The sequence below is a fragment of the Saprospiraceae bacterium genome (assembly GCA_016716185.1).
Taxonomy (GTDB): domain Bacteria; phylum Bacteroidota; class Bacteroidia; order Chitinophagales; family Saprospiraceae; genus Vicinibacter.
On record JADJWV010000002.1, the window covers coordinates 472,501 to 1,395,246 of the forward strand.

Here is a 922,746-nt window from a genome sequence, read left to right on the forward strand (position 1 = left end):
CGGGACGCCGTAAGAATCAGGTTTCCTTGATCTATGCTAATCAGATCAGGGTTAGTCGGGTCCTAAGGTATAGCCGAAAGGCGAAGCCGATGGCAAGCCGGTTAATATTCCGGCACCTGTGCTTATTGCGATGGGGTGACGAAGCAGCGTAAAACCCGCCAACTTACGGAATAGTTGGTTGAAGTGCGTAGGCGTTGATCCGGCAGGCAAATCCACCGGTGAGTCGAAACACGATAGTACACTGATCCTTTCGGGGTGATGTGATAGTGGTTCCAAGCATACTTCCAAGAAAAACCTCTAAGCTTCAGATAAGTACAGCCCGTACCGCAAACCGACACAGGTATTCGAGGAGAATATCCTCAGGCGCTCGAGTGAGTCATGGCTAAGGAACTAGGCAAATTAGTCTCGTAACTTCGGGAAAAGAGACCCCCTCCAGTAATGTAGGGGCGCAGAGAAATGGCCCAGGCGACTGTTTAACAAAAACACAGGACTCTGCAAAATCGAAAGATGACGTATAGGGTCTGACACCTGCCCGGTGCTGGAAGGTTAAGGAAGGAGCTCAGCGCAAGCAAAGGTTCTGACTGAAGCCCCAGTAAACGGCGGCCGTAACTATAACGGTCCTAAGGTAGCGAAATTCCTTGTCGGGTAAGTTCCGACCTGCACGAATGGTGTAACGATCTGGGCACTGTCTCAGCCATGAGCTCGGTGAAATTGAAGTATCGGTGAAGATGCCGGTTACCCGCCACGGGACGAAAAGACCCCGTGCACCTTTACTATAGCTTCACATTGTGCTTGAATATAAGATGTGTAGGATAGGTGGGAGACTTTGAAGCGGTCACGCTAGTGGTCGTGGAGTCGACGTTGAAATACCACCCTTTTTATATTTAGGTTCTAATCCGTCAACCGACGGAGACAGTGTGTGGTGGGTAGTTTGACTGGGGTGGTCGCCTCCTAAAGAGTAACGGAGGCTTGCAAAGGTGCCCTCAGCATGGTCGGTAATCATGCGTAGAGCGTATTAGTATAAGGGCGCTTGACTGAGAGATCGACGGATCGAACAGGAACGAAAGTTGGCTAAAGTGATCCGGTGGTTCCGCATGGAAGGGCCATCGCTCAAAGGATAAAAGGTACGCCGGGGATAACAGGCTGATCTCCCCCAAGAGCTCATATCGACGGGGAGGTTTGGCACCTCGATGTCGGTTCGTCACATCCTGGGGCTGGAGAAGGTCCCAAGGGTTCGGCTGTTCGCCGATTAAAGTGGCACGTGAACTGGGTTCAGAACGTCGCAAGACAGTTCGGTCTCTATCTGTGGTGGGCGTTATAACATTGAAGGGAGCTGACTCTAGTACGAGAGGACCGAGTCGGACGTACCGCTAGTGTATCTGTTGTGCCGCCAGGTGCAGCGCAGAGTAGCTATGTACGGACTAGATAAGCGCTGAAAGCATCTAAGCGCGAAGCTATCCTTAAGATGAGTGTTATATGGGGTCGTAGAAGACGACTACGTTGATAGGCTACAGGTGGAAGCGTAGTAATATGTTAAGCTGAGTAGTACTAATTACCCCGTAACTTCCTTTTTTTTATCTTCATCTCATTTCCTCTTCCAACCTTTTTTTTAAAGAACCTCTACATTAGAAATAATGCTAACGAGCGTTAATACCCAAAGAAATATTCCCGTTTACCGGGATCAAGATTTAGGTGGTTTTAGCGAGGGTGTTCCACCTCTTCCCATTCCGAACAGAGAAGTTAAGCCCCTCTGCGCCGATGGTACTGGACGCAAATCCGGGAGAGTAGGTCGCCGCCTTTTTTTTCATAAGCCCTGCACGTTGTGTCAGGGCTTTTTTATTTTACAGAAATCACAGGATTATCCGGATTATAAGATTGCCAGGATTGAACGGAGCAATGGTCTATTCGTTCTCTTAGGAAGATATCCTCCTGCATCTTCGTTATACAGGTAGGGCGTTTCGGTAAAAATCTAAGTACTTAGAAATTAACGGAATGTGAAAAAATAAAGGCCATAAAAAACCCTGAATTCAGCACTTTTTGCGTAAATTCAGGGTAAGTTTAAATAAAATAATGTGGCTAAATTAATAAGCATTCAGAATAATATTCTGAAAATTAATTTCGAGAGTGCCGATCAAAGGTTTGACACATATTATCAGTCCTTTTTAAGAAGTGAATTAGGACTGATCCATCAGGCAATTCCTTGGGATAATCTGTGCCAAATTTTTAGAAAGAATCTGCGCAGGAAGAACCAAAGGGGTAGAAAATCATTTTTTAGTATACAAGGCAAGATTGCGCTGATGTTTTTAAAGCAATACCTGGGGTATTCAGATTCCAAGATCATAGATCGCCTGAATACGGATTATGTTATACAGTTTTTCTGTGGAATTTATCTGAGACCTGAAGATCAAATCAAGGATAAAAAATAATCAGTCAAATCCGGTGTGAACTGGCACAGGCATTGTCGTTGGATGAAATTCAGATTGAACTTATGAAACACTGGAAACCCCATTTAAAGGATGTACATATAGGTTTGGTTGATGCAACATGTTATGAATCGCAACTTCGATATCCAACCGACGTAAAACTATTATGGGAGTGCTGCGAATGGACATATGGTCAAATGAAGAGAATTTGCAAGCAGTCTAAACAGCGAATACCACGGTCAAAATTCAAGGAACAGCAAGATAAGTACCTATCCTATCAGAAGAAACGAAAGAAGACGTATCAGCAAGCTCAAATTAGAAAGCGCGCATTACTTTATCTACTCAATAAGTTATTGAGTCAAATAGAACAAGTTTACCAAATAGCATCCACACGTGATCTTGTTTTACCTGCTGCCTATGCCAAGAGGATTCAAACGATTCAGACTATCCTGAGTCAGCAGCAGGAACGCTTTGAAACTGGATTGCCTATTAAGGACAGGATAGTAAGTATTGCTAAAAATTATCTTCGCCCAATTGTTCGGGGAAAGGAAACCAAGATCGTAGAATTTGGAGCTAAGGTGAACTGTGTTCAGATTGATGGTATCAATTTTATAGAATACCTAAGCTTCGATGCCTTTAATGAAGGCACTCGATTAGAACAAAGTATATTTTTAGTAAGAAAACTCACAGGGAAGTGCACTCACATAGCGGCGGATCAAATCTATGCCACCAATAAAAACAGATCTTATTGTACAAGCCAGAATATTAAAACAAATTTTACACCTAAAGGCAGACCAGGGCCACTAGAACCCCAGCGCAGTCAAATGCAATCCTTACTTTCTAAAGAAAGAGCAACCAGATTAGAAGGTTCATTCGGAACTGAGAAAGATCACTATGGGTTATCAAAAATAAAAGCCAGAACTGAAGCTAATGAAATTCTTTGCATTTTCTTCGGCATCCATACCGCTAATGCAGTAGACATAGGAAAAAGAATACTTAGATCAAGGCAAACAAAAAAGCCTGCGTAATTCATATTTAATCTAAAGTTATAAACATAACCCAGGCGGAGCTGTCTGAAAAATTCAGCTTTTCAACAACTTTGACCTACTTGTCAACATTTAATAAAAAATATTTCAGTATATTATTCTGTTTTCCAAAAATGGATTGATTAAGCTATGAATTTACCGAAATTCCCCAGGTATTCATTGTGCAAACGATAGGATCTTTAAGATCTGAAGCTCTAAAGTCTCTATCTGAAAAGGTTCCGCAACCAAAACTAACAATTGTTAGTATCGATGGTTAATCCCTTCATGGTAAGATCCGATAAATCCAGAATAAACACTTTCCCTTTTATTTAAAAGCTTAGAGCTTGAGAAAGCTTGTATAAATCGTTTCCTTTCCGCTTAAACATTGTATAAAGTAAATACCGGAAGGCAACATTTGAGTGTCAAGTAAAAATGAAGCTTCAGTCATTTTAACCTGCCGAACGGGCATACCTGTTGAATTTCTGATGACAAGGGTAAGAGGTTTGTTCTTGAACTCTTTAAATTCTACAAACAGCTGATGCTGCGCTGGATTGGGATAGATGCGGAGTGCAATTTTTTCGGACTCCTCTGTGCCGACTGTTTGCCTTTTATGTTTATTGAAAAATTTCCAGATCAATTCACTGGCGCTGAAGTCCTGACAGGTTGTACCAATCACAAAGGGCGTTCCCGGCCAGGTATGCCCACCGTTCAAAACTTTGTAATGCTCCACTTCGTGTTGCCCCGGATAGTAATAGTGCTCTGCCGTTGCTCCATCATTCGTGTTAAGGTCAGGTACATCCGTTTTGATCACCGAATTCGGATCCAGTCCGTTTTTTTGTATCCAAAAATTTAATACTTCGGGTATGGATAAGATGCCATTACTTCCATTGTAGTTCACCACAGCATCGGCTGTACCATGGATCTCCATAACGGGAATCGGTTTTGCATTTTTACACAATACCTGCGTAAGTGATGTCATTGAGCCCGTAACGGAAGCTATGGCAGCAAAGCGATCACTCAGACATGCAAGGTGATAACTCATAAAGCCGCCATTCGACATTCCGGTGCTGTAAATGCGATCCGCATCAATCGAATAAGCTGTAGCGAGTGTATCGATAATGGCATGAAGAAAGCCCACATCATCCACATTGCTGTTGCCTACCAATCCGACATTCCAGAATTGCAGTCCGGATTGCGGAAAGACCGTTCCGTTTGGATGCACAATAATAAATCCGGCAGTATCTGCTATTTTTCTGAAATCACCATAAAATTCCTGCTGGTCGGCATTCGAACTGTATCCATGTAAATTGAATACCAGTGCTGTGGACTTTCCCGGTGTATAGGATGCCGGAATGTAAAATGAAAAACTACGCATCAGTTGATTGTGAATCAGCGTGGTTTTAATCGTTTTTTGCGAAATGGCATGACCCATAACACCAAAGCTTAAAATGAGGGTCAAACAATATTGGACGGATACTTTCATGATCAGTGTATAAATTGTGTTCCCAAATCTAACGCGTATCCGTGGAAGTTTCTGGAATTCTTTTTGTAAAACTTGTACCTCATAACAGACTGTTTTAAATTGCTGACCAATTCAAATATGCGAATTCAGGACTTAAAATATTTATGGGTGTGGCTTATGCCGGTATTTGGACTCATCGGTTTGCATGTTCAATCTTATTGTTCTCCTGGTAGCTTTTATCTGGCATTTGTAATTTTACCCCTGCTGGAATTAAAGCTAAAGCCTAAACATCAAAATTTAGGGATTCCATCCAAAGCTAAACGGAAACATCTACTGTTTTTTGATGTCTTATTGTATCTCAATATTCCTGTACTCTATGGCTTATTGATTTATTTTTTTTATAGGCTTGCAGAAGGCGCATTTTCCCAATGGGAATTATGGGCTAACCTTATCAATATGGGAATTTTATTGGCCGTACATGGCATCAATGTAGCCCATGAATTGGGACACCGATCTTCAAACTTTTCAAAATTAGCTGCTCAGATATTATTGTTACCCAGCCTTTACATGCATTTTACAGATGAACACAATCATTGGCATCACAAATATGTAGCCACACATAAAGATCCTTCCTCTGCCCGAATAAACGAAGCACTCTATTCATTTTGGATGCGAAGTATCATAGGCGTTTATAAAAACGCATGGAAATTGGAGAACAGGAGATTGTCTGAAAAAGGATTGCCTCTCTTCCATAAATTCAATCGTGTGTTACTTCAATCCCTCATCCAATTATTTTACCTCATTGTCATTTATATCTTTGTTGGAGTCTGGGGTGTAATGGCAGCCTTCGTCATAGCTTTGATATCCATCTGTATGTTGGAGACGATCAATTACATCGAACATTATGGTTTGCAGCGCAAACCAATCGATGAGGAAAGAATCGAACCCGTTTCACACGTCCATTCCTGGAACTCTGATCATCCAATCGGAAGAATCTTTCTATATGAGCTTACGCGACATCCCTATCATCATCTCCATGCGCAGGAGAAATATCAGAATCTCGACAGCATCCAACAAGCCCCGCAACTTCCATTTGGATACCCGGCCTGCATGTTGATGGCCCTTGTTCCAAATTTGTGGTTTTCAGTGATGAATAAAAGATTGAGGATCTAACATTTATTCCGAAATATTATGCATTTAATACTTCCAGCAACTGCTCATCCCTGATATCCTTCGCACATTTAAAATGTCCTTCAGGACAAGCCTTTTTTCCGTGTAGCCCGCAGGGCCTGCATTTCAAATTCAGAGTGTTTTGTACGATGTGTGCATGATCAGATAAAGGTCCGAAGCCAAATTCCGGAATGGTACTGCAAAAAACAGCACAGACCGGAGCATTCACAGCAGAAGCCATATGCAGCGGTGCAGAATCGTTTACATAGTTCATCAGTGCATGTTTCATCAATGCCGCTGATTGTGGAATGCCCAGCAATCCGGATAAGTTTTGGACGCTTGTCGAAGGCTTTTTTTGCAGCACTTGTCTGCTGATGTCATTGCACAGGATTTTATCGTCCGGACCTCCCAACAGGAAAATCTGCAGATGATCCGGCAACTGGGAAAGAAAATGAATCCAGATCTCTGCGGGTAATTGTTTGGTAAACCACACGGATGCCGGCGAAACGGTGATGTAAGGCCCATTTATCGTAACCAAACTAACGAACGTTTGTAAATCTGGAACATACATCTTTGGCAATGCAGGCTTCAGTCCGGTTTCATGACTTATCAGTTGATGGTTGCGTTCGATTTCATGTACATTTTGACTTTTTCCGATTTCGTGTCGAACAACTTGAGAAAAAAAGACAGAAAACGGATTCTTATGAAAGCCAATGGTCTTTTTTGCACCAGATAAAACGGTAAGCAATCCCGTTGATACAAAACGCTGCAGGTTGATCACCCGGTCATACGAACGCTTCCTGATCTCAAAAATCAATGCAAACAAATTGCGCAGCTTATTTTTCTTTTTATCCCATATCAATACTTCACGGATTTTGGGATGGTTAGCAAACACGGACTCGTTTCCTTTGCGCACCAAGACATCGACGGAATCTTCGGGGTATTTCTGCTTCCAGCTTTCGACAAGGGATGTACTGAGAATGACATCTCCCAGAAAAGCAGTCTGTATGATAAGTATGGATGCCATTTTTTTAGTTTCAAACCGCAACAATAATAAGCCATTTTAAGCTAGCTTTTTCAAAGGCTTTTTACCGATCTAACTTGTTTCAAAATTTATTAACAAAAGTATTCAACCAAATTGGTTATCAAGCGTTTACCCAATACATTGTTTATTTATACCTTTGAGAAAAATTTAAAGAAATGGAGCAGGTAGCCACCCACTTAAAATATCGCGTTAAAGACATTCAACTGGCCGATTGGGGCCGGAAAGAAATAGAATTGGCAGAAGCCGAAATGCCAGGTTTGATGGCATTGCGTTCTGAGTACGGGGCAAGCAAGCCTCTCCAAGGAGCCCGAATTGCCGGATGCCTTCACATGACCATTCAAACCGCAGTTTTAATCGAAACTTTGATTGAATTGGGCGCTGAAGTCAGCTGGTCTTCGTGCAATATTTTCTCAACGCAGGATCATGCTGCGGCAGCCATTGCTGCGAAAGGAATTCCGGTGTTTGCCTGGAAGGGTATGAACAACGAAGAATTCGACTGGTGTATCGAACAAACTTTGTTTGCCTTTAAAGATGGCAAACCCCTCAATATGATTCTCGATGACGGGGGTGATCTGACTAATATGGTCTTGGATCACTACCCGGAATTGGTCGGCGAGATTCGTGGCATTTCCGAAGAAACAACTACGGGTGTTATGCGCCTTTATGACCGCATGAAAAACGGAACGCTGCCCTTACCTTGTATAAACGTCAACGATTCCGTCACCAAGTCAAAATTTGACAATAAATACGGCTGTAAAGAATCCTGTGTGGATGCCATTCGTCGCGCCACCGACATCATGATGGCTGGAAAAGTTGCTATTGTCGCTGGATATGGCGATGTGGGCAAAGGATCGGCCGCATCTTTACGTGGGGCAGGTTGCCGGGTGATCGTAACAGAAATCGATCCGATCTGCGCTTTACAGGCTGCGATGGACGGCTTCCAGGTTTTAAAAATGGAAACGGCCATCCCGCTGGCCAATATTGTAGTTACCGCTACGGGCAATTGTGATATCCTTACGGAGAAACATTTTCGCAAGATGAAAGACAAAACCATCGTCTGCAACATCGGGCATTTCGATAACGAGATCGACGTAGCCTGGCTGAATCAGAATTATGGAGATTCAAAAGTTGAAATCAAACCGCAGGTAGATAAATACAACGTAGATGGAAAAGACATTCTGTTGCTTGCAGAAGGTCGTCTGGTCAATCTGGGATGTGCCACCGGCCACCCATCGTTTGTGATGAGCAATTCTTTCACCAACCAGTGTCTTGCACAACTCGAATTGTGGAACCATTCCACCAAATACGAAAACAAAGTGTATACTCTTCCAAAAAGCCTGGACGAGCAGGTAGCCCGTTTGCACCTGGCTAAGATCGGCGTCGAACTGGAAGAGCTCAACGACAAGCAAGCCGGGTACATTGGCGTACACAAGGATGGTCCATATAAAACAGAGCACTACAGGTACTAATATTTGCCTGATTCTTAGATTTTCGGTGTTGTTCTGAACATCAGCCATGTTCCATTTGCTATCATTTGGAATCATAGAAATAAATATTTCGAATAATGAAATTGATCCCTTCTCCGCGTCATCCCGATAAATTCTTAACTGCTTCTCCACAGATGTGGAGAAGGGCTGGGCATGAGGTCCGCACTCCTGATCCCTCATTATGATGGAGAGGGGATTTGTAAAGGAAAGTTTTTCGCATATTGAAATAGCTCCCTTCTCCACAGATGTGGAGAAGGGCTGGGGATGAAGTCCGCACCCCTGATCCCAGGGGAGGGGGATGAAGTCCGCACCCCTGATCCCTCATTATGATGGAGAGGGGATTTGTAAAGGAAAGTTTTTCGCATATTGAAATAGCTCCCTTCTCCACTGGCGTGGAGAAGGGCTGGGGATGAGGCAAAGACAACGCAATGTTGGTGTACTCCTTAAAGATTTAACAACACTGATCATTTACTGCCCAAATAACCAAGCTGATCCAATGAATCGGTAGATGTTTTTTATGCAATTTGTCTAAATTTGGACTTAGAAACCAAATTTAGACAAATTAAGCAGGCATTAAAAAGTGCTAATAATTCTGATTCGATAAGCCATGACCTTGATCATTGGATTCCTTTAAAACACTTGTTGATTTGAAAAACAATGTATTCTTTTCAAATGCGCTTCAACTCAAATTCATAGTTTATCTGACTTTATTTCAAGTCAATAATGTTGATTGTCAGAATAAGTTTGATGACTTTTTAACACCTTCAGTCACATTCAATTCCAACCGGGCATTCCTGGCAGGAGGATTTGCTACGGCAACGTATGCAGCATTTTCCCTGAGTTTATACCATGCCTGGTACAGCAAAAACGGTTTAGGCAAATTCCACTATTTCAACGATCACCGGGAGTGGTTGCAGGTAGATAAAACCGCTCATGTGTTCAACGCCTATTTTCAGTCAGCTTATGTTTACCGGGCTGCGCGCTGGTGTGGTTACAATGAAAATCATGCGCTGATCTGGAGCACTTCAATGTCCCTGTTATTTCAATCCACCATAGAAGTCATGGATGGATTCAGCAAGGATTATGGATTCAGTTGGCCGGACATGGCAGCGAATTTTGCTGGAGCCGGTTTTTTTACAGCGCAGCAGTTGCTTTGGTCTGAGCAAAAGATAAAGATCAAAATTTCTTCCTGGCCGCAGAAGTATTCCGATGACCCAATAAAGTTGGAACCCGGTTATAGTTTCAAAGACCGTGCTTTAGAACTTTTTGGTAACGGATATTTCAACAGTGCTTTAAAGGATTACAATGCACAAACGTTTTGGTTGTCCTGGAGTCCGGAGAATCTGCTCAACAAGCAATGGACTGCATGGCCCGATTGGTTAAACATATCTTTGGGTTATGGTGCCAACGGACTTTATGGTGGATTTAAGAATTATTGGGTAAAAAACAACATCCATTACGATCTTGAACATATACCCAGAGAAAGGCAATATTATTTGTCGCTCGATATCGATTTCACAAAAATCAAAACCAACAATGCCTTTTTGAAAACGATTTTTCATCTGGTTAACATTATAAAAATTCCTGCACCTGCGTTGGAATACAACAGCAGTGGAAAATGGAAGGGGCATTGGGTGTTTTTTTAAAATACTTTAGTGAGAAATTTCGCAAGACTCAAAATGATATGATCATCACTTAATCAATTGGATCCAATTGGAATAAGTTTTACCCCTATCTATGAATTTCAAGATGTATAAACCGTTGTTTAAGTCGTTTAAATCGATCATCATTTCAGGAGTGGTTAACTTTTTTAGTCTTTTTAACTCACGTCCATTTATATCGTAAACACAAATTAAAATTTCATAGTTCTGAAAGTTATCTGAAAAGTTAGTATTAAAGATCCCTGAGCTGGGATTGGGATATATGAAATATAATTTCTCATCGATTTCTAAATTAGATAACAAGATATTTCCGTTACAATCAAGTACCGTATAAAATCCCTGATGCAACCCATTCTTGAAGTAGTCAAAAATACTTCCTGAGATCAATAATTTGCAAGAATCAAAATAGATGATATCCAATGCTCTGAAGTAATAGTCTCCACCATATCGCTTCCTCCAAATTTCATTTATACCGTTAAATTTGGAAACGTTAAAATAACTAGGAGAACTCACTTTAAAAGTACCTAATTCTTCCCCTTCATTTACAACGGTATAATAGTATCCATTTTCTCCAGGTGTAAGTGAAGGGTCCAATTTCATTATATTATCAGGATTTGAATTAATGGAAAAAGAATCCATATAAATGGAATCGGCTTTGTATTTGATACTATATGTTAATAGTTCAAAGAAATTAGGAATATTGTACGGTACTGCGTCTACAGCATAAATTGTTGTGGAATCGTGAACAAACAATTCAGGTCTGTTGGCAGTAACATTGCCATTAATTATGGGATCAAATAATTTCAACGAATTTCGGAATACAATATTCAAATTTGTGTCAACAATAGAAACTAATTGATTTGCACCAGTAATTATAAATCTGTTCTCAGAAATTGGAACAACCTGATGAATCCACCTGTGATGAAATAGCAATGGAGCGGGTTCTGTTAAAGGGCCACGATCAATCTCAATTGGATTAGCTATATTTCCAGAATCATCTATTTTTAACAATAAAATCTTAATTACTGGCAAACCTCCTTTGATGAAATTTATACACATGTAATTAGTTTTTTGATGTTTAAATGCCTTTGTATGGTAATAGCCATCCAATGGTCCTGAAATATTCAAACTATCAATGTAGGTGACTTGTTTAGTTATTCGACTTATGGAGATTGAAAAAATCTTGTAATTATTTTCAATTTCTTTAATTACGAGTGCGGTTGATTCATTTCCATTTGTTGATAGGATGCCTAGTGGATAAGTATTCTCAGTAAATAGCCAACTAAATCCGATCTCTTCCAAATTCCAATTTCCCATAGGTCTGATTGAACCAATAGAAAAAATGGAATTAAGAAAGACTTCTCCATTCAGAAAATAACTGCGATGAAAATAGTTATCGAAACTATCTCCAGAAACATTTAATCTCAGATCTTGGGCGAGAGTAAGCCAGGGAAATATAAAGGAATAAATTAAATTTATTGTCTTCATAGATTAATTGATTTTAAAACCAGTGCACGTCAGTTGTGTGCACTGGTAGTTAATTTTTGTTCATTCATTGTTATCGTAAACCGGAATTCCAACCTTATAGTAAAAATACCAATAATAGTTATAATATGGATAACTTGGAAAGAAATTATAGCTAGCAATATTAAAACCAATTCTCATGTAACCTTGTGGCAGATAAGAATCCTCAATTTCTTCGAGAACATCAAGATAGTCTTGTTGGTCTTGTGCTGTTAAACAAAGTGGTTTGCTATTTTCACAGTCTTGTTTATAATGCCAAAAGTCAACATCAGAAACTTCAATTAAGCCAAATGCCCAATCATCATAAACGTCGTTATAACAACTACCAATAACTCCAAATTCTTTAATATTTTTAAAGTAAAGGAGATTATTGGGTTGCGCTATGTTCATAAATGATCTAGCAACCCTGCCACAACCTCCACCTCCTAGGTCAGTTGAACCATTGCACCAATTTCCTGGAATGATGGCCCCGTTATTTTTTAAGCCACCATTTGGTCGCAATGAATCCTGAAATCCGAATGAAAGTTCGCTAGTGACATTAGACATTACTTCCACAAGGTTATTTCTTAAATTTAAATCAATCACTTTAGGATCTGCTCCTTCATCAATAATCTCCTGGACCATACTGTCTATTCGAGATTGTTCCGTGGTTGAAATAATACCATTTGTGTGGGTGAAACTGAATGTGTCTACCTGAGGTATTGAAACAACGGTTGTGAATGTCAAGTTTTTTTAGTTAAAAGTGAAGAAAATCAGGGTTTACCCTGAGGGTTATGGGAGGGTATTGTATTTTAAAAAATGAAAATGGGAAAAGGCCGAAGGCACTCTTCCGTATCTCTCTATGGCCAATTTGGAATTGCGTTTGTTACATATGAACTTATTTCAAAATGGTCATAAAATCCCTAACGAACGTTCGTATCTTATAACATTTTTTATGTATAATGTTACGCGAAATATTGATCTCAGACCAAAATTAAAGTTGGTTTGATTTGAAGCAAAAACATTTTGGCTTCCGGTGTTTAATTTTTCATTTATATCTTCAAAAAAATCAATTGTTGTGAACCAGGCGAGCTGTGGATAGACAGCATGTAGAGACCGGAGATCAGGTGACTGACATCAACATCCAAAATATTATGGTTTTCAGCAGGTAAAATATTTTTCATGACCAGACGACCATGAAGGTCTCTGATCTCCATGACTTGTTCAGTAGGAACAGCAAATTGGAATTGAATGAAAAGTTTATCTGAAACCGGATTGGGATGGACATGGACTCTTTGATTTTTATTTTCAATGGTCTTGCTTATTATGATAGGCAGACAATAAGAAGTATCTGTACAAGGAGGCGTGGTGATAATCACCGCATAGCTGCCATCTTTATTGGGAATAAATATTTTATCAGTTGCACCTGGTATGACTGCGAACTGATCATTGCAATCTACCCATTGATATGTAGCCACACTATCCAGAGCAATGAGCGAATTTGCCAGTTTAGTGATATTGGTATCCATTGCAATGATGTCCAGATCAAGTTCGATCAGACTGTCGCAAGCCTGGCGATTGCGCAATTTGATAAAATACTTACCGCCTTCTGTATAGACCTTATCATTAAATCCGAATGTTCTGCAAGCCGTAGTTTGAATGACTGTGTCACTGCTGTGGCGAATGCTTAGATTGAGGATTACCATACTGTCGCAACCATTTGCAGATTGAAAGTGGTTTATGAAAATTCCGTTTTCCCGGTACACCAAACCATTCCAGTTCAAACTATCGCAGACATTTAAGTTTTGCATGGTGAACACGGTATCCCTGACGTTCAAATCGAGAATGGAAATAATGCTGTCACATCCGTTGGCATTGTATGAAGTATGCACATATCTTCCCTGAAGGGTCAACAGGGTATCAAAAAACCGGTAAGCATTGCCATTGCAAACGGAAGCTGATATGAGTTCTGTTTTTGGAATGTCAGTAGTATGGAAATAATTATCCGTGTAATCGCATTCAACAGCCGAAAAGTCTTTAGGATCGAGCATGCCATTGGTATTGCGACTTGTATTTACTACCATGTGCAGATCATGGATTGATGATGCCTTGAATGTAAACTGTTCACCGACCAAACTATCTCCGGGATTTAATGGAATTTTTGTGTAATAGATTCCCAGCAAACTACCAGATAATGAAGGATCGCCATTGTAAAATGCAATGGGTAGATTGGAATTTACCCCTGAGGATGCATTCTTGTTGTTAAAAACATCAAATTCTACAGTATATTCTTCCAGCACTGGATCATAATGAATGCAATTGATTTTACCCCACACACTTGCAGCGGCGACTTTATACATACCGTTGCTGTCGAGCAGGGATTCCTGTTGTAGAAAATTATTATACTTCCCGTTTTTGTATGTTGCATGATTTTTAACAATCGTTGGTACCGTAAGATCATCGTTTATAAACAGTGGATTGTAGGCATACTGATTCCACACGCTTCGTGCTGGTGCCCAGCCCGGCAGGCTGTCGGGAGAGCCAAAAGCAGTGAGATAGCCTTGCGTTATATTCTGTGGCCAGGGTCCTATGCCTCCGCATACGGTACAAATTTGTGCATTACCTTTTTTGCCAATATCTGCAATTATAGGGTATTCTCCATATGTTCCTGCTATACATCTTATACTATCAATGATTTGTGGCGGATTCACACTTCCATCAATGATTAATAGATTAAAATGATCCCGATAAATAATTTCTTGGATACCATCTCCATTCAGATCAAAAGTTGTTATTCCTGTTGATGCTCCAGTATCCTGAACTACTAATGACCACTTTAACTTAAAGATGAATGTACCATCGTATTCAAAATTGTGTATTGACTTGTGTTTGCTCACTAAAATATTGGGAATACCATTTCCGTCAATATCAGAGATAGTAGGACAACTGTTAGGGTTATCAATTCCTGGAATGAAATTTTGTGCCAGCAAAATGGGAACATCATTATTAAGAGTGTATGAATAAATTTTTGATTTAGTATCTCGGTTTCCATAAGTGACGATCACATCTAATTTTCCGTCTCTATTTATATCTGCTACAGCTGTTTTGCCATCAAAAAAACTTCCATCTATTTTTATGTTAATGGGAATCATTTGATTACCAGCCATGCCATTTGGATTTGTGATTATAATTTTATATATACTATACCCTGCCGCTAGTTCCAAATCATTAGGATTATCATCAAGCTGAGCTGCAACACTTACTGAATTTGTAATGTAACCTTCATCATGCTCGCCCTCTCCATTTGAACCACCATGCAACAATAATTTTCCGGTTTGTCCATTAAATATCCGGTTGTTGCAATATATCTCAGTCTTGCCATCTTGATTAAAGTCCGCGACAGCCAATTGTGGTATCCAATCAATATCATAATCAGTATTATAAATGTATTTATCAGATATCCATTTCAACTTTCCTGTGTAATCATAACACAATAAACTATTCTTGTAAGGAAATTTACCATCAACTATTGAGGAAATTATAATATCATTGATTCCATCGTTATCAACATCTGCAATGACAGGAGTTAAATCAGATTGAAATGCCTCACAATAAAATTTGGCATTTAGGCTTCCGTCTCTCCCACTATAAAAATGTGTAACTGCTGTATCAGGTTTAAAAATATCTAATGATTTAATACCTCTCATAAGTATTTCTGGAATGCAATCTCCATCGATGTCCGCTAACAGTGGAACTTGACGTGTTGAGCCCAATTCTTTAGATTCCCATTTTTTTTCAATGCGAATGGGTGGTTTAATATATTTTTTTAGAATATAACATTTGCTTGTATCCGAAAGGTCATAGCTGCAAAGACTTTCTTGACCATGATTGGAGATTGGAATACATAAAATACTAAATGCAAACAATAAATATTTATTGGAAATCATAGTTGTCTATTAAATAAAGAAGGGCAAGTTCAAAATGTAACTTGCCCTACCATTGAATTAAGGTTTAATAAATTTTAAGACTGCAACTTCACCTAAAGCATTTTTATATCTTAAAAGATACAAGCCGGCAGGTATTGAACATTTTATGACATGTTCAGGACCTATGAAGTTTTCTGATAAAATGCGTTTTCCGGAAGCGTTGAAGATCTCGAATTCCGTTTTTTCCATAGAGGAACCAATGATCCATTCATCCGATGTGACGGGATTGGGATATACTTCTACTTCCTTTAAAAACTTAGACTGTGATTTCGAAGTGTTGCCTCCAAATTCTTCTCTTGTTAAGCAGTCTTCAGGTTTTCGAATTTTGAACACTTTGTAACAGCCTGTGTTTGGACATTCACAAGTATAAGGAATGACTTCACCACAGGAATATATCATGAAAATTCGCTCTGGTTCAAAAAAAGGACCCAAAGGATTACTAAATGGACCTTCTACGAGGTTCAAATTGCCAGGTAGAAAACTCTTATAACAAGGATAGGGGGCATCGCTTACATTAAATTCTACGGTATAAGAATAATTGCCATTGCCATTATCGATACAGTGAAGGCCATCAAAATATGCTTCAAGATCGCAATTTTTATAATTGCCGTTGTTGCAGGGCTTTGGAGGGCAAATATCAAATTGCCCACCACAAATGGGATTACCAGGACAATATGGCACATAGCCAATACTTAAGGATATGCAATCTTGATTACTTACTTGACCGCCTGAAATAGAATAAGTGTAGTTAAATTGGTATTCATCCTGCCCGATTAGCCAACAATCCCCAACAGGCGGAACAGGTCCCGGGACAAAGATATCATAAGACCAGGTTCCCGTAGCCGAATCACATTGAATATTGCTGATCTTGACTTTAGAAAGTGCCGAACAACCGGAGCAGTAATCAGGTGGTATGATCTGGAAAGTATCGGGGCAACCCCCATAAAATAAAGTCAACACCCAACTTCCTTCCTGAATTAAGAAAGGTCCAAGGTTGTAAGTTCCATTCCCATAACCATCGGTTTTTAAGAAATAACGTCCGGATTCATCCGGATAAGGATCATCCATAGCTCTTTCTAATCTCCAATGTCTGTTGTCTGCATTGGAAATGGTGAAGCTCACATAATAGTAATCATCAGAAAACACATTGTTGGTGGGATGATTTCGGTTACAATCGCCAATAATGATGTCCACTTCCGGAATGCCAAAATCATTCTCACAGATCTCCACTGCATTGGTAGGTACATCCGGAAGAAAGTTGCCGGAATTATTTTTAAATTTAAGATAGGCGATGACATCGCGACAAGTAGCGTTTGGACTTTGAAAATCAGATTTGACGATTCTAAAGGAAAATGTTTTGCTAATTGTGTCTATGTTCATCCCGTAAATATTAAATCCAGGAACCAAAATGGAATCCAATATGGTATACCCTTCTATCGTCGGTGTGGTATACCTTCCTTTAATGGTGATGGAATCGCCGTCACAGGACACAATAATATAAGGTTTTTTGTCGAGAGTACCGGAACCATAACTGCTGTTGTCGCATTCTTCGCAGATGCCGTCGATGTAGACGTAGCCAAAATGTTGGCCTGGGGCGCAATCAGCGGCAGTTATTTCTAATGTGGCTATTTCTCCCACCTTATCTTTTGGAATCAAAATTCTGTGGCATGCCCAATCTGTATATTTCAAAGTGTCTGATTCTCCATAACAAAGAGAATCAAAAGGATTACAACCTGAAATAAGGTCTCTTGGTTTTTCTTTAGCTTGGAAGCTAATTCCATCGAAGCACAAATCATCGCTCACTGCGAGATCGCATCGAATGCTAAAAAAAGGTTGTTGGTCGATATGTTCGTTGGGGTTTTCCAAAACCGCAGAATACCAAACGGTGAAATCTCGATTTTCCTCTGTCACCAGAAATCTTTTCTTAATTCTGTTTATTTCTCCAAAGTGGCTACAATCACCATTGTGGCTGCAGAAGCTGTTTAGCAATAGAGATTTGGAACCAAAAACTGTTCTACTAACATTTACAACCGGATCTACCCCTCCGTTTACTATCTCAAATCTATGTAAAGCCGGCATAGACCATATCGAAAAAGTTACCGGATTGCCATTTCTTAATGGTGTACAAGACGAACTACCAGTTCCATCATTATAAAAACTAGCCCGAAATCCAAAATAATATAAAAACCCATTCTCAAACCCACCATTATCACAGACCAAAGTGTCTTGACTTTTCGATATTCCAGGCAGGGCAATCATTAAAAGTAAAAGAAGTTGTTTAAGGTAAACTACGCATGATTTCGTAGATGGGGGGGGTAGAAGTAAACCTACCAAAGGACATAGTCTTTACCATGGTAGTGGTTTTAGTGGCTAAACAATATGCGAATATAATACATGCCAGGGAGCTTGTCAAGTTTTTTTAGTTAAATGTGTTGAAAATCAGGGTTTACCCTGAGGCTTATGGGGGGGTATTGCATTTTCTCAAAACGTATTTTACACTTCCGAGCTGCGCTGGTGAATATTGTCAATTCATTATTTATTATCTTATACCGGGATTCTAACTTTCCAATTTTTTTGTATTTTAGCATGGCCATAGCGGCATTTATGTACTAGGTATTTTTATTTATTTATAATACTGAGCTATGAAACACAACATTATTTTGTCTGCCCTTTTCATAAGCTTGTTATTCCAGTTTTCCTTTTCACAAACTCACTGGCAGCGTCTGGATAATGAATTAAGTTTTATTCCGGAGGAAATTCAAATCGCTGCAAATGGGGATAAATACATTTCTGTGCTTGGAAGGAAAACCATACTTCAAAAGAAGCAGGGACATGCCGATTGGGTGAATATAATGGGCAACAATCCTGAATTGAGTTATATGCCGATATACAATTTTAGGCAACTATACATTGATCATCAACAGTTGCCCTTGTTGTATTATTCCGGGAATCATTTTTCTGGAATTTTTCAATTTGCCGGAGGAAAGTTTGTACCGGATTCATTAAATCCAGGGAATGCACCATTAAATATTCGTGAAGAGTTGTTGTTTGATTCTCTTGGAAATTACTATTTTATCAACAATAAAAGGCTGGAAAAGTATAACACGCGATTTTACAGTTCCGCCATCGTTTTTAATAAGAACGAACACATCCTGAAAGCGGCGATGGTGGAACCAGAAATCAATTGGGTGCTTACCGCATATAAACCTGATTCTCTTCGATTTTATTTACTCAATACGCAGAATTTTATTGTTCAAAAGTTACTGCAAATAGAATTGGACAATCAGTATCATGATTTTACCATCGTCACTAAAAATGGAAATCTATTTGTAGTCGATGCTACCGGTTTGCATCGTTATTCGGATCAAGGAAGTGCATACCAAAAAATAATTATCGATCCAAAATTGTCATCATCGTTGAATATAGATGCTTTTTATTTGACTAAAAACGAACAACTAATCGTTGGAATGGATTCATTGTTTTATTATTCTGAAGATGAAGGCGAAAACTGGTTGCCGTTATTTGCTTTTGCAAATGGATTTCCTGATCAATCTACTATTAAAAACATTGAAATTGCAGACAGTGCATCAGCCCTGATGCATATAGATGATGGTTGTAATCATTATGTACTGGAGCTTGAACCAGGGAATTCTTACTGGCATAAGGTAGAAGCAAATTATTCGGCCATCCAAAAAGGCGGATTGCTTGCGCTTGCAACAGGGAAATTCTATGCCTCAAATCCGAGTTGTCCAACAGTAGAATCTGATGATTTTGCGAAGTCTTGGTCGGTTACAAAGATCCTGGACCTTTCTATACTTCAAGTTTTTGCGCATGACCGCAACACCCTTTTTGCTATTTCAAAGGATGGTAATAATTTAATGGAGAGCAAAGACGAGGGTAAGCAATGGATAATGAATTTGCAACTCCAGCAATTATTCCCTGGATTGAGTTTCATGTGGTTGAAATCAATAGCACCATCGGTTACATTATTGCAGGCAGCCATCATCGATAGCTCAACAGGTCAGGTTCAAAAGTATATCCCATTTTTGAATTTAAATGGAACAGAGTGGGTATCTCTCGATCAGGCGCAAACGGTATTTTTCAGATTTCAGGAAGTGAAATACGATAAGAAGAATCAAATCCTGTATGCAATTCGGTCTATGTTTGTTAATCCCGAACTTTATGTGAGTTATGATTTTGGAAAGACCTTCATTCTACATCCTAATTTCAATAATTTTTCCAGGATTTATTCCTTTTTGGTCAATGAGGATGGACATTTGCTTATAAATGGCATTGCAAATAATCAGTTGGATTTATACATCAGTAAGGACTTGCAGAATCTCGAAAGTGTGGAAAATGGGAAATTTAGAAATATGGGCATAAATGAATTATATGCTTTTGAGAACAACATTATTTTTGGGGTGTCTGTGGTGAGCAATGTTTTTAGTTCAACCGATGGAGGATTAACATGGAAGGATATAAGTGATGGGTTGGGACTGTTGGAATCAGATGTAAAAATAATTGGAAATGTATCTTATGATCACAACAAATATGTCTATGCTTCTATTACCTATGATGGCATTTATCAAACAACCCAGTCAGTGGTCATGACAAAGCAAGAATCTAAGATTGTAACTCCATATCAGATTATTCCCAATCCTGTCAAGCAGGATTTTACAATTAGAAACTCAGGTAAAAATGAAACAGAGATCTTAAAACTGGAAGGACTTACAAGTGACGGAAGGTCAATATTTCAACTCCATCCGAAATATGGCCAGACGCATTTTTCTGTTCCTGTTGATTTGAAACCTGGTCCTTACATACTGCAAATAACAGATAAAAATTCAGCAATGCACAAAATTCTACTTTTGAAACGATAAACGTTACCGATTAATTTGCGAAGACGTTTTATAAATAAGCAGGAGGTAAAACCATCCCCCTCACCTCCCCAAACCCAATGCGGTATTTTTCATTTTGCGCAAATGCTTTCATTACTATCGTGTCTCCATCCCTAACGAACGTTCGTTCGGAACCATCTTGCATCTTAAGAGCTTTAGTGCCTTTCCAGGCGAGTTCCAGCATAGAGCCGTATGAATCTGGTGCAGGACCGGAAATAGTACCCGATGCACAGACATCGCCCACTTCCATGTTGCAGCCATTGACAGTGTGGTGAGCCAATTGTTGAACCATGCTCCAATAAAGATATTTCATATTGGACGTGGAGATCAAATTTTCTCCTCCGTCGGGTGTGATCAACCACACTTCCAGTTGAATGTCGTAATTCTGTGGACCATCCTTTTGTAAATATTCCAACAGTGGTTTTTCCGGAGCAGGGCCGGCTACTTTGAACGTTTGCAATGCATCGAGATCTATAAGCCATGGAGATACACTCGATGCAAAATTTTTCCCCAGGAAGGGTCCCAGGGGCACGTATTCCCATTTTTGTAAGTCGCGCGCCGACCAGTCGTTGAAGATCACCAGACCATGAATATGCTCTTCGGCATCTTTTATAGGAATGGGATGACCCATTTCATTTCCTTTACCCACTACAAATCCCATTTCCAATTCAAAATCCAATTGGCGGCTCGGACCAAACACAGGCGCTTCTCCGTCTTTTAACACCATTTGTCCGCAGGGACGTACGATGGGAGTTCCGGAAACCACGATGGAGCTGGCTCTGCCGTGATACCCTATGGGCATGTGCAGCCAGTTGGGCAGTAATGCATTGGCTGGATCGCGAAACATCACCCCAACATTGTAGGCATGTTCGCGGCTGCTGTAAAAATCAGTATAGTTCCCGGCTTTAATCGGTAACAACATGAGCACCTGATCGGCAGGAAAGAAATGTTCACTTATTTTTTCTCTGAGATCCGGATGGATTGCCTCGTCGAGTAGTTGAGCCAAAGCCGATCTTAAATTTCGAAGAGACGCCTTTCCTTTTTCAAGTAAAGGGTTCAGATATTTTGACAAAAAACAATTCGGCTGGAATCCCTCCAGCTTCAACAATCCACTCGATGACAATCCGTACAGATCGACCACATAGTCTCCGATCCGGCTGCAAATTCTGGCGGTATGATCCTTGTAACGGAATACGCCCAATGGCAAATTCTGTATCGGAAATCCGGTTTCCGGAGCATATGAAACCCATGATTTTTTTTCTGCGGAAATGATCAATGCCTCGTTCATAGTTGTCTTTTGCAAAAACTAACAAATGTTAGTTCTGGTTTAAACTAATTTTTCAACAATTTTTCGCACAGTCTGGCTATCGCCCATGGTATAAAAGTGCAAACAGGGGACTCCAGATTTGATGAGCTCTTTACATTGAGCCACACACCATTCGATGCCGGCTTCTTTCGCAGCCTGATCGGTACTTGTTTTATTTACTGTTTTTACAAGTTCATCGGGAATATTGATATAAAAATGTCGGGGTACCGAATTTAATTGGTATTTTTTAGTCAAGGGTTTAATGCCCGGAATAATGGGTACCTGAATGCCTTCTGTCCTGCAGGTTTTGACGTAGTCAAAATATTTTTGATTGTCGAAAAACATTTGAGTGACAATATAAGAAGCTCCTGATTGGATCTTGTTTCGGGTGTGCTTGAGATCCGATTTCATATTGGGCGCTTCGAAATGTTTCTCCGGATATCCCGCGATGCCAATGCAAAAATCAGTTTTGGATCCGTTTTCAATACTGGGATCCAGGTAAATTCCCTGATTCATTTTTCCGATTTGTTGCACGAGATCCAAAGCAAATTCATTTCCACCGGGTTCCGGAATAAATTTTTCATCAAACTTTCTTGCATCTCCTCTCAATGCCAATACATTTTTAATATTGAGAAAATGCAACTCGATCAATGCATTTTCTGTATCCTCTCTGGTAAAACCCCCGCAGATCAGATGGGGTACGGCCTGAACGCCATAATGGTGCATGATCGCCGAGCAGATGCCAACAGTTCCTGGTCTTTTTCTTATGGCGATTTTTTGATAATAACCACTGGGCTGCACGTTGTAAATGAATTCCTCCCTGTGATAAGTCACATCTACAAAGGGAGGCTTAAACTCCATCAGCGGGTCCAAAGTCTGGAATATCGAATTGATGCTTCCGCCTTTCAAAGGTGGCAACACTTCAAAGGAGATCAGTGTGCGTCCGGTATTTTGTTTCAGGTATTCGGTGACTTTCATGTTCTAATATCTTTGCAAAAGTAATATCAAATGGGAATTACTGGGAGGACTATGAAAGTTGTGCACTAAAGGCTTAAGGCGAAAGGAATCTAAACCAGGTTCAGGCTAAATTTATATCCATACTTCAAAATATAATTACTAGCCTCTTTGTGTCATACTTAAAGTCCCCTTTCATTCAAGTTTCCCAACTTAAAGCTTAAGCCTCCCGCCTTAGGCCTTTTAAGCTTTAAACTTTTCACCTTCCATGCATCTACTTCGGAGGCTTTTTCTTCTTTTTGAATTCCCCTTTTTTCAAGGCATTGATAAAATCGATCCAGGCCAGGGGGTTGAAGATCTGTAAAGGCTGAAACTGACCGGCATATACCGCTTTATTAGCCTGCGTTCTGAAATAGGCACTTACACCTTCTCCCGGATCCGGGGCTACCCCGGGTTCAATCCAGGCCAATACATCTGAAGCCAGATTCTTTTGTGCTATTTCTTTCATTTCATCGCGAACATCCATCGCCAGGAATTCCTGTTTGAAATGCTCTTTGGAAGGGATCGGATAAACTGTAGCTTTAGATAATTGGAAGGTATCCCGTTCCAGGATAATTTCAGCATACAAGGAATTTCCCGGGAGTTCCAAAGGCAGGGTATACTTTTTATTCTTAAATCCTAAATATTGAAATAGCAGGGTATCACCTGCCTGAACGGCAATGGAATAGAAGCCGTATTCATTGGTATAAGTGGCCTGGCGGTTTCTGAGGATTCCAACATTGACATAGGGTAGAGGGGACAGAATATCCCGGTCTTTTTGATAGACTATCCCTGAAAACTGGACGATTGTAGCTTGCTGTGCGCTTAAACTGCCTTGCCAAAATTCAAGCAGAAACAGGAGGGGCAAACACCAGCGGAAATTATTCTTAAAAATCGGCATAACTACTCATTAACGCTGGGCGAAGGTAAACGAATACATCCATGAGAAAGATTTTATGAAATGTTAAAATGTGATTGTCCTGTGTCGCCGAGGAAAGGAGTTAACTTTGAGAAAAATTGCCAATGAAAACCAGACTTTTATTGATTTCTTTATATTGGGTTCTGAGCCTACCGCTGATTGCTCAATTAAAAAGCGGTCCGATGCTGGGTCAAATTGAATTGCGAACCGCAAATATTTGGTGTGAAGTCGAAAAAGATACTGATGTCGATCTGACTTACTGGAGAATGGATCAGCCGGCAATAAAGAAAAAATCAAAACCTGAAAAGATTAAGAGATTTGAATACCGGATTTATAAATTTTATCTAACCGGGTTGGATTTTGGAACCGTCTATGAATACGAACTTGAAATTGAAAACAATAAGCCGGTAACCGGAAAATTCACAACACAAGATCTCTGGCAATACAGAAAACCTGCCCCGGATTTTAGTTTTCTGGCAGGAAGTTGTGCCTATACAAATGAACCCGGATTTGACAGACCGGGAAGGCCATATGGAGGGGACTCCAGTATTTTTTCTACGATGGCCAAAGAACCTGCATCGTTCATGCTTTGGTTGGGCGATAATTGGTATTACCGCGAAGTGGATTATTTTAGTAATTGGGGCTTGTGGTATCGGGCTTCGCATGACCGGAGTCAAGCCGTATTGCAGGATTTTTTAAAATCAATGAGTCATTATGCTATTTGGGATGATCACGATTATGGCCCCAACAATTCGGGGACATCCTATGTATTTAAAGACGAAGCGCAATCGGTTTTCAATGCTTATTGGTGCAATCCTCCGAGTCCATCGCGCAAGGGAGGTATCTATACGAAATTTCATTACAATGATGTAGAATTTTTCCTCCTGGACGATCGCACATTCCGATGGTCTGATGATATACTCGATTCACTCAATGGTCAAATGCATCCGCATAAAAAAATGTGGGGAGATGACCAATTAAACTGGCTGAAAAACGAATTGGCCAACAGCAGGGCTTCGTTTAAAATAATTGCAAATGGTTCGAACATTCTGAATCTATTTAATAAATACGATTGTCTGGTTCATTTTTCGAAAGAATACATTGAATTGCTCAGTTTTTTAGAAACGGAGCGAATCAACGGGGTACTCTTTATGTCAGGTGACCGTCACCACAGTGATGTGGTCAGGCATCAGTTAAAAGGAGGATATACAATATACGACATTACAAATTCTGCATTAACATCTGGTGTCCATAAATTAAACGATTACGAAAAATCAAATCCGGACTTATTGCTGAGTATGCTGGTCGAGCAAAATAATTACACAAGAGCATCCATCACCGGTGAAGCCCATAATCGCAAACTTAAAATTGAATTTGTCGATCCAAAGGGAAAAACATTGGCTTCCATGGACATTCATCAAAAGGACCTTGTTTTTCCGAAGGAATGAAACTGGAATAAAAACTGAAGATTTAAAGGCTCAAGGAAAAACAACTCAGGTCGAAACGTCGAAATCCCTGGCTGGCGCAAGTCTTCAGACTTGTGACAACGAATATAATTTCAGAAAATGTTTGATTTGATAAAGATGATTCAAAGGCACAAGTCTGAAGACTTGCGCCAGCGAAGGAGGTTTTTAGAAGTCCCTTATACTAATAAACGTTTGTTAGTTTGCAACCAACAACCAACAACTATATTACAGCATTTCCGTTTTCGGCTTCCACTTCCACCAGCTGATCCAGATCTGTTCTCAGATTTTCGATGATAAAATCCTGTCGCTCGGAAGTATTTTTGCCCATGTAATATTCCAATACTTTTTCAATGTGGGAATCTTCGTTGAGAACGACAGGCTCCAGGCGGATATTTTCGCCTATGAATCCTGAAAATTCGTCGGGGCTGATCTCTCCCAGTCCTTTGAATCGGGTAATCTCGGGTTTGCCGCGGAGTTTTTGAATGGCTTCCCTTTTTTCTTTTTCTGAATAGCAGTAATATGTATGTTGTTTGTCGCGCACACGAAACAAGGGTGTTTCCAGAATGAACAAATGTCCGTTGCGAACCAGTTCGGGAAAGAATTGAAGAAAAAACGTCAGCAAGAGCAAGCGGATGTGCATTCCATCTACATCGGCATCTGTGGCAATAACCACTTTATTGAATCGTAAATTGGCAATATCTTCTTCGATATCGAGTGCATGTTGCAGAAGATTCAATTCCTCATTTTCATAAACAATCTTTTTAGTGAGCCCAAAACAATTCAGCGGTTTACCACGTAAACTGAAAACAGCCTGCAGCTCCGGATTTCTCGCTTTAGTTATGGAGCCACTCGCAGAATCCCCTTCGGTAATGAATAGAGTCGTTGCTTCAGAAATCTCGGGTTTAATTTTATTATCGGATAAATGATATCGGCAATCTCTTAATTTTTTATTGTGAAGGTTGGCTTTCTTGGCCCGCTGGTTGGCAAGTTTTTTGATTCCTGCAATTTCTTTGCGTTCCCGTTCGGATTGCAGGATACGGCTTTGCAGTTCTTTGGCGGTCTCCTGGTTTTGATGAAGAAAAAGATCCAATTCTTTGGAAACAAAATCAACGATGAAGGACCGAAGTGAAGATCCTTCCGGACTGATCGTGGTGGATCCCAATTTGGTTTTGGTTTGCGATTCAAAGACCGGTTCCTCAATTCTTACCGAAATGGCTCCGATCGCACCTGTGTGTATATCCCGCGAATCAAAATCTTTTTTATAAAAATCGCGAAGCGTTTTCACAACGGCTTCTCTGAAAAAATTCAAATGGGTTCCTCCTTGTGAAGTGTATTGGCCATTGACAAAACTGTAGTATTGTTCTCCATACTGACTACCATGTGTGAGTACGCACTCGATGTCTTCTCCTTTCAAGTGAATGATGGGATAATTCAGATGCTCGCCATCGGTTCGGCGCTCGAGCATATCCTTAAGCCCGTTTTTTGAAACGTATGTTCTTCCATTGTAATTGATCCGTAATCCGGCATTCAAATACGCATAATGCCATATCCGGCTTTCAATAAATTCCTGAACATACCTGAATTTCGGAAAAATCTTGTCGTCGGCACGGAATTCAATTTCAGTTCCATTGACCTCTTCGGTATTTTTTAAGTTGTATTCTTTGAGCAATTTTCCTCTTTCGAATTCTGCGGTCTTGCATTTTCCATCCCTGATGGATGTCACTTTAAAGTAATTCGACAAGGCATTCACGGCTTTGGTACCTACGCCGTTCAGACCAACCGATTTTTTAAATGCCTTGCTGTCGTATTTACCCCCCGTATTGATTTGCGACACGCATTCAATCACTTTACCGAGTGGAATTCCTCTGCCGTAATCGCGCACTTTGGCTATCCCGTCCTGAATTTCAATATCGATTTCGCGCCCATAGCCCATAACATATTCATCAATACAGTTGTCAATTACCTCTTTGAGCAATATGTAAATACCATCGTCTATATGGCTTCCATCTCCCAATTTGCCAATGTACATCCCCGGACGAAGGCGGATGTGCTCCTTCCAATCCAGCGACTTGATGTTTTCTTCCGTATAACTGTGAGCCTGAGCCATAATGCAATCTGAATTAGTGAGCCAAAGGTACTAACATATTAAATAAAATAATAATTTGATTGTCTTGGAAAGCTTTGGGACTTTAATCTGTGAACTCCGGAATTTTAAAAATGAAGATGTAAGCGAAATGCAGAATAGGTCTGTAATGCCCTTATTTCTTTGCAGTCTCAGCTTTCATATAATCCAATTCCGCTTTCATGTGGGTTTTAAACTGGTTAAGGTCCTCTGAAATAGCCATATAGACCGTAGACTTAGTATCGGGTCCAAAGGGCTCCACATTTTTAAATTTCATCAGAAGATTGGATTCTGCTTTCACCAGGGTAATGTACAGACTGAGGTAATCAGACTCCGCTTTCTGTTTCATTATTTGATCTTTGCTTAGCCTTTCAGGCTGGTCTTTGAGCTCCGGATTATATACTTTTGGCTTTTCTGAATCCCTGAGACTGTCTTTACCATGATGCCTTTGGCCGGGATGCATTTTTTTACTTCTTCCTGATATCCTGGTACTCAATTCGTTATGTTCTTTATACAAGCTTGTCATGAGCCGGCTGTACAATGTATTCAGATAATCGGGATTCGGTTTTTTTACGGCTTTTTTCCATTCCTTGATCTGCTTATCGAAAGATTTTAAGTCATTGGATTCCTTCTGCCATTCCTTTTTACTGTATTTGATGGAAGGTTTGTCCAAGCTATCCTTGTTGGCGACCATTCCGGCACAAACTGTACTCAGAAGCAGACTGATAAAAATTGAGATGATCTGACTTTTCATGCGTTGACGGTACAATAATTTGCAAAGGCTGCGGCAAGGTTTTCGGCTATCATTTGAGCCGAACGTCCTTCAATATGATGTCTTTCCAGCATATGGACCAATTGACCTTCTTTAAACAATGCAATTGCAGGAGAGGAGGGTGGATAAGGCAATAAATACTCCCTGGCTATTTGAACAGCTTCCCTGTCGACACCCGCAAAAACTGTAATCAGTTGATCCGGTTTCGGCCCCATTTGAAGAGCCACCCGGACTCCGGGTCTTGCATTTGCTGCCGCACAGCCACAAACGGAATTAATGACCAGCAGCGTTGTTCCGGAATTTTGGTCCAGTGCCTTTTTTACTTCGTCGGCATTCACCAGAGATTGGAATCCAAGCTGGGTAAGCTCTCGGGTCATTGGCAAAACGAGTTCCTGTGGATACATTTTATCTGATTTAGACCTACAAAACGCAAAAACTCCGGTTTTGTTGAATTTAAGCTTGAATTTTCAGGCTTTATGCCCGGATTTAGCCAGACGCTAAAGATGATAGATTGTAAAATCCGGTAGATTTACATGAATTCAATTCCAATAATCTTTGAGTGTTGCAGATAAGATGATTTTATAAAATTTTTAATCTGGAATTGCGTTGTTTGTGTTCATGCTTTGTTCTTCAAATTGGAAGCTGGTGATGGTTGTTCTGTTTGGTCTTATTGTAAGGCCGACATCCTCGTATGCGCAAATGGAATCATTTGATTTACCAGCCAGCGATACTGTTTACGACGATCGGATCAAAAGTATATTTTTTTTCAAGTCTTATCCAGAGAAGGAAAGCATTGCCTTTATGAATTTGAATAAAGCGGAAGCCTTGCAATTGAAGTTTGATTTTTTAATTCCTTCTGCTGAAGATTTATACTATAGTTTTTTTCATTTTGGTAAAAACTGGCAACAGGAAGATCTCCGACCTGAAGAATACCTGAAAGGATTTCAGGAAGAGCAAATATTCCGTTACGAAACATCCAGGAATACAAAAGTGCCTTTTGTCCATTACCAGATCCAGGTAGCAAGCCAGAATTTCTTATTAAGCGGAAACTATTTAATTTGTATTTACAACCGTCAAAAGCAAGTGTTGTTCACCCGAAGGTTTTACCTTACAGAACAGGTTTTCAATGCCACTGTTGAATTTATCAATCCCTTGCAAATAGAAAACCGCAGAAGCCATCATTCAATGGAATTGGAAATTCAAACTGGTGAAACTCCAGTGGCCAATAACGGTTTGGAAATGTTTGTTCAGGTTATGCAAAATGGGGACTACAACACCCTGATCGAAAGAAAAGATGCAAATTTTTATACCGGTAATGCTTTTCGATTCACCCGACCTGATGATTTTATATTTCCGGCAAAAAAAGAGTTCAGATTTAAGGACATTCGCACCTTGATATCCCGGACTCCCGATATCCAGTATTGGGATGAAAAAGAAGATGGATATCACGCCTGGCTCATTCCCGATGGGATCAGAGAAGGAAAATCTTATTACACGGAAACAGATATCAACGGAAAATTTCTGATCCTGAACAGAGATGTATTGAGACCCGATACGGAATCCGATTATGCCTGGATGCATTTTATTCTTAAAACCGGATACGAGTTTGATGAAGCTGTTTACCTCTATGGAGCAGTAAGCGATTGGCAGCTTCGGGAAGATTTCAGAATGGAATACGACGAAAGCCGGAAAGCATATATGGGACAGTTTTTGCTGAAACTGGGGTATTACAATTATGTATATGCTTTAAAAAATGATGAAGGACAGGCTGAAACTCAGGCTCTTGAAGGGGATTGGTACGAAACGGAAAACAATTATGTTGTACTCGTTTATTACAGGCCCTTTGGAAGCAGGTCTGATCGGCTGATGTTTGCAGGATTTTACAATTCAAATTACTGAGGACTGTTCTCATCCGTCCTGATATACGGGCTTTTTGTCTGAAATTTTAGTTAATAGCTCGAAAGCTCTGGAACCCATTTTAAACAATCTTTAATATTGTACTATGAACTACAAAATATTAAGCTGCATAGGTCTGCTTATCCTGGTGCAGATCGCACAGGCACAACCTAATTGGAATCTCGTGCAATGCATCGAGCATGCCATGAAAAACAACATTGGGCTGCAGCAAAGCCAGATCGCAGTTCAAATGGCCGAATTGGATTTTAAAACCAGTAAACACCAACAGTTTCCCGACCTTTCAGCCGGACTTAACGGAGGGATCAGTTTTGGGAGAAACGTCGATCCTACAACAAATTCATTTACTACGGAAGACATCTTGTATTCCAATTATAATTTGTCGAGTTCAGTGGTGTTATTTCAAAGTGGGCTGATCAGAAATTCAATTAAACAAAGTAAACTCAATCTGAACGCTTCAAAAGAAGATTACAATCAGGTGCTTAACGATCTCAGCCTAAGTATAGCCAGTTTTTACCTCAATGTATTGCTTGCAGATGAAAGACTCGAAGTCGCTGGCAGATCAGTGGAAGTTCAGCAACTACAACTGGATCAAATTGAAAAACTCATTAAAGCAGGTGTGAAACCAGAAGCTGATGCGCTTGAAATTAAAAGTCAGGTTGCGCGTGCAGAACAAACTGTAGTTCTCGCACAAAATGCTTTGGAGTTGGCCTGGTTACAGTTGAAGCAGGCCATGCGCATAGATCCGGAAACAAAGATGCAGTTGGCCAAATTATCGGATGAACAGTTGGATAAAATCCAATTGGAAATTTACAGTTTCAAAGAGATCATACCCAAAGCCGAAGAGCAGCAAGCTTCATTAAGAGCCGCTAAAAACAGACTGGAAGCTGCAAGGCTGGGTGAGAAAATGGCGAGGGCTTTGTTGTACCCTTCTGTTTATGCGAGTGCAAGTATTGGTTCGAGGTTTTCAGATGCTGCAATCCGACCGACCTCATATACAACTGAGAGATTGTTGATACCCGGAGTGCGCATCGATGATCAGTCAGTAAAATTTGAGCAGGATTATCCGGTAATTTCTGGAACCGAAGTGATTCCTTTTCAAACCCAGTTCGATCAGTTTTTAGGATATGGTGTTGGCGTTTCCGTTTCTATTCCGATTTATAAAAACTACAACAATCAATCCGGGTTAAAAAAAGCTAAGCTAACGACGAAGCTTACAGAATTGGATGTGCAGCAGAAAAGAATAAATCTCGATCAAAATTTAATTACGGCGATCGCAAACGTCAAAGCAGCTATTAAAGAACGCGAAGCCGCCATGAAATCATTTGAAGCAGGCAAATCAGCATTCGATAAAACCAGTAAAAAATTTCAGATTGGCGCAGCCAGTGCATTTGAACTCAATGTTTCACAGGCCAATCTTCAAACATCGGAAATTAATTTGTTGATCGCAAAATACGATCTCGTATTCAAACAGAAATTACTCGATTATTACGCAGGAAAAAGAATAGAACTCTAACAATATAAATCGAAAAAAATGTTCAACTTTAAAAATATGAAATGGTATACCTGGGTCATCCTGGTATTAATTCCGGTGTTGATTCTGGCTGCTTATTTCAAAGCCAAAAATAAACCGAAGGGAGAAGAAGTCACTTTTGAAAAAGTGGAAAAAAGGACGATAGTGGAAACCGTTTCTGCGAGCGGCAAAATATTTCCGGAAACGGAGATTAAAATTTCTTCCGATGTTTCTGGGGAAGTGATTGAACTTTATGTAAAGGAGGGCGACAGCGTGAAAGCAGGACAGATCCTTGCTCGTGTGAATGCTGACGCATACCAATCAGCAGTGGAGAGAAGTACCGCCGGCGTAAATGTTGCAAGGACACAAGCCGGAGCAAGCAGTATCAGTATCGAAAGTGCGCGCCAATTGTTGAATCAGGCCAAATTGCAAGTGGATAATGCCCGGAAAGTTCACGATCGCAACAAAGATCTTTACAAGGAAGGCATCATTTCGCAGGCAGATTTTGAATTATCGGAAACGAATTTGAAAAACCTCGAAATCGGATTTAAAAACGCGGAGACCGCATTAAAAAATGCTACGAAAACTTCTGAAGCTGCAGGTTTCCAGGTAAAAGATGCAGAAGCGGTTTTAAAGGAGCAACGTACCAATCTGGGAAGAACCATCATCAAAGCTCCTGCCGGCGGGATTATTTCGAAGTTGAATGTCGAAAAAGGCGAACGTGTAGTAGGGACTATGCAAATGAGCGGAACCGAATTGATGCGCATTGCCGATTTACATGCCATGGAAGTTCAGGTAGAAGTCAGCGAAAACGATATCGTCAGAGTAAAAACAGGTGACGATGCCGATATTGAGGTAGATGCGTACTCCAACCGGAAATTCAAAGGCAAGGTGACAGAAGTGTCCAACTCTGCTTCCAACATCACATCAATTGGCGGAAACAATTTATCAACCGATCAGGTGTCCAAATACATTGTCAAAGTGCGCATCGATAAATCGGGATATCAGGACCTCAGCGAAGGCGGAAGAACGCCATTTCGACCCGGAATGTCTGCAACTGTAGAAATTAAAACGGCCATAGTGGAACAGGTCATCAGCATTCCTATTCAATGTGTCGTTGCCTATGATCCTGATGAACAAAAAAACAAGGAAAAAGCCAAACGTGCTCAGGAAAAGTACGATCCCAAATTAAATCAGGAAGAAGAACAAAAATCCAGGCAGTTTCGCGAAGCTGTATTTGTCGTCAAAAACGATACAGTTGCCCGTGTGGATGTCACCACCGGCATTCAGGATGTTGAATACATCGAGATCAAAAGTGGATTGGAAGAATCAGATCTGGTTGTGACCGGACCCTATGTTGCCCTCTCCAAGAAATTAAAGAGCGGAAAAAAAGTACATCAGAAAAAGGAAGAGAAAAAGAAAAAAGAAGAAGAATAGGAAAATGGATAATGAATAATCCCAATTCATGCAATGTAATCCAGTTTTTTAGCTTAAAGCAATAAGCGAAAAGCTTTGTTTAGGGTTTTTGTAAATCACCTTTCTATTGCAATAGATTGGAAATTATATATTGATAATCAACAATATATAGTATATTTTCAATTCTAATGCAGAGATTGGGATAATGGTTAATGGACAATGAGAAGCTAACGTTCGTTAGTAAATATGAATCATTACCTTGTTATGAACTTTTAACTTAAAATTCCAATTGATTTGCAAACAATCGGTTTAGATCTGTTGTTCATTTCTAAAAGCCTAAAAGCCTAAAAGCCTAAAAGCCTAAAAGCCTAAAAGCCTAAAAGCCTAAAAGCCTAAAAGCCTAAAAGCCTAAAAGCCTAAAAGCCTAAAAGCCTAAAAGTCGAAAAGTCGAAAAGTCGAAAAGTCTAAACGTCGAAAAAACCTTCCCCCATCAACTTCCGGTTCTCATCATATCCAGCAACTCCTCCAGGAATGTGCGTTGATTGGAAAGCCGGGGAACTTTTTGTTGAGCGCCAATTTTATTTTTCTTTTTCATCCACTGAAAAAAAGTGCCCGGTGGTGCTGTATTTAATTTCAAAGATTCAAGAGCCAGGTCGTGAAATCTTTTAGCTTCGTAATCCGAGTTTACTTTTTTTAATTCCTGATCGAGCGTTTCAGCAAACAGGGGAATGTCTTTAGGGGCTGTTTCAAATTCGATGAGCCACTCGTGGCCTCCTTTTCCGGAGGCACTCAGAAAAACAGGTGCTACAGTATATTCTGCAACTTGAGCACCGTGAATTTTGCATGTAGCGGAGAGCGCTGCATCTGTATTGGAAACCATGACTTCTTCCCCAAAAACATTGATGAATTGTTTGGTGCGGCCGGTGATCTTGATCTTAAATGGAAATATGGAAGTAAATTTTACCGTATCTCCAATTTTGTATCTGAACAATCCTGAATTGGTTGTGATGACCATCGCGTAATTTTTTTCCAATTCAACTTCTTCGAGTAATAAAGTTTTGGGATTTTCATTTTCCCATTCATCCATGGGAATGAATTCATAAAATATACCGTTGTCGAGTAACAAAAGCATATCATCGCTGGATGTATCGGATTGTACCGCAAAATAACCTTCCGAGGCGTTGTATGTTTCGATGTAGGTGAATTCAGAAGAAGGAAAAAAATCTTTAAAGGGTTCGCGGTAGGGTACAAAACTCACAGCTCCATGCACAAACGCCTGCATGTGGGGCCAGATTTCCAGAATGTTGTTTTTTCCGGTGTAATCCAATAGTTTTTTAAACAAAACGATAGCCCAGGTAGGTGTTCCTGCAATGAGTCTGACATCTGTTGAATGACTGCTTTTAGCAATAATATCCAGTTTTTTTTCAAAATCCTCAAGCAAAGCAATTTCACTTGAAGGATACAGCCGGTTGAGCACAATAGGATGTAAGCGCTGATAAATAATGGCTGAAACATCGCCAACGACACTTCCTGGAAACTCGGGCAACCGGTTACTCGAACTGCCTGCCAACAAGATACTTTTTCCTTCGAAAATTCTGGGATCTTTAATGTTGTCGAACATACTCACCACCAGGCGCCATCCTCCTTTTGAATGGCAATTCCGGTGATTGACATCCGTCACTGGAATGTATTTGCTTTTATCGCTGGTTGTGCCGGATGATTTGGCATAATATTTTACGCGTCCGGGCCACAATACATTTTTTTCGCCCCGCATCATCCGGTGGATGTCATCCTTTACCGTGTCGTAATCCTGAACCGGGAGGATTGTCTTCCAGTCGGAAGGTTTTTTAAAGCGGTCAAATCCATATTTATTTCCCCATTCGGTTTTCGCGCTGGCTTTGATGATTTTTCTTAGTTCTTTCTGTTGCGCTTCGACAGGGCGCTCCATGAATGATTTCATTTGCGCTCGATGGAGTTTTAAATACTGACTCCACAACACATTAAAGAGTTTGCTCATTTGTCGTCAGCCCGATTTTCAGCAAAAGTAAGCAATCAACGCGTCTTTTAAGCCACTCCATCAGCCAGGAAACTAAAGGCCACTTGGCTTAGCATTACCCGGGTTTGTTTTAATTCAAGCCTAAACTCTGGATTGCAGTGCATACAAGCAATTATGGACCAATAAACCTGCTTATTTGGGAATTTTAAGCTGGTATTCTTTTTTGGTTGGATTCGGAAGTTCGGCTTTCATCAACCAGGGATTGTATAATTTAAGTTGACGGTAGGTAATGTTGTGTTCGTGCGCGAAATCTGCAAGACTGGGCAAACCTTCGCTGACACTGACAAGCTGGAAAGCATTTAAAGGAGGATACATTTCATTTTTATGGAGAAAAAATCCAAATTTTTCGGGATTCTTCATGATCTCCTTAATGGCGATGATGCGGAAAACATAGCGATTCGTTTCCTCACTTAAATTCAGATCGAAGTAGTTGCTTTCTTTTTGTTCGTCCATGGCCCGTTGCAAAGCGGTTGGACCCATATTGTATGCTGCGGTGGCAAGGATCCAGGAGCCAAACCGTTCTTTAAGCTTTTTGAGATACTGGCAAGCCGCCCTTGTGGCTTTTTCGGGATCGTTGCGTTCATCGACGTAGGCTGTTACTTCCAGATTGAGTTCTTTTGCGGCTTCTTCACGGAATTGCCAGATCCCTTTGGCTCCGGCAGAGGAGACTGCATTTCGCAGGGAGCTTTCTGCCACGGCCAAATATTTTAAATCCTGGGGAATTCCTTCTTCCTTCATAATTCTTTCAAACAGAGGAAAAAATCGCAGGGCCAATTTTATATGAAGCAATGTGGAACTGTGGTAATAGGTGTTGATCAACATTTCTCTTTCCAGCCTTTCTGTCACATCAAAATAATCCATAGGCAATGCTTCTCCGGCTAATTCATAACTGGAAGCCAGTTTAACAGCATGTATGGTTTGAGGAAGAGGGTCATACCGGTTATTGAAGGGGGTATCATGGGAGGATGCCAAAATCCAAACCATAAATCCTCCTGCCAAAAGCCCGAATGTAAAGAAGATTAATTTAGGTTTTAGAATTCTATGCATAGTAATGAAACGGATTACTAATTTATTCAAATATATTCAATTTGTAAAAATAATCAACACACCGTTGGATACGGGTTATTTTAATTATAAAAGCCCCAATGTCAGACATCAGGGCTTCGTTTCAATGAATTTCAGGGATAAAAGTTTATGCTTGTCTTACCAGAACGTTTACTTCATTTTGAAGAACTTCCACAAATCCTTTAGTGATCGCAAACTGGTGTTTTTCTCCTTTGCTATCAGTCACCTGCACTGTTCCAACCGTAAGCGAAGATACAACAGGTGCATGTTTTTCCAAAATTTCAAACTGGCCCTGGGTACCGGGTACTTTAACGGATTTTGCGTCGCCTTCAAACAGCTGACTGGTCGGAGTAAGAATGTAAACCTTCATTTTAATTATTAGCTTCTGCCAGCAATTTTTTACCTTTTTCGATCGCATCGTCTATGGTTCCAACAAGGTTGAATGCTGCTTCCGGATACTCATCGACTTCCCCATCCATGATCATATTGAAGCCGCGAATGGTTTCTTCGATTGGAACAAATACCCCTTTCAAACCGGTAAACTGCTCTGCCACGTGGAAGGGTTGAGACAAGAAACGCTGAACTCTCCTGGCGCGATGGACAACCAGTTTATCTTCTTCTGAAAGTTCCTCCATACCAAGGATGGCGATGATGTCCAGCAATTCATTATAACGTTGCAATATTCCTTTTACGCGCTGGGCAGTATTGTAATGCAATTCTCCGATAACCAGGGGATCCAAAATCCGTGAGGTAGAGTCCAGGGGATCTACTGCAGGGTAAATACCAAGGGCAGCGATTTTACGGCTCAATACAGTTGTGGCATCGAGATGCGCAAAAGTAGTAGCCGGTGCTGGGTCGGTAAGGTCATCTGCGGGGACGTAAACCGCCTGAACAGAAGTAATCGATCCTCTTTTTGTTGAGGTGATCCGTTCCTGCATCAAGCCCATTTCTGTCGCCAGTGTAGGTTGGTATCCTACCGCTGAAGGCATACGACCCAACAATGCCGATACCTCAGAACCTGCCTGAGTGAACCGGAATATATTATCGATAAAAAATAAGATGTCTTTTCCACCAGCCGGATCATTTAAATCACCGTCGCGGAAATATTCGGCTACAGTCAATCCCGATAAGGCTACACGTGCGCGGGCTCCGGGAGGTTCGTTCATCTGTCCGAAAATAAATGTTGCTTTGGAATCTCTCAAGCCTTCCATATCCACTTTGCTCAAATCCCAGCCTCCGGCTTCCATGCTGTGTTTGAATTCTTCGCCGTATTTGATAATTCCGGCTTCGATCATCTCCCTCAAAAGGTCATTTCCTTCGCGGGTTCTTTCTCCAACACCGGCAAATACCGACAAGCCGCCATATCCTTTGGCGATGTTGTTGATCAATTCCTGGATCAATACCGTTTTACCTACCCCAGCACCACCAAACAATCCGATCTTTCCTCCTTTCGCATAGGGTTCAATCAGGTCAATGACCTTGATCCCGGTAAAAAGGACCTCTGTTTCTGTAGAAAGATCTTCGTAGGTAGGTGGCTTTTTATGTATGGAATAAGCTTGTTTCTTTTCAACGGTTTTCAATCCGTCTATACTTTGGCCCACTACATTGAACAATCTTCCTTTGATATCTTCGCCAACGGGCATCGAAATGGTTTCGCCAAGATCCACGACCTCAGCGCCCCTGGTAAGGCCGTCAGTTGAATCCATGGCAATGGCCCTGACGCTGTCTTCGCCAAGGTGCTGTTGAACTTCGAGGATGAGATCTTCCTTTCCCTGCCTTTTAATGCAGAGTGCGCTGTAAATTTCGGGAAGATGAGACCCTTCTGCTGAAAAACTCACATCCACAACAGGACCAATGATTTGCGATACGCGACCTACGTTTGCCATAACGAATTTTTTCTATGATTTTTTAAAAGACGCGCAAATATATGTACATCTTTGCCTACTATCAAAAACATTGACAAAGCCTTGACAAGTCATTTATACCAGAACCCGGTCGACATATTTGGGGATCTGGGTTCCATGCTCAGGGATGGAACGGAGCCAGACGATTTGAGCCGTTTTTCAGAAAGACTTATGGAGGCAGGACTGCTTTACAAAGCAGCGGCTGTTAAAAAATTAGATCCACTGCAAATTCTGAAGCCCGACGACCAATGGGTTTTACCCGGCATTCAGAAGCTTATTGAGGAGTCTTTGGAAAATGGATTTCCGGAATTAGTCATCGAGTGGGCCATATTATTGAAAAAGAAAGGGAAGGTATTGCCGGCAAATGTCCTGACTATGGTTATGAGGCATTTTTCAAAAAACCCGGACCAGGCTGTACTTATCAGCAAGGTGTTGGGGCCCAGAGGAAATATATTAGCTGCAAATTTTGGTGAGTTTGCACTTTTCGACGAATTAAAATGGAAAGACCCACTTTCATACAAATTGAAGGTTCAAAGAAAAACTGCATTTGAAATGCTGAGGGATCTCCATCCGGATCAGGCACTTCAGTATCTGATCGACCGCTTTTCAAATTTGAATGAAGAGGATAAAAGAAAATTCCTGGAATGTATAATCACAAGTTACCGGGAATCAGACAATTTATTACTGGATCTGCTCTCCCGGTCCAAAAGCCAGACTTCGCAGGCCCTGTATCTAAACCTGCTTCTTTTATCTGATCGGGAATTTTATGTTTTTCATCTTCAGGAATTCACAAGCAAACTGAATACCGGACAACTCTCCTCTTTTAGGTTTGAACTCCCGGGAAAAACGCAGAACCAATTATCCCAGGAATGGATTTGGTCAAATATTTCACCGGATCTGATTCTAGAAGCAAAGGCAGAGAATCAGGTATTCGAATATCTGAAGCAACATCAATTGGAATCAGATTTTGTAAAGGTGTTCAGATTTTATCCCCAAACTGAACTCAGGAATCATTTCTTCAAATGGCTGGTTCGGAACCATCAACTCACTGAGAATTTCCCGGTAGAACAACTGAGCTTCGGTATGGACTTTCATTCCTTCAATTCCTGTTGTCAATATTGGCTCGATACATCAAAGGATAAAATTGATCTGGAAGCATTTTACAAGGCCAGCCGGCATCCACGTCACTTCTGGTCTGATCAAATCTGCCGGGCTCTGGTGGCTTTAGCGGAAATACCCTCGATTCAAAAAAAATACGACATGGATGTGTTCTGGCAAATGTCTGCCTTTAAAATTAATCCAAATTCAGAATTCATCGGACAATTGCCCGAGTCCTGCCGCTTTTATATCAATGAAGAGTTGAATTTTGAACAGGTCATCCGATTCCGGAAGTGGATCAGGGTTGGAAGTTAACAGTTAACAGCTAACAGTTAGCAGTTCTCAGTTCTCAGTTCTCAATTCTCAGTTAACAGTTCTCAGTTAACAGTTCTCAGTTCTCAGTTCACAGTTCTCAGTTAACAGTTCTCAGTTCTCAGTTCTCAGTCCCGATGTGAGGGGTATTTTTAGTGAGCAAAAACTTGAATATGCCGGGATCAGATGTTAGATGTTAGATGTTAGATGTAAACTAACAAACGTTCGTTAGTTCATATAATTTCTCTATTCTCTTTACTCTTTACTCTTTTGGCTTTTCGCTATTCCTCCGAATCCTTCGTGGTTGCTTTATATTCACTGATCAGTCTTTGCTGGATATCTGGTGTGACCGGTGCATATTCGTTGAAATGCAATGAAAACTTGGCACGGCCCTGTGTCATAGATCGCAGGCTCGATGAGTAGTTGTGCATTTCAGACAGTGGAACTTTCGCTTTGATTTTTTTATAGTGTCCTTCGGAATCCATTCCCAGAATGATGGCTCTTCTTGTTTGCAAATCGCCCATGATATCGCCCATGGCGTCATCCTGACAAAGGATTTCGAGTTCATAAACCGGCTCAAGAATCTGTGGAGCCGCGGTATGGAATGAATCTTTGAAGGCCATGGTACCTGCTATTTGGAAAGCCATATCGTTGCTGTCGACCGGGTGCATTTTGCCATCGAAAACGGAAACGCGGATGTCGGTGCAATATGATCCGGTGAGCGGACCTTCGATCATCTTATTCATGATTCCCTTTTTAATGGCCGTTGAGAATTTTGTATCGATAGAACCCCCAACGATGCACCAGTAAAAGGCGAGTTTTCCTCCCCAGGGCAGTTCTTCGCTTTCCCTGTTGCGTACAGTGAGCCCGGCAGGGTCTCCAATTCCCTCGTGCCAGGGTTCTACCCGCATGTGGACCTCCGCAAATTGTCCGGCACCACCCGATTGTTTTTTATGCCTGTAGCTGGTGTCTGATGCTTTGGTAATAGTTTCCAGATAAGGAATTCTCGGCTTGAGATATTCGATATGCAGATTGTGCAGTTTTTCGATCCGGTATTTTAACAGGTCGAGATGCAATTGGCCCTGTCCATGCAGGATGTTTTGTTTTAATCTTTGAGACTGTTCGAGGATCAGAGTTGGATCTTCTTCCTGAATATCGTGAACGGCCTTGATCAGTTTTTCAAGATCGTTTTTATTATCGGTTGAAATCGCAACGCGGATTCTGGGTTCTGGAAAAGGAATGGGTTCTACCTGTACGTCTTGTCCTTTCACACTCAGTGTGTTGTTGGTGTGGCTGTCTCTTAGTTTAACAACGACTCCAAGATCGCCAGCTACCAGCTCAGATACGGCCTCTCTTGTTTTACCGTTGGAAACAAAAATCTGATTGAGTCTCTCGGAGTTGCGGTTAGAATTATTTACCAGCTCGTCACCGGTTTTGATTTTTCCGCTGTAAACTTTGAAGTACGATACTTTACCGACTTTGGGTTCGCTCATCGTCTTATAAATGAAAACTACCGCAGGTCCATTTGCATTCACCGCCAGCTCACCATTGGTTAGTTTAGCAGGAGGCCTGTCTGCCGGAGAAGGACAAACGTCATTGATAAAACCCATGATGCGTCCGCTGCCCATATTTTTAACGGCACTGGCACAAAAGACCGGGAAAATACTACGGGCTGCAATACCTTTTCGAAGACCATCTGCCAATTCCGATTCTTCCAGCGTACCGGTAGCGAAGTAATGGTCCATCAAGGTATCGTCATTTTCTGCAGCGGCTTCAACAATAGCGTTGTGCAATTCTTTTGCTCTTGTCATGTGTTCGTCCGGGATATCTTTTTTCTGTGGTTTACCTCCGTCTGCAGAGAATTCGTACATAACCATCCTCAAAGCATCGACGATGCAATTGAAAGAGGTACCGGGATTGACAGGAAATTGAAAAGGAATTAATTTATTGCCAAATCGATCCCGAGCCTGCTCGAGCGAAGAGTCAAAATCGGCTTTTTCGTGATCGCATTGGTTCATCACAAAAAACATCGGGAGATGAAATTTATCGGCATACTCCCAGATCAGTTCTGTACCAACCTCGACTCCATGTGCAGCATTGATGACCATTAATCCCAGGTCAGCTACTTTCATGGAAGACATCGTTTCTCCCACAAAATCATCGGAACCGGGCGTATCGATGATATTGATTTTTGATTCTTTCCAGCTTACGTGCATCAACTTACTGAATAAACTGGATTTGCGCTCCTGTTCTATGTCTGAAAAATCAGAAACCGTATTTCCTGCTTCCACCGTTCCCCTGCGCGTAATGGCTTTGGCTTCGTATAACATGCTTTCAATCAGGCTGGTTTTGCCACTGTGAGAGTGGCCCAGCAAAACGACATTCCTGATGTGTTTGGGATCCTGGCTCATACCTTTTATTTTATGGTTTTCAAATTAGATTGCAACAAGTTATTTGATTTGCTCAAACTAAAAAAAATTATTCGCTAATTATTTTTAAATGATAATCAGTTTTATTGTATATCTCCCTGAATTACAGAAAGTCTGGTAAAAGCTTTCAAATAAAAAACAATTCAATTTTGAACCGATGCGATTAAAAATTATGGAATCTGATCTCCTCAATCGCAAAATGAGTAAGAAGAAGTCGAGACCTGATATTAGAGGTATTGGTTCCTGATTTGGTTTGTTTAAGCTATTTTAAACCAATTACAAATGAGTTCAATGCCAGGTTGTGTAAAAAATGTGTGAATTTTTTAAGGTTTTTGTGAAACAAGATTGGCATAAATGTAATTTATAATATTGATAATGAATAAATAATAGATATAAAATTTTTTTATATAAAGCCGGATTCCATCCCGGTACTTTATTTTTATTGTTCCGATTAACTGATTTTATATATTTTTGCAGTCCATTTTTAAAGACCTCAGGTATATGATAGCAATAGTGAACATCGCAGGGCAACAATTCAAATGCAGTTCCGGTCAAAAACTTTTTGTGCACAGACTGGATGCTGACCGTGGTGCCAAGATCAATTTAGACCAGGTTTTGATGCTGATCAATGGCGATCAAACAACGGTGGGCACACCGGTCGTTCAGGGTGCACAGATCTCCGCTAAAGTTCTGGATCATGTAAAAGGCGACAAACTGATCGTTTATAAAAAGAAAAGAAGAAAGGGTTACGAAAAAAAGAATGGCCACCGCCAGAGTTTTACCCAAATTGAAATCGAATCTATTCAAGCTTAATCCATAAATTTCTCAAGCCATGGCACATAAAAAAGGGGAAGGTAGTACGAGTAACGGTCGCGATAGTAACAGCAAACGCCTGGGTATCAAATTATTCGGGGGCCAGCAAGCCATCGCTGGCAATATCATTGTTCGTCAGAGAGGAACGAGATTCCATCCGGGGCAAAATGTGGGGATTGGTAAAGATTTTACCTTATTCGCATTAAAACCGGGCACGGTTACCTATAAAAAGACACGCCAGGACAGAACCGTTGTTGAGGTTCTTTAATTTTCACTGATCAGTTATCTTGATGGGCTGTCAAAGTGAAATCACTTTGAGTTTTCCTGCAGGCACCCATCCCAAATCGTATTCAGGGGTTTGAACTTTTATCCAATCGCCTATTTGCATGGATTTCACCAATTTGGTGCCGGGTTTCAGATCGTATAAATCCGGACTCATCCCATCCGGCGATTTTTTCAAACTGCATTTTTCCATCAAAAGAAATTCATTTGTGCTGTTCAATAAATATTCCCGGTGCATGGCCAATAACAATCCAATAAAACCAATCGCAAAAAAAACCAATTTTAATTTGCGCAATCGAAACAGGAAATCGGGTAATGGAGTGAAGTATTTCAAATAAATCCCTATACTAAAAATAACAGCCGCGGTAAAAATCCAACCAAGCGGATAAAACGAATAAAGTAAATTAAAATATACATCCGACATTTTGTTTCCCGGTAATTCAAAGGTCTCAATACCTAATGATTTTTGTGTTGCTTTTCGCATTTCAATGCAATCCACACATTTGGGATCATACTTCAAAGATTTTTCAAAATAATAGATAGCCTGAATGTGAGCTCCAAGATTGCGATGACACATCCCCATATTGAAATACAACTCTTTATTTTTATTGCCTTTTAATTCGAGACTTGAAAATTCGGAAAGTGCATCTTTATATTTTCCTTCGAGATACCATTGCATGGCAGAATTTCCCATACAGCTCAAACTGAATGATATAAACAGCAGCATATGAAAATATCTAAACAAGTTCAATTCCATTTTATAATAGCTTCCAATGATTCCGGTTTTTCCTGATATCTGGGTGAATAACCTTCCAGAAATTTTTTCTTTCCTTCACTTAAGGGTAAAATTTGGCCTTGAGGTTTTATAAAGAAATCGATGAAATCAACTTTTTTATCTTCATTAAATTGAAATTTCATTTGGCTGCACTGAATAATATTGGTTCCTAAAAAGGCATCCTCCCCATCTTTAATAAAATAAACTGATTCGGCATTGCCTTCAACATACATGTATTCAATTTTTTTATGTTCAAAATGACCTTGAATGGATCTCCCTTTGATTTGATTATCGATCACTTCAAACTCGCGGTTGATGATGAAGCCATTTGGCGACAGGTAAAAATCTTTCATGGACTTATTTTGAAGAACTAATCGAATGGTATCTCCGGTCATTTGTGAACTGTCTGACCACATGACAGGATGATCGTACAAATAGAAAGTGGAGTCTTGCCCGGAGAAGTATAACGAATCACATGTGCCGCGCAATTGTTCACTCCAGATCTTTACCTTCCCCCAGGCGCTGATGGTCTGGAAACTGTCTGAACCCATTTTTAGTTGTTCCGAAAATAAACTGTCGGCTGCCAGGTACAAAGAATCGTTGTCGAAAAGAATTACAAAATAGGGCCTTCTGTGGCGTCCGATAGCCGAAAACATTTTACGACTTTTACTGTAACTGAATGAATCGCAGACAATGCTGTAGCCTTCAGCGGTATCAGTTACCACAACGGCGCCATTGGCCGTGCCTAAATCCTTTTTGCCATCGTATTTTAAACTGGATGCCTGAATTTCTCTTCCGGATTCGAGAACGCGCGGATTCCCTCGAACTTTTAAAGATTTTGTATATCTGTTGTATTCGATGATCTGACCTTCCAAAATCCGCTCTCCCTCTTTATAAAAGGCATTTTCATAAAGCAAGACGTCGCCATTGGCTTCATTGAAAATGATACTGTCTGCTTTGGCTTCCTGTGTTTCGTCTTTGATGTTTGCCTGACCAACGAGCGTGACTACTTTATTTAAAGCATCGTGATAGATATGTCGTGCATCTGCACGTTGAGAACCTTTGATGTATCTGGGTGAATTTCCGAAATAAGATTTTTGTTGCTCGGTCAGGTAATATCCCTGATCGGTATAAATTTGAAGGGAATCCTGTTCGATAAGCGTAGGTCCTATAAATACAACTTTTTTTTCGCGAGTCTGATACAGCAAAGTATCAGAAAGCAATTTCATACGGTCTTGAAGTAAAACAACTACGCTGTCTTTGAAAAAAGCTTCTCCAGTTTTGGCGTGGTAATATCCTTTTTTACTTCTCAATTTTGCTTGTTCTGAATACAGAATTCCGCCGCTCTGATAATTTGAAATGCGGGAATTTAAATCGTACTCTATGGCTTCGGTAAATAGTTGCTGGTCCTTGTGTTTAAGTACAATATTTCCTTTGAAATTGGCAAGGCGTTTGTCTCCATCGTAATACAAACTGTCGCCAAAAAGCTGGAGGCTGTCTCCTTCGATGATGCGCACATGGCCCATGGCGGTCACTTTGTTGGAATCGATCATTGCTGAATCGCAAAGCAAATAACTACCCCTGTGTTTGACCAGTACATCTTTTGACAAATATTGCAATTCTCTTCCGCGGTACCTCTCAAACCGAAAAACATCTGCATGAATCACCTGTACTTTTCGGTCGGTAGTATCCAATTGCTGCGCTTGCAAACAATTGTTAGCCAAAATCAGAATGGTTGCCAAAAAAAATTTGAAGTAATGCATCCTTAGGTTAAGGCTTTGATTTGGTTTAATTGGTTCAACAACATATGCGAAGCTTCTTCTCCGGCGAGACTTGCCAGAGCCACACCCATGCCGCCCATTCTGACAGCTATCCCCGTATGCCTGGTAATCATGTTTATGATGGGTTTCTTTTCGGGACCCAATCCCATTATTCCTGTCCAATGTTGAACATAACGATAATCTGTACCATTCAGAATATGTGTTTCGGCAAATTCAAGTAATTTTTTTTCAATTTGCTTATTTATCAGAAACTCCGTTGTGAATTCATTATTTAGATCCCAATGCCGGCCTCCACCGATCAACAAGTGTTTGTCGATTTCCCGGAAGTAAATGAATCCTCTGTCAACATGAAAACATCCCCGGATTTTTAAATCCAGATCCGGTTTTATAATAAGCACAGCATTCCTTGCGGCCTGTACTTCAATTTCAGGAAACAACTGTTTTGTAAATCCGTTGGTGCAAAAGCATAATAACTTGCTTTCAAAACGGAGGTCATTTTGAAGCAATATTTCAACCGAATCCGGGTGTTCAGTCCACCTTGCAATTCCTGTCCCGTAAAGAATTTTACCGCCGAGTGTCCGAAAAAGTCCATTTAAACTTTCTAAAGTTTTGACCGGGTCAATGCATGCTTCCCAATCATTGCAAATGATGGCTTCAAATCCTTTAAGATTAAATTCTTTGAGCTGCTCATTTTTAAAATAGAAATAATTTTTCAAACCGGTCAGGGCTTCAATTCCTTGATTTAAATTTTCCAGTAAGGCTTGTGTTATGTTCGTTTGATCTGTATTTAAAACCAACTCAAAGCCGCCATCTGGCCGGTAGTCCATTCCGGAGGTTGGAATTCTCCGGATTAATTTTTGGATGCCCTGGTATCTTTTTGCAAATAAATCAAAAACATCCTCTGCTGGCCTGTCTTTTAGGTCATCCAACAATTCTCCCGCACTTCCAAAGCAGGCAAAACCTGCGTTTCTTGTACTGGCCCCGAGAGGGAAAATACCTCTGTCGAGAATCAGAATGTTGAGTTCAGGATTTTTTTCAAGCAATGAAATGCCGGTTGAAAGGCCCACCAAGCCGGCTCCAATAATTGCGATGTCGACATTTTCAAAAAAATGCTTCTTTTCCCAATAACTCAGCGATTCCATCCCGCAAAAATACGCGATTTCATTGCCGGAAACCGATAGGTCTCGATGGGAATAAGTATTTTCGACCCAAAATTAATTATGATTCAACGCATTCAAACACTATGGTTGTTCTTGGCCGGAGTTTGCTTTTTGGCGCAATGGAAACCAGGTATGGAGTTGGCAAGCACCCCAACGGAAGGATTGTCTGTTTTTGCAGATAAAATCTATTTCTGCAGTGAAAGTTATGTAGTATTGATTGGTTCAGGAGTTTCGGGCATTTTGGCACTAATTGCTATCTTTCTCTATAACGAGCGGGTCATGCAAATCTTATTGGTAGCAGTTTCCAGCCTTATTCAAATGATCATGGGTATCGGGATCCCTTTTTACATCATCAACAAAGCGGGAAAAATAAATCAGTTTGAACCAGGAATGGGTCTTTGGCTGTCTGGCCTCGGTTTGTTTCTCTGCTGGTTGGCCACAAGATCGATCCGAAAAGATGATACACTGATAAAATCAATGGACAGACTGCGTTAAAAAGATAGAAATTGGATGGAATTGTTTCTAAAACCGCTCTTGTAATCTTTGTCAAAAATCTTGTTCCCGGAAGGGTTAAGACAAGAATTGCATCCCAATCATCTGACGAAAATGCTTGCCATGTTTATGAAGCATTACAAAGAATTACAGCAACCGTATGCAATGTCTATGATGGACCCAAATATCTGTATTACAGTGATTTTATCGCTGATCAGGATTTGTGGAGTTCAAACATATATACCAAAAAAGCACAAAGCGGTGTTGATTTAGGATCCAGAATGCTGCATGCATTTGAAGAGATACTTGCGGTACATGATTCCGCAATGATTATTGGAAGCGATTGCCCCTATTTAAAATCGGAAGACCTGATTCGGGCTGGAAAGGATTTGGAGAATAGTGATCTTGTTTTAGGCCCGGCAGGCGATGGCGGATTTTATCTGATCGGCTCCAAAAATTCACATCCGGAGTTGTTGTTAAACCGGGAATGGAGCCAGCCAAATGTTTTTGGCTTAACAGCCCGGATCGCCACCAAGCTGGGATTAAAAACTTCCGTTTTGAGGATGTTGTGGGATATCGATACCCTGGCGGACTGGCAGTTTTACCTGCAGTACAACAGCCCTGGATCAAAACGTTAAAATAAATGAAGGGAACAAGCTTTTTATGGAATGAGCAGGGAGTTTCTGTATCTTTCGGCTTTAAAGATTTTTGCATGAAATTATCACTAAAGATTTTTGTATTCGTCCTTGGATTTTCTTGTCTCGGGAATTTGCATGCACAGGACCTGCACTTTACCCAATTTGAGTTCACACCTGCCTTAATCAATCCCGGCCAGACCGGAAATTTCAATGGCACTTACAGGATTAGTGGTATATACAGAGATCAATCTGTTTCGCCCAGTGGATTTACTGCCGACTTCAAGACCCCATACATTACCATTGACGTCAATTTTGGATTTGCATTCAGAAAAAAAGACTGGACCTCTTTGGGTATTAGTTTTTTCGATGATCGTTCGGGCGACATCAATATAGGTAAAGGAGGATTCCTGGCTTCCGGTGCTTACCATTTCGCTATGGCTGGAGGTGACCTGGCTTTGGGTGCACAGTTTGGGAGCATTAGCTTTGAAACTAAAAATCCGGAGAAAGCAATTTTTTACGATCAGCTTCAATCTGGAAGCAGCAGTTCACAGGATCTTCAGAAATTGCAACAGGGGAAGGGCAGCTTTAAGGACCTTTCTGCCGGCCTGGCTCTGAGTGTGCCTGTCAGTGTCAAGAAACACGGACTGAAGGTTGGATTTGCTTTGAACCATCTCAACAAACCCACGGTGAGCGTTTTGGGATCAGGTGGCGATAAATTGGGAATGTTGCTCAATGTGCACAGTTCACTCCAATACCACCTGAATGAAAAAATTGATGTCATTCCCACTGTCTATTTCAGGAGCCTTGAAAAAAATAAGGAAACGATCGGTCAGTGCATGCTGAGTTATTTATACGATGTCGAGAAAAAAGTACGTTTGAACGCCGGTTTGGGTTATCGTTTTGGCGATGCTTTGCAAATTATGGCCGGAATGGAATATGGAAAAATAAAGGCGCAAATTGGTTACGATCAGACTCTCGGCGATCTTAAAGATGCCAAGGATCCTGCAGGATTCGGAGCACTTGAAATCGGCATCAGCTATACAGGCGCGATTGTCAAAAAACCAAATCCGAAACCAAAAGTATTTTGTCCACGTTTTTAATAAAGGGCTTCATTTCAGTACGCGATCATGTTAAATTTTCATTCAGGTAAAATGTGTTTTATGAAGTGTAAATTATTTTTTTCAGCACTGTTGATTTTGTCTACTGTCTTTATTCTGCAGGCGCAACCTGCAACGGGAAATACACCTGACGCATTGGTAAGATCGGGTGATGAACAGATTGAAAAAGGGCAGTACTACAGGGCACTCGAACAGTACGAAAAAGCTTACAAGGAAATAAAGGAAAGGGATATTGCCGTAAAAATAGCCAAAGCTCATCTGTTGTTGAGAGATTACAATAAAGCTTCTGTGTGGTTTGGCCGAGTGTTATCCCGGGATCGAGCCAATAAGTATAATGAATACCGGTTTGATTATGGAATTTCTTTAAAGATGAACGAAGCTTATACAGAAGCAGCCGAAGAATTTAAAAAATATATAGAAAACGGTAGTGATGAATTATTGAAAAAACAGGCGCAGACAGAACTCGAAGGGATTGAACTCCGTGCTAATTTAAAAGAGAACGTAGGCATCGAAGTTAAGAATGCCGGAAAAAATATCAATACTCCTGAATCGCAAAGCGGACCTGCAATCGATAAGGAGGGACTCTTGTATTTTGGATCTCTCGATGCGAAAGACGAAAAGAAATCCAAAAAAGGCAACCAGAAAAAAGACGACAAAAGAAAAACGGATAAAGATGGAGAAGCACTCAAAGAAGATGAAACGAAATCAGAAGATGATCCGGCAGCTTATATGAAAATTTACCAGGCTTCTTTTGCTGAAGGCAAAGGATGGCAAAAAGCTGAAATCTTACCAGAACTGATCAACAGAAACGGATACCACAGTGCCAATGTCAGTTTTTCAAAAGACGGGCAAACCATGTTTTTCACAAGGGCAATTTCCGAAGGAGGTTTTATGGAAGAAAGTAAGATCTATGCTTCGACAAAAACAGCTACAGGCTGGAGTCCTGCTATAGAAGTTAAAGGCGTCAATGGAGATTATCTCGCCAGACATCCTGTTGAAGGAGAACTATATGGAAATCGGGTATTGTTGTTTTCAGCCAATATACCTGGCGGAAAAGGCGGTTTTGATCTTTATTATGCTACAAAAATCGGAGAAGCAGAATACAATGCGCCGGTGAATATTGCCGGACTCAATACAGGAGCTGACGAATGGAGTCCATACATGGTTGAAGGAATGATGTACTTCAGCTCCAATGGCTGGCCGGGTATTGGTGGTTTTGATGTTTTTCAAACCCGTTGGACCGGTTCAGACTGGACCAAACCGGAAAATATGGGCATACCGGTAAATTCGAGTGTTGATGATTTGTTTTATAAATTATCTCCTTCCGGAGAAAGAGCTGTTATTGTTTCCAACAGGGCACATCCGGATTCCAAATCTTTGAAAAGCAAAACCTGCTGTGATGATATCTATTTTATCGAAAAAAGAAAACTGGTCATCGATTTGACAACCATTGTATTGGATGAAAAGAAAAAAGGAATCAAAGGGGCCACCGCCCAGCTCATCGAAATGAAGACTGGAAAGGATGGAGAAATTCAAAGCAAATCCAATTCACAAGGCAATGAAATTTCTCATTTACTCGATAAGGACAAAAATTATAAGGTGGTAGTCAGTAAAGAGGGATATTTTCCTGCAGAATTTGAATTGAATACGGTAGGTATAGAAAAAGATCAAAGCATTAAAAAAGAAGTGGTATTGCGTGTATTGCCTCCGGAATCAGATGTTGAAATTGTGACCATTAATGAACCAATCCGGTTAAATAAAATTTATTACGATTTTGACGACGATAAAATATTACCCGATGCTGAAAAAGATCTAGGATATTTAAAGGAGTTGATGGACAAATATCCGGACATGGTCATTGAACTCAGTTCTCATACCGATTCAAGAGGTAATGACGACTACAATGAGAAACTTTCGCAGCGCAGAGCCAATTCTGCAAAAAAATGGCTGATGGGTAAAAAAGTCAGTGCACAACGCATCGTAGCCAAAGGTTATGGGGAAGATAAAATTCTTAATCATTGCAATAATGGAGAAGATTGTACCGAAGAAGAGCATCGGTTTAACAGACGTACAGAGTTTAAAATTCTTTCTGGCCCTACAACTATTGAAGTAAGGAAAGAAGTCATGAATAAGAAATCCAAAGGAAAATAAAGTACTTCTTTAGATTCATTTATTTTTACAGAGAGGATTTAAGAAAATTAAACCAATGACGATGTATTCAGGCTCTGTTGCTATGCCGGTATTCAAAATTTGGACCTTCCGTGTTGTTGGATTTTTATTGTTCGTATCCTGTACTGCCGGAAAACAAGCCATCAGCGATCAATCCAATGGAAATGAATCAGCTTTAATCGAGGGAGCTCCACAGGTTCAGGCACCCTTTGCTGCAAAAATCCAGTTTGATTCCAGCAGTTATCATTTTGGAACCATTAAAAAAGGAGGAATCGTTTACCGTGAATTGAATTTTACAAATCAGGGTGATTCGGACTTAGATATTCAGCTGATTTCTGCCTGCGAATGCACACAACTCGAATGGCCTCAATTGCCTTTGAAGCCGGGGAGTTCCGGAGTTATCAAAGTGAGATACGATAGCAAAGATAAACTCGGACCTCAGATTGTCGATGTTGAAATATTGGCCAATACAATCCCCGAAGTAACTTATACTAAATTCTATATTTATGTAGAACCCTAGGTTCTGATGATGCGAAATTTTATTTCCGGATTGCATGGAGGCGTGGGGGCCTGTAGGCCTGTAGGCCTGTAGGCATGTAGGCTTTTAGGCCTGTAGTCCCGATAAAATATAGAGAATTATTTCTTTACTAAAATATTATACAATTTTATCGGGATGTAGGCTTGTAGGCCTGGAGGCATGTAGGCTTTTAGGCCATTATCCATTTCCCATTACCCATTAACAATTAATCGTTTTAGCCCTTTTCTAAGCAACTGATTAAATATTTTGGATACCATAGGCTACCCATTCCAGTTTTTTGGTAGTTAGATTAGAAAAAATGATGTATATAAGCTACGATACATCATAAACAATTGAAAATTAAGACTTTATAATTTAATTATTCCAAATATCAGAAATTTTTTGCTTCGTAAACACTCAGGGTAAACCCTGATTTTTTAAAATATATCGTGTAAAATTTGGAAAACTGAATAAGCCCGGCTTAACTTAGTGGCGTATTCTTCCCTTTGTTACTTTAGATCGGTTCCGGTCTAATGCCTCAATCACTATATCTGGTTAGAACTTTTCGACTAAGCCAGCTATACGAGATCTTTTTGAAAACTATTTTAAAATTAACGATCATGAGGCAATTAGTACATTTCAAAGCATCCCAGGTAAACAGCTTGATGGCATTGGTAATTTTTTTACTCACTGCCTGTACTAAAGAGGAAAGAGCGACATTTAGCGATGATGTGAACAAATCCACAGTAGAAAATGGCAGCATTGCTATTGATTGGATGCGTCTTGCCGTAAGCATCACTCCGGAGATACCGGGGTATACCCCTCCGATTGCAGCAAGAGCTTTTGGTTATCTTGGTTTAGGATTGTATGAATCCGTTGCACAGGGCATTGATGGCTATCCCAGCTTTCAAGGCAAACTCAATGGACTATCTTCCCAAAGCCTTCCGGCCATTCATGAAGGTGGGGAAGTGAGTTGGCATTTGGTGGTCAATGAAAGTATGCATTATTTGTTTGGCAAGTTTTACAGAAATGTGAGTCCTGCTACCCGCGAACGGATTGAAGCTTTTTACAACGAACAAAAAAACGTCTATTCAACCGGAGTCCAGCAAGACATTATCGAAAAATCGCTGATGTATGGGGCCATGATGGGAAAAGCGATTTACAATTATTCTGTAACTGATGGCCAGGACCAGGCGTATTTGAACAACTACCCAATTGAATACAGTGTTCCGCAGGGACAAGGATTGTGGGCGCCAACTTCCAACCACATCAAAAGGCCATTGTTGCCTTATTGGGGCGATGTACGCTGCTTTATGCAACATGCCTCCGCTATGGAAATGCCAACACCACCAAATTTTAGCACAGACCCGGGTTCACAGTTTTATGCAAATGCATTGGACGTGCGGAATCGTGTGCGCAATCTGGATGTTAATTCTGAAACCATGGTCAAATTCTGGAACGATGACCAGAACCAATCATTGACTACTGCTGGACACATGATGTCTATACTCAGCGATATTCTAAGTCAGGAATCCAGAGATCTCGCTTTTACTGCAAAGGCTTTCGCTAAATTGGGGCTCTCTCTTCACGATGCTACTGTAGCTGCATGGAAAGTAAAATACAAATACAACATTCTGAGACCGGAAACCTACATCAAAGAAAACATCGACCGCGATTTTCTTCCTTTGGTGGACCCTCAGGCAACTCCGGAATACTCCTCAAGCTCTTCTGCATTAGGTATGGCCAGCGCTGAAGTTCTTAGTGAAATCTTTGGTTTCAATTATGCCTTTACCGATCGCACGCATGAAAACCGGAAAGATATTGATGGAACACCCCGCTCCTTCAAATCCTTCCAACAAATGGCAGATGAAATTGCTTCTTCCTGTCTTTATGGAGGTATTCATTACAGATTTAGTCTCGAAGCGGGCCAAGAACAAGGAGCAGTTATTGGAAAAAATATCAATAAGATAAAAATCTAAACGATTTGATTAAACAGGGTAATTTTCAGGGGTCTTTGTTTCAGAGACCCCTTTTTTTATTTTCCCTATAAATATTTAATTTTCAATAAGTTACAGTAAAATTTTACTTTACTGGCCCACGTAAGCTCTCATGATGGATTCTCCTTGAATAGAAAATCTTTAAGTGCGAATGAAGGGGCAAACCCATCCATCCATTCATCTGGAAAGAGACTGTTCATAAACCGGGAAGGTTATGAATGGTTTCGATGCTTAGCAGTAGAAGTGTGCTTTTTGCCTGGATATCATCAACATTTGTTTCTTTCCCAGACCTCTTTCAAATTTCTATATATTAAAAATATATTTAACATAAAAGAGTCTATAAATTAATATTTTACATAATAATTTCACAAATTCAGCATAAATTCGCAGGTAAAATCAAGCTACCATGCTCATCGATATCCTTTTGGCAATTTTTCTCGGACTCAGTTTTTACCTGGGCTATTCCAAGGGCATAGTCAAGTCTTTTTTTGGAATTATGAGTATCCTGATCGCAACACTTGTTACTTTGAAATTCTCATTTATCCTCATCGCTCTATTGGAAAACATTTCAAGCATAGACCCAAGGCTTGCTCTTGTTCTGGGTTTTCTGTTTACTTTTTTAATTGTAGTTTTTACGATACGGCTCATTGGAAGGGGCTTTGAGAAGTTTTTAGAAACCGCACAAATCAATTTTATAAACAAATTCATTGGAGGCGTAATGAGCGCTGTGATCGTGCTTACGCTTTACAGCTCCATGATCTGGTTCCTCAATCAAATAAGATTTATAGATTCTTCGACAAAAGAAGAGTCGCAAAGTTATTCCTTGTTGGAGTCTTTGCCGGAAAAGACAAAATGGGTCTGGTCTAAAACCAAACCGCTTTTTTCCGAATTTTGGGAAAAGACCAATCACGTTCTGGATAGTGTCGAACTCCCTGCAAGTAAAAGCGATGATACCCATGATAACCAGCTCTGATGGTGATCCTGGAACTGAAACTCCGTTTCTTTGAAACCATTGGGAAATTATCTTTTAAAGAAAGCCACATGATGCGTGATCTCATCAGGAATGAATGGATTCAAATGTAAGCCCTTGCTTTGAAAAACTCGGGGTATATAATATTCTTTATTTCCATTTTGACGTTTTGTACTTATCCCGTTTTCAAGAGCCAACTTGGATCGTGTTCTTTAATAAACTACGGAGTACCCGGTTTTAAAATTGCAAATTTTACTAACATTTGTTAGGGCGTTTCGGTAAAAATCTAAGTACTTAGAAATTAACGGAATGTGAAAAAATAAAGGCCATAAAAAACCCTGAATTCAGCACTTTTTGCGTAAATTCAGGGTAAGTTTAAATAAAATAATGTGGCTAAATTAATAAGCATTCAGAATAATATTCTGAAAATTAATTTCGAGAGTGCCGATCAAAGGTTTGACACATATTATCAGTCCTTTTTAAGAAGTGAATTAGGACTGATCCATCAGGCAATTCCTTGGGATAATCTGTGCCAAATTTTTAGAAAGAATCTGCGCAGGAAGAACCAAAGGGGTAGAAAATCATTTTTTAGTATACAAGGCAAGATTGCGCTGATGTTTTTAAAGCAATACCTGGGGTATTCAGATTCCAAGATCATAGATCGCCTGAATACGGATTATGTTATACAGTTTTTCTGTGGAATTTATCTGAGACCTGAAGATCAAATCAAGGATAAAAAAATAATCAGTCAAATCCGGTGTGAACTGGCACAGGCATTGTCGTTGGATGAAATTCAGATTGAACTTATGAAACACTGGAAACCCCATTTAAAGGATGTACATATAGGTTTGGTTGATGCAACATGTTATGAATCGCAACTTCGATATCCAACCGACGTAAAACTATTATGGGAGTGCTGCGAATGGACATATGGTCAAATGAAGAGAATTTGCAAGCAGTCTAAACAGCGAATACCACGGTCAAAATTCAAGGAACAGCAAGATAAGTACCTATCCTATCAGAAGAAACGAAAGAAGACGTATCAGCAAGCTCAAATTAGAAAGCGCGCATTACTTTATCTACTCAATAAGTTATTGAGTCAAATAGAACAAGTTTACCAAATAGCATCCACACGTGATCTTGTTTTACCTGCTGCCTATGCCAAGAGGATTCAAACGATTCAGACTATCCTGAGTCAGCAGCAGGAACGCTTTGAAACTGGATTGCCTATTAAGGACAGGATAGTAAGTATTGCTAAAAATTATCTTCGCCCAATTGTTCGGGGAAAGGAAACCAAGATCGTAGAATTTGGAGCTAAGGTGAACTGTGTTCAGATTGATGGTATCAATTTTATAGAATACCTAAGCTTCGATGCCTTTAATGAAGGCACTCGATTAGAACAAAGTATATTTTTAGTAAGAAAACTCACAGGGAAGTGCACTCACATAGCGGCGGATCAAATCTATGCCACCAATAAAAACAGATCTTATTGTACAAGCCAGAATATTAAAACAAATTTTACACCTAAAGGCAGACCAGGGCCACTAGAACCCCAGCGCAGTCAAATGCAATCCTTACTTTCTAAAGAAAGAGCAACCAGATTAGAAGGTTCATTCGGAACTGAGAAAGATCACTATGGGTTATCAAAAATAAAAGCCAGAACTGAAGCTAATGAAATTCTTTGCATTTTCTTCGGCATCCATACCGCTAATGCAGTAGACATAGGAAAAAGAATACTTAGATCAAGGCAAACAAAAAAGCCTGCGTAATCCATATTTAATCTAAAGTTATAAACATAACCCAGGCGGAGCTGTCTGAAAAATTCAGCTTTTCAACAACTTTGACCTACTTGTCAACATTTAATAAAAAATATTTCAGAATATTATTCTGTTTTCCAAAAATGGATTGATTAAGCTATGAATTTACCGAAATTCCCTTGTTAGTACGTCCTGCCATCCAATACCAGGTTTCACGAGAATTATTATGAGTAATTCAATTAGTCAGATCGACCGGATTCAATCAGTTGAATTCAACAATTGCCATAACTTGTCCTTGAGCTCTTCCAGGCCTTTATGCTGGACGGAACTGATGAATACAACCGGAAGATCACGTGGCAAATCTTTTTCAATGAGTTCCTTCCATTCAGATTCGACAATATCCATTTTGGTAATGGCCAGCATTCTCGGTTTATCGAGGAGTTCGGGGTTGTATTGTTCGAGTTCATGTTTGAGAACCTCGTAATCGCCTAAGATATTCTGACTGTCGCATGGGATTAAAAATAACAATACGCTGTTTCTTTCAATGTGGCGAATAAATCTCAATCCCAAACCTTTTCCCAGATGTGCATCTTCAATGATGCCGGGGATATCAGCCATAACAAATGATTTGTCATCGCGATAAGAAACAATTCCCAGGTTAGGTACGAGGGTCGTAAAAGCATAATCAGCAATCTTAGGCTTCGCCGCAGAAAGCACGGAAAGCAAAGTTGATTTACCTGCATTGGGAAATCCAACCAGACCAACATCTGCAAGAATTTTGAGTTCCAGGATGATCCAGGCCTCTTGTCCTTCTTCTCCTGGTTGGGCATAATCAGGAGCCTGATGGGTTGGAGATTTGAAAAAGGTATTACCCATTCCGCCACGGCCTCCGGGAAGTAAAATCTTCTCTTCACCATGTTCTGTGATTTCCAGAATTTTTTCTCTTGTTTCGGAGTGAATAGCAACCGTACCCAGTGGAACTTCAATAATTTCGTCTTGACCTTCTGCACCGGTTCTGTTGTTTTCACCCCCGTTTTCTCCGGGTTGCGCATAGATATGTTTCCTGTATTTCAAATGCAACAAGGTCCAAAGTTGAGCATTGCCTCGCAGAATAACGTGGCCTCCACGCGCCCCATTCCCTCCATCAGGCCCTCCTTTCGGGTTGTGTTTGCTTCTGAAAAAATGAACAAAGCCGGCACCTCCTTTACCGGAACGGAAAAGAATTTTCACATAATCTACGAAATTTTGATCGGCCATTGCGTTGGACTATGCGAATAAAGGACTGATTTGTGCACAGAGTCTTTCAGAAATTTCCTCAATACTGCCAACTCCGGGCACTGTTAGCGATTTTCCCGATTCCGCGTAATGTTGATATACGACAGCCGTTTCCGATAAATAAACCTGGAAACGTTTTCTGATAATTTCTTCATTGCTATCGTCGGATCGGCCAGAGGTTAATCCGCGATTCAATAAACGGGATACCACTTCGTTTTCCGGAACGTCCAATGCCAGCAATAAGCTGATTTCTTCGCCATTTTCACATAACATCTCATCCAAAGCCAAAGCTTGTGCTTTCGTTCTTGGAAACCCATCGTAAATAAAGCCCTTTACATCGGGCATCGACGCAACCTTCTTTTTCAACATGGCGATGGTGATTTCATCTGGGACGAGCTGACCTTTACCCATATATTCCAATGCTTTCAAGCCCAATTCTGTTTTTAGTGAAGTTTCATTTCTGAAAAGATCACCTGTTGAGATATGAGACAAGCCAAATGTACCGATGAGTTTTTCGGCCTGGGTGCCCTTCCCACTCCCCGGTGGACCAAATAAAATGATATGAATCATATTTACAATTTAAGCCGCAAAGATAATGGGATAGGGCTTATGTCCTTGTCAATGGCAGGGGATACCACCGATATTTGAAATACATTTACATTCTGTGGATTTATTTCAGTAAACTCACATTTCCTTTTTTATAAAAAGTGCGTCCCTGGCAGTCAAAACGAAGATAATAGGCATATACATCGGGATTCAACAATTTTCCAAGATAACTTCCATCCCAGGCCACATGCTGATCTGAACTTTCAAATACGATTTCTCCCCAACGGTTCGCAATGCGCAAATGAAAGTTTTCGAGATTCTCACTACGCACACTGAAGTAATCATTGATTTGATCGCCATTTGGAGAGAATGCATTTGGAATACCCAATACCGTTTGCTCACAATCGGTGATCAATACTCTTACCAATACGGATAGCTGATGTTTACATCCCATCGAATCGGTGATGATCAGGTAATATCGTGTACTCTGATTGGGTTTGGCTATAGGAGTAGGACAATCGCTGCACGACAGATCATCAGGTGGAAACCATTCGTATGTATATCCGGGATCTGTATACAGTTGAGCTGCATCTCCTTGTTTGATAGTGGTGTCCGCACTGATCCTGTACCGGCTTGAGTCGGAATCGATAATTAAATCAAAAGTATCTGTTCCCACGCAGCCCAAACTATCCTCAAAGTGCAACAGGTATAGACGGCTTTCCGATAGTTTAATACGTTGTATATAGGCTTTTGGATCGTCGATATCTTTTCCCTGCCAGGAATATATTTTATGTTTGCCGGCGTTCAATTCGATTTCTTCATTCGGGCAATATTCTTGTTGCTGCTTTTGGGATTGAACAGGATTAAAAATATCAATGTCAAATTTGAGTTTCTGAATGCAGGAATCTTCTGTCCTCAATTCAAGTAAAAAGGAATCTTTACCGCTGGTCTGGCCATTGTGGCGAAACCATTGATGGAAACATGTGGTACAAGTATCGGGGCTTCTAAGCCAAATGAAATTTCCGATAGAGTCGAGATTTCCAGTTAAAAATAGGGAATCGCCGAAACACAAGCTATCTCGTATTACAAATTCCATTTGTTCGGGTAGGCTTGAGAACAAAGTATCCGTTTGGCAAATACAAGAATTATTTAGCGGCAACATTATAAACCGGCAATACTTTCCTGGTGGAAATTTGAACTGATGTTGCCATAAGAAATCCAGGGAATCCTTTCCTGTTGGTATCTTTAATTTTAAAATGCCTATCAGGGTATCCGGAGGATCCGCTTTTTGAGGTATGCCCCGGTCTGCATAAATACCAAAACACAGGCTGTCCTCTCGAAAAAGCAAAAGATGGTCTGCCTGAATTTTTACTTCCGATTCCAATCCATTTTGCAAAGTCCAGCTTAAAGTCCATTGATCCAAACGAACATTTGTTAGTTGCCTGTCCAATGTATCTGAAGCAGAAGATGCAGCAGTCCGGATCGCACAATTTACTTGTGATTCTTTACAGTATGCTTCAGAGCGCGTGAAACTTTCAAGTGTTATAGGATATTTTCCACAGGGAAGTTCATTCCAGGAAGCCAGATCGAATGCAAAGATGACTGCTGAATCTTTGGGGACATTTTCAGGGATTTTCAGACGTATTTCGGAGGAGTTTCCTGCTTTTGTGAGCAATGGGATTTGGAATAGCATGTTGCTCAAAGGTTTAAAACTGTTGGCAACATACTGCAAGGGATCTGGAAATACGATCAGGCAACTGTCCTGGGATCCACTGATTTGCTGGGGCCAAATGGATACTCTAACAGTTGTAAGGCTGTCTTCGCAGGCGGCAGGAGGAAGAATATTTAATTTCAGGCGCGAGGCAGGTTTGTCGTGAATACCTGAAATTTCGATGTTCCGTCCAGCCTTACGTAAAGTATTGGTTGCATTTTCACATGGGCTTAATCCCGTAGCAGTGAAAATAAAGTATCGACCCGGAATGAAATTACAATCCACCCATGATTTGAATTTAATGAGGATCGAATTTTCCGGCTGATACTGAATTCCGGGCAGCCCGCTTTGTGCGATTTGAGGGAGCACAGCATCCAATTTCCAGAAGTATGTGTTTCCACCAAGGTGATCGGGCATGGACAAGGGAACAAAAGCAGAACCTGCGGGGTATGAGATCATCAAGGTATTTGGCAATAAACGGATACCATCCGGTATATCAACAAATAATTTTGTATCATATGCGGCACCTTTGCCAGCATTGAAAAATTCCAACACGATTTCAGGTACAGTGTCGCAAAGAAAAACTGGTTTTTGCTGGTCTACGATGTCCAATTCCAGTTCAGGATTCGCCGGGATCACGGGAATTTCAAGTCTGGTGCGCAGGCAAGTATCTATTAATCTTGCAAGACCGAGGGAATCGCATGACCAGCTGCTATGAATGATCAAAGTGTCTTTATCACATGATTTTTCGATTCCCGACAGGTTAAACAAATAGGTGGTATCGGATAAAAATGGTCCAATTAAGAAACATTGCGGATTTAATTTAACCACCGTTATGGGTGGAATGGCACTTAGGTTGAACTGATCGGCAGTTCCATTTGCAGATTCCAATTCTATTTTGAGGTATCCGGATTCATGCTCGACGGGATACAACAGATCCCAAAATAATTCCCTGGAGGATATGTACAATTCTTTTTGTATAAATTGTATTTTCTTACCAGGGTTATTGATCGTGTAATTGGTTCCACTTGAAATCTGATAAGTATGTACGAGGTTAGTCAAGTCCGGATAGATCCAAAACACATTGCTGTCTATTGCAGAAATATAATATTGAAAAATGATGGGAATATTTTCTGAGACCAGTTTAGTACAATTGTTCATTTTAAAGTGCGGAATACATTCCAGTATATGTGATTCATCCCACAAAAATTCTTTGAGCTGATCAACGCGGATGGAGTAAACGTTACCGGATTTCACAGGCACGAAATGATCCCTACGCACCCGGTAAGAACTGGATTCAAACTGGTAGGAAGTATAAATCCAAAGTGTATCGAGCTCAATTCCATCGGGAAGTAAATATTTGATGCTATCAATCCGGGTCAAAGGCCTGAATTCGAAATTAAAGAAATCGTCAAGTTTTCGGTTTCCCTGAATTACCAAGGGTTCCATTTGAAGACGATTATTGCAAAGCATCATTTCTCTGGGAGGGAGGAAAGCTTGTAAACCAAGCGTGGCCAATTTTATGGTATGTGTTTCTTTGTGGCAGGAGTACACTTTTGTGTATGCATTCTGACGACTAAATAGGAAAGCATAATTCGTACAATTTGTTGTGTAAATTCTGTCGTTTACATTTCCTGGGTTTACATAAAATGATTGAATGATAAATTGATCTCTTTCTCCGAAGCCAGGGATGTTGACTAAATTAAACTGAGACTTGATAAACTCAAAAGTTAATGGAAACACATAACCGGAACCGTATTTTTCGATAACCGCTCTCACATCTCCACACCCTGGTGAGGAATTAGAGCTGTTGTATTTTTTTATCAGGGTATCAGAAGTGAGTTCAAACCATTTATCGAGACTTGCATTGTAGTACCGAAGTATCGTGTTTAAAGGTTGTAATATTAATTCGGTTTGCAGTAAAAATGAAACAGAATCAAAAAGGAATCCTGTAAAATCAGAAATGATATCTGCATTATAAAAATTGACCAGTGTGTCATTGGTGATAAAATTTGTTTGGATGACATCCGACCGTTTAGCCTGACCCGTGCCATCGTAGATTCGATTTCCATTTTTATCCTCGAGATAAATATTGTGGCGATAGATACCTGAATTGAATGAAATATAACCCGGTATGGTGTCTGAGTTTTCTGAGGGTTTAACGCAATCTAAATCAAATCCAAAAAGTGCCAGCAAATTGGGACCACAGCTGCATCCGTCTTTGTCGTAGCAAACCAAGGAGAGATCGCTGCAAATCAAGCCACTTAGAACAGCAGTATCTGATTTGTTTTCAACACAAGTGGTATGATATCTGAAACTCTGTAAATCAAAGGAGCTCAGGCATGGAGCATCGCAGTCAACAGTGAGGGGGATCCGAAGAATATAGGACCTGGCTTCAAAAGGAGGAGCATAACTCAAGTCAATGATCATTCTGTTTGTCCGGCTGATCATGCTGGAAAACGGAGTTTTTCCGGCAAAAAAGAATGTGGAATCCCTGAGTGTAAATCCGCAGGGAATGAGAATTCTCAACTTTAAAGTTTCTGTATTCAACTTTTGGGGCAAAACAACACTGTCAATAAGATCAAATGAACCTGTCAGTAAATTATTGGGAAGCGTAGTTCTTATAGCATGGCTTGGTTTCTTCGAATGATCGAGATTAATCAGTTTTTCTATGGGAGTGCTGTTTGCAGTCACCCGGTTATTACAATTGCTTGTATAGCGATAATTGTAATAGACCGAAAATCGATTACCGTTGAAAATGGGATTGATAATTATCCTTCCAAGGAGGTTGATTTCCTGTCCGGGATGGAGGCCGCTAATCTGCAGTAATATTCTTTCTGCTTTTGGTAATAAATTACAACTTCCTCCATCGTATGGATCTAACACCTGTATGAACCGTATCGAAGCATTTCCTTCAATACGGAAACTGTCAATCAAGAAACCAAATAAATCATTGACCGAAGACGGGTTTTCAGTCATGAGTTCAATAGTCAAACTGTCTGCTTTCCGGTTTCCAATGTTGAGGATATTCATCTTGAAAACAACACCTTCAGGATCACATGAACATTCGGGTACCTGCTCATCAATGGAAAATACCATACGGGCATTCCCGGAAGGTTGGGTGAAATTTATTTCAGCATTTTCTATATCAGATTGGCAGATAGCTTGCTTACAACCCCAGTTTACTTCAAAATCTGAATTATGGGTTCTGGCCAGACAACTGCTGTCAGTGATGAGTTCTTCAATTTCAATAAACTCGTCTCTTTCAAATAAACTATCCCGGTCGCCAATTTTAGTAAAATCGGCTGCCGAAAACAGAAGTTGAAGATTTTGATCATTTTCCAGCAAAATGCTTCCTGAAGTGGACGTTAACTTGATGGGGTCATGAAGATCTGAAAAAATAAATTGCCGGATGGGTCCAAGTCTCGAGTTGATAATTCGAATTATCCTTTTTAATGAAGTACCGGCTTCTACTACAGTATCTCTTACATTTGTAATCAACAGAAAACCGGTTTCGATCCGGTAGGGGGGATCAGACCGAAATGAATCAATACCGGCAGAATGTTGGAGTACAATTTTATTTCGGAATAAAATTCCACTATTGACCTGATCGAATAAATCGCAACCCATTTCAAAATCCAGTAAGATTATCCTCTTTTCTGCTGACTGAAAATTATTCAATGAAAACACAGGTTCATGGGGAATATTCAGATTGAGTTCACTGGCATTGACTATCGAACCCGGCACATAGGAAGTCCCTCCTGGTAAAAAGATTTGAAATTGAAGGTTAGAAATGAATCCGGAGGAAACATTTTCCAATTCAATTTTTACACGACTCTTTCCGCAAACAAAAGCACTATCTTCCAAACTGTGTTTAAACAGGAAAGTTTGTCCATACAAAAAAAGATGAACGAAACATAAAAATAAGCTGACTGTATTTCGGATCACTTCATGAATTATGTTCCTTTCAAAGATAGGAAAATTTAAACTGCATGATGTTAAATCTGAAACCGCGAATGACTTTTTTGTAATTTTAGATTTAAATAGAATAGGCAAATGACGAATAAACCTTCCGGAGCTGCAAAATATACCAGTGTGGAAGAATACCATCAGGCCTTCCCTGAAGAAATCAGAACTATCTTGGATGAAATGAAAAACCTGATCCTGGAAGCTGCTACAGAAGCAGAATTCACCATCAGTTACAATATTCCAACCGCCAAATGGAAGGGAACTCTGGTACATTATGCAGCCTTGAATAAACACATCGGTTTATATCCGACTCCGGAAGCGATTGAATTTTTTAAAAAAGATCTGGAAGCATATAAAACATCCAAAGGGGCCATTCAATTTCTGATTGGACAAAAATTACCCAAAGCATTGATAAAAAGGATTGTTAAGCATAGGGTTCAATTAAATGGGAATTCCTGAATGACTTAAATTTGAATGTAAATTGGGAAGACTTGTATCATGAAAAAAATTTCCAGTAAACTATATTTTACTGCTGTTGCAGAATTTTAAAATTTTAAAAATGATGAATATTTTCGTTTTGAAGCGGGTGTATTGCGGACTCATCTGCCTGACAATTTTATCCACTATGCAAGCACAATCCGGAAAAGTCTGGGCTCTTGCATTGCATGGTGGCGCCGGAACCATAACGCGCAAACAAATGACAGCTGAAAAGGATTCTACATACCGTTTTCATTTAGATAAAGCATTAGGAATTGGGGAAAGAATTTTGGAAAGTGGTGGAAGTTCAATGGATGCAGTTGAACAGGTGATCATTTACATGGAAGATTGTCCGTACTTCAATGCCGGAAAAGGGGCTGTATTCAACCGGGAGGGTCGGGTCGAATTGGATGCCAGCCTCATGGATGGTTCGGGAAGGCAAGCTGGCGCTGCTGGCAGTGTAGAGGGAATAAAAAACCCTATACGATTAGCCCGGGCCATTATGGAAAATTCACCGCATGTATTTTTAGTAGGCGAGGGTGCCAAAACTTTTGGAGTAGAAGTTGGATTGGATACCGCCGACGAAAGCTGGTTTTATACAGAGGAGCGATGGAATCAACATCTAAGGGCTCAGAAAAAAGGCGGACACTCGTCTACAGATCCTTCACCGGTTGCTAACGAACGTTCGTTAGGGACCGTGGGTTGCGTGGCACTTGATCGGCAGGGAAATCTGGCCGCCGGAACCTCTACCGGAGGGATGACCAATAAACGTAAAGGCAGGCTGGGCGACAGTCCGGTAATAGGCGCCGGTACCTTTGCTGACAACAGGACCTGTGCGGTTTCATGCACCGGGCATGGAGAACATTTTATAAGAAATGTCGTGAGTTTTGACCTGCATGCGAGGATGCTTTATGGCAAACAAAAATTATCAGACGCAGCTGACCAGATCGTCTTCAAAGAGCTGAAAAGAGCAGGTGCAGAAGGTGGGTTCATCGCAATTGACCGGAAGGGAAATGTCGTCATGCCGTTTAATTCGTCAGGCATGTATAGAGCCAGTTCTGCCAAAGGACAACGGAAAATAGAAATTTATGGAAAATAAGCCTGGGGAATTATAGGCTTCATTTAAATGCCAGAAAGTTCTGGATCGTCGAATTATTTTTCTGCCAGAGACGAATCTGGTAAATAGGAAACAAAGCTATTGATGCGCATGATTCTCCGAAGCCAATAATCCGAATCGAATAAGTTTTCCTGTATGACTCCTTTTGATGACGTACTGTGTAAGATGTATACCGCTTTGTTCCGGGTACCCGTAATCATTGCGACATGATTGACCTGGTTATGAATACCAAAAAAAATGAGATCACCGGGTTGAGCTTCTTCGAGTTTTATTTCTTTTCCGGAATGCATTTGATCTTTCGAACTGGGCCCTATTGCGATGTTGCAACCAATAAACAAATACTGGATCAGACCACTGCAATCAAACCCGCCGGTATTTTTTCCGGCACGTTTATACGGAGTCCCAATCATTTCCATTCCTTTGGACAATACCATTTCTCTCAATTTCCATGCATCTGTTCCTGCCAATTTCCGGTCGGCCACTACGATTTTAGGTGCGGAGCACGAAAAAAGAAGTAAGCCCCATAAGAGAATGAGCCCATACAGCAATTGACTATTCCGGACTATTTTCATATAAGTCGCAAAATAATAAATTCTTACATATTATAATAATATTTAATATATATTTAACGACTTTATCTCTTCCCCTGGCTGGATTCTGAGAAATGCTGCAAAATTTTACGGGATTCTATATGAATTCAAATTCATCCCTGTCGTTCAAAAACGGATATGCTCTCCGAAAAACATTTAAACTGTGGAGGTCTAATTCGATAGTTGAAATCCCTTCATTTTGGCCCATGTGAAGAATCCGATGTCCTTCAAAATCATAAACCGCCGAATCCCCTTGATAGGAAATATCTTTCCCGTCTTTCCCAATGCGATTTATTCCAGCTACATAGCACTGGTTTTCAATGGCTCTGGCGCATAGCAATTGATTCCAGGCCCGCTCCCTTTTTTCGGGAAAATTGGCTACAAAGACCATAAGGTCAAGGTCATGAGTATTCCTGCACCAAACCGGAAATCGCAAGTCGTAACAAATAAAGAATCCTATTTTCCACGATTGAATTTCGAGTATGAGTTTGGAATTTCCTGCGCTGAAGTGTTTATGTTCTTCGGCCAGCGTGAATAAATGCTTTTTATCGTAATGTTTAATATGTTGATTATCATTATCTAACACGATCAATCGGTTATAATAATTCCCATATTCCTCAATGATCAAACTACCTGCAACCATGCAGCGATAATGGTCGGACAAATTCTTCATCCAAAGAATTGTGTTGCCATCCATCGTTTCCGCCAGCTTTTCCGATGCCATTGAAAACCCGGTTGTAAACATTTCGGGAAAAACCAATAAGTCCGTTTGCGTGTGAAAGTTTGCGCGAAGCAATTTATCAATAGCATCTCTGTTGGCCTGTGGGTCTTCCCATATCAACGGAATCTGGCAAAGACTTAAGCGTAAGTTGTGCATTGGATTTAAGTTTTCCACAAAATACAAAAGCCGGCTTGAGGCCGGCTTCGTTTTATGAAAATGGGATTACTATTTCTTTGCAGCTTCAACTTTAGCTTCTTCAGCGGCGCTACTCTTTAGGGCTCTTGGAATCTCAACTCCAACGACCGGAGTACTGGCAGGATTGACTATTTCAACGCCTTCGACGGATTGAATGTCCTTTACCCGCATGGTTTGGCCTAAATCGAGTTTGGTTACATCCAGATATACCTCGGGAACGATATTTTCTGAAGCCGCTTTGATATGAACGGTTCTGATCCTTTGAACCAATTTTCCACCTGATTTTACACCAACGGCAGTGCCTTGTAAAGTTACAGGAACTTCAACTTTTACCGGTGTTCCTTTGATCAGTTTGAGGAAATCCAAATGTGTAACCTGGTCGGTTAAAGGGTGTGTTTGAATTTCTTTCAAAATGCAACGGTGTGTTTGTCCGTTCAAATTTATTTCAGCGACTTTAAATTTTGGGGTATATAGCAAAGATTTCAACTCAGCGGGTTGTGCATTGAATTGCAAATTCCCTTCTTTTGAATAAAGTACGCAAGGCACGACGCCTTCTCTGCGGTAACGCTTTGATGCTTCTTTCCCGTTTTCAGTACGTGGGCTGGCATTGATAACTACAGTTTCCATAAACGTCTAAATTTTTCAGATCCCTTTTAGGGAGCGCAAAGATATAAAAAGAAAAGATTTTGTGGCTATTTATCTACAAAAAGTGCCTCAATGGATCGATGTTCGTGGGTATTCCGGATCGCTTTTGCAAATAATTTGGCTGACTTGATGACTTTGATCTTGGAACTAAGCCTTTTCAAAGGGATGGAATCGGTAACAATCATTTCAGATATCCTGCTGTTTTCGATGTTTTCGAAGGCCTTTCCCGACAGTACCGGGTGTGTGCAAATTGCCTTTACGTCCAATGCGCCTTTGTCGATCAGTGCTTCACTGGCTTTACAAAGCGTACCGGCGGTGTCAACAATGTCATCAACCAGAATGATTTCCCGGTCTTTGACATCTCCGATCACCGTTATACCTTCCACTTCGTTCGCTTTTTTACGGTATTTATCGCAAATGACCAGGTCCTTTCCAAAGTGTTTCGAATAGGTTCTGGCCCGTTTTACTCCACCTACATCTGCGCAGGCAAAAACCGTATTTTCCTTCATGTAATTGTCCAGGTAGGGCATAAAGATGGCCTCGCTTTTGAGGTGATCCAGCGGAATGTCAAAAAATCCCTGGATCTGATCGGCATGGAGGTCCATGGTCATGATCCGGTTGGCCCCTGCAGCCTGCAACAGGTTGGCGACCAATTTAGCCGAAATGGGTACCCTGGGTTTATCCTTGCGATCCTGTCTGGCATATCCAAAATAAGGAATCACCGCAGTAATATAACCCGCTGATGCTCTTTTAGCTGCATCTATCAAAAGCAACAATTCAAACAGATTTTCCGAAGGTGCGTAGGTCGATTGTATTAGAAAAACATAACTACCCCGTATGGATTCGTTGATTACGGGTTGCATTTCTCCATCGCTGAATCTGGATAGGTTTAATTTACCCAATGAATCGCCGTAATGATCTGCTATATCTTCAGCAAGCGCCCGGGAAGCAGTCCCGGAAAATAATTTTACATCCTGCATGAGCATCATAAACTGGCACAAAGCTAATAATTTTACGGTCAACAGAAAACAACATGCAGAGATTGGAAGGATTATATATTATGAAAATAGCTAAAAAGGGTAGGGCGGTTTTCTGCGCCACCGATATTCCAAAGGGTGCTCTCATCGAAATTTGTCCTATAATCGTAATCCCTGAAAATGAAGTCGATATGATTCATGAAACAGAGTTACATGATTACTATTTCGTTTGGGGCGATCGCGACGAACAGGCTGCTATTGCACTGGGTTATGGATCCTTGTACAATCACTCCTACCAACCGAATGCAGAATACATTTTCGATCCCGAAAACGAAAGCATAGATGTCCGGGCGATCAAAGATATCCCGGCCGGAAAAGAAATTACTTTCAATTACCACGGCGACCCAAAATGCAAGGATACACTGTGGTTTGATAAATCCGGTAAAAGAATTAAAAGAATGAAAGTGGGAGATTCGAGGTAGGGAAAGGTTGATGGAATAAGGAGCAAAGAGGAAGGAGCAAGGATTATAGAGTAAGGAGCAAAGAGTAAGGAGCAAGGATTATAGAGTAAGGAGCAAAGAGAATAGAGAGTAATGTTAAGGCTTAAAGTATGAAGCTTAAAGCTCAAAGCTTAAAGCTTAAAGATCAAAGATGAATGTTCAACTGAAATTTCAAAAAAAGTTTAATTTATAGGAACTTTTAGTTTTAGCACCTGCTTTTCCTAAAAGCCTAAAAGCCTAAAAGCCTAAAAGCCTAAAAGCCTAAAAGCCTAAAAGCCTAAAAGCCTAAAAGCCTAAAAGCCTAAAAGTCGAAAAGTCGCACTTTACATCCTCACCACCCTGATTGTTTCAATTCTGGTATCGCTGACCAGTTCAACGATGAATTTATAACCATCCATTTCAAAGGAAGCTCCTTGTTCTGGTATATTTTCAAGTGAAGTAACCAGGTATCCGGATAGTGTGTGGTAAGCACCTTTAGGCAGCCTGATTCCGTAATGCTCTTCGATATAAGAAAGCTCCAATCTGCCAGAAAATAAAAATTCATGGTCGCCAATGACCTCGTCAATAAATTCTTCCTGATCGTGTTCGTCTTCAATTTCCCCAAATATTTCTTCAAGTATATCTTCAAGCGTGATGATGCCGGCCGTTCCTCCAAACTCATCGACCACACAAGCAATGGAATGATGCTTTTTATTCATCTTCAACATCAAATCATAAACATTCATCGTTTCTGGAATAAAAGGAATATTCAGAATGATGGATTTAATTTGTGTAGGTTCTTTAAACATTTGTTGGTGGTGGATGTAGCCCAACACTTCATCAATATGTCCATCTACTACAATAACCCTCGATAAATTGGATTCGGAAAAAGTCCTGATGGCCTTTTCAACCGGATCAGCAACATCCACATAAATCATCTCATTTCTTGGGATCATACACTCTTTAACCCTTATTTGTTTAAGGTTTAAAGCATTTTTAAGAATATCGGTATCCACTTCTTCTTCTGAGATGGAAATGGGACCCTCCAGATAATTTTCCAAATCATCGTGGGAGTAAGATGGAGAGGTACTAACATTTGTTTGTTTAAAAAACCTACGAATGATCCATTTCGAAACAAAGGATAATATTTTTGAAGGAACGTATAATATTTTTGAAAAAATAAATATGGGATAAGCAAAACTTTGCAAAAATAAATTCGCGTAAGATTTAAAAATCAATTTCGGAAAGAACTCTCCAATAAACAAAATGAAGGGAGCAATAATTCCGATCATGATTGCATATCGATACACGATATTCAATTGAAGGGGTTCGATTACCAGCGTAATGACATTCTGGATCAGATAAATCAGAGCAACCATCGTCAGGATTTTTCCAACCAGCATGGAAGCCAGAAATTGATTGGGCCGTTCGTAAATCGCAGACAAAATTTTAGCGCTGCGATAACCTTTGTTCTTAAAAACATCCAGGGCAAATTTGTTTGCTGATATAAATGCAATTTCTGCACCTGAAAAAATCAAGAGTAAACAGCTTATAAGGAATATGGTTAATGCAAGCATTTAGGTAAAGGTAAGGGAAATTAATTAGGGGACTTCTAAAAAACCTCTCAGACGGGGCGTATGTATTTTTTAAACTCAGAGTTTACTGCGTATCCCGCAAGGCGGGAGAGGAGTTTAAAAAATTTGCACAACGAAGTATCATGGATTTTTAGATGTGCCTATTTTATAGTTAAGTGGGTTTGTTGAAAACAAGGCACACACTAAAAATGCCAATATTGTAAAATCTAATCTTCCTTGAATAGTTTTTCTGAAGGGATAATTGCATCAATAGACTTGATGGTACCTTCCCTGAAATTCTGGTCGGTTTCAAATCCGTACCCTTGAAGAATTTCATCTTTTCGGATGATCCGGACAAATTTATCGGTAAACAACCTGCCATTGGTTTCATTCCAGATCAGTTCGGCGGTTTTTAAAAGCTCACCTCCTGCACTGGTAAATACCACACTGTCTTTCATGTAGGTTTTACCTTCTGCTTGCACCCGAATAGCATATTTGGAAGATAATGTGTTGCTGATGATGTTTCCGTTTTGGTAAAAATAGGCAAAGAAACCTTTTGGAAATTCTTCCTTTAATTTTCCGGATTCAATATACCGGATCATTTCGGGAGCTTCAATCCGAATTTGGATTTCTGCTGAGTCACTGTACCGGATGTTTACGGATTCAAATGACTCCTTGTTGTTTAATTGTTCTGCTTCGAGATCCGATAATTCTTTTTTGGCTTCATGACAAGAGATCCATAAAAATGAAGCAAGAATTAAAACGTAAAAATTTGAAAAAATTTTCATCGAAGCAAGGTCAAATCTCCACTTACCGTTTTTACAAACCCATCTAAAAACTTTCCTTTGATTTGATATACATAAACCCCCGGAAGACAATTCTGATCACCTGACCTTCCATTCCAGCCGCTGTTTGGGTTGCGGGGAATCAAATTGGTACCACGAAAAACAAGATTACCCCATCGGTCGAATATGGACATTTCATCGATGTTAACCAATGATTTACTTCCGCCTGTAAAAAAGACATCATTGATGTTATCGCCATTCGGACTGAATACATTAGGCGGATAGATCTCGTAATTTTTTCTCACCCGCACCAGAAAACTATCTACACCAAAACATCCATTATCATTTGTTGCCTGTATGGCATAATATCCCGTATTGAAAGGAAGTGCCTGGCTATTCTGACAAGTGTTGCATTCGATGCTGTCTCCCCGATACCAAAAATAATTATAAAAACCACCGGGTATCACTGAGGCATTCAAGTCGAGATAATCACCTAATTCAATTTCGATTTCACTTCCTGCATTGGGCACAACTGGTGGAGGTTCTTTGATCTCAATTTCGATGGTATCGAGACAACCTTTGCGGTCTTGCACGATAATGGTGTGGATTCCGGCAGAAAGATTTGTAAATCGATTGGTGGAACTGAATTCCTGTCCATTCAAACTGTAATTGTAGAATGTTGTTGGAATTCCTCCGATGACCTCACTAAATGGTGAACCTTGTTCGCCACTGATCGCTATCATTCCGTTGTTCTCCCCAAAACAACGCACATCCCGCATGCTATCTATGCGAATATTTAAAGTAGGGAAGTCCTCGCAACAAGGTTCCGCAACCAATCTCCTGATGTCTGTAACTTTACATCCAGTGCTCGTTTCAATAGTGAGGGTAATGTATTTTTCTCCAACGGAGTTGTATCTTACAAAATGAGGACCTCTACCGTTTGCTGTCAGCGGAATGGCGTCCGTTCCAAAGTTCCAGGTCCATCTCAAAATGCTCCCCTGATTAATGCTGGAAGAATCAATCACCATGAAATCGGTTTCGCATTTCAAGCCTGTAGGAGGTTCAATCCCAAAATTGGCGACAGGGCCTAAAAACTCACCAGTTCCTCCCCAATCAATGGAAAATCCAATACCCGTATTGGTAAAGTTGTTGATAACCAAAGTGTAGGCCTTGCCTTGCTGCATATCGATAAATTTGCAATATCCATTTTCACCGCTATTGCAATTGAGGTCTTCTGTAATATCCTGATCAGTAAAATTTAATCCCGTCGGGCCGGCGCAAGGAGGAGCCGTTGCATTGCATCTTAAAACCTGCTTATCTGAACAATTATGAATCCCACTGGGTAGTTCATACAATGCAAAATCGATGTCATCTGAGGGATTTAAAGGATTTAAAGTAAATGTAAGCGTACCATCGTTGGCTGCCACCCAGGAATACCAGACAGAGGACGATTCGGAATTCGTTGCATTATTATCACCTAAACAACTATCGAAAGCTTCATCTGCGAAAAGACCACTTCCAGTAAGGTTTTGAACGACAAATGGTGATTTGTCGCACAGGACAGTTGATGCCGGACAATCCTGTTCAGCTTTTGCCGGAGGATTGAAATTATTGATACATAATTGGAATGTACCGGTTGCATTGCCAACTCCATCTACTCTGATAAAATAATCTGCTCCAACTACAAGGCCGCCCTGATAAATATTGACAATTCCGTTGCTTTGCCCATCAACTCCACATTCCAATTCAGAAATGGTGCCTCCGCATATGCCTTTGTACAGAGCTACCATGGGTCTGGTCAATGTGCCTGCAGGGCTACCTCCTTTATTTGTTCCAATAATCGTGATGCTTACATCGGTAAAAAAGGCTCTGAAACGGAACCATACATCAGATCCCGTGCCGGGCCAGCAGGTTGCTGAGCCATAACCAGAAGGGGTAGAAGCGACATTGGTATATTCTCCCGTTTTACTGCAAAATTTGGTAACATCGCCGATGATCACAGGATTATTGCAGTTGTCGTTGGAAGGCTGTGCCCAAAGACTGGTTAATGAAATATTTATAATAAAAAGGATTCGAAAAAACTTGTTCATAGAGTGATTTGATTTATAACGCATTTTCCATATAAAAAGACACTATAAACCTTAAAATTGTGATCAAATGTTATAAAATAAGGCCAAATTTATCAAAAAACACGAATAATTTGGGAAATAAAGGCAGGCTTGAGAGTTAAAAGGGTGCGGAGCTAATTTCTTGATACAAGGTGGGCAACAATGCCGTTTCCTGTTTTTAAGTTCAGAAAAATTTTGTAGATCCTAATTGCAGCATGAGAATTATTCGATGCACAAGCTATCCTTGCTAGTCCCAAATCCATTACTTTTGCGACTTATTCAGGGTAGATGTTCAGCATTCCCAATTTATTGACTTCCTGCAACCTGATGTTTGGTTGCTGCGCGCTCGTCAGCCTTCAAAAGGGGAATTTCGATTGGTGTATTTATTTTATGGTTCTTGCGGGTCTTGCTGATTTTTTGGATGGCTTTGTCGCCAAACGAATGAAGCAAAGCAGCGAGTTGGGTGTGCAACTGGATTCTTTATCTGATGTGGTTAGTTTTGGCTTGGTCCCAGGCTTGATCGCTTTTACTATACTTGAAAATTCTCAGCAACCTCTTCAATGGATTCCATTTTTTGGATTTCTACTCACTTTGATGGCTGCCTTTAGATTGGCACGATTTAATGTCAATGTAAAACAAGCTCAAACATTTTTTACGGGACTTCCTGTACCCGCTAGCGGCTTGTTTTTTGCCGGACTTTTGTCTTTGTACCAAAATACCGGAATAAATAATTCCTGGCTTTTTCAACCATTCATTTTTCTGAGTCTTATCATTGCTTTTTCTATACTCATGGTAAGCCGTCTAAAAATTCTAAAAATTTATGCCCAGAGAGATTGGATAAAAAAACATATGTTGTTGTTGTTCGCACAAGCAGTGTGTTTCCTTTTTATACCTTGGCTAGGAGCCGGTATTCTCAGCCTGATTATCCTGGTCCATATTATTTTTAGTTTAATCCTTCCTTTTCGAAATTTACAATCGCATTCTATATGAAATCATATAAAGCCTCCATCGACATCATGCCACATAAGGAATTGTTGGATCCTCAGGGAAAAGCTGTAGTCAACAACATCCATTACCTGGATATCCACGGAGTGAGAGATGCAAGAATCGGTAAACATATCGAATTGACGGTTGAAGCTGATTCGGAAAACGCTGCGAACGAAATTGTAGAAAACAGTTGTAAAAAATTGCTTTCAAATCCCATTACTGAAAACTACCGTTATACGATATCCGAGCTGGCTTCCGTTTAATATCCTATAATTTACATGGATAAACAACGAGATCCAAAGCCCTGTCTTTATCTGGTACCTACACCTATTGGGAACCTTTCTGATATGACACCACGTGCTTTGGGGATTTTATCTTCGGTCGATTTAATCCTTGCTGAAGATACCCGGGTGAGCAACAAACTGCTTCATCATTTTAACATCGAGAAATCGCTAAAAAGTTTTCACAGTCAGAACGAACACCGGTCCTATCAATTGATCGTAGAGAAACTCAAGACGGGTCTTAGCATGGCTTTGGTTACAGATGCGGGTACTCCCGGTATTTCGGATCCTGCTTATTTGCTCGTCCGTGCGTGTCGCTATGAGCAAATCCCGGTGATCGCGTTGCCTGGAGCGACTGCTTTTGTTCCAGCTTTGGTGGCTTCCGGACTGCCATGTGATAAGTTTTTTTTTAACGGGTTTCTACCACAGAAAAAGGGGCGCAACACGCAAATCCAATGGTTGGCAGAATTACCCTGTACCGTAGTATTATATGAATCGCCCCATAGAATCCTAAAATGTGTGGATGAATTGATTGCCGGATTCGGCGAAAATCGTCAGGCTTGTTTTACAAAGGAAATTTCGAAAATCTATGAAGAGTATATTACGGGGACCCTTGCCGAAATCAAAGATAAACTTACCAGGGTAAAAATCGTTGGAGAATGGGTCATCGTGATCGGTGGTAAAAATTCTTTGTAAATTTTATTCATGTTACATTATCCACACCCAGGTACTCGAGTGATGGAATTATAGCTTACATTTGTTCGGAGCTTATGGTATTCAGCAGTATCGTTTTCATACTTTATTTTCTTCCTGCTTTTCTGATCTGTTATTATTTGGTTGGAAAGCGTTACAGGAATATAGTAATACTCGTCTTCAGTACATTTTTCTACAGCTGGGGTGCTCCTAAATTCATTTTTGTAATTTTAGGAACCACCTTTCTTGATTTTCATTTGGTTCGATGGATGGATGGATCGGCCAATCAATTAAAAAGAAAACTGTTGTTAATTCTATCGCTTAGTGTAAATCTTGGGCTTTTATTTTACTTCAAGTATTCAAATTTCTTCATCGAAAACGTCAATGTTTTTCTCGAAGGCTTCGGAATGAATTCCATTCAATGGACGAAACTCATATTGCCTATCGGCATTTCCTTTTATACTTTTGAAACAATCACCTATGTAGTCGATGTATATCGGAGAGTACATAAGCCGCTGCAACATTTTTGGGATTATCAGACCTATATTATCCTATTTCCAAAACTTATTGCAGGACCCATCATCCGTTATCACGAATTGGCAGATCAAATTAGCGACAGATCTGAAAATGAAACTTATGAAAATAAACTCACCGGCTTTTACCGGTTTGCATTGGGTCTTGCAAAAAAGGTGATCCTGGCCAATCATATGGGTCAATATGCAGATGAAATCTTTGCTTCTGATTATACTTCCATTCACGGATCGGTTGCATGGGCTGGAATAATTGCCTACACTTTTCAAATATATTTTGATTTTAGTGGCTACTCCGACATGGCTATTGGTATTGCAAAAATGATTGGGTTCAGGTTTCCTGAAAATTTCGATAATCCCTATACTTCTGGAAGTATTACTGAGTTTTGGAGGAGGTGGCATATCACCCTGGGAAGTTGGATGAAAAACTATTTGTACATTCCGTTGGGGGGCAATCAGGTCAGGAATCCATCGAGATTGTATATGAACTTATGGTTGGTTTTTTTGGCTTCCGGTTTGTGGCATGGGGCTTCATGGAATTTTGTAATTTGGGGTGCTTATCACGGATGCTGGTTGATTCTCGAACGCATGTTTCTTCAAAAAATATACGATCAGATGCATTCGGGAGGGCTGAAGTTGATCAAAACACTTTGGTGTTTTTTCATTGTGATGATCGGTTGGGTGTTTTTCAGAGTAGAAGAAGTGGATCAGGCCTTTGCATATTTGGAAAGCATGTTTTTCTTTTCAGGCCAGGTTGGATTTCAAGCTGATTTTGAATACATTTTTTATGGAGCTTTGAGTATCGTATTTGCTTTTTTTACTTATGTTTCCTCAGGAAAAAAAATTCAGGAACAAATTTATTTTCAAACCTATACACTTCAAAGGCATTACCGGATGGCCTTGGTTTCTTTGTTACTTTTAAGTCTGTGTATAGCCATGATCAGCTCGAGCGGATTTAATCCATTTATTTATTTTAGATTTTAGGAAATGGAAAATTCTAAGAAGCCACTTAAGAAATTATTTTATGCCATATTGGTTTTAATATCCATTCCCTGGTTGCAGGGAAGTTTAAAATTATTTTCGGAAAAGAAGTTGTCTGGAGGAATTGAAAAAAAATTGCTGGTAAGTATGACCGGCACGAACTGGTTTGAAGGAAGGTATCAACATTACAAAGAAGCCTGGTTAAACGATGAATTCGGGTTCAGGAGTTTTTTTGTCCGTTTAAACAATCAATGGGATTACTTGCTGTTTGACAAAGTTCATGCAAATTCGGTCATCAGAGGAAAACAAAATTATCTTTTCGAATACAATTACATAAAAGCGTATTATGGGCTGGATTTTGTAGGGAGAGACAGCATTTACAACAGAATGCAAAGGGCTGCCAGAATCCGAGATCTTTTGAAATCAAAGGGGAAAGAACTCCTGCTTGTATTTGCAGCCAGCAAAGGCCAGTATTTTCCTGAATATTTTCCGGACAGCATTCAGTATTCAAGAAACGAAACCAATTACGAACATTACCTGCAGGCTTGTGATCATTTTCAACTCGATTATGTTGACTTTAATGCTTTTTTATTGGATGCTAAGGATACATCTAAGCATGCCTTGTATCCAAAATACGGAATTCACTGGTCGCATTATGCTGCCTGTTTGGTAGCTGATTCGCTCATTCATACCATTGAATTAAAACTTAAAAAGGATCTGCCCGATATCTGGTGGAGGAAGATACACAAAGCCCCACCTGAATTTGATGATAACGATATTGAAAAAGGACTCAATTTGCTATTTCCGCTTCGCGGACCGCTGTATGCATACCCCCAGTATCAATTTGAAAAACCAGAAGGGAAATACTTACCCAATGTCATGGTGATTGCTGACTCGTATTATTGGAGTCTGTTTAATCTGGGCATTCACAAAAGTTTCAATAGAAATCCTTTCTGGTATTATATGTTTGAAGTATACGAACCCGGTGGGGTTGAAATGAAAAGTGGAAACAGTTCCTTTTTGGCAAGAGATCTGGAAGCGTGTGAAATCGTGGTCGTTATTTCTACTGATGCAAATCTTTCGAGATTGGGTTGGAGTTTTTTTGAAACAGCTGAAGAAATACTTTCAGATAAAAGTTTTAAAAGCAAGGCTTTTTACGAAAAAGTCCAAAATCTTGTCAACTACATTCCTACAGATTCTACCTGGATGAAACACATCCGTGAAAAATCAATTAAATTACAAATTCCAGTCGATAGCGTAATCAGGATGGATGCGATCTGGATGGTCGAGGAGGAGATGAAGGGGAAGTAGAAGATAGTTAATTGCTAATGGTTAATAGTTATTCATCATTCGTTATTCGTCATTAATTATTAGTTATTAACGTCTTCAGCCATTCCTCATAACCACCTCCTTACCTGATCGAGGCTTTTGCGGGTGCGTTCAACTCCCGGGTTGCCTGACCAGCCCATGTAAAACAGGCCGATGCACTCCTCTTGTTCCTGAAGTTTCAGGAACGCGTTGAGATGTTTGATAATTCCGGGTGTACTCCAATAAGCTCCAATTCCAACGGCTGTGCAGCCCAACCATAAATTTTGAACAGCACAAGCGACAGCAGCTGTTTCTTCCCAGGATGGAATCAGGGCTTCCGGGCTTCTGTGGATGCAAATTGCAATTACAGCAGCCGACTGAAGTGGTTTTTCTGAAGCTTTGCGTTGCTTAAGTGGGTCAAATTGATCGGGAGCTGTGGTTTTTTGATAATGTCCGGCCATGAAATCAGACAATTCCTTTTTCTTCTCGCCCTGGATCACCACAAACCTCCAAGGTTCTGTTTTTTTATGATTGGGTGCCCATAAAGCATTGGAAATCAATTCATCTATTAATTGAGGATCAATGTTGCCCGATTTGTAGGTCGACGGAAATTCTGATTTTCTCGTCGTAATGAGCTCGGTTAATGTAGAAAATTTGCTATTCATAAAAATATATTTTGATTAAACTTATAAAATATTTAGATTTGCCTAAATTTTGATCATGTTGACCGTATCTGAAGAGAATTATTTGAAAGCAATTTACAAAATCATGCAGAACAAAGGCGACTCAACAGTAAGCACCAAAGAATTGGCCCTTGAAATGGGTACAGCTGCGGCTTCTGCAACGGATATGATTCAACGGCTGGCTGAGAAAAAATTTATCAGCTATCAGAAGTATTATGGCCTGAGTCTCACCAAAGAAGGCCAAAAAGCTGCCCTCGCTCTTTTGAGAAAACACCGGCTTTGGGAAGTTTTCCTGGTCGAAAAACTGAAATTCAGTTGGGATGAGGTTCACGACATCGCAGAACAACTCGAGCATGTACATTCCATCGAACTGGTGGAACGTTTGGATTCGTTTTTGGGATACCCAAAATTTGATCCGCATGGTGATCCGATTCCCAATGAAAACGGCAGTTTTACTTATCGTTCCCAATCAAGCCTGGCCCATGTCGGTGAACCCGGAAGTAAAGTTCTGGTTTTAGGTGTCAGACAGCACAAACCCGAATTTCTCAGGTATCTGGATAGTATGCATCTCAAACCCGGATCTTCCATAGAGATTCTCGATAAGACAACTTATGATCAATCCATTCAATTGAGGAATGATCGGCAATTTTCATTTTGGATCAGTCATCAAACCGCTTTGGATATCATCGTTAAAACTTTTTAAATGAAAAAGCTATTTATTTTATTCGCATATCTTTGTACTAACAGTTGTTTGTTTGGTCAGAAACCGACAATACTGGCCACAGCATCCATGTGGGCCGATATGGCAAAAGTTATCGGTGGAGACCTGGTTGAAGTCGATATGATTGTGCCCATTGGTTCGGACCCTCATTTGTATGAACCCACTCCAAGCGACATAAGAAAAGTAAATGATGCCCAATTAATTCTTATCAATGGTTTTACTTTTGAAGGTTGGCTCGAGAAACTGATTCGCTCTTCAGGCACCAAGGCCAAGCAAAAGATAATTACTGAAGGCATCACACCCATCACGAATCCTGAATTTAAAAATTCTACAGATCCACACGCCTGGATGGATGCTCTTCACGGAAAAATATATGCACAAAATATTGGCAAAGCCCTGATGGAACTGGACCCGTTTCACGAACGCGAATATCAATTCAATCTGGATATCTACTTAAATGAATTGGATTCACTTCATCTCTACATCAGCGCTCAAATAAACAAGATTGCCGCAGAACACAGGGTGTTAATTACATCGCATGATGCTTTCCATTATTTCGGAAATCGTTATGGATTAAAAGTCGAATCACTTCTGGGAACTTCTACAGATGCAGATGTGCAAACGGGCGATTTTTTGAGGATCAACAAATTGATACGCGATCAGAAAATCCCTGCGATATTCATTGAAAGTACCATCAACCCAAAATTAATGGAACAAATCAGCAGAGAAAACGAAGTCAAAATCGGAGGTAAGTTATTTGCAGATTCTCTTGGGGAAGAAGGCACAGAGGCCGGTACATATACGGGAATGCTGCGGTCGAATACCAATGTCATTGTCGAAGCCTTGAATCAAATACCTTCGGAATCTCTGCAAACTCCAAAAACATCTGAAGATAAATCCAGTTCTTTTAGCCTCTTTTTTTACATTCCGGTTTTTATATTACTTATATTAGTTGTTTATTTTCTGATCAGGAGCATGCGTAGATTATGAACGGCCAGGTTTATTCATTAATCATTTCCGGGCTTTCAGTAGCCTATGATGAAAAAAGAGTTTTGTCAAATATTTATCTGAAAATTGAGCCAGGTCATATTTATGGATTGATTGGTCCCAATGGAGCAGGAAAGTCTACCTTATTCAAAGCGATATTGATGCAACTACCCGTCAGTTCGGGAAGCATAAAGTTTTTTGGTAAAGATGTCGAGGAGTGTCTGACTTCCATCGCATATGTTCCTCAGAAGGATGATGTGGACTGGCAATTTCCGGCCACGGTTTACGATATCGTTGCCATGGGACGGTTCCCGCATAAAAAGTTGTTTGAGCGTTTGAACAAACAGGATCACGAATTCATTCGCAGTTCAATTCAACTTCTCGACATTGAGAAACTGGCTCAGCGCCAGATTGGTGAACTTTCAGGTGGTCAACAGCAGCGCGTATTTTTAGCCAGAGCTTTATGCCAGCAAGCTGATATGTTGCTGATGGACGAACCCTTTGTAGGTGTGGATGTGAAAACGGAACAAAGGATTATTGAAATTCTCAAGCAGTTGGCATCTGAAGGCAAAACCATATTGGTAGTACACCACGATCTCGAAAGCGTACAAGCCTACTTCGATCGCGTCATTCTGATCAATCATAAGTTGATGGCATATGGAGAAACGGACAAAGTTTTCACAAAGGAAAACATAGCTGCTACCTACGCCAGCCAATCGAGTTTATTGCATTACCCGGGTATAAAAACCTAAACAATCTGTAAATCTTTTCCCAGGCCAAACCTTAAAGTTATTTTACCTCCCCGACAACTCAGCTTAGGATATTTGGTAAAACATTATTAGGTGCTCAAAACACCCCACGTAATTGCTTTAAAATTTTTTAAATATTAATTAACGTTTTGAGGAGGGTATACGTTTTAGTAGTAAATCAATAACCATGAAAGCAAGTGGAATTCTCGTTTTTTTAACATTTATATGTCTTTATTCCAACGTGCAAAGTCAAGCCAGTTTAACTGTAGGCGATGTGCGGACAAGTTGGATTACTAAACAAGGCACTGTTGAAGAAGTATTATTATCGGTGCGTCCAAAAGGTCTGTTTATGGAATATGGATTGTATCTGTCTTTTTCTGCAAAAGGACAAAACTATAAAGTCAACGACTCCCTTGAAGTTGTCCTACAGTTTACCTTGCCGGAAAAAGCCATTGTTACCGATTCCTGGTTATGGATAGGTGAGGATATATGCCAGGCCGCTTTGCTCGATATATGGACCGCTTCAAATATATATGAAAATATTGTTAACCGGAGGAAAGATCCCTCTTTGTTGAGAAAGCATAGTGCAACAAGTTACAGCCTTCGCGTTTTTCCAATGGGGGGGTCAGAAAAACGCAGTGTAAAAATTACGTATTTGGTACCTGTAAATTGGAAAAGTTCTGAAATCAGTATAGCGATTCCACATGAAATTCCCAACGCGAGTAAATTTATTCCATTGGATTTTCCAGTCATCGTTTGGGATCATCCTGATTTCAATTTTGTTAAAGTTGATAATGTGAATAGTTCTCCGATTGAATCCAGCGCAGACCCGGTTCTTGGAACTTATAAGACTTTTACACTTGCTCCTGCAGGAACATTTAAGCCAACTAATTTGGTTTTCAATCAACTTAAGCCAGAACCAGCGTTCCTCGGGGTCTATAAAAGCGGAGAAGAACATTTTTATCAACTGGCAATACAACCTGGCTCTTATATCAACGAGGTGAAATCCAACAAAATTCTTTACCTGATCGACTATCAGGAAATAGCAAACCTGCCAAAGGAAACGGTTCTCAATTCTTTGAAAAACGAGATCAAGTTAAGTCTCAGGTCTAGCGATTCTTTCAATTTATTGGTAACCAATATCAATGCGTATCCAATATTCAATGTCTGGCATTCAGCTTCACCCGGTAATATCGATCTTGCATTTGATCTGGCCAAAACCAGGATGGCTAATTTTAGTAATTTGCCATCCATCATAGAAAAAGGAATTTTATTTTTGGATGCCAACGGAAAAAAAGGAAACATCGTTCTTCTCAATAATTCGGATCAGTTTAATGGATTTAATGCAGCCAATGATTTAATTAAATACATTACCGGGCTAAATTCAAATGCGTATAAAATTTCAGTGCTGGATTATGGCAACCGTACAAAATCAAGTTATTTTAATAACAAGTATTATTATGATAACGAGTACCTGCTGGTCAATCTGGCAACCTTGTATGGAGGAAATTATGTTGCAACAAGAAATGGCAAAGCATTGACAACAGCCCTCAATGAAGTAAACAGCGATGCCTTACCCATAATCAAATACCTGGAAATTTATTTTAAACCAAACAGAGGGATCAGTTATGGTAAATACAATATGCAAAATATTGGTTTAAATACATCATTGAATACAATTATCAGGCAGTTGGGCATATTTAAAGGAGAGTATCCTTTAACAATAGAATTGAATGGTGAAATCAACAATCAATTATTTTTTCATACATTGGTTATTGATGAAAATGAAGTCATTACATTGGATTCAAGTGCAAAGAAACAATGGCAGGCACAAGGTATACAAAGCTTGGAAGCTCAATCTAACGGCTCAACATATTCATTTGATATTTTGAGAAAAAGTCTGGATAGTCGCATTTTAAGTTTATATACTGCATTTCTTTGTGTTGAAGATACCAGTCTTTATTGCAAGACATGCATTGACGAAAAGAATGTCCCAACTGCAAATGAAGATGTCAACCTGGATAGTTTGTGGGATGTTAAAATATATCCGAATCCATTTGTTGATCATTTAAATGTGGAAGTGCATTTCAAAAATCAAATTCCTCTAAAGAATAATATTCAGGGAAAAATCCTGGATCTTTCAGGCCGTACACTGCATCGTTTTGAAGCGGCTCTTGAAAATGGTGACTATCTAAAGTATCAATGGAACGGTATCACTACGACGAATTCAATCGTGCCTTCAGGAGTTTACATCATGTTGCTGGACACCGGTCAGGGAACCATACAGAAGAAGGTGATGAGGTATTAAAAGGTAGTTTTAAAGCATGAAGCTGAAAGCAAAAGATAATTGAATAGATTGGGAATAAAGTTATATGAATAGAAAATGATTTATAAGAAAAATATAAATAACTTAATCTAAAGTCCAATAATTTTAAGTCACTGTTAAAGTGAGGTCTTTTATGACAAGATAAATTATATTTCGTTAAATATTGCTTTCAGCTTCAGGTTTTCAGCTCTTTTAGGTGTTCAGACTCTTATCTGTCCACACGTTGTCCTTTGACAACTTCGGATTGATGTTCGGTAAAATTCGCTTTTTGCAGATCCACCAGTAAACAACTTACAGCAGACTCGGTAGTTGTGTACCAATTTTGATTGTTATAAGTTATCGTTCCGGTATTCCTGTCCCATTCTTTTCCCAATAACATAAAACGACTGCTGTACTTAGGGTTGGGTCCAAACATCAGGTATTTGGGAGGATCTGAAGACTCAAAACTTATGGCAAAGCGATTGGATTTGGGAGAGAAGAGATAGACGCAAGGCGTACCACTTCTAAAGATGATCTCCTCCACTTTTTCACCGCGAACGGTTTTGATTTTTCCATCCTGGATTCTCGATTCCCCGTCTGTAAATTTTCTTCGAAGGATGATGTCTTCAGAAATGTAAAATTGAATTCTCCTTAAATCTTCTTCGTTCCATTTGTAATCGTCGTAAAGTTTTTGCGTGAACGGGGTCAAAGTAGGACTGCATGCTGTTATCAAAAACATTGCGCCTAATGTTAGAATTGCAGATGTGTATTTCATAGGTATTTTTTTCGAAGGTAGTGTAAACACATCTTAGACCATAAAACTTTAATATAATTTAACCAGAAAGGAATTTTTTTTTATTTTTCTTAACGAATTTTAAAATGGATAAAACGGCAAGGGCTTGTCGTTGTTATTTAAATCTTATTTTCTGAGCGATTTTAAGATTCGCTTTTTTTGAAAAAATTCTCTCAAAAGCAAGCCAGCTTCTTCTCTCCGAAGGCCAAATTCAATTTTTGTTGCTGGATGCAACATGGAATTCCCATAACGCATATAACCCATTTTTTCATCCTCTGCAGCATAAACCAAACGTCCCAATTGCGCCCATCGCAAAGCAGACGCGCACATTGGGCATGGTTCCAGGGTGATGTAAAGCGTGCATTGTTTCAGGTATTTGCTTTGGAGATGTTGGGAAGCCGAGGTGATACACAGGATTTCAGCATGGGCTGTAACGTCGTGGAGCATTTCAGTTTGATTATGTGCTTTGGCAAGGATTTGATTTCCGGCAACAAGCATAGCGCCTATAGGGATTTCACCTTGCTGTGCAGCTTTATTGGCCTGATCCAATGCCATTTTCATAAAGTAATCGTCATCAAATACCTGAATCATAGACTCATTTTGTCATTTCCGGGGTAAAGTTATATCTTTGCACATGGAACCACATTTCTTTTCTTCGCAATTTCCACAGCAGGAAGCCCTTACCTTTGATGACGTTTTATTGGTACCCTCTTATTCAGAGGTGCTCCCCCGGGAAACAGATATTTCCAGTCAGCTCACTACCGATATCCGAATTAACGTACCCATTGTTTCTGCAGCGATGGATACAGTTACTGAAAAAGACCTCGCGATTTCAATGGCAAGGGAAGGTGGACTGGGATTTATCCACAAGAATATGAGTATTGAGCAGCAGGCCGAACAAGTGCGAAGCGTAAAAAGATCGGAAAGCGGCATGATCATAGATCCGGTTACCTTAAGCGTGGGAGCGAAGGTTAAAGATGCTTTGGAGCTTATGGCCAGGCATCGCATCGGCGGGATTCCTGTGGTGGATCAGCATTACCGGTTGGTTGGTATTTTAACAAACAGGGATTTAAGATTTGAGGCTCATCCGCAAAAGCCCATTTCTGAAATCATGACTGCCGATCATTTGATTACGGCACCAGCCGGAACAACTTTAGAAAAAGCGAAAACCATTTTACAGAAATTTAAAATTGAAAAACTCCCCGTCGTAAAGAAGGATGGCACCCTGATCGGACTGATCACTTATAAAGACATCATGAAAATTCAGAACTATCCGAATTCTTGTAAAGATGCTCTGGGTCGATTGGTCGTAGGTGCAGCAGTTGGGATTGCCGCGGATACCCTGGAGCGAATCGAGGCATTGGTTCATGTGGATGTCGATGTGGTATGTATCGATACCGCACATGGACATTCCAAGGGAGTGCTCGATATGGTGAAAAAAGTCCGAAAAAAATTTAAATCATTACAGTTGATCGGAGGAAACATCGCTACCGGAGAAGCTGCTTTGGATTTGGTGCAGGCTGGTGTGAATGCAGTTAAAGTCGGAGTGGGTCCGGGGAGTATTTGTACAACAAGGGTCGTTGCAGGGGTAGGTGTTCCGCAGCTTACCGCCATCGCGCTGGCGGCAAAAGCGCTGAATAAAAAAGGTGTCCCTATAATAGGCGATGGTGGTATCAGATATACAGGCGATATTCCTAAGGCACTTGCGGCCGGTGCGAGCACCATTATGGCTGGTTCGCTTTTTGCCGGAACAGAAGAAGCTCCCGGCGAAACCATCATCTTTGAAGGAAGGAAATTTAAAGTTTATCGGGGCATGGGATCTTTGGGTTCGATGCAATTGGGAAGCAAAGACCGGTATTTCCAGGATGTGGAAGACGATATTAAAAAACTTGTTCCAGAAGGTATTGAAGGAAGGGTTCCTTATAAGGGACTGGTTTCTGAAGTCATGGTCCAATACATAGGCGGACTGAGAGCCAGTATGGGTTATGTGGGTGCGCGCAACATCAATGAAATGCATCGTGCAAAGCTGGTTAGAATTACCAACAGCGGAATCAACGAATCTCATCCGCATAATATCACTATTACCAAAGAATCTCCTAATTATACAAGGAGATAAGATTTTAGAACTTCCTTTTTCGCTTGTAAACTGCGAATGAAGATTTTCGATTTTTATTTGACTGCAACTCAAATATCATTCCTGATACAAAGCACAATAAGCGCCTGCCGGATCCTGTACGATGGCATATTTCGCTGAACCCATGTTTTTCGGGCCTGAAATAATTTTTCCGTTAGCGGCCACTAATTTCTCCAAACTCTCATCGAGGTTATTCACATAAAAATAAATCAGCCAAACGGGCGGTAGTCCGCTGTTGCTACCTCTGGCAAAACAAATTCCCGTTTTGGTTTGCCCGTCATCCGGTGAGTTCATGCAAAAGTCAGAATAGCCACCCATGTCCACTTCACTAAAACTGTAACCTATGACATTTGCATAGAAATCCCGGATCTGATCTGCATTTTCAACCGTGAGATCAGCCCATCCAAAAGAACCTGCCGGATTTTTCATATATTCATATTTAATTGGTATTATTCTCCTACTTTATCAGGAGGCCTCAATTCATTCTGCCTTCTCCTCTACAAAGTACATATCGATCTGCCCCTTGTGTTTAGCCTCAATCTTGCCCCGATAAAAACAATTAAATTGATCTTTAATCAATTCATACGTTGTGCCGCTGACATTTACTTTACCGATCTCACCCGATGATTCCATCCTGGAGGCAATGTTGACGGTGTCGCCCCAAATATCGTAAGCAAATTTCCGGATGCCCACTATTCCGGCTACAACAGGTCCCGTATGGATGCCAATGCGCAACTCAAAAAAACGGAGTCCTTTGGCCGACAATTCCCTTTTATTGGTCTCCATGAATTTCTGGAATTCCAATGCAGCCTGAACAATATCATGGGCATGTGATGCATTGGCGGTGGGCAATCCACCCACGCACATATAACTATCCCCAATTGTTTTAATTTTTTCGATGGGGTACTTTGAAATAATGTTGTCGAAAACGATATAATATCGATTGATTTCCTGCACGAGTTCCTCAGGGGCCAACTGCTCACTGGTTTTTGTAAAATTCTGAAAATCGGTAAACATCACCGTAACAGAATCGTATCGCTTTGCTTTTGCCGAACCACTTTGTTTTAGCTCATCCGCCGTTTCCTCAGGGAGAATATTGAGAAGTAACTCGTCCGTCTTCTTTTTTTCCAATGCCAATTCCTGCGTTCTTTCCTTTACTTTCGACTCCAGCATGATGTTTTGCGATTGAATGATAATCTCATTATCTTTTAATTGTTGAAGTGCATCCAACTGAGCATCTTCCTTTTCTTTATTAATGGTGTTTAATTTGTTGGCCAAAGCCAATAGTAGCAACAAGGCTTCGGTAGCCGATCCAAATTTTAACGAATGTCCTGTTATCGCATTATAAGGAATTAAGTTGAAGTCTTTCAGGATGAATACCACCAAACTGGATAACAAAGCAGTCCAGGCAAACAGGAAAAACTTAGCCGGTTTGTATCCCGATTGCAATACCCTGATCGCTCCAATAAAAAATATACAGATCAAAAGAAGTGCTGCTATTTCAACATATATAGTCCCCAGCATAAAATTTCCTGAAAGGACGATGGCCATATTAAAACTAAACAATACCAATAGTCCAACAAAGGCATAATGGATTACCGGTGCATTCTGTTTGGTGTGAAGAAAGTGAATGGCAAACAAAATACCAGAAATTCCTAGTAAGGAGGAGATCACATCTTCATATTGGCCCAGCCACGCATAATCGCCCCAAAGATATTCATGGGCATACCCACTCAGTGAAGCATTCATAAATGCCATAAAAAAGACATAAATGACATAGTATATGTACGACGTATCTTTTACCGAAAAATAAAGGATCAAATTATAAAGGATCATCAAAAACATAAATCCGATATAAATACCCATCATAAAATCTTCCTTATGGAATACTTCCGCAAATCCTTTAAGTGTGCCGACTTTGATGGGCACAATGGTTCCCCTGCTGTGCCGGACTTTTAAATAAAATTCCTTGGCAGTATCCGTTTTGTTACAAAGAAGTAAGAGGTAGTTGTTGTTATGGAGTTCCCGTTCATAGATGCTCAAGCCTACTCCTGATTCCTTAGTATTTAAAATGCTCTCGCCACTCACTTCATACAGAAATATGCTGTCAAGGCCATTATTAGATATTTCGAGGTAGCAGTCCTGATCGTGGGGGTTGATCAGTTTAAACCGCATCCACAATACGGACTTTGTAATGCCGATATTGGGAACATCCTGTTTACTTATCAGGAATGGGATATTTCGTTTATTAGAAAGGATCGAAGAGATGGTTTGTGTGGCTGAGCTATCCACATAACACTCGACGTACTTGCCAATGTTCAAAACGGTCCGATCTGTTGGGATTTCCACGATTGCTTGTGCATGGAGCAAATCCATCCCCAAATACAAGTAGCTGATTATGGAGAGTATGAAATATTTCATAATTCGGCCCAATCCAATTTCAAAGAAGGCTTGGTTATTGAAGAATAAACTAATGTTGATTCGAAGCCCAATGGCTATTGGTAAATGTAAGTCAGTTTTTTTAACTATTAAAACTTGATTACAGGATTTAACCCGGGCTGGTAAGCATGAGATTTAGAATCAGGGCAAAGATTGATGTAAAGGACCAGAATATGAAACCGGGGACGTATCCGGAAGCAGATTCCATTCTCATTTTAGTTTAGGTTTTGGCCTGGGCAGGTTTTGCAAACGCCAAACTTTCTTTCGTTATGTTAACATGCCGAATTCTGTCAGCCACACCCACACCCACACCCACACCCATGCTGAATTCGGGAGGGGTTTGTTGTGATGGAATAGACTTTACGTAAGCCTCAAAATCTAGTTCGACGGAGCTCACTTGCCCCATCAGTACTGATGGGGTCGGTTCGCTGTGTCGAAAGCCACTTCGTGTGGCTTTCTCCTTGCTCACACCCACACCCATGCCGGATTGTGCCGAAGGTGGGACTCGAACCCACATGTCCTCGCGAACACACGCCCCTGAAACGTGCGTGTCTACCAATTTCACCACTTCGGCTTAGCCTTGTTTTAGAAACAAGTGTGCAAAAATAAGGAGAAGATGCATTTCGCGATGCAGTTCAATAATATATAAAAAAAGCTTATATATCGGGCTACCTCTTATCTTTGCAGGAATTATCCGCGGGCATGATTCCATATAAAAGACACCTGGTTACTGCAGCTTTGCCTTATGCCAATGGGCCCCTGCACGTAGGACACTTGTGTGGTGCATATCTTCCTGCGGATGTTTATGTGCGATTTCAGAAACTGCTCGGTAAGGATATCGTTTTCATTTGTGGCTCGGACGAACACGGCGCTGCAATTACCATGCGGGCACTCAAAGAAAATAAGACGGCACAGGAAATCATCGATACCTATCACAAGCAATTTGTAGAGACCTTCAAGAGGATTGGTATTTCGTTCAATTATTATCACCGCACTTCTGCAAAATTACACCACGAAACTTCTCAGGAATTTTTCATGGAGCTCTATAAAAAAGGAGCGTTCGAAGAATTGGAATCCGAACAATATTACGACCCCCTTGCAAAACAATTTCTGGCCGACCGCTACATCACCGGTACATGTCCGAAATGCGGCAACGCAAATGCCTATGGCGATCAATGCGAACAATGTGGCAGCAGTTTGAATCCCATGGATCTTATTTCTCCCAAAAGCGTGCTGACCGGAGAAACACCTGAAATTAAAAAAACCAAACACTGGTATCTCCCCTTGCAACATCACGAATCGTGGTTGAAGAGCTTTATAGAAGAAGGGACTTTAGATGGTGCTTTCCACCATGATCCGGAGACCTGGAAAAATCACGTCATCGGACAATGTAAATCCTGGCTGGAAGGTGGACTGCAATCCAGAGCGATGACCCGAGATCTGGACTGGGGCGTGGATGTCCCTCCTGAAATTGAAGGATCTGAAGGAAAGAAATTATACGTATGGATGGATGCTCCCATTGGTTACATTTCCTCGACGAAACAATGGGCAACCGAAAACAATAAAGACTGGAAAGAATATTGGCAGGATCCCGAATCGGAGCTCATTCATTTTATTGGAAAGGACAATATAGTTTTTCATTGCATCATTTTTCCAGCGATATTAAAATCTCACGGTGGATATAATTTACCATCCAATGTTCCTGCCAATCAATTTATGAATCTCGAAGGAGATAAAATATCCACTTCAAGAAATTGGGCAGTTTGGGTGCACGAATTTTTGGACGATCTGCCGGGTTATGAAGATTCACTCCGGTATTACCTCGTGAAGAACATGCCGGAGCAAAAAGACAGCGAGTTCACCTGGAAAGGATTTCAGGATGCACACAACAACGAACTCGTTAATAATTTATCAAATTTTATTCACAGGGTCCTCAGTCTTACGCATAAATATTACAAGGGTCAGGTGCCAGATTTTGATCCGGATCAAAGTATCGAGGGCGTGGCAGGTGATGAGCTGGGTGGATTTCACGACGCTGAAATGATTTATTTGTTCGACAAGATCCAAGAACTCACACAGTACATAAGGGAATACGATTTCCGATCTGCATTAAAAGAATTGATGGAGATCAGCACCGCCGGGAATCAGTTATTGCAAAACAACGAGCCCTGGAAATTGCAAAAATCGGATCCGGATACCGTGCAGGTGGTAATGAATTTAAGCTTGCAATACGTCGTTGCACTGAGCGTCATCATGCATCCCTTTATGCCTTTTGCGGCATCGCGTTTGCGCAAAATGATGAATCTGCCAGAGCTGCAGGAAGAAAATGATTTGAACATCCTTTTGGATAATCTGGCCGAAGGTGGATTTCTCATTGAGAGCGGCCACCAAATCCATGAAGCAGAATACTTATTTGGTAAAATCGAAGACGAATCCATTCAAAAGCAAATCGATAAATTGCATCAATCAAAAGCAACCGGAGCCACACAAACTGCTGCTGAAACCAATACTTCTTATCAACCCTTGAAGCCGCATGTAAGCTATGATGATTTTGCGAAAATGGATCTCCGCACAGCCAAAATCATTCACGCCGAAAAAGTAGCCAAAGCCGATAAACTCCTCAAACTCGAATTGGATCTCGGCTTTGAAAAACGCACGGTAGTCAGCGGCATTGCCCTCCACTACAAACCGGAAGAGATCATTGGCCGTCAAGTCTTACTCTTGGCTAATCTGGCACCACGGCCTTTAAAAGGTATTGAATCCAACGGCATGATCCTTATGGCCGAAAACAGCGAAGGAAAACTAACATTTGTAAGTGTCGATGAATTTGCAGCTACGGGGTCGGTGGTGAAGTAGGCATGTAGGTATGTAGGCATGTAGGCTTTTAGGCTTTTAGGCTTTTAGGCTTTTAGGCATGTAGAAATGTAGGCATGTAGGCATGTAGGCATTTAGGCATGTAGGCTTTTAGGCATGTAGGCATGTAGGCATGTAGGCATTTAGGCATGTAGGCTTTTAGGCATGTAGGCTTTTAGGCTTTTAGGCATGTAGGCATGTAGGCATGTAGGCATGTAGGCATGTAGGAATAACAAATGCTAACATCCGTTAGTTCCATCAATTGCAATTATTTATAAATTATTTTTTTGGGCTTTATCCAATAAATGGATAGTAAGGGCTGAAGGGGATCAGGATAAAGGCATGTAGGCCTGGACTTAGTAGGTTTGGATGAATGTCTGGAAGTCTGTTAGTATGAGAGTCTTCTCGACAAAATTGGTCATGATTGTTTCGTAATTGTAGATCTTTTCAATTTTATCAGGATGGTTGTTTATTTTAAAACGAACGATTGTTAGTCGCAACAACCAGCAACCAGCAACTAACAACCAATCACTGCCAACTACTTCACCAGCGTCACCGATCCCTTGACATGTGAGGGGACGCCGCATTCTGCCCGTTCGTATTTTGCATAATAGGTATAAGTATCTACAGGTGCCGGATTGCCATCGAAAATGCCATCCCAGCCTTCATCTATTTTGGTAGTTTCGAATACTTTTTGTCCCCAACGGTTGAATACTGCCAGTTCGTATTTGCTCACAGTAGTGATGTCTTTGATAAATGGTTTGAAGGATTGGTTTTCCATAATTTGCGACTGGGGTACAAACACATTAGGGAATTGTAGAATTTTTTCTTCAACTGCTTGTACGTTAAAGTTTTGTATACAGCTACCTAAAATAGCGGAATAAATTCCAGGTTTTAATACATAAATCGTATCTGTTGTTTGTCCGGTACTCCACAATATTTCATTGACTCCTTTCGGTTTATTAATAATGAAAATAGGCAAAGGAAATTTATTACAAGAGTCTAATTTAACCTCGGCTAAATCATCCTTCAATTTAATGATAAAAGTATTTGTAAATGTAGATTGGCAATAAGAAATTGTCACTTTGTAGGTTCCTGGATTTGTAATGGGTCTAAAGAATTGAGTGGATCCATTATCCCAATTGTAAGTAGCACCAGGTGCATTAAAAGGGTATAATGTATCTGGATAATTACATATTTCATAAACTTCAACTTCATCATTGAATTCCGGAAGTCTGATGATAAATGTTTTTGTAAAAGTAGATTGGCAATAAAAAATAGTTACATTATAAGTGCCTGGTTTTGTGATTGCTCTATAACTTTGGGTGCTATCATTATCCCACAAAAATCTAGCCCCATTGCCATCGAAATTGGCATATATGGTGTCAGGATAAGAACAAATATCGAAATTTAAAGTATCGTTCTCGAATTTCGGCAAACTCACAATAAAAGTAATCTTAAAATCCACTTCACATTTTGTAACCGTAACATTATAGGTGCCGGGCCCACTCACATCAATGGCAGAAGTGGTATCTCCCGTTTGCCATTTGTAACGCGAATCGGGAAACTGATTTGCAAATAGTCTTCTCGGATAATTACATTCTGCTATATTGAAAACGATGTCCTGAAATGTCCTGTAACTCACGATGTAGGTAATCACTGCAGATTTTCCGCAATACTCAATTTTGACGCTGTACCTTCCTGCTTCTTTAACCCAGGTTCCCGATTGGTTGGTCCCATTGCTCCATTCGTACCGCGCATTGGGTATTTGTATACCGGCAAGAAATACGGAGTCTCCTTTACAGAGTACCTCAGGGATTTCACTATCCTGCAAATCGAATTTTTCGCATTGTCTTACAAAGGTTGCTGGAACTTCCAATGCCCTGAAAGGAACAGCTTGTCTCTGTGTTTGTGAGTCCCTTGCAGCTATGTTTGGAATTTCCTGCATATTGATAAAACCCCGTTGAAGAAAATTGAATTTCGCGCTGTCGCATACATCCAATCGGGTGGCGGCTTTTATATTCAGCATGCCTCGGCCTGTGCTGTCATTTCCTAATACTGCACAAATACCAACATTTCCATCGTTGATGAGACCGGCTTTGTAGTCTCTCACTGTATCTTCCGCTTTAAAATATACAGATTCGAACACCCTTCCGGTATTATTTATTTTATGAGCTATAATGGAAGCTTGTTGGGTACTGTTGACAGTATCTACTCCATGAAAGACAATTTGCCGGGTACCGTCTAGAAAAAGTCTGTTGTTGTATTCATTGAGTACACCTGGTTGTCTTAAATTTCTAATGCGATCTGATTCCCATACAAAATCACCGTTTTCGTGAATTGCAATCACTTGTTTGAATCTGGGTCTTTTAATTTGGCCCGTATCAGGAATGGGATCGACATAATCGGTACCGAATACGATATGACTATCTCTTTGAATGGCGGTGTTTTGCATAAGTGTCAATCCGGTAAATCCTCTCGACCAGATATTGGATCCGGAAGTATCGTATTTTCTTACCTGCAAACCATCACCTACTACAAACTCATTTTCCCGGGTCATTAATATCCATTTGAGATCGCTGCTATCCGATAATTCTTTAGTCCATTGAGGGTTCAACAAACTATCCAGCAATACGACCCTGCTGCTCAGATTTCGTTTTGCATTCCTGAATTGGTAAGCCAATAAAATCCGATCATTGTCATATACAGAAATCATGGGTGTATGATGTTCTGTAGAATTTGAAGCGCCTAAAAACTGTGCCGAGGATATGTTCGCATTGTTGGAGTAGAAAATGAGAATTCTGGATCCCCCAATGCCGGAATGTGCTACCGCGGTAATCAGATATTTGCGTTGACCTAAATGGACGACCTGCGCCTCGCTGACTTGAACGCCGAGAGGCAAATCGATGCGGTGGCTCTGTTCAACCTCGCCACAGTAATTAAACTGGATCATGGACAAGGTGGAATCCTGGCCGGTTACCAAAGCAAACCAGGCTCCAAAATCATCTCCGGCGACATCCACGGCCTTTGCATTTATCGAATCTGCTTTGTCGATAAACATCAAAGGTTGTGCGTTTCCGGTTAAATTCAATAACAATAAAGCAAAACAGGCAATAATCAAGCGCATCAGTTATGTATTAAGAGCGACAAAAATAGTTAATTAACAGGTGCAGGAATGTTAAAATTTGTCTTATTCAGACGGTCATTCCTAACTTTATGAACGATTTCTACGACATTTTCATACGTCACTCAGGAGTACAGCTCGCAAAACTTTTACAACTTTATTACTTTAAAGGAAAACACTCACAAAGCGCATGAAATTAATTTTAAAAATTTTACATATAAATTATATTATATATGTAATTTGTTTATTTACAATTGATATAAATGCCCAGCAGTCCTTTCACCTCCAAAAAATAGCGCAGGTTAAAATTCCGGAAAACGCATCCAGTATTTGGGGTTACACAGACTCACATAGGGTAGAGTATGCACTTTTAGGCACTTCAAAGGGATTGAGGATCTATTCTTTGGAAAATCCGGCCAATCCTCAAGAATTGATTTCAATTCTGGAATATCCTTCACTTTGGCGAGAAATAAAGACCAGCGGCCAATTTGCCTATATCGTCAACGAAAGTTATGGAGGTTTACTGATTGTCGATTTGAGATCGCCAAAGGATTCCATTCCCTACAGGTTTGTCAGCCAATTGGTGAACGCGGAAGGTGATAGTTTGGAATTGCAGACTTCACATACTTTGTTTGTCGATGAAAAAGGCCTGATATACCTGTCTGGTGCAAAAAATATCGGCAATGCATTTGCCATACTGGATCCAAGGGTTGATCCCTGGAATCCATTGGTATTGTACAACAACCAGGAATATTATTGTCATGAAGTTTTCGCCCGAAACGATACAGTTTATGCAGCTGAATTGCTAAACGGGGTGTTTAGTATTTTTGATTGTCGCGATAAAAAGAACGTACAACGAATTGCAGATCAGCCTACCGGAGGTCATTTTACACATTCTGTCTGGCTTGAAAAGGATCGCAAAATACTTTATACTGTTGATGAAACGGAAGGGGCAAGTGTAGAAGCCTGGGACCTGACGGACCTTGAATTCATTCGGAAATCAGATAGTTATAAAGTGAACAATAAGGAGTATCCCGCGGTCATTCCACATAATGTGTTTCATACTAACGATCGTTTGTATGTATCCTATTACACCGAAGGCGTGCGCATCCTGGATACGCGCGATCCTTATAATTTGGTGGAGGTGGCGTTGTACGATACACATGAAGAATACCTGGAAGGATTCCATGGATGTTGGTCGGTGTACCCATTTTTCAAGGATGGATTATGCATTGCTTCGGATATTGAAAACGGAATGTTTGTATTGCAGTATGACAACAACCCGGCTGCTTACCTGCATGCTAACATACGTTCGGCCCGGGATGGTTCCTCTGTCCAGAATGCTAAAATGGAATTGTCCAGCCGGGGTATCAGCACGGAAGCCTTTTCCGGCTTGAACGGTCTAATCAAAACGGGACTTGGCCTATCAGATACAGCCTACATTCTCGTTACCAAAAAAGGATTTTATCCGCATAGGGATACGATCCTCATCAAACAAGACAGTACAGTCTATCTGAATATTGATATGCTGGAACTTCCTGTCTATGATGTCACCCTTCACATAAACGACAGACAATCAGGACAAGCCATTCAAAACGCAGAAGTCGTTTTCTATAACAGTGATTTTGAATTTCGTTACCAAAGTGATTCCGACGGACGGGTTCTTGCTAAAGATATATACAGTCAGCCCTGGAATATCTCCGCCGGAAAATGGTCGTATCGCACAGAATTCTTCGCCGATCTTCCCATCAACGGAAACCAGGATTTGAAAATGGAATTAGGCAAGGCCTATCAGGATGATTTTTTACACGACCTGCAATGGACATCTTTTACTTCTCAGGACCCCCTTGTGCATTGGAGAAGAGGCACATTTGAAGAACTGGCTTTCAAATTCAGCAATTTTCCAACGAAGGACATTGATGCTGATTTTGGAAACTATGCCTATTATACCAGCAATTACGAAATCTCGGATACGGCCTATCATCTTAAAGGGCAATTGACACTCCAATCGCCACCCATGGATCTCAGTGGCTTTGATGAGATCGAACTCAGCTATCATGCCTGGTCCTACGGTGGTTACGAATCGACCAAACAAACCTGGCTTCAGCTCACGGATACGTCTTTGCTTTTGGAAAACATTCCTGAAAATTTGACCGGACAATTCAATCCTGTATCGAAAATCCATTTAAAGGTAAAAGGATATAAACGCGACTCCGCCCATTTCCAATTCAAACTATTCAATCATGTGGATAGTTTTTTTAAGGAAATCCGGCTGATCGCTGCCTTTGATGGATTCCAATGTATCGGCAAAATAAATGCAAGTACTGAAGAAACCTACCCATCCATCCAGCTTTACCCTAATCCCGCAAACCAAATAATCCATTTAAATCTTCCCGGCAACATCCCTTTACCTGCAAGTTTAACGATTTCAGATCTCTTCGGCAGAAACCTGTTGCAAAGGTCTTGTTTAAAACAGGGAGAAATCGAAATGGATATAGGCGAACTGCAAGCAGGCCTTTATTGGGTGCACATAAAGGGGACAGCTTTCAAATGCAGTTTTGTGAAAATTTAAAGTTATGCTCATTCTATAGGTATCCAGGAGGCATAGTTTTTAAACTAGAATGCAATGAATCGATTCGGCTTTCCGGGTTTTGTGAAGCCATCGTATAAAATTTATAACTAACAATTGTTAGTATCGGTTTGCCCGATCTCACCGCTACATTTAGTATAACGGGAACGGTACCTAAAATTCCATTCCAAAATCCTCCATATCGTTATACCTTTGCGCTGCCAAATACAACGTATGGACTACAGAAAAGAAAAAGATACCATGGGGATTGTGGAAGTCCCCGCCAATGTGTACTGGGGCGCCCAAACCCAGCGATCTATCGAAAATTTCAAGATTGCCCGAGAGACCAACCGGATGCCCATTGAGATCATTTATGCCTTCGCTTATCTCAAGAAAGCGGCGGCTCTGGCCAATCTCGATGCCGGCGTTCTGGATGCAGCCAAATGTGCCATCATATCCAAAGTCTGCGATGAAATACTTTCCGGACAATGGAACGATCAGTTTCCACTGGTGGTCTGGCAAACGGGATCCGGTACCCAATCCAATATGAATGTCAATGAGGTCATCGCATACAGGGCTCATGTTCTCGGAGGAGGCACACTGATGGATGAAAAAAAATCGGTGCATCCGAATGACGATGTCAACAAATCCCAATCCAGCAACGACACATTCCCTACAGCTATGCATATTGCTGCATACAAAATCCTGCAAGATGTCACCCTGCCGGGTTTGAAAAAGCTGAGGGACACTTTAAAAGAAAAATCTCTAAGTTTTCAAAATATTGTAAAAATCGGCCGGACCCATTTGATGGATGCCACCCCGCTCACTTTAGGCCAGGAGTTTTCAGGATATGTATCGCAACTCAACCACGGAATCCGCGCGATCGAGAATACCCTCGATCATTTGTCGGAACTGGCGCTTGGAGGAACTGCAGTCGGAACGGGCATCAACACACCTCCCGGATATTCGGAAAACGTGGCCCGGCATATTGCCACCCTGACGGGATTGCCCTTCAAAAGTGCCGAAAATAAATTTGAAGCTCTGGCTGCTCATGACGCTATCGTAGAATCACATGGTGCTTTAAAAACAGTAGCCTGCAGTCTTATGAAAATAGCCAATGACGTACGACTGTTAGCCTCAGGTCCGAGATGTGGATTTGGAGAATTGTTTATTCCAGACAATGAACCCGGATCTTCTATCATGCCCGGAAAGGTCAACCCCACTCAGTGCGAAGCAATGACCATGGTCGCTGCACAGGTTTTGGGAAACGACGTAGCCATCAATATCGGAGGTTCCAACGGACATTTTGAATTGAATGTGTTTAAACCCATGATGATTTACAATTTTCTGCATTCTGCAAGACTGATTGGTGAAGTCTGCGTTTCATTCAACGATAAATGTGCAACGGGAATAGAAGCCATTCCCGAAAACATCAAAAAGCATCTCGATAATTCGCTGATGCTGGTGACCGCTCTGAACACCAAAATAGGCTACTATAAAGCTGCAGAAATTGCACAGACGGCCCATAAAAATGGAAGCACTTTAAAAGAAACGGCCGTCCGTCTGGGTTATCTCAGTGTTGAAGAATTCGATCAATGGGTCATACCCGAAAATATGGTTGGTGAAACAAAATCATAATCCGTCTTCAAATATAAGTCCATCGCTCATTCCGCCCTTCGAGAAATACCATCTCGACAATGGATTGACGGTGATCATACAACCGGAGGAAAACACCTCATTGGTTGCCGTTTGTATGTTGTATAAAGTGGGATCCAGAGATGAACAAGCGGATAAAACCGGTTTGGCCCATCTATTTGAGCATCTCATGTTTTCAAATTGCGGACCCGGGGTGGATTTCGACGAGCTGTTGCAAAACGCCGGTGGAGACTGCAACGCATTTACAACGACCGACACTACCCAGTATTATGCGGTGGCACCCGCTGCTCAGTTGGAATTAATTTTGGCGCTGGAGGCAAACAGAATCAGTGGTTTTCATGTAAGTAAAAAAGATTTTAAAACACAACAGCGCGTTGTACTGGAAGAATTCAGTGAGATGTATATGAACAATCCTTATGGAATGTTCTCACATGAAATCATGCAAATGGCGTACAAGGTTCATCCCTATCGTTGGCCGGTTATCGGTTCGGATCCCAAACAATTGTCTGCATTGAGCATACACGATGCTGAGGCTTTTTACAATCAATATTACCATCCCGGAAATGCAGTTTTGGTGATTAGCGGAAAAATAAATGTCGCACAAACTAAAAAATACATCGACAAACATTTTGCAGCTTTTCAAAGCGGGCATCCTGTGCAAAGAAAATATCCTGCTGAGCCTGCTTTAAAGGAAGCCAGAACACACACCAACCGAAAACAATTGCCGGAAGAAGCATTTTATTATGCCTTCCCATATTGCGGAAGAATGGATCCCGATTTTTATGCAGTCGATTTTTTAACAGATGTGCTTGCCGAAGGCAAGAGTTCATTGCTTTATAAAATTCTCAAGAAGGAAAAAATGATCTGTTCGACCATCGATTGTTATATCACTTCGACCATCGACCCAGGCTTGATATTGGTAGAAGGTAAGTTAAATCCAGGCCATACCATTGAACAGGCTGAAACTGAATTTTGGGATATCATTTCCAAACTACAAAACGAAAATATTGATGCCCATACCTGGGAGAAGTTTATGAACAAAAACGAAAGCGCTTATCTTTTTAGTCAGGTCGGCATTATGAATCAGGCATTGAATCTCTCTTATGCGGAGTGGTTAGGAAATCCGGAATTGATATTTACGGAATTTGAAAATTATAAAAAACTGAATGCAGAAAACATTCGCGAGGCAGCTGTAAAATATTTTCCTTTTGATCAAAGAATCAGTTTGTATTACAAACAGGAACTTGCTTAAATCAGAGCATATTTTAATAATTTTAGCAACCAAAATTTTTCGGTGGTTTATACTTAAAATGATCTGATAAATGCAATTGAATATCAGCATTCAGAAGTGGGGCTCGCCCTTCGTTGGATATCAGAATTTCCACAGGCAAGCCGAGGCATTGCTCGATGTTTTGTGGCAGGGTCAGTTGAATATGTATCTGGCTCAATCCAATTTGAAACACCCCCCATGCTATCAAAATGGATAAAATCCGGTTCATCATTATTCACCAAATATACTGCATTTAACACCTTTGGATCAACAAAGCTGTATTGCTGTTTAATATTTTGAGTATTAATTATTTAAATAGATAATTTACATCCAAAGCGATTCCCTGAAAGAACTCTGGCTTCGAAGCGCCTCAAGTTTGCTTTTGCGCCAAAGGTTTGAGTACCTTAAGGTCGAAATAGATGGTTCCAAATGGGAGGAGTGAAGCGAGGAATGCATAGAACAGCAAAGAAGTCTTCCAATTCTGTTTGTCGTAAAAGTGGATGCTGTAAGCAATATAAGCCATGAATAAGATTCCGTGCGGCATACCCAGCAACTTAACGCCCAGATCATTGCCACCTATGTATTTGACCGGTACGGCAATACCCAATAGTAAAATGTAAGAAATACCCTCAAGAAATCCTACCAGGCGATATTGTTTTAAACGATCCATAAGCTATTAGGAACGCCCTTGAAGGTTTAAAGTTTAAGGTTTGCTGTAAAAAAACAAAAATGAACTTATGAACCCATAGTTCTTTGTCCAGATAACCATTCATTCTCTCTTTTACCATTCTATTCCTTCCGGTCTCAACCAAAACAATTCCTGTAAGTTTGATAAATGAATATGCCTGCTTACGGTTTCAGAAAATTTCGGATGATTGAAAAAGTTTTTTCAGGTTCTTCAACAAAAGTATTATGTCCACTTTTCTCAAAAAGATAAAACGCTGCTTGCGGACAATAGGTTTTATACTGCACCATCAACCAGGGTACAGCTACGCGGTCAAACCGGCCGGCCAAAATGAGTACGGGCATTTTTAAGTCTTTCAATTTTTTTCGAAAATCAAATCGGCCGATATCACTTCCAACTTTAAAATCTCCATCCTTTCCAACCATTTGATAGTACAGTTTCGCATTAAATCGGTTGGGATAAGGATTCTGACCTCTGCTTTTGAAATTTTCAGGATTGTAAGCATAGAGAAAACCATATGGAACCCTGCCATATACCTCCTGGTGAATGGGATCGCTCGATTTAAAACCCTGTTTGCGCAATACCTTCAGTGTATCCCACACTTCCGGATAATTTACCCTGATCTCGTGATTGCAATTATCATCATTCTCCTGCCACATGGCATGACTGTGAAAGGGAGCAGATAAAATCAAATGTTTGACCCGCTCAGGAAATTTCAAGGCATAAGCCTGCGCCACAACCGTGCCATAGGAATGTCCGAAAATATTGATGGCAGAGAAATTCATCGCTACGCGCAAGGCTTCGAGATCTGCGACATCCCTGTCGAGATTGTAATCGCGTACATCCAAAGCTGTATCCGAAAGTCCGCGCCCGAAACCATCAAAATAGACTAATTTGCACGACGTTGCCAGCGAATCCAGCCTTCGCATCCCTACATGTGCACTACCGGGTCCTCCAGGAATGACAAACAAGGGGTCTCCCTCCCCATGACTTACCGTCCAAATCTTCGCACCATTTATAGTGTAATACTTTCCATCAACCCGGCTATCGGGAAACTGCTGGCCAAACAAAATCATTGAACTCAAAAGTCCAAAAAGAATCAAATAGGTTTTTTTCATGTTTTTTTTAAATGATATTCATGTTTAGTTAAGATGGACTTTTCGTCCCGATAAAATAAAGCTAACTATTTCTTTTCTGAAGTATTATGCCATTTTATCGGGATTTCGAAGTTTCGAAGTTTCGACATTTCGACTTTTTGACTTTTTGACTTTTAGGTTGGTTTTTGTATCTCAAAATTAACGAACGTTTGTTAGTCACATCAACTGCCAACCCCCTACTAACAACTAACAACTAGCAACTAGCAACTAACAACCAACAACTAGATTCTTACAAATCGAATTCAAGTGTATCGCCTGCTTTGAAGCTTTTGGATTTGTCGGAAGAACTTTTGACAATGGGTTTGCTTTGATCGAGTACTTTCACCAATGGAACATCTTCAATTTTATTGCCGATGGCTTTCCAGCCTTTGACATCTACAAATTCGCGGATGGTCAAAATTTCATCAATACTTTCTTTTTTCCTTTTGTAGGTAAACAATACTTCAGGATCCGGATGTGTGCTAGCAAAATACAATTTCGAAGCCTTGCTTTCTCCAATAAATCCGAAGCGTTGATTTAAGCTCGTGGTTTCAATTTTAAAACGCTTTGCCATCGACCACGATTTTTCACCTTCGAAGTAAACAACAGACAAAATATCATCCGGATTGAATTTTCCAATACTCAAGACCTCATCATAGCTATACCGATTGTTGAGATCGTATTCGGTTATTTCATAGGATCCATTTTTAAATATGCAAAGCAGGCGGTCTCCACGGTTTAAGCCACCAAGAAACTGTCCTCTTTCTTCCGTATTGAGGCGACCGGTCGAAGGATCGTACCAAACTTGCTGAGCACCAAGAGTTGATTTACCTTTTTCTTTGAGTTGAATTTTTCTGACGGGATATTTTGTAACAATATTGCCCTGGCTGCTTCGTCCTTTGATTTCCAATTCTGAAAAATCAAAATCAAAGGTTTTGATTTTGGCTTTGCAACCTGCCGTCAGGAATACTGTAACAATTTCAGCTTCACCTTCCGCATTGCAGGAGAAATAGAGCATTTTTGATTTTGGATGCCCTTTTGTGAGATCGTATTCTTTATCTCGGGTGATCCCGGTCACATTAAATCTCTTTGCCATAGCACGACCTGATTCTCCATCCAGGTAAATGATGTTGTAAGTCGTGCGTTCGTCGGCTTTTTTCCATACATCAACATATTCAATATCTTTTCCAACAAATGTTTTTTCTGCAATCCTACTGACAATCATTTTTCCATCTTTGCGGAATACGATGATGTCGTCTATATCGCTGCATTCTTTGATATACTCATCTTTCTTTAAGCCAAATCCGATAAAACCATCTTCCCTGTTGACATACAATTTGCTGTTGTTGGCAACTACCTGAGTAGCCTGTATGGATTCAAACTGCAGCAATCGCGTTTTTCGTTCTCTGCCTTTGCCAAATTTTTCAAGAATATTTTCGTAATAACTAATGGCATAGTCGGTCAGATTGTCGAGATGATGCTGAACTTGTTTTAATTCAGCTTCCAGGGATTGAAGTGTCTCGTCGGTATGGAATTTGTTGTATTTAGAAATTCTTTTAATCCTGATTTCAGTTAAATGCAACAGATCATCTTTACTGATCTCCCGGTTCAATCGGTATTTTCCGGAAGGCGGGCGGGATCCCTGGGAAGGCGTATGGACGTATTTTTTTAAACCGTTCCCAATGACTTCCAGAACCTGCTCGAAACTTGTACATTCCTCGATATCGCGGTAAATCCTGTTTTCGATGAATATTTTTTCAAGTGAAACCAAATGCCATTTTTCGAGTAATTCTTCTTTTTTGATTTCGAGCTCGCGACCCAATAAAAACCGCGTATGCTGAGCAGAATGTTTTAAAATCTCATGTACAGAAAGGAATTTAGGTTTGTCACCCACAATCACACAAGCATTTGGTGAGATGCTTATTTCACAGCTGGTAAATGCGTACAGAGCATCTATGGTGACTTCCGGAGAAGTGCCCGGCTGCAATTCAATGCGGATCTCGACATCTTTTGCCGTGTTGTCAGAAATTTGTTTGATTTTTATTTTTCCCTTATCGGCTGCTTTCACAATACTCTCAATCAGACTTCCTGTAGTTACGCTGTAAGGCAACTCCCTGATGACCAGGAATTTTTTGTCCTCGAGTTCAATTTTTGCCCTGATTTTTACTTTTCCACCTTTCTGCCCCTCGTTGTATTCACTGACGTCGATGGATCCCCCGGTTTCGAAATCCGGAAAAAGTTCAAATTTTCTACCCTTCAAAGCCTGAATAGAAGCTTTGATGAGTTCGATAAAATTATGTGGTAAGATTTTAGTGGCAAGTCCGACAGCAATTCCTTCGACGCCCTGAGCGAGTAACAATGGAAATTTCATAGGCAGAGCCAGGGGTTCCTGGTTTCTACCGTCATAAGAAAGTTGCCATTCGGTGGTATCCGGATTGAAAGCGACAGCCAGGGCAAACTTCGACAATCTGGCTTCGATGTATCGGGACGCTGCTGCAGAATCCCCGGTCCTGAAGTCGCCCCAGTTTCCCTGCGTGTCGATGACCAGATCTTTTTGCCCGAGATTGACGAGTGCGTCTCCAATGGCTGCATCGCCATGGGGATGGTATTGCATGGTATGGCCGATGAGATTTGCGACCTTATGGTAACGCCCGTCCTCTTTTTCGTACATGCTGTGCAGGATCCTTCTTTGAACGGGTTTCAGACCATCGTCAATGGCAGGAACGGCTCTCTCAAGAATAACGTATGAGGCATAATCCAGAAAATAATTCTGGTACATTCCGTCGAGGGTGAGGATGTGGTCTATGGAATCCTTAGGGGGCACTTTCGCCATAATTTTAATTTGAAGCAAAGATAATCAATACCTTTACATATTACGAAATTAATATATATAATTCGCTAAAGAATTGATTCGGAAGCTTTTCAAAGTTCGCTTCATTAAAATTACGTTAAAGCGCCGTTTCCGATTAATCGAAGTTCGGGAGGATTTATCTCATGAGTAATTGTTCACCTTAAATATTTAAAAAATGAAAACAAAAATTGCGACCCTGATTGCCCTGATGGTTTTAATATTTCAAGCCGGAATAAGCCAGGGCTGGAAAGACAAACACCGGGATTGGAAAGACGATGATTTTTTCGATGACCGCATCGAAGAAGGTTGGAGACATGGAAAGTTGACCCGGGATGAAAGGCGATTGCTTGAACTGCAAGAAGAGAGAATTCTCGAAGTAAGAAGATGGATGCTGCGGGATGGTCACCTGGATCGTTGGGAAAGTAAGAAACTGCAAAAGATGTACAGAGATTTTAACAGGGAATTACGGAAACAGAAAGAAGATCGAGATCGCAGGCATCGTGGCCATAGATGATAAGTTCAGTTTTTATACCGTCTGACCCGGCAAAGGCCGGGTTTTTTATTTGGATTATTTATTAGTCGAAACCCAATGCCTGGGTGTACAAATTTTTGAAATCCGTAAAACAGACCATTAAACACCTGGTAAATAAAACTGCTTCCGGTGATTGGTTTAGGGTAATGCATTTATCGGCCATTTTTTCAAATTTATCTTAATTATTAGCCTATTCGGGTTAATTTTTAGCAGAACCCTCAAGATTGATTTAATTTTGTTTAAAATTTTAAAATACATGAAAAGAAATTTATTGAGTTTAATGGCTCTTGTTTTTTTAACCGCAGGTAGTTTTGCACAAACTACTGACGAGATTATTGAAAAATACATCAAGGCGCTTGGAGGAAAAGATAAATTGACTTCCATTAAGTCTGTAATTCTCGAAGGGTTGGTGAGTGCCCAGGGGATGGAGATTCCCGTGACCACCACAATTGTCCACAAGAAAGGAGTTCGCGTTGATTTCAGTGTAATGGGTATGGATGCATGGACGGTGATGAGGCCTGATTCCGGATGGAGCTTTATGCCATTCAGCGGACAGACCAAACCCGAGCCTATCCCAACTGAAATGCTCAACCAAAGTGCAAGTCAATGGGATCTGAGCGGACAACTTTACGAATATTCGACCAAAGGAAATAAGGTTGAATATTTAGGGATGGATGACGTGGACGGCACCGAATGTTTTAAATTGAAGTGCCAAAGCCCGGAAGGCCAGGTCACCTATTACCTGATCGACCCTCAAACTTACTTTATCGTAAAAACCGTGACCAAGGTTCAGGCCGGAGGGAAAGAAATGGAAGCAGAAACCAAATTCAGCAATTACAAAGAAGTTGAAGGGGGCTACATTTATCCGCACACCATAGAGTCCATGCAGGGTCCGCTGGAGATGACAAAAATATCTGTGAACGCCGATGTTCCCGATTCAAAGTTTTTGATTTCTCAGCCTTAAATTCAAAAAAAATCAGCATAAAACCACGACAAATGCCGTGGTTTTTTTATTTATATGAAGTTGAATTTAAACTCTGATACAGCTGAAATTTTTCTCAACGAACAGGAGGGATCATTAAGCTATAAAATTGTATGATGAAAGAGCACAGCATTTCATGAAAACACAGGAGTTCGTCTTTTCGGAAACAGAAATCAGAACAGTGGCAGAAAAGGTCCTGATGATCATTTCTAAAGACAGACCAATTCTTGTGAGCGGGGAGATGGGAGCCGGTAAAACTACTTTTATTAAAGGCATTTGTGCCCAACTTGGCTGCGCGTCGGAGGTTAGCAGTCCCAGTTTTTCCATCATCAACGAATACGCATGTGGTTTAAACAAATGGGGATTGAACCGGATCGTTCATATGGATCTTTACAGGATTGAAAAAATGGAAGATATCTACGACATTGGAGTTCCGGATTACCTCGAATCAGGGATCCCGGTGTTTATAGAATGGCCTGATCTCATTAAACCGTTGTTGAAGGGTCAGCCGGTCATAGAAATTCAATTTGAAGTTTTGGATAATCTGAATAGAAAGATTATCTTAACCTTTTAAATCATGCAGGAGTCACAGTATTACTCGTCGCCTCAAAGGGAGTTTCTCACTCAGCCTGAAATGTTGGCCTTATATCGAGCCAAATCTTCATTAAAGATCGGGATTCCCAAGGAAAGTATGTTGATGGAAAACCGGGTAGCCCTGGTTCCCGCTTCAGTTACCAATCTTGTAGCCAGGGGCCATAGGGTGATCATTGAGTCTGATGCAGGAAAAAAAGCCCATTACAGCGATAAAGATTATTCTGAAGCCGGAGCGCAGATTATCCACGATAAAAAGCAAGTATTTGATTGCGATATCTTATTAAAGGTAGCTCCTCCCTCAGTTGAAGAACTTGATCTGTTTCACCCGAGTCAGGTTTTAATTTCACCCCTTCATCTTCCGGTCATCTCCAACGAGTACATTCAGATTCTAAGACAAAAAAGGGTAACTGCCATAGCCATGGAATATCTGCAAGCCGATGATGGAACTTTCCCATTGGTTCGCGTTATGTCGGAAATTGCCGGAATCTCTGTGGTACAAACAGCAGCCGAATTGTTGTCGAATCCGATCCATGGAAAAGGCTTGTTGTTGGGTGGTATTTCCGGAGTGCCACCAGCAAAGGTGGTTATCCTTGGAGCAGGGGTCGTTGCAGAGTTCGCCACAAGGGCAGCCCTGGCTTTGGGCGCATCGGTCAGGATCTTTGACGACAATATTCACAAACTCATTCGTATCCAGAACAGGATCGGAAGACAAATGTATACCTCCTCTTTAAATCCGGTGACTTTGACCCAGCAACTGATGTCGGCCGACGTTGTGATTGGTGCCATTCACAGTAAAACCGGAAGAGCTCCGCTGCTGGTTTCAGAAGAAATGGTCATGCAAATGAAACCCGGTTCTGTCATAATAGATGTCAGTATCGACCAGGGTGGTTGTTTTGAAACGAGTCAGGTCACTACACACGACAATCCTACCCGAATTATCCATGGAGTGATTCATTATTGCGTTCCCAATATTCCATCCAAAGTAGCCAGAACGGCTTCCATTGGCGTCAGCAACATCATAACCACAGTCCTTCAGGAAGCGGGAGATACCGGAAGTATTGAACATCTGATCTATCAACACAAAGGACTGAGAAACGGGATTTATACTTACAAAGGATGTCTGACGAATGAATATTTGAGTCAAAGGTTTGGTATCAAATACACCAATCTTGAATTGCTGTTGACTTCGACCATATGATTTAGTTGTTGGGTGTTAGTTGTTGGATGATAGTAAGCAGTCCCGACATGAAAGAGCCAGAGGAAAACATAGATCAACCTGATGTCGGGAGCAGTTTGAAGTTTTTAGTGTATAGATTTTATTGAATGACGGATTTGAAATTAACGAACGATAGTTAGTTAAAATTATTTTTTTTGTTTGAAATTGGTTTTACGCTTTAAGTTTTTGACTTACAGCTCCTCAAATTACTTTTATTAAAACATTACAAATTACTTACTTCGCTCCGTGATGAAATAGCAAAGCTTTTTCAAAGCAATGCCCGCTTCGTTTTCCGGAAAAGATTCCAGAACTTGCAGAGCCTCGTCCCTGTATTCTTTCATTTTTTGTTCTGCTCCTTCTACTCCTTTATACTTATGTATGAAGGTAATCACCTGGTTGATGGCTTCTGTTTCCTCATTATGTTTGCGTATTAACCTGATGATTTGATCCTTTTCAGCCGGAGCGGCGGCTTTGAGTGCAAGTATCAAAGGGAGCGTCATCTTTTTTTCTTTGATGTCGGTTATTTTTGGTTTGCCCGTAACTTCCTTGGAAAGATCCATCAGATCGTCTTTTATCTGAAAAGCAATCCCAATCAGTTCACCAAAAATCTTGATCTTTTTAAGCTCATCCTCCTGATCGGTTGTGCTTTTGGCCCCACATACGCATGCCGACGCAATCAGAGAGGCTGTTTTTTTACGGATGATATCAAAATACACTTCTTCAGTGATGTCCAATCGCCTTGCTTTTTCCAATTGGAGCAATTCGCCTTCGCTCATATCGCTCACCGCGGTGGACAAAATTTCAAGCAAATCAAAATGTTTGCGATTGAGGGCGGTCAATAATCCTCTCGACAAAAGATAATCACCGACCAATACGGCAATTTTATTTTTCCATAAGGCTTTGATCGAAAAAAAACCCCTGCGTTGGAAAGAATCATCTACGACATCATCATGCACCAAAGTAGCTGTGTGCAACAATTCGACGAGGGTTGCAGCGCTGTATGATTTTTCATTGATGCTGCCAAATTGTTTGGCACAAAGTAAAGAAAGGAGGGGCCGCAATTGTTTCCCTCTGGTTTTTACGATGTAATAACTTATTTTATCGAGTAGGGGGACCCTGCTCTTCATGGCCTCCCTGAAGTGAAGATCAAATCTTTTCAAATCTTCACTTACGGGTGCTTTGATTTCATCCAAGTTGTAACGGGAACCCATTTCAGGCCAAAGATAAGTATCCGGATAACGAATCTATTTTTTTTTCAGAGCCTGAATGTATTCTGTTATTTGAACTACAGGTTTTGATTATTCTGATGATGAGCTCGCTGGCAAAACAAACAAGTCATGTTTCCAAATGGTCTGAAGTTTACATACAGAACAATCACTGAAAAACAAATTTAATTTCAGCTTGCTTCTAAAAACTTATAAGGGCTCAATCTTCAAACTATTTCAGTTTTAACACCTTACCAGGAGTGATCAGGGTCTTAAAAAGCGTACTCTAATTTTAGAGGGTTAATACCTAGCTTCGGCTTTAAGCAATATCGCCTTTTTGGTGAATAAATTAGCCAAAGGCATCCTGAAAGCCATATAGAGAAGTCATTTTCAGGCTGAATCGTCCCTTGATTAAGAATTAATTCCATCCCGTGCATATTTCAACAGATTCATTGCTTAAATTTGACCAATAAACCCGGATTTTGCTAGAGATCTTCAAGAAGAATACATTTATTAGTTTGGTACTGCTTATCCCATATGCCATGGTGCTTCACCTGAGTCCATGGTTTACCGGAAGAGCCATCGAGGTTAATGATAAAAACTGGATATTCAATAAATTTATAGTCAGCTGGATTTCTTCAGGAACAACACAACTTATACTTTCGACAATTCTCATCGTATTAACCAGCCTGATCCTGGCTCAAATAGTCAGTAAGTTTAAGCTGATGCCCGATGCCCAACTCTTTCCAAGTTTGTTTTATATCTTATATATTGGTTTGCATTACCGGAATTTAGAATTGAGTGCAATGCTTGTTGGTAATGTATTTTTCTCAATAAGCCTTTTAGAGTTGCTGAAAATTTATCAGAAGAAACAGGTTCCACTTACCCTTTTTAATTTTGGTTTTTTTGTCGGAATTGCCAGTTTATTTTATTTGCCATACTTCTATTATTTATTGGCTGGTGTTATTGGCCTCATCATCTTACGAGGCTTTAAGCCAAGGGAGTTGTTTCAGATATTAGGTGGATTCGCCAATGTATATATGCTGTTGATGTTTGCACTCTACTTGTACAATTTACACAGTGAATTCTATCAATTCCAGATTGCCGGTTATTTCAGACCCTTTATTTTTTCAATGCAAAATGTCAATGAAGGATGGGTTATGTTTGGAATTATTATGGCTAGCATAATCTATGCGCTCATCAATTATGCCAACATTCAAATCAAAAAAAGCATCGCAGTTCAAAAGATTTACGACATTCTGTTCTGGTGTCTTCTGATCAGTTTATTCAGTATATTTTTTCTAAGGATTGACAATCCGGCTCATTTGATCCTCGTTCTGACCCCTTTGTCGATTTTGTGTGGGTTGCTGTTTTCCCGTTTAAAAAATCCGTTAATAGCAGAGACCTTGCATCTGTTTATGATCGTGATTTCTTTATTTTTGCAGTTTCAAAATTGGTAATATGAAATTTGGTGTAGTCGTTTTTCCCGGTTCGAATTGCGATGACGATATGATGTACGTATTGGAGAAGGTTTTTCACAAAGCGGTACAAAAGATATGGCATAAGCAGACAAGTTTGGAAGGGTTTCAACAGGGAGATTGCCTGTTTTTACCCGGAGGTTTTTCATATGGCGATTACCTGAGATGCGGGGCCATTGCCAGGTTTTCTCCCATCATGAAGGAAGTTGTGCGGTTTGCCAATGAAGGCGGACTGGTTATAGGAATTTGCAACGGATTTCAAATACTTTGTGAAGCCCAATTGTTGCCGGGTCAGTTGCTCCCTAACCTGAATGAAAAGTTTATTTGTAAAAACGTGTTCCTCAAACCTTATACAACCGATACGCCCCTTACTTGTACGCTCGATACACACAAAGCTTATCAAATTCCCATAGCCCATGCCGATGGGCGGTATTTTGCCGATCCCGAAACCCTGGAACATTTGAAATCCAACAATCAGATCATGTTTCAATATTGCAATGAGTCTGGTGAAATAAGACCGGAGGACAATGTTAATGGTTCCTGTCTTCACATTGCCGGGATCTGCAATGCCGAGCGGAATGTATGTGGATTGATGCCTCATCCGGAAAGGGCCAGTGAACCCGCTCTTGGCAATGATGATGGAAAATACATGTTTGAGTCTTTGTTTAGCTGGATCCGCCAATATTCCATGAGTATTGCCTGATTGGCATCTGCTTTGGTTAAGCATAGGTTAAACACGAATTAAAGCTCTCTTAAACAAGACATTGGATTGGTGTCTTTATCCTATTTTTGTTTTCGTAAATCAGGACCATGTTGAGAAATTTTTTGCTAAGTATCAGTGCCTTAATTATTTATAATTATTCTGTGGCACAATTGCTGCAACCGGTACATTGGAGCCACAGCATTCAGAAGCGTTCCGGAAACGAATACGAGCTGACCATCACAGCAAAAATGGATAAGGGCTGGGCCATATATAGCCAAACGTCTGATCCGGACGGCGCTCAACCCACGGAATTCAATTTTGAAAAAAGTCCGGCATACGAATGCATGGGTGGTGTACAGGAAAAAGGTCATAAAAAAGAAGGGCCGGAACCTCTGTTTGACAATGTGGTGGTCGCTAAGTATTACGACGAAGTTCAGTTTATTCAAAAACTGAAAGTGAATGATCCATCCATACCTGTTAAGTTTTCAGTGTATTTCATGAGTTGTGATAGTGAAAAGTGCATTCCTCCGGCTTATGAAGATTTCAGTGTATATGCGGACGGAAGTACAGATCAGGGAAAAACCGGGATTGGGGGAGTTCAATTTCAAGGCCTTCCGATGGAAAATGCCGGAGAATCGGATCCTGCCGAAAGTAGTATATTGAATCCCGTAACACTGCGCTCAGAGCTTAAGCAAAATGGCAATGGTAGTTACAGCCTGATCGTTCACGCAACAATTCAAAAGGGTTGGTTTATTTATAGCCATTTTATTCCTGAAGACGGTCCGATTCCGAGCGGATATGAATTCCAAACCTCCCCATCCTTCGAGTTTTCCAATAAACTTGTTGAAATATCGGATCACCGTTTACAGCTTTTCGATGAAATTTTTGAAATGGACCTGATCAAATTCAAGGAAGCTGTCAGTTTTTCACAGGACATTCAGGTTAAGGATCCCAACACGATTATCAAAGGATTTTTTACTTATCAGACTTGTGATGATACGCGTTGCCTTCCTCCTGCCACAATTGCTTTTCAATTTGATCCTGCTAAAAACAATTTCAAACTGGAAACAGAAGAAGTACAACCAACGGGCCCCTCAGGAGACGGAAACAACATTGATCAGCTTATTCCCAGTCTGATTGAAAGTCAGAAAAATCCAATAGGAAATTGCGGCGAAGAGATTCTGGAAGGTAAGAATCACTGGTGGACCTTTGTATTTGGTTTTTTGGGAGGCTTGCTGGCTTTGCTGACACCCTGTGTATTTCCGATGATTCCACTTACGGTATCGTTTTTTACTAAAGACACCAAGCGCAAAGGATTTCAGAATGCACTCATCTACGGATTGTCAATCATTGTTATTTATGTAGCGATTGGCATTTTCATTACTGCAGTATTTGGTGCCACTGCACTCAATGAATTATCGACGAACTGGATCGCGAATACTTTGTTCTTTGTGATTTTTATCTTTTTTGCATTTTCATTTTTTGGATATTACGAAATCACTTTGCCCAGCAGTTGGGCCAATAGAAGCGATGCATTATCAGAATCCGGCGGATTGCTCGGAATATTTTTTATGGCATTTACACTGGCTATTGTGAGTTTCTCCTGTACAGGTCCGATCATCGGTTCAGCAATTGTTCAATCTGCAAGTTCTAAAATGGGACCCTTTATCGTCATGCTTGGTTTTTCAACGGCATTGGCAATTCCTTTTGGTTTGTTTGCTGCATTTCCGGCTTTTCTGAATTCTTTGCCTAAATCCGGATCCTGGATGAACAGCGTGAAGGTAGTTTTAGGATTTCTGGAACTTGCATTGGCTTTCAAATTTTTATCGGTAGCGGACATGACTCAGCATTGGGGAATATTGGGTTATGAGATTTTTATGGGAGCATGGGTGCTTGTATTTGGATTGATGGCCCTTTATTTATTTGGTGTTATCAAATTCCCTCACGACAGTCCGGTAAAAAAATTATCGCCAACGCGGTGGATTTTTGCATTGGGTTCATTGGCTGCAACCATCTACCTCATCACCGGATTCTTTTATAACGAAGAGCTTAAAACTTACAATTCCTTAAAACTCATGAGCGGGTTGGCACCTCCTTCCAACTACAATTATTTTCTCCCGGAACCGGAAGTCGATGCCGCATTAAAAACAAAATATCCAAGTTTTACCAAATGTGCCAACAACCTGGATTGTTTTAAGAACTATTACGAAGGATTGGCACATGCAAAAGAAGTGAACAAACCCATCTTGTTGGACTTTACCGGATATGGTTGTGTGAATTGCCGGAAAACAGAAGAACATATTTGGGTTAATGATAAAGTACGTAACCGGATCTCTCAGGATTACGTTTTGGTATCCTTATACGTAGACGACCGCCAGCCTCTCGAACAAGAATTGTTTTCAACGGTGCGCAACACCAAACTTCGGAATGTTGGAAACAAATGGGCTGATTTTCAAATCGTCAATTTTAATCAAAATAGTCAACCGCTCTACATATTGTTAAGTCCAGACGAACAAGTGTTAGCAAAACCTCGCGGATATCGCGAAGGGGTGGAGGGTTATGCCTCATTTCTGGATTGCGGTCTCGATGCCTTTCGCAAAGCCTCACAGGAGGGAGTGGGAGAAGTGGGAATGGGGGAGTAGTGGTAGGCCTGGAGGCGTGTAGTCCCGATAAAATAAAAAGAATTATTTCTTTACTAAAATATTATGCAATTTTATCGGGATGGAGGCGTGTAGGCGTGTAGGCATGTAGGCATGTAGTCCCGATAAAATAAAAAGAATTATTTCTTTACTAAAATATTATGCAATTTTATCGGGATGGAGGTGTGTAGGCCTGGAGGCGTGTAGGCATGGAGGTGTGTAGGCATGGAGGCGTATAGGCCAGGAGGCCTAAGGCTGAAGGGGAAAAGGGATTGAAGAAAATATGGCGAGAAGCGAAAAGCTTAAAGCTATCAATCGCGTTATTTTACGAACTTTTGTTAGTCAATTTTAATAACAACCATCAAATAAAAGGCGAAAGACAAAAGGCTTAAGGCTAAAGGAGCCAAGTTTATAGAGAAATTTTTAAAACTAAAAGTTCCATACTAACGTTTGTTAATACGTGACTACTTTTATAAATATAATTGCTGCGATGGACTTTTAGAAGATTAAATTTTTGTTGCCAGTCATTGAACCACCTTGCAAATTGATCCCGATTTCAAGATCATTTAATAGAAACTATAAGTTACATGATATCGGGACTGCAAAATTCATTAATCAGCTATCCTGCAAGCCTCCTTGCTTTCTGCTTCTCGCTTTAAGCCTTTTATCAATTCTCCTTCAAATGCAAACTGTGAATTGCTCCTGAAATGAAGATAATTTAAATTAACTGCCAGGCCTCTTGATGTCGGAACTGTGAACTGTCAACTGTATACTGAAAACTCTCACCCGTGGTGTTCTATGAATTTGTCTTTCATTTTCTGGAGGAAGGGTGAAGCGAAAATAAACGACTCAAGCGTTTGGTTTTCGCTGGTGAGGACTTCCTCTTTATTTCCGGACCAGGCCAGTTTGCCTTCGTGTAGCAGAAAAATATTATCTCCGATCTCCATGACGCTATTCATGTCGTGTGTGTTGATGATGGTAATGATGTTGTTTTCGCGAGTGATGGAATATATCAATTCATCGATGACCATGGAAGTTTTAGGGTCAAGACCTGAGTTGGGTTCGTCGCAGAAGAGATAACGCGGTTTGAGTACGATGGCTCTGGCAATACCCACTCTTTTCTGCATACCTCCAGAGAGTTCAGAAGGATATTTCTTATTATTTCCTGTAAGGTTTACCCGTTCAAGACAATAATTCACACGATCGTTTTTTTCTGCTCTTGTCATCGTAGAAAACATATCGAGAGGAAATCGAATGTTGTCTTCGACGGTCATGGAATCAAACAAAGCAGAACCCTGAAACAGCATTCCTATTTGCATGCGCAATTCCCGCAATTGTTGTTTGTTCAATGAGTTCAGTTCGATATTGTCATACCAAACCTTTCCTGAACTTGGATGCAGCAATCCTATCAATATTTTAAGAAGTACAGTTTTTCCTGCACCGGAACGTCCGATGATCAGGTTCGCTTTGCCGGGTTCAAAGTCGCAATAGATATTTTTCAATACCTCCTGTCCGCTAAAATCCTTACAAATGTTTTCCGCCCGAATCATGAAGTCATTATCATTGCAATGATGTAATCGGATAACAATATCAGTATATTTGAAAATACCACCGCTCGTGTGCTGGCATCGCCAAGTTCGATGCTGCCTCCTTTGACATGGTAGCCCTGGTAACAAGACACGGTGGTCAGGATAAAAGCAAATACAAAGGCTTTGACAAACATCATCCAAACGTTATAGGGGAGGAAAAAAGAACGAAGACCCTGTACATATTCTCCATGAGAAAAAACTCCTGTCGGAACCACAGCCATATATCCACCGATGATGCTGATAAAGGCGCCTATACAAACCAACATTGGAATCACAACCAGTGCTGCCACCAACTTAGGTTGTACGAGATAGGCTGCTGTGTTGACTCCCATAATTTCCATGGCATCGATATGCTCTTTTTGACGCATTCCTCCCAACTCTGTTGCCAGATTCGAGCCCACTTTCCCGGCCAGCAACATACAGGAAAAAGTAGGAGCAAGCTCGATGATGGTCATGTCTCTCACTACATAGCCCACATAATATCTTGGAATGATGGAACCCTCCATTTGGTAAGCAAACTGAACTGCGGTCACGGCACCGATAAATATGGAAATGACTCCGATAATGACCAGCGAACCAATCCCGATGCTGTTCATTTGACGCAAAGTTTCTTTCCAATACATGCTCATGCGCTCCGGTTTTTTGAATGCTTGTCCCAACCAAAGCACGTATCTGCCTAAATGAAAAAAAAGATTAACCATATCAACGAGCCGCGAAATTAATACATACATTTTTGGCTTCAGTAAAAAAGCGCATGGCCTCCCAGCCACCTTCCCTGCCTACACCTGATTGGTTCATACCTCCAAACGGAGTTCGCAGATCTCTGAGTAACCAACAGTTGACCCATACGATGCCCGTGTGTAAGGCTTCCGACATGCGATGCGCCCTGGACAGGGATTCAGTCCAAAGTGTTGATGCCAAACCATAGGGACTGGCATTGGCCAATTTCAAAGCCTCATCTTCTGAATGAAAGCTTTGCAATGTGATCACCGGGCCAAAAATTTCTTCCATATTACAACGACTACCTGGTCCAAGGCCTTCAATGACTGTCGGCAGGTAAAAGGCCCCGCTGGTATGCTCACCCTGCATCACTGCAGCTTCACCACCGTATAAGATTGTTCCACCTTCGGAGCGTGCGAGTTTTACATAAGAATCCACCTTTTCAAGATGCTCTTTTGAAATGAGGGAACCCATTTTTGTCTGGGGATCCAGCGGATCAGCCGGGATAAAGGATTTTATTTCCTCTATTAAATCAGATTTAAATCGTTCGTAAATGCTTTTTTCAATCAAAATCCGGCTTCCGCATAAACAGATTTGTCCGCTGTTTGAAAAAGCCAAACGGACAACATTTTTCAGGGTGCGTTCATAATCGCAATCGCTAAAGACGATACATGGATTTTTTCCTCCAAGTTCCAGGCTTAATTTTTTAAACTGAGGGGCTGCGATAGATGCAATGCGAGCACCCGTTTTAGTTCCACCCGTGAATGAGATCGCTTTGATTTCCGGATGTTGGACCATGGCCTCGCCAATCTCCGATCCATATCCCTGCAAGATATTCAATACCCCTGGAGGCAAGCCAGCGTCGTTACAAATTTGGCCCAACATAAAAGCTGTTGTCGGACTGAGTTCTGAAGGTTTTGCAATAACACAATTTCCGGTAGCTAAGGCAGGTGCAATTTTCCAGGTAAATAAATACAGAGGAAGGTTCCAGGGCGAAATGCAGGCTACGACGCCTATGGCTTGCCGAAGTGTGTAATTGATGGCTTTGCCGGCCATGTCGTGCGACTCGGAAGCGAATTGAGTGGCTGCCGCTGCAAAAAACCTAAAATTAGCTGCCGCTCTTGGAATATCAACGGACCGGGAAAATTGTATGGGTTTGCCGGTATCGGCTGTTTCCGCTTGTGCGAGTTCTTCGAGTTTCGATTCGATCCCTTCAGCTATGTTATATAAAATCCTCGCACGATCTTCCATTGATCTCTTTTTCCAATCCGGAAGAGCTGATTTAGCGGCCTGAACAGCAGCTTCCAGATCCTCCTTATTACTTCTTACAACATGGGAGACAGACTCCCCGGTCGCCGGATTGATATTTTCAAAATGAGCAACCGATGATGCGGCAACATACTTGCCATTGATGAAATTATGGATGCTTTTCATTGGATGCGAAGATACTCTGGATTTCATCTTGAAATATGTTTCAAAAAAAGAATTGAGCATTCATTAACCATCCGAAAATAAGATCATTATCTTTATAAACAAAAGAGGATCACATGAAAAATTTAGTTCTTTATGGATTTTTTTGCTGAGTACCAGCACTTGCATTTATGGTCAAAACAGATACATGCGAGATAACACACCGCATGGGACATGTTATGCAGGATGGACAAAAGAACAACGAGCGAAAAAATTTTCAGAAGAAGTTCGAATCCATCACCTCAAACATACAGCGACCTCATTACAAAATTTTAAAAAACGATTGGACAGTGTAATCACCGAAGAAAAGCTTTTACCAGATATAAAACGCAAGTCCGCTTATACGTATCAATCCACGCAACCAGGCGCACGGTTAACCCAACAAATAGATTACATTTGGGTTGCCACCAACCAAATCTGGATTCCGGAATCGAGGAGACAAATCACCTATGATCCCGATGGAAATATCGTCAACTACCTGGTTCAATTTAGAGAACAAAATAATTTAGTAAATTATTCTCAAAGCGATTTCGATTACTCTCCGGATGGTCTGGTCAATCGAATTCTTTATTATGAATGGAATGCGGGTCAAAATATGTGGGAGCTCCTATCAAAAGATACGATCCTATACGACAACAAATTCAATATTAAATCAGGTGAATACTTTTTATGGGATTCTGCAAAAAAGAAATGGAACAAAGAAATATTAACAGAACACGAATACAATGCCAAATCGCAAATAATATCGAAGACCTACTCCAGATGGAATCAACAGTGGAGCAATTATTTTTTTGAAGCCCGCGAAGAATTCAGCTATCATCCAAATGGAAAACAATTTGAGTTCATCACTTCAAGTTGGGATGAAGTATCAGCGGATTGGGTTTATACACACAAATTCAGTGATCTTTACGATGCCGCAGGCAAACTTATTCTGTATCAACAACACGTTCATGATGGTACAATCTGGATAGGGAATTCAAAAACGGAGATTACCTATGACCCCAATGATAATCCCATCCGTTTTGTAAACTCCGAATGGAATGAGACTTTGAACAAGTGGGAATTGTTTTTTAAGTGGGAAAATGAATACGATAATTCGATCAGCTTCCAGGAAATTTTACTTCCGGATCCGGAAGACGAAGAAAGCCAAATGGAATTTAATCATTTGTTGCTGAGAACAAATTATTTTGGCTACAACGCAGGAAATCCGGTGAATGATGCTTTTGAAATCTATTATTATTCCAACATTCAATCTGTAGGTACAAAAAATTCGAAACATTCCGAGGACTGGGTTTATCCGAATCCGGCCCGGGATGTATTGTTTTTAAAAACAAATCCTGAGCAATCCAGCATCCATTTCAAATTATCGAATATGGATGGAACAGAACTTATTGACAAGACTCTAATTCATACCAACCGGATCTCCCTGGCTCCAGTCCCTCAAGGCATTTATTTTTATACGATCAAAGACCAAAAGAAAATATATTCTGGAAAAATCTATATAGAATAAATCCAATTCATGCAATGGAATCCAGTTTCTTAGCTTAAAGAGCAATAAGCAATAAGCTTTGTTTAGGGTTTTTGTAAATCACCTTTCTATTGAAATATATTGGAAATTATAAAAAGATAATCAAAATATATAGTATATTTCAATTCTAATGCAGAGATTGGGATCAATCAGGATGTCATTCACTTGATCGGTGCGCAGTCTATTTTTGAAAGAAAACGCACTGCAGTTTTTAAGCCACAGTGCGTAATGATCAAACGAAAAAAGGATATCCTAATAGCGTTTATGCCATCTTTTTTGCTTTTTGTTTTTCCATTTGCTGCGCCAGTCGTCAAAGCGGTTGGTGATGTCGTCAAATTCTTCTTCGACTTTATCGGCGATGTTTTGGATGTTGATGGGTTTGCCTTTCATGGACAAACGATCGGAGGGACTGATGGCTTCGGGTAAAACGAACATCATGATCAGGTAGAGGATGATTCCGAATCCCCAGAAGCCGAAGAAAACAAAAGCTACGCGGACCCAGGTTGGATCTTCAATTCCGAAATAGTGGGCGATTCCAGAGCACACACCGGCAATTTTTTTATCGTAAGGATCTTTAAATAATCGTTTTCCGGTATAATAATTCCAGGATGCATCTCCAGGAGGAACTTCATTGTTATCTGTGGTGTCGGCCATATTTTCTGCGGTGCCCATGACGGCAATCATTTTATCGACGTGTTCGATGTTGAGAATTTTTTGGCCGGCTAAATATTCGTGAAACAATTCGGCAATACGGGATTCAATGTCCTGCATGATTTCCTTATGTCCCTCCGAACGACTAAAGTGCCTGTCGAGTCTTGACAAATAATTATCGAGCTTGTGAAAAGCATCCTCGTTGATTGAGAATGGATATCCTCCTACGTTGATGTATTGAATTTTATTCATTTTCTGATTTGTTTTGAATGGATAGATTTACACAATTTACAAAATGCAACCAACTTTCGAGCAAAGTTTGCAATGCTTGTTTTCCGGTTTCGGTGATGGTAAAATATTTTCTCGGCGGACCCGATTGCGATTCTCTCCAATGATATTCGAGGTAACCGTTGTTTTTCAGTCTGCTCAAAATAGGGTACAAAGTTCCTTCGACTACGATCAGTTCGGAGGTTCTGAGTTTCTGAATGATGTCTGAAGGGTAAACGGCTTCTTTATCGATTATGCTCAGAATGCACATTTCCAGGATTCCTTTTTTCATTTGGGCTATGGCATTGTCTGTTTTCATCATGGTGCAAATATAAAGCATAAACAAGTACTATGCAATACATAGTTCTAAATTATACACAATAATCGACGAACTTTTCGATTTTATCGCTGAACACGCTTCGAATCTGTTTAAATAACTAATTTAATTTCAATGAGTTAATTCAGAATTCCGGGAAGAAAAACGAAACTTGAGCATTTTCCTTTATTTTTGGAACTTCCATGGAAAACGGATCCCGCCACTTTATTTTTATCATCAACCCCAATTCGGGGAGTCGCCGGATGTTGGATTGGGAAAAGCTGATCTCTAAGGTTTTGGCTCCCGAAACTTACGAAATTCTCTATACCAGATACGCAGGACACAGTCACAGTATCCTAGCGCAATACTCAGCCCGGCCCGATCTCTGTGTCGTTGCTGTAGGTGGAGATGGAACGGTGAGTGAACTCATCCCGGTGCTGATGAAAATGCAGGTTGGACTTGGAATTGTGCCTACGGGTTCGGGAAATGGCCTGGCCAGACATTTAAGAATACCCATGAAGCCTATCGGTGCCATACAAAGACTGAGAAGGGGAAGTATCAATCCTATGGATGTTTTTAAAGTTAACGAGAAATATTGTTGCAATACATGTGGTATAGGTTTCAGTGCGATGGTCACTCAATATTTCGGCAGGGATGGCAATCGCGGATTTTGGAATTATTTCAAACTTGCCTTTACGCTGCATAAACAAAGCCGGACTTTTGAAGTGGAGATCAACGGAGAACTCTTCAAAGATGTTTGGGCCGTTGAAATCGCCAACTCTTCACAATTGGGAAACAACGCGGTGGTGAGTCCGCTGGCATCTGTCAATGATGGCATCATGGATGTATTGGTTTTAAAAAAACCTAAAATGTGGCAATCGCCCTACATGATCTTTATGGTGTTCAGTAAAAACATTTTAAGATCCGGTTTCAGTCAGTATCGCAGAGCGGAGTCTGTTGCAGTTCAATTGAAAGAAGAACAGCCTTATCATATCGATGGAGATTATCAGGGATCCTGTCAACAGCTGGAAGTACAATTGTTACCAGCTGCTTTGCAAATTATAACATAAACAGAAATGAGTCATTATTTGATCGGTATAGATCTGGGCGGCACTAAAATTGAAGCCGCACTGATTGATGTGGAAGCTTCACTGCGCATCGTCGAAAGACTTCGACTTCCTACGGAAGCCGATAAAGGATACGACCATATTCTTTCTCAAATTCAAAAATTGCTGAATTCACTTACCAGTAAATACGAATTGCATCCGGATCATATTGGGATCGGCACTCCGGGCATTATCGATAAAGAAACGCAGCTGATCAAGAACAGCAACACCCTGGGACTTATCGGAAGACCCATGCAAAAAGATCTCGAAAAAATATTGGGCTATGAAGTTCGCATGGCCAACGACGCCAATTGTTTTGCCATGGCGGAAGCCCTGCATGGTGCCGTACCTGAATTTTTATCCAATCCCGAAGTTGTTTTTGGAGTGATCATGGGCACGGGAGTTGGTTCCGGAATTGTAGTTCGAGGAAAAGTCATTCATGGAAAACATGGCATTGGCGGAGAATGGGGCCACAACATTCTCGATCCATCCGGCGACTCTTGTTATTGCGGAAAGAAAGGATGCGTGGAAACATTTATTTCTGGTCCGGCCTGTGAAAAGTATTATCAAAAAGTAAGTGGCGAGCATTTGCCGATGGCCGAAATTTATCATCGCTACCAGCAAGGAGAAAATTTTGCTGCAGAGACTATTGAAAGACTGATGCATTTTTTTGGCAAAGCCATGGCAACTGTGATCAACATCATCGATCCCGACATCGTTGTACTGGGTGGCGGACTCGGCAATCTCGATGTGCTCTACGACCGGGGCAGAGAAGAAATCAAACCCTATGTTTTTAATTACGAATTAAAAACCATGTTTGTCAAACCTAAACTTGGAGATAGTGCCGGTGTGGTGGGGGCGGCGTTGTTGTAAATGGGAAGATTGAAAATTATAATATTTATCTTTTTAGAATGGAATAAAATTTAAACAGTCAAACAGAAATGTTGGGCTTACTGCAATAGTTAACAGATTCAAATTTTAAGAGGCGGTGAAGTATATAGTATTGATCATTTGTTTAATTCTCAAAGGCGAATGCCGTATATATTCTCAAAATAATTTACAACCAGATGCAATTTGGAAAATTGGCGATAAGAATATCAGCCAGAATGGTAACGAATTATATGGTACTGAATTTTTCTATTTTGAAAGTAAGCAATTGTTAAGACAATTCAGCCCGGTATTTGAAGAATCCACATGGTCATATTCCTGTATCTCTGGAAATGCAGGTTTAATATTGTATTCAAATGGGATGAGCATTTTTAATAGAAATCTTGAAATAATGGAAAATGGGGACTCCATAAACCCTGGCGAAGTCCATGATATAAACAGCCCTGGTGGCTATCCAATAACTAATGGAATGTTTTCAGTTTTTAGGCCTGGAAAGGATACAAAAGAAATTGATATTATTCATATAGGGATTGAACTACCACGTGGGATTTATGAAAATTGTCCTGGTGCATTTTTGTACCAAACACGTATTGATAGAAATGCAAACGGTGGACTGGGCAGAGTAATTTTTAAAAATCGAATTATTGCGTGGGGTCCATTTAAAGATAGTGGATTGGCCGCATGCAGGCATGCGAATGGAAGGGATTGGTGGTTTGCCATAAATCCATGCAATGATTCTTTGAACGTTTTTTTATTAGGACCAGAGGGTCCTATATTTCATCACGTAGATTCCATTAGCATCCCATTTGGTTATCCAAATTGTCAGGCCGTTTTCAGTCCTGATGGAAATTTTTTCGCGTTACATACTTTTAGTAAAGAAAAGAGTGAAGTGCATCTGCTTGATTTCGATCGCTGCACCGGTCGTTTTAGCAATCATAGGGTTTGGTATTACTATGATCCTACTAAACTGGATCCCCCACATCAACCTACGGTTGGAGTTGCCATACCTGAAAATTCCCAATTTATGTATATCATATCCCGGGAGAAAGTTCATCAATATGATCTTTGGGCGGAAAATATACCGGCATCAGATCAGGTGGTTGCTGTCTATGATGGTTATATGGATAAATATGCCCCTACCGTGTTTTCGTATGCGCATTTAGCTCCGGATGGTAAAATTTATATAGTAGGCCGCTCGACCTTATTTAAAATACATGTTATTGATCAACCTGATTTAAAGGGATTAGCCTGTAATGTAAAACAACATTCAATTGATCTTACCTTCCCCAACTCATTTAATATCCCGTATTTCCCTTATTTTAGGTTGGGACGAGAAGAAGGTAGTATGTGTGATAGTTTAATTACTTCCACAAACCAATCTTTTCAATACAAGCATGTTAAAGTTTACCCAAATCCAGCTTCTAACGAAATTTATTTTTCAAATTTTGGGGGAGATTTTAAAACTATTAATTTAATGGATATTCATGGCAGGAAAATTTTAATCACGGTTAAAAGATATAATTCTATTGATATTTCCGGAGTTGAACCAGGAATATATTTTTTACAATTTGTAACCCAAGGGAAAATTCAACAAATTGAGAAAATCATCATCAACTAGGCTCAGCTGATTAGTAAAGAGAATTAGATTTTGTAATTTACGCATATAAATTTATAAATACATATCGGTATTAAGGTCTTGCCAAAAGGACAACCAATTTTCCAAACCGTTTATTTTAATCTGATCTCATACCACGCCTTTTTATTCCGGCTCAATGTTTTGTTATTTTTTATTAAATCTTTAATTTTTCAGAATTTTATAAGAGTATTGGCGTTTGTATATCAAAACCAAATCATGAATAAAATACTGATCCCAATGATGGTATTGAATGTAGCCAGCCTGGATGCCCAGGTCGTATCCAACCAAATAAAAGAAGTCACCGTTTTTCTTCAGGGAGCACAGATCTACCGATCCCTTGAATTGAAGCTGGCAGCAGGCGAACAGGAGTTGCGCATCAAGGGCCTGGCCACACAACTGGATCCCAACAGCATACAGCTGAGGGCAGCAGGTGATGTTGTTTTGTTGGGTGTCAGGCATGAACTCAACTATATTAACGAGCGCAAAAGCGCAGCAGAAGAATTGATCAAAAAGAAGGAGCAGTTGAAAGACGATCTCAGTAAACTCCAGCAAAACAGTTACATCCTTCAATTTGAGAAAAACCTTTTGTTGAAAAATCAGGCGCAGGTTGTTGGAGTTCCTAATTCCAATACCAAATTAGAAGACCTGAAGACTTTGATGGAATTCCACAAATTGAAATTGACAGAATTGCTGCCGAAAATCTCGGAAGCTGAAAAGAAAGAAAAAGCAGTAATTTCTGAAATTGAAAAAATAGAGAAGCAAATCGCTGAATTGCAATCAACGCAACAACCCAGCAGCGAGATCGTGTTGAATCTTTTAACCAAAACGGCCGGAACTCAAGCGTTTCAACTGAGTTATTATGTGTACGATGCACGTTGGGAAATGCGCTACGATATCCAGGTAAAAGATATTCAATCGCCATTGGATATTAGCTATAAAGCAAATGTTTATCAAAACAGCGGTGAAGACTGGAAGAATGTCAAATTGCAATTATCAACCGCTAATCCGCTGGAAAGAGGAGACCGTCCGGTATTGCATCCCTGGTATCTGAGAAATCAGCCTCCGGTTGTTTATCAGCATAAAAGATCGGCACCCGAAGTTGTTCAAAATCAGGCTGCAGACATGATGCAAGCTGCTGGTGGTGTAGAACAATATACACAGGTCGAAGAACAACTTACCACGCGTTCTTATCAAATCGATTTACCTTATACCGTTTTATCCAATAACAAACCCTTTCATGTTTCCGTGCGGAAGGCCAGTGTAGCAGCGAAGTACATTTATTTTGCAGTGCCTAAACTCGATCCCGATGCATTCCTCACTGCTGAAATTTCCGAATGGGAAGATCTCGATCTGATGAGCGGTGAGGCTCAATTATTTCTGGAAGGGACATACCAGGGTAATATGTTTATAGACACGCGGAGCATTCAGGACATGTTGAGGTTATCCTTAGGCAGAGATAAAAATGTGGTGATCACGCGTACCAAAATCAAGGATTTTTCGAAGAACAAGTTTTTATCCGATAAAAAAGAAATCACCAAAGCCTATGAGATCGGGATTAAAAATAATAAGTCCACAGGGATTGAAATTATAATAGAAGATCAGATCCCGGTTTCTACACAAAAGGAAATTGAAGTGAGTGCCGAGGAAATTTCCGGTGCCAGTTTAGATGCAGAGACGGGTAAACTGCGTTGGAATCTGAAATTATCTTCCAAGGAAGACAAAAAATTCCGATTGAAATATGCGGTGACTTGTCCGAAGGATTTTGTGATGAATGTGGAATGAAGGGGATGTTAGACCTTTCGACCTTTCGACCTTTCGACCTTTAGACCTTTCGACCTTTCGACCTTTCGACCTTTCGACCTTTCGACCTTTCGACCTTTCTAAGGAAACAGCTGATTCCAAACATTTGTTTTAATCAATAAAATTATTTTGAAATAGTTCAATGTAGGAATCTAATTTATATGAACGAACGAAAGTTTGATTACGAATTACAAATAATTTACAACCAACAACCAACAACCAAAAACCAAAAACTAACATCTAACATCTAACATCTAACACCCAACAACTAACAACTAAAACTCAAGGCAGCACCACCATCAGTGGTTTTGTTTTCTGTGCGGATCTTTGCTGGACTCTTACATAATAATTTCCTGGACGGTAATTTTCATTTTCGATATCGAATGAATGGATGCCGGCATTCAATTTTCCTTTGAAAATGGTTTTGATTACGGTTCCCATGGGTTCGATCAATTGAATCAGGGTTGGACCATCGGAGCAACTGACTTGAATTGAAGAACGCGAGCTCAGAGGATTTCCGGTTAGGGTGAGTTCGAGGAATTCCTGTTCTGCGTTAAAATCATCGACCGAAGTAATGCAATTTGATTTTTTGATCACCGGCAAAGCCTGATAATTGCGAATCATAATTTCAGAAAGAGCCGGATCCTTTACACAGAACCAATCCTGTAAAACAGAGGAATAAACGGATCTGAAATCGTATTGCATGGGGACGTTGTCGTTTTCATTGACCTTTGCTGGGATGAAAGGATTGTTTCCAAATACTCCGGGAATTACATTTTTTCCAAAAATAAATAATGGCGCAGCCGCACCATGGTCGGTACCTCCGGAACCATTGGTGCCACTTTGGTTGTCTTTGATCCTCCGACCAAACTCACTAAAGGTCATTCCTAACACCCGTTCGTCCAGTTTCATGGCTTCCAGATCGCGTTGAAATGCCAGTGAAGCATCGCTGAGGAGTTTTAAAAGGTTTGCATGGACACCATTGTTTCTGTTGGCGGCATCCACTTGTTCGGAATGAGTATCAAAACCATTGAGACTGACAAGGAATAATCTTGTTTTCATGCCCCCTTTAATCACTCTGGCAATTACTTTTAATGCATCTGCGAGGTAGTTTCCGGATGGATAAGTCGCCAGATTATTGCCTTTGAAATATGCTGACAGCAAATTCTCTGCATATTTTTCCGATTGCCTGCTGATCGTCCTTATGAAACTCAATTCCTTGCCATAGTTATTATTTGGGGCAGGATCATTGATACCCGTTGGCCACAATCCAAAAATATCGGGATTGGAAACGTTCATCGCCATTTGGGCATTGGGGCCCTGAAACATAAGAGGTAAATTTCCTCCTACCTGAACAGCTAAAGGATCCGGATTTTGGGCATTGGGATAACCCAATGGGAATCCCGGGAACTCCGTATTCAGGTAACGTCCTAACCAGCCTGTATCTAAGTATTCATCTGTATTGGATCCAGTCGCCCAGATATCCGTTGATCTGAAGTGAGAAAAATCCGGATTTGGATATCCAACCGATTGCACAATCGACATTTTTCCTTCGTTAAACAAGGTCTGAAATCCAGTCATAGATGGATGCAATCCAAGATTTGGATTACCATTAAGCTTTAAAACATTTTGCGAATTGAGATAAATGGTTGGTCTGGCTTTAACGTAATTATCGTATTGATCCAGCGGAATGGTGGTATTTAATCCATCGTTTCCGCCACCTAAGTAGATTAATACCAACACATGATCTGTATCCACTTGCGGATTCAACAGTTCGCTCATCCATTGTGAGTTGGTATAGGCATTGACCGGAATTCCATTGATCACGGTTGGTATGACGACTCCTGTTGCTGCGGATTGTATAAACTTGCGACGTTTCATTTTCAGAATTTGTAGATAAACAATTTAATTTGAAAAAACAAGTACCATAATTACGAGAGATGATATTCTGCCTGCGATAAAATTTCCCTGTACAATGCGCTCAATCTCGTTTCAACTGCATTGCGGGCCACCGGATCCGTTGGATTTGTAATAAACCGGTCCCATGCATCTGTCCAATAGGTTTCATTAGGAAAACCACTTACCAGATTATTTTTAAAGTAATTGTAAGATGCATCGGAGATCGGATAATTGTATAAAACTGTAACGGCATCGCGTACGAGTTGATCTGCAGAAAATGGATTTGGCAATTGCGCAGTTAATACGGTGGGATCAATTTTTAAGTTGATACCCAAAAATTCAATTCCATTTGGGCTGGTTATGTTTTCAGCGATTCTGTTTTTGTTTGCCATGGAATCTGCATTGATCCAGATCTCGTGGTATTGGGGTTGCTGGTACCAGGCCTGCCAACCCGCTACCAATGGTGGCTCTCCAATATTTAAACCTTGATAGGAGGACAGTGCAAATACCGCACCCCATGAAACATATTGTTGCTTCAGTGAGTCATCATCAATATGCTCCGGAAATTTTACCGAAAACTCGCGGCAGATCCCTACCGCGTAATCGAGAGGATTCTTGATGACGCAATTTAAATTGGCGACATCGAAAAAATGTTGTGAAGAAAAAAGTTTTTGTAAAGTCGGTTTGATATTGAAATTATTCAGGATGAGGACATCTGCCAAAGGTTGGATGACATTGGTTTCCACAAAATCATCGATTTCGTAGTACACAAAAAAGCGGTAGATTTTCCTGCAAATATGTCTGGCGGTTTCCCGGTTTGCAAACAACATATCGATGAGCTCGTTGAGTTCCTGTTCGCCCTGCGTCAGGAATTTGCCAGTGATTACCCTGTTGTTATAAAAAGCAGAAAATTGTTTATTGAAGGTATCGTGCTGAGTGAAATCGAAGTAATAGGTCATGGGCATGACCAAGGGATTGATCCGGTATCCTGTAAGGATTCTGGCCGCTGCTTTCACATCGTCTTCCGTGTATTTTGAATCGGGTCCTTTGCCCACAGTAAAAAGTTCCTGTAATTCGCGGGCATAATTCTCGTCAGGTGCGTTTTTAGAATTGAGGTACCCGTTTAAATAAAAGAGCATTGCAGGATTGAGTGTAATCACTTTAGCCAGATCTTTGAAATTACCAAGGCAGTTTTCGCGCAACAATTTATAATATTGATAATTGGCTTGAGCAAACTGGACTGTCTGAAATTCAATGGCAAAATGGTTGTGCCAGAACAAAGTCATTTTTTCGGTAATGTTGGTATTTTGGCGGATGAGATTACCCACCCACCAGGCTTTCAGGGTGTCGATTCTGGCCTGGTAGTATTGAGGGGGTAAATTGGCATTGATTGGAGCATTTATAAATGTTTTTCCAAAAGGCACATCCGGATCATCGTTTGCACTAACAGCATATACATTCAGAGGTGGAGAAGGAATGGCGTCAACCGTAAGAAGGTCGTCCAGCGATTTGCTAAGCCCTTTATTGACCGAAAGTTGGATATCCGGTAGTTTGACCCCAAAACAAAGCCTTCTGAGCAGGTGGGTCGCCTCTCTGGAGGTCCAGGGACCGGAATAAGGATCTAAAGCAGCTGATGGAGGGTAAGCTGTAAAAGTCCGGTTTGGCTTAAAAATCTTTAAAAAATCACTACGTTGCATACAGAGAAATTTAATCAAAAATAATTCGGATAATTGAACTCAAACTGTAAATTCATGTTAAATGATTCAAACTTTTCAAAATTTAATTTTTTAGCTTTATTCCTTATATTTTGGCGAAAGCCCTGAGCGACGAAGTCCAGGAACTCTTTTTGCCACAGAAACGTTTGTTAACTTTGTCCTGGATTTAATTCACACTGAATGATAAGAACAGGTATTGCAATTTTATTCTTCACAACGATGGCTTGTAAAAAGCCGGAGGTCAAACCCATAGAAATGGTAGGAAAGTATTCGGTACATTTGGAACTCGACCAAAAAAATTTTGATAAAAAAGCTGTCCACGACAGCATTAAAGAAGCCATGACCAAAGCCAAAGACGATCTGGCCAAAGCTAAAGAAGAACTCGATGCAAAAATGGACACTGCCTTTATTGACACATCCAGTTTTGAAGGCAAGATGGAGTATTTTGCAAAATCGTTTGCCAAGTCTATGGCCAGTTTCGGCAAGGATTTAGGTGAACTTGGTATTTTATTGGGTGAGGCTGCGGGAGATGTGGCAACCGGTGCCATGGATTTTACAGAAAGCCTGCTCCAGAAAATAAAGCTCGACATTGAATTATTGCCGAATGGCAAGCTTGAAACCAGTTCTGAAATTGCGAATAAAATCAAATTCATCGGATCCAGCTGGGAAGTCAAAAACGATTCGATCAGTTTTAAAGATGACAACGGATTGCATGTACAAACCTATTTAATTCAGGATAAGACCGATAAAGGGTTTGTGCTCGTACACGATAAATACCGATTGATATTCAACAAGAAGTAATCATCAGATTTTTTGGACCCTGGCCGAGTCTTTAATTTTCAATTGGTCCTGGTCCGAATAGACTTCATTGATCCAATTGACTCCGGGATTTTTATTTGGAGTAAAGCTGCCCAAATCATTCTGCATTCCAAGTGCGGTTGCCCCATTCATCGTTGCCCACTTTAGTACTGTTTCCAGATCAAGCCAAGCATTGTATTTTAATATGGTCTGCATTTCAGATAACACAGACAGTTTCCAATTCGAACTCAAGCTATCGGTTCCAATGGCCATATTTGAATTCGCATTTACAAAATGCCTGTACTCGGGTAATGTATTTTCTATAAATAAATTAGCGTTAGGGCAGGTCACAAAATAAATATTGGAATTCCATTCCTGAAGACGTTGAATATGGTGAATTCGGGATTGGGTGTTGTGTATGAGTAGTAATTTATTTTCTGCAGATAACTGATCCATGATATATTTCAAGGAATCCACTCCATTGGGTTCAAAATGTTCCATTGAAAATCCGAATCCGGACCAAAATTCGGGATACCCACCACTCTTGGATTGAAATAACAAATCGTCGTCGGGAGATTCCTGATTGTGAATACTCAGTATGTGGTTCGAATGATTATTCAGCCGGTTGATTTTATTAAACATTGCAGAAGAAACACTGTAAGCTGCATGAGGAACCATGGACTTCGGGAGATCTTCAAAAGCAGTATAAACTTCGCGGTAATTTTCAAACAATGAATCTGTAAGTTTTTCCTGCAAGAAATCAAAAGCTTCAATAAATGAATAATATTTTATCGGGCTACTTTTTTTGATTTCAATGGTATCCGTTTTGTTTGATATATCACCTACAGCGACAATTCCCTCTCGTTGCATTTCTTCATCTGCAGCTTTGATGGCACTTTGTATTTCCTCAAGATCTTCGCCTCTATGGGTCACAACGCTTTTTAAGAATGGTATCAGCTTGGTACCTGTTTGAAATTTCCCTTTCAGATGTGAAAGTTCGAGATGACAATGAGCATTGACAAAACCTGGTGTAAGGATTCCGGGGTAGTAGTTACAATCTTTTAATTCATTTTCAGATGCAGCACGGAATTCCAAAACAGTACCTTTCCCATGGAGAATGAGGATGTGATTTTTAAAGAATCCATTTTTTCCATCGTGAATAAAATCTGCAGTAAGTTTTCGGATTTGCATAGACTGGAAACAATTCAATATGAAAAAAAAAATCGATTAATTAAGTCATTTTTTCAATTCCAGATCCAGATCCTGCACAATGATCCCGTTTCTTATTCTGGGTTCAAACCAGGTACTTTTTGGAGGCAATACCATGTGTTCATCGGCGACTTTCACAAAATCTCTTTTGAGCACCGGATAAAAGACAAAACCCACGGCTTCTGGTTTTGTTATCAGGGATTTGCGAATGACTTTCACCGATTTGGTTCCTTCCGCATAGGAAATTCTGTCGCTCGACCGGACGTTTTCAATATTCAGAAAATCATGGAGGAATAATTCATTAAAAATGTCGATGTCAAATGCGATCCCATTTTTTTGTTTAAAATACTGGATCACATCTTTATTCCATCGGATGGAGTAGCATAATTCGGTGGTCATGCAAATGATCTCATGTTTTTGCTTGCTTTTACCTGGTTTCTTGAGAGGAGTGATCAAGGCATATTTGCTGAGAAATTTAATGATATCGTGAATATCAAAGAGATCAAGAGCTTTGATAATTCTGTTGTAGGGATAAATGCTCAATTCGGTAAAATCGAAAAGTGCACACATGATATGACTGAGGCTGTGTTTACCTAATTCCGGATTCTGAAGTAGAAATTTTCCAATCGATGCCATCCGGTGATGTCCATCAGCGATATAAGCTTTTTTTATTTTTGACTTAAATTCTTTTTGAAACTGGCTGATCTTATTTTTATCATCGACTTCAAAGAATTCATGAATTTGCTCATCCTTTTCAAATTTTACTTTGAATTTTGGCTTGACACCAAGGAAACATTTTGCAATCAGGTCTTTGATTTTTTTATTTTCGTTATATGCAATAAGGACTGGTTTAATAATGGCTTGCCTTTCAAGCATCAATTTACTGATATTTTCTTCCTGTTGAGTTAGTGTATTCTCATGTTTTTTTATTAGCCCTTTCAGGTAATCGTGAATATCTACAGCCGCTATAATGCCATGATATAAATTGGAGCGCGTCTTGATTCGGTATACAAAAATAGATTTTTCTTTTCCTTCCATGTAAATTCCTTCTTTGTACATATCGGGATACAAGCTACGCGTCTGGTCTATGAAATTTTCTACATCTGAAATAGAAGGGAAGTCCGGGTGCAGATAATGAAAAGGCTTAATATTCACGTAAGTCCACTTTATTGCGGCAAAGTTCGGCAATTCAAGGGAAATCAGAGCATTTTCATCAGAGTATTATAAAACCAATGAGAGTCGGTTCTGGTCAGCAATTCCAGGGCGTGGTCTGCCTTGTGTGTAAAGTCTTTGAGTTCCAAAAGCATTTTTCTGAATTCCTTGCTTTTCTCACATTTTTCAGTGCAGGAAACAATTTCATCCAGTTCATCGAGAATCGGGTCCAATTCTCTTTTTTTGCGGTTGATCAGGATTTGTTTGAAAATCTGGTGTAAATTTTTTTCAGCTATATAATGTTCGCATCGACAACCTTCTTTGCAATCTTTATAGATCAAACCCCAATCCAAAAGAGTTTTGAGATTCATATGAGCATTTCCTTTTGAAATCTGCAGTTCCGTATGCACCTGTTCAACACTCATGGGTTCAACTGCAATTAATAGGAGGGCATGAATCTGGGCCATGGTTTTGTTAATACCCCATTGCGGACCCAACCGGCCCCAGGTCTCGAGAAACTTTTGTTTGCATGATGCGTATTCCAACGGGGATCCTTTACCCTACTAAGCAATGAAAGCAAAAAAAGTTTAAAGAAAGCGATATTAAATTTAAACTGGTTTGTAAAAAGGAAGCGTTGTAACTTTAGCAGGAAGAGTTTTTTGACCCACAGCAATGAGTATTGTACACCCTTCCGTACTATATTCCAGCGGCACATAAGCTAATCCTATGGGTACATTTAAAGAAGGTGATGAAGTTCCTGACGTCACAACACCGATTTCCTGGCCTTGCTCATTTAATACCGGGTATCCATGTCTGGGAATTCTGCGATCTTCGACAATAAAACCAACAAGTTTCTTTTTCAGACCATTTTGTTTTTGGGCTTTTAACCAATCTGAGCCATTGAAATCTCCTTTGTTGAGTTTGGTAATCCATCCCAATCCGGCTTCCAGAGGAGAAGTATAATCGTCGATATCATTTCCATACAGACAGAATCCCATTTCAAGCCTCAGGGTGTCTCTTGCACCTAATCCGGCAGGTAATAAACCGAAATCTTTGCCTGCTTCCATGATGCCGTCCCAAAGATCGGAAATGTGATTATTCTCCGCGTAGAGTTCAAATCCTCCGGCTCCGGTGTAACCTGTAGCGGAAATGAGAACATTATCTTTTCCGGCGACTGTTCCTTTTGCAAAATGATAATAAGGGATGTCTCCCAAACGAACATTTGTTAGTTTTTGTAAAATATCGATAGCATTTGGGCCTTGAAGTGCAATCAAACCGGTTTCATCAGAGATGTTGATCAATCGCGTATCAAATGTATTTGCACTGGAAATCCAGTTCCAGTCTTTTTCGATATTGGATGCATTTACAACCAGCAGGTAGGCTTGTTCTCCGAGGTCACACATGTCTTCTGGCAATCTGTATACCAACAAATCATCGACGATACCTCCGTTCAGATTGGGCAAACATGAATATTGGGCCTGACCTATTTTTAGTTTGGAAACATCATTAGACGTTACTTTCTGTACAAGATCAAAGGCCTGCTTACCTTTTACAATAAATTCGCCCATATGACTCACATCGAAGATACCTGCCCGGTTTCGCACAGCATCGTGTTCTTCTTTGATTCCGGTATATGAAATGGGCATGTTGTAGCCTGCGAACTCAGCCATTTTTGCCGATAATGCCATATGTTTTCCAGTCAATGGTGTTTGTTTCATTTTATTGGATTCTTTTTTATTTGATTTCTACATTTTGAATGACATCGCCCTGATGTATACTGAGCAACACATCATGACCGCTTTTCAATTTTCCTAATATAGTATATTTCCCATCCAGATGGGGAGTTGGTGAATGGGTTATAAAAAATTGAGTTCCTTCGGTATCGGGACCTGCACTGGCCATACCCAACATTCCGGAATTCTGATAATGAAGCAGACTGATCTCTGTTCGAATAGAATAATCCAATGCTCCGTAACCATCGCCTCTGGGGCAACCTGCCTGAACTACAAAATTTGGAACAACGCGATGAAAGACCTTATCCTTATAAAAACCATCTTCAGCAAGTCTGATAAAATTTAAAACAGAGCCGGGAGCAAGAGTAGGGTAAAGTTCTAAGTGCAAGTCGCCTCTGGAAGTGATGATTTTTGCTTCCACAGTATCCCGGTAATTCATCAGTGCGTTCCACTCGATTGGGTGATTGAATGCGGGCACCAGTGGAATAAATTGACTTTGATTCCTTTTGGCGATGGTTTCGCTCAAAGCATTATACGTTTCAATATCTCTGGGTAGCTTAAGGTTTTGCCTTGCCAATACCAGCATGGAATCTGCATTGAAATATTTCCTGGGAATATTATTTGGCTTTTTGAAGATGGAAGCGATTACATAAAGCGTTCCGGCATCCGCTTTCATACATTGTTTATTAAAGTAATCGCCTAATGATGCATAAATTGGGTTGGAAGAGCCTTTAAAAATAAATGGAAAATCTGGTTTGTTTAATATGATTTCGATGATTTCAACCACGGTAACTTCCACAAATGGATGTTGTTTGGAATGGCTGTACTGTAGAATATTTGGTAATTCTTTGGTGATTCTGGACAAGGCTTTCAGGTAGGCTGCTTTTTCGTAGGGATTTTTTGATTGAGAAATCTGGCTTTTAATTTTATAGATCAGTTCATTTTTAGTGATGACCATAAAATGTGGAATGTGTTTCAGCGCGGCCTGAAAGACAATCGCCCTGACCTGCCAGGGCATTGTTTTTTGATCGGATATTTTTTTTAGCTCTTCAAAAATTTCAGTGCTTCCTTTTTCAACAAGATATTGGGCTGACACTGAAGCGACTGAAACGGAGGGATTTTGAACTGCTTTCAATGCAAAAAACTGAGCCTGAAGACTGGAATGATTGTGCAGTCCCTTCAATAAGTTTACCTGTATCCTGTTATCGAGTCCCCGTGAATATAATTCTTCAATCGAATTCAGAGCTGTATTGCCGGGAATTTTTGTCAAAGCAGAAACCAGACACATTCTGATTTCAGGATCTTTCTCTTCGTTGCAAGCCCTGCGGAGAACTTCCAGATGGTCGTCGATTTGATCAAATTGAAATCTCTGGAGGCAGTGAGCGGCTATTAAGCGGGACTTAGGATCAAAAGCATCATTGGTCGCAACTTTGATAAATTTTTCAAGAGATTCATTACATATTTTTCCACGAAGACCGAATCTGTAAAGAGCAAGCATTTGACCATAAACATGAAGCGTATCATCGGGTGAATAAGTAGAAATGTTACAGATAAAATTTAAAGTTGAGTCTGAACCGCATTTTCCCAGCGCTTCAAGGATCAGGGCATTAGTCAAATTAAACGGCCCGCTGGAATCGACCGGTATAAAAGCCTGTATAAGTGATTTTTCAGCAGATACATGGCCAATCTGACCCAATGAATATGCGGTGGCCTGTCTAACCGATTCTACCTGGTCATCCAGCAACCATGACAATTTCTCAACAGAAGTACTGTCTTTATAGGATGCAAAGGCAAGACTGGCCAGATAACGATAGGAAGCTTTCGGATGATTCAGGAAGATTTGAAGTGAATCGCTGTTTCTTCTATCGCGGAGGTCCAAGATTTGTCTGACGACGGGATCTTGTATGGTATAGTTAATTAGCGTCAGGTCTTCTTCAACAGGTGGAAAGCAAGAAGAGATCGAAGAAAACAATGCAAAACAAATTGTTAAAAATTTGAAGCCGGACCATTGAAATCTGAACTGTATCTGGTTTGAATTCATCAGGCCCTAATGTTTTTATAGACAAAATAACCGGTAATCAGGCATGAGCTTATTTCAATGCCGATTCGTGTCATACCCCAAATATCGGATTGTTCAATATTTCTCAAAAGAGGCCAGAAAAATGCGATAGCCAATAGAATTGCAAATATCATGGCTGGTTTTGTGAAGTAGTTCAAACCGTTTTTAAGCAATATGGATAGCAAAATAAAAGTGAATCCTGAAATTACTGGTGTCAATCCTGTATGCATTACATAATTATTGGCTATAAAACCAGCGATACCAACAACAAGAAGGACGATGCCATTCGCGAAAAAAATATGTTGGTTTGCAAGACGACTCATAGGAATAATTCAGAAGAAATTAATTTTTTAAATAAGTTACAAACTTAACTGAAAACATGCAGCTTGCCAAAGGCCAATTTTCAAAATAAGCATCATGAAGTAAAAATATTGACAGGACTTTGGACAACTTATTCATCTTCATAAATTTCATCTTTTCTTCCGGGGTTACTGCCTGGAATATTGGTATCTGAGCCGTGGTGGCTTTGCATGAATTTTTTAAATGCGTCGCAGTCTAGTTCGACACCCAGTTCCCCACCCGGATGTTTAAATTGAACATTCGTATTGAAACCAGAATCCGGATTGGCCTCCAGACTTGAAATGAAACTCACAAAATACGGTTTAGCCATTACAGAACCCTGACCCATGGTCAGACTCAGAAAACGGATCCAGGGATCTTCTCCCCCTACCCAGGTTCCAACCACCAAATCAGGAGTAATGCCCATATACCAACCATCCACATAATCATTGGTCGTACCGGTTTTTCCTCCATTGGGGGTTTTTAAACTGTAGGTTCCACCCGATTTGCGCAGCAGGTCAAGCATGACATAGTTGTAATTGGGAGGGATCGCTACATTATGAACGGGTGTATGTTTATATATGATTTTGCCATTTTTGTCTTCAATTTTTGAAACAAAAAAAGGTTTGGTATATATTCCATCATTAGCGAAAGTGGTATACGCGCCCGTCATTTCCATGACTGAAAGATCCGGAGAACCGAGTACAATTGAAGGAAATTTAGGAATGAGGTAACCTCCATCCTTTCTTTTAAGAGATGAATCGATACCCATATTATGTAAAAGTCCTCGGATGGGCTCAACGCTGCCTAACAACGTTACCAATTTAACTGTAATCGAATTTTTTGAAAGCGCTAACGCTCTGTAGAGGTTCATGCTTTCTCCGCTAAAATCTTCTGCTGCATTACCGGGTGACCAGGGTTCAGGCAGATTGAAATTGGGATCATTGGCAGGAATGGTGTATTGAATGTCCTGAAATTCATTGCAGGGGGATATGCCCTGAAGTGCAATGGCAGTTGTATACACAAATGGCTTAAACGTTGAACCTACCTGGCGTCTGGCATTGACGTGATCAAACTTAAAATACTTAAAATGAGTTCCACCGATCCAGGCTTTTATTTCACCGGTGTGCGGATCAGCGGCGATTGAACCTATTTGTAAATGTTTTCTATGATATTTGATGGAGTCCAGAGGACTCATAAGTGTATCTTTTTCACCCGTCGTTTCATAATTGTAAATTGTCATTTTAATTGGGGTGGTCATGGCTGCTTTGACTTCCTTTTCGAATGCTGGCCATCGTTTGCTGAATTCTGGCCATAGAGAGGAATTTTTTATTTTAATACTGTAATCGTATTGGGTCTGATTGATTACTTTTTTGCGCAATTCAGATTTTAAAAATCCTTTTTGTTTATCGTCGTTGTAAATTCTTTGAATGGTATTGTCGTTGATATCAATACTTCCAATTTCAGATTCCAGTTGAGAAACCAAACCTTCGTAGTATTTGTTCCAAATAATTTGAAATCGTTCCGTTTCCCGTATGGACTGATTCAAGGATTCCTTTCTGATTTTTAAAATTGGAGCATCGGCATCATAGGTCCAGGGATCTTGTTTTGTCCAGACATTAAAGTAGGCTTTTTGTATTTTTTTCATATGCTCTTTGGCAGCATTTTCAGCAGCTTGCTGAAAGACCGGATTGATGGTTGTATAAATTTTCAAACCGTCCTGAAAAGGATTGTACTGACTGCCATCGGGCTTGCGGAAACGTTCGTCTTCAAATAATGATTTTAACCATTTGGCCAGTTCGGCTCGAAAATAAAGTGCCATTCCTTCCAAATGGGAATCACGCTTAAACAGCGTAATATCAAAGGTTTTGGTGGATAAATTTTTGTAAGTCTTTTTGTCGATGTAAGATTCTTCGTACATTAATTCCAATACGGTATTTCTCCTGCCCATAGCAAGTTTTGGAAATCTTTTAGGGTTGTATCGGGTTGGATTTTTCAACATACCGATAAGCATGGCTGCTTCATCGATTTCAAGTGCCTTCTGATTTTTTCCGAAATAAGTTTGAGCTGCAGTTTGGACCCCATTGGCACCATACAGGAAATCAAATTTGTTGAGATACAGGGCAATGATTTCCTCTTTCGTATAACGTTTTTCCAATTTTAAGGCTACCAGCCATTCTTTAAATTTGGTGCGGATTAATAAAAATTTCCTGATAAAAGCATTCCGTCCTTCAAGTGATGGGCGCTCAAACAAAAGTTTGGCAAGTTGTTGGGTTATCGTGCTTCCTCCGCCTGCTTCCGATTGATTGAGGAGAATGGTTCTGACGGCTACGCGGGACAAGGCCCAAAAGTCAATTCCCGAATGGTTGTAGTACCTGCTGTCTTCAGTGGCCAGTAATGCATGTACCAAATGCTCATTTAAACTATCATAAGGTAAAAATTCTCTATTCTCTGTAAAAAATTTACCAAGGATGCTTTTATCACTTGCATAAATAATGGAAGCCTGATTGTAATTTGGATTCTCCAGATCTTCAAACGTCGGTAAATTGTCAAACGACACCAGGATAAGACACAAATAAAATAAGGCCAACAAGCCAAAAAACATTTTCCAGGTGAAATGGATAAATTTTCGAAACCAGGGTTTATCTGAATTCTCCTGGCCGGAAAAAATATCAGTGAAGGAAAATTCAGTTCTGAGTTTTTGGATAATTTTTATTATTTTATCTCTCCACCTCATATCAGGTTTTTACAGCAATATTTAATTCATGAAAAGTATTCAGTCCATGTTGTATTTCTTCGCTATTCAAATTTACATTCCAAACCGGTTTTCCAGGTTGTTCGAGCAAACTAAATAAGATATTTTTTCCTATTCTTTTTTTATCGAATTGTACGTCCTCGAGGATTTTTGGAATCAGGCATTCGTCCCAGCTTTGTTTATTGACAAAAGGGAGAAGGAGGTTGGTGATTCTTTCCAGATACGTTGGTTTCCAGTGATATTTTTGTGCTGATATGATGGACTCCACGATCATTCCTATAGCGATGGCTTCTCCGTGCAAGACGTCTCTTGCAGATTCAAGACTTGATTTTTCAATAGCGTGCCCAATGGTATGTCCAAAATTCAAGGCTTTGCGAATATTGTTTTCTAAAGGATCTTTTTCGACAATGTCCAGTTTGGTCCGGATAGACCTCTTTATCAGATGATTCATTTCTTCTTCTTCAACGGGCCAACTCCCATTTTCAATATCCTGCCAATAGGGCGGATCCTGAATTAAACTGTGTTTGATAATTTCTGCAAATCCATTTTTCATCTGGCGGTCATCCAGTGTTTTCAGGAAAATGGGATCCAGTAAAATGGCCTGAGGTAAATTAAACAAACCGATCATGTTTTTAGTCATGTGGAGGTTTACTGCAGTTTTGCCGCCAAAGGCAGCATCTACCATTGCCATTAATGATGTAGGAACGTAGACACAATCCAATCCCCTTTGGAAGGTGGCGGCACAAAAACCAACCAAATCGCAAAGCACGCCACCGCCGAGTGCAATGACCAGGCTATTTCGATCCAGCTTATCGTGCATCCATTGGCTCCATAATTTTTCGCAGGTGTTCAAATCTTTGTTGAGTTCGCCGGACGGGAGCAAAGCAACACCTTCCGGTTGCTGTGAAATCGATTCGAGAAAGACTGGAAGGCAAGACTGATTTGTATGATCATCGACTACAATATGCAAAGAACTATAATTGCCGAATGCAATAAATTCATTCAACTGATCCCAAGGCCGGGATTGAAAGATCCTGGTAGATTTATTTTCTTTCATGTTCCGGTTTAGAGAGAGATCCTGTTTGTGTGATTTTCAAATACTCGAGTAATCGCATGGCTGCCATTCTATAACATTGCATACCGCATCCACTGATGTGAAAGTAACATACATCCCTGATCAGTGATTTCTGACGAAAAGATTCTCTGCTTGAAAGTTCACTTAAATGCACTTCTGCAACCGGAAAATCCATTGCGGCAACAGCATCTCTTATGGCAATCGAGGTATGAGTATATCCGCCGGGATTCAGAATAATGGCATCAGCGCTTTTTCTGTATGCATGTAATAAATCAATGAGTTCTGCTTCGCAGTTGGTTTGATGATCGGGGAATGATGCCTGAGAAAATTCTTGTCTGAGTTGCGGGTAGAAGTTTTCGAAATTTTGAATTCCATAAATTTCTGTCTCCCTGACCCCTGTGAGGTTCAAGTTAGGTCCATTCAGGATTGGGATGGTCCACATCAGTTTACAAATTCCGACATGTACTTTAAACGGACCAGTCTTATTTCTTCAAAAGTGATGTCGTCTTCTTTCAAAGCTTTGTAGGCATCTTCAAGCGAATCGGAATCTGCATCTTTAAAATAGTCATAGATGTCGTCTTTAGAATATTCATCTACATTTTCGTTGATGTAATAATCGATATTGATCCGGGTCCCTGAGGCCACAATCATATTGAGTTCATCCATCAATTCTTCCATATTCATTTGAAGGTTGCGTGCAATGTCTTCAAGTGGTATTTTTTTATCGATAAACTTGATGATGTCGACTTTATTTTTGGATTTATCGGCAACCTGTCTGAAAATAAAATCATCCGGCCTTTCGATTTCGTTCTCCTCGACGTATTTGGTGATGAATTCAATAAACGCCTGTCCATAGCGCTCTGCTTTTCCTTTATTGACACCGGAAATTTTGCAAAGATCTTCAATGTTTACCGGGTAACGCGTTGCCATTTCTTCCAGGGAAGGATCAAAAAAGATCACCCATGGTTTGACCTTGTGTTTTTTAGCAACTTCCAGTCTGATCTCTTTTAATATATTAAAAAGATTCTGATCCAGGGCTGCGCCCTGTGAGGGCCCATTATCGTCTTCGACCACAGATGTGGTATCGCTGTAATCGTGATTGATATTGATTTGGACAGCATGTGGCTTTTTAAGGAATTCTTCTCCTTTTTCACTCACATGGAGAATGCCGTAAGTTTCAATGTCTTTGATGATAAAGTTTAGAAGGATCCCTTGTCTGAATAAGGAGAACCAATACAAATTTCCTTTTTCAATTCCTTTGCCGAACAATTCGTGTTTATCCAGATCGTAGTCAAGAATGTCTTTGGTTTTTACCCCGCATAAAAATTCTACGAGTGTTTTAATTCCAAAATTTTGATTCAAAGCTTTTATTGCGTTCAGGGCCAAAGAAAGTTCTTGCTGTGCTTCGATGAGTGGTTTTGGATTTCTGCAATTATCACACATGGATTTGCATTGTTCGGTATGAAACTCTTCCCCGAAATAATGCAATACAAATTTTCTCCTGCAAACAGCACTTTCCACATAGGCTTCCATTTCATCCAGCAATTGCGCACCCATATCTCTTTCGGAAGCAGGTTTATCCCTCAGAAATTTTTCCAGCCGGATCAGGTCGGCATTAGAGAAAAAAGCATAACAATCACCAACCATACCATCCCTTCCTGCTCGTCCGGTTTCCTGATAATAATTTTCCAGACTCTTGGGAATATCAAAATGGATAACAAATCTTACATCCGGTTTATCGATTCCCATACCGAAGGCAATGGTAGCACAAATGACGTCGATTTGTTCCATCAGAAAATCATCCTGAACCTGTGTTCTGGCCTTGGCATCCATTCCGGCATGGTAGGGCGCTGCTTTTATGCCATTGATCTGGAGGATTTGTGCCAGGTCTTCGGTTGTTTTTCTTGCCTGTACGTATATGATCCCGGATTCACCCGGATGTGTTTTTATAATTTGGACGATTTGCCGGATGGCTTGATCCTTGCTGATTTTCGGGCGCACCTCATAGTATAAATTGGGTCTGTTGAAAGATGAAATATAAATTTGAGGATCTGCCATCTCAAGACTCTTGACAATATCCGTTTGGACTTTCGGAGTGGCCGTAGCGGTCAATGCAATGATGGGGATGTGCCTTTTGAGAGAATTGATCATATCGCGTATACGCCTGTAATCAGGTCGGAAATCATGGCCCCATTCCGAAATACAATGGGCCTCATCAACGGCGATGAAAGAGAGGTCGACCGAATTTAAAAATTCAATCGTCTCTTCTTTTTGCAAGGTTTCCGGAGCGACATAAAGTAATTTCGTTTTACTTCTGGCAATGTCATCTTTGACTTGCTTGATCTCCGAACGATTCAGAGAAGAATTGAGAAAATGAGCAATTTCATCTGTTTGTCCATAACCCCTGATGGAATCCACCTGATTTTTCATCAAAGCAATAAGCGGCGAAATGATGATGGCTGTGCCCGGCATCATTAAAGCGGGAAGCTGGTAACAAAGTGATTTTCCGCCTCCCGTTGGCATGATTACAAAAGTATCTTTACCATCGAGCAAACTTTTAATGATGTGTTCCTGGTTATCCTTGAATGACTCAAAACCAAAATGGTATTTGAGTGCATCATGAACTGAATCTTTGGTCAACATAGTTTCTTCAAACGATCCTCTAATTTTGAGAGGGTTCCTTAGTTTTAATAATGAATCAGAAATATAAAAAATAAAATCCAGATCCGACCACTGTTTTCTTTATCCAGCATGAATATTGCCCCCTCCCCGAAAATGAATCCAGGCAAAAAGGTGTCGCGCATGTCTGGTTGAAAACTGGCGCCTTCAAAATTTAGATTCTAGCCTTAGTTTTGAATACTTTTTTAATATTTGAAGCCGCTGGTCGATTCTAAAGAAATCGTCTATTGCTAAACGATACGAAAATTACGATTTATTATGTATCCGGAAGGTAGCATTTTATTTTTTTACAATTCTTTTACAAAATTTTTGAAGCTAATTAAACACTTCCTATGGATTCAGCTACACCAATTGATCCGATTCTCGAAACCATTGCCGGCCTGGAGCCACTTGCCCGAAAGCTTGAACCTGGTGATGGCCAACTGGGTCTCTGGATGGAGGAAATCTCCAAAAACACCGAGGCTTTTATCCATTCTCTGGAAACTGGAAAAGCATACCATAAGTTTCAGGATATGAAGGGTTTACTTGAGGTGGAACCGGGTCTTAATACACAGCGGACCTTAGATGAAATACTCGAAGAACTTGAAAAAGACATGCTTTGCAACGGATTGAATCCTGCTTCCGGTGGGCATCTGGGTTACATTCCCGGCGGGGGTATTTTTGGCGGAGTTATGGGCGATTACCTCGCTGCCTTGTACAATCAGTATGCGGGTATATTCTATGGAGGTCCAGGCGCTGTGAAAATTGAGAATGAGCTCATCCGATGGTTGTGTCGCCTCATGGCTTATCCGGAAGGAAGTTTAGGAAATCTGACCAGCGGAGGATCTATGGCCAACCTGATTGCGATCGTTACAGCAAGGGAATCCCGTAATATTAAGCCCGAGCAGATCAGCAGTTTGTGTATTTATCTCACCGAACAAGTTCACCATTGTGTGCATAAAGCCATCCGGATATCTGGCCTGGGATATTCGCAAGTCAGGACCATCCCGATTACTGCATCTTTTAAAATGGATATACCATGTCTGCAAAAACAAATTCAGGAGGATAAAAAAAATGGTCTCATGCCTTTTATGGTAGTGGGTACAGTAGGTACAACAGATACCGGAGCCATTGACCCGATCGAGGACCTGGCAGATCTTTGTGAAGAACATCACATTTGGTTTCACGTCGATGCTGCTTACGGAGGGTTTTTTATTTTGAGCGAATTGAATTATCCCGATGGGTCCACCGTAAAAGCTGCTTTCAGAGGGATAGAAAGGTCAGACAGCATTGCCATAGATCCCCACAAAGGAATGTTCTTGTCTTATGGATTGGGGGCGGTTCTGATCAAAGATCTGGCCTCCTTATATAAAGCACATTATTATAAGGCAGCATACATGCAGGATACGCTCCAATCCCAAGATGAACTTAGCCCGGCTGATCTGTCTCCGGAGTTGACCAAACATTTCAGGGGGTTGAGGCTGTGGCTGCCTTTGCGTTTGTATGGCATCCAGCCCTTCCAGGCGTGCCTGGACGAAAAAATATTGTTGTGCAGGTATTTTTACCGGGAGATAGGGAAACTAGGCTTTAAAACCGGCCCATTTCCCGAAACTTCAGTTTGCATCTACAGGTACATTCCAGACCAGGGTGATGCCAATGCATTTAATCAAAAGATAATTGAGTATGTGCTGGAAGATGGGCGTGTATTTCTTTCATCAACGACGATACAAGGGATATTTTGGATCCGGTTGGCTGTTTTGAGCTTTAGAACCCACATAAAAACCATTAATATTTGCCTGGATGTCTTGAAATCGGCAGTTTTAAAGCTAAAATAGCGAAAAAATGACGGCATTTTTGGCTAAATGTGGAAAACTAGTTAGCTTTGCAGCCCTTAAAAAAAACACATTTAATTATTTATGCGTCATTTTGAAATAAGCTTCATCGTTGATCCAGTTCTGTCGGGCGATGAAGTCAAATCGACAGCTCAGACCTACAAAGAAATGTTAATGGCTGAAGGAGCCCAAATCATTTATGTAGATGAGATGGGATTGAGGCAACTTGCCTATCCCATAAACAAACGCAACACCGGAGTCTATTTCTGTATTGAATTTGCCTCCGAAGCAGCTGCCTATCTTACGAAAGTAGAATTGGCATTAAAACGCGACGAGCGCATTATGCGCTTTCTCACTGTAAAGCTTGATAAATATGGAGTCAAGTACAACGAAGACAAAAGAAATGGAAAAATTGGTAAAAAAGTAAGGAAAGAAAGGTTGAAAACCGTACCCGAAGGCGTAGACAGTCATCGGCTCACGGTGGTGCCGCCCAAAGCTCCTGAAGTAGTTGTTGAAGAAGAATAATTTTTAAAAGACTCCAGATTAATTGTAAATTATGGCAACGCAAGACGAAATAAAGTTCTTAAGTAACCCGAATATCGGCCAGAGAAAAACCAAGTATTGCCGTTTCAAAAAATTCGGATTGAAACACATCGATTACAAAGACGATGCCTTTTTAATCCAGTTTGTAAATGAGCAAGGTAAATTGCTGCCCAGAAGGCTGACCGGAAATTCTTTGAAATATCAAAGAAGGGTAGCAACGGCCGTCAAAAGAGCCAGACATCTGGCCATTTTGCCTTTTGTAACCGATTTGTTGAAATAATTCAAATTCGAAAATTATGCAGATCATTTTGTTAAAAGATATGGACAATCTGGGAGACAAACACGATGTTGTGAAAGTCAAGCCCGGTTATGGAAGAAATTTTCTGATTCCCAATGGAATTGCTATTCTTGCCAACGACACCAATTTGAGGAAATTGGCAGAGATGAAAAAGCAGGAGGAAGCCAAAGAAAATAAGAAAGTGAATGAATACAAACAGATGGCAGACCAGTTGGCCAACGTCAATATTAAAATTGGTGCTAAAGTTGGTACAACCGATAAAATATTCGGATCTGTAACCAGCCTTCAACTTGCTCATGCCATTAAGGACCAATGTAACCTCGAAGTGGAGCGCAAAAAAATCCATTTGGACGACGAGGTTAAAACAACCGGTAATTATACAGCCACTATCGATTTTCACAAAGACGTACATTGTAAAATCAATTTTGAAGTCGTGGCAGAGTAATTTTTTAAAAAACAAGTACTAGGTAAAAGATCCCGGAGGAAATAACTTCCGGGATCTTTTTTTTTAATACTTTGAACTTAATAAATCGTTTGCAGTAACGTATCAATCTTGATGGTAAGTGAGCTCCCCCTGTAATGGCTTTGATTTTTGCTATTTATAAGTAAAAGATCTGTTTAACTTCGCTGAACAAAACAGCGCATGTATAAAATACTGATTGTAACCATAGCGGGCCTTGCAGCCATACAACAAGCCAATTCTCAAAATTTGATTCCAAATCCGGGATTTGAACAATGCGACTTGTGCGATAGCCGGGGGTTTAAAGAACTCGGAATAGGATTTGGAGCGAATGTTCCTGCAGACTGGAATTCAGCAACCTTCGGATCGCCTGATATTTATTCTGTTCAACCTCGCAGCGGAAAACGACACGGGGGTTTTTTCACAGGATTTGGAAAATTTGAATACCTGGCCAATCATTTTACAGAACCGCTGAAGATGGGCGCAACTTATCGTTTTAGTTTCTGGATAGCTGGAAATTCTCAGAATCTCAATTACATCGTTGATGAAATTGGAATCCACATTCAAAAAGGAAAAGTGAGTTATCCGCAATCAGAACCACTGAAGCAGTTAACTCCATCTTTCAGTTCTCCTGATCTGGACTACATTGCGGCTAAAAATTACCGTCAATTCAGTTTTGAATACATGGCTTGTGGAGGGGAAGACCATTTTATCGTTGGACGATTCAGGGATTTAGGTAAAGATGATACAACCTTTGTCGGTAGTAAAAGACCATCCGATCCATTACTTGAAGCTATCTATTATTACGTCGATGATTTTGAAATGGTGGAGATTTCACCCGGCATAACCGCGGATCCTTTGCCTCCTGATCTTGAATTATGTAAGGATACGATTAAAACAATAAGAGTGCCCGATGCCTATGTCAATCAGAATATTGTCTGGAGCAACGGCAGCACAAGCCCTGAAATTTCATTTAAAAACGAAGATCTGATCTGGGTAGAGATACGCCTCAACGATGCCTGTAAAACAGTGATCAGGGATACCATGATCATTAAGTATTTTAAAGATGTAAATATGAAAATACTAAGTGCGGATAGCGTATGTACAGGTGACACCATTTTGCTCCAAGCACTTTGCAACGGTTCGGATTCGTGTTTTGATTTTATCTGGAACAATCAGCAAAAAGAACGCATTGCAAAAATTACAAAGCCGGGTATTTATTCGGTTCGTGCAAAAACAGTTTGTTACGAACTGGAACGCAGCAAAGAAATTTTACCTTCGAATCGCAATGTACAAACCTTTGTGATGTTTCCGAATGTTGTTACAAAAAGCGGTCATCCCGAAAATCAAAGCTTTAAGCCTTACCTCAAACCTCCGGAGGAATCGCGCATTCAACAAATTGAATGGAGCTTATACAATCGATGGGGTCAAAAAATATTCAGCGCTCATGATCTGAATGCAAGTTGGCAGCCCCTGGTTTCAAATCCTTTGGACACTTATTTATATATGTATAAAATCAGTTATCAGGATTGCAATGATATCAGTACTAAAATTTTCAAAGGCCATTTTAATTTGATAGACTAATGCTCTCAATAGATTTACAAGCTTTTCATGCTTTGGTTTGCGGTGCGAGCAAAGGTATAGGTAGAGCCTGCGCTGTTGCACTTGCGCAAGCGGGAGCTTCTGTCACTGCAATTGCACGAACCGAGTCTGAGTTGATCGAACTCATTGGAAAACTTCCAGCCAGTTCCCATCAAAGCCACAGTTATGTTACTATGGATTTGAACGATCATGCCGATCTAAATAAAAAACTGGATACCATACTCCTTGACCGTTCATTTCAAATTCTCGTCAACAATACCGGAGGACCTCCGGGTGGCCCTGCGCATACTGCAACAGTGGATGAATTTTACAAAGCTTTTCATCAACATTTGATCAGCAATCATATTTTAATGCAAAAGCTGATTCCAGGAATGAAAGCAACTTCCTATGGAAGAATCATCAACATCATCTCAACATCCGTCAAGCAACCCCTTGAAAATCTTGGTGTCTCCAATACCATTCGTGCAGCGGTTGCCAATTGGGCAAAAACACTTTCAAACGAACTTGCAGCCCATTACATTACTGTGAATAATGTTTTGCCGGGTGCTACGCAAACCGACAGGCTGCAATCCATTATTGATTCAGAATCGAAAAAACAAAAAATAAGTACCGAAGAAATAGCTAAAAAAATGATGTCTTCTATTCCTGCCGGACGGTTTGGACAAGCCTCTGAAGTTGCAAATGTAGTCGCCTTCCTGGCCAGTCCGCTGGCATCTTACATTACGGGGATTAATATTCCTGTCGATGGCGGAAGAACAAAATGTTTATGATGGAGGGCGGAAGGAATTTAAAGAGCAGGGATTCATATGAGTTGAATTAACGTAGCTTTTTAATTCCATCAAAATCAACCACAATTCTCAAGAATCTGATCAAATATTAAATCGAAAATAAATTCATTCCCCGGAACTTATATTCTTTACCTGGATTATCCCTAAAAGCCTAAATCCCGATAAAATTGGATAATATTTTAGTAAAGAAATAGTTCTATATATTTTATCGGGACTAAAAGCCTAAAAGCCTAAAAGCCTAAAAGCCTACATGCCTAAAAGCCTACATGCCTACATGCCTAAAAGCCTACATGCCTAAAAGCCTAAAACAGATCTCACGGCTTCCGTTCTTCGTAAAGTTTTTCAGCTTTGATAATTTTATCAAGTCCTGCCGTATTTTTTTTGATCATCATATCTTTGTTGCGACCAGCCTCTTCAACTTCAGATTTTAATTGTTGAGCACGGTCTGTAACTAGATTTGAGGGTCTCATGTCCTGAATTGCAGCAGCACTGTATGCATCCGAAATTCGTTCCCTTAATTTTTCTTCATCTGCGAATATCGATTTTTGTTTTGTAGCCAATAAATCGGATCTGAGCGTTTCAAGTTCACTATGATAGGTTTCAAGCCAGGTCCTGTGCTTTTGTTTTTTGCATTTTTTAATCAAAGAGTTGAGTTGCTCTTGTTTTGTTTGGATCTCTGCAACAATTCCGGCAAGTTGTTCGTGCATTTTGTAATACTGCATACAGAGTTCGTGTTGTGCAATGCGGTCTGCTAAGGTGTAATCCCGAAGATCTTTATGAATCAGTTCAAATGTATCGATCAGTTGCTCATGACCGATAGATAATCTGAGTTGATATTTTCCGGGTAATACTTTCGGTGCAACAAATGCTGAAAAATCTAATTTGGTGCCACCCTCAGCAACTTTTCCGGGCTTCATTCTTTGGTTCCAATAAATTTTATTGATGCCTTTTCGATTGGAAGGCGTAAGTGACTGAACCGTTTTACCTTCCATATCCAGTATTTCTGCTTTGAATTCGCCTTTCATGATTCGTTCTTTCAAATAGTACTTGAATGGAGGAATATCATCTGGATTTGGTGCATTCCAGAAATTTCCGAGATCCATGCCTCCACCATATTTTCCCGATGATAGTACCATGGTATCACAATCGATTAGTGCCATTTTTCGATTGGCAAATTCTGAGGTCATTTTTCGCATGGCAGTGATATCATCAATGATATATATTCCGCGACCATGGGTTCCAACGATTAGTGAAGAATTCCTTTCCTGTATTTGAATATCTCTGACCAATGCATACTCGGGTATTTTATTTTTCATACGAAACCAATTGGTTCCTTTATCCAGACTGGCAAACAGACCCATTTCTGTTCCCAGAAATAAAAGGTTTTCATTCACGGGATCTTCTTTAATGCGATGTGCGAATCCTGTAAATTCCGGGCTTTGGATTCGGCTCCAGGTTTTACCCATGTCTGTTGTTTGAAGTAAATACGTTTGATGATCGCCGTAGGTGTGATGATCTAAACAGATATAAGCGGTTCCGGTATGATGATTCGACAATTCAATCCAACTTACCCAGGCCTGATCAGGAACGCCTTGAATTTGAAAATTAGAATTTAATTTTTGCCAACTTAGTCCGCCATCTTTACTCAATTGCACATTTCCATCATCCGTTCCGACCCATAAAATTTTTTCGTCAAAAGGCGATTCTGCTATAGAATAAATCGTGCAGTGATTTTCAGCGCTTGTATTGTCTGCGCTCAGTCCACCGGAATTTTCCTGGTCTTGTTTCTTTTTATCATTGGTAGTCAGATCCGGCGAAATGGCCATCCAATTTCTGCCCTGGTCAGTAGATTTGAACAGGTATTGAGCGCCGATGTATAAATTCTTTTTATTGGAGACACCTGATGTAATAGGGGTGTTCCAATTCCATCTCAATTTATCCTGAGCTTTCGTTTGTTGTGGTTTGATGTTGTAAGACTTGAATGTGCTCAGATCAATTCTTGCGGCATTTCCACCCTGACTTTCTGCATAGGCTGTATTGGGGTCCAAGGGGTCAGGTATGGTCCAAAAACCATCGCCCCAATAGAGCATTTTCCAATCGCTGTTGCTGACTCCTCCAGGGGCTTCACTTGGTCCTATCCAGGAACCATTATCCTGCAGTCCGCCATAAATCCGGTAAGGTTCGTGATCATCTACTGCCACTCTGTAAAATTGACTAACCGGTAAATTTCCACAAAATATCCAGGTTACTCCTCGATCATTGGAGATGTAAACACCCCCATCAGTGCCGAGAAACATGTGATCCGTATTTTTTGGATTGATCCACAATGCATGGTGATCGGAATGTACCCAACCACCGTCATAACTGGCATCATTCCAGGAATAACCACCATCGTCAGAATAGGAAAATTGCAAGGCTGGTCTGTAAACTCTTTTTGCATCAAAAGGATCGACCACCAAAGTAGAAAAATAAAAAGGGCGCGACACGACATTCATGGTAGCACTTTGTGATTTCCAATGTTCACCTCCGTCGGTAGAAATATACAGTCCGGTATTATTCGATTCGACTATCGCTAAAAGTTTGTCCGGTTCGCTTGGCGCAAGTGTTAGAGCTACACGGCCAAAATCTCCATCAGGGAGTCCATTGGTCAATTTCCTCCAGGTTTGACCACCATTTTCGCTTTTATAGATACCGGAGCTTTTGCCTCCGGAAGCAAAACTGTAGGCTTTGCGCCTGAATTCCCAAAAGGTAGCATACACAATTGCAGGATTTTCGGGATGTATGGCTATATCTGCACATCCGGTACGTTCGTTTATATAAAAAATTTTTTGCCAGGATTTACCGCCATCTGTCGATTTGAAGAGTCCCCTGTGCTGACTATCTGACCAAAGCGGGCCTGGCGCTGCGACATAGATGTTGCTGCTATTTTTTGGATCGATGACAATTTTTGAAATATGTTCTGTACTATCCAATCCGATTTTTACCCAATTATCGCCTGCATCCGTCGATTTGTATAAGCCTGTTCCAATCGAAACTGAATTTCGCATGTTGCTTTCGCCGGTACCAACATACAGGGTATCCGGATTTTTCTGATCAATCGCAATGGCTCCAATGGACTGACAGTATTTATCAAAGACCGGTTTGTAGGAAGCTCCGGCGTTTGTGGATTTCCAAACTCCGCCACCTGCAGTTCCGATATATAGAATTTTGGGACTGCTGTCCACTCCTTTAATGTCTGTGATCCTTCCGCTCATTGTCGCCGGACCCATTGCCCTGGCTTCCAGTGAACCAAAAGTAGCGGCATTGATTTTAATTTGAGTATAGCTCTTATTTACCAACAAGCCCAATAGAACGATGAGTGCAAATTGCGGTTTCATGTAATCTTATTTAACGAGGCACAATTATAAAAAATTAACGGGTTCATTTTTAGTTAAGATTTTTGAATGTTATTTAGGGCACTTTTAAAAATCCCTGATACTTCGTTGTGCAAATTATTTAAACTCCTATCCCGCCTTGCGGGATAGGCAGTAAACTCTGAGCTTAAAAAATTCACACGCCTCGTCTGAGAGGTTTTTTAGAAGTCCCCTTTACTTTATACTTAGGCATTATTTTAAAAAAGCCAGAAATCAGTTTAAATCTAAGGAACTCTATATCGATTTCTTACTTTTGTGCATTAATTTGAAATGGATGAACGCTGTTTATAAGAATTTGGTAAAGTTTTTATTACCCTTCGCAGTATTGGCCTGTTCCGGCACTGAAAACAGGCAACACGGATTTACAGTCGAAAACAAGGGACTCACTTGCGATGCGGTAGTAGCCGACAAAGATCGGTTTTTGATTTGTGGTGAGTCTGCCATTTACAACTCCTCTGGTTCAGCTTCGGATAAAGACGGATTTTGTCATCTTCGTAATTTTTCTAACAACGATGCTGGCACCGGATTTTCTGTGGGCAATGCGGAAGAACACGACCGGATTGAAAAAATAAAAATGCCGGGCGGGTTTTACATAGTAAGTGGATTTACCGGAGCTGATAAAAATAAATTTGTAGCCAAACTCGATTCGAAATTTAATTTAAGCTGGGCACGGAGTTCAGACAGCATCCAAACTACAGATCAGGCAGAAATGGCGATAAATCCTGAAGGACATATTTTGCTGGCCGGTAAAAATCCTTCAGATGAATCCTATGAAATACAGTTGCATTTATTTGATCCGGATGGCAAAACTTTGTGGTCCAGAAAAATGCCCTCTGTGGAAATACTGCAAGATATTATAGTGACCAAAGACCAACAGTTTCTGGTGAGTTTCAAACAAAAGGGAGCATATATTGATGGACAAACCCGGAAGCGATATTTGATGAATGCATTTTACAAGATCAACAAAGAAGGTCAATCGGTTTGGTCTGCAAAGTTTCATTTCGACGATGACCAGGTGCATCATGTTTTTTTTACAAAGGTGCTCGAAGATGCTTCAGGAAATCTCTATTTTCTTGGACAAATTGCATTTCAAGCCAATGTTGAAAATGCATACATTGTAAAGACCAACAGCGACGGTAAAATTTTATGGAGTAAGTTTTATGTCGGATTTGAAGATTATGTTTTTAAAGCAGGAAGCATCGATGATAGGGGAAACCTTCTTGTGCTTGGTGATGGATACGGGAAAAAAGGCGGTCTCGTCTATGCATCTATTAATTCAGAGGGACAAGTTGTGTGGTCCAGAAAGTCTGATGCAGCCAATTACGAACAAGCCAACGCTGTACTATCAAATGGAAAATCTCACACACTGATCTGGGATAAATTATTTACCATGGCTGGATTTGAAATCGGGCAAAATGGCAAATCCTGTTTGAAGGGCAATGCAGAGTTGAAAGCAACAGCACAGGAATTTAGCTTGGAAATGGAACGATTCAATGGTCGCATGAAAGAAATTCCACAGCATGAATGGAAAGAAAAAACATTTGATGTAAAAATTTTCGATAAAGTTGAAGTAAAAAGTTTATGCAATTAAATGCATTTGTAATTTTTTAAGATTTTTAGTCAAGACCAAAACATTTAAGAACTCTTATGGATCCATCCATTCTCAGATTACATGCTGAAGAGACTTTTACCGCGGAACTTACCGCACTGTTGGAAGAGGATTCTGAGCAAAAACCATATGCCTGGAAACTTTCTCCCTGGGCTGTTTTGAAATACCTATGGGGTGGAAAAACAAAAAGTGGCCTGGAAATCAGTCCGAAATATATTGGTGACCGCAAAATTGTAGAAATAGCCATTGCAACACTTTTATCTGACCGTGCTTTATTGCTCCTGGGTGTACCAGGAACTGCAAAGAGCTGGTTGGCCGAACATTTGTCTGCTGCCATATGCGGGCATTCAAATTTGCTGGTACAGGGAACTTCGGGAACTCATGAAGATTCGCTGCGCTATGGATGGAATTATGCGCAACTCATTTCTAAAGGACCAAGTAAGGAAGCTTTGGTTGCCAGTCCGGTTATGCAAGCCATGGAGAGCGGACAAATCGTACGCATTGAAGAATTGACCCGCATTCCAACTGAAATTCAGGACGCGCTTATCAGCATCTTATCTGAAAAAATTCTGCCTGTACCTGAATTAGGAATCGAAGTCCAGGCAAGAAGAGGATTCAACATTCTTGCCAGTGCCAATGATCAGGATAAGGGTATTTATCCCATGTCATCTGCCCTTCAAAGGCGATTCAATATGCTCGTGATGCCATTGCCGGAAAATCTTTCTGATGAAATCAGAATTGTCCATCAGCGGGTTCAGCAAATGGAAAAATCTTTAAACATCCCTCTGGAAAAATTAAAAGAAAAGCATATCGAAAAATTATTGGTTATTTTTCGGGAACTCAGATCGGGAATATCAAACGACGGAAAACAGAAGATCAAAAAAACCAAATCTTTGTTTAGTCCAGCTGAAACCATATCCATGCTCCATCATGCCAGGATCCAGCACCATTATTTTTCAGATGCGGAGTTGGGTATACCGGATTTAGCCCATGCCATGATTCAAACCTTTATTAAAGACGATCCTGAAGAGATGAATACCCTGAGTGAGTACAATGAGTCTGTACTTAAGAAAAGGGCAGATTTTAAGGAATGGTACGAACTATTGAAGAAGAATATATAATAAAAACTAACGGACGTTAGTTTTATGAAATTGCAAACAGAATTTAAAATTTTCGGAATCAGACATCATGGCGCGGGTTCTGCAAGGAGGCTCAAACGCGCCTTGGAAGAATTTAAAGCCGATGTTTTGCTGATCGAGCTGCCATCGGATTCGGGTGATCTGGTGAAAGCGCTGCAGACCACCGACCACATTCCTCCGGTTGCGTTTTTGTATTACCATAAGAGCAATCCTTCTTCTTCAATTTATCTGCCTTTTGCGGTTTTTTCTCCCGAATACCAGGCCATTCGGGTTGCTGCCGAACAAAAGATCCCTGTAGTTTGCATCGATCTTCCTGCTTCTGCTTTTTTACATCCATCGCTTTATCATGCCAGAACAGCTGCAGGTCCAGAAACAAAATATCAGCACATAGTCAATGATCCTATCGCTTATCTCGCTTCATTAGACCATTTTAATGATGCTGAGCGATGGTGGGAAATGCATTTCGAACAATGGCATGAGCACAATCAGTTGTTTAGTATCCTTCTGGATTTGATGTCGGAACTTAGAACGCAAAGCGAAGGTTTGGATGACCGGGAAACCATGCTCCGGGAACAACACATGCGTTGGTGTATCCGGGAATGTTGTAAAAATGCTTATTCTAAAATAGCCATCGTTTGTGGTGCCTGGCATGCTCCGGTGCTTACCAAAGATTTTCTCGATATCACCAAACACGAAGAAGAACCAAAACTGGAAACAGCCGATGTTGGCAGTTGCCTGATACCCTGGTCTTATAAGCATCTCAGTCTTAACCAGCATTACACCGCAGGTATTCATTCGCCGCAATGGCATGAAAGCATGTTTGAAAATGCCAATGGTGCATCAGAAATATTTCTTTCGAAAGCAGCCCGCGTTTTAAGGAATTCAGGGCTTGAAATTTCTACAGCTGCCATCATTGATGCCAGCGTTTTTGCGCTGCAGCTTTCAAACCTTCGCAGATTGCCGAATCCCGGATTGGATGAACTCCTGGATGCTGCAAAACTTCATTTTGTCTGGGGCCTGCCTGAAAAGCTGGAAGTTTTCCATGAAATGATCTTGTGTGGAGACACGACCGGGCAGTTGCCATTGAACCAACAAACCCTGCCTTTTGTGAATCAATTTCACGAACGCATACAAAAACTTAAACTGAAACCCTATTGGAAAATACATCAGAAGGACAGCCTGCTGCTCGACCTCAGAAAAAACAAACACTTGTTAGTTTCCAGGTTTTTGCATTACTCCTTGCTTATCGATTTGCAATGGTGTAACAAATGGGCTCTCGACTGGAATGCCCTGGGTACATTTCACGAACAATGGCAGTTTCGTTGGCATCCGGATCTCGAAATGACATTGATCCAGCGAGGACTCCTGGGCAATACGCTGGAGGATGCATGTGTTCAATACCTGAACAAAATCGTTTCCAAGGGAATGCCTATTGACCAAATCGCCTACCGGCTTGAACATTCCTTAAAGGCCGATATGTATGCAGTTTGGCCACTCCTGTCAGATGCCTTGGATGAAGCACTGCTAGAACAACAAGACTATGTTCTTTTATCGGAATTGATTCAACCTTTGCTTCACATTTGCGACTACGGTTCACTCCACAACACAGATGTCAACTGGATATTGAAGGTCCTCGATAAATTAATTCCTAAATTAGTGATCCTGATTCCGGATCAGACCGTTCATTTAAAGGAAGACAGGGCACGTAAAATGTTGACGGCCTTATTGAATGTTCAGCATTATTTCAGCCGCTTTCCAGACCATGATTTTTCTGGTTCATGGTTTCAAAAATTGACATCCATATCGGTCAACCAGTTGGTTCATCCTTTGCTGAGGGGGAAATGTTGGAGCATTTTAGTTGAGAAAAAAGTTTGTTCCGAGTCTGAATTTTTAAAAGCAATACAATTTGAGTTTTCCAGCCATCGGGATATTCCTACCATGGCATTTTGGTTGGAAGGTTTTATTTCTGCTCAAGCCGGATTTTTTCTTTTGCAACCGGATGTGGTTCAGGTATTGGATAAATGGGTCGGTGGACTGGAAGTTGAACATTTTAAATCGCAGTTGCCTTTATTGCGAAGATGTTTTTCCAGTATGTCAACCGGAGAAAAGCAGCGAATTTTTCGAATACTTATGGATTCAGGCAACGCTGATATGAGCGAACAAACATGGTATCTCGATGAGCAGAGAAGCAAGTTTATGCTTCCTTTATTGAAAAGATTTCTGATAAAGGAGCCAAAAGTCTAATAATATGGAGTTGCTTTTGTTTCCAGATGCTCCATCCGAAAACTGTGGCGGGCAAGATTTTCAAAAAATTACTCTTCTTCTTCACCAAGTTCTTCCACCTTTTTTTCTTCGAGCCAGAATTGATTCAATTGTTCGCCTTTGATGAGATGCAGTTGCTGCAGATTGACCAATTCGAGGATTCCAAGAAAAATAACGATAGCGTGGATTCTGTTTTCAGCAACTTCAAATAAATTTTCAAAATGCACCCTTCCCTGAGAACGAATGCGATCAATCACGCGGCTTTGTTCATTTTCAATTTCATATTCGTAATTGAAAATGCGATGGACCACGGCTTTTGGAGCTTCATTCAGGCGATCCATGACCCGCTGGAATACCTTCATCAGATTAAAAAGATTCAAGGTTTCCCATTCGGCATCGACCAGGGCCTTTTGAGCCAGGGCTTCAAATTCTGATTTCATATTTCCCCGGGGAATCCTGAAATATTGGTCGTCTTCCATTTTGCTGAAGTCATCAATGGCTTCCTTGATGGATTTGTATTCCAAAAGTCTTTGTACAAGCTCCTTTCGGGGGTCGATCTCCTGATTGTTTTCATCGAGTTCCTTTCTGGGTAAAAGCATTTTTGCCTTGATCCGGATCAGAGTGGCAGCAACCAGAATAAATTCGCTGGCCAGATCGATATTCATTTGCTCCATGTGCCGGATGTAATCAAGAAAATCTTCTGTGATTTTGGCAATGGGTATATCGTAGATATCCAGTTCGTCTCGTTCAATAAAGAACAGCAAAAGGTCAAAAGGTCCTTCAAATTGCTGCAGTTTAATAGTATACGTATTCATACGGAAGTGAAAGGGCTGGCGAAGTTAGATGAAATGACCGGAAGAACCAACAATTGAGTTGAAACTAATTAACTTCGCCGCATGTCTCAAGCCAAGCTTCATTTAATTCCAGTGCCATTAAGCGGCGCCTCCCCCGAACAACTAAGCCAGGAAGCTATAAATGCAGCTAAATCGTTGAATACCTTTGTTGTAGAACGTGCAAAAACAGCCAGACATTTCCTCAAATCCATCCAACATCCTACTCCTTTGCAATCGATCGAAATTTTTGAAATACCAGAGCGGGATCAGCATCATTTTAACCAAAATATGATCGGGGAGTTGCTGCTGGGCAAAAGTATGGGTCTTTTATCCGAGGCCGGTATGCCATGTATTGCCGATCCGGGTTATGAAATAGTAAGATTGGCTCATGAAATGGGGATCCCGGTCTTTCCTTATTCTGGTCCGAACTCTATGCTGCTTGCTTTGATGGCTTCAGGTTTTTCCGGACAAAGTTTTCAGTTTCATGGATATCTCCCTGCCAAAAAGGAAGCCCTGAGAGATCAGGTGATAAAAATTGTAGCGATTGTAAAAAATACAGGTATACCACAAATTTTTATGGAAACGCCCTACCGGAATAAGCAATTGTTGGATATTCTTTTAAGCCATGTGCCCGGAGATGTAAGCCTTTGTGTTGCCAGTCAGTTGGGGAATGCACAACAAAAAATTCATACCCGAAGCATGAAGCAATGGACTACAGAACTATGTAAAGTACATTTGGATCTTCCATCCGTATTTATTTTAGGAAAATGAAACAGTTGTTTTTCTTTATTTTATGGAGTACCTCTCATTTAGCTGCACAAGACAGCTTGATTGTTGTCGAAAAAAGTGGTTTGGATATTTGTTCAAAAGGAACATGGAATCTCATTTGGTCTGATGAATTTGAAGGCCATGCCCTTGATCGCACAAAATGGTTCAGCTATTTCCCTTTTACAAAAGATGGTTCCGATTCATGTGCGGCTTGCAGAGGATTGGTAGGCGATGAGTTTTTATCGGATTCAAACCTGATCGTTCAAAACGGAGTTCTATCCATCGAAGCCCGCAAAGAAAAGGCAAGCTGGTTTGGTAAAGATTTCGATTATACTTCCGGCAATATTTTTTCAATGCAGGGATTTAAATACGGCCGATTTGAAATCAGATGCAAACTTCCGGAAGGAAAAGGGTTTTGGCCATCATTTTGGACAGCCGGTGATGGAGTCATTGAGGAAATCGATGTCTTTGAAGCCAAAGGCCATATTCAAACACAACTGCAAACCAATTACCACCATTGTTACAATCGATCTGGTTGTCAACAACCTAAATGGCATTGGACTTCAGATCAGGAAGATTGGAATACATATGCCATCGAATGGGATCCTTTTTTTATCAGGTGGTATGTAAACAAAAGATTGGTAAGGACTCTGCCTGGGTATAAAAATTTAAAAAATAACCGACCCGCCAATCACTGCATCTTGCGAAAAGGTAACTATGTACCTATAGATGCTTTTCCAAAAAATAAACACCGGATCATTTCCGGACTTGGAGTAGGGGGGCCTTTTGGCGGAAGGATCAGTTCAAAAACAAAATTTCCATCGCGAATGGAAATAGATTACATCAGGATCTATCAAAGAACCGATTCTGAATAAGTTGTTTTTTCGCTGTAAGATTTGTTTGATATTGAACTTTCTTCTAAGGCTTTAAAACGGTATCCAAGATTAGAAAAATGATCGAGAACCCTCGGCAATACAGATTTCAGTTTTGATTTAGATTTAATGGAATCGTGAAAAACTACGATGGACCCTGGTAATGAATTCCGGACGACGTTTTGGTAACATGCTTCGGCAGAGAGATCGGGATCAAAGTCGCCGCTCAGCACATCCCACATGATGATTTTGTAGTGATGTTTGAGTATTCTGGTTTGAGATGGTTTTATTTTTCCATAAGGCGGTCTGTATAATCTGGAACCACAGGCCCTTGCTCCTTTTCTAACATTTAAAATATAAGCAAGATTATCGGTTTGCCATCCGGAGAGGTGGTTATAACTGTGACTTCCAATGGTGTGGTTTTCTTCCCGGATCCGCTCCAGGAGCTCGGGGTATTTCTCAGCGTTTTCTCCTACACAAAAAAAACTCGCTTTTGCCTCGTATGCATATAATTGTTCCAAAATCCAGGGGGTCACTTCGGGAATGGGCCCATCGTCAAAACTCAGGTAAAGTTCTTTCGCAGGGGTCTCAATTCTCCATATCAGATCCGGAAAGATCGTCTGCAGAAATTTTGGAGTGTAACTCAGATAAACCATTCGGGGCTTTTGTTCAGGATAATGACGTATAAAGGTCTTGAAACATTGGTTTGAGTTATCAATTCTTTTTATGATTAACAATATCTTATGAAGAGTATGTGCATCTTTGCAAACAGTATTATTTTGTTTATGAGTCACAGGGAAGTACGTTTGCGTTTTGCTCCCAGCCCCACAGGAGCATTGCATATAGGAGGCATCCGAACCGCTTTGTACAATTATTTATTTGCAAAGAAAATGGGTGGGAAATTTATTCTGCGCATTGAAGATACAGACCAGGGCAGATATGTAAAAGGAGCTGAAGAATATATTCTTGGAAGCCTGAAGTGGCTGAATTTATTGCCCGATGAAGGACCAGAAAACGGTGGACCCAGTGCCCCTTACCGGCAATCTGAAAGAAAAGAAATTTATCAGGCACATGCAGAACTGCTTTTAAAAAGTGGTCAGGCTTATCTGGCATTTGATTCGGCGGAAGCGCTCGACGCACTCAGGAATTCAGGGGATGGCAATCAAAAGTACGACTTCAACACGAGGTCCCGCATGCGCAATTCACTGAACATGTCGGCCGACGATTTGGCCATGGCCATAAAAATGCAAGAACCTTATGTCATCAGACTGAAAGTTCCTGCGAATGAAGAAGTATTGATCCAGGATATCATCCGGGGTACCGTCAGATTTCATACCTCTGAATTGGATGATAAAGTATTGATCAAATCAGATGGCCTCCCAACGTACCACATGGCCAATGTTGTTGACGATAGACTCATGGGCATCTCCCATGTCATCAGGGGAGAAGAATGGCTGTCTTCCACAGCGCATCATTATCTATTGTATAAGGCATTTGGCTGGGAACATGAAATGCCCCAGTTTGCACATTTGCCTTTGATTTTAAAACCTTCCGGAAATGGCAAACTTTCCAAACGCGATGGTGCGCAATTTGGCTTTCCTGTATTTCCAATGGATTGGATCAATGATGACGGGAGCAAGTTGATGGGCTTTAAGGAATACGGATTTGAACCGGAATCGTTGCTGAATTTTTTAGCCTTATTAGGTTGGCATCCGGGAACCGATCAGGAGTTGTTATCGGTAGAAGAAATGATAAATCTTTTTTCCCTGGATAAAATAGTAAAATCGGGAGCGCGATTTGATTTTGAAAAAAGCAAGTGGTTCAATCAGCAGCATCTTTTGCATCTGGATCCGGAAATAGTTTATGCCCGGTTGAAGGAACTTTATCTTCAATACAGCATATCCTTGAGTATTGAAGAATGTCAGACTTTGTACACTTTATATAAAGACCGCGTACATTTTTTCATGGATTATTTTGAGTCAGGACGATTTTATTTTGAAGAACCCCATTCCTATGACGAAAATTATCTCAACCAGAAGTTTAAAAGAGAAATAATACCGGTATTGCACGAGTTGAAATCAGAGCTAAGTGGTGTTGAAATCTTTGAAGCTGCCATTTTGCATGAAGCCATGCAAAAATTTTTGAAGAAATGGAATTTAAAACCGGGCGAACTGTTTCCACTTTTACGCGTAGTTATGACGGGCCAAACCAATGGGCCCGATGTTTTTAAAATGATGGAATTTATGGGCTATCCAAAATTGAATAATCGTTTAAAATTATTTATTGAATTTGCAGAATTTAAATTTCCGATATGAAGATAAAATTTTGCGGCGCTGCTCGAGGCGTTACAGGTTCCTGTCATTTATTGATCCTCGATAATGGATACAAAATCCTTTTGGATTGTGGATTATTTCAGGGCGATGAAGAAGGTGATGAGGAACTCAATTCCAAATGGTTTTTTGATCCTGCCGAGATCGATATCATGGTGTTGTCTCATGCACACATCGACCATTGCGGGCGTATCCCAAAGTTGGTCAGAGATGGATTCAAAGGGCATATATTATCGACACATGCAACGAGAGACCTGGCTGAGATCATGTTGATGGATACGGCCCATATTCAGCAGCGGGATGCAGAGTATTTCAATAAAAAGGCAGCAGAGAAAAGAAAAAAACACGGTGGTGATAAACTAAAATTTAAAGAACCATTATATAAATCTATAGATGTAACGAATGCCATGAAACATTTCGTTACAGTTTCTTACGATCGTTGGGTTGAATTGGCAAAGGGGATCAAATTATTGTTTACAGATGCGGGACATATTCTGGGATCAGCTTCTGTCAACCTCGTCATCCAAAAAGGCGGAGATGATCTTCGCCTGGCCTTCAGCGGCGACATCGGAAGGCCAAACCGACCTATTCTGAGAAATCCGCAACCGATGTGGCCTGCAGATGTTGTGCTCACGGAATCAACATACGGCGACAAGCTGCATCTTCAAAAACCCGCAGAGAAGGAGCATTTCATGCAAGTGATTGCAGAAACCTGTGTGAACAGGAATGGGAAACTCATCATCCCTGCATTCAGTCTGGGCCGGACACAGGAATTGGTATATATTCTGGATCAGCTTTGCAACGAGGGAAAATTACCTAATATATCCGTCTATGTGGACAGTCCTCTTGCAGTCAGTGCGACGGATATATACAAGGCTCATTCCGAATGTTTTGATGAAGAATTGTATGAATACATTCTCAAAGATCCGGATCCTTTTGGATTCAGAAAGCTTCGATACATTACCGATGTGAACGATTCAAAAAATCTGAATGCACAAAAAGAGCCCTGTATCATCATCTCTGCTGCTGGTATGATCAATGCCGGAAGAATTCAGCACCATGTGTTCAATAACATAGAAGATCCAAAAAACACCATATTACTTGTCGGTTATAGTTCTCCGGGAACTCCCGGCGGAAAGTTGCGCGCAAATGTAAGCGAACTCAAGATGTTTGGCGAACTTAAGAAGGTCAATGCTAAAATTGAAATCATGGATTCTTTTTCTGCGCATGGCGATCAACAAGAGATGATCAAATTTCTTGAAAATCAAAAGGAGGTTTGCAAGAGGATGTTTCTCGTTCACGGAGATTATGATGTTCAGAACTATTATCAGCATGAATTAAAAAATCAGGGTTTTGTAAAACCGGAAATTCCCGAATTAAGACAGCTGGTTACTTTGTAATCATTGGTGGTATTGATTCCTGCTGACTTTTACAAATTATTGTTCTTAATTAATAAAATAGCTAAGCTTATGTCGAAAATTTATTTGTTTTTTATTTCTTTTTGGATGATCAGCCAGTTATCAGCACAGTTAAAGTTTGATTTACAAATAACTTTGGAAGGCAATGTTCGCGAATTTATTGTATCTGTTCCTTCAAAAGCTCCTCCTCCAAATGGTTGGCCCTTAGTTTTAATGTTACACGGTACGAGTGGAGATAAAAATGTGTACTACAATTCTTATGGTTGGAGTGAATTGGGACAAAAAGAGAATTTTATAACAGTATTTCCGTCTTCATTAAGATGGTGCTTTGTAGATTCAGCTGGAGTGAAGAACAATACCAAGTGGGTTTGCGGTGACTTGATCGAAAACATATGTCCGAAAGACACTCCCAAACTGATTGATGACGTGCTTTTCCTGAGAAGGATGGTAGCATTGATTGGAGACACCTTTCAGCTCAATAACCAGAAAATATTTCTTAGTGGTTTCTCTAATGGTAGTTGTATGACCTTCAGGGCTGCCATGCGCGCTGGTGACATATTCAAGTCATGTGGCAGCACAGCAGGAGGATATCATGAATTGGATTCTATTATACCAGCCATAAGAGTTCCATATTGGTATATGGTGGGTACACATGATGACGGATTAATCAGACCTCCATACACCATGCTTCCCTATGGTGGGGACAGCATTCTAGCGTACATGAATCCTACCATAAGACGTACACTTGTTAGTTTGGGTCTGTCTGAAAAATTCAAATTAACTGAAGATTCGGTCAGCAAGACTTATAAGTTTACTGAATGCCTGCCGGGCGAAAACTGTAAACCATATTACTTCACTTTAATTAAAGGATTAGAACACCAGTTTCCAAATGGAAGAAACCATGCCGTGGATGCTCCTGCTCTGTTCTGGGATTTCTTTTGCAATCCACCATCAACTACTACCAGTAACGAAACCGCTTCTGGAATCACTCAGAAACAATTGCTTGTTGTACCAAACCCATCCAAACATTTGGTTCACATCAACTTGAATTCGTTTTTTTCTAAAGAAGTTCATGGTGCTGTTTACAATGCAATTGGGCACAAAGTAATGGATCTGATTCCTGAAAACGGAGTTGTAGAAATTTTCAAAAATGATGTTGGCGCTGGTTTGTTTTTTGTTAGGATTTCAGATGTTGCGCATTATGGATTTGCGAAGATAATTTTTGAATGACATCAATATCAGGGTGGTTTATTTAAGCTGAACTGACATTTCGACTTTTAGGAAAGTCTTGTGTAAAATCAAAAGTTCCTTTGAATTAAACTATTTTTTTTTGAAATTTCAGCTGAACCCACTTTCATCTTTTAGCTTTCAGCTTCGGGCTTTAAGCCTTATCCTTATTCTATTTGAACTCTTCACTTTAAGCATTGCTCTATAATCTTTGCGTTCTTAACTATTACTAATAACCGATTCTGTCAATCTGCCGCCTTCCGGTCCATTTTCAAGTTTAAGTACTCCTCTTGGGCAAACTGCAGCACAAACGCCACAACCTACACAACTGGCACGTACAATGTTTTTTCCTTCCTGCGCATACGCACGGACATCGATGCCCATTTCGCAGTAGGTCGAACAATTGCCGCAGGAAATGCATTGACCGCCATTGGTTGTGATCCTGAAACGCGAAAACAATTTTTGCTGAATACCTAAAATCGCGGCCATCGGACAACCAAAGCGGCACCAGACCCTGCTGCCTAAAAGCGGATAAAATCCAACACCAATGACTCCGGAAAATGCAGACCCAATGAAAAAGCCATAATATTTTCGCAAAGCGCTTGTTGACATGCCCAATAATTCCGGTTGACCAGTTTTATACGTGTATAAAACGCCAATGGTCATGATGATCACCAGAAATAATATAGGATAAATCAGGAGCCGTTCAAGTTTCCAGGAATTTGCGGATTTGTCCGACAAATGGCGGAACGGATCGCCAGCTGTTTCTGCTAATGCGCCGCAACCACATACCCAGGAGCAGTACCAGCGTTTGCCAAAAAAATAAGTGAGCAATGGCGAGATCACAAAAATCATCAGCAATCCGAAGACAAGAAAAAACCAGCCGATTGAACCACTGTTTTTAAAACTTTCAATATTCCAGGCATCAAAAAAATAATAATTCAATGGCCACATATTCTTGAGATCGTTGTAGGGTAGATTCATTCTCAACATCCATTCGGGAATGAGAAATGCGAAGAACAGCTGGAAAAACATGACAGAAATGGTACGTATTCTTTGATATGCATTGTGTCTGTACTTCCAAATAAATTTTAATCCAAAGAAGAGGATAAACAAAGTGTAAAATACACCGTACACAAACCACTGGGATGCAGGCTGTTTTTTTAATAAATAGCTCAGCGGATCAAAAATGGCGATAAGGCCTGTGTTGCCCTGAGGACGAAGTCCAAGATATTCTGGCCACCAATATAAGAGAACATAAAAACATGTTAATGCAATTGCCGTTAACCAGGCAGACCAGGATCTGGAAGTCAATCCTGAAAACCAAGTACCATTATTTTTAATACCGGGATGTTCATTTCTGTATTGGTTCCACGCATATCCGGTAATGGAAAGGGATAACAGCAACAGAATATAGATCCATGAACCACTCCAGATGATGTTGTCAAACGAAATCCATAACATCAGGATCAACGCAAAAAATGCGCAGACAATAAAGGCCAGTTGGTTATTTTGGATTCGTTGAAGTTTTGTAAAAGCGGGCATGGACTTTATTATTTTAGGATTTTAGAAATTGGAGTATGGAATTCAATTTCCCGGAAGATCTGAGTTGAATATTATGACCGGTTTTTTGTTTAAATGATTCCAGTAATTCCGGTGCATAATCCGGAAAAAACTCGGGATCAAAAAAGGCCAACCGGATATCCGACAGAACATCCGAAATCTTTGATTTTCCGGAAATCCATTTATGGCAAACTTCCTGACGAAAACGCACACCGAGGAGATTAAAACCTGCAATTTCATTTGTTGTCGTATCGTAAACCAACCTGATGCTTTTTTCATCCTGAGGAGCTTTCCAAAAAATACTATCCAAAGGAAATTCGATTTTATTGGGGACCGTTCCATAAACCTGATATTCCAGATCGAAAAACTTTGCAGAATTGAACCAAATACCCGGATCGTATGGCGTTTTTATTCCGGCCAGATTGGCTGCGAGGGCATTACCCATTTTCCGGGCACTGTACCAGATGGCCTCCACAGCTTTTCTGTCAATACGAACACTTGTTAGTTGTGCACAATCGCCTATGGCATATACCTCCGGAATATTGGTTTCCAGAAATTCATTGACGAGGATCCCCCGATCGGTAGAAAGAGGAGTCCCTTTCAGCAAGTCGATATGAGGTCGAACTCCTGCAGTAATTCCAACAAAATCGCATTCGAGCTCTTCACCTGCGTCGAGAACTATGCTCTTTACTTTGCCATCTTCGCCTCGAATTGATTTTAGTTTTGTTTCAAGTCTCAAATCTATCTTTCTATTCCTTATATGTGCTGAAATCATTGCTGCTTCATCATTGGGCAGCACGGAACTCCAATATTCACTTTCACGCACGAGCATGGTCACGGGAATATTTCTCGAATGAAACATTTCAGCCAGTTCTATTCCGATGAGACCACCACCCACAATTACAGCCCTTTTTATCAGACTGCTTTTTTCTTCAATGCGTTCAAGATCTTGTTTGCTGTAAAATCCGGAAACGCCATCGAGTTCTTCTCCGGGCCAGCCAAACTTATTTGGAACTGAACCCAATGCCAGCACAAGTCGGTCGTACCCGTATTTGTTTCCATCTTCTGAGATCACCTGTCTGTTTTGAAAGTCAAACGAAACAATCTTTGCGCGAATGAGATCCAATTTATTCTTTTGCCAATATTTGCGTTCATAAGGTTCGAGATCCTGCCATCGCATGTGTCCCATATACACGTACATGAGTGCAGTTCTCGAGAAAAAAAAATCAGATTCATCAGAGATGATGGCAATGGGATCATCAGTGAACCTTCTTAAAGAACGGGCGCAACTGATGCCTGCAACTCCATTTCCAATAATCAGCGTTTTGACCATGCTCCTAATTTATGCCACGGATTAGTTCCTCAGCAAACATAAACGAAAAATAGGCTCTCTTCCTTTTAATGCAGACCAGGTTTTCCATAGAATCCTCCAGTGCCCCCGGAAATTTGGATTGTCAGCGGAATCCGGAAGTCACCACTGTATTCCAGGGTCAATATCTGTTCTGCAAATCGAGTCTAATTTTAACTATAATTTTTATCCATGAGCTATTGAAATATAGTACATTTACAGTTGGTTTAAACTTGTAATTGGCCTATGAAATATATTTACCTGACTATCAGCATTTTAATTTCTGGATATGCCATCGCTCAGGGTCCACGTTATACTGTGAACCCAAGCCCGAATACCATTTATTTTGTTCCGGATAACACCGACCATTATAAATCCGGTAAGGTCAGAAATCATACAAACGAAGTATTAAACATACTTTGGACGCGTGAAATCCTGATGATGCCAGCCGGATGGAGTACCTATGTTTGCGATGCTAATAACTGTTATGCGGATAAAGTAGGTAAATGTCCCGAAATTTATCCGAACGTAATTCAGCCAGGCGATTCAACTACACTCGATGTACACGTGTATGAAGATGGAACGATGGGTGAAGCGCATATTGTGATGTGGGTTTACGAGGCAGAGGATACTTCTAAAAAAGTCAAAGTTGATTACACTTTCAACAAAGTGGTTTCTAACAAGGACATCAGAAATATTGCAGTGAAAGTTTATCCAAATCCAGCTTCGAATTCATTTACAGTCGATTACAATACAGGATTGGTCCGTATAGATTTGGTTAATATTCTAGGCAGAAAAATCCGTTCGTTCCGTGCAGTTCCTAACAGCTCATACGACATCAGCGACCTGGAAGATGGTATGTATTTTATTCGACTCATCGGGCCAAACGACCAGAATTTCCGCACCTTGAGGTTGCAGAAAAGGGCAATTAAAGCTTAAGATTGTTTTAGTTAGCCGATCAGGCTGGATATTCGACAAAATTTCTTGGAGTTTCTGAAAGCCGGATCTGGATGTCCAGGTGCCCCGGAATTACCTTCCTTAATTTATTGTATATCTCAATGCAGATATTCTCGGCAGTTGGAATGATGTGCTCAAATTCAGCACAATCCAAATTCAGATTTTTATGGTCAAAATCGGCCTCAACGTGCATTTCGATAAGGTCTTTAAGAATTTTCAGATCGATGAGAATTCCCGTGGCAGGGTCCAGTTCTCCTGTTATTTTAACATCCATCTCATAGTTATGACCATGAAAGTTTGGGTTGGCACAAATTCCAAACACTTCTTTGTTTTTTTCGTCTGACCAATCAGGTCTGTACAGACGGTGCGCTGCATTAAAATGGCCTTTTCGTATGACTGAAATTCGCATTCTTTTTTGCACAAAAGTATGAAAATCAACCCTGGTGGCAACCGCAATATTTATACGGCCAGGGAATCCATCATAATCAGGCTAAATTTTACCCTTTTCACCGGTTCTGGCTTATATTTGCCGGGCCGTTTAGAAACTTCAGTATGCACGCTTACCACATTCCGCAGGACTATTTTCCAATATTTCTTCAATTCCTGGTTGCACTTGGTTTCGTTGTATTTGTTCTGATTGCCACACATTTGTTAGGACCCAAAAAGGGGGGAAAACGCAAAGAAGCAAGCTTTGAATGTGGTCTCGACAGTGTAGGTAATGCGAGAAATCCATTTTCTGTCCGGTATTTTATGACCGCTATTCTCTTTGTTTTATTTGATGTAGAAATTATTTTCATGTATCCGTGGGCAGTCAACTTTAAAAAACTGGGTTGGTTCGGATTTGTTGAAATGTTTATTTTTCTTGCCATGCTTATGGCTGGATTTTATTATGTTTTACTGAAAGGAATTTTAAAATGGGAAACCAGGGATGACGTATGATTCGGTTCCCGGTAATCTAAAAAACTAGCCACTTGTGAAAACCACAGACATGCCATCCAAAATTCACGTCGCCGAAGCACCGGAAGGAATTGCCGGACAGGGTTTCTTTGCCACCAGTCTGGATGCTGTTGTAGGGCTGGCCAGAAAAAACAGCATCTGGCCCTTGCCATTTGCCACTTCCTGTTGCGGCATTGAGTTTATGTCGACCATGTCCTCCCATTACGATCTGGCCAGATTCGGTTCGGAAAGGTTGAGTTTTACTCCCCGACAGGCTGACTTATTGATGGTAATGGGCACAATAGCCAAGAAAATGGCACCAGTATTGAGACAAGTCTACGAACAAATGGCCGAGCCCAAATGGGTGATCGCCGTGGGCGCCTGCGCCTCGAGCGGTGGAATATTCGATACATACAGTGTTTTGCAGGGAATTGATCGGGTGATTCCGGTGGATGTCTACGTGCCGGGTTGTCCACCGCGTCCGGAACAAATTATAGAGGGTGTCATGCGGATCCAGGACCTGATTGGAAAAGAATCCGTTCGAAGAAGGGACTCAGAAGAATACAAACAATTGATGGAGGCATATTTTATTAAGTGATGACTACAGTAGTATCGAAAGATCTTCAACTCAAATTAAACGAAGCAATCGGATTGTCTTGCGAAATTTCGGAAGATGCTTTTGGCGTTTTAAATATGGAATTGCCTGTCAATCAAATTTTTGGGGTGGTTTTGTTCTTGTACAGAGACGAAGAATTTGGCTTTAATTTTTTGACAGATATCTGTGGGGTTCATTATCCTCAATTGAAAGGAAGAGAATTATGTGTAGTTTACCACCTGCAAAGCATGCAGAGGCGATGCAGGTTGAGAATAAAAGTATATGTTCCGCTTGAGAAACCGGAAATACCCACCTTGTGTGGAATTTATGGTTCGGCAAATTGGATGGAGCGTGAAACTTATGATTTTTACGGAATCCAGTTTGTAGGCCACCCAAATCTGAGGCGCATTTTGAATATGGATGAAATGACAGAATTCCCTATGCGCAAAGAATTTCCTTTGGAAGACCCCAACCGGGAAGATAAAATGGATTACCAGTTTGGCAGATAAATTGAAATGAAGACAAACCAGGAATTTTTAGCAGGATTAGAAGAACGGCACAAACCGGAAATTCCATATACCACTTTAAACCTCGGCCCGACGCATCCCGCGACACACGGGATATTTCAGAATGTATTGCAAATGGATGGCGAGCGCATCGTTAGCGGCGAACAGACCATAGGTTACATTCATCGTGCATTTGAAAAAATTGCCGAGCGGAGGCCGTTTTATCAGATTACTCCGCTGACGGACCGACTGAATTATTGTTCAGCACCGATCAACAACATGGGTTGGCATCTGACTGTCGAGAAATTGTTGGGGGTTCAGGTCCCTAAGCGCGTAGATTACATGCGTGTAATGGTTATGGAGCTTGCCCGGGTAGCCGATCACATCATTTGCAACAGCATCCTGGGAGTTGATACCGGAGCATTGACAGGATTTACCTATGTATATCAATGGCGTGAATTTATTTATGAAATATACGAAGAGATTTGTGGCGCCCGGTTGACAACCAACATGGGGAGGATTGGTGGTTTTGAACGCGATTTTAACCAAATAGTTTTTGAAAAAACCAGGAAGTTCCTCAAAGAATTTCCGCCAGCCTGGAGGGAATTTGAAAATTTGTTGTCGAGGAACCGCATTTTTATGGACCGGACCATAGACACAGGAGCATTAAGTCTCGAAAGGGCTTTGAATTATGGATTTACCGGCCCCAATTTAAGAGCTTGTGGAGTGGATTACGATTTACGGGCCATTGAGCCGTATTGCTCTTATCAGGATTTTGATTTCGACATTCCGGTGGGTACGACCGGAGACACATATGACCGATTTGTGGTAAGAAATGAAGAGATCTGGCAAAGTCTGAGGATCATCGAACAGGCGATGTCCAGGATTGAAAGCATGGAACCGGTTTACCATGCGGATGCTGATCACTATTATCTTCCTCCCAAACAAGAGGTATATCGAAATATGGAAGCGCTGATCTACCATTTTAAGATCATCATGGGCGAAATAGAAGCCCCTGAAGGCGAGGTTTACACTGCAGTGGAGGGTGCAAATGGGGAATTGGGATTTTACCTGATCAGCGATGGGGGTAGAACCCCATACAGGCTGCATTTCAGGAGGCCGTGTTTTATATATTACCAGGCCTTTCCGGAAATGGTTAAAGACCAACTGCTGTCGGATGCGATTGTAGTGATGAGTAGTCTTAATGTCATCGCAGGAGAATTGGATGCATGAAGCTAATATGAGTTGATAATAAAAAATAAACCAAAAATAGTTAATATTTTAAAAATAAACTAAATTTGGTATATATTTTGAAATATATTCTATCTTTGATGTATACAAATACATAATCGATGGAAGGATTTGTCCTCTACGCCGACTTACTGGAATCCAGAAAACTGAAAGACTTTTTTCTGATCAGTAAGAAACAAGAGCAAATGTTTAGCAGCCTGAATGAGAAATTCCATAGTGAATTTCTGTTTCCGCCACGAACTGTAAAGGGTGTGGATGAATTCGAACTGGGTTTACGTTCGCTGAACTGTCTGCTCGATTTATTTATTGAAATGAATGCCATTTTGCATCCCTATATTTTCAGATATCACCTGAGTTTTGGAAACATTCAAATGTCTGAAGATTTTGAAAACAAGGTGCTTGGGGGAGAAGTGTTTCATAAGATCAATGACAACATTGAATTTATGCGCAAGCAAGACTTATTGTTTTTGACTTCGGGAATTCCTTCGCTTCAATCAGGCTTATTGAATAGTTTTTTCAATGCCTGGATGATGTTGACCAGCGATTGGACGGTGAGGCAAAACGAAGTCATGCAAATGAAGAGAAAAGCATACGCACATAAAGAAATAGCAGAGGACTTAAATATAAGTGTTGCAGGTGCGCAGAAAATTGCGGAACAGGCAAATTGGAAGCAGGTTCTTTTTATAGAAAAGGAATTTCGGAATTTTTTGAATGAATGGAAAGTATAGTCTATTACATCGTTGGACTTTTGATTACAATGATCCTGAGCCGGATTGTTCCCTGGATTCTTGGTTCTTATGGAATCAGTCCATGTAACATTTCAAAGGAAAAATGAAGTCAATCGAGATTGATAGGGTATTGCGAGATAATTTTGGTGTATGTTTTTATCATCAAAGGTGAAGCAACTGGGATGGGTTTGATTTTTGCTGCGAAAGCTCTGGCAAGAATTGAACAACAGAAAGACGATGCCATGCAGACGTATTTTTTGGCAGGTACGCTTGTCAAATTTACGTATGCGGTTTTATGGTCTTTGTTTTTTAAATACAACGAAGTTTTTGGAACAGAACTCGTAAAAAATATTTTTATTTCAACAGGTTTGATTGGTTAATTTAACAAACATGTCGACAGCTACAGAAAGCAATTATAAATTTCTAAAGGATCTTTTAAAAGAAGCCGGTGAAATCGTTCAACGCTACCCCGAAGGGAGGCAGAAATCTGCTTTGTTGCCCATACTTCATTTGGTGCAGGCCCGGGAAGGTTGGTTGAGTGCAGAAGCAATGGATGAAGTGGCACAGTTTTTAAATTTACAATCCATAGAAGTCTATGAAGTCGCCTCGTTTTATACCATGTTTCATTTAAAACCCGTAGGTAAATATGTTTTGGAATTTTGCAGAACAGGCCCTTGTTGCCTGGTCGGTGCTGAATCGCTCTTACAATACGTACAAGACAAACTGAATATTGGAATTGGCGAAACCACTTCAGACGGTTTATTTACCATCAAAACGGTAGAATGCCTGGCTTCGTGTGGAACAGGACCGGTGTTGCAGATTGGTCCAGAATACAAGTACTACGAAAATTTGAATAAAGAGAAATTGGATCAGATCATTGAAAGCTTAAGAAGCAAATCCTGATATGTCAAAAAAACTATTGCTCGAACACGTCGATAAAGAAGGAATACAGTACATAGATACCTACATCAAATTTGGAGGTTATGCTTCTGTGACCAAGGCACTCAAATCTCTGAGTCCGGATCAGGTTGTTGAAGAAGTTAAGACTTCTGGTCTCCGAGGACGAGGTGGGGCAGGCTTTCCGACAGGAATGAAATGGTCGTTCCTCGATAAAAAATCCGACAAACCCAAATATCTCGTTTGCAATGCAGACGAATCTGAACCCGGTACTTTCAAAGACCGGTATCTGATGGAAAAAATACCGCATTTGCTGATCGAAGGGATGATCGTTTCTTCATTTGCTTTAAATGCTAACACCTCATATATCTATGTACGGGGTGAAATGATGTACGTCATCAAAATCCTGGAGCGCGCTATTGCTGAAGCCTATTCCAAAGGGTATTTGGGAAAAAATATCATGGGTTCAGGTTACGATCTCAACTTGTATGTACAACCGGGTGGAGGGGCATACATCTGTGGAGAAGAAACAGCTTTGCTCGAATCCCTGGAAGGGAAAAGAGGGAATCCAAGAAACAAACCACCATTTCCTGCAGTCTGGGGATTGTATGGTTGCCCGACGGTCGTCAACAATGTGGAAACCATTGCCGCTGTACCCTGGATTGTAAATCAGGGTGGCGCAGCTTATGCTGCCATTGGAGTAGGAAAAAGTACAGGAACCAAACTGATTTCAGCTTGTGGTAACATCAACAATCCGGGAGTTTATGAAATCGAACTGGGTCTGCCTGTTGAAGAATTTATATACAGCGACAATTATTGTGGAGGTATAACTAACAGTCGTGAGTTAAAAGCCGTAGTACCGGGTGGTTCATCGGTTCCCATCTTGCCCAAAGATCTGATCCTGAAAACAGCTGCAGGCGATTCCCGTTTGATGAGTTACGAATCATTGGCAGAGGGTGGATTTGTGAGCGGTTCGATGCTGGGTTCAGGAGGATTTATTGTGTTTGATGACCAAGCCTGTATCGTTAGAAATCTCTGGAACTTTACACGCTTTTACCATCACGAGAGTTGCGGACAGTGCAGTCCTTGCAGGGAAGGTACAGGATGGATGGAAAAAGTATTGCACCGCATCGAGTATGGCCATGGAAAAATGACGGACATTGATTTGTTGGTAGACGTTGCAAAAAATATAGAGGGTAAAACGATATGTCCTTTGGGTGATGCCGCAGCCTGGCCTGTTGCCAGTGCAATCAGGCATTTTCGAAGTGAGTTTGAAGATCATGTCAGGAATCCGGATAGCTGTCTTGCAAAACATTTACACGGAGATTTTGCCTTGGCGCATTAAAATGATATTTGTATGAGTGAATTATTAAAAGTAACCATAGACGGACGAAGCATCGAGGTACCACCTGGCACTACCATTCTTCAGGCGGCAAGACAATTGGGAGGAAAATATCCTCCGGCCATGTGTTATTATTCTTCTTTGGAAAATACAGGTGGAAAATGCAGGGTTTGTCTGGTTAAAGTTGCACAGGCCAGCGAAGCCAATCCAAGGCCTATGCCCAAATTGGTGGCAAGTTGTATAACACGGGTCGAAAATGGAATGGTTGTTGAAAATGAAACCAACCAGGAAGTCATCAACGCGAGAAACGGGGTCGTGGAATTTCTGCTGATCAATCATCCTTTGGATTGTCCGGTATGCGATCAGGCCGGCGAATGTGATTTGCAAAATTTATCATTTGATCATGGCAAAGAAAACACGCGATACGAAGAAGGAAGAAGGGAGTTCGATAAAATAGATATAGGTCCTTACGTGCAGTTGCACATGACCCGTTGCATTTTATGTTACCGATGTGTTTATGCTGCAGAACAACTTACCAACCAACGCGTGCATGGTGTACTCAACAGAGGAGATGTTTCTGAAATCAGTACGTATATCAAGAATGCCATCGATAACGATTTTTCCGGAAATATCATCGATGTCTGCCCGGTTGGCGCACTTACGGATAAAACTTACCGATTTAAACAACGGGTATGGTTTTCAAAACCTTTCGATGCACATCGCGAATGTTCACATTGCTGTGGTAAAACCGTGTTGTGGTTGAAAGGCGATAACATCATCCGGGTTACCGCAAGGAAAAATGAATTTGGAGAAGTGGAAGAATTTATCTGCAATTCCTGCAGATTTGAAAAAAGAGATATAAGTGATTGGATTGTGGAAGGTCCTCGTAAGGTCGATCAGGAATCCGTGATCGCTTCGAATAAATACGAACTGCCTGTAATTTCGCCGGCAGTAAATGTAGATGCAAAATTTGTTTCGGAATGAGCGATTTAATATTTAAAATAATTTTCATTGCATCTGTATTTGGCATTTCTTTGTTTATTGCCATGTATACAACTTATGCCGAACGAAAACTGGCAGCTTTTCTGCAAGACCGTCTGGGTCCAAACAGAGCAGGACCTTTTGGTATCTTGCAACCTCTTGCAGATGGCATTAAGCTGTTTTTTAAAGAAGAATTTATTCCAAAGGTTTCGGATAAATTTTTATTTATTCTCGGACCTGCGCTTTTTATGTGCACGGCATTGATGACCAGTGCTGTGATCCCATTTGCACCGGATCTGAAAATCGGCGATCGCATTTTTGAAATGCAGGCGGCGGATCTCAATGTGGGCATTCTATACATCTTTGGAGTGGTATCGCTCGGAGTTTACGGAATATTGATTGGAGGTTGGGCCTCCAACAATAAATTTTCATTGCTGGGTGCAATTCGCGCCGCTTCACAAAACATCAGTTATGAACTGGCAATGGGCTTGTCGATTGTTTCGTTGATCATGGTCAGTTCGAGTTTGTCTTTGAGAGACATGGTGGAGCAGCAGGCCGGACTGAACTGGAATGTGATTTATCAACCTCTTGGATTTTTGATTTTTATCATTTGTGCATTCGCAGAAACCAACCGGGCACCTTTCGATTTACCGGAATGTGAAACGGAACTGGTAGGCGGGTTTCATACCGAATTTTCTTCGATGAAATTGGGGTTTTATCTTTTTGCAGAATACATACATGTGTTTATAAGCAGCGCAGTAATCTCTACTTTGTATTTCGGCGGATACCAATTTCCATTCGTAAGCAGTATGGAGCCGGGTATTTTGAAAACCGTTTTAGGAGCTGCGGTGATGTTTGGAAAAATTACTTTTTTCATCTTTTTATTTATTTGGATCAGATGGACTTTACCGAGATTCCGATACGATCAGTTGATGAACCTGGGATGGAAAGTACTGATCCCTCTTGCGGTTTTGAATATTTTGTTGACGGCTCTCTTTATCTTATTTTAAAAGCGTAACATGGCAGCCATAAAATTGACAGAACGATATAAACTGATGCCCCGCAAGCCAATGACATTTGCGGAGCGGATCTACCTGCCCGCAGTGTTCAAAGGAATGGGCATTACGATCAGTCATCTTTTTAAAAAGAAAGCAACCATCAGTTATCCGGAGCAGAAAAGGCCAATGAGTCAGGTGTTCAGAGGTTTACACGTCCTCAAACGCGATGAAAAAGGTGCTGAGCGATGCACAGCATGCGGACTTTGCGCATTGGCTTGCCCTGCTGAAGCGATCACGATGACTGCTGCCGAAAGAAAATCGGATGAGAAGCACTTGTACAGGGAAGAAAAGTATGCTGCAATTTATGAGATCAATATGTTGAGATGCATATTCTGTGGTCTCTGCGAAGAGGCTTGTCCAAAAGCAGCGATATTCCTGCAAAACGATAAAATGGCTCCGGCAAGTTACGACCGGGACGATTTCATTTTCGGAAAGGACCAGTTGGTTGAATCTTTCCGGCAAAATTGAGTGATCTATGGATAAAATATTTTACATCATATCTGCTTTGACTATTATGTGTGCTTTGATGGTTGTTGTATCGAAGCATCCCATTCGAAGTGTATTATTTCTTGTGGGTACATTTTTTCTGATATCAGCGCAATATATATTATTGAATGCACAGTTTCTTGCACTTGTCAACATTGTGGTGTATGCCGGAGCGATCATGGTTTTATTTTTATTTGTCATCATGTTCCTGAATTTAAACAGGGAAATCGAACATATTAAATCGTGGATTCCTGCCACGGCGGCTACGATTGCTTCAGGAAGTTTGCTATTGATCTTTTTGTCCGCTTTTAAATCTACACTCCTTGAGAAACCGGAAGTATCAGATTATCAGATAGGTTTAGTCGAAAATATTGGCGAGGTCCTTTACCGCGATTATTTATTTCCTATGGAGATTTGTTCCGTCCTGTTTCTTGTGGCGATGATCGGTGTAGTGTTGCTCAACAGAAAGGAAAATGAATCACCCCGTAAAATTGTGTTGCCATGAATCACATTCCCGAAATCATAAGAACCATATCATTGGAACAATACCTATTGCTCAGTGCGATCTTGTTCTTTATTGGATTACTTGGAGTACTGGTCAGAAAGAATATCATCATTGTATTTATGTGCATCGAGATCATGTTGAATGCCGTGAATTTAATGATGGTTGCCACTTCCGCTTACAGAGGTGACAGTGCCGGGCAGATCATGGTATTGTTTACAATGGCAGTTGCTGCAGCTGAAGTTTCGGTTGGTTTGGCTATCATCGTAATGATTTACAAAAATTTAAAGACAACAAACATCGACCTGTTCAGTCAAATGAAAGGTTGATTTATACAGAACATAAAGATGAATCCGGAAATAATTTTACACCTCATCCTTTGGCCTCCATTATTAGGATTTATACTCAATGGAATTATAGGTTCAAAGTTTCCTAAATGGTTGGTCACATTCATGGCCTGTCTGATGCCGCTAATCAGTTTCGTTGGAACAATGTTGGCCTACGTCAATTTAAAAGATAAAAAGACGGCCATAGAACTTTACACCTGGTTCGTTGGCGAAGGGGCTGCGAAGGTGAATTTTGGATTTTTTATTGATAACCTCACCTTAGTAATGTTGTTTGTGGTAACGGGTGTCGGAACCTTGATCCATGTTTACTCTTCAGGATACATGGCCGATGACAAAGGTTATCCCCGTTTTATGGCTTACATGAATTTATTCATGTTCAGTATGCTCATGCTGGTTCTTGGTTCCAATTTAGTAGTGCTGTTTGCCGGTTGGGAAGGTGTAGGACTCTGTTCATTTCTGCTGATTGGTTTTTGGTATGAAAATCTGGAATACAACAAAGCTGCTGCAAAAGCATTTGTGATGAACAGGATCGGCGACCTTGCTTTTTTGATTGCGATTTTCATGACCATTTATGCAACAGGTGCCATAGAATTTGAAGATGTGAAAGATACCATCATCAGCGGAGTAAATTTGAACGAACCCATAATGGTCGTTATTGCAATTTTATTTTTTATTGGCGCTTGCGGCAAATCTGCACAAATACCTTTATTCACGTGGTTGCCCGATGCCATGGCAGGACCAACACCTGTATCTGCATTGATTCATGCTGCTACCATGGTTACTGCGGGTATTTATTTAGTGACACGGATGAGTTTTCTGTACGATGTAACCCCAATTGCTCAAACGGTAGTTGCAATCACAGGTTGTCTCACCGCATTTGTCGCTGCATCGATAGCCCTTAAACAAAACGACATTAAAAAAATTCTGGCCTACAGCACAGTGAGTCAACTGGGTTATATGGCTGCGGCTCTGGGAGTTGGAGCATACATCACCGCTATTTTTCATTTGATGACGCATGCTTTTTTTAAGGCCTTATTGTTTTTGGGTGCAGGTAGCGTGATTCATGGTTTGCATGGTGAACAGGATATCAGAAATATGGGTGGACTGAAGTCTAAAATGAAATGGACTTATATGACGATGTTGATTGGTACCTTGGCGATAATAGGTTGCCCGCCGTTTGCAGGTTTCTTTTCAAAAGATGAAATTCTTGCCGTGGTTTATTCCAAGAATTTTGTGTTTTTTATAGTGTTGGCGATATCTTCTGTCTTTACAGCCTGGTATATGCTCAGAATGTTTTTTTCTACCTTTCATGGAACTTACAGAGGAAGTGAAGAAACACACGCTCACATCCATGAGTCACCGTGGAATATGCGATCTGTACTCGTAATTCTGGCCGGGTTATCGATTGTTGGTGGATTTGCAGGACTGCCTGAAATTACGGGTCAGGCTCATTTACTGGAGAAATTTTTAAAGCATGCCATCTTTCAAAAAGCTTTTCATGTCAGCCACTTATTTGAGTATGTATTGTGGGCTGTGACGGTTGTTACTTTGGTAATTCTGTTTGTACTGACCTACAAAAGATATGCAGGTGTTGACAGAAAATATACTGATGCAAACGAGAATTATCTGGCTAAACTGTTGGCAAATAAATACTATTTGGACGAAATCTATGATTTCTTGATTGTGAAACCTCTTAAAAGAACCGGATCCTGGTTGATGCACACATTTGAATTCGGTGTTGTTGATAAAATTGTGAGTATACCAACAGCCATTGTGCAGTCTGGTAGTTTTGCTTTGCGCAATTTACAAAATGGAAAATTGAGCTGGTACTTGCTGTATAGTATAATAGGTTTATTGATTATACTCCTTACGTTCATAATAATTTAAAGGATATGATGTTGGCAATAATTTTGATTTTTATTCCAATACTTTTTGCGGTATTCACTTTTTTATCCGGTAAGAAGTATGCACCCTATCTATCCTTATTTTCAAGCATCATCAGTTTATTTTATTTCTTGCTGCTGATGAGCACTTACGATATCGAGGGGAAGCAATTGTCATTTAATACACAAGTTGAATGGATCTCTTCGATCAGAGCTTATTTGCATTTTGGATTGGATGCAGCATCTGTCCTGCCTTTGTTTTTAACCCAATTGGTAATTTGCCTGAGTATCCTGGCTACTTTGGTAAAAGGAAATGACCGGAGTGCAGGTTACTACGGATTGATATTATTGGCACAGGCAGGATTCAACGGATTTTTTAGTGCGCAAAATCCTATCAGTTTTTATATTTTCTTTGAAGCTGCATTGATCCCGGTGTACTTTCTTGTGTTGAGGTTTGGAGGCCCTGAACGAAAAAAAGCGGTATTTAAATTTTTTTTATATACCGTTTTTGGTGGTTTGCTAATGCTTGCGGCTATACTTTTTATTCAGTTCCATATGCAAGGTTACCTCAGTCTCAGTTCCTGGGCAGATTTTTATAAAAATAAAATGGCGCTGGATTATCAATACTGGTTGCTTGCGGCATTTTTTATTGCATTCGGAATTAAATCGCCAATATTTCCATTCCATACCTGGCAGGCAGATCTGTACGCACAAGCCGACCGGCCTAGTCTAATGATCATTGCAGCCGTCATGTCAAAAATGGGGATTTTTGGATTGATTCGTTTCGATTTCTTTTTTGTCGAAGCCATTTATAAATGGCAGAATTATCTGATTGCATTATGTTTGATCGGAGTGGTCTATGGTGCACTCATTGCCTGGAGGCAAAAAGATATCATCAGGTTGCTTGCATATTCTTCATTATCACATATGGGACTCATCGCAGCAGGAGTTTTAACCATGGCTAATTTGGGTATTCAGGGCGGATTGTTTGGAATTCTGGCACATGGCCTGGCTGCTACAGGTTTGTTTTTTGCAGCGGACGTGGTCATACGCAGAACAAATGATCCAAGCATCGATTCTGTTTCAGGAATTGCAAGAGTTAATCCGCGATTTGCGGTTTACTTTTTCATTGTATTGTTATCCAGTATTGGATTGCCTTTGACTTGTGGTTTCATCGGAGAGTTTTACCTTCTATGGTCCATTACGGAGTTCAAACCATTCTACGGAGCATTTGCGGCTTTGTCAATCATTCTTGGAGCCGTATATATGTTTAGATTATACCAGAAGAGTATGTTCGGCCCCGTATCAAATACGGGCAGTGGTTTTGGTAAACTAAGTTTATCCGAAGATTATGTATTTATTGTTATAAGTATTCTGATTATTGTAATAGGTTTTTTTCCGGTGAGTTGGGTAGGGATCGGGCAGTATGCTTTTGGATTCATGAATAATTAAACCATCAAATTAGGATCATCATGATGTTAGCTCTTATCATATTGTCGTTGTTTGCTATCGGGGTTATGTTTCTGGGATTTGCAAAACTCCGGAACATTATAATGCCTGTTGCACTTGGCGGTGTAGCACTCGCTTTTTATGCATTAATTTCCGGACAAACTTTCTGGAATCATTATTTGATGAATATGCTGCAAACGGATGGCAATGCAGCGGTTCTTTCCGGATTGGTAATGCTTAACGGACTGGCGTTAATTCCATTTTACAACGTATATGAAAAACGGGGACAGGAAGAAATTGCAGATTTTTTAGGTTTAATTCTTTTTGCGCTTGTGGGTTCTATCCTTATGGTGTCCTGTTCCAATTATATGACGATGTTTTTAGGCGTGGAAATATTATCCATATCTATGTACATACTTGCCGGCGCGGATCGCAGGAAAGTTAAATCCAATGAAGCGTCCTTAAAATATTTCATAACCGGATCTTTTACCAGTGCCATTCTGTTGTTTGGGATTGCCTTACTTTATGCCGTTTCCGGAAGTTTAAATATCGATAATTCATTTTCTGCAGATGGTAATTTATTAGCCCAAATGGCTTATCTGTTTATTTTTACTGGATTTGCTTTAAAAATTGCAATCGTTCCTTTTCATTTTTGGGCACCTGATGTTTATGAAGGCACGCCAACATTATTTACAGCAGCGATGGCCAGCCTTGTAAAAATTGCATCGATGGGCGCTTTTTTCAGGATCATCCAAATGAATGCGGAGAATATGCCTGACTGGATTGATGCATATTTTATAATGCTGATTTTGGCGACACTGATCTTTGGAAATCTTTTCGCTTTAAAACAGCAGGGTGTCAAACGATTGTTAGCCTACTCCGGAATTGTTCAAGCCGGTTTTATATTAATGGGTTTCATCCAATTAAAACCTGGCGATGATTGGGCAATACTTTATTATTTTATAGCTTACGTATTGGCTTCAGTCGTGAGTTTTACGGTGGTGCATTTTGTGGAAGAGCAATCCGGTTCGGATGATTTAAACGCATTTGCGGGATTATACCGCAGTAATCCTACTTTGGCTGTTGTCATGACCATAGCTTTGATTTCATTGGCTGGCGGACCCTTTACATCAGGATTTGTCGCAAAAATATTTATGTTGAACCAGGCCATTACACATGGATATGCAGCCCTGGTTGTAGTTGCCGTAATATGTACGATCCTGTCGGTATATTATTATTATAAAATTATCAATGCCATGTTTTCCGGAAGTGCAGATCAGAAATTTTCCTTGTCTCCGTTGCATTCCGGAATGCTCATTTTGTTTTCATTGGTAACGCTCGCTGCCGGTATTATCCCGACCTATTTTGTGGGATTGTTGAAATAATCAAATTATTTTTTTAAAAAAGTAATAAGATTTTCTTCTGTTATTTTAAAATAAGATAAAAAAGTCTTAAATAGCAGAAAATTTGAAATTATGAGAAATAAAATCGGTTTTCTATCGGCAATAATTCTTTTTCTCATTTGTGCCAACATTTCACAAGCTCAAAGAAATGCAGGCTATCATATTGGCGTGGTGCAACCGGTACTGGCTATCAACAGGGGAGATGTACGTTATTTTTATCAAAATGATTTTTATGCGATTGGCTTTCCGATGGGGATCAACTTTAAATTGGCGGGAGAAGTCAAATTTGATTTTGAGTTTGTACCCTTGCTGAAGCCAAATGTAGATTTGGATAAACCGTATGAAGTACATTTATTATACCATCCCGGGTTTTTATTTCCGATTGGAAACGGACTTACCTTCGGATTCAGACTTGCTTTTGAAACGGGACAAGGTCAATTTGGATTCACTCCGTTGTTAAATAAAGCTTTTGAAATTGGAAATGATGCCGTTTTTTTTATTGAACTGGTTGCCCCTGGTAGATTCGGACCCAATAAAAATTCAGGATACACACAGGTATTCGGATTGCATGTTGGATTTGGATTTTGATCCAGTTAATTTATTTGTATAAGTGAATGTTATGGTAAGACGAAATCGCTCCCTTATCCACCAAGAGAGAGAATGGTAGGGGATGAGGCACTCACCCCTGGCCCTTCTCCTGAAAGAGAGGGGAATTGTAGAATGAAATATATCGAATAACGTATCGCTCCCTTCTCCACTACCGTGAAGAACCTGTCTGCCGACCAGGCAGGGGGTTGGGGATGAGCCAAAATGATCACAAAAAATATTAAATATCTTATTAATTTATAAGATACTTATAATCAATTATATATCTCTGCATATTTGTCTGTATTTTTGTCTTTGAAATGAAACAGGGAGACATTTTGGAGCAAACCGGAATTCAGAACAGTTTATGGTCTGAAATGGTCATTGGCCAGGAAGGCCTATGGGCGCATTTATTGGATTCCGTAAATAACAAGACGCTCCCGCATCTATCTCTACTGTCAGGAAAACCGGGTCAGGGCCAATTGATTTTAGCATTAGCCTTAAGTCAGGCATTATTGTGTGAAAACCAAATGAAACCTTGCGGGCAATGTAATGCATGCAAACAGTCACACAAACTGATCCATCCCGATCTTCATTTTTCATTTCCGCTGTCTAAAGCCAAAGAAACTTGTCAGCAGTATTATGGAACCTGGAGAACTGCCGTTCAGGAATCTCCATTCATGGGCATTTCAGAATGGTTCCTCCATTTTGAGGAAGAGAGTAAAAATGCAAACATTCCGGTTTCAGAAGTTGAGAACATCGTTTCTCTTTTGCATTTAAAACCATTTGTTGCCGATATAAAAGTTTTGATAATTTGGTTACCCGAATATCTTGGAAAAGAATCCAACAGGCTTCTAAAATTATTTGAAGAACCACCGGAAGGGAGTTACATCATATTGGTCAGCGAACACTCCGAGATGTTGCTTTCTACTGTTCAGTCCCGGGCACAATTATTCAGACTGGGATCCATACCTTATGATCGATCTGCCGATTATTTAGCGAAGCAATTGTCGGTCACAACAGGAGATGCATATTCGGCAATTGTTTCTTCGGAAGGAAATATCCAGGAAGCCATCCATTATCTGCAGGATAAAGCGATGGCTCGTGTCGAAACCCTGCAACACTTGTTGCAATCCGTTTATCAATATCAGGCACAGGAAATGGTTAATTGGGTTGAACAATTTACAAAGATCTCAAAAGAAGAACAAAAATATTTTCTGGTCTGGATGCAAAGAATATTGTCCTTTGTTTTGAGATGGAAATACTCAAAAAATGAAGATGAAAATCAAATTCAATCTTCCCTGACTCAATATGTCCGGAAGCTTTCTTCTGCTTTACGCAGCGATCAAATTGAAAAAATTAATATTTTACTGGATGATGCGTTAATTGCCATTCAGCGAAATGCAAATGTTAAAATACTGATGACAGATTTTTGTATTCAACTTGCGCATATTACCCGCTCGAAGTTGAATTGATAAAATAAACTTCTATTCATGGCTTGTACATCTTGTTCGAATCAGAAAAATGGAATGCCTACCGGTTGCGGCAGCAAAGGGCATTGCGAATCCGGAGGATGCAATCGGATGAATACGTATGATTGGATTACCGTATTGGAACTCGACGACCCGATGGCATCTAATCTTGCCGAAGTAAGTTTTAAAAATGGAGCGAGAAAAACTTTTTACCGCATCCATGATAATCTTCGGGTCGATACTGGCGATCTGGTTGTGGTCGATACAGGTTATGGAGGTTACGATGTGGGCAGGATCAGTTTGATGGGAGATCTGGTCAAACTCCAGATGAAGAAGAAGAACTTTGCAGAAGACCGGATCACATTTGAAATTTTGCGCAAAGCCAATCAAAGAGATATTGAACGGATGGAAGAAGCCAGAGCTGTTGAAAAGTCGGCCCTGGTCAAAGCAAGAGTTATATCAAGGAATTTGAAGCTCGATATGAAAATCGGCGATGTAGAATTCCAGGCAGATCTGCGCAAAGCAACTTTTTATTATACGGCTGATGGGCGGGTAGATTTTCGCGAACTGGTGAAATTGTATGCGCGTGATTTCAAAACCAAAATTGAAATGTGGCAGATTGGTGCACGCCAGGAATCTGCACGCATTGGGGGCATCGGGTCCTGCGGAAGAGAGTTGTGTTGTTCGACCTGGTTATCCGATTTTAAATCGGTGAATACCAATGCGGCGCGTTATCAGAACCTTGCCATCAACCAATCCAAGTTAACCGGGCAATGTGGTAGATTAAAATGTTGTCTCAATTACGAATTGGATTTGTATGTCGACGAACTGGATAAATATCCGTCCAACGTCGATGAACTGAAATCCAAAAAAGGAAAGGCGACGTTGATCAAAGTCGATATATTCAGAGGTGTTTTGTATTATGCGTATGAACCGGAATCCGGCAGATCGTTGGTAATGCCTTTGTTGCCGGATTATGTCCGCAAAATAAAATCCATGAACGACCGCGGTGAATTACCGGATGAGATTATTCCGTCTGAAGAACATATGGAACAGGCAAAACCTCAGGAAAGTGAATTTGTGGATGTGACTGGTGAAATCGAATTACCCGATCATAAGCGAAAAAGAAAGAAGAAGAAAAAATTCAGACCTAAAGGCGATCTCACCCAAAAGGACTCACAAAGTAGCAGAGATCAAAGATCAAATAACCCGGTGCAAAGAAATCAAAGGCCGCAGGATGGGAAAGGTCAGGGAAACAAAGGGCAAGTGCCTCCGAAGAAAAATATTTAATATATCAGGCCTACCTCTGAACAAAGCAAAGATCTGAGCATTCCCTTAATAAAACAGTTCCACATGAAAATTGGTGTGATCGGCAGCGGTCCAGGGGGTTATTTCGCAGCTATTCGTTGTGCTCAATTGGGTTTTGATGTAAGTTTGATTGAACGTTATCCCAGTTTGGGCGGCACCTGCCTGAATGTTGGATGTATTCCATCAAAAGCATTACTCGATAGTTCGGAACATTTCCATCAACTCCAAACCGGATTTGATATTCATGGAATTCTGGTGGACGAGGTGCGATTGGATTTCAACAAGATGATGCAGAGGAAGCAAGAGGTTGTGACTCAAAACACAAAAGGGATCCAGTACCTGATGAAGAAAAATAAAATCAAAGTGATACATGCTTTGGCTTCATTTGCCGGGAGCAGGGAATTGTTGTTGACGAAAGATGATGGAAGCTCAGAGAAACTATTATTCGACAAATGCATTCTTGCAACAGGCTCGAAGCCTCATTGTCCGGATTCATTTAATTACAACAAACAAAGGATCATCAGTTCTACTGAAGCCCTCTGCCTGAAGGAAATTCCAAAACGTATGATAGTTGTGGGTGCAGGCGTTATTGGATTGGAGTTGGGTTCTGTTTATGCGCGATTGGGGACAAAAGTGAAGGTGATCGAATATTTGGATCATATACTGCCGAATATGGATCGCGATTGCTCGAATGAGTTGATGAAATCCCTTAAGAGATTAAATATAGATTTTCAATTTGGGCGTTCTGTCGCAAAAATCCAACAGATTGGAAACAGCCACGTTGAACTTTTTCATGGAGCCAAAGAGGGTAGCGAATCATTGAAAGAGGAAGCCGAATATGTGTTGGTCGCGACCGGAAGAAAGCCTTATACAGAAGGCCTTTCTTTGAATAAAGCAGAAATCCAAACGGATGAAAAGGGATTTATCAAAACCAACCAAAATTTGCAAACAAGCAATCCCAATGTTTATGCTATTGGCGATGTCATTGGTGGAGCAATGCTTGCCCATAAAGCCGAAGAAGAAGGCGTTTATGTAGCAGAGTTATTAGCGGGTCAAAAACCTGAGCTTCATGCTCATCTCATTCCTCAAGTAGTTTATACATGGCCTGAATTGGCATCTGTTGGATACACCGAAGCGCAGCTTAACGAACGTGGTATTCAATATAAAACCGGAAAATTTCCATTTAAAGCCTTGGGGCGTGCCCGAGCCAGCAACGATCTGGATGGCCTGGTAAAAGTCATATCAAATGAACAGACTGATGAAATATTAGGCGTACATATTTGTGGAGCGCGGGCTGCTGACCTGATCATGGAAGCTGTTGCCCTGATGAATTTTAAAGCCAGTGCAGAAGATATGGCCATGCTATGCCACGCACATCCCACTTTTTCGGAAGCATTAAAGGAAGCAGCAATGGATGCCAGTGCAAAGCGGGCTATTCATACATAAGGGCACTTCCAAAAATCCCTGATACTTCGTTGTGTAAATTTTTTAAACTCCTCTCCCGCCTTGCGGGATACGCAGTAAACTCTGAGCTTAAAAAATTCACACGCCTCGTCTGAGAGGTTTTTTAGAAGTCCCCATAATTATAAATTTATTGGAGATAATTTCTCACGGCTTCCGAAATAGATTTCTTTACTTGCTCCCAACTTATATTTTTCATAAGGAGAGGTTCAGGAGTCGTCTCTGCATCTTCAAAGTAAGTAAGTGCCATGGGTAAACTGATTAAAAGTCGTTGGCCTGGGAATTTTTGTTTATGGAAATTAAATAACTCCGTTAGGGAATAGTGACCCATCAACTCATAAAGATCCCAGAAATCTTTTTTTGTTCCTCTGCCAAGAATGGCTTGAATTTTCATGGCTGCGATGTCCTCCAGACTATAAAATCGGATTGAATTAGTGATGTAAATTGGACGTATTAAAGGATGATTGTATTTTACGATATCAATTTTAACAGCGTCTATAAAAGCAAATATCCCAATGTGGGTTAAATCTTCTCTATAAACAAATCGATGTCCAAATTTATTTTGTAAGGAAACAAGGATAGTGTCCGCTTGATATTCTCCAAAAGAAAATAGATCTAAATCAATAGACTTGCGATGACCATAATGCAATGCAAGGGCAGTTCCACCAGTCAAAGCGAATGCATCCAGCTCATGCAATGACATGAGTTGATTTAGTAAGGAAAAAGTTCCGGGTTCGAGGACCTCAGTGTGTAACATCTGAAATCTGTTATGGGCTTATTAATAACGGCACTTGCAAGATACAATGATTTGAGAGGCAGGTATTTTAAATTTAATAAGACCTCTGATATTTTTTCATCTCCATAATAGCGTCTGCAATTTTTGATGTCCTCCACATCGCCATGCGAAAACACCCTTTCTATAATGAATGGAGCATACTTTTCAAAGTCAAGATGAACGTAATCGACATCCCAAAATATCCGGGGATGATGGAATGGTTTTTCAAATTGCCGGTCCAATCTGATCTTGTATTTTTTATAAAGGTATAAACTCTTTGGGTAATGAACAAATAAATAACAATATGGAATTTCTATGGAGAATTTTCATGATGATAATTGGTGGAAGCGGTTTATCGGAGATATTCTTGAATGTACAAAGGAAATAAATTCAGGCTATCCTTTTATGGATAATATATACAATCAGCTTTGTTTAATTATTCATTAAATGGGAGTATAAGATTTGTTTGAATGAATTTTTAAATTGGAATTTGAACAGCAAATAAATGTTTGGAAGAGAAGTCAAATATAAGTTTTATTCGTTTTACAATCCAGTTGTGGCATTCACACCAAAGACATGGCCATAATTTGCCACGCACATCCCACTTTTTCGGAAGCATTAAAGGAAGCAGCATTGGATGCCAGTGCAAAGCGGGCTATTCATATTGAATACTCCATGCGTTGATGGGGCATTCATTTGAAATTTTAAGCTATTAACTTAAGGTATGAGTAGGGTTTCATTTTGCGATTGATGAAATTTGGTGTGCTAATGATCACTACCCAAAAGGTGATTTATCATAATTCTATTTTTTGAATATATGATCAGTTCATATATAGCTCCGCTAAAGAATTGGAATTACAATTCTCAAGTTCCTGTCATAAGTAGATATTTATTTGGAGTATCTAAAGGCGTAGAATAAATTTTAAGATTTCAATTAAGTTTGCTGCTATTCCAGGTCTGGAAATTTTATTACAACCAATTCATCAAACTTCTTGGGATCTACACCATCTGAACTTTAGTTCGGATTCAGGATTACACTTGATTGTTGATGATTGGTATGGAATAAAGATGACTGTGATTTGGGAATCGAGGTCTACAATGAAAACTATACGCATTCCGAAAAGGATTCAGGGAGGTATGCTCACATACCTGATACGCTATGTGCAGTGTGTGTATTGCACGGTCAGTGGTCTTTACCAGCAATCGCATATACTTGAATGGCCAGATTACTCGAATTTGGACCGACACGTAGTAAACCTCCGGCTTTTATTCTTAAAATTTACAAAACATAATGATTTCGGGAGAACTAGAAATCGAGAAGGGTTTTCAGCAAATTGGATGGCTGTACGCTATCCTCATAGTAAAACCTGGGTTGTCTCCAAAATGTATGAAGATCATCCATTTACATATAAAATAATTATGATTTAAATATGATTAAATTATGTAATATAAAAATATATAAAATAAATAAATATATAAATTGCTTATAAATATTTATATATAAATGAATATAAAAAATTATATGTTTTATATTATAAAAAATAATAATATGTAATTATGTTTGCACGGGTTTGTGAAATTCGATGAAAAGTACCATGTGGAGATGATATGGTCGGTTGTTTTTGGTACAATATTTGATTTCATAATTCCGCGAATTGAATCCGTTGGGGAAAAGTACAAAGAGGAGATGAGTAACGGATTCCAATAGACTGAACTGAAAAGTCTCTTATATGAAAACTACAACAACGCATTTTTTGCGTCTGGGCATTGTATTGTTCCTCCTTTCCTTTGTGATTTCGGGGAGCCTTACCGCAAGCCTATCCGATTTTACCCATCCATTCAACAGTAAATTTTTTGATGCAGGATTGTTCACTGCTTTTTTTGCAGGTGTGCTCTTGCTTTTTAGTCTGCTGTATTTCCTTACAGGACTTTTCAATTTATTTAAATACATAGAAGCGTTTCTTGTTAAACGCTTTTTCAAAACATCAGATACACCTCTGTCCCATGTCGAGGTGCCGGCTGTTCCAATCCATTTTAATTCAAACATTAACTCCTATATTCAAATGAAAAAGTTTACTATTGTATTTATTGGTTTTGCTCTTTTTGGATTTATTGCGCAATCCTCATTGCAGGCGCAAGTATTGGCTGAGAATCCTATGGAGACTAAAGTGAAGGAAACGCTGAAGAAAAATGCTGAGGTTCTTCGTTTTGTCGAAAACAAAGGTCAATACGATAATCCGAATGCTTTGTTTTACCTGAATGGAAAACAAGGAACTGTGATCATTGAAAAAAATCGTTTGCGTTTTATTGCAAAAGAGAAAGCAGTGATCAAAGCCGGAGAAAAACTTGGAGATCAAATTGTTAAGGAGGATGAGAGTATAGACATCGGACAACATAGCTTTAGTATGTACTTTGACGAGGGGAGTTTATCACCCGGAGTTGAGTTGGGTAACCAGTTCAGTACAAAATATAACTATATCATAGGAAATGACGAGAAAAAGTGGGCTACGGGAGTTAGGGCTGCAAAAGACATTACATTAAAAGATGTCTATCCAGGAATTGACCTCCGATTGTATAGTGCAGAAGATGGAAGTCTCGAGTTTGACTGGATCATGGATCCCGGTGCATCTTTTGAAAATATTAAACTTCGATTTACAGGACAAAATGCATTGAATGTCGATGGAGATGGCAACCTGAATGTGGGTTTGAAATTTACGGATGTAAAATTTCACATCCCGGAATGCTATCAGGTCACTCCGGAAGGAAAGAAACTGGTAGATTTTTCTTTTAGAAAGCAATCCGGCAACGTGATTGGATTCCATACAAAATCTGAACTGAATCCCGCCTATCCAACTGTTATAGACCCCGTTTTATCCTGGGGTACTTTTATTGATGGCAACGATCCTGATTTTGATCAGTATTTATTTGCCATTCAGGTCGATCCTACAGATGGTATGGTTTATTGCGGAGGAGCTACCAACAGAAATATACCAACCAGTTCACCACCATATGATGCAGATGGGTATTTAAATTCAATAAGCGGATTTGGAACAGGTGCAACTCCCAGGGTAGCCGTGGTTTACCGGGTTAACAGTACGGGTTCTGATCTCGTGGATCTTACGATGTATGGTCCGAGTTCGGTGTCTGGATCAGAGACTGTTGTTGCTTATGGTTTAAGTTTGTCGAACAATAGAGTATTCATAGGAGGAAGAACAACTGTTAGTGGATTGCCTATGACCGTCAATGCTTTTGACAATACAGAAGACGCTAATGACGGATTTGTTGCCGTATTTACTAAAAACCTCAGTACGCTGGTTTATGCTACCTACTTAGGAGGAACGGGTAGTGAAGATTTAGGTGTGACCTCCATACGTGCTATTGATGACAATACATTTGTTTGCGGATTGACTGCAGAAGCTGCATTACCAGGTTCTTATATTTCGGGAGGAGCTGCTCAAACTACATTTGGAGGTGGCAGTGATATGTATATTGCAAAATTCTCAAGCTTAAATACTTTGAGTTTTGGTACTTATGTCGGGGGCTCAGGAACTGAAGTGATCAATGACATTGAATTGTTTGCTGATGGAAGGATAGCATTTGGGGGTAGAGGTACCGGCTCTTTGACTGAGGTCAATAGTGCGGCTTCGAGATCAACGGGTTCGGATTTCGATGGTATTATTGGGGTACTTACAAGTACAGGTTCGGCATTTAATTATTTGGATGAAGTAGGAGGTGCCGGAGATGATCAGATTAACGATTGTGAGTTGAATACCAGTACCATTTTCTGGACTGGATCTTCTGATGATGGATTTCCAACTTCAGCAGGTGCTTATGATGTTTCTCATAATGGCGGCTTGGATGTCATTGTTGGAGCAGTTAGCGATGTTGGCGGAAGCGGTAGCTGGAAAGCAACATTTTTTGGAGGTAGTGGCGATGATTTGGGAAGTGGTATCCAAAAGGTTACACAAACTAAGTGCGATGGAACTGAAGAATCCTTCTTATTGGTTTTCGGAACATGTGAGTCTGGAATTCCAACCGTTAATATCAATGGCGATCCGTTTTACGATGCCACAAACAATGGTGGTCTGGATATGTATTTTGCAACTTTTAGCTCAAACATGACCACATTGCAATTTGCAACCAATATTGGAGGTCAATACAATGACTATCTGGGAGATACCGGTGCTCCAAGAGGTGGTAACCATTTATGGGTAAAAGGTGCAAATATCTATGTAGGAACAACCACACACAGTGCAAGCCATACACCGGCTGTTGTTGGGGGCACAGGTTTTGATCAAGTCAAAACCAACCATTCCAATCCTAGTTCCGACGACACCCATTTGCTGTTTGGCGTTACGTTTACATCATTATTTGAAACGGATTATTCAGATGCTCCTTCTTCTTATGGTACACCTTCGCATATCCTGGATTGTGCACATATCAGCATTGGTACTTTGGATCAGGAAGCTGCAGCAACCCCCGGAGTCAATGCAAATGGCGATGACAATTCCGGAATTGATGATGAAGATGGAATTTCAGTTTTTCCGGTTTATCAATCAGGTGGGCCTCAGAACATCAGTGTTACAGTAGATAACATAAATAATACAACGGGGCTCCTTGCAACTTTATATGGTTGGATCGACTTCAACAACGATGGCAATTTTGACAACAATGAAATTGCAACTACATCAGTCGCCAACGGATTTACAGGTTCAAAAACTTTAACCTGGTCGGGAATTACTGTAAGTGGAAACCCTTCCAATCAATATCTAAGAATAAGATTAACGACTGATGCATTGTCGGATGACAACACGACAGGTGGTTTGGATGAAAGATCAACTGAAAGTGCTGAAAATGGCGAAGTTGAAGATTACTACATTTGTGTCAAACCTAAAGCTGGTGCAGATAAAGATGTCGATTGTGTAGCAAATTTTCCTGGGGGTTCTGCTACCATGGCAGCAAGCGGAACAGGCACATGGAGTGCTGCAGCCGGAAACCCGGGTACTGCCACAATAACGAACAGTAGTTCGGCCACTACAACAATAACTAATTTTAGTGCTGCTGGCACCTATGCGTTTGTTTGGACAAATGCCACAGCTTGTGCAAAAGATACTGCTTTGGTGACTGTGACTGCAAAACCAAATGCAGGTGGAAATCAAAGTGTAAATTGCGTTGCAGCATTCCCGGGTGGATCTGCAACCATGGGCGCTACAGGGGTTGGTACATGGAGTGCTGCTGCTGGAAATCCCGGTACGGCAACCATTACTTCACCAAATTCTCCAAGTACAACCATTACTGACTTTACCACTTCCGGTAGTTATTCATTTATTTGGACGAATAACAGCAACTGTGCCGACACAGCTACTATTGTCGTGACCGCTAAACCTCAAGCCGGAGGTGATAAGAATGTAAGCTGTGTGGTTTCATTCCCGGGTGGATCTACAAGTATGAGTGCGACCGGTTCAGGAACTTGGACCGCACATCCATCCAATCAAAGTTCGACTATAGTCACTGCTTCTTCCCCGACGACTACAATCAATAATTTTGCGGGAGAAGGTACGTATTTATATATATGGACCGTAGGCAGTTGTACCGATACAGCCGCAGTGGTCGTTTCCAAAGGCCCTGTAGGATCTGCATCTCCGCAATCAATTTGCAGCGGAACAACAACAAGTGTTAGTTTGAATTCAACTGTTCCCGGTACAACATTCACATGGACAGCGGCACAACAGTCAGGTGCCACCATCACAGGGTTCAGCAATTGTAATTCATCTTGTGGAACAACGATTTCCCAAACTCTAACCAATACTACAAATAACGCTTCAGGCGTAGTCAGATATACAGTAACTCCAACCGCACCGAACGGTTGTGTGGGCAACACCTTTACAGTGGATGTCACAGTACATCCAATACCTGTGGGTTCAGGCTCAAATCAATCAATTTGCAGCGGCGGAACAACAAGTGTTAGTTTAAGCTCGTCCGTGTCGGGTTCATTTACCTGGACTGCTGCTCAGTTTTCGGGTTCTACGATTACAGGATTCTCGAATTGTGCTGCAGCTTGTGGTTCTACCATTTCACAAATCCTCACAAATACCAGCAATTCTACTCCTGGTGTTGTCAGATATACCATTACACCAACTTCAACGAATGGTTGTGCAGGCACGCCATTTAATGTTGATGTTACAGTGAATCCAAAACCTGTGGGTTCTGCTTCTCCTCAAACCATTTGCAGCGGAGCAACAACATCTGTTAGTTTAAATTCTACAGCTGCCGGAACAACGTTCACATGGACAGCTGCGCAACAATCCGGTGCAACCATTACAGGATTCAGTAATTGTGCGGGCGCTTGCGGTACCAGCATTTCACAAACTTTAACAAACACCACAAATAATAATGCTGGTGTTGTAAGATATACAGTCATTCCAACTTCATCCAACGGATGTGTAGGTTTGGCATTTACAGTCGATGTCACTGTTAACCCAAAGCCAGGGGTTTCTGTAACGACTACTCCGGCATGTATTGGGTTTAGCAACGGAACGGCAACTGCCGTAGTTGTGGGAGGCTCGGGTCCTTTTTCATACGATTGGAGTAATGGTGGCAATTCTGCAACCATTACCAGTCTTTCAAGTGGCAGCTATACAGTTACTGTGGAAGATAACAACAATTGTTCAAATACGGCAAGTGGTACTGTCCAGGAACAAGGTATCAGTGCCATGACCGCAATTCCAGGAGCATGTAATCCTGCAACAAACACATACAGTGTTACAGGATCATTGACTTTACTCAATCCTCCAGGATCGGGTACTTTAACAGTGAGCATTGGAGCTAACCAACAGGTATTCAATGCACCTTTCTCATCACCTACGAATTACGTGATCAATGGCTTGACCGCCGATGGTGCCGTACATACCGTCAATGCTGTTTTCAGCGGCGGTTCACAATGTTCAAAAAGTACAAATTATACGGCTCCGGCAAATTGTCAGCCGATCATTACTCATTCAAAAAGTTTTGTATCTGCAACACAAACAGGTGCACATAGTTTTTCAGTAGTCTATACCATTTCTGTAAGCAATAGTGGTGGAAATGGACAGTACGACTTAAAAGATGTTCCGGCATTTGACGACGATATATCTATTACCAGTGCATCGTTCACGACCAACGCTCCTGGAAATCCCGGAGGAGCACTCGCAGGCAGCGGTCCATGGACACTGGCAAATGACCAGGCTATTTTAACAGGGGCAACACATACCTATACCTTAACAGTAAATGTAAGTATTGATCTCTCAGCAGCCAGCGGGGGTAACAACGTATATACCAAATGTGGAGTAGCAACACCGGGAAATCCGGCTCCTGGCGAAGGATTATACAACGAATCCAGATTGGATACCAATAATGACGGCAATCCTGAAGAGTCCAAAGAAGCTTGTGGTGATATTCCTTATCTGGATATGACTAAAGCGGTTGCTTCAATCAGTCCATTAGGCGGCCATATGTATAATGTAAATTATACAATTACCGTGAAGAATCTTGGTGGAGTAGATGGTCATTATGACCTCACAGATGCCCCAGGTTTTGATAGTGATATTTCCATAGGGAATGCGTCTTATACATCAACTGCACCCGGAAATGCGGGAGGTGCTTTGGCAGGTACAGGACCGTGGGTTCTGGCAGGTAATCAATTGATCACTTCCGGAGCCACACATACTTATACATTAACCGTAAAAGTTACAATAGACCTCATAGGAGGAGGTGGAAATAATGTTTATACAAAATGTGGAGCAAACACTCCCGGAGATCCGGCAAGTGGTGAAGGTTTGTACAATCAGTCTTTAATGGATACCAATGATGATGGTACTGCAGACGAAACAGATGAGGCCTGTGGTGATTTGCCTTACATCACAACTACGAAATCTGTATCTGGAATTGTTGCACTTGGAAATAATATGTACAATGTGATTTATTCGATCACAGCACAAAATATTGGTGGTGCATCCGGTCAATACGATTTAATTGATGTACCTGGATTTGATGATGACTTTACGATCGGAAGTGCAAGCTTTACGACCAATGCTCCCGGAAATCCCGGTGGCGCCTTAGCAGGAACGGGTCCCTGGACTTTAGCTAACGATCAAAATATAAGTGTAGGAGCTACACATACCTACACACTTACCGTAAAAGTAACTCTGGATTTGCGTGCGACCAGCGGTGGAGATAATGTTTATGTAAAATGTGGAACCGCAACTCCAGGTGATCCTCAATCCGGTGAAGGATTGTACAATCAGTCCAGAATGGATATGAATAACGATGGAACTCCGGAAGAAACAAAAGAAGCATGTACAGATGTTCCATATATCGTAAATACTAAATCAGTAGCCAGTATCACTGCTCTTGGTGGCAATATGTATAATGTGGTTTACCAAATTCAGGTTAGAAATCTTGGTGGCGTTGCAGGTATATACGATCTGGTAGATGCTCCCGGATTTGACGATGATTTTGCGATCAACAATGCAGCTTATACTTCCAATGCTCCTGGTAATCCGGGTCTGACATTGGTTGGAAATGGTCCATGGACATTGGCGAATGATCAAACCATTGTCAGCGGTGGAATCCATACATATTCCTTAACTGTTAAAGTAACTTTAGATCTTACTGTTGGCAGTGGAGGAAATAATATTTATACCAAGTGCGGAAATACCAATCCTGGCGATCCGCAAAGCGGTGAAGGACTTTACAACAAGTCTACTGTTGATTCAAACAACGATGGTATTCCGGAAGACACCAGTGAAGTATGTGATGATGTACCTTACATTACCCTGACCAAAACACTCACAAGTGTTAGTCCATTGGGTGGTAACATGTACAATGTTACGTACACATTGGTTGCACAAAATATTGGTGGTAAAAATGGGCAATACGACTTCACAGACACTCCAGGATTTGATGATGATATCACAATCAACAATGCATCATTTACATCCAATGCACCAGGAAATCCGGGTAACGCTTTAGCAGGTAACGGACCCTGGACGTTGGCAAATAATCAGGCCATCCTTACAGGTGCAATTCATACCTATACCTTAGTAGTCAAGGTAACACTTGATCTTTCTGCAGCTAGTGGCGGAAATAATGTGTACAAGAAATGCGGTGCGACTATACCAGGCGATCCGGTAAGCAGTGAAGGTTTATACAATCAGGCAAGCATCGACACCAATGACGATGGGGTTGCTGAAGAAACCAAAGAAGCTTGCGGTGATCTTCCTTACATCACAACCAACAAATCCCTTACTACGATTTCGAATTTAGGTGGAAACATGTACAATGTAACTTATACCATCACGGTTCAAAATCTGGGTGGGGCAAACGGACAATACGATTTGAACGATGCTCCAGCATTTGACGACGATATCGCGATCAATACTTCTTCTTATATTTCGAATGCTCCTGGAAATCCAGGAAGTGCTTTAGCCGGAAGCGGACCATGGGTACTTGCAAATGATCAGGCTATCCTTAGCGGCGCAACACATACCTATACGCTTGTAGTTAAAGTAACCTTGGATTTGAAAACGGGATCAGGAGGAAACAATGTTTACACCAAATGTGGAAATACCAACCCGGGAGATCCTCAGGCAGGAGAAGGATTGTATAACCAATCTACTATGGATTCCAACAACGATGGAACTCCGGAAGAAACAAAAAAAGCATGTGGTGATCTTCCTTACATCACTACGGTAAAAACAGTAAACAATGTTGCACCTCTTGGTGGAAATATGTTTAATGTAACATACAACATTACTGTTTTAAACTCAGGAGGAGCGAATGGGCAATACGATCTGGTGGATGCACCAGGATTTGATAACGATTTTGCAATCAACAGTGCATCCTATACATCCAATGCTCCTGGCAATCCAGGTACCGCTTTGGCGGGTACCGGTCCTTGGACATTAGCCAACGATCAGGCCATATTGGCAGGTGCTACACATACATACATGGTTGTTGTTAAAGTCACTTTGGATTTAACACCCGGAAGTGGTGGTGATAATATTTATACAAGTTGTGGCAGCGCTACACCCGGAGATCCAACATCAGGCGAAGGATTGTACAATCGCGCCAGAGTTGATATCAACAATGATGGAATTCCGGAAGATACAAGTGAAGTTTGTGCAGATGTACCATACATCACCAGTGCAAAGACGCTTACAACGATCGCACCACTGGGAGGCAACATGTATAATGTGACCTATACCATGACGGTACAGAATCTCGGAGCTACTGCTGGTCAATACGATTTGATCGATGTTCCGGCTTTTGATGATGATATTACCATAGGTTCGGCTTCATTTACAACGAATGCGCCTGGTAACCCGGGTGGAGCCCTTGCAGGTTCAGGACCATGGACCTTGGCCAATGATCAGAATATTCTTGCGGGTGCAACACACACTTTTACCCTGGTTGTTAAGGTTACTTTAGATCTCTCTGTCGGATCCGGTGGCAATAATATTTATACAAAATGTGGAAATACAACTCCTGGGAACCCAACAGCAGGAGAAGGATTATATAATGAATCCAGAATGGATTCAAATAATGATGGAACTCCTGAAGAAACGAAGAAAGCATGTGGAGATCTGCCTTATATCATTACAACCAAATCCTTTACATCAAAAACAGATTTGGGTGGAAATATGTATAATGTAAATTATACGATTACTGTACAAAATCTGGGAGGTGCCGTCGGACAATATGATCTTTCTGACGTTCCTGGATTTGACGATGATATTACCATTAATTCGGCATCATACACTTCCAATGCTCCGGGCAACGGAGGTAGTGCTTTGGCAGGTACAGGACCATGGACCTTGGCCAATGATCAAAATATAAATGTTGGCACAACGCATACTTATACTTTAACTGTTAAAGTAACTATAGATTTATCTGCAGGAAGTGGAGGCAACAATACTTATACAAAATGTGGTGCTTCCACACCAGGAGATCCCCAAAGTGGAGAAGGATTGTACAACCAGTCCAGAATGGATACCAACAATGACGGAATTCCTGAAGATATCAGAGAAGCATGTGGTGATTTGCCTTATGTGACTACCACGAAGACCATCTCAAGCATTACTGCATTGGGTGGAAATATGTTTGAAGTTAAATATCAAATCGTTGCTTCCAACTCAGGGGGTGCTGCTGGTCAATATGATCTTACCGATTTACCAGGATTTGATAATGATATTACTATCAATACAGCTTCTTATGCTTCTGATGCCCCTGGCAATTCAGGAGGTTCTCTTGCAGGCAGCGGACCATGGACCTTGGCCAATGATCAATCCATAGCTGCCGGAGTGAATCATACATATACCATCACTGTTAAGGTGACCATTGATTTAAATCCGGGATCGGGTGGAGATAATGTCTATACAAAATGCGGATCGGCAACTCCGGGTGATCCTCAAAGTGGAGAAGGTTTATATAACCAATCCAGAATGGATACAAACAACGATGGAGTTCCGGAAGATATTGATGAGGTGTGTGGAGATCTTCCTTACATCACTTCAACGAAGACCATTGGAGCAATTGTTCCGCTTGGTGGCAATACATATAATGTAACTTATAATCTGACTGTACAAAATCTGGGAGCTGTAAACGGACAATACGATTTAACAGATATTCCGGGATTTGACAATGACATCAGTATCAACAGTGCAAGTTATACCACAACGGCTCCGGGTAATCCGGGTGGTGCATTAGCGGGTTCTCCATGGATACTTGCTAACGATCAGGCCATTACTGCAGGTGCAGGTCATACCTATACCATTACAGTAAATATCACTTTAAATCTCGAACCTGGTTCAGGTGGTGATAATATATATACGAAATGCGGAAATACGACTCCGGGTGATCCGGCTAGTGGAGAGGGTTTGTATAACCAATCCAGACTGGATTCCAACAACGATGGAATTGCTGAAGAAACCAAAGAAGCCTGTGGAGATATTCCTTATGTCTCTGCAAGCAAAACAATTACTTCCATTGCACCATTGGGAGGAAATATGTACAATGTTACCTATTCAATTGTAGTTAGAAATCTTGGAGGTGTTGCTGGTCAATACGATTTAAATGATGTTCCTGGATTTGATAACGACATTACCATTGGTTCGGCTTCTTATACGTCTACAGCTCCTGGAAATCTTGGAGGGCCGTTGGCAGGAATTGGACCTTGGTTGTTGGCAAATGACCAGGCTATTTCAGTAGGTTCAATACATACCTATACGCTCGTAGTGAAGGTGACTCTGGATCTCAATCCTGGAAGTGGTGGCGATGACAGTTACACCAAATGTGGAGCTGTGAACCCAGGCGATCCTCAAAGTGGAGAAGGTTTATATAACCAATCCAAACTGGATTCAAACAACGATGGAATCCCTGAAGATACCGATGAGGTTTGTGGTGACCTTCCGTATGTAACTTCAACAAAAACTATTTCCAGCATCAATAATCTGGGTGGAAATATGTACAACGTTACTTATTCCATCGTAGTCAGAAACCTCGGTGGAGCAAACGGTACTTATGATTTAAGCGATGCTCCTGGATTTGATAATGATATTACCATTGTATCCGCTTCTTACGGATCAACAGCACCTGGTAATCCGGGTGGAGGCCTCGCAGGTACAGGACCATGGACACTTGCAAATGATCAGGTGATAGGTATTGGTTCAATTCATACCTACACTTTAACCGTGAAAGTCACTTTGGATTTGAGAACCGGTACTTCCGGGGATAATATTTACACAGCTTGTGGAAATGCTATTCCAGGCGATCCGTCTGCAGGTGAGGGATTGTACAATCAATCCAGAATGGATTCCAACAATGATGGAACTCCGGAAGAAATTAAAGAAGCATGTGGTGATCTTCCATACATCATCAATACGAAAACTGTAAACAGCCTTACTCCTCTTGGTGGTAATATGTTCAATGTTAAATACAACATCGTTGTCAGAAATATCGGAGGTGCAAATGGTCAATATGATTTGACTGATGTTCCTGGTTTTGATAATGATTTTGCAATTGGATCTGCTTCCTATGCTTCTGATGCACCTGGTAATGCCGGAAGTGCACTTGCCGGAAATGGACCATGGACTTTGGCCAATGATCAGGCCATTCCTTCAGGTGGAATTCACAATTATACAGTTACCGTAAAAGTTACACTGGATCTTACTCCGGGTAGCGGCGGCGATAATGTTTATACGAAATGTGGTTCGACCAATCCGGGCGATCCAAATAGTGGAGAAGGTTTGTATAATTTGTCAAGAGTGGATATCAATAACGATGGTATTCCGGAAGATACTTCCGAAATATGTACAGATATCCCTTACATAACAAGCTTGAAAACGATCAGCGCCATCAATTCACTGGGTGGTCACATGTACAACGTTATTTACAAAATTGATGTCAAAAATCTGGGTGGAGCTGCAGGTCAATACGATTTGATTGATGTACCCGGATTTGATAATGATATAACCATTGGTTCTGCATCTTATACATCAAATGCACCAGGCAATACCGGAAGTGCTTTGGCAGGAACAGGACCATGGACCCTGGCAAATGATCAGGGAATTTTAGAGGGTGCAACGCATACCTATTTCATCACAGTAAAAGTTACATTGGATCTGAACCCGGCCAGCGGTGGAGATAATATCTACACCAAGTGCGGTCAGGTGAATCCAAGTGATCCAAGAAGTGGTGAAGGTCTGTTTAATGAATCCAGGATGGATTCCAATAACGACGGAACTCCGGAGGAAATCAGTAAAACATGCGGTGACTTACCATATATCGTGAGTAGTAAAACAGTCACTTCAGTCACACCATTGGGTAATAACATGTTTAATGTTACTTATAAAATGGTGGTTCAGAATCTTGGAGGAATCAATGGTCCATATGATCTGACTGATGTGCCAACATTCGACGATGATATTACCATCAACTCTGCATCTTATCTTTCAGATGCAGCAGGTAATCCCGGAGGTCCTTTAGCCGGATCCGGTCCGTGGATCCTTGCAAACGATCAGAACATTAATAACGGTGCTGTGCACACTTATACATTAACTGTAAAAGTGACCATTAATCTGGATCCAGCCAGCCCGGGTGATAACAATTACACGAGATGTGGAAACGCAACACCAGGCGACCCAACAGCAGGTGAAGGTTTATACAATCAGGCCAGATTAGATATTAATAATGATGGCATACCGGAAGATGTGGATGAAGCTTGTGGCGATGTACCTTATGTGACATCTGATAAGTCGATTGCTTCTATTACACCACTTGGTGGAAATATGTACACAGTGAAGTATCAGATCAGAGTTCAGAATCTGGGTGGTACTCCGGGAATGTACGATCTGGTTGATCAACCTGGTCTGGATGACGATATCGCAATGAGTTCTGTTTCCTATGCATCTGATGCCCCTGGTAATCCTGGTGGTTCATTGATCGGAACAGGACCATGGACACTTGCAAACGATCAGGCTATTGGTGTAGGTAGTACGCATATTTATACCATCACTGCAAAAATGACTCTTGATTTGAGTCCAGCCAGTGGAGGAAATAATGTATACACCCGTTGTGGAAATACCACACCTGGAGATCCAACTTCAGGAGAAGGATTGTACAATCAATCCAGATTGGACAACAACAATGATAGTATTCCGGAAGAGACAGATGAGGTTTGTGGAGATTTACCATATGTGACAACAGCGAAGACACTAACAGGCATTAGTTCCTTAGGCGGTCATATGTATAATGTGACTTATGAAATTGTAGTTCAAAATCTCGGAGGTGCTTTAGGTCAATACGATTTGACCGATGTACCTGGATTTGATAATGACATCGCAATTGGATCTGCATCTTTTGTTTCAACGGCTCCAGGCAATCCGGGTTCAGCTCTTATCGGAAACGGACCATGGATTTTAGCAAATGATCAGGCCATTGGAGCATTCTCTGCTCAAGTTTATACCATAACTGTTAAAGTAACTTTGAATCTTGAAGCAGGAAGCGGAGGAGATGATGTTTATACCAAATGCAATACGCAAACACCAGGCGATCCAACAGCAGGAGAAGGTTTATACAACCAATCGAGAATGGATTCTAATAACGATGGTACTCCTGAAGAACTGAGAGAAGCATGTGGTGATATTCCTTATGTAGTGAATGCAAAGACTTTGTCTTCAATCACTCCATTGGGTGGAAATATGTACACTATTGTTTACCAGCTTACCGTCAGAAACCTTGGAGGTGCAACCGGCATCTACGACTTGGTGGATGCACCTGGTTTTGAAAATGACATTGTGATCAACAATGCATCATTTACAACTACAGGTCCGGGAGTTGGTGGAGTATTGGCCGGAACAGGGCCCTGGACTTTAGCTGATGATCTGAATATTACAGCAGGTGCCACACACACTTATACCATCACGATGAAAGTAACTATTCAAATGGAAGGTGGTGCAGGTGATGACAGATATGTAAAATGTGGTGAGGGCACACCAGGCGATCCAACAGCAGGAGAAGGCTTGTACAACCAGGCAAGACTGGATATTAATAATGACGGTACTCCTGAAGATGTCGATGAAGTTTGCGGAGATTTACCTTATGTGACTTCTGCAAAAACGATATCAGCGATAAATCCGTTAGGAGGCAACATGTACAATGTGGTTTACCAACTCACCATCAGAAATCTTGGTGGAGCAACAGGTCAATACGATTTGAAAGATACTCCTGGATTTGATGATGATATCACAATAGGTAGTGCATCTTATACAACGACAGCTCCTGGAAATCCGGGTGGTGCTTTAGCTGGAATTGGCCCATGGACACTTGCAAATGATCAGAACATCAATGCAGGCGCCACACATACATATACACTTACTGTAAAAGTGACTATAGATCTTAATTCTCCAAGTCCCGGTAATAATATTTACACAGCTTGTGGAGACAATACGCCTGGCGATCCTGAACCTGGAGAAGGATTATACAACCAATCCAGCATGGATTCCAACAATGATGGAACACCAGAAGAGTTGGATGAAGTTTGTGCAGATCTGCCATTTGTGACAACAACAAAAACACTGACTTCAATTTCAAACCTGGGTGGTCATATGTACAATCTGACTTATGTCATCGATGTGAGAAATCTTGGTGGTGCAAACGGACAATACGATTTATCGGATGCGCCTGGATTTGACAATGATATTACTATTGGAACAGCTTCTTACACTACAACAGCTCCGGGTAATCCGGGTGGAGTTTTAGCAGGAAATGGTCCATGGACACTTGCAAACGATCAGAACATCAACGCTTTCTCACAGCACATTTATACGATCACGGTTAAAGTGACCTTAAATCTTGAAACCGGAAGTGGTGGTGACGACATTTATACAAAATGTGAAAACGCTACACCCGGTGATCCACAAAGCGGAGAAGGATTGTACAACCAATCGAGAATGGATTCCAACAATGATGGAATTCCTGAAGAAGTCAAAGAAGCATGTGGAGATATTCCATATGTAGTGAATGCAAAGACATTAACTTCAATCACACCATTGGGTGGAAACATGTACACTATTGTTTACCAGCTTACCGTCAGAAACCTTGGAGGTGCAACCGGCATCTACGACTTGGTGGATGCACCTGGTTTTGAAAATGACATTGTGATCAACAATGCATCATTTACAACTACAGGTCCGGGAGTTGGTGGAGTATTGGCTGGAACAGGGCCCTGGACTTTAGCTGATGATCTGAATATTACAGCAGGTGCCACACACACTTATACCATCACGATGAAAGTAACGATTCAAATGGAAGGTGGTGCAGGTGATGACAGATATGTGAAATGTGGTGAAGGCACACCAGGAGATCCCACAGCTGGAGAAGGCTTGTACAACCAGGCAAGACTGGATATTAATAATGACGGTACTCCGGAAGATGTGGATGAGGCTTGTGGTGATTTACCATACGTAACTTCTGCTAAATCTGTTGCAAGCATAACCAATCTTGGTGGACACATGTACAATGTTGCTTACACAATTACCGTCAGAAATCTGGGTGGTGCAACCGGACAATACGACCTCAACGACATCCCTGGTTTCGACGACGATATTGCAATCAACAATGCAAATTATACTTCTACTGCTCCAGGTAATGCCGGTGGCGCACTTGCAGGTACAGGACCATGGTTGTTGGCAAACGATCAAAATATCAATGCCGGTGCAACTCATACCTATACTGTAACTGTAAAAGTTACGATAGACCTGAGAAGCAGCAGTGGTGGAAACAATACCTATGCTGCATGCGAATCATCAACTCCGGGAGACCCAACAAGCGGAGAAGGTTTATACAATCTTGCTACGATGGATTCTAATAATGATGGAATTCCTGAAGAATACGATGAAACCTGCGATGACTTGCCTTATGTAGTATCTCGTAAAGAAATTGTGAGTATTGTGCCACTGGGTGGTGGAATGCATACGATCAATTACCGATTGACTGTTCAGAATCTTGGCGGCGCTGTTGGTCAATACGACCTGACCGATGCTCCGGGATTCGACAATGACCTGACCATAAATACAGCTTCATATGCTTCAACTGCACCTGGAAACGCAGGTGGCCCATTAGCAGGAAGTGGTCCATGGATATTAGCCAACGATCAATCTATTGCAGTTGGCGCTACCCATGTATACGATCTTACGGTTAAAGCAACCATTGACTTTAAGCAAGGTTCCGGTGGAGATAATGTTTATACAGAGTGTGGACAAACTACGCCAGGAATTCCGCAATCGGGTGAAGGTGTATTCAATCAGGCCAGACTCGACATTAACAACGATGGTATTCCTGAAGAAATAGATACCGTATGTGGAGATATCGATATCATTGATATGGCAATTCGTAAAACAACAGTAACTCCGACTCCATATACGTATGGACAATTGGTTACATTTAATCTGGAAGTATTCAATCAGGGTAACATTCCAATTACAAATGTTGTACTGAACGATTACCTACCAAGTGGTTTTACATTCAGTCCGGTAGATAATATACCGGGATGGAGCCAGATCAATCCGGGACTTTTGGAATTCAATGCAGTTCCAAACATACCGCGATATTCTTCCGTGAATGTTCCGCTTCAATTGCGCGTTGCAATGAGCAGTGGATACAAAGCTTGGTTTAATTATGCGGAAGTGAAATCATATCAGGATAATTCTGGCAATGATCGGACTTTCGAGGAATTGGATAGTAAACCAAATTCCAACACTCCTGCAGAGTTGGCGATTGAACCTGGCGATCCGGGCGATGACGATATTACAACCATAGACATTGGAGGAAATGAGGATGATCACGACCCAGCAGGTTTTGATGTCTTTGACCTTGCATTGAGAAAAATTTGCAAAGGCAATCTTCCATTAACTTATGGTGAATCAGTACCATTCGAAATTACAGTTTTCAATCAGGGTAGCATTTCTGCAATGAATCCTGTGATTACAGACTATGTACCTGCCGGATTCCAGTTTATTGCTGCGAACAATCCCGGTTGGTCATATAATGCTGGTACAAGAGAAGCTTCTACAACAATTGCAGGTAAAATAAAACCTTCCGATAGTGTTAAAGTGACGATCAATTTAATATTGAATCCGATTCTCGACGATCCGGAATCATGGGACAATATTGCAGAAATTGAATCTGTAACGGATACACTAGGGAATACATTAACAGATTTTGATAGCAATCCGGGTGGAACCAAAGATGACGATGGTCCTTCTGTAGATGATGCAATCAACGATCCAAATGATGAAGATGACCACGATCCTTCAATCGGACCTGTGTTTGACCTTGCATTGAGAAAATATGTGAAAAACAAAAAACCGTATTACGTACCTGGTGAAAATGTGCCATATACCATAACCGTTTTCAATCAAGGTAACGTCACCGCAACCAATATTCAGGTGAACGATTACATCAGACCAGGATATGCATTTAGCGGAGTTGGAAACCCGGGTTGGAGCCTGGTTGGTCCTACTTTAGTCTACAATAGCATCGCTTCATTGAATCCTGGAGATAGTGTTCAGCTTACTTTGAATCTGACGGTACAGATTGCTGCATCTCCTACTTTGACAGACTGGGATAACAGCGCTGAAATACGGTCGGCATTTGATGATCAAGGTGTGAATAGAGATAACGATGATGCCGATAGTCAACCAAATACCAATAGTGCCTGGGAACAACAAGTCGGTGAAAATCATCCTTGGGATAATGTGATCGATGGCAACGGCCAAGGTGTTAATGAAGATGAGGATGACCACGATTTTGAAAATGTGAAAGTCACAGGAGCTATAGGTGATAGAGTTTGGGACGACTTGGATGGAGATGGCATTCAAGATCCGGGAGAACCAGGATTGCCAAACGTCATTGCAATTCTTTACGATTGCAATACAGCAACCATAGTGAAGAAAGACACCACAGATGCGAATGGTAAATACTTATTCGATTTCTTGTTGCCTTTCAACAAACACTTCGTCAGATTTGATTTCAGTTTAGTTCCTCCGGGTTATGGATTTACCTTCCAGGATCAGGGTGGTGATGACACTAAAGACAGCGACGTAAGTGCGGGTGGAGTAGGTCCATGTATTACTATTGAACCCGGTAAACGAGATACTACTTACGATGCAGGTCTTGTTAAACTCGGTTCGTTCTCAGACTTTGTTTGGGATGACAAAGATGGCGATGGTGTCCAGGAAGCCGGAGAACTTGGAATTCAGGGAGTCAAGGTAACTGCTTACAATGCTGCGACCAACCTCATCGTGAAAAGTACCGTTACAGATGCTTCAGGATATTGGATATTAGATGATTTAATGCCTGGAGACTATTACCTGAAGTTTGAAGCACCAGCAAATTACATTCCGACGTTGGCTAATACTGCAGCTGATTTTAGAGATAGTGATTTGGATGGAAGCAATGGTCCGGGAACAACAGCCACTACTCATTTGTCACCTGGTGAAGATGACACAACAGTAGATGCTGGATTTACGGTATGCATTATGCTCTCTGGTGACGTCTGGTTCGATAAGGATCTGGATGGTATATACGATCCAGAAGAAAAAGGTATCAATGGATTGAGGGTTTACATTGTCGATGCCATGAGTGGTGCAACAATAGCAACTTTAACAACCAGCGTTAAACCGGGCACAGCTTCTGATGATGGTTATTATAAAGTTCCATGCCTGAGACCGGGTATGTACTATGTACGATTCGAAAGACCTGGTCATTTGGGTGCATCCGATCCATATAAAGGAAACAATCCGAATAAGGATAGCGATATCTCCCACGAAAATGGTCTGAATACGACAAGGAAGTTTACAGTGAAGAGTGGAGATATGTTGCTCTACATAGGAGCTGGTTTCCAAACCAAATCAATAGTCGGAGATCATGTATGGCATGATTACAACTTCAATGGTTTGCAGGATGTCAACGAACCGCCTGTAAAAGATGTGCATGTTGCTGCTTACAAGATCGATGGAACGATGGTGAGTGAATCTGTTTCCGACAACGAAGGAAAATTCATGCTGGATGGAATGGTGCAGGGAGATTACTTTGTAAAATTCGCGCCACCACAAAATCTTGGATTTACGGTAGCACATGCCGGAGCAGATGAAATCGATAGCGATGTCGACAATACTTTCGGGTACGGTACTACCAAAATGTACAAGATCCTGGCAGGTGAGGTTAGACCTCATATTGATGCGGGTGTGGTTGCAGCAGCTTTGCCACTGCAGTGGTTGAGTTTCGATGGTCACTACAATGGTAGCTACACGGAATTGAACTGGTCGACCGGAGTTGAGATCAACAACGATTATTTCATCGTCGAACGCAGACATGAGTCTGAAAGAGATTTTGTAAACATAGAACAGTTAGCTGCACATTCAAATGGAAGCCTGGCCTTACATGAATATGCTCACGATGATTACGATGTGGTTAAAACAGGTCGCTATTATTACCGAATCAAACAAGTTGACAGAAACGGATTATTCACTTACAGCAAGATCATTACCATCCTTGTTGAAGGCGATGCATCCCTGAATGTTGAAATCTATCCGAACCCTGTCAATGATGAATTGCAATTGGATATCTGGATTCCTGAAGACACACAACTGGAAGCCAGAGTCTTTGACCAGAATGGAAAATCAGTATTGTTTGCACCTTTCAGCGAGTTCAAAAAGAAAGGAAGCTACCACGAATTGCTGAACACTTCCAGCCTGATCAATGGCAACTACATCCTCCAGATCAAAACTACTGGCGGATTGATCAACAAGAAGTTTACCGTTTCCAAATAACAAGGAAACAACAACAAATAAAAAAGGGCTTTCCAAATTGGAAGGCCCTTTTTTATTACATGCCTACAGGCTTCGCGGAGTCTGAAGACTACGCACTACGTAAGCTTAGCGTAGTCTTCAGACTACGCACAACGTAATGAGGTAGAAGCTTCATGCTCAACTCAAAGTCCAAACCTCAACACTTCATCCATCGTATCCACATACTGAAATTGAAGGCCTTTAATATGCTCCGGATTTATTTCTTCGACATGCACCCGGTTTTCCTTGCACAACATGATGGTTTTAATTCCTGCGCGTTTTGCTGCAAGGATCTTTTCTTTGATACCTCCTACAGGCAATACTTTTCCTCTGAGTGTGATCTCTCCGGTCATGGCAAGAAATGGTTTGACAGACTTATTTCGAATCGCAGAATAAATGGAAGTCAACATGGTGATTCCAGCAGAAGGTCCGTCTTTGGGAATGGCACCTTCGGGAACGTGGATATGAAAATCGTACTTGTCAAAATATTCCGGATCAATATTTAAATCTTCTGCGTGGGCTTTGATGAAACTCAATGCAGTACTTGCAGATTCTTTCATAACATCACCTAAATTCCCCGTCAAGACTAGTTTTCCTTTACCTGAGGAAATACTGGTTTCGATATAGAGGATATCGCCACCTACACGAGTCCATGCGAGTCCAATCGCTACGCCTTTTGGTAATTTTTCCTGATAACGTTCAGTGTTGAATCTGGCAACACCCAATGCAGCAACCAATCCATCTTCTTTAATTTGGTATACCGATTTGGGTTTTGTTGCTATAAGTGCAGCAGCTTTTCTTGCTACTCCTGCCAACTGCCTTCTTAAACTTCTTACCCCCGATTCGCGTGTATAATCCTGGATGATTTTTTCAAGTATGCGGTCGCTGATCTTAAACTGCTTTGGTTTGATTCCATGCTCTTCAAGTACCTGGGGAATTAAATGATCTTTTGCGATTTCAATTTTTTCCTCGGTGCTGTATCCTTGCAATTCGATGATCTCCATGCGATCGAGCAAAGCAGGCTGGATCGTGCTTAAAGAATTAGCCGTAGCAATAAATAATACTTTAGACAAATCAAATTCAAGATCGAGATAATTGTCATGAAAACTTGAATTCTGTTCAGGGTCCAAAACTTCCAGCAATGCTGACGAAGGATCACCCCTGAAATCTTTTCCAATTTTGTCTATTTCGTCAAGTATAAATACAGGATTGGCTGATCCTGCTTTTCGCAGGGATTGTAAAATGCGTCCCGGCATGGCTCCGATATAGGTTTTGCGATGCCCACGTATCTCTGATTCATCGTGTAAACCACCCAGCGACATCCTGATGAATTTTCTATCCAAGGCTTGTGCGATTGATTTTCCCAAGGATGTTTTTCCAACTCCCGGCGGACCCACAAGACAAAGAATCGGAGATTTCATATCGCCCTTGAGCTTGAGTACAGCCAAATGCTCGATGATGCGTTCCTTGACTTTCTCGAGTCCATTGTGATCTTTGTCCAACACTTCACGGCATTTTGCAAGATCATAGCGGTCTGTAGTGTACGATTCCCAGGGTAGGTCTACCATCAGATCGAGGTAATTCATTTGAACTGAATATTCAGCTACCTGCGGATTCATTCTCCGGAGCTTATTCAATTCCTTATCGAAATGTTCCTTGACTTCCTTCGTCCACAATTTTTTATCTGCACGTTCGATGAGGTCTTCTACATCTTGCTCGACGGGATCCTGCCCCAGTTCCTCTTGAATGGTTTTTAATTGCTGGTTCAGATAATAATCCCGCTGTTGTTTTTCGAGATCAGTACGTACTCTGGATTCTATCTGGTCTTTGACTTCTAGCAACTGAATTTCGTGATTCAGGTAAATGATCAACGTTTCTGCTTTTTTATGCAACTCATCCATTTCCAGCAGTTCCTGTTTTTTCTGAATGGAAATATTCAGATTGGAGGAAATGAAATGCAGTAAAAACCGGTCGTTTTGCATGTTCTTCAGCAACACCTGGGCTTCGTTAGGAATTTGAGGGGTGAGTTCAACGATACGCCTCGATTTTTCCTGAATGGAAGAGATCATGGCTTCGTATTCGAGTTTATTTGGACTGATCAGATGTTCCCTCTTGACAATTTTTGCCTTCAGATAGGGGTCTTCATTCAACCATTCGGATACTCTGCATCTTTTCCTTCCTTGTAAAATGACTGTCTGACTGCCATCCGGCATTTTTAATAGTTTTACGATGCGAGCGACCGTACCCGTTTGATACACATCTGCACTTCCAGGCTCTTCGGTTTGGGGATCGATCTGTGTAAGTACCAGAATATATTTGTCAGATTCATTGGCCATACTGACCGCTTTTATGGACTTTTCTCGGCCAACAGTTATAGGAATGATAACCCCGGGAAATAACACCGTGTTTTTCAAGGGCATTACCGGTAGAATTTCGCCAATGTTGTCTTCTCTTACAGGGAGTTCATCATCGGCAACGGCTACAAATGGCAATACTTCTCCGTCATCCTGCAGATGGGTCTCAAACTCATAGGGATTAAAATTCATGCAATCTGGTTTGTAATGTAAAATGTAAGGTAGATAACTTCGTCAATAGCCGTGCCATTGGGGTAAATTGCCTGGCGATATGACAAAAGGCCCGATTGAGGGGTCAATTTGTCAAGAATTCGCGAAATTATACAGCTATGGTGCCAACCTGGCTACGAGCCAGTTACTGCTACTCAAAGTATAGGCAAACCGGTCGTGTAACCTGTTTTCACGTCCCTGCCAGAATTCAAAATAATCGGGTTGCACGATAAATCCACCCCAATGAGCCGGTCTTTTTACGGGTACATGGTTTTCCAGCACATTTTGGAGCTCATTCTCGAGTTCGGACCGATCGTGGATCACTTTACTTTGAGGCGATACCATGGCGCCAATCTGACTCAGCAAAGGCCTGCTGTAAAAATATTCATCCGATTCGGATTCGGGAATTTTAACAGCTTTACCTTCAATGCGAACCTGCCTTTCCATGGATTCCCAAAAAAACAGCAAACTCACCGCCGGTTGTCTTTCCATTTCCACAGATTTGCGGCTGTTGTAATTGGTAAAAAAAACAAATCCGGAATCTTTGATTTCTTTGAGCAATACCACGCGCGAAGAGGGCTTGCCATCGGGCGATACCGTCGACAGGACCATACAGTTGGGTTCCTGAACACCGCCTTCCACACATTGTCTGAACCATTCCTGAAATTGTTCGACAGGATCGGCTAACAAGTGTTCGTTTTCCAGAATGGATTGGGTATATTCCCTGCGGAGATCTTTCATTGGATTAGATTTTAGAGTGTACCCATGCTCTTGTCGAGTTTAACTTTGGCCTGTATGAGTTGGAATTGTGCTTCGATGTGATGCGATTGGCTTTGGAAATAATCGCGCTCGGCCGATGTGACCTCGAGACTGGAGCCTACGCCTTCCTTAAATTTAATTTTTGCAGTATCGTAAATTTTTTCCGCGAGAGCCAATGATTTTTTCCTGTTCTCTAAGGTGACCATCGCATTCAAATATTCTGTCCTTGCATTCCGAAATTCGAGTTGTACTCCATTCTCGAATTGCTGGAGTTGTAATTTGGTCTTATCCAGGGTTACGGTGGCCCTTTGAATTTTTGATTTCCGGTCGAATCCGGTAAAGAGTGGCCAGGATAAATTTACACCCACATTGGAAGTCTGGAACCAACCATTGTCATTGCTGTCAAAAAGTTTGTTCCGTTGTAAACTTTGCTGATACGCCGCAAATCCATACAGGCTGGGGTAATAGCTGAATTTATATCTTTTGATATTCATTTCTGCAAGACGGATCCCTTGCAAAATAACGGGGTGCTCCGGCCGGTTTTGGATATTCAGTTGAAACTCCGGATTCATAACTTCCAGATAAGCCCGGTTCATCAGTTCGCCCAGATTGTCTTTTAAAGTGATGGTCTTATCCAAAGGATAATTCATCCGGAATTGGAGCAAGGTGGTACTAACATTTGTTAGTTTTTGCAGTTTTTCGAGTTCGGCTTCCAGGTTTTGTACCGACAAATCGATGCGGTCCACATCCAGTTTCTCTGCAAATCCGGCTTTGAATATTTCATGCACTTCATTTCTTACTTTTTGGAGATTGCTCAGGTTTTTTTGGACAATACTCACATTTTCCTGTAGGGTCAACACCGAAAGGTATGCCAGAGTGACTGCATACCGGAGCTCTGCTTCTGATTGGACAATCTGTTTGAGAATGAGTTCGCGGTACATTTTTTGTGCTTTGAGTCCGATAAAAAAACTACCGTCAAACAATAAGGTGTTGAGCTCTAATCCGGCATTTAAATTGTGCTTGGTCCCAAACTGCACGGGAACTCCTCCTGGTTCTTCCAGATCTCTGCGGGGCAATAAATTCTCATCAAAAAGCACATCGTAAATAGCCGGTTCAATAAAATTCGGAAAGATGCTGGTAGGTAATTTGATAAAATAATTGTATCCGACATTCGCCTGGAGTTTGGGCAGCCCAATGGCCGTGTATTCCTGAATTTGCCCGTCCACATCTCTGATGTCCAGATTCTTGATTTGTAAGTCCAGGCTATGGCTGCGGGCGTATTCAAGGGCTTCCGCCAGGGTGAAGGATTCCTGACCATAGGTAAATGAACTTAAACTGAAAATGCTGATGGCAATGCAAAAGGCTTTCATCCGGAGGTTTTTACAAAGATGCTGTTTATAGTGAGGAAACTTGTGCCGAATCATGTTAATATTTGAAAAGAGAAGTTAAATAAAATGCGAACACGTGTTTGGAGTTCCATGAGAAGACCAACGATCAATAAATTTCATAAAAATCGCGATCCACATGTACCTTTACCAACTCTTTTCAATGCTTAATGTTCAATAGGTGAAGCGATTTCAGCTCAGGATTTTGGGGTTGGCAAGTTCCTTGTTTTCGATTGGCCTGTTCTTTCTGACATGCAAGCAACAGACAGGCCCGGAAGATCTTCAAGCAAAAGTGGGGGCTCAGTATCGTAAATACTGCAGCAATTGTCACGGTGGCGATGGCAGCATTTCCATAAATGGGGCTGTCAAATTGAAATACTCGATGCTGAGCGCAGATGAACGCTATCTTGTCATTACACACGGACGCAACACCATGACCGGTTTTGAAAGTATTCTCGATTCTACAGAGCGCATGTTATTGGCCAATTACACGCTGAAGTTTAATAACCCTCCGGGACATGCACAGTAAAACCATTCTGATCACCGACGGAAATACTGAACTTGGTATCAACTTGATTGAAAAATTTATTGAAAAAAATGTTCGGGTCAAAGCGCTTTATTTGGGTCAGCATGAGGAATTGTCTGATGTCGAATGGATTCACGGAAGCCTTGACGATCCCATATCCTATGATCCTTATTTAGCCGGAGTTGATGTGATCCTTCACAATACTTCTCTTCTGGCGTTTAGAAAAGAAGATCACAAAAAATTGCAAAAGATCAACACCCTGGCTACCCGGGAATTGGTTAATAACGCCTTGTATTCGGGCGTAGCTGGTCTGGTATACCTGAGTTCTGCATATACTTTACTTCGTACAGGAATCCCCGATTTGATAAAAACGGGTGCGGAAGGAAATCCGGTTTTTCTCAACGAGTGGACAAAAACCTTGTATCAGGCGGAGCTGGAAATTTATCGTGCAGAAGCTGAAGGTATGAAAGTATGTATTCTCAACAGTCCGCTGGTATTCAATCCGGGAAAGTCCAATGAATCTAAGCCTGTCAACCAAAGTTGGTTGTATGAATTTTACAAATTTGTGATTCTGCAAAAAATACCATGGATATCGACGCAGGTAATGTCGAATGCAATCGTTGATATCTTTGAAAAGGATCAATGGGGAGATCAGATCCTGATTTCAGATGAATTTTGTTTTAATCGGGAAGATAAAATTGATAGCAGTCAATACGATTTAAATTCAAGAACCAGAACGCTATCTCTTTCAGAGAAATTAAACAGCATTAATTTAATTCAGGAATTCAGGCACTTCATCAATTGGGAACATCCCTGGTTAAATCCTGCTGCTTCGAAAATTTTTGAACCAACTTTCAAATGGGAAAGGCACTCAGATCATTAGAAATTTTCGCTTAGGTCATCCCGATTTCTATTTTAATGATACTCTATAACTAATTGTAATACAATTTATTAAATATTTTAATAAAAATAATATAAATACACTCTTCCTTATTAGTTAAAGCATTGTTAACTTTACTTTAATTAAAACCATGCTTATGAAGAAAGTTATACACCTTTTATGTTTTTATCTTTTAGTTTCAACACTTACAGCGCAATCTGTAGTGGTCAATTCTCCAGCCTCCATAGCCGGTTCGTATCAGTTTGGTACGGCCACAGCCTGGGGTGCAGATTTATTATCAAATATTTGGACAGCGGACGCAGCCATGATGATGGACGATGGTGCCAATACTGGAGATGGTTGCGATACCGTAACCAACAAATCTGAACTTGCCGGTAAAATTGTTCTGGTTAACAGAGGAACCTGCAATTTTAGTTTTAAAGCTTTGCAGGCACAGGATTGGGGTGGTATAGGATGCATTATTATTAATAATGTCCCCAATGGTGGAGTAGCAGGAATGGGTGCAGGAACCTACGGTGCCCAAATCAGAACAGATTTTCCTGTGGTCATGATCTCCTTTGAAGATGGGGAACGCATCAAGGCAGAAATGGCTAACGGACCCGTAAACATCAGTATTGGAAATATTCGATTTGATCACGATGTTGCTACAAATAACAGAGCTGGAATTTGCCACGCACCTTATGGCACATATCCTGGTGGCTGGATCCGTAATGCCGGAGATTTTTCTATCACACCGGGCTCTGATGTCACCAACAAGGGTAGAAATATTGAAACCGGGGGTAAGGTAAATGCTGTCATCCATTTCACACCTTCAGGAGGGAGCGCTTCAGAATTATATAATAACTCATCTGATGGATCTCTTGTTATTGAAATTGATTCAACGAGATCGGCATTTTTACCACCATTTGATTTAACGGGCAATGTACCTGGTAATTCAATTGGTAAAGGTACAGTTACTTACACCGTGAGTTCAGATCAAACAGACCAATCCCCATTCGATAACGTAGCAGTGTCTGAATTTTATTTAACATCCAATATTATATCAAAATCAAGATTACAATCCAATTTACGGGATCCATTTGCTACTTCTTCCTACAGGAGATCAGATGGTACAAATGCAGAATATCTGACGGGTGTGAGAATTCCTTACGGTGCCGGATGTAAAATTGACAGTATTTTATATTTCATGACGGTTAGTGCACCCGCAACATTAGCCGGATTGACCCCGGAAGCAATTCTTTATGGTTGGGATGATGCTGATGGCGATGGAAATGCCACAAATGCTGAAGTGAGTTTTCTTGCTTTAGGTACTTTCACATTCGATGCAGCTGAAACACGCTCAGGCGCTGTCGTTCGCATTCCATTAGAGGATTTTAATTCTGGCGACCCGGGGTATATGATTCCTGCAGATAACATGAGATTCTTTGTTGGTGTTCGATTTACAGGTTCGGAATTGCCTTTCTTTGGATTTGATGAAGGAATGGATTACAATTGTAACAATCTGTTGATGACAAATGCAGGAACCATGACCGATACTGAATTGCCTTATTTAGGAATTACAGGATACGATCCAAATACCGGTGTACCCGATTTTGAAAATGCTGCTTTCTTGTTTACTGGATTGAGGGCGGGCTTGTCTGCATCCTTAGTGATGTCTGGAAATTGCCTGGTAGCAAGCAAACAATTACCAGATCACGAAGCACAACTTAGTGTATTCCCAACACCCACTAAAGATTTTCTGAATGTCGATGTTAAACTTAATGAAACTTCTTCAAGATTGGTATATAACATTATCGATCAGTCAGGCAGAATTCTTTATTATGAACTCGACGAATCAGGTTCAGATGTTTATCAAACCCGATTGGATGTGCAGCATTTGAATGCAGGACAATACCATTTACAAATATTAACCGACAAAGGGTTAAAACAAAAAACATTCACAGTTATTAAATAATCACAACGGTATATTGATCTTAAGGCCACTCAAAAGGTGGCCTTAATTTTTATGTTTCCAATTTCTACATTTCATTACTCATATTCAAACAAAATAAAGCCTTATGAAAAAACAACTGTTCGCTACGGTAAGCTTCATGTTGCTCACCACTTTTGCATTTGCTCAAATGAATATTCAGGGCTTGGTTAAAGACAAAGACGGCAATGCCCTGGAAGGAGCTTCCGTGCAAGTGATTTCCACAACCCGCGGTACGCACACCAATTCCAAAGGTGAATTCAGTATTGCATTAAACAAAGGGGAAAAAATACGGGTGAGCCTGGTAGGTTTTCAGAGCCGGGATTGGGAGCCCGTGTCAGGTCTGGCCCACGAAATCATTTTAGAGAGTGCTTTAACGGAACTGGATCAGGTCGTTGTTGTTGGGACGCGTCGCAGCAATCGAGTCCGTACGGAAACTCCCGTTCCCGTTGATGTGGTGCCTATCAGTCAGACCCAATTTCCAACCGGAAAAATGGATGTTACTTCCTTGCTGAATTTTTCAGCTCCTTCATTCAATCATTCCAAACAATCGGGCTCAGACGGAGCAGATCATGTGGATCTTGGTACTTTGCGCGGACTTGGTCCGGATCAAACATTAGTCCTGGTCAATGGAAAAAGAAGACACCAATCAGCCTTTGTATCAGTTTTTGGTACTCGCGGTCGAGGCAATTCCGGAACTGACCTGAATGCCATACCACAAACATCAATTGATCGCATAGAAATACTCAGGGATGGTGCCTCCGCACAATACGGTTCTGATGCCATCGCAGGAGTAATGAACATCATCCTTAAAAAAGAAACCGGAAAACTCACCGGAAATGTGGGTTACGCAGCATATTACGACGACGAGTACAATACCATCCTGTCAAAAGATCAGGGTTACAACGAATACGACAGCAAACTCGATGGTAAAACTTTTTCAGCCGGAGCAAATTACGGACTCAATCTGGGTAGCCAGGGCGGATTTTTAAATCTCACTGCTGATTATGTAACAACAAGCAAAACCTACCGCCAGGATCCATCGCAAACTTTACCTTTCAATATCTATAGAAGAACACATGGAGATGGTTCTTACGATGGAATCGGAGCAGGACTCAATGCAGAATATCCACTCAATGATCATGGCAATTGTAGTCTGTATGCTTTTGCAAATTATACTTCGCGCGAGACAGATGCCTTTGCATTTACGCGCAGATTTGGCGACAATCCCGAAAGATTTCCAACAGATGCTTCCGGAAATCTCATTCAGGTTCCGGGCATCATCAAATCAGATGGTGCAGGTTCTTATTATTACAATCCGCACATCCAGACAGAGATCAGCGATCTTTCAGGAACACTCGGACTGAAAGGAAAACTTGGAGAAAATTGGAATTATGATCTTTCCGGAACGCACGGCAGCAACGATTTTCATTTTTTCGGCGACCAGACTTTTAATGCAGGTCTCGGAGCCGACAAAACTCATTTTGACGATGGAGGATTTAAATTTTCGCAATCCACGGCGAATCTGAATTTATCCAGAGAAATACCATCCATACTCAAAGGAATGCATCTTGCCCTGGGTGCAGAATATCGTTCTGAAAATTATGAATTGTATGCCGGTGAAGAAGCCTCCTATGCCAATTACAATCCCGACAAACCAAGCGGTGCACAGGGATTCCCGGGTTATCAGCCCGGTGACGAAGTGGATGCATCGCGGAATACATTTGGCGTCTATGCAGACGTAGAAACGGATGTGTGTCGTTCATTGTTGCTCGGCGCAGCCTTCCGTTATGAAAACTATTCCGACTTTGGTTCTACTTCCAATTACAAATTCACGGGTAGGTATAAAATTGATGCGACAACAGCTTTACGTGCATCTGTAAGTACGGGCTTCAGAGCACCTTCCTTGCAACAAATCAATTTCAGTTCAACTTTTACAACCGTGCAAGGTGGTCTGATCTCAGAAGTAAAAATTGCGCCCAATTCAAGTCCAATAACCCGTGCAGCCGGAATTCCCGAACTGAAACAAGAAGAATCGGTCAACGTGAGTTTAGGTATTACATTGCGTCCGGCAAATAATCTGATTTTTTCAGTAGACGCTTATAGAGTAGAAGTCGAAGACAGAGTAGTGCTTTCCGGACAATTCAGTGCAGATGATGCTTCACTCAGTCAAAACCTCAGAGATATTTTGAATAATCTAAAGGTTAGTTATGCGCAGTTTTTTGCCAACGCAGTCAACACTACCAACATGGGTATCGATGTGGTTCTCGAATACAGCCATTCTTGTGGAAGCGGCAACCTGAAATACCTGTTCACCGGAAATGCACAAAAAATGGAAATTGATCAGATCAATATTCCGGCTGAGCTCAATACATCCGAGTCCAATAGAGAATATTTCTTCAGCGAACGCGAGCAATATTTTCTGATCGCTTCTGCACCGAAAACAAAATTTGGGATGGCCTTGGATTATAGCTGGGATCGTTTTTCTGTGGGCACGAGATTGAATTATTTTGGACAAGTGAATTTATTGGGTTATGGCGATTTCAATACCCTCGAACCACAGGTGCCCACCGATGCTGATGAAAACATCCGCGTGCGGGATGAATACAATTATCGCCGCAGATGGGTACACGATGTTTTTGCTTCCGTTAAAATTATGGAAGGCGCAAAAATTTATCTCGGTGTTGATAATCTATGGAACGTCCATCCCGATTTGGGATTCGCACCCGGTGCTGCAGGCTGGGCATACAACAACGAAACTGGCGGTCCCTGGGATGCTGTTCAGATGGGCGGCAACGGACGGAGATTGTTTGCGAGATTGGCGTTTCAGTTTTGAGAGGAAGCTTGAAGCTTAAAGCGAAAAGCAAGAAGCGGAAGTTAGAGAACTTGGAAAATTCTATAAAGAGATGTATAAACGTTTAAACTTTTTGCATTTTTCATTCGGCTTTCAGCTTTCAGCTTTTCGCTCCGAGCTTTAAAGCTATTCCTAACTTATTTTCAATCAAACCATGTCCCAACTCCCACGCCGACTCACTTTCCTGACCATTGTTGCCGTGGTGATTGGCGATATCATCGGTTCGGGAATTTTTGTTAAACCTGCCACCATTGCGCAGCAATTTCCTTCAGTGGAAGGCATACTGGCTCTGTGGCTTTTTGCTGGACTCATGACTTTGATGGGCGCATTGACCAATGCTGAGGCGGCCAGTTTGTTTCCGGAAACCGGCGGACAATACATCTTATTTAAACACATGTACGGAAAACTGTTTGCCTTTCTGTACGGATGGTCCGGATTCATTGTTATCAATACTGCAGGAATTGCATCTATTGCATACGTGGCTGCCTATTATCTGGATTATCTCTGGCCACTTTACCGCTTTGACCAAATCACTGAATCTTCATATTCGATAAGTATTCCGGGACTTGGAAAATTTTTTATTCTGGAGCACTTCGGCAGAAAACTCATGACGATTCTGATCATGTTGCTTTTTACCTGTGTGAATGTTTTCAGTGTAAATGAATCTGCCAGACTCCAGCGATGGCTTACCTGGAGCAAACTTTTCATTCTGTTTGGGTTGATGGCATGCCTGTTTATATTTGGATCAGATGCCGCACCGCAGGATCCTCTTTTACAAGCTTCGAATCTATCGATCATCGGTTGCGTGGCTGCACTTGCCGGGATCTTTTGGTGCTTCGATGGTTGGAATAATGTGAGTTTCATTGCCGGCGAAATTGTAAATCCCGAAAAAGTAATCGCCAAAAGTTTATTGATCGGAATCAGTATTTGTTGTGGGGTTTATTTGTTGTTTAATCTTGCTATCTTCTATGTCCTGCCCTTGCCGGCGATTCAATCTTCCAATTTCGTGGCGGCTCTGGCCGCAGAAGTGGTTTTTCCTAAATGGGGAGGACTGATTCTGAGTAGCATCGTGTTGCTTTCAGTCTTGAGTGCTGTCAATGGAAATATTTTGTCCTGCTCCCGCGTCAGCTTTTCTTTTTTTCAGGATTATCCGGTTTCATCCAAACTAACAAACGTTCGTTTGGATTCCATGAGTCCTTCCGGAGCGCTGTGGGCAAACACCATTTGGGCATCGGTTCTGGTTTTGATAGGTTCATTTGACATGCTTACCGATCTCTTAATCTTTGTTAGCTGGTTCTTTTACGGCATGTCGGCAGCCGGTGTGATCTGGCTGCGAGTCAAAATGCCTGAAGCATCAAGGCCTTACCGGGTTCCCTGGTATCCCTGGTTACCACTTGGATTTATCGCTTTCACTTTCTTTTATTTGATCATGACCATCTATGCCGATGTATCGGCCTACACCCAGGGACAACAGGCCCAAATCAAATGCCTTCTGGGTTTTATTTTAGTGATAGCCGGATTGCCGGTTTATTTTTGGAAAAAAAGGGGAAGAGATAATAGTTAACAGTTGGCAGTTGGCAGTTGGCAGTTGGCAGTTGTTGGTTGTTAGTTGTTAGTTGGCAGTGAGCAGTGGGCAGTTGGCAGTGGGCAGTGGGCAGTGGGCAGTAGGCAGTGGGCAGTTGGCAGTGGGCAGTCAGCAGTTGGCAGTGCAGAATGTCGGGATCAGTTTTAGTTGTTTGTTGATAGATGTTAGGTGTTAGTTTTGGTATGGGTTGGAAAGAGGTTGTTTAAACTAACACTAGTTAGTTTGAATTTAGAATGCAAAATCTTCGCTTTAAGCTTTTCGCTTTAAGCTTTTTCGCTCAATTACACACCTCCAAGCCTCCAAGCCTCCATCCCGATAAAATTGCATAATATTTTAGTAAAGAAATAATTCTCTATATTTTATCGGGACTCCAAGCCTACAAGCCCTTTTCGCTTCAAGCTTTTCGCTTTCAGCTATTCCTCGTCAAAATCCTACTGTACAACTATCTTCCGGCTTTGTTTTCCACCCGGAGTCGTTAAAGAGATGATATAAATTCCGCTATTCCAATTTGAAGTTGGAATACTTAAGGTTGTTTTTCCTGCATTCAGTAAAGTCGATTGGTTCCAAACAGAAACACCGCTGATGTTTTTGCACTCGATAAGTGTTGAGCTGCTGTGTGCAGATGCGATTTCAACATTCAACAAATCGCTTACCGGATTTGGATAAACCATAAAATTCTGATCTGCAGCAGGCTGATCAACACCCGTTACGAGTTCGTACGTGCTGAAATATCTCGAAAACGTACCCGTGCCGATCACTCTTTGTTGGAAGATCTGATTATTCTGGTCGTCAAAGATTTTATACGTTCCATTCAGACTACTGGTTCCGTTGGTTACGCTGATTTTGTAACACTTGTCTTTCGCAAGAGTTAAGAAATATTTCTTAGCGAGATTATCTGTGAATGGACCGCCTTCTACGACAATCTGATTTTGGTCATCGTAGATTTTGAAACTGATCTGTGTGGGTTGAGCAGCAGGTTTCAATTCAAAAGTGGATGTCAAAGTCGTCGAAGGAGTAGGGTAGAATACTGCATCGGTTTTGTTGTTTAACGGTTCGATATCGTCCTGACCGTTTACTTTTAAAATATCAACAGTGAGTGTATTGCTTCCTTTAACTGGTGTAAAATCGATCGCAGGCAGGGTTATGTCTTTATCCTCTAAAAATTTGATACTGCCGGTCCACGAGTATGTTTTTACAGATCCACCGTTGATGCTGTAATTGATATCGAGATTGGTGATCGTTGCATTGCCCGTATTGATCACTTTTACGATAGGACTGGTTTGCGTACCACAAATGAGCGTATCGCCATATACCCCGGAAGCACTGCTTTCTTTGATGGAAACATCGTTGCCGGGATTTGGCGTCAGATCTAAATAGGCATTTTCTGCCTGATATATTTCTTTGGTAGCATCATTCTGAATGAAAACAACCGTCTCCAGATTTCTGAAATTGTAAACCTTGTCAAATTTATAAACAAAAGTGTAAGTCTTGCTTTTTCCGGGTGCATCGATTTCAGAAATGTTGGTTCCCGTGGTGTTCGGCATGAATTTTTTCATGACGTGATGAAATACTTTCTCGCCATTATTTCCCGGAGGGGCCAGCCACTCTATTACTTTTTCACAAACAGCTACGCGCATCATAGGCGACCCATTTACCGCAGCTGTTCTGGTGACGGTGACCGCAATTTCCATCGAATTGTAATCGGGCAGTATTTTATTTTGGATCTCAATCGTATATGGAGCCGGAATCAAAGTAGCAGATTGAATCGTTGCATCTGTAATGGTTGTGGTGGGAGCTCCCTGACTGGCTGCATTCAGATAGGCATCGGGAACACCCTGAACGCCATAGTAATTCACACGGGTTTGGACTTCAGATGGATTGTCTTTGTTCATCGGATCCACGCCTGGCCAGCTTACCTGATAGGCAATCTTGCAAGCCTTGGCTTGATTTCTTTCCAGGATGGGTGCGATCAGGGGATTGTAATACGCACAGGGTCCGCAGGAAGCCTGCGTGAAATGTTCAACCAGAGCTTTTCTGGGTGATTGTGCCACAGCTGTATTTAAGCTTAAGACAATCAGTAAAATAGAGTAAAAGTTAATTTTCATGTTGACTTGTTTAATAAATAAATTGAATCGTAGCTTTTGGGAAATTGGTGGTTAAAGATAAGGAGATTTGATTCTTAAAATGTTAAAATTTCGGAGCTGGTGGAACCAAGTCTCAGATTTATTGTTTAAAATTGTTAATAAGAAAAAAAAGAGCTCCCCGATAGTCTTTTTATTTGTCAAAGGACAAAGGTTGGTTATTGTTACTATCGGGGATTTTTTAAGTTAAAAGGTGAGAAGGGAAGAAGGTGAAAAAAGTGAAGAAGGCCTAAGGCCTAAGGATGATAGGAGCCCAAAGCAGAATTAGAAAAGATTAAAGAACTAAAGAGGTGATGCAAAAAGTCTATCAAGATAAAACTATAATGTCCCTCGAATATATTTTGATAGTTTTATCGATATATCGAAACTTCAAAAAGGTCAAAATCCCGATAAAATTGCAAATATTTTAGTAAACAAATAATTCCCTATATTTTATCGGGACAAAAGGTCAAAAGGTCGAAAGGTCAAATAGCCTAAATGCCTACCCCCCTCGCCCCCCCTTCTTCGGTACCGGATCCTCCCCATGGCCTCCCCAGGGATGACATCGAGTAATTCTTTTCAACCCGAGCAGAACCCCTCTTAATACTCCCCATTCCTCAATGGCCTGGATCATGTAATTCGAACAACTCGGCTCAAATCTGCAGTTTTTTCCAAGCAATGGTGAGAGGGCATATTGATAAACCCTGACGGGAAAAATGACCAGACTTTTAAATATGGATTTCATATTGAAAGTACAAGCGTCTTACAGATTTGAAGAATCGATATGCGATTTCAGTTGTCTCTTTATTTTTTCAGCAGCCGACAGCAGGAGTTCTTCGTTCGTTGGAAAAGGCAAAGCTTTTCCTTTCAGGCTTTTTTTGCATTCATCGCTCACGTAGTCGATATTGCCTTTGTTAATCCGCACATATTTATTTTCAAACAGGCCTTCCACTTCCAGGGGTTTGCTGATTTCAATGTCACCACTGCGCACATTTGAATACAACATTCTTCCTCCTAATTGAACAGCTTTTTGTTGGGTAATTTCCTCGACCACGGCAACGTATCTCGTCTTGATTTTTTCCTTTACGACTTTGCCGGTCGAATCTTTTACAACTTTTCCAAACTTGTCTTTTAAAGGTTCTTCAGTGATGATTTCATTGACATCTTCATAAACCCTTGATTTTTCTCTTTCCGGACTGAATTCCAGGTGGTTGAGCTCGAGTTGAATGTAGTAATCGTAACGTACTGACGGGTCGCTTTTGACATCGTATGATTTCCAGGTGGAATTTAATTTTTCAAGGCCAATGCTCAGCATTTCGCGTTCGACGGGTTCGGGTATAATCGACTGGGTATTGTTTTTGATTCTGACCAGGTAGTGATTCATGCCCAGCGATTTGGCCTGTTTTTTAAGTGCTTCTTTGTCTTTATAAGTTCCAAAAAGCGGATCGATTTGTTCCAATTGTTGGTAAGCTTCCCTGGCCGCAGATTTGTCGAAATTTCTTTGTGATTCGTCAATGAGCAATAAAGCGGACTGATATAGAAAATCGGCTGTATTTTTTTTGGATTCTTTTTTGAGTTCCTGAATATTGACAAAATGAAAACTGGCGCGGTAGCCATCCTCGGCTTCTAAGGGTACAAAAGGTTCAATTTTTCTTTGTCTGTTTTCGATGCGTTCATGAATGATATAAATCCGGCTCCACTTTTCGTCGTCATCCTGTGACTTGAGCGTACGTTCCATGGCCAGATCTTTTTCCTGCGCTTTTTTAAAGGCGTATTCAAGAGCCAGCACCATTTCCTTGTCGCGCTTTTTATTGCCCGATAGTTTATTAACGGCATAATCAATGGCCTGGTCGTAATCTCCCCGGTCGATCATTTTTTGAACATTTCCGCAAGAGGAGATGATAAACATCAAACAAAAGGCGTAGATCAATTTTTTCATAAGTCATTTTTTAATTTGACGACAGGATGGTACTAAAGACACAAAGACCATGGAAAATTATAATTTTTTTAACCTAATGTCTGTGCTTATTTAAAGAAAAAAGGAAACGGATACCCATTTCCTTTTTAGTGCCCGGGACAGAAGTCGAATCTGCACACCTTACGGCATACGCCCCTCAAACGTACGTGTCTACCAGTTTCACCACCCGGGCATGAGCGGCAAAGATAAGAAGGGGAGCCTTTTGTTAGGAATGAATTTCAGTATTTCCTCGCTGAATTTCGCCGAATAGGCCGCCATCCATTCAATTTTTTTGTTCGGAGAATCTGAAACATATTAAATATATTATATATATATATAAATTTAAAATATAATCCAATACACTTTAAATAAGCTTCAGCTATTTCATGAGTTCATAAATATGACTATTACATATAAACTTTTTTTTAATATTTTTCGTTATTTACTTGGATTTCTGCGTGTAGGCTTATAATTTTACACCAAATCCCGGCGACAGTAAGTCTTCTTGAAAGCATTGAATACCCTCTCGTCCAATTTTCTGATTTTCATTTGCGGTTTATAACCTTTTAAAATATTATGCTGATCCGTCAGTAAAGATCGTAGTTTTCTTATTTTGAGACCTTAGTCGAAAGAGCCTGAATTTGCGCCTTGCAAATTTGGGCTTTTTTTTTTGGAGTATGGATTATGGGTGATTCGTAATGGCGTCAAAAGGTCGAAAAGTCGAAATCCCGATAAAATGACATAATATTTTAGTAAAGAAATAATTCCTATATTTTATCGGGACGAAACTTCGAAACTTCGAAACTTCGAAAAGTCGAAACTTCGAAAAGTCAAAAAGTCAAAAAGACAAAACGTCGAAAAGTCAAAAAGTCAAAAAGTCATCCCGATAAAATGAAATAGCTCTTCAGAAAAGAAATAATCACGGACATTTTATCGGGAGGTCGAAAAGTCAAAAGGTCGAAACTTCGAAAAGTCGAAAGGTCGAAACTTCGAAAAGTCGAAAGGTCAAAAAGTTGAAACTTCGAAAGGTCGAAACTTCGAAAAGTCGAAAAGTCGAAAGGTCAAAAAGTCAAAAGGTCAAAATTTCTAAACACCTTTACCCTTTCCCCCCAGCTCTTCCCAAAACTCTGCCGCCCTCCTTGTGTGTGGAATGCAAATCGAGCCCCCTACCATATTGGCAATGGCAAAGACTTCGTATACTTGTTCGGTTGAAAGATTATTTTCATGACATTTTATAAGATGATACTTGATGCAATCATCGCATCTTAAAACCATCGAAGCAACCAGCCCCAGCATTTCCTTGGTAGCAACATCCAATGCGCCTTCCTGATACATTTGATGGTCCAATGAAAAAAATCGTTTCAAGGCCAAATTATCCTGTGATAAGATCAGCTCATTCATGCGGGAGCGGTAATCATTGAATTCCTGAACTAAAGACATAAACTGTAAATTGATAATGTTAAACTTCGTTTCTGTTGATTTGTTTCCAGATGCTCCAGAAAATTTTTGGGATCAAAACAAGCGTCGAGCAAAAAAAAGCAACGGCCCAAAAAACCATTTCAGATCTTATAAATCGCGAGAGCTTATCTTGTTCGTGTAAAGCCAAATTGCTTACGATTTCCTGAATTCCAATATCGTTGATCAAAACTTTGAAATGCTGAAACCTGTCAAAACCGAGCACAAAACCAATAGCAAGCAAACCCATCAAAGAAATTTTAACCGGAATGTTCCAGGCGTAGGGAGTGTATTTCCAAAGGAATATCCAACGGATGCAGGTGATGGCTCCGATTATAAAGCAAAGATTTGAAATCCAGAAAGGATAATTAATTTTAAAGATCAGGAGCGGAGTTAAAAACAAAAAGGCGGCTACGCAGCTTCCTGTCAACCAAAGGAACTCCACTTTTAAAATTTTATTTTTAGGATTCATCTTTTTTTCAGATTCACCGGGTCTGTTAGAGCCGGAGAAATGCAAACTTAATCGAAATCCACCAAAGGTCGATTATCGTATCTTTATGCCATGTGGCAGAAATATTACCGTTACATCATCGGCGCATTGTTGCTGATTGCTTTGGCCCTGGTATTCAGCTATTTTATCGAAGTCGTTAGCTTTATTTTGATATCCTGGATCATGAGTATGATCGGACAGCCCATTATGAATTTTTTATTGCTGCGACTGAAGCTCCTGAATCTGAAATTTGGAAAATCGCTGGCCGCTGCGTTAACGCTGGTGACCATGTTTATTTCGATTGGATTGCTGCTTTGGGCATTTATACCATTGGTTATTCAACAAGCGGTGGTACTTTCTAAAGTCGATTTCAACGCCATGTCGGTTGTGCTCCAGGAACCCATTGAAAACATCAATGTCTGGTTGAGATCCATGGGGCTCGAACCCGGGCCGAGCGCTGCAGACCAGATTCAGGCCTTGATAGGTGGTTATTTTAATCCTACTTTGATCAGTTCATTTTTTGGAACCCTGCTCAGTAAAGCGGGATATCTGGTCATCGCCTTGTTTTCAATCATGTTCATCAGTTTTTTCTTTTTGAAGGAACGGGGCCTGTTTACAGAAATCATTCTGGCTATCGTTCCCACGGGGTTGGAGAAAAAAGCAGCCCATGTGATCGATGATATTACCATTCTGTTGACCCGGTATTTTGGAGGGATTGTCATTCAGATGACCATACTCATGATTTTGTCGGTGAGTTTGCTAAGTTTTTTTGGAATCAAAAATGCTTTCCTTATTTCCTTCTTTTATGCCGTTATGAACATCATTCCATATCTGGGGCCGTTGATCGGTGCGGTATTTGCATGTTTACTCACCATTTCTTCAAATCTCGAACTCGATTTCTACCAGCAGATCGTTCCCCTGATTTTGAAAGTGCTTACTGTATTTTTTATCACGAAGTTGCTCGACGATTTTATCATTCAGCCCTATATTTTTTCAAAAAGGGTTCAGGCACATCCTCTGGAAATTTTTATCATCATCATGGTTGGTGCCCGGATTGGTGGAATTGCAGGAATGGTGCTGGCTATTCCCGCATACACGATTTTCAGGGTCATAGCGAAAACATTCCTCAGTGAATTTAAGGTTATCAGGAAGATCACAGAAGATCTGGATCCCACTCAAAATTGAATGAGTTGTCTTTCGCAAATGAATGAGAGTTTTGTTATTTACTCAAAGGTTCCTCGCGAAAAATTTCAGGATCCATTCGAAGTCAGCTACATTTGAGAGTTAATTCATCCCCATATGTGGTCTGAGATCCGAAATGCTTTTTCTTCATACCTGGATGCGCTGGCAGGGTCCATTCCCGCCATTGTCAATTCGCTGATCATTTTGATCGCCGGATGGTTACTGGCTCGGGTCACCAAATGGTTGGTATATAAGGCCTGCCATTTTGCCGGGATCGATAAAATCAGTCAGCAAACTGCGGTGCACCGTTTTTTAGAAAGGAGGGGATTTAAAAATGGTTTTTCCGGAGTGACTTCGTCTTTATTCTTTTGGCTGATTATGCTCATCGTCCTGGTTAAGTTTTTCAATTTACTGGGAATGGATGTCGTTTCCGACCTTTTGAACCAGGTGGTCGCTTTTATACCTAGTCTGTTGGTTGCTTGCGTAATCCTCATCGTTGGATTTTATCTGGCTGATTTTGTTTCCGGATTGGCAGTCGGAGCTTTGGAAGAATCCGCCTATGAACATCCGGAATTGCTGGGAAAGATGGTGTTTTATTGCATCGCTTTTTTCACGTTGGCTATAGCACTGACTCAAATTGGCATCGGTGAAGCATTGATCACGAATGTCGTCAGCATATTTTTTGGTTCGATCGGACTGGCTTTTGGCATTGCCTTCGGACTTGGAGGCAAGGAATGGGCTTCAGATATGATTGCCCGATATTTTGGACGAGACAACAAAGATCAATCGCCAAATCGTTAATCCGAGGTTTGTACCAGCTTATGCTCTAATAACTGCTCGAATTGGATATCTTTTAAAACATCCATATTGGTGGCCTCCAGATACACCAAAGGTGCTTTACCGGCATCGCAGGCCTGCGCCCAGCGCAAAGCACAAAGACACCATTTTTCACCAGGCTTGACACCCGGAAAAAGGTATTCGGGCCTGGGAGTACTGAGGTCGTTGCCAACACTCTTTGAATACTCCAGGAATTCCTCATCAGCCAAAATGCAAACGGTGTGTTGTCCAGTATCTTCAAATCCGGTCCTGCAACAGCCGTCGCGGTAAAATCCGGTCAGCGGGTTAGTGCTGCAAGGCTCCAAAGGCTTCCCAAAGACATTTAATGGATGTTTTTCCATAGTTTATATGCTTAACAAATTATTTGGTACATAAATTGCATAAAGCCTTAATTTTGAGGCTAATTTTATTAAATCTAACCGTAATCCACCATGAAAAATTTAAGTTATGCCATTTTAGCGGTGTCGATGTTATTTTCTTGTGTATCCAGTAAAAAATACAAAGATCTGGAAGCACAGATGAACGATGCTAAAATGAATCTGCAGAAGTGTCAGGAATCTCTGAGTGACTGTGAAAAGCAAAAAAATCAGCTGGCTGACGATTGTAAAATGAAAACAGGTAAACTGGAATCCGAAATGTCTGCCAAAGAAGGTAAAATCAAATCGCTTGAAGAACAATTGGACATGTTCAAAAAGACCAATAACAATTTATTGGACAGACTTTCCGATTTATCTATTGTCAGTAAATCCGGTGCAGAAAGCATTCGTAAATCTTTAGATGCATTAAACGAGAAAGACCGGCAGTTGAGTGCTTTAAATAAAGCTATGGCAAAAAAGGATTCGATCATGTTGAATCTCGTGATCAATTTGAAGAGATCTCTTCAGGGTGTGAATTCAGACGATGTAAATGTCGAAGTAAAACATGGAGTTGTTTTTATTTCCCTATCGGATAAAATGTTATTCAGATCAGCCAGCGCTGTCATCAATGAGAGTGCCGGAAAAGTATTGGATAAAATTGCCAAAGTGCTGAATGACCATAAAGATTTAAATATACTTATCGAAGGCCACACCGATAATGTGCCCATGTCAAATGAATGCGTGGCAGACAACTGGGACCTCAGCGCTAAACGTGCTACTGCTGTGGTGCGTACTTTGCAATCCAAATACAAAGTGGAACCTTCCCGGATGACCGCAGGAGGCAGATCAGAATATGTGCCTAAAGATGCCAACACAACTGCTCAGGGCCGCCAGAAAAACCGCAGAACAGAAATCATCATTTTGCCTAAACTCGACCAGTTTTTTGAAATGATCAATCCAAAGATGTAATTCACCCAAGCCTAAAAATTAAAAAGCCACTTCCTTTCGGGAGTGGCTTTTTTATATTTATCCGGATCATTTTCATCCCCAAAGAAAATTTGGAAGCCGATCATACGCTTCAACCGGAGCTTTAAGCGCTGCGAAATGAAATTGCTACATGAACGCAGTATTAAATTTTAAACTCCTTAACACATTATAAAAAAATTTAATTTATAAGTTACTTTTAATCAAAAATATATAACTTACAATTATTTACTATTTAATTTTCTTTACACTTCCGCCCGGATTAGGTACATTTTTTTGGCGAAATCGTTTTATAATTACGCCCGACTTAATGTTTGATTTTTTTAAATCGACAACATTATTTGGTTGGAATCAAAAATTTAGGTACTTATCAAAATAATATTTCACATATTTTAAAACTGCTAATTTAAATCTATTATGAGCAATCAAAACGCGAAGACTGACAAAAATGCCTCGAGCAGTAAGTTTAGTTCATTATTTGCTGCCATTGCAATCCCAACTGCATTTGTAATCGGGGTATCGGTTTACATTTTTATTTTGGGCGATCCTTCTCACTTTGAAAATGGGGATCCCAAAGGTCACCCTCATCCGGGTGATTATTTGGGAATGATGTATAAAGGAGGTCCCATGGTTCCAATACTCATGACAAATTTTATCATTGTTTTATCAGTGATTATTGAGAGGATGATTACTATTGGGGCGGCGTCAGGCAAAGGTTCTATACAGACCTTTGTAAGAAAGATTAAAAACTTTTTGGATCAGAACCAGATCGATCAGGCCATTACCTGCTGCGACCAGCAAAAAGGTTCTGTAGCCAATGTGATCCGCGAAGGTCTTGGCAAATACAAAGAAATGTCTGTTAACAACCAACTGGATAACGAACACAAAGTGCTGGCCATTCAGAAGGAAATTGAGGAATCGACCTCTTTGGAATTGCCTGTATTGGAGAAAAACCTGGTCATCCTTGCAACCATCTCTTCTGTGGCTACCCTTTTGGGACTTTTAGGAACAGTTTTCGGGATGATCCGCGCATTCTCAGCCATTGCTACAGCGGGTGCTCCGGATGCAGTTGCACTGTCTACCGGTATTTCCGAAGCCCTGATCAATACGGCTTTAGGTATTGGTACATCTGCTTTAGCCATCATTTCATACAACTATTTCACTACTAGAATTGATGGAATGACTTATGGAATTGACGAAGCAGGATTTACAATAGCCCAAACCTTTGCTTCCAAGCACTAATTCAATTAAAATTTATTGGCATGCCAAAAGTTAAGGTTCCACGGAAGAGCACAACAATAGACATGACGGCCATGTGCGACGTTGCATTTCTGTTGTTGACCTTCTTTATCCTTACTACCAAATTCAGGCCGCAGGAGGTTGTCGAAATTGACATTCCCTCCTCCACCGCGCAAATTCCAATTCCGGACAAGGATATTCTCATGTTTCAGATCGCTCCCGACGGAAGAGCTTTTTTCGGGTTGGACGATCAAATTACCCGTCTGAAATTGTTGAACCGATTGGAAGAAGGATATCAGATAAAATTTACAGAAGACCAAAAGGAAGCATTCAAACTCGTTGAGTTGTGGGGAATGAATATCAGGGAACTACCCGCGTATTTATCGCTCGATGCGAATTCAAGGGCACATTTCAAACATCCGGGACTGGTTATTGATACAACAAGCGGCGAGCACCAGCTGGAAGACCTGATCCTTTGGTCGAGACAGGAAAACAACAACCTGAGAATAGCGATTAAAGCTGATAAAACAACAGAATACAGAGCATTTGATAAAATTATCGAAGCCCTGCAAAATCGAAAAGTAAACCGTTTCAACCTGATCACCTCAGCCAGAAGTGCCCAGGAATAATCAATACAACATTTTAAAATCAAGATGTTATGGCTGAAATGAATGTACCCGAAAGTGGTGCGAAAAAAGGCAAGAAGAAATCGCGATCGAAAAAAATGTCCACCCGGGTAGATTTAACTGCCATGGTGGATCTGGGGTTTTTGCTGATCACATTTTTTATGTTGGCTACTACGTTCAACAAGCCAAAAACGATGGAGATCATCAAACCCGCTAAAGAGGATAAGATTAAAGATGAAGAGATCCCGGCAATCAAAATGTCGAAGACGGTTACCCTGTTACTCGGGTCTAATGACAAAGTGTTTTGGTACGTATCTCCTGATGAGGTCAATGCAGATACTGAATTAAGCATGGACAGTGTGGATTACAGCCCGAATGGACTCAGAAAGGTTATTCAAAGGAGGATTAAGGAAGTCCACGAGCAGTGGACAGACACTACAAACTTATTTGTGATGATCAAGCCACTTCCCACATCGAAGTACAAAAATATTGTCGACGTACTCGATGAAATGACCATCAACGATGTAAAGACTTATGCCATTTTAAAGCCGGACGATCCCGTCGATAGTGTGGTTTGTGTTAAAATTGGGCAGGTAAGGAAATAATTGAGAGTTTTAGTTGTTATACTTTTTAAGGATTAAAGTCAAAAACATGGAAAAAAAGGATTATTTAAAGCTCTCCTGGGACGACATGATCTTCGAAGGTCGCAATAAATCTTATGGAGCTTACATTCTCCGCAAGATATACGACAACAACATGTCGAAAGCCCTGATTTTAGGTATTTTGCTTTTCGTTTTTGGTGTGAGCAGTCCGATGATCATCAAAATGGTCAGAGGCTGGATTCCCGAAAAAGCAAACAAGGATATTATGAAGGAAGTGATCCTTGCCGAACCGCCTCCATTGGATCCAAATAAACCACCACCTCCTCCGCCTCCTAAAGTGGAACCACCCCCTATTAAAGATCAGATAAAGTTCGTTCCTCCTAAAGTTAAAAAAGACGAAGAAGTCGAAGAAGAAGAACCACCACCGCCAACAATTGAAGAAATGGAAGACAAAGAAGTTTCTGATGTGACGCGGGAAGGGGAAGAAGGAGGAGTTGATGCCTCGTTGGTTGAACCTCCACCAGTTGTTGAAGAAGCACCAAAGGAAGTGGAGCCCTTCAAATTCGTGGAACAAATGCCCACCTTTCCGGATGGAGAAGCAGCCATGATGAAGTACATACGTGAGCACGTACGTTATCCTTCAATAGCCAAAGAAAACGGGATTGAAGGAACGGTTGTGATACAATTTGTTGTGACCTCATCAGGTAATATCAACAAGGTGCAGGTGGCCCGGGGAATCGGTGGAGGTTGTGATGAAGAGGCTGTTCGCGTGGTTAAATCCATGCCTAACTGGAAACCCGGCAAGCACAATGGAAAAGCAGTACCTGTAAGTTTTACGCTGCCCATCAGATTCAAGCTGGAAGGCTAAGCCTAAACATGCTTACGCGGAAACTGATTTATTGGATTCTTGCGGCTAGTTATTTCGGATTAGGAATTTTTATCTGGTATACAGAGTTTGTACAGACCCCCTGGCATATTGTATTTGCTGTTGCATGCTTTATTGTGGGTATACTGAGATTCAGGAAAGCATTCCATGCGAATGACCTGGATTGATTTTATTTACTGAAAATTATTTTCAATTGGAAAAAAAGTGCGAATCTTGATATTTGCAGTACATCCATTCGAAGCCATATATTTAAAATGATATTCATCCGATAGTTTCAAATGCTTCTAAAAAAAGTAATACCTTCAGAATTTAAATATATGGACGCCGGAAGGATTAAATTGCTTTATGGAATCATTTGACTTTTTATCTTTTGCCATTGGAGTCTGTTTGGGCCTGATAGCCTTGTTGTTATTCTGGCTCCAGTCATACAAATCCAAAGAAGCCGGTGTAAACAGAGAGGCAGACATCTCCGCGAAGAATCAGATGTTGGAACAAATGAATGCCGAACTCCGTCAGGAGTTGGAAAAATGGCAACAAAGATTGGAATTGAATCAGGAAGAACTCAGGAAGCTGAATGCAGAATACAGCGCACGCAGTCAGTCCTTGTTGCATCAACAGGAATCACTGGAAAACACACTTAAAGAACTGGGTTCTGCGAAAATGGAATTCCAAAATCTGCAGAAAGAACATTTTGAGTTTAAACAAAAAGCAGCGGAATACCAGAGTCAGAATAAACATTTACTCGATAAACTTCAATCACAGAAACTTGAATTTGAAGAGCTCAGAAAACAGTCCTATTTTGAATTTCAGAATATTGCCAACAAAATTCTCGATGAAAAAACACAAAAATTTACGGCAAGCAACAAAGAAAATATAGACAATTTGTTGAAGCCTTTGGGAGAGAATCTGGAAACATTTAAAAAGAAGGTCGAAGAAACTTACGATAAGGAATCCAAACAGCGCTTTTCACTGGAGGAAAAAGTAAAAGAACTGGTGGAGATGAATCAGCGATTAAGTCAGGAAGCGAATAATCTGGCCTCTGCATTAAAAGGACAGTCGAAAAAACAAGGAAATTGGGGAGAAGTCATTTTGGAGAGCATCCTTGAAAAATCGGGCCTGGTTAAAGACCGGGAATATAAAATACAGGTCAGTGTCCAGAACGAAGACGGAAGAAGATTCCAACCCGACATTGTAGTTTATTTGCCCGAATCCCGGGCCATCGTCATCGATTCGAAAGTTTCGCTTGTAGCTTACGACCGGTATTCATCCAGTGAAATCAAGGAAGAACAGGACGCGGCATTGAAAGAACACATTGGATCTATATACAGACACATCGACGAGTTAAGCGACAAACGATACGACACTGTCGCCGGGACTTTGGATTTTACCATGATGTTTATCCCAATCGAGCCGGCATATTTATTGGCTATTCAACAGGATGCTGAACTATGGGCGTATGCCTATGCCAAACGGATCTTGCTGATCAGTCCGACCAATCTCATCGCAGCCCTCAAACTGGTGGCAGATCTCTGGAAGAGGGAGCAACAAAGTAAAAATGCCCTGGAAATAGCCCGACAGGGAGAAAAATTGTACGACAAGATCGTGGGATTTCTGGATACCATGGAAGACGTTGGCAAACACATCAACAAGACTCAGGACAGCTACCTCAAGGCCATCGGACAACTCAAAGACGGCCGGGGTAGTGTAGTGAAACAAGCACAGACCTTAAAAAAATTAGGCATCCTTTCGCAAAAAGAAATTCCGGATACCTTGATTCCGTTTGAGGATGAAACTGAATCCTGATGTCTTCAATCTGAAGAATTGTGGTACGTTAAAAGTTTATACCTAACAATTGTTAGTTTTAAAGGGACCAAGAAACCTCAAATAAATTTGTAAGCAATTTTGTTCGGAAAAGAGAAATCCAGGCCTGACCAGGACCTGAATGCATAGCGAACAGGAAATGGCCTATAAAATATTATTTATTTTTATAATATAATAGGTTCTAATTTTGAATATTAAATACATTATAAAATATAATAATATAAATATTATTAACCTTTCTATGTTAAATATCAGGCCCGGAACCAGATTCTATTAAGAATTCGTTAATTTTGGTGGTCTAATTACTTTATTCACATTTAAATAAATTCTATGAAGCAAATTTTACTATTTGTTTTTTGTTTAACTCTTGGTTATCAGGCCGTTGCTCAGGATACGTTTTTCGACGATTTTGAGTCTTATACCGCCGGTGCTTTCCTTGCAGCCAGCTCCAATCAATGGACCACCTGGAGTGGTGTGAAAGGAGGAGCCGATGATGTCCGTGTAAGCAATGAAAGAGCTTACAGCGGGGTGAATTCTTTAAAATTTTTATCCACATCAGCAAGTGGTGGTCCTGCGGACGTCATTTTGCCTTTTGGAGGAAGAAGAACGTCAGGAACATTCACACTTGAAATGTGGATGTACGTCGTTGCCAACAAAGGCGCCTATTTTAATTTTCAGGGGAATGCAACGGTTGGTCAGGTCTGGTCTCTCGATGCATTTTTTGATCCCAATGGCGATGTGCGATTTACTTTGGGTACCGGGGGAGCAGCTTCAGTTGCCAGCGGAACTCATCCAAAGGGCAGCTGGTTTAATTTGAAAGTCGTTGCCAACATGACCGACAATAACTGGGAAGCATTTGTAGATGGACAATCGCTGGGTTCCTGGTCAAATCCTAACAACGCGGTTGCATCCATGGATTTATATCCAGTGAGTTCCAACAACCAGTCGGAGTATTTTATCGATGACGTGAAATATACATTTGAACCCTTTGTCGCTCCGAATCTCGATGCATCGCTTACTTCCGCTGTTGTCCGTCCAAAAGCACTTACCGGTACTTCATGGCCTGCCACTGTAAAAATCAAAAATGTGGGAAGAACTCAAATCACATCAGCTGAATTGGAGTGGTCGATCAACGGTGGCACTCCTGTAAAGGAAACTTTTACTTTAAGCCTGGATTCTTTAGCAGAATCCAATCCAATAACACTGAGTCAGATGGTGCCTTTCGGAGCAGGCAATACCAAAATTGATTTTGTACTTACTTCTATTAATGGGGGGGCAGATGATAAAGCTGCCAACAATTCCAAATCTTTAAATCTCGAAGGTGTTACTCCAGCGCCTGGAAAGAAAATAGTCGTTGAGGAAGCGACAGGCACCTGGTGCCAATGGTGCCCAAGAGGTGCTGTTTATTTGGATTCTTTGACTAAACTATATCCGCACCATTTCATTGGCGTGGCTGTGCATAACAGGGATCCCATGGCGGTAACTGTATATGATCAGGGACTCACAACGTTCCCTGGTTTCACCGGATTCCCAAGTGTGGTGACCAATCGCCGCACGCTTGGCGATCCAAGCGGTATTGAGCCTGTTTTTTACGATCAGATCGTCGAATTAACTCCGGTAACGCTGGATGTTGGCGCTGCTTTCGATCCGAATACCGGAAATTTAAAGATCGAAGCGAAAGCGCTGTTTTCTGAAGAAGTGAATGGCGATTACCGTTTCAATCTGGTTGTTGTTGAAGATGGTGTAAAAGGAACCGCATCGGGTTATAATCAGGTTAACGCTTATGCAGGAGGTAATTCAGGCGTGATGGGTGGTTATGAGTTGTTGCCGAATCCGGTACCAGCTTCGCGCATGGTTTACAACCATGTAGGAAGAGCCATTCTCGATGGTTGGGCCGGGGTACCCGGTTATCTGCCTACAGACATACCTGCCAATACAACTTACATTAAAGCATATGAGTATGTTATTCCTGCAACTTATGTTTTAGGAAACATTAAATTAGTTGCCATGATGCTGGACCCTAATGGAGAGATCATCAATGCTAATGAAGTGAGCTTCGACGACGCACTTGCAAGAGGATTGTTTACTTCCAGTGAAAATCCGATAGCCGAAGGCTTCGATTGGTATATACATGCCGGACCTGGTTCAGATCTTGGGTATATCCATTTTGACCTCAGCGAAACTGCCGACGTAAGTGTAGCAATTATGGATTTGTTTGGAAAAAATCTGGCCACTAAAAATTATGGCCAAATGTCTGGAGTTGTCGATCTTCCAATTCAAATGTCAGGCCTTGTCAAAGGAACTTATCTGGTAAAATTGAATGTAGATGGAAAATCCGATGTAAAGAAATTTGTAACCACTAACTAATTGCAATAGGTACACAGGATAAAAATCCTGAAATGAAATCTAAAAAGCCATTCCATTATAACGGAATGGCTTTTTTTTTTTTCGTGCTGCTTAATTTAGGACACTGCTAAAAATCCCTGATACATCGTTGTGCAAATTTTTTAAACTCCTCTACCGCTGAGCGGGATACAGCAGTAAACTCTGAGTTAAAAAGATTCACACGCCTCGTCTGAGAGGTTTTTCTAAAGTTCCCTTTATAAGGAATAAAGCAGATCCATGGAATAGAACGAGAAGATAGTTAATGGTTAATGAGAAGCTAACGTTCGTTAGTATGTATGAATTATTACCATGTTATGAACTTTTAACTTAAAGTTCCAATTGATTTGCAAACAATCGGTTTAGTTCTGTTGTTCATTTCTAAAAGCCAAAAAGCCAAAAAGCCAAAAAGCCAAAAAGCCAAAAAGCCAAAAAGCCAAAAAGCCTAAAAGTCTAAAAGTCTTCTTTAATGATCCACCATAAACTTCAAAGGATCTGTGGGTTTACTACCTTCCCAAACTTCGAAATGCAACTCGTAAGCACCAGACTCATTGGGTGAAGATTTTCCGAGCGTTGTTCCTTTGTTTAATAGCTCTCCTTCTTTTAATAAGACGGATTGGAGATTGGAATACACCAGATAATAATTTCCTGTTTTTGTGATCAGAAGATAATCGGATGAAGGCAATCTCCTGATTTGAATGACTTTGGCATCAGCAGCTGATTTTACAAAGGGGCCGGTAGACTGAATATCTATACCATTGTTTCTCAAAACCAGATTCGGATTCCCGGATTCGATATTTTTTCCAAACCGGGATGTAATAATGGGAAAATTGACAGGAAAATTCAATTTGAGAATTTCATTATTTCTCGATGATTTTGTCGATTTATGGTCCAGATCTCTGATGTTGCCGGAAATGATTCGTGCAGCTTCTTCCTTTTTCGTCTTATATGATATCAAATCTTTGTACAAATGTCCTTCGAGATTTTCTAATTCCTTCTTCATACCCTGCAAGGCTACCATATCTTCAAGTAAACATTTGTTTTCATCCTGACTTACTTCGACAAGTGCTTTCTGCACTTTCGTTTTTGCATTTAATTCTTCCTGACGAAATACAAGCATTTGATAAGAAGAATCCAGGGTAGTCATGGTTTGTAATAAATTCTTTTCCAACCATTGCAGAAGGTACCACCTTTTTACCTGATGTTCCAGATTTTCCTGGTGTAATAAACTCAAAACCGGGTTGAATGTAATTTTATGCAGCAGTTTTTTCTTCAGGAAATCCACATATAATTTCTGTGTATTTTGAACATTTATACGGTTCTCCTCAATAATTCTGAGAGACTCTGAAAGATCTTTATTATTCTTTTCGAGATTCGATTTTAAGACATCCAACAATTCATTCCTGTAAGAGATTTGGCTGTTCAGTAATTCTATTTGTCTTAGGGTGTTGGACTTTTTTCCTTTTGCGGATTCCAATAATTTCTCCGTTTGCTTGACCTTGTTAGTAATTTTCTGAAGTTGTTCATGATCTGCGTGGATTTTTTGGGTAGCTTGTTGTGCAGAAATGAGAAGCAGTATCCCGGAACCGGTCGTGCAAAAAATCAATATGGATAACGCCAATATCTTCATTTGGCGATCCGGGTATAATGCTCTGGAATGTTGAAAGACATACTTTTAATAGGCCGGTCATCAAGTTTGTTCCAATACAGAATCAAATTCAAAGGGTCCACCGACGGCTCGGTAAAACGAAATGTAAGTTTGTATGGAATTGATTTTTCATGCAGTGGCCTGTATTCTTCAATTTGACTTTCGAGTAAACGATTTGATTCTTTCCAAATGAAACGTTGGGGTCTTAAATTTAACCGGTCACCATAGAGTAAAATTTGTTCTGACTCGGATTGCCCTTCCAGTAGGTAAGTCTTTCCCTTGAAAGAGAGCCTGTAATCCAAAGTTTCTGGCAAATGATAACCAAACAAAAGTATGTTTTGCAGCATGCATTGATTCAAATGCAATTTTGAATCCAGGAATTCCAGCTGTCGAAGAAGACCCGTGTTAAACGTTTTTTCGATTCGATTGAGCATTTTAAAACTATCCTGGTGGAGCAGTAGTCTTGCGATCTCAATTCCCAATTTACGGATACTGATGTGAATAGCGCTATCGCTCACCAGGGAACTGTGTATGGTAGATTCCAATACTTCATCGGCGTTTTTTATCTGCACCTGTCCTTTTCCTGCGATGTATTTGAATGCAATGTTATTTAACAGAAATTCTCTGAACTGTTCTGCCTGAATTGAATCATTCAGGATAAAATCACTTTTGCGATCATCGGGTATTCCTGAAGTTTTTCTGCTGCATGAGATCACACTCAGGATCACAGTCAGGAAAAAAATAAAATGGCCAAGCCCGAGATTGTTTACGCTGCTTTTCATTATTGTTTCTTGGGAGATTCTCCCAGTTCGTTGGCAAGCCGGATCTGAATTTTACTTTCCAGGTCAGCTCCCGTTTTTTCAAAAATGCGAGCCGCCAGACTGTGGATTTCTGAATTTATAAATTGTTTCTGATTCAACGAGAATTCCATATGTTTTCGGGCTTTTTGAAAATCTCCGGTACATTCATAAAATGCCGCCAGCAAACAATTGATCTTATAATGGTCTGAAGTGGCCATGCTGGAAAGTATTTTTGGATCGTGGCTATCCAATGCCTTTTTTAAAGTACAATCACTTAGATATTTTTCAAGAATAACAACCTGAGTGGGATCGTTTGCGAGAGCCTTTTCCCAATAATTTTTTGAATCTGAGTTCAAAGCATCGAGGACTTTTGCATACAACAAATACAATTGCACAGAGGGATTCTTTTTATGCCGCTGCATGATTTCCAAAGTGGCTAATTTCGATTTGGCCAATGAGTATTCACCGGTTTTAAAACAGGCCAGTGCAAACAGGTAATGGGGATAAGATTGATTGGGATAATAATCGAGACAAGCAATTGCATATTTTTTGGCATCATTCCAGTGAGCCATGTTTTCTAAGGTCTGCAGGAGATTTTCCCAGACTAAATAAGGAACATTGCCCAATTCAACTGCTTGAGTGTAATGTAATTTGGCAGTGGATAAATCGTCCAGAATATAAAAGAGATCTGCAGTAATGCAATGCGTTTTTACTTCAGACGGATAAGCTTTCAGCAAAGCATCGGTGTATTTCATTAACTCTTTCAGCTGAGCATTATTCTCGGAAGCCATTTTTTCCATGACACTGGCCAGACTTTTGATTTTTGTATCTAAATCTGAAGCGGGATTGTTGAAGACGGCATCCAGCAACTGATCGAACGAATTGCCTTGAAGATCGGGCACTTGTTTTTCTGGAGGATATTTGGAATAAACCTGTTCCTTTAGATTCTTGTCATTTGATTTTTCTGTAAGCGCATGAAGATGAGCGACCATTTCAGAATGGCCATTGTATTTAGTGAGACAATTTTCCAACAACTCAACAGCTTTTTTAAATTTTTTAGTTTCACCCAGAATGAATGATTTTTTGATCGCAATTTCAGGAGTGATTCCAAATACCGATTCAGCTTTGTCTAACACCCGCAGAGCATTTGCAAATGAGCCTGACTGCAGATGGTGGTATGCAGCATTGTCGTAGTGCTTGTATTCATTGGGTTCCAGGCGGAACAATTCCTCATGGCAAGCTGCGGCTGCTTCCGGCAAAGCGAGATTTTCCGCGATATTGCTTTTCAAAAGCAGATACCACTTGTTGTCGGGCTCATACCTAATGCTGAGTTCTATGGCATGGTAAGCCTCTTCCTTTTTTCCCTGAGCAAAATAAATACGCGAAAGTATATAATTCGAAACTGAAGTAAATTCGGGATCGTGTTTTAATTTTTCGAGAATATCTATGGCCTTTTGCTGGTTCCCAATAAGTTCCTCTTTGAGCGCATCAACCAACAATGATTCTTGATCTACCACACCCGAACCCGTTTGGGCGGTTAAACCAAATGAAGGATTAAATAGTAAAAAACAAAGGCCGAAAAGTAAAAAGACAGCCGTCGATTTGGATTGAATTTTCATACTGGAATGCAAATTTGCAATATCGATCTTGTTTATTTCTCTATTCTACTTCTGTAACTTTGAGCATGTTGGTTCTGAGTTTTTTCAATATGGGCATACTTCCAGTATTGACAACGAGATCTCCCGCTTTTAATTTTTGATCTTTTTTAAGGATCCCGATGACATCTTCGATGGTTTCATCAGTTGAACTCATTTTATCGTAATAATAACAGCGGACACCCCAAACCAGGTTTAAGGTACCCAACATATATCCGGCATTCGAGAAAATATAAATCGGACAATCTGGTCGGTATGAAGAGGTTTTAAAAGCTGTGTAACCTGAAACAGTCAATCCGATAATAGCCTTTGCTTTGATATCTTCAGCAGTTTTTGCTGCATTAAAGCAAACTACATCCGAAATGAAGGTAGAAGATTTATCGGAAGGCTTTGGTCGTTTTGAGCTGATGGGGTAATGTCTTTCTGCTTCAAAAATGATTTTCTTCATGGCCTGTACAACCTTCACCGGATGTTCACCAATGGATGTCTCAGCACTCAACATGACGGCATCTGTACCATCGAGCACAGCATTGGCCACATCGGTAACTTCAGCTCTGGTTGGACTGGGTTGTTTGATCATGCTATCCATGAGTTGGGTAGCAACGATCACAGGTCTTGCTCTCTGGATACATTTGTTGATGATGGCTTTTTGAAGTGTGGGTAATTTTTCGATGGGAACCTCAACGCCCAGATCACCGCGTGCGATCATGATGGCATTGGAGGATTTGATGATGGCATCTATATTTTTGAGGGCCTCCGGTTTTTCAATTTTCGCAATGACTTTTGCAGGATGTTTGGCTTTTTCAATCAACGCGATCAGATTTTCAATGTCCTCAGCTTTTCTCACAAAAGAAAGAGCAATCCAATTGACTGGTTGTGTCAGCATAAATTCCAGGTCATTCAGATCTTTGGCTGTTAGAGATGGCAGCGAAACTTCTGTATCCGGGAGATTTACCCCTTTGTTTGAACTGAGTTGTCCGCCGAACAAGCATTTGAGTCGGGTGGTGTCCTGTCCGTTGGAATTGAGGACCTGGAAAACCAGTTTGCCGTCATCCAATAATACCGTTTCTCCAGGCTTTACGTCTTTAGAGAAACTTTCATAACTCATGTAAATTTTAGTTTTGTTACCAGGACAAGGCTTGTTAACAAACTCAACCTCATCTCCGGGCTCAAATAGAACCGAGCCGTTTTCGATTTCTCCGATCCTCAGTTTTGGTCCCTGCAAGTCACAGAGGATGCCCAGATGTGCGTCGAACTGCTGGTTGATCTTTTGAATATGCTGAATAATAGTGGCGTAATATTCGTGATTGCCGTGGGAAAAATTAAGCCTGAAGACCGCAACGCCCTCTTTTGCCAGGGCGAGCAGTTGTTCATAAGAACTGCTGGAGGGTCCTACCGTGGCAATTATTTTTGTATTGTGATGAATCATTTAGAGTGAACAGTTGTTTAGAAAGGAATTCCGATAATCTAATAACAACGCAAAGGAACGCTGGTTCCGCTAAAAAAAGCGAAAATATTTTTGGTATTCCTTATGCTTATCCGTTATTTTGCGCATTGGTTTTAAAACAATTATAAAATCCATCTTAACTATGTCAACGATTGCAGAAAGAGTTAAAAAAATTATTGTAGATAAACTGGCTGTTGATGAATCAGAAGTCACCTTAGAAGCTAGTTTTGTAAACGATTTAGGTGCAGATTCCCTTGATACTGTTGAACTTATAATGGAGTTCGAAAAGGAATTTGACACTTCAATACCCGATGACCAGGCTGAAAAAATTCAGACTGTAGGTCAGGCAGTATCCTATTTGGAAGCAAATTGTAAATAAAAAGAATAATCGCGTTTGTTTTCCTGCCGGAGAACAGGCATGACCGGACTGTATGAGACGCGTTGTCGTAACCGGCTTAGGAGCTTTAACCCCCATTGGATTGGGTGTGGAGGCATACCTGGATGGCCTGAAAAACGGGGTCAGCGGGGCATGTCCTATTAGCTATTTTGAACCGGCTTTGTTCAAAACCCGGTTTGCATGTCAGCTTAAGAACTTTGTTGCTGAAAATTTTTTAGACAAGAAGGAAGCCCGGAAGATCGATCCCTTTGCGCAATATGCAATTGTGGCAGCGGATCTTGCGATGGCCGATTCCGGAATCCAGACGGATCAGTGCAATTTAGCCCGATTCGGTGTCATTTGGGGTTCGGGGATTGGAGGATTTAACACCCTTGAAAACGACTTGTCTGAAGCTGCCCTCCACCAGGGTACCCCGCGATACAGTCCTTTTCTGATTCCAAAGCTGATTTCGGATATCGCCCCGGGTCACATTTCCATTAAATATGGTTTGATGGGGATCAATTATGGTACGGTTTCAGCTTGTGCGTCCTCAGCCCATGCGATTACCAATGCATTTGACTACATAAGGCTCAACAAAGCTGATATTATGATTTCCGGTGGCTCTGAAGCAGCTATTACACGCGCAGGAGTTGGAGGTTTCTCCGCCATGAAAGCACTTTCCGAAAGAAACGACGATTACCTGACTGCTTCCAGGCCATATGACAAAGAAAGAGATGGTTTTGTTTTGGGAGAAGGGTCAGGAGCTGTGATTCTTGAAGAGTATGAAATGGCCAGGAAAAGAGGTGCAAAAATTTATGCGGAGATTGTAGGCACCGGAGCCACTGCCGATGCTTATCACATAACAGCTCCACATCCCGATGGATTGGGTGCAAGTACAGCCATGTCGCTGGCCCTTGCCGAATCCGGGTTGCGGACCTCGGAAATTGATTACATCAATACACACGGTACTTCAACCCCACTGGGTGATGTGGCAGAGGCTAAGGCCATTGTACATGTATTCGGGGAAGATGCTTACCGGCTGAATATCAGCTCCACCAAATCGATGACCGGTCACCTGTTGGGAGCTGCCGGTGTCGTCGAAATCATTGCAGGGATCCTTGCAATGCAACATGACTTTATACCCCCTACCATAAATCACTACACGGATGATCCGGAATTGGATCCAAAACTTAATTTTACATTTAATGAAGCCCAGCAAAGAAAAGTAAATGCTTTTTTAAGCAATACCTTTGGATTTGGGGGGCATAACAGCTCCGTGATATTTAAAAAATGTTAGGATTTCTATACAAGTATTACAAGAAAACCAATCACAAGTTTTTTTCGAAGGACAAGCATTTTGCAGAGCGGTTGCAATACCTGATTGGATTTACACCGTCCAATTTGTACATTTTTAAACTTTCATTCTACCATAAATCGACGCTTAATAACCTGACTTCAGAATCACCCGGATTGTATCAATCAAACGAGCGATTGGAATATCTGGGCGATGCATTGCTGAGTTTTGTCGTTGGTGAATATCTTTTTAAAAAATACCCGGGTGCCAATGAGGGATTTTTAACGAAGATGAGGTCAAAAATCGTAAAAAGGAAAATGTTGAACTACATTGCAGAACAAATGGGGCTGGATCATTTGATGATTGAATTCAACCAAACAGCCATTTCGCAATCGATGTTGGGCAATGCTTTGGAAGCACTGATTGGTGCTATTTACATCGAACAGGGTTTTGAATTTACCAAACAGTTCATTTTAAATAAGATCCTCAAAAAATTTATCAACATCGATCATCTCGAAGTTTTTGACGACAATTATAAAAGCCAATTGCTGGAGTGGTGTCAGAAAAATTCTAAAGAAATTGATTTTAAAGTCATCAATAAATTCAAATCGGATAAAAGAGACCGTTTTAAAATTGGGGTCATTATCGACGGAGTAGAAGTTTCCAGTGCTGAGGATTTCAATAAAAAAAGTGCAGAACAATTTGCGTCGCAGATGGCCCTCAAGCAACTGGGTATATTCGAAGAGAATTGATTCTCCGGATAAGTTCCTTCAATTAATTTTTCTGTGTCTATACATTTTTCAAGACTTCAAGAAAAAAAGGAAGAAAATTTCCTGGAAGGTTGTAATCTATTGCATAGTTGGTTGCAGGATACCCTTACTACCGGACTTTATTCCAATAAGCAACTTGATAAGTCGATGAGTGAGCTATCTTCCCGGTTGGTTGATTTTGGACTGCCTTCTGTTGCAAGAAAACTCCGGGTACTCCGGAATTCATTATCGGATGGAAAAGAAATTACAGAATTGGTTTTTCCTGTATTTAGTGAACTGAGTTTATTTTGTCGGATGATGGAGCAACTGGGATCACTGGATATGCTGGAAAAAGAGGATTTATTGACTTATGCAGGAATTCCATTTCTTAAAAAGCAGATACCGGAAGAACATGCAGTACAGGATTCATGGATGTATCTTGGCATGTCCCGGGATACTGAAGAGAAAATGCAGGTTTACCGCCATTGGTTTTATGGAATACACGGGCATAAAAACTGTCTGTATATTGAATTCAAATTTGGAAATTGGAACAACTCATCCCTGTTTTTTCCAGGCCAAATATATCGGGGAGCAGTTTCTTATTTTCCATCCAGAGTCCCGGTCCGGATTGCAGAACCACCTGCTAAAAAGGGGCAACTTATAAAATGCGAGATAGACCAGTTTCATACAGTAGAACAGGCCTTGGATCACTTTGCCTGGCTCATGAGTTACAATCCATTTATTCAATCCTACACCTACCTATTAAAAGATGTCAGATTTGCCTGCGAACAAAATAAATGGTATGTATTTGACAATAAAAGTGGAGGCATTCTTCTTGACCATGATCTCACAGAGATTCCCCGCCTAGTCAGTTTAAGCAATCATCCCCAATGCCAATTTGTAGCCGAATATAAACCTCATGCGTTCAGGTTTTTAAATGTCATCATCGATGGAAAGTTGGTTGGATGCTAGAAGATAGATGATAGATGTTAGTTGATAGTTATTAGTTATTAAGTTGTTTGTTTATTTGTTACTATACAAAAAGTCAAAATCCCGATAAAATTACATAATATTTTAGTAAAGAAATAATTCTCTAAATTTTATAGGGACAAAAAGTCAAAAGGTCGAAATCCCGATAAAATTGCATAATATTTTTGTAAAGAATTAATTCTCTATATTTTATCGGGACTACAACTACAAGCCTACAAGCCTAAAAGCCTCCATGCCTCCAAGCCTCCAAGCCTAAATATCTCAACTAACAACCGTACGTTAAATTCATTAAAAATTCACATTTCACTTTACACTTCCGCCTTTCGCCTTCTGGGCTTTTTGCTTTCAGCTTTTGGCTTCAATCTTCTTTCCTTCCTTTCATCAGCCCTTGTTCATTCATCAGATCAAAAAGTTCTGACATATGCTGAAATGGAATGGCATCGTGTTTATGGAATAATTCAGAATTGGTTTCAGCTGTATATCCCATACATTTCATTCCTGCACGTTTGGCAGCGAGTGCTCCGTGCTCGCTATCTTCAATAATCAAACATTCAGTCAGGTCATAACCGCTGTTCTTGGCAGCATGAATAAAAAGCTCCGGATCGGGTTTGAATTTTTGGATATCGTGGCCTGAAAAAATAGAAGATTCTTTAAAATACGTCTGCAATCCTGTAATTTCAAGGTTATGATTAATTTTTATCCTGGGACCGTTGGACGCCACACACATCGATCTGTTTAAAGATTTTAAAATATTCTCAACACCAGGAATTGTCTGCAATTCATTTCTGAATAACTCAAAACTTCTGGCCCTGTAGGCCTGTTCAATTTCAAAATGATCAGGTACATTTGAATTTTCCTTGACGTAATCAATAGCTTTATAAATAGATCCGCCTTTGAGAGATTGATAAACTTCATTCAAAGTCAATTGTCCTCCCCATTCCTGAATGATTTGATAAAAGGCTTTGGCAGCGAGATGTTCGCTATCGACGAGAACCCCGTCACAATCCCAAATGACTAATTGAATTTCCCGGATATCGGGTTTTTTTAATTCATCTGCAATTGTATTCATTATGGTCAGCCCTGTTTTGAAAATTACACAAAGATACAAGTGTGGTCTTTTTTCTGTCCCATTTGTTTTCGAATTCTCAATGTTGTAAAAATTTAATTTACTTTGAATTTATGGTATTGAAGAGATTCCTGTGAGTTTTAGGTTTTGATTGATTTAAAATTATATGAATTCAATATTAACTGTTTGTATGGGTAATTTTACTTAAAGTTTAAATATCAATTTTATGTTAAGATATAAATAGTTTAATATCTAATTATGATTAAATAATTAATTGCATATTGATTTGTAATAGGCCTGATTCTAATTTTATGCCCTAAAGCTCTCCATGAAAAGGAAAATATTACATATAGTTGGTTCATTAAATCAAACCAAACAGTTACACAAGATATCGCTGGAGATGCCAGAGTACGATCATTACTTCAGCCAGTTTTTTGGAGAAGGTATATTATTTAAGTGGATGGCGGAAAGTGGTTGGTTGGATTGGACCATCATGGGCACTCAAAGTGCTTTCCGTAGAGAGCAACACCAATATTTGCAGTCAGTTCAGGCCAATTACGATTATCGTGGTGACCAATTCAAAGATGAATATGAGATGGTATTTATGTGTAGTGATTTGATGGTTCCAAAAAAATTTCCGCATGCAAAGTTGGTTTTCGTTCAGGAAGGAATGACTGATCCGGTGACCCGTAAATCCATGTTTGTTAAAAATTTAGGATTACCTGCATGGTTTGCAGGAGACACGTCGTTGAATGGATGTTCAAATAAATGTGATCTGTATTGTGTGGCTTCTGAAGGGTATTCCAAATTTTTTAGTGAAATGGGTACAGATGCATCAAAAATCCGTGTAACCGGGATTCCAAATTTTGATCATGTAGCTTCATTTACAAGCAATAACTTTCCGGAAAAAGATTACGTTTTGGTATGTACATCTGATATCAGGGAAGTCGGAGGAAAAGAGAACCGTGTTGAATTCCTGAATTATTGTAAAAAGGTAGCACAGGATCGAAAGATTATTTTTAAGCTGCACCCCAATGAAAAACCGGAACGAGCGACTCATGAAATCAGAAAAGTATTCGGGGAATTGGCTGTTATCTATACTTCATTTGAAACAGAAACGCTCATAGCTAATTGTGGTGAGTTAATTACACAGTATTCTTCAGTGGTATATATCGGTATGGCTCTTGGAAAAAAGGTGCATTCATTTTTTCCACTATCGCAGCTTAAAGAAAGAGTTCCTATTCAAAACGGAGGCACTTCTGCGAAATTAATTGCAGAATTAGCAAAATCCCTGTTGTTGGAAGAGGAACTGGAGTTTATTCCAGCATTGAGATATTACCGGAGTGCATAACTAATGTTCAATGAGTAAAATTGTAACATTAATTCAAGCGAGGACGGGATCAAAAAGATTTCCTGCTAAAATACTTAAGCCAGTCCTGGATCAAACCATGTTATACAGAATGGTGGAAAGAGTGCGACATTCTGAAAGCTGTAGTGAGGTTGTTGTCATCACGACAGATCTTCCTGAGGATAGGATTATTGAAAAAATATGCGAAAAGCAAGGTTGGAGTTGTTACCGGGGTAGTGAACTCGATTTGTTGGATCGTCATTATAAGGCTGCCAAATATTTTGGAGCCGATATAGTCCTGAAAATTCCTTCGGATTGTCCTCTAATCGATCCTGCCATTATCGATAAAACTGTGCAATTTTATTTAAATCATTCATTTGACTATGTAAGTAATTTACATCCTCCAACTTATCCAGACGGAAATGATGTTGAAGTTTTTAGTATGGACACTCTTGAATACACTTGGGTAACAGCACAAAAGGATTTTGAAAGAGAACATACAACGCCTTTTATTTGGGAAAACAGAGACCTTTTTTACGTGGGAAATGTTTTTTGGGAATCGGGTTCAAATTTTTCTATGACGCACCGGTTTACTTTAGATTATCCGGAAGACTATCAGTTTATCAATGCTATTTACAATAAACTTTATCCGGTTCAGCCTCATTTTACATTGTGCGATATCCTGGAATTGCTCGAGAACGAACCACAGCTTAAAGAAATTAATTCAAAATATGCAGGTGTAAATTGGTATCGTCATCATTTGAAAGACCTCAAGACAATTTCTGAAGTTGAAACCAAAATTCAAACAGAATTATGCAAATAGCGCAGCAAGATAAGTTAAAAGAAATTGCTTTTCGTGTCAGAGCACACATCATCGATCTTTCAACAAATGGAGGTTGTTTTATCGGCGCATCTTTGTCCTGTGCTGATATACTTGTCTACCTGTATTTTGAATTTTTGAATTTAGATAAATCTTCATTAAGTGACCCCCGGAGAAATATTCTTTTACTTTCTAAAGGGCACGATGTTCCGGCATTGTATGGCTGTCTGGCAGAATTGGGAATTCTCGAAAAGGAAAGACTTAAAAATCATTTAAAAACAAATGACTCGATTTATTGGCATCCAAACAGAGCAGTGCCTGGTATAGAGTTTCATTCCGGGTCTCTCGGTCAGCTCCCATCGGTTGGATTGGGTATTGCATTGGATTGCAAAATGAGGAATATCGAAAATCATGTAATCGTCATAGTGGGAGATGGTGAATTAAATGAAGGATCTGTGTGGGAGTGTTTGTTAGTTGCTTCTGCATTTAAAACAAACCGACTCTGTTTCGTAGTCGACAGAAATTACTTTCAAGCGAATAAAGCAACAGAAGAACTAATTCCATTGGAACCCCTTGAAATCAAATTTGAAGCATTTGGAGCTGCAGTTACCAGAGTCGATGGTCATGACTTTGAGCAATTGGATCATGCGTTTAAAAAACTCCCACTTTCAAACGATAAACCTTCTGTCATTATCTGTGATACGGTAAGAGGTAAGGGCCTCCCCAGTATCGAAAACAGAGCAGATCGTTGGTTTGTTAATTTTGATGAGAAAGAGGTTAAAGCACTTCATGCTGAATTAAACGGACAATCACCAGCTCATATTTATTCTGAAACTTTAACTGTGAGATGATGAATTACCAGGAATTGCTAACAGAATTAGCCAACAAAGACGAACGATTGTTAGTTTTGACTGCTGAGAACAGGGCCCTGATCAGGGATTTACCCGGTACCTTAGGTGAGAGATTTATCGATGTTGGAATCGCAGAACAGACTATGATTGGTATGGCTGCAGGATTGGCACTGAGAGGCCGGATTCCCATTTGTCATGCACTTGCATCTTTTCTGATATTCAGAGCATATGAATTCATCAGAAATAATGTGGGCATTCCGGGGCTTCCGGTCAAATTAAGCGGATATATTCCTGGCTTTTTATCGGAAGCAAATGGCCCAACTCATCAGGCCCTGGAAGATATGAGTCTTATGCGGGGAATTCCCAACATGGAAGTTTATTGTCCGGCTGATCAGGGAGATATGATCAATATGTTGCATGACGTCTGGACATCTGATAAGCCAGCTTATATTAGAATCAATACGAGAACTTCAGAATTTGAGCATTCGCCTTTTAAACGGGGAGAAGCGGAAGTTATCTCTATCGGAAACGATGTAAATATCATATCTGCGGGATTTTTATTTGAGGAAGCCATGAAAGTAAAATCAATGCTTGAAATGCAAGGAATTTCAACAGGCCTGACCAACATCAGATCGTTGAAGCCCATGGATGAAGCCACATTGATTAAGATCGCACAAAAGAATTCCTGGATCATTACCATGGAAGATCACTTTAAAACAGGCGGATTGTATTCTGCAATTACTGAAGTCTATGTAAGAAATAGGATGAAGGCAAAAGTATTGCCCTTTGCTATGGATGATCAGTGGTTCAGACCATCCTTGCTTAATGAGGTATTAAAATTTGAAGGCTTTACTGCTGAAGCCATTTTTAATAAAATTTATAAACAGATCAACTGCCTGCAATATGTCCAATTCAATTAAATGGAATAGCAATTATCCTGATATTTCGAAATCCTTGGATTTGCTTTCAAAAGCCAGGAAAATAATGCATCCGGTGTCACAGACGCTTGCCAAGGCTCCGGGGCAATTTAGTGAGGGAGTTTGTCCGGTGTTTGTTGAAAAGGCAAAAGGAAACCGGATTTGGGATGTTGATGGTAATAAATACTTGGATTATTACGCTGCGATTGGTCCGATTTCATTGGGCTATTGTTATGAACGGGTCGACAACGCCATTCGGGAGCAACTTTCAAAGGGAATTACCTTTTCATTGATGCATCAGTTGGAATATGAAGTTTGCGAGTTGATGCACGAACTCATACCCAATGCTGAAAGTATAAGGATCAGTAAATCCGGAGCCGATGTATGCAGTGCAGCGATCCGGGTCGCCCGGGCTTTTACAAAAAGAGATCACATATTATGTTGTGGTTACCATGGTTGGCATGACTGGTATATCGGAACTACCACCCGAGATTATGGAATACCCGAAGAGGTAAAATCACTTACCCAAACATTTAAATACAACGACCTGGATGATGTAAAAGCAAAATTGGATCATTCTGTTGCTGCCGTCATACTCGAACCTGTGGTCTTTGAAGCGTGCGAACCTGGATTTCTCGAAGGATTAAAAAAACTTTGTGAAGAGAATGGAAGTCTATTAATTTTTGATGAAATGTGGACCGGATTCCGTCTGGCCATTGGTGGTGCTCAGGAATATTTTAATGTAAAACCGGATCTTGCTGTTTACTCAAAAGCTGTGGCGAATGGGATGCCGATCGCCTTTCTAACAGGCCGAAAGGATGTCATGCAGTTGTTTGAAAAGGATGTTTTCTTTTTCACAACGTTTGGTGGTGAATCTTTGTCATTAGCAGCAACAAAAGCAACTATTTCTGAACTTATTGAAAGGAATGTACCAGAATATTTACGAACAATTGGTAGTTTGTTGAAGGATGGACTTAATGATTGCATTAATCAGCATGAATTAGGCGATTATATGCAGTGCATTGGATATCCTTGCCGGACACTTTTAAATTTAAAAAGTGCAGTCGAATCGCCATTAAGTGTTTATGCATTTATTCAACAAGAATTGCTCAAATTCGGAATCTTATGGAGTAAATTTCATAACATGACTTATTCATTTTCAGACGAGGATATTTCGTATACGTTGCGAGCATATGATGAAGTTTTAAGGATGGTGAAGTTGGGATTGGAGAAGGGAAATATTTCAGAGCAACTTGTTGGTCGGCCAATGGATGTTGTATTCCGGCCTTTAAAATTCTAAAATGCAAAATATGTTTTCATTAGAAGGTAAAGTTGCTCTAGTAACAGGTGCTGCCGGATTGTTGGGTCGAAATCATTGTGCAGCTCTACTGGAGAATGGTGCAGTGGTTATAGCCTGCGATTTGAGTTTTAAGGAAGAACAAATTGTAAAAGGCACCATTCCGTATGAAATGGATGTAACCCATGTGGAATCCATCAAACATGTTTTTAAAGATGTACTTGACAAATACGAAACCATTGATGTATTGGTGAACAATGCAGCTGTAAATGAAATGTTTGAGGATCCCAAACAAGCTTTGGAACTTTCCAAATTTGAAAATTTTCCTATTGAATTGTGGCAAAAATCATTAGACGTAAATTTAACCGGAACATTTCTCTGCAGCCAGATTTTTGGAACACATATGGCAGGTAAAAGATCCGGAAGCATCATCAATATTGCCTCAACTTATGGAATAGTGGGACCTGATCAAAGTATTTACCTCGATCAGGCCGGTTTTCAGAATTTTTATAAATCAGCAGCATACCCGGCTACAAAATCAGGAGTGATTGGATTTACAAAGTTTTTGGCTTCCTATTGGGGTGCACAACAAGTTAGAGTCAACGCATTGAGCCCGGGTGGAGTTGAGAATCAGCAAGAATCGTGGTTTGTTAAAAATTATGCCTCAAAAACCTGCTTGAAAAGGATGGCAAATCCATCAGATTACAAAGGTGCGCTGGTATTTCTGGCCAGTGATGCATCTACCTATATGACAGGAGCCAATCTCGTGGTAGATGGAGGTTGGACTGCAATTTAAATTTAAAAAAAAAATCGGATATGAAAGAAATTATTTTATCAAATGGAAAAGCAATAGGACCAGATCATTCTTGTTTTATTATTGCTGAAATTGGAATCAATCACAATGGTGATTTGGATCTTGCAAAGAAATTAATTCTGGAGGCATCTCTGGCAGGTTGTGATGCTGTTAAATTCCAAAAGCGAACTCCTGAAATCTGTACTCCGCGAGAAGAATGGGATCGCATGCGCGATACACCCTGGGGTCGAATGAAATACATAGATTATCGACATAAAGTTGAGTTTGATTTTACCGATTACAAAGAAATAGACCGGTATTGTAAATCTTTAGGTATAGATTGGTTTGTTTCCTGCTGGGATGTGGAAGCTGTTGATTTTATCGAGCAATTTGATCCTGTGATTTATAAGGCTTCTTCAGCTTCTTTAACTGATTTGGACTTGTTGAAGAAAATGAAAAGCACTGGTAAACCATTAATTCTTTCGACTGGAATGTCTACGTTGGAACAAATCATGAATGCAACAGATGTTTTAGGTTTGGATCAAATACTCATTGCACATTCGACTTCTTCATATCCATGTCCTTTGGAGGAGTTGAATCTCAGGATGATACATGCGCTAATGGAATTGTATCCAAATAATGTAATCGGATATTCAGGTCATGAAACCGGATTGGCAACAACACTTGCAGCAGTTGCCATGGGTGCAGCATTTGTTGAAAGACATTATACTCTGGATCGTGCTATGTGGGGTTCAGACCAGGCTGCATCGGTTGAAGTGGAAGGCATGAGGAGGCTGGTCAGGGATATTCGAGATATCGAAAAAGCAAAAGGCGATGGTATTAAACGCGTATATGAAAGTGAATTGGGCCCGATGAAACGTCTTCGTAAAATTTATGCGGAACAACCATTGGTTTAATTCCTGGAATGGGTTTTATGGATGGATTCAGGCAACTCGATCCTTTTGAGATTGAAAAAGCCGGCACCTTTATACTGGTATTTTTTATTTCCCTGATCGTTGTTCTTGAGCGATTTTTTCCCTACCAAAAGGGAATTAAAATTTTCAGAAAAGGATTCTGGATGGACTTGCTATGGTATACTTTGATTCAAAGTTATATCTTAAAACTGATCATATTTGATTTGGTGATCCTGCCTTTGAAGGAATTTATGGGATTTAGTGAAAGTGGGATGATCAGCCATTGGCCGATTTGGCTGTTGATTATTTTCTTTCTCGTGAGCCATGACTTGTATATTTATTGGTTTCACAGATGGCAACACAGCAATAAATGGTTGTGGAAAACACATGAAGCGCATCACAGTGTTCGGGATGTTGATTGGCTTGCAGGATCCAGATCACACCCGGCTGAGATCCTGATTAATCAAACCATTGAGTTCGCACCAATATTTTTTTTATTGGATGCGAAAACTGCAGCAATTGTCGTCCCGATTAAAGCATTGATAGATGCAATTTGGGGAATCTGGATCCACTCCAACCTGAATTTCAGATTGGGGAAATTGATTTATTTAATCAACGGGCCCGAGATGCATCATTGGCATCATGCGAATCACAGAGAAGTATATTATGCCAATTTTGCAACCAAGTTTTCGGTTTTTGACTGGATATTTAAAACAGCTTTTCTGCCTGGTAAAAATCCATTAAAATGGAAAGTGAATAAACCCTTACTGGCCGGACTTCCATACAAGTTTCCTGAAACTTACCCGGGACAATTGTTTTATATTTTCGGCAAAAAAAATTTGGAGAATTTAAATTCATTGAAGTTTTTAAGTGTGTTTAGAAATATATTTCGTCAGATGCTCGATTCTGCTTTAATAAATAAAATGATTTCAAAATGGTCCGAACTTTTTTCGGATCAGAATAATCCAAAGTATCTTATAGAAAACGATCCAGCGAAATGCATCCGCTGTGGTAGTACGATGCGATTTTTCTATGAGCAAGATCAATTAAAAACTCAATGTTTAAAATGTGGTTCACTGGGTTGAATGCAAAATTCAATTGCAACAACCAGGAGCGCAGCAGGAGGATTTCGATTTTGGCTTTTGTGCAAATACGCTGATGCTGTAAATTCCAAACGCTCCTTGTTGGTATTTTTTAAGATCTTCTTCATCTAAATATTGAGACAAGATGTCTGCAGGGATTTCTATAGGTCTGAATTTTTGAATTTCAAGCGATTCAAATCCAGCTGCATTGATATGATTGAGGTAGTCTTGCTCTTGAATCGCGCCGGAAACACAACCGGCATACATTTCAGCCTGATCTTTTAATTTCTCAGGAAGCTCCCCTTTAAGAACTACATCCGATATAGAAAAATGACCACCTGGTTTCAAAACCCTGTAGATTTCATGGAAGACTTTTTCTTTATCAGGTACGAGGTTCAAAACACAATTGCTGACAACTACATCTGCGAAGTTGTCTTTTATAGGAAGATCCTCAATGTCTCCTTGCAAAAATTCGACATTTTCCAATCCGAGTTTTTGAGCATTAATTCTGGCTTTTTCGATCATTTCAGGGGTGAAGTCAATACCAAGGACCCGGCCTTCCGAGCCTGTCTGTGCTCTTGCAACAAAGCAATCATTTCCGGCCCCAGATCCCAGATCTACGACTACGTCTCCCTTCCGGATTTTGGCAAATTCGGTCGGTAAGCCACAGCCCAAGCCAAGATCTGCATCCTGATTGTAACCTTGAATACTGCTGTAGTCTTCAGTCATAATGTTGTAGACTTCCGTGCTGCAACCGCCTGATCCACAGCAAGATGATTGATTTGTTTCTTTGGATTGGAGAGCAATCTGGGCATATTTTTCGCGCACAATTTGTTTGAGTTCATTTGTATTTTTCATATAACATTTTTTATATTAAACGTAATATTACGATAAATGTTGACTAGGAGCAACAATTTTTTGATCCTTCGGGAGAAGTGCCCAGAAAAGCAGATAAAGTCTTCCCTATTTTAATCCAGACATTTTTGTTGATGCAATAACAAACTGCAGGTCCCTCAACTTCTCCTATTATTAAATCAGCAGCTTTCAATTCTTTGAGGTGCTGGCTGATGGTGCTTTGTGCTAAAGGGAGTTCTTCGACGATTTCTCCGCACACACATTGATTTCTTTTAAGTAATACTTTGAGTATCGCAATCCTCGCCGGATGTGCAAGTGCTTTAGCATATTTTGCCAGTTCATTTTCACCGGCAGTAAATAATTCTGATTTACTGGTGCCCATTTTAATCGCAAATATACGATAAAACGATTGGAAAGGTCTGAGAGGTCCGGGCTTTTATGACATCAAGTTGAATTAAATAGCAATCAACCTGTAATTCATTTTAGACCTGCATAATTTCGAATGGCAAATAATATTTTTAATGGCTTTACCGGTAATGTCGTGGGTACCTTCATTAAGAAAATTACAATAACTTAACATAGACAACATAATAAATACACATAAAATTTACAAAAAGATTAAGTTTATATAACTACAGGATTCTCTATGGTCGCATCAGATGCCTCTAATTTTGCACCATTAGTTGAAGTGTTGAAAATGAAATCCGGTTTTCTATTTAATAGAAGTTACAGGAATGCTGCGATAATCCCGAAATTAAATTCCAGAATTGCGCAAGCTTTCCAAAATAAAAATGCAACATTCGAATGGTGTATTGATGAAACAACTGATGATATTTTCAGTTTGACCGATATTATTTCAGTTCATAGGGGTCGTTCGAACACGCTTCAAAAAATTACTGCGTTTTGCAAAAAAGTGAAATTGAACAATTTCACTGGTAAGATAGAGATTTCATTTCAACACTTTTTTACAGCAGCTACCTGTTTTTCAGGTAGCTGTTTTTTTTCAAATAGAAGTGTTGAATCCATCAATTTCATAATTATTTCATAACAATAGCTTCATGTTCGAGGATGTACAGTATAATAATTTTGCAGGCGTAAAATCAGATTCGTTCATCTTAACAATTACAAGCAATTTTATGAAACAACTATTACTTACACTCTATTTTATTTTGCCCTTGATTTTGACTGCACAGGTAGTGAATATTACCGATGCAGATCTCGAAGGAAACAAGACGTACAACTGGACCAAAAACAATACTTATTTACTGGACGGTCTGGTGTTTTTAGAAGAAGGTGGCGTATTGAACATTGAAGCAGGAACTGTAGTAAAATTCACAGATCGTGCAGATGTTGGAAATCCATCTGCATTGGTTATTACCAGAGGTGCTAAAATTTACGCAGAAGGAACTGCAACTGCTCCTATCATATTTACAGCAAATGCAGATGATGTCAACAACCCGACAGATCTTGGTCCGACAGACAATGCATTGTGGGGAGGAATCGTGATCCTTGGAAAAGGAATTACACAAAAAAGTGGAAATGGAGAAGTAAACATTGAAGGGATCAGCGTAGCAGAAACCCGCGGACAATATGGAGGTACAGACAACAACGACGATTCCGGAGTGATGAGATATGTATCCATTCGTCATGGTGGTCGTCAGATCGTATCCGGAAGTGAGTTGAACGGATTGAGTTTGGGAGCTGTAGGAAGTAAGACTGTTTTAGAATACATCGAAATCTATGCAAATTCTGATGACGGAATCGAATTTTTTGGAGGAGCACCAAATTTAAAATATGCAGTCGTTGCATTTGCAGAAGACGATAGCTATGACTGGGATGAAGTATATGTAGGAAAGGGACAATTCTGGTTTTCAATCCAGAGACCGGATATCGCAGATGCAGGTGGAGAGTTGGATGGTACAACACCAGATGATTTAACCCCATATTCAAATCCAACGGTTTACAACTGGACGCATATCGGTGCGGGTCCGGGAGCAGCAGCATCCAATCCTGTTGGATGGTTGCTGAGAGCAGGAACCGCAGGTACAATAGCAAATTCAATTGTGACAGAAATGAAAAACAAAGCAATTGAAGTGCAGGACCGTGCTGCAGGTGTCAACGATGCCTACAGCAAACTGGGAACAGGCGAATTAAAAATACAGAATAACTTATTCTGGGCAAATGGTACCAACACGACATTGGATGGAAGTTCAACGGGAATCATCAGAATTACCAGTGGCGCAGAAGACGCGACCGCTAATGCATTGATCACACACCTTACGAATAATCAAAATAGTATTAATGACCCTGGAATTATCAAAGTAAGCAGAATTCAAGATGAAACTTTAGACCCACGGCCATTGAGAAGTGGCGCAGCATACAATACTGAATTGGCTGCATACCCTGCTGATCCTTTTTTTACAGAAGTCAATTATAAAGGAGCATTCAGTTCAAATGTTGAAAATCTTTGGATCCTGAATTGGACTGCTTTAGATCAAAATAATCATTTGAATGATTTTAGTAAAACGGGATCTGTAATCACTATTACCGATGCGGATCTCGAAGGAAACAAGACTTACAATTGGACTAAGGAAAACACCTATTTATTGGATGGCCTGGTATTTTTGGAAGATGGTGGTGTATTGAACATTGAAGCCGGAACCGTTGTAAAATTTACCGATCGTGCAGATGTTGGAAATCCATCAGCTTTAGTAATTACACGGGGCGCGAAAATTTATGCAGAAGGAACTGCAACTGCTCCTATCATATTTACAGCAAATGCAGATGATGTCAACAACCCGACAGATCTTGGTCCGACAGACAATGCATTGTGGGGAGGAATCGTGATCCTTGGAAAAGGGATTACACAAAAAAGTGGAAATGGAGAAGTAAACATTGAAGGGATCAGCGTAGCAGAAACCCGCGGCCAATATGGAGGTACAGACAACAACGACGATTCCGGAGTGATGAGATATGTTTCGATCCGCCACGGTGGACGTCAGATTGTATCCGGAAGTGAGTTGAACGGATTGAGTTTAGGAGCTGTTGGAAGTAAGACCGTATTGGAATACATCGAAATCTATGCAAATTCAGATGACGGAATTGAATTTTTTGGAGGAGCACCAAATTTAAAATACGCAGTCGTTGCTTTTGCAGAAGACGATAGCTATGACTGGGATGAAGTATATGTAGGAAAGGGACAATTCTGGTTCTCTATCCAGAGACCGGATATCGCAGATGCAGGTGGAGAGTTGGATGGTACAACACCAGATGATTTAACCCCATATTCAAATCCAACGGTTTACAACTGGACGCATATTGGATCAGGTCCCGGAGCAGCAGCATCAAATCCGGTAGGATGGTTGTTGAGAGCAGGAACCGCAGGTACAATAGCAAATTCGATTGTGACAGAAATGAAAAACAAAGCAATTGAAGTACAGGATCGTGCTGCAGGAGTCAACGATGCCTACAGCAAACTTGGAACCGGTGAATTAAAAATACAGAATAACTTATTCTGGGCAAATGGTACCAACACGACATTGGATGGAAGTTCAACAGGAATCATCAGAATTACCAGTGGCGCAGAAGATGCAACAGCGAATGCATTGATCACACATCTGACAAATAATCAAAACAGTATTAACGATCCCGGGATAAAAAGCATTAGTCGCGTACAAGATAATAATTTAGATCCACGTCCAAGCGGTAATGGCCCGGCATATAATTCTTCTTTAGCTGCTTTACCTGCTGGCGATGATTTTTTTACACAAGTTCATTTTAAAGGAGCTTTTGATGCAGCAACAAATAAATTATGGATCGAAAATTGGACCGCTTTAGATCGCAATAACCATTTAAAGGATATTTCAAATTCAGGAACTGTTGTTAACATTACTGATGCGGATCTCGAAGGTAATAAGACATACAACTGGACAAAAGACAACACCTATTTATTGGATGGTCTGGTATTTTTGGAAGAAGGTGGTGTATTGAACATTGAAGCAGGAACTGTAGTAAAATTCACAGATCGTGCAGATGTTGGAAATCCATCAGCTTTAGTAATTACACGGGGCGCTAAAATATATGCAGAAGGAACCGTTGATGAGCCGATCATATTTACAGCAAATGCAGATGATGTCAACAACCCGACAGATCTTGGTCCGACGGACAATGCATTGTGGGGAGGAATCGTGATCCTTGGAAAAGGGATTACACAAAAAAGTGGAAATGGAGAAGTAAACATTGAAGGGATCAGCGTAGCAGAAACCCGCGGACAATATGGAGGTACAGACAACAACGACGATTCCGGAGTGATGAGATATGTTTCGATCCGCCACGGAGGACGTCAGATCGTATCGGGAAGTGAGTTGAACGGATTGAGCTTAGGGGCTGTAGGTAGTAAGACTGTTTTGGATCACATAGAAATTTATGCGAATTCAGATGACGGAATTGAATTTTTTGGAGGAGCACCAAATTTAAAATATGCAGTCGTTGCTTTTGCAGAAGACGATAGCTATGACTGGGATGAAGTATATGTAGGAAAGGGACAATTCTGGTTCTCTATCCAGAGACCGGATATCGCAGATGCAGGTGGAGAGTTGGATGGTACAACACCAGATGATTTAACCCCATATTCAAATCCTGCTATTTACAACTGGACGCATATTGGATCGGGACCCGGAGCAGCAGCATCCAATCCTGTTGGATGGTTGTTGAGAGCAGGAACCGCAGGTACAATAGCAAATTCAATTGTGACAGACATGAAGAACAAAGCAATTGAAGTACAGGACCGTGCTGCAGGAGTTAACGATGCGTACAGCAAACTTGGGACCGGTGAATTAAAAATACAGAACAACCTGTTCTGGAGAAACGGAACCAATACAACACTTGATGGCACATCAACGGGTATCATCAGGATCACCAGTGGAGCGGAGGACGCTACTGCTGCTGCATTAATTGCACACCTTACTACTCATCAGAACAGCATTAGTGATCCTGAAATCAGAAGCATCAGTAGAATCCAGGATGGCAAATTAGATCCTCGCCCAACAGCGAATGGTGCAGCTTACTCAACACCATTGGCAGTTGCTCCAATGGATGGGTTTTATACCATGTGCAATTTTAAAGGTGCATTTCCAGCAGATGCCGGAAGAAACTGGATTAGAACGTGGACAACTTTAGATAGAAATGGTCACTTGAGTAAAGACATTTCTACATCTGTTGAAGAAGAATTCGACAACAAGTTACTTGCCCAATTTGATATATATCCAAATCCAATATCGAAGGGTAAAGATTTGACAATTGAGTCTGAATTGGAAGAAAGCATGGTTATTGAGATTTATTCGATCACCGGACAGATGGTTCAAATCATAAAAAATATTCATTCTTCTACCACTCAGCAATCTAAGGTGCAATTGGATAGAGGATTGTATTTGATCAAGTTTAAAACTGAAAGTGGAAAGTTTGCTACCAGAAAGCTGGTGGTTGAATAAAAATAATATCAGAAAAAATTTAAGGCAGAGGATTTGAATTTTCAGATCCTCTGCTTTTACGTTATAAAAATTACTAAAAAATGAAATCAGTGTTAATGAAATTCTTAATGTTTATTTTTCTTTTTTGCTCTGTACATCTGGAAGCCCAGAATGGGGTATTAAGTGGAACGATTACCGATAAATCCACAGGCGAAACAGTAATTGGCGCTACCGTGGTAATCAACAAAGCCGGGCAACAAGTCACCGGAACAACAACAGATTTTGATGGCAAGTATCATATAAACCTTGCACCTGGTGTTTACGAAGTTGTGGTGAGCTATCTTTCTTATGGTAAACAAACCATAACAGATTTGGAAATAATAAAAGGCAAAACAAATTTGTTGGATATTGCGCTTGAGGAAGAAACTGCCAAGTTAATGGAAGTTGTCGTTACTGCAGAAGTGGTAAAAAACACGGAAGCAGCATTGATCTCTTTACAAAGAAAAGCTTTTTCAATTCAGGATGGCGTGTCTTCCCAGCAAATAAACCGCACCGGAAGTTCCAATGCAGCTGATGCCATGAGACAATCAACAGGTGCTGTCATCGAAAGCGGTAAGTTCATTGTAATGCGTGGGCTCGGCGACCGATATTCATTATCGCAGTTAAATGGAATTACATTACCCAGCACAGACCCCTATCGCAACAGCACCAGTCTTGATTTGATCCCTGCTCAGATGATCGATAACATTGTAACGATTAAGACATTTACACCTGATTTACCAGGTAACTTTTCAGGAGGTTTGATCAATATCAATACTAAAACAATTCCAGAAAATTTCAATATGGCTTTTTCGGTGAGCACAGAATACAATACTCAATCATCATTTATTGATGATTTTATTGCTCATCCAACAACAGGGAAAACAGATTGGCTTGGATTTGAGGATGGAACCAGAGATCAACCGGAAATTCTGTTAGATCCCAATATTCGCAACCAATTGTCTTCAAGTACTTACCTTCAGGCCAGAGATCCTAACCCTGCAAAAGATGGTATTCGTTCTGTTTTTGATCAGACCTCAAAAGCATTGAGCAATGAATTTGTACCTGTTTCTGATAAAACGAAGCAAAACCTTGGATTTAATTTTTCTTTAGGTGACCGGTTAAAGTTTTTTGGCAAAGATCTGGGTTATACCCTTGCTTTGAATTATTCCTCCAATTATAGTCATTACGAAGGTGGTGAAGTGGCCACTTATGTCAATAACAGCACTGACAAGTTATTTCCATATCAGTCGTTGTTAGAAAATAAAAGTGTATATAATCCGGCAGTTGGAGGATTGTTTAACCTTGCTTTAAAGTTTTCTGAAAATCATGCGTTAAACGGAAATATTATTTTCAATAATGATGCTGAAATTATTGGACGCCAACAATCTGGTGAGTATCTGGGACAGGTATCCAATAGTTTTGCAGAATTCAATACCAATTCTCTGGAATTCATTCAACGCCAGGTAAAAACTTTTCAACTGGGAGGAAAGCATGTTTTTCCAAATTTAGGAAATGCAACTATGGATTGGACAGCAGGTACTTCAACTGCTTTTCAAAAGGAACCGGATCTTCGGTATTTTGCGTACACCGTTGTTGAAGAAAATGAAATTAAAGAATATTATATTAATAATGCCGAAATAGCTTATCCATATCATTTCTTCAGAAATCTCGAAGATGAACTTTCTCAAGCTAAAATTGACATTTCTATACCCTTTGCTACGGGCGGAAATCCCTCCAGTTCCAATAAAATTAAATTTGGAGGATTTTTCAGCTCTTCCAATCGCGATTTTGGAGAATACAGGTACCAGTTGAATAATTCAGGACTCCCTTCCGACAGAAGTTTTACTTCTTTTCAAGGTGATTTCTCTGGTTTTTTTGACAAAAAGAACTTTGGAATTGTCGATACAACATTCGACGGCAATGGAAATGTTCAACGTTATGTGACTGGTCTGCATTACATCAATCAGATCAACGCAAGAAATTTCTACCAGGGCGATCAAAAAATTGCAGCAGGATATTTGATGGCTGTCTATAATATTAATTCTGCTATCAAACTCATTGGAGGAGCAAGGGTCGAAACTACAGACCTGACTGTTAAAAGTGAAGAGCCAACAGTACCGGAAGGCAGAATTGACCAAACTGATATTTTATATTCATTGAATGCCATTTATTCAATTTCTGAAAGAGCAAACTTTAGAGCTGCTGTTTCACAGACGCTGGCAAGGCCAAATATGAGGGAACTTGCCCCATTTATTCAATTCGATACGAAGAATGGATTTTTTCATGTGGGGAATCCCGACCTTAAGCGGTCGTTGATTCGCAATTACGATTTGAGATATGAGTTTTACCCGAAACCAGGTGAATTACTGGCTGTCAGTGGGTTTTACAAAAAGTTTAATGATCCGATCATTCGTCAGTTTAATCCCCGTGCAACCATACCCGAATTGTCTTTTATTAATGTCGATGATGCGGAAGTGTATGGCATGGAAATCGAGTTAAGAAAAAGTTTAAATTTTATATCGCCATTTTTTAAGCAGTTTTACTTAAGTGCGAATTTAGCGCTGATCCATTCCGAGTATGATATTCCAACTGAGGAAGTCCAAGGATCAAAAAACATTGATCCTACTTATGATGCTGATACAAGGCCTTTTCAAGGGCAGGCTCCTTATGTAGTCAATGCGATTTTAAGCTATATCAATCCCGATAAAGGTTGGGAATCTTCTCTTGCATTTAATATCAGTGGAAAAAAATTATACAACATCTCTTTGTTTGCAACGCCGGATGTTTATGAACAACCATTTCCGTTGTTGAATTTTAAAATCTCAAAGAGAATTGCCGATCATTATCAAATTGGATTTACTGCAAGGAATATTCTGGATACACTGAGTAAAAAGACACAGGACTTCAAAGGCAAAGAATATATGGTAGAGTCGAATAAATTAGGGACGGGACTGAGCCTTAGTTTATCTTACTTAATCAAGTAATAATTTCTTACAATACTGAATTCACAGAACCGGAAAGTGATGTTTTTTCACTTTCCGGTTTTTCATTTTCAAAATACGATCTGAATTCATCAGTTATCTGATCCAATTCTACCAAAACCAAGGCATCCAGTACATTTTGAAATTTAGGATCCCTGTTGAATGCCAGGACTTTAGCATTTTGTTTGAGGTAATGGCGAAGCAAGACAGGAATTTTTAAAGAGTCTACCTGAATTTCTGAAATCAATTTGTCAAATTTATGCAGATCGTTTTCAAAATTCCGGATAATAATTTGTGTAGATACCGACTTCTTAAAGAATCTGTAAGGTTTTTTGGGTTTAAAATATTTGGTATAAATGGGATGTGCATAGTATTTGGTGAGGTAGTCCATGATCAATAAACGGCTGATTTTAGAATAATCCTTGCTAATACTGACCGGACCTATCAAATATTTACATTTCTGTTCAAGATGAATATACTTATAGATTGCTTTCCAGAGATACAATAGCAATAAATTTGACTTTTGTTCCTCTTTAATGATAAATGATCTTCCTAATTCAATGCATTGAAGAAGCATTTTATCCATTTCAGGCTTTATTTTAAACAGGCTTGAAATATATAAACCTTTTCTGCCGAGCAGGGGTATAATGTTGTATCCTTCGCCAATACGATATGCTCCAAGCAAGCGTTGTTTAACAGGATTCCACGCAAAGAGATGTTTATAAAATGGATCGAATTTATCAAGGTCGACTTCTTTGCCGGAGCCTTCATTGTGGAGTCTGTAAGTTATTTCTCTGAGCCTTCCAATTTCAGTCAATGCATTGGGGATTTCTTTAAAGCTAGCAATGTAAATTTCTATATCTTGATTGGCAAGAAGCAAGGCTTCTTTCGGTAAGTTACTTATTTCTTGCTGAACGATATTGGGATCAACAGGATCTACTATTTTCTCTTTATGTTCTTTGCTTTCAATCCAGTTTAACAACAATTTGGTCAATGTTTCCTTGTGATCGCTTTCGAGTATATTAAACCTGGATCTGATGTATTTCCTCATCACAGACATGGAGTGCATGTGGTTTAAGTCTTTTGGAAGAAAGCTATGGCTGGTTCGTATACCGATGGTGGGTTCAAAATTTTTATTTCGATTATTTCCTGATTTTATGGTTTGCTTTAAACTTGTCTCGATGATCCCATCAGGCGTCAACTTCACTAAGAAAAGAGGATAACCTGAACTTTTAATTTTTCTGAACAGACCGTTTTCAATTTGATTCATGACCCCGACTTTTCTCCAGTTTCTGGGATGGATCGGTATACCATATTCCAATACAAAGAGGTGAATGGTTTTTTTGGCATCATGGTTAAACACCGAAAGTTTCCATTCTATCCAATCTTCTTTTTTATTAGAAATGAGAACCGGATTCTGGCCATGGGATTCGTGATGTATGATTTGTCGATCTGGAAAATGGCTCACAAGGAATTGTTCAATAAATGGTTGGATGTATGAAGGATTTGGAGTCTGAACTAAGATGTTGATATGGGCAATAGACGTATTTAATCTCTTTTTATCCTGATCATTTATTTTAAATTCATGCCGGGCTTTCATATTCATAAATATATATAATAAAATTAATGATCATTTTCTTATTAATATTTACAATATTAAAAGTTCACATTTATTTAATCTGGAAATAAAGATTTCAGAATTTTAATTACACAAATTCTTCATATACACATTTAATAAAAACGTAATATGTAAATACTTATTTACATAGGATGGACTTCTAATTTTGTGAAGCCACTTGAGAAGAACTAACACTTGTTCTTATTAGGATTTATCCATAGTATAAGAATGCTTAAATCTTTTAATCATTAATCCATTTAAACTGAATTCCATGATTTTTAGAAAAATTATGATTGCATCAATCATTCTGGTAGTTGCAATATCATTATCTGCGGGCCATAGGAAAGTTTTATTAATTGGTATTGATGGAGTGCGTGCAGATGCTTTGGAAAGAGCAAAAACACCAACTATCGATTGGATCTATAGGAATGGTTTCGGGACCATGGATTCATGGCACCAGGACATAACCATATCCGGCCCTTCATGGAGTAGTATACTTTGTGGAGTTTATCACGACAAACATGGAGTGAAGGATAATAAATTTGAAAATAAACAATATCACAGATTTCCCATGCTTCCAATAATTGCAAAGTCCTACATGCCGGAACTAAAATTTGGTATGTATATGGAATGGAATAAATTAATCAAACATTCCACTTGCCAGAAATGGGATCAGGTAATCAAGGGTTCTATTGCCGGTACCAGCGAGACAGCTTCTCGTTCAGCGGAATGGTTAAAGAACAGTGATCTCGATTTTTATTTTGTTTATTTTGGTGCAGCTGATTATGTGGGACACATTTCCGGATTTACAAGACATAACCCTTTTTACAGATGGACACTTGAATCCATAGACGATGGAGTTAACGAGCTTATCAAAAGTCTGGCACATAGGCCAAATTACCATGAAGAAGATTGGCTTATCCTGCTTACTACTGATCATGGGGGGACATTGTTGACTCACGGTGGCTTAAGCGCAGCTGAAAGACAAGTATTTTGGTTGGCTTATTCAGACCGAATTCAAAAGCAATCGTTGTGTGGTATCGATTGTGGAAATAAAAATGATTGGGCGAATCCAATGAACAAGTCACTTAAACATCATGTGCCGGTTCAGCCTGACATAGCAGTAACGGCATTGCACCATCTGCTATATAACACCATTTGTCGGACAGACGAATTAAATTGCTGGAGTCTGGATGGCGTTTCCTGGTTGGATCAAATGGGCATGTGTAATGACAGGCAACGGCCTATTGAATTTGCATATCATTGTGACCATTTGGAAGAATGCTTTTAATTACTCATTTTAGATTGGCAGGAATATTATGGAGCGAGCATTAAAGTTGGCAATAATTTCAGATGTTCATCTTGGTACGTTTGGATGCCATGCCAAAGAATTACTAATTTATCTTAAATCTATAAAACCTGAAATTTTGATTCTGAATGGTGACTTTATTGATGGTTGGCAGTTTCGCAGAAGTTATTTTCCAACTGAGCATATTCAGGTTATTTATGAAATAATGCGTAAAGCTATGGATGGAACGCGGGTATATTATTTGGCAGGAAATCACGATGAATTTATACGGAAATTTGTTCCATTTTTTTCAGGTAATATTTATTTCAGGGATCAATTGGAATTAGAATTCAATGGCAACCGCTATTTATTTTTTCATGGTGATGTTTTTGATTTTTCTATTCAATTGTCTCCATTTATAGCCAAACTTGGTGGGATTGGATATGACCATTTAATCAGATTGAATACTTATATTAATAAAATACGAAGCCGGTTTGGATTTCAAAGAATATCATTCGCACACCTGGTTAAGTATAAATTGAAAAAAGCCATCAGGTATATCCAATCTTTTGAAGAAGAAGCAATCCAGTTTGCAAGGCAAAGGAAAGTTGATTTCGTCGTTTGCGGACATATACATATTCCATGTATCCGAGAAATCGTTTCTGAGCAGGCGACCATAACATATATGAATTCAGGAGATTGGATTGAAAATCTCACGGTATTGGAATATTGCAATTCAAAATGGTCGATCGTTCGATATGACGAGATGGAATTCCATAGTAATAAAGTTCAAAAAGTAAAAAAGGAAGCACTTTCGGAAGTTTACAGCGAAATAATGAAAAGCCCGATGCCCGATTTTGGTATATGAAAGTTAAGTAATCTATAAATTAGATTTTCCGGGTTTTATCAATTGTTTTCGATAAGTTCAACCTGTTCTTTATCTAAATTGACTTTGTAACCTACCCCTTTTATTGACTTTATAACAGTCTTATCAATTTTTTTTCTAAGTTGGACAATATGAACATCCACCGTCCTGTCCATAAGTTTGGGTTCTTCTCCCCAGATTTTACGAAACAACTGTTCTCTGGTAAAAACCCTGCCGGGTTCGAGACACATTTGCCAAAGGATCTGGAATTCTCTTCGTGTAAGATCTTTAATTTTAAATTCATCTTTCACGACAAGATGTCTGCTGCTGTCTACGATTAATTTCATAAAAGATGAAATATGAGTGTCTTCCTGGTATAATCCCGGACAAATTTATCAGAACATCTACAGCAATTTGTAAGATACAGGTTATGGAATTATTAAATAATTAGCCAGGAAATATGGATGAATCCAGTCGTTTTCTCAGGGTAAACCCTGATTTTTTGAAGATCTTTGCTCCCATTTTTTGTATATTCAGAAGTTTTTCGGAACATTGTAGTTCAAGATGACCGGGGTAGTTACAGATTACCTTGTGCCAATCCAAACAGGCCAGTCATTTATCAGTATTCAGATCAGTAGTTTTCAAAAAGTAAGCTTACTTCTTATTGCTGCATGTAAAAGCTATGTTCATTCATGATAAGTCTGAATATTAACATCACTGGAGTATAGATATCATTTGTACAAATTCGCTCCAAACGATTTTGGAAGTAATCTTAAGTTTTCTATTAGGTGTGTCCGCCTCCTGACAACAGGATTTGTTCAGGATTTGTCTGGGATCTATATGGTTTATTATGGAACGAGCGAGGATAAACTAGAGTTCGTTTATTTAATTCGATTCATAATAGTCTTGAAACCATCATGAAAACTGGCATTTGAACAGGGATTGATAATCTTGCCTTTTTGATGGAGGCGGCATTTTTATGAGAAGGATTGGATCGTTGCCATTTCTGCCTTCAACTTTTCGAAATTCGGAAGCGACATGGGTACGAGTGGCAATCGGAAAATATTTTGGCAAAGACCAAGTGCGGAAGCTGCCGCTTTAATGCCTACCGGATTTCCTTCTACATACAACCATTTATGAAGATCGAACAGATTGTTATTAATTTTAGCAGCAAGCTGAAAATTATTTTGCAGTGCTGAACGGATCAATTCTGAAAATTGCTTTGGATACGCATTTGCAATAACAGAGATGACACCGTCTCCTCCGATGCCAATTAATGCAAGGGCAAGCGGATCGTCACCGGAAAGAACCATAAAATTTTGTGGCCGGTCTTTAAGAATTTTTGTGGCCTGTGTCAGATCTCCGGATGCTTCTTTGACTGCGATAAATTTATCAGATGCATGAGCGAGCCTCAAACAAGTTTCCGGTAGGATATTGGAAGCTGTCCTTCCAGGTACGTTATAAATGATGATGGGCAATGGAGACACCCCGCTCAATTTCATGTAATGTTGAAATATGCCTTCCTGCGATGGTTTGTTGTAGGCAGGGCTGCTTGACAGGATTGCAACTATTCCAGAAGTATCGAGATTTTCAAGTTCTCTACAAACTTCTGCAGTGTTATTACCTCCAATTCCCGCAACTACTGGAACTTTTCCTTCAGCCTGCTTCGCCGTGAAGGCCATGACAGCATAACGTTCTACCTGACTCAGGGTTACAGCTTCACCTGTCGTTCCCATGGAAACTAAGTATTCCACACCCCCCGATATACAATGGTGGATAATTCTGGATAATGAATCGTAATCAATTTGGCCTGTGGGAAGGAAAGGGGTAATGAGTGCAACTCCTGTGCCTCGCAGAAAATTAAAATGATTCATGAGTCGTAATTTATTGGCTAACGGGAACTTCCACAAAGCGTCCCATCTTGCTGTATTTTTCAATGCGCATTTGAATGAGCTCTTCTTTAGGAATTTCGTTTAATTCAGTAAGTTGTGATTTGATATGTTTTTTGAGGTTTTTTGCCATGGCTTCATGGTCGGAATGTGCGCCACCAAGAGGCTCTTTGACAATGCCATCGATCAATCCAAATGACTCCATATGATCGGCAGTGAGTTTTAATGCTTCAGCAGCCTGTTCTTTAAAATTCCAGCTGCGCCATAAAATAGAAGAACAGGACTCAGGTGAAATGACAGAATACCAGGTATTTTCAAGCATGAAAACCCGATCGCCAACACCGATCCCCAGTGCGCCACCGGAAGCCCCTTCTCCAATAATATAGCAAAGTATAGGGACTTCAAGCTTTGCCATTTCAAATAAATTGCGTGCAATGGCTTCGGCCTGTCCTCTTTCTTCCGCTTCAATTCCCGGATAAGCACCCGGAGTATCGATGAATGCGATTACAGGCAGATTGAATTTTTCAGCAAGCTTCATCAGGCGTAAAGCTTTTCGGTAACCTTCCGGATTTGCCATACCAAAATTGCGGTATTGTCTGAGTTTGGTTGTATTTCCTTTCTGGTGTCCGATGATCACGACTTCGGTCTGATCAATTTTTGCCAAGCCACCTACAATGGCTTTATCATCTTTGACGCATCGGTCGCCATGCAATTCGATGAATTTTTTTGTAATAAGTTTTATGTAATCCAGCGTATAAGGCCGATTGGGATGCCTTGATAAAGATACCTTTTGCCATCCTGTCAGATTGCTGTATATCTGTTTTCTGGTTTCTTTTATTTTTTCTTCGAGTTCCGCTATTTTTTCCGACATGTCGATCTTGCTGTCTTCAGCAATTTTCTGCAATTTGGAAAGCTGATCGTATAGGTTTTCCAGCGGTTTTTCAAAATCCATGAAGATCATAGCCCGAATTTAAGTGGTAGGATAAATCAAAACAAATGAATCCGGGGGCAATTTAATGGAAAGCAGGTTATTTTAATTAAATTTCATACATGCAACAAAAAATAATGTATATATAATTAATATATAATAAATTAAACATTATATAAAATAATATGTGTAATAATAAAAAACTTTTTTGACGACCTTAAAATAAACACGACTTTATTGGGATAGAAGTTTTGAAATACAATTCAGTAATGGGTTCTCGTTTTGGAATTTTAAAAAAAGTATCATTTTACCAAATGGATCTGTTATCCTTTGAATAAATTTGTAATGAACTGATGAGCTTGGTAGTTCTGTTTATTAACGGATCAAATTCTTTTTTAAAACTTGTTATCGGAATATGGATAAGAACTTGGTAGCAAACGGAAAGTTGAAAATTAAAGAGTTATTGAATGCCGGACTTTTGACCGTCAGAGCGTACCATGTTTGCGAAAATAACGGTATGTTAACTCTGAAAGGCATAGCAGGATATTATTTAAAGTATAAAAATTTTCAAAAACTTTCAAAAGCAGGAAGGAAGACAGACCAGGAACTCACAGCATTGGTAATGCGTTATTTTCAAAACCAGAAGCAATCAGAAAATCAGGACAAGAAAATTATTTCCCGATATCCACGCCGACATCAATTATCAGAATACCAAATCGCTTATTTAGATTTACAATTACAAAAGTACTTTTCAAAATTATCTGTCCGGGCGCAAAATTGCTTAAAAGCATATTTTAATAGCGATATTAAATTTATTAAATTTTATGACAATTTTCTAAAAGATAAAATACAAGTTGAGATCAATCTTCATGGGTCAGGAGTCAAAACCAATAAAGAATTGAAGGCATTTATTGGAAAAATAAATAAAATTTATGAAGATGCCATTGAAATGAATGCCAACGAAGCCAGTTTTAATGAGTTTGGAACCTGGTTGGATTGTCATTTCAGGGTGAGTGCCTCCGATTTGCGAAGTTATAAAGTTCAAAGTGAATCAGGGTTTTTATTATTTTTCAGGTTGCTTTATAAATTATTGGCAAAAGGGAAATTAATTCCAATACGCAGAAGTAAAATTTTTGTAGCCCGATCTAAGTATTTAAAGCATTCTCATCCGGTTCCGATTGAAAATTTGGGAGATTCACTTGGGTTATCGGGGGAAAGAGTCAGACAATTGATCATCGAAACAGATGATAAAATGGATGGAATATTGTATGAATTTTCAAAGTTTACACAATACATATGTACCAAAACCGATTATCTTTGGAATTATCAGGCTGATATTATTCCAGTGGTGATCAAAGAAGTAGAAGAAATAAACGTGAAAGAAAGGGTGCGTTTCCAGCCGGAATTTATGGTCAAAATAGTAAAATTGTTAACCTTAGAAACTCACCGTACCATCTGGTTTTCCGGAAATGGAAATGTAGCTTTTATAATCAGAAAAGAATTGGTTAAGGGATTCGATTACCTGGGTTTTATTTCAGGATTTGAACAATTTATAAATGGATTAACTACACAAACCGAAAAATTAAATTTGAATGAGCTTATTCTCCCTTTTTTTGTGGATAAACAGAAATTTTTCAAATCAAGAGTTTTAAAATCATGTCGAATTTTAATTGTCCGGTTGTATTCCAATCGAATAGCGATGAGTTCATAGGGTATAATTCAGTTTAAAAAGAATAGTTGGGGATTGGAACTTTCCTGGATCAATAGTATACTCATGTTAGAAGCCAGGCCCTTGACAATTTTTGAAATTTTCAAACAGTTAAAAAAATTGTATCCAGAGTACGAAATCCGAAAAGCAAGTGTTGAAAAATATTTATTTCACAATAAAATTTTATTTTCCTGGTTCAATAATGACAAAAAAATTGGCTTAAAAAGTAAGGAATATACCAAGTTGCAAATGCCCAAGTTGCCAATTTACAAATACGTCGAAGAATATTTATCTAAATTCAATGAACCTAAGCATGTTTCAGAAATTGCAAATTATGTGATGAGATGCAGACTGGATACTACTGAAAATTCAATAATCAATTACCTGTACGGCTATTACCAAATGAATTCTGATAAGATAAATCTGATTTATCACGGCTCAAGATATTGGTCATTGAAGCGCAACGAAAAATCAAAACAGGCAACCCCTCATTAATCCTGGTGAATTGCACGTACTTACACTTGAACTGCATTTAAGTTTTGAGGACAATAAATTTGCTTTTTACAAAACTTTGGATCATGTTTTGCAGGAATTATTTGATCATTAATCTCTTTAGATAGAGGTCCTTTTAAAAATAATATTTTTTGAGCATGACTTTTTCAACTGCCATTTGAAATATCTCTTGCTCCGAGTATTGAAAAATATTGATACTTTAAATTACAAACATCATTAAATGAGGTGAATGAAACTCTTTATTAAAAAAGTTTAAGGAATCCGCAAGGAAGAAACACTAAGCGGATTGGACGCCCCATCAGAATTGAAGGGGAAACCCGCGACAAAAGATATTGAGCGGATCGGACACCCCATCAGAATTGATGGGGGAACCCGCGACAAAAGATATTGAGCGGATCGGACGCCCCATCAGAATTGAAGGGGGAACCCGCGACAAAAGATATTGAGCGGATCGGACGCCCCATCAGAATTGAAGGGGGAACCCGCGACAAAAGATATTGAGCGGATCGGACGCCCCATCAGAATTGATGGGGGAACCCGCTACAAAAGGGTGATTTATCAGCAGGTATTAAGATAAAAGTGAAATAAAATTGAATATTAAATAAAATCTACACGATCCTTTAAAAAAGATGAACAATGTTTTTTGGATGGTCAAGCAATGCTAGAGTGCGCTCCCTGGTAAAACGTTTTAAACTTATTTCACGTCTAATTGCTGATTTGTAATCTGGACAAGGTTCCACATAAACCAGTCTCCAGGGACGTTTGTAAAAGCTATACCTCTTAGGATTTAAATCGGAGTTATGAAAGATTAATCTGGCGGAAGGATCAGTAGTATAACCTTTATAAAAAGAATTGTCAATTAAACTTTGAATGACATAAACATAGTGGTTCATTTTATAAAAATAATAAGCATCTCAAAGGAAGTCTATTTATTTTAAAATTGTATTTAGAAATTTTGTGGAATGGCAAGGAACAACAAAAGAAACTCCATTTCAAAGGAAAAATCACCGTAAAAAATAAAACACTAAGCGGATCGGACGCCCCATCAGAATTGAAGGGGGAACCCGCGACATTAAATGAGGTGAATGAAACTCTTTATTAAAAAAGTTTAAGGAATCCGCAACAAAGAAAAACTAAGCGGATTGGACGCCCCATCAGAATTGATGGGGGAACCCGCGACAAAAGATAATGAGCGGATCGGACGGGACTCGAACCCGCGACCCCGTGCGTGACAGGCACGTATTCTAACCAACTGAACTACCGATCCAATTTTCCAACTTTTGGAAATTCAAGGCTGCAAAGATAAAAACATTCCAATTTAAAATGGAAAGAAGTTCTAAATTTTAATATTCTGTGTATATATGTGATAATTAATATTTTATGCATATTAAATAAAAATAATTTATTGAGTCTGGCTCCGGTACTTTTCAATGGCTTCGCGGATCTTTGCCATCCGGTTTTCCGGGTCCGGATGGGTACTCATACGCTCCGGAATCCGGTCAGGTCCTGCGCTGGCTTTTAAGATTTCCATGACTCCAATGAGCGCTTCCGGGTTGTATCCGGCCTGCAGCATGAGGTGGACCCCAATATCGTCGGATTGGAGCTCCTGTTCTCTTCCATAGGGCATGGCAAAAAATTGATTCAGGACCGCGGCCATACTTTGTCCTGCCTGGTGGTCTCCGGTGGCAATCGTAGTAGCGCCCGACAAACCTTGAAACAATTCGTTTTGGGTGATGCGCTCCCCTCCATGTCTGGCAATCACATGTCCGATCTCATGCCCCAATACTCCAGCCAGTTGGTCTTCGTTCTCCAGCTTTGTGAATAATGCCGTGGTTATGAAAACCTGTCCACCGGGAAGAGCAAATGCATTTATCGTTTCTCCGTCCGCCAACAGGTGAAAATTGTATTGATAAGGTGTTTTTGCTGCAATGGTATTTTGAACCAGCCTGTTGCCTACAGCTTTTACAAGATCCTGTGCCCTTTGATCGGGATGAAGTCCTCCGTATTGTTGGATCATCGATGGGGCAGAATTAAGTCCCAGGGCGATTTCCTGGTCGGCACTGATCCCTACATGCTGGTATTGTTGGGTGTATTCATTAAAGGTTTTTGTACTGCAATATTTAAAATAAGAGAATCCTGCAAGCACCAGGGCCAGGATTAATGTTGCACCGTTCCTTTTATTCATATTCTAAGATTTAGAGGCAAACAATTTTGTTACCAAAATAGCGTTAAATTTTTATTTCCGGTTCTTTAATGTACCGGATTTACTTTGTATCTTTCGAGTTCCTCTTTACACCCTTTTCAGTTATTCTATTTTTCACTCTAAAATTATTGTTATGAAAAAAGTAATTTCTTTTTCAGTACTCCTTTTATTTGTTCTGAGCTTAAGCGGATTTTTTGCCTGTTCTAAAGATGAAGATGATTCTGGTGGAATTGCTAAACTCATGTTCATCCACGGTTATACGGCAGGAAAAAATTCAACAGTTCTCGTTTCCGATTCGGCAATTGCAGCATTAACAGCAGGATTTGGAAATTTTACGCTTTATGAAACCCTGAATTCTGGAAACTCAACAATAAAAGTCAAGGATAATACGCTCGATTCCATCCTTGCTTCCGGTTCGTTTAACCTGAAAAAAAACGCAAATTATTCGCTTATTTATGCAAACAAAGATGCCGGTTCTGAATTGTTGCTGGTAAATGACGATTTGACCGTTGCAGATTCAACGCAAAGTTATTTGAGGCTCATCAACCTCGTGCCCAATGGCAACAACATGAGTCTGAATGTAACTTCCGGTGCAACCCTCGCCAGCGGAATCGCATTTAAAACCATATCGGCATTCAGCCCTGTTGCTCCGGGAAAAACAGATTTTACAATAGTTGCCGGATCGACCGTTGTTTCGACCATCAGCAACTTCAGTTTATTGCCGGGAAAAAAGTATTCGATACTGATGACCGGACTGGTGGGTCAAAATCCCAAAGCCAGTCATAATATCATTGTCAATAAATAGCGGGTACTTCTGAATATCCCTGATAATTCGTTGTGCAAATTTTTTAAACTCCTCTCCCGCTGCGCGGGATACAGCAGTGAATACCAGGGTATAAAAATTCACACGTCTCGTCTGAGAGGTTTTAAAAAGTTTCCTGGAGAAATGGATTAGCCGGAAGCGAAGTAAGAGTATAGCTGTGGGTCGGTCTGATGAGAATCTAAAGATTGCGATTTCGTTTTCAATGGGGTTACTGATAACTAAATAGTTTATTCATGAGTCCTTCTTCCGTAAGTTGGAAGTTCAGCGAGAAACTAATTTGTTTGAGATAATTTTTTCCGGATCTGTCTTGCAGCAAATCTTTCAGGTTGCCGGAATGGGTTACAGGAAAATAAATACTGAAAACATCAGCGATCACCTGGATTTGCAAACCTGCACTCCACAGCCAGTTTCCTTGTGTGGATGCGGGCTCAGAATGATAATACCCGATATCGAGATAAGGTTTAATAAATTTTCCAATTCCCGACACGGGCAAATCGCTTGAAATATTGAGTGAACCCACAAAAGTATTGCTGTTGCCTATGGTCTCCCTGTACGCTGAACCAAGGGGAATTTTAAATCCGCCTTGATGCAGGGAAATCTGTTGTGAAGCAATACCCGATGATTCAGTACGTCCAATAAAATAATACTCATTCAATTCATCCTGGTAATTTTGCAGACTCAGGCCCGTGGATCCACGAAAATAATACGGCGATGTTCTCGAACTGATGGTGGATGAATTTCTTTCAGAGTTTATCGGAAAGAAGGAAAAGTAGGTTCGAAATTTTACATAACGTTTATCAGAAATCCGGAAGGATTTATTCAAAACCAAATCCGTTCTTAAAAATTCTTGTCTCAAAGGAGAAATAATTTTTTGATTGAAATAAATCATCCGGAAGTCGAGTGACAGATCTCCTAAGATGGATGGTTTTTCCAATTTGTAATCAAGAACATGGGTAATGGTGTGAATTTTCTTCTTTTGGAATCCCTGTTGAGTCGTATCCGAATAATCCTGATAATCATTTCTGTCTGCAAAAAGGCTATACTTTATTTCCGATTTTTTGTGGTCCGGAGGAATATGATTGAATACGAAAGAAATGCTTGGTTTCCATTGAGAATAATTCAAAAAGGGGCCATCTGAGAATTTAGCGTAAGCATATTTTTTAAAATCAAGTTCTAATTTTAAATGGTGCACTTTTTTGTCTGGAAAAAAAAGATAATAGCTTAGTCCGGCAGTTCCTGTCAGGTCTTTTGTCCGGATACTATATAAGGGCATGAGCTGCAATTTGAATTTCCGAAATGGCAAAAAGGGTCCTGAAATAAAAAGACCCGGGGATATTCCATTGAATTCATTGTAATTGATCACAGGTGTTATGCCAATATCAGTAATTCTGGGATGGTCAAGGATTGGAAGTAATCGCAGTTTAACTTTTTCGATTTTTTTAAAAAGACCTCTTGTTCGGATCTGGTTGTTGTTTTCGTACAGATCAAAGGATTCCTGATCGATATCTATAGAAAAAAAATCACAGTCTATACACGAAGACTCAAAAGTACGGCTACCGGAAAAGCCATCGATCCATTGGCGTTCCGCCAATTCACCATTTCTGATACCCGACAGCGTAAATGGAGCAGGAATCTGACCACTGTTTTTAATTTCTATGCGGATTTCATCTTTACTTTTACGGATCGAGCCCATGCTGTAATCCATTTTTCTATGAGAAGAGAAAAAACCCTTGAACAACCAGCTAAAATCTTTGGAACTGTTTTCACGAAAGTGATTTTCAAGATCTTCCGGGTATGGGTGTTTAAACTTCCACTGCTGATAAAATGAACTGAACAGTTTGTCAAGTTGAGTTTTGCCAAGCCAGGATTCGGCATACCTGAAAAGTTTGGACGATTTATCATAGACATCCAAACCGTAATTGATTGCAGAAAAATTGTTGGCGTTTTGGTTAGGATTTTGGTCCCGGTAAGGCCGGGCAAAAAGCAAGTATTGAAATTTTTCGGCAGAAACATTTTTAAACAGCTTTTCGATCCATCCATCTCCGGGTGTCCATTCATTTTCTTTATAAAATTGTTCCATGTATCGTTGCTCAAAATAGCTGGTGATGCCCTCATCGAGAAAAGGATGGTCGCGTTCGTTAAATCCCAGAACCCCATAAAACCAATTGTGTGCAATTTCGTGTGCAATTACTTCGTCCAGTTGGGCACTGTTATACATCGTACCCAGGACGGTTATCATGGGGTACTCCATTCCACCACCGGCATTGAGTTCACTTTCCACAGCAGTGGCCTGAGGCCAGGGATATTCTCCGATCAGGTTTGAAAAGAATCCAAGGCTTCTGTCCACGAACTGAATCGCATCCTTCCATAGTTCTTTATTTTTAAAAAATACCCAGGTGTCAACTTTCTTTCCATTTTGTAGTTCGATGCCTGACTTTTGTACCAAAAACCCTTTATCTGCAAACCATGCAAAATCGTGAATGCTGTCGCCCCGGTAATGCAGCGTCTTTTTTCTCAAACTTGAGGTATGATGGATTTGAGGTAAATCCATTTTGGATTCGAGAACTTGATTGCTTATGTTGATTCTTTCGTTTAAAAAAGAAATTTCTTCGGGAGTCAACAGAGTTCCTGTGGCTGCAACTACGTAATCTTCCGGCAATGTAATTTCCACTTCGAAAGAACCGAATTCACTATAGAATTCGCCATAATCAAGATAGGGCATCAGGTGCCAGCCTTTGTGGTCATAAACTGCCGGTTTTGGATACCATTGCGTGATCTGGTAACTCTCATGACCGCGTCCAAGTCTGCTGAAATTTTCAGGGATTTGGAGTATGAAGGGCGTAGTTATGGTAATTTCCTTATGAGGTTCAAGAGCCTGATTGAGAAGCAGCCAGCAATAATCGCCCGCATTATCGGAATATTGGATGCGCACATGCTCGCCGTTTACTTTAAAATCCAGTTCTTCAATGGAGCCCAATTGATCCGCTGAGGCCTCGTGAAATCTCAAATCACCCATGCGCAGCTTTTGTTTGGCAAAAGCGGTTTGGCGGTGTTTGTAGGCATTGGGCCACAGGTGAATAGCTATTTTGTCGAGGATATGGGGACTGTTGTTTTTATACTTAATTTCAATAAAGCTTTGAAGGGTATGATTATTGTCATCGAGCTCAGTGACAATTTTGTATTTCAGTTCTTGCTGAAAATATGAATTTTGGGCATTGGGTTTTGTCAGAAGAATAAACAGGAACAGAACGGTATATCTTAACATGAATTGGAAATTAGGGTAAAAATACAAATCGGACCTTTCATATTATATAAAAATTTAATATGATAAACGCAATATTTAGTTTTAATGAATCCCTTATTCAATTTAATCGGGATTATCAAACCGGGTTCTAAGTAAATTCATCTTATAAATCAATCCTGTAAAATTGAAAATAACGAGTTCCCATTGAAAAATTCTTACTCTATGAAGCTCAATAGCTTGTTTTTTAATGTAAACCATGTTCAAATCCTTATTTTTGCAGCCCATGCAGCATAAAATATTTTCTTTGCGTGTTTCTTCAGTAAAACCTGAAACGACAGATGCCGTAACCATCGACTTTGAGGTTCCCGATCAGCTGAAAAACGAATTTAAATATCATTCAGGCCAGCACATTACATTGATTCATCCCACCTTGGGTGAATCGGTCAAAAGATCGTATTCGATGTGTTCAGCTCCCTATGAAAATAAATTGCAAATTGCCTCCAGAAGAGTTACTCATGGACTTTTCAGCAATTTTTTAAATGATGAGCTTAAAGTGGGAGATGAAATCCAGGTTGAAGTGCCCGATGGAAGATTCTTTATACCACTCGATCCATCTCATGAAAACATGTTTGTTTTTTTTGCTTCGGGTTCGGGTATTACGCCAATTCTTTCCCACATCAAAGAAATTCTACACACGGAGACCAAAAGCCGTATCCAGCTTTTTTATGGAAACAGACACACAGACAGCATCATGTTTCTGGAAGAATTGATGGCTTTAAAAAATATCTATCCGGAAAGGCTGAGTCTGCATTTCTTATTGAGCAGAGAGGAATTGGAAGAGGAATTGTTTCACGGAAGGATCAGTGCCGAAAAACTGGATCGTTTTGTGAAGCAGTTTTTCAATCCGGAAGAAGTGGATGCATTTTTCATGTGCGGCCCTGAATCCATGTTGTTGGAATTGCGGGAGAAACTTTTAAATCTGGGTGTTCCCGGTTCTAAAATACATTTGGAGTTGTTTGGTGTTCAAATTCCAAAGCCTGCTCCCAAAGTGGTTGTAGATGGGGATTCGTCAAGTCTGGTTCGCGTCACGCTGGATGGCCGTACTTTTGAATACAGCTTGCCATTCAATACAGAAAGTATTCTCGATTCTGCTTTACAACAGGGAGCAAAGCTTCCATTTGCCTGCAAGGGTGGGGTCTGTTGTACCTGTAAGGCAAAGCTTTTAAAAGGCGAAGTTGAGATGGTGACGAATTATGGACTCGAGCCCGAAGAAGTAAAGAATTCATATATATTAACCTGTCAATCCTATCCCAAAACGCCTAAAGTTGAGTTGAGTTTTGATCAATAATTGATTTGTTCTGTTTATAACTAATACTGCATTTTATTAAATTTTAAAAAACATGTTCAGAGAAGATCTCGAATCTGTATTCCAGCAGAAAATCGACCGGGAAGATAAAATCGAAGCCAAAGACTGGATGCCCGAAGAATACAGGAAAACCTTGATCCGCCAGATCAGTCAGCATGCTCATTCTGAAATTGTGGGCATGTTGCCGGAAGGAAACTGGATCACCCGGGCCCCATCCTTAAAGAGGAAAGCAATTTTGCTGGCTAAAATTCAGGACGAGGCGGGACATGGGCTTTATTTGTATTCTGCATGTGAGACTCTCGGGGTGGACCGCGAAGAATTATTGCACGAACTTCATACGGGAAAAGCCAAATATTCGAGTATTTTCAATTATCCTGCAATCAGCTGGGCAGATATGGGGGCGATAGGATGGTTGGTCGACGGTGCTGCCATTATGAATCAGATCCCTTTGTGCAGGACCAGCTACGGTCCGTATTCGAGAGCCATGATCAGAATTTGTAAAGAAGAAAGTTTTCATCAAAGGCAAGGTTACGAAATCATGGTAACCCTGGCCAGAGGCACCGATGTACAAAAGCAAATGGCTCAGGATGCTTTAAACCGCTGGTGGTGGCCAAGTCTGATGATGTTTGGACCGAATGATTCTGAATCCACACATTCCGCTCAAAGTCTGAAGTGGAAAATCAAAAGGTTTAGTAATGACGAACTCAGACAGCGGTTTATCGATATGACGGTTCCACAGGCTGAATTGATTGGATTGACCATACCGGATCCCGATTTAAAATGGAATGAAGAAAGAAATTCTTACGATTTTGGCAAAATCAACTGGGAAGAATTTTGGAATGTAGTCAAAGGAAACGGTCCGTGTAATAAGGAAAGACTTAGCGCACGGGTTATGGCATATGAGGAAGGAAGCTGGGTAAGAGATGCGGCAATGGCTTATGCAGAGAAGAGAAGAGACATTTGACCTTTTGACTTTTTGGCCTTTTGACCTTTTGACTTTTTGACCTTTTGACTTTTTGACTTTTTGACTTTTTGACCTTTTGACTTTTTGACCTTTTGACCTTTTGACTTTTTGACTTTTTGACCTTTTGACTTTTTGACCTTTTGACTTTTTGACTTTTTGACCTTTTGACTTTTTGACCTTTTGACTTTTTGACCTTTTGACTTTTTGACTTTTTGACCTTTTGACTTTTTGACCTTTTGACTTTTTGACCTTTTGACTTTTTGACCTTTTGACTTTTTGAATAGTAACAAATAAACAACTAATAACTAACATCTATCAACTATGAAAGATTGGCCATTATATGAAATTTTTATAAGATCCAAATCCGGTTTAAATCACAAACACGTTGGCAGCTTGCATGCAGCGGACGCCCAAATGGCCATTGAAAATGCCAGGGATGTATATACAAGAAGACAAGAGGGTATAAGCATCTGGGTCGTAGAATCTAAAAACATAGTGGCCTCAGATCCCGCAGACAGCGACCCATTTTTTGAACCGGCGATGGATAAAATATACAGGCATCCCACTTTTTATGATTTGCCTGATGAAGTAAAATACATGTAATCATGGATCGAAAGGAAGCTAAATATTTATACATCCTGCATCTTGCCGACAATGCTTTGATCTTGGGTCAGCGATTAGGAGAATGGTGCGGACACGGACCGGTGCTCGAACAGGATATGGCTATGACCAACATCGCTTTGGATTATATTGGAAGAGCAAGGCTGCTTTACCAATATGCTTCTGAAATAGGAGCCAACAAACAAAATGAAGACCAGATCGCATTTACAAGAAATGAATGGGAATACAGAAATATTTTACTTGTCGAACAGCCCAACGGTGATTTCGCCCATACCATAGCCAGACAATTTTACCTGGAAGCTTTCCATTATCCATATTTTACAGCACTCGCCAACAGTAAGGATACTGGCTTGGCTGCGATTGCACAAAAAACAGTGAAAGAAACTGCTTATCATTTAAAATGGAGCAGTGAATGGATTTTGCGCTTAGGTGATGGTACTGAACTTTCTCATCAGAAAATTCAGGCAGCCATTGAAGAACTCTGGAGTTATACCGGAGAATTGTTTTTGGAAAGTGAATTTGAAAAAGAAATGCAGCTGGAAGGAGTGAGTCCCGATCTGAAATCAGTTCGTGATTTATGGTTTGAAAAAGTGAATGCCACACTTGGAAAAGCTACATTAAAAATACCCGGGTCATCTTGGATGCAATCCGGAGGCAAACAAGGCAAACACAGCGAGAAATTGGGTTATATTTTATCTGAAATGCAATATATGCAAAGGGCTTATCCCGGCATGGAGTGGTAATTTTTATATCACCGGTTTATACCGGGGATATTCTTGATTTCAATTGAATCGTCAAATTCTAAACTTCTGACTACTGATATCGATATAAAAAAGATCACTGCAGAACTCGAAACTGTTCTCGATCCTGAAGTGCCCGTTTTAACGGTCATGGATCTGGGCATTATCCGAAACGTTGCCATTGAAAATGGAGTTGTCCGAGTCCTCATTACACCAACTTATACGGGATGTCCTGCAATGCAATGGATAGAAATGAATATCAGAGCGGCCATTGAAAATCTTGGATACCAAGTCGAGATCCAAACCATTTTGACTCCGCCGTGGACTACAGACTGGATGAGTGAATCGGGCAAAATGAAACTCAAAGAATATGGTATTGCCCCTCCGGTTGGAAAAGCCGGTTTAAATCCGGAAGCATTTGGAGAAAAGGCCCATGTTTTATGCCCCAGATGTTCATCACAAAATACAGAACGCATCAGCGAATTTGGTTCGACCGCATGCAAAGCACTATACAGGTGTTTGGATTGTAAAGAACCATTCGATTACTTTAAATGTCATTAGTACAACATGAGCAGTATTGAATTGAAAATTAAGGCTGGACTGGCAATAGTCACATTAACCAGGCCTGAAGTATTTAATTCGTTCAACCGGGAAATGGCATTGGCATTGCTTGATGTTTTGGATAAACTGGATCTGGATAATTCTGTGCGTTGCATTTTATTGACCGGATCGGGAAAAGCATTTTGCGCTGGCCAGGATCTTCAGGAGGTAATGGATCCGGAAGGTCCGGGACTTGAAAAAATTCTCAACGAACATTACAACCCAATCATTAAAAAATTGCGCACCGTGTCAAAACCGGTCGTTGCCGCTGTAAATGGCGTGGCAGCCGGTGCAGGAGCAAATATTGCTCTGGCATGTGATGTTGTCGTTGCCAGTGAAAATGCAGGATTTATTCAGGCCTTTTCCAAAATCGGATTGATTCCGGATAGTGGTGGAACTTTTTTTCTGCCGCGCCTGGTCGGTTGGCAACGCGCATCTGCTTTGATGTTGACGGGAGATCGAATTATGGCTCAGGAAGCCCAGCAAATGGGTATGATTTATAAAGTGTTTCCTGATGAAAATTTTTTGGAAGAAGCGGTTTCTTTGGCTGAAAAACTTTGTCAAATGCCCACAACAGCCTTGTACCAAACCAGAAGGCTTTTAAATTTCAGTTTCAGCAACAACCTCGACCAGCAATTGGAACAGGAGTTGGAGTTGCAAATCTTGTGTGGTGGAAGTTATGATTATCAGGAAGGAGTCAGCGCTTTTATTGAAAAAAGAAAACCAGATTTCAAGGGACATTAACTACAGAATACATGAGTAAGATGCATATAGGAATTATCGGCGCAGGAACTATGGGTTCCGGAATTGCACAACTGGCTGCCGGTGCCGGTCACGATGTGATCCTGGTGGATGTCAATGATGCAGTGGTCCGGAATGCAGGTGCAGGCATTCAGAAATCACTCAACAGGTTAGTTGAAAAATCTAAAATGACCAACCAGGAAGCCATTTCAATTTATGGCAGAATTCATTTTCATAACGAATTGAATATCCTCAAAGATTCACAGTTTGTCATCGAAGCCATTGTAGAAAACCTGAAAATAAAAAAGGAGCTCTTTGTGCAACTCGAAAACATAGTCAATCCATCTTGTATATTAGCCAGTAATACTTCTTCTTTATCGATCAATGCGTTGGCTTCAGCATTAAAGATTCCTTCCCGGTTTTTGGGATTGCATTTCTTTAATCCGGTGCCTGTGATGCCATTGGTGGAACTGATTCCAGGTTTGAGTTCGGATCGATATGCAATGGATACAGTTCTCGAATGCATGCAACAATGGGGAAAGATCAGCGTGATTGCCAAAGATACTCCCGGCTTTATTGTAAACAGAATTGCAAGGCCATACTATTCAGAAGCTCTGCGGATTTACGAAGAAGGCATTGCAGATTTTGCAACCATTGATTATGCCATGACCAGTATTCATGGGTTTAAAATGGGACCCTTTGCTCTTATGGACTTTATTGGCAACGATGTGAATTATGCGGTAACACAAAGTGTATGGGAAGCTTGTTACTTTGAGCCGAGATACAGACCATCGATCACCCAGAGAAATCTTGTTTCTGCCAATTGGTTAGGCAAAAAAACCGGTAAAGGATTTTACAATTACGAATTGGAGTTGCCGTTGCCTGATACACAGAATAAATTATTGTTATCGGGTATTGCCAACAGAATTTTATACATGCTGATCAATGAAGCCGTAGATGCCTGGTATTTCGGACTTGCCAGTTATGAAGATATTGAATTGGCGATGACAAAAGGCGTTAATTATCCCATGGGATTATTGCATTGGGCCAAAGAGCTTGGCATACAACATTGTCTTTCAGGGATGGAGACTCTGCATAATTCTTACAAAGAAGATCGGTATCGTCCAAGTCCCGGATTTCTCAAATTGATCAGCGATGTTCATGAATAAGAATACTGTTAGTTTAAAATAACAAAAAATATCATGGAGGCAAAACTTTCGGCTCAGGAAATCGTCGACAAAATGTATTGTAACGATCCATTCAGTCTGTGGCTGGGAATTGAACGAATCGATGAAAAACCGGGTTATTCAAAATTAAAAATGACGGTCCGAAAGGAGATGTTAAACGGATTTCATATTGCACACGGCGGAATTACATTTTCATTGGCCGACAGTGCGCTCGCATTTGCATCCAACAGTCACGGGCACCATGCTGTTTCCATAGAATGCAGCATCAATCATCTGTTGCCTGTGAAGGAAAACGATATACTGATTGCAGAAGCCAGCGAAACATCGCGTAAAAGAACCCATGGTGTCTATCTGATTGAGGTGAAGAATCAGAAGAATGAATTGGTTGCATTATTCAGAGGAATGGTCTATATAAAGGATAGTTTATGGAAATAGGTGAACAAGTGTTAGTTAAGACCTTAAACAAATAAACCGCTGGATTTTTCCAGCGGTTTATAGATAAATATAGGTAAGGTTTATTTAGATCGTCCTAGCCACCAACCAACTACTCCTGAAGAAATTCCCCAAATTAAAATATTCACAACGAGGTCCAGAAATACTCCATTCAAAGACATTACATGAGTAGTTCCATAAAAAATGAAATCATAGCCCATGGTAAACAGAAGGCCAATGGTGATCCCTCCGATTAATCCTCCCATAAAAGTTGAGATCCCTGCCCAGGTTCCGAAAATGTATGCAACCATATATCCGATAATTAAATTTCCAAGGATCAGTCCCCACCATATAATATCCTCATCCGCACGAATAGCACCCGTTGCCGGGCCACATAATGTGGCAAAAGTTTCTTTAAGCAGGTTTCCATAAAGTAAACCTGAAACTACGAAAGAACAAATTCCACCTAAAATGCCTGCTATGATAATTTTTGAATTCATCGTATTTAAATTTAAATGATTAGTAAAATGTTATAATCAAATCAGGCCTGAGAAGACCGTCCAAGCCACCATCCAATGACAGCTCCCGCAACCGCACTCATGGCTGTATAAACCACCACATCAAGGAATACTCCACCTAATGTCGAGAGATTGCTGGTACTATACCAAATCAGATCCATTCCTAAACTGAGCATAAAACCAACTAATGCGGCAGTAACCGCTCCTGATTGTACAGTGCGGATCTGAGCCCAATTGTTGAGAATGTATGCCATTCCTACTCCCATCGCCAGATTCCCGACTGCAAGAGCCCATAATACGATGTCATCACCCCTGCTGACGCCCTGGGCAGAACCAGCCATGCCTTCAAAAGTGGAGGCCAGCAACATTCCGTAGAGCAACCAGCCCAAAAAGAAATAAACGACCCCACCAAAAAGGCCGGCAATTAACGTTTTTGTGTTCATAAATAATGGTTTTGTTTGTTTGAAAATACGTTTGAACTACCAAATATAGTGAAAATGGCAGGCAATTGTTAATTTTTTTCAAAAAAAAAGCCCGGAACAACCGTTCCGGGCCCCAATAATCTCATGAATGTATTCCTACTTGGCCGTGACAAGGGTCACGTTTATGTCAAATTCGTCGTAAATTGTTTTATCTCCCAGATTGTCAAAGAATGAACCGGATCCATATTTTACATTAAAGTCGGCACGGTCTAATTTGATTTGTGCCGATAGCTGTTTGATCCCGTCCATATCTTTTACTTTGGAATTAAATCGAATGGGTTTAGTTACCCCTTTGATGGTCAGGTTTCCTTCAATTTTATACAAATCCTGTCCCTGATGGATTACTTTGGTGGTAACAAACTTTACGGTTGGATGTGCGGCCACGCCAAAAAAATCATCTGATTTCAGGTGATTGACCAGTTTGGTAGCATATTCTCCGGTCATGTCAAGACAACTGATGGTATTCATGTCTATTTCAAAGGATCCACCCTTAAGCATGTTTCCTTCGAAATTTAAACTTGCAGATTTCAGGTTGACCAAACCGTTGTGCTTGCCGGTAACTTTATAGCCTGTCCAGGCAATAGTTGATTCTCCCAGATTGACTTTGCCATTGAAATTTTGAGGATTATTTGCCGTTAATCCTAAAGCAACCGCAGAGAGCATTAAAGTTGAAAAGAATTTAATCTTCATTGTTTTTTTTGTTTAAGTGAACCTTATAAATGCTTAAACAAAAGGATTGTTTTTTTTAGAATCTCAAAATCCGTGGCTTTAACGCGGATTTAACTTTTTTATAAAAGTTATAGCTCATTTGCCTCTGATCCCCGATGATAAAATGTAGTTAACCGGATTTGGGAACAGCCACATCACTAAACAACAAGTGTAAACAGATTTATTATTTGCACTTTTAACCAGCAGTCGTGTTCGTGTTTTCGGGCGCAAGCCTACATCACTCCATCCAATACATGCATTGGAATTCCCAATTTACTTGATCTAATAACCGGGTCAATATCTTTCATAAAGGAGTTGGACCGTACGATTCCACCCATTTTATTGAATATTTCTTTTGCAATGATCAGCGATTGGTCTCCTTCCCGGTTATGATGCCCTTGAATTTTGTAAACTAAGATTCGGCCTTCAATAAAGTCTAATTCGATTGAAACCGGCATCGGAAACAATAGATTTTACAGTGGGATTGGCATTTGTCAATAATTATTTGGATCAGATCGTTGGGCTGAATTGCATCGGCATGCAGAAAATAAAAAATGGGTGATTTGGCAAGATTTCCAGGATAATTCATTTGAGCAGCACGACCCTTTTGATCGGAGATCAATAAAGCAACTTTTTCATCCTTAATACATGATACCAATCCCTGCATTAGTATCAAAATATATTATAAATAGTTGATTACCAATGTATAATTTCCAATGCATGGCAATAGAAAGGTGATTTACAAAAACAATGAACAAAGCTTATTGCTTATTGCGTCTTTGAACTAAGAAACTGGATTCCATGGTATGAATAGGGATAGTGCATAATGGTTAATTCATAATGATTACGCCTTACGCCTTCAACCTTAAGCCTTACGCCTTCAGCCTTACGCCTTCAACCTTACGCCTTACGCCTTACGCCTTCAGCCTTACGCCTTCAGAATCGTTTTTTTGATATTTATGTATACGACTCTAAAATCCCGAACTATTATCAATCGGACTTATATTTGGCCTTGTAATTATTTTCACAATGAGTCAACATTATTATTTTAATGAAGATCTGGCTAAGTTTGGAAATATCGGCGATTTCCAAAAACCTTTGGCAGATAAATTTTTTAGCTGGTATGGAGAAGTATTTAAAGATGGTGCACTTTCAGCTAAAGAAAAGTCTTTAATTGCTCTTGCGGTAGCACATGCGGTGCAATGCCCTTATTGTATAGATGCCTACAGTGCAGATGCTTTTGAAAAAGGTTTTGATGAAGCGCAGATGATGGAAGCCGTGCATGTAGCTGCGGCGATCCGGGGTGGAGCTTCACTAGTTCATGGTGTTCAAATGATGAACAAGGTGAATGAAATCAGCATGTAGTTTTATTTCTAAGTCTGTATCAGCAAAGTAAATACGATGAAAAGTCTTAAGGCATTGCAGCATGCTTTGTCCGATAGTCAATATCAGTTGGATGTATTGGAACACAGTGAAGGCCAAAAAGCCTTTTTTGATGCATTAAAGGAGATCGGTCTTTATCCATTGCAGCCTGCTGCGTTTGAAATATTTCAGGTCAATGTTGGTAAAATGTGTAATCAAACCTGTAAACATTGTCATGTAGATGCAGGACCTGATCGCAAAGAAATCATGTCGCGTGATACGATGTCTGAATGTCTGGGAATCCTGCGCGATCATCCTGAATTTGAAACTGTGGACCTTACCGGTGGCGCTCCTGAGATGAATCCTAACTTCCGCTGGTTTGTAGAAGAGATTAAAAAACTGGATCGAAAAATTATCGTGCGTTGCAATCTCACGATTATTGTTGCCAATAAAAAATATCACGACTTGCCGGATTTCTTTAAATCCAATCAAGTTGAAGTCGTTTCTTCATTGCCTTTTTACTCCAAAAGCCGCACTGATAGACAAAGAGGCGATGGAGTTTTTGAAGATTCCATTCAAGCTTTGCAAATGCTTAATGCGGTAGGATATGGGACAGAAAATTCAGGGTTACTACTCAATCTGGTTTACAACCCGTCTGGTGCATTTTTACCTGCAGACCAAAGTCAATTGGAACAAGATTTCAAATCTGCATTGTTCAAAGATTTTGGCGTAATGTTCAATCATTTGTTTACGATTACAAATATGCCGATAAGCAGGTACCTGGAATTTCTCCTCGTAAGTGGGAATTACGAGCATTACATGCAAAAATTGATTTCGGCATTTAATCCTGCTGCTGCTAAAAATGTAATGTGTCGAAATACACTGAGTATTGGCTGGGATGGTTTCATCTACGACTGCGACTTCAACCAGATGTTGGATCTAAAAGTCGAAAGTCCGGTTGTGCACATCCGCAATTTTAATAAAGAAGCATTGATCCACAGAAATATTGTAATCGGGCAGCATTGTTTTGGTTGCACTGCAGGATCGGGGAGCAGCTGCGGAGGAGCCACGGTATAGAGTATAGATTATAGAGTATAGTTAATGGAGAATAATCGAAAGATCCAAACTAACGATCGTTATTTTTGTATAAAGAAAGATGTACATCTTCAATCATCGCTGATATTTACTGTAAAAAGATGACTGCTCCCGATGATTATTTTGGTAATTCTATTATCCCCAGGATGTCGGGACTGGGAACTGCGGATTGAGAACATCTTTTGGCTCATTCATTCCAATTAAAGACCGTATTTTCCCATTCCTCTAAACCACCGAAAGAATTCCCGGGTAAGTCGCAACAAAAAGTGCTGACCCTTGCACATCCCATTCATGAATATGGTAGCTTTGCGAATTCAACCGAAAGGGGATAAATACTGTTTACATTCCATGGAAAATTGTTACATCGTAGATGGAGTTCGCACACCCATCGGGAAATTTGCCGGGAAACTATCTGGCATCCGATCAGATGATCTTGCTGCCATCCCGGTTTCAGAGTTAATCAGACGAAACCCGAATTTGAATCCGGCGGAGGTTGACGATCTGATTCTTGGTTGCGCCAATCAGGCGGGAGAAGACAATCGGAATATTGCCCGAATGGCCGGACTTTTATCCGGATTGCCATGGTCAGTACCCGGGGAAACTGTAAACAGGCTTTGTGCCTCCGGGCTTGCGGCAAGTATCAATGGATTCCATGCAATCCGAAGCCGGGAAGCTGATCTCATTATTGCTGGTGGAATTGAACATATGACCCGTGGGCCCTGGGTGATCTCGAAGGTCTCATCACCCTTTGGACGCGATGCAGAAATGCACGACAGCAGTTTTGGTTGGAGATTTATCAATCCTAAAATGAAAAAAATTTTTGGGGTGGACAGTATGGGACAAACTGCAGAGAATCTGGCATCCCTTTATAAAATTACCCGTGAAGCGCAAGATCAGTTTGCGTTACAAAGCCAGATGAAAGCCGGCAAGGCAATTCAATCGGGACGTTTTGCCCGCGAAATTATTCCGGTTGAAATTCAGGCAAAAAAGGGCCCGATAGAAATCTTTAATCAGGATGAATTTCCAAAACCCGATACCAACATAGAAGGACTTGCATCACTCAAGCCGGCATTTAAATCTATAGAAGAGGGGGGTACGGTTACTGCAGGAAATGCTTCGGGATTGAATGATGGCGCTGCAGCATTGTTGCTTGCTTCTGAAGCCGCGGTTCTGAAAAATAAATTCAAGCCGCTGGCCAGAATTATTTCTTCAGGCGTTGCGGGGGTTGAGCCCAGGTACATGGGTATTGGACCCGTGCCTGCATCAAAAATTGCATTGTCGAGAGCCGGGCTGAACATCGAACAAATGGATATCATTGAACTGAACGAAGCCTTTGCTGCTCAGGTATTGTCATGCCTTCGCGAATGGAATATAGATGCCGAAGATCCGAGGATTAATCCCAATGGTGGTGCTATCGCATTGGGGCATCCATTAGGTATGAGTGGTGCACGATTGCTGTTGTCAGCTGCACTTGAATTGCAGATTCAACAAAAAAAATATGCCTTGGTGACCATGTGTATAGGAGTAGGTCAGGGATATGCCTGTGTGATTGAACGCATATAAGTACAACTTTACATATCAAATTTGATTATGGTACAAAAAGAAAACTTTTTTAAAAATGAATACATTCCTATCCTCCAGAATCTGGATTCGCAAGCGATGGGCAATTGGGGCAAAATGAATGTTCATCAGATGATCGAACACATGAGTGATGCATTCCGCAATGGCAATGGAAAAGATGTGTATTCGGGAATTCTTTCTCAGGAAGAACGCTTGCCAAAAATGCAGGCATTTTTATTGTCCGATCAACCCTTTAAGGAAAACACTAAAAACATTCTGATGGGCGAGGACCCTTTGCCGGGGAGACATCCGCTTGTAAGTGATAGTCTTGCAGAGTTAAAAAGTGAAATTGACCATTTCTTTACTTATTGGGATCAGCATCGGGGAGAAATTCTGCGCAATCCTTTTTTTGGAGATCTGGATTATGAACACTGGGTAGCTTTACTTTATAAACATGCCAAACATCATTTACTCCAATTTGGAGTCGTCATTTAATGAACTAAATACTAACAACTGTTTGTTTTGAATAAATAGAATTCTGTTATGCAAAAATTGATGAATTATGCTTTAGGGGAGTGGACTGAGGGCAGCGGGGAAGGTCAGATACTCGAAAGTGCTATTGATGGGAAACCCATTGCCTTAGCTAGCAGTGAGGGCCTTGATTTCTCTTCTATGTTGGAATATGCACGCTCGACAGGTGGCAAAGCATTGAGAAAAATGACTTTTCAGGAGAGAGGCCGGATGCTCAAAGCTTTGGCATTGCATCTGACTGAAATCAAAGCAAAATACTATCCGATAAGTTTTCAAACGGGAGCAACTAAAACCGACAGCTGGATAGACATCGACGGAGGAATTGGGACTTTGTTTGCATATTCCAGTCTGCGAAGAAAATTACCCAACCAGTTTTTTATTCCGGATGGCGAAGTTGCGAATCTTTCAAAAAATGGAACGTTCATCGGTCACCATTTGCTTGCTCCGAAGCACGGTGTTGCGATTCACATCAATGCTTTTAATTTTCCGGTGTGGGGAATGCTCGAAAAAATTTCAGTGAATCTGTTGGCCGGGATGCCGGCTGTTGTAAAACCGGCTACGATCACTTCGTATCTGGCAGAAGCAGTGGTGCGTGACATCATTGCCTCCGGGATTTTACCGGAGGGTTCACTACAATTAGTTTGCGGAAGTGCCAGAAACATTTTGGAAGGAGTGATGTGTCAGGATGTCGTAACATTCACAGGATCTGCAGCGACTGGACGTTCGTTGAAATCCCAAGCGAAGATCATTGACGAATCCGTTCCTTTCAACCTTGAAGCAGATTCGCTAAACGCGAGTGTTATGGGCCTGGATGTAAAACCTGGCAGTGCCGATTTTGATATTTTTGTGAAAGAAGTTCATCGGGAGATGACTGCTAAATGCGGACAAAAGTGTACTGCAATTCGGAGAATCATTGTTCCGGATCAAGTCGTAGAAGACCTGCAAATCGCGCTTGCCCAAAGACTGCAAAAAACTGTAGTCGGTAATCCCTTCCACGAAGAAGTTCGAATGGGTGCTCTTGCCGGTAAAGCACAATTAAATGAAGTAAGGGAACGCATTGCTCAGATGTCAGAATTTACACCTATCGTTTATGGAGATCCATCCCATGTTCATGTCATCGGAGCAGACGCAACTTCCGGTTCCTATTTATCTCCCGTACTTATGTTGAATGAAAAACCGTTCGAGCATCTGATCACACACGAATTGGAGGCATTCGGACCGGTAGCTACAATTATTCCTTACAAGTCAACCGATGAAGCCGTTGAAATCTGCAATTTGGGAAAAGGTTCTCTTGTGACCTCTTGCATCACTTCAGATGTGGGCATTGCCAGGGATTTTGTGTTGGGATCTTCTGCCTACCATGGAAGGATCCTCATATTAAACGAACAATGCTCCAAAGAAAGCACCGGACACGGATCGCCTATGCCTTTATTGGTACATGGGGGCCCCGGACGAGCTGGAGGAGGAGAGGAAATGGGCGGACTTCGCGGAATCAAGCATTACCTGCAGAGAACAGCCATACAGGGAAGTCCGGATATGATCACTCAAATCACCAACGTTTACCAACCTGGCGCCGAGCGAAAGGAATCTCCGATCCATTTGTTCCGTAAATATTTTGAAGAACTCCGTATTGGAGATACCATAACCACTGCAGGCCATACAGTTTCTGAATCCGATATTACTTTGTTTGCCAACGTAAGCGGGGATCACTTTTATGCACATATGGATGCTACTGCTCTGGAAGATACCATCTTTACAGGCCGTGTGGCGCATGGCTATTTCATTTTATCCAAAGCAGCGGGGCTGTTTGTAGATGCAAAGAAAGGTCCTGTACTTTTAAATTACGGACTCGATGAATGCAGGTTTACCAAACCTGTTTACCCCGGAGACACCATCCATGTAAAACTTACCGTAAAAGAAAAGATCGATCAGGAAAATGTCCTCAGGATTCCGGCAGGAGAAGGAGATCCTGATAAATCAGCCCGTGAAATACCTTGTGGAATTGTCCGCTGGTTGGTTGATGTGCTCAATCAAAATCATGAATCAGTTGCAATTGCCACGATACTCACCATGGTGAGGAAGAAATGATGGATTACAGTTTTCAGTTTGCAGTAAATAGTTGAAAAGTAATTCATCATTGGTTGATTTAAAATAGATTGATCAGCGCTGGATTGTGAGGATGTGTTCTTGATAATAAAGTTACGAACATCTGTTAGTTATTATTTTAAAACAATGATATACACTGAAAACTGACAACTTTTTGATTCCTTCCTCTTTACGCACGCTCCGTTCTCCATTAACCCAATTCATGCAATGGAATCCAGTTTCTTAGCTTAAATGCGTAAGGCTGAAGGCATAATCATTATGCATTAACCATTAACCATTATCTACCCTCCTTCCCTCCTTAAAATATCCTTTCCGCTCAATATTGCTGGCGAAAAAATTGATTGAGATCACTACAAACCAAAGGAAGAGAATTTGCTGAATGGAGATCAGGATTTTAGCATAAAGCGTTTGTGGTACAAAATCTCCTAGCCCCAGGGCTGTTGCGTGGGATATACTCAAATAGATCCCATCAAACCAATGCGTAAAAGGATGATTGAAATGGGTGCCATGAGAATACAAGGCGCCGAAAACGAGGATAAGTTCCATGTAATTCAAAAAGAGCAACAACATCGCACGGCGGTAAGATCTGGGTTGCATGTGGGAATCCGAAGCAAAAATCAATGCCGGTATGTAAAAAACAGTTTCAGCTGCTATCCAAATCATCAACCAAAAGATGATGGGGTTGTATTGCCAGTTGTTTAAGATTACAAGTAAAGGAAAAAGAAGCTTCAGCAACACACAAAAATCAACTAATAGGTCTTTGTAATGAGGACCTATTTTGTCTGCAATTTGTTTAAGGTGACTTAAAGGAAAAAAGAATTGAATGCCAGCCAGGAATAAACGAATGATTTTTTCGAGTCCGAAATCTTCGTGATGTTCGTTGTTCCAAATGGCTTTAATATTTTGCTTCCTTCGATCGACATATTTATGGCCGGGTGGGTGCCTGTGTTCATTGTTGCCAAAAAAGAGTTTCCTGATAAAGTGATGCATGTTTTTGAATTGTCTTTTGTAAAGATACAACCTCCTTTAATTTTAAAATAAATCTATATATGATCTATCGTTAATTTTATTTTTAATTGAATTGAATGCTAACTTTGAATAATTTGAATAACCGAATAACATTCCGGATATTTTGTCAATCCTGTTGGAAGAATTGTTATTTGGACAAGAGGAGTTTTTTCGGCGTGATTCCAAATTGTTTTTTAAAAGCTTCGATAAAATGGCTGATATTGCTGTAACCCATTTCATGTGCAACTTGCTTCACTTGTAAATTTTGTTCAGTCAACAATCGTCTGGCCATTTCCATTTTGTATGCGATGAGATAGGAGTATGGCCCTTGTCCGTATATTTCTTTAAAGCCGGCTTTGAGTTGAAATTCATTGAGTTGAACCGATTTGGCTAATTCCGGAATGGTGGGAGGATCTCTGAAATTTTCCAGAAGGATATTTTTGGCATCTTTTATTTTTCTGACGGTAAGCTCATTTTTCAGAAATGGGCAATAATCGGACTTGGTATTTTTTTCTGCATACAACAAGCTGAGTATCTCTAAAGATTTAGCCTGAAAGAACAAGCGGTTTAATGGGTCTATCCTGATTTTTTGTTCGAGCTGTTTCAGAACAATATGCAATTCTCCACTGATTTCCAGTTCTTCGTAAAATTTATGTTGAGCATTTTTTGGATCAAATATCGCAGCAGATTTCAATCCCGGGTGCGGATTAAAAAGCTGATGCAATTTATCCAGCCGGATGCTTAAATGGATCAATATCGTCTCCTCTGAAGACCGAAGTTGAACCTTCAATTCTTCTTCAGGTTGATAGATCACAAAAGCATGATTTTGAGGTAGCGTTCTTTGGTAGTGGGGACTGAAAATAAAATTGGTCGGTTCATCGATGCTGAAAATGACCTGTACCTTGGAGGGATATAAAGTTAGAAAATGGCCATCTTGAGCAGGAATATCTCTAATCGCTGAAAGCTGAAAATCCCGATCTTCATAACAGGTTTGAACGACAATTTTCGGGATATTTTTATTTTGGCTCGCATCAGATTTTATAGAGTCGCCCATAAAATATTTATAACTATTTGTTAATTAGTACAATATAAAATTAATTACATTGCAAGATAAAACTTTTTAGGGTAGTTATTTTACCATTAGGGTTATTTTTTAGACTGTCGCTTCAACAACTTTGCGGTCTCAATGGGCATTGCGGCAATTATAATTTTAACACTATGCGGTTCTTTGGCTTTTGGTCAGGGGGATACACTCCATATTCCTGAGGTCATTATATCCGCAACGCGAACCGAAAAAAAACTGGCTGCTGTTCCCATGCCTGTATTACTCGTTCAGAACAGGGAAATCAAGCTGACAGGGGCTTCCCGCTTGCAGGACTTACTCGCTGAACAACCTGGACTTAGTGTGGTGCCTCAGGTGAATGGATTTGGTAACGGACTACAGGTCCAGGGATTGAATCCGGATTATACACTGGTTATGGTCGATGGAGAACCCATTATAGGAAGGCTTACCGGAAATCTGGAACTCAATCGTTTTGCTCTGGGTAATGTCAAACAAATTGAAATCGTAAAAGGTCCGAGCTCAAGTTTGTATGGCTCCGAGGCTTTAGGAGGCGTTGTCAATATTCTCACTCAATCGGCAGCGTACAATAAACTTCTTGCAGAAATAAAATACGGAACACATCAAACCTTTGATCTGGGACTGCAATCGCATTTTCGCCACCGCAATTTTTCAATGGCTGCATTTGTGAATCATTACCGTACAGATGGATTTGATTTATTTGAGAACAATTTTGGTCAAGTCATTTCACCTTACTCCAATACCACCGTGCACCTCAAACCCAAATTGGAGTTAAAAGCCGGTCATATACTTACTCTGGATTCGAGGTGGTTCAGAGAAGTTCAGGACAATCGTTACCAGGTTATTTCGGGTAATGATTCCATAAAAGTTTCCGGCAGCGCATATGTAGAAGATTATAGTTTAAATCCCCGATTAAAATACAAACTTGGATCCGATGCATTTTTAAATTTCCATTATTATTTAAGCAGATATCATACGAAAACCAATTTGTTTGAAATTGAAGATGATATCCTATATTATACCGATGAGTTTACCCAAATGTTCCAAAAACCAGAAGGAATCCTGAATTTTAAGTTGCACGAAAAACATACATTGACTGTTGGAACCGGGATGCATTTAGAATCGGTATCCACTTCGCGTTATGGAGATGCTGAGCGGAAAAAGCAGGAAAGCTTTTTTCTTTTTGCGCAAAATGAATGGACACCGGACGAACATTGGGAATTGGTGGGAGGTTTGCGTTTCGACCGGAATCGGGTATACGGCAACCAGTGGTCTCCCAAATTTGCCGTACAATATAAATGGAATGAAAAATTATCTTTAAAAGCTTCAACCGGGACTGGTTTCAAAGCGCCTGACTTCAGATACCTGTATCTGAATTTTAAAAACGCCGCTGCGGCCTATTCTGTATTTGGGACAGAACAAGTTGTTGCTCAGTTACGCGAACTCGAAGAGAAATCAGAGATCCAGATGTATTTTACTGATCCTGAAGATATTGGTGTGTTGGATGCCGAACGATCGTTAGCTTTTAATGTGGGATTAAATTACAGATGGAATAACAGATTTGAACTGGACATTAATGTTTTTCGCAATGAACTGGAAGGTCTGATTGAAAGCATTCCAGTAGCGGTCACCACTAACCAACGGAATATTTACTCCTACGATAATATTAAAAAGGCATTTACCCATGGACTTGAAATCACATGGAAAGGCAAATGGGAAAATGGATTCCAGATAATGGCTTCTTCACAATGGCTGGTAGCAAAAGACAAAGAATTGGTCAAAGCTATTGAAGACGGACAAGTCTTCGGGAGGGATCCTTTGACCAAAGAGTCGTACAGGATTCATCCGGGAGATTATTTTGGTCTGTATAACCGGTCGAGGCACACCGAAACCTTAAAACTTTTTTATACTCCTTCGAATGCCAAATGGGATGCCAGTTTTAGGATTACATACAAAAGCAAATTCGGTATCCAGAATTCAGCCGGAAGTGTACAAGGCATCAACAGGCCATCATCCGATATCAACGGGAACACCATTCTGGATCGTTACGATCAATTCGTAAATGGTTATTTTCTGATGAATGCCAGTATTGGAAGAATCATGGGTCCATATTTTTATATGCAGTGTGGTGTTGAAAACCTGGGAGATTACACAGACCCTTACAATCTCCCTCAGCTTCCAGGCAGGTTGTTGTTTGTTAAATTGAATTTTAAACTTTATAAAAATAATACAATATGAAATGGTATTTAAAATTGATGACACTCGGATTGTTGACTTTTATTATTTCCTGTGATGAAGATGATGATCCTGCGGTAAGTGGAGTATTATCTGTGCAAGTGAACAATTTACCTGCAGATCCTCCAACGGGGTATGATCCGAATACCGGAGCGCCTATTGGTACAACGAATAAGTATAGTTTCTTCCGGTTTTCAGACAGCACCATTGTCGCTGGAATCGATAGCGCAACAACCAAATGGGATATTGGATTCAGAGCTCAGGACATTATTGTGAATTCAGGATCCAGTGGGCCGGGCAGTGCAGCTGCTTTTACATTTACAGGTTTATTTAATGAACTGGATTCAGTTCCGGCAGACAGCATATTCAAACAAGATCAGCTTGGGTCTCTGGCTATTGGAAGAACCTGGTATAATTACGATCCCGTGGCTATGGTGTTGATTCCAAAACCCGGAAGAGTAATTGTTATCCGAACTGCTGACAATAAATACGTCAAGATGGAAATCCTGAGTTATTACAAAGACTCACCGGCAAGTCCGAAATTTACGGATCCGGCAAGGTATTATTCATTCAGATATGTGTATCAGAAGGATGGAACTACGAGTTTTAAATAAATGCAAGGATGTTTTTTTTTTGGTAAATAGTTAATACTATCGTTTCGACCCGGTTTTCAGTAATGATACCGGGTTTTTTGTTTCCTATTCGATTTCAGCTTCATTTGGCCGAAAGTATTTGTATAAATCTGATTTTGCCAAAGAGCCTTGAAGTCACTGCGTTTTCCAGTAGATGTTTTGTAAAAACCGAATCGCTCCGAATCCCTGGTCCGTATAATAGATATTAAATTGATGGGCATTGTCGTCGTTGTAGTAAACGGATTTTATTGAATTCTGGCCCAGCATCAGATCATCTTTGTACAGATACCTGATGGTATTGAATGGAATAAAACCGCGATCGAGTACCGGAAATTGCATCAATTGAATTTCACCGGAATTTTCAATGGATATAGAGAAGTTCAAAAGGTCTGCCAACAAAGGACCATCGTAAGTGCTGTGTCGTTCGTCAAGGACGACAGTTAATTGAATATTGATGGCGTTCACGGGATGAGCTTTGTTTAGATTGTTGTACTTGAATAAATAGGATTTTGTAGAGTATCCAACAGGTCGTTTTTGTAAACTGTCCTGGGGACACACGATGTAAAATTGGGAATGATCAATGTCAAGTACCTTCTTGTATTCAGTCAGTTGAAAAGATAAACTATCTTCTGTCCTGGATTTAAATCTGAGTATTTGATCAGGCAGCTCTTTTATCCAATCAAGACTTGAATTTGCCGGCCAAAAAGTCTCGAGCTTCAGAGGGATGACGCAAGGGTTGTACAAATCATCAGAAGAATTTGTACAAGATTGAAGTGCATGAAAACTTAATATAAATAGCCAGGCTTTAGCTTTTGACAGATAAATTTTTTGATTTAAAACCCGAACAATGAATTTCTCTGACATGAAAGAAAACGATTATCCAATATTAAACGTCCTACAAAATAATTTGTTAACATAAAACATTAATCAAACGGAACCCCGAATTCTTTTGAATTTTGTTTAAAATATCTTTATGAATATAAAATATTCCTTGATTATCAGTTCTTTAGCTTGTTTACTGCCTATGGCAGCATGTAAAAAGGACGCCCCCGTCCAATCCGGAAGTGAAACTTCCCAATTGCAAGATGTGAATGATACCAAGTTGCCTACCTATGCAGTCACCCTCAATGGTAACCCTTTAAAAGAAATGCCGGAGCCTGATTCCATTAAACAATCCTATATCAAATCTTTGGATGATGCCAGAGCTTTTTACCTGGGCAATCTTTCGAATGTCAAAGGTTATGTGGATTATGGAAGAAAAGCACTGAAGCTTGGTTTTGCAGAAAACGCGATCCAGGTTTTGAGCAAAGGAATCGACCAGTTTCCCAACACGGCAGACCTTTATTATTATCGGGGAATAGCACATGTTGTTGGAAGACAATTTCCGGAAGCCGCAAGCGATTTTTGGAAAGCAGGGAAAGCCATCGAAGGACAAAAAGATGCGCGGGGAATACTGGAAAAAACGGAAGAAGAGAAAAAAATCGATGCCACGCTTCAATACGAAATCTATAAATGGATGGGTTTGGCTTTTCAGTGTCAGGGTGATTTTTCAAATGCAGAAAAAATGTACGAAGTCTGTGGAGATTTTTCGACCAATTCCGATTTGTATTGCATGTCTTACTATTGGCAATATCAAGCATACATGCGTGCAGGTAGGGAAAAGGACGCGCAATCCATTTTGGAATCAGTTACTCCAAAGATGTACATTACCCCGCCTACTCAACCATATCTCGATGCATTATTGTATTATAAAGGGGAATTAAAGGAATCGGATCTCGTAAATCTGGATGAAGCACCCGGATCCTCATCAGAAGCATATGCCTGGACCATAAAAGCCTATGCAATTGCAGTGAAAGCAATATTGGATAAAAAGGATTCACGAAATCTGGAAGTCCTCAACAAGATCGTTGCAACTCCATTCTGGAATCAACCGGCATACATTGCTGCAGAAGCAGACCATCACAGACTCAAGGGCTATAATTACGAGCAAATGAAAGGTGCAGAATTGAAATCTGGTACAAAGAGAAATTGAAATGGGTGGGTGTGATGATTTACAACTTGTGATAAAATAGCGTATGTCACTTCTTGTAATGCGTGAATTATAATGTATTACTAACGAATGTTAGTAAAATAGTTGAAAAATAATATGGTTACCGGATTGTTTAAAGAAATCCGTTGTGTGATTAAATTCAGCTTGAATACAAGTTAACATCCTTGCCTTTTCCCTATAAGCCTTAAAATATTACACACTGCCCACTGCGAACATCATCCTGGCTTTTCGCTTAATTTCTTTACCTCATTCGTCTATAATTTTCCTGATTTCGTCGTAGATTTCGGATGATTTGGAATTTAGTAGCGCAATACTATGTTGCAATGATGTAAAACTGATCGAATAGATCAGAAATCCTATGGTAAAACAAATTAAACTGAAGTTATGAATTACGCTTTGAAAGAAAAACCTTTTCAGGCCATATCAGGCTGGTGGGTCCTGTTGGTAATACTTGTATTGCCTTATATTTTATGGATGAGCCATAATCTGGTTTTGTATATTATTGGAGGGATTGTATGGTTGCTGCTCCTTTTAGGGTTAATTGTGGTCAATCCCAACGGCTCCAGAGTTCTTATCTTATTTGGAAAGTATGTGGGTACCATCCGGGAGGATGGCTTCTTTTGGGCGAACCCTTTTTTTGTAAAGTGTAGTTTATCCTTGCGTGCAAGAAATTTCGAGAGTGATCGACTGAAGGTCAATGATAAGCGTGGCAATCCCGTTTGGATTGGTGTGGTTTTGGTATGGAGAGTGAAGGATACGTTCAGAGCGCAATTTGAGGTTGAAGATTATATCCATTTTGTTAAAGTTCAAACCGATGCTGCTGTCAGAAAACTTGCCGGAAGTTTTGCATACGATCACATAGACGATCATGAAGAAATAACTTTGAGGTCATCTGAGGAGGAGGTCAATCGTGTGCTTGAAAACGAATTGACGGAACGACTTAGTTTTGCAGGTATTGAGGTGCTTGAATCGAGAATTGGGTACTTGTCTTATTCTCCTGAAATTGCAGCCGCGATGCTTAAACGTCAGCAAGCTGAAGCCATCGTTAGTGCCCGCTACAAAATAGTGGAAGGAGCCATCGGTATGGTAGAAGGGGCCCTCAAGCAATTGGACCAAAAAGGAATTGTACAATTGGATGCTCATGAAAAGGCGAAACTGGTAAGTAATCTCATGGTGGTCCTTTGTTCCGAAAAAGAGACCACACCGGTTGTAGAAACATCAGCATAAATTGAGATATTCGATGATCTGATTTTTTACAGGGGTATTGACAAGACTGAATTGGCGGTTGTAGTTTAATTTTGCCTCATGACCCATGAGGAATTTCTAAAATTGTCGGATGGCATACCCAGAGAACCCGGGATCTATAAGTTTATAGGGCAACATGAGGAGATCTTATACGTAGGGAAAGCAAAGAGTCTCCGAAATCGCTTGGGCTCCTATTTTGGAGATAAAAAATACATCGCAGCCAAAACCAAAGCATTGGTTCGCAATGCATTGAAAATCGAATACACCCTTACTGAAAATGAGCAGGATGCATTCCTTCTGGAAAATTCTCTGATCAAAACCCATCAACCGAAGTACAATGTGATGCTGAAGGATGGCAAGACCTATGCTTATGTTTGCATCAAAAAGGAAGCTTTCCCAAGGGTCTTTTTCACAAGGAGAGTGATCAGAGACGGATCGACTTATTTTGGACCTTACGCATCGAAATACAAAGCCGAGATCATCATGGACCTGGTGAAAAAGCTGTTTCCCTTGCGCACCTGTTCACTGAACCTTGCCCCTGACCAAATAGCCAAAGGGAAATATAAAGTCTGTCTGGAATATCATATAAAAAATTGTTTGGGTCCCTGTCAGCAATTTGAATCTTCTGATCATTACGATAAAAAAATACAGCAGATTAAAAATATACTCAAAGGACATTTATCTGTAGTCCGAAAGTTTTTAGAAGATCAAATGGAATCATATGCCTCTGAAATGGAGTTTGAAAAAGCTCATGAGAGTAAAATGCAGCTTTCTGCCTTTGAAGATTATCAGGGCAAGTCTACAGTGGTGAGTACAAGTATTCAGGATGTGGATGTATTTTCGATAACTTCGACGGATCAGGAGGCTTATATTCATTTTATGAAAGTTATCGATGGAGCTGTCATCCATACGTATACCATGGAAGCTGCAAAAAATTGCGACGAAGACGAATCGCAAATTCTTTCTTTGGCCATTCCAAGGATCAGGGAAAAATTTGACAGCATTGCTCCGGAAATTATCGTTCCAATAATGGTGGCTCTGAACGATGAAACTGTACAAGTTGTGATCCCAAAGCAAGGAGATAAGAAAAAATTATTGGACTTGTCGAATAACAACATCGAATATTATAAACTGCAGAAACGAAAAGAGCAACTGAACAAGACCGGAAAACTCAGTCACTCGGAAAGAATTCTCCATACGCTCAAAGACGATTTGAACATGACTGAACTGCCTATGCATATCGAATGTTTTGACAATTCTAATATCCAGGGAACAAATCCTGTAGCGGCCTGTGTAGTGTTTAAAAATGCAAAACCAAGCGTAAAGGATTACAGGCATTACAACATCAAATCGGTAGTTGGCCCCGACGATTTTGCATCGATGGAAGAGGTGGTATATAGAAGATATAAGCGATTGCTGGAAGAACAGCAACCACTACCACAACTGGTCATCATCGATGGAGGAAAGGGACAACTTTCGTCGGCCATGATTTCTTTGGAGAAACTGGGATTGGATCGGAACTTAACAGTTATTGGAATTGCGAAACGCCTTGAAGAAATTTATTTTCCGAACGACTCCATTCCCTTGCATATCAATAAAAAATCTGAATCGCTGAAACTAATTCAACAATTGAGGAATGAAGCCCATCGGTTTGGTTTGAATTTTCACAGAAATCAGCGATCCAAAAAATTTATTCAGTCGGAGCTTGCCAAAATCAAGGGCATTGGTGATAAAACCATATCAAAATTGATTGGAAAATTTGGTTCCGTGGAACAGATTAAAAAAGCAAACCCTGAAGAAATTTCAGACCTGGTTGGAAAAGATATTTGTGCCAAAATCCGTTCTTATTTTGATTTAGAAACAGGGGAACAAAAAAGCGAAAAACCAAATGAGTAAGAAAATTGCGGTGACCGGAGGATGCGGATATATAGGAAGCCATACCCTGGTTGACTTATTGCAAAATGGATATGAAGTATTTAGCGTTGATTCACTCGTGAATTCAACCGAAGTATCTTTGGTCGGAATTGAAAAAATCACAGGCACAAAAATTAAAAATTACAAATTAGATCTTGCAGATCCTCTGGCCTGGCAGCAATTGCTGGAGTTTGAAAAAGATGTATCCGGGATTATTCATTTTGCAGCCTTAAAAGCAGTAGGCGAATCAGTCGAACAGCCATTAAGATACTATGATAATAATTTGAATGCACTGTTGAATGTTTTCAAATGGATGGATCTTGGATCAGTGCCCTATTTGATTTTTTCTTCGTCGTGCACCGTATATGGAGATCGTTGTGAATTGCCTGTAAGGGAGTCTCAGGCATTTGGCAAAACGAATTCCCCATACGGAAAAACCAAACAGATAGGGGAGTGGATGATGGAAGATGTCCTGGCAGCGCAACACAAACAAGGTATTAGTTTGCGTTATTTTAATCCGGCAGGTGCGCACGAATCCTCGTGGATAGGGGAGGCACCAAGCAATCCAGCCCTCAACCTGGTCCCGGTCATCACCGAGACCGCGATTGGAAAACGCGATACGATGACCGTTTTTGGAAACGATTACCCGACACGCGATGGTACTTGCATCAGGGATTATGTTCATGTGATGGATCTGGCCAGAGCTCACACACTTGCCTTGAATTATTTGATCGAAGGTAAATCGCCAGTTCATTTCGATGCATTTAACCTGGGCATTGGGCAAGGCCTGTCGGTTCTGGAAATGATCGAAGCATTTGAAAAATGTGCGGAACAGAAATTGAATTATAAAATGGGTTCTCGAAGGTTAGGAGATATGGCTGAAGTTTATGCTGATGCTGCGAAAGCTTCTGCATTGCTTGATTGGAAGCCCCTGTTTGGAGTTGAAGATATCATGCGTACTGCATGGGAATGGGAGAAAAGGAGGGGGATATAATAGTTCACAGTCCCGACTTCTTGGGGCTGATAGATTTGCCTAATTAATCTTCATGTCGGGAGCAGTTCACAGTTATTGAAAGTTTGATGAGAAAATGTTACTAACAATTGTTCGTTAGTGGTTTCATCAGAGTTTCAGATAAAATTAAACAGGTTTTTTCTTTTTCGGGGAACAAAATCATTTTATAAAGAAGACGTTTCGTCGTTTCGTCGTTTCGTCGTTTCGAAAAATCGTGTTTAAGAACTAAAAGTTCCTTTAAATTAAAATTAAATATATTTTTTGAAATTCTCTATTCATATGTCACCCCTACGGGGCTCGAATTTATGATATTTCCATTCTCTATTAATATGACACCCCTACGGGGCTGGATTTAGATTAATCTAATATGCCTAAATACTTTATGCATTCTCTATTTATATGTCACCCCTACGGGGCTCGAATTTATGATATTTCCATTCCCTATTAATATGCCACCCCTACGGGGCTGGATTTATGATATTTCCATTCCCTATTAATATGCCACCCCTACGGGGCTGGAATTTGGTTAAATTAATGTTCCTGTAATCTTTATATAATCGCAATTTTCTTCCCGACATAAAGGTGATGTATTTCTATTTCAGCAATTTCATGTCGGGACCCAATCTCTATTAATATGTCGCCCCTACGGGGCTGGATTTATTATATTTCCATTCTCTCCTCGCTTTCAGCTTTTCGCTTTCAGCTTCTTATCCATTCTCTATTGACATTCCACCCCTACGGGGCTGGAATTTATGATATTTCCATTCTCTATTCATATGCCACCCCTACGGGGCTGGATTTAGATTAATCTAATATGCCTAAATGCTTTATGCATTCTCTATTTATATGTCGCCCCTACGGGGCTGGAATTTATGATATTTCCATTCTCTATTAATATGCCACCCCTACGGGGCTGGATTTTGGTTAAATTAATGTTCCTGTAATCTTTATATAATCGCAATTTTCTTCCCGACATAAAGGTGATGTATTTCTATTTCAGCAATTTCATGTCGGGACCCAATCACTCCGCGCTTTCTGCTTATCGCTTTACGCTTTAAGCTTCCTATCCATTCCCTATTAATATGCCACCCCTACGGGGCTGGATTTAGATTAATCTAATATGCCTAAATGCTTTATGCATTCTCTATTTATATGTCGCCCCTACGGGGCTGGAATTTGGTTAAATTAATGTTCCTGTAATCTTTATATAATCGCAATTTTCTTCCCGACATAAAGGTGATGTATTTCTATTTCAGCAATTTCATGTCGGGACCCAATCTCTATTAATATGTCGCCCCTACGGGGCTGGATTTATTATATTTCCATTCTCTATTAATATGCCACCCCTACGGGGCTGGATTTTGGTTAAATTAATGTTCCTAATTACTTTTCTCCATCATCTATCATCCATTCTCTATACTCTATACTCCATACTCTTTTCGCATAGAGCTTTTGGCTTTAATCTTTACTCTTCTAAAGTACAGTCTTTCCAGTTATTGCAACTGAAATAATTCAGAGCTGATCCGGTCCGCTTGCGATTTTCCTTTTCTGGTTAAGATATAGCTGTTGGCGGATACGTGTATTTCTCCATTACCTAAATGCCTTTTTATTTCTTTGAGGAAACGCTCTGCAAATTGAGGAAATTTCATTTCAATTTGGTGGAAGTCTACGCCTTCTTTTTTTCGTAAATTCAATAAAATGTATTCATTGTATTTATCTGTATCACTTAACACTTCTGATTCGAAGTATGAATTTTCTTGCTGAATGTTTTGTATGTAGGCATTGTTGTTTGAAATATTCCATCTTCTGCATAACCCATCAAAGGAATGTGCTGACGGACCGAATCCAAAGTAAGGCAAACCTTGCCAATAGCTGCTGTTGTGCCGGGATCTGTATCCCGGCTTTGCGAAATTGGAAATTTCGTAGGCTTCGAATCCGCTAGCTTCACAAAAATCGAGGATCTGATACATTTGCTCAATGGTGTTGATGTCTTCAACAGGCTGCAAAATGTCCTTTTTATATAAATGAACCAATGCTGTACGTTCTTCCAGTGTCAGTGCATATGCGGAGAAATGAGGAGTTCCGGATTTTTGAATTTGTTCCAGATTGAATTTGAGCTTTTCTGAATTTGAACCAGGAAGACCGTACATGAGATCTAAAGTAAAATTAGAATAATTTGCTGCATTCACCTGATTCAAACTTTCCAGAGCCTGCTTAACGGTATGGGTTCTGTTCATCCAATTGAGATCTTCCTGATGAAAGGATTGTATTCCAATGCTTAATCTGTTGATGCCGCATGTTTTCCAGTCTCGGAGTAAATCTGTGTGGATGTCATCGGGGTTTGCTTCCAGTGTAATTTCACAGTCCTCGCTGAGATGGTAATATTTCAGTATGGTTTCGAATAATTTTTCGAAAATGTTTGGAGAGAGCAGCGAGGGGGTTCCGCCTCCCAGATACATACTTTGAATGCCGTACTCGAGAGCTTCGGGAGCGCGCGCACTTATTTCCTTGAGAAGGGCTTGCATCAATGCGTCCATGGTAGTCAAATTTGTACTGAAATGAAAATTACAGTAGCTACATTTGCGTTTACAGTACGGTATGTGGATGTAAATTCCAGCGAATTTTTTATTTGATATGTTCAGATCATTTTGCATGGGTGTTATGAGTTTGTGTATATCCTTGTTTTTCACGGGCTCACTATTCTCGCAAAAAACTGTTTCGTTACAGTACTTTTTGGATGGAAAGGCAGCACCCGAATTTTTTCCAAAAATAAAGGATACCCTTGAATTATCCGATCATTTGATTGATTGGATACAGTTGCAACAGGCTAAAGGGTTTTTACTTGCAGGATTGGACTCTGTGGTTACGCAGCTGGATACCATGAAGGTTTACATGAATAAAGGGGATGCCTACCATTGGCAATTCAGCGATACCCAAAATGATAGCCTTTTGTCTATTCTTTCAACCGAATTTTTTACAACCGATTTGTTAGATTCTACAGATTATTTTACAAAGTTGATGAAGCCTGTCGTAAAGGAGTACGCAGATCGCGGTTATCCATTTGCACAAATTGTACTTCAGGCGGCCAGGAAGAGCAAAGATACTTTTGTGATCCAGGTCAATTTAGACAAAGGCAAACAAATCCATTTTGCTCAGGCACAGCAGGCAGACAAACCGTTATTCCGGGAATATGTATTCAACAGGCAGATTGGAATACATCCGGGTTCATTATTCTCGCATACGTTGTTCTTAAACTCAGTGGACAGAATTATGAAATTGAACTATGTGAGCCTGGAATCCAAACCACTGATTGTATTTCCGGGAGATTATTGTGTAGCGCGGTATTATCTGAAAAATGAAAAGTCTTCAAAATTTGACTTTTTATTGGGCTTAAATCCAGTTAACGGCCCGAATGGGAAATCATACAGATTAACAGGGCTTGGATACTTCCAATTGTTTAACCTGATGAAAATGGCGGATGAGTTGGTGATCAAATATGAGAATCTCAGCAACAACGCACCTAAGTTTTTATTGCATTTTAAATTTCCTTATTTACCAGCCATTCCTTTGGGTCTGGAGTTTGATCTAGGATTATCCCGGTTTCAGGAAAATTATTTCGAAAACAGACAGCAATTAAGTTTGACATACCCGATAGATATATCTAGTGAAATTGGATTAAGTATTTATAACCGAAGTTCAGATCTTTTAAATGCGGATACGGCTTTTGTGATCTCAACTAAACGTCTGCCTGCAGTATTGGATTTCACTAATTTCATGATCGGGTTTCGGTTGAGACATCGCAATTTGGACCATACCACAATACCGACTAAAGGAATATACATATCTGCAGCCCTCCATTATGGGAAGAAAAAGTTCGAACCTAATCCACAATTATTAGCTTATGATTCTGAAGCCGTTAAGCTCCGGCAACAATACGACAGTTTAAACTTGAATAACAGGCAGGCCAAATTCGAACTTCATTTAGAGTCTTATTCAAAGTTTGCAAGACGAAATGTATTCAAGCTGGCTCTGAAATCAGAAGGCTATTTAGGCGGTAGCTTCATTCCCGAAAATGAAAAATATCGTCTGGGAGGTTCGCAGAATTTGAGAGGTTTTGATGAAGATTTTTATTTTACTTCGATATATGCACTTGGAAGTTTAGAATACCGCTTTCTTCTGGACAGGCAAAGCTTTCTCAGTTTATTTAATGATGTTGGAGTTTTACAAATGGGGACATCTGATTCAAAAAAATGGAATGTATTTCATGGGTTAGGAATGGGAATTCATTTTACAACTCCAATTGGATTATTCTCATTGCAATATGCCGTGGGCCAGGGCCCTGGATTGTCCTTTGATTTAGGCAAAGGCAAAATTCATTTTGGTTACTCGGTATTGTTTTAATTGCACCCTTGTTGATTAAGTCTTCAATCCAAACTTAATTTTTTTTAGTAAACGCAATAGTCTGCAAACCAGATTGTCATTCCAAATGTATTGATAATAATATTCTTTTTCTGCGCCAAAGCCTTTCATGAAGTAAGCTACTCCGGGAATCATGCTTCCTTCAAAATCTAAAATGTTATCTGTTGCTGCATTCAACCTGATAACTTCATTCAGTAAAGCATACATTGCAAATTGGGCTTTTCCTTCTTCATTTGCAAAAGAAAGGTGATAGATGAATCTGTTGTTATAATGTGAAATAAAACAAGCGGCTATCGTTTCACCAGCTTTATTGTTTGCCATTAAAATCTCTCCATGGCCTCTATCCATGCAAGCCCTGATCAGGGAGGAAAGATTCGCATGAGTCTTATATTTTCCGGGGATATCTTTATTGCTGTAGCGAATATACAATTCAACAAAGTGGCCAACATCCCTGGAAGAAAGAATCTGATGCTGATGTTTAAAAGCAGACTTCAAATTTAATTTATGTCCTTTATGAAATTGCTTGCTCAGCTCTTCATAGGTTTTGTTTAGCGGAAGCACATAATTGATTCTGCGGGTGGAATCGATTCTTTGATTGGCAGTATTGACTTCTAAAGGAAGGCAAATGTTGCCACATTTAAATTTTAATCTAAGCAGATTGATCAATTCTTTTCCATCTGGCAGAACATCTCCGGGAATTTCTATTTTCTGCATAAAAGGTGGAATGAAAACCCGCCAGACTCCAAATGACTTGAACACGGGTAGGTAACAATTGTAATTTCCTAAATCTAAGACCTGAATGAAATGAGTAATTCGCGATACAAACCAAGCTTGCTGAGTGATGTGTGGTATTTGCCGGAGTAATCCGTTTTTTTGAAGATCGTCTTGCGATTTAATTTCCCGAAGCACCATTAGATGTATCCGTTTTATTTTTTTCTGGAAAGACTTAATCCATCGCGTAGAGGAATCACAACAGTTTCCCAGGCATCAGAATTTCGCAGTCGTTCGTTGAACTTGTGTAAGGCCAATGTTTCTTCATCCTGTTGTGGGTTCAGTACTTTTCCATACCAAAGAACATTGTCTGCAATGAGCAAGGCTCCATTTTTCATTCTGGGTTCTAAGCAAGTTAAAAAGGAATCGTAAAGCAATTTCGCCGCATCCAGAAATACAAGATCCCATGGCAAATCGAGTTTTGGAATAATCTCCAAAGCATCGCCTTTATGCCATGTTATTTTGTGATTGATGGGATCTTTGCCAATGATTTGTACACGTAAATGGTCGTAATCGTTGGCAATCTCAATAGAATGCACCTGGCCCTGTTCAGACAAGCCTTCTGCGAGACACAAAGCGCTGTATCCTGTAAAACTTCCTATATCGAGTACATGAGTTGGTTTTATCAGTTTTGAAAGGGTACTTAAAAATCTTCCCTGCAATTTTCCAGAGATCATCTGCGGAGAAATGGTATTTAGAAAAGTACTCCTTTCAAGCTGGTTCAATACTTCACTTTCAGGATGACTCATTTGTTCGCAATAAGTCATAATCCTTTTGAGGTATTTTTGTTCCATCGTTATTCGATAAGGGTAAGATCTCCGGAAATAATAAGGGATTGTCCGTTTTCAGTATACTGAGCAACATACAAATAAACACCCGGTGATTGTTTTCGTCCGTTGCGATCCAAGCCATTCCAGCCTTGTTCAGGATTATTGGATACAAAGGATTCATTAAAATACAAACGGTTTCCCCACCGGTCGTATATACTCAAGGATTGCATGTTTGTTCCTGAACCAAAATCAATTGGATAGAAAAAATCATTGATATTGTCGCCATTGGGAGAGAAGACATTCGGAAACCAGATTCTACTTACTTTTTTTATCCGGACATCTATACTTGCTTCGGCAGTGCACCCATTGGTGTCGGTCACTGTTACGCGGATGGTTTCATCAAATTCAGCAGTTACGGATGGAGATAAACAATCATTGCAATCAAGTTGGTCCGATGGATTCCAAAATATACTTTTTATTTTGCCCGGATTCGTTAAAATAGTTAAAATGATTTGAGCTTTTTCATTTTCCAATAGTTCTATTATGGGCGGAAGAGAAATGCTCAGGCTGTCTTCTTTTTTAATTTCTGTTTGGACTTGAAAAGTACAACCGTTGTCGTCTTCGACCTGCAGCTGGTAACTACCTGGAGTTAAATTCCCGGAAACATTTCCTGTAAAATATGACATACCATTGTCTAAAGTAAATCGGTACGGGGCTTTTCCACCAATGATCTGCTGGATGAAAATTCGACCGCTGACATCCAGACAATTTGCATTTTGTGTATTAGCCAGTAGTGCGTGGATACGTTGTGTATCCTGTACAATTTGTACTGAGTCTGTAGTGCGGCAACCAGTTCTTGGATTTATAATCGTGCAGATGTACCAACCCGGATTAGGCGTGTTGAATTGCGGCAAAGTGTAGTTAAATCCATTGGGTCCTTTCCAGATCATGTTGAAACCCTGCAAGGAAGAGGAAGCTTTTACAGGAACTGTGCTTCGCAGACAATTGATGGTATCTGCTGATAAACTGAGATCGGGTTTCAAGGTATCGGCATGAATATTTACCGATTTGGTAAGCATGCACCCATTCGTATTTTTTACAGTTAATTGATACAAGCCTCCAAATTGTATCGGAGGATTCCTAAGAATACTCTTGAATGTTCCGGGTCCGGTCCAGTTAAATTCCAAATCCGGATCATTGCTGGTCATTTGTAAAAGGATGTTTGTTTTGATGCAATTCAGCGTATCAGGTAACAAACTAAAATCAGGAAGTTTTTTGAAGTCAAAAATGGTAATGCTGTCTTCAGATATGCAACCGAACTCATTCGTAAACTGGATTTTATATAAACCACCTGATTTAACAAAAAGGGAATCATCTGAAATCTGAGTTCCATCGGGAATTTGCCAGTATAATTTTCCTGTCGGTAATGGCGATGTATGGCGAAGCAGGGCAATACTGTCATTACAATCGATTGTATCCCGGATTGAAAAAATATGAACCGGAAATCTTTGATTAAACTGATAGATGTTAATCTGGCCGGAATTTTCGCAACCGAGACTATCGGTGATTGTCAGGAAATACAATCCGGAATCCTGTATTTCGGGCGATGCAAGTGTACTTGTAAAACCATTGGGTCCCTTCCAGTCATATCGGACATTCTGAGTCTGAGTCTTTCCAGACAGATTTAGTTTGATTTTTATACACGTTAAGGTGTCATCTTTTACCAACAGATCCGGTATTTTATCTTTTTGGATGACCAGGATGCTGTCTTCAAAAGTACAACCATTATCAGCTGTAAGCAGGAGTTTATAAATACCTCCGTTTGTGAGTAATGAGATTGAATCGCTACTCATGAAACCAAGCGGACCTGTCCAAACCAAATTCTTTGTATTTGCAGAAATATTTTCAGCACGGAGTTTTGCGGAAGATTTACAGGTGATGGTGTCAGCTTTTAAAGTTGCATAAGGCTTGATAAGATTTTCCTGTATTGCAATTGCATAACTGGTGGTGCAACCATTTTCTGATGTGACGGTGAGCGTGTAAATCCCACTTGCCTGAAGGTCGATATTTTTTTGATTCGAAGAAAATCCTGATGGTCCAATCCATTTGTAATTTATGGTTTTACCATCATCAGTTACGATGGGACTTACCGTGGTCATTAAACAATCAATCGTATCTGAACTAATTTGCAACAATGGTTTTGAAGTATCTGCTAAAATATCAATAGTAGCGGAATCCACACAACCATTTGCTCCGGTTGCTATTAAGGTATACATTCCTCCTGCACGGACAATAGGATTAGATTGAAAAGATGTAAAGCCCTGAGGCCCTTTCCATAGATAATTGATTACATTGGAAGTTTGTGAATTCAATACCAGGCTGTCTTTTAGACAGTTGATGGTATCGGGTATGAGTTGGAGCAAAGGTTTAGTCGTATCGATGTAGATCAGTACATCTTTTGATAGTTCGCAACCGTTGGGGCCCTTCACTGTAAATTTATATGTGCCTGGAATATTGGCCTGAATATCAAATACGTTTGGAAAATTTCCCTGAGGTGTCAACCATTCGTATGATGCTCCGGGAGTGGTTGTTTGACCACTGATGTTTATGAATTTATGAATACAAGTGATCGTGTCGTTGGAAGAAACAAAAATATCCGGAACGTTAGAATCTTTAAAAACATAAATGGAATCTTTGTAACTGCAACCATCTTTGGTAAGCAAATCAAGGTAATACCAACCTTCATCTGTTACGAAAGGTGAAATTGAATCTGAAATAAATTGGTTGGGTCCCTTCCACTGGATGTTTGCAGTAGTATCTGTGGACAAGCGAATTTGTACGGTGTTTTGAATGCAGGTAATGGTATCTGCTGAAATCTGCACGTCAATATTTTGATTACTCGATTTTACATAAAAGGAATCCAGCTCTTTACAACCCGAACTATCGATCGTGGTGAGGTAATACCATCCGGTATCCCGAACGAATACTTTAGTTGCACTGTCTTTTCTAAAACCGCCGGGACCTGTCCAGTTGTATTTTGGTTTTTTTGCAATTGAACTGGCTTCCAGTTGTACGCTGTCTTTAGAGCAACTCAAGCTGTCGCCTGAGATTTCTGCTTCGATGAAACTGCGATTGTCTTTGACTTCCAATTTTGCAGAATTTTCACAGCCGTAGGTGTCGGTTACTTTTACAATGTATTCTCCGGGCTCAGTAATGTTGAGATTAATGGCTTTCGTACTGAAATAACCATTGGGTCCTGTCCATTCAAAATCGACTCCGATTCCTTTGGATGAAGCCTCAATTCTTGCAGTGAGATTCTTACAATCGATGTCGGTGTTTCTAACGGTAACATCCGGTGGACTCACACTTCCTTTTACTTCAACCATGGCTTCAGATTCGCATCCAAATTCACCCATTATTTTGAGTGTGTATATGCCCGGCGAATCAATAACAGGATTTAAAGATTTATCCCCGCTTATTATTTTTCCATCTCGTGTTGTCCACATGTAAGTTATTCCAGGACCTTGTGAAGAGCCTGATGCATCAATAGTTATCGGTCTGTTCAGGCAATTGATTTCATCGGGAGGAGTGATGTCTGCAAGTAAATCATAAACTGTCACCGTCACTTCATCTTTTTCTTCACAGCATTCCTGTACGATGATATCGTCAATTGAGCACATGCTAGCCGGGCCTTGCCCACCATAATTTGCAAAACAAATATCGGCGGTAGTAGATGCACCGCTATTCCAGGTAAAATTGCCTTTAGCTTCAAGACAAAGTCCACTGATTGCGTCCACCGTGCCAATCAGATTACCATTTATTTTTAGTCCTATCGTGGGAGGCGATCCAAAAATGTAAAGAATGCCAAATACTTTGTATTCAATTTTGTATTCTGTGTTTGGATTGACATTAATGGTTTGGCACCAAATATTGGAACCTGATCCGGTTGGGGTGATTACCAGGGTAAACGCCCCAATACTTGGTGTACAACCAAATGCCTGGGCAATTTGAGGAACACTCATGATCATATAGCCACCTGTTGAAGTGATCAGATTATTCACATTGGTATAAGGTGTATATTGACTTGTTGAAGGTGCCAGATTACCGGTTTCAAATCCACCATTGGTAATAAGATTAGAAGATGTCGCTTTCGCAGTTAAAGTATAAGTGGTGGTTGTCGATGGATTTGCAGTGGGTTTGAGAGCATTGGAATTACTAAGTCCATCCGGAGGTTCCCAAATGTAATTCGTGCTGCCGGTGACGGAAGCATTTAATTGTTTTCCCTGACCGGCACATATCGTGATATCCGGGCCGGCATTTACGGTAATGCCGCAAGCGTTAGGCATGGAATAAAGTTTCTTCGGATCAGGATATGTAAATTGCGCATTTATTGGGAGCACTGACCAATTGACCAGAACCAGAATAAGAATTTTATGAATTCTCATTTGAGCAGTGTTACATCCCCTTTGAGAATAATTTTCGTTCCATTGGCTAATTCTGCCTCTGCCCAATAAACATAAACGCCGGGCAGGCATTTCTCGTTTTTTGATGTTCCGTTCCATCCTCTTATTGCATCATTTGGTTTGATGTCTGTTGTTGTAAAAATTTTATTTCCCCAGCGGTCAAATATTTCCATTATATTTATCGTGCTTACGTCCGGATCAGAGCTAATGAAATAAAACCAATCATTGATCTGATCGCCATTGGGGCTAAAAACATTAGGAGCCCAAATCTTAGGGGCTTCAACTTTGACAAGTATCCTTTTTGTTAACTTACAACCGTTCGTGTCTGTTACGGTTACTTCGTATTCTATTTGAAAGGGAGGGCTTGCAACAGGATCTTCACAATCTGTACAGCTCAGGAAGTCGGGTGGGCTCCAACTGATGCTTTTAACAAGTTTTTGATCGGATAGAATGTCTAAATCAAGAACCTGGGATTTTCCAAGTTTCAATGTGATTTCCGGGATGATGGACGTATTGATTACTGGTATATCTATTATTTCAAAAGATTTTTGAAAACGGCAACCAGCACTGTCTTTAACATACAGGGTGTAAGGACCTGAAGTCAGAGATGTAAATTGACTTTGGCGGGTAAAATTGTCTGGGTCATTTAATGAAAACAACAAACCATGATGACCTCCAATTACCTGTAAAATGTTCATGGATCCAAAAAGATTTCCACAAACAGGATGCTGCTGATCAAGCAATATATCGCTTATGATCAGACTGTCCTCGTATACATATTGATACAAGCGGGTTTCGCATCCGTTTTGTCGATTGGTGGCTATGAACTGAAAAAGTCCGCCTTTTCGTGTTTTATAAACCGGTTGATTGCTCAGAATGGTATTGCCTGCATCCGTCCATTGATAAGTTGCTAAGGGATTATTTATCTGTGCGACGAGAGTAGCTTCTTCACGGAGGCAATCGATACTGTCGGCCATTATGAAAACTACCGGAGCGCTTGTATCTATTCCTGCATAAATTGTTTTAGTCGATGTGCAGCCATTTGCTGCAGTGGCAACCGCCTGATAATTTCCCGGAATACTTACCAATATACTGTCGGAAGAGTTTGTAAAATTCAAAGGACCAGTCCATAAATAGTGAATCCCTGGTGTTATACTTTTTGCCAATAAATTTGCTCTGGAATTCAAACACGTAATGGTGTCGCCAATTAAAATCAGGTCGGGAGCAATGGTATCTACTGTCACCAAAGTTTGTGAAATGCTCATACAATAATTGGAAGCGGTTACAGCAAAACTATAGTTTCCACCAGTCCTGGTAAGTAAATTGTTTCCCTGCTGCACCTGACCGGATGGCAATGTCCACATGCCAACCAAACCCACGGGAAGAATTTGTGCTTGAATCAATGCTTCCGGATGTGTACAGCTGATTGAATCTCCAAAAATCCGGAGGATGGGTTTAATGGTATCCTGTACAAGATTGAATGAGATCTGGCTTGTACAATAATTGGCAGCAGTTACCATAACCGTATAATTGCCACCTGATGTAAGGGTAGGTTGAAGGAGTTTACTCGAATAACCCATAGGTCCATTCCAGATTAAATCTACCGGTATCAGACTGGACTGCAATGTTGGTTTCCATTCAGTGGTGGCACAATTCAGTGTATCGGTGTCGATATTCAGCACTGGTTTTATAGTATCCTCCAGAATGGTGATGCTGGCTTCAGATTTACACCCTTCCGGACTTTCAACCTGTAAGGTGTATGTTCCACCGGTTTGGATGGTGATGATGGAGTCTGAAGAGCTAAATCCATTAGGCCCTGTCCAATTAAAATTCAGGCTGTCTCTGTTTGTTTGACCATGTAAAATGGTACTGCGTTTTTGGCAATTCAACGTATCGGCTTGCAGGTAAATATCGGGCTTGCGGATATCCTGATAGATCGTTAATATTATGCTGTCGCTGCATCCATTTGTATTACTTACGAGCAGTTTGTAGTTTCCGGATTGAGAAGTAAATGGATTATTTTGAAAGGAACTGAAACCACCCGGTCCTGTCCAGTAATAAGTTGCGTTGGGCTGATCAGCGAAGGCGTTTAATCTGACACTATCCTTTTTGCAATTCAGTGTATCACTTGAATATTGAATCAGTGGTTTTAAGGTGTCGATATAGATTTCTATACTTGCGTTTGACTTACAACCGTTAGGCAATATCGATGTGACGTGGTAGGAACCTGGAAACTGGACTTCAGGTTGCCTGGCAGTGTCTGAAAAATTTCCGGGACCTGACCACAAATAGCCCGAATTAAAGTTGTCACTTAGTTGTAATTTCAATTTCTGCTTGATACAAGTTAAGGTATCGTCCAGAACCTGCAATAGTGAATGAATGGTATCTATTTCTATAAGAACGTCATGGTTCGTCTTACAACCATTTCGACCCACTGCAGTTACGCTGTATTTTCCGGCAGCAGCAATCTCCAAACTGTCTTTAAAAATTTCATTTCCTCCCGGATCTTTCCAGCTGATGCTTACATTAGGGTCCACATTGCCTGACAGCAAATTAATTTTTGTTTTGATGCAATTTAACGTGTCGTTGTTTGTCAATAAAGAAGGATGCATTGTATCTATGGGAACCAATATTTGAATAGTATCCGGACAACCATTGGGTCCGGAGGCATAGAATTCGTAGTTCCCGGGTTCAGAAGTTTGTATATTAAATGTATCAATGATTGAAAACCGGTGAATACTTGACCAGCCAAATTTGGTAATTGCCTTATTGGCGTTCACAGCAATGATGACAGAATCTGAAATGCAGGTAATGGTATCTGTTTGATATTGAAGTATGGGTTTATCCTGGTCTTTGTCGATGTGAACACTGTCTGTTTTTATGCAGCCCGATGGAGATGTTACTTTTAAAAAGAACCATCCACTGTCGACAGTTTGGAAATGATCTGCTTTTACATTGAAATTATTTGGACCTGTCCATTCAAAAATCGAACCAGGTACCGATGACATTCCTGTTACAGAAGAAGTGTCTGATATGCAGTTGATGGAGTTGGAGTTGATGCTGATTTTAGGATTGTCTGTGCGTTCGATCACCTCTACCGAATCAATGGTTTGGCAATTATATTCGTCAGTGATGGTAAGTGTGTATTTTCCGCCACTGGTGACAACGATGGAGGGATCCGCACTCGTGAATCCATTGGGTCCTTCCCATTCGTATTCCAGTGGAAAAATTTTGCTTCTACTGTTTATGGAGGCTGCCGGAGTATTGCATCCTATGGTATCTTTAACGATGAGCTGGAGATCGGGTGGTTTAATGTTTCCAAATACGGTGACGTATTCTGTTTTACAACAGTTTGGTAATGGCGAACAGATGGTGAGATAATATGTTCCCGGACCTTCAATGGTGGGAGTCAGGGTCGTTCCTCCGGATATTATTTTTCCATCAGAGGTGGTCCATTGATATTTCCACCCCGTTCCCGATGATGAACCCGTTGCATCGAGCTTCCATCGTGGTTGATCGCAAGTCATGATATCCGGATTTTCAATGGAGATGATAATTTCTTCGACTTCAATTTTCATGGTGTCTTTGATCTCGCAAATTTTGCGGAACGTGAGATCGTCAATTGCAAAATCATTTCCACCCGTTGCGGTATTCAGATTGACAATGCAGATTTCTGCGGTTGTATTGGATCCTGAATTCCAGCTTGCCTGAAATTGTTCCCAGGAACAGTTCACCCCATTGGAATTAAAAATATTTCCAATGTTGCTCCCATTGATTGAAAACTGGAGGATGGGAGGGGAGGCAGAAACAACTGAAGTGACCCAGGCTGAGAAGATATAATCCATGTCCGGCATCACGTTTATGGTCTGACACCATACATTTTGCAAACTTGCTGAACCGTTCAACACCATCATCATTCCCGAGCCGCTGGTGTGATCGCCGCAAGGTGCAAAACCCGTATGTCCGAGCTGCGGATTGTTGATGACTCCATAAGTACCTTCGCAATCCAGATAACCAAATCCGTAACAGGACGTCATCCCCAACATATAATCGGTTGTAAATCCTGTATTGCCAGCCTCAAAATTGCCATTGGTAATGAGATTGATGTTGCTTAGTCCCCGCGCTGTGAGGATATATTCAATCGGACCGCTGACCGTCGCTTTTGTTACAGGAGATCTTGGATTACTGAGGCCTGCCGGAGGCTCCCAAAAAATCTCCTGAACACTTCCGGTTACTTTTCCGTTGATCATCACCATTTCGCCGGGGTTGCAAACTTTCAGGTCAGGTCCCGCATCAACACTGAAACTGCATTGTGAATGTGAATTATACACATTGAATAAAATGCAGATACAAAGTATTTTGACAGTTAATTTCATCCACTCGTAAAAATCAAAAATACAAAAGCTAGGCCAAACTGAGGGCTTTTTCAAGATTGATTACACTGTCTTCCAGGAGAAATTGATCCATGGCTCGTTTGCGACCGGTTTGACCCATGTGAATCCGCAAATCCCTGTTTTCAATGAGCGACTGCAAATGATCTGCAAAAGCATGGTAATCATTAATATTTGCAAGAAATCCCGTTTCTCCATGTAAGACAATTTCAGGATTGCTCGATATATCGAATGCAACAACCGGTTTTTGATGCATCATCGCTTCAACCAATACAAATCCGAATCCTTCCCACTCAGAGCAAAGAACAAATATGTCGATGTCTTGCATGAATTTATTCATGTTTTCGACAAAACCGGAAAGTTCAACAAACTGGTCCAACTGCAGCTCCAGGATACGATTTTTTAAGTCAGTTTCGAGTTCTCCGGTACCAGCAATTTTTAGCTGAAAAGGGATGTTTCTTTTGTGCAGGATATTTGCGATTTCGAGCAGATGCATAAATCCTTTTTGTTTGGTCAATCTTCCCGCACTGCCAAGGACGACGGGATCTTGATTTTTTTTCGTAATATCGGATGCAGAGAAATTTAAATCATGGTTCTCAATTGGATCAATTCCATGGTACACAATTTTGATTTTGGCTTCAATGTTTTTGCTTTTAAGATATTGTATAATTTTTGATTTGGTTTCCAGAGAATTGGCAACGATATGCGTGATAATTTTTTCAAAATAGAATCTGTTGATAAAACTGTTTTTTACAGGTACAGCGAGGCCTCTTAAATAAACAATTCTTTCAACCCCCGCAAAATATGCCCCCAGTCCGGCTGCTTTCATATCCTGAGATGAAGAAAAGATCAACGTATCTGTTTTTGTTTTTTTAAAAAATTGACAGATTTTATAAATTTTATAAGGATTCAAAAAATCAAATTTTCGAATGCGGAAATCAAATACAGGTAATTGGGATGTCTGGGCTTTAAGTTTCAACGGAGAGTCTGGGTCTGTGGCTATCAGACACCGATGGTTGTTCCTCCGGAATCCTTCTGCATATTCCAAATGCAACTTTTCTCCTCCACCCCAGAATCGATGACTGTTCCAAAAACAAATGTTGTTCATAATTTCATTGACTAAGGGAGTAGATGGTTCATTGCTATTAATATTTTTCCATTACAAGAGAATAAACCAGAGGTATTTTTACAGAAATGTGATTAAACCTGAATTTTCCAGGCTCAAACTCCTGCATATTCGGCATGAAATTACAAGGAGAATAATCGTATTCGCGAAAATCAACGAGCTTCAAATTGGATTGCAGCAAGGCCGTCACAACTTCATCGAGACTGTGATTCCAGGTTATAGACTCCAGCTCCTGTTCGTTATTCCTATCTGCATAGGATCCTTTTTCTACTTCGTAAATGGGCTTTGAATTAAAATAGTCATAAATCATTTTCGATAACTGATCGTCGTATATCCAGACCATTGGATGAAATTCGGAAAAAATAAAACGACCACGGACTTTTAATGCATTTGAGACAGTCTGAGCCCATTTATTAAGATCGGGTAACCAGGTAATGGTCCCATAACTGGAAAAAACAATATCGTATTTTCCAAAATGTTCAGTCGGAAGGTCGTAAACATGGCAACAAATAAATTCAGTATGCTGACCCGTGGCAATAGCTGCTTGCCTGGCGGTTTCTATGGCTTTATCGGAAATATCCAAACCAGTAACTTTTGCTCCCATTCTGGAAAGGGAAATGGTATCCTGCCCAAAATGGCATTGCAGATGAATAATGGACTTTCCATGAATGTCGCCCAGTAATTTTTTCTCAATCCCAAACAAAGTATTTTGCCCGGCTAAAAACCCTTTTTGATCGTAAAAAGCTGATTCAAGATGGATTCCAACCCTCTTGTTCCATGCTAATTTATTGCGTTCAGCATAAGCTTCAAATTCAAATAGTTCTTTATCCATCAGCTGCAAAGATATTTTAACAGTCTTGTAATTGATGAATTTTTGAATAGCGCAACAATGGAATTTAAAAATTTGTCCTATCTTGTTTGGACGTAAATTCAACACATGAAAAGAAGATCCATTCTCAAAGGAGTGAGTGCACTGGCACCTGTTGCATTTTGGCAGCCTTCTGCATTAATTGGTCAAATGGAAACATCTTACCGTGCTTCCCTGGATCATTTTGACAAGCTCGATGCAGCATCCATGAATGAAGAAGATTTCTGGAGCCTCATCCGCGAAGCTTATAGTTGTTCGCCAAGTATCATCAATTTCAACAACGGAGGGGTTTCTCCACAACCCAGAGTAGTTCAGGAAGCCGTTGAGTTTTACAATCGCCTGGCGAATGAAGCCCCTTCTTATTATATGTGGAGGGTCATAGATCAGGGCAGGGAACCCCTTAGGGAAAAACTTGCAAGAATATCAGGATGTTCTGCTGAGGAAATTGCCATCAACAGAAACAGCTCTGAAGCCCTTGAAACCATCATATTTGGATTGCGCTTGAAGGCCGGTGATGAGGTTGTCCTTTCCAAGCAGGATTACCCGAACATGATTAATGCCTGGAAGCAAAGAGCACACAGGGATGGAATCGTTCTCAAATGGGTGAACCTGGAATTGCCCAGCGAAGACGATGGCTACCTCACAGAATCCTATATGAAACAATTTACCAACAAAACCAGGGTGGTCCATCTCACGCACATCATCAATTGGAATGGGCAGGCCTTACCAGTAGCTAAAATTGCTTCAGAAGCAAAGAAACGTGGTTACGAAGTCCTTGTTGATGCTGCTCACAGTTTTGCCCACTTGCCATTTAGATTTGACGAGCTTGGGGTAGATTATCTGGGGACTTCTCTTCATAAATGGTTGAGCGCACCATTTGGGTCGGGATTGTTGTACGTGAGGAAGGAAAAAATCAATAACCTTTATCCTTTATTGGCTGCGGCCGATCCCGATTCTGCCGATATCCGGAAATTCGAAAATCTGGGAACGCGTTCATTTGCAATTGAACAGGCAATTTCGAATGCCGTTGATTTTTACGAGCGCATCGGTGCTCAAAGAAAATATGAAAGACTTTATAGTATGCAAAAGTATTGGTCAGACAAAGTAAAGGATCATCCAAAAATTAAAATAAACCACCCTTTGAACAAGTCACATTCCGGAGCAATTGGCAATTTTTTAATTGAAGGTAAAACTGCCGAAGAAATTTCCATTAAGCTGTTCGACCAATATAAAATTCACACTGTGGCAATTCACTGGGAAAACATACATGGAGTGCGGGTGACGCCCAATGTATACAGTACCCATGCAGAATTGGATAAATTCATCAATGCAGTCATTAAGATTGCAGAATCTTAAGCGAACTATTATAAACTGCTGTTTAAGACGCGGGCATACTTTTCAAAAACGCTTATCAAATTCAATGGGTAGTGCCATGCATGGGCATTTATATGCCTCTTGCATTTCATTTTTGAAACTTACCAACTGCTTAAAGCTTATCTTGTACGGTATAAGGTTTGGATGACCGATTTATTTAAGAGGGTGCAAAGTTTGTGCCGAAAGTGGGACTCGAACCCACACGACTTTGAGGGTCACTGGATTTTGAGTCCAGCGCGTCTACCAGTTCCGCCATTTCGGCAAACTTTAAAATGGGACACAAAACTAAACAGCTTTAGCAATATTGAGAAGAAATCGCTCTTTTTTTACGAAGCAAATACATATTATATATTTACATAATATGTATTGATCAAAGACTTATCTTCAGATCTTCAATTTCAACATTTTTAGAACTAATCCATTTTCGACAGCCGAGTTGGCCACATTGGCAAGCAAAAGGTTCAAGATCCGGATGCATGAATAATGCATAATCCAGAGTCAATTCTTCATCTTTCGAAATTTCACGAAGGGCAACGACATTGAGTCCTTCAAATTTTGTGTTGGGAACACAGGAATGATTTTGTGGGGCCCATTCCGTAGGATCGTTATCCCATAATATATAAACACCATTGCCTACGGGATAGGCATATTTTCTAAACAGTTCTTTTTCGTGCGCAGTCCAGTTTTTTTGAACATAGGATTGCGTTACTATCCGTTGACTTTTTTCTTCGCCCTTAAACAAGATTTCTCCTTTTCTGATTTTTTGATTTGCATATATCCCATATCCGGAGCTGCCAGACTTTTTCAAATAATATTTTTTCTGCTTTTTTTGGTGCCTTTTCATCCCTTCTTCGATGATCATCTGTAAAAATCCCGATTGTCCGATGGGATCATTTTGCAAAATGAAATCAGCCGAGCCTTCATAGCCATCGGAATAAAATACCGAACAGGTGAAATTAGCTTCGAGAAAAAACAATTTTCCTTTTGGATTCATCCTGAAGTCGAGCCTTGCATATCCTTTTCCACCGAATTCTTTATAAAAGGTGGTTGCAGCTTTTTTTAATTTGCGCTCGAGGCTTTCGTCTCTTACCGGAATGTTGCGCTCGGGATGAAGGTCCGAAGTTTTTAAACTATATGTCTTAAAGCTCAGGTCGTTTGGAAAATTATACTCAACGGGTTTAAAGGCGATGCATTTTTTTTCGTCCTTCGGATCGGAAGCAACCAATACTGTGAATTCTCTGCCGGCTATATACTCTTCAACGATGACCTGGCCGAATTCTTCCAGGAGTTGTTTAACTTTTACCAGCAAGGATTTTTCATCTTCGACCAGGGAATGTTCGTCAATTCCGAGGCTATCCCCGGCTTTAGCTGGTTTTACAAAAAGTGGAAACGAAACACTTTGGGTCAGTTCATTCAGATCTTCGAGATTGTTTACAAGTTTGTAATTGGGTGAAGGAATGCCCGATATGGCAGCCACATATTTCATGAGCTCTTTCGAAGGGTCGTAAAGTTCCATAGTTGGGCCCGTGTAAGGAAGATTCAACAATTCCAATGACTGAATCACATCTATTGAAGGAACGTCCCATTCAAGATAGGCTTCACATAAGTTTACATAGATATCGTAATCCCGACCGGATAATTGTTTAAGTTGCTTATAAGTAGTCAGTTTATTCAACAATACATGATCTACCTGATGACCTGGCAGAAACTTCGATAAGTTTCTTGTCGGATCGTAATTCTTATAATCAACTATGGACGAACTATAATCAGGTTGTAAAACGCATACTTTCATATGGGGAAATAGGGTAGTTTATCGGATGATTAACGGGTTGACAAGGACTCCATTTCAAATCAATAAAAAAAATCATGTGAAATTAGATAAACTTTTTTGAATCGCCTGTTCAATTATATCTAAAATCAGATTTTCATATTTTAAATTATACAAACGCAAAATAGCACCAATCGAAGTATAATTCTCATCTTCAGATAATCCGCATTGCGCATTGACTTCGAGTACTTTAATGTCACCGGATTCCGAATCTTGTCTGAAATCGATTCGGGCGTATCCTTCTCCTCCAACAGCGCAATAGGCATCGATACTTAATTTGCGGATCGCTTCCTGAAGTTCAGGTGTTACCTGATGATAATTCCAAAGTACACGTTCTTGTTCCAAAGGACTTTCATCGTTATAAAATTCCCATAAACGGTCGAACGAAAGGATTTTCTCTGTCACGGGTAAGGAACTTTCAAATGCCCTTTCCACTGCCGGATACACTTTACACAATTCAGGATTTTTAAAACTGCCAACAATAAAACTGGTATATTCTGGTCCTGCAATAAATTCTTCTACAAATACTCCACCTTCGTACAAATCCCAATTTTTATAGTGGCGACTTCCTGATTGGAGATAGGATTCCAGTTCTGCCTGGTTATGGATTACGGATTTGATTCCAATGCCCAAACTGCCGGCTGAAATGGCAGGCTTTACAATCAATGGGGGTTTCAGTTGACCAAAAATTTCGGCAATGTTCAATTGGTTCAAATTCAATTCCATCCAGGGAGAAGTAGGGACTCTCTTTTCATCAAAACATTTTTTCATTGGAATTTTGGACGTAGTAATCCTGTAAAAACTTTCGCCGGCTCCTGTATAAATTATTTTACCCGCTTCCAATTCACGTACGACAGAGATTCCAGCAACCCCAATTTGTTCATCGCCATCGCATAAATTGAGGACAATGGGTATTTTGTTTTGAGTCTGTTCTATTTTTTTGATAACTGTCTGAATTTCACTCAGACGGACACCCTGCCAAATCCACTCCAACCCGAGCCTGGCGAAGACGGATTGATATTCATTGTAGCTTTGTTCAAAATCGTAATAATACTGGAGATCCGGATCGTCTGATTCCAGGACGGGATATAAAACCCAAATCAGCCATTGATCATTTAGCCCGGAAGCCTTGATATCAATCCTGGAAGACATGAATGCGTGTCTTCTGCAATTTTTGAGTTATAAAGTCTGTAAAGCGGTATTGAGCGAAATCATTATCGCTCAGATATTTCGCACCCTGGATTTGGCCAAGGCAAATGTCTGAACCGCAATGACAATCAAAGGGTTCGTCCATATCCCATTCGGTAGAGGGATAGAAAAATGAAAATTCTTCACCACTTTGAATATTCTTGACTGCTTTTAAAACGAATTCTTTCGTATCAAAAAAACAATTGGGATCGCAGCTGTGATTGATATACTCCAAAAACAAAGGTGCCAGAATGATATGCTTTTCATCCCCAACCTGCACCGTATATCTGGAAGGGTAGGGCAGCACTTCTGCAGCGGAAAAGTGGCAAATGATGCTGTCCTTTTTGAAATTCTTCAACGCAATCAATCCATTTTGTTGATGAGTGCCGTCAAATTTTATTTTCGCGAATTGGGAGTTTAGATATTGGTTATTGTTAGAAGTCATTAATAGGTTCAATTTAGTTCTGTGGTAATTGCGGATAAAGATAAGTTTGCTTTAATTTATTCATCAAATTTTTTTGTTTATTTTTTAACATTGGTTTATGTTGTTGAAATCCAGGCATCAGGGTATTCCAATGATCTTATGCATCTGGATACTCAAAGACCATTTTGGATGCAGCAGACAGTATTCTATAGCCTTGAGCGTGTTCTTATTTAGTTCCGGTCCATCCATGGGCTGAAGATAAAAGTGTCTGAATTCAAAATGTTCAAAGTCGGCAGGATTCAGGTCGGATTGTGGAAAAATGAACTTGAGTTCGTGACCTTGAGTAATGACGTAGTTTGTATTGGGTTTAGGACTCATACAGATCCAGTCAATTCCGGATGGGGCTGGCAAAGTACCATTCGTTTCAATAGCTATTTCAAATCCCTGCTCGTGGAGTGCATCGATGAGCGGCTTGTCGAGTTGGAGTAAAGGTTCACCACCCGTACACACTACATAAGGGATGGCATCTTTTGAATCAGAATGCCAAAGTTTTTTTACAGTGGAAGCGAGCTCTTCCGCTGTTGGATATTTCCCACCCAGAATGCCATCCGTTCCGATAAAATCTGTATCACAAAAATTGCAAATGGCTTTCAACCTGTCGGATTCTTTTCCATTCCACAGATTGCAACCGGAAAACCTCAGAAACACCGATGGTCTTCCGGATTGTTTTCCTTCTCCCTGAAGCGTATAAAATATTTCTTTGACTGAGTACATCTGTGCTTTATAAGCCCATTTACGAAAAGGACGGCGAAATTAAGAAAGATTCGCCAATTGATTAATTTTCAATAGGATTTGCAAAATATGTTTATACATTTTAATGCTCTGTATTAATATGAAGCCATACTTATTATGCGCTTAGTAAAAGCATCGAAGTTATTGACCTCCTCGACTTCATATGCCGACCAATCATCATATGTATTATACCCATGGCGCATGCCAAATGTTTTTGCTTGTATTTTATTTCCAAGTTCGAGATCAGAAATACTATCGCCCAGAAGGAATTGAACAGATGGGGTGGTGTCCGGAAAATCTTTATGAATGTTATCGATCATTCCTGTTCCGGGTTTACGACAATCACATAGCTCACTGGCCAGGTGAGGACAATGATATATGCCGTTGAGGCGTCCGCCATGACGCTCTATTTCATTCAACATGTATTGGTGGACTTCGAACAATTGATGTTCGGTCATTATTTTTTTTCCAATTCCTTGCTGATTGGTAACCACAAATAGATATTTACAACATTCAGATAATTTCCTCAGACCCTCCAATACACCATCCCGGAAAATAAATTCATTAGTGGATTGAATGTAAGCGCCCGGCTTTAATTCATTAAGGACGCCATCGCGATCCAAAAATATACAGATAGGTAATTGTTCTGTTTTAATCATGTCGAACAGTGATCATCAAGAAAGATTTTCTTCGACGAGTTCGCAGAGTATATGTCCAATCAATATATGAGATTCCTGTATCCTTGGAGTTGAATCAGATGGAACTCCAATCCAATATGTAGAAGCCGATTTTATAAGTCCGCCATTTTTGCCGGTAAGCCCTACACAGATCATCCCTTTGGAATTGGCAGCATTCATGGCAAGCACTACATTATTGGATTGGCCGGAAGTACTCAATCCAACAAGAATGTCTCCAGGTTTTCCAATCCCTGCAATGTATCTTTCGTATACCCGATCGTATCCATAATCATTGGCAACCGCAGTTAGATAAGAACTGTTGCAATGCAAGGCTTCTGCTGAATAAGCCGGCCTCTCTTTATAGAATCTTCCGGTAAGTTCGGCTGCAATGTGTTGTGCATCTGCTGCACTTCCTCCGTTCCCGCAAAAATAAATGCGGTGTCCTCGCTCCAGAGCCTGGCTCATTGAATTTGAGATCTGTAACAGAGTTGCCAACAGGGTTTCATCTTTCAGCATATTGGTTTTAACATCAGCAGATGCTTGTATGATTTCCTGAATCCTGTGAATCATGTTTGCTTTGACAATTTTGATAAACCAACTATTTCCTCTGCAAAATTAGCCCAGCTTAACTTCTTTTTTTCTTTATTTAGAAAGTCTCTAAATTTCCCGGCATCAGATGAAAAGAATTTTTGTATCGCTTCTGCAATTGAATCGGGGTTGGGTTCACAAACAAAGCCGGCCTTTCCATCCGGAACCAAATTGGCCAATGCACCTACTCTGGTTACTATCATGGGTTTTTCAAAATAATAGGCCAATGGGGTCACACCGCTTTGAGAAGCGGTCCGGTAAGGCTGAACGACGAGGTCACATGCACAAAAGAAATATTTGACTTGATCTTCCGGAATGAAATCTGAGAAAATTCTGACTTTTTCTTTCATCCCATATTTATTTATGAATTCATCATAACTTTCTCTGGCATCGTAGAATTCTCCGGCGATGACCAAACTGTAATTATCTAAACCCTTAAGGTGTTTGGCAAAGGACTCTAATAAAAGATCCAGTCCTTTATACTTCCGGATGAATCCAAAAAACAGCAATACTTTTTCATCTTTTTGAATTCCCAGATGTTCTCGCGCGATTTGCTTAGAAACCGGAGGACCAAAAACATCATATAAAGGATGATCAATGAGTACACTTTTAGCTCTAGGTTTGAAGGATTTTAACTCTTTATCGACCGTATCACTCATGCAAATAAACCAGTCCGAAACTTTTAAGAAATATTGAGTGAGCCAACGATCTCCAATTCTTTTTTCGTGTGGAATGATATTATCAGTGATGCAGATTATTTTTGAAAGATTGTTTTTCCTGATGATCCTCAGAATAGTTCCAAGACATGGTGCCATAAAAGGAATCCAATATCGGGTAAGTACAATTTCCGCATTTTCCTTTTTGATCCTATGGCCAATTCTGATCCAGTTTAAGGGATTCATGCTGTTTATTACCACATGAATTTTCAAATCTAAAGGTTTGGCTGTGTTTGCGTATTGGGTTTTTCCTGGAAATAAAAAATCAGGATACTGCAGTGAAAACGTGTAAATTTCAACAGACCAGCCCATGCTTTGAAATTCCCTGGCCAGGCGTTCATCAAAAGTCGCCAATCCTCCGCGAAGAGGGTGTGCCGGACCAATCAAAATGATTTTTGGCATTTCAGGAAATCTGATTGCTGATCAGGTAATGATTCCGTTCACTGGCATTGCGTGTAACCAGTTCGGCAAGGAAACCTGTAAAAAACATTTGTGAACCAATGATCATGGAAACCAGCGCAATAAAAAATGCAGGCCTTTGGGTCATTCCTACATGTCCGAAGGCGAGTTTGGTAAATGAGAGATAAAAAACAAAACAAAATCCAATAAAAAAACAGACCAATCCAAATGCACCAAAAAAATGCATGGGTCTTTTTCCGAATTTTCCAATAAAGAGGATGGTGGCCAAATCCAAAAATCCATTTACAAACCGGCTCATTCCAAATTTTGAATAACCGTATTTGCGAGCCCTGTGCTGTACAACCTTTTCTCCAATTTTTTTGAAGCCTGCTGATTTGGCGATGACCGGAATATACCGATGCATTTCTCCATAGATTTCGATAGATTTAATCACATCCTTGCGATATGCTTTAATTCCACAGTTCATATCGTGAAGTTTGACACCACTCATCCAGCCGGATACCGTGTTGTAAAATTTTGAAGGCAGATTTTTAGATAAAGCATGATCATGTCTGACTTTTTTCCAACCTGAAACGAGGTCAAATCCGTTTCTGGTGATCATGAAATACAATTCTTTTATTTCTTCCGGACTATCCTGAAGATCGGCATCCATAGTTATGACAACATTTCCTTCGCATTTTTGGAAACCTGTATGCAGTGCAGCAGATTTACCATAGTTTCTCTGGAACTGAATGGCTTTAAAATTTGGATAATTTACATTTATTTTTTTCATGACATCCCAACTTCTGTCAATACTTCCATCGTCAATGAACCAGACCTCATACTCGAGGTTCAATGGTTGCAAGGTTTTGAAAATCCAATCGGACAATTCCATGATGGATTCTTCTTCGTTGTATGCGGGTATGATGATCGATAAATCCATTTCTTTTTTTTAGGATGCTGCAGAAAATTAAAACGTTATTCGATCTGTCAGTATTTTGTAAATATTGTGGAGGGATCTTTCCTCTTTACGATCAATGCTATGAGGCAGGAGATGAAAAAATAGAAAACGATGGCCCCAAAAAACACCAACAAATATTGCCCCGGACTGGCGAAATCCTGGGTCTCTAATTTTTCAAGTTCCGCTTCTGCAGCTGCATCGCCAATCCAACCTCTCATTCTTTCAATCATTTTTACGGCCTCTTCTTTTTGCTTTTCCTGGAGTCCGGGATCAATAAATTTATACATGATCCAGGTAAATGGTATGCTTAGCAAACTGGATACAATTGAAGTCAACCAAATCGGAGTAAGCGATTGTTTCCAGCTGATGAATCCTCCAAGATCATTTCGTTTTGAAACGCCAGACTGATACATCATGTAAAGCCCGAAAAGAAAAAGTAAAATATTGCCGGCTACATTTTCGAGCATACCAACCAGATACAAAACCAAAATAGTTGCAATACTGATTGCCCCCCATATCAATCCATTTTTTATGGGTGTTTTATGATTTTCGTAATTGAACATATTCGATGATTTTATAGTTATGAAAATTAGGTCAGTTGATGATAAATATGATCCCAATTGCAATCATAAATTTATCATGATTGCGTCATTTCATTATAAAAATTTCCATTTGAATAGACGCCAAGTATTTTTCCCTTTAAATCTCTGTTTTTTAACGGACTGTTTTTGGAAATAGATCTCAGGTTTGAATCCATAAAACGAACCGTTTCCGCCGGATCAAACCAGGTGAGACTGCATTCGGAGCCTGTTTCAATGGGAGGATTGGGAAGATTTAAAATTGAACTTAAAGCATTGACTGTTTTGTCAATCCAGAGATCCAAACCAATTTCATCCATTAAATATGTACAATATGCACTAAAACAGGTTTGCAAACTGATCGCCCCAAAAGCTGAGGATTGGAATTCGAGGTCTTTGCTTTCGGGATCCCATGGACTGTGATCGCTTACAATGCAGTCTATGACACCCTCTTGTAAAGCCTTCACCAAAGCTTTTCGGTCGTCTTTGTTGCGCAAAGGTGGATTCAATTTCAAATTTACATTAAAATTTAAAAGATCTTCCGTATCAAAAATAAGATTGAATATAGAGACAGATGCAAACAAACCACTCCTTTGCTTTTTTGCATTTTTGATTATGCGGACCGCATCTGCGCTTGAAATTTTATGGATCATCAGCCTGGATTGGGCATATTCCAGCAAAGATATATCCCGGTGAATGCGCGACGATTCAGCCAGTGAAGGAATACCCATAAGTCCCAGATGGGTGCTTACATGGCCTTCGTGAATTTGGCCAAGACCTGCAATGGATTTATCCAGACTTTGGTTGATCAGCAAACTTTGGGGAATCAGTTTTAAATATTCCAATGCTCGAATCAGAAGTCCGCTGTTTTGTATGGATTGAGAACCATCCGAGAACGCAAGTGCCCCGGCTTCGTGCATTTGCAAAAGTTCGGCCATTTCTTCACCCTGGCATTGTTTGCTTACGGCACCAATGGGCAAAATAGTTACCGGGAGTTCTTTAGATTTATTCAGTATAAAATTAACTTCAGATTTGGATTGAATGCATGGAGATGTGTTTGGGAAAATAAATAGCTTTGAATATCCACCATAAATAGCAGCATCTGCCAGCGTGCTCAAAGTTTCGCGATGCTCAAATCCAGGTTCTCCTGATAAGCAACCCAAATCAATCCACGATTTGGAAATGCAACTTCCGGCTTTTGATAATTGAACTGCATTTCTTGGTTTGGAAATATTGCTGCTGATATCGCTTATCTTTCCATCCTTAATAAGTACATCTCTGGTTCTGGAATGATGCTTTCCACCCGGATCGATTATTTTGACATTTTTAAATAAATACTCCATAGATCATCTTGTCTTCCAAAAACGTAGTAAAAGGGATTCTATAAATATAAATATCAGGGAAGCTAAAACCAGCCACCACCAAAACATCACACCCGCTTGTTCTGCTTTAACCTGGTTGTAAATTTGTTCTCCGGATCCGGGCGAAAGAATGGTTGCAACGGAGTTATACTTTGCTTCGAGCTCTTCGGTACTCAGGCATTTTAAATCCGATTCCTTTCTTGGATCATTGAAAGCCAGACAACCTAAGATCTGATTTCCCTTTTTCAGATCGTATACTCCTGCTTTTTTAATCTGATCGTAAAATTCCAATACCATTTTATTTCCACGCATTCTGATTGTTGGAATCAACTCTTCCGGGCCACTCAAAACCAAAGTGAGGTCGCCTTTATCAGCACTTGGCTGAGCAGGCCATTCCACAAAAGGATTAAAAGACAGGTCATAAGCATAGTCTTTTCGGATGTTTTGGTTGAATGCTACTTTAAACAACAACGGAATGAATAACTCTGCGTTTTTACTTAAATCGTTGATTTCAGGATTGTAAGGACTTGCAGAATAAAAGATATGGGCATTTCCGATTTTGTACCTGTTGAGATAAGGCGATCCATCTCTGTATGACATGATCGCATCCGACGGAATTCCACCTTGAAATGAGTAATTGCCCTTACTTTGAGGCAGTTTAAGATTTCCTGAAACCCGGGTGAACACATCCTGATAAACATCGGCTTCCATATTAATTTTACCTACTTGCCGTGCTACCTCCTGATAAGAACTCAGCTTTGGTAATTGCAATATTTCTGAAAGAGCAGCATAAGACTCAGCAGATGTTTTTTCTGAAGGGAAAATAAACAATTGAGTTCCATCGTCAAGAGCTTTGCTTAACTCTCTAGCGAATCCCGTGCTTATAAGAGGTAAGTCTGCCAAAATAATCAGTTTGTGCTCATCAAAAAGTGAATAATTGATCTGATCAACATTTAAAAGTTTCAGTTCAAAATAAGGTATCGATGCAATTACATTTTGAATACCGGAAGGAATGCGGTCTTTATAGATCAGTAAAATTTTATAACTGGTATCCGTCTGACAGGACATAAAATATTGATCATCGAATTGGATCGGATAATCTTTAATTTTAATACTTAATTTTTGCCAACCGGGATTGAGGATGTTCACAGGAAAGGTATCGATTGCATTTTTACCGCCTTCAATTCTCAAACCAGGCCCCGGATATTCCTGGCCGTTCAAATTTAATGTGGTTCTCAATCCTTCGATGATCGTTTCTCCATGATTGGTTACCTGAAAAATAATTTTGTTTTGAATGCCCGGAAGTAAGACCGGAGAAAGAAAATAAGCGGTGTCGATGCTGAGGTTATTTTCGTAAATGCTTTGCAGACTTACAAATTTTAATTTAAAATTTTTATCGAGTATTCCGGTATCGAGTTGGCAATTGATTTTTTGAAAATCTGATATCAGATAAAGCTCTCCTTCGGTAAAGCCTGCATTTTTTAAACATTGCAACTGACGGCTGATGACTTTATTAAGTGTTTGAAATGATGGCCCGGTTTTTATCTCTTCCAGTAGTGTTAATGCTTCCGATTTAGAAACGATTCTCTGATGCCTTCCTTCAAAATCGCTGCTCAATATCTGAAATCGGTCATTTTCCGAATAAGCTTCAATGATGTCCTTCGCATTTAAAAGGGCTTGTTGGATGAGTTTTCCCTCTTTGGTTTCTGCATCCATCGACCAGCTGTTGTCGATGTATATACTCAGATTTTTTATCGATTGAGTGGAATTTGCACTTTTTGGAACAGGTTGCGCAAACGCAAAAATAATTGCAGCTAATGCCAGCAATCTGCTGAACAATATTAATAAATTTCGCAACTTGTTGCGGGTAGATGTTTCATCAACAAGTTCACGCAATAAATGTACATTGGTAAAGTAAACTTTCTTGTAACGTCTGAAATAAAAAAGATGTATAGCTATGGGTACAGTTAGTAAAAGTAGAGCCCATAAAAAGCCAGGAAATACAAACTGCATGTGATTCTGTAATAACTTGGAGCAAAAGTAGTTAAAAATGTCCAGATTGGAGCGATCTGTTCAATCACTTCTGTTTTCTTGGAAATATTTTAACTCTTTCATAATGAAGCTTTTCGCTGCCAAATGCAACAATCGTATAAACTCCGTTTGCGTATTTGTTGAAATCAAACTCATAAGAACTGGATTCAGCATCCATGGCCAACTCCTGGTGGATCATTTCTCCAAAAGAATCATAGATCCTGATAAAAAACGGAAGGTTGGCCTGATTCCATAAAGTATATATTTTTTGATCCTGCAGATACAAACTGGACCAGTAGGTTTTAATTTTATTCGTTTGAGGACCTGCCTTGATATTTTTCAGCGATGGGAGAGTGCGTTGCATATATTCCAGTGCTCCAAGATCAGTGTGTAAGTCAAATTTTCTTGGATTGCCTTCAAAGTCGATATCAGGAATGTGTTCATCAATTCCAGCATTGATCGCCGGACTGTTTCCTTTAAGACGAAAGTTGAATTCATTTTTTTCGTGATCAGTTATTTCAAATTCTGGATGAGCAACCAAATCGTTCGTTCCCGGCTCTTTTGATGAAAAATTATAATAAAGGTTGTTTAGAAAACGACTTTCAACAGAATTTATAATTCTCGAAGCTGGTTTTGCTGAACTTGTATACAAAATGTTATTCGCGACTTGTATTGCTGTGGAATAGGAAATGGTGATCTCTGGAAATGCACAGGAATCGTTTTCCGAATTTTTATAAAAGGTATTGTGCATAATCGTGAATCCTACAGCATGTTCGACGTTAATACCTCCACCCCCATTGGTATACATCAGGTTGTTGTAAATGAAAGCATGCTTTGATGAATTCAGCAGATTGGATTTGCTGTATTCGAAATTCATCAACGGATTACATACCGGTCTTGAGTCTGACTTTGCAATGCTGTTTTTTTCAAAGACATTAGCCTGAACGTAGAGATGATAATTTGCCATAGATTGTGTTTCTACAGGTTTTGAAAATGCCAGCACTGCAATTCCACCTGGATCCGTTGCATTGTTGTAAAATTTATTATACGATAAAGTGATCATGTCGTAATTTTCCAAGGAGATGGCAGGGCCTTTAAAATTTTTAAAAAAGCAATTATAAACTTTTAAATGACTGCTGGGTTCCTGGTATGTTCCCCGGATGGAAATTCCGGTTTGCAGGATGCTGTCGGTATCTGCGATCCAATCATTTTTGACATCCAGCGTGAGTCCTTCAATACTTATATAGCGGGAAGAGGTCAAGTTCAGAACGCCTCTGGATCCTGAGTATAAGACAGGCTTATGATTCAGGTAATTTTTATAAACAATCCATTTTCCTTCTTCGCCATTTCGTTTTACTTCAAAAAGATAAGCTCCGGTGGTATAATAATCTCCTCTCATGATGTGCACGGTATCCCCGGGTCGGGCGAGTTCCTGAGCTTTTTCCAGTGTTTTCAAAGGTACAAACCAGTGATTTCCTTTATTCTGGTCACTGCCTTTTGTCGAAACGTAATAACTTCTTGAAAATGAGCTTAAACTGAGTAAAACGAAAAGCAAACCGTAACAATAGCGCATGAATTTGTGGTTAAAGGGACAAAGCTATAATAGGATGCCTGGATTCTTTAAAATGCTGCTTGAAGATTCTTTAATGAGGGATTAAATAAGATCAGAAGCAAAAGCATAATTAAAAAAAAACTTATGTGGATGATGGTTGAATGGATATCAATAAAGTGGGATCCAGATGGGTAAATTCGTTCATGAGGCTGGAGTAATGCGGAGAAGCAGAAAGTGCTTCCGGATGACCCAGTAAAATAATTTGCTCACGGGCTCTGGTCAAGGCTACATTGAGCTTTCGGTCAGCTCCCGAAGCATTTAAAGAACTGATCTGGGGCATTTGTCCCGTTTCTGTGATGACGGTCGATAACAAAATCACATCTCTGGCGCCTCCCTGATACCGTTCTGCTGTATCAATCGTGATTTGATTTTCGAGAAATTGAAGTTTTTGAGGCCATTGTTGTTTGATCATAGCGATCTGTGCCCGGAACGGGGTAATGACTCCAAGACTCATCTCATTCCAATCCAAACCGTTGCTTTCGTAAATGTTGTAGATCAGCTCAACCAACTTGCATACGATCAGAGCCTCATTTAAATTCGTTTTGGATCCGGTCGTACGCTCGACAAAATTGGTCGGTACAAATAAGGTCCTATTTTGGCTTAGTAGCTTCTGGATTCCATCTGTAACTTTTGGGAACAATTTCTCATAGGCTCTGATCTGCCTGTCTTCGGAGTTTTGAGGCAGAATTTCCAGTTGGCCGCTATAAAAGGTCTTGGCGGGAAACTTCATAATGTCCATATGCATCCTTCCCTGATAATTCAACATGGTGCAGGCCTGACTCCATTCGTTTTCTTTACATTGGTTGAATAGTCTCTCAAAAAAGGACATATCGAGCTGCCGCATTCCGAACTTTTGTAGTTCTGGCGATTGAATTTTTGATTCAATTTCGGTTTGAGTACTTACCGCAGGAAGTTGCATGTGATCGCCTATTAGTATAAATCTCCTGAATCGGGTGAGCAGGCCCATCAATTGCGGTTCGAGGATCTGGCTGGCTTCATCTACAATCAGGGTATCGAATTTTTTGAGTTCGAATATTTCTTTTTTTCCCTGAATGCTCGCTACGGTTGCCACAAAAACAGGCGTTTCAAGGATCAACCGGATGGTATCTGCCCTTCCGTTCAGAGATTTTAATTTTTCGTCGAGCAATTGAGATTTGAATTTTTCCTGGATGCTGTAACGAGATCCAATTCGGATGTAATCTTTTCCGGTAACTCGTTTAACCCATTCCAGAACTTCGCAAATTTCATCTACTGCCCTGTTGGTATAGGCCAGAAGCATGATATTTTCACCACATGAACTGACCATTGCTTCTGTTAAATAGCGGATCACCATACTGGTTTTGCCTGAGCCCGGCGGACCCCAAACCAAATGATAATCGCGGGTATTTAAAATTTTTCGCAATACAGGAATCAAAGCTGCGGGGGTTTCTTGATGCAGCGGAATCTGATTCTCCGTGGCGTTTTGCGGTTCGCGGATACCAAGCAGTAAATCTCTTTTCTCAGGTTGAGCTTGTGCCCAGTCCAAAAGACTTTGGTACTGGTTGATGAAAGACCTGTCGAGGAAGTCGTGTTCCATATTCCAGGACTTCCCCGATGAGATTAGTTTTTCTGGAAACTGACGCGTTCTTAAACGGATGCGATATTTTCCGGACTGTATTTCGATGAGTGTGGCTTTGAATATCTGACCTTCCAATGCAGAAGGTTGTTGATACAAGACCAGGGTATCGCCTTTTCTGAAATTTGCTACCGGGGATGTCCCGGATCTGGTTTCTACAAGGAGTATCGGATATTCATTCGGGTCTGTGACGATTTCGGTAATTTGTAAATCGGACAAAAGCATAAATTGGTTTTGTTTTTCCGCATCACTTAACAACCATAGCGAAGCTAAACCTTCAATATACTGTGTTTGAGATCTTCCCATTTTTGAAATCAATTGCTCTCTAGCAATGAATCCGGTGAATTCCTTCAAATATTCTTTTTCTGCAGTGTTTAATTGATTATACACAGATATAAATGTAAGCGCATCATTTCTGGTATAGGGCTCAGCATGCTTAAAATGTTTTATATCCAATACATCTGTCAAAAAATTATCATTTTTTGAATGAAATGCAAGGTGGAGCTGCATGGCTACTATAGAATTTCTTATGTCAATCAGTTGACTCTTGATTGCCGCTTGCATTTCTGCTTTTCGCAAAGGATTGATTGCCTGAGATGAATACAGCACGTAAGCTTCGATATCCTGATGGGCTTGATAAACCGAATTGATCAATAAATGATACAGCAAGGTTTGTGCGTAATGGTCAGGACTGATTCCAAATTTATTGACTGCATAGGGTTTTCCGCTTTTGAGTTCAACAATTACGGTTTCATTCAGGTCCTGATAAAAAACATCCAACCTTCCCTGAATGCCAAATTGAACTGAATAAAAGCTTGGTTCGAGAATACACTCTTCCAGGTTTTTTAATTTCTGATCGAAATAGTTGGTGATGACTTTTCGGATGTTTTGATAATGCAAATTGGCAGTTTCTGAGAAATTTCTGATTTGTTCATCACTCAGCAAGCAAAATGCCAATGGATTTTGGTAAAAAACATGATGAATCATTCCTGGAAGATCTCTGTCTGCCCTGATGATCATTTCATCCAGAAAATAATTGACCGCATTGCCCATTAAAGCATATACTCCCGTGGTCCTGTAGATATAAAACTGCAGCAGCAACTTGAGTGGATTGGACTCCTTTTCATGAAAGCAGGAAGCGATTGATGTGACATCCACTAAAAAATCGGGAACGAGCACTAAATCATGGACCGTCCAATGCGTTTGATTCTTTCGGAGCTGGTGGGCCCAGGCATCTATAGGGAATTTAAGCAACTGGATACATTGGAGCAAATGCTTATGTGGTTTAGGTCTTAAACAGTTTAAATCCAGCAATTGAATTGTATCCGGTTTCTGGTCTATTATGAATCGCAAGGCCTTTTGATCTTCCGTAAAATCCAGAAAACTGATTCTCACCGATGGATGGTATATCTGGCCGTCTTCTGATTTTAGATGATCCATTGAGCTTTGTCTGTACGCAGCTAATTCGTCGGGAATAGCTTGGCCTGACTCCAATTCCAAAAGGGCAAGCCAAATGGCGATACCCTGCTTAAACATCTGGTCTGATGGATGGTCTCCTTGCTCTCTTTTTTCTTTATACAGTAGGATTTGCTGAAATAGCTGATTGGATATCAGACTTTTGGAGAGTAAATATTGCAGTCGGCTTCTGATGGAACTGAATAAATGATTTTCATCCCTTGCCATTAATCTGATTTCTTCATGGATCCTATCATCGAGTTCATTGAGCTGTTCTTTGAAGTCTCCGGATTTGGACTTTAAAAACAACCGGACTAGGAGGAATGGGTCTGAAATGGAATTCATCAAGGGATTTTTGCTAAATTCAAAGGTAATCAGGTCCTCTTCACCCGAATGGCAGATTTGTTAAAATTGAGCCAATTCCCGAATTATCTTATTGAATGAACCAGCAATTTGATTTGCCGAATCGTTTCTTAAAATGACATTGTGCTCATTTTGAGAGGACATAGATACACCCTGGTAATAAAATTATTTATTGAAAATATTATATTTTCTTAGTATTAATTTTAAAGTATTGTTAATAAATGCCATTTTGTGGAACATTATTCTGTAATTAGCGTTAAAATTGCAGTATGCAACTACATAGTTTAAGTAACTTACAATACAAGCGTATGTGGATTTTAAGGATGGCCGCAATTCAACTTTTGTTGGCTTTGTCAATACTCTTGATATTTTCCGGATGCCGGGGCGGGGGAGATCAATCTAACAAGGAGGCTTCATCCGAAACCCCATTGGAATCTGCAGTTCTAGATTCAAATAAACAAGTGTATTTGGTTGATACGGACTATGTACATATAGCGGGTCATCATGCACCGGAGGTTAAAAAGATTTTAAAAGAACTTGAGGCCAGGAATTTCGAAAAAGGAACGCTGGCGCATCAGCTTCTGGATTATCTGAAAAGTGGCGTACAGGATTTTGGCGAAGAATTCAAATTTATTGATCTGCAATTCAAAGACCGCACTGCAGAATTCAATCCAAAATTGACACACGAAATTTCTGAACTGGCTGAAATCATGAAAGCTTTTCCAAAACTTCGCATCAAAATGATGTCTTACACAGATAATGTAGGTGGTGAAAAAGCAAATGAAATCTTATCCGAAAACCGGTTAAAAAATATCGTGCAAGAATTGGTTGTCCAAGGTATTGATGAGACCAGAATAGAAACGAAGGCTTATGGTCAGCAATTTCCTGTTGGAAGTAACTCAATCCACGAAGGCCGGCTTATTAATAACAGAATCGAACTTATGGTTCTCAGCAAATAAAATATTTCTAATAGCACGTTAGAATTTTACCTACTACTTTAAAAAGACCGGAGATAAATGTATTCTTCGGTTTTTTTTTTATTAAAAAGATATGTGCTTGTGGCAAAATGATCCGAATTGGCTTAAAGCTGGAAGCTCAACGCTTAAAGCAATGCATACAATTGGCTAACGATTGTTAGTAAAATTGTTTTCAAAGGATAAATGTTTCATAAATTACATTTGAAAAGTGAAAAAAAATTTCCGACCCGAGAATTACTCTGATGCCATAACAGTTCGCTTAGTCACAAACAGGAATAATTATAGGATTAATTGATATCAGAGGGAAAATAAAGAAACATGATTTTGATATGAGTTGATTCCTTAAATGTCTCGAATTTGACCGCTCCATCTGGCGCAAGTCTTCAGACCTGTAATAACGTAGATCATTTCGGGAATTGTATTATTTGATCAAGGTGTTTCAAAGGCACAAGTCGGAAGACTTGCGCCAGCGAAGTCAACTAACAAACCAACAACCAACAACCAACAAACCAACAACCAACAACTAACAACCAACAAACCAACAACTAACAACCAACAACTAACAACCAACAACTAACAAACCAACAACCAACAACCAACAACCAACAACCAACAACCAACAACCAACAACCAACAACCAACAACCAACAAACCAACAAACCAACAAACCAACAACCAACAACTAACAACCAACAAACCAACAACCAACAACCAACAACTAACAACCAACAACTAACAACCAACAACTAACAACCAACAACAACCAACAACGATCATCCGCTCGCAAGTTTGCTTTTACGAATGCTGTAACTAAAATAAATAACGAGACCGATGACCAGCCAGGAAGTAAACCAGGCCCAGTTGGAAGCCGTCATTCCGGTCAGCAGATATGTGCAGCTGGATACCCCTAGAAGCGGAATTAGAGAGAGTTCCTTGGTGAAAGCAAGTGCCGACAAGATGACCATCAGCAACCAGAATATCATCGTTGAAATCTTGTAAGAATGTTCTGTTCCGTCCAAATTAATCAGATGAGGAAAGTATTCCGGAAATAAAAGTGAAACAGAAAAAAAGGAAATTACAACCAATAATGGGAAAATGAACTTTCCATTGATGTACCACAATCTGAAATGACCACTGTTCTCTTCGGTCCGCGGAATAAACAAAATTCCTGCACAAACGAGTACGAAGGCAAATAAGGTTGCTATGCTGGTAAAATCCAGAACAAAAGTTTTGTCGGTAAAAAAAATGGGAAGTCCAACCACCAAACCCGTTACGATCGTAGCGATTGACGGTGTTTTGAACTTGGGATGTATTTTCTGAAAAGCAGGTGGGAGTAAACCATCGCGGCTCATGCTCATCCAGATCCTTGGTTGCCCCATTTGGAACACCAGTAATACACTGGTCATGGCCACAACTGCAATGAAAGAGACAACGATCTGCATCCAATACATGCCTTTCATTTCAAAAATGTAAGCCAAAGGGTCGCCAATGCCGTCAAATTGCTTATAATTAAGAATACCGGTAAGAACCAAAGCGAGTAAAATATATACGATCGTACAAATAATCAATGAATAGATCATTCCTTTGGGAAGGTCTTTTTGTGGATTTTTACTTTCTTCGGCAAAAACACTGATGGCATCAAATCCTATGTATGCAAAGAATACACCACTCACCGCCGTCATGACTCCCGAAAATCCATTGGGCATGAAACTGGCCTGGCCTAATTCATTGACGGGAAACCAGTTCTCAGCCTGAATGAGAAAGATACCCACGACGATGACCAGCAGAATCACAGAAAGTTTTAAAGCCACCATGATGTTGCTCATGTTTCTGGATTCCCGGATGCCAATATAGATAAGGGCGGTGATCAATAAATTGATGATCACAGCAGGCAGGTCAAAGATCACGCGAAGATTTCCGATCACGGGTGCAGTATTCCAGGCATTGATCAACTCCTGGTTGATACTTGCATTTTCAACGGCTTTCCTGGCTTCCATATGCGAACAGGTAAGCCAGTCGGGTATGTGAATTTCAAACCTTTCCAGCAGCGATGTAAAATAATCGCTCCAGCTAAAAGCTACATAGATATTGCCTATGGAATATTCCATTAACAGAGCCCAGCCAATGATCCACGCTGCCAGCTCGCCAAATGAGACATAGGCATAGGTATAGGCTGAACCCGCAACGGGTATTCTGCTTGCAAATTCGGCATAACACAAAGCCGTAAATCCACATGCAATTCCGGTGATGATAAACAAGATTACCACACCAGGTCCGGCTTTAAAACAAGCTTCCCCAAGACTGCTGAAACTTCCCGCTCCAATAATAGCCGCTATACCCAAAGCCGTTAAATCCCTCGAACTAAGTACTTTGTGTAAATGACTCTGGGCTCCCGTGCTTTGAAGATGTTCCAGGGTTTTTCTCCGGCGTATTTCCTTAAACATAAATTGTCGCGTTTTAATATAAATCGTACAGCAAGGGTAAACTTAATCAAAATTTCATTCGTGTTGCCAGGTATTTGCGATTCGTACAAGCCGGGTTGTAAATTCTAAAGATGCCCGATCTGCAGAATTCATCGATCTTCTGCCGGCACATACTGGCCTGCCGGTGTTTAAAAATTCCTGCTCCCGGAATCCAGCTTTAAGCAGCCTGCAGGCTTTGGGATAATCTCTTCTAAATATCCATTTAGCAATATATTTGTGCCGCAAATCACAGAGGTAAAAAATGGTAAACAAGTATTTTGATATGATCGATCAAACCTATTATTTCCCGCAGGAAGGGTTTGATCTGGAAAAAGATAATCTGATTTTCAACGGAATCCCATTGATGGTCCTTATTGAAAAATACGGCACACCATTTAAACTGACCTTTTTACCAAAAATTGCGGATCAGATTAAGAAAGCAAAAAACCTGTTTAATAAATCCATCAGGTCTCTCGAGTACGATGGAAAATATTACTACAGTTATTGTACGAAGTGTTGTCATTTTTCCTATGTGTTGAAAGAAGTTTTACAGCACGATGTCCAACTGGAAACGTCGTCGGCATTTGATATCGATCTCATCCAGAATTTATATAAAAACGGTCTCATAACCAAAGATCATATAATTGTCAACAACGGATTTAAACCCAAACATTATTTGCAGAACATAGCAAGTATGGTCAATTCCGGATTTAAAAACATGATACCGGTTTGCGACAATATCTATGAATTGGATCAACTCGAACCCCTATTGCAAAAAAAATGCAAAGTTGGCATTCGGGTAGCCACAGAAGAAGAACCTAAATTTGAATTCTACACCAGTCGGCTTGGGATTAGGGCTTCCCAAGTTATAGAATTTGCAAAAAACAAATTGAAAAAAAGTAAAAAATTCGATTTGCACATGGTCCATTTTTTTGTGGACACCGGGATCAAGGACACGGTATATTATTGGGGTGAATTAAAAAAAGGAATCAATACGTATATCGAATTAAAAAAACTTTTTCCTTCACTTAAGGCAATCAACATCGGAGGTGGATTGCCCATAAGAAATTCATTGGGCTTTGAATTTGATTACAAATACATGATCCACCAGATCGTAAAAATGATCAAGGAAGCCTGTGATGAAGCCGGAATCAAACATCCCGATATTTTTACTGAATTCGGAAAATACACGGTTGGGGAAAGCGGTGCTACCATATTTTCTGTGCTCGAACAAAAGCAACAAAACGACTCCGAAGTTTGGTACATGATTGATAATTCGCTGATGAATACTTTGCCCGACAGTTGGGGAATTGCCGAACGATTTATTCTGTTGCCCGTTAATAAATGGTTTAACGATTATTGCAGAGTCAATATCGGCGGGCTCAGTTGTGACAATTCTGATTTTTACAATACGGAAGCACAAAATCAGCAGCTGTTCATGCCTAAATATTCAAGAACCGATAAAGAACCTCTTTATCTGGGTTTTTTCCATACAGGTGCTTATCAGGATGCGCTTTCTGGTTATGGTGGGATCAAACACTGTCTGTTGCCTTCACCTAAACACGTGCTTGTCGACCGGGATGAAAATGGAAATTTAGTAGATTGGATATACAACGATGAACAAAATTCAAGAGACATGCTCCGGATCCTGGGATATAATTGATGAATAATTATCAGATTGAAAAATAACATATGAAAAAACAAGCAAAGACCTACGCAGGAGTCGCTGAAAAATTCGGAAAGTTTGAAACTGCTCAGGTATTATTAACTTCCTTGCCCTATGACGGCACAAGCACCTGGGGTAAAGGTGCCGATAAAGGTTACAAGGCTTTTATGGATGCTTCGGAAAATATGGAGCTTTACGATATCGAAACCAACACGGAACCATATAAAAATGGTGTGTATGTCGAAAAGCCATTGAAGTTGAAGGATTGTACTCCGGAAGAGATGGTTGAAAAAATTTATAAAACCGTTGCTGCCCAATTAAAAACCGGGAAGTTGCTGACTTATTTTGGTGGTGAGCATAGCGTGAGTATCGGTATTCTGAGGGCATTTGCCAAAAAATACAAAAAGCTGACTGTATTGCAACTGGATGCACATACAGATCTCAGGCCTTCGTACATGGGTACACCATTTAACCATGCCTGTGCGGTGTTCGAAGCCCGGGAGAATGCCAACCTGATTCAGGTAGGAATACGAAGCATGGATGTTTCCGAGAAGAAATATCTTCAAAAAGACAAAGTGTATTTTGCCCACCAGATCATCGACAATGATTATTGGATGGAAGAAGCGTTGAAAAAAATGACCAATGATGTATACATCACGTTGGATCTCGATGTCTTTGATTCTTCTTTGATGCCTAGCACAGGAACCCCAGAGCCGGGTGGAATGCATTGGTATCAGATGATGCAATTTTTAAGGATGGTATTTCTCAGGAAAAATATTGTGGGCTTTGATATTGTCGAATTAGCTCCATCCAAGGGAAATAAAGCGCCGGAATTTTTAGCCGCTAAATTGTATTACAAAATGTTGGCTTATTATTTTGAAAGAAAAAACAGAAAAAATAAATAGCAGTTCATGCAATTCTTCAACTGCATCACCATGTAAAATTTACGGAGATGAATAAAGGACCTGTTTCACAATTTATCCAAACGCATTACCGGCATTTCAATGCAGCTGCTTTAGTCGATGCTGCAAAAGCCTATGAGTTGCATCTCGCTGAAGGAGGCAAAATGATGGTTACTTTGGCGGGAGCAATGAGTACCGCTGAATTGGGAGTTTCTCTTGCTGAAATGATCAGACAGGGGAAAGTCGATATCATTTCCTGTACCGGAGCTAATCTCGAAGAAGACCTGATGAATCTGGTGGCGCATAATCATTACAAACGCATTCCTAATTACCGGGACCTTACCCCTCAGGATGAATGGGCCTTATTGGAACAGGGACTCAACCGGGTTACAGATACCTGTATTCCGGAAGAAGAAGCATTCCGCCGGTTGCAGAAACATATCCATGCCTTGTGGACCGGTGCACAACAAAAAGGCGAAAGATATTTTCCCCATGAATATATGTATCAGATGCTTTTGAGTGGTGTGCTGGAGCAGTACTATGAAATTGATCCAAAAAATTCCTGGATGCTTGCGGCGGCTGAGCGCAATTTGCCCATCATTGTGCCCGGTTGGGAAGATTCAACCATGGGCAATATTTTTGCATCCTATGTAATCAAGCAGGAGTTGAATGCCAGCACCATGAAAAGTGGAATTGAATACATGGTCTATTTATCAGAATGGTATCGGAAAAATTCAAATGGTAAAGGTGTAGGGTTCTTCCAGATTGGAGGAGGCATTGCAGGAGATTTTCCGATCTGTGTTGTACCCATGATGTACCAGGATCTGGAGTGGCACGATGTCCCGTTCTGGTCATATTTTTGTCAGATCTCCGATAGCACTACCTCTTTTGGATCCTATTCGGGAGCCGTCCCCAATGAAAAAATTACCTGGGGAAAACTGGATATCCATACCCCTAAATTTGTCATTGAAAGCGACGCGACCATTGTAGCCCCTCTGATTTTTGCCTGGATACTGGGATGGTAGATGATGGGTAATAGATACTAGATGATAGTCTTCTACCTTACGCCTTAAGCCTTACGCCTTAAGCCTTACGCCTTAAGCCTTAGGCCTTAAGCCTTACGCCTTTAAGCTAAGAACCTGGATTCCATTGCATGAATAGGGATAATAGATGCTGGATTATTGAGGTGTGATGCTCAGAAACTTGACTTTGGTACTAAGAAATAAAAACTTTTCGCTTCGAGCTTTGCGCTTTAAGCTTCTTCCGCTTTTAGCCTTTCTCTCAGTCCAATGGCGGATTGTCATCCTCTTCCCCAAATAAGGGAGCTTCAGGCCTGGCATCGGGTGGTGGAGCGCCGGGTTTCTCATTTTCTTTGGCTTTAACGCTTTTTGTGGCGTGAGGTACCAATAACAGACGCTGTTTTTCGATGAGTTCGCCGGTAACAGTGCAGATCCCGTAAGATTTATTTTTAATTCGGACTAATGCCATCTCCAGATTCTGGATAAATTGCTTTTGGCGCTCAGCCATTTTGGTCAGGAACTCAATTTCCGTGTGAATGGAACTATCATCAAACCAATCGCCACCTTGTTCATCAGCCATGTTGTCGCGAAGTTCCATCATCTGTTGCTCAATACCCGACAACTCGCTTTTTGATAATTCAAGTTTTTCGTCGATGAGCTTTTTGAATTCCATCAACTCTTCATCTGAATATCTGGTCTTAGTCATTCTCAAAAATTTGGGCAAAAATAGATATATATTTTTTCTTCATTTGAATTTTTTTAAGTTTGAATATATTCAAGTTAATTTATTGTATATTATATAAATATGCATGTAAAATATATATATATATAAGATTTAAAAATGAGCCACCCGGCTCCCACCTGAATCTCGAAGGAGCGCTTTTCATGATTGCAGTTTGCTTTATTAAATTGTTGCACCAAGATGGTTTCATTCAGCTGGAAATTAGCAGTCTTTAAGGCATGTATGAACAAATGTTAAAGTTTTACTTATTATTTGGGAATCAACAGCTTTCGTAATAATTTTGTGGAGTAAAACGAACTTGCAAAAAATAGCCAACGCGAAATTTTATTGTAAGCGGAATACAATCTTCAAACAAACAATTTCTAACTTTTTAGGGTGATTTGCTGCCCATTCCTGCTTGTTGGAATTTCTTTTTTTCAATTCCACAAGTCATTGGTTGGTTCAGCTTATACAAAAGCATTTATCATATAATGTATATATTATTGATTAAAAGTGGGTATATACATTGTTTTTTATTATATTTGTAAGCGGAATCCAGAACATATCATCATCATACCATGAAAAATCCATTCAAAAAACGAGAGAAAAAGGAGAATCCAAAGGCGGAAATCCTTTTAAAACAGGAAGGGCATCTCATTGATTTGCAATCTGACGATATCCATCCTGAAGAACTTCAACCCCAGGGCCAGTTTCTGGAAACCGATGAGGATCTCGGGTATTGCTGATTTTTCATGACCCATACGTCAAGCCTGTTTATTTAAAGGTATTACTCCAAACCTTCAGATTTGCATTGCGCATTTACCAGCACCAGGAGTTTCACTTGGCAGCATGTGAAACTTAAAAATATTCCATTGACTGATTTTTATGAGTTTTGGATGGTTCCCGATGAATTTGCTCATGGGAAATTTCAGAACAGCCAGGTGTAATTCTTGTATGGAACATGCAAACGGAGGATCTTAAAAAATCAGTTGACGTTCGATCAATACCCCGACTTAGTTTCGCGAATAAAATTTTTCAGCAGATCTTCCCACCCTTTCCACTCTCCTTTAAAATCAAAACTACTGTTGTGCCAGATCAGGTGAAAATGTCCTTTATACTTTTGGGTAATTTGCCACAGTTCAGTTAAATCTTCCAGGGTTCTTTGCGGCGAATAATTCAGGTAACTCAGATAGGAACGATCCATTGCTGTGCCTGGAACAATTTTCAAGTTGGTTTCCGAATTTTTTTCCAAATCAAACCAATAAAATGACCTGCAACTGGAAGCCCGAAATCCCGGCATTTCTGGGTAAGCCATAGAATAATCTTCGCGAATATCGCAGTCTATAAGGAAGCGGTATGTTTCCGGTAAGGTAAACTTCAAATAGTGTTGTCTGCTTTTTACAACAGGCTGCCGACACTTATCCTGCAACCGTTTTATTTCGTTGTTTATGATCTCTCTTTGATTAAAACTTTTGTAGGATGGATGAATTCCAATCACACCAAATTCCTGTAGCTCTTCTAAAATTTTTCGAACCGGTTTGAGGTTCAATCGATGATTATTATCGTATGGGCTTTCTCCTCCCGCAAGGATAAAAAAATAAAGAATTTCTTTATCTAAATTCAGTTGTCGGATGTATTCATAACTATCAAATGGGTCTTTGCGAATTCCGAAGTAGATTTTAAGTCTTTCACTAACATTTGTTAGTTCTCCATGAGACAGTTCTCGAAGTGTACCGCCCAGTATCTTAATCCATGATTTGTATTTGTGCTTGTAAAACTGATCGATGTCAAAGCCTATTGAAAACGGTTCATCCGCCGGTTTCAGCTTAATATTTGTATGATAGCATTGTTCGAGTTTTTTTGCGAATTGGAAGACCCAATGATCGACGAGAGGTAATCTCAAAACATTATTTTTAAACAACAAACTTGCGGTGGCGGGAAAACGGCCATGCTTGTCTTTTTGGCGTGGCTCATACTCTTCTATTCTGCTCAAATGCCAGAAGATGCCACTCAGCCAATCCGTACTTGGATCCGGGAAAATGCAATAAGGGATTTTTGATATTAATTTTTCCTTATCTGCAATGATCTTGTCGAAAGTCCACAAAAAGCTGTTGTCGTTTGAAATTCTGATCTCGCGTGATTTGAGTTGCTCTGAACCATGTTGCACGGACATCCCTTCCCATTTTTGGTAGGTTTCTATGCTGGAGCAAATTTCAAAATGCAACTCTGAAAAGTAGGTCCCCATTTGCTTCAACACGTAAGTCAACCTGTTTTCAGGCCGTGGAGCGTATACAAGAACCTTGTTCATTTCGTTATTTTATACGGGCAATGTTTAAAAAATATTACTTTTAGGAGGTGAAAATAACACAGTTGTCGGTGTTGGAGGTGGGCACTCATTGGAATCGGGTTCTTGCGGTTATACAGAAGCATCTGATTAAGGGCTGTATGCTTCTTTGCTTATTCCTGAGCGATATAGAGTCTTTGAGCTGTCAGGTCTCCGGAACCGAAGCCATCCAGTCTGTGCGAAAAGGGATCATTTATAAATCCGAATGGGCCATTGATGCGGCTTTGCATACCGACGGCTTTTACCTGGGCTATCAAAAAGGCAAGATTAAATCATTTCACACCACCAACACATTTCACTTTGATCTCGGTATTTTATATCACCCTCTGGAAACCAAGACTTCAAGACCTTCCAACGTTACTTTCAGGACCTACGATTCATATAAATATGGCAAAAAGAACCATTTGATCAATTTGAGAATGGGGAAGGGTCTGATCAGAACCTTAAGCGAAAAAGCAAGAAAGAAGGGTGTGGCTATTGGTTTTCAGTTGCAGGGAGGTTTGGTTCTTGGGCTGTTAAAGCCCTATTATATTAAAGTCCGCGATGAAAAAGACGGGAGTTTTATCGTCAAAGACATTCGTTATGAAGATTCTCCTGAAGAATTTCTTAATTCCGAGCGGATTTTAGGAAGAAGCAGCTTTTATAAAGGATTTGGACAACTCAGTATTGTACCGGGATTATATGGTAGGGCTGCATTCAGGATTGACCCGGGAGCCTTTGAAAAACTGGTAAAATGTCTGGAGCTCGGGATTCAGTTGGATCTCTATTCCAAGAGGCCGGAGCTTATGGTTTTAGATAAGAATCCCTATCACTATCTGAACTTTTATATCAATCTCCAGTTAGGTTCGAGAAAAAGCCATTCTGGCGGCTCTCAATAGTATCCATTTTTTAAAAAACATGATTGAACTCGACGTAGTACCCAATGCAGAATCTAGACCCAGAAAACCGGATTGGCTTCGGGTGAAATTGCCCATTGGCGAAAATTACAGGCAGGTCAGACAACTGGTAGATCAATATAAACTTCATACAATTTGCCAAAGTGGTAACTGTCCAAATATGGGAGAGTGTTGGGGAGCCGGTACCGCCACTTTTATGATTTTGGGAAATGTGTGTACGCGTTCCTGCAGTTTTTGTGCGGTCAAAACCGGAAGACCACCGGAATACGATACAGATGAACCGCGTAGAGTCGCTGAGGCGATTTCCCTGATGAAAGTAAAACATGCAGTGATTACTTCAGTCAACAGAGATGAACTTGCCGACCGGGGTGCCGAAATCTGGTATCAAACGGTCAGAGCTGTAAAAGAACTATGCCCGGATACTACGATTGAAACCCTGATACCTGATGTAAAAGCCCATTGGCCAGCCCTGGAACGCATGATCAGCGCAGGTCAGGAGGTTGTTTCGCATAATATGGAAACGGTCGAACGGCTCTACCGTTATGTGAGACCTCAGGCCAGGTATTCCAGAAGCCTGGAACAAATAAAGAAAATCAGAGAATTTGGCAAACGGACCAAAACCGGCATCATGCTCGGTCTGGGTGAAACCGTTGAGGAAGTACACAGATCCATGGACGAATTGGTGGAGCATGGCTGTGAGATTCTAACCCTCGGCCAATACCTTCAGCCCACGAAAATGCATATACCCGTACACGAATTTGTTCATCCGGATCAGTTTGCATCTTACAAGGAAGCCGGAATCAAAAAAGGCTTTAAGTACGTGGAAAGTGGCCCCATGGTAAGATCGAGTTATCATGCAGAAAGGCATATTTTTTGATAAATAATCGAGAATTTCATAAGAATCAGTATTTACCCTGATGCTAATTTGGTAAAATTATACTCCCTTTGCAGTTGAAATCAAACATTATGGCGAAAATTATCAACCTAAGCTTCTGTTTATTAGCTTTTTGTACCGTTTTAAAAGCTCAGGTCTACACTGTAAACAACAATTCAGACACCGATGATGGTACTTGTGACGGGGTCCATTGCAGTTTCAGAGAAGCCCTGAATGCTGCTGAAGCCGATGGAATGCCAAGTACGATCGTATTCAATATTCCTGGCGCAGGCCCTCACATCATATCTCCTGTCAGTAATTTTCCGGTGATTGCCAATCCAAATCTGAGCATCCTTGGCGAATCTCAACCAGGCGGCCCGGGTTCTGTTGTCATCGATTTTAATTTTAGAAACTTTTTCGGAATCCCGTTTCTGGCCGTTCAGGCAGGGGCTGTTGCCATTAGTGGTTTGAGTTTTACGGATTTCCGTTTTGAAAATCCAGGAGATTGTATTCTCGATTACAATAATGCGCCCGACTGTACGCTGAGAGCATGTGCTTTTTTATCCGACAATAACCTGCTGCCCGTGCCTGAAAAGGTATTTATCAGGATCCGGAATGCCGATCAATTTAAAATGGTTTCATCCCATATAGGAACAGATCTGGCAAAATCATCTATTCCCCAAACCGAAGGCAAGTTGAAAATCGAAGCCACTCAGGGTATGCAAACGGTTACCTTGGATTCCAATATTTTTACAGCTAAAGTTCCATTAGTAGAAATATATGCAGGTGATGTTTTTATCAATTACAATTTGTTTGGAGCGCTTGATACCAACAAAGGATTAAATTTTCTCGATCCAACGATTGGAATTTTAGCACCTTCTGCGGAACGCTTACTTATCCACGACAATTTCTTTTTTGGATTTCTGAATGCGGCTATTGATATTAGTAATTTAAAACAAACCTCAGTCATCTCCAAGAACAGGTTTTACAACGACAATCAGGATATTACGATCAGCAATTCAAATCAGGGATTAGCATTCATTGTCGATAATTTCGCTAGGAATGGAAGTGATTTTGTCAATGCTGCTGATCTTTCTGAATTTTATGTGGAACGAAACAGCATCAATAATTACGATGTGTTTATCAATGCCAATACTCCTTCCGCATTTCAGATTTCAAGGTATATGGACAACAGATTTACCTGCATTTCAGGTCAGCCTGTTTTTATGCCTCCCAGGCCTGTGCCCAGTATTGTCGCTGTAAACCGGGACATGTTGACGGGCACTGCCATTCCAAACGACAGTGTGGTCATTTATGCAAGAAGCACCTTATTATGTCTAAATGACGATTGTCATGGCGGATTTGAATTGGGACGTACTCAGGCTGATGCAGTAGGTAACTGGACATTAAATGCTGCGTATCCCAATCGGCATCAGCTTTCTGCTTATGAATTTGATTCCAATCCGAATTCAAGACCTCGCATTCATTCAGAATTTGGTAATTGTTATGTCTGTGTGGCTCCAATCCGGATCGTCTTTGCACCATCCCTGTGTTCAGGGCAAACCGTTACGTATCGCGGAAAAGTTTATTCGGATACCAATCCGAATGATTCCATTTTTATCAGAGGAGACGGCGTCAGTATTTGCGATTCAACCATCATTGTCGATGTTCAAGTGGCCAATGCATACAGACAGGTTTTAAATTTGGCTGTTTGTTACGAAGACACACTCACTTTTGGAGCGATACAAATTCATAAAAACAATCTTGTCGATTCATTGAATACCAAGACTGCAAATGGTTGCGATAGTACTGTTGTTTATATAGGCAGAGAAGTTGGAGTGAGTAATTACAGCAGAACTATTTGCGATAATGCTTTTGTAGATATTGGAGGTACGCGCTTTGATAAAAACAACACCAGCGGAATTGCAATCATTGCAGGCGGAGCACAGGCAGGTTGTGACAGTGTAATATTTGTACAACTCAACATCAATAATTTTTCAGAATCATTTTTAAAGGAAAACAAATGTCCAGGAGATGTAGTTGTGATCCAGGGAACCGTATTTAATGAGTCCAATCCGAAAGGCGACGTGACCTTACCCAATGGGTCCAGCACTGGATGCGACAGCATTATTCATGTGGATTTGACGTATCCCAATAATCGGGGATTGTTTTCTACAACAATTTGTATGGGAGATAGCGTATTTGTGGTGAATCGATTTTTCTCCGACCGGAATCCAAGCGGGACCATAACACTGCCTGGCGGATCTTCCTTTGGTTGTGATTCGATTATCGATGTTGCTTTGAATATATTGCAAAATGCGCAGGGTTTTTTCACTGCTGATATTTGCAGAGGAGATACCCTTTTCATACACGGCGAAGCGTTTTTCTCAGGTAGACCGTCCGGTATAGTCAGATTAGTCAATTCGGCTGCCAACGGCTGCGATAGCCTGGTCAACGTAAACACCAATACCATCATGGATGCGATTGGAAATTTTGATACGATCATGTGCGACGGTGCTTCAGTTACTTATTATGGTCAAACCTTTTCAAATTCCCGTCCTCGTGGGAGTTTCAGAATACCCATGGGTTCGTTCAGGATGTGCGATAGTTTTGTAAACGTCAATGTTTTGTTCAATCCTAATGTTTTTTCAAATTATTCAACAACCATATGCCGGGGAGACAGCATTCGTGTAGGGAATTCATTTTTTTCAGTGAACAATCCAAGTGGATCTGTCATATTATCGGGAGGATCTGCTCAAGGTTGCGATAGCACTATCCTGGTAAATGTGCTTTTCAATCCTCCTTTGCAAATCAGTCTCAACCCTTTGGATTTAAAATGCAATCGTCCCAATAGTGGTGAACTTGTGATCAACAGCATTTCCGGTGGTTCGGGGAGTTATCAGGTTTCCGTTGATAACGGTGCACCCATTTCAGGTAATCCAGGAATGATCATAACTGGTTTGTCGGTTGGAAATCATAACATAAGAGTGATTGATCAGTTGGGATGTGATTCAATTTTTAATTTTTCAATTTCAGGTTCTCAGATATTGCAATTGAATTTACCTGGGGATACCACTATAAAAACCGGAGGTGTTGTAAATATCATTCCCACGCTAAATTTTAATTATTCCAATCTGGTTTGGGATCCGAAGGATTTTCTGAGTTGCGATACTTGCTTAGTAACACAATCAAGACCCAATCAGACGATCACATATACCCTCACTGTAAACGACCAGAATGGATGCAGTATATCCGATCAGTTTACAATCACCGTGATAATCGATGCTGCAGAAATTTATGTACCCAATGTATTTTCGCCTAACGGAGATAATATTAATGACACATTTAAACCCGTATTCAAGTTTGAATCCAAAACCAGCATCAGAGTATTCAGAATTTTTGACCGATGGGGTTCTTTGTTGTTTGAGCAATTGAACGGCGCTCCCGGGCAGATATTTGAATGGGATGGTACCTACCAGAAAGACAAAATGATTCCGGGAGTTTATATGTATACCATTTTGTTTGCCGGAGAAGACAATATTGAAAAATGGAAAGCCGGCGATATTACCCTAATGAGGTAGCGATTCGTTTATTTATTCCAAAGTAATTTCCGGATTTTATGATAGATTTCTGAATTCTCATAGATCCCCGAAAAGGATTCTGCGCCGGGCCCATAAGCAAATACAGGAATAATTTCTGCGGTATGGTTTGTCGAAGTGAAGCGCGTTGTCAGTTTCCCAAACAATTCACCTTCTGTGATTGAATATCCACCTGTTTCGTGATCGGCTGTGATCACTACCAGGGTCTGCTTATCTCTCTCAGCGAAATCGATAACTTCTTTTATTGCCCGATCAAAGTCTAACATTTCTGTAATGATGTATTTGGAATCATTGGCATGACCGCCCCAATCGATCTGAGAACCCTCAATGACTAAAAAGAATCCCTTTTCTCCTAATTTATTCAAAAACTCAATTCCATCTTTGGATGCTTTGGGCAAATAATTTCGCCCATTCATAACAGGCAATGGGTCTCCATCTGCGGTGAAGTAACATATTTTCTTCACATCGGGAAGGATCCATTGCTGATAATCCTGTTCAAAGTAATCAGAGACGAAGTAATTTTTTTTCTTGAACGCTTCGATCAGGTTTAAAGAATCTGTTTCCCTTCTTTCAAAATATTTCTTTCCTCCTCCAACAATGAAATCAAAATCAGTATCCATAAGATCCAGTGCAATATCCTCATACGCATTCCGATTGGTGTGGTGTGCATAAAATGCGGCGGGAGTAGCATGAACAATCGTAGAGGTCACGACAATTCCGGTAGACATTTGACGATGTTCGGCCTGTCTGAGTATACTCTCCATCTTTTGTTCGTTAGGGTCCAGTCCCAAATAACCTTTTTTGGTTTTTGCACCACAGGAAAAAGCATGAGCACCTGCTGCAGAATCTGTAATTAAATGGGAGACGTCGTGTGGTTTGTGTAAACCAATGATCGGGCACCTTTCAAGTTCCAACCGGTTTTGATTTTCATACAATCCAGCAGTGATCTGGGAGATCCCCATTCCATCACCAATCATGAAAATAATATTTTTGGGTTTGGAAATTTTAGCCGGTCTTGCAGGAATTTCATTTGATTTAATTTTAGCGATGGATGTCTGGTTAGTAGTACCACAACCGTAAAAAATAAAAATGAAAACGGCAAATAATATTCTGAATCGCATACGGGTATTTTACAGATTAAACCTCCAAAGTATATCTTTTTCCCGGATGTGCGCGCACCAATCCTTTGAATTCAAGGCTTAAGAGGGTACTGGCGAGGTTGCCCGGTTTCATATTTGACAATTGGTGCAGCTGATCAATGTGGATCGTATTAAATTTTTGTAAAATTTCGCAAAGCCCTTTTTCATCTTCATTCATTTCCTGAAATAGGGCCAGTTGAACATTTTTGGGCTGCGAAGCCTCTAAATCCCAGTTCATAGCTTTGATCAGATCTTCTGCCGAAGTAATCAGTTGTGCTTTATGCTCTTTCACCAGCTTGTGACATCCTTTTGAATATGGATCGTGAATGCGTCCCGGATAGGTAAATACATCTTTATTGTAAGAATTGGCGATCTCCGCTGTAATCATGCTGCCGCCACTTTCTCCGGTTTCAATGACCACCAGGGCATCGCACATACCAGCTATAATCCTGTTTCTCATTGGAAAATTTTCACGATCGGGTTTGGTGCCGGTGCAAAACTCTGTGACCAAGCCACCATTCATTTGCATTTTATCAGCCAGTTTTAAATTAGCAAATGGGTAGATTCTGTCGAGCCCGTGTCCAAGAACACCTATGGTTTGAATATTCATATCCACACACATCTGGTGAGCTGCAGTATCGACGCCATATGCAAGTCCGCTAACGACCTGGAAAGGTCCGTGTTGAAGAGCACCTATAAATTCTTCTATCAGCCGTTTTCCATATTCCGAAATATTTCGTGTGCCCACTACCGCTATGGCACGTTCGGGATTGGTTGTAAATGCTCCTTTGGCATATAAAAGTATGGGAGCGTCATTTTGTTGTTTTAGCCTCCACGGAAAATCCTCATTTTCAAAATATAAAATGCGGATACCATGTTTGATCGCAAATTGCAATTCCTTTTCTGCTCTATGCAAAACTGACGGATCGCTCAGATTTTGTAAAGCACTCGAACGAAGAAGGGGAATCTTTTTAAGTTTCCATTTCTTTTCTTTGAAAATTTCCTGCGGGCTTCCGCAAACGCGTATAAGATTTTTTGCAGTAGCGGAGCCAACATTTTCGATCTGTGTGAGTGCTATTTGATAAAGGGTATTTTCATTGTACATATTTAGGGTCTAAGGCAGCTGCCTGATTATAAAATTCTTTTGCTTTGCTCTCATATTCCAGTATTTTACCGGAACTTACTTTGCCAAATTTAGCAAAATCGGTGTAAACTTTTGAAATGAAATAACATAATTCTGCGTCATCATTTTTAAGCTTGTAGGCCATTCCCAAAAAATGCAATGCAAACTGGTAGTTTTGAACTTCTTTATACAGAATTTCATAGCCAACCCGTTTGAGGTATGGAAACATGATGCCCAGATTTTCCGGATCCTTGGTAAGGTAATCCATGTATTTGCTGACAAAATCAAGATCGGGTTTAATTTTAATTACGGATTCAAGTTTTTTGAGAAAGGTGTGAATATCATTATTCCTTTTCAACCATTCGGCAAGGATACCTGCTTTCATATTTAAAGCCTGGCCGTATTGCGGAAAAATCAATAAGGCACGATCAATGTAATTTTCAGCTACCTGAAGATATGTTGATTTTTTGGATGGATCCATTTCAGATTGTGATTTTTGAAAATACGATACACCGGTAAAAAGGTTGATCCGTGCACTGTTTTTCGAAACTTTTACTGCAGCAAGATTCAGGGTAAATCCATCTTTCCAGTCGGGCACCCTTTGAATAGTCTTTGCACTGTAAGCGGTGATCAGAATTCCAAATATGCTCATGGCTAATATTCTGAAAAGCTTTCTATCCGTGTAGTTGAATAAACTGTAAATGAAGTAAGCACTTAAAAAACTAAAAGCCACGGAGGGCATAAAGAGAAAACGCTCATTCATAAAAGTACCAACAGGGAATACGAGGTTGGATACAATCGAAAATGTGATGAAATAATACAACAAACAATAACTGATGATCTTTTTTGTTTTCCTGTAACGATAAGCCAAATACAAAAGACCGAGGGTAACCACTAAAGAAAGCAAGGGTATGAGATCTGTCCATTCCGATTTTGGAACGTGATAAGGATAATAATCGTGGGTGAGGGGATGGGGAAAAAACAATAATTTATAGTACCAGATAAAAGTATAAAAAAGCGTTGCCGATTTTTCTGCAAGAGTCATTCCGATAAAGGGATTGTTCATCAGATCAGTAATGACTTGTCCGCTGCTGAGTAAATAACCGATCACCAACCACCGGACTCCAACAAACAGGGTGGCACAAACGAACAAGGGCCATGAATCGAGGATTGCTTTTTTAAATTCCTGATTTCTGAAATAATAAACCGAGATCGGCATGATGGCCAGAAATGTGATAGCATTTTCTTTTGAAAATAAAGCTGCCAGAAAGCACAGGCAACTTATAATTCCAAACTTTTTCTTTCCGCTGTCAAACTGTTTGATCCATGAAATGGAAGCTGCCAGACAAAACAACAGACACATGATCTCATCGCGACCTTTAATATTGGCTACTGCTTCAGAATGGATGGGGTGAGTGAGAAATAAAACGGATGTGATGGAAGGAATTCCCCAGAGCAGAAAACGAGAAGGCTGGTCTTTTAATAGTATTTTTATAAGGCTGTAAAGTAATGTTGCAGTCAAAGCATACATCAGGATGTTGATCAGATGGCTGACTTTGGGTTTGTTGCCAAACATTTCAAAATCCAAAGCGAAGCTCACCAGGGAAAGCGGCCTGTAACGAGCTCCGGCCACCAAATCCTTTTGTTCTCCAAAATATCCTGTGAAACTCTCAGTACTCAAAATATCCCATATCCCTTTGATTCCTTTCTGGACGTAACTGTTTTCTGAAAAAACGATAATATCATCCAGGACGTAGCCAAAGCTCAATGAGGCGGCATAGAGGATCAAAGCAAGAACCGTGTGGATGCCAAACATCCAGATCCAGTCATATCGGGACAGCAGGTTGAGGATTGGTATTTTCTTCATATCAGCTACACAGTCAGGTTGCCACCATTTGAATGCAAGATAAAAAGTATCTTAAAAAATTTCATATTACAAAAATATTTAATATGTTTGCGGGCTTATGTATTTTTTGAATCGGAATTTGTATCGTATTTCATGGAAGTTATGGGTTTTACTTCTTCTGCCGGTATGTGTTGCCTCGCAAATCAACATCCAGGTTGGTTATGGTATTTCCATGGTCAATCCGAAAGAAAATGAACGGCTTATAAATGATTATCTTATTGAAAATCAATGGATTGCCAACAAGGGTTCCGGTTTAAAGATCTTGCATGGACTGGATCTGGGATTGAAACATAGCTGGTCGCCAATGGCCCTTGGACTCATTTGGAAGAACCGGGCTGGTAAGCTGGAGTTTGAAGGTTTGTCACCGGTTTCCGGAAATCTCTTTAAACAGCAACTTTATTACAGTTTGAACAGTTTTTCTATGTTTTTGGAGACAAATGGACGTTATCTCGGTCTTGGAGCCAGCCTGGACTGGAATGTTTTCAATATAAAACAACGATACACCGGATTGGATAGCAAGATTGGTGTTTCAAGTCAATCAGGTTTGGGGAATCGGTTTTACCTGAACTTAAATTTTCCTGCAACCCACGCCGCACAGATTACGCTACAGATTTCCTATCATTTGCCCATGGAGCAATTCGATGTTAACCCATTGGCTAACAGTATATTAGATTCAAATTCGACAAGTTATTCCAGGGAATTCTGGAAACATTTTGGCATCGGCTTATTGATTTCAAACGGGCCGCAAAACCATTAAAAATCAGGCATCTACAATTAATCAAAAAAAATTAGCATAAATAAAATTGTTGTATCTTTGTATCCATCTAATGATTTAACCGCTTTAATACCCACCTTTCACAAATTCAATCTTTAAATTTTTTATTCTTCATTTTTTAAATATTTTTCACAATGAATCTTTACGTAGGAAACCTTGACTATACAGTTAAGGAGCCACAATTGGAAGCTATGTTTGCCGAGTATGGTGAAGTATCTTCAGTTAAAATTATTACAGACAAAATGACCGGAAGAAGCAAAGGTTTCGGGTTTGTTGAAATGCCTAATGACGACGAAGCCCAGGAAGCCATTGCAAATCTCGATCAAAAAACCATCAAGGACCGTGCAATTTCTGTATCGGAAGCCAGACCACCAGAGCAAAGGGAGAGAAAACCTTTCAGACCTTCTTCAAACCGCGATTCAAACGATCGTTTTAAAAGAAGATATTGATTCAAGACATAAAGGAATTTATATGAAAGCAATAACACTTTCATATTCCTTAAGATAAGACTTCAAGAATACCTGCCCCCGAGGCGGGTATTCTTTTTATAATTATTAAGATCGTACATGCAGAACATTATAAGTTTTGAAGAGCTGGGCATTCAAAAAGATATCGTCGACAATTTGTTGGAATTAGAGATCAGTGAACCCACCGAAATTCAACAAAAGGCCATACCCGTTTTGGTTGAAGGAAAAAGAGATTTTATTGGTATGGCACAAACAGGTACCGGGAAAACAGCAGCTTTCGGTTTGCCGGCAATTCAATCTATTCGTATAAACCACTATCACCCTCAGGTTCTGATCATAGCACCTACACGCGAACTTTGCATGCAAATTGCAAATGATCTAAGAAAATATTCGAGAAGTATTAAAGGACTTCACGTGGTACCGGTGTATGGTGGATCAAGTATTGGCTTACAAATCAAGGCTTTAAAGCAAGGTGCCCACATTGTAGTAGCTACCCCGGGAAGGCTGGTAGATCTCATTGAGAGGAAAGCCATACAATTGGATATGATCAGGCAAGTCGTTCTCGATGAAGCGGATGAAATGCTCAATATGGGTTTCAGAGAGGATATGGAGTTCATTCTTGCGGCAACTCCTGCAGAAAAGTCGACCGCATTATTTTCGGCAACCATGTCGAAGGAAATCAGGGAAATAGCTTCCAACTATCTGAATGATCCGTTTGAAGTTACCGTTGGCAGAAAAAATCTTGGACATCCCAACATCACCCATCAGTATGCCGTGGTACACGCAAAAGATAAGCTGATCGCCTTAAAACGCATTATCGATTTTCATCCTGATTTTTACGGGATTGTATTTTGTAATACAAAAATAGAAACCCAGGAATTAAACGATGCTTTGCTTAAAGACGGTTTTAAAGTGGATTGCATTCATGGTGATCTCGAACAGGCACAAAGGGAAAAGGTCATGCATAAATTCAGGAACAAATATGTTTCCATTTTATTTGCTACCGATGTTGCAGCCAGAGGCATTGATGTTAAGAATCTAACCCATATTATCCATTATCATCTTCCGGATGATATTGAAAACTACACACACCGGAGTGGAAGAACAGCCCGTGCTGGCCAAAAAGGATTTTCCATAGCTTTATTGCATATTAAAGAAGCTTACAAACTCCACCGGATTGAAAAAATGGCCAATCTTAAATTTGGCAGGTATTTGATTCCAACAGCTTCTGAAGTGGCCGAAAAGAGAATATCGGGTTTTATAGAACACGTGGTTGCTTCTGTCGAATCTGAAGCCACGGGAAAATCGGCAAAAAATGAATGGATCTGGCCGTTGATGCAGCTCAGTAAAGATCAGCTGGTGGATTACATTCTGAAAGCTGAATTGAATAAATATTCAAACACTTTCCTCGCTGGTCCGGATGTCAATGTTGAAGAAAAAGTGAAAGAGGTAAAATACATGCACGACGATTCCCGGAGTAATAAATCCAAAGGACGTTCAAGGGATTCTGGTAGTGGAAAAGAAGTGCGGATGTATGTCAGTTTAGGTAAACTCGATCAACTCCGCTATGATGAATTACGCGAAGTCATTTTTAAACTAACGCACGTGAGTGGGCGGATGATCCGCGATATTGATCTGTTCAACAGTTATTCATTTTTCCTGACAGACACCCAGAGTGCAGACAAATTATGCAGCCTGAAAGGGTTGAAATGGAAAAAAAGAGACATCACTTTTAAAAGAGCCGAGGGGAAAAGACCATCCCGGAAATAAAGATCCTGTGTGTAAATTGCAACCGGATTCAGGTTCTTTTTGTTTTTTCGAATAGCTGGTTTGGATATGCCAACAAATTTTTAAGAATTCTGTTAAATCAAAGAAATCGTTTCAATGGAAATATTAATCAAAGTAAGTCAGTTATTGCTCTGTTTAACCATCCTTGTGGTGATCCACGAGTTCGGTCACTTTTTACCTGCAAGGTGGTTTAAGACCAGAGTCGAGAAATTTTACTTATTTTTTAATCCATGGTTCTCTTTGTTTAAAAAGAAAATTGGAGAAACCGAATGGGGATTAGGCTGGTTGCCATTGGGTGGTTACGTAAAAATATCGGGCATGGTAGATGAGAGTTTTGACATGAACCAACTTCAATCAGAACCTCAGCCCTGGGAGTTCAGGTCGAAACCAGCCTGGCAACGATTGATTATTATGGTGGGTGGGGTCACCGTGAATTTTGCTTTTGGATTTTTTATTTTTTCAATGCTCCTTTGGAAAAATGGTCAAACCTATTTGCTGAATAGTGAAATGAAAAACGGTATTGCCGTAGACAGTCTTGCTTATCAGATGGGTCTTCGAGATGGAGACTTGCTGGTCAAAGTTGGCGACCTGGAACTCAAAAAATTTGACAAAGCACAAATCGTAAAAACTTTGGTTCTCGGGAATAATAATTCCGTCACCCTCATAAGAAATGGAGAACAGATCCAGGTTGAAATCAACAAGGAGATCATTTCAAATCTGACCAAACCGGATATTAAAAAATTAGATTTTATTGCACCGCGGGTTCCCGCCATCGTTAAAGAGTTGATGCCCAACTCGGCAGCTTCAAAAGCAGGTATCCTTCAAAGCGATCAGTTTTTAGCCATCGACGAACAGCCTGCAAACTATCTTCATGAGATCCACCGGATCATCAATAAACAGGCAAATAAAGAATTTCATTTGAAGTTGTTGCGTGGTAGTGATACCGTAAGCGTTGATGTTACAACAGATCAAAGCGGAGTCGTAGGAGTGTTTTGGCAACCTATTGATTCATTTATGAAATTTGAAACGGAAACTTTTGGTTTTTTTGCTTCCATTCCAAAAGGCATAACGACAGGATGGGACTTATTAACCAGCCAACTCAAAGCATTCTCAAAAATGTTTAGTGGGGAAATTAAAGCGAAGGACTCATTGGGTGGTTTTGGTTCGATTACCAATATGTTTCCTGCCAGCTGGGATTGGGATGCATTCTGGAGAATGACAGCAGTTTTGAGTATCATTTTGGGATTTATGAATTTACTTCCAATACCTGCTCTGGATGGAGGTTATGTAGTCTTCTTATTGATCGAAGTGATCTCCGGCAAAAAAGTACCGGACAAGGTTGTAGAAAAGGCCACACTGATCGGATTTATATTATTGATGGCTTTGATGATTTATGCCAATGGTTTGGATGTATTGAGAGGATTGGGAAAATAAATGAACTATTTTGAACATTATCAGTTAGCTCCTGCTTTCTATATCGATCAGAATGAGTTAAGAAGAAAGTATTACCAAAAAAGCAGGTCGGTTCATCCGGATCAAAATCCTGAGAATAATTCCATTGCTCATCATGACGATTATTTATCTGCACTGAATAACCAGGCATACAAAACTTTATTACATCCCTTATCAAGATTAAAATATCTGCTTGATACAGAATTTGAAGCAGGCAAAGGGGAGCTTATTCAGGATTCACAAGAATTTCTATTGGAAATGCTTGAGTTACATGAATTCATTATGGAAGCCATCCAGGCCGGGGACCTCAATCTCATGGAACAAGCCAAAGAACAATTGAATTCACTTGAAAAGGACGCTGATGAAAAAGCTTCACCGGCCCTTCGGGATTTTGATCAGGGTTTGCGAAACGATCGCATTAGAAATGAAATGCAACATTATTACAATCAGTTGAAATACGTGAACCGGTTGAGAGAAAATCTGGAAAACAAAGAACCTTCTTTGTAAAGAACTATAGCCTTGGGTTGAAAACTATTTCACGAACCCGTTATATTTCATTGCAGTGTTTTGTTTATAATTGAGGTATATTATTGCTGCAAGAATCCAATAATGCCTGAAATTCATGATGTCCATGGAAATGGATTCTGCGAATGCGATAGCAAGTAACAACAGCAGCAAAAACGAGAACCAATCATTAGAAGGATTGGCAAGTAAAACACTTCGGAACATAGAAATTACAATCAGAAGAAAAACCAGGAATCCTGATATTCCGGTGATTGCCAAAGTCCCCGTCCAATTCGAATGAGGATCGTAGGGTGGTAAATTTTCAGGATATTCCTTATTCGATTTGAGTTGTTCAATTTTCAAATTGTATTGCCCCGGACCGATTCCAAACAAAAAATTTTCTTTAAAAATTTTCCAGGAACTTGCTTTAAAAATGTAATAGCCGGATCCATATACCTCTAATTGATTGTACTTCAAAATACTTTCGTTCGATGTATAAGGGCCATTTTTCCATTTTGCTTCTGAAGCTTGTCCTTCGGTTAAAAATAAAAAATGGGTCAGTAATACATGAGCCAGCAACAGGAAAACAGATATAAGTAAAGATATTTTTTTAAAGAACTGGTATTTGAATCCAAAAAGAATAAACCAGATCACTGCAATGAATAATAGAGATTTTGAAAGCGTTAGAAAAGACACAACTGTAAAAAACAGGGCAGCGACCAAATCCATTTTTTTACCGCTAACGAACAAATGACGATATAAACTAAAACCGATCGGTAAACTGATTACAGAAACATACATGGCAGGAGTCGTTGTAAATCCCTGTAATCGGAATCGATCCCCAAAGTAGGGGTAATTGTAATAGACCTGTGCCGTCGTATTTAAATCAACATAAACAGATAGTAAATAAGCTACCAAGGCCGCAATGCTCATCATCCAACCAAACAGAATAAAGGCAGATGTGATTTTTTGTTTGAGAATGGAAGAACAAGTACATTCAAATCCCCACTGCATGCAATAAAATAATATGATGAGGTATCCTATTCCCAGGCATTCGAGAAAGCCTTCTATACAAGGATGTATACCAAAGGAAATCAGATGGACTAAAAGCCAGGCTGTACAAATCAAAACTACCGGAGAATTGAATACCTGCCTTGTTGTTGTTAATCGAATGGACTGCTTGTTGAATACTGCGAATGAAACCATTCCAATGATGAAAATAATTTCGGGCAGTTGAAATTTATCAGCAAGAACAGGTAAATGGAAAAGATGCTGAAACCCGCACGCAACCAGATATACCAAAAAGAAACCATAAAAGAATTTATGGATCGGTTTATCTTCAGTATTCGTTACCCGCATCAATTCAGGATAATTATTTCGAAAGATAGGAATTGGATAGAAAAGCAAAGAGGTTTTTGAATGGAGTATAGAGAATGGAGTATAGAGTATTGAGTATAGAGAATGGATGAATAGCATTTAGGAACATTAATTTAACCAAATTCCAGCCCCGTAGGGGCGACATATTAATAGAGAATGGAAATATAATAAATCCAGCCCCGTAGGGGCGACATATTAATAGAGATTGGGTCCCGACATGAAATTGCTGAAATAGAAATACATCACCTTTATGTCGGGAAGAAAATTGCGATTATATAAAGATTACAGGAACATTAATTTAACCAAATTCCAGCCCCGTAGGGGCGACATATAAATAGAGAATGCATAAAGCATTTAGGCATATTAGATTAATCTAAATCCAGCCCCGTAGGGGTGGCATATTAATAGGGAATGGATAGGAAGCTTAAAGCGTAAAGCGATAAGCAGAAAGCGCGGAGTGATTGGGTCCCGACATGAAATTGCTGAAATAGAAATACATCACCTTTATGTCGGGAAGAAAATTGCGATTATATAAAGATTGCAGGATCATTAATTTAACCAAATTCCAGCCCCGTAGGGGTGGCTTATTAATAGGGAATGGATAAGAAGCTTAAAGCGCAAAGCGATAAGCAGAAAGCGCGGAGTGAGGGTATAGAAAATTGCGATTATATAAAGATTACAGGAACATTAATTTAACCAAATTCCAGCCCCGTAGGGGTGGCATATTAATAGGGAATGGAAATATCATTAAAATCCAGCCCAGTAGGGGTGACATATGAATAGAGAATTTCAAAAAATATATTTAATTTTAATTTAAAGGAACTTTTAGTTCTTAAATAAGATTTTCCTAAACGTCGAAACGTCGAAACGTCGAAACGTCGAAACGTCGAAACGTCGAAACGTCGAAACGTCGAAACGTCGAAACGTCGAAACGTCGAAACGTCGAACCGTCGAACCGTCGAACCGTCGAACCGTCGAATCGTCCAATACTTCTAATGCTTAAACTGCAAAGCTTTCGCCACAACCGCAGGTGCGGGAAGCGTTGGGATTGTTGAAATAAAATCCTTTGCCTTGAAGGCCGTCAGAAAACTCAAGGGTTGAATTGAATAAATAAAGAAATGATTTCAGGTCCGTAACTATTTTTTCGCCATTGTCTTCGAAAACCTGATCGTTGGTAAGAGTCTCATTGTCGAAATCCATTTTATAACTCAAGCCACTGCATCCACCGCTGGTAACGGATACGCGTATAAAATAACTTTCATCCAGTCCGGAAGTTTTCCGGATCTCTTCGATTTTTTGTTTTGCACTGGGTCCAACGAAGATCATGAATTTTTCTGCTTGTAATCTTTTATAGCACTCTTTATAGCGTCTTCGGCCAATACGCTGCAATGAATTTTAACCGGAGGTAATGCCAGCTCTTCAACGATATCCATGTTATCGATGCTCATGGCTTCATCGAGGCTTTTTCCTTTCAACCATTCTGTCGCTAAAGAAGAAGAAGCAATAGCAGAACCGCAACCAAATGTTTTAAATTTTGCTTCTTCGATAATCCCAGAATCGGGATTGACTTTGATTTGCAGACGCATGACATCACCGCACTCAGGTGCACCTACCAAACCAGTACCCACCGTGGGATCGTTTTTATCTAATGTGCCCACATTTTTGGGGTGTTTGAAGTGATCTAGAACTTTTTCTGAATAGGCCATATATATTGTGTTTAGACTGATAAAATTATAACTACCATACAAGGTCTGAAGTTCCCGTTAATGGGCCGACCATTCAATTTTGCTGAGATCAACCCCATCTTTGTACATTTCCCATATAGGAGACAATTCTCTCATGTGGTTGACACCTTTTGAAATGGCTTCGATAGCATAATCGACGTCTTCTTCCGTACTAAAACGACCCAGTGACAGTCTTAGCGATGAATGAGCCAGGTCATCTCCCAAACCCAAAGCAACCAGCACATAACTGGGTTCTAATGAAGCTGAAGTACAAGCAGAACCCGAAGATACTGCGATGTCCTGATTGAAAGTCATCATCAATCCCTCACCTTCCACATGTTTAAAGGACATATTGGTTACATGGGGCATGCGATGTTCGACATTGCCATTGATGTAAACTTCTTCCAGTTTTTTCAGTCCGGTTTCGAGCCGGTCTCTCAACTTACTCAGGCGTTGTGATTCAGTTGCCATTTCATTTTTCGCAATTTCGGCTGCCTTTCCAAAACCAACAATTCCGGGAACGTTCAGCGTACCAGAACGCATTCCTCTTTCGTGTCCACCTCCATCCATTTGGGCAGTTACTTTCACGCGAGGATTCTTGCGACTCACATACAGAGCCCCAACACCCTTGGGTCCATACATTTTATGTGCAGTAAATGCCATCAGATGAATTCCGTTTTCCCGAGGATAGGTTGGGATTTTTCCTACGGCTTGTGTGGCATCGCTCATGAGCAAAACACCTTTTCTTTCGCAGATAGCTCCTATTTCCTTCATCGGTTGGATGACTCCTGTCTCGTTGTTTGCCCACATGACAGAAACCAAGATCGTATCAGGCCTTATTGCCTCTTCCAATTTTTTTAGATCGAGAATTCCATCTTGTTCCACATCGAGAAAAGTAATTTCAGCACCTTTCTTTTCAAGTGCATGGCAGGTATCTAAAACAGCTTTGTGTTCTGTTTTGGTGGTCACGATGTGTTTGCCTTTGCGTCCATACATTTCGAAAACCCCCTTTATTGCCAGATTATCAGCTTCTGTTGCACCGCTGGTAAAAATGATCTCCTTTTCATCAGCTCCGATCAAATCAGCTATTCGTTGACGTCCGAGATCAACTGCGGCTTCTGCTTCCCAACCATAAGGATGGCTCCTGCTGGCGGCATTGCCGTGATGTTCAAAAAAATAAGGCAACATGGCTTCAACTACCCGGGGATCGCAGGGAGTGGTAGCGTTATTGTCCAAATAGACTTTGTGTAAAGGCATTAATAATTTGATTGATAGTGTGTTAAAAGAACACAAAAGTAACACGAATTGAACGGCTTTGTTGAACTAAGTAGTGAAGATTATTAAACAGTAATCGCGACATCTTGAATTTCAGATTTGGAAGGGACCGACAATACCTATGGAGAAACTAAGGGAAACTTTTTTTAAAGCTCGATTTAAGTATTTTAGAAATGGGAAAATTTGGTGTGAATTTCTATTTTTTATATATTTTTGTATTGAATTATAATTGATTATATATTAAATTTTATTGTATTGTTATCTACCAATCTTTTAAGTAGATGGATTCAGGAGATTCAGTCTGGCAACAGGCAAAGTCTGTCTAAAGCCATTACATTAATTGAAAGCCAAAAAGCCGAAGACCGCGTTGAAGCAGTACAGCTATTAAAGTTGCTTAAAGATGATGGAAATTCTCTCAGGGTTGGAATTACCGGTCCTCCCGGCGTTGGAAAAAGCAGTTTAATTGAAGCTTTGGGACAAATTATAGTTGCTCAAGGATACAAACTTGCCGTACTTAGCATCGATCCGAGTTCAAATTTGACAAAAGGAAGTCTTTTGGGAGATAAGACCAGAATGCAGGAATTGTCACAATCTTCAAATGCCTACATCCGCCCTAGCCCGACAGGGAGTCAGTGGGGGGGGATCTCGGGTCGGACCAGAGAATGCATACGGTTATGTGAAGCTGGAGGTTATGACTATATTTTTATCGAAACCACCGGTGTAGGGCAAACAGAATATCTGGTATCTACGATGGTCGATTTGACTTTATTGTTGCATTTACCGGGTTCGGGCGATGAACTGCAGGGAATTAAGAAAGGAATCATGGAATGGGCAGATATCCTTGTGGTTCACAAAGCGGATTTGCCTAAAGACCCTGGAGTGATCCATGCTATCAGAGATTTAACGGTCGCTATTCAACTATTGGAACCCAGACCAAGTGGATATCAAAGATTCGTAATCCCAGTAAGTTCGCAAGTCAAGATCGGACTGGATTTACTGTGGGACCAGATCCAATCTTTTCATAAACATATTAAAGAAAATGGTTATATGTTTAAGAATAGAAATGAGCAACTCACCACTTCTTTCAAGCAATTATTGCAACAGGAAACCTGGAATTCGATTGCAGCCCGTCAGGAAATCAGCAATTTTATGGCAGAGACGGAAAAAAAATTAAAATCCCTGATTTTAACACCGGAAGAAGCCGTAGAAGTCGCACGGGATTTTATTTTTGCAGTCCTTAAGAAGTAGCAGGTATGAAAAGAATCTTGTGGGTCATCCTCGGGGTCAGTTTTGCATTTACAATGGACGATCGGACCATCAGGGTTGTGCCCGGCTCAATTCAATTAGCGGCACCTGTTCGCAATGACGTATCAATATCCGGAAGTTTCGGGGAACTCAGACACAATCATTTTCATGCCGGAATTGACGTTCGTTCTTCCAGAGGTGTGGATGGTGACGATATTCTTGCTGTTGCAGATGGGTACATTTCGAAGATCATCATCGATGCAGAAGATTTAGGAAAAACATTATACATCAGTCACCCTCAGGGACTGGTTTCGGTGTATGCACATTTGAATAAATTCAGACCGGACCTCGAAAACATAATCAGGCAGGAGCAAATAAACCAGAAACAGTTTCAGGTGGAGATCACTTTTTCACCTGGTGAGTTTCCGGTTGAACAAGGTGAATTTGTTGCCTACATGGGCAACACAGGAGCCAGTCGGGGCAAACATTTGCATTTTGAATTGCGCGATGCAAGGGGTGAAGAGGTCTGGGATCCCTTGTTGTTTGGATTTCCGATTGAAGACAACAGACGTCCTCAAATCAGAAGGGTCAAAGTAACGGGATACGACCGCGAAGGGCATGAAGTTTATCAAAAGATTTTTCCCCGTTCCGTTTTGGAAAGAACTACGATTCCATTTCATGTGCCGGGTGAGTCGTTCAGCATTTCGGTAGATGCGATGGATTATACTGACCAGTCGCATTTTGTAACAGGAATCAAATCCCTGCAAATGGATGTGGATGGAGAAATGCATTACCAGTTTATTGCGGATAAATGGAAGAGGTCGGATACAAAATATATCAACGCACACATCGATCATGGAGGTGGAAAACACGGTAGAGGAAAATTTCACCGTTGTTATCTATTGCGTGGCAATTGTCTGGGCCTATACGATGCCAAAGCATGCCGAGGATTTATTCCTATGGTAGACAGTACTCCACACGATGTTAAACTTGAGGTTGCTGATGGCAGCGGAAATTCGAGTTTACTGGAATTTAAATTGCGAAAAGCAAACTATATACCCAAATTGCGCAAGTCAATTTACAAGGATACTATATTTTACGATCGCGAAAAAAATCTGTCAGGAGCCTATGCCTCTTTTAGTTTTCGCGAAGGATCCGTTTATGAAGATTTTCATTGCGAAGTAAAGGAAACCCCCCATTTGCATAAATACGCATTCAGTGGATTCGCAGGATTAGCTCCATATAACGGACTTTTGCATTTTCCCCTGGGAGTCCGTCTTAAACCGAATAAGAAGGTACCCGAAGAATTAAAATCCAAATGCGTCGTTGCATTAAAAATGGGCAAAGGATTTATGAATGTTGGTGGTGTGTGGGATGGGGAATTCCTCAAAGCTAACGCCCGTTCGTTAGGGCCGTTTACAATCATGTTAGACACCGTTGCACCCAAACTCAGTGTATTGGCACCTAAAAAGAAAAGCCACAAATGGACTGCACTGAAATTTCGCATTTCAGATAATTTCACAACGAGCAAGGAGATGCCCGATCTGGCTTATGAAGCTTACATTGATGACCAGTGGGTGATCATGGAATACGATAAAAAATCTGCGTTACTTATTCATCGTTTTGAACCCTGGCTGAGCAAAGGAAAACATCGCTACAAGGTGTTGGTCCGCGACCAGGTTGGCAATGAGAGAGTCTACAACGGTTCTTTTGTTTTGTAAGCATGTTGAAACAAAATAAAAAAGAAGAATACCCACCTCCAATCAGAGTTCAGGTTGGCGATTTGTTTCCAGTTTCAGAATTACTTATTCAGGATGGGACCTATTTGAAATTAAAAACACTGAAATCACACTGGATCGCCTTATTTTTTTATCCGGAGGACGATTCGCCTACATGCACCAAACAGGCCTGCAATCTCAGGGATTCTTATGAAATGCTGGCGAAAAAAAACATTTACACACTTGGAGTAAGTCCGGATGACGAAAAAAAACATAAGCGATTTATTGAAAAATATCAGCTTCCTTTTCCACTTGTCGTTGACCAGGATCATGCACTTGCAAAGAGATTGGGAATTTTCGGTTTGAAGAAATTTATGGGTCGTGTTTATGAAGGAATTCACCGAACGACCATTATTCTGAATAAAGATTTGAAAATTCATGCGATCATTTATCCGGTGGTATCTGGTAAACATGGGGAGCAGATTATGAATGTATTGCATCACGAGTAGGATAATTCACCTCACCCCTAACCCCTCTCCATTATGGAGAGGGGAATAAAAAAAAGTATTTCGGGAAACGGGGGATGAGGAGAACTTCACCCCTAACCCCTCTCCATTATGGAGAGGGAAATAAAAAAAAGTATTTCGGGAAACGGGGGATGAGGAGAACTTCACCCCTAACCCCTCTCCATTATGGAGAGGGGAATAAAAAAAAGTATTTCGGGAAACGGGAACGCTCCCTTCTCCACGGACGTGGAGAAGGGCAGGGGATGGCTTATTTAATAAGTAAAAGTTAGAGCCTAATAAAAACCAGTAGTGTATAAATAATTTACAAAAATTTTGAAGTATGACTGGAATACATTTACGTTGCTATGAGTATTACAGAGTTAAGCAGAAGATTGAGGCGAAATCAGACAACAGCTGAGAAAATCGTATGGGAAAAAGTCAGAGATAGGAGGTTTATGAATTTGAAATTTCGAAGACAGGTTGCCTTTCAAATCGATTTGTTATCGTCCCGTAAAACTAGATTTATTGTAGATTTTTATTGCTGTAGCTTAAAATTGGCAATAGAGATTGATGGAGGAATTCATGCCTTCCAAAAAGCATACGATTTATACAGAGATTCCGTATTTGAGAGTTTTGGTGTTCGTGTATTAAGATTCACAAACGAAGAAATAATTAAAGATGGAGGGAGTTTTGAGAGGAGGGTGTTTGAGGTTCTAAAGAAGAGTTTGCCTCACCCCTAACCCCTCTCCATTTTGGAGAGGGGAAATAAAAAAAAGTATTTCGGGAAACGGGATCGCTCCCTTCTCCACGGGCGTAAGGAAGGGCAGGGGATGAGGCGAATCATTGCCTCAAAATGCCTAACTTTACACCACAACTTTATGATCATGAAGCAAAAAATATCTATTTTATTCTTTTTGATGGCAATAGCAGCAGTTTCTGCTTTATTTATGCAATGCAAACCTAAAGCTGAAGAACCAGCGCCGGCTAAAATGGAAAAGGTGGACACCAGTGGTCCCGAATACACAAGTAAATACATTTGTCCGATGTTTTGCAAAGGGAGCGGATCAGACCAACCAGGGGTATGCCCGGTCTGTGGTATGGACTACGTTTTGAATGAAAATCTGGACGAGCCCGATGAGCAGGAGCACAATCACGATCATTCTGACAGCACGCACAGTCATTGAAATTTCACTTTATCAAGATGTTATATATATAAAATAAAAATATATTAAAATTTTATATATATAATTTGAATATATATAATAGTCCTATATATATTTGCATCATATATAAGTATTTCTTATATATATATCAACCACCTACCTGAAGAAGCTCCGGTCCCGGAGTGGGTTTAAGTATACCCTTTTAATAGTCCTTCCAGGAAACAACCGTCGTGCGGATTTCTGAAGCTTTCGCATTCCGGAAAATTTTAACTGTAATTGATTAGGCCCCATGGAATTTTTATTAAAAATTCCAGACAGGCTCACACTTAAACCTAAAAGCAATGCAACCGAAAACAGTAGCTGGTTTCGGAGTAAGAAAACTACGCCCCTCGGGGTACTCTTCCTCCATTCTTCCGGGAAAGGCCATCTGTCTTTTCCTGTTCCTAACATTTGTTAGTTTGGATTCTGCTCTGGCACAATGCCAACTGGCCTGCAGAGGAAAGGTAAATGTTTCTCTTGGAGACTCCTGCCGTGCCGAAATTTTTCCCGAAATGTTGCTTACCGGTAGTCCGAGTGATTGCCCAGGTGCAAAATTCAGAGTCGATGTACTGGATCATTACATGAAAAAATTGCCAAGCAGTCCTTATGCAACAGGAGACTATATGCAAAAGGAAATTATTGGAATGGTGTATGATTCTGTGAGTAAAAATGCTTGCTGGAGCAAACTTTATATTGAAGACAAGTTTGGTCCTGTTATCGTTTGCAGAGAAGATACGATTTATTGCAACGATACGATGGCATTGAGTACTCCGGTATTTTACGATAATTGCGATCCCAACCCAACAATAACTTTCTTAGGGGAGCATATCGATCATTACAATTGCGATTCACATTTTATAAAAAAGGTTTACAGATACTGGCAGGGCCGCGACAATCTGGGAAATCTGGGCAAAATATGTACAACCATGTTTTGGATGAAGAGGATTCCCATTGATTCTATTGAATATCCTAAGAATTTTGTGAAGGCCAACGATTGTCATCTGGAATGCAATTCCGGTTTTCTCACAGATGCCAATGGCAACCCGCATCCTTATGTAACCGGCGTGCCCCGTGTCGATAGTTTGTCGTTGTGGCCATCCTATTTGTTTTATTGCAACTTGTCTACGAATTACGAAGACATGGTGGTTGTAGATTTGCCCTGCAAAAAGAAAATTATCCGGTTGTGGAAAGTTGTCGAATGGTGGTGCAACACCGCCGTGATCAGGACGCATCCGCAGACGATTGAAATCTTAGATACCAAAGCCCCGCATTTGCATTGTCCCTATGATTTCACAGTGACAACTTCGGGTGGCTACCAGTGCGAAGCAAACGTATGGATGCCTGAGATCGAAGTACAGGATGATTGTCAGGATAGCATTTTTGTCGATATTGATTATCCCGGTGGAATTTTAAAGAATTCCAATGGTGGTTACATAAAATTAAAACCCGGACTAAACGATGTCGTTTATATAGCCCGGGACAATTGCTACAATGCAGATACCTGCCATGTTCATATTGAGGTCTTTGATAGAACGCCTCCGGTTGCGGTATGTCAGCAAAATACTGTGGTCACATTGACGAGGGATGACTTGGTGCAAATTCCAGCTCATGTTTTTGATGATGGATCTTATGACGATTGTCATATCGATAGTTTCCTGGTGAGGCGTATGGACGATGGAGAACCCTGCAATATAAGAGATACATTCTTCAGACCCTATGTAGAATTTTGCTGTGAAGATGCCGGAAAGGAAGTCATGGTGATTTTCAGAGTCGTCGACAAACACGGCAATGTAAACGATTGTATGGTCAACGTGGAAGTGCAGGATAAAACCCCACCTGTGATCAACTGTCCGCATGATTACCGCATCACTTGTTCGAAACACAACGACACGATCGATTTAAAACATCGTTTTGGTGTTGCTGATTATTATGATAATTGTGTTGTCCACATGCACGAATATGTGGATTCCTTTTTGAATCAATGCGGATTGGGTTATATCGAAAGAGTCTTTGTCGTGCGCGACAACATGAACCGTTATGATTCCTGTCGTCAACGCATTGATATTTATGACTACGATCCATTCGATTCGACCGACATTGTCTGGCCATTGGATTTTGAAATCAACTCCTGTGGTGCAGAAGTCGATCCTGCCAATCTGCCGGTAGAATACGGGTATCCGAGATTTGCAGATAACGAGTGTTCGTTGATCGGCGTTAGTTTTGAAGATCATCAGTTTAATTATGTACAGGATACGGCTCTGTGTTATAAGATTTTGCGGAAATGGAAAGTCATTGACTGGTGTCAATGTTATTACGATTCACAATCCGGGCAAACCGTTTGTCCGAGCTGGCATCACGAACAGGTGATCAAAGTTCACAACAGGCTTCCTCCTAAAATTCAGGACGACTGCGAACCAGTCCGTTTATGCATCAGTGACCAGGAATGTTTGAAAGAACTGGTAGATCTGACCCATGAAGCCGTGGATGATTGCACTCCAAATGATCTTTTACGCAGTTCATTTAAAATCGATTTGCACAATGATGGTTATTTCGATAGTGTCTATACACAATTGGGCAACAGGATTCGCTTTCATGGTGAATTGCCCATTGGACATCACAGATTTCTGTGGATCTGGGAAGACCAATGCGGTAATCCGATTGTTTGTACACAATTTGTAGATATCCTCAATTGCAAAGCCCCTACAGCTTATTGTTTAAGCGGCATCAGCGTCAACATCATGGCGGTGGATACAAATGGCGATGGCAGGCTTGAAAAGTTCATCGACATCTGGGCAGCTGACGTCGACAAAGGAAGTTATCAGTTTTGTGGCAATCCGGTGACGTTATCGTTTAGCAGAGATACATTCGACAGGTATATTCGTTACGGATGTGATAGTCTGGGCATGCATCGCGTGGCCTTGTGGGTAACCGATCAGTTGACAGGTTTGCAGGATCATTGTTTTACGACGATCACGATACAGGACAACAACAACATTTGTAATACTGGAAATTTTACAGCGGATGTTGGTGGCTTGCTGATTACTCCGTACGATCAGCCTGTCGGAAATGTACGCATGAAACTGCAGTCTCCTGCAGGAACCGTAATCAGGGATTTTAATCAGGGTAAATTTTTATTTGAGAATCTGCCTGTCGGCGACTGGTATAAAATTTCTCCTGTGATGGATCTCGAATATCTCGAAGGAGTTACAACTCTTGATATCGTAAAAATTCAAAGGCATATTCTCGGACTCGAATCTTTTGATTCGCCCTGGCATTATCTGGCTGCGGATGTTACGGGAGATAAAAGAGTTACGTCTGCAGATATAGCGGCCATTCGAAAATTGGTTTTGGGTATCGATGCGAGGTATAAGAATAATCTGAGCTGGAAATTTATCGAAGCCAATTACAAATTTCCGGTTTCGGATGATCCCTGGTACGAGCCATTTTCAGAGGAGTATACGGTCTCCGGACTGGCGGGAGACATGATGTATATGGATTTCCGCGGTGTAAAAGTGGGCGATGTCAGCCAGACGACCTGGAATGGATTTCACAGTATTGAAACCCGGTCGAAGCTTGTTTTGGAATGTACAAAGGAAAGGATATCCGGCGAAAACAGGGTTGCCATTGTTGCTGAATCCGATATGAACATCAGAGGTATGCAATTCAGTCTCCGTTTTCTGAAAAATGGTTCTTCCTTGAACGGACTTTCTGGAGGAGTGTTGCCCATTGGACAGGAGCAGCTGGGTTGGAAATACGAAAGTAATGGCTATTTATTGGTTTCCTGGAATGGCGAATCGGATGTACGGATCAACAAAGGAGATGTGTTGTTTTATCTCGAATACGAACAACCGTTAGCAGCTGGAGACATCGATGCGATTGATATCAATTCGGATATTATTTCGGCAGAATTGTACAACGAACATTCAGAGATTGTTTCCTGGAGAATCAGGGAGGGAAGAGATCAAACTACCAAAACTTTCGAATGCGGTGAGCCCATTCCCAATCCGTTTTCACAGGAGACCAGATTGCAATTTTTTCTGGGCAAACCCATGGAGATACAGTACAGCATTACAGACATGAATGGAAGTGTGATTTATAAAAATAAAGAAAACTACCGAGGAGGACAAAATGCATTGACGATACAGAGGTCGTTATTGTCCGGACCTGGAGTATATTTCTTAAAGTTGGAAGCTGGAGAATACACTAAAAGTATGAAACTCGTGATGATTGGAAATTAAGGCTTCAGGTTTAACTATCATATTACAGTAATCCTCCCCGTAAGCTACCGGGGGGGATTTTTTGTTTCTCACCCCCGACCCTTCTCCGGGCCGGAAAAATCTTATCGATCTGGAGAGTGTAGACCCTCATCCGTAGCTCCTTTCCGATGCTGAGAGGGGGTATTAAGCAGTTTCCTTTGAAATTAGTATGTTGATCTTTTTGCGGAGGTAAATGATGTATCCCAGCATAAGTAAAAAGACAATGGGTTCGATGATGCAGAAGATCCAGATGTTGATTTCTTCGTAAGTCATTCCCAGGGCAGCTGCCCAGTTTTCGAGGAGTTCGACGCACCAGTTGAATAGTTCATTGATCATTTTTTATTGCTTATGTATAAAAAAATGTATGGTTAAATTTATAATTCCAGATGAAAACATACTCCAAATTTAAAAATTGAAGTCAATAAGAAATCACCCACTTTCAATAATTTATCCCAGGTTTTCATAGTTTTTGTAATTACGAATGTATTTTATAGACTACTTTTGAAGTCAAATTTAAGACTATTATGAGCTACCAAATCAATGGTAAACTGGTTAAAAAAATGGAAATCGAAAGCAAAACGGCCAGCTTTCAAACACGGGAATTTGTCATCGTCACACAAGAACAATATCCTCAGTACGTAAAGTTTCAATTGGTGCAGGACCGCTGTGGAATCATCGATAAGATTAATGAAAATGACGAACTGACCGTTCATTTTGATTTGAGGGGACGCGAGTGGCAGGGTAAATATTTTACCAATCTGCAGGCATGGAAGGTAGAAGCAGGATCAGGCGGATCAGAACCTGCAGGACAAGATCTGGTAGCCGATAAAGAATCTCCCGATCCCTTTGCTTCGGGAGAAACCAATTACGACGACCTTCCGTTCTGATGCGGTGGATGCTCTTCATCGGACTCTTCATTTTAAATGACCTTCACAGTCAAAGCATACAATATTTCCAGACCGCTAATCCAGGTGATTTCCGTTCATGGGTCTTTCTGGACAGGGATGAATCTTTTCTGGGAAACTTAAATGCCCGTTGGCCATTTGAACGACGGCTCGACGAATGGGATCTGAGAATTGGGGAATGGTCGGGGAGTGTTAAGTTGAGGTGGAGCAACCGTCCCGACGAGTGGGAAATCCGGCTTCATAATGAGTTTCTTACAGCTCAGCCTACATGGAACAAACAGTTTGATTCCTGGAGGCTGCAGTACGGTGACAAGACCTACAGTTTTACCCTGGACCCCGATCCCGATGGACAACTCTGGCGACTCCAAATGGGTGACCATGAATTGCTGTTGATTTACAATACTTATTTGTACGACTATCTGGACTGGACACTGGATTATGCATCAGATGTGGATGAGCTGGTGCTGGTGACTACAGCCTGCTTCATCGCGGCGTATTATGGAAACTATCAATACCTTAAGCGCTAGACATTTCATCAAATCAAACAAGCGTATGCCACTGATTTATGTCCTGCACTTTTTGTTGTCCGGAAAAATTCCGTGGATCAGTTTGTGCTTGCTTCTTACTTTCATAAATATTAAATCTCAAACCATGTTATCGGGAACTTATGCATTGCGGGGCGTACACGATATGGCAGCTGCATTTCGCTTTCAGGAGGATGGAAGTTTTGAATTCCGTTATGCCTACGGTGCTTCGGATCGCTATGCCCAGGGGACATACGAAATATCCGGAGATACCATTCACCTGAAAAGCAACAAAAAGGCCGGAGAAGATTTTACGGTCACATCACAAACTAACGATTGTTCACATTACGAAATTAAAGTCAACCATCCCGATCATTTTTTTAGATCCTACGTAGAAGCCATTGGATTTATCGGACAAACGCCAATTGAAGCCAAAGCTGATTCGGAAGGCATCATCCGGTTTGAAGAAACAAAATTGGACAAGGTTTATGTACACCATGCCATTTATCCCGATGTGCCCACTTTGATCAAAGATGAACAAAATGGCAATCATCGTTTCGTGGTGGAACTTAAACCTTCGCTGGAGGCTGTTAGTTTCAAGGGCATTGATTTTTTTATCAAGGAAGATTACATCACTTGTCATCCGAATTATTTTTTGCCGATTAATGATATTCGATATTATAAGGAGGGGGAATAGGGGGGAGGCAAGGAGGCTTGTAGGCTTGTAGGGATGTAGGCTTGTAGGGATGTAGGGCTTGTAGGGATGTAGGCTTGTAGGGATGTAGGCTTGTAGGCTTTTAGGCTTGTAGGCTTGTAGGGCTTTTAGGGATGTAGGCTTTTAGGGATGTAGGCTTGTAGGCTTGTAGGGATGTAGGCTTGTAGGCTTGTAAGGCTTTTAGGGATGTAGGCTTTTAGGCTTTTAGGGATGAAGGGCTTGCAGGGATTTAGGCTTGTAGGGATGTAGGCTTGTAGGGCTTGTAGGCTTGTAGGCTTATAGGCTTGTAGGGATGTAGGGCTTGTAGGGCTTTTAGGCTTGTAGGGATGTAGGCTTTTAGGGATGTAGGCTTTTAGGCGTGGAGGCGTGTAGGCGTGTAGGCTTGTAGGGTTGTGGGCTTTTAGGCATGAAGGCGTGTAGGCTTGGAGGACTTGGAATTAATATTTCAAATCATTTTTTTGAAATTTGTAATAGGATGCCAGTACTTTTTCAGCTTCTGTCATTTTTTTGTCAATTAGATCATAAGTTTCTAAATCTAAATAACCCAATCGTAGAGATACATTTAGTTGATAATGTGATTCCTTAAGGGAGGCATAGGCTATTTCCAAAAATCTAATCAACTCTTTTTTGCTTTGTCGAAAGCATCCTTCTACTATATTGGAGGCGACTGAAATCATTGCCCTCCTGATTTGTTGTGCAAGTCCAAATTTTTCTTCGACAGGAAACTTTTTTGTGACCTGATATACAAAAACAACAAGCTCATCTACCAATAAAAATGCTTTGATTTTTGTGTAATCTCTCATAGTATAATATTGAATTTATTAATAAAACAATATTAAATGCTATAAAAATATTCTAATCATGAATTACCTAAATTAAATGACCGTATTTATTCTATGCCCGAATTCCTTGATTAAAGGACAATAAAACTTATAATCGAGAGCCTCCACGCCTCCTGGCCTCCATGCCTCCATGCCTCCACGCCTCCACGCCTCCATGGCTCCAAGCCTTCCTCCCTAATACGCTTTCGCAAACAAAACTCTTCTCTGCGATGGTTGACCAGAATAAATACATTTGCCTTCCTCTTCCTGCGCGTCCAATGGAATGCACCGAATGGTGGCTTTGGTCAGTTCTTTTATTTTTTCTTCTGTTTCGGAAGTTCCATCCCAATGTGCATAGATGAAACCCGGTTTTTCTTCAAGTGTTTTTACAAAATCATCCCAGGTATCTAACGAACAACTGTTAGAATGGCGAAAATCAAACGCTCTGGTGTATAGATTTTGCTGAATTTCTGCAAGCAATTGTTCGATGTAGTTCGCCGCACCTGAAACCGGAACAGAAGATTTTTCTTTTGTATCTCTTCTGGCAATTTCATAGACGCCTTGTTCGAGATCGCGTGCACCAATGCCTACGCGAACCGGAGTACCTTTCAATTCGTGTTCCGCAAATTTGAAGCCAGGACGGTTTTTTTCGTCTTTGTCGTAGTTGCAGCGAATTCCTCTTGCTTTGAGTTCAGACATGAGCTTATTGGCCGCCTGCTCTAATTCCGGTGAAGGTTTCGGTATAGGAACAATAACCACTTGCACGGGAGCAAGTCTGGGTGGAAGAATCAGTCCATCATCGTCTGAATGAGCCATAACCAGAGCTCCGATCAAGCGCGTACTGACTCCCCAGGAAGTGGCCCATACATATTCTTCTTTGTTTTGATCGGTGAGGTATTTGACTTCAAAGGCTTTTGCAAAATTTTGTCCAAGAAAATGCGAAGTACCTGCCTGTAAGGCCTTTCCATCCTGCATCATGGCCTCAATGGTATACGTCTCTTCTGCTCCGGCAAAACGTTCGTTCGCTGTTTTGTACCCTTTTACAACGGGTATAGCCATGTATTCTTCGGCAAATTTTGCATATACTTCATGCATTTGTTCTGCTTCAGCAATGGCTTCAGCTGCTGTGGCATGAGCCGTATGACCTTCCTGCCAAAGGAATTCGGTTGTTCGCAAAAACGGACGCGTACGCATTTCCCAGCGAACTACATTGGCCCATTGATTAATGAGGATGGGCAGGTCCCGGTAAGACTGAATCCAGTCCCTGTAAGTATTCCAGATCACGGCTTCAGAGGTAGGCCGCACCACCAGCTCTTCTTCCAGTTTAGCTTCCGGGTCGACCATGAGTTTCCCTTTTTGCTTCGGATCATTTTTTAGCCGGTAATGCGTTACGACCGCACATTCTTTGGCAAAACCTTCCGCATTTTTCTCTTCGGCTTCAAACAAACTTTTCGGAACAAACAATGGAAAATAGGCATTGACATGACCTGTTTCCTTAAACATACCGTCGAGAACGTTTCGCATGTTTTCCCAAAGCGCATAGCCCAGAGGTTTGATCACCATGCAGCCTCTGACTGCACTTTGATCGGCCAGTCCTGAGCGGTAAACGATGTCATTGTACCATTGGGAGTAATCTTCTGAACGCGATGTAATCACTTTTGCCATAAGATGATATTAAACTTTGTAGCTGATTTTCAATCAAATAATCGATGGAACGCTGGTTGTTAATGAAGTTTAACGTATTCCAGTTAAATATTAATTGGAATTTAACCAAGCTGAACCGCAAAAGTAATAAATTAGCTATTGATAAGTGTTTTTCATTCAAACACTTCAAATTCAGGACTATGAAAAATAACACAAATAATCTTTTTATTGCGATTTTCCTGGCTTTCATTTCCCAGGGAATCCAGGCACAATTTGACGACATTTATTACGATCCCGACAAGGACGATGAGCATGTTGAACAGCGGTATTACTCATCAGATCAAAACGGTACTGATGACAGATATCAATCGAAGGATGAACGTTATTATGATCCCAATGAATCTTATGACGACGAATATGGAGAGTGGGAAGATCAGGATTACTATTACACGTCGAGGATAAAAAGATTCCACAGACCTGTTTATGGATTTAATTATTACGATCCATTTTACACACATTCATATTTCTACGATCCTTTTGATTTTGACCCCTGGTATTACGACCGGGATATTTATTCAAGTTCCTGGCGATTTAGTTTTTACACGGGTCCCATTCTGTGGACAAATTACTACCGATACCGGCCATTCTGGTCGCACTGGGATGCGTGTTATGGCTGGAACAGTTTTGGTTGGAATTCCTATGGTGGTTATGGTGGTTGGAATAATTGGTATTGGGGAATTCCATATTATCACCACCGCGATCATTATTATTACGGAAATAACACCCATCACAACGATCACGGTTCTAAATATGGCTATCATTATGGCAGCAGACGATTTGGAACCACTAACACTTCCAAAAGAGGACCGGTTCGGTTGACCAACCCTTCTCCAAGAGTGATCACGGAATCTGCAGGGGTAAATGCCGATCCGGGAAGAACAACCGCTTCACCCAGAAGGATTATCAGAAGCGCAGATGGAGATTCACCTCGGGAGCAAGTTCAAAATGGAAGATTATACAACGACAGAACACCTGAACGCAGTCAAAATCCCGGCAGAACTTTGGAAAGTGAAAAACCCGGATTTGAAAAAACAGATCGTGCAAATGATCGCGTTTATGACAGAAATCCGAACAGGGAAATGGGAGGATCGGAAAAATACAGAGACGAACGAAATTCCGACAGATCTAAATTCAGGCCACATCGCACAGAGCGGCCACGAACTTCCGAGGGGTATAGAAATTACAGTCCATCGGATTCGGAAAGAAGATCATATAAAGAACGGTCGTCTCAACCAGATTTGAAAATGCCGAGGCAGAAAGAAAAACCGGATCATTCCAATTTTGGAGGCGCAATCATGGATGCCATTGGTAGTGGTGGGTCCAAAGGAAAATCCAATTCATCATCCGGAAATAGTTCAGGCAAATCAGGAAAATCTGAAGGATCGAGAAAAGGTCCAAGGTAACATTATAAGTTCATTCAGATTTCTATTCTAAACAACAAATGAATTCAATGAGATCAATATTGATTTTGTGTCTTCTTATTGGGGCATCAGCCAATTTGGTTTTTGCACAAACCGCATCAGAAGCACTTCGATATAGTATGTTCAGACCTTATAGCACCAGCCGTTCCATTGGTGTTGGAAACAGCATGTCGGCTCTTGGTGGTGATTTCTCTGCCATTGCCGTGAATCCTGCAGGGATCGGTTTGTATAGAAAAGCAGATGTGTATGTGAGTATGGGTACGATCTGGGAAGACAACGAAGCAACGCTGAAGTCAAATCAACATCAGAACTCTGTTTATAAAGAAAATACAGGTAAGTTTTCTTTGAATGGACTTGGATTTATCGGTATTTCAAATCCTGCTTCGGGCGATTGGAAAAATGTAAATCTGAGTATCAACCTGGTGCGCACAGATGATTTTAGGCGAGATCTGTATTTTAAGGGAAGAAGCAAAGGATCCATCACGGACCGATTTCTTGAACTTTCTTTAGACCCGCTTGGACAAGGTCTCGAAGGTTTGAACCCCGATGACCTGGACGATTTTGAAGCCGGGCTTGCTTATGAGACTGGCGCTTTATTCGATAAGGGAACGGATTCTGTAAAATATATTTACCAAACCGATTTTCTTGCTCATCCTGATTATGCAGTTTCCAAAGAGCAATCTGTTAAGCAATATGGAGGTATGCATGAATTGACTTTTGGTGTAGGTGCAAATTACCAGGAATGGTTAGCGCTTGGTTTGAGTATCCATGTGCCTTTTGGTTTTTTTGAAAGCGAATCGACTTATTCCGAATATGAATCCGTGAGAGGTGAATTTAATCCTTTCAGAAATTTGGTTTTTGAAAATAAACTGAGGACCGAAATTTCTGGTGTTGGAGCAAAGATGGGAATCATTTTTAAACCTGTTAAGTTTCTGAGATTGGGTGCAGCCATCCAAACACCATACTCATTAACCTTGAAAGATGAATACCATACTTCCCTGGATTACGGATTTGAACTCAACGGTCGAGATACCAGTTTTTATTCCAGATCACCGGATGGTGCTTTTGAGTACAAACTCACAACTCCATGGAGAAGCGTATTGTCTGCTGCTTTAATTGGGCCATACGGATTTATTTCCGGCGAAGTGGATTTTATCAATCCGCAAAATTCAAATTACAATCTATCTGCGTTCAGCGAAGAACCGGGAGATACAAAATTTGAACAAGAATTGAACAGCGATATTGAGAAGCAATATAAAGCTGTTGTGCAATATCGTCTGGGTGCGGAATTGGCATTATCCAAATTGAGATTGCGCGGAGGATATCAATACCTGCCTCAGCCCTACAGCAACTCCAGCGATAAAGCACAAATTTATAGTTTAGGCGGAGGATTCCGTGGCGACCGGATGTATTTTGATTTTGTATATTCTTTCGGCAATCAAAACCAAACATATGCGCCCTATCTCACCGGGAATTCTGATTTCAACGGCGATGGAAAAGTTGATGCTGTAACTCCATTGGTCGATCAAAAAATAAATCGCGTTGAAATTTTATTCACGATTGGCTGGAAGATCTGAACGAAAAGCTGAAAGGCTTAAGACGAAAGGCATAAGGAAATTTATTTTCAACCACTTGACGTAGTCTTCAGACTACGCTACTGTATTGCTCTTGTGACACTACATCAAATTTGAAATAAATTTCATCCTGAATCAGAAAAATCAATTATCTATGTCATAGATTTTGGTTTATGTTGATAGTATTGTCGCCTTCAAAAGATCTGGATTACAAAAGGGAATATCCTCAAATTCAACATTCTTTACCGGAGTTTGCTGAACAAACACAGATACTTGTCGAGCTCATGCAAAAAAAATCTGTGGCGCAATTAAAAAAGCTGATGGACATCAGCGAGAAATTGGCAATGGATAATCAAAAAAGGTATCGGGATTTTGAGTTTGGATCCCTGCCTTCTTCTGGTCGCCCGGCATTATTTGCGTTCTCCGGAGATGTGTACAGGGGCCTTGATGCTTATTCGCTCGATGAAAACGGAATCCGGTATTGCAATAGACATGTGAGAATTCTTTCAGGATTGTACGGGATGTTAAAACCTTTGGATCTCATCCAACCATACCGGCTGGAAATGGGCACTGATCTCAGAATCGGCAAAAGCAGGAATCTCTATCATTTTTGGAAAAATATTCTCGGAAATAAAATCCGGGAAGAAATGGAAAGATCTGATTTTAAGTTTCTGTTAAATCTGGCATCACAGGAATATTTTGAAGCCATAGATTTAGCAGCACTCAAATTTCCGGTTGTGAATATTCATTTCCGGGAAATGCGCAATGGGAAATTAAGTTTCCTGAGTTTTTTTGCAAAAAAAGCAAGGGGATTGATGACGCGCTATGCCGCAGATGTGAATTGCGAAGACATCTCACAAATCAAAGATTTCAATTTGGAGCGTTATACCTTTGATCAAAAATTATCTTCGAAAACAGATTGGTATTTTATCAGATGAACGCAATGGGTAAATATGTTTCTCTAATTCTGAGGCTTCTTTTTCCGTTATGCTGGATGTGGTTGATGAATGCCTCTTTGCAAATCAAAGGCAATGGAATTCCTCCTCTTGGAAGTTTTTTTAGTCCGGCAACGGGATTTTGGTGGAATGCACATTACATGGACGAAGATCAACCGGATGTAATGCAGTTTGATGGGGTCAGGGGTGAGGTCGTTCTGGACGAGAGAAAAGTGCCACATATTTTTGCCGAAGACGACCGTCAGGCTTATTTCATTCAGGGATATTTGCATGCGATGCACCGGCTCTGGCAAATGGATTTTTCCACACGGGCAGCAGAAGGTCGTATAAGTGAAATTGTAGGCGATCGTGCTTTGGAATTTGATAAATTGAAGAGGAGGAAAGGATTGCCTATCGCTGCAAGGATGTCTGTAGAAAACTGGAAAAAAGATAGTTTTCTGATTTCCAGATTGGAGTCTTATGTCAGGGGAGTGAATGCCTACATTTCTGAAATACAAGAACACGAACTACCCATTGAATACAAAATATTGAATTATAAGCCGGAACCGTGGAGTCTGTACCGGAGCGCACTGTTTCATAAGAGCATGGCTGAAATACTTTGTGGAAGAGATAAAGATGTGGAGCTGACAAATGCCAAAGCATTTTTTAAAGAAGACTTTGCAGAATTATTTCCGGAAATGGATCCGTTGACCGATCCGGTGATTCCCTCTGGCACCAGTTGGAATCGAATGGACTATCCTGTTTTAAAGGCTTACGAAGATTCAACGCAAATTGGTTTTTTGCCTTTTTTAAAAGAATCCTCTGTATCCGGCTTGGGAAGTAACAATTGGGCTGTGAGTCCTCAAATGACACAATCGGGATCTGCTATCCTTTGTAACGATCCTCATTTATCGCTAACGCTGCCGTCTATCTGGTACGAACAACAAATCTCCACACCGGAGTACAATGTTTACGGTGTTACTTTTCCCGGTATTGCCGGGGTGGTTATTGGGTTCAATAAGCATATGGCCTGGGGAGTCACCAATGCCGGTTGGGACGTATTAGACTGGTATAAGATCCACTGGAAGGACTCTACGATGGTTTCCTATTTAATGGATGGTGAATGGAAACTAACGAACGTTCGTTTGGACACCATTTTAGTAAAAGGAAAGGGATATGTGATAGATACAGTTCGGTTAACTCATTGGGGTCCGGTAATCCATACAGATCCTAAACATAAGAAGTATTCATTGGCCATGCATTGGATTTTACACGATTCGTATGATCAGATGGAATTCAGAACATTCATGAGTCTTAATCGTGCCAAAAATTATGATGATTACCGCAAGGCTTGTACATATTTTCCATACCCTGCTCAGAATATTGTCTTTGCATCTGTTTCGGGAGATATTGCCATGACGGTTTCCGGAAATATGCCTGTAAAATATGATCAACAAGGCCGTTTTATCATGGATGGTTCATCTGCCAGGCATAAATGGGCAGGAATACTCGACCCTCTTCAGAATCCTGCTATGTACAATCCATCCAGGGGTTTTGTTTCTTCCGCCAATCAACGATCAACGGATCTGAATTTTCCGGTTTATTACAACGATGGTGATTTCAGGTCATATCGTGGACTGGCAGTCAACAGATTGCTTGCGCAGAAAAATAACTGGGATGTTCAATCGATGAAAGAATTGCAATACAACAACCTGAGTCTGGAAGCGGAATTTTCGTTGCCGGTATTGATGGCCTTACTGGACAGTTCAAAATTGAATGTAAAGGGCCGTGAAATTGTAAATCAATTGCGAAAATGGAATTTTAATTACGATTCTTCATCTATGGCTCCTGTTTATTTTGATCTGTGGTTTGAGTATTTGCAAAAAATGGTTTGGGATGAACTCAGTCCATTCGCGGATAAAATGTCCATTGCATTTCCCAATGATCAGATACTTGTGAAATGGATGTTGGAAAAGCCGCATCATCCGTTTTTTGATTATCAAAAGACAACACAGAAAGAGCAGGCTAAGGATATTGTCCAGATTGCATTCGACAGTGTGCTTTATTTTTTAGAAAAAGAACCACCGATCCGGGATTGGGCTGACTATAAAGCTGCAGAAATTGTTCACATTGCAAGGATCCCTGCTTTTGGAAAATTTCAAATCCGGAGTTCAGGCAATGAAGACATCATCAACGCACATGCACGGATTTTCGGGCCTTCCTGGCGTATGATTGTCGAGCTTAAAAAGGATTCGATGGTGGCTTATGGGATTTATCCCGGCGGACAATGTGGCCACCCCGGAAGTGCCTATTACGACCATACAATTGAACCCTGGGCTCGCGGTGAATATTTTCGTTTGCACTACTGGAATGCACCTCCGGAAAATCATAAAGGATATTTTAAAATTCATTTTCAATAAAACCTATGAGTCAACGATCAGCTATTATAATTTGCCTGGGCGGTGCCATATTGGGTTTATGTATACCTGTCTGGTATTTGCCATTTTTGTTTGGTTTTTTTGCAGGAGTCGTTTTTAAATTTTCGCCACGATATTTTTATCTCATTCATTTTTTGGTTTACATGGCGGTGTGTTTGATTTATACTTACTTGGTCAGTGTTTTTGGAAGTAAGGATCTCATTGACAGGATCGGTGAGCTATTTATGGGATTTGCATCGGGAGCACTTATGATGTTGAGCAGTTTTTTTTATGGAGTTCATGCATTGGCAGGAGTTTTATGTGGAAGGGCTTTAAGAGTACTCCTGCAAAGTGAAAAATCTGATGAATAAAATCCCTTTAATGGAAAAAGAGTGGACCAGATTTTCCAAAAAGGAATATAAATCCCTGCTGGATCAGATCATGTTATATTATCATCAAATAAATGGATTTCATCTGCTTCATTTGCGCCATCTGATGGAGACACAACTTGTAAGATGTCGGATCAAGTTAATTTAAAATGGAGTAGCCTAAATTAAGAAGGTTTGGTTAATTTAAATGAAAACTGACTCAACTTAGAGTAATTAACTTAGAAGCAAGGACTGGCTTGGTTATAATTGATTTATAATCCTAACTGATAACCAGACAACTAACTTCTTTGTGTTCCTTTGCGTTTTAGTGTCTTCGTGGCAGAAATTATATTACGTTTTCACCAATTTGGTAACCAGGGTTTGATGGCCTAAAATGTTAAATTTTTGCTTTGCACCAGCTTGATATTGAATGATCTTTACGTAGTCGCTAACCTTTGCCACGAAGGCTCAAAGTTTCACAAATCAGATCTTTTGCTATAAGAATTTACTCCCCATACAATTAACTTGCCCCAAAATGTCTCGCACCTGCCCGACTGATCTATTGTTTTAAAATAATGGAAAACTTATTCATTCAGGCGGGGATGACGCAGACGACGCAGATCTTTTCATTTAGTTTAAAATCAAATCGTCGAAACTTCGAAACGTCGAAACCTCGGGACGAAAACCTCTGCCATTTATTTCCCGCACCTGCCCGACTGATATTTTGTTTTAAAATAATGGAAAACTTGTTCGGTCAGGCGGGGATTTCGCAGATTTACGCAGATCTTTATATTTAATTTATAATCAAAAAGTCAAAAAGTCAAAAAGTCAAAAAGTCAAAAAGTCAAAAAGTCAAAAAGTCAAAAAGTCAAAAAGTCAAAAAGTCGAAACCTCGGGACAAAAACCTCCCCAATTTATTTCCCGCAGATGACGCAGATGACGCAGATATTTTTACAGATTTTTTTTGATGAGGTAGATTTATTCTTTTAATGAATAGCCTTTCAGCTTTTCGCTTTCAGCTTCTATTTTTCGCTTAAAACTTGTAAGGTAGCATGCATCAGGGTCGACGAATCAGCTAAAGCATAAATGTGATAGTGGCCTGCTGCTAAATTTTTCAAATCCAGTTCAATTTTATTTTCTTCCGGATTTTTAATTTCTGTAAAAGCTAAGTTTTTGCCTTCTGAATTTTGGATCCATATCTGGATGCGGTTTAGTTTTTTATCCGATTTAAATTCGAGTTGTGTTCGAAAGCGCGCAGGATTGGGTTGAAGCTGTAACTTAATGTTTGATTTTTTATTTTGAAAATTACAGGAATTTGTGGATTGATCCTTAATTAAATGAACTTTTACAATGTAAGGATTGGCAAGTGTAAGATGAGCCTTTTCATTTTGCCATGGATTTCTGTCGGTTCCAGGATTGTATATGCCGCCGAATAGGTATCCTGCAAAAATCGTATCTTCTTTTATAGCAGACAAGTCAACGATATCGCTGGAGTACAATGCAATTTCAGGAGATATGAAAAATTCTGCATTGCAGCCCATAAATCCAGGCATGGTATCCGTCAAGAGCCATTCAGAGAATTTACCAAATTCATCCCGGATGATGGTACTCACTGATTTTACAAAGGGAACATAGCTGTCGTAAGTGATCACTCCCAGCGAATCCCGATAGTATTCGGCCATACCTCCAAAAAATATCTGATGCGAACGATTGTTAGCCCCATCAAAAAGATTCAGTTTTGCACAATTGTAAGCACAGAATTTCTGATCGAAGTCAAAGATCTCCCTGACTTCGATACTATCGATCACAGAAGTGTTTAAAAAAGGTTTGTCGAGATTGTGTTGAAACACACCCGAATACACCATCATTTTTTCTTTTCCGTCGCGATCGATGAAAGGACTCATGTTGAAATCCCTTCTGTGGAAATTGTAATCGTCGGTTTTTTTGTAGAGGATGTTGTAAGCCAGGCTATCCTTTGTTTCCTGCAGTCGAAACAATACAAAAGCATCTGTATAAATTTGTTTAACATTGGAGGAATTGCTCGAGTATTTTCCTTCAAAATAATTTCCTCCAACCAGATAAAACAGTGAATCTTTGATTCGCAACTGTCCGCCAGCCACTGCGAAAAAAGTATCTCTGATAAAGGTAAATGCGGATTCAACATTGCCCGACGATTCAATCGCGGTAATAGCTTGAGCCAGATTGATTTTTGCAAAAAAAGGATAGGTGTAGTAACTGCCGTCACTTGCCTGGCCATATCCTCCCATCATGTAAAGGAAATTCTGATCCTGTGCGAATGTGCTGTTGGAAGAACTCAAAAATCCTGAAATTTCATATCCCGAAAACGGAATCGCTGAGCTGGTCAGGGTCATGTCCCGGGTGTTCCAAACGTACATCATTTTGTTGGCACGGTCGTATTCAAATCCTTCTTCTTTCGAATGGATGCCGTCGAGTCTGCCACCGATCATTAAAACCTTGTCTCCGGAGGCTGCATAGGCAAACGAATGGATATTGGGCCAGTTTTGAATTTTAAACGTATCAAATTGAAAGCGGAAACCCGATTGAGCATTTATTGAAAATGAGAATAGAGTAAGAAGCAGGATCGATTTAAAAAAATGTATTTTAGATGCTGAAATTACCATTTTTCTTTAGGAAGTTTTGTGACGCCAAAAAATCTTCGTACGGAATATTTTCCGGTTCCATACACCAGAACATGGATCATACCGCCGATAAATGCGATGTTTTTCATGAAATGTATGGATTGAACATTTCTGATTTCCGGAGGATCGTTCCAAAAGGGGAATACGATAAAGGTTACGGGGATCCAATACAGTAATAATAAGGTTACCGCAAAGCCGGGTCTGTATCCAATCAGTAAAAAAACGCCACCAATAAAAAGAGCTAAAGCAGTGAAGTAAATCAGAAATTCGGGATACCAACTTAAGCCATATTCCAATAAAGTTGCTTTGGTTCTGTCGAGAAACTGTAAAGTCGTAAAAGACTCGTAAAGGGAAATCGCGGAAATCATTGCTCTTGCCAGCAAGTCAAAGCTGTCTTTCATCGTAGATGAGTTGGTTGTGGACTGAGTTCTGTTCTCAGGCCGAAAAAGACTGTCCGCAGCCACAAGTATCTTTGGCATTGGGATTAATGAAAGAAAATCCACGGTTGTTTAGCCCGTCGATCCAGTCAATCTGCATTCCTACCAGGTACAGCGAATGGGCCTTTTCCATAAAAACTTTAAACCCTGCAATTTCGTAGATCTGATCTTTTTCCTGAGGCAAATCGAAGCCGAGTATATAGCTGAATCCCGAACAACCGCCACCTTTGACTCCAACTCTAAGTCCATGACTATCAGGTATTTGTTGCTCCTGTTTGATGCGTATCAATGCTTGTAAAGCCGATTCTGTAAAGCTGATAGGGGTTTCCTGAATCGTTTCTGTAGCCATATTCTTTTATTCTTAAAAACGCAAAGTTAGCATTTTTGTTCGAGGCTTGTAGGGCAGAGGGCCTGAGACGAGGCAACGAACCATGTAGAATGATTAATTTTATGCCCTAATTTAACATGCATGGAGTTCTTTTTTGAATTGCTCAAGTATACCCTTCCTTCTGTGGTCGTCTTTTTGACCGCTTATTTGTTGATTAAACAGTTTGTCGAACATGAAAACCGAAAGGCTTATGCGCAGATGCAAAAGGAGCTCAAACAGCACAGTTTACCACTAAAGCTTCAGGCGTATGAGCGCCTGGCATTATTTTTAGAACGCATTCGCATTTCCAATTTAATGCTCAGATTTGCCAGTCCCGATAACGATTCGCAAACACTTTGTAAAATGTTGATGCTGGGTGTTCATCAGGAATACGAACATAACCTGGTGCAGCAGATCTACGTCAGTGAAAAGCTCTGGGAGATCGTTCTTCTTGCAAAAAACGAAACGCTCCATGCTCTTGACGAAGCAATTGTCGAATTTTCCGGAAAAGATCCATCCATATTAAAAATGCACCTGAATGGCAAAATCCAGGCTGAAACTTCCAGGATCATCGATGCTGCAATTGATGGAATCCGGAAGGAAATGCAGTTGGTGCTGTAAGAGAGGAGCTAAAAGCTTTAAGCTCAAAGCCAGGGAAGATTTGGAAATGAAGATTAAATTTTATTGTAATTGTACAGGTATAGGCTGTTCAAACATAATACTTCTACATTGACTAACATCAATATTTTAAAGTTATTATCAATTAAATTTTTTTAATCAAACTAACAAATGTTAGAAAAGTTGAGCTAAAAGCTTTAAGCTTTAAGCTTCAAGCTTTTAGCTTTTCATCCTGCTGTAACATCGTCTTCAAAAATTCCATGAATATTTCCATCGGGGTCTTTGAAATAAGCCAACCAGCCCACTCCGGGTATAGCCATTTTGGGAACGACTATGGTGCCACCGGCTGCTGAAATTTTGGTGCTGTGGGCCTCGACACTTTCTACCTGGATCGTATTGACAATGGGTTGATCCGGATGTTTTTTGGCCATCAATCCTCCATTGATACCTGGTGTCGATGGGTCGCCGGTAGAAACAGACCAGTAGTCCATGTTTCCAAATTGTGAAAATTGCCAACCGAAAACATCTGAAAAAAATTTCATAACCGATTCCGGATGATCACAGGGGATTTCAAAGTGTACAATGCGGTGATTCATAAATTTTATTTAGAAATTATTCAATTTTTATAAGTTTTTGAAATTGTTGTTTACGGTCTGAATAACATTCCAATAGATAAATACCTAATGAAAGGTGGTCCAAAGTAAGGCTTGTTTTTGAATCGGAAATCTTTTTAGAAAATAAGAGATTTCCAGAAAGATCATAAATGCGGAGGCCGCAATTTTTTAGCCGCACTTCCGGCCCTGTTTCAACAATTATTTTATCTGATGCAGGTTGGGGATAGATGGTGAATAATTCATTTTTAGTTCCATGTTCAACCTGTGTAAGGCAATCATTCCATTTGGGATCATCCGGTTTTAAACATTGGCCGCAGGAATCAATACGGTGTTCTCCATAGGCCAAACCCCTGCAGTCGCAGATTTCTTTGAACTTTTTGGGATCTACGTTGCTCGCGATGACTTCGATCTCGCCAAGGGATGCCGCATTCCAATGGTATATGCCACCACTGACCTCGAGAAACTCGATGCGCATGGATTGTATGATCAACAGCGAATCGGGAATCAATCGGCTGCCTTTGTTTGAAACAGATGTTTGCACATCGAAAGAATAAATTTCTTTTTGAAAATCAGGATCTTCGTATAAATAGACCTTACAATGACGGACCCTGAGTCTGTTGGTATCCGGGATGTTGTGTAAAACAATTTCTTTGGTATAAAGCGGGACCAACCATTTTAATTCCAGCCATTGTCCGGTTGGGGATACCCCTTCCGGTGTGAACCAGTGCTGGCTGGCTGTATAATTTTTTTTGTCGATGAGATAACCGGGATTGTTCATAGAGGAAGAGGCTTTAATGCGTGCACCCGGTGCCAGATTTGTGAAAAATAATTCAATCGGATCGGTTGGGACATGTATTCTGGAATGACCGGCATGGCATCCCACGCAACTCACTTTTTGTCCCGGTCTTCCGTAGTTAAATCCGGTGACATGTGCTGCTCCATCCTTAATACCGCCACCGGTTCTTGGTATTTTGTACCCAAGTGCGTGAGCGGATCTTGCTTGTTCAAACAAGGGCATATTTGCAGGAGCATTGATTTCATAAACCCGGTTGAAAGGATCGATTTCAATTTCATTGTACAGATAAGGAAAATCCAATGCTTCCACCGAGCCGAACTGTTTATCCTGCATGGGTGCTGCAAAAAATCTAACACTCGTTAGTTCTCCTACGGATGGTGCAGCTAATATGCCATCGTCTACGGGTCCGTTGTAAAAAATATTGCGACAGTCAAATTCAAAAGTCCCTTCTGCTCTTAGATTTTGAATTCCTGAAGGAGGAAGCGGGCCCGGTCTTTGATTGATTTTATCAACAAGTATGGGTGGTAATTTTTTAGGTTCGACAAGTTGGGCATTTAATTCCGTAGTGCCCGGATGATCATAGATCAATATTTCATTGTTACCATTTGGATCCATCATCCAAATTCCGTAGTCCTGGTCCGGATCGGGCGCTTTTGAAAAAAGGATCTCTCCGGAACTGGTGACACTGGGTTCTGCGGCATATTCTCCGTTGAAAATTCCATAAGATGCAGGATTTTTAATGTAATAATCTAAATTGCCATAAGAAGTAATTCCTGCCAGCCCAATGGGTTTTTGTGCTGTTCCTCTGAAATATTTTTTGATTCCGCCGAACCCCGATGATTCACTGATGTGTTCGATTGGAAACCAATTTCCAATAAAATTTCCATCTGCATCAAAGCTGCCTCCATAAGTACTATTGGATGAAACATCCCGGTAATGCGCTGAAAACAATTTCATTTCAGTTCCATCCGGATTGATTTCTGACAGTAAGAATGCATTGTTGTTAAACATAAAAGTTTCTCCATCAATGACGCTATCCAGATTACTGGTCATGCCATCTTTAAAAATCCAACCTCCGGGATATCTGGTACTTGCCAATTGTGTGAGTGGGTCGTAAGGCCAGTAAAAATTCCGCCACCATCGCGCAAAGACAATTTTTCCGGTTACCGGATCTACTGTTGGTTTGTCTGCCCCGTTTTTTTCGCTGGTGATCCTGTGCAAATCCGTTCCGTCTGCATTCACCACAAATAAATTGCTGGTGCGCACTACATTGTACATCCCGATTCCCGGAAATCGCGTGCTGCTGAAACAGATCCTTCCATCGGGCAACCATACCGGATGTGTATCGTCAAATCCTTTGAGTACACCTCTCGCCAGGGGACTAAATTGAGAGAAATCGGGATCGGGACCTGAAAAGGTAATTTGTTGTAAATTTTTTCCGTCGATATCTATCGAGTAAATTCTCCATGCATTATGCTCATTAGGTAAATAATTGTTGTTCCCTAAAACATAATTGCCATCCGGCAGTCCGGCAAAAACAATTTTCTTTGCATCCCAGGATAAAGAAGGACAGCATATATCAATGAGTTGAAAAGTATTTTGCATGGGTTTTGAACCGTCGAGAAGAGTGTCAATATTTTTATCTGGATTTAGGAGGCATAAGTAAGCTGGCGCTGCAACCTGATATTTAGAAAATCCTCCAATGCCCGGCAACGCATTGGCCCCAGTCATGTAAACCGATCCACAACAGGGGATGTTTCTCGAAACAAATAACACAGGCTTATCTACAGGTCCTGCGGGCAAATAATGGCTTTGAAAAATCATCAATAAAGCAGTGATCCCAATGAGTAAAACAAGGACGGAATTCAATTTCATATGGAAATATTAAGGAATTTGGAAGTCAGATTTCAAAAATAGAGGAAGCTCAACTTGTTCTGAAAATCACTCCATGTGAATGACTTGTAAATATACAAATTGTTGGCTTTTGCTTTAAGTGGATTTAGAATCAGGGCTTAACTTTGCGGTCAAATTTCGTTGAATTATGATTGCAGCAGTGAATGTGAGTTTGTCTTATGGAAAAAGAACCTTGTTCGATGAGGTGAATCTTCATTTTACAAAAGGCAATTGTTATGGAATAATCGGTGCCAATGGTGCAGGAAAAAGTACATTTCTTAAAATACTGAGTAGCGAGATCAATCCAACCAAAGGGCATGTGGAAATTACGCCGGGAGAACGCCTCGCTGTTTTAAAACAAAATCAGTTTGAATTTGATAATCACTCGGTTTTAAATACGGTCCTGATGGGTCATCAAAAATTGTGGAAATTGATTCGCGACCGCGAAGAGCTTTATGCAAAACCAGATTTTTCAGAAGCCGATGGAAATCTGGCAGCACAATTGGAAGAGGAATTCGGAGAACTCGGTGGTTATATGGCGGAAAGCGATGCTGCGGCCATGTTGAGTGCTCTGGGTGTTTCAGAAGAACTGCATTCTGTTTTCATGAGCGATATCCCCGCAACTTTAAAAGTAAGAGTATTGCTGGCTCAGGCTTTATATGGCAATCCGGATATTTTGCTATTGGATGAGCCTACCAATGGATTGGATGTGGAGACGATTAAATGGTTGGAGAATTTTCTTGCCGATTATGAAAATATCGTCATTGTGGTCAGCCACGACAGGCACTTCCTCGATGCGGTCTGCACGCATGTAGTGGATGTGGATCGGCAAAAACTCACTATTTATACAGGCAATTATACGTTCTGGTACGAATCCAGTCAGTTGTTGTCGAGACAAATTTCCGATAAAAATAAAAAGATTGAAGACCGAAGAAAGGAGTTACTCGATTTTATTGCGCGATTTTCGGCCAATGCATCCAAAAGTAAACAAGCCACTTCCCGAAAGAAGGCACTGGAGAAACTCAACATCGAACAGTTGCAACCGTCGAATCGCAAATATCCTGGAATTGTTTTTAAACCGGAACGCGAAGTTGGTGACCAGATCCTTAAAGTCGATCAATTGAGTCTGAAATTGGAGGACAAAGTCTTGTTCGATAAAATTCATTTTACCTTAAACAAGTCTGATAAAGTGGCTTTGTTATCCAAAGATCAAATGGCAGTACATGCATTTTTTGATTGCCTTGCCGGGCAACGCAAAGCCGATTCAGGGAGTATCGAATGGGGAACGACCATTTCAAGAGCTTATCTTCCTGTTGATATCAGTGCTTATTTTTCCGGAGGTGAGCCGTTGATTGATTGGCTCAGAAATTATGTTCCACCGACGATCACCGACGTCGACGAAATATTTTTAAGGGGCTATCTGGGCAGAATGTTGTTTAGTGGAGACGAGGTATTGAAAAAATGCAGCGTCATGAGCGGGGGCGAAAAAGTCAGAGCCATGCTCAGTATGATGATGTTGCAGAATCCTAACGCACTGCTGCTTGACGAGCCCACCAACCATCTCGACCTCGAAAGTATCCAGGCTTTCAATGAAAACATGATAGACTTTCCTGGCATCGTAATTTTGAGTTCCCACGACCATACTTTTATGCAATCGGTTTGCAACCGGATCATCGAAATTACACCCAATGGCTGCATTGACAAACTCATGAGTTTCGATGAATATCTGGAAAGTGAGGCGATCGCGAACTTGAGGGAAGAGATGTACGGAGGATGATTAATACAGTTTTCAGTCCCGACATCAAAAAGTTTAGCGATTTACTTGTATAATCTTCATGTCGGGATCAGTTTTCAGTTTAAGTTTACGCAGATCTTTATATTTAATTTATAATCAAAGAGTCAAAGAGTCAAAGAGTCAAAGAGTCAAAAAGTCAAAAAGTCGAAACTTCTAATTGTCGAAAGAACCTCTGCCATTTATTTCCCGCACCTGCCCGACTGATATTTTGTTTTATAACAGGGCGTTTCGGTAAAAATCTAAGTACTTAGAAATTAACGGAATGTGAAAAAATAAAGGCCATAAAAAACCCTGAATTCAGCACTTTTTGCGTAAATTCAGGGTAAGTTTAAATAAAATAATGTGGCTAAATTAATAAGCATTCAGAATAATATTCTGAAAATTAATTTCGAGAGTGCCGATCAAAGGTTTGACACATATTATCAGTCCTTTTTAAGAAGTGAATTAGGACTGATCCATCAGGCAATTCCTTGGGATAATCTGTGCCAAATTTTTAGAAAGAATCTGCGCAGGAAGAACCAAAGGGGTAGAAAATCATTTTTTAGTATACAAGGCAAGATTGCGCTGATGTTTTTAAAGCAATACCTGGGGTATTCAGATTCCAAGATCATAGATCGCCTGAATACGGATTATGTTATACAGTTTTTCTGTGGAATTTATCTGAGACCTGAAGATCAAATCAAGGATAAAAAATAATCAGTCAAATCCGGTGTGAACTGGCACAGGCATTGTCGTTGGATGAAATTCAGATTGAACTTATGAAACACTGGAAACCCCATTTAAAGGATGTACATATAGGTTTGGTTGATGCAACATGTTATGAATCGCAACTTCGATATCCAACCGACGTAAAACTATTATGGGAGTGCTGCGAATGGACATATGGTCAAATGAAGAGAATTTGCAAGCAGTCTAAACAGCGAATACCACGGTCAAAATTCAAGGAACAGCAAGATAAGTACCTATCCTATCAGAAGAAACGAAAGAAGACGTATCAGCAAGCTCAAATTAGAAAGCGCGCATTACTTTATCTACTCAATAAGTTATTGAGTCAAATAGAACAAGTTTACCAAATAGCATCCACACGTGATCTTGTTTTACCTGCTGCCTATGCCAAGAGGATTCAAACGATTCAGACTATCCTGAGTCAGCAGCAGGAACGCTTTGAAACTGGATTGCCTATTAAGGACAGGATAGTAAGTATTGCTAAAAATTATCTTCGCCCAATTGTTCGGGGAAAGGAAACCAAGATCGTAGAATTTGGAGCTAAGGTGAACTGTGTTCAGATTGATGGTATCAATTTTATAGAATACCTAAGCTTCGATGCCTTTAATGAAGGCACTCGATTAGAACAAAGTATATTTTTAGTAAGAAAACTCACAGGGAAGTGCACTCACATAGCGGCGGATCAAATCTATGCCACCAATAAAAACAGATCTTATTGTACAAGCCAGAATATTAAAACAAATTTTACACCTAAAGGCAGACCAGGGCCACTAGAACCCCAGCGCAGTCAAATGCAATCCTTACTTTCTAAAGAAAGAGCAACCAGATTAGAAGGTTCATTCGGAACTGAGAAAGATCACTATGGGTTATCAAAAATAAAAGCCAGAACTGAAGCTAATGAAATTCTTTGCATTTTCTTCGGCATCCATACCGCTAATGCAGTAGACATAGGAAAAAGAATACTTAGATCAAGGCAAACAAAAAAGCCTGCGTAATTCATATTTAATCTAAAGTTATAAACATAACCCAGGCGGAGCTGTCTGAAAAATTCAGCTTTTCAACAACTTTGTCTTACTTGTCAACATTTAATAAAAAATATTTCAGAATATTATTCTGTTTTCCAAAAATGGATTGATTAAGCTATGAATTTACCGAAATTCCCTATAACAATTAAAAACTTATTCGGTCAGGCGGGGTTTTCGCAGATTTACGCAGATCTTTATATTTAATTTATAATCAAAAAGTCAAAAAGTCAAAAAGTCAAAACTTCTAATTGTCGAAAAAACCTCTGCCATTTATTTCCCGCACCTGCCCGACTGATCTTTAGTTTTAAAATAATGGAAAACTTATCCGGTCAGGCGGGGTTTACGCAGATTTACGCTGATCTTTATATTTAATTTATAATCAAAAAGTCAAAAAGTCAAAATGCCGTCCCGATAAAATTGAAAAGATCTTCAACAGCGAGAAAGTCATGATCGATTTTATCGGGAAGTCTAAGAGTCTAATAGCCAACTTAATAAAAAGGATTCATAAAACGCACGCCTAATTTATAGACCCACGGATTTTCTTTTAAGGACTGGAATTTTATTCCCGATTCCAAAGCTAAAAATCTGTTGACCGGATATTGAGAGTGAAATTCTAGTAGCAATTTTGATGTAACATTAGATTGAACAGGGAAATCAAATCCAAATCCGCTTTGGAAATTGTTATTGAATTTGTAGAACTGAAATTGGAATAATGAAGCCAATTGTTCAAAATGAAAAGTCTTTTGCCCGGGATTGATAGAAAAGATAATATGACTGCTTACAGGAATTTTTAGAAACTCATAGGTTATGCTTGCGTAAACAGAGTGATCGTATTTAATATAAGGTTTTACATTCTTGTTGCCTTCAATTGTTGAATTTTTTGTTTTTTCAATACTTAAAAAATATCCTCCTGATATGCTCACCGATCTGGGTAAAACAACAACTGTTAGTTTGTTGGAAAGGCAATTGGCAGCATCGCGCAACTGGATCATGTAGGTTCCGACTCCCAGTCCGCCAACTTCGATAAAATGATCAAAGGCGGTTTGGTAGGGTAGGTTGTTCAGCAAGACAACATAGGGCAATGTTCCCGGCATCGTCGCAACGATCAGAGCGGTTCCGTCAGCAGCACTCGGGCTGGACGGGGGTATGACAGCTTCCAGTATAATTTCTACCGACATGGGAGGTTCTATTGTTACGCTTGTTTCATGCATACAATCCAGACCAGCGGATTCATCGTAAAGTTGAATGAGAAACTCTCCGGCTACAATTGTTGCATATGAAGAGATGTTGATGGTACCCCGGGGAACTGTATAAGTACCACTTCCTCCCGGATGGGTCAAAATCATTTTTATTGGACCTGCGCCGGATGAAAAAACTTCAAACCGGATCTCGCCGGGAGTTTGACAACGGGGCTGGGTAATCCTAAGATTTCTAAGGTACTCAGCCGGCAGTTCGCCAAGGGATGCAGAAAAATCCAAAGTACATTTTTTAATTACATCGGTAATGCTTACGGTATACATTCCTTTCCTGGCATTTGTCAATGAAGGGCCGGTGTTGCCATTGTTCCAAATATAATTGTATGTACCGGGAGAGTCGACGGCAACGTTCAGAACTCCATCTGCCAGTCCACAATGCGCAGGTGCCGATGTAAATTTTACTGTAAAATCGCATTTGGAACTATCAACCTGGATGATCGCAATCTGTTCTTTGGTTTTTTTACACGAATCTTCAACAGTGTAGTAAAAAGTAAATATTCCGGAGCTGTCTTTTTTTGGAGTGAAGGAAAACATGCCATTGCCCTGAATGTTGAAATCTTCTGAAACAGGAGCTCTATGTGAAATAATTTTCAGACTGATTCCGGTATCATTTGCCAGTACATTTCCGGTGATCGGTTTATTGATGGAAGTCCTGAAGCTGTCTGGCCTGGATACAAAATCTGAACTATCCCTTACTTCAATTAACAATTCTTCATAGCAACTTTGTTTCAAACCGGAATCTCTCACCGTGATTAGCCAAAGACCAGGAAGGATCTTAAAATAATTGCTGAGATTGACCGATGATTTTGGAACGGTGGCTTTAAAATTTCCGTTGGGTCCCGAAGCATCTATCTGCATCGGACCGGATGATGGACTTTCGAGTTCCAAACGAATGTTCGTATGTTGTCCGATACAATCGCCAGGACTAGAACTGTATGTATTGATATATTTTGCAGGGAGTTCATCGACAATCACTTGTCCCTGAACCGGACAATTATTTGCATCGAAAACCTGAATTGGATAATTTCCTGCAGGTAAATCGTTTTTCGTAAAAGCGCCGGAACTATCCGGCCACTGAATTCTATATGAACCCGGTGGTTCAACCAACACAACAGCAGATCCATCGGCCAGACCACAATGCGCTGGAGTGGTTTGAATGTTGATGAGATGTGTTGCTTGCTTATGTTCGATTGTGACGGATGTTTCAATTAAGCAGCTTGTACCGGATTCGGTAACCGATAAATGATGTGTGCCTGCTTTCAATCCGGAGGCCACTGCATTTTGGGAGCCATTGGACCACAAAAAATCATAGTTGCCCGGTGGATTAACAGCAGCAGTAGCTGACCCATTGGATTGGTTGCAATATTCAGGAGTGGTTTGGACATCCACTGAAAATTCGGAATTTTTCTTTTCGATGCGAACCTGAATTGTTTTCGAACAAGCGCTGCCACGAATGCTTACTGTAGCATCATACATACCTGCTTTTAATCCGCTAATTTCTGGACCAGTCAATCCGTTTGACCAAAGATAATCGTACATGCCTGGAGGATCTACCGATAATATTGCTTTGCCATCTGAGTTGTTGCATTTTTCCGGTGTTGTTTGCGAACTAACTGTAAATGCAGCTGTTTTTTCGCCGATGGTCATACTGACCACTTGGGTACAAGAGCCACCTGCACTGACTGTAAGTTGGTAACTTCCGGGTTTCAGGTTTTGGATAGCTGTTGTCGATTCCCCGGTAGACCACAAATATTGGTAGTTTCCGGAGGGAGAGACCGTAGAAATAATTTTACCGTTTTGCAACCCGCAATCTGCATCTTCAGCCTGGAGCTGAACCTGGAAATTGATCGTATTTTGTTCCAGTGTTGTTGAAAATACTTTACTGCAGTTCGTTCCGGATTTTGTGATGGTCACCGAGTATGGGCCAGCCGGAACTGCATTCAGCATGGATGATATTTGGTTGTTCGACCACAAATAAGTGTAATTGCCAAGTTGATTGACGACGACCTGGATAGAGCCATTCGGTAAATTGCAGTTCGCAGGAGTTTTCTCAAAACCTGCTGAAAACGAACAATCGTTAGTATTTTCATCGCCCGGGAGCAGAAAATAGGTAATTAATCCTGCACCGATGATCCCTCCTGAGACGGGTATCCATGGAAACTTTTTATCGGGTGTCTGTAAATAGAACGGATATCCTGGTTTCATGCGTTCTCCTGTAAGAGATATTCCGGTCCATGGTGGATGAATTGTATCAGGCGTTGCGTTTCTAACTTTCCTTCCCATTTGCATATGATGTGGTATAGGAGTACCATCTTTGGATCTATCTGTTGACATCACCCCGGCATCCAGACAGGCACAGCCAATCCGGAAATAGACCCATGCTTCGGAGTAAAACTCAAGACTATAGGTGATCTCGACTGAATACGGAGGAGTCGCTTCGTCATCACCTTCAGCAGAATGTGTAGACCGATGATGGACCAAACGATATCCGAGCTTCGCACCTTCAATTCTTTCATGCGCAGTGATCATTTCGCAAATCAGTGTCTGACTCCTGCAATCATCAATGCATAAAGAAAAATCCTCATGGTCCCAGCTGTTGAGCAGGTCAGAAAACGCATCCCAGCAGTCCCCGTGCAACTCCTCTTCATGGGTCGGCTCAAAACTCCCGATACGCTCCGCATTGTCCTTTTTGTACATCTTATCAAGCTGATCCCGATATTCTTTATTGATTTTTGCTTCGGCATCCCTGATATCCTGCTCCGTCCAGTCTTTCTTATTTGTCGTAATCGTGTCGTCCAGGTAGTTCATTTGCGTCCATCCACCGGACACATGCAGTCTGAAATTCTGCACACCGCCTTGGGTACAGAACATTCGTTCAGGTTTGCTATTCTTATCCACATTGTAGTACCACACCGAATCGATATGTGGTTTATGGGCGTGGATGCTAAATTCTTGTGCAATAACCGAGAAACAGTGGAGCAAACCGATTACCGGGAGAATGAATAAGTGTTTCATGTTTTCTCAGGATTTACTCCGGCAAGATCTCCAAGCAAATTTATTGGCATCACCCCATGCCCGGACTTTCTTTGCCAGCATTTGTTCAAATTGATCTTCTGTAAGATTGTTGACCTGATCTACCGACATGGCATCGAGTTCTTTGATCATCTGATCTTCTACACCCTGCAGCATCGATTCCAGTGCTGTTTCGAGATCTTTCTGTTGACCTTCATCCGCAGTATACCACTCCATCTTCCCCTGGACATTAAGCTTGTAACTACTTTGATCTATGCCTCGTCGTTGAGCAGGACAAATACAGATCCCAGAGAGGATCTGGAGGTTCATGCTTTCCAGGAAGGCTTCCGCCTGACCATTTCCAAAACCGTATTTGCTCACGGCCTCCGCAACCATGTTGCTGAAACCCTGGGTATTAATATTGAGGGCATCGGGCTGCGCATCAGAGACAAATGCTTCATCACATTTCTCGCCGGTGTAAGTCATAGCCTCTTTGGTTTCTTCGGTAGCCTTCCGCGCATAATGTACAGAAGTACTGGCTAAGACCGATTTCACATTTCCACCTACGCGCACTGTCAATCCACCATTAGCAGTTGCATAGGTATTTGCCACAAAAGGAAGGTTGAATGCTGCCTCCAGTCCTTTTTCGATGAAGTCTGTCAGATCTTTAATACTAGGAATGTCCACACCAAATAATTTCTCAAGCAACTCTTCAAGACTTGGTAGTTCCATATTGAGCATCTGATCCAGGGAGATCCCCATTTCGTTGAGGAGTCCTCCAAGGGCCTTATCTGCAAGAGCCTGCACTTCAGCCATGACAGCGTCGGAAATTGCGCCTTTAATCTGATCGCGGATATCATCCGTGATGAACTGATTAAAAGAAGTTTTCGCACGGCCACGCGCTTTGAGAATCAGCCATTCTGCAGCTTTCTTTCCAAAATACTTTGTCGTCCGTAAAAAATTGAGTTGGTCCGTATTATTCTCAAGATTTGTATTGCCGGCCATCGCATCGAAAGCCGATGATGATGCGCGTATCCTGATCAATGCCGCACCTGCGACCAAAGCACGGCACGTTTCATCATGCGTGTATTTCATGGAAAAGTCCATGCTACCGGAAGCTTTGGTTTCCAATTGATCTGTCCCCCACACCCATTCCCAGGTACCATCTGGTCTTTTGAAATAAGTTTTAGCGTATGCGGAAGCAAAGCCACCTACATGACCCGCTTTCCAGAAGGAGGTCGAACTCGTAGGATGGCGATTGATGTCATACGATTGAAACGCTTCATTTCCTGTGATCTTTACATTCTTAGCCAAAGAGTCACGCACTGCCTGAATCAATGCCTGACGTTCTTCGGGTGTACCCCATTCAGAGGCGATTTTCATTTCAAGCTGGTAAGGAGGCTTGATCTTCAAATCCATTGCGCCTTCGCAACCTCCGGTCTTTTCGGATATCTCGACCGGCGGTTCCTGATCTTCCGGTTTCACTTTCAAAACTTTAGCTTTCAGTCCTATTGCAGTATATGTAGTCCAAAATTGTTTAATGCCTTTATCCAATTCTTTTTTTTGATCGTCAGGCAGAGAACTAACACTTGTTTGGGTATTCGTTTCGAATTGTGAATAGACGTTTTCAGCAAATTCCTGTTCCTTATATTCATCACCCGAAAAGGCGGAAGTAAATCTCCAGAATGTTTGTTGTACGGAGGATGAATAATTCAGTGATGGATCAGACTCAAACGGATTTTTGTATTCACCAGAAGAAATGACAATAGTTGCGGCATTTTCAGTGAATTCAAGAGCGGAGACTAAAACAGGTGCAATGACTTCGGGCTTTGACTCTGAGGTAATAAAACCATTGACCGGAATGTCGGTACCCGGCCATGTTATAAAAACCGAATCCTGTTCTGTAGATTTTGGTATAAAAATTCCCGAAGTAGTAATGGAAGGGATGGTAGCCGTAGTAAATGACGGCAAAGGAATTCTATCGTTGATGGTGACTGGAACTCCATTACCGGTTTTTTTTGGAATATCGAGATCGCCTACAGGTATCCATTCGCTGACGGGAGGCATGGGTTCACCCGAACCAACAGGAGGAGTTCTTACGTTCGCACAGTAGCCATAAACAGGAATTGTGATCGTGCTTCCGGGGGGTATTGTAACTATCACAATAATTCTACCAATATAAGATTGGTACTTTCCCCAGGAACGAATGTAAAATGTCTGTGGTAAAATATCAACGGAGAAGGGGCTGTTATTGTGTATTTCAAGATCTGCGATATGACCAGTGGTTTGTCCGGTACCCGTAGGCTTGATTTTTAAATTCGGTTTCCTGGGAAGTTCATATCGTTGTGTGAGTGATTTAATTAAGGGTTTATTGTTGTGATGCGGATGTGCTTTGATAAAGCTGTCCAGGATTTTTGCAGGATTCTGTCCGGGATTTTTATTCAATTCCCTTAAAACATGTTGCGACAGTAGATCAGCCAGTGCTTTGGTATCAGGGTTTTTGGAGTACCTCGCAGAATCTCTTAGCTCCCGAAGCAATCGTTCATTGTGCCATTTATTTTGTTGGGCTTGTAAGGTGGAATCAATTTTTTTTTGAGCGGCACCGATCGAATCTAATCTATTTTGAGCGTCATCGATCGAATCTAATCTATAACGAGCTTTGTTCAGTTCAACAGTCGCACCCGGGTCAAGGGGATTTGCATCTTTATATTTTTGAGCATTGGCTAATGCCGTTTGTGCTTTTTCCCGTTCTGATTTTTTAGGTGGTTCGAAGGTAGCTTTACCACCAATTTGTGCAAAGCTGATGGATGAGCAGACCAGAAATGAGATTGAAATGAAAATAGCGCAAACCAAGTTTTTCATGATCATTGATTTATGGTAAGTATCTAAAGATTACGCCAATGCTACGCTGATACAATCCGGTAGAATAATGTCAACGTGTCCGGATGATGATGGGACGCAAAGTTCTGTCAGTTAACTGAGCCATTTACACGATTCAAACACCTTAATACACATTCCGGCGCAGATCCAAAATAATCCGGAAAGGTAAATTTAATGAATGAAAGCGAAGATGTCAAGTCTTTCGTCAATTTATTTTTATTGTTCCTGGCGCATTGGCCTGTAATGTCATTTCTTATATTGAAGATCAATTGACTAAAGGAGTAGCTTTTTTGGAATTAAGTCCAAAATGCCTTTAATGCAGATGTTACAATAAAAGATAAAATATATTGATGAGTGATGGAAAAATTTAATTTATGGATTGTGGAAATTAATTGATTTTAAATAGTATATAATGATCTCATTATGTATGTGAAATTATTTGAATACTCACAAGCCAGAATTAATGATTGCGTATTTATGGAAAAGTATATGTAATAATCTTTATATCAGTTTAAAAAATATATTTTTTAAAATTTCATTAATTGAAAAATTCTGCTTGACTTTGTATGGTTTAATAACCTCTCAGGAGTCGAGGATCTGCTGGTATAATATTTTTTGACACCAGTGATCCAACAACCAAAATGTAAGAATTGAATGAAGCGTGTGCATGCATTTCGTATGCATGTAATTGAACTATCCTCAGGTTCGGCAACTGAAACTCCAGACTTAAATCCATGAATTGACCCGTTTGTCAATATGATGACTGTTGTTTTGTTGCAGCAGTTTCATTTGTTATTTGAATATTTCAGGACGATTGCAAAATATTTTCAACTTAATAAATCAAAACTTATGATCAACTTTCGATTGCTGTTTTCCAGACTCGTTTTGTTATTTCTATTATTTATAGCTAATAACGAACTTAAAGCGCATGAATTTGGCACGAACGACTGGGATGTTAGTTATAATACTTGCGACGGGTATATAGAAGTCAATTTGCTCTATTTTAATAAGGATGGTGTAAATGATTGGATGGACTATATTTATTTCGATTTTAAAAGAACAAACGGAGATTACCAACAGTTTTTTTTCTGGGAACATGAAAGTTACACATGCAATTTGTGTACACTAACTGATGTTACGGATGGTGAAACTTTTCATTATGGATTTAATTACGGGTCGGCTCAAACTACTTGGTCGTATTTTTATGTCTCGGGAAGTGGTGAAGACCTTGTAAAAATGAAAGTAAGATTTTATGGCTTACCGAGCGATTTGATTGGTACAGATATTACGGTAAGAATTAACGGACTTTGGCATGGGGGCGGGGGTGACAGTGATGTGAACATTTCAAATTGGGAAAAATCGGCTAGCAGCACATCTATCAATGCTCCTACAGGTCTTATGGCTACAGTAGACGAACATTGTGATAAAGTCAGAATTTCGTGGACAAATCCTGCAAGCAACCCTTGTTTTGGTGATGATTGGAAAGTCTATGTTTACCGTGATAATGCATATATTGGTAATGGTGGAAAAACAGGATTTTACGATGATTTCGGGGCAGTTAAAGGCACAACTTACAGTTATAAGGTAAGAGCATTGTTTGAGCCTAATGCATATATCGACAATTATTCTGCCTATACAGATCCGCCAATGGATGGTCGGCGCACAGGACCCTTGGATCCTCCTACGAATGTGACCGCATCTACTGATCGATGTGATGGAAAAATATTAGTGCAATGGCAGTGGCCGGGTACTAATCCGGAGAATTTTTTAATAGAGCGAAGTACTTCAGCCAATTCCGGTTTTTCCGTGTTATCCAACACGCTTGCGGGGAGTACCAGGTCATATCTCGATATGAGTTCGGTAAATCCAAATATCAATTATTATTATCGCCTGAAGGCAAAGAATGTATGTGGTGATTGGTCGACAACATATTCTGCCACAATTAATCCCCCGGGAAATGCAGCGGGAATACCAACGGAACCCAGCGGTGTGACTGCAACGGCAGATACCAATAAGATCAAAGTCATGTGGACTGACAATACTTCGATTGAGAATGGTTTCATACTTGAGCGAACATTTTTAGGTGGCGGAGCTGCTTTGCTTATCGAAGTGCCTGCCAATACAACAAGTTACACAGATCTGGATGTGAATCTTTGTGTCACATATACCTACAAAGTCAAAGCAAAGTCACCATGTTATCCTACCGGCAACGGAACACAAAAGGCATCAGCCATGTTGACGCCCATGTTGCAGCATACTTTTGACAGCAATGCGTTACAGGCTTCAAAAGGGTATTTTGCCGATAAAATTCAACTCGAATGGACGAATAACAACAGCAATGTCATCAATAAATTTAAAATTTACAGAAAGATTCTGGGTAGTCCAGACCCTTTTACTCAAATAGCATCTGAAAACAGCGGCACAAATTTATACATCGACCAGTTTTCAGAAGCCGGCGTGCTGTATGAGTATAGAATACAAGCCGAAGGACTTTGCGAAAATACTACGGTCTATTCCAATACATCTGAAGCCATTGGATTCAGAACGAAAACAGGAACGGTTACAGGTCAGGTCACCTATTCAGGAGGTATAGCAGTCAACAATGTAAAAATAACTGCAGAAAATACTTCTGGATTTAATGGTAAAAGTTTGCTTTTCGCCGGTGGCAACCTTTCCATTCCTCATCAGGCAAATTTGGCTATGGGTTCGCAGTTGTTGCTGGAAACCTGGATCAAGCCGACTTCTCATGCAGCCAATTTTATCATCATTGAAAAAGCAAACAGTTATTGTCTAAAATATATTAAGGCTCCCAATCAATATAGATTTACCATTTACGAAGCCGGAGGCGTAACTACAAATTTGAATATTTCGGGTTCAATTATATCATTGAACAATTACAATCACATCGCTGCGCAACTAACAAGTGATAGTATGCAGATATTTGTCAATGGTGTCTGGGCCGCTTCCAAAAAGATTCCCGCGGCATTCCTTCCCGTAGTAGATCTCGATGACCCGGCCGTGGACATTACCATTGGAAATGGCCTACAGGGCAATTTAGATGAATTGAGGATCTGGAATAAATCAAAGTCCATTCAAGGCATGTTACAAGATCATGCACGGCTGATGACCGGTGGTGAGCAAGGATTAATTGTCTATCTGAGAATGAACGAGTGCGTGGGCACTTATGCTTACGACGGTTCGAAAAACGGAAGTTTGTTTAATAAAAATCATGCAGCTTTTAATGGGATGGTCTCCTGGTCTGATGTTGTTCCGTCTGTATCTCAATTGAGTGCATCCGGTTATACCGATGCGGCTGGAAATTACATCATTGTCATTCCTTACAATGGTCCGGGTGAAGTTTTCATTTTAACACCAAGTTATCTGACACATGAATTCAATCCTTCAACGACCGGACTTTTTATTGGCGATGGAGCTTCAGTTCACAACAATGTCAACTTTACAGATAAATCTTCCTTCAGGGTGCAAGGAAGTCTTATCTATAAAGAGACCACTTGTGGTGTTCCGGATGCATTTATTAAAGTGGATGGAGAAATTCTGATTGTAAATGGTGTTGCTGCTAAAACAGATGCGATTGGTGCTTTTGACGTGCAGGTTCCCATTGGAGAACATTTTATTGAAGTTGAGCAGCCCGGGCATGTTTATGCTGTAAAGCGGTTTCCTGCAACCGGTAAATATGATTTTCAGGAAGACCTTGCAGGTATTAGTTTTATCGATTCTACTTTAGTTAAGGTGGTTGGACGTGTTGCAGGGGGTTTAAGAGAGGGAAGTAAGATCCCGGGATTAGGAAAATCAAAAAATAACATTGGTGTTGCAGAGGTCATTTTGAAATCGCAACAAGGAAATGGATGTTCGACGGATACGATTTATACGGATCCTGCAACCGGGGAATACACGGTTTGGCTTCCTCCACTGAGGTATGTACCTTCCGTTAAAATTGTCAATAACCCAGCTATTAATTTTGGAGTGCTCAGCCTTGTTGATCTTTCCGGGACACCCGTTTTATTTACAAAGTACGATACGACTTTTAACACCCAGGGCGGTGTCGTATCCATTGATTCAGTCCAATTCAATAAACAATTGGATTACATTCACAGAGTAAATCCACAAATCGCGGTATATGACCGGGACGGATTGAGTCCGTTTATTGGAGATACAATTTATACACACCACAACCCGGTCACAAATGTTACTACAACAGTGAATTTAAAAACAGATCCGTTCAGGTGGCCGGTATTCCATCAGCAGGCTCCTGATTATTTGTATCGCTGTCTGATAAAAGTATTCGAGTCGTATACCAATTTCGATATGATGCCCAATGTGATCGACAGCGTTCCCACTACTGATGGGACTCTGAAATTCAACAATGAATTATCAGATGTTCCCAATGTTGAAGTTGAGCTTGCAAGTGTGAATACATTGGATACTTTAAAAACTTTGATCTATTCTTTTAAACCTGGATTTCCAAATTTTCTGGAAAACTTATCTATACCTGAATACAGTTATACCCGCAAACTTGAAATCAATCTGGTGACCAGCAACGGAACTGCCATTCCCTGGTTGCCGGTTCCGGTGCCACAGATCCCCGTGGGAGGAGATGCGGTTTACAGAGCATATTTGTTAGGAACGCAATCCAATGGAGCACAATTTGTAACATTTGGACCACAGGTTCCGGAATATATTTTGCGCGATCCTCCAGGTAGTGCCAGCATGGCAACAAGAGAAGTGGGATCTACAAAAACAGAAAAATCAACCTGGAAATGGAATCTAGGAACAGCTGTCCACACCAAAGATGCAATTTTAGTTGGGGCTAAGTTTACAGCAGGATTTGGTGTTCTGATTGAAACAGATATCCAATCCAATATTTCAGCTGGATTTAAAGCAGAAATTGGAGGTGGTACCAATGGGTCACAATCTGTAACCACAACGAACACCCGTGAGTGGTCAACGTATGGTGGTACCGTGATTTCTCCAGGGGCCAATAGCGATTTATATATCGGCAAATCTAAAAATCTACAATTCGGAGTAGCAGAAGAACTGGCGATCATTCCGGATGGACTTTGTACCAATGTCGAGTGTATCGGTGGTATGGCTGCTCAACCCGGCGGAATGTTTTCTTTTGCCAAAAAATATGGATTATCGGTAGTTCCGGGTGGATACGAAACGCAATTCATGTTTAATGAATACGATGTCAAATATCTGATCATTCCAAATCTGTATAAGTTAAGGAATTTGATGCTGCAGACCAACTCCAAGTATATGAGTAAACTGCCGATCGGCCATGAGAATTATGGTAAAAATAATGACGATCCCGCCTTTGGAGCATTAGCCACCAGTACAACGCCGTATACCGGTGATTTTGCCGATCTGGATGGTCCCAGCTATCAATACATGGCTACTACCATTCAGGATACCTTGACAGATTCTGTCAGAATACTCAACCACCAGATCATGTTGTGGGAAAATGCCATCAGATTGAATGAATGGGAAAAAGTAAATATTAATAATCAAACGGCTATTGACAGTTTGAAACAAGTTGAACTTGACAATTTGGATTCTTTATACAGTGGTGTCAAGGCTGCATATATTGCCCTGATAGTAGCCAATGGTATCGGTGGAGTAGTTGTTGCTTATGGATTGATCGCAACCCCGGTTCCCGGAGTCGCCTTTGCAGGTTACATTACGTTTGCAGTCATGACGGGTACCGGTATTGCCCTGGCGGAATTGTTTGAGGAATATCAAACTTATTTGGCTAAAAAACAAAGGATAGAAGAGAAGTTTGCTGCGATGGGAGCGTCCACCAATTATACCTTGAGTGGCGGAACCAATATAAAATCTTCCATGAGTCATCAAACAGCAAGTGCCTACAACGGTACCTTGGAGTATGCCATGACTGCAAATTTCCTGGCTGAAGTAGAAGGCAAAGTCAGCAACAATGGTGTAAAATTTGAGAAAGGAGTTGAAATGAAATTTACCAGTGGCAGAGAATGGGGCCAGGAAGAAGATTCTACAGAAACGGTAAGTTTTGAATTGAACGATCCTGATATTGGCGATTTATTTTCTGTAGATGTTTATCCATCGTTGCTGGGTTGGGGACCTGTGTTTAAAGTAAAACCCGGCGGACAAACATCTTGTCCGCACGAAGCTGCTACACTCACAGAATATTACAATCCGGGTACGGAAATTAGCGCCAGAACTTTGCAAATTGATAAACCAACAATCAGTGCAAGTCCAACCATTCAAACCAATATACCGGTAGATGAAGCCGCAGTATTCAATCTTACCCTGGGTAATGAATCAGAAAACGGATTCATCATGGGATATACTTTGGATGTCGTAGGTGCAAGCAATCCATTTGGAGCCATTGTATTGATAGATGGATTTCCTTTGCAGAATTTAGTCATACCTGCTGGAACAGCCATAAACAAAGTTCTTACAATCGAGAAAGGCCCGGGTCCTGTGTATAACTATGATAATATTTTAGTCACGATACATTCTCAATGTCAGTATACCGGTGGTGCCGGGTTTAATACAGATATCGTGGATTCGGTTTATTTATCGGCGCACTTTTTACCGACCTGTTCCAAAACAGCCATGGCATTGCCGGAAGATCAATGGGTGCTCAACAATTCATTTCATGATACGATGCCGGTAGCTATAATAGATTACAACATCAACTTTTTTGATCTGGAAAATATCCGGTTGGATTACAAACCATCGAGTTCGCCGAACTGGATCGCTATAGAAACATTTCATAAGGATACGAGTGGTTTGAATGATCCATCAGCGAAACCCATTCCGCAAAACACACCATTTACTTTGTATGACTGGGATGTATCGCAACTCACCGATGGAGCTTACGATCTCAGGATTGTCTCCAATTGTGAACTTGCCGAAAAAGCTTCGGCAACGCATTCCGGAGTTATTGACAGGATCAACCCACATGCATTTGGACATCCGTCTCCTGCTGATGGAATCTTATCGCCTAATGATGAGATCTCTATTAAGTTCAATGAGCCCATTGATCTGGGATCCATCAATCCCGCCATTCATTTTGATATCCGGGGAGTCACGAACGGAACCGATGTGGATCATTCGACGTCGTTGTCATTTGATGGAGTTGATGATTGTCTCAGTATAAATGGAGGAATACCTTTAGACAACAGAGATTTTACCATTGAATTATCTATCAAAAGAGATGGCTTGGGTCAGATGGTCATATTCTCACAAGGTGTGGATGTGAATGAAAGGATCTCACTTTCATTTGATGCGAATAATAAATTGGTTTTTACCATCAATAATTCAACGGTAACGTCTACAACTGCAATTACAGATAACAACTGGCATTTTATTGCATTGAGTTATAATTATAAAACAGAAACAGCTCAAATGTATTTGGCTGATGCGGTAACCACAGCTACAGTTATCAACAATGGAGCCACGAGCATACTTGCCAAGTATACCGGTAACAGTCATGCAATGATTGGAAAAAACACGGTGACTACACAAGCTGCATATCCATTTAAAGGAAATATACATGAACTGAGGATCTGGAATCGCGCAAGGACATTATCCGAATTTTCTGTGTTCAAATCAAAACTGCTTACAGGAACGGAAGCCGGATTGTTGCATAACTGGCGTATGGATGAAGCCTTTGGAAATTTAGCGATCGAACATCTGAAACGCAGAGATGCGTTGATCACGGGTGCTACCTGGCAAATTACCCCCAGTGGCTCTGCGGCTAATTTTTCACCTGCAAATGCGCATTTAAAAGTCAATACGCAAAATATTGCAATTACCGACGATATGGATTTTACACTGGAATTTTGGTTCAGGTCTAGCAATTCAAATCAAACGGTATGTTTGTTTTCAAATGGAACCGGCAACGGACTTCAATCCGATTCATTGATATCGTGGAATATAATTAAAGATCCTGCCGGAATACTAAGAGTTCAACATAATAAATTGGACCTGCCACTGACGACTAAAAATTATTTTGATGGTAGCTGGCATCACTTTGCACTGGTCATGCATCGCGTTGGTAATTTATCCACTTACATCGATGGAGAATTTGAATCTTCATATCTGGCGACAAATTTCCGTCAGCTGAGTGGAGCCAACATGTATATCGGCGCGCGTGGATACACCATTGCACAATCGGAGACGATCGGAAATTATTACAAAGGCCGGATCGATGAATTCAGATTCTGGAATCTTGCGCGGATGGTAGAGCAGATCAAGCGCGATAAACAAAACAGGATGATGGGTGATGAGTTGGGACTGGAGTTGTATTTACCTTTTGAAGCATATTCTGAAGATCCATCAGGAATTCCTATTCTGACTCCGACTTTTACAGATCAGGCAGCAGTGCCTCATGCAGTCACACCGAATACAACAAATTTAGCAAATAATACACCGACCATAAAAATTCAAAGGCCAGTACAGCAAATTGCATTTGATTTTTCAGTCAACAACGATCAGATTATTTTGACCCCAACGACGGCTCCGGAGTTGATCGAGAACGTGACTTTGGATATTACGGTAGAGGGGATCAAAGACCTTCATGGAAACGTAATGGAGTCGCCGGTGACCTGGATAGCTTATATTGATAAAAATCAGGTGGTTTGGCAGGATCAGTTGTTCAATTTTTCCATTTTAAAAGGGGAATCACTGGAATTTAATTCTGCCATTTTAAACAGAGGTGGAGCAGTGAAAAAATTTGACATCGTAGATATTCCGTCCTGGTTGACGGTCACTCCCACAACCGGATCGATTGCACCGAACAGCATCGTCCCGGTTACATTTAAAGTAGATCCGAATATCAATTTGGGGCAATACAACATCAATGTTGGTCTGCTTACCGATTTTAATTACAAAGAAAAATTAGCCATTGACCTGAATGTAAAAGCGAAGGATCCCGACTGGGTTGTTGATCCGACAGTTTATGAACACAACATGACGATCATCGGACAAGTTAAGATCAACGGAGTGTTTTCTGCAGATGTCAATGATAAGTTGGTAGCATTTGTTGGACAGCAGGTGAGAGGGGTTGCCCATGTGGAATACGTGCCACAAATTGCAGGTTATAGGGTGTTTTTGAATGTATATAGCAATACCGCTACTGGCGAAGCCCTTACATTCAGAGTGTGGGATGCCAGTGCTGGAAAGATCTATACGGATGTTACGGTTGTTCCTGCGAATCTCACATTTGATGCATCTGCATTAGTAGGTACATTAATTGATCCAAAGATATTCCAGACCAATGCTAATGTTTCTTACGAGTTTCCATTGAAGAAAGGCTGGAGCTGGTTGAGCTTCTTTTTAAACAATCCGGTACCGACCGATTTGAATAATATTCTGGCTTCTGTTTCACAAACGGGAGCGCAGATTAAAAACCGCGACCAATTTGCAAATTTCAGTTTAGGGGTTTGGAGTGGTTCTTTGAATTCCGGGGCTAGCCCTTACGGAATCAAACCCGAATCGATGTACAAATTGAATTTAGCATCAAGCAACGACACGCTGGTATTAAAAGGTACGGTGGTGAATCCAACCCTGGTTAAAATGAATTTATCGAACGGATGGACGTGGATTGGATTTATATCAATCAGACAACAATCGGTAACTCAGGCGTTGGGAGGTTTGAACGCATCGATCGGAGATCTGATCAAAGGCAAGACCAATTTTGCAGTGTACAACGGACCATCTCTGGGCTGGATCGGAAGTTTGAAGACCATGATACCCGGAGAAGGATACATGTACAAATCCAATGGCATCAAATCATTTTATTATCCGATCGCAGGTATGTTTGATAATTTCACAGACCTGACCGTCAGGACAGACGAAGATGCATATTGGGAAGTGGAACACGGTGTATTCAATTCAAACATGACCATCATAGGAGAGTTGAAGCATCCTTGCAAGGAAGAATTTTCGGATGGCAGATATGGAATCGGATTAAAAGATGCATCTGGTCATTGGAGAGGAAAAGCTCCTTTTGAAGAATTGCAGTCGAAAGATTATGGATTCCTAACTGTTGCCGGAGATGATCAGGAGATGTTGGACGTTTATCTGATTGACCGCAAAACAGATGTCGAATACAAACTGGATTTGAAAATCCCATTTGAAGTGAATGCATCACTGGGAGAAATGGATTATCCGTTTGAGTTTAAGATTCCGCAAAGCATATGCGAAAAATTATCGACAGAGGAAAATGAAGATCGATTTGTGGTTTATCCTCATGTGTTTGAAGATGTAATCAATGTTGAATACAATGCAACAATTGACGATCCAAATGCAATATTGAAGATCACGAATATGGATGGAAAGGCCATCTTTTTGAAGCAAGTTGCCATTCACAAAGGGTTTAACCATCACAAGTTAGATCTGAAGAAGTTGAATTTACCGCCTGCTGCATATGTGATTGAACTGATCAGCGCAGATAAGCACAAGAGCCAGAAGATTTTTAGAGCATATTAATTGATTAAGGGAATGCAATTCATAGATTGTAAGAAAGGTATCATGGTGATTCTGATTCTCGGGATCACCATGATCGTTTTTGGACAACCGAACTGGACTGTCGATCCTGCCAAGTATGAGTTTACGATGACCTTAACCGGGATTGGAATCATACAATGTAAAGAGACCAATGACAAACGGGATATGATCGCGGCATTTGTAGGAGAGGAAGTGAGAGGCGTACAATTTTTCGATGGAGAAAACAACGGGAGGAATTATGCTTATTTAACCATATACGACAGCGTATTTTCGGGTAGTCAGGTGAAATTCAAATTGTATGATGCATCCCAGGATAGAATTCTGGATGTATGGCCTCAAATTGTTTTTTTAGAGAACCAGAACATTGGCAATGATTTGGACCCGTTTATTCTTGAAACAAGTGCTGATACAATACTAACATTTGTAAGCAACGAACGATTACTTTGGTCGGCTAATGTTGGGGATACCATTGCAGAAGTATTTAGTCTCAATCAGGAAGGAGATACAATTAATTGTGAGTATCAATTTGTGAATGATTCGTTGGGAGAACACAATTCGTTTTTTATGCTCGAGGAGAATTATCTGATCCTGAACAAGAAACTTGAACAGGGGCAAGGTTACGATAAATTAAAATTACACATTTCAGGCATTTCAAAATATGGATGTAAAACGGAACAGCAATTAATTTTACCCATTTTTGAAACTGTAAATAATCGGGATGAGGAATATAATCGAATGGAAGACCTTATCGTTTATCCAAATCCGACCAGCGGTTATTTATGTATTGACCCGGATTTACATCTTGATGAACTCCAGCTGATCAACCCGATCAATGGGAAAATCCACATTCTGAATTTAAACGCAAAGAACTCAGTTGATGTAAGTGATTTTCCTTCACAAATGTATTATCTGGTTGGCCGGAAGGGTGGGGTGGTTTTCAGGGAAGCGCTTATAAAATTATAAAAAGGAATATAATTATGGAATTAAAAGGTATTTAGGCCAGGGATTTGTAATAAACACAAATTGAGGTCATATTTTGATTATTTTTCAAATCGGTTTGTATATTTGCACTCCCTTAGAAAGGGGTAATTTTACAGATTATTCAAAGGAATTAATCTTTATAAACTATTCATTATTAATTATTTATGTAATAATTGCGGGAGTAGCTCAGTTGGTAGAGCACAACCTTGCCAAGGTTGGGGTCGCGGGTTCGAGTCTCGTCTCCCGCTCAATTCAGTAGTAAGAAGTTAGGAGTCAATGGTTAGCAAAATGCTGAAATTGGCTGTTGTTAATCTTTATAGGTTAGGCCACAAGAATAAGTTTTCAATCAGTTTTATAGAATTCTGAAATAAATAGGTCTTAAGACAGGGTTGGAGAATACATTTCAATAATCTACGAAAAGGAAAGTGGTTACCTTATGTTCAACGATAAGTACCGAATCCGAGCTTTCGAGTTTGCAATCAATGTCATTGAAATATTGAGGCAAATTCCTGATAATCAGGAAACTAAGATTTTAAAAAATCAATTAATAAGATCTTCTACTTCAATCGCTTCCAATTTCCGAGCTGCTTGCGTAAGTAGATCTGATAAAGAATGGTATTCTAAGATAAATATTGTGATTGAAGAAGCTGATGAAACCTTATTCTGGCTTGAATTATTTGAAAGATTATATTTAAATCAGAAGGAAAAGCTAATTATGTTAAGTTCGGAAGCAAATGAGCTCCTTAAAATTTTTTCAAAAGCAAGAGGCAAACTTGGTTCCAAATAATATCTTTGAGTCTTCAACTATTGCATAGGCAATAAAAATTAAGTTAGAGGGGCATTAGTTCTGTTTTCTGAAGATAATTTTATGTAATTACTAATTACTGACTTCTAACGACTATCAGGCCCAGGTGGTGGAATTGGTAGACACGCAGGACTTAAAATCCTGTGGCCAGTGATGGCCGTGCGGGTTCAAGTCCCGCCCCGGGTACTAGGTTCGGAGAAATCCGGACCTTTTTAATTTTAGCTGGGTTAAACATAGGTCAAACAAATTTTGCCTTTTATTTCAATGATTCATCATTATAGTAAAGTTTAGTAATTTTGAATCATGGAAGTCATTTGCCTTGAAGATGAAGCGTTTTATGCTCTTATAGATAAGGTAGTAGCCAAAGTCAAGGAGAAACAAGGCATAAAACAGGACAAATGGATATCGCCTGAAGAGGCTATGTCAAAGCTCCGGATTAAGTCTAAAACTACCCTTCAAAAGTTAAGAGACGAAGGTAAAATTCGGTTTTCTCAACCTGAGAAAAAGATCATTCTCTATGATCTGGACTCCATCAATTCTTATCTGGAAAAAAACGCAAACCAAATCTATGATGGAAATTAATGAAAAACTATTCATAAAAGGATTTAATGACGGTTATATCCTTGCCAACCATGAACCCAAACTCCTTGATGCAATTCTGCATAATATCAGCCCAACCAATTCTTATATTAATGGCCTAAGTTCCGGACAAAAGGAATTTGAATTAGAAACAAATGTCCATGATCTCGCCAAGCTGAGGCAGTCCAGAAATCAAGACAGAGATTTGGAGCTTTAATTAAATCCAAAATACCTACTTCAACTATTTTCCTTTAAATTTCCATATATTTAAGCCTATTGTTATAAAGCACTAATTGAGCTATTATAAGTAAATATAAAAAGGTTATTATAAACAAATGTCCAATCAAAAGGAAGCCAAAGCAAGAATCAAAATCAATAAACTCCTCGAAGATGCAGGATGGAGATTTTTTGATTTAGATAATATGCAAGCTAATATCGCACTTGAGACGAATGTTAAATTGTCAAAGAAAGCTACTGATGAATTTGGTGATGATTTTGAATCGATTAAAAAGGGATTTATAGATTTTCTGCTTTTAGATGATAAAGGTTTTCCTCTAGTTGTTTTAGAGGCAAAGAAAGAAGAAAAGAATCCGCTTGACGGGAAAGAACAAGCGAGAAGATATGCACAATCTCAAAATGTAAGATTTGTAATTCTGTCTAATGGAAATCTCCATTATTTCTGGGATTTGGAACGAGGTGATCCGGAAATCATTACTGAATTTCCTACGCAAGAATCATTAAAACATCGGCAAGGATTTACACCTAACAATCAAAGACTGACTGAAGAAAAAGTTGGAGAAGATTATATTGCATTAACACAGAATCCAAATTTTAAAAATGATCCCCGATATCAAAACGAAGAAACAAGAGAGCAATATCTCTGGGATGAGAATTTGAGAATACTTCGACCTTATCAATTAAGGGCCATTCATGCTTTACAAAAATCTGCTGGAGAAGGAAAAGATCGTTTCCTTTTTGAAATGGCAACTGGAACTGGGAAAACTTTAATTTCAGCTGGAGTTATTAAATTGTTCTTGCGCACCGGCAATTCAAAACGAATTTTATTCCTAGTTGATCGTCTTGAACTTGAAGATCAGGCACATAAGAATTTTGTTCGCTATCTAAGCAATGACTTTTCTTCTGTAATTTACAAACAAAATCGAGATGATTGGAAGAAAGCAGAAGTTGTAATATCAACAGTCCAGAGTTTATCCGCTCAAAATAAATACAAAAAACTATTTTCGCCGACCGACTTTGATTTAATCATTGCTGACGAATCCCATAGGGCCATTGGAGGAAACGCCAGAGCTGTCTTTGAATATTTTGTAGGTTATAAATTAGGCCTTACGGCAACACCTAAAGACTATCTAAAAAATGTTGAGCCTGAAAAATTATCTCAGAAAGATCCTCGTGCTTGGGAGCGTCGTCAACTCATGGATACCTACACAACCTTTGGTTGTAAAAACGGAGATCCTACATTCCGTTTTACATTGTTGGATGGCGTTAGAGATGGCTTCTTAATAAATCCAATTGTTTCTGATGCACGAACTGATATCACCACTGAACTACTTTCCGAAAAAGGATATGCCATAATGGTAGACAATGACGAAGGTGGTGAAAGTGAAGAAACATTTTTTCAAAAAGATTTTGAAAAGAAATTCTTTTCTGAAAAGACAAATACCGTTTTTTGTCAAACCTTTATTGAAAATGCACTGAGAGATCCTATAAGTGGAGAAATTGGAAAAAGTATTGTATTTTGTGTTAGCCAGAAACATGCATCCAAGATCACACAAATTCTAAATCAATTGGCAACACAGATATGGCCGGACAAATACAATTCTGATTTTGCTTTACAGATCACTTCAAACATTTCGGATGCTCAACAATTCACAATCAATTTTGCCAATAACAATTTGAACGGACATACTCGTTTTCTTGAAAATTATAAATCCACCAAAACCAGAGTTTGCGTCACCGTAGGAATGATGACGACAGGATATGATTGCGAGGATATTCTAAACCTTGCTTTGATGCGACCTATTTTTTCGCCCACTGATTTTATACAGATAAAAGGTAGAGGTACTCGCAAGCATGCTTTTGAATATACCGATGAATACGGAGAAAAACATAAGACTACAAAACAAAACTTTAAATTCTTTGACTTCTTTGCCAACTGTGAATATTTTGAAGAAAAGTTTGACTATGATGAAATTCTAAAACTACCAATTAAACAAAAGAGTGGAAGTGGAGATGGTCTAGATGGAATTGATATTGATCAGATTGAGGTCTTTGATCCGGACAAAGTTAAGACCATTACGGAAACGCATATTGGTATTGAAGGAATGAAAGTGGATCGTAAGCTATTTGAAAAGGCTCGTGATGAGTTGCAAAAGGATTCTGATGTAAAATCAGCTATTGAGAACGAACAATGGGATAAAGCCATTCAAATAGTTCGAGATAAGTATGAAGATAAGCCTCAGTTATACCTCAATCTTGACAAAATCCGTAAATCAGAAAATCTTGATAGACGCATTACATGGCGTGAGTTTTTGGAACGTGCATTTGGATTGATTGATGTATTTAAGTCTAAAGATGATAAACTAGAAGATGAGTGTGATAAGTTCATTTCTATTTACAAACCGGAGAGTAAATACGTGCCACACATTAAAAACTACTTGAAGGCTTATGTAGCAGATGAAAAGTTCAGGCAGATTATAAACAATAAGCATTTTGCAGAATTAAATGTTTATGGTGGATTCACAATGGCTGAATTTAAAGCCTTAAATGGATGGCGAGAAACAATTCCCGAATATGTAAAGGATTATGTGCCTATTAATCAGTATATCCAATAATTATGGCAAATTTAACTACACTTGAAATACAAATCCTTGAGAAAACATTCCAAATGAGTGGAGGATATGTTATTAATTTCACAGATAGAATTTTTAAAGAATTTTTTCAAGATGATATTGGAATAGATATATACGATTCAAAATATGATTATGGTAGTGGCTCAAAGGCTAATCGAATTAGAGGTTTTTGGTATAAAGCTGATGATAAGATAGTAGGTGTTAGCATTTTGAAGCTAGTTGATTATATCGAGAATCAAATTAATTTAGGTGTATTAGAGAAAGCTCACTTCCCGAATGAGATTCTTTCGAAGGCAAAGGAAATTGGTGAGAAATTAACAGATTATAAAATTAAAATTGAAAGCCAATCGCAAGCTAGTTTTATAGATGGTAATATTACTATCAAACTCCAGAAGGAAATATTCGACCATGTTCAGAATTTAATAAACGATGGTCATTATTTTAATGCCATCGAAGAATCTTACAAAATTGTTAGGCAGAAACTTAAGGACATCACAGGAAAAGAACGTGCACATGAAGCTTTTAAAGAATCAAACTACGAAAATATATTTGGTAGACAACCAAAAGATGAAGTAGAAAGAGACTTCTTTGAAGGTGTAAAATTTCTTCATATGTCTATTCAGTATTTAAGGAATGAAAAGGCACATACTCCTGCTGTAAATCTAGACAAAAATTTAGCAATTCATTACATATCGCTTGCTAGCTTGGCATTTGATTTAATTAATAGAAATTAAAATGTTAGACCAAAATACAAAAAGAAAAATAGATTCAGTCCGCCAAATTCTTGTTGGCAAAGTGCCTGACCCTAAGGCGCAAGTTGAGCAAATTACCATTGCGCTCATCTATAAGTTTATGGATGATATGGATAAAGAATCACAAGAGTTAGGTGGAGATGCAAAGTTTTTTGCAAATGGCTTTTCCAAATATGCTTGGACAAAGTTAATGGATCAGAAATTATCGGGACAAGAACGTCTGGATCTCTATACGCAATCTATTTCGTCATTATCCAGAAATCAGAATATCCCACAATTATTCAGAGATATATTTAAAGGTGCATTTTTACCATACAATGATCCAAGGACTCTTTCGCTTTTCCTAAAAGAGATAAATGAGTTTGAATATGAACACAGCGAAGACCTAGGCGATGCATTCGAGTACTTATTATCTGTGTTGGGTAGTCAGGGTGATGCCGGTCAATTTCGGACTCCTCGTCATATCATAGACTTTATGGTGGCAGTAATGGACCCTAAGAAGAATGAAAAAATTCTTGATCCCGCCTGTGGAACAGCAGGGTTTCTGATTTCAGCATATAAACATATTTTAAAGGCAAATAAAGATAAGCCCCTTTCTCCCGATGAAAAATTAAAGTTGATGAATAACCTGACCGGGTATGACATATCTCCTGATATGGTGAAGTTGGCTTTAGTTAATATGTATTTACACGGATTTCCGGAACCCAAAATTCATGAATACGACACACTTTCAGATGAGAAACGCTGGGATGAAAATGCAGATGTAATTCTCGCCAATCCACCATTTATGACACCTAAAGGCGGAATCCAGCCTCATAAGCGCTTTTCTGTTCAGTCTAACCGTAGCGAAGTGCTATTCGTGGATTATATGGCAGAGCATCTTACTATCAATGGCCGTGCAGGCATCATAGTTCCTGAGGGTATTATTTTTCAATCAGCCGGAGCATATAAACAATTGAGAAAATATCTCATTGAAAATAATTATTTGTATGCAGTTGTTTCTCTCCCTGCCGGAGTATTTAATCCATATTCCGGTGTAAAAACTTCAATTCTATTTTTAGATCGTGAGCTTGCAAAGAAGACGAATAATATTCTTTTCATAAAAGTAGAGGCTGATGGATTAGATCTAGGCGCACAGCGTAGAGAGATTGAAAAAAATGATTTACCAGAAGTCTTAAAAACTTTGAAGAATTATAAAATAGTATTGCAAAGTAATAAAGAGTTTTCCATTGAAAATGAAAATGTTCTATTGGTTGAAATCAATAAAATCAAAGAAAAAGATGATTACAATCTTTCAATAGATCGTTATCGTGAAAATGGGAAAGCAAAACAAAGCCATTTTGAAATGGTGAGACTTGGAGATATTGCTGAAGTTATCTCAGGTCAATCACCAGAAAGTGAATTTTATAATGATAAGAAAAATGGGATGCCTTTTTATCAAGGCAGAACAGAATTTGGAGATATATTTATTGGCGAGCCAAAGACATGGACAACTAAAATCACGAAAATTGCATTGAAAAATGACATTTTAATGTCTGTGCGGGCACCCGTTGGGCCAGTTAATATAGCAACCCAAGAAATATGTATTGGCCGTGGCCTTGCTTCAATTAGACCAAAAGAGCGAATCCTATTAAGATTTCTTTTTACTTATTTACAAAGTATTCAAGGAAATATCAAAGGCAATGGTGGAGCAGTATTTGATAGTATAAATAGAGATCAAATAATGGATTTACAAATTCCACTTCCTCCAATCGAAATCCAGCAACAAATAGTTTCAAGAATAGAAAAATATCAAGCCATCATCAATGGAGCTAAACAGGTAGTAGATAACTATAAGCCGGAAATTGAAATTAGGGAGGATTGGGAAATGGTGGAGTTAGGAAGTGTTTGTGAGATAACTTCAAGTAAAAGAATTTTCCAAGAGGAATATGTTAATTCGGGTGTGCCATTTTATAGAACTAAAGAAATTGTAGAATTAAGCAATGAAAAAGAAATCAGTCTAGAAATTTTTATATCAAAGGAGAGATACACAGAGCTAAAGTCTAAGTTTGATATTCCAAAGAAAGGAGAATTGCTCATTTCGGCGGTTGGTACAATTGGCATTATTTGGGTTATTCCTGATGATAGAGAGTTCTACTTTAAAGATGGAAACTTAATTTGGATAAAAGAATTAAAAAACATTGATCCTATTTTCTTGAAACTTGTTCTTGAAAATGAATTGGCCAGTAAATTTAAAGAGCTTACCAATGGAGTGGCCTATAATGCTTTAACTATTATCAAATTAAAGCAACTCCAAATTCCTTTTCCAGCACTTTCAGAACAGAATGATATCATTTCAAAGATAGAACAAGAGCAAGCTCTAGTTAATGGCAATAAAAAACTAATTTCCTTTTACGAACAGAAAATTAAAGATGAAATAAATAAGCTGTGGATGTCGAGTTCATAAATTAATTCTTATTTGAAATAAATTTAAATCTTAAAAGCTGTGTCAATTATTAAGCAAGTATCCAAACTCAAGAAATTCGGAATATTTGATAACTTTAATTGGAATTCCGATCTACCCGAATTTAAAAAATTCAACTTAATCTATGGTTGGAATAGAAGTGGCAAAACCACATTATCCAGAATATTCGCAAGTTGTGAAAAGAAATCTGTTTATGACAAGGAAAAATTCAAGCAATTTCCAGAACATGGAGAATTTGAAATTAAAACAGATGATGGGTCAGTAATAAAGAGTTTGGATATTGCAACTTCTAACTTAAAGGTTAAAGTTTTCAATCAGGATTTTATAGATGGTAATATCTCTTTTGATCCATCCAATTCATGTACTCCCATTGTATTTGTAAGTGAAGAAGATATTGAAAATAAAAAGAAGTTGGATCAATTGCGAAATGATAAAATGGCACTTGATAAGACTTATGAGTTGTTAAAAAAAGATAAACTCAGCAAAGAGGATACTAAAAGTATATTTTTGACGGACTTAGGGCGTGAAATTTCAAACGCTCTTTTTGATAAAACATATAATAAAACAAAGGCTGAAAGCAAAATTAATGCAATTGGTTTTAACAACTTTACGGATAAGATACTTTCAATGGATGCTAAGATTGAATATGAGTCAGTTAGTAAAAGTAATGCTGGCAAACCTCAATCTACTCTTGCAGAATATAAATTGTCAATTGTATTTGAAGACGAAACCATTGAGAGCTTTCAAAAAATCTATGAGAATATTACAAAATTGCTAGGTAAAAAAGTAATTTCAGATTCTATTGACAGGCTAAAAGACGACCAAAGCTTGAATAGCTGGGTAAAACAAGGATTTGAACTTCATAAATCTAAAAATGAGAAGCACAATTGTCTTTTTTGTAGTAATCCAATTGATGCTGAATTTTTAAATACTCTTTCGGGGCATTTTAGCAAAGACTATGAGGATTTACAAAGCGCAATTGTAATATTTAAAAATGAAATTAATAAAATAAAATTGAGTAATGAAGGCTTGTATTTACTATCAACAAAGGCGGAATTATATCCGGATCTACAAGGCAAATTTGAAGAACAATCACTAAAACTTGAAGAAATTATAGATAAAACGAATACATGGATAGAAACAGCAATCTCGAAACTAAACGAAAAGTATAATAGCACTTTGATTATCATTTCAAATCCGGATAAACCAGAAGAATATTTTGTAAAGTATAACAGTGTTATAAAAGAACTGAATAAAATCATAGAGAAACACAACGACAAAATTCAAAATCATTCTAAAGAGGTATCGAATTCTAAAGAAAAAATCGAATTGCATTTAATAGCAACAGCATTAAAATCAAGAGATTACCCAAAAATGATATCGGAATTTGAGGATTCTGCAAAAATTGAAAAGCAGACTTTACAAGCGGTCAATAAACTGAATATGGAAATTGCTGAACTGGAGAAACAAACTTCAAATATAGGCAAGGCTATTAGGCAAATTAATAAGCATTTGAAAGAGTTTTTTGGTAAAGAAGAGATTTTGTTAGAATTAGATAAGGATAAAAAAGGTTATATCATAAATAGAGAAGGAGATCAAGCAATAAACTTAAGTGAAGGCGAGAAAACAGCAATTGCTTTTTCTTATTTTTTGGTTAAGGTTGGAGAAAATGATAGCAAGAGTAATGAACAAATTGTTTTTATTGATGATCCTATTTCAAGTTTTGATTCGAATTTTATTTTTCATTGCTTTTCATTGATTAAAAATCATTTCACCAATGTTGGACAACTTTTTATTTCCACTCATAATTTTCAACTATTTAATTTGGTAAAAGATTGGTTTGTAAGAAAGAATAAAGGAATTGAAGATGATAATAAGGATCGATTAATTAATGGAAAGCCAGTAAAGGAGATTAATTGTGAGTTTTATATGATAAAACCAATACTTAATGAAAGTACTCGAAAGTCTAAATTTACAATACTGGATTCTACATTAAGAGACTATAAATCGGAATATTCATTTTTATTTTCCTTACTGAATGAATTTAGTAAGAAGAGCGAAGAACCTACATTTGAAGAAATTTACAATATTGCCAATATCGGAAGAAGGTTTTTTGAGATTTACGCAGATTTTAAAGTGCCAACCAATAAAATTGAATCAAAAGATAAGATTGACAGAATCGTTGCAGAAATTAACAAGTTGAAGGAAAACGAAGACGAAAAAATTTCGAAAGTCGATTGTGATAAAGTCTTCTGGCTAATAAACTGGTTCTCGCATAATTCAGACCCAACAAGTGCTATTGAACATAAGGATAAAAGTGAGAGTAAAGATGCAATTAAAATTTTATTAAAAATCGTCAAAGAATCTGACCCTAAACACTTTGAAATACTATTAAAATCCTAATTTTACTTAGAATATAGTTATTTGCCAAAAGTTCCAAGAAATGTCGCAAGTTCACTCCATGCAATGATTCTATCAATGATCTCTTCATCACTTATACTATCATCTATAAATGGATTGTATTTCTTCCATTTTCGACTTATGGAATCAAAGTACGCGATATAATTGAATGTAAAGGTTGTGTTCTTGTATGGTCTCTCGATGCTGGTTAAGTAAACACCAGATTCACTCGGAATAAAGTCAGGATAATCTTTCCAATTCATAACTATTTTTTTATAAAGATAGTTAATGATTTTGAATTCGTCTTAATAAACATGGAAAATCAATAACAACAAACTAAAATCAATAAATTTATTTCAATCAAAATGGGTTAATCTTTTAACCAATAGTAGGTTAAAGCTGACGACAACGCATCAAACACTCCCATATTCCTATCCTCACTTGTCCATAGTTTTCGTTCTCTAGGTCGTCTAGTTTCAAGCTGTTTGAATTCTGTAAGTAGCCATTGAGATATTTCGTATTTGGTAATGACTCCAAAATTTTCAAACACATACCGAATTTGATCTCTTGAAATATGAGCGACTTGAAAGTTTTCTTGGTTTGCATATGCTGTGATTTTGGAAATGAGCTTTTTAATACGATTACCAGTTCTTGAGGATTTGCCTTCTGGATCTAGAAGAACAACTATGGAAGGTTTAAAATAATTCAGCGACTTCTTTATTTTATCTAGTGTCCGGAAATTGCAAATAGGATTAATCCTGACAATACCAAAGTCCAAAAGCATTCTTGGCCCGTTCATATAAACGAAACTGAATCCTTGTGCATTGGGATATATGGCATATACGATTTTTGATTTTTCTTGTGGTGTATTCATGGTTTTATATTGGTTAATCTAATAATTACTTGTTCAAGGAATTTAATTCTTAGGGTGTTCTTTAATGTTATTTGATTTTCTTTTTTTAGTTCTTGGATTAAGTCTTTTATTCTTTGAATCAGAGTGAATCTAATACTCTCGGATTCCTGTTCATAAAATGATTCAATAGGGACATCAAAAAGGTGATGGTATGTTAGGAGTAGTTCAGTGGTAGGTGATCTAAGTCCTTTCTCATATCTGGAAATGTTTGAGTAATCCGGAAGATTTAGAAGATAGGCAATATCTTCCTGGACTAATCCGGATCTCTTTCGATAAACTCTTAAATAATTTGGTGGTGAAGACATAAATTAAAATGGGCACCAGGTATGTATTCCCTGATGCCCTAAGTTTATTCTTCTAATGATGTCTATCGTAGACGGTATTAATTGCCAAATTGGCAATTTTTTCGCCCAAGTTCCGAGTTTAGATATAAATCTACGCTTTAATAAGCATTGAATTAGTATTGATTGATATATCAGGCACCTCCGCACCTGTAGGAACCCAAAATCTACGGCAATGAAAAAGAACCGCAGATTGCAATCCAACGGTGCAAAGGCACCGTCATAAAATATATTTAATCCGATTAAATAGTTAATAATCGAAATGAGAGGTAGTATCTGAAGTCCCGATGTTAAACCATTCAGTCCTTCTTTATATGTTCATTTTAGCATGATCAATTATGAATTGTCAATTCCAAATTTCCTTAGATAACCTGAATTCCTTATGGCTTCACTGATACTAATTCCATTTCCGGTCTTAAAAGGAAGTCTTTTTTCTTTTGTTTTGTTTTCTTTTGTATATTTAGTTTTGTTATATGCAACATTTTGCATATCTTTTGGTACTTCATTTGCATTGGTTGATGTCATTGGTTGCATATCTTGAATAGAATAGAACAATTTCGTTTTACCTCGTCTGTCCAGTGAGTAATTTAAAGATTCATGGTTTTGACCGGTTATGTTAATTAAACCACGCTGTGAAAGCGTTTTTAGCGTTTCAGATATAGTTCTTACTGATAGTCCGGTCTTCAAACTGAATTGACTTTGAGATATCCTGTCTCTGGTTTTTCTTTTACCAGTATATCTGTCTATCCAACCAGAAGTTTGTCGGATTATGATAAGAAGTATTTTTAATTCCGATTCAGTTAATTTTGGGAGATATTCATCAAAGAGTATGTTCGGTACTTGAGTTGAACATTTCATCATAGAGTAATTTTTCTTCATTATCCTGATCATTCTCGACCTGAAGTTCAAAGAATCCCATGATGATATCAAGGAGTTCTTTCATTCTTGCTCTCAATTCCGGGGTATACACAAGCTCTTGCGAAAAGTTGTTGATTTTGTCATTATCTACTGTACATGTTCGAGGTATACCCCGTTCATGTGCACATGATGAATTATTGAAGCGATTTGCTATGTCATTGAATGGTAAATTCATTGTAATCATTAGCTTTTTTCCATGTACTTGAAGGTTCGAGGTGAACAATTTGATGATTCTCCTTTTATCGTCAATTATGCTATTTATATACGAATTCTTAAGGCTTTTTATCAGTTCGAGGAAATTTCTGGTTTTTCGGAAAATAATTTCCCTATGATTGCTAAACTGATCTGATTTCTTGTTTAATAGTTGGATTTCAATCAAGCACTTCTCTTTCTTTTCTTCAAATTGCACCTTATCAATCATACCTTCAATAAAGGCATCGGCTAACCTATCTAATTTAATGGATATTTGGCTTCTACTAAGCCTTAAAGAGTCTTCAATGCTTTTAGAATCCTGGCTGTAATTTATTTGGGCTTCCATAAGTAATTCATTTAGTAAGTTGCTTTCAACCGGATGCAATTGAACATCTTCCATAGATTTTAATAGCATTTTTTCAATCATATCTTCACGAACACACTTGGTAGGACATTCCTTTGTATGACAACGGTAATAGATGTGTCCTTTAGCAATTTCTCCAATCAATGAGTAATTACATCCTTCGCATTTTAATAACCTCCGGAATAGAAAATTGTGTTTGTTTGATTTAGTATTGGTTTTTCCCTTTAGGATGTTTTGCACATCAAAGAAAAGCTTAGGGGAAATAAGGGGAACATGGTTGCCTTGGAAAGTTTTACCTTTTACTTTCATTACTCCGGTATAGAATGGATTGTTGAGTATTTTTGAGAGTCCTTGGTAGGTAATATCTTGTCCGATTGAATTTTTTAATCCAAACTCTTTCATAATTTCAACCAATTCATTTAGATTGTATTTTCCAGTCGCATATAGCTGAAAAGCCTTTTTAACTAATGGGCTTTTTACTGGATCGATAGCTTTAATATTCCCTCTGCCAGTATCGAGATATCCGGCAGGAGCCATAAAGGGGTAAATACCTTGCTTTAAACGGCCGTATAGTCCTTTCATAGCCTCTTCACGAAGATTTCGAATATAATCCGAAGCTATGACTGCTTGAATATCGGCAGCCAATCGACCACCACGTCCTTTCATATCCAGACTTTCATGTGCAAAGTGAATTTCATATCCTTGATCAATTAGATCTCCAAGAGAAGCCCAATCCTTAAGATTCCTCGCACTACGGTCTATTTTATGGATAATCACACCAGTAGCTTTACCGGACTTCACTAACTTCATCATTTTGTTGAATAACGGTCTGCCTTGTTTGGCTGCCGTTTCCTGTTCTTCAAACCATTCAGTGATATTTAGGTTATGCTTTTCCGCATAGCGAATAATCGCTTCCTTTTGTTCTTGAAGCGATACGCCAGTTCCTTGTTTGACGGTTGAAACCCGTATATATCCATAAACATTTTTCATAGTGATATTCTATCATAGTTAGTCTGATTTATTAAAGTCGATTGGCTCTTTGCCTTCAACTTCCATTCGATTGCAAATTTCTTTAACCAACAGCAAGTAGGCTTTGAAATTCTCTTCAGCTAATTGCAGTTCTTCTTCTGTTCTCCCCTTACAAACATCTCGTATGAATAGTGAAAGTTTGGATTCATTTTGCATATATCAAGTCTAAAGAAATCAATTCTTAATCGTAGAAGGTAGAAACTGACACAACGGAAATTTATGCCGTCTCCACTGGATATTTATAAATGTATATACTCAATCAATGGACAATGAAAACACCCAAAATAAAATAAATCCTGATATTACTTACTTTGGAGAAACAACTTTTAGGAATCAAAGGAGGCGGTTTGGTATTAAGCAAGCTGACCGGTTGATGCACACTTATATCATTGGTAAAACCGGCACAGGTAAATCCACATTGCTTGAAACAATGATTATGCAGGACATTTATGCCGGCAGAGGATGCTGTCTATTAGACCCTCACGGAGACTTAGTTGAAAAAGTTGTAAGTAAAATACCTGAATCGAGAAAAAATGACTTGATATATTTCAACATTCCTGATCCAAATCTTAACCTTAAATACAATCCATTTAGAAGAGTTTCGATCGAAAAACGCTCATTGGTTGCTTCCGGTATTTTGGATGTTTTCTCCAAGCTCTGGGATAGCGCGTGGGGTGTTAAATTAGAGCATATATTAAGACACACCATCCTGACTTTACTTGATCAACCGAAAGCAACCGTAGCGGATATAGTCGAGATACTTTTGAACAAAGACTTTAGGAAAGAAGCATTAAGGTATGTTAAAAGCGATAGCGTGAAAAAATTCTGGAAACGAGAATTCAAAGAGTATCATAAATACGACCTGCTACCTGTTTTAAATAAAATTGGAGGCATGCTTGTTCATCCTGTTATTAAACGAGTTTTAATTGATAATCCAGAAGAAGTATCCCTAAGAAAAGCAATGGACGAAAAGAAAATCGTTTTGGTCAATCTCTCCAAAGGTCATGTAGGGGCTGATGTCTCCCATATCCTTGGAGCCTTGTTTATTACCTCAATTGCTTCTGCTTCATTCAGCAGAGTAGATACAGAAGAAGATAAGAGAGTTCCGTTTATGGTCTATGTAGATGAATTCCATAATTTCACTACTTTATCTCTAATTGGAATGTTTTCCGAGCTACGTAAGTTTAAAGTTGGAATGACAATGGCTCACCAATATATGGCTCAACTTGATCCTGATATTAAAAGTGCGGTACTTGGAAATGCCGGAACTGTTATATCATTTAGACTTGGCACTGAAGATGCGATGCAGCTGTCAAAAGAAATGTATCCCGAATTTAATGTGGAGGATTTTATTAATCTCCCGAATTACAAGATTTATTTAAAACTCATGATTGATGGGAAGCCGAGTAGGGCGTTTAGTGCAATTACCTCCCTGGTATATAGACAATATTTATGCTGGCTCTAAGTTAAATTTAATTATCATTATTAATAATAAACATTTTATTAGATATATGCTTATTTCCATCGTAGATTTTCAAACAATAAATGCCACTTTTCAATTTTGAAATGTCAAGTTGGTACCCTTCAGTGTTTAAATAATAATCGATCGCTGACAATATTTTCCTTCCAATCAAATCATACACATCTATCTTAAAATAATTTTCAATCACATTATCCAAGTTGATTCTCAACCAATCATTAGCTGGATTTGGATATATTTTAATATCGCTTTTACCTACGTTATCTACACCAACTTTGTGGGTTAATTTGAAAACATTGGAGTACAACTCACAGTCTATATCAAAACAACCTAAACTGTCTAGAATCATCACAAAAGCATCTTGATCAAAATTATCATTTGATCCCAAATAACGTTTATAAGCACCAATAATAATTAGCGACTTATCATTTAGCTCAGCAAAATCATAAAAAGTAAATAAATTAATTAGTGAACTATCTGAAAGCTTAAAATATGGTGTTACATAAGTTCTCTGCCATAATAATTCCCCAATTACATTGACTCTACTAAGTCGAAATCCAGGTGCATAGTTGGGATATACGACGCGATCCCCAGCATCATCCATGTAAATAATGTCGTTGTTCTTACACTTTAAAATCTTAATTCCAGTCTTGGCATCAATATAATTTGGTATTAAAGTATATTTAATAGGATTATTGGCCTTATCTAGATGAATTAAGAATGCATGCCTATAAGCCGAGTCTTTTCCAGGAAAGTTAATTAGGCTATCAAATCTTGCTGTAACTATGTAACTACTATCATTTCCTGCGCAAGTAAAATGCACCATAGTTGAAAAATTGCATGAGTCACGATCGGAACTGAATAAATGTCGACGAAATTCATCAAATGACCCATAATAAGAAATCTTTCCATTTTCATTAAATCTAATTAGAAATGATTTTTCACAAGGGAATATCGATCCTGCAACAAAGTATTTATATTTTCCTACAATAGCATATTCATTAGATGAAAACTTAGTCATTTCGACAGGATTGTTTACAAGATAAGTAGAATTATTTTCAAGACAAATCTTATCTTCCCATATCAATCCACCACTATAATCAATTTTAAAAATATAAGCCGTATCAATTGGAGGGTTAGACTGAAACTTTGTAGAGTTTATAATATAGCCACTCCCATCATCAATAACTTGATTTCCAAATATATTAGCATCTGGATACTCAAATTTGAATGTATTTTTAATATTTCCCTCAGTATCCATTTCCCTTAATATTGTTCCATATTTACCTCCTACAATATAGATACCAAAAATCAAATACTCAATTGTAGGTCTTGAGCTTTTATAGAGTTTTCCTGAAAATCCATTTTGCTCCCTCTTATAAATTAGTGTGCTATCAAATCCAATTTTATATATGCTATTACACACTGAATCGCACATATTATTAACTATGAAGACATAACCATCATCCGTAGGTAATACAGAATAGGCAGAATTCTGTCCTGATTCCTCTAATACACTAAACGATTGAACAAAGGCAGTAGTATCACAAATGAATAAAATTATTATTATGACCAACTTCTTCATAACTTAATAATTACATGAGACTTATGTTTAAACATATTACTTTCTAATCTAAATAAATATAGACCTGGTTTAAGCCCGCTAAGATCTACTTTAACTCTATTATTCAGAATTAAAATATTTTCAAAGTATACACTCTTTCCCGTAACATCGTATACGTTAAATTTAATGTAGTCATCATTAGAATATCTATCAACATATAAATTAATTTCACTTTCAACTGGATTGTTGAAGAATACTGTAGGCTCTAATCTTATGCCACTTTTTTCAAATCTAGTATATTGTTGCATTGTATCTCCATTCATACTAGTATCAATGTATCTTTCAAAATATAAGACCAATAGAGCGCGAGCAAAATTCGAAACCCAAGTTGTATCTGTTGCAACGTCCTCTAATAATAAACTATCTTGTGCAGTTGGAAAATTAGTTGAGGGACTTTGTAAAAAATCTAAGTGTATTTTTTCAATAGTGTAATATTTGTTGTACTCAATTGCGGAGTTAGCCAACTGTGCCAAAATTGAATCAGCTAATAGATAATTTCCCTTACTAATTTCTAGTCCAGCGATTAGAGTTGTTTTTTCATAAACATCTTCGTTGAGTAGAAATGTGCCCAAACTCTCGTAGTCCCCAGTAGAAAAAATGGATTGCAATATTTTCATTTGATACTTGCCACGATAAAATTTATTCATTTTATATTCAGATACAAGACCGACATACTCTGGATCATTTGTAGACATATTTTCCAGTTGAGTCTCCTGATTAGCAACTATTACCTTGAAATCTGTATACTTCTGACTTAGATAAGTAAAGCTAGTATCTTCATCTTGGTATAATGTTCTATCTATTGTATCTGGTATATTATTTTGTGAACAATTAGGTGGTATTTCTCTATGAGTGAAAGCATCAATATTACTATGCAATGAATATCCAGCTGTGCATGTAGCATCAGGTTTTGGGGTTAAAAAATGGCAATGTGGAATTGCTCTTGGATTTGGACTTGGGTTTGGCACCCAATAATTAAACTTAGGTAACCTAGAAAACAATTCAGGACCATCATTGTTGTATGTATGAAAATAATTATTATTACTCTCGGATCTGCTACCTTGGTCATCAAACAACGGAACTGGGTTAATATATACGTCATTTCTAGGGTGATTAAAGCAATTTGAAATAAATTGAAACTCATTATTTCTTCCCCAAGTACGAATACCACTTGACCCATTTGATGAAGAGTAAAAATAATTTGCAAATAATTCTTTAAATCTTGAATAGGTATTAGTTAAATCCAATCCATAATTACTGTAACCAACCAAAACATTTCTTTCAATATCAAAACTACTATTACCACTAATTTGAATTCCACGAATTCCTTCATTAAACTGACAATCTTTAACATCCAATCCTATTACACCATTTGAATAAATATGTGAAATTCCATTAAAGGTACTCCCACCTTTAGAAAAATTACATTTATTATGAACTTTAATAGGATCAGACACAAATGAAAAAGTGCTATGTACTTCTAAACCATATTTATTACCATAAAATTTACAATTTTCAATTTCAGGATTTGCATCAATAGATCTAATTCCTCTCCGTAAATATCCATCATCTAAATGTTGAGCTTCAAATCTGCAGTTGGTTATTTTTACATTCTTAACATTCCACATGGTAATTCCAGCATATCCAGTTGTAGAAGCAAACGCACAATCATTAAATGAACTTGCATTATTTGAAGCAGTAAATGGCATAAAGGCCACCCCTCTTCTATGTTCTAGAAAATCTGTTGAGTTAGCTTGTATAATTCCTCCCCAAAAATCAGGTAACAAATAATTTTCATCCTTCCATGTAAATACTCCATCAACTGGCTTAATTAAAGTTGCAGTGGAAAGATAAACCACACCTGGATCGTCAGCTGCTAGTGTATAATATTTCAAATCACCAGATGGATGTGATTTTCCTGGATTTCCCCACACTTCTATACCCCTCCAATAATCAGTTGGGCATAGATTGGAAATAGTTGCCCCAACAACAATAAGTTTTGCTCCTCTTTTCACGACGAATTTAGCATTAGTTTTAATATCACAAGTAATCGTCAAAGATGCTGTTGGCTCAATGACAACATTCCGAAATAATTCCTTGTATGAATCCCAAATAACATTACTCCCAGCTGAAATAATTATTGGAACTGGATCTGTTTCGCACAACTCGGAATGGTCCAAATATACTCTAATTTTATTTAATCCATTGCGAAATTTTATAAATTGCTTTAATGACATTGAGCAGGAACACCCATTGTATGTCATAAGATTATTAGAATTCACTGTCTCCTCATCCTTGTTGATATCAGATTCATCCGCAACAACACCTTTGTAAACAATATTAGTTATAGGATCTGTATAAGTATGTGATACATGAGATAGCCCCGCAATAATATGCCCAACTTCATGGTTTATAGTCGGTCCTAAAACCACCCCATCACCCTGACCTTGGAATTCAGCCCAATACCATTGATTATGCACTCGCAAATTGCGTGCTAAATCTCCTTGTTGTGCTTCACCTCCAATACTAAAATTCTTCACACCATCTTTCCAATAAAATCTTGATCCCAGAACAAAGATATTCATAACATTTGGATATTTACTAAACAGCGATTCCAGATGCCCTGGGGAGAAATCAGGATCACCATCACCTATCGGTTCGTTAATATCATAAGGAGCGTAATTATGAAACCAAATTCCTCCATATATATCAGGTTCCTCACAAATTTGCTGATTTGTATAAAGTATATACTCAACTCCTAGATCATCTATATGAGGATGATTTGTTCCATCCGGTTTCTTACTAATCATCGGTTGCATCTGTGAAAAACCTGTGTTCATTTCCTGAATGATTTTATTTGCAGCAAAAATTCCATTTCTTGATGCATTACCTAGTCCATTATCCGTAGGTGTATAATTATTATTCCCATTGATATCTAGAATAAAATGAATATTAACTCTTATTTTCACTCGTGGAAAATCAATTTCTTGATATTTGTCGCAAAACACTGGCGGATTTCTTTGTGTTTGAGCCTGCGCATTAGATTTTAAAAATATAATGAGCATAAATGACATGAGAATAAACAAACAAGATTGAATTCGACTGTACATAACTTGTTTTTTAAAGTGATAAATAACTTAAAATTAGGCTTTTTTATTCCTAAAATCTTGAAGCAATTAATATTTAAAGATAAAAATAACAAGTCATTTTAAATACTGTTGTCAACTAATCGGTTAAATATTTATTTCTTTTATGTATAAAATACAATTCAATTTGCATATAAATATTCATAACGATTGTATATAAAGATTGTTGATATAATTTCAAAGAAAGTTATTGAGTAAATTAAGTAGTAGAATGTCAATATCTACCGTCTTTGTTTATCTACACCTTTTAAATATACTGGTTTAGAAATTTTCTTTAAAAATCTAAATCAGTAACCATGAAAAATTTAATTGGCGCAAGCCAAATACCTCCGCTATTGCAGGTAGCAGAAGTAAAAGTTATTTACCAATCCAATTTTCCCTTTGTTCATCACCCAAGTGTTTATAGCTCAAGCGATGCAGAAAAAATATTTCGAATTAATTGGGGTGATGACATTGAATTGGTGGAAGAATTTAATGTGTTGTTTCTTAATAGAGCTAATTATGTAATGGGAATATTGCGATTAAGTCGTGGTGGATTAGCAGGAACAGTTGCCGATCCACGTATTCTTTTTGCAACAGCACTCAAAGGACTTGCAGTGGGAATAATTGCCGGACACAATCATCCATCTGGTTCAATTAAGCCAAGTTCTCAAGATATAGAGTTAACTAAAAAGTTAAAAGAGATTGGTAGATTTCACGAAATAACATTGATAGATCACCTTATTCTTTCTCCACGTTCCGGATTCTATTCCTTCGCTGACGAAGGAATGCTCTAAGTAATTCATTTTTTCACTTTTAAAATTTATTGTAATGAAAACAACAACTGAACCCAAGGTTCAACAGACTTCTAATACTTCACTTTATGATGAAGTGACGAACAGAATCATCGCCATGATTGAAAACGGTGTAGCACCGTGGAGAAAAACATGGAGCACTTATGGCTTAGCTCGAAATTATGTTTCGGGCAGACTTTACACTGGTATCAATTACATACTGATGAATAATACCGGACATCCCATTCCATACTTTGCAACATTCAATCAAATCAAAGAGTTGGGTGGAACAATTAAGAAAGGAGCAGAAGCTAGTCTTGTCATCTACTTCAAAATGTATTACAAGGATAGCGATGACAAGACACTAACTCCTGAAATAGCCAAGGACAGATACCAAAAAGGAGAGGACATTAAAGTATTGAGGTTCATCCGGTATTACAATGTCTTTAATATTGAAGACATTGAAGGTATTGAGATAGACCAAACCCGGTTTCCTGAGGTAAAACTCTCGGATAATGAGAAAATAACCCGATGTGAGGAAATCATCATGAATATGTCCAACCCACCGGATTTAAGGCAAATTGACTCAAATAAAGCTTTTTATTCGCCAGAACAGGATTTCATCAACCTCCCATCAATTGGACAGTTTGAGACTTCAGAACATTACTATGCAACTTACTTTCACGAGCTGATCCACGCAACTGGTCATGCATCCAGGCTGGCAAGGGTTGAGGTTATGGACTTTTCCGGATTTGGAACTACACCTTATAGTAAGGAGGAATTAGTAGCCGAAATGGGTGCTTCTATGTTGTGCTCTTTGGTTCAAATTGACTCAGAACAGGTTAAGGAAAATTCGATCTCATATATGGCCGGGTGGTTAAAAGTCCTGAAAGAAGACCCTAAGTTTATTTTCAGAGTTTCTGCTGAAGCACAGAAGGCGGTAGAGTTTATATTAAATTGATCATTAATGGAAATCACTTGCGAAATAACCAAAAGCGTAAGTGATTTTTTTTATACATATTTTATTTTGTTATATGGTAGATATTTGAACTATTCATAAGTCAAAATAACCTAATATTGAATCATTTATTTATCACACCATAAAATATTTTAATTTTTAATATACATAAATGCTAAATATGTATTCACTTGCTAGAGAAGAAGCAGCATTTTCAAAATAAAGTAGCTCTTATTAATATGCGTTCGATAAAAAATGTTTTATTTAGCTCTATGTCTCCAATCTTGAATATCAAGTATGATCCTCCTGATGATCCATATTCGGTTAGGGACATTTCAAAATTGAATTTGAAATGTCCTTCTATAAATCATTATGTTATCTTGATCCTAAAAATTCTTAAGTTCTATAGCTACCTAATAATTGTTTTAATTCAGTTTTATAAAATTAGATTAGCGCAAATTTTAAAAATTACACATATATATATTTACAAAGCCTGTTCAGAATATGGACGGGCTTTGCACATTTATTAACTTGGAAAAATATTTAATGAAAAATAAATAAAAAAAGCTGGCCCCGTTGGAGAGAACCAGCAATTGTGCTTTTGATACAACCTTATTTTTGCCGATAACTTGTATCAAACTTTTGCAAATGTACTAACTATTATTAAATAGTATACATAAAGCAAAAAATATTTCAATCTTCTCTCCTGTGGATTTCCAGCATATTATTAATAAAATAATATGAGATGGAATACATTAAAGGAACATTACCGCTAGTTGTTTCGCTAAACCGCTGGTCTTCATTTTCATCAGAATCTTTGGATTCCGAAGATCCGCTATTAATGAAGTTTATTGCTGTATCAAAATCCAGGCATCTTAACCTTGATGAAGAAATAAAAAAATATTTCACTCAAACTCAACCAACAACCAATGAAAGCAAGTCATAGAATTTTCATTGGGTCCCAATTCCTATTGCTTTTACTCAAGCATGAAAAATGCATTGACGAGGATCCAATATCTTATTAAATTAACTAAGGTCCTCAAGATAAATATTCATTATTTAATTTTTAAATTTTAACAAATGGAATATTATAATAAAGAATTTTATTTCGGTATTCGAGTGGAATCTCTCGAATACTATATCAAAACAAATCTTACTGAGCTCAAAGAGAAAACTCTCCAAAGCACAGACTTGATAGTTCATCAAGGTCTTAAGAACACGCTTGTTATTCAACATGAAATTGCTACTGCTATTGAGGTTCTCAAGGCTCATGTAAGCAAGACTCTTAATCCGGAAATCGAGAAATTGGACCAGGAAATTCAACAAGCAGATTTGGAAGGGTTAAAAATCAGAACTGCTCCAGAGGTTGATATAATTGATCAGAAGATCAATAATATTGAGGTAGATATTAGAAGAATAATAATTAGTTATGATTGGTCTTCCTACTACAAGGTGTTAATTGGTATTGTCGCATTGAGTTCAATCGATGCTTTAATGAACTACTCCAGCTATCAAGTTATTGCCAAGTATTTGTTATTTGCCATCCTGCTTTCAGTTGCGACGGCGATCGGCCTTTCTTTAGCATCCCACACATTAGGAAAATGGATGCAAAAGGCGTTGACTACAAAGGGAAAGTGGATCTGGTTTCTATCAGGTCTTCTTGGGGGTGGTGTTGTTTTCTTTGGATTGGGATTACTTAGACAGACATATTTAAGGGATACCGGTTTACTTGCTAATTCTCCTATCATTTGGATGCTCTTAAATAACTTCTTTTTTGCAATCGCCATTTTGCTTGCATTTACGAAGCTTCCATCAGATGCTCAAGAAAAGGAAAAGCAATTGAAAGATCAGAAACTTCAGGAAATTGAGAGGTTAAATGCAGAGAAGAAGCTTTTATTGGATAGGCTTGAGAATGAAGTAAGGCGAATTCATGAATGTAAGCAAAAGCTTGAGGGTTTTAAAATTTACAGGACTGAATTATTTAATCAATTGGATAGTGAACGAGACCATATCGTTTCTAATTGTAATCGTGAATTTACCATCAAAAGTGGTTCGCGTTTACAACAACCACCGCAGTTATTAATTCAAAATAATCAAATGTCATGAAGGCACTTAATTGTTTTTGCACACTGCTGATTTTTTCAGCAGTGTGCTTTTCATCTTGTAATGAAAAACCGAAAGTTCACAACATAACCATTGTATCTGATTTGACTGAAGAACATTTTAATGGAATTGCGATGTCAGAATTTAAAAAAGTATCAGCTCTGACTAAAAATTCTATGAATGGAGAGTTGACGAGGTTGATACCTATAACAGAATTAGGATTTAATCGATCTTATGAGGTTGTAATTCAAAAGGACTCAAGCCTTTTGATGGGAAATGATTATGAAAGAACTGATTTGGTAATTGAATATTTTTCGAAGATTGATTCCTGTTTAAATTTTATAATTGGAGATAAACATGATCGATCAGGATCTGTAATATTTAAAGTATTAACAGAAGAACTTAATAGATTGAGTGAATCAACGGCAGATTCAAAGACAGCAATTTTTAATACTGATTTTATGGAAAAGTCTTTCATTAATTTTTATGACATAGCAACAATGAATGCAATCAGGAAACATCCGGATACAATAATACAAAAATTGTTAAAAATGTATCCTATTAAACGACTAAATGGTGTTGAGATTTACTTCGCCTATTTGCCTAAGAATATTGATGATAGTGAAAGGTATGAAGTTTTATCTCAGTTTTATAAAAAGATGTTTGAATCATTTGGAGCCAAAGTGCATATTGTAGGAGCAATTTAATCAACCAAACACAATGATATGTCCCAGCCAAATAGAAGCATCTTTTTTGAAGCATTAAAGTCATTGATTGTATCTACATTGAAATTATTGACTTTGCTATTTGCTTACTCTTGTAAATTGTCCGGAACGATTCTTTTAAAAACTGGTGAATTTTTGGAAAAATTATTAGTGAAATGATTAGGGTTATTGGCTTTATACTAGAGCTTGTATTTGAAATCCTGTCTGCGATATTTACCGGTTTGTTAGAATTTATAGAATCACTCATTGGTCAGGAACGAAAAACGGAGTATGATGCGGATTTCGTTCCGGCCAGTGAGATTTTGAACAAATTTGATGAAGGATTTTGTCTTAACGGAAGTCATTGCCTGTCAATTACGGAAAGTTATAAAAATGGTGTGGCTTTTGGTGGTTCTGGTTCCGGAAAAACCTCAACCATATTAATAAATAGTGCGCTTTTGATGGCGAAGGGAAATTCAAGTTTAATCTTTAATGATCCAAGCCATGAAATTCGGTTATTAGTCAGCGGAGCACTAAATGAAATAGGATATGAAATCCGAGTAATAAATTATAGCAGTTTAAATTCAGAATGTTTCAATCCATTAAAACGATGCAAGACCATTTCAGATATTCAGAAGCTGGCTTCATTGCTTGTCAGAAACTCATTAGGTGATGCTAAAGATCCGTTTTGGAACAAGTCGGCAGAAGCTATAATTTCGCTATTCATCAGATACCTAATTTTTTATGCAGAGCCAGAATATCGAACGCTTTATAATGTGCTCCACTTAGTCAATGTATTTGCAGGCAATCCTGAAAAAATTGACAAGCTTATTGTAAAGACCAGAGATGAAAAAATGCTTTCAGAATACAAGGCATTTGTTGCATACGGCGATAAAACCTTGTCTTCTATACTCGCAACAGTAAAAGCTTCACTAACTTTATTTACCGATGAATTAATTGCATCCATTACATCAATTGATACGATTGATTTTGCGGAGTTTAGAACTAAGAAAGTGGCTCTGTTTATAAACAATTCAGTACCAGACATGCACTATTATGGAGCTTTAACTTCTCTTTTCTTTCAGCAATTTTTAAATGAATTATTGGTGCGTATTCCAGATAAGAATGAAAATAATATTTTCTTTCTTCTTGACGAAGCATCATCAATGTATTTGCCGGGACTATCAATAACAATTTCAAATATTCGCAAATACAATAGTGGAATACTTTTAATCTACCAAGACTATCACCAGCTCGAACACATTTATGGAACTTATGAAGCAAAGAATATTACCGCTAATTGCTATGCCAAAGTATATCTCCCAGGTCAACCAATTGGAACCTGCAAAGAGCTTGAAACAGTTTTAGGGAGATTTGAGTATTTGGATGAAGATGAAATAAGGCATACAAGACAACTCATGACTGCTGATGAAATCAGGATGACGGACAAAGCGATAATATTGATTGGAAACAAACCGCCAATTCACGCAGATCTGAAACCATATTTTAATGATCGGAAGTTAAATTCAATGACAAAAAGACCTCCTTATGAACCATCCAATAAGCTTCCTTTTGATGTGCCACCTTTAATTCAGTTAGATGAAGAGAAGAAGGCTTAATACTAAAAGCAATTTATATTCCTATTTGAAGTCCACTGGTGTTCTTGAAAACGGAACACATGCGGAGATACAAAAAGTTAAAAATGATTATTGGAGAGAATACAAACGAAATTGGAGAAAGAATAAACGGAAAATCGGAAAAGAGATTACCATATCATTTACCAAAGAAGAGTTCAAAGAAATAAGCTCTGAGTCTAAGAGACATAAGTTAAGCCGTGCAAGCTTGATTAAGCAAGCTTGCTTTGCATACTTTAATAAATCTTTCATAGTACCTGATTTGAAAGAAGTCAAAAAAATATCTCAGATTCTTGCAATGTCATACAACTATATTCAGGAAATGACAGAAGAAAATAAAATTGATTTTAAATCCGGTAAATCAATTTTAGAAGCCATTTACAAATTGGAACGAGAAATACTTCCGGTATTAAATAATCCCAAGTCTATAGAAATTTTAATCAAAGAGCATATTGAAAAAAATGCAAAAAACAAAAACTCATTGGTGGAATTCATTAATTCAATATGATTCTAAAGAATCTCACCAGAAGATCAAATACCGGCCAATTGGTTAATTATCTTTTCAAACAGGAAAAAGATAATAAACCAAAGCCAATTTTAAAACATAATTTAAGAAGTCGGACAACCAAAGGTTGGACAAAAGAGTTGGATAAAAATTTTGAATTCAGATTGAATAAACGAAAGGACAATATCCGGCTTCACCATACCATCATATCCTTTTCAAACAAGGACAAGAATCATATCAATCCGGAATTGTTGAAGGGCATTACTAAGAAATACATTGAGCTTCGTGGCAAAGACAATATGTATATAGCTTCATTACATTGGGATAAGGAGCATATTCACCTTCATATCGTGATGTCCTCCATAAAATATCTGACCGGAGAATCGAACCGGATCTCCCGTCAGGAATTCAAAGAAATAAAACTTGCTCTGGATTCTTATCAAAAAGAGAAGTATCCTGAGCTTGTAAACAGCTTACCCAATCATGGAAAATCCAAAAACACCCAGCTTACCGATCAGGAGCAAGGGCTCCTGAATATGGATAGAAAATTATCACAAAAGCAAGAGCTTTTGGAAACTATCCAAGCGGTTTATGACAGTTCGAAATCAGTTGATAATTTTCTATCCGAGCTCAAATCCAAGGGATATGAGCCATATTATAGGGGTGGGAGACTTTACGGACTTGAAGATGTCTCAGAGCGTCATTATCGCTTTAAAACCCTTGGAATTGATCTCAATATGCTGGAAGAAAAGGACAGGCAAGCTCAAGTCGAAGCCAAGCAACTCCAAGAGCTTGTCAGTCTTAGGGAGTCAAAAAGTCAGGATAGACAGCAAGATGATGAACCGGAAAGGGAGATTTCAGATGATCGGAATGATCTTGATTTGGATTCAAAATCCGAGGAAAATGAAGACGAAAAGGAGGATATACAAGACGATGATCTGGAACCAGAAAGCCCTGATGATGATTAGCTTAGGATGCTGATTTGGGAAGGTTGCAAGATTGCATTTCGCCATGGCGATACACTATCTGCCTTATGACGAAATGCAATCTTGGCGGGAGACCCGCACCCCATTTTCTGAATTCAATAAAGACAATTAAATTAGCATTCTAAAGAATATACGAAGTATGTGGTTCAGGCAAGTTTTTCGGGACTCTGTTTACTTGGTTAATAATAAAAGTGTTTACGAGTTTTTTAAAGATGTAAATGAAACCCAAGAAAGTATATCTTCCTTGATCGAAAAAGAAGCGGTTCGATGGTTATTTGGAGGCAATGGGTTTCTAGATTTTTTTTGTATAGATTTTTTTGAGAAGCCAGGTAAAGTCAAATCATACTTCAGTGTTTCAGATCCATTCATTAAGCGAAATGAAAAACCCGGAGATCTTGATTTAGTTCTTATTGATCCTGAAGAACCTCATAAGTCAATTGCTTTTGAATGCAAGCGAATCAAGGTACAAACTTTAGCCAATCAACAAACCAAAATAAATGGCTTAGGAAATTTAGAGTCAGGAATTTTTCAAGTAAATAACTATCTCAAACTTGGATTTCATCAAACCTATTTGATGATAATAATATTAGATGATTGTAGATATGATGAATCGGAGAATGTCATGTTAAGAAGTAGTAGATTCACTAAGGAAAATGTAAACTATAACTTTAAATGGCCAAAGCCATTGAAAAACTCAATTGGAGTTGTTTATGTTAGAATTACACAACAAACAAAAAGACATTACTCATTCATGTGTGGATTCGGTGTTAATATTCCAAAATTGGCTGTAAAACTTCAGCAAGCCAATGATATTACAAAGAAAGTTGAATTCTTATTAAAAAATAATTCCTTCTAAATATTTAAAATAAAAAAATGAAATTTCAACATCCTAAACAACTAAAGGATATATACGAGGGTAGCCGTGTTCATTCTATTTCAGAATTAATGCCAATAATTGAAACGGTTCAAATGGTTAAAAATACCGGAATTGAGTATTTTGAATTTTATCGAGGACATTCGCTGGAAGCTTACAAATTGCTGTCAGGACTTAGTAGATTATCTGATAATCCCACGATTATTAGTCAGATTGACAATGAACTTCAATCTAGATTTGATTCGGAATTTTTACCACAAAAATTGCAAGCTTTAGAACTTTCACAATTACATAAGGATCGGAGCTTCGAATTGAAATGGAAATTAGCTTTTCAAGCGCAACATTTAGGTCTGAAAACAAGATTACTTGACTGGAGTATAAATTGGAGAATAGCTTTAATGTTTGCAGTAGAAGACCATTTTGAATCGGATGGAGCTCTTTGGATCTTTCTATGTCCTAAAGTATGGAGATACAGTTCTGCTGGAAATACCAATTACTTTTCAATTCATCCCAATAATGTAGAAAGCACATTACTTATTAATCATGGTTTTCTATTAGATGAACAATTTAAGGAGCATGATGGAATGATGCGAGTGGCTCGGCAAGCTGGTAGATTTACCATCCAATCATATAATGAATCCATAATACCATTGGAAGCACAAAGTAATGTGGATCAATTTTTGATAAAAATAATTATTGATGGTGCATCTAAGCCTTCAATAAAAGCTGAATTAAAAAAATCAGAAGGAATTCATTTGGATTGGGCGTATTATAGAAAGGATTCAGAAATTGATGATATATTAAAAATAATAAACACTGAAACTATTTCAAAGTATATACCATAGTAAGCAAGTTGCTCTACATTGTTCTTAACAAGGCGGTGTATGTATTTTAATAATTTAACACAACATTCAATGCTTCATCAGTATCCTTATGAACAAAATTCGATTGGTACCCAATCGTAGTAGTTATTGATGTATGTCTATATAGTTTTTGAAGCATTTGAATAGGTATTTTATCTCCTGATAAATTTCCAAAAGTATGTCGAGCAATATGCATGGTAAGTTTTTTATTAATACCTCCAATTGATGCGACCTTTTGCAAAGCTTCGTCTATTGTTTTAGTTGCATTTTTTATCTTTCTTTGCAAATCAAATGAATCGGTAAAATTTTCCGTGTTTTTTAAATATGGAAAAACAAGGTCTGTTTTGTCCCTAGCCTTCTGATACTGCTCTAAAATTAGTGTTGCTTTTTCAGGAATCATAAGCGATCCGGCTTTTGAATTTTTCCCCATACTATAATGAAGTCTACCATTTGGAAAATCCGACCATTTCAATCGAAGTATGTCAGAAACACGAATTCCGGCAAAATAGAAAGAAACAAGCCATAAATTTCTGGCATGATCAAGTGATGGGCTTTTTTCTAATTGAGTGTTTTCAAGAATTTTCACTTCTTCTTCTGACAACCCAACTTTTAGTGAGTCTGGAAATTTAATTTGTACTTTGTCCTTTCCAAAAGGGTAGTATTTTGATTCTATTAAATTATCCTTTATTGCCTGACTGAAAACGGAACGAATAACTATAAGGTGATTCACAATTGTCCGATCTGATATTTTTCTTGTCCCCTTCAAATATGCTTTGAACTTGTTAAGAAGAGTTACGGTAATTTCTTCAAAAGATATATCGTCTCCGTTGAGAAATTCTTTGAAGCGTGTAATTCTAGGTTTGTCAGCAGTATATCGGTTATACTTTCCACTTAGCTTTAAGTTTTCTAAATAAATGTTAGCTTGAGAAAAGAACTTGTTGGTTGATTTCGATTTGATGTTATTCCTGATTGCTTTGGAGCTTGCTGTTTCCCTTTGCGTTTCAATTTCTAATAATTTCTTGTTGGCTTCGGTTAGTTTTTTTAATATAAGATTGTTTAGTTCGCGATGATTTGGGTGAGATTTTTTTACCCGCTGTTTATCGGCATCCCAATCGTTTGGATTTAGGTACTGACCAATGTAATAAACAGAGTTCCTTCTATCCTTTACTATTTGAATACAAAGAGGTAATTTTGCTTCACTATTTGGCTTCTTGCGTAGCACTACTTTTACTGATGCCATAATGATGGTTTTTGATTAAGGTAGAACATAGGTAGAACATTTTTTGAATAAAGTTGGTTTAAATTGAATCACTAAATTTCATATAATGCTAAATATCAGCTTTATAATAACAAGTTAATTCAATTAAAAACATATATTGCAGGACTTAAAATCCTGTGGCCAGGAATGGCCGTGCGGGTTCAAGTCCCGCCCCGGGTACAAAAATCAGAATGAGTGAGAGATCGAGAATGAGAATGAATTGAAAATAAAACAAACTCATTCTGATTTTTCACTCATTCTGTTTCTGTTTCTCTTTCTCATTCTCTTTCTTCCTTTATTACAGTATGTTTGATTTTCAAAAGTTAGCGGTTTACAAAAAGTCGACAACATTCCATAATTCGTTAAAGTTGATTTGTAAATCACCTGGTATTCATAAAAATATAGCTGATCAATTATTCCGGGCTTCACTAAGTATACCCTTAAACATTGCTGAAGGATCTGGGAGGATTACGTCGAAGGATCGTCGTAATTTTTTTATAATATCCCGGGCTTCAGTATTTGAATGTGTTGCCATTCTGGACAGCCTGCAATGTGAAAATCATTTTACTGACGAGCAGTATCAGGAGTTAAATCAAGAGGCAGAAGAAATTTCGAAGATACTCTATACGATGATTAAAAATTTAGAAAAGTAAAATCAGAATGAGTGAGAGATCGAGAATGAGAATGAATTGAAAATAAAACAAACTCATTCTGATTTTTCACTCATTCTGTTTCTCTTTCTCATTCTCTTTCTTCCTTTATTACAGTATGTTTGATTTTCAAAAGTTAGCGGTTTACAAAAAGTCGACAACATTCCATAATTCGTTAAAGTTGATTTGTAAATCACCTGGTATTCATAAAAATATAGCTGATCAATTATTCCGGGCTTCACTAAGTATACCCTTAAACATTGCTGAAGGATCTGGGAGGATTACGTCAAAAGATCGTCGTAATTTTTTTATAATATCCCGGGCTTCAGTATTTGAATGTGTTGCCATTCTGGACAGCCTGCAATGTGAAAATCATTTTACTGACGAGCAGTATCAGGAGTTAAATCAAGAGGCAGAAGAAATTTCGAAGATACTCTATACGATGATTAAAAATTTAGAAAAGTAAAATCAGAATGAGTGAGAGATCGAGAATGAGAATGAAACGAAATCCTGGTCGAACTCATTCTGATTTTTTCCTCATTCTGTTTCTCTTTCTCACTCTAACACCCTTACGAAGTGTTCGAATTTCAAAATTTGGAAGTTTATAAGAAAGCGAAAAAACTTCATGCTACTTTAAAAATAATAGCTAAAAGTTCATCCAGTAAAATCATTGCTGATCAATTGTTCAGAGCATCTCTGAGTATACCTTTAAATATTGCTGAAGGTTCCGGTAGATTTACATCTAAAGACAGACGAAACTTCTTTATTATTGCCAGAAGTTCTCTTTTTGAATGTGTTGCCATTGTTGATTCCATTTTTGATGAACGACTTTATTCTAATGAGCAATATGATGAAATTATTAATTCAGCTGATGAAATTTCCAGAATTCTCTATACAATGATTAAAAATTTAGAAAAGTAAAATTAGAATGAGTAAGAGATCGAGAATGAGAATGAAACGAAATCCTGGTCGAACTCATTCTGATTTTTTCCTCATTCTGTTTCTCTTTCTCTCTCTAACACCCTTACGAAGTGTTCGAATTTCAAAATTTAGAGGTTTATAAGAAAGCGAAAAAACTTTATGCTACTTTAAAAATAATAGCTAAAAGTTCATCCAGTAAAATCATTGCTGATCAATTATTCAGAGTTCCTTTCGCATTGGCACGGAAGACGCAATGCACATGTCAAGAGAAATGTATCCTGTCCCGACCATATGTCGGGATTGATGTCGAAGATTTTATTAATCTACCGAACTATAAAATATACTTAAGGCTTATGATTGATGGAAAGCCTAGTAGACCGTTGTAAGTACCCCATTTCCCGAACTGATGTTAAATTGGATTTCAAATATCAGGCCGGATTATGCAAAATTTGAGTGATGCAAATTCATTGATTAAATCCTTTAAGATACCATGGATGGTTTTTAACGTGCCCTGAAAATTGGCTAAGAATGTTTTAAATAAGTTTTTTTAGATATGTATAATTGACAGTATTATAATAAATAACATATTATATAATATATTTATATAATTTGTTACTTCTTGATTTTTTCCAATTGCTTAAGCTAATAGATGAATTTGTTCAATTTCAAGGCTTTTCAATGTGTGGAAAAGCTTAATAATTTACAATATGTAAACTTAATATAGGGGACTTCTATTTATTAATAAAGTTCGTTTCATTTGTTCAAATGATATTCATTTAAACTTCAAAGGCTACAATGGAGCTTTTGCAAGCAAGGCTTTTCAACAAATTCGATCCGGTTTTCAACATTTTCGTGAATTTATTTGTGATTTTTCAGTTCCGGGCACACTATGCCCATGCTACTTTTCTTTTTAGTTGGATAATCCGGAATAAATTATATGTAATGTTTGTCAGTCCAATTTGAAAGGAAGATCTTACTTTACCTATACATCGTAATTTAATTTTTCCAAACATCGTGGTGATACATCCAAATACATGTTCAACTCGTGCACGTGTTCTAGATAAGTTAGTATTTCTGTCTTGCTCCCTCTCGTTTAATGGACGGTTTCTTCTTCCTTTCTGATTTATACAAGGTATCATTCCCTTCTTGCGGATTCGTTCTCGGAAATCCCAACTTGCTGAATCTCCATATAAGCGTTTTCCTTCATCCCGTTTTTCTATCAATACATCCGTCATTTCACCATCATAAACATTCGCAGGCGTTACTTCATAGTTAGTAATCAGTTTAGTGTTCTTATCGATCTTCACATGATCTTTATAGCCGTAGGCTTTGCGATTATGGTGCTTTACCCAGCGGGCATCGGAATCTTTTTGTCTTCCAATATTAGGGTTATCCTCCCATTCTTGTGGTATTTGCCCATTCTTTATTAAGTCATTATCTTCTTTACTATTGCGGTTAATTTCACTTTCTACAATATGAGCATCTACAATACTACCCTTATTTATTATTACCCTATTCTGGTGTAAAAGTTGATCCAGTTTTTTAAATAACCTTTTATCAGCCTTCTTTAAACTCAATTCATTCTTGAACGACCAGATTGTTCTCGCGTCAGGAATCTGATCCGTTCCTCGTATTCCTAGAAATAATTTAAAACTTGTCCGGTCTGCTATTTGAAATTCCATTGATTCATCACTTAAATCATATATTCTTTGAACGATTAATACCTTAAACATCATCACTACATCATAAGATGGCCTGCCGGGACCTTCTCCCGTTCTTTTAACAATTTTTTCCAGCTCCTTTCGAAAATATTCAAAACTGACGTAGTCGTTAAGCTTAGCTAATGGATCTTTATCAAAAGAACGAAGTTTTTCAACAAGCGCATCCCACTCAAATAGCTCAAGTTGTTGCTTTGGTGTAATGATTTTGGCCATATAGAATTTTTCCCAAAAGATATGTATTTTTATGAATATTTAGAAGTCCCCTATATTATAAAATGTAAACTAAAATTCATAATAAATGTAAAATTGACGTTATTTTATCTGGTGGAAACAGGCAAAATTTATAAAGACCGAATTACAGATATTGAGCTGGTGCGAAAACTTAATGCTTCTGGCGCTGTCCTGATTAGAGGTCCGAAGGCCTGTGGGAAAACGGAATCTGCGAAACAAATAGCGAATAGTATACTACATGTTGACAGAGACGAACAAGTGCAGGCATTGATCGACATTGAACCCAGACGATTGTTGCTTGGAGAGACTCCACGTCTAATTGATGATTGGCAAGCACAACCAAAACTGTGGGATTATATTCGACATGAAATAGATGATCGCCAAAAAAGCGCCCAATTTATCCTAACGGGTTCTGCAAATCCAGAAGAGTCTGTAAAAATGCACTCGGGTGCTGGCAGATTTACCATCGTAGATATGCGAAGCATGTGTTGGCAAGAATTGGGCCATTCTACTGGCAAAGTAAGTTTGTCCAGACTTTTTAATGGTGGAAAAATTGATATACACGACCAACCTTGTGAATTGGAGTTTATTATAGAGAAAATCATCATTGGCGGTTTTCCCACGCTTCTCAATAGAGAAATTGATGAAGCCATAGAGCTTAACCGTGCTTATGTAGAATTACTTGCAGAAGTAGATATGAGCCGGGTGTCTGATGTGAAACGCGATCCTGAAAAAGTAAGATGTTTATTGCGGTCGTTGGCCAGGAATACGGCTACTTTAGTTGAAATTACTTCTTTGCAAAAAGATCTTGGCTTACAAGACTCTGCAGTTTCACGTCCAACAATTTATAATTACCTTGACGCCCTGCATCGACTGATGATCCTCGAGGACCAAGCGGCATGGAATACACATATCAGGTCATCTTCTGCTTTGAGAAAATCTCCTAAAAGACATTTTACAGATGTCTCACTTGCAGTTGCAGCTTTGGGTGCTGATAAAAATTTACTACTAAACGACTTGAATTTTACGGGTTATCTATTTGAATCTATGGTCACGCATGATTTGCGCGTCTATGCTCAAGCTAATGATGCCAAAGTTTATCACTACAGGGATTCGAGCGGTTTAGAGGTGGATTGTATTGTGCAAAAATATAATGGTGATTGGTGCGCATTTGAAATAAAATTAGGAACCGGAAAATTGGATGAAGCAGCCGCCAGTCTCATAAAATTTAAATCAATATTGGATGAGAAGAAAGTAAAACCTCCCTGTTCTCTCAATATAATTACAGGTACCGGAATTAGTTATACTCGAAAAGATGGAATCAATGTAATTACTTTGGCTTCGTTGGGTGTTTAGATAAAATTAATTTTTATCATTTGACTAAAATCAAAAATCCTAGTTTTTGCAATTTTTGAGTATAAACCAAAGGCAATTTTTAGTTAAGGTTCAATATGCAATTAATATTCTTTACTGTCTTGGTATAATCTTTTTTTGTCATTCCCCAATTAAAATACCCAGGCGATAATAATTTTCCATCAGCACTAACATAAGCTTTTATTGAATAAAAATATTTTGGAAACGAACTAAGTTCTTTTAATTGCTCAAAAGTGATATCAAATAAATTTGTATACTTGTAAGTTGCTATTCTACTAATTGTGGAATTTTTTAAGGGAACTATATCGTAATTCACAAGTTTAATTGACCGTCCAGGTTCGCGGCACGCAATGCTAACTTCTACTGAATCAATTTGTCCTCGACCAAATCCACTATTTAATCTAATCCCTTCTAACTCTCCACTCACAGAAATCCAATATTTATATTTACTTTCATTTAATGAACTGTCAGAGGAATCATTAAATCTAGCAAAAGCTAAACCTCCGTTTATTTTGGTCCAATTTACTATGGTTTTACCTAGCTTATGGTTAATTATTTGATCTTTATCAAAATCGCAGTCTTGTGCATAGTTGGAAATAGAAATAAGAACAATACACGATATAAATATAAAACGTTTGCTTAATGTCATAACAGTCAGAATTTCAACAAAATTATTAAATTTTTATAATGATACTTTTATTTCTTACTAAAAACAAATATAATAATAAGCATCCGACTCAAGCAATATCTGAATAAATTGGCAATGATTGATATTTAAGAACTTTTGATGCTATGTACCAAATTTCAATTTCTAAAAATACATCTTCTGCTTCTCCCTTGGCCTGACCAAAGGCGGCTTCGGAAAATATGAAATATCCAATTCTTTGATTTCCCCTTTTGGACTGATCTCTAACATCAGGGATTGGTAGGGCCTGAATTCCAGTTTCTTTTTTTGACTCTTTCCCCCTGCATAGAAAGTAAATTCCATAGTCTTTGTTTCGGTCATCAAGGATTGTCCGCTATACACGGGGTATGCAAGTTTTTTTGCTGGCCACTGACTTAAGAATAAATACCGGGTTCCGTCTTTACCGATTCGACACCAGTATTCCGGCAAACTGTCTCCTTTTATGAAAGGGGGATGATCCATCAACTTATTAAAATCAGAAGATACATTCGGACTGGCTAACAGTCGTTCGAGTAATTGTTGAAATACAGCAGATTTGTTTTTTCCTGGCTGAAGAGGAGATTGTTTGAGGCATACCTTCAATCCTTTATGAGCAAGCTCCAGGATCCTTTTTAATGCACGGATGTCCATGTATTTCACATCGATATAAAGCAGCGAAAACGCGGCATCGCCCACAACCAGTTTATTATTTTTAAATTTTGCTTTTTCCAGAAAATGTCTGTTGATCCAAATGGGATGGTAACCCGATAATTCTTCAGGAGTGTGGATGTAGCGCAATTCATATTCACCCCAAACCCAAACGCGTTGTTGTTCTTTAGGCAAAGCCCCTTTCATCACGGCATCTTCATACGGTATATAAACGGCAACGTCGGTGTAAGTTTTCCCTTTTTGCAGGTAAGCCGAAACTTTTTCTACGTATTTATTCAATCCGGACAATTCTTCTGTCAAACTGCCACCGGGTCCGATGTAACAGGTTGCAAAGAAATCGATGGTATCGGATCCTTTCGGATTATAGGGCATACCAATGTAAATATGGTGATTAACGCCATTGGCAAATAATGCATCAGCTACCATTTTTAAATCTGCAGTCTGCTCTCTTCGCAGATAGGTGCTCGGGAATCCATACATACAGGTAAAGGATTCGCAAGACACAACTTGTTTGGATGCCAGACAGCCTGCCGAGCTCACAATCTTCGAATAATTCGGGTTGTTCAGCATCGCCTCTGTTTCGGGGATATCGGGCAGTTCATAAGTAGTCATGATATCGGCCGGTGCTCCCAGACATTGTACCCTCGACCAGGCTCCCAATTGCTTGCATTTTTTTACAAAAGGTTCGTAAAATCCTTTCGTGACGTATTCGTCTACCAACATCATGTAATCGTAACGCACATCCGGAAATGAGTCCAATCCGAGATTCATAAAAGGAATGATATCGTAATTAAATTTTTTTTGGAATCGCTGATCAAATCCGGGTGTCCATAATTTATGTTTACCGTTGAGTTTGATCTCCCAGGAATCTGCAAACAATACGGTTTTGGGGCCTTTGAGAATTTTTTTCCACGGAGTTTTATAAGGTGCTGCAAATAATTCGAAGGCTTTTGGATCCATGTGATTGATGACACGCATATTTTGCGGCCAGGCCCAGGAAAAAGTCAACAGCTGACTGAAAGACGTATCGCCATAGATCTGTGTTCCGTACTCTTTGGGAATATGCAGTTCAGCAACCGGCCAGGCACTTCCAAAAGTGAAATCACAAGCCAATCCAATCGAATCTGCATAGCTCTTGGTATAAGCTACAATGTCCGTCCATTCCTCGCTCAACCATTTTTGTGCACTGGTATCAACCGGATAATGTCTGTTAAAATCCCTGGCAAACCACTCCTGATAACGGTGCAAAGGATATAGCCATGCGATTTCAACGCCTCCGAAATGTTTGTTCTTTGCCCAGTCCAGCTGGTATTTCACATCTTCTTCTTTGATTTGAGTTGCAAACCAAAACCAACGCACCATGGGTTTTGTAGTCTGATAAAATGGATTTGGGGCATCCTTTCGGGGCTGATCTGCAAACTTATCGCGACTAAATATGCCCGGCAACAAAAATCCTAAAAAAATAAATACTTGTAAAAGGCTCATTATGCAATTATAGCAAATTGCTGGGAATTGTACAAAACTCGCACAGCGCTAAGCGAAATTCAGAGATCGTTTAATAGTACAGAACCATTATTTTTGTGTGTCATGTTTAGAAAGAAATGAGTGAAATGAACTGATTCATGCGTATCAACCGGAGTTTTATTTACTTTTTATTACTGACCTTAACAAGCCTTTGTGCCTGGTTTCTGGGTTATATCAAAGTTCCTTATGTGGATGTACAAGCTTCCTTTTGGGCCGGTTTTATATCTGCGCTGTGCTTTATTTTATTGGGTCTTTGCTTTATTTGGTTCATTGGAAGTAAACTTTCAGGACCCAATGATGGTGAGAAGCGTGAAATGGCAGTCGATGCATCCCTGATTAAAAGAATATTCTGGTTGATGCTGGCAATACTTTGTTTGATATTTCTGTGTGCCCAGATCTATTATTTTTTAAAGAAACCCGATGCTAAACTGCAACAAATTCAACAGGAATCGAATGAATGGAAAATAAAAGCGAATGTAGAATCTGAACGAAGTAAGATCATGTTACTTGCAGAGCTCATCCGTCAACTGGATTCATTCAAATTAATTCAAAAAGATAGTGTGCAACGTAAATTTATGATTGATCGTGTGGCTGCTGTGAGCGCCACTTTTAATTTGAAAAAGGAGTTTGATGCGGAACGGGCTTATTCTTCACTGCTAAGTGCGGAACGGGGATTGCTGTTGTTGAGTTTGTTGCATACCAAAATGGATTCACTTTCTTTCCGGAGGATTAAGGAGAATGTAAGTTTTTCAGGTGCGGACTTAAGAAATGCGGACTTGCAAGGATTTGATTTGTCGGGTATAGATTTGAGATGGGCGGATTTGAAGCATGCAAATTTGAGGAATTGTAATTTGAATGATGCGGTATTATCCGCCGCGAATTTATATGGGGCGGATTTAGATGGGGCCACACTCTATGGTGCGAATTTAATTTCAGCGAAAATGCAGTGGAGTAAAATGAACCATACAGAATTGAGTTGGACAAGACTTGATAGTGCAGATCTTTCCAATGCAAGTTTTTTTCAATCCAAGCTGGTGTACGCGACTTTTATTCGCACAAAATTTTACAATGCCCTGCTGAAACAAGCAGATTTGAACAATGGTTTTTTTGTGGAGGCAGATTTGTCATTCGCTAATTTTTCGGGATCCGTGCTATCTCATGCTTCATTTGAAAAGACAAAAGTAAAAGGAATGGTGCTTAACGATGCTGTAATAGATACAACAAGTTGGAAGGAGTTCATTGGAGCAGCGCAGTTAGAAAATGATCCCTTGATCAATAATTATAAATTGGTTGCGGATTCGTTGAGTGTAAAGGATTCAGTATTTTATAAAGTTTCTTCGAAGTAAGCATGGAATTTTATTTGTTTCGATTTAAGATCATTGCATTATTAAACAGTCTATCATTTGGAAAACTAAGTTTTCCCATCGCCTCTTCTTAGTCTGAAGACTAAGAAGAGCGGGGTCTGAAGACTAAACACTGTGATTTTAAAGCAACATGAATTACATCCAAATCGCTCCCTTCTCCAGATAGTGGAGAACCTGTCTGCCGACCAGGCAGGGGACTGGGGATGAGGCCACCCCTTTAGAACGAAAGTGACGAATTGCAAAACTGAATTCAAAATAAACCGATTAACTATTAGATATCATTCGTTCTCCAATAGGCGATTCATCTTATTTGAAAATTTGATCAACTTTTCATCGGTCGCTTTGAATGGACTCATTCCAATTTCCAGTGCCCACATGTAATAACTTTGAAGGTCGTTCAGATAAGAAGCAAGTAAGGCGGGCGTACATTTTTTTGTTTGGCTCAATTTATATTTCTCTTTTAATTGAAGTCCTAATCTTTGGCCAATCTCGTTATTGATGAGATCTACGTAATTATCTGTTGGATTATTGATTGTATCCTGCAATTGCTTTTCATTGAATTGACCGGTGAGTAATTCCGGCATATAATACCGCTCGTGGAGGTCTCCGATGAGATCGGCTAAGTCTTTAGAGAAAAATGAAGTGATCAATGCCTGTGCAGTGACGTGGTTGAATGTATTTAAAAATCCCTTTTCAGAGCTGTCCCTTGCACTTAAATAGGCCAACTCTGGCGTATGGATATGACTTACGGAAGCTTCTGCCAGGTCGTAAAACGCCACATCTTTCGATCCAAATACATCAGCCCTTCTGCGACTCAGCATGTGAACTTTTTCGAGATCTTTTCGCTGTCTGACTTCGGCAGGATGAAACCATGCAAATTTGAATTGTTGGAGTTTATTTGATTTTTGCAATTGGGTAAGGTCGCCTTGTGTTACCCCGGACTCCAATTGTACTTCAATCGTTTCACCATTACTCTTATAATTTAAAAGCACGGATGGTAAAGAAGCTGAGTTTTCCCCGGGATTAGATTTATGATTATATATTATGTTAACTGCTGTTTTAAAATGCTCTAGATCCTTAAATCGGGTACTGATCAGTGCTCTGGCAAGTATTCTCTCAGGATAGGGCATTGAGGACTCCTGATAAGGTAGTGACTTGTATGGAATACGATCTTCAACTCTTGAGAGAAAATTACCAACACAAGATTGAAGAAGGAAACAGTAAATAAGGACTGAGATTAAGAACGATTTATTTAACATGCAAAATTTTTTCATGCTTTGTTAAATATTTTACAAGGAGAGGAAACGCTTTGGTGCATTTTTTCTGAACTCATTCACCGGCCTGCTTAAGAGATTCTAACTCTATTTCATTTGAGATATGGAAATTATTTTGTTTCATCTTTTGAAAAAGTGGTCTGATAGTTGGAATTGTTCCATTTAGTTTGGCCTTTACAATTACTCCTCATGTTCCTGTTATTTTTATTCCCAGGCCTCTAGCTATCTTTCTTGCTTTATAATCATCCAGTATGAGTAAACTGCCTGGTCTTACCAGGGCTAAAACAATTGCACTGGATTCTCCTTTGTCTATTTGTAATTCAAGGAGTTGTTGTTTCTGAATGTCCTTTACTCTAGCTACCTCTATCCATTCTGGTAAAGGATCTCCGTATTCAATGGCAACTTCTGATGTCGTTGAAATTTGTCCAAATACCAGCTGTAAAAGCTCAAGTTCTCCAATTTTTGAAAGAACAATCAAGCAACTTGTATACGAAATAATCGACTTAAGCATTAAAGACATCTGTCTTAAGGTCCTCAGAAGGGTAGTTAAAGATCGAAACGTTGTAACTTCCCATCATTTCTGCAAATGCACGTTTAGTCAGGCCGGCAACCTCTGAAGCTTGTCCTAACGATAACTTCCCTTTTTCATAGAGCATTACTGCAACAAGAATTGATAATTGCTGATTGTCCAAATCTATTTGATCCGGCAGATTCAATGTAAGGGCTTTCATCTAACAAAATTACGCATTTTTTATGAAGTTTTTCAAATTTAGTCTTGAATCATATTGACTGCAATATATTTATGATCACTAATCCATTTTTCAATTTCATGGAGTCTCATAAAATATTATTTGGGATTGCAATGGAAACGAATCTGTGAACGACTGATTATATTTGTCATTCTAAAGTTGCCTATGTTTAAAATCATTAATATAGTTTTATTAAATCTGATATTGACGGTTGGAACATCTGCACGTACCTACGACATCCGGTCATTTGGCGCCGTAGGCGATGGGGTCACCTTAAATACCAACGCCATCCAAAAAGCTATTGATCAGGCACATGCTGATGGCGGAGGGATCGTATGGATTCCAAGTGGAAAATTTGTTTCGGGTTCTATCGTTTTGAAAACCGGAGTTGAATTGTACCTGGATAAGAAAGCGGAATTGCTCGGGAGTCTCGATGCAAGAGATTATAAAAGATTTTATAAATGGCTGGCCCTGATCCTTGCCGAAAATGCAAGCCATATTTCCATACGGGGTAAAGGCACCATTGATGGAAGGGGAGCGGAGCTGGGCTTGCATGTCGACAGTTTGTTTTATGCTGGGCAAATCGACAGCCATCGTTATCATCTAACCGAACGCAGAGCATGGCATGAATTGCGACCGCATCTGATCGATTTTGTCGGATGCCGGTTTATCACCATCACCGGTGTGTTGATGAAAAATGCTTCCAGTTGGGTGCAATCCTACGAAAAGTGTTATCACATCCGAATGGATAAAATAGTGGTGGATAGCGATGCATACTGGAATAACGATGGTATTGATATTATCGATTGTCAGAACGTACAAATTACAAATTGCTTTGTCAATGCTTCCGACGATGGTATTTGCATCAAATCTGAAGATTTTAGTTTAAGTCAGATCTGCGACAGCATTTATATTTCCGATTGCACGGTACGATCGAGTGCATCGGCAGTAAAATTCGGGACATCTTTGGTAAGTGGAGCCAGAAATGTGGTCATCAGAAATATTAAAATTTACGATACCTTTCGATCAGCGATAGCCATAGAAGCCACACAGGGTGGATTTATTGAAAATGTGCTCGTAGAAAATATTACTGCAAAAAATACGGGCAACGCAATTTTCCTCCGTATAGGCCGCGTTCGTGGAGCAGAGAAAGCAGGTCCGCTCCGGAATGTGGTGATCAGAAATTTGAAAGTCGAAATACCCTTTGAAAATCCCGATTTTGACTACGAAATTCGTGGTCCAAATTTATCGACGTTTCACAATGTATTTCCTTCATCCATCACGGGAAATCAGGGAGTTTATGTAGAAAATGTTCATCTCGAAGATATTACAATTACTTATCCGGGCAGAGGCAATAAAGCTTATGCGAACTTACCCCTTTACCGGATAAAGGATGTTCCGGAACTCGAAACCAGCTACCCTGAATTTTCTATGTTTGGGGAACTTCCCGCCTGGGGATTTTATGTAAGGCATGTAAAAGGGCTGAGTTTTAAAAATATAAAACTCAAAATCAGAAAACCCGATTATCGGCCGGCCATGGTATTTGACGATGTGCATATGCTTAGTATCGATGGCTTACAAGTAAAAGGCGATGACAAAACGGATCCTATTTTCTTCAAGGATACGACAGATATTTCTGTAAGTAGTTTGAAATTAAATTGAAATTTAATGGCCTGTAAATGGAATTCAAAATAATTTTATTTTCATGAAAAGTGGTTACTATTTGAATTATTGTGCCATCGTGGCATCGATGTCGGGATTTCTTTTTGGATTTGATACGGTTGTTATTTCCGGCGCAGAACAGGAAATCCAAAAACTCTGGCAGCTGAGCAGCCTGATGCACGGACTGGCAATAAGCATGGCACTTTGGGGGACGGTTTTGGGTTCTCTCATTGGAGGCATTCCAAGTGATTATTGGGGGAGAAAGCCAAGCCTGATGTTGGTAGGACTTTTATTTCTTTTGTCAGCTCTGGGATCTGCAATCGCAACGGATGTATATACTTTCATAATTTTCCGATTTCTGGGTGGCGTTGGGATTGGTATTTCCACCATAGCGGCACCGGTTTATATTGCTGAAATTTCTCCGCCTCAAAACCGAGGACGGCTAACAGGTTTCTTTCAATTCAATATAGTCCTTGGAATTTTAATCGCATACGTTTCCAATGCCATGCTAAGTCATCTGGGATCAGATTCCTGGCGATTCATGCTTGGAGTTCAGGCATTGCCTTCTGTTGTTTTTATGTTGTTGGCTTTGAAATTACCCGAAAGCCCGCGTTGGTTGGTGACAAAAAAAAACAGCTTAGCACAAGCAGAAGAAATATTTAAAAAACTGGATCAAAACCTGAGTAAAAATGAGTTGTCTGAGTTGATCAATCAGATATCATCTTCTGCGGCTTTGGAAAAACAAAAAAATTCATTTTTTTCAAACTCACTTTTCAAACCAATTTTACTTGCATTTTTTATCGCCGTGTTTAATCAGTTGTCGGGAATCAATGCCATCCTGTACTTCGCCCCAAGAATATTTGAAATGACAGGCCTTGGACAGCAGGCTTCGCTTCTTCAAAGTATAGGCATCGGATTGGTGAATTTGGTGTTTACATTTATCGGACTTTGGTTGATAGACAGAGTTGGTCGCAGGACTTTACTTTATTGGGGAGGTATTGGTTACGTCATTTCTTTAGGACTGTGCTCCTGGGCATTTGCTACAGAGCATTTCTCTATAGTTAGTTATTGCATTTTTGGTTTTATTGCTGCACATGCCATAGGTCAAGGAGCAGTTATCTGGGTTTTTATCAGTGAGATTTTTCCAAACCGGCATCGGGATTCCGGTCAATCACTGGGAAGTGCAACGCATTGGATATTTGCTGCTTTATTGACTCTTATATTTCCAAACATGGTTGCAATCTGGAGTCCCTCGGTGATCTTTGGAGTCTTTTGCGGATTTATGATGCTTCAACTGATTTGGATTAAATTATGGGTTCCCGAGACGAAAGGGATTGCATTGGAGGATATGGATGTGAAGCTTTAATCTCAAGGCGGAAAGCTCGAAGCAAAAAGCTCAACGGAAAAAGCGAAAAGCTCAAAGCGAAAAATTGTATGTACGTTGAGATTATCTTTTATTGGGTTCTGTTTATAGACAATTTTCAGTTTTAAGAAATTGAGTAATAATTGCTATGAATCAAACTTCTTTGAAGCAGAGAACAGCGAAGTTGTGTAAACTGAAGAATGAACTAATAGAAGAAAGCAATAAGCACAAAGCTTTCATCATAAATGTAAAATTCCGTTAATCAAATCCATATAAAAAAATTATCAATTAAATGGAATTGCAGAAAACGACCTTAGAATCTAAACTTCAGCGTAGCAGAACAACAGCGAAGCGGTATAGAGTCAGATTATGAAACAGGGTTTTCTTCGTCGCATATTAAATTAATAATGAGTTGGATCATTATATCCTTTTCTTCCGGGCGACTTTAAGCAACCAACAGTGCCAGTGCTGTAAGACCGTTATCATTAATTTTTATTTCTCCTGAACGCTTGAACCGGTGTTTGTTTTTTTCTAGAAACCATACAAATAGAAAAGCCCCAATGCGTTTGTTGCCATCGGAGAAAGAATGATTTTTTATTACGAAGTATAACAAATGAGCAGTCTGTTCTTCAATACTTGGATATTAATATTGGCCGTCAAAGGTCAGGACGATACTTTGTAATGAACTTTTAAAACTATCGTCTTTTTCGTTGCCAAACAATTCAGTTGCTTCTTGTTTTAGTTAAAGCTTTTTTTAAGTTCTTCGATGGCTGTTTACGCTTCACCGTACTGTATTTCAGATGTGATATTTGAATTGAGACCTTTATTTTGTAATTTGTGACTATCGTATTGATTGAGTAATATAAAACTTCGGGTATAATTACTTAGAATATGAAGAAGCCCTTTTGCTTCACTCAATTGTAATATTTCAACATTTCCCGTAGATTCAATGAGTTTTACCATTTTTCCCAACTCTTCCAATCGTTTGTGATTAATAGACAATCCTTGGACTAAATAGTCTTTTAAGCGTTGGGTTGCCCATTGACGGAAATGTATGGCACGAATTGAGTTTACCCGGTATCCAATTGAAATTATAACATCTAAATTATAATTGATTAACTCTCTCTTAACCAATCTTTTACCTTGGTTACGAACTTGTGCAAATTTTGCACAAGTTGAATTTTCATTCAGCTCTTGTGTTGCATAAATGTTCTGAATGTGTTTCAGAATTGAGGTTCGGTCTGTCTGGAATAATTCAGCTAATTGATACTGATTCAACCATACGTTATCGCCATCAAAACGGACTTCAACCCGTGATTGGTTATCCGATGAGGTATAAATAAGTACATCGTTGTGTTGTTGCATAGTGAGATTAAAACACCGGCAACCTAAAGACTTTTCTGGCATTTCCTACAGAAAATTCAAGAAAATAAATACCTTTTCCAAAATTGTTGAAATCAATGGAAACAATTTCGGTCTTTGCTGTTGAACGGTGATTCCATAATTGTTGTCCGGCAGAATTAAATAATCCGATGCGATATTCCTGATTCTGCAGAAATGATATATGGAGCCAGGCTTGATTGCTGAAGTGATCTGTATGTAGATAGATATCATCAAACAAATGCGGATCTTCAGTAGAATTTGGATCTTCAACAGTAAAGCTTGCACTGCAGGTGGTTGGTGCTTCGCAGCTTGAGGTAACTGTCCAGGTCACCGTAGTCGAGCCTCCTGTGTTGGGTGGTGCACCCGAATTGTCATTCGATAAAGAAGTCTGACAGCCACCGGTAAAACTAACGGTAATTAGCCATGCTGCAAATTTGGAATCAATTACGGCTTGGGTTTGACCTGTGTTTTCAACTTTATTTGGCGGACAATTCAAATTGACAGGTGGCGCATTGGTGACTGTAAAAGCAGAAGTGCAGGTATGAGGCCCCTCGCATGTTGAAGTGACCGTCCACATGACCGTTGTCGATCCTCCACAAACACTGGGAGCAGAGCTGCTGTTGTTTGAAATGGAAGCATTGCAACCTCCCGAGTAACTAACAGACGTTAGCCAGGAATTGTAGGCAGCATCGACAGAAGCCTGATTTTGGCAAGCTGCCATTGTCGAGTTGGTCGGACAAGTCACAACGATCACAGGTGCCTGTTGCACTGAAAATACCGCACTGCAGGTTACGTTGGGCTCACAATGGCTGGTAACTGTAAAGTGAACCGTTTTACTTCCGCCACAAGCCGAAGGAGAACCACTGTTGTCATTGCTAAGGGAAGCACTGCAGCCACCAACATAACTTACAGTGGACAGCCATGTAGAAAATTTAGTGTCAATAGAAGATTGTGTTTGACATGCTGCTTCAGTTTGATTGGCAGGGCAAGTTAAAGTGATGGGAGGTGCAGCTGTGACAGAAAATACAGCCGAGCAGCTGACCGAAGGATCACAGGAACTGGTGGCTGTAAAGGTGACGGTAACAATTCCTCCACAACTGTTTGGGGCACTCCCGGCATTAGAACTGACCGAGACATCGCAACCTCCTGAAGTGCTGACAGAAGACAACCAGTTAGCAAATTTTGTATCGATGGCAGATTGAGTTTGGCAGGCCGCTTCTGTTTGATTACCCGGGCAGGTGATCGCGAGATCTGCAGATGGAACGGGAAGATTACCACCTGGATTGGAATTCTTTGAAAATCCCTCGATGCTCAAGCTTATAACTATCGCAGTTATCGTAAACACTGAAAGGTTGGTTGCTTTCATATTCGTAAATTTTAACGAATATAAGAAAACAAAACTTTTCGTTGAAAAATTTAACAATTGCACTTTTGTACGGTTACTAATTATAAGCACTTTAAATACGGTTCAGTCGTGGAATTTGGAAAGTCACAAAAGCCTGAGCCGGCTAATCTCCTTATCTTTGCGACGAAAATGAGTAAACACGGTAAAATCCTGGTAGCCATGAGCGGCGGTATAGACAGCACCGTTGCAGCCCTGTTATTGCACGAAGAGGGTTATGAAGTCATCGGTGTGACGATGAAAACCTGGGATTATGCATCATCGGGAGGCTCTAAAAAAGAAACGGGTTGCTGTTCTCTGGATTCTTTGCAGGATGCAAGAAGAGTAGCGGTGGATCTGGGTTTTCCGCATTTCATTCTGGATTTGAGAGAGGAGTTCGGAGAGTCTGTGATCGATAATTTTGTCGATGAATATCTGGCCGGCCGTACACCCAATCCCTGCATCATGTGCAATACACATATCAAATGGGATGCTCTTTACAGGAGAGCAAAGGCTTTGGATTGCGAAAAAATTGCTACCGGGCACTATGCTAAAATAAATGAACTGAACGGAAGGTATTTCATTTCAAAGGCTGAAGATCTGAATAAAGATCAGTCCTATGTTTTGTGGGGCCTTAGCCAGGATTGTCTTCAAAAAACGATTTTCCCCCTCGCTGATCTGCTTAAACCAGAAGCACGAAAGATTGCTTACGACAGAGGGTATTCGGAACTTTCAAAGAAATCGGAGAGCTATGAAATATGTTTCATTCCCGACAATGATTACCGTTCTTTCATAAAAAGACGCGCACCCGCCAAAATGGATTTGCTCAACAGAGGATTGTTTGTCGATAAAGAAGGCCATGTTTTAGGTGAACACGATGGATATCCATTTTTTACCATCGGTCAGCGGAAAGGATTGGGCAAAGCCTTCGGAAAACCAATGTTTGTTACAGAAATACGGCCCGATTCAAATGTCGTAGTCTTGGCCGACGACCAGGAAATGGTATCCAGTTTTATGCAAGTGGCAAAGCCCAATTGGCAAAAGTATGCGACCGCTGATCACAATAAAGAATACGTTATTAAGATCAGGTATAAAGATCCCGGGCAAACCGGTCTGGTGTATGCTGAACAAGAAAACATTACTGTTGAATTTATCGGACCCGTTAAATCCATTGCTCCGGGACAATCGGCAGTGGTTTACGAAGGGGATGATCTGGTATGCGGTGGAATTATTCGGCAGTATATTCCGCCAGTTAACTAAAAATTTCCCGAAAATTTCAGGATTTTTTCGACCTTTGTTATACATATATAAATATGTTATAATATGTATAAAGCTGTAAATAAATTTAAAGTGCTTTTTTGTTGCACAATGATTGTCTTCTCTATGGTTCATTTTCAGTGCAAAGAAGAGGATCCGGAAGTATTGGATTCTGCATTTTTTGGATATGATTACTACCCTTTAGGCCTTGGCAAATCCTGGGTATACCAAATAGATTCCATCGTTTATCATCTGAGATCTGCTGTGGTCATTGATACTTCTATTTCATTTATGAAAGAAGAAGTCATGGATACTTTTCTCGATGTTTCACAAAATTTGATTTACAGGATTGATGTATACCACTCCGGGGATACCACAAAAGGTTGGGAGCTCACCGGAAATTTTTATGTGGAAAACAATTCGCTTCTGCTCCATAAGCGCGAACAAGGATTCAACTTTGTTCGTTTGGTATTTCCGGTGCAGCGTGGAAGATCCTGGAATGGAAATGTGTATGTGCATCCACGAAGTGTTTTGCAAATTCAGGGAGAAACGCTCGAACCATTTGAAAACTGGTATTACCACTACGAATACGCAGATAAATCCGATACCATTCTTGGGTATTTATATCCCAGTACCTGTAAGGTTACGGAGGTCGACGACGAAAACATCATCCAGAAACGATATTCAATCGCCAAGTATGCCAGAGGATCCGGAATGATATACAAAGAACAATGGATACTCGATACTCAAAATACGGACACTTCCATTCCATTTCACAAACGTGCTCAAAAAGGCATGATTTTTAAACAACAGTTATTATATCACCGCTCATGATCCAGTTGGTCGAAGTTGGAAAAACGTTTAAATCATACGGCCTGTCCGGTAGTTTGCGGTTTGACATACAGGAGACTTTTTTAGAATTATTAAAGAAAGAGAGGGTCGTATTTTTTATGGTTGAAGGAAATGCTGTTCCATTTTTCCTGGAAGATCGTTGCGATCCCGGTGAAGGCTTTCTCGAATTTGATGACATCCATGATCCCGAATCTGCAAAACTTCTCAGCCATGTTGCCTTTTATATGGATGGCAATCGCATGGGTGAAGAATTGAATGTTGATGATTCCTCTGAATTGGAAGATGATATAAGAGGCTTCTACTTTTTTGACGAACAATCAAAGCAAAAAGGAAAAGTCATGGGAGTTGAAGATTTTCCAGGGCAAATTCTGATTTTGGTTGCAATAAAAGGCAAAGAGTATTATGTTCCCTTGCGAGAAGAATGGATCAGTGAACTTGATTTTGAAAAAAAATCACTAAAAATGAGATTGCCGAATGGCATGTTTGAATGAGAAATGACTACATTTAGTTTAGAATATCGGCTACAAAATTAAAATCTGGTTCTTTGATAATATAGTCTGCCACATGATCGACTAATGAAGCTGTCGCACAGAATGAAACCCCAACGCCTGAATGCTTGATGATACAGATATCATTTTCTCCATCACCAATAACAAGTGAATTTTTTAATTCAATATTATACCTGCCAAGCATATGAGTCATAGCATTTAATTTGCAATACATGTGGTTGCAAAGGCTTTGATGGTCGTGTAAGAAAAAAGATGGTATTTTTACTTCCCCTGTTGCCTTGCTCTTTGAAAACTCAAGTTCATTGGCCAATGTAAAATCAAATCCATACAAATTTTTGATATGGTTGGTAACGCAATCATAACTATCGCTGATGATGCCTATTATGTAGCCTTTATCTTTTAAATCTTTAATTAAATTTTTTAAATTTTTAGTTACAGGAATTTCTTCCACTAAATTCCAAATTTCTACAATGCTGATTCCCTTCATCAGTTTTGCAATTTGCTTGGTTCTTGTAAATGGGTTATCGTATTTGGTTACCACTTCAATCAATTCTTTGTGAAAGCCAAATTTTTTAGAAGCTCTTTGAATAAAACTCTCTCTCAAAACGGTATTATCCATATCAAAGATGGCAAGCTTTTTAAGAGCTCCAAGACTTTCGCGAATTGCAAAATCCATTTGTTCCCGGATTACAGAAATATTTTCAAATGTTTCAAGTGTCTGTATTTTATTGTTTTTGGATTTATCTATAATGGTTTTTGCAACTTCCCTGGACATTTTCCCTAATTGATCCAGCGATTGCATGCGATTTTCAATATGCCCAATATTGACTTCTGCTACCCTGGCATTCAGGGCATACATGTCGATGACCAGTCCAATGTCAACTCCATAACCCTCCTCAAATACACACTTTTTAAATAATGATTTTTTTCCGGCTATCATTCCGCTCAGGGGTTGTTTTAGTTCTGGAAAACTGGGATAGAGAATATTGAGAAGAGGCTTGGCTACCAGTTCAGTTACTCTTCCGGCTTGTCTTGTAAAATAAGACTTTACAAAATCGACTTGATTGGAAAGAATGGGTTCTGTAAGCAATTCGATGGTATTCTCCTGGTACGTTTCTATATCAGCGTCTAAAAATACGATCACCTCATTTTTTGAGGCTAACATTCCTTCATACATGGATGGACCTTTACCTAATTTTGTACTCGTCACAACTTTTGCTCCGGCATTAATTGCCGATTCGATAGTTGAATCCATTGATTTGTCATCAACAACGATCACCTCATTTACTTTTGAATTTTTAAAACAAAGTTGGATTACATTTCCAATGGTGGTTTGTTCGTTGAGCGCAGGAATAATAACGGTTACCATAGTTTAAATTACCTTGTTAATTAATGGTTGTTGATTTTTGGTTGCAATTAAACCATATACCATAAATAAACAACTTATGATTATTATTTGAGTGACCAGTGCTTTATTTATTACCGGAATAAATTCTGAAATTGGAATGGATAAAAATAACAATATAGATATGAGTCCGCGGGGAGCCAGGTGGAGTAGTGGTACCGTAGGTAAATTGATTATTTTCAACGTAACAAAACGGATAACAAATATGATTATAATAAATGCAATTGCAATGGCCAGTGAATTTAAATTCATGATTTCATTTGCCTGAATTTGAAATCCGAAAACCAGAAAAAATATCGATCTAATCAGGAATGTAAATTCAATGATCAGTTCTTTAAACTTATGAACTTCCCTGTTTAATATTTCCGGGTGCAATTTTTGAATGAACTTATAATTTTTGAATTCATCCAAATTTCCAAGGAAAAGTCCTAATATCAGAACAAATATTAACCCTGGAAGATACAAGGCTTTAGACAGAGCGTATATAAGAACAATGATGATAACGATTGGAAGAAATTTAATTTTATGCTGGATGCGATGCAGCATATAAGCCAGGCCAAAAGTTGCAGCGGCTGACAAAATAATGACCCAGATGATTTGTGAGATAAACTGAATGAAACTTTGGATGGATAATACATGATTAATTAAAAAGAAGTTAAAGAGCAGAACTCCCATAATATCTGACAAACTACTTTCATAAGTAACGAACTCACGCGTAGGTTTTATCAGATATTTGGATGCTGGAATCGCAATGGCACTGCTGATTATACACAAGGGAATGCTGTTTAAAATGCATTTTGTGAGTGGTTCCTTGAAATAAACAAACAACAAAAAAGAAATTATTCCGACAGACAGGAGCATGGGTATTAAAGCAGATGCGATGGATTTTTTTATCAACTGGAATTTGCTTTTATTTAGTTCGAGTTCGAGAGCTCCTTCCAATACAATTAAAATCAGTCCTATGGTTCCGAGCGCTGGTAGAATTTTTTCGAGACCATCAACGCTAAACCGGAGTACTATACAAGTTTGGTTTAAAAGAAACCCAAATGCCAGAAGGAACAATACAGATGGAATTTTAGTCGTCCTGGCACTGATTTCTACCAGGTACGCTAAAAGTAAAGCGATGCAAATTGCAATGAGGATCATTCTAATCGGGCTGTTTGTGATAAAGTTTTTACTAAAAACTTTAAGTACGAATAGGATATTTCCAAAAATAGTGACTTTTTCTAAATTAATAAAATTAATAAAGCATTTTTTTGGGTTATGCCCAAAAAGACCACGAATTACATATTTAGGGGACTTGTAGAAGTGCCCTGTATTATATATTAAATATTTTTTTAAATTAGCTTAACATGGGTATAAACTGGCGCTTATATTATTTGTATACAATTTTCAATTTAATGGGATGGAAATCATTTTCGCAAATTATCAACTTCTATTACAATGGGATTGAAGCCACAATGTTGCACAAAGCGTTTCTTGAAAAATTCATCGCTGGTGCAAGTCTTCCGCCAAAAGGCGGACAAATCCGACTTGTGCTTATGAAAAAAATACAATTCCCGAAATTATTTACGTTGTCACATGTCGGAAGACTTGCGCCAGCCGAGTAAAAGTCGAAAAGTCGATTTCCCGTTTCCCTTTTGGCCAACTTAAACTCAAAACAAATGCGTTACAATATTCGCCACACAGGCTGTCAACAGGCAGGCGATGGTTCCGCCAATTAAAGACTTCAGGCCAAGTTGTGTAAGGTTGAGTCTTTGCGATGGAGCCAGAGATCCAATGCCTCCAATCTGAATGCCAATGGATGCAAAATTAGAAAATCCGCACAAGGCATAGGTTGCAATTAAAATAGATTTATCATCGAGCAACTGCGCATTTTTCATGTCTGCAAGTGATAAGTATGCAACAAATTCATTGAGAATTGTTTTTTCACCGAGCAATTGTCCAACAGGTATGATGTAATTGCTGTCGACTCCGATGATCCATGCTATGGGTGAAAACAGAATTCCCATGATGTATTGTAAATTAAATTCTTTATATTTTCCAAGTGTAGCTTTCGACAACCAATGATTCAATCCAGTACTTTCGCCAACCTGAGTCAATACTATGTTGACGAGATATACCATGGCCATAAAGGCGAGCAACATAGCTCCAACATTGACTGCAAGTTTTAATCCGTCGGTTGTACCGTGCGACAACGCGTCGAGAAAATTTTCTCCCATTTGCGTTTTAGGGATTTCGAGATTCTGGTTGACTTGTTCTGTTTCAGGATATAAAATTTTCGCTGTAAGGATGGCTGCCGGTGCAGAAATGATGGATGCGGTCAGCAAATGTAATCCGAAGTATAACATTTGTTGTTCGTTGCCTCCACCTAACATAGCCATATAGGCACCAAATACACTTCCTGCTATGGTTGCCATTCCTCCGGTCATCAGACATAACATTTCAGATTTGGTCATGGACGGGAGATAGGGTTTAATGACCAGCGGGGCTTCCGTTTGTCCCACAAATACATTGACCGCAGATGCCAAACTTTCGGCTCCCGATAACTTAAAGGATTTGTTCATGAGCCATGCGAAACCGAAAACGACTTTCTGGAGAATTCCAAGATAGTAAAGTATTGAGGAAAGCGCTGAAAAGAAAATGATGGTGGGCAATATCAAAAAGGCAAATCCAAAAGGATTGCCGGGTTTTGCGAGATCCCCAAATAAAAAGGAAGCTGATTTACCAGAGGATTCGATCATGATGGAAAAGAATTTTACAATGTATTCAAAGAGATGCGTAATCAGGGGGACCTGGATCAGCAGGAATGCGATCACAATTTGAAACAGAGCGGCGCCCCCCACCAACGACCATTTAATTTGTTTTTTATTGGCACTCAGGAAATAGCAGATTAAAATCAACACAGAGATCCCCAACAGACCGCGTCCTATTTCAATAATATTCATACCTTTGGTTATTAATCGAGCTTAAAAATAAGCGAATATTTATTCCATACCCTATTAAAATATGTTGATCGGAATATCTGGAGGCAGTGGTGCAGGAAAAACAGCATTTATCCGTTCACTCCGTGAAAAATTCAAAGAGCAACAATTGGGTCTGATCTCCGAGGATAATTATTATAAACCAAGGCATTTACAGCAGTGCGATCCCATGGGCGTTATCAATTTTGATATCCCTGACGCCATAGATCACGAGGCATTCATGACTGATCTGAAAAAACTGCAACAGAATGAAATTGTCCAACGCATAGAATATACTTTCAACAATCAATTTCAGGAAGCTAAAACGGTGACCATTGTTCCGGCTCCGGTTTATTTGGTGGAAGGCTTATTTATCCTGCATCACGAGGATACCAGGGCTTTGCTGGACCTCACGGTTTTGATCCACGCCAAAGATAATTTAAAAATTATCCGGAGAATACAGCGCGATAAATCCGAAAGGAATTATCCACTTGAAGATGTCTTATACAGGTATCAACATCACGTGGCACCGGCCTATGAAAAGTACATCGAACCCTATCTGGACGAGATCGATATCATCATCAACAACAACAGAAGTTTTGAAAAGGGGGTCGAACTCATTGCTGCTTATATTTTAAACAACCAATAACGGATCGCGTCGAAAGACCATCCCGGTCTTTTCCCACCGCCCTCATTCACCCTTCATATTTAAAATATATTTTATGGGTATTTTTTTAATATATTACTATTTAAATATATTTAAGTAATTAATATTCAGTTTAATATAAGAATTTTAATCCAACATTAGGGCATCAACTTATTCATATTATAATTTTTTGGTATATAATTTGCAGGTTCATGGTTTGAGCTGAAACTACACGCATTTATTCAATATCATAAAATTAGTGAATCCATGAACCGATGTAAGTACATTTTTAAAAGTTTTCTCTGCCTGATCCTTTTAACGGGACTTTCGGGTTTCAACAACCTGATCAGCCGGTCCGATTTCAACAGGGAAATGATGCCACCTATGGCATGTAACGACCTCGTACATGTTTCTCTGGATACCAATTGTCAGGCTTCGTTGTTCCCTTCTATGGTTTTAGAAGATATGATCGGAGTCAATGCTGACTATGCAATCGTTGTGTATTACAGTAACGGGACTGCTCAAAATGACTTGAATTTTGATCATACCGACATCAATAACATGTACGATTATAAAATCTGGCATGTGGCTACAGGAAATTCCTGTTGGGGAAAAATTTTAATAGAAGATAAATATCCGCCGCAATTGTGGTGCTCCAATGATACAGTGAGATGCGGTGCCATGCTCTCTCCATATCATCTTGGTTATCCCATTCCTACCTGGATTTCGGTCATAATAGATTCAATTGACCCGCAACATTTTGTTATATATGGATGGGACAAATGTGGTCCGGCGTATTTGTCATTTACAGATTACGTTTACAACAATACTTGCGACAGTGCTTATCTAAGGAAAATTGTAAGGGCCTGGAAAGCTGAAGATTCATACGGAAATGTAAATTATTGCAACGATACCATATGTATCATCAAACCTACGAGCTTGGATATTGTGTATCCAAATGATTTTGATGGATTTGATGAACCCACTTTAAAGTGCGATTCGATTTTTAAAAAATTGCCTGATGGGAATCCACATCCCGATTTTACCGGATGGCCTGTTCCGAAATCTTGTTCGACTTTAAATGCAAGTTTTTCAGATCTCAAAATACCGGTTTGTGGAAATACTTATAAAATATTAAGAAGATGGGTGATCCTGGATTGGTGTTCAGGAAAGGTGATTGATCACAACCAGATTATTAAAGTCATTGATGAAGTTGCACCTGAAGTAGTCTGTCCGAAAGATTTTACCATGGGCATGAAAGTATATACCTGTGGAAGTGAAGGAAAACTTCCTGAACCACTTTCTGTGATTGATTGCAACAGCTGGACTTACGATGTATTTTCCAGACTGGAGAATCCAATACCGGGTTTGCCCGATATCATCAGCAAACAGTATATCGAATACGATAAAAACCAGAAATGTTTCTTTTTAAGAGGAGCTCCTGAAGGGAGGATCTGGATTGATTATGTAGTAGAAGATGCCTGTGGAAATGTTACCCATTGTACTATGGAAGTTGGTGTGGTGGATGATCTCGCTCCTATCCCGATATGCGATCAAAAAACAGTTGTTAGTTTGGGTGCTGACGGTACAGCTAAAATCTTTGCGGAGACATTTGACGATGGATCGCTGGACAATTGCGGCATAAGTGGCTTTTTAGTCAGGAGAATGCAGGATACCTGCCATTCCGGTACAGATGATTTCGGACCCTTTGTTAGCTTTTGTTGTGCCGATGTGGGTCAAATCGTGATGGTTGCATTGGAAGTGACCGATCATTACAGAAATAAAAATACCTGCATGATTGAAGTGACTGTTCAGGATAAGGAACCACCTGTCATCATTCCTCCAACAGATATAACCGTACATTGCGATTTTCCAATTGATTTAGACGACCTCAGTATTTTTGGACATCTCAGAACCAATGATGCCGACCGAAAGCCAATCATCATACCAGACAGTTATTATGCTCATTTAAATTACATTGCCGGTTTAGATGGTTGGGTGTATGATAATTGCGATGTACAAGTTGAAGAGCGATTTGAAAAGAATATCCAATGCAACTCCGGATATATCCTGAGAATTTTTAAAGCAACAGATCTTCAGGGATTAATGACTGAAAGACAACAAAAAATTACGCTTATCAATACACAGCCATTTACAAAGAATGATATCGTTTGGCCAAAAAATATAGAGATACATACATGTGATAACGTCATGACCCATCCGGATCATACGGGTTATCCGTTGTATACCAATACAACCTGTGCACAGGTTGCCGCAAATTACGATGATCTGAAACTGGCTGTTTTAGACAGCACCTGTTATAAGATCCTCAGAAAATGGGTGGTGATCGATTGGTGTCAATACGATAGAGTAACAGGAGCCGGAATTTGGGATACCACGCAAATTATAGCTGTGAAAAGTTCTGAGCCTCCTACACTGGAGTCCTGTGCACCAAAAGATTTTTGCGATCCGCTGTCTTTTTACGACAACAACACCCGCATTTGTATGGGCTCATATGCTTTGACCGGTGCCGGATATGACGACTGCACAGAAGATCAAAACCTTATCTGGATTTATAAAATTGATGAAAATAACGATGGTAGTTTCGGACCGGATAACTATGGTCAGCAAGCAAATGGCATCTTGCCATTAGGTACCCACAAGATCAGATGGACATTGAGAGATCAGTGTGGCAACACCTCTGTTTGCGATCAGTTATTTACCATCAGCGATTGCAAAAAGCCAACGCCTTACTGTATTAACGGAGTTGTAACAGTAGTGATGCAAACCAATGGTGAAGTTACGGTTTGGGCGAAAGATTTTAATCTGGCGAGTTTCGACAATTGTACGCGTCCTGAACGATTGAAGTATTCTTTTAGTTCTGATACCACACATACATCAATTACGTACAATTGCGATAGTTTGGAAAGACAAAGTGTCATTACCAAAATCGTTAGAATCTATGTAACGGATGAGTATGGAAATCAGGACTACTGCGAAACCAGCATCCGGATCCAGGATAATAACAATGCTTGTCCGGGTACCAATCCAGGCTTCAGCATTTCCGGAAAAGTGAACAGAGAAAATACAGACGCCATACCGGGAACTTACATACATTTGATTAACAACACTACACAATCTGAATGGGATAAACAGACCACAGACATTCAGGGAACTTACACATTTAAGGATTTAAAAATTAATGACTTTCATTTGAAAGCGAGCAAAAACGATGATTTAACCAATGGTGTCAGTACGCTGGATATAGTTTTGATTCAAAGACATATTTTAGGAGTGAAACTTTTAAATTCGCCGTATAAAATCCTTGCGGCAGATGTCAACAATTCAAATAATCTGACAGCGAAAGATATTTCCGATATCAGGAGAGCCATACTTGGAGTGATTAACGAATGGCCCAATCAAACTCCGGTATGGAAATTTATAAACAGTTCTAAACCATTTAATCAACCGGAGCAACCCTGGGATGCCAGTTACAAATACGAGAGTGCTGATTTAACTGATGTATTGGATGATCTCAGTTTTATGGGAATAAAAACGGGCGATATCGATCAGAGTGCAGAGATCCAGTTTGGAAGTGTTCAAAGCAGAAGTTCCCAGGCAATTACTCTGAATGCAGAATTGATTCGTTTGGATGCAGAATATTCCAGATTAATTTTTACACTCCAAAATCCGGTTTCTATTGATGGATTGCAATTGGGTGTGAGACTTTCTGAAGGGGTGGAGATTGTGACCATAGAAAAAGGAGAAGTGAAAGTTTCAACTGATCTTTATCGGATTGAAGGAAATAAATTTAAGTTAAGCTGGGCTGCAGAAAACGAAGTTGAAATTCAACCTGGAGAACCAATATTTAGTGTATTGATTAGAAATCTGCCAAAAGGTTCGGCTGGATACATCCGGAAAATTGAAGGATTTTCAAACGAGATCTACATAGATGAATCCACCCATCAACTCGAGTTGAAATGGATCCGTGATGAAATTCAAAATTCGACAGGCATGCTGGTAAATGCATTGCAGCCGAATCCATTTAGTGAAATGGCGGTATTGTCGTTTGAAATGCCCCAAGCGGGAGAAGTTGAATTTAAGATCTTTACCCCATCCGGAAAATTGTTGCATACAAAGAGATTGGCAGCCGGGCAGGGGAGCAATGAAATTCAAATTCTTAAAGCAGAGATAACCAGCTCTGGTTTAATGTATTATACACTTTCGAGCGATTTTGGAAATGCATCCGGTAAAATGCTAATCTTAGGAAATTGATCGTAATCTTATAAAATTCCAAGCCGGCTCAGGGCCGGCTTTTTTTTTTGGCTAAACCCAGGAAAATCAGCTAAAACTGATCCGGAATCCCATGGATTAGCTTTTCAAAAAAAACAAATATATTTTTTTTTAATATTTTTATACTTATTTGATAACAAGTTATATATTTGCAACGTAGATATATAATTTTTATCTACCCCATAAACTTAGATCTCTTTAGGAATCAACGAGTTAGCGCTCGTTTGGGTTCAGATAATCTTATCTGAAAACATTCGGGAAATATTATCAAGCTTAACTTATTGTTTCTTGAAATGAGAAAACTTAGACTTACACACACTTTGGAATTTTCTTTAGTAAGCAAATTCCACCCCGGTTTTTTAAATTTTATTTTCATCTTCATTTGTCTGGCATGGCTGATTCCTGTACAGGACGTTTCTGGGCAATGTATATTAATTGATCATCAAATTTCCGGAAAGGTTTTTGTCGATCTAAACCAGAACGGATTGAAAGATCCGGGGGAGTCTGGTGTATCCGGAGCTATCCTGAAATCTTTCAGCAACAACAATCAGTTGTTAGCCAGCACACAATCGGATGCAAATGGGCAATTTAATTTAACCCAGCTTTCCAATGGCGCGAATTTCAGAATTGAAATGTTGACGCCTTCCGGTTATTATTACTCGAAAATGGGAAGTCAGGGTTCACAGGATGTTCGTTTCATCCAGTCACCTGCCTGTGATGTAAATTTTGGTGTGTTTCCGGTGAATCCGGATTGTGCGCCCTCACTTGCACAGTTATACACAACGTGTTTTGTACGTTCGGATGGGGATCCGGCATCACCAACTTTGGTGGGAATGCCTTTTCAGTTTAATCTCAATTCTAGTCCATACAAACTGGCTATGCAAAATCAAACAGGTTCCGTTTGGGGCCTGGCGTGGAGTAAAGCACAGCAGAAACTATATTCCTCAGCTTTCATCAAGTATGGCGCTGCTTTAGGTTCCGGAGGAACCGGAGGTATTTATGTTACAGATCCATCGAATGGACAAACCCAATTGTTTCTAAATCTCAATAATCAGAATGTCAATTGCGGAACAGTTAGTCATGACAATCCTTTGAGTTGTCTATATTCAGACGCTGTTGGCAAAGCTGGACTTGGAGATATGGATATTTCCGATGACGACCGCTTGCTGTTTGTTGCCAATCTGTACAACAATTCATTGGTTATAATTCCGGTTGAAAGCCCGACAGCCGAACACATCATGGAAATTAAAGTTCCTGACCCGGGTTGTTCAAATGGCAATTATGTAATAGGTGCAGTGGAATACCACAAAGGCAGGATTTACATCGGTGTAACCTGTACTGCAGAAACAAGTAATGATAAAAATGATTTTGCTTTTCACATTTATGAATTTAATCTGATCAGTAAATCTTTTAATATCCTCTTTTCCACAACGTTTGCAAGGGAATTCTGGCTTTCAAATCCTGGTAGTCAAAGACCAGTTTCTCAATGGCTCACCAACCTAACAGTCGTTAATGACGATTATATGATCATGGGTATAGCAGATCGCACCGGACATACGTATTGCGACCCGATTTATCCATTGACTGGTGAGTATGGAGATATCCTTATGTTATGGAAAAACGGAAACACCTGGCAACTTGAACACAAGGGAGTCGCCGGATCCAGAACCGGCAATGGCATCAATCATTATGAAGGGCCTGGAGGCGGAGAATTTTTTGGCGATGACTATTGGATTGTTGGTCCCGGACTTCACCCGGAAGTATCTTTTGGAAGCGTTCTCGTATTGCCGGGAACCGAAGAAGTGGTTTCGGCATGCTATGACCCCGTATATGAATCATTCTCTGGTGGTTTTCATAAATATTCAACACTCAACGGAAAGAAATCTGCAGCCATTCAGCTTTACAACAAACAAAGCTCGGCTTATGGCAAATCAGCAGGGCTTGGTGATCTCGCTATAGGATGTCCAAGAATGCCTATTGAAATTGGCAATTACGTTTGGATGGATGAAAACGAAAATGGAATTCAGGATCCCGGAGAAAAACCTGTAAAAGGATTGGAATTGATTCTCGTCGACAAAAATTGTGAAATCGTTGGGACGACCACTACAGACAATTACGGATATTATGTATTCAATTCCGGAAATGTGGATACCAATCAGGATGGAATTGCGGATGGATTGAAATCCTTTGAAGACTATTATCTCGTGATCAGCGATTCCAGATTTTTAGTAAATGCATCGCATTTAATTATCGGATCAGATACGGTAAAATTATCGGAGAATAAAAGCGATTACAATCTGACTCTCGTCAACAGCGATGCAAATCTTTGGGCGGGTTCAATTTGTCATGTTTACGATAAGTTACCTTATATATATATCCATACGGGAGGTTCAGGGCAGAATGATTATTCATTTGATATTGGATTCGTACCGGAAAAATCCACGATTCCACCTCCGCCTGATGAAAAAATATACGATCTGGCTTTGATCAAAAAGGTAAGCGGGTCTAAAACGGTTAAAAATGGGGAACTGGTGACATTTCAGCTGATTGTAACCAATCAGGGAAATCAAAAAGTTGCCCAATTTGAACTAACGGATTACATCGAATCGTATTTTAGTTTTGAACCGGCATTGAACCCCGGATGGAATTATTCCAATAGTAAGGCGAAATATTTGGTCACCAGCAACATAGATCCCCAAAAAGAATTTGCTGCAGAAATCACGCTGAGAATTCAGTCTGCTTTAAATCCACAGGAAGTAATCAATGCGGCTGAAATTTCGGGAATGTGGGATGTGAATGGAGCCGTATTGGCAGATGAAGATTCAACGCCAGATGATATTCAGGGAAATGATAAGGGAGGAATCCCGAATTCTATAACGGATAATATTATTAATAACAACACGATTGACGAAGACGATCACGATGCTGAAAGTTTGCCGGTTGCCGATCTTGCATTGAGAAATGTGGCATTGGTTTCAGAACCGGTGAAGAAGGGAGAAGTTGTTACCTTCAGAATGGAAATTTTCAATCAGGGAAATATAACAGCGGGTTCAATAGATGTGGTAAATTACATCAGTTCTGCATATCAGTTTGATCCTTTATTAAACCCCGGTTGGAATTTAATAGGCGGAAAAGCATACCGCACCCTGAATGTAAATCTCTTGTCCGGTCAATCAACATCAGTCGATATCCATTTGAAATTGGTTCAGTCTGATTTTAGTCAATTGATAAACCGCGCTGAAATACAGGGAGCAAGAGATCCGGGAGGAGTAGCCCTTATTGATTACGACAGTACACCCGATAATGATCCCTTAAATGATACCGGCGGAGTATTGGATACTGAAACCGACGATATGATTACTGATGCGGGCACTCTGGATGAAGACGATGCAGATCCGGCAGTGGTCAGTGTACACGATTTGGCGCTGATACTCACGACTTCACAAACTACTCCGATCAAAAAGAATCAGGATGTAACCTTCCAGATTACGGTATGTAATCAGGGAAGTGTAACTGTTAGTGAGCACAGTGTTGTATTTTATGCACCCCTGGGAATTTCTATAAGCCCTGCCGACAACAACAGTTGGTTTTTAATGGGCGGTTTACTCAGAAGAAACATCAATTCACTGATTGCTCCGGGTGAATGCATGACTCATGATCTGGTCATGAAAGTTAAGTCAGATGCATCGCCTGACGAATTGCTGGCTATAGCAGAGATTACCGGCGCGTTGGATTTGTTTGGAAATGATCTGTCTTCAAGAGATTGGGATAGCGCATCTGATATGAATCCTTCTAATGATGCAGGGGGTGTTGTTGGAACATTAACCGATAATATTTTTAACGGCGACGGAATTGGTGATGAAGACGATGCAGATCCGGCTCAATTGTTATTGATGGATCTTGCATTGATTAAATTGTATGACAATGGAACCTCACTGCGTTATAAGGGCTCAGCACAGTTTTCAATCATCATTTATAATCAGGGCAATGTTCCGGTGTCGCAGATTGAAATTACAGATCATATTCCGGAAGGGTTTGCTTTAAGTCAATTCTCTAAAAATCAGGGTTGGACTGTATCTGGTGATGCTGCAATCTATCTTCTAAAACAAAACTTGTTACCGCATAGCAACACGACTATATCCGTTCAATTGGATCATGTATCGGATTTTGATGCAAATAATCTTTTTAATATTGCCGAAATCTCCGCTGTATGGAATCAACTGGCTGAAAATATTTCCCCTTATGACTTTGACAGCACACCTGATAAAGATGAAACAAACGATCCCGGAGGTGTGCCAAACAGTTCTACAGATAACGTCACAGATATGGACGAACTTGTAGATGAAGACGATGCTGATCCTGCTGGAATACCTGTTTTTGATCTGGCATTGACTAAGAAACTCATCGAGTCTAAAATTGCTTACAGGAAAGGCGACACCATTGAATACGTCATCGAAGTAATCAATCAGGGTAATGTAATTGCCACACATATAGAAATTATCGATTACGTAGATCCGGACTATGTTCCTGTTGATGATCTGAATCCGGGTTGGTCTCCGTTGTTTGATGGTAAAATGAGTTATCATTTCGATGTAACCTTGTTGCCTGGAGAATCTGTAAGCAAAAGTTTGTTTTTAAGCTTTGCAAATTTGAATAAAGGCGAGTTGATTCCAAATTATGCAGAAATTACGAGTGCCTTTGATAATGTTGGGAATCAGGGAGAAGATTATGATTCAACTCCGGATGGAATTTCTGATAACGATAAAGGAGGAGTTCCGGGTTCGGCTGAAGACAATATGATTTCCGATCATGGAGAAATGGATGAAGATGATCACGATGGTGCAGACTCCAATCCGGTTAATTTTGATTTGGCTTTAATTAAAGATTCGGATCAACTGATCGTATCCAGGAATCAAATAGTGGACTTCAATATCAGGATCTACAATCAGGGATTGATGGCTGCGAAGGAAATTGAGATCGTAGATTACATTCCGGAAGGACTGTTGCTCGAAGATCCGGGATGGAGAATAGGTTCTTCTGCAAGTGGAATTACTAAAGCCTATTACCTGTTGACAGAGCACAACGGCGGTTTGCCTGCCGGTGGTTTGCAATCTGGCGATAGCGTATTTGTAAAAATTAAATTGCGGGTAGATCCCGCTCAATCTGCCGGTATTCTTGTTAACCGTGCCGAAATTAACAGGGCTGTGAATTCAGGTAAGATCATTGATGATGATTCAAATCCGGACGATGATCCACATAATGATCCGGGTGGTTTGGTTTTCAACGATTCGGATGGAAGTTCAGCAAATCCGGATCCATTGTCCTCTCCGGATGACGAGGATGATGCAGATCCGGCAGGAATCATCATTGTGGATATTGAAAGAACTGTCGCATGTTTTTGTCTTGACAATGCTTACAATGGTAATGATGGACAATTCTACGACGAGCTTACCTTCAGATCGGTGTCCGGAGACACCTGGTTTATTTATGAAGTAGATGGATTCTATCATGAATTAAGTATGGATCCACCCAATATACCATTGCCCTTTATTACGGGTCCTCTGGGTTATGTCCTGGATGAAAATAACCTGGGCGACGGAACAAGTATTTACACGATTCGGGGAGTGCATGTAGAAGGAATTGGCTATTCGTTTATTTTATCAAACCAATACGGCGTAAAACTGAATACAGGGATTCATAAATGCAATTATGACGAATTGAAATTGTTGAAATCCCAAAATAATGTATGTTCAGGCCAAACTGTAAGATACGAAGTTGAAGATCTGCCGAATGCATCCTATGAATGGACACTGTTAAGTGGAGGTACCATCGTCTCCAATCCTTTTGATAATGTAGTCGATGTAGAGTGGACTGGTGTTATAGGTTCGACGCATACACTCAAAGTCGATGTTACGTTAAATAATTCCTGTTATAGTCCATTGCTGATACCTGTAACCATTGGCGCTACAGCCGGACCGGTGAGTTGTATTGGTTCTGTGCAAGTATCACTGTCTGTAAATTGCGAAGTGCAGGTTCAGTCGCAAATGTTGTTGCTGGGAGGTCCCTACGATTATAATTCCTATGCGGTCATGATTTTCAATAAAGATGGAAGTCTGGTGCCAAATAATATCTTAAATCACAATCATCTTGGAAAAACGCTGATTGCCAAAGTCATTAATGTTTGCAATGGCAATTCGTGCTGGTCAAATATACTTGTTGAGGATAAGATTAAACCAAACATTACCTGCATCAATGACACCATTGATTGTACTTTGATGAAGTCGTATTTAAAGCCCTTCATTGTAGATAATTGCGATACAGATCCACAAAGGATCCTGGTCGATGAGATCATTGAAAATACTCCCTGCAACGATTTATATTCCAAGATTGTTACGAGGACTTATCGCGCTAAAGATGCATCGGGAAATTATTCTGCAGATTGCAAGATGAATATTTTTCTGAAGAGGATCCAGCTTGATTCTATTTTGTTTCCCGATTCGTTGATCGTTCCAAAGGGAAATGCATTGTTGTGCGGACAATTTGCAGCGGATGCCCATGGCCGTCCTTTGCCTTCAGTCACAGGTATTCCAACATATAGAGGTTTGCCTGCATGGCCCAACGAAGATGGCAAGTATTGCGATTATATTGTTAATTACGAAGATCTTGAATTGCACAACGGAAATGGCTGTACCAGAAAATTCAGAAGGAATTGGAAATTCACACTTTGGTATTGTAATTCTTTTGAACAACGCTCGTATGTTCAGTTAATTGAGATCATCGACGATCAGCCTCCTGTTTTGGAGTGTCCTTATAACATCACTGCAACAACAGATGCCTACAAATGCGAAGCCAGAGTCTGGATTCCCATGCCTAAAGCTTTTGACAGCTGTGGTTCTGTATTGAGAGTTGATCTCGATTTTCCCGGTGTTTTGATCAAGGATTTTACTGCACAATACGTGACTTTACCTAAGGGTTTCCATAAATTGACATTTTATGCTTATGATTTGTGTTATAACGTTGATGCCTGTACATTTTTTGTCGATGTTGTAGACAATACGCCTCCTGTTGCAGTTTGTGACCGGGAAACTGTAGTAACCCTCGATCGTTTTGGTGAAGTCTGGGTGCCTGCAGAAGTTTTTGACGATGGCTCTTATGATGATTGTCACATCAAAGATTTCCAGGTGCGAAGAATGAATATGCAGTTGGACTGCAGTCCGGGAGATACACTCTACAGAGATTCCATTCATTTCTGTTGTCAAGACCTCGGACAGGAAGTCATGGTTATGTTTAAAGTGACGGATCACGATGGTAATGAAAATACCTGCATGGTCCGTGTAGAAGTTCAGGATAAGACCATACCTCATATTTATTGTCCGCACGATGTGACCATATCCTGTCACGATCATTTTGACTTGAATGACTTAAGTCAATTCGGATCTCCAAGAGTTTCCGACAATTGTAATACCACTTTTGATGAACAAGTATTTCCAAACATTGATCAGTGTCGCGAAGGTTATATCGACCGGGTATTTACTGCGGGCAATGGCGTGGGTATTGATGTGTGCACACAAAGGATTTGGATCATCAATCCGGATCCATTTAGAGAATCGGACATTACCTGGCCAAAGGATTACGAAACATCAGGATGCGCAACCGATGGTCTGTTGCCTGAAACTTTGCCATCCGAATATGGATATCCTGAGATAAAGGAAGATATTTGTGATTTAGTGGGGATATCTTTTCAGGATCATACTTTCAGGTTTATTAATGGAAGCGATGCCTGCTATAAGATTATTAGAAAATGGAAAGTGGTCAATTGGTGCAGATTGTACGATCCCACAGGCAAAGAACTAATTTATACACACGAACAAATTCTAAAAATCCATAATTTTGAAGAGCCTACGATAACCAGTGGCTGTAAGGATACTTTATTTGCAATTATTGATACCAGTTGTGCGGGTGGGCAAGCCTATTTGGTCGCAACAGCAGAGGACGATTGTACTCCCGATCAGGAGTTGGTGTGGGAGTATCACATCGATTTGAATAAGGATGGCATCGAAGACTACAGTGATTTAGGAGTCGGACCTACTATAACGGCAAGTGGTTTTTATCCTTTGGGAAAACATTCCATTAAATACGTATTTGAAGATCGATGTGGAAATAAATCGGTTTGTACAGTCAACTTTGAAATACTGAATTGCAAGCCACCAACAGCTTATTGCAAAGTGGGATTGTCTACTTCATTAGTACCCATGGATGTGAATGGAAACGGAAGTGTCGATGATGAATTTGTGGTGATATGGGCTAAAGATTTTGACCACGGCAGTTATCATCCATGTGGTTATCCGCTAACGTATTCATTTGGCACAGATACAACCGTAAAATCAGTTAAATACGATTGCGACTCCCTGGGTCGCCGGACGGTTACTTTATGTGTAACAGCCAGTAATGGAAAACAGGACTGTTGCAATACGTTCATCGACGTTCAGGATAACAATAATGTTAGTTTTTGCGGGTGTGTAAGATTTCCGCCCAATGTAACGATTACTGATTGCAGCCAAGATACTGATCCTGTAGTTATTGACTCCAGGCCAAGTATTGGAGATTGTACCGGTTGTGTACATACCGGTACCAGCTATAAGGATAGTTTTGGATTGCAAGTGCCTAACACTTGTTTGGTGGTATACAGAACCTGGAAGGTGACTTTCGATTGTCCCAACGAACCCGGAAGAACTTTTGATCGTACCCAGGAAATTATCGTAACCACTGATCTGAAAGAGACCGACATCGTTTGGCCTTTAGACTCTGTTATTGTAGATAATTGCCGGGGCTCAATCGATACAGTGGATGTTGGAGAAGTTCCTCGTTTCTGTGTGCATAATGGCAATGTGATGGTTATGTATACAGATCGTGAAATTCGCAGAGAAATTGACTGTATTTTCTACGAGCGCATATGGCGGGTATTCAGCAAATGTGTTCCTTCCCAGAGTTATTCTTTCAGACAAGTATTGAAAGTCATTGAAGGTGCGGGTATCAGATATATTTTGCCACCCGATATTACAGTGAATGATTGTCGCGCTTCTTTTGATCCCGGAAATTTAAATGGAGTGCCGAAGACGAATTGTCCCTGCGATCAATTTATGCATACATTTAGGGACTCAATTGTACAGAATGAACCGAACACTTGTTATGTAATATACAGAAAATGGACATCGGTATTTAATTGTCCGCCGGATGTGAGTGGAACATTTAACGGAACACAGAAAATTACGGTAAGGGTCATCCTTACACAAAATGATATCCAATGGCCCGAGGATTCAGTACTTGTAGATAATTGCCGGGGATCCATTGATACTTCACTGATCGATAATGTTCCGAGACTTAAAAAAGATTATTGTGGTGAAGTGACTATCACTTTCACGGATCAGACCATTAGTCAGAACGATACCTGCAGGATTGTCCACAGGACATGGACAGTATTTAATACTTGTAGTGCCGCTCCGCAGCTGGAGAGATTTACATTCCTGCAAGTATTGAAAGTAACCAAACCAACTGGACCTCAAGTCGATTTTCCTGATGATATCACTGTGACGGACTGTAAAAAAGTATTGTTACCGGATTCCTTAAACGGATTCCCGAAACTGAATTGTCCCTGTAATGTATTTAACCACACGTACCAGGATTCTTTAGTGAATACAGAACCTAACACTTGTTATGTGATATACAGAAAGTGGACTTCGACTTATAACTGCCCACCGGAAGTGAGTGGGACATTCAGAGGTACACAAAAAATTACGATCAGAATTAACCTGAACCCAGCCGATATCATGTGGCCTTCAGATACGGTCATCGTCGATAATTGCCCGGGGTCAGTTGACACGGCTTTGATCAATAACACTCCGAAACTAACAGCAGATTATTGCGGTTATGTCATCTTCAGATACACAGATCAGATATTGTCCACACAAGGGGACACTTGTCGTTGGATCCGAAGAACCTGGGTAGCTTCTAATGAATGTTCCGATCCTCCGAATAAGCAGGAATTTTCATTCGTACAAATTTTAAAAGTAACCAATCCTATCAAGCCCCGGGTTACTATTCCGCCAGATATTACAGTTACAGATTGTAAGCAATCCTTGAAGCCTGAAATGCTAAACGGATTACCAATGGCCCTTTGTGTTTGTGATAGCATAAGTTATGCGTACAAGGATGATACCATTTATACGAATCCGGAAATATGTTTTTTGATTGAACGGAATTGGGCGATTAGATTTATTTGTGAACCTGATTACGATTCGACATTTTTCTATGTTCAACGGATCGTACTGGATGTTGATCTGGATCCAAATGACATCATCTGGCCACCGCCAACGTATACCTCATTTACTTGTATACCGACGCTTGACCCTACAATTACCGGTCAGCCCACACTGACAGAGGACTATTGCGGACTTGTTTCTTTTACATTTTCAGATCAGTTTGGAACATCGGGTTTATGTAATGGAGTCTTTCGTACCTGGACTGCGATCAATGTGTGCAGTCAAAGTCAAAGATTCCAGTTTGTTCAGTTTATTGAGCTGAAAAATCAGGACCCTCCTTCGATTGTTTGTACTCCCGATATTACGATGAATGCAGATGCAAACACTTGTGGTAAAGTTTTGGTTTTGCCTAATCCAACGCAGACAAACAATTGCAATACCGGAGTTACCTATTCAAACAATGCTCCTCCTGTATTCCCTGTAGGTATGACTTTAGTGATCTTCACTGCTCAGGATAGTTGTGGAAATACAGCTACCTGCACAACAAAAGTTACGATTATAGAAAATGTACCTCCGGAGATAACTTGCCCGGCTGATGCCACCATTTCGTGTGGAGACGATACTCAGGATCTAACTCCTTACGGTACAGCAACTGCTACGGATAATTGTCCTGGCGTGGTCATTACCGAAACTGTAACACGAAATTTGAATATTTGCGATATCGGAACGATCACTCGTAAGTTTGTAGCAATCGATGCGTCGGGTAATCGCGATTCTTGCACCCAGACGATTACGGTTCAAAATCTGGATCCATTGGATGAGGCAGATATTATTTGGCCGCCATCTCCGGTTACTGTTGGTGAATGCGATCTGTTTGATCCGAACATCACCGGTATACCAGGATTTGATTCAAGTGGGATTTCCTGTTTAAGGGCAAACATTACCTATATCGATACGAATTTGTGCGAGATCAGGAATGATTGCGAATGGGAAAGAACCTGGACGGTGTACGATACCTGTTCAGACAGGACTTTTACTTTCATTCAGTTGATTATTATTGATGATCAAAACGCACCAAACATTCTTGGTGTAAACGATACAACGGTTTATGCCAATGATTCGATGTGTAATAATTTCATTACCCTGGTGGCTTATGTAGATAATTGCGATTCGGCCAACATCACCATCATGAACGATTCGCAATTTGGTGTCAATAACGAGGAGGACGCATCCGGATTTTATCCGGTAGGTACAACAGTTGTGACTTTTACGGCTGTCGACGGATGTTGTAATGTAGCCATGAAAATGGTAACGATCACCGTAATTGATACAGTTGCCCCTGAATTTACTTGTCGTAAAGTTGTCAAAAAAATTCAGGACGATGGATGCGCCGATTTTAATTCACAGGAGTTCATTTTGAAAGTCGATGACAACTGTACGGATTCTGCGTTCATCATGACCTCATTCAACCGGGATGATTTCGGCGACACGATTCGTACAATTTGTTGTGATTCGATTACAAATTATGAATATACAACTGCGGTGAAAGTTTATTTTAAGGATGAGGCGGGTAACATCGACTCTTGCTGTACCTTGTTGCAGGCTGTGGATGAGGATACCATTTGTGGTCCGACACTTCTTTCACATATCAAAGGATTTGTGATGACCAGGAAGGATCTGAGCATGCCGGGTGTCGAAGTGATGTTGGATCATGGAAATGCAGGCATGGTTCATTCGGGTCTTGATGGATATTACAGGTTTTATAACATGCCGAATGGAGGTACATACAATTTGGCGGCCACTCACGATGTGAATCCAATGAATGGTGTGAGTACTGCAGACATCATTCATATACAAAGGCATATTCTGGGAATCGCTCCGTTTGACGATCCATTGAAGTTTATTGCAGCCGATGTAAACAGCAACAAAAAAGTAACTACAGCAGATATTGTTGAAATAAGGAGGTTGATCCTGGGTAAGACAGACAGATTTACCTATAGTCCTTCGTGGAAGTTCCTTCTTGCGGACTATACCTTTAAAGACAAAGACGATCCTCTGAATGAAAATTATCCTGTAGATTTTGATATTCTAAAACTGAATAAAAACTTCTACGTAGATTTTACAGGGGTTAAAATAGGAGATATCGATGATTCAAATGATCCTGGCCAGTTTAGTCCCGGGTTTACAAGCAGATCTGCAAATCCATTGCTTATCGTTACGAACGATTTCGATCTAAAAGCAGGGGAAAGTTATGAGATAGAATTCCATATTCCTCAGGATGAAGATCTCGAAGGGATTCAGCTTGGACTTGAATTCGATAGATATTCGGCTGAACTTGTTGAGTGGACAGATGATCTCAATGGATTGATCACTGCTGAGAATTCCAATTTCATTTTACAGGAAAATAAGATGAGGTTTGTTTTCAACAGAATTCCGAATCAGGAAAAAGAAGCAAGGTTCAAACTTCGCTTAAAAGCTTTGCGAAACACGAAATTGTCTGAAATCCTGGATTTGGAGCGACAAACATTCCATTCAGAAGCATACAAGTCAAACGGAGAAGCCTTGGGAGTCAGACTTGAATTCAAGGAGGTGAATTCAGAGTCCAATGGATTGAGCTTGTATCAGAATATACCGAATCCATTTAGTGAAAGTACCATCATTCCATTTAGTTCAGATGAGAATTCAACGATCCAGTTGAGAGTACTGGATGTTAATGGACAGATTGTATATGAAAGGAAGGGATATTTTACGAAAGGATATCACGAAATAAATGTTAACAAATCGCAATTGGCTAAGAGCGGTATTTACTATTACCAGTTGCGATCCAATAAGAGTTACGTATATCGAAGGATGATTTTAATCGACTAAGGTCCAAAGATATAGTGTGTAGTAATCGGTTTCGTTTTACACAGCTCCTGGGAAACCGGGAGCTGTTTTTTAAAAAAATATTAAAAAAAATTATAATATGTAAATTACAATATTTACTTTTGCCCCAGCACATCCGCCCAAAGCTCTTTTAGTTTCCGATCAGAATTTAGCGAAAGTTCATCTTAAAATAAGAAATATGAAACTACGTGCTTCGCTAAGTCTCTCCTATTTGTTCTTTACTTTTTTTCCGATTTTCCTAACGGAGGTTCGGGCTCAAGGATTTTGTAATCTTGATACGAATCCACCGGTCATTTCTAATTGTCCACAGGATTTTACGATTAATATTGGAAATTTTAATTGTACAGTTGGAGTTGGGTTTCCACAGCCATCCCAGTTAGCTGATGATGATTGCGGACTTGTCAATGGTTTTGGTGCTGCATCTTTTTTTACCTACCACAATGAAGTTAACGCTGGATTTGGAGATGATGGCCAATTCATCCAACATGGATTAGATTCTGTTACGATCGTTGGAACGACAAATGGAAATGCTGGCGTAAACAATCGTTTTAATGTTTGTTTCTATGCAAGTTGTAACGGCACGATGTCATTCAACTGGAGAGCACGTATGAATAATGGCGATGGATTTGCAGGTGATCGCGTGAGATTGATGATTGACCATCAAGGACATGGTGTGGCAATAAATACTGTATTTACTACAGGAAATGGGAGTACTGCCAATGGAGCAGTTATTGCTCAACAAGTACTAGCCGGTGACAGAGTTTGTTTTGAAGTGCAGTCGGATAATCAAGGTGGTGTTGATAGTTTAACATTGTACGATTTAGTTTTCGTTCCAATTGCAATTCCGGTTCATCAGACAAAAGGGCCGAAAAACGGGGAGTTATTTATACCTGGTACACATCTAATTGAATTTACAGCAGTGGACTGTGCGGGAAATTCTTCCGTTTGTCAATATAATATTACAGTCCAGCAGGAGCCCGGCAAAGATTTATTTGACTATTGTCCGTCAAATACTACAGTTACATTGGATTATCCAACCGATTGTGATACCATTGTAAATTGGTTGACGCCCATAACATCAGATCCTTGCAACATGATCGTTGGGTTTAACAGGGAAATGGATCCCCGGATCATAGGTCCTATATTAGAAGAATTTGCGGCACCGGGAATGGGTGATGGAATCATTGGTTCAGATGGTATTATGTGGCTGGATTCCGATGAAGATTCATTGATGCTCGTTGGTATTAACAATGGAACTCCAGGTAATGATCGCGACGACACATCTTCCATTAAGGCATGTGTACAGCCTATTTGCGCGGGTTTGGTGGAGTTTGACTGGTCTGCAAGCATTGAAGCTATTATCGGTGGATTCAGAAGTGATGAAGCCGGAATTATTTTTAACGGAAAGGATAGCATTCTATCAGTACCTCCTTCAGGTTATTACGCATCCGGTTCAGTGTCACTTCAATTAGACGGTATCAATCCTTTGTGTTTTTATGTGCGTTCCACGAATATGAATTATGAGGATACGTTAATCATAAGCAACTTTAAATTTACCCATCAGGATCCGATACTCACTCAAATCAGTGGGGTAGATATCAATACGCCAATTGGTCCCGGAATATACGATTTTGAATTTGAAGCTGAGGATTGTTATGGTAATTTAGACACCTGTGCATTTCAGGTTACTGTTATTGGCAGCGGCCCTATGCCATGTAAAAACATTAATTTATCACTCGACGAAAACTGTTTGGCAACCGTAACTCCCGATATGTTAGTGACCGGTGTTTGTACAGGTACTATGGTTATCGAACTGAGTCATTACGGCAATCCCGTAGACAATCCACTAACTCAGGATTGGTTGTGGAAGCACATCACGGCAAAAGTGACAGATACACTAACTGGCAACAGTTGCTGGAGCGACATTGTTGTCGAAGATAAACTGGCACCGGTCATCGTTTGTCGTGCAGACACAGTTGACTGCAATTTGGTGGAAAAAGAATTTCCATTGCAATATGACGGATTTGATTGTAGCTCTTATACAGTTACAACGGTTAATGAAACCTTTGAGCATTTTAATTGTGATTCCAATTTCCTGAAAGCCATTTACCGGGATATTCAGATAAAAGATGAACGTGGGGAGGTTGATTATTGTACCGATACCATTTATGTAAAGAGGATAAAAGCAGAAGATGTCGTGTTGCCTACTCTTGACTTTTTTAATTTTACTTGTGAAACAAAATTCTTAAAAGATGAGAATGGCAACCCAAGTCCATTAGTGACAAGAGTACCATACATAGTTCAGAGCGATGGTACGAAGGAAAATATTTGGCCATTGAATGAATTATTGGATTGCCATTTGTTCATTAGTTATGAAGATACGGACTTAGGTGAGATCAATTGTGTGCGCAAGATCATGCGTACATGGACGGTAAGAGAATGGTGGTGTCACACAGAAATAACCAGGCAATCTAATCAGTTGATCATCATCAAGGATCCTAATGGCCCGGAAATCACACACATGCCTTATGGCTTTACAGCGACCACAGGACCACGCAGTTGTTATGCCAGGGTATTGTTGCCGCCGATTGAAGCAGAAGATGCATGTCACAACGATTTACGAATAGATATTGCATATCCCGGTGGAATTTTAATTGATCAAAATGGGGGTTGGGTAGATCTGCCAGCAGGAAAAGATACGATCTGGTATCGCGTTTATGATGCATGTTACAATCTTACTGAGGTTTATATTATCATCGATGTATTAGACGAAACGGAACCCGTCGCTGTGTGCGATAGAAATACAGTAGTTGCGATAAACAGATTGGGCCAAACCTGGGCACCTGCCGAAGTATTTGACGATGGAAGTTTTGATGAATGTGCCGTTCATCATTTTGAAGTGCGTAGAATGCAGGACGATTATTGCAATACAAGAGGTGAAGATGACTGGGGACCGGAAGTTGGATTTTGTTGTGAAGATGTCGGGAATACAGTGATGGTAGGATTAAAAGTCATCGACCACAGTGGCAACGAAGCCATCTGCATGGTGAATGTAGAAGTTCAGGATAAAGAAGCTCCGCAGATCAGCTGTCCGCCAAACATTACGGTAGATTGCAGATTTGATATCGACTATAACAATCTTGAAGTTTTCGGAAAGGTAGTTACAGATTCATCTGTACGTGAAAAAATTATCATAGATCCCATTTATCACCCCGTAATCGATGGTCATCCTTTGGACGGATACGCTTATGATAATTGTCCACCGACGATTTTAGAAAGATTGTACTTGGGTCCTGAACTCAACCAATGCGGAATTGGATATTTCGACAGATCTTTTACTGCAGTTGATCAGCAAGGGAACAGAAGTATAGAGTGCCTTCAGCGAATCACAGTGATCAATCATTACGTCTTTGATGCCAACGACATCGATTGGCCGGATGATTATGAAACGAGTGACATTTGCGATCCGAATCAGTTGATACCGGAACGCCTGGTTTATCCATATGATAAGCCGGTAACCAGCGACGACGAGTGCAGTCTGATCGGCTTGAGTTATCACGATCATGTACTTACACCAACACAGGTTGGAGATCCTTGTTTTAAAATTATCAGAGTATGGAAAGTGATCGACTGGTGCCAAAGAGATATAAATAACAATGTGATCATCTGGCAGGATACACAATACATAAAAGTATTTAATTACGTGGATCCTGTTATTAAACGGGTGACAGCAGATACAACGATCTGCAGTTATGACGTGAATTGCCGACCGATCCCGGTGAGTTTTTCAATAGAAGCCAATGATGATTGCACAGATTCTACAGAATTATTGTACATCTGTAAAATTGACTACCATAGCGATGGAAGTATAGATTTTATACAGAGCAGAATTGGAGGCGATGATGTGAGCGGTACGTGGCCATTGGGAACCCACCTCGTCAAATGGGAAGTGGAAGACCGCTGCGGAAATACAGCAAAAGCGAGTTTCACCCTGGAATTGCTGAACTGCAAACCACCGGTTGCGTATTGTCTGAATGGATTGTCGACGAACCTGGTGCCGATGGATACAACCGGAGACGGAATTCCGGATGTGGCCATGGATACCGTGTGGGCAGCAGATTTTAATGCAGGCTCCTATCACAATTGTGGATACCAGATCTGGCTGAGCTTTTCAGCAGATACAAACGATACCTACAGAGTTTACGATTGCGACGACAGAGGATTGCAGGAAGTTGAAATGTGGGTAACGGATGAAAATGGAAACACTTCATTCTGCAGGACATTCATAGACATTCAGGATAATAGCAGTTTTTGTCCGCCTACTTTCCAGAATTCAAAAGTGGAAGGAGAGATCATGACTGAAGTTCAGGATCGCGTGGAAAATGTAAGAGTTGAGTTGTTGAATTCAGGAAGAAACGAATTACTGACAAACGTTCAGGGAAGTTATCTGTTTGATCAGATTCCCACAAATCAAAATTACGAACTCACACCCAAGAAGACAGACGGTTGGCTTAATGGGGTCACTACCGCCGACATTGTCAAAATTCAAAGACATATTCTTGGGCTCGAGCCTTTTGCAACCGGATATAAAATGATTGCTGCAGACGTCAATCGGAGTGGCGAGATCACAGCCAAAGACGTTTCGGAATTGCGCAGATTGATCCTGGGCATTACCAGCGAAATACCTGGAAATACCAGTTGGAGATTTGTGCATACTTTACATTCGTTCAACGATGTGAGCAATGCATTGAAGCAGCCTATTCCCGAGAGCTACCAGATATCAAATTTGAACGGAGACATGAAACTCGACTTTTACGCAGTGAAGGTAGGAGACCTGACCGGGAATGCAATCACCAAAGGATTCGGAGGTTTGGCCAACAGAAGCGGATCCGTTCTTGAATTGGAAATGGATGCGGTTGAACTGCAAAAGGGAGAAATTGCAAAGATTCCATTGAGGATCATCAACGGAAACCAGTATCAGGGCATACAGTTCACGCTGGAATGGCTGACTCAAAAAATGGAAGTGATTTCAGTAGAAGGCAACTCCCGTAAGAATATTGGAGATGATCATTATTCCATGCATCATGTTGGACAAGGAAAAATAAGCATGAGCTGGAATGGACCAATGGAAGAACAGATGGAATTGATCACGCTGGAAGTGAAAGCCAAAGATGTTTGCAGATTATCTGAGATTTTCAGAGTAGGCAGCAGCATTACACCTGCGATAAGCGTAACTAACGATGGTTCGGAAGGACAGGTTGTGATGCAATTCAGAGGAAGCGCCCATGAAGGATTTGTGGTTATACCAAATGAGCCTAACCCATGGAACGAAGAAACGCAGATAGGCATGATTCTTCCTTCACAGGGGATGGTTAAGCTTACTGTATATGATGTCAATGGAAAAATTCATTTCATCGACCAGATGGAATTGAACAAAGGATACCATGAATACAGGTTGGGCAGACAGCAAATCAATCAGGCCGGAGTATACTATTATCAGCTGGACTTCAAAGACGCCAGCCATACCGGCAAGATGGTCATTATGGAATAAGCATATTAGTAGTAATTTTTATAAAAGGGCTTCGGGCGACCGGGGTCCTTTTTTTTTGAACGTAATGAGATCCCTCTGGGATCAATGCTTTCAATAGAGAAAAGAAGCAAGTAATTATTGAAATGGCAAATAGTTTGCGGGAAATGATTTTAAATGAATATAGGAATTTTTTCTGCTGAGGAAATTAGATTTAAATTGAGCACTGGATAATAATCCAAACATTTAAGGGTGGTCCTTAATTTAGTTTTCGTTTAGCGAAATTTGATCCATCCGGGACCAAGAGTCTGTGTTGAGATTATCAAGTATCTTCACGAATACAAATTAACCCAGGCTGATCTCAGAGAGATCAGACAACGTTAACTCGAAAGCCCACGAAAAAAAACGAACCTGGAGGGGTCGAACCTTACTTTCTAACAGGTAACTAAAAAGCAAAGACTCAAACAGGGAGTTATTCCCCAGGATTAAATTTTTTTAAAAAAAAACATATATAAAATTATTATATATAAAAAATATTTTTACCTTTGCCGATGAGAGAGTGTCCCAACTCGCAAAACAGTAAAATTTTTAGCAAACGAAAGTAGCCGTAAACTACTTTAATATGCTAAACATCCCAACAGTAAAGCAGCTATGCTGCATTGCAGGTATTTGCCTGCTTTCAAGTCTGATTGCAAATCGGCTTTCAGGACAAGTATTCACCACTATATCAGATGGAGACTGGAGTAATCCGGCCACATGGCAAGGAGGAAATGTTCCTGCTGCGACCATTGACGCCAACGATACGGTCAATATCCTGCACTACGTTTGGTATGATTTACCGGCTGATTTATCAGTATTTGGCTTTCTGGAAATTTATTTAGATACCCTTGCTTCGCATCCATGCGACGGGCATTCCATTACCATTGAACCGGGTGGCCGATTTAAGATCACTCACGGAGCTTTGCTTTTTGGACTGAAATGTGCCGGTGCAAATGCCTCTGGTACTTTTATCAATAAGGGAACCGTGCGCGTAAACGACAGTTACATTTTGCTGCCTGAAAACTGGGATTCAGATGGGGGTACACGCCTGGTCACGGGTGGATGTTTAGATATAGGAGGCAGTTTCATAAATGACGGAAGCGCCGATACCATGGTTAATTTCTGCATCCGTCTTGGTTTGAATGGGGATGGCAGTTTCCTCAATGTTGACCCGGCTTTGAGTACGATACATTTGTGGAATAATACAAAAATACTTTTCCGGGGATCAACTGGAAATTTTATTAATGATGGGATCATTACGGGTGGTTCGATTTCTGAGATCACGCATCTCGATGTTGAATCCGGTAATATTCAGAACAACGGCACCTGGGTATTTCCTCCTGCAACATCGTGGTGTTGTGGTGGATCCATTTGTCAGGGTCCTTTAGTCAATGCTGAAAATTGTGACATGGATGCTGAGGTTTGTGGTTGCATTGGTGAAGTGTGTTTTGTGAGGATCAGTTGTCCGCCAATGGATGGGGGCATGTATTCCTGTTTAAGCGATGTTCCTCCGCCCAATTTCGATTTAATTGTACCGATGGATTCGTGTTATGACCTTGTTTATACAGTATCTCATGAAATCACAGGAGAAGGATGCATAAACGATACCTTATTTCTGACGCGATATTATATAGTTACGGATGACGATGGTGATCCATCGACTACAGATGCAAAGGATACTTGCATTCAACGTTTTCAAATTGTAGATACAACAAGACCAACGATCATTTGTCCTGTAAGCATTCTTGTCAACTGCGACGGGGACAAAACTCCTGGTGCTACGGGAATGCCTACGGCCAGCGATTTGTGCGATGCGGCAGTAACAGATTTTACTTTTTCTGATCAAATTATTTTGGGTTCCTGTGCTGGTAATTACACGATCAACCGAACGTGGACTGCAGCTGACAGTTGCGGAAACAGCACGACCTGTTTACAACAAATTAATGTTCAGGATACCATGCGTCCGGTTATCAATTGCCCTTCAACGACAACCGTGAATTGCGATGGATCCAAAGTTCCGGGTGTTACCGGAATGCCCACAGCAAGCGATAATTGTCATTTGGCAGTAAACAGTTTTTCGCATTCAGACGCTATTAATTTAGGAGGATGCGCTGGAAATTATACAATCAACCGAACATGGACGGCAACGGATAGTTGTGGAAACAGCAACACATGTATTCAGCAAATCAACGTGCAGGATACCATGCGACCTGTAGTGAATTGTCCGGTAGCTATTACTGTAAACTGCGACGGTGATAAAAGCCCGGCAGTAACAGGTATGCCGACAGCAAATGATAACTGTCATTTGGCAGTAAGTGATATTTCTCATACCGATGCAATCATGTTAGGTGCCTGTGCAGGTTCATATACAATCACGCGGACCTGGAGCGCAAGCGATAGTTGTGGAAATACAAATACTTGTGATCAACTAATTATTGTGCAGGACACCATGCGCCCGGTAATTAATTGCCCGGCAACAACTACTGTGAATTGCGATGCCGATAAAAGTCCGGTTGCAACGGGTATGCCTACGGCTACCGATAACTGTCATTTGGCAGTAAGCAACTTTTCACATTCCGATTCTATCAATCCGGGAATTTGTTCTGGTTCATATACTATCATAAGAACATGGACAGCAGTTGACAGTTGCGGAAATACCAATACCTGTGATCAATCAATAACAGTTCAGGATACCATGAGACCTTTAATCTTTTGCCCGGCTCCAATAACTCTGAATTGTGATGGAGATCTTTCTCCTGTCACTGCCGGGATGCCTACTGCTGCGGATAATTGTCACCTTGCAGTAACCAATTTTGGACACAGTGATTTGATCAATGCAGGTAGTTGTTCCGGAAATTATACGATTTTAAGAACCTGGACCGCTACAGACAGTTGTGGGAATAGCAATGCATGCCAGCAAATGATTGCTGTACAGGATAGCATGAGACCCGTCATTAATTGTCCGTCAGCTATAACCGTCAACTGTGATGCAGATAAAAGCCCGGCTGCCACCGGTAATCCAACAGCTTCTGATAATTGTCATTCGGCCGTTACAGAGTTTACAAATGCTGATCAGTTATCCCCTGGCAACTGTAGCGGGAATTATTACATAAACAGGATCTGGATGGGTACTGACAGTTGTGGAAATACGAACAGTTGTTCGCAATTGATTTCCGTAATTGATACGGCAAGACCGATGATTGTTTGTCCGCAAAATCTCACGGTCAACTGCGATGGGAATTTTGAGCCTGTGGTGACAGGAGAGCCTGTGGTTTCTGATAATTGCCACTTAGCTGTCACAGATGTAAGTTATACAGATTCGGAAATATCAGGAAATTGCTCTGGAAATTATACACTGGAAAGAATTTGGGTTGCCTTCGATAGTTGTGGAAATGGGAACAATTGCCTTCAGTTACTTACAGTTAGAGATACGATGCGACCTGTAATACAATGTCCACAAGCACTAACAATAAATTGTGATGAAAATTCACAACCTGCGCAAACAGGATTCCCTACAGCAACTGACAATTGTGCAGCGGCAGTTACGGATTTTGAATTTTCGGATTTGCGATTGGATGGATCCTGCAGCGCTCAATATGACTTGATGAGGACCTGGACGGGTAGAGACAGTTGTGACAATGCAGTAAGTTGTATTCAATGGATATACGTTCAGGATACGACCAGGCCGGAAATTATTTGCAAGAGCACGACCGTTTATCTCGATGCCAATGGTTTTGCAATGATCGTTGCGGATGATGTTGTTTCTTCATTCAGTGACAATTGTGCATTTCGCGATTATTCAGTGAATAGAAATGTATTCACTTGTCTGGATCGCGATGCAACCCAGGTGATGGTCACTGCTAATGATTCTTGCGGGAATTCAAGTTCATGTTTTGCTACCGTTCAAGTATTGGATACCATCGCGCCGATATTAGCATGTCCGTCAGATACCAGTATCATAGCAGCACCCGGAAATTGCAAAGCTTTGTTTTCATTTACAATTACAGCCACCGATCAATGTGATGTGCCTCTGATCAGTCAGACAGACATGAGCGGACTGAGTAGTGGCAGTTTGTTTCCGGAAGGGACCACAACCTTGTCCTATAGAGCTACGGATTCAAAAAGTAATACTTCCAACTGCAGTTTTGAAGTGACCATTATTCCGGACCTGAGTACAGCTCCTCCATTGGCCTGTAAAGGGGCAGTGAATATATCACTGGATGAAAATTGCGAGCTGATCATTACGCCAAGTATGATTTATCTGGGTGGAGATGCCAGTTGTTACGATTTTCTTAGAGTTATACTCTGCGATCCGTATACAAAAGATTCACTGGTCAATTTTATTCCAAAGCATCATTTGGGAAAAAGTATCGTAGCCAAACTGGTTGATACGATTGCAGATAATTCTTGTTGGAGTACAATATATATAGAAGATAAATTAGCTCCGGTAATCGTTTGCCGGACCGATACGGTATATTGCCACAGCTTACACGATAAAGATCACACTCCAATACATTACGATAATTGTACTGCAAGTACCATTCGTTTACTCGATGAGAAATATATAGACCTCAATTGCATTCCGGGGTATTCTAAACTCATAGAACGCAAATGGTTGGCAGTAGATGAATATGGAAATACCAGTGATACCTGTGTTCAACATATATACATCAAAAGGCCTGATCTAAACCTGGTCATTTTCCCGGAGCCATTTGATGTTTATTGTGCAGATACTTTTCCTAAAGATCTCAACGGATTGCCATCACCTGAATTAACTGGCGTACCCACGCTTGATGGAAAATCTATTTGGCCAGCTGATTTTTTCTATTGCAACTATCAGGTAACTTACGCGGATACGGATTTGGGAACAATCCAATGCGTTCGTAAAATAATGAGGGTGTGGACAATCAGAGAATGGTGGTGTCACCAGGAATTTGTTGCATCGCAAATACAGATTATTCAGATCAAAGACGAGACGGGTCCGGAGATCACGCACATGCCATATGGATTTGACGCGACGACGGGCAAGCGGGATTGCAAAGCAAGAGTATTGTTGCCACCGATTGAAGCGGTCGATGCCTGTCACAATGATTTGCGTGTAGATATTGCATACCCGGGAGGAATATTAATTGATCAAAATGGAGGTTGGGTTGAATTACCCAAGGGAGAGGATACAGTTTATTATCGTGTGTACGATGCATGTTACAATGTAACGGAAGTATATATAGTAGTTCATGTGACGGATCACACAGAACCGGTAGCGGTATGCGATCGCAACACCGTAGTTGCCATTACGCACAACGGATACAGCTGGGTGAATGCAGAAGTATTTGACGACGGAAGTTTTGACGAATGTGCATTGCACCATTTTGAAGTAAGGAGAATGGATGTAGATTTTTGTGGGGGAGTCGGCGAAGACGATTGGGGACCGGAAGTAGGATTTTGCTGTGAGGATGTAGGCAAGATGGTGATGGTAGGCTTTAAAGCAATTGATCACAGCGGCAACGAAGCGATCTGCATGGTGAATGTAGAAGTGCAGGACAAAGACAGACCATTGATCAGTTGTCCACCAAACATCACCGTAGATTGTCGATTTGATATAGACCGTGAACATTTGGAAGTATTTGGAAAAGTCGTAACAGAACAAAGTGCGCGAGAAAAGATCGTGATTGATCCGAGATACTGGCATCAAATCGGAGGCCATCCATTGGATGGACTTGCGGAAGATAATTGTCCGCCGGAAGTAATAGAAGAGCAGGATTATGGAGGCTTGAATCAATGCGGATTGGGATACATATACCGTTATTTTACGGCAGTTGATCAGCAGGGAAATCGGAGTCAGTCTTGTTATCAGGTGATCACAGTGACGAATCACAATGTCTTTGATTACAATGATATCACGTGGCCCTATGATTATGAGACGAGCGACATCTGCGATCCGGATCAACTGATACCGGAACGATTGAATGCGCCGTATGACAGACCGAGGACCAACGACGACGAATGCAGCTTGATCGGTATGAGTTATCACGATCACGTGTTGTCGCCGACCATACCGGGCGATCCATGTTTTAAGATCATCAGGGTGTGGAAAGTAATCGACTGGTGCCAGCGTGATCTGAATAACAATGTGTTGATCTGGCAGGATACGCAATATATCAAAGTGTTTAACAGGATAGATCCAACGATCATACGAGTGACGCAGGATACAGTGGTATGCAGTTACGATATCAATTGCCGGCCGATCCCTGTAAGTTTTTCAATTGAAGCAGACGATGATTGCACCGATCCCAAACAGATGTTGTACACGTACAAAATAGATTTGGATAGCGACGGAACGATCGACGTAACGCGGAGCAGCATCGGAGGAAATGTAGCGAGTGGAACATGGAAGCTGGGCAAACACCTGGTGAAGTGGGAAGTAGAAGACCGATGTGGCAATACGGTGAAGGCGAGCTTTACCCTGGATTTACAGAATTGCAAACCACCGGTTGCATATTGTTTAAATGGCTTATCGACGAATTTGGTACCGATGGATCTGGATGGAGACGGGATACCGGATGCAGCCATGGATACGATCTGGGCCAAAGATTTTGATGCGGGCTCGTATCACAATTGCGGATACGGAGTGAAGTTTAGTTTTTCGAGTGATACGAATGAGACCTACCGGATTTACGACTGCGACGACAGAGGCTTGCAGGAAGTGGAGATGTGGGTGACGGATGAAAACGGAAATACATCATTTTGCAGGACGTTCATAGACATCCAGGATAACAGTGGATTTTGTCCACCGACGCTGACGAATGCAAAAGTGGAAGGAGAGATCATGACGGAAGCACAGGACCGGGTAGAAAACGTAGGAGTGGAGTTGGAGAATTCGGGAAGGAATGAGATCATGACGAATTACGATGGAAGATATGCATTTGAGCAACTGCCTTCTGGGACAGCATATGAGTTAAAGCCGAAGAAGACAGACGGATGGTTGAATGGAGTGAGTACGGCAGATATCGTAAAAATACAGCGACATATCCTGGGAATAGAACCCATCACAACAGGCTACCGGATGATAGCTGCGGATGTAAACCGGAGTGGAGAGATCACGGCGAAGGATGTATCGGAGTTGAGGAGATTGATATTGGGAATCACGGGAGAGATAGCGGGCAATACGAGTTGGAGATTTGTGAGCAGCCGACATGTGTTCAACGATGTGAGCAATGCATTAAAGGAATCGATACCGGAGAGTGTAGAGATCAGCAATTTGTATGGAGACATGAAACTGGATTTTTATGCAGTGAAAGTGGGCGATCTGAATGGTACGGCAGCGACGAAAGGATATCAGGGCATACATAGCAGATCGGATCGGATCCTGGAATTGGAGATGGAAGACCGGGAGCTGGAAGCAGGAGAAGAAACAGAGATTGAATTGAAGATTGCCAATGGATCACAGTACGCAGGATTGCAGTTTACGCTGGAATGGTTGAAAGAGAAGATGGAAATCGTTCGAATCGAAGGGAATAAAGAGAGCAGGGTAGGAGAAGACAGCTACGCGACCCATAGTATGATGAATGGAAAATTGCCCTTGAGTTGGAACGGAGAGATGAGCGATGGAATGGAATTGATAAAGCTGAGGGTAAAAGCCAGACAACAGATGAGACTATCGGAAGTAATGCGTTTGGGAGAAAGCATCACAGCAGCGATAAGTGTAGATAAACATGGAGAAGAAGGAAAAGTAGTGTTGAGATACAACGGAACGACCAGTGAGGTGTTTGTGGTAACCCCCAACGAACCCAATCCCTGGAATCGGGAAACCGTGATCGGATTCTTAATACCAAATTCCGGATTGGTTAAATTAACTGTTTATGATGTTGGAGGCAAAGTTCATTTGTTTGAACAATATGAAAAAGCAGGAGGCTATCACGAGATCAGCATTCCTCGCGATAAATTTGGACAGGCGGGGGTTTACTTTTATCAGCTGGATTTCATGAATCAAAGCCAAACCCAAAAGATGCTGATCCTGGATTAAAGTGGAGTATATAGAAGTAGTATTTTTCCGGGAAGCCTGATATTGGAAAAAGGCCTCCCGGATTTTTTTTAAAAAACAGTAAAAAAATATATTAAAATTTTTTTATATATAAATATTTTTTATATTTGCATCTGTATTATACCCAAGTAAACGTTCTTTAGCACAACAGCGCATTTAGCGGAGTTTTTTAACATTCAATTTTTTGAAAATGAAAATTACTACTTCGCTGAGGCATTGTTGCCTGTTTCTCTTTTCTTTAACGTTCTGCCATTCAGGGTGGACACAGTGTTTTCCAGACCTTACTCCTCCTGTATTTACAAATTGTCCGGCTGATGTCACAATTTTACTGGACACTTTTGATTGTAACAGGATTTATTGTTACAATTTGGAAGCTACTGACAACTGTACTATTCCAAGACCAAATCTACCTGGATACCAGTTTATAGGATCCTTCAACGGTAATTCCTATTTTATTTCACCTCCTCAATTGGGAACTCATGTTCACTGGTTGCAAGCCAACCAATTGGCTGCATCACTGGGGGGACATCTGGTCACTATTGAAAGCGCTGCTGAAAATAGTTTTTTAACGGCCAACATTCCATTTGCCAATCCATTAAATCCTGCCAACGGTCCGGGTTCAAACCAATATTGGTTGGGACTCCGTTACTCTCCAATGTTAAATCAATACAAATGGATCACCGGCGAACCGGTGAATTATACCAATTGGGGATTTGGACAACCAGGAATTATTCCCGGCGAATATATTTGGTTTTTGGATTTGCTGAATGTTGGTACCTGGTGGGATTCGCCGTCACTTTTATTCAGAAGATTTATAATTGAGTTTGAAGGCGGATTGCCAATCAAATTAATTTCCGGCATCCCTTCCGGTAACCCTTTCCCTCCTGGTCAGACAACAAATGTTTACCAGGCTTGCGATGGAAGTGGCAACACTACTGAATGCAGTTTTACTGTCACAGTAATCGGATCGACAAGTTTATCCTGTAAAAATATTAATGTTTCGCTGGATGAAAATTGCCAGGCTTTGATCACGCCTCAAATGCTGCTAACAGGTGTCTATAACTGTTATGATGTTTTTGAAGTAAGCCTTTCTTATTATGGGGCACCGGTGCCAAATCCTGTCGATTCAAATTATTTGTGGAAACATTTAACGGCAACAGTTTACGATCCTACTACCGGCAACAGCTGCTGGTCAGATGTAGTGATCGAAGATAAATTAGCCCCGGTCATTATTTGCAGAGCCGATACCGTAGATTGTAATTTGGTTGATCAGGCATATCCTTTAGATTACGAAGGTTTTGATTGCAGCAGGTATTCTGTAAAAACGATCCGCGAAGATGTCGAACACTTGGATTGCAACAGACAATATCTGAAAGCAATATACAGAGATATACAAATTACCGACGTAAAAGGGAATTCTGATTATTGTACAGATACCATATTAGTGCGAAGATTAAACATAGATTTTTTTGAGTTTCCGGTTGATCTGGTTGAACTTTATTGTAATCGTTATTTTGAGTTGGATGAAAATGGGCACCCCAGTCCTGAAGTTACTGGAGTTCCATATCATTATCAAAGTGATGGAACTTTTAATTTAATTTGGCCATTAAACGAATTATTGGATTGTCACATATTGGTTAGCTACGAAGATCTCGATTTAGGAGAAATCAATTGTGTTCGAAAGATTATGCGGACCTGGACGATAAGAGAGTGGTGGTGTAATGAAGAATTTGTTAGGAGTTATTTACAAGTTATCGTAATCAAAGACGAGACGGGTCCGGAGATCACACACATGCCATATGGATTTGACGCGACGACGGGCAAGCGGGATTGCAAAGCAAGAGTGTTGTTGCCACCGATTGAAGCGGTCGATGCCTGTCACAATGATTTGCGTGTAGATATCGCATACCCGGGAGGAATATTAATTGATCAAAATGGAGGTTGGGTTGAATTACCCAAGGGAGAGGATACAGTTTATTATCGTGTGTACGATGCATGTTACAATGTAACGGAAGTATATATAGTAGTTCATGTGACGGATCACACAGAACCGGTAGCGGTATGCGATCGCAACACCGTAGTTGCCATTACGCACAACGGATACAGCTGGGTGAATGCAGAAGTATTTGACGACGGAAGTTTTGACGAATGTGCATTGCATCATTTTGAAGTAAGGAGAATGGATGTAGATTTTTGTGGGGGAGTCGGAGAAGACGATTGGGGAGCGGAAGTAGGATTTTGCTGTGAGGATGTAGGCAAGATGGTGATGGTAGGCTTTAAAGCAATTGATCACAGCGGCAACGAAGCGATCTGCATGGTGAATGTGGAAGTACAGGATAAAGATCGTCCGTTGATCAGTTGTCCGCCGAATATTACAGTAGATTGCAGATTTGATATCGACCACAGCCATTTGGAAGTATTTGGAAAAGTGGTCACGGAACAAAGTGCGAGAGAAAAGATCGTGATTGATCCGAGATACTGGCATCAAATCGGAGGCCATCCATTGGATGGACTTGCGGAAGATAATTGTCCGCCGGAAGTTATAGAAGAGCAGGATTATGGAGGCTTGAATCAATGCGGATTGGGATACATATACCGTTATTTTACGGCAGTTGATCAGCAGGGAAATCGGAGTCAGTCTTGTTATCAGGTGATCACAGTGACGAATCACAATGTCTTTGATTACAATGATATCACGTGGCCCTATGATTATGAGACGAGCGACATCTGCGATCCGGATCAACTGATACCGGAACGATTGAATGCGCCGTATGACAGACCGAGGACCAACGACGACGAATGCAGCTTGATCGGTATGAGTTATCACGATCACGTGTTGTCGCCGACCATACCGGGCGATCCATGTTTTAAGATCATCAGGGTGTGGAAAGTAATCGACTGGTGCCAGCGTGATCTGAATAACAATGTGTTGATCTGGCAGGATACGCAATATATCAAAGTGTTTAACAGGATAGATCCAACGATCATACGAGTGACGCAGGATACAGTGGTATGCAGTTACGATATCAATTGCCGGCCGATCCCTGTAAGTTTTTCAATTGAAGCAGACGATGATTGCACCGATCCCAAACAGATGTTGTACACGTACAAAATAGATTTGGATAGCGACGGAACGATCGACGTAACGCGGAGCAGCATCGGAGGAAATGTAGCGAGTGGAACATGGAAGCTGGGCAAACACCTGGTGAAGTGGGAAGTAGAAGACCGATGTGGCAATACGGTGAAGGCGAGCTTTACCCTGGATTTACAGAATTGCAAACCACCGGTTGCATATTGTTTAAATGGCTTATCGACGAATTTGGTACCGATGGATCTGGATGGAGACGGGATACCGGATGCAGCCATGGATACGATTTGGGCCAAAGATTTTGATGCGGGCTCGTATCACAATTGCGGATACGGAGTGAAGTTTAGTTTTTCGAGTGATACGAATGAGACCTACCGGATTTACGACTGCGACGACAGAGGCTTGCAGGAAGTGGAGATGTGGGTGACGGATGAAAACGGAAATACATCATTTTGCAGGACGTTCATAGACATCCAGGATAACAGTGGATTTTGTCCACCGACGCTGACGAATGCAAAAGTGGAAGGAGAGATCATGACGGAAGCACAGGACCGGGTAGAAAACGTAGGAGTGGAGTTGGAGAATTCGGGAAGGAATGAGATCATGACGAATTACGATGGAAGATATGCATTTGAGCAACTGCCGTCTGGGACAGCATATGAGTTAAAGCCGAAGAAGACAGACGGATGGTTGAATGGAGTGAGTACGGCAGATATCGTAAAAATACAGCGACATATCCTGGGAATAGAACCCATCACAACAGGCTACCGGATGATAGCTGCGGATGTAAACCGGAGTGGAGAGATCACGGCGAAGGATGTATCGGAGTTGAGGAGATTGATATTGGGAATCACGGGAGAGATAGCGGGCAATACGAGTTGGAGATTTGTGAGCAGCCGACATGTGTTCAACGATGTGAGCAATGCATTAAAGGAATCGATACCGGAGAGTGTAGAGATCAGCAATTTGTATGGAGACATGAAACTGGATTTTTATGCAGTGAAAGTGGGCGATCTGAATGGTACGGCAGCGACGAAAGGATATCAGGGCATACATAGCAGATCGGATCGGATCCTGGAATTGGAGATGGAAGACCGGGAGCTGGAAGCAGGAGAAGAAACAGAGATTGAATTGAAGATTGCCAATGGATCACAGTACGCAGGATTGCAGTTTACGCTGGAATGGTTGAAAGAGAAGATGGAAATCGTTCGAATCGAAGGGAATAAAGAGAGCAGGGTAGGAGAAGACAGCTACGCGACCCATAGTATGATGAATGGAAAATTGCCCTTGAGTTGGAACGGAGAGATGAGCGATGGAATGGAATTGATAAAGCTGAGGGTAAAAGCCAGACAACAGATGAGACTATCGGAAGTAATGCGTTTGGGAGAAAGCATCACAGCAGCGATAAGTGTAGATAAACATGGAGAAGAAGGAAAAGTAGTGTTGAGATACAACGGAACGACCAGTGAGGTGTTTGTGGTAACCCCCAACGAACCCAATCCCTGGAATCGGGAAACCGTGATTGGTATATATCTGCAACAGGCTGGTGAAGTTAAGTTAAGTATTTACGATGTCAATGGTAGAATTCATCTTATTCAAAATTTGAATCTTACAAAAGGCTACCATGAATACAATATTAACAGAGAGCATCTCGACCAAGCAGGTGTTTATTACTACCAGCTGGACTATAAAGATGCAACAAAGACTGGCAAAATGATTGTCATTGATTAATTGATCTTATGAACTCTTTCAAAATAGGCAGTCTTGATGTCAGGGCTGCCTTTTTATTTAATTTTTGAAATATCAGTCATAAATGAATATTCATTCAGTATATCTAAGTTTTCTGTTTATTTTTTCTTCAAGCCTGATTGCTCAAAAACCTTCAGGAGAATTGCAACTTGAATATTTAAGGCAGCATTATAAAGAGTTGATTTTTTTACAAGAGGGATGTGAGATCACTTCAGATTATCTCGATTCAGCTACAGGAATCAGACATATTTATTTCAGTCAAACCATCAATGGGCATCCGATTGAAAATGCAACAGCTTCTTTACATTTGACAAAAGAACATAAAATTGCACATGTTGAAGAAAGATTTATTTTGGGAGCAAATAAGATTATTACGACAGACCAAAGAAAACTACCTGTCTCCAAATTAATAATTCAACTGTTGAAGGAAAAGTATGAAAGTTATGGGGATATTCAAATCATACAAAGAAATCAGGATAACCATTTAATTTATAAAGTAAAAAACAACATTACGTCTGAGAATGAGATCATAGATGTGAAGCCCTCTTATTATTTTGATTCAGTAAGTCAAAAAATTGCTCCTTCCTACACAGTTTTTTGGACAAGAAATAAAAATAGTGAATGGTTAAAAATGGCCATTGATGGTGTGAGCGGAAATAAAATTTATGAAGTGAATCTATTGAACTCTTGTTCTTTTAACTCGGGGGATTTTATTGGGGTTCCAAGAGTTGTTCCTTTAATAAATGAGAACCTTGCTCAAGTTGGTAGTTCTTGTTATCAGGTATATCCAATTCCTACGGAAAGTCCGATCCATGGGAACCGTAAACTTGAAATGGGTCCATGGCTCAAAGCTCCTGATGCCAGTCCTTTTGGATGGCATGGCGATGGTTTCAATTTTTATTACAGTACCCGTGGAAATAATACAGATACATATGAAGACAGCGACGATGATGACATGCCTACCGGAGGGGATCTTTCCAGAGCATATGGTGGCTATAATTTGAACTTTGATTTTTCTTATGACCCATTGCTTCCTCCTTTTAACAATAAAGATGCTGCTGTTACCAATTTATTTTATTGGACCAATCTGATGCACGATGTGTGGTATAAATATGGATTCCATGAACAGGCGGGAAATTTTCAAATGAACAATTTTAATAAAGGTGGAATTGGAAATGATCCGGTATTGGCACAAGGTCTGGACAATGTTTATTATGCCAGGAACAATGCAACTTTTGGAACTCCTCCAGACGGAATGAGTGGCATCATGCAAATTTTTTTATGGCAATTTCCCATCCGCGATACAATCATTATTGAATCGCCACCTTCGATTGCTGGAAAATACCAATTTGTTCACTCACCGGTTACTCCACCATTTTATGCACCCTTGTCCAGGCAGATCGTAATGGTTCAGGACAACAGCGGTTATCCCGGTTTCGGATGTTCAAATCTGACAAATGCAGCATTGCTGAATGGGAAAATTGCTATGGTCGATCGTGGTCTATGTTCTTTTACCAGTAAAATGTCGCGTATTCAATCGGCTGGTGCTGTTGCTGTGATTGTTTGTAACAATGAGGATACAGAAATATCGGGAATTGGTGGATGGTCTTATGGATTGAGTATTCCGGCTGTGATGATGAGTAAAAAAGATTGTCAGCGCATAAAACTATATTTAAACGGAAGCGTGTCTGCCACGATGTTTCCTAATTCAGCTTTGAAATTTACAGTTCAACAACAATCGTATATTTTTTCAAGAGCAAATTTTGGGAAGAGCATATCTAATTTGAATGCTCCTTTGGTTCAGGTTGCCGATAATTCAAATAATACCAAAGATGCATGTGACTTCATTACGAATGGCTTCGAACTGTATGGTAAAATAGCGCTGATTGACGACGGTATTTGCGAACCGAGTTACAAAGTCATGCAGGTTCAAAATTATGGTGCAGTAGCGGCAGTCATCTGCAAACAAGGTAACGGTTATCCCGATACGATGCCATCCGGTAGTTTTGGCCATTTGATTACCATTCCTGTTATTCAAATCAGCCAGGCCGACTGTCAGTCCATTAGAATTAAACTTCCTGTGAATGGGCAGTTGAGAAATATTGCTCCCGCTTTGGTGGATGGCTGTTTTGACGCGGGAATCATTTGTCACGAATACGGCCATGGAATCAGCAACAGACTTACCGGAGGACCAAACAACGTATCCTGTTTAAGCAATGCTGAACAAATGGGTGAAGGATGGAGTGATTATTTTGGTTTGGTTATGACCATTGCTCCAGGCGATCATGCATTTAAAAAGAGAGGCATGGGTACGTTTAGTTCTAGTCAGGGAATCACGGGCAATGGTGTCAGGCCTTACCCTTACCATGTATCACTTGCTGTAAATCCTGCAGATTACAACATGGTCGATGACGTAACATCGATTTCGCAGCCACACGGCATTGGTTACGTCTGGTGTTCGATGATCTGGGATCTCATGTGGGCATTTGTTAAAAAATATGGATTGGATTCTGATATTTACAATCTGAGTTCGACAAAAGGAAATATTAAAGTAAATAAACTGATCCTCGAAGGAATGAAGCTGCAACCATGCAGTCCGGGATTTGTCGATGCGAGAAATGCCATTTTAAAAGCAGATACATTGCTTTACGGGGGTGCGAATGCATGTTTGATCTGGAATGTTTTCGCGAGACGGGGATTGGGATATTATGCAAGTCAGGGAAGTCCTTTCAGCAGAACAGATGGATTTCCCGATTACAGCATTCCCTCAGGTTGCAGTTACATGAACGAATCGCAACTCTTCGAAGAAACTTTATTGTCCAGTCAATATATTGAATTGTTTGCAATTCCGGAAAGTGAGAAAATAAAATTAGTTTGGCGTTTTGAATCGGACTTACAGAATGTTCAAATCAGCTTGAATAAAAGGCAAGATAGAGCAATTGATCCTGAAGCCATACAGCTTTCTGTGGAAGAGTTTAAAGGATTAAACTTTAGTGATGCTCAGGTACTTCCCGATGTAAATTACTATTACCAGATCACGATAACAAATAAGTCGGGAAAACAAATTCAATCCAACTGGGTGCAGTCGAGATTGAATTCTTCAAACAGCAACTGGCTTATTTATCCAAATCCAGTTTTTGATCATTGCATCCTCAAAGCCCCACGAATCCTTACGGACCAGATTTTTGTAAGAATATTTGACGCGCAGCTCAGGCTTGTGGACCAATTTGAACACTACATGAAAAATGAACAGGAACTGCAGCTTGATTTTTCTGATATCAAGAAGGGAGCATACTATATTTCTGTAAAAACATCTACAGGCACACAAACTTTAAAAACTATTAAGTATTAATTTGTCTGTTTTTATTTTTTTTACAATCGCTTCCATTTCAAGTTCTGCCTGAATATTAAAGTAAAATTTTTGTTGATATAAATAAAACTTGCTTATGCTGTATTTTTTCAACATACCATTCAATTCTGTCCCCTCCATAATTTCGTTTCGATCGAGTATCTGATGCACATGGCTTTCAAATTCCTGAAGGGTTTTATTGAGCTGATCTTCTATCGAGTTTTTTATTCGCGACTCTGCAATGCCTTTTACGATTGAAAAAATAATTTTGTTCAGGCCTTTACCTTTTTGTGCTTGAATTTGAAAATCGTCTAAATTAATCTTGCGGCGGTCAGCATCAAAGACCGGAGTGAAGCTCAACAGGAGTTCTCCTTTGTAGGCACCTTCCGTTTTAAGATTGATAAACATGTAATGGCCATTCCCGGTCAATTGTGATTTATTGACTTTGACTTTTGACAAACCACTGCCAAAGTACTGATTCTCTACTTGCATTTTGATAAGTGAATCCATAAAATGCAGGGGAATCCTCGACTGAATTTGAAGAGAAGAAATGTTTTCGTAATGCGGTTTGATGGAAAAATTGCAGGTATTATTAAACTCGGAGGGCATACTATCCGCAATAACGGATTCAAAAGAAAACAACAATGGAATTTCGAGATTTTGAGAACTCATAGAAATGGGTCCTAATGACATGTCCAGCGCATTTGCAAAAACATGAATTTGATTGTCGTAATAAGAATACAAGGGCTTATTAAAGTAATTCTTGAGGGAATTGCTGATTTTATCGAGTTTAATATTTTGAATGATCGACTCATCAATCGAAGAACAGAGATCTTGTTTATATTTTTTAATGATGTAATTTCCTATGGCTTCAATGGGTATGTGCACCCCGAATACATGAACAACCGGTTTTTTCTTCCACTGATGATGGCTTAAATCCGTCTTAAAATATAGTTTGTTTTCAATGATGTTAAAAATTGAAGTAAACTGCAATTGAAGTGTACCATTGACTTTAAATGAACTGAATATGCCTGCAGGTGAGATCTCAATAGCAACAGGTAATTGTACAAGCAGTTGCTGCTGGCTTGCCTGAATATCCAAAGGCCCATCCAACTGGCTTTTTACTTTGTAGCCATCTTCGTAATTCAGTCCTTCTTTGAAGTTTTCCTGAATGAGATAATTCATTACGGAATTCAGTTCCTGTCTGCTCAGTTTAATTTTAATATTGAATTGCGAGCTGTAAAGTACAGGAGCTGTAAGAGTATTATCGGAAGTAACTGCGTCACTCATTTTTTTAGTACAACTCAATTGCAGCAAGCAAAATAAAGCTATGAAATATAATTTTAAAGGCTGTGTATTGCAGTTTAAATAAATATGCATAGGACTTGGATGGGCTGTTCTTCAAGTGAAATGTTGGGTTTATAAATTTCAATGGACTCTTCCTTGAATAATTTGTTCTACGACAAGGGGATCCAGCAATGTAGTAGTATCACCTAATTGTTCTATTTCGCCTTCGGCAATTTTTCTAAGTATTCTTCTCATGATTTTTCCACTGCGGGTTTTTGGCAAACCAGCCACCAATTGAATTTTATCTGCTTTTGCAATGGGTCCGATTTGTTCGTTCAATAACGCATTGATTTCGTCCTGAAGTATAGTACTCCCGGAAAAATCCGGTTCGTGAACAACAAAGGCATAAATACCCTGTCCCTTGATCGGATGTGGAATTCCAACCACTGCGCTTTCAACTATAGCAGGATGTTGATTGATTGCATTTTCAACCTCTGCTGTTCCGATTCTGTGTCCGCTTATTTTTAATACGTCATCAATTCGCCCGCTGATCCTAAAAAATCCTTCTTCATTTTTAAAGGCGCCATCGCCTGTAAAATAATATCCTTTGTATTGGTCAAAATAGGTCTGCCGGCATCTTTCGTGGTTTCCGTATGTTGTCCTGATGATCGATGGCCATGAATTTTTAATGCACAAATATCCGTTTTCGTGAGCTTCTGTAATTTCTTCTCCTTTTTCGTTTAGCAATACTGCATGAATGCCAGGCAAGGGTAAAGTTGCATAGGATGGTACATGCGGTGTGACTCCTGCAAGATTTGAGATGATGATTCCACCGGTTTCTGTCTGCCACCACGTATCTACAATTGGACAGTTTTTCTTACCGATGTGTTCGTAATACCATTCCCAGGCTTCTTCATTGATTGGCTCGCCCACAGTGCCCAAAACCTGTAAACTTTTGAGAGACTTACCTTGCAATGGTTCGATGCCAAAAGTCATCAGAGACCTGATGGCTGTAGGTGCTGTATACAGAATATTTACCTTATGTTTATCTGCGATTTCCCAAAATCGTCCGGCATCCGGCCAGGTGGGTATTCCTTCAAACATGAGTGTAGTCGCACCGGCGCAAAGGGGTCCGTAAACAATATAACTGTGACCAGTGATCCAACCGATGTCGGCTGTGCAAAAGTGGATCTGCCCTGGTTTGTATTGAAAAACGTTTATGAAACTGTAGGTCGTATATACCATATACCCTGCACTTGAATGCACCACCCCTTTTGGCTTTCCGGTACTTCCAGAGGTATATAAAATAAATAATGGATCTTCAGCATCCATTGATTCGGCTGATTCTTCAAGAGCAGCTTTCGGATCAACTTTCGAAATTTCATCCTGCCAAAAATAATCTCGCCCCGATTTCATTTCGACCTGACACAGGGTTCTCTTATACACTACCACCGCCTGGATGCAATCCAGCTGATCTAAGGCTTCATCTATTATCGATTTCAAACCAATTTCTTTTGCACCCCGGTAAGCCCCATCGCATGTGATCAAATAAGCTGCTTTGGCATCAAGGACCCGGTCAACAATACTTTGAGCACTGAAACCTCCAAATATCACGCTATGGATTGCTCCGATTCTGGCACATGCTAACATCGCTACAGCCAACTCTGGGACCATACCCATATAAATACAAACGCGGTCGCCTCGTTGCACACCCAGATTTTTTAACATTCGAGCGGCCAGACATACTTCTCTGTGCAAGTCTGCATAGGTCAAACGTCGGGAATTTTCATTTGGATTGTTCGGCTCCCACAATATCGCGGGTTGATTTGCCTTGTCGGTCAGATGCCGGTCCAGACAATTTTCTGTAATATTGAGCCTTGCACCTGAAAACCATTTGGATTCGGCATTATCCATATCGGCTTGTGAAACCGAATCCCATTTTTGATGCCATTGAAAATGTGCTGCAATTTCAGCCCAAAAAACATCTGGATTTACAATGCTGTCTCTGTAAACTTGTTTGTATTGATCGTAAGATTGGATCTGGTAGGGAAAAGCCATGTTATTTTTTCGCAAAAATAAGAAGTATTCACTTCCGGGGAGTGATTGGTGAATCCAATTGCATTTAACATCAATATGACATATTGTCAAAAATGACTTGATACAGTAATGTATTGAATTATTTTCTGAATATTTTCTTAAATGGCTCCAAAACCTGACTAAAAAATCCTCTGGCAAATCCTTCTACGTTCTCAAACCCAAGTTTTTCATCTCTCCCAGACCGGGGCATATACACAGTACCAAAAAGATAATCCCAGATACTCAGGGTCAATCCAAAATTGACACCTTTAGAATTTTCTGGAAGATGTTCTGCATGATGCCAGATATGCATTTGGGGAGAATTAAAAATGTATTGCAAAGGTCCTAAGGGCAGGTAAATGTTCGAATGGTTGAGATGTCCTACTGCAAGGGCAAAAATGTGGACCACGAAAAAATCTGTCAAGCCAAATCCGATCATGGCCAGTGGTATGTATTCCACACTCCTGTAAATGATGGTTTCCATAAAGTGATAGCGTAAATGAGCTGCAAATCCCATCTGTTGCACAGAATGATGGACTTTGTGAAATTCCCATAATTTTGGAAAATAATGCAACATCCTGTGAACATTCCATTGAATGAAATCACGCAATATAAAAAGAACGATCAGCTTACTCCATAAGGGCCATGATGAAATTTCTATGGCCACTAAATTCTTGATTCCAAACAGGCCCAGAAAATCATTGAACATCTGTACAAAGACCTCTGAAAATGCATTGTAAACAATCAGTGAAAAAATGAAAAAATTGAAAAACATATAAAAAACATCCAACCAGAAATCTTCTCTGATTTTTGCCTGCTGTTTGCGCCAGGGAAATAACAACTCAAGCAGGAATGCAAAGACAGATACACCGATCAGCCAATAAAAATAATTATGCCAGGATGGAGATGTGATTTCGTTCCAGAGATAGTTGGCATAGGATTGATATGCATTTTGCACAATGTCAAAATAGGACATATTTATTGTGATTTACTTTTTATGAGATAATGAATGGTTTTTATGACAAGCAGCAACCAGGGGGTTCCATGAAAGACGAAGTCAAACCAATCCATCCAGGCCATCCCATTTGCTCCGCCTGCAATCCATTTGAGCTTGCCCCACAGATGAGGCTCTGGAGAAAATGGGGCCATTCCTACGGTCAGACAAAGAAGTAAAATGACTTTCCAGGAAAATGGTTCGATGTTCGAAAAATTCTTGAAAAATCTCCTGTCAGTTCCAGGCTTATCCATTTACAATGATTTGAGCATCTAAGATAATAGTAGATTTTATAGAATTTGAAATAAGACAAACGGATTCGCTTTTATGAATGATGCGTTCCGCTTTTTCTCTGTCTTTTTCATTGGAAATTGTGATCACCGGTTTTAAAACAATTTCAGATATGACGAATTTTCCTTCTATTTTTTCGAGTTTACCGGAGGCCTTGCATTCGAAATTTGTAAATTCCAATTTAGAATTTTCTGCAATGGCTAAAAATGTAGTCATCAGGCAACTGCTTACTGAAGCGACCAGCAAGTGTTCAGGTGACCAGATTTTTTCCATGCCTCCCGGAAAGGGTGGTGGTGTAGCGACTTCGAGTGAATCGTTGAGTTCTGTTGAGCTCAGGGTACCCAGCCGCAAGTGGTTCCATTTTATATCTACGTTATAAAAGTGACTGTCTTCCATAATTTTAATTTGAATTGGATTGAATATGTTGTAATAGCGATTGTTCGGAAATCATACCTGAATGTTGCCACACTATTTTCCCATGCTTGAAAAGGATCAATGTCGGAACTCCCATGATTTTATATTGGTGTATAACCGACGGATTTTTATCGACGTCTACTTTAAAGATCCTAACGCCAGAGCCGGATTTAGATTTAACCTTTTCGATGATCGGAGCCATCATTTTACAGGGTCCGCACCATTCTGTAAAAAAGTCCACCAGGACGAGGTTTTCTTTTTCGAGTAAATCTTTGAAATTCATCTTACTCATAATTTAACTTTTTTATTTTCGTATCAAAATACATGAACATTATTGGAGTTTTTTGTAAAGCGCATTCCAGCCACCTCCATTATAGACATGATGAAATCCATGCTGGAGGAGCAGCTGTCTTGCAGTGGCGCTTCTCATTCCGGATGCACAGCAAGTAATTATTGTTTTGTTTTTGTCCAATTTTTTTAATTGGGATTCAAGAATTTGAACCGGGATATTTATACTGCCTGGAATGTGGCCACTTTCAAATTCGTTTTGTGTTCTTACATCCAAAACTATAGCTCCATGGTTCATCAGATTATTATAATCCACTTTTTCTTTGTTTAAAAATTTTTTAATAAAGTTTATCATATGAGGCGTTTTAGCGTTTAGGCATGTAGGCGTTTAGGCATGTAGGCATTTAGGCGTTTAGGCATGTAGGCATGTAGGCATTTAGGCATGTAGGCATGTAGGCATGTAGGCATGTAGGCATGTAGGCATTTAGGCATGTAGGCGTTTAGGCATGCAGGCATGTAGGCATGTAGGCATGTAGGCGTTTAGGCGTTTAGGCATGTAGGCATGTAGGCGTTTAGGCATGCAGGCATGTAGGTATTTAGACGTTTCGTCACGGTAAAATAAAGCTACCTCTTTCATTTCTTATGTATTATTCAATTTTATCGGGATATCGATTATTGCAGGTATTTACTATTGGTTAAAACCAAATTGTTGTCTAACAACCAACAACCAACAAACTAACAACTAACAACTAACAACCAACAACCATCAACTACCAACCAACAACCAACAACTACCAACTACCAACTACCATCTGCCAACTGATCCCGACATTTTATGTAATTATATTATCCTGCGGCACTTTCGTGTCGGGACTAAAAACTATATATTATTGTGTTCTTCTTAGAGCATGGTTGTGGGGCAAACATATTCGGTAAGGCTGAAGTTACCGTTTTTCTTTAATGCCTGAAATCCACCATCTACATCTATTAAATTGTCGTAGCCTCTTGCTTTAAGTATGGAACAAAAGACCATCGATCGATACCCTCCTGCGCAATGTACATAATAGGTTTTATTCTTGTCAATTTCTTCCATGCCTTCATTGATATAATCAAGAGGAATGTTTGAAGCATTGATTAAATGTTCAGACTGATATTCACTATGCTTTCTGACATCGAGAATATTGATTTGAGGATCTGATTTCTGTAAATCAAACAATTCGGATGCAGTTACGGAATGGATCTGATCGATAGGATAATTCTGTCCGATCCAGGAGTCGATCCCACCTTCAAGATACCCAATGGAGTTATCGTAGCCAACCCTCGCAAGTCGCATGACCACTTCTTCTTCGCGACCGGGTTCAGCGACAATCAAAAGTTCTTGTTTGATGTCGGTGATTAATGTTCCAACCCATACTGCAAAATTTCCATCTATACCAATGTTTATAGAACCCGGGATAAATCCTTTGTTGAACCTTTGTGGCTTTCGTGTATCCAGGATCAGTGCTGAGGTTTCTTGAGCCAATAGTTGAAAGGTCTCAGGAGAAAGCGGTTTGACCCCTCTTTCCATGACCTGGTCAATACTATCATAACCCTGAATATTGAGCATAACATTTTTCGGGAAGTACGATGGAGGAGCCGTGAGGCCGGTAGTAAGCTCTTTGATAAATTCTTCCCTGCTCATGTCGGAACGTAAAGCGTAGTTGGTCTTTTTTTGATTCCCTAAGGTGTCTGAAGTTTCTTTGCTCATATTTTTTCCACAGGCACTTCCGGCACCATGCGCCGGATAAACAATGATTTCATCAGGCAATGGCATAATTTTGTTTCTCAAAGAATCATAAAGCATACCGGCAAGCTTTTCCTGAGTTAAGTCCTTCACTAATTTTTGTGCAAGATCCGGTCGGCCGACATCACCAATAAATAAGGTGTCACCCGTAAAAATGGCCTGTGATTTTCCATCTTCGTCGGTGAGCAAATAGCAAGTACTCTCCGGTGTATGTCCTGGAGTGTGGATAGCCTTTATCTGGATTTTCCCTATGGTGAAAATCTGTCCATCCGTAGCTTTGATGCAATCAAATCCGGTGGCAGTATCAGTAGGTCCGTATACGATCTGAGCACCCGTTTTCTGAGCAAGATCTTTATGTCCCGACACAAAATCGGCATGAAAATGAGTCTCAAAGACGTATTTGATCTGAGCATTTCTCTTTTCAGCCATTTCTATGTAAGGCTGGACTTCTCTTAGCGGGTCAATAATTGCAGCTGCACCGTCACTTTCAATATAATATGCACCCTGTGCAAGACACCCCGTATATATTTGTTCTACTTTCATTTTTAAAATTTCATATGCAAATTTACAACAGAACACACGGAGGGAGTGTGACAAAAGTTACGTTTAACCACCCTGGTGAAATGACTAAGTGTGTTCTTCATATGCTCAATGTTATGCAATTTATAAACTTTCAAACGCCTGAAGCAATTTGATCTGATTTCTGTAAAGCAGCAATTTGTGGTCGTTTTCGAGTTTTTTTAATAAGCGGGAAATTACGACTCTCGAACTGGCTAGGTCTTCCGCAATTTGTTGGTGGGAGAGATTGATGAGACTGGAGCCTGAAATTCTGGATTTTTCTTTTAAATAGAGGATTAATCGGTCGTCGAGTTTTTGGAAAGCAATCTGGTCAATGGTCTTTAATAATTCATCAAAACGCAGTTTCATGTTGCGCATGATAAAACTTTTCCAACTCGGATATTTGAGCAACCATTCGTCCATGAGCTGAATGGGTATGGCATATAAATATAATTCTCCTTCAGATATCGCCTTGATCTCGCTGGGATGTTGCTGCATACAACAGGTAATGGTCATTGCACAAATTTCCATGGGCATCAGGTTGTATAAAAAAATCTCATTGCCTTCATCGTCGATGCGGCTCACCTTGATAGAGCCTTCCAATACCAAAGGCATTTTTCTGATGATTTGCCCGGAATCAATGATGCCCTCTCCAGAAGGGATAAACATCAGTTGCGCTTTTTGAACGATTTCCTTTGTCAAACCGGATTCAAAGAGGTCTTCCAGCTTTTTTTCAAAATCATGCCTGATTTTCGCATTTATTTCATTCATATGGAGAAGCTTCTGGCTCTATAGTGAATTTATTTTTGAGAAGTTCAAAAGTTCAACAATTTAGGTACGTCTAAGGTTTTCTGCTTAGTTTTACGAGCAAAATTGATTTCTATGGAAGATTTGTTATTGTCTTTACACTCCTGGATGCGTTGGGTCGTTTTAAGTCTTGGTGTTTACGCTCTTTATACGAATTACCGGGGCTGGAAATTTGGCCTTCTTTACGGAGGTTATTACAAGAAGATAAACACCTGGTTTCTGGCATCCTTACATACTCAGCTGGTACTCGGATTTATCATGTACTTTGGAACTTCTACTTTGATGAAGGGCATTTTAGCTGATTTTGGGGCTTCCATGAAAATGGCAGAATCCCGTTTTTGGAGTGTCGAGCATATGATGGGCATGGTCGTAGGAATTCTGATAGCGCAAATCGGCAGCATTCGTGCGAAAAAGGCCTGCGATGGAACTTCTGCATTTAAAACCGCTTTTATCTGGTTTGGAGTTGCGTTGGCCATTATCCTGCTGATGATCCCATTCGGAATCTGGAATGTGGAAAGGCCTTTATTCAGAATCTGACAGGGGCTTTACTTTGAACCCTTAAGGATAAAAACAACTGAATTTCAACGGGAATATTTGTGAATGAAAAGTGTTCACTACAAAACCGGCAGGGAAAATCTTTGAAAAATTCAATAAGCGATTTGAAGCAAATCCAAAAACAACTCAAACGATACCGGCGAATTTATTGTAGACCGATTTCAATCGTGCATTCCACTTCGCAATAATAGTAATTAAGAATTTGAACAAATAAGTTTCAGTCTTTAAATGGATTTTACCTTATCAATTATTCACAAATGCGCTCACCGACTCCCAAAGGTGCATATTTGCAGACTTCATATACTACGGTCACCTCCAGGTTAAACTCCAAAGTAAAATGCATTTTCAAGCCTTTGGGTGAAGGTTCACCAGTCATGATAAAAGACAGATCGTCCTGCAGATTTGTCGAAGTGACATACCTCGACATGGCTTTATTAAGTTCACTTATGGCTTTGCCATTCAGATACTCATTGAGTTTGACAGCATTGCTGAATGGTGTCGCAGGGATATCAAACAAGGGAAGTAAAACATTTCTTTCTTTCAGTAAAAGCAAATCAAAAGTACCATCACCAGAAATAACCCCCAAATTGAGGAACATCGCTGCCGCAGTGTTGTCAGCGGCTCTGCTGTAATTCACTTTTGCAGAAGTTACCTGAAGTGACTTCAAGGTGTAAGGGTCGGATGGGAGAGAAAGTGCTGACCTGATTTGCGAAGCCGTAATCTTATTGGCCAACAGAAAAATTTTATCTTCATTGACTTCATAGGTTGTTATAAACGGCAACTTCCTTGTTTCTGTAAAAATTTGATCGGCGCATGCTTCTTCTTCACCCGCTAAAAATTCCTCCAGACCGCAGCAACCTGAAAGACCCAGATATAAGGCGCATAGCATTAACTTTATTTTCATAATTTTTAATTTTAAAATTGTAAACTAATACCGGCAGCAGCCGTAACGGAACCCGAATATTGGATTGATGAATGCACATTGATAAAGGCCAACCGCAGAGCTGCAGACAACTCGACTGCCAAAGCTTGTTTATTGGTCAAATTAATTTTATTCACTTTTGTTTCTGAATTCCGCGTGTATTGATATTCGATATCGGTGCTTGCAGACTGAACGGCTCCAATCAATTGTGCCGACCAGAATTTACCTGATTTTCCAACATGCAAAGACATCAAATGCGCATTATGAGTCAAGTAAGGATCATCCTTAAATTGCTGGTAGAAGTATCCTACCGATAAATCCAAAGGAATCATTTTCAGGTAAGGATTCAGGGAGTGTCGGAAACCCAGGCCCAGCATTTTTACTTTGCCAAGATTGTCGTCTAATTCAAATGCAAAATATCTTGCAGTAAATTCAGTATTGAAAATTCCCCCAACAGTCAGTTGTGGAGTTGCCATTGGCATCCGCCTTATATTGTAGCCTCCGGGAAATACATACACGGTCCCATTGACTCCATCCACATAAACCGGTTGAATACTTCCAATGATAGTTGGAGCTGCTGCAGATTGCATGGGGTCAAAGTCAGGATCTGTCGTTGCCGTAAATGTCTTCTGAGAAGTCGAAGGATAAGCTATGGTAGCTACCATTCCAACCCTGAAATAAAGGGAAGTGTCAATGGAAGACCATTCGCGGGTTCCGGTATGTAAATTCGACGTAAATAAATCAGCCAAAGGCTGAACATATCCCGCAGAATTCGCATCGATATAAGCGTCAAAAAAATCCTCAACCTTCTGAGCGGATAAATTGATTTGTGTAATACAAACGAATAATACAATGGATGTAATGTTGCGCATGATCGCGAATTTTTGGAGGCTTAATAAGCAGCCTCGGGTTATAAAATTACTGCATTTTACAGACATGGATGATTTTTTTGAGTTTTATTAGAAAATTTTTGATTTTCCTTTGTTAAATGAAGCCTCCCATGGGGTTCTTGCAGGTCGCGAAATAATTGAGCCATCTGACTATCAATTCATAAATTTTACTCTTTATAACCTCCGATTCGCTGTAAAACGTCATTTGAATTCCAGCTGCAAAATTTTTTTGGTAATTTTGAGAAAATTTTAATACATGCTTCGGAATTTTTTGTTTGCGATGATGATACTGATTTCGTACAGTGCTTCAGCACAGGTTCGGGTATTGCAGGAATATATTGAAGAAGGTCATAATTATCACAAGATTTGTAAGAAAGCTGAAAAGCTGATCCGGAAAAATAAAATTGAAAATGAAGCTTACAGAGAAGGTGAATTCAGAAAGAAAAAATCAAAGGATTTTCTGGATGACGATAAAATGAAATTTGAGCGATGGAAATGGTATTGGAGAGACCGGGTCAACGAGGACGGTAGTTTTCCGGATTTGTTATCTCAATGGCAAGTCTACAATCAGGTTTCCAATGAGTCCCGTTCGGTCTTGTCTAGAAATATCCCGCAGTGGAAGCACGAAGGCCCTGTAAAAAACACCGGTGGCTATTGGGGCATGGGCCGCACTACGCATGTGAGTTTTCACCCGTCACAGCGAAATACGTTTTATGTAGCCTCTCCCAATGGCGGAATCTGGAAAACTCTGGATGCCGGAAAAACCTATACCTCGATTGCCGATAATTTACCTTATCAGCCTGTAGGGATCGTATTGGTTAATCCCGAAAATCCAAATATGCTGTACGCCACGCTGGGAGAAAAAGAAGGATGGTGGCAATACAGTATGGGAGTTTATAAAACCACAAACGGAGGAACCACCTGGAACCCAACTTCTTTGAATTGGAAACTATCTGATAACAAGGTAATTTTTGCTTTGCAAATGAATCCTCAGAATCCTTCCATTTTGATAGCAGCCACCAGCGATGGAATTTATAAAACTTTCAATGGTGGAAATGCTTGGGTGCGAATCCGGACTGAAAATTTCTCGGATGTGATCTTCAAACCAGGGGATACCAGTGTGGTCTATGCAGCCAGCAACGACTATTGGGGAAACTCCAATGTGTTTAAATCAACAGACGGTGGGAATACTTTTTCAAAAGTAACTGAATTTGGCTTGCAAAAAGTCTTTTTGAAATTTGCGACAACATTGGCCGATGAGGAATATCTGGGCTTGAATATGAGTGTAGATGGAGAAAAGCGATTTTATCTTTCTAAAAACAGTGCGCAGACATTTGAATTTGTTTCCAACATGCCCGAAAATCTGGTGCTGTATTTTTCCCAAAACAACAAATCGATATTGTACAGTGGGTATGTTGTGATCTATAAGTCGACCGATGGTGGTAAAAACTGGAACCAGATCACCGATTGGTGGGCCAGCGGAAGAGGTTTGCCTGAAATCCATGCTGATCATCATTTTATAGGACACTATCCAGGCAACCGGGACGAAATGTATTTTGGTTGCGATGGCGGCGTATACAGATATCGCGAAAGTACTGAGACCTGGGACGAATTGGTCAATGGACTTGCAATTACGCAATTTTATAAAATGGCCATTTCAACAACCATTCCTCCTGTATTAATAGGAGGTAGTCAGGACAATGGTGGATGGGTAAGACGAGCCAACGGTAGCTGGGGCAATACGAATGGAGGCGATGCCATGACTCAGATTCTGGATCCTACCAATCCCAACATAGGATATACCGAATATTGGGGTGGTAATGCGGTTTACAGAACAACCAATGGTTTTAATAATCTCGACGACATTACTCAAAATATTGGAGCAAGTTTACCAGGTCAATGGGTTACGCCATTTAACCTCAATCCACAAAATCCCAAAACATTCATCATTGGATATAACGAGGTTTTTGTTTCACACGATCGGGGCAATTCGTTTCGCAAAATCAGCAACAATCTCACCGGCCACATCGATAATGATTTGCGTGAAGTTAAAATAAGTCCGGTAGATACAAATTTTATTGCTGCGACCAGAGCAAATACACTTTATACTTCCAAGGATTTTGGTAAAACCTGGAAGTCTTCAAATCTGATCAGCAACCTGGATATAACCGGTATTGAATTTCATCCTAAAAACGGAAACAGGATGTGGTGCACGCGCGGAGGACTTGGAGCGATTAAAGTTATGGAATCAAATAATCAGGGAACCTCGTGGATCAATATCACTAAGAATATGGTGAATACTCCTGTTTTATGTATAGCTTATGATGAAGCAGCAAATACTTTATTTATTGGTACTGATTTTGGCTTGTTTTATTCCGACGCCGATAACATCGATTGGCAATATTACGGTGTCGGATTACCGCATACATCCGTAACCGACATTGAACTGCATCAGGGATTGCGTAAATTGTATGTGAGTACCTATGGGAGAGGATTTTACTCCATTGATCTTCCGGATTGTGCACCGGCTCAATTAAATTTATACACGCAGTTGAATCGGGGTGGATTTGAGTTAATAGATTCGTTAAAGGTATGTTCCGGATCGCATGTCGTGTTTAAAACTCAGGATTTACTAAAAGGAAATTTTAGATGGAGGGGTCCGGGATTTGACACAACCCTGATCGATCAAATTAATTTTGATGCAGGTGTATTTACTAAATTTCAACAAAATGGAAATTATATTTTGGAATATACGTCGGAAACAGGATGTAAAAGAATAGACACCGTTTACATTAGGGTTATTCCAAGACCCGCATTTAAGCCCGTTTCCAATTTCGACCATTTAGACTGTAACCATCCGGTTTTGACATTATCTCCGGGCATGAATAATGACAGTCTGACTTTTGATTTTATTTGGACAAGCCCAAATACGGATACGGTACAAAGTTATAACCTGAATGCGGATCAAGCTGGGTTCTATCGCCTCGCCGTTGTCAATAAATCTTCGAGTTGTGCCTTTCAGGATTCTATAATGATTATTAAATTTGAAGATCCAGTTTTCGATACTACACTTATATCAAACAACCTGTGTCATGGAGAAGCAAATGGTCAGATCCAGGTTTTTGTTTCAGAGGGCAGGTTGCCTTATACATACAAATGGTCCAATGGCATCGGTACTTCTTCTAATACTGCGCTGGCTGCCGGAACCTATCGACTGGAGCTGACTGATGCAAATTCCTGCAGTTTGACTGCTCAATTTGAAATTACACAGCCCGAAGCCTACCAGGTTGGGTATATGATAAAACATACGGGATCAGCGGATGGATCTATTCTGATAGATGTTCAGGGCAATACAGCACCTTATCTTTTTGAATGGTACAAAGATGGAATTTTGATTTCAACGATGAAAGATTTGTTGCTTATAACACCCGGGTTTTATAGTCTGAAAATTTTAGATGCTAACGATTGTTTGTATGAGTTGAAAGATCTTGAAGTCAAAGAACTCGTTGGGACTTCCAGTCCAACAAATTTTGATGTTGAAATTTTTCCCAATCCTGCCAAAAACCTGCTGCAAATCAAAATAAGGTCCGGTGATGTCAAGCTGAATAAAATCCAATTATTTGATTTACAAGGTAGGGAATTGCGCCTGAAACTAAAAACTGAAGAAAATACTTCGGCTACTGTGGACCTTTCGACACTCCAAACGGGAAGGTATCTACTCCGTTTTTTCGCCGGATCCCAATTAATGGAATATCACATCACAAAATCGGAATGATGGCTGGATTATAAATGGGGTAAGTCATATGGAAAAAATATGTATTCAATGTGGGGCCTTGCTTAATGGCCCCTTCTGTAGTGCATGTGGAGCCAATCAGCAGAAATCTCAAATCAAATTTGGAAATTTTTTTAATGTTCTTTTCGAGTTTGTTACTAATTGGGAGCGAAAACTATCGTCAACCATTAAAGATTTATTTAATGATCCAGGGACTGTAGTCAGGCATTTTACAGACATCAGCAAAGAAAAGTATTACCACCCAGTAAAATTTTTATTGTTTTGGGGAGGAATTAATTTTCTGGCGACCAAATGGATGCATGTTGGCTTTTTTCAAAAGGAACCCGATCCAGATCTGATCATGCAACGTGCAGTTGAATTTGTGAAAGAATATTGGAGCTTTGTATGGATGGCAACAATGCCATTTACAGCTCTTGGGCATTACATTTTATCTTTTAGAAAGGATGGCAAATTTGTACACCATTGTGTATTCGCTTCTTATCTGGTAGGCATGAATTTATTGATAAACATTCCCCTTTTTTTAATTGATAAGTTTTATCCTGATTTAAAGGATTTAAACAGCACGATACATCTTATTTGTTCATTTGCAATAATCTTTCATTTTACAAGGATGTGGCTCCTTAAGAATATTTGGTGGAGTTTATTTGTTTCAGTTTTTATTTATTTGTCTACCTATATAGGTGTTTTTATATACCTGGTGATCATATACGTTCTCTTTCATTTTATTTGAATCAGGAAAGAATTCATTTATTGGACTTAAAGAACAATGGTACGATAAATAGCTGTTGGTCCTTATTTTATTCATTCGGGATTCGGTTATGTATTTTTTAAAGTGCTTCCTCTATCATCCAATCCGACCCTTCCAGGGTCGGGCTTAGCTTTTCACATCGTGTTTCCAAAATCTGAACTCTATGAGTTCAGAATAAATAACACCTTATATCCAACTTTGTCCCGGAGGGATCAGTCACCGTTAACCTGAAAGCACCCCGGAGCCCGACCTTGGAAAGGTCAGAAAAATTACCCTAGCTGCTCCCTGATGGATCATACTCGGTAACACGGAATAAGAAAACTACAAGTAGTTTGTAGCTGAAAAAGTATCCAACCTGATCCCGGAGGGATCAAATTCGGTAAAACGGAATAAGAAAACTACAAGTAGTTTAAAGCTGGGAAAGTATCCAACCTGATCCCGGAGGGATCAGTCACCGTTAACCTGAAAGCACCCCGGAGCCCGACCTTGGAAAGGTCAGAAAAATCACCCTAGCTGCTCCCGGAAGGATCATATTCGTTAAAACGGAATAAGAAAACTACAAGTAGTTTGTAGCTGGAAAAGTATCCAACCTGATCCCGGAGGGATCAGTCACCGTTAACCTGAAAGCACCCCGGAGCCCGACCTTGGAAAGGTCAGAAAAATCACCCTAGCTGCTCCCGGAGGGATCATATTCGTTAAAACGGAATAAGAAAACTACAAGTAGTTTAAAGCTGGGAAAGTATCCAACCTGATCCCGGAGGGATCATACTCGTTAACACGGAATAAGAAAACTACAAGTAGTTTGTAGCTGGAAAAGTATCCAACCTGATCCCGGAAGGATCAGTCACCGTTAACCTGAAAGCACCCAGGAGCCCGACCTTGGAAAGGTCGGATAAACCCGAATCACCATTTAACCCAATTTAAAAAATAGAAACGCCAACTCAATAAATCAACCAGCCACCAAATATCTGAAAGCATTATCATTACTAAAAATTGGAACAGTAAGTTGACATTACCATGGCCGACTCCTATAAAAAAGTTTATCTCCACCTGATTTTCGTTGTAAAAAACAGGGAAGCACTCCTTGCACAATCCTGGAGGCAAACGCTGTTTAAATACATGGCGGCATCTCTGAAAGCACGCGGACATTTTCCGCTTGCTGTAAACGGTTACCACGACCACATCCACCTGGCATTTGATTACAATTGCCAGGAACTCATCCCTGATCTTGTACGGGAATTAAAGAAGTCATCCAACAAGTTTATAAATGAAAATAAATTTTGTAATAGCAAATTTGAATGGCAAAGCGGTTACGGATTATTTTCCGAAGACCATCGAAGTAAAAAGATGATCATCAATTATATTGAGAAACAGGAAACACATCACAGTAAAAAATGCTTTAAAGCAGAATTAATCGACTTATTCAAAAAATATCAAATTCCACACGAAGAAAAATACCTTTTTGACTTTTTGGAGGAAATAAAAATCAATTAGCAGGAAGCAACAAACGACACATTTAAATAGTAGGATATTCCCATAATTTTAACATGTCCGGAATCCATTCAAAACTTATCTTTGCAACCACTTAATCACAAATTGATATGTTAAAAAGAAATCTTGTCATAGGGCTTTTATTTATTGGCCTGAGTAATTTCGTTTATGGTGGAGAAGGCATGTGGTTGCCCTTGTTTCTCAAATCGCTTAATGAAAAGGAAATGAAATCCATGGGCATGAAGATCTCTGCAGAGGACATATATAGTGTGAACAAAGGCTCACTGAAAGATGCCATCGTGCATTTTGGTGGAGGATGTACCTCAGAAATTATTTCCAGTCAGGGTCTTCTGCTTACCAACCATCATTGCGGATATGGATATATTCAATCGCATACTACTTTAGATCAGAATTATTTGAGAGATGGTTTTTGGGCACGGAATCATCAGGAAGAATTGCGGTGTGAAGGTTTGACTGCAACCATTATCGTTAGAATTGAAGATGTGACTGCAAAAATATTGGAGGGAGTAGATCCTTCCTGGGGTGAAAATAAAAGGAGAAATAAAATCGACGAAAATACAGAACGATTAAAACCGCTCATTGAAAAACGGTCAGACCAATCCGTGTTTATCAGAGGATTTTATAACAACAATCAGTATTTTGCATTTGTAACCGACGTTTACAAAGATGTTCGTCTGGTTGGAGCACCTCCTGAGTCGATTGGAAAATTCGGGGCAGACACAGACAACTGGGTATGGCCAAGACATACGGGTGATTTTGCATTATTTAGAATTTATGCTGGAAATGACAACCGGCCTGCAGAATACTCCAGTTCAAACAAACCCTACAAGCCCAAACACTTTCTTCCGGTTTCAATTGCGGGTATTCAGGAGGGCGATTTTTCTATGGTTTTCGGATTCCCGGGAAGGACCAACCAATATCTGACCATGGAGGGAGCACGTCAACAAATAGAAGTGTTGAATCCGGTTCGTATTTCCCTGCGCGATAAAGCACTCAAAATTATGGACAAGTACATGCGGGCAGATCCACAAGTTAAAATTCAATATGCATCTAAATATGCCGGCATAGCCAATGCCTGGAAAAAATGGATCGGCGAAAATCTTGGAATGCGCGTCAGTTCGGGACTTGCTAAAAAGCAAAAAGACGATGAGAATTTTCAATCTGCTGTAGATTCAAAACCTGAATTCAAAGCATACCGCAATTTCAATGCAGATCTGGAATTCAAATACAAAAGATTGGAACCTTTTGCATATGCAAGAGAATATTATTCTGAAACGTTTTTTAGAAATGTCGATGTAGTTGCATTTTACAGAATGGTTTCCGGTTTGATAGATGTCTATGAGGGAAGGGGAGAAGAAACTTTTAATTCCCGAAAAAATGCCATAGCCAATCAAACGGATGCCTATTTTAAAAACATTAATCTTACTGTCGATAAGGAAATTTTTTCAAGTTTGCTGGAGCAGTTTCACAAAGAGATGAATCCGGCTTTTGTTTTTTCTCATTTGAAGGAAGGACTCGAAAGACATCAAAACGATTACAGAAAATTCACCGATGAGCTGTATGCTTCAAGTAAATTGATGGAAACGGCGAGCTTGCGGGAATTGATGCTTTTACCTTACAAAGAATGGATCGATCTGGTTAAAAAGGATCCGGTATGGATATTTTACAACGAAATGAAGTTTTATCTCGATAACGATATCAATAAATTATGTGGCGAATTGGAAGATGAAATTTCAGAGTTACGAAGAAAACACATGGCTGCATTGTTGCAGGTTTTTCCCGAACGCAGGTTTTATCCAGATGCCAATTCTACATTGCGCGTTACCTACGGACAAGTGGAAGGTTATCAGCCCAAGGATGGAGTGAAGTATCTAAGCCAAACTTATTTGGATGGTGTATTGGAGAAATACGTTCCTGGAGATTACGAATTTGATGTTCCCAGGAAACTCCAGCAACTCTACCGGGACAAAGATTATGGAATTTATGGCGAAAATGGAAAAATGCCTCTTGCCTTTATCGGCAGCAATCATACCACCGGTGGAAACTCAGGAAGCCCGGCAATCGATGCACACGGAAATTTGATCGGACTAAATTTTGATCGTGTTTGGGAAGGGACTATGAGTGATATTAATTACGATCGGAGTATTTGCCGCAACATCATGGTAGATGCCAGATATATACTCTTTATCATCGACAAATTCGCCGGCGCCAAATGGATTGTAGACGAAATGAAACTGGTGAAACCGAAGAAGAGGAAGAAGTAGGCAGTAGGCAGTAGGCAGTTGGCAGTAGGCAGTAGGCAGTGGGCAGTGGGCAGTTGGCAGTAGGCAGTGGGCAGTAGGCAGTAGGCAGTAGGCAGTTGGCAGTAAGCAGTTGGCAGTGGGCATTAGGCAGTAGGCAGTTGGCAGTAGGCAGTGGGCAGTCCAGAATGTCTGGATACGTTTTAGTTGTTTGTTGATAGATGTTAGTTGTTAGTTTTGGTAAGGGTTGGAAAGAGGTTGTTTAAACTAACATTAGTTAGTTTGAATTTAGAAAGCAAATTCTTCGCTTCAAGCTTTTCGCTTTAAGCTTTTTCGCTCAATTACACACCTCCCAGCCTCCCAGCCTCCAACGCATTTTGTCAGAAGCAAAATTCACAGAATTAGAGAATTTGCAGAATGAATACAAATTTTGAAACAAAACCCTTCCCAATTCAGAAAATTCTAAAATTCAGAAAATTCTGATTCAGACAGGAGGAAAGTCAGCAGTAGGCAGTTGGCAGTCAGCAGTCCAGAATGTCGGGATCAGTTTTAGTTGTTTGTTGATAGATGTTAGTTGTTAGTTTTGGTAAGGGTTGGAAAGAGGTTGTTTAAACTAACATTAGTTAGTTTGAATTTAGAAAGCAAATTCTTCGCTTCAAGCTTTTCGCTTTAAGCTTTTTCGCTCAATTACACACCTCCCAGCCTACAAGCCTCCAAGCCTCCCAGCCTACAAACCTTTCCCCTTTAAAAAAACCTCAGAACCCAATTCCTTCCCATTCGCACCATACAAACGAAGAATATAGAGTCCATCGAATAAAGTTGCGACATCGATCGTAGCCGTTTCAACAGAAAGTTTAGAAGAGCTGATGAGCCGACCTGCCATGTCGAATATTTTGTATTCTTCAAGATCTGTAAAACGGGTCTCTGAAGCAATATGAATGATATTTTGAACGGGATTCGGGTAAAATGAAATTTTTAAATCCTGCAAACGGTTATTCGTTGCGGTGTTCGTTTTATCATCCGGTTTGTAGCTGATTCCTAATATATTTCCAAGGGTATCCACATTGACTTGTGCAACGATTCCTTTGGTTTCATTGCTGATAAATGCATAAGTAGTCGTGTTGATGTTGCCAAATAAATTTCCAAATACGCTGGAAGCCAGTGCAGTTACATCTATCCATCCAAGAATGGCCACTTTCGCTTCAACATTGGTTTGACTTGTGGTTGTCCTTTTTTCGCGAAGAACATTCCAGTTTTTTACAGGCAATTTTAATTCACCCCAGGCATCTGCAATTTTATGGAATCGTTGGCTGAAAATGATCCTGAATGAATCAGGTCGGAGAGGAAGTGTATTTAAAATACTATCCGGCAATATACTGGATGGTAAAGTAACGGTATTGGATGTCACATACATGAGTTCATCCAAATAGGATTCAGGAAACTTTTGGATTACAACAGGATTCGGAAAAACATTGGCACCTCCGATTCCTGGTAAAGGTCCGCCCCCTAAAGTGGCTGTACCCAGTAATTCGATCCGGTCCTGGTAAAATTTAAAGTATTGTTCTGTAATACCCTGGATCAGCACCGCATCAGCCGTTGGGAATTGCTGTGCCAGATTGCCAACTGAGGCTGGTCTGTATACTTCAGATCTCCTGCCGGTCATTCCGAGATTCCTGAAATCCCAATCCTGGTTGGGTCCCGGATTTCCATAGGATATCCCGCTCACTGCCGAATCTATTGAGAAATAAAGTGAATCTCCTACCGCCGGCTGGACCCGGTTGGTAATAACTGTTTGACTGCTAAGGCCTAAACCCGAAAACAAAAAGATGAGGATCGGAAAATTGATAAGTCGCTTTGACATAGTGCTTGTTTTACGTTTCAAAAGATTGCAAAGATACAAACCGGCTGTATTCGCCATTTATTTTTAACAGGTCCTCGTGATTCCCTTGTTCAATGATTTTCCCATCTTTCAATACTACGATGGTGTCGGCATTTTTAATTGTCGATAACCTGTGTGCAATAATTACCGCAGTCCTGCCTTTTAATACGTCGATCATGGCTTCCTGAATCATTTTTTCAGAATTGGAATCCAGAGCCGATGTGGCTTCATCGAGTATTAAGATTTGAGGATTTCTGAGCACGGCCCGTGCAATAGTCAACCTTTGGCGTTGACCTCCAGATAGTTTTAATCCCCGGTCGCCTATCACGTAATCCAATCCATCTGCTTGTTCGTTTACGAATCCGTCTGCATGAGCGGTTTTTAAACTTTCATGAACCTGCTGATCGCTGTATTCGTCCCGACCAAAGCGTATGTTATTCCGGATGTTATCGTTAAACAAAATGGCTTCCTGGCTCACCATACCAGTCATGTTCCGCAGGTCTTTCAATTTGATATTTCTGATGTCTGTTCCATCGATCAGAATCTTTCCGTTCGTTACATCGTAAAATCTCGCAAGCAAATCGACCAGCGTAGTTTTACCCGAACCACTTGCACCCACCAACGCAAGGGTTTTGCCTTTTTCTATGACGAGATTTATGGATTTGAGGGCTTCTGCACTTTGACCTGGATAACTGAATGAAACATTTTCAAAACGGATCTCTTTTTCAAAATTCATTTTGGAAACCGAATTATCATTATCGCTGATCTGTTCTGATGATTCGAGAACTTCATAAATTCTGTCCACCGCTGCAAGCCCTTTTTGGATGTTAAAATAAGCGGTCGATAGTGCTTTGGAAGGTTCAATCACATTGAAAAAAGCATATAAGAAAGCAATGAACACAGATCCCGAAATCTGATCGGCAAAAACCAATTGTGCTCCATACCACATGAGGCAACAAACAACACTCACTCCTAGAAATTCAGATAAAGGCGATGATAAATCCCTTCGCCTGTGCATCCGGATTAATATTTTTTTATAGGATTGAAGCAATTCATCAAATCTGGTTCTCACATAATGTTCTGCAGTAAATGATTTAACGACCCTCAATCCACTCAGGCTTTCTTCCTGCACAGATATCAAATGACCCATTTTCTCTTGGGCCATTCCCGATTGTTTTTTTAGTGTTCTTGAAATTCCGCCAATCACAAGTGAAGTGAATAACATCAACAACACGACAAACATGGTCAGTTGCGGACTGGTATAAATCATGATGCCTATGCTTCCCAATATGAGTAAGGGTTCTCTAACAAGCGCTTCCAGCATTGACAAAATACTGTACTCAACTTCCTGAACGTCTGTAGTCATTCTTGAAATCAGATCCCCTTTTCGCTCGTTAGAAAAATAAGAAAGCGGCAATCGCATCCATTTATCGAATAAACTTTGGCGTAGTCCTGCAGAAATACCGGCCCTGACCGGGATCATGGTGTAAACCGCAAGATAACGGAATAAATTTTTAAAAAGAAAAAGCGAAGCCAACCCCGCGCAGATGATTAAAATTGCTTGCGACCGTTCCATGGAGTTGATCCATTCGGCAAAATGAAATTTCAAGGACTGGATCGCATCGCCAAGATTGTCGATCTGGGTCGGTTTTTCCAGAATTGGAATTTGTTTTTGAAATAACATTTCCAGCAAAGGGATAATGGCCGGTATACTGAGAATTGTAAAAAATGCAGAAAGCACATAAAACAAAAAATGCAACAAAACTCTGTAGCGAAATCCGGCTACGAGGCGCATGAGTTTAAGAAAAGCTTTCACTCGTTAGTTTTCGTGAAGAATAGCCTATTTGGGAGGCTCCAGTTTGAAAGTATTTAAAAAACCTGTATGGAAATTTCCTTCGCGGAAATCTTTGTTCTTCATTAACTGCTGATGAAATGGGATGGTGGTCTTGATTCCTTCGATGATAAATTCGTCTAACGATCTTTCCAGTTTGGTGATACATTCCTCGCGCGTTTGTGCTTTGCAAATCAATTTTGCAATCATGGAATCGTAATATGGCGGAACGGTGTATCCTGAATAAACATGGGTATCAACGCGCACACCATGTCCTTTCGAAGTGTGAAGTGAACTTATTTTGCCCGGATTTGGTCTGAAATCATTGAATGGGTCTTCAGCATTGATTCGCACTTCAATAGCATGCATGGATGGAAAATAATTTTTCCCGGTTATGGCCAGACCGGCCGCAACTTTGATTTGCTCTTTGATCAGATCGTGGTCTATGACTTCTTCTGTAACCGGATGTTCAACCTGTATGCGGGTATTCATTTCCATGAAATAAAAATTCCGGTACTTATCAACCAGAAATTCAACCGTACCCACACCCTCGTAATTGATCGACTTCCCTGCTTTGATTGCTGCCTCACCCATGGCTTCTCTGAGCTCAGATGTCATGAACGGCGAAGGGCTTTCTTCTACAAGTTTCTGATGCCTGCGCTGTATCGAACAATCTCTTTCGGATAGGTGAACCACACGGCCATGTTGATCGCCGATGATCTGAAACTCGATATGCCTCGGTTCTTCGATATATTTTTCGATGTAGATGCCGTCATTAGAGAAAGCTGCTTTCGCTTCCTGCCTGGCGATGTTCCACATGTCTTCAAACTCATCCTCCTTTTGTACGATGCGCATCCCACGTCCACCTCCACCAGCAGTAGCTTTGAGAATCACGGGATATCCGATTTCTTTGGCTAATCTCTTTCCTTGCTTAACATCTTTCAAAAGTCCGTCTGATCCGGGCACAACGGGCACCTGGGCTTTGATCATGGTATCCTTCGCCGTGATTTTATCGCCCATTTTCCGGATCTGATCGGGCGATGGACCGATAAATTTGATTCCGTATTGCGAACAGATTTCTGCGAATTCGGCATTCTCAGCCAGGAATCCATATCCCGGGTGAACTGCATCTGCATTTGTAATTTCGACCGCAGCCATGATTTTAGGGATATTCAAATACGACTGCGAAGAAGCCGGTGGCCCAATGCATACAGCTTCATCGGCAAAACGTACATGTAAACTTTCGCGATCCGCTGTGGAATATATGGCTACCGTTTTTATACCCATTTCCCTTGCGGTACGTATGATGCGTAAAGCAATTTCACCGCGATTCGCTATGAGGATTTTATTGAACATTCAGTTGTAAATTAGGGTTCGACAAGGAATAAGACCTGATCGTATTCAACCGGTGTGGCATCTTCAACCACTATTTTAACGATCGTGCCTTTGACCTCACTTTCGATTTCGTTAAACAACTTCATGGCTTCGATTATGCAGACCGTTGTACCGGCATCGACCTGATCACCCACTTTGATAAATGGAGCTTTATCTGGTCCGGGAGATCTGTAAAACGTACCAACCATGGGAGATTTGATTTCCAGATATTTTTTGTCATCTGCCGGACTGCCTTCTTTTGCAACCGGTGATGAAGATTCAGCAGGTCTGGATGCAGCATGGGCAACAGGTGCATGAATGACCTGAGGTACCGGACTGGCAATGGGTACGGTATGTACAATGCGTTCTTCCTGACTGGTTTTAATAGTCATTTCAAACTCGCCATCTTTGATTTTAAATACGGAAACTCCCGATTTTCCAACCAGTCGGATGAGTTCCTGGATTTCTTTAAAGTTCATTTTCCTATTGTTTAACGCGTTCAAGATACTCTTTTGTTCGGGTATCCACTTTCACAAACTCGCCTTCTTCGATGAAAATTGGCACTTTAATTTGTGCACCGGTTTCCAGAGTAGCCAACTTTTGAACATTCGTAGCGGTATTGCCCCTGACTCCCGGTTCGGTATACGTAATTTTCATGATCACGTGAGGTGGGAGGTCTGCTGTAAGCGGAATCTCTTTCTCAGCGTGATAAAGCACCTCAATTTCCATGCCTTCTTTCAGAAATTCGCCATTTTCTAAGAGATTTTCGGGAATGGCTTCCTGATCAAAGGTTTCAGAATTCATAAAATGGAATCCCGATTCATCTTTGTAAAGGTATTGCATTTTTCGTCTTTCTACTCGCACATCGTCTATGGTATGCCCAGCCGTAAATGTATTCTCTACCACCCGTCCACTGGTCATGCTTTTAAGCTTGGTGCGAACGAATGCATTGCCTTTGCCAGGTTTTACATGTTGGAATTCTACCACTACGTAAATATCGTTATTAAAGTTGATACAAAGTCCGTTGCGGATATCAGAAGTATTTGCCATAAGTTTTATCGTATTTTAAAAACAGGCGCAAAGATAAACCCGATTAGCACAAAAGGCTAAGCAGAGACCATCAATAATCGGGTAATAAAACTTAAATGCCTGAATTTCTACCTTTTATCTGGGTAAAAGATTGAATTCAACCCGCCTGTTAAGGTAACGCCCTGTTTCATTATCGTTGGGAGCAATGGGTTTACTTGGTCCAAATCCGACATAACTCAAGCGCGAAGCCGAAATACCAATGGAAATCAGGTATTCGTAGCAAATCTTTGCCCTTCTTTCTGATAAATCCAGGTTAAATCCCGCACTCCCCGAATTATCGGTATGTCCGGCAATGCTCAAATTGTAGTCGGGGTATTTCCTCATGATCTTGGCTACTTTGTCCAAAATTGAAAAGGATTCCGACCGCAAGGTTGCGCGTCCAAGGTCAAATTGCACAGCCCGCATGGCAAAATCCAAAGTTTCTATATCGGCTTTTTCAATAACAGGGCACCCTTTGTTGCTTGCCGGTCCCGGACTGTTGGGACAAGCATCTTGTTTGTCAGTAATCCCATCGCCATCGGTATCCGGGCAACCATTGTATTTCGCAGGTCCTGCCGCATAAGGACATTCATCATCGCTATCGGGAATGCCGTCTTTGTCGCTGTCTTTTGCGGCTACTTCAGGGCAACCACCATTGGATTTCAAGCCAGCTTTATCCGGACATTTATCTTCTTTATCTGAAATTCCATCGCCGTCAGAATCGGGGCACCCATTCAGTTCTTTCAATCCTGCCTTGTCCGGGCAATCATCCTTTCCATCGGGCACTCCATCGCCGTCTTTGTCGGCCTCCGGACAACCTTTTAATTCTTTGATTCCTTTTACATTCGGGCATTCGTCTTCGGTATCCGGGATTCCATCGCCGTCGGTATCCGGACAACCCATGAATTCTTCCGTTCCGGCCAATTCAGGACACTTATCTTTTGAATCTTCTATTCCGTCTTTATCGGTATCCGGACAACCGGCAAATTTGAGCAATCCGGCTACACCCGGACACAAATCCTCGTCGTCAGGGATTCCATCTCCATCAGTATCCGGCTTTTGAATAACAGCTTCTTCCTGAGGTTTTTTACTACCCAGAAAATACACAAAACCAAACTGATGCTGCAAATGACCTTCCCAATTGGCTACAGAAACCCGGTAATCCGATTGTACGTTGAGGTATACCTGAGGATGTACTTTAAACATCAATCCGATACCTAGCGGAACCTGAATGGCAAAGTCCCTGCCTTTTGGCAAAATAAAATTTACACCACCGACGGCATATGGATTGATCCAGTTGAAATTCTTTTTAAGATGGATTTGGGCCTGCGCACCTATGGTGTAAAACGGAGACTTCACTTGTGCATTTAGACTATCGCGGTAAACCCCGGCTCCGATCGGAAACATGACCGAAATTTGATTTGGGAAATTCCGGACATAAGCCAATTCAAATCCATTTTGATAATTGCGTATGGCTCCTGCGTTTTCATCGCGCAACGTGCCGAAATCATAAAAAGTCTTTCTTGCTGACAAACCTTGTTTGTAATCGAAATATTGTGCCTGCGTCCCTGAAATAAATCCAAGAAACATACAACATAAAATGATGGAAAAAGACTTCATATGATTAATATTTATTATGCAAATGTAAATGAAATTCTTTACAATAGGGTATAAAACAGGGTATTAGATCACGGGATTCCTCATTCAAAGATATTCAAAAAAACCCGTTGAAGTATTTTTGCGAACCTGATCCCAGTTAAAACAACGGCCATTCATGGCAATATAAATTCCTTCTTGAAGGGTTTGAAGAAATGCCAGGGCACTGCCCAAATTGAAAAAACCATCTGAGGAATTGCCGAAAGCATAAGGTATCATGGCACCTGTGAGTACAATCGTTTTGCCCGGCAATTGTGCATCGGCTAATGCTTTGGCGGTTAAACTCATGGTGTCGGTACCGTGGGTAATCAGGATCTTACTTGCAGGGGATTTACGACAATTGTGGATAATGATGTCGCGGTCGGCATCGGTCATATCCAGACTGTCGAGCATCATCAGGGTATTGATATCAATATCAAGCGTGCAGCGACCCCGTTCGAGCATTTGAGGCAAATGGGTGTCTTTAAAAAAGAGCTGACCGGTGACAAAATTGTATTCTTTGTCAAATGTTCCACCGGTAATGAAAATTTGAATGAATGATTTTTCTACAGCCATGTATTTGCAATTCGGCTTAAAAATAAGTCTTTAGAAATGGATTTGGGGATAAGGATTTTTGAAATCCGGGATCGATAAGAAAAATTATTTTTTCAACTGCTTACAGATTAAAAATAACAGAAATATATTTTTATATTATATTTAAATAGTATATGTAATATATTGATATATAATTTTATATAGATATTGTATTTTATTAATATTAATTCAGATCCTGGCTTTGGCATGTTTTTTGCTTCGGTATCACCGTGAACTATTTTCCATCCATAAAAAACATCCTATGAAACCTTGGTATTTATCCTGTCTGATGGCGATCGCAGTTATGGTCGGAAATCATGGAAAAACCTGGGCACAATGTGCACAGGGATTTGTGACCCTCACAGGATTTACTTCAAGTGGAGGTCAGGGTACTTATTCAGACCCAGCGACGGGCAATGTCGAAATCAATTTTTGTTTTACGCTTACTGATTTCTTTGAATCCAATACCAATTGGGTACATGGCGTTTTTGTAGCCTGGGATAATCTTCCACAGGGTGCCATCGTTTGTGAAGGCTTAACAGGCTCACAGGATGCACAACACGGAAGCAGGAAATGGAAATTCATCGATTCGATGAAGGCCGTCGAATTTGATCTTCCCGGACCTGGATTTTATGTGGATGAAGGGGATGGCAATCCAAGAAATAATTACGGTGACAACGGCATCGGGACTCCCAATGCTAAGTTTCCCGACCTGGAAGCGTTTTGCTTCAAAGTCAAAATAAATTGCGGAACAACGCCGCCGGTGGCATATGTACCTAAAGTAGTCGTCACAGGAGATGGTACTACCGGTGGATGGACCAATATTGCATGTATGGGCGATATGTTCAGAGCCACGGAAGGAGGACCCAATGGAAATGGGGCCATTGTAGTTTGTGGTGTTGTTTTGCCTGTAAAGCTGCTGGCTTTTAAAGGAGAAGCAAGACAGGAAGGCAATCTCATCGAATGGACCGCCAGTTCCGATAATTTATTTTCACATTTCGAACTCGAGAAGAGCAGCACCAATACATCTGCTTTCGCCTATTTGGATAAAATTGAGGTTCGCAAAGGTTCAACCGGCAGCTCCAATGAAATTTTCAATTACAGCTACCTCGATAAATTTGTAACACCCTTTAGTGCATACCGCTTAAAAATGCTGGAAAAAGACGGAACCTATAAATACTCGCAAGTCATCACCATTCGCAAGTCCGGAACCAACAACGATAAAATTAAGTTTTCTGTGTATCCCAATCCGGCCCAGGATCGCATTCTCGTAAAAAGTGAAACCGACCAGCGTTACGGCGAGATCATACTCAATTTTTACGATGTGTATGGCCGCAAAATCTTCTGCCAACAATTTTCATCGACGGCTTCCAGGCAGGAATTTTTCATTGAACTCTTTAATTTCAATAAGGGACTATATTTCATCGAGGTGATGAATGGAGATATCAAACTTGAAGGCTTGAGTTTTTTGAAACTGTGATTAGGAGCCTAAAGCTAAAAGCAGGAAGCTAAAAGCAACTAATAATAAATATAATCTAGTATAAACTAACAATTGTAAGTTTATTAAGTCATTTAAATATAATGCCTGATAACACTCAGAATTATAACATTTTATAAAAAAAATATTTAGCTTTCTGCTTTTTGCTTCGAGCTTAAAGCTCATTTCGATTTATCGTCGGCTCCATTCAAACCACCTTATCCGCACAATACGACGACGCAAAAGCATCCGGTTTTGCTTTGAAAATAAATCCCATGGACAAAATATAACCCATGGCTTCGCGTAAAGCAGTATTGGATTTAAATCCGGGATCGGTATTGATGTCGGCATGAACTTCCAGTGCTATCTGATATTTTTCGAGTAAATCACATAATAAATAAGCGACTTCAATAGATTTGGCGACCTCGGTGATCATCCGCTCTTTCAATCCCATGACCTGTCTGGAAGTGCTGTGGTGAATGAACATGAATCCGCCACGCCCTTCCCGGAGAAAAACGATGACGGTTGCAAAATCGACATGATCGCCACGGGTTTGGCTATCCGTACCAATACACAACTTAAGTCTGTATCCCGCTTCCCGCTCCCGGATTATGGTCTGTTCAACGGCCTCCAGAATGGGTATTTCAATCGAATCACCGTTTAAGCGTCTCCAGCTCATATATAATGTTTGCATAAATATATATAAAAAAATCAGTACGTAGCTGCTTAATTTTGAAACACTTGGATATAATTATTTCAAGGGTCGCCATTTTAATGCCAAGTAATAGAGAAATCCATGATTAATCGAGTGATTTGAATTAAGAAATTCCTAACAAATAATGAAATACCTTTGGAACTCAATTTCATAATTCCCGTTTTTGCCCGTTTATTTAAAAATTTTCGTACTGCTATGAAGTATACCTCCTTGCTCCTGTTCGCATTGTTTTGTTTTGCTTGCAAGAATCAACACAATCAGCAGGAGAGCAATTCAGGCAATCATCTGATCCATGAAACATCTGCATATCTGCTTCAGCATGCTCACAATCCGGTGGATTGGTATCCCTGGAATGACGAAGCTTTGCAGAAAGCCAAAACAGAAAAGAAACTGATCGTCGTAAGTATTGGTTATTCTTCGTGTCACTGGTGCCATGTAATGGAACGCGAATCGTTTTCAGACACTGCAGTGAGCCGGTTGATGAATACCAATTTTGTCAATATCAAAGTGGATCGCGAAGAAAGGCCCGATGTGGATAATATTTACATGACCGCATGCCAGATCATGAATCCGGATGGCGGCTGCGGTTGGCCATTGAATGCTGTAACACTTTCCGATGGCAGGCCTGTTTGGGTTGGTACTTACCTGACCCGCGACGAATGGATGAATTTACTGACACAGATCAACGATTTGTATCACGAAGATCAAAATGAATTGCAAAAAATCGCCAACCAACTTTCCAATAGATTGCAGGCGGACCACCGGTTTAAACTTTCAGACCAGGAATTGAGTTTTGAAGCTGCAGCATTGAAAACGGTTCAGGAAAAACTTTCGGTCGGACTTGATTATCAGGATGGCGGTAAAAAAGGAGATATCAAATTTCCACTTCCACCTTTGCTTCGGTATCAATTGGAATATGCACATTTTGCATCCGATAAAAATGCAGACAAATTTGCGGATCTCACATTGACCCGTTTAATGGCTGGAGGTATCAACGATCAACTTGCCGGAGGATTTGCACGCTATTCTACCGATGCGCAATGGAAAGTTCCGCACTTCGAAAAAATGTTATACGACAATGCACAACTGATCAGTCTGTATGCAGATGCCTATAAAAAATTTAAGAGTGAAGATTATAAAAATACTTTGATCAAAACCATCCAATTCGCAAAAACGGACTTTACCAATGGAGACGGTAAATATTTTTCTTCTTTTGATGCGGAAACCGAAGGCGAGGAGGGAAAATATTACGTCTGGTCAATCGATGAAATCAAAACAGTCCTGAATGACGAAAAATTGTTTGAACTTGCTAAGAAGGTTTACAATCTCAGTCCAGGTGGCAATTGGGAAAAAGGCAAAAATGTTTTGTTTCTCAGCAAGTCCTCAACTCTTCTTGCAAAAGAATTGAAACTGGATTCAAAAAAGTTGAATGCCGATCTGGAAAATATACGTATAAAATTATTAGGTGCCCGCAAACAGCGAACCGCTCCTAAACGAGATCAAAAAATTATTTGTTCGTGGAATGCGATGATGGCCATTGCGTTTGCAGATGCATACGCCGCCCTGGGAGAAGATCCATACAAACAGGATGCTATCAAAACAGGAAATTTTATTAAAAGCGAATTGTTGTCGGCCGAAGGAAAACTGTTCAGGACTCCAGGACAGGTAAAAAACATACAACATGGATTTTTGGATGATTATGCATATGTTATGCTGGCTATGATCCGCTTGTATGAAATCAGCTTCGACGAGAGCTGGTTGCAAACGGCTCAGCAGTTATGTGAGCAAACCTTAAAAACTTTTACCGATGAAGACGGTGTCTATTTTTATTACAATTCTTCAGAAGACAGCAAACTCATTGCTCGCAAAAAAGAAATGGTCGATCAGGTCATTTCATCATCCAATTCATTGATGGCTGATGTACTGCATAAATTGGGATTATACTTTTACAATCAGGAATACCTGAAAAGAAGTCAACACATGGTAAAAGGGGTTTTCGAAGGACCCGCACAAGCGGATCCCGTATTTTATGCAAACTGGCTTAGATTGTACATCCAATTTTGTAAACCACCTTATGAAGTTGCCGTTGTCGGACCGGATTTCAGCGGATTGCAGCAGCAATTGTTATCCAATTATCTCCCTCATGTAATTTTACTTGGCGGCGCCAATGAAGGTAGCCTCGAATTATTGAAAGAGAAATTACAGGAAGGATCGACCTACATTTATGTTTGCAGGAATAAGGTATGCAAATTGCCCGTGACTACTGTAAACGAGGCCTTAAAACTCATGAACTGATCTGGTGATTAAAAAATTATTTTTCAATATTTGGAGCTATGGCCTTGCCTGGATAAGATTGGTATTGGTTTTTGGTTCCTTGGCCTTTTTTGTTGGCATCGGACTGATCTTGCTCAAGTTGAAGTTGGCTGGTCAAAAATTTGCATTCAGAATGCGCACCGTTTGGTGCAAACTTGCGATCTGTCTGCTGGGGGTAAAGGTACATCGCACCGGAAACCTGGATCTTACTCCGGGCACGCTTTATGTAGGCAATCACCGTTCACTTGTAGATCCGCTGGTCTTGTTTGCTTATCTGACCAATGGGTACGTCGTTGGAAAAATAGAAGTGTCCAAATATCCGCTGGTCAATACCGGTGCAAGACAATCGGGAGTGGTCTATGTCGATCGCGACGATGCGAACAGTCGTAAGTCTGTCCGCGAAACCATTGAAGTACTGCTTCGCAAAAACAACTCGGTACTCGTATTTCCGGAAGGCACCATTTCGACCGACATCCAACCCAAACAATTCAGACAGGGATCTTTTCATGCTGCCGCTGCAGCACAAAAACCGATCGTCGTCTTTGCTTTGGAAATGGGAGACCCGGATCGCGATTTCTGGCACGGAGACGGCTTGTTTGATCTTTACTTTCAGGGTTTTTCCAAATGGAGAACCGATGTGTATTTGCATTTCTTTGATCCCATCCGGGGAGATTCCGGCGAACTGCTGGCGCAACAAGCAACCGATATGGTCTTGGTAAAATTGAAGGAGTTGCAGGGAAATTGGGGGTAGGCAGTAGGCAGTAGGCAGTAGGCAGTATGCAGTATGCAGTTGTTAGTTGTTAGATGTTAGTTGTTGGATGTTGGATGTTGGATGTTGGATGTTGGATTGATGCAACTAACGAACGTTAGGATTGAAAAATAGTGACTTTAAAGTTAAACCTTTTTCACGGAGTCGCATTCCCCTACAAGCCTAAATCCCGATAAAATTGGATAATATTTTAGTAAAGAAATAATTCTATATATTTTATCGGGACTAAAAGCCTAGATGCCTAAAAGCCTACATGCCTATATGCCTAAAAGCCTAGATGCCTAAAAGCCTACATGCCTACAAGCCTAAATCCCGATAAAATTGTATAATATTTTAGTAAAGAAATAATTCTATATATTTTATCGGGACTAAAAGCCTAAAAGCCTACATGCCTACATGCCTACATGCCTACATGCCTAAAAGCCTACATGCCTACATGCCTAAAAGCCAAACAGACTTCTTCACTGCCAACTGCCCACTGAGGACTGCCAACTTATTTCATCCTTCCTTAAATTCCAGCGAAACCGAATTCACACAATGCCTCACATTTTTTGGAGTAAAACGTTCACCTTTAAAAACATGTCCCAAATGTCCGCCACAGTGGTCACATAAAATTTCTGTACGGCGGCCGTCTGCATCGGTTACGTAGCGAATGGCACCAGGGATTTCATCGTCGAAACTGGGCCAGCCGCAACCGGAATCGAATTTAGATTCAGAGCGATAAAGCGGGGCTTCGCACTGGCGGCAGATGTATGTGCCGGGCTCATAGTGTTTATTGAATTTACCCGAATACGGCAATTCGGTTCCCTTGTAGAGGATGATTCGCTTTTCTTCTTCGCTCAGCAAATTGTATTGGTCGGGTGTTTTCACTTTTTGAGTTTGGTTTTGAATTTTTCCCGGAACTTTTTGATTTTAGGCGCAATCACGATCTGGCAATAGGGTGCAGTCCCATTTTCAGAGTAATAATTCTGGTGGTAATCTTCGGCTTCATAGAATTTCGTAAAAGGGCTTATTTCTGTAACGATAGGATCATCCCAAAGCGCAGGGGCGACCTGGGCTTTCGACTTTTCTGCAAGTTCTTTTTGTCTGGAGTTGTGGTAAAAAATCACAGAACGATATTGAGTACCCGCATCTGCACCTTGTCTGTTTAATGTGGTAGGATCGTGGGTCGTCCAAAAAACTTCGAGGATCTCTTCAAAAGAGATGATTTTAGGATTAAAATGGATCTGACAAACTTCGGCATGTCCGGTGGTGCCTGTACAAATGGCCCGGTACGAGGGATTTTCCACATTTCCACCGGAATATCCCGAGACCACTTTTTCAACTCCTTTCAATTCCTGAAAAACGGCTTCTACACACCAGAAGCAGCCGGCACCCAGAGTGGCTGTTTCCTGTATCTGTTGGTCATCATTCTCAATAGTCTGATCGGTATCATTTTGAATCATGGGCTCTGTATTTACGTTGGGTCTGGTTTCGGGTGGTTGACAATTGCTCAGCCACAAGAGGCTTAGAAAAATAAGTTTCATAAATTGTATATGAGAATGAAACAGTATATTTTAGCCAATGTTCGAAATGGCTGTGGATTTATGATAAAATTGGGAAATTTCAAGTTTAGTTTTCTGTTGGTTTTGACTCTTTTAAATTGTCCGGACGCATTGATTGCTGATCCGTTTGATTCCGTTTTTAAGATCCCCCATCCCGACAGAATCAGAATGCTAGACCACACGTATCATATCTTTTTTAAAGATAAGGCGGAATCTGAGCGTCTTTCCGGGTTGGAAAAATTGATGTTAAGAGCAAAGGAACTTGATGATGATGCGTCGTTGATATTGCTGGATGCCCACCTGACAGCAAGAGTGTTGGCCCAGGACTCTGCAAACCAAGCGAAGTACTTGAGACGATTGAGAGATCTGGTCATCCGCTCTCATGCGATGAACCATGTTGTTTTGGAGATTCACCTGCTCACGATTTTGGCTGACAACAATAGAGAAGCAGGCCGGTCTGGTTCGGCTTTCACCTATTTCTTTAGATTAAATGAATTGATAAAACAAATACCTGACAATTTATTGCCAAGGGGAAGAAATGGAATGGTTTATGATCTTGCCCGTTCACTTTATACGATTGGCGATGATCAGAGAGCAAGGAATTTTATGGAATCAAACACATTGTTGAACGAACAAACGCATAGTTCTATGATGCTTTGTGATTTACTTTCTCAGGTGTGTTGGAGAACGGATGATTATGCTTGCTCAAGAACGTATATTTTAAAAGGAATGAAGATCTATGAGTTATCGGATACTAATAATTGGTTCTTTAATGGATGGAGGGGAATCTTTTGGGGCAATTGGGCCAAAATATTATGGAGTGAAAAGAAATATCAAATGGCAATCCCGGAACTTCGTGCTGCAATTGAAGTCGTTCGGGAAGCAAATCTTCAGGACAATGTGAGCACTTTTGGTTTGATCCTGACCGATTGCTATGTACGCACAAATCAAATAGAATTGGCGAATGCCCTTTTGCAGAAAATTAAAAATGATATCCTGCAGAAAGGTACGACCCGCGATAAAATAGATTTATATAAATTGTTATTGACCGTTAAAAATTCTTCCACAACGGTTCAGCAATCGCTGTTGTGGATGGATTCCTTGGACCATCAAAAAACACTCTTGTTCAACGAAATTCAATTGAATCAGCAGGCCCGGAAAGAATTTGAACAAGAATTAACAGATTATATGCTGAGTGAAAAATCCATGTCCGATAAAATCAGAAATCAAATCCTATTGAGAAATTCCTTATTAACAATCGTATGTGTGTTGTTTGTTGTTGGAAGTTCTCTGGTCTTTGTGAAACACCAGCAAGTCCGAAAAGAAAAGGTTAGAGCAGAGGCCATACGCATCCAAGGCGAAATGGAATTGCAAAGTGCCCGGCAAGAACTTGACAAATTTAAAGCCATGTTGATCCAAAGAAATCGCGAGTTGGAACAGGCTCTTTTGCATCAAACCAACGAGTCAGACCATTCGATTTTAGAGTCCATGAAAAATACGACGATCCTTACAGAAGATGGTTGGAATAGTTTTAAAGGGATCTTTGACAAAGTATACGTAGGTTATCGAAAACGGCTGAAGGATCAAATTCCCGTATTGACTCCGGCTGAAGAACGGTATCTTTCCCTGGTCAAGCTCGAACTTAACGTAAAAGAAATAGCCGCAACCCTGGGTGTAGGCACTGGAGCCATCAGGACTTTGAAAAGCAGATTGATTCAGAAGATTAAATTGCCTGACGGAATTGACATTGAAAAATTTCTGCAAACTTTCTGATTGGGTCCTTTACTCAAAATATATTTTTCCGGTAACAATTGATTTTTCGGTTTGGATGATGAGTAAAAACAACCCTCTGCCATAATCTGATTTCTTAAAAATCAATTCCTGATTTTCTGATGATTTCCCTTTATGCAACATTCTTCCAAAAGGATCCTGAATGCTCCATAGGCAGTTTCCGATTTTTTCACCGACTTTTACCTGAACAAATTCAATGGAAGGGTTTGGAAAAATTTTCAGATCAGCCAGTTGTTCGCGTTCATCTTGAACGTCTACCGTTACAGATCGCTTAAAGAATTCCCAGAACAATTCAGCTTCAACAGGAGGATTTGACAAGTTCGATAAATAATTGCTTCCGTTGAAATATTCATGTTCCAAACCATGGTATATACTCCACCGAAAAAATGCGGGAGCCTCGCCCGGAAGAGTTTTTGTAAATGTGTAGTGAATTGCATATTCTGCAGAATCTTTGGAATATTGGTTGGTTAATCCCATGCTGCCGAGATGATTTTTTAAATTGTTTGCATTGTACAAAAGGGCAGAATCGTTAAAAGGACAAGGCCGACCCAAGCGGTCGATGAAATTATGATCATGAGTACCTCTGATGGCCCACGTTGGAACTTTTGGATTCATCGGGAAGGAGTCCCGGTCATCTAGATTTCCACTTCCACATCCTATCGCAGCAAATACTCCGGGCATATCGATACTCAATTTGGGAACCATGGTCCCGCCGGAGGAAAATCCTGTTGCAAAAACTTTTTTTAAATTTATGGGAAGGGTCGTTGCAATCGTATCAATCATCTTATAAAAAAATGGGAGATCGCTGCGCAAAGTATCACCTGGACATAAGACCGATGCGGTATTGCCATGGCTCCATTTGGTAACAGTGCCTTCGGTGGTGCAATACACCAGCGCCGTAGGAAACACCACGATAAATTTTTCCTTTTCCGCAATTTCTTTCCATTGAGAATGGTTGTAGAAAAGCAGGCCATCTTGATTGGTTCCATGTAGCATAAAAACCAAAGGATAGCCTCCGACCGGAATGCCGCCTGAGGGTTTGAATACTATGAACTCTCGTATTTCGCCGGCAACGGTCATCGTTACATCTATTCGCTGCTGACCATTTACTGAATTGCTGAAAATTATGCTTGATATAAGGAGGCAAAACAGGACGATGCATTTCTTAATCTGGAAGTAGTTAATAATTAAATCTTGGAAATTGAATAAATGATTCATTGTGTACTTCTGGGTTAAATTTTTGTAATTATTATTTCATAATTGAAGATAGAAATGGTCGACTTTCATGCATTGGGATGAAGTGGTCATGTTAAGGATGCGGAAATCACTTTGGTAACATTTGAATTTTTTGAGCAAACCGTCCATATTCAGTTAGAATAACGAGTATGCATATGCCCTGAAGGCTCTCTGTATGCTCTATTATTAATTCTTTCGTTTGGTGAGCTTCGCCGAATGTCAATGTTTTGCCAAATGCATCCTTCAACGTCCAATTTAAATGTGAAGCGCTTTTGTTCAATCTTATATGTAAGGGGCCTTTTAGCGGATTTGGGAAAACATCAAACGAAAAAGACGTCTTTGATGGAGCTATCGGATTTGCATCAACGAGTACTGAATTTTTAAAGAATTCCCAGAATATTTTTGCAGCCTCAAAAGGATAATTATTTCCATTTGGATATACATGGTACATTCCTTTGGCGATGGTGAACCTGTAAAGCTGGCTATTTTCACCCGGTTGATCTTGCGAAAAGTCGTATGTTTTTGTAATGGCAGTTTCCGTTTTCTTAAAATCCTGCGTGAGTCCCTGGCAACCCAGCATTCTGTTGATGTGGTTTTTCAGATAAATGATTGAAGAGTCCTCGCCATAAGGGATGCTGGTGAATGGATCTTTGATAATTTTTTCATCAAGAGTTCCTTCCATCATCCAGACCGGAATCCGCTTCAGAGGAGTTGTAGAATCTCCTCTTGCCAGAAATGCTCCGGAACCGGCACAAGCAGCAAACACGTCTCCGGCATCAATAGCTAATTTGTGAATCATTTGACTTCCGTTTGAGAATCCCGAAGCAAAAATCATGGAGCTGTTGACAGAAATTGAATCCGAAATGATTTGGATTAATTTTTTAAGAAAATTTATATCGTTTACATAATCCTGAGGAACACCGGAACAAGGATGATCCGTCACCCCTGCACATACCCATCGTCTGTTGTTTTCTTCCATCCCGTCATCTGTATAACACCATTCCAATGCAGTTGGGAATACGGTTATGAAATTCTCGGATTCCCCTAATTCCTTCCAACCCGAGTTTTCATAAAATTCCTGACCATTCTGAGCAGTGCCATGCAACATGAATACCAAAGGATATCCGCCTGTTGGCGCAACCTGAGATGGAATAGAAATTATGGCTTCTCTGAAATGGCCTTCCATTGGAAACCGGACATCAATCCGTTTTTGCCCGTTGGATGAAAGGCTGAGTGTCACAAAAAGAAGTAAGAGATGTATTTTCATTTGGACAGATTGTAGTTCTAACGGGAGTAATTGCAAAATTGAATTTTCTGACTTGCGATTTCAAGTCCGGAATGAATTTGTAAAATGTATATGCCGGAAAGTCCTTTTGTAGAATTGAGCTGAAAATGATCTGTAGGACTCAACACACCTGTGTCAATCTGCCGGCCCAATGCATCCATCAATTTCCAGCTCGCATTCGAAGCGAATTTGTTGAGATGGACCTGTACAATTCCTTCAGATGGATTTGGATAAGCATTAATGGAAAGTGATGCGTTTGTTTTTTCCGTGTGCTTCGTTCCAACGCTTACAGATCCTTTAAAAAATTCCCAAAACTTTCTGGGCCCATTAAAAAAATAATTGCTGCCATTCGGAAATTCATGCGTCATCCCTTTAGCCAAAGTAAATAGGTAAGGAGCAGCTATTTCTCCCGGACTACTCGTTAAAAATTGATAAGTGTGTAGGCTATCTGTTTCCTTTTTGATAAAGGAACCATCAAGTCCCTGACTACCCAATGTTCTGCGCAATGGACCCTTTAGATATCCTAAAATTGAATCTCCGCCGAATGGCAATTCAGTATATGGAGGAACAATAAACCGATCATCCAGACTGCCTACCATCGTCCACAGTGGGATCCTTTTTACCGGGCGTGCTGAATCGGATTGCGCCAAAACAGAACTTGCGCCCGCAACTGCAGAAAACACATCACCGGCATCAACCGCCAATTTGTGGATCATCGAACAACCGTTTGAGAATCCGCAGGCAAAGATCATGGACCGGTTGACCGGCAAACTATCTGCGATCAGCTTTGCCAGCAGTTTTAAAAATTTAACATCATCTACATAATTTTGTGGAGCACCTGAGCAAGGATAATCAGTGACATTTCCATTGATCCAACGGGTATTGTGCTTTTCAATACCATCTTCAACAAAACACCAGCTCAGAGAAGAAGGAAATACCGTTATAAAATTTTCTTCTTCGCCCAATTCCTTCCAACCGGAAATATTGTAAAATTTTTCACCATCCCCGCTGGTACCATGCAACATATATACGATTGGATAACCTCCGGGTGGAGGGGGGGTGCTGGGTTGAACGATGATGCTTTCGCGCATATGGCCATCCAATGGGAAGCGGACATCATAACGTCGCTGACTGTTTAATGTGAATACGGTCAGAAAAGTAAAACCGATTGTAAAAATTCTTTTCATGTAGTTGTGATTTGATGGAACAAATTTAGAAAGCAAGGCATAGAATGGATTCACCCTTAGGGGTGATTTTGACGGAGTCTTGCAATATCACCCTTAAGGGTTACTGGTAACACCAGTCTGCATCCTATCTTTGAAATCAAATAACGGAAACCTTTGTTGGCGCGGTATCTCATTTTTAGTTGGTTTATTCTTGGGTGCACATCGCTCCATACAATTTATGCACAGGATACCATTCAACCTACCGACCGCGAGCAATTGAAAACTTCAGCGATGCGCTGGATAAAGTCTGATCCGGACAGGGCCATTTCGGTTTTTGAAAATTGGGCACGTCGTTACCACTTGTTTTCACAATCGGGAATGGAAGATTTATGCCATGTGTTTCAGGCTCAGGCGTACATCGACATCGGGCGTCCGGAAGATGCCAGTCAACTTTTGAACAAACTGATTCTGCAAGCAGAGCCTTTTTCCAAAGCAATGGCTTATAAGACTCTGGCAAATATTGATTTCAGAAATGGAAGATTTTTCAGCTCTACTGTCAAAATAAGATCTGCTATGGAGCTGGCCAAAGCACAGCAGGAAGAAGAATTGATCGCTGAATTGCAGGAAGATTTAGCCCTGGTTTTTGATAAAATCAGCAAACCGGATAAAGCCATACAGTTTTATAGTCGTTCCTTGCAACTTTTTACGAAGCTCGACAAAAGACCGGCCATGCAAAAAAATGCATTGGCTCTGGGTAGAATTTATTTGAATCTGGAAAAATTGGATTCAGCACACTACTTCATCCAGCAGAGTCTTGATCTGGCCAATCAGGAAAATTTAAAAACTGAACTTTTTGAGTCAAAGATCGAATTGGGCAATTATTATTTTCTTAAAAATGAGTTTGCGAAACTGGAAAATTTAGTACGCGATTTCGAAACGGCAGAACACCGTCCTGTCGATCATTTTTTAAAAGTAAAGTTTTATGTTCTCAAGGGAAAACATGCAATGGCTGTAAACTCAGAAGATCAAGCATTGCAGGAATTTAATAAGGCCGAAGCGCTGTCGCACCAGGGTTTTACCCCATTTATCGATTATTACATCAAATCCAATTTGGCAGACGCCTATTATCGCAAAGGAAATATAGCCAAAGCTTATGAGCTGGTGAAATACCTCAATCACAACAGCACGAGTTACTCCAGTAAAGAAAATCAAAAACTGGCGGAGTCGATTGTTCAAAGTTCTGAAGTGAATATTCGGGATCGGGAGATCGACTATTTAAAAATTGTGAACCAGTTGAATGAAGAAAAGTTGAAGCGCGAATTGTTGATGCAGGAAAATTTGAGGAGAGAAAATGAATTAAAGGATTTAAGCTTACAGCAGGAGCAGTTATTAATGAATGCTTCTCAACGGGAAAAAGCCTTGCAATCCGAACAACTGGAAAAAGAGAAGGCACTCAATCAGTCCTTGTTGCGAGAAAACGAATGGAGGCAAGCTACAATTCGCGATGAACGCCAGTTTCAAACCTTTTTATGGCTGGGAATCGTTTTACTTTTGATTTTAGCTCTGGTGATCTTTTATTTATTCAGGAAGCAACAGGAAAAAAATGAAATTATCACCAAGCAGTCAAAAGATCTTGAATTTGTGAATAAGGAAGTGCATCATCGCGTTAAAAATAATTTGCAGGTCATATCCAGTTTACTGGATTTGCAATCGCAGTATACGCAGGATAAAGCCTATGAAGGTTTATTAAGGGAGAGCAAACACCGGGTGCAATCCATGGCATTTATCCATCAAAACTTATACGAATCAACCGGAATGAATATGGTGGATATGCCGAATTATATTCAAAATTTGATCGGGCATTTGGTGACAGCCTATCAAAAGGATGATGAACATGTGGTCGTTGATGTCCAGGTTGATCCCATCCATTTGCATATGGATACGGTCGTTTCTATTGGAATGATCATCAATGAATTGGTTACCAATTCGATGAAATATGCATTTGTAAACCGACCGGATGGAAGGGTGAAAGTGAGTTTACAGTCCGTTGGTGAAATGTTTCGATTGGTTGTCGAAGATAATGGTGTGGGTCTGCCGGAACCAGTTCATTTGGCATCCTCGACAAGTTTTGGTTATAAGATGATTCGTGCATTTGTGCAAAAACTGAAAGGAAACATTTCGATTAACCGCGAACAGGGTACGCATGTTAGCATAGAATTTAAGAAACGCTGAATACAATGGAAGAACTCAATTATAAAGTTCGCGTGCTGATTGTGGAAGACGAACCACTCATTGCTGAAAATATCGCGATGTATTTAAATAATCATGATTACGAAGTGGCGGGAATCGCTTATGACTATGAAGATGGGATCATGAAACTGGAAAATGACAAGCCCGATATTGTCTTGCTCGATATCAATCTGGATGGTGAGTTGGACGGGATTGATTTGGGCAAATACATACATGAAAAAATAATGATCCCATTTGTTTTTTTAAGTTCTTATTCGGACAAAAGCACCCTGGAAAGAGCCAAGCAGGTTCAGCCTTCAGGATACCTGGTGAAACCCTTTCACGAGAAGTCGCTGTTGACGACACTGGAAATATCATTGAATAATTTTGCGCTTCATTCAAATCCCATGTTGGAGGAGTTGAACATGCAGAAAATTAATGCGGGACTTGCCGATCCTTTATCGCAGCGCGAATTCGAGGTTCTGCAGCTGATTTATGCCGGGAAAACCAACCAACAAATAGCCAGGGATTTATTTATTTCCTTAAATACCCTCAAAAGACATATTAATAATTCTTATATGCGTTTAGAGGTGAGTTTCAGGACTTCAGCTATAAAAAAGTTGAGAGAATTGATGCGAGCAAAATAAATAAGTCAAATGCATAATGGATGATGGATGATGGATGAAGGATGATGGATAATGCATAATGATTATGCCTTAAGCCTTGTAGCTAAGAAACTGGATTCCATTGCATGAATTGGGATAATAGAGGGTATGGAATGGATGTTGCATAGTAAGTTAATTTTTCGACGGATACAATAGACTTCTGACTTGAGTCTTACGCCTCCGGCCTTTAATTGATGGGGCAAAGATTAAAGAGTAAAGTAAAGAGAATGGAGCATAATAATGATTTTATCAAATTATAATACTCCTCCTGTAATTTTCTGCAAGTTCCCCGGCTGAACGGCTTGAATATTTCGAATTTCAAATTGATCAATTCAGACGGACAGGAGCGGGACCTAAGTTGTATTTAGTTCCACGCGAATGCCGGGAACTAACAAATGGACTTATGAACTTTCATAATCATCGAAACATCATAAAGTCTAATTACCAGGGAAATCATCGATACTAACAAACGTTAACTTCACAACGAAGAACTAACAGCCAACATCTAGCCAAATCGAAAAGGTAAAAACTTATTCACTTCTTGTTGATATTTTTTATAGGCTGGATATTTTTGAACGCTGATTTCTTCGCTGAATTGAGCACTGCCCTGAAACAAAAGAATCAGCAACAGACTACCACAGATACTCCAGTTGATCCAGGATCCTCCGGCGCTGACACTGAACAGATAAAAACAAACCCAGATGCACTGCTCGGCAAAATAATTGGGATGCCTGCAGTATTTCCATAATCCCTTATCCAGAAATCCTTTGGTTTCCTCGGCTGAAAGAGTTTCACCACTTTTTATTTTTCGCCATTTCTTGCTTTGGAATTTCCATTGTTGTATATCCGCTATGGTTTCCATGAGTATAAATCCGAGCATGGTTGCGCTGATCCCATAATCATAGATCGAGAATGGTTGATCTTTATATTGCATAGTAAACAGAATAGGGGTAGTAAAAGAAAAGATGAGTAGATTTTGGTAGATGGAAATAAATCCTAAATTAAAAAGGCTCCATTTCCATCCCGGTTGAAATTCAGGTCTCTGCCGTAATACTTTCCAGCGATAATCCTCCTCGCCCTGCCAGAATTTCCAGGAATAAGCTCCTTTCAGTGAAAAATTGTAACTCAGTCGAAGACCCCATAGGGTAACCAAAATGCTCATGTAGACCAGTCTGGCCTGAAAATCGCCATGATAGGCAACGATCCATACATAAAGTATGGGCAGGATGCTCCAAAGTTTGTCCACTTGGCTGTAATTTTTCGTGAGCTCGGAGATCAGGAAGCATAAAAAGGAAACTGACAAACAAATTGTGATTAATTTCTGGATCACTATCGCCTGATCAGAATTCAGATTTATACCTTTTATTAATGCCATAATCAGTAAAATCCCAACACTTAAAATGAGTAACAGAGAGGTATTTATCAAATTCATAAGGATAGTATATCTATAATTAATACTTAATATTATAAATAATTAAAATATATAAATTAAATAATATCAATATATAATTAAAATAAATTGAACTGTAACGCTTTTGTAACGCTCTAAATTAGTCTAATTTCAAGAATCACAGTTCATTTGCTTTATCAATATGCTTGACAACTAAATCTTTATTTTTAAAAATTGCACATATGCTTAAGAAATTTCAAAAATTCTGTTTCTTATTTTGGTTTTGTTTCCTTTGTATAAGACTGAACGGACAGGTCGCGAATGCTCATTATTTCGTAAAACTGGACCATATCACCAGCTACCAAGGGAATTTGTCTTGCGGTTGCCGGGAACCTTTCGATGACACCGAAGAATATACAGCCATTGTGAAAGTAAATACAGACACTGATCCAGCTTATTCTTCCAGCGGCTGCCAACAATGCAATTATAACGGAGACTGTACCTACGGAGCAGGCGTTCAAATTTTAGAAAAGACTGATGATGCGAAAAGCTTTTCTGCTTTGTTTCACGCCTGGGAAGATGATGGCGGCGATCGTTGTACTTATGAAAACCTCTATGAATTTTTGCAATGTCCGACCATTTTTAGTTGTCCGTGTGAGGTTGATTTTGAGACCGATCCGTATGACTTCAGAATGAATTCATGGCCAAGTAATGGCACTTATACCACCACGCAAACATGGGGTGATCATCAATATTTATGCACAGAAATTAACCATGAGTTTGCTCTGAAATACACCTGGAAATATGCTGCGGGGTCCAACGTAACTGAATTGGATTGCTTTGCCTCTACTTTTGAATATTCTGGAGGGAATCTCGCTTCATGGTGTTTTTACCTTTATGCAGAAACGACTTACGAATTTCTGAATATTTCAGAAGGTGGCCCGGATCAAGAGGATACTTACATGCGAATCTATGGAATCAATGGTTATTCTATCGTTAATTCAAATAATAATGCCAGTGGATCTGAATTGTATTCTAAAATAGTTTACAAGCCGACAGTAAGTGGATATTATTTTCTGGAATTGTCGCATAACGTTCGCCTTCCACTCCTAAAAAATGGAGATTTGTACATCACGATATCTAATCCGATAAATAATGATTGCATTAATGCAATGAATTTATCAACAGGCGTATCTCAAAGTTATTCAACTCTCTGTGCCAGTCAAAGTGCACCAGCTCAGTCTTGCGGGGGCAACAATGAGCACAAGGATGTGTGGTTCAAATACAAACCGAATGCATCTGGTTCCATTGTTGTAGGCAATTGCGCTTTAACGAATTACGATTCGCGTATTTCTATTTATTCAGGATCGTGCGGCAGTTTAACACCTGCTGCTCCTGTTTATTGCAATGACAATGGTTGCGGTATTTCTTCGAGTATAAGCATTCCGGTTTGTAAAAATCAAACCTATTATATCAGCGTAGGAGGAACCAACGGTGCCTTTGGTTCTGGCAAAATATTACTTACGTTTACTCCCAGCAACACAGGACCGGGTATTTCCTGCCCTTCCAACACTACTTTGAACTCTGCAACAGATGTTTGTGGTGCTATACACAATTATTCGACACCCAATGGAACGGATAATTGTCCGGGTGCAAACACCATGAGAACTGCGGGCTTAGCCTCCGGAAGCACTTTTCCTGTAGGCACAACCACCAACACATACAAAGTAACCGATGCCGACGGCGCCACGGCGACTTGTAGTTTTACCGTAACGGTTCTGGATGTAACGGCACCGACCATCCAGTGTCCGCCATATATGCAAATAACTTCCTGCGAACCCTTGGAAGTGAATTATCCTTTTCCGGTGGCATCTGATAATTGTTTAGGTTTGGGATATGGCATCGAACAAATCAACGGAATTCCCTCTGGGAACACCTTTCCATTTGGAACCACCGTCAATACGTTCAGAGCTATTGATGCGGCTGGCAATGTTTCGTCCAACTGCTCTTTTTTGGTCGAAGTGACAGAATCCGGACCCCCTTCCATCAGTTGTCCGGAAGACTTTACAGTACAAGCGAATTCACCTTTTTCTAATTGCAAAGCCATCGAGGTAGGCTATGCCATCACCGCCAGTTCAGAAGGCTGTAGTGCAGATGTTGTGCAATTGGAAGGATTACCCAATGGCAGCGATTTACCTTTCTTTCCACCCACCACCAATGTATATCAAATTACCGATTCAGAAGGCAACACGGCCACCTGTGGATTCACCATCACCGTCGTTGATTTAACCAAACCCATCATCAGTTGTCCGTCGAATATCAATGTAAATGCTTCCGGAAGTTGTGATGCAACCGTCACGTACAGCACACCGGTAGCAAGTGACAATTGTTTTGGTCCAAGCTATCCGATGTTAACAAGGACTTCCGGTCCAGCCAGTGGTTCCGTTTTCCCGTTGGGAAATACGATGATCATTTATCAAGCGACCGACTTTTCCGGAAATAGTAAAACATGTTCTTTTACAGTGACGGTCAATGATGGAACGGGTCCTGAAATAGATTGTCCCGATGATCTTGAATTTATTTCATTACCGGGTGTATGTGGCCATGATGTGGAATACGATGAACCCGGATATTCTGATAATTGCAGTGGAGCCATTTTGGAACAAACAGCGGGCCTGGTATCCGGCGCCTTTTTTCCTGTCGGAAATACGACCGTAACATTTAGGGTTACCGACGAATCCGGTTTAACTAACACTTGTTCGTTTTTAGTGTCGATCACAGATGAGGAAAGTCCAGCGGTAGCTTGTCCTGAACATGTCATCAAGTATGCGAATGGTTCCTGCTCAGGAACTGTTGGAACACACCTGTTGGCAGCAAAACAAGACAACTGTACTTCGGCAGGATCCATCGCCGAGTCTCAAAGCAATTCGGGTGATGGCAACTTATCGGGACACAATGATTTTGAAACAGTAACCATTACGGCGACAGACGGTTCGGGAAATACCAGCACGTGTAGTTTTACGGTCACTTTAAAAGATACCACCCGTCCGCTCATCAGTTGTCCGCCTAATGTGACCCTCGCTGCAGATGCCAATTGTAAGGCTACGATCGGAAATTACAATTTGAATAGCAAATCAGACAATTGTACAGTTACTGCTTCGATCAGTGTTGTACAAACATTTTCAGGTGATGGAAAACTGTCAGGACACAATGATGTAGAAACGGTTTATTTAACCGCAACGGATATGGCGGGCAATTCGAATGACTGTGCATTCACCGTAACTTTGAAAGACATTACTCCGCTGAGTCTGACCTGTCCGCCGGATATAACATTTGAAACGGGTTCGGGTTCTTGCGGACCGGTCCCAAAAATTGAAGTCCCATTGGGTAGTCCAGTAGCATCCGATAATTGTTTTATTCCTGTAGTAAGCAATACTGCCCCAGCAAATTACAATTTAGGCAATACCACGGTCAAGTGGACGGCTACTGATGGTTTGGGTAATTCAAGTACATGCAATCAAAAAGTAACAGTTAAGGTAGGAGATTGCGGTGTTCCTGTTCAGGTTTTACACAAGGATACCACAGACCAGTCAGCGAAGATACAATGGAATGCAGGTGTACCTTGCGTAACCGGGTATCAGTTGCGTTTGCGTTATGAATTGTCTGCCGGTGTTTGGTCTGGATGGACAAGTTGGGCCAACGCGAGTGGTCCCGGTAAAGAACATGCTTTTACGGGGTTGAGTGCGTCAACATTTTATCAATATCAGATCCGTTCAAAATGTGGACCGAATGCCAATTCATCCAACATCAATGGTTGGTTTCATACCAAAGCAGGAGGAGGCTCCATTCAAAGCAAAACAAATTTCTTTTTTGGTATGCAAAACCACGAACTTTTCGGAGAGACGGCAAAGAAAAACAGTTCCGATCAGAGTTACATATCGATTGTGCCGAATCCCGCAAAAGAGACAGTCATGTTTGATTTCATAGGTTTTGAAGGCAGTCAAAAAACGCTGCAACTAATAGATTTTTCAGGTAAAGTTTTATTCACCAAAGTGCTTTCAGCTGAGGAGAATAATTACCTATTGGATCTTGGTGAATTAAATTTCAGATCTGGTTTGTATTTGGTAAAAGTACAGCAAGGATTGATCCACAGTTTCGGGAAATTGATTGTGGTAGAATAGCATGTGTAGTCAGGGGAGCCAATGTGCTCTTCAAAACTGCCGGGATTCAAGAATAACAAAACCAGAATGGCTGAAAAAATGCAGCGAAGGTGCTTCATGATTTAGCTCAGCAAATAATTCTTAAAATGATGGAATTTTCGAAGAAATGATCCTACCTAAAAGGTAAGTGTTAACTTTCGATTTCCAAGGTTCCAATCTAACAAATAGTCTACCAAAAATCTTGAAAAACCCCTTAAATTAAAAAAGACCATAATACATATTTATTTGTATTACAGTCTTTTATTTCTTTCAGCAATTTTTCACACCCACACCCACACTCCCGCCTGACTGACGCCAGTCGGGCAGGCATGCCGAATTGTGGCGGAGGCAGGACTCGAACCTGCGGCCTTTGGGTTATGAGCCCAACGAGCTACCAACTGCTCCACTCCGCGATTTGGAACTGCAAAGATATGATATTTTATAAAGATTCAAGAAATTAATAATGATTAGGCGGCCGTTTATATATCTAAGAAATATGGATAAGAAGAAAATTTTAATTTACTTATTTAGATCACATTTAATTAAATTAAAATAAATGAAATATATATATTATTGTAATATAACATTTTATTGAAAAAATATGAAAAATTGATTTGACAATTATTTATTTCCTAAGCAATCCACATCTAAAAAATTTCAAACTGTCAGGAAATGCTCATCAGTTAATTAATATTCATCATTTAGGTTATTACTTATTCTCTTCCAACAATGCCTCCAACTCCTCCTTCACATTTCCACTCGGGCGCTGTGGATTATTATTGGCAATCAATCCATTTTTATCGATGATAAAATATTTGGGTATGCCACTTACATTGTAAAGTTTCGAAAATTCAGCCTCAGAACCTCCTTTGGAATTTACATGGATTCCTTTTATGTCCTTGTCCTTGATGATTTTTTTCCAGGATTCCAAATTTTCATCAATGGACACATTTAAAAATACGATGTCTTTACCATGTAATGCTTCTTCTAATTTTTTTGCAAAGGGAATTTCCCGGACGCACGGTCCGCACCAGCTTGCCCAGATATCCATATAAACAACCTTCCCCTTGAAATCGCTTAAGGATACTTTTTGGCCATTTAGATCTACGAGACTGAATTGCGGAGCAGGCTGACCAACTGCCAATCGTTCAGCATTTCGGTAGGCTTTTTCCAGCATCTCCTGATGGGGCTTTTCTTTTGAACTGCTTAAATACTTTTCATAAATGGTTTTACCATTCTTTACGTCCGATTGGCGTGCGAGTAAAAGATACGCCCAATCCGCAAGAAGGTGTTCCCTGATGTTGCCCTTCAAATGCTTGTCTATATAATTTTCTTTCAATTGCACCATGGATTGACTGCTATCTTTTTTGTAAAAGTTGAAAACTTCGCGATCAACGTAATATCGAACAAATAGTAAATAAGCATTTGCCGGAAATGCATTAGGATTATTGAGTTGCGCTTCTTTAAGAAAATCAAAATAATGTGGACTTACGGATGCGGGCTCTTTTTGTCCGTTGAAATACGCAAAGTAATCAGGATAATTCAACTTTGATATGTAATGGTCGTATAATAATTCTGCTTCCTCCAATTCCCTGAATCTTTTTAGAGCCGGATCGCTTTTAGACGTGTTTGAAAAGTGGGTTGAATAAAATTTTAATTTGGATTGGTAAACAGAATCCTGGTATTGAAGAAAAAGATTTTCAGCTAATTTAAAATGCGATGGTGGTCCGGCAGGAAATTCAAGCAATTTTTGAGCGAGGTAATTGTTGACCCTTGCAGCTTTTCCTGAATGTTTAATAGTCTGGTCAAGCATTTGAGCATCGAGCTCAATTTTTAAACTGTCACCGGGCTGGAGGAATAATGGACTGTATTCATCTCCGTGAAGAAAATCGGCATATCCGGGTTGATTCCACATAAAACGCATGATGAATTCACCATCTTTATTTAAAATGGCTGTATCTGCATAGGTCCGTTCATATGCAATTTGTTCTTTATAGCAGCCGATAAAAACCTTGTCATCGGTCGGGTTGATGATTTTGCCATACACAGTTACCTCCTGAGCAGCGAGGCTGGTTATGCAACAAAAGATGATTAAAAATTGGATACCTGTTTTCATTGGAATTTGATTATTGAGTATAAAATTAATCAAATTAATTGAAAACTCTACCTTTTCGGAGTGGACGTAACGTCAAGACCTTGTACGCAAAATTCGGAAAACTCAATTCATGTTTTAAAAGCTTACCGAAACCTCTTCGCTGAATTCACTTTGCCACGATTTTTCATTTACAACTTTGATGCGATATCTCACCCGGTCGCTTCGTTTCAGATTCCGGTCGGTGAAGGATTCTCTGCCTTCTATAACTTTATAACTTGTAAAAGCTTGGTTATTGAGTGCGCGGTAAATCACGAATTTTTGACTTCTGCTGTTTGGATATTTCCAGTAAAGGTTTACCATTTTTTGGAGCGTATCGGTTTCCACAATGATTTTGGTGACAGGTTTTACGACTTTGGTTTCATAGGCACGGCGCTCTATATGGGATGCCATCTCTGATCGCAATCCTGCATCGTCCACGGCTACCAGGACATATTCATAATGCATGCCGGCCACGAGTTGACTGTCGAGAAAAACAGCAGTAGGTTTAGCCGAAGAACAATTGTAAATTTCCTCAAAACTGTTTTGGTCAGATCTCTTGCGTAGTAAAATATTCATCTTTGTATCGTGCGACTGACTGTTATTCCATTTTAGCAGGATGCCTTTCTGGTCTGAATAACTTGAAATTAATACCGGTGCACTGGGTGCAACCTTATCGGGTTTTCTTAAAGTCAATACTTTAGAATAATCTGAATAATTAAACCGGTGATCTATCGCAACCACTTTATAATGAATTTCTTCTGTAAGTACATTGAGGGGTAAGCTATCACGCCAAACGGTATCCTGTACAGGTTGATCCGTTCTGCTTGTGAACGTATGTTTTTTATGATGGCTGGAGTGTACATAGTAACCTTTGATATCGTTTTCAGGTCCAAGCCTCCACGAAAGCGTTACAATACCATTGGTATCGATGGAGCCTTCGAGACCTGTAGGAGGCGCCGGCGGCAATGAATCGATGATGCTGCCATACTTAGGCAAAGAAACATTTACATTATTTTCATGGTCAAAAACACCGATCCAGTAATAATTATTAATCATTTCATTACATGTAGAGTCAATATATGTCCTGATGTTTTTCCCCAACGGAGATTCCGTGAGCTCAACAAATTCTTTTTGTTTTTCATTGGATTTTGATATCCGGAATCCGGATATATCTTCCGCTTTACATTCCCAGCTTATTTTCATCAGCGCATTTCCAAGGTATTCAAGTTTGATATTGTAGGGGGCCTCCGGAGGTGTTCGGTCTCTTCCCATGGCTGCGATTTCATCGGACCAAGGCCCTGTCGTAGCAAACGAAGTCAATCCTTCTATTTTATAATATTGTTTCTTGTAATTCTGCGCAACCGAATCCCTGTATATGTATTGATCTTTATCTTTGTATGCAGTAAATGCGACCGGAACGGCATTCTGCTTGATCCATTTTTGACTACTCTCTGTTCGTTTGTAAATATTGAATGCGCTGTAATACGATTTATAAATTTTCTTATTCCAGAATATTTCGATCATTTTTTCTCCTTCAAATATGGTATCCACTTCGACTTGAGGCAATTCATAGGGAATTGCATGAACCTGTACAATAGCTGAATGAGCGTTTTCCATCAGCGGTATGATCCTGTACAGATATTTTTTATCGCTTTGAACATTTTTATCTTCAAATCTCAATGCTGCATGCAAGCCGGCCTGCCGGCTGAATTCAGCTGAAAGCAAACAAGCTGAATAAAGGTTCTGTAATTCGTCACTTTTTTCCTGGATAACTTGCAGGCTGATTTCCTTTGGAGTGGTCTTTCCGTGAATGGCCTGTCCGGCAATCATCAGGAAAGTGTCTTCCGGGTGCATTTGGACACTTTCTTTCCAGCGTTCTAATTCAGCTGGTTTGTATTTTTCCTGTAAAGTTTCCCATATCAAAGATTCCGGATTTGCATCATTTACAAGGGCTCTTTCAATTTTTACGCCGTAATAGTTGCATAATTTCCAGGAACCCGGGGTCGTGGGTACCCATCTTAAGACCACTCCCATATCTTTGAAATATGCTGCCGTCAATACTATTTCATAATTGGTCGAGTCAGCAGTTGTTAAACCCGGGTTGGCAAATAGTCCTATAAGAAGAGCAATGTAAAAAAATTTCATACTGACTTTAATTATCGTAATAAATTGAAATTTAAAGAGCTTACACTTCCTTTGCGGTCCACTCCGTTTTGATCGGGAAACAGATACTGAATTCCTATCGTCTGCACTCCTTTCAGGGGTTGCATGAGGCTTATGCGGTCTACTAACCGGCTGCGTTGGATGTGCTGATTGAAAAAGTTCTTTTGACTGGAAGTCATCATGTCAAACGTATTGAGTGTTGTAGATCCGCCTCCAAACCTAACGATCGTTTGGGAATGTGCAAACTCCATCAAAGCCTGTCGCATTTGCTGATAATGATCGGCTCCTTCGACGTGTAATTCGTAACTGATCTGCGTTTGTGAGTTTCTGATGACCATGCCTGTATTTCCAGGTAAATTCCTGGGGAGGGTGGTAAATAAATTTGTGTTTAATATAGGACTCGATCCGGAAAACTCCGTAAAAGCATCCTGAATTTCATTGGTGTTTAAAGCATTTAAATAAAACGAAGCACTGTTCAGAAATACATGTTCGCTGTATCCTTCAAATCCTTCTATGACGGTCAATGAAGGGATGCTTACAGTTGCACCGGGATTGGCTCCTCGAATGCGCTGAAGGACATCACTCCTGTGGAATCCGGCATTTGCGTACGGGGTAATGACATTCCGCAAGGTGATTTCCCGCAAATATTGATTAGGTGTTACCAGTGGCGTTGTGGTTCTTCCATCCAGGACATCTGGTGGCGCCTGTACAAAGAACTGTGTTCTCGGACTGAATTCTTTTTGTGCCGTTGGAATGACTTTAAAATTTACAGCATCCACCCATTCAAAACTTTCTTCCATTTGTTTCTTAACCCGTCCTAAATCATAACCGAGAAAATTGGTATTTTCATAAGTCCAACTATTTGATTCTTGTTGCATTTTTTGTTGCATGGTTCTATATCTGGACGTTTTGAAAAAGTAAGCATATAATTCTCTCTCGTATTGATTTACTTTTCCTGTAGGTAATACAATCCTTTTGTATTGATTAGAGAGGATGGTGTTACTTCCCACGACTGCAGAGAAGTTGGTGATCTGGAGCGACCTGTTGATTCTGGATGGATCAATTGTTGGCCTGTTTAATTCTCTCAGAGCTGCTCCTCCACCTGGAATGTTGAGTTCATCGATGGGCTGATCCTTTCTGATGATCTGAATGCAATAAAGTTTATCGGGAACCAAATGTGCAACATTGAATATGGCCCCAAAGGCATTTGGCATGATGCGGACCGGGCTGCTGGTCACCACGCCATCTTCATCTGTAAATCTGGCATAAAAGCTCGTGCGATATCTGCTGACATCTCCTTCTTTGAGGAAGCCATTATCTCCACTTTTACATCTTATATATCCTTCATCGCTTAAGGTTTCTCCTTTCAGAAAATTTTTCTGATGGACATATGGATAAGTAAAAGATAAATTATTCTCAGTGATTTTATCGGGCTCAGCTCCTGTGGTAAACTGATGGATTCGTTCTTCTTTAAACACACTTCCCCTTAAGAGCAGGTCTCCACCGTTTTCGCGTATGCGGGCTTCAACCCGGATACTGTGTCTTGTATTGGGATCCAACCGATTCAAAGGAGAATAGGTATAGATGTGGTTGGTATCTGACCAGACTCCAGTACCGGATAATCTCGTTGGGTTTCCTGTCTTCTTCAATTCAAAAGAATGCATGTAGGGTTGGAGTCTTCTGATCACCGGAGGATCAGTTGGCGATACGAGTTCTTCAATTTCAAAAGTCTTGTTCATTTCCATCGAAAACGCGGCAGATACATCTGTATAGACCGAAACGTCAGTTGCACCGTTTTCAGGAACGACATCCTGAATGATTTGAATACCTGCAAATGGATTTCCTGTGGTAGGAACACAAACCGTGCCTGCTTCCAGGGTAAAGCTGCAATGTCCTTCTGCAAGTCCGTTGCATACATTGTAATAAAAACTTCCGCGACCGGAAACCCATTCTGGATTTGGTAAGCCTCCTTTGAGGATCATGGCTGCACTGGCCTCGAATATTTTTGCTTTGATTTCCGTCACAAACAAATTTATTTTGAGTCCGAAACTGCCTGCAATGCCTGCATAGAATTGCCCTGTTGCATACCATCCGTCGATGCCGGGCTCCCTGCTGGTTCCAGCACATCTCCGGTCTGCTTCTGGTGTCGCCTGGGTTACGTTAATATCACAGCCCATGACGGTACTCAGATTGAAATAAAAAGGAAAAAATTCAATATCACCTGTGCTCATGGCCATCGACAATCCGAAAGCAAATCCGGTACCGGTTGGTATGGGTGGTCTGGTCCTGCCTGAAACCAAACTATTTACATCTCCATCCAGACTTTGAAAATCATTTCTGTTTCCATTCCTAAAAATGGCCATAAACATTGAATCCGGTTCGGGTAATAAAACAGGAATTCCATGCCCAATCATCAGGTAATTCGTTACCCGCAATAATTCTGTTGATCCCAAACTGAGTTTAATCCCACATCGATTGATAGGTGTACCCATATGAAAATACCATTCTTCGTCGGTTGCTCTGAACGCGGCCCAGACCATCGCATGCTCAGGGGTCCATCCTGTCGGTACAGGAGATACTGAACCCAGTCCTGACAATATAGGTGTGAGTGAATCATAAGGTACCTTTAATTTCACAAAAAACTGTCCATCCAATATATCGGGCCCCGCCGGTGGCATGTTGAGTGTAATACGCAAATAACCTGCTACCGGACTTCTATCTTCCCTACCAATAGTTGAAATGGATATGCCATTTGTCATGACTCTGAAGGATCCTGTCAGTTCGAAAAATGTAAGTCCATGTGAAAAACTGAATTCAGCTAACAGTTGTACGTCTAAGTTATATGCCTGTCCATTGTCGTTGGATCCCAGAATCACTTTAAATTTCAAACCGAGATCTTTTTCAATCGTGGGTCTGTAGCGATCTCTTGCACGTGGATCGGGTGTGCCGCTGTTTTCCAACATACTTGCAGCGGCAGGCAAGGCTCCTGTCATTTCCATATGGTGATAGAAGCCACCTCCCAATCCATATAAAGTTACACCGGAGAAAAGTGTGATGCCTGGTGTCAAAATGGCTGTTCCATCTACATAAAAATAAGAAAACCAATCCGGCGTGTTGAATGTGAGTGCCCCTGGTGTTTTTCTTGTGCCAAATTCCGCCTCTATGTTGATGCCCACATTTACACCCAGCTTCATTTCTAAAGTAATCCCGCCTTTTACACCCTCATCGGGGCCTCTTTTGTAAAACTCCAGGTATCCGTCGAGTTTTACATCAGATGCTTCCACAGCCAACCGTATCCTGTCGAGGTTAACACCCGTTAGTTCGAAACGTTGGGGACTGCCTGTCAGATCCATGTTGATCAGTAAAGATATTTTTGCAGCAGCAGAAAAACCACCATTGCTGCCAGCCAAAGTGATGCGGGGTTCAATGGTGATGCGGTCATTTGCAAATTCCAAATTATCAAGTCCGATAGGAAATCCAGACATGGTCGATTCGCTTTGTTCCGGCGGAAGAAACCAATCGGGAGCATTGAATTCATAATGCGATGATCCACCTCCTGAAGAACCAGTCAAACCATCGCCAAGCCCTCCCATACCTGTAAGTGAAAAGGAAAAACTGCTCGTATCAAAACCCGTTTCAGAATTTATGCGTAAATTCTGAATGACAATCCCCGGTAACGAAACATTGGAAGGCATGGATTGACCTGAGGGAAGATTGCCTGAAGAAATACTGAGCGTGGCACATAGGTTGGCTTCTATATAATTTTCAGTACCCAACGATGCCTTGATATAACTATCGCTTCTGATCACTGCTTCAGCCATCGAAATGGGGATCCTTATGTTGGAAGCAGGCCTTACGGATATCACAAAATTGAAAGAATCGTTGCGGTGCTGTAATTCCGCCTGATACAACATGTACTGTGTGGCTTCGGCGATAGGCAATCCAAGTTTACCGTTAAATCCCGCTCTCCTGAAATTATTCTGCATAATGTCAAAATAAATGGTGTCGAGTGAAGCCGCCCAGCCGTTGAAATTTCCATCACCATCCCAGCGAAGGATATTTTCCGCTCGCGCACTGAAAGTAATTCCCGTATGATCAATAAACATGTTGCGCAGTGCAAAGGTCAGCCGGCCGCGATCAGGGCCCTGTAATCTTTCGGGAGTTTTCACACTCAATTCTTCCATGAAAAATCCTTTCCAGGTATTGAACAATTCTGCATTGGTTAAAGCCGGATGGGTATAGCCGGCTGGTAAGGACGCACGAAACCTTTCCGGATTTTCGAGATCGGATAAATCGATCCAAACATTGTGGCCGGGTTGAAATCCCCAACCTTCAGCACCCGGAATCTGGAACGGATCCATGTCCATGCGAAGCATTATATTGCCGCCTCTCGTAAATCTTCCGGCAAACCTGGCCTCTACCTGACCTGTGGGCAAAATATGTCCATTCAGGTCTTCGGGAAGGAGCCATTCTCTGGTAAAACGTGCCGCTCCAACCAGGTTCAAGGCCCTGAATCCATTACAGTCCCATTCTACGGAAGTGACATTTCTTGGATCTGTGCTTCCATGAGCACCCTTTATGCGAAATTCATTTTCATTGCCTAAGGGGAATACTTGATCCTGTGGTAAATACAGTCTTACGTCATTCCCAAATCCATCGGGAGTCATGCAAACTTGAGCACCCAATGAAATAAATCCATTGACAACTTCAAGATTTGGAATTCTGATATTGACGACCAGGTCCATGGATGCGGAATCTTTTTTGAATTTCATATCCATGATCCCAATAATGATTTTTGTTCCGGATATGTCCTTATCTATGCCTATCGGAAGGCTTGTTTGTGCACCACTTCGGAGCAGACTCAATAATTTTCCTCCGGCTTCCAAACTTGCTTCCATGGCATCGGCTGAGGTTTCATCCATTTGCAATAATCTTCCGAGTCCCGATACTTGTTCACTCAAAGGCACAACCCTTTCTTTGACAGGTTCTACACTTCCACCGATCATTTGCCTGTCGGCATTAATTTGGACACCACTCATCCTGACGCGAATTTTCACGTTGTTCAGGTAAGGTATGGTGACATAAGCTATCCCATTTCCGGAACCACTTACGGACTCCACCTCGGCACGAAATCCAGCTACCGTGAAATGACCACCGGCAGCAAGGCTTCCGGAAGGTGTGTGGTTGGTAATGGTTGGGAAAACGCAGGGAGAAGAACAATTGGCAGAAGAAGTATCTTCTCTGCTCACCGTTTCGCCTGAAGGCTGAATGATAAATTTTCGAATCGGACTGCTGTGGTAAAATGAGCCGGCACTTATGTCAAATTGTGTTCTGTTTAAAGTTGGATTCAGGGTATCGGAAACGGTTTGAGCAGGATCCAACAACCAGATCACACGCCAATAAAATGTATCCGCTTCTGCAATGGTTTTTGTGCGTTCATTCACTACATAAATCCCGGTCATCAAGTCTTCAACGGAAGTAAATTGCGTGGCTCCAATCCTCGATGAAAATCCTCCAACTAAGTGTTCAGCTTCGAAATTTTCTGATTTGGAAATTTGCAACAACCATCTTTCGTCTACCGGTCCATAATAACTGGCATCTTCCACGTTTCGGCCATGCATCCTCACCAGATAAAAAACATCCGGAAAGGTATTGAGTGGCAAAGCGCCATTGTCCCATTGAAATTGGATGTTGCCCGGACTCAATACGGCATTGTTTTCAGGATGCATGAGTCCCGGAATAGGCATTCCGGAAATAAAATTCTGACTGAGGTTGTAGTTCATGATGCTGCCATTTTCCATGTGCATGCTGGCCTGGGCTGTAGCCCGGTAGGCTTTACTTCGTTGGAATGAAGGTGTATTCCAGGTGTCATTGAGCATGAACATTCTCGCCCGGTCTTCATTTGCAGTAGTCACTCCTCTGTCGATCAAATATTGCAAAGGTCCGCCGCGAGGCCATCTCAGGTCATCCGACCTGCCGTAAATATTTCGTCCGGTCGATTGATCAATTAAATTGAGTTCGTATTCCAGGCGACGGTATTCGGGACAATAGGGATCAAAACGAATGACCATCGGCATGACGGAGTATGGAATGGTATCTCCGTCGGTTGGAAAATAATATTCGCAACCCGGAGTGGAGCAATTATTGATGGGAAATTCTTGTTCAATGCAGATGACCATCGGTTCGTTTTCGTATTCTTCTTCCTCTTCCTCTTCGATTTCTCTGTTTATATAAAAAAACCTGACGATGTTGCTATTTCCGCGGTCGAGAAACATCAAGCGGCCATCCGGATCAAAGGCCGTTACGTAGCAAACGTATTCATGCCCTTCAACCAAAAGAGCATCAACATTTGGATAGAATGTAAAAAGTGAATTTTGTGTTTCCGTCTGAAATGTTCCGGAAATATTTAAATCGTAAATTTCATCGATGAAAAAAGAAAGATCATTGGTGGTGGCATCGATGACATTCAGGCGGTAAGTAATCCTGTTTCGGTCTGCTGGAGGAACGCCACTGATGTCGTGTTGCCAGATGATATTAAAAAGGGAAGGAACGGTTTCTTCATTTGCTGGAGAAACGATCTGCGGCCTTTCTATATAGTGAACATCAAAATCGGTGCATCCGCTGGAGGGGTCAGAAACTAAAATATCGTTCAGATCATAAGCCGAAAAACAAATGGTATAATTTCCATCCGGGATGGCATGATGTACGTTTATAGCTTGCAATTGTTCAGCACTTAGATTGTGCGTGTTTTCAAATCCACCTGTTGTAGAACCCAGGCGTACCAGTTCGTTTCCAGTAAAAAACAAGGTTTGCGACCCCACAATTTCTATGGGTTCTCCAAGATACCGGATCTCTGCCCGGATTCCGGAGGGCCCGGTAATGGTGGCTCTAAATCGAAATGCATAGGTATTCGAAGTGGTATTGCTTATGCTTATAAAAACATTAGATAAATCATCCACATAATAATCCAGATCGGTAGGGTAGGGTGGAGAAAATACCGTGTTGACATGAAGTTGCGAAAAGACAGCAGAATCTGGCAGAATTGAAATGACAAACAAACATACGTGTGTTAATCTTTTTAAGATGAAACTAACAGTTGTATGTAACATGCCTACATGCAGTTTTGTCCGGACTACCGTATTCAATGCGTATTGTAAAGACATGGCAGAACTTGCCAATTTTTCTTTAATTTTTGATGTTTCCATCTTTAGTATTTTGAAAAAAGGAATAAGTGAAATGAATGGAGAATCTCCATTCTTTGTAATTGCCGGAAATTCCGGAAGATCGGTCAAGTAAGCCCAATTGGATCCCCAATTGCACGGGTTTGCTTATTTGATATTGGGATTGAAGGCCTGCATTGATGGAGTGTCCTTTGGCATCATTGTCGTTTTGAATGATAAAATAAGCTCCATGGGTTTGAATGCTGATTTGTGGTTTGTCGAAGTTTTTACGAAAGGATAAATTGCCTCCTAATCTTTTTTGCTTTTTACCTGAAAATTCCTGATGGCTATTTAACAAAGAAATTCCTGTTGATATTTTCTTTAATTTGAAGTTGATGTTGTAATTCAAGGAGTACGTCAGACTTTTTCCATCCCGCGATGGATTTTCAATCGGGCTGGCATCTTTAATGGAGTTGTTTTGAAAACTGAATGTCCACTGTTGACTGATGCGATCGGAATTCAATTTATAAAATGGATTGGCAGCCAGAACAGAAGTGGTTTGGATGAGTCTGAATGAATCCTGAATAAGTGCAAATCCGGGAGTCTGGTCCATCGAGAAATTGGAATAACTTCCCTGCAATCCGGCTGTTTTGCCAAACAGCAACATGGCATTTACGCTGTAGATATTTCTTTTCGAAGTATTTCGGTGAATGTTATTCAGGTTGTTTTTTTGAAGCCCGTAGTTCCCTGAAATATTGATTTTGTTTTTGTTCAGACGTATGCCTGCCTGAAGGGTATAACTCTCCAGGTCATCCAGAATGTAATGCATACCAAGGCTCTTGTAATTCGGGTCGATATGTTTGTGGTGGATACCGAAATTGAAGGCACTGTGGTTGTATTGGAGATTTGCTTCATAAGCAAGATGGGCTCTCGTGGTGTTGTTGGTTGTAATAAACGGATCTACGAAATCCTGGATATCTCTGCTTCTCTGATCCTGCACACTGTCTTCTCTAGCCAGTTGGTTGTTGGTTAGGGCAGACAAATCAGCATGCACTTCCAGACTTATTTTTTTAAGCAGTTGCAGACTTCCTTTTACTCCCAGAACAAGATTTTCCGATGGGGGGAAAATGGTTTTGTAAATAGTAGAGTCAGAAGGAAGATTAAATTCATCTTTTACCTTCAGATAATGAATATCAAAGTATGTTCTGTCTTTGCCAACGCCAATTTTAAATCCGTGCGCATTTCTGCTGAATTGCTGGATGAGGTGTGAATAATAAGCAAGTGAATCCAGATTGTAATTCGGCGTTTGAATTTCACCGGCAAAACTTGCAAATCTGAACAAGCCGGGATTGAGTTCTATACCTGCTCCCAAAAAAGTAATCCCATTCAGAGAATAATTGCTAAAGTGCATGAGTCGATGACCCAAATGAAGTTTTATCCATTTATAAGAAGGGCTGATACCAAAGCGCACAAATGGATTGGTGAACCCCGAGCTAAATTGTCCTGTTCTGTAAGTGAAATGGACGGGCACCTGTATTTGAAAAAGCGATAGGCTTCCTCTGAGTGTAGCGACCAGACCGGAACTATTTAAATCTCCAAGTGTATCTCGAGATTGTATATTTCCGTTGTAGGTAATCGAAAAACTTGCGCTTTTTTGAAACAGGTTCCCTTTGCGAAAACTGGTGATTTCCTGAGAGATTCCCGATTGGAATTGCACCAAAATGCAAAGGTGGATTCCAATTATTATAATACGTTGCGGAATCATATTTCGTTATCTTCTTCTTCTTCTTCCTGTTGGCGGGATTATATCTTCAACACCCAAATGATGCCTTATGATGGATCTGAGCCATAGAGGAAATGGCGTTCCCACGGGATTTGCAAAACGACCTGATTGGGTAAGCGTTGAATCAGGTAAATCGTACGAAACTCGATCAGGTGGATGGTAGGCATGAGTTGCCCAATTTTTTCTATAATGGTAGCATCCAATGCCTTGTGCAATAACTTCGCCATTCGAGCTAGAATGTCCACGATAATGGCTTAAATAATTACTAAATTCAGTTCTGTATTGACGAATATAAGCTTCAGCCAAATTGTATTCTCTGTCAACAAAATGCCCAATCTCATGAAGTATTGTTAATTTTACGGGTGTGGTACGATCATTAAAAGCTCTTGGGTCGATAATTATAAAGTCGTACAAATCATTTTTGATGTGGCATCTCCTGGCTCCTCCGCCAATTTTATCTTCAGTATCACTTCTTATTCTTTCTGTAATGACTAAACTTCCTGTTCTTGGGTGCCCCACTCGGAGATTAACGGGCAGTGCTGGAATGTAATTATCTGGTATTACTTGAAAGGCCTCTCTGAATTCACTTTTTTGTTCTTCATTGAAATTGTAAAACCTAAACTCTTTGCCTCTAATTCTTTCAACTGAAAGTTCTCCCCAAATCGTATTAATCTCAGGCATATTGCTGTTTTCCCTAAGGCATAATACTTCAGAAGTATTTTGAGTATAACAACAAGCACAACCTGAAGTAATGCAATTTTCAACCAACTCTGCTGTAGATGGAGGCCTTGTACGTCTTCTAGCTTGAGCATTCATTTCAGAAATAATTGTGCACAGAAGAAAGACCATTGCGAACCAGGATTTCATCGGCTATTTAGTTTTTGTCAATTCAAGAATTTGTAATTCCATTTTCCGTATTTGTAACTGCTGTTCCTGTATTGCTTTTACCAATACCGGGATCAATTCGGAATAATTCATGGCATAATGATTTGCAGTTGAGGTCCTGCCATCAGAGTTACCTTCTTTTTGTATTTGATCCGGTGTTCTTACTATTTCGGGAATGATTTTTTCCATCTCCTGTGCAAGGAATCCAAGATGTGTCTGCAGATCATCTTCAATCCAGTTGTAAGAAACCGGATTCATTTTCATGATTTTGTCGAGAGCGGAAGGCAGGGTCTGAATATTTTTCTTCAGGTTCTTGTCGGATGACTGATTCAATCCGTTTACACTCCAGATTTCGCTCCACCTGAACGCAGAGGACCCCAATTTGATGGTGTTGTGATTTTGCGGACCGAATTCATTCGTAAGTTGGAAAAAACCTAAGTATGAAGTTCCGTTCACTCCAATAGTTACGTTGTTGGTCGTTCCTTTTATGCTTCCACCATTGGATCCAAAACGCAATTCACTGGTGAGAAAGCGGGAGCCCTGATATTCTATGCCTCCTGTAATCGTACTCCATGGATTGGAATCTTTATCCGGTGCGGGTTCCCATTGTTGCAGGTTGTTCGGAAACCACTTCAGAACGTAGCCTTGATTCGGTGCCTGGGTACTCACAAACCGTCCCTGCAGTTGATTTGCATTCCAGATAGCCAAACTGTTTTGAGCGCTGATGATATTCGAGGCAATGGTGATTCCTGTTCCGGCTGTGTAAGTCCCCGGAGGACCGGTATCTCCTTTAGGTCCTGTCGGTCCCTGGGGACCTGTTGCTCCAGTAGGACCTGTGGGTCCTTGTGGACCTGTGGGTCCTTGCGGTCCCTGAGCTCCGGCGGGCCCCTGGGGTCCGGCGGGTCCCTGGGGTCCGGTAGCACCTGTAGGACCTTCAGCTCCTTGAGGTCCAGCGGGTCCCTGAGGTCCAGCGGGCCCTTTTACACCTTCAACACCCTGAGGGCCTTGGGGTCCTTGTTCACCTTGCGGTCCGGTAGAACCAACTGGTCCAGCCGGTCCAATTGGTCCTTGTGGGCCTGCAGGTCCTTGGGGTCCCGCGGGTCCTTCGGGTCCCTGAATTTGGCCAATGGCCGTCCAATCCGTGCCATTCCATATATGGCCTGTACCTGTATCTTCCGCAATAAACATATCGCCCACATTTCCCGGGTAATTGGTATCCAAACTGTCGGCAGTGGGCACTGTGCCGATGATCATGACTCCGGCACCGTCCTCACCGGGGATGCCCTGCGGTCCTTGTGGTCCTGTAGCACCAACCGGTCCTTCGGGGCCTTGTGCACCGGGTGCTCCTGCCGGACCAGCAGGCCCTTGAATGCCTTGTTCTCCCTGCAGGCCTTGCGGGCCCTGGGCTCCCGGAAGCCCTTGTTCGCCCTGCGGTCCTTGTGGTCCTTGTGCTCCGGTGGGTCCGGCCGGACCCGGAATGCCCTGTTCGCCTTGAGGACCCTGAGGCCCCATGACACCCTGCAATCCCTGTTCACCTTGCAAACCACGTTCTCCCGTATCCCCTTTATCTCCTTTGTCTCCTTTATCGCCTTTGGTACCAGGTTCTCCCTGGTCTCCTTTGTCGCCCTTGTCTCCTTTTTCTCCCCGGGCACCCTGAGGACCGGTAGCTCCTGTAAAAGCACTGTGGTTGACAGGAGAAGAACCAATATCATTGTAAGGTCCGTTTACCGTTTCTCCACATTGCACGGTAAGAATTTTAATGCCCGAACTCCATTGGATCGTATCGATCCGTCCGAATTCAGCGTTGCCGGATCCAACCTGTACGGATAAAAATCCGTAAGCATCCGTAACGGGTTGCTGGTTTTCGATATACAATACCGGACCATTGGCCGTTTCCTGACTTATGATGAATTTCAGAAAAACGGTTGTGTTGGGCTGCACCTGTCCGTTGGCATCGCGCACTAACGACTGGTAGTTAAAACCCTGTGTAAAAATTTGAAAGGGTATCAGGAGCCCTAAGGTGAACATGAAAAAAATTTTCATAATTATAATTTTACGATGATTTCAGAATGAAGAATTTTATTGTTTTTATTTATAATTTGAAGGAGGAAACAACCGGGAGCCAGTTTGGACACATCCACGATATGGGTTTGGTTCCAGGCGGCTAGTTCAACCCCAAGCATATTCAGGAGTTTGATTTTGTAATTCTGGTCTGGAGTGACAGATAAATTTATTTTGTCAGAACACGGATTTGGAAATATTTTTACTTGAAGAACGGAAAATTTATCCTGAAGGGAAGTATTGATTTTAGGTGGAGTTAAAGGAGAATCAAAACTTAAATTACCACACGAACCATAGACCGGAGTGAGTGTGCCGGCAGACCCCTGAAAATTGAATGGATAACATTGCCCGTTAAAATAAGAAGTGGTATTTAAACGCGACTGATTGCATTGTGCATAGGTGTCTGGTCGATGAAGGGAAGCTAATAGAAGCAGAATTAGGATAAATTTTAACATGATGAAATCGTTATTTTTTGAACTCAATAATGAGTCAAATTTCCAGAGAAAGCGGTGGGTCACCTAATAATTAGTGCCACATAAAAATGGGTATGGATGTCACATGATCATGTCAAATAGCAGTGAAAGGGGAGTCGGATTCTCGTGAGCAGCTTCCGGTTGCAGGTATGGAAAATAAGTGTATGAAAAATTGTGTCCAGGATTTCCTGGAATGCGATCAGGGTCGTATAGGACAGGAATATTCCTGTAAATTAAAAGTATGTTTTTTGTTTTCCGGGATTCATGATTAGTTTGATTTGAGTACCTATATCGCCAGTTTGGATTTCAAGAGTACCTCCCAATGCCTGTGCCCTCGATTTCATATTTTTCATACCATTTCCCCGGTCTATCAAAAGGGGATCCATACCAATTCCATCATCCTGAATAATTGTAATGAAATTTTTATGATCCATGTAACATTTAAGAAGAACATGGTTGGCTTTCGAATATTTCAGGATATTATTTACGGCTTCCTTAAAAATCAGGTAAAAATGTCTTTTCTGATCGGGATTTAAGATGATCCCCTGTGGAGGTTCGTGGATTTCAAACTTCAATTGTATATTTTTGGTTTCCAAGGTTTGAATAGTGAATTCCTGGATCTTCAGAACAACTGCCGTCAGGTTATCAAAATTGGGATTGATGCTCCACACAATCTCCGACATGTTTTGCATGACTTCCCCGAGTTTATTTGCAATCCTCGAATACAAACTTTCATTTCCGGTTTTTAAGGATTCCAGTTCGCTCAAAATTTTTATCTGAGACAGACTGCTGCCCATGTCATCGTGGAGATCTCTTGCTATGTTATACCTGAGTTGCTCGAGTTTTTTACGTTGGATCTCGCGGTACCTGAATAAAGAGATTAACAAGCCAGTCACCAGAAGCATAATCAAAAGACTAAACCAGATAGTTTCCCAAAAAGGTGGTTTTACATTTATGAGTAAGCGATAAACATTCGCACTGGGTTTGCTGAAACTGTTGAATGCCCTGGCCTCCAGAATGTATGATCCCGGGCCAAGTCCTTCGAGGTTTAACTTGTTGGATTCCATGGACTCCCATGTTAGATCTTTGGTTGCATTCTTTTCTAGATAAAATTTATACTGATACAAATGTTCCTCAGGATTGGTAAAATTTAACAAAGAAAACTGGAGTTCTAATTGGTTTTGTTGATAAGTCAAGCTAATATTTTCAAAATGCTGAGAACTTTCGAACCCGGGATGATTCTTTACAGTCATACTCACCAGTTGAATGGTGTTTTCCGGGATATTCAGGATCTTATTAAATGGAATGATATTCAATGATTTTCTTTGACCCGCTATGAGTGACTTGCCATCTGCAGATTTAGTGAGGTATGGACAGGGTTGTTTTCCAATATTGGAATTATAAAATGTAAAAGGGGTAATCAATTGGTGAGGGATATCCAGTCTGGATACTCCAAAATCATGACTGAACCAAAGCGTTGAATCATTTTCTGCCACAAGCTGTCTGACATTGTTGATGAACTTTCCATTGTAATCGTCCAGATGTTTAAGACTTAAACTTTTTGTATCGATTGAACCTAAAGCGATCCCGTTGAATGACGAAAGAGCAAATTTATTTCCATGGATCCATTCCAGGTCTTCCAATTGTTTCATTCTGGCAATTGCAGGAAAACAATTTTCCGAATAGAAATTAAATGTATTATCAGACAAATGGTAAGTTATTAAAACATCTTTCTTCGAATTATTCGAGTTGGAAATGGCAATTAAATATCCATTATCCGTGATGATCGGGGTTGATACAAATTCCGAAAGCTTGGATGCTCTAAGAAGGCTGTTAAATTCTGAAATTGCTTTTATTTCCAATTCACTTTCATCGAAATAATAGATCCCCTGATTGGTGCTAAACCAAATTTTATGATTCTGATCTTCATGGAAGCTATAGTAATATAAAGGATTTAATTGATCATTCGCTAAATTTTGAAAAAGCAGCTTTCCATTTGCGAGATTAAAACAGCTGATTCCTTTCTTTTTACTGCTGATCCAAATCCGGTTTTTTGAGTCAATGTGAAAACCGAGTATTTCGTTTTTTTCATTGCAATGTTCTCTAAATACATCAGGCCATTGAATTTGCCTGTTTGTGTTCAAATCATATTGAATAATATCCTTGTATTGGAAATGAATATAGGCTATATGGTGATAATCAGGGCGCTGATCAAAACAGATTTTTTGAATGGAAGGATATTGGTAAAGGTCTGGGATGTGCAGAGTTTTTTGGTTAACGAATTGTTTATTCAGATCGTATTTATGCAATCCTTTGTAAGTCCCAATCCACAAGGCCTGATTTGGGACTGCCAGAAAACAGAACCCGGAACCGGCGATCTTGTATTTATCATCTGTAGATTCGCTTGCATAGCTCGTAAATGCATTATTTGATTTATTAAAAGTAAAAACCCCACTGGTTGTTCCGAGCCAAAGTAAATTGGATTCATGCTTAAAGGGTGATGGTGAAATGCTCAGCACACAATTTTGAAATTTACGAATATCCCCCCAGTGGAAAGCTTCCTGAGTTTTGTGAGCCGTATTGAATTTAATCAAGCCAAGGTTCCAGGTCCCCAGCCACAGTATAGAATCATTTTCCAAAAACGAGCAGAAGAATCCATCACTGATTTTATTTTTAGGATCATATCCTGTTCTGTGATGTATAAGAGCCTGTGGTTTTCCAGGAAAATATTCAAACAAACCATATGTACTGGTCACCCAAATGCGTCCGTCCTTACTGAACTCAATATCCAGGACATCGGGATGGGTTAAGGGATATGGAAAGGCTTGTAGTTTCGAATTAAAATCCTTGCTGAAATAGATGCCGGATGATGTGATAATCCACAAAGTGTTAGAGCTTTGCTGGTATTTGAATTTGTGGTAATTCCTTTGTGGAGTGTTCGCTGGAAATTGCGGCCGGAAGAATTTATTATTTTCGGTATCATAAATGTATAATTCATTATCAATGTTTAACCATAACCGGTCATGAACGTCTGCAAACATTCCCGATATATAATTTCCCGGGATACTCTGTTTATCCGCAGGGTCGTAGCGTATAGATTTGAATGTATGACCATCATAACGTACTAAACCGGATTCAGTGCCCATGTATAAAAATCCTTTTTTGGTCTGTGCCAAACAGATGACTTGCGCGCTGGTGAGTCCTTCCCGGTAGCTGAAATGGTCAAATAAGATGGGATCGTTATCTGAACTTTGTGAAGCTCCTGTTGAAACGAAGACCGATGTGGTCAGCAAGCAGATAAAGCAAAAGTGAGCATGAAAACGGATCGTTGTAAGATAGTTATTCAATTTTTTTTGCTTGATGCTTGGAATAGACAATGAAAATCTGTAAGGTTGGAAACGAAGCAGACTAAAAGATCTGATCACCAACTGCTGACAAAATTATTGTTTTTTGTCAATAAATACTTTATGAACGGCTTCGGTGACCGAGTGTACGTGAAGTTTTTCATAGATGCGTTTGACATAACTTCTGACTGTGTCGATGCTGAGATGGATTTCTTCTGCGACCATTTTATAGCTGAGACCCTTGGCAAGAAAGTTTAGGACTTCAAGTTCCCTTTCTGTCAGGTTAAATGCAGAAGACGAAGTGTCTTTATTTTTGAAAGACATATCGAGCACTTTTCTTGCAATGGATGGACTGATAGGTGCTCCTCCTTCAGCGACTTCCTTTATGCTGTTGACAAGATAGCTAAGCGAATTTTTTTTGAGAATGTAACCGGTAGCTCCCGCTTTGAGCGCTTCAAAGATCCGGTTATCGTCGTCGAAAACCGTGTTCATGATGATTTCAATTTCGGGAAAAGCCTTTTTAACTTCCCGTGTACCTTCGATGCCTGATTTCCAGGGCATATCTATATCCATGAGAATGACCTGAGGTTGAAATGCTTTTGTATTTTCAATGATGTCAAGGCAATTCCCGAATTCTCCAGCAAGCTCGAACCCTTCGGTATTTTTAATAACAGACACCAGCACTTCTCTGAGTCCGACATTATCTTCGTAAATGGCAACTTTTAACACGATGCTTTTGAAATGGTAATAATTCTCACAAAACTATATCTTAAAACAGTATGCCTGACAAGTGCAACTTTACATATTCATGTGAAAATGAGCGCTGCTGCATGTTGACCTTTTGGATGGAGTGAATATTGTGGTGGCTTAAATTAAGATCAGGAAGAAATAAGATGTCCTTGGTCTTTTTCTAACCGGTGCGGATAACCAAAGTTCTTTATAAAAAAACGGGAGCTTCAATAAATGAAACTCCCGATAAGTTTTTGACGCTAATTTAATTATTGCGCAGATGCTTCTCCTGAAGCTTCTCCTTCTTTTTTCATAGGCATGGTACTCACACTCATATCTCTTACACAAACGTACTTTCCATTTCTTTTTTCGAAATAAGACATGTAATGTCCTTTATCTTGTACTTCACCTGCAGCATTGTGTTCTGTCCAGGATCCGATTTCAACAGCCATGTTGCCTTCTGCAAACAGATCTACTACAGCATATACATTGTAATTTCCACTGGTATCGGTTGCCATTCTTTTTTGAATTCGTTCCTGAATCGCCGCTTTTCCTACTGTAGGCTCTTCATTGCGACTATGACTCACAGCATCATCTGCGTAATAAGCCGCAACGGCTGCAGCATCTTTGGCTTTTTCTCCGGCTGCAAAAGCATCCTCCATGGCCTGGATTTCTGTTTTTAAAGCTGCCATATCGATGGGCTTTGGAGCTTCGGCTGGGGCTGCGCATTGGAAAAATAAAACGGACATCAGTCCTAGAAAGGAAAAGATCTGATTTTTCATTTGATTTGAATTTGGTGAATAATTGAACGAATATAAGCCTAATTTATATAAAAAGAAATTATAAATTGAATTAACGCATGCACAGATTGCTTTTGATCTAAAAGTTAGTATTTCAATGCGCTTTTATGTTCATTTTAGGGTGAGTGCGTTAGGCTTTCGGGCTTTCAAAAATGGAGATTTGTTTAAATTCATCATATCTTACAGCCAAATTGAGGCGATCTAATTTTTTCAAACTGAATTAATTGACATTAAATTTTAAATACAATGAGCTCAAATCCCAATATTATTCAAGAATTTCATATAAGTGAAAGCAGCGCCCCTCATGCCGCCCGTGCAGGTAAAATGCTCAAAGAATACCCACAGGTAAAGACCTTGTTTGGTAAAAATCTGATGACATTCCCGATCACGGTCGGTCTGGTTGCCGCACAGGTTGTATTGGCTTATTTTTTGGCCGATGCGTCGTGGATTGCCATATTGCTTGCATCTTATTTGATTGGTGCTTTCATCAGCCATGCACTATTTGTAATGATTCACGAATGCAGTCACCAATTAATTTTTAAAAGCCATACGGCCAATCGCTTGCTTGGATTGGTTGCCAATTTCCCTCATTTGTTACCCAGCTATATATCCTTTGAAAAATACCATTTGAAGCACCATGCTTTTCAGGGAATTTATGATCTGGATTCTGATCTTCCGTCGCGGTGGGAGGCCAAATTGATCGACTCCAATTTCTTCATGAAATGCCTGTGGTTGCTTTTGTTTCCCATATTTCAGGCAATCCGCATTTTCAGGATACGCTCTACCAGGGCATTTGATGCCTGGACGATCGTCAATTTTGCAACGCAGATTGCTTTTGGGTTTGCAATAGTTTACTTTCTGAGTTGGAAAGCCTTGGCTTATATGGCGTTGAGCTTTAGTTTTTCGGTGGGTTTACACCCGCTCGGAGCAAGATGGGTACAGGAACATTATCTTACCGAAGACGATGAGCAGGAAACCTATAGCTACTATGGCGTACTCAACAAACTATCCTTCAATGTTGGATATCACAACGAACATCACGATTTTCCAGCCATACCCTGGAATAAACTTCCGGATCTCAAGAGCATGGCTCCGGAATATTACGATCACTTAAAATCACACCAATCCTGGTTCAAGCTGTTTATCAATTTTCTCACCAATAATAAAATCAGCCTGTTTTCGAGGATCATTAGAACCGATAAATAGGATCTGGCTACGATAACAAATTTTATTTTGGGATTTTAGCAAATACCTGGAATGGTATGCCTGAGGTTTTGGTATGGCAAAATTTAAGTAGTGTTAAAGTTTTGGAGAATCTGTAATTTAATGTTACATTTAACGGTCCGATGAGGCGACACTCAATTTTATCTATTTATTTTTTAATCAATTATATATACATAAAATAATATTTAATTTGTTTCTAATTAAGGTAAGGAATTTAAAGAAATCGGTTATGAAAAAAGTATTCACAATTGTCTTTGTTGGTCTTGTTACGAATTTGGTGTTTTGTCAATCTATCCTCTTTAAACCACTTCAGGCAGACGTAGATCAACTCACAAAGCAACATCTTAAGAAATTTAATTTGGTAACTATTGAACCTGAGAAAATTAGAAATACCATCGATGCAATTCCCGGAAATGTAAAAGAACTCATCATCAGAACGCAGGATTACAGCTGGAATTTAGAATTTTTTGAATACACACTTTTGGCACCAAATGCCGTAAGAAATACGACTGACGCAAAAAATCCGAAAAGATTGTCGCAAAGAAGGGACTTTCGAACTTTTAAGGGCCATATTAAGGGCAATTCACAATCTTATCTATCACTTTCTCTTGCAGATGGCTTTTTCAAGTTAATGGTGGATGACGGAAAGGAAAGATTTTTTATTGAACCATTAAATCGGGAAAATTGGTCAGTATCGCATCCGGGCAAACACCAATTTATCGTTTATAATTCATCAGATGTAAACCCAATAAAAGGTCTTACATGCGGAGCTGAATTGTTAGATCAAAAAATACAGGAAAGCCATCAACATTTTGACGCCAAACAAAAAAACGAGTTAAGGATGCCCCCTTGTCCAAAATGCGTTGAGGTACAAATTGCACTTGCAGCAGATTATACCATGTTTAGTAAATACCTCACTGTAGCAGATGTTGAAAATCAAATGTTCACAATTATGGCCGACGTCCAAACCGTATTTGATAATGAATTTCAACACCAATATGAATATCAGATTACAGGTACATTTGTTGCCGATGATGTTCAACGCGATCCATGGAACGGGATACGGGATATATTTGAGCAGTTAGAAACATTTGCGGGTGTTGCACCAACCATTTTTAACGGATCTGCTTATGCAGTGGCTACCAATTGGTCTGCCAAGTATATGACCGGTGTTATTGGTGTTGCATACTTATCACAGGTATGTCAGGCTCAACCTTATAATGTTTGTAGCGATTTCAATCTTGCAGGAGGCAGATTAGGAGATTATCTTACGCTTCAAGCACATGAATTGGGTCATAATTGGAGTATGCAACATGACCCTGATATTTCTCCCACAATTATGGCTCCTGTAATCAACGGAAGTACCCGCTGGTCTGCCAACTCCGTATTCAGTTTGAATAATTTTGTTAATATAAATGATTTATTAAACACAGGATGTTTATCAATTTGTCCAGGAACCCAGGCACCAACAGCAGATTTTGCAGCCAATATTACTTATGGATGTCAGCCTGTTACCATTAAATTTACGAACCTCTCTCAATATACGGACAAATGGGAATGGTCATTCCCGGGTGGTATGCCCTCATCCTCCACAGCTGAACACCCTACAGTTATTTATAGGGTAGCTGGAAGATACGAAGTCACCTTAAAAGCAAAGAATTCAAGGTGCGAAGCTGAAGAAGTTAAAATAGATTATATAGAAATCAACGATGTGCCCATTGCTTCATTCAGTTTTGGTCAGCAGGGCAAGGAAGTATTTTTTATTGACCAGTCACAACGCGCAGATGAATACTTTTGGGATTTTGGCGATGGAAATACAAGTGAGGAAGCCAATCCATTCCATGTGTATGACCGCGATACTACTTATACAATCACTTTGCGGGTAAAAAATGATTGTGGAATGCATACTTTTAAAAGGAATGTAAGCATCGTGAGCATTCCTGTAGCGGATTTTGAAGCCGACACAACCGGTGGTTGCGCACCGAAATTTATCAAATTTTTCGACAGATCGACCAATAATGTAAAAAGATGGCAGTGGGAATTCAAAGGGGGATCTCCAAGTGTTTCTACTGAAGTTAATCCAGTTGTACGATATGATAATCCTGGTGTCTATGATGTGAGGCTCACAGTGTATGCTTCAAGATTTGATCATGCGCTTACCAAGAAACTTTACATCACCATCGATAGTTTACCGGATGCAGAATTCGACTTCAATGCCAATGGAAATCAGGTTGATTTTACCAGTCTGGCCCGTTATGCTAAATCGCATTTCTGGAATTTTGGAGACAACAATACCAGCACTGATCCAAACCCCAGTCACAATTATACGGAAGGTCGATATGATGTAATGTATGTCAGTATCAATGCCTGTGGTTCAGACACTGCATTTGCGCAGGTTACCATCGGACAAAAACCCATTGCTGGTTTTCAGGTTGGTAATAATAAAGGTTGCATCCCTTATCAGGTTCAGTTTCAAAATACATCAACTGCCGCAGCCACTGCATTCAAGTGGTATTTTCCTGGAGGAAATCCAAGTGCCAGTACAGATAAAGATCCGGTTGTAACCTACAATGCCATTGGTTCGTATGATGTAAGTCTCGTTGCTTACAATCCATTGTTTTCAGATTCAGTTGGAGTAGCTGGATTTGTAGAAGTGAATCAAACGCCTACATCTACTTTTGTAAATTCCATTGCAGGATTTAAAGTATTCTTTACCAATCAATCCACTTTAGGTACGAATTACTTCTGGGATTTCGGTGACAATCAGATCAGTTTTGATAAAGATCCGGAACACGAATACGGTGCTGAGGGCGAATACAACATCAGACTGGTTACTCAAAACGAATGCGGTTGGGATACCTTTGACAAAAAAATTGCCGTATATCTGATTCCCAAAGTTAATTATGCTGCAGATACCTTGAGAGGTTGTCCACCATTGACGGTGCAATTCCTCGACAGATCTTCCATAGATGTGATTGAATGGGATTGGCAATTTCAGGAAGGCGAACCTTCAGTTTCCAATGAAAAAAATCCGAAAGTGGTATTTAAAAATTCCGGAAAATTCACGGTCAAACTTACCGTTAAAAATACCAATGGTACAAATGCACTTACAAGACTCCAATACATTCACGTGCTTTCTCCTGTGCTGTGTCCGGAGTTTCCAAAAGGGGACAGATCATTGCTGAATAGCGATATCAACGTGCATCCTTTTGGCTCTGGTGTGGAGAAAAGATCTCAGCAAAATAATCGGGTAGAAGTAGAGCCTTATTTAGCTCCGAATCCAAGTAACGGGCAGTTTTTTGTCTGGTCTGATGCATCCGATGTGAATCCTGTTAAAATAGAGATCTTTAATCTTGGTGGTGAATCCAGATTTAATAAGATCCTGAAACAGTCAACGGAATCGATTGCACTGAAAAATATTGAAGCCGGAAATTACTTTGTTAAATTCAGTTCGGCCAAAAACAGCTTTGTGATTAAATTGATCCTTTTGTAAAACAAATAATTCATGGAATTATAAATAATTTATTTTGAGATGGTGTCCACTGAATTGAACTGCTCATATGCATTAATAACAATCCTTCTGTTGGATTTTTCTCAAAGTTGGTATTCATTAAATCCGTTAACAAATTCAATTCTATTTAAAAATGTCTAAAATAATAATAATCTTTTTTTTCGCGGCTCATATTTTACACGGACAACTCATTTCAATGGAGCCACTAAATACGAAGATGATTCCGGGAATGAATGAAAACCTAAATTCCTGCCAACTCCTGACTATTGATGTGGCTAAACTGGTCCGACAGATAGATGGAACTCCGGGGAATGTTGAATATTTTCAATTTGTTATTCCTGGATATAAATGGGATCTGGAGCTGTTCGAGTATTCTTTTTTACCTGCTAATTTCAAAAGGTATGCGGGCTCATTTGGAAATATTAAGCAACTCGAAGCCAGAAAAGATTTCAGAACTTTTAAAGGATTTATCAAAGACAATAATCAATCTGAAGTAAGATTGTATATTGCCGATGGTTTTATTAAAATGGCAATAGATGATAAACATGATGTATTTTACATTGAACCGCTGAGCACATTTGACATTTTATCAACAGTGCCTGCATCACCACAGTTTATTGGGTATTGGAAATCTGATGTGATTAGGAATGAAATTCCAATAGTCTGCCATAATTATGAATCTGCTAAGCAACATCAAGTGCATAAGGAAATTGAAAGACAAATAAACAGTATGGCACCTCGACCATGCAACCCTTGTGCAGATGTTAAAATTTGTTTGGCCGCAGACAATATCATGTACAGAAAATATGGATCCAGCGTTCCAAATACAGAAAACCAAATGTTGACGGTACTAGCAGATGTACAAACCGTATTTGATGACGAATTTGAAAATGAATATGTATTCCAGCCAACGGGAATTTATGTTGCGGATGATCCAGGAAAAGACCCTTGGTTAAACTTGAATACAGCGAATGCCATGCTTAATCAATTTGCAGTGGATGCACCAACTATTTTTTCAGGTTCACAATATAATGTGGCAACACTTTGGACATCCAAATTCAATGGATTTAACGGGGAAGTAGGAGATGCGTTTCAGGCTGCTATCTGCGATCCGGCAACTTCATACAATGTGTGTAGCGATTTTATGGCTCTTGGAGGCAGGCAGGATGCTTACCTTCAACTCCAGGCACATATGTTAGGGCATAATTTCAATATGGTTCATGATCCTTTTGTGGGTGGAACAATCATGTCTCCAGGACTCCCCAATGGTTCTACAATTTGGTCTTTTCTGTCCAAAGATGCATTGAATGATTATGTGAGAGATGCACAGTTTTTAGGCAATTGTTTGACAATTTGTCCCAACTCATCGGCTCCTGTGCCAGAATTTAGTGCGGACATCACTTATGGATGCCAACCTGTTACTGTAAAATTTAAAGACAATTCGCTCAATACCACGATATGGAAATGGAAATTTCCCGGGGGAATGCCAGATTCCTCTAATTTACAGAACCCAATAGTGATCTACAAACAAGCTGGAATTTATCCAGTAATTCTCGAAGCGGGTAATCATCGTTGCGATTCCTTGATTACAAAAGTCGACTACATTGAAATTAACGATAAACCGGTTGCAAATTTTTCATGGGGAATTCAAGGTAGGGAAGTATTTTTTATAAATCAGTCTACCCGTGCTGTCGATTATTTCTGGAATTTTGGCGACGGTGAATTCAGCGAAGAGTCTGATCCATATCACGAATTTTATACAGATTCCACCTATGAAATTACATTGAGAGTGGTCAACGATTGTGGGGAACATACCATTAAGAAAACTTTAAAAATTGAAAGTATACCTACAGCTGATTTTGATGCAGATACGATCGGTGCCTGTGCCCCGGGTAACATTCACTTCAAAGACATGTCTTCTCCAAACGCAAAAACTTTCCAGTGGGATTTTCCCGGAGGTGTTCCCAGTGTTTCAACCCAAAGAAATCCGGTGGTGCGTTACGACTTACCTGGCAAATACGATGTGCGTCTGACAGTTTACAGTTCGAGGTTTAATAGTTCCATTACCAAAAAAGAATTTGTGGTGATTGACAGTATTCCGGTGGCATCTTTTTCTCAATCTGTCAACGTAGGACAAGTTGACTTTACAAGCGCATCCAGACATGCCAAATCACACATGTGGTTCTTTGGCGATAACATGATCAGCACAGAAGCCAATCCAACTCATTTATATTCGGAGGGAACTTATCAAGTCACGTATGTTGCGATCAATAATTGCGGCACCGATACGGCAAGAACTACCTTAATCATCGGAGTGGTTCCAACACCTGCATTCAGTTCGAACAAGCAATCGGGTTGTGTGCCTTATCAGGTAAGTTTTCAAAATCAATCGATTGCCGCGAATGATTATATCTGGTATTTTCCTGGTGGAAATCCTTCGACCAGCACCGATGTTAATCCTACAGTGACTTACACTGTAAAAGGAAAATACGATGTAAAACTGGTTGCCAAAAATGTTTTCTATTCGGATTCCGTTGTCAAAAGTGAATTCATCGAGGCAAGAACAAAACCGGATGTTGATTTTGGTGTTTCCATTGTCGGATTTAAAGCGTTCTTCACCAACAATACTGTGGATGGAACCAATTACATTTGGGATTTTGGAAACGGCCGCGCAAGCTTCCTGCAGAATCCGGAAATGGACTATGGGGTGGAAGGTGAATTCAATGTACGATTGATCTCACAAAATTCTTGCGGTACTGATACGCTCATTAAGAAAGTTGCAGTTTACCTGATACCTAAAGTAAATTTTACAGCGAATACGATCAAGGGTTGTCCTCCTCTAAAAGTAAATTTCCAGGATCAGTCCAGTGTGGATGTTGTGCAATGGGATTGGCAATTTGAATCGGGGGCTCCGGCTACTTCGATGGAAAAGAATCCTATGGTTACATTTAATTCTGCTGGAAAATATGCCGTTAAACTCACTGTAAAAAATTCAAACGGTACCAATGCCTTGACAAGAGTACAATACATTGAAGTACAGTCTCCGGTGGAATGTCCCGAACACACAACCAACACGAAAAGCTTGTTGGATGATAAAATTCACGAGGTTCCATTCGGTCATGTGTTGAATAAATACAACCGGGATAATCGCAAAGAAATTTTTAGAATATTCCCCAATCCAGCGGAAAATGAAGTTTACTTTGAGACTCAGGCCAGTCCACAGGCAACAACTCAGATTGAAATATTTAGCTTCGATGGCAAACCGGTTGCGCAAATGATGAGTCAAACCAGAATTCACAAGTGGGATGCAACTTCGCTTCGCGGAGGAAGTTATTTTGTCAAAGTGACTTCGAGTTCGGGAACAAGTGTGCATAGATTGGTGATCATGAAATAAAATTAAAGTTTTCATAATAGAAAAGGGGGTAGCTTTAAATTGCCCCCTTTTTTTTCCCAATATCAGCTTAGATATTATAAAAAAAAAACCTTACATATTCTTTTCCTCATCCTCGACCTTTCCGCAATTTGGTGGAGAACGATCAATTTCAACCGCATCAAATCAAAAGTTATCCAAATACATATCTGATCCCAGAGGGAGCATATCCCGTTCACGAGAACACAACCCGGAAACCTACTTTGGATAGGTCGGACAATCGCGATTCACTTTTCCTCATCCTCGACCTTTCCGCAATTTGGTGCAGAACGATCAATTTCAACCGCATCAAATCAAAAGTTATCCAAATACATATCTGATCCCAGAGGGAGCATATCCCGTTCACGAGAACACAACCAGGAAACCTACTTTGGATAGGTCGGACAATCGCGATTCACTTTTCCTCATCCTCGACCTTTCCGCAATTTGGTGCAGAACGATCAATTTCAACCGCATCAAATCAAAAGTTATCCAAATACATATCTGATCCCAGAGGGAGCATATCCCGTTCACGAGAACACAACCAGGAAACCTACTTTGGATAGGTCGGACAATCGCGATTCACTTTTCCTCATCCTCGACCTTTCCGCAATTTGGTGCAGAACGATCAATTTCAACCGCATCAAATCAAAAGTTATCCAAATACATATCTGATCCCAGAGGGAGCATATCCCGTTCACGAGAACACAACCAGGAAACCTACTTTGGATAGGTCGGACAATCGCGATTCATTTTTCCTCATCCTCGACCTTTCCGCAATTTGGTGGAGAACGATCAATTTCAACCGCATCAAATCAAAAGTTATCCAAATACATATCTGATTCCAGAGGGATCAGATCCCGTTCACGAGAACACAACCAGGAAACCTACTTTGGATAGGTCGGACAATCGCGATTCACTATTCCTCATCCTCGACCTTTCTGCAATTTGGTGGAGAACGATCAATTTCAACCGCATCAAATCAAAAGTTATCCAAATACATATCTGATCCCAGAGGGATCAGATCCCGTTCACGAGAACACAACCAGGAAACCGACCTTGGAAAGGTCGGACAATCGCGATTCATTTTTGTTTCTGAGACTCCATGCTTGTAAAAGCTAATCGTAGACTTTGCCTTAACCCCAGTCCTTCTTCCCGATATGAATTTATGAACCCTGATATCCAAATCGACATTTTGAGGTGCCTAGCGCAAAAGAAATCTTTGCCTAAGACAATTCTCAAAACTGGAATAATTTAAAGAAAGGTATTTCCAAATTTCTTTTGAAGTTCTCCTGCGAGTTGCTTGATAGATTGCTCTTTATTTTTATCACAAATCAATAACGCATCGGGTGTGTTGACCACAATCAGATTGTTGATACCCAGGCTTGCAATAATTTTTTGTTCTTCATTCCTGAACAAACAATTGTTCGTTTCCAGATAATATATGCCATCGCCAATCACAACGTTTTGTTGTTCGTCTTTTTGGTGGTATTCGTACAGTGATGCCCAGGTTCCGAGATCTGTCCAGCCTAAATCCACAGGCAAAACAAAGGCCTGGTCTGTTTTTTCCATGACTGCATAATCGATAGAAATGGAAGGGCAATTATTGTAAATGCTGGCCAGGTCATCGCCGGGTTGAAATTCTGCAAACAGCTTGAATATTTCGATTGCATATTTTTTCATCAGATCGCGGATGCATTTGTTTTTCCACAAGAACATTCCTGAATTCCAGACATAATTACCTGCAGACAAATACCGGAGGGCTGTTTCATAATCCGGTTTTTCGACAAATTGTATCACCTGGTGAATTCCATTTGAAACGGGCTCGTTTTCAAATTGGATGTAGCCGTAACCAGTATCCGGACGCGATGCCTTGATTCCGAAAGTGAGTAAATTGTCACTGTGGTGGTTGACGAAATCTGTTGCGGCTGCAACCGCGTTGTTGAAATTTTCGGTATGAAGGATCAGGTGATCGGAAGGCACTACAAAAACGGAAGCCTCTGGATCCGTTAATTCTATACAACGGGTAGCATACATAATGCATGCCGCAGTGTTTTTTCTACCGGGCTCCAAAAGGATTCTTTGACTATCGATTTCGGGAAGTTGTTCGCTTACTAATTCTGAATAATCAATATGACTGACCACCCAGATTTGATTTGGAGGAAGAACAGCACTCAAACGTGCAAAAGTCAATTGCAGCAAACTTTGTCCGCAATCCAATACATCCAGAAACTGTTTGGGTTTCGAATTTCTGCTGTATGGCCAAAACCGGCTGCCCACGCCTCCTGCCATGATCACCGCGTGTAAATTATGCATAGGATGTTCCATGAAAATGTGAAATTAATTTATCGATTTAAAACGGTCATTTCAGGATTCGGTGAATTCATCCATGCCGTTTTTTAAGGCATTCAGGATTAAAGGAATGTCATCCCGGCGCAAGGTGCCGACAGAAATCCGGTACCATTCTGAGTCGCCGGATGAACCAAATGCCTTGAAAGGCACAAATCCAACTTTGCAAAAATTAAGCAGGTATTCGGTTACTTCTTTTTGCGAATGGAGAACCCGCTGATTTGTCTTCCGGCCTTTCCAGGGAATTTTTACCGTGAGGTATATAGCCGCCTGTGGACGAATGACTTCAATTGGATAACCAGAATTGCGAAGAGCAGTCAATCCTTCGTATAGACTTGTCAATCTGAATTCAATTTCTGATTTAAACCAATTCAGATAGTCCTGGATTGCATTTTTTTCATTTAAGAACAATGCAGTAGCCACTTGTTCGGGTTTTGGAGCCCAGGCTCCGATATGGGACAAAATGGCCCGCATTTTAGCCATGAGATCTTTGGGGCCGAATGCCCAGCCAACCCTGATTCCAGTTGCTGCAAACGATTTGGACATGCCGTCTATACTGATCACATAATCTCTAAGTCCGGGCTCGAGCTGGACAGGATGCTCGTGTTGAACTCCATCCATACACAACTCCCAATAAATTTGATCGTACATGATGTACAGCGGTTTTTGATGGCCGGCCCTTCTCTTATTTTCAAGTAAAACGAGCTTACAGATCGAATACAGGGCTTCTTTTGAAAATACAGTTCCTGTTGGATTTTGTGGAGAACATAAGGCGATCAGAGTTGCATCTTCCAAATGCGAAGCAATATCCCTCGCGTGAGGCATAAAGTTTTGTTCTGAATCCACCTCGATTTCTATAGGGTTGCATTCACTCAGATGACAATAATGATTGTTGTTCCAGGAGGGTACCGGATAAATAACTTTATCTCCCGGATCCAGCAGAGTTTTATAAACGGCATAAATCAGGGGACGGGCTCCGCTGGCTACCAGGATATCTTCCGGCTTATAGGCCAAATTTAACCGTTCAGAAATATGCCGGGATAGGTTGGATCTTAAATCCGCCATACCATTAGCCGTTGGATAATTAGTCTGATGATCTGCGTAAGCCTGAATAATGAGTTTGGTAAGAAGCTCAGGTAAAGGAAAAATCCTGGGGTCAAAATCCCCTATAGTGAGATTAAAAACCTGCTCACCCGATTGCATTTTAAGCTGAATTTCATTGGCCAATTTGATGATTTCCGAAGGAATCAGCGTATCAGCCATTTTTGAGCTGCCTAAAACCACTTTTGCCATTGTTTTATTTGCATCCATAAGCCATGATTGCATGCAATTTATAAAAATTAGCCAGAAGGGCTTAATTTTTTTTATCCTTGCGTTTAAATTAAATTATGGAACCGATTCGCAAAATCAGGAATATTGAATATCTGAATGGTCCGATGAGCCGCATTTCTGAACTTCGTTTTGTCTGGGATGTATTTTGGGATCTGTTTCAGGGAATACGGAAAACTTATTTTGTAGGTCCTTGTGTTACAGTGTTTGGATCGGCAAGATTCAGCAGCGAGCATCCTTATTATAAAAAAGCGGAAGCGATTACAGCAGAGGTGGCAAAATTGGGATTTACCATCATGACGGGTGGAGGACCAGGCATAATGGAGGCAGCAAACAAAGGAGCAAAGTCGGTTGGTGGGAAAAGTGTCGGTTGCAATATTGAGTTACCAAAAGAACAATTTCCCAATCCATATTTGGATCAATGGGTCAACATGAAGTATTTTTTTACACGAAAGACCATCTTGATCAAATACTCATACGCTTTTATCGTTTTTCCAGGGGGGTTTGGCACCATGGATGAGTTTTTTGAAGCCATGACCTTGATTCAAACGGGAAAGCTGATTCACTTTCCAATCATCATTTACGGCAAAGAATTTCACAAGGAATTACTCGATTTTCTGGAAGCCATGGAACGGCATGAAACCATTTCTCCAATTGACCGGAATTTGTTCCTGGTATCTGATGATACAGAGGAAATCCTTAATCATATTAAGAATAATTTTAATATAAAGAAAGAATTATTGCCTTTCAATCAAACACAACCTATTAAATGGTTGTTTGAAAAAGCGTAATTATACTATTGAAAATCCTGGCCGACATTATTTCTGAAATTTTTACGCAACCGCGGAAACAATTTTCAGCAGTAATCTTGTGTTTAAACGCTGGATTCATTCATTTGAATACATGAAAATTCCAAATTGGATTGCTCAATTTTTTAGGGCTTCCTTGCCATTTTCAGGGGAGTTAACAGATATTATTTTCAATTCCAGAAACAGGAATTACGGGGCTTATACTTTGCGCAATAATTATATTCGCAATAAGCTTATTGGAATGTTCGCAGCATATGCGATCTTTTTTCTGATAATCTGTCTGCCATTTCTCAAATACAATCGGGATTTTACGCCCATGACAAGGATGACAGAAGTTATACTTGAAACTCCGCCAGAATTTTTATTGCCAAAACTGTCTCCTGCCACACCACGTGCAGAAAGTTTTAAGGAGGAAGTCATTAAGAAAAAGCCAGAACAAGCAACTCAGGTCAAGGTTGTTAAAGAAATGGAAGAATTACCTGTAGTACGTGAGCAATCAAAAATCACGGAGACAGAAAAAACGGATTCGGTCAATCAGCATTCCATGGCAGAATCAGAACATACCGGAGGTCAGACTTCCGGAGATTATGCATTCGACTTTGCCGACGTGATGCCTTCGTATCCGGGAGGTAATCATGCCTTATCCTGGTTTATACACAGCAAATTAATTTATCCTAAGGAAGCAGTCGCTCAAAAAACAGAAGGAATCGTGGTCGTTGGTTTTGTAGTAGATCAATATGGACGGGTCCGGCAGCCCAAAATATTAAAATCACTGACCCCGGTTTGCGATGCCGAAGCATTAAGGGTCGTGAGATTAATTCCCGATTGGATGCCCGGACAAAACAAAGGGAGAAATGTCAGTGTATTATTTAAACTGCCCATTGAATTTAAATTGGCGAGATAAACTTTCGGATTCATAATTGGTGGAAATGGAATCGAGCAAATCTCTGGATGATCTGAAGCAGCAATTCGTTTTGCCATCTCCGTTGCAAACTTTTCAATGGGATGAAATCGGTTTGACAATGCACGTAAAGCGCGACGACCTTATACATCCTGTTATAAGCGGCAACAAATGGAGAAAATTAGCGGAGCATCTCAAATACTATTTTACGCAACATTTTGATGGGATCGCGAGTATGGGCGGAGCCCATTCGAATCACATGCATGCACTCAGTTTTGCCTGCTTTTTATTGGACATTCCAAACTTGTGTTTCATCTATGGACATGGGGATTGGTTGAAATCTCCGACTATAACCGACTGTCAAAAATGGAATTCAACTTGTGAACCCATTTCGAGAATCAGAGCTCAGGACTTCAGACAAACGACAGATGATTTTATTGAAATAGAAAATCGCAAATACTATTGGATCCCTGAAGGTGGTGGAGGTGCTTTGGGTATTCAAGGTATTAAGCAAATGTTGGATGAATATCCCAAAGATTTTGATCGAAGCGACCAACTGATTTTGTGTGGTTGTGGCACAGGCACCAGCATTGAAGGTATTTTGGAAGGAACCACTAAAATAAATGTTGCCGGTTTGCGAATTGTCAAATCGGGTGTTTATCGTTTTGAAAAGCACCCAAGGTTCATCTGGTTGAATCATAGGGATGAACATAAATTTGCTGCGCTTGATGATGAACTTTCTGAATTTATGTCAAGTTTCCAAAGCCGGTTTGGCATTCCGCTGGATCGCGTTTATACCGGGCCATTATTGCTTGCTTTCAGCAAAGCCCAAAACCTGCATGCATACAAAAAAATATTTTTCCTTCATTCGGGTGGACTGCAAGGGAATAGAGTGCCAATCTGATTTTAAAAACCAAAGTATTCCGAATTTCGGCAAATAGGGTAGCGTATAATAATTTAAAACGGGCTTAGAACGATTCATAGTTTGGTCCTGACGAATTTATTCTAACTTACCTGCACTTTATCAGCTAAACTATGCAATTCAAAGAAAAAAATAAGTTGAATTTATTTTCCCTAAGCATTGTCGTCATTAGTCTGGTGATTGGGATGGGTATTTTTAAGACGGCATCAGTTAGTGCCAAAGCGGCTCTCGACCCACAAATGTTTTTTGCGGCCTGGATTGCAGGAGGATTGATGGCATTATGTGGGGCATTGACTTATGCGGAAATAGGATCGAGGTACCCGGTCACAGGTGGCTATTATAAAATATTTTCGGTGGCCTATCATCCATCTGTGGCGTTTGCCATGAATGGTACGATCCTGGTTTCAAATGCCGCTGCTTTGGGTGGGGTTTCCATGATCGGATCCGATTATTTATGTTCGTTGTTATTTGATGATATTCCCGGATCTGCCTTTAAAACATGGATCGCAATGGGTTCCATCGCTTTATTTTATATGGTTAATCTGAAAGGACTGAAATTCAGTTCCAACGCATTAAATGCACTGATGTTGTTAAAAATTGCCATGATCCTGTTGATCATTTCTGCCTTGTTTTTTCCGGAAACTCACGTACATTCCAATGGGTTTACAAATGAAAGTCAGGGAGCTACTTTTACAGATTACATATGGGCATTTGGTGCCGCTTTGGTTGCGGTATCCTTTACATATGGGGGTTACCAGCATGCTATCAATTTTGGCGAAGAAGTCAATAATGCTCCAACCAATATGCCTAAAGGGATCATCATAGGAATGTGTGCAGTGATTGTCTTGTACATGTTGATTAATTACAGTTATTTTAAAGTCATCGGGTTTGAAGAGCTGAAATCTTCGAGTGGAATAGCTTCGTTGGTAATTTTCAAATTGTTGGGACCTGCGGGTGAGAAAATATTTACAGGCTTGCTGGTGCTGGCTGTTTTTACATACGTGAATGTCAATCTCCTGAGCAATCCGAGGATCATGTATGCCATGAGTTCGGATGGGGTTTTACCGGAAATATTTAAAAAGCAGCATCCCGTAAGCAAAGTTTTTGTTGTGAGTTTGTCTGTTTTCGCTGCGGCTGCTATGTTGATCACCCTGTATGCAGAGACTTTTGACAAAATTCTGGGATTTGTAATGATCCTGGATTCAATTGGAATGGCAGCATCAGCAGCCACGATATTTTATTTGCGAAAAAACGCAAAGGAATTTAATTTCAAAGAAATATATGCCATGCGACTGTATCCCTGGGTTCCAGGAATTTTTATACTCGGTTATTTATTTGTGTGCATAACTTGTATCTATTTGTATCCGGAGTATGCATGGATTGCAGCAGCCGTATTTTTTGGATTGATAATTTTTTATTTTATAACAAAAAAATTGAAATCTCAGATTTGACTCGTTGAAGTCCGTTCGTTGTGAAGCACATAGCTAAACATCTGCTTAAAAGTATGAACTTGAGAAATTAAGTATAGATCATTGAAAAAGGATAAAAAATAAAATCATTTATAAATTTGAGTTTGCTTATGGATCCTGAACGCCTGTCCTACATCATCAACGAATTTGCGGAGAATCGCGAATCTTATTTTAATGCCGTTGCGCCACCAATTGTACAAACTTCAAATTTTGCATTTGAAACCGTTGAAGAGATGCGCAACAGATTTAAAGACGAATATGGAGGTTATCTCTATTCCAGAGGTCTGAATCCAACAGTCGACATCCTGCGAAAAAAAATGGCAGCATTGGAGGAAACAGAAGACGCACTTATTTTAAACAGCGGAGCCTCTGCTATTTTTTCAGCAGTCGTGCCATTTGTAAAATCGGGGGATCATATTATATCAGTTGCTCAGCCTTATACCTGGGCACAAAAGTTATTTAATGAATTGCTTCCCAGATTTGGAGTGGAAACCACCTATGTCGATGGTCGCAATATCGATCATTTTAAAAATGCTTATCGCAGTCAAACCAAATTGATCTATCTCGAGTCCCCAAACAGTTGGGATTTTGCGATCCAGGATTTGAATGCAGTTTCTTCCTGGGCGAAGACGCATGGAATGCTTACAGTAATCGACAACAGTTATTGCAGCCCTGTATATCAGCAACCTTCAAAATTTGGCATCGATCTGATTTTACATTCGGCAACAAAATATATTTCCGGACACAGCGATACGGTTGCCGGTGTTCTGTGTGGAAAAAAAGCGCATTTGGAAAAATTATTTAATCTGGAGTATCTCACTGCAGGAAATGGAATCCAGCCATTCAATGCATGGTTGCTGCTGCGGGGACTCCGGACATTGCCCATGAGATTGGAACATCTTTCGAAATCAACCCGGGTGCTTGTGGATTTCATGAAAAATCATCCAAAAGTCGAACGCGTTTTGTTTCCCTTGGATCCTGATTTCCCTCAATACGATTTGGCAAGAATGCAAATGAACGGGGCATGTGGTTTGTTTTCATTTGTCGTAAAATCCGATGATCCTGATCGCATTGAAAAGTTTTGCAATCAACTGAAGCACATCCTCAAAGCAGTGAGCTGGGGTGGGTATGAGAGTTTAATTATTCCCAGGCTTGCGGGAATTGAAAAAAATCAGTTTGATAAACAGAATGAGGCGCACCGCATGATCCGCATGTATGTTGGTCTGGAGAGTACTGATTACCTGATCGGGGATCTCGCACAAGCCATGCAGCATTTATAAAGACTGATCCTGCTGTTTTTTTAAATGCATCCAGCTGTATAGTCCATAAGTTGCCAAACCCAGGAAGAAGAGGAATTCCAGGGCAATAAAATGGATGTCTTTTTGGTAATAAAGATAAACGCACAACACGTCAATAGCGATCCAAAGTATCCAGCTTTCTATAAATCGTTTCGCCATCAGGGTATTGGCCACAATGCTTGTTGTCGCTACCCAGGTATCTGCATAAGGATACGCAGCCTTTTCGGTGAAAATTTCCGGAAGCACCATGTGAATTTGGGTCATGTAGTTTCCCAAAACCATGGTAGAGAAAATTATGGAGAGACCGATCATTATACGCGTTCCGTTAGGAAGCCACTTTAATGGGACATCACTTTTTTGTTCCTTTCGCCATACGATCCATCCATACAAACTGATGCCAAAAAAATAAATTTGGAGAAACATGTCGGAATACAAACTGACATGGTAATAAATAAAAAATGCAGTACAAATATTGATGAGTCCGACGGGCCAGGTCCATATTTTTTCTCTGGCAGCAAGATAAACTGCTGCAATCCCTGCAACGACCGAGATCAGCTCAATATAACTTACGGAATATTGGAATAAGCGAAATGCAGTATCAAACCAGGGAATGGCGGACAGAATCAAAACAGGAAATGGAAATGTTTCGGTATATTATTTAAGTTTCTTTGTACCGGTGCCGACCAGATAGCCCTTATTAAATACTTCGATTTGATATACTCCTGCAGAAAAGCCTCCTGGATTTTTAAATTGTCCGCAGATCTTTTTTTCATCATTCGCGTAGGCTGCATTGATCATTTTTGAATATTTGATCATCTCGCCGTTAAGGTCATTTCTGATCACCCCTGAGCCTTCGGATTCAATGGATTGTGTTTCGCCGGTAGGTGAAATGATACGGATGTAAAATTTTTCATTTCCGGATTCCGTATTTTTGTTGACTGTAGTTTTAAAACAAACTTCAATAAAATCAGTTTCACCGGCTTTAGAAACTCCTTTTGGCTTCTTGCCTTCTCTTTCCTGATATGCTTCAGCGTCTATTTTTGTCACGGGAATTGCTGTGGCCCTGTTGTAGCGTCTGCTCAGTTGGTCTTTTTCTTTGGAAATATTTTCCTTTTCTGCAGTTATGTTTGCTTTGGCTTCGCTCAGTTTTTGATTTTCAACCTGCTTTGACTGGACCTCCTGACTCAGGCTCTCTTTATCTTTTTGCAGACCTGTATTTTCGATGTTGAGCTGCTCATTTTCAGATTTAAGTTTTGTAATTTCAGCAATGTATTCCTTGGTTTTGGATTTCATAGCTTCGATCTCTTTTCTGGCGATAGAAAGATTTTTACTATCGCGGAGGAGGCCGGATATCTTGTCTTTTTGGATCCTTAGTTCTTCCTTTTGCGTGTCGATGACCCGGTTAAGTTCTTCGTTATTGGTTTTCATGTCGTTGAGATCCGAAACAGCCTGTTGGTAATCTTTATCCAATTTAGCTTTGGCATCTTCCAATTGAACCAACTCATTCTCTTTTGCCAAATTGTCTTTTTGCAGATTTGAATTGTTTACAAACTGATAGACATTGAGTCCGAACAAACCCAGTATAGCGATGATAACTAAAGCTTTTACGTTTTGATTTGAAGTTGACATATAAATATTTATTTGATCTCGTAAAGTTAGTGAAATAACAGGCAATTGGCTTAATTTAGTATGTTCATTTAAAAAATCAGGGTTTACCCTGAGTCTTTAACATTATGGAACTTCATAATATTTTATTTGTTGATTTAGAAACGGTTAGTTGTGAATCTACCTTAAATAATCTCGATGAAAGGTGGCAAAAGTTGTTTGATCACAAGATGCGCTATTACCGGGAGCGTGAGCCTGACAAGACTCTTGAGGAATTATATCTGGAGAAAGCCGCGATTTATGCAGAATTCGGGAAAATCGTTTGCATCGGGGTCGGATTGTTCCGGAATAACCAACTGCGGATCAAAACATTTGCGGGTCCCGATGAAGAATTGCTATTGACTGATTTTTTCACGCTTCTGACTTCACACTTTGGTAATCCCGACCGTCATGGAATCTGCGGGCATAACATCCGGGAATTTGATGTGCCCTATTTGTGCAGACGGGCACTGATCAACGGATTGCAACTTCCGGCTCCTTTGCAAATAGGCGGGCGCAAACCCTGGGAACTGAAACATCTTCTCGATACCATGGAAATGTGGAAATTCGGTGATATCAAGCATTTTATTTCGCTTGAACTCCTTGCTGCCTGCCTTGGATTGGAAAGTCCAAAGTCCGACATCGATGGCAGCCAGGTGGGACGCGTTTTCTACGAAGATGAAGACATCGAGCGGATCGCCCGTTACTGCGCACAGGACATTTGGGTAACTGCAAATGTTTATCTCCGCTATCATCAACAGGCGCCGATTCCGTTTGAGCAGGTAGTGATTTCGGAAGCAGGTTAGTTTTAGATGATGGATTATAGAGTAAGGAGCAAAGAGGAAGGAAAAAGGGAAGAAGGGAAAAAGGGAATAAGGATTGTATAAAACCTTACCACGCCTAAATGCCTCCATGCCGAAAAGCCGAAATCCCGATAAAATGGCATGATTCACAAGAAATGAAATAGTTAGCTTTCTTTTATCGGGACGAAAGGTCGATTCTTCGAAACCTCGAAAGGTCAAAAACGGAAAATCTCATCTAATTGTCATTTGTCTTTTTTAGATTACCTGTATGTGCTTGATTGGCTTTGCAGCTTAAAATAGATTTTGCCAACATTTTTGCAATGATGCTGGCATTTGAATGAATTGCGCTAAATTCATTTTCAGGCAAGTAATGGGTTGCTTTAAGTAATTCGAGTCAGTAAATTGATTCATTACATTCTTTAAATGCAATGGATAATTTGTGAATAAAATCAAGCTTGCTTTCCCCATTTCGGGCTTCTCGAACCATGGCTCCTATCGCCGTTCCGGAACGCAACAGTTGATTGCTCATAACATACTCTTTTTCAATTCTTGCTAAGTGCTTGTATATTTTAATAATGTTAATTGCGAATTCGAAAGTTCTGTCAGCTAAAATGGATTTATCTGGTGGCATTTTTTGTAAATTATTCATGCAAATCTTATTGAAAACCATTTCAGGATTTGCTCAAATTATTGAGAAAAGTAAAATACCTATTAAAATGAATTCTTTATTGATGGAAACAACAATAATATTTTAAAGACTCAGGCCGCCAATCTTTACTCTACATCCAACATACTCCATACTCTTCTCCATATTAAGTGGATGTATTTTTTATTTCAGTAATACCATGTCGGGACTCCATCATCCATACTCTTTGATCATTACTCTATAATCTAAGCTCCATCCACCTTATATTTGCAATGAAAACATTCACCACATGGCCCTGATTGCTCCTTCACTACTCAGTTGTGATTTTTTAAAAATCGGAGAAGAAATTCAATGGCTGGAATCTTCGGAATCTGATTGGCATCATATCGACGTGATGGATGGCCGATTTGTGCCCAATATTTCTTTTGGACTGCCTGTACTTGCTGCAATGCACAGGATTGCTAAAAAACCTCTCGACGTGCATCTCATGATCGTTGAACCGGAAAAATACATCCTTGATTTTCGCAAAGCAGGTGCGGATCACATTACCGTGCATTTGGAAGCATGTACCCATTTGCACAGAGTGGTTCAACAAATCAAAGAAACCGGAGCAAAAGCCGGTGTTGCGCTGAATCCTCATACCCCCGTTCATCTGCTTTATGATATTTTGGAAGATATCGATATCGTTTGTATGATGTCGGTGAATCCGGGATTCGGCGGACAAAAATTCATATATCGATGTCTTGAGAAAATCAGAACGCTGAAAATCGCCATCGTTGAGAGAAATCTGGATGTTCTGATTGAAGTTGATGGAGGCGTTGGGTTGCAAAATGCAGAAAGCATCCTGCGCGCCGGAGCAGATGTTTTGGTAGCGGGCAATGCTGTTTTCGCTGATGATCATCCCAAAAATGTGATCCGGAAATTAAAATCCATTTCAGTCGAGACCTTTGAATTTTGAACAAGTTGCTCAAATTCTTTCATTTCAATAAAAGCACATCGATAATACAATTTGGGTGCATTTTATTTTTTTGTTTTTACCAGGCAGCGATGCTGCACGCTCAAATAGTGACGTTTACCATTTCAGGAAAAATCAAAGATGCTCAAAATGGCATTCCAGTTGAATTCGCAAGTGTGTATATTCCCGAAACAGCCTTGTTTACGGAATCAGATACCAATGGTTTTTTTCAATTGGCATTGCCAAAAAAGGATAAATATTTGCTTAAAATTAACCGATTGGGTTACCAGCCATTAGAAGTCAAACTAAGCTGGAAAGAAATCGTTTCTTGTAAAGTTTTAGTAATTGATCTAAAACGAAAAATCAGCAGAGAGGTCGAAATTATTTCTTCGAAGGAAGATCGGGAAAGCGGTGTGCGCGAAAAGGTTGAATCATTTTCAATGCTTCCTTCTGTGAGTGGAAATCTGGAAAGCGTTTTACCGTCTATAGCACTCGGACTGCGCAGCAGTGCGGGAGGTGAACTCTCTTCACAGTACAGTGTCAGAGGGGGAAGTTACGATGAGAATCTGGTGTTTATGAATGATTTTGAAATATTCAGGCCACAACTCATTCGCAACGGACAACAAGAAGGATTGTCTTTTCCAAATCCGGATCTGATCAAAGATTTAAAATTCCATTCCGGTGGATTCGAAGCCAAATTCGGCGACAAACTGTCTTCGGTTTTGGATATCCGATACAAAAATCCAGACACTTTAAAAGGAAGTGTAACTGCCAGTTTGCTGGGGATGAGTTTTCATCTCGAAGGAACTTCAGATGGCTTGCGCCTAAAATCTTCTAGCAGAAAATTGAGCTATCTGATAGGCGCCAGGTATAAAACAACGCGTTACATTCTCAGCAGTCTCGATGTAAAAGGAGAATACACACCTGATTTTTTTGATTTTCAATCATTTTTACAATACGATATCAACAGGCAATGGAAACTTTCCTGGATTGGCAATGTCAATCGCAGTCATTTCAAATTATTGCCAGAATCGTCAACCGTGGCCAAGGGAAGTTTTTTTCAAATCCTCAATTTAAATACAGTTTTTGAAGGATCTGAAGACGACTATTTCGAACAAAACATGACCGGACTTAGTCTGAATTTTATTTCTGACCAATCTAAAGTGCCCTATTTTATGAAGTGGAGCGCAGCACTTTATTATGGACATGAAGTCGAACGCTTCGATATTTTGGGTTATTACAGGCTGGTTGAAGTGGAAGCAGGCAATACAGATGAGGAAGGAAAGGAAGTAAAATTATGGGGAACAGGAACGCAACATGTATATACACGAAACAGGCTGAATAGCCTGGTCCAGCATTACGAATGGAGGGGTGCTGCCGATCTGGATTCTGAAAATGATCCGTTCGGTCAGTTTGTACAGTGGGGTGTATGGTACCGCCGAGAGCATCTCGATGATCGCATAAACGAGTGGGAACGGCTCGATAGTGCTGGATATTCTTTGCCTTTGTCGGATTCCGGACTACAGGTCTTCAATGTGTACAAGTCCTCACACGATTTTTACAATGATAAGATTGCGATATGGCTGCAGGATGAAATGAAATGGAAAATGAATTCCGGAAATTTGTTGAAAATAAATGCAGGGCTTCGCTTTCATCATTCGGCTTTAAACAAGGAAAGAATATTTAACCCCAGATTAAAACTGGAATGGATACCCCATCTCAGTAAAAGCAATACCCATATCTGGATTTCAACCGGGCTCTACCACCAGGCCCCTTTTTACAGGGAAATGAGAAGTCCGGACGGGAGCCTGAATACAGATCTTAAAGCGCAAAAATCGGCCCATTATGTAATTGGGATGCAAAGAGAGTTCTGGATGCGAAAATTGAGTCCGTCGAGATTTAAATGGATTAGTGAAATCTACTACAAGGATCTATGGGATGTGGTGTCTTATGACCTGGAAAATGTGCGAATCCGATATTCGGGAAACAATGATGCCGAAGCTTATGCCATAGGTTGGGATAACCGGATCCATGGAGAGTTTGTACCGGGAGCAGAATCCTGGGTCAATTTATCTTTTCTTCGCACACGTGAACGACTGTTAGGCATACAACACAAGCAACACAGCCTTGAAAGTCCAGAAGGTAAAGACATTGACGATGTACCCCGGCCAACCGATCAGTTTATGGCCTTGAGTATATTCTTTCAGGATTATCTCCCGCAGAATGAAAATTTTAAAATGCACATTCAGATTAACCTGGCCAGTGGACTGCCATACGGCCTTAAAGGCAGCAATACTGTTTACAGAAACGAACAAAGCCTGAAAGCTTACCACCGGGTCGATATTGGATTTTCCATGCAGTTGTGGGACAGAAATAAAAGCGGCAATAAACCCAACTCAATTTTTAGATTTTGTCGCCAGGCCTGGATCAGTGCGGAGGTTTTTAATTTGCTCAAGGTCAAAAACGAAGCCTCCATCAGTTGGATACGGACCTTATATAACTACCAGTTTGCAATCCCGAATTATCTGAGCAGCCAGCGGTTGAATTTGAGGTTTAGGGTGGATTTTTAAAATTAGGCTAGTAGGCTTGGAGGGATGTAGGCTTTTAGGTTTTGAGGCTAGTAGGCTAGTAGGTTTGGAGGGATGTAGGCTTGGAGAAGTTGAATATTTTGACTCTTAACTTTTAGTCAATGAATATTGATTCATGTCCTGAACTTTTAAGGGTCGCTAAAAGCCTGTTAAGAGGGCTCGATGGTAAATGAAAGGTTGAAATATAATGTTCAGTATCAGACGATTAGTTTTAAATTGAAGCTCGTTAAATTTTAGTTTATATAATTTTTGAATGGATTCTATCCGATATTCCTAAAAACCCTTAACTTTGCGGCCCTTAATGTCGGCACAGTCTGTTTACAGAGTAAGTCGATAGAGGTCTAAACATTTTAAATTTAAGAACAAATGGCCGTTAAAATCAGGTTACAACGCAAGGGACGTAAAAAAGCTCCCTTTTACCACATCGTCATCGCTGACGCAAGATCTCCCAGAGACGGAAAATTTATTGAAAAATTGGGAATTTACAATCCGATTACCAAACCGGCAACGGTTGAAATCGATCGCGATAAGGCTTTCGATTGGTTGATGAAAGGGGCACAACCCACAGATACGGTGAATGCCATACTTCGTTATAAGGGTGTACTCCACCGCAAACACCTTCAAAGAGGGGTTTCCAAAGGAGTTTTAACCCAGGAGCAGGCCGATCTCAAATACAATGAATGGGTACAGGCAAAAGAAGGAAACATTGCCCAAAAAGTTGAAGCCAGAAAACAAGAAATGGCAGATTTCCATAAAAAAGTAAGTGGTGAAGCTAAAGCTGCAGCACCTGCTCCGGCTGCAACAGAAGAGGAATAAAATTCTGCCCGATAACCGAATATTAGTTTTTAGTTTTGAATTTTATAAAATTATTTTAATATAATTTTATAAATAGATTAGTTTAAGAAATATCAAGAACCTGGATAGGATGTAATTCTATTCAGGTTTTCTCATTCTTAGTAAACAAAAAATATACGTATGCAAGCGCTACTTCAGGATTACAAAGAACGTTTACAGGCCGTTGCCGAATTGATTCAAGGATCAGACGAACTTGCGGCATATCTCGAGGAAGAGACTGTAGAATTGTATAAAAGTCTGCAGGATGTTTATGAACCCATGGTCGCAGAAATTTATCAGGAAGTGGCTGAAAACCATCCGCTTCAACTCCCCGAGCTTGAAAAAGTCCTCCTCAATCCATTTTTTGAGGGCCTTTTCCAACCCAGAATACTTGGGTACTGTGTACTTCGGGGCGAGATCAATGAACAATTCAAATACATTCGTCCGCAGGAAACATTCAAACAGTTCCTCCTGGCAATTGCCAATTCTACCAACTTTGATGTCATTCGTCAGCGCATAGGTCAGACTGTGCAACTGGGTTTTGCATTGAGCAGCGATATCTGGATTGCCAACCTGGTTGATCAGGTCGAAAATAAAAAGGTCAAAGCTTATTTTCAGTCGATGATCCACGACCGGTTCCGGGATACGGAAGAGCGTAAAAATCTTCTTATCCGTTACAAAAAGCAGTTTTTGCATTACAACTTTCTGTATGCCGAATTTCCGGAAACCATCAGCGAACTTCACCTGGAATCTGAGGCCCTCAAACATTTTTTGCAAAGCAGAATTGAATTCAAATCCAGCCACGACAGCTATATTGAAGAAATTCACAAGCTGATCTCGCAAAAGACTTTTTATAAAGAGCCCGAATTCATTGACCTGATAGCGATCATTGCTAATTTTATTGAATTGAATCCCAATGAAACGCAGCACCTCGCCAATGCATTAAACGCATGCCGTTACGAAAATCCACAATTCAATACCTTGTATTTTAAATACCTGAAAAACGCATATCGCGGAGGCGTTCTGTTTGGTCCTCAAGTCGATCGCAAATTTTTCAATTTATTAAACAGGAATGAAGGCGATGATCTGGTAAGGTTCTATAACCTGTTGATCGCCATTCACGATAAAGGCTTCGTTCACGAAGACACGCTGGATGTGGTCAACGCCTTTTACAGCCAATACGAAGGCATGTCTATCAACAACGAATGCCTGAGGCTGGCTTTCCTTCAGCTGTTTTCAAACGTCATTACGCATCTTACCGAAGCGGAATACCCTCACTTTTTTGATTTGCTCAGGACGTTTTACAATTACATGAATGTCTTTGGGAATAGCGCTTTTGATCAGGAAACCAAAGGCTATTGTATGGACTACGTGAAAAAATTACTGGCTTTTTACAAAGACAAGCGAAGTAAAGAATATCAGGAAATCAAAAAGCACGTCAGTTCACAATTTGTAGAATTTGAATTCCTGACGGAAAAGGAAATCATCGACCTGTTTAAAATCAAAAGAAAGAAAAAGGAACAGGAATAACCCAACTCAATACTGTTGCTGAGGCAGTTATATCTGTTGGATATTCGTCATGCAGCAATGAAACTTCTTTGATTATTTTTGATGCTCGCAGACAGTAAACAAATTGACAAAACGGGCGAATATATTATACCTGCTATGGTGGCATTTGAACCGGTATCGGTGGTTTAAGATACCCGGAGTAGGATGTTTTAGGTCCCGGACTGAAACGGCTCACGTCAACCATCTGGAAGGCCTGATCTATCCCGGATGTCTGAAAATTGGGATAGAACCTCATGAAGATACAGATCCGGAGGAAATGCTGGAAAGCCTCTCATCAGATTTTGGGTACGCAAAAGCAGAACTTTCCGGGCAATTAAACGCATTAAGCAAAGCCGCCCTTGCTCAACTTGAATCTTCCGGTCATTTTGATTTCATTCCTTTTGGAACCCTGGAAATGAATTCGAATACTTTGGTTTTTAATCAGACGGAATTCAATATCCACAAAGAATTTTACGGGGCAGTTCCACTTCCGGTACAGGCGGTTCAAAAAACCATCCAGGCTGAACAACTGCCAATAAAAACTCCCATCCCTTACGAACAGAAAAAGAAAAGGGGAATTCATCCTTTATTCATTATTCTCGGAATATTGTGGATTATTTTCCTGGTGCTGTTGTTTTGGCCCGATAAAAAACCGAACAAAACTTCAACCGATCCAATTGCTCCGGATTCTTCCATGATCCTGACCTCCGAAGACAGTGCATTATTGCAATCTATCCAGGCCATCGAAACCGACAGTACGCCTGTCGATTCAATTTCTTCCCTGGTGGTTATCGACAAAGATTCTCAGGAAGCGGTAATCACTCCGGCGGTCGTGGATTCTCTTAGCCAGATTGTTCTCAATAAAGAATGCATCATTATCGTTGGATCTTTTGTCAATATAAATTATGCAAATCGTTTAGCCCAAAAGATCGGGCAGCAAAATCTGATAGTCTACAGAGGTCAATACGGTAAATACAACAGGGTCGGAGTGAAATTCGATTGCATGGAAAAAGACCTGAAGCAGGTATTATCAGAGCTAAAACAACATTTTAATCCCGATGCCTGGGTCTTAAAAATGTAAACATGAAAGAAAACATCCTTAAACAAATACAGGATCGCAATCATCCTCATTTTTTTTTAATCGCTGGGCCCTGTGTGGTTGAATCCGAACAACTATGTCAGGATATTGCAGGACATGTCAAGGAAATATGCGACCGTTTACAAATTCCCTATATTTTCAAAGCATCTTACAGGAAAGCAAATCGATCAAAAATTGATTCGTTTACCGGGATAGGCGACCGGCTGGGGATGGAGATTTTACACAGGATCGGATCTTCATTGAATATTCCGGTAACGACAGATATACACACTGAAGATGAAGCCGGGGTCGCTGCCCAATATACAGATGTACTGCAAATTCCTGCTTTCCTGTGCCGGCAAACCTCATTGTTACAAGCAGCCGCGGCGACTGGCAAAACTGTGAATGTGAAGAAAGGTCAGTTTATGAGTCCGGAAGGAATGCAATTTGCAGTAGATAAAATCAGACAAAGCGGCAATTCAAAAGTATGGCTTACCGACCGGGGAACGACCTTCGGGTATCAGGATCTCATCGTTGATTATAGAGGAATCCCGGCCATGAGGGCTTTTGAAGTTCCGGTCATTATGGATTGTACCCATTCTCTGCAACAACCCAATCAAACATCAGGGGTTACCGGTGGAAAGCCTCAACTGATCGAAACGATAGCTAAAGCAGCGGTTGCTGTTGGCGCAGACGGATTGTTTATTGAAACTCATCCCAATCCTGCCGTTGCCAAATCTGACGGTGCCAATATGCTGAAAATGGAATATCTGGAAGCCCTTCTGGAAAAGCTTCTAAAAATCAGACAGGCGCTGAATTAGATATGCAAATTGCAGACTATAGAATTCCGGCTGCAGAGATTGATAACCAAGAGGCCCACCGGCAGGCAATTTCACAAGCATTAAAAATTAAAAAGGGCCTTCCGTTTTCGTTTCGGATCATTCGGCGAAATATCGATGCGAGGTCTAAAACCATTTTTTATGTATTGCGTGCAGAAGTAAACCCGATAGGTGTTAATACAGTTGAAGCTACCGAATTTGATTTTAAATACGTTGGCGATAAACCAGTTGTTCATATTGTTGGGTCCGGTCCCTGTGGTTACTTTGCTGCGCTTGAACTGATCCTTGCCGGGTACAAACCCGTTATTTTAGAAAGAGGCAAAGACGTGCGCGAAAGACGGCGCGATTTGCGTGCCATCCAACAAGATGGCATTGTCAATCCGGACTCCAATTACTGTTATGGAGAAGGTGGTGCGGGAACTTACTCGGATGGTAAACTTTATACGCGGTCAGACAAACGGGGAAACATCAGGCGAGTGCTGGACCTTCTTGTTTTTCACGGTGCAGATCCCGATATCCTCATCGATGTGCATCCGCATATCGGAAGCAATAAACTTCCGGGTATCGTTCATAACATCAGAATGACCATTGAAAAATCAGGTGGAGAAATTCTCTTTAATACCTGTTTGATTGACTTCGTTGTCGAACAGGGTAGTATTACAAAACTGATCACCAACAGAAATACCATCGAGTCACAGCAGGTCATCATTGCTACCGGCCATTCTGCCAGAGAAATTTACCGGCTGTTTTATGAGAAAAATTTGTCTATTGAACTGAAATCCTTCGCCATAGGTGTTCGCATAGAACATCCACAGAAACTTATCGATGCCATTCAATATAAAACCGAGCCCAGGCCGGATTACCTGCCCGCTGCAAGTTATGCTTTGAGTTGCCAGGTCGAAAATAAAGGCGTTTTTTCATTTTGCATGTGCCCCGGTGGTTTGATCATCCCGGCTGCAACAGCTCCTGGAGAAATGGTCGTAAACGGCATGTCTTTATCCAAAAGAGATTCCCCATTCGCCAACAGTGGAATAGTTACAACCGTGGATCCAAGTGATTTCAAAGACTTTTCGCGATTCGGCGCTTTGCAGGGTATGCTTTATCAAGCCCATATTGAAAAATGTATGTTTGAACTGGGTGATGGAGGACAAAGTGCTCCGGCGCAGCGATTGGAGGACTTTTTGAAAAATCAATCGAGCAAAGAATTGCCCGGAACATCCTACATACCCGGAATTTTTCCGGCAGCATTACACCATCATTTGCCTGCAGAACTCAACCACCGTTTAAAAAATGGGCTGGCACAGTTTTGCAAACGATTGCCGGAATACTTGCACAAAGATGCCATATTGGTTGCAACAGAATCGCGAACGAGTGCACCGGTTACCATTCCAAGAGACCGGGAAACCTTGATGCATCCCCAAATCATTGGGTTGTATCCGGCAGGGGAGGGCGCAGGATACGCCGGAGGTATCTTATCTGCAGCCATGGATGGACAAAAAGTAGCCCATGCGGTGGTTGCAAATCAATTCAAGTCAAAATCATTCCATTTTTAACAGGGTGATGGCTCTAAAACACACGGGCACTAACAATTCGGTTTGCCTTATATTTACCTTTGCAGGATAGGATATATGAGTAAGAAAAAAAATCACCAAATTTCTCCAGAGCTGCTTGAAAATGCGTTTCGTATATTATCGACGGCTAAATCAATGACGGAGGTTTACGAAGAAAACTTCAAATTCACCAGCAAATATGTTCACGCTACTTCCAGGGGTCACGAAGCTGTGCAAATTGCCTTAGGACTCCAATTGCTTCCGGTCGATTTTCTTTCTGCCTATTACCGGGATGACAGCCTGCTTTTATCAATCGGCATGCAACCCTATGAACTTATGCTCCAGTTGATGGCTAAAAGAGATGATCCATTTTCAGGAGGAAGGTCTTATTACAGTCATCCGAGTTTGAAGCGCGACGATATGCCTAAAATTCCACATCAGTCATCAGCTACCGGAATGCAAGCCATTCCCACTACAGGAATAGCGATGGGAATTCAATACCGGGAACGATCGGGCTTGAATAGTCCGGAAGAAATTCCACCGATTGTGGTGTGTTCTTTAGGCGATGCATCGATCACAGAAGGCGAGGTCGCTGAAGCGTTTCACATGGCTTCGTTGAAACAACTTCCAATATTGTATCTGGTTCAGGACAATGAATGGGACATCAGTGCGCATGCCAGCGAAATCAGAAAGGGCGATGCCACAGATTTTATAAAAGGATTTCCCGGTATAGAAAGTTATTCCATTGACGGAACTGATTTTTCAGACTGTTATCGCATTTTTCAAAAAGTCATAACAAAGATCCGCAAAAAACGAAAGCCATTTCTGGTTCATGCAAGAGTCCCACTGTTGAATCATCATACCAGCGGTGTGCGCAAGGAGTGGTACCGCGAGGATCTCGAAGAACACCAAAAACGCGACCCATATCCCCGGTTCAAAGCGCTTTTGCAAAAGAATGGATTTACGGATGAGCGCATTCAGGAGTTGGAAAATGAATGTCGCGAACAAGTGTTAGTTGATTTTGAAAAGGCAAAAAACGCACAGGATCCTCTGCCATCAGACCTGTATTTGCATGATTTTGCTGAAACGGACATTCATTCCGAAACCGGAAACAGGCATCCGGAAAACGGCGAAGAGAAAGTTATGGTCGATTGCGCCCTTTTCGCCATCGAAGAATTGATGCGAAAACATCCGGAATGTCTGTTGTACGGCCAGGATGTTGGAAAAAGGTTGGGTGGTGTTTTTCGGGAAGCAGCGACACTGGCCCAGAAATTTGGAGATCACCGGGTTTTCAATACACCGATACAGGAAGCATTTATTGTGGGATCTACAGTAGGAATGTCTGCGGCCGGCTTAAAGCCTATTGTCGAAGTCCAATTTGCGGATTATATATGGCCGGGTTTGAATCAGCTTTTCACGGAAGTGGCCCGCTCGTGTTATTTAACCAATGGTAAATGGCCCGTAAGCATGGTTTTGAGGGTACCTATCGGCGCATATGGCAGTGGGGGCCCATATCATTCATCCAGTGTGGAAAGTGTGGTTTGTAATATTAAAGGCGTGAAAGTAGCCTATCCATCCAATGGTGCGGACCTGAAAGGATTGATGAAAGCCGCTTATTACGACCCCAATCCCGTCGTCATCTTTGAACACAAAGGACTCTATTGGTCTAAAGTACCGGGAACGGATATGGCTAAAGGAGTCATGCCCGGAGAAGATTACATCGTGCCATTGGGATTGGCGAGGACCGTTCAAACTTGCGAGACCGATCCGGATAAAACAACGATGTGCGTCATTAGTTATGGAATGGGCATCCATTGGGCATTGAATGCTTCAGTAGATTTCAAGAACAGGGTTGAGATCTTAGACCTGAGATCATTGGTTCCACTCGATGAACAAGCAATTTATAATGTAGTCCGTAAACACCACCGGGTGTTGGTTTTGACAGAAGAAACCCTGGAAAACAGTTTTGCACAAACAATCGCAGGAAGAATCTCTATGAATTGTTTTGAATCTCTGGATGCACCCCCCCAATGCATTGGAGCTAAAAATCTACCTGCAATTCCACTCAACAGCATTCTTGAAAAAGAAATGTTGCCGGATGTTCAATCCATTTCCAAAGCAATGCAAGATTTGCTTGATTATTGATTTTTTAATGTGTCGAAACAACTGTCTTGTTAATTGATGTAAATCTTTTTTGAGAATTTTTTGTCCTCCACCTTAAAATTCAGAAAGTAAATTCCAGTTGCTAATTTTCCAGTTGCCAATTGATTCCTCTCAATCTGATCTTTTTGTAGGATAAGTTTTCCATTCACGTCGTTCATAAATATGGAATGGATGATTGCATTCTGATTTCCAAGAAAGATGATTTCGGCTCCATTGTTGAACACCTGTATATCCCTCAAAAGTTCTGTTGAATTATCATTGGCTACCGGCAGCCTGAAATGGTAGGTCTTCTTTAATTTAAGGACATTATCTCCAAGCCTGTCTCCATTACCATTGGCAAGCAAGGCTGTGTAATAAAAAATAATGCTGTCGTTTGGTACGGATGAAGGAGCAGTATATTGAAATTTCCAGGCAGCTTCTCCATTGACGTTAAAAAATTTAGCCTGCAGCTGTCTTGCATAAAATCTTTTCGTCACATTATCTCTTGCAACATTAACCCTTTCGTTGGGAATTTCAGTCAGCGTACCTACAAAGGCATGGCCATCATCTAAGGCAGTCAACTGAAATCCGGTTCTGATCGCAGTGTCCGATTTATTCAATATCGTTACCTCGTAAGTTGTATTGGCAATGATCGTGTCAGGGAGTCCGACCAATTCTGAAGTCCCGGTATAGTTTCCCCCACCATGACAATTGTTTTGCTGGCAGGTTGTTTCTCCCGGTGCACCGGTATTTGCTGTGGGTGGATTGGATGGCTCCGGAACGGAAGCATTAAAAACACAAAAGAAAAATATAGCAATAAATAAATAAAGGCTGTAAAGTTTTTTCATGATCAAAATTTTAAATGGGGTTCTATTCTTCGTCTATTTTATTTTTTACAATTTGAAATATCCTGGACAAATTGAATCCAAACTGGACTTCACCTGAAAATAAATTTCCATTCTCTTCAGCGAGCAATGCACGCTCATTCATTCCTGTTGAATTCGAAAAATGCAACTGAAAAACATGACCTCCCGTTTCGATATCTACACCTATAGACAATGGATGTGATCTGAAATCGCGTGGGAATTTATTGAATGGATAATAATAATCGACAACCACGGCAAAGCGATTATTAAGTTTGTAACGGGCACCTAATCCCAGTGCATACATGTTGTTGGGGATCAAAATATTATCGACTATATTGCTATGCAGCAATATGGGATTGATTTGGGCTGTCAATCGCTCGTTAAATTTTCTTCCAACGATGATCTGATGAAAATAAGACAACCTTCTGGCCTCGGTTACTTCAATTTCCGGATCTGGTAAAACATTATTCTTGAGTCCATTGCGAATTAAACCTGAGGTCCAGACTACTGATACCGGAATATTTTTCGCTCCTTCAGATTGCCAGAGTATTCTGTATTTGATAAAAGCATCGAGCTCTTTTTTGAAAGTACTTCGGGCAATTCCAACGGTAAGATTTTTTGTGATGCCATAATCAAAACTCATTCGCATGGTAGCGTTGTCCAGTCCCCAGAATTCATCAAAACCCTGATCTACGCGTCCAAACCGATGGAGAATCCTAAAATCCAGCGCACCAGCCGGTAGCATTTCCATGCTGTGTGAACTGATGACCCGCGAAGACTTGAAAGCATTTGTTATCCGCGTGGTTTGTTCGGGTTCTGGGCCAAGTGCATCCAGGAGATCCTGTGCATTTCCACGGATACAACTGAAACACAAAACGGTAAGAAATACGGTTCTTAAAATCATATTTACCTTTAATTTAAGCCTTTTCATAGGCTGTATTTATAAAATATCAATTATTTTTTGCGCCTTCAGATATCCATTTTTCAATCTGCCGGATTTTACAATCTGGGATTTGGTTTCCATTTTTTGGCATGGCTACATAGCCCCTTTCTCTCCGGATGGAACCTAATAAGCTGGTATTATCTACTGTAGCTTTCACCCCAGCATAATTGTTGTAATTAACACTTCCCTGGGGCTGACTTCCTGCGTGACATCCATTGCAATAGAGTTCTAAGATCGGAAATATCGTTGTTGAATACCTTACATCTGCTGTATCACAGGTCACATCGCTACACGGAACATCCTTCCTTGCGCCCTGCTCGATCCATAAAGAAAGGGTCGATATTTCTTCTTTGCCCAGCCTTGGAAATGGGTCGGGAGGCATGGGACTGAAAGCAGAGGTGATGACTTTATACAATTTACTTCCGGCATAATTGCCCGGTTCCACAATGGTCAACAGGCCTTCATAAGTTGTGAAATCATAACCCTCGGTTCGGTCAGCACTGTTGTGGCAGCCACTCCTCGTGCAGCTGGATAGTATAAGAGGTGCTACTTCCTGTTCATAACACACCTCTCTTCCAATTCCGATGTATTCGTCTGTACAGGAGCTCACTATTAAAACCCCCGATATACCGATGATCCAGCTTCTTATAGCTTGTTTCATAGTGTTTTATTATAAAATATTATCTGCAAAATTAAAATTTTAAGTCAATTGGCATCTCATATTAACGTTTTACCTGAATTAACTTGAGCGAAATTAAATTAAAGTTCAGGATGGTTTTTATAATGAAATTTTATTTTTTCAATTCGGTAAAAAAGGGAAAGGATCGAGGTATGTAACCGGGATCCTTTCCAATAGATCATGATGATAAATCTGAAGAAGCCTGAGTAAAAGATTTTGTGAATTAATCGATAAATTACCTTGGGCTTCGTTCAAAGGGTTGGCCAGGATCTCATTTCAATTCCTTGACAAAGTTTCCCTGATTATCAAATAGCAATGCTTTGATTTCGCCGTTCCATTCAATTGCAATGACATATTCTCCGCTTTTTGTTGTTCCAGCCCGCTTGATCACATATCCGGAATAATTGACATCCAGATAGTCGGTCAAATTCCCGGGAAGGCTTGTCGGATCAGTCGGAATGAGGTGTTTGCGTTTTCCTTTTGGGCCTTTTTTTCTGGGTTCCAACTCTTTGATGAAAGAACCGTCAGGTCCGAATTCCAGGAGTTTGAAATCGCCATCGCTGAGTTTCGCCACAACAATGAAATTTCCACTACCCACAATACAGGCACGAATGAGCTTTGCACCCGGATAAGTCGCTTCAACGTAATTGCTTACCTCCAATGGCAAATCCTCAACGGGTACCCTTTTGCATAAAGAATCTCTTCGGTGTTTCTTTCTGCCTTCTGCAAGGGGGTCCCCGGTGGTGTTCATTTCATAGACTTCAGAAATTTCTGAATTCAGGGAATTTTCCAATAAACTTTGGGTGTCTGATGCAAGCGACGCATCTAATAAACTTTCCTGCTGACATGAAGTCAGGAACATGGCAACAATGACCATGCTGCTTAAAATACTTTTCATAAATGTTAATTTAAATGGTGATTAAAAAATGATTAGGTAGGAGTGCTTCATTTAGAATTTTTTGATTGTGTTGAGTATTGGATCGGGTTTTCTGTGTTTGGTTTAAATCAGGGGCTATTTATTACAAAGCTTAATTTTTACATTTCCAGGCAACCTTTTTTGTATTAAATTCGTAGGTTCATATGAACAGCTAATCCTTATTCAAACCATATTGGCGGGAATAGATCAAAATACAGGAATTCCGGGACTGGAAGAACTTATAAAAGCGTGTATCGATCAACAACCCCTTGCCCAGCGCAAGATGTATGAATGTCATTACACCTTTGTGAAGGGGATTTGTATGCGCTACACATCGCGGCAGGAGGATTGTGAAGAAGTTATGGATGATGCATTTCTGAAAATGTTCAGAAATCTGGATAAATACAATGCTGAAAGGCCATTTAAAGCCTGGTTGAGGACGATTGTAGTCAATACGGCCATCGATTTTTACCGGCAGTCCCTTCGGAGCATTTCTTCCGGTACGATTGATGAGGTTCCGCAATTGGCCATAGACGAACCGACACTTTCAGATTTATCGACAGAAGATATCATGAAGGCTGTTCAAAAATTGAGCCCGGCATACCGAACGGTTTTTATGATGTATGTGGTCGATGGATACAACCATAAAGAAATTGCTGAATTGTTGCAAATTACGGAAGGTACATCCAAGTCAAATTTATCCAAAGCCAGATTGAAGTTGCAGGAGTTGCTGCTTTCCATGTATCGGAACGAGCTATCTCCCCATTTATTTAAATATACCTTACCATCGAATTTATGAAAATAGAAGATTTTGATTCCAGGATTAAGCAAAAAATAAGCCAGGTTGAAGCAGACTTTCAGGAACGCGACTGGGAGCGTTTTCAATATAAGTTATATTCAAAAGATAATTCTGCTCTCAAAAGGTGGATGATCTTTTTGTTCTTTCTATTTCTGCTGGGAGGAACGGGATTTACTATATGGCAATATGCTTTTGAAAAGAGTGAAGTTAAATCAGGAAGTAAATCGATTTTGGCCATACAGAAAGATTTAGAATCAAAAAATACCAATTCGATAAATCCCGATTTAGAACAATCAAATCATATTGAAAATCAAAACGGAGATGGTATCAAATTAAATTCGTCGGCAGATGCTCATGTGAAGAACAATTCAGGTTCAAATTTGAAGAACAGGAGCCAAACAGAAGGTAAGGAATTCTTTGTTGAACAATCGATAAAAGAGGAATACTCCGGAAATCAAACAGGCATTCGCTTATCCGAAGAAATTCAATTGGGGGCTGATGATATTCGGACGAATACTGCCGAAATAGAAAATACGATCAATCCAATATTTTCTTTGGAGAAATTAAATGTCTTACAGCAATCGGGGGTTCAATCCGGCCAAGCAGAAAATCAAATCCAAAATCATCTGCAATTTAAAAAATCTTCCGAAATCGATAAATGGGCAGCGGGCTGGAGTGTGCTTGCAAGTCATGAACACGTGAATACAGGATTATTGATCGAGCGAAAAACCAATGGAAATATATCTTTCCGCTCCGGATTGCTATATCAGAGGTTTTTCGAAAAAGAATATCAGAATGAAGTTGCATATAAGGAAGATAATGAAGTTGAATTCACTGAAATCGCAAAGCCCAGGCATAGCACAACAGAAACGTTCAATGACATCCGGATTCAATCATCTGATGTGGTATTACCTTTGGAATTGAAATATACTTTGCCATTTAGTTATGGCTATGCTGCTTTTATTTTTGGTGGTTTGCAGTTAACATTACAAAGTAAAACAGTTCTGGAATTCGACTACCTGAATCATTTTACAAATCAATACCTGTCTGAAGACGGTTTGAATCAGGATTCCAATAATTCTACCTTGATTAATAATTTCGGTTTTGGAATGGGTATGCAAAAGAACATTGCTGGTTTACAGTGGAGTCTTGCCGGTGTAATACAAAAGAGCAACAGCACACTCCCACACATTGCCAAAACCAGTTTGGGATTGCAATTGGCCGCAACTTATGCATTTTGATTGCGAATTGTATTGTTTTCGACCGCTGTTAGCAGTAGGCCTTCTGTCGTCTGTCCTTGCAAACCATTGTCATTGCTGCGATTAACGGTCATTGAAATACTTCGCTACCTGCAAGCGGTAAAAGGATAGCATAATGATTAGGCAAATCATTAATGGATATATCCAGGTTCTTTCCCAATTTCAAATCCGTTGTCACCAAATTTTTGTAATCGGTAACTACAGCAAAGCGTGGTAAGTGTTTTAAAATTCTATCTTCTTTAGCATGGCTTTCAATAGAGCTCAATAGCTTTTCAGTTCTGTTCTATTTCGTGACTGTTCATTGCTAGAATTTGATTTTTTTAAGGTGTCGTTGCACTTCTCGTTCCACTTGGTCAAAGTCGGGCAGGTCTTTTATTTGTTCACTCATGGAGCTTTTCCAACGGCCTTTGTATTGTGGTAAACGTTCTGCTAATTTTTTAGGGAAATCCGAATGCTTTAAATTTTTACTGGAACATTTCTTCTTAAACTCTTTTATGTGGAATGCAGCATCCATATCATGTTGCTCTAATAAAAACCAGATGTCGTAAAAATCTCTTGCCTGCATACGCTGCATAACAGTTCTCATTTTTTCTACCAGCACTTCTTCAAGCGGATAACATAAAAGCTGATGTGCTTCCAAATCGGAATAGCCGACAATCACATCTTTCATTACAGGAGCATATTCCAGTTGTTCACTTCTGGATATATCAACCTTTACCCTTTTGTTATTGCCCTGTCCACCTAATGGGCCTGTATAGCTGATGTAAAAATTGATACCGCCATCTTCATTGTTGTCAATTATTGCGAGTGGAATATTGGCTTCTTCTTTCACAAATTCAAACACTTCTTTAAACCATTCAAAAATCTGTTCATTACTAATTTCGTTATTGAGCAGTGTAAAATCAAGGTCTTCCGAAAAGCGATACTCTTCAAAATATATTTTCTTTAAAACGGTACCACCTTTAAATACTATTGTTTTTGAAAGCTGCTCATGCTGGGCAATGCCCCTCAATATCCATGACAGCACATAATCTTTTTCTATCTGCTGGTCCCGAACACCTACTTCTCTGGCCTTTTGTTGTATTTCACCTGGTTTAATCATGTGTAAATAGCAGATTTAATAGTTTCGGTTTCCAAGTTTTGCTGAATACTCCAACGACTAATTCGTTTTCCCACTGCAGGCAATTCGGTATCAAGCACTACATAAGAGGCGGTTTTCATCAATTGTAATTCCTGAATAACATGTGTGTTAATGTCCAATATTTCTAAAAGAAAACCCAATCGTTTTATTACCGCTTGTGAATCAAATTTCTTGGCGTATTCAAGAAGTGTATCGTATTTTATTTTGTCTTTAGAAGTGTAGATTGCCCTTGCCACTTCAACAATTCCACCAGCATAGTCGGGTTTGAAAAGGCAATCAATAAAAGTTTTTTCTAAGTCGGAGCAAAGCACTTTATTAAAGCTGTCAATCCACATTTTCTTCGCTCCGAAAAAATGTTTGTCGTTGTGATAGATAAATTGAAAAGGAACTTCTTTGATTTTTATTTCTGATGGTCGTATTTGTTTTGATACTACGATTTGTTCCTTTAATGATGGTTGAGTAATTAGATTATGTATTTGTAATGCGGAATAATAGCCGATATAATGTTTGGTATAATTCACCAAATGTTCTGCTATCAAATGCCAGTCGGGCATAAAATTCTCCGCATTTTGCTCATAAGGAATAATGTAATAAACACCTTCTTTCAAACGCATGAGCAACCCTCTCTTTGTCATGTCGCTGAGTAGTTCTCTGACTGCACTTGCTTTGGAGTCGGGTAGGGCTTTGTAAGCCAAAGAATAGTCAAAGCAATTTCTTTTCTGTCCGTTGAAATAGGAAAGAAGCTCGTTTGATTGCGTTGAAATGTATTTATTCTTCATAGTAACAATGTCAGGTTTAACCTGACAACAATGATACGAAAGATAATTGAGTTAATTGCCTCAATCTGCCAAAAAAATTATTGTTTATAGTGAAACAGTCAGGATAAACCTGACAATACAGATATGAAATATAATTTTTAAACAGTGCGTTGGCAGAAACGTTTCTTTGGCTTTTGCCTGAAAGGTTAGCTTGTGCGATTGGAGCAAAAGCCAATGTGCCGTTTGCGGGTAGGCACAAAATTGAATTAAAAAAAATGTGCTGTGGGGAAAATAAAAAGTACAGAAGCGTTGGCAATGAGTTCCCGATAGCTATCGGGAGGCTTACTCGTTGTCCGTTTGCAATATGGTCTGTATGATTGTCACTTATCAAAATGGTTTGTCTGTGTTGATTCGTTTAATTTTTAGTCGTCTGCTGATGTCGTGTTGTGTCGTCAATAGGCTTGCTGCTAACTTTTCGACCTCCCGATAAAATGTTTGTGATTACTAATTTTGAATAAAGCTATATCATTTTATCGGGACGACCATTTGACCTTTTGACTTTTCGACCTTTCGACCACACTCTATACTTTATTCATCGTATCATTCTTCATTCTCCATTATCCCAGTCTCTGCATTAGAATTGAAAATATACTATATGCATAGTGGTTCATGCATAATTTACGCCTTCAGCCTTACGCCTTCAGCCTTACGCCTTCAGCCTTACGCCTTCAGCCTTTGGCCTTAAATTCTCCTATTGCCTTTTTACAATAGTCAGACAATACAAGTTCGCCGCTGATGGCGGCGCGTTCGAATAATAACTGGTCCCAGTTTTCGGTGCCTTCCCAGAATATGGATTTGAGTTTAAATAATGCAGCCGGATTGTAGCTTATAAGTTTCGATGTAAAATGTTGGATATATGCATCGAGTTGTTCGGTCGTTTCAAATACCTCATTGAATAAACCTTTTTGTTTTGCGAACTCTGCAGTCTGCCATTCGTCGGGATTGATGGCCATCATTTGAAAAGCTGCTTTTCCAATTTTGCGTTCTACAGCGGGGCCAATGACAAAGGGTCCAATGCCTACGGCAAGTTCACTCAGACGGATACTGGCATATTTGCTTGCCAAACTGTAATCTGCAGCTGCAGCCAATCCAACGCCGCCTCCTATTGCTTTTCCATGAACTCTGCACAAAACTATTTTCGGACAATTTCTGATGGCCAGAATGACTTTGGCAAATCCACTGAAAAATATTTTTCCGGATTCGCGGTCATTGATGGCAGCCAATTCATCGAAACTGGCACCGGCACAGAAGGTTTTCTCACCTGCTGAGCATAAAAGCACGAGATTGACCTGTTCATGTTGACCCAAGGCATCGATGGTGTCTGCTAATTCTTTCAGCAAATTACCGGGAAGCGAATTGTGCGCCGGGTGAAAGAATTGAACGGTAGCTAATCCGTTTTCGATTTTATGTGTTACAAATGCTTCCATCTGATATTTTACTTTATTGTTTCTTCCAGCTTTTATAATCTCCGGTGGGAGTGGGATAATGATCCGGCAATACTGTAAGTGGCTCGCAGGGTTTCAAATGCAAATGAGAATCTCTTGCCAGTTGCTGATAAAGTTCCGTACCCTTACTTTTCCAATCTATCATTTCCTGCGAAAGAGTTTTGATAATTTTTGCCGGATTACCTACAACAAGACTTCCCGGAGGAATAACCATTTTTTCCTTTATAAAACTCATGGCACCCACAATGCTGTTGTCTCCTATTTCAGCTTCATCCATGATGACAGCATTCATGCCGATCAGACAATTGACTCCAATGATGCTCCCATGAATGATGGCACCATGGCCAATATGTGCATTTTCCCTGAGTCTGACCTCAATCCCTGGAAACATGTGAATGGTGCAGTTTTCCTGGACATTGCAACCATCCTCGATGTAAACAGCACCAAAGTCTCCCCGGATGGCAGCAAACGGACCAATGTAAACATCCTTGCCAATCACGACACAACCGGTCACGGATGCCTGGGGATGCACAAATGCGGTGGGGTGGATGACCGGAATAAATTCTTTATAGGCGTAAATCATACGAACCTTGCAAATTTAGACGGCTTCTCTTACTTTTAAGCAAAAATTAAGGTATGGCTGCTTATTTCGATGCAGAATTTCTAAAATTTTTCAAAGAATTAAAGAAGAATAACAACAGAGAATGGTTTCAGGCCAACAAGGAAAGATTTAAGGTAAAAGTTGAACAACCCTTTCATGAATTGGTAACTGCTGTGATTGAAGAAATGAAATCAATTAATCCCCGTATTCAGATTACGGCAAAAGATGCCATTTTCAGGATTTACAAAGACATTCGTTTTAGTAATGACAAAACCCCATATAAAGAATTTATCAGTGCTATCGTTTCACAGGGCGGACGAAAGGATTATGTTTCAGCGGGTTTGTATTTTGAATTGAATCACGAAGGCATAAAAGTTTATTCAGGGATCTATATGCCCGATAAAAACCAACTGGCTTCGATCCGGTATTATATTGCCGATCACCTCAAAGAATTTCAGAAAGCCAAATCCGATAAAAAATTTGTGAAACGATTTGGAAAAATTCTTGGCGATCAGAATAAAGTGCTTCCAGCCGACCTGAAAGAAGCTGCTGCCCTGGAAAATTTAATTTACAACAAGAATTTTTATTTCAATTGCAGTTTGGACAAAGAAATGTTGCATTCTCCTAAACTGGTGAAGGAATTGGTTTCCTGTTTTAAAGACGCCATGGCCGTGAATTCTTTTCTGGAGAAGGCCATCTTGGCAGGAAAGTAATTATTATTTTTTATTTGAATAATTACGTGGATTATGGATTTGAATCCGTAATTGAAACCCAATTCAAACCGGCTGTTGAATCCATCGTAAAAAAATCTGAAGGAATCCATCTGAAAATGACTTCAATCACACATCTTCTACATTCAATTGGCGTTTATTCATCTGGCTCTCCAGCATAAGATCCCTGTTTACAACGATGGCTGCGTTGAGTTCGAAACCAAGAATTAAAAGGAGTGTATTCAACCGAAGCCATACCAGGGTGATGATGAGTGCGCTGATGGCTCCATAAACTTTGTGATACGTACCAAAAGCATTGATAAACATCCCAAATAAAATCGATGTAACAATGGTAGCCAGGGTTGCGAATAATGCACCGGGTGAGATCCCCTTGATCGGTTTTTCTATGGAAGGACCATAACGATAAACCAAGGAAATGACCGCGTAAAATAAAAGTATGGTTACGAAAAATTTCAAACTGGTTATGGAAATTTTAGTGAATCCGGATAATTCCATGTAATTCAACAACCATATGAGAATTTTTTCGCCAAAAATGATCACCAGTACAGAAAAGATCAATAACAATCCAAGTGCAATCGTTAGCAGGATGGCTGTCATTTGTTTTTCCAGCCAGTTGCGCTTTCGGAAACTCGATTTATAAGTTTTATCGAACCCTCTCATCATTGCTAATATGCCCTCCGATCCAAAATATACAGCCAACACAAATCCTATAGATAAGAAACTGCTTTTCGCCCTGGGTCTGATGTTTTCGATGATATCATGTATGACATAATCCTTTGCACCCGGAGGGAGAATGGATTGCAATGCATGCTCCAGAGTTGCATAAAAGTCCAGGTTTTTTGGAAGATAAGCGGTCAGTGTAAATAAAAAAATAAGTGAAGGAAACAAGGCCAGAAAGAAATGATAAGTCATGGCACTTGCCCTTACATTCAAGTCATTTCTATTGGCTTCCTGATAGAGAAAATGCAAAACCTTATAGATGGGCACACTTCTGAATCCTGGAAGAGAATGTTCCTGCATCCAACTTCGTAAATTTTTGAATGCGCTGGTTTCGAGTAATCTGGATTTAATTTTAGAATTCCGGGATATCAAGGTACGTGTTTAAATTTTGTTGGACAAAATCCGGTATCGATATTTTTTTACCAGAACCAGCATTTAAAAAACATAAAATCACATGGGCAGCATTCAATAATTTATGTTGCTCATTAAAAATTTCTGTATCAAAGCGGATCTGATCATTCACCGGCCAACGCACCGATGTATGAACATCCAATAAATCATCATATCTGGCAGGTCTTAGAAATCGAACGTGCATACTGACTACAGGCATCCAAATGCCGTGCTCTTTTTCCAGATCAGCATACCTGATTCCCATGGCGCGCATGGCTTCCACTCTGCCCATCTCAAAATATTGGGAGTAATTTCCATAATATACATAACCCATCTGATCGGTTTCACTGTATCGAACGCGGATTTGAATATGGTGCTTAAACATCTTTTGTTGAATGCGTTTTGAGATGTTATTGCAAAATCATGATTTTTCCCTAAGTACCGGGCACGACATACAATGCGGTCCTCCCCGTGCTCTGGAAAGTTCGCTGGAAGGCAGTGTAATGATAGTATTGTGAATTTGCTCCGGGTCAAAATCGGTATGGAGTAACTCCTTGGCATGAATGATTTTATAACCTGCATTTTTAAATGCCGTCTCTGTAAGCGGATTTCTGTCGTAAGTGAGAGCAACCCCGGGTCTAATTGTTAGTAAATTGCAGCCGTCTGTCCATTGTTCTCTTTCCTGGTAAGGAGACTCCCCGTTCCCGCTCCAGATAAATTCAATGTTGGGGCTTATTTCATCGTGCATAAAATCAATAACCGATGGATATTCCACAATGCTGCCAGATTTTCTGTAAACAGTTACATACGAACCCAATCCATCCTTGACTATTGGTTTGTAACCAATAAAATGATGGTGGTTGAATTGCGTAAACAAAGTATCAATATGCATAAATGAGCGTTCTTTGGGCACATCTACTTCGACTACGTTTTTTACCAGGTCTTTCTCAAATAAAACGCGTTTCAATGTTTGCAAAGCATGATCTGTCGTTCGTTCGCTGCTTCCAATCAATAAATATTCTTCATTCAGCAACATCAGATCCCCTCCTTCAATGCTGATGGGTTCTCCTTTTTTGGAAGGTGGAAATTCGTCGATCACATTCAGATTGATCAATTTGTTTTCCTTAGCCAGATAACTGAAATCGGGATGTGCGTGTAAAATGAAACGGGTTAATAAATTTTCGCGATGTCTTACCGATTTGGATGCTTTCGTAATGACGATGTGGTCGCGAATCGTCAATGCAATATCTCTTGTAAAAATAAAATTGGGTATAGGATCAAAAAATATCTGGTCAGCTTTTTTATCATATCCCGAAATTAATACCTCTGATAATGTGCCATGATCCATTTTACACAATTCTGCAAAATAAGATTTTGGTAATTCTTCAAAATCGCGAATCATCTCCAAAACTTCAGATTTGATCTTTTCATCTGCATCCAAAGATTCTTTGATGAGTTGTTGTGTTTCAAGTACATTTTGTTCTCCAAGAAATTTTGCTAAAACTGATCTGAATATCTGATGCTCTTTTCGCATGGTAGGCAAATGCACAATGTCGTCAAACAGCAACTCTGTAGCTCTTTTTGGGCTGATCCTGTCAATTCCTTCGTCCGGACTGTGTATGATCACTTTGAGCAACTTATTTATTTCTGAATCGACGAAAACACCTGGTTTCATAAAATATGCAATTAGTTACAAAGGTATTCAATTATTTTGAAGGCTGTCATCTGATATAATTCCGCCATGTTGTTTGGTTTTTGGAATTCGATTCATTATTAATGTCAATATGCTGATAGAACAGCATAACAAGGCTGATTCAGGATAAGATTTCCGCGAATGAGGGTTAAAACAATGGAATACATCTTAAAATTCAGTTTTCATTCGAGGACTACAATTGTAAAAACGCATTCAAATTGAATCTTTACATTAAAAAATTTTCCAGTTATACTAGTGTTCATTTATTTTCATAAATTTTCCAGAGGCCACCCGCGTGCCTGTCCCATTGATAATTTCGAAAAAATAAAATCCCGGGGGTAAATGGAGGGCACTTATTTCAAAATAATTTTGATCGGTTTCTAACTTATTAATAATTTGACCACGGGCGCTGTAAACCAACAATTGGTAGTTTGGATCAGACTCCGGAAAGCTTAAAAGGGCATGTGTCCGGATGGGATGTGGATAAATTATATAACCGTCTGAATAATCCAGCAAAAGTACCGACACCGTTTCACCGGGCCCAATATTACCGAATTCGAGCTGGTAATGATTGATGCTATTCAGTTTTGCTGTTTTATGAATGAATTGATAATTGACGGTTTCTGTTTTACTGCCGCATATTCCTCCTATAAATCCGATTTCCTGAAAATGCATCGAATCTGTGGAATGCAGAATTCTAATTCCATCGCAAGTTTGCCCTAGCGACATCTGCCAATCGAGAATGATTTCGCGATGAGAGGGCGTTGCAGTAAAATAATTCAATACAGCCTGCGAATGCAAGGGAATCGTATGGAACAAGGCCACGCAAATAAAGAGAACAATAGGAAACCGAAACATCTTACTAAGAAAACGTCGTTGGATCCTTTTTGTTTCTAATTACTTAGAATGGTAGATTCGCTTTTCGATGCAATCATTGTGCATATGGAGTTTTAACATCTGTTAAAATGCTCTATCTTTCGCAGTCAAATTTAAATATATGGACCGAACAAAGGTGCTGGTATTGGGAGCAAACGGGCAAGTTGGTTCTGTGCTGGTCGAAGCCTTGCGCAAAAAATGGGGAAATGATCAGGTCATCAGTTCCGATTTGCGGGAACCCTCCCATGCCACGGGACCTTTTGAAATTATCAATGTGGTTGATGCGGAAAGCATTAAAAATGCGGTTTTAAAATATGGTGTTACCCAAATTTACCATTTAGCAGCCATCCTTTCCGCCAGGGGAGAGCAGGATCCCATGAATACCTGGAATATCAATATGCAGGGATTGCTCAATGTTTTGAATGTGGCTGTGGAGATGAAGTTAGACCGGGTTTTTTATCCAAGTACCATTGCCATCTTTGGCCCCACTACGCCCAAACACATGACACCACAACATTCTGTATTTATCCCCACGACTGTTTATGGAATCAGCAAACACAGCGGAGAATTGTGGTGTAATTATTACCACAACAGGTATGGCTTAGACGTTCGTTCATTGAGATATCCGGGAGTGGTTGGCTGGCAATCTCCGCCGGGTGGGGGAACTACCGATTACGCGGTAGAAATATTTCACGAAGCTATTCTGAAAGGGACCTACAGCTGTTTTCTGGAATCCGATACCCGTTTGCCCATGATCTATATGGACGATAGCATCAGAGCAACACTTGAATTGATGGATGCTCCTTCAGAAAACATCCGCGTACGCACCAGCTACAATCTGGCAGGCATGAGTTTTACACCCGCTGAATTAGCCGATGAAATCAAAAAACACATTCCCGCATTTCAAATAACTTACAATCCGGATTTCAGACAAGCCATTGCAAAATCTTGGAATGAAAGTATCGATGATTCTGAGGCGAAATATGACTGGAACTGGAAACCGGCGTATGATCTGGAGAAAATGACTGCAGAAATGATTGTGATGCTTAAAGCACAGTATAATTCATAATATTTACCTGAAACAAAAGACATGTACGGAAAAGTTAAAGACCAACTTACAGAAGAATTGAAAGCCATTCAGGAAGCAGGCTTGTATAAAAAAGAGCGGACCATCACTTCCGCACAAGGCGCTGTGATTCAAACTTTAGAAGGAGGAGAAGTGCTCAACTTTTGTGCAAACAACTATCTGGGTTTGTCCTCACATCCCAGTGTCATCCAGGCGGCTAAAGCGGCAATAGACCAATATGGTTATGGCCTGTCATCGGTTAGATTTATTTGTGGAACGCAGGACCAGCATAAGAAACTCGAGCGGATGACTGCAGATTTTTTAGGCACAGAAGATTGCATTTTGTATGCTGCCGCATTCGATGCCAATGGAGGGATATTTGAACCCCTGCTTGCTGAACAGGATGCTATCATATCAGACGAATTGAATCATGCTTCGATCATTGATGGGATCCGACTTTGCAAAGCACAACGATACCGGTATAAGAATAACAACATGGAAGATCTGGAACTGAAATTAAAAGAAGCTTCCGGAGCCCGCCGAAAACTGATCGTTACGGACGGGGTTTTTTCCATGGATGGTACCATTGCCCAATTAGACATAATCTGTGATCTGGCCGATCGGTATGAAGCCATGGTAATGATCGATGAATGCCATGCCAGTGGATTCATGGGGAAGACAGGCCGAGGAACGCATGAATATAGAGGAGTGATGGGGAGGATTGACATCATCACCGGAACATATGGCAAAGCACTTGGTGGAGCCTCAGGAGGTTTTACGGCGGCGCGACAAGAAATCGTCGACATGCTGAGGCAAAGATCCAGGCCCTATTTATTTTCAAATACGCTTGCACCATCCATTGTAGGTGCTTCGATTCAGGTGCTCGGGTTGCTGAGTGCATCCACCGAATTGAGGGATAAACTCGAGGAAAATACCCGTTATTTCAGAAGCGAAATGACAAAAGCTGGTTTTAACATCGTGCCGGGTGAGCATCCTATTGTCCCGGTTATGTTATTTGAGGCCAAACTTGCACAGGAATTCGCTGCAGCCCTGCTCAGGGAAGGGATCTATGTCATTGGATTCTTTTATCCGGTCGTACCACAGGGAAAAGCGAGGATCAGAGTACAAATCTCTGCTGTACACAACCGGAGCCATTTGGAAAAATGCGTTGGAGCTTTTGTGAAGGTCGGAAAAGAACTGGGAGTATTGAAGTAAAATAAATTAGCTATTTATCTTATATATAAATATCTATTATATAAATTAATACACATAATTTATATTTTTAATATAAAAATCCTATGCGAAATCCAATAATTTGGAGTGAGGAATAGATATTTGCTCTGTTTTTTATAATACGAAATCTTTCGTACATTTGCTTTTTCACAAAATCAATTTAATAATGAGATATTCCAAAGTTTGTTTATTCCTGTTCATGGCTTTTATGCTGAATGCTCAGGAAACCCGTTTACTCAGATTCCCAACCATTTACAACAACCAGATTGCCTTTAGCTATGCCGGCGATTTATATACCGTATCCTCAAATGGGGGAACCGCCAGGAAACTGACCAGCCATGTTGGTTACGAACAATTTGCCAGGTTCTCTCCAGATGGTAAGTACATTGCTTTTTCCGGTCAATACGACGGGAATACGGAGATCTATCTCATTCCTGCACAGGGTGGCGAACCCAAGAGATTAACTTACACGGCCACTTTAAACAGAGACGATCTCTCAGACAGAATGGGTCCCAATAATTTGTGTATGGGTTGGAAAAACAACGAGCAGATCATCTATCGAAGCCGATGGCGCGAACACAACGATTTCAGAGGACAGCTCTACTTATGCAATATTAAAGGCGGACTCTCCGAACAATTACCCTTCAACCATGCCGGTTTTTGTTCCTATTCACCAGATAAAACCAAACTGGTCTACAACCATGTATTCCGCGAATTCCGTACCTGGAAACGATACACCGGCGGTATGGCTGACGATATCCGGATTTTCGACTTTAATACCAAGAAAAGCGAAAAAATAACCGATAATATTCATCAGGATATTATTCCGATGTGGGTAGGTGATAAGATCTATTATTTATCTGCCAGAGAAGGCAGAATGAATTTATATTGCTACAACACCACATCAAAGCAAACTAAAAAAGTATCTAATTTTAAGGATTACGATTGTAAGTTTCCTTCGCACAACGGACAATGGATAGTGTTTGAAAATGGTGGTTACATATATAAACTAAATACAACGAATGATCAATCTGAAAAAGTAAGTATTCAGATTGCAGATGACTTTTCTACCGGAAGAAATGTTCTGAAATCCGTTAAAGAAAATTTACTTTCCTGGGATGTTGGTCCCGATGGTAATCGCGCAGTTTACGTTGCAAGAGGAGATGTGTTTACCGTTCCATTAAAGAACGGTGAGATCAGAAATCTAACGCAGTCATCCGGAAGTCACGACAGAAATGCCAGCTGGTCGCCCAATGGGAAGTATGTTGCTTATATCAGCGATGCAAGTGGTGAAGATGAGGTTTATATTACAGGAGCTGATGGAATTTCAACAGCCATTCAATTGACCAGAAACGGAGACAATTACAAATATGGATTACAATGGTCACCGGATTCCAAAAAAATATTGTACTCAGACAGAAAACAGGGATTGTATGCCGTTGATGTCGAAACCAAATCCACCACTTTGCTGCATAGTTCGCAGGTCTTTGAAATCAGTCAGTACAATTGGTCACCCGACAGCAGATATGTTTGTTTTACCAATCCGGAGCGGAAAAACAATTCTTCTATAATGATCTATGACTTTGAAACCAAAAAAGTTAATGCGGTTACAGAATACTGGTTTCAATCCAATTCTCCTGTGTTTAGCACAGATGGAAAATATTTATTCTTTACCTCTGAAAGAAGTTTTAATCCGAGATACAACAACCTGGAATGGAACCATGCATATTTTGATTTGACTAAAATTTATATGGTGACTTTAAAAAAGGATTTGCCTCATCCATTTGAGCCGAAATCAGATGAAGTTGCCGTAAAAGAGGAAAAGGACAAAAAAGAAGCTAAATCAGAGAAGGAAGATAAAGCCAGCCAAAACAAAGACAGTCTTTCAAAAAATGTAAATATAGATTTTGATGGTATTTTCAACCGCGTCGTTGAAGTGACTCCGGTTGCTGGCAATTATTTTGGAATTGAGTCAGCCGGGGATAAAATTTACTATTTCCGTTCGACCCTGAGTGACCGGATGAAATGGTTTGTGTTTGATTTGAAAAATCAAAAGGAAACGGAATTAAGTCAGGAAGTCAATGGATATTCTTTTACTCCCGACAGAAAAAAAGTAATGGTTTCTTCAAAAGGAAATCAATACATCATCGATGTACCTTCAGGAAAATTAAATCTTGAAACTCCATTGGATCTAAGTGATCTCAAAGTAAATATTGATCGTAAAGCAGAATGGAACCAGATTTACCACGAATGCTGGAGACATATGCGGGATTTTGTTTACGATCCCAATCTTCATGGCGTAGATTGGAAAGGGCTTAGAAAGTCATATGCAGAGTTGCTTCCTTATGTGAATCACCGGGCTGATCTGACTTACGTAATCGGAGAATTGATAGGAGAACTCAATCTGGGCCATTCCTATGTAGGGGGTGGCGATTATCCGAAAGCTGAGCGTATACCCATGGGACTGCTGGGAGCACAGGTGAACAGAGATCCGTCCGGATATATCAGAATTGATAAAATTCTTAAAGGTGAAAATTGGAGTAAAAGGGTGCGTTCTCCACTGACTGAAGTGGGTATGAATGTAAAAGAAGGTGATTTTATTTTGGCGGTCAATGGCGTTTCCACCAAAGATGTCAATGATTTTTACGAATTGCTGGTTGGAAAAGCCCATAAGCAAGTCAAATTAAAAGTCAATAATTCGGCGAAGCCTGAAGGATCCAGAGAAATAACCGTTGTGCCCATTTCTGACGAAAGCGATCTCTATTATTACAATTGGGTACAGAGCAATATTGAACGGGTCACTAAAGCAACAAACGGACGGGTGGGTTATATCCATATTCCCAATATGGGTCCCGACGGATTGAATGAATTTGTAAAATACTTTTACCCCCAGCTGATAAAAGAAGCTGTGATTGTCGACGACAGAGGAAATGGTGGCGGCAATGTCTCCCCTCACATCATCGAGCGCCTGAGGAGAGAACCCGTACAGGTTACGATGTCCCGGAACGGAACCCCAAGCTTTGAACCTGTTGAACAGATCATCGGACCTAAAGTGGCCTTGATTGATGAATATTCTGCAAGCGATGGAGATATATTTGCATATCGCTTTCAAAAATATAAGTTAGGCCCGGTCATTGGTAAAAGATCCTGGGGTGGGGTCGTGGGTATCCGCGGAAGTTTGCCCATAGTGGATGGTGGCTTTCTTAACAGACCAGAATTTTCCAGATACAATCTCGAAGGAACACAATGGATCATGGAAGGGCACGGAGTCGATCCCGATATTGTGGTAGAAAACGACCCTTATGAGTCATTCATGGGTTCTGATAAACAGCTCGATAAAGCCATTGAAGTGATTCAGGGCTTAATGAAAGGTAAAACTTATAAAGAACCTGCACCACCTCCATACCCAAAGAAGTAAATCTGAGGAGTTTGGTTTGATAAGGGAGAGTAACATTAAAATGAATTTGAGAAGTGTCTCCTTATTGGTGCGGATCATCGATGATTGTGGCGTGCTGATCTAAGGAATTCCGCGGCATGAGCAGATCATAATAAATTTGGGTTTCAAATTATTTGGTAAAATGATCAAACAAGCAAAAAGCATTTCTTTCATTTTAGTTGCGCTGATAGCTATCCTATCCGGAGTGAATGCACAATTTGGGCCTGGCAATGCTGCGATGATCAGCGCCACTCAAATTGGGAAATTCCAGGGTCAGGTATTGGATTCCATCAGTAAACAGCCAGTTGGTTTTGCCAACATTGTGATCCAGGAAGCTTTGGAAAAAAAAGATGTGGACGGCAGTCTTGCAGACGATAAGGGAAAATTTACGATTAAGGAACTAAAGTTTGCCAAGTACAACATCATCGTTTCCTTTCTGGGATACGAAACTAAAATAATGGGCCCCTATAAAATCAATAAAGATGTTTACGAATATAAATTGGGAGTCATCTTATTGAGTCCAAAAGCTGAAGTTTTAAACGAAGTCACCGTTGTAGGAAGTAAAGATCTCATAGAAAACAAAATTGACAGATTGGTTTACAATGCAGAAAAAGATGTGACCACCAAAGGAGGGAATGCTGCTGATGTTTTACGAAGAACACCCTTGCTCACCGTAGATCTGGAAGGAAATGTGTCCATGAGAGGGAGCAGCAATTTGAAAGTCCTGATCAACGGAAAACCCTCTTCGATCATGTCTTCCAGTATTTCCGATGCATTAAAAATGATTCCTGCAGATGTTATTGAAAAAGTTGAAGTGATTACCAATCCGGGAGCAAAATACGATGCAGAAGGAACCGGTGGAATTATCAACATCGTTACAAAAACAAAAAAAATCCAGGGAGTGTCGGGTTCGGTCTATGCCAGTTTAGGTAGTAAAAGCAGCAGCCTGGGTTCTAATTTGAATATAAGAATGGGCAAAATTGGCTATGGGGCCAATATAGGTGGTTATTATTGGCGCGGCAAAGGAGATACAAAAGTGGATCGCGAAAATTTAAACACCGCCATCAATCCATATTACCTCCAGGAAGGTAATTCTTCGAATAATGGAGGAGGTTTGTATTCGCAATTGTCTGCCGATTACGACATAGATTTAAAAAATTCACTTACGTTTTCGGCCCGTTTTCCATTGAACAGATTTGCGAATGAAAATGAACTAACTACTTATACGGGTACCCAAAAAGGTAATTTGCCTTTCTCTTTTGAGCGACACAGCGAAGTGGTGAACAGTAGTTTTGGCACAGATCTCAATTTAGATTACAGGAGAACCTTTGACAAAGATTCGGATCGGGAGTTTTCGATCTCCGGACAATATTCCTATTCCAATAAAAACAGCGATTACGAAACCGATCAGTTTGATTCGCTTGGTATTTTAAATTACAAGGAATTGGGTCCGAATTTGGGCACGAATAAAGAATATACAGTCGCTGCAGATTATTTGCACCCGCTTTCTAAAAAAGTAACATTTGAAACCGGTGCGAAATCCATTTTCAGAAATGTTTACAGCGATATATATTACGATACGCTGAATCTGATGAGCCAAACTTATTTAAGAGACGACAGCAGAAATAATTTGTTCGATTACGATCAGAATGTTGCATCTGCATACGGCCAAATTACCTTTCCCATTTCAGAAGCCCTCAAGGGGAGGGCAGGACTTCGATACGAACATACATTTATTCAGGGAGTGACGGTTTCTGATGGGAATGCTTTTGAAAATGATTATGCATCCTGGATTCCTTCCGGTTTAATGGCTTATACATTTAAAGACAAATCTTCATTAAAGGTATCGTATTCGAGGAGAATTCAGCGGCCCAGTATGTTTTATCTAAATCCGTATATTAATTACAACGACCCAACCAATATCTCCTATGGAAATCCGGAACTTCAGCCCGAAATAACAGAATCCTTTGAGATGAGTTATAGTTTTGCAAAGGATGTTAAAAATGCTACGGTTTCTGTTTACCATAAAGTTACAAACGACCTGATCGACAACTACCGTTTTATCGATACCTTAGGCAGAACGAACGCCACGTACAACAATCTATCAAGCAGTACTTCATCGGGATTGAGTATCAACGGTGGAATCATGAAGCTGGGAACGATTATTTTGAACGGTACCGTTAATTTGTATTACCAAAAGGTAGAGAGCAGCCAGTTTGTCGATGTCCGCAACGATGCATTCAGCTACAGTTTGAATGGATTTGCAAACGTAAATATTACACCAACACTTGGCATTACTTTTTTTGGATTTGTGAATTCACCCAAGCTGACCACCCAAGGCAAACAATCAAGTTGGTTTGTTTACTCTATTGGATTGCGAAAAGAAATGTGGAAAAAAATGGGAGGCATATCTGTAGGAATAGACAATATTTTTCACCCCAAAATGAATCTGGATTCTGAATTTAAATCGGAGACCCTGTATTACAAAGCCGATAATCGCTTTGAAGGCTGGGGTATCAGGGCCAGTCTGGATTACCGGTTTGGTAAAATGGAATTTGGAGCAGCCAAGAAAAAAAGGAAGGGCAAATTAAACGACGACCTCAAACAGGGAGAAGGAGATGGTGGTGGTGGAAATTCGGGAGCGAATTAAATTGAATGTAGTACTCCAGTCGATATATTTCTTCAACTTCAACGATTCCATGCATTTTTTTTTGCTGTAAAAAATCATGACCTGTCAGAATTTTGGTAAATAAGATTACAGCTAAATGCCTCTGCATAAATTAAACACAGCCAGGATTCAGGCATATCAATTCAAACACAATCCATTTATAATAATGGAATGTAGCTTATAAATTTGAGACCATTCTTTTAGACACCAGACCTTTAGAAAACACTTAAAGCCCAAATACCGGTAGTTACCAGACTTTGAGCTTATAATCTTTGAATTCGCTTCAAAAATTGTACCATTTGCTTCTCTTTTATTAAATTGTATGGATTTCTTTATTATTCATTCATAACAAAACACAATTTGTTATGGATTTTAATTTATTGGCGCTCTTGCTCGCGGCTGTTACACCCATGATTTTTGGATTTATCTGGTAACACGATAAGGTATTTGGTAAGGCATGGTTGGATTCGATTGGCATGCCCAAAGAAAAGATGAATTCGGACAATATGATCAAGCTTTTCGGTGGATTTTTTTATATGTGCATTGGTGATCGCATTGGGTTTAAGTATAATCGCAACGCACGATGCATCAATTGGAGGAGCATGGTATTACGAGACCAATGGTCCCATGAAGCCTGACCCAAATTCAGAATCCGGAAAGTGGTTGCATAATACCTGGATAATCTTGCTGCTTCAATTTATAAGTTTAAACTTGGAGCATTCCATGGGCTGTTAACTGTTGGGATATTTTTGTTATGGCCCATTGTCGTGAATGATGAATTTTTTGAACGTAAAAGATTCAAATACATGGCTGTTAAAGCTGGATTCTGGATGATCTCTCTTGCCCTCATGGGAGGTATAATTGCTGCGATGTTCCGAAAGGAATCTTAAAGTCAATTTTAGCAGTGATGCTATGGAGTATAATTTACGAACTCATCATTACCTCTGGCGGGGTGGTGAGTTCGTAAAGTTTAAATGGAGGACATGAATAAATTTAACATCACACTAAAGTTTGATAAAAGAAACGGATATAATGCCTTCATTTCTTTTATTTCTTAGTAGCCCAAAATAATAGCCTGGAGGCAAACCAGGCAACTTCACTTCGTATAACTTGTTATAGGCTGGAATATTGATTTCATGAAGAGCTTGTTGTCCTGAGTATTCGTATAGCAGTAAACTCTGTTCCGTATATATAGGTTCATTACAAACAAGTGTTAGTGTATTGTCAGTGATCAGGTTGTTTTTAATTTGTTGATTGTAATTCATTTCGTATGAAGACAGTTGACTGACTTCGCAATCTTTTGGAGTCAGACCAAGTTGATTGAATCTGAAGTCAAAAACCTGGAGGGTAGGAGGATCAATTTCCATCACAATTTTTTTACTGGAATCAATGACATAAAAGGTAGGAAACCCAATGATATTGTACGCGTTGACAACAGCGTTGCCACCGCCTTCTAATCCGCTGATGGAAGGGTACTCAATTTTGTATGTTGCATCATAAGCCAATACTTCCGCATTGGTATCGTTGTGATCAATGGAAATGAAGACCACATCTTTTTTATTGCAACCATATTTTTTATAAGCCAGATTCACTTGTGGAGTATAATATTGACACGGGGTACAAGTGGTAAAGAAAAAATCCAGAACGACGGTTTTCCCTTTTTCCAGGTAATCGTACAGATGATGTTGCTGGCCATGTGTATCAGTTACCTTAAAATCCGGAGCGATTTGCCCAACCTGGGCGAATGTATTTTTCAGGTTCGGGCCAAGCAGGATTAAAAGGCAGATGAAGATCTTCATACGTTTAAAATTTATGGATTCAAATTCAGGAAAGTTTTTGTAAGAGTATGAGCGTTGGATTGTATTTGGATTATATATAACCCATTTGGGAAATGCGAGTTGTTAAATTCAATATTTTTAATTTTTTGTCCCTTGCATATTTCATTGTAGAGGGATTTGCCGTTGCTTGAGAAAATGCTTAGTTGGAGTTTTTGGTCCACTAAAAATTCAGGCAATTCAAGTTTCAACACAGAATTTCTGATGGAAGCCTGGAAAGCAATTTTGCGGGAACTCTCTTTTTGTCCAGATGGATTTTGATGGGGACACAAACGCAACAATTGAAATTTTACATTGGGATCAATGGCATGATTTCCACCAACTACATAGATACAACTGTCGAGGCTAACCATATTGTGATAATTCGTTCCGATAGGTAAGGAGACCGGATACTGACCTAAAGTTTCGCTTTTTGTATCAAACAGATAGACTTCTGATCGTTCCTGAAAATCGTAATAACCTCCTGCAAGAAAAATCTGATCGCCAATGGCGGCTCCCTGAAAACCATGAACTCTCACCGGGAAATTTGGCAGACTGGTCCAACTGTCTGAAACCGGATCGTATTTATTTACCCGGTTATTTGGAGCGGTATAACCTCCTCCGCAGAATCTGTAAATGTGATGATTTGCAGCCACATGTGCGCCATAAAAAAACTGGCCGTCCGGCAATGGGTTTTTAGTGATCCAGCTGTTGCTGGTTGCGTCGTAGGTCTGGCACAAGGTAGTCATTCCCTGCCCGGCGAGACTGAACAAGGTTTCATCCAGGTTGACTGCATAGTGTATAGCCCGGGGTGCGGTTAGATTTGCCGCGGGGCTCCAATTGTCGGTCATCGGATCATACACATGATGTTGGTTGGAAGGGCTGCCTGAGTTTGGAAAACCACCACCGAAAAAATGGATTTTTCCGTTTACCTGAGCACCTGCGGGTTGTTGCGCGAGATAAGGGACATTGGCTTTGGGTTCCCAGGTGTTCGTCGCCGGGTCGTAGGCAAAATGGTGATTCGTGGCACCTCCAACTCCGCCACCGCCCATGATGTGAATTTTGCCGTTGGCTACGGCCACCACCGGGAAAGTGAAACTTTCGGGGATGGGTGCAAGTACTTCCCATTGCTGGGCATTCAGTTTAAAAACGCTGATGGAGAGAATCGCACTCAATGCGAACAGGAGTGAACATTTCATGATTAGAGTTTTTGTCCCCTTGGATGGACATTAGTATAACAAATCTAATGAAATAATTTTGGAATGGGGCAAATCAATGGAGTAAGGCATGGAGGCGTATGGGCATGGAGGCGTTTAGGCATGGAGGCGTTTAGGCTTATAGGCATGGAGGCGTGTAGGCATGGAGGCGTGTAGGCATGGAGGCATATAGGCTTATAGGCATGGAGGCGTTTAGGCATGTAGGCATTTAGGCTTATAGGCGTGTAGGCATTTAGACTTTTTGGACTTTTAGGCCTGAAGTCCCGATAAAATATAGAGAATTATTCCTTTACTAAAATATTATGCAATTTTATCGGGATGTAGGTTTTTAGGCTTGTAGGGTGGAAGGATTGTAATTCAGCGAAAAAGCTTGAAGCGAAAAGCTTAAAGCGAAGAATTTGCATTCTAAATTTAAACTAACATATGTTAGATTAAATAACCTCTTTCCAAACCTTAATAACAACTAACATCTATCAACTAACTTCTAACAACTACCAACTAACTTCTACCAACTAGCAACTAACAACTAATGACTGCCAACTGTTAACTGCCAACTGTTTTTTCAGCATTTGAAATTTCGAGGATCAAGGAGAAATAAAAAAGGCAGTTAAAGCTGCAAACTGCCAACTGTTAACTGCCAACTTTTAAGTCGGGGCGAAAAGATTTGAACTTTCGACCCCACGCCCCCCAGACGTGTATTATTTGGTTCTATATAATTCAATATGGTTTAATAGTATCTGTAAATCAATGTAATATGATAAAAATAAGCGCGCGATATGCATCGTAATTCGATTTTGGAATCGAAATTTCTTAATGTGCGCACCCACGATTATTTTGGAAGAACCGGACACGAGAGAACTCCTTTTTCTTATCAATGTAAACCTGTTGTGACTACAAATAAAAAAGCCCACGATTTCTCGATGGCCATTGACTTTTTATTCTCTTTAAAGGTTTAGACTTTGAAATCGTTTTCATTTGAAAATCGTTGTGTTTTGTAAATAAATAATTTAATGACTTTTTCTACTTTGTTTATAGTTTCATCATCAATAAATGGATTCAATAAAATTGTACGCTGCCATAATTTGTTATTGTGTGTTGGAAGTGAGAAAAATAAATTATGCTCACGGATTGCGTATTCATTAAATTCTTTATTGAGTTGGTTACTTCTTGTCTCTTCTGATGCTCTTAAACGAAACGTTGGAATGTTCATTTCAGGCACACTTGCAAATTCCACCTCCGGTATTTGTTTGATAACAGAAACAAATTGTTTTGTAATTGCATAGGAGCGATCGATCATTTTCTCATAACCTGACAAACCAATAGATAGAATGCTCAACCAAAGTTTTAATACTTCAGCGTGTTTGGTTCCCTGTATGCTGAGTTCACTGAGATTAATGTATTGATCCTGTTCTTTGGTATAAAATGCTTTCATGCTGAAATATTTTTGTAAAATATCCTGATCACGAAACATGAGCATGGAACAGGTTTTTGCTATGTGCATCCACTTTTGAGGGTTAAAAGAAATTGAATCTGATTTTTCAATTCCATTTAATCTGTGTTTTTCGGTTTGAGATAAAATGATAGCTCCGCCATAAATTGCATCGGTATGTAGCCATAAGTTATATTGTTTGCAAATTTCAGCAATCTCTTCTATCGGATCAATACTACCGGTAACGGTAGCACCAATTGTTGCTACAACCGCAAATGGACTTTGACCATTTTGTATGGTATTATTAATTTTGAATATTAAATCCTGCGTGTTCATTTTACCGTTTGCATCAGCATAAACTAATACTAAACTATCAATACCCAGACCTGCTATCATGCATGCTTTTTTAATACTTACGTGAGCATGTTCATTTGCAAAAAGCACCAATTTGCCTTTGCTCCTTGATAGATCACCATCATTGCTCTTAAGAAAATAATTACGCGCTGTAATAACGGCCTGAATGTTTGATAAGGTGCCTCCGCTAACAATGATACCTGTTGCCGATGAAGGCAAACCAAACAAATCTGAAAACTGTTTAAGTAATGCATATTCCAATCGGGTAAAATAAGGAGACATTTCGAGACTAAACATGTTGTTGTTTAGTGCTGCTGAATAAAGACTGCCTATGATAGAATAGGTTGATGGCAAGCTATCCATGTGGCCTATGTAGCCCCGGTTTGCAGGATTCATACTCATGTTAATGACATTAACAAGTTCCTCTTGAAGTTTTTCTTTATTAAGAGGGGCAATAGGAATTTCAAAGTTGAATTTGTTTAGTTGTTCATCTGAGGGAAGAACCGGTTTTTGATCGGCAGAAGAAATGAAATCAACCAATAGATTTGTTACCTCATTAAATATTTTTAAAACTGCAGTTTTATTGCTTCCATCCGGTTTTATAAAAGTATTTTCCTGACACATTCTTGCTTGGTAAACAATAAAGTTTGGAATTTACTTTTTCTTGCAGCTTTCAACAAGCCATTCTAAAACCTTATTCCATGCGGCATCAAAATATTCGTAAGTTTTATCCCAATGTGCGCCTTCAGGCCAGGCAGTATGCGTTATAATAACTTCGGAGTTATTATTTTCTAAAGCCTTAAAATCTACAACAACACAGGTATGATAACCTGACTCACGTGAGTCTTTGATGCTTGGAGGTGCATTCCAACTGAAAGAAAACATTCTTTTTGGGATGAACGAAAGTACGGTACAACCCTCTGAACCTTTTTTACCAGTTGGTGCGTCTTTTGAAAAATAAATTTCGAACGGACCATATGGTCTTAATTCCATTTTATTGTCCTGGCCAAAAAAGGTCAGAAGCCCTTCATGAGTTGTCCATTTCCGCCAAAGTGAATCCAATGAACAATCAACAGTTGCCGTTTTTATTATCGCTTTATCAGTCATTTTTAAAGTTTGTTGTGCAAATGAGTTCTGAATAGAAAACGCAATCAGCAATAGTAAAAGAATATTTTTCATCGAAGTAAAAATTAGTGGTTAGTTATTGGAGTGCAATCCAATTTCATTGCCTTCCAAATCTGTAAAAAATCCCATGTATCCCATATTTTCGCCAATTGGTGTTTTAGGTAGGGTTATTTTACCGCCGGCAGCATCTACTCTGTTTAAAACGTTATTTAAATCAGACCCTCCATTGAGGTAAATTTTTACACCGTGTTTTGTTGGCGTATAACCTTTGGAACCCTGAACGATTGCGCCTCCAACACCACCGTTTTCTTGATCAAATAAAAGAAAGCCCATTTTGTTAGGACCCATTTCCATTTCAGGCATTTCATAATTGAAAATGGTGCTGTAAAATTTCTTTGCTCTTTGAAAGTCAGTTACCGGTATTTCTACCCACGATACTGCGTTTTTGTGTAATTCCATGCTATTTTCAATTGAGATAGCTACAAAGTTAGATTGTTATGAACTACTTGAATAGTCCAGATAATTGAATTAAGGTAGTCCATAGATTAAATGAATATTTTTACCCGAAAAATCAGTTCAACGACATCTCTTCTTCAATCTTCTTTTTCATTCCTATAAGCATCTCTAACGTTTGCTTTGCCATTTTTCGTTTGATAAAAAAGTTTAATATCATCACCTTTAATTTAGAGCTTGAGTAATAGTGTAAAATTTCCACTCGGGTTGATCTATCATCAACCTTAATGAAATTGGTTTCGACAATATAATCAGGCAAGAGCTTGCTCAGTCCCATTGTATCTGATGGGAAAACTGTAACAATTTTGCTATGGGGAATTATCTCAATATCTTTCTCAACACATTTGTGTTGTGAATTGACAATATTACATTGGTAACTGACACCTGTTTCACGAAATTGCGTATTCGATATTAAGTCTACCTTACTAACTGTGGGATGAAAATCAGGAATTTTGGAAAGATCCATGTTGTACTCCCATACCGTTTCTATGGGTGCATTAATGATTATTTCCTGCTTTGATTGAAATTTTTGGTTCATATATTATTTGTTTAGTTTAGCTATCATTTCATGAGTTAATTGGATAATTAATTTGGGCTGATCAATTTGAATTGGATGCCCGCTGTTTTCGGCAATGACTAATTTACTTTTGTTGGAAAGTTTGGTTAGGTCTTTTTGTAAATGCTGCCAGGAATTTTCTATGGAATTACCCTTATTTTTTTGGAAGCCTGAAAACAAGTTAGGCTTTCCATGAGAAACAATTATTAAAGGAATATCTTGAAAATTACCAAACTGATGAACTTCTGTAACACTTTCTTTGATAGCATCAAATTCCTTTAAATATGTCTTAAAGAAATTTCTTTGATAACCTTGTTTTAGATAAATGGAACGTAAATTAAGAGGCAACTTATCTATTATAGGAGGTAAATATTTTGTCACCATCATTTTACCAAATAGTTTCATAAGTTTTAGTTTAGAAATAATCAGGAGGAAGCGTTGTACGAGCAAACCCTTTTTTTTTAAATTGAGTGCATTTCGGAAGCATGAGATCATTTATTTTTTCATGACAAGCAACTAATAGATTCAGACCTAAAACATCTTTTTTGTTGAGGTGTGAAAATATTCTTGCAATGCGACCACCAAATGATGCTGCAAAAATAATATATGGTTTTGGTAAGATTTCTTTTGATAAAAGCAATTGTAATTCATTAGTTATAGCTTTTGCAGTTCTTGGTTCGGGACTTAGTTTACTAAACCATAATCCGGCACTATCGTACGAATATACAGTGGGGAATTTTGCAATCTCATTTTGTACCGAGTACCAATCCATCGACCAACTTGCTCCACCTGCCTCCAGAATAATTGTTGGCCCCCCGGAGCCTTTTACCTTATTGTTTAAAAAATGTGTACCAATGTTTGAGAGTTTACAAAATTCACTATTAACAGTTGTCGTTTTCATTTGCAAATGTTGAGGAGGTGAACATTGCTTTAATTACTGGTTATTTCATTAGGCACTTTACAACTTACAAGATTATAACCAACTAAAATAATCCAACTTGAAATACCTAAAATGAAAATGGAAAAGCCGAAAAGATTAACAAGGTTAAATGCGTTAAACAGCAGTAACATTCCAAGTACTATTAAAATAATGCCAAAGAAGCCAATGTATCTCGACAATCTTTTTGTTCTTATAATCAGGAAAGACCATATAAGTATTGTGATGGAAAATGAAATGATCATTATATAATCCATGGGTATATTGATGAAGTTGCCGTAAGAACAAACGTATTTCAGCATTTGATTTTGTGAAGGATCAGTACTTGAATTTTCTGAGAGAAACAAAGGCAATGTTATGCCATTTATTGTACCTGCTATCATTGCTGCTACCAAACCAAAACAAATGAAAATAAAAGCAAAATAAGAAAGCTGTGATGAGGTTTTTAATAGTATTGTTAGACCCCATGAACCAAAACAAATGAAGGGCAAACTAATAATTGCAATGGAATGCGAAACAACTATAATGGTCTTGACTTTAAGAATGTGTTCTATTGAACCTCCACTAGGGTGCAACACCATTGTTATAATAAGTAATATGCACCCGAATATTAAACTTGTGCCGGCAAAGATTCTTTCTTTTTTCATTGATATTATGTTTTGATGGGTGCTTCGTATTTTGGATTACAAATTGATTTTATAATACTGGATTCTCAAAGAAATTTCAAAGCCGAGTTTTTCTGCCAATTTATATGAACCGTAATTCTCAAGTCGACAAGCCCAAACAGGAATAAGTGAATTTTCCAGACTGTAATTTATTAACGTGGAACAGGCTAAAAAGGCAAATCCTTTTCCTTTGAATTCTTCCATTGTTTCAATACCTATTTCAAGAAAATTGTCTTGAATAAAGGCTGAAAATGCTATAGCTGCAAGTTTATCTTTAAAAAGCACACTATATCCAATTCCATTTGTAAGGAAATCTGTTTCATTATTCCAAAAGTTGAGAGGAGTAACTGTGCCTATCATTGACTTTAAGTGATCAGAATTTGTCCTTACAATCTTAACATCCTCATGAGATTTAAGAACTATTTGAGACCGAAATTTCTGTTCGTTAAAAGCAAAATTCAATCTGGTATTTAATTCAATTGGCCTTTTAATGATTTCCTTTTCTGCTTCTTTAGATGTAATGAGATTGTCACCAAATAATTCTTTTAGAACTAAATCCCATTGCCAGGGAAAGGCCTGAATCCATTCTGTTCTTTCCCGTTGAGAGGAATGATTTAAAGCGTAATTTAAAAATTCAAGATTAAACTCATTGTTGCTGTAGTTCCCGAAAAGTAGGCTCATACCATAGGGATGAATGATGTAGAATGTTGACGGTTTATTAGTATCATCAACATAAATTTTACCCTGCAATTTTTGCTGTACAATTGAAATTGCGAAAAGAGTATTAATCTTGACTTCTTTTAATGACTCCGTGCATTTAAAATAATCTGTAGTGGCGAGAAGTTTCATTTAAAAGGATAATTTCATTTTTGTGTCTGTTCTTTGAAATCCTGAGCACTGAAACTGAACTTCTATAAATCCCAACTTTTTGTATAGTTGAATTGCCACCGTGCAACCCTCTATATTTGAAAACTGGAAAATATGCTTAGCTCTGATATTTTTTATTGCTTCCTGTGATTCCAAGCAAATCTTATAGCCAATTTTATGCCTGCGATAATTTTCATCAACAGCTAATTTTATCTTCTCATACTTACCATCACCTTTATAAAGATATGCACATGTACCAAAGGGATAATTATCTACAAGTGCGATAAATATTTTACCTCCATCATTGCTTGTGTATTGATCTGGATTATCAAATGTTTTTATATCCTCCTCTTCAATTTCTAAACGACTTAAAATCCATTGCTCGTTGATTTCCTTGAATCTGAGGCGGTGTTCAAGATTATATTGAATAATATCGACCTTATTTTTTGTCATTATGAATTAATCACATTTTTCAATTTATTATTCTTATTTCTTAAATCTATACCTCCTTCTAAAATAGATTTGAGATTGGTCAAATGATATGTCCAGCCAATTGAGCATCCAAGATAATATCTGACTTTCGAAGATTCATCAGTTGGAATTTCTTCCTGGATTAATTCGACTATAGTTTCATTTTCTGCATTGATGATCCTCACTGTTACTATGCCTTCAACTCCAAATACAAATCGGAAAACATCGAGTCCGTTAGCTTCTAAAACGGTGCCCTTTTCCATTTCTTCATCACCGTATCCATGCCGGAGCCATTTATAAGTATCTCCTATAGATACTTGCTCATTATCAGTTAATATTCTTCCTTCTGAATTTTTGTATTCAGCTTTTCTCAGAAGCCAACTTTCTATCCCTACACGAGTTGTCCATGCGTTGTAAATAGCTTTTTTATTCGCTTTAACCGGAATTCGTTTCACGAACCTGCTCCAATTATAATTTATATTTATACTCATATTCTTCTCTTTTAATATCACCAATCACCAGCATAGTTTAGTGATTCCCTGGATTTAGATTTTAAATAATGAAACTTAATGCCAACAATTTGACGGATGTGTAAATAATCATGCGCTACCCAGTTTTGAAGAAACATGGTTGCTGATAAGATTCCCAATTTAGGATGACTGTAAAAATTCTCCCATTTTGGATTTGAAAGTTTGTTAAGCCAGTCTATTGAAATTTTACGTTCAGCATTAAAATTAGCTAATACTTTCTTGAAATTTTGCTCCTGATATTTCCTTTCTGTAATCCATGCCACAGGATTAATTGAAGACATCTCCTTTTGAGGTGTTTGCAAAACATGCTTTAATCGAAACCGAAAATCTTCACGTTCTTCATCTACCAAATGGCAAATAATATCAAGCAGATTCCACTTATCGGGTTGGGTCCTCCATAAATTTACATCGCTGTCTAAACCGGATAATAAATTCTTTATTACTTTTTGGTTAGTTTGCAATTCATTTATAAGTTGTGAATATTACATAATTTTTATCGACTAAGTATTGGAAGAAATTTCTCCCAAGGCCCAACTTCCAATCTATATTGCTTAGCCATGACACGTGCTATTTGACCAATATGGGCTAAGTCATGGGCTGTCCAGGTTGCGAGTAACTGACTAAGAGTAATCACCCCCAGTGATGGATGCTGAGCTCTTTTGACGAGTTCAATTTCGGTTAGGTTTTTTGATTGGAGAATTTTAATATTGGCTTTACGCAATTTATTAAACTCTTTAATTAACTGATCTAAACTTTTGCCCTGGGAATATTGAAACTGTGCGAATCTATCGAATGGTTCAAAAACTGCCGTAGGATCATCTGCAAGAATTATGTTCATGCGCGGAATCCAATCCGTTTTTTCTCCATGAATTAAGTGACCTACGACATCAAAAGGAGAAAATGTGTTTTCACCTTCATTGGGTTTTGACCAATCATCTGAAATTCCAAAAAGTAATGTTTCTAAGACCATAGGAGTACGCTCCAAAATTTCGATTGATTTTTCAACTGTAAATTTCATTTTGATTAAAGTTTTAATTCATATGTTTGATCTATTCTATCATTAATAATCTTTGGTTTTACCGGTTTGAATCCATAACTCTTATAAAGGCCAATTGCCTCATGAAGAACGTTAATTGTATCGAGAGTTACTTTTTTACATTGATTAGACTTTGCATATTGTAAAATAAAATTCATCATCAGTTTTCCTAAACCCTTTCCTCTTAATTCCTTTTTGAGAAACATTTTTCTTAATTCAAACTCACCTTTAGCGGCTCTTACCACGCTAATAGTGCCTACAATTTCATTTTCAAAACTTACAAGTACAGCAAAATATCCTCCTTTTCCAAAATAATTTGCTTCGATATTGGAAAGACTACTGTCCTGCCCTTCTTCATCGGGAACTAATCCATATTCTTGCAAAACACCAAAAATTAAGTTTTTAATTTCGGGAATATCTTTGTTAGTTGCTCTTCTTATTTTATATTTCATTAACAGTCAGTTTTTATTCCAGTTTTGTTTATTTATTTGATATACATAGTTCAGTTTGTTGTCCTCACCATAATAAGACATTTCCTGTGCACCAATTTTTACGGCACCAATTCTTTCTATGGCTTTTTGAGATCGTATATTATTTTCACCAATGTGAAAAATAACATTGTCGACAAACGAAAATACATGATTCAATAAGAGTTTTTTTGCTTCTCTATTATACTCTTTACCCCAATGTGACCTTGATATAAACGTGTAGCCAATTGCAATGGAGCTTTCGTTTAGATTTAAGTCGTAATATCTAGTTGAACCAATCAAGTTGCATGCATTATCATAAATTAGAAATGCACTTTGGGATTCAAGTGCCCCTTTGAAAAAAACTTTGAAGACTTCTCTTTTGTATCTGTTTTTGTTAGGATGCTGTTCCCATATAAGAGGATCGGAAGCTACCCTGTAAAGATCTTCAAAACTGGAATCATATATTGGTTTTAAATAAACAAATTCACCCGTTAAGATTGGTTGCAATTGCTTAAGCAAATTAAATTTTTCAGCGGTCATCAACCATCTTTTAACCGGCTGTTCGAAACATATCCAACCCGGGGTTGTTGTGTATTCTTTGATAAAATCAAATCCGACTTTTTCTAAAGCTTTATTTGGTGCATTGTTTAAAGTAAAGGGTTCACAATGCAGTTTCTTGATTCCGAAATCTTCGAAGTAATGTTTTAGTGATAATCGAATTAATTCCGTACCTATACCAGCTTTTCTTTTTGTTGCGTCCCACATATGTAAATGCATAAATGCTTCTTTATTGTAATCAATATTTGTGAGATTAGAATGTCCAATGGCTTTATCATTAAAAAGCCATATGAGGTAATAGAATTTGCGTGATTCCACAGGTAATAAAAGATCATCAGAAATCATTTGAATCCAGTTTTCCCGCATAGGCAATTTTTCAGGATTTACACCCATTTCATTTAGAAAATCTTTACTGGCGTTTAAGAAATAATTTACGATTGAAGTTATATCTTTTTCTTCAATTCTTCTAATTGAGATTTTATCATTGGATTCTATATTCATTTTATTTTGACTTTTTTTAATCAGCTACTAAAATGTTATAATATGCAATATTAACTATGACGTTATAGTAAGTTTTGTAATCAGTTTTAAGGACTCCCTCGAGTTTGATTCCATTCTTTGCAGCAACTCTTTTACAGGCTTTGTTTTCGGCTCCAATTCGCAATATCAGCTTATTAAGTTTTTTTTCTTTGAAACCATATTTCACCATGGCCTTAAGTGCTGCAGAGGCTATACCTCTTCCTTTAAATTCACGATCGATAAAAAAACCAATTTTGGCACTTGAAATTTCCCAATTAAATTCGCGGAGTGAAATACATTCAATAAATTGCTTATTGGACTTTAAAGTTATTGAATAGTAATATTGAATATTTTTCTTTTCGAGATTAATTCTATACCGATTCAATTTATTTGTGTCCTTTAAATCATTTGTTCCCTTCATTATATGAGGAAAATAACGAGCAAAACTTTCTCTGTTATTTTGTACCAGATCAAAGAAATTATTTGCATCACTTATTTTGATTGCAACTATCTTATATTTTCTAACTGAATTCATTCTTAAAACATATCAGTATGGTTTTCAAAAATTTCAACCACCAATTCAAATCCAGGAATATTTGAATGGCTATAAACTAAGCTCCATATTCCGTTTGAAAGACAATAAATATTGGTATAACCTTGTTCCCTTAATAGTTTACTGAAATAATACGCTTTATAATCTGAACCACAAATGAAAATCAATGACTTTTTATCAGCCGGAATAGCAGGGGCAGTTATAGAGCTGATATTTGGTAAAAGATTTTTTGAGTTTTTAATTCTACCAATATTTCTCCAAAGTTCTTTTGATTTATTATTATACTCTTCAGGAGTCCTTACATCAAGAACAATAATATTTTTGGAGCTTGTTATTAATTTGAGTGATTCTTTTGCCCCAATGATTTTGTAGTTTGGCTCATTCTCAAGAAAGGACTTTCTGTATTTGCTCCCTGACTCAGTATTTACATAAACTGCGTTAAGCCCGCCCATTAAATTATATACCCTTTGAAATCCATTTTCAATCAAATATTTTGAAACGATACCACTTTTTTGACCATACAAATCATAAATCAGTAATTTCTTGCTTTTATGTTCAAGTAATTTCTCTAAATCAATTTTTCCGTCTTTCTCGGCAAGATTTATTGAATTACGCAAACGACCCAGGTTATTTGCCTCAATTGTATCTTTACAGTTAAATTGTACTGCTGAGCGAATATCTACGATCACAAGTTCTTTGTTTTTTTTATAGAGTGAAAACGCATCTGTAACTGATATTAGCTGGTAGGGTAAATTAGTAGTTAACAAATCTTCTTTTCCGGGAAAACATTTCTCGTTGGCTTGATTCATCCAAGTCATTCCACCATTTAAATTGTAAAGTTGTTTAAATCCATTTTCGGAAAGTTTTTTTCCAACTCTGCGGCTACGCTGACTATGCGAACAATAGAGCACAATGGGTTGACCCATGTATGATTTTAATTTGTCCATGTTCTTGTCTATTGAATCGATTGGAATATTAATAGCACCTATTATCCTCCCTTGGTTCAGATTTCCGAATCTGCTTGTATCTGCAAATTCTCCTGGACTTCTGACATCAATTAATACATAGGTCGGGTTTTCCTGCAGGAATTTTCTTAAATCTGCCGGGTATAGGGTTTTGTATTGTACGTTATCATTTATAAAATCTGTTTGAGATAATATGGCAGGTTGATGAGCCCAAAAAAGAACAATTATGGTTAAGATTTTCTTCATTTTCTATTAATTGATTTTAGATTGATAAAATTTACTTAAAACAATTCCTGTTAAGATGTCTACAATAATTAGTTGCAACGCCATACCGAATATCAAAGCTTTAGGCCAAGGTACAATAGGAATTAGACCCAATACTCCAAACTCAAAGGCCGAGTCCATTAACAAGCATAAAATAATTCCGGAATTTAGAATGTGCTTTATGAATCTTATGTAAATAAACCCTTTGATTTTGATGATTGCTAAAAAATATCCAGGCTATCGGGACCAGTCTATTCATTGTTTCAAGTGGTAACCAAATTTTTTCTGATTCGATCCAATTTTGTCTGAGTAATAACGTATTTATGGCAATATCAATTATTAAAACTCCAATAAAGGAAAGTACAATACACAATAAGGCTTTTATATAATTGAGATTTTTCATGTGCAGTTAATTAAATATTTAAATCAGAGGTTCGTATTTTTCCTTAATTATTTTAAAATGGTGGTTTTGATGACCGATTATTACAAAGCCTATTGACGTTACAGAAATGATTTTATCAAAGCAAACTCCTGTATTTTCCAATACAGATCCATCAAAACTTTTAAACAATTGAAACGTTGATATTCGCAACGTCTTAAACTCATCAATTATATCCGTTAACGATCTACTATTTGCAAATGATCCTTCAGCAAATAAATTTTCATCGAAACCCGGCAATGGTGTGGTGTCTTTACGGGCGAAACATAGTGCTCTATAACAGAAGATATGTTCTGTATCTATGATGTGTTGTATGATCTCATTAACAGTCCATTTATTTTGGGCGTATGTTTTGAGACCAATGTTTTTGAGGCTGCATATATCTATATCCATTATCGTTTTATGGGAGTGACTAAAAGCATTAAGTAAGTTATCAGCTTCGACCAAATTTGAATAGCGGTCGAAATATTCGGGCATTGGATTGATAGTTAATTTTGAGATCATTTTGTTAAATATATTATCTTACAAATAAATCAAACCAATATCTTTCTTTACGGATTCTCCTAACGAGCTTGTTATTTTCCATTTATTTTGAGTAAAATTAGTTAACTTTGGACTACTTAAATAGTCCAGATTAAACAGTTTAAATAGTCCACTTATGTTGCCATGGAAAACCATGATAGAAATTGACAGTCGTTCGCATGTCTCGATATACCTGCAAATAGCCAACTGTATTATAAAAGGTATTAAATCCGGAGTTATAAAGCCTAATCTAAAAATGCCTAGCAGCCGGGAGCTTTGCAGTTTATTGAAAGTTCATCGCAAAACAGTCGTAAACGCATACAGTGAATTGGATGCCCAAGGATGGATTACCTCGAAACCCTATAGTGGTACTTTTGTTAGTGAAAATCTACCCGTAACAACACCTGTAAAATTCAGCTCGATTCACTATCGACTTCTCAATGTTGATCAGACCGAATATAAGATCAAGGTAAACGACCAGCTTCATACGCCATCAGGTACTTTTAGAGAAATGATTGGTTTTCATGATGGACCAGATGTCAGATTAGTGCCGACCACAGAATTATCCAGAGCCTATCGAAGGGTATTGAATCGTAAAGCAGGCTTCCTTAATTTATCATACGTTGATGTTGAAGGGAAGCAATTACTAAAAAAAGTTCTCTCAGAAGACATGAATGTTTCAAGAGGGATGAACACCACCCCTAACAATGTTTTCATTACCAGGGGCAGCCAAATGGCTATTTACATGCTAAGTGAAGTACTTCTGCAGAAAGATGATTTAGTCATTGTAGGTGAAGTGGACTATTATTATGCTTGTAAGTCTTTTACTCATGCCGGGGCTAAATTGGTTAAAATAAAAATTGATGATCAAGGCATTGATGTAGATCAAATCGAAAGCATTTGCAAGAAAAGAAAAATCAGAGCTGTTTATGTAACTGCTCACCATCATTTTCCAACCACAGTTACTTTAAGTGCTGCAAGAAGAATGAAATTATTATCGCTTTCTGAACAATATGGATTTATAATACTTGAAGATGATTACGACTATGATTTCCATTATCAGAGTAATCCAATTTTGCCTGTGGCCAGTGCAGACAGAAGAGGAATGGTAGTTTATATAGGAACATTAAGTAAGACTATTGCACCTGCTTTTAGAATTGGATATATTGCAGCTCCGGTCAACCTAATTAAAGAACTAGCTAAACTCAGACAAATAATAGATGTGCAAGGTGATCCCTTATTGGAGCAAGCAATTGCAGAATTATTTGTTGAGGGGGAGATCCGAAGACATATGAAAAAGGCTTTGAAGGAATATAAACAAAGGCGAAACCATATGTGTGCATTACTGAATGATAAATTAGGAGAAGCAATTGACTTTAAAATGCCGGATGGTGGTCTTGCTATTTGGGCGAAGTACGACAAGAAAATTAATTTACCTGAATTATCTGCTAAGTTGCGAGAAAAAGGCATCGTACTTTCCAGTGGTTTAGTTCATGACGCACTTGCTGAAAAAAAATTGAACTCTAATAGAATGGGATTTGGATGGATGAATATTAAAGAGACTGAAAAAGCAATTGATATTTTATATAAGACAATTCATAAATTATAGGCCTCATGATTCATTAAACAACAAATCTCCTATTGAATTTTTAGAAAATGTTTAATTTTAAATCTCTATTTCTGAATGGTCCAAAATCAGGGGAAGCTTACAATGCCATTTTTCCCAATATTGGCGAAATTTAATTAAACAAGAAAGTTTCTTTTTAGATACCTTCATAAATATTATTTCGGAATGATATATACCAATTCATAATGAAATTAGGTGTCCAAGTTACAAATTTGGGCTTGCATTTAAATATTTGAGACTATGAGTTAAATATTAGTCCCATTAAGAGTTAATCCAAGTTTAGTGGGAGTATTGAGATATTTTGAATGACATAGTGCCTCGAAGCTGATTATAATTGGCGTTTTATTCAATTTATATGCAAATAAAAAAGGAGTTATAAATTGTACTGTTATAACTCCTTGATAATCAAGTCGGGGCGAAAAGATTTGAACTTTCGACCCCACGCCCCCCAGACGTGTGCGCTACCAGGCTGCGCTACGCCCCGAATTCGGCATGGGTGTGGGTGTGAGGGTGTGAGTGTGTGGGTGTGAGTGTGTGAGTGTGTGAGTGTGTGGGTGTGAGTGTGCCTGCCCGACTGACGTCAGTCAGGCGGGGGTGTGAGTGTGAGTGTGAGTGTGAGAGTGGGTGTGGGTGTGGGTGTGCCTGCCCGACTGACGTTAGTCAGGCGGGGGTGTGTGGGTGGGTGTGTAGGAGTGTAGGAGTGTAGGAGTGGGTGAGTGAGAGAGGGTGTTGGAGTGGGTGTGAATGTGTGTGTGGTTTTGAGTGTGAGTGGGGGTAAGGATTGGCAAATAAAGATTTGCCACAGGTGCAAAGATAAACGACGGATCGGGCAATCAAAAACTGGAGCGTGAATACAGTCTAAAATCTACACCCAATCTCCGGCATAATTCAGGTGAACGGAGCTTACTTTGGCCAGATAATCGTATTTCAGACGAAGGATCTGTTTGAAATGCAGGTAATCGTGTGCCAGCCAGTTGCTTAAAATGTAATAAGCTGTCATCTTGCCCAATTTTGGATGGGTGAAGAAAGCGTCCCAGATCGGTTCATTCAGGGATTTAAGCCAATGAATTGATTTTTCCCTTTCGTGCATAAACTCCTTGACTTTTTCAAAATAATCCTGCTCCATGTATTTTCTGGACTGCACCCAACCCTGAGGATCAATGGCTTGTAATTCTTCGGAGGACCTGTGTAAGGCCAGATCCACCCGCATCCTGAAATCTTCCCGTTCTTCGTCGCACAAATGGCAGACAATTTCTAGCATGCACCATTTTTCGGGAGCCTGCTTCCACCTGATAAATTCATGTTCGTGTAGTTCCAAAAAAACCTTGAAAAGCTGATGATTTTTCTCCAGCTGACTAATGATAAATTCTGCATTCATGACTGCTGCGAAATTAATACGGATTTACAAAATTCAAACCATTGACAATCATAACTTTATAGTTTAACATTACATATCTTTTTGAATTACAATAATTTAATTATAAAAACTGCTTAAAAAGCAAACAGGATATTGAAGGCTTTTTTATGTTTGCAGGTCAAATCCTTTGAAGCGGGGTTTGACTGATATTTTTAGGACCTAACTCAAATCTCATGAAAAGACGTATGCAGCTCTTCCGGGCGGCTATAAAAGCCTATTTATTAAGCCCATCTCTAGTACTATTCGCATTTCTATTTTCCACTTCTTTGTACAGCCAGGTTGATGTTATTTCATCAGGTGGTACACCCATGGCATCCTACACCACATTGTCTGCCGCGTTTTTGGCTATCAATTCAGGTACACATACCGGGACGATCACGGTAAATATTACTGCAAATACGACAGAACCCGTGAGTGGTGCGATCTTAAATGCAAGTGGCGCAGGAGCAGCCGATTATACTTCTATACTTGTTAAGCCAAGTGGTGGTGCCGCCAGGACCATTAGTGGGGCTGCAACAGCTGGTTTGGCCCTGGTGCAGTTGAACGGTGCTGACAATGTAACTTTTGATGGGTTGAATACGGGAGGAAATTCTTTGACCATTGTCAATACGACGGTTTCGGCAACAAGTGGTACAAGTACTATCCACCTTCAGACAGATGCTACTTTCAATATATTTACTAATCTAACTGTAAACGGTTCGGGTACTATGCCGGTCGGAACCAATGGAGGAAACTTTTGGTTTGGTGCTTCTTCCACTTCCACAGGTCAGGATAATAACCTGATCTCCAATTGTAAAATCGGGCCTAATGGAACTAACTGGAACAGTAAAGGGATCTATTCCAATGGAACCAGTACGACATTTAACAACAGCGACAATGTGGTTACCAATTGTGAAATATTTGACTATTTTGGTGTAACCACGCAAAGTGCCGGGATATATATTACCACAGCATCATCTGCCTGGACCATAACCAACAATAAGTTTTATCAGACCGTCTCCAAGACGCAAACTACCGGAGCTATTCATGCGGCGATCCAAATCGGTAGTACAAATGTCGACGGATGCGTGATCACTGGAAACACTATTGGATATGCAAATGCTGCCGGTACAGGTAATTACATGTACGTTGGAGCTTCAACTTCTTCCAGAATGGTTGGTATTTATTTATCATCGCATGGGACTGCCAACAAAACAATCATCTCAAACAATTTTATACAAAATATATCTCTATCTGGAATTTTGGGTACTACAACAACCACTTCTGCCTTTATCGGGATCCAAATATCAAGTGGTTGGGCTGATTGTAATAATAATACAGTTGGGAGCTCAGATGGAAGCAAAACAATTTTAATTACAAATTCAAATACTTCAACTTCAGAAGTATATGGCATTTACTCAAGTGTCTCAATAGCAGGTGTTACAACCGAATTTAACAACAATATCATAGGAGCCATTACCCATGCTCAAACAGGAACTGCAGCATGCGGACTGATCGGTTTGAGAGCTGGGAATAGCACCACCAACGATCTTAGAATTGAAAACAACATTATAGGAGGAACCGGAGCGGAATTGAAAACGATGAACACATCTACCACAGCAAGTTTGAATGGGAATAGTGTGATCGGTATTTATATCCAAACTTCACCAAGCCAGGTACTCAACAATGTCATCAGTAATCTGACTACGAATAATCAGTCAACGGGAACTGCAACTACTGCAAGTATTCATGGTATTTATGTTTCCAGCGCAGCGACCGGAGCAAATGTTTCGGGAAATACCATTCATACCTTAAGCAATACTTCTCCTTCTGCAAATTCCTGGGTGAATGGGATAACAATAAGTACTTCAACAGCAACTTTGCAAGTAGAGAAAAATTTTATCCATTCCCTCAATATTTCCGGCACGGGTACAACAGCCACCTTGAATGGTATTTATATCAATGGGGGTACCACCGATTTCATAAATAATATGATCCGTTTGGGGATTACCTCCGGTGGAACTTCCATTACATCCGGCTTGGCTATCAATGGCTTCAATGAGGTGGGTGGAACGGTAAACCGTTTCTATCACAATTCTGTATTTATAGGAGGTACCGGCGTAGCCACATTGTCCAATGCAACTTATGCTTTTTCAAGTACGCGTACCAGCGGAACCCGAGAGTATCTCAATAACATTTTTTACAATGCCCGTTCAAACGGAGCTGGAACCGGGAAGCACTATGCGATCAGAGCCGGTGGAACCGGTGTCAATCCTGCAGGTCTTCTGAGTAATTACAACGATTTATTTGTAAACGGAACAGGTGGTTTTGTTGGATTTTACGATTTGGCTGACCGGCTAACATTGAGTGATTGGAAAACGGCGACCGGTCAGGATTGCAATAGCGTGAGTGGAAATCCACAGTTCGTTAATCCTACAGGAACTTCTTCTACCGTAGATCTTCATATTTCCGGAGCCGCTACTCCAATAGAAAGAGCTGCTTTTCCTTTGGCTTTGGTGACTATGGATTACGATATGCAAACCAGAGCAAGCTTTACTCCTTCAGATATAGGTGCTGATGCTGGAAATTTCGCAGTGTTGGATATGTCTGGACCAATTATCAATGTGACTCCATTGGAAGGTATTTGCGGAACTGCCGATACTATGGTCATGAATGTAAACATTACCGATGCCACAGGTGTCCCTACAATGGGTAGTTTAGTTCCAAGGCTTTATTACCGCAAAAACCTGGGTGCCTGGACTTCAACTGCCGGCGTGCTGACCAGTGGAACTGGAACCAATGGTAACTGGAAATTTACCTTTGTAATGGCCAATGTCGGGGGTGTTGTAATTGGAGATGTAATTGATTATTATTTCATTGCACAAGATATAGCTGGACCTAACATATCATCAAATCCAGCATGCGCGGTAGCTACTGATGTGAACACGGTGATAACGGTTCCATCAAGTTTATACTCAGTTGCTGTAAAAGCAAGTCTCAACGGAACATATACTGTAGGAGTTGGTGGTGATTTTACAACCCTTACTGCTGCAGTGACTGCATATAATAATGCTTGTTTGGTTGGACCCGTAGTTTTTATGCTGATTGATGCAAGTTACCCATCTGAGACATTCCCGATCAGCATCAACCAGGTGCCCGGCCAGAGTTCTGTAAATACGCTAACCATTCGTCCGGCTGCAGGAAACACGGCGACATTATCAGGTTCTTCAACCACCAGTATCATAAAACTAAATGGCGCTGATTGGGTGATCCTCGATGGTTCCAATTCCGGAGGTACGGATCAAAATTGGACTATTTGGAATACTTCAACAGGAACTAGTACAGCGGCGATTTGGGTTTCAAGTCTTGGTACTGGAATGGGTGCAACAAATAACACCATCAAAAATTGTTGGGTTGCTGCAGGCTCTATCACAGTCACTTCAACTTTTGCTATCCATGTGGGAGGCATTACCATAAGCACTGCAGGCATTGGCGATGATAATGACAATTTAACGATTCAAAACAATAGCTTGTGGAGAGCGTATTACGGTGTTTACTCGAGAGCTTCTTCGACAGGAAAAAATGATAATACCAGAATTATTAAGAACCTGATAGGTTCAGATATTCCGACGGATCAAATCGGAAAATATGGAATCCAAATTTACGAATCTGAGGATGCTCTTATCGAAGAGAATTCAATAATCAAAATAGTTGGATCAATTACAAATCCTACAGCTATCAGAGTTGAAACAGGAGTAACCAACAGTTTGATTTCTAAAAACAGAATCCGGAATATCGAATACAATGGAACTGGTGGATACGGTGGAAAAGGAATTGATGTTGCTGCACAGGCAAATGCCAATCTAACCATAGCCAATAATTTCATTTCGAAATTAAGAGGGGACGGATGGTCAACCATTACTTCAGATGCTATTGTTGGTATTCGAATATTAACTCCTAGTACAGGAATAAATGTTTACCACAACACTGTTGTATTAGATGCAACTATTTCGAGATCATCAACTGCGGACATCAGTGCAGCCATTTATTTTCATTCTGCTGCTGCAGCGTTAAATGTAAAAAATAATATTTTTATAAATAAGCTCGATAACATCACAGGAACTGCAAAAGCTTATTCGATCTTTTCAGATGCACCTGCTTCCGCTTTCAACACCATCGATAATAATAATTATTTTGTGGGTGGTCCGGAAGGTGTTTTTGGCAGGATTCCGGGAGCGGTCGATGTGTTGGATTTAGCCGCCTGGAAAAGTTTTACAGGAAAAGATATTCTTTCTTTAAACCTGGATCCTGTATTTGTGGATAGTACTGATTTGCATCTGACAACAAATGCGGCAAACACTTGTCTGAACCAAAGCGCGATGGTTATACCGGGTATCACCATGGATATTGATAATCAAACCAGAAGTTTGTCAAATCCGGATATCGGCGCAGATGAATTCAATCCGGGCGGAAATTTAACCATTGCGGTTACGGAAACTTCAGGGACCCCGAACGATAAATTTATTTGTTCCGGATCGGCTGGCACTCTGACCGTAACTGGCGGTTCAACTCATAAGTGGTCCACCGGAGAAACCACCAGTGCCATTACTAAGGCGCCTCTGACAACAACCATATACAACGATACAGTTACTCTGGCTGCAGGTTGCAAAGTGGTCATGTTCGATACCTTAAAAGTTCTTCCAAGTCCAAATGCAGCAGTTGTTCCACCAGCAGCCACTATCTGTAGCGGTTCAAGCATCATTCTCACCGCAACCGGAGGGACTTCTTTTCTGTGGAATACAGGCTCCACAAGCGCAAGTATCAACGTTTCTCCTGCAATGACAACGACATATACGGTTACGGTTACCGCCCCTAATGGTTGTACCGGACTGGCGACTTCAACAGTGACTGTTTTGTCTGCACCTGTTGCTGCAATTTCACCAGCAGCTCCAACGCTTTGTTCCGGTTCGAGCCAAATGCTTACAGCTTCCGGAGGAGGAACTTATGAATGGAGCACAGGTTCTACCAATGCGTCTATAACAGTAAATCCAGGTTCCACAACGACTTATACGGTTACGGTAACCGGAGGCAATGGATGTACGGACACAGAGACAGTAACAGTCTCGGTGATCACGGGTGTTGGGATCACACAGACCATTGTTCAGCCTTCCGATTGCTTTACCGAAGACGGTTCCATCGATGTTTCAGTGAGCGGTGTAAGTCCATTCACTTACAATTGGTTTACCCCCGATGGTAGCGGACTGATCAATGGGCAGCAAGATCAACCTGCGCTTTCCGTTGGAAGTTATTTGCTTACCGTAACTTCAACGGGTAATGGATGTTCTTCCACCAAGGCATATTCATTGACCGGACCCGGTAATTGTGGTACCTGTCCGAGTGTGAACTCACTCATTAAAAGTGTAAGTACCGTTTGTAAGACCACTACCTTCACATTAACCGCAAACGTGGCTGGAATGGGAACCTTGTATGGGGTTCTATTTAAGTACTCTACGGTTGCACTTCCGAATCCTTATTCCGGAGGAACAACACTGGGCATTGTGCCCAACGCCGGGTTGACTGGTGGTGGTACGATGGCAGTTTTAAATACAAGCATACCTTTACAAGGCGATTATTTCATATACGCAATTCTGTCTCCAACCCCAATCAGCCCTGCCTGCAGACCGTTTGCATCCAATACCATTAAAGTCTTGAAATGCGAGCCCGAAATTACGGATCCATGTTCATGCAAGAATAATGCTACAACTTTGACGAATGGTCAATTCAATGAAACCATTACCATCAATGCTCCAAGCGGACAAGTTTGGATCAAAACAAATAGCACCGGACTTTATTTAAGCTCAAGCCCTGCTCCTCCAGCCGCACCGATTGCAATACCGAATGGAACTGCACTCACGGAAGTTGTTTTAGGCGGTGGAGTAAGTAATTATGTTTTAACTGGTGTTCACGTCGATGCGCTGGGCTACACTGCAACATTTTCAAATGGTAACATCACACAACCCATAGGAAATACCTGTTACTATCCAAACCCAAGCATTGTAGGTTTAGCGAATACCTATTGTGCCAATGATCCTTCAGTTCCTTTGGTTGGAAATGCACAGCTGGGAGATGGATCCGGACCCGCAATGGGAACCGGAAGTTTTACCATCAATGGAAATGCGGCAACAGTTTTCAATCCTGCAGCCTTAGGTGCCGGAACTCATTTGGTTGTTTTCACTTTTGATGCTGCCGATGGTGTTCCGAATCCTCAACATCCGGGTTGCATTCAATCGGTTTCTCAATCAGTTGTGGTTAACCCCGTGCCTACGGTGAATGCTGTAACAAACAGATTCCTTTGCGTCGGACAAACATCGACTGCTATTGTATTTACCGGAAGTCCTGCGGGTACTGTATTCAACTGGACCCGAACACCTGAAGCCATAGGACTTGCAGTGACCAGCGGAAGCGGGTCAGTTCCTGCTTTTGTCGGAACGAATGCAGGAACAACGCCACTCACTTCTACCTTTACAGTGACTCCTGTCTTTGCCAATTCGGGAAGATCTTGTCCTGGAACTCCAATAACGTTTACGATTACTGTGAATCCGACACCTACTGTGAATGCGATTCCAGATGTTCAATATTGCCATGGAGATGTAACTGCAATAATTAATTTTACCGGCAATGTTCCCGGAGCCGTATACAACTGGACCAGAACACCTGAACCGATCGGGTTGGCAGCAACCAATGGAAGCAACAGCGTGCCTTCATTTGTAACAACGAACCCAAGTGCAGCCAGGATTACCAGTACTTTTACTGTGACGCCGAGTTTCACCAATGGAGGAGTAACTTGTACCGGATCGCCTATTACCTTTAGAATTTCCGTTCTCCCACAACCGGTAGCCAGATGTAGAGACATCACCGTATATCTCGATGATAACGGAATGGTCAGTATCACTACTGCTGATGTCGATAACGGCAGCACAGCAGCCACCCTGAGTTTGAGTAAAACAGACTTTAATTGTGGAAATACTGGACCAAACAACGTATTATTGACAGCAAGAGATTCCTGCGGGAAGTCTTCAACCTGTACATCTGTGGTAACTGTTTTAGATACCATAGCTCCAGTATTTTGGTGTCCGAAAGACTGGACGGTTAACCTCGATCCGGGAGAATGCAACAGGGCAATCAATTTTGATGACCCGGAAGCAACGGATAATTGTACAGTTGTCTCTTCGACTGCAAACGGAGCTATAACTACTACATTTGCTTCCAATAATCAGTTTGCAGGAGCGATGTTCAATCTAACGAATATTAGTACCGGAGTGATTACGATCAATTCTATAGCAACCAATATTTCTGCAGCTGTTGGAACCAACGTCATTGTGCAAGTTTACTATACTCCTACAACCTATATTGGTAAAGAAACCAATGCAGCTTTATGGACATTATTAGGTACGGGTAATGCGCCTTGTGCAGGACTCAACCAACCTACCTTGTTTAATATTGGTGGATTGGCTTTAAATCCGGGCCAAGCTTATGGTATCTATGTGCATCTTGTAAATTATACAGCCGGTGCCATAGCTTTCCGTTATACAAATGGAACAAATACATACAATAATGGGGATTTAAGTCTTTTTGCAGGTGTGGGAAAAGCTACTCCTGCATTTACTGGTGCAACGTTTGCAAGCCGAATATTCAATGGCACACTCAACTATACAAAAAATGTAATTATAGGTGCTGATCCTACGGTTACACAAATTGATAATTCAGGTTATAAGAACGGAGATTTCTTCCCAAGAGGTACAACCTGTTTGAGTTACCGGGCAACAGATTTTTCAGGAAATTCTTCAGTTTGTTCGTTCTGTATCACCTTGAATGAATATACAAATCCAAATTCAGAATTGGCATGTAATGATGAAATTCAGGTCAGCTTAGATGAGAATTGTTCGGCTACCATCGGAGCCGACGAACTTCTTTCTGGTGGTCCTTACAGATGTTTCGACGATTACAGGATCATCGTTCAGGATTGGATCACCGGACAGGTTATCGATCGAAATCCAAATCTGAGAGGATCGCAGGTCGGAATCCAGGATATTGGCAGAGAGTTTAAAGTCACCGTCATCGATACCATCACCGGAAACAGTTGCTGGGGACATGCCGTAGTCGAAGATAAGATTGCACCGCAGTTGATCTGTGCAAGAGATACTTGTGTTCCCTGTGGTTCAACCTTGACGACGCCGTTTTATATGGGCACACCTACAGTTATTGAAAATTGTGGAGGAGCTTCATTGAGTTATGCGGACAAAGTTGAACAGGGAGGATGTGGATTTGATTTTGAAGAAAGAATAACCAGAACCTGGGTAGCGGTTGATGCTTCCGGAAACAGAAATGTTTGCGTACAGGTCATCACCGTAGCAATTGCAACTTTGGCAGATGTAGATGTTCCATTAAACTACGACGATATAGAAGAACCATCCCTGTCTTGTGATGGAAAAATCGATACAACAAAAGATTATTCAGCACATTATTTGCCTTCCCCTTATTGCGTTGATGGATACTTGCTGGATTCTGCACATTGGTTTGCCACAGGAGGTTATCTGCCCAGTCCAAACGGCGATTTAGCAGGAGAGCGCTTGCCAAGAACATTAGGTTGGAATTGTTTAGATACTGGTAGATACATTGGTCATCCAAGTCCATGGCCGGTTTATTGGCCGGCGCATCCGAGCTGGAGGCCCAATAATCCGCTTTGTTGGGGACCAGATGAAGTGGTGATGTGGCAGGGCACAGGTTATCCTTCTGCCTCCGATTGTTCCAATTTGGGAATTACATTTAATGATGTGCGTATCAATACAGCTGCTCCAAATTGCGATGCCGGTGAAGTTGGTTGTTTCAAAATAATTAGACAATGGACGGTGTTGGATTGGTGTGCAGGTAGCGTAGGTGGGCACAATCAAATAATTAAAGTGATCGACCGGGAAGGACCCCAAATTCTTTATCCAGATACGGTTACCGTAAATATGGATCCGTGGAATTGTGTGGGCATCTGGGAAGTACCAAAACCATGGCTGCTCGACAATTGCAGCAATGAATTGCATTACAGCCTTGAAATAAACAGTGGCACCATTACAGGAAATGAAACAGATGGTTATGTGATTGTCAATATTGAACGAGGGCTCAATGAAGCATTTATTGTTGCCGAAGATTGTTGTGGCAACATTACCAAAAGAAGAATAGCCTTTAATGTTCCGGACAATACGCCTCCAATTGCTGTATGTGATCAACGAACAATTGTTAGTTTAACCGGCAACCAAAGTCCAAATGATAACTTTGGTAAAGTCTTTGCCAAAGATCTGGATCAGGGCAGTTTTGATAATTGCTCGCCACACGTATTCTTTAAAGTGATCCGCATGGAACAATTAAGGGGTACCAATAATGGTAGCAATGCCAATCAATCAGACAATGGTACCAATTGCGCGGGTGTGAATGGAGACGATAATGCTGTTCTTGAAGGCAATCAAATTTATTTCGACGATCATGTTAAATTCTGTTGCAGCGATGTAGGCAGAAGTATTATGGTTGTATTCCGGGTGTTTGATGTGGAAACGGGTGCAGGCCCGATTGCTCCGGCCAGGATGAATCCGGGTGGAAACCTGTTCAACCATTTTACCGATTGCATGATTGAAGTAGAAGTTCAGGATAAGAGTGTACCTACGGTAGTCGCTCCACCAAATATTGTGGTAAGCTGCTGGTTCTGGTTTGATGTCGATAATCTCGATGATCCCAATGATCCCACTTTTGGCCGGGTTGTAAATGACCTCACTGAAAGAAGGAAAGTGGTGACGAAAGATCTGGTATGCTACAACTATTGTTTGAGAAACGATATTACCGGTTATCCCGGATTTGTACCGGGTGCACCTCCCTCAAACCCACCTGCATGGAATCGTGCGTGCCAATACTATCAGGAATTATTTGACACCGCTCATGCCGATCGCAAGCATGAATTAACCTGGGGATTTGATGGCATGGTGCTCAATGCCTGTGGAACGAACTTCAGTATTTCTGTGAATGATAACCGTGAATGTGGACAAGGTCAGTTGACCAGAACGGTTGTGGCACGCGGACCAAATGGCATCAGCGTAACCGCAACACAAACCATTTGGGTTGTTGATTGCGATCCTTTCTATATCAACAGAGACGACAACTGCGATTCAGACGATGACATCACTTGGCCGGGCAATTGTACCGGTCAGGCAACTACCATTGCAGGATGTGGTGCAGACATAAGTCCGGATAACCCACTTCTTGGAAGACCTACTGTAGAGAACAATGCCGATGATCTGTGCGCACTCATCAGTATTGAATACACCGATGAGATATTCACCATTGAGCCGGATGCCTGTTTCAAGGTACTCCGTACCTGGGTGGTTATCGATTGGTGTCAATACGATCCAAGCCTGGATCCGTTGAATGGGCGTTGGGAATATTTACAGATCATAAAAGTGACCGATACCGATAAGCCAACCGTGACCATTGCATTTGGCGATCCATGTCAACCCGCTGTGAAAAATCCCGTAGACAATATTTGCTATGCTCCAGTGGTTGTTACAGCAAGTGCAACGGACAATTGCAGTCCGTTGGATTGGTTATTCTACGATTACAAGATTGACCTTTACAACGATGGAATCGGTCAACATTCAGGATATGATTTAGCTGTAGGTCCATTAACTCAAAAAGACTTTGCTGCTGGTAAAAGACCTGTGAAAAATCACAATCCTCTTGCAGATAATCCAAACGATCCTTTCAATGCCAGTGGAAATTATCCGGTTGGAATACATAAATTCTGCTGGTTTGTCGAAGATGGTTGTGGAAATATCTCAAGCCGTTGCGAAGTATTTGAAGTGACCGATTGCAAAGCACCGACACCATATTGTCATGTTGGTGCGATTACAACCATCATGCCAACCAGTGGTTGCATTACCATTTGGGCAAAGGATCTCGATGCAGGAAGTTTTGATAATTGCACACCTGCCGGGGACCTGAGAATTTATTTTGGTGATTTTGACAGTGACAGTTTGACTATTTGCTGTGATGATTTTGTATCCAATAGAATTGACGATGAACTGATTATTCCTGTGATCATTTGCGTAGAAGACCAGGAAGGAAATAAAGATTGTTGTGAAACAACAATAATCATTCTGGATTCAAAAGATACTTGTCCAAACGGTGGTTCATTCGGACGCATTACCGGGGAATTGATGACTCTGAATAATGAAGGAACAGAAAATGTCGAAGTTGAATTGTTGGATAGCAGAATCATGATGAAGCAGATGAAAACGGTAAATGATGGTAAGTACTTATTCGGCGATCTTCCTGTAGGACTTGCAAAAGAGTATGTTGTAAAGCCTGCCAGGACAGATGATCCATTGAACGGAGTCAGTACTGCGGATATCGTAAAGATTCAAAGACATATTCTTGGAATCGAATCATTGAACAGTTCATACAAGCTGATTGCAGCTGATGTAAATGAAAGTAAGACGATAACCGCGGCAGATGTTTCGGAAATCAGAAAGTTGATCCTTGGTGTTATCAATGAATTTGGTAAAACTGAAAGTTGGACATTTGTTCCTTCAGAGTATGTCTTTCCTGATCCAGCTCAACCCTGGAATGCTCCAAGAGAAGTAACCGTTCCGCTTCCGACTCCAGTAAAAGTGACCCAGGACTTCATTGCCATTAAAATGGGTGACGTGACCAATAATGCCCGTGGTCATCATGTTCAGGGCAGTACCACAAGGTTCAATGGAAAACTGAATCTTGAAATTGAAAACAACAGTACTGTAGCAGGTGAACTGTACAGAGTTGAATTCAAATCAAGCAACTTTACCAACATTTCAGGTTATCAGTTCACATTGAGATTCGATGGCCAGGCCTTGAGCTTTGAAGGAGTTGAAGCAGGTGTATTGAATGTCGATGAAAGCAACTTTGGAACAAACAGAATCAATGAAGGAATCTTAACTACCAGCTGGAACAATAAGGTTGCACAAAGTGCAGATGCTGATGTTACATTATTTACAGTAGTATTCCGTGCAAGCGGCCAGACTAACATTGGAAGCTTGCTGGCAATTACTTCAGATGTAACTTCAGCGGAAGCATACGATGCATCATTGAATATCAGAGACGTGAACCTTGGTGTACGTACGGAAAGAGGAGTGGTAGAATCCGGAGTATTCGAATTGTACCAGAACTCACCGAACCCATTTGTTAAGGAAACCGTGATCAGCTATCGCTTACCTGAAGCAGGTGCAGTGAAACTGACCATCTACGATGTGACGGGCAAAGTATTGAGAGTATACGAAACACAGGGTGCAAAAGGACTGAATACCATGAAGGTACAGAAATCCGATCTGAACACCGGTGGAGTATTGTATTACCAGTTGGATGCTTTAAATCATACCGCAACTAAACGAATGGTTATTATTGAATAAATTGATTGCAATCAAGATTAATTACTTAAAATGAAATTTATTTATGAAAAATAGTTTTTTAATTATCCTCCTGGCATTTATTGCTTCGGGATATGCATTTTCGCAGACAGGGCAGGTTCCGGAATTGGTGAATGTTGAAACTGCTGCCAGATTGGTTAATGAAAAAATGGAAGCCATGCAAATTCAGATCAATGAAATCCTTCAAGGTGGAGGTCAGGTTGATCAGGGTCTGCAGTCTAAACACGACCTTTATAAAGCCGTGTTGGATATTCTGGTTGCCCACAATTCTGGTATGACTACCTTTTATGCACTTGCTTCAAATTGCAATTACAAGGAACTTACTACTGATGAAGAGGCCCACGAGGAATTTATGAAGGGCAATTGGGATGAAAATATGACCAGCCTTATTGAGTTATTGACTAAATAGATCATAATCCAATAACTTTGTTAAAAGCTTACTGAAAACAACATTTTCAGTAAGCTTTTTTTAATTTTAGATTAAAAATCAATATGTCATTTCTCGATAAAGTTAAAGCAGTCTTTATAGTTCCAGAAACATCTACATCCGGGGAATCAAAAAATACAACGGATACAAGCAATTCAAGCCCTCAGCCTGAAGATATCAACTTAACAGATTCGATACAAAGTGAAACCGTAGATCTTTCCAAGTTTGTCAGTATTCTCTCTGGTGCGCTGGAAAAGCACAACGAACCCGGATTCGACTACCTTGAATTCAGAAAAGCTTTGTTAAGCATTCAGAAATTGGGAGGAATGGATGAGTCAGCACAATACAAATCGGCATTTGCTGCAGCGCATGCCATGAACGTCGACGAGAATAAATTAAAGTCGACGGCTAAGAAGTATCTGCAAGTGCTTGAAGAAGAATACAAGCATTTTCAACTGACAGCCAATGAATATTTGAAAACGCAGCAGGCAAATTCGGAATCTGAAGGGAAACGACTTACGGCTCTGATCCGGGATAAAGAAACGCTTATTGCCAATTTACAAAAGGAACTGGATGAGCATAAAAAGGAACTTGTTCAAATCAATGCCGCACTAGGTCAGGCTTCTGCCAAAGTCGAATCCAATAGAATTGGATTTATGAAAGTTTATAGCCAATTGGTCGATCAAATTCAAAAGGACATCCAGAATATGGAACAATATCTCAAATGATTTTGTAACTTTAATATCTGAATCATGTCCACGCAAGTCAGAGATTTTTGGAAACGCCCGGAAGGAGTCACCGGAGCTATTGTGTTAGCAGGATTACTGGGAGGCGCCAGTTATCTCGTTTACAAGTCTCTTCCGGTATTAATTGGTCTTGCTTCCAACGCACTCTATTTTGCAGGAATGCTGCTCATTCTCGGGGCAGTGCTTTATATGGTCCTGGATCCGAAAACCAGGGCTTTATTCAGTTATTTTTATAAATCACTGATGAGGGGTATCACTTCTATATTCATTAAAATTGATCCTATCGCCATACTCAAAAACTATGTGGAAGATTTGAAGGACAATTTGGGTAAAATGAATAAACAGATCACCAAGCTGAGGAGTCAGATGCATGTATTGAAGGAGCAAATTTTTAATAATCAGAAACAAATCCATAGCAGTTTAAGTCAGGCTGAGGAGGCCAAACAGGAGAATAAACAAAATGTGCTTGTGTTGAAATCGAGACAGGCCGGAAGGTTAAAAGAATCCAATATGAAACTGGAGGATCTCTATACCAAAATGGACGTGCTGTATCGAGTTCTCATCAGGATGTATGAAAATTCTGAAATTCTAGCAGAAGATATAACGGATCAGGTTAAAATAAAGGAACAGGAGCGCCTGGCCATCAGGGCAAGTCATTCTGCAATGAAATCTGCAATGAGTGTGATTTCTGGTGATAAGGATAAGAGAGCCCTGTTTGAAGAATCTTTGGAAGTTCTGGCAGACGACATCAGTGGAAAAGTTGGAGAAATGGAGCAGTTTATGGAGCTGTCAGAGAATTTTATGGCATCCGTTGATCTTCAAAATGGTGTATTTGAAGAAGAAGGGCTGAAAATGCTTGAGAAATGGGAAAAAGAAGGAGTTTCAAAATTATTAGGTGACGCAAAAAGAGAAATCGTTAGTTTGGATTCCACGATCCAATTGCCTGAAAGAGAAGTTCAATCCAGCGGAAGTTTGAAAACCCAATACGAAGAATTATTTAAATCTAAATAAAGGGGACTTCTAAAAATTGTAAAGGAGCAAGCACCAAGGGCATTTTCTAATGTTTCCAGCTCTTTAATGGCCTTGTTATTTTGCTATTTAATCCTCTGGGTATGGCATCGCCCCGGGCTTTTATTTTGTGATTAACTTTGCAGTTCAATTCTTTTCTATGCGAGTTTTTAAATTTGGTGGTGCTTCTGTAAAGAATGCGGAAGGATTCAGGAATGTTGGTAAAATCATTTCTAATTACAGTGAGAATCATCCTTTAGCGGTCATCGTTTCCGCTACCGGAAAAACTACGAATCAATTAGAGGAAGTCGTAGAAGCCAAGTTTCAAGCACCGGAAGAAGCACTGGCAAAACTCAGGAAAATTAAAGACCACCATTATCAGATCGCCAGAGACTTATTCAAGGAAGTTCCACAGGATTTGGAGGTGCATATTCAGGAACATTTTGTGGAAGCGGAATGGATACTCGAAGAATTGCGCGAAATGAAGTATGATTATGTATATGATCAGGTTGTCAGCATTGGGGAGTTGGTTTCTTCCAGAATACTTACAGCCTGGTTGCAACACGAAAAAACAGATGTGGTCTGGTGCGACGCGCGTGACCTGATTATAACCAATGATACTTACCGGGAGGGAAGAGTCCAATGGGATGTGACCAATCAACGGATCCGGCAAAACTTATTTCCACAACTGAATGAGGGTCATATCGTTGTTACCCAGGGTTTTATTGGTTCAACGACGGAAAACAACACCACGACTCTTGGTCGTGAGGGTTCAGATTATACAGCGGCCATCCTGGCCAGTGCTTTGGATGCAAACGGGATGTACATATGGAAAGATGTGCCAGGAGTGTTGACCGCAGATCCGGACCTTTTTGTCAACGTGACCAAACTCGACCGACTTAGTTACCGGGAGGCTATTGAAATGACTTACTACGGATGTAAGGTTATCCATCCCAAGACCATTCAACCGCTTAAATTAAAAAATATACCACTGTTTGTGAAATCATTTATACAGCCAGGCGAAGAAGGTACTCTTATATCCGGAGCAGCAGATCTGGAGTATCCTCCCATAGTTGTACTTGAAACCAAACAGGCCTTATTGCATTTTGCATCGTTGGACCTTTCTTTTATTGCAGAGTATCATCTTGCTCATTTATTTGAATTATTCGATAAGTTCAGGATCAAAGTCAATATGATGCGCAATTCTGCAATTTCATTTTCTGTATGTGTTAACAATGATCAGAGCAGGATATTGCAGTTGATCCAGGAAATAGAATCCATGTTTAAGGTGGTTGTGGATCAGGACCTGGAACTTCTTACTGTGCGCCATTACCAGGAATCCATGCTTGCAAAGTTATTGGAAGAAAAAGTAGTATTGTTGGAAGAAAGAACCAGAAACACAGTGCAATTGGTGGTGAAACAGGCCTTACCCATCTTGCCCCGCAAAAAATAGGCATCAATTAATTATTTCAAATTCTATATCATTTGCTTCAAATAATTCTTTGAGCTTATCGCTATAGCTTAAATATACTGAAAAGAGTTTAGAAGAAATCATCGCTTCGGATCCCAATATCCAGGAAATGCAGACATCGTATAAGGTACCCCAAAAATCTTCCAGGAAATCGGGATCTGCAACTTCTCCTGACAAAAGGAGGTCGGCATTTTCAAAATAGATCACGATGTGATCCTGTGTTATCCATTCGAGATCCATCAGGCAATCGTATAAAGCATCCAGATTATTTCCGAAATAGTCAGGAAATTCAAAATGCGATTTCAATTGCCGATATAAGTCATCAGAGGTCGTACATAATTTACCATTTAATTGAACCACGTAGGCATTTCTGAACTTCAGTGTGTGGAATTTTTCGGAATCCCGAAGCAAATAGAAATTTGAACTACTCATTTTATTTGAATAAAACTTTTATAATGATCTGAGGTATAGTAAGCTGAATTATCTGATCCGGTTATCAACCGTTCTGCTCCTCTGGATTGACCTTTTCGTTTAGGATAAACATCCCATTCCCTGTAATCAATGCGATTGCCCTGTTCATCTTTTTGCTTGAGTCTTCTTTCGCGGTTTTGAAAATTCCTGCCACCCACAAAATTTTCAGGAGGTTTGCCGTATTGACTTACATAAGCCAGTGTTTGATAAACGTAATCCGGAATGCTTTGCGTTGAACTTTTATGGTTTTCAATCGGATTTGTCTGTGGTAAGGAATTCCGATCAAGGATTTTAACTGGTTCCTGGTGATTGTTGAGAACAAAGATCAGCCCTGTTATAGAGATGATCAATACAAGCAGGATGAGCAGCTTCTTCATAAATATGTCAGAACAATACCTGAAAGATTTTAATATTTTTCGATCAGCCCAACCAGCTTTTAATTTTTTCGCGGGTCCTGTAGCCCAATATATACATCGCCGGCACCACTAACAAAGTCAGGAAGGTCGAGGCGATCAATCCAAAAATTATGGTCCAAGCCAATGGTCCCCAGAAAGCAACATTATCGCCACCCAGGTAAAATTTCGGATCGAAGTCTGTAAACAGCGATTCAAAATCCATATTTACACCAACAGCAAGAGGGATTAATCCTAATATAGCCGATAGGGCTGTGAGTACAACAGGCGTGATCCTCGTTGCTCCTCCTGTTACCACCGCATCAAGTACATGTTCGCCGCGATTTCTGAGTTCATCAATAAATTCTATAAGTAATATTCCGTTTCGCACAACGATACCGGCAAGAGCAAAAATACCAACGCCGGTCATGACAGCACTTAATGTGATTTTAAAAAATCCAAAACCCAGATTGATCCCAATCAAACAAAATAAAACCGTCGTAAAAATGATAAAAGGCTTGACAACAGAATTAAATTGCGTCACGAGGATCAGAAACATGAGGGCCAAAGCTGCTCCAAATGCGATGGATAGAAAATCAATAGTTTCTTGCAGTTCCTCCTGTTCTCCGGCAAATGAAATTTCATATCCTTCGGGAATATCCATTTGAGCAGAGAGATCCTTTATTTGGTTGATGATGGGTGCTGCACTGTAACCACTTACGATGTCAGAGCTCAATGTGAGTACTCTTTTTTGGTTTTTGCGGTTGATACTCGAAAGAGAATTTCCGTATCTGATATCTGCGATGGATGAAATCGGTATTTGTTTGAATTGCATAGACGACATATCCATGAATGCAATTTCGAGATTCATCAACTCCTCCATCTGATCGCGATCTTCTTCGCGAATCCTCAGCTGGATTGGATAATCGTCGTTGCTGTCCCTGTATTTGGATACTTCTTTTCCAAACAATGCAGTTCTCAACTCAGAACCAACCTGAGCAAGACTAACGCCTTCGCGTTGTGCTTTTTCTTCATTTATTTCTATCAGGATTTCGGGTTTACTTATTTGCAGATCAGATTTCAAACCATCTATACCTTCAATTCCGTTTTCCTGAATTCCTACTATAATGTTCTTGCTGATTTTATCAAGAACATCAAAATCGTCACCACTGATCTCGATGCTGATGGGTTTTCCCACAGGCGGACCATTTCGTTCTTTTTCTACCGTCAGTTCTGCGCCTGCAATACCTGTTTTAAATTCATTTCGAAGTGCTTCCAAAACCTCAGTGGTCGATTTGCCATTTCGTTCTGCAAATCTTACAAAGGCAACACTCACCTTGCTTTTATGTGGCGTTGCAACCCTGTCGGGGTTATCGGGATCACCGGCTCCCAATCCGACATTGGATATCACAGAAGAAACTATGGGATTGTTTTCTCCGATTATTTTATTTACGCGGCCTTCTATAATTTTTGTAATGGAATCCGTAACCCACGCGTCTGTACCAATTGGCATTTTGCAATAGACAAAGGCAAAATTGGGTTGTGATTCCGGAAATGTTTCTACTGAAGGATTTGTACTGCCATAGTATATAAAACTAAAGATCAACAAAAGAAATACGGAAAGAATCAGGACAAGTGGACGTAACCCCTTCAACAGGAAATACAAAGTTGAACGATACGCTGTCAATACATTTGGCCATAATCTTGTCTGGAAAAAAGTAATGGACCTTCTTCCAAGAAAATGGTAGAGCAGGATTAACAATATGCAAAAAACTGAAAAATTACCCAATCCCTTACCAGCACCCAAATAACCAATAACAGCCAGGGCTGAGAACACGATAAAAGCTTTCCTGAATTCTTTTAGACTGTATTTCTGATTTGCTGCATCGTCGTGTTTCATAAATGATACAGCGAATACCGGATTCATAACGAAAGCGACGAACAAAGAAGCTCCAAGAGTAATGATGAGTGTCACAGGCATATGCGACATGAATTTTCCAATAATGCCCGGCCAAAGCAGCAGTGGAAAAAACGGCGTAAGTGTGGTGAGTGTCCCCGTCAATACAGGAATAAAAACCTCTCCGGCTGCATTTTGTGCAGCTTCTACAATGGTCAGTTCCCGGTGTTTATGGAAAATCCGGTGCGTGTTTTCTATGACCACGATTGCATCATCCACAATGATTCCCAGAGCAAGCAACAGGGAAAATAATACGATGACATTCAGCGTCATATCCATTCCAGGCATCACGAGAAAAGTTACGAAACAGGAAAGGGGAACAGCAAGTCCAACAAAAAAGGCATTGGTAAAGCCCATGAAAAACATCAGAATAAACACTACGAAAATAAATCCAAGGATTACGGTATTTACAAGGTCGTGCAATTGCACTCTGGTATTCTCGGAGGTATCACCGGTCACTTTTATGACTAATCCCTGTGGGAATTTATTTTCTTTATACTCTTTTATAATTTCATAAATCTTATCGGTTGCGGTGATCAAATTTTCTCCACTTCTTTTAATGACATTTAATGTAATAACCGGTTTGTTATTTAGCCTGGCGAAATCCTGTTTTTCTTTAAAGCCATCCTTTACCTGGGCAATGTCTTTTAGAAAAACCAGGTTTCCCTGGAATGACCTGATGATGACATTTTCAATTTCTTTAGGATCTTTAAATTCTCCTGCGATCCTTACATTCCTGCGTAAATCATCTATGATTAGTTCTCCGGCAGAAATGTTTATATTCTGTCTTTGAAGGGCATTTTCAATATCCATCATGGTGATGCCCAATGCATTCATCCGGTAAAGGTCTACATTGACCTGAATTTCCCTTTCGACTGCACCAATAATATCTACTCTTGTTATTTCTTTGTTTCCTTCAATTTTATCTTTTAGCTGTTCGGCATATAATTTTAATTTGTCTAATGGAAAATCACCGGCTAAGTTGATATTCATGATGGGGATCTCGCTGAAATCAAATTCCTGAATTTGCGGGTCATCCTGCAGGTCCGTTGGAAGGTCGTTTTTAGCTTTATCAACCGCGTCCGATACCCTTTGTTTACATAACTTAGGGTCCATGTCGGCATTGAATTCAGCAAAAATCATTGCAAAATCTGAAACTGAATTGCTCTTTACTTTTTTAATCCCATTGATCGATTTTAATTGTTTTTCGATGGGCTTAACGATGAGATTTTCCATATCCTCCGGGGAAGCTCCGGGATATATCGTTGCAACCGAAATGGTAGGGATAACAATATCCGGAAAAAGCTCTTTCGGGATTCGCTCATAAGACAGTAATCCTGCAATGGATATCAGGATAATGATCACATAGATGCTTGTGGAGTTTTTGATACACCAGTTGGTAAACCGGAGCTGTTTGACATGGTCGAGTTTCATAACGATTTATTTGGGTATTAAAGAGCGATAAGTTGGCCGTCGACCAATTCACTGTATCCACTTGAAATAATTTTATCTCCGGCAGACAAACCGTTTTTCACAACCGTTTTTCCCTGGTAACTTATTCCGCTGAGAATGTTCTTTCTTCGCGCATACCAAAAGCCATCTGCAGGCTCAGCAACCAATATGTATTCTTCGCCGTTGATGCTGGTTTGAATCAGGTTGGATGATACCACCAATGCTTTGTCAATATTACTGGAGTTTATTTTTAATCTGACCGATTGATTGCTGTTGAATGTGTATGTTGCTTTCGGAATTGCAACTTCTATAGTGAACGTTCTCGTTCTCGGATCAATTGAGCTGGATACAAACTGGATCCTGGATTGGAATTCTAAGTTTTTCTCCGGAATGCCGATAATTACTTTGTCCCCTTTTTTAACATCATTCACATGTTTGTCGCTCAATTGGGCTTTGATTGACATTTCCCGGTTATTTACAACGCGGATCCCATGCATTCCCGGTGAAGCCATTTCTCCGATTTTTAGTTTAACAGCATCAACGGTGCCTGTAACAGGTGCCTTGATGTAACTCAATGCAATCTGAGCTTCCAATGTTTTAAGTTTTTGCTCGAGTTGTTCCTTTTGATTTTTAGCCTGAAGGTATTGGGCTTCAGAACCAATTTGCTGATCCCATAACCTTTTTTGTTTGTCGTAAAGTGTGTTGGCCAAATCCAGTCCCGTTTTAACTTCATCCATGGCTTTGCGAAGTGGTCCTGCATCCAGCGCTGCCAGAATCTTGCCGGAATTTACTTTTTCACCTTCGCGTACATAAATCGCAGTAACCACACCGGGAGTTTGTGGAGCGGCCAGCACATTTAAGTCAGACTCAACCAGTCCCTGAACATCGATGAAATATGAGAAATCTTGAGGTTGGAGCGTATCAACCACTACGATTTTTGATTTTCTGGATTGTGAACTGGTATCCGATTCGGCAATTTGCACTTGTAAAGCTTTGATCTGATCGTTGATTTCTTTAGCCTGTTGTTTTAAAGCGATCAATTGAGCAGCAGGGTCAGATTCTTTAGCAGGTTGATTGCAACTTAGAATAATACCTGAGAAGATCAGGCAAATTTTAAAAAATTGAAGTTTCATTGGGCCCTTGATTTTTATAAATTTGGATAAGCTCATCCAAAGGAGGAATGTTAAATTCTTTCAGATATGTATTTTCGTCCGTAAAAGTAACGGTCATTTTTCCAAATGGTTCTTAATGATTCGTAAATTTTATGTAATTGAACATCGAAACAGGTAAATGTGGAATCCTTTCTAATGCTGACCACTGAAAAGACCCCGGTAGTTTGTATAAATTACAAGCTTAGCGCAAAGTCTCAAAAGGGATACGGGGGCAGGGTCGCTGTAAACTGGTAACTGTTTTTAGCAAAATCTATTTCTGCCAGCATAAGTTCATTTCCGTTGCAAATGCCTAAAAAAGGTGCTTTCAATTCGAAATTGTAAACGGCTGCCTGGTCGAATATGATCTGCGTCAAGGGGAATTCAGGTTCTTTGCATTCGAATAAAATTTTAGCCTGAACTTGTTGATCGTACACCACCAGATCGAATCTTTTAATGCGGTTAAATACCTGGAGTCTTTTTTCAACGGCCATCCTACCAAAAGGATATTGATGGACCTTGTTCAACCATAACATAAGGCATTGCCTGACCCTTTCCTCCGGGGTCAATACAAGCCACTTTTGCCGCACGGGGTCAAATACCATCGAATTATTTTGCCTGAGATATTTTTGCATCTCGGCTATCGTTATTGAAGAGTTCATTGAAAGGTAAAAATAAATGTTTGCAACGAATTTATCCTGGCATAGATTGGGCGCTAAAAAGCTTAAATATTGTTGAGGCCAGAGCTGGATTACATATTGTGATTTGGCCAAACAACATTGTGTTTTGTGAGTTATTTTTGAGCTGAATTAAAATTAAAGCCTTGTCTTCAATCAAATATGCCCTGCAAAATTTACTGACAAAGATTGTTACCGCGGTGCTGGCTTTTTTAACTACCTTGATACTTCCCACATGGATTGGAATGGAACATTTTGGGATGTATTCTTATTTGATCGTTTGTATTGGTTTTTTAATCCCCTTAAGTTCTTTCGGACTGGGAGCAGGATCGATTTATCTTTTAAGCACTCGAAAATATGCCATCCATCAAATAGGATTTACACAACTGCTCCTGGCATCCATTTTTGGGCTTATAAATTTAATGTTGCTTTATGTATTGAATCAAATGTCCTGGCTTGGTGATTGGTTACAAAAAGCAAATACATTTGAATGGTTTTGTTTAATGTTGTCTTGTTTTTTACAGACCCTGAGTTTTTTTATTGCACGATTGTTTTTTGGCATTTCCGGTTTTACAGTGTTGAATATTCTGGAATTGGTTTACGTGTTGTTAAATCCTATTTTAGTTGGTTTGTTTTTTTATATACTGGGTGGTCAGCAAACACCCTATCTTTTCTTTGCAATCGCTGTGTTCTCTATAGTTTCATTTATGCTTCATCTTTATTTTTTATCTAGAAACCCGATGGAATTCAGGTTTCATGCAGCGTATACAAAAGAATCATTTAATTATGGACTAAAATCCTGGTTGGGCGATGTGGCGATCCGGGCCAATTTGAGATTTGATCAAATGATTTTGGGTGCCATTGGGCCTATAAAAAACCTGGGACTCTATAACATTGCTGTGAAATTTTCAGAAATCATTTGGTTTATTCCCGATTCTTTAGGGCCGGTATTATTCAATAAACTGGCTGTCGTTGAATCCGAGGAATCCCGGTTGAAACTATTGTTCAGGATCCATAGGATCATTTTCTGGATTTGTTTTTTAATAGCAATATTATGGAGCCTTGTCCTCGTTTTTCTTGTGTTTCCTTTCTTTTTTTATCAACATGCATCTGCTTTAATTGGATTGGTAATGATCCTATTGCCTGGTACCCTGGTTCTGGTTTCATCAAAAATATTGACCAAATTATATTCCTCTTCCGGCCACGTTATTTGGACCAGTTATATTAGTATCGCAGGAAGTCTCGTGTCGGTAATTTTAAGTATCAGTTTGATTCCGCGGCTCTCAGCTACCGGAGCTGCTATTGCGTCTATTCTTGCCTATTTTACAATGTCATGCATGGCCAATTTTATTCTCATTAAAAATTTCAAATTTCAATGGTCAGAAATTATAAGTATCAGGAGAAGCGATTTTATATGGCTATTAGAACAATTAAAGTTATTAAAGATATCGAAGTAGAATAAAGCATGTTGACTTCGAAAATACATACAATTCCACAAGAGGGGGGGCTGCCTCCCTTTCTTTATGTTCTCCTTGCAGTCTTAGCTGCTTGTCTCCCTTTTGAAAATATACTTTTTCATTTGGCGCAAATTGATACGCCATTCAGGCCACATCGCGTACTGGCACTTTTCATCGGGGCACTTATATTTATCATCGTACCTGTTCGAAATCTGAAGTATTCGGCAAATGATCTTAAATTGATAGGCGTTTACCTTTTTGGTTTAGTTCCCAGTTTTATTGCTTATTTGGAAAACAGATTGGAATTTGATTATTTTCTGTTGACCTCATTGCAACTTTTTATTATCTTATGGATTTTTTTTCAGATCAAAGCGCTTCCATTGGAAATTGGTGTTCTCCATAAGTTATTTCACGTGTTTTGTTTTTTTGCGATGGTCAATTCAGGTTTTATGATTTACACATTCCTGTTTGAGGATATCGGGCGACAGAGTGGTTTTATGGACAATCCTAATTATGCTGCTTTTACTTTAAATGTGGCTTTGGTATATTTTGCTTATCAGCTATCCAAGGTGGATGATGCAAGATCCGGCTGGTATCGCTTCTTTTGCTTTGTTGCATTCATCATCGTCTTGGTGGGCATTTTCGTAACGGGATCCAGGAGTGCTATGATTTCTCTGGTATTCAGCGTTTTCTTGTATTTGTATTTTCATTTTAGCTGGAAGAAAATAATAATCGGTTTTTTACTTTTTATAGTCGTCTCGGGATTGCTGATGCAGTTGGATCGCTTTCAGAATTACATGGATGTCGTTCCCTTGTTAAACAGGTTGGAGAGTTTGTCGGGAAGGGAAGAATCGAGGATAACCCTTTGGAAACAAGGTTGGATGGCATTCGCTGATACTTACTATCTCGGTTTGGGTATCGAACAGTTCAAAAATCCTGATATTTATATTCAATACCTGCAAACTTCGGATAATCCTATGTTGGTTGCTCAGGAAGGCCTGGTTCTGCATAATGATTACCTGGCCGTTCTGTTTGAATATGGCATCATTCCTTTTTTGTTGTTTGTAAGTTTTTATTTTACCATTTTGAGAAATTTATTAAAGCAGTCCAATATCAGGTATCGGTCAATGTGGTTGATCATTTTTATGAACATTGTTTTATTTTCTTTTTTTGATACAACATTTCAATCGATGCCATTTTGGTTTATTGTAATGATTGTAAGTGCTTTTTCAGAAAATCCTGTGAGTAGAGTCAAGCTTGCTGAGGGTGAATTTGTACATCAATATTAAAATGTGTGATCCAGGCAAAAAGTTGAGCCATCAACCAAAGTTTATGAGCACTTTTGTAAATGCTTTGCCTGGACGTGGATGATTTTTGTTCAAATCCAGTTTTTATACATGCCAGAACTGCTTCGCGGTTCAGGACCTCAAACAGGGGATGGTCATTTGGAATGACCGAGCTGCAAAAAAGTTGAAATTCTTTGTTGAAAAATTTATGCAGCGGAAAATTAAATCCCTGTTTTGGATGTGAAAATACTTCTTCGGGTAGAAAGGGTTTCATGGCTTTTCTGATCAACCATTTATTTTGCTTTCCTTTCCGTAGAAAATGATCGGGTAAAGTAGCAGCGAACTCAAACAACGCCTTATCCAGAAAGGGATTTCGGACTTCAATGGAATGGCGCATACTCATCCGGTCTATTTTTAAGAGCATGTCATCCGGCATGGCGTAAGCAGTTCTAAACCACATCAGCTTTCTTAGGTTGCTCCAATTCTTATAAGTTTCAGGGCTTTTGTAAGCTTGATTCCCCTGCCAATTCGATGTAATTAATTGCTTGATCTCAACTTCAGTGAAATGTTCATATAAAAGATCGATGAGTTGTTCTTCATTGCGATTCGAAATTTCAATTGCTTTCAGCAATCCTCTTTTGGTATCAACCGAAGCGGGAATAAATTTATCGCAGCTCAGAAGAACTGACTTCATTACGGACTTCAAAGCAACTGGCATTGACCGCAATTTGTTGATTTGATTTCCCCATTGAAAATCGTCGTAACCTCCAAACAATTCATCTCCGCCATCTCCGGAAAGTACAACTTTGAGATGTTTTTGAATTTCTTTAGAGACTAAATAACTGGGAATACAGGAGGAATCCACAAATGGTTCGCCTGTGTGTTGGAGCAGTTCCCAAAAGAAGGGCTCATCGAAAACGGCGTTTAGTACAAAGATTTCGTGATGATTGCTCCCGATATGACCCGCAACTTTGCGTGCAATCAAACTTTCATCATATTCCTTTTCTTCGAACTTAACATTAAAGGTATTGATAGGCCCGTTGGAATTCTTTTGAAGAATGGCTGAAATTGTGCTGGAATCGATACCCCCTGAAAGGAAGGCACCCAAAGGCACATCCGACACCATTTGTTTCTCTACAGCACTGTTAAGTAGTTTCCGAACTTCATCAACCGCAGATTTTTCATCCCAGTCTTTGTTGACGGAGTCATAGCCCCATTTGTAATAAGGAGTAATTTGGAGAGATCCATCATGAAACAGCAAATATTCACCGGGGTTTAATGTATAGACATTGCGGATCAATGTTGCCGGATGCATCTGATATCCAAATCGAAGCAATGAAGTAAGTTGTTCAGTATGGAGATAGCGGGGCAGGTTTTTGTATTGCAATAAAGCTTGCATCTCACTGGCAAAAACAAACTCTTGTCCATGGTGATAATAATACAAAGGTTTTTCTCCAAATCGGTCTCTGGCAAGAAGACAGGAATTTTTCTTGAGATCGATAATGCATATAGCAAACATGCCATCGAGGAATTCAAACATGCTGCTTCCATGTTCTTCGTAAAGATGTACGATGACTTCCGAATCAGATATGGTCGTGAGTTGATGACCTTTTGCCATCAAATCCATTCTCAGTTTTTTGTAATTATAAATTTCGCCGTTCAGAATGGCGCATATCGATTTATCTTCGTTCCAAACCGGTTGCTGACCTCCTGACAAGTCTATAATGGCCAATCGCCTCATGCCGATGCTCCAATCCTGATTGAGAAAAGTGCCTTCGTGATCTGGGCCGCGATGTTGCAATTTTTTCAACATGGCTCCCAGGATTGTCTGATCGTTCCGGTTGAATCCACATATACCGCACATGGTAAATAATTCAGTTCATTTTGTTTTGAGACTTATTCATAAAAATTTCTTTGAGGTAAGAGAATTTAAAATAAAGTCGAAATGAAAGCACAAGTGAAGCATGGTGTGTAATGTTTAAGGAATGCAACGATTTTTGAAGTTTTCATGGCGAATTCCAGGGATTGTACCGTGAAATGCCCAAAAATACATATTTTTACACATTAAAAATATTTTAATATAAGACTCAGCCAGGATGGTAAGCTGGTCTTGAATCGATTATAAAAAAGAGGCCCAGATTGAATAAGATATTATTGACCGGTGGAGCTGGATTTATTGGTTACCATTTGGCAGATAGCCTGATCAGGGATGCATCCAATGTGGTTTACATTATCGATAATCTCAATTCTTATTACGACGTCAGTCTTAAAGAAAAGAGATTGACAAATCTTGGAATTTCTGATTCCAGGGCCCCGGGAGCAAATTGGGTAACTTCTTCAAAATTTTCGAATTTATTTTTTTGCAAGGTCGATATCACTGATTCCGCTTTACTAAGCTCGGTAGTTGCCGATCTTCATTGCGATTACATCATACATCTGGCTGCACAGGCTGGAGTCCGATACAGCTTTCAATACCCTGAAACGTATATTCAATCCAATCTCCTTGGATTTTTTCAGATGATGGAGTTGGCGAAGTTATGGAGGGTGAAGCATTTCATATTTGCCAGCAGCAGCAGTGTTTATGGTGGCAATCTAGAAGTTCCGTTTTCTGAAGATCATTCCATTTCAAAACCATTGAATTTGTATGCCGCTACAAAAGCGTCCAATGAATTACTGGCATACGCATATGCAAATTTGTATAAAATTCCTACCAGTGCTTTGCGGTTTTTTACAGTTTATGGACCTTACGGAAGGCCAGATATGGCTTATTTCAAATTTATGAATATGATCGTGAAAGGGCAAGTGCTCGATGTCTTTGGCCAAGGAAATTTACAAAGAGATTTTACCCATATAAGCGACATCGTTATTTCTATGAGCAAACTGCTGGATGCGATACCAGGTCCAAATCAATATTTTGAAATTTACAATATCGGAAACAACCAGCCTGTTGAGTTGATGCACTTTATCCAATTGCTCGAGAAATATTCCGGACATACGGCTCAAATCAATAAGATTGAATCTTTTGAAGGAGAAATGAAAACAACTTTTGCCAATATCGACAAACTCGTTTCCAAAATTCATTATCGTCCTCAAATGAATATAGAAAGAGGATTGAAAGAATTTGTCAGCTGGTATCTGTCAGATGAAAATCCTTTGATCAATTAATGCCAGGAAATGTTTGAAAAAATTTTAAATGTCATCAGGTATTTGGGTTGGAGATGTTTGCATTTTGGAAAAATAAAAGCATCTGGTTTACATGCCGTTGGAAGCGGGAGTTTGTTTCGTTTGACAGGCTTCTTGGAACTTGGCCAAAGGAGTACGTTCGGCAGATATAACTACATTGATGTGCAAGGCAAATTAATTATCGGCGATCATACATATATCAATGACAACGTAAGGATCGTAAGCCATCGGGAGGTTCAAATTGGAAATCAGGTATTAATAGCCTCAGGGGTTTCCATTTACGATCACGATCACCAGTTGAAATGGCAAGAACATGAATTGACATTCGATGGTTATATCACCAGCCCGGTAAAAATTGGCAGCAGGGTCTGGATAGGGGATAAAGTAATCATTTTGAAGGGGGTGACCATTGGAGACAATGTAGTCGTTGGAGCCGGTTCCGTTGTTACTGCTGATATTCCATCAAACACGATTGCTGCCGGGAATCCCTGTAAAGTGATCAGGGCCATGAACTCATCATTATGAAGGTAAGAAATAATTTTCCTTGCACTTACCTGATTTATGGGCCACAATTTAAAAATGCAGCCAAAGATATTGGAGGAACAACGATTAGTTTCGAAATGCTTTGTGAATATGCATGGAGTTCCGGTAAGTCATTTTCAGTCATCAGAACAAACAGGTTTTCAAAAAGGAATTTCGATTTATTAAATCTGTTATGGGTTATGTTTTTCTCGGTTTTGTTCATACCCAAATGTAAAATCGTGTTCTTGAATGTTAGCCCCGGTGGCATGTATGTTCTGGCTCCTTTGTTGTATGGCTATATCCGCTTATGGAATAAAAAATTGGTGATTCGCGTCTTCGGAGGCAATGAAGAGCGTGTGCTGCCGGGCTATTCGAATTACAAAAAAATAATATTTTCAAAAATCATTGCCAAAGCAGACCTCTTTTTACTTCAAACGCAGGCGCTGGTTCATAAATTCAGATCGCAGGTAAAAAATATCGAGTGGCTTCCTACATCCAGAAAATTTCCTCCACAGAGCGCTGAGTTAAAACCGTATTCAAAAAAATTTGTGTACGTCAGTCAGGTCCATGAAGCTAAGGGCATCGACATGATCATACAGATAAAAAAATTATTGCCAGCCGGTTTTACCCTGGATGTATATGGTCCGATCCTGGACCATAAATACGATTTTTTATCAAATGAAAATTACTATAAAGGCGTGCTCCATCCATTCGAAGTATCGAATGTTTTGCAAACATATGATGTGCTGTTGTTTCCGACTTTTCATTCTGGAGAAGGGTATCCGGGGGTTATTATTGAAGCCTTAGGAGCAGGCCTGCCTGTGATGTGTTCGGATTGGCTTAATCTGCATGAACTTGTGCAAGACCAGTACAACGGATTTTTAATCAACAATAGAGACGTCGAATCCTGGTTGAATATCATCCTGAATTTGGATAGTGATTTGTTTGACAAACTCAGACGAAATGCCTGGAATTCATCTGAACCTTTTGAATGGAAAAAAGTAAACGACAGGCTATTTGAAAAACTTGATTCCATTAAATAACAACATATAATATCAGACGGAGAGATGTGTGGGATACTTGGATTAGTGGCCGAAGATCAGCTGGCAATAACAAAGCTCGATGGTAAAATTATACAACACCGGGGACCTGACGATGACGGATACTTTGAATCCGATGGGATCAAACTCATACATTACAGGCTTTCCATACTCGATTTAAGCGATCATGCACACCAGCCGATGTCAACAGATGACGGGCGTTTTGTAATCGTCTACAACGGTGAAATTTACAATCATCTGGAGATTCGTCAGGAATTGGGTAGCGAATTTGAATTTAAGTCCCAATCAGATACAGAAACTATACTACTTGCATTTTCGAAATGGGGTGTTAATACATTTGCAAAGTTAAACGGGATCTTTGCTCTTGCCGTTTACGATACGACCTCGAGGGAATTGTTCCTTGCACGGGATCCATTTGGTGTAAAGCCTCTTTACTATTGCCATCAGGATGAATTCTTTGGGTTTTCTTCTGAGCTAAAAGCCTTGGTTCAGATTTCCGGTTTCGACAAAACACTGGATTACAAAGCGATTTTTAATTATATACAATACTTATATGCTCCCGGAATTGCAACGGCTTTTCAACACGTACGGAAGTTAGATTCTGGAAGTTATTTGAAACTTTCTCTCGATCATCCGGAGCAGTTTGAAATCATCAGATATTATAATTGGCCATTGTCTGTAAAAAAATCTGATAAAACCGAAAAACAATGGGTTGACGAATTGGATGCACTTTTACAGCAGGCGGTGAAACGCCAGTTGCAGTCGGATGTGCCGGTTGGATATTTTATTTCCGGCGGATTGGATTCGAGTTTGCTTGCTGCAATGCATAGGAAACTGTTTCCAAATCAAAGCATTAAAGGATTTACCATTTCGGATGCCATCAATAAAGAAGAGGGCTTTGACGAGGACCTTCCTTTTGCAAAACTCCTGGCAGCACATTTAAACCTGGATCTGGAAGTTATTTCTTCTCAAAAAATGAATCCGCATGCATTGGATAACATGATCTGGCATATGGATGAACCACAAGGCGATGCAGTGCCCTTGTATATTGATGCCATATCGAAGCTGGCACGGGAAAAAGGATATTATGTTTTAATTAGCGGGATGGGCGGGGATGATTTGTTTTCGGGATATAGAAGGCATCAGGCGTATGCCTGGGATCCCTATCTGGCTGGGCTTCCTCTAACTTTCAGGCGATGGATTAAATCAGCATCGCATATTTTACCGGATGACATTCCAAAATTCAGAAGGTTGCGAAAATTATTGTCGAATTTCGATTATAAAGATCTGAATGAAAGGTTGGTTTCCTATTTCGATTGGATCGGTACGGAAGAAACCAGGCAGCTTTTTTCAGAGCAAGTCAAAACCCAACTGCATGATTACGATCCTCATGACATTTTTTTGAAAGAACTCAAGGATTTACCCAAAGATATAAGTGGATTGACCAGGCAATTGTATTTGGAGTCCAGGTATTATTTGCCCGACCACAATCTGAATTATACCGACAAAATCGGAATGAAGCATGGAGTTGAAATCAGAGTTCCATTTTTAGATAAGGATTTGGTTCAATTTAGTTTTTCACTTCCGGATCCGTATAAATTAAAAGGGAACACCACCAAATATTTGCTTCGAAAACTGGGAGAGCGCTATCTGCCTCCTGAAATTCTTTATCGTAAAAAAACCGGATTTGGAGGACCTGTCAGAAGATGGATCAAAAATGAACTCCAGAGTAAAATCGATACAGAGCTGTCGGCAGAAAAATTGAAAAAACTGGGTATTTTTAATCCACATGCTGTCCATGCCCTCCTTGTTGACAATAAATCCGGAAAACGCGATGCCGCTTATTCCATCCTGGCTTTATTGGCAATTCAGACATGGATCAGGCAGTTCGTGAAAAACTGAGATCTGAAATCGAAACGTCAAAACGTCAAAAAGTCAAAAAGTCAAAAAGTCAAAACGTCGGGACGAAAACCTCTTTCATTTATTTCCCGCACCTGCCCGACTGAAATGATTAGTTTATTATTTGTAAAATTTAAGTCGTTCGGGCGGGGATTTCGCAGATTTACGCAGATCTTTATATTTAATTTATCATTAAAACGTCAAAACGTCAAAAAGTCAAAACGTCGAAACTTCGAAACTTCGAAACTTCGAAACGTCGAAACGTGTTACGAAAACCTCTTCCTTCTATTTCCCGCACTTGCCCGACTGAAATGATTAGTTTATTATTTGTAAAATTTAAGTCGTTCGGGCGGGGATTTCGCAGATTTACGCAGATCTTTATATTTAATTTATCATTAAAAAGTCAAAACGTCAAAACGTCGAAACGTCGAAAAGTCGAAACTTCGAAACTTCGAAATGTCGAAACGTCAAAACGTCAAAAAGTCAAGAAGTCAAAAAGTCAAAACGTCGAAATCCTGAAACGTCAAAACGTCAAAACGTCAAAACGTCAAAACGTCAAAACGTCGAAATCCCGAAACGTCGAAATCCCGATAAAATGACATAATATTTTAGTAAAGAAATAATTCTTTATATTTTATCGGGACGAAACGTCGAAACGTCGAAACGTCGAAATCCCGAAACTCCTATGCGTCCATCGATCATCAATCAACTCCCACATTCTTTCGCAATACAGCGAATTACATTTTCAGTAGCCTGCCCATAGGTTTCACCACATTCTGCCATCTTAGCCTGGATGGCTTTGTTGTATTTTGAATTTGGGTCTTTTAATATTTCAGTTATGAGCTGATTTAATTCATTTTCATTACAGGCAACTTCGATGCCGTGGTTTTGGACAAGCTTCTTGATATGTATGTATTCCAATAAGCGTTTGGCAGATTTCCAGGCTGGTGGATGATGCTTTCCATCAAACATGGGAGCTATGTTTGACTTGCCTGCCATAAGCGCATCTATCGACAAGGTCGAACAGGAATTGATGCATACCAGGCATCCGCTTATTACCGCTGCAAGTTTTTGCATATCAGCAGTTTGCATACTCCATGGCATTTTGCTGTCGACCATTAATGGATAAAAAATGCGAATGCGTTTGCTTTCCAGTTTTTGCAAACGAGGCAGCCAACTCGGATCGGCCATTCCACCCTGCATGTTTTGAGGATGAGGCCTTACTAACATCTGTAAGTCAGGTCCGAAGTATTGATCTTCAATCAGCGCGGATAGCATTTCCACAATTTCGATTTCGTAAGGCACAAATCGCGGGCTGCTCATTCCAAATAGCAGGTATGGTTTTTCCGGATTGATTCCGGTTTCGCGGATGAGGCGCCAACGATCGGGGTCAGATTGAATCTGATGGTGCAAATCAAAATGAGGTACACCGCATTCGTAAATTTGTTGGGGTTCGAGTGGATAATATTGAAGCAGTTCCTCCTTCATAAGGGGTCCCCAGGCCATAAAGAAATCTGCTCTTGCGTAAAACCGACCTTTACTGGTAATGTTGTCCCAACTGAGCAAGTGAATGGCTGTACGTATCCCTAAATTTTTTGCATTCTGCAGGAAGACACCTTCGTGGATGTTGGCCGGATAGGTTGAAATCACAAGGTCCGGGGCGATTTGCCGGATTGAATTTATGGCAGATCTATCCCTCAACAAGAATTGTTCTAATTTTTGATATAAATTCCGGAGCATCGAAAATTTCTTGAACAATCCATGGATCAACATGAGTACACGTGGAATATATTTCAGCAGGAAATACCGGGATTTCATGCGATACACTTCGTAATGATGTTTTTCCAGTAATGCCGGATTGGAGCGGACATCTTCCAGAAAATAGGTCCGGTATAAACTGTAATTTGTTTTCCAGAGAAAACGACGCGACTGAAAACGCAATAGCGAAATATGCTGCTCCATGCAATAGCTCTTCATAACCGGATCTTTTTCATCCGGAGAAATCAGATAAACAGCATGTCCCCTTTCTGCCAGGCGGCCTAACAGATTGGTCTGCATCAGCATGCGGGCCGCAAAACCATGGGATACCAGATAAACTATTTTTTTATGCGCAGGAATAAGCAGATCGTTTGTGCTGCGAATTTACATTACCTCGGTCTGACTATTCGATTTAATTGGAATTGAAAAATCGTATCCGATTTTAAGAAAATTTTAAAAACCGTTCAAGGATTGATTTTCAGGAAGTAGTGTTTTCACTGTCCGGGAAATTTAGACCCGGCTTACCCGTATTCGCATCATCCTTTTATTTTTGCAAACTAATAATGACCATATGGATGTCCGGATTGAGAACTTAAGTAAACATTACGGCCTGCAAAAAGCGGTAGATCATATTTCCTTTGCCATCAGGTCAGGAGAGATCGTTGGCTTCCTGGGACCCAACGGGGCTGGTAAAACTACCACTATGAAAATGCTGACCCAGTATTTACAAGCCGATTCAGGCCAAATCTGGTATGGCAACCGCAGCTCTTTGGATGCCGATATCAGGCGCCAGATTGGCTACTTACCGGAGCACAATCCACTTTACGAGGACATGCCGGTCATTGATTACCTTGGATTTATGGCCGCTTTGCAAGGGATGGCCGAATCTGATATACCGCAGCGGGTCCGCGAAATGGTGAGGATCTGTGGTCTCGATATTGAAAAACACAAAAAGATCGGCGAATTGTCGAAAGGTTTCAGACAACGGGTCGGTTTGGCTCAAGCCATCATACATAATCCCAAAATTTTAATTCTGGATGAACCCACTACCGGACTCGATCCCAACCAGATCGTCGAGATCAGAGAATTGATCCGCAAACTCGGTCGAGAAAAAACCGTTATACTGAGTACGCACATTCTACCTGAAGTCGAGGCAACCTGCGATCGGATTTTGATCATCAACAAAGGCAAGATCGTCGCCGATGGGAGTGTGGAAGAACTGCGCGCCCGATCCGAAGGAAAACAATTGCTGCAAATCCGGGTGAGTGGAGCTTCCAGTGAACACATGTTTTCGATTTTTTCTGAGCTGCCTTCAGTTGAGCTGGTCAAATGGTTGGATCCCGTCAAAGGCATGCTTGAAATCCAAAGCAAACACGGCAAAACTTCCAATGCAGCTGTGTTTCATGCTTGTGTCGCCAATCATCTGGAATTGCTTGAGTTGATTCCGTTTGAGACGAAACTCGAAGATATTTTCAGAGACCTGACTTTAAACTAATACTGATCTTAATAAATATTAATTATGAGTTCTCCGGTTTGGATCATTACAAAAAAAGAGTTGAATGCATTTTTCGACTCCCTCGCAGCCTATATATTAATTATAGCATTTCTCGGGTTTAGCGGATTTTTCACCTGGATTTCCGGCTCCGATATTTTTCTGAGAAAAGAGGCAGACCTGGCAGTGTTTTTCAGCGTTTCAAAATGGACATTGTTCTTTTTTATTCCTGCGATAACCATGCGCATGATGGCTGAGGAAAATAAAACAGGAACCATAGAATTATTGCTCACTCGTGCGATCACTGCCAGACAAATTGTATTGGGAAAATTCCTCGCCTGCGTGTTGCTGATCGCCATTACTTTAGCATTTACACTTAGTTATTACATTACGGTAAGCAGCATCGGAAACATAGACCACGGTGCAACGTTATGCGGTTATCTCGGACTCTTGCTTTTAAGTGCGGGTTATATTTCCATCGGGCTGTTTGCCAGCAGCATCACCAACAATCAGATCATTGCATTTCTGCTTGCTTTGCTCATCGGTGTCTTTTTTCATTTTATTTTTGATATGATGTCTTATGGGTCTTCGGGTTTTATAGGGCAATTGCTCAGCAGTCTAAGCGCATCGCGGCATTTTGACTCCATGTCCCGGGGAGTGGTTGATACCAAAGACCTTTTGTTTTTTGGTAGTTTATGCCTGGCCGCATTGTATCTGGCAGAATTATTTGTTACCAAACGCACAAAATAAGTCAAAATGTTAAAATCTAAATACAATATTATCCTGATTGTTTTGTTGGCGTTCGTGGCCTTGAATTATTTTTCAAAATATCTTTTTGTCAGATTAGACCTCACCGAAAACAATGCATTCACGCTGTCTAAAGCCACCAAAGAAATTCTAAAAAGTCTCGATGAAAATATTGAGGTGATCGCATATTTTTCTGAAGGACTGCCGGTCGATATCGCAAAATCAAGAGAGGAACTCGATAATCTCCTGAATGAATATGCGAATTTGTCTAAAGGAAAATTGACTTACCGGTTTATCAATCCTAATGAAAGCGCAGCTACTGAAGAGGAAGCCAATAAAGAAGGCATCCGTCCCGTTATGATCAATGTCCGCGAAAAGGACCAGGCCAAACAGCAAAAAGCATATCTGGGCGCAGTGATTAAAGTTGGAGATGCTAAAGATGTCGTACCCGTCATCCAACCTGGTATCGCTATGGAATATGCATTTACAACAGGAATAAAAAAACTCGTTGGAAAAAATAAACCTAAGGTTGGATTTGTTCAGGGCCATGGGGAAGCCACGCTGCAAGATCTTGCTCAGGCGTATCAGGAGTTGAGCATCCTTTACCAAGTGAATTCAAGTTATGTGGAATACGATACAGTTGATCTCAGCATTTATAAGACCTTGGTCATGATCAAACCAAACGACAGCATTCCGCCCGATCATTTAGCTCGCCTGGATCAATACCTGGCAAATGGTGGAAATTTAGTGCTCGCATACAATCAGGTAGAGGCCAACATCCAATATGGCATGGCAACTCCATTAAATACAGGCATAAAACAATGGCTTTCGACAAAAGGGCTGGAGGTCGAAGATGCCCTGGTCAGAGATACACGTTGCGGTCAGGTCAATGTCACGCAGCAGCAAGGATTTTTTTCATTCTCCACACCTGTACAATTTCCATACCTTCCTTTGATCCAGAAATTTTCAGGACATCCGTTGACCAAAGGACTTGAACAGGTCATGCTGGAATTTGCAAGCCCGATCAATTTTACAGGGAATCCGGATTATGAATTTACCCCGATACTCTACACTTCTGAAAAATCCTCCCGCGAAAATGTACCCTTGCAATTCAATGTGCAGCGCAATTGGACAGAAGCAGATTTTACGGAAAAAAATATTGCAGTTGGTGGAGTATTAAAAGCTAAAGCGGGAGGAAGCATCATTGTGATTACAGACGGTGACTTTGCAATCAATGGCAAAGAGCAACGCAGACAAAGTGAAGACAACATCAGTCTGCTGGTCAACAGCATCGATTATTTAAGTGACGATACTGGGCTGATTGATCTTCGCACGAAATCAGTTGAAACCAGACCTATTGAAGAATTGACAGACTCGAAAAGAAACACGATAAAATATCTCAACTTCCTGCTTCCTATCGGATTGGTTGTTGTTTATGGAATTTTCAGGAGCAACCGAAGCAGACAAATCAGGATGCGAAGAATGGAGGAACGTTATTAATACGATCGAGCCAATACCTAAAACAGTTATTAAAAATTTATTTGTAAAAGGTAAATAATTGTTTACCTTTGTTGGGTTGAAATGTTCTGAGTTATACAGGATTTTGCTTAAGGCTGGGTGGTATCCAATGAAGCAAAATGGCTCCCACATTAAACTTAAGCATACTTTGAAGACAAATGTAATTATCTTCCCAAATCATGGAAGTCAGGAAATTGGAAAAGGACTTGAATTAAAAATTCTCAAAGAAGCAGGAATTCGTAAAAAGTAATTCATGAAAAGACTTAAGAAAGTAGAATTCATTGTGGAGAAAACCAAATCCGGGTTTTCAGCTTACGCTGAAGATTTTCCCATCTATACTACGGGAAAAAACTTGGCGGAATTAATTGGAAATGCAAATGAAGCTACTCAATTATATTTTGACGATGGAAAAAAAACGCCTTCAAATTTCAAAATACAATATCATATAGATTTTAAACAGTTCTTTCAATATTACCGTGTATTAAATGCAAAAGTTATAGCAGAGAAAATAGGAATGAATCCAACTTTACTTTCACAGTACGTGCAAGGAAAAAAGAAACCATCACAAGTTCAAACTAAAAGAATAATTAATGCTATCCATGAAATTGGCATAGAACTATCTGCTATTAATTTGGTGCATGCTTAATTAAATGGAAGTACTGGCTTTAATACAGCATGTTCACCAAGCACTTCTTTAGTTTGGAGTGTTTTTATTTGGCTGGTTTGGAAAATAAATTTTAAAGTTCTATTTTTGGCTTAAACTAAAGCGGACATCATACATGCCGGATCGATAAACGAAAAAAAATGACAAATAAGGACATTGCCGGTTTATTTCACGAATTGGCAAACCTCATGGAACTCCACGATGAGAATCCTTTCAAAACCAGAACTTATGAAAATGCCTATCTGGCCTTACGCAAAATGGATGTTCCACTGCTTGAAATGGATCCATCTGAGTGGGCGCAAATCAAAGGAATAGGAACTGCTATCCGGGAAAAACTTGAAGAGCTGAAATCCAAAAATACTTTTCAGGCTATTGAAGAATTCAGACAAAAAACACCCGAAGGAGTCAGACAGATGTTGCGCATCAAAGGACTCGGTCCCAAAAAAGTAAAAAGCATCTGGAAAGAACTGAATATTGAATCTATAGGAGAATTAGCTTACGCCTGCGAAGAAAACCGATTGATCGAATTAAAAGGATTTGGAAAAAAAATCCAGGAAGATGTACTGAACAACATCGCATTTTTCGATAGTCAGGCCAGTTTTTATTTGTATCCAAAATTGGAAACTGAAGCGGCTGATTTGATTTGCGAATTGGAAAAATTAAACCCGGGAATAAAGATCGAAGTTTGTGGTGGATTGAGAAGAGCACTTCCTGTGCTCGATAAAATTGAACTTTTACTTCAAGGCGAGATCGGACAAATACCGGATCGGTTGAAACATCAGGAAAAAGAAAAGTATTTCTGGAAAGAACACATCCCTGTTGAAATTTATGAGTGTACACGGAGTGAATATTATTATCAGCTCGCTTTACATACAGGAGGGAGTGAATCTTTTATTTCGGACATAATCAGTAAGTTGGAAAACAAAGATGCAGACTCTGAATCGGACTTATTTCATCGGAACAAAATCGCATACGTTCCTCCTGAATGCAGAGATCTGGATGTATTTGCGCAATTGAATGATTCAGAACTCATCGGAGATCAAGATATTAAAGGGGTGATTCATACACATACGACTTATAGCGATGGAATCTACAGCATTGCACAAATGGCAGATGAATGCATCCGGCTGGGATATGAGTACCTGGTCATATCAGATCACTCGCGCGCTGCTTTCTATGCTAACGGACTCAGTATTGAACGGGTAGAACAACAATGGCGGGAAATCGATGATTTGAATTCCAGGATGAAATCGGAATTCCGGATTTATAAATCAATTGAATCCGATATACTCAATGATGGGTCACTGGACTATCCCGATGATATTCTTGCGAAATTTGATTTGGTCATTGCATCCGTACATAGTCAATTGAAAATGGACGAAACCAAGGCAATGAGCAGATTAATCAAAGCCATTGAAAATCCATATACCCGTATATTGGGTCACATGACGGGGCGATTGTTGTTGTCGCGGCCGGGATACCCCGTCGATCATAAAAAAATAATTGAAGCCTGTGCAGCCAACCGGGTTTGTATAGAGCTCAATGCAAATCCGATGCGACTCGATCTCGACTGGAAATGGATACCTTATGCTATGGAAAAGGAGGTGCAAATTTCGATTAATCCCGATGCGCATAACCTGAAGGGGATTGGTGATATAAAATACGGCGTGCTTGCAGCGAGAAAAGGAGGTCTATTGAAAAATAAATGTCTGAATTCCAGGTCTGTCGCAGAATTTAGTTTGTGGATAAATGAAAAAAACAACTTTTAATAATCGTTAACATTATGTTTGAAATAGAATAAATGGGTCTGGTTGGATAAGAGCTAATTTTACAACCTAATTAGTTGACAAAAATTAAAATCATTTATCCATCATGAAAAAAGTACAATTATTTTCATTTGTTTTATTTGCCGCTTTGATGGCAATCAGTGCATGCAAATCTGATAAGACAGAAGCGGGTGCAGGAGATGCTGCACTTACTGCAGATGCAACTGCAACCAACGTAGCTGACCCAGGTGCAGCCGGTTCTGTTCCTCCGGAAGCTGCTCCAACAGGACCTACAACTACTATGGAATTCGCTGAAATGGTTCACGATTGGGGTGAATTGAAAGAAGGAGAACACATGAAGTATTCATTTAAATTTAAAAATACAGGTTCAGAACCATTGATCATATCCGATGCAAAAGGAAGTTGTGGTTGTACTGTTCCCGATTGGCCAAGAGAGCCTATCGCTCCCGGTGCAAGCGGAGAGATCAAAGTTGAATTTGACTCTAAAGGAAAAGGCAGCGATGACGGACAGAAACAAACTAAAAAAGTTACAGTGACTGCAAATACCAATCCTCCTCAGACTTACCTGACGATTACAGGTGTGGTGAGAAAAGATCCTAATGCAAAACCTGCGACTTCTACAAACTAATACAAATATTATTGAGTTAAGACATAAAGCCCGTGCTGAATTTCAGTACGGGTTTTTTGTTTTAGCGAATTGCATAGAGTTAAATCATTTGCATTTTAATACCCGATTCAAAAGACTACCTTTGAGCTTGAAGAATTTGTGATTAAAAATGAATTCGTTACTACAATGAAGTTTTTTGGCAAATTGCAACCAACATCATGTCCCCAATAAAATCTTATTTATCGCTGGTAAAATTCAGCCATACCATTTTTGCTTTGCCTTTTGCAGCAATCGGATTCATCATAGGAATTCATTCCAATCCTGAAATTCCTATTAATTACAATCTATGGATCTGGGTATTGTTATGCATGATCACGGCCAGAAATGCAGCGATGGCATTCAACCGTTGGGCAGACCGCGACATCGATGCACTCAATCCACGAACTCAATCGCGTGAAATTCCTGCAGGGCTTATTTCTGCCAAAAATGCATTGCTATTCGTTGCATTGAATGCATTGGTCTTTATAATAAGTGCATATCAGATCAATCTGGTTTGTTTTATTTTATCTCCTTTGGCTCTGATCATTGTGCTCGGTTATTCCTACACAAAAAGATATTTCTGGTTATGTCATTTGTTTTTAGGTCTGGGACTGGCGCTGGCACCGCTTGGAGCTTTTTTAGCCGTACGGGGCAGCTTTGAATTGTTGCCTACACTTTATGCCATTGCAGTCGTGGCATGGGTTGCAGGATTCGACATTATTTATGCGTTGCAGGATGTCGAGTTTGATCAATCCCATCAGTTAAAATCCATCCCTGCCCAATTTGGAATTCAAACTGCATTGTGGATCAGCTCAGGTTTGCACTTTATATGCGCCATCTGCATTTTTTATGCCACCTGGTTGTTGCATAGGGATTATGGTTTGAACGACGGCATATACATCGGAAGTACTGCATTTGTTATGTTGCTGATTTCTCAACACATCATCATCGGAAAAGGCGACTTGAGTAAAGTGAATCTCGCGTTTTTCTCCACCAACGGAATGGCCAGCATCTGCCTCGCAGCGGGAATTATTTTTGATTTTTATTTTTAAAAGATTTTGAGAAAGGCTGAAGGCCTAAGGCAGGAGGATAGTCAGGGATCAGTAGTCAGGAATTAGTAGTCAGGAATTAGGAATTTTTCGCAATTATTCATTATTTTTTATTTCGATACTAACAATTGTTAGTTATATGCCTTCATTACACTTCCAGCTTCCAGCTTCCAGCTTCCAGCTTCCAGCTTCCAGCTTCCAGCTTCCAGCTTCCAGCTTCCAGCTTCCAGCTTCCAGCTTCCAGCTTCCAGCTTCCAGCTTCCAGCTTCCAGCTTCCAGCTTCCAGCTTCCAGCTTCCAGCTTCCAGCTTTCAGCTTCCAGCTTCCAGCTTTCAGCTTCCAGCTTCCAGCTTCCAGCCTTAAGCCTTAGGCCTTACGCCTTTGGCCTTCAGCCTTAAGCCTTACGCCTTCAGCCTCCAAATGCTCCATCAATTTCCCAATAGCCATTGCACGATGGCTGATATTATTTTTGATTTCCGGACCCAACTCTGCAAATGTTTGTCGATAGCCCTGTGGTATAAAAACAGGATCGTAACCAAAACCATGATTTCCAAGGGGATTCTCAGATATGACTCCATTGATCACCCCTACAAAAATATATGCTTTACCTGCCTGATCCATATACGCGATGATGGTGCGGAATCTTGCCTGTCGGTCGGTTATTCCTTCAAGAGCAGACAATAATTTTTGAATATTCTTCAGATCATTTTTAGATTCACCTGCATATCTCGCCGAAAGCACACCAGGTGCCTGATTTAATGCCCGCACTTCCAGTCCGCTGTCATCCGCAATACACGCTTTTCCGAATTTTTGAAATACAAATCTGGCTTTGATCAAAGCATTCTCTTCAAATGTCTGGCCCGATTCTTCAATTTCGGTTGCATAATCCAGATCATTTAAGTCGAGTAATTGATAGGCTTGCGGGAGTACAGCTTGTATTTCTATTTTTTTATGGGGATTGCGGCTGGCGACCAGAAGTTGCATCTGATTTGTGTTTAATAAAATTAGATCTTATTAAAATAAAGTCAATGATTGAAATTTATAAAAGGAACATTTCTTTCAAGCATTTCCATAAGAGTTTTTTATCCAGGTCGGATTGATAATCCGAAAGATTTTTTGCAAATAAGAATTGTGCAGAGATGCTTTTTATTAATTCGTGCAGTTGATGTTTTCCCTGATACCTCAATTGATTGGAAGGAATTCCGAAAAATACCATTTGGATGGGATGGCTTGTATGACTGTTTGGAATTTGGACAAATTGATCTGCACGCAAACTTACAATACTCGCATTATGATCAGCAGTGAGGTGGACGGCTTCCAGTATCTTATCTAAAAATTTCATTGACGTCTCATTTCTGAACTCAGTGTCGTTTACAATAAAATAGGCGGAAACATCTTTTTTGTATAATTCCAGCATGCACTTTTGATCTGCAATTTCATAGGTAAAGGGAATATTTTCCAGATGATTCACAACAATAGTGATTTGTGAAGGTTAAATTAAATAGGAGCCTAAAATTAGGCATAAAGAGGACATTTTATTAACTTTGTACAAAACGGTAACTATGGACTACAAAATCAGCATCGAACGGACAAAGAATTCCAGAATTTCAACAGTAGACTTCGACAATATACCATTTGGTAAAGTGTTTGCCGATCATATGTTTATAGCTGATTTTGACGGACAGCAATGGAAAAATTTTGCGATTAAGCCTTTGGAAAAAATTCCATTACATCCTGCAACCATGGCCTGGCATTACGGACAGGCGATATTTGAGGGAATGAAAGCATCGATTTCAGCCGACGGTACCCCTTTGTTATTCCGTCCCGAGGACCATGCCGATCGTCTCAATCTTTCTGCAGCGAGGATGTGTATGCCCGAATTTCCTGCAGATTTATTTGTCGATGCGCTAAGTAAACTGGTGTGGATTGATCGAAATTGGATCCCAAGAAATGAAGAAAGTGCTTTATATATAAGACCTGTGATGATGGCCACCGACGAATTTGTAGGGGTGAGGTCTTCAGATACCTTTAAACTGATGATCATGAACCTGCCATCAGGTCCTTATTATGCCAAACCGGTTTCGCTACTGGTTGAAGAAAAATATGTAAGAGCGGTCGATGGCGGAGTAGGAGAGGCCAAAGCAGCTGGTAATTACGGGGCTTCCCTGTACCCAACCAAACTGGCTAAAGAAAAGGGTTACGATCAGGTGATCTGGATGGATGCCCACGAGTTCAAGTATGTACAGGAAGTAGGTACGATGAATATTTTCTTTGTGCTGAAAGATAGAATTCTGACACCCAATCTCAGTGGTACCATTTTGAAAGGCATTACCCGGGAATCCATCATTACTTTATTACAGGAAAAGGGATATGTCGTGGAAGAAAGACCGGTAACCATGGAAGAAATTGCCAAAGCTTTTGATGAAGGCAATTTACTAGAAGCATTTGGAGCAGGAACTGCCGCAGTTGTGGCTCATGTCGATAGAATTGGTTACAAGGGCAGAGATCTTAAATTAGATCCGGCCAATTGGAGTTTATCAAAAACCATCAAATCTGAAATCAATGGCATCCGTTCCGGAAGAATCACCGACACGCATGGATGGATCCACCCGGTGATGCTGGAAGAAGCGGTGTTGGTTTAAGGAGTTTAGGCTGAAGGCTTAACTTAAGGCTTAAGGTCAAAGGCTAAAGGCTTAAGGCCAAAGGCAAGAGAAAAGATCATACATCATAATCATTTTAATTAACTAACGATGGTTAGTTGAATTTTTTAATTTCCTATGGTGTGTAAAGATATCAGGCTTAAGGCTAAGGCTTAAGGCCAAAGGCTATAGGCTTAAGGCCAAAGGTCTAAATGCCTAAATGCCTAAATGCCGATAAAATTGGATAATATTATTTTAGTAAAGAAATAATTCTCTATATTTTATCGGGACTAAAAGTCTAAACGCCTAAACGCCTAAACGCCTAAATGCCTAAAAGTCTAAAAGTCTAAAAGTCTAAAAGTCTAAACGGCTAAAGGCCAAAGGCTTAAGGCCAAAGGTCTAAATGCCTAAAAGTCTAAATGCCTAAATGCCTAAAAGTCTAACAGCCTAAAAGTCTAAACGCCTAAACGCCTAAATGCCTAAACGCCTAAAAGTCTAAAAGTCTAAAAGTCTAAACGGCTAAAGGCCAAAGGCTGAAGGCCAAAGGTCTAAATGCCTAAAAGCCTAAACGCCTAACAGCCTAACAGCCTAAAAGTCTAAATGCTAAAAGCCTAAACGCCTAAAAGCCTAAAAGCCTAAACGTCTTCCTACATCCTCACCAGCACCTTTCTCAAAATCTGGTTTCCATCATTAGAGATCAACACATAGCTTCCTGGCAACCATTTGCGCGTAGATAATTTTGTAAAGGCATAACCATTATCCAGATTCGCATATCCCGATTCGATCGACTTGCCAAAAAGATCGGTTATTTGATAAAATATACGGGTGCCCGGTTTTCCCTGAAACGAAAGACTTGTCAAATCTGTGAAGGGATTGGGTTGAATATCGACAGAATATTCACTTGCCAGTTCTTCTTCATCGACATCAACCGGCGACTGAACTTTTTCTGCGGAGAAGAAAACTTCCGAAAGACCTGCACAATTTCCACCAAAGTTTGAAATGGCGGTGATCAATACAAATCTTGCCTTTGGAATGGTAAGATCTGTCCAGGGCATCCCTTCGTAGCGGTTGTTGCCGCTGGCCTGGTCGAGTACAAATTGTCCGGCATGATTCCAAAGCAGGCTGTCTTCTGAATAGTCTATCGCAATTTCCTGCATGCCCCAACTCAATCGGTCCGGATCATTCAGGTTCCAGATTTTCATCCGGTCGATTCTGTATAATTTATTCAAGTCAAACAGGATCCAGTGACTTTCTGGATGTGCAGGGTTGGGATTCGCTTTCGCGTAGCAACTGACCCAGGAATCAAACCAATTGGTGCTGTGGCGATCCGGAAAACATTGTGCATCGAGTTGCGATGCAGCGAATATCAATAGAGCAATGGTGTATAATTTCATTTTCATAAAATTAGTTTTTAAGAAATCCAATCGGGTTTTTTCCGGAAAGCGGATCGTAGAAATTTCCCACATTCGGCAACATGAAACTGAGATCGCTGGGTGCGACACCCATCCATAAAGCCATTTCAGCAAAATATTGGTCGACGGATGTGGTAGGAATGATGACACCATCGTACACATTCAATGGAGCATTCGAAGCCAGCAAAGGATATTGTCCGTGCATCTTTTTGCCAATGACCGAGCCACCCATCACCATCACGTTGCCTCCCCAGGCGTGATCGGTTCCGTTTCCGTTGGAAGTAAGTGACCTTCCAAATTCGGACATGGTAAACGTAGTCACCTGATTGCTCAATTGCAATTCTTCCAAAGCCTGATTGAATTCAGATAAAGCAGCATCCACAATCCCAAGCATTTCCCTTTGATTCTGGATAACTTCGTCGTGGTGGTCCCACCCCGGGAAATCGACAAAAAAGATCTGGCGCTTGAATCCCAGTTCTTCGTGAACTGCGATCGTACGGGCAATCATCTGAAACGACTGACTGATGTAGTTGTCGGTAAATTGCGTTTGCAAAACCGGACTTTTATCTATCGCGCTGGAATAAAGACGGTGTCCGTCTCTGGAACTGCGGATGACATCCATGTAAGTTTTCTGGAAGGGATCTTTATAGGCATGGTCGATGATTGAATCCAGGGCATTTCCACGAATGATGTTGAAATAATCATACATGTTCATGGAACCGTATCCTTCAATACCAACGCTTCCCTGCCTCGGGTCGATCGAAAATTCAATGGTTTCATTTCCAGTCTGAAAAAGGTTGGTTCCGGCCAGTGAAATGTTCATGGAGATCTTATTCGACGGATTCAGATCGCGGATCAGATCCGCCATACGTCCTCCCCATCCCACTGTGGCGCGCTTGTCGGCAAGCGAAGATTGCCATTGCTGCGACTGGTCGGAGTGCGACAAGAGGCCCAAGGGTAATTTTACCGTTCCATTGTAGAATGCACTTTGCGTAGTGGGTTCCAGCAAAGTACCCACATTACTAACGAATGTTAGTTTTCCGTCGTTATGCAATCGCTGGCATTCGGTCATGACAGGATTTAATCCGAAAGTTCTCCCCGGAGTATTGCCGACCTGGATCGGCAACAATTCATTTTTGGGGATAGCGAGGTTCGCACGGGTTTTCTGATAGTCTCCATATTCTTTCGTGCTCATCGGGACCAGCATATTAAATGCATCATTGCCTCCGGAAAGCATCAGACATACTAAAGCTTTGTATTCCGGATCGAGCGCACTGTTGGAAGCAGCCAATGCATTGATCCCTTTTAAATGCAACAGTGCATTAACGATGCTGGTAGATCCCAGTGCTGCGCAACTGGCCTGTCCGATAAAATTTCTTCTTGTAAATTTTTTCATAAAGGGATCTTATTTAAAAATGGCATAATCGGGTGAAATCATGATAAGATACAGGGCCATGCGGACGCGTTCTTCTCTGTAGTTGCCGAATTTAAAAGGCTCTAATGCTGTTTTAATGATCTGGCGTGTGCGGTCGCTCAACTGTCCATGCGTGAGCAGGATATCCAGTCGATTTAATAAAACTTCCGGGTCCTGTGCAAGGTCTTCGAGTTCTCTCGTATTGATAGTGGCATACGGGTCATCCGTTTCCCAACTGTTCATGACATAATCGTGGATAGCCCAGTTGTTGACCTGATTGATATATCCTATACTGGTACGGGAATTGTGGATCTGAAATTCAGGTCCTGCCAGTTTCAACTGATCCAAATCTCCTTTGGGCGAATAAAAAGGAGAGAAAAAATTAAATACGGTTGGCGAAGCGAGTGGGATATGTCCCGTTCCCTGCCAGTAGTAATAAGCGGTATTCCAGAAACGACCGTAATACTGCTCGATATCCAGCGCTTTGGTGAAATGTGTGTACCTCAATAAAGGTTCTCTTAATTGTCCATTCGTCAAAGACATCATTTCATCGCAATCGCGGGCTTCAGGATCCAGCAAGATGGCTTTAATGACCGCTGCTAAATTGCCGCGTACGCCTTGCCCGTCGTCATTAAATACTTGTGTGACTCTGGCAACGTAGTCCGGTGAGGGATTCGATTTGATCAAACGCTGAATGAGTTGCTTCCCTAAGAAAGGTCCGACGTTGGGATGATTAAACAAAATGTCTATGGCAGATCTGATGTCCTGCATCCCATCTTGTCCGGCAGGGACAACAGCACCATCAAGAAGAATTTTTTCTCCGGGTTCGTGCATTCTCGGATACATACGCATGGGTACCGTCATGTCTGCAAGGTAGATGCCCATCCCGAAGATGGCTGTATCCAGATACATGTTGGGTACAACTTTCGCAATTCCTAAACCTGTAAAAACTTTAGCGAGTTCCTGAATCTCTTTTTGTGAATACGTTGGGATGGTCTGGCCGGCAGAATCTAAAACCGGGCTGCCATCCGGATTTAATTTTAGAAGTCCGATGCTGAAAAGCTGCATGATCTCTCTTGCATAATTCTCATCGGGCCGTACTCCTTGTGCTGTATCCGTTTTAGGATTGTTCAAATGACTGAGAAAAAACCCCATGGTCGGGTGCAAACTAACATCTGTTAGCAACTCCCGGTAATTTCCAAAAGCGTGTTTTTTGAGGATGTCGTAATACGAGGCCAATCCTTCGCCAAAACCCTGCAAATCGGATTCGATCGAAATCACAAAAATCTCGCTGAGAGCCAGTGCCACGCGTTGCCGCAGCCGGTCTTTTTGCAGCATGTGCTGATTCCACCAGGCGTATTGAAACTGCAACCAATTGGCATAGGACGGCGCATCCGCAGAGTCTCCACCGGTGAGGTAGTGCCAGTCGATCACTTCTTTCATGATGTCCCGGGTGTCATCGAGTAAACTCCGGTATTTAATTTTTTGCTGTTGGTCGATCCATTGACCGAAATCCACAAAAGCCAATTGCCGGATCTCTTCCTCTGAGGCGCCCAGTGTAGCCTGGTACAAAAACCGGCTGGCCTCGTAATACGGGCCCACCAGACCATCGCCGTTAAACGCAGAAACAGCTTTGCAGCTGTCTTTGCGATTGAAAGGTTGCCAGTTTTCGCTGGTATAAATTTTTACGGAATTATTGGAAGTGCCGCCCAGTATGATGTTTTGGGAATTTACGGGACACCAGCTTGCCATGAAAAGCAATGCTAATAAAATCTTGCAGGTTTGCATTTCCCTTGAGTTTTGAAAATAATTCTAAAAGTAACCGGAATCTCTGGTGTGGCCAAGCGAAGTCCTCTTTTTATACTAAAAATCAGGGTAAACCCTGAGTTAAATAGAAGTCTTGTCAGGGTAAACCCTGAGGAGGGTAAAAATGAATTAAAAGTGGCCTTTTTCATTTAAGTTTTTTGATGGATCCGTGCTGGAAATTTGTAAGCAAAATACTGAGTGTTCCTCCTTTTCTTTGAGTCTTCGTAGCAAAAATCAGGCAAGGAAAACACTTGATTAATAAATAAATTTTTCTAAAAAAAGTCGATATCCCGATAAAAAGGTATAATACTTCAGAAAAGAAATAGTTAGCCTTTTTTTATCGGAACGAAAAGTCGAAGGGTCGAAAAGCCGAAAGGTCGAAAGGTCGAAAAGTCGAAAAGTCGAAAGGTCGTCCCGATAAAATTGAAATGATCTTCACAAGGGAGACAGTCACGTACAATTTTATCGGGAAGTCGAAATCCCGGCTGATATAGGGTGAATATTTGAAAATTGAGAAATCATGAAAACCGGGGACGAATGCACTGTTTTTTCATTAAAAATTTGTACAGCCCTAAATTATTGAGATTTTTTTTCACATTTCATCACACATGAATTAACTTTGACTGGTCACGCTAAATCAAATATTTATGAGATACCTTTTACTCAGTGCATTTGCACTCATTTCCTATTTACTGCCGTCACAGGCGTATGAAAAATTGAATGGCCCTTATGGAGGGGGTTCAAAAGTACACGAAGGAAATAATGGTGTGCTTTATCAATTTCCTGAAAACTCGGGCATCCTCTACAGATCACTGGACGGAGGGCAGTCCTGGAGGTCTTTTGATCTTCCTACCAATGCATCGTTTTATAAAATAGAAGTAGGCAGAGATGGAAATCTATATTTTTTGGTTTTCAGCGATCTCTATAAATCCACTAACCAGGGCCTGTCCTGGGCAAAAATCCCTTTGCCGGCCGGAGTTCAGGCCACTGTGGTCAATGCACTGGCTGATGCTACCATTTTTATTTATTCGGATTCAGGGATCTATACAAGTTCTGATAACGGACTGAACTGGAATCAGCGAAATTTGGGAGGGAGTGTGTCTCAGTTTTATGCTTCAACAATTACCGGATGGATGTATGCCATCAGCAGTGCGAAAATATTTTTATCCAAAGATAAAGGCGTAAACTGGATTGAATTTTATAGCGATGATTTTGGTTCAGACGGATATTGTTTTGCAGAAATGCAAAATTCAAATTTATTCATTTCAGGAGTTGATTTTATCTGGAGATTTGATACCAGCGCGACGCTATTATTGAAAACAGGAGTTAGAAAATCGACAGCGATGCGGGTTGATATGGCATTTTCTAATTCCGGCAGGTTGTTTGCTGCCGAGCAACATGAAGCTTATTATTCAGACGATTTGGGTGTGATATGGAAACCATTGTCTGCATTGGCTGGTAACATCAATATTGCACATTCATTTTCTGCCACATCCGACGGACAGGTATTTGGTGTGCGTTATTCGGGAAGTTTATACAACAGCGGTGATAACGGTTCACTGTGGGTATTCTCTGCCTATGGTATGCCCGAAGCCATCGTTCACGAATTGGATTTTATTTCTACTACAAAAATTTTGGCCTTGACCAGCGACGGACTATTCTATTCTTCCGATTTCGGACAGAAGTGGACACTCATTGCGGCTTCCCAACACGAATTCAGATTTTCAAGTGGAAGAAATGTAGAAACTTCCGGTGATGAAATTTACTTTATGGATGGAGTTGATCTTTATCATTTTGATCAACCAGGCAGCCTTCCGGTCAAAATGAATCATGCTATTTTTAAGCAAGGGAGGTATTTCAATCTTTTGCTCAACCAAAGCAGTGGTGATTTATTTGTATTCGATATCGCGCAACTCTTTCGATCTTCCGACAAAGGTTTGCAGTGGACATCATTGCAGCCCCAAGGCATACTTCAAATGTATGATTTTCCAAACGGCGATATGCTCGCACTTTCAGAGAATTCAATATTTCGGTCCACAGATTTTGGCGATCAATGGAGTCCGGTGCTGAATTTTCAATCGGCAGCCCAGCAGGGATTTGGAATCGATGGTAATGCATTTCAAACGGCATATGTGTTGGCAAATTTTACCAACGAATCCGTTCTGTTTATCAGCGATGACAACGGAGCCAGTTGGTCCAGGAGCAGCCTGGCTGATCCACGTGGAATAGGTTGGTCTCCGGTCAACAGGATTGCATCCAACAATGTGGGAAATGTATTTATACCTGATTTGCTGTCCGAAAGAATTTACAAAAGCAGTGCTGATCGCAAATCGCTTACCGCTTTTGGAGACCTCTTGTCCAATATTGCAGGCGCGTATGTTTCTCCGGATCAAAGATTGTATGTGGCTGCAAACGGACTTTACAGAACGAAGGTCGCAACGAGCAGCACAAAAGTTGTTCAAGGATTTGCATATCAGGATCTGAATAACAACTGTTTGTTGGATGGGGGAGAACCCGTATTGCCCAATGCCAGGATCCGGGTGAGCAATGGCAACGATGTATTCGTCACCGGTTCTGATCAGTCCGGAAACTTTTATGTTCCGGTCATTTCGGGAACTTATAATTTTGAATTAACCAGCCCTTCAAATTATTGGAAATCATGCACCCAAACAGTACAAACGGCAACGTATAATTTTAATTCGATTTTAAATTTGGGAGGGCAGCTCAACAAACGCTGTCCCTATCTCGAAGTCGACGTTCAGGTCAGCAGACTCCGTCCCTGTTTTGAGTCGGACATTCAATTGCATTATGCAAATTACGGAACAGCGGATGCACCGGATAGTTATCTGGAAGTTGAACTGGATCCGGATCTGGAATTTGTGAGCAGCGGCTTGCCACCCACTTCTCAAACCGGAAATTTATTCAGATTTGATCTGGGAAATTTACAGAAACTAACGAATGGTAGTTTTTCCATTCGTGTAAAGCTAACATGTGATGTCCCGCTGGGGAACATCCATTGCATCCAGGCTCATATCTATCCGGATAGTTTCTGTACGGCAGCCACTTACGCTAAAATTACAACCAACGCTCTGTGTTTGGGAGATTCAGTGAAACTGGTCATCCGTAATCAAGGTACGGCTGCCATGACAGCATCCAAAAAATGGTATGTCTACGATCAATCGGAAGTGAGTTCTGTATTGAAACTTGTTGATTCCGGTGATTTTCAACTCGATGCCGGACAGGAATTTACAACCACCATAACGGGGCATGAAAGATTATTATTTGTTGCGGAGCAAGATGACAGCTATCCGGTGAAATTGCAATCGAAGACAGAAATCATCTCTTGTCTAACCAACCCCGATCCGGGTTTGCCGCCACAACGGATTACTAATTTAGATGAAGGGGATCCATTCCTTTCAAATATATGCATCCAAAACAGGGGAAGCTTTGATCCGAATGATATCACTGGATTTCCACTTGGACTTACAGACAGGAAATACATTGAAAAAGAACAGGAACTTGAATATTTGATCAGATTTCAGAATACGGGAACCGACACCGCATTCACTGTGCGCATCGAGAATCTGATCCGTAAGGATCAACTGGATATTTCCAGTTTTATGCCGGGGGCCTCGTCTCATGCTTATCAGCATTTGATTACGCCGGAAGGAAAGCTGATTTTTACGTTCAGCAACATTCAACTACCGGATTCGAATATCCACGAAGCGGCTTCGCATGGTTTTGTGCAATACAGGATCAAGCCCATTCAAAAATTATTGAAAGGGAGCAAGGTGTATAACGATGCAGTCATCTATTTTGATTTTAATTCCGGAGTACAGACCAATTTAGAATTTCATACGGTGGGTTTGCCGGTGGCAGTAGCTACCAAAGATCAATTGGGATCTTCAGATCTGAAAATGTATTTTACACCGAACCCGGGTAGCGATGCAGTTCAAATTCAGCTGAAAGGGCAACAGAGAGGTTCATCATTTTATTACTTGCATATTTATAACGAATGGTCACAGAAGGTCAATGAGACAAAAATATCTGAACTCAGTAAACCGGTTAAGCTGGAAAAATTGAATCCGGGATTTTATTATCTGCTTTTACTTGATGACCAATCAGAGCTTATCGGATCTGGAAAATTCATCAGGAATTAAGGTCTTGTAATTGATTGTTATATTTACCTTGGCTGGCGCGTTTGCCTCATCCCCATCCCTTCTCTCCCGATTCGAATGTATCGGGATGGCGTGGAGAAGGTGGCGATTTCCTTAAAAAGTATAGTGCAAAGTCATTGAATAGATATTTATCCAGACATCAAGAGTCCAAGACGAAACTTCGAAATTCCGATAAAATGGTATAATATTTTAGAAAAGAAATAATTCTCTTCATTTTAACGGGACGAAATCCCTATAAAATGATATCATCCTTCAGAAGAGAAATAATGACGTTTATTTTATCTGGACATCAACCCCCACTCTTCCTAATCATCTTTTCAGTATGAATCAATTCGCCCCTTTCAAAAATCCTCACGAAATAAACTCCTGATGGCCAGTTTTCTGTTGTTATCCAGTGGCTGCCCTGTCTGGCTTTGCTGTGGTAAATTGATTTACCATTCAGGTCTGAGATTTCGATGTACATATCTTGTGGATTGTAATCAAGAATATTGATCACCATAAATTCGCTGAAGGGATTGGGCCAGCTCTGGATATCTATGATTTGTCTGGTCTCATCTTTGTTGCCAACCACCCCGATGCGAACCGTACGACAAAGTGTATCCGCGCCATTTTTGTTTTTTACAATGAGGCATACATCGTAAACGCCAGTTGCTGAAAAGCGATGGATGGGATTAACTTCCCTGCTTTTGTTGTCTGGACTGGCAGGATCACCAAAATCCCAGTACCATTCTTCCACTTCATAGGCACTCAGATCGGTAAAATAAAAGTTTAAGAAATCAGTACTATCCTGATTGTAGCGCCAGTGACACCAGGGTATGTTGTCGATCCCCAGAGTATCGCAGATACTGCCATCAATGGGCCCTAAGCGGTAATTTGGGAAATTAGGGAGGCAAATTCGCAAAGTAGGTGAATATATGTCGTGTTGTCTGAAGTTGCAATTGAAGTGATCGCGATCTGGATTGTGAATAACATGTAGTGATCGGGTAGGATAAGTTGTTTGAAAATATATTTTTCCATCTGGTGCAGTTTGCATTGGACCAAATTGTGTAGAAGTTGTGAAGCCACCAGAGGTTAGTTCAATAAAGCCATCGTAAATTCCAGACACTCTAATGTTTCCAAGACTATCTCCTAAAATTGGAAATTGATATAAAGTGTCCAAAGTGGCATAATATAAATATTTGCTATCTGGTGAAAAGGAACAGCCAGCATCCCAGGTAATTTTTTGAAAAGGAACAAATTTTTTCTGAAAATACTCTATTTCACCGCTACACCTATTGAATTTCATAAAAAATAAATTGTATCTATTTAATAACCCGTCTCCTGCTGCAGTAGCTATATAATTTCCGCATTGGGAAAAGAATGTTTGGCCGGATTCTCCACGAGATTTTTTAATCTTAAAGTTGAAGTAGTTATGAAGTTTAACTACTCGGCCACTTAAAAAAAATATATAATACCCAACTTTTGTATCTTCTGAAATTATTATCCACCAATCTTTACCGTTTGCATGTTTAGTCGCAATTAATGAAGCACTATCTAAAGTGTCACTTAATGTCAGGTTTCTTCGTGATATTAACTCGCCATTATTTTTATTTCTTTTCATATCAACAATGGAATGTTCTAAACTCTTAATGCTTAATCCATAATTTTCAAAATAATAAAATATCTTATTGAAAAGAATATACGAATTGCTATTTTCAAGGTCTGGAAGTATTAATGTATTCTGCGAACCAACGACCCCTAACTCAGGATATTTAATATCATTGCCCAAATCATCTCCATTTAACATTAAACTGTCATTTGGACCTTCTACATAACCTCCATTGCATGCGAATAAGTAATTTCCATTTATATCGCAAATGTTGGCGCCGCTTGCTAAAAAATCAATTCGTTTATATTTTTCTTCATAAAATATTGGATTGCCATCTGGCGTATCAAAATCCATGATGGCACAGCCCCATCCGGTATCATAAGGATTATCAGCAAAACTGTATCCCATTAGCCATTTAAAATCGTATTTCTGTGAATTTGATTCTGCGTTATTAAAAATTATAATAGCTAAAATAAAAATTGTTGTTTTCATGTTGTTCTTATTAAAATTCCGGAAGTCATTACGAAGATGATGTGTAAAAAAAACATCCCACATGTTTTTTAAATTTTCTATCAGGTCTGCAATCCAGTTCTTTTCTATTTTAAAAAAAAACTGCCATACGAATTCTAAAGATAATCAAATCCATATTTGTTGTCAAGTTTTTTTAGTTAAATGTTTAAAAAATCAGGGTTTACCCTGAGTGTTCTTGATGGCAATTAATATAGAAAATTAATGGACGAGACTTAAAGATTGGAGGAGCAAAGAGTCCCGACGCGAAGTTGCTGAAATAGAAATACATTCCCTTTACGTCGGAAGGAGTATAGAGAATAGAGTATAGTTGATAAAGTATGGTAAATAGAGAAAAGCTCAAAGCGAAGAGTTTAAATAGCAAAGAATTTAATAATCCATACTTAATCTCAATTCGCAATATTCTATACTCTAGAATATTTTCTCCTTCCGCCTTTAGGTTTTGTTCTCATGAATTCAGCCTGAATCCCGATAAAATTGGATAATATTTTAGTAAAGAAATAATTCTCTTCATTTTAACGGGACGAATAGTTAAAAAGTCAAAAAGTCAAAATCCCGAAGTGTCGAAATATCGAAATTTCGAAATGTCGAAAAACCTCCCCAATTTATTTCCTGCACCTGCCCGACTGATCTATTGTTTAAAATAATGGAAATATTATTCGGTCAGGCGGGGATTACGCAGATTTCCGCAGATCTTTTCATTTAGTTTAAAATCAAAACTTCAAAACTTCAAAACTTCAAAACTTCAAAACGTCAAAACGTCAAAACGTCAAAATCCCGAAGTGTCGAAATATCGAAATTTCGAAATGTCGAAAAACCTCCCCAATTTATTTCCCGCACCTGCCCGACTGATCTATTGTTTTAAAATAATGGAAAACTTATTCGGTCAGGCGGGGATTACGCAGATTTCCGCAGATCTTTATATTTAAATTATCATTAAAAAGTCAAAAAGTCAAAATCCCGAAGTGTCGAAATATCGAAATTTCGAAATGTCGAAAAACCTCCCCAATTTATTTCCCGCTGATTACGCAGATTTCCGCAGATCTTTCATTTAGGTTTTTATCAAAAAGTCAAAAAGACAAAAAGTCAAAAAGTCGAAATATCGAAGAACCCTTTCTAGGCCTTCTTCCGATACGCCGCAATCGCCCAACTGATCAGGATCAATGCCATCGTCAAAACCGACAGCAGATGAGGTAGGATATCTGTAAAACCGCTGCCTTTCATGATGATCATCCGCATGACCTTTACGAAATAAGCAACAGGATTAAACCAGGTAGTCATTTGTGCCCACTCAGGCATGCTCTCTACCGGAGTGTATAAACCGCTGAGCAGGATAAATACCATCATGAGAAAGAAAGATAGCAACATGGTTTGTTGTTGTGTTTCTGTGTAAATGGAGATTAAAAGTCCGAGGCCCAATACAGCCAATAAGTATACGGAAGCAAATAAATAAATTAACAAATAGGATCCTGAAGGCACGATGTTATAAACTATAAAAGCAACGAGAAGACCTAAGCTGAGTACAACGAAACTCAAAATCCAAAATGGAATTAATTTTCCTAACAAAAAATGATATTTTCGAATGGGGGATACGTTGATCTGTTCAATGGTGCCGAGTTCCTTTTCTTTAACAAGATTTAAAGCGGAAAGCGTAAACCCTACCATCGTAAGTAATATGACCAGGATGCCGGGCACCATAAACTGTTGGTAGTTCATCGTTGGATTAAACCAATAAGAATGTTCGATTCGGAGTAAAGGCATTGGGTTGTATCTTGGGAATTGGATCCACTCCAAACGGATCTCTCTGTTGAAGTCATTTAATATCCGCAGGAGATACTGTCCGCCTATACTGGCTCGCTGACCGTTCACAGCATTGACACTGGCAGAAATTGAAGGTTCGTTGTTGAGCACAACATCCCTTTCAAAAAAATGAGGAAGGGTCAGTGCGATATCCGCCTGGTCGCTTTCCATCATTTTAAGGGCTTCCCGATAATCTGCTGTTTGGTTAACAAGAATGAAATGGTGGTTCACTTCAATTTTTTGAATCAGTCTTCTGGAATATTCCGAATGATCCTGATCGATGATACAAATTTTAATATTTTCTACTTCGTAATCAGCAGCCATGGGCAGTAATATCAACTGCACCACAGGCATGACTAAAAGCATACGAATGTTAGCTTTGTCGCGGAAAAATTGTGCGAATTCCTTTTGTATAATGCTCCAGATGATTCGCATGCTATAATTTAAGTCGTTTATCGAATTTGCGGATACTCACGGTGACCATAAAAAGAGTCATGCCTAACAGGATGAGGGCTTCTTTCCAGATATCAGCGATGCCAAGTCCTTTGATCATTACTGATTTAACCATGTAGAAAAACCACTTGGATGGAATCAGATTGGAAACAAGTTGCAAGGGCAAAGGCATGTTGTCGATGGGAAACATAAACCCACTGAACATCAGCGTTGGCAAAAACAAACCTACCAGCGTAGCGAACATCGCGGTGGTTTGTGTTTGAGCAAGAGAGGAAACAAACATCCCCAATGAAAGTGCGGCAATGATAAACAACAGACTGATCGTTAGCAGCAAAAACAAATTTCCTTTCACCGGAACATCCAGTACAAAATAGCTCAGCAGTAAAATGCTGCAGATATTTACAAAGGATAGGAAGAGATAGGGAATGGTCTTTGAAACGATAACCAGTACCGGCCTTACGGGGGAGACCAGCAACACTTCCATATTTCCCATTTCTTTTTCGCGAACAATGGCAACCGAGGTCATCAAAGAACAAATCAACAACAAGATCATCGCCATCACACCCGGAACAAAATTGAAAGCGGCAGCCAATTGCGGATTGAATATCATTCGCACTTCTGTTTTAAACGAATACGGAATTTTAGAAGGGTGGAGTATTTCATTTTGGTAATCCTGAAGTATGGCATTGAGGTAAGCTACCAGTGTAGAGCCCACGTTGGGGTCAGAAGCATCTGCTATCAATTGAATATGGCCTTCGTTCTGGCTTTTAAGTTTATGTTCAAAACCATTTTCAAATACAACGACCATCCGGACTTCTCCTTTTTTAAAAATTTCTTCGACCTGGTCTTTGCGATCGAGATAGGTCGCGATGTCAAAATATTTGCTGGCATCAATCCTGTGTATTAAAGCCTGTGTGGTCGCATCGCGTGAAGCATCCAGTATAGCGATTTTCGAATTTTTAACTTCATTGGAAAGTGCAAATCCAAAGATCAACATTTGCGCGATGGGCATTCCAAAAAGGATCAGCAGCGTTTTTTTATCTCTGAAAATATGCTTCCATTCTTTGGTAACAAATGCGCGGAATGACCGTATAGAAATGTTTTTCACAGCGAGGTCATTTAGCTTCTACCAGTTTTAAAAAAACGCGCTCCATGTGTTCTTCATGATACGTATTCTTAAGCATATCCGGACTTCCCAAAGCCACGATTCTGCCATCCACCATGATGGAAACTCTCGAACAATATTCTGCTTCATCCAAATAATGGGTCGTCACAAAAACGGTATTGCCTTGTGCAGCATATTCGAGAATCAGTTCCCAGAATTCTCTCCGCGTGATGGGATCCACACCTCCTGTAGGTTCGTCGAGAAAAACCAAACGGGGCTGGTGAAAAATCGAAACCGAAAATGCAAGTTTTTGTTTCCAGCCGAGCGGAAGTGATTTGACGAGTTGATTTTTATGTCTGGTAAGATCCAGGTAATTGAGTATTTCATGCGATCGGGATTCAATTTCTTTTTTATGAAGTCCGTAGATGCTTCCATAAAATTTCATATTTTCCAATATGGTGAGGTCTTCGTAAAGCGAAAATCTTTGGCTCATGTAACCAATCGATCTTTTAATGAATTCGCTTTGGTGATATACGTCGTATTCCAGAACAGTGGCCTGACCGTAACTAGGCCTGATCAAACCGGTAAGCATTTTTATGGCTGTCGTTTTTCCTGCGCCATTCGCACCTAAAAATCCAAAGATTTCGCCCCTGTACACTTCAAAGCTTATACCATCGACTGCAGTGAAGTTTCCAAAGTTCTTGGTAAGTTCTTTCGTCTGAATGATCGTCGTATTCATGTGGCCGTTTGCATGTAATACATAAAACAGTCCTCAATATTTGGACGAATCCGTTTTATTTGAATAGCGGGATGCCCATTTGCATGGAGAGACTTGATGATATCTTCCTTCTTTTCATTTTCGCGGAATACCACGTGGTAGGCGTTTCCAAAAGCAAAACAACTCAAAATTCCGGAATGATCTTTCAGATCTCTGAGTAAGTGAGCCATGTGGTCGGATTTTACTTCATACAGATCCATTGGATATGCATCGACAATGGTTTGCGGTGTGTCAATTTGCAGAATATTTCCGTGTTGAATCAAAGCGACCCGGTCGCATAAATTGGCTTCATCCATGTAAGGAGTGGACACAAAAATGGTAATGCCGTGCTGCTGTAGGGATTTGAGCATATCCCAGAATTCTTTACGCGAAACGGCATCCACACCCGTGGTCGGTTCATCAAGAAATAAAACTTTGGGACGGTGGATCAAGGCGCAACTCAAAGCCAGTTTTTGTTTCATCCCACCCGAGAGTTGACCGGCCATTCTGTTCTGGAAGGGTTCTAAATATTTATAAACATCCCGGATGAGTGCATAGTTGCTGCTTACATCGGCATTGAAAACGGATGCAAAAAATTTTAAATTTTCAGCAACAGTAAGATCCTGGTATAACGAAAATTTACCGGGCATGTATCCCGAAATGTTTCTGATTTTATCCAGATCTGTGGCAACATCGTAACCTTCAACTTTTGCACGGCCTTGATCGGCAAGAATTAAAGTGACCAGAATGCGTATGAGACTTGTTTTGCCTGCACCATCCGGTCCTATCAATCCAAACAATTCGCCTTTCTCTACTTCTAAGTTGATTTCGTGCAATGCCGGAATCTTCTGTTTTTTTTGCAGATACGATTTGGAAATGCCTTGTATGGAAATACTGTGCATTTAGGATTTGAATTTGACTTCGGCGTACATGCCCAATTTCAGATAGCCATCGTTTTGGATGCTGATTTTTATGGCATAGACCAGGTTCGCGCGCTCATCGACAGTTTGTATGGTTTTGGGTGTGAATTCAGCTTTATCCGAAATCCAGATCAGCTTTCCGGGATATTTCCTTTCGCTGTCTCCGTAACTGATCGTCACTTCCACGTCCTGATTCAATTGTACCTGTAACAATTGACTGCCGTCGATGTAAGCCCTCAGATAAACGGTTTGAAGATCTGCAATTTGGTAGAGGGCCTTTCCCGGATGAACCCATTCTCCTGCATGCACGTAATTGTTGAGCACGACGCCTTCAATGGGATTTCTGATTTGCGCTTTTTGTAATAAATCATCGCTGGCTGCTTTCCTTTGTTCAAAAACATTTTTCTCGCTCAGAATTCCTTCATTCTGACGTTGCAGAGTTTTTTTGTATGAATTCATTTGTTGCCGCGTCATTTGAATCTGACTTTTTAGGACTTCTACTTGTTGGCGCAACATATCGTGTTGTGCGGTGACGTCATCCATTTGTTTTTGTGTTGCAGCTTTGGATTGCAACAATTTGGCAATGCGATTTTTTTCTTTGACTGCACTTTCCAGTTGAATTTGCGCAGTTTTCAGTTGTTCATTCTGCGTGAGTTCCTGAGCGGCGAGAACATCCAGTTGGGGTTGGACGGGCAGGGTTTTTCGCTCCAGGGCTTCAATGGATTGCTGCACCTGTTCGCTTTGGAGCGCGTACTGGACGGGGTCGATTTTCCCAACTACCGAATCAGCTGATATTTGCATTCCTTCGCGGATGTGGTATTCTAAAAGTTTCCCCTGGACTTCAGCGGAAACGACGATTTCATCGGCTTCGAGAATGCCCGTTGCATCGAAATCGCGATGGTTGGAATTACAGGAAGTGATGAAGCCTAAACTTCCGGCTGCACAGAGCCCCTGAATCAGCAGCTTTATTAAGTGCAGAGAAGAGATTGTTTTAATTTCCATATAAGTAGTTCAAAATATAATGGGCCTGAAGAAGTTGAATGCGATGCAAAGCTGCATTGGATTTCGCTCTTTCTTCTGCATTTAATTCGCGGATGTAATCTGCAGAGGTGATGCTGCCTTCGTTGAGTTGTGCAAGGGAAGCAGCTTTTATTTGCGTTCTGTATTCCAGAATTTTTTGATCGGTGTCGATGATTTTTTCAAGTCTGCTGATTTCTAAGGTTTGTTCGTCAATAGCTTGTTGGTTGTGAATTAAAAAAAGTTCTTTTTGAAGGGCTGCCATATTTTTACCAATTCGCATCTGTTCTTTGTCATTGGAAAAAGAATAGGCCGGAGAAATATTCCAGGTGAAACGCAGGCCAGCTATGTAATAACTTTCAAATCCGTTTTTGAGAAAATTCAAAGCAGGATTGGAATAACCCGCCTGACCGAATAGCAATATTTTGGGGATGCCCTGGCTTTGTTTGAGTTTCCATTGGGCTTCCGCTTGTTGTGTATACAACTCACTGAGGCGAATCTCTTTTCGCAGAATTAATTTGCGTGGTTGTGGCAACATGGGTTGGATAAACCGGGCTTCTTCTGCAAATGCAACTCCGGTGAAAGCTGCTAAGGCTTTTTGGATGTACTGGAGTTTGCTCTCAAGTTCATCGCTTTTCTGCTGATTGATCAATTGCTCGGCAAGCAAGGCTTGAAGTGAACTTTCCAAAGTAATGCCTTCTTCTACACCTGATTGGAGCCGCGTAATTTGTGCATCGAGATCGCTGAGTATAGAGATTTGGATCTTTTGCTGTTCTTTTAAAACAAGTGCAGTAAAAAACAAAGAAAGCAGTTTGGTTTCGGCTTTATAAAATTCAATTTCACTTTTGGTGGTTTCTATCTGTGAAGTCAGCTGCAGTGCATTTTTCTGTCTTCGTATACTGAATCCATCAAAGAGGAGTTGATTGATCTCGCCATAGAACTTGTACTGATCTTTGTCAAGTGGAGCGGGTAAGGGAATATTGGGAATGGGGATTTCAATGGCGGTGACGTCAGATTGGTAAGTTGTCTGGCCGGTAAAACTCAATTGAGGCCACCAGGATTTATGTGCTGTTGATAATTGAATTTGTTCAGATTTGTTTTGCAAACGGATTTGCTGCGCGATGGGATAAAACTGACGAAACCAGATCAGGCAGGAATCCAGGCTGATTTCCTGAACCTGTGCGTTTGAGTTGAAGTAAAAACAAATGAGGAGCAGCAGTTTAAATGGAAATTTCACAAATCCGTAGGTTTTATTGAAAACGTATCAATCGGTATAAGATCGGTACAAAATTAATCACAGTTGAATAGAAATGCCTTGTTTTCAGTGTCTGGTTCTCATTTTTCTTTATCCGCATCCGGCAGATTGTGAGTTGAAAAATCTCTCCCATTTATTTCCCGCACCTGCCCGACTGATCTATTGTTTTAAAATAATGGAAAACTAATTCGGTCAGGCGGGGATTACGCAGATTTACGCAGATCTTTTCATTTAGTTTAAAATTAAGACGTCAAAACTTCAAAGAGTCAAAAAGTCAAAATCCCGAAGTGTCGAAATATCGAAATATCGAAATTTCGAAATATCGAAATGTCGAAAAACCTCCTCCATTTATTTCCCGCACCTGCCCGACTGATCTATTGTTTTAAAATAATGGAAAACTAATTCGGTCAGGCGGGGATTACGCAGATTTACGCAGATCTTTTCATTTAGGTTTTTATCAAAAAGTCAAAAAGTCAAAAAGACAAAAAGTCAAAAAGTCAAAAAGACAAAAAGTCAAAAAGTCGAAACGTCGAAACTTCGAAAGGTCGAAAAGTCAAAACGTCGAAACATCAAAACGTCAAAACATTCCCGAACCTCCTAAACCAGTTCCCGATAATTCTTAGGATGGTAGATGTTTTGAATGAAACTACCATGCAGAAATGATATGGTGTCGATCTGCGATTGTAGGATCGGACCTTTGTAATTTCCCGTGAGCAGCATTCTCGCCGCTTCGAGCATAGGGGCAGCTGTAGCCGTTTGAATGGCTTTCAGCTTGTGACTTCCCACATAACTGGGTTCTATTTTAAGACTGCGTTCTTTAATGCGGAGTGTTCCTGAGCGATCTTTTCCTTTAACAGATACATACAAGACGATCAGATCGTCTTCAGAAAATGGAATTTGATCGGTCATCATTTTCAGCAATTGATTTTCTTTGGTCCCATCGTCATTGGTTTGAGTGAGTTGGGACCTGACCCAGGAGAAATGACCGGGATAACGTATGGTTTTATAGTCGAGTGATTTGACTTTTCCCAAAAAGTGATCTGGTAAATCGGCTGCACCTCCGCTGGTATAATCATCTTCGAAACGGATTCCATCGATAATCAAACTGCTTGTATCCGATAGGGAAGGGCAGGTCGTTTTAATTCCATTGCGTATGATGATCGCATCTTTTACATATTCAGTTGCCACACCGATGGGACTCCAGGTGAAACCATAATAATGTGGGCCTGTGGTCATTTTGGGAAGTGCACCCACTTTCATCGAGATGCTTTCCACATCCTGGTCTCCGTATTCCTGAATAAATTCTTTGTAAAGGTGATTGGCCAGAACATCGACATAGCCGGGAGCCAGACCGGATTGCAGGATGAAGCCTGTAGTTGCATCTTTTGCGATTTCGAGGATTTGGTCGGTTTCCGATACATATTCGGTCAGGTTGACGTAATGCAAATCGTATTTCCTGGCCAGGCTGGCCATTCTGGGGGCCTCAGAACCCGGCAGACAATCCAGCAGGATATCTCCGGATTTCAGAACATAATCCATATGATCTGAGGTCGTCGAAGGATCGATCTGGAAGTTTTCAATCTGGATCAGACTGGAAGCTCCCTTTCTTATCCAATCAGCAGCTTCTTCTGCCACCTCCGGATAGAGATCTCCCAGAAAAATTTCACAATCAAAATCGGGTTGTTCTGCCAAAATAAGCCCTGCGGCTTTACCTATTCCACCTGCACCGGCTATAATGACCTTGTGTTTTACGTAATCCATTTGAAAATTTTATTGAATTGCAAAGTTAGGACTTCAAAAAACAAAAGGCGACATGGAGACAAATTTAACATATGAATAAGATTGATATATAAGCATATTATAAATTTAAAATATTTATATATGATTCAATTATATCATATTATGATTTTTTATAATATTTAAATCATAGATATTCTGATTAAAATAAATAATAATTTTGAATAATATAAAAATTGCTTTTACATTAGCGTCATAATTAATATATAATCTACTATTGATCATGGCGCGGTCAAAACGGAACAAACCTTCCGCCTGGCAAGCTTTTTATGCCCGGCTGATGGACGAAAGAGTCTCAAAAATCATAGCGGTCCTATGTTTTATGATGGGGCTGTTTTTGCTCATCTCTTCCATATCTTATTTTTTTACCTGGAAAACTGATCAGGATAAAATTCTGAGTTATTCCTGGCACTTGCTTTTCAAACCGAATGTGGGTATCGACAATTGGCTGGGTAAGCTGGGGGCTCTGAGTTCGCATGTGTTTTTCTATTATGGCTTCGGACTTTCTTCGTTGCTGATCATTCCGGTCTCTGTTTATCTGGGTTTTTGTTTTCTGCATAGGCAGGGTTGGTTGTCCTTCCTGCGCTTTGTGACGCATTCCGCGATTGTCATGTCTTTATTGTCGATGATCTTTTATTACATTTTCCAGAATTTCGAATTCCCTTTCGGAGGTGCTTTTGGCTCGAGATACTGCGAATGGATGGAGGGTTTTATGGGCCCGATTGGGGTAGGTCTCTGTCTGATTTTCGGTTTGTTGGCTCTGTTGGTCTGGTATTACAATCCTTCCATGCAGACTTTGCAAACCGATCCTGCGGTGCCCATTTCTGCATCTGCCTTGTGGAATGCCAATTGGTTTAGTTTCAAAAGCATTTCGGCTTCTGAATCTGAACATTCCCCTGAATCTTTTTTAAAAACTACGTCGCAACCCACCCCGCAGGAAGACCCGGTCACCATTGACTGGAGTGATTATCCTGCAGCAGACGAAGTATTGGCCTCTCTGGCTCCTGAATCCGATAAACCTGCTGGCAACTGTCAGCTCGAAATAACTTCTTCTACGAACGAAACCGATACTGCTATTAAAGAGATGGAACTCAACGAACCGCAGTTTTCCGGAACAGCCGTTGCCGATGACGACGACGGCTGGGAAGCTGGGGATGGCAAACCATTTGACCCCAAGGCCAGCCTTTCTACGTACAAACCACCATCGCTTGATCTGCTTCACGACTATGCGGATCAAAAATTTGAAATTGACCGCGATGAACTGGAGTCCAATAAGAATCTCATCATTGCTACATTGATGCATTATAAAATCGAGATTCAAAAAATCAAAGCAACGATCGGACCCACAGTAACCCTTTATGAAATTGTCCCTGCACCGGGTGTTCGCATTTCACGGATAAAAAGTCTCGAAGACGACATAGCCTTGAGTTTATCGGCACAAGGTATACGGATCATCGCACCCATACCCGGAAGAGGTACCATTGGTATCGAAGTTGCAAACAAAAACAGACAGACCGTTCCGTTAAAGGAATTACTGAAAACCGAAAAATTCAACGATCCGAAAATAGAATTGCCCATTGCCCTCGGAAAAAATATTTCCAACGAAGTCATCGTCTCGGATCTGACCAAGATGCCGCACTTGCTGATTGCCGGTGCTACGGGCCAGGGAAAATCCGTAGGGATCAATGCCATCCTCCTGTCACTCTTATACAGAAAACATCCTTCCGAAGTTAAATTGGTTTTGATCGATCCCAAGAAAGTGGAGCTGCCGATTTATGCGGAGATCTACAAACATTTTCTGGCGCAGTTGCCGAATTCAGATGAGGCGATCATTACAGATACGTCCAAAGTGATCTATACACTCAATTCACTTTGTATTGAAATGGATCAGCGTTATGAATTGTTGAAAGGTGCGAGAGTGCGAAACATTCTGGAGTACAACGACAAATTCAACAAGCGCAAGCTCAATCCGGAAAAAGGACACAGGCATCTTCCATATATCGTTCTCGTGATCGACGAATTTGCTGATCTGATCATGACCGCAGGTAAAGAAGTGGAGATGCCACTGGGAAGACTGGCACAATTGGCCAGAGCAGTTGGTATCCATTTGATCATTGCTACGCAAAGACCTTCCGTAAAAATTATTACCGGTTTGATCAAAGCAAATTTCCCGGGAAGGATTGCCTTTAAGGTATCATCCAACATAGATTCCAGGACCATCCTCGATTGCGGAGGTGCTGAACGACTGATTGGTCGCGGTGATATGCTTTACAATGTGGGCTCCGATATCATCCGATTGCAATGTGCTTATGTGGATACAGTCGAAGTGGAACGCGTGATGAGGCACATCGCATCCCAACAAAGTTATGGCACTCCATATCTGCTGCCTGAATTCAAAGGGGACGACAGTGGTTCCGATTCCAGTGGAGTAGACATCAACGACCTCGACGACATGCTGTTTGAAGCCGCACGCCTGGTAGTACAAGCTCAGCACGGTAGTACCAGCATGATCCAACGCAGGTTAAAACTAGGATACAACCGCGCCGGACGAATCATGGATCAGCTCGAACAACTCGGAATCGTTGGTGCCGGAGAGGGAAGTAAACCCCGCGAAGTCCTGGTATTCACCGAAGTGGAACTCGAAAATCTCCTCTCCAAATTGAGACGTTAATTTCAAAAATTTATAGACCTACCTATTAACATTCTTTTTTGATTTCGACCAACTGAGAATGATAGTAGATGAAGCCCTTGCTGACCACAAGGGCATTTTTATTTTTGTAAATGTAGCTTAAAGTTCAAAGATGAATGCTCCAGGCATAATGATCAAAGCACTTCCAAAAAAATCAGAATGAGTTTAGCTACAGAATATTTTTTTATCATTTAATCGAAAAGTCAAAAAGTCAAAAAGTCAAAAAGTCAAAAAGTCGAAAAGTCGAAAGGTCGAAAAGTCGAAATCCCGATAAAATGACATGATTCATAGGAAATGAAATAGTTGGCTTTATTTTATCGGGACGAAATGTCGAAATATCGAAATATCGAAAAGTCGAAAAGTCGAAAAGCCAAAAAGCCTAAAAGTCAAAAAGCCTACATGCCTACATGCCTAAACGCCTAAACGCCTTCAGCCTTATCCGCTGCCAAAACATTCATGATGGCTTCTGCCTGGAACGGCCAGGATTCAATGAGTTTGTCATCCACATCATCAAATTCGATCATCCATTTGCGGAGATCTTTTTTTGGTGTTTTCGAAATTTGTTCGAAAGTGCGGACTCCATGCGATTGAAGTGTGGTGCTTATTTTGTCGTCGATGCCCTTAATGAGGTGAAGAGGATCAGCAGGGCTGGACTTTTGAGTGTATTGTTCCATTTTTTCATCGCCAATGATCTGGCTGATGATGGAGAGGTGCTGGTCGAGTACGGCCTTCAGATCGCTAACTATTTTAGAATCAGATGAACTCTGTGTCTGTGGTTTGCTTTCGAGCTTAGCAATTTGCTGCTTCAGTTCGTTGATCAATATTTCTTTTTCGCGAAGTTCATTTTGAAAAAGTACAGTAGTTTCTGAATTCATGGAACCCGAGTCCACTTCTCTTTTGAGATTTAAATGTTTTTCTTCTAGTAAGACGTATTTGGATTTCCAATCCTCGTAGGCGGCTTTATAAGTCCGCTCCTGAGATTGTGCCTGATTGATCTTGTCTTCAAAATCCAGCTTTTCTTTTCTCAACTGGTCGTATAAGTATTTCAATTCGTCGCGCTCCCTGACAGATTCTTTGGCAGCTTTAGCACTTTTATTCACCATGTAGAATGCATAGATGATGGTAGCTATAACCAATAATCCGAAAAAAATAAAAACTGCTGCCTGCATGCCTGACATAAACTGAAAATCCAAAACGGTTGAGATCAAGGAATAAACCAAAAATAACGCTTGTTAGTCAGAGCGCCTATTTCTGGGGATATTCTTTGTTATATTCGTATCTTAAAATATCAAAACTTGTAACGATGCCAATCAGCTTATTGCCTTCAACTACGGGTAGCGCGTGGAATAAATGCTCCATAAATACTTCGGCAGCTGTTCCGACTTTATCATTAGCTTCCAGCTTTGCCAGGATTTTGGTCATTACATTTCCAACCTTGGTTGTTGCATAATCTTTATGATCGACATTCAATTTAAATAAGTCGTACGTGGTTACAATTCCTACCAGGGAGCCGTCATTCTGTACCACCGGAACGTGGTGGATCCGGTGATTGATCAATATCTCTTTAACTGTTTGTAAGCTATCTTCCGGCGTCACCGTCTTGACATCGCGGACCATTATGGAGGAAACTGGTTCATTCATCATATGCTCTAGAATTTTAAGGTCAGAAAGATATTACAAGTTTTTAAATTGGAGTTAACGCCACCATAAAAATAGTTTTCAAATTGTGTTTTTACTTGAGATTGCAATTGTAAACTGTTGATTTTCAATATTAAAATCAAAAAAGTGCTTAAACAGACATATGGTCTATTAAATTCTCATCGACTAAATTGGGCAGCGTAACTTTTAGCAGGGGCTCCTGCTCCATGGCTTTTTGGATAGTTTTAATGGCTCCTTCATTGCGGGCCCAGGCCCTCCGACTCACCCCATTATTGACATCCCAATGCAGCATACTCCGGATGTTCACAGCAGATTTTTCAGAACCGTCTATGTACATTCCAAATCCGCCATTGATGACTTCACCCCAGCCCACACCGCCTCCATTGTGTAACGAAACCCAGGTAGCGCCGCGAAAACTGTCGCCGATCACATTATGGACAGCCATATCTGCAGTAAATGCAGAGCCATCCCGGATGTTGGCTGTTTCCCGGAAAGGAGAATCCGTACCGGAAACATCGTGATGGTCGCGCCCAAGAACGATCCCGGCAGACAATGATCCGCTTGCAATCGCCTCATTTAAGGCCAATGCAATTTCAATCCTGCAATGGGCATCGGCATAAAGTATTCGGGATTTACTGCCTACCACCGGAAGATTGTGCTCCGCTTCCCGTATCCATTTTAAATTATCGAGGTATTGGGATCGTGTATTTCCTTCTGCATTTTCCAAAAGCCTTTCAATGACTTTGCCTGCGATCAAATCGGTCTTTTTTAAATCTTCGATTTCGCCAGACAAACAAACCCACCGAAAAGGGCCAAATCCATAATCGAAACACAAGGGGCCCATAATGTCTTCCACATAAGAAGGGTATTTAAAACTTGAATGCGATGAATCTTTCCAGATATCTGCATTCGCTACACCTGCCTCTTTTAAAAATGCATTGCCATAATCCCAGAAATACATGCCGCGTTCTGATAAGATGTTGATGGCCGACACATGTCTGCGTAATGTGTTTCGAACCTCTTCCATGAAGCGGCTTTTATCCTTCTGTAACAACTGTTGTGCTTCGGCAAAAGTATATCCGGCCGGACAATAACCCAGGTCGTTGATGTTGTGCAGGGAAGTCTGATCGGAACCTAAATCGACATGGATCGAATGGGTAGCTGCATATTCCCACACCTCGACAATGTTTCCTGCATACACCAGTGCAACACCTTTTTGATCATTTGATCTGTAGTGTGCCGCGCGCTCAAATAAAATTTTAAGATCCGAAGTGATATGTTCCTGTTGAATATAACCATCGGCAAGTCGCTGTTGAATGGCATCGGGATCTACTTCTGCGATGATGCAGGTCACACCGGTGATTACCGCTGCAATCGCCTGTGCACCCGACATCCCACCCAGTCCGGATGTAATGAATAATTTTCCACGCAGGCTGTGCAGCGATGGGTCTTTTCTCCGTCCGGCATTGAGAAGGGTCAGGGTAGTGCCATGTACAATTCCCTGCGGACCGATGTACATAAACGATCCTGCAGTCATTTGCCCGTATTGCGTGACGCCCAATGCATTGAATTTATTCCAGTCATTTATGGAACTGTAATTCGGGATCATCATTCCATTCGTGACCACCACGCGGGGTGCTGCTTTGGAAGAAGGAAATAAACCCAGCGGATGACCCGAATAAAGCACCAGCGTTTGCTCATCGGTCATCTCCGACAAATATTTCATCGACAAAAGATATTGCGCCCAATTCTGAAATACGGCGCCGTTTCCACCGTAAGTGATCAGTTCTTCCGGATATTTGGCCACTTTCGGATCCAGGTTGTTCTGGATCATCAGCATGATTGCAGCCGCTTCTTTACATTTTACCGGATATTCTTCGAGGGGTCTCGCGAACATCTTGTATTCGGGCAAGAACCGGTACATATATATCCTTCCATATGTTTTCAATTCACTGGCAAATTCAGGAGCCAATACGGCATGAAACTTCTTTGGAAAATAGCGAAGTGCATTGCGGATCGCAAGCAATTTTTCATCCTTTTTTAATACGCCGTCAATGACTCTTTTGGGAGCATGTGGAACATCTGCGCTTCGTTCCCGAGGTTCTGGTAAATGTTCCGGAATTCCTTTTGTGATGTGTTGTGCAATCATGGTTATGGATCAATATGCTATCGGATTTCAAATAAATGCATGAATTCAACTTGCTTTTCCTGAAGCATCTTTTCCGATTTCCTCACCACCTGAACCGGTATTCCTGGATGCAGATCTATAAAATTCGGAAAGTAAGAAAAGTCAATGGATTCTTTCAGGTACAATCCTCCAACAAAGTTATCTGATAAAATTTGAAACGTTTCATCCAATCCCTGTTCACTTACTTTTTCAATGCGGATGTTGGGAGCCAACCACAGCAGGTTTTTAGGTTTTTCAAAAAAGAAAGAAGAGTAAACGGTATCTTCTTCGACGATCCACTTGAGCAATAAATAATGGGTTTGTCGGAGATCCAGTTCATCCAAATTCAGAGTAATTTGATGAAGATGACGCGATGTGTTTGCGGGAATGGTGTCTTCCAAAGATTGATAGTATAACGGATTTCCTGAAAAATCCTGAACCGTCAGTTCGAGTTGAAAACATTGAAATTTTCTGGTATCGTTGATGCCCCGGATTTCAATGCCTTCACCGACTTCGCGGGCGGTGAATAAAACGGGGGCAAAGGCCGATTTAACGGCATGTTGCAAGGCTTTCCATTTTCCGAAATAATCCACACCCGACCATGAAATGCCCGGCCAGCAATCATTGAACTGCCAATACAGGCTCCCCATGCAGTATGGCATGGATCGCCGGTGAGCATGAATGATCTTCGAAATTCCGCGAGCCTGGCACAATTGATTTAAATAAATCAGCGATTCAAAATCTTTTGGTTCGGGATAATCTCGAGCAAGGTAATTTTTAATGAGTTTGTTTCCACGCGGATGTTTTTGATGATTGGTCAATGCAGCAGATTCCGGATCGAGATCGCTTTCATTTGCGAATTGCCGTATGGTAGATAAACCCGGCAAAGACTGAAAACCAAATTCGCTCATGAACCGCGGCACCCGGTTCTCCAGATCCTCAAAAGGCATTTCGTCGTGCCACAAGCCCCAATCGTGTGCATCTCCATGGGTCATGAATCGTTTGTCACCTCTTCCAAAAAGGGGAGAAGATTCCCAGTAAGAAATTTCAGGAGCCCATGATTGGACAATTTCTGGCAATAATTTTCGAAATAAGTTTTCGTAATCGGTCCACCAGGCATTTTTCGTTTTTTCATCCAGACCATCTTGCCAACCCCATCTGTGCCAGCCTTCGTTGTTTTCGTTGTTTCCGCAGAACAGCACGAGACAGGGATGTTTAGAAATCCTTTGAACCTGTTGCGCAACTTCTGTTCTTACATTTTCCAGGTATGCAGAATCTCCCGGATACATCGCGCAGGCAAACATGAAGTCCTGCCAGATCATGATGCCCAGACTGTCGCAGATTTCGTAAAACTCTTCGGATTCGTACCGGCCGCCACCCCAGATCCGCAACATATTAAAATGCGATTCGACTGCGACTCGAAGCAGCGATTTTATTTTTTTTGCCGGATCAAAAAGAATATCCGGTGGAATATAATTGGAGCCTTTGCAAAATATTTTTTCGCCATTGATTTCAAAATAAAACACATGACCACGTTCATCGGATTCTGAGATCAGCTTTGCCGTCCGGATTCCCGTTTTCCATTTTTTTTCATCCTTCAAAGCTCCACTTTGATCCTGCAGGGTAAGCCGGCATTCATACAAATAGGGATCTCCGGAGCCTCTGGGCCACCACAGATCCGGCTGATCAAATTCAACCAAGTGGTTGACCTGCCGGGAGCCCGGCGATACCAAAGAAGTAAATGAAAACTCCCTGTCTCCAATCTTGCAGTTCAGGATTATTTCACGGGCCGCTGAATCATTATTTTGAATTATAGTCTGCAGTCGAAGCGTTGCAAGCTCGTTATAAATATGAAGGGTATGTAAGGATGTCTGCTCAATTCGCAGATCATTCCATGCCCGAAGGACAGGCGCACGGTGTATTCCCGAAGAGACAAATTCAGGTCCGAAATCCCAGCCAAAATGAAATTGTGGTTTCCTAACAAACACACGCGATTCGCCGGGTAAGGGATGTTTTTGTTGTTTGAAAAGCGAATCGGCCATGTTTTTTGCAGACCTGAATGAAAACATCAGTTCATTGCTTCCGGGTTTCAGTACATGTTTTACCGGAAAGCGATAGGTCACAAAAGCATTTGTGGTATTTCCAAGCCAAACTCCATTGAGGTACACAGCGCAATACGTATCTATACCATCGCATGTCAGTTCGATGCAATTATGGCTCAAAAAACCGGAGTCCGCCGAAAATTCTTTTTTGAACTCCCAATTGCCCGCAGCTAATATGGCGAGCTTCTTTTCGTGATCGCCAAAATAAGGATCCAGGATGGCCTGATTGTGAAAAAGAGCAGAGAATTGATTTGCTGGAAGTTCGCAAGGCAACCAATCTGAAGAATCGGCATTCCGGATCCACCAGTGATCGGATGTCAATTGCATCGTTTGTGAAAAAGCAATATGCATGAAAAGCAAAAGCGCTTTAGTTTGAAAAATTCTAATGGACATGGGATCAAATAAAAAAGGCTTCCACAGGGAAGCCTTTTAAGGAAGTATTATTTAAGTCTTATTCAGATTTAGCAGGTGCTACATTTTCTGAATTGGTAGTTGATGCTGTTCCTTTTGCTTTGCTGGCGCAGCAGGCTTTGCCTGATTTACCTTTAGCGCAACAAGCTTTTGCACATGATTTTTTTGCAGTGCTGGCATCCATGCTTGCATCAGCAGCTGGAATCGCAACAAACTGAGCAGTTGCCTCATCAAATCTTACTTCAGTAGAGGTAGATGTGCCATCTTCAGCTGTTGTTTTTTTCATAAAACAAACAGACCCTGATTTTTCACAAACTTTAGTTTCGATACTGGCATCCAGAGATGCAGCTTTTAAAGCCGCTTCACTAGGTTTAACACATTGTTTAGCCTCAGCAGATTTTGCTGCGTGTGAACACTGTGCAACAGCAGACTGAGCGCTGAGAAATAATCCGAAAGCAACGAACAAGACAAGTTTTTTCATAAGTTTAATTTAATTAATTTAGTAAAACAAAGATAGAACGAGTTTATCCATTATTTTGTTCCTGAATTGCATATTTAACTTGGATTTAAGTAAATGAATATGAATAAATTTGTTATTATGTTGATTATCAGTATTTTATTGATAAGCCTTTGGACTGTAGGCTGTTCGGGGACCAAAACTCCCGCACAGGAAGGATTTACGGTAGTAGGCGATGGAGGAGGTTTTACGGGTGTTGAAACCCTTTATAAAATATGGGACAAAGGCCGGATTGAGAAGGATGGGCAGGTGGTTGCGCGATTGAGCAATAATGAAATGCAACAGATAGCAGATAACAGGAAAACGCTGCAACTGGATCAGCTCGAATGGATGAAACCCGGCAATATTTATCACCTCCTGGAGTTTTCTAATCATGGAATTACAAAAAAAATGGTGTGGGATCCCTATGATCCGGATCATCCAAAGTCGCTCGAATTGTATTACAATCATTTGATTCACTTAATTAAGAAAAACATAAAATGAGAAAATTCTTATCCATCCTTTTCGTACTTCAATGCATGTTGGTTTTCGGGCAAACTGCAGAGTTTAAAAAACCAATCCGGTTTCAGGACCAAAATGCCGGGACTGTATCCGGAAAGATTCTGAATAAACCCGGAACGGCCCTTCCATATGCAGATCCCATAATCTTTAATTCCGGAATGTCGGGATTGAAGTCGATGCCTTCATCTGCAATTCCAATGTTAAAAAAGGATTTTCTGGTTTTGGAAAAAGATGAAGAAGGAATGCCCAGCAGATTGAGTTTTCATATCATCTCACCCAGAAATGCAGATCCCGGACCGGCATTTTGGGCGGAGCAGTTGGGCAAGGTTTTCGATCCTCAAAAAAATTTGGGCATCGACTGGCTGAGCCAATCCGATCAATACGATGAATTAAATATAAGGCATCTGAAGTTCCAGCAATTTTTTGATGGTCTAGCTGTTTTGGGCTGTGAATATCTCTTGCATTTATATCCGGATGGAAAAACCCTGGCTCATGGCAAATTCAGTCAACCGGATCAAATCCGCTCCATTCGGATATCCCTGGAACAGGCAACTGAAATAGCGAAGAATGCCTTGCTCCAAAAGGGAATTGCATTTGCCGAACAGACAGGACCGGTACCCAAATTTATTAAAACCGGATTGGCCGCACATCAAACCGGATATGTGCAGCATCCTGAAAATAAAGAATGGCGGCTGGTCTATGAGCTGGAATATTATCCTGCATCCACACATAAATATTTGCTTTGGATTGACGCTGAAAACGGAGAAGTGATGAAGTTGCGAAAAGACCAGTGCCAATTGCATTACAATACTAACAACTGTTCGTTTGCTGAAGAAATTTGTTCGCACGGAGACTTGCATTCTTTGCCCGATCCCCAGGATGCGGAAACGACCACCGCTCGTGATTTATTCGACATCAACAGAACGCTGCGCGTTTGGCGCGATGGAAGCTTCCAGTACTTTATCGATGGTTCCCGTCCCATGTTTAAACCAGGATCATTCAAACTGGACGATCCGGTGGGCGCCATCTGGACACTTGATGGACTCAACAGCAATGAAAATAATATCCGCGTTGGGCCCATCCGCAGCAATTCAAACATCTGGGCAAAAAATGCGGTTTCAGCACATTACAATGCAGGACTGGCCTATGAGTATTATTTAAATACCCATGCCCGCAATTCCATCAATGGAAAAGGAGGAACGATCATTTCCATCATCAACATAACAGAAGCAGGAGGTGGCGGACTCGATAATGCATTCTGGAATGGGGAAGCCATGTTCTATGGAAACGGCGGCACCGCGTTCAACAGTTTAGCCAAAAGTCTGGACGTAGCTGGTCATGAAATGTCGCATGGCGTGATCCAAAGTACGGCCAACCTGGCCTATGAAAATGAATCCGGAGCAATCAATGAATCTTTTGCAGATATTTTCGGATGCATGATTGATCGCGACGATTGGAAGCTCGGAGAAGATGTGGTCAAACTCAGCGCATTTCCGTCGGGTGCTCTTCGCGATATGAGCAATCCGCACAATGGAGCTCAATCCAATGATTTCGGTAGATGGCAACCCAAACACGTTTCCGAGCAATATAAAGGAACCCTGGATAATGGGGGAGTTCATATCAACAGTGGAATTCCTAACCATGCCTTTTACTTGTTTGTAAAGGAACTCGCCAAGAGCAGTTCGGAAGAACAGGGAAAAGTCATTGCAGAAAAAATATTTTACAGAGCTCTGTCCAATTACCTCACGAGGTCTTCTAATTTTAAGGATCTGCGCAACGCGGTCGAACAAGCGTGTATCGATCTTCACGGGAATAATTCAAATGTTCACAATGCAGCCAGATTTGCATTCGACCAGGTCGGAATCGGTTCAAGTGGAAATCCCGGTGGTGGCGGACAACAATACCAGAATGACCTGCCGGTCAATCCCGGAACTTTATTTGCAGTTTGTACCGACGATAATAATCTGGGGGTTTACCTCATCAATATTCAGACCAGTCAGATTTTTCAGTTGAGCAGCCGCGCCATCAGCAGCAAACCCAGCGTGACCGATAACGGTTCCGAAATATATTATGTAGGTGCAGATTCGAGATTGTATGGTTTGTTTTTAAACCAAACTACAAAAATCTACGAAGAAGTGATTCTGGATACCGACCCGATTTACAGGAATGCGGTCATCTCCAAAGACGGAAGATTGCTGGCCGTCCTGTATGACCAGGAAGAAAATAAAATTCATGTATTTGATTGGTCCAGGCAGGTTTGGAAAACATTTACACTCACCAATCCAACTACATCCACCGGGGGTAATGCAACTTCGAATGTGCGCTATGCAGACTTTATGGACTTCGAACATTCGGGCGAATACCTGATGTATGATGCATTGAGCAAATTGGATCAAAATACCGGAGGAAGCTACGAATACTGGGATATCGGATTTTTGAGAGTCTGGAATCGCAGTACCAACAATTTTGGCGATGGACACATCGAGAAATTATTTTCAGACCTTCCTGAAAATACCAGCATAGGGAACCCTTCTTTTTCAAAAAATTCGCCCTACATCATTGCCTTCGATTATCTGGAGGAAGATCTTTTTGGCAATACTTTTTACATCCTTGGGGCCAATGTCGAAACGGGTACGGTTGGTGAAATTGCAGCAAACAGGGATGATACCGGTTATCCGAACTATTCCGTCGACGATAAATTTATCATGTACAACGGAGAAGATAATGGCGGAAATATTTCAATAAAATTCAAGCAACTGGCAGCCAATAAAATTCAATCGGGCGGTAACGAACAGTTGTTTATATCCGAAGCAAGATGGGGCTCCTTTTTTGCAAACGGCAACAGAGTGCTGATTAAGAATGAAGATCTCGAGTCGATCCATGATCTGGAAGTATATCCTGTTCCATTTGATAAAACCTTGAATATTTCTTTAAACAGCAATCAAAATCAGGAATTGAATATTCAATTGATCAATAGTTTGGGAGTAGAAATTTTAAAAGAAAAACGAACCCTTGAATCCGGAAAAAATCAACTTCAGTTGAATGTGCCGGAATTGAATAACGGAGTTTATTTCTTAAAGCTCATGACGCGGGAAGGAATGGTGAGTGTGGCGGTAATGAAGGGGTAGGGGATGGAGGCGTGGAGGCAGGTAGGCTTATAGGCGTGGAGGCAAGTAGGCTTATAGGCGTGGAGGCTGGTAGGCTTGGAGGATCCTTATATTTTCCTTCTTAACTTGCGACCGGAATGCACATCAATAAAGGAAGCAAAATCCTCATCCTGCGCTTTAGTTCGATTGGCGATATTGTACTGACTACGCCGGTTATTCGTTGTCTAAAACAGCAGACGGGAGCGGAAATACATTATTTGACTAAATCGAAATTTTCGGAACTGCTGGTAGATGATCCGCACATCGATCAATTGTGGACGTTCGAAAACAATTGGAAGGAAATAAAACCAGCACTTCAAAACGAACAATACGATCTCATCGTCGATCTCCATAAGAACATGCGTTCGTATGGCTTGAGTTGGGCCCTGGGTTGTAAAACCATTCGCTTTGACAAACTGAATTTTCGCAAATGGCTTACTGTCTTTAGTAAACGCATTGTTCTACCCCAAAAACATCTCGTGGACCGGTATTTTGATGCTTTAAAACCTTATGGCATCTATAACGACGGCAAGGGATTGGACCTTCACTTTAAAAAACAGGATTTGACAGTGTTTAAATTGCCTGCAACTTATGCCGTCGGCGTTTTGGGTGCAACGTATTATACCAAGCAAATTCCACGGGTAAAATGGGAAGAGATCATAGGGACCAGCAAGTTTCCGGTTGTGCTTTTAGGAGGCACTAACGAACGTTCGTTAGGTGATGACCTGACTGCTGTTTATCCGGGAAAGCTTATCAATTTATGCGGACAAACCACACTTCAGCAATCGGCAGCCGTAATTCAGTCCTGCGAATATTTAATCACCCCGGATACGGGAATGATGCACATCGGAGCAGCGTTTAAAAAATCAATGCACGTGTTCTGGGGAAATACGATTCCTGAATTTGGCATGTATCCCTATTACGGCGATGAAAAAGTGAATTGGGTTAGTCACGAGGTGAAAGATCTGTCCTGCAGGCCTTGTTCGAAATTGGGCTACCAACAGTGTCCCAAAGGGCATTTTAAGTGTATGATGGAACAGACCGTTTAGGGAAGTTGGCAGTCTTCAGTTGGCAGTCTTCAGTTGGCAGTCTTCAGTTGGCAGTCTTCAGTTGGCAGTCTTCAGTTCGCAGTCTGCAGTCAGCATACTTAAGATGTTCGATGCTAGAGGGTAGTTTATGTTTGTTTGATAGTAACTAAAAAATATTTGCGATTTACCAGCCCAATAATTTTCTAAAATTTAATCTGAAATAATTATTTATTCCTTGTCCGCTCAGGGGCAAAATATTGGTAAAATATGAAAAAGGAAATCACTGCGTGCTTTAGGTACACTATAAGTTCATAGGACTCAGAATATTCATTCAATGAGGGAGCTTTGAACTCTTTAATCTTGAAGCATCAAGTTCCTTACTATTTGCTATACTCTCTTTGCTCCATATTGTATTGCCCGTCTTCAATTTTTCTTAAGCATTTTTTCTGTATAGATCAACTCGCCCCTTTCAAAGACCCTGGCGAAAAACACGCCTTGCGGCCAGGTTTCGGTTCGGACCCAGTGGCTGCCTTGCCTCGCTTTATTTCTGTAAACGATTTTGCCATTCAGGTCGATAATGTCGATGTACATATCTTGTGGATTGTAGTCCAGGATATTGATCACCATAAATTCGCTGAAGGGATTGGGCCAGCTTTGAATTACTACGTATGGGACATGCTCATCTTTATTGCTCACAACTCCAATGCGAACCTTACGACAAAGTGTATCCGCGCCATTCCTGTTTTTAACGATGAGACAAACTTCGAAAACGCCAGGTGCTGAAAAGCGATGAATGGGATTAACTTCCCTGCTTTTGTTGTCTGGACTGGCAGGATCACTAAAATCCCAGTACCATTCTTCCACTTCATAGGCACTCAGATCGGTAAAATAAAAGTTTAAGAAATCAGTACTATCCTGCTTGTAGCGCCAGTGACACCAGGGAATGTTGTCGATGCCCAGAGTATCGCAGATACTGCCATCAATGGGCCCTAAGCGATAGTTGGGGAAGTTGGGGAGGCACATTTTAATCGTTGGCGAGTATATATCATGCTGTTTGAAATTGCAATTCTCATGGTCTCCATTGGGATTATGAATGGTGTGCATGGATCTGGACTGTAAACCTGTTTCTTGAAAATATATCTTGCCATCGGGAGCAAATTGCATGGGCCCAAATTCTGTAGAGTTCATAAAGTTTCCCCCAATGTCTTCTCTGAAACCATCGTAAATGCCTGCTATTTGCCTATCTCCCAAACTGTCTCCAACAATTGGAAATTGGTACAATGTATCCAAAGTAGCATAATATAAATACTTGCTGTCCGGTGAAAAACTGCAGCCTGCATCCCAGGTTATTTTTTGATATGGTACAAACTTTTTTTGAAATGATTCAATTTCACCATTACATCTGTCAAATTTCATAAAATATAAATTGTATCTATTTAATAAACCATCACCAGATGCAGTTGCTAAATAATTTCCGCAATGAGAGAAGAATGTTTGACCTGATTCTCCACGTGATTTTATGATATTAAAATTATAATATTTATGAAGTTTAAAATCTTGGCCACTTATGTAATAAACATAATATCCAACTTTTGTGCCTTCAGTTGTTATCAACCACCAATCACGTCCATTTGCATGTTTTGTTGCTATTAGTGATGCATTATCTAATGTATCGTTGAGCAATAATTTCCGCCTTTCAACGACTATTCCATTACCTGAATTTAAATTCATATTTATCACTGAATATTCAAGTTTAGATATGGCAAGACCATAATTTTCGTAATAATGTGGTATTTTATTGATAACATAATATTCTTTTTTACTACTGGTTTTTGGTAGTATCAGTATATTCTGGTTTGCTGCTGTTACTGGTTCAGGATATACACTTCCATCTGCCAAATCATCTCCATTTTGCATCAAACTATCATTTGGACCTTCTACATAACCACCATTGCAAGCAAATAAATAATTTCCATGTTCATCACAAATATTGGCTCCACTGGTTATAAAATCAATTAGCTTATATTTTTCTTCATAAAAAACAGGATTGCCATCTGGCGTATCAAAATCCATGATAGCGCAACCCCAACCAGTGTCGTAAGGATTATCAGCAAAACTTTGACCTAATAACCATTTGAAATCGTATTTTTGAGATGATACGTTTCCTTGTGATACTAAGAATATAAGGGTAAATAACAAAATGATTTTCATGTTTGATTTTATTACCGAATCTATGTGTGATACCAAAGATAGATTAAATAATAGCGGATGTCAATTAATTTTTGTTAAAATTTATATGAGAGCCTAAAATTCAGGGTTTACCCTGAGAGCTTGTCTAGACTCTAAAAGCCTGGTAAACTGTTAAAATATCGTTGAGTTTAAAGTCAGCCTTGCCGCTAGAAATTTGATTGATTACAGATGCTAACATCTGTAAGTAATGATAAAATTTATACCTTGAACTTTTCTGTATCAGTTGCTACCTTTACTACCCATTTTCCGGGCAAAGCCCAAAAATAAATTAAAAATAATTGTGATTTTTAGAACTAACATTCGTTAGACACCTTTTTTTCTTAAAAGCCTAAAAGCCTAAAAGCCTAAAAGCCTAAAAGCCTAAAAGGCCTAAAAGCCTAAAAGCCTAAAAGCCTAAAAGCCTAAAAGCCTAAAAGCCTAAAAGCCTAAAAGCCTAAAAGCATAAAAGCCTAAAAGCATAAAAGCCTAAAAGCATAAAAGCCTAAAAGCCTAAAAGCCAAAAAGCCTAATATTTCGATTCTTTAAGCTCATATCACGAGAGCATGCAATCCTCTATTTGTACAAACCCACTAAGCACTATGTGGTTAATACATTGCTTCCGACATACAGGTTAGCTCAATTAATTTTAGAAACATCCTGTTGTGACCCATTTGCCATCCATTATGCTCCATAATCCATGCACTACACTCCAAAATCCCGCCTTACGCCTTCAGCCTTAGGCCTTCAGAATCCATGTAATAAAATATGATAAAGCATTAGAAATTAAGGATTAAATTTAATAAAACTTAAAATGCAAATCATATGGAACAAGCGCACAAAATGGTTGATTATAGCAACCAGACAATTTCGGTGGGTATTGATGTACACTTGACAAGTTGGTACATTACCGTTTACTTTGATAGGCTGTATATTAAGAGTTTTCGACAGGATCCGTGTCCGGACAAATTATACAGCTATTTGGCAAGGAATTTTCCGGGTGGTAAATACAGATGTGCTTATGAATCAGGTTTTTGTGGATATTGGATATTGAGGAGATTAGAGGAATTGGGAGTTGAATGTATAGTTGTAAATCCCGCAGATGTTCCACAGACGAACAAAGGCCAGAGTAATAAAACTGACAAAGTAGACTCTAAAAGGCTAGCAATAGCTTTGGAAAGCGGAATGTTAAAGGGAATATACATTCCAGATATAGAGCAACAAGCAGATAGGCAGCTGTTGCGAATGAGTGAGAAAGTGGGTTGTGAAATCAGGGATAATAAGAGACGAATTAAGGGACTGTTACATCATATTGGGGTAAAAATTCCAACAGAATTTAGTAAAGGGAATTGGAGTGTTAAGTACGTAAGATGGTTAGAAGGCTTGGAACTGCAACATAAGTCCTTTGAATTAACAGTGAAGCGATCAATACAGACCATAGCCGGCTTACATGAACAGCAGAGATTGATATTTAAGGATATAACAGAGATGACGAAGAAAGAAAGATATGTAAAATTAGTCCCATTATTAAAAAGCGTCCCTGGGGTTGGGCGACTTACGGCAGTAACTCTTGCTGTAGAAATAGGAGATATGAATCGGTTTGCAAACTTTGATAGCCTAAACAGTTATATAGGATTGTGTCCAAATGAATTCAGCAGTGGGGAAAAGGAAAAGAAGGGGAAGATGTCATATAGAAAACACAATAGGATCAGATCATTATTGATAGAAAACGCATGGACCTCAGTAAGAATTGATCCGGCATTGAGTTTGTGTTACAGACAATTATGCAGAAGAGTGACAAATAAAAGAGCAATTATAATTATTGCCAGGAAAATACTGAGCAGGATAAGAAAAGTATGGATGGACGGAAAGCCATATGAGACAGGAATAGAAAAATAGATAAAAGAAATTGATAAAAACTATGAATAATTATAACTTTACTATCCAAACAAGAATATCGTAAAAAATCAAATGGTAAGACCGCCGGCCGAAGGCTGTGGCATAGTCCACTTAATTTTAGATTGCGGCTTACCATTCTTTTCTAACTAATAAAGATTCTTGCAGCGATAAAAGGATCGACTGCTAATAGGAGAATGATAGATAAAGAAAAAATTATTCAGAAGAGAAAAAAACGCGACAGACATTTAATTCAAAAGTTGCGAGATTTGTGGGATCTCTACACTTTTGAATTAAATGCCAAAGATCTTGGCTTTAGGGGCATATTTTATACATAGGAGCCTTCCTCTTATAGATTCCCCAAACTCATTAATTTTGCAAGACAAACAAACCCACGATGCAAAGCTTAAAAGCAAATTACTACAAGGGCATCAAACCCATGGGAAAACCCGTGGCGGTTTACCTGGAAGATCAGGGATTCAGGATCATTCAGACTATGGATGAAGAAATGGAAGATGCATTTTGGGATTTACCTGGAATCCATCCCGATGAATCGCATGACGACGAGCGTCTGATACTAAGTTATGGTAACACCAAACCACTTGAATATCTTGAATTTAATCAGGAAGGAGCTTTGGAATTATTGCAGCAACGCTATCCCGGAAAATTATGGGAAAAACCGAGACCTGAAGCCGCAAAAAATGCAATAAGTATACTGGTCATTGGCTTTGCGGTTATCGCTGCTTTGGTTCTGGCTGTGTATTTTCTATTGGCTCCTGCCATGGCCGATAAAATAGCCAGAAACGTTCCAATGGAGTGGGAACTCAATCTCGGAAAACAGGTTGCAGAAGGCCTGGTCCCTGAAGGCAAGGTCGACACCATGAAGTCGCAAATGTTGGATTCATTTTTTGCAGCCATGAAAGTGTCAACGGATTACCCCATCAAACTCTATTTTGTGAATGATACGGTCATCAACGCTTTTGCCATGCCTGGGGAAGTATCGTGGTTTATCGGGGTTTGTTCGATAAAATGACCAATTACGAAGCCCTTGCAGGCCTGCTGGGTCATGAGTTTGCACATGTCGAGAAAAGACACAGTCTTCGGAGCATGTTTCGCAACCTGTCCAGTTATATGGTTCTCAGTATTTTATTTGGAGACCTGACCGGAATCAGTGGGGTCTTGCTCGAAAATGCAAACTCGATCCAGAACCTGAGTTATTCGAGAGAATTTGAAAGGGAAGCCGATGCGAGAGCTGTAGAGTTATTAACAGAAAGAAACATAGGCCTTACAGGGATGGAAGGATTATTCCAGATTTTTCTGGATGAAGGAAACCAGGGAGTCCAGGTACCGGAATTCATGCGAACACATCCAGTTACCGAAGACCGGATTGTGTTTGTCCGCGAAAAAATGTCGGAAACCGGTCTGGAACCCGTTCATTATGAAGTGCTTAAAGGACTCTTCGAGCGCTTGAAAAGCCAGTAATGGAGGGTAATTGCGATCTTCTTTATCTTCGCGCGATTACAATCCGGTATCCAGCCAATAATATTAATAATTTCATCGTTGGAAACGGATACCTTACCCTAGCATAAACAGTATGGAGATCTTGAGTTTTGGCGATTTATTAAAAATCATTCTCAAAAATCTGAGAACCTTGGTAACGATTGCAATTTGCACAGCCATAGGGGCTGCTGTGATTGCAATGATCCTACCTGTATATTATACTTCAACCACAGTGATTTTTCCGGTGAAACTCAGTCAGGCACCAGTCAATGAAACTTCCTTCAGAAGAGGCAATATCAGCGATTTTGGCGAAACGGGCGAAGCAGAGCAAGCTCTTGAAATTTTAAATTCTACCAGTTTGATGGATCGGGTCATCGAAAAATTCGATCTCTTCACACACTACGAAATACCGCGGAATGGCCCTGCAGCGCTTACCTTCACGCGAAGAACTTTTTCGGGAAATGTAGGTATCAAACGCACTAAATTCAACTCGATCGAAATTACGGTACAGGATAAAAAGCCTGAAATGGCGGCCAATATTGCAAATGCAATCGCTCAATACCTGGACACTTTAAAATACGAAATGGTGAAGCTTCGGGCCAATGAACTCATCGGAAATTTAGAGCTACAGCATGCCAAACAGCAATTGATCATCGACAGCCTCAAAACGCAAATGGACAGCATGACGAAAAAAAGGGATCATGAGCCAGTTTCAGCGCGGATACCTGCTGGATGCATTCGGACAATCATCAGGACAAGAACGCAAAGAGTTACGAGCCATCGTCGATGCCAATATCAGTATGGGAGAAGACTTCGATATGTTGGAAAAGATATACGAACGCGAACTCGAAAATCTCATGCTCATCAATAAATATCTGGTGCAATCCAAAGCAGATGCAGAGATCCAGTTCTCGCAAAAATTTGTGGTCGATGCGGCAGAACCAGCCGAGAGAAAATCCTACCCGGTGCGATGGCTGGTCGTATTGGTCAGCGTCTTTTCTTCCATGCTCATTTCGGTCAGTATGTTGCTGGCCAAGCAGAAATGGCCGGAATTTGCCAAGGGAATCCTGTCCTGATGCAATTTGATCAACTTAAAAAGCCGGAAATTTATCTGCCTGTTGGTATCAGTTTGCTGATATGCGGCGTTGCTTTCGGCGGACAGTGGTTGTACTTATTGGCACTCCCGGTTGCAATTCTTTTAGGTGTTGTTGTTTTTTTTAAACCCGATATTTTATTTTTTAGTTTAGGTTTTCTGACACCCTTATCTATCAATCCGCACGATGCAGAATTGGGAAAACTGAGCCTTGCATTGCCAAGCGAGCCCATCGCCGCTTTGCTGGTTTTGTTTTTTATTTATATTTTTTTGACTACAGACCGAATTGACAGAAAGTTGTTGATGCACCCCTTGAGTGTGCTCATCTATATATATTTTTTCTGGTTGCTTGTTACGACTGCGACGAGCGTCGATAAAGTCGTATCCATCAAATTTGTGATTGCCAAAATGTGGTTCATTATTCCCGGATATTTTTTAGCAGCCAGTTATTTCAGAGAGCCGCAAAATTTATTCAGGTATTTGTTTTTATTTGTTGCCGGAATGTTTGTAATCAGTTGTTACAACATCATCCATCTGGCACAATTTAATTTCGAAGATAAACCTTCGCAATCGACCATGCAGCCCTTTTTTAAGGACCATACTATTTTAGGGGCCGTTTCAGCGATGGTGTTGCCCTTGTGTTTTGGTTTATTTCGATTATCGAAAAACGATGTGGTCAAGCGAATTTTCTTTTTTTCTGCAATCCTGATTCTGACCACCGGAACGATTGTTACTTTTTCCAGAGCGGCCTGGGCGAGTATCGTCCCGGCTTTATTGCTGTTGTTGGTTTTTGTTTTACACATCCGTTTTAAATGGGTATTTGCAGCAATGCTTTTGATCATGGGCTATTTGTTTATGAACGTCGAAGGCATATTGCTGGAAATGGAACGAAATAAAGTTGCCGGTGGCGACGACATCGAAGAAAATATTGAATCCATATCCAACATCAGCTCTGATCCTTCCAACCTGGAACGGATCAATCGGTGGGCCTGTGCTCTCGAAATGTGGAAGGACAAACCTGTATTCGGATTTGGTCCCGGCACGTATATGTTCGAGTATGCACCCTACCAGTTGGGAAGAAATTATACTTCGATCAGCACCAATTTTGGGGACATCGGAAATGCTCACAGCGAGTATCTGGGTCCTCTCGCAGAATCCGGACTCATCGGTATGTTGATTTTCATGAGTCTGTTTGTTATGTGCATGTATTATTCCATGCGTGCATTTTATGCGACGAAGGATCGATCACATCGCGTGATGATCTGCACTTTAGCTTGCGGATTGGTAACCTATTTCACGCACGGCTTTCTCAACAATTTTCTGGATACAGATAAGGCCTGTTTTATTTTCTGGCCCATGATCGCGGCGATTGTGATGTATGATTTGAGGAGAGAGGCATGAATATTGGCAAAAAGCTTAAAGCAAAAAGCTCAAAGCAATAACTTACTTTTTTTTTTATTTGATTTCCGGGGTTAACTCTAGGCATTAAACTCTTGAAAGCTTCTTGGCTATTGCTTTTCGCTTACAGCTTTGTGCTTTAAGCTCCATGGATTTTATCGATAAATCGGTCTTAATCAAAGCCAAAACCCAGCTGCTGATCTAATTTCATCGATAACGATCCAACAATTTTCAAAATATGGTATTTTTACAGTCAAACTAATAAATATGCAACTCACCAGATTTTCGAGATTCCTTATTGTGTTGGCAATACTGGCCGTTATTTACGTATTGTATACAAAGTATGCTCCTGGTCTGCAGGAAAAATTCGGAGTGCAGCCGGGTACAGAACAAACCAGTCTTCCTGAAAATACACCTCCGGTTTCGACAGAAGAAAATAAGGAGTCTGCAGTGGAAGCTCAAACTTCAGATTTTCCCTATGTGGCCCCTGAGCCTGTTAATGGAAAATTAAAAGGAGTGGTCGAATTGGGTGCTGCCGGATTTAATTCCTTTGTAGTGTTGATCGATGCTCAGAAAAACTGGAAACTGCAGAAAGCTGAATTTGGATCCAGTCTGGTACACGAGAACATGGCGACCGACGATGACGTCAGGAACGGTCTGAAAAATTACATCCGGGGCATGCTGGATTATGGCGTACCGGGCAAAGACATCCATTTTGTGGTGAGTTCCGGCGCAAAGAATGAACCCAGCGTCATGAAGATATCCAAAGGATTGAAATCACTGGGATATTTTGTAAACGAAGTGACCGCACAGCAGGAAGGTACATTTGGCTTGAACTGTGTCATTCCACCACCATTCAATGATAACTCTTTTATGGTTGATATTGGAAGTGGAAATACCAAGATCAGCTGGAGGTCTTCGAGGGGGATTCAGGCCTATGAAAGTTTAGGATCCAAGTACTTTCAAAAATCCATTTCAGACGAACAGGCTTACAGCGATGTAAAAAGGTCATTTCTCAGGTTCCTGCGGCCAACCGGGAATACTGTTTTATCATCGGGGGGATTCCATTTGAACTCGCCAAACAAGTTCGCAACGGAAAAGAGCGCTATACGGTTCTCAAAGCACCGGCCGATTACAAAGCCGAAGGCGAAAAGCAAAGAGCCGGGATCAATATTTATAAAGCCATTGCCGACGAAACGGGATGTAAGACCTTTGTGTTTGATTGGGATGCGAATTTCACCATTGGGTTTTTACTCGGTCTAAAATAATACATTGCGAAATCAGATCTCCTTCGTTAGTCTTTCGTCGGAAGGTAAATTGTTGTTGAATTCATGAATTGAAAATCTCAACTCATTCGGCGGTGATTACAAAAGGCAAAAAAAATATATGGCTTCCGTTGAATGATTTGCTGAACTCAATTCCAGTATTACCTTGAAGAAGCTTTGGAAGATCCTTTAGAATTTCAATTTAAATCGTTGCCACTGCGATATATAAATTGATCTACTTCATCAATCCCAATTGCGCCATCAGAGATCCGGAATCCTGATAATTGTGTATGCTTACAATTTTGCCATTTTCTATGCGATGCATTTCACCTACAAATAATTTCACGGATTTTCCGGTGGGTGCAATGGTATCTCCCGGCACAACGAGGGGTCCTGTATGGGTTCCTGTTGCTTCAAATTCCAGGGCAACATTTCCCTTGCCATCTTCAAAAACATGGGTGTGATTGATGTTCAGATCCGGGAATGCCGTTTTAAAACCCATCATAAAACTTAGAAATTCCTGTTTTCCGTTAAAAGTTTGCCCGGACACATAATTGATGACCTGAATGGTTTCCGATGCCAGGTTCAGCACGCTGTCGAATTTGTTTTCACTAAAAAATGAATGTGCTTTTTTGCTGATGGAAATATGGTCATCGGTTGCAGATGTTGTCGGTTCCTTGTGTGTACAGGAAAATGCAGAGACTAAAATTGCGAAAAGTAAATAGCAGATTATTTTATTCATGATATTAAAATTTAATTTCTTGGATTAATTATTTTTATTTTTAAAAAACCGTAGCAGGACTGTGTCACTCCTACGGTTTTACGAAGCTGTTATTTTTTATTTTTTGAGACGCTCATCAGATTTTCACCTTTTAATTGGTTGATCATCGTTGCACCATCCAGTTCCACCCAGGCTTCACTCACTTTTCCGTCTTCATTAAATTTATATACGCCCAAAGCAGATACGTTTATTTTGTTACCGGTAGCTGGTTTGCCCATGAATACTCCTTTGTTGGTACCGGTTAGCCAGCCTTGCACAGAGACGGAGCCATGACCGGAGGCAACGACTTTCAAACTGCGTTTAACATCGGGGAATCCGGATTTAAAACCCAAGACCCGTTTTTCAACTCATCGTTTGTATTGGCGATTCCATTGAAGTAATGCTTGGCATCTGGCGCAAAATATGAAATCAATTTTTCGGTATCTCCTGCATCTGCCGCAGCCATGATGCCGAGCACAGATGCTTCTGCAGCAGCATTTCGAGGATCGAGTTTATGCATGATTCCAATGCTGTAAAGCAATCCATTTGGATTGACAGATTTGTGAGAGATGCAAAGTCCCTGCTCATTCAATACAACCACATCCATGTCTTCCACGACAGCATGTTTACCGGTTGGAGGAATGCCCATAAAACTTCCTGTATTGGTGCCGGACAATTTTATGGTCAGGTAATAGGTATTCGGTGCAGCCGGAACGATGGAAGTGATATCGAATTTGATATCCGGAAATGCATTTAAAAATGGCTTGTAGGCCTCAATGGCATTCCACACTCCTTTTATGGGATCCGGGCTGAATCCGATTTCCGAAAAATCTTCGGAACATACGCTGGCAAAACTCTTGTAATCGCGGTTTTCAAGAGATGCATAAGCTTTGCGAATATTTGCTTCATTTCTGGCATGTGGATTGATGCCTGCCATCAACTGGCTTTCGAATAGCTTCATGTCAAATTTTGTATCGAGAGTTTTGATTTTTGATTTTCCATCGAGTTCAAAAATAGTAGTGAACGGAACTGCAACAGCGTTTCCCGTTGGCGGATTCCCCATATTGATCCCGGTATTTTTCGCTTTAAAAATTCCACTCACCACCACTTTATTATCATCCGCAAACCAATCCAGGATTTCGTGTTTCATTCCAGGATAAGCCGTGACGAAGTTTTCTCCGACGCCACGCCAACCTTTCTTATCAAAGGCTACAGGTGCAAAAGCAGCAGTTGCTTTAAAATCATCGGTAAGTAAAGCGACTACCGCATCCAGATTTCCGGCATCGAGCCAATTGAAATAATTGGTAACAATCAGCCCGGCTTTTTTTTCCTGACCGGCCAGGAAGGAAGCTGTAAAGAGCATAAAAAAGGAAGAGAGCATAAATAACTTTTTCATCTGTAAAGAATTTTTTAGTTTTTAATTTTAATAAAATGGATTGACGATTTTCAAGAGAGTTAACCAATCGGCAATTCGTACAACATGTACGGGAAGAATTGAATTTTGGATTTCAGGTCTGTAATATTTATCAGAAAAAATCTCCTTTTTCTTTTAAATTTGGAGTCAATTCATTAATAATTTGGAAGTTTCATCTTCAAAATATATAGCCGAATTTGAATTCGTCGAAAGATTGAAAAGCGGCGAACGCGAAGCATTCAGCGAGTTGTACGATCGTTATGGAAAGGCAATTTATGGGGTCATTTTGGAGATCACCAAATCCGAACCCGATGCTGAAAATTTAGTGCAGGATACCTTTGTCAAAATATGGAGGTCAATTCAGCATTATGAACCTTCGAAGGGGAGGCTTTACACCTGGATCATTATTATTGCCCGCCGGATCGCTCTGGACTTTGTTCGTTCCGGATATTTTCTTGCCAAACGGAAGATCCAAAATGAAGAAAGCGCCGTATCTGTACCAGGCCCAAGTCCTGAAATGTTGCAATTGGATTATCTTGGTTTGGATACTGCACTTGGAAAATTGGACCCAGAACTAAAAAAAATGATTGATTATCAATATTATATGGGTTATACCCAACAGGAAGTGGCCGACGAAACCGGGCTTCCACTAGGGACAGTAAAGTCCCGCACGCGCTCTGCATTGCTTATTTTGAGAAAAAACCTGAAGCATGTTTAATCTCGAACAATACATTTCTTCGGGGGTCATCGAATCTTACTGTTTGGGTAATTTACCAGCAGCGGAAGCTCGTATCCTGTTAAAACTTGCTTCTGAATATCCGGAATTACAAATCGAAATCGATGAAACTTTGGCAGCATTGGAAAAATACAAGATAGGCCAAACGCCACCCCGGAATTTAAAAGATCGCACCCTAAATTATTTAGATCCATTTCTCACCAGGGAAAAGATCGACCTGAATGATTTGCCTGTGATCACGAAACACAGCGATGCCTATGCCTGGCAGGCTGCGATAAAAGACTTGCTGCCTGAACACGAGTATCCTGATTTTTCGATTCGCAATTTAAAGCAAGGACAGGAACTGGAAATAAATTTGGTATGGCTTCATCAGGTGCTGGTCGAAGATCAACATTCCGGTGATGATTTTACAGAAAGTTTTCTGATACTCGAAGGAGCATGCGAGTGCGATTTCGAAGGTCATATTGTTCGTTTTGGTGCAGGCGATTACTTTGAAGTGCCTGCGGGGGTCAGGCATGTCATTAAAAATATTAGTGAGCCTGAGGGCTTTGTAAAAGGCATCGTTCAGCGCAGAAAAGCCGCATAGTTTAGGCGACGGATAATTCAATTTTATCTAAAGGACTCTTCTCTCAAAAAGTCAAAAATTTGGGCTTAAAGCTTAAAGCTTAAAGCGAGAAAAAGCAGAATATTTCAAATACTGTATTCAGCCTTGTCTTTTTCATTTTAACCATTTAAAGATCTGTGCTGATCTTCTTGTCAATAAAATACTTTGTGCAACTTCGTGTCTTCGTGGCAGAAATTACGAAACGAAATATCTAATTTTTTAGATAGGCTATTCATCAAAAGGACGAAATCCCTAAAAGTCTTTGTTCCTATCTCAATTTGTGTTTTAGCTTTGTCAGATTCCGTTATTGTTATATTTGAACCTAAGTCTATAGAGTTTTGTATTATTATAACATTAAATGACAACATGAAAACTTATTTTGTTGATTCTTTTACCCATCAAAAATTCAAAGGCAATCCTGCTGCTGTTTGTTTACCGGATTCTGATTTGGATGAACCAACGATGCAAAATGTGGCCATGGAAATTGGATTTTCGGAAACCGCATTTGTCCGCAAAATTCATGAAGGGCAATATTCCATTCGATTTTTTTCGCCGAAACAGGAGATTGCGATCTGTGGCCATGCAACCCTGGCATCTGCTCAGATCGTTTTTTCCCTCACAGATCTGGACAAAATTGTATTTACGAATGTAAATGGTGTTCAACTGACGACATTGCGCCGAGGGAATAAAATTTCCATGCAATTTCCTGTTTATCCCTTGGCACCATTGGATGTACCTGATGCCATGCTCGCTGCATTAGGTGTAACTGAAATCATCCATTCAGCATTCTGTGAGAATTTAAAAATTATTCTTTTAGAACTGACTGACAATAAAATTCTGGATGCATTAAATCCGGATTACGGTAGCCTCCTAAAATCTTATCAATACATCAATGGGGTATGTGTCACGGCAAGATCAACAGAAGAAGACTTTGATTTTCATTACCGTTTTTTCTGGCCCTGGTCGGGGACTTCGGAAGACCCCGTCACAGGAGGAGTTCATACTTTTCTTACACCTTACTGGAATGCAAAACTGCAGAAAGGGAATATGAAGGCTTTGCAATCGTCTCAACGGACCGGTGAAATGGAAGTTTACCAGGATGGAGATCAGGTCGTGATCATCGGACAAGCGGTGACGATGCTGGAAGGTGTGTTTTTTCATTTAGACGTGTAGGCGTGTAGGCTTTTTGGCTTTTAGGCTTTTCGACATTTCGAAATTTCGATATTTCGACACTTCGGGGTTTTGACTTTTAGGCTTTTAGGCGTGTAGGCTTTTAGGCTTTTTGACTTTTTGACTTTTTGACTTTTTGACTTTTTGACTTTTTGACTTTTTAATGATAATTTAAATATAAAGATCTGCGTAAATCTGCGTAATCCCCGCCTGACCGAATAATATTTCCATTATTTTAAACAATAGATCAGTCGGGCAGGTGCGGGAAAAAAATGGAGGAGGTTTTTCGACATTTCGATATTTCGACATTTCGACATTTCGACATTTCGACATTTCGACATTTCGGGATTTTGACTTTTTGAAAAAACCTAAATGAAAGATCTGCGTAAATCTGCGTAATCCCCGCCTGACCGAATAAGTTTTCCATTATTTTAGAATAATAGATCAGTCGGGCAGGAGCGGGAAATAAATTGGGGAGGTTTTTCGTCCCGAGGTTTCGACGTTATGACTTTTCGACTTTTTGATAAAAACCTAAATGAAAGATCTGCGAAAATCTGCGTAATCCCCGCCTGACCGAATAAGTTTTCCATTATTTTAAAACAATAGATCAGTCGGGCAGGTGCGGGAAATAAATTGGGGAGGTTTCGTCCCGATAAAATATGGGGAATTATTTCTTTACTAAAAAATTATGCAATTTTATCCACCCACTTTGCTCCGAATAGTTGATTTCATAAGAATCGGTTTAACGATCACGCATTTAATACCTGCGCTTCTATATTGAAAAATGTATCTTATATACAAATAAAAAGGCGGGATTTATCCCGCCCATTTGTTGTTTTTACTTGTCAGTATAGGAACCTTCCAATCTGAACTGTTATTTTAGTCCAAATTGATGGGTTGGTCAATATCATTCAGTGTTTTTCCTTTTGCTCTGGCACGAAGAGAATGTTTTCTTTTGGCAGGCAACTGCTTTTCGTCGATAGTTATGGTTCTTTCTCTTTTGTTATAAACCACTGCCGTTGATGGAACATCTCTCTTGTTGTCACCGGTATCATATGCAAAAAATTCTACTGTGGTCGGATCGACATTGGCAGGCAAATTAACGGGTGCAGCTGATTGGGTTTTTCCATTTGCGCGCTTGACTACTACAGATATAGAAATTGTCGTAGTTCTTCTGTTGCTGCTTGCACCTATTTCTTCGGTAGTTTTACTTTGAGCAAAGGAAGAAAATCCTGAAACCAGGATGAAGGCTAGAGCTAATAAAATCGAGTTTTTCATAATTTGTGCAATATTATTTCTGAATAAATAAGTTACTATTTGATAATTGGTGACATGAATATTATTCATTCCCGGTAATAGTATTTAAAAGTGGATATTGGTTATCAGTAATAATGGTAAAATAATTGTAAAAATAATAGTTTTTAATTACGTTTGCTATCTAATCATCATTTTGATCTATTCCCCTAATAAATATAAATTATTAAGTAATGGGGAAATTCATGTAAAGTGGAATTTATTCTGATCAACAATATAGAGTATATTTTCAATTTTATTGCAGAGATTGGGATCATCCATCATCATTATGCATTACCCATTACCCATTAGCATTCTGCATCAGTCATCACTACTCTTGTTCTTTTGAGTTGCAGAAGTGGGTATACAATTTTTTCAAAGTTAAATAACGTTAAAATCCCAGAATTAATGAAAAGGGCTTTTAAATTTGTTGCCGGTTCTGATTTTAGATGGTCAGGGCAAATGCATCCTATTTTAAGAAAAAACAAAATAAAAATCCAAAACAATGACAAATTCAATTAACTGGTTTGAAATACCAGCAACAAATTTCGAAAGAGCAAAATCATTTTACGCAGCTTTGTTTAATGCTGAAATTGAAGAAATGCCGCATCCGGAATGGAAATACGGAATCTTGCCAGGCGACATGCAAAATGGCGTTACCGGAGGTATTGTTCAGGGTGAAGGTTTTGAACCCTCCGCTTCCGGATCTTTGATCTATCTCAACGGAGGCGAAGATCTGGCTGAACCACTTGGACGGGTTGAGGCTGCCGGTGGACAAATACTTTTGCCTAAAACTCCTATTGGTGCCAATGGTTTTATTGCCCTGTTTTTAGATACCGAAGGGAATAAGGTTGGATTGCATTCTATGGCTTAAGAAGAGCAAGCAGTTTTATTTTAGTCAGGTGATGTTTCCCGCAGATGTCGCAGATGTCGCAGATATTCAGACCGGAACCTATTCTGCGTAATTCGCGTAAACGGCGCCTGACCGAATAAGTTTTCTATAATTTTAAAACAATAGATCAGTCGGGCAGATGCGGGAAAAAATCAAGTGATGTTTCCCGCAGATGTCGCAGATGTCGCAGATATTCAGACCGGAACCTATTCTGCGTAATTCGCGTAAACGGCGCCTGACCGAATAAGTTTTCTATAATTTTAAAACAATAGATCAGTCGGGCAGATGCGGGAAAAAATCAAGTGATGTTTCCCGCAGATGTCGCAGATGTCGCAGATATTCAGACCGGAACCTAGTCTGCGTAATTCGCGTAAACGCTGCCTGACCGAATAAGTTTTCTATAATTTTAAAACAATAGATCAGTCGGTCAGATGCGGGAAAAAATCAAGTGATGTTTCCCGCAGATGTCGCAGATGTCGCAGATATTCAGAACAGAACCTATTCTGCGTAATTCGCGTAAACGCCGCTTGACCGAATAAGTTTTCCTTTATTTTAAACTATATTTCAATTACATCCAATAATTATCAGATATCGATTCGGAAGTGTTAAAAAAATGATCCGGACCACTATTGATTTAATGCAAGACACAATTTCCTGAATTTAATTTATCGCTGCCTGGGACCGGTTGCATGTTTCCATTTAAAAAGCTGAGATGGCAAGTCCAGTAGATTTTATTGAGGCATGGTAGGGAACCCGGATCATTCCTGGTTTTTTGTTTAATTTAGCAGCTCAATTGCAGGAGTTGCCTAAAAGGTTCATAGGAATCGGTTTGTTGATTTGTTTAGTAGTGCCAGGCACAGCAGTTTATGTCTTGCTGCAGCATCAAAAACACATCATCAGAAAAGAAGTCAAAAGAAATCTGATTGCGGGGATCAACAAAAATGAATTGATTCTGTTGAAATTTTCCAGCAGTGAAAAATCCAGACTTTTGACCTGGGAACATTCCCGTGAATTCGAATATCAGCACAACATGTACGATGTGGTCGAAGAATCGACCGTTAACGACACCACTTCCTATTGGTGCTGGTGGGATCATGAAGAAACCAAACTCAACAAGCAACTTGTGGATTTGTGCGGTGGTGCTTTTGATCAGCACCCTCAGACTAACGATTGTCAGGAAAAGATATTTAGTTTTTATAAATCCTTGTTTAATAATCCGGTCGATATACATCATGCAGCTCTTCAGCTCATAATCGTGCACACGCATCGGCTTTACCATTCCAGTTTGGAAGCCGGATTCGAAGACCTGTTTGCGGTGCCACCGGAACAGTCCTAATTATTTTCATTATTTTTTTGTATGTGCCAGTTCAGCAATTGCTGACTGCTTTATTTATTTATTTTAATTGATTTATCACTATGAAATATATATGCATTCTGTGCTGGTTCTTATGGGCGCCTGCTACGGCCCAATTGCAGACCATCACCATCAAAGATTCACAAACCGGTGAGGGGCTTGAAATGGTTACCCTGCTGAGTGAATCGCCGAAATTATTTGCAACGACCAACCACAAAGGCGAAGCTGATATTTCGGCATTTAAAAATGTATTAAACATTCAGGTATTGGGATTTGGTTATAAAACGGTAGTCAAAAGTTTTGCTGAAATTGAACAGGCCGGCTTTATTTTACAGCTGGATGCAAGTGCTGCGCATTTTGAAGAGATTGTGGTTACAGCCACCCGTTGGAAGCAATCATCCAAAAATGTTCCGGCAAAAATTTCGGTTATTTCTCCAAAGGATGTGACTTCTTACAATCCGCAGACCGCCGCAGATATGCTGGGTTCAACCGGCGAAGTCTTTATCCAGAAAAGTCAGCAGGGTGGGGGCAGTCCGATGATCCGCGGATTTGCTACCAACCGTTTGTTGTATGCGGTCGATGGCGTTCGCATGAATTCCGCCATTTTCAGAGCCGGTAACATTCAAAACGTGATTGCACTGGATCCCTTTGCGATTGAAAATACAGAAATATTTTTTGGTCCGGGTTCCATCATCTTTGGGAGCGATGCCATAGGCGGAGTGATGAGTTTTCAGACCCTCACTCCGCAATTATCTGCTTCCGAAGATCTGCTCATTACCGGAAAAGCTGTGAGCCGATATGCCTCTGCCAACAGCGAATTCACCAAGCATTTTGACGTGAACGCAGCCGGAAAAAAATTTTCGTATGTGGCCAGCCTGACGCATGCGGATTATGGCCACTTGCAAATGGGAAAAAACGGGCCCGATTCTTATCTGAAACACTACACCGTGCAGCGACTGGACAGCATGGACCGCGTATTTGAAAACAAGGATCCGATGGTACAGGACCCAACGGCCTATTCCCAATTGAATTTAATGCAAAAGCTGAGGTTCAGGCCTAATGCTGAATGGAATTTTGAATATGCTTTTCACTTGTCGGAATCTTCTGAATTTTCGCGTTACGACCGATTGATCGAAACACAAAGCAACGGACTTCCCGTTTCGGCGGTTTGGAATTACGGGCCGCAAATCTGGCGCATGCATAATTTGTCGATTTCTCAGGTGACTTCCAATAAATTTTACGACGGCATGACCTTGAGATTAGCTCATCAATATTTTGAGGAAAGCCGGATCGACCGGAGATTGAATCACCACCGACTTCGAAATAACCTCGAAGAGGTGAATGCATTTTCCATAAACCTGGATTTTGAAAAAGATATCCATAAACACCGGATTCATTATGGTCTTGAATATGTCGTCAACGATGTGAATTCTACCGGAACTGCGGTAGATATCAGGAATGGATCGGCCATTCAGGTGCCCGACAGATATCCGGCATCGGTGTGGAAGAGTTATGCAGCCTATGCAAATTATCAGTATAAGGTTTCCGACAGACTTTTGCTTCAGGCAGGAGCGAGGATAGGAGCCTACGACATTCAATCCGATTTTACCCGCCACCTCGTTTTTTTTCCGTTTGATTTTACAAATTCAACTGTGAAAAATTCTGCGGCCATCGGGAGCCTGGGATTTGTGTATCGTCCGGCAGAAAAATGGAGACTGCATGTAAATTTAGGAACCGGATTCAGGGCGCCTAATGTCGATGATATCGGAAAAATATTTGATTTTGTTTCCGGCGAAGTCATCGTCCCGAACACTTCACTGAAAGCAGAATATGCGTACAACGGCGAAATCGGCATCACCAAAATATTTGGTGAGCGCATAAAACTCGAACTTGCTGCATATTATACTTATCTCGATCATGCCATGGTGCGCAGGGCATTTCAGGTAAATGGACAGGATAGTATTTTATACGACGGACAGATGAGTAAAGTGTACGCCATTCAGAATGCGGCCTATGGCCGCGTAAGCGGACTGAATGCAGGTATCGAGATCAAACTATTTTCCGGTTGGAGTCTTTTGTCGAAGTACAATTATCAATCGGGAAAAGAAGAAATGGACAATGGCGAGGTAAAACCTTCACGACATGCTGCGCCGGCTTTCGGAATGACTCAATTGGTTTTTCACAAGAAAAAACTGGATCTACAATTTTACGCGGTTTACAGCGCCAGTGTAATATATGAAGATCTGAATCCCGAAGAGCAAAGCAAGCTGGCGATCTACGCGAAAGACGCAAATGGGAATCCGTACTCTCCATCCTGGTACACGATCAATTTCAAAACGATGTATCAGTTGCATGAGAACTGGACCCTGAGTGCCGGTATTGAAAATCTGACGGATCAGCGATACAGGCCTTACAGTTCGGGATTGGTGGCAGGTGGAAGGAATTTTATACTGGCATTGAGGGCAGGATTTTAAAAGCTCAAAGCTTAAAGAAGAAAAGCTCAAAGCCTAATGAGCAAAGAGGATAGGGGAAGGAGGAAAGAGCAAAGTTTGAAGAAAAGCTCAAAGCATAAAGCAGGAGATTTGTTAAAACTAACAATCGTTAGTATGACTACTAACTACTAATTGCTGACTCCTGACTAAAGGCCTAAGGTAATTTGGAATGAGTAGGTAGTATTAGAAATCACTCATGTTGGAGAACCCCTGTATTTATTTCCCGCAACTCCCCGCCTGATATTTTGTTATAAAATAATGAAAAAATTATTCGGTCAGGCGGGGATTACGCAGATTACCCCTCGCTGGCGCAAGTCGCCCGACTTGTGCCAATGAGACAATTAGCTAGCCGAAACAAAAGTTATTTAAAATTAGGAATCCATGGACAATAAACAAGTTTATAAATCAGTATTATAGAATGTATGGTTGCAAATAGAATTTATGAAATTGAAATATCCTGAAATGAATCTAAGCGAAAGTCAAATGATAAGGACTTTTGTATTCGTTATTATTATTGCGATACTCAGTTCATGCAATCAACATAAGGGAAAGGAAATAAGCGAAGGAAAGAAACCATCGCAAATTGGCGGGGCTTTCGAAAATCGCGAATTCACCTATTATGGGATTCCCAGATCTGTGAATGCGGTAGATACCAGTCCGGGGTGGCATCAGACTGGCCAGAAGTTAAAAATAAAAGGCGTGATTTTCAAAGCAGATGGTCAGACACCTGCGCCGGGAGTTTTACTTTATTATTATCACACCAATACCGAGGGAACCTACCTTCACAAGCCGGAAATAAGGCGCAGTATGGCTCCAAATGATTTAGGACAAACCCATGGTTATATCAGGGGTTGGGTACAAACAGATCAGCATGGTGCCTATGAAATATACACAGTGAGACCTGGCAGCTATCCGGGCAGGACAGATCCGGCGCATATCCATTGTACCATCAAAGAACCCAATGATATTGCGGAGTATTATATCGACGATATACTGTTTGACGATGATCCTTTGCTTACGGAACGGCATCGCCAAAGACTTGAGCAAAGAGCTGGAAACGGAATTGTGGAGCTCGTAAGCGATGGAGAATTGGCAATTGGAGTTCGCAACATCGTACTTGGGAAAAACATTCCGGGATATCCATTGTAGCTGTTTCGGTGATTCGATTATCGTAATATTTATAGACGTTCCTTTGGACAAATATTCGAACTCATCGCAGGCGCAAGTCCCCTCGCAGACGCAAGTCCCTCGCAGGCGCAAGTCCCCTCGCTGGCACAAGTCCCCTCGCTGGCACAAGTCCCCTCGCTGGCGCAAGTCTCCCGACTTGTGCCAATGATACAATTAGCTAGCCGAAACAAAAGTTATTTAAAATTTGGAATCCATGGACAATAAACAAGTTTATAAGTCAGTATTATAGAATGTATATTTGCAAGGCAATAAAATATTTATGATAATAAAATATAAATTACGATAAATAAGCATGTTTGTTAATTTAAAATATATAAAGGGAACGATGATATTGCTTGGTGCAATGTTTATTCAAGTGGTATATTGCCAAGTAAAATACTCGAGTAATTGGTTGTTTGGTTATGACACAATGAATTTACATACACAGTTTAACTTCAATGATGATAGCTTGAAAGTTTCAACATTTAAAAGTGTTATGTATATTGATGGTGTTACTGTGATTAGTAATTCGGTTGGAAAATTATTGTTTTATACTGACGGATGCCAAATATTTAACAGCAACCATCAATTAATTCTAAATGGTGACAATTTAACACCCATAAATTGGGGCTCTTTTTGCACAAATGGAATTGGAATACTTCTTGATCAGAGTGCTTTAGCAATTCCTATAGAAGGTAAACATGAACGATTTATTTTAATTTCGCCTAATTTAGATACAATCAACGTTAATGGCACAAGAAATGTAGGACGGTCTGCATTTTATTATCATATTATTGATTTCGATTCAATTCATCCAAATGGTATTGTAAGTTCAAAAACAAATATATTGTTAAACGGAATATTTGGCATAAATGGCATAACAATGTGCAAACACGGTAATGGATTGGATTGGTGGATTTTATTTCCACATTTAGATTCTAATTGTATTAGTGTCTTTAAGCTTGTATCAGATGAATTTAAGTTTTCTTCCAAAATATGTTTTGAATTACCTTATGCATTTAAATCAGGTTCTGGTTCGAGTAAATTTAGTTCGGATGGGAATTATTTTGCGATTTCTGACAATTACGAAGGAATTTCCTTGTTTAGATTTAACCGATGTAAAGGAACACTAAGTTTTCTTGAGAATATTAGATTTCCGGAAGATACTGTTTCCGGTTCCTATTGCGAAATATCACCTAATTCACAATTTTTATATGTGTTTAATAGATCCAGATGTTGGCAGATAGATCTTTTTGAATCAAATAGATCATCGAGTAAGACTGTTGTTGCTGAATGGGATAAAATGATTCCAAATACAAGATTTGGGGGTGCACAACTTGCATTAGATAATAGAATCTATGTTGCATGCCCAGGCACATCGAATTTTTATCATGTCATAAAAGATCCAAATACTAAGGGCACACTTTGTAATTTTGAGCAAAGGGCTATTAAATTACCCACATATAACTTTTACACGATTCCTAATTTCCCAAATTACAATTTGAAAGCAGAATCAGTACCATGTGAAATGACTAATGTTATTGAACAAACCACAATAAATTGCGATACGAGGTTAATTTCCTTAAAAGGGAATAAATATATTTTGGATTTAAGGGACATGCCTAAGGGAAAAAGAGAAATCGCGGTTTATGATGTTTCTGGAAGTCAATTGCAATTAAATAAAAATATTTACTATTCTGACTATGAATTGGATTTCTCGAATTACAAAAATGGCATCTACTTTATCGTTATCAAAAGTGATAAATTAGGTGTATGTAATTATAAAATAACAAAAATTGATTAAGGAAAGCTCTTCTGGAATAAGGTATTAAAATTCTAATTAACATGAATTGTAAATTCAACTTCTTTGATTCTGCTTTCAGATATTTTTTCAAAGTTAGTTCTCTTTGGAAAAAAGCGTCTTAATTGTCCAATTCGATTTTGAACCCTCGCTGGCGCAAGTCGCCCGACTTGTGCCAATGATATTAAATTCCATATTTCCATTATTTTTGACTAATGAGCAACAAATACAAATTCAATGAGCCTGAAGGGATTTATTTTGTAAGCTTCGCAACAGTTGGTTGGGTAGATGTTTTTACAAGAATTGAATACAAAGAGTTATTTATTGAAAGCCTGAGATATTGTCAGATAAATAAGGGAATGCAAATACATGTCTGGTGCTTGATGACCAACCATGTACATTTGATCTTTTCTTCAAAAGAGCCAGGAAAGCATTCCGATATACTGCGGGATCTTAAAAAGTTTACCGCAACTGCACTTATTAAAGGAATAGCTTCCAATCCTAGAGAAAGCAGAAAAGAATGGATGATGAACATTTTTGAGGAAGCAGGGAAGAAAAATTCAAACAATTCAAAATACCAATTCTGGCAACAAGACAATCATCCAATCGAGATTTATAGCCCAAAAGTTATATCTCAAAAGATATTATACGCGCATAATAATCCAGTAGTGGAAGGTATTGTTGATGAACCTGAACATTATTTATTCAGCAGTGCCAGGGATTATGCTGGCCGTAAAGGTATCATCGATATTGAATTTCTCGATCTTCCGGCTTCCTTGATTGGTTATAAAGATCTTGGTTGAATAGAATAAGCATTAGTAAATTTGCGGTGGCACAAGTCGGGAGACTTGCGCCAGCAGGGGCCAGCAGGGGATGCAATTCCATCTCACGTAAATTAATTTTCTTTGGACACTAAAAATATGAAAGATGGAATTTATCAGATCAGGATAAGCGCAGGAGATAAAACGATTCATTTGCAGAAGATTTTAATTATTAATTAATGTTATATCAATTTATGAAAATTATTACCTTTTTAGCAAGCATCATAGCAATCCTTCAATTGCCTGCACAGAAGCATGATTACAATGTATTGGTGGGGTATCGCAGCAATGATACGGTCTTTAATTCATACCAGGGTATTACCCGCTTTGATTTCAATACAGCGAGTTTAAATCCGAGAATAACATACGATAGTTTCAGGCGAATTGATTTTCATTGGACCATAAATAATATGTCGGATGTTGATGGGCAGTATCTTTTTAGTTACAATGGTTTCACTATTGAAGATTCTGCCAATCAGGTTATCAAAAATGGCAAGGGGGATTTTACAAGGCAAACAGAATTTGGCGATGTTGTTTACCAGTCAGGGTTAATATTGCCATTGGAAAAGCAAGATAACTATATGTTATTACATGAGTATAATTATATTCACCAAAATCTTGGATATGTATTTTCAGATGGTTTGCATTATTCAATCATTGATATGAGTAGTGTTGCAGGAAAAGCTGCAGTTGTTCAGAAAAACAAAATTGTTATTTCAGATACTCTAGATCCTGGAAGAACCATTGCAATCAGACACGCCAACGGCAGAGACTGGTGGATATTAAAAGGGAAACACGATATGTTATCATTCTATACTTTTCTTTTAACTAGAGATACCATTTATAAATATGGATTACAAGTAATTGGGGATCGGCAGTATATCCCTTTTGGTTGTGTAGCCGTATCTCAACAGGGTGATAAGATAGTATACATCAGCCAACACGAAGGACCATTAGGTGGACAAGGCGGTGTACTGGGATTATTTCTGCATTTTTTTGATTTTGACCGATGTACGGGTTTATTATCCAATCCGAAAAGTATAAAAATAGATGGCAGGATAATACTTTTATTTGGTGGTGCCTTTTCTCCAAATGGGAAATTCTTTTATGTATCGCGTGCGGAAACCATGTATCAGATAGATATGACCAGGCCGGATATCATATTGGACACGGTCGCCATTTATGATGGATTTTCCTATATATCACCTGGAAATGTAGAATATCATACCTGGTTTGGTTTTATCCAACCTTTGCCGGATGGAAGGATTTATGGAAGCACAAGCAATTCCGGACAGCAGTATGCGTTTTATATCAATAAGCCCAATGAAAAAGGAAGAGCCTGTGATGTCAGACAACACTCATTAAAGATTACAGCTTTTAGTGCAATACCAGATTTTCCAAATTATCGCCTTGGGCCAATAGATGGCAGTACATGCGACACTTTGAATATAAATAATAGTCCGATTTCAGAATTCAGGTATGATCAGGATTCCACAGCTTTTTTAAAAATCGAATTTACGAATCTAAGCTATTATGAGCCAACCGAATTTTGGTGGGATTGGGGCGACGCAACAACGCCCTATTATACCACAAATAAGGATACTTCCATATTGCATACTTTTGCTAAGGAAGGTGTATACCGTGTGTGCTTGCATGTTAAAAACAGCAACGGCGAACATACTACTTGTAAAGAACTAAAACTCGGAACAACAGGTACCAAAGATGTTGAAATGGCAGATCAAATCAGTATCTATCCGAATCCGGTAAGTCAGCAGTCTATGATCCATATTGGAAACTATTTACCAAAGCAGATGAGCTTTACGCTATTTAATGTATATGGTCACCCAGTATTATCAGAGCGATTATTTCATGGGTCTAATATATTGGATATGGGTGGGCTCAATGCGGGCATTTATCTAATTGAGATAAAAGAAAATGGATTAGTACTATGTACTAAGAAGCTGATAAAAATATAGTGTCCAGAAGTCTGGACTGTTCAATGCAAAATGAACGTTGATAATGGCTTGAGCGGGGAAGTTCGGTGGCACAAGTCGGATTTGTCCGCCTTTTGGCGGATTTGTCCGCCTATTGCGGATTTGTCCGCCTATTGGCGGAAGACTTGCGCCAGCAGGGGAGAAAAAGCATGGTGCGATGATACTGGGTATGGAATTGTTTTATTAATTGAAAAATTAGATCATTAGGATACGAGTTTTTAAAATATTATCATGAATTTAAATAATTATATACTTTCGGTAGTGTTTTTACTAATTTCACTCATTACATGTACAGGCCAAGAATTATGGATGCCGAAAAGGACTAGAAATGTTTCAATTGATGATTCTTTATATTATCGAAGCAAATTAATTAGATGTTTTTTAGAGTTACATAATAATGAGCAAGATTACACTTTGAATAATATTGCTGCAAATTATGCTCATGTATATGCTTCTCCGGATACTGTCTTTAAATACTTGAACTTAAGTATTGAGCATTATCCTCAGGAGGAGTGTTTGTTATTGTTTGACAGTTTGCAGAATAATAAATTTGTGAAATCTGCGCATGATTCATATTCTGAAATAGATAAACAGAGTTATGAGATGGTAAGAAGGAAGTGTGATAGTATTTTAAGTTTAATTAATAAGGACCTACAGTCAAAATTATTAACAATGAGTGTTAATGATCAGGAGATAAGGATCCGCCTCGACTCACTATATGGTTCTCGACAATTTTATAAGAGAAATATTAAGGCATTACAATTGTGGTCAATTCAAAACAAACGAGATTCTGTAAATCAGAGGGAGTTAGAACTAATTATTAATAAATTTGGCTATCCTGGTAAAACATTAGTTGGACATAGTCTTTGTAACGTAGGATTTGATATTATTCTCCATGCCCCGCAAGCTTACCAGGAAAAGTATCTTTCCCTCATTGAAGATGCGAGTAATAAAAACGAATTGGATAAACGATGTTATCCCTTTTTATTTGATCGAATATTAATGAATAAAGGCAAGAGACAGATTTATGGCACTCAGTTTAAATATAATAATGTCAGCATGAAATTAGAGCTATACCCAATTGAAGATGCTAAAAATGTGAATCAGAGAAGAAAAATATATCACCTACCACCTTTAAAAGAAGACATAAATTATTTCAATGAAATGGAAAAGAATTCCGGTAAATAAGATAGATTAGTTCCTTTCTATAGATAGACAATAAAATCAATGTCATTAAGGTTTAGCGATTCCGATGATGAATCGGTTAATTTTACTACTTTAATTTTTCAATCGTATCCGTCCAGTGAAGTACATCTAGTCCGCGCTGAGTGGGTGGCCTAGCTTTGCCGAAATATATCATAATGACAAAGCAGGAATTTGAATTAAGGCTGGAGCGGCTTGTCAAGCTTTCAGTCTCATTTCAAAGACTAACATCCACCCTAAGCGAGCGAAAAAAATTCTGCTGATACATATCATACATTCGTGTAACTTTGCGTTACAAAGTACTTTTAATACCGAAAGAATGAAACAACAGAATGAACCTCTAGAAACCTTAAAGGAGATCCGTACGCTCATGGAACGCTCGTCCCGCTTTCTATCGCTGAGCGGCCTCTCTGGTCTTATAGCAGGGCTCGCAGCCATTGCAGGGATTGCAGCAGCCTATCTTTACCTCGGACTGGGTTTGGGGGATCCCGGCTATTCTCATTTAATCAGAACAGAAAACGGCGAAACCAATGTGGAGGCCTATACTTTTCTGGCCTTGGATCTCCTCCTCGTATTGATGATTTCGCTTTTAGGTGCAGGCCTCATGACGATTAAAAAGCAAGACAGGAAGGACAGTCTGTTTGGGATGCTTCCGCAAAACGACTGGTTTATAATTTGTCCATTCCTCTTGGTATAGGAGGATTTTATTGCCTAACCCTGCTCTATCACGGTCACATGGCATGGATTGCTCCGGCGACATTAATTTTTTACGGACTCGCTCTTATCAATGCCAGCAAATACACACTCGATCATATTCGCTATTTAGGGCTCGTTCAAGTTCTTATTGGCTTGGTTGCCGGTTTCTTTTTGGATTACGGATTGCTGTTTTGGGCACTTGGATTTGGGATGGTACATATTGTTTACGGCATCATCATGTACTTTAAATACGAAAGGTGAAAAATTACATCGAAGATTTAAATAAAGCCTTTGAGAGCAGGGTACGGCTTGGTATCATGTCGATCCTGGCTGTCAACGATTCGGCAGATTTTACTTTTCTGAAAGAGCATTTGCAAATTTCCGACGGGAATCTGGCCAGCCATATCCAGGCGCTGGAAAAACTAAAATACATACTCGTGAAAAAACAGTTCGTGGGTAAAAAACCCAACACCTCGTATTCCATCACGAAACCGGGGAAGAAGGCATTCAACGAGCACCTGAATGCCCTCGAAAAACTGATCCGGAATGCCCTTTGAATTTTTTTATACTTTAACTTTGAAATACAAAGTACTTAAAAATACAAATAAAATGAGTAACAAGCATATTGAAAACAAGAACACAGCCATCGATGCGTTGGGTAAAAGCATGCGCGATGCAATGTCTGATCCTTCTCAACTGGAGACCTTATACAGAAAAAACAAATCTGCTTTCCGGTCGGCATTCTTCGCCGTTTATCCGGACTTCCGACATTTGCCGCTGGCGGAATTCTGGAAGGAGCGTCTTCGCGAGAACAGGGATGAAATTACATGGGGTCAAAAATCCGATCTCCTGTTTTTAATCGTTGTCTGTTTGGTAGCGGGCTTCATTGCAAAAATCCCGCATTTCATGGGTCTGATCGAAGATACGTTTTACCAGAGAAACTTTTCGTTTACCGTATTACCTTTTCTGACGGCCTTTTTTGTCTGGAAACAAAATTTATCGCGGATGCAAACCCTGGTGTTGTTCCTGATGCATGCGATCGCAGCCATCTACATCAATCTGCTTCCGGTGAATGGCCTCAGCGATACGTTGACATTGGCCTGTATGCACCTGCCCCTGGTGTTGTGGTCGGGTGTAGCATACGCTTATTGCGGAGGTACGTGGCGAGATCATTCTAAAAAACTGGATTTCTTAAAGTTCAATGGCGATCTTCTTGTCGTGTCTGCTATCCTTTTGGCTGCTGCAGGTTTATTTACGGCGGTGAGTTTTGGTTTGTTTGAACTGATCGGCATCAAGCTCGAATTTGTCTTTACAAAATTTATGGCTCCCTTTGGATTGCCTGCAATTCCCATCCTGGCCACTTTTCTCGTCTATACCAATCCTCAACTCGTCAAATGGATCTCGCCGATCGTGGCGAAGGTATTCACTCCACTGGCCTTGTTGCTGGTTGTCGTATATCTGCTCACCATGGTGTTTACAGGTAAAAATCCGTACGGCGACCGGGAGTTCCTGATTTTATTCAACGTATTGCTTTTGGGCGTGATGGCGCTCATCTTTTTTTCATTGTCGGTAGATCGCAATACTTCAGGCCATCTTTACTGGATCATGCTGTTGTTTGCGCTCGGCTGTGCAAGCATTGTCCTGAATGGTTTTGCATTATCTGCCATCCTGTTCCGGATTTCCGAATGGGGTTGGACACCCAACCGCACCGCTGTTCTCGGTAGCAATATTCTGATATTAACCAACCTGGTTTTGGTGGCGTACCAACTCATCCGCAGCCTGATGCAAAATCCGGATCCGGAAGCTGTGAAAAATAGCATTGGTGCTTTCCTTCCGGTGTATGTAATCTGGGCAGCGATTGTTGCTTTTATGTTTCCGGTTCTTTTTGATTTTCAATAAAGGAAATGTAGCTTAAAGCTATAAGCGAAAAGCTTAAAGCGAAAGGCTTTGCGAACTTGCAAACGTTAGTTTTGCAAGGGCCCCAATCTGATCATTTAAGATGCCGATGATAGGTACTTCAATTGGATAACGTCATATGAAGATCAGTATACGCTGCAAGATTGAAATGGTCTGACATCTAACGAAAACTTTGTATTGCTGATGATATGATTTAAATATAAAACATAACACATCAGACTTATAGATACAAACGATTGTTAGCACCCTTAAAAACAAATGTCCATATCCAATTAAAAAAACTTTAAGCTTTTCGCTTATAGCTTTAAGCTCTCTTCAAATCATACCGATCCAGATCCATCACTTTCGTCCAGGCTCCCACAAAATCATTTATAAATTTCTCCTGTGCATCTTCACAAGCATAGACCTCAGCCAGCGCCCGAAGTTCTGAATTGGAACCAAAGATGAGATCCACACGTGTTGCAGTCCATTTGAGATCCGCAGATTTGCGATCGCGTCCTTCGAAAAGATCCTGTTTGTCGGACATCGCTTTCCAGCTGGTGTTCAGATCGAGAAGATTTACAAAATAGTCATTCGTAAGCGCTTCCGGTCTGCTGGTAAATACGCCGTGTTTGGAACCATCAAAGTTTGTGTTTAAAACGCGCATGCCGCCGATCAATGCCGTCATTTCCGGAGCCGTCAGATTCATCAGCTGCGATTTGTCGATCAGCATTTCTTCTGCGCTTACCTGGTGTTTGGGTTTGAAATAATTTCTAAATCCGTCGGCAGCGGGTTCGAGCACTGCAAACGATTCTACATCGGTCTGTTCCTGGCTGGCATCATTTCTTCCGGGAGTAAAGGGCACCGTTACCGATTGACCTGCATTTGCTGCAGCTTTTTCAATACCGGCACATCCTGCAAGCACGATGAGGTCGGCCATCGACAACTGTTTGCCATCGTTGCGCGACTGATTGAAATCGCTGCGGATTTTTTCCAGGGCATTCAATACTTCGGCGAGTTGTTGCGGCTGATTGACTTCCCAATCTTTTTGTGGCGCCAGTCGCAAACGCGCACCATTGGCTCCGCCTCTTTTGTCGGACCCTCTGAAGGTCGATGCCGATGCCCAGGCGGTTTTCACCAACTGAGCTACGCTCAGTCCTGAGTTGAGAATGGTCGTTTTGAGCGATTGGATGTCCTGTGCATCGATCAATTTATAATTTACCGGAGGAATGGGATCCTGCCAGATCAAAACTTCCTGGGGTACTTCCGGACCGAGGTATCTGCTCACCGGACCCATATCGCGATGGGTGAGTTTGTACCAGGCACGTGCAAAGGCATCTGCGAACTGGTCGGGATTTTCAAAAAACCTCCTGGAGATTTTCTCGTAGGCGGGATCAAATCGCAAAGCCAGGTCTGTGGTCAGCATGATGGGCGTGTGTCTTTTATCGGGATCGTGTGCATCGGGCACCGTTCCTTCGCCCATGTTGTGTTTGGGTTTCCATTGATGCGCGCCGGCCGGACTTTTGCTGAGTTCCCACTCGTAGCCGAAGAGATTCCAGAAAAAGTTGTTGCTCCATTTGGTAGGGGTAGTGGTCCATGCGCCTTCCAGTCCGCTGGTGATGGTATCGGCGCCGCTTCCCGAGCCATAGCTGTTTTTCCAGCCGAGACCTTGTTCTTCGATGCTGGCTGCAGCGGGTTCCGGCCCCACGTATTTGGAAGGATCGGCTGCACCGTGTGTCTTGCCGAAGGTATGGCCACCTGCGATCAGAGCCACGGTTTCTTCGTCGTTCATGGCCATGCGACCGAAGGTTTCGCGGATGTCGCGGGCGGCGAGCAGCGGATCGGGATTGCCATTGGGTCCTTCCGGGTTGACGTAGATCAGTCCCATTTGTACAGCTGCTAATGGATTTTCGAGTTCGCGGTCGCCTGAATAGCGTTTGTCGTCCAGCCATTTGCTTTCAGAGCCCCAGTACACGTCTTCTTCGGGTTCCCACACATCTTCGCGGCCGCCTCCGAAACCAAAGGTTTTAAAGCCCATCGATTCGAGTGCGCAGTTTCCGGCGAGGATCATCAGGTCGGCCCAGGATATTTTTTTTCCGTATTTCTTTTTGACGGGCCAAAGCAACAGCCTGGCTTTATCGAGGTTGGCGTTGTCGGGCCAGCTGTTGAGCGGGGCAAATCGCTGCGTACCGCTGCCACCACCTCCGCGGCCATCGGAAATCCGATAAGTTCCGGCGCTGTGCCAGGCCATGCGGATGAAAAACGGACCGTAATGACCGTAGTCGGCGGGCCACCAGTCCTGCGATTGGGTCATGAGATCGAATATGTCTTTTTGATTTCCTGAAGATCGAGCGAATTGAATTCCCTTGCATAGTTAAAACCGGCATCCATCGGATTGGATAATTCCGAATGCTGTCGCAGGATGTTGAGTTTTAATTGATGGGGCCACCAGTTTTGGTTTCTCGGGCCGCTGCCTGCACTTTGATGCAGGGCCCCGCCGTGAAAGGGGCATTTGCTTTCTGTGTTGACCTGATAGGAGGGTCCTGATGTGGTATGGTTTTCCATTGTTTAGAAATTGATAAACTTAATTTATTAATGATGATTTTGAAATGAATGCACTTCCTTTTTCTTCGATAGAAAATTTTAAAAAACAGGTTTTCCGGCCGGATTGCATTCAACATTCATAACAAGGGGGTTTGTCAAAAGTTCAGAAAATCCGGGTGAATTCCCGATGATAAATATCAGTTTAGTAACTGATCAACATGCGAATAAAATCTTAAATTTATTAGATTATTTTTTTGACTCTACAGCAATTTCGGGATCCACTCTTATTTGACCAGGGTCACCGACCCTTTCACTTTCCTTTTTTGTCCGCAGGCTTCCCATTCTGCCACAAACACATAGGTTGCCGGCGGCATGGGCCGCGATTTAAAAAATCCGTCCCAGGACTGATTTTTTCCTTCAAACAACAACTCTCCCCAGCGATTGAAAATCTTGATATAAAAATCAGGATTGAATTCCCTGCCGGGAAACTCATCGTTGATCTGGTCGCCGTTGGGAGAGAAGACGTTGGGGAATGAACCCTTGGTAAAATCTTTCAAAAATTCAACTTCGGTACTGTGACTAAAAATGCCGCACGCATTGATCAAAGTATAACTATAGATCCCATTTTTCCTGATCATAATTTCACTTCCGGTTTCGCCTGTACTCCAGACACTTTTTGGATCACCCGATAATAATGTAACTATTTGTCCCTCACATTCAGTGATCATTTCTGGTAATGGGTTTGGTTTGTATTCAATATTAATTTGCATCTCATCTGAGAATTGCTGACAACCGTTGTCGAAATGGTAAGTATAAACCCCGGGCGAATCCAAAACAATTGTTTCCAGTTCACCTGTATTCCATTTTACCTGAGGAATATTTATACTAAACCGAAATGGCACATTCTCGCAGAAGCTGGTGTCTCGCAACACCTGTGGTGGTTCAACGCGGCTCACAAGCTCGACTACAACGGTGTCAAATAATTCCCCACAGGGAGTTGATATTTTTGCCCAAAAAATTCCGGATGAATTTACTATCAACTGCTTTCCAAAATGTCCATCGCTCCAGGTTGAATTTTGTGAAGCATGGATGGTGTCATTATTACCTTCACAAATTTTAATTGAATTTTCTAAAATAAGTTCAGGCTTCTTAAATAATTCTATGTGAATGCTATCAAGAATGGTTTCACATTGATATTCGAGTTTAGCCCAATAGGTACCGGGTTGAAAAACAGTCAAACTTGAACCAATATGTCCTGTACTCCATAGGGTTTGTGAATTAGGTGCATATAACGTTATTCCTGCAGGATTACATAGGAAGGTGTCTTTTCCTAAAAAATTTTCGTCAATAGGATTAGTATGACCTCTAATAAATAGCACTGTATTTTGTAATCCAAAATGTCCATATGTGTTAGGTAGCAGTTGAACATAGGATTCAGTATAGTTGCATTGTAGTCCCGGAACATCAGGATTCAGAATAGCACTTACCAAACTTTTAATCCCACTTGAAACGATGAGCCTCCCATGAGGATCTCTATTAATGGAGGCAACATAATAATGCGCAGGATATTGAAACAAAGTTCTTTTTACCCGCGAGCTCAGATCAAATTGATAAACTCCCGATACTACATAAAAACTTGTATAATAAACGAGTCTGTCACTTGGCGAAAATTCTATGCCGTAATCATGTGTGCCCTCATTGATAATGAATCTATTAGAAAGTTTCCCGCTCAGTGTGTCAAAATCCATGAGCCATACTCCATTGCCTGAAGCATTCAATCCGGCCGAATAGAGAATTTGAGTTTTCTTATTGTTGACTTTCATTTGACCAACTTGTGGTGAGAACTCTTGCCCAAAATAACTGATTACAGGATTACTCGTATGAATACCAAGTTCGTCCAGATAAAAACAGATGATGGTGTTTTCAAATAATTTTGAAGTTAAAATCCAAAATGCTTTTCCCTGATTTAGTGAAACGGAAGTCAGACGTTCTGAAAACTTACCTGGAATCAGGATGTTTTTTAAACCAGGAACGACCTTTCCTAAGCCTCCATTTTCACAAAGATCTACAATTGTGTATCGCAGGTTTCCTCGATATTGATCAGAGGTTTCATCTGCTGTCATAAATACATAGTACCGCATTGCATCCGATGGATCTTGAACAATCATGGGCCCTTGAGCGCTGGAACCACCATTGCAAACAAGACCATCACCATTGTCCATGATAACATGGTTTTTATTATAAATTCTATTTGCGGTTACATAAAACAAGAGGTTGCCAGAACTGTCGGTAAGTGTTGCATTGCTTTCATGATTGGCAAGGTTAGGATTGTATAAGGGAGTAGGAGGTTCTGTGCTAAAATCAAGTCCGGCTTGCCTCCCAAAATACCAAATTGAAGATTGGATTTGAGAGCAGCTATTTGAGAGATACCCCAATACGAATATACAAATTGCTAAATTTCTCGAAAGGGTAAACACAATCCGATTAAGCATGACTCTTAAAATTAAGTCGGATTTTGGAGAAATGAATTAAATAGTCAACTATTTTGCCAAATCATTTTTGATGGTTTGTGAAGCATCTGTATTTTCCTATGCTTTTAGTTAGGATGCATTATTTTTTAGACAATGGTGTAAATAACTATTCCACAATATCTTTGCCCCGGACTTTTCTTAAAGCAACATGAACACCCCCCTCCAATTCTGGGTCTATTTTTCCCTGTTTATCCTGGTCATGCTGGCCATAGACCTGGGTATTTTTCACCTGGAAGGCCCATGCGGTGAGCTTTAAGGAATCGCTGCTGTGGACCTTTGTCTGGCTGATCCTGGCCATGTTGTTTAATACCATTGTGTACTTCTGGAAGGGCCCGGAAAAATCCTTTGAGTTTCTCACCGGATACATCATCGAACTGTCGCTCAGCGTCGATAACCTGTTTCTCTTCATCCTGATATTCAAGTACTTTCACGTACCTGTCGAATACCAGCACCGGGTGCTGTTCTGGGGTATTTTGGGGGCACTGGTCATGCGGGTTATTTTTATTTTTGCCGGCATCGCCCTGATCACCAAATTCCACTGGATCATCTATGTATTCGGCGGCTTTATCATTTTTACGGGCATCCGCATGCTGTTCCAAAGCGATCAGGAAGTGCATCCCGAACGGAATGTGGTCATCCAATGGATCAAAAAACTATTTCCGGTCACCAAAGGTTTCTACAAGGATAAATTCTTCATCAAAAGGCAGGGCATCCTCATGGCCACACCCCTGTTTATCGTCCTGGTCTTTGTGGAGATGACCGATCTCATTTTTGCGGTCGATTCCATTCCGGCTATTCTGGCCATCACCACCGACTCGTTTATCGTGTTTACTTCCAACGTCTTTGCCATCCTCGGGCTGCGCTCGCTGTATTTTTCGCTGGCTGGCATGATGGGCCTGTTCAGGTATCTGCACATGGGTCTGGCGGCTATACTTATCTTTATCGGATTGAAAATGGTGCTGGCGGATGTTTATAAACTGCCCATCGAAATTGCGCTGATGGTGGTGTTGGGGATATTGGCAACGAGTATAATAGCGTCGTTGATGGTGGGGAGGACTCAAAAAGGCTTAAGGCCTAAGGCTTAAGGCTTAAGGCAGAACGCTTAAGGCCTAAGGCAAAAGGCTTAAGGCAGAAGGCTTAAGGCAAAAGGCTTAAGGCAGAAGGCTTAAGGCAGAAGGGGAAAAGGGGAAAAGATTTAAAGAGTAAATGCAAGTAAGTAGAGAATACATAATAGCCTAAAAGTCGAAAAGTCAAAAAGTCTAAAAGTCGAAATGTCTAAATAATGATGAAATTGAACAAGGTTTTTTTGATTGGAGCTATATTATTGTTTGGTATCCAGGTTTTCGGGCAGCTTTCAGAACAACATTATAAAGTATATCAGGCCAGAACCGGAAGGGAAGTGAGTTTACAGGAACTCGCTGCAGATATGAAGAATTACGATGTGCTATTGTTTGGGGAGGAACACAATGATTCCGTGGCGCATCATCTGGAGCACAGGATACTGGAACTGCTTTTCCAGGAATACAAAAACAATCTGGCACTTTCACTGGAAATGTTTGAAAGGGATGTGCAGCTGGTGATGAACGAATATCTGAGCGGAAGTATTCGCGAAAAAATTTTACAAAAGATGCGCGCGCCTGGAAAAACTACAAGGATTACAAACCCATGGTCGAATTTGCCAAAGCCCATAAACTCGATGTGGTTTGTGCCAACGCGCCGGGTCGTTATACTAACCTTGCAGGAAGAAAAGGCCAAAAAGCATTAATGGATTTGCCCAAGGAATCAAAAAAGTATTTCGCTCCTTTGCCCTATGATACCGCTTCCGGAAAATATTACGAAAAATTGATGAACCTGACTTCACACGGCCCGGCTCCCGCTCCCGATTCTACAAAGAAAGATTCAAGTCAGAAAATTGTACCGCCCGCGATGAATATGGGTGGATTTAGTTTGATTATGGGGCAGTCGCTGTGGGATGCGACCATGGCCTACTCCATATCCCAATACCTTAAGAAAAACAAGAGCAAAAAAGTGATGCATGTCAATGGGCGTTTCCACAGCGATGAAAGATTTGCAGTGGTCACGCAACTCAACAAATACAATCCGAAATTGAAATCCCTCGTCATCTCCACCGGTCCCGACGATTCTTTTCCGAATGTGGATTGGAGTCAGTTTAAACATTTGGGAGACTATGTCATCATTACGGATCCGGAAGTGCCGAGAACGTATGGGGAATAGTTGGCAGTTGGCAGTTGGCAGTTTGCAGTTGGCAGTTAGCAGTTGGCAGTTTGCAGTTAGCAGTTGGCAGTTAGCAGTTGGCAGTTGGCAGTTAGCAGTTAGCAGTTGGCAGTTAGCAGTTGGCAGTTAGCAGTTGGCAGTTAGCAGTTGGCAGTTAGCAGTTGGCAGTTAGCAGTTGGCAGTTGTTGGTTGTTAGAAGTTAGTTGTTAGTTGATAGTTGTTAGTAATTGGTTATTATTAGTAATTAGTTATTAGTTATTAAGGTTTTTCCTGATTCTTGACACAAAGTCACCAAAACTCATGGGAGTACCGGGAATTTTGCTGACAAGATGAGCAGCACTGATCATTAATAAGTTAAATTGAAAAAGGCCGGGTTAATTCTTTTTTGATACGGGCCTTAGTCTGGAGTAGTTCATTACTGACATCAAGCAGCGAAATGGTCCTGAGTGGACTCATTATATATGGAATCGATTCTATAATTTTGGTTATGCAACAAAAGTCATTGTGCTTTTATTATTTGATCTTGATCGTAACAGCGCTGTATATTACCCCATGCCGTAGCCAGAATTGTCCCAACATGTCAACTCTTTGCTTTGAAGTGCCACTTACCTGTGGGGCCAATAACCTTGACAATTCTACTTGCTCTTTTGTATATCCATATCAATATTCGGGGGATCGATGCAATGAGCATTGTTCAAATTCCTCTGGTAATCAGGTGCATTATGCATTTGTTACCAATGGAAGCCCATTCACAATAATAATCAACTATGCAAATTGTATCAATATAGGCTATGCAGACAAGTTGGGTATAGATTTCGGAATAAGTACCGAATGCTGTGGCGGTACTACGGTATCCTGTCACAAATTAAGACCACCCACATATCAAACGAGTTTTACTGTTACCGGAGCAGTCCCTTGTAAGATTTATTGGATTGACATCTCCTGGATACTATGGTTCAATTTGCGATTATACTATAAATGTTACGGGTGGTCAAGCTCCGGTTCCATTGGTATTGAAAAATATAAATAACGATCCGGATAATATCGTTGATGTACCACAAGGAGCCTGTGCATTTAAATTTACCGTAGAACCCCGGGACGAACCTTGTGAAGGTTATTATGAATGGACATTTAAGGGAAGCCCATTAAACGATCACGACCGGGAAGTCAGACTTGATTTTCCATTGGAAGGGGATTTTGAATTGTGTGTTAAAGGCTATGTAGGAATTCCCGGATTTCATTGCGGAGAATCCGATGAGACCTGCACGACGATTCGCGTAACCCGGGATCAAGTCTATGGCCCGCCCCGTATTTTATGTAATGAATCGGCGGGATATAGATGGCACCAACAAAAAATAAACACCAGTGGGATATACCAACAGGTATTCTATGATCTCTGCCATGTATACGACAGTATCGTTGAGTTTATAATATTACCGAAACCTGAATCAGGCATCATCAACTATGTTTCCTGTTCTAAAAGTGAACCTTATTTGGATCCCATCCAAAAATTATATTATCGCCAGTGCACCCATAATAAAAAAATAATTATTCCTAAGTCAACCGAAGATTATGCATGCGACAGCAGTTATATACTCAATGTCGCTTTCATTGAACTGGAAAATACCTTTCATTTGAAATGCAAAAATGGCAATGTCTACATGACTGCAGATGTGGTGAATTATACAGACACCTGCGGAGTAGATATTCAGATGAATTTTAGTTATGCCTGGTTTGAAAAAATAAATAATGGCCTTGAATTTATCGGCAACGGGAGTGAATTGAAAATTTTGAAAAAAGGAAATTATCAATTGCATGTGTTGACACAATACCAATTGGGTACAGAATTTGGTTCCTGTACTCGTACATTTGATGAAGACATCGATGAAGATACTTATTTGACGAATCCTACAACCGGCTCACTCATTGGCAAAGCACAAGTGTGTAAAGCAGACATAGAATGTTATTCAGTCTTGGATTTGGTCAAAAATCCCTATGCATTTACATGGAGTGTAAATGAAGGAACCATCATTACACCCATGCCGGATACCTCCAAAAATGTTTGCGTGCAATGGGATAAAAACAGCACGGCCACCCATGGCCGTATTTGTGCAACCTATTCTGATTCCTGCTTCAGCAATATACAAGCCTGCCTGGATGTTGAATTTGGAAAATCCCAAAAAAATGTAGCGGGCCCGGATCAGCAATGGGGTGGAGTATTGGGTGCTAAAATGAATGCCCAAGGAAAAAAGGGGCTCTGGACCTATGAAGGCGGACCCGGCAATGCTTATTTTACAGATCCCACAGATCCAAAAACAAGAGTCAAGGTATCGCGTTTTGGGAGCTACACATTCAAATGGACAACCAACGAAGGAGATTGTGAGGTTTACGGATTTATGACCATCAATTTTTATATTGAGTTTCCGCAACACGAAGGAGAATATTACAAACCGTTTTACAATCTCGAAAATAAAGAACATCCCCTTAAAAACATCAAGGTCAATTACCTGAACAAACAGCTCATATTTTCCGTAGAACTTCCCAAGGGATCGAATTTCAGTTACGCTGTTTTTAACATGCAAGGACAGCTTATGGAGGAAGGCGATATCGTCAATGCGGAAAATAAAATTACAGAGCATTTGAGCTCCGGTTTAAGCCCTGGGATTTACTTTATTGTGATTGGGAATGGATCGTTGACTGCAGTGGAGAAGATATGGGTTCATGAATAAACGATAATGAAATTGTCCTTAGGTCAACCATGAAGTATACTCGTTTTGTATTTTATAATTCTTCTGCAAAGCTCATTCATCACGGTAATCTATTGCGGAGTAATCTGGAATAGCACTTTAACCATATGTCAGATTTAAGTGAAGTACAAAATGCAGCGGAAAATGTAAACGATGTGAGGCTACAAATTGGTGCGTTAACCAAGGCAAACAATGTAAATGCGATTGGTCAGCACCACCACCCCAGAGTATTATTGATGGTCATCTAGATTTTTTCGAATGAACACGGTTGTGATACAAGTATTGATTTTTATTTATAATACAATGATACCGGGAGGTATGCCTCCACCTCCTGGTACTTTTTCCTTAAATGACTCACTTTTTATTGATAAAACGCTTGTAAGTATTGAGGATTATTCAGAGTTTCTCTATAGTATTAAAGCATTTAATTTCAAAGAGATAGATATAAATAAATGTTTCCCCGATTCTAATATTTATTATAAAGGAACTAGATATTTAGAGACTAAGGACTATAAAAGGGTATGGCCCATTTTGAATTTAACCGAGAATCAGATGCAAGCGTATTGTAAATGGCGAAGTTGGGCTGTTACATATTGGAAAAATAATCCTTCGGCACGATCTTGTTCACATCCTTACTGGGAGGCGTTGGATACGCTCGATTCTGGTCATCAATTAGTAGTAGAATACTCCTTACCAGATAGTTTATTGCTATCTTCAATTAAATTAGTAAATAAAAATTTTATACCAGAAAGAGGGCAAGATATTAATTCGAAAACCAGAAAAAGATCATAAATAAGTTTAAGTCTGAAGCAGTTTATGGATTTCGTTGCATTGCAAAATATAAGCCAGTTATTAATTATTAATTATCCCAATCGCTGCATTAGAATTGAAAATATACTATATGCATAATGGTTAAGGCATAATGATCATACCTTACGCCTTCAGCCTTACGCCTTCAGCCTTAGGCCTTCAGCCTTAGACCTTCAGCCTTAGAATTCAGCCTTTAAGCGAAGAACCTGGATTCCATTGCATGAATTGGGATTATTAGTTATTAGATATTAGTCAGAAAGATGTTATCTTTATGGTAACTAATCGCATCCAGAATCCTTAAATGGATGCCAACCGAGTCGGGAGACCGCGGTGGCAAATTGATGTGGACACGGAATGTCAAAATAAAGTGCATGTCCCCGAATCATTTTTCTTGATGCCTTGAATTGATTTATTCATTTAAATCTATACGTATGGGCAAAATTTCAGTTGAGCGCGTCCTTCCACTTTTAATAGGTCAACCTGCTCCGGGGGTATTGGGGCTGTTGAGAAAAATAATTGTATTGCAATACAAAATGGATCATCCCGAAGAACAAAGTTTTTATTTTCAAATGGCTCTGAAATCGCATGAAGGCTATTTAAGGGAAATGAAAATCCGGTATTCCCAAATTTCGGATGACGTGAATACCCGAGATACCGATGACTTGATAAAGTCTATAACCGAACTTGAGGCCGACATCCAAAAACTTTTGAACAGAGAATTTTTATCGTTTTGCACCAGGGCAGGCATTGGATGGAAGCGGAGCGAGCTCAACTATCAAAAAGAGTTGTTGCGCATGAAAACGCAATTTGGGGTGCTTAAACCCCTGGATGAAATTTTAGAAGACGAAAAATATTTAATGAAAATATTTGCTGTTTGATCGGTTACGGTTTTACTTTTGATAAAGTGGTCATGATAAAATTTTGGACAATGCAATTTATAACCCGTAATCATTTTGTTATGATATATGCGTCATGCATTTCAGATCCGTCAATTCACTTCTTGAACCCGTAAATATTTCGCATCTATGAATGTCACAGCTAAGGATATTCTTTCGATTCCAGCATTTAAAATGGTGTTCGAACTGAAAAAATTTGAACACCGCCTTGCGCATTTTGTGGAATGGACCAATAAAGGTGGGCAATTATCAGCTTCACACGTCATCAAGCTCTTACTTCAGGAGTATCTGAAATACAGAGGGATTAGCATGGGGCGCCGGACAGTATGTTATGATTTCGCCTGGGCAGTCCTGGAAATATCTCCGGAACTTTGGAGCAACGATGAAAAACAATCTGGATTTTGCATCATGGGTGATCACTTGACTGATTATTTTCCGGATTATATAGAATCTCCTGATGATGATGTTGCGATTCTGAATGTTGGGGAGTATGTATCCGGGGCATTCAATATTTTAGATGAGGATATAGATCAAGATGATTTGAGAGCAGCATTCAGCTATGCTATGTATGTTTTTATGAATAGCCAGGATTGGGATGATTTGGACAGTATTGAAGTATGTTTGGAAGAAAACGATGCGTAATAAGTAAAATGCAAGTTGCCATGTATAAGTATGATTACATTTTTTTATATCAACTATTTGTAATATGGGAAAATGGATGTTCTTAGACAACCGATCATGGGAATGCAACTGGTTAAATCCGAATTACTGGCATCGTGTTTATTGCACATACCGCATTCATCTACTTATATTCCAAACCTAAATGGATTCAACGTAGTTGAATTGGAAAAGAACATTGAAATTCTGACCGATTGGGCGACCGATATGATTTTTAATGTGGACGGAATTGAAAAATTAATAAGCCCTTTTAGCAGACTTTATTGTGATGTTGAACGACTGCAGGATGATGATGAACCGATGTTTAAAATCGGAAGGGGGTATTATTATACCCATGGATTTGATGGCAAGGTATTGCGGGAATTAGTTGAATCTGACAAACTCAAAATTTATCGGGATTATTATTTGGAACATCATTTAAAATTAAAACGGGAAGTAGATAAACGGTTAAGTATCTTTGGTTCTTGTATAATTTTCGATTGTCATTCATTCAATGACCCACCTGTTGGATCGATATTGGAACATCCCTTATCGCCCGATATTTGTATTGGAACGGATACTTATCATTCACCCAATTATTTAATAGAATATACCGTTAATTATTTTAAAAATCTGGGATATTCGATCGAGCTTAATAATCCCTATTGTGGATGCATCATTCCGATGGAATACTATTTAAGAAAAGCCAACGTCAAGGGAATTATGATTGAAATAAATAAACGATTGTATATGAATAAAAATAAACTTCTAAGTTCTGAAGTAAACAAGCTTCGGTCGATAATGATCGATTATTTTGAAAACATGTAATACAGGAGGCGTCAAGAATTGATATCTACGAGTTTTCTTTTTTGAATAAATATTTAGGAAAACTAAGTTCATGAAGTAAGACCTTGTCGTTCTTATTTTATGATCATTTTAACCGGTAAGGGGATTATATTTGTATCGCAAAAAGAATATCAGCATGAGAAATCTTCAAGTCATTATGCGTAAAACTTCTAAAATTTCCTTTATTTGTATTGCCTGTTTTTTAATAGCCATATCCTGCAAGACCGAGGTGAATTCAACGGAAGAGAAAGAAGCCAGGCTTTCACCCATGGAATTGATAGCGGCTGCTCATGAGCTGGACAGTTTGTTTCTGGTGGCCTTCAATAAGGGGGATCTGGATGCCATCATGGCTTTGTATTGGAATGATCCCGGCACCAGTGCTTATCCTCCGGCAGCCATGCAACTCAGGGGATTTGATGCAGTAAAACATTCTTATCGCAAGTATTTTGAAGGAAATCCCGGCGCGAAGCTGGAATATGTAAGTACCAACAATGTTCCCTTCTCTGATGTGGTTTTGGGTCATGGGATTTTCCGGTACACCATGACCGGCCCCGATGGAAATCCCATCAGTTTTGATGGAAGGTACACGGAAATTAAAGCCTTGAAAAATGGCAAGATGGTGATCCTTCACGATCATACTTCATTGCCCATGCCAACGGAAGAAGGGGATTCGAGCCAGCAAAAGAAAACTGAGCCCATTCAGTAAATTAGATAGTGCAGGAACTATTGAAATACAAAAAAAATAGCCGGCTTGTCTGCTGTCATTGAAACCGAAAATCTCATTCTGGTATCAGGCGATCAGAAAATTCTGGAAGCTGCTATACAGGGAAGTACTATCAGATTGAATGAAGATACAAACCTTCAATTTAAGAATTGCAATTTTGCATTCGGACCGTCTCCATTTCAATGGGCATTGGATAAATTGCGTGAAAATCCGGATCATGTACACTGGCTCACGTATTTTGTTTGGCATCGCGAAGCCGGAAAAATAATCGGTTCGGGTGGATATAAAGGTATGCCCGACTCCAATGGATGTGTAGAAATTGGTTATGAGATTTTTCCTGAATATCAGAACCGCGGATTTGCAACTGAATTTGCGGAAGGACTTGTAGCCAATGCATTTACCAATCCAAAGGTGAACACAATCGTTGCGCATACCCTGTCAGAAGAAAATGCTTCTACCAGAATCCTTAAGAAAATCGGATTCAATAAATTAGGTGAAATCCACGATCCCGATGACGGATTGATTTGGAGATGGGAATTGGGAAAAGGCCTAAGGCGGAAAGCGGAAAGCCTCCATCCCGATAAAATTGCATAATATTTTAGTAAAGAAATAATTCTTTTTATTTTATCGGGCCTAAAAGCCTAAAAGCCTACATGCCTACATGCCTAAATGCCTCCACGCCTCCATGCCTCCACGCCTACATGCCTACACGCCTCCACGCCTCCACGCCTCCATGCCTGAATTTCGAAAAAAAAAATGTTTCTTTGATGTCCAAATTCAATATGAAATTCAGAATAAATACGACCAGAGTGATTGCCCGGGTGAAAAGAGTCCTGCTTGTATGTTCATGTCTTTGTACTTCACTGTGCGCTCAGGTTGATGGTAAGCAGTGCATGGTGGTTTCATCAAACATCCTGGCCTCGCAAATTGGCGTCGACATATTGAAAAAGGGAGGCAATGCCATCGATGCCAGCGTGGCTACCGCTTTTGCTTTGGCTGTAACGCATCCGGAAGCCGGAAATATTGGTGGTGGCGGCTTTTTGGTTTTTATGAATGATAAAGGCGATGTCTCGACCATCGACTTTCGCGAAAAGGCGCCACTGGCCGCGCATTCGAGGATGTTTATCGATCGCGATGGAAAAGTGATGGAGGATGAACTGCACAAAAGCGTAAGAGCGATAGGAGTGCCTGGTACGGTAGCAGGGCTTTATCTGGCCCATTCCAAATATGGGAAATTACCCTGGAAGGAACTGGTACAACCTGCAGTGAATCTGGCAAAGAATGGTTTTGTGATGAGCTGGGGATTGTACAAAGCGGCTGTGAAAATTGTAAAGCAGCGGTCAGCAGTTCCGCTTATGAGAAACTATTTCAAAAATGGAAAAGACGAAATTACCAAACCGGGTGATATTTGGAAACAGCCTGCCTTGGCGAAAACGCTGGAACATATTCGCGATAAAGGTCATGATGGATTTTACAGCGGACCCGTTGCAGAAGAAATCGCGAAGTTTATGGAGTGGAATGGCGGACTCATCACAGTCAAAGATCTTCAGAAATATTCAGCGATTGAGCGACCCGCCATTCATGGCAGCTATCGCGGATATGATGTTTATTCCATGCCGCCTCCCAGTTCGGGTGGTGTAGGACTTGTCGGGATGCTCCATATGGCGGAGATTCTACGCATCGATACCATCGCTTTCAATTCGGCATCATACATACATTTGTTAGCCGAGATCATGCGTCGCTCGTATGCGGACCGGGCAGCGTATTTGGGGGATCCCGATTTTAATCCGGATATGCCGGTTGAAAAATTGATTTCCAAATCCCATGCGAAGTCCCGCATTCAAAATATAGATTTGGATAAAGCCTCGGTCAGCGATTCTGCGAAATTTGATCAATTCGATGGTGGAGATAACACCACGCATTTTTCAGTCGTGGATAAAGATGGCAACGCAGTTTCACTGACTTATACCTTGGAATATTCCTACGGATCCGGAATGGGATCAGAAAAATTGGGGTTCATTTTCAATAACGAAATGGGTGATTTCAATCCGGAACCCGGTGTCACAAAAACCACAGGGCAGATTGGAACAAGGGCCAATCTCATTGCTCCTGAAAAAAGGATGCTGTCGAGCATGACTCCAACGATCGTTGCAAAAGATGGTAAGCCCTATCTGATCATCGGATCGCCCGGAGGAAGAACGATCATCAATACGGTTTTTCAATCCATCATAGGCGTCATTGATTATAAAATGAGCATGGGTCAAGCGATCGAGTCATTAAAAATTCATCATCAGTGGCTGCCCGATATCCTGGTCTACGAAAAACATTTGATGTCGCCCGACACCAAAGCCATTCTCGAAAGTAAAGGTCATCGTTTGCGTGCAGTGGACAATCTGGGTTCGTTGATGGGAATTTTATACGATCCGGTATTTCAGTTGTACACCGGTGCATCGGATTCTTCGAGTCCGGATGGGGGAGCGGTGGGGTATTGAAGAGGGAATAGAGATTGGAGAGCAAAGCTTAAAGCTTAAAGCTCAAAGCTCAAAGCTCAAAGCTTAAAGCTTAAAGCAAAAGGCTTAAAACTATCCATTACTAACAAATGTAAGTTAAAAACCAACAACTACCAACCAACAACCAACAACCAACAACTTTCATCTAACAACCAACAACTACCAACCAACAACCAACAACCAACAACCAACAACCAACAACTTTCATCTAACAACCAACAACTACCAACTAACAACCAACATCTAACAACTACTCCCCGTTTACTCAAACATTATTTTCGCGTAAGCGGTATTTCCTCTTTCGTCTCTTAAAAGTAAATAATACAAACCTGGTGAAAAATGCTGGCGTTCAATTCTCAATAATTTTTCTTTCCATGAATACAATTGTATAAACCGGCCTTCAGGAGAGAACAGTGAACCTGTGAGCTTCTTATACTGCCAGTCATCCGGAATAAAAATATCTGTATAATTACTTGCGGGATTGGGTACCGAAACGAATACCCGGTGAGCAATTGCATTTGATTCTTTGTTGCCCGTTAGTTGTTTTAGACGAAGCAAGGCTACATTCGTTAAAACGGGATCGTTGTAATCAAAATAGATACCGGCTGTATTTTGAATTAACGATCCGGCGTGTAAGCCGGGTTTTGGTTTGATGCTGTAAAGGATATATCCATGTGAATTTTGTTCGCTGAGATTGCTGTCCGGAAGATGGATGTCGTTGAAAAAGAACTCCAGTTTACCGCTTGCATCCAATTTGTAGGTATAGGCATGGCTGGCATCCATGGGAAGAAATGAAGACCAGTCTAAAGAAAAATCGAGTTTGTCTTCAATGCGGATGTTGAATGCGGTATCTGTACCGGTGTTCTGAAAACGAATGAGATATTGCAAGGAGGTGTCCGTGGAAAAGAAATAATCTGATGAGGAACCGGCGACAAATGCGGTTTTGTCGTTCGGATCAAACGAACCTATATTTTCATCGCAAACCCGGATGCTGTCCCGGATGGGAAGAAACAGATTGCATTCTTGCGGATTGTCGAGCCAGTACCGGATGCAGTGTTCTTCGCCAAGGCTGGCATTGCAGGATATTTTAAATTGAAAATGTATGGTGAATGATTTGCCAGGTTTAATTTCCGGAAGATTAAAAACCCATTCATTTCCCGTAACAGATGTTGGATTATGGGTAGCTTGAATGTTTTCAAAATATTGATCGAGTAGAACCGTAACGCTCGCATTTTGAGCAGCTATCGAACCTTCATTGCGAATCTTTAGGGTAGCCCAATTGTTGTCAAAACATCTGCGCAAACGCCCCATCACCAAACTTGAAAACAGATCGGCGCATTGTTCTAAGGGTTGTACCATCAAGTCGCGATAGTCATTCGTTTGATTAGGCTGTATATTTATTTGCTGGGGAAAATTGCAGGGCGACCAAATTAGAGAGGGACTTTGGAGTTGCATGTCGTACGTGCCAGCCGTGACATATGATTTGAATTCTCCTAATGGATTCACGGGAATAAGGATAGACCGGTTATTTCCTTTGAGGGCAAGTTGAAAATTGCCGGATTTGTTTTCAAAGCTATCCCTGATGCAATTTTGAATATCATCTGTCAGGATGTTCCCTGAAATGAGGCTGTTGGCTTCATCAAATTTTCCTGTATATTTATACAAGGGAGAATGATTAACCCATCCATACAAGGTGTCGTTGTCGCCTCGATGTAACTTAATTCTACTGCTGTTGGTCCATTGAATTCCACTCAGATTGATGTAGCGAATTTCATTGGTAAGAATATTTGTAACTTTTACACTTGAAGTGTTTCCACCGGATTGCGTATAGATATTTTCAAATTCGTCAATATATAGGACATTTTCATTATCAGCCGGTAGAAATTTTTGCGTTGTGGCTCCGAAATCTGTTGAGTACATCTGGTGGTAATCAAAATTTTCATCGCGGGCATACCACCAAAATACATTGTTTTGGGTAAGTGTAATGCCATAGATATCATCAATTCCTTTAGCCAAAAACTTATTCCATGATAGTCCATAATCTAAGGAATAGTACATCGTATCAGGATATTGAGACGTGCATAAAATATTTTGTCTGGACAAAAACAGATCGAAGCCTCTGGGAAATTCCACGAGATCTCCTACGATCATCCAGTTGTCACCTTTGTCGTAGGAAATGTAAGACTTATCGTAGGCAATTTGAATGAGGTGTCCCTGAACATTTTTAAAGAGTTTAATACTTGATCCGCCCGGATAGGGTTTTGAGTACGTTGTTTCGAATAAGTCATGACTAAAATACAGGCTGTCTGGAGTTGCATACATCATTGTGCCGTCTTCCCATAAATACAATTCATAGTTTCGGTTTAGGTTTATTTTTTGCCATTGTTGTCCTCCGTCTGAGGAAAACTGATAATTGTAAACATTGTTACTCAAGATATTTCTTTGACCTACCTGTTGGACAGAAGAAATTTGTGGCTCTACCAGCGGCAACTCAATTGAATAAATTTCAGACATGGCATTCAGATAAGTTGAAAGTCCATCGTTGTCAAATAATATAGCATCATCATATGACTTAGATAACCTTGTTCGATAATCTATATTTATATAACCAACGATTTTATAATTAAGATCATTAGTCCAAGTTATACCCCCATCATTAGAGCGATATACAACAGAAGATCCAAATCCAAGTAAAGTATTGTCTTTTAAAGCAATTATTTTATCAATATAAATTCCAGAGGCTAAAGTTCTTTTAGTCCAGGTATTACCAAAATCATTTGAAACAAACAATTCACCATCATAGTCAAATAAAGTATTGGAGGTTTGGTGGTAAAAAAGATTTCTACAACATCGGGAATTGGATATTTTTTGAAGATTAGAACCATCGTCATTGAATTTATAGATTTCACCAGAAGCACCTAATGTTCTTCGAACAAAATTTTGGTTATTGCCCAGACAGAGAAACTCAACGCTGTGGGTCCACCAGCTCTGACGGTTTGAAGTGCCGGTTGCCATGTTGAAAACATAAAAATAGTTTTTGCTTCCGTAATAAATGCTGCGGCCATCCGGAGAAAAATTAAAATCTTCAATTTCATCCAGGGAGCTGGTAATCTTGGTCCACATCTTAGCGACGGGCTCCCATCTGTAAAGTTCTTTTGTATGGCATAAAAACACCTCACCGATTGGAGATTCTTTGAGTATTGTATAAGTACCAGCAAAACCAGCTGGAAGGCCCATTTCTATGCGACTCCATGACTTGCCTCTGTCCGTTGAAAAAAACATTTTGCCTGTCGCAGTAAAGCAATAGATTTCGCCTTTATCCCGAGTTATTACTGAAGTTTCAATGGAGGCACCAACCGGCCCGGAAAATTTTTCCCAACTTTGTGCATAAATGATTTGAATACATGTCGTTTCTATGAGTACAAAAACGAACAGTGTTATAATCTTTCTCATGTTTAAAAATAATTGAGATGTGATACAAAATGCATTTTCCAATGCAGACAGATTTGCATAGGGCAAATGCGCTGGCTACCAAAGATAACTTTCTTTTTACTCAAATCGAAGTATTACTTGAGTTTTTATTGTAAACTTTAACATTTGAAGGAGCAGGGACTAATGGATGCCCGAAAGTTGATTTCATTAATTTCAACGCACTCAAACTGTCTTGCACTCCAATCGGTAACCTATACCATGAATGGAAGTAATGCTGAGACTTGAGTCTATCGACAATTTTTTGCGCAACCTCGACACAAAAACATCCAGGCTCCTTCCCACTAAAATACCTTCGTCTGCCCACACTTCCTGCAGAATGAGATCTCTTTCCAGTAGTTGATTTGGGTTTGTGGCCAGCAACTTTAACAATTTTGTTTCTCTGAATGTAAGCGTTTGCCGTTGATCGCCGCAAATCAGGATTTGGTTTTCGACATCCAGTTTGGAATGTCCGAAGGTGAGTCCATCCGGTTCGGTCGGTTTCTCTTGCGTTTCACGAATGGGTTTGTGTTTTTTGTAAAACCATAAACTTACCAAACCCATTAATACAAAGAGGACCCACGCCAGTTTCATTGGACCGGCACTTGAAGACTTGCGTTCGCCAATGAAACTGATTTCAATATATCTGCACGCATCGGGTAGCTCGCGACCCTGGCAGGGTACCTGATTTTCATTTAAAAAATCAGACTGATGATAACCCAATACAATAAGCGAATCTTCGCAATTCCGAATCTTTACACGGTAAGCCTGTTGGATGCCATAAAGATCAAGCGAAGCCTGCAATAAAAACGGAAGTTGTTCGTATCTGAAGTCGCGTTCCAATCTGACTTGCCAAACGCCTTCCTTCACTTGTTCGACGATGGGTATTCGGCTGGTGCTGTCGCCGGATGCCCGCAAGAGTCCATCCGCTGTGCGCCGCAAAGCCAGGTTGATGTTTTCGGATGAATCGGTTGTAAAATCCGTCGAATCAGCTCTCAAAACCAAAGCTGGCAAAAGGAGTCCTGCTATAATAAAGATGCGTATTCGTTTAGGGCACGTGTCAAAGAGAAACATCCTTCAAAAATACGGCTATTTATGTTAGCAGCCTTTATTTGCTTTAACGGCATAGATCACTTTGCCTGTTGTTGTAAAATTAAAAATCTGATTTTCTTTGTGAGTAAACACTCGTGTCCATGTTTTACCCTGGTCTGCAGAACGAAAAATTCCTGCATCTATGCTGCACACTAGAAATTCACCTGCCTTGGCTACATCATTAATAAACCATGTGGGATTGCTGTTGCATTGAGCCTGATAAACAAACCGACCGGCGATCAGGCGTTCGTCTATTCGCTTCCAGGTTTTTCCAAGGTCGGAAGAAATCAAGAGCTTGTTCGCCATTTCTTTTGGATTGGAATGGGCTTTTTGCTGTGGCCCTTCTTCGTAGGTAATGGCAAATACCTGGTCGCCGATGATCCCCATATTGCGAATTACATTGGATTCTTTGAGGACGCGTTGCCAGCTTTCGCCATGATCGGTTGACTTGAATATTCCTTCAAAACTGCTGGCCAGTATCATGCCCTCATACTGGATGAGATCTAAAACTTTTTCATCCGCCAATACCTTGAACCAGCTTTGGCCATTGTTGCCGGACTTGAATATTCCATGATCGGAGCCGATGAATAGAGCTCCGTTTGGCGTTTCGAGAAAGGACCACTTCCAAACTTCCTTCAAATTTTTAAATACGGGCAGCCAGGTTCCTGTATTCATATATTCTTTGTAAAAGCCATTGTCGAAATTCCGGGCATAGTTGCCTGAACGACCTTTGAATACGGAAGAGATTTTATCGTTCAGGAACATGTCTTTTTTCCAGGAAGGATTTTTTAATCCTGTCTGACTGCGATAAATGCCACTGGCCGAGCTGAGGATGATTTCGCGGTCATCCGAAAAAATATCTGTGACCTCTAATTGGGACGGCAACCCGGAACTTACATCCTGCCAGGTCAAACCTCCATCGGTAGATTGGTACACGAGGTCGAATGCTGAAGAACATTTGGGTTCGTGGATGAACCCGCAAGGGATGGATGATTGCCAGAATAACAAACAAATAAAAACAATTTTTGATAACATATGATTGGGTTTTAAAATGAATGTCTCAAAAGTACTGGTCGGTCGATTTTATGCTGATTTTTGGATGTAAAAGGATGTAACATAAATGTAAAACTATATTTCAGGGGTGAAATGATTGGATTTTCACGAGAAATTGGTACTTTCTCAGGCCACAAGCAATTATTTTCATTTTAGGAATGGCCAAGGTAGAGTGGTCTATGCGACGCGTTTCGGTTTAGAAAAAAAACGGTTTGACTCTATGACCTCTTTTTGAATGAATCCAATTTGCCATCGGGCTGGATTAAACTACTTATAGGCCACTTTTCTGCATGAGCAGATCATAAGCTTTTATATAGGTCGGAGTCTCCAAATTGTATTTTCGACCCTGGTTTATAACATAAGCCGTTAATGATTGCAATTCATTTTTTGGATTGTTGTTTTTAAAGTCGGAATGCATGGAAGATGTTGCACTAAAAGGCAATCCTTTTAATTTGTTTATGGTTTTCTCAGCTATATGCTCTGAAATTGCAATCTGATTGGCCAAAGCTATTTGTATAACCTCCTCAATCAATTGAGTAAGCAATGACAAATACCCGGTTTCGGAAAGAAGTTCACCTATGCATTTGTCGAGATAGGAGGTAGCTGTTGCTGTCGGAGAAATGAAAATATATTTTTCCCAGATAATAGTCGAGATGGTGGTTGAAAGAGATGCTTCAATGTTTGCCCTCTTTAACAAATTTTCAAGCAAGTGCAATCGGTCATTTACAAGATGGTCAAGTCCGAAATAAAGCGTTTGGATGTTTCCAATATTTTCAACGACTCCAACTTGCTTCAAACGGGAAACGATATAAACACAACCGTCTAATACCATGTTGGCGGGTAGAATTTTTTTAATGCGTTCCCTACTGTCAACACCATTGAGTAAGGGTAAAATTATGGTGTCTTGATTTATACAAATTTGTAATTGTTGAATAATTGTTTCCAGGTCGTAGCTTTTCGTGGCAATGACTATAAAATCAGCTATTCCAATTTCAGCGGGATTATCTGTTACAAGGTGTGGTTTGGCTATAAATTCCTGACCACCTTGGATTACTTTGAGTCCATTTTTTCGTATTTCTTCAAGGTGCGCCCCTCGTGCAATAAAATTAATTTCAATATGATCATGGTTATCATAATGATGAGCTAAGAGTCCGCCGAAGTAGCCACCCACTCCGCCTATTCCTGCGATAATTATTTTCGTTTTGCTCATCGTTGTCAGCTTGTCATCAAGTAATCTTTAGGAACGGAATGTTTATTGATAAACCCGGAGTTTGAAATCTACCCAAAATCTTCATTGATCATGAATCATTCTTAAAGGGCTTTCATCGGGAAGTAATAAATTGAGCTCAAGATTAAATCCCTAATCGACTATGACCTTAAACACAGTTCCACCTGAATCCGTAATCAACTTTCCAAAATAAATTCCTTTCTCCAAATGTTCAATTTGAATACTTTGAACATCTGTTTGGTTTGAATTTCTGTAAAAGGAATAGACCAAAGAGCCCGCTCCCGAGTAAAGCAGAAGAGATTGTATAGAATGGTCACTGGTGATCTGGAAAGTACCTGAATTTGGGTTTGGCAATATTTGTACAAGGTTTGAATGATGATCTGCATTGCCAACCGGATTGCAGAGCACTTGAAATAATTTCGTGCAGCTGTTGCTATCGCTTACTTCCAAGGTTACGAGGGGTTCGGCGGTTTCAATGGTATCCGCTGTGCTTCCGGTGCTCCACAAATAAGTGTAGATTTGAGCCAGATCTTCCGGAATAAAATACAGCTTACAGGTATTGGCTGTTGAACCGGGCACTGCTGCGATCTTTCCCTGAATATCAGGATGACCCGTTATATCTTTTGAAGCAGTAGCCTTACAACCATATTCATTGCTGATGCGAACTGAATAGTTCCCAGGTTCAGATAGCTTTATGGTTGCGGTGGTATCTCCGGTGTTCCACAAGTACTGACTAGCAGGTGAGGCCTGAAGTTCAATGCTGTCTCCCGGACAAATTCCAAAGGGTCCCGAAATATGGACTACTGGTACTGGATTTACCTGAACCGTAAGTTGCTTGCTAACGAGCGTTTGTTCTTTGCAATTCAAATCCAATTGAATAGAATACTTACCGGGTGTATTGAACGTAAACAATAAATGGTGATCCTGATGAAGTGCTGTATGCGGCCAACTGCTGTTGAGTTCAAGAGCATGGAGGGGATATCCCAATTTAACAAGTGAGGAGTCATTCAGAAGGAGGGAATCTTGCAGACATAGTTGATAACTCACTGAATCAGGCCAGTTGTTATTCAGAATAACAGGACTATTGGCAGCAACTCTTGTAATTCTATGGTTCCTGTTTAGATTGTAATCATTGTCATTGGGTAAGCTTATTTTTTCTTTACTCATCAAAAATGACAAGGCATCGTAGCGCACGACGAAAAAATAGGATTGATGGGGAATGGCTTTTGTAAACAATACACCCACATTAAAATGGGTATCTACCACAACACTGTCGGATCTCAGGAAGGCAGCCCGCCTTTCAATCAATTGGGTAGAATCATTGCCATCGCGCAATTCGACAAGGACCCAGCGCAAAATATCAGGAGGAATGGTTTTTACGGATTCTGTGCCCGCATAATTAAACGGAGAAACATGAAAGGGCTGTGTTTTGGATAGCGGGGGTCTTAATCCGCTAAAACATTCCGGATCAAGTGGAATTTCTAATTTAGCAACGGGAGGAGGAGGAATGCAACGCCCTGTTAAATTGGCATCCATCCAGTTCAGCCGATTGCGTATCCATGTTTTGAGTCGATTCATTTCATCCGGATAAGAACTCGCGATATAGGCATTGAAGCCCCCGGGATTGGTTCCCAGGATTCGCCACTTCGCAAAATGTCTTTTTTGCGCAGCATCCAGGGTATCGAATGCATAATGGTTTAATAAACTAAAAAGATAATGGGTATCGAGAATGGTTTTTCTCAACTCCAGGTATCTGCATTTCACGGCATTGGTGTAATTGCTATCCTGCAATAACCTTCTCCACATCACCGGAGTGGGAAGAGTGGCTGGCATGCATCCGTCGTACATCCAACCGTTCGTTTGGGCACCCGAACAAAAACTCGCATTGCCAAACGCAAAATTGTAATCCCATACGGGTCCCGCTTTCAATTGCCCTTTACTTCCATCTTCTTCGAGCTTTTCTTTGTAGAAAAAGCTGCTTGCTTTATAAGCATCGATGTTGCGCGACAATTCGGTGAGCAAAAAATAATCGATGAAGGAATTGACGCTCAAATATTTTCGATATCCGTTTTTGGGGTCGGCAAATCCGGCAGAACTGATCGACAATTCAATTGAATCGATATAACTTCGAATGTAATTTTGTTGTTTCAGTTTGATGTCATCCGATTCGGGGTAATGGTACAACCAGGTGATGTCCGTGTTTGTCGTTGATTTTACTTTGGAAACAAAGCTCAGATCCGAAGCATTGTTCTTTTTGTCGATCTTCATGATATACCCCCCGGTCAGGTCCCGCCCTGCTGTATCTTCAGCTGTGAGCTTTGCGATGTCCACGCGGTCAGCACCTCTTTTGATGGATTCCATCATGATGTAAATTCCAACATATTCATTGTTGAGGATCACTTCACAAAATCGCGTGCGGGGTCCCCAGTGGCCCATGTTATTCCAAAGATGGTAAGTGAGGACATTCCTCAACATGCTGATATCATTGTACGGAGCATACAACACCCAATCTTCTTCTTCGGGCATACCCAAAATAGATGCATCGAGATCTTCGCCGGTCGTGCTGTCTCTCAACTCCAGTCCATATTGCTTTTGCGGATAAAACTGAGAGCTGTTTCCCCGGATCTCAATAGCAATGAAGTTGTTGTAATTAAAATTTTTGTCGGTTACCTTGTTTATTTTGCCGCGCTCATTATCGATGATTTTCATATGCGCCAGAATTTTAGGTTCATTGACTATGGTCTTGCCACGAGTATCAATAATGCAGATGGGCAGGTTGGAAGAATCGAGCCTGACGACCTGGGCATGTATGGAAAAACTGAATAAACAAATAGCCATTATGGATTTGGCGAGCAGAGTTTTCATTTTCAAACTTTATAAATCAAAAGTAGGATTTATTATGCAATTTCTATGAATAGTAGGATATTGCAGTTGACTTGGAGTAAATGCATGAATTTTCTATGGATGATTGTAAAATAAGTTCATGTCGGAATGTGCTGATTCCCCCTCGTTGCCCTTTGTATCAAATATTGCAAATTTTTTAACTAAACCTATGTTTAATCTATTTACAGTTTTAGGATTGCTCGTTATTTTCGGCCTTATTTTCATGAGCTGCCAATCGAAAAGCCATTCCAAATCAAAAGCAAAGGATACCGGAGAATTTACCATTAAAGGGAATCAGGTGTTTTTTGAGGATACTGAAATATCCGGCATGGACGGAGCTACTTTTCGCATTTTAGATGACTATTATGCCAGAGATTCAGTAGCTGTGATCTGGTATGAAACCTATCGCAAAAGCAGCGATTATTTTACCAGCAAGAATATCAGAATCAAAAAACTGGAAGGGGTAAATCCGGATCAATTTCAGGTATTGGGTTATGGTTATGGCAAAGATCCCTTTAAGTTATTTCTTAACGGCGAGCAAGCGGAGATTCATGATCTGATTAGCTTTCGGCTTGTAAACGATATTTTTTATGCAGACAAAGATTTTGTGTACGCCTACCATAAAAAGTTGGAAGGGCTGGACGGACCTACATTTGAGATGGCCCAATCACATTACGCAAAAGATAAAAATCACTATTACTTTATCCAAAATGAAGCAGAAGGTAAAAAGCAGCTTCAAAAAATAGATTGCGATGAGCACACATTTAAAATCCTGGATTATCCCTATGCCGTGGATCAGGAGAAAGTGTTTTATAAAGATCAGCCAATTCCCGGATTAAGACCTTCGGGATTAAAGTTATTGGGTCATGGCTATGTATCTGACGGCTCGGCGGTTTATTTTGAAAAAGTGCAAATTAAAGAAGCTGACGCAGTTAGTTTTTCAGTGTTTGCTGAAAACGATAATTTTCTGGGTAATTTCGTACTGGCCAAAGATAAGAATCATGTATATCTTCAAAACAAGATTCACAAGCTCGTGGATGCTTCTTCTTTTCAAATTCTCAACGATGCTTACAATAAGGATGCGAAGCATGTTTTCTATCGGGATAAAATTGTAACTGGCGCAGATCCTGCAACATTCGAGGTCTTTCCGCATGCGATGGGCGATGCGGATGCACGAGACAGCCGGTACCATTATTTTGAAGGCGAACGAGTTTCCAAAAGAGAGGATTGATCCATATGTTAAAATAAAATGCTGGGAGAGGACCTGACGAGAATTGTGAATTATGAACAGGGCAAATGAATTTACAGAACCGGTGACCGTGAGAAGAGTGAGTTCTTCAGAACTTGAGCAGCTCAGCGAAATCAGCAGAAAGACTTTCCTGGATAGCTTTGGGGATTTGAATACTAAAGAGAATATGGACCTCTATCTCGATAAAGCCATGCGTATTGACGTATTGGCTCAGGAGTTGGAAAACGCCCAATCTGAGTTTTATTTTTCTCTGCTCGGGGATTTGATTTGTGGATATTTAAAATTGAATTATGGAGATGCACAAACTGAATTTAAAGGGAGAAATTCCGTTGAAATCGAACGGATTTATGTTTTAAAGGAATTCCAGGGCAGGAAGATAGGTCAGGTATTTGTGGATTTAGCCATTCAAAAAGCAAAATCCAATCATGCAGAATTTTTATGGTTAGGGGTTTGGGAGAAGAATATCAGAGCTATTGATTTTTATAAGCGTCAAGGATTCCATCTCTTCGGCGAACATGACTTTTATTTAGGCAAGGAGAAGCAGACAGATTTGTTGTTGAAATTATTTTGGTGAAAATATTTTTAAAATACATAGTGGTTTAGGCCAGAGTGGTGGCCGTGGACCCTGTTCATTTAATAAAAGTATATGAATTATTCAAGAGCTATTGCAAAGCATTTTCGCGACGTTTTTTTTGGTGGAAACTGGACCTGTGTCAATTACAAAGATGTGCTGCAAGATGTGAATTGGGAACAAGCCAACAAGCAGATATTTCAATGCAATTCTATTGCAGTTTTGGTGTATCACGTAGACTATTACATACGTGCGCAGCTCGATATCTTAAGTGGAAGACCTTTAACATCCAAGGATGCAGAGAGTTTTAAGTTGCCCGGGATCCAAGGTCCACAGGATTGGGAAGATTTACTGGCAGGCACCTGGAAAAACGTAGAGGAGTGGATTGAAAAAGTTGAACAATTGCCCGATTCTGAGCTGAACCATGTTTGTGTCGATGAGAAGTATGGCAACTATTACCGGAATTTGCACGGTATTATCGAGCACACGCATTATCATTTGGGCCAGATCGTTTTGATTAAAAAAATAATCAGCCTGAAGGATGAACGAGCTATTGAAAATTCTGAATAGATTTACTAAAATTTGTGCCTTATGCGTTTTACCCTTGCAATTTCTGAAGACAGGACTACTTTTCAGAAAAATTATTGGCTGTGGACTTTTTTGGCTTTGTTTATCATCCTTTGGGCCAATACCTTATTGGGTACAACGGATATCCATAACTGGCTGCTTGAAAATACGCTGACGTTCATCTGTTTTGGTTTGTTGATCTACACTTATAAAAAATACAAATTCAGCGATCTGAGTTACTTGCTTATTTTTTTGTACCTGTGTCTTCATGTTTATGGCTCCAAATATACCTATGCAGAAAATCCACTGGGTTATTGGCTGCAGGATCTGTTTGATGCGGAGAGGAATCACTACGACCGGATTGTCCATTTTAGTTTCGGTTTTTTACTGGCTTATCCTGTGCGCGAGATGTTTCTTGTGGCTTTAAAATATCCGAAATGGGTGGCCTGGCTATTGCCCATCGAGATGACCTTATCCATCAGTGGATTGTACGAACTCATCGAATGGGCAGTTGCAGATTTATTTTTTCCCGCGCAAGGCATGGCTTATCTTGGGACACAGGGAGATATCTGGGATGCTCAGAAAGATATTTTCCTGGCATTTTCAGGAGCTTTATTAGCGACCACGATCGTTTCCGTGTTGAAAAAATATTTAAAAATTTATGGCAAGGATGGGCAATGAGTTTTTCGAATGTTTTCTTTAAGAATAGACCTGGCCCGTGAGTGAAAATATAGGGGAGAAGATGAAGCTGAGGCCTGCAAGATTGGATGAGAAAAATAAAATTTTCAATTGGCTAACCCAGTCCGATCTGACTCAGGAGATGATGGGTGTGCCCAATTACCCCGATTGCCCTGTTCCGGGATGGGAAGAATTTGATCAGGACTACAAGGATTATTATTTTGAGGATGCAAGTCCTTCTGAGGGAAGGTGTTTTATCATTCAATATGCGGATCAGGAGATCGGACAAATCAATTACAACAAAGTGGATTTGATAAACGGTTCGACGGAACTCGACATCTGGTTATGCGACAGCAGGTATACCGGAATGGGACTGGGACTGGAAGCCATCAACTTGTTGGTTGAATATTTACGCGCCGCATTATTATGCCGGATATTTTTCATGGCTCCTTCTCTTCGAAATGATAGAGCCATCAAAGCTTATCAGAAAGCAGGTTTTAAAGTTGCGGATGAATTCCCTGATGATTTTCATCCGGATTATAAAGATGCTGTGCTTATGGTGAAGATCATTGAATAATATTTTTAAAAAAACCAATCGCGGATTTATAAATGAAAGGAAATGAAAAGTAAGGTACGTAAAGAATGCAAAGAAGATTTTGAACAGGTTTATCAACTTTATCTTTCTGCCTTTGGCCAAAAGAATGAAGCCGATCTGGTCAATGCACTGCGGATTTCTGCAGGATTTATTCCCGATCTTTCGTTGGTTGCAGAAGTAGACCAATCGATCGTTGGTCATATTTTGTTTACGCGGATTGAAATCAGGGATGCGACGAACCAAATCCACGAAACGCTTGCATTGGCACCTATGGCTGTGCTACCGGCGTTTCAAAAAAAGGGAATCGGGAGTGCATTAGTCAGATTCGGTTTGCTCAGAGCCGGAGAGCTCCATTATAAATCAGCGATCGTTTTGGGCCACAAGCATTTTTACCCGCGATTTGGCTTTGTTCCGGCAAGTCGCTGGAAAATTAAAGCACCCTTTGATGTGGAAGATGAGGTTTTCATGGCGATGGAATTATCAGATGCTGGATTAAATGGCATTTCGGGAACAGTCATCTATCCGCAGGAATTTTATGATTTTGGATAAAATCTAATTTTTAGATGTAAGTACGCGTCGTGTGAGAAATTAATTTGCTGCGTTCCGTATTTTCTTCGGATTTTGCGAGCGCATATGGAGTTGCATTTGGAAACTGCTCGTTTTATTTTGAGGGATATCCGTCCGGAAGATCTCGAAGGATTTTATGAACTGGACTCGGATCCCGAAGTGCACCGCTATCTTGGTAATTGTCCTGTAACAGATAAAGAACAATTGTCGAAAGTCATCGAATCCATTCGAAAACAATATCTCGATCATGGCATTGGCCGCTGGGCAGTGATTGAAAAAACCTCTGGTAAATTCATAGGTTGGTGCGGATTAAAATGGGTTACGGACACACTCAACGGACATCAAAATTATCACGATCTCGGATACCGCATTGTCAGAAGCTCCTGGGGTAAGGGAGTTGCCACTGAATGTGCATCGGCCACACTTGAATACGGATTCCATGAAATGGGCCTGAAAAAAATTTACGCAGCCGTGCATCTGGAAAATCTGGCTTCGCAAAAAGTCCTGGAGAATACCGGATTTCGAAAAATGAATGCCTTTGAATGCGATTCGGAACCGCATTGGTGGTATCAATTGGGCCTGGAAGATTGGGAAAGAACCCATTAAGACCAAATCTTTCGGAATCCACCAAAAATGAATTGAATAATTTTCACTTATAATTTCCAACTCAACGTAAGATCGCTACGCTTTTGAACAGCCGCAATCTGAACGCGAAGTGGAATGGTTGGGTTATAAAAGGATAATGATTTCAGCCTGATAATTTAAGAGCTTGGGAATCAGACTCCTGGTTGCTTGCAAGCCAGGGCTATCTGCAAGGGAAGTCGAAAACCTCAAATTGATCCCTTTCGGAGCTTAGAATCGGGTTTTGAATTTCTAATGAGTTTCAAAATTGTACCGCTTATCTTTGATTGGTTTAAAGTTAAAATAGCTTGCAGTATTTCTATGATCTCTTTTAAGTGTCATACATGGCATATACATGTTTTCAAAATATTTGAGAGACGATTCTCCCTGTCTGTTATTTTTCAAATAGTCCTGATTGCGCTATTCGGAGTGAATCTATGTGCACAGAAGCAAGGCGCGTATGCCTTGCATTCGGAAACGCTGGATTCTGTATATCATTATCTAAATGGATTGGATAGTGCAAAGGCCATGATCGAGCTCGACGCTTTGTATCAATCCAGTTTGGAAACGACGGATCCGGATTATATTTTTTTGGTAAGATTGTTAAGTATGAATTATCTGGTCGAAAAAGATTTATACTCCGACAGTCTTCAGAGTTTGATCCATCAAGCCCTGGATGAGGCACAACTGCATCATAATGAGTTTCTTCGGGCAGACATCCTGCAAATTGCAGGAAATTATTATTGGAAGAAGAAATCTTATGCACAATCCCTGGAATATTATTTATACGGTAACCGCATTTACGATGATTTCCAACTTTCAGAATTCCCCAGAAAATTACTGTACTTAAGAGAATTGGCATCTAAATTTTATTTTTTTACCGATTACGTTACGGCCAAACAATATTTATTGCAATTTTATACGATATTACCCAGAGACCGATGGAAAGAAAATATTTCTCCAATCAACACTTTGGGTCTGTGTTACAGCAACCTCCAGGTATATGATTCATCAGAGTACTTCTTCAACAAAGCTGAAGAAATGGCGAAGATTTACAATGACGAAGAATGGATTGGCATCATTGCCGGAAATAAAGCAGATATCTACTACAAACAAGGCATGTTGGAAAAGGCATTGCCATTATTTGAGAAAGATGTAGAAATAAGTTTAGAGCGGGGATCCAATTTAAGTGCTGCGCTTTCTCTGGCTACTTGTGGGTCTATATACATTTCTTTTGGGCAAATGGAGCGGGCCATGGATTGCATTTTACAAGCAAAGCAAATTATCCACAATAAAATTAACCGATCGAATACTCTGGTCCGTGCAAAAGTTTATCCTATCATGGCCAAAGTATTTTCAGAGAGAGGGATGACCAAAGAAGCCTATTTGTACCTCGATTCGGCAAACGCAGCTAAAGATACATTGACCCGGCAGAAAAGCTTGTTATATCTGATGGGGGCGCGCAATAAAGTGGAGGCAGAAAAACATCTCGACGAACTCCGCAAGAAAGAGGCAGAAGTGAATGAACAAAAGCTAATCAGAAATGGCTGGATTGCGGGTTCAGTTCTGTTGATGTTATTTGCCGGAGTATTTTTTATTCAGCGCAACCGGATCAAAAAAGAAAAACTCCGCACCGATGAATTGCTGCTCAATATTTTGCCATCCGAAGTGGCCGAAGAATTAAAAGAAAAGGGGAGTGCGGAAGCGAGACAATACGAGGAAGTCACCGTGATGTTTACAGATTTTAAGGACTTTACAAAAATTTCTGAAAATCTCACTCCTAAACAACTTGTTGAAGATATTCATTCGTATTTCGAAGCTTTTGACAGGATTATTTCCAAATATCCCATCGAAAAAATTAAGACCATTGGAGATAGTTACATGTGTGCCGGTGGATTGCCTGCGGCAAACAACACCCATGCTTTAGATGTGGTCAATGCAGCCTGGGACCTCCAGCAGTATATGCACAAATGCAAAAGAGACGGGAAAGATCTTTACGATATCAGGATTGGAATTCATACAGGTCCCGTCGTTGCAGGCATTGTGGGAGTGATGAAATTCGCTTATGACATTTGGGGCGACACCGTGAATACCGCTTCCCGGCTTGAAACCGCCGGAGAGGCTGGTAAAATAAATATCAGCGGCGCTACCTATGAACAGGTTAAAGGCCATTTCAAATGCAGTTACCGGGGTAAAGTGTCCGCTAAGCACAAAGGAGAAATTGATATGTATTTTGTAGATGAAAAAAATTTATAGGCAACACGAAGTGGCCAGCTTTTGATTACTATGTTCAGTTTCAAAAATATCACCGGATTTAATTTGCACAATTTGCGGGATAACTTTAAATGTGGAATGCAATGAAACCCATTTGGGAATTGTATTTCAGTGTCTTAAGGTATCCGCAACTTGTATTGCAGGATTTGATGAACAGGCCCAATAAATTAGTACTTGGATTTAAGTTCTTATCCATTCCCATCGGTTTTTATACACTCATGAGCCTGTTGCTTGTGACCAGTGGTGAAATTCCGGATGTGTTCACTTCCGTTTTAAAGATGAGTACGTTGAAGTATTTTCCTTTGAGTATTTTAATGTTCCTTACAGGATTGATGTTGGCCTGGCTTGCTGCGTATTTTGCCTTGCACCAGCTGGCAAGCTGTTTAAAACCGCAGGCGGGTTTCGAAACGGGTCTTTTGCTTCTTGCCTTTAGCATCAGCACAGCGATGTACGTGGCACTTATTCATGATTTGCCCGTAAGTTTATGGGTTGCGATGGGAAATTTTAATGTAATGCAGGATTCAATTACAGGAGGGGCAGTTTCAGTTCAAGCAATTGTGGTTTGGTGTTTTGAGGGCTTATACCATTTGGCGTTCTTTGTTCTTTTTCCGCTGTCGGTGAAATGCATCTATCAATTAAATACAGAGCGCTGTATCGGAATAGGCTTCATCTCTGTTGTGGTTTTTAAGGTCGTTTATTTGGCTTGTACAAGTGTCTAGAGATTTTGAACGGCCCCAAATTGGCATACATTGGTCTTGTTTAAACACTCCGTTTGACAATACACTGGATGGCCATAGAAGTATGAACAATGATGTTAGATCTTTATTAAATCCAAATAAAATAATTGATTTCTAAATGAAAAGCGCATTCATGGTTCGTAAAATAGGATGGTTAATGTTATTAGTATCCATCATCGAAAAATCCACATCGCAGGATACTCCAAAAATTGAATTTGCAAATGAAGCGCTGCATGGTTTTCACAATTTAAGAGACTTTGCTATGTCAGACAAGCAGGATGAAATTTACTTTACAATCCAATCGCCGATGGAGGAGATTTCACAAATTGCTTTTATGAAACGGGAGCACGGGAAGTGGACTGCACCGCAGTTGTTGCATTTTTCTGATGTATGGTCCGATATGGAGCCCTTTCTGTCTCCCGATCAGCTAAGGCTTTATTTTGTATCCAACAGGCCACTGAACGACACGTCAAAAAATGCAAAGGATTACGACATCTGGTACATCGAGCGAACAGGAATCAATGCACCCTGGTCCCATCCCCGTAATCTGGGTGGACCCGTCAATACAAGTGATGATGAATTTTATCCAACAGTATCTGAACATGGTCATCTGTGCTTCACATCTGCCCGGAAGCAGGGAATGGGCAAGGATGATATTTATATAGCCAAATGGAATGGTCAATTTTACGATTCGCCACAACTGCTCGACAGCAGTATCAACAGCAGCGGTTATGAGTTCAATGCGTTTCTTTCGCGAAAGGAAGATTTTATCATTTATACGAAATACAATGCCCCAGGAGGATTAGGAAGTGGAGATTTGTACATTTCGTTCAGAGGCTCTTCAGATCAATGGAGTGCGGCTGTTAGTTTAGGTCCAACTGTCAATACCAAATCCATGGAGTATTGTCCCTATTACGACGAAAAAAACGGGATCCTGTATTTTACGAGTCGTCGAAGCCATGTGAAACCTAAGAAATTTAAAGACATCGATGATTTTCAAAAAACAATTCAGCAAAGCGAAAATGGGCTCAGTAAAATCTATAAGATCAATCTGAATTTGAACAAATAAAACAGGAGAGGAAAAAATCTGAAAGTTTTTTAAACTTTTTGTCCGAATGCGTATTAATTGTTGGAGTTCGAAGTATTTCAAGTGTTTGGGTAAAGCCGGATAGAAATTCAAATCAAAAAATAAATTTTTTAATTTTAGTATCTCTACAAAATAAGCATCAAATGAAATGTCCAACATGCAATGTAAATTTAATGATGACCGACCGCAATGGTGTTGAAATTGACTATTGTCCGGATTGCAGAGGCGTCTGGCTGGACCGGGGCGAACTCGACAAAATCATCGAACGGACTTTGCAAGCCGAATCGGGCCATAAAACTCAACAGCCTCAAAGGCCTCATGATCCCTATTATGATAAAAGACACGACGACGACAAACATTACGATTATAAACGAAAAAAGAAGGACTCCTTCTTAGGTGACTTATTCGACTTTTAGATTGAGGATAGTCCTGTTACAAGCCGCCATTCTTCTATTCTAAGTATATTTTCTTACATTTGCGGGCTTAAAGGCTTTGCCTTTCCATAGAAATAATTTGCACTGCATTCAGGCAAGTTTTAATTTTTTTTTTTTTTTTTTGACCTTTCATTTATTATTCGCGATGAGTCTTTCTCCCAATCTATTGACCAGAAGTCAGCAACGTTGTGAACTTTGCAGTGAACCTGCTGAAAATTTCGGGACTCAGGCAGTTCCCGGAAGACCGGATGATTCCGATGATGCGCTCGTTGTGGTTTGTTCCACATGCCGGGAAAACATAAGTAACATCCATGAAGCGGATCCCAACTATTTTCGGTTTTTAACCGGTAGTGTATGGAGTGAAATTCCTTCCGTCAAAGTGCTTTCATATAATTTATTGCTGAAATTAAAGGACCAGGATTGGGCGCAATTGGCCATTGATGGTGCTTATCTTACTGAAGAGGAATTAACCTGGGCGCTTGCAGAAAGCGAAGCTCAGGCGAACGAAGTGGTGCATAAGGATGCATATGGAATGGTATTAAACAGTGGCGATACCGTTTTCCTGACAGAAAGTTTAAACGTAAAAGGTTCAAATATTATGGCTGCAAAGGGAACCAAAGTAGCCAAGATCAAGCTGGTACCCGATAATGCAGAACAAATTGAAGGTAAAATCGAAGGAAGTACCATAGTCATTCTGACGAAATTCGTTCGCAAGGCAAATGCCTGAATTTTTATTCAATAAAATTGTCTTCATTGGAATTCCATGAAAAAGAAAATGCCCAGGACACAGCCGAAGTAGTTCTGGAAACTCAGCGCCTGCTGCTCAGACGGCTTACATTTTCGGATGCTCCATTTCTGATTGAATTGCTCAACAGTCCCGGATGGCTTCAATACATCGGCGATAAAAATGTAAAAACAGAGGAGCAGGCAATAGGGTATCTTCAAAATGGTCCACTCAAAAGTTATGCGGAACATGGTTTTGGTTTGTATTTGGTCGTGCGTAAGGAGTCTCAGGTTTCTATAGGAATCTGTGGTCTACTGAAGAGGGAAACGCTGGATTGGCCGGATCTCGGCTTTGCATTTTTATCGGAATTTCAGGGTTTAGGATTTGCTTTTGAAAGTGCTGTAGCCGTGGTTCAATTTGGAATGCAGCAATTGCATATGCATGAAATGGCAGCCATCACCAAGCCGGATAACCTCAGTTCAAAACGCTTGTTGGAAAAATTGGGTTTTCAACGCGAAGGTTCGATTGCCATGCATGGAACTCCTGATCCATTGCTCTTGTATAAAATTTCAGCGGTCAACACAATTTAGTATTTTTGAGCTTGATTGTCCGATTGATAAACATGGGTTGTTCTGTGAAAAAAGTACTGAATTTATGGTGTTCTATTGCAATTTCAGCACTTTATTTGGCTGCAGTCCTGTTTTCAGGCCCACCTCAGGTGGCTCATCAGCATTTTACTTTACCCAACGAGCAAACCAATACCTATCTAACCAGTGTCAGTTACCATGCCATAAATCCGGCAACAGAAAATCAGAACAGTTTTGCAGGCATTAAGAAAACTTTTGAGACCAGGGTAAATCCTTCCGTTTCAGAAATCAGAGGATTTGTAATATTTCCATCACCTGTTTTAACTCAAACTTTTAAATCCGGATATTTATATACCACCACATTTATGGTAAAACTCCGGACATCCAGATTGATATTTCCCTATCATTTTTTCTGGTAATACGGCCCTTTTGTATCTTTTTTGAGGGTGCAGCCCATTTCATGACGACCAGCTGTGTATATTTTTTAATACCCGGATTTGCACACGGGTTCAGGTATGAATTTATAAATGTGAGCACAGCGAATGGTCAGTGATTTCTGGATGCATGCTGAATTTTAAAATTTCAAACTTGACACTTCCGTGTCAGGGCATTTTATCAATTATTCTTAAAATTATCTATAATGGATTTCAATTCAATTCTCATTGCTGTATTGCTGGTTTCTATCATCTTATTACCTTTTTTACTGAGCCGAAGAAGCCGGAAAAAGAGGGAAAAAAAATTCAAACTCCAAATAGAGGAGCTGGCCGGACAATTTCATTGTGAATTACACACTTCTGAAATTTGTGGAGATTATATCATTGGTTATGACGAGCGTAAAAAATTTATATTTTTTGTAAATCTCAAGGATCTGGAATATCAAAAGCAGGCAGTGAACCTTGCAGACGTGGCAGATTGTAAAATTATCAAGTCTTTCAGGGAAGCATCAACGGGCAATCCGGGATTTAAGGTTCCGGTCAGATTGGAATTGACTTTTATACCAAAACAAAAGGGACTTGAAGAAATCCGATTTGAGTTTTACAATTTTGATCGCAGCCCCCAATTGAGTGGTGAACTTCAATCTATCGAACATTGGGCTTCATTCCTCCATTCAAAATTGGGCTAAGCAAAGAAATCACGAGCCCTGTGAGAAATGACGCAGGGCTCTTTGCTATAATTTTGTATTTTCGCTGATGTAGCCAGGCGTGACTTAAAGGCAAGTACGTAAGGACATGCGTTTGGATGGGTTGGCTGGCATTTATAGTTTTTCAGCTCTTATTTTTTGTGTTCAATAGATAATTCGAGGAGATGATGAAAATTGCAGGGCTCATTGTAATCGTTGTACATGCTTTCATACATTTCATTGGATTCGCAAAGGCGTTTCAATGGGGTCAGGTGACTCAGATTGCAAAGGAGATTTCAAAACCTGTTGGAATTTTATGGTTGCTGGCTGGAATATTATTTATTCTCGCTGCGTTTTTCCTGTATTTAAAAACGCAGTTTTGGTGGATGCCGGGACTCATTGCTGTTCTGATATCCCAAGGGCTCATTGTTTTTTATTGGAGCGACGCTAAATACGGTACACTGGCCAATGTGCTGATTCTTTTCATGACCCTTGCCGGTCTATTTGGCTGGAAATTCAACCGAAGTTTTCTTGAGGATGTAAATATTGAATTAAAAAACGTTGCGAAGAAGTATGCGGATCTTTTAACCGAGGGTGATCTGGCAGGACTTCCTGTGCCAGTGCAGAATTATTTGCGTTATACACAATGTCTGGGTAAACCTAAAGTCCAAAATTTTAAAGTTTTGTTTTCGGGGCAGATCCGGAAAAACGAAGCATCGGACTGGATGTTTTTGCATACAAGCCAATACAATACGTTAGAACATGCATCGCGTTTATTTTATATGAATGCAGTCATGAAGCAATTACCGGTGGCGGGATACCACAGATACAAAGATCGAAAGGCATTTATGGATATTCGGTTGTTGTCGATGTTTCGTGTTCAATATTTAGATGGTAATGAAATGGATCTCGCAGAAACCGTCACTTTTTTTAACGATATGTGTGTCCTGGCACCGGCTTCACTGATTGACAAAAGAATAAGGTGGCTGACAACAGATGGAAATCGCGTGAATGCCAGATTCACAAACGGGGATTTGTCTGTAACAGCATGGTTGTATTTCAATGATGAGGGTCAGCTTGTTAATTTCAGTTCGGAAGACAGGTATAATGCCGATGCCGGTAAAAAAATGCCTTGGTCTACACCTTTGTACGAATATAGAGATTATCATGGATACAACCTTGCATCAAAGGCCGAGGCCATTTATCATTACGCTGAAGGACCTGTCGTTTATGGTAACTTTACACTTGTAGATGTAAATTACAATGTTGAAAAAGCGGAGTAATCGTTTTTTAAAAAATTTTAATATGAACATAAAAATGAAAGTCTGTAAGTTTCAAGTTCCACTTGTTTTATTTATGTTATGGATGTGGACATCATGTAAGATGGATGCCCCCGCGAATTTATCTGAAGATGAGCATAAAATATCAGGAATGCTCGATCAATGGCATGATGCAGCAGCAAAAGCTGATTTTAATGCATATTTTGGTTTTCTTGCGGAGGAGTCGGTATTTATTGGCACGGATGCAACTGAGAATTGGAATAAAAAAGAGTTCATGGAATTTGCAAAACCCTATTTTGATCGGGGAAAGGCCTGGAGCTTTAAAGCACTTGAAAGAAATATTTATATTTCTTCATCTTGTGGTTTAGCCTGGTTTGACGAACTGCTCGATACACAAATGAAGATTTGCCGGGGATCCGGAGTTGTTGAAAAAACAGGGGAGGAATGGAAAATCAGGCATTACGTACTTTCGATGACGATTCCGAATGAATTAGTGGATTCGGTGGTCAGCGTGAAAGCAACCATTGAAGATTCCTTAATGCTAAAAATCAAACAAGATCCCAATTGAGATTGGATAACAAGCGTTGTAACCCAAAGAACAGTGAGATGTATTATGGATATTCATTAAGGTATGTTACATCATAAATACTAATAACATAATAAGTACGAAGACCCATAACAACAATACTGACCAAAACAATACAGTCGGTGAAACGCGGTTGGATTGAGCTCCTAAATTTCTGACCAAAACAGCCAATGGCCAACCAAAGGGAAGAGTAAAGGATACAACCAGTGCAGCCGGCCAGAGATCTTCACCTGCCAATTTATCAGCGGGGAGTATTCCAAAAAGATGCAGGAGTTCTATAAGGAGTCCACCAGGCAGTCCCATAAGTGGAAAAATACTCAGCACGGTAATGACCAAGGTCCATATGCCAGTTCTCATGAGTTGTATAGATTCAGGCACCTTTGCATTCGAGCGCAAATCTTTTATTTGGAAGGTATAGTCGGGTTCCAGTCCATTCCTTTTTTGCTTCTTGTATTGTGCATAAGCAAGCAATGGAAAGAACAAATAGACAATAACTATAAGTAACCAGAACATAGGATTCGTTTTGATAACCAACGAAGTTAATTATTTAAATTGAAATGGATATGGAGTCCTAAAAGCTTTATGAATTAAGGGAAATTATTGTTGAGTTTAGAATTAAGGAATCATGACAAACATCCAAATTGACAATATCATTGAACTATGTGACTCAAGTCACAAAGGAGAAGAAATCTAAAACATAACTTTGTTACATTAAAATCGGTTTATGAATATTAAGAAGATGGGGCTATACTTTTTTATGCTGTTGATTTGGGGTAATGTGCAATCTCAGACTTCGCCTTTCAGCATTTCGATAGAGCCTTTTAAAATCCCCGGTCTGGGCGGCATTCAATCCTTTGCTTTTGGTCGGCACGATGGAAAATGGCTGATTGTGGGAGGGAGGTTGGATGGTCTTCATCAAAGACAGCCTTTTGCAAGTTTTGATTTGGCCGGACACAATAATCAAATTTTTGTGATCGATCCGGTTGCGCGTCAGAAGTGGTCAGCTCCTTTGAGTTCTTTGACTGCTGGCATTCGTGAGCAATTGAAGTCGACCAACATGGAATTCTATCAGCAGAATAATTTCCTGTATCTTATAGGAGGTTACGGATACAGTGAAACGCTTGGAGACCATACGACTTTTGAAAATCTTACCGCTATTGATGTTCCTTCCGTTATGAAAGCTATTATCGATGGACGCGATTTTACAAGCTTTATTCGCCAGATAAGGGATCCATTGTTTCAGGTAGCCGGCGGAAGATTGGAAAAAATAGAAGATGTTTATCATTTGGTAGGAGGTCAGAAATTTATAGGAAGATATAATCCCATGGGTCCTGCTCATGGTCCGGGATTTGAGCAAGAATATACCAACCAGATCCGAAAATTTAAGTTAATGGATAACGGTACAACTATTACCATAGATCATTTACCGGGATTCACCGATGAACAGCAATTGCACCGAAGAGATTACAATGTCGTGCCGCAGATATTGCCGGATGGCCAATTTGGTTTGACCGCCTTTTCAGGTGTATTTCAAAAGCAGGTTGATTTGCCCTTCCTGAATTGTGTAAACATTGATGCCACATCTTATGCTGTGAATGACAATTTTGTCCAGCACTATAACCATTACCATTGTGCAAATATTCCCATTTTTTCTGCATTCGGCAATGAAATGCATACGATCTTTTTTGGAGGTATTGCGCAGTTCTATGACAGTTCGGGAATTTTAGTACAGGATAACAATGTACCATTTGTCAAAACAGTTGCCAGAGTAACACGGACGGCAGATGGTTCGATGGCAGAATATAAATTACCGGTCGAATTGCCGGGATTATTGGGTGCCGGAAGCGAATTTATTCCGCTTGAGAATTTACCCCGCTACGAAAATAGCGTTTTGAAATTGGATGATTTTCCAAACGGAGTGACACATTTGGGATATATCTTTGGCGGTATCAGCAGCGCTGCTGCAAATGTTTTTTGGATAAATGATGGTTCACAAAGCGTGGCAAGCAGCCAGTTAATTAAAGTTAATTTAATTAAAAATCAAAGCACTGCAACAGACGAATTAAACCGACACTCCAATGGAAGTTTACAACTTAGAGTGTACCCCAATCCAAACAACGGATTTCTGAATATGCATTTTCAGATTATTCAAAACACAGATATCCAAATTTCTCTATGGACCCTGGATGGTCGCAAACTGGATGAAGAAACAAAAATGAATGTAGGTAAGGGACAACACCACATTGAAAAGCGATTTCCCGATTTAATGAAACAACAGGCGATTTTATTAAAATTTGAGACGAGTTATGAAAGGGATACCAGAGTATTACTTGTTGGGGAGTGAAAAAGAGCTAAACAATAAAACGGTATTGTAGTTTCTTTTTTTTTGCTTTTAAATCAACCAAGTATAAAAATATAATTTGATTTAGCATCCAGCATTTTATCCCAATGGACTAAATGTTCATCATCAGTTGTAGTCACTTTATCATTCACAAAGGGAAATTCGATTAGTGAAAGACTACACACAGGCTCCAATGATTTAAATTTGTAAATAAAAAAACAGATGCTACATTACAAAGCGCTTTTTTTAAGTCCTATGATCCCGACCTACAATCTGGTTGGGACGGGCAGATTTTTTAAAGAAGTTCTTGGTTTTAAACCACAAATGGAGACTGATAAATATTCTATCTTTGAAAAGGATGAACGAACTGTTCATCTGTTACCGGCCGGTGAGGATATTGGACAAATGGAATTTTACCTGGAAGTGGATGATATCGATGCATTATGGCTTGAAATAGAAAGCCTGATCCAACACATGAAGCATAGAAAACCATTCAATCAGGAATACGGTATGCGGGAAATACATATCGAAGTGCCTTTTACAAAAACGCTCCTGTTTATTGGACAGTCAATCACTTGATGGATTATTTTTTTCGATATTTCGAAGTTGCACTTTTTTTACTGCTTCTCACCTTAAGCCTTACGCCTTAAGCCTTAGGCCTTGAGACTTGAGCCTTCCGCCATTAGCCTTAAACCTCTAATCTCCCTTTCTCCCAATTCTAATTATCTTTAATGCAAATTTCCTAATCATGAATCCAATACTAAAAAACATTCTTGCAGTTGTAGCTGGTCTCATCGTAGGCAGCATTGTCAATATGGGAATCATTATGATGAGTGCCTCTGTGATCCCCCCACCGGAAGGGGCTGATGTTACCACCATGGAAGGCCTGAAAGCTTCAATGTCTTTATTTCAGCCCAAACATTTTATCATGCCTTTTTTAGCTCATGCATTGGGAACCCTCGTGGGAGCTTTCATATCCGCCAAGATTGCAGCTAACAAGCCATTTGTAATGGCGATGGTGGTCGGCGTATTTTTTCTTGCCGGCGGAATAACCAATGTCATTCAATTGCCTTCTCCGGTTTGGTTTACGATCCTGGATCTGGTGGGTGCATATTTACCAATGGCTTTTATCGGATTTAAATTGTCCGGCAGATCATCCTGATAGATCTGAATATTCGGTAAAAATTCGGTTAAAAATTCTTTCATTGGAGGCGGCACATTTTTGAAACGATGGGTTCGCGGTTTGTGAATTTATCTTTAAGTAATTCGAGGCGAATTAAAGCCTGAAGATCACAAGGGCACTTCTTTGCTGTAAATGAACTTAATGATTAAAAAGAAACTTGGATGAAGAGAATATTAAAAATACACGAAAACGAATTTATACGGCGAACCATCCTTCACAGACAGATCAAAGACGTATTGTTTATTTCCCTGGGAGTGTTTATGGCTGGTATCGGACTGAAATGCTTTTTACTGCCCAGCCATTTTCTCGATGGTGGTGCAATGGGTGTTTCTCTGTTGTTGAACATACAGACCGGAATTGGACTGTCCTTTCTCATCATATTGGTTAATCTTCCGTTTATTATTTTAGGTACAAGACAAATCTCGCTTCAATTTGGTATTAAAAGCAGCCTGGCCATCATTGCTTTGGCAATGCTTGTTTATTTTGTCGAATTTCCGGTCGTTACTGTCGACAAACTGCTGATCGCAGTTTTCGGTGGATTTTTTTTAGGTGCGGGCATAGGATTGTCAATCCGGGGAGGATCTGTAATCGATGGTACTGAAGTACTTGCAATAGCTGTTAGCAGGCGCTCGAGTTTGACCGTTGGTGATTTTATTGCAGTGTTCAATATTGTTTTATTTGCTGTGGCTGCTTTAATTGTAAATATCGAAACCGCTATGTATTCGATGCTCACTTATCTGGCTGCATCCAAAACGGTTGATTTTATCATCAATGGTATTGAAGAATATATTGGAATCATGATTGTGTCTGAGGCATCCGAAGATATCAAACAAACCATTGCCGATAAAATTGGCCGCGGATTTACGGTATTTAAATCGGAAGGCGGACATGGAAAAAAAGGAACTTCGCTGGAAGATAAAAATGTACTTTTTTGTGTAGTCACGCGACTTGAAGTGACCCGGGTGCTGCTCGAAATCGATAAAATAGATCCCGATGCATTTGTGATTCAATACCCAATCAAAGATACCCGTGGCGGCATGATCAAGAAACGACCATTGCATTGATTGGATTCACTGAAACCCCTTTTACCCTTTTCCTCTTTCAAGCGTTTTCCTTAACCTACCCGAATAGAAGTCATCGTCAACGATCCACCAACAGCTTTGTCATTGAAGAGTTGGAGTTTTTCATTTTTGTTTTGTAAACCCAGGGTATAAAGTAAGGGCAAATAATGTTCTGCTGTAGGGATGGCAAGTTGAAAAGCTTTTCCCTGCTTCTGATAATCGATGAGTTTTTGATGGTCACCACTCAACAGATAATTTTTCATTTTTTCTTTGGCTTCCAATGCCCAGTCAAAGGCATAATCGATTTTATTCAACTTATCCCATGCAACCAATCCCAAATTGTGTACCATGTTGCCACTGCCAATGATTAAAATTCCTTTTTTGCGCAGCGCCTGTAACTCCCTTGCCAGTTCGTAATGAGCTTGCGGACTTTTTCTGAGGTCCAGACTCAATTGAATGACCGGAACATCCGCTTTAGGATACAAATGTTTAATGACCGTCCATGCACCGTGATCGAGTCCCCATTGCTGATCCAATCCGATCTCGGTTTTTGTAACTAAGCTTTTAATTTCTTTGGCCAACGTGGGATTTCCAGCAGCCGGATATTGTTGTTCATAAAGTGCTTTCGGAAATCCACCGAAATCGTGAATGGTCCGTGGTTTGGCCATGGCTGTTACAAAACTTCCATCCGTTTCCCAATGCGCTGAAATACAAACAATGGCTTTGGGTTTGGGCAAAGTTTTGGCAATATTTCTGAAGCCTTGTACAAATTCATTTTCTTCAATGGCATTCATCGGACTTCCATGTCCTAAAAACAAGACAGGCATTTTCGGACCGCTATCCAGATCATCGACCAATTTTTCAAGAGCATTTAAAGGTAGGAGACTTGCAGTGACCGGGATCATGGCCAGACTTTGTAAAAACTCATTTCTTTTCATTCATTGCCAACAAATTCATCAAATATTAGTTTGCTGCCCTGGGCCATCTTAACATTTATTTTTTAACCTGAACGCAATTTCGCGTTTAGGATGCCCGCGTTAAAATCACAATCCTACATCGCATTCCAGAAGCAAAAGTTGGAACTAACAATTGTTAGATGATGCAAAAGTATCTGTTTAGGCTTCTTTCATTCCAGGATCTAAATTTGAATGAATGTTCTGATCAAATTGAGCAAAAGGCCTATAAGCCTCCATGCCTACAAGCCTCCATCCCGATAAAATTGCATAATATTTTAGTAAAGAAATAATTCTTTATATTTTATCGGGACTAAAAGCCTCCACGCCTCCAGCCCTCCATCCCGATAAAATTGCATAATATTTTAGTAAAGAAATAATTCTCTATATTTTATCGGGACTCCCAGCCTACACGCCTACATGCCTACATGCCTCCACGCCTCCGCGCCTCCATGCCTCCATGCCTCCACGCCTAAATGTCAAAACCCCTAAATTTTTCTTCAAAAATTCCGTTGCTTATCGCTTCCAGCTTATCGCTTCCAGCTTATCGCTTCCAGCTTATCGCTTCCAGCTTTCTCTACTTTTTTCGTTCCAGTATTTGTTGAATGAATTCACGGAGTTGTAAACGCACCACATCGCTTACCTCCAATTCCTGTATCAATTTAAATGATTGGACTTTGTAATTTAAAAATCGTTCTCTCAATTTTTCGCGGACCGGATATTGCATCAAATAACTTTCAACGATTTGAATTCTTTTCAACGGATCCTGTTCTTCCTGATAGGTATGGAGGAATGTCTTTTTTTCAATTGGATCCAGGTGTTCGGCCAATTCGAGGATCAATCCGGATTTTTTACCTCTTCTGATATCACCGGCATACACTTTTCCAAAAGCTGCGTTTTCAGAATAATAGTCCAGCCAATCGTCTTCCAGTTGAAAGCCGATGCCAGCCTGAATTCCGAGCTCATACAATGCATCCGCCAGATCGGCTCTCTGACTGATCAAAGCGGCCATTTTAAAACAAGCGGCCAGCAAGACAGCCGTTTTGAGGCGGATCATTTCGATGTATTCACTCAAATTCACAACTGACCTCGTCTCAAATTCCATGTCCATAGCTTGCCCTTCACAGACTTCCTTCGCCGTTTGCAATAAGAGATCGGTAAGGCCTCCAACGCCACTGATCTGTTCGGTGATGCGCAGAGAACGCATGGCATCGATAAGCATTACATCTCCGGATAAAATGGCTGCATTCACACCGAATTTTTTATGTACGGTTGCCTGCGATCTTCTGAACTCCGAGGCATCCATGATATCGTCGTGCATCAAGGAGAAATTGTGAAACAGTTCGATGCCGTAAGCTGCATGCAGCGATGCATCTGCATTCCCGTTCAATAATTTGCTGACCAGCAGGAGAGCGATAGGCCGTATTCTTTTTCCTCCCAGTGAAAGGATATAATCTATGGGTTTGTATAAACTGTCCGGGCCTGATTTGTCGGCAGACTCCTGAACAAATTTTTCAAACATCTTGAGTAACTCTTCGCCGGGGCTTACATTTGCCATAATGAAGGCAAAACTAAATCCAATATTCATTTTTTGTATTCTTTTCGCGGTGGCATTTTCCTGCAGAAAGGAGGATAAGGCAGATCTTATTCTGCATGGCGGACAGATCTACACGGCTAATCCCGGCGATGAGCTAATTTCCGCAATGGCTGTCGGTAAAGGACGCATTTTGAAAACAGGAGATTTCGATCAGTTGAAAGAGCTTGTAGGTCCATCCACAGAAGTCATAGATCTTTCCGGTGCTTTTCTTATGCCGGGTCTGATCGAAGGTCACGGACATTTTTTAGGTCTGGGGCAGAGTCTGATGTCGCTGAATCTTTTATATTCTACATCCTGGTCGGATGTTATTGAAAAAACCAAAGTTGCGGTGGAACAGGCGGAACCCGGTCAATGGATTGATGGTCGCGGCTGGCATCAGGAAAAATGGAAAGACGAAGCAGAGATGAAGTACAATGGTTATCCTTATCACGATGCATTGAGTGCAGTGAGTCCCGACCATCCGGTTGTATTGATACATGCTTCCGGTCATGCGCTCATGGCAAATAAAAAAGCCATGGACCTGGCAGGAATAACTCCTGAAAGTAAATCACCTGCAGGAGGAAGAATTGTGAAAGATCCCAATGGAAAACTAACGGGTGTTTTTGAAGAGAATGCCATGGCGCTGATCCAATCAGCTCAGCAAATTGAAGAACAAAAGAGATCCCAACAGGAAAGGGAATCGGAAATTCGAAGGCAGGCCATCGCCGCATCCAATGCTTGTCTGGAATACGGCATCACCAGTTTTCAGGATGCGGGTTCAGATTTGAATGAGATCCGGATTCTCAAAAATTTATGCGATTCGAATTTACTCAATACGCGAATGTGGGTCATGTTGTACGCCAATCCGAAGGATATGGAAGAAAAAATAAAATCATTGCCAATCGAGTTGAATGCTCACACTAATTTTTGTGTGAAAGCAGCAAAGGCCTATGTGGATGGAGCATTGGGTAGTTATGGCGCATGGATGCTGGAAGACTATGAAGATAAACCGGATCACTTCGGACAAAACACCATGTCGATTGAAGACCTCGATAGAATTGCAGCCTGGTGTCAACAAAAAAATTTACAATTATGCGTACATGGAATCGGCGATCGTGCAAACCGGGAAATCCTCAATGTATTTGAGAAACATTATCCGCCAAACAGTTCAGAGGATCATCGCTGGCGAATTGAACACGCGCAACATCTGGATCCGGATGATATTCCGAGATTTAATCAATTGAAAGTGATTGCATCGATGCAAGCGGTACATTGTACTTCTGATGCGCCTTTTGTCGAAAAAAGATTGGGTGAAAAAAGAGCACGGGAAGGATCTTATGCCTGGAGATCCCTCATCGATTCAGGCGCAAAACTGGCTAACGGAACCGACTGTCCGGTGGAATCTGTCAATCCTTTCGAATGTATGTATGCAGCCATTACCCGAAAACGTCTGGATAACGGACTCGAGTTTTTTTCTGAACAAAAAATGTCAAGAATTGAGGCATTGCGATCTTACACCATTTGGAATGCCTATGCTGCAAAAGAAGAAAACATCAAAGGCAGTCTCGAACCCGGCAAATTAGCCGACTTCATTATTTTGGATCGAAACCTGCTCACCTGCAGTGACGAAGAACTCGCCAAAACGAAAGTGCTGAAGGTGTATCTGGGAGGGAAGGAGGTGACGAAGGCGATAAGGTAAAAAGGTGAATGGGGCTCAAAGCTGAACGCGAAAAGCTAAAAGCCTCTAAGCCTAAAAGCCTCCATGCCTAAAAGCCTCCATGCCTCCAAGCTTCCAAGCCTAAACGCCTCCAAGCCTAAACGCCAAGACATCGAAACGTCGAAAAGTCAAAACTTCTAAAGGTCAAAAAGTCAAAACCTCAATATGTCAACCTCGTCTGGCTTGTACGGGACATATACAGTTTTACAACCTTCAGGCTCAATTCATCTGTGTCTTCTAGGATTATCATTTTTTCTCCCTGTTGAATTTTTCGGGACAACAACTTCACGCCGGTGAGGGAGTATAATTCGCAAAGGGCCTGTGCTGACAATGCATTATCAAATTCGATATAGATTTTATTTCCAGCACGCCAGGTATAAAAATTAATTTCAGAACCATGAATGTCTTCTTGATTTACGGACTCTACATCAATTAAACCAATCGCATCAATCTCATTATATCCAGGTACAGCAGGTGAATTTATAGCAACCCTGATTTGACTTACTTTAAAATCTGTGGGGCTAAAATTTACTTGAAAAATCCTGGCGGTTGCTGGTGCAGGTGCTGCATTTCCGACATAAAGTGGTATCCATTGATTCGTATTAGGATTTAAGGCAAACACTGTATCAACTGCTCCAGGGTAGTAGGTTTCAAAAACTGCGACACCTTTTATTTTTGAAGGAAAGTCATATCCCAGATGAAGGAACTCTCTTCTTCCATCTGCCGTAGAAGATGCCCACGCAGATGCAAAATCGCCATATCTGGGATATACATTAGGTGCATATTTTACCTGGCTTGCAGAATAATCTGTTGGTGAATATTCGCTGCTTGCCTGATATACAATTCCTGCAAAGCGATATTTGTATTCACTGTTAAATTCTATTTTTTCCGCAGCGCTAAAAACCCGGTTTCCATATTGTCCAACATTCGCCAAACGAATGTAATATGTCCCATTGGATATTTTTCTAAAATCCAAAAGCGTTGAATCTGAGTTGATGGCCTTCTCATATTCAATAGAGGCAAAATCCTGGGTTTTTGATAATTGGAACAAACGGCCGATGCCTATATGCTTTCCGGTACTGCTTACTAACAAAGGATAATCGTTGTTAGTTTCTATGCTTTTTATTTCCGGAGGCAACCAAAGCCCTTCCTCTGTCGTGACAAGTAACAAGCCATACTTGATACTCCCGAAATATACTTCGCCACCACCGGCAAATACTGGCTGCCCGAATCGATTGATGAGTTTGATATTTCTTTGGTATCTTAATGGATTGGTGGAGTATCCTTGTTGTAAAATAGCTCCTGAAGGTAAATGCAGATTGATGCCATACTTTACATCATAGCCCTCGTCAAACTGGAAATACAACTTATCGGATTTTTCATATATCCAACTGATTAGATTGTCATTTACATCGCCTGGGAATTTATCAGCCAATACAAGTTGAGATTCCAATTTTAAACCGGATTGAGAGCATTTTAATAAAAAGCCTTGTGAATTCCCAATTGAAGACTTCCTGGCTTCCCCAGCTATCCAGATGCTGCTGTCTTTTGAGGCACAAATTGACAGGGGATAAGCCACAGTGGAATCGCCCTGAGCAAATTTTCCGGAGAAGTATACATTTTTCCAAATTAAACTTCCCAGTTTTGATACTTTAAATACAACAGCCCGATCTCGATCCCAATCCGTCCTTTGGAACCCAGCTATGGCATAATGGTGATCGGCAGTTTCAGCGATCGTATTCATTGACAAAATGGCTTCCTCATCGCTTTTAAACTGTTCAGTGAACAACACTGTTCCTGAGGAGTTTAATTTAACCAGTTTGCCGATATTCAAAACAAAGTCAATATCATGACCAACAACAACAACATTGTTGTCTGAATCTGTGATCATATCGCTTTCACCGGTTATTCCGTGTATTCCAATATAGGTTTTCCATAGCAAATCTCCTGATGCATTTATTTTCACAACAAAACCCCGGTATTCATTAATACCCAAGCCCAAATAGGAGCTTTCTCTACCCAAAACATAACAATCCCCATCTTGACTTAAGCTAATGCTACCACTTATCCAGGTGTAGGGATTTCCGGCAGCGTTAACGCCATCCCTGTTGAATTTCTTTTGCCAAATGATATTTCCTGAATAATCAATGCGCAACACCCACAATTCAGTATGATCTACAAATTGTAAATATCCTGCAGCATAATAGCCATCATTACGTTCAACAACATCAATGATATAACCCGCACTTCCGGTTTCAGGTTCTATCAGAAGATTTACAATATTTTGAGTATGGACAACTCCAATCACTACGAAAAAAGATAATAAAAAAATCAATGATTTATGCATACCTATTTTTTAAGAAAAATAGAGCATGGACATAAGAAAATAAGTGATTTCCCTTAGCCTCCTAGATGATATTGGTTTCGGAAGGACCAATGGAATTAAAGATGTTAGAACTTAAGGTTTAAAGGTAAAAAGGGGAAAAGGGGAAAAGGTGAATGGAACTCAAAGCTGAACGCGAAAAGCTTAAAGAAATAAAGGCTTTGGCGAAAATCTTAAACCCCTCCACGCCTAAAAGCCTCCACGCCTACAAGCCTACACGCCTAAAAGCCTCCCAGCCTAAAAGCCTCCATCCCGATAAAATTGCATCATATTTTAGTAAAGAAATAATTCTCAATATTTTATCGGGACTCCACTCCTCCAAGCCTAAATGTCGAAACTACGAAACTACTTTCCTCCTCGGTTCATCCACCATCCCAGCCAGCAACCTACCAAACCCCAGATCACAACGGTGTCGAGCAGATAAACAATCGAATTGGTTTCAAACCAGATCCGGTTGGTGTACGTGATGCTCAGGTAACCGATGAATCCAACAGCAAGTGAACTGCTGAGAATCGTTTTAAAACTCGTTTCGCGGAATTGCGTGAGCAACCAGATCAATAAAAAGGCAGCAAGCAAATCAACTGTAATTCCGCGAAGCATATTTGTGCCCATGCTCATTTCCATGGATTTGTGGTATTTGATCATCGCCCAGGGTTTACCCATCATGTCTTTCATTGCGGTTTCGTGTTGGTCTTGTGTGCTACCGGGTGGGAGTGTGGGTAGGTAGTAATTACCATCTTCCGTAAGATTTGCATGAAGGGCAGCCAGGATAGCGTCCTGATTTGGGGTGTAGGTGAATTCAGCACCATGCAGATTCAGCATGCCCCAGGTCATAAATTGCCAGATGAAGATGATCAGTCCGGCAACAGCAGTAGCGATCAATTGATTTTTCATAGTTGATGATTTTGTTTTGAAGGACTAAAATACAAATAATTGCGGATGGGAATTGAATTTGCTGTGGGCAGGTGGTTGAAAATTTAAATTCAACACCACAGAATGAAAGTTTTAAGTAAGCTTATTTATGGAATTGAAAACAAGAGTCAAGGCCAATATTATTCAAGCTGCATTCAGCTGCCAAATGCTAGCATTGAGTATGGACGCGAAGCTTACCCACAACAAATATGGAAATAGCAGCCAGGCTGCTTTTGCTTGTATGGAGTAAAATTTTTTGAATGTCCAGATGATGGTAATCCACAACATTAAAATTTCCAAAAATGCAAAACCGGGATGATGAAATCTGAAAAAAATAAATGACCAGCTTAAATTGAGCAGGAGTTGCAATCCAAAAACAGCCAGTGCTGAATTTTTAAGAGGATGATTACTCTGGTGGATCAATCCCGCCGCATACCCCATCATCAGATAGAGTATTGTCCACACAGGTCCAAATATCCAGGATGGTGGATTCCAGGTGGGTTTGACCAGATCGGCGTACCATTGATCCGGACCTGCCATACTGAAAAATCCGCTTGCGCTTCCCAGGATCAGGCAAATGAAAGCGGAGATTATGGGAATGACGATTTCTTTTTTCATAGGGAAGATGGAAATAATTCGTGGATTTTATGTTCGCGATAATTAAAAATGTCCCGAACTTTTTGGTGCACAAACAGTTTGCCTGCCATCCATCCCAGGATGGATTTTCCGATGTCGTAATACAGGATATCGGTCATCAGAACACCGCTCTCCAATTTTTTAAAATGATGTTCGTGATGCCAGTAAGCGTATGGCCCTTTTATTTGTTCATCGACAAAATAACTCTTTTCTTTCATGTGGGTAATTTCCGTGATCCACTCGACCGGGAAACGCACCATCGGAGTAATCTGATAACGGATGATCAGGCCTTCGTACATTTCAGGAGGGCATTCGCTCAATATTTTAAAGTGCAGGGCTTTGGGTGTGAGGGCATTCAGATTTGCAGGAGAGGAAAAGAATTTCCAGGCCTGTTCTAAATCGACAGGTATGACGAGTTCGCGACGTAAATAATGCATGCCGTATTTTCAACATCAAAGCAGTGAAAAGGTTTTGGGCTCTCGGTGAAAGGATTGGGCGGTCCAGGCTTTTAAATTTATTAGTTGAAAATCGAAATTGTTAGGTGCAATGGTTTATATTTTCTAAATTCGCTTCACGTAACCATACCAGCGATCATGGTAGAAAATCCATTTCAAATTTCGGTTTGGAAAATTTCGATGATCCTGGCACCGCTCTTTCTTGCGATCAGCCGGATTTACCGGGAGGGAGCTGTACTCGGCGAAACAGAAGTTGTACTTCAGATTTTAGGTTCTTTTTTTGTGCAAGAACCAAGGATAGGGTTAGAGATGTCGAAACGCTGTGATGAATGACAAGGAGTTTTAACCAGGGAATGACATCAGATTCCAAGCTGTAATTTTAAACAGTCAAAATATGCCAAAGATGAAAATCCATTTTGTGTATGTTATGTTGCTTTTTGCAATATTGTCCTGCAAGCCCACTATTTACAATGTAGATAGTAGACCTAATATTTTTTGCGAATGTCGTGGCGGAAGTCTCCAGTATCAATTGAAGGATGCAGATCGAAGCAGCGTAACATTTGACCCGGCTTCGTCAGTTAGTGAAATCTCTGAAGAAATTGGTCCCGGGGGTCAAACGGTCGTCCGTTATAGAGTTTGCGAATCAGGATCAGCAACAATTTCAGCAGTCAATGGAAATGGAACATCAACGCATACAGTTCACTTTCAGAAGGTTTCCGAACCTTCCGGTTTCAGTGGCGAGATGATTCCTTTGTGTGTCGGGTCCAGATTTGATGGTTGGTCCTGGGTTCCTGCATTTGACGCAGCGCTGCTTGAGCCCTATCCAACGGACGGTGAGCTGGTGGCCATTCGCATCAGCGTGGACCGGCCTGGTACGTTCCGGTATGGCTCCAGAACGATTGAGGTTCTGCCTGGAGGTCACACATTTAACGAATTTGCAGGTTTGAATCCAAATGCATCTCAGTATGAATTTATCGCAGCCTTGAATCCGGATGAACAATGTGCTGAATCCGGATCAGTCTTGCCTTCAGGCCGCAGGCCACCGCGCAGTTTCCCGATCAGCATCCAGGTCACATGTCCTTGAACCTTGTATTTTGCATTTCCGATACTTCTTCAATACTTTGAAAATTGAAGTAAATACGACATCAGCAAGGGTTGGGATTATCCTTCTTACATTAACGCGAATTATAAGGATGCTGCAAACGCTTTCTTGTTTACCATTTTATATTCACGAATTTTACACAGGCATGCAATTGTACTATAGCTAATTTATCAATAGTTGTTAATGTCTTGTTATTCAAATTGGAAATTAAGGGGACTTCTAAATATTCATAAAAATACCTATCTTTTGGGAAAAATTCTATATGGCCAAAATCATTACACCAAAGCAACAACTTGAGCTATTTGAGTGGGATGCGCTTGTTGAAAAACTTCGTTCTTTTGATAAAGATCCATTAGCTAAGCTTAACGATTACATCAGATTTGAATATTTTCGAAAGGAGCTGGAAAAAATTGTTAAAAGAACGGGAGAAGGTCCCGGCAGGCCATCTTATGATGTAGTGATGATGTTCAAGTTATTAATTGTTCAAAGAATATATGATTTAAGTGATGAATCAATGGAATTCCAAATAGCAGACCGGACAAGTTTTAAATTATTTTTAGGAATACGAGGAACGGATCAGATTCCTGACGCAAGAACAATCTGGTCGTTCAAGAATGAATTGAGTTTAAAGAAGGCGGATAAAAGGTTATTCAAAAAACTGGATCAACTATTACACCAGAATAGGGTAATAATAAATAAGGGTAGTATTGTAGATGCTCATATTGTAGAAAGCGAAATTAACCGCAATAGTAAAGAGGATAATGACTTAATAAAGAATGGGCAAATACCACAAGAATGGGAGGACAACCCAAATATTGGAAGACAAAAAGATTCCGATGCCCGCTGGGTAAAGCACCATAATCGCAAAGCCTACGGCTATAAAGATCATGTGAAGATCGATAAAAACACCAAACTGATTACCAACTATGAAATAACCCCTGCGAATGTTTATGATGGTGAAATGACGGATGTATTGATAGAAAAACGGGATAAAGGAAAACGCTTATATGGAGATTCGGCAAGCTGGGATTTCCGAGAACGAATCCGGAAGAAAGGGATGATACCTTGTATAAATCAGAAAGGAAGAAGAAACCGTCCATTAAACGACAGGGAGCAAGACAGAAATACGAACTTATCAAGAACACGTGCACGAGTTGAACATGTATTTGGTTGTATCACCACGATGTTTGGAAAAATGAAATTACGATGCATAGGTAAAGTAAGATCTTCTTTTCAAATTGGACTGACAAACATAACATATAATTTATTCCGGATTATCCAACTAAAAAGAAAAGTAGCATGGGCATAGTGTGCCCGGAACTGAAAAATCACAAATAAATTCACGAAATTGTTGAAAACCGGATCGAAATTGTTGAAAAACCTTGCTTGCAAAAGCTCCATTCTAGCCTTTGAAGTTTAAATGAATATCATTTGAACAAATGAAACGAACTTTTTTAATAAATAGAAGTCCCCTTAATTTTATAATAAGCAGAAAAACAAATGTTTATACTTGGATTTAAAAATACAAATAGCATTGTTTTTGTGAATAGGACAAATTTGTCCGATTTGAGAAACTAAATGCCTTAAAATTTTGTTAAAATGGTGTATGTTGTCAAAGGCTAGTAAATACGCGTTGAGGAGTTTGATTTACATCTGTCAACAAGCAAAAAATGGTGAACGCGTCACCTTGCAGGAAGTTGCAGATTCCATTAAATCACCCGCAGCATTCACATCCAAAATCCTTCAAAAATTAGTGGCTGCAGATATTATCCAATCCACCCGGGGCGGAGGAGGAGGTTTTACTTTGGAAAAATCAAAAGTTGGAAAAATCCGATTGATAAATATCATCGATGCGATTGAAGGAAGTGAATTATTCGATCATTGTTTTTTAGGCCTCCCTCAATGTTCAGATAAAAAACCATGCCCGGTTCATCATTTGTATAAACCCATTCGCAAAGAAATTCATGAAAGTTTGTTGAACGTGACCTTGGAGGAAGTCCTTCAACAACCGGGTCGATTGCGATTGGAAATTCAGTAAAAAATTTTTGATTTTAAATTGGACAAAAGTGTCCAATTGTTTATAAATAAGATAAATTAATCCTAATTCTTTAATTGTAAATCCTAAATTATGTTATCTAAAAGTCAAGCAAGAACGTTTTTCTTAGGGGGGACCATTGTCACATTTGTGGTCTTCCTGGGTCTTTCCTGGCACACTTTAGCTCAGGAAGTACCTAAACAAACCAACGAAGCAGGACTTACCGATCAGGTAATCCGCGGAAAGCATCTTTGGGAATCCAACAACTGCATGGGTTGCCACACTATTTTTGGAGAAGGTGCATACTATGCTCCCGAACTAACGCGCGTTATTGATCGGAGGGGAGATGCTTATGTTAAAACAGTACTTACCTCAAAAGTGCCATGGTCACCTCGTGGAAGGAAAATGGTCGCCTATGGGTTTTCCGAAAACGACGCAAACGATTTGGTAGAATTTTTTAAGTGGACCAATACGGTAGACCTCAATGGCTTTCCTCCAAAACCGAAATTCAAAACAACACAAAACCAATAAAATCCCTGTATTATGAAATATCAATCACAAAAAGTGGCTTACTGGTTTTTCGCATTCTCGATGCTTTTGTTAAGCCTTCAGATTATTTATGGATTCATCATGGGCTTTGCACATATGGGCTTTGATGGATTACACGATTTTATACCTTTTAATACGGCGCGTGCTGTTCATACCAACCTCCTGGTTGTATGGCTGTTGTCGGGATTCATGGGCGCGGCTTATTACATCATTCCGGAAGAAGCAGAGCATGAATTGGTCAGCGTGAAGTGGGCTTACATCCAATTGATTTCTCTGGCCGTAGTTGGGGTGGCTGCTGTGGCAGGCTACCATTTTAATTATTGGGAAGGAAGAAAATTCCTGGAGATACCAAGACCTCTGGATTATCTGGTTGTCGTCAATGTTTTATTGTTTCTCGGCTTAATTCTCGCAACCTTATACAAAGGAAAAAAGAAAACGACCACTTCTCTGGTAATGACCATGGGTTTGGTTTTTGCAGCCTTGCTTTATTTACCCGGAATGATTTGGTTTGATAATCAAACCATGGATTCATTTTTTCGTTGGTGGGTGGTTCACCTTTGGGTTGAAGGGGTTTGGGAATTGATTATGGGAGGAATTTTAGCATTCCTGTTGATCAAGATTACCGGAGTCGACCGGGAAGTAATCGAAAAATGGTTGTACGTCATCGTTGGTCTGACCTTCATCTCAGGAATTTTAGGAACGGGTCACCACTATTACTACATCGGTACGCCAAAATATTGGCTGATCATTGGTGGAATATTTTCAGCAATGGAGCCACTTGCATTTTTAGGTATGGCATTGTTTGCCATTGCCATGTACCGCAAAGGCGAAAAGAAACACCCCAATAAAGTTGCTTTGCAGTGGACTCTGGGCACCGCCATTGTTTCTTTTGTAGGTGCAGGATTGCTCGGTCTGGCTCACACCCTGCCTCAGGTAAATTTATGGACGCACGGAACATTGGTTACGGCCATGCATGGTCATCTTGCATTTTGGGGGGCCTATGGCATGATCGTCTTGGCCATCATCAGTTATACCATGCCCAACATGACCGGTCGAAAACTTTACGACTCCAACAACAGCACATTGGCATTCTGGTTATCCAACATTGGCATGATCGGGATGACCACCGCATTCGCTGCCGCCGGGGTGGGACAAGTATATATGGAACGTATCATGGGTATGGAATTCGGTGATGCACAGAAAGAAATACAGGTTCACTTTTTCATTCTGGTTTTAACCGCTTGCCTGTTTACATTAGGCATATGCATGTTTATCTATGAATTTATTCGTTACGGGAAACCTACTGACGAAGCGCTTGAAATCCGTTAAAAAATTAATTTATCATCAACTATGAAAAATCTTATAATAAAAATTTTATCACTCGTTTTATTGGCAATTATCATCACTCCCTGGACAGGCTGTAAGCAAAAGGAATCAAAGTACAAAGTTTCTGAAGAAGCCATAAAAGCTTCACAAGGCAAATCGGCCGGACCTCAAATAGATATTTCGGAAGACGAAATGGCAACTGCAGCCAACATTTATTTCGATCGGTGTGCCGGATGTCATGGTGCAAAACGCAAAGGAGCTACAGGTCCTTCCTTGTTGCCCGATGGCGATGGAAAATATGCGGCCACTAAAACCCTGGGCTCTGTAGGATTAAGGGCTTTCATCGAAAATGGAACACCTAATGGGATGCCCGAATGGCGCGGTATCTTAAAGGACGAGGAGATTGAACTGTTGACTCGCTTTTTGCAAGTAGAACCCCCTGCCATTCCACCACTTGAAATGGCCGATATCAAAGCCACCTGGAACCTCATCGTTCCGGTCGATCAGCGCCCAACGGCCCCGCAACATAAGAGAAACATTAAAAATTATTTTGGTGTCATTATGCGGGATGCAGGCAAAGTGGCGATTGTCGATGGAGATACCAAGGAGCAATTGGCAGTTTTAAAAACGGGATTTGCCGTACACATCTTAAGACCTTCTGCCAGTGGTCGTTATTTCTATTCCATTGGCCGCGACGGAAAAATTTCGATGATCGACTTATATCCTAACGTTCCTCAGGTAGTAGCTGAAGTAAAAACAGCATTTGATGCGCGTTCTGTAGATGTGAGTAAATACAAAGGGCCAAAAGGCGATTTCATTGATAAGTACATCATTGGCGGAGGTTACAACCCGTCACAATTTGTGATTTTCGACGCACTCACGTTGGAACCCTTGAGTGTAACCCATACGAGTGGTGAAGCATGCGATGGCGAAAAAGAATTTGTTGAAGAAGCTCGCGTGGCATCTATTGTTGCTTCTCATACAGATCCGTTGTGGGTAGTAAATGTGAAGGAAACCGGAATGGTGTGGTTGGTCGATTATACCGACCCGAAAAATCCCGGAATTTCAAAAATACCTACATCCCGTTTTTTACATGATGGAGGTTTTGAATCAACAGGTAAGTATTTTCTCGTAGCGGCCAATGCCAATAACAAGGTGGTCGTCATCGATGTGCCCAACAAAAAGCTGGAAAAAATAGTTGACGTAGGAAAAACTCCTCATCCGGGTCGCGGTGCAAATATTAAGAACAAATATGGGAATCTCTGGGCAACGTGTCACCTGGGAGACAATACAGTTTCATTTATTAAAACCAATCCGGGGCCTGATCAATGGACTGTAGTCAAGACTTCACAAATGCCTGGAACCGGAGGAGGCGCGCTGTTTTTAAAGTCACATCCCAAATCAAAGAACTTGTGGGTAGATCGCGCATTGAATCCGGATTCTACATTAAACTCTGCAGTGTATGTATTTGATGTGAATTCTCTTGACTTCAAGAAAAAAATACAGATGCCGGATGGAGCTCACGGAAGAATGGTGCATATGGAATACAACATGGCAGGGGATGAAGTATGGATTTCCGTTTTCATGGGAAAAAAGAGTGCGCTGCTCATATACGACGACAAAACCCTTAAATTGAAAAAAATGTTTTCTGGCGATTGGGTGGAGAATCCAACAGGAAAATTTAATGTGAATAATACGGTCGCAGACGTGTATTAAAAGACAGTAGTTGGGGGAGCAGTTTCAAGGCTGCTCCCTCTATTTAAAATTTCAATCACTAATGTATGAGGAAGGTATTGGCGCATTGGCTACTGATGTCATGTATTTGCACTTATGGAGTGCCATTACTCGCGCAGCAAGACAGCATTATAGAATATCAATTAGGTGAAACGGTAATTACCGCCCAGGCTTCGCCTACCAAAGACAAGAATGCCATTTACAAAGTACACGTAATCAACCACCGGCAGATCCAATCATCCGGTGCTGTGAATCTACGCGAGCTTATCGTGCAAGAGCTGGGTTTGAATAGTTCGCAGCGTTCGGTTTTTGGTGCCAGCATCGAAATGCAAGGTATTTCCAAAGAAAATATTAAAATTTTAGTGGATGGTGTCCCGGTGATCGGGCGATTGAATGGGATCATCGATTTACACCAGATACCACTAACGAACGTACGTAAGGTTGAAATGATACGCGGGCCGGTATCTGTATTTTATGGCAGCGATGCCCTGGGAGGCGTGATCCATTTGATAACTCAAAAGGAATTCGAAAATAAATGGAATGGCCAGGTTTCAGCTTATCGCGAAACGACCAACGCCAATCAGGTAAATGGACGCCTGGCCTTCCAGGATGGTCGGCATCAGGTTGCAGTATTTGGAGGCGTATATGCATTTGATGGATTCAGCACAGGAACTGCAAGCCGCGTCGAAGACTGGGAGGAAAGAAATCAATGGAATGCCGGTTTCAATTATACCTATCGGTGGGCTGCCATGAACCTTGCTTATCAAGGCTCCATTTTTAATGAGAAGTTATTTTCTCTGGGAGATACCCTGGTCTCCAGATCCGGGATAAAGAGTTTGACGGATGTGGAGTACAGCACAAGTCGGTTTAATCATCAGATTTCATTCAATGGAATGCTCAAGCCGGGTTATTTTGTGGATCTGACTGCGGCATACCAAAAATACGAGCGATTTCACGATAATTTTAATATCAATTTGACTTCCGGATCTTCAACACCTTCGAAAACCGATACGCGGGATGAGAATATTGAAACCTTTGATTTAATGCATTTGCGCGGAGTGTTTTCTCAAACCAAAGAACATCGTTCCATCAATTGGTCCATAGGGTTGGAGTTGCAAAGCGAAAACAACGAAGGTATGCGGATCGTCGATTCAAGTAAGACTATTTTTACTGCGGCAGGATTCGCTTCGCTCACAGCGCGAATAGGTAAGCACATTCAATTGCAACCGGCATTCCGGATTTCAAATAACGATGTTTACGGAACGACGGTAGTGCCTGCTTTGAATGGGCGTTGGACTCTGGGCAATTCACAAGTTTTCAGATTGGGTTTGTCGCGAGGTTTTCGCGCACCCGGCATCAAAGAGCTGTTTCTGAATTTCAAAGTGGCGGCAGGGCCGGCGACCTATACCATTTTGGGAAATTCGGATTTGAAGACCGAAGTTTCCAATCACTTTTCGGTTCATCATATTTGGAGTATGAATAGCGATGATCGGCTGGAGTCGGACATTTTCTACAACCACATCGACGATTTGATCGTGCTGAGTGAATTGGTAAACAATTCTAGAAATTACATCAACATCGAGCAATATCGCTCATTGGGTTTTAATGCTCGTTTTATTCATGAAGAAGGACAAAGGTGGTCATTCCAAACGGGTGTTGGCTTGATCGGGCGTTACAATAAATTATCCGCCGATTATGACCTGCAAACATTTGATTACGCACCGGAGCTGACCACAGCTGTGCGTTACACTCTGCCGGGTATTCAATTCCGGTTCATGTTAAACTACAAATACAACGGCAAAGTTCCGGGATACCTGATAGAAAATCAACAAGTGGTTAAAGTAAACAAGGAAGATTTTCATCAAATGGAATTCAACATAGCAAAGAGTTTATTTTCTGAAAAACTGGAATTGCAGTTAGGCGTAAAAAATATATTTGATGTAGAAAATATCGAAACATTCCGGGATACTGGTGAAGCGCATTCCTCAAATTTGCAACTTTGGGGCCGCAGCTATTATTTAATGTTCAATATAAAATTTTAAACAAATGAAAAAAATTGGGTTGGTATTATTATTATGCTGGTGTTATGTATTGCAGGCACAAGAGTTCACTTCCAATCTGGATTTGCGATTCAGATTTGAGCAACGTCATGGGTATTCGCAGTTGATTCCCGATTCCGTGCAGGGTGTAGGTTTGATTTTGCAAAGAACTCGTCTGAATTTTGATTTTAAATCCCATAAATTAAAAGTGAGAATTGCGCCTCAAAATTTCAGAGTGTGGGGAGACGTGTTGACTAATGCCAAAAGCGATTTTGGAAATGCCTTTCACGAAGCATATGGCGAAGTCGAATTCAATGAGACTTTTGCTTTGAAACTTGGTCGGCAGGAAATTGTGCTGGATGATCACCGCATTTTTGGCAATGTGGACTGGACGATGCAAGGGCGGAGCCACGATGCGGCTTTGTTGCTCATCAAATGCGATTCCAACCAGCATCTTAAAATAGGCGTTGCTTATAATAACAGCGGAGAATCTATATTCAGGACCACCTACAGCCTGAATCAATACAAATCAATGCAATTTTTATGGTATCATTTGGACGTTCAAAAGAAATTTGGTCTGAGTGCTTTATTTTTAAACAATGGCTTGGCTTACCCCAATTTTGTGAATGTCGAGCAAAAGATAGAATATTCACAAACAGCAGGATTGCGACTGAATTATGGGAAAGGAAAATTTAGCGCTGATGCATCACTTTACTGGCAGTTTGGAAAATTGTATCAACGAAACCTGAGTGCTTCCTATTATGCGGTAAATGTTGCCTTCAAACCGGTAAGTAGTTTAATGATCGGGGCAGGCATAGAATACCTGTCCGGAAAGTCAACCAACGACACATCCGATGAATCCAAATCATTCAGTCCCTTGTATGGCACCAACCATAAATTTAACGGACATATGGATTACTTCTATGTTGGGAATAATTTCAACAGCGTAGGATTGACCGACCTGATGATGAGAATTGGATACGAAGCAAATAAATTCAGCATGAAACTGGAGCCCCATTATTTTTTGACCGCTGAAGACCTGGGTACTCTGGATAAATATCTGGGAACGGAAGTTGATTTTTCGATGGCGTATAAATTGTATAGCAACGTGCAATTGACCGGTGGGTTTTCGGTTATGCTGGCCACCGAAACTATGGAAGCCCTGCGTGGGAAAAGCAAAGATAACTTCAACTACTGGGCTTGGGTTGGAGTGCACATCAATCCAAAGTTGTTTTCATTTTCATTCGACAAATAAATGCATGATAAACGAAGTCAATACAAGACCTTTGAACGGAATGTCGCATATGGTGAATAAACCTTATTACCGTGCCGTGTGGAAGGAGCAGGAAGTTTTCAGAATGGCCTTCAGTCAGCGTCTTCCCTTATTAATAAAAGGACCTACCGGATCGGGGAAATCGAGATTTGTGGAAGCCATGGCTTATGAATTGGAAAAGCCCATGATCACAGTAAGCTGTCATGAGGAAACGTCATCGACCGATTTGATTGGTCGATTCGTGATCAAAGGTGCAGAAACAGAATGGGTCGATGGTCCTTTGTGCAAAGCCATGAAGGAAGGGATGATCCTCTATCTCGATGAAATTGCCGAAGCCAGACCAGATGTCATTGTTGCGATTCATCCTTTAACCGATCACCGACGCAGTTTATTTGTCGATAAACTGGGTATTACTTTGCAGGCACATCCTGAGTTTATGTTGGTGGCTTCATTTAATCCCGGTTATCAACGTGGCTTCAAAGAATTAAAACCCTCAACACGTCAGCGATTCGTGGCGTTGAGTTTTAATTATCCTGTACCGGAAATTGAGGAAGAAATTCTGGTCAATGAGACGAAAATTGATTTGACAACTGCAAAAGCGCTTGTTAAAATTGGCAACAAGATTCGGAATTTAAAAGAACTGGGACTTGCTGAAACTGCATCTACGCGATTGATGGTGGATGCTGCAAAATTGATTTGCAGTGGTTTGCCTAAAAGGTTGGCGGTTCGCGTTGCCATTATAGAACCCCTGAGTGACGATCCAGAAATCATTCAAGCCATTGCAGATGTAGCTGATCTGTTAATTTAAGTTAGGGTATGGATCTCGACGAAATCATCTATTCGTGGTTTACAAAATACCTGAAGAAAAGAAAAACCACAAAGGAGTCAGAACGTTTTCAGCGGATTGAGTTGGAATCTATTCGCTCCAGGCTCACACTGATTGCAAGGCTCCTCACAGGTTTGTCAATAGAAATTTATCCGGCTGATGAGGAGGGTGGTTGTAAGGGCAATAATTATTTTTTACCTCGTTGTATTTCCTGGTTTGATGCCGTAGAAAAAAATATTGGATTTTACCTCTACCGTTTATTTTATTTATCCATCCAACAGGGTATTCCTTTGAGCGAAAAAAATGAAGTCGTTGAATCTGAAATAGAAGGATCGAGAAATGAGGCCGGGAAACTTTCAGAACAGGTTTTCGCAGAAATGCAAATCCAATATCCTCTGGTTATGGAATTGTACCAGTCACTTGTCGAAGACATGAAGATGAAAGGCGATGTTTTTTATGAAACCCACAAACATTTTCTTTATGGAAAATTGATGGAAACTGTGCAAGATAGGGTAGATGAAAAACAATTAAGCTTGGAAACCCCATCAGACAAACAACGGTTACCGGGTGTAGATCCTAAATCGGTTTTAAAAGCCAAAGCAGTAGAAGAAATCAAATCGATTTTGGTCGATCAAAAGGCGCAGGAAGATTACGTACTGACGCACAATTTCGAAAAAGTGGAAACACTGGAAGAGTTTAACGGAACCTGGCGCGATTTCGACGGGGATGATGACTTGTCCAGCCATAAGGATGCGATTGATGAACTCAATATGAGGCTCACGGTGCGGACTGATGATCCGGTGCACAGTGTCCTGCAGGCGGACTTTATTGAGAATACAAACATAGCAGATGTGGAGACCGCTGAAGATTCGGATTTCTGCATTACTTATCCGGAATGGAATTATACCCAGAAACAATACCTGGAGGATTTTTGTAAAGTTTATCCCAGGCGGATAACCGCATCAGATCATTCCTATTATCATCAGACTCTGACCGATCATCGAGCATTGCTAACGGGCATTCGGAAGACCCTTGCGAGTTTTCACAATAAATGGATGCAGCAGCAAAGAAAACAATACGGTTCCCTGTTGGATTACGATGCACTGGTGGATTATTATACAGATATACATTCGGGAGTGTCGCCCTCAGAAAACATTTATATTGCAGATCGCAAACTCGAGAAAGATCTGAGCATCATGATTTTGATGGATTCCAGCTTATCCAGCGACGGTTATGCTGACGGGAACCGGGTGATTGACATCGAAAAACAAGTGGCCATTCTTTTTGGAGAAATTCTTCATGAATATCATGTTGATTTTGCTATTGCGTCGTTCAACTCCTCCACCAGAAATTGTCTTCGCTTTGAGATGGTCAAAGATTTTGACGAACGATGGGAGCTCGCCAAATACAAAGTAGGGATGATCCAGCCCAACGGTTATACCCGCATTGGCGGGGCATTGCGGCATGCCAGCAATCTATTGTCGCTTCGTCCGTCAGCCAACAAGTGGTTGTTGCTACTGTCGGATGGAAAACCAAACGACTACGATAAATACGAAGGCAAATACGGACTTCACGATGTCAAACAGGCACTAAGGGAGTCCAGAGAAAAACGAATCAACGATTATGCTTTGACTGTAGAAGCGCAGGCACGATATTACCTGCCGCAAATGTTTGGACAAAACCACTATCAGATTCTCAGATCAACAGCAGATTTGGTTAAGGCTGTAATTCATCTTTTTGAGAAAATTAGATTTCAAAGTGTCTAAGTCCAGTAGTTTGGATTCGAAAGCTAAAGTTTAGTTTTCAATCACACGAGTTGAATTGAAAGCATCGTTTGCTTTTACACGAGCGATACGGTCTCGGGGAAATCAATTTTACCATGGAAAAAGCAAAGCAACCCCAGGTTTTGCTATTTTCCCTTTATCATAAAAAAAAATTCATCAAAAAACATACAAGCTAATCTTTAAAATTTTAACTTCGTCTCACAAACCAACCATCCCCGGAAGATGAAGACCAGAAAGACCAAATTTTAGAGAATTCAGGAAGAAGACGATCCCGTCGGAAAGGTTGATTTTATAGGTTCAATACTTGGTATAAATGAAGTAGACTGTTAGTATGCATAATTTGCAGCTACGGATTTTCATTGCAACAGACCGCTCACAACCGTTTAAAGAAATTGACTTGTGAAACTTGCGATAACCAATGGAGTAAATTTGGACTTATAGATAAAGGGGGATTTAAATTTGATTCCCAAAAGTATATTATTTAAAATATGTAGGAACTAAGTGGGGTAGGGACTGCATAGTGATAGTAAAAAAATTGTAAGTTTTTTTCTAAATCACTATACGGTAGTTATGAAAACCTGGAAAGTACTCCGCATCCGCAGTCAGCACGAATTTTGTGTGCAGAAGCAGCTGGATCATTTGTGCATCGAGCATTTTCTTCCAACCCTGACGGAGCACCGTCAGTGGAGCGATCGCATCAGAAAAGTTCTGATCCCTGCATTTCCGAATTATCTGTTTGTACATACAGAACCCGTCCAGCGGGAAACTGTATTTCATTGCAGAGGCGTCATGAATTATCTGCGATATGAAAACAGGGATGCCACGCTCCGCGACGATGAAATTCAAATGATGAAGACGGCATTGCCATTCAGCATTCAGGGGGGATTGGTGCCCTGGACGTCTGCAGGCGAGATCATCCGGATTTCATCCGGTATGCTCAAAGGTTACACTGCAAAATTAGTCCGCTGGAAAAACCGGAAAGTGGTGTGTCTGGAACTCCACGAATTAAAGCAGGGGTTTTTGGTGGAGATGGAGTTGGGAGGGGGGTTGAAATATTTTTAAGGACGCTATAAGTTAACCTGTTCATGAAGTCCACATTAAAATTGGACTTAGATCTGCTTTAAAATTTCTAAAATATCATATTCCCCCTTGTAGAGAAAGTATGTTCTATTGGGATAAACAATTAAGTAACTGCCGCAAGGATAATGACGAGGAAAATAATGGCGCTCTATATGTTCTTTTATGTCAGGATACCATTTTATACGCTTGTCAAAACGCTCAGTCCCTTCCGGAGATTTATAGAAAAAGTATGGGCTCACATTTTTTTTGGATTCAAGAGCCTGGAGGAAATTTAGATATTTGGCATTGACAAAATCCTTGTTTCCGGAAGAATTGTATTCATCTAAACCCGGATGATAATTTACGATGATCGTTTTGGACGAATCTGTCAATAACAAAAAATTGTCATGAAAAGATCAAATTTTACTTGTCCAATTCTATCTGACAAGGGTAAGATCTCCTGATTTTATGATCCTCTTATGATCACAAGTATAATATTGAATCAAGTAAGAATATACAGCAGGTTCCATATGGGTTTGCCGGTAGACCCCATTCCAACCGCTATTCAAATCTGAAGTTTCAAATAACAGTGTACCCCATCGGTCGTATATATTCAGACTATAATTATGGATCCGATCAATGGTTATTACAGGAAGAAAAATATCATTGATCTGATCGCCGTTTGGTGAGAAAACATTGGGAACATAAATGTCTGAAGTGGTCTGTTCCATTACAAGATTTATACTCGCAGGAATCGTGCAGGGTTCATTTGCATCGGCGGTGAGCACAGTACTTTCATTATACTTTGTTAATAATACCTTGCTACAAGTACGATCCAGACATTCAACAATATTCGCAGGGGTCCAATGGTAATTCAGTCCCCCCACAGCAGTAAAAATGGATTCAGTACAGGCATGAATGAATGGATCGCCCAAAATCTGAATTTGTGTTTTTGGATGCACCAGAATGGTAAGGCTATCGATCCAATAATTACAATCATCTGAGGCTTCAAGATAAACTTGGTTTGCTCCGGGTGAAGTGGCTAAATACAATGAAGTTAGTTGGTCAACGGATGAAAAATATCCATGTGAACTCCGCCATAAATACTTAGCATTACCAGAAAACTCAGCCCTCAAACCAATGCTGTCGCCCTGGCAGACCGTTAGATCGTTACCAGCATGCAAAGTGCCATTATTTCCTGGCCTGACAGTCAAATCAAGATATAACAGACTGTCGCAACCGGAATGACTCTTCAAATAATTTATATATTGCCCGCTTTCGCGATACACCATACCATTGATCATTAAAGAATCGCAAATTTCCATCATCGTGTCTGTTCTACTGCTTTTGCTTATGATGAGCTCAAGATCAATAAGGCTATCACATCCATGCCATGTTTGGAGCTTTTGGATATAATTTCCAGTTGCAAAATACCTTTCATTTCCGACTATTATAGAATCACAGGATGAAATACTATACTTGTTATGATAGCTTTTATTAATTTCCAGATCTAAGTTTAATATGCTATCGCACAAGTTGCGGTTTTTCAATCTCTGGGTAAAATTTCCGGATTGCGTATAGCTAATTCCATTTATGAAGGCGGAATCACAACTTGTTATTAATAAGTCTGTAGAGCTACTTTTTAATATATTCAGATGAACTCTTATTTTGTGTTCACAAGTTGAAACGGTATCAATCGGTAGATTTAATGTATCCGATACGGTATACCATATCCCCTTATACAATAATGAATCGCATGCGGATAGGAATAATTCCTGGGTCGTATTAATAAATGAATCCTCCTGAATGGATTCACAATATACTACTGTCCAATCTTTGGTTAAATTGCCAATGGTGACGTTGTATTTAATTTCAACACAATAACTTTCATTCACAGCATCTATGATCAAGCTGGACTTGTCATTAATGGTTCTACGGAATGGATCATTCTTTAAGTACCAATTGTAGCTTAATTGGATCGACTCTCCCAAATGGCAGAGATTATAAAATATTATCTCCGGTATTAGTTCAACCTTTCCGTCATTGCAACGTCCTTGCCAACGGACATCAGGATCAATATTTACTGAAGTTAGATTAATGGAACTATCACATTGATTAAGAATTGTTCCTGCCGGCATTTTAACCAACATCTTTTCCACACATGGATCATGAGCTTTGCCTGTGGCATCTACAAATGGATTATTCCTGAAAGAAATATGAAACACATCTTCGACAATCGGCTTATCCAAAACTTTAAATTCTACAATAGAATCAAACTTGCAACAATTGGAATCAATAATCAATTGACGATATATACCACTGCCTGTTATGTTTTGATCATGCCATTTGTATCCATCCACATACACTTGCTCCCAACATAATGTTCGCAAAGATCCAATCCTGTCGGTTGCTTTCCTCGCTCTTACCCATATACATTCAGGACCAGACTTCTGGCAAATGGATCCGTTTTTTGTATTCCCAATAGAAGCTGAGACACAAATTTCAAAGTCACCCTCAATAGGAAAATCCAATAATATCTTACGTTCATTTCCACCGACCTGCATTCCATGACAGGTCCATACATAAGTTGGAAAACATCCATAGGCATTCTCATTTACATAAAAAGGAACTTGACATGCCCCAATACATACGTCGATTGTATCCTTCCTCTTCAAATTGTTAATAGTACCTAATTCAGGTAGAACAGGGGGTCCCCCGGGTGGAGTATTTATTGTAAAATCACAAACATCACCGCTACATCCGTCAACCCATAAATAATAAGTTTTACATGCCTTCAGATGGGCATTAATGACCTGAACACTACCAGGTGGTACACAGGGAATAGAGCTACATACTATATCCTCCCCACAGGTACAATCCCCCCAAATCCCGAATTGTAGTCCTTGACCATTTGTACATGATCCAATTGTTAATGTTATAGATACTTCACCACCATTGCATACAAATGCCCACCAGCTTGTATTGTGTCCCACTCCGCCATTAGAGCAAAGAGGAGAGCAAGAACTTGGGACTGAACTTGGATTATTACAGGAATAACCATTTAACTCGGACAGTGAACAGATTGCGAAAGCCTCATCACAAGTTTCAGCCATTGGTGGCGAACATTGTGATTTCAATGTGTAAGTTGGTATAAAATACAAGCATATTATAAATATGCCATACTTCATTCTGGATTCCATTTTCAGGTAAGAGGATTTCAAATTTAAAAACGCTGCTTTAAGTTGACATGCGTTCAAATGATTGAATTTCTTTCCTTAAAATTATGATCATATAGATAATAGCACCGTTTCTAAACTTTAAGGTGCTTCAGGATTTAGGATAAGATCACAACGCATTAGCCAAGTTGTCTTTATGTTAATGAATGTGCGGATTCCATTATTTCCGAATTGCAATAATTTCTTTGCTGGTTTCTTCAAAATGTAATCAAAGTGAGAAACATTTATTAATTTTGATCAGCCATTACTTATCCACTGCCTTTATAAGCGGAATTAATTGAACGTTTTTGCTAATTTCAGGTTTTGATTAAATACTTACCATGAGATGGATATTTGCATTAGGGATAAGTCTATTCAGCTGCTGTAGCTCATTCCAAAAATTGAATTCCCAAACATTTACGCTTGATCGGATGTTGGAAATTCCAGGTTCTATGGCGGGACAATTTTATGAAGGGAAGAACAACGTCTTGTTCAATTATTACAACTCCTGCACGCACATCCGACTTTATAAATCCCGCGACGAAGGAAAATCCTGGGAGTCGATCACGGCACTTAATTTTTCTAAGGATTCAAAATTCGACATCTGTGCAGATGGCACCTTGCTGAGCGGATATAATAAAGAAGCATATTATTCTGAAGACGATGGTGAAAACTGGACCCCATTTTCTACCACCACCTGGCCTGTATTCAATTACCTGAGTGGAACTTCTTTAGACAATCTTTTTATATTATCAGGTTCCACTGTTTATAGGAGTATCAATCGGGGCGCCTCCTGGATTCGTGTTATCAACAATGTGAACGGATCTTCGATAGTATTTTATCAGGACCCGACCACGAACAATCTCTACATCTGTTCAGATAATGAAATCTGGCAATCGAAGAACATGGGTCAGAGTTGGACCAGCTGGCACAAAGATCGTTTTTCCGGAGTGGAATTACCGCGTATGTTTAGTGGTCTCAACAACAGAATTTATGTAGCAGGTCATGGATACGTATGGGTATTTTCCAATCAAGGGGTATTGCGAACCAAAACCAATGTATCAATTAATAGTCAGCGGATGGTGCATCTTTGTCAGACCAATTCCGGTCGGCTGATCGCTTATAAATTCAATGCCAATTATTACTCTGATAATGAAGGGGCCAGCTGGAAAACATTTACAAACACAAGTGGATTCTTCATCGACAAATTGTTTAAGTCATCTTTTGGAGTTTTGTTTGGAACCAAGCAATACCAACCCGCTGCATACAGATCGGAAGATGAAGGAGTGAATTGGGATCTAGCAAATCAGGGAATACAGGGAGCAGTGGTCAGGGATATTTTACACCTTTCCATTGATCGGTTTATCGTTTTACAGGACAATGGAATTTTTTATACTGGAGACGTAGGACAGCATTACAAGTTGATTCACCAATTGAAAAATTGGATATACGGCGATGCTTATTCTAAAATAAAGTCTATGTGTACACTAGACGACATTTTGTTTTATGCCGATGGAAATAATATATACAAATATAATTTAACGACCGATCAAAAAAAATTGGTATATCAAAATGCAACGGGGATATTCAATGGGATGACTTGCAACAGTTCCAATAAAATGTTGTTTTTTTCAAACAGTAACGATATTTATCGATCCACAGATCTCGGGGATAAATGGGTTAAGATTCCAATTCCTGTAGCGAACGCAAGCATTGGGCAACCTATTATCACCGATGAAATACTGGTGATAAATGTTGATAAATCAGTTTATCGTTCTCAAGATTACGGAGACCATTGGTTCAAAACCGGAAACTTTCCGGACCCGGTAAGCACACTTCACTGTCCTTATCCGTCGATGGTATATTTTGTTCACAAGGACGACACGGGAAATATAGATTTGTTTCAATCCTATGATGCAGGATTAAGCTGGTTTAAATCTACGGTATTTAGTCCTGTATATGTCAACGAGGATAAACATATCTGGATCAACAACAAGGGAGATCTGATATTAAAAGGCTGGGAAGGAGATATATACCGATCATTTGACAATGGCCAGAGTTTCTCCCTTTATCATGACATTGGTGATTCTGAGACTTATATATTTCTGGGCGATGATCAGAGAATATACATCCAGGGCAATTGTTTTTTTTACCGCTTACTCGAACCGAGCTCGGACAGAAAACTTGCCCATGGCTTCTTATTTAAAGACGACGATCAAAACTGTTTGTTGGATGCCACTGAAATAGGATATCCCGGACGTCAGATTAGCATCAGGGATGGAAACAGTTCTTATTTTTTATATTCAAATCCCACTGGCGCATTTTATTTTGAAGCTCCACCTGCAGCTTTTGAATTGGAAGCAAGCAACATCAGTCCATATCACCACGCCTGTGTTCAACAATTGAATGGAGCTACGCTGGATTTAAGCAAAAGCATAGAACTTGGTTTACAGATATTGAAGGAATGCCACCTGTTGAATCTGGATCTAAGCATCCCAGGATTGAGAAGATGTTTTGAATCTACGATTTATATACACTACAGCAATATTGGAACAGACCTTGCACCCAATGCAAGCATAGAGTTGATTTTGGATCCATACCTGCAATACATAAGATCCAATCAAACGAATGTTATGGTGAGTGGAGATACACTGAAGTTCCAACTTGGAGATGTACATTTAGGTTCTGTAGGAAAAATTGCAATCACGGTATTCGTATCCTGCAATGCAAAAATCGGACAGGAACTCTGTGTGGAAGCAAGCATACAGGCTAAGGATGGATGTATCACGGGCTCTACCGCCATTGTAAAAACATCTGCAAACTGCAATGGAGATTCAACGTTATTGATCTTGACCAATTTGAGTGCGGTGCCTATGAAGGAAAATCGTTCCTGGAAATTACTGGAGACCGGGAACAATAAGGTCCAAACTATAGCCTCAGGTTTTTTTAAATTACAAGCCAATGAAAGCAGGCAATATACTGTGCAGAGCAGTGATCAAGAGCAAATGTTTTCAGCGCAGCAGGAGGCATCGTATCCATACAACAAATTCAGTCAGACATTAATTGACAATTGTTTGAGAAATCCCGGAATAAAAAATGCATATGATGAAGAAGAGCCATTTTATGACCGCGAATGCATGGAAAATACAGGCAGTTATGATCCCAATGACATCATAGGACGACCCCTGGGAATCACCACAGAAAAGCGAATCGAAAGCGAACAAGAATTGGAGTACACCATCAGATTTCAAAATACGGGAACCGATACGGCGTTTAACGTCATTGTTGTGAACGATCTTAAATCGTCCAACTTAGATCTTGCCACCCTGACATTGGGAGCTTCTTCTCATTCCTACGCCATGAGCCTCATCGATGGACATGAGATGCTCTTTGCATTTAAAGACATTATGCTTCCGGATTCAAACATCAATGCAACGGAATCTCATGGCTTTTTAAAATACAAAATCAAACCGAAAAAACAGTTGCCACCCAATTCCCAAATCAACAACCAGGCCTCCATCTATTTTGACTTCAACGAGCCGGTAAAGACCAATACCGATTTTCACACCATTGGTTTACCATTGGTGACGAACATAAAATCAGAAACCGAATATACAAATGATCTCATTGAAATTTCTCCCAATCCCGTTTTAGATTTTGCGAAGATAAAATTGTATGATCCGCTGTTTGAAATAAAGAGCATTGAACTCATCGATGTTTTTGGCCGCCGTCTGAAAGCGAAATGGAGTCGTGATTCGGAGTTAATTATTGATTTTCGGGGTGTGCCGGCGGGGGTTTATATGGTGGCGATTGAAGGAAGGGGAGGGGAGAGGTTTGTGGGGAAGGTGGTGAAGTTGTAATCGTTTATTGAACTGATATAATGAGGCATTGCGATTTGTTTAATAGGGTAGATCATTCTATTCTAATTTATTATTATCATACATCCCCAAAAACTTACTTTTCCTCAACCAGCCTGCGGCAAACAACCATAACATTAAGGTTTCTAACCAAAATATGGGCTTGTAAGTACTAATGCTTTTCTTGAAAGAGTTTTCATCATTTAAATTCATAATTATACCAGAGACTAACATACATATAAGAATAAGTATGCCACAAAATATATAAAAGCGGTTAACTGATTTTTTCTTATCAGATAGTTTATTCCAATTTGAAAAGCAATAGGTATTGCTGTCTAATTTTGTAAATTGAAAAATGCAGAAAAAAGCCAAGGTCAGAAATAATAATATGGCTGATACGTTATGCACGATTCCAAATATTTTATTATCAAGTTCCTGAATGCATGAACTTGCATCAACGCTTGTAGGAAAAAAAGCCACTCCTAAAGCAAAAATAGCAGCCAAGTTACCAATAAGTGAATCGTTAAACACACTTTTATCGTCGCTATAGCCTTCGTAAGCGAAAAAAGCAAAAGATAAAGCACAAATCATCCCTACCATACCATCACGTGAGTTGGTATGGTAATAAGCTGATATCGTTGTTTGAATTTCCTGGCAGTCATCAAAGATGATACTTGCCAAAAACAAAATGACAGGTAAAAGAAAAGCAATTAATCCAATTAGACCAAGCAGGATTCGGCCTGATATTATATCAACGTTTTTTGGGTAGTTTTCAGAATTATTGTTTGTCATAATTATTGAGCTACAAAATTATCAAATTGTCAGATTATTTCGTGACTACTTCATTTTATCATCAGTATGACTTGACATTTTAGTAAGTTGACCGATATGGCGATCAGATAAGACTTCCAAAGTCAATTTTAAGAGTTATTTGAGCTTTTGCATAGATACAATTTGATTGGCCAACTTGTAGTAATTATTACTTCAAAATAGGTCTTAAATCATAGTACCTGAAGTGGCTCAGTTTGCCCCGGAATGGGAGGCTGAGTTTGCCCTGGAATTAATGGCTCAATTTGGCCGGAAAACTCATTATGTAAGGTTCCTTAAGAAATTAAACTTTAAAATTCTTTCTATAAACCTTTTTATTTGTAGCTGAGAGGGTATTTAAATTTATACTAGACAGTTGAGTACTGGTTAAAGGACTAATAAAATTTTGTAAAATTTAAGTCTTAAAATTTATTTGATAATTATTATATCTCTTTAATATATCATAAGCGATCCAGCACCTTCGGTCTCCTTATAATACAATCTTACCCTTATTATATACTCTCTACCTTTAATCAGTCTCATTGTTATCTTGGAATTGCTATCGGTACCACTATCATCGTCACCTGATAAGTAAATTTCTTCTGTCGGTGTTTTTTCGAATAGGACCATTACCGTGTCCATTGTTCCATAAGTTTGTATTGTATATTTTTTAGACCGGTTTGGTTTGAACTTAAAATTCTTTTGTTCTCCAGGCCTGATATTCATAGATTGAGATTCTGATAATTTCAGTTCGAGATAATCACTAGGAACCAGAGGTGGATAGAATTTTTTACAAATTCAATATCCTTTTGTGAAAGCCCGCCTGCAGGCTGTATTCCATTTTTAAATTCTTCTGGAGATTTTATCAGACCAGCTTTAAAGGGATAGTGCATTACTGAATTCGGATCATGTGTTGACCCTTCAACTTCGCTAAGTGATAATTTATTTATTATATTTTCATAAGTAGTTAATCTGCTCCAGTAATTAGGATATCCTGCAAGATCATTATATACAGCTTCTTCATCCCACACAATGCCGGCATTGGGATTTTGATGTTCATGAGGTGCACCTAAGGTATGTCCAATTTCATGTAATGCAGTATCTGGATCGCTCACTAAGTCCCACCCAAAATTCATACTCCTTTCATTTGGAGATGCCGCATATTTAAGAATATCTCTTCCGACATACGACCATGCTGAGCCATCTTGTAAAAATCCGATTTTAACCATAGCTTCATTTTTATCATGAACTTCTTCGAATTCAAGACCAATTCCTAAGCTTTTCCATTTATTAAATGCTTTTTTCACAACATCACGTTGTGCCGTACTTCCTTTCCAGGATGCCGGAGAGCCGTCACTTCCACCTTTGAAGAAATAATATTTAAGTTTTGTTCCATTTACCCATTTGGACTGATTCATAATAATCATTTTCATCCTGTGAGCGCTCACCTCAGGCTCGAAATTCCTCTCAGGTATCTTTACCATGGAGCAATAAAAAGGTGTGTTTAAAGGTGGCGTTCCTTGTAGGTTTTGTTTTCGGCTTGATGATTTATCAGATTTTTTTGTCTTTTTCATGACTTTTTATTTTAATGGTTAATTAATGGTATAGAATACCTTTGGTGTTTATAATTATAAAAAAGGTTAAGTGATTTTTTGTCCGAATCTGTTTTATTTATTCTGAGTTGCATTCATTCTCAGGTTGGATAATTCGGCGTCAGAAAAAGATTTTAATAATTCCGTTTTTTCATTATTATATTCCGCTTCAGTAAGTACACCCTTTTTGAACATAGTATATAAATCTTCAAGTTTTTGCCAACGATCTTTTTCTGCTTTCTGTCCAAACAGAGTCAAAGCTGTTTCTTTTAATCGTTGGAAAAATTCCAAAGACCCGAAGCCAGCCAACATCGATAGTGCAACATATGAAACCATGCCCTGAAAAGGAACATTGGTTGCCAAATACTGAACTGTTATGGAGGTAATCAGAAAATTAGCAACGAAATAGATAAACAGTCCGGCGCCGGCACCCATAAAAGGTCTTACATAATATGGTATTTCCAAATTAGCCGGAAAACCTATATCATCTGCCCGGTAATGCATAAAGAATCCTCTTAAGTTGCAGAGAACACCACCCAATGCACCTGAAATGAGCATTAATAAAACAATTGAGTAAAATGTAACCCCTGAATCAACGGGCTCCTTTTGTGGATTTTCTGTTTCATTTTTCTTTTCTTCGTTTGGTTTTGTTTCTTCCAGTTTTTGAGCTTGCCCCGTATCCTGACCACTTGCATTTTGGGGAGTAGCTGCAGGAGCTGTACTAACATCTCTTGGTCTCTGATCATTTTGCTCTTTAGCATTGGTCTTAATTGGTTTCAGATACTCCTTCTCGGTTGTCTTTAAAACATTTAATAATGAAATTCCGAGGATAGCAACAAAAACTAAATTGAAACCTAATAACAATTTTAATTTAAGTGGTGTAATTGGATTAGCCATAAAATTAGTTTATAATTTTAAATAAAGGGGACTTCTATTTATTAAAAAAGTTCGTTTCATTTGTTCAAATGATATTCATTTAAACTTCAAAGGCTAGAATGGAGCTTTTGCAAGCAAGGTTTTTCAACAATTTCGATCCGGTTTTCAACAATTTCGTGAATTTATTTGTGATTTTTCAGTTCCGGGCACACTATGCCCATGCTACTTTTCTTTTTAGTTGGATAATCCGGAATAAATTATATGTTATGTTTGTCAGTCCAATTTGAAAAGAAGATCTTACTTTACCTATGCATCGTAATTTCATTTTTCCAAACATCGTGGTGATACAACCAAATACATGTTCAACTCGTGCACGTGTTCTTGATAAGTTCGTATTTCTGTCTTGCTCCCTGTCGTTTAATGGACGGTTTCTTCTTCCTTTCTGATTTATACAAGGTATCATCCCTTTCTTCCGGATTCGTTCTCGGAAATCCCAGCTTGCCGAATCTCCATATAAGCGTTTTCCTTTATCCCGTTTTTCTATCAATACATCCGTCATTTCACCATCATAAACATTCGCAGGGGTTATTTCATAGTTGGTAATCAGTTTGGTGTTTTTATCGATCTTCACATGATCTTTATAGCCGTAGGCTTTGCGATTATGGTGCTTTACCCAGCGGGCATCGGAATCTTTTTGTCTTCCAATATTTGGGTTGTCCTCCCATTCTTGTGGTATTTGCCCATTCTTTATTAAGTCATTATCCTCTTTACTATTGCGGTTAATTTCGCTTTCTACAATATGAGCATCTACAATACTACCCTTATTTATTATTACCCTATTCTGGTGTAATAGTTGATCCAGTTTTTTGAATAACCTTTTATCCGCCTTCTTTAAACTCAATTCATTCTTGAACGACCAGATTGTTCTTGCGTCAGGAATCTGATCCGTTCCTCGTATTCCTAAAAATAATTTAAAACTTGTCCGGTCTGCTATTTGGAATTCCATTGATTCATCACTTAAATCATATATTCTTTGAACAATTAATAACTTGAACATCATCACTACATCATAAGATGGCCTGCCGGGACCTTCTCCCGTTCTTTTAACAATTTTTTCCAGCTCCTTTCGAAAATATTCAAATCTGATGTAATCGTTAAGCTTAGCTAATGGATCTTTATCAAAAGAACGAAGTTTTTCAACAAGCGCATCCCACTCAAATAGCTCAAGTTGTTGCTTTGGTGTAATGATTTTGGCCATATAGAATTTTTCCCAAAAGATAGGTATTTTTATGAATATTTAGAAGTCCCCTTTATTTAATATCTTCAATTTTAAATGCTACAAGGCTGTTATTAAAAAAAAAGTTCTTTCCAATACCCAGCTACCGAAATTACTTCCCCTGCACCCGGCCAATTGGGTATTGTTGTTATGATAATACATAATGGCTCTTTTCCCAGATTTCTAAATTGGAAACTGTTCCCTTTAGGTATATTGACAGAATCGCCTTTTTTTACAGGTACTGGTAAACCGTCATTTTCTTCTTTTTGCCACATTTCACCTTCTCCAGAAATGAAATACCAGATTTCTTCAACTGTCTTATGCTTCACCGCAGCAGATGTTTTGCTAACAGGTAAAGTACAATGACAAATACCAACTGCATTTACTTTTGCCAGCAATCGGATTTCTGAACCATCTGGAGCAAGGTAATTATAATCTTTCTTCAAACTGATTTTCATGTAATAGGAGGCCATAATTTAGCTCTTACAATCTGTTTGTATTTATATGCAATTGCAATTAGGATACTAAGAATGCTTTTAATCTATCAAGCTGGCTAGCAATAAGTAGCTTTTTAGCGTGAGGTTCATCACCTTTCAATATTTGAAAGTCTTGTTCGCTTGCCCTGAAATACTCAGAAGATTTTCTAATTGTATTTTCTGGCCTGTTAAAGGAGTTTCAGAATACCAGCCGTTTGCTCGATTTATTGTATAGGTCTGATCATCATCAAATACAATTTCTCCAACTCCTAAATATTTTGGTATGTTTGGATCATGAGAATGATCTCCTTCCCAATAGTAGAAAAATTTTCGATTTTTAATGTCCAAATCTGTGGCTCGACTCCAGTATTTTGCAATTTTCTTTCCTTTGTTTGTCCATGCCTCGCCATCAATTCTATATAACTTACTATTTAATGCACGGGTGATCGACAGTAGGCTCAAAACAGAACCCGCATCTTCATTAATCACATACTGCCACCAATGGCCCAGTATTAAATATTCAAGGGAAATTTTTGTTTTGTTTACCCAACTATTTAATGCATCCCGGATTATTTGCGCTGCTTTCTGAATATCTTTTATTGTGTTTTCACCTTTGTGATCATAAAATATTGTGGTTAAGCCAAGCCAGTCAGTAGGTATCTTCGTACCAGTCGCTATAAGCAGGAAAACCCTGGAAACTCCCAGATGGCCGGCAAAAAGCCCTGCTTCATATATTACATTATCTCTGGGTGAACTGGTGGCAACTTCTCTTGATTCAGTCGTGTCTTCCTTACCAACAATAAATGCTGCAAATTCTGTATCGGTTGCTTTATTGGCCAATGATTGAAGTGTATGTTCGCCTTGTGGAAAAGAATTGTACCAAGGCTCAGCATTTACCGTTTTGCCTAACTTACTTATCAGTGCATCTACAATTGGTTTTGACTCTGATGCTGATCCAATAAATAATCTTGGTTTGGTATTCATAATTTATTTATCGGTAAGCTTTATTTAGAATCTGAGATGAATTATCTGTTCAAGAAAATCTTTCTTCCCATACACGGAAAATATTTTTAGTTTCGATTTCATTAGGTTTCATTTTTTGTTTTAATATCATTGTATCGTGAATATTCCGAGAAGAATTTAGTTTTCAATTTAGTGAACCTTCAATTTCAAGCTCTTTTCGATAGGTTTCATATTTATTTGCAAATGCCTGTTCGGCATCACGTGGAAAATTATATGTGAATACATGTTTGACATCCGTGCTGTTCTGTATCTCTCTTGTTGCACGGTAAGCTTGTAACCATTCATCGTAGTGGCTGATAAACTTTTCAGCATAGGGTATTAATTCAGCGGGTATAAGGGTGTGGTATTTCACATTTATTTGATTTTGTATTTAATTGTATTTTGTTTTGAGTCATGAGCAAGTGAAAATAGTTAAATTACTTATCCTACCGCCTCCGTTAGATTTAACTCCAATTCTAACTCTAATTTAGTAGACGATATTTCAATCGATTTACTCCCGATCAAATTAATTATATTGTCATCGGATTTCCTGTGCAAAAGTGTTGCAACTAAATTATATTCTCCAGCTGGAATATTTGATGCTGAAAAACTTACAGCCTGATCATCTTCTGGTAATAGTAAAAGAATTGGTTCTTTTCCTTCAATAGGGGAAATTAGTTTTACATCTGCTGAATTAAAACCGGCTTCAATAATATCCGCTGCAAGTTCCTTATCGGGAAATGTCGAGGAAAGTTTTAATGTTACATCTATACTTCCGAATGCGGGCTCAGTTGATTTAACATTGTCATCTTTACTACTAATTGGGAGTAAGAGATCTTTTAGTCTATCCATAAATTTCATAACACGTCCGGAATAAAAGCCGCAAATAAAAGAAAATACGATTAATCCTTTATTTACGGATATGTCAACCATATTTTCATTTACTCCGGATATAAAATGATACCCCAAGATCAAGACAATAGTACAAGCTGGAGCATAGAGCATTTTAGCTATATGACCTGGCACTTCATTAGGATCAAAACTTCGAATGCCTTCAGTTGTTTGGGTTTCTTGGCTTTTTGAATTGGCAATGCTAACATAATAGATGAGACTAACCAAGACACCAAAAAGACTCCAAAAGAAGGCTTCTAAGTAGACATACTTCCCAGTAAGCCAAAAGGTACTTTTAATTAAGAGTCTGATCTGGCTTAAATAGTTGAATGCAGCATTCGATGTTGTCTTTTCAAGAATAGTCATCATTTGTATTTCTTGAAGACTATCCAGTTGATTGTCATAATAGGATTTTAGTAAGACTAAAATTAGATTATTTCTTTCTGATCTCAGAATAAGTGTATGAGAAGCTTCTGTTTCATTTTCATTTACATTTTTATCAGGATATGCATCTAAATAAATTTTAATTGTACTGAGTTGTTCTTTATTAAGTTGAACATGTTCTCTTCCTTCATTCATTGTAACTGAGTGGCAGTATAAATAGATGGCCACAACTAAGATTAATGACAAACACAGTGTAAGTTGCCATCGCGCGCCGCCTTTTCCTAAGTTTTTTATAAAATTCTTAAAATTCGTAATTAGCATATATTTCTATATTATGGTTAAATAATTTGAGGATACCCATTCTTCTTGATTGTTGTGGATGCATGATCATCCGGATGGATCGGATGCATAGATGTTGATTTCAGTACCAAAATTTACGGTTCTAAGGACCGGCTTATTTTTGTTGGGACCCGATCTTACATTGAGAAGATTGTCGTTCACCTTAGCCCGTTAAGGAGCAGTTTCTATAGACAGTTGTTCTTTTAGTGTATCGATTTTGCTTTTTACAAAAGGAAGTAAAAGGTTCTCTGCATCTATTATTTTGTTGCCATTAAAGAATGAAGATCCGGGACATGTTTTTTGCTTTCCTATTGTAACTCCTGAATTAATTTGTTCTTCGGTAAATTTAGTTCCCGTTGTATCATGCCAATGATGATAGACAATTTGCCATTTTACGGGATTTAATTTAAATTTAATACATAATAAAGCATTGACAAGGATAATGGCGGCTTTTTGTTCTTCACTCATTGCATCACCACCAACATCAAAATTTCCGAAATTTTCTATGCAATAATCCCTGTATTTGCTTTGGCAATTCAAATTGGAGTGATGTCTTTAGGTCTGCATAAGGCAATTTATCTGGAAGGGAAAATTGTTATGTTTTGTATGATGTCATTCCATTAGTTCGACTGAATATGATAACGATTCATGGCTTCTAGCCAGAGCATTTCTTATCTTTCAGCTTTGAGGCTTTTATAATTTGGTTTCCAAGTGTGATGATTTTGGATTCTGTTAATTTCCCTGATAAATAGTGTTTCCGAAATATATTTAATAAAAGCATTAGGGTTAAAAATTGTAAAGTTTGTTAAGGGGACTTCTATTTATTAAAAAAGTTCGTTTCATTTGTTCAAATGATATTCATTTAAACTTCAAAGGCTACAATGGAGCTTTTGCAAGCAAGGTTTTTCAACAATTTCGATCCGGTTTTCAACAATTTCGTGAATTTATTTGTGATTTTTCAGTTCCGGGCACACTATGCCCATGCTACTTTTCTTTTTAGTTGGATAATCCGGAATAAATTATATGTTATGTTTGTCAGTCCAATTTGAAAAGAAGATCTTACTTTACCTATGCAACGTAATTTCATTTTTCCAAACATCGTGGTGATACAACCAAATACATGTTCAACTCGTGCACGTGTTCTTGATAAGTTCGTATTTCTGTCTTGCTCCCTGTCGTTTAATGGACGGTTTCTTCTTCCTTTCTGATTTATACAAGGTATCATCCCTTTCTTCCGGATTCGTTCTCGGAAATCCCAGCTTGCCGAATCTCCATATAAGCGTTTTCCTTTATCCCGTTTTTCTATCAATACATCCGTCATTTCACCATCATAAACATTCGCAGGGGTTATTTCATAGTTGGTAATCAGTTTGGTGTTTTTATCGATCTTCACATGATCTTTATAGCCGTAGGCTTTGCGATTATGGTGCTTTACCCAGCGGGCATCGGAATCTTTTTGTCTTCCAATATTTGGGTTGTCCTCCCATTCTTGTGGTATTTGCCCATTCTTTATTAAGTCATTATCCTCTTTACTATTGCGGTTAATTTCGCTTTCTACAATATGAGCATCTACAATACTACCCTTATTTATTATTACCCTATTCTGGTGTAATAGTTGATCCAGTTTTTTGAATAACCTTTTATCCGCCTTCTTTAAACTCAATTCATTCTTGAACGACCAGATTGTTCTTGCGTCAGGAATCTGATCCGTTCCTCGTATTCCTAAAAATAATTTAAAACTTGTCCGGTCTGCTATTTGGAATTCCATTGATTCATCACTTAAATCATATATTCTTTGAACAATTAATAACTTGAACATCATCACTACATCATAAGATGGCCTGCCGGGACCTTCTCCCGTTCTTTTAACAATTTTTTCCAGCTCCTTTCGAAAATATTCAAATCTGATGTAATCGTTAAGCTTAGCTAATGGATCTTTATCAAAAGAACGAAGTTTTTCAACAAGCGCATCCCACTCAAATAGCTCAAGTTGTTGCTTTGGTGTAATGATTTTGGCCATATAGAATTTTTCCCAAAAGATAGGTATTTTTATGAATATTTAGAAGTCCCCTTAATTACATTTTGGGGTTAATTTCCTAGATTTGAGGTAGGTAATAAGAGGTAATTTATCATAACAAATATTTCAACAAGAATGCTTTTTAATTTGTATTTAATAAAATAATTATATGCCATGAGCAGCTACTTACAAAATATCCAATTACATTTTAAGTATTATTTAAAATTATAAAACTATTGAGGTTTTATAATTTGTATATAGCCTCTTCATTAAGTTGGGTTTTTGAGCTAATATAATTTAGACTAAGCAGGCGCAGATTCAGGTGCTAAAACTGGTGTGAGTCTCGAAAAGCATCCTATTAGTTGTATTCCTTTTATTTCTAATTTATTTTGGTTAAAAGTTGAGTTTCTTATGTCAAATGGGCCAAATGAAACAGCACTAGCGAGATTTTCCTTATCTGTTACTGACCAATTAGCTGTAATATTCACATTGCTAATTAAAACAAATGATGTTGTTAACATTGGAAATATACCTGGATTATTTTCAGCAGTACCTGTTGAATATTGACCTTGGGTTCCACCGTATATATTCCAGCCTGGCATGCTCAAAAGAGCAAGATTTAGCCATGGCCTGTCAATATTTACCCGACAGAAATTAAATGAAATACCAAAACTATCCGCGCCGATTGAATTTTGCGTCGGCAAGTCTTTTATAAGTAAATCATTAAGGAAAATCGAATTTTTTGCCGAATAGATATTTGGTTTAATTAATAACTGGTCAGAATTTATATCTTGAATTTTAACATTTTTAATTAATTTTTCATTTTTTACAAAACTATTTATGGGAATCGGTCGTTTGATTTTAGTTAATGTGTTAGCTGTTAATAATTTTTCCTTAAATTTGTTATTCAGCATTTCATAGGTTTTGTTCGCCATAGGAGTATCCAACTCCTTAAACACTTTTTCAGTGTTTAATTGGAATAAACTTGGAGTTGTGGTGTAAATTTTAGTATTATATTTGTTAGCTACTGCCAACTTATTACTTGTAATTATATTATTCATCCTAGATTTTATAGGCTCGATAATAGCATTGGGACTCTTCATTTTAATTAAACCACCCTCAATTAATTTTAATCCATTGCTTCTAATAAAAGGTGAGCTTTTATCTGTTAAATCTACGGGCTTTATTTTATTGGATTCGATAGTAACCTTAGTCCAAAAGGCAGCAGCAGTTTCATCATACCAATTTGTTGGTGTCGCTTTGCACGGATGGTAAATTTCAAGAGGATCAACATTGCTGCCTCTTACATACTGTCCAAATTCATATTGAGCGTCAGCAAATAATTTAAACATAGGGTTTGTGCCAAGATCTGTATCGGGTATTCCATTTGGCCTCGCGCTAGATAGTATTATATCGTATAGATCGTCAATGTAATAAGCGGAGTTCTCAAATTTTGATTTACTCAATGTTGGTGCAATATTTGCTAATGAAGTGAAAAGTTCTTCTGCTAATAACTTGTCGTATTGACCAGAGTTATTTTTTAAATCATCTGAATTTATCGGTATTCCAGGCCATGCCATTTGCAAGAATATGTTAGGAGGGGGTGATCCACCCATATTGAATGCGTTTGCTAAAGTATTGTATACACTTGCAATAAAATCGATTGCGTTTGCCATATTAGATAAGTTAAATTATTTGATTGAATTTGAAGTTAAGTATCCCTTTGCATATTGGCAAAGGGATACTTAATAAATTAATTATGCCGAATTATTTTGGCATATTTTCGGGGGCACAATATGGAACTATTGAATTAATCCACCCTATAATTTGGACACCCGGTACTTCAATTACTCCATTTGCGAAAGCGGAGGACCAATTTTCTTTGGAGTTTGATTGTGAGTAGTTGCCCCCTATACTAAATGGACCAATGCCAACGTTGCCACCGGCATGCAATGTAGACTTTATCATTTCAGAATCAGCTTTGGCCCACTTTGCCTTAATTTTAATTCCTTTTGCAACAACAAATGATACTGGCATAAGTGGCCACATCGATTCTTTCTGGTTTTTTGTGCCATTTGAAATACCACCTTTTAGTGGGGAAAAATTTCCAAGATTCCAGGATTTTGTTTCTAATAAATGATAGCTCATCCATGGCCTTCTTATTCCTACAAGTTTATAAGAAAATTCAAAACTCAAGTTTTCAGTTTGACTGCTAAAATGGCGAGATTCTTTGCTACCATCAGCGCTTGCACCTATACTCCATATTCCAAGACTGAATCCTGCTGATCCTCCCCATTTTTTGTAATCTGAACTTTGATCTGTGGATGAATTTCCTGCAGAAATCTTTACAGTTGCCCATCCAGAGTTATCATTCGAGCTAAACCAGTTAGAAGGAATTAAATTTACACGATGAATATTTACGGCCCCACCTCCTGTTTCTTCTAAGCCGGCTGCATAACCATTAAAAAGGTCTTGGGCTTTTTTCCAAGCAATTTGGAGTCCATTTTGATTGGAAGTAGTCATGATGGCAAGATTTTGTTCAATTAAATCTGCCTTACCTGCGCGCCATTTGTCCCATGCTTGTTTAACAGGAATTTGCATGGTGGGTGATACTAATGGCCATGTACTTCGTCCTTGTGGGGTTTCCTGTGATGCTAAGTATGATTGCAAGTAAGCTAAACGAGCATTTTGATATGCTGTTTGATTATCTAAATAATCCCTGTAGAGTTGTGTTTCAATAGTCTTTTGACTAACTTCACCTGTATCACCATCCCTAATGTCAACAATACGGTACAAAGCAGCATAGGCTGCATTCAGTTGTGCATCATTTGCTGCATTTGTTGGTTGCTTTGGTAAATTCACAGAATTAAGAATATCTCCATAAACTTGGGTAATGGTTTTTCCACTATCTGTATAAAGAGTATTTGCTAAAGGAATTGCATCAACCAACCTAGCATTATTAATTGCAGCATCTTGACTGCCGTTATTGTTTCCGGGAGTCCAGGGATTGCGGTAATCATCTGGATTTATTGCCATACCAGGTTTCATTAACGTCAACATTGAAGTTGCCGCAGTTGCAATTGGTTTTCCTCCAGGTTCTGCTTTTGTAACAGAATTAAAGATGTTGTCAAATACGCCTTGCACTAAGGCGTCCATTTCTTGCGCTGTCATAAATTGATAATTTTAATAATTTTGCTTACTCTATCCAGTTTTCAGCTTACCTGTTGCTTACTTTATTTTTTAAAGTCGTTTTTCAGCTTGTCCGACTTAGGATGGTAAGCCCTGAAACTAACCGATAATATTTTAAAAAATATGTTTCACTTATTAAATTATGTAAATTCATTTAAAACTTGCATTCAAATTGTTGAAATATTTTAATTCAAATATCATTTAATAGCATTTTAATTTAATATAATATAACTTATTTCTGCAAATACCTGTTTTTCAACAAAAATTATTAACTATCAGATAAAAGGGAAATAATACATAGATCCAATTGTAAGCAAAGGCCTCTCGACATGAACATCGTTCCAAAAGTGAATAGTTGTTTTTTTAAAAATTTTAAATGGTCTAATTTTAGGTGAGCTTACATAACTATTGAATGTAACAATGGCTTTTAAAATCGTATTAGCCTTGGGGGCATTAAAGCTTCGGTTAATGTAGTTTTCAAAATACCCTTCAGTAATAGTATTTAGTTGGACTTAATTGGCTTTTCAATTCGATGCTTTATTTTAAAATTAACTTCACTGAGTTTTACAGTTACAGCATCATTATTCAGCAGCTAGCAATAATCTGTTCAGGCTTCCTTGGTTTTTACTGTTAGTCCTTTCGAGGCAAATCATTTTAAGATAACTCTGTCCGACTCATTTTAAACCATCTTATTTTTTGCTTTAGTACATTAAGGTTGGTTCCAGCATAATGGGTTATGGTTCTAGGCTTCATTTCGTTATATAAAATTTCGTCAGTTCGAATTTATATATTTTTGCCGTAATAGCACAAAATATAGCTGTTAGTAATGGTTATTTATTTACTTTTATTCCTGTTATTTCGCCTTTTGTATTTGATGCTGTTTGAGAAAATAGACCATTAAATATTTTATCTTTGATAGTCGCAGTGATTATTCCACTGGTTTGTCGTTGTCTGCCATTTTCTATATAATTAAGTGTCATAATGTTGTGTTTAATATTTCCTTCAATTTTCATTGACGTTCTTAAATCATAATTTAAAGATTGGTTATTTATTGCAATTTTTTCTGCAGTACCCTTGACTAATTGATTATTTTCCGTTATGAATAACTTCCATTTTATTTCTAGTCCCACATATTTTTTTAAATCTGCTTCTCTGACCTTACACACCATAATCCACTCTCCGTCAATTTTTTTGTCTACATTTGGAAATATTTGCCAAATTGTAATGACTAATGCAAGTATACCAACGATTGTTCCAATTTTTGTATATTTACCTTCCATATTTATAGTTAAAGGTTTATTAATTTTAGTTCAATAATCAAACCTTCGAGTGTAGGTACCCCAGCTTGGTTGGTTTTCAAGAAAATAATATATAGGGGACTTCTATTTATTAAAAAAGTTCGTTTCATTTGTTCAAATGATATTCATTTAAACTTCAAAGGCTACAATGGAGCTTTTGCAAGCAAGGTTTTTCAACAATTTCGATCCGGTTTTCAACAATTTCGTGAATTTATTTGTGATTTTTCAGTTCCGGGCACACTATGCCCATGCTACTTTTCTTTTTAGTTGGATAATCCGGAATAAATTATATGTTATGTTTGTCAGTCCAATTTGAAAAGAAGATCTTACTTTACCTATGCATCGTAATTTCATTTTTCCAAACATCGTGGTGATACAACCAAATACATGTTCAACTCGTGCACGTGTTCTTGATAAGTTCGTATTTCTGTCTTGCTCCCTGTCGTTTAATGGACGGTTTCTTCTTCCTTTCTGATTTATACAAGGTATCATCCCTTTCTTCCGGATTCGTTCTCGGAAATCCCAGCTTGCCGAATCTCCATATAAGCGTTTTCCTTTATCCCGTTTTTCTATCAATACATCCGTCATTTCACCATCATAAACATTCGCAGGGGTTATTTCATAGTTGGTAATCAGTTTGGTGTTTTTATCGATCTTCACATGATCTTTATAGCCGTAGGCTTTGCGATTATGGTGCTTTACCCAGCGGGCATCGGAATCTTTTTGTCTTCCAATATTTGGGTTGTCCTCCCATTCTTGTGGTATTTGCCCATTCTTTATTAAGTCATTATCCTCTTTACTATTGCGGTTAATTTCGCTTTCTACAATATGAGCATCTACAATACTACCCTTATTTATTATTACCCTATTCTGGTGTAATAGTTGATCCAGTTTTTTGAATAACCTTTTATCCGCCTTCTTTAAACTCAATTCATTCTTGAACGACCAGATTGTTCTTGCGTCAGGAATCTGATCCGTTCCTCGTATTCCTAAAAATAATTTAAAACTTGTCCGGTCTGCTATTTGGAATTCCATTGATTCATCACTTAAATCATATATTCTTTGAACAATTAATAACTTGAACATCATCACTACATCATAAGATGGCCTGCCGGGACCTTCTCCCGTTCTTTTAACAATTTTTTCCAGCTCCTTTCGAAAATATTCAAATCTGATGTAATCGTTAAGCTTAGCTAATGGATCTTTATCAAAAGAACGAAGTTTTTCAACAAGCGCATCCCACTCAAATAGCTCAAGTTGTTGCTTTGGTGTAATGATTTTGGCCATATAGAATTTTTCCCAAAAGATAGGTATTTTTATGAATATTTAGAAGTCCCCTAAATTATGATATGTTAAACCTAATTCACAACCTCTAACATATAGAAATTCTTTAAAACTTGATAATTGATACTTATTTCTATTTAACATTTTGAAGAACATTGCAACATTGTCGATATTAAGTTTAGTTTGCGTGTATAACTTATCATGTAATAAAGCAATGACTTTAGATTCAGTCCCTTGAGAAGAAGCAGTTGCTTTTAAGAAATATTTTAATTGCAATTGTTGATTAAAATTCCTATTTTCTTTTAAGAATTCTAATATGTGATTTAATTTAGAAACTTGGTACATCTTTAATTAGGCATATGACATAACGGTCGCATATACGCAGCCCAGCCGAATTGACTGGGTTGGCGTATATGCTGTGTTGTGAGCCGGATTGCTTCTTGTTCTTTTATTTTCTCCAACTGCTTGAAGAAGAAAGATTCCTGACTACCACCAACCCAATCTATGATAATTATGTCTATGAATCCATCTTGGATAAATTGCAGTTAGTCCAACAGAACTTTGGTAAGAACGAAGAAGTCCAAACCAGTCGTTATTACGAATAAAAATATCTTCCCAATCTGCAGAGCCTGCAAAATCCCCCACAAGAATCCTATCTGGGCTACCTAAATTCCAACTACCTATCCAGTCAGATTGCCAACTACCTGAAAGATTGTTGCCATTTGACTTGAGAACACCTAGATATTGGGTTACCCAATCTACTGAATTATAAACATACAAATCTTCATCACTATCACCGTCAATGTTTGCAACATAAAATTGGTCATGTGGTGCTAAACCATTCCACCCAGGAACATCACCATCAAACCGCCTAACATAAGCAAGAGAATTTCCTGTACTTCTCAACATCTGTAAATACTCCATTGACCAATCCTCTCCATTAAAAACATAAATATCTTTTCTACCATCTCCATTGAAGTCAGCGATATAAAATTTGTCATGTATTCGCATATCATCCCAACCCGGTAGTTCCTCATCATACCGTCGTACATGTTGCAAATTGTTGCCCGCTGAGCGCAACATTTGCAAATACCCTATTGACCAATCTTGTCCATTAAATATATAAAGGTCCTCTCTGTCATCATTATTAAAATCTCCTACATAGAATAAATCATTTCTCCTCATTTCTCCCCATCCGGGCAAATTATCATCATACCTTCGTACATAGGCAAGGTTGTTTCCAGTACTTCTTAGCATCTCAAGATATCCCATTGACCAATCTTCTCCATTGAAAACATATAAATCGTCTCGTCCATCATCATCAAAATCACCTACAAAAAACTGGTCATGCGGTCTCATATCGTCCCAACCAGGTAATTCAAGTTCAAAAAGTCTAACACAAGTAAATCCATTTCCATTTGAACGGAGCATTCCTAAGTAAGGGAATGCCCAATCAGAATGGTTAAATACATATAAATCGTCTCTGTTATCATTGTTAAAATCACCTACAAAAAAACGGTCTCCTGGTCTAAAATCATCCCATATGGGAATTTCTCCTGTTACTATCCAAATGGGTTCTAATTCAGCACTTCCACTACGATATAAAGCAAGACTATTATCATTGTGTATCACTATATCGTCCAATCCATCGCCAGTAAAATCCCCAACATAACTTCTGCTATAAGTATATTCATGGAACGGGTCCATACTTGTTTTCATTTGGTCATAACAAACAGGACAGAATGGCGGTGTGTTTCCTCTCATACGACAATTGACAGCTGGTCGATATATTCCATTATCAAAAGCATTGTTAGTATTCAGAACCCCTCCTTCAAAAGTTCCTGCATCATCACTATTAGACCACCATGCCGGTTGAGTTCCTTGATTAAATCCAGCACACCCATTTCCTTGTCTCGCATTTTCACCCGTTGGAATTGGGGTAGTTGGGCGTACAAAGTCGCGCCACTTTAGTGTATTTCTATTAGTATCAATAGTTAAATTCACAAAGACGGGTTCTGCGCCTGTATAAGTACCATTACGACAATATTCATCACGTAAATTACCCACCATATGCCCCATTTCGTGGGCAGCGGTTGTCCATGCACTACCTAAAGTAACAGCAAGAGAGTTACCTCGTCTGCAACCACCTCCATTGGGCTCATTCAGCACAATAAAAACATAAGTCCAATTAGGAATATTTGTGTCAAGAATGCCATTGACAGTAGCATTTGAAGTGGGTCCTGGCTCCATCCAACATCTATTCCAATTTCCGCTATACCTGTATCCTAATGCTGTATTTCTTGCAGTAGTAACATTTCCATTATTATCTACTTGAGTAACTCCCGAATTAACCGAATTAACATTGATTCTGAAAATATTAAAGGCATTCATTGATTCCCATAATGGTCCTTCTGTGAATACCTGTTGCATTATTGTATTATCCACGTAGTTGTTGAATGTAGTTTGGTCAGCTCCTGCTTGAAATCCGTCACCAATTATGACTAGATTTAATTTATTCGCATTTTCTCCGCTACGGAGTAAAGTGGTTACAGTTTGAGATAGACCCTCGAATTGGGCAAGGAGCAAAAAGATGAAAGTTATGATTGTTGCGTTCATTTTTTATTATTTAAATTGTAAGAGTGAGATTTGTAAATTAAATAAAAAAGGAAATAACCTATTGTCTGGTCAAATCCTCAATTGGAAAATCTTCCGAAGAAAGAATGATTCTCGTTACTCTCTTGAGGCTTTTTTGAATTTCTTCAAATTGTTTGATTTCGACAGTAGGCGTTGATATTGCACCTTCTACCTTATAGAATTGCATGGATATGGATTTCAATTTTTTTGGATTGACCAGTTTGCCAGGTATTGAAATATCAAAATGTCCAATTTTAGCTTCAAGTAGTTCATGTTCCTTTTCCGGTTCAGGATAATAACTATGCATTTCTAAAGGGTCTTGAAATGACCCTATGGCAATAATCTTCCCGTCCATTTCAACAGTATAAATATAGTCCGACACCATAACTGGTGGAACAGTTAGTTCACCAGAAAGAATTAATGCTTTTTCTACTTTAATAACATCGCCTTCCAAACGAAAACGAAGTCTAACATATCCTTCACCATCTTGTGTTTGGACAATTCGTTTATCTTTTTTTATAAAAACCGAATCTTTAAGTGTTGCGATTTCTTTTGCCGTTCTTTTTGAACCACTTCTACCATCGCTTTCAGCTAATTCAATTTCCTCTACTTTCTTCTTGACATTAACCGTTGGTATATCCCCTTGTCTTACTTGGGAAGTATCCTTTACCTGATATTTTGGGTTTAATCCATCTTTGGAGGTAGGCTTTCTTCCTTCTTTGCTTCCTTCCACGCCTTTAATTACTAGTTCTCTTTTACCGACATTAAGTAGATACCTCTTTTCTGTACCAATGAGGTGTACCAAAGCAGCTTCAAGTGGTTGATTTTGAATGGTAAGATTAACCTGTTTTTCCTCAAAATCTTCAATTTGTACTGTAATCTCTTCTTGTACTTCCATTTGCCTGAGGACTTTAGACAAGGGTTGGTTCTGGGCATCAATGCTAATGGTTTGGTTTCCCCAATCCATTTTTATTGTTACTCCAGAATCTTTAGATGTTTTACAATTACTTGCTACAAAAAGGCAAGAAGCAAAAAACAAAAGCTGAAATTGAGTTAATGGTTTCATGATAAAATTTTTTATTTGATTTACATTTTGATGTTTTTCTGGTTTTCATTATTTCCTGGCTCATAACATCTAAATATCCGCAATATTGCGTTCAATATCCTATCCCCGCCTCAAAAGCGAATATCTAAGTCATCAAATAGGTACTTAACTTTCCTTAAATGCAGGTACGTAATACGGGTATAGATCTATGCAGTTTAAATACACTTATGTACCACTCCCTTACAAATGAAGTGTAGAGTAAAACGGTAGCCGATTCTGTGCCTTACAACATCACTGCTAAATAATCAATTCTTAAAGAGCCCCATGATCTTTGCAATCTAAACCCAGGCACTCATTGCTACAAACAACGAGCTTAGAGAATGTTCTTACTAAAAAAATCATTCATGTTTAAAACGGCTTCGCCGCACCCACTCCCATAAAAATTCCTGGAAAGGATAAAACACCACTACCACCCCAGACTAAAAAATAGATAGAGTCTAAAAATTGAACTTTCCTTGGAAGAAAGCTACAGGCTAAAATCTGCCAACTGCGTCTTTTCGGGGCGGCTGGTACAAACAAAGTTAATAAGTTTTCAGATTTGTTACCATGTGGGCAAAAATATTTATTTTTATAATATGTTGTTTCATACGTATAATTTGAATGGAATGAAGCATTGCGGTCCTATTTGATCTTAAATCTTGTATGCTAATCATTATAAAAATCTTTGATAAGCATTCTGTAACCCATGCCACAAAGCCACTTTGGCTAAATGCTTCTCAAAGCGATTTTTAAGCTGCCTTTGGGTGTGCGTTTACCAAATTCATAAGTGGCACTGTTTTCATTGACGTGGGTTAATCTAAAGGATCCTCTCTTCCAATTGATCCTTCCAGACTACAAATCCCTTCCTCTCATCTGAATAGTTATGAAATATTCTGCTAAAATTAATCGGTTGGGTTTCCAGAAAAGCCTGACGGCCCTGGTTTCTGAGGATGTTAAAATCCCTTTCTATTGATTTTAATTGTTCCTGTAAAATTTCTATGTTTTTAACGATATGCCAGATATACGTGGCTTCTTCCGTGTCGAGCGTTTCCAGCACTACATGATATTTCTCTTCCCCGGTCAAAAGAAACACAAAAGAAAATGGATTCAAAACAAACCGGATCTTTATAATGGTACGATCGTGTTTATTTGCCAGATAACGCAATTGTCTGTAGTGTCTGGCTTTTTCATTTTTCAGCAAGTCATCGATAAGTTGCGCTTCAGAATGATACAGGGCTTTTCCTTTTTGGTCTTCCTGTAACTCACCCAGATCAAGCATGTTGGTTTCCTTCCGCCCATATTGTTGCCCAATGATGCCTTGCTCAATATAGCGGAACTTTACACTTTCTATGATCTCCCGATTGATTTTTTCCAGAGCATCAGAAGTGGCCATTTGCGAAACCAGCTGACCATTTTCAAACTCTGCAAATACTTTGACTTCCACTCTGTTTGATTTCAGTATTTTAGTGAAGTAAGGTTTCAAAACGTCAAATTCAGGTCTGATTACTTCATTTTCGATTTCAAATTCCAGTTCCGTTTCTTTATCAGAAACCTTGTATTGAAATGAAATGGCTCCAAATTGAAAATTCAATTGATCAAAAGATAATTTGAGGATTTTATCCAGTTTAAAAGTCTTTGTAGGTAAATGCTCTGGATTTTCAAAATCGTCAAATAAAGTTGCTTGTTTTTCAAAATGCCTGTAATGGATATTTCTTTTCAAAAACAATCGGTTTAAATAATCGATCTTTCGATCTCTGTAATCGTAAATGACAGGAGTGACTTCCGATCTTTGCACGCGGCCAATATATTGGATGAGCTTTCCTTTAAATGAAAACGGATACACAAGAAAAAGACAGGATGCATTTCGAAGATCTGTTCCTTCGCCAAATAATTGTCCTGTAGTTATCAATGCCTGATAATTCCCATCATTCAATTGTTTCCATTTCGTTTTCCGGATGTTTTCCGGTTCATCTCCAATTAATGTGATGACTTCGTACGAGCTTTTTATAAAATGATAAAGGATATTAATATGGTCTTTTCTTTCGGAAATGATGATAGCCTTTCTCCCTTTGTTTAGTTCTGAAATAATATCCTCCAGTATCAGTTTATTTCTGGTGGTATCGTGTATCAAAATTTTTGACAAAGTTTCGAAAGGGTCTGTTTTAAGGTTAAAAGGCACATCCAAAGTCGTGTCACGGATGACGATTCGGGCTCGTTTGTAATGTTCGATGTCTTGTGGTTTGATCTCGGATATAATTTCTCCCAAATGAACGAATATCATTTTTTCGTCACTTCCTTTTCGAAAGGGTGTAGCCGTTAATCCATATTGATAGTATGGGGAAAGTTTAGAAATGGTATTTCGAAAAGTTTCTGCGGAAATATGGTGGCATTCATCTATAAGAATCGTTCCAAATGAATTTGCAAATTCTTCTGTGTTTTGTTTTTTTAAGTATTTCTCCAGGCTCTGGATCATGGCCACAGTGATCATTTTTCCGGAATTGACTTTTCCTTGTCCAATCCTGCCTATTTCGTTTTTGGAGATTCCCAGAAATTCCTGGATGCGCTCAATCCATTGTTCCATCAGTTGTTTCCGGTGTACGACAATGAGTGCAGGTTGTAGCTTGTCTGCGATGATCTTTAAGCCGATCACTGTTTTACCTGATCCGGGTGGGGCAGAGATAATTCCTAAATCTTTGCGGTTTACGGCATTAATGGCTAACAACTGATGCGCTCTTAAAGTAAGCTTGGTGTGGAATAGGATTGCATTGTGTTTCTTTCGTTCATCCTGAAATTCAAAATCCAATTTTTGCTGTTTGCAATACCGAATCAATTTCCCTATAAATCCCCTGGGAATGATGATTTCCTGATCCGTTTCTTCAATCAACCGGAAAAACTTTTCAGTGCCCCAGGTGCTTCTGCCTGATTTCATTTTGATAAAGTATTCCGAATTTGAAAAATTCAATTCATTTTTAAGGAACTGGATCAGATCCGGCGTCATACCTGATCGGTTGATACGGATTGAATGCTGAAGTATGATGAATAACTTTTTGGAATAAACAATGGATGAAACTGGGGAGCTGTTAGGAAAAAGTTGGTTGAAAACTGCGTCGAGCTGTGATTTCGTTGCCCGCTGAATGTTTAAAAGAAACTTCCACTGATCTTGATAGGCTTGAAATTGATTATCTAAGAAACAACTATTTCCTGCTTCCAGGGCTGGCTTGTATAGGGGCAAGGCAATAAGATTGCCCAATCCTTTTTCGGATAGGAAGTCCTGGTTAGGAAAAAGCCTGTCAAAGCTTGAATTTTTATCAAACTCCGAAAAAATTCCGGATTCTTCTAAAAGCTGAATGAATATTTTGCGACTTTTAGCAGAAGGGTAGGGTTGGTCAAAAAATATCCAAACATGTCCACCACGTCCTGAACGGGATCGTTCCAGGTAGGCCGGAATATTATATTTTGAACAGGCGTTTATCAATTGCTGACTTTCATACTCCCAATGGGCTTTATCAAAATCTGCTGCTATATACCAGGACGTGTTATCTTGCAACAATGGATATATACCTATGAGTTGTTCCCCATTAAGGTGCTTTATAAATTCCTGATCTGTCAGAGGAAGATAAGTCTTGTCTTTATAATCTTTGAAACTCCCTCCTTTCATCTGATGCAGCCGATACATGTACCTGTCATATTGATACGCAGGCATGTATCCGCTCTTATTTTGCTTTTCCCAGCGGATGGCAAAGACATCTTCTCTTCCTTTGAAAAGGCTTTTGAATATGTTTAGTTTATCCAGGTCTGAATATGGATCCATTAACTGCATTCTGTTATCATATCATTGAATTCCTATAACCAACATTTACAAACCCATCCATTTGAAATGCAGATTTTGTATGAATTTGCTTTGACAAATATCCCGAAATCAGCTGTCTGAACTGTGATTTATAGGATGACCATGAATTACATTATCTTATATTGATAGGCTACAGAAAAAAATATAGAACGATGTACAGATTTAATATCTTTTTTATCTTCATTTTTATAGCGTCTATCCCGGTTTTGTCAATTCCCCACCACATCCAACACAATTCAACCATTGATCATATCTATCATGTAAATCACACCAATCACACCAATCACAGTTCAGACAGTTACCTCCCCAAAACCCTTCCCCTCACTTCCTTCAGCAAACTCACGCCCATCTCCTTGTCGCGGATCTGCACATCGAGCATAACATTGTTCCTCCATTCGGGGAGTAGGATCACCGGTATATGAAATTGCAACGTCGAGGATCCGGTTTTGCTGAATTCCTGGGTGTGCAGGATTTTACCGGTAGACTTTTGTTTGATGCTTACGATGCAGGCTGGATGAAAATTAAAAATGTTCCAACTGCTCAGCGTTAAGTCGATGTAATATTGCGAGTAGCTACACGGCAGATCCTTGAAAATAGTCAGTCCGTCTTCAGGTAAAGGGAGTTGTTCTTTGACTTCGTACAACGCCACTTCCTTATAGCCAAAATAATCGTCGTATATCTTCGTTGGCAACAGCATCTCGTCTTCCGTCGCCACCACACTGGCTGCGCGATAGCATTCCAACTTGCGTTGTAAAAAATGAAAGGTCTTGTTGTTGTAATATTCCTCCAATTCAAAATTCCGGCCCACTTTAAACATACGGTTGCCTTCCGACAAATACATTCCGTTGTAAAAAAAATCGTCGATCCGACGGTTGTCCGTCATCAGGGGTATGACTTTTTCAATTTGAAATCCAGTGTCAAATTTAAATCCGGTCGATAGCGCACTGCTGAACCGAGGCACGCGCAAACCATATTGTTTTTGTAACCAGGGCACCAGCGTCTCGTACAAATCTAAATGGCTGCAGACTTCATGGAAGGTTCGCGGATGCTGGAGCAGGGGAGAATAGAGCAACAGCGGAACGTGATATTTCTTTATGGAATTGGGTATGGGGATTTCCGTGATGGCATGGTCGCCGGTGATGATAAATACCGTATTGCAATAATCTTTGCGTTTCGCAAAATCGGTCAAATACATTTTTAAGGCATCATCGACATTCAATAGGGCTGTGTAGTACTTTGCGCATTGTGTAAAATGTTTTTTCAGTTCGGGATCCCGCAATTCCTTCAGATGTTGTTTGTACCTGCTCCTGTACAAGCCTTCGTCTTTGGTTGCAAAGGGGGCATGCGAGGTTCCGGTAAAAAATACATCGTACCTGCTGCTGTCTTCTGTTTCTTCAGTCTCCCGAAAATATTTCTTAAATAAATCGATGTCGTTGTATCCCCAGAAATACTTTTCCTTGCCGACAAATACTTTTTCAAAATCTGCTTCGTAATCTTCTTTATCGATGATGTCGCCGATGTTGTTGAATCGGTAAAAATTTTCCTTGCCGTGAAACCAGGCTCCCTGTCCGTAAAAAAACCGGGTCTTGTAAGCATTCTCATTCAAAACATTCACCAGCGAAAAATGATAAGGATACTTATCCATCAAGGCAAATCCATTGTTGCCAAAGGGGAGGGCACCGTTCAGAGATGGAGTGGCACCGAACGATCGTTCGGAAGTCGCGAGGCAGCGGTCCCAGTACAAACTCTTTTGCGACAAGCTATCCATAAACGGCATCAGCTTCATGCCATGCAGGTCGTGAATAAAATCGTCGGCCAGTCCTTCAACAATGATCAAAACCAGATGAGGCGGTTTCTCGCCTGGAATCAAATACTCCGAAAGTTTTTCGCTGCTGTCAGCCAGATGCAGAAATGGATAGTGTAAATCCGTATACTGCGGACCCGGAAATTCCTGCTGAAATCTTTTGGCATGTTTGCGCAGATCTTTGTCGGTCAGCTTCAGATAAATTTCTTTAGCGATGTTGACGTATAAAAATGTGGACTTGTTGACAACGAGATTACCGGATACGGGAAGTTTGAAACTGTTGCTGAGAATAATGGAAATAAACGAACATACTAAAAAGACATACATCAGGAATTTTTGCGTCTTTTCTGACAACACGAGTTTATGCAGGGTGATGGCCAATATAAAATACAAGAGCATGATGCTGCTGTATTTGATCAGAGCCGGCAATAAAACATGCGATTCTGCAGTACTCACCGAAAATACCAATTCCTCTGTTTTGTGCTTAAACACGAAAACGTCGAGTGGCCGCAACTGATAGAAAAAGTATTCGGAAATGGTGATGTGCATGAACGTAAAAAATCCGATCAGGTACCAGCCGTACTTTTTTCCAAATCCGGGAAACCGGGCTAACAGTTGTTTGTGCAAGGGAAATACCAAACACAAGACCAATCCACACTGAAAAATGTCGGTGACCAAACCGAGCAACTCGGATGCGAACAACTGTTTGGGATCAAACCGGAGATACACATGCAGGGTCTCTGCAGTCCGCAACATCAAAACAGTCAGGATCGCAGCAAAAAAATAACTGAAATAAGTATTTCCGATAGACTTGACAATACCTCGAATCATCCCTGTTCAAATTCGATCACGCCGTTTTCCCAACCCGGGATCAGCGCAGCTCCATACTTTTTATAAAACTGACGGGCCGGTTCGTTCCAGTCCAGGACCTGCCATTTGACTTTTTTAGCTCCCTGTTGTTTCGCTTCTTCGAGAAAAGCTTCAAACAACATTCTGCCATACCCGTTTCCGCGAAGCGCCTCCTGAACGATAAAATCTTCCAGATACAGGGTCTTGCCTCCCCAGGTCGAGAAGTAAGGGAAAAATAAGGCCATGCCCACCACACCCCGTCCGTCGATCTCGAGGACCAGAGCTTGAAACAAACCCGAGCTCAACCCATCGCTGTAATCGCTTACCTGGGTTTTGACTGCTTCGGGGGCTTTCTCAAACAGAGCCAGTTCTTTGACCAGTTCGAGCATGGCTTCGGCATCGGAGGGTACGGCTTTCCTGATATTCGCGATTTGCATACAACTAGATCTATGTTTGGCTGGATCAGCCTGTTAACGACATGCAAAATAATAGAATAAAATTCAAGTACGGCTTTGCAGATCTGCCAAAGTATACTATTTTTGCGTCTCTTTATGGGATAGGTATGCCATAAGGTATTGAAAATGTGTAATCTATAAAAATTCAAAAATTTCAGATAAACTAAAATATGCCTACTATTAATCAATTGATCCGAAAAGGACGGGAAAAAGTGGAGTACAAAAGTAAGTCCAGGGCCCTCCAGTCAAATCCGCAAAAAAGAGGGGTTTGCACCAGGGTTTATACGACCACTCCGAAAAAACCAAATTCCGCCCTCCGGAAAGTAGCCAAGGTGAGATTGACCAACGGCATTGAGGTGATCTGTTACATCCCGGGTGAAGGCCACAACTTGCAGGAACACTCCATCGTACTGGTGCGTGGAGGCAGGGTCAAGGATCTTCCGGGTGTGCGTTATACCATCGTCAGAGGAGCCCTCGATACAGCCGGAGTGAATAACCGCAAAAAGAGCAGATCCAAGTACGGTAGTAAAAGACCTAAGAAATAAAATATCATAATCGTCAAATAGATTTCCATCCTGCATGAGAAAACATAAACCAAAAAAGCGAATTCTGGAACCAGACCCAAGGTTTGGAGATACTCTGGTGACTCAGTTTGTGAACAACATGATCTGGCAAGGTAAAAAGAGTACCGCCTACAGCATATTCTATAAGGCCATGGACCAGGTGGAATCCAAACTCAGCGAGAATCCGCACGAAGTTTGGCAACGCGCCCTCAACAACGTCATGCCTCACATCGAGGTTAAACCAAAGAGAATCGGAGGCGCCACATTCCAGATCCCTCAGGAAATGAGACCGGCCCGCAAAACGGTGACCGCCATCAAATGGCTGATCAAATATTCGCGTTTGCGCGCTGGAAAAGGAATGGCCGACAAACTTGCCAACGAAATCATTTCAGCCAGCAAGAACGAAGGAGCTGCTGTTAAGAAAAGAGAAGACACACATAAAATGGCAGAGGCCAACAGGGCTTTCGCACATTTCAAATCTTAATAATCTGAGTAAAGGATGTCAAAGGATCTAAAATACTTGAGGAATATCGGAATTGCGGCGCACATCGATGCGGGTAAGACAACGACCACAGAACGCATCCTTTATTATACAGGGCTTACTCACAAAATCGGAGAGGTGCACGATGGTGCAGCCACGATGGACTGGATGGCACAGGAACAGGAGCGTGGTATTACCATTACTTCTGCGGCTACACAGACCAACTGGAACTGGAAAGAGCAGTCCTATACCGTTAATATTATAGATACTCCCGGGCACGTGGATTTTACCGTGGAAGTGAACCGTTCGCTGAGAGTACTCGACGGACTGGTTTTTCTCTTTAGTGCCGTTGACGGGGTAGAGCCTCAGAGCGAAACCAACTGGAGGCTGGCCGATAACTATAAGGTACCCAGACTGGGTTTTGTCAATAAAATGGACCGCCAGGGTGCCGATTTTTTTAATGTAGTGAGTCAGGTGCGCACCATGTTGGGTTCCAAAGCAATTCCTTTGCAGGTTCCCATCGGCGCGGAAGAACACTTTACCGGTGTGGTGGATCTCATTACCAACAAAGCCATGATCTGGGACGAAGCTTCCAAAGGAATGTCTTATAAAGAAATTCCAATTCCGGCCGATATCGCTGATCAGGTACAGGAATGCCGCCAGGAACTCATCGAATCGATTGCCGAATACGACGACGATCTGATGGTTAAATTCTTCGACAACCCCGATACCATTACCGAACAGGAAATGATCAACGCCATCCGTTCTGCAGTGTGCGATATGAAATTCGTACCCATGCTTTGCGGTTCGGCTTTTAAAAATAAAGGCGTTCAGGCTGTGCTGGATGCAGTTTGTGCTTACCTTCCTTCTCCGGTCGATGTGGAAGCGGTAAAAGGTACCCATCCGAAAACAGAGGAAGAATTGCTAAGGAAACCTTCAGCTACCGATCCTTTCGCTGCATTGGCATTCAAGGTGGCTACCGACCCCTTCGTGGGCCGTTTGGTTTTCATGCGCGTCTATTCAGGCCGTCTCGATGCAGGTTCGTATGTAATGAAAGTACGTACAGACAAAGACCGGATCATCATGGAAAAAGAGCGTATTTCCAGATTGTTCCTCATGCATGCCAACGATCGTAAATCCATCGAATTTGTAGAAGCAGGCGACATCGTTGCAGCTGTTGGTTTTAAAGATATTAAAACTGGAGATACCCTCTGCGACGAGAACAATCCGATCATCCTGGAATCTATGGTATTCCCGGAACCGGTGATCTCTATCGCCATCGAACCGAAAACACAGAAAGATCAGGATAAACTGGGTATGTCTTTGGCGAAATTAGCTGAAGAAGACCCAACCTTCCGCGTGTTTACCGATGAAAATACGGGCCAGACCATCATCAGCGGAATGGGCGAGTTGCACCTGGAGATCATCGTCGATCGCCTCAAGCGCGAGTTTGGCGTAGAATGCAACCAGGGTGCTCCTCAGGTAAATTATAAGGAATCGATGACCAAAACGGTAACCCACCGCGAACGTTTGAAAAAGCAAACGGGGGGTTCGGGTTTGTTTGCCGATATGGAATTTGACATCGGTCCTGCCGACGAGACTTTCCTCGAAAGCGACGAATACAAAAATGGCAAAACCAGAATGCAGTTCGTTTGGGACGTATTCGGGGGTGCCATCGATAAAGCATACATCCAACCGATCATCAAGGGTTTCGAATCGATGATGAACAACGGGATCTTAGCCGGATACAACCTCGAAAACATGAAGATCCGTGTATTCGACGGCTCTATGCACTCGGTCGACTCCAAGCCACAGGCTTTCGAACTTTGTGCAAAGGACGGCTTCCGCGAAGCGGCTCCTAAAACAGGTCCCCAATTGATGGAACCCATCATGAAACTGGAGGTGATTACTCCGGATGAATACGTAGGTCCGGTTATCGGCGACCTCAACAGAAGGAGAGGGATGCCCAAAGGTCAGGAGCAAAGAATGGGAGGCGCTGTGGCCATCCAGGCTGAAGTGCCACTTTCCGAAATGTTTGGTTATGTGACCCAGTTGCGTACCATTACCTCAGGAAGAGCAAGCTCAACCATGGAGTTTTCACATTATTCACCGGTGCCCAAGCAGGTCGCTGAAGAGATCATCGCCAAGGCGAAAGGAACCGTGAAAGTATAGTTAGTAAAAATTGAATAGTAATATATAAAGGCATGAATCAAAAAATTCGGATTAAACTTCGCTCTTACGATCACAACCTGGTCGATAAGAGTACGGAGAAAATTGTGAAGACAGTGCGCAGTAGTGGCGCAGTTGTTGCTGGTCCGATTCCGCTGCCCACTGAGAAAGAAATATTTACCGTGCTCAAATCACCGCACGTAAATAAGAAAGCTCGTGAGCAGTTTCAACTTCGGACACACAAACGGCTCATCGAGATTTATACGCCTACCAATAAAACGGTAGATGCGTTGTCGAAACTCGAACTGCCCAGTGGAGTAGACATACAGGTTAAATTGTCTTAAGCGTCTTCCATCCTGTTTTTTTGAGGTTTCCCGTCAAACGGAGATCTTATTTAATAACATCATTAAAATCACATATTGTGAACGGATTAATTGGAACTAAAGTCGGCATGACGAGTATCTATGACAAGGACGGCAAATTTATTGCCTGTACCGTTGTAGAAGTTTCTCCGAATGTAGTTACACAGGTTAAAACAGAGGAATCCGATGGGTACTCTGCTTTGCAGTTTTCCTATGGAGAAGCCAGGGCCAAAAATGCCAATCAGGCGATTACAGGCCATTTCAAGAATGCAAATACCACTCCCAAGAAAAGCTCTGTGGAGTTCAGGGATTGCAGCCTTGAAAAACAACTGGGAGACCAGGTGGAAGTTTCTGAAGTGTTTGCCGAAGGAGATGTCATTCACGCCAGTGGGATCTGTAAGGGAAAGGGATTTCAAGGGGTCATCAAACGCCACGGTTTCGGTGGGGTTCAGAATGCTACGCACGGTCAGCACAACAGATTGCGTGCTCCGGGTTCTATCGGCGCTTCTTCCTATCCTTCTAAAGTAGTGAAAGGATTGAGAATGGCCGGCCAGAAAGGAAATACCAACATCAAAGTGAGGAATCTGAAAGTTGCCAAAATAATGCCCGAAAAAAATCTTCTGCTGGTCAGAGGCGCAATTCCGGGACATAAGGGTTCTATTGTAATCATTGAAAAAAAATAAGCAGGCATGAAACTGGATGTACTGAATATTCAAGGAAAAAGCACCGGCCGCAGTATCGAACTGCCCGATAATATATTTGGGATCGAACCCAATGAACACGTCCTCTATCTGGCTGTAAAGGCCTACATGGCCAATCAAAGACAGGGTACTCACGATTCTAAAGAGCGCAACGAAGTAGCCCGTTCAACCAGAAAGATCAAAAGACAAAAGGGTACAGGTGGAGCGAGAGCAGGGTCTATGAAAAACATCACTTTCAAAGGGGGTGGTCGCGCTTTTGGTCCGCACCCAAGAGATTATACGCAGAAATTAAACAAGAAAGTAAACCAGCTTGCTCGTAAATCAGCGCTTTCTCAAAAAGCAGCAGGTGAAGGCATCGTTGTGGTGGAAGACATTCAGATGAATGAGATCAAAACACGCGAATTTGCTGGCATCATGAAAAATCTTCAGGTCGATAAAGTAAAGACCCTGGTCGTTACGCCCGACTACAATGAAACGATTTACATGTCCAGCCGAAACATTCCTTGCGCGGATTTGAGGGTAGCAAAAGATCTGAATACCTACGATATTCTGAATTGCAAAAAACTGGTTCTGACCGAATCCAGCATTGGTAAAATAAGTGAAACACTAGCTTAATCGCACAGAAATGAAAAAGCAAATCATCATCAGACCGGTGGTCACTGAAAAATCAGAGATCCTCTCTACAAAAAAGAACCAATACACTTTTTTGGTAGCCAGAGACAGCAATAAAATTGAGATCTCCAAGGCCATCGAAAAAATGTACAGCGTTACTGTCGATTCTGTGAATACCGCAGTGATGCCGGGCAAACCGAAAACGAGAAATACGAGAAGTGCTGTGTTGAAAGGACAAAAAGCTGCTTACAAAAAAGCTTTTGTGAGCCTGAAAGCCGGCGATGAAATAAACATATTTGGTGACGAGAAATAATAAACGATATGCCAGTTAAAAAACTAAATCCGATTACTCCCGGAATGCGTTTTCGCGTTCAGCTGACGCATGAGGAGATCACCGCAGCCAAACCGGAAAAATCACTGGTCGAAAGCATCAGTTCGCACGGAGGCCGCAACAACCAGGGAAGACGTACCATGCGCTACCGGGGTGGTGGTCACAAAAAGCAATATCGTAAAATCGATTTTCTGAGAGATAAAGATGGTATTCCGGGAAAAGTAAAATCCATTGAATACGATCCGAATCGCTCTGCGCATATCGCTTTATTGAACTATGTCGATGGAGAAAAAAGATACATCATCGCTCCTCACGGTCTCAAAGTTGGCGATAGCGTTATGAGTGGAAAAAAAGCCACTCCCGATGTTGGAAACTCTTTGTTTTTAGAGGACATTCCACTCGGTTCTCCGATCCACGCAATCGAGTTGCACCCGGGTCAGGGAGCTTGTCTGGTGAGAAGCGCAGGAACTGCAGCCATCATGATGGGTAAGGAAGACCGCTATGCATCGATCAAAATGCCTTCCGGTGAGATCCGCAAAATTCTGTCTGTGTGCAAAGCGACGATGGGAAGTACTTCCAATCCGGATCACAGTCTGGAGCGTATCGGTAAAGCCGGTCGTAACAGATGGCTGGGATGGAGACCAAGAAACCGGGGTGTTGCAATGAACCCTGTAGATCACCCGATGGGTGGTGGTGAAGGACGCTCTTCCGGAGGACATCCAAGATCCAGAAAAGGATTGATCGCCAAAGGAGCTAAAACGCGTTCGCGCAAGAAGCATTCGTCTAAACTCATTATTTCCAGAAGAAAAACAACCAATTAATAACGATTCTTATGTCAAGATCTATTAAAAAAGGGCCTTTTGTTCACCACAAGCTGATCGAGAAAGTTCAAAAAGCAAAAGCAAGTGGAAAGAAAACCGTGATCAAAACCTGGAGCAGGGCTTCGGTGATCTTCCCCGATATGGTGGGCGAAACAATAGCCGTACATAATGGAAAAACATTCATCCCTGTCTATGTTACTGAAAACATGGTGGGCCACAAACTCGGAGAGTTTTCACCTACACGTACTTTCAGAACTCATGCAGGTAACAGATAATAAAAATTAAAAAGCAAAACAGATGGAAGCTGTAGCCAAATTGCGCAATTGCCCGATGTCGCCACGAAAAATGAGATTGGTCGTTGATCTGATCCGTGGTAAAAAAGTAGGAGATGCACTCAATATTTTGAAATTCACCAAAAAGGAAGCCTCTGTTTGGTTGGAGAAATTGTTGTTGTCTGCCATCAATAACTTCGAACAAAAACACGGAGAAGGCTCTGCCGAAACGGCCGACCTGTTTGTAAAAACAGCTTTTGTCGACGGCGGAATGATGCTGAAACGTTTTCAGCCAGCGCCTCACGGACGTGCACACAGGATTCGCAAACGCCGAAATCATGTGACGCTGATCGTGGGCGGAAAAAATGAAACTCAAATTCAACAAGAAGATTAATAAAAAATACAACTTACACTAATGGGTCAAAAAGCAAATCCGATAGGTAATCGACTGGGCATCATCAGAGGCTGGGACTCCAACTGGTTTGGAGGAAAAGCATTTGCTCAGAAAGTAGTGGAAGACGAAAAGATCAGAAACTACCTCAATGCCCGTATTGAAAAAGGAGGACTGGCGCGCATCATCATCGAAAGAACGCTGAAGCGCATCACGGTATCGATCCAGACTTCAAGACCAGGGATTATCATTGGAAAAGGTGGATCGGAAGTGGACAGCATCCGCGAGGAATTGAAAAAACTCACCAACCAGGATATTCAGATCAACATTCTGGAGATCCGTAAACCCGAGTTGGACTCGGCTATCGTCGGTGAATCCATTGCAAAACAGATCGAGTCGAGGATCAACTACCGACGCGCGATCAAAATGGCGATCCAATCAACGATCCGCGCAGGCGCTGAAGGAATTAAAGTCCGCATTTCCGGTCGATTGAATGGTGCGGAAATGGCTCGTTCGGAAGAATATAAAGAAGGACGTATCCCACTCCATACCTTCCGGGCCGATATCGATTATGCCATCAAAGAAGCACAAACGGTTTATGGTAAAATCGGGATCAAAACCTGGATTTGTAAAGGAGAAGTATTTGCGAAGAGAGAACTTTCTCCACTGGTTGGACTCGAAAAGAAAGAAACCAAGGGGGGTATGGGTTCCGGCCAGGGTAGAAGAGGCGGCGGCGGCGACCGCGATCGCGACGGAAGAGACAGGAGGTCTGACCGTGGCGGAAAAAGGAGATAATAATTTTAAATAGTCGTAATTTTGCGATTCTTTTTTTAAAAGGTAAAGAATATGTTACAGCCAAAACGCCTCAAGTACAGAAGGCAACAGAAAGGAAGGATTAAGGGAATAGCCCACAGAGGCACAACCATTGCATTTGGCACCTTTGGATTAAAGGCTCTGGAAAGCAGCCGCCTGACCAATCGCCAGATCGAAGCTGCGCGTATTGCCATGACCCGTCATATGAAAAGGGAAGGAACGGTTTGGATCCGCATTTTCCCCGACAAACCGATTACTGCTAAACCAGCAGAAGTGAGGATGGGTAAGGGTAAAGGAGCACTCGATCATTATGTAGCCGTGGTAAAAGCCGGTACCGTGATGTTTGAGATGGATGGAGTTCCTTACAATATTGCGGCGGAAGCTTTTGCACTGGCTGCTCAAAAACTGCCGATCAAAACCAAAATTTCGATTCGCAGAGAATTCCAAAATTTAGCAACCGCTTAATACAGAGAAATATGGCATTGAAAAAATACAGCGAATTCGCCGGACTGGAAACGGAAATCCTCGAGAGGGACCTGAATGCGGCCGTTGCAGAGTGGCAGCGTCTCAGACACGAGCACAAGATCAAAGGATTGCAGAATCCCGTACAGATCAGGCACGTGCGCAGGGAAATTGCCCAAATGAAAACAGAACTTTCAAAAAGAACAACATCTATAGCTTAAAAATCATATTTGGAATGGAACAACGGAATTTAAGAAAAACGAAAGTAGGGGTCGTAAGCTCTAACAAAATGGAAAAGACCATTGTCGTTAAAGTCGAGCGCTCTATGTTGCACGACAAATATGGCAAGAGGATGAAAAAAACCAATAAGTATTTCGCACACGATGAGAAAAATGAATGCGGAATAGGCGATAGGGTAAAAATTATGGAAACCAGACCCATGAGCAAGAACAAAACCTGGCGTCTGGTAGAGATTATTAAAAAAGGTGAATAATTAAAGCTAAAAACAGAGTCGAATGATACAGCAGGAATCCAGATTAAATGTAGCAGACAACAGCGGAGCCAAAGAGGTTCTTTGTATCCGCGTACTCGGTGGTACTAAAAGACGCTATGCCTCTGTTGGCGATAAAATAGTCGTAACAGTAAAATCAGCAACACCAGGCGGTGTAAAAAAAGGTACGGTTTCAAAAGCTGTTATCGTAAGAACTAAAAAGGAGATCCGCCGCAAAGACGGTACTTATATCCGTTTCGACGACAATGCAGTGGTCTTGCTGACGGCATCAGACGAACCCAGAGGTACGCGTATTTTCGGCCCCGTAGCCCGCGAACTCAGGGAGAAGGATTATATGCGTATTGTTTCATTGGCACCTGAGGTGCTTTAAATCATTACAGACATGAAGAAGTTTAAAATAAAAACGGGAGATAAAGTTGAGGTGATTGCTGGTTCCAATAAAGGAAAATCAGGAATCGTTTCACGCGTGATCATCGATAAGGATCGCGCCGTGATCGAAGGGATCAACATCGTAAAGAAACACACCAAACCGACCAACAACAATCCTGGCGGTATTGTGGAGATGTCTGCTCCGATTCATATTTCAAACCTCTCACTTCTGGATCCCAAAAGCGGTAAACCTACACGCGTAGGTTACAAAACCGAAAATGGTAAAAAAGTTAAAGTATCTAAACAATCGGGTGAAATAATTAAGTGATGAGCTACCAGAACAGATTAAAACAACATTACCTGACCAACGTGGTGCCGGTACTTCGGGAAAAATTCAATTACAAATCGGTAATGGAAGTTCCCAGGCTGGTTAAGATCAGCATCAACCAGGGTGTAGGTTCGGCGACGCAGGATAAAAAGCTGGTCGATATTGCTATCAATGAAATGACGACCATCACCGGACAAAAAGCAGTGGCTACCATGTCTAAAAAAGCGGTATCCAACTTTAAACTCCGCGAGAAAATGCCCATCGGTGCAAAAGTTACCCTCCGGAGTGACCGCATGTACGAATTTTTAGATCGTCTGATCACCGTGGCTTTACCAAGGGTACGCGACTTCAGGGGTGTGAATGACAATTCATTCGACGGAAGAGGAAATTATACGCTGGGTGTAACCGAGCAGATCATATTTCCGGAAATCGACCTCGATAAGATCAATAAAATTGCAGGTATGGATATTACGATAGTGACCACTGCAAAAACAGATGCCGAAGCTTATGAATTGCTGAAGCACATGGGTATGCCTTTTAAAAATCAGAAAAATTAATTTGAATATATGTCCAAGAAGTCCATCATCGCTCGCCAGGAAAAACGCGAAAAGACGGTAGCAAAATACAAGGAGCTTCGTTTGAAACTCAAAGCAGAAGGAGATTACGATGCCTTGAGCAAATTGCCTAGAAATGCTTCCCCTGTCAGGTTGAAAAACAGGTGTCAGCTCACGGGCAGGCCCAAAGGTTACATCAGGAGATTTGGCCTTTCAAGAAACGTCTTTCGTCTCATGGCCCTCGATGGAAAAATTCCTGGAATTGTAAAAGCAAGTTGGTAGTTTAATTAAAGTAAAAATTTATGTCAGCAGTTACCGATCCAATAGCAGATTATCTAACGCGTATCCGCAACGCCCAGCAGGCAGGATTCCGCATTGTAGATATTCCGGCATCCAATGAGAAAAAACGCATTACAGAGATCCTGTACAACTATGGGTATATTCTCAAGTATAAGTTTGAAGAAACCGAAAACCATCAGGGACTGATCCGCATCGCACTGAAATACGATGTGGTGACCCGTTTGCCGCTGATCCGGCAACTAACACGCGTTAGTAAGCCGGGCAGAAGGATCTACACCAAAGCCGACGATATTCAAAGAGTCATCTCGGGCTTGGGAATCGCCATCATCTCAACATCCAAAGGTTTGCTTTCCGACAAAGAAGCGAAAAAAGCAAACGTGGGTGGAGAAGTATTGTGTCATATTTATTAAAAAACAACAAACCGAATCGCATGTCACGAATAGGTAAAAAAATAATTAAAGTTCCCGCAGGAGTGGATGTTAAAATTGAAAAAACATCCGTGACGGTCAAAGGACCCAATGGAACTTTATCCCAGCGGATTGATCCGGATATGTCTATTAAAATTGAGGATGGGGAAATGCAGGTGTTAAGACCTACAGATCAGAAAAGACATAAATCCATACATGGTCTTACCCGGGCTTTACTCAGCAACATGGTGACCGGAGTGACCGATGGGTTCAGAAAAGAAATGGAATTGGTTGGGGTAGGTTATCGTGTGACCAACACCGGAAATCTTCTCGAAATTTCTGTGGGTTATTCGCATCCGATCTATTTCGCCATTCCTTCCGAGTTGAAAGTCGAAACAGTTACTGAAAAAGGATCGAATCCAAAAATCATTTTGAAAGGTTCCGACAATCAGTTGATTGGTCAGGTTTGTGCAAAGATCAGAGCGATGAAGTCTCCTGAACCATTCAAAGGCAAGGGTATCAAGTTTGCCGGAGAAATATTGAGAAGAAAAGCTGGTAAGTCAGCAGGAAAATAAAATTCGTTAAAAGCAAGATTAAACGTATCATGAAGAATACGAAAGTTACCAAAAGACAAAAAATCAGATACCGCATCCGCAAGTCTGTGAATGGTACTGCAGAGAGACCACGTTTGGCTGTTTTCAAAAGCAATACGGGCATTTACTGCCAACTCATCGACGATCTGAATGGCCATACGCTTTGTGCAGCTTCATCCAGGGAAAAATCTATGGAAAAAGCAAGCAAAACCGAAATGGCTAAGAAAGTAGGTGCGATGATTGCCAACAAAGCACAGTCCATGAAAATCCAGTCAGTGGTTTTCGACAGGGGTGGTTTTATTTATCACGGACGTGTAAAAGCTCTCGCCGAAAGCGCACGCGAGGGAGGACTTCAATTTTAATAAATCGTTTAGAAAAATAGATCATGGGAAAAACGCATGTTGTAAAAGTTAAAGCGGCAGGTGAAACTGAATTGAAAGAAAAACTGGTAGCGCTCAACCGCGTAGCCAAAGTTACCAAAGGAGGAAGAACGTTTAGTTTTTCAGCTTTGGTCGTTGTTGGAGATGGGCATGGAATTGTCGGGCAAGGCATAGGAAAAGCAAGAGAGGTATCGGATGCCATTTCCAAAGCGGTTGATGATGCAAAAAAGAATCTGATCAAAGTGCCTATCCAAAAAGGAACGATAGCTCACGAACAGAAAGGAAAATTCGGAGCAGGCAGGGTTTTTATTAAGCCGGCTGCAGACGGTACCGGTGTTATTGCGGGTGGTGCGATGAGAGCAGTTCTCGAAATTGCCGGAGTCCACAACGTATTGGCCAAATCCATCGGTTCTTCCAATCCGCACAATGTGGTTAAAGCAACACTCGATGCACTGACAAAAATCAGAAGCCCATACGATGTAGCCAAAGAAAGAAAAATTGACTTAGTAAATGTATTTGAAGGATTTTAATCAAACATGATGTCGAAAGTAAGAATCACTCAAACGAAAAGTATCATCAAAGCAAACAACAACCAGAAGTTGACCATTCAGGCACTGGGTCTTCGTTGTCCGCATGATGTTGTCGAATTGGAGCACACTCCTCAGATTGAAGGAATGTTGAAAAAAGTAAATCATCTTGTTCACATTGAAAAGATTTAAAGGAATATGGAACTGTATAATTTAAAACCGGCAAAAGGAGCCACACACAAAGAAAAAAGAGTGGCCAGAGGAGAAGGTTCAGGACATGGCGGTACTGCCGGGAAAGGACATAAGGGTATGAAAGCCCGTTCTGGTGCAACCACTACAAAAGCATTCGAAGGAGGTCAGACTCCATTGCAAAGAAGGTTGCCGAAATTTGGATTCCGCAATGTAAATCGCATCGATTATAAAGAAGTCAATTTATCAACACTGGAGAAGTATGCTGCAGATTATGGAGCAACAGAGATGGATCAGGAGTTCTTTATAAAAAATAAAATTTTCAACAAAAGCGACCGGATCAAATTGCTGGGTAATGGCGATGTAACAAAAGCTTACAAATTAAAAGTACATGCATGCTCTGCTTCAGCCAAGTCAAAAGTAGAAGCTGCCGGAGGTTCTGTTGAATTGATTTAATCTTAGAAAATGAAAAAGCTAATAGAGACTTTTAAGCATATCTGGAGCATAACAGAATTAAAAGATAAAATTATCTACACCCTTACGTTGCTGATCATCTTCAGGGTAGGATCATTTATCGTATTGCCGGGTGTGGATCCCGGAATTCTGGCCCAGAAAACGACCAATGCTTCAAACAGTCTTTTCGGTCTGATCTCGAGTTATACAGGTGGAGCTTTCGACAAAGCTTCGATCTTCGCACTGGGTGTAATGCCTTACATCACGGCATCGATCATTATTCAGTTGCTCGGTTTTGCGGTGCCATATTTCCAAAGGCTGCAGCAAAAAGAAGGGGAGTCCGGCAGAAAAAAATTGAACCAGATCACAAGAATGCTCACCGTTTTGATTACTCTTGTTCAGGGCGGAGGATACCTCACCTATGTAAAATCTATGGGTGCGGTGGATCCGAATGTGAGCGCGTTTGTCTTCTGGTTTTCCAACAGCATTATTCTTGCTGCAGGTACTGTCTTCTGTATGTGGATAGGAGAGCGCATTACCGACCGCGGTATAGGCAACGGAATTTCTTTGCTGATCATGATTGGTATCATAGCAAGTTTGCCTTCGGCATTTGCATTTGAATTGAATACACAGCAGTTGCTTTTATTCCTGCTCGAATTAGTCATCTTATTCCTCATCGTCATTGCATGTATCCTGGTCATTCAGGGAGTCCGTAAGATTCCGATCCAGTTTGCCAAGCGAATGGTAGGAAGGGGAGCAGGTTCGATGCCGGTTGGAAATAACCGGGACTTCATTCCGCTTAAAGTCAATGCAGCCGGAGTAATGCCTATCATCTTTGCTCAGGCCATTCTGTTTCTGCCTTTGACCGCAGTGCAGTACATGACTTCAGACCCGACTCTGGGTACTACAGGTTTCCTCGGGGCCATTACGGATCCTTATGGATTCTGGCACAACTTTTTTACGTTTCTATTGGTGGTTGGATTTACCTATATCTACACGGCTTTGATCGTAAATCCTCAGAATTATGCCGAGTACCTGAAAAGACAAAATGCATTCATTCCCGGCGTAAAACCCGGAGAAGATACAGAAGAATTCATCGATTCGACCACAACGCGCATCACGCTTCCAGGTTCGATATTTTTAGGATTTTTAACCATTTTACCATCCATTGCGGTGTTGTTTGGAGTAAATCCCGAATTCGCCAGATTTTTCGGAGGTTCGTCGGTACTGATCATGGTGGGGGTTATACTGGACACCCTTGCAGTAGTTGAATCTTATCTGCTCATGCGCAAATACGACGGACTGGTCAAATCAGGACGTATTGAAGGCCGTTTCAGTCAGGGCGTTGGTCCGGTTGTCAACGGTTAAGCTGGCTCGAAATGGTTTACCTCAAAACAGAGGAAGAGATCCAGAAAATCAGAAGTAGTGCTTTACTGGTAAGTCAGACTTTAGCCGAAATAGCAAAAGTCCTTAGGCCGGGTGTGACCGGGCTTGAATTAGACAAGTTGGCGGGTACCTTCATCAGAGACCACAATGCTACCCCGGCATTCAAAGGGTACAACGGATTTCCTGCCAATCTCTGCATTTCCTTAAACGAACAGGTCGTACATGGCATTCCGAATGACCAGCCGATCAAAGAAGGGGATTTGGTTTCGGTAGATTGCGGAGTCCAGTGCGATGGTTTTTTTGGAGACTCGGCTTATTCATTTGCAGTCGGCCAGGTTCGCGATGACATCCTTATGTTGATGCAGGTGACCCTGAAATCCTTGTGGTTGGGTATCGAACAAGCTGTGGCCGGTAACCGAATCGGGGACATCAGCGCGGCTATACAGGATTGTGCAGAAGGAAAACACCATTACGGAGTGGTGCGGGAGCTCGTAGGACATGGAATCGGCAGGCAATTGCACGAACCCCCCGAGGTGCCCAATTTTGGTAAAAAAGGAAGAGGAATGGTCCTTAAAGAAGGACTGGTAATAGCAATAGAACCCATGATCAACCTCGGAACCCACCGGGTAAAGCAATTGAAGGATGGCTGGACCATTATTTCACAGGACAAAAAACCTTCAGCGCATTACGAACATACGGTGGTTGTGAGAAAAGATAGGGCAGAATGCCTTTCAGACCACAGTATCATCGAAACTTCCGTGAAAAATAACAAAGAATTGACAGAAATTGCGTAAAAAGATAGATATTTGCACTCCGAAAAAAATTAGATGGCAAAAAAAGACCTGATAGTCCAGGATGGAATCATAGAAGAAGCCCTTTCAAACGCCATGTTTAGAGTTAGACTTCAAAATGACCACCTGATCATCGCCACGATTTCCGGGAAGATGAGGATGAATTATATCAGGATTTTGCCAGGCGATAAAGTTTCGGTAGAAATGAGCCCTTACGATTTATCGAGGGGACGAATAACATATAGATATAAATAATTAAAGGCATGAAAGTCAGGACCTCCGTAAAAAAACGCACCGCTGATTGCAAGTTTGTCCGCAGAAAGGGCAGGCTTTATATCATTAACAAGAAAAATCCAAAATTTAAACAACGTCAAGGTTAGTTTTAAACTAAACATATATGGCTCGTATATCAGGAATAGATTTACCAAGAAACAAAAGAGGCGTCATAGGCCTCACTTACATTTATGGAATCGGCCCGACATCGGCTAAGAATATTCTTGCCAAGGTTGGACTGAATGAAAGTGTACGCGTTCAGGACTGGTCAAATGATCAGGTTCAAGCCATTGCCAAAGTGATCCAGGAGGATTACAGAGTCGAGGGGGAACTTCGTTCTGATGTACAGTTGAGCATCAAAAGGTTGATGGATATTGCCAGTTACCGGGGTATTCGCCACAGAAAAGGGCTGCCGGTGAGAGGACAAAGAACGAAGACAAATGCACGTACGCGTAAAGGAAAGCGTAAGACGGTTGCAAACAAGAAAAAAGCTACTAAATAATTCATAGTTGAGATTTTATGGCAAAAGGTAAAAAAGCAAAAAAGAGGAAAGTCAAAGTCGATGCCGATGGTTTGGCTTACATTCAGGCAACTTTCAACAACATCATCATTTCACTGACCAATAAAACAGGTGAGGTGATTTCGTGGGCAAGCGCAGGCAAATCGGGTTTCAAAGGTTCAAAAAAGAATACGCCGTTTGCAGCACAGATGTCCGCCAACAGTGCAGCATCAACCGCTTATGAAGCGGGCATGCGTTCTGCTGAAGTCTATGTAAAAGGCCCGGGCTCCGGAAGAGAAGCGGCCATTCGCGGATTGGATTCTTCGGGTATCCGCATTACTAAAATTACGGACTTGACGCCTATTCCGCACAATGGATGCAGGCCTCCAAAACACAGAAGGGTTTAATTTTAAATTTGAATAGGAAGCATGGCAAGATATACTGGACCGGTTACTAAAAAATCAAGATCTTTTGGACAATCCCTTACCGGATATGACAAATCATTTGAACGCAAAAAATATGCTCCGGGTCAGCATGGTCCGTCGCGCAGAAAGAAGCAGCGTTCGGATTATGCATTGCAATTGATCGAAAAGCAAAAAGCAAAATATACCTACGGAGTGCTCGAAAGACAATTCAGAAACATTTTCCAGGATGCTCATAAGAAAGGTGGCATTACCGGGGAAAATCTGTTTCAATACCTCGAGGCCCGTTTGGATAATACAGTTTACAGGATGGGAATTTCACCTACGCGTAAAGGTGCCCGTCAGCTGGTTTCTCACAGACACATCATGGTCAATGGAAAACTGGTCAACATACCGTCTGCAAGACTTAGACCGGGAGACGTGATTACCGTTCGAGGCAAATCTCAGGGTCTCGAATTCATCCGCCACAATGTTGCACAAAAAACCGATACGCGCAAATTTTCATGGCTGGAATGGAATTCTGATAAAATGGAAGGAAAATTTATTCAATATCCTACCCGCGATCAGGTTCCGGAACCGATCAACGAACAGCTTATTGTCGAATTGTATTCTAAATAATTTGGGAGTTACCCTTTACAATAAATTATTCAAACATGAGCATATTAAACTTTCAAAAGCCGGATAAAATTATTCTTCAAAAATCAACCGACTTTGAAGGAACGTTTGAATTCAAACCTCTCGAACCTGGTTTTGGACAAACTGTTGGAAATTCTTTGAGAAGGATTTTATTGTCTTCTCTCGAGGGCTTCGCTATTTCGTACGTGCGAATTGCCGGGGTCGAACACGAGTTTTCAACGATCAAGGGAGTTATGGAAGATGTCGTTGAAGTCATCCTGAACCTGAAACAGGTAAGGTTGAAGCCTGCCATGGATGCCAATAGCCTTAAAGAAGAAAAAATCTATATTTCCATCAGCGGAAAAGACGCATTTGTTGCCGGAGATATCCAAAATGCAACCAATGTATTTACCGTCACCAATCCCGATCTGGTAATTTGCAGAATGGAACCTTTTGTAAATCTGGAATTGGAATTGACCATTTCCAAAGGAAGAGGTTATGTACCTGCCGATGAAATGATCACTAAAGATCTGCCTATCGGAATCATCCCGGTGGATGCCATTTATACTCCTATCAAGAAAGTTTCATACGGTGTTTCAAATACCCGTGTTGGTCAAAAAACAGACTTCGAAAAACTGGTACTCGAAGTAAAAACGGATGGCACGATTCATCCCGAAGATGCCGTTAAGGAAGCAGCCAGGATCATGATTCAACACCTGATGTTGATCACTGACGAAAACATCACTTTTGAAGATTCAGTTCGCAAGGAAGATGTCATCGTCGACGAACACATTCTTCACATGCGCAAATTGTTGAAGACTCCATTAGAAGATCTCGACCTCAGCGTGAGAGCTTACAACTGTCTGAAAGCAGCTAAAATCAACAGCCTTTCTGAACTGGTTCGTTACGATACACATGAATTGTTGAAATTCAGAAATTTCGGTAAGAAGTCTTTGGTTGAAATTGAAGAATTGCTGCAGTTGAAAAATCTGAGTTTCGGTATGGACCTCAGCAAATATAAATTGGACGAAGAATAATAGTTAATCATAGTTAGCAAACCACATTGCCATGCGTCACGGAAAAGCATTTAACCACTTAAGCAGAAAAAAGGGTCACCGGGTTTCTTTGTTGAGAAATCTCGCGATCTCGCTGATAAAACACAAAAGGATCAATACAACGCTGGCAAAAGCAAAAGCGTTGAGAGCTTTTATTGAGCCCTTGATCACAAAATCAAAAAACAATACAACACACTCAAGAAGAATCGTGTTCAGTTACTTGCAAAACAACGATGCGATCACGGAATTATTCGGAGCCGTTTCAGCTAAGGTAGCAGAAAGACCGGGAGGGTATACCCGGGTGATCCGTACAGGATTCCGTTTGGGAGATGCTGCCGAAATGGCCATGATCGAATTGGTCGATTACAATACTGAAATGATTTCTGCTTCCAAATCAACAGCACCGGAAGCAGTTGTTAAGAAGACCAGAAGAAGCCGCGGTAAGAAGAAATCTGAAACAGATTCAGCGGAGAATGCAGAGAATTCAACTCAGGAAGAAACAAATAGTTAAATATAAAAAGCGGCTTCAGGCCGCTTTTTTTTTGGCCTTTTAAAAATTGAGGTCCCGATATTCGGAAGGCCGCTATCAAGGTTATATATTTGCAAAAATTTAATATAAATATCATAAATGTCAATTGCTGCTCAGACGAATGCTTTTCTCCTGCTCGAGGATGGCAGTTTTTTCGAAGGATTTGCGGCTGGTAAAAAAGGTACGGTTGGTGGGGAGATCTGCTTCAACACCAGTATGACCGGATATCAGGAAATTTATACAGATCCGAGCTATTATGGTCAGATCATGATCAACACCAATGTGCATATTGGCAATTATGGTGTCGTGCATGCCGAATCAGAATCGGATTTGGTTCAGATCAGAGGATTGGTATGCAGAAATTTTTCAGACCATATGAGCAGACCTTTGGCTCAGGACTCGCTCCAGTCTTTCCTCGAGTCAAACAACATTCTGTGTATTCATGGAATCGATACCCGGGCATTGGTCCGGCATATCCGCATCCACGGAGCCATGAATGCCGTTATTTCCACAGAATGTGACGAAATAAGCAAGTTAAAGTCTTTTCTCCAGTCGGTGCCTTCTATGGAAGGACTGGAACTGTCCAGCATTGTGACTACCCAAAATCCATACTTCTTTGGAGATCCCCAGGCAACCTACAAGGTCGCAGTTATGGATTTTGGAATCAAGAAAAGCATCCTCAGGCAATTGGAAAAAGCAGGTTTCTATGCACAGGTATTTCCTGCGAAAACAGATTTTTCGGAAATCAACAAATGGAATCCGGATGCCTTTTTCTTTTCCAATGGACCGGGTGATCCCATGGCGATGGATTATGCATTGCAAACCGTCCATCAAATACTTGAACTGCGAAAACCGGTATTTGGGATCTGCCTGGGTCACCAATTGTTAAGCATCGCAATGGGTGTACCTACTTTCAAAATGCATCACGGTCACCGGGGAGGAAATCATCCCGTGCTCAACTTAAATACCGGATTGGGCGAAATAACCAGCCAGAATCACGGATTTTCTGTCGACTATGACAAACTATTGTCTAAATCTTCTGAGATCAAGTTGACCCATGTCAACCTGAACGATAAATCCGTAGAAGGAATTGAACATAAAACGCATCCGTTTTTTGGTGTTCAATACCATCCGGAGGCGGGTCCGGGTCCACATGATTCCCGATATTTGTTCGGACAGTTCTATAATAAACTGGTAAACTTGTACCAACCAACAAGCATGACCCATGAGTGAGATAATTGATATTCGTGCCCGGGAGATTCTCGACAGCCGCGGCTTTCCAACCATTGAAGTCGAGGTAGAAACAAAATATGGAATTATCGAAAGAGCTGCGGTTCCCTCAGGAGCTTCGACCGGAAAACACGAGGCTCTGGAATTGAGAGACGGAGAATCCAACAGATATAAAGGAAAAGGGGTGTTGCAGGCTTGCGCGTATGTCGAAGAAGACCTGGCTGAAATATTGATTGGCCTGCAGGTGAATCAACAACGGGAGATCGATCAATTGATGATCGAATCAGACGGCACAGAAAATAAATCGCAATTCGGAGCCAATGCAATGCTGGGAATTTCGCTGGCTGTGGCAAAAGCAGCAGCAGCTGAAGCCGGGCTACCCCTGTATCGCTATGTAGGGGGAGTCAATGCCTCCTTACTTCCCGTACCGATGATGAACATCATCAATGGTGGAGCGCATGCCGACAATAAACTCGATTTTCAGGAATTTATGATCATGCCCGTTGGTGCAACGAATTTTACCGAGGGTCTGCGAATGGGTGCAGAAGTGTTTCATACGCTTAAAAAAGTATTGAAAGAAAAAGGCTATTCGACCAATGTTGGCGATGAAGGTGGATTTGCTCCAAATTTGCGGAGTAACGAAGAAGCCATTGATTTGATCCTCTCTGCAATTCAGCAATCCGGGTACAAAACCGGAACCGATCTGGTACTTGCCATGGATGCGGCAGCCAGCGAATTTTACGACGAAAAATCCGGGAAATACGTATTCCATAAATCGGGCTCCGAACCACTGGATTCATCCGGAATGGTACAAAACTGGAAACGCCTGGTCGATCAATATCCCATATACTCTGTTGAAGATGGTATGGCCGAAGACGATTGGGATGGCTGGAAAGAAATGACTCAGGTTTTATCCTCCAAAATACAGTTGGTAGGGGATGATCTCTTCGTCACCAACCCCAAAAGAATTTCCAGAGGGATTAAAAGCCAAACAGCCAATGCTGTGTTGATCAAAGTCAATCAGATCGGCACACTCAGTGAAACCATCGATGCCGTGCAGTTGGCTCAAAGAAGTAAATACAATTGCGTGATGAGTCACCGGTCGGGCGAAACTGAAGACACCACGATTGCAGATCTGGCAGTGGCTTTGAATTGCGGGCAAATAAAAACGGGCTCTTTGTCGAGATCAGACAGAGTCGCCAAGTACAATCAGCTGTTAAGAATTGAGCACGAATTGGGCACTCAGGCCATCTATCCGGGAAAAAGAATATTTGATAAATAAATATTATATATATTTGCCTAATATTCCCGTGATTAGATGCCAAAATTGGAATCTCATACCCGATTACTTTATACCTTAAAAAACTGGATCATCAAGCTCAGATATCTCCTGAGTATTGGGTTTTTTTTCATTTACATGTTGTTTTTCGACCAATATAGGCTACCGGTAGCATGGTCCATTTATTCGGATGTCAAAAAAATGGAGGCCGAGAAGCTGGAATACCAGAAATTAATTTCAAAACTTAGAGAGGATAAGCGTGATTTTGAGAATAATTATGAGAAATTTGCACGGGAAAAGTATTTCATGTCCCGCTCAGACGAGGACGTATTTATCATCAAACAGAATTCTCCTAAGAACAATCAAACATGGCAGTTTTAGTTGGATCCGGATCCAGGGTGATCGTCCAGGGATTTACGGGTAAAGAAGGCAGTTTTCATGCAGAGCAAATGATTGCTTATGGCACTCCTCTTGTCGGGGGTGTGACTCCGGGAAAAGGGGGTCAGATGCATTTGGATCGCCCTGTCTTTAATACGGTCAAAGATGCAGTAATAAATGAAGGAGCCAATACCTCAATAATTTTCGTTCCACCTGCTTTTGCTGCAGATGCCATCATGGAAGCCGCAGAAGCCGGCATTCTGGTGATCGTGTGCATTACAGAAGGCGTGCCGGTTCAGGACATGTTGAAAGTGAAGCAATATTTAAAAAATTATCCTACTCAGCTGATAGGCCCCAATTGTCCTGGCATCATTACTCCGGGAGAAGCCAAAGTAGGCATTATGCCGGGTTTTATTCATAAAAAGGGGCATATCGGAATTGTATCGCGTTCCGGTACTTTAACCTATGAAGCGGTCGACCAGGTCACAAAAGCTGGTATGGGACAATCTACCTGTATCGGTATCGGCGGAGACCCTATTCCCGGTACAACCACGCTTGAAGCCGTTCAATTACTGATGGCCGATTACCAAACAGAAGGGATCGTAATGATTGGCGAGATCGGCGGGAATATGGAAACCGAAGCAGCCGAATGGATCAAAGCTTATGGAAACAAGCCCGTTGTCGGTTTTATTGCCGGCAAAACCGCTCCAAAAGGCCGTAAAATGGGTCATGCCGGTGCTATTATTGGCGGAAAATCCGACACCGCTGAAGCTAAAATGGAAGTGATGGCAGCCTGTGGCATCCATGTGGTGCAATCACCGGCGGATATCGGTTCTACAATGAAAGCTGTGCTGAATAGAGCTTAGGATTGAATTCCCTTTAACCTAGCGACATTTAGCAATTCATATTTTATCCCTGACGGGATAATGTAGTCATAGTTCCAAGGATTCATTTGTTTCCAAACTCCATCCATGTAATCTTATTGGGTTAGCATCTAAGAAACAACATTGCTGGCTCCGCCAGGGTGTTCGATTTGAATATTATTTGGTTTTCAATAAAAATTCGGGAAGTTTCCCGCAGATGCCGCAAATTACGCAGATAATTTATTGGCGTGAATCCAAATCTGCAGGTAACCAACCTCGATTATGAAAACAAAAACAATCGATCAAGTTAATTTTATGGGGAGTAGCCTAGATTAAGAAGGTTTGGTTAATTTAAAAAGGCGCAAGGCATAAGGTAGTCGCTAACATTTGCCACGAAGGCTCAAAGTTTCACAAAATCGGATCTTTTGCTATAAGAATTTACTCCCCTTACAATTAACTTGCCCCTAAACAATTTCCATTCGAAACGGGATCCAAGCCCCGTAGGGATCCAAGCCCCGTAGGGGCGTCATCCACGTAGCAGAATCATCATTGCATCAAATCACAAACCCCGTATAGATCCAAGCCCCGTAGGGGCGCCATCTTCGTAGCATCATCATTGCATCAAATCACAAACCCCGTAGGGATCCAAGCCCCGTAGGGGCGTCATCTTCGTAGCAGAATCATCATTGCATCAAATCACAAACCCCGTAGGGGTGACATCTTTCGAGCGTACCGTTCGTATACACCAATAGAAGCCATATGGCAATTTTAAACGAAGATCCAAGTGAAATTACTTTCCCGAAATAAAATATATCGAGATTTATTTTAAAACCAGATCAACATCAAAGCGATTTTAGGATTGCACCCTTTCTTCCGCTTTCTTCTTTTTGATGAAATAACGAGGATGCACGATCAGCATTCCGAAAGATTCTCCATCTTCTTTTGTCGTTTTGGAGTGGTGAGCACCATGCGCCCGCAACACGGCTTTAGAGTATTTATTATCGAGTTGTTTGAACCAATTGAATCTTCGGTGTATGTACACGTCGTGAACTAAAAAATAACACAAACCATAAATTGATATTCCAATACCTATAAAAAGGAGGAACCTCCATTCCGGATATAAAGACCCCAACATATAACAAAGCGCAGAAGGAATGGCGAAAACCAAAAAGAAACGGTCGTTCTTCTCCCAAAATCCCTTTTTCAAATGAATCGGATCGTGATGATCTGCATGCCAGGACCAAAGAATCCCATGCATGACGTACTTATGCGTAAACCACGCCATGAATTCCATGAAAAAGAATGAAAAGACAATCAAAACCAGAGCTGTAAACATATCTCATTCAAGTGTTAGTAAATAACAAGTATTCAGCTCCCTTGTTTACAAATTTATTATAAATAGCCGAGGGCTCGTAGTTTTTAATTCCCGAATTCATTGAACTGATCCCAATGGGTATTGTCTTTGGAGCGAAACCCCTTTGAATTGAATTTAACTAATTGGACTTATTTGAAATTGGCGAAACTGAAAATAAGACAAAAAATCCTAAGTAAAAATGAGAAATAGAATCCATAAATACAATACAAATCATTTCATTCAAATGAAATGAATGTACTCCTTAGATAATCCTTCCGATCCGAAAATGAATTCATCAACACGGCAGAGCGATCGCCGCAAGGAATCTCTTTACGTAGGCACCAAAGTCACTTAAAGCAATAGACTGATCGGGCAAGGCATCACTTTGGACCAAAAACAAATTAAATCAACGGTATGGAGTGTGTCCAAAGGGATCAGTCATCGTTAAAATGAAAAAATACTGAACCAGACTATTCCACAACGTACGGCTGAATTATATATCATCATCTTCCGTTTCCACGATGCGCATCAAGGGAAGCTCCACAAAAAAACTGCTACCTTTTCCGGGTACCGTTTTAAAGTAAATTTTTCCATTCGCCAGTTCGATGATCTGCTGGCACATGGCCAGTCCCAATCCGGTTCCCGAGCTCTTCGAAGTGAAATTGGGAAGAAATACTTTGGATTGCATTTCTTCAGGAATACCGGTTCCATTATCCCGCACACAAATAATGGCATTTCTGCTGCTTGAGTCCATACTGATGAGGATCTGCCCTCTGCGGGTGTCTGGAATGGCCTGAATGGCGTTGTTGATCAGATTATTCAATACACGGATGACCTGATCTTTGTCTGCATAGACATACAATTCATCAATAGGTACCGTTAGATGTATATCAATATCATCCCTTTTTCTGAACAAATCATGTACTGAAGCCAGGATTTCATTCAGGATCAGTTTTTCATTTTGTGCCTGTGGCATCTTTGCAAAATTGCTGAACTCCGTAGCAATTTTAGTCAGACTGTCGATTTGCTCGATCAGGGTATGACAAACCTTTTGCGCCATTTCTTTAATATCTTCTGAACCGGTCTTGATGGATTGTTGAAGATACTGTATAGAAAGTTTCATGGGTGTGAGTGGATTTTTTATTTCGTGCGCGACCTGCTTAGCCATTTCTCTCCAGGCAGAATCCCGTTCTGTTTTTGCCAGGAGTTGCGCACTTTCATCCAGCTGATTCACCATCTGATTGTAATTCTGAATCAACTCTCCAATTTCATCTTCGCTTTTCCACTCGAGTACTTCGTTTGTTTTTCCAAGCCGGATGCTTCTCAGTTTATCAGTCAGGCTTACCAAAGGAGAAGTAATGGAATTGGCCAGTAAAGTGGCAAGACTTGCTGCGATGAGAAAAAGGAATACATAAATATTAAGCAACGTGTTTACCAAATTGGCAAGCCGGGTACTGTAACTCATTTCCCGTGTAGCCAGGGCTTCGACCTGCAATACTCCGGCACGTCGATTGTTGTAAAAAATATTCCTGTAAGCATACAACTCATCCGGCAGATCCGATTTTTTCAACACAACGATGTCTTCAGCATAAGGCGGATACTGAAAGTAAAAGGCGGGGTTCAGCAATTGAATGGAATTCTGATAAACCGTTGATGCATTTCTGTCCTGATCTTCAAAACCATTTTCATGAAAAAACCGGATGTCGAAATCGACCATCTGGCTGGTTTGTTTGATTTGGGTTCGCATAATAATTTGAGCATCTTCCATGTTATTGGCATTTCTGATGGTAGATTCTAAAAATCCGCTCAGATTACTGGTCTTGCTGATCAAATTTTCCCTGAAAATTTCATTCTCCGATCGCTTCGTAAAGAATACAGTAGTCAAGGCGATGATCAGAAAACTGATAACAATGCCCAGGATGACATAAAATTGGATCCTGTTTTTCAGTGAAGGCCTTTCCGGGAAGCTGATCTGTAAATCTTTTGGTAAAAATTGAAATCGCTGATGAATTAAACTGATCAGATACGAAATCACGATCAATAGGGTAAAGAGATAGGAAAACAAGGAAATGCCTTTTAAACTCGATTCAAGTGGATTGCTGAGAATGAGTAATTGGTTTTGCTGAGGTTTGACGTATAAGATGTCTTTGCCTTCCAGATTGATATGTCTGATGCTATCCTTTCTTAAATAGTTTAAGGATTGTTCGAAATTCGGTTTGTATACATTGCTCGAAAATTTTAGCAACTGGTCTTCGTAAAAATAAAAATCATATTGATTCGTATTGCAGTTTTGGATGAGATCTGCAAGGCAATCCGGGTTCTTATCTTCAATACATTTTACATACGTAGAAACCAATTGCTCCTTGACATAACGTTTTTTCTGATTTTGAAAATGAAAGATCAAACTCGCATTTAAAATACTGATCACGATGATCCAGGAGATCAGCCACAGAATATTTTTTTGATAATCCTCATTGAAAAAATCCTGCATCCAAATGATGATGCTGGCGCCCAGTAAAAAACTGGCCAGGCCAATTTCCAGTTTCGATTGTAAAATAAATGGAGTAGCTATGATGAGTGCTGCCAGAAAAATTATAAATCGTTTGCGAAATTCCAATTGGAAACTGTCTGTACTGGTTGTCAGCTTATTGGTAATGAGAAATAAGGCCAATAAAACGGTCAACAAATCGAATAGCAGGATAAAGTGCTGGATGTTAAATGAGAAAATATTGCTGAGGTCAAAATAATAATCCGATCTGATGAAGACTGCGCTGAAAATAAAACAATAGATAACCAGTGCAAAAAGTGCAATTAAAAAATTGAAAAGTACTATCAGATTTGCAGCCCAGGATGGTACCGCCAGTTGACTGATTTGTGCATATTTGTAAAAGAAATAACTCAGGTGAAAAAATAAACAGGAAAAAACCGTAAATTCAAATAAGGTATAATTGTAGAACCTGGTATGAATTAATTTATCGGTGAGAAGACTGTGGTAAAAATCATTTTGATGAACGATCCATTGGCACATGCTTGCGGTAACGAGGACTCCAAAAAGGAGGATCATGTTGCCCCAGGGATAATTTTGGTTGGTATAGAAATGTCTGGATACTTTATGTACAGGAATGTAAAATAATAATAAAACAAAAAAGTAAAAAAGGATCAGCACATTGCCATAAACAGGGGCCAGAAATGTGGCATCTGATTGCAGCAATCCCAATATTTTATTAGGTTCGGTTGGGGCTCTGATCGCAAGTCCGCTGCCCGATGTTTTTTCTGTAGCAATATGAACGTGCACATAGGAATGGTTGACAGACTCGAGTGGTTGATAGGACACCAATGTGTAGGGGGTGCCTGATTTACTGAATTGAATTTTTTTAACGATAAAATATTCATCCAGTTGTTTCATGATTCGCAATCCATTGAATGGATTTTCCGGATTCCAGATTTCTTTTATAAATGTTGCTTCTCCGCTCCAATACCGCGTAATCTGTTTTTCAAATAAAACACAATTCAAACCCGCTTCCTGGACCAGAAAATGTACTAATCTGGAAGGATCATAATAATTGCTGTCTGTTTTTTCAAGCAATCGCTGAATGGTTTGCGATTGATTTTGTTCGAGCTGGTGAAACTCGGAGAGCTCCTTCTGAATCTGATTTTTAACCTCATGTCGATAGTCGTGCTGAAATCCCGGGTAAGCCCATTCATAGACTTTTCCCAGGGTCAGCAACAATAACGAAGCCGCCCAGAGGAGATAGGCATTTTTAAAAACAGAAGTATTCACTAACGAAATAAAGGTAAAATTAAGATATAATACATGATATTATATCCTAATGTGTTTATACACAGGCTCTGCTGCTTAAAAAGGCATAACTTTGTGCCTCCACGTCTTATCGCTCCGGCACGTCCGGAGAGGAAAGTCCGGACAATGTAGGGCAACCGCACCACTTAACAGGTGGCTCAGAAGCAGTTCTGACGAGAGAGTGTCACAGAAAATTACCGCCCTGAAAAGGGTAAGGGTGAAAATGTGTGGTAAGAGCACACGCGGAATTCAAGCAATTGCTTTCCGGGATAAACCTTGCGGATTGAAATGCCATGTATATCCATTACCGGAAACGGTCCTCTGGCCCTGAGGTGTTTTTAACAGATGGAGGGGTAGGCAGAGCAGATAAATGATAAGATGCTGTTGCAATCGCAGCAGTAACAGAATCCGGCTTACAGTGGAATTTTTTGGCAGGCTTCGCGGCTTGCCTTTTTTAGTTGGTAGAGGGATAGATGTTAGTTGATAGAGGGATAGATGTTAGTTGATAGAGGGTTAGATGTTAGTTGATAGAGGGATAAATGTTAGTTGATAGAGGGATAGATGTTAGTTGATAGAGGGATAGATGTTAGTTGATAGAGGGATAGATGTTAGTTGGTAGAGGGATAGATGTTAGTTGATGGAGGGATAGATGTTAGTTGGTAGAGGGCTAGATGTTAGTTGGTAGAAGGATAGATGTTAGTTGATAGAGGGTAAATGTTAGTTGGTGGTTGGATAGAATAAGGAAGATGATAGGACAGTTGAAAAATTACAACTTTGTGCTTTTCGCTTAAAGCTTTAAGCGTCTTGGGCCATCAGGAATTAGCAATTAGGAATTAGCAATTACCCTATACCCTTTAGCTTTTCGCCTTAAGCCTTAAGCCTTAAGCCTCAAGCCTTTCGCCTTACGCCTTACGCCTTTCATTACTCTTCCCCTCCACTCTTAGCAGCGCCACCATCAAAGTCATAGCTGATTGAAAAACGGACAGTATTGGCAAGCGGGCTTCTGTTGTTAGTGGCTGGAATCAAATAGGAGAGATTGAGTCCGAATACATTGTATTTTACACCACAACCCAGTGTGAGAAATTTTCGGTTTCCTTTTAATTCGTGTTCGTGAAAATATCCTGCGCGAACTGCAAATTGTTTGTCGTACCAATATTCAAGGCCAACGGAATACATGAGCTCCTGAATTTCTTCGCTGAATCCACCTGGCGCATCGCTCAGGGATCCGAATACACCTTCAAACAAGCCTTTTTCGCGATAGTCTGCAATTTTATTATTGTCTGTATCGTATTCAGGATCTCCAGGTTTGCGTGGACTCGGGATCAGCAGTTTATTAATCTCAATTGTAGCTGTTAAAGAATTGTAGTCGTCAAAATTCATTTCATAAGCCGCACCAATGGCAAGGTTGGATGGGATGAAATCTTTTACAACGCCTTTGGTATAGGTGACTTTTGATCCAAGATTGGTAAGCGCAACGCCCGCATTGAGGTAATTCCTGCGTCCGCTGGCTCCGAGTTTGTTGCGGTAGAATAATCCTATGTCGGCAGCAAAAGTTTTAGCGGTGGTAATGGTGAAGGCCCCGAGGGTTCTGCCAGTAGCTAAATTGGAATATGCAAATTTTGCACTGAGGCTGGCCGAAAAAACATCGGATAGTTTTCTGGAATAAGCAGCAGCTATTTCCATTTCATTAGGCTGGCCGGTACCTATATCTACTCCGTTTTCATCCCTGAAATCAATTTTACCAAGAGAAAAGTAACGAATGGATGCACCTACAGTTTGAAATTTATCGAGTTTGTAATAACCGCTGGCATATAACAGGTATATGTCATCAATACCGAGATTTCTTAACCAGGGTGAATAGGTGATAGCTACACCGAGATTCTGATCCGAAAATGCCAGTCTCGCTGCATTGTGGTGCATGGCATTTGGATCTGCGGTCAATGCAACGCCCGCATCTCCGAGTCCGCCGGAACGGGTATCGGGGTTGATGCGCAAAAAGGGCATGGCGGTGAGTATGGTATTTTGAAGGCAATCTCCTGTACTGTTGTCAACAATACAACCTCTGTTGGGGTCCCAGGTCTGGGCATTCAACAAGGGCATGGAAACTGCAGACAGGAAAACAAAAAGACTAATTCTGAAAGGGATTGAGATATTCATAAGATGCAAAAATAAGACGAATTTAAATATTAACCTTTACGATAATGTGTACCAAAAGGTTTCTTCATGCTTGAAATCAAGGAATAAACTCTAAAACGGCTTGATTTATTATTTTAACAAGACCAATTTTTGCGGTAAGGACTGTTTTTTCAGCAATTCTTGTCCGTTTTTAGCTTCTATATTGATTTTATAGGTATAAACGCCATTCGGAATTTCCGATCCTCCGTCGTCCCGGCCATCCCATTGCATGCTGATCACCCGGTAACCGTTGTTCAAAAATCGCTGCTTTAGCTTCCTGACGCCTTGTCCGGAAATAGCACGAATGTCGATCTCAACATCCATCTGAGTAGACGAGATATTGGTCTGGAATTGAAATTTTGTGTAATCATTGAAAGGATTGGGATAATTATACACATCCCTGATGACCAAATCATTTTCGTCAATCACGACAAATTCTACCGTGCCGGTTCCAAAATTGTTGGCAACATCCCAGGCAGTTACCGTGATGCTGTGCTTGCCAGCCGAAAGTTGAGGAAGCAGATACAGTACTTCTCCTTCCAGCGGATTGTTGAATTGAGACGTATAATACTGGTTTAGCACAATTGGATTCCTGGTATTCTGATCGATCACCGCAATGAGATCATGCCCAATGCTATTGCCCGATATATTGATTCCACTATCATCGCTGATTTGTGCATAAAGCTTGGGTTCTGGTCCGCAAATACCACCAGATATAAAATTAGCATCGTTAATAAATGCCTTGACGACCGGAGGATTGTCGTCAACAAGCGTATCCGAAGAAACGCCTCCAACGATAAACTGGTTTTCGTATCCGGCAGCATCCCTGCTTTTCTCATCAGTTGCATACAAGCTGATTTTTCCTTTACCAAATTCGTAATTGATGTCTTTTGGAATTTTAAAGCTAAAAAACCAATTTCCATTTTCGACATTGACCAATCCTTTGTAAATAATATTTTTCTGGATGCTGAACCGATCTTCAAAGGAACCCGGGTCATTGGCTTTAGTGCGCAGTTCGATTTCTTTATCAAAAACCGTAATGTAAAGTTTTCCGTTAAAATCACTCTGCAGGACATCATTCTGATCTGTAACGACACCACGCACATTTACGCGCTCCAATGCACGGAAGGTATCGACTGCGGTGCCAATGGGTTTGTCGTTGATCGTTGTCACTTTGTTTTTGTACAAAGGGATCGCAAGATGTTGTGCGGGATCACCAAATAATAAAAATTTTCTCGAATTCACAAGGATGAATCCCGATGCGTGTTCGTTTTTGGCACGGCGCATGATTTCGCCAAGGGGTAGGGGCTTCCCATTTTCAAATTGGAATAGCAATTTATAAACAGAAGAAGTCAGGTCAAAATTATCATCGCTGTAAACAGCTCGCACTGTAGAAAACAAGGCAAGAAATCCACCGTTCGTATTGTGCAATCCTTCTTCGCCAGCATTGGTTTTTGAAGGATCGTCGTAACCATTGAAAGTACAGGAGGCCACTATGACAAGTGGTAGTTTGTAATAATTTTCGAGATTTGGAATTTCATTGTTTTGGAATACGCGTTCTTGCGCCAGGCCTGTATATCCGCCGTGGCCCAAATAATTCATGACCAATGTACCCTGGAAGAACGAATTGGCAATGGCCTTGTTGACTTCGGGATAACGCTCTCCACCCGGAGTAGTCGTCTGGGTAAATGCGTCCAGATAAATTTTTTCCTGATTAAAAACCGGATTGGCTTCTGCTGTTTTCTGGGCAATGGTTTCTGCTTGATGGAAGTGGATGTTTGAATCTTCATCATCGGCAGTGTATAAGGTATTTAATTTCCATTCCCCCATGGTCTTGGGATCTTTGTCGTATCTGATTATTTTATTCACCAGATTTTTTGCTTCACTGCTGTCCCGTGCGACCAGTCGTCCAATGTTGATATCCAGTTTTCCGGTCAGATTTTTACCTTCTCCCGGATCAAGCAATCCAAAAAAGTCATCGCTGGGAAAAGAGGTTATGGGATCCAGGCTTTCATCGGTTTCGTAACTTACTATAAAATTTTCGTCGGGGTCTTTTTTATTGCGATACCTCAAATCATAACTGCCGTCGCCAAACAAAAGGAGGTATTTAAATGTCGGATTCCTCATATAAAGCATTCTGCAAAAATTCCGCAAAGCTGCCGGATCCTGAGAGCCTGATGAAAATTCATTATAGATCTGTTTGATCTCTACTGCCGCGACGCGAAGTCCCGAAAATTGTGCCCGGTGTGATTGCAGTTCTTCTGCTTCGTTTTTAAAATCAGAATGATAGATGATCACCATATCGATCTCATCCAATCCATGGAGATTTTGGTTGCCGGAGCTTCCCAGATAATTAGGAGCCGGATATGTAGATAGTTCATCAAATACTAACAGTTGTTTGTATGCATTCCGCGTGGGGACCGAAAACTGTAATAAATCACCTGATGCAGGTAAAGGCTTGATCATATTAATTTCCAAGGGATCGGTGATGTCCCACACAAGTTTGCCCGTTCCGGCTTTTTCCACTTGAAACCGGGTTACGTCCTCTTGAAATGACACGGGATCCAGTATATAGATGGGTTTATTGGAAGATGAATTCCAGAGGAGTTTTCTGAATGCAGAAATTCTAAAATAATCCAGCCAGCCTTCTGAAGTGATTCCGTTTATCTGGGGGTATCTGATTTTAGCTTTGACGAGATCGCTTACCGGTTGAAATTCGTCGGTGCGTTTGGCCACATTGGCAAACCTGCTGATGCTGCTGATCACCACCTGAAAAATGGACTGAGAAACCGATTTGTCTTCGACTTCGGCGATCACCGTGCTGCTCGAAGTAGATCTTCCCGCAAAGGAAAAGCTGAATTTTGCTTTCTGATTCAGATCAATATTTTCAAAAATGAAATGATTTCCAAAATCAAATTCTCTGCTGTTGCTCAATTCCTCTCCGTACCAGTCTTTTCCAGAACCTTCGCCACCCGGATCGAGATCCAGCAAATTGACCAGGTCATTTTCATACTGAATAAAATCATAGGTCTGTGTACTTGTATAAGATGGATTCATAGCTGATTCAATAGCTGCAATTCTTTTAGCATTGGAGCCGTCCAACCGGATGTAATACACCGATTCATCCATGTAAACATTTTTTCTGTAGTTGTAATGATGTGTTGCAGGATCGTATTGATACGTATCAGGTCCATCTGCATAAAACAACATGAAATCTCCATCATTAAATACACCATCGGACTCCCCTTTAAAATAAACTGCATTTTCTTTCAGGTCATCTATAAAAACATCGTCGTTGGATTCCGGAAGCATTTTTCCTCCATTGCCGAACAGTTGAATCTTTCTGGGGTCGATGGCATTCACATCGACTTTCATGACATTCGAAAAGAACGAACGGTCCAATTTGTACAATCCTCTTTTAGGAATACTTACTTTATGCCAGATTCCGGAAGAAAGTGCTGAAATTCGGGTAAAATCAGGTCCGGGAAGAGGACTGAATTCTGGAATGAACTCATATTCTATTTCAAAGTTGTACAATAAGGATAATTTTGAGTCCTCCGATTTTCTTAAAGGCATAACTTCAATAATACCAGTGAATGTAGATCGCGATTCGAGGACATAGGTGTTCAGGACATAAGCATCTTTGATTTCATTAAATTCAGAACCTGTAAAAGATGCATCCTGAGCTACTTCATTTTTCAAAATCAACTTTGCTTTGAGGGTGCCTTTTTGATTGAGTTCAAACTCATATTTAAAAAATGGAAGGCGGTTTTCGCCTGCTTTTCGATGTGCATTTTCAAAATCTAAATATTGTATCGTATTACCATTTGAGGTAAATGCCTGGAGATCCCATTTCAGTGAAAATTCAAGTTTATGGGTTTGCGCATTTAAAAAAAAGACAGACAGGAATAAAAAAGAGATAATTTTGAACTTCATACGTTTACAATAAAAAGGATTTTGGATTGGTTTTCAAATATAACAAGAACGATTGAATGATTGAATTATTTCGGGGGATATGCTACTTTAACGATTTCAGGAAATGCCTGATTTTAACAATATGTATTTGTTTAAGTCAAATTCAAGCTATCGGGCAGGACCCAATTTTCAGCCAGTATTATGCCATGCCTATGCATATCAATCCCGGATTCAGCGGGATCAGTTATGCGCCTCGTATTGAACTGATATACAGGAACCAATGGCCCGCACTCGTGGCCTCCTCCCCGGCTTATGTAAGTTATGCAGTGAGTTACGATCAGTTTTTTGAAAAAATGAACAGCGGTATTGGTTTTCAATTGATGGCTGATGATGCCGGTGCCGGACTCATTAAAACCATAAAAGGTTCATTTACTTATGGATATCAAACCAGGATCAGTAAGGACAATTATCTGAGAGGGGGTATTGAACTGGGTCTGGTTCAAACCAAATACGGCTGGGATAAATTCATTTTTGGAGATCAGCTCGATCCCGAATTCGGAGCCATTTCTCCGGGTGGTACTCCGTATCCAAGTCAGGAAATCAGACCCGATAAAGTCCAGAGTACTTACCTCGACATTGGTACCGGTTTGCTTTATTTTAATCCCTATTTCAATATTGGCTTTTCGGCCAAACACATCAACAGTCCGGCCAATGACATCATCAAGGTGAACAGCTCCTCTTATAGTGGAATTCCCATCCGATGGGTCCTTCATGGAAGTGCGCGTTTGCCCGTATCGGGAAGTTCTGCGAAGGCCACATACTTAAGTCCATCCATCCTTTTTGCCCGGCAATCTGAATTTTTACAGATCAATGCCGGAGCTCAAATTGAAATGAGCACGGTTTTTGGAGGACTGTGGTACAGGCTGGCCAGAAACAATTCGGATGCCCTTATTGCAGTGTTCGGAGTGAGAAAAGCTGCCTGGAGGTTTGCGTACAGCTTCGATTATACGACTTCTGCTTTGGGAATCAGTAGTGGAGGCAGCCATGAATTGAGCATTGGATTGCATCTCGAAGAGGTAATCAAACGAAAAACCAATATAAGTGACTGTTTTGAGGCGTTCAGGTAGAAAAAAATTCTTTTTTGTACAATAAATTCTTGTTTATCTTTGTTCCCCTAAAAAGTAAGTAGTAGGATGAAAGGCAAATTATCTCATTTAGTCTTTCTGCTGGGCTCGTTATTATTGTTAGGAGCCTGCAGTAAAAGAAGTTCAGACGAATCCTCAGCCACAGGCTGGAAGTACAATGACCCCAAATGGGGTGGATTCGAAAAAGTTGATTATCAAGGCCAAATAACCGGACCAAACCTGGTACTCATCGAGGGCGGTACCTTTACTATGGGCCTTACTGAAGAAGATGTAACCTATGAATGGAATAATATTCCCCGAAGGGTTACCGTATCATCCTTTTACATGGATGAAACCGAAGTTTCGAACATCAATTACCGGGAATACATTTACTGGTTAAACAGGGTGTATAAATCTTATCCCGAAGTGTTCCGTCAGGCACTTCCAGATACATTGGTCTGGAGAGAAGAACTTGCCTACAACGAGCCTTTTGTAGAAACCTATTTCAGATATCCTTCTTATGATGAATATCCGGTAGTAGGTGTAAGCTGGCTTCAGGCAGTAGAATATTGCAAGTGGCGGACAAACAGGGTGAATGAAATGATCCTTATTGAAAAAGGGATCCTGAACCCCAATCCTGAGCAAGTCGATGCCGATAATTTCAATACAGGCTCTTATCTGGCTGGTCAATATCAGGGCAACGTGCGTAAAAATCTGCCCGATATTCAAACCGGAGGAGAAAGACCTGTTAAATTTGAGGATGGTATCCTTCTTCCCGAGTATCGCCTTCCAACGGAAGCTGAGTGGGAATATGCTGCTTTGGCTTTGAAAGGAAAACAATCTGAAAACAAGGACGAACTCATCACCGACAGGAGAAATTTCCCCTGGGATGGTGCAGGTGCCCGTTACAAAAGAAGAGATAAATACATGGGTCAGATCCTGGCCAATTTTAAAAGATCTCATGGGGACTATATGGGTATGGCTGGAAAACTCAATGACCACGCGCATATTGCAGCTCCTGTAAAATCTTATTATCCAAACGATTTCGGTCTTTACAACATGGCAGGAAACGTATCGGAGTGGGTTACAGATTTATTCAGGCCACTAACTTCTACCAGTTTAAGGGATGTCGAAAATCACGACCTGAATCCTTTCCGCGGTAATGAATTTAAAGAGTTGATTCTGGACGAATCCGGCAACCCCGTTGAAAAAGACAGTATAGGTCAGCTGACTTATCAGATCGTTTCGGATTCTGCTGTAGAATTCCGTGAAAACTACAATAAAGGCGATGTTAAAAAATACCGCGACGACGACGATGAACTCATCAAATATCAGTATGGAAAATCTTCGTTGATCAATGAAAAATCACGCGTGTATAAAGGAGGATCCTGGGCTGATCGCTTGTTCTGGTTGTCTCCGGGAGCAAGAAGATTTAAGGATGAAGACAAATCCGACCGCACCATTGGTTTCCGTTGTGCAATGACGCGTACCGGCGGACCTGAAGGCAATGACGATGCAGGCGGACTCGAATTTAACCGAAAATTACCATCGACAAAGAGAGACTATAAATAAATAGCAGTCATTTCTAAAAAAACAATTAAACTCACGGCATTATTGGTCGTGAGTTTTTTTTTATGCCGTATTCTGAGTCATATACAAGATATCTGGAGCAAGACCGGAAGATATTTACAGACAGCAGACAGGTCATTCCCGGAGGAATATTTGTTGCTTTGAAAGGTCCCCATTTTAATGGAAACCAATTTGCTGCGGAAACCTTGTCTAAAGGTGCTGCATATGCAATCGTCGATGAAGACATCCCGGCAGTTCCGGGTATAATCCGGGTTCAGAACTGCCTTCAGGAATTGCAGGCCATGGCTGCATTCAACCGGAAAATTAATGCTGCCCGCATCATCTCCATTACCGGCAGCAATGGGAAAACCACCACCAAGGAACTGACCGAGAGAATTTTCTCATTGAAATACAACACGATTGCTACACACGGAAATTTAAACAATCACATTGGACTGCCTTTGACCCTTTTGAGAATTACTGAAGAAACAGAAGTAGCGATTGTAGAAATGGGTGCAAATAAACCCGGTGATATTGACGAACTCTGTCGCATAGCAGACCCGGATCAGGGTCTGATCACCAGCATCGGAAAAGCACATTTGGAAGGATTTGGTTCCTATGAAAATATCATAGATACCAAACTCGAACTTTTTCGATACCTGCAACAAAAAAAAGGACGATGTTATTTCAATCTGAATGACCAAGAAATTCGTAAAAAATTTTCGAATGAGGAAAATCAGCTCAGTTACGGAGATGAAAACCTGAATCCCATGTATGCAGGCAAACTTCTAAGGGAATTGCCCGATATATGGATGGAATTTAAAGGTATGCGGATACATTCCGTGTTGATGGGCAGATATAATTACGACAATATACTTTCTGCCTGTGCGCTTGCATTTGCAAATGACATTGCATTGGAACAAATTAAAGCAGGGATAGAATCTTATGTTCCCGGGAACATGCGTTCTGAATGGATCGAAATAAATGGCTGTAAAATTTTACTCGATGCCTACAATGCCAACCCCAGTTCGATGCAGCAAAGTCTGAAGAGCTTTTCCGAAATGGATCATCCGGAGAAGTGGCTGGTTCTTGGAGAAATGGCAGAGTTGGGAGCATATTCAGAACAAGAGCATAAGGACCTGATGAAATTGGCTGCTCTGGGAGACTATCGCAAAATTTTATTTATTGGTAAAGCTTATGAATCCGTTGCAACCGATGATCGCATTCATTTTTTTGACGACCGCGAAGCATGTAAAAAATGGCTGGATGACCATTGGCCTGCCGCATCCATGATGCTCATTAAAGGTTCGAGATCATCCAAACTCGAACAACTTATCCGTTGATTTTTTCAAGAATCCGTTTTGGGATTTGTTCTTTAGCAGTGAGTTGGTATTCTTCGTAGGTGCAGGGAATCAATTGATTTGAAAATTCATTATCGACCAGGGGTTCCTCAAACCACCATTTGCCGGATTGTTCTGATTTATAAAAGTTTATTACGTAATCGATGCTGTGCAGATGAACCTGATAATTTGTCAATTGCCCCTTTTGGACAGCCTGATCTACTTGTTTCAAATGGCAACCTTCCCAATAGTACCAAACCATCTGTGCAACCAATTCTGAAGTTACTCCTCCGTGATCTCGTTGGTAATCCCAATCGGAGATCAGAAAAAGTTTATTGCGGTCAGATAATCCTGCCATTCTCGAAATCGCAGCAGCTTCTTCTGCATGCAATCCACTGGGATGTTGAGAAAAATTGGCCGGACAATCTGAAAATCGAATTGCATTCAAATCGAAATATATAATTTCTGATGATCTGATATACGGATCTGCGCATTGAGAATTGCTTCGCAACTCTCCAAGACGGATGGAATGATTGCTGGTTTGAATATCAGATTTAGAATAATGCCTTTGAAGTCCGATGAAATGCATTTCCTTCATGTACATGCAATGTGGATCCAGATTAGTAAAGGAAGAAGTTTGTTCGCTGATGATGCTTAACCGGTAGGGGTTAAAATGATTAGCCCACTGATTTTGCATTTCTTTTACCCAGTCAATGCCTGCTCCTGTGAGAATCACTGTTTTTTGTAAAGAAAACATCAGATGGTAAAGCATTGCAGCGTTTTCTTCCATTTTATCGGGATACAATTCACCTCCGTAACAAATCCCGGTTTCTTCAAACCACTCTGCAGAGAGACTTTCTAAATTATTCATCATCGGACTGTTTGCCGAAGCATGTGTATTAAAAAGTATCCATTTTGAATTTGGGTTAAGGTAGTAATTTGCGTCTTGTTTTAAAAAAACAGCAGCCAATTCTGATCTGGAATTGAAAAGCCCGGAGTTAGAAGAACCAAATGATTGCATAAAATAAAATTGAAGTACAAATATACATATTAATTTTTTATTTAATATGTAAACCTAAGTTTAAGAGTATGGATGCTTTGGAAAGGTATTTAAGTAAATCTCCTGAAATTGTTTTTGAATGGAACGATAGCCTGACCTCCGCAAAAGGGTGGGCGGTGATCAATTCTTTGAAAGGTGGGGCAGCCGGAGGCGGCACGCGCATGCGCAAAGGCCTTACTCAAATGGAAGTGGTTGAACTTGCCAAAACGATGGAAGTAAAGTTCAATCTATGTGGACCGGGTATCGGCGGTGCCAAATCCGGGATTGACTTTGATCCGCTTGATCCTCGCAAAAAAGAAGTCTTGATGCGCTGGTTTAAAGCGGTTGCACCCCTGTTAAAGACTTACTATGGAACAGCCGGAGATTTGAATGTCGACGAACGTATGGAAGTGAGTCCAATCCTAAATGAAATTGGGATTCAACACCCTCAGCAGGGGGTTCTGACGGGTCATTATGCTTTGGATCAGAATCAGAGTGCTGAGCGTCTCGAACGATTGAAAACCGGAACCTCATTAAAGATAACAGATCCCCATTTCACCCCGGAGAACAAAGCGGGGGCTTATACCACGGCAGATCTGATTACCGGATACGGCGTTTATGCTGCTATCAAAGCTTACTATAACCGATTTGCTCAAAATGGCATTCAAGGAAAACGATTTTTTATCCAGGGTTGGGGAAATGTGGGAGCTGCGGCCGGTTGGTACCTGGCGAAAGAGGGAGGTAAAATTGTTTTGATTCAGGATAAGTCGGCCTATTTTATAGATGAAAATGGAGCTGATTTTCAAAAAATTGAGCAATTGTTTACCGGAAGGGTAGCCAATACTTTACCGGATGGGGAAGGAGAACCAGGACAATATCCGATGGAACTATTAAAAAACCTGAAAATTGATGCCTTTGTTCCGGCAGCCGCATCGCGACTGGTTACAAGGAAGCTCGCCGAGACCTTGATTGATAGTGGGCTGGAACTTATAGCCTGCGGTGCCAATGTTGCTTTTGACGAAGATGCAATCATATTTGGCAGCTTATCGAAGGCTCTTGATGAACGAGTCGCGATATTGCCCGATTTTATTGCCAATTGTGGGGTTGCCAGACTTTTTTCATACCTGTTGTCCGGTCAGGGGAAGGTAGACCAAAGATCCATTTTTGAAGATGCATTTGGATTGATTTCCGATGCCGTGGAGCGCATCACTGAGTCGGGTCAAAAGCATCGAAATTTGATTGCCAATGGCTTGAAAATATATTTGTAATTAATTCTAAGTCATTGAAATAAAATACATTATAAATTTTAATATTTTTTTATATTAAGTTTAGGCAAAATGGCGGGGTTTTTGCATAACTTTGTTAGGACATATGTTATGCCCGTATCCTTTGACCAAAGTTCTCCGAATGAGGCTAAGATTAACCACATACTTTTTACTGCTGATTGGTGTAAGCTTGTCTTACGGACAAAGTACAGCCGTCCCACCTGATACAACGGCGGTAGATTCTTTCAAAGCGGGCCGGACTCCTCTACTCGAGGAAGATACCCAAACAGATATTGAAGTTGTGCCCCAAAAGGATGAAATGCAGTCGGCACCTGTTCAGTCAGAACCTACCCAGAATAGTCAACTGATCATCCAAAATGATCAGAATGCAAATAATCCACTAGGCACAATAACATTAGATACATCCAAAAATAATGCCCAGGCAAATGATCCCAATTCACTTTGGAAATCGGGCAAGTCGAAATATCCGCCTAAACCCAAACACATGTGGGAAATCGGATTGGGCGTAGGAAATTATTTTATCAGTGGCGATGTCGATTACTGTTTGCCAGGTTATGGATTTGCATTGCACGTAAGAAGGGCTTTGCATTATGCATTTTCCATCAGAGCTGAAGTTTTTTATGGGATTGCATACGGTCTGGAACCTCAACCTTACAGCAGTTCTCTCGATAATGAACAGGAGGTCTTTCAGGGTTATGGCACCAATTCCGGTGGTAATGCATGGTTTCCATCTTACCGGACGAAATACCTTTCAGCTTCGCTGCAGGGAGTACTCAATATTGGGAATATTCTTTTTCATAAAGATCGCAATGTCTGGAATTGGTACATGTTTGTTGGATTGGGTTTGGATCATCACGTCACCGAGCTCGACCTCAAAGATGAATATGGGGTTTATACCAATTTAGTAGGCATTACAAATTTTACAGTCGACCGATTCAATACAAGTAAAGGCCGTTCAGAGATCAAAGACAAACTGGAAAGCATTTACGACGGGAAATACGAAACCAGGGCACACGAACAAAATGGTATTTTCAGATTTGGAGATGACTACAATTCGCATGTTTTGTTTCAGGCAGGAATCGGATTGGCAAGAAAAATTAACAGACGGATTAATATTGCAATAGAACATCAAATTGGCTTAACAGATAACGATTATCTGGATGGAATTCGCTGGAGAACCAACCTGGATCAGACCACAGAAAACGATGTGCAACATTTTACCAACTTAAGGCTGGCTATCAATATAGGAAGTTTTAAAAAGAAGAAAGAACCATTGTATTGGTTAAATCCTTTGGATGCCGTTATGCAGGATATTGCGGATTTGAAACAAAGACCTGTTTACGATCCGACAGATACAGACAAGGATGGAGTCATTGATTTATTGGATCAGGATAATGAAACGCCCGAAGGAGCAGCAGTTGATACTAAAGGATTAGCGCTCGACAGTGATAACGACGGCATACCCGATTATAAAGATGCTGAACCTTTCTCGCCTCCGGGCATAGCTGTTGACGAAAGAGGAGTTGCCAAAGTAAATCCACCGCTTGGCGAAGGAGATGTAAAAAATATTATCGATAAGCGATTTGGAATTCCCCCGGGTACTGCAGATGGCGATGCAGCTCATGTATTATTGAGTAACGTAAAATGGTTCCTGCCCATGGTTCATTTTAATCTCGATGAGTATTGCATCAATGAAAAATATGCACCTCAGTTTGCCAATGTTGCTCAGGTAATGAAAACACATCCGGGATTAAAAATAACCGTACACGGTCACACAGATATCAGACATTCCAACGCTTATAATAAAGTATTGTCCTACAACCGCGCCCATGAAGCGATTGAATACATGGTCAATACTTACTGCATTGCCAGAGATCGATTTATTCTGATGTACGGAGGAGAAGAACAACCCCTGGGTGGACACAAAGTTAATCATGGAGTTAACCGCCGGGCCGAATTCAGAGTGGCTGCTCCGGATGACATTGAAATGCCTAAGCCGGATGGTCCTCCTGCCGGACAATGCCATAAAAAGAGAAAAGCCAAATCTTCATCGACAGAAAACAACGAAGGAGGTTCCGGCGAAGAAAAGAAATCGGGATTTTAATTTCGAATTTTTCTAATTAAATTTTCTTCAGCAATATTCTTTAGATTCCATGCCATGTGAAGTTGCAGTGGACGGGTCTCTATTCGTATTTCTAAATCCACCAATTCCTAAATGAAAAATGAATTTCGTGTAACGATTCATATGGTTTCAAGCCTTGATGGAAGGATTGCTAAAAAAGACAATAGTATATCGTGGTTTGATACATCTCATCCATACGGCCAGGGAATTGACGCACAAGATCCTGAAGAGTTTCTTAAAACGATCGATTGCTACTTGATGGGTGCACGGACCTATGAACACGCTTTGGAACTTTCAAAATCTTATGGCTGGGTTTATGGCGACAAGCCGACAATTGTATTGACCAATCGAAAATTGCCAACCGACAGATTAAATATTGAATTTTATTCGGGAGACTTGAAAAAACTTGTTTATGATCGCCTGAAACCAACCTATAAAAATGTTTGGGTAGCTGGTGGTGCCATGCTTGCAAAAGAGTTAATCCGTCAGAGATTGGCAGATGAAATTAGAATAAGTATTTTACCAATTATTTTAGGTGAAGGACTTTTGTTTTTTGATAACATCGGACAAGAACTAAAAATGCGTCTGAAAGACACAGCAGCATACAAGAACGGAATGGTAGAATTATGCTATGAAATTATAAAGTAGCATATAGCAAAGGACCGCTAACAACTTTTATTTGTATCTGTAAACGAAAGGTGGGAAGCACAATTCTTAAAATACCTATAAAACGCAATGCTTAAATAATTTCTGGCGATCCTAAATCGCTAATTTCTCAAAGCTCTAAACCATATAATTTTCAATTACAACAACATGCTTACAGGTTGTTCCAGTAAATTTTTCAAGGTCTGCAGAAATTTTGCTCCCGTGGCTCCATCTACAGCCCGGTGGTCGCAAGATAAAGTCATCTTCATACGACTGGAAATCGCCAATTGATCGTTGACCACTGCGGGTTTTTTCTGTATGGAACCAACGGCAAGAATGCAGGCATCCGGCGGGTTAATTATCGCAGTAAAATGTTCGATATCAAACATACCCAGATTTGAAATGGTAAATGTATTGCCTTGCATTTCATCGAGATTCAATTTACGTTCTTTGGCCCTGGTTGCTTTATCACTTATTTCTTCTTTCAGCGTCAGCAAAGTTTTTTGGTCGGCATTTCTGACCACAGGAACTACCAGTCCATCCTCTATGGCCACAGCCACACCAATGTGGACATCTCCATGATAGACCATTTTGTCACCCATCCAGGAAACATTGACCCCCGGATTACTTTTCAAAGCCAATGCGCAGGCTTTTACGATCAGGTCGTTGAATGAAATTTTCACCGGAGAGATCTCATTGAGCTGCGTTCGCGCCTGGACACAGGCATCCATGTTGACTTCTGTAGTTAGATAGAAATGCGGCGCAGAAAATTTGCTTTCCGCCAATCTTCTGGCGATGGTTTTCCTCATTTGACTGAGGACGACTTCCCGGTCCCCAATTTGTGTGGTCTGAATGGAAATGGCGCCTACACCTGGTTTGAAGTTTTCGACATCTCTTCTTACAATTCTACCATGTTCGCCACTGCCTGTTAGATTTTCCAGCGGAATTCCCATTTCTCTGGCCATGCTTTTGGCCAGAGGGGAGGCTTTAATTCGTTGGTCGGGATCTGAGACAATGTGCAGAGGGGTTATTTCTTCTTGATTTTGAGAGGAGAACCTTGTTTTATCAATGTTTTCAACAAACGGAAGTTTATCTTTCCTTGGATCGGGGTTAGCGGATGAAATCTGCAACAATTGTTGGAAATCTTCTGATGCCTGTCCGATTACAGCGATGATCCCATCGACAGGCACGGGTCCTTCCTGAACTGCAATGTGCAATAAGGTACCTTCTTCAAAAGCTTCGAGATCCATGGTAGCTTTATCAGTCTCCACCTCAGCCAATACATCGCCTGGTTTTACCTTCTCCCCGACTTTTTTAGTCCAGCCTTTAATAAATCCTTCAGTCATGGTGTCTGAAAGCCTGGGCATTTTAATTACAGAAGCCATCTCACTAATTTTGAGCAAAATTAAGCCTTTCTTTTTGAATTCTTCCAAAGGGTTCAATTAGCCAATTTGCTATTAAAATTCCCAATAAATCAGTAGTTTATGAATTATAATAATGTTTAATTTTAGGCCATGAATCAAATTTCAAAAATTTTAGAAGAAGCCGTGGTGGCATTGAGTGGTTTGCCTGGAATTGGAAAAAAAACGGCACTTCGGCTGGTATTGCATATGGCACAGCAGGATAAAGAAAGAACAAGACAGCTGGCAACTGCCGTAGAACATGTCGCATCCCATTTGAAATTATGTAAAAGTTGTTTTGCTTACAGTGACCACGATGTTTGCGCCATTTGCTCGAATCCGGTTCGCGACAGCAGTCTTATTTGCGTAGTGGAATCCGTACGCGATCTTTTTGCAATCGAAGAGACCCAAACGTTTAAAGGTAAATATCATGTATTGGGAGGATTGATCTCTCCATTGGATGGAATCGGACCCGATAAGATCCATATTTCATCTTTGTTTGAAAAAATAAAATCCGGCCTGGTTAGCGAAATTATTCTTGCGATCCGTCCAAATATCGAAGGCGATACCACCGCATATTACATCCACAAGAATATGCCTGATTCTGCCGTTAAATTAACAATGCTTGCCAGAGGAGTTTCATTTGGTTCAGAATTGGAATATGCGGACGAACTTACGCTGAGCAGGTCCATTTCTAACCGAACTGCTTACCAACTTTCAGACAACGCGATCGGGTGAAACTCAGCATCATCATTGTTAATTACAACGTGCGCCATTTTCTGGAGCAATGCCTGAATTCCGTTTCTAAAGCTATTTCAAAAATTCAGGCAGAAATCGTAGTTGTGGATAATGCATCCATGGATGACTCCGTTGAAATGATTGAAAATTTATTTCCGCAGGTCAAACTTATTGCTTCAAAAAAGAATCTTGGATTTTCAAAAGCCAATAACCTGGGTGTGCAAGAAGCAAAGGGAGCGTACATCCTTATTTTAAATCCAGATACCATACTCGAAGAAGATTGCCTTGTAAAGTGTTTGGAATTTTTTGAAAACCATCCCGACGCCGGAGCGCTCGGAGTGAAGATGCTGGATGGTGCTGGACATTTCCTGCCCGAATCCAAAAGAGGATTTCCGGGTTTGTGGAATTCATTTTGTAAAATGTCGGGCTTGTACAAATTATTTCCGGATTCGAAGATTTTCAATGGCTACTATCTCGGACATTTGTCCAGCGATAACACTCAAAAGGTTGAGGTTTTGTCGGGTGCTTTCATGATGATGAAAACCGAATTGTATAAACAATTGAATGGATTTGATGAGGCGTTTTTTATGTATGGCGAGGATATCGATTTGTCATATCGGATCCAGAAAGCCGGGTACATCAATTACTATTTTCCGGAAACAACCATACTGCACTTCAAAGGAGAAAGTACGCGTAAATCCAGTTTGAATTATCTGACCTCATTTTACAACGCGATGATCATATTTTCATCCAAGCATATCAGTGGCGGTCATAAAACCCTTTTTGTATTCTTCCTGAAAATGATGATCTGGATGAAGGCTCTGCTAAGCGCTGTTAAAGATCTCGTTTTGCAGTTGCGAGCAACCCTGGTCGATATCTTATTCCTGTGGTTGGGATTTCAATTGATACGGAATAGCTGGTCGAAGTGGTATCACGGATCTTCCGGTTACCTCGATAATACGGCAACTTTGTTCAATACAGGTCTGTTTATATTTATCTGGATACTTGCTTTTTATTATCAGGGTGTTTACGAGAAAAAATTTACATTTAAGGATCTGATCATTGCATCCATCTGGGGTTTTTTTATAAATCTGATCATGTATGCATTGCTTCCTGAAGAGTGGAGGGCATCGAGAATGCTGTTGGTGTTTTCATTTTTTTATGTGATTGCTTATTCGATTCTCAGCAGATTGATCTTTAATAAACTCGTTTTGAATCGATGGATGATCGGTTCAGATCATACAGTTCAGGCCTTGGTGATTGGAGATGAAACTCAATTTGTTAAAGCCGAGGATATGGTCCGCCATATGAAACAACAAATAAATCTGATTCACAGGACAACGGATACCATGAATGCTTATTCGGAAGAGATGTGGAAGGATTTTTTAAGAATTCATCGGATAAAAGAAGTTATCCTTTGCGAAAAGAACATGTTGTGGAAAGAAATTTTGGGATTTATTGCCCGCTTCCGTGGCCAGATTGATTTTAAAATTCTGACTTCAACCGGTAGTGGAATTGTAGGAAGTTCTTCAAAAGACAAACCAGGAGATATTTACGCATTGGAACTCGATTATCATCTGTCGCAACGCGTATTTTTGAGACAGAAGAGATTGTTTGATGTATTGTTTTGTTTTATACAACTTTGTTTTATTTGGATCCTGCTTTTCTTATTTAAAAATAAGAAGCAGTATGTCTTCAATATTTTGAAGGTTCTTTTCAACCGACGGACCTGGGTTTCTTATCAAAGCGAAAAAGATTTGAATTTGCCTGTATTGAAACAAGGAATCCTAAGTGTTTTCAACAAGGATGCGTTTCAATATGCGGATGAAATAGAAATTCAAATGTTGCATAATTATGCATGGAATTATACGGTTTGGATGGACCTCGATATTTGCCTCAAAGATTTTATAAATTTGGACCGGAAATAAAAAATGGAACGTCGGCCGCATATCAACAAACTAAAACAACTGGCAGGATTACTTCAAGATCAGCTTGTAGATTGGAGGCGTCACCTGCACAGTTGGCCGGAATTGTCGTTTCAGGAAGAGAACACATCGGCTTTTATTCAGAAGATTTTATTGAAATACGGGATGGAATTCCAAACGGGAAAGGCACAACACGGAATAGTAGGCACATTGAAAGGAGGGCGTCAATCTGATCGGGTCATTGCATTACGTGCTGATATGGATGCATTGCCTATACAGGAAATGAACAGTTGTTCGTATGTTTCTAAAAATGAAGGAGTCATGCATGCCTGCGGTCATGATGTGCACATGACTTGGTTGCTTGGTGCTTTGGTTTTACTACAGCAAATGCAATCGCAGTGGTCGGGTGTTGTTAAATTTATTTTCCAACCCGGCGAAGAAAAATTGCCTGGAGGTGCATCTGTGATGATCAGGGAGGGTGTTTTGGACAATCCCAGGCCGCAGCTTATCATCGGGCAACATGTACAACCTGGAATGGCAACAGGAGTCATTGGAATGAAAGCGGGTCAGTTTATGGCCTCATGCGATGAATTGTATATAGACATTATTGGCAAAGGCGGACATGCCGCTTTGGCACATTTATGTGTGGATCCAATTCTGATGGCTTCAGAAATTATACTTGCTTTGCGCAAGCTGGTCAATGAAAATCACACGGATGAAAATCCAATTGTTTTGAGTATTGGAAAGTTCAATTCGACAGGGGGTGCCACCAATGTCATTCCCGAACAAGTAAAACTCGAAGGGACCTTCCGGTGTCTGAATGAAGAACTGCGCTATAAATTGCATACAGAGATCCGCAAGGTAGTTCAGGCGATTTGTACTGAATATGGAGGTCATGCAAAGGTTCAGATTGATTTGGGATATCCAAGCTTATTAAACGATGTACGGGCTACTCAACAATGCGCTGAACTTGCCCGCCATTTCCTGGGCGATGAACAGGTCGAGAATTTATCGACTCGAATGACTTCGGAAGATTTCGCATATTATTCAAGAGAAATACCGGCTGTATTTTACAGAACTGGAATTGGGAGGGAAGTGTCGGTTCATAATCCGCATTTTGATGTGGACGAAAAATGCCTGCCGGTCGGAGCAGCCCTTATGGCCTTTTTGGCTATGAGCGTGGAACCCGCCTGAGACCTTGAATTCCAGGCTCATAAACATTTAAATTTTATCATGTTAGGATTCGGAGCCATTCTTAGAAGTGAATTTTAACAATACATATAAAATATTTTACTAATTTGTAACTAAATATCAACCAGAGTATTATTTTTGTCTTTTAAACTACAAGGTTCAAATAGAAGTCGACTAAAGGCATGGCTAGAATTTTAATCGTAGATGATGAACAGGCCATACGGAGAGCATTAAAGGATATCCTTTTGCTCGAAAAGTATGAAGTAGAAGAGGCTCTGGACGGTCTGGATTGTCTGGTAAAACTCAAACAGAAGGAGTTTGATGTTATTATACTGGACATCAAAATGCCGAAAATGGACGGTATGGAAGCACTCGATAAGATCGAGCAACTGGCTCCCGATACACCCGTAGTGATGATCAGCGGACACGCAACGATCGATACCGCAGTGGAAGCGGTAAAGAAAGGAGCATTTGATTTTATTTCGAAACCTCCCGATCTCAACAGGTTGTTGATCACCATTCGCAACGCTATTGATAAATCTTCCCTGATTTCCGAAAAGAAAGTACTCCAGAAGAAAGTTTCCAAAATTAAGGTTCAGGAAATCGTTGGTGAATCCAAACACATACTTAAGGTCAGAGAAACGATAGATCTGGTTGCTCCAACCGATGCCAGAGTGCTCGTAACCGGACCCAATGGTACGGGTAAGGAATTGGTAGCCCGTTGGATCCATGAAAAAAGCAATCGCAACAGCGGAAGCATCGTGGAAGTGAATTGTGCGGCGATTCCGTCTGAGTTGATCGAAAGTGAATTATTTGGTCACGAAAAAGGATCTTTTACTTCAGCCATTAAGCAGCGCATTGGAAAATTTGAACTTGCCAATGGCGGGACTTTATTTCTCGATGAGGTGGGGGATATGAGCTTATCGGCACAAGCGAAAGTGCTGCGTGCATTGCAGGAAAACAGGATCACCCGTGTTGGAGGAGATAAAGAAATTCCGGTAGATGTGCGCGTTATTGCAGCAACCAACAAAGACCTCCGGGAAGAAATTGCAAGAGGCAGGTTCAGAGAAGATCTTTACCACCGTCTGGCCGTAATTATTGTCGAAGTTCCCTCGCTCAACGATCGCAAAGACGATATCCCATTGCTGGTTGATTATTTTGTCGATCTGATTTGCTACGAATATGGAATGCCGGTCAAAAAAGTTGAAGATGCTGCAATTGAAGAACTTCAGAAATACAACTGGACGGGCAACATTCGCGAACTGAGAAATGTCGTGGAACGATTGATCATCCTCTCTAAAAATAAAATCGGGCGTAAAGAAGTATTGGATTACGTCATTCCGGCCAGTCAACGCAGCTATCGGTTCCGCGAATTGTTTGAGCAATTCGACAACCTTCAGGAACTCAACGACTTCATCAAAAAAGAATTTCAGGCCTTTAAGACTCCTGCCTGAGAAATTTAGTATCTAATCGGGATTTCATTCTTATATTGTTCTGATAGAATTTCTATGGAGCCTTATTGTGCAAGGTTCATTTCATTTTTTCTGCTTTATATTTATACCCGACTCAATTCAGCATGTAATGAAAACACAAAAACAATGGTCGCAACTCAAAGGTGAAAACAGCTGGACAATGTTTAAAGTCCTTGCAGAGTTTGTGGATGGATTTGAAACTTTAAACAGGATTGGTCCTTGTGTATCTATTTTTGGATCTGCCCGGGTTAGAGAAAATCATCCGCATTACCAGCTTGCCAGTCAAATAGCCAAGGCGCTGGTGGAAGAAGGTTTTGGCGTGATTACAGGTGGAGGACCGGGTATTATGGAAGCAGCCAACAAAGGTGCCTTTGAGAATAAGGGAGTTTCCGTCGGTTTGAATATTCATTTGCCATTTGAGCAATCGAACAATCTATTTATTGATTCCGATAAAAATGTTCAGCACCGTTATTTTTTTGTACGCAAAGTCATGTTTGTTAAATATTCACAGGCATTTATTGCCATGCCCGGTGGATTCGGTACGCTCGACGAACTTTTTGAAGTACTTACCTTAACCCAAACCGGTCGGATTCATAAAGTTCCTATCATTCTCGTTGGCAAAACCTTCTGGAATCCTTTAAAGGCCTGGATACAACAAACCATGCTCGAACAATTTAACTACGTGAGCGAAGAAGATCTGGGTCTGATGCCCATAGTAGATACACCTGAGGAAGTTGTAAAAGAAGTATTGAAATTCTACGAAGAGGGAGAAGGCACTTCACTGCGTCCAACGTTTGAGTTGTAGGATTCTCCAGAAGTTTTGATTCAACTTCGAGTAAACATTAACTTAATAAGAACTGTAATAAAAACTTAATAAAGGATAGTTGCAGGTAACCTGAAGTTTATTGAAGGTACTGAAATCTGACATCACATCAGGAGTAATACCCGATTTAAAATATTGTTAGAAATTGGATATCAATTTCTTTGCACATTAAACTCAAACCAACGACCTGTTGTTATTTTAACTTCATATGATAATTCTAAAACACCAAATTGGTTGATTATTTCACTTAAAGACCATGATGGTGTATGCATTGTCACCCAATGAATTTTTTAAATGCAGGATATAGCTTCCAGATTGCAGATCTTCTCTTTTAACTAGTATATATTTTTCGTTACTGAACCATTTTCGCAAGAGCTTACCTTCTGTTGTGTGTAATGTGACTTGGATATTTTCAGAATTCCATTGAGAAGGAATTAAAATTTCTAAAAACTGATCGGCAGGGTTCGGAATGCTGATTAATTTATTTGTTAATCGGAATTTATACTCTGAAATATGTGTAGATTTATCGAATTTAATTCGCGAGATATTTGTGGATATCGGTTCGTTAAAATCAAAATAAATCTCTGCTGTGTTATAAACGAATGTCCCTAATTTAACTTGCTTCTTTGGTTTTATTGAGTATAAAAAATAGCCATGCGAATTTTGTTCATCGATGTTGCTATCCGGAAGATAAATTTGATTAAACTGGATGTCAAGCATTCCGTTTTCATGAATTTTGAAAGTATTGGGATGGCTGGCTGTGATGGCGTTAAAGCTTAACCATTCCAAAGAAGTTGAAAGTTGATCTGTTATTCTAATATTCAATGCCGTATCAGACCCAGTATTTTGGAATCTGATTAAATAAGCGAAAGAGGTGTCTGCTTCAAAATACTTATCCGTTTGCTTTCCGTTTACATAAACCATTTTGTCATTGGGGTCGAACGAACCCACATTTCTTTCGCAGGTTATCAATGTATCTGTAATTGGATCAAAGGAATTGCATTTTTGCTGATTGATAATAAAGTGCCGGATGCAATGCTCTTGTCCTAATTGGGCGGAACAAGAAATTTCAAATCGAAATATTAATGTTATCGAATGACCTGGTTCAATTTCTGGAATGATAAATTTAAATAAATTTCCAAGATTCGAAACAGGTGAAATGTTGACCTGAATATTTTCGAAATAATCATCAAATACAATGTTGACCTCAGTATTGAATGATGATAGCACACCAGCATTTCTAATCTCCAAATATGCAAGATTTTGGATATTGCATCTTCTCAACCTGCTGAATACCAAACTAGAATAAATATCTGCACAAAATTCACGTGGTTGTGCCAATAATTCATTATAAATCCTTGTGGAATCAGCCTTTAGTTCAAAGTTACTTGGAAAATTACACGATTTCCAAATGGGGGATTGCGAGTGAAGTTCCATGTTGTATAGACCTGATGGGAGGTTAGCCGAAAACGAGCCAGAATCGTTGACTGGTATTGTAATATTGTATTTCGCTGACTTAAGCAATAACTGAAATCTTTGAGTTTTATCCTCCAAGGAGTCTTGTTTGCAATTGGCATTTTCATCGATCATTATTCTCCCGGAGAGCAGAGAATTTGTTGAGGTTAATTTCTCCTCGTATTTAAAAATAGGCTTAAAAGGCACTAGTGCATACAAATAATCGTTTTCTCCTCGAAATAATTTGAAACCGTCTGCATTTATGTTCAGGTCTTTTAGTGAGATTTCTCTGATCAAATTGGAAAGTGTATTCGTGATTTTTAAAATTACTGGATCAGAACTTTTATAAGTATAAACATTATCGTATTCGTCAATGATTGAGATAATTTCGTCGTTTGTTGTATTTAAGTTTTTACGAGTATTTCCAAAATCAGGACTATACCATAGTTTTTTAACGAGATTTGAATCTCTTTCATACCAATAAAATATATTATTGTGAGTCAATTTTATATTTCGATCCAAACCACGTGTTTCATTTACTTTAAAAGAATGCCAGGAGATACCATAATCTGTAGAATAATAAATGACGTCTACACCATTACTTCCATATAAAATATTTTGCGGAGATATGTAGAGTACATAGAAATCATCGAAGATAGTATTTTCACCAAGTAGTGTGAATGTGGCAGCTCTATCGCTGGAGATGTATATTTGATTGTCTGATATGTAAATGATGTTATTGTGATTGTCTATAAAGAAGTTTGTGTTGGATAATGCCAGTGTAGGTAGTGGCTTCTCTACAATGTTTTGAAAATAAGCATTGCTGAAGAAAATAGAAGTGGATGATATCCAGGTAAAAGTACCATCCTCAAGAATTTTAAAATTAGAAAAATTAGTTGGAGGGTTTAGAGCATTCCAGCTTAAACCGTCATCATTTGAATGTAGATATGATGATAATGTTTTGCATATCATATGATTCAAATTGTACTGAAAAAAGTCCTTTACATCTAGTTGGTTAAAAGGGAATTTAATTTTTGTTAAATTGCCGGAGGGATTGGTAATGTATAGATCTGAATCGATTAAAAATAGAATATGATCATCATTGGATTTAGTAATAATCGAATTCTTTTCGATGTCATATATAAAATTGGAATGATTTGAATATACAAGTTTCCAACTTCTGCTTTGATCTATAGAATTATAAAATTCAAGACTTCCAAATAACGATAGAAGTAACAAACTGCTATCTTGCAATTCAAACATTTTGATAAAATTCAAGTGCTCAGGACTTGTAACAACTTGCCAATTGTTCCCAAAATCTTTTGTTGTCCTTATTTCACTTGATAGGTCATAGAGTGTGGAGTCTTTATTATGGTAAAATATACTTCTGCAACATCTTGAATCTGAAATCATTTGCAATTTACTTCCATCGTCATTAAATGCCCAAATGATATCATTCAAACCCAATGACCGAATTACTAGATTATGGTCATTTCCTAAGCAAAGAAATTTAATATTGTCTGCAAACCAAGTGTTTACCAAATCAAATGGCTGGCCGTTACTGGAGAGGTATAATTCCCTTTGATTACCAGCATAAATTAGTTTACCATCAGGAGAGAAATCAAAATCTAAAACAACTATTCCATTTAAAATTATTTTCCATTCTTGTGTTGCGGGTTCTAATTTATAGATTCGTGATAATGTCCTTAAATAGATTATCCCATCAGGAGATTCTTTTAAAACAGAAGAAAATGCTTCCTGTCGGGTAATTACTAAACCATTGTTGGTGTTCTCCCAACTCACTCCTTTATCTCTGGAAAGAAGAATATCTCCTGCCAATGTAACACAATAAATGTTCGCATTTTCTTTAGTAATGATAGCTGCGGTGATCAGAGCACCGTCTGGACCATTAAGAGGATTCCATTTTTGAGAATTTAATTGGGGAGCTAATAATATTGAAATAAAATAAATGGAGAATTTAAAATTGCTCATAACCGCAAATTTGAACTGATGAATCATTCAGGATTATTCATTTAGCTTAATAACCATTTTTGAACTGCAAATGCAGCAACTAATTTAGCTTGTTAAAATATATGAAATCAAATTTTAACATTTAAATTCATAAGTTTAACACTTGCAGGCAAAGTAGAAACCTGAACGGCTTTCTTATTTTTCTGTGAATTTAGGAGTGTGGGTTGCCAAATGCGCTTGATGATTAGCCCTGATGGAAAGCAGCTCAATTCAAAAACCTCCATGATATTGCCATCCTCAACATGAAATCATAAATGGGGTAGCCCTGGAAAAAGCCGACTCTGTTTTTCTCCCAGAAAGAATCAAGCTGATCCAGATCCAGATTAAATTGAAAATCTTTGACTTTGAAATGGGCATACACTCCTAGGGTATAAATCGGTTTTCCGGCCTTCCCGGTAAAGTAAAATTGTTGCAGCAAGGGAAAATATCCGGGTGAGCCTGAATAATCTGCGTAACTGCTTTTTAATCCCAGTTTTGTAAATACTTTATTGCGAAACAATGGCGAAGCAATTCCAAACTGGCTGTGTACTAGCCAGCCATTTACACCTATGGAATCCGGCTCCATTTTATGGTAAACACATGAAATCTTTCCCTCCCAAATACCGGAACGTAACTCCATTCCCGCCTTAAGTTGTAAAATGTTGGTTTTAGAAATTTCCGATAAAAGTGCATCGCGCCCTAAATAAAAGTATCGGTTGTAATTCTTGTATTCGATATGGAAGTAAGGCTTTAATAAAGAGTGGTGATTCAATAGCAAACTCAGGCCGTTTATAGTATAATCCCGATTGTTGATTGCAGCAGGAATGCTTATACTGTCGTTTAGATTAATCGATGAATACATATTCGGCACAGGTCGTTGTACGTGGAACAAATTCATTTGAGCAGAGAGCCGGTTTGCTTTTTTATAATCGGCCAATATTCTGAATTCAGGATAATTTATTTCATCGCTAAATGAATAGCCTCCTTCGGTTTCAAGCACCAACTCCGTGTTGATCGCATATCGGTGTTTGAATCCCAGGCTAACAGCTGTTCTTGTATTTTCAGCAAGCCCGGTTTTGAAGGATTGCCATTCGTGCTTTAGATTCAAATCCAATTTTTGTCGGTAACCGGCGAGCAACGGAAATGACAATATATTTTGCCAATGGTCTTCTTCGGCGTTTAAATTGATGATGCTGTCTACAGCGTAGCTGAAATAAAGCGAATCAATTCCTCTGTTGTCTGGATCCAAATAAGAGGATGTATAACGACTCAAAGTGCTTCTTAAATGGATGGAGGAAAAAGCACGGGAACTATCTTTCTTCAGCCTTATGCTATTATTTAACTGAATGTTTCTCCCCGAAGATTCTGTTAATGGAGACTGATGATTGACCGGTACAGACTCTCTCACCGAAAACTGAGGATTGGTCAGAAAAGTATCTGATTGGATACCCCAGTTATGTTCCAGGTAATGACCTTCGTCGGTATAAATAAGACTGGTTTGAACATTTCCATTTTGAGATCCGAAGTGAAGACCTGTAGTGAATAAGGTGTTCCGTTGTTTTTCATGCGAATAGATTCCCTTGTAAATCTGGCGGTCGTATGAAAAATTCCAGGTGATGTTATTTCTGAACGCAGAAGCAAAAATCAGACTGATGTCAAAATTATCCTGAAATCCTGCCTGTGAATTACTTAGCGCACGCCATCGGTTGGTTTGGATTTCCGTATAAGCCTGATTGGGAAGTATGAATTCATAATTTTCTGCATAGGCTCTTTTTTGAGAAATACTGTTTTGCCCATGCTGAAATATCCTGCTGTTGTAACTTTGGTCAAAGTGATAATAACGAATGGTGTAAGCATTTGGCAATGCAAGTCCAAATTCATTTAACTCCGGCAACAAAGAAATCTGTGTATCGAGCTGGATTCTCTGGGTCGGATCTTTCGCTGAAAATAATTGCAATTTCAAAGGAGCCGTTTTGATGCTGTCGGATTTTGGCCT

691 protein-coding genes, 8 tRNA genes, 2 rRNA genes, 1 other RNA gene, 9 pseudogenes and 1 riboswitch (2 of these 712 cut by a window edge) are annotated in these 922,746 nt (G+C 40.2%); of the genes and pseudogenes, 397 read left to right on the forward strand and 314 right to left on the reverse strand.

Annotation, left to right across the window (positions count from 1 at the left end):
- The 4 genes from IPM34_03740 to IPM34_03755 form a co-directional block, all read left to right on the forward strand.
- Positions 1–1,572: ribosomal RNA gene (locus tag IPM34_03740) — 23S ribosomal RNA — on the forward strand (it extends 1,319 nt beyond the left edge of the window).
- A gap of 116 nt (positions 1,573–1,688) precedes the next feature.
- Positions 1,689–1,801, forward strand: a 5S ribosomal RNA gene (gene rrf / locus IPM34_03745).
- A gap of 271 nt (positions 1,802–2,072) precedes the next feature.
- Positions 2,073–2,426 (forward strand): hypothetical protein, encoded by a 354-nt coding sequence (locus IPM34_03750; protein ID MBK8954654.1) that lies wholly within the window; start codon positions 2,073–2,075, stop codon positions 2,424–2,426.
- Positions 2,427–2,488: 62 nt separating this feature from the next.
- Positions 2,489–3,451 carry a transposase gene (locus tag IPM34_03755; protein MBK8954655.1) on the forward strand — a complete coding sequence of 321 codons (963 nt, stop codon included), beginning with the start codon at positions 2,489–2,491 and terminating at the stop codon, positions 3,449–3,451.
- A 334-nt stretch (positions 3,452–3,785) separates the two neighbouring features.
- On the opposite strand, the gene IPM34_03760 is transcribed toward IPM34_03755, so the two are convergent.
- A complete protein-coding gene (locus tag IPM34_03760; GenBank protein ID MBK8954656.1) occupies positions 3,786–4,931 on the reverse strand; it encodes a T9SS type A sorting domain-containing protein in 1,146 nt (381 codons plus the stop codon).
- Between the two features lie 117 nt (positions 4,932–5,048).
- Between IPM34_03760 and IPM34_03765 the strand changes: the two genes are divergently transcribed.
- The gene (locus IPM34_03765) at positions 5,049–6,083 is read left to right on the forward strand and encodes an alkane 1-monooxygenase (protein MBK8954657.1); all 1,035 of its coding nucleotides are present in this window, start codon (positions 5,049–5,051) and stop codon (positions 6,081–6,083) included.
- A 16-nt stretch (positions 6,084–6,099) separates the two neighbouring features.
- Here the strand turns inward: IPM34_03765 and IPM34_03770 are convergent, their stop codons facing one another.
- Positions 6,100–7,107 carry a glycosyltransferase family 9 protein gene (locus IPM34_03770; protein MBK8954658.1) on the reverse strand — a complete coding sequence of 336 codons (1,008 nt, stop codon included), beginning with the start codon at positions 7,105–7,107 and terminating at the stop codon, positions 6,100–6,102.
- Positions 7,108–7,280: 173 nt separating this feature from the next.
- Between IPM34_03770 and IPM34_03775 the strand changes: the two genes are divergently transcribed.
- Both IPM34_03775 and IPM34_03780 read left to right on the forward strand, forming a co-directional pair.
- Positions 7,281–8,594 (forward strand): adenosylhomocysteinase, encoded by a 1,314-nt coding sequence (locus tag IPM34_03775; GenBank protein MBK8954659.1) that lies wholly within the window; start codon positions 7,281–7,283, stop codon positions 8,592–8,594.
- Positions 8,595–9,259: 665 nt separating this feature from the next.
- Positions 9,260–10,258, forward strand: a complete 999-nt coding sequence (locus IPM34_03780; protein MBK8954660.1) for a DUF2279 domain-containing protein — start codon at positions 9,260–9,262, stop codon at positions 10,256–10,258.
- A gap of 45 nt (positions 10,259–10,303) precedes the next feature.
- On the opposite strand, the gene IPM34_03785 is transcribed toward IPM34_03780, so the two are convergent.
- The 4 genes from IPM34_03785 to IPM34_03800 all read right to left on the reverse strand — a co-directional run bounded on the left by IPM34_03785 (position 10,304) and on the right by IPM34_03800 (position 18,021).
- On the reverse strand, positions 10,304–11,761 hold the full coding sequence (locus IPM34_03785) for a T9SS type A sorting domain-containing protein (GenBank protein MBK8954661.1): 1,458 nt from the start codon (positions 11,759–11,761) through the stop codon (positions 10,304–10,306).
- 60 nt (positions 11,762–11,821) lie between these two features.
- Positions 11,822–12,523 (reverse strand): hypothetical protein, encoded by a 702-nt coding sequence (locus tag IPM34_03790; GenBank protein MBK8954662.1) that lies wholly within the window; start codon positions 12,521–12,523, stop codon positions 11,822–11,824.
- Between the two features lie 305 nt (positions 12,524–12,828).
- Positions 12,829–15,723: a T9SS type A sorting domain-containing protein gene (locus IPM34_03795; GenBank protein MBK8954663.1), complete on the reverse strand. Its 2,895-nt coding sequence runs from the start codon at positions 15,721–15,723 to the stop codon at positions 12,829–12,831.
- Between the two features lie 57 nt (positions 15,724–15,780).
- Positions 15,781–18,021 carry a T9SS type A sorting domain-containing protein gene (locus IPM34_03800; protein ID MBK8954664.1) on the reverse strand — a complete coding sequence of 747 codons (2,241 nt, stop codon included), beginning with the start codon at positions 18,019–18,021 and terminating at the stop codon, positions 15,781–15,783.
- Between the two features lie 383 nt (positions 18,022–18,404).
- Between IPM34_03800 and IPM34_03805 the strand changes: the two genes are divergently transcribed.
- Positions 18,405–20,642 carry a hypothetical protein gene (locus IPM34_03805; GenBank protein ID MBK8954665.1) on the forward strand — a complete coding sequence of 746 codons (2,238 nt, stop codon included), beginning with the start codon at positions 18,405–18,407 and terminating at the stop codon, positions 20,640–20,642.
- 28 nt (positions 20,643–20,670) lie between these two features.
- Here IPM34_03805 and fahA read toward each other — a convergent pair whose 3' ends face one another.
- From fahA to IPM34_03820, 3 genes are all read right to left on the reverse strand, one after another.
- Positions 20,671–21,948, reverse strand: coding sequence for a fumarylacetoacetase (gene fahA / locus IPM34_03810; protein ID MBK8954666.1), 1,278 nt, complete (start codon positions 21,946–21,948; stop codon positions 20,671–20,673).
- 39 nt (positions 21,949–21,987) lie between these two features.
- Positions 21,988–22,944, reverse strand: a complete 957-nt coding sequence (metF, locus tag IPM34_03815; protein ID MBK8954667.1) for a methylenetetrahydrofolate reductase [NAD(P)H] — start codon at positions 22,942–22,944, stop codon at positions 21,988–21,990.
- Between the two features lie 250 nt (positions 22,945–23,194).
- Positions 23,195–23,860: a carboxypeptidase-like regulatory domain-containing protein gene (locus tag IPM34_03820; protein MBK8954668.1), complete on the reverse strand. Its 666-nt coding sequence runs from the start codon at positions 23,858–23,860 to the stop codon at positions 23,195–23,197.
- 122 nt (positions 23,861–23,982) lie between these two features.
- On the opposite strand from IPM34_03820, the gene IPM34_03825 reads away from it, so the two are divergent.
- Entirely contained in the window at positions 23,983–25,326 is a 1,344-nt protein-coding gene (locus tag IPM34_03825; GenBank protein ID MBK8954669.1) for an alkaline phosphatase family protein, read from the forward strand.
- Positions 25,327–25,564: 238 nt separating this feature from the next.
- Here IPM34_03825 and IPM34_03830 read toward each other — a convergent pair whose 3' ends face one another.
- The 3 genes from IPM34_03830 to IPM34_03840 all read right to left on the reverse strand — a co-directional run bounded on the left by IPM34_03830 (position 25,565) and on the right by IPM34_03840 (position 28,642).
- Positions 25,565–27,451, reverse strand: coding sequence for a type IIA DNA topoisomerase subunit B (locus tag IPM34_03830; protein ID MBK8954670.1), 1,887 nt, complete (start codon positions 27,449–27,451; stop codon positions 25,565–25,567).
- A gap of 151 nt (positions 27,452–27,602) precedes the next feature.
- A complete protein-coding gene (locus IPM34_03835; protein MBK8954671.1) occupies positions 27,603–28,220 on the reverse strand; it encodes a hypothetical protein in 618 nt (205 codons plus the stop codon).
- A complete protein-coding gene (locus IPM34_03840; GenBank protein MBK8954672.1) occupies positions 28,217–28,642 on the reverse strand; it encodes a BrxA/BrxB family bacilliredoxin in 426 nt (141 codons plus the stop codon). Before IPM34_03840 ends, IPM34_03835 begins: the two co-directional genes overlap by 4 nt.
- A gap of 241 nt (positions 28,643–28,883) precedes the next feature.
- On the opposite strand from IPM34_03840, the gene IPM34_03845 reads away from it, so the two are divergent.
- The 3 genes from IPM34_03845 (at position 28,884) to IPM34_03855 (ending at position 33,102) form a co-directional block, all read left to right on the forward strand.
- A complete protein-coding gene (locus IPM34_03845; protein ID MBK8954673.1) occupies positions 28,884–30,137 on the forward strand; it encodes a DUF5103 domain-containing protein in 1,254 nt (417 codons plus the stop codon).
- Between the two features lie 103 nt (positions 30,138–30,240).
- Complete coding sequence (locus tag IPM34_03850; protein MBK8954674.1) at positions 30,241–31,668, forward strand: TolC family protein; 1,428 nt, start codon at positions 30,241–30,243, stop codon at positions 31,666–31,668.
- A gap of 36 nt (positions 31,669–31,704) precedes the next feature.
- Positions 31,705–33,102, forward strand: coding sequence for an efflux RND transporter periplasmic adaptor subunit (locus IPM34_03855; GenBank protein ID MBK8954675.1), 1,398 nt, complete (start codon positions 31,705–31,707; stop codon positions 33,100–33,102).
- Between the two features lie 469 nt (positions 33,103–33,571).
- Here the strand turns inward: IPM34_03855 and IPM34_03860 are convergent, their stop codons facing one another.
- The 4 genes from IPM34_03860 to IPM34_03875 all read right to left on the reverse strand — a co-directional run bounded on the left by IPM34_03860 (position 33,572) and on the right by IPM34_03875 (position 38,088).
- Positions 33,572–35,098, reverse strand: a complete 1,527-nt coding sequence (locus IPM34_03860) for a GH3 auxin-responsive promoter family protein (protein ID MBK8954676.1) — start codon at positions 35,096–35,098, stop codon at positions 33,572–33,574.
- Between the two features lie 171 nt (positions 35,099–35,269).
- Complete coding sequence (locus tag IPM34_03865; GenBank protein MBK8954677.1) at positions 35,270–36,214, reverse strand: lytic transglycosylase domain-containing protein; 945 nt, start codon at positions 36,212–36,214, stop codon at positions 35,270–35,272.
- A 115-nt stretch (positions 36,215–36,329) separates the two neighbouring features.
- Positions 36,330–36,572 carry an ATP synthase F1 subunit epsilon gene (atpC, locus tag IPM34_03870; protein MBK8954678.1) on the reverse strand — a complete coding sequence of 81 codons (243 nt, stop codon included), beginning with the start codon at positions 36,570–36,572 and terminating at the stop codon, positions 36,330–36,332.
- A 1-nt stretch (position 36,573) separates the two neighbouring features.
- Complete coding sequence (locus IPM34_03875) at positions 36,574–38,088, reverse strand: F0F1 ATP synthase subunit beta (GenBank protein ID MBK8954679.1); 1,515 nt, start codon at positions 38,086–38,088, stop codon at positions 36,574–36,576.
- Positions 38,089–38,139: 51 nt separating this feature from the next.
- Between IPM34_03875 and IPM34_03880 the strand changes: the two genes are divergently transcribed.
- A complete protein-coding gene (locus IPM34_03880; protein ID MBK8954680.1) occupies positions 38,140–39,519 on the forward strand; it encodes a hypothetical protein in 1,380 nt (459 codons plus the stop codon).
- A 278-nt stretch (positions 39,520–39,797) separates the two neighbouring features.
- Here the strand turns inward: IPM34_03880 and IPM34_03885 are convergent, their stop codons facing one another.
- A complete protein-coding gene (locus tag IPM34_03885; protein MBK8954681.1) occupies positions 39,798–41,927 on the reverse strand; it encodes an elongation factor G in 2,130 nt (709 codons plus the stop codon).
- A gap of 519 nt (positions 41,928–42,446) precedes the next feature.
- On the opposite strand from IPM34_03885, the gene rplU reads away from it, so the two are divergent.
- A complete protein-coding gene (rplU, locus tag IPM34_03890; protein MBK8954682.1) occupies positions 42,447–42,758 on the forward strand; it encodes a 50S ribosomal protein L21 in 312 nt (103 codons plus the stop codon).
- A 19-nt stretch (positions 42,759–42,777) separates the two neighbouring features.
- Entirely contained in the window at positions 42,778–43,026 is a 249-nt protein-coding gene (gene rpmA / locus IPM34_03895; GenBank protein ID MBK8954683.1) for a 50S ribosomal protein L27, read from the forward strand.
- A 30-nt stretch (positions 43,027–43,056) separates the two neighbouring features.
- Here the strand turns inward: rpmA and IPM34_03900 are convergent, their stop codons facing one another.
- The 3 genes from IPM34_03900 to IPM34_03910 are packed head-to-tail and all read right to left on the reverse strand — an operon-like array spanning position 43,057 to position 46,738.
- On the reverse strand, positions 43,057–43,767 hold the full coding sequence (locus tag IPM34_03900; GenBank protein MBK8954684.1) for a tetratricopeptide repeat protein: 711 nt from the start codon (positions 43,765–43,767) through the stop codon (positions 43,057–43,059).
- Positions 43,768–43,787: 20 nt separating this feature from the next.
- Positions 43,788–45,557 carry a hypothetical protein gene (locus tag IPM34_03905; GenBank protein MBK8954685.1) on the reverse strand — a complete coding sequence of 590 codons (1,770 nt, stop codon included), beginning with the start codon at positions 45,555–45,557 and terminating at the stop codon, positions 43,788–43,790.
- A 23-nt stretch (positions 45,558–45,580) separates the two neighbouring features.
- Positions 45,581–46,738 carry an FAD-binding oxidoreductase gene (locus IPM34_03910; GenBank protein MBK8954686.1) on the reverse strand — a complete coding sequence of 386 codons (1,158 nt, stop codon included), beginning with the start codon at positions 46,736–46,738 and terminating at the stop codon, positions 45,581–45,583.
- A 78-nt stretch (positions 46,739–46,816) separates the two neighbouring features.
- On the opposite strand from IPM34_03910, the gene IPM34_03915 reads away from it, so the two are divergent.
- From IPM34_03915 to IPM34_03950, 8 genes are all read left to right on the forward strand, one after another.
- Positions 46,817–47,251, forward strand: coding sequence for a DUF4293 domain-containing protein (locus tag IPM34_03915; GenBank protein ID MBK8954687.1), 435 nt, complete (start codon positions 46,817–46,819; stop codon positions 47,249–47,251).
- An 11-nt stretch (positions 47,252–47,262) separates the two neighbouring features.
- Positions 47,263–47,886: a TIGR04282 family arsenosugar biosynthesis glycosyltransferase gene (locus tag IPM34_03920; protein ID MBK8954688.1), complete on the forward strand. Its 624-nt coding sequence runs from the start codon at positions 47,263–47,265 to the stop codon at positions 47,884–47,886.
- Between the two features lie 74 nt (positions 47,887–47,960).
- Positions 47,961–48,986: a PorP/SprF family type IX secretion system membrane protein gene (locus tag IPM34_03925; protein MBK8954689.1), complete on the forward strand. Its 1,026-nt coding sequence runs from the start codon at positions 47,961–47,963 to the stop codon at positions 48,984–48,986.
- Between the two features lie 60 nt (positions 48,987–49,046).
- Positions 49,047–51,155, forward strand: a complete 2,109-nt coding sequence (locus IPM34_03930) for an OmpA family protein (GenBank protein ID MBK8954690.1) — start codon at positions 49,047–49,049, stop codon at positions 51,153–51,155.
- A 55-nt stretch (positions 51,156–51,210) separates the two neighbouring features.
- The gene (locus IPM34_03935; GenBank protein ID MBK8954691.1) at positions 51,211–51,693 is read left to right on the forward strand and encodes a DUF1573 domain-containing protein; all 483 of its coding nucleotides are present in this window, start codon (positions 51,211–51,213) and stop codon (positions 51,691–51,693) included.
- Positions 51,694–52,310: 617 nt separating this feature from the next.
- Positions 52,311–53,669 carry a vanadium-dependent haloperoxidase gene (locus IPM34_03940; protein MBK8954692.1) on the forward strand — a complete coding sequence of 453 codons (1,359 nt, stop codon included), beginning with the start codon at positions 52,311–52,313 and terminating at the stop codon, positions 53,667–53,669.
- A 424-nt stretch (positions 53,670–54,093) separates the two neighbouring features.
- A complete protein-coding gene (locus IPM34_03945) occupies positions 54,094–54,660 on the forward strand; it encodes a CvpA family protein (GenBank protein MBK8954693.1) in 567 nt (188 codons plus the stop codon).
- 386 nt (positions 54,661–55,046) lie between these two features.
- Positions 55,047–56,426 carry a transposase gene (locus IPM34_03950; GenBank protein ID MBK8954694.1) on the forward strand — a complete coding sequence of 460 codons (1,380 nt, stop codon included), beginning with the start codon at positions 55,047–55,049 and terminating at the stop codon, positions 56,424–56,426.
- A 246-nt stretch (positions 56,427–56,672) separates the two neighbouring features.
- On the opposite strand, the gene obgE is transcribed toward IPM34_03950, so the two are convergent.
- The 3 genes from obgE to IPM34_03965 form a co-directional block, all read right to left on the reverse strand.
- Positions 56,673–57,671, reverse strand: a complete 999-nt coding sequence (obgE, locus tag IPM34_03955; GenBank protein ID MBK8954695.1) for a GTPase ObgE — start codon at positions 57,669–57,671, stop codon at positions 56,673–56,675.
- A 9-nt stretch (positions 57,672–57,680) separates the two neighbouring features.
- Positions 57,681–58,259: an adenylate kinase gene (locus IPM34_03960; GenBank protein MBK8954696.1), complete on the reverse strand. Its 579-nt coding sequence runs from the start codon at positions 58,257–58,259 to the stop codon at positions 57,681–57,683.
- Positions 58,260–58,359: 100 nt separating this feature from the next.
- The gene (locus IPM34_03965) at positions 58,360–63,894 is read right to left on the reverse strand and encodes a gliding motility-associated C-terminal domain-containing protein (GenBank protein ID MBK8954697.1); all 5,535 of its coding nucleotides are present in this window, start codon (positions 63,892–63,894) and stop codon (positions 58,360–58,362) included.
- Positions 63,895–64,002: 108 nt separating this feature from the next.
- On the opposite strand from IPM34_03965, the gene IPM34_03970 reads away from it, so the two are divergent.
- Positions 64,003–64,374: a DUF1801 domain-containing protein gene (locus tag IPM34_03970; protein ID MBK8954698.1), complete on the forward strand. Its 372-nt coding sequence runs from the start codon at positions 64,003–64,005 to the stop codon at positions 64,372–64,374.
- Positions 64,375–64,477: 103 nt separating this feature from the next.
- Positions 64,478–65,491: an isoaspartyl peptidase/L-asparaginase gene (locus tag IPM34_03975; GenBank protein ID MBK8954699.1), complete on the forward strand. Its 1,014-nt coding sequence runs from the start codon at positions 64,478–64,480 to the stop codon at positions 65,489–65,491.
- A 53-nt stretch (positions 65,492–65,544) separates the two neighbouring features.
- On the opposite strand, the gene IPM34_03980 is transcribed toward IPM34_03975, so the two are convergent.
- The 4 genes from IPM34_03980 to IPM34_03995 form a co-directional block, all read right to left on the reverse strand.
- Positions 65,545–66,081 (reverse strand): C40 family peptidase, encoded by a 537-nt coding sequence (locus IPM34_03980; GenBank protein ID MBK8954700.1) that lies wholly within the window; start codon positions 66,079–66,081, stop codon positions 65,545–65,547.
- A gap of 115 nt (positions 66,082–66,196) precedes the next feature.
- Positions 66,197–66,976 (reverse strand): hypothetical protein, encoded by a 780-nt coding sequence (locus tag IPM34_03985; protein ID MBK8954701.1) that lies wholly within the window; start codon positions 66,974–66,976, stop codon positions 66,197–66,199.
- 69 nt (positions 66,977–67,045) lie between these two features.
- Positions 67,046–67,642, reverse strand: a complete 597-nt coding sequence (locus tag IPM34_03990; GenBank protein ID MBK8954702.1) for a 50S ribosomal protein L25 — start codon at positions 67,640–67,642, stop codon at positions 67,046–67,048.
- A 65-nt stretch (positions 67,643–67,707) separates the two neighbouring features.
- Positions 67,708–68,640: a ribose-phosphate pyrophosphokinase gene (locus tag IPM34_03995; GenBank protein MBK8954703.1), complete on the reverse strand. Its 933-nt coding sequence runs from the start codon at positions 68,638–68,640 to the stop codon at positions 67,708–67,710.
- Positions 68,641–68,693: 53 nt separating this feature from the next.
- On the opposite strand from IPM34_03995, the gene IPM34_04000 reads away from it, so the two are divergent.
- The gene (locus IPM34_04000) at positions 68,694–69,119 is read left to right on the forward strand and encodes an SET domain-containing protein-lysine N-methyltransferase (protein MBK8954704.1); all 426 of its coding nucleotides are present in this window, start codon (positions 68,694–68,696) and stop codon (positions 69,117–69,119) included.
- Between the two features lie 341 nt (positions 69,120–69,460).
- Here IPM34_04000 and IPM34_04005 read toward each other — a convergent pair whose 3' ends face one another.
- From IPM34_04005 to IPM34_04015, 3 genes are all read right to left on the reverse strand, one after another.
- Positions 69,461–70,654, reverse strand: a complete 1,194-nt coding sequence (locus tag IPM34_04005; protein ID MBK8954705.1) for an HlyC/CorC family transporter — start codon at positions 70,652–70,654, stop codon at positions 69,461–69,463.
- 263 nt (positions 70,655–70,917) lie between these two features.
- Positions 70,918–71,478, reverse strand: coding sequence for an LPS export ABC transporter periplasmic protein LptC (gene lptC, locus IPM34_04010; protein MBK8954706.1), 561 nt, complete (start codon positions 71,476–71,478; stop codon positions 70,918–70,920).
- Entirely contained in the window at positions 71,475–73,565 is a 2,091-nt protein-coding gene (locus IPM34_04015) for a gliding motility-associated C-terminal domain-containing protein (GenBank protein MBK8954707.1), read from the reverse strand. The genes lptC and IPM34_04015 overlap by 4 nt, the downstream gene beginning before the upstream one ends.
- Before the next feature lie 306 nt (positions 73,566–73,871).
- Between IPM34_04015 and IPM34_04020 the strand changes: the two genes are divergently transcribed.
- The 5 genes from IPM34_04020 (at position 73,872) to IPM34_04040 (ending at position 78,366) form a co-directional block, all read left to right on the forward strand.
- Positions 73,872–74,573: a CDP-alcohol phosphatidyltransferase family protein gene (locus tag IPM34_04020; protein ID MBK8954708.1), complete on the forward strand. Its 702-nt coding sequence runs from the start codon at positions 73,872–73,874 to the stop codon at positions 74,571–74,573.
- The gene (gene purS, locus IPM34_04025) at positions 74,570–74,833 is read left to right on the forward strand and encodes a phosphoribosylformylglycinamidine synthase subunit PurS (protein ID MBK8954709.1); all 264 of its coding nucleotides are present in this window, start codon (positions 74,570–74,572) and stop codon (positions 74,831–74,833) included. The genes IPM34_04020 and purS overlap by 4 nt, the downstream gene beginning before the upstream one ends.
- Positions 74,834–74,848: 15 nt before the next feature.
- A complete protein-coding gene (rsmI, locus tag IPM34_04030; protein ID MBK8954710.1) occupies positions 74,849–75,547 on the forward strand; it encodes a 16S rRNA (cytidine(1402)-2'-O)-methyltransferase in 699 nt (232 codons plus the stop codon).
- A 74-nt stretch (positions 75,548–75,621) separates the two neighbouring features.
- Positions 75,622–77,058, forward strand: coding sequence for an MBOAT family protein (locus IPM34_04035; GenBank protein MBK8954711.1), 1,437 nt, complete (start codon positions 75,622–75,624; stop codon positions 77,056–77,058).
- Between the two features lie 3 nt (positions 77,059–77,061).
- On the forward strand, positions 77,062–78,366 hold the full coding sequence (locus tag IPM34_04040) for a hypothetical protein (GenBank protein MBK8954712.1): 1,305 nt from the start codon (positions 77,062–77,064) through the stop codon (positions 78,364–78,366).
- A gap of 86 nt (positions 78,367–78,452) precedes the next feature.
- Here IPM34_04040 and IPM34_04045 read toward each other — a convergent pair whose 3' ends face one another.
- Positions 78,453–79,028, reverse strand: coding sequence for a nitroreductase (locus IPM34_04045; protein MBK8954713.1), 576 nt, complete (start codon positions 79,026–79,028; stop codon positions 78,453–78,455).
- Positions 79,029–79,083: 55 nt separating this feature from the next.
- Between IPM34_04045 and IPM34_04050 the strand changes: the two genes are divergently transcribed.
- The 4 genes from IPM34_04050 (at position 79,084) to IPM34_04065 (ending at position 83,811) form a co-directional block, all read left to right on the forward strand.
- Complete coding sequence (locus IPM34_04050) at positions 79,084–79,749, forward strand: metal-dependent transcriptional regulator (protein MBK8954714.1); 666 nt, start codon at positions 79,084–79,086, stop codon at positions 79,747–79,749.
- Positions 79,750–80,757, forward strand: a complete 1,008-nt coding sequence (locus tag IPM34_04055; GenBank protein MBK8954715.1) for a zinc ABC transporter substrate-binding protein — start codon at positions 79,750–79,752, stop codon at positions 80,755–80,757.
- Positions 80,754–81,506 (forward strand): metal ABC transporter ATP-binding protein, encoded by a 753-nt coding sequence (locus IPM34_04060; protein ID MBK8954716.1) that lies wholly within the window; start codon positions 80,754–80,756, stop codon positions 81,504–81,506. Before IPM34_04055 ends, IPM34_04060 begins: the two co-directional genes overlap by 4 nt.
- 184 nt (positions 81,507–81,690) lie before the next feature.
- Positions 81,691–83,811 (forward strand): T9SS type A sorting domain-containing protein, encoded by a 2,121-nt coding sequence (locus tag IPM34_04065; protein MBK8954717.1) that lies wholly within the window; start codon positions 81,691–81,693, stop codon positions 83,809–83,811.
- A 226-nt stretch (positions 83,812–84,037) separates the two neighbouring features.
- On the opposite strand, the gene IPM34_04070 is transcribed toward IPM34_04065, so the two are convergent.
- Entirely contained in the window at positions 84,038–84,583 is a 546-nt protein-coding gene (locus IPM34_04070; protein ID MBK8954718.1) for a hypothetical protein, read from the reverse strand.
- Positions 84,584–84,727: 144 nt separating this feature from the next.
- Positions 84,728–85,192 carry a nucleoside deaminase gene (locus IPM34_04075; protein MBK8954719.1) on the reverse strand — a complete coding sequence of 155 codons (465 nt, stop codon included), beginning with the start codon at positions 85,190–85,192 and terminating at the stop codon, positions 84,728–84,730.
- Between the two features lie 43 nt (positions 85,193–85,235).
- Here IPM34_04075 and guaB point away from each other — a divergent pair, with 43 nt between their 5' ends.
- Positions 85,236–86,717 (forward strand): IMP dehydrogenase, encoded by a 1,482-nt coding sequence (guaB, locus tag IPM34_04080; GenBank protein MBK8954720.1) that lies wholly within the window; start codon positions 85,236–85,238, stop codon positions 86,715–86,717.
- A 75-nt stretch (positions 86,718–86,792) separates the two neighbouring features.
- Here guaB and IPM34_04085 read toward each other — a convergent pair whose 3' ends face one another.
- The 4 genes from IPM34_04085 to IPM34_04100 form a co-directional block, all read right to left on the reverse strand.
- The gene (locus IPM34_04085; protein MBK8954721.1) at positions 86,793–87,164 is read right to left on the reverse strand and encodes a VOC family protein; all 372 of its coding nucleotides are present in this window, start codon (positions 87,162–87,164) and stop codon (positions 86,793–86,795) included.
- Positions 87,165–87,215: 51 nt separating this feature from the next.
- Positions 87,216–89,156, reverse strand: a complete 1,941-nt coding sequence (locus IPM34_04090; protein MBK8954722.1) for a hypothetical protein — start codon at positions 89,154–89,156, stop codon at positions 87,216–87,218.
- Positions 89,157–89,394: 238 nt separating this feature from the next.
- Positions 89,395–89,691 carry a hypothetical protein gene (locus IPM34_04095; protein ID MBK8954723.1) on the reverse strand — a complete coding sequence of 99 codons (297 nt, stop codon included), beginning with the start codon at positions 89,689–89,691 and terminating at the stop codon, positions 89,395–89,397.
- Positions 89,665–89,748 (reverse strand) — tRNA-Leu (locus tag IPM34_04100). The genes IPM34_04095 and IPM34_04100 overlap by 27 nt, the downstream gene beginning before the upstream one ends.
- A 128-nt stretch (positions 89,749–89,876) precedes the next feature.
- On the opposite strand from IPM34_04100, the gene metG reads away from it, so the two are divergent.
- Positions 89,877–92,030 (forward strand): methionine--tRNA ligase, encoded by a 2,154-nt coding sequence (gene metG, locus IPM34_04105; GenBank protein MBK8954724.1) that lies wholly within the window; start codon positions 89,877–89,879, stop codon positions 92,028–92,030.
- 353 nt (positions 92,031–92,383) lie between these two features.
- On the opposite strand, the gene IPM34_04110 is transcribed toward metG, so the two are convergent.
- Together IPM34_04110 and IPM34_04115 are read right to left on the reverse strand one after the other, a co-directional pair.
- Positions 92,384–92,614, reverse strand: a complete 231-nt coding sequence (locus IPM34_04110; GenBank protein MBK8954725.1) for a hypothetical protein — start codon at positions 92,612–92,614, stop codon at positions 92,384–92,386.
- Positions 92,566–95,154 (reverse strand): gliding motility-associated C-terminal domain-containing protein, encoded by a 2,589-nt coding sequence (locus IPM34_04115; protein ID MBK8954726.1) that lies wholly within the window; start codon positions 95,152–95,154, stop codon positions 92,566–92,568. The genes IPM34_04110 and IPM34_04115 overlap by 49 nt, the downstream gene beginning before the upstream one ends.
- A 187-nt stretch (positions 95,155–95,341) precedes the next feature.
- On the opposite strand from IPM34_04115, the gene IPM34_04120 reads away from it, so the two are divergent.
- The 3 genes from IPM34_04120 (at position 95,342) to IPM34_04130 (ending at position 100,628) form a co-directional block, all read left to right on the forward strand.
- Complete coding sequence (locus IPM34_04120) at positions 95,342–97,723, forward strand: choice-of-anchor B family protein (protein MBK8954727.1); 2,382 nt, start codon at positions 95,342–95,344, stop codon at positions 97,721–97,723.
- A 231-nt stretch (positions 97,724–97,954) separates the two neighbouring features.
- The gene (fumC, locus tag IPM34_04125; protein ID MBK8954728.1) at positions 97,955–99,358 is read left to right on the forward strand and encodes a class II fumarate hydratase; all 1,404 of its coding nucleotides are present in this window, start codon (positions 97,955–97,957) and stop codon (positions 99,356–99,358) included.
- A complete protein-coding gene (locus tag IPM34_04130) occupies positions 99,342–100,628 on the forward strand; it encodes an insulinase family protein (GenBank protein MBK8954729.1) in 1,287 nt (428 codons plus the stop codon). The genes fumC and IPM34_04130 overlap by 17 nt, the downstream gene beginning before the upstream one ends.
- 22 nt (positions 100,629–100,650) lie before the next feature.
- Here the strand turns inward: IPM34_04130 and IPM34_04135 are convergent, their stop codons facing one another.
- From IPM34_04135 to IPM34_04150, 4 genes are all read right to left on the reverse strand, one after another.
- The gene (locus IPM34_04135) at positions 100,651–100,878 is read right to left on the reverse strand and encodes a hypothetical protein (protein MBK8954730.1); all 228 of its coding nucleotides are present in this window, start codon (positions 100,876–100,878) and stop codon (positions 100,651–100,653) included.
- Positions 100,879–101,016: 138 nt separating this feature from the next.
- Complete coding sequence (locus tag IPM34_04140) at positions 101,017–101,316, reverse strand: DUF3817 domain-containing protein (protein MBK8954731.1); 300 nt, start codon at positions 101,314–101,316, stop codon at positions 101,017–101,019.
- A gap of 179 nt (positions 101,317–101,495) precedes the next feature.
- Positions 101,496–102,449, reverse strand: coding sequence for an alpha/beta fold hydrolase (locus IPM34_04145; GenBank protein MBK8954732.1), 954 nt, complete (start codon positions 102,447–102,449; stop codon positions 101,496–101,498).
- Between the two features lie 268 nt (positions 102,450–102,717).
- Entirely contained in the window at positions 102,718–105,300 is a 2,583-nt protein-coding gene (locus IPM34_04150; protein MBK8954733.1) for a DNA gyrase/topoisomerase IV subunit A, read from the reverse strand.
- A gap of 193 nt (positions 105,301–105,493) precedes the next feature.
- Between IPM34_04150 and IPM34_04155 the strand changes: the two genes are divergently transcribed.
- The 4 genes from IPM34_04155 to IPM34_04170 all read left to right on the forward strand — a co-directional run bounded on the left by IPM34_04155 (position 105,494) and on the right by IPM34_04170 (position 108,624).
- Positions 105,494–105,832, forward strand: a complete 339-nt coding sequence (locus IPM34_04155) for a hypothetical protein (GenBank protein MBK8954734.1) — start codon at positions 105,494–105,496, stop codon at positions 105,830–105,832.
- Between the two features lie 274 nt (positions 105,833–106,106).
- Entirely contained in the window at positions 106,107–106,814 is a 708-nt protein-coding gene (locus tag IPM34_04160; GenBank protein ID MBK8954735.1) for a hypothetical protein, read from the forward strand.
- 154 nt (positions 106,815–106,968) lie between these two features.
- The gene (gene tsaE / locus IPM34_04165) at positions 106,969–107,406 is read left to right on the forward strand and encodes a tRNA (adenosine(37)-N6)-threonylcarbamoyltransferase complex ATPase subunit type 1 TsaE (protein ID MBK8954736.1); all 438 of its coding nucleotides are present in this window, start codon (positions 106,969–106,971) and stop codon (positions 107,404–107,406) included.
- Between the two features lie 3 nt (positions 107,407–107,409).
- A complete protein-coding gene (locus IPM34_04170) occupies positions 107,410–108,624 on the forward strand; it encodes an alanine dehydrogenase (protein ID MBK8954737.1) in 1,215 nt (404 codons plus the stop codon).
- A 248-nt stretch (positions 108,625–108,872) separates the two neighbouring features.
- Here the strand turns inward: IPM34_04170 and IPM34_04175 are convergent, their stop codons facing one another.
- The gene (locus IPM34_04175; GenBank protein ID MBK8954738.1) at positions 108,873–109,853 is read right to left on the reverse strand and encodes a polyprenyl synthetase family protein; all 981 of its coding nucleotides are present in this window, start codon (positions 109,851–109,853) and stop codon (positions 108,873–108,875) included.
- A gap of 476 nt (positions 109,854–110,329) precedes the next feature.
- Here IPM34_04175 and IPM34_04180 point away from each other — a divergent pair, with 476 nt between their 5' ends.
- From IPM34_04180 to IPM34_04190, 3 genes are all read left to right on the forward strand, one after another.
- Positions 110,330–111,307 (forward strand): hypothetical protein, encoded by a 978-nt coding sequence (locus tag IPM34_04180; protein MBK8954739.1) that lies wholly within the window; start codon positions 110,330–110,332, stop codon positions 111,305–111,307.
- Position 111,308: 1 nt separating this feature from the next.
- Entirely contained in the window at positions 111,309–112,028 is a 720-nt protein-coding gene (gene purQ, locus IPM34_04185; protein MBK8954740.1) for a phosphoribosylformylglycinamidine synthase subunit PurQ, read from the forward strand.
- 107 nt (positions 112,029–112,135) lie between these two features.
- Positions 112,136–114,670, forward strand: a complete 2,535-nt coding sequence (locus IPM34_04190; GenBank protein ID MBK8954741.1) for a thioredoxin family protein — start codon at positions 112,136–112,138, stop codon at positions 114,668–114,670.
- Positions 114,671–115,449: 779 nt separating this feature from the next.
- Here IPM34_04190 and IPM34_04195 read toward each other — a convergent pair.
- Genes IPM34_04195 through IPM34_04205 form a run of 3 tightly spaced genes read right to left on the reverse strand, consistent with a single transcriptional unit; the run spans position 115,450 to position 118,410 of the window.
- Positions 115,450–116,217: an ATP-binding cassette domain-containing protein gene (locus tag IPM34_04195; protein MBK8954742.1), complete on the reverse strand. Its 768-nt coding sequence runs from the start codon at positions 116,215–116,217 to the stop codon at positions 115,450–115,452.
- The gene (locus IPM34_04200) at positions 116,214–116,957 is read right to left on the reverse strand and encodes an ABC transporter permease (GenBank protein MBK8954743.1); all 744 of its coding nucleotides are present in this window, start codon (positions 116,955–116,957) and stop codon (positions 116,214–116,216) included. The genes IPM34_04195 and IPM34_04200 overlap by 4 nt, the downstream gene beginning before the upstream one ends.
- Before the next feature lies 1 nt (position 116,958).
- Positions 116,959–118,410, reverse strand: a complete 1,452-nt coding sequence (locus tag IPM34_04205) for an aldehyde dehydrogenase (GenBank protein MBK8954744.1) — start codon at positions 118,408–118,410, stop codon at positions 116,959–116,961.
- 184 nt (positions 118,411–118,594) lie between these two features.
- Between IPM34_04205 and IPM34_04210 the strand changes: the two genes are divergently transcribed.
- A complete protein-coding gene (locus IPM34_04210; GenBank protein ID MBK8954745.1) occupies positions 118,595–119,956 on the forward strand; it encodes a T9SS type A sorting domain-containing protein in 1,362 nt (453 codons plus the stop codon).
- Positions 119,957–120,226: 270 nt separating this feature from the next.
- Here IPM34_04210 and IPM34_04215 read toward each other — a convergent pair whose 3' ends face one another.
- Both IPM34_04215 and IPM34_04220 read right to left on the reverse strand, forming a co-directional pair.
- On the reverse strand, positions 120,227–120,877 hold the full coding sequence (locus tag IPM34_04215) for a PspC domain-containing protein (protein ID MBK8954746.1): 651 nt from the start codon (positions 120,875–120,877) through the stop codon (positions 120,227–120,229).
- Positions 120,870–121,211, reverse strand: coding sequence for a PadR family transcriptional regulator (locus tag IPM34_04220; protein MBK8954747.1), 342 nt, complete (start codon positions 121,209–121,211; stop codon positions 120,870–120,872). Before IPM34_04220 ends, IPM34_04215 begins: the two co-directional genes overlap by 8 nt.
- Positions 121,212–121,411: 200 nt before the next feature.
- On the opposite strand from IPM34_04220, the gene IPM34_04225 reads away from it, so the two are divergent.
- The 4 genes from IPM34_04225 to IPM34_04240 all read left to right on the forward strand — a co-directional run bounded on the left by IPM34_04225 (position 121,412) and on the right by IPM34_04240 (position 126,620).
- Complete coding sequence (locus IPM34_04225) at positions 121,412–122,278, forward strand: hypothetical protein (GenBank protein MBK8954748.1); 867 nt, start codon at positions 121,412–121,414, stop codon at positions 122,276–122,278.
- A gap of 6 nt (positions 122,279–122,284) precedes the next feature.
- Complete coding sequence (locus IPM34_04230; GenBank protein ID MBK8954749.1) at positions 122,285–123,187, forward strand: ROK family protein; 903 nt, start codon at positions 122,285–122,287, stop codon at positions 123,185–123,187.
- Positions 123,188–123,302: 115 nt separating this feature from the next.
- On the forward strand, positions 123,303–124,820 hold the full coding sequence (locus IPM34_04235; GenBank protein MBK8954750.1) for a T9SS type A sorting domain-containing protein: 1,518 nt from the start codon (positions 123,303–123,305) through the stop codon (positions 124,818–124,820).
- Between the two features lie 234 nt (positions 124,821–125,054).
- Entirely contained in the window at positions 125,055–126,620 is a 1,566-nt protein-coding gene (locus tag IPM34_04240) for a mucoidy inhibitor MuiA family protein (protein ID MBK8954751.1), read from the forward strand.
- A 300-nt stretch (positions 126,621–126,920) separates the two neighbouring features.
- On the opposite strand, the gene IPM34_04245 is transcribed toward IPM34_04240, so the two are convergent.
- Together IPM34_04245 and IPM34_04250 are read right to left on the reverse strand one after the other, a co-directional pair.
- Positions 126,921–128,519: a DUF1501 domain-containing protein gene (locus IPM34_04245; protein MBK8954752.1), complete on the reverse strand. Its 1,599-nt coding sequence runs from the start codon at positions 128,517–128,519 to the stop codon at positions 126,921–126,923.
- 50 nt (positions 128,520–128,569) lie between these two features.
- Entirely contained in the window at positions 128,570–130,234 is a 1,665-nt protein-coding gene (locus tag IPM34_04250; GenBank protein ID MBK8954753.1) for a DUF1800 domain-containing protein, read from the reverse strand.
- Positions 130,235–130,432: 198 nt separating this feature from the next.
- Here IPM34_04250 and IPM34_04255 point away from each other — a divergent pair, with 198 nt between their 5' ends.
- Positions 130,433–131,053, forward strand: coding sequence for a hypothetical protein (locus tag IPM34_04255; protein ID MBK8954754.1), 621 nt, complete (start codon positions 130,433–130,435; stop codon positions 131,051–131,053).
- 3 nt (positions 131,054–131,056) lie between these two features.
- Here IPM34_04255 and IPM34_04260 read toward each other — a convergent pair whose 3' ends face one another.
- From IPM34_04260 to recQ, 10 genes are all read right to left on the reverse strand, one after another.
- On the reverse strand, positions 131,057–132,241 hold the full coding sequence (locus IPM34_04260; protein MBK8954755.1) for an amidohydrolase family protein: 1,185 nt from the start codon (positions 132,239–132,241) through the stop codon (positions 131,057–131,059).
- A gap of 45 nt (positions 132,242–132,286) precedes the next feature.
- Entirely contained in the window at positions 132,287–133,414 is a 1,128-nt protein-coding gene (locus IPM34_04265) for a DUF1015 domain-containing protein (protein MBK8954756.1), read from the reverse strand.
- Between the two features lie 44 nt (positions 133,415–133,458).
- Positions 133,459–133,956 carry a transcriptional regulator gene (locus tag IPM34_04270; GenBank protein MBK8954757.1) on the reverse strand — a complete coding sequence of 166 codons (498 nt, stop codon included), beginning with the start codon at positions 133,954–133,956 and terminating at the stop codon, positions 133,459–133,461.
- A gap of 63 nt (positions 133,957–134,019) precedes the next feature.
- On the reverse strand, positions 134,020–135,129 hold the full coding sequence (gene gcvT / locus IPM34_04275; GenBank protein ID MBK8954758.1) for a glycine cleavage system aminomethyltransferase GcvT: 1,110 nt from the start codon (positions 135,127–135,129) through the stop codon (positions 134,020–134,022).
- Between the two features lie 16 nt (positions 135,130–135,145).
- Positions 135,146–135,583: a peptidylprolyl isomerase gene (locus IPM34_04280; protein MBK8954759.1), complete on the reverse strand. Its 438-nt coding sequence runs from the start codon at positions 135,581–135,583 to the stop codon at positions 135,146–135,148.
- Positions 135,584–137,184: 1,601 nt separating this feature from the next.
- Entirely contained in the window at positions 137,185–137,526 is a 342-nt protein-coding gene (locus IPM34_04285) for a hypothetical protein (GenBank protein MBK8954760.1), read from the reverse strand.
- Positions 137,527–137,654: 128 nt separating this feature from the next.
- The gene (locus IPM34_04290; protein MBK8954761.1) at positions 137,655–140,279 is read right to left on the reverse strand and encodes a transglycosylase domain-containing protein; all 2,625 of its coding nucleotides are present in this window, start codon (positions 140,277–140,279) and stop codon (positions 137,655–137,657) included.
- 1 nt (position 140,280) lies between these two features.
- Positions 140,281–141,354, reverse strand: coding sequence for a 3-dehydroquinate synthase (gene aroB, locus IPM34_04295; protein MBK8954762.1), 1,074 nt, complete (start codon positions 141,352–141,354; stop codon positions 140,281–140,283).
- Positions 141,341–141,814 (reverse strand): 3-dehydroquinate dehydratase, encoded by a 474-nt coding sequence (locus IPM34_04300; GenBank protein ID MBK8954763.1) that lies wholly within the window; start codon positions 141,812–141,814, stop codon positions 141,341–141,343. Before IPM34_04300 ends, aroB begins: the two co-directional genes overlap by 14 nt.
- Entirely contained in the window at positions 141,814–144,015 is a 2,202-nt protein-coding gene (gene recQ / locus IPM34_04305; protein MBK8954764.1) for a DNA helicase RecQ, read from the reverse strand. Before recQ ends, IPM34_04300 begins: the two co-directional genes overlap by 1 nt.
- Before the next feature lie 395 nt (positions 144,016–144,410).
- Here recQ and IPM34_04310 point away from each other — a divergent pair, with 395 nt between their 5' ends.
- The 6 genes from IPM34_04310 to IPM34_04335 all read left to right on the forward strand — a co-directional run bounded on the left by IPM34_04310 (position 144,411) and on the right by IPM34_04335 (position 149,535).
- Positions 144,411–145,865: an aminotransferase class I/II-fold pyridoxal phosphate-dependent enzyme gene (locus IPM34_04310; GenBank protein MBK8954765.1), complete on the forward strand. Its 1,455-nt coding sequence runs from the start codon at positions 144,411–144,413 to the stop codon at positions 145,863–145,865.
- 81 nt (positions 145,866–145,946) lie between these two features.
- Positions 145,947–146,387 (forward strand): 30S ribosomal protein S6, encoded by a 441-nt coding sequence (gene rpsF, locus IPM34_04315; protein ID MBK8954766.1) that lies wholly within the window; start codon positions 145,947–145,949, stop codon positions 146,385–146,387.
- Between the two features lie 28 nt (positions 146,388–146,415).
- Positions 146,416–146,685 (forward strand): 30S ribosomal protein S18, encoded by a 270-nt coding sequence (locus IPM34_04320; protein MBK8954767.1) that lies wholly within the window; start codon positions 146,416–146,418, stop codon positions 146,683–146,685.
- 16 nt (positions 146,686–146,701) lie between these two features.
- Complete coding sequence (locus tag IPM34_04325; GenBank protein MBK8954768.1) at positions 146,702–147,148, forward strand: 50S ribosomal protein L9; 447 nt, start codon at positions 146,702–146,704, stop codon at positions 147,146–147,148.
- Positions 147,149–147,346: 198 nt separating this feature from the next.
- Positions 147,347–148,747 carry a gliding motility-associated C-terminal domain-containing protein gene (locus IPM34_04330; GenBank protein MBK8954769.1) on the forward strand — a complete coding sequence of 467 codons (1,401 nt, stop codon included), beginning with the start codon at positions 147,347–147,349 and terminating at the stop codon, positions 148,745–148,747.
- Positions 148,747–149,535 (forward strand): SDR family oxidoreductase, encoded by a 789-nt coding sequence (locus IPM34_04335; GenBank protein ID MBK8954770.1) that lies wholly within the window; start codon positions 148,747–148,749, stop codon positions 149,533–149,535. Before IPM34_04330 ends, IPM34_04335 begins: the two co-directional genes overlap by 1 nt.
- 332 nt (positions 149,536–149,867) lie before the next feature.
- Here the strand turns inward: IPM34_04335 and IPM34_04340 are convergent, their stop codons facing one another.
- Positions 149,868–152,930: a glycosyl hydrolase gene (locus IPM34_04340; protein ID MBK8954771.1), complete on the reverse strand. Its 3,063-nt coding sequence runs from the start codon at positions 152,928–152,930 to the stop codon at positions 149,868–149,870.
- A gap of 310 nt (positions 152,931–153,240) precedes the next feature.
- On the opposite strand from IPM34_04340, the gene IPM34_04345 reads away from it, so the two are divergent.
- The 3 genes from IPM34_04345 to IPM34_04355 are packed head-to-tail and all read left to right on the forward strand — an operon-like array spanning position 153,241 to position 157,958.
- Positions 153,241–154,557: a hypothetical protein gene (locus IPM34_04345; protein ID MBK8954772.1), complete on the forward strand. Its 1,317-nt coding sequence runs from the start codon at positions 153,241–153,243 to the stop codon at positions 154,555–154,557.
- 56 nt (positions 154,558–154,613) lie between these two features.
- Positions 154,614–155,696 (forward strand): AAA family ATPase, encoded by a 1,083-nt coding sequence (locus IPM34_04350; protein ID MBK8954773.1) that lies wholly within the window; start codon positions 154,614–154,616, stop codon positions 155,694–155,696.
- Positions 155,697–155,720: 24 nt separating this feature from the next.
- On the forward strand, positions 155,721–157,958 hold the full coding sequence (locus IPM34_04355) for a hypothetical protein (protein MBK8954774.1): 2,238 nt from the start codon (positions 155,721–155,723) through the stop codon (positions 157,956–157,958).
- 68 nt (positions 157,959–158,026) lie between these two features.
- Here the strand turns inward: IPM34_04355 and IPM34_04360 are convergent, their stop codons facing one another.
- Positions 158,027–158,791, reverse strand: coding sequence for a segregation/condensation protein A (locus IPM34_04360; GenBank protein ID MBK8954775.1), 765 nt, complete (start codon positions 158,789–158,791; stop codon positions 158,027–158,029).
- A gap of 81 nt (positions 158,792–158,872) precedes the next feature.
- On the opposite strand from IPM34_04360, the gene IPM34_04365 reads away from it, so the two are divergent.
- Positions 158,873–159,580, forward strand: a complete 708-nt coding sequence (locus IPM34_04365; GenBank protein MBK8954776.1) for an SAM-dependent methyltransferase — start codon at positions 158,873–158,875, stop codon at positions 159,578–159,580.
- Positions 159,577–160,452 (forward strand): glycoside hydrolase family 16 protein, encoded by an 876-nt coding sequence (locus tag IPM34_04370; protein ID MBK8954777.1) that lies wholly within the window; start codon positions 159,577–159,579, stop codon positions 160,450–160,452. Before IPM34_04365 ends, IPM34_04370 begins: the two co-directional genes overlap by 4 nt.
- Here IPM34_04370 and IPM34_04375 read toward each other — a convergent pair.
- Complete coding sequence (locus tag IPM34_04375) at positions 160,431–161,105, reverse strand: polysaccharide deacetylase family protein (GenBank protein MBK8954778.1); 675 nt, start codon at positions 161,103–161,105, stop codon at positions 160,431–160,433. The two genes, IPM34_04370 and IPM34_04375, sit on opposite strands and share 22 nt — an antisense overlap.
- A 129-nt stretch (positions 161,106–161,234) precedes the next feature.
- Between IPM34_04375 and IPM34_04380 the strand changes: the two genes are divergently transcribed.
- The 3 genes from IPM34_04380 (at position 161,235) to IPM34_04390 (ending at position 165,427) form a co-directional block, all read left to right on the forward strand.
- Positions 161,235–162,764: a glutamate--tRNA ligase gene (locus tag IPM34_04380; GenBank protein MBK8954779.1), complete on the forward strand. Its 1,530-nt coding sequence runs from the start codon at positions 161,235–161,237 to the stop codon at positions 162,762–162,764.
- On the forward strand, positions 162,761–164,179 hold the full coding sequence (locus IPM34_04385) for an MBL fold metallo-hydrolase (GenBank protein MBK8954780.1): 1,419 nt from the start codon (positions 162,761–162,763) through the stop codon (positions 164,177–164,179). Before IPM34_04380 ends, IPM34_04385 begins: the two co-directional genes overlap by 4 nt.
- 69 nt (positions 164,180–164,248) lie before the next feature.
- Complete coding sequence (locus IPM34_04390) at positions 164,249–165,427, forward strand: hypothetical protein (protein ID MBK8954781.1); 1,179 nt, start codon at positions 164,249–164,251, stop codon at positions 165,425–165,427.
- A 216-nt stretch (positions 165,428–165,643) separates the two neighbouring features.
- On the opposite strand, the gene IPM34_04395 is transcribed toward IPM34_04390, so the two are convergent.
- A complete protein-coding gene (locus IPM34_04395) occupies positions 165,644–166,969 on the reverse strand; it encodes a 4Fe-4S binding protein (GenBank protein MBK8954782.1) in 1,326 nt (441 codons plus the stop codon).
- A 13-nt stretch (positions 166,970–166,982) separates the two neighbouring features.
- On the reverse strand, positions 166,983–168,320 hold the full coding sequence (locus IPM34_04400; protein ID MBK8954783.1) for an NAD(P)/FAD-dependent oxidoreductase: 1,338 nt from the start codon (positions 168,318–168,320) through the stop codon (positions 166,983–166,985).
- A gap of 261 nt (positions 168,321–168,581) precedes the next feature.
- Here IPM34_04400 and IPM34_04405 point away from each other — a divergent pair, with 261 nt between their 5' ends.
- Positions 168,582–169,274, forward strand: a complete 693-nt coding sequence (locus tag IPM34_04405) for a T9SS type A sorting domain-containing protein (GenBank protein ID MBK8954784.1) — start codon at positions 168,582–168,584, stop codon at positions 169,272–169,274.
- Positions 169,275–169,293: 19 nt separating this feature from the next.
- Here the strand turns inward: IPM34_04405 and IPM34_04410 are convergent, their stop codons facing one another.
- Entirely contained in the window at positions 169,294–169,701 is a 408-nt protein-coding gene (locus IPM34_04410) for a 6-carboxytetrahydropterin synthase (GenBank protein MBK8954785.1), read from the reverse strand.
- Positions 169,702–169,844: 143 nt separating this feature from the next.
- Between IPM34_04410 and IPM34_04415 the strand changes: the two genes are divergently transcribed.
- The 20 genes from IPM34_04415 (at position 169,845) to lpdA (ending at position 188,467) form a co-directional block, all read left to right on the forward strand.
- Positions 169,845–170,231, forward strand: a complete 387-nt coding sequence (locus IPM34_04415; GenBank protein MBK8954786.1) for an NADH-quinone oxidoreductase subunit A — start codon at positions 169,845–169,847, stop codon at positions 170,229–170,231.
- Between the two features lie 49 nt (positions 170,232–170,280).
- Entirely contained in the window at positions 170,281–170,826 is a 546-nt protein-coding gene (locus tag IPM34_04420) for an NADH-quinone oxidoreductase subunit B (GenBank protein ID MBK8954787.1), read from the forward strand.
- Entirely contained in the window at positions 170,826–171,332 is a 507-nt protein-coding gene (locus IPM34_04425; protein ID MBK8954788.1) for an NADH-quinone oxidoreductase subunit C, read from the forward strand. The genes IPM34_04420 and IPM34_04425 overlap by 1 nt, the downstream gene beginning before the upstream one ends.
- 6 nt (positions 171,333–171,338) lie before the next feature.
- A complete protein-coding gene (locus IPM34_04430) occupies positions 171,339–172,562 on the forward strand; it encodes an NADH-quinone oxidoreductase subunit D (GenBank protein ID MBK8954789.1) in 1,224 nt (407 codons plus the stop codon).
- A gap of 119 nt (positions 172,563–172,681) precedes the next feature.
- Entirely contained in the window at positions 172,682–173,308 is a 627-nt protein-coding gene (locus tag IPM34_04435; GenBank protein MBK8954790.1) for a hypothetical protein, read from the forward strand.
- 119 nt (positions 173,309–173,427) lie between these two features.
- The gene (locus IPM34_04440) at positions 173,428–173,688 is read left to right on the forward strand and encodes a hypothetical protein (GenBank protein ID MBK8954791.1); all 261 of its coding nucleotides are present in this window, start codon (positions 173,428–173,430) and stop codon (positions 173,686–173,688) included.
- Positions 173,689–173,698: 10 nt separating this feature from the next.
- Complete coding sequence (locus tag IPM34_04445; GenBank protein ID MBK8954792.1) at positions 173,699–174,211, forward strand: NAD(P)H-dependent oxidoreductase subunit E; 513 nt, start codon at positions 173,699–173,701, stop codon at positions 174,209–174,211.
- 1 nt (position 174,212) lies between these two features.
- A complete protein-coding gene (nuoF, locus tag IPM34_04450; GenBank protein MBK8954793.1) occupies positions 174,213–175,550 on the forward strand; it encodes an NADH-quinone oxidoreductase subunit NuoF in 1,338 nt (445 codons plus the stop codon).
- Positions 175,551–175,562: 12 nt separating this feature from the next.
- Complete coding sequence (locus tag IPM34_04455; GenBank protein ID MBK8954794.1) at positions 175,563–176,531, forward strand: (2Fe-2S)-binding protein; 969 nt, start codon at positions 175,563–175,565, stop codon at positions 176,529–176,531.
- Positions 176,528–177,538, forward strand: coding sequence for an NADH-quinone oxidoreductase subunit NuoH (nuoH, locus tag IPM34_04460; protein ID MBK8954795.1), 1,011 nt, complete (start codon positions 176,528–176,530; stop codon positions 177,536–177,538). The genes IPM34_04455 and nuoH overlap by 4 nt, the downstream gene beginning before the upstream one ends.
- 60 nt (positions 177,539–177,598) lie before the next feature.
- Positions 177,599–178,054, forward strand: a complete 456-nt coding sequence (locus IPM34_04465) for an NADH-quinone oxidoreductase subunit I (GenBank protein ID MBK8954796.1) — start codon at positions 177,599–177,601, stop codon at positions 178,052–178,054.
- Between the two features lie 7 nt (positions 178,055–178,061).
- Positions 178,062–178,577 (forward strand): NADH-quinone oxidoreductase subunit J, encoded by a 516-nt coding sequence (locus tag IPM34_04470; protein MBK8954797.1) that lies wholly within the window; start codon positions 178,062–178,064, stop codon positions 178,575–178,577.
- Positions 178,574–178,903, forward strand: a complete 330-nt coding sequence (gene nuoK, locus IPM34_04475) for an NADH-quinone oxidoreductase subunit NuoK (GenBank protein ID MBK8954798.1) — start codon at positions 178,574–178,576, stop codon at positions 178,901–178,903. Before IPM34_04470 ends, nuoK begins: the two co-directional genes overlap by 4 nt.
- An 18-nt stretch (positions 178,904–178,921) precedes the next feature.
- Positions 178,922–180,808 (forward strand): NADH-quinone oxidoreductase subunit L, encoded by a 1,887-nt coding sequence (nuoL, locus tag IPM34_04480; GenBank protein MBK8954799.1) that lies wholly within the window; start codon positions 178,922–178,924, stop codon positions 180,806–180,808.
- A 5-nt stretch (positions 180,809–180,813) separates the two neighbouring features.
- Positions 180,814–182,256, forward strand: coding sequence for an NADH-quinone oxidoreductase subunit M (locus tag IPM34_04485; protein ID MBK8954800.1), 1,443 nt, complete (start codon positions 180,814–180,816; stop codon positions 182,254–182,256).
- A 20-nt stretch (positions 182,257–182,276) separates the two neighbouring features.
- Positions 182,277–183,638 carry an NADH-quinone oxidoreductase subunit N gene (locus IPM34_04490; protein MBK8954801.1) on the forward strand — a complete coding sequence of 454 codons (1,362 nt, stop codon included), beginning with the start codon at positions 182,277–182,279 and terminating at the stop codon, positions 183,636–183,638.
- Between the two features lie 90 nt (positions 183,639–183,728).
- Positions 183,729–184,244 carry a hypothetical protein gene (locus IPM34_04495; protein MBK8954802.1) on the forward strand — a complete coding sequence of 172 codons (516 nt, stop codon included), beginning with the start codon at positions 183,729–183,731 and terminating at the stop codon, positions 184,242–184,244.
- Between the two features lie 317 nt (positions 184,245–184,561).
- Positions 184,562–185,716 (forward strand): hypothetical protein, encoded by a 1,155-nt coding sequence (locus tag IPM34_04500; protein MBK8954803.1) that lies wholly within the window; start codon positions 184,562–184,564, stop codon positions 185,714–185,716.
- 18 nt (positions 185,717–185,734) lie between these two features.
- Positions 185,735–187,003 carry a hypothetical protein gene (locus IPM34_04505; protein ID MBK8954804.1) on the forward strand — a complete coding sequence of 423 codons (1,269 nt, stop codon included), beginning with the start codon at positions 185,735–185,737 and terminating at the stop codon, positions 187,001–187,003.
- Positions 187,004–187,066: 63 nt separating this feature from the next.
- The gene (lpdA, locus tag IPM34_04510; protein MBK8954805.1) at positions 187,067–188,467 is read left to right on the forward strand and encodes a dihydrolipoyl dehydrogenase; all 1,401 of its coding nucleotides are present in this window, start codon (positions 187,067–187,069) and stop codon (positions 188,465–188,467) included.
- Between the two features lie 145 nt (positions 188,468–188,612).
- On the opposite strand, the gene IPM34_04515 is transcribed toward lpdA, so the two are convergent.
- Positions 188,613–189,239: a nucleotidyl transferase AbiEii/AbiGii toxin family protein gene (locus IPM34_04515; protein MBK8954806.1), complete on the reverse strand. Its 627-nt coding sequence runs from the start codon at positions 189,237–189,239 to the stop codon at positions 188,613–188,615.
- A gap of 1,748 nt (positions 189,240–190,987) precedes the next feature.
- Here IPM34_04515 and IPM34_04520 point away from each other — a divergent pair.
- The gene (locus IPM34_04520) at positions 190,988–210,625 is read left to right on the forward strand and encodes a DUF11 domain-containing protein (GenBank protein MBK8954807.1); all 19,638 of its coding nucleotides are present in this window, start codon (positions 190,988–190,990) and stop codon (positions 210,623–210,625) included.
- A gap of 161 nt (positions 210,626–210,786) precedes the next feature.
- Here the strand turns inward: IPM34_04520 and lon are convergent, their stop codons facing one another.
- From lon to IPM34_04535, 3 genes are all read right to left on the reverse strand, one after another.
- Positions 210,787–213,189: an endopeptidase La gene (lon, locus tag IPM34_04525; GenBank protein MBK8954808.1), complete on the reverse strand. Its 2,403-nt coding sequence runs from the start codon at positions 213,187–213,189 to the stop codon at positions 210,787–210,789.
- A 135-nt stretch (positions 213,190–213,324) separates the two neighbouring features.
- A complete protein-coding gene (gene pdxH, locus IPM34_04530) occupies positions 213,325–213,948 on the reverse strand; it encodes a pyridoxamine 5'-phosphate oxidase (protein MBK8954809.1) in 624 nt (207 codons plus the stop codon).
- A gap of 11 nt (positions 213,949–213,959) precedes the next feature.
- The gene (locus IPM34_04535) at positions 213,960–215,336 is read right to left on the reverse strand and encodes a TolC family protein (GenBank protein ID MBK8954810.1); all 1,377 of its coding nucleotides are present in this window, start codon (positions 215,334–215,336) and stop codon (positions 213,960–213,962) included.
- Positions 215,337–215,532: 196 nt separating this feature from the next.
- On the opposite strand from IPM34_04535, the gene IPM34_04540 reads away from it, so the two are divergent.
- From IPM34_04540 to IPM34_04565, 6 genes are all read left to right on the forward strand, one after another.
- A complete protein-coding gene (locus IPM34_04540) occupies positions 215,533–215,880 on the forward strand; it encodes a cytochrome c (protein ID MBK8954811.1) in 348 nt (115 codons plus the stop codon).
- Positions 215,870–216,760: an SDR family oxidoreductase gene (locus IPM34_04545; GenBank protein MBK8954812.1), complete on the forward strand. Its 891-nt coding sequence runs from the start codon at positions 215,870–215,872 to the stop codon at positions 216,758–216,760. Before IPM34_04540 ends, IPM34_04545 begins: the two co-directional genes overlap by 11 nt.
- A 154-nt stretch (positions 216,761–216,914) precedes the next feature.
- Complete coding sequence (locus tag IPM34_04550; protein ID MBK8954813.1) at positions 216,915–218,732, forward strand: T9SS type A sorting domain-containing protein; 1,818 nt, start codon at positions 216,915–216,917, stop codon at positions 218,730–218,732.
- Positions 218,733–218,835: 103 nt separating this feature from the next.
- On the forward strand, positions 218,836–221,583 hold the full coding sequence (locus IPM34_04555; protein MBK8954814.1) for a TonB-dependent receptor: 2,748 nt from the start codon (positions 218,836–218,838) through the stop codon (positions 221,581–221,583).
- A gap of 172 nt (positions 221,584–221,755) precedes the next feature.
- Complete coding sequence (locus IPM34_04560; GenBank protein ID MBK8954815.1) at positions 221,756–223,165, forward strand: amino acid permease; 1,410 nt, start codon at positions 221,756–221,758, stop codon at positions 223,163–223,165.
- 58 nt (positions 223,166–223,223) lie between these two features.
- Positions 223,224–223,361 carry a hypothetical protein gene (locus IPM34_04565; GenBank protein ID MBK8954816.1) on the forward strand — a complete coding sequence of 46 codons (138 nt, stop codon included), beginning with the start codon at positions 223,224–223,226 and terminating at the stop codon, positions 223,359–223,361.
- A 256-nt stretch (positions 223,362–223,617) separates the two neighbouring features.
- Here the strand turns inward: IPM34_04565 and IPM34_04570 are convergent, their stop codons facing one another.
- The 6 genes from IPM34_04570 to IPM34_04595 form a co-directional block, all read right to left on the reverse strand.
- Positions 223,618–225,291 carry an Omp28-related outer membrane protein gene (locus IPM34_04570; GenBank protein ID MBK8954817.1) on the reverse strand — a complete coding sequence of 558 codons (1,674 nt, stop codon included), beginning with the start codon at positions 225,289–225,291 and terminating at the stop codon, positions 223,618–223,620.
- 517 nt (positions 225,292–225,808) lie between these two features.
- Positions 225,809–226,051, reverse strand: coding sequence for a membrane protein insertion efficiency factor YidD (gene yidD, locus IPM34_04575; protein MBK8954818.1), 243 nt, complete (start codon positions 226,049–226,051; stop codon positions 225,809–225,811).
- Between the two features lie 18 nt (positions 226,052–226,069).
- On the reverse strand, positions 226,070–227,245 hold the full coding sequence (locus IPM34_04580; GenBank protein ID MBK8954819.1) for a hypothetical protein: 1,176 nt from the start codon (positions 227,243–227,245) through the stop codon (positions 226,070–226,072).
- Between the two features lie 129 nt (positions 227,246–227,374).
- Positions 227,375–227,456: transfer RNA gene (locus tag IPM34_04585), tRNA-Leu, on the reverse strand.
- 893 nt (positions 227,457–228,349) lie between these two features.
- Positions 228,350–228,703: a carboxymuconolactone decarboxylase family protein gene (locus tag IPM34_04590; GenBank protein ID MBK8954820.1), complete on the reverse strand. Its 354-nt coding sequence runs from the start codon at positions 228,701–228,703 to the stop codon at positions 228,350–228,352.
- A 19-nt stretch (positions 228,704–228,722) separates the two neighbouring features.
- On the reverse strand, positions 228,723–229,190 hold the full coding sequence (locus IPM34_04595; protein ID MBK8954821.1) for a hypothetical protein: 468 nt from the start codon (positions 229,188–229,190) through the stop codon (positions 228,723–228,725).
- A 90-nt stretch (positions 229,191–229,280) separates the two neighbouring features.
- On the opposite strand from IPM34_04595, the gene IPM34_04600 reads away from it, so the two are divergent.
- Both IPM34_04600 and IPM34_04605 read left to right on the forward strand, forming a co-directional pair.
- Complete coding sequence (locus IPM34_04600) at positions 229,281–230,393, forward strand: AI-2E family transporter (protein MBK8954822.1); 1,113 nt, start codon at positions 229,281–229,283, stop codon at positions 230,391–230,393.
- Between the two features lie 114 nt (positions 230,394–230,507).
- Positions 230,508–231,191 (forward strand): hypothetical protein, encoded by a 684-nt coding sequence (locus tag IPM34_04605; GenBank protein ID MBK8954823.1) that lies wholly within the window; start codon positions 230,508–230,510, stop codon positions 231,189–231,191.
- On the opposite strand, the gene IPM34_04610 is transcribed toward IPM34_04605, so the two are convergent.
- Positions 231,188–231,568, reverse strand: a complete 381-nt coding sequence (locus tag IPM34_04610; protein ID MBK8954824.1) for a DUF2237 domain-containing protein — start codon at positions 231,566–231,568, stop codon at positions 231,188–231,190. The genes IPM34_04605 and IPM34_04610 overlap by 4 nt on opposite strands.
- Before the next feature lie 90 nt (positions 231,569–231,658).
- On the opposite strand from IPM34_04610, the gene IPM34_04615 reads away from it, so the two are divergent.
- The 8 genes from IPM34_04615 (at position 231,659) to IPM34_04650 (ending at position 240,108) form a co-directional block, all read left to right on the forward strand.
- Positions 231,659–232,552: an OmpA family protein gene (locus IPM34_04615; GenBank protein MBK8954825.1), complete on the forward strand. Its 894-nt coding sequence runs from the start codon at positions 231,659–231,661 to the stop codon at positions 232,550–232,552.
- Between the two features lie 432 nt (positions 232,553–232,984).
- Positions 232,985–233,809, forward strand: coding sequence for a MotA/TolQ/ExbB proton channel family protein (locus IPM34_04620; protein ID MBK8954826.1), 825 nt, complete (start codon positions 232,985–232,987; stop codon positions 233,807–233,809).
- Positions 233,810–233,829: 20 nt separating this feature from the next.
- Positions 233,830–234,435 (forward strand): biopolymer transporter ExbD, encoded by a 606-nt coding sequence (locus IPM34_04625; GenBank protein MBK8954827.1) that lies wholly within the window; start codon positions 233,830–233,832, stop codon positions 234,433–234,435.
- 29 nt (positions 234,436–234,464) lie between these two features.
- Complete coding sequence (locus IPM34_04630; protein ID MBK8954828.1) at positions 234,465–235,037, forward strand: biopolymer transporter ExbD; 573 nt, start codon at positions 234,465–234,467, stop codon at positions 235,035–235,037.
- Positions 235,038–235,083: 46 nt separating this feature from the next.
- Positions 235,084–235,902: an energy transducer TonB gene (locus tag IPM34_04635; GenBank protein MBK8954829.1), complete on the forward strand. Its 819-nt coding sequence runs from the start codon at positions 235,084–235,086 to the stop codon at positions 235,900–235,902.
- 8 nt (positions 235,903–235,910) lie between these two features.
- Positions 235,911–236,087: a hypothetical protein gene (locus IPM34_04640; protein ID MBK8954830.1), complete on the forward strand. Its 177-nt coding sequence runs from the start codon at positions 235,911–235,913 to the stop codon at positions 236,085–236,087.
- Positions 236,088–236,265: 178 nt separating this feature from the next.
- Positions 236,266–237,723, forward strand: a complete 1,458-nt coding sequence (gene rmuC / locus IPM34_04645; GenBank protein ID MBK8954831.1) for a DNA recombination protein RmuC — start codon at positions 236,266–236,268, stop codon at positions 237,721–237,723.
- A gap of 348 nt (positions 237,724–238,071) precedes the next feature.
- Positions 238,072–240,108: an Omp28-related outer membrane protein gene (locus tag IPM34_04650; protein ID MBK8954832.1), complete on the forward strand. Its 2,037-nt coding sequence runs from the start codon at positions 238,072–238,074 to the stop codon at positions 240,106–240,108.
- Positions 240,109–240,589: 481 nt separating this feature from the next.
- Here IPM34_04650 and IPM34_04655 read toward each other — a convergent pair whose 3' ends face one another.
- From IPM34_04655 to pyk, 4 genes are read right to left on the reverse strand one after another with little or no spacing between them, the layout of a single operon-like run.
- Positions 240,590–241,744: a peptidoglycan DD-metalloendopeptidase family protein gene (locus tag IPM34_04655; GenBank protein ID MBK8954833.1), complete on the reverse strand. Its 1,155-nt coding sequence runs from the start codon at positions 241,742–241,744 to the stop codon at positions 240,590–240,592.
- Between the two features lie 5 nt (positions 241,745–241,749).
- Entirely contained in the window at positions 241,750–242,553 is an 804-nt protein-coding gene (locus IPM34_04660) for a DUF4292 domain-containing protein (protein ID MBK8954834.1), read from the reverse strand.
- Entirely contained in the window at positions 242,553–244,190 is a 1,638-nt protein-coding gene (locus tag IPM34_04665) for a hypothetical protein (GenBank protein ID MBK8954835.1), read from the reverse strand. Before IPM34_04665 ends, IPM34_04660 begins: the two co-directional genes overlap by 1 nt.
- 40 nt (positions 244,191–244,230) lie before the next feature.
- Positions 244,231–245,655 (reverse strand): pyruvate kinase, encoded by a 1,425-nt coding sequence (pyk, locus tag IPM34_04670; protein MBK8954836.1) that lies wholly within the window; start codon positions 245,653–245,655, stop codon positions 244,231–244,233.
- A 160-nt stretch (positions 245,656–245,815) separates the two neighbouring features.
- Between pyk and IPM34_04675 the strand changes: the two genes are divergently transcribed.
- From IPM34_04675 to IPM34_04690, 4 genes are all read left to right on the forward strand, one after another.
- A complete protein-coding gene (locus tag IPM34_04675) occupies positions 245,816–246,052 on the forward strand; it encodes an acyl carrier protein (GenBank protein MBK8954837.1) in 237 nt (78 codons plus the stop codon).
- Positions 246,053–246,104: 52 nt separating this feature from the next.
- Complete coding sequence (fabF, locus tag IPM34_04680) at positions 246,105–247,346, forward strand: beta-ketoacyl-ACP synthase II (GenBank protein ID MBK8954838.1); 1,242 nt, start codon at positions 246,105–246,107, stop codon at positions 247,344–247,346.
- Positions 247,347–247,417: 71 nt separating this feature from the next.
- A complete protein-coding gene (rnc, locus tag IPM34_04685; protein MBK8954839.1) occupies positions 247,418–248,095 on the forward strand; it encodes a ribonuclease III in 678 nt (225 codons plus the stop codon).
- A gap of 33 nt (positions 248,096–248,128) precedes the next feature.
- The gene (locus IPM34_04690; protein ID MBK8954840.1) at positions 248,129–249,064 is read left to right on the forward strand and encodes a hypothetical protein; all 936 of its coding nucleotides are present in this window, start codon (positions 248,129–248,131) and stop codon (positions 249,062–249,064) included.
- A 376-nt stretch (positions 249,065–249,440) separates the two neighbouring features.
- On the opposite strand, the gene IPM34_04695 is transcribed toward IPM34_04690, so the two are convergent.
- Positions 249,441–250,151 (reverse strand): HAD-IA family hydrolase, encoded by a 711-nt coding sequence (locus tag IPM34_04695; protein MBK8954841.1) that lies wholly within the window; start codon positions 250,149–250,151, stop codon positions 249,441–249,443.
- Between the two features lie 325 nt (positions 250,152–250,476).
- Between IPM34_04695 and IPM34_04700 the strand changes: the two genes are divergently transcribed.
- The 8 genes from IPM34_04700 to IPM34_04735 are packed head-to-tail and all read left to right on the forward strand — an operon-like array spanning position 250,477 to position 258,173.
- On the forward strand, positions 250,477–251,499 hold the full coding sequence (locus IPM34_04700; GenBank protein ID MBK8954842.1) for a CDP-glycerol glycerophosphotransferase family protein: 1,023 nt from the start codon (positions 250,477–250,479) through the stop codon (positions 251,497–251,499).
- 10 nt (positions 251,500–251,509) lie between these two features.
- Positions 251,510–252,319 (forward strand): glycosyltransferase family protein, encoded by an 810-nt coding sequence (locus tag IPM34_04705; GenBank protein MBK8954843.1) that lies wholly within the window; start codon positions 251,510–251,512, stop codon positions 252,317–252,319.
- Positions 252,310–253,167, forward strand: coding sequence for a transketolase (locus tag IPM34_04710; protein ID MBK8954844.1), 858 nt, complete (start codon positions 252,310–252,312; stop codon positions 253,165–253,167). Before IPM34_04705 ends, IPM34_04710 begins: the two co-directional genes overlap by 10 nt.
- A complete protein-coding gene (locus tag IPM34_04715) occupies positions 253,167–254,087 on the forward strand; it encodes a transketolase (protein ID MBK8954845.1) in 921 nt (306 codons plus the stop codon). Before IPM34_04710 ends, IPM34_04715 begins: the two co-directional genes overlap by 1 nt.
- Complete coding sequence (locus tag IPM34_04720; protein MBK8954846.1) at positions 254,071–255,384, forward strand: aminotransferase class III-fold pyridoxal phosphate-dependent enzyme; 1,314 nt, start codon at positions 254,071–254,073, stop codon at positions 255,382–255,384. The genes IPM34_04715 and IPM34_04720 overlap by 17 nt, the downstream gene beginning before the upstream one ends.
- A 1-nt stretch (position 255,385) precedes the next feature.
- Positions 255,386–256,177 (forward strand): SDR family oxidoreductase, encoded by a 792-nt coding sequence (locus IPM34_04725; GenBank protein MBK8954847.1) that lies wholly within the window; start codon positions 255,386–255,388, stop codon positions 256,175–256,177.
- 20 nt (positions 256,178–256,197) lie between these two features.
- Positions 256,198–257,091 (forward strand): N-acetylneuraminate synthase family protein, encoded by an 894-nt coding sequence (locus IPM34_04730; protein MBK8954848.1) that lies wholly within the window; start codon positions 256,198–256,200, stop codon positions 257,089–257,091.
- Between the two features lie 8 nt (positions 257,092–257,099).
- On the forward strand, positions 257,100–258,173 hold the full coding sequence (locus tag IPM34_04735; protein MBK8954849.1) for a sterol desaturase family protein: 1,074 nt from the start codon (positions 257,100–257,102) through the stop codon (positions 258,171–258,173).
- A 9-nt stretch (positions 258,174–258,182) separates the two neighbouring features.
- Here the strand turns inward: IPM34_04735 and IPM34_04740 are convergent, their stop codons facing one another.
- Together IPM34_04740 and IPM34_04745 are read right to left on the reverse strand one after the other, a co-directional pair.
- A complete protein-coding gene (locus tag IPM34_04740) occupies positions 258,183–259,028 on the reverse strand; it encodes an arsenite methyltransferase (protein MBK8954850.1) in 846 nt (281 codons plus the stop codon).
- A 43-nt stretch (positions 259,029–259,071) separates the two neighbouring features.
- The gene (locus tag IPM34_04745; protein ID MBK8954851.1) at positions 259,072–259,407 is read right to left on the reverse strand and encodes a winged helix-turn-helix transcriptional regulator; all 336 of its coding nucleotides are present in this window, start codon (positions 259,405–259,407) and stop codon (positions 259,072–259,074) included.
- Between the two features lie 754 nt (positions 259,408–260,161).
- Between IPM34_04745 and IPM34_04750 the strand changes: the two genes are divergently transcribed.
- Both IPM34_04750 and IPM34_04755 read left to right on the forward strand, forming a co-directional pair.
- The gene (locus IPM34_04750; GenBank protein ID MBK8954852.1) at positions 260,162–264,514 is read left to right on the forward strand and encodes a T9SS type A sorting domain-containing protein; all 4,353 of its coding nucleotides are present in this window, start codon (positions 260,162–260,164) and stop codon (positions 264,512–264,514) included.
- Between the two features lie 95 nt (positions 264,515–264,609).
- Positions 264,610–267,519, forward strand: coding sequence for a carboxypeptidase-like regulatory domain-containing protein (locus IPM34_04755; protein ID MBK8954853.1), 2,910 nt, complete (start codon positions 264,610–264,612; stop codon positions 267,517–267,519).
- 7 nt (positions 267,520–267,526) lie between these two features.
- On the opposite strand, the gene IPM34_04760 is transcribed toward IPM34_04755, so the two are convergent.
- Positions 267,527–269,116: a GNAT family N-acetyltransferase gene (locus IPM34_04760; GenBank protein ID MBK8954854.1), complete on the reverse strand. Its 1,590-nt coding sequence runs from the start codon at positions 269,114–269,116 to the stop codon at positions 267,527–267,529.
- A 307-nt stretch (positions 269,117–269,423) separates the two neighbouring features.
- On the opposite strand from IPM34_04760, the gene IPM34_04765 reads away from it, so the two are divergent.
- Together IPM34_04765 and IPM34_04770 are read left to right on the forward strand one after the other, a co-directional pair.
- Complete coding sequence (locus tag IPM34_04765; protein MBK8954855.1) at positions 269,424–270,425, forward strand: alkaline phosphatase family protein; 1,002 nt, start codon at positions 269,424–269,426, stop codon at positions 270,423–270,425.
- A gap of 28 nt (positions 270,426–270,453) precedes the next feature.
- Complete coding sequence (locus IPM34_04770) at positions 270,454–271,290, forward strand: UDP-2,3-diacylglucosamine diphosphatase (GenBank protein MBK8954856.1); 837 nt, start codon at positions 270,454–270,456, stop codon at positions 271,288–271,290.
- A 38-nt stretch (positions 271,291–271,328) separates the two neighbouring features.
- Here IPM34_04770 and IPM34_04775 read toward each other — a convergent pair whose 3' ends face one another.
- The 3 genes from IPM34_04775 to IPM34_04785 all read right to left on the reverse strand — a co-directional run bounded on the left by IPM34_04775 (position 271,329) and on the right by IPM34_04785 (position 274,137).
- Positions 271,329–271,634, reverse strand: coding sequence for a winged helix-turn-helix transcriptional regulator (locus IPM34_04775; protein MBK8954857.1), 306 nt, complete (start codon positions 271,632–271,634; stop codon positions 271,329–271,331).
- Between the two features lie 630 nt (positions 271,635–272,264).
- Entirely contained in the window at positions 272,265–273,161 is an 897-nt protein-coding gene (locus tag IPM34_04780; GenBank protein ID MBK8954858.1) for a 4-hydroxy-tetrahydrodipicolinate synthase, read from the reverse strand.
- Positions 273,162–273,171: 10 nt separating this feature from the next.
- A complete protein-coding gene (locus IPM34_04785) occupies positions 273,172–274,137 on the reverse strand; it encodes an acetyl-CoA carboxylase carboxyltransferase subunit alpha (GenBank protein MBK8954859.1) in 966 nt (321 codons plus the stop codon).
- A 382-nt stretch (positions 274,138–274,519) separates the two neighbouring features.
- Between IPM34_04785 and IPM34_04790 the strand changes: the two genes are divergently transcribed.
- A complete protein-coding gene (locus IPM34_04790; protein MBK8954860.1) occupies positions 274,520–275,815 on the forward strand; it encodes a hypothetical protein in 1,296 nt (431 codons plus the stop codon).
- A 63-nt stretch (positions 275,816–275,878) separates the two neighbouring features.
- A complete protein-coding gene (locus IPM34_04795; protein ID MBK8954861.1) occupies positions 275,879–276,307 on the forward strand; it encodes a hypothetical protein in 429 nt (142 codons plus the stop codon).
- Positions 276,308–276,945: 638 nt separating this feature from the next.
- Here the strand turns inward: IPM34_04795 and IPM34_04800 are convergent.
- The 3 genes from IPM34_04800 to IPM34_04810 form a co-directional block, all read right to left on the reverse strand.
- Entirely contained in the window at positions 276,946–277,218 is a 273-nt protein-coding gene (locus IPM34_04800) for a GIY-YIG nuclease family protein (protein MBK8954862.1), read from the reverse strand.
- 300 nt (positions 277,219–277,518) lie between these two features.
- Positions 277,519–277,592: transfer RNA gene (locus IPM34_04805), tRNA-Asp, on the reverse strand.
- Between the two features lie 135 nt (positions 277,593–277,727).
- Positions 277,728–278,510, reverse strand: a complete 783-nt coding sequence (locus IPM34_04810; protein ID MBK8954863.1) for a M48 family metallopeptidase — start codon at positions 278,508–278,510, stop codon at positions 277,728–277,730.
- A 151-nt stretch (positions 278,511–278,661) separates the two neighbouring features.
- On the opposite strand from IPM34_04810, the gene IPM34_04815 reads away from it, so the two are divergent.
- Positions 278,662–279,333, forward strand: a complete 672-nt coding sequence (locus tag IPM34_04815; GenBank protein ID MBK8954864.1) for a DUF4397 domain-containing protein — start codon at positions 278,662–278,664, stop codon at positions 279,331–279,333.
- A 226-nt stretch (positions 279,334–279,559) separates the two neighbouring features.
- On the opposite strand, the gene IPM34_04820 is transcribed toward IPM34_04815, so the two are convergent.
- Positions 279,560–282,616 (reverse strand): M1 family metallopeptidase, encoded by a 3,057-nt coding sequence (locus tag IPM34_04820; GenBank protein MBK8954865.1) that lies wholly within the window; start codon positions 282,614–282,616, stop codon positions 279,560–279,562.
- A 235-nt stretch (positions 282,617–282,851) separates the two neighbouring features.
- Here IPM34_04820 and IPM34_04825 point away from each other — a divergent pair, with 235 nt between their 5' ends.
- Both IPM34_04825 and paaA read left to right on the forward strand, forming a co-directional pair.
- Complete coding sequence (locus tag IPM34_04825) at positions 282,852–283,943, forward strand: 2Fe-2S iron-sulfur cluster binding domain-containing protein (GenBank protein ID MBK8954866.1); 1,092 nt, start codon at positions 282,852–282,854, stop codon at positions 283,941–283,943.
- Between the two features lie 52 nt (positions 283,944–283,995).
- Entirely contained in the window at positions 283,996–284,925 is a 930-nt protein-coding gene (gene paaA, locus IPM34_04830) for a 1,2-phenylacetyl-CoA epoxidase subunit A (GenBank protein ID MBK8954867.1), read from the forward strand.
- On the opposite strand, the gene IPM34_04835 is transcribed toward paaA, so the two are convergent.
- Positions 284,898–285,215 (reverse strand): hypothetical protein, encoded by a 318-nt coding sequence (locus tag IPM34_04835; protein ID MBK8954868.1) that lies wholly within the window; start codon positions 285,213–285,215, stop codon positions 284,898–284,900. The two genes, paaA and IPM34_04835, sit on opposite strands and share 28 nt — an antisense overlap.
- Before the next feature lie 31 nt (positions 285,216–285,246).
- Here IPM34_04835 and paaB point away from each other — a divergent pair, with 31 nt between their 5' ends.
- The 6 genes from paaB (at position 285,247) to paaI (ending at position 289,249) form a co-directional block, all read left to right on the forward strand.
- Entirely contained in the window at positions 285,247–285,528 is a 282-nt protein-coding gene (gene paaB, locus IPM34_04840; protein MBK8954869.1) for a 1,2-phenylacetyl-CoA epoxidase subunit B, read from the forward strand.
- Positions 285,529–285,530: 2 nt separating this feature from the next.
- On the forward strand, positions 285,531–286,289 hold the full coding sequence (paaC, locus tag IPM34_04845) for a phenylacetate-CoA oxygenase subunit PaaC (protein ID MBK8954870.1): 759 nt from the start codon (positions 285,531–285,533) through the stop codon (positions 286,287–286,289).
- A gap of 66 nt (positions 286,290–286,355) precedes the next feature.
- Positions 286,356–286,847, forward strand: a complete 492-nt coding sequence (gene paaJ / locus IPM34_04850) for a phenylacetate-CoA oxygenase subunit PaaJ (GenBank protein ID MBK8954871.1) — start codon at positions 286,356–286,358, stop codon at positions 286,845–286,847.
- 6 nt (positions 286,848–286,853) lie between these two features.
- Positions 286,854–287,630: an enoyl-CoA hydratase/isomerase family protein gene (locus IPM34_04855; protein MBK8954872.1), complete on the forward strand. Its 777-nt coding sequence runs from the start codon at positions 286,854–286,856 to the stop codon at positions 287,628–287,630.
- A gap of 20 nt (positions 287,631–287,650) precedes the next feature.
- Positions 287,651–288,796, forward strand: coding sequence for a 3-hydroxybutyryl-CoA dehydrogenase (locus tag IPM34_04860; GenBank protein ID MBK8954873.1), 1,146 nt, complete (start codon positions 287,651–287,653; stop codon positions 288,794–288,796).
- A gap of 33 nt (positions 288,797–288,829) precedes the next feature.
- A complete protein-coding gene (paaI, locus tag IPM34_04865) occupies positions 288,830–289,249 on the forward strand; it encodes a hydroxyphenylacetyl-CoA thioesterase PaaI (protein ID MBK8954874.1) in 420 nt (139 codons plus the stop codon).
- An 80-nt stretch (positions 289,250–289,329) separates the two neighbouring features.
- On the opposite strand, the gene IPM34_04870 is transcribed toward paaI, so the two are convergent.
- From IPM34_04870 to IPM34_04885, 4 genes are all read right to left on the reverse strand, one after another.
- Positions 289,330–289,746: a hypothetical protein gene (locus IPM34_04870; GenBank protein MBK8954875.1), complete on the reverse strand. Its 417-nt coding sequence runs from the start codon at positions 289,744–289,746 to the stop codon at positions 289,330–289,332.
- A gap of 41 nt (positions 289,747–289,787) precedes the next feature.
- Positions 289,788–290,207 (reverse strand): hypothetical protein, encoded by a 420-nt coding sequence (locus tag IPM34_04875; GenBank protein MBK8954876.1) that lies wholly within the window; start codon positions 290,205–290,207, stop codon positions 289,788–289,790.
- Positions 290,208–290,342: 135 nt separating this feature from the next.
- Complete coding sequence (locus tag IPM34_04880; GenBank protein MBK8954877.1) at positions 290,343–290,936, reverse strand: YceI family protein; 594 nt, start codon at positions 290,934–290,936, stop codon at positions 290,343–290,345.
- Positions 290,937–291,187: 251 nt separating this feature from the next.
- Entirely contained in the window at positions 291,188–291,412 is a 225-nt protein-coding gene (locus IPM34_04885; protein MBK8954878.1) for a hypothetical protein, read from the reverse strand.
- Positions 291,413–291,983: 571 nt separating this feature from the next.
- On the opposite strand from IPM34_04885, the gene IPM34_04890 reads away from it, so the two are divergent.
- The 5 genes from IPM34_04890 (at position 291,984) to paaZ (ending at position 297,590) form a co-directional block, all read left to right on the forward strand.
- Complete coding sequence (locus IPM34_04890) at positions 291,984–292,319, forward strand: carboxymuconolactone decarboxylase family protein (protein ID MBK8954879.1); 336 nt, start codon at positions 291,984–291,986, stop codon at positions 292,317–292,319.
- A 36-nt stretch (positions 292,320–292,355) separates the two neighbouring features.
- Positions 292,356–293,393, forward strand: coding sequence for an arsenosugar biosynthesis radical SAM protein ArsS (gene arsS, locus IPM34_04895; GenBank protein MBK8954880.1), 1,038 nt, complete (start codon positions 292,356–292,358; stop codon positions 293,391–293,393).
- A 366-nt stretch (positions 293,394–293,759) separates the two neighbouring features.
- Positions 293,760–294,974: an acetyl-CoA C-acyltransferase gene (locus IPM34_04900; protein MBK8954881.1), complete on the forward strand. Its 1,215-nt coding sequence runs from the start codon at positions 293,760–293,762 to the stop codon at positions 294,972–294,974.
- 27 nt (positions 294,975–295,001) lie between these two features.
- Complete coding sequence (locus IPM34_04905) at positions 295,002–295,466, forward strand: hypothetical protein (GenBank protein ID MBK8954882.1); 465 nt, start codon at positions 295,002–295,004, stop codon at positions 295,464–295,466.
- 48 nt (positions 295,467–295,514) lie between these two features.
- On the forward strand, positions 295,515–297,590 hold the full coding sequence (paaZ, locus tag IPM34_04910; GenBank protein ID MBK8954883.1) for a phenylacetic acid degradation bifunctional protein PaaZ: 2,076 nt from the start codon (positions 295,515–295,517) through the stop codon (positions 297,588–297,590).
- Between the two features lie 288 nt (positions 297,591–297,878).
- On the opposite strand, the gene IPM34_04915 is transcribed toward paaZ, so the two are convergent.
- Together IPM34_04915 and IPM34_04920 are read right to left on the reverse strand one after the other, a co-directional pair.
- Positions 297,879–298,598 (reverse strand): two pore domain potassium channel family protein, encoded by a 720-nt coding sequence (locus IPM34_04915; protein ID MBK8954884.1) that lies wholly within the window; start codon positions 298,596–298,598, stop codon positions 297,879–297,881.
- 166 nt (positions 298,599–298,764) lie between these two features.
- Complete coding sequence (locus IPM34_04920; protein ID MBK8954885.1) at positions 298,765–299,670, reverse strand: helix-turn-helix transcriptional regulator; 906 nt, start codon at positions 299,668–299,670, stop codon at positions 298,765–298,767.
- Between the two features lie 174 nt (positions 299,671–299,844).
- On the opposite strand from IPM34_04920, the gene IPM34_04925 reads away from it, so the two are divergent.
- Positions 299,845–301,935 (forward strand): TonB-dependent receptor, encoded by a 2,091-nt coding sequence (locus IPM34_04925; GenBank protein ID MBK8954886.1) that lies wholly within the window; start codon positions 299,845–299,847, stop codon positions 301,933–301,935.
- Positions 301,932–302,546 (forward strand): HmuY family protein, encoded by a 615-nt coding sequence (locus IPM34_04930; GenBank protein ID MBK8954887.1) that lies wholly within the window; start codon positions 301,932–301,934, stop codon positions 302,544–302,546. The genes IPM34_04925 and IPM34_04930 overlap by 4 nt, the downstream gene beginning before the upstream one ends.
- 153 nt (positions 302,547–302,699) lie before the next feature.
- On the opposite strand, the gene IPM34_04935 is transcribed toward IPM34_04930, so the two are convergent.
- Entirely contained in the window at positions 302,700–303,428 is a 729-nt protein-coding gene (locus tag IPM34_04935) for a hypothetical protein (GenBank protein MBK8954888.1), read from the reverse strand.
- A 109-nt stretch (positions 303,429–303,537) separates the two neighbouring features.
- Here IPM34_04935 and IPM34_04940 point away from each other — a divergent pair, with 109 nt between their 5' ends.
- From IPM34_04940 to galE, 4 genes are all read left to right on the forward strand, one after another.
- Positions 303,538–304,596, forward strand: a complete 1,059-nt coding sequence (locus IPM34_04940; protein ID MBK8954889.1) for a hypothetical protein — start codon at positions 303,538–303,540, stop codon at positions 304,594–304,596.
- A 402-nt stretch (positions 304,597–304,998) separates the two neighbouring features.
- The gene (locus IPM34_04945) at positions 304,999–305,841 is read left to right on the forward strand and encodes an SPFH domain-containing protein (protein ID MBK8954890.1); all 843 of its coding nucleotides are present in this window, start codon (positions 304,999–305,001) and stop codon (positions 305,839–305,841) included.
- 78 nt (positions 305,842–305,919) lie between these two features.
- The gene (locus IPM34_04950) at positions 305,920–307,755 is read left to right on the forward strand and encodes an excinuclease ABC subunit C (protein MBK8954891.1); all 1,836 of its coding nucleotides are present in this window, start codon (positions 305,920–305,922) and stop codon (positions 307,753–307,755) included.
- Positions 307,748–308,767: a UDP-glucose 4-epimerase GalE gene (gene galE, locus IPM34_04955; GenBank protein MBK8954892.1), complete on the forward strand. Its 1,020-nt coding sequence runs from the start codon at positions 307,748–307,750 to the stop codon at positions 308,765–308,767. Before IPM34_04950 ends, galE begins: the two co-directional genes overlap by 8 nt.
- Positions 308,768–310,278: 1,511 nt before the next feature.
- Here the strand turns inward: galE and hemW are convergent.
- Positions 310,279–311,439 (reverse strand): radical SAM family heme chaperone HemW, encoded by a 1,161-nt coding sequence (hemW, locus tag IPM34_04960; protein MBK8954893.1) that lies wholly within the window; start codon positions 311,437–311,439, stop codon positions 310,279–310,281.
- Between hemW and IPM34_04965 the strand changes: the two genes are divergently transcribed.
- Complete coding sequence (locus IPM34_04965; GenBank protein ID MBK8954894.1) at positions 311,420–313,186, forward strand: BamA/TamA family outer membrane protein; 1,767 nt, start codon at positions 311,420–311,422, stop codon at positions 313,184–313,186. The genes hemW and IPM34_04965 overlap by 20 nt on opposite strands.
- A 15-nt stretch (positions 313,187–313,201) precedes the next feature.
- On the opposite strand, the gene IPM34_04970 is transcribed toward IPM34_04965, so the two are convergent.
- From IPM34_04970 to IPM34_04995, 6 genes are read right to left on the reverse strand one after another with little or no spacing between them, the layout of a single operon-like run.
- Entirely contained in the window at positions 313,202–314,116 is a 915-nt protein-coding gene (locus IPM34_04970; GenBank protein ID MBK8954895.1) for a hypothetical protein, read from the reverse strand.
- Positions 314,117–314,130: 14 nt separating this feature from the next.
- Entirely contained in the window at positions 314,131–314,724 is a 594-nt protein-coding gene (locus IPM34_04975; protein ID MBK8954896.1) for an O-methyltransferase, read from the reverse strand.
- A 47-nt stretch (positions 314,725–314,771) separates the two neighbouring features.
- Positions 314,772–319,190, reverse strand: a complete 4,419-nt coding sequence (locus IPM34_04980) for a gliding motility-associated C-terminal domain-containing protein (protein MBK8954897.1) — start codon at positions 319,188–319,190, stop codon at positions 314,772–314,774.
- Positions 319,187–323,584, reverse strand: coding sequence for a gliding motility-associated C-terminal domain-containing protein (locus IPM34_04985; protein ID MBK8954898.1), 4,398 nt, complete (start codon positions 323,582–323,584; stop codon positions 319,187–319,189). Before IPM34_04985 ends, IPM34_04980 begins: the two co-directional genes overlap by 4 nt.
- Before the next feature lie 28 nt (positions 323,585–323,612).
- Positions 323,613–324,707: a glycosyltransferase family 4 protein gene (locus IPM34_04990; GenBank protein ID MBK8954899.1), complete on the reverse strand. Its 1,095-nt coding sequence runs from the start codon at positions 324,705–324,707 to the stop codon at positions 323,613–323,615.
- A gap of 37 nt (positions 324,708–324,744) precedes the next feature.
- Positions 324,745–325,557 carry a class I SAM-dependent methyltransferase gene (locus IPM34_04995; GenBank protein ID MBK8954900.1) on the reverse strand — a complete coding sequence of 271 codons (813 nt, stop codon included), beginning with the start codon at positions 325,555–325,557 and terminating at the stop codon, positions 324,745–324,747.
- A 105-nt stretch (positions 325,558–325,662) separates the two neighbouring features.
- Between IPM34_04995 and IPM34_05000 the strand changes: the two genes are divergently transcribed.
- Positions 325,663–326,949: an aminotransferase class V-fold PLP-dependent enzyme gene (locus IPM34_05000; GenBank protein ID MBK8954901.1), complete on the forward strand. Its 1,287-nt coding sequence runs from the start codon at positions 325,663–325,665 to the stop codon at positions 326,947–326,949.
- A 195-nt stretch (positions 326,950–327,144) separates the two neighbouring features.
- Here the strand turns inward: IPM34_05000 and IPM34_05005 are convergent.
- From IPM34_05005 to IPM34_05070, 14 genes are all read right to left on the reverse strand, one after another.
- Positions 327,145–327,229 (reverse strand) — tRNA-Leu (locus IPM34_05005).
- A gap of 108 nt (positions 327,230–327,337) precedes the next feature.
- On the reverse strand, positions 327,338–328,759 hold the full coding sequence (locus IPM34_05010) for an SET domain-containing protein-lysine N-methyltransferase (protein ID MBK8954902.1): 1,422 nt from the start codon (positions 328,757–328,759) through the stop codon (positions 327,338–327,340).
- A 72-nt stretch (positions 328,760–328,831) separates the two neighbouring features.
- The gene (locus IPM34_05015) at positions 328,832–329,947 is read right to left on the reverse strand and encodes a hypothetical protein (GenBank protein ID MBK8954903.1); all 1,116 of its coding nucleotides are present in this window, start codon (positions 329,945–329,947) and stop codon (positions 328,832–328,834) included.
- Positions 329,931–330,428 (reverse strand): SET domain-containing protein, encoded by a 498-nt coding sequence (locus IPM34_05020; protein ID MBK8954904.1) that lies wholly within the window; start codon positions 330,426–330,428, stop codon positions 329,931–329,933. Before IPM34_05020 ends, IPM34_05015 begins: the two co-directional genes overlap by 17 nt.
- A gap of 117 nt (positions 330,429–330,545) precedes the next feature.
- Entirely contained in the window at positions 330,546–331,181 is a 636-nt protein-coding gene (gene queE / locus IPM34_05025; protein ID MBK8954905.1) for a 7-carboxy-7-deazaguanine synthase, read from the reverse strand.
- A 113-nt stretch (positions 331,182–331,294) separates the two neighbouring features.
- Entirely contained in the window at positions 331,295–331,858 is a 564-nt protein-coding gene (locus IPM34_05030; GenBank protein MBK8954906.1) for an HAD-IIIA family hydrolase, read from the reverse strand.
- 15 nt (positions 331,859–331,873) lie between these two features.
- The gene (locus tag IPM34_05035; protein ID MBK8954907.1) at positions 331,874–332,446 is read right to left on the reverse strand and encodes an SIS domain-containing protein; all 573 of its coding nucleotides are present in this window, start codon (positions 332,444–332,446) and stop codon (positions 331,874–331,876) included.
- Positions 332,443–333,582 carry a glycosyltransferase gene (locus IPM34_05040; GenBank protein MBK8954908.1) on the reverse strand — a complete coding sequence of 380 codons (1,140 nt, stop codon included), beginning with the start codon at positions 333,580–333,582 and terminating at the stop codon, positions 332,443–332,445. Before IPM34_05040 ends, IPM34_05035 begins: the two co-directional genes overlap by 4 nt.
- Before the next feature lies 1 nt (position 333,583).
- The gene (locus IPM34_05045) at positions 333,584–334,522 is read right to left on the reverse strand and encodes a glycosyltransferase (GenBank protein ID MBK8954909.1); all 939 of its coding nucleotides are present in this window, start codon (positions 334,520–334,522) and stop codon (positions 333,584–333,586) included.
- A 47-nt stretch (positions 334,523–334,569) separates the two neighbouring features.
- Positions 334,570–335,103: a DUF4199 domain-containing protein gene (locus tag IPM34_05050; protein MBK8954910.1), complete on the reverse strand. Its 534-nt coding sequence runs from the start codon at positions 335,101–335,103 to the stop codon at positions 334,570–334,572.
- 74 nt (positions 335,104–335,177) lie between these two features.
- On the reverse strand, positions 335,178–336,461 hold the full coding sequence (locus tag IPM34_05055; protein ID MBK8954911.1) for a hypothetical protein: 1,284 nt from the start codon (positions 336,459–336,461) through the stop codon (positions 335,178–335,180).
- Between the two features lie 3 nt (positions 336,462–336,464).
- Entirely contained in the window at positions 336,465–338,492 is a 2,028-nt protein-coding gene (locus IPM34_05060; GenBank protein ID MBK8954912.1) for a BatA domain-containing protein, read from the reverse strand.
- 64 nt (positions 338,493–338,556) lie between these two features.
- On the reverse strand, positions 338,557–340,083 hold the full coding sequence (locus tag IPM34_05065; GenBank protein MBK8954913.1) for a right-handed parallel beta-helix repeat-containing protein: 1,527 nt from the start codon (positions 340,081–340,083) through the stop codon (positions 338,557–338,559).
- 121 nt (positions 340,084–340,204) lie between these two features.
- Positions 340,205–343,537 (reverse strand): AAA family ATPase, encoded by a 3,333-nt coding sequence (locus IPM34_05070; protein ID MBK8954914.1) that lies wholly within the window; start codon positions 343,535–343,537, stop codon positions 340,205–340,207.
- Positions 343,538–343,863: 326 nt separating this feature from the next.
- On the opposite strand from IPM34_05070, the gene IPM34_05075 reads away from it, so the two are divergent.
- Complete coding sequence (locus IPM34_05075; protein MBK8954915.1) at positions 343,864–344,514, forward strand: OmpA family protein; 651 nt, start codon at positions 343,864–343,866, stop codon at positions 344,512–344,514.
- Positions 344,515–345,077: 563 nt separating this feature from the next.
- Here the strand turns inward: IPM34_05075 and IPM34_05080 are convergent.
- The 3 genes from IPM34_05080 to IPM34_05090 are packed head-to-tail and all read right to left on the reverse strand — an operon-like array spanning position 345,078 to position 347,240.
- Positions 345,078–345,275 carry a hypothetical protein gene (locus IPM34_05080; protein MBK8954916.1) on the reverse strand — a complete coding sequence of 66 codons (198 nt, stop codon included), beginning with the start codon at positions 345,273–345,275 and terminating at the stop codon, positions 345,078–345,080.
- A gap of 30 nt (positions 345,276–345,305) precedes the next feature.
- Positions 345,306–346,976 carry an amino acid permease gene (locus IPM34_05085; protein ID MBK8954917.1) on the reverse strand — a complete coding sequence of 557 codons (1,671 nt, stop codon included), beginning with the start codon at positions 346,974–346,976 and terminating at the stop codon, positions 345,306–345,308.
- 54 nt (positions 346,977–347,030) lie between these two features.
- Positions 347,031–347,240, reverse strand: coding sequence for a hypothetical protein (locus IPM34_05090; protein ID MBK8954918.1), 210 nt, complete (start codon positions 347,238–347,240; stop codon positions 347,031–347,033).
- 16 nt (positions 347,241–347,256) lie between these two features.
- On the opposite strand from IPM34_05090, the gene IPM34_05095 reads away from it, so the two are divergent.
- The 3 genes from IPM34_05095 to IPM34_05105 are packed head-to-tail and all read left to right on the forward strand — an operon-like array spanning position 347,257 to position 350,587.
- Complete coding sequence (locus IPM34_05095) at positions 347,257–348,657, forward strand: arginine decarboxylase (protein MBK8954919.1); 1,401 nt, start codon at positions 347,257–347,259, stop codon at positions 348,655–348,657.
- 29 nt (positions 348,658–348,686) lie between these two features.
- Positions 348,687–349,565 (forward strand): agmatinase, encoded by an 879-nt coding sequence (gene speB, locus IPM34_05100; GenBank protein MBK8954920.1) that lies wholly within the window; start codon positions 348,687–348,689, stop codon positions 349,563–349,565.
- A gap of 47 nt (positions 349,566–349,612) precedes the next feature.
- Complete coding sequence (locus tag IPM34_05105) at positions 349,613–350,587, forward strand: deoxyhypusine synthase family protein (protein ID MBK8954921.1); 975 nt, start codon at positions 349,613–349,615, stop codon at positions 350,585–350,587.
- Positions 350,588–350,933: 346 nt separating this feature from the next.
- On the opposite strand, the pseudogene IPM34_05110 reads toward IPM34_05105, so the two are convergent.
- Positions 350,934–351,287 (reverse strand): annotated as a pseudogene (locus IPM34_05110) (TraR/DksA family transcriptional regulator).
- A gap of 593 nt (positions 351,288–351,880) precedes the next feature.
- Between IPM34_05110 and IPM34_05115 the strand changes: the two are divergent.
- Entirely contained in the window at positions 351,881–352,048 is a 168-nt protein-coding gene (locus IPM34_05115; protein MBK8954922.1) for a hypothetical protein, read from the forward strand.
- Between the two features lie 254 nt (positions 352,049–352,302).
- On the opposite strand, the gene IPM34_05120 is transcribed toward IPM34_05115, so the two are convergent.
- Positions 352,303–353,610 carry a polysaccharide deacetylase family protein gene (locus IPM34_05120; protein ID MBK8954923.1) on the reverse strand — a complete coding sequence of 436 codons (1,308 nt, stop codon included), beginning with the start codon at positions 353,608–353,610 and terminating at the stop codon, positions 352,303–352,305.
- Positions 353,611–353,657: 47 nt separating this feature from the next.
- Between IPM34_05120 and IPM34_05125 the strand changes: the two genes are divergently transcribed.
- The 3 genes from IPM34_05125 to IPM34_05135 all read left to right on the forward strand — a co-directional run bounded on the left by IPM34_05125 (position 353,658) and on the right by IPM34_05135 (position 358,997).
- Positions 353,658–354,524: a hypothetical protein gene (locus tag IPM34_05125; protein ID MBK8954924.1), complete on the forward strand. Its 867-nt coding sequence runs from the start codon at positions 353,658–353,660 to the stop codon at positions 354,522–354,524.
- 19 nt (positions 354,525–354,543) lie between these two features.
- On the forward strand, positions 354,544–355,419 hold the full coding sequence (lipA, locus tag IPM34_05130; protein MBK8954925.1) for a lipoyl synthase: 876 nt from the start codon (positions 354,544–354,546) through the stop codon (positions 355,417–355,419).
- A gap of 89 nt (positions 355,420–355,508) precedes the next feature.
- Positions 355,509–358,997 (forward strand): gliding motility-associated C-terminal domain-containing protein, encoded by a 3,489-nt coding sequence (locus IPM34_05135; GenBank protein ID MBK8954926.1) that lies wholly within the window; start codon positions 355,509–355,511, stop codon positions 358,995–358,997.
- An 8-nt stretch (positions 358,998–359,005) separates the two neighbouring features.
- Here the strand turns inward: IPM34_05135 and IPM34_05140 are convergent, their stop codons facing one another.
- The 3 genes from IPM34_05140 to IPM34_05150 form a co-directional block, all read right to left on the reverse strand.
- Complete coding sequence (locus IPM34_05140) at positions 359,006–359,992, reverse strand: alkaline phosphatase (protein ID MBK8954927.1); 987 nt, start codon at positions 359,990–359,992, stop codon at positions 359,006–359,008.
- A 160-nt stretch (positions 359,993–360,152) separates the two neighbouring features.
- Entirely contained in the window at positions 360,153–361,259 is a 1,107-nt protein-coding gene (dprA, locus tag IPM34_05145) for a DNA-protecting protein DprA (GenBank protein MBK8954928.1), read from the reverse strand.
- A complete protein-coding gene (locus IPM34_05150) occupies positions 361,249–363,144 on the reverse strand; it encodes a hypothetical protein (protein ID MBK8954929.1) in 1,896 nt (631 codons plus the stop codon). The genes dprA and IPM34_05150 overlap by 11 nt, the downstream gene beginning before the upstream one ends.
- A gap of 118 nt (positions 363,145–363,262) precedes the next feature.
- On the opposite strand from IPM34_05150, the gene IPM34_05155 reads away from it, so the two are divergent.
- From IPM34_05155 to hscB, 5 genes are all read left to right on the forward strand, one after another.
- Complete coding sequence (locus IPM34_05155) at positions 363,263–363,940, forward strand: hypothetical protein (GenBank protein ID MBK8954930.1); 678 nt, start codon at positions 363,263–363,265, stop codon at positions 363,938–363,940.
- Positions 363,941–364,092: 152 nt separating this feature from the next.
- Positions 364,093–364,407, forward strand: coding sequence for an RNA-binding protein (locus IPM34_05160; protein MBK8954931.1), 315 nt, complete (start codon positions 364,093–364,095; stop codon positions 364,405–364,407).
- A gap of 117 nt (positions 364,408–364,524) precedes the next feature.
- Positions 364,525–366,195, forward strand: coding sequence for a DEAD/DEAH box helicase (locus tag IPM34_05165; protein MBK8954932.1), 1,671 nt, complete (start codon positions 364,525–364,527; stop codon positions 366,193–366,195).
- 114 nt (positions 366,196–366,309) lie between these two features.
- The gene (rseP, locus tag IPM34_05170) at positions 366,310–367,647 is read left to right on the forward strand and encodes an RIP metalloprotease RseP (protein MBK8954933.1); all 1,338 of its coding nucleotides are present in this window, start codon (positions 366,310–366,312) and stop codon (positions 367,645–367,647) included.
- Positions 367,648–368,172: a Fe-S protein assembly co-chaperone HscB gene (gene hscB, locus IPM34_05175; GenBank protein MBK8954934.1), complete on the forward strand. Its 525-nt coding sequence runs from the start codon at positions 367,648–367,650 to the stop codon at positions 368,170–368,172.
- 24 nt (positions 368,173–368,196) lie between these two features.
- Here the strand turns inward: hscB and IPM34_05180 are convergent, their stop codons facing one another.
- The 4 genes from IPM34_05180 to IPM34_05195 form a co-directional block, all read right to left on the reverse strand.
- Positions 368,197–369,531 (reverse strand): O-antigen ligase family protein, encoded by a 1,335-nt coding sequence (locus tag IPM34_05180; GenBank protein ID MBK8954935.1) that lies wholly within the window; start codon positions 369,529–369,531, stop codon positions 368,197–368,199.
- Between the two features lie 1,014 nt (positions 369,532–370,545).
- The gene (locus IPM34_05185) at positions 370,546–370,872 is read right to left on the reverse strand and encodes an iron-sulfur cluster assembly accessory protein (GenBank protein ID MBK8954936.1); all 327 of its coding nucleotides are present in this window, start codon (positions 370,870–370,872) and stop codon (positions 370,546–370,548) included.
- Positions 370,869–371,252, reverse strand: coding sequence for a Fe-S cluster assembly scaffold IscU (gene iscU, locus IPM34_05190; protein MBK8954937.1), 384 nt, complete (start codon positions 371,250–371,252; stop codon positions 370,869–370,871). Before iscU ends, IPM34_05185 begins: the two co-directional genes overlap by 4 nt.
- A 57-nt stretch (positions 371,253–371,309) precedes the next feature.
- Positions 371,310–372,527, reverse strand: a complete 1,218-nt coding sequence (locus IPM34_05195) for an IscS subfamily cysteine desulfurase (GenBank protein MBK8954938.1) — start codon at positions 372,525–372,527, stop codon at positions 371,310–371,312.
- A 273-nt stretch (positions 372,528–372,800) separates the two neighbouring features.
- Here IPM34_05195 and meaB point away from each other — a divergent pair, with 273 nt between their 5' ends.
- The 6 genes from meaB to IPM34_05225 all read left to right on the forward strand — a co-directional run bounded on the left by meaB (position 372,801) and on the right by IPM34_05225 (position 381,454).
- Positions 372,801–373,793: a methylmalonyl Co-A mutase-associated GTPase MeaB gene (gene meaB / locus IPM34_05200; GenBank protein MBK8954939.1), complete on the forward strand. Its 993-nt coding sequence runs from the start codon at positions 372,801–372,803 to the stop codon at positions 373,791–373,793.
- A gap of 5 nt (positions 373,794–373,798) precedes the next feature.
- Positions 373,799–375,511: a M23 family metallopeptidase gene (locus IPM34_05205; protein ID MBK8954940.1), complete on the forward strand. Its 1,713-nt coding sequence runs from the start codon at positions 373,799–373,801 to the stop codon at positions 375,509–375,511.
- A gap of 2 nt (positions 375,512–375,513) precedes the next feature.
- Complete coding sequence (locus IPM34_05210) at positions 375,514–376,017, forward strand: peroxiredoxin (GenBank protein ID MBK8954941.1); 504 nt, start codon at positions 375,514–375,516, stop codon at positions 376,015–376,017.
- Between the two features lie 362 nt (positions 376,018–376,379).
- Positions 376,380–376,754 (forward strand): DUF559 domain-containing protein, encoded by a 375-nt coding sequence (locus tag IPM34_05215; protein ID MBK8954942.1) that lies wholly within the window; start codon positions 376,380–376,382, stop codon positions 376,752–376,754.
- A 144-nt stretch (positions 376,755–376,898) separates the two neighbouring features.
- A complete protein-coding gene (locus tag IPM34_05220; GenBank protein MBK8954943.1) occupies positions 376,899–377,198 on the forward strand; it encodes a hypothetical protein in 300 nt (99 codons plus the stop codon).
- 320 nt (positions 377,199–377,518) lie between these two features.
- Entirely contained in the window at positions 377,519–381,454 is a 3,936-nt protein-coding gene (locus IPM34_05225; protein ID MBK8954944.1) for a T9SS type A sorting domain-containing protein, read from the forward strand.
- Between the two features lie 162 nt (positions 381,455–381,616).
- On the opposite strand, the gene IPM34_05230 is transcribed toward IPM34_05225, so the two are convergent.
- Positions 381,617–381,808 (reverse strand): hypothetical protein, encoded by a 192-nt coding sequence (locus tag IPM34_05230; GenBank protein ID MBK8954945.1) that lies wholly within the window; start codon positions 381,806–381,808, stop codon positions 381,617–381,619.
- 188 nt (positions 381,809–381,996) lie between these two features.
- Between IPM34_05230 and IPM34_05235 the strand changes: the two genes are divergently transcribed.
- Genes IPM34_05235 through IPM34_05245 form a run of 3 tightly spaced genes read left to right on the forward strand, consistent with a single transcriptional unit; the run spans position 381,997 to position 383,598 of the window.
- A complete protein-coding gene (locus IPM34_05235) occupies positions 381,997–382,359 on the forward strand; it encodes a DUF3127 domain-containing protein (GenBank protein ID MBK8954946.1) in 363 nt (120 codons plus the stop codon).
- On the forward strand, positions 382,359–382,904 hold the full coding sequence (locus IPM34_05240) for a hypothetical protein (protein ID MBK8954947.1): 546 nt from the start codon (positions 382,359–382,361) through the stop codon (positions 382,902–382,904). Before IPM34_05235 ends, IPM34_05240 begins: the two co-directional genes overlap by 1 nt.
- A gap of 25 nt (positions 382,905–382,929) precedes the next feature.
- Positions 382,930–383,598 carry a hypothetical protein gene (locus IPM34_05245; protein ID MBK8954948.1) on the forward strand — a complete coding sequence of 223 codons (669 nt, stop codon included), beginning with the start codon at positions 382,930–382,932 and terminating at the stop codon, positions 383,596–383,598.
- 455 nt (positions 383,599–384,053) lie between these two features.
- Here IPM34_05245 and IPM34_05250 read toward each other — a convergent pair whose 3' ends face one another.
- Both IPM34_05250 and IPM34_05255 read right to left on the reverse strand, forming a co-directional pair.
- Positions 384,054–384,419, reverse strand: a complete 366-nt coding sequence (locus tag IPM34_05250; GenBank protein ID MBK8954949.1) for a four helix bundle protein — start codon at positions 384,417–384,419, stop codon at positions 384,054–384,056.
- A gap of 213 nt (positions 384,420–384,632) precedes the next feature.
- Positions 384,633–386,102, reverse strand: a complete 1,470-nt coding sequence (locus IPM34_05255) for a proline--tRNA ligase (protein MBK8954950.1) — start codon at positions 386,100–386,102, stop codon at positions 384,633–384,635.
- A 179-nt stretch (positions 386,103–386,281) separates the two neighbouring features.
- Between IPM34_05255 and IPM34_05260 the strand changes: the two genes are divergently transcribed.
- The 5 genes from IPM34_05260 to IPM34_05280 all read left to right on the forward strand — a co-directional run bounded on the left by IPM34_05260 (position 386,282) and on the right by IPM34_05280 (position 392,859).
- Complete coding sequence (locus tag IPM34_05260; protein MBK8954951.1) at positions 386,282–387,544, forward strand: hypothetical protein; 1,263 nt, start codon at positions 386,282–386,284, stop codon at positions 387,542–387,544.
- Positions 387,545–387,591: 47 nt separating this feature from the next.
- Positions 387,592–389,139: a hypothetical protein gene (locus IPM34_05265; GenBank protein ID MBK8954952.1), complete on the forward strand. Its 1,548-nt coding sequence runs from the start codon at positions 387,592–387,594 to the stop codon at positions 389,137–389,139.
- A gap of 170 nt (positions 389,140–389,309) precedes the next feature.
- Positions 389,310–390,074 carry a peroxide stress protein YaaA gene (gene yaaA / locus IPM34_05270; GenBank protein MBK8954953.1) on the forward strand — a complete coding sequence of 255 codons (765 nt, stop codon included), beginning with the start codon at positions 389,310–389,312 and terminating at the stop codon, positions 390,072–390,074.
- Positions 390,071–392,491: a penicillin acylase family protein gene (locus IPM34_05275; protein ID MBK8954954.1), complete on the forward strand. Its 2,421-nt coding sequence runs from the start codon at positions 390,071–390,073 to the stop codon at positions 392,489–392,491. The genes yaaA and IPM34_05275 overlap by 4 nt, the downstream gene beginning before the upstream one ends.
- Before the next feature lie 5 nt (positions 392,492–392,496).
- A complete protein-coding gene (locus IPM34_05280; protein MBK8954955.1) occupies positions 392,497–392,859 on the forward strand; it encodes a hypothetical protein in 363 nt (120 codons plus the stop codon).
- 1,019 nt (positions 392,860–393,878) lie between these two features.
- Here the strand turns inward: IPM34_05280 and IPM34_05285 are convergent.
- Genes IPM34_05285 through IPM34_05295 form a run of 3 tightly spaced genes read right to left on the reverse strand, consistent with a single transcriptional unit; the run spans position 393,879 to position 396,302 of the window.
- Positions 393,879–395,498: a hypothetical protein gene (locus IPM34_05285; GenBank protein ID MBK8954956.1), complete on the reverse strand. Its 1,620-nt coding sequence runs from the start codon at positions 395,496–395,498 to the stop codon at positions 393,879–393,881.
- Positions 395,492–395,917 (reverse strand): DoxX family protein, encoded by a 426-nt coding sequence (locus IPM34_05290; GenBank protein ID MBK8954957.1) that lies wholly within the window; start codon positions 395,915–395,917, stop codon positions 395,492–395,494. The genes IPM34_05285 and IPM34_05290 overlap by 7 nt, the downstream gene beginning before the upstream one ends.
- Before the next feature lie 34 nt (positions 395,918–395,951).
- A complete protein-coding gene (locus tag IPM34_05295; GenBank protein MBK8954958.1) occupies positions 395,952–396,302 on the reverse strand; it encodes an iron-sulfur cluster assembly accessory protein in 351 nt (116 codons plus the stop codon).
- 120 nt (positions 396,303–396,422) lie between these two features.
- Between IPM34_05295 and IPM34_05300 the strand changes: the two genes are divergently transcribed.
- A complete protein-coding gene (locus IPM34_05300; protein ID MBK8954959.1) occupies positions 396,423–396,941 on the forward strand; it encodes a hypothetical protein in 519 nt (172 codons plus the stop codon).
- Between the two features lie 224 nt (positions 396,942–397,165).
- Here the strand turns inward: IPM34_05300 and IPM34_05305 are convergent, their stop codons facing one another.
- Both IPM34_05305 and IPM34_05310 read right to left on the reverse strand, forming a co-directional pair.
- Complete coding sequence (locus IPM34_05305) at positions 397,166–397,534, reverse strand: VOC family protein (protein MBK8954960.1); 369 nt, start codon at positions 397,532–397,534, stop codon at positions 397,166–397,168.
- A 16-nt stretch (positions 397,535–397,550) separates the two neighbouring features.
- Positions 397,551–400,223: a T9SS type A sorting domain-containing protein gene (locus tag IPM34_05310; GenBank protein ID MBK8954961.1), complete on the reverse strand. Its 2,673-nt coding sequence runs from the start codon at positions 400,221–400,223 to the stop codon at positions 397,551–397,553.
- 166 nt (positions 400,224–400,389) lie between these two features.
- Between IPM34_05310 and IPM34_05315 the strand changes: the two genes are divergently transcribed.
- From IPM34_05315 to IPM34_05325, 3 genes are all read left to right on the forward strand, one after another.
- On the forward strand, positions 400,390–402,018 hold the full coding sequence (locus IPM34_05315; protein ID MBK8954962.1) for an ATP-binding cassette domain-containing protein: 1,629 nt from the start codon (positions 400,390–400,392) through the stop codon (positions 402,016–402,018).
- Between the two features lie 360 nt (positions 402,019–402,378).
- Positions 402,379–402,732, forward strand: a complete 354-nt coding sequence (locus IPM34_05320) for a hypothetical protein (GenBank protein ID MBK8954963.1) — start codon at positions 402,379–402,381, stop codon at positions 402,730–402,732.
- A 62-nt stretch (positions 402,733–402,794) separates the two neighbouring features.
- Complete coding sequence (locus IPM34_05325) at positions 402,795–403,757, forward strand: transposase (protein MBK8954964.1); 963 nt, start codon at positions 402,795–402,797, stop codon at positions 403,755–403,757.
- Positions 403,758–404,275: 518 nt separating this feature from the next.
- Here the strand turns inward: IPM34_05325 and IPM34_05330 are convergent.
- Both IPM34_05330 and IPM34_05335 read right to left on the reverse strand, forming a co-directional pair.
- Positions 404,276–408,058, reverse strand: a complete 3,783-nt coding sequence (locus IPM34_05330) for a hypothetical protein (GenBank protein ID MBK8954965.1) — start codon at positions 408,056–408,058, stop codon at positions 404,276–404,278.
- Between the two features lie 6 nt (positions 408,059–408,064).
- Entirely contained in the window at positions 408,065–410,917 is a 2,853-nt protein-coding gene (locus tag IPM34_05335) for a hypothetical protein (GenBank protein MBK8954966.1), read from the reverse strand.
- Between the two features lie 867 nt (positions 410,918–411,784).
- Between IPM34_05335 and IPM34_05340 the strand changes: the two genes are divergently transcribed.
- The 11 genes from IPM34_05340 to IPM34_05390 all read left to right on the forward strand — a co-directional run bounded on the left by IPM34_05340 (position 411,785) and on the right by IPM34_05390 (position 432,301).
- Positions 411,785–421,429, forward strand: a complete 9,645-nt coding sequence (locus tag IPM34_05340) for a hypothetical protein (protein ID MBK8954967.1) — start codon at positions 411,785–411,787, stop codon at positions 421,427–421,429.
- 12 nt (positions 421,430–421,441) lie between these two features.
- Positions 421,442–422,410: a hypothetical protein gene (locus IPM34_05345; protein ID MBK8954968.1), complete on the forward strand. Its 969-nt coding sequence runs from the start codon at positions 421,442–421,444 to the stop codon at positions 422,408–422,410.
- 193 nt (positions 422,411–422,603) lie between these two features.
- Positions 422,604–422,676: transfer RNA gene (locus tag IPM34_05350), tRNA-Gly, on the forward strand.
- 188 nt (positions 422,677–422,864) lie between these two features.
- Positions 422,865–423,215 (forward strand): four helix bundle protein, encoded by a 351-nt coding sequence (locus IPM34_05355; GenBank protein ID MBK8954969.1) that lies wholly within the window; start codon positions 422,865–422,867, stop codon positions 423,213–423,215.
- Positions 423,216–423,333: 118 nt separating this feature from the next.
- Positions 423,334–423,419 (forward strand) — tRNA-Leu (locus tag IPM34_05360).
- A gap of 117 nt (positions 423,420–423,536) precedes the next feature.
- Positions 423,537–423,815, forward strand: coding sequence for a helix-turn-helix domain-containing protein (locus tag IPM34_05365; GenBank protein ID MBK8954970.1), 279 nt, complete (start codon positions 423,537–423,539; stop codon positions 423,813–423,815).
- On the forward strand, positions 423,802–424,029 hold the full coding sequence (locus tag IPM34_05370; protein MBK8954971.1) for a hypothetical protein: 228 nt from the start codon (positions 423,802–423,804) through the stop codon (positions 424,027–424,029). The genes IPM34_05365 and IPM34_05370 overlap by 14 nt, the downstream gene beginning before the upstream one ends.
- Before the next feature lie 118 nt (positions 424,030–424,147).
- A complete protein-coding gene (locus IPM34_05375) occupies positions 424,148–426,664 on the forward strand; it encodes a DEAD/DEAH box helicase family protein (GenBank protein ID MBK8954972.1) in 2,517 nt (838 codons plus the stop codon).
- Positions 426,665–426,666: 2 nt separating this feature from the next.
- The gene (locus IPM34_05380; protein ID MBK8954973.1) at positions 426,667–427,416 is read left to right on the forward strand and encodes a TIGR02391 family protein; all 750 of its coding nucleotides are present in this window, start codon (positions 426,667–426,669) and stop codon (positions 427,414–427,416) included.
- A 1-nt stretch (position 427,417) separates the two neighbouring features.
- A complete protein-coding gene (locus tag IPM34_05385) occupies positions 427,418–429,880 on the forward strand; it encodes an N-6 DNA methylase (GenBank protein ID MBK8954974.1) in 2,463 nt (820 codons plus the stop codon).
- Positions 429,881–429,919: 39 nt separating this feature from the next.
- The gene (locus IPM34_05390; protein ID MBK8954975.1) at positions 429,920–432,301 is read left to right on the forward strand and encodes an AAA family ATPase; all 2,382 of its coding nucleotides are present in this window, start codon (positions 429,920–429,922) and stop codon (positions 432,299–432,301) included.
- A gap of 17 nt (positions 432,302–432,318) precedes the next feature.
- Here the strand turns inward: IPM34_05390 and IPM34_05395 are convergent, their stop codons facing one another.
- The 6 genes from IPM34_05395 to IPM34_05420 all read right to left on the reverse strand — a co-directional run bounded on the left by IPM34_05395 (position 432,319) and on the right by IPM34_05420 (position 436,211).
- On the reverse strand, positions 432,319–432,561 hold the full coding sequence (locus tag IPM34_05395) for a hypothetical protein (protein MBK8954976.1): 243 nt from the start codon (positions 432,559–432,561) through the stop codon (positions 432,319–432,321).
- Between the two features lie 107 nt (positions 432,562–432,668).
- On the reverse strand, positions 432,669–433,172 hold the full coding sequence (locus tag IPM34_05400) for a hypothetical protein (protein ID MBK8954977.1): 504 nt from the start codon (positions 433,170–433,172) through the stop codon (positions 432,669–432,671).
- Positions 433,169–433,516 (reverse strand): helix-turn-helix transcriptional regulator, encoded by a 348-nt coding sequence (locus IPM34_05405; protein ID MBK8954978.1) that lies wholly within the window; start codon positions 433,514–433,516, stop codon positions 433,169–433,171. The genes IPM34_05400 and IPM34_05405 overlap by 4 nt, the downstream gene beginning before the upstream one ends.
- Before the next feature lie 372 nt (positions 433,517–433,888).
- The gene (locus IPM34_05410) at positions 433,889–434,413 is read right to left on the reverse strand and encodes a replication protein (GenBank protein MBK8954979.1); all 525 of its coding nucleotides are present in this window, start codon (positions 434,411–434,413) and stop codon (positions 433,889–433,891) included.
- Complete coding sequence (locus IPM34_05415) at positions 434,373–436,016, reverse strand: recombinase family protein (GenBank protein MBK8954980.1); 1,644 nt, start codon at positions 436,014–436,016, stop codon at positions 434,373–434,375. The genes IPM34_05410 and IPM34_05415 overlap by 41 nt, the downstream gene beginning before the upstream one ends.
- Before the next feature lie 18 nt (positions 436,017–436,034).
- Entirely contained in the window at positions 436,035–436,211 is a 177-nt protein-coding gene (locus IPM34_05420; GenBank protein ID MBK8954981.1) for a hypothetical protein, read from the reverse strand.
- 106 nt (positions 436,212–436,317) lie between these two features.
- Here IPM34_05420 and IPM34_05425 point away from each other — a divergent pair, with 106 nt between their 5' ends.
- Positions 436,318–437,520 carry a type IV secretion system DNA-binding domain-containing protein gene (locus IPM34_05425; protein MBK8954982.1) on the forward strand — a complete coding sequence of 401 codons (1,203 nt, stop codon included), beginning with the start codon at positions 436,318–436,320 and terminating at the stop codon, positions 437,518–437,520.
- 7 nt (positions 437,521–437,527) lie between these two features.
- Here the strand turns inward: IPM34_05425 and IPM34_05430 are convergent, their stop codons facing one another.
- Together IPM34_05430 and IPM34_05435 are read right to left on the reverse strand one after the other, a co-directional pair.
- Entirely contained in the window at positions 437,528–439,120 is a 1,593-nt protein-coding gene (locus IPM34_05430) for a T9SS type A sorting domain-containing protein (protein MBK8954983.1), read from the reverse strand.
- Positions 439,117–442,224, reverse strand: a complete 3,108-nt coding sequence (locus IPM34_05435; GenBank protein ID MBK8954984.1) for a T9SS type A sorting domain-containing protein — start codon at positions 442,222–442,224, stop codon at positions 439,117–439,119. Before IPM34_05435 ends, IPM34_05430 begins: the two co-directional genes overlap by 4 nt.
- A 377-nt stretch (positions 442,225–442,601) precedes the next feature.
- Between IPM34_05435 and IPM34_05440 the strand changes: the two genes are divergently transcribed.
- The 10 genes from IPM34_05440 (at position 442,602) to IPM34_05485 (ending at position 451,687) form a co-directional block, all read left to right on the forward strand.
- Positions 442,602–443,081 (forward strand): JAB domain-containing protein, encoded by a 480-nt coding sequence (locus tag IPM34_05440; protein MBK8954985.1) that lies wholly within the window; start codon positions 442,602–442,604, stop codon positions 443,079–443,081.
- 34 nt (positions 443,082–443,115) lie between these two features.
- Positions 443,116–444,039: a DUF1738 domain-containing protein gene (locus IPM34_05445; protein ID MBK8954986.1), complete on the forward strand. Its 924-nt coding sequence runs from the start codon at positions 443,116–443,118 to the stop codon at positions 444,037–444,039.
- A 742-nt stretch (positions 444,040–444,781) separates the two neighbouring features.
- Entirely contained in the window at positions 444,782–444,982 is a 201-nt protein-coding gene (locus IPM34_05450) for a hypothetical protein (GenBank protein MBK8954987.1), read from the forward strand.
- A 134-nt stretch (positions 444,983–445,116) separates the two neighbouring features.
- On the forward strand, positions 445,117–446,142 hold the full coding sequence (locus IPM34_05455; GenBank protein ID MBK8954988.1) for a hypothetical protein: 1,026 nt from the start codon (positions 445,117–445,119) through the stop codon (positions 446,140–446,142).
- Positions 446,139–446,846, forward strand: a complete 708-nt coding sequence (locus IPM34_05460; GenBank protein ID MBK8954989.1) for a hypothetical protein — start codon at positions 446,139–446,141, stop codon at positions 446,844–446,846. The genes IPM34_05455 and IPM34_05460 overlap by 4 nt, the downstream gene beginning before the upstream one ends.
- Before the next feature lie 173 nt (positions 446,847–447,019).
- Positions 447,020–448,462, forward strand: a complete 1,443-nt coding sequence (locus IPM34_05465; GenBank protein ID MBK8954990.1) for a type IV secretory system conjugative DNA transfer family protein — start codon at positions 447,020–447,022, stop codon at positions 448,460–448,462.
- Positions 448,443–448,985 carry a hypothetical protein gene (locus IPM34_05470; GenBank protein ID MBK8954991.1) on the forward strand — a complete coding sequence of 181 codons (543 nt, stop codon included), beginning with the start codon at positions 448,443–448,445 and terminating at the stop codon, positions 448,983–448,985. Before IPM34_05465 ends, IPM34_05470 begins: the two co-directional genes overlap by 20 nt.
- Positions 448,982–449,950 carry a relaxase/mobilization nuclease domain-containing protein gene (locus tag IPM34_05475; protein ID MBK8954992.1) on the forward strand — a complete coding sequence of 323 codons (969 nt, stop codon included), beginning with the start codon at positions 448,982–448,984 and terminating at the stop codon, positions 449,948–449,950. The genes IPM34_05470 and IPM34_05475 overlap by 4 nt, the downstream gene beginning before the upstream one ends.
- Before the next feature lie 157 nt (positions 449,951–450,107).
- A complete protein-coding gene (locus IPM34_05480; GenBank protein ID MBK8954993.1) occupies positions 450,108–450,824 on the forward strand; it encodes a hypothetical protein in 717 nt (238 codons plus the stop codon).
- A 17-nt stretch (positions 450,825–450,841) separates the two neighbouring features.
- A complete protein-coding gene (locus tag IPM34_05485) occupies positions 450,842–451,687 on the forward strand; it encodes an FRG domain-containing protein (protein MBK8954994.1) in 846 nt (281 codons plus the stop codon).
- Between the two features lie 46 nt (positions 451,688–451,733).
- Here IPM34_05485 and IPM34_05490 read toward each other — a convergent pair whose 3' ends face one another.
- Positions 451,734–452,945 (reverse strand): site-specific integrase, encoded by a 1,212-nt coding sequence (locus IPM34_05490; GenBank protein MBK8954995.1) that lies wholly within the window; start codon positions 452,943–452,945, stop codon positions 451,734–451,736.
- Positions 452,946–453,331: 386 nt separating this feature from the next.
- On the opposite strand from IPM34_05490, the gene IPM34_05495 reads away from it, so the two are divergent.
- The 3 genes from IPM34_05495 (at position 453,332) to IPM34_05505 (ending at position 454,534) form a co-directional block, all read left to right on the forward strand.
- Positions 453,332–453,616 carry a four helix bundle protein gene (locus IPM34_05495; GenBank protein MBK8954996.1) on the forward strand — a complete coding sequence of 95 codons (285 nt, stop codon included), beginning with the start codon at positions 453,332–453,334 and terminating at the stop codon, positions 453,614–453,616.
- Between the two features lie 178 nt (positions 453,617–453,794).
- Entirely contained in the window at positions 453,795–454,079 is a 285-nt protein-coding gene (locus IPM34_05500) for a four helix bundle protein (protein ID MBK8954997.1), read from the forward strand.
- 128 nt (positions 454,080–454,207) lie between these two features.
- Positions 454,208–454,534, forward strand: a complete 327-nt coding sequence (locus tag IPM34_05505; protein MBK8954998.1) for a four helix bundle protein — start codon at positions 454,208–454,210, stop codon at positions 454,532–454,534.
- An 887-nt stretch (positions 454,535–455,421) separates the two neighbouring features.
- Here the strand turns inward: IPM34_05505 and IPM34_05510 are convergent.
- A complete protein-coding gene (locus tag IPM34_05510; GenBank protein MBK8954999.1) occupies positions 455,422–456,468 on the reverse strand; it encodes an IS5 family transposase in 1,047 nt (348 codons plus the stop codon).
- Positions 456,469–456,489: 21 nt separating this feature from the next.
- Between IPM34_05510 and IPM34_05515 the strand changes: the two genes are divergently transcribed.
- Entirely contained in the window at positions 456,490–457,842 is a 1,353-nt protein-coding gene (locus IPM34_05515) for an ATP-binding protein (protein MBK8955000.1), read from the forward strand.
- A gap of 79 nt (positions 457,843–457,921) precedes the next feature.
- Here the strand turns inward: IPM34_05515 and IPM34_05520 are convergent, their stop codons facing one another.
- Together IPM34_05520 and IPM34_05525 are read right to left on the reverse strand one after the other, a co-directional pair.
- Positions 457,922–458,509, reverse strand: coding sequence for a hypothetical protein (locus IPM34_05520; protein ID MBK8955001.1), 588 nt, complete (start codon positions 458,507–458,509; stop codon positions 457,922–457,924).
- Positions 458,510–458,671: 162 nt separating this feature from the next.
- Entirely contained in the window at positions 458,672–460,678 is a 2,007-nt protein-coding gene (locus IPM34_05525; GenBank protein ID MBK8955002.1) for a hypothetical protein, read from the reverse strand.
- 137 nt (positions 460,679–460,815) lie between these two features.
- Between IPM34_05525 and IPM34_05530 the strand changes: the two genes are divergently transcribed.
- The gene (locus IPM34_05530; protein MBK8955003.1) at positions 460,816–462,063 is read left to right on the forward strand and encodes a pentapeptide repeat-containing protein; all 1,248 of its coding nucleotides are present in this window, start codon (positions 460,816–460,818) and stop codon (positions 462,061–462,063) included.
- Positions 462,064–462,359: 296 nt separating this feature from the next.
- Here IPM34_05530 and IPM34_05535 read toward each other — a convergent pair whose 3' ends face one another.
- The 3 genes and pseudogenes from IPM34_05535 to IPM34_05545 all read right to left on the reverse strand — a co-directional run bounded on the left by IPM34_05535 (position 462,360) and on the right by IPM34_05545 (position 464,086).
- The gene (locus tag IPM34_05535) at positions 462,360–463,211 is read right to left on the reverse strand and encodes a hypothetical protein (protein ID MBK8955004.1); all 852 of its coding nucleotides are present in this window, start codon (positions 463,209–463,211) and stop codon (positions 462,360–462,362) included.
- A gap of 199 nt (positions 463,212–463,410) precedes the next feature.
- Positions 463,411–463,866 (reverse strand): annotated as a pseudogene (locus tag IPM34_05540) (DUF3368 domain-containing protein).
- Entirely contained in the window at positions 463,859–464,086 is a 228-nt protein-coding gene (locus IPM34_05545) for a UPF0175 family protein (protein MBK8955005.1), read from the reverse strand. Before IPM34_05545 ends, IPM34_05540 begins: the two are co-directional and overlap by 8 nt.
- 183 nt (positions 464,087–464,269) lie before the next feature.
- Here IPM34_05545 and IPM34_05550 point away from each other — a divergent pair, with 183 nt between their 5' ends.
- Complete coding sequence (locus IPM34_05550) at positions 464,270–465,766, forward strand: right-handed parallel beta-helix repeat-containing protein (GenBank protein ID MBK8955006.1); 1,497 nt, start codon at positions 464,270–464,272, stop codon at positions 465,764–465,766.
- A gap of 43 nt (positions 465,767–465,809) precedes the next feature.
- Positions 465,810–467,132, forward strand: a complete 1,323-nt coding sequence (locus tag IPM34_05555; protein MBK8955007.1) for a sugar porter family MFS transporter — start codon at positions 465,810–465,812, stop codon at positions 467,130–467,132.
- A 442-nt stretch (positions 467,133–467,574) separates the two neighbouring features.
- On the opposite strand, the pseudogene IPM34_05560 reads toward IPM34_05555, so the two are convergent.
- Together IPM34_05560 and IPM34_05565 are read right to left on the reverse strand one after the other, a co-directional pair.
- Positions 467,575–468,494 (reverse strand): annotated as a pseudogene (locus IPM34_05560) (virulence protein RhuM/Fic/DOC family protein).
- A gap of 7 nt (positions 468,495–468,501) precedes the next feature.
- A complete protein-coding gene (locus tag IPM34_05565; protein ID MBK8955008.1) occupies positions 468,502–469,878 on the reverse strand; it encodes a T9SS type A sorting domain-containing protein in 1,377 nt (458 codons plus the stop codon).
- Positions 469,879–470,046: 168 nt separating this feature from the next.
- Between IPM34_05565 and mnmA the strand changes: the two genes are divergently transcribed.
- The 3 genes from mnmA to IPM34_05580 all read left to right on the forward strand — a co-directional run bounded on the left by mnmA (position 470,047) and on the right by IPM34_05580 (position 472,493).
- Entirely contained in the window at positions 470,047–471,153 is a 1,107-nt protein-coding gene (mnmA, locus tag IPM34_05570; GenBank protein ID MBK8955009.1) for a tRNA 2-thiouridine(34) synthase MnmA, read from the forward strand.
- A gap of 123 nt (positions 471,154–471,276) precedes the next feature.
- Positions 471,277–471,984, forward strand: coding sequence for a hypothetical protein (locus IPM34_05575; protein ID MBK8955010.1), 708 nt, complete (start codon positions 471,277–471,279; stop codon positions 471,982–471,984).
- Positions 471,981–472,493 carry a hypothetical protein gene (locus IPM34_05580; protein MBK8955011.1) on the forward strand — a complete coding sequence of 171 codons (513 nt, stop codon included), beginning with the start codon at positions 471,981–471,983 and terminating at the stop codon, positions 472,491–472,493. The genes IPM34_05575 and IPM34_05580 overlap by 4 nt, the downstream gene beginning before the upstream one ends.
- Before the next feature lie 13 nt (positions 472,494–472,506).
- Here IPM34_05580 and IPM34_05585 read toward each other — a convergent pair whose 3' ends face one another.
- From IPM34_05585 to IPM34_05595, 3 genes are all read right to left on the reverse strand, one after another.
- Positions 472,507–473,880 (reverse strand): HAD-IB family phosphatase, encoded by a 1,374-nt coding sequence (locus IPM34_05585; GenBank protein MBK8955012.1) that lies wholly within the window; start codon positions 473,878–473,880, stop codon positions 472,507–472,509.
- A gap of 3 nt (positions 473,881–473,883) precedes the next feature.
- Entirely contained in the window at positions 473,884–475,062 is a 1,179-nt protein-coding gene (locus IPM34_05590) for a cation:proton antiporter (protein ID MBK8955013.1), read from the reverse strand.
- Between the two features lie 509 nt (positions 475,063–475,571).
- Positions 475,572–476,864, reverse strand: a complete 1,293-nt coding sequence (locus tag IPM34_05595; GenBank protein ID MBK8955014.1) for a Na+ dependent nucleoside transporter — start codon at positions 476,862–476,864, stop codon at positions 475,572–475,574.
- Positions 476,865–476,925: 61 nt separating this feature from the next.
- Here IPM34_05595 and IPM34_05600 point away from each other — a divergent pair, with 61 nt between their 5' ends.
- The 7 genes from IPM34_05600 to IPM34_05630 all read left to right on the forward strand — a co-directional run bounded on the left by IPM34_05600 (position 476,926) and on the right by IPM34_05630 (position 516,759).
- A complete protein-coding gene (locus IPM34_05600; GenBank protein ID MBK8955015.1) occupies positions 476,926–477,528 on the forward strand; it encodes a uridine kinase in 603 nt (200 codons plus the stop codon).
- 264 nt (positions 477,529–477,792) lie between these two features.
- Positions 477,793–481,800, forward strand: coding sequence for a hypothetical protein (locus tag IPM34_05605; protein MBK8955016.1), 4,008 nt, complete (start codon positions 477,793–477,795; stop codon positions 481,798–481,800).
- A 311-nt stretch (positions 481,801–482,111) separates the two neighbouring features.
- The gene (locus IPM34_05610; GenBank protein ID MBK8955017.1) at positions 482,112–494,945 is read left to right on the forward strand and encodes an HYR domain-containing protein; all 12,834 of its coding nucleotides are present in this window, start codon (positions 482,112–482,114) and stop codon (positions 494,943–494,945) included.
- Between the two features lie 196 nt (positions 494,946–495,141).
- Complete coding sequence (locus tag IPM34_05615) at positions 495,142–500,514, forward strand: hypothetical protein (GenBank protein ID MBK8955018.1); 5,373 nt, start codon at positions 495,142–495,144, stop codon at positions 500,512–500,514.
- Positions 500,515–501,112: 598 nt separating this feature from the next.
- A complete protein-coding gene (locus IPM34_05620; GenBank protein ID MBK8955019.1) occupies positions 501,113–508,552 on the forward strand; it encodes an HYR domain-containing protein in 7,440 nt (2,479 codons plus the stop codon).
- A gap of 208 nt (positions 508,553–508,760) precedes the next feature.
- Complete coding sequence (locus tag IPM34_05625; GenBank protein ID MBK8955020.1) at positions 508,761–513,389, forward strand: T9SS type A sorting domain-containing protein; 4,629 nt, start codon at positions 508,761–508,763, stop codon at positions 513,387–513,389.
- Between the two features lie 82 nt (positions 513,390–513,471).
- Positions 513,472–516,759 (forward strand): M36 family metallopeptidase, encoded by a 3,288-nt coding sequence (locus IPM34_05630; GenBank protein MBK8955021.1) that lies wholly within the window; start codon positions 513,472–513,474, stop codon positions 516,757–516,759.
- Here IPM34_05630 and IPM34_05635 read toward each other — a convergent pair.
- The 9 genes from IPM34_05635 to IPM34_05675 form a co-directional block, all read right to left on the reverse strand.
- Positions 516,739–518,046: a DUF4403 family protein gene (locus IPM34_05635; GenBank protein ID MBK8955022.1), complete on the reverse strand. Its 1,308-nt coding sequence runs from the start codon at positions 518,044–518,046 to the stop codon at positions 516,739–516,741. The genes IPM34_05630 and IPM34_05635 overlap by 21 nt on opposite strands.
- A 138-nt stretch (positions 518,047–518,184) precedes the next feature.
- Positions 518,185–520,101: an acetate--CoA ligase gene (gene acs, locus IPM34_05640; GenBank protein ID MBK8955023.1), complete on the reverse strand. Its 1,917-nt coding sequence runs from the start codon at positions 520,099–520,101 to the stop codon at positions 518,185–518,187.
- 118 nt (positions 520,102–520,219) lie between these two features.
- The gene (locus tag IPM34_05645; GenBank protein MBK8955024.1) at positions 520,220–521,095 is read right to left on the reverse strand and encodes a sterol desaturase family protein; all 876 of its coding nucleotides are present in this window, start codon (positions 521,093–521,095) and stop codon (positions 520,220–520,222) included.
- 2 nt (positions 521,096–521,097) lie between these two features.
- Positions 521,098–521,367 (reverse strand): hypothetical protein, encoded by a 270-nt coding sequence (locus IPM34_05650; GenBank protein MBK8955025.1) that lies wholly within the window; start codon positions 521,365–521,367, stop codon positions 521,098–521,100.
- Entirely contained in the window at positions 521,360–521,800 is a 441-nt protein-coding gene (locus tag IPM34_05655) for an OsmC family protein (protein ID MBK8955026.1), read from the reverse strand. The genes IPM34_05650 and IPM34_05655 overlap by 8 nt, the downstream gene beginning before the upstream one ends.
- A gap of 4 nt (positions 521,801–521,804) precedes the next feature.
- Positions 521,805–522,110 (reverse strand): thioredoxin, encoded by a 306-nt coding sequence (trxA, locus tag IPM34_05660; GenBank protein MBK8955027.1) that lies wholly within the window; start codon positions 522,108–522,110, stop codon positions 521,805–521,807.
- 39 nt (positions 522,111–522,149) lie between these two features.
- Entirely contained in the window at positions 522,150–522,461 is a 312-nt protein-coding gene (locus IPM34_05665; protein MBK8955028.1) for a rhodanese-like domain-containing protein, read from the reverse strand.
- Between the two features lie 546 nt (positions 522,462–523,007).
- Positions 523,008–524,432, reverse strand: coding sequence for an MBL fold metallo-hydrolase (locus IPM34_05670; GenBank protein ID MBK8955029.1), 1,425 nt, complete (start codon positions 524,430–524,432; stop codon positions 523,008–523,010).
- A gap of 120 nt (positions 524,433–524,552) precedes the next feature.
- Positions 524,553–525,218 (reverse strand): Crp/Fnr family transcriptional regulator, encoded by a 666-nt coding sequence (locus IPM34_05675; protein MBK8955030.1) that lies wholly within the window; start codon positions 525,216–525,218, stop codon positions 524,553–524,555.
- A 111-nt stretch (positions 525,219–525,329) separates the two neighbouring features.
- On the opposite strand from IPM34_05675, the gene IPM34_05680 reads away from it, so the two are divergent.
- A complete protein-coding gene (locus IPM34_05680; GenBank protein MBK8955031.1) occupies positions 525,330–525,791 on the forward strand; it encodes a hypothetical protein in 462 nt (153 codons plus the stop codon).
- Positions 525,792–526,056: 265 nt separating this feature from the next.
- Here the strand turns inward: IPM34_05680 and IPM34_05685 are convergent, their stop codons facing one another.
- Positions 526,057–526,713 carry a hypothetical protein gene (locus IPM34_05685; protein MBK8955032.1) on the reverse strand — a complete coding sequence of 219 codons (657 nt, stop codon included), beginning with the start codon at positions 526,711–526,713 and terminating at the stop codon, positions 526,057–526,059.
- 11 nt (positions 526,714–526,724) lie between these two features.
- Complete coding sequence (locus IPM34_05690) at positions 526,725–527,603, reverse strand: hypothetical protein (protein MBK8955033.1); 879 nt, start codon at positions 527,601–527,603, stop codon at positions 526,725–526,727.
- Between the two features lie 274 nt (positions 527,604–527,877).
- On the opposite strand from IPM34_05690, the gene IPM34_05695 reads away from it, so the two are divergent.
- The 4 genes from IPM34_05695 (at position 527,878) to IPM34_05710 (ending at position 535,938) form a co-directional block, all read left to right on the forward strand.
- The gene (locus IPM34_05695) at positions 527,878–531,396 is read left to right on the forward strand and encodes a T9SS type A sorting domain-containing protein (GenBank protein ID MBK8955034.1); all 3,519 of its coding nucleotides are present in this window, start codon (positions 527,878–527,880) and stop codon (positions 531,394–531,396) included.
- A 28-nt stretch (positions 531,397–531,424) separates the two neighbouring features.
- Positions 531,425–532,144 carry a DUF3667 domain-containing protein gene (locus tag IPM34_05700; protein MBK8955035.1) on the forward strand — a complete coding sequence of 240 codons (720 nt, stop codon included), beginning with the start codon at positions 531,425–531,427 and terminating at the stop codon, positions 532,142–532,144.
- Between the two features lie 1,035 nt (positions 532,145–533,179).
- Positions 533,180–533,656, forward strand: coding sequence for a transposase (locus IPM34_05705; protein ID MBK8955036.1), 477 nt, complete (start codon positions 533,180–533,182; stop codon positions 533,654–533,656).
- A gap of 107 nt (positions 533,657–533,763) precedes the next feature.
- Entirely contained in the window at positions 533,764–535,938 is a 2,175-nt protein-coding gene (locus IPM34_05710) for a S46 family peptidase (protein MBK8955037.1), read from the forward strand.
- Positions 535,939–536,641: 703 nt separating this feature from the next.
- Here IPM34_05710 and IPM34_05715 read toward each other — a convergent pair.
- The 7 genes from IPM34_05715 to IPM34_05745 form a co-directional block, all read right to left on the reverse strand.
- The gene (locus IPM34_05715; GenBank protein MBK8955038.1) at positions 536,642–537,775 is read right to left on the reverse strand and encodes a T9SS type A sorting domain-containing protein; all 1,134 of its coding nucleotides are present in this window, start codon (positions 537,773–537,775) and stop codon (positions 536,642–536,644) included.
- A 10-nt stretch (positions 537,776–537,785) separates the two neighbouring features.
- On the reverse strand, positions 537,786–539,609 hold the full coding sequence (locus IPM34_05720) for an ABC transporter ATP-binding protein (GenBank protein ID MBK8955039.1): 1,824 nt from the start codon (positions 539,607–539,609) through the stop codon (positions 537,786–537,788).
- Between the two features lie 24 nt (positions 539,610–539,633).
- Positions 539,634–540,980, reverse strand: a complete 1,347-nt coding sequence (gene accC / locus IPM34_05725; protein MBK8955040.1) for an acetyl-CoA carboxylase biotin carboxylase subunit — start codon at positions 540,978–540,980, stop codon at positions 539,634–539,636.
- An 11-nt stretch (positions 540,981–540,991) separates the two neighbouring features.
- Positions 540,992–541,477, reverse strand: coding sequence for an acetyl-CoA carboxylase biotin carboxyl carrier protein (accB, locus tag IPM34_05730; protein ID MBK8955041.1), 486 nt, complete (start codon positions 541,475–541,477; stop codon positions 540,992–540,994).
- A 4-nt stretch (positions 541,478–541,481) separates the two neighbouring features.
- Positions 541,482–542,048 (reverse strand): elongation factor P, encoded by a 567-nt coding sequence (efp, locus tag IPM34_05735; GenBank protein ID MBK8955042.1) that lies wholly within the window; start codon positions 542,046–542,048, stop codon positions 541,482–541,484.
- 114 nt (positions 542,049–542,162) lie between these two features.
- The gene (locus IPM34_05740; protein MBK8955043.1) at positions 542,163–543,686 is read right to left on the reverse strand and encodes an OmpA family protein; all 1,524 of its coding nucleotides are present in this window, start codon (positions 543,684–543,686) and stop codon (positions 542,163–542,165) included.
- 84 nt (positions 543,687–543,770) lie between these two features.
- Positions 543,771–544,277 (reverse strand): asparaginase, encoded by a 507-nt coding sequence (locus IPM34_05745; protein MBK8955044.1) that lies wholly within the window; start codon positions 544,275–544,277, stop codon positions 543,771–543,773.
- Positions 544,278–544,557: 280 nt separating this feature from the next.
- On the opposite strand from IPM34_05745, the gene IPM34_05750 reads away from it, so the two are divergent.
- The gene (locus IPM34_05750) at positions 544,558–545,775 is read left to right on the forward strand and encodes a T9SS type A sorting domain-containing protein (GenBank protein MBK8955045.1); all 1,218 of its coding nucleotides are present in this window, start codon (positions 544,558–544,560) and stop codon (positions 545,773–545,775) included.
- A 205-nt stretch (positions 545,776–545,980) separates the two neighbouring features.
- On the opposite strand, the gene IPM34_05755 is transcribed toward IPM34_05750, so the two are convergent.
- Positions 545,981–546,451, reverse strand: a complete 471-nt coding sequence (locus IPM34_05755; protein ID MBK8955046.1) for a hypothetical protein — start codon at positions 546,449–546,451, stop codon at positions 545,981–545,983.
- Between the two features lie 231 nt (positions 546,452–546,682).
- On the opposite strand from IPM34_05755, the gene IPM34_05760 reads away from it, so the two are divergent.
- Both IPM34_05760 and IPM34_05765 read left to right on the forward strand, forming a co-directional pair.
- The gene (locus IPM34_05760; protein MBK8955047.1) at positions 546,683–548,782 is read left to right on the forward strand and encodes a thioredoxin domain-containing protein; all 2,100 of its coding nucleotides are present in this window, start codon (positions 546,683–546,685) and stop codon (positions 548,780–548,782) included.
- 4 nt (positions 548,783–548,786) lie between these two features.
- Positions 548,787–549,551: a 1-acyl-sn-glycerol-3-phosphate acyltransferase gene (locus IPM34_05765; GenBank protein MBK8955048.1), complete on the forward strand. Its 765-nt coding sequence runs from the start codon at positions 548,787–548,789 to the stop codon at positions 549,549–549,551.
- 516 nt (positions 549,552–550,067) lie between these two features.
- Here the strand turns inward: IPM34_05765 and IPM34_05770 are convergent.
- A complete protein-coding gene (locus IPM34_05770; protein MBK8955049.1) occupies positions 550,068–550,439 on the reverse strand; it encodes a methionine-R-sulfoxide reductase in 372 nt (123 codons plus the stop codon).
- Positions 550,436–551,014 (reverse strand): peptide-methionine (S)-S-oxide reductase MsrA, encoded by a 579-nt coding sequence (gene msrA, locus IPM34_05775; GenBank protein ID MBK8955050.1) that lies wholly within the window; start codon positions 551,012–551,014, stop codon positions 550,436–550,438. Before msrA ends, IPM34_05770 begins: the two co-directional genes overlap by 4 nt.
- A 96-nt stretch (positions 551,015–551,110) precedes the next feature.
- Between msrA and IPM34_05780 the strand changes: the two genes are divergently transcribed.
- The gene (locus IPM34_05780) at positions 551,111–552,886 is read left to right on the forward strand and encodes a hypothetical protein (protein ID MBK8955051.1); all 1,776 of its coding nucleotides are present in this window, start codon (positions 551,111–551,113) and stop codon (positions 552,884–552,886) included.
- 9 nt (positions 552,887–552,895) lie between these two features.
- Here IPM34_05780 and IPM34_05785 read toward each other — a convergent pair whose 3' ends face one another.
- The 3 genes from IPM34_05785 to IPM34_05795 all read right to left on the reverse strand — a co-directional run bounded on the left by IPM34_05785 (position 552,896) and on the right by IPM34_05795 (position 556,612).
- The gene (locus tag IPM34_05785; GenBank protein MBK8955052.1) at positions 552,896–554,122 is read right to left on the reverse strand and encodes a hypothetical protein; all 1,227 of its coding nucleotides are present in this window, start codon (positions 554,120–554,122) and stop codon (positions 552,896–552,898) included.
- A 106-nt stretch (positions 554,123–554,228) separates the two neighbouring features.
- Entirely contained in the window at positions 554,229–555,407 is a 1,179-nt protein-coding gene (locus IPM34_05790; GenBank protein MBK8955053.1) for a hypothetical protein, read from the reverse strand.
- A gap of 17 nt (positions 555,408–555,424) precedes the next feature.
- On the reverse strand, positions 555,425–556,612 hold the full coding sequence (locus IPM34_05795; GenBank protein MBK8955054.1) for a T9SS type A sorting domain-containing protein: 1,188 nt from the start codon (positions 556,610–556,612) through the stop codon (positions 555,425–555,427).
- Positions 556,613–556,768: 156 nt separating this feature from the next.
- On the opposite strand from IPM34_05795, the gene IPM34_05800 reads away from it, so the two are divergent.
- Positions 556,769–558,823, forward strand: a complete 2,055-nt coding sequence (locus IPM34_05800) for a hypothetical protein (GenBank protein MBK8955055.1) — start codon at positions 556,769–556,771, stop codon at positions 558,821–558,823.
- Between the two features lie 5 nt (positions 558,824–558,828).
- Complete coding sequence (locus IPM34_05805; GenBank protein MBK8955056.1) at positions 558,829–559,467, forward strand: response regulator transcription factor; 639 nt, start codon at positions 558,829–558,831, stop codon at positions 559,465–559,467.
- 523 nt (positions 559,468–559,990) lie between these two features.
- On the opposite strand, the gene IPM34_05810 is transcribed toward IPM34_05805, so the two are convergent.
- Positions 559,991–560,917, reverse strand: a complete 927-nt coding sequence (locus IPM34_05810; protein ID MBK8955057.1) for a DUF1295 domain-containing protein — start codon at positions 560,915–560,917, stop codon at positions 559,991–559,993.
- Between the two features lie 200 nt (positions 560,918–561,117).
- Here IPM34_05810 and IPM34_05815 point away from each other — a divergent pair, with 200 nt between their 5' ends.
- On the forward strand, positions 561,118–565,056 hold the full coding sequence (locus IPM34_05815; GenBank protein MBK8955058.1) for an HYR domain-containing protein: 3,939 nt from the start codon (positions 561,118–561,120) through the stop codon (positions 565,054–565,056).
- A gap of 358 nt (positions 565,057–565,414) precedes the next feature.
- Here IPM34_05815 and IPM34_05820 read toward each other — a convergent pair.
- The 11 genes from IPM34_05820 to IPM34_05870 form a co-directional block, all read right to left on the reverse strand.
- A tRNA-Met gene (locus IPM34_05820) sits at positions 565,415–565,487 on the reverse strand.
- Positions 565,488–565,783: 296 nt separating this feature from the next.
- Positions 565,784–567,190, reverse strand: a complete 1,407-nt coding sequence (locus tag IPM34_05825) for a TlpA family protein disulfide reductase (protein MBK8955059.1) — start codon at positions 567,188–567,190, stop codon at positions 565,784–565,786.
- A 114-nt stretch (positions 567,191–567,304) separates the two neighbouring features.
- Positions 567,305–569,353: a hypothetical protein gene (locus IPM34_05830; protein ID MBK8955060.1), complete on the reverse strand. Its 2,049-nt coding sequence runs from the start codon at positions 569,351–569,353 to the stop codon at positions 567,305–567,307.
- 11 nt (positions 569,354–569,364) lie between these two features.
- Positions 569,365–576,576 (reverse strand): hypothetical protein, encoded by a 7,212-nt coding sequence (locus tag IPM34_05835; protein MBK8955061.1) that lies wholly within the window; start codon positions 576,574–576,576, stop codon positions 569,365–569,367.
- Positions 576,557–578,296: a hypothetical protein gene (locus IPM34_05840; GenBank protein ID MBK8955062.1), complete on the reverse strand. Its 1,740-nt coding sequence runs from the start codon at positions 578,294–578,296 to the stop codon at positions 576,557–576,559. Before IPM34_05840 ends, IPM34_05835 begins: the two co-directional genes overlap by 20 nt.
- Positions 578,297–578,302: 6 nt before the next feature.
- The gene (locus IPM34_05845; protein ID MBK8955063.1) at positions 578,303–579,181 is read right to left on the reverse strand and encodes a hypothetical protein; all 879 of its coding nucleotides are present in this window, start codon (positions 579,179–579,181) and stop codon (positions 578,303–578,305) included.
- A gap of 3 nt (positions 579,182–579,184) precedes the next feature.
- Positions 579,185–581,242: a tail fiber domain-containing protein gene (locus IPM34_05850; protein MBK8955064.1), complete on the reverse strand. Its 2,058-nt coding sequence runs from the start codon at positions 581,240–581,242 to the stop codon at positions 579,185–579,187.
- Between the two features lie 2 nt (positions 581,243–581,244).
- Positions 581,245–581,715: a T9SS type A sorting domain-containing protein gene (locus tag IPM34_05855; protein MBK8955065.1), complete on the reverse strand. Its 471-nt coding sequence runs from the start codon at positions 581,713–581,715 to the stop codon at positions 581,245–581,247.
- 251 nt (positions 581,716–581,966) lie between these two features.
- Positions 581,967–585,080 (reverse strand): hypothetical protein, encoded by a 3,114-nt coding sequence (locus tag IPM34_05860; protein MBK8955066.1) that lies wholly within the window; start codon positions 585,078–585,080, stop codon positions 581,967–581,969.
- A gap of 93 nt (positions 585,081–585,173) precedes the next feature.
- Positions 585,174–585,809 (reverse strand): response regulator transcription factor, encoded by a 636-nt coding sequence (locus IPM34_05865; protein ID MBK8955067.1) that lies wholly within the window; start codon positions 585,807–585,809, stop codon positions 585,174–585,176.
- Positions 585,810–586,075: 266 nt separating this feature from the next.
- Entirely contained in the window at positions 586,076–586,588 is a 513-nt protein-coding gene (locus IPM34_05870) for a DUF4440 domain-containing protein (protein ID MBK8955068.1), read from the reverse strand.
- Between the two features lie 264 nt (positions 586,589–586,852).
- On the opposite strand from IPM34_05870, the gene IPM34_05875 reads away from it, so the two are divergent.
- The 3 genes from IPM34_05875 (at position 586,853) to IPM34_05885 (ending at position 594,735) form a co-directional block, all read left to right on the forward strand.
- The gene (locus IPM34_05875; GenBank protein MBK8955069.1) at positions 586,853–587,812 is read left to right on the forward strand and encodes a fatty acid desaturase; all 960 of its coding nucleotides are present in this window, start codon (positions 586,853–586,855) and stop codon (positions 587,810–587,812) included.
- A gap of 247 nt (positions 587,813–588,059) precedes the next feature.
- Complete coding sequence (locus IPM34_05880; protein MBK8955070.1) at positions 588,060–591,323, forward strand: PKD domain-containing protein; 3,264 nt, start codon at positions 588,060–588,062, stop codon at positions 591,321–591,323.
- Between the two features lie 151 nt (positions 591,324–591,474).
- The gene (locus IPM34_05885) at positions 591,475–594,735 is read left to right on the forward strand and encodes a PKD domain-containing protein (protein MBK8955071.1); all 3,261 of its coding nucleotides are present in this window, start codon (positions 591,475–591,477) and stop codon (positions 594,733–594,735) included.
- 1,269 nt (positions 594,736–596,004) lie between these two features.
- Here IPM34_05885 and IPM34_05890 read toward each other — a convergent pair.
- Both IPM34_05890 and IPM34_05895 read right to left on the reverse strand, forming a co-directional pair.
- On the reverse strand, positions 596,005–597,078 hold the full coding sequence (locus IPM34_05890) for a mannose-1-phosphate guanylyltransferase (protein ID MBK8955072.1): 1,074 nt from the start codon (positions 597,076–597,078) through the stop codon (positions 596,005–596,007).
- Between the two features lie 39 nt (positions 597,079–597,117).
- The gene (locus IPM34_05895; protein MBK8955073.1) at positions 597,118–598,392 is read right to left on the reverse strand and encodes a pyridoxal phosphate-dependent aminotransferase; all 1,275 of its coding nucleotides are present in this window, start codon (positions 598,390–598,392) and stop codon (positions 597,118–597,120) included.
- A gap of 95 nt (positions 598,393–598,487) precedes the next feature.
- Here IPM34_05895 and IPM34_05900 point away from each other — a divergent pair, with 95 nt between their 5' ends.
- The 5 genes from IPM34_05900 (at position 598,488) to IPM34_05920 (ending at position 603,809) form a co-directional block, all read left to right on the forward strand.
- The gene (locus tag IPM34_05900; GenBank protein ID MBK8955074.1) at positions 598,488–599,219 is read left to right on the forward strand and encodes a TIGR00730 family Rossman fold protein; all 732 of its coding nucleotides are present in this window, start codon (positions 598,488–598,490) and stop codon (positions 599,217–599,219) included.
- A gap of 112 nt (positions 599,220–599,331) precedes the next feature.
- Positions 599,332–600,141, forward strand: coding sequence for an energy transducer TonB (locus IPM34_05905; protein ID MBK8955075.1), 810 nt, complete (start codon positions 599,332–599,334; stop codon positions 600,139–600,141).
- 25 nt (positions 600,142–600,166) lie between these two features.
- Positions 600,167–601,042, forward strand: a complete 876-nt coding sequence (locus IPM34_05910; GenBank protein MBK8955076.1) for a hypothetical protein — start codon at positions 600,167–600,169, stop codon at positions 601,040–601,042.
- Between the two features lie 131 nt (positions 601,043–601,173).
- Complete coding sequence (locus IPM34_05915; GenBank protein MBK8955077.1) at positions 601,174–602,511, forward strand: APC family permease; 1,338 nt, start codon at positions 601,174–601,176, stop codon at positions 602,509–602,511.
- A 128-nt stretch (positions 602,512–602,639) separates the two neighbouring features.
- Entirely contained in the window at positions 602,640–603,809 is a 1,170-nt protein-coding gene (locus tag IPM34_05920) for an aminotransferase class I/II-fold pyridoxal phosphate-dependent enzyme (GenBank protein ID MBK8955078.1), read from the forward strand.
- Here IPM34_05920 and IPM34_05925 read toward each other — a convergent pair.
- Together IPM34_05925 and IPM34_05930 are read right to left on the reverse strand one after the other, a co-directional pair.
- Positions 603,804–604,454 carry a nicotinamide mononucleotide transporter gene (locus IPM34_05925; GenBank protein ID MBK8955079.1) on the reverse strand — a complete coding sequence of 217 codons (651 nt, stop codon included), beginning with the start codon at positions 604,452–604,454 and terminating at the stop codon, positions 603,804–603,806. The genes IPM34_05920 and IPM34_05925 overlap by 6 nt on opposite strands.
- Positions 604,455–604,481: 27 nt before the next feature.
- Complete coding sequence (locus tag IPM34_05930; protein MBK8955080.1) at positions 604,482–605,456, reverse strand: hypothetical protein; 975 nt, start codon at positions 605,454–605,456, stop codon at positions 604,482–604,484.
- 104 nt (positions 605,457–605,560) lie between these two features.
- Here IPM34_05930 and IPM34_05935 point away from each other — a divergent pair, with 104 nt between their 5' ends.
- Complete coding sequence (locus IPM34_05935) at positions 605,561–606,277, forward strand: ribonuclease H-like domain-containing protein (GenBank protein ID MBK8955081.1); 717 nt, start codon at positions 605,561–605,563, stop codon at positions 606,275–606,277.
- Positions 606,278–606,509: 232 nt separating this feature from the next.
- Here the strand turns inward: IPM34_05935 and IPM34_05940 are convergent.
- A pseudogene (locus IPM34_05940) lies at positions 606,510–606,905 on the reverse strand (four helix bundle protein).
- 304 nt (positions 606,906–607,209) lie between these two features.
- Between IPM34_05940 and IPM34_05945 the strand changes: the two are divergent.
- The 8 genes from IPM34_05945 to IPM34_05980 all read left to right on the forward strand — a co-directional run bounded on the left by IPM34_05945 (position 607,210) and on the right by IPM34_05980 (position 618,457).
- On the forward strand, positions 607,210–607,878 hold the full coding sequence (locus IPM34_05945; protein ID MBK8955082.1) for a ribulose-phosphate 3-epimerase: 669 nt from the start codon (positions 607,210–607,212) through the stop codon (positions 607,876–607,878).
- 89 nt (positions 607,879–607,967) lie between these two features.
- Complete coding sequence (locus IPM34_05950; protein ID MBK8955083.1) at positions 607,968–610,445, forward strand: TonB-dependent receptor; 2,478 nt, start codon at positions 607,968–607,970, stop codon at positions 610,443–610,445.
- Between the two features lie 384 nt (positions 610,446–610,829).
- On the forward strand, positions 610,830–611,279 hold the full coding sequence (gene rpsP / locus IPM34_05955; GenBank protein MBK8955084.1) for a 30S ribosomal protein S16: 450 nt from the start codon (positions 610,830–610,832) through the stop codon (positions 611,277–611,279).
- A gap of 159 nt (positions 611,280–611,438) precedes the next feature.
- Complete coding sequence (locus IPM34_05960; GenBank protein ID MBK8955085.1) at positions 611,439–612,827, forward strand: hypothetical protein; 1,389 nt, start codon at positions 611,439–611,441, stop codon at positions 612,825–612,827.
- A 145-nt stretch (positions 612,828–612,972) separates the two neighbouring features.
- A complete protein-coding gene (locus IPM34_05965; GenBank protein MBK8955086.1) occupies positions 612,973–613,926 on the forward strand; it encodes a hypothetical protein in 954 nt (317 codons plus the stop codon).
- Between the two features lie 2 nt (positions 613,927–613,928).
- On the forward strand, positions 613,929–614,744 hold the full coding sequence (gene kdsA, locus IPM34_05970) for a 3-deoxy-8-phosphooctulonate synthase (GenBank protein MBK8955087.1): 816 nt from the start codon (positions 613,929–613,931) through the stop codon (positions 614,742–614,744).
- A gap of 2 nt (positions 614,745–614,746) precedes the next feature.
- Positions 614,747–616,315 carry an FAD-binding protein gene (locus tag IPM34_05975; protein ID MBK8955088.1) on the forward strand — a complete coding sequence of 523 codons (1,569 nt, stop codon included), beginning with the start codon at positions 614,747–614,749 and terminating at the stop codon, positions 616,313–616,315.
- Between the two features lie 75 nt (positions 616,316–616,390).
- The gene (locus tag IPM34_05980; GenBank protein MBK8955089.1) at positions 616,391–618,457 is read left to right on the forward strand and encodes a tungsten formylmethanofuran dehydrogenase; all 2,067 of its coding nucleotides are present in this window, start codon (positions 616,391–616,393) and stop codon (positions 618,455–618,457) included.
- 29 nt (positions 618,458–618,486) lie between these two features.
- Here IPM34_05980 and IPM34_05985 read toward each other — a convergent pair whose 3' ends face one another.
- The 4 genes from IPM34_05985 to IPM34_06000 form a co-directional block, all read right to left on the reverse strand.
- Positions 618,487–619,302, reverse strand: coding sequence for a T9SS type A sorting domain-containing protein (locus IPM34_05985; GenBank protein MBK8955090.1), 816 nt, complete (start codon positions 619,300–619,302; stop codon positions 618,487–618,489).
- Between the two features lie 22 nt (positions 619,303–619,324).
- Positions 619,325–620,224: a hypothetical protein gene (locus IPM34_05990; protein MBK8955091.1), complete on the reverse strand. Its 900-nt coding sequence runs from the start codon at positions 620,222–620,224 to the stop codon at positions 619,325–619,327.
- A 46-nt stretch (positions 620,225–620,270) separates the two neighbouring features.
- Positions 620,271–620,924 carry a hypothetical protein gene (locus IPM34_05995; protein ID MBK8955092.1) on the reverse strand — a complete coding sequence of 218 codons (654 nt, stop codon included), beginning with the start codon at positions 620,922–620,924 and terminating at the stop codon, positions 620,271–620,273.
- 289 nt (positions 620,925–621,213) lie between these two features.
- Positions 621,214–621,840 (reverse strand): hypothetical protein, encoded by a 627-nt coding sequence (locus IPM34_06000; GenBank protein MBK8955093.1) that lies wholly within the window; start codon positions 621,838–621,840, stop codon positions 621,214–621,216.
- 211 nt (positions 621,841–622,051) lie between these two features.
- Between IPM34_06000 and IPM34_06005 the strand changes: the two genes are divergently transcribed.
- On the forward strand, positions 622,052–622,657 hold the full coding sequence (locus IPM34_06005) for an RNA polymerase sigma factor (GenBank protein ID MBK8955094.1): 606 nt from the start codon (positions 622,052–622,054) through the stop codon (positions 622,655–622,657).
- Positions 622,654–623,898, forward strand: a complete 1,245-nt coding sequence (locus tag IPM34_06010) for a hypothetical protein (protein MBK8955095.1) — start codon at positions 622,654–622,656, stop codon at positions 623,896–623,898. The genes IPM34_06005 and IPM34_06010 overlap by 4 nt, the downstream gene beginning before the upstream one ends.
- Positions 623,899–623,986: 88 nt before the next feature.
- Here IPM34_06010 and IPM34_06015 read toward each other — a convergent pair whose 3' ends face one another.
- The 5 genes from IPM34_06015 to IPM34_06035 form a co-directional block, all read right to left on the reverse strand.
- Positions 623,987–624,181, reverse strand: coding sequence for a hypothetical protein (locus tag IPM34_06015; protein ID MBK8955096.1), 195 nt, complete (start codon positions 624,179–624,181; stop codon positions 623,987–623,989).
- A gap of 39 nt (positions 624,182–624,220) precedes the next feature.
- Positions 624,221–625,018, reverse strand: coding sequence for a nucleotidyl transferase AbiEii/AbiGii toxin family protein (locus tag IPM34_06020; protein MBK8955097.1), 798 nt, complete (start codon positions 625,016–625,018; stop codon positions 624,221–624,223).
- A complete protein-coding gene (locus IPM34_06025; GenBank protein MBK8955098.1) occupies positions 625,015–625,836 on the reverse strand; it encodes a transcriptional regulator in 822 nt (273 codons plus the stop codon). Before IPM34_06025 ends, IPM34_06020 begins: the two co-directional genes overlap by 4 nt.
- Positions 625,837–626,543: 707 nt before the next feature.
- A complete protein-coding gene (locus tag IPM34_06030) occupies positions 626,544–627,302 on the reverse strand; it encodes an enoyl-CoA hydratase/isomerase family protein (protein MBK8955099.1) in 759 nt (252 codons plus the stop codon).
- Between the two features lie 13 nt (positions 627,303–627,315).
- Positions 627,316–627,903: a transferase hexapeptide repeat family protein gene (locus IPM34_06035; protein MBK8955100.1), complete on the reverse strand. Its 588-nt coding sequence runs from the start codon at positions 627,901–627,903 to the stop codon at positions 627,316–627,318.
- 53 nt (positions 627,904–627,956) lie between these two features.
- Here IPM34_06035 and IPM34_06040 point away from each other — a divergent pair, with 53 nt between their 5' ends.
- Entirely contained in the window at positions 627,957–628,634 is a 678-nt protein-coding gene (locus tag IPM34_06040) for a DUF2461 domain-containing protein (protein MBK8955101.1), read from the forward strand.
- Positions 628,635–628,760: 126 nt separating this feature from the next.
- Here the strand turns inward: IPM34_06040 and IPM34_06045 are convergent, their stop codons facing one another.
- The 4 genes from IPM34_06045 to IPM34_06060 form a co-directional block, all read right to left on the reverse strand.
- The gene (locus IPM34_06045; protein ID MBK8955102.1) at positions 628,761–629,744 is read right to left on the reverse strand and encodes a YihY/virulence factor BrkB family protein; all 984 of its coding nucleotides are present in this window, start codon (positions 629,742–629,744) and stop codon (positions 628,761–628,763) included.
- The gene (locus IPM34_06050; protein ID MBK8955103.1) at positions 629,725–630,147 is read right to left on the reverse strand and encodes an acyl-CoA thioesterase; all 423 of its coding nucleotides are present in this window, start codon (positions 630,145–630,147) and stop codon (positions 629,725–629,727) included. The genes IPM34_06045 and IPM34_06050 overlap by 20 nt, the downstream gene beginning before the upstream one ends.
- A 36-nt stretch (positions 630,148–630,183) precedes the next feature.
- Positions 630,184–631,437 carry an arginine deiminase gene (locus IPM34_06055; GenBank protein MBK8955104.1) on the reverse strand — a complete coding sequence of 418 codons (1,254 nt, stop codon included), beginning with the start codon at positions 631,435–631,437 and terminating at the stop codon, positions 630,184–630,186.
- A 270-nt stretch (positions 631,438–631,707) separates the two neighbouring features.
- Entirely contained in the window at positions 631,708–632,313 is a 606-nt protein-coding gene (locus IPM34_06060; protein MBK8955105.1) for a T9SS type A sorting domain-containing protein, read from the reverse strand.
- A gap of 139 nt (positions 632,314–632,452) precedes the next feature.
- Here IPM34_06060 and IPM34_06065 point away from each other — a divergent pair, with 139 nt between their 5' ends.
- From IPM34_06065 to IPM34_06090, 6 genes are all read left to right on the forward strand, one after another.
- Positions 632,453–633,400 carry an NAD-dependent epimerase/dehydratase family protein gene (locus IPM34_06065; protein ID MBK8955106.1) on the forward strand — a complete coding sequence of 316 codons (948 nt, stop codon included), beginning with the start codon at positions 632,453–632,455 and terminating at the stop codon, positions 633,398–633,400.
- Between the two features lie 21 nt (positions 633,401–633,421).
- Positions 633,422–634,612: a glycine C-acetyltransferase gene (gene kbl / locus IPM34_06070; protein ID MBK8955107.1), complete on the forward strand. Its 1,191-nt coding sequence runs from the start codon at positions 633,422–633,424 to the stop codon at positions 634,610–634,612.
- Between the two features lie 184 nt (positions 634,613–634,796).
- Complete coding sequence (locus tag IPM34_06075; protein MBK8955108.1) at positions 634,797–638,048, forward strand: PDZ domain-containing protein; 3,252 nt, start codon at positions 634,797–634,799, stop codon at positions 638,046–638,048.
- A 160-nt stretch (positions 638,049–638,208) separates the two neighbouring features.
- Positions 638,209–640,716 carry a TonB-dependent receptor gene (locus IPM34_06080; protein MBK8955109.1) on the forward strand — a complete coding sequence of 836 codons (2,508 nt, stop codon included), beginning with the start codon at positions 638,209–638,211 and terminating at the stop codon, positions 640,714–640,716.
- A gap of 540 nt (positions 640,717–641,256) precedes the next feature.
- Positions 641,257–641,469 carry a hypothetical protein gene (locus IPM34_06085; GenBank protein MBK8955110.1) on the forward strand — a complete coding sequence of 71 codons (213 nt, stop codon included), beginning with the start codon at positions 641,257–641,259 and terminating at the stop codon, positions 641,467–641,469.
- The gene (locus IPM34_06090) at positions 641,409–641,624 is read left to right on the forward strand and encodes a DUF1761 domain-containing protein (GenBank protein MBK8955111.1); all 216 of its coding nucleotides are present in this window, start codon (positions 641,409–641,411) and stop codon (positions 641,622–641,624) included. The genes IPM34_06085 and IPM34_06090 overlap by 61 nt, the downstream gene beginning before the upstream one ends.
- Positions 641,625–641,738: 114 nt before the next feature.
- Here IPM34_06090 and IPM34_06095 read toward each other — a convergent pair whose 3' ends face one another.
- Together IPM34_06095 and IPM34_06100 are read right to left on the reverse strand one after the other, a co-directional pair.
- On the reverse strand, positions 641,739–642,533 hold the full coding sequence (locus IPM34_06095) for a TlpA family protein disulfide reductase (protein MBK8955112.1): 795 nt from the start codon (positions 642,531–642,533) through the stop codon (positions 641,739–641,741).
- 11 nt (positions 642,534–642,544) lie between these two features.
- Entirely contained in the window at positions 642,545–643,747 is a 1,203-nt protein-coding gene (locus tag IPM34_06100; protein MBK8955113.1) for a T9SS type A sorting domain-containing protein, read from the reverse strand.
- 794 nt (positions 643,748–644,541) lie between these two features.
- On the opposite strand from IPM34_06100, the gene IPM34_06105 reads away from it, so the two are divergent.
- A complete protein-coding gene (locus IPM34_06105; GenBank protein MBK8955114.1) occupies positions 644,542–644,721 on the forward strand; it encodes a hypothetical protein in 180 nt (59 codons plus the stop codon).
- Here the strand turns inward: IPM34_06105 and IPM34_06110 are convergent.
- From IPM34_06110 to IPM34_06190, 17 genes are all read right to left on the reverse strand, one after another.
- Positions 644,718–646,172, reverse strand: a complete 1,455-nt coding sequence (locus IPM34_06110; protein MBK8955115.1) for an aminotransferase class V-fold PLP-dependent enzyme — start codon at positions 646,170–646,172, stop codon at positions 644,718–644,720. The genes IPM34_06105 and IPM34_06110 overlap by 4 nt on opposite strands.
- A gap of 30 nt (positions 646,173–646,202) precedes the next feature.
- Positions 646,203–646,727 (reverse strand): SRPBCC domain-containing protein, encoded by a 525-nt coding sequence (locus IPM34_06115; protein ID MBK8955116.1) that lies wholly within the window; start codon positions 646,725–646,727, stop codon positions 646,203–646,205.
- A gap of 18 nt (positions 646,728–646,745) precedes the next feature.
- The gene (locus IPM34_06120; GenBank protein ID MBK8955117.1) at positions 646,746–647,132 is read right to left on the reverse strand and encodes a VOC family protein; all 387 of its coding nucleotides are present in this window, start codon (positions 647,130–647,132) and stop codon (positions 646,746–646,748) included.
- A 112-nt stretch (positions 647,133–647,244) separates the two neighbouring features.
- A complete protein-coding gene (locus IPM34_06125) occupies positions 647,245–647,724 on the reverse strand; it encodes an SRPBCC family protein (protein MBK8955118.1) in 480 nt (159 codons plus the stop codon).
- Positions 647,725–647,727: 3 nt separating this feature from the next.
- On the reverse strand, positions 647,728–648,147 hold the full coding sequence (locus IPM34_06130) for a hypothetical protein (protein MBK8955119.1): 420 nt from the start codon (positions 648,145–648,147) through the stop codon (positions 647,728–647,730).
- Positions 648,148–648,157: 10 nt separating this feature from the next.
- Complete coding sequence (locus tag IPM34_06135) at positions 648,158–648,643, reverse strand: alpha/beta hydrolase (GenBank protein ID MBK8955120.1); 486 nt, start codon at positions 648,641–648,643, stop codon at positions 648,158–648,160.
- A gap of 29 nt (positions 648,644–648,672) precedes the next feature.
- Complete coding sequence (locus tag IPM34_06140) at positions 648,673–649,326, reverse strand: hypothetical protein (GenBank protein ID MBK8955121.1); 654 nt, start codon at positions 649,324–649,326, stop codon at positions 648,673–648,675.
- A 36-nt stretch (positions 649,327–649,362) separates the two neighbouring features.
- Positions 649,363–650,193, reverse strand: coding sequence for a GNAT family N-acetyltransferase (locus tag IPM34_06145; protein ID MBK8955122.1), 831 nt, complete (start codon positions 650,191–650,193; stop codon positions 649,363–649,365).
- Positions 650,194–650,664 (reverse strand): GNAT family N-acetyltransferase, encoded by a 471-nt coding sequence (locus IPM34_06150; protein MBK8955123.1) that lies wholly within the window; start codon positions 650,662–650,664, stop codon positions 650,194–650,196.
- Positions 650,664–651,173, reverse strand: a complete 510-nt coding sequence (locus IPM34_06155) for an SRPBCC domain-containing protein (protein ID MBK8955124.1) — start codon at positions 651,171–651,173, stop codon at positions 650,664–650,666. Before IPM34_06155 ends, IPM34_06150 begins: the two co-directional genes overlap by 1 nt.
- 17 nt (positions 651,174–651,190) lie before the next feature.
- Positions 651,191–651,673: a DinB family protein gene (locus IPM34_06160; protein ID MBK8955125.1), complete on the reverse strand. Its 483-nt coding sequence runs from the start codon at positions 651,671–651,673 to the stop codon at positions 651,191–651,193.
- A gap of 32 nt (positions 651,674–651,705) precedes the next feature.
- A complete protein-coding gene (locus IPM34_06165) occupies positions 651,706–652,230 on the reverse strand; it encodes a DinB family protein (protein ID MBK8955126.1) in 525 nt (174 codons plus the stop codon).
- A 5-nt stretch (positions 652,231–652,235) separates the two neighbouring features.
- Positions 652,236–652,700: a GNAT family N-acetyltransferase gene (locus IPM34_06170; protein MBK8955127.1), complete on the reverse strand. Its 465-nt coding sequence runs from the start codon at positions 652,698–652,700 to the stop codon at positions 652,236–652,238.
- Positions 652,701–652,706: 6 nt separating this feature from the next.
- Entirely contained in the window at positions 652,707–653,777 is a 1,071-nt protein-coding gene (locus tag IPM34_06175; GenBank protein MBK8955128.1) for a GNAT family N-acetyltransferase, read from the reverse strand.
- A 16-nt stretch (positions 653,778–653,793) separates the two neighbouring features.
- Positions 653,794–654,330 (reverse strand): GNAT family N-acetyltransferase, encoded by a 537-nt coding sequence (locus IPM34_06180; protein MBK8955129.1) that lies wholly within the window; start codon positions 654,328–654,330, stop codon positions 653,794–653,796.
- Positions 654,331–654,332: 2 nt separating this feature from the next.
- The gene (locus IPM34_06185) at positions 654,333–655,559 is read right to left on the reverse strand and encodes a rhodanese-like domain-containing protein (GenBank protein ID MBK8955130.1); all 1,227 of its coding nucleotides are present in this window, start codon (positions 655,557–655,559) and stop codon (positions 654,333–654,335) included.
- A 439-nt stretch (positions 655,560–655,998) separates the two neighbouring features.
- Positions 655,999–656,520 carry a DinB family protein gene (locus IPM34_06190; GenBank protein MBK8955131.1) on the reverse strand — a complete coding sequence of 174 codons (522 nt, stop codon included), beginning with the start codon at positions 656,518–656,520 and terminating at the stop codon, positions 655,999–656,001.
- 154 nt (positions 656,521–656,674) lie between these two features.
- Here IPM34_06190 and IPM34_06195 point away from each other — a divergent pair, with 154 nt between their 5' ends.
- Positions 656,675–658,147 carry a PLP-dependent aminotransferase family protein gene (locus IPM34_06195; GenBank protein ID MBK8955132.1) on the forward strand — a complete coding sequence of 491 codons (1,473 nt, stop codon included), beginning with the start codon at positions 656,675–656,677 and terminating at the stop codon, positions 658,145–658,147.
- 428 nt (positions 658,148–658,575) lie between these two features.
- Here IPM34_06195 and IPM34_06200 read toward each other — a convergent pair.
- Positions 658,576–658,649, reverse strand: a tRNA-Pro gene (locus IPM34_06200).
- Positions 658,650–659,030: 381 nt separating this feature from the next.
- Complete coding sequence (locus IPM34_06205; GenBank protein ID MBK8955133.1) at positions 659,031–659,543, reverse strand: DinB family protein; 513 nt, start codon at positions 659,541–659,543, stop codon at positions 659,031–659,033.
- Between the two features lie 212 nt (positions 659,544–659,755).
- Between IPM34_06205 and IPM34_06210 the strand changes: the two genes are divergently transcribed.
- The 5 genes from IPM34_06210 to IPM34_06230 all read left to right on the forward strand — a co-directional run bounded on the left by IPM34_06210 (position 659,756) and on the right by IPM34_06230 (position 675,692).
- Positions 659,756–672,040 carry a T9SS type A sorting domain-containing protein gene (locus IPM34_06210; GenBank protein MBK8955134.1) on the forward strand — a complete coding sequence of 4,095 codons (12,285 nt, stop codon included), beginning with the start codon at positions 659,756–659,758 and terminating at the stop codon, positions 672,038–672,040.
- A gap of 43 nt (positions 672,041–672,083) precedes the next feature.
- A complete protein-coding gene (locus IPM34_06215; GenBank protein ID MBK8955135.1) occupies positions 672,084–672,467 on the forward strand; it encodes a hypothetical protein in 384 nt (127 codons plus the stop codon).
- A gap of 83 nt (positions 672,468–672,550) precedes the next feature.
- Positions 672,551–673,213 carry a hypothetical protein gene (locus IPM34_06220; GenBank protein ID MBK8955136.1) on the forward strand — a complete coding sequence of 221 codons (663 nt, stop codon included), beginning with the start codon at positions 672,551–672,553 and terminating at the stop codon, positions 673,211–673,213.
- Positions 673,214–673,237: 24 nt separating this feature from the next.
- Positions 673,238–674,242 (forward strand): hypothetical protein, encoded by a 1,005-nt coding sequence (locus IPM34_06225; protein MBK8955137.1) that lies wholly within the window; start codon positions 673,238–673,240, stop codon positions 674,240–674,242.
- Between the two features lie 157 nt (positions 674,243–674,399).
- A complete protein-coding gene (locus IPM34_06230) occupies positions 674,400–675,692 on the forward strand; it encodes an aspartate kinase (GenBank protein ID MBK8955138.1) in 1,293 nt (430 codons plus the stop codon).
- Positions 675,693–675,695: 3 nt separating this feature from the next.
- On the opposite strand, the gene IPM34_06235 is transcribed toward IPM34_06230, so the two are convergent.
- The 5 genes from IPM34_06235 to IPM34_06255 form a co-directional block, all read right to left on the reverse strand.
- Positions 675,696–676,142, reverse strand: coding sequence for a barstar family protein (locus IPM34_06235; protein ID MBK8955139.1), 447 nt, complete (start codon positions 676,140–676,142; stop codon positions 675,696–675,698).
- Positions 676,139–676,558: a hypothetical protein gene (locus tag IPM34_06240; GenBank protein MBK8955140.1), complete on the reverse strand. Its 420-nt coding sequence runs from the start codon at positions 676,556–676,558 to the stop codon at positions 676,139–676,141. Before IPM34_06240 ends, IPM34_06235 begins: the two co-directional genes overlap by 4 nt.
- Positions 676,559–676,601: 43 nt before the next feature.
- Positions 676,602–679,964, reverse strand: coding sequence for an efflux RND transporter permease subunit (locus tag IPM34_06245; GenBank protein ID MBK8955141.1), 3,363 nt, complete (start codon positions 679,962–679,964; stop codon positions 676,602–676,604).
- A gap of 17 nt (positions 679,965–679,981) precedes the next feature.
- Positions 679,982–681,115: an efflux RND transporter periplasmic adaptor subunit gene (locus tag IPM34_06250; protein ID MBK8955142.1), complete on the reverse strand. Its 1,134-nt coding sequence runs from the start codon at positions 681,113–681,115 to the stop codon at positions 679,982–679,984.
- 233 nt (positions 681,116–681,348) lie between these two features.
- The gene (locus IPM34_06255; GenBank protein MBK8955143.1) at positions 681,349–681,792 is read right to left on the reverse strand and encodes a type I restriction enzyme HsdR N-terminal domain-containing protein; all 444 of its coding nucleotides are present in this window, start codon (positions 681,790–681,792) and stop codon (positions 681,349–681,351) included.
- A gap of 161 nt (positions 681,793–681,953) precedes the next feature.
- Here IPM34_06255 and IPM34_06260 point away from each other — a divergent pair, with 161 nt between their 5' ends.
- Together IPM34_06260 and IPM34_06265 are read left to right on the forward strand one after the other, a co-directional pair.
- Positions 681,954–683,264: a polysaccharide biosynthesis C-terminal domain-containing protein gene (locus tag IPM34_06260; protein ID MBK8955144.1), complete on the forward strand. Its 1,311-nt coding sequence runs from the start codon at positions 681,954–681,956 to the stop codon at positions 683,262–683,264.
- A gap of 122 nt (positions 683,265–683,386) precedes the next feature.
- Complete coding sequence (locus IPM34_06265) at positions 683,387–684,553, forward strand: O-antigen ligase family protein (protein ID MBK8955145.1); 1,167 nt, start codon at positions 683,387–683,389, stop codon at positions 684,551–684,553.
- Here the strand turns inward: IPM34_06265 and asnB (IPM34_06270) are convergent.
- Entirely contained in the window at positions 684,516–686,414 is a 1,899-nt protein-coding gene (asnB, locus tag IPM34_06270; GenBank protein ID MBK8955146.1) for an asparagine synthase (glutamine-hydrolyzing), read from the reverse strand. The two genes, IPM34_06265 and asnB (IPM34_06270), sit on opposite strands and share 38 nt — an antisense overlap.
- Before the next feature lie 275 nt (positions 686,415–686,689).
- Here asnB (IPM34_06270) and IPM34_06275 point away from each other — a divergent pair, with 275 nt between their 5' ends.
- From IPM34_06275 to asnB (IPM34_06290), 4 genes are read left to right on the forward strand one after another with little or no spacing between them, the layout of a single operon-like run.
- Positions 686,690–687,715: a GDP-mannose 4,6-dehydratase gene (locus IPM34_06275; protein ID MBK8955147.1), complete on the forward strand. Its 1,026-nt coding sequence runs from the start codon at positions 686,690–686,692 to the stop codon at positions 687,713–687,715.
- Positions 687,716–687,724: 9 nt separating this feature from the next.
- Positions 687,725–688,258 (forward strand): acyltransferase, encoded by a 534-nt coding sequence (locus IPM34_06280; GenBank protein MBK8955148.1) that lies wholly within the window; start codon positions 687,725–687,727, stop codon positions 688,256–688,258.
- Positions 688,255–689,298 (forward strand): glycosyltransferase family 4 protein, encoded by a 1,044-nt coding sequence (locus IPM34_06285; GenBank protein ID MBK8955149.1) that lies wholly within the window; start codon positions 688,255–688,257, stop codon positions 689,296–689,298. Before IPM34_06280 ends, IPM34_06285 begins: the two co-directional genes overlap by 4 nt.
- A gap of 24 nt (positions 689,299–689,322) precedes the next feature.
- Complete coding sequence (gene asnB / locus IPM34_06290; protein ID MBK8955150.1) at positions 689,323–691,218, forward strand: asparagine synthase (glutamine-hydrolyzing); 1,896 nt, start codon at positions 689,323–689,325, stop codon at positions 691,216–691,218.
- A gap of 702 nt (positions 691,219–691,920) precedes the next feature.
- On the opposite strand, the gene IPM34_06295 is transcribed toward asnB (IPM34_06290), so the two are convergent.
- Positions 691,921–693,273 carry a hypothetical protein gene (locus IPM34_06295; GenBank protein MBK8955151.1) on the reverse strand — a complete coding sequence of 451 codons (1,353 nt, stop codon included), beginning with the start codon at positions 693,271–693,273 and terminating at the stop codon, positions 691,921–691,923.
- 271 nt (positions 693,274–693,544) lie between these two features.
- Between IPM34_06295 and IPM34_06300 the strand changes: the two genes are divergently transcribed.
- The 8 genes from IPM34_06300 (at position 693,545) to IPM34_06335 (ending at position 700,879) form a co-directional block, all read left to right on the forward strand.
- On the forward strand, positions 693,545–694,468 hold the full coding sequence (locus IPM34_06300) for an ATP-binding cassette domain-containing protein (GenBank protein ID MBK8955152.1): 924 nt from the start codon (positions 693,545–693,547) through the stop codon (positions 694,466–694,468).
- Positions 694,469–694,492: 24 nt separating this feature from the next.
- A complete protein-coding gene (locus tag IPM34_06305) occupies positions 694,493–695,215 on the forward strand; it encodes an ABC transporter permease subunit (protein ID MBK8955153.1) in 723 nt (240 codons plus the stop codon).
- Positions 695,216–695,221: 6 nt separating this feature from the next.
- Positions 695,222–696,712 (forward strand): Gldg family protein, encoded by a 1,491-nt coding sequence (locus tag IPM34_06310; protein ID MBK8955154.1) that lies wholly within the window; start codon positions 695,222–695,224, stop codon positions 696,710–696,712.
- A gap of 58 nt (positions 696,713–696,770) precedes the next feature.
- The gene (locus tag IPM34_06315) at positions 696,771–696,980 is read left to right on the forward strand and encodes a type II toxin-antitoxin system HicA family toxin (GenBank protein ID MBK8955155.1); all 210 of its coding nucleotides are present in this window, start codon (positions 696,771–696,773) and stop codon (positions 696,978–696,980) included.
- 3 nt (positions 696,981–696,983) lie between these two features.
- Positions 696,984–697,376, forward strand: a complete 393-nt coding sequence (locus tag IPM34_06320; protein MBK8955156.1) for an XRE family transcriptional regulator — start codon at positions 696,984–696,986, stop codon at positions 697,374–697,376.
- Positions 697,377–697,534: 158 nt separating this feature from the next.
- Complete coding sequence (locus tag IPM34_06325; GenBank protein MBK8955157.1) at positions 697,535–699,163, forward strand: DNA polymerase/3'-5' exonuclease PolX; 1,629 nt, start codon at positions 697,535–697,537, stop codon at positions 699,161–699,163.
- Positions 699,164–699,266: 103 nt separating this feature from the next.
- The gene (locus IPM34_06330; protein ID MBK8955158.1) at positions 699,267–699,809 is read left to right on the forward strand and encodes a DUF1573 domain-containing protein; all 543 of its coding nucleotides are present in this window, start codon (positions 699,267–699,269) and stop codon (positions 699,807–699,809) included.
- 197 nt (positions 699,810–700,006) lie between these two features.
- Positions 700,007–700,879, forward strand: coding sequence for a UbiA family prenyltransferase (locus IPM34_06335; GenBank protein ID MBK8955159.1), 873 nt, complete (start codon positions 700,007–700,009; stop codon positions 700,877–700,879).
- A 362-nt stretch (positions 700,880–701,241) separates the two neighbouring features.
- Here the strand turns inward: IPM34_06335 and rdgB are convergent, their stop codons facing one another.
- Positions 701,242–701,859, reverse strand: coding sequence for an RdgB/HAM1 family non-canonical purine NTP pyrophosphatase (gene rdgB, locus IPM34_06340; GenBank protein MBK8955160.1), 618 nt, complete (start codon positions 701,857–701,859; stop codon positions 701,242–701,244).
- 55 nt (positions 701,860–701,914) lie between these two features.
- Positions 701,915–702,346: a hypothetical protein gene (locus tag IPM34_06345; GenBank protein MBK8955161.1), complete on the reverse strand. Its 432-nt coding sequence runs from the start codon at positions 702,344–702,346 to the stop codon at positions 701,915–701,917.
- A gap of 91 nt (positions 702,347–702,437) precedes the next feature.
- Here IPM34_06345 and IPM34_06350 point away from each other — a divergent pair, with 91 nt between their 5' ends.
- Positions 702,438–703,517 carry a branched-chain amino acid aminotransferase gene (locus IPM34_06350; protein ID MBK8955162.1) on the forward strand — a complete coding sequence of 360 codons (1,080 nt, stop codon included), beginning with the start codon at positions 702,438–702,440 and terminating at the stop codon, positions 703,515–703,517.
- Between the two features lie 644 nt (positions 703,518–704,161).
- Here the strand turns inward: IPM34_06350 and IPM34_06355 are convergent.
- Genes IPM34_06355 through IPM34_06365 form a run of 3 tightly spaced genes read right to left on the reverse strand, consistent with a single transcriptional unit; the run spans position 704,162 to position 708,128 of the window.
- Positions 704,162–704,914, reverse strand: coding sequence for a hypothetical protein (locus tag IPM34_06355; protein ID MBK8955163.1), 753 nt, complete (start codon positions 704,912–704,914; stop codon positions 704,162–704,164).
- A gap of 4 nt (positions 704,915–704,918) precedes the next feature.
- Positions 704,919–706,322 carry a DUF1501 domain-containing protein gene (locus tag IPM34_06360; GenBank protein ID MBK8955164.1) on the reverse strand — a complete coding sequence of 468 codons (1,404 nt, stop codon included), beginning with the start codon at positions 706,320–706,322 and terminating at the stop codon, positions 704,919–704,921.
- Between the two features lie 9 nt (positions 706,323–706,331).
- A complete protein-coding gene (locus IPM34_06365) occupies positions 706,332–708,128 on the reverse strand; it encodes a DUF1800 domain-containing protein (protein MBK8955165.1) in 1,797 nt (598 codons plus the stop codon).
- Between the two features lie 665 nt (positions 708,129–708,793).
- Between IPM34_06365 and IPM34_06370 the strand changes: the two genes are divergently transcribed.
- The gene (locus IPM34_06370) at positions 708,794–712,306 is read left to right on the forward strand and encodes a hypothetical protein (protein ID MBK8955166.1); all 3,513 of its coding nucleotides are present in this window, start codon (positions 708,794–708,796) and stop codon (positions 712,304–712,306) included.
- A 307-nt stretch (positions 712,307–712,613) separates the two neighbouring features.
- Here IPM34_06370 and IPM34_06375 read toward each other — a convergent pair whose 3' ends face one another.
- From IPM34_06375 to IPM34_06410, 8 genes are all read right to left on the reverse strand, one after another.
- Entirely contained in the window at positions 712,614–714,404 is a 1,791-nt protein-coding gene (locus IPM34_06375; protein ID MBK8955167.1) for a T9SS type A sorting domain-containing protein, read from the reverse strand.
- A gap of 1,152 nt (positions 714,405–715,556) precedes the next feature.
- A complete protein-coding gene (locus IPM34_06380; protein ID MBK8955168.1) occupies positions 715,557–716,675 on the reverse strand; it encodes an ABC transporter permease in 1,119 nt (372 codons plus the stop codon).
- Between the two features lies 1 nt (position 716,676).
- Positions 716,677–717,786, reverse strand: coding sequence for an ABC transporter permease (locus IPM34_06385; protein MBK8955169.1), 1,110 nt, complete (start codon positions 717,784–717,786; stop codon positions 716,677–716,679).
- A 22-nt stretch (positions 717,787–717,808) separates the two neighbouring features.
- Positions 717,809–718,537 carry an ABC transporter ATP-binding protein gene (locus IPM34_06390; GenBank protein ID MBK8955170.1) on the reverse strand — a complete coding sequence of 243 codons (729 nt, stop codon included), beginning with the start codon at positions 718,535–718,537 and terminating at the stop codon, positions 717,809–717,811.
- On the reverse strand, positions 718,534–719,457 hold the full coding sequence (locus IPM34_06395) for an ABC transporter ATP-binding protein (protein ID MBK8955171.1): 924 nt from the start codon (positions 719,455–719,457) through the stop codon (positions 718,534–718,536). The genes IPM34_06390 and IPM34_06395 overlap by 4 nt, the downstream gene beginning before the upstream one ends.
- Positions 719,458–720,477, reverse strand: coding sequence for an efflux RND transporter periplasmic adaptor subunit (locus tag IPM34_06400; GenBank protein MBK8955172.1), 1,020 nt, complete (start codon positions 720,475–720,477; stop codon positions 719,458–719,460).
- Positions 720,467–721,729, reverse strand: coding sequence for a TolC family protein (locus IPM34_06405; protein ID MBK8955173.1), 1,263 nt, complete (start codon positions 721,727–721,729; stop codon positions 720,467–720,469). The genes IPM34_06400 and IPM34_06405 overlap by 11 nt, the downstream gene beginning before the upstream one ends.
- A 615-nt stretch (positions 721,730–722,344) precedes the next feature.
- Complete coding sequence (locus IPM34_06410; protein ID MBK8955174.1) at positions 722,345–723,508, reverse strand: saccharopine dehydrogenase NADP-binding domain-containing protein; 1,164 nt, start codon at positions 723,506–723,508, stop codon at positions 722,345–722,347.
- 259 nt (positions 723,509–723,767) lie between these two features.
- Here IPM34_06410 and IPM34_06415 point away from each other — a divergent pair, with 259 nt between their 5' ends.
- Entirely contained in the window at positions 723,768–726,215 is a 2,448-nt protein-coding gene (locus tag IPM34_06415) for a DNA translocase FtsK (protein MBK8955175.1), read from the forward strand.
- Positions 726,216–726,652: 437 nt separating this feature from the next.
- Here the strand turns inward: IPM34_06415 and IPM34_06420 are convergent, their stop codons facing one another.
- From IPM34_06420 to IPM34_06440, 5 genes are all read right to left on the reverse strand, one after another.
- Positions 726,653–727,411, reverse strand: a complete 759-nt coding sequence (locus tag IPM34_06420) for a hypothetical protein (protein MBK8955176.1) — start codon at positions 727,409–727,411, stop codon at positions 726,653–726,655.
- Positions 727,412–727,478: 67 nt separating this feature from the next.
- Positions 727,479–727,877, reverse strand: a complete 399-nt coding sequence (locus IPM34_06425; protein MBK8955177.1) for a CBS domain-containing protein — start codon at positions 727,875–727,877, stop codon at positions 727,479–727,481.
- Positions 727,878–728,022: 145 nt separating this feature from the next.
- Positions 728,023–730,041 (reverse strand): urocanate hydratase, encoded by a 2,019-nt coding sequence (locus tag IPM34_06430; GenBank protein MBK8955178.1) that lies wholly within the window; start codon positions 730,039–730,041, stop codon positions 728,023–728,025.
- Between the two features lie 17 nt (positions 730,042–730,058).
- Positions 730,059–732,554, reverse strand: coding sequence for a glycoside hydrolase family 2 protein (locus tag IPM34_06435; GenBank protein ID MBK8955179.1), 2,496 nt, complete (start codon positions 732,552–732,554; stop codon positions 730,059–730,061).
- 58 nt (positions 732,555–732,612) lie between these two features.
- Positions 732,613–733,053: a hypothetical protein gene (locus IPM34_06440; protein ID MBK8955180.1), complete on the reverse strand. Its 441-nt coding sequence runs from the start codon at positions 733,051–733,053 to the stop codon at positions 732,613–732,615.
- 117 nt (positions 733,054–733,170) lie between these two features.
- Between IPM34_06440 and IPM34_06445 the strand changes: the two genes are divergently transcribed.
- The 3 genes from IPM34_06445 (at position 733,171) to IPM34_06455 (ending at position 737,785) form a co-directional block, all read left to right on the forward strand.
- Positions 733,171–733,572, forward strand: coding sequence for a hypothetical protein (locus IPM34_06445; GenBank protein MBK8955181.1), 402 nt, complete (start codon positions 733,171–733,173; stop codon positions 733,570–733,572).
- Positions 733,569–736,718, forward strand: coding sequence for a M4 family metallopeptidase (locus tag IPM34_06450; protein ID MBK8955182.1), 3,150 nt, complete (start codon positions 733,569–733,571; stop codon positions 736,716–736,718). The genes IPM34_06445 and IPM34_06450 overlap by 4 nt, the downstream gene beginning before the upstream one ends.
- A gap of 116 nt (positions 736,719–736,834) precedes the next feature.
- A complete protein-coding gene (locus tag IPM34_06455; protein MBK8955183.1) occupies positions 736,835–737,785 on the forward strand; it encodes a glycosyltransferase family 9 protein in 951 nt (316 codons plus the stop codon).
- Positions 737,786–738,187: 402 nt separating this feature from the next.
- Here IPM34_06455 and IPM34_06460 read toward each other — a convergent pair whose 3' ends face one another.
- A complete protein-coding gene (locus IPM34_06460; GenBank protein ID MBK8955184.1) occupies positions 738,188–739,975 on the reverse strand; it encodes a T9SS type A sorting domain-containing protein in 1,788 nt (595 codons plus the stop codon).
- 840 nt (positions 739,976–740,815) lie between these two features.
- On the opposite strand from IPM34_06460, the gene IPM34_06465 reads away from it, so the two are divergent.
- The 7 genes and pseudogenes from IPM34_06465 (at position 740,816) to IPM34_06495 (ending at position 747,145) form a co-directional block, all read left to right on the forward strand.
- On the forward strand, positions 740,816–741,889 hold the full coding sequence (locus IPM34_06465) for an IS110 family transposase (protein MBK8955185.1): 1,074 nt from the start codon (positions 740,816–740,818) through the stop codon (positions 741,887–741,889).
- Between the two features lie 394 nt (positions 741,890–742,283).
- Positions 742,284–742,919, forward strand: a complete 636-nt coding sequence (locus IPM34_06470; protein MBK8955186.1) for a hypothetical protein — start codon at positions 742,284–742,286, stop codon at positions 742,917–742,919.
- Entirely contained in the window at positions 742,904–743,368 is a 465-nt protein-coding gene (locus tag IPM34_06475) for a M48 family metallopeptidase (GenBank protein ID MBK8955187.1), read from the forward strand. Before IPM34_06470 ends, IPM34_06475 begins: the two co-directional genes overlap by 16 nt.
- Positions 743,369–743,480: 112 nt before the next feature.
- Positions 743,481–744,257, forward strand: coding sequence for a hypothetical protein (locus IPM34_06480; protein ID MBK8955188.1), 777 nt, complete (start codon positions 743,481–743,483; stop codon positions 744,255–744,257).
- The gene (locus IPM34_06485; protein ID MBK8955189.1) at positions 744,205–744,462 is read left to right on the forward strand and encodes a hypothetical protein; all 258 of its coding nucleotides are present in this window, start codon (positions 744,205–744,207) and stop codon (positions 744,460–744,462) included. Before IPM34_06480 ends, IPM34_06485 begins: the two co-directional genes overlap by 53 nt.
- Positions 744,462–745,880: an O-antigen ligase family protein gene (locus tag IPM34_06490; GenBank protein MBK8955190.1), complete on the forward strand. Its 1,419-nt coding sequence runs from the start codon at positions 744,462–744,464 to the stop codon at positions 745,878–745,880. Before IPM34_06485 ends, IPM34_06490 begins: the two co-directional genes overlap by 1 nt.
- 264 nt (positions 745,881–746,144) lie before the next feature.
- Positions 746,145–747,145, forward strand: a pseudogene (locus tag IPM34_06495) (hypothetical protein).
- 232 nt (positions 747,146–747,377) lie between these two features.
- Here the strand turns inward: IPM34_06495 and IPM34_06500 are convergent.
- The 3 genes from IPM34_06500 to IPM34_06510 all read right to left on the reverse strand — a co-directional run bounded on the left by IPM34_06500 (position 747,378) and on the right by IPM34_06510 (position 749,298).
- Positions 747,378–747,884: an ester cyclase gene (locus IPM34_06500; protein MBK8955191.1), complete on the reverse strand. Its 507-nt coding sequence runs from the start codon at positions 747,882–747,884 to the stop codon at positions 747,378–747,380.
- A gap of 89 nt (positions 747,885–747,973) precedes the next feature.
- Positions 747,974–748,255 (reverse strand): ester cyclase, encoded by a 282-nt coding sequence (locus tag IPM34_06505; protein MBK8955192.1) that lies wholly within the window; start codon positions 748,253–748,255, stop codon positions 747,974–747,976.
- Complete coding sequence (locus tag IPM34_06510; GenBank protein ID MBK8955193.1) at positions 748,213–749,298, reverse strand: ester cyclase; 1,086 nt, start codon at positions 749,296–749,298, stop codon at positions 748,213–748,215. The genes IPM34_06505 and IPM34_06510 overlap by 43 nt, the downstream gene beginning before the upstream one ends.
- Positions 749,299–749,479: 181 nt before the next feature.
- Here IPM34_06510 and IPM34_06515 point away from each other — a divergent pair, with 181 nt between their 5' ends.
- The 3 genes from IPM34_06515 (at position 749,480) to IPM34_06525 (ending at position 751,829) form a co-directional block, all read left to right on the forward strand.
- A complete protein-coding gene (locus tag IPM34_06515; GenBank protein MBK8955194.1) occupies positions 749,480–750,034 on the forward strand; it encodes a sigma-70 family RNA polymerase sigma factor in 555 nt (184 codons plus the stop codon).
- The gene (locus IPM34_06520; protein ID MBK8955195.1) at positions 750,027–750,638 is read left to right on the forward strand and encodes a cupin domain-containing protein; all 612 of its coding nucleotides are present in this window, start codon (positions 750,027–750,029) and stop codon (positions 750,636–750,638) included. Before IPM34_06515 ends, IPM34_06520 begins: the two co-directional genes overlap by 8 nt.
- 384 nt (positions 750,639–751,022) lie before the next feature.
- Positions 751,023–751,829: a PhzF family phenazine biosynthesis isomerase gene (locus tag IPM34_06525; protein ID MBK8955196.1), complete on the forward strand. Its 807-nt coding sequence runs from the start codon at positions 751,023–751,025 to the stop codon at positions 751,827–751,829.
- A gap of 876 nt (positions 751,830–752,705) precedes the next feature.
- Here the strand turns inward: IPM34_06525 and IPM34_06530 are convergent.
- On the reverse strand, positions 752,706–753,104 hold the full coding sequence (locus tag IPM34_06530; protein MBK8955197.1) for a hypothetical protein: 399 nt from the start codon (positions 753,102–753,104) through the stop codon (positions 752,706–752,708).
- A gap of 520 nt (positions 753,105–753,624) precedes the next feature.
- Between IPM34_06530 and IPM34_06535 the strand changes: the two genes are divergently transcribed.
- The 11 genes and pseudogenes from IPM34_06535 (at position 753,625) to IPM34_06585 (ending at position 767,438) form a co-directional block, all read left to right on the forward strand.
- On the forward strand, positions 753,625–753,993 hold the full coding sequence (locus IPM34_06535; GenBank protein MBK8955198.1) for a VOC family protein: 369 nt from the start codon (positions 753,625–753,627) through the stop codon (positions 753,991–753,993).
- Positions 753,994–754,783: 790 nt separating this feature from the next.
- Positions 754,784–755,347 (forward strand): hypothetical protein, encoded by a 564-nt coding sequence (locus IPM34_06540; protein MBK8955199.1) that lies wholly within the window; start codon positions 754,784–754,786, stop codon positions 755,345–755,347.
- Between the two features lie 80 nt (positions 755,348–755,427).
- Entirely contained in the window at positions 755,428–757,839 is a 2,412-nt protein-coding gene (locus tag IPM34_06545; protein ID MBK8955200.1) for a TonB-dependent receptor, read from the forward strand.
- Between the two features lie 459 nt (positions 757,840–758,298).
- Positions 758,299–759,006 carry an intradiol ring-cleavage dioxygenase gene (locus tag IPM34_06550; GenBank protein MBK8955201.1) on the forward strand — a complete coding sequence of 236 codons (708 nt, stop codon included), beginning with the start codon at positions 758,299–758,301 and terminating at the stop codon, positions 759,004–759,006.
- A 331-nt stretch (positions 759,007–759,337) separates the two neighbouring features.
- Complete coding sequence (locus IPM34_06555) at positions 759,338–760,828, forward strand: hypothetical protein (protein MBK8955202.1); 1,491 nt, start codon at positions 759,338–759,340, stop codon at positions 760,826–760,828.
- Positions 760,829–761,040: 212 nt separating this feature from the next.
- Complete coding sequence (locus tag IPM34_06560) at positions 761,041–761,628, forward strand: transposase (protein MBK8955203.1); 588 nt, start codon at positions 761,041–761,043, stop codon at positions 761,626–761,628.
- Positions 761,629–761,840: 212 nt separating this feature from the next.
- Positions 761,841–763,622, forward strand: a complete 1,782-nt coding sequence (locus IPM34_06565) for a T9SS type A sorting domain-containing protein (protein MBK8955204.1) — start codon at positions 761,841–761,843, stop codon at positions 763,620–763,622.
- 249 nt (positions 763,623–763,871) lie between these two features.
- Positions 763,872–764,828: a hypothetical protein gene (locus IPM34_06570; protein MBK8955205.1), complete on the forward strand. Its 957-nt coding sequence runs from the start codon at positions 763,872–763,874 to the stop codon at positions 764,826–764,828.
- 334 nt (positions 764,829–765,162) lie between these two features.
- A pseudogene (locus tag IPM34_06575) lies at positions 765,163–765,800 on the forward strand (hypothetical protein).
- Complete coding sequence (locus tag IPM34_06580) at positions 765,797–766,096, forward strand: transcriptional regulator (GenBank protein ID MBK8955206.1); 300 nt, start codon at positions 765,797–765,799, stop codon at positions 766,094–766,096. The pseudogene IPM34_06575 and the gene IPM34_06580 overlap by 4 nt, the downstream one beginning before the upstream one ends.
- A 52-nt stretch (positions 766,097–766,148) precedes the next feature.
- Positions 766,149–767,438, forward strand: coding sequence for a hypothetical protein (locus IPM34_06585; protein ID MBK8955207.1), 1,290 nt, complete (start codon positions 766,149–766,151; stop codon positions 767,436–767,438).
- A gap of 322 nt (positions 767,439–767,760) precedes the next feature.
- Here the strand turns inward: IPM34_06585 and katG are convergent.
- Positions 767,761–770,000, reverse strand: a pseudogene (katG, locus tag IPM34_06590) (catalase/peroxidase HPI).
- Positions 770,001–770,263: 263 nt separating this feature from the next.
- Positions 770,264–772,471 (reverse strand): gliding motility-associated C-terminal domain-containing protein, encoded by a 2,208-nt coding sequence (locus tag IPM34_06595; GenBank protein ID MBK8955208.1) that lies wholly within the window; start codon positions 772,469–772,471, stop codon positions 770,264–770,266.
- Positions 772,472–772,658: 187 nt separating this feature from the next.
- On the opposite strand from IPM34_06595, the pseudogene IPM34_06600 reads away from it, so the two are divergent.
- The 12 genes and pseudogenes from IPM34_06600 (at position 772,659) to ggt (ending at position 783,917) form a co-directional block, all read left to right on the forward strand.
- A pseudogene (locus IPM34_06600) lies at positions 772,659–773,595 on the forward strand (TerC family protein).
- Positions 773,596–773,801: 206 nt separating this feature from the next.
- Positions 773,802–774,275: a ChaN family lipoprotein gene (locus tag IPM34_06605; GenBank protein MBK8955209.1), complete on the forward strand. Its 474-nt coding sequence runs from the start codon at positions 773,802–773,804 to the stop codon at positions 774,273–774,275.
- Positions 774,176–774,745: a ChaN family lipoprotein gene (locus IPM34_06610; protein ID MBK8955210.1), complete on the forward strand. Its 570-nt coding sequence runs from the start codon at positions 774,176–774,178 to the stop codon at positions 774,743–774,745. The genes IPM34_06605 and IPM34_06610 overlap by 100 nt, the downstream gene beginning before the upstream one ends.
- A 577-nt stretch (positions 774,746–775,322) precedes the next feature.
- Positions 775,323–775,775 carry a hypothetical protein gene (locus IPM34_06615; protein MBK8955211.1) on the forward strand — a complete coding sequence of 151 codons (453 nt, stop codon included), beginning with the start codon at positions 775,323–775,325 and terminating at the stop codon, positions 775,773–775,775.
- On the forward strand, positions 775,678–777,474 hold the full coding sequence (locus IPM34_06620) for a T9SS type A sorting domain-containing protein (GenBank protein MBK8955212.1): 1,797 nt from the start codon (positions 775,678–775,680) through the stop codon (positions 777,472–777,474). The genes IPM34_06615 and IPM34_06620 overlap by 98 nt, the downstream gene beginning before the upstream one ends.
- A gap of 276 nt (positions 777,475–777,750) precedes the next feature.
- Entirely contained in the window at positions 777,751–778,284 is a 534-nt protein-coding gene (locus IPM34_06625; GenBank protein ID MBK8955213.1) for a hypothetical protein, read from the forward strand.
- A gap of 297 nt (positions 778,285–778,581) precedes the next feature.
- Positions 778,582–778,677: riboswitch (SAM riboswitch) on the forward strand.
- A gap of 56 nt (positions 778,678–778,733) precedes the next feature.
- A complete protein-coding gene (locus IPM34_06630; GenBank protein MBK8955214.1) occupies positions 778,734–779,180 on the forward strand; it encodes a hypothetical protein in 447 nt (148 codons plus the stop codon).
- 147 nt (positions 779,181–779,327) lie between these two features.
- Complete coding sequence (locus IPM34_06635; protein ID MBK8955215.1) at positions 779,328–779,840, forward strand: hypothetical protein; 513 nt, start codon at positions 779,328–779,330, stop codon at positions 779,838–779,840.
- Between the two features lie 72 nt (positions 779,841–779,912).
- Positions 779,913–780,683: an N-formylglutamate amidohydrolase gene (locus IPM34_06640; protein ID MBK8955216.1), complete on the forward strand. Its 771-nt coding sequence runs from the start codon at positions 779,913–779,915 to the stop codon at positions 780,681–780,683.
- A 154-nt stretch (positions 780,684–780,837) separates the two neighbouring features.
- Complete coding sequence (locus IPM34_06645; protein MBK8955217.1) at positions 780,838–781,407, forward strand: nuclear transport factor 2 family protein; 570 nt, start codon at positions 780,838–780,840, stop codon at positions 781,405–781,407.
- A 207-nt stretch (positions 781,408–781,614) separates the two neighbouring features.
- Entirely contained in the window at positions 781,615–782,019 is a 405-nt protein-coding gene (locus IPM34_06650) for a GNAT family N-acetyltransferase (GenBank protein MBK8955218.1), read from the forward strand.
- A gap of 299 nt (positions 782,020–782,318) precedes the next feature.
- Entirely contained in the window at positions 782,319–783,917 is a 1,599-nt protein-coding gene (gene ggt, locus IPM34_06655; protein ID MBK8955219.1) for a gamma-glutamyltransferase, read from the forward strand.
- 128 nt (positions 783,918–784,045) lie between these two features.
- On the opposite strand, the gene IPM34_06660 is transcribed toward ggt, so the two are convergent.
- From IPM34_06660 to IPM34_06685, 6 genes are all read right to left on the reverse strand, one after another.
- Complete coding sequence (locus tag IPM34_06660; GenBank protein MBK8955220.1) at positions 784,046–784,204, reverse strand: hypothetical protein; 159 nt, start codon at positions 784,202–784,204, stop codon at positions 784,046–784,048.
- Positions 784,197–787,388 (reverse strand): hypothetical protein, encoded by a 3,192-nt coding sequence (locus tag IPM34_06665; protein ID MBK8955221.1) that lies wholly within the window; start codon positions 787,386–787,388, stop codon positions 784,197–784,199. Before IPM34_06665 ends, IPM34_06660 begins: the two co-directional genes overlap by 8 nt.
- A 201-nt stretch (positions 787,389–787,589) precedes the next feature.
- Positions 787,590–788,477: a response regulator transcription factor gene (locus tag IPM34_06670; GenBank protein ID MBK8955222.1), complete on the reverse strand. Its 888-nt coding sequence runs from the start codon at positions 788,475–788,477 to the stop codon at positions 787,590–787,592.
- Positions 788,478–788,501: 24 nt separating this feature from the next.
- Positions 788,502–789,530: a hypothetical protein gene (locus tag IPM34_06675; protein MBK8955223.1), complete on the reverse strand. Its 1,029-nt coding sequence runs from the start codon at positions 789,528–789,530 to the stop codon at positions 788,502–788,504.
- 289 nt (positions 789,531–789,819) lie between these two features.
- On the reverse strand, positions 789,820–790,758 hold the full coding sequence (locus tag IPM34_06680) for a 2-dehydropantoate 2-reductase (GenBank protein ID MBK8955224.1): 939 nt from the start codon (positions 790,756–790,758) through the stop codon (positions 789,820–789,822).
- Between the two features lie 150 nt (positions 790,759–790,908).
- Complete coding sequence (locus tag IPM34_06685; GenBank protein MBK8955225.1) at positions 790,909–793,641, reverse strand: CotH kinase family protein; 2,733 nt, start codon at positions 793,639–793,641, stop codon at positions 790,909–790,911.
- 187 nt (positions 793,642–793,828) lie between these two features.
- On the opposite strand from IPM34_06685, the gene IPM34_06690 reads away from it, so the two are divergent.
- The 17 genes from IPM34_06690 (at position 793,829) to IPM34_06770 (ending at position 807,318) form a co-directional block, all read left to right on the forward strand.
- Positions 793,829–794,890: a DKNYY domain-containing protein gene (locus IPM34_06690; GenBank protein ID MBK8955226.1), complete on the forward strand. Its 1,062-nt coding sequence runs from the start codon at positions 793,829–793,831 to the stop codon at positions 794,888–794,890.
- 52 nt (positions 794,891–794,942) lie between these two features.
- Positions 794,943–795,482 carry a GNAT family N-acetyltransferase gene (locus IPM34_06695; protein MBK8955227.1) on the forward strand — a complete coding sequence of 180 codons (540 nt, stop codon included), beginning with the start codon at positions 794,943–794,945 and terminating at the stop codon, positions 795,480–795,482.
- A 72-nt stretch (positions 795,483–795,554) separates the two neighbouring features.
- The gene (locus tag IPM34_06700; protein MBK8955228.1) at positions 795,555–796,049 is read left to right on the forward strand and encodes a DinB family protein; all 495 of its coding nucleotides are present in this window, start codon (positions 795,555–795,557) and stop codon (positions 796,047–796,049) included.
- A 21-nt stretch (positions 796,050–796,070) separates the two neighbouring features.
- Positions 796,071–796,727: a DUF2238 domain-containing protein gene (locus IPM34_06705; GenBank protein MBK8955229.1), complete on the forward strand. Its 657-nt coding sequence runs from the start codon at positions 796,071–796,073 to the stop codon at positions 796,725–796,727.
- Between the two features lie 61 nt (positions 796,728–796,788).
- A complete protein-coding gene (locus IPM34_06710) occupies positions 796,789–797,301 on the forward strand; it encodes a GNAT family N-acetyltransferase (protein MBK8955230.1) in 513 nt (170 codons plus the stop codon).
- 42 nt (positions 797,302–797,343) lie between these two features.
- Positions 797,344–797,868 (forward strand): N-acetyltransferase, encoded by a 525-nt coding sequence (locus IPM34_06715; GenBank protein ID MBK8955231.1) that lies wholly within the window; start codon positions 797,344–797,346, stop codon positions 797,866–797,868.
- A gap of 84 nt (positions 797,869–797,952) precedes the next feature.
- The gene (locus IPM34_06720; GenBank protein MBK8955232.1) at positions 797,953–798,492 is read left to right on the forward strand and encodes a GNAT family N-acetyltransferase; all 540 of its coding nucleotides are present in this window, start codon (positions 797,953–797,955) and stop codon (positions 798,490–798,492) included.
- A 270-nt stretch (positions 798,493–798,762) separates the two neighbouring features.
- Complete coding sequence (locus IPM34_06725) at positions 798,763–800,763, forward strand: hypothetical protein (GenBank protein ID MBK8955233.1); 2,001 nt, start codon at positions 798,763–798,765, stop codon at positions 800,761–800,763.
- Between the two features lie 101 nt (positions 800,764–800,864).
- Positions 800,865–801,500: a hypothetical protein gene (locus IPM34_06730; protein ID MBK8955234.1), complete on the forward strand. Its 636-nt coding sequence runs from the start codon at positions 800,865–800,867 to the stop codon at positions 801,498–801,500.
- A gap of 136 nt (positions 801,501–801,636) precedes the next feature.
- On the forward strand, positions 801,637–802,587 hold the full coding sequence (locus tag IPM34_06735) for a PD40 domain-containing protein (GenBank protein ID MBK8955235.1): 951 nt from the start codon (positions 801,637–801,639) through the stop codon (positions 802,585–802,587).
- 161 nt (positions 802,588–802,748) lie between these two features.
- Positions 802,749–803,021, forward strand: coding sequence for a zf-TFIIB domain-containing protein (locus IPM34_06740; protein MBK8955236.1), 273 nt, complete (start codon positions 802,749–802,751; stop codon positions 803,019–803,021).
- Between the two features lie 163 nt (positions 803,022–803,184).
- Positions 803,185–803,766 carry a PhnA domain-containing protein gene (locus tag IPM34_06745; GenBank protein MBK8955237.1) on the forward strand — a complete coding sequence of 194 codons (582 nt, stop codon included), beginning with the start codon at positions 803,185–803,187 and terminating at the stop codon, positions 803,764–803,766.
- 26 nt (positions 803,767–803,792) lie between these two features.
- Complete coding sequence (locus IPM34_06750) at positions 803,793–804,353, forward strand: GNAT family N-acetyltransferase (protein MBK8955238.1); 561 nt, start codon at positions 803,793–803,795, stop codon at positions 804,351–804,353.
- 44 nt (positions 804,354–804,397) lie between these two features.
- Entirely contained in the window at positions 804,398–804,769 is a 372-nt protein-coding gene (locus tag IPM34_06755; GenBank protein ID MBK8955239.1) for a hypothetical protein, read from the forward strand.
- 221 nt (positions 804,770–804,990) lie between these two features.
- Positions 804,991–805,473 carry a hypothetical protein gene (locus IPM34_06760; protein MBK8955240.1) on the forward strand — a complete coding sequence of 161 codons (483 nt, stop codon included), beginning with the start codon at positions 804,991–804,993 and terminating at the stop codon, positions 805,471–805,473.
- A gap of 182 nt (positions 805,474–805,655) precedes the next feature.
- Positions 805,656–806,753 (forward strand): SdpI family protein, encoded by a 1,098-nt coding sequence (locus tag IPM34_06765; protein ID MBK8955241.1) that lies wholly within the window; start codon positions 805,656–805,658, stop codon positions 806,751–806,753.
- A 73-nt stretch (positions 806,754–806,826) separates the two neighbouring features.
- Positions 806,827–807,318 (forward strand): nuclear transport factor 2 family protein, encoded by a 492-nt coding sequence (locus IPM34_06770; protein ID MBK8955242.1) that lies wholly within the window; start codon positions 806,827–806,829, stop codon positions 807,316–807,318.
- A 66-nt stretch (positions 807,319–807,384) separates the two neighbouring features.
- Here the strand turns inward: IPM34_06770 and IPM34_06775 are convergent, their stop codons facing one another.
- Positions 807,385–807,849, reverse strand: a complete 465-nt coding sequence (locus IPM34_06775; protein ID MBK8955243.1) for a hypothetical protein — start codon at positions 807,847–807,849, stop codon at positions 807,385–807,387.
- A gap of 211 nt (positions 807,850–808,060) precedes the next feature.
- Here IPM34_06775 and IPM34_06780 point away from each other — a divergent pair, with 211 nt between their 5' ends.
- From IPM34_06780 to IPM34_06795, 4 genes are all read left to right on the forward strand, one after another.
- Positions 808,061–809,680: a T9SS C-terminal target domain-containing protein gene (locus IPM34_06780; GenBank protein MBK8955244.1), complete on the forward strand. Its 1,620-nt coding sequence runs from the start codon at positions 808,061–808,063 to the stop codon at positions 809,678–809,680.
- Between the two features lie 219 nt (positions 809,681–809,899).
- Entirely contained in the window at positions 809,900–810,256 is a 357-nt protein-coding gene (locus tag IPM34_06785) for a hypothetical protein (protein ID MBK8955245.1), read from the forward strand.
- Between the two features lie 169 nt (positions 810,257–810,425).
- Positions 810,426–810,839, forward strand: coding sequence for a hypothetical protein (locus tag IPM34_06790; GenBank protein ID MBK8955246.1), 414 nt, complete (start codon positions 810,426–810,428; stop codon positions 810,837–810,839).
- 182 nt (positions 810,840–811,021) lie between these two features.
- A complete protein-coding gene (locus tag IPM34_06795; GenBank protein MBK8955247.1) occupies positions 811,022–811,924 on the forward strand; it encodes a YitT family protein in 903 nt (300 codons plus the stop codon).
- A 50-nt stretch (positions 811,925–811,974) separates the two neighbouring features.
- Here IPM34_06795 and ygiD read toward each other — a convergent pair whose 3' ends face one another.
- The gene (ygiD, locus tag IPM34_06800) at positions 811,975–812,859 is read right to left on the reverse strand and encodes a 4,5-DOPA dioxygenase extradiol (GenBank protein ID MBK8955248.1); all 885 of its coding nucleotides are present in this window, start codon (positions 812,857–812,859) and stop codon (positions 811,975–811,977) included.
- A gap of 592 nt (positions 812,860–813,451) precedes the next feature.
- Positions 813,452–814,432 carry a polyprenyl synthetase family protein gene (locus IPM34_06805; protein ID MBK8955249.1) on the reverse strand — a complete coding sequence of 327 codons (981 nt, stop codon included), beginning with the start codon at positions 814,430–814,432 and terminating at the stop codon, positions 813,452–813,454.
- A gap of 1 nt (position 814,433) precedes the next feature.
- Between IPM34_06805 and IPM34_06810 the strand changes: the two genes are divergently transcribed.
- Positions 814,434–816,149: an amidohydrolase gene (locus tag IPM34_06810; protein MBK8955250.1), complete on the forward strand. Its 1,716-nt coding sequence runs from the start codon at positions 814,434–814,436 to the stop codon at positions 816,147–816,149.
- Positions 816,150–816,327: 178 nt separating this feature from the next.
- Here IPM34_06810 and IPM34_06815 read toward each other — a convergent pair whose 3' ends face one another.
- From IPM34_06815 to IPM34_06830, 4 genes are all read right to left on the reverse strand, one after another.
- Positions 816,328–818,514 (reverse strand): hypothetical protein, encoded by a 2,187-nt coding sequence (locus tag IPM34_06815; GenBank protein MBK8955251.1) that lies wholly within the window; start codon positions 818,512–818,514, stop codon positions 816,328–816,330.
- 381 nt (positions 818,515–818,895) lie between these two features.
- A complete protein-coding gene (locus IPM34_06820; protein ID MBK8955252.1) occupies positions 818,896–819,444 on the reverse strand; it encodes a hypothetical protein in 549 nt (182 codons plus the stop codon).
- A 162-nt stretch (positions 819,445–819,606) separates the two neighbouring features.
- A complete protein-coding gene (locus IPM34_06825) occupies positions 819,607–820,080 on the reverse strand; it encodes a tryptophan-rich sensory protein (protein MBK8955253.1) in 474 nt (157 codons plus the stop codon).
- The gene (locus IPM34_06830) at positions 820,077–820,535 is read right to left on the reverse strand and encodes an SRPBCC family protein (GenBank protein MBK8955254.1); all 459 of its coding nucleotides are present in this window, start codon (positions 820,533–820,535) and stop codon (positions 820,077–820,079) included. Before IPM34_06830 ends, IPM34_06825 begins: the two co-directional genes overlap by 4 nt.
- A 156-nt stretch (positions 820,536–820,691) precedes the next feature.
- Between IPM34_06830 and IPM34_06835 the strand changes: the two genes are divergently transcribed.
- The 12 genes from IPM34_06835 to IPM34_06890 all read left to right on the forward strand — a co-directional run bounded on the left by IPM34_06835 (position 820,692) and on the right by IPM34_06890 (position 834,283).
- Complete coding sequence (locus IPM34_06835) at positions 820,692–820,886, forward strand: hypothetical protein (GenBank protein MBK8955255.1); 195 nt, start codon at positions 820,692–820,694, stop codon at positions 820,884–820,886.
- 70 nt (positions 820,887–820,956) lie between these two features.
- On the forward strand, positions 820,957–821,637 hold the full coding sequence (locus IPM34_06840; GenBank protein MBK8955256.1) for a hypothetical protein: 681 nt from the start codon (positions 820,957–820,959) through the stop codon (positions 821,635–821,637).
- A gap of 280 nt (positions 821,638–821,917) precedes the next feature.
- Positions 821,918–822,964, forward strand: coding sequence for an IS5 family transposase (locus tag IPM34_06845; protein ID MBK8955257.1), 1,047 nt, complete (start codon positions 821,918–821,920; stop codon positions 822,962–822,964).
- A 297-nt stretch (positions 822,965–823,261) separates the two neighbouring features.
- Positions 823,262–823,693, forward strand: a complete 432-nt coding sequence (locus tag IPM34_06850; GenBank protein ID MBK8955258.1) for an Rrf2 family transcriptional regulator — start codon at positions 823,262–823,264, stop codon at positions 823,691–823,693.
- A gap of 90 nt (positions 823,694–823,783) precedes the next feature.
- Positions 823,784–824,221, forward strand: a complete 438-nt coding sequence (locus IPM34_06855; GenBank protein MBK8955259.1) for a c-type cytochrome — start codon at positions 823,784–823,786, stop codon at positions 824,219–824,221.
- Positions 824,222–824,233: 12 nt separating this feature from the next.
- Positions 824,234–825,568, forward strand: a complete 1,335-nt coding sequence (locus IPM34_06860; protein MBK8955260.1) for a cbb3-type cytochrome c oxidase subunit I — start codon at positions 824,234–824,236, stop codon at positions 825,566–825,568.
- Between the two features lie 21 nt (positions 825,569–825,589).
- Positions 825,590–827,281, forward strand: coding sequence for a c-type cytochrome (locus tag IPM34_06865; GenBank protein MBK8955261.1), 1,692 nt, complete (start codon positions 825,590–825,592; stop codon positions 827,279–827,281).
- 65 nt (positions 827,282–827,346) lie between these two features.
- Complete coding sequence (locus IPM34_06870; GenBank protein MBK8955262.1) at positions 827,347–829,341, forward strand: TonB-dependent receptor; 1,995 nt, start codon at positions 827,347–827,349, stop codon at positions 829,339–829,341.
- Positions 829,342–829,345: 4 nt separating this feature from the next.
- On the forward strand, positions 829,346–830,593 hold the full coding sequence (locus IPM34_06875; GenBank protein MBK8955263.1) for a hypothetical protein: 1,248 nt from the start codon (positions 829,346–829,348) through the stop codon (positions 830,591–830,593).
- Between the two features lie 49 nt (positions 830,594–830,642).
- Positions 830,643–831,419 carry a CbbQ/NirQ/NorQ/GpvN family protein gene (locus tag IPM34_06880; protein ID MBK8955264.1) on the forward strand — a complete coding sequence of 259 codons (777 nt, stop codon included), beginning with the start codon at positions 830,643–830,645 and terminating at the stop codon, positions 831,417–831,419.
- Positions 831,420–831,427: 8 nt separating this feature from the next.
- Complete coding sequence (locus tag IPM34_06885) at positions 831,428–833,203, forward strand: VWA domain-containing protein (protein ID MBK8955265.1); 1,776 nt, start codon at positions 831,428–831,430, stop codon at positions 833,201–833,203.
- 588 nt (positions 833,204–833,791) lie between these two features.
- On the forward strand, positions 833,792–834,283 hold the full coding sequence (locus IPM34_06890; protein MBK8955266.1) for a UpxY family transcription antiterminator: 492 nt from the start codon (positions 833,792–833,794) through the stop codon (positions 834,281–834,283).
- Between the two features lie 47 nt (positions 834,284–834,330).
- Here IPM34_06890 and IPM34_06895 read toward each other — a convergent pair whose 3' ends face one another.
- Both IPM34_06895 and IPM34_06900 read right to left on the reverse strand, forming a co-directional pair.
- On the reverse strand, positions 834,331–834,672 hold the full coding sequence (locus tag IPM34_06895; protein ID MBK8955267.1) for a hypothetical protein: 342 nt from the start codon (positions 834,670–834,672) through the stop codon (positions 834,331–834,333).
- Positions 834,673–834,717: 45 nt separating this feature from the next.
- A complete protein-coding gene (locus tag IPM34_06900) occupies positions 834,718–837,501 on the reverse strand; it encodes a gliding motility-associated C-terminal domain-containing protein (protein ID MBK8955268.1) in 2,784 nt (927 codons plus the stop codon).
- 335 nt (positions 837,502–837,836) lie between these two features.
- On the opposite strand from IPM34_06900, the gene IPM34_06905 reads away from it, so the two are divergent.
- Positions 837,837–841,355 carry a T9SS type A sorting domain-containing protein gene (locus tag IPM34_06905; GenBank protein ID MBK8955269.1) on the forward strand — a complete coding sequence of 1,173 codons (3,519 nt, stop codon included), beginning with the start codon at positions 837,837–837,839 and terminating at the stop codon, positions 841,353–841,355.
- A gap of 57 nt (positions 841,356–841,412) precedes the next feature.
- Here the strand turns inward: IPM34_06905 and IPM34_06910 are convergent, their stop codons facing one another.
- The 20 genes and pseudogenes from IPM34_06910 to IPM34_07005 form a co-directional block, all read right to left on the reverse strand.
- Complete coding sequence (locus IPM34_06910; protein MBK8955270.1) at positions 841,413–842,144, reverse strand: hypothetical protein; 732 nt, start codon at positions 842,142–842,144, stop codon at positions 841,413–841,415.
- A 468-nt stretch (positions 842,145–842,612) separates the two neighbouring features.
- Positions 842,613–843,643 (reverse strand): annotated as a pseudogene (locus IPM34_06915) (hypothetical protein).
- A 183-nt stretch (positions 843,644–843,826) separates the two neighbouring features.
- A complete protein-coding gene (locus tag IPM34_06920) occupies positions 843,827–844,648 on the reverse strand; it encodes an SHOCT domain-containing protein (GenBank protein ID MBK8955271.1) in 822 nt (273 codons plus the stop codon).
- A gap of 190 nt (positions 844,649–844,838) precedes the next feature.
- Positions 844,839–845,885: an IS5 family transposase gene (locus IPM34_06925; protein ID MBK8955272.1), complete on the reverse strand. Its 1,047-nt coding sequence runs from the start codon at positions 845,883–845,885 to the stop codon at positions 844,839–844,841.
- A 92-nt stretch (positions 845,886–845,977) separates the two neighbouring features.
- Positions 845,978–846,361 carry a cupin domain-containing protein gene (locus tag IPM34_06930; GenBank protein ID MBK8955273.1) on the reverse strand — a complete coding sequence of 128 codons (384 nt, stop codon included), beginning with the start codon at positions 846,359–846,361 and terminating at the stop codon, positions 845,978–845,980.
- Positions 846,362–846,496: 135 nt separating this feature from the next.
- On the reverse strand, positions 846,497–847,363 hold the full coding sequence (locus IPM34_06935; protein MBK8955274.1) for a nucleotide-binding protein: 867 nt from the start codon (positions 847,361–847,363) through the stop codon (positions 846,497–846,499).
- Between the two features lie 163 nt (positions 847,364–847,526).
- Positions 847,527–847,754: a hypothetical protein gene (locus tag IPM34_06940; GenBank protein ID MBK8955275.1), complete on the reverse strand. Its 228-nt coding sequence runs from the start codon at positions 847,752–847,754 to the stop codon at positions 847,527–847,529.
- Between the two features lie 68 nt (positions 847,755–847,822).
- Entirely contained in the window at positions 847,823–848,851 is a 1,029-nt protein-coding gene (locus tag IPM34_06945) for a hypothetical protein (GenBank protein MBK8955276.1), read from the reverse strand.
- Between the two features lie 192 nt (positions 848,852–849,043).
- Positions 849,044–849,157, reverse strand: coding sequence for an SH3 domain-containing protein (locus IPM34_06950; GenBank protein ID MBK8955277.1), 114 nt, complete (start codon positions 849,155–849,157; stop codon positions 849,044–849,046).
- 9 nt (positions 849,158–849,166) lie between these two features.
- Positions 849,167–849,463: a hypothetical protein gene (locus tag IPM34_06955; GenBank protein ID MBK8955278.1), complete on the reverse strand. Its 297-nt coding sequence runs from the start codon at positions 849,461–849,463 to the stop codon at positions 849,167–849,169.
- A 505-nt stretch (positions 849,464–849,968) separates the two neighbouring features.
- Positions 849,969–851,015 carry an IS5 family transposase gene (locus IPM34_06960; GenBank protein ID MBK8955279.1) on the reverse strand — a complete coding sequence of 349 codons (1,047 nt, stop codon included), beginning with the start codon at positions 851,013–851,015 and terminating at the stop codon, positions 849,969–849,971.
- A 299-nt stretch (positions 851,016–851,314) separates the two neighbouring features.
- A complete protein-coding gene (locus IPM34_06965) occupies positions 851,315–852,688 on the reverse strand; it encodes a hypothetical protein (GenBank protein MBK8955280.1) in 1,374 nt (457 codons plus the stop codon).
- 91 nt (positions 852,689–852,779) lie between these two features.
- Positions 852,780–854,183, reverse strand: a complete 1,404-nt coding sequence (locus IPM34_06970; GenBank protein MBK8955281.1) for a hypothetical protein — start codon at positions 854,181–854,183, stop codon at positions 852,780–852,782.
- An 848-nt stretch (positions 854,184–855,031) separates the two neighbouring features.
- Positions 855,032–855,481 carry a hypothetical protein gene (locus IPM34_06975; GenBank protein MBK8955282.1) on the reverse strand — a complete coding sequence of 150 codons (450 nt, stop codon included), beginning with the start codon at positions 855,479–855,481 and terminating at the stop codon, positions 855,032–855,034.
- Between the two features lie 258 nt (positions 855,482–855,739).
- Entirely contained in the window at positions 855,740–856,786 is a 1,047-nt protein-coding gene (locus tag IPM34_06980; protein ID MBK8955283.1) for an IS5 family transposase, read from the reverse strand.
- Positions 856,787–857,269: 483 nt separating this feature from the next.
- Positions 857,270–859,399: a VCBS repeat-containing protein gene (locus tag IPM34_06985; protein MBK8955284.1), complete on the reverse strand. Its 2,130-nt coding sequence runs from the start codon at positions 859,397–859,399 to the stop codon at positions 857,270–857,272.
- A 58-nt stretch (positions 859,400–859,457) separates the two neighbouring features.
- Entirely contained in the window at positions 859,458–860,483 is a 1,026-nt protein-coding gene (locus tag IPM34_06990; GenBank protein ID MBK8955285.1) for a hypothetical protein, read from the reverse strand.
- Positions 860,484–861,318: 835 nt separating this feature from the next.
- Positions 861,319–864,312 carry a DEAD/DEAH box helicase family protein gene (locus tag IPM34_06995; protein MBK8955286.1) on the reverse strand — a complete coding sequence of 998 codons (2,994 nt, stop codon included), beginning with the start codon at positions 864,310–864,312 and terminating at the stop codon, positions 861,319–861,321.
- 337 nt (positions 864,313–864,649) lie between these two features.
- On the reverse strand, positions 864,650–866,986 hold the full coding sequence (locus IPM34_07000) for an LTA synthase family protein (protein MBK8955287.1): 2,337 nt from the start codon (positions 866,984–866,986) through the stop codon (positions 864,650–864,652).
- Complete coding sequence (locus IPM34_07005; GenBank protein MBK8955288.1) at positions 866,983–867,441, reverse strand: GNAT family N-acetyltransferase; 459 nt, start codon at positions 867,439–867,441, stop codon at positions 866,983–866,985. Before IPM34_07005 ends, IPM34_07000 begins: the two co-directional genes overlap by 4 nt.
- A 188-nt stretch (positions 867,442–867,629) precedes the next feature.
- Here IPM34_07005 and IPM34_07010 point away from each other — a divergent pair, with 188 nt between their 5' ends.
- The 37 genes from IPM34_07010 to sucD all read left to right on the forward strand — a co-directional run bounded on the left by IPM34_07010 (position 867,630) and on the right by sucD (position 889,371).
- A complete protein-coding gene (locus IPM34_07010) occupies positions 867,630–868,004 on the forward strand; it encodes a 30S ribosomal protein S12 (GenBank protein MBK8955289.1) in 375 nt (124 codons plus the stop codon).
- Between the two features lie 34 nt (positions 868,005–868,038).
- Positions 868,039–868,506 (forward strand): 30S ribosomal protein S7, encoded by a 468-nt coding sequence (gene rpsG, locus IPM34_07015; protein ID MBK8955290.1) that lies wholly within the window; start codon positions 868,039–868,041, stop codon positions 868,504–868,506.
- Between the two features lie 15 nt (positions 868,507–868,521).
- The gene (gene fusA, locus IPM34_07020; GenBank protein ID MBK8955291.1) at positions 868,522–870,675 is read left to right on the forward strand and encodes an elongation factor G; all 2,154 of its coding nucleotides are present in this window, start codon (positions 868,522–868,524) and stop codon (positions 870,673–870,675) included.
- Between the two features lie 32 nt (positions 870,676–870,707).
- On the forward strand, positions 870,708–871,016 hold the full coding sequence (gene rpsJ, locus IPM34_07025; GenBank protein MBK8955292.1) for a 30S ribosomal protein S10: 309 nt from the start codon (positions 870,708–870,710) through the stop codon (positions 871,014–871,016).
- Between the two features lie 77 nt (positions 871,017–871,093).
- Positions 871,094–871,717, forward strand: coding sequence for a 50S ribosomal protein L3 (rplC, locus tag IPM34_07030; GenBank protein ID MBK8955293.1), 624 nt, complete (start codon positions 871,094–871,096; stop codon positions 871,715–871,717).
- Positions 871,718–871,723: 6 nt separating this feature from the next.
- Positions 871,724–872,350, forward strand: a complete 627-nt coding sequence (gene rplD, locus IPM34_07035) for a 50S ribosomal protein L4 (protein MBK8955294.1) — start codon at positions 871,724–871,726, stop codon at positions 872,348–872,350.
- Between the two features lie 10 nt (positions 872,351–872,360).
- The gene (rplW, locus tag IPM34_07040; GenBank protein ID MBK8955295.1) at positions 872,361–872,660 is read left to right on the forward strand and encodes a 50S ribosomal protein L23; all 300 of its coding nucleotides are present in this window, start codon (positions 872,361–872,363) and stop codon (positions 872,658–872,660) included.
- A gap of 8 nt (positions 872,661–872,668) precedes the next feature.
- The gene (gene rplB, locus IPM34_07045) at positions 872,669–873,499 is read left to right on the forward strand and encodes a 50S ribosomal protein L2 (protein ID MBK8955296.1); all 831 of its coding nucleotides are present in this window, start codon (positions 872,669–872,671) and stop codon (positions 873,497–873,499) included.
- Between the two features lie 11 nt (positions 873,500–873,510).
- Positions 873,511–873,774: a 30S ribosomal protein S19 gene (gene rpsS, locus IPM34_07050; protein ID MBK8955297.1), complete on the forward strand. Its 264-nt coding sequence runs from the start codon at positions 873,511–873,513 to the stop codon at positions 873,772–873,774.
- A 22-nt stretch (positions 873,775–873,796) separates the two neighbouring features.
- On the forward strand, positions 873,797–874,165 hold the full coding sequence (gene rplV / locus IPM34_07055) for a 50S ribosomal protein L22 (protein ID MBK8955298.1): 369 nt from the start codon (positions 873,797–873,799) through the stop codon (positions 874,163–874,165).
- Positions 874,166–874,186: 21 nt separating this feature from the next.
- Positions 874,187–874,957, forward strand: a complete 771-nt coding sequence (rpsC, locus tag IPM34_07060) for a 30S ribosomal protein S3 (protein MBK8955299.1) — start codon at positions 874,187–874,189, stop codon at positions 874,955–874,957.
- Between the two features lie 51 nt (positions 874,958–875,008).
- Positions 875,009–875,440, forward strand: a complete 432-nt coding sequence (gene rplP / locus IPM34_07065) for a 50S ribosomal protein L16 (protein MBK8955300.1) — start codon at positions 875,009–875,011, stop codon at positions 875,438–875,440.
- A gap of 11 nt (positions 875,441–875,451) precedes the next feature.
- The gene (gene rpmC, locus IPM34_07070; GenBank protein ID MBK8955301.1) at positions 875,452–875,658 is read left to right on the forward strand and encodes a 50S ribosomal protein L29; all 207 of its coding nucleotides are present in this window, start codon (positions 875,452–875,454) and stop codon (positions 875,656–875,658) included.
- Positions 875,659–875,672: 14 nt separating this feature from the next.
- Positions 875,673–875,930 carry a 30S ribosomal protein S17 gene (rpsQ, locus tag IPM34_07075; protein MBK8955302.1) on the forward strand — a complete coding sequence of 86 codons (258 nt, stop codon included), beginning with the start codon at positions 875,673–875,675 and terminating at the stop codon, positions 875,928–875,930.
- Positions 875,931–875,952: 22 nt separating this feature from the next.
- Complete coding sequence (gene rplN, locus IPM34_07080; protein MBK8955303.1) at positions 875,953–876,318, forward strand: 50S ribosomal protein L14; 366 nt, start codon at positions 875,953–875,955, stop codon at positions 876,316–876,318.
- Between the two features lie 12 nt (positions 876,319–876,330).
- A complete protein-coding gene (gene rplX, locus IPM34_07085) occupies positions 876,331–876,645 on the forward strand; it encodes a 50S ribosomal protein L24 (protein MBK8955304.1) in 315 nt (104 codons plus the stop codon).
- Entirely contained in the window at positions 876,645–877,202 is a 558-nt protein-coding gene (gene rplE / locus IPM34_07090) for a 50S ribosomal protein L5 (protein MBK8955305.1), read from the forward strand. Before rplX ends, rplE begins: the two co-directional genes overlap by 1 nt.
- Before the next feature lie 9 nt (positions 877,203–877,211).
- Complete coding sequence (rpsN, locus tag IPM34_07095) at positions 877,212–877,481, forward strand: 30S ribosomal protein S14 (protein MBK8955306.1); 270 nt, start codon at positions 877,212–877,214, stop codon at positions 877,479–877,481.
- A gap of 20 nt (positions 877,482–877,501) precedes the next feature.
- Positions 877,502–877,909 (forward strand): 30S ribosomal protein S8, encoded by a 408-nt coding sequence (gene rpsH / locus IPM34_07100; GenBank protein MBK8955307.1) that lies wholly within the window; start codon positions 877,502–877,504, stop codon positions 877,907–877,909.
- A gap of 20 nt (positions 877,910–877,929) precedes the next feature.
- Complete coding sequence (rplF, locus tag IPM34_07105) at positions 877,930–878,481, forward strand: 50S ribosomal protein L6 (protein MBK8955308.1); 552 nt, start codon at positions 877,930–877,932, stop codon at positions 878,479–878,481.
- 29 nt (positions 878,482–878,510) lie between these two features.
- Complete coding sequence (rplR, locus tag IPM34_07110) at positions 878,511–878,861, forward strand: 50S ribosomal protein L18 (protein ID MBK8955309.1); 351 nt, start codon at positions 878,511–878,513, stop codon at positions 878,859–878,861.
- 23 nt (positions 878,862–878,884) lie between these two features.
- Positions 878,885–879,409, forward strand: a complete 525-nt coding sequence (gene rpsE / locus IPM34_07115; protein MBK8955310.1) for a 30S ribosomal protein S5 — start codon at positions 878,885–878,887, stop codon at positions 879,407–879,409.
- 9 nt (positions 879,410–879,418) lie between these two features.
- The gene (gene rpmD, locus IPM34_07120) at positions 879,419–879,598 is read left to right on the forward strand and encodes a 50S ribosomal protein L30 (GenBank protein MBK8955311.1); all 180 of its coding nucleotides are present in this window, start codon (positions 879,419–879,421) and stop codon (positions 879,596–879,598) included.
- A 6-nt stretch (positions 879,599–879,604) separates the two neighbouring features.
- Positions 879,605–880,051: a 50S ribosomal protein L15 gene (gene rplO / locus IPM34_07125; protein MBK8955312.1), complete on the forward strand. Its 447-nt coding sequence runs from the start codon at positions 879,605–879,607 to the stop codon at positions 880,049–880,051.
- Between the two features lie 9 nt (positions 880,052–880,060).
- Complete coding sequence (gene secY, locus IPM34_07130; protein MBK8955313.1) at positions 880,061–881,416, forward strand: preprotein translocase subunit SecY; 1,356 nt, start codon at positions 880,061–880,063, stop codon at positions 881,414–881,416.
- Between the two features lie 11 nt (positions 881,417–881,427).
- Entirely contained in the window at positions 881,428–882,228 is an 801-nt protein-coding gene (map, locus tag IPM34_07135) for a type I methionyl aminopeptidase (protein ID MBK8955314.1), read from the forward strand.
- A gap of 33 nt (positions 882,229–882,261) precedes the next feature.
- A complete protein-coding gene (gene infA, locus IPM34_07140; GenBank protein ID MBK8955315.1) occupies positions 882,262–882,480 on the forward strand; it encodes a translation initiation factor IF-1 in 219 nt (72 codons plus the stop codon).
- A gap of 8 nt (positions 882,481–882,488) precedes the next feature.
- A complete protein-coding gene (gene rpmJ, locus IPM34_07145) occupies positions 882,489–882,605 on the forward strand; it encodes a 50S ribosomal protein L36 (GenBank protein MBK8955316.1) in 117 nt (38 codons plus the stop codon).
- A 17-nt stretch (positions 882,606–882,622) separates the two neighbouring features.
- The gene (gene rpsM, locus IPM34_07150; protein MBK8955317.1) at positions 882,623–883,000 is read left to right on the forward strand and encodes a 30S ribosomal protein S13; all 378 of its coding nucleotides are present in this window, start codon (positions 882,623–882,625) and stop codon (positions 882,998–883,000) included.
- A gap of 17 nt (positions 883,001–883,017) precedes the next feature.
- Positions 883,018–883,404 (forward strand): 30S ribosomal protein S11, encoded by a 387-nt coding sequence (rpsK, locus tag IPM34_07155; protein MBK8955318.1) that lies wholly within the window; start codon positions 883,018–883,020, stop codon positions 883,402–883,404.
- A 21-nt stretch (positions 883,405–883,425) separates the two neighbouring features.
- Positions 883,426–884,037, forward strand: coding sequence for a 30S ribosomal protein S4 (gene rpsD, locus IPM34_07160; GenBank protein ID MBK8955319.1), 612 nt, complete (start codon positions 883,426–883,428; stop codon positions 884,035–884,037).
- A gap of 35 nt (positions 884,038–884,072) precedes the next feature.
- Positions 884,073–885,071: a DNA-directed RNA polymerase subunit alpha gene (locus IPM34_07165; protein ID MBK8955320.1), complete on the forward strand. Its 999-nt coding sequence runs from the start codon at positions 884,073–884,075 to the stop codon at positions 885,069–885,071.
- Positions 885,072–885,102: 31 nt separating this feature from the next.
- Positions 885,103–885,600 carry a 50S ribosomal protein L17 gene (rplQ, locus tag IPM34_07170; GenBank protein ID MBK8955321.1) on the forward strand — a complete coding sequence of 166 codons (498 nt, stop codon included), beginning with the start codon at positions 885,103–885,105 and terminating at the stop codon, positions 885,598–885,600.
- Positions 885,601–885,717: 117 nt separating this feature from the next.
- Positions 885,718–886,851, forward strand: a complete 1,134-nt coding sequence (gene carA / locus IPM34_07175) for a glutamine-hydrolyzing carbamoyl-phosphate synthase small subunit (protein MBK8955322.1) — start codon at positions 885,718–885,720, stop codon at positions 886,849–886,851.
- The gene (gene eno / locus IPM34_07180) at positions 886,844–888,130 is read left to right on the forward strand and encodes a phosphopyruvate hydratase (protein ID MBK8955323.1); all 1,287 of its coding nucleotides are present in this window, start codon (positions 886,844–886,846) and stop codon (positions 888,128–888,130) included. The genes carA and eno overlap by 8 nt, the downstream gene beginning before the upstream one ends.
- 36 nt (positions 888,131–888,166) lie before the next feature.
- A complete protein-coding gene (locus IPM34_07185) occupies positions 888,167–888,508 on the forward strand; it encodes a hypothetical protein (GenBank protein ID MBK8955324.1) in 342 nt (113 codons plus the stop codon).
- Positions 888,496–889,371, forward strand: a complete 876-nt coding sequence (gene sucD / locus IPM34_07190; protein MBK8955325.1) for a succinate--CoA ligase subunit alpha — start codon at positions 888,496–888,498, stop codon at positions 889,369–889,371. The genes IPM34_07185 and sucD overlap by 13 nt, the downstream gene beginning before the upstream one ends.
- 850 nt (positions 889,372–890,221) lie before the next feature.
- Here the strand turns inward: sucD and IPM34_07195 are convergent.
- Together IPM34_07195 and IPM34_07200 are read right to left on the reverse strand one after the other, a co-directional pair.
- Positions 890,222–890,704, reverse strand: a complete 483-nt coding sequence (locus IPM34_07195; protein ID MBK8955326.1) for a fatty acid hydroxylase — start codon at positions 890,702–890,704, stop codon at positions 890,222–890,224.
- Positions 890,705–891,215: 511 nt separating this feature from the next.
- Positions 891,216–894,503, reverse strand: a complete 3,288-nt coding sequence (locus IPM34_07200; GenBank protein MBK8955327.1) for a HAMP domain-containing histidine kinase — start codon at positions 894,501–894,503, stop codon at positions 891,216–891,218.
- 93 nt (positions 894,504–894,596) lie between these two features.
- Between IPM34_07200 and rnpB the strand changes: the two genes are divergently transcribed.
- Positions 894,597–894,953: RNase P RNA component class A (gene rnpB / locus IPM34_07205), an RNA gene on the forward strand.
- Positions 894,954–895,442: 489 nt separating this feature from the next.
- Here the strand turns inward: rnpB and porV are convergent.
- Positions 895,443–896,678 (reverse strand): type IX secretion system outer membrane channel protein PorV, encoded by a 1,236-nt coding sequence (gene porV / locus IPM34_07210; protein MBK8955328.1) that lies wholly within the window; start codon positions 896,676–896,678, stop codon positions 895,443–895,445.
- Positions 896,679–896,786: 108 nt separating this feature from the next.
- Entirely contained in the window at positions 896,787–900,632 is a 3,846-nt protein-coding gene (porU, locus tag IPM34_07215) for a type IX secretion system sortase PorU (GenBank protein ID MBK8955329.1), read from the reverse strand.
- A gap of 56 nt (positions 900,633–900,688) precedes the next feature.
- On the opposite strand from porU, the gene IPM34_07220 reads away from it, so the two are divergent.
- From IPM34_07220 to murF, 3 genes are all read left to right on the forward strand, one after another.
- Positions 900,689–901,738: a PorP/SprF family type IX secretion system membrane protein gene (locus IPM34_07220; protein MBK8955330.1), complete on the forward strand. Its 1,050-nt coding sequence runs from the start codon at positions 900,689–900,691 to the stop codon at positions 901,736–901,738.
- Between the two features lie 66 nt (positions 901,739–901,804).
- Positions 901,805–903,307 carry an SUMF1/EgtB/PvdO family nonheme iron enzyme gene (locus IPM34_07225; GenBank protein ID MBK8955331.1) on the forward strand — a complete coding sequence of 501 codons (1,503 nt, stop codon included), beginning with the start codon at positions 901,805–901,807 and terminating at the stop codon, positions 903,305–903,307.
- Between the two features lie 62 nt (positions 903,308–903,369).
- Positions 903,370–904,647 (forward strand): UDP-N-acetylmuramoyl-tripeptide--D-alanyl-D-alanine ligase, encoded by a 1,278-nt coding sequence (murF, locus tag IPM34_07230; GenBank protein ID MBK8955332.1) that lies wholly within the window; start codon positions 903,370–903,372, stop codon positions 904,645–904,647.
- Here murF and IPM34_07235 read toward each other — a convergent pair.
- Positions 904,637–905,665 (reverse strand): hypothetical protein, encoded by a 1,029-nt coding sequence (locus IPM34_07235; protein MBK8955333.1) that lies wholly within the window; start codon positions 905,663–905,665, stop codon positions 904,637–904,639. The genes murF and IPM34_07235 overlap by 11 nt on opposite strands.
- A 68-nt stretch (positions 905,666–905,733) precedes the next feature.
- Between IPM34_07235 and IPM34_07240 the strand changes: the two genes are divergently transcribed.
- From IPM34_07240 to IPM34_07250, 3 genes are all read left to right on the forward strand, one after another.
- Entirely contained in the window at positions 905,734–906,951 is a 1,218-nt protein-coding gene (locus tag IPM34_07240) for an amino acid dehydrogenase (GenBank protein MBK8955334.1), read from the forward strand.
- A gap of 139 nt (positions 906,952–907,090) precedes the next feature.
- The gene (locus IPM34_07245; protein ID MBK8955335.1) at positions 907,091–909,073 is read left to right on the forward strand and encodes an OmpA family protein; all 1,983 of its coding nucleotides are present in this window, start codon (positions 907,091–907,093) and stop codon (positions 909,071–909,073) included.
- 141 nt (positions 909,074–909,214) lie between these two features.
- Complete coding sequence (locus IPM34_07250; GenBank protein MBK8955336.1) at positions 909,215–909,739, forward strand: dihydrofolate reductase; 525 nt, start codon at positions 909,215–909,217, stop codon at positions 909,737–909,739.
- Positions 909,740–909,894: 155 nt separating this feature from the next.
- Here the strand turns inward: IPM34_07250 and IPM34_07255 are convergent, their stop codons facing one another.
- Positions 909,895–911,121 (reverse strand): 2-oxo acid dehydrogenase subunit E2, encoded by a 1,227-nt coding sequence (locus tag IPM34_07255; GenBank protein ID MBK8955337.1) that lies wholly within the window; start codon positions 911,119–911,121, stop codon positions 909,895–909,897.
- 129 nt (positions 911,122–911,250) lie between these two features.
- On the opposite strand from IPM34_07255, the gene recR reads away from it, so the two are divergent.
- From recR to IPM34_07280, 5 genes are all read left to right on the forward strand, one after another.
- Entirely contained in the window at positions 911,251–911,874 is a 624-nt protein-coding gene (gene recR, locus IPM34_07260) for a recombination protein RecR (protein MBK8955338.1), read from the forward strand.
- Positions 911,871–913,802 carry a glycosyltransferase gene (locus IPM34_07265; GenBank protein MBK8955339.1) on the forward strand — a complete coding sequence of 644 codons (1,932 nt, stop codon included), beginning with the start codon at positions 911,871–911,873 and terminating at the stop codon, positions 913,800–913,802. The genes recR and IPM34_07265 overlap by 4 nt, the downstream gene beginning before the upstream one ends.
- A 3-nt stretch (positions 913,803–913,805) precedes the next feature.
- On the forward strand, positions 913,806–914,993 hold the full coding sequence (locus IPM34_07270) for an amidohydrolase (protein MBK8955340.1): 1,188 nt from the start codon (positions 913,806–913,808) through the stop codon (positions 914,991–914,993).
- Between the two features lie 179 nt (positions 914,994–915,172).
- Positions 915,173–916,444: a sigma-54-dependent Fis family transcriptional regulator gene (locus tag IPM34_07275; protein MBK8955341.1), complete on the forward strand. Its 1,272-nt coding sequence runs from the start codon at positions 915,173–915,175 to the stop codon at positions 916,442–916,444.
- Between the two features lie 127 nt (positions 916,445–916,571).
- Complete coding sequence (locus tag IPM34_07280; protein MBK8955342.1) at positions 916,572–917,267, forward strand: TIGR00730 family Rossman fold protein; 696 nt, start codon at positions 916,572–916,574, stop codon at positions 917,265–917,267.
- A gap of 261 nt (positions 917,268–917,528) precedes the next feature.
- On the opposite strand, the gene IPM34_07285 is transcribed toward IPM34_07280, so the two are convergent.
- Positions 917,529–920,732, reverse strand: a complete 3,204-nt coding sequence (locus IPM34_07285; protein ID MBK8955343.1) for a hypothetical protein — start codon at positions 920,730–920,732, stop codon at positions 917,529–917,531.
- Positions 920,733–920,976: 244 nt separating this feature from the next.
- A protein-coding gene (locus tag IPM34_07290) for a hypothetical protein (protein ID MBK8955344.1) crosses the window boundary here: on the reverse strand, positions 920,977–922,746 show its 3' portion. It continues 90 nt past the right edge of the window; only the last 1,770 of its 1,860 coding nucleotides appear in the window; the start codon falls outside the window, past its right edge; its stop codon occupies positions 920,977–920,979.

What these genes read in the sequence shown, in the direction of transcription:
- IPM34_03755 (MBK8954655.1), top strand. Translation starts at nt 2,489, where the DNA reads ATGAAACACTGGAAACCCCATTTAAAGGATGTACATATAGGTTTGGTT.
- IPM34_03760 (MBK8954656.1), bottom strand. Translation starts at nt 4,931, where the DNA reads ATGAAAGTATCCGTCCAATATTGTTTGACCCTCATTTTAAGCTTTGGT.
- IPM34_03765 (MBK8954657.1), top strand. Translation starts at nt 5,049, where the DNA reads ATGCGAATTCAGGACTTAAAATATTTATGGGTGTGGCTTATGCCGGTA.
- IPM34_03770 (MBK8954658.1), bottom strand. Translation starts at nt 7,107, where the DNA reads ATGGCATCCATACTTATCATACAGACTGCTTTTCTGGGAGATGTCATT.
- IPM34_03775 (MBK8954659.1), top strand. Translation starts at nt 7,281, where the DNA reads ATGGAGCAGGTAGCCACCCACTTAAAATATCGCGTTAAAGACATTCAA.
- IPM34_03785 (MBK8954661.1), bottom strand. Translation starts at nt 11,761, where the DNA reads ATGAAGACAATAAATTTAATTTATTCCTTTATATTTCCCTGGCTTACT.
- IPM34_03795 (MBK8954663.1), bottom strand. Translation starts at nt 15,723, where the DNA reads ATGATTTCCAATAAATATTTATTGTTTGCATTTAGTATTTTATGTATT.
- IPM34_03800 (MBK8954664.1), bottom strand. Translation starts at nt 18,021, where the DNA reads ATGATTGCCCTGCCTGGAATATCGAAAAGTCAAGACACTTTGGTCTGT.
- IPM34_03805 (MBK8954665.1), top strand. Translation starts at nt 18,405, where the DNA reads ATGAAACACAACATTATTTTGTCTGCCCTTTTCATAAGCTTGTTATTC.
- fahA (MBK8954666.1), bottom strand. Translation starts at nt 21,948, where the DNA reads ATGAACGAGGCATTGATCATTTCCGCAGAAAAAAAATCATGGGTTTCA.
- metF (MBK8954667.1), bottom strand. Translation starts at nt 22,944, where the DNA reads ATGAAAGTCACCGAATACCTGAAACAAAATACCGGACGCACACTGATC.
- IPM34_03820 (MBK8954668.1), bottom strand. Translation starts at nt 23,860, where the DNA reads ATGCCGATTTTTAAGAATAATTTCCGCTGGTGTTTGCCCCTCCTGTTT.
- IPM34_03825 (MBK8954669.1), top strand. Translation starts at nt 23,983, where the DNA reads ATGAAAACCAGACTTTTATTGATTTCTTTATATTGGGTTCTGAGCCTA.
- IPM34_03830 (MBK8954670.1), bottom strand. Translation starts at nt 27,451, where the DNA reads ATGGCTCAGGCTCACAGTTATACGGAAGAAAACATCAAGTCGCTGGAT.
- IPM34_03835 (MBK8954671.1), bottom strand. Translation starts at nt 28,220, where the DNA reads ATGAAAAGTCAGATCATCTCAATTTTTATCAGTCTGCTTCTGAGTACA.
- IPM34_03840 (MBK8954672.1), bottom strand. Translation starts at nt 28,642, where the DNA reads ATGTATCCACAGGAACTCGTTTTGCCAATGACCCGAGAGCTTACCCAG.
- IPM34_03850 (MBK8954674.1), top strand. Translation starts at nt 30,241, where the DNA reads ATGAACTACAAAATATTAAGCTGCATAGGTCTGCTTATCCTGGTGCAG.
- IPM34_03855 (MBK8954675.1), top strand. Translation starts at nt 31,705, where the DNA reads ATGAAATGGTATACCTGGGTCATCCTGGTATTAATTCCGGTGTTGATT.
- IPM34_03860 (MBK8954676.1), bottom strand. Translation starts at nt 35,098, where the DNA reads ATGAGCAAACTCTTTAATGTGTTGTGGAGTCAGTATTTAAAACTCCAT.
- atpC (MBK8954678.1), bottom strand. Translation starts at nt 36,572, where the DNA reads ATGAAGGTTTACATTCTTACTCCGACCAGTCAGCTGTTTGAAGGCGAC.
- IPM34_03875 (MBK8954679.1), bottom strand. Translation starts at nt 38,088, where the DNA reads ATGGCAAACGTAGGTCGCGTATCGCAAATCATTGGTCCTGTTGTGGAT.
- IPM34_03885 (MBK8954681.1), bottom strand. Translation starts at nt 41,927, where the DNA reads ATGAGCCAGGATCCCAAACACATCAGGAATGTCGTTTTGCTGGGCCAC.
- rplU (MBK8954682.1), top strand. Translation starts at nt 42,447, where the DNA reads ATGATAGCAATAGTGAACATCGCAGGGCAACAATTCAAATGCAGTTCC.
- rpmA (MBK8954683.1), top strand. Translation starts at nt 42,778, where the DNA reads ATGGCACATAAAAAAGGGGAAGGTAGTACGAGTAACGGTCGCGATAGT.
- IPM34_03900 (MBK8954684.1), bottom strand. Translation starts at nt 43,767, where the DNA reads ATGCTGCTGTTTATATCATTCAGTTTGAGCTGTATGGGAAATTCTGCC.
- IPM34_03910 (MBK8954686.1), bottom strand. Translation starts at nt 46,738, where the DNA reads ATGGAATCGCTGAGTTATTGGGAAAAGAAGCATTTTTTTGAAAATGTC.
- IPM34_03915 (MBK8954687.1), top strand. Translation starts at nt 46,817, where the DNA reads ATGATTCAACGCATTCAAACACTATGGTTGTTCTTGGCCGGAGTTTGC.
- IPM34_03925 (MBK8954689.1), top strand. Translation starts at nt 47,961, where the DNA reads ATGAAATTATCACTAAAGATTTTTGTATTCGTCCTTGGATTTTCTTGT.
- IPM34_03930 (MBK8954690.1), top strand. Translation starts at nt 49,047, where the DNA reads ATGAAGTGTAAATTATTTTTTTCAGCACTGTTGATTTTGTCTACTGTC.
- IPM34_03935 (MBK8954691.1), top strand. Translation starts at nt 51,211, where the DNA reads ATGACGATGTATTCAGGCTCTGTTGCTATGCCGGTATTCAAAATTTGG.
- IPM34_03940 (MBK8954692.1), top strand. Translation starts at nt 52,311, where the DNA reads ATGAGGCAATTAGTACATTTCAAAGCATCCCAGGTAAACAGCTTGATG.
- IPM34_03945 (MBK8954693.1), top strand. Translation starts at nt 54,094, where the DNA reads ATGCTCATCGATATCCTTTTGGCAATTTTTCTCGGACTCAGTTTTTAC.
- obgE (MBK8954695.1), bottom strand. Translation starts at nt 57,671, where the DNA reads ATGGCCGATCAAAATTTCGTAGATTATGTGAAAATTCTTTTCCGTTCC.
- IPM34_03960 (MBK8954696.1), bottom strand. Translation starts at nt 58,259, where the DNA reads ATGATTCATATCATTTTATTTGGTCCACCGGGGAGTGGGAAGGGCACC.
- IPM34_03970 (MBK8954698.1), top strand. Translation starts at nt 64,003, where the DNA reads ATGACGAATAAACCTTCCGGAGCTGCAAAATATACCAGTGTGGAAGAA.
- IPM34_03975 (MBK8954699.1), top strand. Translation starts at nt 64,478, where the DNA reads ATGAATATTTTCGTTTTGAAGCGGGTGTATTGCGGACTCATCTGCCTG.
- IPM34_03980 (MBK8954700.1), bottom strand. Translation starts at nt 66,081, where the DNA reads ATGAAAATAGTCCGGAATAGTCAATTGCTGTATGGGCTCATTCTCTTA.
- IPM34_03985 (MBK8954701.1), bottom strand. Translation starts at nt 66,976, where the DNA reads ATGCACAACTTACGCTTAAGTCTTTGCCAGATTCCGTTGATATGGGAA.
- IPM34_03990 (MBK8954702.1), bottom strand. Translation starts at nt 67,642, where the DNA reads ATGGAAACTGTAGTTATCAATGCCAGCCCACGTACTGAAAACGGGAAA.
- IPM34_03995 (MBK8954703.1), bottom strand. Translation starts at nt 68,640, where the DNA reads ATGCAGGATGTAAAATTATTTTCCGGGACTGCTTCCCGGGCGCTTGCT.
- IPM34_04000 (MBK8954704.1), top strand. Translation starts at nt 68,694, where the DNA reads ATGCAGAGATTGGAAGGATTATATATTATGAAAATAGCTAAAAAGGGT.
- lptC (MBK8954706.1), bottom strand. Translation starts at nt 71,478, where the DNA reads ATGAAAATTTTTTCAAATTTTTACGTTTTAATTCTTGCTTCATTTTTA.
- IPM34_04015 (MBK8954707.1), bottom strand. Translation starts at nt 73,565, where the DNA reads ATGAACAAGTTTTTTCGAATCCTTTTTATTATAAATATTTCATTAACC.
- IPM34_04020 (MBK8954708.1), top strand. Translation starts at nt 73,872, where the DNA reads ATGTTCAGCATTCCCAATTTATTGACTTCCTGCAACCTGATGTTTGGT.
- purS (MBK8954709.1), top strand. Translation starts at nt 74,570, where the DNA reads ATGAAATCATATAAAGCCTCCATCGACATCATGCCACATAAGGAATTG.
- rsmI (MBK8954710.1), top strand. Translation starts at nt 74,849, where the DNA reads ATGGATAAACAACGAGATCCAAAGCCCTGTCTTTATCTGGTACCTACA.
- IPM34_04035 (MBK8954711.1), top strand. Translation starts at nt 75,622, where the DNA reads ATGGTATTCAGCAGTATCGTTTTCATACTTTATTTTCTTCCTGCTTTT.
- IPM34_04040 (MBK8954712.1), top strand. Translation starts at nt 77,062, where the DNA reads ATGGAAAATTCTAAGAAGCCACTTAAGAAATTATTTTATGCCATATTG.
- IPM34_04045 (MBK8954713.1), bottom strand. Translation starts at nt 79,028, where the DNA reads ATGAATAGCAAATTTTCTACATTAACCGAGCTCATTACGACGAGAAAA.
- IPM34_04050 (MBK8954714.1), top strand. Translation starts at nt 79,084, where the DNA reads ATGTTGACCGTATCTGAAGAGAATTATTTGAAAGCAATTTACAAAATC.
- IPM34_04055 (MBK8954715.1), top strand. Translation starts at nt 79,750, where the DNA reads ATGAAAAAGCTATTTATTTTATTCGCATATCTTTGTACTAACAGTTGT.
- IPM34_04060 (MBK8954716.1), top strand. Translation starts at nt 80,754, where the DNA reads ATGAACGGCCAGGTTTATTCATTAATCATTTCCGGGCTTTCAGTAGCC.
- IPM34_04065 (MBK8954717.1), top strand. Translation starts at nt 81,691, where the DNA reads ATGAAAGCAAGTGGAATTCTCGTTTTTTTAACATTTATATGTCTTTAT.
- IPM34_04070 (MBK8954718.1), bottom strand. Translation starts at nt 84,583, where the DNA reads ATGAAATACACATCTGCAATTCTAACATTAGGCGCAATGTTTTTGATA.
- IPM34_04075 (MBK8954719.1), bottom strand. Translation starts at nt 85,192, where the DNA reads ATGATTCAGGTATTTGATGACGATTACTTTATGAAAATGGCATTGGAT.
- guaB (MBK8954720.1), top strand. Translation starts at nt 85,236, where the DNA reads ATGGAACCACATTTCTTTTCTTCGCAATTTCCACAGCAGGAAGCCCTT.
- IPM34_04085 (MBK8954721.1), bottom strand. Translation starts at nt 87,164, where the DNA reads ATGAAAAATCCGGCAGGTTCTTTTGGATGGGCTGATCTCACGGTTGAA.
- IPM34_04090 (MBK8954722.1), bottom strand. Translation starts at nt 89,156, where the DNA reads ATGAAATATTTCATACTCTCCATAATCAGCTACTTGTATTTGGGGATG.
- IPM34_04095 (MBK8954723.1), bottom strand. Translation starts at nt 89,691, where the DNA reads ATGTGGGTTCGAGTCCCACCTTCGGCACAATCCGGCATGGGTGTGGGT.
- metG (MBK8954724.1), top strand. Translation starts at nt 89,877, where the DNA reads ATGATTCCATATAAAAGACACCTGGTTACTGCAGCTTTGCCTTATGCC.
- IPM34_04110 (MBK8954725.1), bottom strand. Translation starts at nt 92,614, where the DNA reads ATGCGGCGTCCCCTCACATGTCAAGGGATCGGTGACGCTGGTGAAGTA.
- IPM34_04115 (MBK8954726.1), bottom strand. Translation starts at nt 95,154, where the DNA reads ATGCGCTTGATTATTGCCTGTTTTGCTTTATTGTTATTGAATTTAACC.
- IPM34_04120 (MBK8954727.1), top strand. Translation starts at nt 95,342, where the DNA reads ATGAAATTAATTTTAAAAATTTTACATATAAATTATATTATATATGTA.
- fumC (MBK8954728.1), top strand. Translation starts at nt 97,955, where the DNA reads ATGGACTACAGAAAAGAAAAAGATACCATGGGGATTGTGGAAGTCCCC.
- IPM34_04135 (MBK8954730.1), bottom strand. Translation starts at nt 100,878, where the DNA reads ATGATGAACCGGATTTTATCCATTTTGATAGCATGGGGGGTGTTTCAA.
- IPM34_04140 (MBK8954731.1), bottom strand. Translation starts at nt 101,316, where the DNA reads ATGGATCGTTTAAAACAATATCGCCTGGTAGGATTTCTTGAGGGTATT.
- IPM34_04145 (MBK8954732.1), bottom strand. Translation starts at nt 102,449, where the DNA reads ATGAAAAAAACCTATTTGATTCTTTTTGGACTTTTGAGTTCAATGATT.
- IPM34_04150 (MBK8954733.1), bottom strand. Translation starts at nt 105,300, where the DNA reads ATGGCGAAAGTGCCCCCTAAGGATTCCATAGACCACATCCTCACCCTC.
- IPM34_04155 (MBK8954734.1), top strand. Translation starts at nt 105,494, where the DNA reads ATGAAAACAAAAATTGCGACCCTGATTGCCCTGATGGTTTTAATATTT.
- IPM34_04160 (MBK8954735.1), top strand. Translation starts at nt 106,107, where the DNA reads ATGAAAAGAAATTTATTGAGTTTAATGGCTCTTGTTTTTTTAACCGCA.
- tsaE (MBK8954736.1), top strand. Translation starts at nt 106,969, where the DNA reads ATGAAAACACAGGAGTTCGTCTTTTCGGAAACAGAAATCAGAACAGTG.
- IPM34_04170 (MBK8954737.1), top strand. Translation starts at nt 107,410, where the DNA reads ATGCAGGAGTCACAGTATTACTCGTCGCCTCAAAGGGAGTTTCTCACT.
- IPM34_04175 (MBK8954738.1), bottom strand. Translation starts at nt 109,853, where the DNA reads ATGGGTTCCCGTTACAACTTGGATGAAATCAAAGCACCCGTAAGTGAA.
- purQ (MBK8954740.1), top strand. Translation starts at nt 111,309, where the DNA reads ATGAAATTTGGTGTAGTCGTTTTTCCCGGTTCGAATTGCGATGACGAT.
- IPM34_04190 (MBK8954741.1), top strand. Translation starts at nt 112,136, where the DNA reads ATGTTGAGAAATTTTTTGCTAAGTATCAGTGCCTTAATTATTTATAAT.
- IPM34_04195 (MBK8954742.1), bottom strand. Translation starts at nt 116,217, where the DNA reads ATGATTCGGGCGGAAAACATTTGTAAGGATTTTAGCGGACAGGAGGTA.
- IPM34_04200 (MBK8954743.1), bottom strand. Translation starts at nt 116,957, where the DNA reads ATGGTTAATCTTTTTTTTCATTTAGGCAGATACGTGCTTTGGTTGGGA.
- IPM34_04205 (MBK8954744.1), bottom strand. Translation starts at nt 118,410, where the DNA reads ATGAAAAGCATCCATAATTTCATCAATGGCAAGTATGTTGCCGCATCA.
- IPM34_04210 (MBK8954745.1), top strand. Translation starts at nt 118,595, where the DNA reads ATGCGAGATAACACACCGCATGGGACATGTTATGCAGGATGGACAAAA.
- IPM34_04215 (MBK8954746.1), bottom strand. Translation starts at nt 120,877, where the DNA reads ATGAATAAAATTCAATACATCAACGTAGGAGGATATCCATTCTCAATC.
- IPM34_04220 (MBK8954747.1), bottom strand. Translation starts at nt 121,211, where the DNA reads ATGAAAACAGACAATGCCATAGCCCAAATGAAAAAAGGAATCCTGGAA.
- IPM34_04225 (MBK8954748.1), top strand. Translation starts at nt 121,412, where the DNA reads ATGGAAAACGGATCCCGCCACTTTATTTTTATCATCAACCCCAATTCG.
- IPM34_04230 (MBK8954749.1), top strand. Translation starts at nt 122,285, where the DNA reads ATGAGTCATTATTTGATCGGTATAGATCTGGGCGGCACTAAAATTGAA.
- IPM34_04240 (MBK8954751.1), top strand. Translation starts at nt 125,055, where the DNA reads ATGAATAAAATACTGATCCCAATGATGGTATTGAATGTAGCCAGCCTG.
- IPM34_04245 (MBK8954752.1), bottom strand. Translation starts at nt 128,519, where the DNA reads ATGAAACGTCGCAAGTTTATACAATCCGCAGCAACAGGAGTCGTCATA.
- IPM34_04250 (MBK8954753.1), bottom strand. Translation starts at nt 130,234, where the DNA reads ATGCAACGTAGTGATTTTTTAAAGATTTTTAAGCCAAACCGGACTTTT.
- IPM34_04255 (MBK8954754.1), top strand. Translation starts at nt 130,433, where the DNA reads ATGATAAGAACAGGTATTGCAATTTTATTCTTCACAACGATGGCTTGT.
- IPM34_04260 (MBK8954755.1), bottom strand. Translation starts at nt 132,241, where the DNA reads ATGCAAATCCGAAAACTTACTGCAGATTTTATTCACGATGGAAAAAAT.
- gcvT (MBK8954758.1), bottom strand. Translation starts at nt 135,129, where the DNA reads ATGAAACAAACACCATTGACTGGAAAACATATGGCATTATCGGCAAAA.
- IPM34_04280 (MBK8954759.1), bottom strand. Translation starts at nt 135,583, where the DNA reads ATGAATTACCGGGATACTGTGGAAGCAAAAATCATCACTTCCAGAGGC.
- IPM34_04285 (MBK8954760.1), bottom strand. Translation starts at nt 137,526, where the DNA reads ATGAGTCGTCTTGCAAACCAACATATTTTTTTCGCGAATGGCATCGTC.
- IPM34_04290 (MBK8954761.1), bottom strand. Translation starts at nt 140,279, where the DNA reads ATGAGGTGGAGAGATAAAATAATAAAAATTATCCAAAAACTCAGAACT.
- aroB (MBK8954762.1), bottom strand. Translation starts at nt 141,354, where the DNA reads ATGAAAGAAAATAAATCTACCAGGATCTTTCAATCCCGGCCTTGGGAT.
- IPM34_04300 (MBK8954763.1), bottom strand. Translation starts at nt 141,814, where the DNA reads ATGTGGACCATCCCAATCCTGAATGGACCTAACTTGAACCTCACAGGG.
- recQ (MBK8954764.1), bottom strand. Translation starts at nt 144,015, where the DNA reads ATGTTGACCAAAGATTCAGTTCATGATGCACTCAAATACCATTTTGGT.
- rpsF (MBK8954766.1), top strand. Translation starts at nt 145,947, where the DNA reads ATGCGTCATTTTGAAATAAGCTTCATCGTTGATCCAGTTCTGTCGGGC.
- IPM34_04325 (MBK8954768.1), top strand. Translation starts at nt 146,702, where the DNA reads ATGCAGATCATTTTGTTAAAAGATATGGACAATCTGGGAGACAAACAC.
- IPM34_04330 (MBK8954769.1), top strand. Translation starts at nt 147,347, where the DNA reads ATGTATAAAATACTGATTGTAACCATAGCGGGCCTTGCAGCCATACAA.
- IPM34_04335 (MBK8954770.1), top strand. Translation starts at nt 148,747, where the DNA reads ATGCTCTCAATAGATTTACAAGCTTTTCATGCTTTGGTTTGCGGTGCG.
- IPM34_04340 (MBK8954771.1), bottom strand. Translation starts at nt 152,930, where the DNA reads ATGAAACCGCAATTTGCACTCATCGTTCTATTGGGCTTGTTGGTAAAT.
- IPM34_04345 (MBK8954772.1), top strand. Translation starts at nt 153,241, where the DNA reads ATGAACGCTGTTTATAAGAATTTGGTAAAGTTTTTATTACCCTTCGCA.
- IPM34_04350 (MBK8954773.1), top strand. Translation starts at nt 154,614, where the DNA reads ATGGATCCATCCATTCTCAGATTACATGCTGAAGAGACTTTTACCGCG.
- IPM34_04355 (MBK8954774.1), top strand. Translation starts at nt 155,721, where the DNA reads ATGAAATTGCAAACAGAATTTAAAATTTTCGGAATCAGACATCATGGC.
- IPM34_04360 (MBK8954775.1), bottom strand. Translation starts at nt 158,791, where the DNA reads ATGAATACGTATACTATTAAACTGCAGCAATTTGAAGGACCTTTTGAC.
- IPM34_04365 (MBK8954776.1), top strand. Translation starts at nt 158,873, where the DNA reads ATGTCTCAAGCCAAGCTTCATTTAATTCCAGTGCCATTAAGCGGCGCC.
- IPM34_04370 (MBK8954777.1), top strand. Translation starts at nt 159,577, where the DNA reads ATGAAACAGTTGTTTTTCTTTATTTTATGGAGTACCTCTCATTTAGCT.
- IPM34_04375 (MBK8954778.1), bottom strand. Translation starts at nt 161,105, where the DNA reads ATGGTTTATCTGAGTTACACTCCAAAATTTCTGCAGACGATCTTTCCG.
- IPM34_04380 (MBK8954779.1), top strand. Translation starts at nt 161,235, where the DNA reads ATGAGTCACAGGGAAGTACGTTTGCGTTTTGCTCCCAGCCCCACAGGA.
- IPM34_04385 (MBK8954780.1), top strand. Translation starts at nt 162,761, where the DNA reads ATGAAGATAAAATTTTGCGGCGCTGCTCGAGGCGTTACAGGTTCCTGT.
- IPM34_04390 (MBK8954781.1), top strand. Translation starts at nt 164,249, where the DNA reads ATGTCGAAAATTTATTTGTTTTTTATTTCTTTTTGGATGATCAGCCAG.
- IPM34_04395 (MBK8954782.1), bottom strand. Translation starts at nt 166,969, where the DNA reads ATGCCCGCTTTTACAAAACTTCAACGAATCCAAAATAACCAACTGGCC.
- IPM34_04400 (MBK8954783.1), bottom strand. Translation starts at nt 168,320, where the DNA reads ATGGTCAAAACGCTGATTATTGGAAATGGAGTTGCAGGCATCAGTTGC.
- IPM34_04405 (MBK8954784.1), top strand. Translation starts at nt 168,582, where the DNA reads ATGAAATATATTTACCTGACTATCAGCATTTTAATTTCTGGATATGCC.
- IPM34_04410 (MBK8954785.1), bottom strand. Translation starts at nt 169,701, where the DNA reads ATGCGAATTTCAGTCATACGAAAAGGCCATTTTAATGCAGCGCACCGT.
- IPM34_04415 (MBK8954786.1), top strand. Translation starts at nt 169,845, where the DNA reads ATGCACGCTTACCACATTCCGCAGGACTATTTTCCAATATTTCTTCAA.
- IPM34_04420 (MBK8954787.1), top strand. Translation starts at nt 170,281, where the DNA reads ATGCCATCCAAAATTCACGTCGCCGAAGCACCGGAAGGAATTGCCGGA.
- IPM34_04425 (MBK8954788.1), top strand. Translation starts at nt 170,826, where the DNA reads ATGACTACAGTAGTATCGAAAGATCTTCAACTCAAATTAAACGAAGCA.
- IPM34_04430 (MBK8954789.1), top strand. Translation starts at nt 171,339, where the DNA reads ATGAAGACAAACCAGGAATTTTTAGCAGGATTAGAAGAACGGCACAAA.
- IPM34_04435 (MBK8954790.1), top strand. Translation starts at nt 172,682, where the DNA reads ATGGAAGGATTTGTCCTCTACGCCGACTTACTGGAATCCAGAAAACTG.
- IPM34_04445 (MBK8954792.1), top strand. Translation starts at nt 173,699, where the DNA reads ATGTCGACAGCTACAGAAAGCAATTATAAATTTCTAAAGGATCTTTTA.
- nuoF (MBK8954793.1), top strand. Translation starts at nt 174,213, where the DNA reads ATGTCAAAAAAACTATTGCTCGAACACGTCGATAAAGAAGGAATACAG.
- IPM34_04455 (MBK8954794.1), top strand. Translation starts at nt 175,563, where the DNA reads ATGAGTGAATTATTAAAAGTAACCATAGACGGACGAAGCATCGAGGTA.
- nuoH (MBK8954795.1), top strand. Translation starts at nt 176,528, where the DNA reads ATGAGCGATTTAATATTTAAAATAATTTTCATTGCATCTGTATTTGGC.
- IPM34_04465 (MBK8954796.1), top strand. Translation starts at nt 177,599, where the DNA reads ATGACATTTGCGGAGCGGATCTACCTGCCCGCAGTGTTCAAAGGAATG.
- IPM34_04470 (MBK8954797.1), top strand. Translation starts at nt 178,062, where the DNA reads ATGGATAAAATATTTTACATCATATCTGCTTTGACTATTATGTGTGCT.
- nuoK (MBK8954798.1), top strand. Translation starts at nt 178,574, where the DNA reads ATGAATCACATTCCCGAAATCATAAGAACCATATCATTGGAACAATAC.
- nuoL (MBK8954799.1), top strand. Translation starts at nt 178,922, where the DNA reads ATGAATCCGGAAATAATTTTACACCTCATCCTTTGGCCTCCATTATTA.
- IPM34_04485 (MBK8954800.1), top strand. Translation starts at nt 180,814, where the DNA reads ATGATGTTGGCAATAATTTTGATTTTTATTCCAATACTTTTTGCGGTA.
- IPM34_04490 (MBK8954801.1), top strand. Translation starts at nt 182,277, where the DNA reads ATGATGTTAGCTCTTATCATATTGTCGTTGTTTGCTATCGGGGTTATG.
- IPM34_04495 (MBK8954802.1), top strand. Translation starts at nt 183,729, where the DNA reads ATGAGAAATAAAATCGGTTTTCTATCGGCAATAATTCTTTTTCTCATT.
- IPM34_04500 (MBK8954803.1), top strand. Translation starts at nt 184,562, where the DNA reads ATGAAACAGGGAGACATTTTGGAGCAAACCGGAATTCAGAACAGTTTA.
- IPM34_04505 (MBK8954804.1), top strand. Translation starts at nt 185,735, where the DNA reads ATGGCTTGTACATCTTGTTCGAATCAGAAAAATGGAATGCCTACCGGT.
- lpdA (MBK8954805.1), top strand. Translation starts at nt 187,067, where the DNA reads ATGAAAATTGGTGTGATCGGCAGCGGTCCAGGGGGTTATTTCGCAGCT.
- IPM34_04515 (MBK8954806.1), bottom strand. Translation starts at nt 189,239, where the DNA reads ATGTTACACACTGAGGTCCTCGAACCCGGAACTTTTTCCTTACTAAAT.
- IPM34_04520 (MBK8954807.1), top strand. Translation starts at nt 190,988, where the DNA reads ATGAAAACTACAACAACGCATTTTTTGCGTCTGGGCATTGTATTGTTC.
- lon (MBK8954808.1), bottom strand. Translation starts at nt 213,189, where the DNA reads ATGAATTTTAATCCCTATGAGTTTGAGACCCATCTGCAGGATGACGGA.
- pdxH (MBK8954809.1), bottom strand. Translation starts at nt 213,948, where the DNA reads ATGAAAGATCTCCGCAGGGAATATACCCAATCCATTCTGGAAAACGAA.
- IPM34_04535 (MBK8954810.1), bottom strand. Translation starts at nt 215,336, where the DNA reads ATGAAAGCCTTTTGCATTGCCATCAGCATTTTCAGTTTAAGTTCATTT.
- IPM34_04545 (MBK8954812.1), top strand. Translation starts at nt 215,870, where the DNA reads ATGCACAGTAAAACCATTCTGATCACCGACGGAAATACTGAACTTGGT.
- IPM34_04550 (MBK8954813.1), top strand. Translation starts at nt 216,915, where the DNA reads ATGAAGAAAGTTATACACCTTTTATGTTTTTATCTTTTAGTTTCAACA.
- IPM34_04555 (MBK8954814.1), top strand. Translation starts at nt 218,836, where the DNA reads ATGAAAAAACAACTGTTCGCTACGGTAAGCTTCATGTTGCTCACCACT.
- IPM34_04560 (MBK8954815.1), top strand. Translation starts at nt 221,756, where the DNA reads ATGTCCCAACTCCCACGCCGACTCACTTTCCTGACCATTGTTGCCGTG.
- IPM34_04570 (MBK8954817.1), bottom strand. Translation starts at nt 225,291, where the DNA reads ATGAAAATTAACTTTTACTCTATTTTACTGATTGTCTTAAGCTTAAAT.
- yidD (MBK8954818.1), bottom strand. Translation starts at nt 226,051, where the DNA reads ATGAAATCCATATTTAAAAGTCTGGTCATTTTTCCCGTCAGGGTTTAT.
- IPM34_04580 (MBK8954819.1), bottom strand. Translation starts at nt 227,245, where the DNA reads ATGAAAAAATTGATCTACGCCTTTTGTTTGATGTTTATCATCTCCTCT.
- IPM34_04590 (MBK8954820.1), bottom strand. Translation starts at nt 228,703, where the DNA reads ATGTCTTTAGTTCAGGAATTCAATGATTACCGCTCCCGCATGAATGAG.
- IPM34_04595 (MBK8954821.1), bottom strand. Translation starts at nt 229,190, where the DNA reads ATGAATCCTAAAAATAAAATTTTAAAAGTGGAGTTCCTTTGGTTGACA.
- IPM34_04600 (MBK8954822.1), top strand. Translation starts at nt 229,281, where the DNA reads ATGTGGCAGAAATATTACCGTTACATCATCGGCGCATTGTTGCTGATT.
- IPM34_04605 (MBK8954823.1), top strand. Translation starts at nt 230,508, where the DNA reads ATGTGGTCTGAGATCCGAAATGCTTTTTCTTCATACCTGGATGCGCTG.
- IPM34_04610 (MBK8954824.1), bottom strand. Translation starts at nt 231,568, where the DNA reads ATGGAAAAACATCCATTAAATGTCTTTGGGAAGCCTTTGGAGCCTTGC.
- IPM34_04615 (MBK8954825.1), top strand. Translation starts at nt 231,659, where the DNA reads ATGAAAAATTTAAGTTATGCCATTTTAGCGGTGTCGATGTTATTTTCT.
- IPM34_04620 (MBK8954826.1), top strand. Translation starts at nt 232,985, where the DNA reads ATGAGCAATCAAAACGCGAAGACTGACAAAAATGCCTCGAGCAGTAAG.
- IPM34_04625 (MBK8954827.1), top strand. Translation starts at nt 233,830, where the DNA reads ATGCCAAAAGTTAAGGTTCCACGGAAGAGCACAACAATAGACATGACG.
- IPM34_04630 (MBK8954828.1), top strand. Translation starts at nt 234,465, where the DNA reads ATGGCTGAAATGAATGTACCCGAAAGTGGTGCGAAAAAAGGCAAGAAG.
- IPM34_04635 (MBK8954829.1), top strand. Translation starts at nt 235,084, where the DNA reads ATGGAAAAAAAGGATTATTTAAAGCTCTCCTGGGACGACATGATCTTC.
- IPM34_04640 (MBK8954830.1), top strand. Translation starts at nt 235,911, where the DNA reads ATGCTTACGCGGAAACTGATTTATTGGATTCTTGCGGCTAGTTATTTC.
- rmuC (MBK8954831.1), top strand. Translation starts at nt 236,266, where the DNA reads ATGGAATCATTTGACTTTTTATCTTTTGCCATTGGAGTCTGTTTGGGC.
- IPM34_04650 (MBK8954832.1), top strand. Translation starts at nt 238,072, where the DNA reads ATGAAGCAAATTTTACTATTTGTTTTTTGTTTAACTCTTGGTTATCAG.
- IPM34_04660 (MBK8954834.1), bottom strand. Translation starts at nt 242,553, where the DNA reads ATGAAAAGCAGCGTAAACAATCTCGGGCTTGGCCATTTTATTTTTTTC.
- IPM34_04665 (MBK8954835.1), bottom strand. Translation starts at nt 244,190, where the DNA reads ATGAAAATTCAATCCAAATCGACGGCTGTCTTTTTACTTTTCGGCCTT.
- pyk (MBK8954836.1), bottom strand. Translation starts at nt 245,655, where the DNA reads ATGATTCATCACAATACAAAAATAATTGCCACGGTAGGACCCTCCAGC.
- IPM34_04675 (MBK8954837.1), top strand. Translation starts at nt 245,816, where the DNA reads ATGTCAACGATTGCAGAAAGAGTTAAAAAAATTATTGTAGATAAACTG.
- fabF (MBK8954838.1), top strand. Translation starts at nt 246,105, where the DNA reads ATGAGACGCGTTGTCGTAACCGGCTTAGGAGCTTTAACCCCCATTGGA.
- IPM34_04695 (MBK8954841.1), bottom strand. Translation starts at nt 250,151, where the DNA reads ATGAATACAATTGCAGATGAATTAAAAAAACCCGATATCCGGGAAATT.
- IPM34_04700 (MBK8954842.1), top strand. Translation starts at nt 250,477, where the DNA reads ATGAAAAGGAAAATATTACATATAGTTGGTTCATTAAATCAAACCAAA.
- IPM34_04705 (MBK8954843.1), top strand. Translation starts at nt 251,510, where the DNA reads ATGAGTAAAATTGTAACATTAATTCAAGCGAGGACGGGATCAAAAAGA.
- IPM34_04710 (MBK8954844.1), top strand. Translation starts at nt 252,310, where the DNA reads ATGCAAATAGCGCAGCAAGATAAGTTAAAAGAAATTGCTTTTCGTGTC.
- IPM34_04715 (MBK8954845.1), top strand. Translation starts at nt 253,167, where the DNA reads ATGAATTACCAGGAATTGCTAACAGAATTAGCCAACAAAGACGAACGA.
- IPM34_04720 (MBK8954846.1), top strand. Translation starts at nt 254,071, where the DNA reads ATGTCCAATTCAATTAAATGGAATAGCAATTATCCTGATATTTCGAAA.
- IPM34_04725 (MBK8954847.1), top strand. Translation starts at nt 255,386, where the DNA reads ATGCAAAATATGTTTTCATTAGAAGGTAAAGTTGCTCTAGTAACAGGT.
- IPM34_04730 (MBK8954848.1), top strand. Translation starts at nt 256,198, where the DNA reads ATGAAAGAAATTATTTTATCAAATGGAAAAGCAATAGGACCAGATCAT.
- IPM34_04735 (MBK8954849.1), top strand. Translation starts at nt 257,100, where the DNA reads ATGGGTTTTATGGATGGATTCAGGCAACTCGATCCTTTTGAGATTGAA.
- IPM34_04740 (MBK8954850.1), bottom strand. Translation starts at nt 259,028, where the DNA reads ATGAAAAATACAAATGAACTCAAACAAATTGTGCGCGAAAAATATGCC.
- IPM34_04745 (MBK8954851.1), bottom strand. Translation starts at nt 259,407, where the DNA reads ATGGGCACCAGTAAATCAGAATTATTTACTGCCGGTGAAAATGAACTG.
- IPM34_04750 (MBK8954852.1), top strand. Translation starts at nt 260,162, where the DNA reads ATGAAACAACTATTACTTACACTCTATTTTATTTTGCCCTTGATTTTG.
- IPM34_04755 (MBK8954853.1), top strand. Translation starts at nt 264,610, where the DNA reads ATGAAATTCTTAATGTTTATTTTTCTTTTTTGCTCTGTACATCTGGAA.
- IPM34_04760 (MBK8954854.1), bottom strand. Translation starts at nt 269,116, where the DNA reads ATGAAAGCCCGGCATGAATTTAAAATAAATGATCAGGATAAAAAGAGA.
- IPM34_04765 (MBK8954855.1), top strand. Translation starts at nt 269,424, where the DNA reads ATGATTGCATCAATCATTCTGGTAGTTGCAATATCATTATCTGCGGGC.
- IPM34_04770 (MBK8954856.1), top strand. Translation starts at nt 270,454, where the DNA reads ATGGAGCGAGCATTAAAGTTGGCAATAATTTCAGATGTTCATCTTGGT.
- IPM34_04775 (MBK8954857.1), bottom strand. Translation starts at nt 271,634, where the DNA reads ATGAAATTAATCGTAGACAGCAGCAGACATCTTGTCGTGAAAGATGAA.
- IPM34_04780 (MBK8954858.1), bottom strand. Translation starts at nt 273,161, where the DNA reads ATGAATCATTTTAATTTTCTGCGAGGCACAGGAGTTGCACTCATTACC.
- IPM34_04785 (MBK8954859.1), bottom strand. Translation starts at nt 274,137, where the DNA reads ATGATCTTCATGGATTTTGAAAAACCGCTGGAAAACCTATACGATCAG.
- IPM34_04790 (MBK8954860.1), top strand. Translation starts at nt 274,520, where the DNA reads ATGGATAAGAACTTGGTAGCAAACGGAAAGTTGAAAATTAAAGAGTTA.
- IPM34_04795 (MBK8954861.1), top strand. Translation starts at nt 275,879, where the DNA reads ATGTTAGAAGCCAGGCCCTTGACAATTTTTGAAATTTTCAAACAGTTA.
- IPM34_04800 (MBK8954862.1), bottom strand. Translation starts at nt 277,218, where the DNA reads ATGAACCACTATGTTTATGTCATTCAAAGTTTAATTGACAATTCTTTT.
- IPM34_04810 (MBK8954863.1), bottom strand. Translation starts at nt 278,510, where the DNA reads ATGAATAAAAGGAACGGTGCAACATTAATCCTGGCCCTGGTGCTTGCA.
- IPM34_04815 (MBK8954864.1), top strand. Translation starts at nt 278,662, where the DNA reads ATGAAAAAAGTAATTTCTTTTTCAGTACTCCTTTTATTTGTTCTGAGC.
- IPM34_04820 (MBK8954865.1), bottom strand. Translation starts at nt 282,616, where the DNA reads ATGTTAAGATATACCGTTCTGTTCCTGTTTATTCTTCTGACAAAACCC.
- IPM34_04825 (MBK8954866.1), top strand. Translation starts at nt 282,852, where the DNA reads ATGTTCAAATCCTTATTTTTGCAGCCCATGCAGCATAAAATATTTTCT.
- paaA (MBK8954867.1), top strand. Translation starts at nt 283,996, where the DNA reads ATGTTCAGAGAAGATCTCGAATCTGTATTCCAGCAGAAAATCGACCGG.
- paaB (MBK8954869.1), top strand. Translation starts at nt 285,247, where the DNA reads ATGAAAGATTGGCCATTATATGAAATTTTTATAAGATCCAAATCCGGT.
- paaC (MBK8954870.1), top strand. Translation starts at nt 285,531, where the DNA reads ATGGATCGAAAGGAAGCTAAATATTTATACATCCTGCATCTTGCCGAC.
- IPM34_04855 (MBK8954872.1), top strand. Translation starts at nt 286,854, where the DNA reads ATGAGCAGTATTGAATTGAAAATTAAGGCTGGACTGGCAATAGTCACA.
- IPM34_04860 (MBK8954873.1), top strand. Translation starts at nt 287,651, where the DNA reads ATGCATATAGGAATTATCGGCGCAGGAACTATGGGTTCCGGAATTGCA.
- paaI (MBK8954874.1), top strand. Translation starts at nt 288,830, where the DNA reads ATGGAGGCAAAACTTTCGGCTCAGGAAATCGTCGACAAAATGTATTGT.
- IPM34_04870 (MBK8954875.1), bottom strand. Translation starts at nt 289,746, where the DNA reads ATGAATTCAAAAATTATCATAGCAGGCATTTTAGGTGGAATTTGTTCT.
- IPM34_04875 (MBK8954876.1), bottom strand. Translation starts at nt 290,207, where the DNA reads ATGAACACAAAAACGTTAATTGCCGGCCTTTTTGGTGGGGTCGTTTAT.
- IPM34_04880 (MBK8954877.1), bottom strand. Translation starts at nt 290,936, where the DNA reads ATGAAGATTAAATTCTTTTCAACTTTAATGCTCTCTGCGGTTGCTTTA.
- IPM34_04885 (MBK8954878.1), bottom strand. Translation starts at nt 291,412, where the DNA reads ATGCCGGTTTCAATCGAATTAGACTTTATTGAAGGCCGAATCTTAGTT.
- IPM34_04890 (MBK8954879.1), top strand. Translation starts at nt 291,984, where the DNA reads ATGAGTCAACATTATTATTTTAATGAAGATCTGGCTAAGTTTGGAAAT.
- arsS (MBK8954880.1), top strand. Translation starts at nt 292,356, where the DNA reads ATGAAAAGTCTTAAGGCATTGCAGCATGCTTTGTCCGATAGTCAATAT.
- IPM34_04900 (MBK8954881.1), top strand. Translation starts at nt 293,760, where the DNA reads ATGGAAAATTGTTACATCGTAGATGGAGTTCGCACACCCATCGGGAAA.
- IPM34_04905 (MBK8954882.1), top strand. Translation starts at nt 295,002, where the DNA reads ATGGTACAAAAAGAAAACTTTTTTAAAAATGAATACATTCCTATCCTC.
- paaZ (MBK8954883.1), top strand. Translation starts at nt 295,515, where the DNA reads ATGCAAAAATTGATGAATTATGCTTTAGGGGAGTGGACTGAGGGCAGC.
- IPM34_04915 (MBK8954884.1), bottom strand. Translation starts at nt 298,598, where the DNA reads ATGCATCACTTTATCAGGAAACTCTTTTTTGGCAACAATGAACACAGG.
- IPM34_04920 (MBK8954885.1), bottom strand. Translation starts at nt 299,670, where the DNA reads ATGGGCGACTCTATAAAATCTGATGCGAGCCAAAATAAAAATATCCCG.
- IPM34_04930 (MBK8954887.1), top strand. Translation starts at nt 301,932, where the DNA reads ATGAAATGGTATTTAAAATTGATGACACTCGGATTGTTGACTTTTATT.
- IPM34_04935 (MBK8954888.1), bottom strand. Translation starts at nt 303,428, where the DNA reads ATGTCAGAGAAATTCATTGTTCGGGTTTTAAATCAAAAAATTTATCTG.
- IPM34_04940 (MBK8954889.1), top strand. Translation starts at nt 303,538, where the DNA reads ATGAATATAAAATATTCCTTGATTATCAGTTCTTTAGCTTGTTTACTG.
- IPM34_04945 (MBK8954890.1), top strand. Translation starts at nt 304,999, where the DNA reads ATGAATTACGCTTTGAAAGAAAAACCTTTTCAGGCCATATCAGGCTGG.
- IPM34_04950 (MBK8954891.1), top strand. Translation starts at nt 305,920, where the DNA reads ATGACCCATGAGGAATTTCTAAAATTGTCGGATGGCATACCCAGAGAA.
- galE (MBK8954892.1), top strand. Translation starts at nt 307,748, where the DNA reads ATGAGTAAGAAAATTGCGGTGACCGGAGGATGCGGATATATAGGAAGC.
- IPM34_04965 (MBK8954894.1), top strand. Translation starts at nt 311,420, where the DNA reads ATGTTCAGATCATTTTGCATGGGTGTTATGAGTTTGTGTATATCCTTG.
- hemW (MBK8954893.1), bottom strand. Translation starts at nt 311,439, where the DNA reads ATGCAAAATGATCTGAACATATCAAATAAAAAATTCGCTGGAATTTAC.
- IPM34_04970 (MBK8954895.1), bottom strand. Translation starts at nt 314,116, where the DNA reads ATGGTGCTTCGGGAAATTAAATCGCAAGACGATCTTCAAAAAAACGGA.
- IPM34_04975 (MBK8954896.1), bottom strand. Translation starts at nt 314,724, where the DNA reads ATGAGTCATCCTGAAAGTGAAGTATTGAACCAGCTTGAAAGGAGTACT.
- IPM34_04980 (MBK8954897.1), bottom strand. Translation starts at nt 319,190, where the DNA reads ATGAGAATTCATAAAATTCTTATTCTGGTTCTGGTCAATTGGTCAGTG.
- IPM34_04985 (MBK8954898.1), bottom strand. Translation starts at nt 323,584, where the DNA reads ATGAAATTAACTGTCAAAATACTTTGTATCTGCATTTTATTCAATGTG.
- IPM34_04990 (MBK8954899.1), bottom strand. Translation starts at nt 324,707, where the DNA reads ATGAACAACATTTGTTTTTGGAACAGTCATCGATTCTGGGGTGGAGGA.
- IPM34_04995 (MBK8954900.1), bottom strand. Translation starts at nt 325,557, where the DNA reads ATGGATAAAGAACTATTTGAATTTGAAGCTTATGCTGAACGCAATAAA.
- IPM34_05000 (MBK8954901.1), top strand. Translation starts at nt 325,663, where the DNA reads ATGAAAAGAAGATCCATTCTCAAAGGAGTGAGTGCACTGGCACCTGTT.
- IPM34_05010 (MBK8954902.1), bottom strand. Translation starts at nt 328,759, where the DNA reads ATGAAAGTATGCGTTTTACAACCTGATTATAGTTCGTCCATAGTTGAT.
- IPM34_05015 (MBK8954903.1), bottom strand. Translation starts at nt 329,947, where the DNA reads ATGTCTTCCAGGATTGATATCAAGGCTTCCGGGCTAAATGATCAATGG.
- IPM34_05020 (MBK8954904.1), bottom strand. Translation starts at nt 330,428, where the DNA reads ATGACTTCTAACAATAACCAATATCTAAACTCCCAATTCGCGAAAATA.
- queE (MBK8954905.1), bottom strand. Translation starts at nt 331,181, where the DNA reads ATGTACTCAGTCAAAGAAATATTTTATACGCTTCAGGGAGAAGGAAAA.
- IPM34_05030 (MBK8954906.1), bottom strand. Translation starts at nt 331,858, where the DNA reads ATGATTAAAACAGAACAATTACCTATCTGTATATTTTTGGATCGCGAT.
- IPM34_05035 (MBK8954907.1), bottom strand. Translation starts at nt 332,446, where the DNA reads ATGATTCACAGGATTCAGGAAATCATACAAGCATCTGCTGATGTTAAA.
- IPM34_05040 (MBK8954908.1), bottom strand. Translation starts at nt 333,582, where the DNA reads ATGCCAAAAATCATTTTGATTGGTCCGGCACACCCTCTTCGCGGAGGA.
- IPM34_05045 (MBK8954909.1), bottom strand. Translation starts at nt 334,522, where the DNA reads ATGGATTTATCGATCATCATACCCGCATACAACGAAGAAGAATCCATC.
- IPM34_05050 (MBK8954910.1), bottom strand. Translation starts at nt 335,103, where the DNA reads ATGTTCAATTACGAAAATCATAAAACACCCATAAAAAATGGATTGATA.
- IPM34_05055 (MBK8954911.1), bottom strand. Translation starts at nt 336,461, where the DNA reads ATGGAGTATTTATTTAAAAATGTCAAAATAATCGATCCGGGTGGAAAG.
- IPM34_05060 (MBK8954912.1), bottom strand. Translation starts at nt 338,492, where the DNA reads ATGCAGTTTGTATTTCCTGGCTTTTTATGGGCTCTACTTTTACTAACT.
- IPM34_05065 (MBK8954913.1), bottom strand. Translation starts at nt 340,083, where the DNA reads ATGCGCTATTGTTACGGTTTGCTTTTCGTTTTACTCAGTTTAAGCTCA.
- IPM34_05070 (MBK8954914.1), bottom strand. Translation starts at nt 343,537, where the DNA reads ATGAATTCCATTTCAGACCCATTCCTCCTAGTCCGGTTGTTTTTAAAG.
- IPM34_05075 (MBK8954915.1), top strand. Translation starts at nt 343,864, where the DNA reads ATGTGGATTTTAAGGATGGCCGCAATTCAACTTTTGTTGGCTTTGTCA.
- IPM34_05085 (MBK8954917.1), bottom strand. Translation starts at nt 346,976, where the DNA reads ATGTTTAAGGAAATACGCCGGAGAAAAACCCTGGAACATCTTCAAAGC.
- IPM34_05095 (MBK8954919.1), top strand. Translation starts at nt 347,257, where the DNA reads ATGGTAAACAAGTATTTTGATATGATCGATCAAACCTATTATTTCCCG.
- speB (MBK8954920.1), top strand. Translation starts at nt 348,687, where the DNA reads ATGAAAAAACAAGCAAAGACCTACGCAGGAGTCGCTGAAAAATTCGGA.
- IPM34_05105 (MBK8954921.1), top strand. Translation starts at nt 349,613, where the DNA reads ATGAATAAAGGACCTGTTTCACAATTTATCCAAACGCATTACCGGCAT.
- IPM34_05115 (MBK8954922.1), top strand. Translation starts at nt 351,881, where the DNA reads ATGAAAAATCCATTCAAAAAACGAGAGAAAAAGGAGAATCCAAAGGCG.
- IPM34_05120 (MBK8954923.1), bottom strand. Translation starts at nt 353,610, where the DNA reads ATGAACAAGGTTCTTGTATACGCTCCACGGCCTGAAAACAGGTTGACT.
- lipA (MBK8954925.1), top strand. Translation starts at nt 354,544, where the DNA reads ATGATTGAACTCGACGTAGTACCCAATGCAGAATCTAGACCCAGAAAA.
- IPM34_05135 (MBK8954926.1), top strand. Translation starts at nt 355,509, where the DNA reads ATGGCGAAAATTATCAACCTAAGCTTCTGTTTATTAGCTTTTTGTACC.
- IPM34_05140 (MBK8954927.1), bottom strand. Translation starts at nt 359,992, where the DNA reads ATGATTGGTGATGGAATGGGGATCTCCCAGATCACTGCTGGATTGTAT.
- dprA (MBK8954928.1), bottom strand. Translation starts at nt 361,259, where the DNA reads ATGTACAATGAAAATACCCTTTATCAAATAGCACTCACACAGATCGAA.
- IPM34_05150 (MBK8954929.1), bottom strand. Translation starts at nt 363,144, where the DNA reads ATGAAGAAAATACCAATCCTCAACCTGCTGTCCCGATATGACTGGATC.
- IPM34_05160 (MBK8954931.1), top strand. Translation starts at nt 364,093, where the DNA reads ATGAATCTTTACGTAGGAAACCTTGACTATACAGTTAAGGAGCCACAA.
- IPM34_05165 (MBK8954932.1), top strand. Translation starts at nt 364,525, where the DNA reads ATGCAGAACATTATAAGTTTTGAAGAGCTGGGCATTCAAAAAGATATC.
- rseP (MBK8954933.1), top strand. Translation starts at nt 366,310, where the DNA reads ATGGAAATATTAATCAAAGTAAGTCAGTTATTGCTCTGTTTAACCATC.
- hscB (MBK8954934.1), top strand. Translation starts at nt 367,648, where the DNA reads ATGAACTATTTTGAACATTATCAGTTAGCTCCTGCTTTCTATATCGAT.
- IPM34_05185 (MBK8954936.1), bottom strand. Translation starts at nt 370,872, where the DNA reads ATGATCTTCGTTGGACCCAGTGCAAAACAAAAAATCGAAGAGATCCGG.
- iscU (MBK8954937.1), bottom strand. Translation starts at nt 371,252, where the DNA reads ATGGCCTATTCAGAAAAAGTTCTAGATCACTTCAAACACCCCAAAAAT.
- IPM34_05195 (MBK8954938.1), bottom strand. Translation starts at nt 372,527, where the DNA reads ATGCCTTTACACAAAGTCTATTTGGACAATAACGCTACCACTCCCTGC.
- IPM34_05205 (MBK8954940.1), top strand. Translation starts at nt 373,799, where the DNA reads ATGAAAAGAATCTTGTGGGTCATCCTCGGGGTCAGTTTTGCATTTACA.
- IPM34_05210 (MBK8954941.1), top strand. Translation starts at nt 375,514, where the DNA reads ATGTTGAAACAAAATAAAAAAGAAGAATACCCACCTCCAATCAGAGTT.
- IPM34_05215 (MBK8954942.1), top strand. Translation starts at nt 376,380, where the DNA reads ATGAGTATTACAGAGTTAAGCAGAAGATTGAGGCGAAATCAGACAACA.
- IPM34_05220 (MBK8954943.1), top strand. Translation starts at nt 376,899, where the DNA reads ATGAAGCAAAAAATATCTATTTTATTCTTTTTGATGGCAATAGCAGCA.
- IPM34_05225 (MBK8954944.1), top strand. Translation starts at nt 377,519, where the DNA reads ATGCAACCGAAAACAGTAGCTGGTTTCGGAGTAAGAAAACTACGCCCC.
- IPM34_05230 (MBK8954945.1), bottom strand. Translation starts at nt 381,808, where the DNA reads ATGATCAATGAACTATTCAACTGGTGCGTCGAACTCCTCGAAAACTGG.
- IPM34_05235 (MBK8954946.1), top strand. Translation starts at nt 381,997, where the DNA reads ATGAGCTACCAAATCAATGGTAAACTGGTTAAAAAAATGGAAATCGAA.
- IPM34_05240 (MBK8954947.1), top strand. Translation starts at nt 382,359, where the DNA reads ATGCGGTGGATGCTCTTCATCGGACTCTTCATTTTAAATGACCTTCAC.
- IPM34_05245 (MBK8954948.1), top strand. Translation starts at nt 382,930, where the DNA reads ATGCCACTGATTTATGTCCTGCACTTTTTGTTGTCCGGAAAAATTCCG.
- IPM34_05250 (MBK8954949.1), bottom strand. Translation starts at nt 384,419, where the DNA reads ATGAGAGATTACACAAAAATCAAAGCATTTTTATTGGTAGATGAGCTT.
- IPM34_05255 (MBK8954950.1), bottom strand. Translation starts at nt 386,102, where the DNA reads ATGGCAAAAGTGATTACATCGCGTTCAGAAGATTACTCCCAATGGTAC.
- IPM34_05260 (MBK8954951.1), top strand. Translation starts at nt 386,282, where the DNA reads ATGAAAAATAACACAAATAATCTTTTTATTGCGATTTTCCTGGCTTTC.
- IPM34_05265 (MBK8954952.1), top strand. Translation starts at nt 387,592, where the DNA reads ATGAGATCAATATTGATTTTGTGTCTTCTTATTGGGGCATCAGCCAAT.
- yaaA (MBK8954953.1), top strand. Translation starts at nt 389,310, where the DNA reads ATGTTGATAGTATTGTCGCCTTCAAAAGATCTGGATTACAAAAGGGAA.
- IPM34_05275 (MBK8954954.1), top strand. Translation starts at nt 390,071, where the DNA reads ATGAACGCAATGGGTAAATATGTTTCTCTAATTCTGAGGCTTCTTTTT.
- IPM34_05280 (MBK8954955.1), top strand. Translation starts at nt 392,497, where the DNA reads ATGAGTCAACGATCAGCTATTATAATTTGCCTGGGCGGTGCCATATTG.
- IPM34_05285 (MBK8954956.1), bottom strand. Translation starts at nt 395,498, where the DNA reads ATGGTAATTTCAGCATCTAAAATACATTTTTTTAAATCGATCCTGCTT.
- IPM34_05290 (MBK8954957.1), bottom strand. Translation starts at nt 395,917, where the DNA reads ATGAAAGACAGCTTTGACTTGCTGGCAAGAGCAATGATTTCCGCGATT.
- IPM34_05295 (MBK8954958.1), bottom strand. Translation starts at nt 396,302, where the DNA reads ATGGCTACAGAAACGATTCAGGAAACCCCTATCAGCTTTACAGAATCG.
- IPM34_05300 (MBK8954959.1), top strand. Translation starts at nt 396,423, where the DNA reads ATGGAGTTCTTTTTTGAATTGCTCAAGTATACCCTTCCTTCTGTGGTC.
- IPM34_05305 (MBK8954960.1), bottom strand. Translation starts at nt 397,534, where the DNA reads ATGAATCACCGCATTGTACACTTTGAAATCCCCTGTGATCATCCGGAA.
- IPM34_05310 (MBK8954961.1), bottom strand. Translation starts at nt 400,223, where the DNA reads ATGAAATTGAATTCCGTCCTTGTTTTACTCATTGGGATCACTGCTTTA.
- IPM34_05315 (MBK8954962.1), top strand. Translation starts at nt 400,390, where the DNA reads ATGATTGCAGCAGTGAATGTGAGTTTGTCTTATGGAAAAAGAACCTTG.
- IPM34_05325 (MBK8954964.1), top strand. Translation starts at nt 402,795, where the DNA reads ATGAAACACTGGAAACCCCATTTAAAGGATGTACATATAGGTTTGGTT.
- IPM34_05330 (MBK8954965.1), bottom strand. Translation starts at nt 408,058, where the DNA reads ATGAAACACTTATTCATTCTCCCGGTAATCGGTTTGCTCCACTGTTTC.
- IPM34_05335 (MBK8954966.1), bottom strand. Translation starts at nt 410,917, where the DNA reads ATGAAAAACTTGGTTTGCGCTATTTTCATTTCAATCTCATTTCTGGTC.
- IPM34_05340 (MBK8954967.1), top strand. Translation starts at nt 411,785, where the DNA reads ATGATCAACTTTCGATTGCTGTTTTCCAGACTCGTTTTGTTATTTCTA.
- IPM34_05345 (MBK8954968.1), top strand. Translation starts at nt 421,442, where the DNA reads ATGCAATTCATAGATTGTAAGAAAGGTATCATGGTGATTCTGATTCTC.
- IPM34_05355 (MBK8954969.1), top strand. Translation starts at nt 422,865, where the DNA reads ATGTTCAACGATAAGTACCGAATCCGAGCTTTCGAGTTTGCAATCAAT.
- IPM34_05365 (MBK8954970.1), top strand. Translation starts at nt 423,537, where the DNA reads ATGGAAGTCATTTGCCTTGAAGATGAAGCGTTTTATGCTCTTATAGAT.
- IPM34_05370 (MBK8954971.1), top strand. Translation starts at nt 423,802, where the DNA reads ATGATGGAAATTAATGAAAAACTATTCATAAAAGGATTTAATGACGGT.
- IPM34_05375 (MBK8954972.1), top strand. Translation starts at nt 424,148, where the DNA reads ATGTCCAATCAAAAGGAAGCCAAAGCAAGAATCAAAATCAATAAACTC.
- IPM34_05380 (MBK8954973.1), top strand. Translation starts at nt 426,667, where the DNA reads ATGGCAAATTTAACTACACTTGAAATACAAATCCTTGAGAAAACATTC.
- IPM34_05385 (MBK8954974.1), top strand. Translation starts at nt 427,418, where the DNA reads ATGTTAGACCAAAATACAAAAAGAAAAATAGATTCAGTCCGCCAAATT.
- IPM34_05395 (MBK8954976.1), bottom strand. Translation starts at nt 432,561, where the DNA reads ATGAATTGGAAAGATTATCCTGACTTTATTCCGAGTGAATCTGGTGTT.
- IPM34_05400 (MBK8954977.1), bottom strand. Translation starts at nt 433,172, where the DNA reads ATGAATACACCACAAGAAAAATCAAAAATCGTATATGCCATATATCCC.
- IPM34_05405 (MBK8954978.1), bottom strand. Translation starts at nt 433,516, where the DNA reads ATGTCTTCACCACCAAATTATTTAAGAGTTTATCGAAAGAGATCCGGA.
- IPM34_05410 (MBK8954979.1), bottom strand. Translation starts at nt 434,413, where the DNA reads ATGATGAAATGTTCAACTCAAGTACCGAACATACTCTTTGATGAATAT.
- IPM34_05415 (MBK8954980.1), bottom strand. Translation starts at nt 436,016, where the DNA reads ATGAAAAATGTTTATGGATATATACGGGTTTCAACCGTCAAACAAGGA.
- IPM34_05420 (MBK8954981.1), bottom strand. Translation starts at nt 436,211, where the DNA reads ATGCAAAATGAATCCAAACTTTCACTATTCATACGAGATGTTTGTAAG.
- IPM34_05425 (MBK8954982.1), top strand. Translation starts at nt 436,318, where the DNA reads ATGGACAATGAAAACACCCAAAATAAAATAAATCCTGATATTACTTAC.
- IPM34_05430 (MBK8954983.1), bottom strand. Translation starts at nt 439,120, where the DNA reads ATGAAGAAGTTGGTCATAATAATAATTTTATTCATTTGTGATACTACT.
- IPM34_05435 (MBK8954984.1), bottom strand. Translation starts at nt 442,224, where the DNA reads ATGCTCATTATATTTTTAAAATCTAATGCGCAGGCTCAAACACAAAGA.
- IPM34_05440 (MBK8954985.1), top strand. Translation starts at nt 442,602, where the DNA reads ATGAAAAATTTAATTGGCGCAAGCCAAATACCTCCGCTATTGCAGGTA.
- IPM34_05445 (MBK8954986.1), top strand. Translation starts at nt 443,116, where the DNA reads ATGAAAACAACAACTGAACCCAAGGTTCAACAGACTTCTAATACTTCA.
- IPM34_05450 (MBK8954987.1), top strand. Translation starts at nt 444,782, where the DNA reads ATGGAATACATTAAAGGAACATTACCGCTAGTTGTTTCGCTAAACCGC.
- IPM34_05455 (MBK8954988.1), top strand. Translation starts at nt 445,117, where the DNA reads ATGGAATATTATAATAAAGAATTTTATTTCGGTATTCGAGTGGAATCT.
- IPM34_05460 (MBK8954989.1), top strand. Translation starts at nt 446,139, where the DNA reads ATGAAGGCACTTAATTGTTTTTGCACACTGCTGATTTTTTCAGCAGTG.
- IPM34_05465 (MBK8954990.1), top strand. Translation starts at nt 447,020, where the DNA reads ATGATTAGGGTTATTGGCTTTATACTAGAGCTTGTATTTGAAATCCTG.
- IPM34_05470 (MBK8954991.1), top strand. Translation starts at nt 448,443, where the DNA reads ATGAAGAGAAGAAGGCTTAATACTAAAAGCAATTTATATTCCTATTTG.
- IPM34_05475 (MBK8954992.1), top strand. Translation starts at nt 448,982, where the DNA reads ATGATTCTAAAGAATCTCACCAGAAGATCAAATACCGGCCAATTGGTT.
- IPM34_05480 (MBK8954993.1), top strand. Translation starts at nt 450,108, where the DNA reads ATGTGGTTCAGGCAAGTTTTTCGGGACTCTGTTTACTTGGTTAATAAT.
- IPM34_05485 (MBK8954994.1), top strand. Translation starts at nt 450,842, where the DNA reads ATGAAATTTCAACATCCTAAACAACTAAAGGATATATACGAGGGTAGC.
- IPM34_05490 (MBK8954995.1), bottom strand. Translation starts at nt 452,945, where the DNA reads ATGGCATCAGTAAAAGTAGTGCTACGCAAGAAGCCAAATAGTGAAGCA.
- IPM34_05510 (MBK8954999.1), bottom strand. Translation starts at nt 456,468, where the DNA reads ATGGCCAAAATCATTACACCAAAGCAACAACTTGAGCTATTTGAGTGG.
- IPM34_05515 (MBK8955000.1), top strand. Translation starts at nt 456,490, where the DNA reads ATGTATTTTTATGAATATTTAGAAGTCCCCTATATTATAAAATGTAAA.
- IPM34_05520 (MBK8955001.1), bottom strand. Translation starts at nt 458,509, where the DNA reads ATGACATTAAGCAAACGTTTTATATTTATATCGTGTATTGTTCTTATT.
- IPM34_05525 (MBK8955002.1), bottom strand. Translation starts at nt 460,678, where the DNA reads ATGAGCCTTTTACAAGTATTTATTTTTTTAGGATTTTTGTTGCCGGGC.
- IPM34_05530 (MBK8955003.1), top strand. Translation starts at nt 460,816, where the DNA reads ATGCGTATCAACCGGAGTTTTATTTACTTTTTATTACTGACCTTAACA.
- IPM34_05535 (MBK8955004.1), bottom strand. Translation starts at nt 463,211, where the DNA reads ATGCCCTATCCTGAGAGAATACTTGCCAGAGCACTGATCAGTACCCGA.
- IPM34_05545 (MBK8955005.1), bottom strand. Translation starts at nt 464,086, where the DNA reads ATGAAAGCCCTTACATTGAATCTGCCGGATCAAATAGATTTGGACAAT.
- IPM34_05550 (MBK8955006.1), top strand. Translation starts at nt 464,270, where the DNA reads ATGTTTAAAATCATTAATATAGTTTTATTAAATCTGATATTGACGGTT.
- IPM34_05555 (MBK8955007.1), top strand. Translation starts at nt 465,810, where the DNA reads ATGAAAAGTGGTTACTATTTGAATTATTGTGCCATCGTGGCATCGATG.
- IPM34_05565 (MBK8955008.1), bottom strand. Translation starts at nt 469,878, where the DNA reads ATGAAAGCAACCAACCTTTCAGTGTTTACGATAACTGCGATAGTTATA.
- mnmA (MBK8955009.1), top strand. Translation starts at nt 470,047, where the DNA reads ATGAGTAAACACGGTAAAATCCTGGTAGCCATGAGCGGCGGTATAGAC.
- IPM34_05575 (MBK8955010.1), top strand. Translation starts at nt 471,277, where the DNA reads ATGGTTCATTTTCAGTGCAAAGAAGAGGATCCGGAAGTATTGGATTCT.
- IPM34_05580 (MBK8955011.1), top strand. Translation starts at nt 471,981, where the DNA reads ATGATCCAGTTGGTCGAAGTTGGAAAAACGTTTAAATCATACGGCCTG.
- IPM34_05585 (MBK8955012.1), bottom strand. Translation starts at nt 473,880, where the DNA reads ATGGTAACCGTTATTATTCCTGCGCTCAACGAACAAACCACCATTGGA.
- IPM34_05590 (MBK8955013.1), bottom strand. Translation starts at nt 475,062, where the DNA reads ATGATCCTCATTGCAATTTGCATCGCTTTACTTTTAGCGTACCTGGTA.
- IPM34_05595 (MBK8955014.1), bottom strand. Translation starts at nt 476,864, where the DNA reads ATGAATATTATTGAAATAGGACGCGGTCTGTTGGGGATCTCTGTGTTG.
- IPM34_05600 (MBK8955015.1), top strand. Translation starts at nt 476,926, where the DNA reads ATGTTGATCGGAATATCTGGAGGCAGTGGTGCAGGAAAAACAGCATTT.
- IPM34_05605 (MBK8955016.1), top strand. Translation starts at nt 477,793, where the DNA reads ATGAACCGATGTAAGTACATTTTTAAAAGTTTTCTCTGCCTGATCCTT.
- IPM34_05610 (MBK8955017.1), top strand. Translation starts at nt 482,112, where the DNA reads ATGAGAAAACTTAGACTTACACACACTTTGGAATTTTCTTTAGTAAGC.
- IPM34_05615 (MBK8955018.1), top strand. Translation starts at nt 495,142, where the DNA reads ATGAAACTACGTGCTTCGCTAAGTCTCTCCTATTTGTTCTTTACTTTT.
- IPM34_05620 (MBK8955019.1), top strand. Translation starts at nt 501,113, where the DNA reads ATGCTAAACATCCCAACAGTAAAGCAGCTATGCTGCATTGCAGGTATT.
- IPM34_05625 (MBK8955020.1), top strand. Translation starts at nt 508,761, where the DNA reads ATGAAAATTACTACTTCGCTGAGGCATTGTTGCCTGTTTCTCTTTTCT.
- IPM34_05630 (MBK8955021.1), top strand. Translation starts at nt 513,472, where the DNA reads ATGAATATTCATTCAGTATATCTAAGTTTTCTGTTTATTTTTTCTTCA.
- IPM34_05635 (MBK8955022.1), bottom strand. Translation starts at nt 518,046, where the DNA reads ATGAGTGACGCAGTTACTTCCGATAATACTCTTACAGCTCCTGTACTT.
- acs (MBK8955023.1), bottom strand. Translation starts at nt 520,101, where the DNA reads ATGGCTTTTCCCTACCAGATCCAATCTTACGATCAATACAAACAAGTT.
- IPM34_05645 (MBK8955024.1), bottom strand. Translation starts at nt 521,095, where the DNA reads ATGTCCTATTTTGACATTGTGCAAAATGCATATCAATCCTATGCCAAC.
- IPM34_05650 (MBK8955025.1), bottom strand. Translation starts at nt 521,367, where the DNA reads ATGGATAAGCCTGGAACTGACAGGAGATTTTTCAAGAATTTTTCGAAC.
- IPM34_05655 (MBK8955026.1), bottom strand. Translation starts at nt 521,800, where the DNA reads ATGGAAGACAGTCACTTTTATAACGTAGATATAAAATGGAACCACTTG.
- trxA (MBK8955027.1), bottom strand. Translation starts at nt 522,110, where the DNA reads ATGAGTAAGATGAATTTCAAAGATTTACTCGAAAAAGAAAACCTCGTC.
- IPM34_05665 (MBK8955028.1), bottom strand. Translation starts at nt 522,461, where the DNA reads ATGATAAACTTTATTAAAAAATTTTTAAACAAAGAAAAAGTGGATTAT.
- IPM34_05670 (MBK8955029.1), bottom strand. Translation starts at nt 524,432, where the DNA reads ATGAAAGTAGAACAAATATATACGGGGTGTCTTGCACAGGGTGCATAT.
- IPM34_05675 (MBK8955030.1), bottom strand. Translation starts at nt 525,218, where the DNA reads ATGAATGAAATAAATGCGAAAATCAGGCATGATTTTGAAAAAAAGCTG.
- IPM34_05680 (MBK8955031.1), top strand. Translation starts at nt 525,330, where the DNA reads ATGGAAGATTTGTTATTGTCTTTACACTCCTGGATGCGTTGGGTCGTT.
- IPM34_05685 (MBK8955032.1), bottom strand. Translation starts at nt 526,713, where the DNA reads ATGAAAATAAAGTTAATGCTATGCGCCTTATATCTGGGTCTTTCAGGT.
- IPM34_05690 (MBK8955033.1), bottom strand. Translation starts at nt 527,603, where the DNA reads ATGCGCAACATTACATCCATTGTATTATTCGTTTGTATTACACAAATC.
- IPM34_05695 (MBK8955034.1), top strand. Translation starts at nt 527,878, where the DNA reads ATGCTTCGGAATTTTTTGTTTGCGATGATGATACTGATTTCGTACAGT.
- IPM34_05700 (MBK8955035.1), top strand. Translation starts at nt 531,425, where the DNA reads ATGGAAAAAATATGTATTCAATGTGGGGCCTTGCTTAATGGCCCCTTC.
- IPM34_05705 (MBK8955036.1), top strand. Translation starts at nt 533,180, where the DNA reads ATGGCCGACTCCTATAAAAAAGTTTATCTCCACCTGATTTTCGTTGTA.
- IPM34_05710 (MBK8955037.1), top strand. Translation starts at nt 533,764, where the DNA reads ATGTTAAAAAGAAATCTTGTCATAGGGCTTTTATTTATTGGCCTGAGT.
- IPM34_05715 (MBK8955038.1), bottom strand. Translation starts at nt 537,775, where the DNA reads ATGTCAAAGCGACTTATCAATTTTCCGATCCTCATCTTTTTGTTTTCG.
- accC (MBK8955040.1), bottom strand. Translation starts at nt 540,980, where the DNA reads ATGTTCAATAAAATCCTCATAGCGAATCGCGGTGAAATTGCTTTACGC.
- accB (MBK8955041.1), bottom strand. Translation starts at nt 541,477, where the DNA reads ATGAACTTTAAAGAAATCCAGGAACTCATCCGACTGGTTGGAAAATCG.
- efp (MBK8955042.1), bottom strand. Translation starts at nt 542,048, where the DNA reads ATGGCAAATACTTCTGATATCCGCAACGGACTTTGTATCAACTTTAAT.
- IPM34_05740 (MBK8955043.1), bottom strand. Translation starts at nt 543,686, where the DNA reads ATGAAGTCTTTTTCCATCATTTTATGTTGTATGTTTCTTGGATTTATT.
- IPM34_05745 (MBK8955044.1), bottom strand. Translation starts at nt 544,277, where the DNA reads ATGGCTGTAGAAAAATCATTCATTCAAATTTTCATTACCGGTGGAACA.
- IPM34_05750 (MBK8955045.1), top strand. Translation starts at nt 544,558, where the DNA reads ATGAAACCTTGGTATTTATCCTGTCTGATGGCGATCGCAGTTATGGTC.
- IPM34_05755 (MBK8955046.1), bottom strand. Translation starts at nt 546,451, where the DNA reads ATGAGCTGGAGACGCTTAAACGGTGATTCGATTGAAATACCCATTCTG.
- IPM34_05760 (MBK8955047.1), top strand. Translation starts at nt 546,683, where the DNA reads ATGAAGTATACCTCCTTGCTCCTGTTCGCATTGTTTTGTTTTGCTTGC.
- msrA (MBK8955050.1), bottom strand. Translation starts at nt 551,014, where the DNA reads ATGATTCAAAATGATACCGATCAGACTATTGAGAATGATGACCAACAG.
- IPM34_05780 (MBK8955051.1), top strand. Translation starts at nt 551,111, where the DNA reads ATGAAACAGTATATTTTAGCCAATGTTCGAAATGGCTGTGGATTTATG.
- IPM34_05785 (MBK8955052.1), bottom strand. Translation starts at nt 554,122, where the DNA reads ATGAATCATTTATTCAATTTCCAAGATTTAATTATTAACTACTTCCAG.
- IPM34_05790 (MBK8955053.1), bottom strand. Translation starts at nt 555,407, where the DNA reads ATGAAAATACATCTCTTACTTCTTTTTGTGACACTCAGCCTTTCATCC.
- IPM34_05795 (MBK8955054.1), bottom strand. Translation starts at nt 556,612, where the DNA reads ATGAAAAGAATTTTTACAATCGGTTTTACTTTTCTGACCGTATTCACA.
- IPM34_05805 (MBK8955056.1), top strand. Translation starts at nt 558,829, where the DNA reads ATGGAAGAACTCAATTATAAAGTTCGCGTGCTGATTGTGGAAGACGAA.
- IPM34_05810 (MBK8955057.1), bottom strand. Translation starts at nt 560,917, where the DNA reads ATGAATTTGATAAATACCTCTCTGTTACTCATTTTAAGTGTTGGGATT.
- IPM34_05815 (MBK8955058.1), top strand. Translation starts at nt 561,118, where the DNA reads ATGCTTAAGAAATTTCAAAAATTCTGTTTCTTATTTTGGTTTTGTTTC.
- IPM34_05825 (MBK8955059.1), bottom strand. Translation starts at nt 567,190, where the DNA reads ATGAAAACAGGTATCCAATTTTTAATCATCTTTTGTTGCATAACCAGC.
- IPM34_05830 (MBK8955060.1), bottom strand. Translation starts at nt 569,353, where the DNA reads ATGAAATTTTTTTACATTGCTCTTCTTATAGGACTATTTGCCAACCCG.
- IPM34_05835 (MBK8955061.1), bottom strand. Translation starts at nt 576,576, where the DNA reads ATGGAAACATCAAAAATTAAAGAAAAATTGGCAAGTTCTGCCATGTCT.
- IPM34_05840 (MBK8955062.1), bottom strand. Translation starts at nt 578,296, where the DNA reads ATGATTCCGCAACGTATTATAATAATTGGAATCCACCTTTGCATTTTG.
- IPM34_05845 (MBK8955063.1), bottom strand. Translation starts at nt 579,181, where the DNA reads ATGAAATCCTGGTTCGCAATGGTCTTTCTTCTGTGCACAATTATTTCT.
- IPM34_05850 (MBK8955064.1), bottom strand. Translation starts at nt 581,242, where the DNA reads ATGAAAATTTTTTTCATGTTCACCTTAGGGCTCCTGATACCCTTTCAA.
- IPM34_05855 (MBK8955065.1), bottom strand. Translation starts at nt 581,715, where the DNA reads ATGTTAAAATTTATCCTAATTCTGCTTCTATTAGCTTCCCTTCATCGA.
- IPM34_05870 (MBK8955068.1), bottom strand. Translation starts at nt 586,588, where the DNA reads ATGAAAAATCAGATCTTTTCCTTTCTAGGACTGATGTCCGTTTTATTT.
- IPM34_05875 (MBK8955069.1), top strand. Translation starts at nt 586,853, where the DNA reads ATGAGCTCAAATCCCAATATTATTCAAGAATTTCATATAAGTGAAAGC.
- IPM34_05880 (MBK8955070.1), top strand. Translation starts at nt 588,060, where the DNA reads ATGAAAAAAGTATTCACAATTGTCTTTGTTGGTCTTGTTACGAATTTG.
- IPM34_05885 (MBK8955071.1), top strand. Translation starts at nt 591,475, where the DNA reads ATGTCTAAAATAATAATAATCTTTTTTTTCGCGGCTCATATTTTACAC.
- IPM34_05890 (MBK8955072.1), bottom strand. Translation starts at nt 597,078, where the DNA reads ATGGAACATCCTATGCATAATTTACACGCGGTGATCATGGCAGGAGGC.
- IPM34_05895 (MBK8955073.1), bottom strand. Translation starts at nt 598,392, where the DNA reads ATGGCAAAAGTGGTTTTAGGCAGCTCAAAAATGGCTGATACGCTGATT.
- IPM34_05900 (MBK8955074.1), top strand. Translation starts at nt 598,488, where the DNA reads ATGGAACCGATTCGCAAAATCAGGAATATTGAATATCTGAATGGTCCG.
- IPM34_05905 (MBK8955075.1), top strand. Translation starts at nt 599,332, where the DNA reads ATGAAAATTCCAAATTGGATTGCTCAATTTTTTAGGGCTTCCTTGCCA.
- IPM34_05910 (MBK8955076.1), top strand. Translation starts at nt 600,167, where the DNA reads ATGGAATCGAGCAAATCTCTGGATGATCTGAAGCAGCAATTCGTTTTG.
- IPM34_05915 (MBK8955077.1), top strand. Translation starts at nt 601,174, where the DNA reads ATGCAATTCAAAGAAAAAAATAAGTTGAATTTATTTTCCCTAAGCATT.
- IPM34_05920 (MBK8955078.1), top strand. Translation starts at nt 602,640, where the DNA reads ATGGATCCTGAACGCCTGTCCTACATCATCAACGAATTTGCGGAGAAT.
- IPM34_05930 (MBK8955080.1), bottom strand. Translation starts at nt 605,456, where the DNA reads ATGTCAACTTCAAATCAAAACGTAAAAGCTTTAGTTATCATCGCTATA.
- IPM34_05935 (MBK8955081.1), top strand. Translation starts at nt 605,561, where the DNA reads ATGGAACTTCATAATATTTTATTTGTTGATTTAGAAACGGTTAGTTGT.
- IPM34_05945 (MBK8955082.1), top strand. Translation starts at nt 607,210, where the DNA reads ATGGCCCTGATTGCTCCTTCACTACTCAGTTGTGATTTTTTAAAAATC.
- IPM34_05950 (MBK8955083.1), top strand. Translation starts at nt 607,968, where the DNA reads ATGCTGCACGCTCAAATAGTGACGTTTACCATTTCAGGAAAAATCAAA.
- rpsP (MBK8955084.1), top strand. Translation starts at nt 610,830, where the DNA reads ATGGCCGTTAAAATCAGGTTACAACGCAAGGGACGTAAAAAAGCTCCC.
- IPM34_05960 (MBK8955085.1), top strand. Translation starts at nt 611,439, where the DNA reads ATGCAAGCGCTACTTCAGGATTACAAAGAACGTTTACAGGCCGTTGCC.
- kdsA (MBK8955087.1), top strand. Translation starts at nt 613,929, where the DNA reads ATGAAAGAAAACATCCTTAAACAAATACAGGATCGCAATCATCCTCAT.
- IPM34_05975 (MBK8955088.1), top strand. Translation starts at nt 614,747, where the DNA reads ATGCAAATTGCAGACTATAGAATTCCGGCTGCAGAGATTGATAACCAA.
- IPM34_05980 (MBK8955089.1), top strand. Translation starts at nt 616,391, where the DNA reads ATGAGTAAGAAAAAAAATCACCAAATTTCTCCAGAGCTGCTTGAAAAT.
- IPM34_05985 (MBK8955090.1), bottom strand. Translation starts at nt 619,302, where the DNA reads ATGAAAAAACTTTACAGCCTTTATTTATTTATTGCTATATTTTTCTTT.
- IPM34_05990 (MBK8955091.1), bottom strand. Translation starts at nt 620,224, where the DNA reads ATGATTTTAAGAACCGTATTTCTTACCGTTTTGTGTTTCAGTTGTATC.
- IPM34_05995 (MBK8955092.1), bottom strand. Translation starts at nt 620,924, where the DNA reads ATGAAACAAGCTATAAGAAGCTGGATCATCGGTATATCGGGGGTTTTA.
- IPM34_06000 (MBK8955093.1), bottom strand. Translation starts at nt 621,840, where the DNA reads ATGAAAAGTATTTTAAGCAGCATGGTCATTGTTGCCATGTTCCTGACT.
- IPM34_06010 (MBK8955095.1), top strand. Translation starts at nt 622,654, where the DNA reads ATGAAAATAGAAGATTTTGATTCCAGGATTAAGCAAAAAATAAGCCAG.
- IPM34_06020 (MBK8955097.1), bottom strand. Translation starts at nt 625,018, where the DNA reads ATGATTAAACCAGGTGAAATACAACAAAAGGCCAGAGAAGTAGGTGTT.
- IPM34_06025 (MBK8955098.1), bottom strand. Translation starts at nt 625,836, where the DNA reads ATGAAGAATAAATACATTTCAACGCAATCAAACGAGCTTCTTTCCTAT.
- IPM34_06030 (MBK8955099.1), bottom strand. Translation starts at nt 627,302, where the DNA reads ATGGAAGCATTTGTAACACATAAAATCGAAAACGGATTAGCTACCGTT.
- IPM34_06035 (MBK8955100.1), bottom strand. Translation starts at nt 627,903, where the DNA reads ATGATTTACGCCTATAAAGAATTTATTCCGGTCATCCACCCCACCGCA.
- IPM34_06040 (MBK8955101.1), top strand. Translation starts at nt 627,957, where the DNA reads ATGGCTGCTTATTTCGATGCAGAATTTCTAAAATTTTTCAAAGAATTA.
- IPM34_06050 (MBK8955103.1), bottom strand. Translation starts at nt 630,147, where the DNA reads ATGTTTAAGCACCATATTCAAATCCGCGTTCGATACAGTGAAACCGAT.
- IPM34_06055 (MBK8955104.1), bottom strand. Translation starts at nt 631,437, where the DNA reads ATGAAACCAGGTGTTTTCGTCGATTCAGAAATAAATAAGTTGCTCAAA.
- IPM34_06060 (MBK8955105.1), bottom strand. Translation starts at nt 632,313, where the DNA reads ATGTTTCGGTTTCCTATTGTTCTCTTTATTTGCGTGGCCTTGTTCCAT.
- IPM34_06065 (MBK8955106.1), top strand. Translation starts at nt 632,453, where the DNA reads ATGGACCGAACAAAGGTGCTGGTATTGGGAGCAAACGGGCAAGTTGGT.
- kbl (MBK8955107.1), top strand. Translation starts at nt 633,422, where the DNA reads ATGTACGGAAAAGTTAAAGACCAACTTACAGAAGAATTGAAAGCCATT.
- IPM34_06075 (MBK8955108.1), top strand. Translation starts at nt 634,797, where the DNA reads ATGAGATATTCCAAAGTTTGTTTATTCCTGTTCATGGCTTTTATGCTG.
- IPM34_06080 (MBK8955109.1), top strand. Translation starts at nt 638,209, where the DNA reads ATGATCAAACAAGCAAAAAGCATTTCTTTCATTTTAGTTGCGCTGATA.
- IPM34_06095 (MBK8955112.1), bottom strand. Translation starts at nt 642,533, where the DNA reads ATGAAGATCTTCATCTGCCTTTTAATCCTGCTTGGCCCGAACCTGAAA.
- IPM34_06100 (MBK8955113.1), bottom strand. Translation starts at nt 643,747, where the DNA reads ATGAAATGTTCACTCCTGTTCGCATTGAGTGCGATTCTCTCCATCAGC.
- IPM34_06105 (MBK8955114.1), top strand. Translation starts at nt 644,542, where the DNA reads ATGCATCGTAATTCGATTTTGGAATCGAAATTTCTTAATGTGCGCACC.
- IPM34_06110 (MBK8955115.1), bottom strand. Translation starts at nt 646,172, where the DNA reads ATGTGTCAGGAAAATACTTTTATAAAACCGGATGGAAGCAATAAAACT.
- IPM34_06115 (MBK8955116.1), bottom strand. Translation starts at nt 646,727, where the DNA reads ATGAAAAATATTCTTTTACTATTGCTGATTGCGTTTTCTATTCAGAAC.
- IPM34_06120 (MBK8955117.1), bottom strand. Translation starts at nt 647,132, where the DNA reads ATGGAATTACACAAAAACGCAGTATCGTGGGTAGAAATACCGGTAACT.
- IPM34_06125 (MBK8955118.1), bottom strand. Translation starts at nt 647,724, where the DNA reads ATGAACCAAAAATTTCAATCAAAGCAGGAAATAATCATTAATGCACCC.
- IPM34_06130 (MBK8955119.1), bottom strand. Translation starts at nt 648,147, where the DNA reads ATGAAACTATTTGGTAAAATGATGGTGACAAAATATTTACCTCCTATA.
- IPM34_06135 (MBK8955120.1), bottom strand. Translation starts at nt 648,643, where the DNA reads ATGAAAACGACAACTGTTAATAGTGAATTTTGTAAACTCTCAAACATT.
- IPM34_06140 (MBK8955121.1), bottom strand. Translation starts at nt 649,326, where the DNA reads ATGAAAAAAGAAAGAATCTTTGCCGGCACAAGTTTAATATTCGGGTGC.
- IPM34_06145 (MBK8955122.1), bottom strand. Translation starts at nt 650,193, where the DNA reads ATGAAACTTCTCGCCACTACAGATTATTTTAAATGCACGGAGTCATTA.
- IPM34_06150 (MBK8955123.1), bottom strand. Translation starts at nt 650,664, where the DNA reads ATGACAAAAAATAAGGTCGATATTATTCAATATAATCTTGAACACCGC.
- IPM34_06155 (MBK8955124.1), bottom strand. Translation starts at nt 651,173, where the DNA reads ATGAGTATAAATATAAATTATAATTGGAGCAGGTTCGTGAAACGAATT.
- IPM34_06165 (MBK8955126.1), bottom strand. Translation starts at nt 652,230, where the DNA reads ATGAAATTTACAGTTGAAAAATCAATCGAAATTTTGGAGCGTACTCCT.
- IPM34_06170 (MBK8955127.1), bottom strand. Translation starts at nt 652,700, where the DNA reads ATGAAATATAAAATAAGAAGAGCAACTAACAAAGATATTCCCGAAATT.
- IPM34_06175 (MBK8955128.1), bottom strand. Translation starts at nt 653,777, where the DNA reads ATGAATATAGAATCCAATGATAAAATCTCAATTAGAAGAATTGAAGAA.
- IPM34_06180 (MBK8955129.1), bottom strand. Translation starts at nt 654,330, where the DNA reads ATGAATTCAGTTAGAAAATATAAGATAGTTGCAATCAAAATAAGTGAT.
- IPM34_06185 (MBK8955130.1), bottom strand. Translation starts at nt 655,559, where the DNA reads ATGAAGAAAATCTTAACCATAATTGTTCTTTTTTGGGCTCATCAACCT.
- IPM34_06190 (MBK8955131.1), bottom strand. Translation starts at nt 656,520, where the DNA reads ATGATCTCAAAATTAACTATCAATCCAATGCCCGAATATTTCGACCGC.
- IPM34_06195 (MBK8955132.1), top strand. Translation starts at nt 656,675, where the DNA reads ATGTTGCCATGGAAAACCATGATAGAAATTGACAGTCGTTCGCATGTC.
- IPM34_06205 (MBK8955133.1), bottom strand. Translation starts at nt 659,543, where the DNA reads ATGAATGCAGAATTTATCATTAGTCAGCTGGAGAAAAATCATCAGCTT.
- IPM34_06210 (MBK8955134.1), top strand. Translation starts at nt 659,756, where the DNA reads ATGAAAAGACGTATGCAGCTCTTCCGGGCGGCTATAAAAGCCTATTTA.
- IPM34_06215 (MBK8955135.1), top strand. Translation starts at nt 672,084, where the DNA reads ATGAAAAATAGTTTTTTAATTATCCTCCTGGCATTTATTGCTTCGGGA.
- IPM34_06220 (MBK8955136.1), top strand. Translation starts at nt 672,551, where the DNA reads ATGTCATTTCTCGATAAAGTTAAAGCAGTCTTTATAGTTCCAGAAACA.
- IPM34_06225 (MBK8955137.1), top strand. Translation starts at nt 673,238, where the DNA reads ATGTCCACGCAAGTCAGAGATTTTTGGAAACGCCCGGAAGGAGTCACC.
- IPM34_06230 (MBK8955138.1), top strand. Translation starts at nt 674,400, where the DNA reads ATGCGAGTTTTTAAATTTGGTGGTGCTTCTGTAAAGAATGCGGAAGGA.
- IPM34_06235 (MBK8955139.1), bottom strand. Translation starts at nt 676,142, where the DNA reads ATGAGTAGTTCAAATTTCTATTTGCTTCGGGATTCCGAAAAATTCCAC.
- IPM34_06240 (MBK8955140.1), bottom strand. Translation starts at nt 676,558, where the DNA reads ATGAAGAAGCTGCTCATCCTGCTTGTATTGATCATCTCTATAACAGGG.
- IPM34_06245 (MBK8955141.1), bottom strand. Translation starts at nt 679,964, where the DNA reads ATGAAACTCGACCATGTCAAACAGCTCCGGTTTACCAACTGGTGTATC.
- IPM34_06250 (MBK8955142.1), bottom strand. Translation starts at nt 681,115, where the DNA reads ATGAAACTTCAATTTTTTAAAATTTGCCTGATCTTCTCAGGTATTATT.
- IPM34_06255 (MBK8955143.1), bottom strand. Translation starts at nt 681,792, where the DNA reads ATGAACTCTTCAATAACGATAGCCGAGATGCAAAAATATCTCAGGCAA.
- asnB (MBK8955146.1), bottom strand. Translation starts at nt 686,414, where the DNA reads ATGTGCGGTATATGTGGATTCAACCGGAACGATCAGACAATCCTGGGA.
- IPM34_06280 (MBK8955148.1), top strand. Translation starts at nt 687,725, where the DNA reads ATGTTTGAAAAAATTTTAAATGTCATCAGGTATTTGGGTTGGAGATGT.
- IPM34_06285 (MBK8955149.1), top strand. Translation starts at nt 688,255, where the DNA reads ATGAAGGTAAGAAATAATTTTCCTTGCACTTACCTGATTTATGGGCCA.
- asnB (MBK8955150.1), top strand. Translation starts at nt 689,323, where the DNA reads ATGTGTGGGATACTTGGATTAGTGGCCGAAGATCAGCTGGCAATAACA.
- IPM34_06295 (MBK8955151.1), bottom strand. Translation starts at nt 693,273, where the DNA reads ATGCAGACCAATCTGTTAGGCCGCCTGGCAGAAAGGGGACATGCTGTT.
- IPM34_06300 (MBK8955152.1), top strand. Translation starts at nt 693,545, where the DNA reads ATGGATGTCCGGATTGAGAACTTAAGTAAACATTACGGCCTGCAAAAA.
- IPM34_06305 (MBK8955153.1), top strand. Translation starts at nt 694,493, where the DNA reads ATGAGTTCTCCGGTTTGGATCATTACAAAAAAAGAGTTGAATGCATTT.
- IPM34_06310 (MBK8955154.1), top strand. Translation starts at nt 695,222, where the DNA reads ATGTTAAAATCTAAATACAATATTATCCTGATTGTTTTGTTGGCGTTC.
- IPM34_06320 (MBK8955156.1), top strand. Translation starts at nt 696,984, where the DNA reads ATGAAAAGACTTAAGAAAGTAGAATTCATTGTGGAGAAAACCAAATCC.
- IPM34_06325 (MBK8955157.1), top strand. Translation starts at nt 697,535, where the DNA reads ATGACAAATAAGGACATTGCCGGTTTATTTCACGAATTGGCAAACCTC.
- IPM34_06330 (MBK8955158.1), top strand. Translation starts at nt 699,267, where the DNA reads ATGAAAAAAGTACAATTATTTTCATTTGTTTTATTTGCCGCTTTGATG.
- IPM34_06335 (MBK8955159.1), top strand. Translation starts at nt 700,007, where the DNA reads ATGTCCCCAATAAAATCTTATTTATCGCTGGTAAAATTCAGCCATACC.
- rdgB (MBK8955160.1), bottom strand. Translation starts at nt 701,859, where the DNA reads ATGCAACTTCTGGTCGCCAGCCGCAATCCCCATAAAAAAATAGAAATA.
- IPM34_06350 (MBK8955162.1), top strand. Translation starts at nt 702,438, where the DNA reads ATGGACTACAAAATCAGCATCGAACGGACAAAGAATTCCAGAATTTCA.
- IPM34_06355 (MBK8955163.1), bottom strand. Translation starts at nt 704,914, where the DNA reads ATGAAAATGAAATTATACACCATTGCTCTATTGATATTCGCTGCATCG.
- IPM34_06360 (MBK8955164.1), bottom strand. Translation starts at nt 706,322, where the DNA reads ATGAAAAAATTTACAAGAAGAAATTTTATCGGACAGGCCAGTTGCGCA.
- IPM34_06365 (MBK8955165.1), bottom strand. Translation starts at nt 708,128, where the DNA reads ATGCAAACCTGCAAGATTTTATTAGCATTGCTTTTCATGGCAAGCTGG.
- IPM34_06370 (MBK8955166.1), top strand. Translation starts at nt 708,794, where the DNA reads ATGAGATACCTTTTACTCAGTGCATTTGCACTCATTTCCTATTTACTG.
- IPM34_06375 (MBK8955167.1), bottom strand. Translation starts at nt 714,404, where the DNA reads ATGAAAACAACAATTTTTATTTTAGCTATTATAATTTTTAATAACGCA.
- IPM34_06380 (MBK8955168.1), bottom strand. Translation starts at nt 716,675, where the DNA reads ATGCGAATCATCTGGAGCATTATACAAAAGGAATTCGCACAATTTTTC.
- IPM34_06390 (MBK8955170.1), bottom strand. Translation starts at nt 718,537, where the DNA reads ATGAATACGACGATCATTCAGACGAAAGAACTTACCAAGAACTTTGGA.
- IPM34_06395 (MBK8955171.1), bottom strand. Translation starts at nt 719,457, where the DNA reads ATGCACAGTATTTCCATACAAGGCATTTCCAAATCGTATCTGCAAAAA.
- IPM34_06400 (MBK8955172.1), bottom strand. Translation starts at nt 720,477, where the DNA reads ATGGAAATTAAAACAATCTCTTCTCTGCACTTAATAAAGCTGCTGATT.
- IPM34_06410 (MBK8955174.1), bottom strand. Translation starts at nt 723,508, where the DNA reads ATGGATTACGTAAAACACAAGGTCATTATAGCCGGTGCAGGTGGAATA.
- IPM34_06415 (MBK8955175.1), top strand. Translation starts at nt 723,768, where the DNA reads ATGGCGCGGTCAAAACGGAACAAACCTTCCGCCTGGCAAGCTTTTTAT.
- IPM34_06420 (MBK8955176.1), bottom strand. Translation starts at nt 727,411, where the DNA reads ATGTCAGGCATGCAGGCAGCAGTTTTTATTTTTTTCGGATTATTGGTT.
- IPM34_06425 (MBK8955177.1), bottom strand. Translation starts at nt 727,877, where the DNA reads ATGATGAATGAACCAGTTTCCTCCATAATGGTCCGCGATGTCAAGACG.
- IPM34_06430 (MBK8955178.1), bottom strand. Translation starts at nt 730,041, where the DNA reads ATGATTGCACAACACATCACAAAAGGAATTCCGGAACATTTACCAGAA.
- IPM34_06435 (MBK8955179.1), bottom strand. Translation starts at nt 732,554, where the DNA reads ATGTCCATTAGAATTTTTCAAACTAAAGCGCTTTTGCTTTTCATGCAT.
- IPM34_06440 (MBK8955180.1), bottom strand. Translation starts at nt 733,053, where the DNA reads ATGAAAAAACTTGTCTTGTTCGTTGCTTTCGGATTATTTCTCAGCGCT.
- IPM34_06445 (MBK8955181.1), top strand. Translation starts at nt 733,171, where the DNA reads ATGTTGATTATCAGTATTTTATTGATAAGCCTTTGGACTGTAGGCTGT.
- IPM34_06450 (MBK8955182.1), top strand. Translation starts at nt 733,569, where the DNA reads ATGAGAAAATTCTTATCCATCCTTTTCGTACTTCAATGCATGTTGGTT.
- IPM34_06455 (MBK8955183.1), top strand. Translation starts at nt 736,835, where the DNA reads ATGCACATCAATAAAGGAAGCAAAATCCTCATCCTGCGCTTTAGTTCG.
- IPM34_06460 (MBK8955184.1), bottom strand. Translation starts at nt 739,975, where the DNA reads ATGAAAATCATTTTGTTATTTACCCTTATATTCTTAGTATCACAAGGA.
- IPM34_06465 (MBK8955185.1), top strand. Translation starts at nt 740,816, where the DNA reads ATGGAACAAGCGCACAAAATGGTTGATTATAGCAACCAGACAATTTCG.
- IPM34_06470 (MBK8955186.1), top strand. Translation starts at nt 742,284, where the DNA reads ATGCAAAGCTTAAAAGCAAATTACTACAAGGGCATCAAACCCATGGGA.
- IPM34_06480 (MBK8955188.1), top strand. Translation starts at nt 743,481, where the DNA reads ATGGAGATCTTGAGTTTTGGCGATTTATTAAAAATCATTCTCAAAAAT.
- IPM34_06485 (MBK8955189.1), top strand. Translation starts at nt 744,205, where the DNA reads ATGTTGGAAAAGATATACGAACGCGAACTCGAAAATCTCATGCTCATC.
- IPM34_06490 (MBK8955190.1), top strand. Translation starts at nt 744,462, where the DNA reads ATGCAATTTGATCAACTTAAAAAGCCGGAAATTTATCTGCCTGTTGGT.
- IPM34_06500 (MBK8955191.1), bottom strand. Translation starts at nt 747,884, where the DNA reads ATGAATAAAATAATCTGCTATTTACTTTTCGCAATTTTAGTCTCTGCA.
- IPM34_06510 (MBK8955193.1), bottom strand. Translation starts at nt 749,298, where the DNA reads ATGAAAAAGTTATTTATGCTCTCTTCCTTTTTTATGCTCTTTACAGCT.
- IPM34_06520 (MBK8955195.1), top strand. Translation starts at nt 750,027, where the DNA reads ATGTTTAATCTCGAACAATACATTTCTTCGGGGGTCATCGAATCTTAC.
- IPM34_06525 (MBK8955196.1), top strand. Translation starts at nt 751,023, where the DNA reads ATGAAAACTTATTTTGTTGATTCTTTTACCCATCAAAAATTCAAAGGC.
- IPM34_06530 (MBK8955197.1), bottom strand. Translation starts at nt 753,104, where the DNA reads ATGAAAAACTCGATTTTATTAGCTCTAGCCTTCATCCTGGTTTCAGGA.
- IPM34_06535 (MBK8955198.1), top strand. Translation starts at nt 753,625, where the DNA reads ATGACAAATTCAATTAACTGGTTTGAAATACCAGCAACAAATTTCGAA.
- IPM34_06545 (MBK8955200.1), top strand. Translation starts at nt 755,428, where the DNA reads ATGAAATATATATGCATTCTGTGCTGGTTCTTATGGGCGCCTGCTACG.
- IPM34_06550 (MBK8955201.1), top strand. Translation starts at nt 758,299, where the DNA reads ATGAAATTGAAATATCCTGAAATGAATCTAAGCGAAAGTCAAATGATA.
- IPM34_06555 (MBK8955202.1), top strand. Translation starts at nt 759,338, where the DNA reads ATGTTTGTTAATTTAAAATATATAAAGGGAACGATGATATTGCTTGGT.
- IPM34_06560 (MBK8955203.1), top strand. Translation starts at nt 761,041, where the DNA reads ATGAGCAACAAATACAAATTCAATGAGCCTGAAGGGATTTATTTTGTA.
- IPM34_06565 (MBK8955204.1), top strand. Translation starts at nt 761,841, where the DNA reads ATGAAAATTATTACCTTTTTAGCAAGCATCATAGCAATCCTTCAATTG.
- IPM34_06570 (MBK8955205.1), top strand. Translation starts at nt 763,872, where the DNA reads ATGAATTTAAATAATTATATACTTTCGGTAGTGTTTTTACTAATTTCA.
- IPM34_06585 (MBK8955207.1), top strand. Translation starts at nt 766,149, where the DNA reads ATGAGTAACAAGCATATTGAAAACAAGAACACAGCCATCGATGCGTTG.
- IPM34_06595 (MBK8955208.1), bottom strand. Translation starts at nt 772,471, where the DNA reads ATGCTTAATCGGATTGTGTTTACCCTTTCGAGAAATTTAGCAATTTGT.
- IPM34_06610 (MBK8955210.1), top strand. Translation starts at nt 774,176, where the DNA reads ATGGTCGAATTTGCCAAAGCCCATAAACTCGATGTGGTTTGTGCCAAC.
- IPM34_06615 (MBK8955211.1), top strand. Translation starts at nt 775,323, where the DNA reads ATGTCAACTCTTTGCTTTGAAGTGCCACTTACCTGTGGGGCCAATAAC.
- IPM34_06625 (MBK8955213.1), top strand. Translation starts at nt 777,751, where the DNA reads ATGAACACGGTTGTGATACAAGTATTGATTTTTATTTATAATACAATG.
- IPM34_06630 (MBK8955214.1), top strand. Translation starts at nt 778,734, where the DNA reads ATGGGCAAAATTTCAGTTGAGCGCGTCCTTCCACTTTTAATAGGTCAA.
- IPM34_06635 (MBK8955215.1), top strand. Translation starts at nt 779,328, where the DNA reads ATGAATGTCACAGCTAAGGATATTCTTTCGATTCCAGCATTTAAAATG.
- IPM34_06640 (MBK8955216.1), top strand. Translation starts at nt 779,913, where the DNA reads ATGGATGTTCTTAGACAACCGATCATGGGAATGCAACTGGTTAAATCC.
- IPM34_06645 (MBK8955217.1), top strand. Translation starts at nt 780,838, where the DNA reads ATGAGAAATCTTCAAGTCATTATGCGTAAAACTTCTAAAATTTCCTTT.
- ggt (MBK8955219.1), top strand. Translation starts at nt 782,319, where the DNA reads ATGGTGGTTTCATCAAACATCCTGGCCTCGCAAATTGGCGTCGACATA.
- IPM34_06665 (MBK8955221.1), bottom strand. Translation starts at nt 787,388, where the DNA reads ATGAGAAAGATTATAACACTGTTCGTTTTTGTACTCATAGAAACGACA.
- IPM34_06670 (MBK8955222.1), bottom strand. Translation starts at nt 788,477, where the DNA reads ATGTTTCTCTTTGACACGTGCCCTAAACGAATACGCATCTTTATTATA.
- IPM34_06675 (MBK8955223.1), bottom strand. Translation starts at nt 789,530, where the DNA reads ATGTTATCAAAAATTGTTTTTATTTGTTTGTTATTCTGGCAATCATCC.
- IPM34_06680 (MBK8955224.1), bottom strand. Translation starts at nt 790,758, where the DNA reads ATGAGCAAAACGAAAATAATTATCGCAGGAATAGGCGGAGTGGGTGGC.
- IPM34_06685 (MBK8955225.1), bottom strand. Translation starts at nt 793,641, where the DNA reads ATGAAAACTCTGCTCGCCAAATCCATAATGGCTATTTGTTTATTCAGT.
- IPM34_06690 (MBK8955226.1), top strand. Translation starts at nt 793,829, where the DNA reads ATGTTTAATCTATTTACAGTTTTAGGATTGCTCGTTATTTTCGGCCTT.
- IPM34_06695 (MBK8955227.1), top strand. Translation starts at nt 794,943, where the DNA reads ATGAACAGGGCAAATGAATTTACAGAACCGGTGACCGTGAGAAGAGTG.
- IPM34_06700 (MBK8955228.1), top strand. Translation starts at nt 795,555, where the DNA reads ATGAATTATTCAAGAGCTATTGCAAAGCATTTTCGCGACGTTTTTTTT.
- IPM34_06705 (MBK8955229.1), top strand. Translation starts at nt 796,071, where the DNA reads ATGCGTTTTACCCTTGCAATTTCTGAAGACAGGACTACTTTTCAGAAA.
- IPM34_06710 (MBK8955230.1), top strand. Translation starts at nt 796,789, where the DNA reads ATGAAGCTGAGGCCTGCAAGATTGGATGAGAAAAATAAAATTTTCAAT.
- IPM34_06715 (MBK8955231.1), top strand. Translation starts at nt 797,344, where the DNA reads ATGAAAAGTAAGGTACGTAAAGAATGCAAAGAAGATTTTGAACAGGTT.
- IPM34_06720 (MBK8955232.1), top strand. Translation starts at nt 797,953, where the DNA reads ATGGAGTTGCATTTGGAAACTGCTCGTTTTATTTTGAGGGATATCCGT.
- IPM34_06725 (MBK8955233.1), top strand. Translation starts at nt 798,763, where the DNA reads ATGAGTTTCAAAATTGTACCGCTTATCTTTGATTGGTTTAAAGTTAAA.
- IPM34_06730 (MBK8955234.1), top strand. Translation starts at nt 800,865, where the DNA reads ATGAAACCCATTTGGGAATTGTATTTCAGTGTCTTAAGGTATCCGCAA.
- IPM34_06735 (MBK8955235.1), top strand. Translation starts at nt 801,637, where the DNA reads ATGAAAAGCGCATTCATGGTTCGTAAAATAGGATGGTTAATGTTATTA.
- IPM34_06740 (MBK8955236.1), top strand. Translation starts at nt 802,749, where the DNA reads ATGAAATGTCCAACATGCAATGTAAATTTAATGATGACCGACCGCAAT.
- IPM34_06745 (MBK8955237.1), top strand. Translation starts at nt 803,185, where the DNA reads ATGAGTCTTTCTCCCAATCTATTGACCAGAAGTCAGCAACGTTGTGAA.
- IPM34_06760 (MBK8955240.1), top strand. Translation starts at nt 804,991, where the DNA reads ATGGATTTCAATTCAATTCTCATTGCTGTATTGCTGGTTTCTATCATC.
- IPM34_06765 (MBK8955241.1), top strand. Translation starts at nt 805,656, where the DNA reads ATGATGAAAATTGCAGGGCTCATTGTAATCGTTGTACATGCTTTCATA.
- IPM34_06770 (MBK8955242.1), top strand. Translation starts at nt 806,827, where the DNA reads ATGTTATGGATGTGGACATCATGTAAGATGGATGCCCCCGCGAATTTA.
- IPM34_06775 (MBK8955243.1), bottom strand. Translation starts at nt 807,849, where the DNA reads ATGTTCTGGTTACTTATAGTTATTGTCTATTTGTTCTTTCCATTGCTT.
- IPM34_06780 (MBK8955244.1), top strand. Translation starts at nt 808,061, where the DNA reads ATGAATATTAAGAAGATGGGGCTATACTTTTTTATGCTGTTGATTTGG.
- IPM34_06785 (MBK8955245.1), top strand. Translation starts at nt 809,900, where the DNA reads ATGCTACATTACAAAGCGCTTTTTTTAAGTCCTATGATCCCGACCTAC.
- IPM34_06790 (MBK8955246.1), top strand. Translation starts at nt 810,426, where the DNA reads ATGAATCCAATACTAAAAAACATTCTTGCAGTTGTAGCTGGTCTCATC.
- IPM34_06795 (MBK8955247.1), top strand. Translation starts at nt 811,022, where the DNA reads ATGAAGAGAATATTAAAAATACACGAAAACGAATTTATACGGCGAACC.
- ygiD (MBK8955248.1), bottom strand. Translation starts at nt 812,859, where the DNA reads ATGAAAAGAAATGAGTTTTTACAAAGTCTGGCCATGATCCCGGTCACT.
- IPM34_06805 (MBK8955249.1), bottom strand. Translation starts at nt 814,432, where the DNA reads ATGGCAAATGTAAGCCCCGGCGAAGAGTTACTCAAGATGTTTGAAAAA.
- IPM34_06810 (MBK8955250.1), top strand. Translation starts at nt 814,434, where the DNA reads ATGAAGGCAAAACTAAATCCAATATTCATTTTTTGTATTCTTTTCGCG.
- IPM34_06815 (MBK8955251.1), bottom strand. Translation starts at nt 818,514, where the DNA reads ATGCATAAATCATTGATTTTTTTATTATCTTTTTTCGTAGTGATTGGA.
- IPM34_06820 (MBK8955252.1), bottom strand. Translation starts at nt 819,444, where the DNA reads ATGAAAAATCAATTGATCGCTACTGCTGTTGCCGGACTGATCATCTTC.
- IPM34_06825 (MBK8955253.1), bottom strand. Translation starts at nt 820,080, where the DNA reads ATGAAAAAAGAAATCGTCATTCCCATAATCTCCGCTTTCATTTGCCTG.
- IPM34_06830 (MBK8955254.1), bottom strand. Translation starts at nt 820,535, where the DNA reads ATGCATTATTTACGTCGCGAACTCGTCATACCTGTCGATTTAGAACAG.
- IPM34_06835 (MBK8955255.1), top strand. Translation starts at nt 820,692, where the DNA reads ATGGTAGAAAATCCATTTCAAATTTCGGTTTGGAAAATTTCGATGATC.
- IPM34_06840 (MBK8955256.1), top strand. Translation starts at nt 820,957, where the DNA reads ATGAAAATCCATTTTGTGTATGTTATGTTGCTTTTTGCAATATTGTCC.
- IPM34_06845 (MBK8955257.1), top strand. Translation starts at nt 821,918, where the DNA reads ATGGCCAAAATCATTACACCAAAGCAACAACTTGAGCTATTTGAGTGG.
- IPM34_06850 (MBK8955258.1), top strand. Translation starts at nt 823,262, where the DNA reads ATGTTGTCAAAGGCTAGTAAATACGCGTTGAGGAGTTTGATTTACATC.
- IPM34_06855 (MBK8955259.1), top strand. Translation starts at nt 823,784, where the DNA reads ATGTTATCTAAAAGTCAAGCAAGAACGTTTTTCTTAGGGGGGACCATT.
- IPM34_06860 (MBK8955260.1), top strand. Translation starts at nt 824,234, where the DNA reads ATGAAATATCAATCACAAAAAGTGGCTTACTGGTTTTTCGCATTCTCG.
- IPM34_06865 (MBK8955261.1), top strand. Translation starts at nt 825,590, where the DNA reads ATGAAAAATCTTATAATAAAAATTTTATCACTCGTTTTATTGGCAATT.
- IPM34_06870 (MBK8955262.1), top strand. Translation starts at nt 827,347, where the DNA reads ATGAGGAAGGTATTGGCGCATTGGCTACTGATGTCATGTATTTGCACT.
- IPM34_06875 (MBK8955263.1), top strand. Translation starts at nt 829,346, where the DNA reads ATGAAAAAAATTGGGTTGGTATTATTATTATGCTGGTGTTATGTATTG.
- IPM34_06880 (MBK8955264.1), top strand. Translation starts at nt 830,643, where the DNA reads ATGGTGAATAAACCTTATTACCGTGCCGTGTGGAAGGAGCAGGAAGTT.
- IPM34_06885 (MBK8955265.1), top strand. Translation starts at nt 831,428, where the DNA reads ATGGATCTCGACGAAATCATCTATTCGTGGTTTACAAAATACCTGAAG.
- IPM34_06890 (MBK8955266.1), top strand. Translation starts at nt 833,792, where the DNA reads ATGAAAACCTGGAAAGTACTCCGCATCCGCAGTCAGCACGAATTTTGT.
- IPM34_06905 (MBK8955269.1), top strand. Translation starts at nt 837,837, where the DNA reads ATGAGATGGATATTTGCATTAGGGATAAGTCTATTCAGCTGCTGTAGC.
- IPM34_06910 (MBK8955270.1), bottom strand. Translation starts at nt 842,144, where the DNA reads ATGACAAACAATAATTCTGAAAACTACCCAAAAAACGTTGATATAATA.
- IPM34_06920 (MBK8955271.1), bottom strand. Translation starts at nt 844,648, where the DNA reads ATGGCTAATCCAATTACACCACTTAAATTAAAATTGTTATTAGGTTTC.
- IPM34_06925 (MBK8955272.1), bottom strand. Translation starts at nt 845,885, where the DNA reads ATGGCCAAAATCATTACACCAAAGCAACAACTTGAGCTATTTGAGTGG.
- IPM34_06930 (MBK8955273.1), bottom strand. Translation starts at nt 846,361, where the DNA reads ATGAAAATCAGTTTGAAGAAAGATTATAATTACCTTGCTCCAGATGGT.
- IPM34_06935 (MBK8955274.1), bottom strand. Translation starts at nt 847,363, where the DNA reads ATGAATACCAAACCAAGATTATTTATTGGATCAGCATCAGAGTCAAAA.
- IPM34_06945 (MBK8955276.1), bottom strand. Translation starts at nt 848,851, where the DNA reads ATGAATGAAGGAAGAGAACATGTTCAACTTAATAAAGAACAACTCAGT.
- IPM34_06955 (MBK8955278.1), bottom strand. Translation starts at nt 849,463, where the DNA reads ATGAGTGAAGAACAAAAAGCCGCCATTATCCTTGTCAATGCTTTATTA.
- IPM34_06960 (MBK8955279.1), bottom strand. Translation starts at nt 851,015, where the DNA reads ATGGCCAAAATCATTACACCAAAGCAACAACTTGAGCTATTTGAGTGG.
- IPM34_06965 (MBK8955280.1), bottom strand. Translation starts at nt 852,688, where the DNA reads ATGGCAAACGCAATCGATTTTATTGCAAGTGTATACAATACTTTAGCA.
- IPM34_06970 (MBK8955281.1), bottom strand. Translation starts at nt 854,183, where the DNA reads ATGACAGCGCAAGAAATGGACGCCTTAGTGCAAGGCGTATTTGACAAC.
- IPM34_06975 (MBK8955282.1), bottom strand. Translation starts at nt 855,481, where the DNA reads ATGGAAGGTAAATATACAAAAATTGGAACAATCGTTGGTATACTTGCA.
- IPM34_06980 (MBK8955283.1), bottom strand. Translation starts at nt 856,786, where the DNA reads ATGGCCAAAATCATTACACCAAAGCAACAACTTGAGCTATTTGAGTGG.
- IPM34_06985 (MBK8955284.1), bottom strand. Translation starts at nt 859,399, where the DNA reads ATGAACGCAACAATCATAACTTTCATCTTTTTGCTCCTTGCCCAATTC.
- IPM34_06990 (MBK8955285.1), bottom strand. Translation starts at nt 860,483, where the DNA reads ATGAAACCATTAACTCAATTTCAGCTTTTGTTTTTTGCTTCTTGCCTT.
- IPM34_06995 (MBK8955286.1), bottom strand. Translation starts at nt 864,312, where the DNA reads ATGGATCCATATTCAGACCTGGATAAACTAAACATATTCAAAAGCCTT.
- IPM34_07000 (MBK8955287.1), bottom strand. Translation starts at nt 866,986, where the DNA reads ATGATTCGAGGTATTGTCAAGTCTATCGGAAATACTTATTTCAGTTAT.
- IPM34_07005 (MBK8955288.1), bottom strand. Translation starts at nt 867,441, where the DNA reads ATGCAAATCGCGAATATCAGGAAAGCCGTACCCTCCGATGCCGAAGCC.
- IPM34_07010 (MBK8955289.1), top strand. Translation starts at nt 867,630, where the DNA reads ATGCCTACTATTAATCAATTGATCCGAAAAGGACGGGAAAAAGTGGAG.
- rpsG (MBK8955290.1), top strand. Translation starts at nt 868,039, where the DNA reads ATGAGAAAACATAAACCAAAAAAGCGAATTCTGGAACCAGACCCAAGG.
- fusA (MBK8955291.1), top strand. Translation starts at nt 868,522, where the DNA reads ATGTCAAAGGATCTAAAATACTTGAGGAATATCGGAATTGCGGCGCAC.
- rpsJ (MBK8955292.1), top strand. Translation starts at nt 870,708, where the DNA reads ATGAATCAAAAAATTCGGATTAAACTTCGCTCTTACGATCACAACCTG.
- rplD (MBK8955294.1), top strand. Translation starts at nt 871,724, where the DNA reads ATGAAACTGGATGTACTGAATATTCAAGGAAAAAGCACCGGCCGCAGT.
- rplW (MBK8955295.1), top strand. Translation starts at nt 872,361, where the DNA reads ATGAAAAAGCAAATCATCATCAGACCGGTGGTCACTGAAAAATCAGAG.
- rplB (MBK8955296.1), top strand. Translation starts at nt 872,669, where the DNA reads ATGCCAGTTAAAAAACTAAATCCGATTACTCCCGGAATGCGTTTTCGC.
- rpsS (MBK8955297.1), top strand. Translation starts at nt 873,511, where the DNA reads ATGTCAAGATCTATTAAAAAAGGGCCTTTTGTTCACCACAAGCTGATC.
- rplV (MBK8955298.1), top strand. Translation starts at nt 873,797, where the DNA reads ATGGAAGCTGTAGCCAAATTGCGCAATTGCCCGATGTCGCCACGAAAA.
- rpsC (MBK8955299.1), top strand. Translation starts at nt 874,187, where the DNA reads ATGGGTCAAAAAGCAAATCCGATAGGTAATCGACTGGGCATCATCAGA.
- rplP (MBK8955300.1), top strand. Translation starts at nt 875,009, where the DNA reads ATGTTACAGCCAAAACGCCTCAAGTACAGAAGGCAACAGAAAGGAAGG.
- rpmC (MBK8955301.1), top strand. Translation starts at nt 875,452, where the DNA reads ATGGCATTGAAAAAATACAGCGAATTCGCCGGACTGGAAACGGAAATC.
- rpsQ (MBK8955302.1), top strand. Translation starts at nt 875,673, where the DNA reads ATGGAACAACGGAATTTAAGAAAAACGAAAGTAGGGGTCGTAAGCTCT.
- rplN (MBK8955303.1), top strand. Translation starts at nt 875,953, where the DNA reads ATGATACAGCAGGAATCCAGATTAAATGTAGCAGACAACAGCGGAGCC.
- rplX (MBK8955304.1), top strand. Translation starts at nt 876,331, where the DNA reads ATGAAGAAGTTTAAAATAAAAACGGGAGATAAAGTTGAGGTGATTGCT.
- rplE (MBK8955305.1), top strand. Translation starts at nt 876,645, where the DNA reads ATGAGCTACCAGAACAGATTAAAACAACATTACCTGACCAACGTGGTG.
- rpsN (MBK8955306.1), top strand. Translation starts at nt 877,212, where the DNA reads ATGTCCAAGAAGTCCATCATCGCTCGCCAGGAAAAACGCGAAAAGACG.
- rpsH (MBK8955307.1), top strand. Translation starts at nt 877,502, where the DNA reads ATGTCAGCAGTTACCGATCCAATAGCAGATTATCTAACGCGTATCCGC.
- rplF (MBK8955308.1), top strand. Translation starts at nt 877,930, where the DNA reads ATGTCACGAATAGGTAAAAAAATAATTAAAGTTCCCGCAGGAGTGGAT.
- rplR (MBK8955309.1), top strand. Translation starts at nt 878,511, where the DNA reads ATGAAGAATACGAAAGTTACCAAAAGACAAAAAATCAGATACCGCATC.
- rpsE (MBK8955310.1), top strand. Translation starts at nt 878,885, where the DNA reads ATGGGAAAAACGCATGTTGTAAAAGTTAAAGCGGCAGGTGAAACTGAA.
- rpmD (MBK8955311.1), top strand. Translation starts at nt 879,419, where the DNA reads ATGTCGAAAGTAAGAATCACTCAAACGAAAAGTATCATCAAAGCAAAC.
- rplO (MBK8955312.1), top strand. Translation starts at nt 879,605, where the DNA reads ATGGAACTGTATAATTTAAAACCGGCAAAAGGAGCCACACACAAAGAA.
- secY (MBK8955313.1), top strand. Translation starts at nt 880,061, where the DNA reads ATGAAAAAGCTAATAGAGACTTTTAAGCATATCTGGAGCATAACAGAA.
- map (MBK8955314.1), top strand. Translation starts at nt 881,428, where the DNA reads ATGGTTTACCTCAAAACAGAGGAAGAGATCCAGAAAATCAGAAGTAGT.
- infA (MBK8955315.1), top strand. Translation starts at nt 882,262, where the DNA reads ATGGCAAAAAAAGACCTGATAGTCCAGGATGGAATCATAGAAGAAGCC.
- rpmJ (MBK8955316.1), top strand. Translation starts at nt 882,489, where the DNA reads ATGAAAGTCAGGACCTCCGTAAAAAAACGCACCGCTGATTGCAAGTTT.
- rpsM (MBK8955317.1), top strand. Translation starts at nt 882,623, where the DNA reads ATGGCTCGTATATCAGGAATAGATTTACCAAGAAACAAAAGAGGCGTC.
- rpsK (MBK8955318.1), top strand. Translation starts at nt 883,018, where the DNA reads ATGGCAAAAGGTAAAAAAGCAAAAAAGAGGAAAGTCAAAGTCGATGCC.
- rpsD (MBK8955319.1), top strand. Translation starts at nt 883,426, where the DNA reads ATGGCAAGATATACTGGACCGGTTACTAAAAAATCAAGATCTTTTGGA.
- IPM34_07165 (MBK8955320.1), top strand. Translation starts at nt 884,073, where the DNA reads ATGAGCATATTAAACTTTCAAAAGCCGGATAAAATTATTCTTCAAAAA.
- rplQ (MBK8955321.1), top strand. Translation starts at nt 885,103, where the DNA reads ATGCGTCACGGAAAAGCATTTAACCACTTAAGCAGAAAAAAGGGTCAC.
- carA (MBK8955322.1), top strand. Translation starts at nt 885,718, where the DNA reads ATGTCAATTGCTGCTCAGACGAATGCTTTTCTCCTGCTCGAGGATGGC.
- eno (MBK8955323.1), top strand. Translation starts at nt 886,844, where the DNA reads ATGAGTGAGATAATTGATATTCGTGCCCGGGAGATTCTCGACAGCCGC.
- IPM34_07185 (MBK8955324.1), top strand. Translation starts at nt 888,167, where the DNA reads ATGCCAAAATTGGAATCTCATACCCGATTACTTTATACCTTAAAAAAC.
- sucD (MBK8955325.1), top strand. Translation starts at nt 888,496, where the DNA reads ATGGCAGTTTTAGTTGGATCCGGATCCAGGGTGATCGTCCAGGGATTT.
- IPM34_07195 (MBK8955326.1), bottom strand. Translation starts at nt 890,704, where the DNA reads ATGTTTACAGCTCTGGTTTTGATTGTCTTTTCATTCTTTTTCATGGAA.
- porV (MBK8955328.1), bottom strand. Translation starts at nt 896,678, where the DNA reads ATGAATATCTCAATCCCTTTCAGAATTAGTCTTTTTGTTTTCCTGTCT.
- porU (MBK8955329.1), bottom strand. Translation starts at nt 900,632, where the DNA reads ATGAAGTTCAAAATTATCTCTTTTTTATTCCTGTCTGTCTTTTTTTTA.
- IPM34_07220 (MBK8955330.1), top strand. Translation starts at nt 900,689, where the DNA reads ATGATTGAATTATTTCGGGGGATATGCTACTTTAACGATTTCAGGAAA.
- IPM34_07225 (MBK8955331.1), top strand. Translation starts at nt 901,805, where the DNA reads ATGAAAGGCAAATTATCTCATTTAGTCTTTCTGCTGGGCTCGTTATTA.
- murF (MBK8955332.1), top strand. Translation starts at nt 903,370, where the DNA reads ATGCCGTATTCTGAGTCATATACAAGATATCTGGAGCAAGACCGGAAG.
- IPM34_07235 (MBK8955333.1), bottom strand. Translation starts at nt 905,665, where the DNA reads ATGCAATCATTTGGTTCTTCTAACTCCGGGCTTTTCAATTCCAGATCA.
- IPM34_07240 (MBK8955334.1), top strand. Translation starts at nt 905,734, where the DNA reads ATGGATGCTTTGGAAAGGTATTTAAGTAAATCTCCTGAAATTGTTTTT.
- IPM34_07245 (MBK8955335.1), top strand. Translation starts at nt 907,091, where the DNA reads ATGAGGCTAAGATTAACCACATACTTTTTACTGCTGATTGGTGTAAGC.
- IPM34_07250 (MBK8955336.1), top strand. Translation starts at nt 909,215, where the DNA reads ATGGTTTCAAGCCTTGATGGAAGGATTGCTAAAAAAGACAATAGTATA.
- IPM34_07255 (MBK8955337.1), bottom strand. Translation starts at nt 911,121, where the DNA reads ATGGCTTCTGTAATTAAAATGCCCAGGCTTTCAGACACCATGACTGAA.
- recR (MBK8955338.1), top strand. Translation starts at nt 911,251, where the DNA reads ATGAATCAAATTTCAAAAATTTTAGAAGAAGCCGTGGTGGCATTGAGT.
- IPM34_07270 (MBK8955340.1), top strand. Translation starts at nt 913,806, where the DNA reads ATGGAACGTCGGCCGCATATCAACAAACTAAAACAACTGGCAGGATTA.
- IPM34_07275 (MBK8955341.1), top strand. Translation starts at nt 915,173, where the DNA reads ATGGCTAGAATTTTAATCGTAGATGATGAACAGGCCATACGGAGAGCA.
- IPM34_07280 (MBK8955342.1), top strand. Translation starts at nt 916,572, where the DNA reads ATGAAAACACAAAAACAATGGTCGCAACTCAAAGGTGAAAACAGCTGG.
- IPM34_07285 (MBK8955343.1), bottom strand. Translation starts at nt 920,732, where the DNA reads ATGAGCAATTTTAAATTCTCCATTTATTTTATTTCAATATTATTAGCT.